The following is a 922746-nucleotide window of genomic DNA, read 5'->3' on the forward strand; positions in this document are numbered from 1 at the left end:
ATGCGTTTGAGCTGGACCTCGCCCCAGTCTCCACGGTGGGTCGTCGAATTCAAAGCGTTGGCCAGTGACCCGGTCGATTCCTGGAGGCGGAGGTTCTGTTGGCTGAGGTGCCCGATCTGGGAGTTCAGTCGGGTGATCTGTTCGATCTGCGTGCGGTCCTGGGAGTGCAGGTTCTCCTGCAGATTCTTCACGCTTGCCGCCAACGGCCCGATGGCGGCGGTGATCTCACCGGCCATCTGCGCATCGGCCTCGAGATCTTCGGTGCGCTCGGACAGGATGCGTGACGTGGTCTCGGCGCGAGTGAGTCTCTCGAGATAGCGGGAACGGGTGAGACTGCGGCCGAGGAGGAATCCGAGCGCGGCGGCGAGGACGATCGCCACGATGAAGGCGATGATGACTGCGGATGCGGGGAAAGCATTCATGATCCCAGGGTGACAGAGGGCACTGACACGAGAATTCGAGGACCACCTCGGCGACGGCTAGACTTGGATACCGTGGCTTTGACTATTGGAATCGTGGGACTGCCCAATGTCGGCAAGTCGACCATGTTTAACGCACTGACCAAGAACCAAGTTCTCGCGGCGAACTACCCGTTCGCGACGATCGAACCGAACGTGGGCGTGGTCCCGCTGCCGGACGAGCGACTCACGCGACTGGCTGAGATCTTCGGCTCCGAACGCATCCTCAATGCCACCGTCGACTTCGTCGATATCGCTGGAATCGTGCGCGGCGCTTCCGAAGGGGAAGGCCTGGGCAACCAGTTCCTCGCCAACATCCGCGAAGCCGATGCGATCTGCCAGGTCATCCGCGGATTCGTCGACGACGACGTCGTCCACGTCGACGGCAAGATCAGCCCCGCAGACGACATCGATACGATCAACACCGAGCTCATCCTCGCCGACCTCCAGACATTGGAGAAGGCTCGGCCCCGGATCGAGAAGGAAGTCAAGGGCAAGCGCGCTCCTGCTGAGCAGCTGACTGCGATCGATGCCGCCACCGAGATCCTCGAAGGCGGGCGGACGCTCTACCAGGCGATGCAGGCCGAGAAGTTCGATGTCAGTGCACTGCGCGAGCTGCAGCTGATGACGGTCAAGCCCTTCCTCTACGTGTTCAACGTCGACGACGAGGTGCTCGCCGATGAGGACAAGAAGAATGAGATGCGGGCACTGGTGGCTCCCGTCGAGGCGATCTTCCTCGACGCGAAGTTCGAGTCCGAACTCGCCGAACTCGACGAGGAGGAAGCCCGGGAGATGCTCGAATCGACCGGCCAGGAAGAGAGCGGACTCGATCAGCTCGCCCGAGTCGGCTTCGACACCCTGGGTCTGCAGACCTATCTGACGGCCGGGCCCAAGGAATCCCGTGCGTGGACGATTCCGAAGGGTGCCACCGCCCCCGAAGCGGCCGGAGTCATCCATACAGACTTCCAGAAGGGCTTCATCAAGGCCGAAATCGTGTCCTTCGATGATCTCGATGCGAACGGTTCGATGGCTGCCGCGAAGTCCGCCGGCAAGGTCCGGATGGAAGGCAAGGACTACATCATGGTCGATGGGGACGTGGTGGAGTTTCGTAGCGGATTAACCTCTGGTGGAAAGAAGTGAGCGTTGTTCCGGTGTACAGCATTGCCAAGGCTTACACGGCTGTCGCGGTGCTTCGCTCCTTCGATGTCGATGGGCAGCTTGGTGAGCTGGTTCCCGCTTTGCCGGAGTCCCTTCGCCCGGTGACTGTGCGTGCCCTGCTGAGCCACACCTCGGGCCTCAACGACTACTTCGGGTGGGCGGATTACCGCGTAGCAGTAGAAGCGCGTGACGATGCGTGGGAGATCGACCGTGTTATCGCAGGCGCAGTCGTTGATCGTGCTGGCCGGTTCCGGTACTCCAATATCGGTTTCTCCCTGCTGCGACTTGCTCTTGAGTACGACGAATCCGCAGACTTCTTCACCGCAATCTCCCGTCGAGTACTCCAGCCGCTCGGTGTTGTGGCCTTCCCCTTCGCGTCCCGTGGCGACTGGCGCGCCTGCACGCACGAGTCAATCGGGGAAGAGCTTCGTGCTTACGATCCCGGATGGGTATTCACAGGTACGTTCGCTGCTGAGCCTGACGAAGCGGCCCGGGGAATCGCGGCGGTCATGCGCGGCGAACTTGGCGACGATATTCCCCACTTGATGATGCAATCGGTCCCGGTCAACGCTCCGGCCCGGCACCCACTGTCACCCCATGCCGGATACGGCCTCGGGATCATGAGCAAAGGCGAGCCGGTGACACTCGTTGGTCACGGCGGTCAGGGACCAGGCTTCAACCTCTTCGCCGCAGCGAGTGCTGATGGACTCCGTTGGAGCGGGCGGGTCGCAGAGGGCCAACGGGAGGATTTGGACCTGATCCAGTCATGTGTCGATGATGTCGAGAGCCGGGACGGGCACGCAGTCGAGTTCCGTTTCTCGAACTGAACCCATGGGCGTATTCCCGCTCGCGAGGGATGTCGAACGCGCTCCATCATGCCGTGCACCAGGCGATCCGGGAGGATCGTAGAAGAGGTCCCTGGTTGGGAACCCGGGAGATCCGGGAGCGGCCGACGGTGGGCTGTCGCGCCTGCCCGCGCATGGGCTACCGGTGACGGCGTACGCCTTCGGTGATGAGCGTGATGAACCTGCGGCAGCGGGTGCGGATTTGAGGGCCACCGCCTGCCGCGATGGCACGTACGCCGGTGAGAAGCAAGCCGATGTCCCCGCTGGTCAGATCGGGGCGAGCCTCGCTGGTGCCGCGCACCCGCTCGGCTAGGCGTTCGAGATCCTGGAGCACGTGCCGGTTAAATTGCTCGAGGAGCGGCGCGGACCGGTCGCTCGTCGTGATGATGCTCGCTAGGCCTGGCGCAGCCAGCTCCAGATCGACGACTGCGTCGAGCGCCTTACCGAGCCCTTGCCACGGGTCCGAGGTTCTGGCGGCGTCCGCGAGGAAGGCCAGGCAGTGTTCGATCTCGTGGCCGAACACGGCGTCGATCAGGTCGGAGCGGGTGGGAAAATGCCGGTACAGCGTGGCCGTTCCGACACCGGCGTGGCGCGCGACTGCGGCGGCCGACACCTCGAGCCCATGGTCGGAGAACGCCGCACGTGCTGCGTTAATGATGCGAACGCGGTTTCGACGCGCATCCGCTCGATTCATCGACTCGGCCACGACCTCACCTCCGATGTGAGAGACCGAACAGGAGTACACTCCCACTTTACCGGAAAACGGATAGGCCTGCCCACTTCCGCGGTACCGTTGCCCGGGAAGGTAGGAACGACTCAGGGAGTGTGAGATCACGATGACGATGGCAGCAGCGGGCTTCCGCCGCTATGGCGGACCCGAGGTCCTGGAGGTCATGCGGGTCGCGATGCCGGCGGCGGGCGCAGGGCAGGTTCTCGTCAAGGTGGAAGCCAGTTCTGTCAACGGCGGCGAGCTCGCTCAGCGGCGGGGCAAATTGCGTGCACTCGCCCGGGTAAGCCTGCCGAGGTATGTTGGCATCGACTTTGCAGGTGAGATTCTGGCGCTGGGGCCCGGCGTCACCGAGTTCTCGATCGGGGACCGGGTGTGGGGAACCGTCGACGAGCGCGGCTCGGTGGGTGCGGCCGCAGAGGCGGTGGCGATCGATTCAGGCCGAGTTTCCCGGATGCCCGAGGGGTGGAGCGCAACAGACGCGGTCAGCGTGCTGGCCGGGGCTGCGACCGCAGTCGTCGGGCTCCGGGACAAGGCCCGGCTGCGGGCCGGCGAACGACTGCTGGTGCGCGGCGCCTCCGGCGGCGTGGGCAGTGTCGCCGTGCAGCTCGGCCGACTGTACGGTGCGCACGTCACCGCGCTGTCCAGCCAGTCGAGTGAACAGTTCGTCCGAGGACTCGGCGCAGATGAGGTGATCGACTATCGCACCTCCCTCGACGCCATCGGGACCTTCGACGTGGTGTTCGATACGCGTGGAACTGATCTGTGGGAACTGCGGAAACACCTCGCGCCCCGCGGACGGATGGTCGCAGTGTCATTCGACGTCGATCGCAAGGCGCGGAGCCTGGCCGGTATCGCCGCGTCGAGCATCTTCGGTGGCCGCCGCATACGCTTCTTCCTCGGGCACCCGACCGCTGCACTCATCGGTGAGGTGGCTCGGTTGGCGGAAGACGGGCACCTGCAGCCGATCGTCGATGAGGTCTATCCTCTCGACCGCATAGGTGACGCTCACGCCAGGCTTGAGGCCGGCGGGGTGCACGGCAAGGTTGTCCTCGTCGTCGAAGAGACGGCGTCGGGGGCAGTGGACTGACCGGTAATTCGTTGCCGGGGACAACGGATTCGGTCCGGCATCGTTGACGCCATCTCGGGTCTGGGTTCCGGAAGGGGTGATGGCGTACTTGACGGCCCCCACATACCGCATGACCGCCCACCGAGACTGGAAGACCTGTAGAACCCAGAGGTTGTTCCGTACCGGAACTCGGTTGAGTTCAGGTTTAACGTCTAGCGTTATTGACGGTTTCCGTTATAGAATGCTCTCGTGATCAGATCGTTCGGCAGCAAGGACGCCGAGCGCATCTGGCATGAGCAGTACGTCAAGCGCGTCGACCGGACGGTGCAGCGGGCGGCCATGCGGAAGCTCGAGCTGATCCATGCGGCGAAGGATGTCGAGGACCTCCGGGTCCCGCCGGGCAACCGCCTGGAGCGTCTGGTCGGCGACCGACGCGGGCAGCACAGCATCCGCGTCAACGCGCAATGGCGTATCTGCTTCGTCTGGAGAGAGGGAGGTGCGGACGATGTCGAACTCGTCGACTACCACTGAGGCCGACCTGATCGAGCCGATCCACCCGGGAGAGATCCTGATGGAGGACTTCATCGAGGGCTTCGGGATCACTCAGAACAAGCTCGCGGTGTCCATCGGCGTGCCGCCGCGCCGGATCAACGAGATCGTGCACGGCAAGCGGGGGATCACCGCTGATACGGCGATCCGTCTGGCGCGCTACTTCGGAACGTCCGAGGAGCTCTGGATGAATCTGCAGTCGAACTACGAGCTTCGGCTTGAGCGCCGTGTCCTTCACGACAAGGTTGCCGCGATCACGCCGTTGGAGGTTGCGTGACTGTCCTCGTGTAAGAGCTCCGCGATTCTGCACAACGTGACGGCGTGGAGAAGTTCGTGGTCGGCGCGGTGATACATTCAGATGGGTCTGTGCTGGTCGTCACTCGTAGCGAACTGGACGACTTCCTGCCTGGGATCGATGAACTGCCCTCTGGTGGCGTTGAGGTCGGGGAGTCGCTCACAGCGGCGCTTGATCGTGAACTGCTCGAAGAAGTCGGATTCGAGTCTGTGGTGATCGATGGCGACTTCCTTGAACACTTCGACTATAGATCCGCTTCGGGGAGACTGACGCGACAGCTCACAGTGTCAGTGCCGTTGGCCGATCGTATTGTGAAGCTCTCGGACGAGCACGTCGCGGCTCGATGGATCACCGCAAGGGATGTTATTGGTGCGTCATGTACGCCAGAGATTCAGGGCGTGATCGAGACACGGTTCCTCCGCTGAGGTCTCCCGTGCTTGCCGAGCGTGTGGTTTGAGACGTTGTTCCGTGCCGGAACTCGGTGGAGTTCCGGTTCATCGAGTGGTGCCCACACTCTTGACTCTTCCTATAAGTGGAAGATATCCTCGTGTTCTATGAAGAATATCGCACCGCAGCTGACGCCTTTCGTGCGCTCGGATGCCGTTGGGGCGATTCTGGCCGAGACTCTCGGGCACCCTGAGCGGGAGTTTACGCTGGCAGAGCTTGGGCGGCGCACGGACACGAGTGGCCCGGTCGTGCACCGCGAAGTGGGGCGACTGGTCGACTCCGCCGTGCTTCGTGACCGGTATGAGGGGCGAAACCGTCTCGTGAGTGCGAATGCCGACCACCCATTGTTCGCTCTGATGCGAGATCTGATCGCGGCGACCTACGGGCCGGTGCCGGTCTTGCGTGAGCTCTTCGACGGGATCGACGGGGTGGAGGAGCTGCTGATCTACGGATCTTGGGCCGCGCGCCGGTCCGGGGAAAGCGGTGAGTTTCCCAACGACTTAGACGTCCTCGTCGTGGGGGAGACGCCGCGGAGGACGCTCTCGGGGATTGCGGCCGAAGCAGGTGACAAGCTCGACTTGCCCGTGAACATCACGCGTATCGTACCGGTTGACTGGAACTCTGAGGACCCGTCGCCGTTCGTCTCGACGATTCGGTCACGCCCCTTAGTCGATGTGAGGTCCGGTGAGATCCTTGCCTGAGATCGTCAATCAGATGCTCGTGAACCGAAGACTGGAGCGTGTGGAGCGGAATCGCGAGCATGCGCTGGCTGTGGTCGTGACCGCAGAACGCCATATCCGTACGGCGGAGCTGCTTGCTGATACCGACGATCACGCGATGGCGTTCACAGCCGCGCACGATTGTGCGTAAATCGCTCGTCGCGGCTCTTGCTGCCGAAGGACTCCGTGTCCGACCCGTCGGCGGAGCTCATCGCAAGACCGGGATCGCGGCAGCGGGCTTCGTCAACGACAGTGCGTTGGGCGAGTTTGAATGGGTGCGTCAAGTGCGCAACGCGACTGAGTATCCCGACGACGATCGACCGACAGCGACGAACCAAGACGTGGCTGAAGCGATCACCGCGGCCGTTCGGATCGTCGATGTCTGTGCCGAGTACGTGCGTCGCGACGGGTAGTCGACGAATTTGGGTGCAGTTAGTAGCTCGCATCGGCTTCAACACGGCGGAAGAGTTCTGGATGAATCTGAAGTCGAGCTGCGGGCTGCGTCGTGAACGTCGGGTGCTGCGCGACAGGATCTCTGCGATCACACCTCTCGTAGTCGCGCAGCCGTTCGACTCTTCGCGGAATCCGGTCTGCCGAAGGTTCCGCTTCAACGTCTGCGGCAGAGGCTGGGGCACTGTGGCAACGACAGCTTGAGCTGTCACTGCACTTCCCCGGCTCAGAACGCCCGAATAGTTGCGGAGAGGCCGGACGGCTCTGGACGTGTGCGGATGGAGTGCGGCGGCGATCAGCCCCTAGACAGCTCCTCGCGGACGATCGCTGTTCCCGCACTCAAGGCGCTCATCTTCGCGAGGGCGACGTCGCGCGCGAAGGGGGCCATGCCGCAGTTCGTGCTTGGAATGAGCTTGTCGGCGTCGACGAACTTCAGAGCCTTGCGCAGAGTCGCGGCGACCTCCTCCGGTGTCTCAATGGTCTCGTTTGCCACGTCGATGGCACCGAGCATGACCTTCTTGCCGCGGATCAGTTCGATGAGGTCCATCGGGACATGGGAGTTGTGGCATTCGAGCGAGACGATGTCGAGGCTCGAGCGCTGCAGGAGGGGGAAGGATTCCTCGTATTGGCGCCACTCGGACCCGAGGGTCGTTTTCCAGTCGTTGTTCGCCTTGATCCCATAGCCGTAGCAGATATGCACTGCGGTTTCGGCCCGCAGACCTTCCGCTGCTCGTTCGAGCGCGGCGACTCCCCAGTCCTTCATCTCCTCGAAGAAGACATTGAATGCCGGCTCGTCGAACTGGATGATGTCCACTCCCGCCGCCTCCAGATCCTTTGCCTCCTGATTGAGGACCGTGGCGAATTCCCAGGCCAGCTTCTCGCGGCTCTTGTAGTGGTCGTCATAGAGTGTGTCGATCATCGTCATCGGTCCCGGCAGCGCCCACTTGATCGGCTGATCGGTCTGCTGGCGGAGGAACTTCGCATCGTCGACGAAGACCGGTTTCTCACGGCTCACGGCGCTGACGACTGTGGGCACGCTTGCGTCGTAGCGATCGCGGATCCGAACTGTCTCGCGCTTTTCGAAATCGACTCCGCTGAGATGCTCGATGAACGTCGTCACGAAGTGTTGGCGGGTCTGCTCTCCGTCGCTGACGATGTCGATGCCGCGGTTGGTCTGCTCATGAGTCGAGATGCGCAGGGCATCGTGCCTGCCCTCGACCAAGGCTTCGCCTTGGAGGTTCCAGGGGGACCAGAGGGTTTCGGGCTGCGCGAGCCAGGACGGCTTCGGCAGACTGCCGACGATTGAGGTGGGCAGCAGCGGCTGGGTCATCGTTTCTTCTCCTGCGGTCATGCGACTGGGACGGGGCGGTCGGACGCCCACTGCTCGAGCATCTCTCGGTGCGGGTTGACGAAAAACTCCTCCGTGAACTTTCCCTGTCTGGTGCCGAGCTGGTTGCGTTCGACGCGATCATAGGTGACCGGCATCTCCGAGAAGTCGTGCCGGTCCAGCGTCGGCCGGTAGACCTCTCCGGCGGCGGTATTCGCGTTGTAGATCTCGGGCCGATAGATCTTCTGGAAAGTCTCCATCGTGCTGATCGTGCCGATGAGCGCCAGATCGGAATAGTCGCCGAGGAGGTCGCCGCGATGGTAGAAGGCCAGCGGTGCGACGCTGCCCGGTGGCATGAAATACCTCACCTGGAGTCCCATCTTTGCGAAGTAGTCATCGGTCAGCGAGTAGTCGTCCTGCTGGTATTCGAACCCGAGAATCGGGTGGTGATTCTCGGTCCGACGGTACGACTTGCTCGTGGACACGCTGATGCAGATCACGGGTGCCGTCTGGAACCGTTCCCGATAGGCAGCAGAATCGAGGAAGTGTTGGAATAGTTTGCCATGCAGATCACCGAAGTCATCGGGGACCGTGAACTCGGTTGCGGCCTCATTGGCAGCCGGCAGCCGCACGCTGAAATCGAAATCGCGGACAAAGGACGAGAAATTGTTCCCCACGATCCCGGGGTAACGTTTTCCAGTCAGTCTGTCGATGATCTGGATATCCAGGACTTCGAGCAGCGGGAACTCCTGTTCCCGGCCGCCCGAGGTGAAGTGAAGTCCTCCGGAGACGATGTCGAGTTCGAGGACATAGCGATCCCGGTCGGGATTGTCCCAGGACGCGAGTTCGTTGAAGCGGCGATTGATGATGCTCAGAGCAGTGCGGAGGTTCTGCTGGCGGTCCTCGCCCCTGGCGAGGTTGGCGAAGTTCGTCGTCGCTCGGGTGCTCTCCGACGGCGAGTAGTCCTCGTCGAATCGAGTCGTGGTGATGCTGAATGAGAACTCAGGTGTCATGGACGTCCAATTCGGTGGGTGTTCGGCCGGTTGTGGTCGCTGGCATGTCTGTGATCCATCCTGCCCGTCCCCTGTGGTCATCGGGTAACTCGGGGGAACTATGGATTCCTATAGCCTTGATCTATGTCTCGAGGTCTGAAGAACATCACGCTGCTGCAACTCCAGTACTTCATCGAGGTCGCGTCGGAGGGATCGATCACCGCCGCCGCCGATCTCCTCTATGTCTCTCAGCCGACCATGTCTGCCGCGATGAAAGACCTGGAGACCCGTGTGGATCGCGCTCTGCTCGTCCGATCCGCCCGCGGGGTGACGTTGACTGACGACGGTGTGGAGTTCCTCGGCTATGCCCGGCAGGTCGTCGAACAGGTGGAACTCCTCGAGCAGCACTACCTAGGGCGCCCACCGTCCCGGCGTCTGCTCGGAGTCTCGGCGCAGCACTACTCGTTCGTCGTCGATGCTTTCGTTCGGATGGTCAAGGCCAGCGATGCTGCCGAGTACGAGTTCTCACTGCGAGAGACGCGTACCTGGGACATCATCGAAGACGTTCGCACGCTCCGCAGTGAGCTCGGCATCCTCTACCGCAACGACTTCAACAGGAAGGTCATCGATAAGCTGCTGCGAGATTCCGGGCTTGCGTTCCACCCGCTCTTCCTCGCCTCCCCGCACATCTTCATCTCTCGTACGAACCCGCTTGCCTCCCGCCGCCGCGTCACCCTCGACGATCTCGCCGCCCTGCCTCGGCTCACCTTCGACCAGGGGGCGAACAACTCGTTCTCCTTCGCCGAGGAGATTCTCTCCACCCTGTCGAGCAAGCAGGAGATCCGGGTTTCTGACCGTGCGACCATCTTCAACCTGATGATCGGGCTCGACGGCTACACCATCTCGACGGGCATCATCAGCGACGATCTCGATCCGGCCATTGTCGCGATTCCACTCGAGGTCGAGGAGCGCATCGAGATCGGCTGGATCGATCATTCCGGGATCCCGCTGACCGAACAGGCGCAACGCTACCTCGACGAAGTACGGGCCGTCGTCGGCGGTTTCGGCATTGCGCTGCTCGATCAGCCGTGACCGAGGACAGCGCCGAGGCGGTCTCGAATAGCCGTACGACTCGCTGCGCCCCTCGCTTGAAGACCACCTCGGTGCAGGGGCCGTGCGCTCTGGGGTTGCAGATCGCGGAATCCGCGAGGAGATGAGTCCTGTGGCCTCAGCTGCCGCCGACCTATTCGAGGCAGTGAGGCCACGTCTGACTCAGGCCCTGGCCGAATGCGTCGGGATTCGAGAGCTGGAAGCGGTGGGACTTCACTCCGACGTTGAAGTGGCAGCCTCGTTGGACGTCTCATGGGTGGAACTCAGATTCGACGTCTAGTGGACGGCGACCGTGTCACCGAGTATCGAGATCTTTCAATTGATCGGTGATGCTGCGTGGGCTGCGTCCCAGGAGTCGCGTGAGCGTGGGGTCCGAATCCGAGAAATGCCCGCTCCTTGTTGCCTGGAACATCGACAGGGTGAAACGCGCGACCTCCTCGGGCGTACCGCGGGAGATGACGTCGGCCACCCACTTCTTGTCGTCCACGACGACGCGCTCGATTCGGCGTCCGGCGATCTCGGACGCGGAAGCGGCGAAATCCGCGAGGGTGACCGGCTTGGGCAGCGTCAGGTCGATCGGGCCCTCGAACGGTTCATCCGCAGTCAGAACCGCAGCAGCGGCCTCCGCCGCGTCGCGGCGATCAATCCAGGAAAATGGTCCATCGGCGGGCATAGCGATCTCGCCGGTTTCTTCCCACGCACCGAGCAGCTGAGCCGGGTCTCCGTAGAAGCCGTTTCGCAACGAGGTCCAGGCTGCTCCCGATTCTGATAAATACTGTTCCGTGGCCGCATGGATTCCGAGCGGCGGGTAGGGAGTGTCAAAGCCTGCTCCGTGGGTGCTTGTGTACAGGATCCGCTGAGCCCCTGCACCGACGGCTGCATCGATCGCCCTGCGGTGTTGTGCGACGACGTCGGCAGTAAGGTCGCTGGAGGACACCAGGAGAACCTGTTCGGCGTCCGCGAACGATTGGCGCAGAGCCGCTGGATTGTCATAGCTCCCCTGCCGTACGCGGACTCCGTGATCGGCCAAATGGGTCGCACGCGAGGGATCGCGTACGCTGACGCCGATCTGCTCTGGCGGAATCCGCTTCAGAAGGTGGTCGACTGTGGCTCCGTTGAGAGTGCCTGTCGCTCCGGTGACGATGATCATCTGAATTCCCGTTCGTGCGAAATATGAACTGACGTCGTGCTCAGTGCGCACGTCAGAGCTGCTGTCATGATTGAAATTGACTCATAAGGTCAACTTGCGTGGCCCCATTCTGCACCAAGTTGACTGCTATGATCAAGTTATTTGTCGCTGTGGGAGGGAGCGTCATCGTGTCTGATCCAAGTGGTGTGCAGTCTCTTCGCTCGGATGCTCGCCGGAATGTCGACCGGATACGACGTGCGGCGGTCCAGGTGTTCCGGGAGCGGGGGTTCTCTGCGCCCCTCGAGGAGGTCGCCGCAGTCGCAGATGTGAGCAAGGCGACGATCTTCAATCGACTCGGCGGGAGAATCGGGCTCATCGATGCCGTCATCGACGAGGTTGTTGCGGTGGAGCTGCAGACGGTCATCGAGGAGATGCGGTCCATCGGCGAGGTCCGAGAACGTATCTGCTCGTATATCTATGCGTTGCGTGACCTGCAGTATCGAGTTCCTGCGGTCAATGATGTTCTCCTCCAGGAGTATCGCGACTCCGAGCCGTTGCTGGCCCTGTGCCATGCCGGAACGGAATTCCACGACAGCCTTGTCGCTCAGGGGCACGCCGCCGGCGTATTGGTCCCCGCCTTCACAGCAGAAGACTTCCAATCACTTGCCCGCGACAATGCTCTCGTCCTCAAGCACGGGGGCCGACCGCCTCGAGCCGACTATGACCGCCGAACCGCATTCCAGATCAGTGGGATCTGCAGATCGTCCAATATGCCCGACTAGCCTCGCGACATCGATGAGGCTGACTCAGTGCAGGGATTCTCTGCTGACCTCGGCTGCGCTCCCATGGCCGTGGACGCAGGCCGATTCATCTGGGTTGTGAGAATCGGACTGCGTTAGAGTGGCCCCTGGCGTCAGGAGGTGACCGCCACGATGAGATCTGCTGCAGCGGGAATCTCAACCCGACAGATCGGAAGGCGAGGACCGAAGATGACAGCCAGCAAGAGTTCGTCACAGCCCGCGGTGCCCCAGCGCGCGGCCAATACAGTTCGGGCAACGGGTCTCATCCTCGCGCTCGTGTTCGGTGCGATCGCTGCGGTCATCGGCCTGGCATCGCTCATTCCCGGGCTTGGCCCGTTCAGTTCCGCTGCGGCCCGGTTTGCGCCGACGATTGCGCCGATGGCGACTGTGATCGGAGCGATTGTGCTTGGGTTGGGAATCGTCTGCCTGCGCCGAGGCCGGCGAAGGACCGGAGCTGTGGTGACAGGATTCGGAGTGGTGAGCACGATCGCGAATCTGGCTGTCGTCATTGTGCTCCTCGTCGCCATCACCTCGGCCGGTGGTTCGGTGAACCTGTTCACTGCGACGTTCGGACTCTCGGCGATCGACTCGGCATCGCCTAATCGCAAGGAAGTGTACGACAAATCCAGCTCAGGCGATGACCTCTCCGTATCGATCTACGAACCTGAGAGAGCGAAGGGTTCAGCTCCGACGATCATGTACGTCCACGGAGGCGGTTGGATCGCAGGCGAACCGAACGCGGCGAGTTCAGAGCTCCGTGAACTCGCCGATCACGGCTACCTGGTCGTATCGGTCGAATACGAACTCGCCACCCTGGATAACGCCACTTGGCAGAGCGCACCGTCGCAGGTCGCCTGTGCGGCAAGCTGGATTCAGACCCACGCAGACACGATCGGTGCAGACACCGATCGTCTTGCGTTCTGGGGCGAGAGTTCGGGCAGCAACATGGTCGCCAATACCGCCGGTGCCGCAGCGCAGGGCGACGCCGAATCGTCCTGCGGTGGGAAGGTTCCGGTTCCGGCGGCGGTCATTGCCGACTACCCCGCGTTCGACGTGACGGGCCTCTACGAGAACGCCCCCACCGGGCCCGGCGCGGGATCCGGCACGCGCCTGTTCGCAACCAGCTACACGGGTGGCACACCGGAGGAATATCCGGAACGCTACTCAGTGGCCGATTCCGTCACGCATCTGAAAGCACCCGCGCCGCCGGTGCTCATGATGACAGCGATGCGCGATGACGTGATCACCCCAACCGACCAGCTTTCATGGGCCGAATCGGCCCGAAGCCGCGGAGTCGACGTCACAACCGTGAAAGTTCCCCTCGCCAATCATGCGTACCCGCAGAAGGCGAAGAACTCAATCGGCAGCCAGGGACACCTGAGCATCGCAGAGGCCTACTTATCCGAACAACTTCGCTAGCCACACGTCCGTTGTGGATCTCGGCTGTCCTGGCGGGGAGGCGTCGATGCAAGTATCGTGGAAACTGGCAGCACGTACGGTTGCCAGCACTTCCAGGTACCTAAGCCTGAATCATTGCGGAGAGCTCCGGTCGGCCCGGAACATGTCCAGATGGGGTGCGGCGCATTTCTGCGCCGTCTTCAACCGCCGGTGCGACACACCGGCTGACGTAAGGACATGACATGACGACCAAAGACGAGAAGAACCTGTCCCAGGTGATCGACAAGATCGCGAAGATGGACGAACCGGAACGATCGCTCATGCAGCGAGCGCACGAGATCATCGTGACCGTCGCCCCCAGTCTCAAGCCGCGGATCTGGTACGGCATGCCTGCCTATGCTCTGTCAGCGAGCACTCCTGCACTGGTGACACTGCGCAATGACGAGCGGGTCAACCTGGCCCTCACCGAAAAGGTCGACCTCACCCCAGCCGGTGGTTCCGATGGAACGCTGATGCCCGCCGCATGGTACTTCGACACTATCGATGAGGTCGCCGAGAAACGCATTGCCGAGATCGTCTGGACGGCAACCTCCTGACGGTGACGACCGCCGGGGCTGAGCCCGCAGACGACACTGCCTGCGACATTTGTGTCTGGGGCTCGGCCGCGCGGTCGGCGCTGAGCGTCTGACCTCCGATTGGCTATGGTGGTGCCTGAGGGACGAACCGGTCCCTTCTGCCATAAGAATGAGGAGTGATCGACTTGAGTTTCTCTGTCTATCTGTCCGGTGAGATCCACACCGAGTGGCGCGATGAGATCAAGCGCGGTGCCGAGGCGGCCGGTCTGGATATCGATTTCACCGCACCCGTGACCGACCATCCTGCCAGCGATGCTGCCGGTGACCACCTCGGCGAGAACGACAGCGCCTTCTGGCGTGATCACCAGTCGGCGAAGGTCAACGCCATCCGCACCCGGACCCTGATCGAAAAGGCCGATATGGTCGTCGTGCGCTTCGGAGACAAGTACAAGCAATGGAACGCCGCCTTCGATGCCGGCTATTGCGCGGCACTCGGCACACCCTATGTGACCCTCCACGATGCCGACATCGTGCATCCGCTCAAAGAAGTCGATGCCGAAGCCAAGGCCTGGTGCCAGACGACGGATCAAGTGGTCGAAACCCTGAAGTATGTTCTCAGAGACTGAACTCGATGAGTTGAGACCGCGAACGACCGTGGAGTGAAAACGGCCGGTCGCGGCCTCAGGACCTGCGCGTCGTGACGCTACGGCAGGGGATGATCACCCTTGATCTTGAAGAAGGATCCACGGATCTCCCCGGCGAGCTTCGACTTCTGACGGGCGAACTTGAACGCCGACAGCTCGGGAGGCACGTCCATCCCCTCCGAAAGTTTGAAGCCGACGGCCCGCTTGCCATCGTCTGCTCGTGTCCATAGGACATTGACTGCGAGCCCGGACTCGTAGAAGACGTGCACCCAATAGATGCCATCGACGTCATTGATGCTGACTTCGAGGGCAGGCGAGGTCGGTACGATCTCACGCTCGGAGTCAAGGATCTCCTCCACCCAGTTCAGGGCCTCCTGTACCTCGGCGGCCGGGGCCACGGCGAATGTGTGTTTGTATTTGTTGGAGAAGTACCGTGCCTCGTTGGCGCGCAGACCAGCCAGCGCCTCGGCGATGGGGGAGGATTCGAGTCCCGCGGTGGAGACATCGGTGAATGAAACGGCTTCGAACGGCATGGGTCATGGATATGCCTGATCCTGGATATCCGCCCACGACCGGGCCCACGGTCGTCAGGAAGGGTGAGAGACTCGCTCATGAGGCAGCGAATCCGCATGTCGCCGAGGGCCGATGAACATCTGTCAATGAACCTCTGAGGAGGAATGCATGCACAGCGGAACCGACGTCAAACCGTTCACACCGTCAGACCACTGGCTCAACGACTGGCCGTTCGACGTGTGGACCGTAGTTCAAGTCCGGGCCTCGATCACAGGTGCTGCCGCCGAGCGCGCGGTGCGCACGTTTCAGGCTGCTCTCAGGCCCGACCCCGATGCTGATGTCGCCGAAGGCACAGAAGTTCACTTTTGGGGAGGCTATACGGCGGAGACGTCTCCGTCGACTGGCAGAATTGGATGGCAGATCGTGCTCAAATCGTCGGGTCAGGACGGTATCAGCTCTGTCATCGGAGCGACTGACGACCTCGTCGAGGCGATTCGTCAGACGTCTGGAGAGGTGCGACTCACCTGGCATGAGGTGGCCGCGAGCCGGGCCGAAGGCCATTGAGCAGGTGAAAGCCTCCGTCCCCGCACCCAGGGTCCCCGCACCCAGGTCGAATCGGTGCGGTAGGGTGATCTGCATTCCACAGGTTTTGCGAACTGCACCACGGCGGTGCGGACACACGTGACGACAGAGGAGTCCCACCTTGGCCCTGCACGAAATCGAGTTCACCTCTCACAACGATCGTGACACGGTCTTCGGCTGGCTCTACACACCGACCACTGAACCTCGAGCCATCATCCACATCATCCACGGACTCGGCGAGCATTCCCGGCGCTACCACCACCTCATCGCCACCCTCGTCGACTCCGGATTCGCCGTCGTCGCCGATGACCATTCCGGTCACGGTCGGACGGCCATGCAGTCGGGAATCTGGGTCGATACAGGCGACGACGCAGCTCGAGTGGTCGTCGCCGACGAACTGACGCTGCAGCGCAAGGCTCGCGAGATCCTCCCGAATCTGCCGTACATCGTGTTCGGTCACAGTTGGGGATCGATGATTGCACGGGTCATGGCCTCCGATCCGACGGCTGGCCTCGCGGGGCTGGCTCTGTGTGGAATCGCTGCGCAGATGCGCGGTATCGATCAGACCATCGACCGTGTCGAACTCGCCGAGGCGGCCACCGGCAACCGACGAGCCGAACCTGCATCCGATCAATTGGTGGGCCAGCTCTTCGACGGATTCGTCGAACGTTTCGGTCCGGATGCCGGCCCCACCGCCTGGGTCGCCCTCGACGAGGCTGTCGTCGCCGATCATGGGCGCGACCCCTTCAACAACTTCGGCGCCCCGATGAGCTCCCGATTCCTGCAGGGCTTCGTCGAACTCTATGACGGTGCCAATGCCGATTCCTGGTACGCGACGATCCCCAGCGGTCTGCCGGTGCTCATCCTCGCAGGTGACCAGGATCCTGTCGCGAACTACGGCGAAGGCGCCTATCACGTCGCGAACCGCCTCCGCGCGACCGGACACGACGATGTGCGCACCCGCGTCTTCGCCGGAGTCCGCCACGAAGTCCACAACGAACCGACCACCCGCCTCGAGGTCGAGGCGGAGATCGTCGACTTCGCTTCCCGCGTCAGCAATCGGACGAGGCCCGTTCAAACGAACGAGAGCTGAATCCGTGAACCCGGCAGAAAGCTCAAACCGCAGTGTGAATTGGCCACAGGCGACACCCATCGTCACCGACAGGCTGCAGCTTGAGCCGCTCGCAGTCCACCATGCGTCGGAGATGGTGGAGACACTGTCCTCACCCGACCTATACACCCATATCGGTGGGACGAGCCCGAGCCGGTCCGAACTCGAACGACTCTATGCACTCCAATCCGCAGGTGCCTCACCGACCGGTGACGCCGGCTGGCTGAACTGGATCGTTCGCGAAACGGCTGAGTCCGCTGCAGTCGGAGATGTTCAGGCCACAGTGACAAGAGCCGAAACCGGTTATCAAGCCGACATCGCTTGGGTCATCGGCGTCGACAGCCAGGGGCAGGGATTCGGCACCGAGGCGGCCCGAGCCATGGTCGATTGGCTGGCGGATCATCTCGTGACTGTGGTGCAAGCGGCCATCCATCCTGACAACGCCGCTTCCGCCCGAATCGCTGTCTGTCTCGGACTGCAACCGACCGACGAGATCGACGACGGTGAAGTCATCTGGCGCGCAGAGGCGAGGACAGAGGAATGACCATGTTGACACCGACTACGACGGACCTGTCGGACATCATCGACACTGTCGCGTCCTGGCAACGCGAAGGACTGCCCGTCCAGGTACATCCCGGAGACCTCGGTTGGTATCAGCGTTTCGGGGCCGATGCGCTCGCCTCGGCACTGCGGGTGTGGACTGTCGGCGACGAAGCTGCGGCCGTCGGATTCCTCGACGAATCCGAACTCATCCGAATGGCCATCTCACCCGATCACTCCGATGACCAAGCGCTCGCTGAGGCGATCTTGGCCGATTTCACCGGAGATCTCACCGAACTGCTGCCTGCAGGGAAGGGCATCGTCGAAGCTCGATTCGGATCCGCCCTGCAACATACCCTCACCGAGGCGGGATGGGGATCTGATGAAGCGTGGACTACGCTCCACCGAGATCTGAGCGAACCGATCCCATCCGTTACCCAGCGGATCGAAACGGTCGATCCCGACAGAGCAGATAACCGTATCGCCGACCGTATCGCGGTCGAATCCTCGGCTTTTCCCGGGTCCTCATTGACTGCGGACCGTTGGCGGTCCATGGCCGACGGTCACGCTTACAAGCAGGCCAAATGTCTCGTCGGATTTACCGCCGACGGCGCTCCAGCCGGTGCCACAACCGTTTGGTCGGCCGGTCCTAGGCGCCCCGGTGTCATCGAACCACTCGGCGTCCACGGCGACCACCGGGGTCACGGATTCGGAGTCGAGATGACACTGGCCGCGGCCTCGGCGCTGAGGGAGATGGGGGCGTCGAGCGTCACCGTTGCCACGCCGACATCGAACACAGTCGCCGTCGCCACTTACCGTGCGGCTGGGATGAGCATCCTCGGCGAAGTCAGGGATTTCTGTCGACCCTGAACCGAATCAAACAGACGCACCTGCGATGAACGCCGCCTGCGCGACATGCTGGATCGCATCGTCGATGATCGAGACCATCCGAACGCCACGAGTGACTGCGGGAGTCCAGTTCCTGTCGATGACTTCGTCGAAGTCATCCTCGGAGAGCGTCTTTGCATAGTCGGTGAACGCGTTCAGAGTAGCGGCGAGGTAGTCGACGAGCAGCTGTTGATCGTCGACCTTGATCTCTGCCGCCTGTTCGGGACTGTGTCCGTAGCCGAAGGTCTCGCCGATCTCGCCGAGATCGAACCGGTTCCGGAAGTCCTCCCACTGCTGAGGACGGCCAGTGAGGTCCGAAAGCTGCACATCGATCTCACGGCCGCTGTGCCACAGCAGCCAGGCGACGGAATTCGGATGACCACCCAGACGGCTGTTGAGCTGTTCGGGGGAGAGGTCGGGCAGAGCTTGTGCTGCCTGGAGAGGGCGCTGGGACAGGTCAGTGAGAATGTCGATGCTGTTCATGTCGCCCATTCTGCTCTTCACGTCAACCGCTGTCACCACCGGGGCTCAATCGAGACGGGGCTTGCGACGGTTGCGTTTGATCTCCGACCGCCGCTGTTCGGTCCGGACTCGGCGACGACGGGAATTGCGTGACGGCTTCGTCGCTCGCCTCTGCACCGGCGGAGCCAACGCCTCACGCAGCAGCTGCGCCAGACGCATGCGTGCGTCCTGACGGTTCTTCAGCTGTGACCGCTGCTTCTCCGAAGTCACGGTCACCACAGTGCCCGACAGTCGTGGTGCCAACCGACTGAGCACTCGCTCGCGTTGAACCTCGGTGAGGAATCTCGCTGAGGCCAGGTCGAGGCTCAGTTGCACCCGTGAATCGGAGGTATTGACGTGCTGGCCGCCCGGGCCGGATGACCGGGAGAACTGTTCGGACAGGTCGGACGCGGGGATGACCAGCCCGGCGGGGATACCCGGCCCGGCGGGGACGCGCAGATCACCGTCCATCTCAGTTCGGCTCCGCTTCGCCTTCGCGATCGTCACCGGCGGAGTCTTCTTCGCGCAGCCTCGGCGTGATCTGCAGGTGCGGGCGGATTCCACGCTTGTCGGCGTAGAATTCGCGGATCCGATCCATGTCCGCGGCGATGTCGCCGGTCATCTCCAGGGTCGGGCCCAGCCCCGTCGTCCGGGTCGCGGTATCCAGGTAGCCCAACGTTACGGGCATTCCCGTTGCCATCGCGATGCGATGGAACCCGGATTTCCAATGAGTGTGTCCGCCGCGGGTGCCGTCCGGGGTGATGACGAGCGCGAAGACCTCGCCGTCTCGCATGCGGTCGACCACCTCGGTGACGATCTTGCTCGGATCAGACCGATCGACGGGAATCCCACCGAGTCCCCGCATGATCGGCCCCCGCCAGCCGGTGAACAGGGAATGCTTACCCAGCCAATGGACGTCGACGCGCATGCGCCACGCGATCGCGAGCATGACGACGAAGTCCCAGTTCGAAGTGTGCGGAGCGCCGACGAGGATGGTCGGACGGTTCGGAGCGGGCTCGGTCACGAGGTTCCACTTGCTGAAGGACCAGAAAGCGCGAGCGAGGAGGCGTCGGATCATGAACTCAACGGTAAGGCACGAGGATGTGTGGGCCTATCGGTGTCCATGGACGTGTGGTGAGAAACGGGCATGAGCGGCCCTGAGGACCGGGTAGAGTCGGCGATGTGAGAGGACGAATCCGCTTCTGACGAGCACGCGCGGATTGCGCCCGCGTCCGATGAGTCGGCGGGTTGCCTCTTCGGTGAGCATATAAGCGAGCACCTTCGGGCCTGGAGACACCGCCGATTCGAAGACCACTGACTCGATATCGTGCCATGGCAGCAGAGTCCCGGGCAGAACCTCACCGCGCCGGGCCGACGCGACGCCGGTGGGGGAGACGACGAGGGATTCGTGCCTGCGCAGCCGCACGAATACGCCGATCGGCGCGACGACGAGGCATCCGATGATGCCAGCGACAATTGCCCACATGCGCAGGTTCGCAACGATGACCCATGGGCTGCCTCCGTCACCGAGAGCTGCAGTGACAATGTAGACGAAGAAGGCGAGCAGGCCGATGCCGAGCGGGACCGCGATGGCCAAAGCAGTGAAGACGTTGCGTTTCGAGGAGGGGATGACGACCTGCTGTCCACGCTCGAGCCGGCGCACGACGTCGGCGGGGGAGAAGTCGTCGGTCATGGTCCTCAGAATACCAGCGGACTGGGAATAATCGCGCAAGTGGCATCGCTGTACCGAATGCCAAGCTTCACCGACAACGGAGGTAGATATGTCTGATTCAACTCGTGTCGTCATTCTCGGCGGCCATGGAAAGATCGCACTTCTGGCCGCGCCCAAGCTCAAGGCCGCAGGCTTCGCCGTCGATTCGGTGATCCGCAACCCCGACCAGTCATCAGATGTCGAAGCCGCTGAGGCCAACCCGGTCGTCCTCGACATCGAAACCGCCGACACTCAGGCGCTCGCCGATCTGTTCTCCGGAGCCCAGGCTGTCGTCTTCTCCGCAGGCGCCGGCGGCGGCAACCCGGCCCGGACCAAGGCCGTCGACCTCGAAGCAGCCAAGCGATCGATCGACGCCGCCGGGCAGGCGGGCGTCAAGCGCTTCGTCATGGTTTCCTATGCCAGTGCGAGCGTCGACCGTGATCGCGTCGACCCCGAGAGCTCGTTCTACCCCTACGTCGAGGCCAAGGCCGGTGCAGACGAGCACCTGCGCGCCAGCGACCTTGACTTCACGATTCTCGGACCCGGCGGTCTGACCCTCGAGCCCTCCAGCGGCAAGGTCCTCATCGCCGATGCGGCCGGCGATCTCGACGGTGAACGCCCGGCAGACGAGGTGCGGGTGACCTCCCGCGAACTCGTCGCCGAGGTCATCACACACGTCATCGCCGAATCTGCAGCTGTGCGTGAGACTGTGAACTTCTACGACGGGCAGACCCCCATCGCCGAGGCGATCAACTGACCTGACAATCCATGCGGGCGCTGTCCCGTCCCTACCCGATGGCCTGTGGTCTCCGAACCGAGACCACAGGCCATCGGGCGTTCCGACGAGTCCGGTTCGAGTCGCCGCTGAGATTCAGCCTCGTCTGTTCCACAATTGATGGGTCAGACCGCTGGCCGTGGTGAGACTCTCGATCGTGAAGTCCTTCTCCAACCCCTCGAGTCCTTCCCAGAGCCAGACCCCGCGGCCGAGGGTGACCGGGACGATGACGAGGTGCATGAAGTCGACGAGGCCGTCCGCAAGGAACTGTCTGACCATCGAAGGACCGCCGCCGATGCGGACATTGCCGCCGTCAGCGGCAGAGGTCGCCTCGGCGAGTGCCTCCGCGGGCGACGCGTCGATGAAGTGGAAACTCGTGCCGTTGTCGAACTCCATCGGCTCCCGTGGATGATGAGTGAGAACGAAGCACGGGGTCTTGAACGGCGGCTCCTCACCCCACCAGCCACGCCAGCCGTCGTCGGGCCACGGCCCCGTCTGGGGACCGAACTTCTTCCGGCCCATGATCTCGGCTCCGATGCCCTGCCCCCACATGGCGAACAGAGCGCGGTCTGCGGTCACCGGGGCGTCGACCTTGTCCACGCCCTCGATGCCGCGGCCGTCGAAGTAGGAGAACAGTGCTTGGGCTTCGCCGATCGGCTGATCGAAGGTGACGAACTCGCCGGCAGCGAATCCGTCGAGGGAGACGAAGAGGTTGTTGACACACGCTTTGGCCATGTGCACTCCAATGTGATGGTTCGGCTGATGTCTTCAGTCCGACGGATGGCGTGGGTTCCGGGGAAGTGGACCCAGTGTAAGATTAAGTAGTTTCAGAATGCAATCACTGGAGGTGGGGCGATGCCTGCACAGCCGCGTTCAGGATGTGCGATCAATGCCGCCGTCGAGGTCCTCGGCGACAACTGGTCGCTCATCGTCCTGCGGGACATCATCTTCGGCAATCGTCGGCACTTCCGCGAGCTGCTCACCCACAATGATGAGGGCATAGCCTCGAACATGCTCGCCAGTCGTCTGAGGAAGCTCATCGACGAAGGGCTGCTGACAAAAGCGGAAGCCGCACGCGGGCAGCGAGCCCAGTACACCCTCACCGAGGCTGGAATCCAGACTCTGCCGGTCATGGTCGCCCTCGGAACGTGGGGAATGACCCACCGGGAGACCTCGCCGGAGCTGACGATCCGATCCAGAATCATGGCCGATGACTCCCGACTCGTCGCAGGTCTCGTGGATGAGCTTCGGGAGACCCACCTCGGGGTGCCGCGCCCGAATCCTGACGAACCGCGTTCCTCGGAGCGACTGCAGGCCGCCTACGAGGCCGAGATCTCGGGAAGCTGATTCGGGTGGGCCTACTGCCCGGGCAGTCTCAGTCGCTCCAGCAGCTTCCTTGAGGTGATCGAGACGATGCCGACCAATCTGCCGTCTGCCACGGTGCATGCCATGAGTCCCAAACGGTGACCGCTTGCGGTCAGAACGAGCAGACCCGGCTCGCCGTTGACGTTGACCTTTCGAACTTCGATCCTGTCCGGATCGCCGCGCCGAATCGCTGCGAGCACCTCGTTCGCACCCATCCGGACCATGTGGCCGCGGGCGTTGCTGCGGTGCCACGTCAGTCCCGGGTCGAGAAAGTGCAGCAGAGCGTCGAAGTCTCCAAGCCGTGCGGCAGTGAGGAATGCGTCGACGACAGCACGGCGCTGTGAAAGTTCTCCGGACGGTGGTGGTGTGTCCTTGACCTTGCGCCGGGCCCGACTGGCGGCCATCTTCGCGGCGGCTTCCGAGGATCCGATGACGGCCGCGATTTCGGCAAAGGGCACTGAGAACATGTCGTGGAGGACGAACGCGACTCGCTCCTCCGGGCGCAGCGAGTCGAGCACGATGAGCATGGCCGGTCCGAGCGAATCCGACAAAGTTGCATTCTGCTCAGGCGTCGGGTCATCCTCGTCGACGATTGCTTCGCTGAGCCAGGCGTCAAGCGACGATTCTCCCCGAGTGGTGCGTCGGCGGAGCGCATCGAGGCAGATGCGTCCGATGACCCGGGTCAGCCACCCGCCGAGATTGTCGATGGACTCCGGGCCGTTCCGCTCCCAGCGGAGCCACGTCTCCTGAACGGCATCCTCGGCGTCCGAATGCGAGCCGAGCACTCTCGTGGCCAACGCAGTGAGGCGAGGGCGATGAGCTTCGAACTCTGAGGTCGAAGATGACTGCGCGATGGCTGTTACCTTTCCTGGCGGCGATGCGTCATCAGAGTGAGAGTCCGACCGGGCTCTTTCGGCAAAGGAGAATTGCAATGATGGACATCGTACTATGGGTCGTCGCCGCCGCAATGGCAGTGGCTTTCGGCATCGGCGGAGCCTCGCAGGTGATCCTGTCCAAGGAGAAGTATCGGGCGCTGGCTCACAGTCAGCACTGGGTGGACGATTTCAGTCCGGGGCATATCAAAGCCATCGGAACAATCAAGCTCCTCGGTGTGATCGGACTGATCGTGCCGCCGCTGGTGGGGGTCCTTCCGGTTCTCTCGCCGATCGCGGCGTGTGGACTCATGCTGGTGATGGCTGGGGCGGCGACAACCCGATTTCGACGCAGCGAATGGGGCCTGATGGCGGGGGACACCGCATACCTGCTGGTATTTGCGTTCCTCGCATGGGGCCGGTTTGCGTTGGCCCCGTTCGGGGGCTGAGCTGAGCGTCGCTCTTGTTCCCGGGGCCGATGTGTGCTTCCATGGAATAAGTGATTGCAGAATGCAATCACTCAATCTCAAGACTGATCCCGAAGGAGCGATCATGATCACCGGACTCATGGCCAATATCGTTGTCACCAGCGAGAAGGAAGCGACCGAATGGTATTCCCGACTCTTCGAAAGACAGCCGGATGACAAGCCGATGGCGGGGCTGGCCCAATGGCTCTTCGACGAGAGGTTCGGAATCCAGATCTGGGAGGACCCGCAGCGAGCCGGACGCTCCAACGTGGTTCTCGACGTGGACGACCTCGACACGATGGCCGAGCATCTGCGAGCGGCCGGAATCGACCATGACGAACCGTCCCCAGGCGGCGGACAGCGCATCCTGCCGGTCACCGACCCGGACGGAAACCAGGTGGTGTTCTTCGGTGAGTGAGGCAGCATCCGACCAGGGCGCGCCAGTGACCGCGACGATCAGCCTCGGCGCTGATTTCGAGCATCCGGTCTCAAAGGTCTGGAACGCCTTCGCCGATTCGGATCAGCGCGTGCAGTGGGGAGTTCCCGAGGGGGAGGAGATAGTCTGCGACATCGACGAATTCCGTCCGGGCGGAGCGATCCGGGCCCGCTGTGGGTCACCGGGAGAACTCGAGTTCGTCTCCACCGGGCAGTACTGCTCACTTGCGCCGGGACGTCACATCGTCACAACGGAGACTCTCACCAAAGACGATGAGATACTATCGACGGCCATCATCACCTGGACCCTGACCGCTATCCCGACAGGCACCCGGGTCGAGCTCGTCGACCAGGTCGTGTCCTTCGTCGGTCGGGGAATGATCGACGGACACCGCAACGGCCATGACATCTGCCTGCGACAGCTCGGCGACTTCCTCAGTTCGTGAGTTCCACGGCCCACGGCAGATCCGCACCCTCACGGCTGACCGTGATCGCCGCAAGCGCCGATGCGCGATCTCCCAGGGCTGTGAGTTCTGCCGTGCTGAGATCGGACACAGCGTTCTCCTGAGCATGCAGGTCGTGGATGAGTGAGACCATGAACGTATCCCCGGCCCCGATCGTGTCTTTGACTTCCACCTTCCTTGAGGTCACCGATGCCCGCGCCGAGGCGGTCGCCACGATCGCACCCTCACCACCGCGAGTCATGGCGACCAGATTCGCCCCGAGGCTGAGAAGACGGTCGACCTGTGCGGACTCGTCGAGATCGGGATAGAGCCAGTTCGCATCGACGTCGCTGAGTTTGAGAACGTCGACTCGACGAGCCAACTCCTCGAAACGCGGCATCGCATCTTCGCGGGAGCCGATGATCGACGGTCGGATATTCGGATCGAAGGAGATGAGCGGACGAGGATGCGTACCGAAAGCCCCGGTCGCAGAGGCGAGAACATCTTCGATGACTGCGGAGCCAGGCGAAAGGAATGCCGCAATCGAGCCGAAATGCACAACGGAGCGAGGTGCGTCCGTGAGCAGGGAAGAGTCAGGGTCCCACCGCAGGTGGAACTCGTACTCGGCGGAGCCGTCATCGGCGAGGCGAGCCAGCGCCGTCGACGTGGCGCCACGTGGTGAAGCGAGCACGGCGACCTGAGACTCCTGAAGATGAGCGAGAAGGAACCCACCGTGGAAATCATCGCCGACATCGGTGAGGAACTCGACATCGTCGCCGAGGCGGCCCAGCCCGAGAGCCACATTGGCTGGAGCTCCACCCGGTGCATATCGGTCTGGACTCCCGGGCGTGCTGACGATGTCGATGAGGGCCTCACCGATGACGAGAATGCTCATGGGCACGATTCTAAGGTGAAAAGTCTTCTCCAGCTGTGACCTGCATTAATAGGTCGAAAATCGATGAACGATATTAATTCGCCTCATGTCATGTCAGTGCCGTCTGGAACTGTGTGGCCATGGACAAGAACACCATTGACAACGACGTCAGAACGATCATCGACGAGGAGACCGCCCATGTCTTCGCTCCGCGCCCCGGCGAATGCCTGGCCTGCTACGTGTTCCGACAACTCGGCGAATTCGGCTGCAACGGCACCCACCGGTTCGCGGAAGGCTTCCGTGACCGTACGGCTCCACGCGCCACGGCTCTGCTCGCGCGGCTGAGCAGCATGGGTGCCTGCTGCTGTGACTGTGAAATGTTCCTCAACGCCTTCACTTTCGCCGCCAAACCGTGGATCACCAGCATGCCGTTCGGGGAGGTCATCGGCACTCCCTTCGGCAGTGAGGAAGCCATCGACATGAGAGAAAGGTTCGGAATCGACGAACCTCCCTCGGCGAAGCTCTACCTCTGCTGCCGACTGGTGAGACGGGGATCAACCCAAGCCTGCGGAAACTGGGCCCGCATCCGACGGTGGTGACACAGCCGGATCCGGCAGAATAGAACCATGCCTGCCGCTCTGCCGCTCTTCCTCGACTGCGACCCCGGAATCGACGATGCTATTGCACTGGCCTACCTGTGCTGCCAAGACGACGTCGACGTTGTCGGCATCGCCGCATCCGGAGGCAACGTCGCCACCGCACAAGTCGTCGAGAACACCCGCGGATGGCTGTCGCTGGCCGGACGCAGCGACATTCCCGTCCACGCCGGCCACAGCCTTCCGCTGGCATGGCGGGTCCTGCAGATGGATCCGCAGGCAGCGGAGACGGCAACGGGCGAAGCCCTGGAATATGCCGACCTCACCCATGGGGAGTCCGGGCGGGGATATGCGCGGCTGCCGGCCCCGAGCACGCCGGTGAGTTCGGTGACGGCGGCTCAGGCCTGGGTCGATGCTGCCCACGCCCATCCCGGACAGCTCCTCGGTGTCGTCATCGGTCCAGCCACGAATCTTGCCCTGGCCCTCGAAATCGACCCGGAACTCCCGAGTCTGTTCAAACGTCTCTTCATCATGGGAGGAGCGTTCAACTACCGGGGCAACACCCACCCGACGACGGAATGGAATGTCACCTTCGACCCTGAGTCCACCGCCCAGGTGCTTGCCGCTTTCGACCGCACCAGACAGGAGGAGAGGCTGGCCCACCTTCCGGTCATCGCCCCGATCGAAGCGACCGAAGCCGTTGAGATGACACCCGAGCGTCTCGCCACCATCCTCGACGGATCCTCTGCCGGTGGTGCCGATGACCGCTGGCAATCAGTACTCGCACAACTGGCCGAGGCGCTTCGGTTCTACTTCGAATTCCACGAAACCGACGGGCTCGGCTACCTCGCCCACATCCACGACCCGTTCGTCCTCGCCTGCGCTCTGTCCTGGGCTCGGCAAGACACCACAACGTCGACCGGAACAGAGCTCGAGGGATCGGACTCCGACTCCCGGGAGCCGTCCGCCCCGGTGCCCGTGAGGGGAAGTGCGGGGGACCTGCCATGGGCGTCGACGCTGTGGGCACCTGTCGATGTCGAACTCACGGGTACACTCACACGAGGCGAAACCGTCGCCGACTGGCTGGGGCGGTGGGGCCGCCCCGTGAACGCAGAGATCATCCGCGCCATCGACGCTCCTGCCTTCCTCGACCACCTGAGCGCCACCCTGATGAAAGGACCACCCGCATGACCGCACACTCCAGACAGTCTGGGCAGGGGCCGACCACCACGGTCGGTCCCGGACAAAACCGCAACCGCACTCTTCCCCTCATCCTCACACTGCTCGGCACCCTCATCGTCATCGGCACCTACGTCGCCGTACTCCTCACCCAACCTGCCAACCTCGGCGTTGACCTCGGATACACCACTCTGTGGGTCATGCTCGGCTATCTCGGCGGAGGAGTTCTGCTCGCCGCAGGCACTCTCCCGCTCATTCCCCGCAGCGTTCTCGCGCTCATCCCGGTCGCCATCGCCCTCAACGTCGTCATCGGGCAGATCATCGGCAACTACACGCCTGTGCCCCTCTACCTCGACACCATCGGAACCGTGCTCATCGGCGTCCTGGCAGGCCCCGCAGCAGGTGCCTTCACGGGAATCATCTCGAACCTCATCTGGGGCGTGACCCTGAGCCCCAGCGTCATCGCCTTCAGCTCCGGGGCCGCCTTCATCGGCGCCGCCGCCGGCTGGGCAGCAAGGCTCGGAGTCTTCCGCACACCCTGGACCGCGATCATCGTCGGCGCCGTCGCCGGTGTTCCCGCCGGCGCCATCGGAGCACCCGTCGCCGCTTATGTCTTCGGCGGCGGGCTGGGGGCCGGCACCGGGGGAGTCGTCGCGATCCTCCAAGCGACGGGCCTCGAGATGTTCAATGCCACCTTCGCTCAGAGCATGGTCTCCGACATCGTCGACAAGGCGCTCATCTTCGCCCTCGCCTATGTCGTCATCCAGTCGCTGCCCAAACGCATCGTCGGTCGCTACGAGTTCGCCGCTCATAGTCGCCCCCGGGCGAAGAAGTCCGACGGCCCCGATCTGACCAAACAGGCCGAATCGGCACAGCCGGCGGAATGAGTCACGCCTCTTCCGACATGCACGCCGCCGTTGACGCGGCTGAGGCTCACCGCCCGAAGCGTCGTCTGCACCCTGCCACGGAATTGATCATCCTTGCCTGCAGCCTGCTGCTCGTCTTCGGAATCCCCTCTCCGATCGTGCCGGTCATCATCCTGACCGGCACGGTCGTGACCGTGACAGTCTCACCCGCCGTGCGACTGCGGGAATGGGCGATGACAGTAGGTCTCCTGTGCCTGCCGACTCTGGTTGTGCTGATCGTCGTGCAGGGGCTGTTCTACCCCGGAACCGATGTGTATGTGCTCTGGCAGGTCGGACCCGCTCGCCTCAGCGTCGAAGGACTGAGCATCGCCGTTCAGATCTGGCTGCGGGTGAGCGCCCTGATCGGGCTGTGCGCGATGTTCGGTCTGGGTGCCGACTCCGCTCGCCTCTTCGACGGTCTGCGTCGACTTCGTCTGCCCTCGGCAGTCGCCTATATGTGCGCCTCTGCCATCGGTCTCATCCCAATGATCGGCGCACGCACCCGACACATCATCGAAGCCAGACAGGCCCGCGGCTGGGCCACCGACTCCTGGCGGGTGCGCATCCGACTGCTGCCGGGAATCGTCACAGGACTCGTCACCGCGATCCTGCTGACCGTCGACCAACGTCACGACGTGCTCGAATCCAGCGGACTCAATTCGAACGCGACCGCGACTGCGCTCCAGGACCACACGGACGGGACAGGGCAGAGCCTCCTGCGGATCCTGACTCCGCTCGTGAGCATCGGACTCATCGTCGCCTCGGTGACGGGATCCCTCCCGCTGCCGGGCGCCGCGCAGCTGATCGGCGGTGCCTGAGATGACCGTTTCGATCACGGACGCGTGGTTCACCTATCGTGGAGAGGACACTGCCGCGCTGAGCGGAATCACTTTCGACGTTGTCAGCGGCACCATGACCGCAGTGCTCGGACCGCTCGGATCGGGAACGTCGACTCTCTGCCGCCTGTTCGCCGGACAGCTCGTCTCTCGGGGAGCCCTGACCGGCACCATCGACCGGAACGGAACCGTGGCGCTGCTCGGCGATGACCCGGAAGCGCAACTGAGCGGAATGACCAGCCACGTCGGTGACGAGTCCCAGCTGGCGTGTCGACTGTACGGGCATGATCCGGCCGATGCCCACCGCCGAGCCCGGAACCTGCTCGAGCTCCTCGGCATCGGAGACCTATGGAACCGACGGCTGGACACGCTCTCCGGAGGGCAGAGGCAACTGGTCGCGGTGGCACGGATCCTCGCACCCGGGCCCGACCTGCTCGTTCTCGACCAACCAGCACAGTCCTTGGATCCGCAGATGCGTGTGCGCCTGGTGACAGTGCTGCAGGAATTCTGTGATCGGGGAGGGGCTGTGCTCATCACCGGTCATCAGACTGACGAACTGACCCGGATCTGCGAAGAGGTCCGCTTCCTTGACGCCGGTCGGCTGCAGACGGCGACTCCCACGGTTCGATCCGTCGGAATCTGGGACAGCCGCCCGAACGATGATGCGACTCTCTCGACGATGCTGAGGTCACAGGCAGATCCGCTGCTCACCGTTCGCGACCTCACCGTGGATCGGGGGAGCAGCCGAATCCTCGACGGCCTCGACCTCGATCTGCGGCCCGGCGAACTCACCTCAGTCACCGGTGCCAACGGGGCCGGCAAGTCCACGCTTCTGCGGGCCCTCCTCGGCCTGCTCGACCGGTCGGCGTCCGTGACGGGCACGATCACAGTCAGCCGCCTCGGCGAGATGATCCGATTGGACACCCTGCCCGCCCACGCGCGCAGTGCTCACCTCGGATGGGTGGGACAGGATGCAGGACTGCAGCTCTCCGCAGCCACAGTGGCACGCGAACTGCTTCACGCCGCTCCGCTGCCGCCGCATCGACGGCGAGACCGAAAGCGAGTGCGCGACCATCGCCTGGCAGCCGCAGACAGCGTCCTCGCCGAGGCGGACCTGACCGAGGTCGCCGACGACCATCCATTCGACCTCGATGTGGCCAGGCGCAAAGACATCGTCATCGCCTCGGCTCTGATGACCGAGACCACGGTGCTGCTGCTTGACGAACCGACGATCGGGCGCGACCTCGCGGCAATGACCCGACTGAACGCGATTATCGAGTCGTTCCTCAACAGTGGAGGCGCTGTCCTGGCAACAACACACGACCAGCGCTGGGCGAACGAGTTCGCGCACCGCAGACTGCGGCTTATCGACGGGCGAGCCCGGTCATGATGGAATGGCGGGCGGATACTTGAGAGCGGATGACAGCGGTCAGTAGTCGAAGGAATCGTCTCCGGCGGCTGCGGGGCTGCGCAGCCTCTGCAGGTGCAGATGCCTGATGAGGCGGATGACCGGGCGAATGAGCATCTCGACACTGCCGATGACGAACAGCCAGGTTCCCGAATAGGTCAGTGATTCGGAGAAGAACATGAAGCTGCCGATGAGGAACCACAGGCCGATGAGCACATCATTGGCGATGCTGATCACCTGGTAGCGCTGCCGGACGACGAGTTCCTCCCGCCCGATCCGCAGATGAAGATCCGGATTGTGCTCGGTCAACACTCTCTCCTTTCCCGCTGAATCTGTTTCACAGCGAGCCTACCGCCGCCGCCCGGGCACGGACTCCGACCGGCGCCGAATCTCGTGTCAGGGGCTGCGCCTACCGTGAGAACATGGATCAGAAGTCGAAACCATTCGATTCCCACGTTGCCGAGTTGCTCGACCGTCACTTGCCGATGTCATGGGATGAGTTGCTCGCCGCTGTTCGTCGGTCCCCGCAGCTCTCCGCCGTCGAAGCGGCCCGCGGTGCGAAGCAGAGGCCCGATCGCACGACCGACGGTCTCAGGTCTCTGCCCGCGGCGAGCCCACCCACCTGGGATGGACTGCACGCAGTCATCAATACGCTGCACCGGAAGAACCTGCTGCCGGACGACCTTCCGCACACACGCAGCCCCTCCGTCATGCTCATCCATCTCCTCAGCGAACTCGCGCTCAGCCTCTCCGACCACCGCAGGCCAGGGCGCGACCTCGGTGCGGCGTCGGTCGAGCCGAAGGCTGAGGGAGTCCAGGCGCGGTTCGAAACCGAATGCATCATCTGGCTCATCACCGGGCGACTCGGTGTGAGGGCCGCCGCGACCGGATCACTCAAGGGCTACCTCAAATACGGAGAGCTCATGCCCGAGTTCTCCCGGGACCGGGTGCTGCAGACCGTCGACACGATCGAGGGACTCTTCGGAGGTGCGCTCGCCTTCGGGATCATGATCCGAGAGGAGATGCCGAGCCTGTTCGAACTCGATGACAGCTTGGCTGTCTGAACCCTGGCAAAGCGCCTTCGACCCTGGTGCTCAGCCGTCCACCGGAGCAGAATGACCATCATGTCCACCTCACCACAGCGCTGGAGCATTGCCACCGTCTACCCCGATATGTGGGTCGATCCCGACGACGACCCCCGCAGCTCCGACAGACACAGTCCCGACGGAGAACTCGCCACACTGCTGAGCTACCTGCGCGACTACCGGCTGACCCTGGATCTGAAATGCCAGGGACTCACGTTTGAGCAGATGATGAAGCTCTCCGTCCCACCGTCGACGATGTCGCTGTTCGGGTTGGTCCGTCACATGACCGAAGTGGAGCGAGACTGGAGGAATTGGATCACCGACGGCGAACCCGAACCCCCGATCTATGGGAGCTTGGATGACGCATTCGACCTCAGTGATGTTCCGTCTCACCCCGAGGAAACCGTCCTCACCGATGCCTTCGCCCGACTGGAACAGGAGCAGGCCGCCACCGACGCTGAAGTCAGCAGACACGACGACCTCGGCACACACGTGGGCCGAGAAGACATCGCGGTTCGGGAATTCTTAGTCCACCGCATCGAAGAATATGCCCGCCACTGTGGTCACGCTGACCTGCTGCGTGAATGCATCGACGGCAGAACCGGACAATAGGGAGCCACCGACCATGAGCCGAACAATCCAGGTGACCGTCGACTGCCACGACCCCGAAAGGCTCGCCCGCTTCTGGGCCGAAGCACTCGGCTACATCATTCCAGGACCTCCGGGGGTGCGACTCGGTGCTGACGACGACCCCCTCGTCGCTTGGAAGGAATTCATCGCCGGACTCGGCATCGAACTCGGTCCCGAGAACATGCGTGCCGCCATCGAAGACCCTGAACAGGTCGGTCCTCGGGTCTTCTTCCAAACGGTGCCCGAGCCCAAAACGGTGAAGAACCGCGTGCACCTCGACGTCCGTGCCGCTCCGGGACTCGACGGCGATGAGCGGATGGATGCACTCGAAGCAGAATGCACCCGACTCACGGGACTCGGAGGCACTCGGTTGCGCCGAGTCGATCCGGACCCGCCGTTGGAACACGGCTTCATCGTCATGGCCGATCCCGAAGGCAACGAATTCTGCCTTGACTGACCAGCAGTCTCGAACCCCTTCAGATGAGATTGTTCTCAGAAACGACTTGTGAAAGGTGTTCGCTTGCTAGCGTGGCAGCCATGAAGACGAATCGCATGGCAATGAGTACAGTGGCCGGACTTGCAGCACTCACTCTCGGCCTGGCCGGGTGTGGCGGAAGTGATTCCGGAAACGGAGGCGATGAGGCGCAGGACTCGTCCGCGGCAAGCGAATCGGCCGAGGCCAGCCCTGCCGGAGGCGAGGATCAGAGCGACGATGGCCAAAACGATGACGGCGATGAAACCAGGCCGGCGGAGGAATCGTCCGGGAAAGGCCTGAGCGCCGGTGCCGACCTGAGCAAAGAATCGCCGGCCATCAGTGCCGAAGACGCGATCAAGACTGCCGAGGAGGAAGTCGGGAACGGAATCGTTCATGGCATCGAGCTCGACTGGGACGACAAAGACGAGGCCTGGCAGTACGAGGTGTCCATCCTCGACGGAAACACCGACCATGACGTCGAGATCGACGCGGAGACCGGGAAGATCGCCGAACACGAGCAGGACTCGACCGATGACAAAGAGAAGGCCATCGACCTCAACGATCCGATGGCCTTCGACGACGCTCTCAAACTTGCCCAGAAGAAAGCCGACGGAAAGCTCGTGAGCTGGAAACTCGAATTCGACGACGGCAAGCAGGAGTACCAGTTCGATTTCGAGAAGGGCAGCGGAGACGTGGAAGTCACCGTTGACACCGACTCCAAGAGAGTCAGCGTCGATGACTGACACCGGTCGTCTCACGGTCATCGCCGGACCTATGTTCTCCGGAAAGTCCGAAGAGCTTATGCGCAGGGTCCGGCGGGCTACGATTGCCGGAATCGATGTCCTCGTCGTGTCCCACTCGCTCGACACCCGATCGGACATCTCCACGATCACCTCGCACACCGGGGTGAATATCCCCGCAGTGCCGCTCGGAGACGTCGCGTCCCTTGCAGGGGCGGCCCTACAGAAGGACTATGACCTCATCGCCATCGATGAGGCGCAGTTCTTCGGCCCGGAGCTCGTCCCCGCCGTCGAGGACCTCCTCAGCCGTGGACTCGACGTCATCGTCGAAGGACTGTGCGTGACCTTCGACGGGCAGCCGTTCGAACCGCTGCCCAGCTTCATGGCCGTCGCTGAGGAGGTCCTGAGACTCACGGCGGTGTGCACAGTCTGTGGGAAGGACGCTGTGTTCCACCAGCGTTTGGAACAGACGGAGAGCCCGAACGGACCAGACGCAGCACGGACAGTTCAGCCACCCGAGGCGACTCTGGCCGCGACTGAGATCGACGCCAGCCACATCGGTGGCTTGGATACCTATGTCGCTCGCTGTCGGCAGCACTTCACCGGGGCCGGGTAGCTTCACCGGACCTGTCCAACGGTCCTAGCCGTCGATGCTGTCCCAGACCTCTCGCCAGATCCGCGCGAGGTCTGGGATCTGATAGTGGGCGTTGAGGCCGCTCGGCTGCGGAACCACATGCAGCGCCACATCAGCCGGCCACCCGTCGATCAGCGTCGTATCCTGCCGGCCGAGCTGAGCTTTCGGCACCTGAAAGCCGGTGCGGAACGCTGTGATCCCGGCGATCGCGACCGCCCGGGGTCGGATATCGGCAAGACGCTCGATGAGGTGAGCCGCACCTTCACGCAGCTCCTGCCGGGAGAGTTCGTCGGCGCGGACAGTGGCTCGCCCCACGAGGTTGGTCAGACCGATTCCACGACTGAGCAGCTGCAGCTCATCCGCAGGCTCGAGCCCACACGAGGCATCGACTTGGTGATCGGTGAGACCCGCCTGATGCAGAGACGGCCAGAAACGGTTGCCGGGACGTGCGAACGGCGCATTCACCGCGGCCGTCCACAGCCCCGGATTGATGCCGACGATGAGCATCTTCAGCCCGGAGGAATCGCTCGGCAGAATATCGTCGATCGCATCCGGGTCGTCCGTGGCGAAAGCCGCGAGATCGTCCTTGGTCGGTTTGCGACCGCCCAGAGGGGATAGCCGACGATTGCTGACGAAGTTGTCCTCACTCACATCTTTCACACTACCGTCGTACCATGAGCCACGATCATGTGACCCCACAGCCCGGAGAGTCCGCACCCTTCCATTTCAACGACCGCTGGACCACCGACGCCGGAATCGAATCGGTGTGGGCGGTTCTGGAACAGGTCGACGAGTGGCCTGGGTGGTGGCCGGGACTGACAGCAGCCGAAAGGGTCGGGGCTGCACAGGCTGACGTTGATGCCGCCGATCTGCCGGTGACCCCAGGCAGCCGAGCCCGCCTTCTGGTCCACGCACCGGTCGGGTGGTCTCTGCGGTTCTCCATCGAAGTCGAGGAGGTCGATGCACCCCATCACATCCGGTTCCGGGCGAGTGGTGATCTGCGCGGCGAAGGCAGATGGACTCTGACCGCCACCGAGGGGGTGACGACAATCGATTCTCTGTGGTGTGTGACGACGAGCAGAACGATCATCAGTGCGATGCGACCGCTGTCCGGACTCATGCATGGGGCAGTGATGAGAGCCGGCGAACGGGGACTGCGATCACGACTGGCCGACCGGCCCGGCTCCTGAGCGAACCGGTACCCAGGTCCTCGAATCTGCCGGTCGCTGGTCTCTCTGGTCTGCCGAGGCGCGAGCGGCGGCCTCCCACGCCTCGATGCCCCCGGCAAGCGAGCGCAGACGTACTCCGGTCGGGACCGATCGGGACAGAATCTGGGCGGCCTCGGCCGATCGGGCCCCGGACTTGCAGTGGAAGACGATATCGACCGGTGCCTCAGCCCGGCCGGAGGCACCGAGCAACGACTCAAGCGCCTGCCACCCGCCGTCTCGGAGGGCGCCGAGCGGCAGATGCATCGAGCCGGGGATGGCAGCCAGCTCACGTTCCCAGTCCTCCCGCACATCGACGACGAACACATCGTCTTCGACGGACAGGAATTCGGCGACGTCGATCTCATCCGCCGCAGGCTCTGCCACGCCGCCGCCGTCGAGGTCCACAGCACAGGCGGCAGCCACCTCGGTGAGGTCGGTGACCGGGGGACGGTCGGGATCGAGGGAGAACCGCAGGGTCGAGTACTCCCCGGTCAGCGCCTCATAGCGCAGCAGCCGACCGATGAATGGGGCACCGATGCCGCAGATGAGCTTGATCGCCTCGGTTGCCATCGCCGAGCCCACGGTTCCGCACAGCACACCGAGGACTCCGCCCTCGGCGCAGTTGGGCACCGAATCGGGTTCCGGGATATCCGGGAACAGATCGCGCAGCATCGGCCCGTGACCGGGAACGAACGTGCTCACCTGACCGGCGAAGCGGAAGATCGTGCCCCACACCAACGGGGTGCCGGTGAGTTCGGCGGCATCATTGGATAAGTACCGAGTGGCGAAGTTGTCCGCCCCGTCAACGACGACATCGTGTTCAGCGAAGAGACCGAGCACATTCTCCGGGCTCAGCCGTTCCGCGATCGTGCGCACCTCGAAGTTCGGATCGAGCCGGTGCACGGCATCGGCGGCAGATGAGACCTTCGGTCGGCCCACATCCGCATTCCGGTGGATGATCTGGCGCTGCAGGTTCGAAGCCTCCACCACGTCATCGTCGATGATCGTGATCGACCCGACTCCTGCGGCCGCGAGATAGTTGAGGACTGGAGCCCCGAGCCCGCCGGCGCCGATGACCAGCACCGAGGCGGCCCGCAGACGCCGTTGTCCCTCGAGTCCGAATCCCGGCAGGCTCAGGTGCCGGGAGTAGCGTTCCAGCTCCGTCCGGGACAGAGACTCCACGGGGTCGACGAGAGGAGGCAGCGACGGAGGAGTGGCGGCAACGGTGGTCATTGTGCTGCGAGCATTCCATCGAACGGCGATGATGCCAATGCCAACGGTCGTTTGGGAATCCTCCCGGCTCCGGCCGCCAGATGCCCGGCCTCGACGGCCAAAGCCATCGCCCGGGCCATGGCGTGAGCATCGTGGGCGCGGGTGACCGCCGAGGCCAGCAGCACCGCGGTGCACCCGAGCTCCATCGCCAGAGCGGCATCGGAGGCGGTGCCTACACCGGCGTCGAGGATGACGGGCACCTGTGCACGGGAGACGATGGTCTCGATGTTGTGAGGGTTGAGGATGCCCAGCCCACTGCCGATCGGAGCACCGGCCGGCATCACCACAGCTACACCAGCGTCCTCCAGACGCTTCGCCAGGGCCGGATCGTCGTTCGTGTAGGCGAAGACCGTGAACCCATCGAGGACGAGCTCCTCGGCTGCGGCGAAGAGCTCGATGGGATCCGGCAGCAGGGTGTCCTCATCGGCGATGACCTCGAGCTTCACCCAATTCGTCTCCAGCGCCTCTCGGGCCAGTCGGGCGGTGAGCACGGCGTCTCGGGCCGTATAGCAGCCGGCGGTGTTCGGCAGCACCCGAATACCCAGACGCTGGAGCATGGTGAACACTGAGTCGCGGGACTCGGCGTCGAAACGGCGCATCGCCACAGTGGTCAGCTCGGTTCCCGAAGCCACGAGTGCGTCTTCGAGAATGCTCAGGGAACTCGCCCCTCCCGTGCCCATCACGAGGCGAGACGACATCTCCACATCATCGATCGTCCAGGTCATCTCAACCTCCCTGCACAGCGGTGACGATGTCGACGGTGTGCCCGTCGGCCAGGGTGCAATCGGACCAGGCACCGCGACGGATGACTTCACCGTCGACGGCCAGGGCGATGCCCAGGCGGCCGCCGTCGGCTGGTGTCCCATCGGGGTTCAGCTCCCGTCCGGTGACGTCGGCGATGAGGTCGAGCGCCGAGGTGGCACCCGGCAGCTCATGGCGAGCGCCGTTGAGGACGATGGTCGGTGAGTGTTCGTGGTCGGTCATGAGATGCTCCTCATCGGGTAGGCACTGGTGTGGTCTGTGGTGAAGCGGTGTGGGGACACGGACTCGAGCGTCCCGTCAGGAGGCCAGTCGGAGGCGACGCCCAGGGCGAGCTCGGCACCGAGCCTGCCGCCGAACGGGGCCAAGAGGATGCCGTGGCGGAAATACCCGGTGCTCACGATGCAGCCGGGATCGATGCGGCCGATCATCGGCAGGTCGTCCGGAGAACCGGGCCGGGCACGGGTGGTGATATCGGTGATCTCCGCGTCGAGGATGCCCGGGACCAGTCGCTGCCCGTCGGCGAGCAGCCGGTGAATCGCCCCGGCCGGAGTGCCGGAGAGTCCGTCCTCACGCGAACTGGCACCGAGCACGATCTCGCCGTCCGGGCGAGGAACCAGGTAGACGGGGCGACCATTGACCAGCCCGCGGATGGTGCGGCTCAGCAGCGGAGTCGCCTTCGCGGAGGCGCGCAGTCGCAGAACATCACCCCAGACCTCACGCAGAGGCAGCTGCGGGGCACCGACGAACGCGGACACAGCGCTGCCGGCGCAGATGATCACCTGATCGGCCTCCAACCGGCGGCCATCGCCCAGTGCGACTCCCACAGTCGTATCGCCGTCCTTGATCAGGCTGGCCGCCCGCTGGCGAATGAAGCCTCCTGAGTGAGAGGACAGGACAGTCAGCAATGCGGCAGTGAGCCGACGGGGGTCGATCGAGTGATCGCCTGGAATGTGCACGGCCCCGGCGACGGCAGGCGACAACGACGGCTCAACCCGGCGGGCAGCACTGCCGGTGATGAGCTCGGTGGCGAAACCGGACCGCGACTGTGCATCGCGCAGCTCCCGCAGAGCCTGCAGATCAGCTCGGTCACCGGCGCACACCAATGTTCCGGCATCCGAAAAACCGAGATCGCTGCCAGCGGCGCTCGCCACCTCGGCGGAGAACTGAGGATACATCTGCGCGGAGGCTCGCATCAGCGGGTACAGGGGAGTCTGCCCCCAGACCACCTCGGCGGCGGGAGCGAGCATCCCTGCGGCAGCATGGCTCGCACCCTGAGCGGGCGCAGGATCGATGATGGTGACTTCGGTACCGAGGCGGCGCAGATACCAGGCCGTGGACAGGCCGATGATCCCGGCGCCGACGACAATGACTCTCACAGCTTCTCCCTCCGGCGGCATGATCCGCATCAGGTCTGACGGTCGGCTCTTACGCCCTCTCAGCCTCGTTGGGAGGCTCCCGCGAACTCCTCTACTCTATGACCATGACCACACAGATGCCACCGCGCACCGCAGCGCGGCAGACGAAGAGAGCCTGGAGAGAGGCACGACTGGCAGAGGCGAAGCTCTACCTGTGCACCGATGCCCGGACCGGTCAGGGCGACCTCGCCGAGTTCCTCGACGCCGCCTACCGTGGAGGTGTCGACATCATCCAACTGAGGGACAAGAGCCTCGAGGCCCGCGCCGAGATCGCGGCATTGGAGGTCCTCAAAGATATTGCCGCCCGTCACGACAAGCTCTTCTCAGTCAATGACCGTGCCGACGTTGCGCTGCTGACCGACGCCGACGTCTTCCACGTCGGTCAAGGCGACCTCACCAGTGCTCAGGCCAGGGCTGTGCTCGGACCCGATGTCATCCTCGGCCGCTCGACCCATTCCCTCAAGCAGGCGCTCGCCGCCGAGGCGGACCCGGAGACCGACTATTTCTGTGTCGGGCCGGTCTGGGAGACCCCGACGAAGCCAGGCCGCGCCTCTGTGGGGACGGCGCTGCTGACCGCCACCGCCGCCGAGGCGGCCAAACCGTGGTTCGCCATCGGTGGTATCGCGACCGGGGAGAGGCTGGACGCGATCCGGCAGGCGGGCGCGAGGCGTGCCGTCGTCGTCCGTGCGATAGCCTCGGCTGAGGATCCCGCTGCGGCCGCGCGGGAGCTCAAGGAGGAGTTGGAATGACCCAAGCAGCTGACAGAGCATCCGAGGGAATCGGTGCTGGCGCTGACCTGTCGATTCTCATCGCCGGGGCGGGGGCGACCGGCGGAGCGTTCGGCACCTATCTGCAGGAGGCCGGACGCGATGTCACTTTCCTGCTCCGGCAGGCACGGGCGGAGACGGTCCGCGCGGAGGGACTGCGCTTCACTGCACCCGGTGATGATCGGACGAATCAGGTCGATGTCATCACCGCTGAGGAACTCACAGCCGCATCACGAACCTTCGACCTCGTCATCGTCGCGGTCAAAGCGGGTGGACTCGACTCGGTCATCGCCGATATCGGACCGGCTGTGGGCGAGCAGACGACGATCATTCCGTTCCTCAACGGCATGGCTCAGATCGAGAAGCTGCAGAGCAGATACCCCGGACAGGTGCTCGGAGGGTTCGTCAAGATCGTCGGCACCATCAGGGACGGAGCCGTCGTCCAGCTCACCGACCTGGCCGTGATGACCATCGGAGATCTCCACGGCGCCGAAGTGCCCACACGCATCTCCGAGGCGCTCGATGTGCCCGGATTCAAACTCCAGACCGTCGATGGAATCATCGACGGGCTGTGGGAGAAATGGATCTTCATCGCCGCGGCAGGAGTCGTCACCTGCCTGTTCCGCGCCCCGGTCGGAGCGATCATGGAAGCCGGCGGCAGATCGCACGTGTATGCCATCATCGATGAACTCGAAACCGTGGCGGCTGCGGCAGGACACCCGGTGTCGGAAGCCTCCCACGCCATGACTATCAAGATGCTCACCGAGGACGGTTCCGCCTTCACCTCATCCCTCTACCGGGATGTGACGGCAGGGCTGCCGAGCGAAACGGAGCACATCCTCGGCGACCTGTCGATCAAGGCGGAGGATCTGGGAGTGGCGACTCCGCTGCTCGACCTCACACTTGTGCAGCTGCGGGCAGGGGAAGCCCAGAAGCGGCTCTGACTTCGGCAATGCCGGTGCGCAGCATCGCCAGATACGGCTCCTGCGGCTGAGCGTGTTCGACGTCTGACGAACGATGCGCGGCGGTGAACGTGACCATCGGGACACCGTCGACATCATCGAGGACGAGCAGCGTCTCGTACCCGCCCGGACCCAGAGAGTGGGAGCTGCCGGCTGCCAGATCGAAGACGAGGCGTTCCAGCGGACTGTCCGGTTCGGGCGGTCGGTGCATCTCCTGTGCCGCCACATCGGCGAACTGTTCGGCAGTGATGAGGTAGGCCTTGGCGGGGGTCGGTCCGGGGAGGAAATGATCGTAGAAGGCCATGCCGCCGCCCCACACCTTGGACTCGCCGGCGAAATAGATCGTTCCGGGCAGTTCGATCCCGGCTTCTGCGCGGGGCAGTGTTGCGTCCCTGGCACCTGGATAGGTGACCATCGCCCCGAGCGGTCGCCCGCCCTGCAGATAGCAGGCGAGCCGATCGCGAGCCATATTCGATCCGTAGCTGACGTACCACACATATGTTTGAGACATCCCTGCCATCGTGACATCTCGGTCTTGGAATTCGGTGAATCGGTGCCGAGTGTGTCCTCTGCGGCGCCGGCATAATCGGCGGATGAGTTCGGCGCTGCCGGTGATGGCCAGGGCGATGCCGATGCCCACGGCGACTCCGAGTAGCGGCCGGTCCTCGAAGATCATTCCCCCGATGAGTCCGATCACCGTCGAATAGAGCGCCCAGGCGAGACTGCCGATCCCGTCCCAGAGCAGGAAAGTGCGGATCGGGAACCCGAGCAGACCGGAGCCGATGGTGGCCAGGCTGCGGCCCCCGGGAACGAATCGGCCGGCGATGAGCACGGTCCCGCCTCGGCGAGAGAAGACCGTGTGGGCGGAGTCGAGCAGGTTCGCGATGCGAGCCCACCGTCGCCATCGGCCGACCCCGGTCGCAGCGAATCGGCCGACGAGGTGAGCCGCCAGATCCCCGAGGAGAGCCCCTCCGGCAGCGGCGAGGATGAGTCCTGCCGGGTGAGGGTGCCCCGTCGCGGCGAAGGTCGCAGCGGTGATGAGTAGAGTCTCCGACGGCACAATCGGCATGAGCGAGTCCAGTGCCGCGGCCACGGCTATGAGCAGGTACACCCATGGAGATGTGAGGGTGGCAGTGAGCAGCTCGAGTGCGAGATCCATACTCATCCACGCTAGGCACAAGACGGCAGGGCCGGTACGCGGTCGGGCACACGGTCAGTGCGGTCGAACAACAACCGCCATTGCGGAAAACCGGAATCCGAGACTGCGGCCGAACCTCTGGGAGGCGGCGTCAGGCGTTGCTACGATCGACTCATGCCCTGGCCGAGCGCGCTGTCCACCCGCCTTCCTCCCGAAGTACGGATGTTCACCGCGCGGTGGGCGCGGTCCGTACTCGCCGTCGCGTGGGGCGGTCTGCTGTGTCTGCCGCTGCTCATGGCCTCCGTGCTTCCGCCCACCTCACGCATGGCCGCGAAGGTGCGGAGCTGGGAACTCGCTCGGCATTCTCGCGGGTTCGGACTCGTCCTTGCCGACGAGCCGACCAAACGTCGGTTCCTGCTCGGCAACGGCCTGGTCGCAGCACTCGCCATCATTCCCACCGCGAACCTCCTCGGCGGATTCTTCGTCGTGACTCTCGGATCGCTCTTCCAAGGATTCTTCATCGGGGGAGCGGTCAACATCGGGTTCGACATGTGGTCGATCTCGCAACCCACGCTCTTCGTCGGTGTCCTCTACGGGGCGGCGAACCTCATCGGCGCCGTCGCTCTGGCCGAGGCGGCAAGCTGGGCGCATGGTCGCATCGACGCTCATTTCGTCGAGGTGGAGCGTCCCTTCGCCGTGTACACCCGCATCAGCGAGCTGCTGACGACCCGCCGTGGAGTCGTGCTCGCCATCGACGAGGAACGACGCCGGATCGAACGGGACCTGCACGACGGCGTGCAGCAGAATGTCGTCTCCCTGTCCGTGCTCATCGCCCGAGCCAGGCGTGCCTCTGACCCGGCGAAGTCCCAAGCGCTGCTCGACGATGCGCTGGTCCAGTCCCAGGACCTCATCGACGAGATGCGGGAAGTCGCCTGGCGGGTCTATCCCACTGCGCTGGACGACCATGGTCTTCGAACCGTGCTCGAGAGGATCGCCGGTCGCAGTCCTATTCCGCTGACCCTCGTGACCGTGCCGGAAGGCAGATTTCCGCCCGCAGTGGAATCTGCCGCCTACTTCGTCGTCCGTGAAGCCGTCACGAATGTCGTCAAACACGCCGAGGCGTCCGCGATCACGGTGAGCGTCGTCGCCGAGCCCCGGACCGCGTTGACCGTGACCGTCTCCGATGACGGTGTCGGTGGAGCCGATCCGCGCGGGGGAGGGCTCCAAGGGCTCACACGGCGGGTCGGAGCGCTCGACGGGAATCTCGAGGTCGACTCCCTTGAGGGCGCAGGCACCACAGTTCGAACTCGGATCCCGTTCGGGACCGACGCACAGGACGGCAGCACGACGAAGGAGAAGAGACAGAAGTGAACACGACAGAGGTCCAGACAGAGAACCGGATGCGCGTCGTCCTCGCCGATGACGCGGTGTTGCTGCGAGAGGGCGTCCGCAGTCTGCTCGAAGACGAAGGGATCAGCGTCGTCGCGTCCGTCGGAGACGGAGGGGAGCTGCTGCGGGCGGTCGCCGAGCTGCGCCCGACCCTGGCGATCGTCGATGTGCGGATGCCTCCGACTCACACCACCGAAGGACTCGAAGCGGCGTTGGCGATCAAACGTCGCTTCCCGGATATCGGAGTCCTCGTCCTCAGCCAGTATGTGCTGCGGGAGTATGCGACGGAGCTGCTGAGCACCGAATCGGTGGGCGTCGGCTACCTCCTGAAGAACCGGGTGACCGACATCGACCGGTTCCTCGAGTCCGTACAGCGGATCGCAGAGGGAGGAACGGTCATCGACCCCGACGTCGTCCGGCAGCTGCTCACCACCTCGGAAAGGCAGAATACGTTGTCGACGCTGACTCCACGTGAGAGCGAAGTGCTCGAGGCGATGGCCGAAGGACTGTCGAACCGGGGAATCGGCGAACGGCTCTTCGTCTCGGTCAGTTCCGTCGAAAAGGCGATCAGCTCCATCTTCGATAAACTCGGCCTCCAGGCAGGGGAGACCACGAGCCGCCGTGTCGCGGCAGTGCTCGCCTACCTCAACCGAGAACGAGGAGAGAGATGAAGCGCCGACTGCCCGATCTGAGAGAACTCGCCCCCTTGCTGCAGTTCGACCTGCCCCGACTCGACCGGGTCGCAGCCAGATTGGAGTCGGCCGCAGACATCTGGGACCTCCGCCGCATCGCCAAGCGCGTGACGCCGACCGCGCCGTTCGACTATGTCGACGGTGCCGCTCTGGACGAGCGGACCTTGGCGAAGAACCGTGAGGCGCTCGGCAACGTTGAGCTCCTTCCGCGCATCCTCCACGGAGTCGATGCGCCGGATACGTCGACGACGATCGCCGGTGCCCGAACCCGGCTGCCCTTCGGCATCGCCCCGACCGGTTACACCCGCATGATGCACTCCGAAGGCGAGGTCGCCGGAGTGCGTGCGGCGACGAAGGCCGGAATCCCGTTCTCACTGTCGACGATGGGCACGACCTCGGTCGAAGACGTCGCGCAGGCGGCGCCGGATTCCACCCGGTGGTTCCAGCTCTACCTGTGGAAGGATCGGCAGCGCAGCCTCGATCTGATCCAGCGGGCCGCCGCCAGCGGTTACGAGACCCTGCTGGTCACCGTCGACACTCCGATCACCGGTCAGCGTCTGCGCGATCACCGCAACGGTCTGACGATCCCGCCCCGACTGACGCTGGGAACCATCCTCGACGCCTCCTATCGACCCGGCTGGTGGTTCAACTTCCTCACCACCGAACCGCCGAAATACGCGTCGCTGTCGAACACCTCCCAGTCCCTCGCGGAGATGACGAAGACGATGTTCGACCCGACCCTCGACCTCGATGACCTGCGGTGGATCCGCGAACAGTGGAACGGACGCCTGTTCGTCAAGGGAATTCTCACCGCCGAGGATGCCCGCCGCGCTCAGTCGATCGGAGCCGATGGACTCGTCGTCTCCAATCACGGCGGCCGGCAGCTTGATCGGGCTCCGGACTCGCTGACCTCACTGGCCGAAGTCCGTGCGGAGGTCGGACCGGAGATGGAGCTGATCTTCGATTCCGGGATCATGTCCGGCACCGATGTCGTCGCCGCGCTGTGCGCCGGAGCCGACTTCGTGCTCATCGGCCGGGCGTACCTGTACGGGCTCATGGCCGGAGGCCAGCGAGGCGTCGAGCGGGCAATCGAGCTCATCGGACAGGAAATCCTCACCGCCATGGGACTCATGGGTGCCCGGAGCATCTCTGATTTGGGTCCCGAGCTCGTCCGCGGGCTGCCTCAGGCACCGGCCGCTGACGGGGAGTTGCGGACCGACGCTGTGTGAGCCTCGGCCCGACGAAGGAGACCACGCATGATCATCGCGGCAACGGTCAACGAGCAGCTGAAGCACGTGGACTCGGACGAGCTGCGCATTCTCATCGTCGGAGCCGGAATCGCCGGGATCACCCTGGCGCAGCTGCTCCGGGGTCGCGGGATGCACCCGACCCTCATCGATCGGTCGGCCGATTCCGGTCGGATGATCGGTGACAATCGTGCCGGATATATGCTCGCCCTCATGCCCATGGTCGATCCCATCATCGAAGAACTCGAGTGCCGGGAAGCCTACCTCGAAGCCAGCGTCGGCATCGATCGCTATATCGCCCATGCACACACCGGGAAAGTCCTCCGACAGGACCACCTCGGTGATCTTCTGGCCGACTTCGGCGACTATCGCGGGATCTCCCGCTCAGCGCTGCTCGACGTGCTCACCGGCAGCGACTGCCCGATCGCCTTCGGCACCACAGTGACCGGTCTGTCCGACGACGGCGGCACCGTAACACTGGCCCAGGCGAGCGTCGGCCGACAGCGCTTTGGAGAGCAGGAACAGAGCCGTGGCCAGGAAGAAGTGCTCGAATTCGATGCCGTCGTCATCGCAGACGGAATGAATTCCCGAACCCGCAGGCTCGTGACAGGTGGGCCTGCCGCGACCGCCATGTCCGGCTCCGGCAAGACTTCCGCTGACGGTTCTGATAAGCCCTCGTCAGAGTCCGCTGTGGACACGACATGGGGCGGATGGGTCTGCTGGGCAGAGGCGGATGACGATCAGGACGCCGTCGATGAGATATGGGGCGATGGATTCTTCCTCGGCATTTATCCGGTCAAGGGCGCCCTCGGAGTCTTTCTCGGCTGTCCCGACGCCCGGCAGCCGCTCGGCTCCCGGCGGTTCGCCGCCGAGGTCCGCAGTCGACTCACGGTGATGACTCCGCGGATCGACGCCTGCCTCACCGCGGTCGAAAAGGCCGAAGCACCGTTCTTCTGGCCGCTGCGGGATTCGCGAGCGCAGCGCTGGAGCCGTGGTCGCACCGTTCTGCTCGGCGATGCCGCCGCCGGGTTCCTTCCCACCGCCGGAATCGGGGCCGGAATGGCGATGGAATCGGCCGGAGTGCTCGCCGACGAACTCTCCTCCCTGACGACCGGGCCAGGTGCATTCGCAGCGCTCGAACGCTTCGAGGCCCGCCAGCGGTCGCGAGTCGAGGCCGCTCATGACAACTCGCGGTCCCTGGCCCGACTGATGTTCGACCGGTCCCGGCTCTTCGCGTTCGCCCGCGACCAGGCGTTCCGCTTCATCAGCATCCGCACCGCGCTCAAGCCGATACTGCATCTGCTCGAATCCCCGCCGAAGAGGGTGTGACCCTCCTCCCACCTTGCATCTTCGTCGGCCGTGGATGCCTCCGTTTGTGGTAGGAATGGCCAGGGTCCTCGTGCGCGGACCTGCCGAACCACGAACGAGGATGACCATGGGAATGCCAGCCGTTTCGGCGAACGAAGAACGCCGACTCCGACGGGGACTGAAGTCCCGCCACCTGCAGATGATCGCCATCGGCGGTGCCATCGGCACCGGGCTCTTCCTCGGCTCCGGCGGCACGATCTCACAAGCCGGCCCCGGCGGCGCCCTGCTGGCCTATGCCGCGATCGGCATCATGGTCCTCTTCGTCATGCAGTCCCTCGGCGAGATGTCGACCCACCTGCCCGTGGCCGGATCGTTCCACACCTACGGGACCAAATACGTCAGCCCCTCTTTCGGCTTCGCCATGGGCTGGAACTACTGGTTCAACTGGGCGATCACCCTGGCTGCCGAACTCGTCGCCGCCGGCGTCATCATGTCCTTCTGGTTCCCCGACGTGCCCTCGTGGATCTGGGCGGCGGTCTTCCTCATCCTGCTGGCCGGGCTCAACTTCCTGTCCGCGAAGGCCTTCGGCGAAGGTGAATTCTGGTTCGCCGCCATCAAGGTCACGGCCGTACTGGCGTTCCTCGTCCTCGGTGTGCTCATGATCGCCGGCATCCTCGGCGGAACCGCGCCCGGGGTGAGCAACTGGACGACGGGAGAAGCTCCGTTCGTCGGTGGATGGATGTCCGTCATCAGCGTCTTCATGATCGCCGGATTCTCGTTCCAGGGCACCGAGCTCGTCGGCGTCACCGCGGGGGAATCGGAGAACCCGCGCAAGGACATGCCGCGCGCCATCCGCACCGTGTTCTGGCGCATCATGCTCTTCTACATCGGCGCCATCGCCGTCATCGGCTTCATCCTGCCCTATACCGACCCCTCGCTGCTGGCCTCGGCGAACAATGAGGACATCACGGCCTCACCGTTCACTCTCGTCTTCGAACGCGCCGGAATCGCCGTGGCCGCCGGCATGATGAACGCCGTCATCCTCACCGCCATCCTCTCCGCCGGCAACTCCGGCCTCTACGCCTCCACCCGCATGCTCTATGCCATGGCCAAAGAGGGAACCGCGCCGAGGCTGTTCGCCCGACTCAACGAACGCGGAGTCCCCGTCATGGCGCTGCTGGCCACCGCCATGATCGGACTGTTCGGATTCCTCACCGAGATCATGGGCGACGGTGGAGCCTATACCTGGCTGATGAACGTCTCCGGGCTCTCCGGCTTCATCGTCTGGGTCGGCATCGCCTGGTGCCACTTCCGGTTCCGCCGCGCCTATGTGCGGCAGGGGCATGCTGTTGCGGACCTGCCTTATCGGGCGCCGCTGTTCCCGATCGGCCCGGTCATCGCGCTCATCATGCTCATCGTCGTCATCATCGGGCAGAACGTGCAGGCGATCGTCAACGGGCAGCTGCTCCAGGTCGCCAGCGCCTATGCAGGGCTTCCTGCGTTCCTGCTTCTGTGGGTCATCCACCGCATCGTCACGGGCCGCCGCTCACGCATGGTCGCCCTCAATGACATGGACGTCGAAGGGCTCGAGATCAAGGCTCCCTGATCCCTTGGTCGATTCCTCGCCGAGGCGGCCGTGCGGTCGGATTCGAACCGCCGGAGAAATGGGTTAAGCTAGGCTCGCCTAACTACTCAAGAAGGATTCCATGCGCCGTATTCTCGCCCCAGTGATTGCCTCCGTTCTCGTCCTCGCCGGCTGCGGCGGAGGAGCAGATTCAGCCGACGAGGCCTCGGGGCCCACCGTCGACACGAAGTTCGGCGCCGTCGAGGTGCCCGCCGACCCGCAGAAGGTCGTGGCGCTGGGATGGGGCGATGCCGAGACCGCTCTGGCGCTCGGAGTCCAGCCCGTCGGCGCCTCTGACTGGGTCGAGTTCGGCGGCAAGGGCGTCGGGCCGTGGGCCGAAGATCTCTACGACGAAGCTCCGGAGATCATCGCGACGATGGAACCCGACTACGAGGCCGTTGCCGCACTTGAGCCCGACGTCATCCTCGATACGAACAGCTCCGGAGAGAAGGAGCGCTACGACCGCCTCTCTGAGATCGCTCCCACGGTCGGAGTGCCGGAAGGCGGCGACAACTACCTGACGACGATGGACCAGCAGGTCGACCTCGTCTCCCAGGCGCTCGGCAAGGAAGACGACGGGAAGAAGCTGCTCGACGACCTCGACGAGACCTACGCCGATGCGCGCGAAGCCCATCCGGAGTTCAAGGACAAGTCCGTGACCGTGGCAGCGAAGACCTCCGAGGGATGGGGTGCCTACGTCGAGGAATCAGGTCGCGTGCAGGTCATGGAGCAGCTCGGCTTCAAGCAGTCCGAGACGATCGCCGGAATGAAGGCGGACGGCTTCTCCGTGCCGATCTCCGAGGAGAACCTCGATCAGCTCGACGCGGACCTGCTCCTGACGTTCCCGATCTACATCGAGGACAAGGATGTCACCGAGGATGCTGCCTACAAGCGCATTCCTGCCGTCAAGGACGGGCACGACCTCGTTCTGACCAACGACAATGACGACATCCGCAAGGCTTTCTCACTCAACTCGATCCTCTCGGCCAAGTACACCGCAGAGGAGCTTCCGGGACTCATCGCCGACAAGGTGAAGTAACCGACTGACGAGCGCTGCTGCGCGCCCATGCGCAGAACTCACACAGCGGCACGCCACGCATCCAGGCCGAGGTCGATGATGCGGGCGTGCCGCACATCTTGAAGCGAATCGATCGGCAGCCATTCCGCCCGATCCGTCGTCCCATCGACCTCGAGTGTGCCCAAGGTGCCGCCGGTGATCCGCGCCTCGTAGACGACGCGTACGCCTTTGAAAGGACGATCCGTCGAATCGCTGAAGATCGGATTGCGACGTGCTTCCGTGAAGGAATGAGTGGTCAGCGGGCGGACGACCTCAGCGTCGAACCCGGTCTCCTCTTTGATCTCACGGACCGTGCCGGCTTCGATGCTCTCGTCGAACTCGATTCCGCCTCCGGGCAGCGTCCAGATCGCGTGCAGGCGGTCCTTTCCGCCGTTGAACCAGCTGAGGAGGATTTCGTCGTCGTCATTGACGATGACCGCATAACCGGCAAGTCGGGTGTCATATTCGGAGAAGTGCATGACCTCACCCTACCCGCGTGTGGCGGTCGCCGAGGTCGGCAGAACTCACGGAAGCCTTGTTCGGCCGGCGTCGGATACTTAGTGTGAAGATATGAGCGAACAGCCGCAGACGCCGAAGGACAGGCTCGTCCGTACCCGCACGATCCCCGCCTCCGTCGATCAGATCTTCACACTGCTGTCCGACCCGCGACGCCACCATGAGACCGAACCCGGTGACTGGGTCCGCGGCGCCATCGACGGCGCCCCCATCACGGAGGTCGGACAGGTGTTCTCCATGGACATGTACCTCGATGTCGTGGGCGGGGCCTACCGCATCGACAACACCGTCACCGCCTTCGACCCTCCGCACGCCATCGCCTGGGACCCCGGCCAGGCTGACGATTCCGGACGAATCGTTCCGGGAGGGTGGAGATGGCGCTACGACCTCGCTGCGACCGACGCCGGCACCGAGGTGGCTCTGACCTATGACTGGTCCGCTGTGACCGAATCCACCAGGGAGGAGTTCGGCGGCTTCCCTCCGTTCCCTGCCGAATTCCTCGAGGCCTCACTGGAGAGCCTCGAACGTGCCGTCACGGGCTAGGCTGGGATCGTGACCACCATCAACAGCACTCGAATCGGCGAGTCCGGGCGCCTGGTCGTCTTCCTCCACGGCCTGTTCGGCCGAGGCAAGAACTTCACCCGCATCGCCAAGGACATCGAGCCCGAATTCTCCAGCCTGCTGGTCGACCTGCCCAACCACGGCGAGTCCGAATGGACCGAGACCTTCGACTACGTCGATCTCGCCGATGCCGTGGCGGCCCATATCGCCGAGGCGGTCGATCCCGGCGATCAGCCAGTGCACCTGGTCGGACATTCCCTGGGTGGAAAGGTCGCCATGGTGCTCGCACTGCGCCACCCCGAACTCATCGACCGCCTCGTCGTCGTCGACATCGGACCCAACGCCGGCGGGTCCACCGGAGTCTTCGACCATCTGCTCTCCAGTCTCGCCGCCCTCGACCTCGACCGGATTGAATCGCGTACCGACGCGGATGAGGCGCTTCGGGACCCGATCCCCGAGGCTGCGATCAGGGGATTCCTGCTGCAGAACCTGCGCCCCACCTCGGCGGGGTATTCCTGGCAGCCCAACCTCGCGTTGCTGCATTCGAGCCTCGACATCATCGGAGGCTTCCCGGACATGGGCGGTGCCGTCTTCGACCATCGGGTCCTCTGGGTCGCCGGTGAGAAATCGGACTATGTCGACCGTGACGACCTGCCGCAGATGCGCAGTCTGTTCCCCCGCACCACCCTTCTCACGGTCAAAGGCTCGGGGCATTGGGTGCATTCGGAGAAACCGCGTGAGTTCGTCTCAGCGCTGTCGGCATTCCTCAGCCGCCCCTGAAAGGGAATATGCTGAACGCGCTCGACGTTGCCACAGCGAGCACAATTGGACTCAAACCCTCAGGAGGAATGCGTGAGCACTTCGATCCCGGCCGATCCCGCAGAGAAGTTCGCCGAATACGCGGACGGAACCCGACTGGTCAGCACCGATTGGGTGGCTGAGCATGCAGGCGATCCCGGACTCGTCATCGTCGAAAGCGACGAAGACGTGCTGCTCTACGAAACGGGGCATATTCCCGGAGCGGTCAAGGTCGATTGGCACACCGAACTCAACGACCCGGTGGCCCGTGACTACGTCGACGGCGAAGGATTCGCCGCACTCATGTCCGCCAAGGGCATCTCCCGCGATGACACCATCGTCGTCTACGGCGACAAGTCCAACTGGTGGGCTGCCTACGCGTTGTGGGTCTTCACTCTCTTCGGCCACGAAGACGTCCGCCTCATGGACGGTGGTCGCGCAAAATGGCAGGCCGAGGGTCGTGAGATGACAACGGACAGGCCGCAGCCTGTACCGACCGAATACCCCGTCGTCGAACGCGACGATTCGGTCATCCGCGCCTTCCTGCCCGAGGTCCGCGACAGCCTCGGCGACCTGCCGCTCATCGATGTGCGCAGCCCGGAGGAATACACCGGCGAACGCACCCACATGCCCGCCTACCCGGAGGAAGGCGCACTGCGCGGCGGCCATATCCCCGGCGCGAAGTCGATGCCCTGGGGCAAGGCGGCCAACGAAGACGGCACCTTCAAGTCCGCTGCCGAACTCAAGGAGCTCTACACCGAGCAGGCAGGGCTGGGCACCAGCGATGAGGTCATCGCCTACTGCCGGATCGGCGAACGCTCCAGCCACACCTGGTTCGTCCTCAAGCACCTCCTCGGATACGAGAACGTGCGCAACTACGACGGTTCCTGGACCGAATGGGGCAATGTCGTCGGCGTGCCGATCGTCACCGGAGCGGAGCCGGGAGAGGTGCCCGGACGCTGATGAGCGAGACGACGACGCCTAAGACCGACGATCTGCCGGAGGCGCTGGCGGAGATCGTCACGGACTTCGCCGAAACCCCGTCCGACGACCGTCTCCAGGTGCTGCTGGAGTTCGCGACGGACCTTCCCGACCTGCCGGAGAAGTACACGGACCACCCGGAGCTGCTCGAGCCGGTACCCGAATGCCAGTCGCCGATCTTCCTCGTCACCGAGGTGGCCGACCCCGAGGCGGGGGCGCGGGCGGAAGTGCGCCTGCACTTCTCCGCGCCCCCGGAGGCGCCGACCACGCGGGGCTTCGCCGGGATCCTGCACGAAGGGCTCGACGGAGCCACCGCCGAGGCGATCCTGTCGGTTCCAGCCGACCTGCCCCTGCGGCTGTCGATGTCGGAGATCGTCAGCCCGCTGAGGCTGCGCGGAATGAGCGGAATGCTCTCGCGGATCCAGCGGCAGGTGTCCGAGAGGATCGGCAAGATCACAGCCGAGTGAGACCTCTCTCGCTTGGCTGAGGTGGTCCGGTGAGTTACAGTGTGGTTAGCCTGCCCTTAGTCACCTGACCGCCACCTCACTCAAAGGACCACCTCGATGACCGGTTCCGCCACCTCTGCCGAGGCGAAACCGCATACCGACACCAGTCATCCGACCGGTGGGAGCCTGCGGATCAGAAGAGTACTGGGACTGGTCGCAGCGATCATTGCGCTCATCGTCGTGATCGCAGCCTCCTTGGCGATCGGCGCCAGGGACATGCCGATCTCGGAGGTCCTCCGAGCCTTCTTCGCGCCCACCGGCAGCGACGATCAGCTCGTCGTCCTCGAACTGCGCCTGCCGCGGACCGTGCTCGGCATCCTCGTCGGCATGGGATTGGGCCTGGCCGGCGGTCTCATCCAAGCCCTGACGCGCAACCCCCTGGCCGATCCGGGCATCCTCGGCGTCAACGCGGGTGCGTCCCTTGCGATCACGATCGGCGTCGCATTCTTCGGGATCTCCTCGATCACCGGTTACATCTGGTTCGCGTTCGCCGGCGCCCTCGTCGCCACTGTCGGCGTCTATGTCATCGGGTCCGCGGGCCGCAGCCGCACGGTCGATCCGATCCGCCTGACTCTGGCCGGAGTCGCCGTCGCCGCTGTGCTCACCGGACTGACCAAAGCCATCCTGCTGACCAACGAACGCGCCTTCGACGCCTTCCGATCTTGGGACGTCGGCGCGATCGCCGGCCGCGATTTCGATACGATCACCGCGATCCTGCCGTTCATGGTCATCGGCACCGTGCTCGCACTGGCACTGTCCCACTCACTCAACGCCGTGGCCCTCGGCGACGATCTGGCCGCCAGCCTCGGCACCTCGGTCAACCGCACCCGAGTGCTCTCCATCCTCGCGGTGACCCTCCTTGCCGGAGCGGCTACGGCCGCTGCCGGACCGATCGGATTCATCGGCCTGATGATTCCGCACATCGCCCGTTGGATCGTCGGTCCCGACCAGCGCTGGATCCTCGGCTACTCACTCGTCCTCTCTCCCATTCTGCTCCTGGCCTCGGACGTCATCGGCAGAGTCGTGATGAAACCCGGCGAACTCCAAGTCGGAGTCGTCACCGCGTTCGTCGGTGCTCCGGTGCTCATCGCCCTTGTCCGTCGAAAGAAGGCGAGCGGCCTGTGAAGACCACCAACCTCGCGGTCACCGACCGCAGCCTCACCGCGCACCCGCATGCACTGCCGGGGGAGAAAGTCGACTTCGGCCGGCCCATGCTGCGAGTCTTCGGATTCCGCATCGACCTGCGGGTTGTCATCACCGCCGGAATCATCACGCTGATCGCGCTGGCCTGCGGCTTCGCCGGTCTCATGCTCGGCAAGTTCTCGCTGACTCCGACCGAAGTGTTCCAGGGCCTGTTCGGGGCCGCTGAGAAGCGCATCGTCAATACCGTCGTCGGGGAGTGGCGGGCACCGCGCATCATCGCCGGCATCGTCCTCGGCGCCGGACTCGGAGTCTCCGGAGCCGTCTTCCAATCGCTGACACGCAATCCTCTCGGCTCCCCGGACATCATCGGCTTCTCCACCGGTGCCTACACCGGCGGCATCGTCACGATCATCGTCTTCGGCACGAGCTTCGTCTCCACCGCGGCGGGCGCGATTATCGGCGGACTCCTGACCGCCGTGGTCGTCTACCTGCTCACCTGGAAAGGCGGGGTCCAGGGCTTCCGGCTCATCATCGTGGGTATCGCACTGACGGCGATGCTCAACGCCTTCAACACCTGGCTGATCATGCGCGCCGATCTCGAGCTCGCCATGGCCGCTGCCACATGGGGTGCCGGAACCCTGAATGGAATGGGCTGGTCGACGATCGCACCGGCGGCTGTGGCCACCATCGTCCTCGGTCTGGCCTGCGGACTCTTCTCCCGAGATCTCGGCACTCTGGAACTCGGTGACGATACGGCGAAAGCGCTGGGCGTACGCAATGAGCCCATCCGTGCCGTTCTCATCGTCATCGCCGTCGCCCTCGTCGCCGTGGTCACGGCCGCGGCCGGTCCGATTGCCTTCGTCGCCTTGGCCGCACCGCAGATCGGGCGGCGGATCGCGCGGGCGCAAGGCACCAGCCTGCTGACCTCCGCGGCTGTCGGAGCACTGCTCCTCGTCGCCGCCGACCTCATCGCCCAACATGCGTTCGGCGATATCCAACTGCCCGTCGGCGTCATCACCGTGAGCATCGGCGGCATCTACCTCATCTGGCTCCTCATCCAAGAAGCTCGGAAGGCATCATGAGCATTCCCAACCCCGCAGGCGCAGCCTCCCCGCTGATCGCCGAGAACCTCGACCTGGCCTATGACCAGCGCCAGATCGTCAGCGATCTCGACGTGAGCATTCCCGACGGTAAGTTCTCGATCATCGTCGGCCCCAATGCCTGCGGCAAATCAACTCTGCTGCGTGCTCTCGCGCGACTGCTGCCGCCGGCGAAGGGCACTGTGCTTCTCGATGGGAACAACATCGAGAAGATGAAGACGAAGAAGATCGCCCAGCGGTTGGGTCTTCTCCCGCAGTCGTCCATCGCCCCGGACGGGATCACGGTCGCCGAGCTCGTCTCCCGCGGGCGGCACCCGCATCAGTCGTTCCTGCGCCAGTGGACCGACGCCGATGAAGCAGCTGTGCTGTCGGCGCTGCGGGCGACGAACACCGAAGAGCTGTCCTCACGGCTCGTCGACGAGCTCTCCGGCGGTCAGCGTCAGCGCGTCTGGGTGGCCATGGTGCTCGCTCAGGAGACTTCCCTCCTGCTGCTCGACGAACCGACGACCTTTCTCGACGTCGCCTATCAGATCGAGCTGCTCGACCTGTTCTCGCAGCTCAATCACGAATACGGGCACACGCTGGTCGCCGTCCTCCACGACCTCAACCAAGCCTGCCGCTACGCCGACGAGATCATCGCCATGAAGAACGGTTCGATCGTCGCTCAGGGGGCTCCGGAGACGATCATCACCTCGGAACTCGTCAACGAGGTCTTCGGCATCGACTGCACAGTCATCGACGATCCGGTCACGGGTGCGCCGATGATCGTGGCGGGAGCACCGAAGAAGACATTCGCTCAGCGCTGAGCGCACGTATCCCGGAAATGAGAACCCTAATGACAAGGACCGCTCTCGGAGTCATCTCGGTGCTGGCGGCCTCGACGCTGCTGCTGGCAGGATGCGGCGGAACCGATGAGGCGGCGGACAACGCCGACTCGGTCACGGTCGACACTCTCAAGGGGGAGGTCGAAGTCCCGGCTGGTGCGAAGAACGTCGTCGTCCTCAATTCGCCTGCCGCTGACGCGGCTGCGGGAATGGGCGTGACACCGGTCGCCGTTGCATCCACGAAAGACCAGATCATGCCGTGGCAGAAGGGCGTCACCGACGATGTCGCGGACGATTCGCTCATCAACGCCGAATATGCGCCGAACCTCGAGAAGATCGCGGAATACGAACCGGATGTCATCTTCGCAGCACCCTGGAATATCGCCGACGACTCCACCTACGAGCAGCTCTCCGACATCGCTCCGGTGATCATTCCGGACACGGAGTCGGCGAATCCCGACTGGGATGAGATGACCGAACAGGTCGGCGAAGCTCTGGGGAAGTCTGATGAGGCAGAGAAACTGATCGACACGACGAAAGACAAGCTCGAAGCCGTCGGTGCCGACCTCGGGGTCGACGGGAAGTCATATCAGCTGATCTCGCCGCGGGCCGAAGGGATCTATTTCGGTAACGCCGCACCGCTGGAACTCTTCGGCCTCAAACCCGGGCAGCACCAGACGCCTGAAGAGATCAACAAGTTCACTCTCTCGGCCGAGAACCTCGACGAGCTCGACGCAGACTACCTTTTCGTGTGGGCCATGGACGACGACGGGAAGAAGCAGGTCGTTGACAATCCGAGCTATGACTCGCTGCCGTCGGTGAAGAACGGCACCGCAGCCTTCATCGACGCCGAATTCGCGACCGCCGTCAATGCCGCCAGCCCGGCCAGCCTCGACTGGCTGGTGACCGACAGCGGCATCGAGGACATGCTCAAAAAGTAGGCGACCGGGCCAGCCCTTCTCTCACCGGCCCAACCCAACTCACGGAGCCCGGAACCCGAGCGACAAGGGACGCCGCCGCAGCTCAGGCGGTAGCAGTGTCCTTCTTGCCGTCCTTCTTCACGAGCGCTTTGACTCCGAAGATCACGCCGACGACGATGCCTCCCCAGATCGCACCGAGGATGAGGGAGAAGAACGTGTTGACCAGCCAACCCAGGAAGGCGCCGATGACCGCGATCGCAGCGACCGGCTCTTCGAGGTGGTGGACAAAGCCGTAGAGGGCGTGGAAGCCGAGCTCATCGGTGCCGACGAGGATGATGTGTCCTCCGACCCACAGCATGGCGAAGGTGCCCACGACAGAGAGCAGAGCGAGCAGCTTCGGCATCGCTCCGACGAGGAACCGACCGAACTTCTGCTGCCCGGGTGAGTCCTTCTTCGCCATATGCAGACCGATGTCATCCATCTTCACAATGAGTGCGACGACACCGTAGACGCCGACGGTGATCGCAACGCCGACGACGGCGAGGATGACGGCACGGCTGGTCAGGGATTCGGCGGCCACCTCGTTGAGGGCGATGACCATGATCTCGCAGCTGAGGACGAAATCGGTGGTGATGGCCGATCGCACGACCTTCTTCTCTGCCGCCTTGCCATCGGTCGACTGTTCGGCGGCCGGGGTGTCCTTCTCGTGGTGGGCGATCCAGCCGAGCTTCTCGAAGACCTTCTCGGCACCCTCATAGCAGAGGTAGGTGCCGCCGATCATGAGCAGCGGAGTGAGGAGCCAGGGCAGAAACTGGCTGAGCAGGAGAATGATCGGGAGGATGATGACGAGCTTGTTGAACAGGGAGCCCAAAGCGATGCGCTGGATGATCGGAAGCTCGCGTTTGGGGTCCACTCCTTCGACGAACTTCGGCGTCACCGCGGCATCGTCGATGACGACCCCAGCCGCCTTCGCACCGGCTCGTGACGCACCTGCGGCGACATCGTCGAGGCTGGCAGCCGAGAGTTTGACGAGTGCGGCCACATCGTCGAGGAGTGCGATCAGACCTCCGGCCATCTAACGACCGCCGAGCTTGTGAGTTGGGCCGGGCAGCTGACGATGAAGGTCGCCGAGGTGGTTCTCGGCAGCGTCGAAGAGGTGCAGACGGTCGCCGTCGGGTTCGACTCTCCTGGCTTTGGGAACCCAGGTGACCATTCCGGGAGCGGCTTTGAGCGTCATCATCGAGGACTTGATCATCAAACCCTCGGGCTCGGCCGACCATGAGGTCATAAGGTTGTTGGCGCCGTCGCTGCCGTGCAGTGAGCCGTCCTCGGTGAACTCGAGGAAGGCCCGCTCGTTCGTCTCGGCCGTCCAGCGGCCGATGAGTTCCTGTGTCATTTGTCGTCCTTTTCCAGTCCGCCGATGACTTTCCCGTTGCTGTCTTTGACCTTCATGACATCGCCTTCGATAGTCGCCGTTGAGGCTTTGCTCAGCCAGGTGTCGACGCCAGCGCAGGCTTTCTGGGTCGACATGAAGGAGTCGATGGTGATCTCGTCGCCTTTGACCTTCCAGCTCGTGACGATCGCGTTGCAGCCGTCAGAGCCTTCGAGCGAGCCGTCGTCAGAGAATTCGAGGAACGGGTCGCCCTTCTCCGGTGAGGTCCATTTACCGGTGGGATCGAGCTTGGAGGCGTCGTCGCTGGGAGACGTGGTTTCGCTGGACTCGGTGGGGGAGGGGGAGCTGGGGTTTCGGGGGTCGTTGCCGGTATCACAGGCTGCCAGCGGCAGAGTGAGAGCAAGGGCCGCGAGTCCGAGCGCGAGCCTCGAGGCGGGTCTTACGGAGGCCAGGGGGCGAAGCTTTGTGTGGTTCGGCATGCCCCTGATCATAACGGCACCGTTTTCGAGCGACCTGGAAGAACACAGGACAGCTTGTGTAGTCCGACTTCTGTAAGTTGTGTTCACCTGCGACATTGATGGTTCTTGCATTGCGTCGTGATCAAACCGTAACCTTTCACACGGTTGGAAATCTGACACCGGAAGCATGAACCGCCGAGTCGCGGCGAAGCCTGTTGACGGGGTCGGGCAATCGAAGCATCGACAACGATCAAGGGAATCAACCTTATGCAGAAGAAACTCGTGCAGAGTTCACTGGCGATCAGCGCCGCTGCGGCGCTGAGCCTGAGCGGCGCGCTCGTCGCCTCACCGGCGATGGCTGACAACGCCCCGCAGAAGCTGGACCTTCAGAGTGAAGCTCACGTCCAGAAGGCACTTTCCGGTATCGAAGGCGTCAACGCCTACGGCACCGACGGCGGCGAGCTCAGCATCGGCGTTGCCAAGAAGACCGACGAGATCAAGAAGCTCGAAAAGAAGTACCAGAACATCAAGGTCACCGAGGGCGTCAAGGAACTGAAGCCCTATGCGAAGAATGATCTCGTCGGCGGTGCCGGCTACCTGGTCAAGGCCGGCGAGAGCGGCGGGGCCTGCTCGACCGGTTTCTCCGGCTGGGACGGAGACGGCAAGCCCGTCGTCCTGACCGCCGGTCACTGCTCGAAGATCATCAACGAGCAGACCAACGAGTTCGACGGCGACACCACTGTCGATCAGACCGAGAAGCCCTCGATCTCCGAGGCCAACGGCGGCGAAGGCTTCCAGGCCTCCGGCAGCGGCGTCATCGGCAAGTGGGGCTTCCACAACTTCGGCGGCGACCTCCTCGAGGGCGCCGACCAGAACAAGTGGCCTGAGCCCAGCGAGTCCGACATCGACTTCGCCGTCATCAACGTCGACGAGTCGAAGTACAACGTCAAGAACGGCATCACCGACTGGTCGACCGCCGATTCGGACGATCTGGCCAAGTCGACCACCGAGATCACCGAGGTCGGTGCGCACAAGGACGGCGCCATCAGCAAGTCCGGTCGCACCACCGGTAAGACCGACGGCGAAGTTCTGCCCCGCTCGGAGTACGACTTCGACTACCAGAATGTCGGCGGTCGTTGGGTCCACGGATTCGGCGTGACCGCGCCGATCGACAAGCCCTTCTCCCAGCCGGGCGACTCCGGCGGCGGCGTCTACCAGGGCAGCACTGCCGTGGGTGTCATCTCCGGCGGCGGCGACCTCGATGCGAACACCTCGTTCACCTGGGTTGCCGACCTGGACCACTCGCTCGAGGAGTCCGGCACGGACTTCAACCTTGAGAAGCCGGGTGAGGAGACCCCTGAGGCACCTGCCGCTCCGAAGGCCGAAGACCAGACCATCGAGCCTGAGGGCAAGGTCAAGGGCAAGGCCGAGGCTGGCGCCAAGGTCGAGGTCAAGTGGGAACCCGCTGAAGGTGCTCAGGCAGCCGAGAACGGTTCTGAGACCGTCACGGCTGACAAGGACGGAAACTTCTCCGTCGAGGGCCCCAAGGCCGAAGGCGACTACAACTTCACTGCGACGGCGATCGTTGACGGACAGGAATCCAAGACGACCGAATTCGATGTGACCGTTGAGAAGGACGAATCCGAGACTCCCGCTCCTGCCGAGCGTGAGATCAGCGTCGACCCCAAAGAGATCGCCGCGTCCGACTTCGTGAAGGAAGACAAGGGCGTGACGATCACGGTTAAGGGCTTCGACGAGGGCGAGAAGGTCAACCTCGAAGTTGCCAACGGGCCTGAAGGCGTCGAGGGCATCAAGCTGGACGAGACCGCCAATGAGAACGGTGCCGCCGCATTCTCGATCTACGGCACCAGCGCCGAGAACGCCGAGGCCTACCTCGGTAAGTACGACGTCGAGGTTACCGGCGCCAACGATACCGAGGACGAGTCGGCACTGACCGGTACGTTCGAGGTAGTCGCTGACGAAGACGGTTCCGGCGGCGGATCCGGCGGAGACGATGACGGCAACAACGACGACGGCAATGCCGACGGCGGAGCCGGCGACGGAAACGACGATGACGGAAACGGTGACGGCGGTTCTGACCTGCCGCGCACCGGTGCCGAGCTGACCGGCCTGGCCGCCGGAGCCGGACTGCTCCTCGTGGGCGGAACCGCGGTCGTTCTGACCATGCGTCGCAAGAACAACAACTGAGTGCTGTGAAGCCGGCCGTCTGACGGTCTGGCGAACTGACACTGACGATGCCCCCAGTCTTCTGACCGGGGGCATCGTCTATTCATGGCGACTGCCTAGAGGCGATAACAGCAAGTCTCTTTGTATACATCTACTGAAGTTTCGTACATTAAGTTCACAGTCTTCGGCCTACTTTTTTGGTAGTCGCTGAGTGTGCCCCGTAACCTTATCGTGACTTAGGTCATCAACTTGTGACATTGATCCCTCAGAACAGAGAGACAACAACTTATGCAGAAGAAACTCGTACAGAGTTCGCTGGCGCTCACAGCGGCAACGGCGCTCGGCCTGGGCGGAGCGTTCGCTGCTTCTCCGGCCGTCGCTGACAACGGTCCGCAGAAGCTGAATGTGCAGAGCGATGCGGCTGTGCAGAAGACTCTGGACAAGGCGTCCGGTGTCAACGCATACGGCGCCAAGAACGGCAAGCTCACCATCGGTGTTGAAAAGGCCGACAAGACAACCAAGAAGCTTGAGCAGGATTTCTCGAACGTCAAGGTCGTTGAGGGAGTCAAAGAGCTGAAGGCCTATGCCGGCAACGACTTGGTTGGCGGCGCAGGTTACCTCGTCAAGGCAGGCGAGGGCGGCGGAGCCTGTTCAACCGGATTCTCCGGTTGGGATGCTGATGGAAAGCCGATCGTGCTCACCGCTGGTCACTGCGCGAAGATCATCAACGAGCAGAGCGGGGAATTTGAGGGCGACACGACGGTCGACGAGACCGAACAGCCTTCCACTGCTCCTGCGGTCGGTGGAGAGGGATTCAAGCAGACCGGACTCGGCGTCATCGGCAGCTGGGGTTACAACAAGTTCGGCGGCGAGCTGGTTCCTCCGGGTTCAGATGCTCAGCCCAATGACGACGATATCGACTTCGCGGTCATCAATGTCGATGCTTCGAAGTACAACGTCAAGACAGGTGTGACTGACTGGTCGACCGCCGGAGACGACGATCTGGCTGCGAAGCTCGCCACTGATATCACCAAGGTCGACGCTCACAGCGAAGGTACCGTTCAGAAGGCCGGCCGGACGACCGGACTGACCGAGAACGAGACATGGACTGCCTACAACGAGCAGTTCGACTTCGTCAACGTCAGCGGACGCTTCGTCCATGGTTTCGGTGTTAAGGCACCGTCCGGCAAGCCGTTCTCCGCGCCCGGCGATTCCGGTGGCGGCGTCTTCCAGGGAGACACTGCAGTCGGCGTCATCTCCGGCGGCGGTCCTGCAGAGGACGAGAACGGTCAGGAGATCGACTTCAGCTGGGTAGCCGACCTCGACTACTCGCTCGAGAAGTCCGGACAGTCGATCTCGTTCACTGATCCTAACGAAGAGCCTCCGGGTGATGATGAGGCAGAAGCTGACGCTTCCGCTGCTGCCGACGGTGAAGATGCAGATGCTTCGGCCGCTGCCGACGGTGAGGACGCAGATGCTTCCGCCGCGGCCGAGGGCGACGACGCAAACGCTTCCGACAACGCTGACGCCGACGCCAAGGAAGCTGATGCTTCGTCCGCTGCGGAAGGCGACGACGCTGAAGCTTCGGCCGACGCAGACGGAGCAGAGGCTGACGCTTCCGCTGCCGCCGATGGCGACAATGCCGATGCTTCCTCCTCAGCCGATGGCAAGGATGACAAGGCCGATTCCGACGCCGACGGTGACGAGAAGCCTGAAGCTCCCAAGGTCGGAGACCAGACAGTCGTTGAAGGCGGAAAGATCACCGGCAAGGCTGCTCCGAACGCTGACGTCAAGCTGACCTGGAAGCCCGCTGGCGATGCCCAGGCAGGTTCCGCTCAGGCCCAGGCCGCACCGGCTGAGGGCAGCGTCACGGTCAAGACCGATGCTGATGGAAACTTCTCCACCGAGGCTCCTGCTGAAGCTGGCGAATACGCCTACTCCGCTACGGTCACAGCTAACGGACAGACCTCGGAAGCCACTAACTTCACGGTGACTGTTCAGGCTGCAGAGGCCGAGCGCAAGCTGACTGTCGAGCCGAAGGAGATCGCTGCTTCGGACTTCGTGAAGGAAGACAAGGGCGTGCAGATCACGGCTGAAGGCTTCGAAGAGGGAGAGAAAGTGACCCTCAAGGTTGTCGACGGGCCTGAAGGCGTCAAGGACTACGAGATGACGCAGACTGCCAACGCTGAGGGAGTCGTCGGATTCTCGATCTACGGCACCAGCGCTTCGAACCCCGAGGCCTACCTCGGTAAGTACGACGTTCAGGTCGCCGGCGCCAACGACACCGAAGACGAAGAGGCCCTCACCGGCTCCTTCCAGGTTGTTGCCGACGAAGACGGCAACGGCGGCGGCAACGATGGTGACGACAACGGCAACGATGATGGAAACGGTGACGGCGGCGGATCTGATCTGCCTCGCACCGGTGCCGAGCTGACCGGCCTGGCCGCCGGAGCCGGACTGCTCCTCGTCGGTGGAGCCGCTGTTGTTCTGACCATGCGTCGCAAGAAGAACAACTGAAACACACTCTGACGGTCACTCGTTGACCGACTGAGAGAAAGTGCCCCTGGCCTTCTGGCCAGGGGCACTTTCACGTCATCGGACGAAAGCACGGACCGCCGCCCCTGCAGACGGGGCGGCTTCGCTGAAGCCGAGCGACGTGTAGAAATTAGCCAGTCCGGGATCGGCGTCGGTGAGCAGGACGGTCTGTCGGACATCGGCGAAAGGTTCGAGGACGCGAGCGACGAGTTCAGCCCCGATGCCGCGCCGCTGCATTCCTGGAGCGACCAGGACATCTTGGAGGTAGACAAGTGTTCCGAAGTCGCTGACCACGCGCGCCAATCCGACGAGCAGCTCTGCCTGGTGAGCACAAACCACGTGCGAAGAATTGAGGACACTGCGGACCAGTCGTTCCGGGGCGTTCGGGTGCGCCGACCATCCGACTGAGTTGTAGAGCGCGAGGATCTCACTGCACGATGGCGGAGTATTCGACGAATACGTGATCCCGGCACGAGTCTGCTCACGGAAATGACGGCGATCATGCCAGTGCAGCTCATGGACGACGCCTGTCTCCCATTCCTCGCGCAGGATCGCATAGCCGACCGAATCCAGCGGATCGCTGCCGATTGCAGGCCACGAGCGGCGATAGTGAGCTTCTTTCGTCCAGCCTGCCCGGTCGAAGACCGCCCTCATGGCGTGATTGTCTTCGCGCGTCTGACCCTCGAGTCGAATCGCTCCCGTGGTGGAAAAGACATGAGCGGTAATGGCGGTCAATGCCTCAACGCCGAGGCCCCGACCTCGAAATCGCGAGGCTAATCGCAGGTCGAACATCGGGGTCTCGTCACGAAGATCCTCGAGGCGGACGATGCCGATCCGGCCACGCTCGCTGTGTACGAGCCAGAACGTCTCGGTCTCCTCACTGTTGAAGTAGCCGTCCCCGATCCGTTCGCGCACTTCTTCCTTCGACCAGACGGACAACTTGGCGTGAAAGGGGAACTGTTCCGTGGTGTAGAAATCAATAAGATGATCATCGTGGTAGCCATGTGGATCGACCCGGGTCAGCTTCACACTCATGCGCTTAGACTAATCGGTGAGCGCTCACAGCAACTCAACGCAGAGTTGAAAGCGTCAAGGTGCGCCCGACGAAGGAGTCCAGACATGAGCCTTGAAGACGATCCATTCGACTACCAAATCACCAAATCCGGCATCCTCCTCATTCGCCGAGGCGGCCATACCGTCATGGAGCTCGGCGGAAGGAAGGCTGCCGCGCTCATCCCTAGACTCGGCCGAGATGACGACACCGACCAGCAACTGTTGGCACGGGCGACTGGAAACTATCGCCACGGCAATGAACGACAGTCCGGTCGGCATTGAATCTGGCTGGACGTTCGTTCAGTTATTGGTACTGTATGTGATATGAGTCAACCGACCATCAGTGAGTTCTCACAGGCCACCGCAGTCACCCGTCAAGGCGACCACAGCTTCACCGCCGAGCTCGACGCCGGCTGGAAAGTCGCCGGAGCCGTCAATGGAGGCTACCTCCTCGGAATCGCCGGACAAGCCCTGCGGGCCGTCAACCCGAACACCCCTGACCCCCTCGTCATCTCCACCTTCTATCTCGGACCGAGCAGAGAAGGTCCGGTCGACATCACTACGCGCACACTGCGCGAAGGTCGATCGACGGCGAGCTACGGCATCGAACTCTCCCAGAACGGGGCACCGACGATCTCGGCGATGGCCACGATGGGCAACCTCGGCGAGCTTCCTGGTGATGTCGGTACGACAGCCACGCCGCCTCAGCTGCCCCCACCGGAAGAATGCGTCGGTGTCGCCGAAGCCAGCGAGGACTTCAAGAAGGCGGCGCCGCTCATCGAACGGTTCGATATGCGCCTCGATCCGGCCACCGCAGGATTCGCGGTCGGCAAACCCAGCGGTCGCGGGGTGTTGCAGGGCTGGATTCGGTTCATCGACGGGACCGATCCGGACCCGCTGTCATTGTTGACCTTCCTCGACTCGTTTCCGCCGGTGATGTTTGACCTCGGGCGCTTCAACTGGGCGCCGACGATGGAACTGACCGCACACGTCCGCGCCCTGCCCGCCCCCGGCTGGATCAGCGCACGACTGTCCACTCGGAACATCGCCGGCGGAATGTTCGAAGAGGACTGCGAACTGTGGGACTCGGCCGGTCGCCTCGTCGCTCAGTCGCGGCAGTTGGCGCGCCAGCCCCGCGGGTGACGCGACGATGACGGCGGATAACCGACGATGACGCCTTCGACTTGTCATGTCTGTGGGGTGCTCTAGAGTCGGGTCAACACCTATCCGACTGCGAAAGGACCGCGCTCATGGCGTCGCTGGCATCTTTGAGCATCACCTTCGACTGCCTCGATGTGGAAGCACAATCGAGCTTCTGGGCAGACCTCCTCGGTGCCGACATCGATCCCGGCGCCAACGAGTTCGTTGCGAGCATCGGGGGAGTTCACAACAGCGAGTCACCGACCCCGGGAATGCTTTTCCTCAAGGTCGACGAACGGGCAGAGGGGAAGAACCCGCTGCACATCGACCTCGACGATCCGCACTATCCGGCGGACGTCGACCGCGCGGTCTCCTTGGGTGCACATAAGCTCGCGTCTTTCGACGAATATGGGATCGAATGGACGACTCTGAAAGATCCCGAAGGAAATCTCTTCGACATCGGTCGGCGAAAACTAGACTGAGCCTCATACACCTGGTTCGAACATCAGGCCGTCTGCATGATCAGAGAGGCTCAGCATGACCCTGCCATTGACCGATCCGAGCAACTCCCCGAACGAACGTCGTGGGCTCGAAGAATTCGTCGAGTACTTCCGACAGGTGGTCAGACGCAAGGTCGATGGGCTGACGCCCGAGCAGCTCGACCACACCGTGGCCTCATCGTCTCTGACGATCGGCGGCATCCTCCGCCATCTCACGCTCGTCGAGGAGAGCTGGTTCGTCGAAGTGCTGCAGGGCCGAGAGCTGGGGGAGCCGTGGTCGAGCGTCGACTGGAACAGCGACCGTGATTGGGACTTCGAGTCTGCGTCAGGGATGACCGCGGACGAGCTCCTGGCGGACCACGAACAGGCCTGTGAGAAGTCCCGTGAAATCCTCGCCGAGGTGGCCGACCTCGACGCGCTCACCGAACGAGGAGACCGTGACGGAGAGAAGTTCAACGTCCGATGGATCCTCATTCATCTCATCGAAGAGTACGCTCGTCACGCAGGTCATGCGGACATCCTCCGCGAAGACATCGATGGTGAGATCGGCGACTGAGTCGCACCTCATCGGCGCCCGGTTGATCTAATAGGCTGGAAAGTATGACGAACACCCCGCCGACCGATACCGCCGCTGCGCCGAAGAGATCAAAAGCACTCCTCCCGCTCGACCTGATCCGGGGCTTTCTCATCGGCAGCGCGGAACTCGTCCCCGGGGTCTCCGGCGGAACCATCGCCTTGGTCACCGGCGTCTACGACCAGCTCATCGACTCCGCATCTCACGTCGTTTCGGCCGTGAAGACCCTCGTGACAGGACCGAACCGTGCCGCGGGGGCTCTGGCGGATCTGCGGCGCACCGACTGGTTCCTCGTCATTCCGGTGCTGTTGGGCATGGCCGCGGCAGTGTTCACCATCGCCGGTGTCATGGAAGGCTTCGTCACCAGCAACCCCGAACTCTCCCGGGGTCTGTTCTTCGGTCTTGTCGCCGCCAGCATCGCGGTGCCGTTGAGGATGTTGCCGGCCCGCTCCTCACGGCAGCCCGTGCTCCTCGGCGTTCTGGCGTTCATCCTCGCCGCCGCTCTCGCGTTCTGGATGACGAGTCTGGCAGGTGGGGCAGACGTGGAGAATCCACCGCTCATCGCCGTCTTCTTCGTCGCCTCTATCGCCATCTGCGCACTCGTCGTTCCCGGAGTGTCCGGATCGTTCTTCCTGCTGGCAGTGGGTATGTACTCGACCACTCTGCGGGCCGTCGACTCCCGCGATTTCGGGTACCTCGGAATCTTCATGCTCGGCGCGATCCTCGGCCTGGCGGTCTTCGTCAATATTCTCAAATACTTCCTGCACAACCACCGGTGGTGGACCCTCATCGTCATGGCAGGACTGATGTTCGGTTCCCTCCGCGCGCTCTGGCCGTGGCAGTCATCTGCAGAGGTGGGCGCCGACGGCGAAGAACACGGAGCGGGCGGCCTGCTGGCCCCCGTCGATCCGGTACTCGGTCCGATCCTGCTTGCGGTCCTCGGCGCGGCCGTCGTCGTCATCCTCATCATCGTCGAGGCTAAATCTGCGTCTGCGAAGGATGAGGCTGATAGAGCCGATTCCACCACAGCGTGAACGCAAGAGAGTTTGTGCAAATTTCTCTCAAGATCCATTCAGAAAACGATCAGCGCCCACTAGGGTAAGAGAGTTGGATCACTTTCATCCTCTCTGACCAGTTCTCTGGAGACTCATGCGTCTGCGCACCCTGACCTCGTTCACACTCGCCCTCGCTCTCATCGTCACCGGTCCCGCGGCCGCCTCCGCGACCGGACTCGGCAGTGCCGATGCCCCCGCCGACTCTCAGGCGGCGACAACCGGAGAACTGACCCTGTTGGCGACGACTGACGTTCACGGCAACGTACTCAACTGGGACTACTTCGCGAACAAGCCCTACCCGGCAGGGGAGGAGCTGGGCATGTCCCGAGCCTCGACTCTCATCAAGGGAGTGCGTGAGGACAAAGGTGCCGATTCCGTGCTCCTCGTCGACAACGGTGACACGATCCAAGGCAATCCATTGGCATACTACTTCGCCAAACAGGAGCCGATCACGACGAGCGGCCAAACCCACCCACTGGCCAAGACCTACAACCACCTGGGATACGACGCACAGGTCGTCGGCAACCACGAATTCAACTACGGCCTCGATCTGCTGGCCACCTACCGTGACCAGGTCGACTTTCCACTGCTCGGGGCCAACGTCATCGACGACGCCGACGGACAGTCCCATTTGGACCCTTATGCGATGGTGGAGAAGCAGGTCGATGGTGAGACGATCACCGTCGGTGTTCTCGGAGTGACCACTCCCGGCAGCCGCATCTGGGACAAGAACAACCTGTCCGGGAAGGTGCACTTCGACGATCCGGTCGAGACGGCACAGAAGTATGTGCCCGAGATGAAACAGAAAGGCGCAGACGTCATCGTCGTACTGTCCCACTCTGGCAAAGATCCGAAGGGACAGAGCTGGGATCCGGACCAGCTGCAGGAGAACGTCAGCACCTCGGTAGCGAAAGTGCCAGGAGTTGATGTCCTCGTCGCCGGCCATACTCATCAGAACGAACCCAGTCAGGTCGTGACCCGTGACGACGGCACCGAGGTGCTCATCACCCAACCGAACTATTGGGCACGGTCGGTATCCGAGGTGGGACTGCCGATCAATCTTGACACCCACCACGTGGACTGGGACGAGGCCGCGCCGCACGCAGACGCTCTTGCCACCCAGGGGGAGGTCGCTGAGGACCAGGAGATCAAAGACCTTGTCGATGAGCAGCACCAGACCACGATCGACTACGTGAACACGAAGATCGGATCGGTCACCGAAACACTGTCGGCGAAGACCTCCTACTATGAAGACACGGCCATCCTCGACTTCATCTCCCACGTCCAAACCGAGACGATTGAAGAAGGACTGAAGGGAACGGACTATGCCGATCTTCCCGTGATCTCGCAGGCATCACCCTTCAGCCGCACCGCAGAATTCCCCGCCGGCGACATCACGATCCGAGATGTGGCCGGACTCTACGTCTACGACAACACTCTTGCCGGAGTCGAGATCAACGGCGCTCAGCTGCGCGACTACCTCGAATTCTCGGCACGCTATTTCAAACAGACCGAGGAAGGCGCTGAATTCGACCCGGTCGACGGCACGAACGCGATCGACGAAGTCTCGGACTCTCCGATTCCGGACTACAACTACGATGCTCTGGCCGGAATCGACTACGACATCAATGTCTCCAAACCGACCGGAAAGAGGATCGAAAACCTCACGCAGGCTGACGGCAGCGAAATCGGAGACGATGACCGGTTCATCCTCGCCATCAACAACTATCGTCAGTCCGGTGGCGGCGGCTACCCGGTCGACGGACTCAAAGAGGTCTACAACGAACAGGTCGAGGTTCGTCAGGCACTCATCGACTGGGCGGAAGAGAAGCAGATCGTCGACCCCGCCGATTTCTTCGACGAGAACTGGCAGGTCGTCACCAGCAGCCGTGCACCGGGCGGAGACGATGACGATTCCGGCGACAGCGAGGATTCCGACAGCTCCGGCGAAGCCACTGCCGAGGCAGGCTCGAAGGCGTCCGCTGGAGCCGAGTCCGATGCCGGTGGGTCCTCCGACGGCGCGGGTTCCGGGAGCTCCGGAAGCGCTGACGGGGAGGACAATGCCGGAGAGGCAACATCCGAGAACGACGGCTCGACGAACAGTGCATCGGACGGCAATGCTGACGGCCGCGACGCCGACGGCCGTGAAGCTGACGGTTCGGCAGCCGGTGCAGGTGGCGGGGCCGACCTGCCGCGGACCGGCCTCGAGCTTGCCACAAGCATCGGCATCGCAGCTGCGATCATCGCACTCGGTTCGGCACTCGTGGTCATCTCACGTCGCCGTCGTCGCTGAGCGGCTGTCGGCCATCTGTGGGATTCATCAATCCGAGGGCCGGCGAAAGTCCGGTCCATGTTCGTCGTGTTCCCCTCGGAGCCGTCTCACGTAGAGTGAGGGTGACAGCAGTCAGCTCTGAAGAAGGAGAGAGTCAAGCATGGCCAACACAGCATTTCAGGGATCTCCGGTCAAGACCGTCGGCGAACTGCCCGCCAAGGGCGAACAGGCCCCGGCATTCAGCCTCGTCGGCGCCGACCTCGGTGATGTGAACTCACAGGACAACTCGGGCAAGCGTGTCGTGCTCAACATCTTCCCCAGCCTCGATACGGGAGTGTGCGCCGCCTCGGTGCGCAAGTTCAACGAACTCGCCTCCGGCCTGGAGAACACCACTGTTCTCTGCGTGTCCAACGACCTTCCGTTCGCCCAGGCTCGCTTCTGCGGCGCTGAAGGCATCGAGAACGTCGTGACGGCGTCGGGATTCCGCAGCTCGTTCGGCAAGGATTTCGGTGTGACCATGGTCGACGGTCCGCTCGCTGGTCTGCTCGCCCGATCCGTTGTCGTCCTCGACGAGAAGGGCACCGTGACGTACACGCAGCTCGTTGACGAGATCACCACCGAACCCGACTACGACTTCGCAATCGCAGCTCTGGAAGCCTGATCTTCTCCCGCGAGTCGAAAGTTTGACTAGTGAAATACGAACCGGGTGGGACGCACACGCGTCCCACCCGGTTGTTCTCTATCAGCAGCGTGCCGGTCGAAGTGGTTCGGAGCACCGGCTGCTGACAAGGAGCAATTGGCGAAGTGCTCACATATCGACGACTGTGATCGGCAGGGCGTAGTCGACGCCGGCGAGTTCTCCACCGCTCGTGGTGATGCCGGGGATCATATCCTTCGGCGCCGGATGATCGCTGAGGGCGTCCAAATAGACCTTGTGCGCCTCAAGCGATCGCACACCACGGTCGACGTGCGCAGCAGTGAGCGCCACGGCGTGAGTGGGCTGGGCACCATTGATGAGCAGCCGATCAGCCTTCCACGCTTCAAGTCCCTCATCCTTGAGATCGGTGAAGACCCAAGGATTGTCCGCATCGCGAATAGCATCGACGGTGGCAACTCCGGCATGGCGGTGGTCGACATGATTGAGTCCCCACTGCACTTGGAGGTCGAAAGTCGTCACGACTACCGCATTCGGGCGGAACTCGCGGATCTTCCGCGCGATTGCCCGACGCAACTCGTGCGTGGGTTCCAGCAGACCATCCGGGAAGTCGAGGATCTCCAGATCGTCGACGCCGACGATATTGCACGCCCGACGCTGTTCCTCGGCGCGCAGCGGTGCCACTTCCTCCGGGCTCATGTCCCGGATTCCTGCTTCCCCTCGGGTGAGCAGAAGATAGGCGACTTCTTTGCCCTCATCGGTCCATTTCGACACGGCTGCCGAACCCCCGTATTCCATATCGTCAGGGTGGGCGACCACGCAGAGCACACGGTTGATATCGGAGTCATCGAAAAGCGGGATCTCAGTCATGAGTCCAGGCTAGGCGGCAGTTGACGCTTGCGCCAGAGACCAGGGACGACCAGATGATTGGGTACGATGTGGAGGACCCCACCGATCGAGTGAAGGCAGACAATGATGAACAGACCACTCGTAGCGGTGACGCTGGCCCTGGGCCTGACTCTCAGCGGATGTTCGGCGTTCAAGGTCAGCAGCTCCGAAGATGCGGGATCCAAACCGGCGAATGTGGGAATCGGCGACGGACAGTCGCCTTCGCCGACCGCAACCGGCCCGACGATTCCCAACGGGATGAGCGAGACCACTGTCGACCTGGGCGGACAATGTCCCGTCGAAGTCAGTTTGGCCTTGGGCGCCGACTGGGCAGATGGGTCCGGCTACGACGGCTATCGGCTCTACGAAGCTGATTCTGGCGCGATCATCACTGTCAACTGCATTGATGACGACGAGTCGTCACCTCAAGAATTGGTGGACAAGGCGCGGGAGAGGATGTTCAGCACGTCGGGATCGTCCATGACCAGTGAGGCCACCGGATCACTCAGCGGTGGAGAGTACTGGGTCTTCCACGGCACCTTGGCACCCGATGACATGCGAGCTGTCGACAAAGAGGACTCCGTGATGTTCGGTGCAGTTGCCGGAATATCTGTCGACGGTCGACTCTTCAAGGTCAGCGTCGACATGCTTGCGCAAGCCGATGACACAGAGGCTCAAGACCAGTTCCGACAGATGCTGCCGACGGTTCGCTTTGGCGATCAGGTGCTCAAAGCCCCAGACCTGCGCTGAGGCTGCCGACTGCCAGACATGCGTTTGAGCAGTTCTCGAGCCGCTATCCTCCCGGCCCTGGTCGCGCCGACCGTGGAACTGGCTGATCCGTAGCCGACGAGGAACAGCCGTGGATCGTCTTTGACCGCGACCTCGGTTTCCATGGAGATTCCGCCATCAGGTGTGCGCAGGCGCAGCGGTGCAAGGTGTTTGAGTGCTGCTCGGAACCCGGTGTTCCAGAAGATCACGTCGACCTCTTCGACATGGGGTTCGTCGAACGGCGCCCATGATTCGGGCACCGCCAGGTAGTCGCTGGCCGAAGGACCCAAGCCTTCCGACGTGGTCGGAAGCTCGGTGTCGCCGAGTCCGGGGAAGTGGACGCCGTGGGGAAGGATGCGGTCGAACATGCCTCGAGACACCAGAACTCCCGAGTCGATTCCTTCCCGGAACTCTCTGCGGATCGGCAGGCCAGTCGTGCGGACGACGCTGGCTGGGGCCAGACCGGACAGAGTTCGTTCGCGAACGGCTCGTTCGACCTCAAGTCCCCATTGGCCGTCGAAGTCCCTGGACGTGAAGTTCGGGGGACGGCGTGTGGCCCAAAGAGTGTCGGTCACTTCGGCGAGTTCGAGGAGAAACTGCGTGGCGGAGATTCCGCCGCCGACCACGAGCGTGCGCAGTCCCCGGAAGTCTTCGACGTCACGGAAGTTCACGGTATGCAGCTGGTGGCCCTCGAACTCCGCGATGCCGGGGACGAAGGGGACGTAAGGCTGGGTCCACGTGCCGGTTGCGTTGATGAGGTAGTCGCTGGAGAGCGTCACGTGTTCACCGTCGACGGTGGCTGTGATGGTGAATCGTCCCTGTCCGGGTTCTTCGGACCGGACGGTGTCCACTTCAGCCGGCCGGATGACGCAGAGTTCGAGTTCGCGTTCGAACCGGGAGTAGTAGTCGGAGACGATCTCGGAGGCAGGGACGTTCGGGTCGGGACGTCCGAGAGGAAACCCAGGCAGGTCGGAGATGTGGTTGGTGGTGCCCAGGGTCAATGAGTCCCACCGTTCTCGCCAGGCACCACCGGGGCCGTCTCCGGCATCGAGGATGATGAAGTCTTTGCCCGGTGCGAGGCCGTCGCGCCACAGGTAATGTGCTGCGGACAGTCCGGCTTGGCCCGCGCCGATGATGACGATAGGCCAATGAGAGTCGATCAGGAGCTCGTTGATTCGGCACACCATGGGGCCATTGTTTCAGGTTTCTCTAGTCAAGGGCTCACTGATCATGGCCGGGCGATGGGCCGAGCCTTTCCGAATAAGAACGTCACGGCGTCATCGGGCAGATTGGGCACAGTCCGGCCCGCGGGGATTGGAATAGCAGTCTTCGTCGACAAGGTAGCGGTGGTAGCGGTAGACCTCGATGCCGATGTCGTTGCTGGAGACGTGAGCGAATCCGTCGATAGGGAGCCAGGGCCCGCCGTCGACCGAGAATTCTCCGCTGAATGTCGCGGTCATCGACGCGGATACCTTGCCGGATTTTTGGTATTCGTGTCCGATCTGGGGTGTGCCGCCGGGCAGGGGCTTCGTACCTTTCGTATTAGTGGTCGTGCCCGAGCCGTCTCCGAAGTCCCAATTGAAGCGCTCTGGGGTGACTTTGACCTTGACCGCATAGGTCAGCAGGGTCATGTCGATATAACTGACGTCGATGTCCGTCCAGAAGGCCGCCGGTTTGCCGACGACAGCCCAATCCTTCGGCCAGGCATAGATTGTGGGAGCCGGTATGTCGAAATTCTGGAACTGCGATTCCGGGATGTGGGTCGGGGGATCGGGCCGAGCCGGAGCGCCGCCGCCACCGCCCCCTCCGCCACCGGGGCCGGGTTCACTTACGCACAGATAGCCGACGTCTTCAGTCGGGCAGTCAGGCTGACCGCCGCCGCCGGCGCCACCTCCGCCTCCGGAACCACCGCCGCCGTTGCCTCCTCCACCAGAGCCGCCACCTCCGGAGCCTCCGCCGCCGTCAGATCCCCCTCCGCCCGGAGGCGGTTGGGGAACCGGGGGTTTTACAACACTGCACTCGCGCTCTTGGAGTGAGTTGCAAGCGGGTCCGCTGTCAGCAGGTGCAGGTTGAGCTAGGAGCGTACAGGCGGATATTACAAACAAACTCACGACAAACAGGTGCAAACTTACTCGCACTTCTTGCTCCAGAGTTCCTGGTTGGATATCTTCCATTTGCCACTGTGCTTGCTGGCTGTTTGTAGGATCGTAAGACTCGTCTTCGGCTGGTTCGGCATCGAATCGCCATTGTCGACGACAGCGTGTTTTGAGTCGTGTGAACAGAAGAGAATTTTGACCGTGTGTTTGTCTGGCGAGTTCGAATCTATGCCAACATCCGGAACTCGAATGTTGTAGTAGTCGTACTCTCCCGCCATATACTGGCTGTCTCTTTCTAGATCGCTGGCGCTCTGGCGCAGTGATTCCAGAGAATCGGCGGCGGCGTAATTCTCAATATCGTTTAAGTCTTTCCCGCCTGAAGAAAATACCCGGTTGATTGTGTCGATGTATCCGACGAACGCAACCAGCGCGCCCTCGACGGCCTTCTTTTCCTCTTTGTCGAGGTCAAGGTCGGTTTCGTAGTCGGGGATGGCCACCTCGGCGGGATTATCGGTCGACCCTCCGTCGGGCTGCTGCGCGGGCAGGGTCGACGTCGGTGCGGCTACCGGAGAATTATCGGCACAGCCGACAACCGAGACCATACTCAGCGCGGAAAAAACGGCAACGAATATTTGGGAAGCTCGACGATACGGTCGGGACGATCCAGTTCTCATTCCACGCCTCTGTGGTCTGCAACTGCGGCGCGACCCCGTCGGCCGACACCCGGATTCCCTACATTATTCGACAGGCACGCTTTTTAGAACAGGCGAAGTCGAATCTGTGGATAACTCACGCCCGAGTGCGTGGAAGCACCGACCTTTCGGCGACTGCGGTTACTTGTTCGCGGCCTTCGCCGCCTTGGCCGCAGCCTTCTGCTGCTTCTTGAAAGCACGCACCTCTTGCAGAGTGACGTCATCGACGACGTCGGCGATCGAACGACGGGCGTCCGCGTCACCGTAGTCGCCGGCAGCCTCTTGCCAGCCCTCGGCCTGGAGTTCGAACTGCTTGCCGAGCAGCGCCAGGAAGATCTTGGCCTTCTGATCACCGAAACCGGGGAGTTTCTTCAGTCGTTTGAGGACCTCGGCGCCGCTGGGGTCGCCCTCAGTCCAGATAGCCTCGGGGTTGCCGTCGTATTCGTCGACAATGGCCGCGGCCAGCTTCTGCACCCGTCCAGCCATCGACTTCGGGAACCGGTGGACCGCGGGAGTCTGCGCGAAGATGTCGAGGAAATCGTCCGGGTTCATCTCGGCGATCTCGTCGATATCGAGCTTGCCGAGCCGGTCGGCCAGCTTGGCCGGCCCAGCGAAGGCGCTCTCCATGGTCACCTGCTGGTCGAGCAGCATCCCGACAAGCAGAGCGAAGCGGTCTTCGGCCAAGAGTGCATCGGCCTTCGGATCTCCAGACAGGAACAGTGAAGTCATGACTCCATCTTCGCACGCCGCCTACGGCTGTCCACTGCCGATATCATCGACTGATGATCTGCCCCTGCTCCGGAATGCCTCCCGGCACCGCCTACGACGACTGCTGCCGCCCCGCCCTCGACGGTGATTCCTGGCCCACCACCGCCGAGGCGCTGATGCGCTCCCGCTACACCGCCTTCGTCCGCGGCAACGAAGACCACCTCTTCCGCACCTGGCATGCCAAGACCCGACCCGACGATGTCGGCGTCGATGACGCCACCACGTGGCTCGGCCTCGAAATCGTGTCCACCACGGGCGGGGGATTCGACGATGTCACCGGCACCGTGCAGTTCCGTGCGCGATTCCGGGACCACCTCGGCGATCATGTCCTCGAAGAGAACTCCTCCTTCGTCCGCCGTGCCGGGCGGTGGATGTACCTCGAAGCGCTCGAGAGCTGACAACCGGCAACGGCTTCGAACGCCGACCACTGTGTTTATACTGGTGTTCGGCGCATCCAACGCCCAGCCGAGGTCGTGTTCCCAGCACACCGACCGCATGGCGAAGGGGAGAGAATCCTCGGACGAAACCGGCACGGTGATTTCCTGACCAGGTTTCGTGCTGGGGGAGACTTGGTCGTTTGAGGAAGTGACACCATGACCAAGGACAAGGATTTCAAGAAGCTCGTTCGCACGCGGATGACCGAAACCGGTGAGAACTACACCACGGCCCGCACCGCGCTGGTCGCCGCGAACCAGGGTTCAGGATCCAACAGTGATTCCCGCAGCGAATCCGTCATCGCCCCGGAGATCGCACGGTTTCGGGCGAAGACACTGAAAACGTTCATGCCGGACGGCCACATCGTCGCCATTCCGACGAAACGACGCGCCCTCGTGCTCGTCCTCATCGAAGTCCTCGCCGCCCTCGACCCGGACCAGGTCTACGCCGAAAAACGACTCAACGGCATCCTCGGGGATTTCCATCCGGACTTCGCCCTGCTGCGTCGCGAACTCATCGACTACCGCCTGCTCGAACGCAATGCCCACACGGGGGAGTACTGGGTCAACCCGAACCCGCCGACCCATACCGGTTCGCAGGCGCAGGAGATAGCCGGACTCGAGGTATTTCTGCGCTGAACCGGCGACAGCGTATCCTTGAAGCTCGAACCACAAACGGGCAGACAAGAGGAGCATCCATGGCCTATCACGCCGATTCGACCGATCTCGACGAAAAAGAGATTCTCAGCTGGGACATGTTCGGCCGATCGGCGCGTGAGATGGCGCAGACCATCGCGGATTCCGACTACGATCCCGAGATCGTCATCGCCGTAGCCCGCGGTGGACTGCTGCCCGCCGGAGCACTCGCCTACGCGCTCGGACTCAAGCTTTCCGACGCCATCAACGTCGAGTTCTACACCGACGTCCACGAGACCCTGCCCGACCCCATCCTGCTCGCCCCGATGCTCGACATCGAAGCGATCAAGGGCAAGAAGCTGCTCGTCGTAGATGACGTCGCCGACTCCGGCCGCACCCTCGCCCTCGTCCTCGAACTGCTGCGCAAACACGGTGCGGAAGCCCAGTCGGCCGTCATCTACGCGAAGTCCGCATCGATCATCGACCCGGACTTCGTGTGGAAGCGCACCGATCAGTGGATCGTCTTCCCCTGGTCGGCCGAACCCCCGGTCGAACCCAGCAAGTAAGCTGACCAAATGGAGGAGACACGGGACATCGCCGCCCCGTGCGGACGCGTGCGCGCCTACGTCAACGACGACGTGATCCGCGCACGGGGCATCCGCTACGCCCGTGCAGGTCGTTTCCTCCCTCCCGTCGATGAACCTCCGGTGGACTTCATCGACGGCGGTCGACCGGGCCCGGCAAGCCCGCAGCTGCGCCGCGACCCGAATGCCGGAATGACCTTCGATCAGCTCGGCGGGCTGCCCATCAGCGAAGACTGTCTGCGCGTGAGCGTGACTATGCCGAAGGACACCATCACCGAGGCGGGGCTTCCCGTCCTCGTCTGGATCCACGGCGGAGCCTACGTCGCCGGGGCCGGGGACGCGGAGATCTACGATCCGCACGCCCTGGCCGCCGAGCAGAACATCATCGTCGTCTCCGTGACCTACCGCCTCGGAGTCCTCGGATACCTCGGAACCGGCCGAGACGAACACCTCAACCTCGGAGTGCTCGACCAGATCTCCGCCCTGCGCTGGGTGCAGACGAACATCTCCGCCTTCGGCGGCAACCCGGACAACGTCACGATCGCCGGGCAAAGCGCCGGAGCAGACGCCTGCGCCCACCTCATGATCGCCGAAGGCACCGCAGGACTCTTCCATCGTGTGCTCATGGCCTCAGCACCCTTGGGACTCGCCGGCGGCACCGACGCAATGAACTGGGCAATGGGGAAAGTCGCCCAGAAGATCGACCCTGAAGCCGGCGTCGACGGCATCCTCCGAGCGCAGGAAGAAGTGCACAAAGCCGCCCTCGTCGGGGGTCTGCATGCCGGAATGTGCTTCGGAGTCCGTTACGGCCAGTACCCTTTGCCATCACGCTCGAAGGCAGCCGAGGCCTGGGCCGAAGTCGCCCCGAAATTCGACGTCCTCATGACCCGCACGGAACGGGAGATCGCGTTCTTCGCCGGTTTCGTTCCCGCACTGCGTCGCCTCCACGATCGCACCCTGACCTCGCCGATGCTCGAATCCCTCATCTCCGGAATCACCTCGGCGGTCTATACCCGGGCCGGACGCGAATTCTACGACCGCCACCGGATGTCCGGCGGTCAAGGCGCCCGCCTGCTCATCGTCTCCCGCGGAGACGGCAGCTTCTTCGACGCGGCCCACTCCGGAGATCTGCCGCTGATCTTCCCCGGCGATATCTGGCACGATTCCTTCCTCGACTACGGTGCGACCACCGATATCGCCGGTCCCGAGCTGCGCCGGACCTGGGGCGAATTCGCCTCCTCGGGCACACTGCCGCGGGTGCGGGTGCCCGGACTCATCGACATCATGGGCTGAAGGGTCAACTGTACGATCGCCGTCTGCGATCCCAGCTCTGTCGTCTTTTCACAACCGCCATGTCACCGGCGTGCACTACCGTTGGACCATGGACGCACATCAGATCTCGGCAGCCCGTCTGATCTCGCAGGGACTCATCGGACCTCCACCCGAGTCACCGACAGGAACCGACCTCTCAACCGCCGGCGCAGTCGTCGAGCATCTCGGCTGTGTCCAAGCCCAAGCTCTCGGCGGTGCACTGATCTCCATCGCCCTGCGCCTAGGACCGGATGTCACTGACGGTGTGGCCGCGGTCCGTGCCGCCATCGATTCCGGAGAGATCGTGCGTTCCTGGACCCAGCGCGGCACCATCCATCTGACCACGGCCAAGGACATCGGGTGGATCCTCGGCCTCACCGGGGCACGGATCATGAAATCCACGGCCAAGCGGCGCGAGTATTTCGGCATCACCGACGCGATGCTCGATACTGCAGCGGAACTCGCCACAGCGGCCATCCGGGACCGGGGACCGCTGACGCGCGAAGAGGTGCTCGAAGCGTTCGCTCCCATCGGTGCCGGAGACGAATACGGCCACGCCCGTTGCCTCATCACTTCCTTGGCGCTGCAGAACATCATCGTCCAAGCCCCCGTGATCGAGGGCAAAGATGACATGAAATACGTGCTCACCGCCGATTGGGTGCCCACACCTACAGAGCTGGACACCGAGGCGGCCGACCACGAATGGATGAGACGCTTCGTCACCAGTCACGGACCGGTCACAGTCGATGACGCGACACGGTGGACGGGACTGCCGAAGACGAGAATGAGAAAGGCCATCCGCGCCGGAATCGATGCCGGAGAGATCGTGAGCACCGACATCGACGGCACCGACTACGCTCACGCACCGGATCTGGAGGACCGACTGGCCGAATGGGAGACGGCGGCGCAGGAGACCATGCTGCTGCCGGGATTCGACGAGATCATCCTCGGGTACAAGGACCGCAGCGCCACACTCGACCCTGCGAATGAGAGACTCGTTGTGCCCGGAGGCAACGGAATGTTCAAGAACACGGTGGTGACCGGCACCCGCGCACGCGCGACCTGGAAACGATCACCCCTCAAGACCGGTCCGCGGGTCCGCGTCGACACCTTCCCAGGGGAGAAGGTTGACCTCGAGGCCGTCGAATCGGTGAGTGCAACCCACCCGGCCTTCGTCTGAGCACGCAGAGACGACCGACGGTGGACGATCGCCACATGACACGCACACAGTGGGCCAGCCGTGTGGGTGAAGGCGACCGACCGGCATCGCCTGCGGGCCGAACTGCCGTCGGGATCATCCTCAATCCCAAACACCCGGCGACCCTGCGGGCGTATGCCGAGCTCGTGCCGGAACTGCGCAATACCGGCGCGCACTACCGAAGCATGACCACCAGCGTCGACCGTTCCGGTCGTTGGCAAGCCGAACAGCTCGTCAAATGGGGCGCTGACATCGTCATCATCCTCGGTGGCGACGGCACCATCCGAGCGACAGCGCCGGTACTCGCCGAGGCGGACATCCTGACGTTCCTCGTCCCGACCGGGACCGCGAACGTGCTCAGCCGCCATATCGGCCTCCGATCCTCCCGGCACGCCATTGACCATTGCAAGCGCACGATCGCCTCGATCATCCGTGACGGCTATCCGCCGAACCTCCGGAACGTTCCGATCAATACTGCGGAGTACCAGACGGCCGACGGCGCTCGACATCGCACCGAGTTCATCAGTCTCGCAGGAATCGGGGGAGACGCCCGGGCCGTCGCCCACCACCATGTCTCGCTCGGGCTGCTCGGCTACGCCTGGGGAGCCGCGCAGGCCCTCGTCGCCGCAGATTTCACCGCGAGCACGGGAGACACCGCAAGCATGAGGGACGCCGCAAGAGCGGAAGACACCGCAAGCACAGGGGAGGGAACCGACTCGGGGCTGGTGTGGTCGGTGATGGCGTCGAAGGTCGCCCGTCCTGCCGGTCCCATCGCCGTGTTCCCCGAAGCGCGCATTGATGCTCCGACCTTCTCCATGCTCACCGTCGGCCCGTTTCCGCACTCACCCATGGCGCGGTGCCGAGCCTGGGCAGGAATCGCCGCGGCATGCCTGCAGGGCAGACCGGAGGCCCACCCGCTCATGAACTATCGGCGCACAACCGAGACGACGGTCACCGTCGAATATCCGGTACCGGCACAACTCGACGGAGACCTCATCGGCGACTGCCTGGAACTGCGGGTGAGCGCCGGTGAGAAGACACTGCGGGTATCAGCGCCGGCGTCGTGAGGTGCCGAAGATTCCGCGTGCGATCTCGCGTGCCGCGGTCCTTGTGAACTGTTTGAACGCCGAGGACTTCACGACCTGGGAAAACAGGTTCTCGTCGTCCTTCTTCGCCGACTTCTTCCCAGAACCGCCTGACTCCTCCGGGAAGTCGATCTTGTCCGCTGAAGCGTCGCGACCCTGACTCTCAGCGGGCGCATCGGCAGGAGCTGACTTCTGTTCCTCGGCGTGAGCTTCTGACCCGCCCTCGAGGCGCTTGGCGAGGATCTCGCGGGCAGATTCGTTGTCGATCGCGGTGCCGTACTTCTCATGCTGGGGCGACGCCGCCACAGCCGCTTTGATCTCGTCCTCGCTCATCGGCCCCATCTTCGACTCCGGGGCTCGCATTCGCGTCGGTGCCACCGGGGTCGGAGCACCATCGGGGTCCATGACGGTGACCACGGCTTCGCCGATGCCGAGCGAGGTGAGCAGCTCTTCGAGGTCGTAGTCGGACTTCGGGAAGGTCTGCACGGTCGCTTTGAGCGCCTTCGCGTCGTTGGGTGTATGTGCCCGCAGCTGGTGCTGAATGCGCGAACCCAACTGTGCGAGCACATCTTCGGGAACATCCTTCGGCGTCTGAGTGACGAAGAAGATGCCGACGCCCTTCGAGCGGATCAGTCGCACGGTCTGCGTCACCGACTGGAGGAAGGCCTTCGACGCGCCGGCGAAGAGCAGGTGGGCTTCGTCGAAGAAGAACACAAGCGAGGGCTTGTCCGGGTCGCCGACCTCCGGCAGGTCCTGGAACAGGTCGGCCAGCAGCCACATGAGGAACGTGGAGAACAGGGCCGGCGACTGACTGAGTTTCTGCAGTTCGAGCACAGAGACGATTCCGGCACCGTTGTCGTCGGTGCGCAGCAGATCAGCGGTGTCGAATTCCGGTTCGCCGAAGAACACGTCGCCGCCTTGGGCAGCGAGTTCGGAGATCTTGCGCAGGATGACGCCGACGGTGGCCTTCGACGCCCCGCCGATGCCTTCGAGATCGGCCTTTCCCTCGTCAGAAGTGAGGAAGGTGAGGACGGCCTTGAGGTCGGAGAGGTCGAGCAGCGCCAACCCTGCCTGATCGGCATAGTGGAAGACCAGAGAGAGGACGGATTCCTGAGTGTCGTTGAGTTCGAGCACCTTTGCCAGCAGAATCGGCCCGAACGAGGTCACCGTCGCTCGCAGGGGAGTGCCGAGCCCCGAATCACCGAGAGTGTAGAACTCGGTCGGATTGGACCGCGACTGCCAGTCCTGACCGGCGGCATCGAGGCGCTTGCGCAGCTTGTCGGATTCGACGCCGGCAGCGCCGATGCCCGAGAGATCGCCCTTGATGTCAGAGGCGAACACCGGCACTCCGGCCCGTGACAGCTGCTCGGCGAGCACCTGCAGGGTCACGGTCTTACCGGTTCCCGTGGCACCGGCGACGAGGCCGTGCCGATTGAGCATGGACAACGGGATGGAGATCGGGGTCTCCTTCGAGGGTTCTTCACCGTTCAGGGCGACCCCAAGATCGAGTGTCTCGCCGTCGAAGGTGTATCCGTCTTTGAGTGTCTGCAACGCCTGCTCAGTCATGAGTCAATCTTTACACAGCGGCACCGAGGTGGTGGAGGAATTCTGCATGGATTCGTCCGTCGGTGCCCAATTCCGGGTGGAAGCTGGCACCCCAGACCGAGCCCTGCCGGACGAGGACGGGCACGTCGTCGTGACGGGAGAGCACCTCGGTGTCAGGCCCGAGCTCGAGGATCTGCGGGGCACGAATGAATGTGCCCTCGACCGGTTCGTCCAGTCCGCGTACGGTCAGCGGGGCGGTGAAGGACTCGCGCTGTCGACCGTAGGCGTTGCGGGCAACGATGATATCGAGCCCGCCGAGGCGGTCATACCCACCCAGCGAATCGTCGCTGAGCCGGTCGGCCAAGAGAATGAGTCCGGCACAGGTGCCGAAGACCGGCAGACCGCCGGCCATGTGTTCGCGCAGAGTCGCGAAGAGATCCGTGCCGGCGGCGATGCGCACCATGGCAGTGGACTCACCGCCGGGCAGAACGAGCGCATCGAGGCCCGTAAGGTGTTCGGACCTGGTGACTTTGAGGGTGTCGACCCCCAGGGAGCCGAGCATGAGCAGGTGCTCACGGAAGGCTCCCTGGAGGGCGAGGACGCCGACTCTCACCAGCCGCGCTCGGCCAGGCGGTGCGGTGCGGGGACGTCGGCGACGTTGATGCCGACCATCGCATCGCCGAGTCCGCGGGATGCCTCGGCCACGGCCTGCGGGTCATCGAAGTGCGTGGTCGCCTCGACGATGGCTTTCGCACGGGCCTCCGGGTTGCCGGACTTGAAGATGCCGGAGCCGACGAAGACGCCGTCGGCACCGAGCTGCATCATCATCGCTGCGTCTGCCGGGGTGGCGATGCCGCCGGCGACGAAGGTCACGACGGGCAGACGGCCGAGGCTGGCGACCTGCTTGACCAGGTGGTACGGGGCGGCGATCTCCTTGGCCGCGACGTAGAGCTCGTCTTCGCTCTTCGCTCCCAGTGCACGGATCTCGGAGTTGATGGTCCGCAGGTGGCGCATCGCCTCGGAGACGTCGCCGGTTCCTGCCTCGCCTTTCGAGCGGATCATCGATGCGCCCTCTTGGATACGGCGCAGAGCCTCACCGAGGTTGGTCGCACCACAGACGAACGGCACCTTGAAGACGGACTTGTCGATGTGGTTGACGTAGTCGGCGGGGGAGAGGACCTCCGATTCGTCGATGTAGTCGACACCGAGGGTCTCGAGGATCTGGGCCTCGACGAAATGGCCGATGCGGGCCTTGGCCATCACCGGGATAGACACGGCGCTGATGATCGAGTCGATGAGGTCGGGGTCGCTCATCCGGGCGACTCCACCCTGTGCGCGGATGTCGGCAGGGACGCGTTCGAGGGCCATGACTGCGGAAGCGCCGGCCGCCTCGGCGATGCGTGCCTGCTCTTCGTTGACGACGTCCATGATGACGCCGCCCTTGAGCATCTGAGCCAGTCCGGTGTTGAGCAGGGTCTGTGTTTCGGTCATTGTGGTGTAGATCCATTCACTGTCGCGGAGTCGATCCGGGTCGCCACGGGGAACAGAACAGAGGGATCTCTGTCTGCTGCCGGAGGTCGGAGGGATCGTGGTTCTTCGGGGTGAACGGCCGTTCTCGACCAGCCTAAACCGATGAGTGGCTCATTGAGAGAGCCAGTAATATGCAAGTATTTTAGGCCAGATAGACGTGATCGCTCTATGATCGACTCATGGTCACGAAGTCACCGAACGGCACTCAGGCCGAGGGCATCGCTCTGCCGGTGAACGTCGACAAAGGTCTGTCGACTCCGCTGCCGGATCAGCTCACTCAGGAGCTGCGTCGTCTGATTTCGGAGGGGACTCTGCGGCCGGGGGATGCTGTGCCTTCGAGCCGTCGGTTGGCCAAGCATCTCGGAATCTCTCGCGGCAGTGTGGAGACCGCCTATGCGCAGCTTGCCGTGGAAGGATTCCTCATCGCCGCCGAGCGTTCGGCCACGCGGATCAATCCCGACCTGCCCGCCGCCTCGACGACGGTGCGTCCCAAGCGCCGAGTTCCGGACTCGCCGAGGCGGCGCCTGCGCAACTATGTCGACCTGCGCCCGGGGTTCGGCGGTGACGATCCTCTGCGCGAACCGGCCTTTCGTCGGGCCTGGAGGGAATCACTCGACCTCGACCCGGGCCCGATCGACCCCTTGGGCCAGCCCCGTGCCCGGTGGGCGATCGCCGACTATCTGCGGCTGACTCGTGGGATGGCCGTCGACCCCGACGAGATCATCCTCACCAGCGGGTCTCGCGATGGTCTGCGCCTGCTGCTGAGCCTCGGCGTCTCCGGATCCATCGCCGTGGAGAATCCCGGTTTCCCGGGTCTGCGCCAGGCGATGACCGACCAGCAGCTTGTGCCTCTGGACTTGGTCGGCTCCTCGCCGGCACGGGCCGATGTGGCTGCGGCCGTCGTGACACCGAATCACCAGTTCCCGCACGGAACACCGATGCCGGTCGACCAGCGTGCCCGCCTGCTGGACTGGGCAGCTCGAGGAAACGTCCTCATCGTCGAGGACGACTACGACAGTGAGGCCCGCTTCACCCGCACAGTGCTGCCGACCCTCTTCGACCTCGCATCATCGACCGGCAGCAGCGCGCAGGTCGTCCACATCGGCACCTTCTCTGCCCTGCTGACCTCGGCCGTATCGACCGGATACGTCATCGCTCGCGGACCGATCTCGGAGGAGCTCATGAGCCTGCGCGCGGCACTCGGGCCGGCCTACTCGCCGATTCTGCAGATGGCCATCGCCTCCTACCTCGGCTCCGGTGGGCTGCGTCGCCGCATCTCCCGGGGACGGCGGCGACTCCGGGCCGCCGAGGATGTCGTATCCGAGATCGGACCGATCCCCGGTCTCGTCCACGAGGGACGCACCCTCGTCATCGAAACGTCTCAGGCCCAGGCCGAAAGCCTCCTGAGGGAGCTAGCCGAGCGCGGCATCCTCGTCGCCTCGTTGGCTCGCGGCTGGACCGGTGGCGACGAGATTCGACACGGTCTGGTCATCGCCCATTCGAACGTCGAGGCCCCTGCGCTGCGGGAGGCCTTGGGGGCGGTGAAGTCCCTGTTGAGTAGGATTCAGTCATGAGGAATTCCGGATTTGCAGTCGACGGCATCATCAAGCTGCTGCTGGCCGTGCTCGGCTTCATCTTCATCGGCGGGCTCGAGGACTTCTTCCTCGCCCCACGCTGGTTGGTCGTCACCGCGCTGGTGCTGCTCTTCCTCAGCGCTGCCACCCAGATCTCCTATGCCGTGACCAAGGGGGAGAAACGCTACCTGAAGTTCCCGATGGTCTTCGACGCGCTTCTCATCGTCGCGGTCGTCGTCGGCCTCATCCTCGCCGCTGCGAGCAACCCTGCCGGCGCCTGGGTCCTCTTCGGATTGGTCGGAGTGGGCTCGTTGGGCATCGCCGTGGTCTTCACGACCGGCGAGAACGGCCCGTCGTTCAGCGAAGACGAGCCGCAGAACCCCTGACCGCTGTCGCACGCCGCCCTACGCCGATGAAGCGTTCCCGCACGGTGCTTTCCGTCGATCAAGCGTTCCCGCGCGCCGCTCTCCGTCGATCAAGCGTTGGCGCACTTGTGCGCCCGTCTACCGGCACGTATCTGCTGTAGGCCTTGATCGGCGCGCAGCTGACGTCGGCACGGCGTGCGCTCAGCGGTTGAAGGCGATGGCCGCGATATGGCCGTCGGGAATACCGGCCTCGAGATCGTGGATGTCGACATCGGGATGCGGTGAGTTCGGTTCCGGTCCGGCGCCGATGTAGTCGAGACCCGGATCGCGAGCCAGGCCCGTGCTCAGCGCCTTGAGAAAAGCTTCGGTGCGCGCCCACACACGGACGAAGCCGGCAGCGAAGTCGTCATCGGGAAGCGCTTCGAGTTCTGCCCGTTCTCTCTCATGGAGCAGCTGCATCGCCTCCAGTGCGACATCTCGCTCGGGGATCGCTTCGATGTCGAGTCCGACCGGGTCGTCGGAGACGGCGATGAGGACGAGGCGACGAGACCTCGAGACCGAGAACTCGCACTCGTCGTGACGTGGTTTGCCCGCCGAGTCGAGGCGGATCTCGATCGCGGCGGGGTCCTGACTCAGATGCGCTCCGAGCACATGGCGGAGGACGACCCGGCCGGCAGACCAGGTGGCGGCCGCCTCGGCGTCGAATTCCTTCGCATAGTTGCGTTCCTGCTCGGTGAGCACGGAATCGTCATCCCGCGCCCAGGCCGCTTCGGCCGAGGTATCGGCGAGGATGAGAGTGACGGGCAACTCGGTGGGCAGTTCGGTGAAGCTGGGGTGGTGCGCCATCGATCAGCGGCCCAGGGCCTTGTTGATCTTCTTCAGCTTGCGGTTGAGCACGAAGATCCGCACCGAACCGATGATTCCGGCGATGAGGATGCCGCCGATCGCAGCGAAGAGCATCGCCACGCCCAGGGGCAGTTCGAACTGCCAGCCGAAGTACTTGAACTCGGCCGGGACATTGTTCTGCAGAATGAAGATGAGCAGCAGGACGACGATGAGGGCGCCGAGGATGAGGGAGACCCACATTCCCGCGGACATTCCGGATCCGGCCTTCGTCGACGGCAGTTCACCGGTGTGTCCCGTCGGAGGCTGGGTCTGCTCATGCCTCTCCTGCGGGGACATCTCTCGGGTCTTGTCCACCGCAGCGGTCTCGCCCGTCGCGGGAGTATCGCTGCCGAGGACTGAATCGGTTTCGGCCAGGAGCTCTTCGGGCGTCTGCGAATCGCCACGCGGGTCTTGAGTACTCATGCGCCCCATCATAACTGCTGATGGGGCGCATAAGGCAGGTTTGCAGAAAGAGTCCCGGCAACCGCTGCCGGGACTCTTTCCTAAGGGGTGTCGATCAGTTGATCAGACGGTCTTGCTCAGCGAGGAGATGATCTCATTGAGCGTGGCCGAAGGCCGCATGGCGGCTTCGGTCTTCGCATCGTTCGGGTAGTAGTACCCACCCAGGTCGACCGGGCCGCCCTGAACCTCGAGGAGCTCGGCCACGATGGCGTCCTCCTTCTCAGCCAGTGCCTTCGCCACGGGGGCGATGGCCTCGGCCAGAGCTTCGTCCGCGGTCTGCTCGGCCAGCTGCTGCGCCCAGTACAGGGTGAGGTAGAAGTGGCTGCCGCGGTTGTCGATCTCGCCGACCTTGCGCGACGGCGACTTGTTCTCTTCGAGGAACTTGCCGGTCGCGGCGTCGAGGGTGTCGGCCAGCACTCCGGCCCGCTCGTTTCCGTGGACGTTGAACTCGTGGCGGAAGGACTCTGCCAGGGCGAGGAACTCACCGAGGGAGTCCCAGCGCAGGTGGTTCTCCTCGACGAGCTGCTGAACGTGCTTCGGAGCCGAGCCGCCGGCACCGGTCTCGAACAGCCCGCCGCCCGCGATGAGCGGAACGACGGAGAGCATCTTCGCCGAGGTGCCGAGCTCCAGGATCGGGAACAGGTCGGTGTTGTAGTCGCGGAGCACGTTGCCGGTCACCGAGATGGTGTCCTTGCCCTCACGGATGCGGTCGATGGAGAACTGAGTGGCCTCCACCGGGTTCATGATGCGGATGTCCAGGCCCTCGGTGTCGTGGTCCTTGAGGTATTCCTCGACCTTCGACGTGATGTTGCGGTCGTGGGCGCGGGTCTCGTCGAGCCAGAACACGGCCGGAGTCTCGGACAGGCGGGCACGGGTGACGGCGAGCTTGACCCAGTCGCGCACTGGGATGTCCTTCGTCTGGCAGGCACGCCAGATGTCACCGGCAGCGACCTCGTGGCTCATCAGCACATCGCCGGTGGAGTTGACGACCTCGACGGTTCCGGCCTCCGGGATCTCGAAGGTCTTGTCGTGGCTGCCGTACTCTTCGGCCTTCTGCGCCATGAGACCGACGTTGGGCACGGTGCCCATGGTCCGCGGGTCGAAGGCGCCCTTGGCCTGGCAGTCCTCGATGACGGTCTGGTAGACGCCGGCGTAGGAGGAGTCGGGGATGACGGCCAGGGTGTCCTGGGTCTGGTCATCCTTGTTCCACATCTTGCCGCCGACGCGGATCATCGCCGGCATAGAGGCATCGACGATGACGTCGGAGGGCACGTGGAGGTTCGTGATGCCCTTGTGCGAGTTGACCATGGCCAGGTCGGGCCCGTCGGCCAGACCCTTCTCGATTCCGGCTTTGACTCCGGCAGCCGCCTCGGCAGGCAGGGTGTCGAGCCCGGCGAGGATGGCGGCCAGTCCGTTGTCGGAGGTCAGTCCCGCCTCGGCGAGGACGTCACCGTACTCGGCGAAGACGTCGGGGAAGAAGGCTTCGATGACCTTGCCGAAGAGGATGGGGTCGGAGACCTTCATCATCGTGGCCTTGAGGTGGACGGAGAAGAGGACGCCGTCGGCCTTGGCCGCGGCGATCTGGTCCTTGACGAATTCGTCGAGGGCGGCGGCGTTCATCTTCGTCGAATCGACGATCTCGCCGGCCAGAACGGGCAGGGACTCCTTGAGGACCTTCGTCTCTCCCGCAGCGGTGCGCAGGCGGATCGACAGGGTGTCATCGGCCTCGATGATCACGGACTTCTCGTTGTCGCGGAAGTCGTCCGAGCCCATGGTGGCGACGCGGGTCTTCGAGTCCTTGGACCATTCGCCCATCGAATGCGGGTGGGCCTTGGCGAAGTTCTTCACTGCCTGCGGAGCGCGACGGTCGGAGTTGCCCTCCCGCAGCACCGGGTTGACGGCCGAACCCTTGACCTTGTCGTAGCGTGCCCGAACGTCCTTCTCCTCATCGGTCGAAGGCTCTTCCGGGTAGGCGGGCAGGTCGTAGCCCTGGGACTGCAGTTCGGAGATCGTCGCCTTCAGCTGCGGGACGGACGCCGAGATGTTGGGCAGCTTGATGATGTTGGCATCGGGGGTCTTGGCGAGATCGCCCAGCTCCGCGAGTGCGTCGCCGACCTGCTGTTCCTCAGGCAGACGGTCGTTGAACTGGGCCAGCACGCGTGCGGCGAGAGAGATGTCCCTGGTCTCAACCTCGACACCGGCCGACGTGGCGAAGGCTTCGATGATCGGCTTGAGCGAATACGTCGCCAGAAGCGGCGCTTCATCCGTGCGCGTGTAAATGATTTTAGCCATAGTTAAGGACCACTCCGCATCTTCTTGGGGTTTATCGCCCTCCATCCTACCTTCTGGGCCATTTCGGTAGGCGGCCCCGGCCGATGATGGTGCTCACATCCCCAGGTGGCACCCGGTAGTCTTCTGTGTCGGCACGGACAACAGAAAGAGGACGACAGTGGCCAAACTCTACTTCCGGTACGGGGCGATGAATTCCGGCAAGTCGACCGCTCTTCTGCAAGCGGCCTTCAACTACGAGGAACGCGGCCAGCGCGTTCTGCTGGCCAAGCCGCTGATCGACACCAAAGGCGCATCGCAGATCGTGTCCCGATTGGGCGTCACCCGTGAGGTCGACTTCGTCATCCCCGCCGACGGTGACGTGGAGCGGATCTATGCCGAACATGCCGACTACGTCGACCACGATGCCCTCATCGAATCCATCGACGCCCCGAAGATCCCGGTCGCGTGCCTGCTCATCGACGAAGCGCAGTTCCTCAGCCCCGTCCAAGTGGATTCGCTCATGCGGATCGCCACCACCGCCTCGGTGCCGGTGATGTGCTACGGAATCCGCACAGACTTCCAGACGAAGGCATTCCCCGGTTCAGCGCGACTGCTCGAGATCGCCCACACCCTCGAGGAACTCAAGACGATCTGCCGCTGCGGCCGCAAGGCGATGTTCAACGGCCGCCTCGTCGACGGACAGTTCATCTTCGACGGCGATCAGGTCGCCATCGACGGCAATTCCGTGACCTATGAGTCACTGTGCCCGAGCTGTTATCTCGAGTACTCCGGCGGTAGGCTGTCAACGACAGACTCCTGACCGATCCCGACACAGCTTCCCCGTCGAATCCAGCTCATCGACGACCGTCGTATCCAGTCGAAATCCGTTCGCACTTTCAGTTCTCAAGGAGCCTCCATGCGCATCGCCGTTCGTGCCTTCAACGACAATCCCGGTTCTCCCGTCCTCGTCTTCGGCAACGCTTTGGGCACTCGGATGCCTTTGTGGACCTCCGTGGCCGCGCGTCTGGCCGACGATTTCCAGATCTATCTCACCGACCTTCCCGGACATACCCTTCCCGCCGGCGATTCCCTCGCCGAGGCGTCCGCCCCGCTGACAGTCGAAGCGCTGGCTTCCGGTGTCGTCGAGTCCCTCGCCGAGCTCGGGGTGGAGTCCTTCATCTACTGCGGAGTCTCGATCTCCGGCGGCGTCGGTCTGACCCTGGCGCTCAACCACCCCGATTCGCTGGCCGGACTCGTCGCCTGTGCGACGGCCGAGAAGTTCGGCACTCCGGAATCCTGGGACGAACGCATCGGCGAAGTCCGCGCCGACGGCACCAAGGGACTTGTCGATGACACCGCCGATCGGTGGTTCGCCGCCGGGTTCCTCGGCGAGGACATCGCCACCGGCCACCTCATCCTGTCCGACCTCGCCCTGGTCGATGACGAGGCGTACATCGCGGCCGCCTCGGCGCTGAAGACCTACGATCTGAGTGGGAAGCTCGGCTCGATCGCCACCCCGACGCTCGTCATCGCCGGCGCCCAGGATTCCGGCTGCACTCCCGAAGCGATGTCGGAGATGGCCGAACAGATCGAAGGTTCGCACTTCGCCACGATCCCGGACTCCGCTCACCTGCCGATGGTCGAACACCCTGAGATCGTCGTCGATCACATCCAGGAGTTCTGCGGCCAGCTCTAGAGAGGAGCGGACCGCGGCATCTTCGCCGTTCCGGTATTCGGGACCGGTGTCTGAGTCCGAGCGGAACTGGCAGACTGATGTCATGACTGAGCTGTTCGAACCGCTGACACTGCGCGGAACCGAGATCCCCAATCGCATCTGGCTGGCACCGATGTGCCAGTATTCCTGCGAAGCCGAAGACGGAATGCCCGGCCCCTGGCATCTCGTCCACCTCGGTGCCCGGGCGCAGGGCGGATTCGGGCTCATCCTCACCGAAGCCTCCGCAGTCGTCCCCGAAGGTCGAATCTCACCACAGGACGCCGGAATCTGGAACGACGACCAGGCAGAGTCATGGTCGGCCGTCGTCGACTTCGTCCACTCCCAGGGCAGCATCATCGGCATTCAGCTCGCCCATGCCGGCCGCAAGGCCAGCACCTATCGTCCTTTCACCGGTGAACCGAAGGGCAGCGTCCCCGAGTCCGAGGGCGGATGGCCGACGTTCGGCGCCAGCTCCATCGCCTATCCGCAGCTGGCCGAGCCCGTGGAGATGACGAAGGACGACATCGCCGAGGTGGTCGCCGCCTTCGCGGCCGCTGCCCGACGTTCGATCGATGCCGGGTTCGACCTCGTCGAGCTCCACGCAGCCCACGGCTATCTGCTCCATTCCTTCCTGTCCCCGCTGTCGAACCAGCGCAGCGACGAATACGGCGGCGATCTCGCCGGTCGGTCCCGACTGCTCCACGAGGTCTATGCGGCCGTCCGCGCCGAGGTCGGTGAGGACGTGCCGGTGTTCGTACGCATCTCGGCCAGCGAATGGACCGACGGCGGATTCGACATCGCCGAAGCCGCCGATGTCAGCCGTGCGCTGTCGGAGGCTGGAGTCGACCTCATCGACGTCTCCTCGGGCGGCAACTATCCGGTGCGGATCCCCATCGGTCCCGGTTACCAGGTGTCGCTGGCCGCGGCGATCCGCGCCGAGGGCGTGCCGACCGGAGCCGTCGGACTCATCACCGATCCGAAGCAGGCCGAGACCATCCTCAGCACGGGACAGGCCGATGCGATCTTCATGGCCCGAGCAGCCCTGCGCGAACCTTCCTGGCCGCAGCGGGCCGCCCATGTCCTCGGAGCCGAACCCGGACCCTACCCTCCGCAGTACACCCGCGGAGCCTGGTGACCTGTCCCTGAACCTCGGAAGCATCAGCACAGATTGAGGAGTTTGGAAATGCACACGATCGAAACCGAGCACGTCATCATCCGCTCTATCGCGGTCTCCGAGATGGCGAACAACGTCTATCTGCTCACCGCCAAAGAGACCGGCTCCCAGGTGCTCATCGACGCCGCCGACGACGCCGAGGCGATCACCGAGCTCATCGACTCGGGAGCCCAGGACACCGACGCGGAACCCATGCTGCGAGCGATCATCACCACACACCAGCACTGGGATCATATTCGGGCACTGCCGGCCACCTCGGCGAACTATCCGGAGGCGATGACGATCGCCGGTGCCGCGGACGCGGCCGCCATCACCGAGGCGGAAGGCGTGGAGATCGCGCACTCTGTCGATCACCGCGATGTCGGGGACTTCGGCGGATTCGTCCTCCAAGCCATCGCACTGCGCGGGCACACTCCCGGCTCGATCGCACTGCTTCTGCGCGACGGCGGTCAGACGATCCTGTTCTCCGGTGACTCGCTGTTTCCGGGCGGGCCGGGCAAGACCTGGTCGGCGGAGGACTTCACCTCACTCATGGACGACCTCGAGGAGCGGGTATTCGGCGAACTTCCGGACGAGACTCTCGTCCTGCCCGGACACGGGGACTCGACCACCCTGGGCGAGGAACGTCCGAAACTGGGGGAGTGGCGCGAACGCGGCTGGTGACCTCAGCTCGGCAGTGCCGCGAAGCCGAAGAGCGCCCAGACGATGGCGAGGAGACCCACGGCGATGATGCCGATGTTCCATCTCGTCTCGATGACACGCTGCCCACCGGGGTTGGCGAGTTCTGCGTCGCTGAGCGACGAATAGCGCTCGAGCACTGTGTCGACGGCCGGGCTCGGATTCTCGACGAGCCGGCGCATATCGTGCTCGTCCTTCTCCCACTTCTTGCCCTTGCCGGCCAGCGGCCATGAGGCGAACTTCTTCTCATGGGTGCGCACGCTCAGACCGAAGTGGGTCTCGAAGCCGTCGACGAGGTTCCACGGGATCGTCACGGTCTGCAGCGGATTGACCAAGATGAGCTGCTGTCTGTGCAGCTCGACGCGGGGGAACCGGTAGAAGACGAAGACCAAGGTGCCGACGGCCAGAGGGATGCCTGCGGCGGCCAGACCGCGCAGCGTGAAATCGCCGAAGAGGATTGAGAGCACGCCCAAGGCGCAGAGCCCGCCGACGATGAAGAACAGGGCCGTCGAACTCGTCGTCCGCACGACGGTCGGCTCGGTCTCATTGCGATCTATCTCACTGTCAGCCACCTGATCATCCTATCCATTGAGACTGAACAAAAGTTGTCTGTTCCCTTGGTTTCGAAACGGTAACGATTCCGAAATTTGCTCATTATGTGGACTCCGTCACAGTCGCCGGTGAATTAACTTTGTTGCAATCCATGTGAAAAACATGAACGCGGTCACATGCGCTTCGGTCTCTGCCGAAATGCTTCACGTGACCGGAATGCACTCCGGCTTTGGGGTGCAAGAACGAGGGTGACTCGCCCTAGAACAACAAGGAGAGAACGTGAACAAGCGCTTCCTCGCGGCTGGTGCCTCTGTGGCTGCCGCTGCAATGGTGCTCACCGCCTGCACACCCCCTGGCGGAGGCGATGACGACGAAGCATCGAAGGACACCGCCATCAATATCGGTTGGAACGAATCGTTCCGGTCGATGAATACGCTGACCGCCAACGGCAATGCAACCTCGAACGCCATTCTCACCTACATGATGAATGACAACTTCGGGTACTACGATGGTGACCTCGAAGTTCAGGACGGAGCCCTCGGCAAGGTCGAACAGGTTTCCGAAGACCCGCTCAAGGTCAAGTACACATTCAATGATGATGCCAAGTGGTCCGACGGCACCCCCGTCGACGCCGCCGACCTGGCGCTGACCTGGGCCGGCACCTCGGCGAACTTCAACACCGTCGAAGCCAACAACAACGACGACGGAACGGTGAAGAAGAACGACGCGAAGACCGTCTACTTCGATTCCTCGACCGCCGGTTCGGCTCTGATCAAGAAGTTCCCCGAGATCTCCGACGACGGCAAGGAGATCACCCTCGAATACTCCAAGCCCTTCGCCGACTGGCAGACCGAATTCGGCACTGGTGCCGACGGCGTCGGTGTGCCCGCTCATATCGTGGCGAAGAAGGCTCTCGGGATCGACGATGCCGAGAAGGGCAAGGAGGCCATCCTCAAGGCCATCAAGGACAAGGACACCGAGAAGCTGTCGAAGATCTCGAACACCTGGAACACCGGGTTCGACTTCACTTCGATGCCGAAGGACGAGGACCTGCTGGTCCACAACGGTCCGTACAAGATGACGAAGTTCGAGGAGGGACAGTATGTCACCCTCGAGCTCGACGACAAGTACACCGGTCCGGTGAAGCCGAAGGTCAAGACAGTCACGGTCCGCTACAACGGCGACCCGATGGCGATGATCCAGGCGATCGAGAACGGTGAGGTCGATATGACTCAGCCGCAGGCGACCGCTGACGTCCTCTCCGCCGCCGAGAAGATCGACGGAGTCAATGTCGATGCCGCCGATGGTGCGACGTATGAGCACGTCGACTTCACCTTCGACAACAAGGGTCCCTTCGATCCTGCTGCCAACGGCGGCGACGAGGAGAAGGCGAAGAAGGTCCGTCAGGCGTTCCTCAAGGCTCTGCCGCGTGAGGACATCGTCGAGAAGATCATCAAGCCCCTCAACGACAAAGCCGTCACCCGTGATTCGTACTCGCAGGTGCCGGGCTCGCCGATGTACGACGCGATCACCAAGGTCAACGGCGTCGCCGATGCCGCAGATGGTGACGTCGAGGCCGCGAAGAAGCTGCTCAAGGAAGCCGGAGTGGACTCCCCGACCGTGCGTGTCATGTACGACAACACGAACTCGCGTCGTCAGCAGGAGTTTCAGCTGATCAAGGAATCGGCTGAGAAAGCCGGCTTCAAGATCAAGGACGTCGGAGATGTCAACTGGGGCACCCGCCTCGGTGACGGCACCTACGATGTTTCGCTGTTCGGTTGGCAGTCCGAGGGCACCGGCGTGTCCGAGAACGATGCCAACTTCCGCTACGGTGCGCAGAACAACTACGGCGGCTACAAGAGCGAGAAGATGAACAAGATCCTCGACAAGCTTCTCGTGTCCAAGGAAGAGGAGCAGCAGGATCTCCTCATCGACATGGAGAAGCAGCTGACCGAAGATGCCTTCGGTGCGCCGATCTTCCAGTTCCCCGAACTGACGATCTACCGTGACAGCGTGAAGAACGTGAAGTCGACCGCTGTGTCGCCGACGATGTTCTGGAACTACTGGGAGTGGGAAGTCAACTGATCCGCGACTGACGCGATCGGTTCTTCTCCACTCAAGCCTTCTGTGGGGATCACTGTGTGGTCCCCACAGCGGCGTTTTCGGAAGATTGAAACGGAACTCCCATCATGATCAGATTCATCCTCCGACGATTGCTGTCGACAGCGCTCGTGCTCCTCGTCGTCACCTTCGTCCTCTACCTGCTCCTCAACGTCGCGCTCGACTTCTTCTGGGACCTGCGCGCGAGCACATCACCGAACATCGAAGCTCTCTACGAGTCGCGTCGACGTCTCCTCGACCTCGACACTCCGGCCATCGTCCGTTATTTCAAGTGGTTGGCAGGAGTCGGCGGCTGCGCCATCGGCCAATGTGACTTCGGCATCGCCTGGAAGTCGGGTCAGGAAGTCACCGAACAGCTGCAGGGCGCGATCGTCAACACGATCAAGCTCATCACCGCCTCGACGATCGTGGCCATCATCCTCGGCATCGCCGTCGGCATGATCTCGGCCATCCGCCAGTACTCGGGCTTCGACTACTTCATCACCTTCGTCTCGTTCCTCCTCTACTCGCTGCCCGTCTTCTGGGTGGCGGTGCTGCTCAAGCAGTACGGAGCGATCGACATCAACAACTTCATCAACGATCCGACCTTGGAATCCTGGTGGCCGATCATCATCGGCTGTGTGGCCATGGGGCTGTTCTGGATGGGTGCGCTCGGCGGCAGCGCGAAGCGTCGCGTGATCACCTTCGTCGCCGCAGCGGTCATCACCTTCGGCACCATCTACTACATCCTCGCCAGCGGCTGGATGCAGCACCCGACGATCGGCCTCCTCGGCGTGGTCGTCATCGGCGCCGGTGCGGCCATCGTCATGACGTACCTGTCGACGGGCCTGAAGAACCGCCGCGTGCTCTATGCCACACTCATCACGGTGGCCGTCGGCGCGCTGCTCTACTGGCCGCTGATGAACCTCTTCTACTACGTCGACATGAACTGGCTGTGGATGTTCGGGCTCTTCATCGTTGCGATCGCCGTCGCCGTCGGCATCGGTCTGGCATTCCGAGGCCCGGATCCCTGGGATACCGCGCGCACGACGAGCTTCACGGCCATCATCGTGGCAGTGCTCATCTTCGCCGACCGTGTGCTGCAGGGCTGGCAGGAGTATTCGGACGACCCGGCCATCAACAATCGTCCGATCGCGACGATCGGTGCATCGGCGCCGAATATCGACGGCGACTTCTGGATCACGAACCTCGACTCGTTCACTCACCTGCTGCTGCCGTCGATCGCTCTCGTCCTCATCTCCTTCGCCTCGTACACCCGCTATACCCGCGGTTCGATGCTCGAGGTCCTGGGCCAGGACTACATCCGCACGGCACGAGCCAAAGGTCTCAACGAACGTACGGTGATCATGCGGCACGCTATGCGCAATGCGCTGCTGCCATTGGCCTCGGTCGTTCCCGTCGACATCATCACAATGATCGGCGGTGCCGTCATCACGGAGACGATCTTCGGCTGGAACGGCATGGGCAAGCTCTTCATCGATTCGCTGAGACAGGCAGAGCTCGACCCGGTCATGGCCTACATCCTGATCACAGGCCTGCTCGCTATCATCGCCAACCTGGTCGCGGACTTCCTCTATGCCGTCCTCGACCCGAGAATCCGAGTGAACGCATGAGTACTGACAACGACAAACAGAACGCTCTCGCCCTCGACGAAGTCGGGGACAATGCGATCGAGTCGAAGGAAACCGAAGGTCTTTCCCAGGGCAAGATCGTCCTGCGCAAATTCCTCCGTCACAAAGGCGCGATGATCTCCATCGTCGTCCTTGTGCTCGTGGCCATCTTCGCCTTCAGCGCACAGGGATTTGCGGGAATCCCCGGTTGGTGGAAGTTCAGTCATACGGCGTCCGGGCCCGTGGTCAACCCCGGCGGAGCCCCGACCTGGTCGTTTGCGAACTTCTTCTCACTCGGTGATCATCCCTTCGGTCAGGATGAGATCGGTCGTGACAACTTCTCCCGAGTGATGAAAGGGACACAGATCTCTCTCGTCGTCATGTTCATCATCGGCATCGTCTGCCTGATCATCGGCACGGTCGTCGGTGCTGTTGCGGGCTACTACCGCGGTTGGGTCGATTCGGTGCTCATGCGCATCACCGACGGTTTCGTCATCCTGCCGGTCATCGTGGTCGGATCGATCCTCGGTGTGCTCGTCGGCGGAGCGAACGGCCCGCTGCTCGGTGTGGCGCTGGGCTGCATCCTCTGGGTGGGTCTTGCACGTCTCGTCCGCGGAGACTTCATGTCGCTGCGCGAACGGGAGTTCGTCGATTCGGCGCGCGTGGCCGGGGCCAGCGATTTCCGGATCATGTTCAAGCACATGCTGCCCAATGCCATGGGCGTCATCATCGTCAACACGACGCTGATCATGAGTCAGGCGATCGTGCTCGAAGCCTCGCTGAGCTACCTCGGCTTCGGCATCAAACCGCCCGGCATCTCGTTGGGACAGCTCATCAGTGAATACCAGACCTCCTTCGCCACTCGTCCGTGGCTGTTCTGGTGGCCCGGCTTGTTCATCATCGTCATCGCTCTGTGTGTGAACTTCATCGGCGACGGTCTGCGCGACGCGTTCGACCCGCGGATGAAGACCATCCCGAGTTGGAGGAAGATGAAGAAGGCCGAGCGCATGGCACAGAAAGAGGCGAAGTGATGGCTGAGAAGAAAGCAGAGGCCCAGCCGAAGACGGGCTCCCCGATCCTCGAGGTCAATGACCTCGGAGTCCAGTTCTGGGTCAGCGACGAATGGTGGATGGCCGCCGAACACCTCGACTACACGGTCAATGCCGGCGAGGTTCTTGCGATCGTCGGCGAGTCCGGCTCCGGAAAGTCGCAGTCGAGCATGTCACTGCTCGGCCTCCTGCCGAGCAACGGCCGTGCGACCGGCTCAGCGAAGCTCAATGGGCGCGAACTCATCGGCATGCCTCCGGAGAAGATGCAGGCCGTGCGCGGCAACGACATCTCCGTGATCTTCCAGGAGCCGATGACTGCGCTCAACCCGGTCTACACCGCGGGGTACCAGATCGTGGAGACGCTGCGCGTCCACCTTGACATCGGTCCCAGTGAGGCGAAGCAACGGGCGCTCGAGCTCATGCGGCTGGTGGAGATCCCTGATCCGGAGGATCGGTTCCATTCGTTCCCGCATCAGCTCTCCGGCGGTCAGCGTCAGCGCATCATGATCGCGCAGGCTCTGGCCTGTCAGCCGAAGCTGCTCATCGCCGATGAGCCGACCACGGCGCTCGACGTCACGGTGCAGGCCGAGATCCTCAAGCTCATGCGCGAACTGAAGTCGAAGCTCGATGCGGGCATCATCCTCATCACGCACGATATGGGCGTGGTGGCGGATATGGCCGATCGCATCATCGTCATGCGCGCCGGCAAGGTGGTCGAATCGGGTACCGCGGAGGAGATCTTCTACAACCCGCAGCATCCGTATACGAAGCAGCTCCTCGAGGCTGTTCCCCACCTCGGTGAGGGTACCGACAGCGAAGCATTCGGCGGCAGCATCGACGATGTCGAGGCCTCGCTGTCCGATATCACTTCCGATCAGGCCTCGCACGCCGATGACCCGGTCGGCGCACCGGACTCCGCCGTAGGTGGCGACGGTCTCTCCGAGGCCGGGGCTGCCGATATGGCCGTGGCCGAGGCTCGCGCTCAGGTGACCGCGCAGGACCGTCCCGATGTCGAGATGGACTCCACGGAGACGTACTACCATCCAGGTTCGCAGGCGGACTTCTCGAAGCCCTCTGCTCTGCAGCTGCGTGACGCCGCGATCGAGTACCCCGCAATCGGACGGAAGAAGGCCTTCCGCGCCGCTCATCACATCAATCTCATGATCGCCCCCGGCGAAGTCGTGGGCCTGGTGGGGGAGTCGGGGTCGGGCAAGACCACGATCGGGCGCGCCGCTCTCGGGCTGCTGCCCACCGTTGAAGGCGACATGGTCGTCAACGGCACGAGCATCAAGGGCCTGAGCAATAAGCAGATGAGGCCCCTGCGCAAGGAAGTCGGGATCGTGTTCCAGGATCCCGGTTCCTCGCTCAACCCGCGACTGCCGGTCGGAGAGTCGATCGGTGAGCCGCTCTACCTCCACGAGGGGATGAAAGGGCCGGAGCTGAGCAAGCGGGTCGAGGAGCTGCTGACCGCGGTCGAACTGCCGACTTCTATGCGCAACCGCTATCCGCATGAGCTCTCCGGAGGTCAGCGTCAGCGCATCGGCATCGCCCGTGCCCTGACCCTGCGCCCGAAGCTGCTCATCGCCGATGAGCCGACCTCGGCCCTCGACGTGTCCGTGCAGGCGAAGGTCCTCGACCTGTTCGAAGGCCTGCAGAAGGAATACGGCTTCGCGTGTCTGTTCATCAGCCACGACCTGGCCGTGGTCGAGCGCATCGCCGAGCGCATCGCGGTGATGCGCCACGGCTACCTCGTCGAGATCGGCAAGTCCTCACAGGTCGTGTCGAACCCCGTCCACCCGTACACACAGCGTCTGCTGTCTGCGGTTCCCGTTCCGGATCCGCAGGAGCAGCGCAAGCGTCGGGAGGCCAGGGACGCGGTTCTCGAGGCCACGATGAACGCCTGAGTCCGCCCAAGCTGACGGCCACCTGCACGCGAGAGCGTGCGGGTGGCCGTATAATTGTCTGTTGGGTCCGGGCTGGACCGATCTCTCTATCTCAAAAAGGTTCTTGATGACTGAAGCCATCACACGACGGGAAAACCGCCGAAACGTAGCAATCGTCGCACACGTCGACCACGGCAAGACCACGCTGGTCGACGCCATGCTCCGGCAGACCGGTGTGTTCAGCGAACACGGCGACTTCGCCGAACGCGTCATGGATTCAGGCGACCTCGAACGTGAGAAGGGCATCACTATTCTCGCGAAGAACACCTCCGTCCTCTACAACGGTCCCTCGGCCGGCGAGGACCCCATCGTCATCAACGTCATCGACACCCCCGGGCACGCCGACTTCGGTGGTGAGGTCGAGCGCGGACTGTCCATGGTCGACGGCGTCGTCCTCCTCGTCGACGCATCGGAAGGTCCGCTGCCGCAGACCCGCTTCGTCCTGCGCAAGACGCTGGCCGCGAAGCTGCCCGTCATCCTCGTGATCAACAAGACCGACCGTGCCGATGCCCGCATCGACGGAGTCGTCGAGGAAGCTCAGGACCTGCTCCTGGGTCTGGCCTCCGACCTCGCCGACGAAGTCCCCGACCTCGACGTCGACTCCGTCCTCGATGTGCCCGTCGTCTTCGCCGCCGCGAAGGCAGGTGCCGCCTCCCTCGAACAGCCCGCCGATGGAGCGGTCCCGGACAACCCCGACCTCGAACCGCTGTTCAAGACCATTCTCGAGACGATCCCGGCACCGGAGATCAACTCCGACGGCATCCTCCAGGCACATGTCACGAACCTCGACGCCTCGCCGTTCCTCGGCCGTCTGGCTCTGCTGCGCATCTTCGGCGGCACGTTGAAGAAGGGCCAGCAGGTCGCGTGGGCCCGCGGTGACGAGATCAGCTCGGTGAAGATCACCGAACTGCTCGAGACCCAGGGTCTCGACCGGGTGCCCGCCACGGAGGCCTCGGCCGGTGACATCGTCGCCGTCGCCGGCATTCCCGACATCATGATCGGTGACACGCTCACCGACATCAACAATCCGAAGCCGATGCCGGCGATCGTCATCGACGATCCGGCGATCTCGATGACCGTGGGTATCAACACCTCCCCGTTGGCCGGCCGTGAGAAGAACACGAAGGTCACCGCCCGCATGGTCAAGGACCGCCTCGACCAGGAGCTCGTCGGCAACGTCTCGCTCAAGGTCGTCCCGACCGAACGCCCCGACGCCTGGGAGGTCCAGGGTCGCGGTGAGCTGGCTCTGGCCATCCTCGTCGAGCAGATGCGCCGTGAAGGATTCGAACTCACGGTCGGCAAGCCTCAGGTTGTGACCAAACAGGTCGACGGCAAGGTCCATGAGCCCTTCGAAGAGCTCACGGTCGATGTGCCGGAGGACTACCTCGGCGCCGTGACCCAGCTGCTGGCTGCCCGCAAGGGTGTCATGTCGACCATGACGAACCACGGCACCGGCTGGGTGCGGATGGAGTTCAAGGTCCCCGCTCGCGGCCTCATCGGATTCCGCACTCGGTTCCTCACCGAGACCCGCGGCACCGGTATCGCGAACACGATCTCGGCCGGATACGGACCGTGGGCCGGCAATATCGAGTTCCGCATCAACGGATCTCTCGTGGCCGACCGCGCGGGAACAGTGACCCCGTACGCGATGATCAACCTGCAGGACCGCGGTACCTTCTTCGTCGAACCGACCTCCGAGGTCTACGAGGGCCAGATCGTGGGCGAGAACTCGCGCGCCGACGATATGGACGTCAACATCACGAAGGAGAAGAAGCTGACGAACATGCGTTCGGCTTCTGCCGACAGCTTCGAGAACCTCACTCCGCCGCGCAAGCTGACCCTCGAGGAGAGCCTCGAGTTCGCTCGTGAGGACGAGTGCGTCGAGGTCACCCCGGGTGCCATCCGCATCCGCAAGGTCGAACTCGATCAGAAGGAACGCGCAAAGCTCTACGCGAAGATGCGCCGCCAGAACGCCTGAGCCGGATTCCTTGATCCGGCAGCACCGAATGACCTCGAGCACCCAGGAACCAATGACTGTTACGCCACGCGTCCTCCTCGTGCACGCTCATCCCGACGATGAGACGATCACGACGGGCGGCACGATCGCCGAATTGGTCTCCGAGGGTGCCGAGGTCATGGTGCTCACAGCCACCCGCGGTGAGGGCGGCGAGGTCATCCCCGCAGAGCTGAAGCAGCTCGAGGGCGACCGGGCCGGTCTCGCCCGGGTCCGGGAGCAGGAGATCGCCGAGGCGATGCGTGCTCTCGGCGTGCGTATGCACACCTTCCTCGGCGGGACCACGCGCACCTTTGAGGATTCGGGAATGGAATGGGGACCGGACGGTCACGCTCGACCCGCGGCATCGATGACCGACAACGCTCTGAGCGCAGCCGACATCACGACCGTGGCCAGACACATCGCCGCCGTCATCGACGCCTTCGAACCGCATGCGATCATCACCTACGCCGCCAACGGGGGCTATGGTCACCCCGACCACGTGCGGGTGCACGAGGCCACGACCGCGGCAATCGACTTCGCCGAATGGCGGACCGGTCGACTGCTCTACGTCGACACCCCCACCGAGGTGGCCCGCCATTCGTTCGACCCGCACCAGGCAGGCTTCGCAGACACCGGATTCGCCCCCGCCGAGACGATCCCGGCCAAACCGCCTGTCGGTCAGATCGTCATCGACCAGGACGTCAGCGCGGTGCTGCCGGCGAAACGGGCAGCGTTGGAAGCCCACCGTACGCAGGTGAGTGTGTCAGGCGGTTTCTTCGCTCTGTCCAACGGTGTCGGCCAGAAGATCGGCGACCGCGAATACTTCTCGATCGGAGCCGGAGCGCCGATCCCGTCCGAGATCCTCAACGCCGGATCGGCCCCGCACGTGCTCACCGGCCTCGATGTCGCAGTGGTCGAAGCTCAGGAGAATACAGCGGTTCAGCCCCTGCGACGGCGACGCGCACCGCGGAAGCCGGGAATCTTCGCCTACCTCCACTCCGCTGTGCTCGGACTGCTCATCGCCTTCCTCGGCACCATGCAGCACCTCAACGTCACGGTGGTCAACCTCGGCGAGACCCCGATCATCCTGCCGTGGGGACTCGTGCTGGCCCTGGCTCTGGCCGCGGCGGGACTGTGGCACCTGAAAACGATGTATCGCAGCAGCGCCCCGATGCTGGTCGCCGCCGTGATCATCGCCGTACTGTCCTTCGTCTTCGGTCAGCCGAAGTGGCTGCCCGGCGCCGATATGATCGTCACCGGACTGCTGCGTTCAGTTGTGTGGCTGCTCGGACCGATGGTCCTGGCTGCCGTCTTCTCCTTCATCAACGTGCGCGGGCACGATCGCACTCGATAGACTCGTGCGAACCGCACCGAATCAGTCGTTATCGACACCCTCGGGAGAATGATGCCGACCAATACCCTGTCCGATGGAACCTCGAACGCAGGCGGGCCCGACCCGTCCGGCAGCGCTGTCCGGAAGAAGTCGGTCTGGCCCTTCATCCTCGTGGCCGTCGTCGTGCTGGCCGCCATCTATGTGGTGATCGGCTTCTTCAGCGGTCGTATGCTCGCACCGGGGACGACCGTGGCCGGAATCGACATCGGCGGCAAGTCCGCGACAGACGCCGAGAATACACTGCGCAACGACCTGCGCGATGACGCGGAGAAGGACATCGTCTTGAAGGCCGGAGAACCGACGGCGAAGCTCGACCCGGAGAAGGCCGGAATCACCTTCGACGCGGAAGCGACAGTCGAGCGCATCACCGGCTTCAGCCTCGACCCCACCGTCATCTGGGACCGCCTGTTCGGTGAGGACGAAGTCGATCCCGTCATCGAGGTCGACGAGGAGAAGTTCGACAAGGAAACCGCGAAGGTCACGGAATCCCTGGCCGTGGATCCCAAAGACGCCGAACTCGAGTTCGACAAGACCACACCGAAGGTCAAGGACGGCAAGAACGGCCAGACCGTCGAGACCGCCGCCGTGCGCACCGCCGTCGACGATCATTGGCTGCGCACCGAGGATGCTCTCCCGGTCATTCCGACGAACGTCGATCCCGATATCACCACGTCCGAAGCCGAGGACATGGCCGACGGATTCGCGAAAGACGCCGTGAGCAAGGACCTCACGATCACGGCGAAGCCCGGGAAGGATGCGGATTCGAAGGTCAAGGGCGGTGACCTCACCGTGTCTCCGAAGACCGTCGCGAAGACTCTGACGTTCAAGGCCGAGGACTCGAAGCTCAAGCCTGTCTTCGATCAGGAGGCTTTGCAGAAGTCCGTGCTGGCCGCGAACAAGGACATCGGGCGACCGGCCGAAGACGCGAGTTTCGAGATCAAGGACGGCAAGCCCGAGGTCGTGCCCTCCCGCGATGGAATCGGGATCAAGGCCAAGGAGCTGACCGGCGCGGTCACCGATGCCATCAACGGCAAGGAGGACAAGCCCACGGTCACTCTGGCCTCGGTCAAACCCGAGTTCACGACGAAGGACGCGAAGAAGGCCGATGTCTCCGACACCGTGTCACACTTCTCCACCGGCTACAGCTCCGAACCCAACCGCGATACGAACCTGCGAGTGGCTGCGAAGAGGGTCTCCGGCACCGTTCTCAAACCCGGTGAGCAGTTCTCCCTCAATGAAGCTCTGGGCCAGCGCACCGCCGCAAACGGCTACAAACCTGCCGGCGTGATCTCCGAAGGGCAGATGAAGGAAGACTACGGCGGCGGCGTCTCGCAGGTGTCGACGACCCTGTTCAATGCGGCGTTCTTCGCCGGCTTCGAACTCGACGAACACCAGGCGCATTCGCGCTATATCTCCCGCTACCCGGAGGGCCGCGAGTCGACCCTCGACTGGTCGTCGATCGATATGAAGTTCACGAACAACTCGAAGACTCCGGTCGTCCTCGACATGTACCTCAAAGACGGAGAGGTCCACGCGAAGGTCTTCGGCGTCAAGAAGTACGATGTGTCGGCCGACGCCTCGGACCGGTTCAACCACACGTCACCGGGGTCGGTCACCGAAAGCGGGCCTTCTTGCTCCCCGCAGTCGCCGAAGGGCGGCTGGTCGATCCGGATCACCCGGACCATGAAAGACATCGCTTCGGGTAAGACCACGAAGGACGGCTTCACCACGGTCTACCGGCCGGTGAACAAGGTCGAGTGCAAGGGCTGAGCCCTCCCCGCTGGATTCCGGCCGGCTGACCGGTCAGCGTGCTTCGGCGTACCAGGACCGGTGACGCACTGCGGCTCCGAGAGAGGCGAAGAGGCCCAGTGATGCCTCATTGCTCGACTCGACGTCGACGAGGTAGGACCTGACCCCGCGCTGAGCGAGCAGTGCTGCCGCGGCTGCGGCCACCGAACGTCCGGCACCGCGTCTGCGCAGATCGGGACGGGTGATGAGGTTGGTGATGACACCCCATTTGCTGCGCTCGACCACCCTGCAGGCCGCCACCATAGTCCGGGACCCATCGGGATGCTCGGCGTAGGCGGTGACGAACTCACACGGCTGATCGGCTTCGATGAGCGTCTTGAACGCCTCAGCTGAACCCGGTTCCTCACCGGGGTTGCGCTGCGACGTCCATGCGGCGAAATGCTCGGAGGTCGGGGCATCGGAGACGTCGACGATCAGTCCGGCCGCGGCCGCCTCGGCGGGGGAGGATGCACCGCCGGCTGCCTCTGCCGTGGCGCCTGTGAGCAGAAGTGTGGCCTCGGAAGGGGTGTAGCCGCGAGCCGAGAGCAGGGGAGCGAGCCCCTCACATTCGGGTGCCAGCGTCGAGGAATCGTCAGCGGAATAGATCTGGACGCGGCTCGGCCTGCCTCGGGTCCGATACCACTCCTCGACGGCATCGAGTCCCTGTTCCCACCCGAGTCCGGTGTCGGTCACCGGCAGGCAGGAATTGGCGCGCCGGGTCGCTGATTCCGAATGCCGCAGCAGCCAGCCCTTCTGCAGCAGGCTGACCTCGGCGGCCGCCTCGGTGCCTTCGTTGCGCAGATTCTCCACGTGCAGCCAGGACACGTCGTGAGGAAGCCAGGCGGCGGCCGAGATGCGCCGCAGATCCACGGCGGAGACGATCTCATGCGTGCGCCCGGCCTTCGTCGGAGCCGGGGGCACCTCGTGGACGAGGAGGATCTGGGCGCGAGCGATGCGCAGGGGACCGCGCTTCGTATCGATCTCGAGCCCCGCCTCGTCGACGGCTGTGACGACGCCGAGGGCATCCGACGTCGAATGGGTGTCACCGGGTGCGAGCGAATACCGCACGACCACTCGTCTGCCGGGCTGCAGATCGTCCACTTCTGGCCTTCCTCCGCGAAATTGATGCCCTCCCACCCTATGACACGCGCGCCCCGGTCGGGTGCAGGCGTGGTCAGGGATGTCAGATGCAATGCGAATCACTTGAGACCGGTGGTCACGGGAATCGGGCGAAGGCGTATTGTGGGATGTATATGCGCACCATCTGTGAGTCTTTCGAGGAGTCAGCCCAGTGACGTACATCATTGCCCAGCCCTGTGTCGACCTCAAGGACAAGGCCTGCATCGACGAATGCCCCGTCGACTGCATCTACGAGGGCGAACGCAGCCTGTACATCCACCCCGACGAATGCGTCGACTGCGGTGCGTGCGAACCGGTGTGCCCCGTCGAGGCCATCTTCTATGAGGACGATGTGCCCGATGAGTGGGAAGAGTACTACAAGGCCAATGTCGAATTCTTCGACGACCTCGGTTCGCCCGGCGGTGCCGCGAAGCTCGGCAACACCGGCAAGGACCATCCGATCATCTCCGCCCTGCCGCCGCAGAACCACGACGACTGACCGATGACGAACGCCTTCGGACTCAACCTCCCGGACTACCCCTGGGACCGTCTCACGGAATACCGCAACCGGGCCGCCGAGCATCCCGACGGAGTGTGTGACCTCTCCATCGGCACTCCGGTCGACCCCACCCCCGAGGTGATCCGGCGTGCGCTGTCGGACGCAGGGGATGCGCACGGCTACCCGACGACTGCCGGAACCGCACAGCTTCGTGAAGCCATCGCCTGGTGGTACGAGAACTGGCACTCGGTTCAGCTCGATCCCGCCACGGAGATCCTGCCGACTGTGGGCTCGAAGGAGCTCGTAGCCTGGCTGCCGACCCTGTTGGGACTGCGCGAGCGAGGACTGGCCGTCGCCTGTCCCTCCGCTGCCTACCCGACCTACGAGATGGGTGCGACGATCGCTGGCGTCGAATGCCGCCGTCTCGACGCCGCGCAGATCGTCGACGGCGAGTCATTGGACGGTGTCGGTCTGCTGTGGATCAACACGCCGAGCAACCCGACCGGTGAGGTCCTCGACGTCGACACCATCGCCGAGGTGGTTCGCCGTGCTCGTGCCGCCGGAGTCGTCGTCGCATCGGACGAATGCTACGGACTGCTCAATTGGGAATCCGATGAGCCGGCGCCGAGCGTACTTGCAGCCGCGGGGGAGTCGAATGCCGGTGTGCTGAGTGTGTACTCGATGTCGAAGCAGTCGAACCTCGCCGGCTACCGCGCGGCGTTCGTCGCCGGTGACGCCGAGCTCATCTCCGATCTCACCCGCTCACGCAAGCACGCGGGAATGATCGTGCCGTTCCCGATTCAGGAAGCCATGGTCGCCGGACTCCGCGACACCGAACACGTGCTGGCGCAGAAGGAGACCTACCGGTCACGACGCGAGCAGCTGCGAACTGGTCTCGAAGAGTACGGATTCCGCATCGACCATTCGACTGCCGGTCTCTACCTGTGGTCGACCGCGGACAAGAACTGCTGGGAGTCCCTGGCTGACCTTGCCGAACTCGGCATCGTGGCGGGTCCCGGAGAGTTCTACGGAGCGGCGGCTGCCGACCATGTGCGGATTGCGCTGACCGCCACCGACGAACGCATTCGAGCCGCGGCCGAGCGTCTTCGGGCCGCCGCGAGATGATTACGAGGGCGGGGCACGGTGCGAGGAAGTCGACGGTTTCCGAGCGTCCGCTAAGTTCCTGCTAAGACTTCATGCAGGGCGAAAAACTGTTATCTGCCCTGGTCAGACGTATTACCAGCCAGTAAATGAAGCGTGCAGTGATTTTCTGATTCCCGCAGTTGTCGGTAGTCTTTGAAAGAACTGTGCAAAACACCTCAGGAAGTTCTTGGGGTCGGTCAACGGTGAGGAGATCGAATGACTTCGGAGGCGAACCTCAGGATCGCTGATACGGAGCTGACACTGCCCGAGGTGTCAGCAACAGCGGGCAACAACGGATACCGTATCGGTTCTCTGCTCAAAGAGACCGGCGCGGTCACATACGATCCAGGGTTTGCCAACACTGCAACCACCTCGTCGTCCATCACCTACATCGATGGTGACAACGGTGAGCTGCAGTACCGCGGTTACCCGATCGAACAGCTCGCGGAACAGTCGAACTTCGTCGAAGTCTGCTACCTCCTCATCTACGGTGAGTTGCCGACTCAGGAACAGTACGATGCCTTCGACGCTCGCCTGCGCGGACACACCATCGTCCACGAGGACCTGCGGCGCTTCTTCCGAGCGTTCCCGTACGACGCTCATCCGATGCCTATGGTTGCAGCTGCCGTCGCGGCTTTGTCGACGTTCTACCAAGACGACCTCGATGTCTTTGACGAAGACCAGATCGACACCTCGTCGTTCCGTCTGCTCGCGAAGATGCCGACCATCGCGGCACTTGCGCATCGGAAGAACATGGGCCTGCCGGTCATCCACCCGGATAACTCGCTGAGCCTCGTGGAGAACTTCCTGCGAGTGAACTTCGGCGTTCCCGCTGAGGAATACGAACCGGATCCGCTGGCGGTCAAGGCCATGGATCAGCTGTTCATCCTCCACGCCGATCACGAGCAGAACTGCTCGACCTCGACGGTTCGCCTCGTCGGCTCGTCGCAGGCCAACGTGTTCCAGTCGATCTCGGCCGGCGTCAACGCCCTGGCCGGACCGCTGCACGGCGGCGCGAACTCCGCAGTGCTCGAGATGCTCGAGCAGATCGCGGCCTCCGATGACGGACCGAAGAAGTTCATGGAACGCGTGAAGAACAAGGAAGACGGCGTCCGTCTCATGGGCTTCGGTCACCGCGTGTACAAGAACTACGATCCGCGCGCGAAGATCATCAAGAAGACGGCTGACGAGGTTCTCGCGCGGTCCGGCGGCGACCCGCTGCTCGAACTGGCTCAGCAGCTCGAAGAGATCGCGCTGGCCGACGACTACTTCGTCGAGCGCAAGCTCTACCCGAACGTCGACTTCTACACGGGCCTCATCTACAAGGCTCTCGGATTCCCGACGAATATGTTCACCGTGCTCTTCTCGGTCGGTCGCCTGCCCGGCTGGATCGCCCAGTGGCGCGAGATGATCAAGGACCCCGAGACGAAGATCGGCCGTCCCCGACAGATCTACACGGGCGAATACAACCGGAACTACAAGGACATCAGCGAACGCTGAGTCCCAGCGGACGCAACGGCGTCGGAGCAGATTCGTCTGCCCGGCGCCGTTGTGCATTCACCTGCCCGGCACAGTCGTAACTGCCCAGGTCCGTCCCGCGCCGCTGCCCTTTCCCCCGCACCGGCTGCGCTGTTCCGCGCTGCCCTTTTCACAGGTGCATTTCTCCGGCAGGCCTCCCGTCGCCAACATGTCCTCAGCGTGGGCCTTCGTTCGCCATCCCGCACCGGTAGTGCCACTATGCGCCGGTGGTGGCTTCTCCTACACGTGCTTGGGCATGCGTCACCGTTGGTGCCACAACCCCCTGTAGGAACGGGGCGTTATGGCACGCGCGAGATGTTTTGCCTCAAGCGGAGTGATTTGCGACGAGCCATGGTGGATGCACGCTCGCAGGCGAGGCAGATGCGTGCGTGTTCGCTAGGACTGCAGCGATGGGGCGCGTTATCGGAGGAGTGAATGCGCTGAGGGCGCGTCCACATGATGTGAACGCGCCCTCGGCTGCTCTTCGCAGGCGATTCGGCTTCCGCCTCACCGTCAACAAGGTGCCCTCATCTTTCCAGCGAACGGCAGGTCGGTCGATGAGACCCGTTTCGCCGGTCGCCGGAGGCTGACTCAGTGGAGGTCGGGGTTGAGCTCGATGCCCTTTGAGTCGCGAGCGATCGCCTCGACGGTGCCGGTGACAGAATTGCGGCGGAAGAGGATGTTGTTCTTCCCGCTGAGCTCGGCGGCCTTGACCACGGCATCGTCTTCGCCGGGGACCGTCACGCGAGTGCCTGCAGTGATGTAGAGACCGGCTTCGACGATGCAGTCATCGCCGATGGAGATACCGACACCGGCGTTCGCGCCGAGGAGGCTGCCCGAGCCGATGGAGATGCGGTGCGTGCCGCCGCCGGAGAGCGTACCCATGATCGAGGCTCCGCCGCCGATATCCGATCCGTCTCCGACGACGACGCCCTGGGAGATGCGCCCTTCGACCATGGCCGAACCGAGCGTCCCGGCATTGAAGTTCACGAAGCCTTCGTGCATGACTGTGGTGCCGGGAGCAAGGTGAGCGCCGAGGCGGACACGGTCGGCGTCGGCGATGCGCACGCCGGAGGGGATGACGAAGTCCGTCATCCTCGGGAACTTGTCGAGCCCGTACACGGCAACAGGGCCGCGGGCGAGGAGCTTGGCGCGAGTGGCCTCGAAATCCTCGGGGGAGCAGGCGCCGAAGGAGGTCCACACGACATTGGCGATATGGCCGAAGATTCCGTCGAGGTTGACGTCGTTGGGGGTCACGACGCGGTGGGACAGTGCGTGCAGACGCAGGTAGGCGTCGGCCGCCGAGGCGGGACCGGCGTCGAGATCGATCGTGGTGGTGACGACCTCTGAGCGGGTGCCGCGAGCTTCATCGGTGCCCTCCAGGGCGTCGAGACCGTCGTCGGCGGCGCGAGCGGTGGCGGCCGCCTCGGCGGTGTCGTGGGTATCGCCGGTGCTCAGTATCGGGTACCAGACGGAGAGGACGGTGTCGGAATGGATCGTGGCGAGTCCACGTGCGGAAACGATGCGTTCTGTCATGCCTCAAGCCTAGACGGTGGCGCCGTACTAGGCTAAGAGACATGACTGTCGATCCATCTGCTGAGACTGATGCCATATTCGCGCCCGTCGGCGACCTCGGCGAGTACCTGTTCGCCGCGGTGGGTGACCCGGCCGAACTCACCGGCCGATTGTGCGCCATCGAATCCGTGTCCGGGAACGAAACCGTCCTCGCCGATGCCGTTGTCGCTGTGCTGGAGAGGATCAGCGCGGGTCCGGGACCGGACCTGGAGATCCTTCGCGACGGAGACACCGTCATCGCTCGCACGAACCTGGGGCTGGCCGAGCGCATCGTAGTCGCCGGCCACCTCGACACCGTTCCCGTCGAAGACAACCTTCCGCCCGTACGCACCGACATGTCCGGAGACGAGTACCCCGATGACGAGGTCATCTGGGGGCGGGGTGCCTGCGATATGAAGGCCGGAGTGGCGATGCAGCTGTCCACCGCGGCCGCGCTGACCAGTCCGAACCGCGATGTCACCTGGGTCTTCTACGACCATGAGGAGGTCGATGCCTCACTCAACGGACTCGGCCGCGTCTCTCGCAGCCATCCCGATTGGCTGGCCGGCGACTTCGCGATCCTCGGCGAACCCTCGAACGCCTCCGTCGAAGGCGGCTGCAACGGAACCATCCGCGTCGACGTCACCACCACCGGAGTCCGCGCCCACTCGGCCCGTGCTTTCATGGGTGTCAACGCCATCCACGCTGCCGCCGAGATCCTCACCCGGCTCGCCGAATTCGAGACCGGCACCGTCACGGTCGATGGGCTCGACTACCGCGAATCCCTGTCCGCCGTGAACATCCGCGGCGGAGTCGCCGGCAACGTGGTGCCCGACGAGTGCGTGGTGTCCGTGAACTACCGCTTCGCTCCGAGCAAGTCGGCCGCCGAGGCGGAATCCTTCCTGCGCGAGCTGTTCACCGGTTTCGACGTCGTCGTCACCGATGCCGCCGAGGGGGCTCGCCCCGGACTCGACAGGGCGATCGCCCAGGACTTCATCGACACACTCGGACTGTCCCCGGCACCGAAGCTCGGCTGGACGGATGTGTCCCGATTCAGTGCACTCGGCGTTCCGGCGGTGAATTTCGGTCCCGGCAACCCTCTGTACGCCCATAAGTCGGATGAGCATGTGAGAGTCACCGAGGTGGAGCAGGCCACCGCAACTCTGCGCAGCTACCTTCAGGGCCGGTGAATGAGATGACCAGAGCGACAGACGACGTCGATGGCGAGCTTTCGAGTGCTCCCGGGTGCCATTCTGCCGACGATCCGACAGGCGACCTGGGAGACGACCCAACAGGTGACTCGGGCTTCTACAGCAAGGGCCCGCTGCGGCTGAGCGGTGACCAGGTGCCGGAGACGACGACAGACCAGCGCCTCCTCGAATCGAAGTCGGGCACCGACTGGGTGCATGAGGACCCGTGGCGTGTCATGCGCATCCAAGCCGAGTTCGTCGAAGGATTCGGCTCGCTGGCCGAGATCGGACCGGCAGTGTCCATCTTCGGCTCTGCCCGTCTGAAAGCCGGCACCCAGGCCTATGCGGACACCCGCGAGATCGCTCGCCGCATCGCCGAGAACGGCAACGCAATCATCACCGGCGGGGGACCCGGAATCATGGAGGCCGGCAACCTCGGTGCCTGCGAGGGCGGGGGAGTGTCCATCGGGCTGGGCATCGAGCTGCCCTTCGAGACCGGACTCAATCAGCATGTCGAACTCGGCGTGAACTTCCGCTACTTCTTCGTCCGCAAGACCATGTTCCTCAAATACTCGCGCGGATTCGTCGTCATGCCCGGCGGCCTGGGTACTCTGGACGAGCTGTTCGAGGCCTTCACCATGGTCCAGACCGGCAAGATCACCTCATTCCCGATCGTGCTGTTCGGGACCGACTACTGGCGCGGGCTCGTCGACTGGATGCAGAAGACCCTTTTGGCCGCGGGGACGATCAGCGAAGCAGACCTGAATATGTTCACCCTCACCGATGACCTCGACGAAGTCGTCGCCGCGATCGGACCGGGACACGGCCAGGACTCGGCCGCGGCGAATCCTGCGAACGGTCGACCATGAGGGGCGACATCTCATCAGTGCCGGAGGGCGAACGGTTCGATCTGGCCCGGGCTCGGCCCGGAACCCCGGCGATCATGGCCGTGATCAACCGCACCACAGATTCGTTCTACGAATCCGCCGCCACCCTCGACGAGGCGATCACGGCGGTGGAGGCGGCCGCCTCGGCGGGTGCTCAGATCGTCGATATCGGGGGAGTGCGCGCCGGCCGCGGACGGGAGATCTCCGTGGCCGAGGAGATCGACCGCGTGTGCCCGACCATCGAAGCAGTCGCAAGGTCCCACCCGCACGTGCTCATCAGCGTCGACACCTGGCGCCATGAAGTGGCCGAGGCTGCCTGCAGGGCCGGTGCGGGACTGCTCAACGACACCTGGGCCGGGATCGACCCGAAGCTCGCCGAGGTGGCCGCCCGACATGATGTCGGCATCGTCTGCTCCCACACAGGGGGATTGGATCCGCGCACCGACGCCCACCGCAACCGCTATGGCCTAAAGGCCGGTGACGTCGTCGATTCCACCTTGGCAGGCGTCATCGACCTCGCCGAGGCGGCGCGTGCAGCAGGGGTGCGCGAAGACCGGATCATCATCGATCCCACTCCCGACTTCGGGAAGAACACGTACCACTCGCTTCGTCTGCTGCGTGAACTCGACCGATTCGCCGCCACCGGCTATCCGGTGCTGCTGGCGATCTCACGCAAGGATTTCGTCGGTGAGGCCATCGGTGAGGTCGCCCCGTCGGACCGGCTGTACGGAACGATCGCCGCGACCGCGCTGGCCGTCGAGAAGGGAGCGGCGATGATCCGCACCCACGATGTCAGGGCCACTGCCGACGCCATCGACGTGACCGTGGCGATCACCGGCGAAGCGGCGCCGAGACACACCGTGCGCGGACTGCGCTGAGCCTTCCGTGCAGGCGCCTATGCGAAAATGGGGGCATGCCTCTGTGGATTGTCATCGGTGTCGCAGCTGCGGTCTTCGTCCTCGTATTCGTCGTCGCAGCGACCTTCAACGTCTTCTCCTCCGAAACCGTCGACGAGGCCGAAGAGAGCTGGACCGGGCTGCCGGCGGAGTTCACCGTCAAGGACCTGGAATCGGTGCGGTTCCGGCCCGCGCTGCGCGGCTACCGGATGGAAGACGTCGACGCGGCCATGGCGATGCTGCGGGCACGCCTGAGCGAACTCGAAACCGCAGCCGCCCCCGCCGAGGCGGCATCGCCCACCAGACCGACAACCTCACCTGACGGACCGGAAACGGCTGCCGGACCACGATGAGCCGCCCCGCAGACCTCCCCGGAATCACCCTCGCCCCCGAAGTCTTCGACTCCTCCCGTTTCAGCCGCCTCGGCGCACTGTTCATGGCTCTGCCCGTGTGGCTGCAGGCCGTGGCAGTGTACTTCGCCTCCCGCGTCGTGAGCATGTCGATCTTCGCCGCAGTCCTCAAACGGCAGGACCCGGCGAACTGGTCGTCGTCGCCTGTGACGACGACGCTCAATGACTTCCTCAACTTCTGGGACGGCGGCTGGTACGGGCGCGTCGCCGATGAGGGCTATCCCCGCATCCTGCCCGTCGACGAATCCGGAGCGGTCGCGGAGAACCAGTGGGCGTTTTATCCGCTGCACCCCTCGATCGTGTCCACTCTGGCCGACCTCACGGGGCTGAGCTACGAAGTCATCTCGCCGATCGTGTCCACGATCGCGGCCGGTCTGGCCTCGATCGTCATCCTCCACCTCTTCCGGAAGTACGTCGATGCCGGTCAGGCGCTGATGGGCCTAGCGCTCGTGATGTTCTTCCCACCGGCCGCGATCTTCTCCACCGGCTATGCCGAATCACTGACCCTCCTGCTGCAGGCGTCGGCGCTGTTCCTCGTCGTCGAACGCCGCTATCTCACGGCGATCCCGGTCGTCGTTTTCATGGATCTGTCGCGGCCGATCGGCGTGGCGTTCTCGTTCTTCATGCTCTTCCACCTCATCGACCGCTTCCTCCGCCGCCGCAGCGATCCGTATCCGACCGGCGAGGTGATCCGGTCCTGGGCCCTGGGTGTGCTCTCCTGCGCAGCGGCCCTCATCCACCCGGTCCATGCCTGGTGGGCAACCGGATCGCTGACGGCCTATACCGACACCGAGGCGGCCTGGCACACCGGCGAGACCACGTTCGTCGTCCAGTGGGTGGCTCGGTCGATCAGCCTCATCGGTCCGCTCGGTCCGGTGCTTCTCGTCATCGTCGTCGCCGGAATGCTCGCGTTGATCTTCTCCCCGGCGGGAGCGCATATGGGACGGACACTGCAGCTGTTCTGCCTCGGGTACGGCCTGTATCTGCTCATCTTCTTCAATCCGCAGACCTCCACCCTGCGTCTGCTGCTGCCGTTGTTCCCGCTGGCCCTGACGTTGTCGCTGGTGCGCTCACGAGGCTATCGGGCCGCGATGCTGGTGGCCTATATCCTGCTTCAGATCGTATGGGTCGCCTACCTGTGGCACTTCACTCCGCCGGCCGATCTGCCGCCGTGATCGCCTGCTGATCTGCCCCCGTCACCGTCCGTTGGGCGGGAGAGTTACCGGGAACGCGCGGATCATGGAATAATCGTAGGTACATCATTCGGTCCACCTGGTGTGAACCGTCTTTGAATGACAACGGAAGGAAGAGCCCATATGGCAGCCCAGAAACCCCGCACCGGCGACGGACCTCTGGAAGTGACCGAAGAAGGCCGAAGCATGGTGATGCGGCTTCCAGTCGAAGGCGGAGGCCGTCTGGTGATCGAACTCAGCAGAGATGAAGCCACCGGACTCCACGACACTCTCGCCCAGACGCTGGGGCTCTGAGCCGACGGCCGCAGAACACGGCCGGACGGAGACGCACGAACAGCAGAGACTTACCTGTAAGTCTCTGCTGTTGTTGCATTCACCGGGTCTTCTGCAGCAGCAGCAGCCCTTCTCCGATGGGCAGCAGAACCCGTTCGAGGTGCTCCTGTTCGGCGATGCGGTTGAGCATGCTCCGTGCCGCCTGAGTCCGGGGACTGCGATCGACGGGATCGGCGACGGCGCCCTTGAGCAGAGTCTTGTGGATGACCAGCAGGCCCTGGGCATCGAGCAGGCGGAGAGAGGGTTGGATCATCCTCTCAAGGCTGCCCGGCTCCACGTCGATGAAGACCATGTCATAGGCCGAAGGCGCGAGACGTTTGAGCACCTCTTCGGCTCGACCGCTCATCAGACGCAATCGCCCCGGCCGGATTCCTGCCATGTCGGCGAGGTCACGAGCTGCGCTCTGGGTCGTCGAATTCGTGTCGATCGACGTCAGTATCCCGGCGGTCGGCATCCCGCGCAGAAGTGACAGCGTCGACGTTCCCACACCGGTGCCGACCTCGACGGCCGCGACCGGTGTGAGCAGTCGGGCCAGCAGCGTCAGCGTCCTCGCCGTGGTCTGCGACACCGGTGCGATCCCGAACTCATGAGAGTGGGTGCGAGCGGCGTCGAGCAGCGGATCGGGACCGTTGTACTGTTCCGAGAAGGTGAGATCACCTGCATTTTCGCGTGCCAACCGGCCCCTCCCTTCTGGTGCTGAGTTCTCCCAAGTCTAACTGCAATCGGGGTCGATTCCTTGGTTGCGCCACAGTCGATCGAGTTCATCGACTTCGAGGAATGCCGCGCGTTCGACCCGCTCATGTGAATGCGGTGTGCCCTCCTCTTCCCAGTGGATGCGGGCGCGGGCGAAGATCTCGGGCGGCAGGATCCCGGCCGCGTTGACGACTCGCCACCAAGTGACGTTCGATCCGAATTCCCTCATCACCCGTCCGACATAGCGGGGTGAGCAGTCGGCAACGGCGCCGACTGTCCCGTAGGCGACGACGCGTGCGGCGGGTACGAGTTCGATGATGCGCAGCACCCGTTCGACTGCTATCTCGTCCACTGCACCTCCCGGCAGCGGGATGTCGAACCTGAGCTGACCATGAGTCGATGCTACCGCCGTCCACGGTAGACTTGAGACCATGTTCGGTATCAACGGCACCGAAATGGTGATTCTGGTCGTTGTGGCGTTGGTCGTCATCGGACCCAAACGCCTACCCGAATACGCTCAGAAGCTGCGGGACTTCGTGCGGCAGATGCGTCGCATGGCCGAAGGCGCGAAAGACAGCGTCCGACGCGATTTCGGCGACGACTTCAAGGACGTGGACTGGCAGAAGCTCGATCCGCGCCAGTACGATCCCCGCCGCATCGTACGTGAGGCACTCGTCGAAGAGGATGCAGCCATCCGCGAGTCCAAACGTCAGGAACGGGCCTCTGAAGAATTGTCATCCGCTGAGTCCTCCGGTGCTGCCCTGTCCACTGAGACCGACACCGGGGCGACCCCTACCCGGGAGAAATCACCCATCGAACGGTTCCAAGCTCAGATCGACCAGCGCGACCGTTCCGCTGCGGCACCGTTCGACCCCGAAGCCACCTGAGCCGCCCCCGGAACCCACCTGGGGTTGGGGCCGACGGCGTCTGTTGGGAATGTTGCATTCCCACCTCCGTGCAAGCGTCAGTGGCTCAGTTCTTCATCACCGCGGGATGTTCGGGATTCGAGCACAGCTCATCGCCGTAGCCGCGGCAGAAGTACGACCCGCCCTTCTTCCATTCGATCCCGGAGAAGAGCTCGCGCACGGTCACTGCGTAGAGGCCCTTGTCCGCCACGGCCGAGAACACCTCCCGAGCCGCCTTCGCGGTCGACGGATGAATGGAATGCATGAGCACGATTGATCCGGGCCTGGTCAGAGACTGCACACGTCGGACCGTCTTCTTCGCATCTCTGTGCTGCCAATCTCCGGTATCGACGTCCCATATGATCGCAGGGCCACCCAGAGCATGTGCTGCGCGTTTGTCGAGGGCACCGTACGGGGGACGGACGAGAGGTTCGTCCTTCACTCCGACCGATCGCAGTGATCTGTCCGTCCGGTCGAGCTCTCTGCGGATCGTCGCCGAGGAGGTCTTGTCCATCTGGACATGCGAAAACGTGTGATCGTCGACTTCATGGCCGGCGGAGATGATGCGCTCGGCCACTTCGGGGAAGGCAACCGTGTTCTTCCCGAGGAAGAAGTAGGTCAGACGGATGTTCGCCTCATCGGCTGCGTCGAGGATCGTCTGTTCGGTCTTCGCCTCTCCGGGACCGTCGTCATAGGTCAGCGCCACACAGGGCAGCAGCGCGCAGGAGAAGTCGGGGGAGCGCAGATCAAACGGCTGCGGCAGTTCGAGACTGCTGTGCAGCGCCTTCTGGACACGGACGCCGATGGAGGACAGATCGGTGTCGGAGACGGCATCGTCATTGATCGTCAGCGTGCCGGTGTCATCGGCTCCGACGGCGGCCGGGTCGACCGGTGCGGCGAAGAGCCGGCGGGCATTGACTGTGCTGTCGTGGGCGAGATCGGTCAGCAGCAGCCTTGTCTGCGGATGCGGCGACTGAACATCGATTGCGGTCACGACGAATTTCCCGCCGCTTGCCAACACCCGAGTGCTGATGTCCACAGCACGCGGGTCGACTCGAGACGCAGGAGCGTCATCGATGCTGGTCTGGGCTGGTGTGAAAGCCGTCGCCGGCCACCTGTGGACAGGGGCTGTCTGAACGGGGTCGAAGGCAGCGCGGTCGGCGAAGCCTCCGGAACCGTCGATGAGAGACAGCACATGTTCTTCGATCGCCGCATTCAACGAGGCGGCCGTGGGCAGACCGAAGGTGTGGACGTCCAGTCGCGGCGTGCGTTCGTCTGAGACGAGCGCGTAGCTGCGCAGCACTGCGGAGAGAGCGTCCCGGTTCTCGGCGGCGATCGTTCGCTGCGCGGATTCCACCGGCCGTCCGGGGGTGGGGTCATCTCGAAGAGCAGTGACGACAGCTCCGGCCAAGAGGACGAGAGTGGTCAGAGCGCTGAGGCCGACGAAGGCAGAGTAGACGAGGGTATCGCGAGGGGAGAGAGGAGACACCGACTCAGACCGGGCTCAGTCCCAAGGACCTGCCGGACAGGCCGCGACTGCGTCGCCGCAGCGACTCCGCAAGGGTGTCGAAAGCCCTCGCCGCAGGCGAATCTGGACCGCCGAGCACGACCGGGGTACCCGCGTCCGAACCTTCCCGCAGACGAGTGTCCAAGGGGATCTGGGCGAGCAGTGGAACCTCCTGGTCGAGGGCGGCGGCGAGGTTCTCGGCCACGCTGGCACCTCCGCCGGAGCCGAACACCTCCATCCGAGTGCCGTCGGGCATCTCCATCCATGACATGTTCTCGATGACTCCTGCCAACGTCTGCTTCGTCTGTGTGGCGATGGATCCCGCACGTTCGGCGACTTGGGCGGCCGCCGACTGCGGTGTGGTGACGACGAGGAGCTCGGATCCGGGCAGCAGCTGAGCCACGGAGATCGCAATATCACCTGTGCCGGGAGGCAGATCCAGCAGCAGCACGTCGAGGTCGCCCCAGAACACATCGGTGAGAAACTGCTGCAGAGCGCGATGGAGCATGGGACCGCGCCAGACGACGGCCTGGCTCGGCGGGACGAACATGCCGATGCTCATCACCTTCACGTCATGGGCGACCTGGGGCAGGATCATCTCATCGACTCGGGTCGGCTTGCCGGAGAGACCGAGCATACCGGGGATGGAGAAGCCGTAGATATCGGCATCGACGATGCCGACACGCAGGCCCTTGTCCGCCAGGGACACGGCGAGGTTCGCGGTCACCGACGACTTTCCGACTCCGCCTTTTCCGGACGCGATGGCATAGACCTTCGTCAGCGATTCCGGGCGATTGAAGGGGATATCGCGGGTGCCGGAGCCCTGCAGCTTCTCCTTCATCTCCTTGCGCTGTTCGGGGGTCATCGTGCCCAGAACGACAGCCACCTCGGCGACCCCGTCGACACCGGCCACCGCAGCCTTGGTGTCTTTGGTGATCGTGTCCTTCAGCGGGCACCCGGCGATCGTGAGGAGAACTGTGACGGTGACCTTGCCGCCTTCGATCACGATCGACTCGACCATATCGAGTTCGACGATGCTGCGGCGGATCTCAGGGTCGATGACCCCGGTCAGCGCCTCTCTCACGGCGTCCTCAGAGGGACCAGTCATGCCCACGTCCTTTCCTTCCCGGAACAGTGCTCCCGGGCCCTCAACACTACCGCTTCGGCGGTCGTCTCGTCATCCGCCTCGAGGGCCGCCTCGGCGCTTTTCGGAGGCCCGGGGATCGACCTTGTCGGTCCCGTTTTCGTCCTGTCTCTCCTCCTCGAGCTCCTTGAGCAGATCCTTGAGCTCGGAGCGGATGAAGTCACGAGTGGCGACCTCGCGCATGGCGATGCGCAGCGCCGCCACCTCTCGTGCGAGGTACTCGGTGTCGGCCAGGTTGCGTTCGGCGCGCTGCCGATCGTGTTCGAACTCGACGCGGTCCCGGTCGGTGCTGCGGTTCTCCGCGAGCAGGATCAACGGCGCGGCATAGGAGGCCTGAAGGGACAGGATGAGGGTCAACAGGGTGAAGTTGAGCGATCGCGGGTCGAACTGCCACGATTCCGGCAGCAGGGTATTCCACAGCAGCCACACCGCACAGAACACCGTCATCCCGACGAGGAACGCGGGAGTGCCCATGAACCGAGCGAAGGCCTCGGCTCCGCGTCCGAAGGTCTCGGGGGAGACGGTGAAGCTCGGCAGTCGGCGCTTGCTCGACCGCGGGATCTCGAAATCATCGACGGCCATATCTACCCCCTGCTGCGATCGTCTCGACCGGTGGTTCGCCAGTCCTCGGGCAACAGCTCGTCGAGGACGTCATCGACGGTGACCACACCGACGAGGCGATCGTTGTCGTCGGTGATCGGCACCGACACCAGATTGTACGCGGCCAGCAGCTTCGCCACCTCGCCGAGCGGAGTCTCCGGCGACAGCGGTTCGACCTCGGTGTCGAGCATGATGCCCACGGCCTCGTGCGGCGGATGGCGCAGCATCTCCTGGATGTGGACGAGACCCAGATACTTGCCAGTCGGGGTCTCTACCGGCTGCCTGCAGACGAAGACCGCGGCAGCCAGCGCCGCAGGCAGGTCTTCCCGCCGGACATGGGCCAGCGCCTCGGCGACAGTGGCTTCCGGGGTGAGGATGACCGGTTCGGTCGTCATCAGACCGCCGGCTGTGTCATCGTCGTACGCCAGAAGCGTACGCACATCTTCGGCCTCATCCGGTTCCATCAGAGTCAGGAATCGTTCAGCCTGTTCATCGCTGAGCTCGCCGAGGAGGTCTGCCGCATCGTCTGGAGCCATCTCTTCGAGCACGGTCACGGCTCGTTCGGTTTCGAGTCCGGTGAGGATCTCGATCTGGGTCTCGGCCGGCAGCTCCTCGACGACATCGGCAAGGCGTTCGTCATCGAGGGCACGGGCCACCTGGAGGCGGCGAGCGGCGTTCATCTCGAAGAGCACATCGGCGAGGTCGGCAGGCTTCGTGTCCTGATAGGCGGCGATGAGCTGAGTGGCTTCCTGATCGACCTCGGAATCCACAGGATGGTCGGCATCCGTCCAGTCGATCTGCTTGGTCTCGCCGCGGCGGCGGAACGCGGCGAAGGCGCTGCGTTCGGGCACACGACGCACGAACAGCCTGGTGACCTCCCAGTCCTTGTTCACCTGCTGTTCGATGCCGACGTCCTCGACGAGCACCGGTGAGTTGTCCTCGCGCAGACGCAGCCGTCGGTCGAGCAGGTCATTCATCACCAGGGTCTCGGATTCGCGCTGTTCGAAGCGGCGCATATTCACCAGGCCGGTCGTGATGACCTGGCCGGAGTCGATCGCGGTGACCCGGCCCATCGGCACGAATACGCGGCGACGGCCCGGCACTTCGACGACGAGGCCGATGACTCGCGGGAACTGCCGCATCGTCGCACGATAGACGACGACGGCGTCACGGACACGGCCGACCTGATCGCCGAGAGGGTCGAACACGGGGGCGGAGACGAGTCGGGCGACGAAAACTCTTTTCGGTGGACCACTCATGTTCTCAGACTACGTGGTGCATGGAGTTTTCAGTGATCGCCTCCACGAATTGAATCGAGATCACATTCGCGGGCGGTGAACGCAGTGGGCGTCGGGTTCCACTCGCCCACTTTTCCTATTCATCAAGCCGTCCTGTCTGCTTCATCTCGATGTCGCCCCGTCTCCCTAGGGTCATTTCTCGGCAGAACCCGCCATAGTCGAATACAGGAGAAATCCATGCAGACACGACGAATCCGCCCGCGCACCGCTGCCGCAGGCCTGGGAGCCTGTGCCGCGCTCTCGCTCTTCGCTCCGCTTCTCTCGCCGACCTCGGCGACGGCCGCGGACGCACCGGCTGAACTCTACGAGGGCCACGTCCAGGTCGACCGCGGCAAGGCCGCCGACCCGAAGAAGTTCACCGGTCAGGTCTTCGATGACGTGAACGAGAACTCGAAGCTCGACGGCGACGAGAAGGGAGTGGCCGGAGTCGCGGTGTCCAACGGCGTCGACGTCGTCCAGACCGACGGCGAGGGCCGCTACGAGCTGCCCGTGCGGGACAACATGACCGTTTCCATCACTCAGCCGTCCGGCTGGCAGGTTCCCGTCGATGAGGACAAGGTCGCACAGTTCAGCTACAACCATCTGCCCGAAGGGTCCGGTGATCTCGAATACGGCGGCATCGAACCGACAGGGGACACGCCGAAGGCCGTGAACTTCCCGATGGTTGAGTCGAAGGCCTCGGCAAAGGGCGAGCAGAACTGCCCGATCGCCTCCGACACCCAGGCCTATGACAAGACAGAGATGGGCTACGCCCGCGACGGAGCCGTCGGTGACCTTGCCGATCGCAGTGATTATGGGGCCTGCGGAGTGCTGCTGCTCGGGGACAACGTCGGTGACGACCTCAGTCTCAACGATGAACTGCGCGATATCTACTCCCAGATGAACGGACCCGTGCGCGTGGCCCCGGGCAACCATGACCAGGACTACGACGCGGTCGACGACGCTCACGCCCTCGACACCTTCCGTGACCAGTTCGGACCCTCTTACTTCTCCTACGACGTCGGCAAAACCCACTTCGTCGTCCTCGACAGCATCGAATACGAGGGCAAGGCGAACAAGAAGAAGTACAAGGAGAAGATCAGTCAGGATCAACTGACTTGGCTGGAGAACGATCTGAAGAACGTGCCGAAGAACGCACAGGTCGTCGTCGCCACCCACGCGCCCATTCTCACGCACAAAGAGGTCGTCGTCGACAACGCGAAGGACTTCTACGACGTCATCTCCGACTACCCGAACGCCGTGACCGTCGGCGGACACACTCACACTCAGGAGAACCTCGTCGCAGGCGAGACGAGGAAGGAATGGGCTGCAGCCGGGATCGAGAAGCTGCCGAACACGCAGATCGTCGCCGGTGCCGTCTCCGGCGACTGGTACTCCGGCGGCCTCAACGCCGACGGGCTGCCGTACTCATTCACTCAGGACGCTTCGGAACCGGGCGTGCTCACCCTCGAATACGACGGTGCTTCGCGCAGCGAACGCTACACCGTGCGCAACGAATCCGACGACCACCAGCTGCTGCTCGGCGTGAACTCGCCCGAGTGGCGCGACTGGGCGCAGAAAGCCCAGGACTGGCAGGACGCGGACAAGAAGGGCACCGCTCCGAAGGAGATCTCCGAACGCGTCGTCACCCGCGAGGACCTCAAGCAGGGCGAGACCTGGCTGACCTCGAGCTTCCTCGCCGGCACCTCGGACGCACGAGTGGAGGTCAGCTTCGACGGCAAAGCACCGAAGCGGTCTGAGCACACTCAGCCGGGCAAGGGCGAAGCTCTGGCCAAGGGCTGGGAGTACACCGATCCGTACACGGCATCTCAGAATCTGCGCACCTCCGGCAATGTGGGCCAGTCGAGCTCGCACCTGTGGCGGACCGAGATCCCCTCGAACCTCGACCTGGGCACCCACACCGCCGAGGTGACCGGAACCGACCGCTACGGTCGTGACTTCACCGAGTCGGTCCGGTTCACCGTGGTCGAGGATGAGGCCGCCGCGAAGACCGAATCGCAGAAGCTGCTGCGTCAGGATGGCTTCGATGCTCAGCAGAAGAAGGAAGTCCGAGACCCGAAGGGTCTCGACTCCGAAGAGGCTCAGTCGGCTCGCAACGACTGACAGCTGAAGAAGGAGCTGCAGCTTCGTGCGGCTGTCGGATGATGGCGCTTGGAAGCTGCGGAGAACTGAGAGGAGCGGGGCCCGCCGAACGGCGGGCCCCGTCTCCGTGATCAGAGAGCGTTGAACTCCGAGGTGAAATCCGGTGCGATCTCGCTCAGCGTCGGCGGCTGCCCCCACGAGCTGTCGACGGGTGTCGCCGAAGCGTGGGCGTCGAGGATCGCCAAGCTCAGCGCATCGGCCGCCGCCGCGGAGATCATCACGAGCTCTCGGGTGGCGGCGTCACGATCGGAGGGCAGATCCTGCGCTCCGGTGGCGATGCCGAAGACCGTGTCGCCGTCGAAGAGGGTGTGCGAGGGCCGCACAGCTCGGGAGATGCCCGCGTGCGCACCCGATGCCATCCGCGTGGTTTGCGCCGAGTCGAGGCGTGCATCGGTTGCGACGATCGCAATCGTCGTGTTCTTCGCAGCAGTCCCCGGGACCGGCGCTGCCGAGTCGGGGAGACTCAGCACCTTCGGCAGATCGAGGCCGATCGAGCGCAGCAGCGGGTCCAACCACAGACCGCCCGACGGTGTGCCGATCGTTCCCAGCGAATTCGCCACGACGAGCGCCGCGACCATGGTTCCGCTGGGCAGCCGGACGGCATAGGATCCGAGCCCTCCGCGCACACTCTGGAATCCGGACCGGGCTCCGATGCCTGCCCCGATGCTGCCTCGGACGTCGTCCGTCCGTCCGGACAGCGCCGCTCGTGTCGCCTCGGCGCCTTCATCCGGTCTCGGCGGTGCCACGGAACCGTTTCCGCGGCCGAGGTCGAAGATCGCGGCGGCGGGAACGAGCGGAATGACCGCATCGGCAAGTCCGGGAGCAGGGAATCCGAGCCCCGCCTCGGCGAGGGTATCGACGACTCCGGAGACGGCACCCAGCCCGAATGCGGATCCGCCGGTGAGGACGATGGCATCGGCACCATAGGAATGTGTTCCCGTTGCGATGACATCGGTCTCACGGGTGGCGGGACCGCCCCCGCGGACATCGACGCCGATGGTCGAACCGATCGGTGGCAGCACGGTGGTGATCCCGGTCAGCCGGCTGTCGGTGAACTCACCGGCATGGCCGAGGCGGATACCGGGGATCTCGAGGACTCCGCGCCCGCGGAACGGGCCGGGTCGTGCCTCGGAGCCCGAACCGCGTGCGGTATCCGAGGTCATCAGCGGTCCTGGGCTCGGCTCTGCACCCAGGCCTCGATCTCGGCGCGGGTGCGGGGGAAGTCGGCCGAGAGATTCTCCACTCCGTCGGCGGTGACGAGGACGTCGTCCTCGATGCGGACACCGTTACCGCGGAACTCCTCGGGCAGGAGCAGGTCGTCTGACTTGAAGTACAGTCCGGGTTCGATGGTGAAGACCATTCCCGGTTCGATGGTCGCGTCCAAGTACATCTCCGCTCTCGCCTGCGCACAATCATGGACGTCGAGGCCGAGGTGATGACTGGTGCCGTGGACCATCCACCGACGGTGCTGCTGTCCTTCCGGTGACAGCGAAACGGCAGCGGAGACCGGCAGCACACCGAACTCTTCGAGACGCTTCGCGATGACCTCCATGGCCGCCTCGTGGACCTCACGGAACTTCACAGGACGGTTGGGGTGATCTGCGGCCACAGCGAACGCGGCATCGGAGGCATCGAGCACGGCATCGTAGATCTTCGCCTGCACCGGAGTGAAGGTGCCCGAAACGGGCAGGGTGCGGGTGATGTCCGCGGTGTAGAGCGAATCGGCTTCGGCTCCGGCATCGACGAGGATGAGGTCACCGTCCCGGACCTGACCGTCATTGCGGATCCAGTGCAGGGTGCAGGCATTGTTGCCCGAGGCGGCGATCGTGTCGTAGCCGACCCCGTTGCCGTCGGAGCGAGCGGCGGTCTCGAACGCGGTCTCGACGACACGCTCACCACGACGGTGTCCGAGTGCCTTCGGCAGCGCTGCCACCACGTTGTCGAAACCGGCGCGGGTGATGGCGACGGCTTCGCGCAGCTGCGCGATCTCGTGGTCGTCCTTGATCAGGCGCAGCTCGGAGAGCAGCTGGGCCAGTTCGGCGTCGCCTGCCTCGGATGTCTCGAGATCGGCCTGGACCTGGCTGCGAGCCAGGTCGATGACTCCGTCGATGCGGGCGTCGGCCTGTCGGACGAGGCGCACGGAGATGGCCCCGAGATCCTTCGTGATGGCGTCATCGACAGTGGCGGAGCTCTCAGTTGCGATGCCGGTCATGGTGGACATCGCTTCGAGATCGGCACGCGGTCCGACCCAGTACTCTCCGTAGCGGGAATCGGAGAAGAACTCCTCCGTATCGGCTCCGGCGCGGGGACGGAAGTACAGCGTCACATCGTGGCCGTCGCCCTCGGGTTCGAAGACGAGCACGGCGTCGGGTTCGGAGTCGGTTTCCAGACCCGTGAGGTGGATGAACGCGGAATGAGCGCGGAAGCGATAATCGGTGTCGTTCGAGCGGACCTTGAGTCCGCCGGCGGGAACGACCAGCCGTTCGCCGGGGAATGCCGCCGAGACCGCGTCCCGACGGGCAGGGGTGAAACCGGCGGCGGCGAGAGCCTCGGCGTTGAGGGGAGTGCGATCCCAACCGGAGGCGACGAAGTCGCGGAAGGCGGCGGAATTCGGGCGATGCGAGCGGTTGTTGACGCGGTCTGCGAGGTCCTGAGTCGAGTCTGGGGTATCTGAGTTGTGCTCTGTCATGCCGCCAGTCTAGACGGGCGGAGTGACATGGTGTGTACACGTGGAAGTCGGAACGACAGATGCAGATAGACTGTGACCATGGTCATCGATCTCCACGTGCACACCGCATTTTCGGACGGGACCCAGACCCCGTCCGAACTCATCTCAGAAGCCTCGATGGAGGGCATCGACGTCGTCGGACTCACCGATCACGACACCACTGCAGGTTGGACCCTTGCCGAAGATGCCGCCCGCGTCTACGGGCTCGGCCTGGTGAGGGGAATGGAGATCTCCTGCCGCTACGAGGGGATCAGCGTGCACCTGCTCTCCTACCTCCACGACCCATACGATACGGGGCTGGCCGAGGTCGTGCAGGAGACCAGGCGGGCGAGACTCGATCGCACCCACCTCATCATCGAACGATTGGCCGAAGACTATCCGATCGACATGGATGCGGTGCTCTCCGTCTCGGGAGAGGACGCCACGATCGGACGTCCGCATATCGCCGATGCGCTGGTCGCGGCCGGCGTCGTCGAGTCCCGCACCGAAGCGTTCTCGTCGATTCTGTCCAGCCAGGGAAAATATCATGTGTCCCTGCCGACGATCGATCCGATCACCGCGATCGGGCTGATTCGGGAGGCCGGGGGAGTCTCGGTCTTCGCCCATCCGCGCGCGGCCATGCGCGGTCGGGTCGTGCCCGATTCGGCGATGACCGAATTCATCGCCGCCGGTCTCGACGGACTCGAGGTCGACCATAGGGACAACCCTCCGCAGGAGCGAGAGGCGATGCGACGTCTGGCGCATGAGCACGACCTCATCGTCACCGGCTCCAGCGACTATCACGGCACGGGCAAACCCAACCGCCTCGGCGAGCACGTCACCTCCGACCATATGCTCGCGAAGCTGCTCGAGCGTGCGGCATCACGGCCGGGGGGCGTCGACTACATCCAGGGCTGAGCCCGGCTCCGATCTGCGCCAGCCTTCATCCGGCGGTTGAGATCGGCCGAGGATTCGGCGGACGCAGCGCATGCGCGTGATGGATGATGAAGCGTGCGAACATCATCGGTCACAGAATCGAACGGGATCAGGGCTCGAATCGAATGCAGGATGCACGAAGGGCCCCGCCGAGTGGTCGGGGCCCTTCGTGCAGACGGTACGGAGAATAGGTCTCGCCAGCGGAGAGGTCAGTCCTCGCTGGAGTCGGTGGCCGGGTGACCGCCCTGACCCGCCTGGCCGCCCTGCGCGCGGTTGACCGGCTTGCCGCCGCGGGTGCGGCGACGGCTGCGCTGGCGGCGCGGTTTGCGGCTCTCCTCGCCGGATGCGGACGTGGCGTCACGACGGTCGGATGAGCCGCCTTGGCGAGAATCCGAACGGCCACGGCCGGAACCGCGACGATCAGACTCACGGGCCTGGCGCTCACCGGAGGACTTCTCGTCCTCGCTTTCGGGGTGCTGGCGCGGCAGTCGGCCCTTGGTGCCCTTCGGGATGCCGAGCTCGGAGAAGAAGTGGGGCGAGGTCGAATAGGTTTCGGCGGGTTCATCGAAGTCGAGGCCGAGGGCCTTGTTGATGAGACGCCAGCGGGGCATGTCATCCCAGTCGACCAGGGTCATGGCGACACCGGAGTTGCCGGCTCGACCGGTGCGTCCGATGCGATGGACGTAGGTCTTCTCGTCCTCGGGGCACTGGTAGTTCACGACATGGGTGACATCGTCGATGTCGATTCCGCGGGCCGCGACATCCGTGGCCACGAGCACGTCGACCTTTCCGTCGCGGAAGGACTTCAGAGCCTTCTCACGCTGTGACTGACCGAGATCGCCGTGGAGCGCCTTGACTGCGAAACCGCGATCCTCGAGTTCGGCTGCGAGCTTGTCGGCGGTGCGCTTGGTGCGGGTGAAGATGATCGTGCGACCACGGCCCTCGGCCTGGAGCATGCGGGCGACGAGCTCGGATTTGTCCATCGAATGGGCGCGGTAGACGAACTGCGTGGTGTTCTTGCCCGTCAGCGACAGGTCCTCATGGTCCTGGGCGCGGATGTGGGTGGGCTGGTTCATGTAGCGGCGGGCGAGGGTGATGACCGCACCCGGCATGGTGGCGGAGAACAGCATCGTCTGGCGGTGGGCGGGCACCGCGTTGATGATCTTCTCGACGTCGGGCAGGAAGCCGAGGTCGAGCATCTCATCGGCTTCGTCAAGGACGACGGTGCGGACGCGGTGGAGCTTGAGGATCTTGCGACCATAGAGATCGAGGAGGCGGCCGGGGGTGCCGACGACGACGTCGACGCCGGATTTGAGCCGGTTGATCTGCGGATCGAAGTCCATGCCGCCGTAGATGGTCATGATGTCGATGTCACGCTGCACCGAGGCGGTGACGAGATCGGCCGCGACCTGCTTGGCCAGCTCACGGGTGGGAACGACCACGAGGGCCTGCGGCAGCCGCGGCTCCTTGGCATCGCCCACGCTGTCGGGAGTCGAATCGGGGTCGGAGGTGACCGACGAGTCCTCGGTTTTGCCGACGACACGCTGGAGCAGGGGGATTCCGAATCCCAGGGTCTTTCCGGTGCCCGTCTTCGCCTGCCCGATGATGTCGGCTCCCGACAGTGCCACGGGCAGTGTCAGTGCCTGAATGGGGAAGGGGTGGGTGATTCCTGCCGAGGCCAGTGAGGCCACGATCGGTCCGGCGACTCCCAGCTCCGCGAAATCCGCTTCTGTCTCCGCCATATTCCAAACTCCTTTTAGCGCGTACGCGCTTGTCATGGTGCGAACCGGTAGTCTTGAACTATGCCCGATTCTGTCCCATTGGCCGGTAATGATGCTGCAACGCTCGCACTTCTGGCGTTCGGCGAGCTGACCGGTTTCGAACGTATGGCCACAAACGCGACGACCGCAGCGGATCTGGATGACAAGGTCATCCTGGCGCGGCTGGCCTCTCAGTCATTCGCGAACTTCGAACAGCTCTCACAGCACATCGATCAGATGGGCCAGGATGTGATCGAGCTCTGTCAGCATTTCGAACCGACCTTCAGCACTCTGGCTGAAAGGACTCGTCCTCGCGACTGGTACGAAAGCCTCATGAAGGGATTCGTCTTCGACGGAATCATGAATGATTTCTACCGCACGGCGGTGGACGAACTCGCGGAGCCCGGATACAGCCTGGCTATTGCAATTCTCGATGATACACGTGCCAGCGAATATGCGCGCAATCGTCTGACCTCCGAAGTGGCTGTCGACACACAGCTGGCCTCGCGGCTGGCCCTGTGGGGCCGCAAGCTCGTCGCCGAGACCCTGGGACGGGCACGCAGTCTGCTCACCGATCCGTTCCTCGGCCTCGACGAAGATCTCGTCGTCGAGCTGATCCCGGCGGTGACGTCGAATCACTCGAAGCGGATGTCGGCGCTCGGTCTCGTCGCCTGATCACACTATAGGCGCTTGCACCGGCAGCGGAGCACGATTCCGCGTCTGCAGCACGAACCTGCGACGGACTCGCGATCCTGCGAGGGACGCACGGTTCCGCCGCGAACGCGAAAAGGGCCCCAGTCGTTGCGACCGGGGCCCTTCCGCTCAGGCGCAGCTCAGGCGCTGAAGCCTACGCGACGTGAAGTCTCGGCACCGATTTCGAGGTAGCCGAGCGAAGCGGAGGGGACGTAGACCTGACGGCCCTTCGTATCGGTGAAGGTCAGCAGCCCATCGGACTGGATCTTCTCTTCGATGCGGGCGGCGAGAGCCTTCGCATCCTCGTCCGTTTCGAGGGTGATCTCGCGCTGAGTCTGCTTGACGCCGATCTTGATTTCCATGGTGCTCCTTGTGCCGATGCTCGGTGATCGATGACGGATTGGACTGTGTTCAGCTTAACGTCCGCAGACTTGGGTTTCTTCCCCATGGATTCTGCTGAAGGCTGAGCGGCCGGTGGAACGTCAGCGATCTGCGAACGACCGCAGTCCGCCCCAGCTCATCTGGGTGAGCAGTTCGACAGCTGTGTCGACGTCGACACCGCGTTGAGAGTCGATCTGCTTGACGACGACCTCGGCGGTGCCGATGAGAGCCCGGCACAGCAGCTGTGCCTCATCGTCGCTGAGGCGGGCGAAGTTCTTCAGCGCCGACACGACCCGTGTCGCCGAACTCTCCCGCAGCGCGCGCAGCTTCTGTTCGGCTTTCGGCTCGTAGACGTCCGAATTGAAGATGATGACGAACTCTTCGCGGTGTGAGACCACGAAGTCGAAATACGCGCGATAGGTCGCGTGGACCTGCTCATGCGGATCTGTCGTCGATCCCAGAGCTTCGGCGAGCCGAGAGTCGAGCAGCGCCGCCGAGGAATCGATGAGTGCCAGGTAGAGGTCCTGCTTCGAATCGAAGTGCTGATAGAGAACAGGCTTGGACACACCGGCTGCCTCGGCGATCATGTCCATTGAGGTCGTCCGATATCCACGGGTGGCGAAAACGGAGCGTGCGACTCCCACTAATTGGTCGCGGCGCTGGTCACGGGGCAATCTCTGTTGTGGACTCGACATTCTTCAATGCTACGCGAAGTCAGGCTGTGCACCGGGCATCCGCGCTGTCACTTTGACGACGCGCCGGTCAGGGGCTCGGAAGTCTCATGTCAGCGGGCCGTGATGGAATACGAGTATGGATGAGATGACGCAGCGGATGGGCAGCACCCTGCTCTCGGGCGGCTGCCTGAATATCATCGGGCGGCCGGGAACAGGGAAGACGACTCTGCTCGAGTCGCTCTATGCACAGCTGGTGTCGACGATCGACCCCGCCTCGGTCCTCGTTCTCACACCCGACCGTGATCACGCCGATGTGCTGCGCAATCGTCTCGAGCTGCCCGCTGACGCGGTTCTCTCCTCCGCCCCGGCCCGCAGTCTGGCGTCGTTCGCGTACGGGATCGCCCGTGCCGCACATACGACGCGGACCGGGGAGGATCTCGAATTCATCTCCGGTGCCGATCAGGATGTGTTCCTCGCCGATCTCCTCGCCGGACACGAACTCGGTCGTTCCCGTGGCCCGGCGTGGCCGTCGGAGATCACCGCCGAGGTGCGCTCGACCTCGGCCTTCCGAACCGAGGTCCGCGACGCGCTCAACCGAGTGATGGAGTTCGATTTCGGAATGCGCACGCCCGACACGTCGCCGGAGAACGCAGAACACGTGTTCGACTTCGGTCGCAGCGCCCTGGATCGTGCCCTTGCCGACAACCCCGACCCTCGGTGGCAGGCCGTGGCTGAGATCCTCGACGAATATCTGGGCATCATGTCCATGCCCGGCTACGGGGGCGTCGATTCCGCGACCGTTCTCGCCCTTGCCGCTTTCGAGATCCTCCGCGAACCTGCCGAGGTGACGGCTGGACGTTCGTGGACGTTCGCCCCCGACCGATTGCCCACAGTGGTTCTGGCCGACGGGGTCCAGGACTTCCCTGCCGCCAGTTGGGGAATCCTCGAACAGCTGCGGGCCAGGGGGAGTGCCATCGCTCTGTTCGGCTCGCCCGAGACGGTGACCGGACGTTTCCACGGAGCCGACGCGTCGATCATCGATCGGGCGACGGCCGAGGCCGGCTTCGAAACGGTCGTGCTCGATCGTCAGTGGGATGTCGACCCTGCATTGGCGACGACCATCGACGGATTCGGAGCCAGGATCACCACGCGCTGGTCGACCGGTCATATGCCGCGCCCACGTCCCCTCGAGGATGCTGTTGATTCTGCGGCTTCCGCTGAGGCGTCGGTGACCGTGCCGCAATCAGCTCCGACAGCGTCACCGGTTGAAGAGCTGTCTCCCGTGTCGTCCGAGCCTGCCGTGGAGACGCACGTATTCGAGGGCAGTGCGTCCGGACACCGATATCTGGCCCGTCGGATCACGAACTTCGTCGAACAGGGGCACAGCTGGTCCGATGTCGCACTCATCTGCCGCAATTCGTCGAGTGCTCGCGCGATCGCCAATGAGCTGAGAGCCTCAGGGGTCTCGATCGCCACTCTCATGCAGCCGCTCAATGTCGACCCCGCGACCGCACCGTTGTTGGACCTGCTTTCGGCCGCCCCTGATTTCGACGATGACGAGTCGATCGCCGACCTCGCTCTGTCCCTGGCCGGCAGCATCTACGTCCGCCTCGACCCCGTGCAGATCCGCCGATTCCGGCGAGCAGTGCGCAGACAGTTCCCGGCGTCCAGCAGCACGGCGTCGCTGGCTCAGGCACTGCGCAGCCCGATCGACGATTCGTCCCCACAGGGACTGGCCACGATCTCACGGATGCTCCACGCCGCTGCTGAGGTCGGCACCACCGACCCCCACCAAGCGCTCTGGAGCATCTGGGACGCGGCCGGAGTCGCTGAGAAATGGCAGATCGAAGCCCTGCGCGACCCGGAATCGGTGACCAACGGCTATCTCGATTCGGTGCTCCGGCTGTTCGCGCTGGCCGAGAAGATCGCCGACCGCGGCGGTTTCACCGCTCGCTCGTTCGCCGGCATCGTCGCCGAACAGGACATCGCCCAGGATTCCCTGGCCGATACCGCAGGATTCGCCGACCACGTGCTGGTGGGCACCCCGTCCTCACTGGCCCATGTGCGTGTGCCTCTGGTGATCATCGCCGAAGTCAACGAAGGCGTCTGGCCGAACCCGAAGCTGCGCGGCGGAATCCTCGGCCTCACCGACCTCACGGCGGTGCTCGCCACGGGTGAGACGGTCACCGGCGACCCCGGTTACCACGCGCATGCGAAACGGACGAATCTGCGTGAAGAGGGCGAGCTGTTCTTCACCGCGCTCAGCCGTGCGCAGGAACGCGTGATCGTCACCGCCGTCACCGATGCGGAGACCGAGCCGTCTCCGTTCTTCGATGTGCTCGCCGCTGGCTCCGCCAAGGGCACCGAGGCGGCCGACGGCTATGCGATCACCCACGAGGATGAGCTGCCTCCGCTGACGGTACCGGAGATGGCAGCACATGCCCGCGCTCATCTGCTGCAAACGGCTGCCGCGGCCGATGTCGAAGCTGCGGGGCCATCGTCGACGCTTGTGGACGCCACCACGACCGAAAGCGCCGAAAGCTCTGCGATTCCGGACGCGGACACGCGGTCATGGGCGGCGCTGATGCGGGCGCTCTCAGCTGGTGGCGGGGCGGTGGGGTCACCGACGCAGTGGCGCGAGGCTGAGGACATCACCACGAATGAGCCGCTCTTCACCGACTCCGATACGGTTCGCGTCTCACCCTCCCAGGTCGAAGCATTCACCGACTGCTCTCTGCGGTGGTTCCTCACCCACAACGGTGGTGACCGCCCGATGTCGACAGCCCAAAGTCTCGGAACCATCATCCACGCCGCCGCCGAGAACTATCCGGAGGGCCCCACCTCCGCGATCCGCAGCTTCGTGGAAACTGAGTTCGCGTCCTTGGAATTCGACGCAGAATGGGAACGGGAACGGGAATTCGATGTGGCGATGACCATGGCCGACCGGCTCGGCGACTACATCAAGAAGACTCCGGGCCGCCTCGTCGGAGTCGAAGCACAGGTCTATGCGGTCGGTGTCGACTCGAACGGACGTGAGTGGAAGGTCACCGGACGCCTCGACCGAGTCGAGGAGGTCGAGGGCGGACTGCGCATCGTCGACTTCAAGACCGGCAGGAACGTCGTCGCCGGCAAGGAGATGGACCGGCATGCACAGCTGGGTGTGTATCAGGAAGCCATCAATTCCGGGACCATCAGGATCGGTGAGGACCAGGAGCTCGATGCACACGCTTTCGGCGCTGAACTCGTCTTCCTGCGCAAGTCGGCTCGCACTGTTCGGGAGCAGTCGGCGCTCGACGTCGATGAGAACCCCGACTGGGCTCGTGAACTCATCGACGACGTGTCCGGCAGGATGCGTGCCGCGAGCTTCCCTGCACGGGTCGACCCGCAGAAGTGCAAGTCGTGCCCCGTCCGATCATCGTGCCCGGCGATCGGCCCGAAGATGTTGGAGGAGAACTGATGCGCTTCACCGCCGAGCGGCTTGCCGAGCTCACGGCTGCCGACCCTGCCCAGGCCTTCCCTCCGAGCCCGGAGCAGAAGGTGATCATCGAGGCCGACCCGGCACAGTCGATGAAAGTCACCGCCGGGGCCGGATCGGGAAAGACCACAGTCATCTCCCAGCGTGTGGTGTGGCTGGTCGCCAACGAATTCGTCTCTCCCGAAGAGATCCTCGGCCTGACCTTCACCCGCAAAGCAGTCGGAGAACTCGGCGGACGCATCCGAGTGCTTCTGTCGCGTCTGCGGCACAACCTCGGCCGGGGTCAGGACCTTTCACTGCCCGGTCTCGACAATCCGACCGTGTCCACATACAACTCCTATGCCGCGTCCATCGTCAGCGAACACGGGGTGAGCATCGGCATCGAACCCGAAACTGTCCTCCTCGATGACGCCGCGGCACACACCATCGCCGGGACTCTCATCGATTCGACGCCACCCGACGAGATCCCCGGCGATTTCTCCCGCGAGACGATGATCGCCGATGTCATCGCCCTGGCAGGGCAGATGAATGATCACGGTCGTGATGTCGACGACGTCACGGACTATCTTGAGCAGTGCCTGGCTGCCCTGGTGTCCAGCAAGGGCAAGCCCGTCGATCCCAGTGGACGACGGGCAAAGCTCGAAGCGAAGATCCGAACGGCCCGACTGGCTGATGCCTATATGCGCGCGAAACGGCGCAATCTGGCCATGGACTTCTCCGACCAGGTGCGATTCGCCCAACGCATCCTCGACGAGGTGCCCGCCGCGGCCGAGGCCGAGAGAGCCAGGTGGAAGATCGTCCTCCTCGACGAGTTCCAAGACACCTCGGTGGCTCAGCTGAAGCTCTTGCGCGACCTCTTCCACTCCACCGCAGTGACCGCAGTCGGTGATCCCCGCCAGGCCATCTACGGTTGGCGCGGCGCCAGCGCCGACAACATGGTGCGTTTCTCATCGGACTTCCGGGACGTCGAATCACTGTCGCTGAGCACAAGCTGGCGCAACGACCGCTCGATCCTGCAGGTGGCCAACCGCATCGCCGCCGGACTCGCTGACAGCAGCGAGTCTCCGCTGTCGGCCCGCGATGATGCCGGTGAGGGCGAAGTCTGTGTCGAAATCAGCTCGGGTGCCCACGATCCCGATTTCCTCACCACGGGCCTGCGCGCACTCACGGATTGGTTCCACACGATCCCCGCAGGTTCGTCGAAGGCCGTGCTGTGCCGCAAACGTGCCCACTTCGCGCCGGTCGCGGCGGCGCTGGAAGCCGCCGGATTCGCTGTACACGTGCACGGTTCCTCCGGGCTGCTGACCGATCCCTTCGTCGCAGATCTGCGCGCGGTGCTCACCGCTGCGGTCGATCCTATGGCCGGCGACGAGATCATGAGGCTCGTCAGCGGACGCATGCTCGGCCTCGGCGCAGGCGACATCGCGGGGCTGCAGGCCTTCACTCGCCGTCAGACCGAGCGGCGAGCGTCCGAGCGAACCGAACCGGCCGCCGAGGAGGTGATCGCCGAAGCTATCGACCAGGCGACGATCGTCGAAGGCATCGATGAGCTCATCGAAGTGCGGCGCGTCCTCGACCAAGGAGCGCGGACAGCTGCTGACAGGGGACTCATCGCCGACTATCAGCGGTCCGGTCTGAGCTCGGAGGCGCTGCATCGTCTGGTCCGGTTGGCTCGCGCGCTGCGGGCCACCCGGTCGGGAACCGGCACCGTGGCTTCGATCATCCGCACCGCGATGTCCGAGACCGGAATCGATTCGGATATCTGGGGCCTCGGCGATTCGCTGCGCAATCTGCACAGAGCCTCCGTCGACGCTTTCCTCTCCGCGGCCAGCCAGTACTCGGCCACCGATGACAAACCCTCGATTACAGGCTTCCTTTCCTGGCTCAGTCTCATGGAAGCTCATGATGCGCTGAGCGTCGCCGAGCCGACGACGGCAGCCGATGCGATCAACATCATGACCGTCCATGCCTCGAAGGGTCTGGAGTTCGACGCCGTCGCCGTTCCGTCTCTGGTGGTCAAGGACTTTCCCACCGAGCCGCGGGACAAGGAAGGGTGGATGGATCGCACGGCTCTGCCGTACCCGTTGCGCGGTGACCGCGCACACCTCGTCGACTTCGACCTGCGGGAGGCCGAATTCGAGACGAAGAAGGCCCTGGATGAGTGGATCGGAGACTTCATCCGTCCACGGATCGCCGACGCGCACGAGGGGGAGGAGCGACGCCTCGCCTACGTGGCGTTCACTCGTGCGAAGAGGCATCTGTGGCTCGGGGCGGAACTGATGGGTTCGCGCGCGGTTCCCGACGACCCCTCGCCCTTCCTCACCGAAGCGATCGAAGCCTTGGGCCTCGAAGTGGAGATTCCGGAACCTGCCGACGACACGGCGGAGGACCGCATCGAGACCACTCCATGGCCGGTGCCGCGCACGAAGCAGGTCGCCGCCGCACAGCGAGCCGCCGGTTGGGTCGAAGCGAGCCCGGACGTCAGCTTGGAGTCCTTGGCCGATAATCCGGGAACGATCGGGCGCTTCGCCGCTCAGGCCCTGCGCATCGGTGACCGGCCCGAAGCGGTGTCCGCTGCGGCCATGCCCGACCGTCTGTCGGCAACGGCGCTGGTCGCATGGAGGAGGGACCCGCAGGGTTTCCGTACGCAGACCCTGCGTCCGATCCCGGCTCCGCCCAGCCGGGCGGCCGAGATCGGAACGACCTTCCATTCCTGGGTGGAACAGCACTTCGGCCAGTCGAGCATCGAAATCGGCGAAGACGAATCAGTGAGACCGATCGACGCCGCGACGGTCCAACGGCTGCAGGAGACATTCTCAGCCTCCGAGTTCGCGACGCGTCGGGCCGACCATGTGGAGATGTCCTTCGAACTCGTCCTCGGCAGATTCCGGGTGCCGGGGAAGATCGATGCGGTCTTCATCACCGGGGATCATGCCGAAGTTGTGGATTGGAAGACCTCGAAGAAACCCGATGCGGCAGTGCTCGAAGTGATGAAATGGCAGCTGGCGCTCTACCGGTTCGCGATTCTCAGGGTGCATCCGGAGATCGCCGAGGTGACGGGGACGTTCTACTTCGTCGGCAGTGACGACATCGTGCAGTTCACAGATCTGCCTGATGAGGCCGAAGTCGTCGAATGGCTGGAAGACAACGACATGGGCTGAGATCAGCGGATCCGGCCGGTCTCTTCCCCGTCATCAGTTTCGTCGGCGTCCCGAGTCGGCTCGGTCCGCACCTGCGATCCCGGCTCGGAGTCGAACTCCGAATCGTCTTCCGAGGGCGCCGACGGAGGCTGAGCTCCGGGAATGAACACATCGGGGGCTGCGGTCTCCGTGATCGCGGCTTCCACGTCGGGAGCATCGGCCGCTGCCGGGGCAGAGGAATTCGGGGCCGCTCCGCGAGTGTCTCCACCGTCTGCAGGTTCGATCGCGGACTCAGAAGTCGGTTCCTCAGTGGAGGCGGCTGCATCGGCGGAGGAACCGAACAGGACCTCATTGAACGAGCTGAGGAGCCCGGCGGCATCCTCGACGGCGGTTTCATCCCCGGAGTCGACCGCCTCGAGCAGCCAGTCGAGCACTGCGAATTCGGCCAACAGCTCGGCGCGGGCAATGACATGCTCGTCGGCGCGGGGCCGGGAATTGCGGTACTCCTCGTAGAAGGTCGGCAGGGCGGCAGGATCGATCAGCGCGGAGGCCGCCGCCAGATCGATGGCCGGATCGGCGACGCGCAGACGACCGATCTCGGCGAGTGCGAGCACTCGCTCCTGATCGGTATAGACGCTCGTCTCATCGAGAGAACCGTGGATGGGCGTGGCAAGGAAATGCCAGAGCGCCACCTTCTCGAATTCCTCCTCCCAATGCTGCAGCAGAGACGACGGGACTCGTCCGGTGCTCGCCGCCTGGTCGAGGCGCTCAAGGATGAGGAACTGTGATCGAGAGGGATCCTCCACCGGGAAACCGGCATCGGCGACGGGCTCGGGCGCAGCCGAATGCAGAGTCGCCAGAGCCTGGGCCAGCGAACTGGCCCGCGCAGTGTCGGAGATGGGCACATCGCCCAGCGGCGCACCCGGCAGCGGATCGGCTAGTGTCACAGTCGTCGGGGACGACGTGTCGAAGTAGTCGGCGTCCACCTCGGTGATGGCCCGCAGGCGCGGCCATACGAAGTCAGCGTGTGGATACATGGACTCGTAGATTCGTCCCGCCTCGGCTGCTGAGCCGATGTCCGCGGTCCGATCGAGCTGGGTCTGAGCCGTTGCGACGAGCTGCTGATCGTCATCGCCGAGCAGGACTCTGACTCCGGCATCCAGCGGCGGCAGGGGTGTCCATGTCGTCGGGACGAAGCCGTCGAGCATCGTCGCCGCGATCGCAGTCAACTTGAGCGCCTTGGTATCCACCTTCCCCAATCTACCGTCTGGGTTCGACTGAGACACGGGACTCGCCGTCGAGCGTGTCTGCCGAGGGGACATTCGGGTCCGGTCAGGCATTCACGGCCACGGTCTGAGTGTCAGGACGCTGAGATATCGTGGAGGGCATGAAGCCATTGCCTCCAGTGCAGCCGATCAGCCTCGCCCGACACGGAATCGATCGGGACCATCTGACTCGGGGCCACGACGGAGACCTCAGCGAGATCTGGGCCTCAGGGGCCCTCGCCGTCCTCGAACATCGCGGATCGCTGCTCGTCGCCGGCGGCGGGCTCTTCCTGACCGACCGCGAAGCTGTGCCGGAGGGCCAGACGGAGGTCTACCTCGGCCGAGACCCACAGGGCACCCGCTATATCGGAGTGTCCTTGGACGACGACGGTCGCAGCCACGTCGATTCCCGATTGGACGCCTCTCGCGCCCGGGACGCCACCGATCTGCTGACCGCTCCGGGAGAGGGGATCGACAGTTCCGAACCCGTCTGGCTGACCCTGCGTCATCTCGCCGAAGCCCTTGACGATGTGCAGGTATCCCTGGCCTGCGAGATCGTCGGTTTGGGAAACTGGCATCGTGCACACCTGTTCTCCCCGCGCACCGGCGCACCTACCACTCCGATCATGGGCGGATGGGTCCGCCGCGATCCGGTGACCGGAAGCGAACACTTTCCCCGCACCGATCCGGCAGTCATCGTCGTCATCGTCAACACCGATGACGACGGAGTCGAACGTGTCCTGTTGGGCAACAACGCCGCCTGGGAATCCGACCGGTATTCGCTCCTGGCCGGATTCGTCGAACCGGGTGAGACACTCGAACACGCGGTGATCCGCGAGATCTGGGAAGAAGCTCATCTCGAAGTCACCGAACCTCGGTATCTGGGCTCTCAGCCGTGGCCGTTTCCCTGTTCGCTCATGCTCGGCTTCTCGGCCGTCGCTCCCAGCCGAGACTTCGCCGCCGACGAGGCTGAGATCGCCTCGCTGCGCTGGTTCACCCGGGCGGAGCTGCGCGCTGCCATTGCGAACGGCGAGGTGCGCGCTCCATCGACGATCTCCATCGCCGGTCAGCTCCTGTACAGCTGGTTGGACAACGCATGAATGCTTCGGCCACGGCCCTGCTCGAGGCCTTGGACGAGGAACAGCGCGCCGTCGCCACCCATTTCGACTCACCGGTGATCGTCCTCGCGGGTGCCGGCACCGGTAAGACCCGCGCCATGACGCACCGGATCGCCTTTGGAATTGCGTCGGATGTGTTCCCTGCCAACCATGTCCTCGCGCTGACATTCACCGCCAAGGCGGCGGGGGAGATGCGCTCACGCCTGCGCGGACTCGGAGTCCCCGCGGTCCAAGCCCGTACGTTCCACTCCGCAGCGCTGCGTCAGCTGCGGTTCTTCTGGGACCGGTTCGCCGAAGGAGACTTTCCGCGGATCATCGAGAACAAGGCGGGCATCATCGGCTCGGTCATGCAGAGCCTCGGGTTGGAGACCAGTCGGGAACTGACCAGAGACGTCGCGTCGGAGATCGAGTTCGCGGCCTCGTCCCTGCTCGGCGTCGACGACTATGCGACGAAGGCAGCGGCCCGGGACCTCCCCGGTCAGCTGAGCGTCGACGATATGGTGCGGATCTTCGAAGCCTACGGGGAGGCGAAGACACGGGGACGGCTGCTCGATTTCGATGATGTGCTCCTCGTGCTCTCGGGAGTTCTGGCCGAGTATCCGGCGATCGCAGCCGAGATCCGCGAACAGTACAGGCACTTCGTCGTCGACGAGTTCCAAGACGTCTCGCCGCTCCAATACGATGTTCTCTCCCGGTGGCTGGGCCCCCGTGACAATCTCTGCGTCGTCGGCGATCCCGCTCAGACCATCTATACCTTCGCGGGAGCCGATGCGAGCCTGCTCGGTTCGCTCAGCACGTCGATGCCCGAGGCCAGAACGATCCGCCTGGTGCGCAACTACCGGTCGTCCCAGGCCATCGTGTCCACCGCGAACAATCTGCTGCGACACACCTCTCGGACCGCGCTGACCTTGCGGACCGACAACCCGATGGGCCGCCTGCCGCGCATGGTGGAGTATCCGACCGACGAGGCCGAGGCCACCGGGGTCGTCCAGGCTATCTCGGCAGAGATCCAGGCCGGACGTCGTCCGCGCAACATCGCAGTCCTCTTCCGCACGAACGGACAGAGTCCCTCCTACGAACAGGCTCTGGCCGCAGCCGGGATTCCCTATGTGCTGCGCGGCGGAGAGCGCTTCTTCGCGCGCAAAGAGGTCAAGGAGGCCGTTCTCATGCTCAAGGCCGCACGCGCGACCTCGAGCGGACAGCGTCTGACCGAAGCCGTGACAGAGGTTCTCGGCTCTCTCGGATTCACCCGAGAGCCGCCGGCCGCCGGAGCCGGCAGACAGCGTTGGGAATCGCTCAAAGCCCTCGTCGACCTCGCCGAGGAGCATCAGCACGGTCAGGAACTCCCTGTGCCGATGGAGGTCTTCCTCAGCGACCTGTCGGATCGTGCCGAGCACCAGTTCGCCCCGGACATCGAAGGCGTCACTCTGGCTTCCTTCCACGCGGCGAAGGGCCTGGAATGGGACAGTGTGCACCTGGTGGGTCTCAGCGAAGGTCTGCTGCCCATCAGCTATGCCCAGACGCCTCGAGCCATCGCTGAGGAACGTCGCCTGTTCTACGTGGCGCTGACGCGTGCAGGCACAGACCTGCGGATGAGCTGGTCGCTGGCCCGGTTCGACTCCAAACAGAGACCGCGGAGGTCATCACGCTTCCTCGCCGAACTCGGGCAGTCGGGACCGACGATGGGAGATGGCCGCACAGCGTCGAACTCTGCGGCGCTCAACCGCTGCCGCGGCTGCGGGAGGGCATTGGTCTCGCACCTCGACCGTGCACTCGGACGATGTGCGGACTGTCCTGCCGACATCGATCTCGAGCTGCTGGACCGTCTGCGACGCTGGCGGGTGCGCATCGGAATGGAGCAGGGACTGCCGCCGTACCTCGTTCTCACGGACACCTCGCTGTCAGTCATCGCGGAGGTCCGTCCCCGCACCCTCGACGAACTTGCGCGGGTCCCCGGCATCGGTGCGACGAAGCTCGAACTCTACGGAACTCACCTACTGGGTCTGCTCGGCGACTGACCCGAAATCCGGGACCGGCGTGCGACACTGGCAGCGATCGTGGAAGGTCATTCCACTATCCGTGACCTCGCCGGCATCCAAGGTGACCACGCGTCGGATCGGTGCTGTTTCGGGGCGCAGCAGCGCCTGACGAAGCATCTGAACAACATGCGCCGAACCGAGGATGCGTGCGGCGGGATCGCTGAGGCTCTCACGCTCCGGCAGGGCACGCAGACGCGGATGCTGATCGAGCCAACCGGCATCGCTGTCCTTCCGGTGCAGGCAGGAACACACAGAGCACGGTGTCGAACCGGGCCGGATGAGTCCCGTGATCTCCACAGACTGCTCACCGAGGACGACCTGACAGTGGTCGACTTCGCGATCACTGAGCCACATGGCGGAATTGAGGTCCGGAACCAGGTGAGAACTCGTGACCACCACCGGTGAAGCCATGAGATCGAGCTCCTCGACACGGCGAGCCGCGGCGACGGCGAATCCGAGAGCCGCCAGCTGCCCTTCGACATGGGAGCGCAATGGACCCGTGACCAGCACGGGCCGGGACCTGAGGACCTGGGAGACCCGATCCGGCGACAGATTGAATATGCGCGCCGCGGCGAAGACCGGGGACCCCTTCGGTACGGCGCCGCCGTCCGCGTCGGCCGGGATGAGGACACCTGCCTCGCCGAGGAGGGTGATGAGGGAGCTCGCCCTGCTGAGGTCGACCCCGAGTTCCTGAGCGCGTGAATAGAACTGAGCCGAGCCGATGCCGAGACGGAGATCTTCGATGAGACTGGCGTCACCGAGCAGCAGCCCATCGATGAGCACAGGATCATCTGCGCCGAACTGGATGCACGAGGACGAACGCCATGTGATGGGAACACTCGGAAAGATTCTGAACATCTCGGCCCCTTCGCCTCGCCATCGTGGAGACTTCCACAGTAGTGAACGAGAGCCGGAATGGCCACGGCAGGAGAGAAGTTGTGGATAATCCTGTGGAAAAACGGCTGAGGACAGGCCGGGAAGCGCGTCCCGGCATGCCCTCAGCCGCATAGTGCCCCAGGCGCTCGCGAGGACTCGTGCGGCTTCCCCTTCCGCACGCATCCTCGGGTTTTCCGGGGTCAAGCATAGAACTTATTCCGCAAAAGCCTCCGCGTCAATGCACCGTCATGCACAGACACGTCAACAGCCTGTGGATAACCTGTGGGAATCGCCGTGGAGTCTGTGGAGGAAAGGCGCCTTGAGTGTCGATATGACTGTTGATAAACACGCTCCCGGGTCGGATCAGCTCCCGTTCTGCGGGGACTGCGTTCTCGGAGGCGGCTGTGGACGGGGGATTCGACCTCAACTTTTCGGCAGACTCAGGAAACTCACAAACTCCGAAGGCTGTTCGTCTTCAGAACCGCTGCAGAGACGCCGCCACGGTGCCGGTGGCACTGTCACCGTGTCAGTGCGGTTTCCTATGATGGTCCGGTGAGCAGAGCACAGCGGTGGAGTGAAGAAGAGGTGCTGCGGGCGATCGCCCGGGGTGAGATCGAAGTGCGTCGATCGGTACGGCGGAAGAAGACCGTCGCCGTCTCGAAGGAGGTCGAGACCTACGTGCTGCGCACTCCTGAGCGCTACAGCGTGGAGCGCAACATCCGTTCGCTGACGGATCTGTTCAATCGCCTCTCCGCCCGTGATCACTCGTCGGATGCCGACCTCGCCGAGCTGGCTGAGGAGATGAGCCGTCGTTTCTTCGGCGGCAGGCTGCGACCGACGTCGATCCGCTGGGTGACGAATCAGAATGTCAGCAGATGGGCGTCAACGACGACGTCGACGGGTGACATCCGCGTCTCCCATCGCCTGCAGGCCGTGCCGCGCTGGGTGCTGGAGACGGTCGTCGTCCATGAACTCGTCCATCTCCAGATCGGTCCCCACTCGAAGGAATTCCATGCATTGGCCGATCGCCATCCGCGGCAGACCGACGCAAAGATCTATCTCGAAGGATTCAGCGATGGGGAGCGTTTCAGGCGTGGGAGCTGAGCGCTGACACAGCGGAGCGGAAGAGGCCCGGCAGCCGGTCCGGCAGGTCGGGCATGAGGTCAGCGGGCAGTCGGTCCAGAGTGAACCAGGCGACGTCGAAGGACTCCTCCGACACATTCGGCGAATCGTCAGTCGAAGCCTGGGCTGCGAAGACGACGTCGAAGTGTCGGGTGCAGGTCCCGAACGCGGCCGAGAGGTCATGCACATGCACGTCGATGGGATCGGCAGTGACTCGTGCGAGCGGGCGCAGACCGCTTTCCTCTTCGGCCTCTCTGCGAGCGGCATCATGCAGCGAGGTGTCGACAGATTCGAGGTGTCCTCCGAACTGACCCCACAGCCCGGCCTTCCGGTGGTGGTTGAGCAGAACCGCCTCGGTGACCGGATCGATGACCAGACAGCTGGCTGTGAGATGGTGCTCACCGCCGGAGCGGTGCAGGGCATCGGCACCCTGCCGGTCGAATAGCTCCGCGAAGGACGCGGAGAATGAGTTCCGCGGTCCGCGCTCGACTTCCTGCCGGGCGGTATCGAGATCGATCATTCAGCGATCGTCGCGATCGTCGGAGCTGTCGTCGTCGGAGCTGCTGTCATCGGTCGGCGCAGAGTCGTTGCGATCCGTCTCTTCGGACTCTGTTTTCGCATCGCTGCCGCCGGCTCCCTCAAGTCCCTCGGCGAGAATGCGGGACAGGGCCTCATCGATGCTCGATTCGTTGGTCCATTCGGCCTGACGTCGCTCGGAATAGCCCAGCGGGTCGTCCAGATCCTGCGTGGTCGGCAGCAGATCCGGATGGGAGAACACGCGATCGCGGGCTTCGGCGCCGCCCTGCGTCTCGAGATACGCGAAGAGCGCGGCGGCATCGCGGAGGCGACGGGGGTTGAACTCGAGACCCACAAGGGTTGAGAAGGTCTTCTCCGCCGGTCCCGCGGTTGCCCGCCGACGGCGCAGCGCTTCGCGGATCTGATCGCGACCTGGCAGATGCTTGCACGCCTCATAGACGACAACGTCGACCCACCCGGCGATGACGGCGAGGAGGTTCTCCAAAGACGTCAGCGCCTTCCTCTGATCGTCTGTCGTCGGCGGGTTGAACAGTCCCTGGCGAATATTGTCGCTGAGGTCGGAGATGTTCGACGGATCGATGTTCGACGCCATGTCCTCGATCTGCGAGGTGTCGACCTTCAGTCCCTGCGCATAACGAGTCAGAGCGGTCTCGACCTGGGCGCTCAGCCACGGGGCGCGCTCGAACAGAGCGAGGTGGGCGAGCTCCTGAGCCGCGAGGTAGATGCGGACCTCGGAGACGTCGACGTCGATCTCGGAAGCGAACGTCTCGACGTTCTTCTCGATGACCACGGCAGTGTCGTGGGGCAGCAGCGGGAGTCCCACCTCGGTGCCGGTGAGGACGCTTTCGGACAGCGCGCCGACGGCCTGTCCGATCTGCATGGCGAACATCGAATCGCTCATCGATCCGAACATCGACGATGCGCCTGCGAGGATGCCCTTCATCTCGGCCGGGACCTGGGACTCGAGCGTGTCCGTCAGGGCCGAGGACATGTTCTCCTTGATGGGCAGCACGAACTTCTGCCAACCGGGCATCGTCTCCTTGACCCAGTCGGCTCGGCGCAGCGGACGGGCGGAGCGGTTGGCGACGGAGAAGTCGGTGGCCTCGGCGAGCCAGAGCTCGGCCAGACGGAACGCATCGGTCGTCGCCCGCTCAGCGTCCTCGGATACAGAGGGGTCGGGAGTCGGAACCGCCTTCTGAGCGATCGACACTGCCTGGGCCTGCGAATCGGCACCCTGCCCGAAGAGCCCCTGCATCTGATTCATGATCGTGGACATCATCGCCGGATCGATCGAGAAGCCCTGCGGCATGCCCGAACTGTTCTTGTCATCTCCCTGACCGGATCCGGGACCATTGGCGCCGAAGAGCATTCCGAAGATCTGCTCGAACGGATTCTGTTCGTTGTTGTTGTCATCGGTCATTGTTCTACAGCCCCCAAGAATCGGTTTGACATCAACGTTAACGGTTCCGAATGTGCGAAGCTTCCCAATTCCGGGAGGTTTCGCAGGATGTTCGCACCGGGCGAAAGGAGTCTGTGAAACGGACGCTGAGGTTTCAACTAGACTGGTGGGGCGGTGCAGCGAAAGGATTACATGACAGAGAACGCCCCTCGGGCCGTGCCGGCGTCACCGGCACCGACACGCGGCACCAAACGACGACGGACTCCACGTCTGGCCACGACCTCGGGCGTCCTCACCTACGTCTTCATCGCGCTGGCCGTGCTTCTGCCGGTTCCGTACATGCTTCAGCTGCCGGGACCGGTTTTCAACACCCTCGGCGACTACCAGGGCGACCCCATGATCAGCGTCTCCGGAGCCAAGACCTATCCGACTGCAGGCCGCATCGACATGCTCACCGTCGCCGTCAGCGGCGGACCCGGTCGCGACATCTTTGCCTCTCAGGCACTCGGCGCACTCATCAACGGCGAACAGACCGTCGTCCCCACGGAGGCGTACTACCCGCTGGACACCACTCGCGAGGACGTGACCGAATCGAATGCGGTCGAGATGTCCTCGAGCCAGGATGTCGCCATCGCCGCCGCCATGGGCCAGATGGACAAGTCGTACTCCGTGCATCTGTCGGTCGATGACGTCGTCGCCGATGCTCCGGCTCAGGGCAAGCTGCGCAAGGGAGACCGACTCATGTCGGTCAACGGCAAGAAGCTCGATTCCGATCCCCAGGCCGCGCAGATCATGAGCAGGACAGTGCAGGGGACGGACTCCGTCGAGCTCGGCATCGAACGCGACGGGAAATCGAAGACGATCTCCCTGACTCCCGCGAAGGTCGACGACCGCAAGGCGATCGGCATCACGATGAAGCAGGACTTCGAGTTCCCCGTCGACGTGAAGTTCAACGTCGACGGCGTCGGCGGTCCCTCAGCCGGGACGATGTTCGCGCTGGCCATCATCGATGAACTCACTCCCGGTGCGATGACAGGCGGCAAGCATGTGGCTGGCACGGGAGAGATCACCCCTGACGGAACGGTCGGCCCGATCGGCGGTGCTCGCCAGAAGGTGGCCGCCGCCACCGAGAAGGGAGCGACGCTGTTCCTCTCGCCCGCCGACAACTGCGCGGAGGTCATGGCCGCCGCGGACCAATCCAAGATCACGGTGGCGCGCATCGACACGCTCGATGACGCGCAGACCACCGTGGAGCAGTACGCCGCCGGCAACACTTCGGACCTGCCGAAATGTCCCGCCGATGGTGCCGACAACAATGAGAAAGGGCAGTAGTGAGCACCTCGTCCTCACCCACCTCCGCACGCATGCCGGCGAATCGGCCAAGACGTTCGCCGCTGCTGCTCACCCTCGTGTCTGTGGCGATCCTGCTGATCGCCTTCATCGCCTTCACCCAGGTCTACACCGAGGTGCTGTGGTTCCGCCAGATCGACGCGGCGAACGTCTTCCGAACCATGTGGCTCACCCGCGGGCTGACATTCCTCGGCGGATTCATCCTCATGGCCGTCCCGGTCTGGCTGAGTCTTCATCTGGCCTACCGCCATCGTCCGGTCTACGCGCCGACGACCCCGCGACAGGAGAACCTCGACCGTTATCGTGAGGCCATCGAGCCTCTGCGTCGGGTCGCGACGATCGCGATTCCCGCGGTCATGGGTGTCCTCGCCGGCATCACCGCCTCGGCGCATTGGAACACGATCCTCGAATGGATCAACTCGACGTCCTTCGGCTCGAAGGATCCTCAGTTCGGTCTCGACAAGTCGTTCTTCGTCTTCGTCCTTCCTGGCCTGCGCCTCATCGGCAACCAGCTTGGCATGGCGCTGCTCTTGGCGCTCATCGCCGCCCTCGTCGCCCATTACCTCTTCGGCGGAATCCGTCCGGGGGAGCAGAAGGGCGTCATCCTGACGAAGGCTGCCCAGTGGCAGCTGGGCATCACCGTGGCGGTTCTCGTCATAGTTCAGGCCGGTCGGCTGTGGCTCTCCCGCTACGACCGGATGACCGCTGCCGGCGGGATCGTCCCCGGCGTCACCTACGTCGATGATCATGCCGCCCTGCCGGCCATGGCGATCGTTGCCATCGCCGCCGTCCTGGTCGCACTGCTGTTCGTCTACACCGCGTGGAAGGGCAACTGGCGGATCTCGATCATCGCCACGCTCACCCTTATCGTGCTCGGCGGCGTTTCGATCATCGCGTACCCGGCCCTGCTTCAGCAGTTCCAGGTCAATCCGTCGCAGCAGAGCAAGGAATCTGACTACATCCAGCACAACATCGATGCCACGCGCGATGCGTTCGACTTCGATGACATCGAAGTGACTCCGTACTCGCCGAGCACCACTGGCAAGAAGGGCGACCTGCGCAAGGACGCCGAGACCGCGGCGTCGATCCGTCTGCTGGACCCGAACCTCGTCTCGGACACCTTCCGGCAGCTGCAGCAGGTGCGACCGTACTACTCGTTCCCGCAGAAGCTCGACGTCGACCGCTACAACATCGACGGAGACATGCGCGACACCGTCATCTCGGTGCGCGAACTCGCCCCGAGTTCGGTGAACAACCAGAGCTGGTTCAACCGGGCGATCGTCTACACCCACGGATTCGGTGTGGTCGCAGCCAACGGCAACCAGCGCAACCCGGACGGCGAGCCGCTGTTCATGGAGTCGGATATTCCGCCGAAGGGCGAGTTCCCCGACTACGAGCCGCGTGTGTACTTCGGAGAGTCATCTCCGGACTACTCGATCGTGGGCGCCCCGAAGGGCGCGACTCCGCGTGAGCTCGACTACCCCTCCGATGAGAAGAGCGGCTCCGGCCAGGTCAACAGCACCTTCTCCGGTGACGGCGGACCGTCGGTGGGCAATGTGTTCAACCGCCTCGCCTACGCCCTGAAGTTCCAGGACGAGCAGATCCTTCTCTCGGACGCGCTGAACGAAGAGTCCCAGATCCTCTACGATCGTCACCCGCGCGAGCGTGTGGAGAAGCTCGCACCCTTCCTCAAGGTCGACGGAGATCCGTACCCGGCCGTCGTGGACGGGAAGATCAAGTGGATCCTCGACGGCTACACCACTGCCGAGGACTACCCGTACTCGACACCGCAGCCGCTCCAGCAGGCCACCGAGGATTCGACCACGGCGTCGGCTCCGAATTCGGTGGCGACTCTGCCGGACGATGAGGTCAACTACATCAGGAACTCGGTGAAGATCACCGTCGATGCCTACGACGGTTCCGTCGACATGTACCAGTGGGACAAGGACGATCCGGTCCTGAAGACCTGGATGAAGGTGTTCCCCGGACTCATTAAGTCGTCCTCGGAGATGTCCGGCGATCTGATGAGCCACGTCCGGTACCCGGAAGACATGTTCAAGGTCCAGCGCGACCTGCTCACGAAGTACCATGTCACCTCCGCCAGTGAGTTCTACTCCGGTCAGGACTTCTGGACCCTGCCGACCGATCCGACGACGAAGGCGAGCAGCGGACTGACGCAGCCGCCGTTTTACATGACCCTGCAGATGCCGGGCCAGCAGTCGCCGTCGTTCTCGCTGACGAGCTCGTATATCCCGGCTCGATCGTCCGAGGGGCAGTCGAGAAACAACCTCACCGGGTTCCTCTCTGCCGATGCCGATGCCGGCAGTAAGAAGGGCGAGACAGCCGAGGGCTACGGCAAGCTGCGGCTGCTGCAGCTTCCGCGCAACACCACTGTGCCCGGACCTGGTCAGGCTCAGAACAACTTCAACACCGCGCCCGATGTGCAGCGCAGTCTGAACCTGCTGCGTCAGGGTGAGTCCGAAGTCGAGAACGGCAACCTGCTGACTCTGCCGATCGGCGGGGGTCTGCTCTACGTCCAGCCGGTCTATGTCCGGTCCGCCGGTGAGACCTCCTATCCGCTGCTGCAGCACGTGCTCGTGGCGTTCGGTGAGGACATCGGGTTCGCTCCGACCCTCGACGAGGCGCTCGACCAGGTGTTCGGCGGAGACTCCGGAGCCTCGGCTGGCGATGCCGGAACCGAGGACAGCGGAGACGGCGAGTCGGGATCGACCTCCGGCGGAGAGGACGCGGATTCGAAGTCCGGCTCGCCGGACAAGGCTCTCAACGATGCTCTGCAGGAGGCGAAGAAGGCCATGGAGGACTCCGATGCCGCGCTGAAGGACGGCGATTTCGCGGAGTACGGAAAGGCTCAGGATCGCTTGAAGAAGGCACTTGAGGATGCCGTCGCCGCTGACCCGTCGCTGGCCAAGGATGCGGCGGGCAGGGAATCCTCCGCTCCCGCCTCGGAGCCGGCTGACGAAGGCGGCGACTCGGGCAACTGAGTCGGAGGCGAACCGGTACGGCGCTGAGAGGCCGTGCCGACCGAGTTCGGACTTTCCGCGACGAACGCCCCTGGGACATCCCAGGGGCGTTCGTCGTTCGCAATGGATTCGCCGGAGGTGAGACCGGCGTCGCTCGCTTCTCTGGACGCACTCGCAGCACTGCGTCAGCCTAGGTGCGCGGTATCTGTCTGAGGTGCTGCGTCAGCTGAGGGCAACGCACCTGTCTGTGGCGCTGCGTCAGTCCGAGATTCGGCATCGGCTTGATGCGAGATGAAGGCTGTGCGGTGAAACAGGGCCGTGCGCTCTGCAGATCGACATCTGCCTGGGTGCTTGATGGCGTTCGACGTGCCGAGCGCTCGAGTTGCCGTCACTGTATCGAGTTATGCGGCGAGCGGTCGACGCTGAGTCGAGCGGCCGGCAGGGAATCGACTCTGCAAAGTCGGTCGGCAAGGAGTGTGAATGAGAAGAACCCCCAGTCAGAGAACTGACTGGGGGTTCTGCCGCTATCGTGGCGGGGGAGGGATTTGAACCCCCGACCTCCGGGTTATGAGCCCGGCGAGCTACCGAACTGCTCCACCCCGCGGCGTGTTCTTAACTTTACACGAGGGGTCACCTGGCGGCCAAACCGAATACAGGTGACCTCCGCCACATGGTCACTTGCCGTTCATCTGCAGCGGTTGCATCTGGTTGAAAGTTGAACTATAGTCATTCTTGTACTTCAAATTTCAACCAAAAGGAGAAATCATGACTGCTCTGCCTCAGGGACTCACCGCCGGAACCTGGAACATCGACCCCATCCACTCGGAGTTCACCTTCACCGCTCGCCACGCGGGCGTCTCGAAGGTCCGCGGCCACTTCGAAGAGATCGCCGGCAGCGTGAACGTCGGTGAGACCCTCGAAGACAGCGCCGTGTCCGCCGAGGCCTCAGCGAACTCGATCAACACCCGCAACGAACAGCGCGACGGTCACCTCAAGAGCGGTGACTTCTTCCTCGCGGAGGAACACCCGAAGCTGAGCTTCAAATCGACCGCGATCAAGGCCGACGGCGCCGATGAGTTCGAGACCGTCGGTGAACTGACGATGCGCGGGGTGACCAAGGAAGTCGCCTTCGCCACCGAATTCGCAGGAGTTGCCACCGATCCGAACGGCAACCAGGTCGCCGGCCTCTCGGCCACCGCCACGGTCAACCGCAAGGACTTCGGAATGTCCTTCGAAGCCGTCCTCGGCGGAGGAGAGCTTCTCGTCTCCGACAAGATCAAGATCGAACTCGAACTGGAGCTCGTCAAAGCCTGATATGCCCTGAGCTGGGCTGCTGATCGGCGCGTGCGCCGACACGGAGCCAGACTCAGCGGGCAGCGTCGCTGCCCGAGACAGAAGGGGCGAACCGTCTATGCGGTTCGCCCCTTCTGGCGTCTTTGGGCGCCGCGACTCCTGTCCCTCGGCGCGGCGATTCCCGTACCGTCCCTCGTATCAGGAACTCAATCTGCCTCGACCACGAAAGCCAGCGATACTCAGTTCCTCCGACGCAGCGCGTCCGGGTGCTCCCGCAGGTGCCCTCCGAGTGCGTTGAACAACTGTGCGCCCTTGTCGACATCGGCAACGGACTTACAGAACGAATATCGGATCGAGGACCTATAGGCCTCGTACGCCGGGCTGCCCTGCCTGCACAGAGCGGGTACGGGAATTCCGACCAAGGAGAATTCTCTGGCCAGCAGCTCATTGAGCTCGAAGGCATCGCGATCCGTCAGCGCAGAGAAGTCAACCACTGTGAAATAGCCGGCGCGCGGAGTGGACACTTCAGCGCCCGGCACCGAGCGACAGGCGGGCACGAGGACCTCGGCGCGTGCCCGCAGCGAAGCTCGGTTCTCGGCGACGAACTGCGAATCGCCGTCCAGCATATCGGCCATTCCGATCTGCATCGGACCGCCGGCCGTGAACGACAGGAACTGCTTGACGGTCTGAATGGCCTGGCGAACCTCGGGAGAGGCGATGACCCAGCCGATCTTCCATCCTGTCGTGTTCCATGATTTGCCCGCCGAGGAGACCGTGACGACGCGTGCAGAATCCTCGATGGCAACTGCGGGAGGCACATGCCCCAGATCAGTGAGGACGAGCTGCTCGTAGACTTCATCGGAGAGTACCCAGGCGTCGACCGCCTCGGCGGCTCGTCCGATGCGGGCGAGATCAGCGGCAGAGAAGATGAACCCGGTGGGATTGTGCGGAGTGTTGACGAGGATGATCGCCGGATCGACCTCGGCGATCACTCGGTCGAAAGTCTCCCAGTCCGGGGCGAAGTCACCACGGCCATCGGGCAGGATCGGCACCGTGTGCAGTGTTCCGCCGGCGGCGGCGATCGCCGCCGGATAGGAGTCGTAGAACGGTTCGAAGGCGACGAGAGAGCCGCCCGGCGGCAGCAGTGCGAGGATCGCGGCGGTCAGGCCCTCCGTGGCGCCCGCAGTGTAGAGCACCTCGTCCGGATCGACGTGCTGTCCGAAATCGCGTCCGCGTTGAGCGCCCACAGCTTCGAGCAGCTGCGGGTATCCCTGACCGGGGGCGTACTGATTGAAACCGGCCCGCATCGCCTCTTCCGTTGCGGCGATGAGCTCGTCCGGAGGCTCCGTGCCCGGAGCGCCCTGTCCGAGGTTGACGGCTCCGACCTCGGCGGCGAACTTCGTCATCTGCCCGTAGATCGTCTCACCGATCGACCCGTCCGGATTCGTGAGCCCTGCGGCCTCGGCCATCTCATGCCACAGCGGGGCTCCCATGATGTCCGGCATCAGGAGACCTCCGCGGGAGCGACCCGACCGAGTCGGTCGAGTGCGGCTTCATGGAGGCGAGAATTGCTGGCCAGGGCATTGCCGCCGAAGGGCCCCGGAAGTCCGGCCGTGTTCGTGAAGGTGCCTCCGGCTTCGAGGACGATGGGTACGAGCGCTCCCATATCGTAGAGCGCGAGCTCGGGCTCGCAGGCGAGGTCGACAGCACCCTCGGCGAGCAGCATATAGGAGTAGAAGTCGCCGTATCCGCGAGTGCGCCACAGCGAATCGCAGAGATCGAGGAACTCATCGAGGATGCCGAGTTCCTTCCAGCCCGACAGCGACGAATACGACAGGGACGCATCGGCGAGAGAATCGACGGATGACACAGCGATGCGTTCGGCCGGGGACCCGAGCTCGGTCGCGTAGGCGCCCTGGCCCGTTACTGCCCACCATCGGCGACCGAGCGCGGGAGCGGAGACGACTCCCAGCAGCGGCTGGTCACCGTCGTAGAGGGAGATCAGCGTCGCCCACACCGGCACCCCGCGCACGAAGTTCTTCGTTCCGTCGATGGGATCGATGATCCACCGTCGCGATGACTGCCCGTGTGCACCGAATTCCTCACCGAGCACGCTGTCATCGGGTCGAACCTCTGTGAGGCGATCCATGATCGCCTTCTCCACCGCACGGTCGCATTCGGTGACCGGGGTGAGATCGGGTTTGGTTTCGACGGCGAAGTCCTGTGCCCGGAAGTGCGGGTGGCTGATGGCATCGGCGAGATCGGCGAGTTCGATCGCCAAGTCGAGGTCGTTCATGCCTCCAGCCTATCCAGTCGAGGGCAGCAGCCGGCGCAGGGACTCCAGCCGTGAGACTCCTCCCGGTCCGGCCTTGCCGTCGGCCACCCATTCATCGAGTCGGCAGCCGGGAGAGTCCGCGAGGTGAGTGCATCCGCGGGGGCAATCGGCCGTGGCCTCGACGAGTTCGGGGAAGGCGGAGAGCAGGGTCTCCCGGTCCACATGGGCCAGGCCGAAGCTACGCACTCCCGGGGTGTCGATGAGCCATCCGCCGCGTTCCAACGGCAGGCACACGGCCGAGGACGAGGTGTGACGTCCGCGTCCGGTCACGTCGTTGACATGGCCCGTCGCGCGCTCGGCGGCGGGAACGAGAACGTTGGTCAGCGTGGATTTGCCCACCCCGGAATGGCCGACGAGGACGCTGATGCGTCCACGGAGACGCTCGGCCACCTCGGCGTGAGGTTCTGTCTCGTCGCGGGCCGCATCGTTCGCGGCGATTGTCGTATCGGTCGGCTCGGCGTCGGGATCGATGGAGGATTCGACGATGTCGATCCCGGACGCGGAGAAGCGTTCCTTCAGCTCCGTCGCCGGGCGCAGATCGGTCTTCGTCACGATGAGCAGGGGAGTGATCCCGGCATCGAAGGCCGCGACGAGTGCGCGATCGATGAGACCGAAAGAGGGATCCGGGTCCACGGTGGCCGTGACGATTCCCATGACGTCGATGTTGGCGACGAGTACGCGCTCGGTCGGGTCGGTGTCATCGGCGCTGCGGCGCAGCAGGGTCTGCCGTTCGGTGATCTCCACGAGCCTGGCCAGGGTGCCCTCGGCCCCCGAGGTGTCGCCGACGAGGCGGACGACGTCTCCGGGAACGATCGCCTGCTTGCGCAGGTGCGAGGCGCGCACCGCCGTCACCGAGGTGGCCCCCCGTGACCGCTTCCCCTTCTTCCGAATCGGGGGACTCGACGGGAAGTTCCCGTCGTCGTCAGCGAGGATGACCCGGTACCGGCCCCGATCGACCGCGGTGACCAGGCCCGATACAGCGTCCTTGTGGTCAGGGCGGTTCTTCGTCCGCGGTCGTGAACCGCGTCGGTTCGGCCGGGGTCGGTAGTCCTCATCGCGAAAGATCTTCGCCATATCAGGCTCCGGGGGTGAGCATGGCTTCCCACAGCTGAGTGAAGGCAGGCAGAGTCTTGGCCACGGTGCCGGCGTTCTCGATGACCATTCCGTCATTGCGCAGGGCGAGGACGGCACCGGCCATGACCATGCGGTGGTCGTGGTAGGTATGCCACAGCGCCGGGCGCAGGTGCGTGGTGCCGGTGATCGTCAGTGCCTCGGCGTGCTCGACGACATCGACGCCGATGGCACCGTACTCTCTGGTCAGAGCCGCCAGACGGTCGGTCTCGTGCCCACGCAGATGCCCGATTCCGCGCAGCTGCGACGTTCCTTCTGCCATAGCTGCGAGAGCCGAGACCACTGGGGTGAGCTCGCCGACGGCCGACAGGTCGAGATCGACAGCGGTGAGCCGGTCCGGGCCCTGCACGTGCAGTCCTTCCCTATCGAGGCGCACCGTGGCTCCGAACGCCTCGGCGATCTCGCGGAAGCCGTCACCTGCCTGGGTGGTGTGCACGGGCCAGTCGGCGATGGTCACGGATCCGGCGGTGGCCACGGCCGCCGCTGCGAAGGCTGCGGCATTGGACAGGTCGGGTTCGACCTGCACGTCGAGACCGCGCGGAAGTCCTGGTTCGACGATCCAGCGCTCGGGTTCGGGCTCGCTGATGTCGACGCCAGCGTCGCGGAGGACTTCGATCGTCATATCCACATGCGTTCGGCTGGGCACCGAGTCCGCAGTGTTGGTGAGTTCGAGTCCCAAAGGCATGACGGGAGCGGCGAGGAGCAGACCAGAGACGAATTGGCTGGAGGCGCTGGCATCGATGCCGAGGTGGCCTCCGCGCAGCTGAGAGTCGGCGTGGATCGTCATCGGCAATGTGCTCGCGGCGGAGGTGATCGACGCACCGAGCTCCCGCAGCGACTCGATCGTCACCGACATCGGCCGCACGCGGGCCTGTTCGTCGCCGTCGAGGACGACCTCACGACCGGTGAGCGCGGCAAGTGGGGGGATGAAGCGCATCACGGTTCCGGCGAGACCGCAGTCGATGGTGATCGGTGCGGAGTCCTGTGCAGCTGCGTCTGTGGGTACGTGTCCGTCCGGGAAGGGGATCGGCTCGATGTGGAGCTCATCGCCGTCTTCGTCGATCACGGCGCCGAGACGACGCAGGGCGTCGACCATGAGCAGGGTGTCGCGGCTGCGAAGCCATCCCCTGAGATCGGATCCGGAACGGGCGAGAGCCGCAAGGATGAGATAGCGGTTCGTCAGAGACTTGGAACCGGGAACGGTCACAGTGGCAGAGACGGCGGAACCGGCGACCGGTGGCTGCCAGTCGCCGGTCGCCGGGGGAGTGTGCGTGGAGATGTCAGTCAACTCCGAGTGCGCTCAGAGCCTGCTTCGAGGTGTCTTCCACGCTCGACCACAGGTCTTCGGCCGCGTGCTGGGTCCGCCACCACAGGCCGGGGCGTCCAGCAGTGTCGACGGCGGCGAGCAGGGCACCGCCGAGCATCGAGGTCCGCAGAAGAGTGCGTTCGTTGCGAGCCTTCTTCTCCTCCTTCGACGTCGTCTTGTCAGCAGACAGACGTTCACCGACGGTGTCGAGCAGGTAGGTGCCGACGAGGATCGATGCGCTGAGGCGGGGGAAGCGTCCGATGGCGAGCATCGAACCGGCAGCGACCTGTGCAACACCGGTGGCTCGGGCGAGAGTCACTGCGTCGACGGGGACGTCGACCTGCTTGCGAGCCTGGTTGAGGAGCGGGCCGACCGATGCGGCCGCTGCCTCCGGCTTGCGCAGTCGTTCGACGCCGTTGAGGATGTAGCCGGCGGCCAGCATGGGCCGTGCGATAAGACGAATGGGAGACACAGTGGTCCTTCCTACGTGGCGGTCATCTCACTGGCAAGCATAACTGCTGAGGTGGGAATAGTGGGACGTCGGTCCGATGTTGTACGGGGTGAAGCCATTCGACGGGTGCACCCGTCGGGAAGTCGACAGGCAGAAGGAGAAGTCTATGAGCGCCACTGCCGTCCTGGAGAGAACGGGCGTACCATTGACTGCGATGACCGAATCAGTCAAAGAAGCCCCCGAAACCGACGCCGAGAGGTCGGCGCGTTTCGAACGGGATGCTCTGGAATATGTCAATCAGCTCTACGCAGCTGCTCTGCGTATGACCCGGAATCCGGCCGACGCCGAAGACCTCGTCCAGGAAGCCTACGCGAAGGCGTATGCCGCCTTCCACCAGTACAAGCCCGGAACCAACCTCAAAGCCTGGCTGTACCGGATCCTGACGAACACCTTCATCAACAACTACCGCAAGAAGCAGCGTCAGCCGCAGGAACACGGCAGCGAAGACATCGAGGACTGGCAGATCGCACAGGCGAACAGCCACTCGTCCTCCGGCGGTCGTTCCGCCGAACTCGAAGCCCTCGACCACCTTCCCGACTCCGACGTCAAGGAAGCACTCTCGGCACTGCCCGAAGACTTCCGCATGGTCGTCTACTATGCCGATGTCGAAGGACTGCCGTACAAGGAGATCGCCGAGATCATGGAGACGCCGATCGGCACTGTGATGTCCCGACTGCACCGCGGTCGCCGACAGCTGCGGGAGATGCTGGCCGACTATGCCGCCGAGCGCGGTTTCGTGAGTCCAGAGGGAGGTGCGAAATGAGCGACGAAGGATGCTGCGAAAGCGTCAGGACCGAGTCACTGATGCGCATCTACCACTACCTGGACGGAGAACTGACGACGACGGAGATCCGCGAGATCTCGATCCACCTCGAACAGTGCCCGTCGTGTCATGACGAGTACGAGATCGAAGCGCTGCTCAAAGAGCTCGTGCGTCGTTCGTGCAGCCACGACCGTGCCCCGATGGGACTGCGAGAGAAGATCCGGCAGCGGATCGCGCTCGAACAGAACTCCTGACCGGCGCCCAGGCACAGGGGAGTCCACGGACACAACGAAGGCGGGAAGAGATTCGAATCTCTTCCCGCCTTCGTCATTCACCGAACGTATCAGCGAATCATGCGTTTGGACGCTTGCCGTGGTTTGCTTTCTTACGGCGGCGATCGCGACGCTTACGGCCACGCTTGCTCATTGTGCCCTCCTTTGATAGACGCTCAATTGTCTCATGATCACCCGAGCAGAGCAAAGTCGGACCAGGTCACCCGCCTTGCCGAATTCGTCTGACAAGATGATGCGACTGTCACGGCTGAGCTCTTCGTCGGCCGGGCACCCGCAGAGATCTTCGGTCGGGCACCTCATCGACGGCTCAGCTGTCGCCGAGGACGTCCTGGACTCCCAGCCAGTTGAACCAGCCGCGATGGAGAACCAGCCAGGCCAACAGACCGTATCCTTCCTGCGCCGGCAGATGGTCCCGCGACGATGCGACCTCGCGCTGCCACACGGGATGGCCGAGGAGGGGCGTGAAGGTGTCGACATAGGTGATGCCGCGCCGCTTGGCCACATCGGAGAAGCTGGCATTGAGCTCGGCGATGCGACGGTTGCGGTCACCGTCGTGTTCAGGCGGAGGGCCCAGCACGAACGTCGAGACCTTCCGAGCCAACGCCTCGTCGAGGATGTTGGCCACATCGAGCCGGGCCCTGGCCACCGAACGCCCCGAATCGAGATCCCCGGACCCCAGAGCCAGCACCAGACGATTGTCCCCTTCCCGAGTGAACCGCAGGGACGCCTCGGCGATGGTCCGACCGTGAAGACCAGCGGAATCCTCGGCCGGCACGGCCAGGGGATACACCTTGAGTTCAGGCAGACTCGGCAGAGTCCTCGCCGTCACCCGACCGACCCACCCGAGGCCACGGCCATCGCCGTGGCCGGCGACCAAAGGGCCTCCGACCACGGCGATGGTTGTGGTGACGTCGCTGCTCACCGGCTGAAGATCCGGTCGACGAGTTCCTTCTGCTGAGCTTCGTGGAAGTGCTTGAGCCCGGTCGAGGTGGCGGCAGAAGCGGCACGGGAGATGACCTTGACCTCACGGCCGCCGAGGAGCTCGGGCAGGTGCAGTGCCATGAACGGCCATGCACCCTGGTTCTCCGGCTCTTCCTGGGCCCAGACGATCTCGGCATCGGCCGGGAAGCGGTCGAGCACAGCGGTGATGGCCGCCTCGTCGAGCGGGTAGAGCTGCTCGAGGCGGACGAGCGCCATCTTCGTGTCGTTGTCCTTCTCCCGCTTGGCTTTGAGCTCCCAGTAGAGCTTGCCGGAGACGAGGACGACGCGCTCGACCTGCGAGGCATCGACGTCCGTATCGTCGATGACGGCCTGGAACCTGCCCGAGGTGAAGTCCTCCGGCGAGTTCGCGGCAGCCTTGAGGCGCAGCATCGACTTCGGGGTGAAGACGATGAGCGGACGCTTGTTCGTCGTCGAGGCGTGGCGACGCAGCAGGTGGAAGTACGAGGCGCCCGAGGACGGGTAGGCCACCGTCATATTGTTCTCCGCGCACAGCTGGAGGTAACGCTCGATGCGACCCGAGGAATGGTCGGGTCCCTGTCCCTCATAGCCGTGGGGCAGGAGCATGACGACACCGGAGTTCTGCTGCCACTTCTGCTCGGAGGAGGAGATGAACTCGTCGATGACGGTCTGCGCACCCTGTGCGAAGTCACCGAACTGAGCCTCCCACGCCACGAGGGCGTCCTTGCGTTCGACGGAGTAGCCGTATTCGAAGCCGACAGCGGCGTACTCGCTGAGCAGGGAGTCGTAGACCCAGAATCGAGCCTGCTCCTCGGTGAGGTTCTGCAGCGGCGTCCATTCGTTGCCGTTGACCGAGTCGATGAGCACCGAGTGGCGCTGGACGAAGGTCCCGCGACGGGAGTCCTGACCTGCCAGCCGCACCGGCACGCCGTCCATGAGCAGCGAACCGAAGGCCAGCAGCTCGGCGAAGCCCCAGTCGATTCCGCCCGACAGCGACATCTCCTTGCGCTTCTCGAGCAGCGCCCGCAGCTTCTTGTGAACCGTGAAGCCCTCGGGGATCTCGGTGAAGGCCTCGCCGATGCGCTGCAGCGTCTCGGGACTGATGGCCGTCTCGGCATCGTTGAAGGTCTCGATGTCGCTGGGCTCGTAGGGAGCGTTGAACGCTTCTCCGTCGTAGGAGCCGGTCTCGGCTTCCTTGGTCTCGGCGAAAGCCGATTCCAGCTTGGACTGGTAGTCCTTGAGCGCCTCGGCGGCCTCTTCGTCGGTGATGCACTTCCTGCCGACGAGGGATTCGGTGTAGAGCTTGCGCACCGAGCCCTTCTTCTCGATGAGGGAGTACATCGTCGGCTGGGTCATCGACGGATCGTCGCCCTCGTTGTGGCCGCGGCGGCGGTAGCACACGAGGTCGATGACGACGTCCCGGTTGAATTCCTGGCGGTATTCGAAGGCCAGGCGGGCCGCCCGGACGACGGCTTCGGGGTCATCGCCGTTGACGTGGAAGATCGGGGCGTTGATCGACTTGGCGACGTCCGTGCAGTAGAACGAGGACCGCGCCGAGGCGGGGGGAGTGGTGAACCCGACCTGGTTGTTGATGATGACGTGGACCGTTCCGCCGGTGCGGTAGCCGCGCAGCTCGGAGAGGTTGAGCGTCTCGGTGACCACACCCTGTCCGGCGAATGCGGCATCGCCGTGGACGAGGACCGGCAGTACGGTGAAGCCGGACTCGCCCTGGTCGACGAGATCCTGCTTGGCGCGCACGATGCCCTCGAGGACCGGATCGACGGTCTCGAGGTGGCTGGGGTTGGCCGCGACGTAGACGCCGGTGGTGTTGCCTGCCGGCGAGGTGAACGAACCCTTGGTGCCCAGGTGGTACTTCACATCGCCGGAGCCCTGGACGCTGTCCGGGGACATGGTTCCGTCGAACTCACGGAAGATCTGCGCATAGGACTTGCCGGCGATGTTCGTCAGCACGTTGAGGCGACCACGGTGGGCCATGCCGATGGCGACCTCGTCGAGGCCGGTGTCGGCGGACTGGTTGAGGATCTCGTCGAGCAGGACGATCGCAGATTCTCCGCCTTCGAGGCTGAAGCGCTTCTGTCCGATGTACTTCGTCTGGAGGAAGGTCTCGAAGGCCTCGGCGGCGTTGAGACGACCGAGGATGTGTCCCTGCTCCGAACGGGTGAGTTCCTGATGCGGGACCTCGATCTTCGACTGGAACCAACGGCGCTGGACCGGGTCGGCGATGTGCATGTATTCGAAGCCGGTGGTCCGGCAGTAGCTCTCACGCAGCAGTCCGAGGATGTTGCGGAAGGGCATCATCGGCTTCGATCCGAACCCGCCGGTGGGGAACTCGCGTTCGAGATCCCACAGGGTCAGACCGTGCTGATTGATGTCGAGATCCGGGTGGGACCGCTGACGATAGACGAGAGGATCGATATTGGCCATGAGGTGACCGCGCGTGCGGTAGGCATCGATGAGTTCGATGACGCGTGCGGTCTTGTTGACGTCGTCCTGGTCTTCGGCCGAGACGTCGGGAACCCAGCGCACCGGCTCGTAGGGCAGGCGCAGGGATTCGAAGACATCGTCGTAGAAGCCGTCTTCGCCGAGCAGGTAGCTGTGGACGAGCTTGAGGAACTCGCCCGAACCGGCTCCCTGGATCACGCGGTGATCGTAGGTCGAGGTCAGGGTCAGCACCTTGGACACGGCCAGAGAGTTGATGGTCTGCTGGCTGGCACCCTGGAACTCGGCGGGGTAGTCGAGCGCGCCGACACCGATGATGCAGCCTTGGCCCTTGGTCAGACGCGGAACGGAGTGGACCGTGCCGATTCCGCCGGGGTTCGTCAGCGAGACCGTGGTGCCGGCGAAGTCGTCGGCGGTGAGCTTGCCCTGCCGTGCCTTGTCGACGAGGCCGTCGTAGGCGTCGACGAACTGGCGGAAGGTCAGCGTCTCGGCCTTCTTGACGTTGGGCACCAGCAGGGTGCGTGATCCGTCCTTCTTCGGCACGTCGATGGCGAGGCCGAAGTTGATGTGGGCGGGGGAGACCATCACGGGCTTGCCGTCGCGGACGTCGTAGGAGACGTTCTGCGAGGGGAAGTTCTGCAGGGCGCGGATCACGGCGAATCCGATGAGGTGGGTGAAGGAGACCTTCCCGCCTCGGGTGCGCTTGAGGTGCGAGTTGATGACGATGCGGTTGTCGATGAGCGCCTTGGCAGGCAGGGCCCGGACCGAGGTGGCGGTCGGGACTTCGAGCGACTCATCCATGTTCTTGGCGATGAGCTTCGCGGGGCCGCGCAGGGGAGTGATCGTCTCCTCCGGTGCGGGCTTCGGTGCGGCTTCCTTCGCGGTGACCTTCGGCACGGACTTGGTCTCTGCCTTCAGCGTCTCGGACTCAGCCGAAGACGGGGAGACGCCGCGAGAGGTCTCACGGGAGGTCGCCGGGGCTGCAGCTGAAGCAGGGGCCTTGGCATCCGACTTATTCGCGGCCGGCTTCGCCTCCTGCTTGGCGGCGGGCTCGGCAGCGGACTGAGCGCCTCCGCCGTTCTTCTCGTACTTGTCGAAGAAGGGCCACCAGGACTGGTCGACCGAATTCTTATCTGACTTGTACTGCTCATACAATTCCTCGACCAGCCACTCATTCGACCCGAAGTCTTCAACGGTGCGGTTCGGAGTATTGACGGACACGGCGTTGATCGCCTACTTCCTGATTCAAGACTTGCTGCTTAACGACATCTCCAAGCCTAACGTGATGTGCCATCGAATGTGCAGTTAAGGGACAATAGTGTTATGCGTTTCATCTCAAATGACCCGAACACCGATCTCACCTACTCCGATGTCTTCCTCGTGCCGAACTCCTCGGCACTGACTTCGCGCTTCGAAGTCGACCTCACGGCGACCGATCCGACCGGGTCGACGACGCCGCTCGTCGCAGCGAATATGACTGCTGTGTCCGGTCGACGGATGGCGGAGACGATGGCACGTCGCGGGGGACTGGCGGTGCTGCCCCAGGACATTCCGCTGACCGCCGCGCAGGAGACCATCGCCTGGGTCAAGAGCCGCGACCGAATCTTCGAATCCGCGCTGCGCTTCTCGCCTGATGACACAGTGCTCAACGCTCTGCACGTGCTGGCCAAGCGTTCGCACGGCTTCGGCGTCGTCGTCGACGACGGGGGAAGGCTCGAAGGCATCATCAATGCTGCAGATCTGCGCGGAGTCGATCGCTTCACCTCGGTGGCGGAGCTGTTGGACTCCTCACCGCATGTCATCCGCGCCTCCGAGGTCGACTGGGAGGACGCTGCACAGCTGGAGTCCCTCTTCGAGTCGATGACGGAGTCGCGAGCCGAGTTCGCCGCTGTCGTCGACGATGAGAACACGGTGCTCGGCAGCCTGACTCCGAAGTCGCTGCTGCGCTCGTCCATCTACACGCCCAATGTCGACGATCGAGGACGGCTGAAGATCGCCGTGGCCATCGGCGTCAACGGTGCCGCGGTCGAACGTGCCGCTGCGTTGGTCGAGGCCGGCGCGGACGTCCTCGTCGTCGACACCGCCCATGGCCACCAGGTGAAGATGCTCGACACACTGTCGGCGATCGCGGATGCCGAGCTCGGGGTGCCGATCGTGGCCGGAAACGTCGTCACGGCCGAAGGGGTCCGCGACCTCGTCGCTGCCGGCGCCGACATCGTCAAGGTCGGAGTCGGCCCGGGAGCCATGTGCACGACCAGGATGATGACCGCGGTCGGTCGTCCCCAGTTCTCCGCAGTGCTCGAATGCGCCGAGGCGGCTCGCGAGCTGGGTGCCCACGTGTGGGCCGACGGCGGAGTCCGCTACCCCCGCGATGTCGCTCTGGCCCTGGCGGCCGGGGCCTCTCAGGTGATGGTCGGATCCTGGTTCGCCGGGACCCACGAATCGCCCGGCGACCTGCTCGTCGACGGAGAGGGTCGGAAGTACAAGGAGAGCTTCGGCATGGCTTCGGCTCGGGCCGTGGCCAACCGGACCAGAGCGGAATCGGCCTTTGCGCGCGCTCGCAAAGGACTGTTCGAAGAGGGCATCTCTTCGTCAACTATGTACATCGACCCTGAATCTCCTGGGGTCGAGGACCTGCTCGACGGCATCACTTCGGGCGTTCGCAGCTCCTGCACCTATGCCGGGGCCGGTGATCTCGGAGAATTCGCGCGTCTGGCCGCGGTCGGTGTTCAGAGCGCCGCCGGCTACGAAGAGGGCCGACCGCTGTCGGGAAGTTGGTAAGATCTCCTCATGCACAGTGACAGTCCCGGCCGGCGGGAAGCCGGCGCCCCAGATGACGACCCTCACCCCGCGAGGGTCTCACACCTCAACTGCTCTGCTGAGCAGATAGCGATCGGCGGGGACAGTCACTGATGGAATGGATACTCCTCGCCCTCGCGCTGCTGCTCATCCTCGGCACCGGAGTCTTCGTCGCAGCCGAATTCTCGCTGCTGACGCTCGACCGCCATACAGCCGATAAAGCGGTTGAAGAAGGTGTCGTCGGCGCGAAGACGCTGCGGCGTTCGATGACCCATCTGTCCACCCAGCTCTCGGCAGCGCAGGTGGGCATCACGATCACCACTCTGCTCACCGGTTACCTCATGGAACCGTCCTTGGGCAGGCTGCTGGCGCCGCTGTTCGAGGCCTGGGGCGTCGGCCCCGGCCTCGCGGCCCCGCTGGCGCTGACCATCGCCCTCATCGTCTCCACCGTGGGATCGATGATCTTCGGAGAGCTCGTGCCGAAGAACCTCGCCATCGCTGTTCCGCTGGCGACCGGTCGCATCGCCGCACCGATGCAGTACGTCTTCTCGATCGTCTTCAAGCCCGTCATCGCCGTCCTCAACGGCACGGCGAACAAGATCCTCATGTCGATGGGCATCGAGCCGCAGGAAGAAGGTTCGGTGGGGCGTTCCCCGGAGGAGCTGACCTCACTCGTGCGGCACTCCGCCGAAGAGGGCGTGCTCGATGAGCAGACAGCAGGTCTGCTGGAGAGGACTCTGAGCTTCTCCGAGCGCACCGCGGAAGACGTGATGACTCCGCGCACGCGCATGTCCACGGTGGACAAGGACACCACGGCTCGACAGATCATCGAACAGGCTCGGGACACCGGATTCTCCCGGTTCCCCGTGGCTGACGAGGACAAGGACCACATCGTCGGAGTCGTTCACGTCAAACAGGCCTTCGCCGTACCTCCGAGCAACCGCGACGACGCCTACGCAGGAGGGCTGATGACCGAGGTCCGTGAGATCCCGGAGACGCAGCGCCTCGACCCGCTGCTCTTGGAGCTGCGCGCCACCGGTCTGCAGATGGCTGTGGTCGTCGATGAGTTCGGCGGCACAGCTGGAGTGGTCACCCTCGAGGATGTCGTCGAGGAGCTCGTGGGCGAGGTCGCCGATGAGCACGATCGGATGCGCGTCGCGGCACGACCGGCTCGCGACGGCTCCTGGATCGTGCCCGGTCAGCTGCGGCCCGATGAGATCTCGTCGACGATAGGGGTCACGATCCCGGAGGACTCGGACTACGAGACTCTGGCCGGATTCGTCCTCAAGGAGCTCGGGCGGATTCCCGAACCGGGTGACGAGGTCCGCATGGACGATGCCCGCATCGTGGTCGAACGGATGCACGGACGACGCATCGAACGCCTCCGGGTGGTGCTGCGCGCCGCCGACGCAGGGGCTTTCGAAACCGGAGGTGAGACTCGATGAGCGCCGATTGGTTCGGACTGGTCTGGCTGGTCGTTCTCCTGCTGGGCAACTCCTTCTTCGTCGCCGCCGAATTCGCGATTGTCGCTGCCAAGCGATCACAGATCGAACCGCGAGCGGCCGAAGGCTCCGCGGCGGCCAAGACCGCTCTCTATGCGATGGAGCACGTATCACTGATGCTGGCGATCTGCCAGCTCGGCATCACCGTGTGCTCCCTGCTTTTGGGCAATGTGGCCGAACCGGCCATCCACCACCTGCTCGCCGGTCCCCTCGAGGGCCTGGGCATTCCCGCCGGACTGTCCGCGACGATCTCCTTCGTCCTGGCGCTCGGCGTCGTCACCTACCTGCACGTGGTCATCGGTGAGATGGTGCCGAAGAACCTGGCGCTGGCCGCCTCCGGCCAGGCCGTGATGCTGCTGGCGACACCGCTGGTGTTCCTGGCGCGGGTCTTCGGTTTCGTCATCCGCCCCCTCAACGGCCTGGCCAATGGGGTCCTCCACCTGTTCAAGATCGAGGCCCGTGACGAGGTCAATGAGGCCTATACGATCGAGCAGGTCGAATCGATCGTGGCCGAGTCGAAGCGCGAGGGACTGCTCAGTGATGACACTGGGCTGCTCAAGGGCGCCATCGAGTTCAGCGACAAGACTGCGTCCGACATCATGGTCCCGATGTCCGAACTCATCACGATCTCGGACAAGGTGACCCCGAACGAGCTTGTGACCTTGGTCGGCAAGACAGGCTTCTCCCGATACTTCGTCGTCGGTGACGACGGGTATCCGCAGGACTACCTCCACATCAAGGATGTCCTCTACGCGGACACCGAAGAGGCATTCGACGCTCCAGTGCAGAGCAAGCGCTTCCGTCCCCTGTTCACGGTCACCGCCGATGACGAGGTCGAAGAGGCGCTGGCGCAGATGCAGAAGGCGGGAATCCATGTCGCCCGCGTCATCGACTCGCAGGCGCAGGTCCTCGGCCTGCTGTTCCTCGAAGACGTGCTCGAAGAGCTCGTCGGCGAAGTCCAGGACGCGATGCAGCGGGGACGATTCGACTTCCGCCGCTGAGCATTCTGTGCCGGCCGATCCGCCCGGCTCACCCATTCGCCTCGACGGCGGCCTCCTGATTGCGGGGAGGCCGCCGTCGAGGCGTCGCGTCCGCTCCCGGCGCTGTGTCGGTGCGCGGGGCCATGTGTTCGGCCGTGAGGCCATGCCTGTGCTCGTGGGAAGTGCCGTTCGGCGCGGAGTCCCAGACGTGACCGACTGTGTAACGGTTCGTAACGAAACAGTGATTCAGGACACCTGGAGTAGGGCGCCTGTAGTGATCTGTGACCATGCATCGTCAGGAAATGACCTGGTCACACGCTGTGTATGAACTGAAGGTGACATTCTGTAACGATGTCGTTATAGTGTTGTGACATAAGCTTTCGGGCGCCCGGCAGAGGGCTTCCACCGCACAATCTTCACCAACAGTATGGAGCACTATGTCGAGTGAGCTCTCGACCGTCGAGGCGCCGCCGGTCCGCCGACGTGATCTGCGGAAGCAGAACGCCTCTTCGCAGGTTTCGACGATCAACTCTTCGCATCCCGTGACATCGCAGTCGCGGAACAGCGCATCCGCAGCCCTCTCACCTCGTCGCGCGGCGATGGCCGCCGAGGCCCGCGCAGCAGTGGGCTCACCGCGACGGGCAGCGATGGCCAAAGAGGCTTCTCGACCGATGACCCCTGCGGGTCATACGTCGACGCTGGCCGCGGCTCAGCTCGGCAACCGCGGTTCCGACGGTTCGCTGCTGCGCTCGGTCCGCCGCCGTCAGGTCACCACCTTCTCCGCTCTGGCCACCGTCTCGGTCACCGGTACCGCCATCGCTGCCGTGATGGTCGCCGGCAACATGAGCGGCAACCAGGAAGTCAAGGTCGACGACACGGCCGCACAGTCCCAGCCGCGTGCGATCAACGCCGAATCGGTCTCCGCCGACATCAAGGTCGACGACGATGACAAGACCTCGATGACCATCGGCGCCCCGAGCGCCAAGCAGACCAAGGTCGACGCGGCGTCTCGCGCGATCACGAAGACCGTTCTGCCCGGCTGTGACGAAGCAGCCCCGAAGGGTGAGGCGAGCAACGGCGAGCTGCCCGACGGATGGCTGTGCGAGATCGGCGTGGGCAATCACAAGCTGCGCTCCGATGCGGCCGTGTCGTTCGCGAAGATGAACGCTGCCTTCAAGAAGGACACCGGCAAAGACCTCGCAGTCACCGACTCCTACCGTTCGCTGGAATCACAGGTCTCCGTCGCCGCACGCAAACCCGGCTTCGCGGCTCGTCCCGGAACCTCCAACCACGGTTGGGGCCTGGCACTGGACCTCGGCGCGGGAACGCAGAACGGAACCGGCCAGCAGTACGAATGGCTCGTCGCCAACGCCGAGAAGTTCGGGTGGGAGAATCCGGACTGGGCCAAGCGCAATTCCTATGAGCTCTGGCACTGGGAATACGTGCCCGGCCGCAAGGCTATGAAGGGTGCCTGATCTGCTCGAACATCGCTGATCACAGCCCTACGGCACCGCGGGCAGTCCTCGAGGACTGCCCGCGGTGCCGTTTTGGGAGGTGGTGCCCAACGGTGATAGAGTTGCATCCGTTGCCCGCGTAGCTCAGTGGATAGAGCGTCTGCCTCCGGAGCAGAAGGTCGTAGGTTCGAATCCTGTCGCGGGCACCACGACACCGCCCATCTCAACTTCTGAGGTGGGCGGTTCTGCATTCGCGGTCCGAGTGGTCGATGGTGCAGACAGGATCTAAGGTAGTCGGAGACGAGACCCGGACCGCGATGTGAGGCATACGATGTCGGAATCTGCTGAAGAGCCCGTCCAGACCGGCGCGGGGGACGATGAGATCGTCCTCCGAGCGCAGGGTCTGCGCAAGAGCTTCGGCCGCGGTGATACGGCGGTCGACGCTCTCGACGACATCAGCGTCGACTTCGAATCGGGACGCTTCACCGCCATCATGGGGCCCTCCGGATCCGGAAAATCGACGTTCATGCATGTGCTTGCCGGACTCGACCGTGTCGATTCGGGCTCGATCATCATGCGCGGGCAGGACATCACCCGTCTCAACGACCGGCAGCTGACCCAGCTGCGGCGTGACCGCGTCGGCTTCATCTTCCAGGCCTTCAACCTCGTCCCGACGCTGAGCGCTGAACAGAACATCGAACTGCCGGTCTCGCTGGCCCGGAAGAAGATCGATCGTGAGTGGAAGGCCGAAGTCGTCGAACGACTCGAACTCGGCGATCGTCTGCAGCATCGTCCGCACGAGCTCTCCGGCGGTCAGCAGCAGAGAGTCGCCGTGGCCCGGGCTCTGCTGACGCGGCCGGATGTCATCTTCGCCGATGAGCCCACGGGAAACCTCGACTCCCATGCCGGAGCGGAGGTCCTGTCCCTGCTCGGTCGGGCCACGACCCTGTACGGGCAGACGATCATCATGGTCACCCACGACCCCGTCGCGGCATCGCACGCCGGCCGGGTCGTTCTGCTCAAGGACGGGCGAGCCACGGGTGAAGTTCGTCAGCCGACCCGCGAGAGCGTGGTCACGGCGCTGAGTGAACTGAGCTCTCTGTGATCGCAGTCGCTCTCGCGCAGATTCGGATCCACTGGGCCCGATTCCTCGCAATCGGCCTCGGCATCGCATTGGCGGCGGGATTCGTCGCAACCACTCTGATCATCAACTCCTCGCTGCAGGACAGCCTCGAACACGCCGTCGGCCGTTCCTTCGAGAAAGCCGACCTCACCGTCGTCCCGGACAGAGACGTCTTCGTCGGGGGAGACGAGGCCTCTCCGCTGCTGCGCCCCTTAGCCGAAGTCGACGGGGCGGCTACCGCGTCGTTGTCTGCCCGCACAGTGACCACGGGCCGAGGTGCCGGATTCTCCGAAAGCTCTTTTGCGTTGTCCCCGGTGCCTGCCGATGAACGGCTCGACACGTTCGATATGGTCTCCGGTCAGCGACCGGAAGCGACGACGGACCTCGTGCTCGACACTCGCACGGCCAGCGATCTCAACGTCGGAGTCGGCGATGAGATTCGCTTCACCGTGGATGCGGTCCCAGTGGAGAGCGGAAACGATGACATGCCGATCTACCGGGGTCCGAGTCAGAGCAGCGTCACCTTCTCCGTGGTGGGCATCGCCGAGATGGGGCAGGATCCGGCCCTGCCCGGCGCCACTCGAGCGCTGACGACTGCATCGGGCTATCAGGAGTATTTCGCCCAGCAGGGCGATGTCATCGCCATTCAGATCGCCCTCGAGGGCGGCGCGGACCCGGAGGCTGTGCGTACTCAGCTGCAGAGGGTCGTCGACGGTTCGGAACTGAGCGGCAGCCTCGAAGCGCTCTCCGTGGACGATGCCGTGAAAGCGAAGACCGATCGCCTCTCCGGTGGCAACGCCGTCGTGACCGGTCTCCTGCTCGTCTTCGCCGGAATCTCCGTCATCGTCGCCATCCTGGTCGTCTCCAACACCTTCTCCGTCATCGTCGCCGGACGCCGTCGGGAATTCGCACTGCTGCGCTGCCTCGGCGCCACCCGCGTGCAGATGTACGGTTCGGTCGTGGCCGAAGGACTCTTCGTCGGATTGCTCGGGTCGATCTTCGGTGTGCTCGCCGGGGTCGTCGGCAGTCGCGGACTGATGGCCGTGGCGGTGCGCTACTGGCCGCAGGAGTTCCCCTACGACACTCTCACCGTTCCCGTCTCCGCCCTGGTCAGCGGTGTCATCGTCGGTGCCCTGCTGACGATTGTGGCCACCATTCGACCGGCTCGCAGTGCCATCGCTGTGACACCGCTCGAAGCACTCCAGCCCTTCGACGCGTCCATCTCGCCGAGCACCCGCGCTCGTCCGCGCCACCTCGTGGGCTTCGGCTGCATCGGGCTGGGTGTGGTCCTCGTCATCGTCTCCGTCTATGCGGTGTCGACCTCGCAGCTCTGGATCCTCGGCGGAGCGCTGGGTGGGGGACTCGTGGTCACGGGGCTGGTCATCAGCGCGGCGAAGATCATCCCGCCCGTGGTCGCCTGGACGGGAGAGGTGCTCTTCAGCCCTTGGGGCGTTCCCGGCCAGCTGGCGACCCTGAACACATTGCGCAATCCGCGTCGCACCGCGGCCACAGCCACGGCGCTCATCATCGGTGTGACCTTGGTGGCGACGATCCTCGTGGGCGGCATGTCGACGAAGGCGACGCTCAGCCACGGACTCGACCAGCGTTATCCCGTTGACATCTCCGTGCCGCTGTCGGGCCTCGTCGACGATGACCAACTCGATGATGTGCGTGAGATTCCCGGCGTATCCACTGCGATCATCGCCCACCGCGCCGAGGCGGTCGAAGACTTCAAGGGCTCCCGCCCCGAGATCTTCGTCGTCGACCCGGACAGCGCCGAGACAGTACTCGGAGACGCAGTCGCCGATATCGTGTCCGGACGGGTCACGGTCCCCGAAGACTATCCTTCACCGACAGTGCGGGTGAAAGGGCTCAACGAGATGAGCGTGCCCGTGCACAGGGACGGCCTCTCCAGCCTCGCTTTCTTCACCACCCCCGACGTCGGCAACGATCTCGGCATCTCGGCAACGACGACGGCCGTGCTCGTCCGCCTCGACGAGGATGTCGACGTTGATGAGATCACCCGCATCCGTCAGTCCGTGGCCGAGACACTCGACGTCTCCAGCGACGAGGTCGGCGGCTCGGCCGTCGCCCGGGGTGCCTATTCCGAACTCATCGATGTCATGCTCGCCGGGGCCGTGGCTCTGCTCTTCGTCTCCGTGGTCATCGCGCTCATCGGCGTCTCGAACACGGTCAGCCTCTCCGTCATCGAGCGCCGTCGGGAGAACGCGCTGATGCGGGCGCTGGGGCTGAGCATCGCGCAGCTGCGGACTCTTCTGGCGCTCGAGGCGGTGCTCATCTCGTCGGTGGCCGCACTGCTGGGACTCGTGCTCGGCGGCGCCCTGGGCATCGTCGGCACACGGTTGGTCACCCACGACTACTCCACCGACCTCATCGTCGACTTCTCCACCCCGTCCTTCCTCGGCATCCTCGGTGTGGCGGTCGTCGCCGGCATCCTCTCCGCTCTGGCACCGGCCAGGCGAGCGTCCCGACTCTCACCGGTCGAAGGTCTCAAACTCGACTTCTGATGGGCCCCGGCCACCGAACCGGAAATCGGTGTCTGATAGGAAAGAGCTCATGAACTCCGCGCGCATCCGCATTTTGATCGTCCTCGGAATCGTCTTCGCTGCCTTCAATCTGCGCCCGGGAGTCACCGGGCTCTCGCCTCTGCTCGATGCCATGGGCGAAGAGATCGAACTGAGCGCGGTGTTCCTGGCCGTCATCGGCATGCTGCCGCCGCTGCTCTACGGAATCAGCGGCTTCATCACCCCTCGGCTCTATGCCCGCTTCTCCGGACTCGGCCTGACCTTGGCTGCCATGGTGATGGTCATGATCGGACTGGGTGTCCGCGCGGTCATCGATTCGCCGTCGCTGTTCCTGGCGCTGAGCGTGCTGGCCCTGCTGGGAATGGGCATCGGCAACGTCGTCCTCCCGCCCCTGGTGAAATCGTATTTCCCCGACCGGGTGGCTCTCATGTCGACCGTGCACGTCGGGCTGCTCCAGTTCGGGACGTTCATTCCGCCGCTCGTGGCGGTTCCCCTCGCCTCCGGCGTCGGTTGGAGAGGCTCACTGCTCGTCTGGGCCGGATTCGCGGCTTTGGGCGCGATCGTGTGGATCGTCATTCGCATCCTCAAGCCCGCGCCCGCCGCCGAGGCGGCCGTCGCCGTCGTCGGGGGCAGTGAGCTCTCCCGCCTTCTGCGCAGTCCTCGGGCCTGGGCGCTGATGACGATGACGGGTCTGACGTCGTTCAACAACTTCATCCTCTTCACCTGGCTGCCGGGCCTGCTCACCCGCTCCGGGTTCGATGCTGCCTTCGGCGGGGCGATGTTGGCGCTGGTCACCGCCATCCCCCTCGTCCTGGGATTCGTCCTGCCGACCCTGGCTCAGAAGATGACCTCGGCCTATCCCATCGTCGTCGGCTTCTGCCTCAGCCTGGCCGTGGGGTACCTGGGTCTGTGGCTGCTGCCGACAGCGGCTCCCGTGCTGTGGACCGTGCTGCTGGGCATCGGCATCTCCACGTTCCCACTCGCTCTGACACTCATCACACTCCGCGCGCGAAACGCCGAGGCGGCGGCTTCCCTGTCCGGCTTCGTCCAGGGCGGCGGGTACCTCCTCGCGGCCACCGGCCCGCTGATCTTCGCCTTTCTCCTCCAGAGCTTCGAAACCATGTGGCCGGCATTCGTCGTGGTGCTCGCCTCGGTGGCCGTCAAATTCTTCGTCAGCCACGCCGCCTGCCGACCCGGCGCCATCTGAGGCCCAGCGGGCATCCGTCTCGTCATGAGAGCGAAGATGACATCGGATTCGTCCTCGCCGTCCGGGCCCGAGTACTCTGTTCGAGTGACCCCGGAAGACTTGCAGACTGCACTCGCGCGCGCCTTGGCGACGGCCGAGGCAGGCCTCGTCGCACCGGGGTTCGCCATGCAGATCGTCGTCCTGGCTCCGAACCGTTCCGAACTCGGTGACTGGACGACGCCCGTGGCGCTGCGCGCCGCCGCTGCACCCGAGCAGCGAACCCAGCTCGCCGCACATCTGTGCACCGAACTGCGTGCCCTCCCCGAGGTGGCGGACGCCGTCATCGCCGGGCCCGGCTTCGTCAACGTGACCCTCACACCCGCTGGCCGAGCACATGTGCTCAGCGACATCGTCACCGCAGCCGACGGGAACGAACCAGCCGGGGGAGCGGAACAGGACGGGTCGCCGCTGCGCACGCTGCTCGTCGCCGCGGACAGGGAATCGGCACGGGCTCTTGTCGCCGGCGAGCACGACCGTGACGTCGACCCGGTCACAGTGGACATCCTGCAGCGCGGCCATGCCGCCGCCTGCCGCGAGCAGCGGCGGGCGCACCGGGCGGGAATCCCGTCCGAGGTCGTCGATGCGGCGAGACTCGAGGATCCGAGCGAGACGCGAATGCTCAATGCCGTGGCGGGACTGCCGTCAGCGCTGGAACGCTCGCGCCGCCTCGGCGAGAACGATCCCTTCCTCTGCGCTCTCCTCGAACTCGGCGAAGCCGTCGAGGACTGGATCCGCCGCTGCCCGGTCACTCCGACGGTCGATGAGGACATCACCGTCACCCACAGCTCCCGGCTCTTCGCTCTGAGAGCCGTCACCATCGTCCTCGCCGCAGGACTACGACAATTGGGCGCTTCGGCCCCGGAGAGGATCTGATGCCCGCACATATCGCAGGGACCCTGCACGCGACACCGGCCCCGGTGTGGCTGCCCTATCCCGATGACGTCAATGCGCTGCTGCCGAGTCTGTGGTCGGACAACGTCACGAAGTCCGACGACGGAGTGCTCACGATCGCCGGTCATTCCGTGACGGACCTGGCCGAACGCTACGGAACCCCCACACTCGTCATGGACGTCGCCGACTTCCGCAGCCGCGCCGAGGCCTACCTGAGCACGTTCTCCAATGCCTTCTCCGTGCAGAAGGGACTGGCCGGAGCCGATGTGTTCTACGCCGGGAAGGCATTCCTGTGCACAGCTGTGGCCCGCTGGGTGCATGAGGCCGGGCTCGGCCTCGACACCTGCTCACTGGGCGAGATGATGATCGCCCGCGCCGCCGGTGTCCCCGGCGACCGCGTCGGGCTGCACGGTAACAACAAATCGGCGGCGGAGCTCGAATACGCCCTCGACTACGGCGTGGCCAGGATCTTCGTCGACAGCCTCGATGAGGTCGCACGTCTGGAATCCATCGCTGCGGCCAGAGGCACGGTCGCCCCGGTCATGCTGCGAGTCACGGTCGGCGTCGAAGCGCACACCCACGACTTCATCGCCACGGCCCACGAAGACCAGAAGTTCGGGCTCTCTCTCGCCGACGGCACCGCCGCCCGAGCCGCTCGTCTCGTCGCGGAATCCGAACATCTGCGTCTCGACGGTCTCCACTCCCACATCGGTTCGCAGATCTTCGACATCTCCGGTTTCCAGGTCGCCACCGCCCGCGTACTCGCCTTCCGAGCCGAGATCATGGGCGAACACGGCATCGACCTGCCCGATGTCGACCTCGGCGGCGGCTTCGGCATCCGCTACACCTCCCAGGACACCCCGATCCCGGTCGCGGAGATGGCCGCAGAGCTCGCCGCCGTCGTGGCCAAGGAATGCCGGGGTCTGGGTACGAGCGTTCCCCGGATCTCCATCGAACCCGGACGCGCCATCGTCTCCCCGGCGGTGTTCACTCTCTACGAGGTCGGCACCGTCAAACAGGTGAGCACGGACAGCGGCACTCGCACATATGTCGCTGTCAACGGGGGAATGAGCGACAACATCCGCACGGCACTCTACGACGCGGACTATTCGTGCACCCTGGCCAACCGGAACTCGAACGCCGAGCCTGCGATCGTGCGGGTCGTCGGCAAGCACTGCGAATCCGGCGACATCATCGTCCGCGACGAATACATGGGCGCAGACGTCACCGCAGGCGATCTCGTCGCGGTCCCCACCACCGGGGCGTACTGCCGCTCGCTGGCCAACAACTACAACCATCTGCCCCGGCCGGGCGTGCTGGCCGTCGAGGCCGATAGAGTTGAGTGGATCGTGACCCCCGAAGACCACACGCAGATGTTCGCCACGGACCCGGGAATGGCCGGGGGAGTGGCGTCGAACTGATGAGTGCGAGAGACAAGAGCGGAAAAGGTGAGGAAATGCAGGCACTGAAGGTTGCCATGCTCGGATGCGGAGTCGTCGGCACGGAGGTCGCCGCCCGAATCCAGAATCGCGCGGAGGGCCTGGCCGAGCGCATCGGCGCTCCGCTGGAGCTGAGCGCCATCGTCGTCCGCGATGCTTCGAAGGCCCGTCCGGGAATCGACGAGAAGCTGCTGACGACCGACGCCGAGGCGGCCATCGCCGGAGCCGATATCGTCGTCGAGCTGATGGGCGGAATCGAACCCGCCCGCTCGCTCATCACCGCAGCGCTGCGCCAGGGTTCATCGGTCGTGACCGCGAACAAGGCTCTGCTGGCCGCCAGCTACGGCGAGCTCATGTCCTCTGCCGACGACGCTGGTGTGCGCCTCGAGCACGAAGCGGCGGTGGCAGGGGCGATCCCGATCATCCGACCTGTCGGCGATTCGCTGGCCGGGGACCGAATCGAACGCATCATGGGCATCGTCAACGGCACGACGAACTACATCCTCGACCAGATGGACTCCGAGGGCTGGGATTTCGACCAGGCCCTCACTGCCGCCCAAGGGCTCGGATACGCAGAGGCCGATCCGACCGCTGACATCGGCGGACACGATGCGGCGGCGAAGGCTGCGATCCTGTCCTCGCTGGCCTTCCATGCACCCGTGTCGATCGACGACGTCCACGTCGAAGGCATCGAAGGCGTCACCGCCGAGATGGTCGAGACCGCCCGAGACCAGGGCTTCGTCATCAAACTCCTCGCCGTGTGCGAACGTGTGGCCTCATCACCGGCAGGCGCCGGACTCTCGGCGCGCGTCTACCCGGCGCTTCTCGATCGCGGCCACGCACTGGCATCCGTCCGCGGTGCCTTCAACGCCGTGTTCATCGAGGCCGAAGCCGCCGGCGAGCTGATGTTCTACGGACAGGGAGCCGGCGGAGCACCGACCGCATCCGCCGTGCTGGGAGACCTCGTGTCCGTGGCCAGGCGCAAGGTGCTCGGCGGTCGCGGACAGTACGAACGTCCCTTCCACGAGGACTACCCGATCCTGCCGATCTCGGCGATCACGACCAGGTACCACATCACCCTCGACGTGGTCGACCGTCCCGGTGTGCTCGCCGCAGTCTCCGAAGTCTTCGCCGATGAAGGGGCATCCATCGAACTGATGCGACAGACGATCGGGGACATCGACGACAACGGCGTCCAGCACGCGAAGCTCGTGCTCGCCACCCACTCGAACACCGACTCGACTCTGCAGAAGACGGTCGATCGACTCGTCGATCTGCCTGTCGTCCACACCGTCAAATCCGTGATCCGCGTAGAAGGACAGTGACTATGAACTACCCCAGACACCAGTGGAAGGGCGTCGTCGAGGAATACCGGAGCCTCCTCGACATCTCCGCTGACACCCCCGCCGTCACACTCGGTGAGGGCGGGACCCCGCTGATCAGGGCGGAGAAGCTCAGCGCACGCACCGGTGCCCAGGTATGGGTGAAGTACGAGGGCCTCAATCCGACTGCGTCGTTCAAAGACCGCGGTATGACGATGGCGATCACCAAGGCTGTGGCCCATGGTGCCAAAGCCGTCATCTGCGCCTCGACGGGCAACACCTCGGCCTCTGCCGCCGCCTATGCCACGAAGGCCGGACTGACCTGCGCTGTGCTCGTGCCCACCGGCAAGATCGCGCCGGGGAAGATGAGCCAGGCCATCGCCCACGGAGCGACCCTGCTCGAAGTCGACGGAAACTTCGACGACTGCCTGACGCTGTGCCGCAAGCTCTCGGAGTCCTACCCGGTCCACCTCGTCAACTCGGTCAATCCCGATCGCATCGAAGGTCAGAAGACCGCGGCCTTCGAGATCGTCGACGTCCTCGGCGACGCTCCCGACATCCATGTTCTGCCCGTCGGCAACGCCGGCAACATCACGGCGTACTGGAAGGGCTACAACGAATACCGCGAACACGGGATCTCCAAGCAGCTGCCTCAGATGTGGGGCTTCCAGGCCGCCGGTGCCGCACCGCTGGTGCTCGGCCACCCGGTCGACGAACCGGACACGGTGGCGACCGCCATCCGCATCGGCAACCCCGCCAGCTGGACGCAGGCCGAAGCGGCGCGTGACGACTCGGGCGGTCTCATCGATTCGGTCACCGACGACGAGATCCTCGCTGCGCACAAGATCCTGTCCAGCGAAGAGGGCATCTTCGTCGAGCCCGGGTCGGCCGCCTCGGTGGCGGGTCTGCTGAAGATGGCCGATGCGGGTCGGGTCCCTGCCGATGCGACGATCGCGGTCACCGTGACCGGTCACGGACTCAAGGACCCCAGCTGGGCACTGCACACCGCCGACGGATCCGATATCGAGACCAAGCGGGTCTCCGTCGACGCCGTCAGCGCCGCACGCGCGCTGGGACTCGAGGACAGCTGAGGGTGCGCGTCCGACTCGAGGTCCCGGCCACCTCGGCGAATCTGGGACCCGGCTACGACTCGTACGGGCTGGCCCTCGACATCGTCGACACCCTCACCCTCACCGTCCACGACGCGGCAGTCGATCCTCACCGCTGCGTCGAGGTCACGGGGGAGGGCGCCGAGGTGCTGCCCCGGGACGGCTCGCACCTGATCATGCGCATCATCGGTGAGGTGCTCGACTCGGAGTTTCCCGCCGTCGCGGCGGAGCTGAGGCCGCGTCTGTCGCTGGAGTGCGACAACCGGATTCCGCATTCCCGCGGACTGGGCTCCTCGGCCGCAGCCGTCGTTGCCGGCATCGGCCTCGCAGCGGAACTCGGAGCCTGGTCGACCGGGGTCGGGCTGAGCCGGGACCGGATCCTCGAGATCGCCACCGCCGTCGAGGGGCATCCGGACAACGCCGCCCCCGCGATCTTCGGCGGACTCACCGTCTCTCTGTCGGCGCCCGTGAAGTCGTGGCAGGTGCCGGTGCGCACCGTCGAGGCGGTCACTGTGCTCGTGCCCTCGTTCCGCCTCGACACCGAGGTTGCCCGTGGACTCATTCCCGCCGGCATTGATCACGCGATCGCCGCCGACAATTCGGCTCGGGCGGGCCTGCTCGTCCACGGGATGAGCAATGACTCCCGGGTGCTCTTCGAAGCCACCCGCGACCAGCTCCATCAGGAGTTCCGCCGGGGTGCCTATCCGGAGTCGATGGCGCTGGTCGACGCACTGCGCGCCGAGGGTCTCCCAGCCGTCGTCTCCGGCGCCGGGCCGACGGTGCTCGTCCTCACCGAGGCGGTGCCCGACGCTCTCGTGCCGGACGGCTTCGTCGCTCAGCGCACCGCGATTGACCTCGGCGGTTACCGGGTGAGCCGAGAAATCTGAGGAAGCGATTCGCCAGATCGTCTCCGAACAAGTAGACTGTGGGTGTTCCGACAGGGCACGGCTTCCCGCTGTTCTTCACAGGTCCGTCGCCGATGTCATACATTCTGGAACATCTCCTGCTCATTCTTTAGCAGGTTTTCTTTCACAACGCACCGTCAATGGTGTTTCCGTCGCCGTGAGCAAACGGCACATGCCGCACGGCCGAAAGAGGGAGAAGGACCTTCGTGTCTGAAACCACCACTCAGGATTCCACCCCGCGCACAGGCAGCCTCACAGCGCTGCGGCTGCCTCAGCTCCAGGAAATGGCTGCCGGGCTGGGAATCAAGGGTTACCGTCGCCTTCGCAAGAGCGAACTGATCGACGCCATCAACAACCATTCGGGCGGATCCGCTGAGAAGAAGTCCGCCCCCACCGAGAAGAAACCCGCCGCGGATTCTGCTGCCAAGACCGAGAAGCCGGCGGAGAAACAGGACGAGAAGAAGCAGGAGTCGACGAACCGTCGCTCTTCGCGTCGCTCTGCCGCTTCCGCGTCCGAGGACGCTCCGGCGCTCATCATCGAACCGAACACCGAGTCCTCGTCGTCTTCGACGGCGAACGAGTCCGGTGCGGACCAGTCCGGGGGAGCAGCCTCCGAGGAGAACAGCGGCGATCAGGATCGTCAGCGCTCTCGCCGCAGCCGTTCTCGCTCCCGCGGCTCCGAGTCCCAGACCGAGGGCCGCGACGGCAGCGGTGAGGAATCGGCCGACCGCGGCGGCCAGTATCGCTCCGGCGACCAGGACCGCTCCGACCGTGACCACCGCGGAGGGCGCGACAACGACCGTCGCAGCCGGAACAATGACCGCTCCGACGACAACCGCGGCGGCAATGACCGCAACGGCGGCAACGGCCGGGGCAACAATGACCGGGACGGCGGCAGCGATCGCGGCCACCGCAACGACCGGGGCGGCAACAACGACCGCAATGATCGTCGCAACCGCAGCAACGACGATGACGATCGCGGCAACAACCGCCGCGGACGGGGCCGGGATCGGAAGCGCCGCGGCCGCGGCAACGACGAGCCGGACATCCGCAACGACGATGTGCTCATCCCCGTCGGCGGCATCCTCGACGTCCACGACAACTACGCCTTCCTCCGCACCTCCGGCTACCTGCCGGGGCCGAACGACGTCTACCTTTCGGCATCCATGGTGCGCAAGAACGGTCTGCGCAAGGGCGACGCCGTCGCCGGCGCGATCCGTCAGCCGCGTGAGAACGAACAGCGGAACAACAAGCGCGAGAAGTTCGATGCCCTCGTCCGCCTCGATTCCGTCAACGGACTCACCGTCGACGATGCCCGCAGCCGTGTCGAGTTCTCGAAGCTGACTCCGCTCTACCCCCAGGATCGTCTGCGCCTCGAGACCACCTCGAAGCTGCACTCGACCCGTCTCATCGATCTCATCACCCCCATCGGCAAGGGCCAGCGCGGACTCATCGTCGCGCCTCCGAAGGCCGGCAAGACGACGATCATGCAGCAGATCGCCAACGCGATCACGGAGAACAACCCCGAAGCGCACCTCATGGTCGTCCTCGTCGACGAACGTCCCGAGGAAGTCACGGACATGCAGCGTGCGGTCAAGGGCGAAGTCATCGCCTCGACCTTCGACCGTCCGGCCGACGACCACACCACGATCGCCGAACTCGCCATCGAACGCGCCAAGCGCCTCGTCGAGATGGGTTCCGATGTCGTCGTGCTGCTCGACAACATCACGCGCCTGGGACGTGCCTACAACATCGCCCAGCCGGCATCCGGTCGGATCCTCTCCGGCGGTGTCGACGCCAATGCGCTCTACCCGCCGAAGAAGTTCTTCGGTGCTGCACGCAACATCGAAGGCGGCGGCTCGCTGACCATCCTCGCCACGGCTCTCGTCGAGACCGGCTCCAAGATGGACGAAGTCATCTTCGAAGAGTTCAAGGGCACCGGCAACATGGAGCTGCGTCTGAGCCGTCAGCTTGCCGACAAGCGCATCTTCCCGGCCATCGACGTCAACTCCTCGAGCACTCGCCGCGAAGAGATGCTCATGACCAAGGAAGAGACGAAGGTCATGTGGCAGCTGCGCCGACTGCTCTCGGGCCTCGAGCAGCAGCAGGCTGTCGAACTGCTCATGTCGAAGCTCAAGGAGACCGGCTCGAACGTCGAGTTCCTCATGCAGGTGCAGAAGACGACCCCGCTGCCGAAGTCGTCGACCGACAACAGCTGAGATGGTCGACGACACCCTCACGGCCAGCGTCAGCGCACTGCTCGATGAGCACGCCCGGGTGCAGGAGGAACTCTCCGACCCCGCGGTCCACGCTGACGCCGGCCGGGCCAAGAAGCTGACCAGGCGGTACGCGGAACTCGACAAGGTCGCCGCGGCCGCCCGGCACTTCGCCCAACTCGAAGCCGACCACGCAGCCGCCGTGGAGCTGGCCGAGGACGACGCCGACTTCGCCGCGGAGGCCAAGCGTCTGTCCGCAGAGATGGAGACGGCCGAGGGTGAGCTCAAAGATCTCCTGGTACCCAGCGACCCGGATGACTCCCGAGACGCCATCATCGAGATCAAAGCCGGCGAAGGCGGAGACGAATCCGCGCTGTTCGCCGGTGACCTGCTGCGGATGTATCAGCGGTGGATCGACTCACGCGGCTGGTCGAGCCAGATCCTTGACGCCACGCATTCGGATCTCGGCGGATACAAGGACGTCACCATGGCCGTCAAGGCGAAGAACGACGGCGCCTACGGCTGGGTGAAGTTCGAAGGCGGAGTGCACCGTGTCCAAAGGGTGCCGGTCACCGAATCGCAGGGACGCATCCACACCTCCGCAGCCGGGGTGCTCGTCTTCCCCGAAGTCGATGAACCCGAAGAGATCCAGCTGGACGAACACGATCTGCGCATCGACGTCTACCGCTCGTCCGGACCCGGCGGCCAGTCCGTGAACACCACGGACTCCGCTGTGCGCATCACGCACCTGCCGACCGGAATCACAGCGAGCTGCCAGAACGAGAAGTCCCAGCTGCAGAACAAAGACGCAGCGATGCGCATGCTCCGTGCTCGGATCTTGGCCAAGCAGGCCGAAGAGGCCGCAGCGGAAGCCGCCGACATCCGTCGTTCGCAGGTGCGCACCGTCGATCGCTCGGAACGCATCCGCACCTACAATTTTCCGGAGAACCGGATCACCGATCACCGCACCGGATACAAGGCCTACAATCTCGATCAGGTGCTCGCCGGCGACCTCGATCCGGTCATCGGATCCTGCCGCGACGCCGACAAGGCCGCACGCCTCGACGCACTGGGGGACTGACCTGGACACTGTCAGGCCGACTCTCGTCTCCGACCTCCTTCGCGGGGCGACCACGCTCCTCACCGAAGCAGGCATAGCGAGTCCCGAAGCCGATGCGCTCGAACTGCTCGCCCACGCATGGTCGATCGACAGGGCATCGCTGAGCCGCCGCCGTCTCTTCGACGAACCCGTGCCGGAGTCGGTGAGCACTCGATTCGCCGAACTCTGTGACCAGCGGCGGCGGCGGAGACCGCTGCAGCATCTCACCGGCATCGCCCACTTCCGGCATCTGCAGCTGCAGGTGGGCCCCGGAGTCTTCGTGCCCCGACCGGAGACGGAGGTGCTCGCCGGAGCCGTTCTGAGCGAACTGTCCGAACTCGCCGAAACTGACTCGACGACGGAGAACGACAAGGCTCGGCGTCCCTTCGTCATCGACCTGTGCTCCGGTTCGGGAGCGATCTCCCTCTCCGTTGCCACCGAATTCGACTGCGTCGACGTCCTCGGCGTCGAACGCGAATCCGCGGCCCTGGAATGGTCACTGAAGAACCTCGAGCAGTGCCGCCTCGGCGAGTCGACGGTCGAGTTCATCTCCGGTGATGCGACGACGATCACGAAGGCTCGGCCGGATCTGTGCGGGCGTGCCGACATCGTGGTGACGAACCCGCCCTATGTTCCCGATTCCGCCGTGCCGCGAGACCCGGAGGTCGCCGAACACGATCCCGCGGCCGCGCTCTACGGCGGGGATTCGGGTTTGGAGATTCCGGGACTCATCATCAGTCAAGCCGAGCAGCTGCTGAGATCAGGCGGACTCTTCCTCATGGAACACAGTGAGGAACAGGGCGAAGGGGCACGGGAACTCCTGGAGGCCTCGGCCAGTCTGAGACATGCCGCCACATTCCAGGACTACACTGGACGCGACCGCTATACAGTGGCGCGCCGTGAGGCGTAGGGGATCTCGGAGACGAATTCCCGCCGCGTACTGCCCAGTACCGAAACCACAACCCGAACATTCGAAACGGAGAACTCGTGTCGAGACGATTCGACGTCAGCCAAGAAGAGATCCGTGAACTCGTCTTCGACGAGTGCGCGCGAGTCGTCGACACAGGCAACCTGCTCGTCATCCCCACCGATACGGTCTACGGGATCGCCGCCGATGCCTTCAGCGCATCGGCCGTTGCGGCTCTGCTCGCGGCCAAGGGCCGGGGACGGGACATGCCGCCTCCGGTTCTCGTCCCACGCGCGGAGACCATCTTCGGGCTCGTCGACGGGGTCGATGAGACCGTGCTGGCACTGACCGCGAAATTCTGGCCCGGACCGCTGACGATCATCGCGAACGCTCAGCCCTCCCTCGACTGGGACCTCGGCGATACCCACGGAACCGTGGCCGTGCGCATGCCCGACGACGAGTCGGCGCTGGCCCTGCTCGGCCGCACCGGGCCTCTGGCCGTGTCGAGTGCGAACATCTCCGGACAGCCCGCCGCCCGGACCGCCGACGAAGCGCAGGAGATGCTCGGCGACGATGTCGACATCTACGTCGACGGGGGAGTGCGGGAGTCGGGGCTGTCCTCGACGATCATCGACCTCAGCGGCGACGTGCCCCGCATCCTGCGCCGCGGTCCGATCACCGCCGAGGACCTGCGCGAAATCGTCCCCGAGCTCATCGACCTGGACGGCTGAGTGCGCGCCTACCTCTTCATCCTCGTCGTCTCCGCCCTCGTGGCGTACCTGCTGACTCCAATGGTCAAGCGGGTGGCCGAACGAGGAAAGATCTTCTCACCGCTGCGTGACCGCGACGTCCATTCCATTCCGACGCCGAGGCTGGGCGGAGTCGCGATGTTCGGCGGGCTTCTGGCCGGCCTCGTCTTCGCCTCCCAGATGCCCTTCCTCAATCGGATCTTCGTCGAACTGGGCCCGATCATCGGAATCGCCGGAGCCGCCGGCCTGCTGTGTCTGCTCGGAGTCATCGACGACATCTGGGACCTGCACTGGATGGCGAAGCTCGCCGGCCAGGCTCTCGCCGCGGGCTTCATGGCGATCAAGGGAGTGGCGCTGCTGTCGATTCCCTTCGGCGGCGTCATCATCGGCTCCCCGCGGATGTCGATCATCGTCACGGTCCTCGTCGTCCTCGTGACCATCAACGCGGTGAACTTCGTCGACGGACTCGACGGTCTCGCCGCGGGCGTCGTCGCCATCGGCGGCAGCGCCTTCTTCATCTACTCCTACTGGCTCGCTCGTGACGCTTCACCGGAGTCGTATGCGAACCTCGCCTCGCTCATCATCGCGATCCTCGTCGGCGCCTGCCTCGGTTTCCTCCCGCACAATTTCAATCCGGCGAGGATCTTCATGGGCGACTCCGGGTCGATGCTCATCGGCCTGCTGCTCGCCGCCTCGACGATTAGGGTCACCGGCCAGGTCGACCCGGCGCTGATCGGCCAAGAGCGAGCGTTCGCCACATTCATGCCGATCATCCTGCCTGTGGCCGTGATGTTCCTGCCGCTGCTCGACCTCGGACTGGCCGTGGTGCGCAGGCTGCGTGCCGGACAGTCTCCGTTCTCCGCCGATGCCAAACACCTCCACCACCGGATGCTGCGTCTGGGACATTCCCACGCGCGTGCGGTGCTCATCCTCTACACCTGGACGGCGCTCATCGCCTTCGGATCGGTGCTGCTCCTGTTCAAGGGCTGGCTGTTCTCGGCCTGCGTCATCGGCGGCCTCGCTGCCATCACCCTGATCTTCACCTTCTATCCCCTTCGCATGCGTCAGAAAGCCAGAGAGGAAATCTCGTGACCGATCCGATACCGCGCCGAGAGACCGAAGTCGAAGCAGCCTGGACCCGCGTCTGGAGGACCCTGCTCATCCGGGGCATCATCCTCGTCCTCGTCGTTGCGGCCCTCGGAATGGGCATCGGCTGGCTGGTCTCGGGGATGACGGGATTCGTCGGCGGCGCCGTCGGCGGGGGACTGGCCGCGGTCTTCATCATCATCACCCTCGTCGTCATGTACGTGGGGCGGAACATGGGGCTGACCGCGATCGCCGGGTTCCTCGGCATCGGTTTCCTCTTCAAGGCCTTCATCTTCATGATCGTCATCTGGCGCATCAAGGATGCGACCTGGCTCGACGGCACGGTCGCCTTCTTCACGATCGTCGTCGCCGTGATCGGCTCCTCGCTCGTCGAGGCGATCACCGTGGTCAAGGGGCGCGTCCCCTATGTCGATCCTGAGGCGAGATAGGCGAGGGGAGACCGATCGTCGCACCCATCTGAGACACGTAATGGGGTGAGGTACGAGACGAATGACGTGTCGTATAAAATCGTTGCCAGAAATTGCACAGAGAAGCCTGATGAATTTGTCGGTCACTCTCTACAGTTGGTAGAGTAGACCCGGTGCTTGGGCGGATCTTCGCCCTTTGTCGCTCCTGAACCTCAAGCCTCGCTTTCAGTGCGGGGCCAAGGCCAGGCCATCAGGGCCCTTGACCATGGGAGAGTAGTAAAAACGTGGGAACACTCAACGCCGCGAACACAACAGTCAGTGCTGCAGAAGGCGGCTTCCACGCACCGTCGATGGCTGAATTCTTTCCAGCCTCGTTCCTCTTTGAGGGCACACCGTTCGAAATGAACCGCGTGATGCTCATCCGCATCATCGCCACCGTCGCCGTCGTTGTGCTGCTGGCCGTCTGGGCCAAGCGCATGAAGCTCATCCCGTCCCGCTTCCAGTCGAGCATGGAGCTCGCCATGGAATTCGTGACCGTCGGCATCGCCGAAGACACGATGGGCAAGGAGAAAGCCAAGAAGTTCATGCCGCTCATTGTGGCGATCTTCTTCGGTATCCTCTTCTGGAACGTCACGAAGCTCATTCCGTTCCTCAATATGCCGGGAACCGGCGTCATCGGTATGCCGATCGTGCTGACCCTCGTGGTCTATGTGACCTACCACTGGGCCGGCATCGCGGAGAAGGGCCTCGGCCGCTACCTGAAGGATTCGCTCATCCTGCCCGGCGTCCCGCCGGCGATGCACATCCTGCTCATCCCGATCGAGTTCATCACCAAGTTCGTCACCCAGCCGTTCACTCTGGCGATCCGACTCTTCGCGAACATGATGGTCGGCCACCTCCTGCTCGTCCTCTGCTTCTCCGCTACGAGCTTCTTCCTCTTCGACGCCGCCAACGGATTCCAGTTCTTCGGCATCGTCACCTTCGCCGGCGGCATGTTCGTCTTCATTCTCGAGATGCTCATCGTCGTGCTGCAGGCCTACATCTTCGCTCTTCTGTCCTGTGTGTACATCAATGCCGCGATCTCGGACGAACACTGAGATCGCACCCCTAGATCCGTAACTCACGAGTTGCACGGTCGGGCCAACCACCCGACTTCATTATGAAAGGAAAAGCATCCTATGGATATGCTCGCCGAAGTCTCAGGTAGCGTTTCGACGATCGGTTACGGCCTCGCCGCAATCGGCCCCGGTGTCGGTGTCGGCATCGTCATCGGCAAGACCATCGAAGGAACCGCTCGTCAGCCCGAAATGGCCGGCGCCCTGCGCGGAAACATGTTCCTCGGTATCGCTCTGATCGAGGCCCTGGCCCTCATCGGTATCGCCACCCCGTTCTTCCTGCCCTGATCTCGAAGAGGACTGAAAGATGACTCCGGTAAACATCGTCGCCTCCGCGGAGAACCCGCTTCTCCCGGCGCTGTACGACATCGTCTGGAGTGCCGTCTGTCTGCTGATCGTCTTCCTGGTTGTCTGGAAGTACGTCCTTCCCGCCTTCAACAAGACCCTCGACGAGCGTGCTGAGCGCATACAGGGTGGAATTGAGAAGGCCGAGAAGGTGCAGGCCGAAGCCGATCAGGCTCTGGCCGAGTATCAGAAGCAGCTCGCCGACGGTCGTGCCGAAGCTGCACGACTGCGCGCCGAGGCTCAGGAAGAAGGCGCCCAGATCATCGCCGACATGAAGGCCCAGGCTCATTCAGAGGCTGATCGCATCATCGCTCAGGCACAGACTCAGATCGACGCAGAACGTCAGTCCGCCATGGTGCAGCTGCGTTCCGAGGTCGGCACTCTTGCCACGGACCTGGCATCGCGGATCGTCGGTGAGTCACTCACCGATGACCAGCGTTCGGCCAATGTGGTTGATCGCTTCATCTCCGATCTCGAGTCCAACTCGTCCGCGCAGCCGGTCAAGGGGGCGTGATGCTCCAGTCGAGCAGATTGTCCCTGCAGGCCGTCCTCGAGACCGCGAATTCCGAGATCTCCGGGGGAGACCCCCGACAGATCGGTGAGGAGACTCTGGCACTCGTCGGCGTCCTCGCCGAGAATGTCGGACTGCGCAAGGCTCTGGCAGACTCCTCCGAGTCGGCCGAGAGGAAGCAGCAGCTGCTGCGGACTCTGTTCTCGACTCGGATCACGGATGCGGTTCTGCGTATCAGCGACAGGGCCGTCGGCCATCGTTGGGCGCGGACCCAGGACCTCGTCACCAGTCTCGAAGTCGCCGGTGTGACAGCGATCGCCGCTGCTGCACAAGCGGACGGGAAGCTGGGGCAGGTCGAAGAGGAGATCTTCCGCTTCGCGCGTCTGCTTGAATCCAACCACGAGCTGTCCCGCGCGCTTGATTCGCAGGCCACCGATGAGAGCAAGCGCGCTCTCGTCTCCGACCTGCTCACCGGCAAGGCACAGCCAGACACCATCAAGCTGGTCGAACAGGCAGCTCTGCACCCGCGCGGACTCCGCGTGGCGAAGGCGCTCGACCAGTACAGCGATATCCTCGCCGCCCGCCAGCAGCGGTCGGTTGCGGACGTCACCGTCGCCAGACCTCTGAGCGAGTCGCAGACCGAAAGGCTGCAGGCGGCATTGTCGGCCAGCTATGGTCGCGAACTCGTCCTCAATGTCCAGGTCGACCCCGATGTTCTCGGGGGAGTCCGGGTGCAGGTCGGCGACGAGATGATGAACTCGACCGTGGCCGATCGACTGGCCGATGTGCAGCGCAAGCTCGCAGGTTGACACTAGTGGCCGGCTTCTCCGGCATCGGCGGCCCACCGGTCGTCGGACGCAAGATTTGAGTAAAGGAAGCAGGGAAACCAGATGGCGGAACTGACAATTCGCCCGGAAGAGATCCGGGACGCTCTCGGGAAGTTCGTTGATTCGTACAACCCGGAGAGCTCGGAAAAGACCGAGGTCGGCAAGGTCGTCACCGCTGGTGACGGTATCGCTCACGTTTCGGGCCTGCCCGGCACCATGGCCAACGAACTCCTGCGGTTCGAAGACGGCACGCTGGGCCTGGCACAGAACCTCGACGAACGCGAGATCGGCGTCGTCATCCTCGGTGAGTTCTCCGGAATCGCCGAAGAGCAGAACGTGTACCGCACCGGCGAGGTCCTCTCGATTCCGGTCGGCGACGGCTACCTCGGCCGTGTCGTCGATCCGTTGGGTCGTCCCGTCGACGGACTCGGCGATATCGAGACAGTCGGTCGCCGTGAGCTCGAGCTCCAGGCCGCCGGCGTCATGGACCGCCAGGAAGTGCGTGAGCCGCTCCAGACCGGCTACAAGAGCATCGACGCGATGATCCCCGTCGGCCGTGGTCAGCGTCAGCTGGTCATCGGTGACCGCAAGACCGGTAAGACCGCTCTGGCGATCGACACGATCATCAACCAGAAGGCCAACTGGGAGACCGGAGACCCGAAGAAGCAGGTCCGCTGCATCTACGTGGCCGTCGGCCAGAAGGGCTCGACCATCGCCGGCGTCCGCCGTTCGCTGGAAGAGGCCGGTGCGCTCGAGTACACGACCATCGTGTCCTCTCCCGCGTCTGACCCGGCAGGCTTCAAGTACCTGGCTCCCTACTCCGGTTCCGCTATCGGTCAGCACTGGATGTACGACGGCAAGCACGTCCTCATCGTTTTCGACGACCTGTCGAAGCAGGCTGAGGCCTACCGTGCCGTGTCCCTGCTGCTGCGTCGTCCGCCGGGCCGTGAAGCCTACCCTGGCGACGTCTTCTACCTGCACTCGCGTCTGCTGGAACGCTGCGCGAAGCTCTCCGATGAGCTCGGCGGCGGTTCGATGACCGGTCTGCCGATCATCGAGACGAAGGCCAACGACGTCGGTGCGTTCATTCCGACCAACGTCATTTCGATCACCGACGGTCAGATCTTCCTGCAGTCCGATCTGTTCAACGCCGGCCAGCGTCCCGCTGTCGACGTCGGTGTGTCCGTGTCTCGAGTCGGTGGTGCCGCTCAGACGAAGGCTCTCAAGGGAGTCTCGGGCACGCTGAAGATCTCGCTGGCTCAGTACCGTTCGCTCGAGGCGTTCGCGATGTTCGCATCCGACCTCGACGATGCGACCAAGCGCGATCTGGCCCGCGGTGCGCGACTGACCGAGCTGCTCAAGCAGGGTCAGTACGCCCCGATGCCGTTCGAGAAGCAGACCGTGTCGATCTTCGCCGGAACCAACGGCTACCTCGACGAGGTCCCTGTCGACGACGTGCTCCGCTTCGAGTCCGAACTGCACGATCACATCGAGCGCAAGACCGGTATCTTCACGACCATCCGTGAGACGCTGAAGCTCGACGACGACACGACCGAAGAGCTGAAGAGCGTCCTGGCCGAGTTCACCAAGAACTTCGCCAGCTCGGACCAGAGCGGTTCGAAGGCCGGCAGCGAAGACACCGCAGCCGCGTCCTCCGACGAGGTCGAGCAGGAGCAGATCGTTCGGCAGAAGCGTTGAACCTGTTCCGTAACGGCGAAAGGAAGAACTGATGGGAGCCCAGCAGAGGGTCTTCAAACAGAAGATCCGCTCGACTCAGTCCTTGAGGAAGATCTTCAAGGCGATGGAGCTCATCGCTGCTTCGCGGATTCAGAAGGCCATTGCCCGCTCGCAGGCCGCAAGCCCGTACGCGAACGCCCTGACCCGGGCCGTGTCGGCAGTGGCCAGCGAGTCGAACGTCGACCACGTTCTCACCACGGAGTCGGACAACGTCAAGCACGCTGCCGTCCTCGTGATCGGACCCGACCGCGGATTCGCCGGTGCCTATTCGGCGAACCTGCTGCGCGAAGCCGAGGAACTCATTCGGCTGCTGCGCAACGAGGGCAAGAGCGTCGACCTGTTCACGATCGGCAGCAAGGCCAAGAACTACTACACCTTCCGCGATCGCAAGATCGAGAAGTCCTGGACAGGCATCTCCGAGAATCCGCTGGCCGAACACGCACGCGAGATCGGCGAGGCGCTGTTGGAGAACTTCGACCCGGAGTCGGCTGACTCAGGGATCGACGAGATCTACATCGTCTTCACCCGTTTCGTCTCCAGCGTCACGCATGACCCGGAATACCGGCGACTGCTTCCGCTGGAGGTCGTCGACGCCGAAGAGGCATCGACCGGCGGACAGGCTGGGGAATCGTCCGACGCACCCGCGTTTCCGCTCTATGAGTTCGAACCGAGTGCGGAGGCTGTGCTCGACGCACTGTTGCCGCGATACATCGATTCGCGCATTCTGTCGGCGCTGCTCAGCGCAGCAGCATCCGAGCAGGCCTCGCGACAGGCGGCGATGAAGACAGCCACGGACAACGCGGATGATCTCATCAAGACCTACACCCGGTTGGCCAATACGGCTCGCCAGGCGGAAATCACCCAGGAACTCACCGAGATCGTCGGTGGGGCGGATGCCCTCGCGGCATCGGCAGCCGGCGACTGACCGGCGAGAGCAGAGAGAAAGAGACCATGACTGCCACAGCAACGGAAACCTCTCCGGCACAGGGCACTGCCCTCGGCCGGATTTCCCGAGTCATCGGCCCGGTTGTCGACATCGAGTTCCCGCTCGACTCCGTGCCCGAGATCTACAACGCACTGACCGCGTCGGTGGAACTGTCCGAAGGAACCCGGAAGCTGACCTTCGAGGTCGCGCTTCACCTGGGCAACGGACTTGTCCGCGCAGTGTCGCTGCAGCCGACCGACGGACTTGTCCGGGGACAGGAAGTCGTCGACAGCGGCGCACCGATCTCCGTTCCCGTCGGAGACGTGACCAAGCACCACGTGTGGAACACCACCGGTGACTGCCTCAACCTCGCCGACGGCGAGGAGCTGGAGATCTCCGAGCGGTGGCCCATCCACCGTCCGGCTCCGGCCTTCGACGAGCTCGAGTCCAAGACCGAGATCCTCGAAGTCGGCATCAAGAGCATCGACCTCCTGACCCCCTATGTCCAGGGTGGCAAGATCGGTCTGTTCGGCGGCGCCGGTGTCGGCAAGACCGTGCTCATCCAGGAGATGATCTTCCGTATCGCTCACAACCACTCGGGCACCTCGGTGTTCGCCGGTGTGGGCGAGCGTACCCGTGAGGGCAACGACCTCATCATGGAAATGGATGAGGCAGGAGTCTTCAAGGACACCGCGCTGGTGTTCGGCCAGATGGACGAGCCGCCAGGCACCCGTCTGCGTGTGGCGCTGTCGGCGCTGACCATGGCGGAGTACTTCCGCGATGTGCAGAACCAGGACGTGCTGCTGTTCATCGACAACATCTTCCGCTTCACCCAGGCCGGTTCCGAGGTCTCGACCCTGCTGGGTCGCATGCCCTCGGCCGTGGGCTACCAGCCCAACCTGGCTGACGAGATGGGTCTGCTGCAGGAGCGCATCACCTCGACGCGTGGTCACTCGATCACGTCGATGCAGGCGATCTACGTTCCCGCTGATGACTACACCGACCCGGCGCCTGCGACGACATTCGCCCACCTTGACGCGACCACGGAGCTCAGCCGTGACATCGCTTCGCGCGGTCTGTACCCGGCGATCGACCCGCTCGCATCGTCTTCGCGCATCCTCGATCCTCTGATCGTCGGTGACGAGCACTACCGCGTGGCCAACGAGGTCAAGGCGATTCTGCAGAAGAACAAGGAGCTGCAGGACATCATCGCCATCCTCGGTGTCGATGAACTCGGCGAAGAGGACAAGCTCGTCGTTCACCGTGCACGTCGCATCGAGCAGTTCCTGTCGCAGAACACCTACACCGCTGAGAAGTTCACTCAGGTTCCCGGTTCGACCGTGCCGCTGGCCGACACGATCGAAGGCTTCTCGAAGATCTGCTCGGGCGAAGTCGATCACATCCCGGAGCAGGCATTCTTCAACGTCGGTGGCCTTGACGATGTCATGCGCAACTACGAAGAGATGCAGAAGTAAGCCATGGCGACTCTCGAAGTGAATGTCGTGGCTGCTGATCGCGAGGTATGGGTCGGTGAGGCCAAGCGGGTTATCGCTCGTACCCTCGACGGCGAGATCGGGATCCTGCCGGGCCACGAGCCCGTGCTGGGTGTCGTCGACGACGGCGAAGCACGGATTCTCACCTCGGGCGAGGACACCATCAGGGTCAAAGCCGATGGCGGATTCCTCTCCGTGGAGAACAACCGTGTGATCATTGCCGCTGATCAGGCCGAACTTCTCTGATCCGCAGGTTACACTGGCAACCGTGAACCCTTCTGTCCTGCTGATCGTTCTGCTCTCGTTGGTAGGACTCGCGCTTGCTCTGATCGTGGTCGTCACGATCCGACGCAGGTCGATCTCGAAGCTCTCGGGTGCCTTTGACTGTTCCATCAACGTGGGCGAGGAGTATTCTTCTCGCCCACGTTGGCGTCTGGGCGTGGCCGTGTTCTCGGTCGCTTCCCTGGACTGGTACCCGGTCTTCGCACTGACCCGGCGTGCCGCGTTCCGATTGCCGCGCGCGGATCTCGACATCCTCGTCCGACGCAAACCCACCTCAGGAGAGCAGTACTCTGTTCTGCCCGAAGCGGTCGTCGTTGACTGCTCGTACGGCAAGGCGGACGGTCGTCCGCGTTCCGTGTCTCTGGCAATGGACACCGAATCCCTGTCCACGATGGCTTCGTGGCTCGAATCTTCACCTCCTGGCTTCAATCCGACGATGGGACGTTTCACTTAATGGATGTCTTTCGCTTGACCGGGCCCGCACAGTTGGCGGGAACCATCGATGTCAGAGGCGCGAAGAACAGCGTCCTCAAACTCATGGCTGCGAGTCTCCTCGCCGTGGGGCGCACGACCATCACCAACGTCCCGGCCATCCTCGACGTGCGGATCATGGTCGAACTGCTCGTCCGCCTCGGCTGCGAGGTCGACTATGACGCTGAAGACGGCGTCGTGAGCATCGACGTCCCCGCCGAAGTCGGTATCCAGGCCGACTACGAACTTGTCCGCGCGATGCGGGCCTCGATCTCCGTCCTCGGTCCGCTGACCGCGCGGATGCGCGCCGCACATGTGGCTCTTCCCGGCGGTGACGCCATCGGATCCCGGGGACTCGACATGCATCAGGCCGGTCTCGAGGCCCTGGGCGCTGTCGTCCACCTCGACCACGGCTATTTCGTCGCAGAGGCTCCGACGGGTCTGCGCGGTACCGAGATCGTCCTCGAGTTCCCCTCCGTCGGAGCCACCGAGAACCTCGTCATGGCGGCAACTCTCGCCCATGGCACCACGACCATCGCCAACGCCGCGCGCGAACCCGAGATCGTCGACATCTGTACGATGCTCGTCGAGATGGGGGCGCAGATCGAGGGGATCGGCACCTCTGACCTCACCATCACCGGTGTCGAATCGCTGCAGCCGGTCACCCACCGCACCGTCGGCGACCGCATCGTCGCCGGAACCTTCGCCTTCGGCGCCGCATTGAGCGCGGGCGATGTGACCGTACGCGGAGTCGGGCTCGACATCATGCCCAATATCGGTATGAAGCTTCGGGATTCGGGCGCCACGGTGGAAGACCTCGGTGAGATTATCCTCGGTGACGGAACGCGGGGCAAGGGATTCCGCGTCATCGGCGCCTCGCGTCCTCATGCCATCCGGGTGGCCACCATGCCGTTCCCGGGATTCCCGACGGATCTGCAGCCGTTCGTCATCGCGTTGAACTCGGTGTCCGACGGTATCGGTCTGCTGTCTGAGAATCTGTTCGAAGCGCGCTGGCGCTTCGTGCAGGAGATCGCCCGCCTCGGTGCGAAGGTCCGCATCGATGGCAACCATGCGCTCGTGACCGGCAGCGAGAGTCTTTCCGGTGCCGAAGTCGAAGCCTCCGACATTCGCGCGGGAGCGGGCTTGGTCATGGCCGCCCTCCGGGCCGGGGGAGTCACCGAGGTATCGGGAATCGATCACATCGAACGCGGCTACGAGAATTTCGTCGACAATCTTCGCGCCCTCGGTGTCGACATCGAACGCGTCGAGAGGCGCGACGTCCTCAGCTTCGACTAGTTCTCTCACTCGACGAACCCCGCGGACCCTGGCAGTCAGGATTTGCCTCGTTCGTGCAAGTCGGTCGTCGGTTTTCGGTAGTCGTCGCGCTCGTTCAAGCCGGCCCCCGTCTGTCCGAGGTTCGCTCTCTCGTTCAAGGTCGCCCTCGTCTGTCGATAGGTAAACGGCGCGGAATTCGCGCTTCGCCTTGAACGGCGACTGCGGCCGGCCGCCGTTCGAGGGCCTGCGCGGTGGTTCCGCGGTCCTGCACGTCGGCCGTTCCTCGTGACGATGCGGTCTGTGTGGAAGAGTCGAGGGTTGTCCACAGCCCGACTTCTCATCCTGGTTCTCCCGCGTCTCGTCACGCATGCTTGAAGGCATGTATAGATGTCTGTCGACTGCCGCACTGCTCGAGGCCGGGTGGGACTGTCATCGGATCAGAGCCGCCGAGCGATGCTGTCTGCGACGATTGGAACGAGGGCGATATGTTGTCACCGCAGAATGTTCTGATCCGGCGCACAGTTTCGTCAGTGCGATAGCCGCGGCTCCCACAACCACACTGCCGATAGAGTCGACGGGCCTGCGCAAACGCGTGGAGGATCTGAGAATCCTCGTCCGGTCGTACGTCGATCGCCTGCCTCCGGACGCAGTATTCTCTCACCGCAGTGCACTCATCGTTCACGGCCTTCCGATTCCATACGTCGAGCGGGACGATGTCTTCGCCGAATCGGTGAGTCCGCGCAGCGGAGTTCGTCTGGCGAAGATGCTTGTGCGGCGACGCGTCTCAGATCGTGCAGGGTACGAGTTCGTCGATGGGATCCCGGTGACGACGGTCCTGCAGACGCTGCTCGACATTGCTCGGGACTGTCCGCTCGCATTCTCTGTCGCGGCGCTCGATGCAGCGGTGCGCAGCTCGGTCGTGACCGTCGAACAGATGCGTTCCTTCAGTGAAGCGCATCCTGCTCGCACAGGCACACGGAAGATCGTCAAGGTATTGGAGAATGTCGATGCACGCCGCGAGAGCGTCGCTGAGTCGATCTGCGCGGTGCGGTTAGTCGAGCATTCGATTCCGGGGTTCGAGCCGCAGGTCGACATTCGCGATGGAGCCGGCAAACACTTGGGCCGTACCGATTTCGCCAATAGACGGGCGAAGGTCATCGCAGAGTTCGATGGTGCAGGAAAGTACCACCTCGATGGAGCGGATCCGCAAGTGACTTTCGAACGTGAACGGCGCCGCGAGTATGCGCTGCGCAACGAGGGCTGGTTGGTCTTCCGTGTCCGGTGGAGCGATCTCTTCTCCGCCGACCTCTTCCTGCGGATCGGAGAGTCAGTGCGACGACGACTAGTCATGGACGACAGCCGTCGCGAAGCGTGATCCTGACGCTCGATCAAGGCGGACAGCGCAAGTCGTTCCGTAGACGGGGCGATAGACGCTGTCCGCCTTGATCGACGGTGTGGGCCCGCGCTGAGGAGCTACGGACGCTGCACGAAGGGAGCGACACGGCTCGGCTTGATCGGCGCGGCTGAAGTGAGTGGCCGGCTTTCCCGCGGGTTGATCGGCGACGCTGGAGTTGGTGGCCGGCTTTCCCGCGGATTGACCGTGGGCTTATCCGCCGGCCGACCGTGGGTGATCAGAAGAGGCGGGTCTCGGGGTCGTCCATTCCGCGGAGGGCATCGTAGTCGAGAACGACGCAGCGGATGCCCCGGTCCTCAGCGAGAGTGCGTGCCTGCGGTTTGATCTCCTGAGCAGCGAAGACTCCGTTGACTGGGCTCAGCAGTGGATCGCGATTCATCAGCTCGAGATAGCGGGTGAGCTGTTCGACACCGTCGATATCGCCGCGGCGCTTGATCTCCACCGCCACAGACTTCTGTCCGTCGTCACGAGCCAAGATGTCCACCGGACCGATCGCGGTCATGTACTCGCGGCGCACCAGACTGTAGCCCTCGCCGAGGGTCTCGATATGTTCGGCGAGCAGTTCCTGCAGATGCGCTTCGACCCCGTCCTTGACCAGCCCGGGATCGACCCCGAACTCATAGGAGTCGTCAGCGAGGACCTCGGCGATGGAGATGACGAGACGGTCACCGGTCTTCGTCTGGGAAACCTCCCAGAGCTCTGTCAGGCCGGCCTCTGCCTGCTCGGCGTCGGGCTCGATATGCCGAACCGTACACGGGGGAGTCATCCAGTTCAGCGGCTTATAGGAACCGCCGTCGGAATGGATGAGCACCGAGCCGTCGGACTTGAGCATGATGAGGCGGGTGGCCATCGGAAGGTGGGCGGTCAGACGACCGGCATAATCAACGGAGCATTGGGCAATGACTAGACGCACGCGCTTCAGCCTACGTGAGACAATGACTCAATGCCACGATCTTCATCCTCGCGTCGCAAGAACAAATGGCAGCAGGCTCCCCGCGATCTGTCCGACTCTGTGGCAGGCATGAGGACAAGCCGTTCACTACCGGACGGAACCTGGTCCGTGCAGACCGTGAAGGGGAACGAATCCGGAAAGGTCTATGTGTGCCCTGGATGTGGCCGGGATGTCAGTGCCGCCTCGAGCCATGTCGTTGCGTGGCGTCAGGATGCTCCCCACGGAATCGAGATCGGGGTCGAAAGCAGGCGGCACTGGCACCAGCACTGCTTCGACCGCTTCCGGTGAGGTCAGATGATCTCCGGGCTGTCGTCAACAGGGCTGGAGTCGACTGAGACCTCAGTCAGCCAACGTGCCTCACAATGACGAAGGGACCCGCATCAGCGGGTCCCATCGTCATCATCGATTCGGTCGGTCTCAGATCAATCGTGCTGGACCCGGTCGGTCTCGACTCAATCGATCTCAGCGCAGCGAGTTGCGCGAGCGCGAGGTCTTCGAGTTGTCCTTCGAGCCGGAGACCTGAGCGTTGATCGAGATCGTGTCCTCGTCGGTGGCGCCGTTGGGCAGATCTTCGCCTGCCGTGTCCTTCTCATCAGCGGCAGAGTCAGCGTTCGACTCCGCAGCGTTCTTCGAAGCAGGAGTCGACTTCGAGCTTTCGGCCGACTCGTCGGAAGCCTTCGCAGGGCCGTTGCCCTCGGCTCCGGCACCATCGTTCTTCGCAGGACCGGTCGACTTCGAACCCCCGCCCGAGGCGGATCCGGACTTCGAGGTTTCGGCGTCGTTCGATGCTGCGTCATCGGTCGACTTCGCGGAGTCGTCGGTCTTGGGCGCATCCGACGAGTCATCGTCGGCCAGCAGGTCTTCGAGCTCCTGACCGTCGGCGATCTGCTCGGTGGCGTGAGACGCCGATTCGGCCTTCGCCGGATCCACTGAGTCGCCGCCCATGACCCCGGGCATAGCGAACAGCGAACGGAGCTGGTCGAGCTGAGCAGTGATCGTCTTGCGCTGCTTCGTGAGCAGATCGACCTGCGACTGTGCGGAGGCGACATTGCGTTTGGCCTCTGCCGCGGATTCCTCAATGGTCGCCTCGGCGGTGGCGCGAGCTTCCGCAATGAGCGTCTGTGCGCGGGACTTTCCGTCGGCGATGATCTCGTCGGCCTTCTTCACTGCGTCGGTGCGAGTCTGCTCCGCACGCTCGGCAGCTTCCTTGGCCTCGGTGTCGGCCTTCGCTGCGCGTGCCTGAGCCTCTTCGACGAGCTTCTTGTTCTCGACCTGAGCCTCTTCGTAGCGCTTCTTGCGTTCGGTCTCGGCTTCCTTGCGCTTGTTCGCGAGCTCGACGTCGAAGTCGTTTCCGGCCTTCTTCGATGCCTCGTCGCGAGCCTTCGCGGACTTGAGCAGCTCATCGGCCTGTGCCTGAGCAGCCGCCACCGTCTCCTCCGCCTCGGTCTTGGCCTCGGCACGCAGATCCGCAGCTTCCTTCTCAGCGGTCGCCCGCAGTTCGGAGAGCTCGAGATCGAGGCTCTCGCGAGCCTCCTTCGCGGAAGCGGCATTCGCTTCCTTGGCCTGGTTGGTCTCGCGTTCGGTGGTTGCGCTGAGCTCGGCTGCGCGCTTCTCAGCGGCCTTGATCGTCTCTTCGGCGCGCAGTTCGGCCGAGGAGATGATCGCATCGGCTTCCGAGCGAGCATTGGACAGTGTGTCGTTGCTCTCGGTGTGCATCCGAGCGCGAGCGGATGCCGCTTCGGCGCGAGCCTTGTTCCGGATCGTCTCAGCATCGGAATTGGCCTGAGCAAGGGTCTCGCGGGCCTGCGACTCGGCGATCTTGAGCAGATGGTCGATGCGGCTTCCGGGAGGCCCTGCCGCCTCTGCGTTGTCGTTGGCTGCCTTCTTCAGCTGTGCTTTGGCTTCGGAGAGCTCACCGGCGATCTGCAGCTTCGCCCGATCTGCATTGATGACCTGACTGCGCGCATCGGCCAGGGCCTTACGGACCGACTCGACCTCGGTGCGCAGCTGCTGCAGTCGCGAATCGACTTCACTCTTCTCGTAGCCGCGCATCGCTGTGCGGAATTCTTCGGTGGGCGTCACTGAAGCGAACTCCTGTCATCTTGGAAAGGGGGTGTTCTTAGGCTGTCCTCGTCCTACTCTAACGGAGACTCCATGAGTGTTGGGTGCGAATGCGAGAGTGCGGACAGAGCCTTCGGGGACGTCCGTGCGGACCCCGTGATGCAGGCCACATAGGCCTCGACTAGGCTGGTGGATGTCGAAATGCATACGTGTTGCGGACTCGCGTCCGCAACACGGATATCCGAGGAGGAAATATGGCTGATGCAGTGATCGTCGCCGGAGCGCGCACACCGTTCGGGCGACTGCAGGGAGAGCTGTCGAAACTCAGTGCCGTCGAGCTCGGCGCCGAAGCCATCGCCGGGGCACTCGATCGTGCCGGCATTCAGGGCTCCGACGTCGACTATGTGATCATGGGCCAGGTTCTGCAGGCCGGCAACAGTCAGGGTCCCGGTCGACAGGCGGCGGTCAAAGCCGGCATTCCCATGTCCGTTCCGGCTGTGTCGGTCAACAAACTGTGCCTATCGGGAATCAACACGATCACCCAAGCGGCTCAACTGATCCGAGCCGGCGAGTACGACGTCGTCGTGGCGGGCGGACAGGAATCGATGAGCCAGGCCCCGCACATGCTCATGAAGTCGCGTTCGGGGTACAAGTACGGTGATGTCGTCGCCAAGGACCATATGGACTACGACGGCCTTTGGGACGCATTCACCGATCAGGCCATGGGCGGACTGACCGAAGAAGCCAATGCCGGTGACCGCGAGTTCTCCCGCGTCGAGCAGGATGAGTTCTCCGCTCGTTCGCACCAGCGCGCCGCGGCGGCACAGAAGGCCGGTGCCTTCGAGAACGAGATCGTGCCCGTGACCATCAGCTCGCGCAAGGGCGATGTCACCATCTCCGCAGACGAGGGTGTGCGCCCTGACACGACGGCCGAGTCCCTGTCCAAGCTGCGGCCGTCCTTCCGGAAGGACGGAACGATCACCGCGGGCAACGCTTCACAGATCTCCGACGGAGCCTGCGCTGTCGTCGTCATGTCGCGTGAGAAGGCCGAAGAGCTCGGCGCTCCGATCCTCGCCGAGATCCGTTCGCATGCCTGGACCGCCGGACCGGACTCGACTCTCCAGCACCAGCCGTCACAGGCGATCAAGGTCGCTGCCGAGCGTGAAGGCGTCGCAGCCGACTCCTTCGACCTCTATGAGATCAACGAAGCCTTCGCCGCCGTCGGCCTGGCCAGCGCCAAGGACCTCGGCATCGACGAGGACAAGGTCAACGTCAACGGCGGCGCCGTCGCACTTGGCCACCCGATCGGTGCCTCGGGAGCCCGGGTCGTCCTCACCCTTGCCCTCGAACTCCAGCGCCGAGGCGGCGGCACGGGTATCGCCGCACTCTGCGGAGGCGGCGGGCAGGGTGACTCGCTCATCGTGACAGTGCCCGCTCAGGCCTGAGCCGAGTCGTTCGACCTCAATTCAGCCAGATGAACCGGTGGGGAGCCGATCGGCTCCCCACCGGACCGGACAGAAGGGACCATCAACATGCTCGCAGCTTTCTCAGTCGCTCCCAGTGGGGGAGAAGGGGCCGACGCCTCGGTCCACGATGCCGTGGCAGCGGCTGTCGAGATCGTCCGCAATTCCGGTCTGCCGCACCGGACGGACTCGATGTTCACGACCATCGAAGGGGAATGGGACGAGGTCTTCGCGGTCATCAAAGAGGCCACCGAGGCTGTCGGCCAGTTCGGCACTCGAGTGTCCCTGGTGGTCAAGGCCGATATCCGTCCCGGCTACACCGGCGAGATCGACGGCAAACTCGAGCGTCTGGAGAAGGCGATCGACGCTCGGGGCGAAGGCTGAGACGAATTCTTCTGAAATTCTCAGTGACGTGAGTCTCATCTGGCGTTAGTCTTTCTCCATCGGATGCATCGATCGAAGGAGATGGACAATGAATGGTGCAAAGCTCTTCTCGGTTGCCACGGCACTCACGCTTGTCGCGTTGCTGGGCTTCATGCTCGCAGGATTCTTTCCGATCATCGTCGACTTCGCATTCGGGATCGAGGCCGTGGCAGTCATTCTTGCGATGACGGGAGTGGTGGCCGTGTCATTCGTGACGGTGAGGAAGTCGATGGAGAACGCAGCCCGTCACTACTGAGATGTTCCTGCCGAGCTTTCACGGCAGCGTCGGCCCCGGTTCGAGGCGACGGACGAGACAGTCCGCACCGAACCGGGGCCGCTTTCTGTTCTCATCCGGGCATCGGTTACGATATTTGAGCCTCCGTAGCTCAGTCGGATAGAGCAACCGCCTTCTAAGCGGTAGGTCGCGGGTTCGAGCCCCGCCGGGGGCGCTTCTCATGCCCGCACCCGTTGAACGGGCGGATCCGTCTGATCCCTGCAGTCGCTGAGCAATTCCGCGCCGATACGGCGTGGCAGTTGGTGCCGAGCTGGGAAAACATAGAGAGTGGAGGCGTGATGACTGAGAGCAAGAGCGCCGTGACGCCGCCGGTCGGCCAAGCGTTGAACGATATCGTCAAACGCGTTTCGGAGACGCGCTTCACCCTGCGCAGCGAAGACTTCGCCGACGCTCGCACAGCACACTCGGCACTGACTGCGGAACTCAACGACTACGTGCTGCCGCGGATCAACCGTTTGCGGACTCCGTTCCTCATCGCAGTGGGAGGATCGACAGGTGCCGGCAAATCGACACTGGTCAACTCCCTCGTAGGGCGCAATGTCAGTCCTGCCGGCGTGCGTCGACCGACGACCGGCAACCCGGTCGTCATCTTCAACCCCGCCGATGCCAAGTTCTTCGAATCAGAGCATTACCTGCCTGACCTGCCGCGCAGCTCCGACGCTCAGTCGGCAATGCCCGGAGTCGTGCTCATCGCTGATGAGAACATCGAAGCGGGCACGGCCATCCTCGACTGTCCGGATATCGACTCCATCTCGGAGACGAACCGCGCGCTCTCGCGCAGGGTGCTGCTCAGCGCCGACCTGTGGCTCTTCGTGACGACGGCGAACCGGTATGCCGATGCCGCACCATGGGCCCTGTTGAAGACGGCGGCTGCGCGAAGCACTTCAGTGGCCATCGTTCTCGATCGAGTTCCACCTGAAGCCAACCGCGAAGTCAGGCATCACCTGTCGAGTCTGCTCGCTGATGCAGGACTGGCGAACTCACCGATCTTCTCCGTCGCCGAGCTCGAGCTGGAAGACGGTCTGCTGCCTCATGCGGCGATCTATCCGATTCGCTCCTGGATCTCTCAGGTCGGCACGGAGGGCACCTCACTCGAACGTATCCGCAATCGCACTCTGACGGGTGCGATCGCTGCCCTGCCCGCACGGGTCAGAGAGCTCGCCGACTTCGCCGAAACTCAGGAACAGGCCCACATCGCCCTGGTCGGCTCAGTCGAGAAGAGCTTCCGATCGGCTCAATCCGGACTTGCCGAAGTCTTCTCCGACGGACGGGTCCTGCACGGAGAGGTCAATGCCCGCTGGCAGGACTTCGTGGGCACAGGCCAACTCTTCCGCGGACTGGAGCCGACGATGGCTCGAATGCGCGATCGCATCTCCGCAGCGGTGACCGGCAAACACGACGCGGCCACTCCACTGCATGTCGCCATCCTGCGCAGCGCGGCCGTGTCCCTGCGCGAACAGGCCATCGACGTGGTCGATGAAGTCAATGCCGAGTGGCGAAACACCGCTGCAGGTGCGGCCCTCATCGAAGATCAGCCTGAACTGCGCACGGTGGGCGCGGGGCTCGAGGACTCAGTGAAATCGGCGGTGAGCACGTGGTCGGACGAAGTCAACGCGCTCGTGCGCGATATCGGTCAGGGCAAGAAGTCCAAGGCCCGAATCCTGTCCTTCGGCGTTGCAGGCGTCTGCGCCGTCGTCGAATACGCGGCCTTCTGGGATCCGCGGAGCGCCGGCGAAGGCGGACAGAGCACCCGACAAGGGGCAGGAGTCGCACTCAATCTCGCGGAGACGATCTTCGGAGCCGACGAGGCGGCCGGGCTCATCGCATCGATCCGACAGCGCTTCCTCGACGCGGCTGTGGGCATCGTGGCGGGCTGCCGTACTCCTTTCGACAACGCACTGAGACTATCCGCGGTACCGGCGCGGCAAGCGGGCGCCCTGCGCGCCTCCGGTGAACGACTTGAGGTGGCATTGTGAACAGTTCCGCACAGACCGAGATCCGGCGCCTCGCCGAAGGCATCTCACACGCCCTGTCGCTGAGTGAGGACAAGCTCGGCGGAGAGGTTCGCACCGATGCTCAGAATCTGCTCGACCGGGCGGAAGACCGCCTGGGCCTGGGAGAGGACTTTACCGTCGTGGCGTTCGCCGGGTCGACAGGCTCCGGCAAATCCTCACTGTTCAACGCAGTGGCCGGTCTCGAGATCGCCCGAGTCGGTGTGCGCAGGCCGACGACTTCACGACCGACAGCATGCGTCTGGGGCGAGGGCGGCAACGATGTCCTCGACTGGCTGCATGTTCCCGAACGCAGCCGGACCTGGCGCGAGTCCGCGCTCGACGGCGACGATCAGAGACGCCTGCACGGTCTGATCCTGCTCGACCTGCCCGACCACGACTCCACGGCAGTCGAACACCGTGTCGAGTCGGATCGTCTGGTGGGACTCGTCGACGTCGTGTTCTGGGTCGTCGACCCACAGAAATACGCCGACTTCTCGCTGCACTCCGAGTACCTGACCAAACTCGCCGAGAACAGCGCGAACATGGTCGTCGTCCTCAACCAGATCGACAAACTCAGTCCGGAAGAGCAGAAGGCCGCAACCGACCATCTGCGCCAGCTGCTCAACGAGGATGGGCTGAGCGAAACGAATGTGCGCATCTCCTCGGCCGTGACCCGTGAGGGCATCCCGGAGATCCGCAGCATCCTCGCCGACACCGTCGACTCGAACGATGCAGCGGCCGAGCGGCTGCTGGCCGATATGCAGGCGATGGCCAATCGGATTCGGAAGGAACTCGGAGAACCGGTCTCCTCGCCCGACGAGTTGGCCGGTGCATCCCGACTGGTCGAGACGATGTCCGAAGCCGCCGGTGTCGAAGCCGTGGCACAGACCGTGCACGATGATTACATCCGCCGTTCCTATCGCAAGACTGGCTACCCCATTCTCGCGTGGGCCCAGCGCAATGCGCCCGATCCGCTGGGTGCCAAGCACGGTCAGGACCGGGACGAGCTCGTCCGCGCTTCGGTGCCGGCGACGACGAAGGCACAGAGCTCCCACGTCCGGCTCATGGCGCACGAACTCATCGCAGAATCCGTGTCGACCATGCCGCAGGCATGGCAGAACGAGGCCGCGGAAGCAGAGAAGAAGAGCACCGACGAGCTGTCGGCGAATCTCGACTCGGCCGTCACGGCTGTGGATATCACTCGCCAGAGCCCGGGTTGGTGGTCGCTGGCACACACCTTGCAGATCATCTTCTTCGTCGCTTCGTTCGTCGGTCTCCTCGGCATCATCGTCTCCGCCCTCGTCGCCGTCATCGGTTCGGGTGCCCTGCCGACCTGGTGTTGGATCGTCAGCTTCGGGCTGTTCCTGATCGGCTGCATCGGCTCATTCGTGACTTCTCTGATGGCAAAGTCTGCGCGGGCCAAAGGCGCGAAGGAAGCGGCTTCCGAGGTCGACGGCAAGCTGCGGGACGCGGTCGGCCGCGTCGCCCAGAGCTCGTATCTCAACTCGGTGAAGAGCGTCATCGGAGAGCACCGACGGGCTTACGAGATGCTCGGCTGAGACGCAGACGCGCGTCTCCGACTCGAACACACTCCGTGGGCGACTCGGACAATGAAGCCCTGTGGACGGAGAACCTCTGTCCACAGGGCATTTCATGTTTCTGGACACTGGAGCGAAGGACCGGGCTGACTGGAGATCCATGCGGACGCAGACGACCGTATGGTTCCATCACACCGATTTGGAGACTCCGATGTCCGCAATCCCGATCACCGTCACCGGCACCATCGCCACCGAGCCGAGCGCACGTACGCTGCCGTCCGGGCGAGCCTGCGCCTCGTTCAGGCTGGCCGTCAACCATTGGAGAGTCGACAAGAACACCGGTGAGTTCGTCACCGACGGCACCTCGTGGTTCGGCGTCGACTGCTACGGCGACCTGGCGAGCAATTCCGCGATGTCGCTCAACACGGGCGCCGCGGTGATCGTGTCGGGCAGCTTGAGGAATCGAGAATGGGCCACCGAGGAGCGCAGCGGAATCTCGCCGACGGTGGTCGCGGAGCATATCGGCCCCGACTTGAGGTACGGAACCGCCCACTACAAGCGCGCCAAAGCAGCCGACCGCTCACAGTCGACGACCGGAGAGTCGAACTCTGAGCCATCCGGATCGAATGATTCGGTCTGGAACACCTTGGGCACCGCAGAAACGCCGCCGGAGTCCGAATCCGACGGCGACACCGATCATGGCGACATCGTCGATGCCGCGAGCGGCGCCGATGCCGACATCGACACCGGTGCCGAAGATGATCCGATCGCACAGGAGACCGCAAAAGCCGCGGCGCCCTTCTGATCGCGTGAATTCCTTGCAGTCCTGGAGAATCTATGCGCCTCGCGGCCCGTGACATCCGCTAGAGTGAGACTGTCAATCGTCCCCTCTCGCCGAGGTTGCAGATGCGTCTTGTTCCTGTGCTGAGTGCTGCGGCACTGACTCTGGCATTGTCGGGCTGCTCGCTTCTCGGCTTCGGTGCCGATGATTCGCAGCCGCAGCCGAAGCAGACCCAGGCGAAGCCCGTTGCCGAAGTCGACAAGGTGCTCAAGGCACTCAAACCGCTGACGGGTGACAAGGAATCGGTGCCGTCGACGAAGAAGTTCTTCTCCACGATGCTCGACGCCGGCTATGAGCCCGAACAGCTGGAGGCGACGATCGACGAATCGCCGCTCGGCAATGAAGTCCCTTCGAAGATGTTCGGAGTCAAGACCGACAAGGGCTGCGTCGTCGGCGAGATCCGGAAGGGCAAAGCCACCGCCGACCTCGTCCAGCCCACCGAATCGACGGGCTCCTGCCTGTTCGGCGAAGTGGAACGGCCGAAAGGTGTCAAAGCACCGAAGGGCGAGAAGCGCGACGAAGACGGCGACTCGAACGGTGCCGGCCACCTGCCCGGCGAGGACATCAACGGCAAGGACGGGGAAACCGAGAGCCCCGTGCCGAGTGAAGACGGCTCCTCGTCGGCAAGCACCGGGGGAGCGGAAGGGACTGCGGGCTCCGAAGGCACTGACAGTTCCCAAGGAACCGATGGTTCTCAGGGCACCGACGGATCCTCCGGTGAGGGCGGGTCCGAGGAGACTTCGAGCGACGGTGGCACTTCGGGTGAAGCCCCGTCTCTCGGCGGAGGCTGAGCGCTCGTCAACGCAGGTCTGGCCGCCTCGGCGGAAGTTCGGACATCCCCGGCGGATGCCGAGCGTCAAGTGGCGCTGGGGTGCGCCGAACCGATAGCCTGAGTGCACTATGGCCGAATTCATCTACACCATGCACAAGGCGCGCAAAGCGCACGGTGACAAAGTCATCCTCGACGATGTATCGATGTCGTTCTACCCCGGAGCGAAGATCGGTATGGTCGGCCCCAACGGCGCCGGCAAATCAACCATTCTGAAGATCATGGCGGGTATCGAGCAGCCCTCCAACGGTGAAGCTCGACTCAGCCCGGGGTACTCGGTGGGCATCCTCATGCAGGAGCCGCCCCTGAATGAAGAGAAGACCGTCCTCGGCAACGTCGAAGAAGGCGTCGGCGAGATCAAGGCAAAGGTCGATCGTTTCAACGCCATCTCCGAGGAGATGGCCGATCCCGATGCGGACTTCGACGCCCTCATGGAAGAGATGGGCAAGCTGCAGGAGGCCATCGACGCCGCTGACGCTTGGGATCTCGACTCCCAGCTCGAACAGGCGATGGACGCTCTGCGGTGCCCGCCGCCGGACGCGGACGTCGCTGTACTCTCCGGCGGTGAACGTCGCCGTGTGGCACTGTGCAAGCTTCTGCTCGAGAAGCCCGATCTGCTGCTCCTCGACGAGCCGACGAACCACCTCGATGCGGAATCGGTGCTGTGGCTCGAGCAGCACCTGAAGACCTACCCGGGCGCTGTCATCGCGATCACCCACGATAGGTACTTCCTCGACCACGTGGCCGAATGGATCGCCGAAGTCGACCGTGGGCACCTCTACCCGTATGAGGGCAACTACTCGACCTACCTCGAGAAGAAGCAGGAGCGCCTTCAGGTCCAGGGTAAGAAGGACGCGAAACTCGCCAAGCGGCTGAAAGACGAACTCGAATGGGTGCGTTCGAACCCCAAGGCGAAGCAGACGAAGTCGAAGGCACGTCTGGCCCGCTACGAAGAGATGGCGGCCGAGGCGGAGAAGACGCAGAAGCTCGACTTCGAAGAGATTCAGATTCCGGCCGGCCCCCGCCTCGGTGATGTCGTCATCGAAGCGGACAAGATCGAAAAGGGCTTCGATGGGCGCAAACTCATCGACGGCCTGAGCTTCTCCCTGCCGCGCAACGGCATCGTCGGCGTCATCGGCCCCAACGGCGTCGGAAAGTCGACGCTGTTCAAGACGATCGTCGGTATGGAAGAGCTCGACGGCGGAGATCTCAAGGTCGGAGAGACCGTGAAGATCTCCTATGTCGATCAGTCCCGCGGCGGAATCGATCCGGACAAGAACCTGTGGGAGGTCGTCTCCGACGGACTCGACTTCATCCAGGTCGGCAAGGTGGAGATGCCCTCCCGTGCCTATGTCTCCGCGTTCGGATTCAAAGGCCCGGACCAGCAGAAGAAAGCCGGAGTCCTCTCCGGCGGTGAGCGCAACCGCCTCAACCTCGCTCTCACCCTCAAACAGGGTGGAAACCTGCTCCTGCTCGATGAGCCGACGAACGACCTCGATGTCGAGACCCTCGGCTCGCTGGAGAACGCTCTGCTCGAGTTCCCCGGCTGCGCAGTGGTCGTCTCGCACGATCGCTGGTTCCTCGACCGTGTGGCCACGCACATCCTCGCGTGGGAGGGCACAGAGGAGAACCCGGCGAACTGGTACTGGTTCGAAGGCAACTTCGAAGCCTATGAGAAGAACAAGGTCGAGCGACTCGGCGAAGATGCGGCCCGACCGCACCGAGTCACCCACCGTCGTCTCACCCGAGACTGAGCTCAGTTCGGTCTGAGCCGAACCGGTTCCGACTCTTCTTTCGAACACAGTGATGCCCCGGTCATAGAGACCGGGGCATCACTGTATCCTTGCGGAACAGGTGGACGATGAACGCGCCCGCACAGAATCGGTGGGAGACGTGTACTGCGTCCGCTGGCGGACGGTCCAAGCGGGCCAGCGTGAAGCCGCGACCGAGTGAGGAGAAGAGTCAGTCCTCTGAGCGGCGGGTGAGTCCGCCGAGGTTCGCGATCCCTCTGAACAGCAGACGGACGAGAATCGTGCCGATGACTCCACATACGACTGCCAACAGCCCGCAGACCGCCACATGCAGATCCGTGCGTCCCATGAACGCCACGAGGCTGAGCAGCCCGATGACGAGGAAAAGCGCCACGTTGACCAGTCGGCTGAGGATGGTGCCGATGATGTCCATCATCGTCGGGTCCTTACTCGTCACTGAACCTCCTTGACCCGGACCATGCCTTCCTGGGCCACAGTGGCCAGCAGGGTTCCGTCCTGAGCGAAGATGCGGCCGTAGCCGAGACCGCGCCCACCCTGTGCGGCAGGAGACTCCTGCACATAGAGCATCCAGTCGTCGACGCGCACCCGGTGGTGCCACCACATCGCATGGTCGAGGCTGGCCACCCGCAGCCCCGGGGTTCGCCACGTCAGTTCGTGATGACGAAGGACGGGTTCGAGCAGGTTGAAGTCACTGGCATAGGCCAGAGCCGCGGCATTGAGCACCGGGTCGTCTCCGAACGTCGAACTGGCTCGGAACCAGGAATGCTGTTCGGTGATCGAGGGATCGGAGACGCCCGAGGTGTGCAGGGACGGCTCGACAGGACGGACTTCGAAGGGCCGCTTCCGCAGCCAGTCGCTGACGACCGGAGAATCCTCGTCGCCGATATAGTCCAGCAGTTCCGGGCAGTCCGCGGGAGCCGGCAGACCGGTCGGCATCTGCTCGGCATGGCTGAGACCCGGCTGGTCGTCCTGGAATGAAGCGCTCAACGACAGGATCGGCGCGCCCTTCTGATATGCGTGGACGCGGCGGGCCGAGAACGAACGGCCGTCACGCAGCCGTTCGACGCCGAATTCGATGGGCTCGCTGACATCGCCGGCGCGCAGGAAATATCCGTGGAGCGAATGGATCAGGCGGTCACTGGGAAGTGTGGCAGCGGCTGCGACGACACACTGTGCGAGCACCTGCCCGCCGAAGACCCGACCGTCGGGTTTGTACTGGCTGTGCCCGATGAAGAAGTCCGTTTCGCTGGACGCCGCAGTGAACTCGAGCCGGCGCAGATCGAGGATCTCGTGCAGCCGAGCTACGTTCGCCTCCGCTTCGGAGGATGCTTCGTCGGTCATGGGCTTCTCCCTCGGATGACTGGGCCAATCGTGCGTACGAGTCACGATCCTATCGCGTGCGGCACCGTCGTGATGAAGGTGGCATGATGGGAGGCATGCACTCTGGCGCCACCAACCCCCTTCTCGACGAATTCACCCGCGTACTGTTGGAACTGAGATGGGGTGATATGGACGCCTACGGCCATGTGAACAACGTCACCCAGCTCAAACTGCTGGAAGAGGCGCGCGTCCGTGCCCTCGGCTCTCCCACCCACAGCTCCGATGCACCGACCACGCCGGGAGAGCATGGGGTGTCCGAGACGGTCAGCGGGGTCGAGATACCGACGATCTTCGCCGACGCCTCTGCCACCACCGAGCTGCTCGTGGCCTCCCACGCCATCGAATACCGTGCCCCGATTCCCTATCGGACCGGACCCATCGCCGTCGATCTCGTCATCAGCGAAGTCCGACCCGCCTCGGTGACGGTGGGCTATGTCATCTGCGAACCGGACGGTTCGCGCACCTACACGGTCGCCGAGACCGTCATCGTCTTCATCGACATCGCCAGCGGCCGGCCGCGACGCCTCAGCGAAGCCGAGACCGTCGCCATGGAATCGGTGCTCGGCACGCCCGTTCCGCTGCGGAGGGCCCGACGATGACGGATCTGCATATCAGTGACCCGCTGGCGATGCGGGATCTCTCCGCCTTCACTTCTCTGGCGCACAGGGCAGATGCTGACGGAGCGATGCGACTGCAGGTCGCCTCCGACGTCCTGGCCGCCACCGTGGCACCGCTGTTCCCGCACGGGCTCGGCGATTCGACACCGCTGGTGCTGGCCATGCGGATGCTGCGCCTGCACGACCACGAACAAGACGGATTCGACGAGGCGGTCCCGCTGTCGAATCTGCTCGACCGCTTCGCCCGAGACGAGAATGGAACCACTCTGCCGGTGCCGCCGAATTCGGTGCTCGTGTCGTGGACCGGGATCGCGCCCCCACGCGGGGGCTGGTCCGAGTACGACACGATCAGCGTCGGGCGGCTCCACGAGACTGCGGAGTCGGGTATCGCAGAGATCAGCACCGGTGCGCCCGAGGGTTCCGGGGGACACGCGGTCAAAGCTCTGCGTTCCCGCGTGTGGTCACGTCCGATGGCGGGCGAGCAGGGAACCGGGATGCCAGGAGGATTGGCCTTCGCAGCCGCTGCGCTGCGCTTCATTCCACCGCCGGGGCGCGATGACGACCGTCAGCTGCGCATCATGGAATCCGGAGGCTGGCTGCGTCTCGTCGCCCCAGGCGGTCACCTGCTCACGCGTGCCCGCGGACTGTGATCAGCGGTCTGTGGTCACCGGAGAGTGATCACCGGATGTTCGGGTTCGTATTCACCATCGCGGTCGCTGCCCGCTGGAAGTAGTCCCAGAACATCTCGTCGTACAGCGGCGGCAGGCTCACATCGTCGAGCGCCGCGCGCATGCAGCGCAGCCAGCGGTCCCGGGCATCGAAATCGATCGGATAGTCGAAATGCCGCATCCGCAGTCGCGGGTGACCTCGCTGCTCCTGGTAGGTCGACGGTCCCCCGAAATACTGCTCGAGGAACATCTGCAGACGGTGCTTCGCCCCCTCCAGCTCATGGCCGTCGGGATACATCGCAATGAGCTGAGCATCCGCATCGACATGCTGGTAGAACACGTCGACGAGGCGGGTGAACGTGTCATGCCCGCCGACGGCCTCGAAGATGGAACCGTCAGTTATCTGCGACATCGCTCGATCCTTCACTGGGGGAGTCCTCCTGCACGGTGCTGCGGATCTCCTGGTCACTGGGCAGAGGCGAGGGATTCTCGGAATCCTCGGCGACGGCCGGAGCCATCGCCTTCTCCTGAGCGGGCAGGGTACGCAGAACCGTCTCCTGCACCATACCGATCTGTCCGCCGCGCTTGGCCAGCTGGGTCATCAGTTCGGCACGGAAGGCACGCTCGACCATCCACTGCAGGTTCGGCTTGGTCTTGACCATCGTGCGGATGACCCGGTGGGAGCCCGACAGCGACTGGACACCGGCGATCTCGGGATCCTCCAACATCGCACTGGCCAGCTCGGGATCCTTCCGCAGAGTGCGCGTGATGTCCGCGGTCATCTCGCGGTACTCATCCATCGAGGTCCGGTAGTCGAGCGGGATGTCGAGCACGGCACGAGCCCAACCCTGGGACAGATTGCCCACACGCAGGATCTCGCCGTTGCGCACATGCCACAGGGTGCCGGTGAGGTCACGGATCTGGGTGCGGCGCAGGCCGACGTCCTCGACTTCGCCGACGGCTTCGCCCAGGTCGACGGTGTCACCGATTCCATACTGGTCTTCGATGACGATGAAGAATCCCGACAGGTAGTCGCGGACGAGCTCCTGAGCACCGAAGGCGATGGCAACACCGGCGATACCGGCAGAAGCGAGGATCGGGGCGATGTTGAAGCTCAGCGCATCGAGGATCATGAGGACCGCGATGACACTGACGAGGATCGTCGTCACCGACGACAGCATGCGCCCCACGGTCTTCGCCCGCTGGGCTCGACGCTGCTTGATCGTCTGCTCATCGATCCCGGTCCGCTGAGCCTCAAGCGCGGTGGCGGAGAATTTCGCTCGTCCCGCGCTTTCGGCCTTCTCGCTGCCGACCGTGCCCTTGGCCACCGCAGTGGTGAACCGGCGGATGAAGAGCCGGATGATGAGGTTGACGACGATGGCGCCGATGATGATCACGGTGATCTTCAGCGGAGCGCCGAGGAGGAACGTTGCCCAATCGAAGTCACTTGCGTTCTGAACAGTGGAGTCTATTGCATCGGTTGTCATGATCTTTCGAGACTAACTGTGAAGGTTCAATGATCCCTTGGAAGCGCTGGACACACGCTGAACCTGCAGCGCCCGATTCGCATCGGCTAAGTTCTCCCGCATCAGCCGCACCAGGCCCTTCGGCGCTGAGGGATGCTCGTCGAGCCACTGTGACGTGGCGTCGACTGTGGCAGAACTCACCGGTGGGTACAGCCGCAGAGTCATCGTCTGCGCCATCTCCAGGGTGCGCGTCTCCCACCAGCCTGCCACCCGTGCGAAGTATTCGTCGGCGAAGGACCGCAGCGGCGCCTCGGCGGCGATGGAATCCCCGGAGTTCGTCTGCAGCCCGGTGCCGAAGCCGAGAGCGAGCGCCCCGAGTTCCGAGTTCGGCAGATCTGCATCGTCGACCATCCTTGTGAAGGCCTGCGATTTCGACGCCGAGTTGGGGCGGCTGGCCCGTGCGGTCGCGGCGTGGCGGACGCCGGTGGCGCTGGGGTCTCTGCGGCTCATCTCCCCGACGGTCGAATCGTCGACGGCGTCGTTCGAACACAGACCGATGATGATCTCCCACGTGAGATCGGTGTCCAGGGCGACCCCATAGACGCGTTCGGTCTCCGGTCGCAGCCAGGACTTCAGACGCTCCAGCTGCATAGGTGTGGTCGCGTGACGGATGAATCCGCGCACGAACTGGAAGGCCTGGTCCGATCCTTCCTCGGTCGCCTCGAGGACCTCGAGGAAACGGTCAGCCACCTCGGCGTGCATCCTCTCGCGCTCCTGCGGCGGCAGGTAGGAGCCGACCGCGGTATCGAGCTGGCGCATCTGCGTGAGCAGTCCGGAGGAATGGGTGATGGCGCCCAGATGGGTGAGCACAGTGTTGATGTAGTCGTGGACGGGCCGTTCTCCGTCACGGACTTCATCCCACAGCGTTGCCAGCACGAGGAGCTGGGTGAGCGAATCGTCGAAGTCACCCAGTCTGTTCGCCGCAGTGTCCATGCTGCGGGCGTCGAAGCGGACCTTCGCATAGCTGAGATCGGCGTCGTTGACGACGATGACATCGGGCAGGGCCAGGCCTCGAGCCTCGTCCACCTCTGCGGATTCTCCGTCGATGTCGAGGGGGAAGGAATGAGTGCGTTGCAGACGTCCCTGCCCATTGTCCGAATAGAAGCCGACGGCCAGCCGGTGCGGACGCAGCGACGGGGTCGGCTGACCCGGAATCGACCAGGGCTGCTGAGTCACGCGCAGGCTCGAGATCGTCTGCTCGTCCGTTCCCGATGCCTTGGCCGTGCCATCACCGGCTTCAGTGGTGACGACGGCCTCGAGGAGGTTGACTCCGGATTCCTCCAGCCACAGCTTCGACCAGCTCTCCAGATCCCTGCCCGAGGTGGCCTCGAGCTCCGTGAGCAGATCGGAGAGCTCGGTGTTCGACCACGCGTGCTTGTCGAAGTAGCTCTTGAGGCCGGAGAAGAACTCCTCGCGACCGACCCAGGCCACGAGCTGTTTGAGCACGGAAGCGCCCTTGGCGTAGGTGATTCCGTCGAAGTTGACTTCGACATCGGCAAGGTCCTCGATCGGGGCGACGATCGGGTGCGTGCTCGGCAGCTGATCCTGTCGGTAGGCCCAGGACTTCTCGATCGTGGCGAAGGTCGTCCACGCATCGGCGAATTCGGTGGCCTCGGCCGTCGCCAGCGTCGACATGAACTCGGCGAAGGACTCGTTGAGCCACAGATCGTTCCACCAGCGCATGGTGACGAGGTCGCCGAACCACATATGGGCGAGCTCGTGGAGGATCGTGACGGTCCGGCGCTCAACAAGAGCCTCGGTTGGACGTGACCGGAACACATAGTTCTCGAGGATCGTCACGGCGCCGGCATTCTCCATCGCTCCGGCATTGAACTCGGGCACGAAGAGCTGATCGTACTTCTCGAACGGGTAGGAGACACCGAATTCGCGTTCGAAGAACTCGAAACCGGCCTTCGTGATCCGGAACAGCTTCGTCGCATCGAGGTGCTCGAGCAGAGACGCGCGGCAGTAGAGGCCCAGAGGAACAATCGAACCGTCGGAGGAAGTCAGCTGCGAATGCACGGACTCATACGGGCCGGCGATGATCGCGGTGATATACGACGAAATCGGCGTGGTCGGGGCGAACTGCCACACCGCCATGCCCTCCTGCGGTTCCTCTCCGAGCTCGGCGAAGGTCTCCTTCGCGTCGCTCGGAGTCGGAGTGGGGGAGTTCGAGACGACGGTCCACTTCTCCGGCGCGACGACGGTGAAGGAGTACGGAGACTTGATATCGGGCTGCTCGAACACGGGGAAGACACGGCGGGCGTCAGGGACCTCGAACTGAGAGTAGAGGTATACCTCGTCATCGATCGGGTCGACGAATCGGTGCAGACCTTCTCCGGTGTTCATATAGGCGAAATGGGCATCGACGATGAGTTCGTTCTCAGCGGCAAGGCCGGGAAGGGTGATGCGGGCCGGTGCGACCACCTCGGCGAGGTCGAGGTCGGTGCCGTTGAGTCGGACGCGCTCGACACTCGCGGTGATGGCGTCGATGAATGTCGTCGAATCCGCTGCCGCGGTGAACCGGATACGTGAACGGACGCGGAAACTCTCACCGACTCCTGTGAGGATCAGAGTGTGCTCGTAGCTCGTGACGTCCACGATGGCTGAACGTTCGCGTGCTTCGTCGCGTGTGAGATTGTGTTGCGGCACAGTGAGGTGACCTTCGCTTCGGGAACCGGGTGTACTCGGTCATTCTTTCATGGACAGGCTCCGCTGCGGCGGTGTCGGTGCGACGGATCGCGATTCGGCCACCGTCACCGAGGATGGCCGGTCTTGATAGATTGAGCACTGACACGATGGGTGCCCGGCACGGGACCCGCGAGCGTTTGACGGAGGAGAGACAGTGAGCAAGGAAACACTCGATCTGTGGTTCGACACGGCCTGCCCGTGGGCATGGATGACCTCACGCTGGGGACTCGAAGTGGCGAAGGTCCGCGACGTCGAGGTGAAGTTCCACCCGATGAGCCTGAACTTCCTCAATCGGGACAAAGACATTCCCGAGGACTACCGGGCACTGATGAACCGGGCCTTGGCCCCGATGCGCATCGTCACCGCCGCGATCGCCGAGCACGGTGAGGAGATTGCCGAACCTCTCTACACCGCGATCGGCACAAGGATCCACCCGGGCGGAGAGAAGGACTTCGAGAAGGCAGTGTCCGAGGCTCTGGCCGAACTTCAGCTGCCCGCCGACCTCATGAAGTACGGCGAGACCGATGACTACGACGCGCAGCTCCAGGCCTCCCACGACGAGGCTCTGAGCTTGGTCGGCGACGATGTCGGCACACCGATCTGCCGTGTCGCCGGAACCGCGTTCTTCGGTCCTGTCGTCACCCCCGCTCCGAAGGGAGAGGACGCCGGACGCCTCTTCGACGGAGTCCTCGCGGTCGCCTCGACGCCGGGATTCTTCGAACTCAAGCGCACACGTGACCAGGGCCCGAACTTCGACTGAGACTCAACGGTCCGCACAATCAGCGGACTCGATCGATCAACAGATCCCACCGAAAGGCAGACATATGAAGGTTCACCTCGGCACCGACCACGCCGGATTCGAATTCAAGGAGGTGCTCAAGGCGCACCTCGAGTCGGCCGGGCACGACGTCGTCGACCACGGCGCCCTTGAATATGACGCGCTCGATGACTACCCGGCCTTCTGCATCGCCGCGGCACAGGCCGTCGTCGACGATCAAGCCGCCGGTCAAGAAGCACTCGGAGTCGTGATCGGCGGATCGGGCAACGGCGAGCAGATGGCCGCGAACCTCGTCAAGGGTGCACGCACCGCTCTGGCTTGGAACCCGGAGATCTCGAAGTTGGCCCGTCAGCACAACAACGCGCAGATCGTCGCCGTCGGTGCCCGCCAGCACCCGGAAGCCGAAGCGATCGCGATCGTCGATGCATTCTTGGCCGAGCCGTTCTCCGGCGATGAGCGCCACGAACGCCGCATCGACATCATGGCGAAGTATGAGGAGCAGGGCCGGCAGGCTCTGTAAGAGGGAGAACACTGTGAAGATCCACGGCGCTGTGCTGCGCGAGATGCAGCGGCCTCGGCCATTTGCTCAGTCGCAGCCGATGTCGGTTGAGACCCTCGAACTCGATGAGCCGGGTCCCGGTGAGGTGCTCATTCGGATGACGGCGGCCGGGGTCTGCCACTCGGATCTCTCTGTCGTCGACGGCAACCGTCCCCGCCCGCTGCCGATGCTGCTCGGGCACGAAGGCGCGGGAGTCGTTGAGAAGCTCGGCGAAGGCGTCGATGATCTCGAGATCGGCCAACAGGTCGTCACAGTGTTCCTGCCTCGCTGCGGGGAGTGCGCGAACTGCCGCACCGACGGAAAACTTCCGTGCACGCCCGGCAGTGCGACGAACGGAGCCGGGACCCTGCCGTTCGACGGACACAAGGCGCGTCTCCACGACGACACCGGCGCCGAGGTGCTCCACCACCTCGGCGCGTCCGTGTTCGCCACTCACGCAGTGGTCAACCGGGCATCCGTGGTTCCCGTCGACGACGATGTTCCCGCCTCCATCGCTGCGGTGCTCGGCTGCGCCGTGCTCACCGGCGGGGGAGCGGTGCTCAACGCGGGACGGCCGGGACCGGATGACGAGGTGATGATCGTCGGCCTCGGCGGAGTCGGAATGGCCGCGCTCATCACGGCTCTGTCGATCGAGACCGCCGGAGTCATCGGCGTCGACGCGAACCCCGACAAGCTGGTGCGGGCGAAGGAACTCGGCGCCGTCGAGGTCTACACCCCCGAGCAGCTTGGCCAGAGGACAGCGCCGATCGTCATCGAATGCGTCGGGCATGCTCGGGCCTTCGAGACCGCGTTCACGGCCACAGCCGTCGGCGGGACGACTGTGACGGTGGGGTTGCCCGCCCCGGATGCGCAGTCTCACATCACCCCGGTGACCCTGACAGCCGAGGCCCGGACCGTGATCGGCTCCTATCTGGGGTCGGCAGTGCCGAGTCGGGATATCCCCGTCTATGCCCAGCTGTGGAGAGAAGGCAAGCTGCCCGTCGAGGAGCTCATCTCCGACACGATCAAGCTGAACGACCTCAACGAGGCCTTCGACGCGCTCTCCGACGGGACGGTCGTCAGGCAGGTCATCGACTTCGAGGCGTGAGCCTCACCTGAGATGTCTCCTTTGGTACTACCTGACGGCGGCTGAGCAACCTAGCGCCAGGTATCTGGGCCGCCCTCAGGTAGTAATTGGGGGCCAGCGTATTTCGGCATGACGAAGCCGCCCGGACCGATCGGTCCGGGCGGCTGGAGTCTGTCGGGATGACAGGATTTGAACCTGCGACCCTCTGTTCCCAAAACAGATGCGCTACCAAGCTGCGCCACATCCCGCGACGGCTCCTATCTAACCACAGGCGGGTCGCGACGTGCACCTTGTGAATCGCGCAAACCCGTCAATGCGATGCACCTCACATTGAGATCGCAGGGGTGACACAGGTCACCGAATGTCGATTTGGCGCTCGAAGAAGTTCTCGACTATAGTCGAACTCGCAACACGGGGATGTAGCTCAATGGTAGAGCCTCAGTCTTCCAAACTGATGGTGCGGGTTCGATTCCCGTCATCCCCTCCACAAGCCGGTCTGACCTGATGGTCAGGCCGGTTTCTTCATTCCCGGACGGGTAAGATCCTCAGATGACCACAGTCGATCAGCCGCCGCAGAGCACGCCCTTGCGCGATGAGCGGGACACTGCGTCGGCGATCGCCCGGCCCAGCCGGCGAGCGATGCTCACCGGAGCGGTCGCCGGGATCGGTGCGATCGGTCTCGGTTCGGCGATCACCGCAGCCCTCGCCGAGGCGGCTCAACCGGATCCCGTCCGCTCGGTCACCGCCGCCTACACCGGATCAGGCCGGCGTGAGGCCCTCGACGCCGTCGCCGCGCGACGCCTGCCCGCACAGTCACGAGTCATGCCGGATCTGTCCGATCCGGGCCCGGCCCGGAGGCAGCGGGAATTCCTTGACAGATGCGAATCGTGGCTGGGAACGCTGCCTGCCCATCGCCGCGACCTCGCTGTCTCCGCCCTGCTCGACCTATGGGTCCTCAGCGACGAGCTGCCCGCGCCGGTCGCCGGATGGGCCGATGCCTGGCGCTATGTCTGGCCGCGGGACACGGCCTTCTCTGCAGTGGCTCTGGCGCGGGTCGGGTTGTCGGAACTGTCATGGAGCCATCTGCGCTGCCTGCAGTCCGTGCAAGCGGTCGACGGGTCGTTTGCCGCCCGCGTCGACCCGTCGACCGGACTGCCTCCGGACGATCGCGAGTCGCAGTTCGACTCCCTCGGTCTCGTCCTGTGGGCGATCTCCGAAGTGCATTCGGTCTCCAGGGCGACGGCCGCTCAGTTCGACCTCGGCGAGTTCGATGACCTTCTGCGACGGACCACCCGGCGTCTCTTCGACCTCACCGACCGCGGTCTTAGCCTGCCTCCGGTCGGCCCGGACTATTGGGAGGTCGGAGAATCCCAGGTCACCCTCGGCTTGGCCGGACCGACTCTGGTCGGGATGAACTCACTCACCGCACTGACGAAGGCGGATCCGGAACTGTGGGGCCGCCTCGGCGAGGATGCGGCAGCCGTTCTGCTCGCAGCGGATGATTTTCGAGCGACCTTCACTCGAACCTTCGGAGCCAATGGGATGCAGCGGTACCCCACCTCGGGCGGATCGGATTCGGCCATCGCCTACCTGCCTGCGGCCGGGCTCGTGTCGAATCGGTCAGAGGGGATCTACGCGCTCGAACCCGAGGTTCTCGCCGGCGTCTGGGACCACCTCGAACAGCCGGCCGGAGGGATCAAGCCCGGACACGGCTGGATCATCGACCGCTCCAGCTGGACGCCGTCGACGTCGCTCATGGCGCTCGGCTTCGCGCGCCTCGGGCTCAGCGACCGAGCCGAATCGATCCTCGACTGGCTGGCAGAGCACCGCACGAGCGCAGGGTCCCTGCCGGAGAAGATCAGCGGGGACGGCGATCCGGTCTCCGTGGCGCCGCTGTCGTGGACTGCGGCCAACGTCATCATCACCCTCGACGAACTCTATGGGCACCGAGGTGGAACGAGCTCGTGAAATCACCCCGGTTTCGCGTATCGGGCGGGGTTTCGCGTAACATAGGGGATTGCGTCTTGCGGACGTGCGCGAACTATTCGTGGACTTTCGCTCCCTCTAAGGTCACGAGATGACCGATCAGGCTGTGAGATGACCGTTTGCGGTCACGAACCCGGATGATCAGGTCGGAGATGACCGAAAATGCATGACTGTCGAATTTGAAAGGTCACACTGTGAAGAGCTCCGTCGAGCAACTCGACCCCACCCGGGTCAAGATCAGCGTGGAAGTCCCATACGCCGAACTCAAACCGAGCGTCGACGAGGCATACAAGACCATCGGGGCCCAGGTCACCGTCCCCGGGTTCCGTAAGGGCAAGGTCCCCGCGCGCATCATCGATCAGCGCATCGGCCGTCCTGCTGTGATCCAGGAAGCCATCAACAACGGTCTTGACGACTTCTACCGCAACGCGGTCGAAGAGCACGACCTCAAGCCGATGGGCCAGCCCGAGGTCGAGATCTCCGAGGTTCCCGGACTCGACGGAACCGAAGACGGCGAACTCGGCTTCACCGTCGAGGTCGACGTGCGCCCCGAGGTCACGCTGCCTGCCTACGACACGATCAACATCGAGGTCGACCCCATCGAGGTCACCGACGCCGATGTGGACGAAGAGCTCGAGCAGCTGCGTACCCGCTTCGGAACCCTCGTCGCCGTTGAGCGCCCCGCGGCCAAGGACGACTTCGTCACCCTCGACCTCGTCGCCACCATCGGTGACGAAGAGATCGACACCGCCTCCGACATCTCCTACCAGGTCGGTGCCGGAACGATGCTCGAAGGCATGGACGAAGCGCTCGACGGCCTCTCCGCGGGAGAGACCACGACCTTCGAGACCACCTTCGCAGGCGGCGAGCACGCCGGCGAGCAGGGCACCGTGAAGATCACCCTGGGTGCTGTGAAGGAACGCGAACTTCCCGAGGCCGACGACGACTTCGCTCAGCTGGCCAGCGAGTTCGACACGATCGACGAACTGCGGGAGGACCTGCGCGTCCAGGCCGGCAAGGCCAAGGAGACCGAGCAGGGCGTCCAGGCACGGGACAAGGTCCTCGAGCATCTCATCGAGACCCTCGACGTCCCGGTCCCGGCCAAGATCGTCACCGACGAGGTCGAGCGTCACCTCGAGTCCGAGAACCGTTCGGACGACGACGAGCACCGCAAGGAGGTCACCGAGGAGACCGAGCGCAACCTGCGCACGCAGTTCATCCTCGATGCGGTCTCCGAAGCCGAGAACGTCGAGGTCAGCCAGCCCGAACTCATCGAGTACCTGATCTCCGCTTCGCAGCAGTACGGAATGAACCCCAACGAGTTTGCCCAGATGCTCGACAGCTCCGGCCAGGTCAACGCCCTCGTCGGCGAGGTCTCGCGCCGCAAGGCTCTGGCCGCCGTCCTCGCCGGTGCCACGGTCAAGGACACCGCCGGAAACGTCGTCGACATGGAGGCCTTCACCTCCGCCGGGGACGACGCCGAGGAAGCCGGCGCCGAGGATGCCGACGCGACTGCGCAGAGCGCGGAAGCCGCGGACGAAGCACCTGCAGAGGCCGCCGAAGAGAACTGAGGACGAGCCGCCTCGGCGGTGGAATCCTGATGAGACGGTGGGTACGGATCACGATCCGCACCCACCGTCTTCGCATCTGCGCAGGTCCGATCACGCTGAGGGCGAACACGGGCCTCGCCGCGGACTAAAACCCGGGGGAGAGCGGTTAGAGTCCATAACAAGCCATCCACAGAACACAGGAGTGAAACGTGAGCGCATACGACATGACAGCTCCCGTCGGCCTCGACGCCGGTGGGGGAATGGGTCTGGACGACCACATCTTCAATCGTCTTCTCAAAGAGCGCATCATCTGGCTCGGTTCGGAAGTGCGTGACGACAACGCCAACGCCATTTGCGCGCAGATGATGCTGCTGGCCGCCGAAGATCCCGAAGCGGACATCTCGCTCTACATCAACTCGCCCGGCGGCTCCGTCACCGCCGGAATGGCCATCTACGACACGATGCAGTACATCAAGCCCGATGTCTCCACCGTGGCCATGGGCATGGCCGCCTCGATGGGACAGTTCCTGCTCTCCTCGGGCACCCCGGGCAAGCGCTACGCGACCCCGCACGCCCGCATCCTCATGCACCAGCCGCTGGGCGGCATCGGCGGCACGGCCACCGACATCAAGATCCAGGCCGAACTGATCCTGCACATGAAGAAGCAGATGGCCGAACTGACTGCTCAGCAGACCGGGAAGTCGCTCGAGCAGATCCTCCAGGACAACGACCGCGACCACTGGTTCACCGCCGAAGAGGCGCTCGAATACGGATTCATCGACAAGATGGTCACCCGCGCGTCCGACGTCGAGAACAACTGAGCAGGAGTGAGGGAAGAATGAATTCAATGAACTTTATGCCGGGTTCGACGGCGTCGAACATGCCGCAGTCGCGTTATGTCATGCCGCAGTTCGAAGAGCGCACACCCTATGGCTTCAAGCGCCAGGATCCCTACACGAAGCTCTTCGACGACCGCGTCGTATTCCTCGGCGCACAGGTCGATGACACCTCCGCCGACGATGTCATGGCTCAGCTGCTCGTCCTCGAATCGCAGGATCCTGACCGCGACATCACTCTGTACATCAACTCGCCGGGTGGGTCGTTCACGGCGATGACGGCCATCTACGACACGATGCAGTACATCAAGCCGGAGATCCAGACCGTCTGCCTCGGTCAGGCCGCCTCCGCAGCCGCCGTGCTGCTGGCCGCCGGCACTCCCGGCAAGCGTCTGGCCCTGCCGAACGCGCGAGTGCTCATCCACCAGCCCGCGATGCAGGGGCAGGGACAGGGTCAGGCCTCTGACCTCGAGATCCAGGCCGCTGAAGTGCTGCGGATGCGCGAATGGCTCGAGGGAACTCTGGCAAAGCACTCGAACAAGGAGGCCGCACAGGTCTCGAACGACATCGAACGCGACCTCTTCCTCACGGCCGAGCAGGCCAAGGACTACGGTCTCGTCGACCAGGTGCTCTCTTCGCGCAAGAACGCGAGCTGATCACCTGTCGGAGGACAGGGAAACACTGAGAACGGGTTCGTGCGATTGTGATCGGACGGACCCGTTCTCGGTTCCTTCCGCCGACACACCGAGTCGTGGCTGGGGGCTCGTGTCAGCCACGTATGGGAAGCTATTGAGGTACAGGAAACACGAGCGGTAGAGTTGGGGCCAAGCGTCCTGGCGAAAGGTTGTGACAGTGGCTCGCAGTGCGGACGGAGCAGACCTGCTCAAATGCAACTTCTGTGGGAAGTCTCAGAAGCAGGTTCGGAAACTTATCGCCGGACCTGGTGTTTACATCTGCGATGAATGCATCGGATTGTGCAATGAGATCATCGAAGAGGAGCTCAGCGAATCCAGTCCGGAGCAGGCCGAACTCGAGTTGCCCAAACCTCGTGAGATCTTCGACTTCCTCCAGGAGTACGTCGTCGGTCAGGAACCGGCTAAGAAGGCACTGTCGGTAGCCGTCTACAACCACTACAAGCGCATCCGATCGCTGCAGTCCGGTGACGAGAAGACCCTTGGCTCCAGCGAGTCCGAGGTTGAGATCGCGAAGTCGAATATTCTGCTCGTCGGTCCCACCGGCTCGGGAAAGACCTACCTCGCCCAGTCGCTGGCCAAACGTCTCAATGTCCCATTCGCGGTCGCCGATGCCACCGCGCTGACCGAAGCCGGCTACGTCGGCGAAGACGTCGAGAACATCCTGCTCAAACTCATTCAGGCCGCGGATTTCGATATCCAGCGTGCCGAGCACGGAATCATCTATATCGACGAGATCGATAAGATCGCTCGCAAGTCGGAGAACCCGTCGATCACCCGTGACGTGTCCGGTGAGGGCGTGCAGCAGGCACTGCTGAAGATCCTCGAAGGCACCCAGGCGTCGGTGCCGCCGCAGGGCGGGCGCAAACACCCGCACCAGGACTTCCTGCAGATCGACACGACCAATGTGCTCTTCATCGTCGCCGGCGCTTTCGCCGGGATGGAGGAGATCGTCGCCGGCCGCAAGGGCAAGCACGGAATCGGCTTCGGCGCCCTGCTGCAGTCGAAGAACGACGAAGAGGACCTCTACGCGGACATCCTTCCCGAAGATCTGCTCAAGTTCGGCCTCATCCCGGAGTTCATCGGCCGCCTGCCGGTGCTGGCCACCGTGTCCAACCTCGACCGGGCAGCGCTGATGTCGATCCTCACGGAACCGAAGAACGCCCTGGTCAAGCAGTACCAGCGGATGTTCGAGTTCGACAATGTCTCCCTGACATTCGAGACCGAGGCACTTGAGGCCATCGCCGATCTCGCTCTGCTGCGCGGCACGGGCGCTCGAGGCCTGCGCTCGATCATGGAAGAGGTCCTGCAGCCGGTCATGTTCGATGTGCCTTCGCGCGAAGACATCGCCGAGGTGGTCGTGACCAAGGACGTCGTCGAATCCAATGTCGCCCCGACCCTCGTGCCGAAGTCACGGAACAGGACGAATAAGAAGTCTGCCTGAGTCTCTTTTCGCATGAGACTCCTGGCCGACACACGCCCACTGCGCTACGCGTCGTTCCGACGACTGTGGGTGGCCAATATCGTCACCGTCATCGGTGCGCAGATGACTGTTGTGGCGATCCCCGCACAGATCTTCCATATCACCGGGTCGTCCGGGTATGTCGGGCTCGCCGGTGCGTTCGGGCTGGTTCCGCTCATCGTCTTCGGACTGTGGGGCGGATCGTTGGCCGATGTCATCGATCGACGCAGACTGCTCGTGATCTCGACGATCGGTCTGATCGTCACGAGCGCTCTACTTGCCCTCATCGCGGTGCTCAGCATCGACAATGCCTGGCTGCTGCTGTCGGTGTTTTCGATGCAGCAGGCATTCTTCGCACTCAACCAACCGGCGAGGGGAGCTCTGCTGCCCTCGATCATCCCGCTCGGCCTGCTGCCCGCGGCGAACTCGCTGAACATGACCGTGATGACATTGGGCGCCGTCGTCGGCCCTGTCGTCGGCGGAGCGCTGATCCCTCTGTTCGGGTACCAGTTGCTCTACGTCATCGACGCCGTGTTCCTGTTCGCTACGCTCTACGCAGTGATCCGACTGCCGTCGCTGCCGCCGCAGAAACAGCCCGATACACGGTCTGGGTTCAAAGGCATCGTCGACGGGTTCCGGTATCTGCGGACGAACACCGTCGTCATGGTCTCTCTGCTGGTGGACATCATTGCGATGGTCTTCGGAATGCCGCGGGCACTGTTCCCGCAGATTGCCGCGGAGACCTTCGACGGTCCGCCTGAGGGCGGCATCGTCTTCTCGCTGCTCTTCGCCGCGCTGGCCGGCGGAAGTGCATTGGCCGGGATCTTCTCCGGGTGGGTCTCACGCGTGGAGCGCCAGGGACTGGCCGTCATCGTCGCCATCGTCGTCTGGGGTGCGGCAATGACGGTGTTCGGACTGTCCCTTGAGCTGGCGGCTGGGTTCTGGCTGACCGCACTCGTTGTCGCATTGGCTGCGATGGCGGTCGGCGGAGGAGCCGATATCGTCTCCGGCGCTTTTCGGCAGACGATGCTCCAGGAAGCCGCAACCGATGCGATGCGCGGTCGGATGCAGGGAGTGTTCATCGTCGTCGTCGCCGGCGGACCTCGTATCGCGGACGTCCTCCACGGCTCCGTTGCTGCAGTCACAGACACCACGGTCGCCTCGGCGGGTGGCGGCATCGCCGTCATCGTTCTCGTGCTCGCCTGTGCGGTGGCCTTTCCGACCTTCCGGAAATACCGGGTCGAACGCGGCGGGCACGAGCACACTGTCCCCACTGCCTGATCCATCGAGCAGACCTGACGTTCGACCGTGCTCCTGCTACGAGTCGTCCCCGAATCAGCGCGAGTCGTCGTCCCGGAGGGCCTGCTCCATTCCGGCCAGTATTCCCGGTCACCCCGATCCCATGCCCTTGAACGCCTGACGCCCCAGCGGAGAGTCGACGTCGAGCCCCGAATGAGCCAAGCGGACTCGGTTTCTCCGACATGTCAGGATAGCCCGACTCTTCTGCGCTTTCGGGTATTGTCGCGCAGCTTGCCGCGTACCACTCACACCGGATTGCAAGAGCCATGACGCTCCAGTACTTTCGCATCTCTCAGTGCTGCTCTCGCTCTACCGCGTTGGTGTCTTAACGCCCCGGTGCTGGCGCATCCCTCACCCGTCCTGTCGAAACACCGTTGTGCACCAAGGCGTTGAGTCACGACGGGTGAGGGGCGCCCGATGCGAGAACATGGGGAGATGCGCGGGGGAGACGACGACACCCCCGACTCGCTGCCGAAGCTGCAGGTCGGGGGTGCGTCAGCGTGGTGATGCTGCGGACGGCCGCCAGGTGCGTCAGCTGGTGGTGGCCGAGTAGACGGCGTTCTCTGCGGGCTGGACGACGACGAAGCCGGGGCCGTGGAATGCCAGCTGCACGGACTCACCGGAGCCGCGACCGAAGAATGTGCCGACGCTGACGTCGGTCTTGATCTGCGGGGCCAGCGCCGAGGACCAGCAGACGGCGGCCTGCGGGTCGACGAAGGTCGGTTGCTGCGAGCAGTCGAGGACCATGGGCTCACCCTTGCAGCAGATGGCGGCAGTGCCCTGGCCGGCAAGTTCGAGGTTGAATAGTCCCGAACCGCTGACCATCGCACCGACACCGCCCTTGATGCGTTTGATCTCCCAGCTGAGCGCGTCGTCGAAGGCGAGCAGATTCGCGGTGTTGACGGTCAGTGCGTCCTGCGGACCTTCGAGCGCCATCATGAAGATGTTCGAGGCCTCCCTGGCGAAGAACACCTCTCCGTGTCCCTCGACGCGCATGACGTTTCCGCCCTCGCCGGTGGCTGCCTTCTTCATGAACTGGCCGACCGACTTCGACCCCTGGTGGGTGAAGCGGACATCGCCCTGATAGGCGACCATCGCGCCCTTGGTAGCGATCATCGGCGCGTTCGGCGTGACCACCGAACGCAGCATCTTGTTCGACTGGAGCGTCCACCGCTCTTGATTCTGGACCTCGGCGTTGCGCTTGGAAAAGAGTTCGCTTCTCACGGTTCTGGGGACCTTTCGTTCAGGGAGGACTTCGGTGTTTCTTCAGTGGTCGATAACCATAGTACGGCGGAGAGAACGCAGACCCCGGTCATTTCGTGTATCCGTTCCGGAACATGAACAGAGCCCCACGGCATCCACTGCTCCGACGCTGCGGAGGAACGAATGTCGCGGGGCTCTGCGGGACCAGTTCGGGTCTCAGCTCAGCCGGTGGGGCCGGAAGCTGCTTCTTCTGACAGTCAGGGCCGGCTGGTGTTCGGCTCAGTCCTGGTCGACGAAGTCGATCGAGGCAATGGTGATCTCATCGCCGGCTTCCTCGGTGCTCAGGGACTTGATACGGCCCGCCGCCGTGAGGTCGCCTTCTGCCGCCGTGATCGCGGAGACGACGGTGGCCGGCGCCTGAATGGTCACGGAAGCGACCTCGGTCTTCTGCGACACCTTGGCCTCGGTCTTCGTGCGGCGGATCTCGGTCAGTGCGGCTGCCACCGAGGCTAGCAGCTCGGGATCGACGGACGATTCCGGATGGCTCAGCACCTCATCTGCCGGCCACGGCGCACGGTGGACCGAACCGGTGCGCCACCAGGACCAGACCTCTTCGGTGACGAACGGAGTGAACGGAGCGAACAGACGCAGCAGGACATCCAGAGCAGTGGCCAAGGTGACGTGCGCCGACAGCTGATCGTCAGATCCCGATGAGCCGTAGGAACGGTCCTTGACGAGCTCGACATAGTCATCGGTGAACTCCCAGAAGAAGCTCTCGGTCACACGCAGTGCATGAGCATAGTCGTAAGCGGCCATATGCTTCCCGGCCTGCTCGACGACCTCGGCAAGCTTTGCCAGCAGGGCCCGATCGAGATCGTGGGTGACGGCGCCGAGCTGACCGATGAGACCGGCATGCACACCCTGTGCCAGAGCGAACTTCGAGGCGTTGAGCAGCTTCATCGCCAGCCGGCGGCCGATCTGCATCTGTGCGACGTCATAAGCGGTGTCCGCACCGAGTTTCGCGCTGGCCGCCCAGTAGCGGACCGCGTCAGGACCGAATCCCGGCTTCGCCTCGCCGAGGATGTCCGACGGAACCACGACATTGCCCTTGGACTTCGACATCTTCTTCCGGTCCGGATCGAGGATCCACCCCGACAGGCCGGCGTGCTTCCACGGTGCCGCATCGTTGAGCGAGTTCGCCCGGACCACGGTGGAGAACAGCCAAGTGCGGATGATGTCGTGTCCCTGCGGACGCAGGTCGAAGGGGAAGACCTTGTCGAAGAACTCCTCGTCACGCGACCAGCCGCCGAGCAGCTGCGGCGTCAGCGACGACGTCGCCCAGGTGTCGAGGACATCCGGGTCTGCGGTGAACCCGCCGGGCACATCACGCTGGTCGTCGGTGAAGCCGGCGGGAGCCTCGGCGATGGGGTCGCACGGAAGCGACTCGGGCACGATCGGATCATCATAATCGGGCTGACCATCAGCGTCGAGGCGGTACCACAGCGGAATCGGGACACCGAAGAACCGCTGCCGGGAGACCAGCCAGTCGCCGTTGAGGTTCTCCACCCAGTTCTCGTAGCGGGAGCGCATGTACGCCGGATGCCACTCGATCTCGCGACCGCGGGCGATGAGCGCATCCCGCAGCTCGGCCGACCGCCCGCCGTTGCGGATGTACCACTGACGGCTGGTGACGACCTCGAGCGGTTTGTCGCCCTTTTCGTAGAACGGGACCGGATGCGTGATCGGCTCGATCTCACCGATGAGGTCACCGGAGTCGATGAGCATCTGCGCAATGTCCTTGCGCGCAGAGAACGTCGTCTTTCCTGCCAGCGCCTCATAGTTGGCCACAGCATCGGACTTCGGCGAGTTCGCGATCCACTCGGGCACCTCGAGGTTGAGGCGGCCGCCTCGGTTGATCACCGCGCGGGTCGGCAGATCGAGTTCACGCCACCACGTGACGTCGGTGAGGTCGCCGAAGGTGCAGACCATGGCGATGCCGGTGCCCTTATCGGACTTCGCAAGCTCATGGGCGCGGATCTCGACGCTGACACCGAAGAGCGGCGAAACGACATTCGTGCCGAACAGGGAGGCGTAGCGTTCGTCATCGGGATGGGCGACGAGCGCCACGACCGAAGGAATGAGCTCCGGACGCGAGGTGAGGATGATGATCGGTTCCGCCGAGGTGTCGGCCAGGCCATCAGCGCCCTCGGGGAAGAACTTCACCTTGTGGTACGCGCCTTCGCGCTCACGATCCTCGAGTTCGGCCTGAGCCACAGCAGTGCCGAAGGTGACGTCCCACATGGTCGGTGCGTCCTGCGAATAGGCATGCCCGTTCTTCAGATCGGTGAGGAAGGCCCTCTGGCTCACCGCACGCGAATCGTCATCGATCGTGCGGTATGTGTACTTCCAATCAACGGACAGTCCGGTGGAGCGGAAGAGGTCTTCGAACACCTTCTCGTCCTCGGCGGAGAGCTTCTCGCACAGTTCGATGAAGTTCTGGCGAGAGACCTTGACGAAGTCGCGCGAATTCTTCGGTGCCTTCTCCGGCGGCTGGAAGTCCGGGTCGTAGGACTGGCCGGGATCGCAGGTGACTCCGTAGTAGTTCTGCACGCGACGTTCGGTCGGCAGGCCGTTGTCGTCCCAGCCGAGGGGATAGAACACGTTCTTGCCGGTCATCCGCTGATAGCGGGCGATGATGTCGGTCTGGGTGTAGGAGAACACGTGTCCGACATGCAGCGACCCCGAGGCGGTCGGCGGGGGAGTGTCGATCGAGTAGACCTGCTCGCGATCGGTGTCGACGTCGAAGGCGTAGACATTCTGCTCGCTCCACGCGGCGTCCCATTTGTCCCGCAGCCCCTCGAGGGCCGGCTTGTCAGGAAGGTTCACTGACTCGTGCGTCGAGTCCGAAAAGGCAGGTGTGTTCATAATTGCTGATTTTCTCACCCGGTTCGCGATCGGCCAAACCGGTTCGCGCCAGTGGCCGCGCGAAGCCCGACCGGAGCTCGAGTGCAGCACTCGCGCCCCGGCCGCCCCAGTCCGACGGCGTGGGACGGCTCACACCCTGAAGGCGCAGTGAGTCGCCTGCGCCGCGGGCAATGACATCATGGACACATGGCGCCCTTGGACCGAATTCCGACAGAGAATCCGCCGCCCACGTCGACCGCGTGGATGAATCCGGCACGTGCGATCGCGATCATCGCCGTCGTAGCCATCCATTCCCTGGGCACCGTCGTCGAAGAGAACTTCGCGAGTATGGGACCCGACTGGTGGCTGGCCAACACCATCGACTCCGCCTGCCGGTGGTCGGTGCCCGTGTTCATCATGATCTCCGGGGCTCTGGCCCTCGACCCCGACCGGGGCAGCAAACCGCGCAGGTTCCTGTCCAAACGTGTCTGGCGAATCGGCATCCCCCTCGTGTTCTGGACAGTCGTGTACGTTCTGTTCCGCCGCTACTACCTGCAGCCCGACGATGACACCTGGAACCCGGGCATCGCGATCCTCACCGGATCGCCCTTCGTCCAGCTCTACTTCCTCTACGTCCTTGCCGGTCTGACCCTGCTCACCCCGTTCTTCCGCCTGCTGAGCGTCCATGGCTCCCGCCGTCTGCAGTGGGGGACCGGTCTGATCTTCCTCGGCATCGGCATGACCGACCAGTGGGTGTCGATGGTCTTCGACGTCGGCGAAGCCAATATCGCCACCAGGTTCCTGCCGATGGCCGGTTTCTACATCCTCGGCTGGGTGCTGCGCGATATCGTGCTCTCGGTCAGAGGTGCAGTCCTGGCGTGGGTCAGCCTCATCATCGCGGTCGCCGGAACCGCGGTCTGGGCAGGTCTGGGTCCCGGTGAGAAGCCGTGGATGTTCCCGTATGAATACCTCGCCCCCGGAGTCGTCCTCGCCTCCATGGCCGCCTACCTCCTCCTGCATTTCCATCTGCGCGAAGGCTTCGGACTGCTGCACCGGTTCTACCCGTATTCCTTCGGTGTGTTCCTCCTCCATCCGCTCCTGCTCTACCCTGTCCGAAATGCCATGGGCCTGCCTGACACCGTGCCAGGCGTCCTCCTCCACGCCGTGATCATGCCGATCGCCTATGCGATCATCTGCGCCGCAGTCACCTGGGTGGCAGTGAAGATCCCCGGCTTCCGTGCCGTCTTCGGCGAAGGCGGGCCCCGCAACCCGCACACCCGACCGAGCGTGAAGAAACTCCGACCGGGCGCGAAGGGTGCCCCACCTGCCGCGTCGACGACCCCGGAAGAAACGACGCCACCCGAGCCGGCCGGGAGCGGCCCTTTCGAGACCGATCTCGGCTCAGAAGACACCGCACGCGGCCGAGAGCCGACTCCGTAGACTGAGATGCGAACAGGAAACCCCGCTTCCGGAATCCAGACTCAAACCCGCCGACAGACCCGACAGAGGAGAACACAGATGGAAAAGCTCAGAGCAGTAGTCACAGGAGCCAGTTCCGGAATCGGTGCGGCCACGGTCCGACAGCTGCGCGAGCAGGGCTGGGACGTCGTCGCCGTGGCTCGCCGTGAGGACAAGCTCAAGGCCCTCGCCGAGGAGACCGGAGCCGACTACATCGTCGCCGACCTCACCGATGACGCCGCCGTGGTGTCCATGGCCGAACAGGTGCTCGCCGGCGGAGCCGTCCATTCCCTCGTGGCCAATGCCGGCGCCGCATTCGGAACCGACACCGTCGCCGAAGCATCGGTCGACGGGTGGCGGGACATGTTCGACATCAACGTCCTCGGCGTCCTGCGCGTCGTCAAAGCACTGCTGCCGGCTCTCATCGATTCCGGCCGCGGAGACATCGTCGTCATGTCCTCAACCGCCGGCCATCAGGCCTATGAAGGCGGCGGTGGCTACGTCGCTGCGAAGCACGGCACCCACTCGATGGCAGCGACCCTGCGCCTCGAGCTCGCCGGCGAACCCGTGCGCGTCATCGAGATCGCACCAGGAATGGTCGCCACCGACGAGTTCACCGTCAAACGCGTCGGCGGTGATGAGACGAAGGCCGCGAAGGTCTACGAAGGCGTCGAGAACCCGCTGACCGCGGACGACGTCGCCGACGCCGTCGTCTACACCCTCACCCGGCCCCACCACTTCAACGTCGATCTCATGGTCATCCGACCGATCGCCCAGGCCGCTCAGCATAAGGTCGCACGCAACCGGGGGCTGTGAGCACCCACGGCTCCAGCCCGGGGCCGCCTCGGCAAGGGAGATCCCCGCGCCGCCGAGTGGTCTCGGGCGGAGTCGACGGTATACGATTGTCTTGCGTCGATCCGGCTATCACCGGGGAGCATCCGGAAGAACGGAACCAGCGTTCGAAACGCCGCGTTCTCAGTAGACCCGGACGGGTGGACCCGTCATCGTCTGAGTGAATGAGCGATCCGCTGACCGACCTGAACCGGTCGGACTGCGGATAAGCGAGGTGGTACCGCGGCAGACTGTCGTCCTCGTGACAGTGACCGCAGTGACCCAGAAGGACGCTCATGACTCAGCCTCTCTATCCCAAGGTTTCGACCTCGACCTTCGGACTCTCGTCGTCCCCGAACTTCCCTGCCATCGAAGACGCTGTGCTGCGCTACTGGCAGGAGGACAACACCTTCAAGGCATCGATCGCCCAGCGCGATGCCGGCGAGAACGGCGAGAACGAATTCGTCTTCTACGACGGACCTCCCTTCGCCAACGGCCTGCCCCACTACGGTCACCTGCTCACCGGCTACGTCAAGGACGTCGTCCCGCGCTTCCAGACGATGCGCGGCAAGAAGGTCGACCGCCGCTTCGGCTGGGACACCCACGGGCTGCCTGCCGAACTCGAAGCCGAACGTCAGCTGGGCATCACCGACAAGTCCGAGATCGGCCGCATGGGACTGGCCGCATTCAACGACGCCTGCCGCTCCTCGGTGCTGCGCTACACCCAGGAATGGGAAGAATATGTGACCCGTCAGGGCCGGTGGGTCGACTTCGACAACGACTACAAGACTCTCAACGTCGAATACATGGAAAGCGTCATCTGGGCGTTCAAGCAGCTCTGGGACAAAGGCCTCGTCTACGAGGGCTACCGCGTGCTTCCGTACTGCTGGAAGGACGAGACGCCGCTGTCGAACCATGAGCTGCGCATGGACGACGACGTGTACAAGATGCGTCAGGATCCGGCCGTGACCCTCGGATACAGACTCAAGGACTCCGACGAGTGGGTCCTCATCTGGACGACGACCCCGTGGACAGTTCCGTCGAACCAGGCCGTGGCCGTCAACCCGGAGATCCCGCTCGTCGCAGTGATCCCCGGTGAAGACGGAGCCGAAGAGCTTCAGGGCAAGACCCTCATCCTCGCCGAGGCGCGCCTGGGTGCCTATGCTCGTGAACTCGGTGCCGAACCGCAGGTTGTGCGCACCTTCCCCGGCAGCGAACTCGTCGGCGCATCCTACGAACCTCCGTTCCCGTACTTCGAGGGCCGTCAGGAGGAGTTCGGCGAGAACATGCACACGATCCTGGCCGCAGACTTCGTCACCGTCGAAGACGGCACCGGAATCGTCCACCAGTCACCCGCCTTCGGTGAAGAGGACAAGGAGCTCACCGACTCCTACGGAATCACCGCCGCCCGTCCCGTCGACGACGCCGGTCGCTTCGATACGACCGTTCCCGACTACGCCGGCCAGCAGGTCTTCGACGCCAACAAGGCGATCATCAAGGATCTGCGCAACCACACGGGTCCGATGGAATCGCGGGGTGCTCTGCTGGTCCGCCACGAATCCTACGAGCACTCCTACCCGCACTGCTGGCGCTGCCGGAACCCGCTGATCTACCGTGCGGTGTCCTCCTGGTTCGTCCGGGTCACCGAGTTCAAGGACCGCATGGTCGAACTCAACGAGCAGATCAACTGGGTGCCCGACAACGTCAAGCACGGACAGTTCGGCAAATGGCTCGAAAACGCCCGTGACTGGTCGATCTCGCGCAACCGCTTCTGGGGCTCGCCGATCCCCGTGTGGATCTCCTCCGACCCGGCCTACCCGCGCACGGACGTCTACGGTTCCCTGGCCGAGATCGAAGCCGACTTCGGACGTCTGCCGCGCAACGACTCCGGAGACGTCGACCTCCACCGCCCGTGGGTCGATGACCTCACCCGTCCGAACCCGGACGACCCGACGGGTCAATCGGTGATGCAGCGCATCCCGGAGATCTTCGACGTCTGGTTCGACTCCGGCTCGATGAGCTACGCCCAGGTGCACTATCCGTTCGAGAACTCCGAATGGTTCGACAACCACTTCCCGGCCGACTTCATCGTCGAATACGTGGGACAGACACGCGGCTGGTTCTATCTGCTGCACGTCCTGGCCACAGCGATCTTCGACCGCCCCGCATTCACGAACTGCATCTCCCATGGCATCGTGCTCGGCTCGGACGGGCAGAAGATGTCGAAGTCCCTGCGCAACTACCCCGATGTCAACGAGGTCTTCAACCGCGACGGCTCGGATGCCATGCGCTGGTTCCTCATGGCTTCGTCCATCCTGCGCGGCGGCAACCTCGTCGTCACCGAACAGGGCATCCGCGACGGTGTCCGCCAGGTCGTGCTCCCGCTGTGGAACACATGGCAGTTCTTCGCCACCTACTCCAACGCGGCCGACGGCCCGGCGGGGGAGAAGACCGGCTACCAGGCACAGTCCCGCTACGACTCGTCCCAGGTCCTCGACCGGTACCTCCTGGCCAAGACGCACGACCTCATCACCGAGTTCGCCGAGGCGATGGAAGGCCTCGACATCTGGGCGGCATGCGAACTCGTGCGTAACTACCTCGACATGCTCACGAACTGGTATGTGCGTCGTTCGCGTCGCCGGTTCTGGGACGGCGGCACCGACACGCATGAGTCCTTCGACGTGTTCTATACCTGCCTGGAGGCATTCTGCCGTGTGGCCGCACCCCTGCTGCCGTTCACGGTCGAAGAGATCTATCGCGGACTGACCGGGCAGCGGTCGGTGCACCTGGCCGACTACCCGGACGCCGAGGCATTCCCCGCCGACGCCGACCTCGTCGCGGCAATGGACCTCACCCGCGATATCTGCTCAACGGCCTCCTCGGTGCGCAAGGCCAACCAGCTGCGGGTGCGCCTGCCGCTGTCGCAGCTGACCGTCGCCACCGACACGGACCTGAGCTCCGACTTCACCGAGATCATCGCCGATGAGCTCAATGTGCGTACCGTCGAGGTCCTCGACGTCGCCGAGGCGGAGGCCGCCGGATTCTCCCTGTCACAGAATCTCGTCGTCAACGCCCGTGCCGCCGGACCCCGTCTGGGCAAACAGGTCCAGCAGGTCATCAAGGCCTCGAAGTCCGGCGACTGGTCCGTCACCGACGGCACCGTCGTCAGCGGCGGAATCGAACTCGTCGACGGCGAGTACACCCTCGAATCCGTGGCCGAATCCGGCACCGAGGGCATGGAGCTCGCGGCACTCGACTCCGGCTTCCTCGCCCTCGACACGCGGGTCACACCCGAGCTCGAGGCCGAAGGCATGGCACGAGATGCCGTGCGCGCCATCCAGGGCATCCGCAAGCAGCTCGATCTCGACATCTCCGACCGGATTGCCGTCACCATCGAAGCCGGCACCGAGGTGGTCGCCGCGCTCGAGCCTCACATCGACCTCATCGCCGGTGAGACCCTGACGACCGCTCTGAACTTCGGCCCGGTCGCGGCCGATGCCGAGGTCTTCACCCCCGAAGAGCTCCCCGGCGGCACCCGTCTGGCGGTGAAGCGGGCATGACCGAGGACAACACCCCGATCGACGGGCCCCTCCCGGACGAGGACCCCACCTCCGACGTGGAACCGCAGAGCGTGGACGAAGAAGCTTCGGAGGCTCCGCCCGAGCCGGCCGTCGATGAGGCCACTCGGGCCGAGCTCGCCCGGGTCTATGCCCTGCTGCTGGCCCGGGCGGGGGAGACGCAGGTCGAGCTGCGCCTCGACGCGACTCGGCGGGCGTGTGAGATCCTCGGCGATATCCACACTGCGGCCCCGACGATCACGATCACGGGCACGAATGGGAAGACGTCGACGGCACGGATGATCGATTCGCTCATCACCGCTCATGAGCTCCGGGTCGGCCGGTTCACCAGTCCGCACCTGCATTCGGTGACCGAACGGATCTCCGTGGACGGCGCCCCCGTGTCCGCTCACACCTTCGTGCGCATCTATGACGAGATCGCCCCGTACCTCGAGATCGTCGATGCCCAGCTCGAGACCGAAGGACGCGCGAAGCTCACCTACTTCGAAGCGCTGACCGTTCTGGCCTTCGCCGTGTTCGCCGATGCTCCGGTCGATGTCGTCGTCACCGAGGTCGGCATGGGCGGACAATGGGATTCGACGAACGTCGCCGATGCCCAGGTGTGCGTGTTCACGAAGATCGGTCTCGATCATCAGGCGTTCCTCGGCGACACCATCGAGGAGATCGCCGCGACCAAGGCTGGGATCCTCGACCGCAGCGTCGAGGACAGCCCGGCTCCCGAACCTGTTGCCGTGTCTGCTGTCCAGGACGAGGCAGCCCAGGCGGTCCTCGACGAGGAAGCTGCCCGTCGTGAGGTTCCGCTGGCCGCTGAGGAGCGGGACTTCCGTCTCCTCGACCGGCAGCGGGCCGTCGACGGTCAGCTCATCACGGTCCAGGGCCGCCGAGATGTCTATTCCGACCTGTTCCTGCCGCTGCACGGAATTCACCAGGCCCACAATGCCGCAGTCGCGATCGTCGCAGCCGAGGCCTTCCTGGGAACCGAAGACAAGCCGCTCAATCAGGAGACGGTGGCCGAGGGGCTGGCCCGCGTGACGTCACCGGGCCGCGCGGAACTCCTGCGCACGGGACCGAGCGTCGTCGTCGACGGCGCCCATAACCCGGATGCCGCGCATGTGCTGGCCGAGACCCTCGACGAGGCGTTCGACTTCGACTATGTCGTCATCGTGCTGGCGATGCTGGCGGACAAGGACAGCGACGGTGTCATCGAAGAGCTTCATCGCAGTGCAGATGTGTTCGTCGTCAGCGAGAATCTCAACTCCCGTGCGCTGCCGGCAGACGACCTCGCCGAGGCGGCGCGGGAATGGGTCGACGAGGATTCCGTCATCGTCGCCTCCGATCTCAATGCCGCTCTGATGAAAGCCATCGACCTGGCCAACAGCGTCGATGCGAAGAGTCCGGGGATCGTCGTCACCGGCTCCATCTACACAGTGGCCGAAGCGCGCCTGCTGCTCGGACGTGGGGAGGAGGGATGAAATCGAAGTACCCCGTGCTCTGCGGATCGATCCTCATCTGCGAGCTCGTCGTCGTCTACTTCGCCGTGCTCACGACCTTCGGCCTGTCGGTGAAGTCAGCGCAGACCCTGACCCTGGCGCAGCTGCTCATCGGCGCCTCGGTCATCGCAGTGCTGGCCATCATCGCCGTCATCCTGCTGCCGCGACGGATCGGTGAGAAACGTCCCGGTGTGATCATCGGATGGGTCGTGCAGGGGCTGCTGCTGGCCTCCGGCTTCGTTCTCACCTCGATGTTCTTCGTCGCAGCGCTGTTCATCGCCCTGTGGGCCGTGGCCGTGTACTGGTCGGCTCGCATCGATCGTGAGGTCGCCGCGCGCGGCTGAACTGTGAGAACGCCGAGGCGGGAGCGCCTCGGTGCCCGGGTAGACTGTGGACCGACGTCCACACGACATTGGAAGGACCGGAATGGAACGTACGCTCATCCTCATCAAGCCCGACGGAGTCGCTCGCGGACTCGTCGGACAGATCGTGGCCCGAATCGAAGCCAAGGGCTATGCGATCGACGCCTTGGATCTCCGTTCGGCCACCGCCGCCGAACTGGCAGCCCATTACGCCGAGCACGAAGGCAAACCCTTCTACCAGCCGCTGGTCGACTTCATGTTCGAAGGGCCGATCGTCTCGATCATCGCCTCAGGACAGGGCGTCATCCCCGGCTTCCGGTCCCTGGCCGGCGCCACCGACCCGACGGCAGCAGCCCCCGGCACGATCCGCGGCGATCTCGGTCGCGACTGGGGTGAGAAGGTGCAGAAGAACCTCGTCCACGGATCCGATTCCACCGAATCGGCCGAACGCGAGATCGGAATCTGGTACCCGGCCGAAGGCTGATGACAGGCAGAAGACCGAATGCGGCCGACGTCTGAGCCGAGCCGGTCGAATAAGTGAGGGTGCCCCACCGTTTGGTGGGGCACCCTCACTGCATCTGCGGACAAAGCCAGACGTTCAGAACTGGCTGCGGAGCCTCAGAACAGGTTGGAGAAGAACGCCCAGAACTGTACGACGATGCAGGCGAAGATGATGAGCATCCACAGCACCGACAGGGCGATGTTCTCCTTCGCCAGGACCCTCAGCACGGCATTGTCGGCGGCGCGCCGACCGAAGGCTCCGGTGAGCAGATTGCGGGCGGTGACGGCCATGAACATCGGAATCGTCACGGTCCACACGATGATGCACCACGGGCAGCCGACTCCGATCTTGTAGATCGAGACGTAGAACAGGAACATCACCAACGCCACGCCGCAGCCCAGTCCGATATTCAATCCCACCATCACCCAGCGGGGCAGGCGGGTGCCGGACAGGATCAGCACACCGAGCAGCAGCGGGATGATGAAGGCCGCCACGCCCATGAGCTGATTGGGGAAGCCCAGGAGCTCGGCTTCGGCATGTTCCATGACCGAACCGCACGAGAAGAACGGGTTGAGGTCGCACGAGAGCACGACGTCCGGGTTCGCCAGCTTTTCGTACTTCTCCGCCGACAGTGAGAACGAGGCGAGGAAGCCGATGGCAGAGGCGATGATGAGGAAGATCCCGAACGGCACCGATCTGAGCACCCACGACGAGGTGGTGTCGGCGGACTCGAGGTCATCGGATTGAGTCAGTGTGGTGTTCACTCCTCAAGAATGCCTGGCCATGTCCCGTGCGGCAAACCCCGTCCCCATCGAAACCTCAGCGCAGAGGCACTTCTGTGACATAATGGTCGGACGGATACCTGTTCTCACACCGAGCAGGAGACGTGCCTCCACCGAGTCGAGGGTATGACCTCGCAGGTCGACAACAAGATGAGGCAGCACGGAAGGCCTACGCGCTGAGCGCGAGCCGGATGTGCCATCCACAGGTTTCGGTCCATTGCGGACCATGCAAGGATCCGAAGATCCGTACGGTGTGGACGGCGTCTTCGGACTGGGAGATACGATGAACGATACCGACGGCACAGAGTCGACAGATCCGACCGAAGGCATTCTCGCGGACCTCGCGAATCTGCAGCAGTCGGCGGGTGCCAAGAACGCCGAACACGAGGATGTCGACGACAGCGTGCGTGCGCGCCTCGATGACATCGCCGAGGCGGCCGAGTCGCTGCGTATCGGCGATGCCGATGACAGTGACGACGAGGAGGACGAAGAACCGACTCCTCGCCGAGGCGGGCAGAAGTCCGCACGCGATGCCGTGGCCAATCGGGGACTCGTCTTCGAGGAGTTCGTCCGCGGAGACTCAGACGACGACGCTGACGATGATCACGACGACTCTGACAATGCCGATGTCGACGACGATGATGACGATGAGTCCGATGCTGCGTCGCAGGCATCGCCGAGCTTCGACCCGCGCAATCCCTTCGCGGCCCCGGCCGCTCCGGCTGCCGCGCCCGAACCTCGCACCACTCCGGCTGTGCCCTATGACGGCGGCCTGATCTTCCAGGTGCCGAAGGCCGAACACGCCGAGGTCATCACGGTCGACGACGATGACTCCGACGACGACTGGGAAGATTCCCACGACTCCGATGAGGACACGTCGTCCCCACAGGAAAACCGTCAGAACGACCGTGGTGAGGACGATTCCTCCAGCGGTCCGCGTCGGCGGCGAGGCGGCCGTGGGCGCCGATCGCGCAATCGCGATGACTCCCACGACGATTCCTCGGACTCCGACGACGACTCGAAGGACTCCGAGGACGACTCCTCGGACTCTGCCGGCAACCAGGACGCGAAGCCGTCGAAGCGGGGATCTCGGTCGAGCAATCGCGGTTCGAAGCGCTCCGATGCGGACGCCGAGGACTCTCATTCGAAGTCGGATCACAAGGAGTCCGACCACAGGGACTCCGACGATTCGGATTCGGACGATGGTGACGATGACTCCGACGGCGGTTCGCGTCGTCGCCGCCGTCGTCGGTCTCGCACCCGCAGCACCGACCGCGACGAAGTCACTTCGCTCAAGGGTTCGACCCGTCTCGAGGCGAAGCGCCAGCGTCGCAAGGAGGGCCGCGAAGCCGGACGTCGCCGCCCCATCATCACCGAAGCCGAATTCCTCGCTCGACGTGAGTCCGTCGAGCGGACCATGCTGGTGCGGGAGAGCGGCGACCAGACCCAGCTCGTCGTCGTCGAAGACGGGATCGCTGTCGAGCACTACCTCAAGGAGAACCGGCAGCAGTCCTCGCTCATCGGCAACGTCTACCTGGGCAAGGTTCAGAACGTGCTGCCGAGCATGGAGGCGGCATTCATCGACATCGGCAAGGGCCGCAACGCCGTGCTCTACGCCGGTGAAGTCAACTGGGACGCCCTCGGCATGGACGGCAAGGCGCGCCGCATCGAAACCGCGCTCAGCCCCGGCGACGCCGTGCTCGTGCAGGTGACGAAGGATCCGATCGGACATAAGGGCGCCCGCCTGACCAGCCAGATCTCTCTGCCTGGGCGGTTCCTCGTCTACGTTCCGGGCAATTCGATGACCGGAATCTCGCGGAAGCTGCCCGACAACGAACGCGCACGCCTGAAGAAGCTGCTCAAACAGCTCGTCGGCGATTCGAACGGCGTCATCGTGCGCACCGCTGCCGAGGGCGCCACCGACTCCGATCTCTCGCGTGATGTCGAACGTCTCGCCAAACGGTGGGAGACGATCGAGAAGAAGTCGAAGTCGACGAAGGTGCTGGCGCCACAGCTGCTCTACAGCGAGCCGGACATGATCGTGCGCATCATCCGTGATGTCTTCAACGAGGACTTCAGCTCGCTCGTCATCGACGGCGACGGCGCATGGAACACCATCCACGAGTATGTCGAATCCGTCGCACCGGACCTGCTCGATCGTGTCCACAGCTACAACGAGGACGAGGACATCTTCGACCACTACCGGATCGAAGAGCAGGTCCAGAAGGCGCTGCAGCGCACGGTCAACCTGCCCTCGGGAGGTTCACTCGTCATCGACCGCACCGAAGCGATGACGGTCGTCGACGTCAACACCGGCAAGTTCACCGGCTCCGGGGGCAACCTCGAGGAGACGGTGACCCGCAACAACCTCGAAGCCGCCGAGGAGGTCATTCGGCAGATCCGCCTGCGCGACATCGGCGGAATCATCGTCGTCGACTTCATCGACATGGTGCTCGAGTCCAACCGCGACCTTGTGGTGCGCCGCCTCGTCGAGTGCCTCGGTCGCGACCGGACGAAGCATCAGGTGGCCGAAGTGACATCGCTGGGACTCGTGCAGATGACGCGCAAGCGCATCGGCACCGGACTCGCCGAATCCCTGGTCAGCGCCGGTGAAGACCTCACCGGCCGGGGCCTGCTGCTGCCGGGTTCGGAAGAAGACGGCTCGAAGGCGCACCGCGGCGGCCGCTCGGCGAACCACGACAACCGCCGTGACCGCAAGCGCCGGGGAGACTCAGGCTCGAAGTCCAAGCACAATGAGGCCGAATCGACAGATGAGACAGTGTCATCGGACGCTTCTCGGTCAGCCGTCGCCGCGATCGCGAAGGCCACCCTGAAGAAGGATGACGCCGATTCGCCCGAATCGACGTCCGACGCTCAGACTCAGTCCGATGATTCGGCGAACAACGGCGAGAACGGCAAGTCCCGATCGCGTTCACGGAACGGCCGGCGACGTTCGCGCTCGAACCGGAGCGACGACTCGCAGGCCGCGACGCCCGACGAGAAGCCCAGTGGCAACGAGAAGTCGAACGGCGCTGAGCACACACCGGCGGAAGCGACGCCTGCGAACGAGCAGACACAGTCCGCTGAACAGAAGCCGGCAGCCGAGCAGAAGCCAGTCGCCGAAGAGCCGAAGGATCTGCCGTTGATGATCGGCGCGGACAGCGAGACGAAGGTCGCCGCCGCTGAACCGGTCAAGAGCACTCCGGCGAAGAAGCGCGAACCGGCGAAGAGGGCCCCTGCCCCCAAGCAGGAGCAGCTGCCTGCCTCGTTCGTCATCATCGGTGAGGACTGAACACCTCTCCTGAGCTGAGACACACGGCAGCGCCCCGCCGACGGATGACGTCGACGGGGCGCTGCGGTGTGCGGTACACCCAGCTCCGGGAGGTCAGCCTGCCGACTGCTGATTGCGGGTGGTGCTGATCGTCGGCTGTGCGGCCTGGTCACCGCAGAGGACGATCATCAGGTTCGATACGAGGTCGCTGCGTTCGGTCTGACCGAGCCTGACGATCTGGCGCCCTTCGATCTCCTCGATCGCCGTCTCGACCATGCCCACAGCTCCTTCGACGATCAGCTGGCGGGCGGCGACGACGGCCGTGGCCTGTTGCCGCTGGAGCATGGCACGGGCGATCTCCGGGGCGTACGCCAGTTGGGTGATGCGCGACTCGATGATCGTGACTCCCGCAGCCATGACCCGGGCAGCGACCTCATCGGAGAGCCGCGAGGTGATCTCGTCGGCGTTGTCACGCAGCGACATACGGCCGGGATCCGACGAATCGTAGGCATAGGAGTTGGCGATGTGACGAACCGCAGTCTCCGCCTGGATGGCGACGAACTCTTCGAAATCATCGACCTCGAACATCGCCTGTGCGGTATCGCGGACCTGCCAGACCACCACGGCGCCGATCTCGATCGGATTGCCGTCGAGATCATTGACCTTCAGCGTCGAGGTCTCATGGTTGCGGATGCGCGTAGAGATCTGATCCTTCGTGTAGAAGGGATTGACGAATCGCAGACCCGACTGCCTGACCGTTCCGACGTACTTGCCGTAGAGCTGGAGGACGACGGCATGTCCGGGCGCCACCGAGGTGCAGCCCTTGAACAGGAACATCGAAGCGATGAAGCTGAGGACGGCCACGATGAAGAGGACGACACCGACCGCGACCTGGGCGAAGGTCATGACGAACCCGACGATGCCCAGGAGCACAGCGAGGAGCAGCAGAACGATGGCGCCGACGATCGCGAAGTAGCCTGAGACCCCGCCCGCCGGCTTCTCTCGGACACGTTCGCCATCGGGGGAGACGATGCGCTTGGGGGCAGAATTCCCCTGCCCCGAGGCGGATGGGCCGCGGTGGGAATTCGGCGTCTGCGAAGCGGACCGTCGGTTCCCAGGGGGCGGTGCCTGCGACGAGACAGGTCCGGACCCGGTGGACGGGACCGGACCTGAACCGGCAGGCTGTCCGTCCGTGCGACGACTCTGCGGTGCCGGTGGCAGCGGTGTGCCTTCACGGTGGTGCGGCGGCGCACCGGTGTTCGCTTGGGCGCCGGCGGGCGGACCATACGGTGGCGTCGTGCCCGAACCGCCGATCGACCCGGACTGAGCACCTTGCGAACCATAGTGGCCATTGGGATTCGTCACTGCTTCAGCCCCGGGATAGGCCGCGGGCTGACTGTGTCCGGCCTGGATATGTGTGCGCTGATCACCGCTGGGGACGGGGCCGCGATCGGGGTTCGGGCCCGAGGATCGATTCGGTCGCTGACCGGGCTGCTGAGGATTCTGAGTCATGCCCCCAGTCTAAGTCAGGTAATGAGACGCGGATCTCAAAAGTCCCGCGAACGCCCCATTTGGTAACGGTTCGATAACTGAAACGATCCCACAACATGGAACGCTTGAATGTGACGCAAGTCTCAGTAGGTTGTCGCACTATGGACAATCTTCATATCTCAGCAGCGCCGGTCTCGCCGGTCGACGATGCCATCAACTCTTGGTTCGACCCGATCGCCACATGGTTCGGCAGCATCATCTTCTTTCCGCTCACCTTCGGAGACTTCTCATTCCCCTTCGTCGTCCTGTGGCTGATCTTCGCCGCAGCGGTCTTCACCGTCTACTTCGGCTTCATCCAGGCTCGAGGGGCGAAGCTGTCTCTCGAGATCATCCGCGGAAAATTCTCGTCGAAGTCCGACCCGGGTGAGGTCACCCATTTCCAAGCCCTTGCCTCTGCCCTGTCGGGCACCGTGGGCCTCGGCAACATCGCCGGTGTCGGCGTGGCCATCGCCCTCGGCGGCCCCGGAGCGACCTTCTGGATGATCGTCGCCGGCCTCCTCGGCATGTGCACGAAGTTCGTCGAATGCACCCTCGGGGTGAAGTACCGTGAGATCGACGAGAACGGCGTCGTCCACGGCGGTCCGTTCAAATACCTCCCCGTTGCGTTCCGACGCTTCTCGAAGCCCGTGGCGACCGCTCTGACCGGACTCTTCGCCGTCGCCATCCTCATCTTCGGTGTCGTCGGCGGCGGCATGTTCCAGGCCAATCAGACCTTCGCCCAGGTCCGCACCGCCACCGGCGGCGATGACGGCTTCCTGGCCGGCCCCTTTGCCTCACTCGTGTTCGGACTCATCTTTGCGGGGCTCGTGGCCCTGGTGATCCTCGGCGGCATCCGCTCGATCGCAAAGGTGACCGACAAGCTCGTCCCTGGAATGGCCATCTTCTACGTCGTGTCATGCCTCCTCGTGCTCGGTCTCAACTACGCGAACATCCCGAACGCCATCGGCGAGATCTTCGCTGGAGCGTTCAACCCTCAGGGAGTGGCCGGCGGCATCGTCGGAGTCATGATCATCGGCTTCCAGCGTTCGGCCTTCTCGAACGAAGCCGGCATCGGTTCGGCGGCCATCGCCCACTCCGCTGTCAAGACCCGTCGCCCCATCTCCGAAGGATTCGTCGCACTGCTCGAACCTTTCATCGATACGGTGATCATCTGCACCATGACCGCGCTGACCATCATCGTTGCCAACCAGGCTTCGTATCGAAACGACCTCGGTGAGGGCGAGATCGGCGGAGTTGCTCTCGCCTCGGATGCATTCTCCACCGTCGCCTCGTGGTATCCGATCCTGCTGGCCATCGCCGTCGCACTGTTCGCCTTCTCGACCCTCATCACATGGGCGTACTACGGGGAGCGGGCGTGGAGCTATCTGTTCGGTCGCTCGAAAGCCACGATCATGATCTTCCGCACGCTCGTCTGCCTCTTCGTCGTCGTCGGCTGCATCGCCAGCTTCTCCAAGGTCGTCGAATTCGCCGATGCGGCCCTGTTCATGTGCGCGTTCATCAATATCCTCGGCCTCTACATGCTCATGCCGGTGGTCAAGAAGGAGATGAGGAAATACCTCGCCGACCGGAGGGCCGGAACGCTCAACGACCCGGACACCGCCGACGCCGTCCCTGTCGACCAGCCCGCCTGAATCCCGACCTCCGTCGGCATCGGAGGAGCACCAGCTCGATCAAGGATGCCTGTGCGCCGCGCCCAAACGGATGCGGCGCACGGGCACGTCCGGGCATCGATAGACTGGGAGCGTGGATGAGAACAGAGACGACAGAACACGCGCAGTCGAACGGCTGCAGGAGCTGCGAGGCAGCATCGACAACATCGATGCCTCCCTCGTTCACCTGCTCGCCGAGCGCTTCAAACTCACCGAACGCGTCGGTGAACTCAAGGCCGACCACGGTCTGCCCCCGGCCGACGAGTCGCGGGAAGCCAGGCAGGTCGCCCGACTGCGAGAACTCGCCGAGGAGTCCCATCTCGATCCGGAGTTCGCAGAGAAGTTCCTGGCGTTCATCGTCGCCGAGGTCATCCGCCGGCACGAGCGCATCGCGGAGACGCGCGAAAGCTGAGTCGAAGTGCCCGGGGAGCCGCCTGCCTCCGGGAGTGAACGAGAGATGGCTCACAATGGGCAGGTCTTCCCCTCGAGCATGAGCGGCGGGTTTGCCGTTGCTGTGCACTCTCGACTAGAATTGATCGTCGGTGCGCGTGACGCACCACGGCTGGTGATTCCTCTCAATGGGATGTCTGCGGGACTCGTTCTGCGGCAGCCAAGGGACAACCGCCGTTCGTTTGTTTTCAACAGAAAGAGGGTTCGACCATGGTCTATGCCATCGTCCGCGCCGGAGGCCACCAGGAAAAGGTGAGCGTCGGCGATATCATCACAGTCAACCGAATGAAGGCGAAGGCTGGAGACAGCGTCGAACTCGATGCCGTACTTCTTGTCGACGGTGAGACGGTCACGACCGATCCCGACGCACTGGCGAAGGTCTCGGTCAGCGCTGAGGTCGCCGGTGAACTCCGCGGTCCCAAGATTGTGATCCAGAAGTACAAGAACAAGACCGGGTACAAGAAGCGTCAGGGCCACCGCCAGGACCTCACCCGTCTGAAGATCACGAACATCAAGTAAGAGGAGACTTCTCACATGGCAAGCAAAAAGGGAGTCAGCTCGACCCGCAACGGTCGCGACTCGAACCCACAGTACCTCGGCGTGAAGCGCTTCGGCGGCCAGGCCGTCAAGGCCGGCGAGATCATCGTCCGCCAGCGCGGAACCAAGTTCCACCCCGGAGCCAATGTCGGCCGTGGAGGAGACGATACCCTCTTCGCTCTGACCGCCGGTGCCGTGGAATTCGGAACCCGCAACGGTCGCAAGATCGTCAACATCGTCGGAGCCTGATCCTTCCCGGATCCGTTCCGTCGTCAATATGATCTCTCCCTGAAAAGGGAGCATGAAGGGTGAGTCGAACGACTCACCCTTCATCTGATATAAGGACATTATGGCCACCGAGTTCGTAGACCGTGTCACCGTTCACCTCGCCGCAGGCGCAGGTGGGAACGGGTGTGCCTCGATCAGGCGCGAGAAATTCAAACCGCTCGGCGGGCCCGACGGCGCCGACGGCGGCAACGGCGGCAACATCATCTTCCGCGTCGACCGTCAGACCACCACCCTGCTTCCCCTGCACCACCGTCCGCACGTGCGTGCCGACGACGGCGGGATCGGCAAGGGCGATCTGCGCCACGGCGCCGACGGCAGAGACCTCATCGTCGACGTCCCCGAGGGCACCGTGGTGAAGAACACCAACGGTGACGTCATCGCCGACCTCGTCGAAGAAGGAACCGAATTCACAGCAGCCGCCGGTGGCCGCGGCGGTCTCGGCAATGCCGCGCTGGCTTCGACGAAGCGCAAGGCCCCCGGCTTCGCGCTCCTCGGAGAGCCCGGGCAGACCCTCAGCCTCGTGCTCGAACTCAAGACGATCGCCGATATCGCCCTCGTGGGATACCCATCGGCGGGCAAGTCGAGCCTCATCGCTGCGCTGTCGGCCGCCAAGCCGAAGATCGCCGACTACCCATTCACGACACTCGTGCCCAACCTCGGGGTCGTTCAGGCCGGCGACACGCGCTACACCGTCGCCGACGTTCCCGGACTCATCCCCGGCGCATCTGAGGGCAAGGGACTCGGCCTCGAGTTCCTCCGCCACGTCGAACGCTGTGCCGGCCTCGTCCATGTCATCGACATGGCCACGTGGGAGCCCGGACGTGATCCCGTCTCCGACCTCACGATCATCGAATCCGAACTCGCCGCCTATGCCGTCGACCTCGACGACGGGAGCGGACTCCTGCCGCTCTCGCAGCGCCCGAAGCTCGTGGCGCTGAACAAGATCGACATCCCCGACGGTCGCGACCTTGCCGATATCGTCCGGCCCGATCTCGAGGCCGCCGGATACCGGGTCTTCGAGATCTCGGCAGTCAGCCATGCCGGTCTGCGGGAACTCTCGTTCGCCATGGCCGAGCTCGTGCTCGCCGAACGGGAACGTCGCGCCGAGATCGAAGCGACACCGCAGCGCGTGGTCATCCGTCCGAAGGCCGTCGACGATCGCGGATTCGAAGTCCGTTCCGAACGCACCTCCGATGGCCCGCTGTTCCGCGTCCTCGGCGACAAGCCTCGTCGGTGGGTGCAGCAGACGGACTTCGGAAACGACGAAGCCGTCGGCTACCTCGCCGACCGCCTCGAGCACCTCGGCGTCGAAGAGGCTCTTTTCAAGGCCGGAGCGAAACCCGGCGACACCATCGTCGTCGGCGGAGACGACGGCGTCGTCTTCGACTGGGATCCCACAACCGTCGGCGGAGCCGAACTGCTCGGCTCCCGCGGATCGGACGCCCGACTCGACGAGGAAACGCGCTCCACACGCAAGGAACGCAAGGCCGCTTATCACGAGAAGATGGACGCGAAGGCCGCCACCCGGGCCGAGTTCGAACAAGAACGGTTGGCCGAACGAGCACACCGCGAGAGCCGCCTCGGTGCACCTGCGACAGAGTCTGGTGAGGGAGCCGGCGAGGAGTGAGCGCCGCAGCTCAGGCGGACTCTTCCGCAGGATCGTTCCGTGACGACATCGCCCGAGCCCGTCGCATCGTCGTCAAGGTCGGATCGTCCTCGCTGACGACGATCGACGGCGGACTCGACGAAGCCAAACTCATCGCGCTCACCGATGTCATCGGGGCGCATCGATCAGCCGGTCATGAGGTCATCCTCGTCTCCTCCGGCGCGATCGCGGCCGGACTGGAGCCGATGGGGCTGAAGAAGCGCCCTCGAGACCTCGCCAGCCAGCAGGCGGCGGCCGGGGTCGGTCAGGGACTGCTCATGGCCGCATACACGCGAGCGCTGGGACGCTACGACCTCGTTCCCGGCCAGGTGCTGCTCACCGCCGATGACCTGATCCGACGCACCCAGTACAAGAACGCGCAGCGCGCCATCGACAAACTCCTGGCCCTGGGCACGCTGCCCATCGTCAACGAGAACGACGCCGTGGCCACCGAGGAGATCCGCTTCGGAGACAACGACCGGCTCGCAGCCCTCGTCGCTCACCTGGCTCACGCCGATGCGCTCGTGCTGCTCTCCGATGTCGATGCGCTCTACTCGGGACCCCCGGATCAGCCCGGCTCCCGCCTGATCAGCCGTGTGCACGGACCCAGCGACCTCGATGACCTCGCCATCGGCGGTGTCGGGACGGCCGGAACCGGCACCGGCGGAATGGCCACGAAGGTCGATGCCGCCATCATGGTCGCCGATTCGGGGATCCCGGCGGTGCTGACCTCGGCACCGCAGGCCGCCTCGGCGCTGGCGGGGGAGACCGTGGGCACATACTTCGCTGTCACCCACAGACGACGGGGCACCCGCCTGCTGTGGCTGCGCCATCTCGCCCGGACCTTCGGCTCGGTCACGATCGACAGAGGAGCCGAAACAGCTGTGCTCTCCCGGGGGACGTCCCTGCTCGCCGCGGGAGTCACCTCCTGCAGCGGAGACTTCGAAGCAGGGGACCCGGTCGAGATCCGCAATCTCGACGACGAGGTCATCGCCCGCGGTATGTCGAACTTCTCCTCGGACGAGCTGCCGCTGATGTTCCGTTCCACGACCGAGGAACTTGGCACCCGTCTGGGAAATGATTACCGTAAAGAGGTCATCCATCGAAACGATCTCGTTCTCACACAGGTGAGCGGGGGGAGATAGCACATGACAGCAGCAGCCGAGATCCACCCGAAGACCGTGCGCGGAGTGACCCGCATCGTCCGCAACGCCAAATCCGCCTCGAGCCTGTTGGCAACGACCTCTACCGCCGAGAAGAATGCCGCTCTCGGCGCCATCGCCGAGGCGCTGCGCAGCAGCACCGACCGCATCGCCAAAGCCAACGACGCCGACATCGCCGCCGGCACCGAGAACGGAATGAGCGAGTCTCTGCTCGACCGTCTGCGCCTCGACGCCGATCGCATCGCGGCGATCGCGGACTCCGTCGAGGACGTCATCGATCTCGCGGATCCCGTCGGCGACGTCGTCGTCGGACGCACCCTGCCCAACGGCATCCGACTCACCCAGAACCGTGTGCCGATGGGCGTGATCGGAGCGATCTACGAAGCCCGTCCGAACGTCACCGTCGACATCGCCGTCCTCGCACTCAAATCCGGAAACGCCTCGGTCCTGCGCGGAGGATCGGCTGCACAGAACTCGAACACTGAGATCATCTCCATCCTCCGCCGCGCCGTCGAATCGGCGGGACTGCCTGCCGACTCGATCAACGGCATCGACCAGTACGGACGCGAAGGCGCGAACGTGCTCATGCACGCCCGCGACTACGTCGATCTGCTCATTCCCCGAGGCGGCGCCGACCTCATCAACATGGTCGTGCAGGAATCGATCGTGCCCGTCATCGAAACCGGTGTGGGCAATGTGCACATGTTCATCGACTCCACCGCCACTGTGAAGACCTCCGTCGACCTCGTCCTCAACTCGAAGACGCATCGACCCAGCGTGTGCAACTCACTGGAGACCCTCCTCGTGCATGAGAAAGCCGCGAAACGAGTGCTGCCGAAGATCCTGGAACGCCTCGACGGCGCCGGGGTCATCGTCCACGCAGACTCGGACGTCTCGGCACTGGCACCGGCAGGGATGAAGGTCCGACGGGTGTCGCGGCGAGACTGGGCCAAGGAGTACCTGGGACTGGAGATCGCCATCAAGCTCGTCTCCGGTATCGAAGAGGCCATCGACCATATCCGTGCCTACAGCTCCGGCCACACCGAGGTGATCGTGACGAAGGACCTCGACAACGCGGACACCTTCGTCACCGCCATCGATGCAGCGGCGGTGGGAGTCAACGTCTCCACGCGATTCACTGACGGGGGAGAGCTCGGCTTCGGTGCGGAGGTGGGCATCTCCACCCAGAAGCTGCATGCTCGCGGCCCCATGGGACTCGAACAGCTGACGACCACGAAATGGGTGATGATGGGCAACGGCCAGGTCCGTTCCTGAGCCCGAATCGACTCCGACACTCCGCGATCAGGGTACTCACCGCCCGACCAGGGGAGACATCGGAGAGGGAAGAATTCATGTCGATGCCGGATTCCCGGATGGTTCATGAGAAACTGAGAAGGTAACGACCCCGAAGCGCTCTGCGCGCGACGGATCACTGAGTAAGGAGAAATGACGTGAACGCAGCCATTATGGCCGCCGCGGCCGAAGGTGGGGAGCACGCAGCCCACGTGGAGCTGCCGATGGATCCGATCTGGTACGGACTCATCACCCTGGCGATCTTCATCACGATGGGCATTGTGTCTCGGTCGTGGAAGGGCATCTCGCACCGCCACTGATATGGCAGAGCACAGACGCAGAGTCGGTGTCATGGGCGGCACCTTCGACCCCGTCCACAACGGCCACCTCGTCGCGGCAAGTGAGGTCCAGGCGACCTTCGACCTCGACGAGGTGGTTTTCGTCCCCACGGGACGGCCGTATCAGAAGGACGTCGAAGAGGTCAGCAGCGCCGAGCACCGGTACCTGATGACCGTCATCGCCACGGCATCGAATCCGCGGTTCACCGTCTCCCGAGCCGACGTCGACAGACCGGGTCCGACCTACACGATCGATACGCTGCGCGACCTTGCCAGCAGCTACGGTCCCGATACCGAGTTGTTCTTCATCACCGGCGCGGACGCTTTGGCTCAGATCTTGACGTGGAAGAATGTGGATGAGCTGTTTTCCCTGGCCCATTTCGTCGGGGTCAGCCGGCCCGGGCACGAACTCCGCGGTGAGGGACTGCCGGTCGACCGACTGAGTCTCGTGCAGATCCCTGCGCTGGCGATATCGTCCACGGATTGCAGACAACGGGTGATGGATGGTGCACCCGTCTGGTACCTCGTACCGGACGGCGTAGTGCAGTACATCGCGAAATACGAGTTGTACAGGAGTGAGAATGGCTGAGGAGCAGTTCACGTCACGTCGAGCACGGCGGGAAGCCGAAAGGCTGGCGGCGGAACAGGCGTTCGAAGCACGAGAGGTTCCTGAGCAGCCGAAGGAGGCTCCGAACTCTCGCGCCGGACTCCTCAGTCCGCTGCCCCCGAAGAAGCCCGGTGCGAAACCCGCCGCCGAGACCAGTGACGACACCGCCTCGCGCATCGACCCCGAGCCCTCGCCGCGGACCAGCCATGAGCGCGGCGCCCTGGCATCGGATCACCCGCAGGAGTCCCGGCCGCCGGTACATGCCGAAGACCGTCTCGACCCGACAAGAACCCCGTTGCCGCACTTCCAATCGCGCGCTGAGAAGAAGCGATACCTGCGCGAACACGGACTTTCGCTGTACGGCGATCTGTCCACCGGCGCGATGCCCGTTGTGGCCGACGAGAAGGAACTGGCCGAACGCCAGGCCGCTGCCGAAGGTCGACTGACAGGACCGATCCCGGAAGTCTCGGAATCCGAATCCGCGGACTCGAGCTCGGAATCTGCGACGCCGACAGCAGACTCCGCCGAAACTAAAGCTTCGGCAGCCGCTGCGAAGGAATCGGCAGCCGATTCGCAATCCGACGCGAAGTCCGCTGTGACTGAGCACGAATCCTATGACACCGCCGGTTTCGGGGGAGCCTCCGACGAGGTCGCCGCCCGCGACTTCGAGGCGCCTGTCACGCCTGCCTCGGCTCCGCGGCCGACGACCGTGGAGAGCGAACCCTATGACGCACTGTCGATGCCGTACTCGGCTCTCGACGGCGACGCTCCTGCACTGGGCACCGAGGAAGAGGGCGAGAAGCCTGCCGAGACCCCGGACGAGCCGGACGCAGAGGATCAGAACACATCAACCGACAAGCCGACCACGGGTGCTGCCGCTGCAGCAACCCCCGCGGATGAATCTGCACCGGAAGACAAGTCGGCTGCGAAGCCTGAAGCAGATGCCGAGGACGAGTCCGAGCCTTCGTCTCGGTCGCGGCGGATGCCGATCGTGCAGCCGCCTTCGACATCCGGAGTCCGCGTCGTCACGGCCGCCTCGGCGCAGATCCCCGAGGTCGATGAACCTCGCAAGAGCGATGCTCGCGGACCGCAGACGCCGCTGTCCGGTCGTGCCGACGAGCCGCAGTCCGGCTCAGACTCCGGCAGGACCGATGATTCGGGCGGCGACGCAGGCTCCGACGACGCGGCACGCGCCCTGGCCGCCAATCCGGAGACCCGGCCGATGGACGCTGTGCCCGAAGCCTGGTCGCTGCCGAACGCCGACTACGAAGACGAAGAGACCGTCAACCCTCCCGGCTCACGCATCCGTGCCAGCTCGGTGACCGGGCAGGACGGTCAGATCCTCATGGGCGAAGAGCCTTCGAAGATGCCCTATATCGTCCTCGGCGTGGCCGCATTCTTCGCTCTTGCCCTCATCGTCATCGCCCTCGTCATGTTCCTCTGAGCAACACCCGGGACACACCACCTCGATAACCGCATCCATGCGAAAGGATCTTGTGAGCGAGATCGCCGAATCCACCCAGCTGCTTCGAACCGCGGCCAAAGCCGCGGACGAGAAGCTCGGAACCGACATCATCGGCCTCGATGTGAGCTCCACGCTCTACATCACCGACGCGTTCCTCATCGTCTCCGCCGACAACGAACGCCAGATCGGCGCGGTCATCGACGCGATCGAACAGGAAGTGCAGCTCGTCCACGACCGCACCCCGCTGCGCCGCGAAGGCCGGGGAGGGGACTGGGTGCTGCTCGACTTCGGCGAGATCGTCGTCCATGTCTTCTCCGCCGAACAGCGCGAATACTACGCGCTCGAGCGGTTGTGGAAGGACGTCCCGGTCATTGATCTGCAGCTGCCCGAACCCGGCTCGGACACATGACGAAGACCGTTCTGTTCTGGCGTCACGGACAGACGGACTTCAACGTCGCCGGACGGTTCCAGGGACAGTCCGACGTCCCCCTCAACGACACCGGCCGAGCGCAGGCCGATCAGGTCGCCAGGCGGCTCGCCGAACTCGAACCGGAACTCATCGTCTCCTCCGACCTCTCGCGCGCCGCTGCGACCGCCGACAGCTTGGCGACACACGTCGCTCTCGAACCCGTTCGCGATGAGCGACTGCGCGAGACCGCCTTCGGCGAGTGGGAAGGCTCCACCCGCGCCGAGGTGGCGGAGACCTGGCCGGACGAACTCGCCGAATGGGCCTCCGGAGCCGATATCGCACCTCCCGGAGGAGAATCGCGTACCCAGTCGGGCCGCCGAGTCGCCGACGCCATCACCGATATCGTGCAGTCCGCTGAAGCCTCGACGATCGCCATCGTCGCCCACGGTGCGGTGCTGCGCGCCGCCGCCGAAATCCTCCTGGAGATGAACGGGACCGGCCGGCTCGGGGTCCTCGGAAACTGCGGTCACGGAGAGTTCGGGTACACCGGAGACCGATGGGTCCTGCGCAGTTGGGGCACGCTCTCCCACTGAGTCGATCGGTCGCACCGCTGCGGGATCGGTCACCGGCTGCTGCGCCACTGCCGAGCCGGAAGCGGACATCCGTGCATCGGTGCCCACGCGGACTCAGCCCTCTGTCTTGCGGTTGGCCGCGACTGATCTGATAAGGCCGACCAGCGAGTCTGCCGACTTCGCCCAATCGAAGACCTGTGACTGACGCCTGCCGGCCGCGGACTGCTCCGCCCACCTGCCGGCATCGGTGAGCCGGTCGACCGCGTTCGCGATGGACTGCGAATCTTCCGGGTCGAAGTATTCGGCCGCCTCGGCGGCGATCTCCCGGAAGATCGGAATATCCGACACGGCCACGGGCACTCCCTTGGCCATCGCTTCGATCACGGGCAGACCGAAGCCCTCCTCCCGCGAAGCCGTGACCAGGGCAGTCGACTTGTCGAGCAGACGTGCATACTCCTCATCGCTGATTCCCCGATGGAAGACGACCCTCGCCCGGTCGGGAATGAGGGCTCGCAGCTGAGCTTCCCTCCGGCCATCGATGCGGCTGGCGATGTGCAGGGTCCACCCCGGCAGGTGCTCGAGCGCACGGATGAGGGATTCGACGTTCTTGTACGGCAGGAACGCACCCATGTAGATGAGCGTCTTCGCATCGTGTCGGTTCACGGTCCGCGCCGGCACAGCGACCGCCTCGGCGGCATTGGACACCACCTGCACCGGACGATCCGTCAACCGGTTTGCGGCGATGAGCTCTTTCGTCGTCTCGGAGACAGCTGCCACGGCATCGGCACGATTGAGCAGCAGCCGCTGCGGGAAGAAGCTCAAGTGATACGCCCGCCACAGCAGCCTCACCGGCAGCGGCAGGTCACCCGGCGGTTCGGGGTGGGAGTAGTAGATGAGGTCGTGGATGGTCAGGATGAGTCCGTAGCGGCGTCCGAACGAGCCCATCGTCTGCATCGTCGAGAACACGACATCGGCGCCCAGAGCATTGAGCTTCCCGGCGATGGCCACCTCGGCGGGGGAGGTGGGATCGCTCAGCTGCACCCACGAGCATTCGGGAAGCAGAGCCAACTGAGCCTCATCGCTGATGATCACGGTCACGTCGATCTCCGTGCCCTCGACAGCCGTCAGCAGGGCCGCGAGCAGACACGAACCGTACCGGGAGATCCCGTCGTGATGAGTCGTGCGGGTGAAGCGTGCGTCGAAGAAGACCGACAGCCTCGGGGATGATTGGGGGCTCTTTGTGCTTTTGCTCATGGAACTCCGAGTCGATAGTCTGAATCTTCGAAAGCCTGTGTCTATCAGTTTGCGCACGAAGGATCAGTGAGTGAAGGAACGATCACCTGTGCCCGCGGCCGTTGAGGCCCGGTCATGATCCTAACGCTAATCGCTCTGGCCGCACTCGTCGCACTCACCCCCGTTCTCACCCGTTCTGCGGGTCGGGAGAGCGGCTGGCCGCTGGCGATCGCCTATCTCGGCGTGGCAGCCCTGTTCACTCCCACCGCCGCCGAGGTGATGGCCGGGCGGAATCCGGAAGTGTCCTACCCCTGGATTCCCAGCCTCGGGGTGGACCTGGCGCTGCGCGCCGACGGAATCGGTGTCGTGTTCACCTATGTCGCGCTGATCATCGGTGCGGTCGTGTTCGTCTATTCGACGCGCTATCTCAGCCCTGGACGCAATACGAGCTTCTATTGGCTGATGGTGATCTTCACCTTCTCCATGGTCGCCCTTGTGTTGACCAACGATGTGCTCGTGCTGTTCGTGTGCTGGGAGCTGACGTCCCTGGCGTCGTTCTTCCTCATCGCCCGGTCCGGATCCCCCGGGCAGGCACCGGCCCTGCGGACGATGTTCTTCACCTTCATCGGCGGCCTCAGTCTGCTGGTGGCCACCGGAGTGATCATCGCCGTGACGGGGACGACGAACCTCGCGGAGGCTATCAGCTCCCCGGTGTGGGCGGGCCAGCCCGAAGTCACGACGCTCGTGGCCCTGCTCGTCGGCGTTGCAGCCATGACGAAGTCGGCTCAGTTCCCTTTCCACCCATGGCTGCCCGATGCGATGGCCGCCGCCACCCCTGTTTCGGCTTATCTGCATGCCGCAGCCGTCGTCAAGGCCGGTATTTTCCTCATGCTCCGGTTCTCACCGACCTTCCACGCCACGCCGGCATGGAACGTCCTGCTCGTGACGGCCGGACTCCTCACTGCCTGCCTGGGCGGCTGGTTCGCGCTCAACCAACATGACGTGAAGAAGCTCATGGCCTATTCGACAGTGTCCCAACTCGGGCTCATCACCGCGGTCATCGGTGTCGGCACCGAGGCTGCGATCGCCGCCGCCACCCTCCACGTCATCGCGCATGCACTCTTCAAGTCCGGCCTGTTCATGATGGTCGGCGTCGTCGATCACCTCGCCGGCACCAGAGACCTCGCACGTATTCCGAAGCTCATGCGCACCGCCCCGGCGGCGTTCACGGTGATGATCATCGGCTGTGCGTCCATGGCCGGGATTCCGCCGCTGTTGGGATTCGTGTCCAAGGAGGCTCTGTTCACTGCGCTGGGGGAGACCCCGGGCGGGCCCTGGGCCGGCTGGGTGGCTCTGCTCGTCGCCGTGGGTGCCTCGGTGCTCACCTTCGCCTACTGCGCGAAGACGGTCTGGGGCAGCTTCATCGACGGCCGCGAACCCGAGGAGCGCCGCATCCACCGCGGTTCACCCGTCATGCTCATCGCAGCGGCCCTGCCGATCCTGGCCTCGGTGCCGCTGAGCTTCGTCCTGTTCCTCCTCGACACCCCGCTCGACCAGGTGGTGCGGGCAGCGGTGCCGACAGCCTCGGAACACGTGCACCTGGCGCTGTGGCACGGGTTCAACATCGAACTGCTCGCCTCCGGGCTCATCATCGTCATCGGCGTGTTCATCATCCTCCGCCGATCACGAGTCTTCGTCTTCTTCCACAAAGCCACGCTGCCCTTCGACGGAGCCGATGTCATCGACTCACTGACGAAGACTCTCAAACGGCTGGGATACGGGCTCTCCGCTTTCGTCCGGCCGATGAACTCAGGGCCCTATCTCGCTCTGTCCCTGGGCGGACTGAGCGTGCTCGCCATCGGGGCCCTGCCTGTCGTCTTCGCCGAACTGCCGCCGCTGCAGGAGAACCTCAGCCGTCCGGTGGACATCATTCTGCTCATCCTCATCACCGTGGCTGTGCTCGTCCTCTGCACCTCGCACTCACGACTGACCACCGTTGTGGCGCTCTCGGCCATCGGCATCCTCGCCACCGTGCAGATCCTCGCTCTCGGCGCCCCCGACGTCACCCTGACACAGCTGCTCGTCGAAGCGATGACGATCATCGTCATCATGCTCGTGCTGCAGAAGCTGCCGCGCTCGTTCTGGAAGTACCCGAAGCGCAAGCAGACACCGCGTCTGCTCCTGGCGATCATCGTCGGCGCGAGCGTCGCCGGACTGACTCTGGCGCTCAACGGCCGTCGGGAACGCTCCGCCCTCGGCCAGTACTATCTCGACAAGGCTCCGGACATCAGCGGCGGAGACAACATCGTCAATACCATCCTCGTCGAATTCCGTGCACTCGACACCCTCGGTGAGCTGACCGTCCTCGGCATGGCCGGAATCGCCATCGTCGCGGTGATGTCGACGGTCAAGGACAAGTTCATCGACCCGCCGGCCGAGAACATCCCGGAACCGCCCAGGCCCCCGTGGGTGTCGATCCGCCCCAAAGGCACCACCGCATATCGAGCTGTCCACGAGGCGTGGCCGAACGTCATCCCTCTGCAGCTGACTCTGAAGGTTCTCGGGCCGCTGCTGGCGCTGAGCTCCCTGCTCATCTTCTGGCGCGGTCACAACTCCCCGGGAGGCGGATTCATCGCCGCCCTCGTCGGTTCCGCCGTCATCGGTCTGGCCTACCTGTCCACGCCGAAGGACCGGGCGCTCGGTCCGCCGCGTGCGCCGCTCTATCTCATCGGCTCCGGAGTCGCCACGGCGGTGGTCACAGGAATCATCGGTCTCCTGCTCGCCGGTTCGTTCCTCCAGCCCATGCACACGGAATTCGCCGGTCAGCATTGGACGACATCGATGCTCTTCGACGTCGGCGTCTACTTGGCGGTACTCGGCCTCATGCTGCTCTCGTTCAACCTCCTCGGCGTCTCGGACTCCGCGGCCACGCCGGCCGGAGACGATGTGCTCACCAACGGCATCATCCGCCGAGACGTCGAACGCACACGCGAACGTGCCGATGAACTGCTCTACGGTGAGCTGAGCGGTCCGATGGAGGCCATCCGCGGGGAACGCCCCGAACGCAGCCGCCGCCGCGGCGTCGAAGCGTCCGGGGAGGCGAAGGTGCGCGCGAATTCGACGCATATCCTCCACGGGGACCCACCAGCCGACGGAGATGAGGAGGAAGCATGATCCTGGCACTGACGATCGGCGTCCTCACCACAGGCGGCGTCTACCTCATGATGCAGCGCTCCATGGTCCGGGGAGTCTTCGGTCTCACCCTCATCTCCCATGCCGCGAACTTCATCCTGCTCTCGGCTGGCGTCGGCGCGTGGAGAGGGGAACCTCTGGCCGGGCGCGGTGACCTCGCCGAGGCGGCCGATCCGCTGCCTCAGGCCTTCGTCCTCACCGCCATCGTCATCACCTTGGCGGTGACCATCTTCATGCTCGCGCTGGCCGTGCTCGGCCACGATGACGATCAGAAACGCAATCCCGAGACAGGGGAGGAGCGCGACTCATGAACTCCGCACTGCTCCTCCTGCTCATCGGCATCCCGCTCCTGGCCTCGGCCCTGAGCGTGCTCATCACCTCACGCACCTTCGACCGGCTGCTCCTGCTCGCCGTTCCTGTGCTCGTCGGCGGCAGCGGCATCGTCCTGCTCGGGGTGCACGCCTCGACCCCGGTGATCGCCCATTCGGTCGGTGACTATGTGCCCGGCCTGGCGATCGTGTTCGTCTCGGACACGTTCACCGCGCTCATGCTCGTGCTCACCTCGCTCGTAGCGCTCGTCAGCAGCCTGTTCCTCATCTCCACCGGAGAGGACCAGTACAGATTCGTCCCGGCCCTCATCCTGATGATGCTCACCGGCGTCTACGGTGCGCTGCTGACCGGTGATCTGTTCAACTTCTTCGTCTTCGTCGAAGTGATGATGCTGCCCGCTTACGCTCTCATCGCCGTCACCGGCACCTGGCGCAGGCTCGGCATCGGACGTCTCTACGTCATGGTCAACCTGCTGACCTCGACGATGCTGCTCATCGGTGTCGGGTTCGTCTACGGAGTCACCGGAACCGTCAACCTCGCCGTCCTGGCAGATCAGGGCCGCCCGACCGGACAGGCCGCGATCGCTCTGGGCGTGGTGCTGCTCTCCCTGTTCGTCAAGGCCGGCGGCGCGCCCTTCCACGGGTGGCTCGTCCGCTCCTATCCGAACACCTCGGCGGGCATGATGTCACTGTTCTCCGGTCTGCATTCGAAGGTCGGGCTCTATGCGATCTATCGCATCTACACCACCGTCTACGGTGAACCTGCCCCGTGGGCGACCGTCATCCTCATCGTCGCGGTGGCCAGCATCCTCATCGGTGCGATCTCCGGATTCGGGCAGGTGCGGGTGCGCAACGTGCTCGGATTCCAGATGACGGCCGGTGTGGGCCATATCCTCATCGGCGTCACACTGCTGACTTCGGCGGCTCTCGGTGCCGGTGCCTTCTACATGATGCACCACATGATCACGATGGCAGGCCTCCTGCTCATCATGGGTGCCGTCGAACAGACCTACGGCACCGGTTCCTTCCGCAAGCTCTCGGGCCTCGCCTCACGAGAGCGGTGGGCGACCGTCCTCATGATCCTCGGACTCTTCTCACTCGTCGGTCTGCCGCCGACCTCGGGACTGTGGGGCAAGGTCGGACTCGTCAGGGCCTCCACGGACACAGGCGGCGGCTTCGGATGGGTCCTGGTCGCCGTCATCGTCGCGGGCGCACTGATCAGTCTGCTGGCGCTTCAGCGCACCTGGCGCAACACCTTCTGGGGACCGCCGATGCAGACGTACCGTCCCGACTCGGCTGAGACCGGGCGTGCCCCGGCCGAACCGATCACGCGCAGCGTGCGCATCCCGGGCCGACTGCTGGTGCCCGCCACGATCATGATCGGGCTGTCCGTTGCGCTCTTCTGCTTCCCGGAGCCTCTGCTCGCCCTCACGCATCGGGCAGCCGAAGGTCTGCTCGATCACAGTGACTACATCGAGGCGGTGATGGCACCGTGATGCGAGTCATCCACGGCATCTCATACGTCGGCTTCATCGTCTGGGCGATCATCACGGGCTCGGCGACCATCATCTCCCGACTCTTCCGCAGCGACTACGCCCAGCCGATGATCGTCGAACTGCCGATGCGTTGCGCCACCGACCTCGAAGTCACGCTCTTCGCATCGTCGATCACCATCACTCCCGGCACCCTGGTGACAGCGATCGCCGCCGGCACGTCGACGACCCAGCCGGTGATCTTCGTCCATGCTCTGTTCGAGGAGTCGGAGGAATCCGCTCTCGACGGACTCATCGATATGGAATCCCGACTGCTGTCCATGACCCGCGGACGAGCACCGGGGCCACACGCCGATCCGCAGGGAGGCCGTCCGTGATCGTCATCGCAAGCATCTGTGCGGTCATCCTCGCCGCCGCCATCATCATCGGCCTCATCCGCGTGCTCACTGCTCGCGATCAGGGCTCACGCGCGGTGGTCTCGGACCTCATCTACTTCTCGGCGATCGCCATCGTCACCATGCTCGGCATCACCGTGTCCTCGTCGATCGTCCTCGATGTGATCTTCCTGTCGTCCATGGTGGGCATCCTCGCCACGATCGCTCTGTCCCGAATCCTCACGAGGGGGCACCGCTGATGAATGAAGCACTTGCCACGACCCTCGTCGGGATCTTCGGAATCACCGGCTCCCTGCTGCTGCTCGGCTCCGCTCTGGCGATGTTCAGGGTCCGTGATGCCCTGTCTCGGATCAATGTGTTCTCTCCGGCCACCGGACTGGGTATGCCGTTCATCGTCATCGCGGCCTTCATCTACGACCTCTACGCGTCCGGGTTCTCCTGGAGTTCGCTGATCATGGCGGTCATCGCCGTGCTGTGCCTGATCATCGTGTCCTCGGTTGCGAGCAACACCCTGGCCAGGTCGGCGGTGCTCTCCGGACAGCCGGTATTCCGGAAGACGTCACCGAATCGGCTGGCAGCGCCGCCCGAAGGGGTTGTCGACATCGACCCCGACGCGAAGGACTCCTGAGCCGACTCAGTCAGTCGGGTCTGCCCGGCCATTGATCACGTGAGCTCAGTTCCGTCCGGTCGTGCGCATCGTGATGTTGATCCTGCCCCCGCCGAGGTGGTTCAGTCGTCCCGCATCCGGTGCAGTTCCCGGCTGGATCGACCTGACCCCGTGGTAGGCGAAGCGGGCAGGGCCGCCGAAGACGAAGGCGTCACCCGAGGCCAACCGCAGATCCTCGAAGGGACGGTTACGTGTCTCCGTGTTCCCGAACCGGAAGAGGCACGTATCGCCCAATGACAAGGAGACGACAGGAGCAGGGTCGAATTCGTCCTTGTCTTGGTGCATACCCATCTTCGCGTGCTCGTCGTAGTAGTTCACGAGGGCCACATCCGGGTGGTAGTCGGCGGGGTCGAATCCCCACGCGGCGGCTGTACCCGGGGCGAGATCCGGTGCAGCCTCGACGACCGCTGCTGTGGACTGCAGAACCTGGCGGCCCAGACGGGTCATCCAATCGGGGAAGGGCAGCACCACCTTGTCGTTGACGTCGACGGCGCGGCGGTCGTAGCGCCCGGGCTGCCAATGCCAGCCCAGCCCGATCGTCGTGACACTCATCGGATGCCCTGCGATCGTCGTCGCATGGGGAGGAACCGGACCGGACTGCCAATCGGCATAGCGGGCGATGATCCACTGCTGCGCCTCGGCGCTGAGGAAACCCGGTACCCAGACCGCGCCGGGGGCGACGATTCTCGGTCGGCGGTCGAAGGCCTCATCGGCGAAGAGCGAATCCATGTCTACCAGGATGCCAGAGCGGGATCTAGAATGATCACGAGACCCGAGGAGACGCGATGAACGCAGCCAACACGCAATTGATCTTCCTCCACGGCGCCGGTGAGCGCGCCGATGTCTGGGACGACGTCATCGCCGAACTGCCGGCCGATTGGTCGTGCAACGCCATCGACCTCGGCGAACTCGGCGTCATCGACGACGGAATGTTCGACTTGTCCGACGCCGCGGATCGAGTTCTACAGAGGATCGAAGCGGAGCAGTCGACAGTGGTCTGCGGACTCTCTCTCGGTGCGATGGTGGCGACGGTGGTCGCGGCTCGAGCCGACCCCGGCGCACTCGACGCGCTGATTCTCTCCGGTGGACAGGTGAGGCCGCCGAAGTGGATGATGCGCCTGCAATGGCAGATCTCCATCCGACTGCCGGAACGGGCATTCGCCGCATACGGTTCGACGAAGTCCGAGACCTTGGCCATGTACGCGGCGGTCGAAGCCGCCGATCTGCGGGACCGCCTCGGCGAGGTGAGGGTGCCGACTGCAGTGTGGTGCGGAACGCGGGACATCGCGAACAGGCCTGCGGCCAGGGAGTTGGCGGAAGGCATCGACGGAGCCGAACTCCGGTTCGTCCCCGGGATGGGCCATGACTGGCACCGCAGTCATCCGGCGGCTTTCGCAGCGCACCTGCGCGAATTCCTCTCTGCCACGTCGGCACGCACGCCGCGGGGCCGGTGACATTCGGTCACCGGCCCCGCGGAGTCGACGATGGATCGCCGATCCCTCCGACTCGGACGTTCTCGGACTCAGAGTTCGCCGACCGGCACCTGTTCGTCGGCGAGACGGTCGGCGCTGACTTCCTTGCCGATGAGGGCGCGGAGCTCGTCGCCGTAGTCCCAGACATTGACGTTCATGGCCGCGGTGACCTTGCCGGCTCGGTGCCAGAACACGATGAATTCGCCGCTGGACTTGTCGCCGCGGATGACGACGTCGTCCTCGGATTCGCCTTGACCGACGTATTCCATGCCGAGGTCGAACTGGTCGGTGTAGAAATACGGCTGCCAGTCGTAGGTCTTGGTCCCGCCGCTGATCGTCGAGGCTGCGACCTCGGCCTGGCGAACTGCATTGTCCCAGTGCTCGACGCGCAGACGTTCACCGCGCAGAACGTTCTTCGCATTCGCGATATCGCCGATGGCAAAGATGCTGCCATCAGAGGTGCGCATCTGTTCGTCGACGATCACGCCGTTCTCGGTCGTCAAACCCGCCGAGGTGGCCAGATCGACGGCGGGATCCGCGCCGATTCCGATGACGACGAGATCGGCGGGTACACTTCCGGCAGACGTTTCGACGGCCTCGACAGCGGAGTCACCGGTGAAGGCTGTCGTGTCCGCGTTCTTGAGGAAGTTCACTCCGTTCTTTCGGTGCAGGTCTTCGAAGTACTCTCCGAGCTCCTGCCCGAGGACACCGGAGAGCGGGGGAGCATCGGTGTGGAGGATGACCGTGACATCGCAGCCGTGAGACTTCGCTGCGGCCGCAACTTCGAGGCCGATCCAGCCGCCGCCGATGATCGCGACCTTCTTGCCCTCACCGAACTGGGACCGGATGGCCACGGCATCCCCGGCGTCGCGGAGAGTGTGGATATTGCCCAGTTGAGCGCCGGGGACATCAAAAGTTCGGGGCACCGATCCGGTCGCGAGGATCACCTGACCATAGGACAGGTCACCGCCGTTGTCGAGAGTAAGGGTCTGAGCATCTGTGTCGACCGCGGTCACCGAGGTGCCGAAGAACGTCTCGACGTCGTGGGCCGAGTACCAGTCTTCTCCTCGGAGGGCCGAGTCGGCGGGATCCGAACCCTCGATCATCACCTTCTTCGACAGATCCGGGCGGTAGTACGGAGCCGCGGGATCGGTGCCGACGAGCGCGATCCGAGCGGTGTAACCGGCATCCCGCAGCGATTCGACCACGGTGCCTCCTGCCAGGCCTGCGCCGATGACGACTGTTCCGAATTCTTCTGCCATTGTCGGTCCTTTCGTAGAGGGGACTCTCGTTCGACTGTACTCGCCGAGTTCAAGTGGCTCCACCGGGCCCGCCCCAGGTGACACACTGTGCCTCACGAGGTCCCATACCGCTCGTGCGATTTTGATCAAGGGCAGGGGGCAGGCGTAAGGTGAAGTCGAAAAGGGGCTATAGCTCAGTTGGTAGAGCGTCTCGTTCGCAATGAGAAGGTCAGGGGTTCGATTCCCCTTAGCTCCACACATCTCTCCGTCGACTCGTTCGATGCCGAATATTGCGTTGTGGACCTCATGCAATCGAAGCCGGACGCCGGGTCAGGCGGCGCGTCGAAGCGCGCAGAGTCAGGACGGACGTGGAATGGACACGAAGACAGCGACCATGACCGGCGTCCTGGGCCTTGCCGGGGTTGCCCATTTCGCCCGACCCAAGCTCTTCGACTCCATCGTCCCGCCTCGGTTGGGCAATCCACGTTTCTGGACCATAGCCAGCGGCGTCGCCGAACTCGGTTGTGCAGGGCTGTTGGCCAACCCGGCCACCCGGCGCCTCGGCGGTGTCGCTTCTGCCGCGCTCATGGTCGGCGTCTTCCCGGCCAACATCTACACAGTGGTCAAGCAGTGGGACAATCCGAAGGGCCGAGCCATCGCCTGTGCGAGACTGCCTCTGCAGATCCCGCTCGTGTGGGCATCGGCGGCGATTGCCGCTGAATCCGACTGATTCTCCTCCTGCACACCCGAACCTCCTGTCGCGATCAGTCCTGAGCTGACCGTTCGCGACGCCCCCTGCGCGCCGCCCGTCCTCCTCGCAGAGTGAAGACCTGGCTGCAAGGTTCCGGATCATCTGTTGCAGGCCCTCACCAACCGTGACATATTCGACTCATGGTGGGGAATCTTCCAAGCAATGTCGAGACTTTGGCCGGAATGCACTTCTCTGCGGCCACAGCTGCCTTCCAGATCGAAGGGGCGCGCAGCGCAGATGGTCGCGGCCGCAGCATCTGGGATGACTTCGTTGACACGCCCGGTAACATCATCGACGGCAGCACTGCCGAACCGGGTCCCGACAGCTACCACCGCCTCGATGACGATATCGCGATGCTTGCCGACCTCGGTGTCGACCGGTACCGGTTCTCCATCTCCTGGACCCGTGTCATTCCGAATGCCGGGACGGACGCCTCGGTGAATTCGGCGGGGCTCGACTACTACGACCGCCTTGTCGACGGACTCCTCGCCGCCGGGATCACACCCGAACCGACGCTCTACCACTGGGACCTGCCGGTCGCACTCGAGGCGAACGGCGGATGGCTCAACCGCGACACAGCCCACCGCTTCGGTGACTATACGCAAGTGGTAGCCGGTCGCCTCGGTGACCGCGTTCGTCATTGGTACACGATCAACGAACCCGCATCGACATCGCTGCAGGGCTATGCGCTGGGGGAACTGGCCCCCGGGCGTACTCTGCTCTTCGACTCTCTGCCCACGGTCCACCACCAGCTGCTGGCCCACGGGATCGCCGCTCCCATTCTGCGCGGGCACGGCGCAGTTCAAGCGGTGCCGACGCTCAACCACAGTCTCGTCCTCCCCGCTTCCGAGTCTGCCGACGACCATGCTGCGGCCGACCTGCTCGATGCGATTCACAACCGCCTCTTCACTGACCCGCTGCTCACGGGACGATATCCCGACCTCAGCCCCTTCGGCGTCGAGCTGCCGGTGGCCGACGGCGATATGGACCTCATCTCCGCACCAAACGAGGTCTACGGCTTCAACTACTACAATCCGACCACGGTCCGTGCCTCGGCAGGACCGGTGCCGTTCGAGATGGTGCCCACACCCGGGGCGCCCGTGACCGGGTTCGGTCCCATGTGGCCGATCCGACCGGACACGATGCGCGACTTCCTCATCGACATGGGTCGACGCTACGGGACCGCACTGCCGCCGATCATCATCACCGAGAACGGAGCCTCGTTCCCCGAACCCGACACCACCGATACGGAGATCATTGATTCCGAGCGGATCGACTATCTGCGTGACCACCTCGGCGCGGTGAGTGAAGCGAAGGCAGCAGGTGTGCGCATCGACGGGTACACCGTCTGGTCGCTGTTGGACAATTTCGAATGGGCCGAAGGATGGAGCCAGCGCTTCGGCCTCGTACATGTCGATATGAACACCGGAACGCGGACACCGAAGGCGTCCTTTCGCTGGTATCGGGATCTCATCTCCGCGGTTCGGCCATGAGCGCGGTCAGCCCTCCGCCTCACCCAGGCGGCTCCGTTTCGCGAGTACGTGTATCGGTTGGGTGGATGGTGTGGTTCACACTCGCCTGGTTGGCGATCTGGACGGTTCAGCTGACACCGATCCAACTCCTCCTGCCACTTCAGCTCGACACTCAGAGCGGACACTGGATCGACGGAGTCGTCTGGTCCGGACTCGTCCTCTCGGCCGGCGGCCTGGCAGGTATCGCTGCCGCCCCCGTGGCCGGTCGGCTCTCTGACCGCACCCGTTCGCGGTACGGTCGGAGACGTCCTTGGGCGATCGGAGGATCGGTGCTCGCCGCACTCGGTCTCGTCCTCACCGGCAGCGCGGAAGGACCCCTGCTGGTCGGGGCGGCGTGGGCGGTCACCTCGGTCGGCGTATCCGTGGCTTCTTCGGCGCTGACTGCACTCATCGCCGATCAGCTCGATGACCAGCGCGGTGCAGCGTCCGCTGCGGCCAGCTCGGCTCAAGCCGTCGGCGTCGTCGTCGGCGTCGCCACAATCGTGCTGCTCGGCCTGAGCGCCGGCGCATCCTATGCGGTGCTGGCCTGCTTCATCCTCGTCATCGGCACGGTCACTGCGCTGCTGCTGCCCGATCCGCCGCTGCCGCATGCCGCCGTGCTCGAGTTCCATGCCCGTCGTGATCTCATTCGGCCGCGGGTATCCTCACTTGTCGACCCGAGCTTCACCCGCCTGCTCCTCAGTCGCTTCATCGTCAACGTCGGCAATTCGTTCGGAACGTCGCTGCTGCTGTTCTTCCTGCTCTACGGGATCATGATCCCCGCCGCCGACGCCGAGAACCGCCTGCTCATCCTCATCGTCATCTACACGGTCTTCGTGGTGGCGGCCTCGATCCTCGTCGGCATGGTCACGGACAGACGAGGCAGCCGACGCTTCTGGACAGTCATCGCCGCACTCGTCCAGGCCTGTTCGGGAATCATCATCCTCATCAGCCCGAACTTCACCATGACAGCAGTGGCGGCCGGAGTCATGGGTGCCGGATACGGAGCCTACATGGCGGTCAGTCTCGCCCTGGCCACGGACCTTCTGCTCGACCCGGACGACCATGCTCGCGACCTCAGTCTCGTCAACAGTTCCGCGAACCTCGGCCAGCTGATCGGTCCGCTCCTGGGCGCCGGGCTCGTTGCCTTGGTCGGTGGGTTCTGGCTGCTCTTCGCGGCCGCCGCGGTCGTCTCCGTGCTTGGAGCAGGACTGACGCTGACTGTGCACCCCTCACGTGCCGTGCTGCGGGCTCCGCAGCCGGACTGAAGCTCATCCGACTCGTCGGTCGGATGAGCTCTGGCTCAGGCCAGCCCGAGCAGCTTTCCGCTCTTCGACAGTTCCGGGTCCGTACATGAGGACAGATCGAAGCAGCAGGGACGACGTTTGCCGGACTCGAGCTTCGAGATTGCGACGTCGACACGGCGTGCCCGTGTATCGGCGTTCTTCGTCGACTTGATCCAGCGCACCCATTCCCACCGGGCCATCGGCGTGAGTCCGGCCCAGACATCGTCGAGATCACCGGCACCGTCGAGCGCCGCACGGAGGTCTGAGGGAACCGTCACCTCCGGCCAGTTCTTCGTCGGCGTCAGGCCGACCTCGATCCCCGCTCCTTCTCTCTTCCCAAGCTTCTCCCACTGGTCGTCATCGAGACTGATCCAATGACCGCGACGTCCGTCGGGTTCGATGACAGTGCTGAATTCGGTGCCGTCGAGGGTGCCCGTGACTGCGACCTGGCCGCGTGAGGGCAGCTGATCGCTGGCGTCCTGAGGCAGGCGCAGAATCGGCCGGTCGAAGAGCAGCTCGGCGTTCGCAGTGAAAGTGACGTCGGCAGTCGTGGCGGTCATGGTGACTCCTCAAAGTACGGATGCTCGGGTCGGGACACTCGGCTTCTGTTGAACCAATGACTTTCAGAATAGCGGCACGAGGCGGTGCCGGCTTCTTGATTCCTGACGTACTTCAGCCGATCGCCCGACCCACCCAATCCGGGCGCTCCATGTCGATCTGTGAGATCCGTTCCGCCACTGTGTCCGGGAAGGGCACGACTCGGTCCTCCGCCTGGTCGACGTGGAGGGCCATGATCTCCTCGGTCGATACGAGGCGCTCATCGACGTACATCTCATAGGCCAGGTGCAGCTTCTTCTCACCCACACTCACGAGGTGCGGGACGACGGTGAGTCGGTCGCCGAGGGCCGCCTCGTCGAGGTAGCGGATATGGGATTCGACGGTGTACAGGGACGCCTTCGCGCTTTCCCGGTAGGCGGCATCGAGGCCGAGCTGATCCATCACCTGATCGGTGGCGAAACCGAACACGAGGACGTAGAAAGCTTCGGACATGTGCCCGTTGTAATCGATCCACTCGGACACGACTTCGGTGCTGTATGACCCGAGTGTCGTCGCCGAGGCGACCCTTGACATCGGTGCGGACGTCGGGGGAGCAGCAGAGGAGGGAGGAGCGCCTGCCACGCCGTCCGCAGACTCACCGTCACCGGAGCCTGCCGTGGTGGTGGCCAACTGGTCGGTGAGCCGACGCAGGGCGATGATTCCGGCATCACGATGCGCCACGAGGTCGGCGATGGAGCGGTCACCGGCCTCGATATCGCAGCCGGCCACGACATCATCACGCAGCCGTTGACTGAGCTCCGGAGCGGTCAGCCGCGTCCACGGAGACTTCAGCGAGGGGCCGAAATGGTCGAGCATATGCGCCATTCCGCCCTCGCCGCCGGCGAGGTGGAAGGTGAGCATCGGCCCCTGGAACGGCCACCGCAGACCAGGGCCATCGGTGATCGAGCGGTCGATCTGCTCGACCGTGGCCTCGTCCTGCTCGACCATGTACAGGGCCTCGCGCCACTGAGCTTCCTGCAGTCGGTTGGCGATGAATCCGGGGACTTCACGGTCCATGCGGATGACGGATTTGCCGATATGGCTGAAGAAGTCGGCGGCCCAGTCGACAGCAGCGGCCGATGTGGACCGGCCGCCGACGACCTCGACCAAGGGGATGAGGTAGGGCGGGTTGAATGGGTGGCCGACGACGAGGCGCTCGGGGTGGGCCGCCTCGGTGGCCATTTCGGTCATGCTGTATCCCGAGGTCGACGAGCTGATCACGATATTCAGTGGGCACACCTCGTCGATCTGGGCGAGCAGTCCGCGCTTGAGGGCGAGGTCCTCGGGTGCGGACTCCTGGACGAATCCGGTGCCGGCGACCGCCTCGGCGAGGTCGGTGTGCATCGACCAAGCGGTGCGGTCGGCTGACTCGACCATGTCGAGTTCGGCCAGGGCCGGCCAAGCCGCATCGAGGAGGCGCGCGAATTTCTCGCCGGCGTCCGGAGCCGGGTCCCAGATCTTCACCCGGTAGCCCTGTGCGAGGAAGTATGCGGCCCAGCCGCCGCCGATCGTTCCAGCGCCGACGCAGGTGATGGTGTCGATCGCGTCGAAGCCGAGGAACTCCGGCGTGTCGGGAAGGGGCGCGGCGGGGGTGGAATCGTTCACAGATCGCCTCCGGTGATGGTCGGTGTCTGCACGCGCAGATCGAGGATCTCGCGGGCCTCGTCAGGAGTGGCCACGGATGCGCCGAGGCCGGTGATGATGTCGACGGCACGAGCGGTGAGATCGGCGTTCGTGGCCTTGACGCCCTTGGACATGTAGAGGTTGTCCTCGAGTCCCACGCGGGCATGACCACCGGCGAGCACGGAGTGGGCCACCCACGGCAGCTGGTTGGCACCGATGGCAAATGACGTGAACTGCGCACCTTTGGGCAGCATGTTCACCATTGCAGCCAAGAGGCCAGGATCGGCCGGAGCACCGTAAGGGATGCCCATGCACAGCTGGTACAGGGGCGGGGCGTCGATGAGTCCCTCCTCGACCAGCACATTGGCGAACCACAGATTGCCGGTGTCGAAGATCTCCATTTCGGGACGCACTCCCAGAGTCTGGATGCGCTTCGACCCTTCGCGCAGCATGTCGGGGGTCGAGACATAGAGGTTCGAACCTTCGCCGAAGTTGAGGCTGCCGCAGTCGATCGTGCAGATCTCGGGCAGCAGCTCCTCGACGTGGGGGAGTCGGTCCAGGGCGTTGATGAGATCGGTGCCCGGCATCGTGGTCAGCGGATCCTGCGGATCGATGACGAGGTCGCCGCCCATCCCGGCGGTGAGGTTGATGACCGGGTCGACGTCGGAGGCGCGGATGCTGCGAACCACTTCGCGGTAGTAGGCGACTTCGCGCGAACCCTGTTTCGTCTCGAGGTCGCGGACATGGATATGGACCACCGACGCCCCGGCGCGGGCCGCCGCAATGGCATCGTTCGCAATCTCTTCGGGGCTGACGGGAACGTGTTCGCTCTTGCCGGTGGTGTCCCCGGCTCCTGTGACGGCACAGGTGAGGATGACCTTGCGGTTCATGATGACTCCTTCAGTCGATCGGCGGTTGTTGCGGTTGTGGGTTCTGTGGGATGCATGATGGCGCGATCGAGGTAGGAGCGCAGACGCCGGGAGAAGGTCTCGGTGTCCATCACCCCGGTGAGCACCTTGATTCCGAGTCCGTCGAGGAGGGAGGTGAGTTCGTCGGCCATGGCACGTGGATCACCGCCTCGGAAGCAGCCGGTGCGCTGACCGTCCTCGAGCGTCGTCTGGACGGTGCGCGACCAGCGTTCGTAGCTGAGCGGATAGTTCGACAGAGCCGAACCTTCGAGGGCCATTCGAGTCCACGTCTGCAGCCAGATCGACCATTCGCCGCGTTCCGTGCGTCCCAGTGGGGACTGCAGCTTCAGCAGACTTTCGAGTCTCTGCGCGGGGTCCGCGATGTCGTCGAGCCACGCGATCTGACGGTCGAAGGCGAGTTTGACCGAATAGTCGAGAGCGGCATCGAAGAGCTCGGATTTGTTGGCGAAGTAGTAATGGATGCTCGGCGCCGAGACCCCGGACGCCGCCGCGATATCGGCGATGCGCACCGCGTCGAAGCCGTACCGGCCGAACAGCGTCCACGCCGTCTCGGCGATCGTGCGTCTCGGGTTGGCGTCGTCGTCGCTGACTGCCGCGGCTGCTGGGTTCGGCGGAAGCGCGGAGACCTGGGACTCGTCGCCGAGTAGCCACCGGACGGTCACACCTGTGGCGGTGGCCACGCCGAGGAGCTCATCGGCAGTGAAGCGGCGGCGACCTGACAGCGCCTTGGACAGCTTCGTCTCGTCGATGCCGATCACAGAGGCGATCTTGCGCTGCTTCAATCCGGACTGCCGGATGGCGTCCCGGACGCGGAGTCCGGTGGCCTCGGAGCCCCTGTCGATCGTGCCGCGGGAATGATCCCCGGCTTCGGTCGTCTGCCCTCCTGTCATGGTGCCGAACCTACCTCAGCAACAAGTCCGCTCGCAAGTAAATATGAATAAGAGTCAGAACTTGCGATCAGTGGCCATGGAGAAGAATTCGTGTCGATCCGAACCGTCCGAGGCACCACAAATCGGTTCTATGCGGTTAGTCTCGTTATCGGTGGGCGATCCCCATCACCATCGACCGCGCCGAGGAGCCCCAATGACCGACAGTCTTCATTCCCGCATGCACGTCGTCTCCGATGAGACCCGAAACCTCGTGAATCTCGTGCTCGAGTACTCGCGTCGTCGGACTCTGGCCGAGGACACCCCGCTCGACCATCCGACCTCGGAAGCCGAGCTGCGTCGACTGGCCGGTCCCACCGTCACCGAGGAGGGGCTGGGATCAGCTCGGGCGCTGGCGATCTTCGAGCACATCTTTGCTCCGGCCTGTATCTCCACCGACCATCCGAAGTACCTGTCGTTCATCCCCAGCGCTCCCACGAAGGCGGCTGTCGCCTTCGATCTGGTCGTCTCCGCCAGCGCTCTCTACGGCGGTTCGTGGCTCGAAGGTGCCGGAGTCGTCCATGCAGAGAACGAAGTCCTGCGCTGGCTGGCGGGAGAGTTCGGGCTGCCCGCTGGAGCCGGGGGAGTCTTCGTCCAAGGAGGTACGATCGGCAACCTCTCAGCTCTCGTCGCCGCCCGCAACGCACAGAAGGAGAAGCTCGGTGAGACTCGGCCGGGACGCTGGGTGATCGTGTGCAGCGCCGAAGCCCACTCCTCGGTCGCCTCCGCTGCCGAGGTCATGGATGTCGATGTCGCCCCGGTGGCCACCGGCGAGGACGGGATCCTGCGTCCCGACGGCGTGCGTGAGGCCCTGCTCGAACACGGGGACGCCGTGATCGCGGTGGTCGCCACCTCGGGGACGACGAACTTCGGCACCATCGATGACATCGCCGGCATCGCCGCTCTCAAGGACGAGTTCGACTTCTGGCTCCACATCGACGGCGCCTACGGTCTGGCCGCGATGCTCTCGCCGCAGGCACGCCACAAGTTCGCCGGAGTGGAGAAGGCCGATTCGCTCATCGTCGACCCTCACAAATGGCTCTTCGCTCCCTTCGACGCCTGTGCGCTCATCTACCGCGATCCGAATTCGGGGAGGCGAGCGCACACGCAGAAGGCCGAATATCTCGATACGCTCACCGACGCTCAGGATTGGAGCCCCTCAGACTTCGCCATCCAGCTGACGCGGCGACCGCGTGGGCTGCCGCTGTGGTATTCGCTGGCCAGCTATGGTGTCGAAACGTATCGGGAGGCGATCGGCCATTCGATCGATCTGGCGCGTGAGATCGCCACGGAGATCAAGCATCGAGAGCATCTGCGGCTCGTGCGCGAACCCGAACTCTCGGTCGTCGTGTTCGAACGCGACGGTTGGCAGCGGTCGGATTATGACGCATGGTCGGATCGTCTGCTCGAGGACCAGCGCGCTTTCGTCGTCCCGAGCTCGCACCAGGGGCGGCCGAATGCCAGGTTCGCGATCGTCAATCCGCTGACGACGTTCGACGATCTCACCGACATCCTCGATTCGATGGAGTGAATGGATGCGTTCGATCCGTCCTTCACTGAGGTCCTCGATCTTCTGAGGGCCCCGCAGAGGTGACGGTCGCTCAGTCTTCGGGTGCATCCTCGGCGGCGGTCGTCGGCTTCGACCGGGGACGGAGTTCGACGGTGAAGGCGGGAAGCAGAGCCTGGGTGATCGGGCCGATCCCCAAGGCATAGAGGACTGTGCCGACCCCGACGACTCCGCCGAGAAGCCAGCCCACGGCGACGACGCTGACTTCGATGAGGGTGCGCACCAGTCGGATCGAGCGTCCGGTCACGCGGGAGAGCCCGGTCATCAGCCCATCGCGGGGGCCCGGCCCGAATTGGGAGCCGATGTACATCGCCGAGGCGGCCCCGTTGAGGACGACGCCCGTGACCATGAGCGCGATGTTCCACCCGAGTTCTTCGGGCCGGGGCAGGAACAGGCGGGTGAGGTCGAGCGCCGGCCCGACGAGGAGGGCATTGAGAATCGTGCCGATCCCCGGCTGCTGGCGCAGCGGGATCCAGATGAGGAGCACGAGGAACGCGAGAATCGTGATGATGGTGCCGAAGGTCAGCGGCACGTGCTTCTGAATGCCGGAGTGGAGGACGTCCCACGGCATCATGCCCAAGCCGGCGTTGACCATCATCGCCATCGAGGCACCGAAGAGGTAGAGGCCGAGGATCAGCTGGGGGAGACGCCGCCACAGCCGTCCGCCGCGCAGCTGAGCGATGGGACCGACGTTGGCCAGTTGACGCCTCGGGGCTCTCATCTTCGTCATGTGGTGGCTTTCTGAGGGTGCGATCAGAGGGACATTTCCATCATGACCGAAATTGGTCTTGTGCGATATAGCCACTTCGTGGAAAGTGGTCCCATGAGGTCAGAACCATGAGCACACCGGTCCTGGGAGCCAAACGACTCATCGGCATCATCGGAGACGGACCGTGGAAGGCGCCCGCATACGAATCGCTGGCTGCCGCAGTGGCCGCGGCGATCACCGACGGACGACTCCCGGTCGGCACGAGGCTGCCGAGCGAACGCGAACTCGCAGCCGCCTCCGGTCTCTCGCGGACGACGACGGGACGGGCGTACGCTCAGCTGCGGGAACAGGAATACATTCTCACTCGCCGAGGCTCCGGCAGCATCGTTCAGCTGCCCAGCGTCCCGGGCGGCCGTATCGACCACCTGCTCTCACCTGCCGGCGGCGACGAGTCGGAGGTCGATCTCACGTGCACCGCTCCGGTCGCACCTCCGGATATCCTCGACGCCTACGATCGGGCACTGTCACGTTTGGGTGCCTACCTGCCCGGCACCGGGTACTATCCTTCCGGGTTGCCGGTGCTGCGGGAGATCATCGCCGATCGCTATACCCGGCGCGGCGCCCCGACCGACCCTGATCAGATCCTCATCACCTCTGGGGCACTCGGCGGTGCGGCCATCGCCGTCCGCGCCCTCCTCGACGTCGAACCGCATGAGTCCGCGCGCCTCGGCGGGGCACGGTCGACCTCGCGGGTGCTCATCGAAAGCCCCACCTATCCGAATGCGATCGCCACACTCGAAGGCGCGGGCGCCGCTCTCGTGACCTACCCCCTCGAGTTCGGAACTCAGGGGCATCATTGGGACATCGACGCCATGGAGCAGCTGATGGGACAGACACGTCCGCGCAGCGCCTATCTCATCCCCGACTTCCACAATCCGACCGGCGCACTGCTGCCCGAAGCCCAGCGCAGTGAGCTCGCGGAGGCTCTTCGTCGGCATCGAGTCGTCCCCGTCTTCGACGAATCCCTCGTCGAACTGGAACTCGAGGACGGCAGGATGGCCACTCCGATGTCCGCGCTGATCACGGACGCGGTGACAGTGGGCAGTGTGAGCAAGATCTATTGGGGAGGTCTGCGCATCGGATGGATGCGCATTCCCCGCCACCGGATCGGTCATTTCGCGTCCTCCCGGCTCGGACTCGACCTGGGAGCACCGGTCCTCGAACAGCTCGTCACGGTCGAACTCATGAGCAATCACGATGCTGTCGTCGCCGACTGCCGCTCCCGGCTCAGAGCCGCCCGAGACCTGCTCGCCGCACAGGTGAGGTCATTGCTGCCAGAGTGGAAGCTCATCGTCCCCTCCGGTGGAATGGCGCTGTGGGCCGAACTGCCGGAGGCACGTTCCGGGGTACTCTCGATCGCCGCGAGAAACCATGGTCTCCGCCTCGTCGCAGGACCGAACTTCGCCCCCGCCGGTGGACTCGATCGGTGGGTGCGCCTGCCCTATACGGTGACGGAGAGCGAACTGCAGCATGTGGGGCCGCGACTGGCCGCAGCCTGGGAGGAAGCCAAATCGATGACCGGACGTGGACCGACCGACCGGGCCCGCATCGTGGCGTGAACATCGCGGGCACGCAGGGAAAACCTGAGTACGATGACCGTATGGGAGACGACAGCGGACTCAGTCACGATGGGCAGTACTCGACGGCGACGACCGTCGGGGAGTTCCGAGCCAATATCGCCGAGGTGAAGCGCCGGATCGCCGCTGCCGCCGAGCGCGCCGGCCGGGACCGCGCCGACATCGAGCTGCTTCCAGTGAGCAAGACCGTACCCCAGGAACGCATCCGCCTCGCCGTTGCCGCCGGTTGTGCGAAGTTGGGTGAGAACAAGGTTCAGGAGGCCCACCGCAAATCCGAGGAGATGGCCGACCTCGACATCGATTGGGCTGTGATCGGGCACCTCCAGTCGAATAAAGCCAAGGACGTGGCGAAGTTCGCCAGCGAATTCCAGGCGCTCGACCGACTCAAGGTCGCCAGAGCCCTCGACCGTCGACTCGAAGCGGAAGGACGCAGCCTCGACGTGTATGTCCAGGTCAACACCTCCTCTGAGGACTCCAAATTCGGCATGCCGCCGGAAGAGCTCCTCGACTTCCTCAAGGAGGTGCGAGCCTTCGAGACTCTCAAGGTCCAGGGACTGATGACTTTGGCAGTCTTCTCTTCGGATATCGACCGTGTCCGTCCCTGCTTCCAGCTTCTGCGCGGTCTGCGCGACCAGGTTCGCGAAACCGATCCTGACCTTCTCGGCCTGGGGCGGCTGTCGATGGGCATGTCTGGTGACTTCGAAGTGGCCATCGAAGAGGGCGCAGACTGCGTCCGTGTGGGGCAGGCCATCTTCGGTCGACGAGCGCTGCCGGACTCCCACTACTGGCCCGAAGCCGACTGAACGGCCGACCGGCTGTGCCTCCTTCCCACCCGGAGTCCGGACGTGACAAGCCATCGGCTCAGACGAGTTCGGACGCCGTTCGGCGCCCCTCGACGCAGACGCTCTGGTGGTTCGGCGGTGCCGTGCTCGGCGTCATCCTCGGTGCGGGAATCTCCGGATTCGCCGCTCTGGCCGAAACCGCCCTGACGTCGTGCCTCATCGCTCTGCTCTTCCTCACGTTCCTCGACATCCCTTTCGAAACGGGATTGCGTGCGGTTCGCGATCTGCCTCTTCTTGCTGTGACGGCGGCCTTGAACTTCCTCATCGTCCCGCTGGTCGTCGCCGGTCTCATATCGGTCTTCGACATCGCTGATCCGCTGCTGCCGGCTGTGCTCATCGTGCTGCTGTGTCCCTGCATCGACTACGTCATAGCGTTCACACGTGCTGCAGGAGGCGCCGCCGATCGCCTGCTGATGCTCACTCCCATGCTCATGATCGCTCAGCTGCTGTTGCTGCCCGTGATGCTGTGGGCGGTCACCGGAGGGCGGCTGAGCATCGATCTGCCTGTTCGTCCGCTCGTCGGCGCGCTGGTGCTGTTCATCATCATTCCTCTTACGGCCGCCGTCGTCGTTCGTCGACTTGCCCGCCGGACGCCACGATTGGGCCGGCCCCTCGCCGCGAGCGCACGTCTGATGGATCCGGTCATGACGCTGACGCTGCTCGTCATCACTGCCTCGGTCACCCCGAGGATCGCCCATTCCGCCGGACAGTTGGGGACCGTGGCCGTCGTCTTCGCAGTCTTCGCTGTCGTGATGACCACGATCGGGTGGGGCGTCACGCGGGCTCTGCACGTCGGTCCGCGGCGATCACGTGCTGTGATCCTCTCCGCCGTCACGCGCAATTCCCTGGTCATGCTTCCGATCGTTCGTGCGATCACCGGGGAGGGCATCGGTCCAGCGGGGGTCGTGACGCAGACCCTCATCGAGCTTCTTGTTCTGATCGTCCTCGTCCGCGTCCTGCCTCGTCTGGTGCCGGCCACTGCCGTGGCCGAAAACCGCTAGTAATCGTACTCCTCGGGGCGGACAATGGAACTATGTTCACCTCCGATCAGTGTTATCAGGCAGTCACTTCCCGTGACCGACGCTTCGATGGAATGTTCTTCACCGCGGTGCGCACCACCGGGATCTTCTGCCGTCCGTCGTGTCCGGCGAGGACTCCGCGGCGGGAGAACGTGGACTTCTTCGTCACGGCCGCGGCCGCGGCAGACGCCGGTTTTCGGGCCTGCCGACGGTGCCGCCCGGATGCCAGTCCGAATTCGCCGCAGTGGGATACCCGCGGAGACGTCGTGGCCCGAGCCATGCGCCTCATCCGCGACGGTGCCGTCGACCGCGGAGGAGTCGCAACCCTCGCCGCCGAACTCGGGTACAGCACTCGCCAACTCGGGCGCCTCATCCACGCCGAGCTCGGTGCCGGACCTCTGGCGCTGGCTCGCACCGAAAGGGTACGCACTGCCAGGACACTCATCGAGGCCACCTCGATGCCGATGAGCGAGATCGCCTTCGCCGCCGGCTTCTCCAGTATCCGACAGTTCAACGACACCTTCCGAACGATGTATTCGATCAGCCCACGACAGCTGCGCAGAGACGGTGCCGAACATTCGGTGACCGACGAAGTCGTACTCCGATTGGCGTATCGCCCGCCGTTCGACTTCGCGCATCTGCTGGGGTACTTCGAGGCACGAGCCGTTGCCGGGATCGAAAATGTCTCGGACGGCGCCTACACCCGGTCGATGCGGCTGGCTCACGGTCCCGCCGTGATCACGGTGCGGCAAGGGCACGGGGACTTCGTTGACTGCCGTCTCCGCCTGGCCGACACCCGCGACCTCGGCAGCGCCGTCGCACGAGTCCGGCGCCTCCTCGACCTCGATGCCGACCCCGAGGCGATCGCCCATACACTGCGGTCGGCGGGCCTGCGCCGCCTCGTCGACGACCATCCAGGACTTCGTTCACCGGGCCACAGCGACCCCGTCGAACTGGCTCTGCGGACAGTCCTCGGACAGCAGATCTCCTTGGCCGCCGCCCGCACCCATCTGGAACGCCTCGTCGCAGGTGTTGGAGAATCACTGCCGGAGGAGCTGAGCTTCGGCGGAGTCGACAGGGTCTTTCCCACCGCCGAGGCGATCGCCGCTGTCCCCGCATCCGAATGGGCGTTGCCTTCGAGTCGGATCAGGACGATTCAGACACTGTCGCAGGCGTTGGCCGAGGGCAGTGTGGACCTCGGCGCGGGCAGCGACCGCGAGGAAGCGAGCCGGAATCTGCTGGCACTGCCCGGAATCGGTCCGTGGAGCAACGGCTATATCCGGATGCGCGCCCTCGGAGATCCCGACGTCTTCATGGACTCAGACCTCGGCGTTAAGAAGACCATCGCCGATCTCGACGCGAGTTCAGCGGCACCTGTCGATTGGAAACAGGTCGCAATGAACTGCAGTCCCTGGCGCTCCTACCTGACCCACCTGCTGTGGGCACATCACGCCCGCAGCCCAGCAGCCTGACCGACCGAGACCGAGCAAGGAATGATTCTGCCCATGACTCACCGACACGAAGGACACGCAGACATGACCACGCCGACAACGACCCAACCCGACACCGCACGGAAGTTCACCGCTGCCATGGAGCTGCCGACCGCCTCGGCACCGGTATATACGACGATCCTCGATACGGACCTGGGACCTCTCCTGCTCACCTCGGATGGGACCCACCTCACCGGGCTCTATCTCGAGGTCTCCGAGGCGATCGATGCTCGACTCGACAGAATGTTCGGAGTCGAACCGACTCCGGAAGACGACCTGGAGATCTTCCACCGCGCCGAGGCACAGCTGGGGGAGTACCTTTCAGGCCAGCGCACACAGTTCGATCTGCCCTTGGCGGCGAAGGGAACGGAATTCCAACGCTCGGTGTGGCAGGCGCTGACGCAGATTCCGTTTGGCAGCACAGCAGGTTACGGTGAGCTGGCCGAGATGCTGGGAAGACCCGGTGCGGCGCGTGCTGTGGGGGCCGCCAACGGAAAGAACCCCATCAGCATCATCGTGCCCTGCCACCGAGTCATCGGAGCGGACGGATCCCTGACCGGCTACGCATGGGGAGAGGGAAAGAAACGCACCTTGCTCACCCTGGAAACCCGCCCCTAATTACTACCTGACGGCGGCCCAGCAACCTCGCGCCAGGTTGCTGGGCCGCCGTCAGGTAGCAAGAAGGGCGGGGATCCTTGTTTGGATCCCCGCCCTTCAGCGGTGGAGGTAAGGGGATTCGAACCCCTGACCTTCTCCATGCCATGGAGACGCGCTACCAACTGCGCCATACCCCCGCTTGCCTGATCAATATTACCCACGTGTGGGTGAGAGACCAAATCGGCGGAGAGTGACGCTCGCCACAAGGGCGGGAATACTGGAACCCCGTGTTCAGGCACTGATCGGGGCCGACCCCGCGGCCCGAGTCCGATGAACTCGGGCCGCGGCGAGTCAGCTATCCGCCGAGGATTCTCCGCGGTGGATCAGATGAACGGCCGGACCTGGCTGAGGTAGCGCACGATATCCCGCTCGCGCAGTTCACGTACGCGCTGCTCGCGAGCGTGTTCGCGCAGGCGAGCCTGCTGACGACGGGCAACCTTCAGGCGGCGAGACTCGGGTGTCGGGGCTGGGCGGCGCGCCCACCGGATGAGCTTCATTCCGGTGCTCAGGGCCCAGCGTCGTGGATAGGTGAATGGGAATGTGGTGGACACAATTATTCCTCGTGGTTTTCGGGCAGGGGATATCCGCAAATGGGCAGGAGATATCCCGGAATGACGGTCAGATAAACAATTGCCGAAAAAGTCGTGACATTGACAATGAATCGCCTGCGCAAGGGTGCATATGACAAAGGCAGCTAATTGCCAATATGGGAATAGGTCATTGCAATGACAGATTCACTGATATGGCAACGGAATACGATAGGCAATGAATCCGAACTGGTCGGCCGCACAGCGGAAGGCGCCAGGTGGTACGGCGCTCACTCGCGAATGCAGCAGATCGGACCGAACTCAATGATGTTGGCGTGAAGTGGCCGGATCAGGTGCGGCAACTGGCGGTGCTAGGCACAGCAGGGATGCCGAAAGTGATCTGGACACAAGCCGGGCGTGAAGAATGCCGGATATCAGGCAACCGGTGGCTCAGAGGACAACGGTGGCCGGAAGCCAACCGGTGGAAAAGACGTGGGAGACGGCTGTGTCAGCCGACGAGTCCTTGTCCGCCAATCGGGCAGGCAGCGTATTCATGCCAAGGCGTTCGAAGGTCAGGGCCTGCAAGAAAATTCATCATCGTAACTGCTCTCCTTTCATGGTCGTGGATCTCGTGGGGACGGCGTCAACGTCCGCTATTGTCAAGGTGCAATCAGGTTGGTGTCTGCGAATCCGTAATTGCACTGTCGAATTTAGCACAGCTTTCATTGCGTGTGGGAGTTTTGTTCATTATTTTCTCAAATATTTTCACTTCGACTGTTCGGGCGAGAAAGACGGTTCGTGAAAACTGTTGGTCGAAGCGCTGTTTGGGCCGACGTAGAATCGGAAGAGACGTGCATCAGTCGGACACGCAGCTTGAGGAGTTGAGGATGTCAGAGACCGCCACCACCAGACGTCTGGTCGTCGGATACATCGCCACGGATCGGGGCCGGGATGCGATCTCGCTGGCCATTTCGATCGCGCGTTCCATCGACGTCGAACTCGTGGTCACCATCGTCCGTCCGGAATCATCGACGATTCTCGCCGGCAGCGCCGTGCCCAAGGACGGGGCCGGGATCGTGGCCCAGCAGATCGACGATTGGCTGGACGAAGCCCTGGCACTCATCCCCGATGACATCCGCGCCAGAGGCTGCATCCACATCGCCTCGAACGAATCCAAGGGCCTCATGGAGGTCGCCGAGCAGGAAGGCGCACTGGGCATCATCATCGGTGCACGGGCCACCACACTGATGCGCCAACTGCGCATCGGCACGGTCGCTTCGTCGCTGCTGCACTCGTCGACGGTGCCCGTCGTGCTCGCCCCGTCGGGCAGGTCCGACATCGGGCCGATCTCGCGGGTGACCGCACTCTACGGGGCTCGCCCAGGTGCTTCGTCACTCATCGGAGCGGCCATCGAATCGGCTGTCGGCCTCGGAGTCGATCTCAGACTGCTGTCCCTGATCGAGAACGACGGACTCTATGACGACGAGGTCGCCGAGATCACCGAATTCGCCGAACAGTACGGGGGAGCGGTGCTGGCGGACGACGCTTCGGAGATGCTGGCCTCTGGCCGTGCGACGGTGAGAACCAAGGCCGGAGCCGATATCGAAGAGGCCGCCGAGACCATCGACTGGCAGCCCGGCGACCTCGCCTTCATCGGATCGAGCCGCTTGGGCCACGGAGGCAAGGTAGCAATCGGTGCGAGGGCTCGCCGTCTGCTGCGTGTCCTGCCCGTTCCGGTGGTGGTCGTGCCCCGACGTGCCGTGAGTCGACTGCACACCGCCGAAACCGACTGAGGTGCGGATACGTCAATCACAGCGGACCGACATCCGGCTGGGCTCCCACAGCACGGCCGCGTGGATCCATCCGGGTGAGCGGCGTCGGCGTCCGCTGCTGATGGTGCATGGCTTCCGTGGGGATCATCATGGAATGGACCTCATCGCCGGCAGCATCACCGACCGCGAGGTGGTCGTGCCCGACCTGCCCGGGTTCGGTCTCACTGCCCCGCTGGATTCGGGTTCGTCGCTCTCTGCCTTCGTCGATCATCTCCTCGCTTTGCGCGCCGAGGTGGGCAGGCAGCGGGGCGTGACACCGATCCTGGTGGGGCACTCCTTCGGTTCGATCCTGGTCAGCCACCTGGCGGCCTCCCACCGGGACGTCGTCGACGAGCTCGTGCTCATCAATCCGATCACCAGCCCCGCCCTCGAAGGGCCCGCACGATTCCTCACCGCGGTCACCCGGGCCTATTACGCCCTCGGTGCGCGGCTGCCCGAGCGAGCCGGTCGCTCCCTGCTGAGCAACCCCGTGATCGTCCGGGCCATGAGCGTGGCCATGGCCACGACTCGCGACCCCGGCCTGCGTTCGTACATCCATGATCAGCATTCGCGGCACTTCTCGTCGTTCGCTGACCGCGCGTCCCTGTCAGAGGCCTTCGCGACGTCCGTCGCGCACACCGTCACCGAGGTGGCCGACCACCTGAGTATGCCCACGCTCGTCATCGCCGGCGATCAGGACGCCATTGCCCCGATCGGCCCGACCCGGGCATTCGTGGAGAAGCTCCCCGACGTCGAATTCGTGGAATTGGATGGGGTGGGCCACCTCGTGCACTATGAACGGTCGGAGGAGGCCGCCTCGGCGATCATGGATTTCTGCCACCGGCGAATCGACCGGTGATTCGGCGCGTGACAGGCCGAAGGCAGATACGGTGAATCGACGAAGGGCCGCTGCGCATCAGCGCAGCGGCCCTTCTCTTCAACCGTGTTGGAGATCAGCGGCGGGAGTCGCGTGCCCAGCGGTAGAGAATCGGCACGAGGAATGCGAAGCACGACGCGAGCAGACCACCCCAGAACACCCAGAACTCGGTTCCCTCAGGTGAGGAGAATGAGGCTCCGAAGAGGTAGAGTCCGAACACGAACAGAGCGAAGGCGAAGACGAAGACGATGACATCGGCGAACGATGCTGAATTGCGGGTTCTCTTCGGGGCGGCGATATCGGACATGGTCTCCTCCGGCGATGTTTCTGGTGGTCAGCTGACTCTCAGCAACAGTCTACATCGCGTAGAGGACTTTGCTCATCTCCGGTCGTGTTCGGCGCTTCGCTCCGGGACCAGCCAACCGAGCAGAGCCGAGACGATCGAGACGATGATCGCGGCGAAGATGGCGGAGAAGAAGAACGAATCGATGGTGAACTCGAACGGGGTGAACCCGCTGAGCCAACTCGTCAGCGCCAACATGATCGCGTTGATGACGATGGAGAACAGTCCCAGGGTCAGACACGTGATCGGAGCCGAGACGAAGCTGAGGATCGGTTTGATGAAGGCATTCGCCAATCCGAAGATGAGGCCGATGACGAGGTAGGAGATGATCATCGCCGGAATGGCGCCGGCCTGCTCCTCGACGACCCGGTTCCCTGTGATCGTCACACCCGGCAGGATCCAGGCCGCCACCCAGATCGCACAGGCGTTGACGATGACGCGAGACAAGAAGTTCATAGCCGTCATCCTCGCAGACCGATCTGCGTTCTTTCTGAGTCGCGGATGGGAATGAGGTCCGTGCCATGGTGATCAAACTCAACGTCGCTTGGTGCATTGGCACTCGAATCGGATCGCCAAACACAGTAGCCTGAAGGTGAACCCTTCGGTTCGACTTTCTCAGACCAACAGCGTGCACCTACCGAGTGATTTGATCCAGGTCACCACGGCGGCACGACCTCCCGGACGAGCGGGAGCAGAAACTGGATTGATATGACAGACAGCGACATGCCCGCCTCGGCTCGGCGCACCACCGCGCAGCAGTCCTCACCGACTCTGTTCTCGGCCGTCGGACGCAGCTATTTCCCGATCGCCTTCGTCGCCCGCATGCCTTTCGCCATGATCGTCGTCGGTGTGCTCACCCTCGTTGTGGCCGGCCGCGGATCGCTGAGCTTGGGCGGGATCAACTCAGCTGTGGTCGGATTGGGCACGGCTCTGTTCGGTTCCTTCATCGGGGCGGCCGCCGACCGGTGGGGTCAGCGCTATGTTCTGCTCATCGCCGGGATCCTCAACTGCCTGGCGCTGACCTTCATGGCGTGGGTCGTCTTCAGCCCGCTGCCGGATTTCGTCGTGTTCATCGCCGCCTTCGCGATCGGTGCCACCTCACCTCAGGTCGCGCCGATGTCGCGGTCTCGCCTCGTCGACATCGTCATGTCCGTGCTGCCCTTGTCGAGGCGGCCGAAGGTGCTCAATGCCACGATGGCCTATGAATCCGCAGCCGATGAGGTCATCTTCGTCTTCGGACCCTTCCTCGTCGGGCTCTTGGCGACCTTCTTCACCCCGGTCGCGCCCATCATCGGGGCGATCGTGATGACGCTCGTCTTCGTCTCCGCCTTCGCACTCCACCCGACCGGGCGGGCGCGTTCGACTGGAACGTCGAGCAGCCTCGGCGAGCGTGCCCCCGCCAAGGACATGTTCACCGCCGGTGTCTTCGTCATCATCCTCGGTGTCTTCGGCGTCGGAATGGTGTTCGGCTCCACCCTCACCGCTCTCACCGCGCTGACCAACGACATCGGCCGGCCGGAGGAGGCCGGTCTCATCTACGGAGTGATGGGCATCGGCTCTGCGGTGCTGGCGATCTCGGTGGCGCTGTTCCCCTCTGCGTTCGCTCTGTGGGCGCGACTGCTGTGCTTCGCGCCCATTCTGGTCACGGGATCGGTCATCCTCGCGTCGACGGAATCGATGCCGATCATCGTCATGGCTCTGCTGCTCATGGGCACGGGAATCGGCCCGAGCCTCGTCACCCTCTTCAGCCTCGCCGCCGAACGTGCGCCGCTCGGACGGTCGGCGACCGTGATGTCGATGGCGGGGTCGGCGATCATCGTCGGCCAATCGGTGTCCTCGGCGATCAACGGAATCCTCGCCGAGGATCGGGGAACGGCCGTGGCGATGGCCGTCCCGGTGGCCGCCTCGGCGATCGTCCTGTGTGCCGGTGTCCTCAATCTGTTCGTCGGGAGGCGCCGCGATCTGAGCTCTGACAAGCCGTCACGGCAGCGCGTCGACGGAGCCGAGGAAGAGATCTGAATCACTTCGACTTTCCGTGTTTTGGGACGGCGTGTCCCAGGCATTGCCAGGTGTGACCGGGACATAACCGAGGAGTAGGATGTCCGCTGGTCCATCGTGAAATGCGCCACGGATCGTGGCCTCTCACACCACTACGGAAAGCACACAATGTCTTCAAGCACCTCGACGACCGAGGCCGTCCGCAGCGATACCCGCTTCTTTGGACACCCTCTGCCGCTCATGCAGCTGTTCAGCCTGGAACTGTGGGAGCGATTCTCCTACTACGGGATGAACGGCATCCTCGCGATTTACCTCTACTTCAGCGTCACCGACGGCGGCATGGGGATGGAGCAGGGTACGGCAGTGGGCATCGTCGGTGCGTACGGCGGTGCCGTCTTCCTCGCCACGATCCTCGGCGCCTGGATCGCCGACCGCCTCGCCGGAGCGGAGAAGGTCCTCTTCTACTCCGCGATCATCATCATGATCGGTCACATCTGCCTGGCGTTCATCCCCGGCTTCGGGGGAGTGGCAGTCGGCCTCATCCTTGTTGCGCTCGGCTCGGGCGGTCTCAAGGCGAACGCCTCGGCACTGGTCGGTGAACTCTACGAAGAGAAGGACCCGCGTCGTGACGCCGGCTTCACCATCTTCTACATGGGCGTGAATATCGGTGCCCTCCTCGGCCCGCTGCTCACCGGACTCCTGCAGAAGAACATCGGATTCCACTATGGATTCGGGGCCGCCGCGGTCGGTATGGCACTCGGCCTGATCATCTACCTCACCGGTCGCAAGAGCCTGCCGCCGGAGTCTCGTGTTGCAGTCAATCCGCTGCCGAAGAACAAGCTCTACCTCTTCATCGTGGCCGTCGTGGTCGTCATTCTCCTCGCCGTCATTCTGTGGATGACGAAGATCGTCAACGCGGAAAACCTCGATTGGTGGATCGCCGGGATCTCTGCCGGAGCGGCCGCCTGCTACTTCATCGTCATGTACACCTCGCCGCAGACGAACTCCGACGAACGCTCTCGTGTTCTCGCCTTCATCCCGTTCTTCCTGACGGTTGTCGTGTTCTGGTCGATGTACCAGCAGATCTTCGGAGTGCTGACCGTCTACTCGGATACTCAGCTCAACCGGTCGATCTTCGGATGGGAGATGCCGATCAACTGGATCCAGCTGATCCCTGCGTTCTTCGTCATCGTCTTCGCCCCGCTGTTCGCGACGATGTGGATGAAGCTCGGACCCAAGCAGATCTCGACACCGGTCAAGGCCGGACTGTCACTCGTGCTCATCGGCATCGGGTTCCTCATGTTCCTGCCTTTCGCTGAGGCCGGCCCCAATGAGACTCCGCTGCTGTGGGTGGCTCTCACATTGGCCGTATTCGTCTTCGGTGAGCTGCTCATCTCGCCGGTGGGCCTGTCGTTCTCGACGAAGGTCGCTCCGAAGGTCTTCCAGTCGCAGATGATCGCCGTGTTCTTCCTTGCCTCGGGTGTCGGTACGGCACTGTCCGGTGTGCTCGGCGGGTACTTCGACGCCGGCAACCAGGCACCCTACTGGCTGTCGGTCGGCGGATCGTCGGTCGTGCTCGGCCTGCTCGCGCTGACGCTGACGAAGCCGATGCTGGGGCTGCTGCGCGGAATCCGCTGATTCAGTAGCTTCGCGCATAGCCAGCGCAGTCCGAAGGCTCCTGTGGGTCACCGCCTCACGGGAGCCTTCGTCGTTTCCGGGCGGGCATCCCTCACCCGCAGTGTCGCTTCAGAGCGTTGCAGCACGAGGGTGTGGCCGGACGGGTGAGGGGTGCGGTGCCACCGGCAGATTATACGAGTTCGGGTGACAGATGCCGGGCATCGAGAGGCTGCCTGCAGCAGTCAGACGCCGATGAAGATGGGCAGCGCGTCAGGATGGTGGGCGTGGACGATCGTGAGGAACACGAGCGCGTCGAAGAGCAGATGCACCGTGACCGTATACGGCAGCGATTTCGTGCGAGTGAAGATGAAGGCCTGCACGAGTGCGAAGGGGATCGTCAGCAGCGGACCGATCGACCGGTAGCCGAGCTCCCAGAGGAACGAGACGAAGATGATCGTGGTGAATATGTTCGCGGTCCAGAACGAGAAGTGTTTGCGCAGGAGCGCGAAGACCGTGCAGATGAAGAACAGCTCGTCCCAGATGCCCACGGCGTTGACCCCGAAGAACAGTCGGATGATCTCCGACCAGTTCGTCAGCGGAGGCCAGTTGAGGTAGACCCCGGTGCGCATGAAGTACTGCGGCAGCACTGCCCAGGCGACCACAACGACGAAGACCAGCCATGCCCATTCCAGCCGCGACCAGGGTTGGCCGCGACGCAGCGGAAACTGGATCGTCTTGTCTTCGAACACATAACGAGTCACGAGCCAAGGGCCGATGACGACGGCCGAGAGCACAACGCCCATGCGTGCGATGTTCGACCACGAGATATCGGCTTCGACCGATATCGCCGAGATGAGAGCGAGACACGCGGCGATGATGCTGAGGTCTCTGGCGAAACTCCGATTGACACTCCACGCGATGATCATGGCCGCGAGCATCGGTGCGTATCCGAAGGCGCGGACCTGCGGAAACGTCGTTCCCAGGCCGAAGAGCACAACCGCCGAGACCGCCAGCGAGGCAGCCGCAGCGGCCTCCCAGATGAGCGGTTTCAACTGTGAGGATTCGATGGTTACTGCTCGGTCAGTGTCCACGCTCCACACTGTAGACGAACCCGGTCCGAGTCGCACCGGAACTTCGACCAGTGCCGCACCGAATCATCGCGTCTGGCTCCGCCGATTCACAAGTAGGATCGGAGCGAGGGAAGGACATCATTGGACCCAGAGGACTACTCCGAGCTCATCGCCGAATTGGCACCGAATCTCCACACCGAGACGACGCCGGTACGCAGCGCCGTCGGGCGCACCACGGCCTCGGACATCAGAGCTCCGCGATCGGTGCCCGACTTCGCCGCCTCGGCGATGGATGGTTTCGCCCTCGACGGCGCTGCCCTGAACTCCGCCCGCGACGGGAACGCCATTCGAGTCGTCGGCGACACCCCCGCCGGACATTCCGCCGTCACGCTGCAGACGGGATGCGCTGTGCGCGTGATGACAGGTGCTCCCGTTCCCTCCGGCGCCGAGGCGGTCGTCCCTGTCGAGCTGACCGACGCTCGACAGACCGGGCCGGCTCCCGAAGCCATCCGAATTGATTCCCTCCCCGCCGCTGTCCCGCCCGGGTGGAACATCCGCTCGATCGGTGAGGACATGTGCCGGGGCGACATCGTCCTGACCGCCGGGGAGCGGATCACCTCGGCCGGAGTCGGCGTGCTGGCGATGCTCGGCATCACCGAGATCGAAGTTCTCCGCAGACCCCGCATCGGTCTGATCGTCACCGGGGACGAAATCCAGGGTGCCGACCAGACAGGTGAGAGTCGCACCGAGGCGGCCGCCTCCTTGATCTTCAATTCGAACCTGCCGATGCTCGCCGCCGCAGTCCGCGGCTTCGGTGCCGAATCCATCGAAGCCACGTGCAGCGACGACGCCGACGAGCTGCGCGGTGTGCTCACGACGATGAGCGCCGAGGCCGACCTCGTGGTGACAACCGGAGGTATCAGCGCCGGTGCCTTCGAAGTCGTCCGTCAGGTCCTGGAACCCGACCATTCGACGTTCCGCCGACTGGATATGCGACCCGGATCGCCTCAGGGCTTCGGACGCCGCGGCACTCTGCCGCTCATCCATCTGCCCGGCACTCCACAGGGAGCCTTCGTCGCCTTCCACCTCTTTGTCGGCTCGCTGCTGACCGGGAAGAGCCTGCGACGGAGATGGCGGAAGGGACTTCTCGCAGGACCCGATCTGCGAACACACGGAAACGCCGTCACTTTCCGTCCCGGCACCTTCGCCGAATCAGGGGAGATCCTCCCTGCCGACCGGTCCAGGCTTCCGAACTTCGCCGCGGCCGATGTGATCATCAGAATCCCGCGCGGCACCGATACCCCGCATGGTTCAGCAGAACTGTGCGCAGGCACGGCCATCGACTACCTCGAGTGCTGACGCCTTCCCTCCCTCCCTTCCGGATTAGGATGGGGTCATGTCGACTTCACGCCTGAGTTCTGCCGACCGGACCCGCTACGCCCGGCAGATCCGACTGTCCGGATTCGGTGAAAGCGCGCAGGCCGCACTGCTCGACTCGCATGTTCTCGTCATCGGTGCCGGGGGACTCGGCGCCCCGATACTCAGCTACCTCGCGGCCGTCGGCATCGGCACGATCACCGTGATCGATCCCGATGTCGTCGAGCTGAGCAATCTGCATCGCCAGGTCATCCACACCGAGGCGGCCATCGGCACTCGTAAGATCGATTCCGCCCGGCAGCGGATGAACGGGATCAATTCGTCGATCGAGGTCCGGACGATTCCGCAGCTGCTCACTCCGGACAACGCTCTCGAACTCTTCGAAGGCGTCGACATCGTCGTCGACGGCAGCGACAACTTCGCCACCCGCTACCTTGCCAACGATGCCTGTGAGATTCTCGGAATCCCACTCGTGTGGGGGACGATCCTCGGTTTCGACGGTCAGGTCGCCGTCTTCGATGCCGAACGCGGCGCCACACTGCGCGACCTCTACCCCGAGGTTCCGGCTCCGGGCAGTGTGCCCGACTGTTCGGTCGCCGGAGTCCTCGGGCCCCTGTGCGGAAGCATCGGATCCGCGATGGCGATGGAGGCCATCAAGGTGCTCACCGGAATCGGCACACCGCTCGTCAACAGCGTGGCCATCCACAGCAGCCTCGACACCAGTTGGGAGACGGTCCCGGTGCGACCGATTCCGGGCAGGCCTCCGGTGACAGACCTCGGGCAGCACCGCGGCGACTACGCCCAGCACACGTTCGACTCACTCAAGACCGACGACACCGCAGAGAGAACAGCCGGCCCGACCACAGGGGAAAGCCTCCTGGGGCCGGCCACCGTGACCTGGGCGGACGTCGAGGCCGACTCCATCCTCGTCGACATCCGCGATGACGATGAGGTCGCCTCGGGGATGGTCCCCAGTGCCATTCACATTCCGATGGACGAGCTGCTCGCCGATCCCAGCCGCTTGCCGACTCCCGACACAGCGGACACCCCCGCCTCCTCTGATGCCGCCCCAGCACGGCCGCACGGCATCGCCCTCTACTGCCGGTCGGGAGTGCGCTCGGCGAAGACCGCTGCGCAGCTGCGCTCTCACGGCATCGCGGTGACCTCGGTCAACGGCGGATATCTCGCCTATCTGTCACAGCCGACTCCAGAGCAGAGCTGACGAGGCTTCAACCGATCTCGCTGTTCAAGGTCCTACCCGCCGGCGAACGGCGGGAGGACATCGACGGTGTCACCGTCGGACAGTTTCACGGACCGATCGGTGGCGGCCACGGAATTGACGAGGAAGCTCGAGCGCGACAGCACGGTCGCGGCTTGGGGGTCGGCCGCCTCGGCGAGGGACGTGACGAGCTCATCGACGGACCCGGCACGGATCTGTGATTCGCGGGCGCCGAAGGCCTCCCGGGCTGCGGCGAAGAACCGAACGGTGATGGTGGGCACTTATCCTCCGATGGCGCTCATGGGTCGTTGTGGCTGCTCGAACGAATCCGTGTCCATCCCATGACCGGCGAGCTTCTTCCAGTGCGCACCCTTCCATAGGTTCGCAATCGATTCGTCGGAAGCACCATCGCGCATCGCCGTGAGCAGATCAACCTCGGTGCGGGAGAACAGGCAGGTGCGCACACGTCCCTCCGCGGTCAGGCGAGTGCGAGTGCAGTCTGCGCAGAAGGGACGCGTGACCGAAGCGATGATGCCGACAGTGCCGAGGATCGAATCGGGACGGCGTCGATCGGCGACGAGGAACTTCTCGGCCGGGGCCCCGTTCCGCGGGGCCGAATCCGGGGTGAGCACGAATCGGGGTTCGAGGAGGGCGAAGATGTCGGCTGCGGTGATCATCGACGTCCGCTCCCAGGAATGTCCGGCATCCAGGGGCATCTGTTCGATGAACCGCAGGCTCAGATCCTGCTCGAGACACCACTGCAGAAGATCAGGAGCCTGTGCATCGTTGACCCCCGGCAGCAGCACAGCGTTGATCTTCACAGGGTTGAGACCGGCGGCTTTCGCCCCGTCGATGCCCTCGAGCACACGTTTGAGGAACGGGCGCCGGGTCATGGTCGCGAAGGTCTCCGGATCGATCGTGTCGAGAGAGACGTTGATGCGATCCAGTCCCGCCGCTTTCAGCCCCGCGGCGCGTTTGTCCAGGCCGATCGCGTTCGTCGTCAGTGCGATGTTCGGTCGCGGCTCCAGTGCTGCGACGCCGGCGATGATCTCGTTGATGTCCTTGCGGGTGAGAGGTTCGCCTCCGGTGAAGCGGACCTGGTCGACGCCGAACTTCTCCACGGCGATGCGGACGAAGCGGACGATCTCGTCACCGGACATTGCGGAGTCGCGAGACATGAACTCGACGCCCTCTTCCGGCATGCAGTAGGTGCAGCGCAGATTGCAGAAGTCGGTGAGGGAGATGCGGAGGTCGCGAGCGCGGCGATCGAAGGTGTCGAGCAGCGAGTCCTCATTGTGAGCGGTGAACTCCTCGCCCGGGTCCACCGTCGGAGTTCTCAGCACCGGCATGGGCAGGCCGATCTTCTCCATTGCGTCATCCTCCTTGAACAGCGTGTCGATATCATCGTCCCATGACTACTGCGAAGATGCATCGTGAGCGCATATCCGAGATCATTACGCCGCTGACCGGTCCGGTGAGCCTGCCGCTGAGTTCACTGCTGGAAGCGCCGAGGCGACTGACCGCCGATGTGGAATCGCCGATCGATGTGCCCGGCTTCGACAACTCGAGCATGGACGGCTACGCCCTGGCCGCGGCCACCGTGGAGGAGATGCGGCAACGCCCGATTCTCGTATGCGGTCGCGTCGCAGCGGGGTCCCGTGGTGAGACAGTCCAGCCGGGCACCGCGGTGGAGATCATGACCGGGGCACCGCTGCCGCAGGGAACCGATATGGTCGTCAAGATCGAAGACACCTCGCCGGGACGCTTCGGTGCCGAATCCATCACCCTATCCATCACCCTCGACGCTCATGCGGAACCGTGCCCGGGAGCATTCGTCCGCCCCCGCGGCTCCGACGTGAGCGCCGGTCAGACCGTGTTGAGCGCGGGCACCATGCTGACGCCCGCTCACCTCGGCGTGGCCGCCGCGTGTGGAGTGAACGAACTGCCCGTGCTCGGCCTGCCGCGTGTCCTCGTCGTGAGCACGGGTGATGAGATCGCCGCCGAGGCGGCCGCCGGGATCAACGACGCGAATTCCGTGACGCTCAGCTCCGGGCTGCGCCGCCTCGGTGTCGACACCGAGGTCGCGTTCGTCCCCGACGACCCGCAGCAGCTGCTCGACCGAGTCCGCGACAGCGACGCTCAGCTGGTCATCTCGACCGGCGGCATCTCGAAGGGAGCGCACGAAGTCGTCAAACTCGCTGCCGATCTCGATGCGGGCTCTTCGATGACCTTCGAACCGATCGCCATGCAGCCGGGGGGACCGCAGGGCTGCGGACGTCTGGCCGACCACGCGTGGGTGGCACTTCCCGGCAACCCGGTGAGCACACTCATCAGCTTCGAGCTCTTCATCCGCCCCGCCCTGCTCGGGCTGGCCGATCATGAAGCACCCCGGGAAGTCGCCCACCACCGACTGGCCCACGGATTCGACGAAGCCCCTCCAGCCGGAAAGCTGCAGGTCCGCCGTGCCAGACTGACTGAGGCAGGCCTCGAGTTCGTCGGTGACTCCCGATCCCACCTGCTGCAAAGCTATGCCGAAGCCAGCCATCTCGTCTTCATCTCACCCGAGGAGGCGGGCACAGGCGATCCGTTCTCAGCTGTGGAAGATAGGCTGATGACGTGGAAGATCGCATGAAACTCAGCCACGTCGACGCATCGGGGACAGCCCAGATGGTCGATGTCGGCGACAAGGACGTCACGAAGCGCCGGGCCGTCGCCTCCGGCCTCATCACCACTCGGTCCGAGGTCATCGACCTCATCGCCGAGGCGGGCCTGCCCAAGGGTGATGCCCTGCCCGTGGCCCGCATCGCGGCCGTGATGGGCGCCAAGCGCACCAGCGACCTCATCCCGCTGTGCCATCCGTTGCCGCTGACGGGAATCGATGTGGAGTTCGAACTCCGCGAGGATGCAGTGGCCATCACCGCCGCGGTCAAGACCGTGTCGAAGACCGGCGTCGAAATGGAAGCGCTGACGGCTGTGACCACGGCGGCGCTGACGATCTTCGACATGATCAAAGCCGTCGACAGTCGAGCCGTGATCGGCGACATCAAGGTCATCGAGAAGACCGGAGGAAAGAGCGGCGATTGGACACGAGAGTCATGAGCACCGGAACCGTCGTGACCACAGGAGTCGTCGAGACCCCGATTTCGACCCAGGAGCTCGAACCCGAGGTCCTCACCGACGCCTGTGGTGCCGCCGTCAGCTTCTCCGGTGTCATCCGCGACCACGATGAAGGCCGTGGAGTGAGCCGACTGCACTATGAATACCACCCCCTGGCCTCAACACAGATCGCCGAGGTGGCGGCAGACGTCGCTGCCCGTCATCCCGCGGTCAGGCTCTCCGTCGTCCACCGCGTCGGTGACCTCGAGATCGGCGACGTGGCCCTGGCCGCGGTCGTCGCCTCCGCTCACCGGCAGGATTCCTTCCGCGCCTGCTCCGAGCTCATCGACGAGGTCAAGGCCCGGGTCGCGATCTGGAAACACCAGCACTTCAGCGATGGCACGGACGAATGGGTAGGAGCCCTCGAATGACACGACTGCGTATCAGCGATGCGGCACGTTTCCTCGGAGTCAGCGATGACACGGTTCGCCGGTGGGTCGCCGATGGTCGCCTCTCCCAACACAAAGACGCGTCGAACCGGGCGGTCGTCGAAGGCAGTGAGCTCGCCGCTCTCGCCCAATCATCGCCCGGGGCTCTGCCCGATCCCAGCGGCGTCGTGAGCTCCTCGCGCAACCGCTTCGCCGGACTCGTCACAGACGTCAACATCGACGGAGTGATGGCCCAGGTCAGCATGCAGTGCGGTCCCTTCCGCGTGGTATCGCTGATGTCGGCCGAAGCCTGTCGCGAACTCGAGCTCGAACCGGGAAGCCTCGCGACCGCCTCGGTGAAGGCGACGATGGTGTCGATCGACACCGTCCCGGGTTCGTGAGGGGCAGCCGACTCTTCCGTGCTGCACGAACTATCCGAGTCTCATAATCGGAACTGAAGTCGACACGGAACCGCATCTGCGGGTTCAATGGGGGGTATGAAGAAAACCCTGCTGGGGCTCTGCACCGTCGCAGCCCTGACCCTGACCGCCTGCTCCTCCGGACCCGACACGGGGGCCGAAGCGGACCAACCGGAAGAGATCACCGTCTTCGCCGCCGCTTCGCTCACCGAAGTCTTCGAAGACATCGCCGATGAGTTCACGGCCGCCGACCCGAACGCACCCGAGGTGAAGTTCTCCTTCGCCGGATCGTCCGACCTGGTCTCCCAGATCTCCGAAGGCGCCCCCGCCGACGTCATCGCCACCGCTGATGAGAAGACCATGGACACGCTGGAGAACGACGACCTGCTCGCCGGCGAGCCTGAGATGTTCGCTTCGAACACGCTCACCCTGGCCGTGGCCGACGGCAATCCGAAGGCGATCAAGAGCTCCAAGGACTTCTCTGGCAATGACCTCGTCGTCTGCGCGCCTCAGGTGCCTTGCGGAGCCGCGACGGAGAAGTGGGCCGAGACCAATGACGTCGAACTCGATCCGGTCAGCGAAGAGAACTCGGTCACCGATGTCCTCGGCAAGGTGGGCGCCGGACAGGCCGATGCGGGAATCGTCTACGTCACTGATATCGCCCGTGGCGACGGCAAGGTCGAACAGGTCGATCTCGACGGCGCAGACAAGGTCATCAACAAGTACCCGGCCGCCACCGTCAAGGCCAGCGAGAACCAGGACCAAGCCGATGCCTTCGTGAAGTTCCTCGGCTCCGACACAGCCCAGAAGCTGCTGCGCGACGCCGGTTTCGCCGCAGGCTGACAATGCCCGCGCCCTCCCCGAACTCACCGGAGACGTCCCCGCCCCGCCGAGAGAGGCGGCTCAGATCGGATCCGCTCATCCCGGGCTGGCTGTGGCTGCCCGCCGTCATCGGCATCGTCTTCCTGCTCCTGCCGATCATCGGCCTGCTCACCCGGGTTGAACCGCAGGGTCTGCTTGCCGTGATCACGGCCGAGGAATCCCGACTGGCGATGAAGCTGTCCCTGCTGACCTCGGTGACCTCGGCCCTCATCAGCGTCCTCATCGGCTTTCCCCTCGGGCACCTGCTCGCCACCCGAACGTTCCCCGGCCAGCGCATCGTCCGCACCCTCATCCTGCTGCCCCTCGTGCTGCCACCGGTGGTCAGCGGACTCGCACTGCTCTACACCTGGGGCCGGTCGGCCATCCTCGGCGGCGGACTCGAGGCGGCGGGCCTCAGCCTCGCCTACACCACCTCGGCGGTGATCATGGCGCAGGTCTTCGTGTCCCTGCCGTTCATGGTCATGTCCGTCGAGACCGCCACCGCTGGGCTCGGCCGCCGCTATGAGCTCACCGCCGCCGAACTCGGCGCTAAACCCAACCGTGTCTTCTTCACCGTCACCCTGCCGCTGCTCCGACACGGGATCATCACGGGTGCCGTGCTGTGCTTCGCTCGCTCGCTCGGCGAGTTCGGTGCGACGCTGACCTTCGCCGGGTCGCTGTCCGGCGTCACCAGGACGATGCCGCTGCAGATCTACCTCGTGCGCGAATCCGACCCCCAGGCAGCCATCGGTCTCTCGCTCCTGCTCATCGCCATCGCCGTGCTCATCATCATCCTCGCCTACCGGTCCCCGCACGCTCCCCGCCTGAAGTCCCCGCGCAGTTCCCCGACACCCACTCCAGTCGACACGGTCCCGGCTGCCGCCCCCGCCGAGGCGGCCCCGCGCTCCCCGACGGATGTATCCGAACGTGGGGGAGCGGACAGCACAGACGCGCAATCCGCGGACCCCGGGCAGGGCATCAGTGCCGAAATCCGACTCAGCGCCCGTGGAATCGCACTGGATCTCAGTGCCTCGCGGCCGGGAACCACCGCGATCATCGGTCGCAACGGGGCCGGAAAATCCACCCTGTTCCAGGTCCTCACCGGAGCCCTCGTGCCCGACTCCGGACGACTCCGCATCGGGGAGGACACGGTGTTCGATATCGCCGCGGGCCTGTGGCCACCCGTCCACGATCGCGGCATCGTCCATCTCGCGCAGAACCCGCTCCTGTTCCCGCACCTCAACGTCATCGAGAACGTCAGCTTCGGTCTGCGGGCTTTGGGCGCGTCTCGCGGCGCCGCAAATGAACGCGCGCAGGCGATGCTCGACCGCCTCGGCGTGGGGCAGTGCGCGAACCGCAGACCGGACGCCGTCTCCGGCGGGCAGGCCGCCCGCATCGCCCTGGCTCGTGCTCTCGTCGTCGAGCCGAAGCTGCTGCTGCTCGACGAGCCTCTCGCTGCCCTCGACGTGGATGTGGCAGTCGAGACCCGGCAAGTGCTGGTCCGTCTGCTGAAGGGTCGCAGCGCACTGCTCGTCACTCATGACGTCGACGATGTCACCGCCTTGGCCGACTCACTGGTTCTGGTCGAGAACGGAAGCGTCGCCCACTCGGCTCCCATCGGGCAGGTCGACCCCGAATCCGCAGGTGAGGCCGCTGAATTCCTCCTCAGCTTTTGCATGCGGGACCGTGACGGAATAGTGTGCAATCAGTCACAGTGAAAATTGGCATGCAAGGGAGCACACCGCAGTGTCCGAATTGTCTTACTCGTCGGGAACATCGACGGAACCGCTGCTCGGGATCACCATCGCCGAGCACATCAAACGCACCGCAGCCGAGAATCCCGAAGCGCTGGCCTTGGTCGATCGGCATTCGAACCGGAGGTGGACGTACTCCGACTTCGATCGTGATACCGACGCACTGGCCATCGGTCTTCTCGAACGTGGGGTGAAGAAGGGCGACCGCGTCGGCATCTGGGCGCAGAACGTCGGCGAATGGGCGCTCGTCCAGTACGCCACGGCGAAGATCGGGGCGATCCTCGTCAACGTCAACCCCGCCTACCGCAGCCACGAACTCGAGTTCGTCGTCGAGCAGTCCGGAATGAGCCTGATGATCTCGCAGATCGTCGCACCTCCGCACTCGGACTTCCATGCCATCGCCACCGAGGTGGCGGCCAAGATCCCCGGCCTCGACCTCGTCTTCCTCGACACTGTCACCGAGGACCTCATCGGCGGTGTCACGGTGGGCGAGCGCGAATCCTTCGCCCACCTCATCGAGCAGGGTCGCGAGATGCTCGACGACGAAGGGGCGAAATACGCGGTGCGGCTGCAGCAGCTCATCGACGACCTCTCGGCCGATGATCCGATCAACATCCAATACACGTCCGGAACGACAGGCTTCCCCAAGGGCGTGACGCTCAGCCACCACAACATCCTCAACAACGGCTTCTTCATCGGCGAGATGCTCTCGTACACCCCCGCCGACACCGTGGTCGTTCCCGTGCCGTACTACCACTGCTTCGGCATGGTCATCGGCAACCTGGCCGCACTCAGCCATGGCGCAGCGATCGTGCTTCCGGCTCCCGCCTTCGACCCGGTGGCGACGATGCGGGCGGTCACCGAAGAGCAGGCCACCTCGCTCTACGGTGTACCGACGATGTTCATCGCGGAACTCGAGCATCCGCAGTTCGCGGAATTCGACTTCTCCTCGCTGCGCACCGGCGTCATGGCCGGTTCGCCCTGCCCGGTCAATACGATGCGTCGAGTCATCGACGATATGAACATGTCCGAAGTCGCCATCTGCTACGGCATGACGGAGACCGCGCCGGTGTCGATGATGACGCGAGTGGATGACTCACTGGAGAAGCGCACCGAGACGGTCGGCCGAGTCATGCCCCACCTGGAGATCAAGATCGTCGACCCCGTCACCGGACAGACCGTTCCGCGCGGCCAGAAGGGCGAGTTCTGCACTCGCGGATACGCTGTCATGCTCGGCTACTGGAATCAGCCGGACAAGACGGCCGAAACCATCGATGCGGCTCGCTGGATCCACACCGGCGACCTGGCCATCATGGACGACGATGGGTACGTCGACATCTCCGGACGGATCAAGGACATGGTCATCCGCGGAGGCGAGAACATCTATCCGCGCGAGGTCGAGGAATTCCTCTACCATCATCCCGCGATCCGCGACGTCCAGGTCGTCGGCGTCTCCGATGAGAAGTACGGCGAAGAGCTTATGGCGTGGGTGATCCTCAAGGACGGATTCGACTCGCTCACCGCCGACGAGGTCCGTGAGTTCTGCTCCGGCAAACTCGCTCATTTCAAGATCCCTCGCTATGTCGAAGTCCGTGAGTCGTTTCCGATGACCGTGTCGGGCAAGATCCGCAAGATCGAGCTGCGCAGAGAAGGCGAGAAGCTCGCTCACACGGCCGACGCCTGAGGGCTGCGATCGCGTCCCGGCAGGAACTGCAGTCGGGGGAGTGCTCGAGGTCACAAGTCGGTTGCAGTTCTGTCTGCCCCGGGCGTGCCGTTCTTCTGCGCGCCCATATTCACTAGGATCACAACATATGAGAGCTGAATCACCACCACTGGTGTCCTTGAGCAAAGTCGAGAAGCACTACGGCGACTTCCACGCATTGAAGAACGTCAATCTCGATATCGCCGAACGCGAAGTCGTCGTCGTCATCGGACCCTCCGGCTCGGGCAAGTCGACCCTGTGCCGGACGATCAATCGGCTGGAGACCATCACCTCCGGCAGCATCACGATCGATGGCCGGGAACTGCCCGCCGAAGGCGCGGCCCTGGCTCAGCTGCGCTCCGACGTCGGCATGGTGTTCCAGGCCTTCAACCTCTTCGCCCACAAGACGATCCTCGAGAACGTCACTCTGGGACCGATCAAGGTGCGCAAGATCCCGAAGGCCGAGGCGGACAAGCAGGCGATGGCGCTGCTCGAACGCGTCGGCGTCGCCCACCAGGCCGACAAGTATCCGGCTCAGCTCTCCGGTGGTCAGCAGCAGCGTGTTGCGATCGCCCGGTCTCTGGCGATGAAGCCGAAGGTGATGCTCTTCGATGAGCCCACCTCGGCGTTGGACCCGGAGATGATCAACGAAGTCCTCGACGTCATGGTCGGACTCGCCGAGGAGGGAATGACCATGGTCGTGGTCACACACGAGATGGGCTTCGCCCGCAAAGCCGCCCATCGCGTGGTGTTCATGGCCGACGGGGAGATCGTCGAAGTCGCCGAACCCGAGGAGTTCTTCACGAACCCCCAGAGCGCCCGAGCCAAAGACTTCCTGTCGAAGATCCTCACCAACTGACACCACCGCTTTCAATCAGCACCACCTCACTCACAAGGAGAGACCATGAAGAAGCTCAGACTGGCGGTCGCCTCGGTGGCCATCGGAATGCTGGCACTCAGCGGCTGCGGCCAGGGCGGAACCCCGGACGCACCTGCCGACGGCGACGGAGCCAAGGCAGAGGCTCCCGAATACACTGTCAACGAGAGCGCGGACATCGCCGACTCGAAGACGTGGAAGGCGGCGAAGGACGCCGGCGAGATCACCATCGGCGTGAAGTACGATCAGCCGGGTCTCGGAAACGTCTCGGCCGGATCGAAGACGCCCGAGGGCTTCGATATCGAGATCGCGAAGATGGTCGCCGCACAGCTCGGTTTCAAGCCCGACCAGATCAAGTACACGGAGACCGTTTCGGCCAACCGTGAGCCGTTCCTGCAGCAGGGCAACGTCGACATGGTCGTCGCCACCTACACGATCAACGACGAGCGCAAGAAGGTCGTCGACTTCGCCGGGCCGTACTACGTCGCCGGTCAGGATCTGCTCGTCGCCGAGGACTCCGATATCGCCGGTCCTGAGGACCTCGACGGCAAGAAGGTCTGCTCCGTCGACGGTTCGACTCCGGCGCAGAACATCAAGGACAAGTACAAGAAGGCCGAACTCGTCACCTATGATGCCTACTCGAAGTGCGTCACCGACCTGCAGTCGGGATCCGTCGACGCGGTGACCACCGATGACGCGATCCTGCGCGGCTATGCCAAGCAGTACGAAGGCGAATTCAAAGTCGTCGGCAAGCCCTTCACCGAAGAGCCCTACGGCGTCGGACTGCCCAAGGACGACAAAGCCCTGCGGGACGCGGTCAACGATGCTCTGGAGAAGGGCATGGACGACGGCGATTGGAAGAAGGCATTCGAATACACACTCGGATCCACCGATGGTGTCGACATGCCCAAGGTCGACCGCTACTGACCCAGTCCACAGATTGACATGATGCGAGGGCACCGTGCGGTGCCCTCGCATCGATTAAGGAATCTGCCATGGATTTCCTGGAGCTTCTCCAGATGTTCCTCTCCGGCGCGTGGGGAACGATCAGACTCTTCACCGTCGCCCTGATCGGATCGATGATCCTCGGTACGGTACTCGCCGCCATGCGTGTCTCACCGACCCCGGTGCTGCGCATCGCCGCATCGACGTACATCAACGTCGTCCGGAACACTCCGCTGACGCTCGTGATGTTCTTCTGTGCATTCGGACTGCCGTTCCTCGACATCCGATTCGGGTCGACGAGTTCTTTCAACTCCTTCGTCTACGCCACGATCGCTCTCATCGCCTACACCGCGTGCTTCGTTGCGGAGACGCTGAAGTCGGGAATCTCGACGATTCCCGTCGGACAGGCCGAAGCCGCCCGCGCAGTAGGCCTGAGTTTCGGACAGACCTTGAGCGAAGTGGTTCTGCCTCAGGCCTTCCGAACGGTCATCCCGCCACTGGGCAGTGTGATCATCGCGATGCTCAAGAACACCTCGATCGCTTCGGCGTTCAACAACCGAGAGCTGATCTCCGCGATGCGCAATGCCATCGAAATCCGCGGTGACCTCGTCATCCCGATTCTGTTCGGCACCGCATTGGCCTATCTGATCCTGGCTCTGCTGCTCGGCCGTGTCTTCGACTACCTGGAGAAGAAGCTGGTGATTCTGCGATGAGCGCACCCACTCAAGTGCTGTTCGACGAACCGGGGCCGAAGTCCCGCCGGAACAACATCATCCTCTCGATCGTGTCGCTGATCGTGCTGTTGGCTCTCGTGGCGTTTGTGATCTGGAAATTCGCCGACGCCGGTCAGCTCGAACCCGAGAAGTGGTACCCCTTCACCTTCGCGCAGATTCAGACCGTCCTTCTCCAAGGCATGCTCGCGACCCTCAAAGTCGCGGTCGTGGCATCGGTCCTTGCCTTGGTGGTCGGAGTGGTCTTCGCCCTCCTGCGGCTCTCACACAAGAAAGTCATCTCGGTTCCCGGAACGATCGTCCTCGAATTCTTCCGCGGCGTGCCCGTGCTGCTGCTCATCTTCGCGATGTTCCTCCTCTTCGGCAACGAGATCGGTGCCTTCTGGTCGGTCGTCTTCGGCCTGACTCTCTACAACGGAATGGTGCTGGCCGAGATCATCCGCGCAGGCATTCTCGCCGTCCCCACCGGGCAGCGTGAAGCGGCCATGGCGATCGGGCTGCGCTCGGGGCAGGTGATGAGCCTGGTGCTCATGCCGCAGGCGCTGCGAGCGATGATGCCGACGATCATCGCCCAGATCGTCGTGCTCCTGAAGGATTCGGCCCTGGGCTTCATCGTCACGTATCAAGACCTGCTCTACCAGGTGAACCTCATCGGTCGTGAGTACAACAACCTGCTGCCGACGTTCATCGTCGGTGCGGCACTGTTCATCATCATCAACATGATCGTCGCCGGGTTCGCCCGCTGGCTCGAGTCCCGACTCCAGCGCAAGACCACCGCCGACACCGAGGCCGACGGCCTGACCTCGAAGATCGTCGACTGACTCTGCAGTCGCGAACAGCGCCCGGTCGGCAGCGACCGGGCCCTCGTTCGACCATGTATCGTTCACATAGGAGTCGGCCATGAAGGAGTGCATCAATGCCACAGCCTCAACTCAGCCCCACACCGGTTCGAGTAGTGAAGAACATCGACCGCGAACGGTACGAGCTGTTCACCGATGAGACACCGGGAGAGTTCATCGGGTTCCTCGCCTACCAGGTCATCGATGACCACACCCTGGAACTCCAGCACACGATCATCTCCGAAGGCTTCTCCCGACGAGGCTTCGCCCGTACCCTCGTCACTCGGGTGCTCGACCTCATTCGGGCCGACGAGTCGACCCTCGTGCCGACCTGTTCGTACGTGCAGGACTACCTCGAGCGGTTCCCGCAGTACGGCGATCTCGTGGCCCATCAGTGACGGAGAGACCTCGAGGCGGCGGGGCCGGCCGTTTCGCTCCGAGCCCGAGCGGTGACCTCCACATCGGCAATATCCGCTCCGGGCTGCTCAGCTATGTGCGTGCCCGGCAGACGGGCCGGCGATTCCTGTGGCGGATCGAAGACCTCGATCGGGTGAAGGTCGGCGCGGCCGCCTCACAGCTTCAGGTCTTCGCCGATCTCGGCGTCGTCCCGGACGAGGCGCCGCTGGTCCAATCCGAACGCACTGCCGAATACGCCGCTGCGCTTGCGAGGCTGGAGGCGGACGGACTCGTCTACGAATGCTATTGCTCACGCAAAGACATCGCTCAGGCCCCCAGTGCACCGCACGCACCACCCGGAGCCTACCCGGGGACCTGTCGCCGCCTCGGGGAAGAGGAGCGCGAGTCCGCCCGGCTGAGGCTCGAAGCGAACGACCGGCGGCCGGCGCTGCGTCTGCGCGCGGACAATCGAGTTCACAGCATCGACGATGTGCTGCTCGGCCGGGTGGAGGCGGTCGTCGACGATCTCGTGCTGCGGCGAGGTGACGGTGTCTTCGCCTACAATCTCACCGTCGTCGTCGATGATGCAGCGACCGGAATCGACGAGATCCTGCGCGGGGACGATCTCGCTTCTTCGGCACCCAGGCAGGCGTATCTGGCTCGGCTGCTTGGTCTGGCCGAACCGGGCTGGGTGCATGTTCCGCTGGTGCTCAACGAGTGCGGTCAGCGGTTGGCCAAACGTGATGGAGCGGTGACTTATCAGCAGCTGTGCGGCCTCGGATGGACCAACGAGGACCTCTTCGCCTGGATGCAGCAGTCGCTGGGATTCGCCGGAGACGGTGGCCCGTGGAGATCCGTCGACGATATGGTCAGCGGCATCGATTTCGCCCGGATGTCCACGACGCCGACGGTCTTCATCCCGCCTGCGGGTTCCTAGGGCCGAATCCGCTCATGCCGGCGCCTCGTCAGGCCGCTTCTTCATCAGGCTGCTGACGAGTCGACGGCGTCTCGGATGACTCCGTCGTAGATCGCTTCGAACGTGTCGAGAGTGTATTCGATATCGTGTTTGGCCACGACGTCGAGCGACGCCTTCGACATGGCATCGAGTTCATCATCGGGCATTCGGCAGATACGGGTGAACCGGTCAGCCAGCGCATCTGTGTCGCGCGGCGGGAACAGGTACCCGTTGACTTCGTCGCGGACGAGGTGCGGCAGAGCCACCGCATCGGCGAGGACCACGGGTTTGCGCGACGCCAGCGCCTCCAGCGTAGCGATGGACTGCAGCTCAGCGGTCGAGGGCATGCAGAAGAAGGTGCAGCGCTGGTAGGCCTCCATGAGCGCCTCGTCACTGATCTTCCCGAGCACATGCACACGATCGGCGATGCCGAGTTCGACAGCCAGATGCTTCAGCGGCTCCTCCTGGTCACCACCGCCGACGATATCGGCTTCGAGCCCCAGCGCTGGATCGGTCTTCGCCACGGCCTCGACGATGTCGGCGGCGTGCTTCTCCGAGGAGAGTCGGCCGACGAAGAGAACACGCGGGGGAACGGCCCGCGACGCGGCGCAGTCGAGTTCGCGCAGATGAGCGAAGCGTTCCAGGTCGATCCCGCAGGACACCGCCCTGATGGGCGAGGAGAACCCGTTCTCGGTGAGCAGATCGGCGGCCAGCTGCGTCGGAACCGTGATGAAATCGGCGGACTGGAACTTCCGGCGCAGATCCCACCAGGCGATGGCGGTGCCGCCGTCGAGAACGGCCTTCGGAGCCTTGAGATAGGGGCGGACGTTGTCGGGCATGAAGTGGTTCGTGGCCACGACAGGGATTCCGCGCCTGATCGATTCGGAGAAGGCATAGCGGCCGATGACGAAATGCGCCTGAGTATGCACGACATCGGGGCGGACGCTGTCGAGGAGTCGCGAGAGCTCGGGCTTCGTCTCCCACGGCATGCAGATCATCCACGTCGGGTGCAGAGGCCATCTGTGAGCGGTGAGGCGGTGGACGGTGACCCCGTTATCGACACTGACCGAGGGTTTGCCCGTGGCCGAGGGGCAGGCCACGTGGACATCATTCCCGCGAGCGGCGAGACCTTCGGCCAAGCGCTCGGCGAACTTCGCGGCACCATTGACTTCGGGGGCGTACGTCTCCGCCGGGATGAGGATGCGGCGTTTCGGGGTGGGACGGTGCGCAGACAGGATTCAGCTCTCCTCGGTGTCGGTCATGGTGTCGGAACGGCGGGCGTTCCTGCGCTGAGCTTCTCGATCTCTGACATCGGGATGATACCGCGACAATACAACGACGGCTGCGCAGGCGACCAATCCGGTGAGAGAGATGAGGATGATGAGCCAGACGGGGGAGTGAGCCGCCTCGCCGAGGACGACGGTGCCGAGGATCACGGCACCGATCGGGTCGATGACGGTCAGGCCGGCGATGACCATCTCCGGGGGGCCCGCGGCATAGGAATTCTGGACGAACAGGGACCCCAGGGCAACTGCCGCCAGCAGCGCCGCGACGTTGATCCAGGTGACCTGGTCGAGTCCGGCCTGGAGGAACTGGACGCTGACCAGGTGAGCGTTCGTCGCCACACAGGCGAACAGCAGGCCGGCGGCGATGATGAGCACGAGCTGAGGGGCGTGGCGGAAGACCACCACGATCACCAGGCCGACCGCCACGGCAACGGCAGTGATCCAGAACAGCGGCATCGCATCGGCTCCGAGGTGGACCTCCGATTGTGCCGTCGTCGCCGATAGCGCGACGAAGAGCGTCACCCCGGCGGTACACCAGACGACTGACTGGACGAGTCGCCTGTTGACCTTGAGCCCACGGTGGCGGACGCCGAGCAGCACCGAGACGATGAGTGAGAACGCTCCGATCGGCTGCACGACCATCACCGGAGCCAGCGCCAGGGCCACGAAATTGCCCGCCGTTCCCACTCCGAGGATGATCAGTCCGAGCAGCCACCGACGATTGCGCAGCAGTTCGGTGAAATGGGCCCAGCTCAGGCCGTTGTGGGAGTCATCCTGCCCGGCGACCGCATCGTGCTGATACAAGGCGCCATAGGCCAGTGCCACGGCCGCGATGACGGCGAGGGCGATTGCCACTATGGTCACGATGAGTCTTCCGGTATCGACGGTGTGGATGTGGGGAGCGGATCGCTTCGAGTCTATCGCGCGAGGCGGCGGCGAAGATGGCCGCAGACTGTGTTTGTCCTGACTGTAAGGCAACCCTGCGGCGACAGGTGGGGAAACCCTCAGCGCCGTGGCCGAAGCACCCTCAACGCTGTGAGCTAAAGCACTCGTCACGGTTTTGTTCGCCGGCCCGGGGGTTTGCTAAGCTGGAACACACGTCCGCAGGAAACTGCGGCATTCCTCCGTAGCTCAGTTGGCAGAGCATTCGACTGTTAATCGAAGGGTCGCTGGTTCGAGCCCAGCCGGGGGAGCAGCCAAGGCCCCGTCCGTTAGGACGGGGCCTTCGTCGTTGCCCGACACCGCGCTCGGGGTCGTCGACGTGGCTGGGGAATAGGCTCTGCACACGGCGGGTTCATCTGGCATGAAGTCTTTCGGATTCCTCAGTTTCGGTCACTACGACCTTGGCGGCGACCTCGACGCCGGGCGGATGCTGCGCGATGCGGTGGAGATCTCCGTCGGTGCCGACGTGCTCGGCGTCAACGGCGCCTACTTCCGAGTCCACCATTTCGCGACCCAGGCGGCCTCTCCCATTCCGCTGCTGGCGACGATCGCCGCGAAGACCGGCAACATCGAGGTCGGCACCGGGGTCATCGACATGAGATATGAGAACCCGCTCTACCTCGCCGAGGAGGCCGCCGCCCTTGATCTGCTTTCCGACCAGCGAGTGGCGTTGGGCATCAGTCGCGGGTCCCCGGAGCCCGCCCTGCGCGGATGGGAGGCCTTCGGCTACGAGGATCTCACCGAGCCGAAGGCCGCGAACATGGCCAGAGAGAAGTTCGATCGGTTCCTCCGGGCCGTCCGCGGCGAGGAACTTGCCCCGGCCGATCCGCAGCAGTTCGGTTCGGGGAAGCGTCTGCGCATCGAACCGCATTCCCCTGGCCTTGAACGCCGCATCTGGTGGGGAGCCGGGTCCGCCTCCACCGCCGAATGGGCTGCACAGCAGGGTGTGAACCTGATGAGTTCGACTCTGCTCACCGAGGCGACAGGCGCCGCATTCGGAGACCTGCAGGCCGAGCAGATCGCCAGGTACCGTCAGGCATGGAGCGCCGCGGGGCACGGATGGACTCCACGAGTGTCCGTCAGCCGCAGCATCTTCCCGATCACCACCGACCTCGACGACCTCTACTTCGGTCGGCGAGGGGCGGGCCAAGGGGATCAGATCGGTATCATCGACGACACACGGTCGACGTTCGGCCGTACCTACGCGGGCGAACCGGACAAGCTGATCGAAGAGCTCAAGGCCGACGCGGCGATCGCGGCAGCTGATACCCTCATGCTCACCATCCCCAGTCAGCTCGGCGTCGACTACAACCTGCATATCCTCGAGTCCTTTGCCCAGCACGTTGCGCCGGCGCTGGGCTGGGCTCCTGCCGGATAATGCTGAGACGCGGGGCCGAACTGAATTGCATGAACGTAGGATGAAACGAGGCAGAGACGACGAATAGCTGAGGGGGCCGCGTGAGCGAGAGCACGAAGATGACGCAGACTCAGAAGCACATCCTCCTCATCGGCCTCGTTCCCCTCTTCATGTCCCTGCTGTCGGTGTCCAGCATCAACGTCGTCCTGCCGTCGATCGCTGCTGATATCGACGCCTCCACTTCGGCGCTGCAATGGGTGCTCACCGGTTATGCGCTGTCATTCGGTGTGGTCCTCGTCGCCGCCGGACGTGCCGGAGACGTCTTCGGACGTGGACAGCTGTTCACCATCGGAGTCGGCCTGTTCGGCCTGTCTTCGCTGGTGGCCGGAATCGCCCCTGATCCGCTGACGCTCAACATCTCCCGAGTGACAATGGGGTTGGGCTCCGGATTCCTCAATCCGCAGGTTGTGGGCCTGCTGCAGCAGTACTTCCAGGGGCCGCCGCGCGGTCGTGCATTCGGGTTGATGGGCACCACCGTCGGTTTGTCGGTGGCCATCGGCCCTGTGCTCGGCGGAGCCCTCATCGCACTCTTCGGCAGCGACCTCGGCTGGAGAGCGACCTTCCTGGTCAATGTGCCCTTCGCCATTGCCTCCCTCATCCTCGCCCGGGCCTGGCTGCCTGCCGGCGCATGGCGACCCGCCGTCGACCAGGATGCGAAGAACTCCGATGGCGGCAAGGATCTCGACCCCGTGGGGGTCATCCTCCTTGGCGTCGGCGTCCTCCTCATTCTTCTGCCCTTCGTCGAATCATCGCTGGGCTGGTTCGTCTGGCTGTCCCTGCCGATCGGCATCGGCATGATCTGGGTGTGGGCCCGGTGGGAGCGTCGATACGCGCGTCTGGGCCGTCCCCCGATGGTCGATCTCGATCTCTTCCGCATCCGCAGCTTCAGCAACGGGTCGATCATCATCGCTCTCTACTTCCTCGGCGTCACCAGCGTCTGGGTCCTCGTCGCCATGTACATGCAGCAGGGACTGGGACATACAGCCCTGGCCGCGGGAATGATCGGTCTGCCGGCCGCGCTGTGCTCGGCGGTCTCAGCCGATGTGTCCGGACGGTTCGTCTTCCAGATCGGCCGCCGCCTCGTTGTCTGGGGGATCGCGCTGTGCCTCGTCGGTCTGGTGGCCACGATCGCCGTCGTCGCGCTGCTGTCCCAGGGCATCGGCAGCGAGTGGTGGATGCTGCTGACTCTGGCGTTTATCGGCACCGCGCAGGGCATGGTCATCAGCCCCAATCAGACTCTCACCCTGCAGGAGGTCCCCCTGAGGTACGCCGGGTCCTCGGGAGGAGTGCTCCAGACCGGGCAGCGCATCGGCACTTCGATGGGGCTGGCGATCATGACCGCGCTGGCGTTCTCGATCACCGCGGTGAGCAATTGGCATTGGGGGATGATGGGGGCGTTCGTCGCGATCGCCGTCATCGTCATCCTCGCCGGTATCGTCGGTCTCATCGAGGTTCGCCGAGGCGGCCCCCGCCGGGCTTGAGTGCCGCTCGCAGCGCGCCCGGCCGAGTCAGGCAATCGTCAGCTGTCAGCGCAATAATGTTACGGATTTTAGACAATCCGCTGTGTCCGAATGTGGAAGACTGTGAACGCACATCAGCCCATGGAAGGAAACACAGTGGTCGAGGCCGTATCCGATGACGAGCTGGAGCTCGAGGAACTCGTGCGCTCGGGCGGGATCGAAACCTATTTCGCCCCCGTCGTCGACGCACTGACCTTCCACCGAGTCGGCCACCAGATTCTGCAGGCTCCCACGGGTTCCCCGGAGTTGGGTCGCGCCGAGTCGGAGAACCTGCGCCACGCCATGCGCGCCTCGACGATCACGGGTGATATCGATGCCTCTCTGCGTGACTCTGCGCTGCGCACGGCAGAAGGTGCCGGACTGCCGAAGTCGAACCGCCTGTTCCTCCATGCCGAAGCTGAGTCTTTCGCGACCCTCGAGGACCGCACCGGAGAACCCGACCGCTCGGTCATCCTCCAGCTCGACGCCACTCGGGTCGCCTCGTCCCCGGCCTCCGTGCTGCGCTCGGTGCGCTCCGCACGCGCCATGGGATGGGGAGTCGGCATGTCTTCTGTGGGTGCCGACCTGCGCAGCACCGCTTTCGTCCCGCTGGTCAATCCTTCGGTGGTCGGACTCCACCCGGACGTTCTGCGCATCGACTGCGATTCTCATCTGGCCGAACTCAACCGCCTTCTCCACGCCCACCTCGAGCGCACGGGAGCGGTCATCCTCGCCGACGGCGTCGAGACCGAAGACGATTTGGACCGTGTGCGTGCGCTCGGGGCACGGTTCATGTCTGGGCCCTACTTCGGTGAGGCCACGAAGCAGCCGCAGGCGTTCTCCGAGCCGAGCGAGGATGCCCTCGTCTCTCACTACTCTCGCAATCTGCCTGCGCTGGGCACCCCGTATTCGATCTCTCAGGGACTGCGGCGCGAGCCTCTGGTGATGAACCGCGAACTTCTCGTCGCTCAAATCGCGGCATTGGAAGAACGCGCTCTGGCATCGGGTACCGCAACCATCACCCTCGGCGTGTTCGGGGAGGACGACGAATTCTCCGAGGCGACGCGACTCCGGTACGAGAAGATCCGGGACACCGTGGGGCTCACGGCGATGTTCTCCGGCGGCTTCGACGGACCGCCGATTCCCGGAGTGCGCACCGGACTCGTCGACGCGTCCGATCCCATCCGCAACGAACACGGCGTCGTCGTGGTCGGGCCGGACTGGTCGGGCATGGTTGCCGCGTCGAAACGCAACGACCCGGGCAGCGACGGACAGACCGTCTTCGATGTCTACATCACGACCGACCGATACACATGCGTCGACGCCGCACGCAGCGTTCTCACTCGCGTCGCACCTCTCACCGCAACGGCGAAGCTGCGGACCTGAGCAGCGCGAGTCCGGGTGTCTCGACTCCGCTGAACGCACGTGTGATCCGAATGGGGAAGCGGACTCCGATGGTGCTAATGTTGTCTCGGCTGGCCCCCGTAGCTCAGCTGGTTAGAGCAGGGAACTCATAATTCCTTGGTCGTCGGTTCAAGTCCGACCGGGGGCACCACTGACCAGGAACGATAGGCAAATCTACCTCCCGGCCTGATACTGAAACACACGGTTACGACACGGTTTCGTTCTCGTCGACAAATCGATCGAGCAATGCCACGACTTCGGCAGGACCGCGGTTTTCGTGCTCAATGTAGTGCCTACTCGTAACTCCCACTTCAGAATGCCCGAGCTGCTGTGACGCATCCTTGAGGTCCGATGATCGGTAGACCTGAGTTGCGACGGTCTTCCGGATCGTGTGCGTAGTCACCCACGAGAGATCCACACCCTGGGCCATGGCCCGTACCTGTCGGAACCGGCCGCTGAAGTTGTCCTTGTCCATCCATGAGCCCACTGAAGTCGGGAATATCGCATCGTTCTCCGGCTTGTGGTCAAGGTCGTGCCAATAGCTCCTGAGGCTCGCCACAGTGAATTGGGGCAGGTACAGCACTCGCTCAGAAGACCGCGACTTCGACAGCTCTTGCCGCTTCACGCGCCCGTCTTCCCCGTACACGATGGTGCCCGACACAGTCACAGTGGGATTATCAGAAACCAAGTCGAGGTCGGACCAGCGGAGGGCCAGCAGTTCACCGACCCGCAATCCCGTGCCGAGCATGACATCAATGCACACGCCGATACGCAGTTTCGGCCACGGACGCGTATTCTTCCGCGGTCTTGCCTCCCACTTCGCCGCAGCTGCTCTCAAGGCAGACACTTCGGCCCCGGTCATCGCCCGCGCCTCCTTCGCTGACACTTCGATAGACCGCGTTGCCAGGACTGGATTCACAGCGATGACGTCGAGGCGCACTGCCTCGTTGAATCCCTGACGGAGTACGTTGCGAAGCTGTCTTGCTGTCTGCGGCGTGGACTTCTTGATGCCCTGCAGGACGGCCTCGATTCGTCCCGTCGAGCTGACTCATGGCTACACCATCTCAACTCGTCGCCAAGGCAACATCGAAGGTCGGCACCACTGAGATCGGGTACACCAACAAGGTCGAGTTCAACGACTGGTTCTACGGCGGCCGATCCAAATACGGGTCGTGGGCCGCATGGTGTGCCGCGTTCACATCCTGGGCCTGCGCCCAGATCGGCATGAAAGCCAACATCGACTACCCGCGCACTGCCGGTGTCGCGATCGCCCGCTCCTGGGCGCAGCAGCGTGGCCGGTGGGTGTCCCCGTCGAACATCAAGAAGGGAGACCTCGTCGTCTTCCTGCCCCACTTCTCCCACATCGCCATCGCCCGCGCCGACGCCTCCGGCGGTTCGGTGAAAACCGTCGAGGGCAACACCTCGCCGGGGTCGAGCGGTTCCCAGCGTGACGGCGGTGGCGTGTGGAACCGCACCCGCCCGCTGTCTCTCGTCGGCGGAGGAATCCGCCTCAACTTCACCAGCACCGAAACCACCACCCCCAGTAAGCCCACCGAACCAGAAGGGATTCTCGGCATGAGCGTCACCAACGCAGGCTTCAGAAACAAGGACGTCCCACTCCCGAAGGGGAAGTGGAAGTCCATCCCCATCGGCGACGCCGGCGGCTACTCGCTCGGCATCCTCGCCAACGGCACCAGCTTCATCGCTGACACGGAACTCACGTTCAAGGGCCTCAACCCGGGTGCCGCGGTCATCGGCCGCTTCTGCCTCGTTTCCTATAAGAAGGGCACCCCCACCCGCCGGTTGAAGGGTGGCACCTACCCGGCCAAGGAAATCGTCGGAACTGCGGGCACCAGCCTCGGTTCGGTGATGCAGATGGCGAAGTCGTCCCGCACCCCCGACAAGGGGCGCAGCATCCGTCTCCGCTTCGAAGTGTTCGCCGGGACGAAAGGCGTCACCTTCACCAAAGCCTCCCACCGATTCGCAAAGGACTGAACTATGAACCTCAACGAAATCATCCCCGCCGCTTGGCGGAAACCCACCTACGCCGTCTACGCCCTCATCGGTGTTGCACTCGGCGCGATCGCCACCGCCTACGGGCCCGAGCATGTGCCCGCCTGGCACGCCGTGGCCACGAACGTGTTCCTCTACGTCGGTGGCGCGTTCGGACTCACCGCGGCCGCGAACACCATCGTCAACCAGCGAGCCACCGGTGACGAGCCGATCATTGAACCCGATGACGACAACGACATCATCGACCCCGACGAAATCGAACCAGACGAGGAGCTCGACTCCCTCGAGGTGGTGAAGGCCGACGAGCAAGCTGCCCTCGACGCGCAACTCGCAGCCGAGATCGACAAGACACCCCCGGCAGAGGACTACCGGCCTCGGCACTGACCCGGTATTCTTTACCCTCTAGTTCCCCGACTAGATGCGTCCGCTGGACGCTCGGCCCCGGCCTCACCACACAGTGCGGTCGGGGCCATTCGTCGCTGTTTGAGCAGGGTTGATAGCTCTCGCATATGATAAGCCCATGGAAAAGGCACGCGAGATCTCTAAGTCTCGAGCGAGGAAGATCGGCAAGATACTGCGCCGATCTCCTGAGACGATGGAGGAAGTCGATGCCTATATGGATGCAGTCGAGGATCTCGACGCCTACCGGGCGACGTTCCAGAGCCCACTGGTCAGAATCAATAATGGTATTCGTCATTACGCCCGGAAAACGGGCGTCGAAGCCCGAGTGACCCAGCGCTTGAAACGATTGCCGACGATCGTCGACAAGTTGAGTCGCGTCCGTGGTCTTGATCTTTCTCGCATGCAAGACATCGGTGGATGCCGCGCCGTCACCGAGACGATTGACGAGCTCGAGCAGCTACGAAAATCTCTAGAGGCAGCATGGGGATCGGATATCATCCGCAGAACCGATTACATTGCCGAGCCTCGAGAATCGGGGTATCGAGCGGTTCACCTCGTGGTCGAACGCGACGGCAAGCCAGTCGAAATCCAATTACGCTCAGCACTGATGCACTCCTGGGCCGAGTTTATCGAAGGTTTATCCGGTGCACTGGGGGAGAACTACAAACAAGACGGGTCAAGCGTTGTGCAAGATCTAGGTAAATCTCTGTCTGTCCGGTACCGTTGTGAGGAGGAGGGCATACCGGAGCCAGTGAGTTTGCGCGCTACGATCAGCCATCAACTCGCAGACGTTAACTCTGCACTCAAGGCCCACCGCACAAGGAGGGACACCTAAATGCCTAACGAAGCAAGCTCAATTAACCACTTCTTGCTCGTGTTCGATCACTCAAAGGATCGGCTAATTGAGGTAGAAGACTATGGCCACGACTCAGAACTAGCGATGGCCGAGTATGCGGCACGAGAAAAGAAGTTCAGGGACTCACACGCCATCGACATCGTGCTCGTCGGATCGGACTCTATTGAGACAGTCAAGGTCACTCACGGCACTTACTTCAACGAAAAGAAGGACGAGCGAACGGCAGAGGACTTCCTTCGCGCTGTGCTCTGACTGAATTACCCTGGCCCCACCGCTACGGCGGTGGGGCCATTTGTCGTCTGCTCGGAAGATTTCATTGAAGCGTGAAGTCGAGCACCTGCTTCTCGCCGAGGTGGTTCTCCCAGGTCACGTGCAATCCACCCGTCGTCACGTGCAATCCACCCGTCTTTCGCTGAAAGGGTGGAGCTAGTTCGAACTGGACATGTTGGCCCGGTATCAGCTCGGGTACGTTGATGTCATTGCGCACGTCGCCGGCGATCGTGACGTGATACGCCGCGGTGCTGCCGTTTCGGAGAGTGCATAGTTCGCTGCTGTTCTGAATCAGTTCCATGACTCGCTCCTGCGATGGATGGGCCATAAAGATTACCGAGCGCTACTGGGGTGCCGTTGGTATTTTCATGTGCTTTTGCTGCGGGCAGCCCGTCGACGACTGGTGCGATTGATCTCCTCTATGGACGCGACGGAACGACCGAGAATGGCTGCCCTTTCCGCGACCGTTAGGTCTGTTCGGGTCACAGCGAAGTCGATGTCGTCTCGCGCCCACGGCCGCCACAGGATCGCAGCTCTCGCATCTTCTCGTGTCCCGACCCGCACGCCCCACTCGCGCAGCCACCTACTCGCGGTAGATGTGTTAACCCGACCGCGGCGGCAATGTCAGCAATTCTCTGCCCGGCCTCTCGGCGCAGTGTAATCTCGTCGCGCAGGCGTGCCTTGTCCTCGGCTACCGCATGCCGCTTGGTTGGAGAGATGGGGCTGATGCCTCGCCGGTACCGGTCATAGCAGCGTTTGCACAATCCACGCGCTATTGCGTCCCGGTCACACCACACTGCGGCACAGGTGCTCATGCTGGGCTCATCGTTGAGGGCATGGCAATAGGGTAGCGGAAGCAATGTAGGCCCCCACCGTGGTTACGGCGGGGGCCTACGTTGTTTCATGGTGGGATCGCCGTGGTTTGACGGGCCCGAGTGGGGACTACTTTTCGCCTAGCACTCTCTTGACGAAGCTGGTGGCACGCTCGTTCAGTTTGTCGACGCGCATTGACACATGGGCTTCGAAGTCATTGTGACCTTCGACTGCGCGTGGAGGATTCCTGACGATCTCGGAGCACTCGAAATTGCCGTGTATGAGCGTCCCGAGCGAATTGCCGTTTCGTCCCGAAGGCCCGGCCTTCTTCGCTGTGAACATCCGTACGCCGGTGGTCTCGTGCAAGTCCTCGCACCAACTGCACATCGCTTGGGACTTCGCCATGGGCACTGCCCTGAGCATCAGTCCGCGTGGGACGTCGTCTACGGGGACGACTATATAGGCCCGTTGAGGAATTTTCGCATCAGCCCAACCAAAGTAGTCGAGCTCGGCCCACTCGATCTCAGCGAGATTGGGTGGCAGTGTGATCTTTTCCACTTCGCGGCGAGAGGTGTTGATAAAGGACTTCTTAATCTGGGTGGCATTGAGTTGCTGCATGACTGGCTTTCTCTGATTTCAGCAGTTGCCTGAAGGTGAATAGCCGTGAAGCCGGTGCAGTTTAGCCTTCGCGCATTCTTGCGGGCAGCTCTTTGGGGGTGCTGGCGGGCTTTGTTCGCACCAAGCATGACCGGTGAACGCGAGTGGCTAACTGAGAATGTTTAGCGTGGCAATCAGCTACGGCAACAGGGAATGGGTAGAAGCTAGGTCGACTGTGTTTAGGCACAAGTCACCTATCACCCGACCGGCTGTGAATGCGGAGTTCGGGTGATTCTAGGGCAGCAGGACTAGAAGCAGGCCACGAGGGCCACCATTCCTTTCTTCCTGAGATTTCAGGTGGTTCGGCGATAGTTTCCGAGTTTGACTATATCCAAGTCCGCGTCACTGGTTCAACATGGTTCTGTTGCGTACTGCTGGCGTCGATGCTTTCGGTGGGAAGTCGGTGCTAGCTCGGGTCGCGTGCGCTCGTGTCCGGTTCGGCCTTTGGCTGTGGGTGGAGTATGGCGGATGCAGAATAGAACACAAGATCGAATATGAGGACTATGTCACAGCCACCTGGCGGTACTGGCAGAAGATCCGCAACGACGCCGGCGCCCGCGGTTCCTTCCAGAGCCGTCCGCCCGTGCCGGTGCGTGCTCATGTCATGTTCGAGCGCGACGGTGAAGTATGGCTCGATGGCACCGCGACGCGACTCGGTTTCGATGGTGCGATATTCGTTGAGATCAAAGATCGACGAGTCCAGGCGATCGGGGCGTGGTTGCCGCCGGATGATGTGTGGTGGGAGGGGAAGCCTGTCAGTTCTCAGCTGCGTTCTGCTCCATATACTTGAGCGCGATCGGGCATGTCACGTTCACCTTTAGCCACCGGCCGCGAGCATCTTCCAGAGCTCGTTTCATAATCTCCTGGCAGTGAGCGTCCTTGTCGGTGTCCTCGATCGCCTCGCAGTAGACGAACATGACTTCGTTGTCTTCGTCGTCGATCTTGTAATGCAGCGATGCAACGAGTTTCCCGGGCAGGTACAGGTCGAATTTCGACTGTTCCTGGTTGTTGAGCATGGTGTACACGAGACACACTCCTTCTGTGGAATTGTCAAAGCACTGAATGAAAAAGACTCTAAACTGCTGGTCAGACTGCTGCAAGAGGGGTTTAGAGTCTTCCGACGATCTTCGCAACAGGCACATCTTCAACCCTTGTTCGGCTCTCGAGCTTCTCTGGCAGAGGCGACGTCATCGACGACAACAGCAATATGACGCATGCTCGTGATCAACGCCCCGTAGAGGGGCCACGAAGCAGTCGGGAGATGCTGGTCATCGGAAAGGGCTCTCGCCAGTGAGTCGAGGCGTTCATACACGGGCTCAACTTCAGCATCAGGGTCGCTGATCGAGCGCCCGGCATCTTTGACAATGTTTCCCCACTCGCGGCGAAAGCTGTCATCCCACTCGCCCTCGGCGTACGTCGCGTCGCGGAGCGTGCGCGTCAGATTCCTCAGATGCGAGATCCCTTCATCGACCCGCTGCAGGATATTCTCGTAGCTCGTTTCCTCCGCCTGAGACTGTGCTTGGTTGCGAACCCGAGGATTAAGCGACTTCCTCAAATCGCCTCTCGGGTTTGCTCGCCTGCTTTCCCTTGCGAAGCGAACGGACTGCCATGCTGTGTTGAGCTCGTCGCTCATGGACTCGGTCTCGCGGAACCACTCATCGGCGCGGTCTGTGTCCCAGGAGTCGCTGAACTCGTCGGACATGCTGGTCAGGACGTCGCCCATGCGCCGATTGATACTGTCGACGTAGCGAGAGGCCTGCCGGTCCCGGATCGGGGGAATGATGATCAAGTTGACGGCGAGCCCGACAGCTACGCCCAGCGCGATCTCAATGATTCGTTCTAGAAGGAGGGGCTGCTGACTGTCGAATCCGCTTCCGAGGATGAAAATCGCGGTGGTGGCGATGGCGATCCCCTCGTCTCGGATCCATGTCACCCTGGCTCCGAGAAGACCAACAAAGAGCGCCAGGGCGAACGTCCACAGGCTGACTCCGAGGTAGTTGCCAATCAGGAAGGACAAGCCCACGCCGATTGCAGAGGCCACTGTTGACTGGGCGCCTCGCGAAAGTGATCGGTAGACCGTCGCGTGAACGGTGAGCAGTGCAGTCCATGGCGCGAGGAAAGGCATCGCCGAGTCGAGTATTGCGATTGACAGCCACCATGCTGCCGTTGCCGCGACGACAGATTTGACGATCTGGAGGAGATCGGTCGTGACTTCTGGGCGTTGGAGTAGTTCAGTGATCTTCTTCGTTGGAGTTGGCAAGGTCGCTCCGTTGCAGGTCCGTCTCTGTCATGATTACACCGTAAGCAAAGCTCGGTTTGAGACTAGCATTTCCCCTGGTCGAAGTCGTTTTGCTCTTGACGACTCAGGACTGAATTCGGTCGGCTGAGCGTCCTAGCGTCTCAGGCAACGATGGTCTCGGCAATCAAGGGGTGACGGTAGACCCTGTTCACGAGCACGACTGTCCGAACGCACACCTAGCCGAGACCCAGAGGCGTCCTTAGACTCTATTCACGAGCGCCGAAGGAGGCAAACATGACCACCTACGAAGAAGCAATCAAGCGGGCAGCAAAGCCACTCGCGGAGGCATTCTCCCGCATTCAAGAGGGCACAGCACGGGAAGCAGCTGAACGCGCCTACACGCCCGGTGGGCCGGGGCTCGATGAGCTCGAGGAGCGCATCCAGGCATGGCGGGACGAGTTCATGATGGAGCAGGGAGACAAGGCAGCCGCTGGGCGAGATCACGAGCTAGAAGGACGGAAAGTTGCATTGCTATCCGACCAGGAAGTCGCCGAACAGCTCGGCTGCAGTGTCTATCAGCTACGAGCCGACCGCGCACTCGACCGAGGCGACAGAGGTGACCGAGCCCCCGCATGGATCGAGGTCGGCACCTCCTGGCGCCCCCGAGCACGCGGAACACGCCAGTCCGCCGTGGACGCCTGGCTCGACCGACATGAAACCGGGGGGAGCAAGGAAACGAGATGATCGATCTAGAGCAGCTACTCACTTCGAAAGAGGTCGCGGAGACCCTCCAGTGCACTCCGAAACATGTCAACACGTTGCGTAAGCGTGGAGACTTGCCGGCGATGGCGATTGGCGGTATGTGGCGCTACGACCCACGGGATCTCCGGCAGTATGTTGAGCGACAACGGAGGGCTGGAGCGCAATGAACGTGCGCCAACTAGGAGACGCTGGTCTGCGACACGTTTACGACACGGTTTGAGCGAAATTTCTAGTCTCTTGGGCCATCTGCCGAGAATCGGTCTAAGGTGCTGAAGGCCTCGAAATCACTGGTCAAGGACAGACCAGTGCGATCAACGACTGACACGCAAGATCAGTACCTCTTAGAATTCCTTGGCCGTCGGTTCAAGTCCGACCGGGGGCACCACGAAGCGCTCCGCTGATTCGTACGCGAACCCTCAGGCCCCGTCACTCAGCTTCTGTTGGCGGCTCGCCTTTCTCATTCGAATTCGGTTTGAAGACGGTCCCGGACAACGGAGCGTAGGCAGTCCACTCTCCGTCCGGTTCGTTCCTGACGAGTTCGGCAATTCTGCGGTCGTCTGCCTCCGCCTCGTCGAACAGCCGTGTGAAAGCTGCTTCCGCCTTCGGGTTCTCGGCGGAATGCTCGGCCCGTATTCGCATTGCCTCGGTGTCGTCATCGGATGAAGAGATCTCGACGACGAACTGCGGGCCGACTTCGGCAGACACGAGTCGCGCGAGATGCACGCCTTGCTCGGCGAAAATGCGCGCAGCAGTCTCCGGCACCCAATTGAAGTCGGAATCCAGCGAGTCATAGTAGGACTGTTCCCATGCCTCCAGCTGCGCGACAAGTGCGCCGGACAGCCCCGTGTCCTCGTAGTCGATGGGCATGCTGATCCACAGCACCGTACCCGCATAGTCGGGGAACATGCGGATGGTCCGCGGCGGTCGTTCGTCGGTCATCTGCTCCTCGGTCATGGCGCCAGCCTAACGCCGGTCATTCGCTCGGCCCAGACACCCGACGCCACCAGCATCTTTGATGCTTGGCTGCACGCCGAACATCGACTATCATGTGGTCAGCACCTCCTTTCGGATCGTAGGGGAAGACGTATCCGAGGTAGGAGGCAGAAATGGATATGACTCAGGGCGTACTCTTCGTCCACTCAGCACCTCGTGCGCTGTGCCCTCACATCGAGTGGGCAGCGGGCGGGGCCATAGGCGCACAGGCACGCTTCGACTGGACACCCCAGCCGGCAGCACCAGGTCTCGTGCGCGCAGAAGTCTGCTGGCGCGCGCCCGCAGGCTCAGGAGCTCGCATCGCATCCGCCCTGCGCGGCTGGGACTCACTTCGCTACGAAGTCACCGAGGAGCCCTCGGCCGGAGTCGACGGCGGTCGATGGAGCCACACACCCGATCTGGGCATCTACCACGCTGTCACCGACACAGCCGGCAACATCCTCGTCCCTGAAGACCGCATCCGCTCCGTGATGGAACGCGCTGCCGGGGACCCGGCGAAGTTCTCCTCGGAGATGGCGATCGCCCTCGGCGAAGCCTGGGACGAGGAGCTCGACGCGTTCCGCCACGCAGGTGAAGGCGCACCGGTGCGCTGGCTGACGAAGGTCGGCTGAGCCGCTCCATTCACCGCCGAACTGCACTCAGGTGCGAGAGTACGGGCGTTCACAAATGCCGATGGGCACACCTTCCTACCTCGGGTGTGTCCATTTCGCATGCTTTCGTGCCTGAACGCTTATGCAGGAGGCTCTCCGCAAGCCACCTTCCCAAGCACAGATCGCGTCGTGCGCCCTCATGGAAACGGCCCACTCTGAGTCGGAAAGCACAGTTTCAAAACCGTGCTTTCCGACTCAGAGTGGGCCGTAGAGCTGTCTGAGTTCGCTCAGAACCTCAGACTGAGCGGAACGCGACGACGGCGTTGTGACCGCCGAAGCCGAACGAGTTCGTGATCGCTGCGATATCGCCGGCAGGCAGATCAGCAGGAGTGTCACGGACGATGTTGATCCCCTTGACCTTCGGGTCGACTTCGTCGATGTTGATGGTCGGGGGAGCGGTGCGAGTCTGCAGCGCCTTGACCGTGAGGATCGCCTCCACGGCACCCGTACCTCCGAGGAGGTGTCCGGTCATCGACTTCGTGGCCGAGACCAGTGCATCGGAGACGTTGTCACCAAGGAGTTCGCTGATGGCCAGCGATTCCGGGATGTCTCCGACCGGAGTCGACGTGGCATGCGCGTTGACGTGCTTGATTTCGCCGGCGGTCAGACCTCCGGCGTCGAGTGCCTGCTGCATGGCGGCCAGCGCGTGCTTGCCCTCCGGCTCTCCACCGGTGATGTGGTAGGCGTCGTTCGAGATGCCCCAGCTGGCCACCTCGGCGTAGATCTTCGCTCCACGAGCCTTCGCATGCTCCTCGGTCTCGAGGATGAGCGTGCCCGCACCTTCGCCCATGACGAAGCCGTCGCGGTCGACGTCATAGGGACGCGAAGCGGTCTCGGGTGAATCGGTGCGACGTGACAGCGCCTGCATCGAATTGAACGCGGCAAGAGTGATCGGGTGGATCGCTGCTTCCGAACCGCCGGCGATGATGATGTCGGCCTTGCCCGAAGCGAGAACGTCATAGGCGTGGCCGAGGCTCTCGGTCGATGAGGCGCAGGCGGAGACCAGGGTCTGCACACCGGCACGTGCCTTGAATTCCATGCCGATAGCGGCCGCAGGTCCATTGGGCATGAGCATGGGAACTGTCAGGGGCATGACCCGGCGCGGGCCTTCCTCCTGCAGGGTGTCCCAGGCGTCGAGCAGAGTCCAGACTCCGCCGATCCCGGTGGCCCAGGAGACGGCGGTGCGTTCCGGATCGGTCTCCTCGAGACCGGCATCGGCCATGGCTTCACGAGCAGAGATGAGAGCGAACTGGCTCGAAGGATCGAGGCGTTTGGCCTGGACCCGTCTGAGATTGTCGGGCACGACCTGTGGGTCGACCTGCGCTGCGAAGTCCACGGCGAGGCCGTACTTCTCTGGCCAATCGTTGTCCATCGTGTGGACGCCGGACTGACCGGCCAGAATGGCTTCCCAAGTGGCATCGACAGTCGCGCCCAAGGGGGTTACCGCACCGATTCCGGTGACGACAACTTTAGATGTCATGGTACAAACCTCGTCGATAGTGTGGACACGGCCCGTCTGTGGACGGGCCGTGTTCGGCTGCTGTGTGTCAGGCTTCCTGAGCCTTGTTGATGTAGTCGACAGCGTCCTGAACGGTGACGAGGTCCTTGACGTCGTCATCGGGGATCTTCACGCCGAACTTCTTCTCAGCGTTGACGACGATGGTCATCATCGAGATGGAGTCGATGTCGAGGTCATCGGTGAACGACTTGTCGGCTTCGACTGCTTCGACAGCCAGGCCGGTCTCTTCGTTGACGATCTCTGCCAGCCCAGCGAGGACTTCAGCTTCGGTGAATGCCATTTCTTTCCTACTTTCTGATTTCGGTCGAGGGTTTTTCGACCGTTTGAGGAACTTTTCGACGAGTGTCCCGCCGAATATCTTAGGACATTCACGGAGAGTTTTCCGTGAATGGGTGTGTCTCAGGGCAGGCGCACGACCTGAGCACCGTAGACGAGGCCCGCACCGAAGCCCATCTGCAGGGCGAGACCGCCGCTGAGTTCGGGCTGTTCACGCAGGAGACGTTCGGTGGCCAGTGGGATCGACGCCGCCGAGGTGTTCCCGTTGTCGGCGATGTCACGTGCGATGACAACGGACTCGGGGAGCTTCAGCTGCTTGGCGAGCTCGTCGATGATGCGCATGTTCGCCTGGTGTGGGATGAATGCAGCGAGGTCCTCGGCCTCGATGCCGGAAGCAGCGAGAGCCTCCTTTGCCACCTCGGCGCCGTCCCACACGGCCCAGCGGAAGACGGTCGGCCCGTCCTGACGCAGGGTCGGGAAGGGCAGTTCCCGGTCGTCACGGATGTCGTAGAGGGAATCCGTCATCCGGATGGTCGACCAGTTCTCGCCCTTCGAGCCCCACACTGTCTTCGAGATGCCGGGTTCGTCGGAGGAGGACACGACGACCGCGCCGGCGCCATCACCGAGGATGAACGAGATCGAACGGTCCTCGGGGTCGATGACCTCGGAGAGCTTCTCGGCTCCGATGACGAGGACATTGTCGAGCGTGCCTGCACGCACCAGTGCATCGGCCTGCGAGATACCGTAGCAGTAGCCGGCACACGCCGCGCTGATGTCCCAAGCCGGAATCGGCCCGGTCCCCAGTCGTGCGGTCAGAGCCGCAGCCGCTGAGGGTGTGAAGTACTCGAACGTGACGGTCGAGATGATGATGCCGCCGACGTCCTCCGGCTTCAGCCCCGCCGAGGCGATCGCCTCGAGCGCGGCTTCCTCGGACATGTCGAGGACGCCGACGTCCTTGCTGGCACGACGGCGGGTGACGATGCCCGTGCGCTGCCGGATCCATTCGTCGGAGGAGTTGATGGGTCCGGCGATATCGTCATTGGTGACGAGGTTCTCCGCACGGTAGGCACCGATTCCGGCAATGCGGGAGAAAGTGCCGAGTTCGGCAGTCTTGAGTGTAGGCATGGCGTCTTCTTTCGATTCTCAGGCGTGGGCTGCCGCGAACTCACGCGCGCCGTCGAGGTCGGCGGCCGATTTGATGGCGAATGTCTCCACGCCCTTCATGGCGCGGCGAGCGATTCCGGTCAGCGTGCCACCGGGGACGAGTTCGATCATTCCGGTCACACCGGAGTTCAGCAGCGCCTCCTGGCACAGATCCCAGCGCACCGGGTTCGTGACCTGCTTGACCAGACGGTCGACATACTCTCGGCCGGCTTCGACCGCAGTGCCGTCGGAGTTGCTGAGGATCGACACGGAGGGATCGGAGACCTCCATCGCCGAGGCGGCGGCATCGAGATCAGCGGTGGCGGGAGCCATGAACTCGGTGTGGAAGGCGCCGGCCACTGCCAGCGGGATGACCCGAGCACGTTCCGGCGGGTTCTCGGCCAGGGTCTCGAGCGCCTCGAGAGAGCCGGCAGCCACGGTCTGGCCTCCGCCGTTGACGTTGGCGGGGCTGGCCCCGGCGGCCTCGATCGCGGCGAGAACGTCCTCGGGCTGGCCGCCGACCACGGCGGACATGCCGGTCGGGGTGACGGCGGCAGCGGCCGCCATTCCATCGGCACGGACCTTGACGAAGGCCATGGCGTCCGCCGGGGTGAAGATGCCTGCGATCTGTGCGGCTGCGATCTCTCCCACGGAGTGGCCGGCGACGACGGCAGGGCTGACGCCGAGCTCAGCGGCGCAGGCGACGGCGGAGGCGACGAGCAGAGGCTGTGCCACCGCGGTGTCCTTGATCGTCTCGTCATCGGATTCGGTTCCGTGCAGACGCAGATCGATTCCCGATGCGGTCGAGAGTTCGTCGATCTGTGCCGAGAAGGTGTCGAGTTCGAGGAACGAACTCAGGAAACCGGTCTTCTGGGCTCCCTGGCCCGGACAGGTGATTGCAAGCACTCAGTTCTCTTTTCGTTGGGTTCCGTTGATCAATCTAATGGACACTGGACCGATCTCGGCGAGATTTGTCGTTGTTCGACAATACGCCGTCCTCGGACAGTCGCCCATACACCAAGGCGATGTGGATGACGAAGGCATCACGCGAAGTCGTCGGATCGAGCCCGATGGCGTCGGTGATCTTCCGCAGTCGGTAGCGCACGGTATTCGGGTGCACGGACAGTGCCTTGGCCGTGGCTTCGAGCGAGGACCCGAATTCGACATAGGCGCTCACGGTCTTCAGCAGCTGACCCGTTCCCGAGGTCAACGGTTCGTAATAGCGTTCGATGAGTTCGGTCAAGGCGATCCGGTCCCCGGACAGGGCGCGTTCGGGCAGAAGATCATCGGCTTTGACCGGGCGCGGGGAATCGGGGCGGGCGGTCGCCGCCTTGAGTGCGCGGATCGCCGCCTTCGCCGAGGTGGCCGCTTCGGCAAGTCCCGGCACTGCCGGTCCGACGATGACTTCGGAAGGCCCGAAGCAGTCCGAGAGGTCCTCGACGGCATCGTCGAGTTCCGTCACCCCGCCGAGGACGATGAGCAGACGGTTGTCGTGGATGCCCACAAGAGCATCATCGGCCCAGCGACTGGCCTTGCGGCGGATGCCGTCCAATCCCTTCTTCGCCGAGCGCTGCGGTGCGCGGCCGACGATGACGCACACGGGACCTTCTGACTGCCAGCCGAAGGCAGCGGTGCGGCTGGCGAGTTCGTCGACGGAGTCTCCGCGGACGAGGGCGTCGACGACCATCGCCTCGAGTCGTGCGTCCCAGCTGCCTCTGGCCTCTGCGGCCCGGGCGTAGACATCGGCCGCGGCGAACGCGATCTCCCGGGAGTAGATGAGCACCGCTTCGCGGAGCGCCGGCTGCTCGACGGGGCGAGCGATGTCCGGAACGCGTTCCTCGACGACTTCGACGACGATCTTGAGCAGCTGCAGGGTCTGCTGCAGGCTGATGGCCCGGATGAGGTCGCGTGGCGCAGTCTTGAAGATGTCGGAGACCACACGCAGATTCGTATCGGGCTTGCGGTACCAATCGACGAACGAGGAGATGCCCGATTGGGCGAGCAGCCCCACCCAAGAGCGATCGGACGACGACATCGAGCGGTACCAGGGCAGCTGAGCCTCCAGCCGCTGCAGAGTCACCGATGACAGGACGCCGACTCCGGCACGCAGTCTGCGGGCGGTTTCGGCACGACGGCGCAGGGTCTCGGCATCAGACATCATGAGCACGAGTTTAGATGAATGAGAACAATCCGGTTGTCAGCGACATACAAAGAGTCGAAAAAGGTGACAAATATGGCCGGAGTCTTGGAGACTCCGGCCATATTCGCTGTCAGTGTGCGGGCGAGATCAGGCGCCTGCCCCCTCGGTGGAACCCGAGTTGCCGGCACGGACATCGTTGAGCTGGTACTTCTCAGCCGCCTCGGCGGCCTTGTCGATCGAGATCTTCCCGGTATCGGCCAGCGAGATGAGTGCCTGCGTGACCACGGAAGGACCATCGACGAGGTAATAGCGACGTGCGGCAGGACGGGTGTCCGAGATTCCGTATCCGTCGGTCCCCAGCGAGGTGAAGTGGCTGGGCACGTACTGGCGGATCTGATCCGGCACTGCGCGCATATAATCCGAGGTCGCGATGACCGGGCCCTCGGTCTCGGCCATCTTCTCGGTGACATACGGAGTCCGCGGTTCGGATTCGGGGTTCTTCAGACGCTCGTTCTCGGCGTCGAGTCCGTCGCGGCGCAGCTCGGTCCACGACGTCACCGACCACACATCAGCCGAGACGCCCCAGTCCTGGTCAAGCAGCTCCTGAGCCTCGAGCACCCACGGCACACCGACGCCGGAGGCCATCAGCTGAACCTTCGGTCCGCCGTTGTCGGGTCCCTTCTTCAGGAGGTAAAGACCCTTGAGCACGCCTTCGACGTCGAGATCCTCCGGTTCGGGCGGCTGGACCATCGGCTCGTTGTACATGGTGATGTAGTAGAGCACGTCAGGATCTCGCTCATCGGCGGGATCGTACATCCGGTGGATGCCGTCCTTGACGATATGCGCGATCTCATAGCTGTAGGCCGGGTCGTACGAGACCACGGACGGATAGGTCGACGCCAGCACGTGCGAATGTCCGTCGCCGTGCTGGAGGCCCTCGGCCACCAGAGTGGTGCGTCCCGCGGTGGCGCCGAGGACGAAGCCGCGAGCCATCTGGTCACCGGCGGCCCAGAAGAAGTCACCGGTGCGTTGGAAGCCGAACATCGAGTAGAAGATGTAGAACGGGATCATCGGCTCACCGTGGGTGGCATACGAGGTGCCGACCGCGGTCAGTGCCGCGGTCGCCCCGGCCTCGTTGATGCCGACGTGGAGCAGCTGACCGTCCGTGGCCTCCTTGTAGGCGAGGAACAGGTCGCGGTCGACGGAGATGTAGTTCTGTCCGTGCGGATTGTAGATCTTCGCCGTCGGGAAGAACGAGTCCATGCCGAAGGTGCGAGCCTCATCGGGGATGATCGGCACGATCCGGTGGCCGAACTCCTTCTCCCGCATGAGATCCTTGAGCACGCGTACGAAGCCCATCGTGGTGGCGATCTCCTGTTTGCCTGATCCACGACGACCGGCCTGGTAGGCCTTGTCCGAGGGCATCTTGAGATCGACATGGGTCGATCGACGCTCGGGGGAGTAGCCGCCGAGCTCCGCGCGGCGCTCCTGCATGTACTTGATCTCGGGTGCGTCGACACCCGGGTGGTAGTACGGAGGCAGCTTCGGGTTGTCTTCGAGTTCCTTGTCCGAGATCGGGATCTGGAAGTGATCGCGGGCGAGCTTGAGATCGTCGACCGTGAGCTTCTTCATCTGGTGCGTGGCGTTGCGGGCCTCGAAGTGCGGTCCGAGCGAGTAGCCCTTGACCGTCTTGACGAGGATGACGGTGGGCTGTCCGGTGTGCTCCATCGCGGCCTTGTAGGCGGCGAAGACCTTTCGGTAGTCATGCCCGCCGCGCTTGAGGTTCCAGATCTGCTCGTCGCTGTAGTCCTCGACCATTGCCTTCGTCCGCGGGTCGCGGCCGAAGAAGTTGTCGCGCACGAAGCCGCCGGACTCACCCTTGTAGGTCTGGTAATCGCCGTCGGGGGTGGCATTCATGAGGTTGACGAGCGCGCCGTCGCGGTCCTTGGCCAGCAGCGCGTCCCATTCGCGTCCCCAGACGACCTTGATGACGTTCCAGCCGGCACCGCGGAAGTACGACTCGAGTTCCTGCATGATCTTGCCGTTGCCGCGGACGGGCCCATCGAGACGCTGCAGGTTGCAGTTGATGACGAAGTTGAGGTTGTCGAGCTCTTCGAAGGCAGCGACGTGGAGCATGCCGCGGCTCTCCGGCTCGTCGAGCTCGCCGTCACCGAGGAAAGCCCAGGTCTGCTGCTGTGAGGTGTCCTTGATCCCACGATTGTGCAGGTATTTGTCGAACTGTGCCTGCGCGATCGCATTCATCGGTCCCAGACCCATCGACACCGTCGGATGCTCCCAGAAGTCGGGCAGCTGGTGCGGGTGGGGGTAGGACGGCAGTCCCTGCGGCTTGCCGTCGATGAAGTGCGACTGCTGCTGACGGAAGCCGTCGAGCTGTTCTGCGCTCATCCGGCCCTCGAGGTAGGCGCGCGCATACATGCCGGGGGAGGCATGGCCCTGATAGAAGATGTGGTCACCGCCGCCTGGATGGTCCTTGCCGCGGAAGAAGTGGTTGACGCCGACCTCGTAGAGGGTCGCCGAGGAGGCGTAGGTGGAGATGTGACCGCCGACCTCGACGCCGGGACGCTGGGCCCGGTGGACGAGCATGGCGGCATTCCAGCGGTTCCAGCGACGGTAGCGGCGTTCGACCTCTTCATCTCCGGGGAACCAGGGTTCGTTCTCCGGACCGATGGTGTTGACGTAGTCGGTGGCAGTGAGGCTGGGCACGCCGATCTGCTTCTGGCGAGAGCGCTCGAGCATGCGCAGCATGACATAGCGTGCTCGAGTCCGACCGCCCTCGTCGATGAGGCCATCGAGGGAGGCCAGCCATTCAGCGGTCTCCTCCGGGTCGATGTCGGGCACCTGGCTGGGCAGCCCGTTGAGGATGGGCCCGCCCTGATTCCGATTGTCCACGATGTGGTCCTCTCTTCAGCTCCACGATCTTCTTTGGTGTAGAGATCATGACCATCGGATGGCGTGTGCTCCGCAGGTTGTCTGAGCCCAGAGGCCACCCGATCTACCTGTCAGCCTAGTACTCCCAGCCCAACTTCGCGCTCCCGCGAAGTTGTGATCTCTCTGACGCATCTGCACACTGTGCTGACAGGCTCACAGTCCGGTGTGCTGATTGAGTGCCGTTTGAGTGCGCTTGCCGCGCGAGGGCACGTCGATATTTGCACCTTGACCACTGTTGGCGGAAGAATACAGGCATGAGCAACTCCGCTTCTGAAAGGACATCCTCCACTTCGACCCTCGCAAACGAGCTGGGACACAACCTCGGCTTGAAAAAGGGCGACTATGTGCAAGAGGTCGGCTATGACGACGACGTCGATCAGGCACTCTGCGAGGCGATCGAGAACATCATCGGAGACAAGATCGCCGATGGCGAAGAGGATGACGTCTACGACGTGATCCTCATGTGGTGGCGGTCGGACGACGATGACCTCGTCGACGGTCTCGTCGACGCCCAGACCACACTGAAAGAGGGCGGAGTCGTCTGGCTGCTCAGCCCGAAGGCGAACCGTCCGGGACACATCAGCCCCGCCGACATCTCCGAAGCGGCTCCCACCGCCGGAATGCACGTGACCTCCACGGTCAGCGCCGCCGACGATTGGGCCGGATTCCGGCTCGTGGGCAAGAAGAACTATTCATGATCCTGCGGCCCGGTGATCGGGCCCCGGACCTCACCCTTCTCGATCACCTCGGATCGGTCATCACCCTCACCGAGGCGACCCCGCGTACCGCTCGTGTGCTCGCATTCGTTCCGTTCGCCTTCTCTCCGATCTGCGGAGACGAACTCGCCGCTCTCGAACAGTGGCAGGAACGGATGCGAAAGGGCTCCCATGCCGTCGACGTTGTGGTCGTCTCAACCGACTCCAAGTACACCTTGGCGGCGTGGGCCCGGCAGACGAGGGTCGACGTCACTCTTGCATCGGACTTCTGGCCCCACGGTGAGGCGGCTCGCGCGTTCGGCGTCTTCGACGAGGTCCACGGTGTCGCCGAACGAGGAGTCTTCGTCATCTCACCTGCGGGTACGATCGTGAGTGGCAGGCATGTCGCCCGCACCGAGACTCGGGACTTCTCCGAGGATTTCGCCGCGGCGCTTTCCAGCCTCTGAGAATCGAGCCTCGCCGAAGAACCGATCGACGGCACCTTCGGCGCCTATTGAGGAGGACACATCATGGCCACGCTGTTCACGAAGATCATCAACGGAGAGATCCCCGGCGCCTTCGTCCATCAGGATGACAAGTGCGTCGCATTCCTCGATGTCGCTCCGATGACCGAGGGCCATGTGATGGTCGTCCCGCGCGACGAGATCTCTCACTGGATCGACGCCGACGCAGAGCTTCTCGCCCACCTCACCGCAGTGGCGAAGAGGATCGGAGAAGCCCAGAAGGCGGCCTTCGACTGCGAGCGGATCGGCCTCCTCATCGTCGGCTACGAAGTGCCCCACCTGCACATCCACGTCCTGCCGACGAACTCCATGGATGACTTCGACATCTCCGACCGTGCTCCGATGCAGACACCGGAGCAGCTGGAGGCGCCCGCCGAGAAGATTCGGCAGGCGCTCTCCGCACTGTCCTGATCCGATGCTGCTCGGCTCAGATCGACTCAGAGGCCTTTGTCCTCGAGGTAGTGGTCGAGTGAGTCTCTGACGAGCTCGGCTCCCGCGGTTCCACCGTAGTTCGCGCCGAATCGCGGGTCGTCGACATACATCTGCCCGAGACCGCGCACGTATCCTCCGAGGTCTCCGTCGGGATCATCTGCGGGCGTGCCCGGAACTGCTCGCAGCCATTCGATATGACGTCGGGCGAGGTCCTGGCAGCGGTCCGATTCGGGACGCGCCCCCGCCTCGGCGGCGGCGGTCCAGTCCGCGGAGAGAGCGGAAACGAGGGCTTTCCACTCCTTCTTCTCCTCAGGCGACTGGCTGGACCACCATTCGTCTCCTCGTCGGTAGGCGTCGGCTCCCCAGCGCCTGGTCACTTCCTCTTCGTATTCGCGATGGTCGAAACCATCGAACATCTCTTCAGCCATGAGCGGCTCACCTGCTTTCAGTCGTGTGATGGTGACGGTGACGGCGGCGAGCTGTCGGTCGAGCCGGTCTCTCTCGCGTCCGAGTGAGACCAGATGCTGCGACAGCGCCTCGACCGGATCGTCTCTCCGATCGAGTACCTCCGATATCGTCGTCAATGGCAGTCCCAGCTCCTTGAGCAGCAGGATGCGCTGGAGGCGCACCAGGGCTGCTTCGTCGTAGCAGCGATAGCCGTTGGCGGCGATGGAGGTCGGCGGCAGCAGACCGATGGCGTCATAATGACGCAGGGTTCGGCTCGTCGTTCCCGTCAGCCGTGCGATTTCCTGAATGGACCAGTCCATGCCTGACAGCTTAGAAGTTGACGCAGCGTCAAGGTCAAGAGCCGTTTGAGACGTTCGAGGAGTGAGCTCACTCAGGCCGCTTCGCGGATGGCGTCCAGCGCCGTGAATAGGTCGCGTGCAAGGTCGTCGACATGTTCGAGCCCGACCGACAGGCGGACGAGGCCGTCGCCGGGCTTCGCCGTCGCGGCTACGGGCCGGTGTGTGAGTGAGGCCGGATGCTGGACGAGGGTATCGGCGCCGCCGAGCGAGACCGCGTGCACGATGAGGTCGCAGTGTTCGACGAAGGTGCGGGCCGCTTCGAATCCACCGGCGAGTTCGATGGCGATCATCGCCCCTCCGCCGCGCATCTGCGAACCGACCAAACCTCGCGGATCGGACCCGGCGAGACCGGGATAGTGGACCCGGGCGACCTCGGAGCGTGTCTGGAGACGACGAGCGAGCTCACCTGCGGTGTCCTGAGCTGCGCGCATCCGCACGGCCAGCGTCCGCAGCCCGCGATGGAGGAGATAGGCGCCCATCGGGTGCAGGAGGGCCCCTGTGATGGCGCGGACCCGGCGCAGGCGCATGGTCCATTCGGTGTTCGTCGCGATGATTCCGCCCATCGCGTCGCCGTGACCGCCGAGGTATTTCGTGGCGCTGTGGAGGACGAGGGCGGCCCCGTGATCGATCGGCCGTTGGAGCACTGGGGTGCAGAAGGTGTTGTCGACCAGCACCGGCACAACTCCCGCTGCGGCGACGACCGAGCCGATGTCGACGAGGTCGAGGCTGGGGTTCGCCGGTGTCTCGACGATGACGAGCCCGGTGTCCTCGCGAATCGCCTCGGCGATCTGGTCCTCCTCCGCCCAGGTGACCGACGTGCCGAGAAGGCCTGACTCGAGCAGGTGGTCACTGCCGCCGTAGAGGGGACGGACGGCGACGATATGGGGCGTCCCGGCCTCGACTGCGGCCAGCAGTGCGGCGGTCATGGCAGCCATTCCCGTGGCGAAGGCGACGGCAGATTCGGCGTTCTCCAATTCGGCGAGCGCGGATTCGAATCGCGCCACACCGGGCTGCCACAGACGTTGGTAGACGGGGGAGTCCCCTTCCTTCAGAGGATGTCCGCTGGCGAGGCTCTCATAGGAATCTCCTCCCGTGCGGACGTCGTTGACCGGGTTGGTGGTGGAGAGGTCGATGGCGGGGACATGGACGCCTGCGGCCGCGAGACCGTCCATTCCGCCGTGAACCATACGGGTCTCAGGGTGCATAGAAGTCATAAGCGCATTCAATCCACTTCTCCCAGTCTGTGCAATGAACGTGCAATCTCCTCCAAGTATTCGGCCGTTTCCGGGATAGTCTGCGATCAGATATGGGAGACTGTGACTCATGTCGCAGAACGTCTCACTCGATGACACCGATCTTCGCCTTCTGCAGGAGCTCAACGCCGATGCCCGGGCCTCAGGTGCGGTCTTGGCTGCGGCCGTCGGGATCTCCGAATCGACGGTCTCCCTGCGCCTCAAGAGACTGAAGTCGCTCGGCGTCATCCGCGGCTTCCATATCGACGTCGATCCGACTGCGCTCGGGGTCGGTCTGCAGGCTCTCGTATCGATTCGGCTGGCCAAACACGATCGGGCCGAGATCGACGCGTTCACGGCGGCTGCGCCGAAGTTCCCGGGGGTGGTGCGGATGTACCACATGGCCGGAGCCGATGACTACCTGCTGCATATCGTCGCCACTGACACCGCTGCGGTACAGTCCTTCGTCCTCGACTACCTCACCCGATATCCCGCTGTCGCACATACGCGCACCAACCTCATCTATCGGGTCGAAGACGGTTCTGCCTGGATCCCTTCGGAGGCCTGAACTGCCATACTGGCTTCATGGCAGAGAACAAGACCCAGCCGACCGATGCCGATGTCGCCGCTTACCTCGATTCGGTGACTCCCGAGAAGCGTCGCGAGGATGGAATCGCTCTTGACGCGATCTTCCGAGACGTCACCGGTGAGGAACCCGTGATGTGGGGACCCTCGATCGTCGGCTACGGCCGGTACCACTATCGGTCGCCCGTGAACCCGCGCAACCACGGTGAGTGGCCGGCCACGGGATTCTCCCCGCGCAGGAGCCAGCTCTCTCTGTACGGACTCAAGGACCTTCCCGAAGGAGCGAGGCTGCTCCCGCAGCTCGGAAAGTACACCGAGGGGGCCGGGTGCGTCTATGTGCGCCGTCTGGAGAACATCGACGAGGCGGTGCTGCGCCGACTCATCGCGATCGCCGCTGCCCGTCCCGACGATCCCGAGCCGGGCAACTGATTGCACACGCTGACGGTCGATGACAGATCCTGTCCGAGAGATCGCAGAATGACCTCGGTGGCCGAGAACGTCGCGGTGTTCATCTGCGAGCCGTGATGCTCAGCCCCGGTTTGCGCTGATGGACTGAGAAGTACTGCAGTCCCGCCTCGGCGTCGGCTAGGAATCGCCGGCGGGAGCGACGGGGCAGCCACACGATCTGACCGGGGGACAGTTCGATCGTTCCGGTTGCGGTCTCAAGGGTGCCGGCACCGGCGAGGACGTGGATGAGCACGTCGAGGGATGGGCCGGTGTGTTCGCGGATCTCGCCGCCGGGGGCGAGCGCGATGACATTCGCATCGAGGTCACGGTGCTGCGTCGGCAGCTGCCAGACGGACCCGGAATCCTCGACGGTCGCGGTCAGCTCGGCAACATCGAGAACGACGCGGGGTACAGGGGTGGCGGCACGACGGATGATGCGCACCCTGGCCTCACTCTCTGTGCTGTCCAGCGGCTCCCACCCGACCGCCTCGGCGAACTCGCGGTCCATTTCGACGCGCAGCCCTTCAGGCGAGTGGTCATTGATGAGGATCAGGCTGGAGCCGACGTCAAGATCTTCATACGCTCTGATGACGAGCGGATGCCGTTCCGACTTCGGTAAGGTCCGGACGTCGATGACGGGTTCGTCTGCCACGGCTGCCCCTCTCAATCGCTTCGATAGTTCCTCCTCGAAACTATCACCGGAGTGATGACTGCCGGCCTGGGCCGGCCAGCGGCGCCGGGCAAAGACCGCTCGGGTCGGTCCTACAGGAGAACGGAAAAGGCACCCCGTGATACGGGATGCCTTGACGGTGGGCCCAGAGGGACTCGAACCCCCGACCCTCTCGGTGTAAACGAGATGCTCTAGCCAACTGAGCTATAGGCCCCACCTGCGTCGTCGATGTCTCCGACAGCGCTTGATCAGTATGCCACATCCGATGGGGACCGGCGAAACGGGAACGCAGGCGGTCGCGGGACCGGTCAGTGCGTCGGTCCGGACTGCCATCAGGAGGATCGGAGCAGGCGTGCCGCATTGGCGGCGAAATTCTCAGCTGCCTCTGCGGTGTCGACGTCGAAGATCCTGCGATTCTGCTCAACGGCCACGGCACCGAGTGTGAGGGTGAGGATTCCGTGCGAGAGTTCGGCGCCCAGGCGATCAGCACTCAGGGCCCGAGGCGCAACGTCTGTCGGAGCGATCGAATACCCCAGCAGCACGATCTCTGCTCCATCACGGTATTTCAGCAGCACCTCGCGCAGAGACATCGCCGCGGCGAGCGGGTCGGCAGTGGCGGGACAGAGGGCATCGACTTCGGCCTTGAGCGAACGTGAGATGAGGATGAGCAGTGACTGCTTGTCCTTGACGTGCCAGTACAGTGCAGACGGCTGAACGTCGAGTTCGCGGGCGAGCCGGCGCATGGACAGATCGCCCAGACCGTACTGCGAAAGAATGCTCAATGCAGTGGTGGTGATGCTTTCGGCTGTCAGTGCCAATGAGACATACCTTTCATTCTCGAGCAGAGGTCCTTCCCGATTTTTCAGATCGCGTTCCCCTCGCTATAGTAGTTCCTGGTCACGGGATATAGCGCAGCTTGGTAGCGCGCCTCGTTCGGGACGAGGAGGTCGTGGGTTCGAATCCCGCTATCCCGACCAATGGAAAGTGCCGCAGCATCGCTCAGGCGAGGCTGCGGCACTTCTGCATTCCCGGACCGTTGCGAGACCACTCTGCGTCCAAACCATCAAGACGCGAGCAGACTCCTAGGACGAGAAGCAGCGCACGGCCGCACCGAAAGTGGTGCGGTGCGTTCTCGCCGTGGTGCAGGCCCAATCGAGTTCTGACCAGATGATCGAGTTCTGACCAGATGATCGAGTTTGACCCCGATGACTGGTCCAGAACTCGATGCTGAAATGCACAAAGGCGATGGGGCGCACTGCTCGAAACAGCAGTGCGCCCCATCGCCTCAACTCGTGCTCAGACGGGTGAGCCCGGCTCTTGGGAGGAGCCGTCCGTCGCGTCGGAAGCGAACGGGTGGGTCGCCCGGCCCCGTCGTGGAGCCTGCGGCGCATCGGTTCGGTCGGCCGCCTCGGCGAAGTTCTCTGTCACGAGGTCAGAGTCGGTGCCCCGCCACCGGGCGATCGCCTTCATCACCTGATAGATGATGATCGCCGAGGCGGTGCCCAGGGCGATGCCTTCGAACTGCAGTCCGCCCGGGGTCCAGGTGAAGTTCGCGATGGCGACGATGAGCGAGACCGCGGCAGTGTTGAGATTGATCGGGTTGGAGAAGTCGACCTTGTTCTCCACCCAGATGCGCACGCCGAGCATGCCGATCATTCCGTAGAGCACGGTCGCCGCTCCGCCGAGGACTCCGGGAGGGATCGTCGCGATGATCTCGCCGAACTTCGGCAGCATGCTGAGGACGAGGGCGATGACCGCCGCGCACAGGTAGGCGGCAGTGGAGAAGATGCGCGTGGCTGCCATGACGCCGATGTTCTCGGCATAGGTCGTCGTTCCGGAACCGCCGCCGGATCCGGCGAGGATGGTGGAGAACCCGTCGGCGAAGAGCGTCCGGCCCGTCAGGTGATCGAGGTCGCGGCCGGTCATTGCGGCGACCGATTTCACATGGCCGATGTTCTCGGCGATGAGGACGAGGACGACGGGCAGGAACAGGCCGAGGTAGCCGAGATCGAACGCCGGTGCATGGAACGCGGGCAGTCCCACCCAGTCGGCTTTCGAGACGGTGGAGAAGTCGAGCTCACCCTGCAGCCATGCCGCACCATAGCCGACCAGGACGCCGATGAGGATCGAGAGTCGGCCGAGCATCCCGCGGAAGAGCACCGTGGTCAGCAGGATCGCGACGATCGTGATCACGGCGGTCAGGGGAGCGGCCTTGACCCAATCCCAGGCGGCCGGGGCCAGGTTGAGGCCGATGAGGGCCACAATGGCCCCGGTCACCACTGGGGGCATGGTCACTTCGATCCATCGGACGCCGACGAAATGGACCACGAGCCCGACGAGCGCCAAGGTGACTCCCACCGAGATGATTCCACCTTGAGCCAAAGCCATGGCATGAGGTTCGAGGTCCTCTCCGGCCGTGGCCGAGAACCCCGTGACCGCCCCGATCGGGGCGAGCAGCCCGAACGACGAACCGAGGTAGGAGGGCATCATCCCCTTCGTGATGAGCAGGAACAGCAACGTGCCGATTGCGGTGAAGAACAGCGTCGTCGACGGTGGGAACCCGGTGAGAAGGGGCACGAGGAACGTCGCGCCGAACATCGCCACGACGTGCTGTGCGCCGATGCTGATGGTCCGCGGCCAGCTCAGACGCTCTTCCGGCAGAACCCTCTCACCGGGAGCGATCGTCCGCCCGTTTCCGTGCAGACGCCAGCCGCGGCGATTGCCTGTTCCTTTGTGGGTGTCCGTGGGTGCCGACTCCGCCATTGTGTTCCTCGTTCCGTTCTTCCCTGTACTGGGTCGTTGGCCGGCGGTCGGGCAGTGCTCCGGGCCGGCGAAAGAATTCTATGCTCCAGCTCACCGGCACGCCGACTCGACGGCTTACGAAGCGGTATGGCCGGTGTGTCTGAGGACCCTGCTCCGGAAGGCGGGATCAGCATTCTGATAGCCTATTGAACAGTGTTCAGGAGATCTGAACTCGACCGATTCTGACCTTGTTCAATCGCACGGAGACAAAGGACCAATCGATGACGACTGTGAACCCTGACCAGAACGTGAACCCCGGCCAACTCGCCGAGTCCATCCTCAACGGGGGAGCGGCCACCGAAGCCGACGCGCTCACGCTCCTGGCTACGCCGGATGAGGAGCTGTTCGGTCTCGTCCATGCCGGATCGCGACTCCGCCGAGAGCACTTCGGCATGACGATCAAGCTGAACTATCTCGTCAACCTCAAATCGGGAATGTGCCCGGAAAGCTGCACCTACTGCTCACAGTCACTGGGGTCGAAGGCCGAGATCCTCAAATACTCGTGGCTGAGCACTGACGAGGCCATGGAACAGGCGAGCATGGGCATCGGCGGAGGGGCGTCCCGCGTCTGCCTCGTCGCCAGCGGTCGTGGGCCGAGCCGTCGCGACGTGGGCCGCGTCGGTGAGATCGTCGAACGCCTCAAAGACGAGAATCCCGAAGTCGAGGTGTGTGCGTGTCTGGGCATCCTCAAGGAAGGTCAGGCCGAGGCTCTCAAGGAAGCCGGCGCCGATGCCTACAACCACAACATCAACACCGCGGAATCCTTCCACGACAATATCGTCAAGACCCACACCTACGAGGACCGGACGAATACCGTCGAACACGCCAAAGCGGCGGGACTCTCACCCTGCAGCGGCCTCATCGTCGGGCTCGGCGAAAGCGACGAACAGATCGTCGAAGCGCTGTTCGCGCTCAAGGCCCTCGGCTCCGAGTCGATCCCGATCAACTTCCTCGTCCCGTTCGACGGAACACCGCTCGAAGGACAGTGGAACCTCACACCCATGCAGTGCATGAAGATCGTCGCGACAGCCCGCTTCGTCTGCCCTGACCGGGAGATCCGGCTGGCCGGCGGTCGCGAGATCCACCTCAAATCCCTCCAGCCGATGGCGCTGCAGCTGGCCAACTCGATCTTCCTCGGCGACTACCTCACCGCCGAGGGCCAAGCCGCAGCCGACGACCTCGCCATGATCCGAGACAACGGATTCACTATCCTCGGCCAGGAGGACGAGGAGGCCCGGACGGAAGAATCCGTTGGGTGCTGCGGTGCGGAAGCCGGCTGCTGTTCCGATTCGAAGACCACCGCCGAGGCGGCCACCCACACCGATCCCGTCATCCGCAGGCGCGGTGCAGGCACCGCTGAAGTCGCCAACGCCTGAGCGGCCGCAAGCCCTCAGGCTTGGCGCAGGCTCCGCTTGAGGATCTTCCCGGCCGAGTTCTTCGGCAGTTCGGCAACGAACTCCACCCGCTTGGGCACCTTGAATCCGGCCAAACGGGACTTGACGTGACCGATGACATCGTCGGCCGACAACGGCGGCTGGCCGTCCTTGAGGACGACGAAGGCGGCCACCGCCTCGATCCACTTCTCATCGGCGATCCCGACCACAGCCACCTCGGCGACCTGCGGCAGCTCGAAGACGGCATCCTCGACCTGGCGGCTGGCGACCAGCACGCCACCCGTGTTGATGACGTCCTTGACCCGGTCGACGACCTCGACGAAACCCTCCTCGTCGACCTTGACCAGGTCCCCGGAATGGAACCAGCCGTTGTCGAACGCCTCGGCGGTGGCCTCCGGCCGGTTCCAGTAGCCTTCGCACAGCTGCGGCGACCGGTAGAGGATCTCGCCCTCCTCGCCGGGGCCGACGTCGTCACCGCCGGCGTTGACGACGCGGGTCTCGACGAACATCACCGGGCGACCCGCCGAACCGGGGTGATCGTCGTGCTCCTCGGGACGCAGCACAGTGCACAACGGGCCGAGCTCCGACTGGCCGAAGCAGTTGTAGAAGTCCAGCTGCGGAAGCCGCTGGCGCAGGCGCTCGAGGATCGGTCCGGGCATGATCGAAGCACCGTAGTAGGCCTTGTGGAGGCTGTCGAGGTTGCGGGTTTCCAGGTCAGGGCTGTTGGCCAGCGCCACCCAGACGGTGGGGGCGGCGAAGAACGAATTGATCTCCCGTTCCTCGAAGATGCCGAGCAGCTGCTCGGGCACAGGTGCTGGGACGATGATGTTGTGCGCGCCGATCGACAGAAGCGGCAGCAGGAAGACGTGCATCTGCGCTGAGTGATAGAGCGGCAGGGCGTGGACGGCGCGATCTGTCGCAGCGAAGTCGAGGGACATGAGGGACGACAGGTACTCGTGCAGAAGGGCGCGATGGGTCATCACCGCACCTTTCGGCGCCGAGGTGGTGCCGGAGGTGTAGAGCAGCTGAGCCACGTCCGTGTCGTCGACGGAGAACTCTGTGCTGACGGCTGGGGCGATTTCCTCCGCGTTGGCGACCGGAACGAGATCGGCGAAGTCGATCACCTGCGCCTCGGCTCCGGTCGGGGTTGAGGCGACTGCGGACATGAGGTCGGAGTCGGAGAAGACGATCTCGGCACCGGAGTTGCTGAGGATGTAGTCGAGTTCGTCGTTCTTCAGCTGATAGTTGACCGGCACGTGGATGAACCCGGCACGTGCGCAGCCGAGATAGAGGAGGACGAAGAGGTCGGAGTTCTTCCCATAGGCGGCGACACGGTCGCCTTTCGTCACACCGAGACGGACGAGTTCGCGGGCCACCGCGGTCACGGCAGAGTCAAGTTCTGCATAGGTCCAGGTTCGGTCCCCGAATTCGAGGGCCGTGTCGGTGGGGAATCGGCCGGCGCTGCGGCGGATGAGATCCGAGACCGTGGACGAGTTTCTGATGACGGGTGATTCGGGGGAGATGTGTGTAGATGTCATGACCCAAATATATGAGCCACATCACTCTCTCTGAAAATCGTCCGCCCATCTCTGCTTCATCGGCCGGCTGGTCTTCGATCCCACGGTGCCGACGATGTGCCCCGGTCCCGATGTAATAGTGTGGGGGACATGAGACATCCGAAGGTGAGTGACTGCGTAGAGGTGTTCGACTCACTGTGGCCACCGGCCTTGGCCGAGCCCTGGGATTCCGTGGGCCTGGCCGTCGGCGACCCCGACGCCGAGGTCCAGTCGATCCTCTTGGCTCTCGATCCGATGGACGCCGTGATCGCCGAGGCCGTCGTTCTCGGCGCAGACCTGGTGTTCAACCATCATCCGCTCATGCTCAAACCCGTGAAGTCGGTGAACGCCGCAACTTTGAAGGGCGGGGCCGTCCACACTCTCATCAGCAGCGATACTGCGCTGTTCAATGCGCACACGAACGCTGATTCGGCCCGCGGCGGAGTCTCCGATGTGCTCATCTCACTCCTGGGCATCGAGGGCGCGCAGCCACTGTCCCCGCATGCCGAGGCTGATGATTCGGCCCGCGGCTCGCTGCCGACCGGAATCGGCCGCGTCGGCGACCTCGACTGGCCCACACCGGTCCGGGACCTTGCCAGGCGACTGGCTGCGCAGCTGCCGCGCACCACGACCGGTGTGCGCATCGCCGGCGACCCCGCTGCGACAGCGACCCGTGTCGCGGTCTGCGGCGGCGCCGGCGACTCGCTGTTCGACGAGGTCAGGGCCAGCGGCGCCGACGTCTACGTGACGGCTGACCTCCGCCATCACCCGGCCACCGAGGCGCTTGATGCGGCGAATCGTCGAGAGAGCGGACTCTCGCTCATCGACGTCTCCCACTGGGCGTCCGAGACAGTCTGGCTGAGTGCGGCGGCCGAGGCTCTCGAGACCGAATTCGCGCGGCGCGGGTTCACTGTCTCGCTGCAGCATTCGGCAGTCAACACCGACCCCTGGGTCGAACGGTACTGACAAGGAGACCGACGATGCTCATCACCGACAGCCAGAGAACCGCGCTGCAGACCCTCATCGAACTCACTGCCCACGGGCGCGCCCTGCAGTTCGAGCATGACAACCCGAAGAGGGCAGAGGAGCTGCAGGAGCTCATCTCCCGCCACAAGGAGCTCGGAGAGAAGCGGACCGAAGCCGCCGCTGTCGTCGACGGCCATCAGGACGCCATCGCCGAAGCCACCGGACTCATCGAAGCACAGCGATCGAAGATCGAGAAGAAGACCGCCGAGCTCAACGACGGCACCGGTCTGACCAGCAGAGACATGGTGAATCTGCAAGAGGAGATCGCCGGTCACGAAGCTCGGGTCGCCGAACTCGAAGAATCGCAGCTGGAGGAGATGGAGAAGCTCGAAGCCGCTGAAGACGAACTCGCGGCAGTCGATGACCGAATCGCCGAGGTCACGGCCTCCGGTAAAGAGGTGCAGACCGCGGTGAAGGACAGGAAGGCCGAACTGCGGGAGCTCATCGCCGAGAACGAGTCCGCGGCGTTGGGCGCGAGGAGCGAGCTGCCGGAGCAGCTGCTCACGACGTTCGATGCCAATGTCCGCCAGGGCGGTCCCGGGGCCGCCCTGCTCAACGGACCGAACTGTCAGGCGTGCGGACAGGAGATCGGCGGAGCAGTCTGGCACGGAATGCTCGGCGCCGATGTCAACGAAACCTATGAATGCGAAGAATGCGAGGCGGTGCTGCTGCGTCGCAGTTGATTCCGTCTCGACTGACCTCGTCGAATCTGCAGGACTGGGTCGTTGTCGACGCGCGTCTCAGTCGCGGAGGACGATGATGAGGTTGGCCGGCTTCGAGTTCGTCGAGCCTGTGAACTCGACCTCATAGAACTCCTCGGCCCGGGACACAAGGTCTTCAGCGGTCTCCGGCAGGGCCCGATCATCGGACAGCAGCCGACCGGCGAACTCACCTCGGTAGAACTTCGCCCAGTGGGAGACGACGCGACGTTTCCCGCCGCTGACGGACACGGCACCCATGGTGACGACCTGATCGGTGGGACCCGGCCACACGGACCGGTAATCGCTCGAGCGGCAGTCGAGGGCCACCTCGGCGGGGCCGAGAGAGCAGGACTTCGCCAGAATCGGCTTCCAATAGGATGTCAGCTTTCCCAAGGTCCCCAGATCGGTCTTCATCGCCAGTCGGTAGGCGGGGATCTCATCGAGTCCGTGCACCCGGCCGAACAGGGCCGAGAATACGTGAACGTCGAGGAGGCGGTCTCTCAGCTTATCGTCATCGTTCGACTGCGCCACCAGCTCGCTCGCGCCCATCGCCTCATAGAGTACACCGGAATAGGTGAGCAGTGCGGGGGCACTGGGGATCTCATCGAGGACGGTGTTCCGTTCGACGTCCGCTGAGAGTGACGCGCCGACGCCGAGCTTCTCGAGGGCATCTCGGCGCTTCGAGACCTTCTTCAACGCAGCGAGCACACGCTTGCGCTTGGTGGTGAGTTCCGGAGCCGAGAGACCGTCGAGATCGAGCGTGGGACCGGTCGGCGACGGAGTCTTGCCCTCGGAGGGCGGCAGCAGGATCTTCACCACCCCATCGTATGATCACGCAGTGACGCGGCTGGGACCGGGTGCGGATGAGGTTGATCACGTTCGATGTCCGGTCTCCGCCGCGTGCGGGTGCTGTGTGCGTGGGGGCATTGCTGAGCGACTACACTGGGTTGCTTGAGGACAGGTCACCAGACGGTCGCGGCTCTCTTCACGAGGGCTGAGGAACGTCCGGGCTCCACAGAGCAGGGATGGTGGGTAACACCCACCCGGGGCGACCCGCGGGCCAGTGCAACAGAAAGCAGACCGCCCAGTTCCGACTGGGTAAGGGTGAAACGGTGGTGTAAGAGACCACCAGGGCGGCGGGTGACCGTCGCTGCTGGGTAAACCCCATCCGGAGCAAGATCAGACAGACGACGTTCGAGGCTGCTCGCCGAGTCGTCGGGTGGATTGCTTGAGGCCGGTGGCAACATCGGTCCCAGATAGATGACCGTCAGGCGAGAAGGGCAACCGACTCGTCGACAGAACCCGGCTTATCGGTGGCCTGTCCTCTCCCACATCCTCAGCTGCGGCGCGTCTTTCAGGACGGACTGCGACGCACCTTCGCCTTACCGCCGTTGACCGCGATCATCGCTGCTCCCACGATTCCGGCGTTGTTGTACAGCTTCGCCGGCTTGAGTTTCGCCCGCGTCTCGATGAGCGGCAGGAACTGGTCATGGGACTTCGAGACTCCGCCGCCGACGATGATGACATCCGGAGCGACCAGCAGTTCGATCTGCGAATAATACTGTTGCAGCCGAGCCGCCCACTCCGGATAGGTCAGTCCCAGCCGGGTCCTGACCGATTCCGCGGCCTGCGTCTCGGCATCGGCGCCGTTCATCTCGATATGGCCGAGTTCTGTGTAGGGAACCATCCGGCCGTGAGTGAACAGGGCGGTTCCGATTCCCGTGCCCAGCGTCGTCAGCAGCACCGTCTTCTTCCGGTGTTTGCGCCCGGCACCGAAGGTCATCTCGGCCAGTCCGGCGGCATCGGCATCGTTGAGGAAGTACACGGTGCGGCCCGTGCTCTCGCCGATGATGTCGGAGATGGGCGAACCGATCCAACTCTGGTCGAGGTTCGCCGTGTACTCGACGAGTCCTTCGCGGATCACGCCGGGGAATCCGCAGCCGACAGGCAGGGAGTCGATCGCGGCACGGTCGGCGACGAGTTCGAGTTCGACGGCATGTTCGCTCAGTGCATCCAACAGCGTGGCAATCGTCGCAGCCACGGCAACCGGGGTGCTCGGCTTCGGTGTGAGCTCGCGCAGCCGCTTGAACGGCAGCTTGCCCGTCACCGTGTCGACGAGTGCCGCTTTGATCCCGGTGCCGCCGATGTCGATGCCGATCGCAAAGCGTGGGGAGGTCTCCGCGCTCATATCAGCTCTCCTCGTGTGCGGGTCCGGCGGCAATCGCGGTGTCGGCATCGGGCAGAGTCAGGATATCGGCACCGGACTCGGTCACCACTAGTGTGTGCTCGAACTGAGCGGAGCGCTTGCGGTCCTTCGTCACCACGGTCCAGGAATCGTCCCAGACGTCCCAGTCGATCGTGCCGAGGTTGAGCATCGGCTCGATCGTGAAAATCATTCCCGGTTCCATCGTCTCCGCATGGGCGGGAGCCGCGTCATAGTGCGGGATGATGAGCCCGGAATGGAATTCGCGGCCGACTCCGTGCCCGCTGTAGTCGCGCACGACTCCGTAGTCGAAGCGCTTCGCGTACTTCTCGATCACCCGTCCGACGACGTTGATCTGACGTCCCGGTTTGACCGCTTTGATCCCACGCATCATCGACTCATAGGTGCGTTCGATGAGGAGACGGGACTCCTCATCGACGTCTCCGGCGGTGAATGTGTAGTTCGTGTCTCCGTGCATGCCCTGGTAGTAGGCGGTGATGTCGACATTGACGATGTCGCCGTCCTCGATGACGGTCGAATCGGGGATGCCGTGGCAGATCACCTCGTTGACGGAGGTGCACACGGATTTCGGGAAGCCCCGATAGCCCAACGTCGACGGGTACGCTCCGTGATCGCACATGAACTCGTGCGCCACCCTGTCGATGTCATCGGTGGTGATGCCGGGGACGATCATCTCGCCGACGGCGGCCAGGGCATTGGCCGCGATCCGACCGGCCGCCCGCACCACCTCGACTTCTTCGGGGCTGTAGAAATTGTTTCCCCGGCCTTCATCGGCGTCGGCGCGACCGACGTACTCCGGGCGGGGGATGTCCTTCGGCACACCGCGTTCGGGCGAAATGGTGCCGGGCGTGAGCAGGCGAGTGTGAACAGTCATGATGGTGTCGATCCTATGCTGGAAACGCGGCTTTGTCCCGCTGCCCGGTCGCCTGTCGATGCCGCGGTGCGGGACCTGTGGAGTCTAGAATCGGAAGCAGCCGTGCCAAGGAAGCGGGAGGCAGATTGAGCGACGACACGACATCGGCGGGCCACGAGTTCGCTGGACTGGGCGAAGTGGTGAGCCTGACGAGCGCGCCGCAGCAGATCGCCGACCACATCCTCTCCGGAATCGCCGTCGGAGCGCTGCCGGAAGGCACCTTGCTGCCGGGCGAACGGACGTTGGCCGCAGATCTGCAGGTGTCCCGCTCGAGCGTGCGCGCAGCCCTGCTGCGCTTAGAGCGTCTCGGGGTCGTCGAACGCCGCCGCGGCCGCGGGGGAGGGACGTTCGTCAAGACCGCCCGCCCCGAGGCGCTGGCTCCCATGGCCGGTAGAATCGACGAGTTCCATGCCGAGAGGCGGAACCTGCTTGACGCCCGCGCCGTCTTCCAGAATTCGCTGGCGGCGACCGCGGCCCTGCGACGTACCGAGGACGAGCTGAGCGAGCTCCGGGAACTGGCCGAAGTCTATTCCCAACGCGCCGAAGCGGCCGCCGCGCGCACCGCGGACGCGCAGTTCCACTTCGCCATCGCCCGTGCCGGTCACAACCCGGAACTCGTGCGCATGGCCATCGACCTCGATACGAAGATCAACGCCGGTTTCCGTCACGACCCGTTCTCGGCCGAGCTCTTCGATCACGCCGTGGACGACCACGCCGCGATCGTCGAGGCGATCGCTGCCGGAGACGCAGAAGCTGCGGGAAGACTCTGCGAGGAGCACTTCAGGTACACGACCATCGTCCCCCGCCCCTAACCCCTATTACTACCTGACGGCGGCCCAGCAACCTCGCGCGAGGTTGCTGGGCCGCCGTCAGGTAGTAATAGGGGTTCTTCAGTTGGCTAGGGCGTGGGCCACGGAGACTGCTTCGAAGCCGAATGCCTCTGCGACGTTGTCGTTCGTGACGTGCCCATTGTGGATGTTGAGACCACGGGCCAGAGCCGAATCGTTCGACAGCGCCTTGTGCCACCCCTGGTCGGCGATCTTCACGGCAAAGGGCAGAGTCGCATTCGTCAGCGCCGCCGTGGCTGTGTTCGGCACCGCACCCGGCATGTTCGCCACGCAGTAGTAGACCGAGTTATGGACGGTGAACGTCGGATCGTCGTGAGTCGTCGGACGCGAATTCTCGAAGCACCCGCCCTGGTCGATGGCGATATCGACGAGCACCGAGCCCGGCTTCATCCCAGAGACCATCTCGTCGGTGACGAGCTTCGGCGCCTTCTTGCCCGGGATGAGCACCGAACCGATGACGAGGTCGGCTGTGGCCAGAGACTTCGTGATCTCGTACTTATTCGACACCTTCGTGCCGATGGCACCTGCGAAGGTCTCATCGATCTGCCGCAGACGCGGAATGTTGATGTCGATGACCTCGACGGTCGCTCCCAGGCCCAGAGCCATCCGGGCGGCATTCGTTCCGGCCACACCGGCACCGATGACGACGACATTCGCGCGCTCGACACCGGGGACTCCGGACAGCAGGATCCCGCGGCCGCCGTTGGCCTTGAGCAGGCTGTGAGCGCCGACCTGAGTCGACAGGCGTCCGGCGATCTCGCTCATCGGAGCGAGCAGCGGAAGTCCGCCGCCGTCGGGCTGGACGGTCTCATAGGCGATCGCGGTGGTGCCGGCCTCCATGAGAGCAGTGGTGAGCGCCTCATCCGCGGCGAGGTGGAGGTAGGTGAACAGGACGAGATCCTTGCGCAGGAAGCCGTACTCCTGGGCGATCGGCTCCTTGACCTTGAGCACGAGGTCGCCGGCTGCCCATGTGGTGGCGGCGTCGGGGGCGATCTTCGCTCCGGCAGCCTCGTATTCGGCATCGGCGATGAAGGAGCCCTCGCCGGCTCCTGCCTGCACGGTGACCTCGTGGCCGTGGGCGACGAGTTCATGGACGCCGGCAGCGGTGATGGCGACTCGGAACTCATTGTTCTTGACCTCGGTGGGCACTGAAATGCGCATGGTGTGTCCTTCTCTCCTGATCGTGTGCCGCAGGGGCGGAGGCGACCGACTTCTCCGTCGGTCGTCGATGGTGTCAACTCTATTCCTTAGAAGGTTTGGAGAGCAAACCTTTAAATCTGTTTTCGTCACCAATGATGCGAAATCAGTGCGTCTGGGTGCCAGATAACGCGGAAAACATGATTCCAGTCGGACTCAGACTGCACCAAAGATGCTGATAGGGCGCTTCCAACGCATAAGCGACACATGCCGTCAGTTCGCGACTTGAAACGGTAAGCTGAAAGCGTCAATGCAGAACCCCGCAGAGGAGAGAAGGCTCGCCATGGGACTCTACGAAGATATCGACGACCCGAACTCGAAGTACTACTTCAACCTCGAGACGAACACCGTGGAAAAGGGCCTGGTCAGCGACTGGACCCACCGCATGGGGCCCTACGAGACCGAGGAAGTCGCCCGCGCCGCCCTGGAGAAGGCACGTGAACGCAATCAGCAGTGGGACGAAGACGACGAGAAGTGGAACGGCTGAATAGATGTCGCGTCAGGAGGAATTCGTTCTCAGGACCGTCGAGGATCGTGAAGTGCGATTCATCCGACTCTGGTTCACTGATGTTTTGGGACAGCTGAAGTCCGTGGCCATCGTCCCCGCCGAACTCGAAGGCGCCTTCTCCGAAGGCATCGGATTCGACGGCTCGGCAGTCGAAGGACTGTCCCGCGTGTTCGAGGCCGATATGGTGCTCAAGCCCGACCCCTCGACGTTCTCTCTGCTGCCCTGGCGCGGGGAGACCGAGCCCACCGGGAGGATGTTCTGCGATATCCACGTGCCCGGGGGAGAGCCGGCGCCGGCCGATCCGCGCAACGTCCTCAAACGCACTCTGGCCAAAGCCGCCGAACGCGGCTTCACCTTCTATGTGCATCCTGAGATCGAGTTCTACCTCTTCAAGACCGACAACCTCGATCCTGTCTCCGGGATCAGCGACGGCACAGCCCCGATGCCCGTCGACACAGCCGGCTACTTCGACCATGTCAACGGGGGAACGGCCAATGATTTCCGGCGCGAAGCTGTCACCATGCTCGAGGCGATGGGGCTGTCCGTGGAGTTCTCCCATCATGAGGCCGGGCCCGGTCAGAACGAGATCGACCTGCGCTACGCCGACGCGCTGACCATGGCCGACAACGTCATGACGTTCCGGTCGGTCATCAAAGAGGTCGCGATCTCCCAAGGCGTCTACGCTTCGTTCATGCCCAAGCCGATGGCCGATCACCCAGGCAATGGGATGCACACGCACGTCTCCCTGTTCGAGGGCGAGAACAATGCCTTCTTCGAACCGGGGGCCGAATATCAGCTGTCGAAGACCGGCCGACAGTTCATCGCCGGACTGCTCACCCACGCCGCCGAGATCTCGGCAGTGACCAACCAGCACGTGAACTCCTATAAACGCCTCTGGACCGGCCATGAAGCTCCGTCGTACATCTCCTGGGGCCACCGCAACCGTTCTGCTCTCGTGCGGGTCCCGCAGTACAACTCCGGAAAGTCCTCATCCGCCCGCGTCGAGTACCGTGCTCTGGACTCCTCGGCCAACCCGTACCTGTCGTATGCGCTTATGCTCGCAGCGGGACTCAAGGGGATCGAAGAGGGCTACGAACTGCCCGAAGAGGCCGAGGACAACGTCTGGCTGCTCTCTTCCACCGAACGTCGGGCGATGGGGATCGAAGCGCTGCCGCGCAGTCTGTCCCATGCCCTGGAGCTGATGGAGGGATCGGATCTCGTCGCCGAGACCCTGGGCGAAGAGGTGTTCGACTTCTTTCTGCGCAACAAACGGCAGGAATGGACCGATTACCGCGCGCAGGTGACTCCATATGAGCTCGCGAAGCACTTCACCTCGATGTGATGGCCGCTATCACCTCACGCACGACCAGCGTCCCGGAGGCCACCTCTCGGTTCCTCCATGAGCTCGATGAGCTCCTCGGCGTCCCTCTGGCCACTGATTCGCGGTTCGTTGATCTCCTCATGGCAACCCCGGATCCGCATGGAGCGGCGCTGGGTCTGCTGCGCGTGATCGAGGCCGCGGGGGAGGGTTCCGCGGCCCTGCTGGACGCAGTGCGGACCGGATCGAAGAGCGAGCTGGCCGAGGACGAACTCAACCGCCCCCTCCTGGCCCGGCTCCTCGCGGTCGTCGGCACCTCGGAGGCGATGGTCGACCATCTGGTCCGGCATCCCGACTCCCTGCCGCTGCTGCTCGTTCCCGACCCGTTCCTGCTGATCTCCACGCCTGCCGCCTCGGCGGTGTCCCTGCGAGCAGAGATGCTCACGGTCCTCGGTGCGGACCCCGAGGACCCGGCTCCGCGCGCGACTGTGACCGGAGATGACGGGGTCAAGGCGCTGCGAAGGAACTACCGGGATGCGGTGCTTCGCCTCGTCGCCGATGATCTGTCGGCGGAGTCTCCGGACGAAATCGTCGACCAAGTCATGGCAGTCCTCTCCGACCTGGCCGCCGCTGCCCTCGACGCGGCGCTGGCTATCGCACGAGCCGAACTCGACGAGGCGGCCGACATCCGTCTGGCGGTCATCGCCTTGGGTAAGACCGGAGCACGAGAACTCAACTACGTCTCCGATGTCGATGTCGTCTTCGTTCTCGATTCCGCCGAGACCGAAGGGGCCAGGAGCCTGGCCACCGACCTCGCCCAACGCATGCGCGGCATCCTCTCCGATGCCGGTGGTGAGCCTGCACTGTGGGAAGTCGATACGGCGCTGCGCCCCGAAGGCAAAGCCGGAGCGCTCGTGCGTACGCTGTCGGAGTTCGAGCACTATTACGCCGATATCGCGGAGAACTGGGAATTCCAGGCCCTCCTCAAGGCCCGACCGGTGGCCGGCGATGTCGAAGTGGGGGAGGCGTTCTCCCAGTCACTCCTGCCCTTGGTCTGGCAGGCGGCCAGCCGTCCCGGCTTCATCGACGGGATCCGTGCGATGCGTCGGCGCGTCGTAGACCTCATCCCGGCAGTCGAAGCCCCGCGTCAGATCAAACTGGGTCGCGGCGGTTTGCGTGATGTCGAGTTCTCCGCACAGATGCTCCAGCTCGTCCATGGACGCAATGATGAGGACATCCGCACCCCGAATACGCTCGTCGCCCTCGGTGAACTCGGAGAACATGGCTATATCGGGCAGCAGGACGCCTCTGTCTTCTCCACTGCATACCGGTTCATGCGTGTCGTCGAACACCGAGTGCAGATCCCGAGGATGATGCGCAATGCGCTCATCCCCGATGATGAGGCCAAACTTCGGTCGTTGGCCCGTTCCGTCTTCCGGTCCGGATCTCGGACCGGGGATCGCCTCGAAGAGGCCCGCCGCGACTATGCCAAACAGGTCACCCGCCTCCACGAACAGATCTTCTATCGGCCCATCCTCGAGGCGGCTGTCGGCGTCCACGGCGCCGTCGTCGATGCACAGAAGCGCGGGTCGAGCCTGCAGGCTGCCGCCGACCGTCTTCAGGCGTTCGGATACGTGGACCCACAAGGAGCTTTGGGCCATATCAAGGCGCTGACGACTGGTATGTCACGCACTGCCATGGTCATCAAGCAGGTGCTTCCGGCCCTGCTCGATTGGTTCTCCGATGGAGTCGAGCCCGACCGAGCACTGCTGGCCTTCCGCCGGCTGAGCGAATCGCTGTCCTCCTCCGGCTGGTTCCTCAAGATGCTCCGCGACTCCGGTCTGGCGGCCAAATCTGTGGCCGAAGTGCTCTCCCTGTCCGGATATGCGACGGAACTTCTGCTGCGCCAGCCCGCCGCTGTCGCCTGGTTGGACCGCCATGAGAACCTTAAGGCCCGTGACCTGGCGATTCTCAATGCTGAGGTCGATGGACTGCTCAAGCGCCATGTCGCCGAGGCGGTGACTCCGATCCGTGAGACCTACAGCCGTGAACTTCTGCGGATCGCGTTGCGCGACGTCCTCGGGGTCGGGGACCGAGTCGCCATACCCAGTGATCTCTCCGACCTCATGGACCTGGCTGTCAGAGGTGCCCTGCAGGCGGTCCGAGCAGACCTCGACGGGCCCGAGACCCCGGACTACGAATTCGCAATCATCGCCATGGGCCGGTGGGGCGGACGGGAGATCGGCTACTTCTCGGACGCCGATGCGATGTTCGTCTACCGTCCCGTGTCAGACGACCTCGACGCCGAGGCGCGCGGAAGGCTGAGCAAGCACGTGACGAACGTGGCCCTCCAGCTGTCGACTCGCCTCAAGGCCAGCGAAGGCGCTCAAGGGGTCGATCTCGATGCTGATCTGCGTCCGGAGGGCAAGAACGGCCCCTTGGTGCGCAGCTTCTCGTCTTACCAGGCCTATTACGCAAAGTGGTCCCAACCGTGGGAGGCGCAGGCGCTGCTGCGGGCCAGGCCGGTGGCAGGCGATGACGGCCTCATCGCCGACTACCTGGCGCTCATCGATCCGCTGCGCTATCCCTCGGAGATGCCGCAGAAGGCACTGACGCAGGTGCGCACTCTCAAGGCGCGGATGGAAGACGAGCGACTGCCGCGCAATGCCGATAAGCGACGACATCTCAAGCTCGGCCGGGGAAGCCTCTCCGATGTCGAATGGACCGTTCAGCTTCTGCAGCTCCAGCACGGGCATCAGGTGGAAGGGCTGCGCACGACCTCGACGCTGACGGCCCTCGACGTGGCCGCTGACGGGGGTCTGCTGCCGACCGAGGATGCCGAACAGCTGGCCGCTGCCTGGCAGCTGGCCACTGATGTGCGTTCGGCCGTGATGCTCTTCCGTGGGCGCACCGCCGAGTCGCTGCCGGCCGATCATACCGAGCTCGAGGCCACAGCCCGCCTGCTCGGTTATCCGGCTGGGGCGGGCCATGACCTCGAAGACGACTATCTGCGCACCACCAGGCACGCACGTTCAGTGATGGAACACCGCTTCTACGACTTCTGATTCTCCAGGTGCGGCAGTCCGCCTACGTGCGATCTGCCGCCCCGGTCATCGGCCGAATCAGCTGCCAGTTGATGTGCTCAGTCGTCGAATTCGAGTCCGAGCAGGGCGTTTTCGACCACCTCGGGCAGGGCGGGGTGGATCCAGTACTGGCCGGTTGCCACCTCGTCGGCTTTCTGGCCGAAGGCCATGGCCTGGATGAGCGGTTGAATGAGCATCGAGGCTTCGTGACCGACGATATGAGCGCCGAGGATGCGCCTGGTGCTGCGATCGGCGATGATCTTCACGATTCCCGGATCATCGGCCATCGCCCAACCGTAGGCGACATCGGAGAACTTCTGCACCTTGATCGTGACGTCGTGTCCGGCATCAATGGCCTCTGCTTCGGTCATGCCCACATAGGCGACCTGTGGGGAGGAGAAGACGGCACCGGGAACGGCATGGTGATTGACTGCGGCGAGGTCGTTCGCCCGAGCACTGCCGGGCGACCCTGCGGCAACGTCTGCGGCCAGATTGCGGCCGACGATCTTCGCTTCGTGGTTGGCGACGTGTTTGAGCTGATGGGGTGAGGAGATGTCTCCGAGAGCGAATACTCCGGGAACGGGCTGACCGCCCGAGAGGACTCTTTGGTGCTCGTCCACGGACAGGCGGTTGCCGTCGGTGACGTCGAAACCGGCGGCCTCGACGTCGAGCTCGGCGGTGTTGGGAACCCTTCCCGTGGCCACGAGCACTCCGTCGGCGGTGATCGTCTCCGGCAGGTCCGCCTCGCCGAGGCGGCCGCTGGGTTCGAGGGTCAATGTGACTTCACCGTCGGCGATGTCGATCTGCTTGGACTGGGCACCGTGGAGGACGGTGTGGGAGTAGTCGAAGATGCGGGTGAACTCGTCGGCGGCCTCCTCGTCGATACTGCCCAGGAGGCGGGGGCCGCGGGCGAGGACGGTCACCTCGGTGCCGAGGGCGGCGAAGACGTGGGCGAATTCCATGGCGATGATCCCGGAGCCGATGATGACCAGTCGCTTCGGCTGTGCAGCGCGGCGCATCACCGTGTTCGATGTGAACACCGGATAGTCATCGGTGTCGATGCGGGCGGTGTCGAGCCCGGCGATGTCGGGGATGATCGGGTGGGCGCCGGCGGCGATGACGATGCGTTCGGCGGTGATCTCCTCACCGGAGGCGGTGCGCACGGTCTTCTGCCCGGTGAAATGAACATGTTCAGCGACAACGGTGATATTGGGCTGGCGGTCGCTGCTGCGGTACTCGCGTCCTCCGGATTCGATCGCGTCGATGCGGGAGAAGATGCGGTCCTGGAGTCCGGCCCAATCCACTTTCGGGTGGGTCGGGGTGAGGTTGTAGCGGTCGGCCTCGGTGGCCTGCTCGGCGAGGGTGGCGGGGTAGACGAACATCTTCGTCGGGATGCACCCGACGTTGAGGCAGGTACCGCCGAAGTGCCATTCCTCGGCGATGGCGGTCTTCAGTCCGGCGAACCGCTTGTCGAGGAACATGTTTCCCGATCCGGTGCCGATGAGCAGCAGGTCATAGTGCGTCAAAGTCCATCCCTCCGATGGTGCGTGATCCGACCGGCCGCGTCGACGGCCGCAGAGCCGAAAGGGCGCCACGGGTGATAACCCGTGACGCCCTCACTCTATTCCACCCGGCGGCGGGATCTCAGTTCAGCTGGAATCGACCGCCGACCGAGGTCAGAGTGCGTAGTAGAGCTCGAACTCGGTCGGTGTCGGACGCAGTCGAGCGACATCGAGTTCGTTCTCACGCTTGATGCGGATCCACGTCTCGATGAGGTCGGGAGTGAACACATCGCCGGCGGTGAGGAAGTCGTGGTCCTTCTCGAGCTCGTTGAGCGCCTCGTCGAGGGTGCCGGGGACGAGCTTGATGTCCTTGGCCTCCTCGGGTGGGAGCTCGTAGAGGTCCTTGTCGATGGGCTCCGGCGGTTCGATGCGGTTGCGGATACCGTCGAGCCCGGCCATGAGCTGGGCCGAGAAGGCGAGATACGGGTTCGACGAGGGGTCCGGAACGCGGAACTCGAGCCGTTTGGCCTTCGGCGAGGATCCGGTCACCGGAATGCGGATCGCGGCAGAACGGTTGCGGGCGGAGTAGACGAGGTTGACCGGAGCCTCATAGCCGGGCACCAGGCGGCGGTAGGAGTTGATAGTCGGGTTCGTGAACGCCAGCACCGCGCCGGCGTGCTCGATGAGTCCGCCGATGTACCACCGAGCCAGGTCGGAGAGTCCGCCGTAGCCGTTCTCGTCGTAGAACAGAGGCTCGCCGTTCTTCCACAGCGACTGGTGGCAGTGCATGCCGGAGCCGTTGTCGTCGAAGAGCGGCTTGGGCATGAAGGTCGCGGACTTGCCGAGCTCGAAAGCGGTGTTCTTGATCACGTACTTGAAGTCGAGCAGCTGATCGCCTGCGTGCTGGAGCGTCTTGAACTTGTAGTTGATCTCCTGCTGACCGGCGGTGCCGACCTCATGGTGCGCCCGCTCCATCTCGAAGCCGATCTCCTCGAGCGTCAGCGACATCTTGTCGCGGACATCTGCGTACTGATCCTGCGGCGAGACCGGGAAGTAGCCGCCCTTGAACGGGGTCTTGTAGCCCTGGTTTCCGCCGACCTCATCAGAGCCGGTGTTCCACGCAGCTTCCTGTGAGCCGATCTTGTAGAAGCTGCCGCCGGGAGTGTTCTCGTAGCGGATGGAGTCGAAGAGGTAGAACTCGGCCTCGGCGCCGAAGAAGACAGTGTCGGCGATCCCAGTGGATTCGAGGTAGGCCTCGGCCTTGGCCGCGACCTGCCGGGGATCGCGGGAGTAGGGCTCATCGGTGAACGGATCGACGATCGAGTGCGTGACGACCAGCGTCTTGGCCTCACGGAAGGGGTCGATGTACGCGGAGGTGACATCGGCCAGCAGTTTCATATCGGATTCGTGGATGCCCTGGAAGCCTGTGATGGAGGACCCGTCGAAGAGCAGACCTTCGGTGATCTCCTCGGTGCCGTATGAGGCGGCGGGGAGATTGAAGTGCTGGACCACACCGGGCAGGTCGCAGAACCGGACATCGACGAATTTGACGTCATTGCCCGATATGTAGTTGACGAGTTCTTCAGCAGACGAGAACACTTAGGTCTCCTAGTTCGTGTACGGTGGCCGTTTGTCCTGACCACGGTCAATCTTAGTCGCCGAAGAATGAAGTGGTGATGTCGACCATGTTTCGGGCATGTTTCCTGAGGATCCACTCAGGCCGGATTTCGTAGGCTGGGGGAGTGATCAATCGTGACGACCTTGGTTCCTGGCTCGAAGGACCCCGGTTCGACAGGGAAGAAGACGACTGGCCCGGAAAGCGGCTGGGTCTGCCTGTCAACGGCTCGCATTCTCTGGCCCCGGCGTGGAAGCGAATCCTCGCCCTGCTCGTCGACTGGCTGATGTGTCTGGCGATCGCCAATCTCATCGATCCGGCGAATCCGATCCTCGCGCCCGCGTTCTTCGCCCTCGAGAATTTCGTGTTTGTGGGAACTCTCGGGTATTCGGTTGGCCATCGTCTCTTCGGCATCGAAGTCCGGCGCCTCGACGGCCACGTGCCGGGACTGCTCAAGTCGCTCATCCGCTCAGTCCTCGTCGTGCTCGTCATTCCGGCGCTCATCTTCAACCGCGACAACCGCGGAGTCCACGACCTTGCGGCAGGAACCGTCATCCTCCGCCGCTGACCTCCCAATTGCTACCTGACGGCGGCCCAGCAACCTCGCGCGAGGTTGCTGGGCCGCCGTCAGGTAGTAAGAGGGGAATGGACGGGAATGGGAAGCGGCGCCGACTCTCGTTGAGTCGGCGCCGCTTTCTTTCGCCTCGGCCGTGGGATTTCGGCGGAGGGGATGCGGATCAGCGTCCGCGCATCGCCTTGTGGTTCGGGCGGGCCTTGTTCGGGTCGATGCCCTTCGGGATCGGCGGGCGCGTGCCCTGCGTCCCGAGAGCAGCCAGACGATTGCGCACGGCCAGGACCTCGGCGCGGTTGAGCTTGCGCGGCAGCTTCTGCACGGCCGGGACGACCTGCTTCATCGCGAGCTGGCCCTCTTCCTTGCCACCCTGGAAGGTGTGGACCGGAACATTGGGGAGGATGCGCTCGTGGCGCTTCTTCTCCTTGGCCAGCAGCTTCGCGCTGCGTCCCTTCGGACCTTCGCTCAGCAGCACGACGCCGGCGCGACCGGTCGATCGGAACACGAGGTCGCGGCTCTTCGGATCGACGGCGATGGGCTTCTCATCCATCAGGTATCCGCGGCGGGCCGTGTTGAGAACGGCGCCGAAGGCTCCGGGCTGTCCGTCCATCTGAGCGAAAGCGGCGGTCTCGGCGAAGCGGCCGAGCATGAACATGCCCAACAGCAGACCGACCATGAAGCCGAGGATCGTCGTGAAGATCGCGGTGGTGCCGCCGATGAGCAGACCGATCAGCAGACCGATGAGCGTGCATCCGAGGATCGCCGCAGCCAGCAGCCACGGGGTCGCTTTGTTATGTTTGGCGGACAGCTCGTAGACCTGACGCATCTGCGCCAGTCGGCCGGGCTTCTTGTTCGGATCCTTTGGCTTGCGCCGGAAGAGTCCCTTACGCGGTTCTTCGCTCATTCTCTCACTTGCTCTTGAGGGGCGTTGCGGCGTCGCCTCCGGTAATCAGGGGGAGGCCGACGCTCATTGCTCAGCAGTCAAGTCTACCTCTTCGCCGGGGCCGAAGGTATCCACAACGGCCTGCGCCTCCTGCTTGGCGGGGGTGTGCTTGTCCAGGTGCGCCAGATGCGAGGGGATCTCCTCTCCGCGGCGGCGCATGGCGGTGGCCCACAGGCGGCCTGCACGGTACGACGAACGCACGAGCGGACCCGACATGACGCCGAGGAAGCCGATCTCCTCTGCAGCATCGCGCAGCATCACGAAGTCGGCGGGCTTGACCCACCGGGTGACGGGATGGTGCCGAGGAGAGGGACGCAGGTACTGCGTGATGGTGATGAGGTCGCAGCCGGCATCGTGGAGGTCCTGCAGTGCGGAGATGATCTCGTCGTTCGTCTCACCCATCCCGAGGATGAGGTTCGATTTCGTGACCAGGCCGGCCTCGCGGGCCTGAGTGATCACCGACAGCGATCGTTCGTAGCGGAATGCGGGACGGATGCGCTTGAAGATGCGCGGAACCGTTTCGACATTGTGCGCGAGCACTTCAGGTCGGGAGGAGAACACCTCGGCGAGCTGATCCGGCTTGGCATTGAAATCGGGGATGAGCAGCTCCACGCCGGTGCCGCGTCCGTCGACATACGAGAGGTCGTGGATCTGGCGCACGGTCTCTGCATAGAGCCAGGCGCCGCCGTCTTCGAGGTCGTCTCGTGCCACACCGGTGATCGTCGAGTAGCGCAGACCCATCTCCGCCACCGAGGCGGCCACGCGGCGAGGTTCGTCAGCGTCGAATTCAGCCGGTCGGCCGGTGTCGATCTGGCAGAAGTCACAGCGCCGGGTGCACTGTTCGCCGCCGATGAGGAAGGTCGCTTCGCGATCTTCCCAGCATTCGAAGATGTTCGGGCAGCCTGCCTCTTCGCAGACCGTGTGCAGCTCCTGCTTGCGCACGAGCGACTTCAGTGCGGTGTATTCGGGGCCGATATGGGCCTTCGCTTTGATCCAGGCCGGCTTGTCCTCGATGGGAGTCTCGGAGTTGCGGGCTTCGACGCGGAGCATGCGGCGGCCCTCTGGTGCGATCGTCATCTGAGTTCTCCTAAGCGGTGATGGTCTCGTGCAGGATTTCGTCGAGTCGCTGCGCCACATCTTCGGGAGTGACGGTCCGACCGAGCTCAGCACTGATGGACGTGGTGTCGGCGTCTGTGATCCCACACGGGATGATGGACTCATAGGCGCCGAGGTCGTTGCTGCAGTTCAGGGCCAGGCCGTGCATCGTCACGCCTTCGTGGATGCGGATGCCGATGGCACCGATCTTGCGGTCGCGACGGAGTTCGTCGCCGCGCAGCCAGACACCGGCCCGGCCCTCGATCGTGGTCGCCTCGATCTCGTATTCGGAGAGCAGTCGGATCATCGCGTCCTCGAGTTGGGACACGAAGAGTCGGACCTCTTTGGGGTCGTTGAGCTTGTAGATGCAGTAGGCGACCAGCTGTCCGGGACCGTGCCAGGTGATCTTCCCGCCGCGGTCGACGTCGATGACATCTGTGCCGTCGGTCGGTCGTTCGAAGTCCTCGGTGCGCTTGCCGGCCGTATAGACCGGGGAATGCTCGAGGAGTAGGATCGTCGATCGACGGTCGCCGGCGAGCACTTCGTCGTGGTATCTCTTCTGCAATTCCCAAGTCTGCCGATAGTCCGAGAGGACAGGGGCGAACCCGAGCGTTTCTGTGGCCAGGGGCATGGCTCCACACTATGACTCTTGACCCCAGTGTTCAATTTGTTTCCAATCACATCTGGCGACCTCCACCGAGGCTGTGGCCCTTGACACATAACGACATCGGCGAGCATCATTAAACAACACTAAATGCGACTGATCATCATCAACGGAGATGACGAACCATGACATGGGAGTTCCAAGCAACGATCGCGGATGATATCCATCGCGTCGTCGATTCCGACGGTCGCAGAGCATGGGGCGTCGTGCACAATGATTTCGATGCCGACGACCCCCGTGTTCTCGCCCTCACCGAGGTGGCTCTTCCGACCGGCGCCCGTTCCCTTCTCATCGTCCCCGCTTCGCCCGGTGGTCTCGTCCTCGACGTGATCCGCACCTATCAGGGACTGACCGAGGCCGAGCTGTGCACCCTGTTCCTGGGCATCATCGAGGAGCTCACGACGTGCACGCGACCAGAGGATCGGCTCACTCTGTCCGCGTTCTCCCTCGACGCCCACGGTCGACCGGTCCTCATTCCCGGAGTCTCGGCGCCCATTGCGACGACACCGCGCCGCGCCGTGGGAGAGATGATCTATCACGCCGTCCACGGGCGGCCGTGGGCCGAGGTGCTGCTTCCCGTCGACCTCGCTCTGTCCGAGTCATCGTCGGCTCTGCGGTCGCTCGTCGCAGGCCTCCTGGACGATGCGGCGTCCGAAATCGGGTTGGGCACCGCCCTCGCCGAGGCGGCGGATTCCCTTCGTACACTCGACCGTCCCGCTGCGCTTCCAATGGTGCCTGCCGAGAGCGGAACGTCGCCGGAATCGGCCCTCACGGCTCGTCTGCGCGTGGCAACCGGACTCAGACCGCACCGGCGATCCGAGGAGGACAGCGGTTCGACGCACAGCGCACCGGCCCCACCTCTGCGCGGAGGCGGAGTGACTCCGCTGCGCGCCGAGGCGAAGAGCTCGCGACGCTCGAGACGTGATCGCCGACGCGCAGGCGGCCGAAAGGAGTGGATGGTACCGCTGCTGGGCTCCGTGGGCTCCCTGTGGACCCGCCTGCGGGCGGTGGACCTGCATCGTGTGTTCGGTCACGGCACCCTGCTCATCGGCCTCGCCGTGTGCCTGACGGTTCTGGGCGGAGTCGTCGTCTGGTCCTCATGGTCGTCCACCGCGGCCGTGAGCGGAGAAGAGGCGCCGTCCGCCGAGGGGGCGACCCGGCCGCCCGAAGCGACGTCGACGCCGAGCGCAGACGACGTGTCCGCCGTCCTCGAGGAACTGTGCGAGTCACGCGCAGCAGCTCTCAGCAATGGCGACGAGGCGGCTCTGAAGGCACTGACGGTGCCCGACTCGGCTGCCGCAGCAGCCGATGAGCTCATCGATCCCTCGGCGTATGCCGACTCCGACTATTCGATCGATGTCGAGGACGTGGAGATCGTCGCCGCCGACGATGACCGGGTGGTCGCCTCGGCGCTTATGCGGTCGAGCGGAGGCACCGGGGCCGCCCTGGTGGAGTTCGCCGAGCAGACCGTCGAGTTCGAACTGCACAGAGTCGAGGGTACATGGCTCGTAGCGGAGGTCCGGGAGGCGACGACGCGGTGAATGGCCCGAGGGGCCGACCACGAATGGTCGGCCCCTCGATCAGGTGTGTCGGAGAGTCAGGCTCAGAGGTCGAGATCGGCCTCGAAGTTGCCTTCTTCCAGACGTGCCTTGATGGTCTGCAGGAATCGTCCTGCATCCGCACCGTCGACCAGCTGGTGGTTGTAGGTCAACGGCAGGTACACCATGTCGCGGATGGCGATCGCCTCATCGCCGTCGGCCGTCTTCACGGCGATGGGACGGCGGACGATCGCGCCCGTGCCGATGATGCCCATCTGCGGCTGGTTGATGATCGGCGTGTCGAACAGTGCCCCGACGGAACCGATGTTGGTCACCGTGAAGGTTCCACCCGAAAGCTCGTCCGGCATGATCTTGTTGTTGCGGGTCCGGTCGGCGACATCGTCGATGGCCTTCGACAGACCTGCGACGCTGAGGTCACCGGCATCCTTGATCACGGGCACGAGCAGTCCGCGCGGGGTATCGACCGCAACGGCCAGGTGCTCGTGATCGAAGTAGGTGATCTGCTGCGACTCGAGATCGTACTGAGCGTTGACCTTCGGGTGCACCTGAAGCGCTTCGACGATGGCCTTGGCGAAGAACGGCAGGTAGGTCAGCTTCGAACCGTGCTTGGCCTGGAATGCCTCCTTATTGGCCTTGCGCAGCTTGACGACGCGAGACATATCCACTTCGATGACCTGCGTGAGCTGAGCGGAGACATCGAGTGACTCGCTCATGCGCTTGGCGATGGTCTGGCGGATACGCGAAGCCTTCTCCGTGGTGCCGCGCAGCTTCGCAGCCTCCTCGGGGATCTCGACCTTGAACGGAGCCTTCGGAGCTCCGGCCGATGCGCCGGACTGTGCCGCGGGAGCGGCAGCAGGGCCGTTCTTCGCGGCCGATTCGACATCCTGCTTGCGGATGCGACCGCCCACTCCGGTGCCGGAGACCTGCGAGAGGTCGACACCCTTCTCGCGGGCCAGACGGCGCACGAGGGGAGTGACGTAGGCAGCGTTCTCACCGACGGTGTCGGCGGCGGCAGGTGCCTGTGCAGCTGCTTCCACCGGCTCTTCGGCCTGAGCGGCCGAGGCGGACTGTGCGGATGCGGTCGCGGCCGGCTTGGGAGCCGATTCCTGCTTCGCTGCCTCCTCCTTGGGGGCTTCCTGTTTCGGAGCCTCTTCGGCGGGGGCTTCCTGCTCCGGAGCTTCCTCGGCGGGGGCCTCTTCCTTGGGCGCATCCTCAGCCGGTGCGGATTCGGCCGGGGCACCGGAACCGATGCGAGCCAGAGGCGCGCCGACCTCGACGGTATCGTCCTCTTCCGCCAAGTGAGCCTGAACGACTCCGGCAACGGGGGAGGGGACCTCGGTGTCGACCTTGTCGGTGGAGACCTCGAGGAGCGGTTCGTCGACCTCGACCTCTTCACCGACTTCCTTGAGCCAGCGGGTCACGGTGCCCTCGGTGACGGATTCGCCGAGCGCGGGCATTGTGATCTCGGTGCCTTCGGAGGATCCTGAATCCGAAGCGGCAGGTTTCGGATCCTCGGCCGGGGCCTCTTCGGCCGCCGGTGCTTCTTCGGCGGGTGCTTCTTCAGCCGGGGCCTCTGCAGGCTCCTCGGCGGGTTCCTCCGCAGGTTCCTCGTCGTGGGTTGAAGCGCCGCTGCCGTCGCCGATGTAGGCGAGGTCGCCGCCGACCTCGACCACGTCATCTTCTTCGGCCAGGATCTTCTCGAGGGTGCCTGCGTAGGGGCTCGGGATCTCAGTGTCGACCTTGTCGGTCGACACCTCGAGCAACGGCTCGTCTACCTCGACTTCTTCGCCCACTTCCTTGAGCCAGCGAGTGACAGTGCCCTCGGTGACCGACTCTCCGAGAGCCGGCATCTGAACGGAATTCGACATGAGTATTCGTCTCCTCGGATCTTATGAGTGGAAGTGCAGGGGTTTGCCGGCCAGGGCCAAGTGCGCCTCGCCGAGTGCTTCGTTCTGCGTGGGGTGCGCGTGGATGAGCTGCGCGACTTCCTCGGGGAATGCTTCCCAATTGACGATGAGCTGCGCTTCACCGGCCTGCTCGGACAGGCGAGCACCGATTCCGTGCACGCCCACGACCGGACCGTCCTTCTCGCGGATGACCTTGATCAGGCCTGTGGTGCCCAGGATCACGGACTTGCCGTTGCCGCCGAGGTTGTACTCGAGCGATTCGACCTGGTCCGCTCCGTACTTCTCTTCCGCCTGAGCGGAGGACAGTCCGACGGAGAAGATCTCCGGTTCGCAGTACGTCACGCGCGGGATGCCCGATTCGACGACCGGTGCCGGGTTGAGGCCGGCGATCTCCTCCGCGATGAAGATGCCCTGGCCGAAGGCGCGATGGGCCAGTTGGAGTCCGGGGACGATATCGCCGCAGGCGTAGATGTTGCCGACGCCGGTGTGGAGACGTTCATTGGCGAGGACGAACCCGCGATCCATCGGGATACCCTGCTCTTCGAAGCCGAAGCCCTCGGTGACTGGGCCGCGGCCGACGGCGACGAGGAGGTACTCCGCCTCGAGCGTCGAACCGTCTTCGAGAGTGACCTTGACCCCGTCGGCAGTCTCTTCGACGCCCTTGAACATGACGCCGAGCTTGAACTTGATCTTGCGCTTCTTGAAGGCGCGCTCGAGGTTCTTCGAGATGGTCTCGTCCTCGTTGGCAACGAGGTGCTTGAGGCCCTCGACGATCGTGACGTCAGCTCCGAAGGAGTTCCAAACGCTGGCGAACTCGACGCCGATGACGCCGCCGCCGAGCACGATGGCCGAGCTCGGGACCTTGTCGAGCTGGAGAGCCTCGGTGCTCGTGATCACGCGGTCGGTGACCTCGAGACCGATGGTCTTCGATGTCGAACCGGTCGAGAGCAGAACGTTCGTGCCCTTGACGGTGTGGTTGCCGTCTTCGCCGGTGACCTCGACAGTGTCTTTGCCGACGAGCTTGCCGGTGCCGAAGTAGGTGTCGATTCCGCGAGCCTTGACCAGACCCTGCAGACCCTTGTAGTTGCGGGTGATGACCCCGTCCTTGTACTCGAGCACCTTGGCGATGTCGATCCCCTTGAACTCGGCCTCGATGCCGAAGGTCTCAGAGTTCTTGGCGGTGTCGGCGACTTCTGCGGCGTGCAGAAGAGCCTTCGTCGGCACGCAGCCACGGTGCAGGCAGGTGCCTCCCACCTTGTCGCGTTCGATCAAAGCGACCTTCATGTCGAGCTCTGCGGCTCGCAGAGCAGCGGCATAGCCACCGGTTCCGCCACCCAGAACGACAAGGTCGTAGGTCAATTCGTCACTCACGGATTTCTCCTCGTAGCTGTGAATAAGCCTGCAGTACGCAGCTTTCAGTCTTATCTTTCCACTTTTCTCGCGCGGGGCGAAGAAAAACGCTGTCTGATTGGACACAGGTGGGCATCATCACGTTCACCTCGACAGCGTGTAGAACCACCGGGCTCAGGCCTTCGCCTTCGCGATTTCGATGAGGGTGCGCACCGCGGCTCCAGTCGCGGCCTTCGGCGTGTAGCCGAAGGGTGCTGAACCGTTGAAGCTCGGTCCGGCGATGTCGATATGCGCCCAGTTCGCATCCTCTCCGACGAATTCACGCAGGAACGCCGCAGCGGCGAGCATGCCGCCGGGGCGCGGTCCTGAGTTCGTGAGATCGGCGGCGGTGGAGTCGAACCCGGAGAGCATCTCCTCGGGGATCGGCATCGCCCACATCTGCTCACCGGCCACGGAAGCCGAGGCGATGACCTCTGCCCGTGCGGCTTCGGAACCCATGACACCGGAGGTGCGTTCGCCGAGGGCGACGATCTGAGCACCGGTGAGTGTGGCCACATCGATAAGCAGATCCGGATTCTCAGCCCCCGCATCGGTGAGCGCATCCGCGAGGACGAGGCGACCCTCGGCATCGGTGTTCGTGACCTCGACGGTCTTGCCGCTGCGCATCTTCAGCACGTCGCTGGGGCGCTGTGCCGAAGATCCGGGCATGTTCTCCGCCATCGGCAGCCACGCAGTGACACGCACCGGGAGCTTGAGGTCGGCGATGCCGAAGAGCGCCTGAACGACGGCCGCGGAACCGGCCATATCGGACTTCATGTCCTCCATGCTCTTCGCCGGCTTGAGTGAGATGCCGCCGGAGTCGAAGGTGATTCCCTTGCCGACGAAGCTGAGATGGCGCTTGGCGCCGCGAGGTGCGTATTCGACCTTGACGAGGCGGGGTCCACGAGTCGAACCCTGGCCGACGCCGATGATTCCGCCGTAGCCTCCGGCCTTGAGCTCCTTCTCGCCGAGCACTGTGACCTTGAGCTTGCGGTCCTTGGCCTGGTCCTTGACGATCTCCGCGTAGGACTCCGGGTAGAGATCCAGTGGGGGAGTGTTGACGAGATCGCGAGCTCTGTTCGTCGCGGCCGCGATCACTGCGCCGGCGTCATGGGCTGCGGCGAAGGTCTTGCCCTTGGGGCCGATGATGGTGATCTCGCCCGGAGTCCCGCCTTCGCTGCGGTAGTCGAGGAAACGGTAGGTTCCGAGTCCCGCGCCCACCGTGATCGCTTCGACCTCTGTCGGAGTGGCGGCGGGCAGGGCCAGTGCGATCGACTCGACACCGTCGAGTGCACGCAGCGCCGCTCCCGCGCCGCGACGCAGCGTTTCAGCAGCTGCGGCGACATCGGAGTCATCGGGATCGCAGTCCCCGAGCCCCACGAGCAGGACGGAGTCGGCGGCGACACCCTTCGGAGCGGGAACACGAGCGGTGGATCCGGCCTTTCCGCTGAACCCGATGGCGCGAGCGGCTTCGTCGAGGGCGGTCTTCGCCGCCTTCGCCCCTTCGAGTCCGAGGACCGTCGAGTCGGCTGCCGCCAGCACCAGAACGGAGGCGGTGGCCTTCACCGGTGAGGTCGTGGAGTAGCTGCTGAGGGTGGATGCACCAGCCATGAGTTCCCTTTCAGTCGTCTTTGAACGTTGCTTCGATCCTAATGCCAAACACGCCGACTTGCTGAAGCAGTGAGTCGAGCGCCTGCTGAAGCGATGAGGGACTCTGACATATTCTTAGGTGCGTGTACTCATTGATCTTCAGACTCCTCTTCGTTCCCATGGACGCCGAACGGGCCCATCACCTCTCGTTCTCCGCGCTGCGCCTTCTTGACTCCATTCCTCTGCTCGGTCGCCTGCTCCGCGTCGTCTGTGCCCGCGGCACCGTCCGGCCCGCTCAGGTGATGGGTCTGCCCTTCCCCAACCGAATGGGCCTGGCCGCGGGGTTCGACAAGAACGGCGTGGGGGTCCGTGCTCTGTCGTCATTGGGCTTCGGACATATCGAGGTCGGCACGATCACCGCCCATGCGCAGCCGGGCAATGATCGTCCGCGGCTGTTCCGTCTGCGGAAGAATCTCGCCCTGCTCAATCGGATGGGGTTCAACAACGACGGAGCCCGGCAGGCATCGTTCAACATCGCCGCCGAACGGAGGAAGATCGAATCCCTCCCGCAGCGCCTGCGTCCAATCGTGGGCATCAACATCGGCAAGACGAAGGTCGTCGAGGCGGCCGACGCGGTGGCCGACTATGCCGCCTCGACCCGTGCGCTGGCTCCCTTGGCCGACTACCTCGTCATCAATGTCAGCTCACCGAACACTCCCGGTCTGCGCGATCTGCAGTCCGTGGGCAGCCTGGAGCCGATCATCACCGCCGTCCGCGACACCGCCGCCGAGGTGGTCGAGCGCCCGCGGTCGACGCTGGGTCATGTGCCCCTGCTGGTCAAGATCGCCCCGGATCTCGCCGACGAGGATGTGGCCGAGATCTGCGACCTCGCTCTGCGCACCGGCGTCGACGGACTCATCACGACGAACACGACGATCGATCGCGGTGTGCTGACCGGCGCCGAGGCGGAGTTCGCCGAAGGTCAGGCAGGCGGCATCTCCGGACGCCCCGTGGCCGAACGCTCTCTCGAGGTGCTGCGTCTGGTCAAGAGGCACGTGGGCGACGAGCTCACCGTCATCTCCGTCGGCGGCGTCGCGGATGCGAAAGACGCCCGGGCTCGAGTGGCCGCGGGCGCCGATCTGGTTCAGTTCTATTCGGAGATGATCTACTCCGGTCCGTTCTTCCCCGGCCGCATCGCACGCGGCCTCGAGTCGAGCCGGCTGCTCACTCGGGGTACTGGCGGCGCTTGACCTGAGGCTTGGGCATGCGCAGCGGACGCAGCTGGATGCTGCGCATGACTGCGTAGAAGGTGATGCCCCGTTCGACCTCGCCGAACTTGTTGCGCAGCCGGTTCTTGAGGATGTAGTTGAGCACGAACCCGTCGAGGACGATCAGTGCGATGAGACCCCAGACGGCGTAGGTGAAGTACTGCTGGATCTGCACCGGCTGCGTGAACGCGATGACGAGGATGAGGATCGCGGCTGGTATGAAGATCTCGCCGATCGAGAAGCGGGCATCGATGTAGTCGCGGATGTACCGGCGCTGCGGGCCCTTGTCACGGCGGGTGAGGTATTTCTCCTCGCCGTTCATCATGCCGATGCGTGCGCGGTCGCGCTCCTGCCGCTGGTGCTCCTTGGCTTGTCTGTTCGCGACTTTGCGATCCTTGTTCACCAAGGGCTGACGGCGCGCGGACTCCTGTTGGCTACGCTTGGGCGTGGGCCGTCCCTTCTTCGCCTCCGCTTCGCGACGGGCGTCGGCTTCTGCGGAGAGGTCGTCATGGACTGGCTGAGAGGCGGAGGTTTCGTCCTCGGCGCGAGATTTTTTGTTTCCGAACACGAGATGAATACTACCTTTGGAGAATGAGCGAATCGACTTCAGCACTTGACAGTGCACAATTGCATGCCGAACTGGACACCATCTTCGACGAGGTTCTCGGCAATCTCACGGATCTCGTCGCCATCCCCTCCGTCGCCTGGCCGAGCTTCGACGCCGCGAATGTCACGGCCAGCGCCGAGGCTGTCGCGGGCTTGGCGCGTCAGCTCGGCCTCGAGACGGAGATCCTCACCGCGAAGCAGTCGGACGGCGCCGACGGATACCCGGCCGTCGTCGCCTCCGTGCCGGCGCCGGAGGGCGCCCCGACCGTCCTCCTCTACGCCCATCACGATGTGCAGCCGCCCGGCCGCGCCGAGGATTGGGACACCGAACCCTTCGTCGCCACCCGGAAGGGCGACCGCCTCTTCGGCCGTGGAGCCGCCGACGACAAGGCCGGGATCATGGTCCACCTCACGGCTCTGCGGCTGCTGGCCGACCGCCTCGGTGTCGGTGTGACGCTCTTCTTCGAAGGTGAGGAAGAAGCCGGCAGCCCGAGCTTCCGCAATTTCCTCGAGACCTACCGGGACCGCCTGCGCGCAGATGTCATCGTCGTCGCCGATTCGGGCAACTGGGCAGCGGGGACTCCGGCCCTGACGACGAGCCTGCGCGGAATGTGCGCCGTCGAATTCGAGGTCTCCACCCTCGACCACGCCGTGCATTCGGGAATGTACGGGGGAGTGGCACCGGATGCGATGCTCGCGATGACGAAGCTGCTGGCAACCCTCCATGACGACAACGGCTCCGTCGCTGTCGCCGGCCTGCACTCGAGCACAGAGACGTCCATCGACTTCGACGAGGCGACGCTGCGAACAGACTCCGGGGTGCTCGCGGAAACCGAGCTCATCGGCGCAGGCACCTTGGCCTCCCGTCTGTGGACACAGCCGTCGATCACCGTCATCGGTCTCGACATTCCCGATGTGGCGGTCTCCTCGAATACCTTGCAGTCCTCCCTAAAGGCCAAGCTCTCGATCCGACTCGCGCCCGGGGACACCCCCGCCTCGGCGGTCCGGGCCGTCGAGGAGCATCTGCGCGCGCATCTGCCCTTCGGTGCGCAGTTGAGCATCGGGGAGACCGAGGGCGGAAGCCCCTGGCAGGCCGATGAGAACGACCCTGTGGTCCGGACCGCCCGCCAGGCGCTCACCGACGCTTGGGGCACCGAATCGGTGACGATGGGCATCGGCGGATCGATCCCCTTCATCGCCGATCTGCTCGATGTGTTCCCCCGCGCATCGATCCTCGTCACGGGCGTCGAAGATCCCGACGCGAGGGCCCACAGCGCCAACGAATCGCTCTACCTGCCCGATTTCAAAGCCGCGATCGTCGCCGAAGCCCTGCTGCTGCAGCGCCTCGGCGACCACGGATGAAACGAATGGGGAATAGCTTGCCGGGCACCGACGTTGTCACCGGTGTAGCCTGGGGACAGGAACGCGAAAAGGAGTAACTATGACTGTGACCGAAAAAGCAGAAACCACCCACGAGGTGGAGCTGTCGTCGACCGCTGCCGACAAGGTCCGCAGCCTGCTGGAACAGGAAGGTCGTGACGACCTGCGCCTGCGCGTGGCTGTCCAGCCCGGCGGATGTTCCGGACTGATCTATCAGCTCTATTTCGATGAGCGCTTCCTCGACGGAGACGCGGTCCGCGACTTCGACGGCGTCGAGGTCATCGTCGACCGGATGAGCGTTCCCTACCTCAGCGGTTCGACCATCGACTTCTCCGATACCATCGAGAAGCAGGGCTTTACCATTGACAACCCCAACGCCGGCGGATCCTGCGCCTGCGGAGACTCGTTCCACTGATCAGCCTCGGCTGAGGAGGAGCGCTTCTCATGGACTTGGAGGATCTGCGTGCCGTGTCGTACACGGCAACGCAGCCCCAGGTCCTTTTGTCGTATCGGGCCGGACTCTTCCCGATGGGAGTCGGCCACGGGGGCACCGGTCGGATGGGATGGTGGGCTCCACGACGACGTGGAGTTCTGTTTCCCGGTGACCTGCGTGTGACGAAGAGCCTGCGCAAATCGATGAAGCACTTCACCTTCACCACCAACCGCGCCTTCATGCACGTCATCCGCTCGTGTGCCGACCCGCGGCGGACGGGCAGCTGGATCACCGAGGACATGATCGAGCTCTACCAGGGCCTCCACGACGACGGGTGGGCGCATTCGGTCGAGGTCTGGAACGGCGATGAGCTTGTCGGCGGTCTCTACGGAGTCGCCATCGGTTCGTTCTTCGCCGGCGAATCGATGTTCCACACTCAGCGCGACGCCTCGAAGGCCGCGCTGGCCCACCTCGTCGGACTCTTCGACGGAACCGACGTCGTCAGCGGAGAAAGCCGGTCCACCTCGGCGGATGCGGATACGGGACCGGGGGATTGGCTCATCGACACCCAGTGGCAGACATCACACCTCGCCACCCTCGGCGTGTCGGAGATCAGCGGCCTGGAGTACTCCGCGCACCTAGATTCCGCGCTCAGGGGCAGTGTCTGTCAGCATATTCTCAACAAATGAACATCTGCAGGTGAATTTCTACCGCGTGTAGCGGTAGTCTTATGAGTGACAGAGTAAGTACACGTCTCTCGGCCTGACCTGGAGACGCAGAACGTTGTGAAAGGCTGCACGTGGATTCTCCGAATCAGTCAGGACCGCAGCGGTCCTGGGCGAAGCGGCTCGGCATTCTGAGCGCCGTGTTGATACCGGCGTTGCTATCGGGTTGCACTAAAGAGCAGATCGCCACAGGATTTTTTCCCGTCGAATCGCAAGGCGCGACGAACCACACGGATGCCTATACAGCGCTGTGGAACGGCGGCTGGATCGCCCTTCTCATCGTGGGCCTCATCGTGTGGGGACTCATCCTGTGGGCCATGGTCGCCTACCGCCGCCGCAAGAACGATCGCGGACTGCCGGTGCAGATGCGCTACAGCATGCCGATCGAAATCCTCTTCACGGTGACTCCGGTCGTCCTCGTCCTCGGCTTCTTCTTCCAGAACGTCCAGGTCATGGAGAAGACGACGGATGACTCCACCCCCGGCGAGCAGGTCATCGAGGTCGCTGCCAAGCAGTGGGCCTGGGACTTCAACTATGAGACCGAAGACGTCTACTACGCCGGCACTCAGGTTGCCCTCGACGGCACCGAAGCCCCCGAGAAGACCGCTCCCGTCCTCTACCTCCCCGTCGACACCGACCTGGAGATCCGCCTGCACTCCCGCGACGTCCTCCACTCCTTCTGGGTTCCCGCCTTCCTCGAGAAGCGCGATATGATCCCCGGCCACGATCAGAGCCTGCATCTGCGTGCCGAGAAGGAAGGCGAGTATGTCGGCAAGTGTGCCGAGCTGTGCGGTGAGTACCACTCGGAGATGCTTTTCAACGTCAAGGTCGTGTCGAAGGAAGAATTCCAGGAGTACACGCAGTCGCTTGCCGATCAGGGCAACACAGGCCAGCTGGGACCGGAGTACGATCGCAACTGGTACCCGAAAGAAGGTGCTGAGAAATGACCGCCACGATGGATCAGGCGGCCCTTGATGCTCCGGTAGTTCCACGGAGCAAGGGCAAGATCATCGTCGACTGGATCACGTCGACGGACCATAAGACGATCGGGTACATGTACCTCATCGGCTCGTTCTTCTTCTTCTGCGTCGGCGGTGTGATGGCGCTCATCATCCGCCTCGAGCTCTTCGAGCCCGGAATGCAGATCGTTGAGACCAAGGAACAGTACAACCAGCTGTTCACCATGCACGGCACATTGATGCTGCTGATGTTCGCCACCCCGCTGTTCGCCGGCTTCGCCAACGTCATCATGCCGTTGCAGATCGGCGCTCCGGACGTGGCGTTCCCGCGGCTGAATGCCTTCGCCTTCTGGATGTACCTCTTCGGCAGCCTTGTGGCCATCTCCGGATTCCTCACCCCTCAGGGTGCGGCATCCTTCGGCTGGACCGCCTACGCGCCATTGAGCAATACGACGTTCACACCGGGCGCCGGTGGTAACTTGTGGGTCCTCGGACTCGCCCTGCAGGGCTTCGGAACAATCCTCGGCTCCGTCAACTTCATCACGACTGTGATCACCATGCGCGCCCCGGGCATGACCATGTTCCGCATGCCGATCTTCACCTGGAACGTCCTGGTCACCGGCATCCTCGTGCTCATGGCCTTCCAGCCTCTGGCTGCTGCGCTGCTGGTGCTCGGTTCCGACCGCGTCCTCGGTTCCCATGTGTTCAGTCCGGGCAACGGCGGACCGATACTCTGGCAGCACCTGTTCTGGTTCTTCGGCCATCCGGAGGTCTATGTCATTGCGCTGCCGTTCTTCGGCATCGTCACAGAGATCTTCCCGGTGTTCAGCCGCAAGCCGGTCTTCGGCTACAAGGAACTCGTCTTCGCGACAGTCGCCATCGCTGCTCTGTCGGTGACCGTGTGGGCCCACCACATGTACGTCACGGGCGTCGTGGCACTGCCGTTCTTCGCCTTCATGACGATGCTCATCGCGATTCCGACAGGTGTGAAGTTCTTCAACTGGATCGGCACGATGTGGAGAGGCTCGATCACATTCGAGACTCCCATCGTGTGGTCGATCGGCTTCCTCGCAACGTTCCTCTTCGGCGGTCTGACCGGAGTCATCCTGGCCAGCCCGGCCCTCGACCAGCATGTGTCCGACACCTACTTCGTCGTGGCGCACTTCCACTACGTCGTCTTCGGCACCGTGGTGTTCGCGATGTTCGCCGGATTCTACTTCTGGTGGCCGAAGTGGACGGGCAAGATGCTCAACGAGAAGCTCGGACACATCCACTTCTGGATGCTGTTCATCGGCTTCCACGGAACCTTCCTCGTCCAGCACTGGCTGGGTGTCGACGGAATGCCGCGTCGTTACGCCGACTACCTGCCGCAGGACGGCTTCACCTGGATGAACCAGGTGTCGACGGTCGGTTCGCTGCTGCTGGGTCTGTCCATGGTTCCGTTCTTCTGGAACGTGTGGGTCACCCACCGAAATGCGCCCAAGGTGACGGTCGATGACCCATGGGGCTACGGAGGATCGCTCGAATGGGCTACATCCTGCCCGCCCCCGCGTCACAACTTCACCTCGCTGCCGCGGATCCGCTCCGAACGTCCTGCCTTCGACCTCAACCACCCCGAGCTGCTTGAATACAGCGGTCACGGTCAGGCAGAACCCCAGCTCACAGGAGACAACGCCAAATGAAGTCATCGATCTACGTCTTCAACCTCTGCGGCCTGTTCTTCATCGCAGTCGGGATCTTCTACGGCTTCTTCACCGACTTCACCGAGCTCGTCGGATTCCCGGCGTTGCTCCTCGTCGGACTGATGGCCCTGATGATCGGCGTCTACCTCTGGCTGACGGATCGACGCGTCGGTCGTCAGCCTCAGGACAACGACGACGCCGAGATCTCCGACGCCGATGCCGACTACGGTATGTTCAGCCCGTGGAGCTGGTGGCCGATCGTCAGCGCGGGAGCCGCCGCCGTCGCGTTCTACGGAATCGCCATGGGTTGGTGGATCTTCCCGTTCGGTGTCGTGCTCGGCATCGTTGCGCTGGTCGGTCTCACCTACGAACACGATCGCGGCGATTTCGCCCACTGATTCAGTGATCTGATCGCCCAGCCACTGTGGCCCGGACTCAAGTCGAGTCCGGGCCACAGTGCTATTCACAGAACTTCTGACGGACCCGTATCCCCGCGATCTTCGTCGACGTTGGTGACCGGATGGGGTCTGCGCCGGAGTCTGATGGACTGTTGCGTCGGCACCGGCTCCGGTGCGGAGCTGGGCTGGAGCAGCCGAATGGGTACGCGGGTGCGCGCGGTTGAGGTGGCCGCGGACAGACGGTTGCCACGGTGCTGGCGCACGGTTGTACTGGTGTAGGCGCTTTCTGTCCTGAAGCATCGCCTTTTGGACAGTGCATCGGGTTCGAAACCGATGCACTGTCCAAAAGGCGAGTATCGAAGGCACAAAACCCGATGTGCAAGGGCGGGTACGGAAGCGCTCCGCAGGTTAGGGCGCCAGGACCTCTCAGACTCGGGAAGTCGGCATCTCAAGCGACGATGCACGCGTTCGGCGTGGAAGCAGCGGAGTCCGGACCCGCTCGAGGTGGAATCGGGTCGAGGCGGAACAATCCCGAGGCGCACCTGGCCCGAGGCAGAACAGCAGCCCCTAGCTGGAACCGAACTCAAGTTTGCCGCGCGCGGGCGTACGGCGCAGAACGAGGACCTCTGAATGCCGCGAGCGTCCTTCCGGGAACGATGTAACGATGCCCGCGCAGCCCCGGGACCGACTCATCTCCCCAGGAGATACGGTATGAGGTTGTCACGAGCGCTTAAAGCGAAGATCTCGCCCAAAGGAAGAATCACACGCCCAGGCAGGCTGCTGACGCGGACGTCCGATGTGCCTGTTGGAAGACGCACGCCGATCACAGCTGAGGCCGGATGGACGGCAGTGAGGAGTTGAGCTGCCGGCAATCATCTGAGGTCGCGGCGGTCCCCTGAGTGAGTAGTGGGCGTCGAACCCTGCGAGCTAAAGGGGTTGGGGAAATTTAGGGCCTGTCTGTTCTAGAGGGCCAGGGGAGTCGGTTCCTGCCAAGCGAGAAGGAAACGTCCGGGGGAGCGAGGTGGAGTCGGCGCTCTGTTGAATAGCGGACTCCTCCGGTGAATGGAGCGAGGGGCTCAGCAGTTGAACTGCTGAGCCCCTCGTATCAGGTGTGTCGGACCTGTCAGTGTCCGAGTTCCTTGTTGTTCGAACCCTCGACAGCGTCATGGTCGTGGTGCGAAGCTTCGAGCTCCTGCTTCGTCACCGGGGCCACACGATCTTCGAAGAAGAAGCGAGACAGACGTGCACGCAGCTTCTCCATCCCCGTGATCTTGCCCTCGGCATTCGGCTCGGCCGGTACGTAGGCCGGCGACTCGAACGCGGTGATCTTCCACAGCTTGTGCGGGGGAAGAGCCTCGTGACGTTCGAGGAACTCACCGTGGGGCAGACGGATGATATGGGCCGTCTCCCGTCCGTGCAGAGCGATTTCACGGTCCTTGCGCTGAAGCGCGAGGCACATGCGCTTGGTGATGATGTAACCGATGATCGGTCCGAAGAAGAACAGGAATCGGAAGATGTAGATCATGTCGTTGAGCGACATCTGGAAGAACACTGCGATGATGTCACCCGATGCAGCCGCCCACATGTTGCAGTAGAAGATGATTCCTGCAACGCCGATGGCGGTACGAGTCGGGTTGTTGCGCGGACGATCGAGGATGTGGTGCTCACGATGGTCCTTCTGCAGCCACGCCTCGAAGAACGGGTAGATGAACATGACAGCGAACACGCCGCCCATGACGATCACGGCGCTGTTGATGTTGAACGAGATCGGCCATCCGAAGATGTAGAACTCGAACCAGCCCGGGACGATGCGGAGGAACCCATCGGCCCAACCGATGTACCAGTCAGGCTGGGTACCGGCCGAGACCGGGGAGGGGTCATACGGACCGTAGTTCCAGATCGGGTTGATCGTGAACAGCGCCGAGATGAGCGAGAGCAGACCGAAGATGAGGAAGAAGAATCCTCCGCCCTTGGCTGCGAAGGTCGGCAGAACAGGTTCTCCGACGACGTTCTTCTCGGTGTTTCCGGCACCAGGGTACTGGGTGTGCTTGTGCACGACGACGAACATGAGGTGGATGCCGATGAGTGCGATGAGCAGAGCCGGCACGATCATGATGTGCAGGGTGTAGAGGCGGGCCACGATGTCGATGCCCGGGAACTCTCCACCGAAGAGGAAGAACGAGATATAGGTTCCGACGAGCGGCAGCGACTTCAGGATGCCGTCGATGATTCGCAGTCCGTTGCCCGAGAGCAGATCATCGGGGAGCGAGTAGCCGGTGAAGCCGGCCGCCATGCCCATGATGACGAGCAGAACACCGACGACCCAGTTGAGCTCACGCGGACGGCGGAAGGCACCGGTGAAGAACACGCGGAGCATGTGGACGCTCAATGCGGCGACGAAGAGCAGCGCGCCCCAGTGGTGCATCTGTCGGATGAACAGACCGCCGCGGATCTCCAGGGAGATCGCGAGTGTCGAATCATAGGCTTCGGAGATCTCGACGCCGCGCAGCGGCAGCCAGGGTCCGTCGTAGTGCAGTTCGCCCATGGCCGGCTGGAAGAAGAACGTGAGGAACGTTCCGGACAGAACGACGATGATGAAGCTGTAGAGAGCAACCTCGCCGAGCATGAACGACCAGTGGGAGGGGAAGATCTTGCGACCGAACTCGCGCACGAGGACAGATGCCCCGACGCGGGTTTCGGCGAAGTTCGCCGCCTTCCCGATGGTGGTGGTTGGCTGTGTAGTACTCATGGGTGGTTGATCTCCCAGAACGTAGGTCCGACAGGCTCAGGGAAGTCCGACTGGGCAACCAGGTAGCCTTCGCTGTCCACGGTGATGGGCAGCTGAGGAAGCGGTCGTTTGGCCGGGCCGAAGATGACCTTGCAGTGTTCCGTCACGTCGAAGGTCGACTGGTGGCAGGGGCACAGCAGGTGGTGTGTCTGGTGCTCGTACAGTGCGACGGGGCAGCCGACGTGGGTGCAGATCTTCGAGTAGGCGACGATTCCGTCGTGCGACCAGTCCTTGCGATCCGGATCCTCTTTGAGTTCCTTGGGATCGATGCGCATGAGAAGCACGGCCGCCTTGGCCTTCTCGTTCAGCGGGTGCTCGCTGGCCTCCTCGTCGCCGATGCCCGAAGGCAGGACATGGTAGGCCGAGCCGATGGTGACTTCGTCGGCCTTGATCGGACGTTCGGAATCCACCGAGGGGATTCCGCCGACGTCGCGGATGAGGCGAGTGCCCTTCTGCCAGAGCGTGTTGAACATCTTGTCGCCCGGCAGCGGACCGAGGTCGCGGAAGACGAGAACTGCCGGCAGCGGGGCGATCGCCAGAGCGGCGATGAGCGTATTGCGCAGCAGAGGACGACGGGCGATGCCCGACTCTTCCTTGGCCTGGTGGAGGATCTCGAGCGCAATCGCCTGATCCTCTTCGCTGCCGCCGATGTCATGGCGTTCGTCGATGCCCTCGTGATCGCTCATGAGGTTCTTGGCCCAGAGCACTGCACCGAAGCCGATGGAGAACATCGCGACAGCGGCACCGAGGCCGACGAACATGTTGTGAAGGCGGATGCTCTGCATCGATTCGCCCGGGGTGAACAGGAAGTACGCCACGATGAACCAGATGGTTCCGATCATCGAGAGGATGAACCAGGCGGCTACCTGTCGTTCGGCGACCTTCTCGGCGCGTGGGTCCGAGTCGGCCAGGCGCGGTTTGTGCTCGGGCAGACCTGGGTTCGTGAACCCGTTCAACTCCTCGAGCTGGCTGCCGCCGCCGGAGTGCTCTTTCGAGGTCATTGAATTCCCCGTCTATTCTCGTAATTGATGGTGAACGACACTGTCAGACTCACTTGGCCCTGGATGACAGCCACACTGTCAGACCGATGACGGCAGCAAGTCCGAAGAACCAGATGAACAGGCCCTCTGCCACTGGGCCCAGCGAACCGAGCTTGAAGCCGCCGGGGGAGGGGTTGTCCGAGACTTCCTTGACGTAGGCGATGACATCGCGCTTGTCTTCGGGAGTCAGGTTCGCGTCGTTGAAGATCGGCATGTTCTGGGGGCCGGTCTGCATCGCTTCGTAGAGGTGCTTCTCGGAGACTTCGGACAGGTTCGGTGCGTACTTGCCGCGGGTCAGCGCACCACCGGAGCCGACCACGTTGTGGCACATGGCGCAGTTGGTGCGGAACAGACCGCCGCCGGCAGCGGGATCACCCTTCGAAGCATCGAGGTACTCGTCTTCGGGAACTGCCGGCCCGGGGCCGAGCGAAGCGACGTAGGCAGCGAGCTGAGCGGTCTGCTCTTCGTCGAACTGCGGTTCCTTGACGCGAGCCTGCGGGCCGTTGGCCTGCAGCGGCATGCGTCCGGTGCCGACCTGGAAGTCCACTGCAGCGGCGCCGACGCCGATGAGGCCGGGACCGGCCTTCGAGCCTTCGGCGTTCATGCCGTGACAGGTGGCACAGTTTGCCGCGAAGAGTTTCTTGCCTTCTTCGATATCAGAGGCGCTGGCTGTGTCCGCCTTGGCGCTCGAAGTCTGCGTGAAGAGTGCATAGGCTCCGCCGGTCAGCAGCAGTCCCACGAGAAGAAGCGCGACCAGCGCCATGGGATGTCTGCGGCGATCTGCTAGAAGCTTCACTTGATCGTCCTTTGCTTGAAGTGTTGTGAGTCCTGGGGGCCGAGCATCTCGGGCCGGCTACTGGAGCAGGTAGATGACGCCGAACAGACCGATCCAGACGACATCGACGAAGTGCCAGTAGTAGGACACGCAGATTGCGAATGTGGCTTCATGGTGACCGAACTTCTTCGCTCCGTAGGCGCGTCCGATGACGAGCAGGAAGCAGATGAGTCCGATGGTCACGTGAATGCCGTGGAAGCCCGTGGTCAGGTAGAAGACGGAACCGTAGCCGTCGGAGCTGATCGAGATGCCCTCGCTGACGAGGGTCGCGTACTCCATGACCTGACCGGAGACGAAGATCGCGCCCAAGGCGAAGGTGAGGTAGAACCACTCGACCATTCCCCATTTGGCGATGTTGAACAGCGACCCGGTCCGCCGGGGACGGAACCGCTCGGCAGCGAACACACCGATCTGGCAGGTGAACGAAGACGACACCAGGATCAACGTGTTGCCGAGAGCGTAGGGGATGTCGAGGATCTGGGTCCTCGCCTCCCACAGCTCCGGAACAACGGACCGGACGGTGAAGTACATGGCGAAGAGCGCGGCAAAGAACATCAGGTCGCTCGCGAGGAACACGATGAAGCCCACCGTGGTCACATTCGGACGATTGACAACCGGATGTGCTGGCGCTGTTTGAGATGCAGTGGCAGTTGACACAACCCCATTATTACCCGTCTCGGGGTGAGTTTTCATCTTTTACCCAGGTTTCGAGAAAGAAATTTCTACACGACGTAGCAAAAACCGCGATCTGGTGCCGAAATCTCGTTTCGGATGCCGCTTCCGCCCGCGTGTCGAAGTCGCGATAGTATGCCGCAGGTAAGGTCCGCCCTGAGCTTCGGGGCGGCGGCAGCCCCTAGTGAGAGTTCAGACGGATGACCGATTCGACGCCCAAGACCACCCCGGCAGCTCAGGCTTCCGGGGCCCGCACCACGGTTCCGGCGGCCGCTGAGAACTGGCCCGACTTGCTCATGGCTCTCATGCACCAGCAGGACCTCGATGGAGACCAGGCGGCTTGGGCGATGGATCAGATCATGTCGGGCAAGACTCCGGATGTGACAATGGCCGCATTTCTCGCCGCACACCATACGAAGGGCGAGACGGTCGAGGAGATCGCCGGCCTCGTGGCGGCCATGATGGATCATGCCGTTCCCCTGCCAGGACTGGAAGATTCCGTCGACATCGTCGGCACCGGAGGCGACCGCGCGAAGACGGCGAACATCTCCTCGACCGCGGCCATGATCATCTCCGCCACCGGACAGCGGGTCGTCAAGCACGGAAACCGCGCGACATCCTCGGCGTCGGGATCGGCCGATGTGCTCGAAGCCCTCGGCGTGCGGTTCGACATCACACCCGAACAGACCGGTCAGATCGCCCAAGAGGTCGGACTGGCCTTCTGCTTCGCCAACGTGTTCCATCCGTCGATGCAGTTCGTCTCTGCAGTGCGGCGCCAGATCAACGTTCCCACCGCGTTCAACATCCTCGGCCCCCTGACGAACCCGGCTCGAGCCAGGCATACGGCCATCGGCGTCGCCGATGCCCAGATGGCCCCGCTCGTCGTCGGCACGCTGGCCAAACGCGGGCACCAGGCCGTGGTCTTCCGGTCACGCGACGGTCTCGACGAGCTGAGCAACACCGACGTCAACGATGTGTGGGAAGTCCGTCACGGCGAGATCGAACACACGACGTTCGACGCCCTCGACCTCGGCATCGAGCGGGCGACGAAGGACGATCTGCGCGGCGGCGGCCCGAATGAGAACGCGGCCATCACGCGCGCGGTCCTCGACGGTGAACGATCGGCCGTGCGCGACATCGTGGCCATCAACGCCGCAGCGGCGCTCGTCGCCGCCGACGAGTCGGCTGTGGGCACCTTCACGGAGCGCTTGGCCCTCAAACTCGAAACTGCGGTGGCGACGATCGACAACGGGGGCGGCGCGGACAAGCTCCAACAGCTCATCGACGTCTCACACAGAGTCGCTGAGTCGAACCGCTCCTGAGCTCTGTACATGGCTGGTCGCTCCCTGACGGGGCAGCGACCAGCCATGATCGCCTGCGGGCGTCACAGAGACGAGCTCGGCGGTCTCCAGCCAGCCGGCCAGCAGACGCGACTCCTCCGGGAGCGAGTCGGTCTCCTGCGGCAGCGCTCCGGGGGCAGGGACCCATTCGGCCGTCGAACTCAGCGCCGACAGAGAATCTCCCATGGCTTGCCTGGTCGACACATGGCCGGCGCCGGCGAGTTTCCCGTGGCGGATGATCGCCAGGTCCCAGCCGGAGTCGAAACCGGGGGCCGCCGCAATCAGTTCGGGAACTCTCCGTAATGCCGTGACCTGTTCGGCTCGCGCCGCGATGGACACTGCCGAGCGCATTGAGTCACGGACCTCGGCGGCCGTTTCGAATCGGGCCTCTCCTGACAGTCGCTGCATGCGTTCAGCGGCCAAGCGCTGCAGTGAGGACAGGTCCCCATCGAGCAGAGCGAAGAGCTCGCGGATCGAGCTCTGGTAGTCATCGACATCGGTGATCCCAGCGCAGGGACCGCCGCATTGACCGACCTGTGCACTCACACAGGGACGATGTTCGCCGAGGCTGCGCTGCGTGATCGCTGCCGTGCACCTCTTGACGGGGTAGAGGGTGTCGAGGAGTTCCTTGACGGCCTGTGCCGACTTCCGTGAACGGAACGGTCCCAGCGGTGGAGCGGGGGAGCGTTCGAGAGCCGAGTTCGCCCGGACCACCGACAGTCGGGGGAAGAGCTCATCGCTGAGGACGATCCAGGAATTGCGTTCCGGGTTCTTCGACCGTCGGTTGTAAGGCGGCGCCAACTCTCCGATGAGGCGGATCTCGCGGACTTCGGCTTCCAGCGCATGGGCGCAGGGCAGGCAGCTGACCTCTTGTGCCGCAGTGATCATCTCGGCCATGCGGCCACGGTTCTCCGAGGCGTTGAAGTACCCGCGCACTCGCCTGGCCATATTTCCGGACTTGCCGATGTAGAGCACACGGCGAGTGCCGTCGAGGAACATGTAGACGCCGGGCTCCGCGGGAACGCCCTTGGCCAGGTGGGATTTGGCCTGACGCTTCGCCCACCCTGACTGCCTGACGGTCGACAGCTCCTCCAGCGTCGTCACTCCGTAGCCTCCGAAGCGTTCGAACAGATGGTGGAGGAGCTCGCCGGTCGCTCGCGCATCGGAGAGCGCACGGTGATCGGGCTCGACCTGGGTGCCGAAACGAGCGGCGAGCGTCGAGAGTTTGTGGTTGCGCACTTCGTCGCGGCCGACGACGCGTCGGGCCAGCGTGACGGTATCGAGGACTGTGGGCGCCGGCCAATGGTAGTCGAGACGTTCGCAGGCCGAGCGGAGGAATCCGATGTCGAAGGGCGCATTGTGTGCGACCAGCACCGCACCGACGGAGAATTCCAGGAAGCTCGGCAGAACCGAGCTGATCGGAGGTGCGTCATCGACCATCGCATGAGTGATGCCGGTGAGCCGGGCGACGAATGGGCTGATCACGGAGTGTTCCGGTTTGACCAGGGTCTGGAACTCGCCGATGACCTCGCCGCCGAGAGTCTTGACCGCGCCGATTTCGGTGATCTCCGATTGCCCGGCTCGGGTGCCCGTCGTTTCGAGGTCGACGATGACGAAGGTGACGTCGGACAGGGGAGTTCCGAGGCTGTCGAATGACAGCTGAGTGTTGTGCAGTGCGCTGGGCGCGCGGTCGAACGGGACGGTCATGATGTCCAGTCTCTCAGGTGTCGCTGACACGAAGCGGCCAGCATCGCTCACACCGAGGATCCGTCGCCGTCGTCGGCGGAACGATGGCTCGGCAGGTGGAAGAACAGACCGACCGCGCCGCCGATGCCGACGGCCAGGCCGATGAGCAGGTACCACCCGGGCAGCGGTCGGAAGAAGATCACGCCGATGAGCAGCAGCACGACCGCGCCGAGAGCCGCGGCCCAGGACAGCACGAGAGTGGGCGAAGCGGTGCGCCACCCGATCGGCTCCGCCGGTTCGCGCTCCCAATGCTCGGTGTCCTCGAGGGCGTCGCGAACATCCTCGGCGGGCATATCACCCGTCGTCGCCGAGGGTTCGGCGATCTGCCGGACGAGGTCGTCCCATTCCTCGTCACTGATGCGCGATCGGTCGTGCCCGATCCGCTCCGGATCGGGAACCTCCCCTCGCCAGTCCTCCCGGCCCTCGTCGTCGGGAGTCGAAGCGGTGCCGTCGTCGTTCATACCTGACTCAGCAATTCCGTGGCCCCAGCTATTCCCCGGTCTCGGACTGCCGTGGCACGGTCGTTTCGGTGGAGACCGCCTGCAGGACCGCCTCTGCGATGGTGTTCGCGTCGAAGTCGAGGGTCGCCACATGGCGAGATCGGCGCAGGGCGACGATCCTCGGCGGGTGCGGAAGGTTCGATCGCAGCGCACGCAGCGTCCGCGGACTCACGACGTTGTCCTCACCGGAGACCATGGCAGTGACGGGGCGGGTGACTTTCCACAGATCGTCGCGCAGGGTTCGCAGCGCACGATGGAACGTGGCCAGGGGAGCCACCGGCGTCCGTTCGTAGGCGTACTCGTCGCGGTCCGGGTGGGCGATGTCGCCGCCGATCGACGGAATCGTGCGCACGACGTGCCTGAGCACTGGCAGCAGGGGAGCGAAGGGAGAGTCGATGTAGAGGGCAGGATTGACCACGACGATCTCGTCGGGCGCACCCTCTGCCGCCGCCAGGGCGAGTGCAAGGGCTCCACCCATCGACAGGCCGGCGACGACGACACGCTCGTGGTCGGCCTGCAGCCGACCCAGCTCGGTGCGCGCCTCGCCGAGCCAGTCGGACCATCCAGTGGAGTCCATGTCCTGCCATGAGGTGCCGTGTCCGGGCAGCTGGGGGACGCTGACGTCGACGCCCTCCGCTGCGATCGCGCGGGCGATCGGGACCCAGGAGACGGGCGAACCGGTGAGTCCGTGCAGGAAGAGAACCGCGGAGGCTGAACCGTTGTCGAGGCTGCGATAGGCGGCCGTCGGGTCCGCTCCGAGTGTGAAATCGATCTCCATGCTCCCAGCATGGCACGGATGAGTCCGAGACGGACTTCGCTGTTCACCGTTCGTGTCGATATATGATTGCCGAGGACGACAAAGAGTCGTAGTCGGAAGGGTGCGCGTGTTCTACTGGTTTCTCAAGCGAGTCCTCGCCGGACCCATCCTGCGGATCCTCTTCCGTCCGTGGGTGCGGGGCCTGGACAATCTGCCGTCCGAGGGCCCGGCGATCATCGCAGGAAATCACAACCACTTCATGGACTCGATCTTCGTTCCGCTGCTCGCTCCGCGTCCCGTCGTCTATCTGGCGAAGAAGGACTACTTCACCGGTCGCGGAATCAAGGGTGCGGTGACACGGTGGTTCTTCAAGCTCAACAATCAGCTGCCCATGGACCGCGGCGGCGGATCGGGATCTCAGGCGTCGCTCGAATCGGGTCTGAAGGTTCTCCGTGAGGGAAACTCGCTGGGCATCTATCCCGAAGGCACTCGCTCGCCCGACGGGAAGCTCTATCGCGGACGCACTGGCATTGCGCGTCTCGTCCTCGAGTCCGGCGCGCCTGTGGTTCCAGTGGCGATCATCGGCACGGACAAGCTGCAGCCTGCCGGTCGCCTCGTTCCCAAGCTCCGGCGTGTCGGAGTCGTCTTCGGCGCACCGATGGACTTCTCGAAGTATTCGGGTCTTCCTGTCGACCGTTTCATGCTGCGGTCGGTCACCGACGAGATCATGTACGAGATCATGCGCCTGTCCGGACAGGAATACGTTGACAGCTATGCGTCGACGGTCAAAACCAAGCTGCTGACGAGCGCCAAGCCGAAGAAGACGGATCCTCCGAACCGGGATGAATCGAAATCAGACGGCGAAAGCCCGTCGAACTAGGCCCTTCGGCCCCGGCTCCTTCCGCTCCGGGTCGCCTGAATGACATCCATGTGACATGTTCGAATACTGCGGTAACGGCGACACGCGGAAATTGTTACCTCGAGATGTTTGTCCTGGCGGGGACGGCAGAATAACTTGGAGTTGTTGAATCCCACTGTAGGTTCGCTGGGAAGAGAGCTAGAATGACTATGTTCTCGGTCCTTCCAAGCGACCTTCGCTTCCCCCAGGGACTTTAAGGAGGAGTCGGTGTGAACCGCTCAAGTCATGAAAGCGTCGACATGACGCCGATGCCGTCAGCAGCCCAAGGGCTGCTGTTCGATGATGATCTGCCCGTACTCGATGAAGAGGCCGGCTACCGCGGTCCCACCGTCTGCAAGGTCGTCGGCATCAGCTACCGTCGCCTCGATTACTGGGCGCGCACCGATCTGGTGACCCCGTCGATCCGCAATGCGACCGGATCCGGCAGCCAGCGGCTCTACAGCTTCCGTGACATCCTCGTCCTCAAGATCGTCAAGCGACTTCTCGACACCGGCGTCGGACTGCAGTCGATCCGCACCGCGGTTGAGCACCTGCGTTCCCGCGGCGTCGACGATCTCTCACAGATCACCCTCATGTCCGATGGCGCCAGCGTCTTCGAATGCACCTCACCTGATGAGGTCGTCGACCTCCTCCAGGGAGGGCAGGGCGTCTTCGGCATCGCCGTCGGCCGCGTCTGGAACGAAGTCGAAGGTTCGCTGTCCGAGTTCCCGAGCGAACGAGTCCCAGAAGACGACGCGGCCCTCGAAGCCATGGATGAGCTCGCCGCCCGTCGCGCACGCAAGTCCGGCTGACAGCCGACAGAGTACTCACACCACCACCGAGGCGGTCCGCTCAGTTCGAGCGGACCGCCTCGGTCGTCGTATGGAACGGAAAGGTGAGGCGCCGGGCGCCTCGAATGTGTCCGAGGCGCCCGGGAACAGAGAACTGCCGTCGCGAACCTGAGTTCGCGACGGCAGTCGACGTGTTGGTGGGGGAGCGGGGGCAGCTAGTCGTTCACTTCTGCTCGGGCTGCTGAGCGCCGTTCTTCGCCGGGGCGGCACCGCGTCGTCCGCGGATGTTCTCCGAGCGCAGTGCTCGTTCGAGAAGAGCGTCGAACGAGCCGGCGACTTCTTCGGCGGGTTTGCCCGGCCAGGAGTGGATCGGACGCGCCGATCCCTGAGCCTGCTGCATGACGGCCCGTTCGGCCAAGGGCGGATTGAGGACGAGAGGACCGAACATCTCACGCATCTCCTGGATGCGATAGTCATGTTCGGTCGAACCGGCACGTACCCGATTGACGACCAGGCCGAGTGGCTGCAGATCGGAGGCACCACGCTGCCGCAGCTCGTCCGTCGCCCGCAGGGCACGGTCGGCAGCCGCAACAGAGAACAGGCTGGGCTCGGTGACGACCGCGACTCGGTTGCTCGCTGTCCACGCCGTACGGGTGAGACCGTTGAGGCTGGGCGGACAGTCGATGAGGACGAGTCGGTAGCCTTTCGCGATGCGAGTCAGGGCATCTTCCAGCCGGCGCAGATAGCGCTCGGACAGCGAAGGCCGATCGAATTCCGCGGCACGCGGAGATCCTGAGATCACATCGAGGTGGCCGAGCCTGTCACCGACCCACCCGGAGGGGATGATCGCCTCGGACAGGATCTTCTGGGACTTCGGAGCAGCGAGCACATCGGCGATGTCGACACGCGTCGAGGTCGGCACATCGAGGCCGGTCGACGAGTCCGCCTGCGGGTCCATGTCGACGACCAGGGTGGGAATCCCCCTGTTGTAGGCCGCCGAGGCCAGACCGAGCGTCACGGATGTCTTACCGACTCCGCCTTTGAGGCTGCTGATACTTAGGACAAGCACCCTCCTACGTTAACGTATCGGCGGCTGCCGAGCCGTGCCGACCACGCCGAGACTCACGTCTCAGTCCAAAGTCGACCCCCGGGCGCAGAGGTGTTCCAGGTCACTTGTAGAGTATGTTCCCGACAGCTTGTCGACCAGTCGCCCAGTGCGGCCGATACAGAAGTGAGAGACACCTATGTTCTCTAAAGTCCTCGTGGCCAACCGCGGAGAGATCGCCGTTCGTGCGTTCCGTGCCGCCTATGAGCTCGGAGCCTCCACCGTCGCAGTCTTCCCGTATGAGGACCGCAACTCCGAACATCGCATGAAGGCCGACGAAGCCTACATGATCGGTGAGGAGGGTCATCCCGTCCGCGCCTACCTCAGCGTCGAAGAGATGCTGCGGGTGGCGAAGGAGAGCGGCGCCGACGCCATCTACCCCGGATACGGCTTCCTCTCTGAGAACCCCGATCTGGCACGAGCCTGTGCCGAAGCGGGCATCACTTTCATCGGCCCCAAGGCCGATGTGCTCGAACTGGCAGGAAACAAGGTCCAGGCGCTGGCGGCAGCACGCAATGCGGGCATCCCCGTCCTCGACTCGACACGTCCGTCGGCCGATATCGCGCAGCTGCTCGCCGATGCCGAATCGATGGAATACCCCCTCTTCGTCAAGGCCGTCGCCGGCGGCGGTGGTCGCGGAATGCGTCGCGTGGCTCAGGCCTCCGACCTCGAAGACGCTCTCAAGGCCGCGATGCGCGAAGCCGAAGGCGCCTTCGGCGATCCCACGGTCTTCATCGAGCAGGCGGTGCAGCGCCCCCGTCACATCGAAGTCCAGGTGCTGGCCGACAACGACTCGAACGCCATCCACCTCTTCGAACGCGACTGCTCCGTGCAGCGCCGCCACCAGAAGGTCGTGGAGATCGCTCCGGCCCCGAACCTCGATCCCGAGATCGCGGCCGCCCTGCACGCAGATGCCCTGAAGTTCGCAAAGGCGCTGGGCTACCAGAACGCCGGCACCGTGGAATTCCTCCTCGAAACCGACGGGCCGCGCGCCGGCAAGCACGTGTTCATCGAAATGAACCCGCGTGTCCAGGTCGAACACACAGTGACTGAAGAGATCACCGACGTCGACATCGTGGCCTCGCAGATGCGCATCGCCGCCGGGGCCACCCTCGAAGAGATCGGCCTGCGCCAGGACGAGATGCGGATCAAGGGCGCCGCACTCCAGTGCCGCATCACCACCGAGGATCCCGCGAACTCGTTCCGCCCCGACACCGGCACGATCACCGCCTACCGCTCTGCCGGTGGTGCAGGTGTGCGCCTCGACGGCGGAACCGTCCACGCCGGTGCTGCCGTCAGCCCCCACTTCGACTCGATGCTCGTGAAGCTCTCGTGCCGCGGCCGCGACTTCGCTCAGGCCGTCGGCCGTGCCAAACGCGCCCTGGCTGAGTTCCGCATCCGCGGCGTATCGTCGAACATCGGCTTCCTGCAGGCCGTCCTCGATGATCCCGCATTCGTCGCCGGAGACTTGTCCACGTCCTTCATCGAAGAACGCCCGCAGCTCTTCGACGCTCGAGTGAGCGCCGACCGCGGCTCGAAGCTGCTCGACTACCTCGCCGATGTCACGGTCAACCGCCCCCACGGCGAACCGGGCCTGCGCATCCGTCCGGGCGACAAGCTCCCGAGCATCGACCTCTCCGCAGCACCCGCTGCGGGCAGCCGCGACCGTCTCGCCGAGCTCGGACCGGAGGGCTTCGCCCGCGCCCTGCGTGAGCAGAGCTCCCTGGCCGTCACGGATACGACATTCCGCGACGCCCACCAGTCCCTGCTGGCCACCCGTGTGCGCACACGAGACCTGCTGGCCGTGGCCGGGCACGTCTCCCGCATGACACCCGAGCTGCTGAGCATCGAGGCCTGGGGCGGTGCGACCTATGATGTGGCGCTGCGCTTCCTCGGCGAGGATCCATGGGAACGTCTCGAAGCCCTGCGCACCGCGGTGCCCAACATCAACCTGCAGATGCTTCTGCGCGGACGCAACACCGTCGGCTACACCCCGTACCCGACCGAGGTTACCGACGCATTCGTCGATGAGGCGGCCCGCACGGGCATCGACATCTTCCGCATCTTCGACGCTCTCAACGACGTCGAGCAGATGCGTCCGGCGATCGAGGCCGTGCGCGGAACGAACACGGCACTGGCCGAGGTGGCCCTGTGCTACACCTCGGACATCCTCGATCCGAAGGAAGAGCTCTACACGCTCGACTACTACCTGCGCTTGGCCGAACAGATCGTTGGCGCCGGAGCTCATGTGCTCGCCATCAAGGACATGGCCGGCCTGCTGCGCCCTGCCGCCACGGTCAAGCTCGTGACTGCTCTGCGGGAGAACTTCGACCTGCCCGTCCACGTCCACACCCACGACACCGCGGGCGGACAGCTGGCCACCCTCTATGCAGCTGCCGCCGCCGGTGCCGATGCCGTCGATGCCGCCTCGGCGGCCATGGCCGGAACCACCAGCCAGCCGAGTCTCTCCGCGCTCGTCGCCGCATTCGAGAACACCGAGCGCGACACCGGCATCAGCCTCGACGCCGTCAGCGACCTCGAACCCTACTGGGAATCGGTGCGCAAACTCTACGCACCCTTCGAGTCCGGGCTCGCCGGACCGACCGGCCGCGTCTACCGTCACGAGATCCCCGGCGGACAGCTGTCGAACCTGCGCCAGCAGGCCGTCGCACTGGGCCTGGGGGAGCGGTTCGAGGACATCGAGCACATGTATGCGGCCGCCGATTCGATTCTCGGCCACCTCGTCAAGGTCACCCCGTCCTCGAAGGTCGTCGGCGATCTGGCGCTCCATCTCGTCGGCGCCGGAGTTGCGCCGGAGGAGTTCGCGGAGAACCCCGACAAGTTCGACATTCCCGATTCGGTGATCGGCTTCCTCAACGGTGACCTCGGTGACCCTCCGGGCGGATGGCCCGAGCCGTTCCGCACGAAGGCCCTCGCCGGCCGTTCCGCCAAGCCGCTCACCGAGCATCTCGAACCGGCGGATGCCGAAGCACTGCAGACGCCGGGCCGGGACCGGAAGGACAAGCTCAACGAGCTGCTGTTCCCCGGGCCGACGAAGGAATTCCAGTCGATGCGCTCGAACTACGGCGACCTCTCCGTCGTAGAGACCTCCGAGTACCTCTACGGCCTCACCAGTGGGGAAGAGCATGCCGTCGAGCTGGCGAAGGGCAAGAACCTGCTCATCGGCGTCCAGGCCATCGGCGGCACTGACGAGCGCGGGATGCGTTCGGTCATGTTCACCCTCAACGGGCAGCTGCGTCCGCTGCAGGTGCGTGACCGGTCCGTCGAAAGCGAAGTCAAGACTGCGGAGAAGGCCGATCCGAATAACAGCGGACACGTCGGCAGCCCGTTCGCCGGTGTTGTGACCATGCAGGTCCACGAGGGCGACAAGGTCTCCGTCGGCGACACCGTGGCCACCATCGAGGCGATGAAGATGGAAGCGACGATCACCACGCAGACGGCCGGAACCGTCTCCCGTGTGGCCATCGCCGATGTCCAGCAGCTCGAAGGCGGAGACCTCGTCGTGGTGATCGATGCCTGAACGTGAGATCCGACTGTGGGGAGACCCCGTGCTCCGCAGCAAGTGCGAACCGGTGATGGTCTTCGATGATCACGTCGAAGCTCTGGCAGCCGACCTCGTCGACACCGCACGGCCCGAGGGCCGTGCGGCCGTCGCCGCTCCGCAGATCGGGGTCGGACTGCGAGCCTTCGGCTACGACCTCGACGGTCGCACGGGATATGTCATCAACCCGGAGATCGTCGAGCTCGGCGGGCAGCTGCGAGATATCGAAGAAGGCTGCCTCTCCGTTCCCGGGCTGTTCTTCCCCACCCCACGCTACGAATTCGCTCGGGTACGCGGGGTGGATGCGAAGAATCAGCCGATCGAGATCGAAGGCACGGAAGTCTTCGCCCAGATGCTCCAACACGAGGTGGGGCACCTCGACGGGCAGGTCTACATCCAGACTCTGCCCGGGGAACGCCGGCGGGAGGCCATGAAAGCCATCCGCTCGGCCGGTTGGTTCCTCGCCCGAATGCCCTGAGCCGAGTCATTCGCACCCGACCGACCATATAGACCAAGAAGGAGAAGTTTATGAGCATCCAGCGCACCGCCGTCATCGGCAGCGGACTCATGGGAGCCGGAATCGCCGAGGTGCTGGCAAAGTCCGGTCTCGACGTCATCGTCCGCGAGATCAACGAGGAGGCCTCGGCCGCCGGTCGTGCCCGCATCGAGAAGTCCCTGGCTCGCGCAGTGGACAAGGGCAAACTCGATGCCGCTGCCCGTGACGAGGCGCTCGGCCGACTGCGGTTCACCACCGATATCAGCGATCTCGCCGATCGTCAGCTCGTCATCGAGGCGGCCAGTGAGAACGAGGACATCAAGAAGTCGATCTTCGCCGAGCTCGACCAGGTCGTCACCGACCCGGAAGCGATCCTGGCCTCGAACACCTCGTCGATGCCGATCATCCGATTCGCGCAGGCGACCTCGCGCCCCGAACGCGTGCTGGGTGTGCATTTCTTCAACCCCGCACCGGTCCAGCCGCTCGTCGAGATCGTGTCCTCGGTGCTCACCACCGAGGATGTCCGCAGCACCGTGACGTCCTTCGTCGCCGATGTGCTCGGGAAGAATCCGATCCAGGCCGATGACCGCCCCGGTTTCATCGTCAACGCCCTGCTCATCCCGTACCTGCTCAGTGCGGTCCGGATGCTCGAGGCCGGACACGCGACGAAGGAGGACATCGACGCGGGAATGGTCGGCGGCTGCGCCCATCCGATGGGACCGATCAAGCTGGCCGACCTCGTCGGTCTCGACACCTGTCTCTATGCAGCAGAGAGCATGTATGAGGAGACCGGTGACCCGGCGAACAAGCCTCCGATCCTGCTGTCGCGCATGGTCGATGCCGGCCTGCTCGGTGTGAAGTCCGGACGCGGATTCTACGAATACTGATCCGACGCTCCGGTACAGACAGGTCCGCCCCGAACCCTTCGGTTCGGGGCGGACCTGTCTTTGTCTGCAGGCAGCGTTCGGGTGTCAGCCGGCGAGCAGCTTCTCATAGCTGGCCAGGCGCACACACGCCACGAGACCCTGAGCGGCGAGTTCGACCTCATCGAGGGTCGGCATCGTCGGCGCGATGCGGATGATGTTGTTGTCAGGGTCGAGACCGTACGGGTGTGTGGCACCGGCAGGAGTCAGCTTCACTCCGGCTTCCCCTGCGAGTTTGACGACGCGATCGGCGATGCCCTCCATCGTCGTCAGAGTGATGAAGTACCCGCCGTCCGGGGAGGTCCACTGCGCCAGCTCTTCCGCTCCGAGTCCGTCCTCGAGCGCCTTGAGCACCGCGTCGAACTTCGGTGCGACGATCTCGGCATGCTTGCGCATATGTGCTTCGACCCCGGCCGGGTCGGAGAAGAACCGGACATGGCGCAGCTGGTTGATCTTGTCAGGGCCGATCGCGACCTTCCCGAGGTTCGCTCGCATCCAATCGACCGTGGCCGGGCCTCCGGCGAAGAACGACACACCGGCCCCGGCATGAGTGATCTTCGACGTCGAGGCGAAGACCCATGCGCGTTCGGGATGACCCGCCTCTGCGCAGAGGGAGAGGATGTCGAGATTGTCCGGATGGTCCTCTCGCAGATGGTGCACCCCGTAGGCGTTGTCCCACAGCAGAGTGAAGTCGGGCGCCGCCGTCGGCATGGCAGCCAGCTCCCGTGCCCGCGCTTCGGTGACCGTGATTCCGGTCGGGTTGGAATACATCGGCACCAGCCACATGCCCTTGACCGCCGGATCTTCGGCCAGACGCTGCGCCTCGGAGATGATCGGGCCCTCGTCATCCATCGGGATGGTCAACAGCTCGAACCCGAGGGATTCGGCCAGGGTGAAATGGCGGTCGTAACCGGGCACGGGACACAGCAGCTTATGCGGACCCTGCCCCCACGGGCGATCATCGACGACCGTGCCGTGCATGAGGGCGAAGGTCAGCGCCTGGGTCATGAAAGTCAGCGAGGCATTGCCGCCGGCCAGCAGCTGATCGGCCGGAACCTTGAGCAGCGGAGCGAAGATCTCCCGCAGTTCGATGAGTCCGTCGAGTCCGCCGTAGTTGCGGGTATCGACACCACCGGGAGTGCGGAAGTCGTCGCCGCTGACCGCAGTGAGCAGATCGGCAGCGAGGTCGAGCTGCTCCGGGGCCGGCTTGCCCCGTGTGATATCGAGCGCGAGACCGCGCGAGGCGAATTCCTCGTATGCGGCGGAGGCTTCGTCCAGTTTGGACGAGAGGTCGGACGGTGCGGACATGCTGGCTCCTTAGGGCTGGGAACGGGCCGTTGACTCCATCCTATCGACTCGGCGAATGTCGACGGCGCTAGAGTGGTCTGCAGCGGTGACCCGGACGACCGCAGGCAATTCGATGAAAGGCAGACTCAGATGGTGCGACCACGTGCGCAGGCCGCCCACGGACGCAGTTTCGGCACCCAGGCCGGAGTCTATGACGAGGTGCGGCCCGGATATCCCGACTCCGCCCTCGACCTCGCGCTGACCGGTTGGGAGCCGCAATGGTCCGGTCTGCGCGTATGCGACCTCGGTGCGGGAACAGGAATCCTCAGCCGCCGGCTGCTCGCACACGGTGCTGATCTCATCGCCGTCGATCCCGACACAGCCGCACTCGAACGCAATCCTGCCCCCACGAAGATCGGCACCGCTGAGGACACCGGCCTGAAAGCAGAGAGCCTCGACCTCGTCACTGTCGCGCAGGCCTGGCATTGGTTCGACGAAGCGCAAGCAGCCGCCGAAGTGGCGCGCATCCTTCGCCCGGGAGGCCGGCTGCTCATCCTCATCAACCAACTCGATGTCCGCGTCGACTGGGTGCTGCGCCTGAGCCGGATCATGCACGCGGGCGACGTCTATCGACCGCAGTACCGACCTCAGCCCGGCAACGGTCTGGCTCTCACCGACCACAGGCTCGTCGAATTCACCACGGAGCTCGCCGTCGACGGAATCGTCGACCTCGCTCGCACACGGTCGTATTGGCTGCGCTCGAACGAGAGGACACGAGCCCGAGTCGAAGCGAACCTGCGCGAGTACTTCAGTGTCGAGCATCCTGTGTCCGGCACAGTGGATCTGCCGTATATGTGCCTGGCGTATCTCCTCGAACGGGCCTGAAACGCACGAAGCGGGCCGCACCCGATGAGGGTGCGGCCCGCTGTTGGCAACCGGGGAACGCCTCGGCGTCCGAACCTCGGCCACCGTGATTCCGTCGGAATCCGGCGCCGGTGTCAGCTGTCGAGGCCGGGGGAGCGGGGCTCGTCGGACGAAGACGATTCAACCACCTCGGGGGAGGTCTGTCCGGCTGCATGGGAGACGGAGATCTTCCGGGGGCGGGCCTCCTCGGCGACGGGGATCGTCAGCGTGAGGACACCGTCGCTGTAGTCGGCGCGGATACGATCCAGCGCCACCCGGTTGCCGAGCGTGAGCTGGCGGGCATAGGTGCCGTTGGTGCGTTCTCGGGTCAGCCACTTCACGTCCTTGTCGGCGACCTCGGACTCGCGGCGAGCGCGAACCGTGAGCGTGCGGTCTTCGACGTCGACATCGATGCTGCTCGGATCGACTCCGGGCATATCGATGCGCGCGATGAAGACTTCGCCGTCGCGGTAGAGGTCCATCGGCAAGGTGGTGGCGTTCGGAGTGCGGGTCACCTCGGAGAAGAATCGGTCGAGGTCACGGATGGGGTCGAAACGTGTAGCCATGTGCTTCCTTTCGTTCGGGTCCTACATTGAGTCAAACACACTCAACTTTGAAATGATTCCAAACTCATGAAATTCTCAGTCTGTGAGCCTGGTTCCCATACTCCTCGCCCTTCTTCCCGTCACGGCGCTCATCGCGTTCGGTCTCGTGCTGAAGAGACTGCCGGGATTTCGGAGTCCGGAATTCTGGTCGGGCGCGGAGAAGCTCGCGTACTACTGTCTCCTTCCGGTGCTCCTCTTCACCTCCGTCGCCGAGGTAGATGTGGCCCATGTCCCGCTCGCGCGCTTGGCAGCGGCTCTCGTCATCCCCACCGTGATCGTGTCCCTGGGCATCGTCCTCGCCCGCCGGGTCATCGCCCGCGATCTTCCGGCCTTCACCTCCGTGCTCCAAGGCGGGATCCGCTTCAACACTTATATCGGCCTGTCGTTGGCGGGCAGCCTGTTCGGTTCCGAAGGCAGCGCCGTGGCCGCGATCATCGCGGCGATCCTCGTCCCCACGGTGAATGTCATCTCGAGCCTCGGCTTCGAGTTCCTGCGCACCGGACCGAGCTCGCTTCTCGCGCTGTTCAAGGCGATCGTGACGAATCCTCTCGTGCTCGGCTGCGTCGCGGGAGCCGCGGCCAATGTCAGCGGTCTGGGTCTGCCGGACGTGGCGGCCACGGTCCTCGAACCCTTGGCGGCTGCCTCGCTGCCCATCGGGCTCCTCTGCGTCGGTGCCGGTCTGCAGGTGTTCTCGATGCGTGCCCATGCCCGGGCGATCATCGTCTCAACGATCGTCAAGCTGATCGTGCTGCCGGGGCTGTCCCTCGTCGCACTGTCTCTCTTGGCAGTCCCGACGGTGTCGGCGCTGGTCGGGCTGCTCTTCCAGTCGATCGCCACGGCGAGTTCGGGCTATGTCATGGCCCGGCAGCTCGGGGGAGATGCGAAGCTCATGGCTGCACTCATCGCCGGTCAGACCGTCGTCATGCTCGTGTCCCTGCCGGTCGTGCTGCTCATCGGCAAGTCGGTCCTCGGCTGAGGACGGACCGGTCTCCCCGCAACCTCGGTCCTGCATACGTCAGCGGCCGATCCCGTGCTGGGATCGGCCGCTTGAGTACTCGATTCGAGTTCACACTCGACTCATAGAGCTCGCTCGGAGCGCTGAGCCGGAGCGGTCATGCAGTTCTCACTCGCTGTCGGCGGTGATATCAGGGTGGCGTGAGCCGAGTTCGGAATCGATGCGCAGGACGCCGGCACCGTCGTTGCCGACGCGCTCAAGGCGACCGATGATCTCGGAGATGCTCGACTCCTCCTCGACCTGCTCGTCGATGAACCAGTGGAGCAGCGGCAGGACGTCGAGGTCGGCCTCGTCCTGAGCGGTGCGGTAGATGTTGCGGATGGACTCCGAGACCTTCTCCTCATGGGCCAGTGCAGCCTTGAAGAAGTCGATCGGCTGCGAACCGGAGACCTTCGGAGCGGCGATGTCGCCGATCTGAGGGGCGAATCCGCGGTCGAGGCAGTGCTGGGTGAACTTGGCGGCGTGAACCTGCTCTTCTTCGGACTGGGCGCGCATCCAGCGCGTCATTCCGGGAAGATCGAGATCATCGAGCTGGATGGAGAGCTGGAGGTAGACCAACGAGGCTTCGAGTTCGAGGGTGACCTGCTCGTTGAGGACCTTCTGCATAGCGGGGCTCAGGTGCATCTTTTACTCCTTTGCGGTTCGAGGCGGATCCGTTCCGCCTGCTTAGAGAATATCCTGACACCTTTTCTAGAACCGTTCCAGTGTGGAAAGGCTCGGCAAACTCTGCCCAGGTATGCCATACCTGCCTCGACCGACGCCGCGTCCTGCGCAGAATGCCGATCAGAGGTCCGGCCGTCTGAGGTGATGTCCAGTGGCGGATTCGAAGGCATGAGCGACTCGCAGCAGCTCGACGTCCGCCCCCGGCTTCGCCACGATCTGGACACCCACCGGCAGGCCGGAAGCCGAGAAGCCGGCGGGTACCGAGATGGCTGGGCAGCCCGTCGCCGAGATGAGGCACAGTGCCCGCATCCAATCGAGATAGTTCTCCAGCTGTACCCCGTTGATCTGCCTGGGATACTCGATGTCCGCATCGAACGGCAGGACCTGGCACGTGGTGAGCACGAGGACGTCATGGCCGGCGAAATAGCTGTCGACTTCCGCGTGCAGGCGGGTGCGTGCTGATTCGGCCGAAGCCACCTCGGCACCGGTGAGGTCGAGGCCCATGCGGATGTTCCACCGGACCGATTCCTTGATTCTGTCCGGGTGCGCCTCATACAGACCGCCCCAGGAGCCCACGAAGTCGAGGGCGCGGCGGACGTTGAATACCTCGTCGGCGTCCGTGAGATCCGGGATCTCTTCGTCCACATGCGCGCCGAGGCTGCCGAACACCGGCGCGGCGGAAGCGACGATCTCCTGCACCTCGGATTCGACCGGAAGCAGTCCGTCCAGGTCGGGGTTGAAGCCGACCCGCAGTCCGGCGAGGTCGGGGGAGCGGTCGGCGTCGAGTGCGAACTCCGGGAGGTCGAAGACACTGCCCGATTCCAGGATCGATTCCGGCGCCGAAGGATGTGGCCCCGAAGCCACCGACATGAGCAGCGCCACGTCGGAGACCGTGCGTGCCATGAATCCGCTCTGGGACAGCCACGCGAAGGGGTTGCCCGGTCGAACGTGGGGGATACGGCCGTTGCTCGGTCGCAGACCGACGACGTTGTTGAACGATGCGGGCGACCGCAGTGATCCGCCCATATCTGATCCGTCGCCTGACGCCTGGATCCCGGCCGCGAGCACCGCCCCCACACCGCCGGAGGATCCCGATGCCGATTTCGTCCGGTCGTAGGGGTTCACGGTTGTGCCGAACACCTCATTGTAGGTGTGGGAGCCGGCGGCGAACTCGGGCACGTTCGTCTTGCCTGTCGTCGTGACGCCGGCGGCTTTGAGCCGGGCGATGATGAGCGCATCCGCTTCGGGCACGCGATCGGCCATGAGCGGTGAACCCCAGGTCGTGCGCATACCTGCCGTGTCGTGGGTGTCCTTATGCGTCATCGGCACTCCGTGCAGGGCACCGAAGCTCTCACCGCGGGCGGTTGCTGCGTCTGCGGCATCAGCTTGAGCGAAGGCAGCTTCGTCGTCTCGTGTGACGACGGCGTTGAGAGCAGGGTTGACCTCATCGATGCGGTCGAGATGGGCCTGCAGAGCCTCCCGAGCAGAGACTTCTTTGGCGGCGATTCGGCCGGCCAGCTCACGGGTCGACCACCACAGCACCTCCTCGCTCATGCGCGGTCCTTTCCGACCTTGCTCAGCACCGCGGACAACGCGGCTCTGATGCCCGTCTCGAGAGTGGTCTCGACATCGTCGGGAGCGAAGAACGGGGAGTGATTCCCGGGCGGGGTCTGACCATCGGCGAACTTCTCGGGGGAGTAGCCGCCGAAGAACCAGTACACGTATGGGACGCCGATGTCATCGCCGAACGCTCCGACATCCTCGCTGCCGGTGGCGGGCTCGGACAGGTGGACCTGTTCGGTGCCGAGTTCGGCTCCGACATGGGTGAGGAACGACTCGGTCTCCTCGGGGTCGTTGTAGCACCGCGGGAACCGATACATCTCTTCGATCTCGGGTTCCGGAGCTCCGGAGGCAAGAGCCTCGGCTTCGATGATGCGGCGGACCCGGTCGAGGACGACCGCGCGGACCTCCTCGGTGAAGGTGCGGATATTGAGTTTGAATTCGGCGGAGTCGGGGATGATGTTCTCTTTGAGTCCGCCGTGGAAGGTGCCGACGGTGACGACCGACATGTCGCGGCCGGAGATCTCGCGTGACACGACCGACTGAAGGCGGGTGATCATATAGGCGCCGAGGACGATCGGGTCGATCGCGTTCTCCGGCTGGGATCCGTGTGCCTGCTTGCCCTTGACGGTCACGCGCAGGCAGTCGGACATCGCCATGGCGGTGCCGCTGCTGACGTAGAGGTGACCGGCGGCACCGGGCCACACGTGCTGACCGAAGATGACCTCGGGGCGCACGATCTCATCCCAGAGCCCGTCATCGAGCATGGCGCGCGCACCTTGGCCGGTTTCCTCACCGGGCTGGAAGAGCATGACGACTGTTCCCGACCACAGGTCCCTGTGTGCGACGAGGTGCTTGGCGAGGTAGAGGCCGACTGTGATGTGAGTGTCGTGGCCGCAGCCGTGCATGACCTTCGTCGTCTCGCCGTCGGGAAGAGTGCCGTCCGCCGTGGAGGCATAGTCGAGTCCGGTGTCCTCGCTGATCGGCAGTCCGTCGATGTCGGCACGGTAGCCGATGACCGGGCCGTCGCCGTTCTCGATCACGGCGACGACTCCGGTTCCGCCGAAGGTGTGTGTCTTCAGTCCGAGGGCCTGGAGCCGGGAGGCGATCTCCGCGGCGGTGTTCGTCTCCTGCATGGACAGCTCGGGAGTGCGGTGGAAGTGCTTGTAGTCGGCGATCGTCTGGTCAAGATCGGCACTGATCGACGCGCGGAGGGCGGAGTTGAGTGACATGATGTCCTTTCAGCAGAGGTCTGGTGCCATCTTGGCAGGAATTGTCGGATGCGGGGGTCGGTCTCGGCAGACGAGCACCGAACGTTGTCAGCCCTCAGTTGATGCCGACGGTGTCGGTGCCGTCGCTGTCGGGTCTTTTGTCCGTGACCGCCTTGTTGCGGGTGAACCATGTGATGAGGATGGTCAGGAACACGACGATGGCGACGTCGCCGGGCGCGAGCACGGGAACCAGTCTGACGAGGACGAGGATGACCAGCGCCGCCATGCCGAGGGCGATGAGCGTCGATTTCAGCTGCTTGAGAGAAGCGATGAGCTGGACGGTGACACCGCCGAGGATCGCCGGGAGGATGTAGAGCTTCGCGACGAGGGTCACCGGCTCGGGAATGAGGGAGACGAGCCAGGTGCCGAGGATGCCGACGAAGATGACCATCGAGGCGACGTGGATGATCGCGGCTCCGCAGATGGCCATCGTCGCCGCGTATTCTCCCTTGCGGGTGCCGGGCTTCGCCCCGATCGTGTCCTGGGCGACGATCGCCGAGGGCAGCAGCTTGTTCGCGACGTTGCCGATCATGAAGGCCTGGTACATCCCGGCGGGTCCGAGGATCGGGAAATAGGTGAGAGGTTCGACGATGTAGAAGACTCCGTAGACGGCGAACACGGCGAGGAATCCCTTGAGGATCTCTCCGAGATCGATGTTCGCGTCGGCGACGAACAGAAGATAGAACGGCACCGAGGTGGCGATGAGGAATCCGATGAACAGCGTGATCGAGCCCCACCGGCTGGTGGTGCGCTCGAATGCCGCGTGCGAGGGTGATGTGATGATCGATGACATGGTCTCTCCTCAGGCTTCGGGCATGCCGAGACCGGCATAGTGGGCGAAGTAGGCGGCGACGAGGCCGATGAGCAGGGAGATTCCCAATCCCCATTCCTTCAGCCAGTTCTGTTTGAGCGTCTTGGCGAGCAGCAGGCAGATGCTCATCACCACTGCCGAGACGATGACGGCGATGACATGGGTCGGTGACTTCGGCAGCTCACGGAAGGTCAGCGCCGCGAAGGCCGCGAGCAGTGCCGCACCCGGGATGATCGACATGAGTGCGGGATTGACCTTCTCGAGCTTGTGAGAGCTGCGTTTGAAGATCGGGGTGAGGATGAGGGTGGAGATCATCCAGCCGGCGCCCGAGAGGCTCATCGCCATGAGGGCGACGATGAACACGCCGCGAGTGAAGGTCTCATCACCGAGGTTGGCACCCATGGTGCCTGCCGCCAGGGACGCAGATGCGACCTCGGTGGCGGCGGACCCGATGAGTCCGACGCGGACGATGACCGAGGGAGTGCCGAACAGAGGCAGCAGAGCGATGGCGACGAGGACCACCGACAGCGATGGCCCGATGGCGGCGACACCGCCGGCGCGGAAGGCCGAACGGACTTCCTGTTGGCTCATACCCGCGGACTCGGCGTTCTTCTTCACCGCGGTCATGTAGATGAGCGATTGAACGACGACGACACCCATCACCGCCATCGCGAGTATCCAGAGAATCGGTGCGTTTGCGAGGCCGATGTAGTCGGCCGAACCGCTGGCCACGGTCATGGTCAGCTCCTCACTTCATTGTCGAGTTGCAGGGGCGCAGGACGGCGATCCACATTGGTATACCATCACGCAGCGCGCAGGAACAACTTATACTGACCGAACGGTCAGGACCATGGTTTGACCAGAAGTTCTCAACACTCGAGATTCAGCGGAGCGATTTCTGATGCCCTTCCCGCCTTGCGGAACGACACCACCCGAGATCGTCGGTACGGTCCCAGGCATCCGGACTTAGGCTGAGGGCATGGATGAAGTCACGACCACTCAGCTCGATCAGGCAGAAGCATGTTGGGTCACAGCCCTCCGTCGAGTCCGCACCTCCGATCTGAACCGGACGAGCGGGGCGGCGGAATGGTCGAATGCGGAGCTCATCAATCACCTGATCGGCGGGGGAGTCCGCTACACGAAGCTGCTGCAGCAGGCGAGCACGGAGGAAGTCGAAGCCACCAGGGGAGCCGATCACCTCGGAGAGGACATGCTCGATTCCTTCTGGACTCACGAGAGGTCGTTCAGGGCGCTGGTGTACGAATGCGACCTCCACGCGCCCGTCGCTCACCGGATCGGCAGCATCCCGGGAGCGCAGCTGGTGCAGATGCGCATTCTCGAGCTCGCACTCCATGCCGCTGATCTCTCACGCGGCACCGGACATGACTGGCCGATCGATGAGAGCCTTGCCGAGTTCATCTCAACCGAGCTCGGCGATCTCATCATCGACTTAGGGCCTGAGGGCGGGTACAGGCCGCCACGCCCGATCGGCGGGGGAGTCACGCACGCTCAGCGCGTGTTGCTGCTGTCGGGCCGGTAAAGGGTTCCAGGCGGTGACCTGGTGGATCCGCGGTGCTTCAGCGCTTCTTCGGTGAGATGTACATGGTGATGCGTGCGGTGACGAAGGCGATGCCATTCGCGTCGAGGACATCCACAGGGACGATCAGGTCGAACTTCTCGTCGCCGAATTCGGGGATCTCTTCAAGCCGGGTGACTGCCATGACCGCCCCTTTGCCGGCCTTGGCGTTGTATTCCACGGTCATTCCCGCTGGGATCCAGCGGTGAGTGGGCGGCACGGTCGCTTCCGTCATGACACCGGCGGCGACTTCGGCCATATTGCACGACGCGATTGCGTGATAGGTGCCGATATGGTTGTGCATTCCACGGCGGTTGGGCGCAGTGACGCGGCACAGCCCGGGTCGCAGCTCTTTGATCTGCGGGCGCACAGTACGGAAATAGGGTGCCTTGAAGCAGATGCCCTGAGAGAACAGCCATGAACCGACGAGGCCGCCCAGAGGCATCTCCTGCATCTTCTTCCAGAGCTTGAAGGTGGGTGCAGATTCGGCGGTCTGCACGGCTGTGGTGTCTGCGGTCATGGAGGCGCCCTTCACTGTGATCTGAGTTACTGTTCAGTACACATGCTATCAGTCGGACCATTCGGCGAGCGTGTGGTCACGAGTGCGCTTGAGGAGTTCACGCAGCACCGATTCGTCGGCATCATTCAAGCGCGTGAGATACAGGCACGACGTGCCGCTGCGGTACTTGCCGAGCCTGGAGGCAAGGTCGGGCCAACGGTCCTCATAGTCGCTCGTGAGATAGATCGTATGCTGACGCGAGGCAGGGGAGTACGCGAGAACCGGCATCGTGCCGCCATGTCCTGATTCGTAGCGATACTCGACCTCGCCGAATCCGATGATGCGTGAGGCCCAGACAACGGGCTCTTCGCCGGAGATCTCTGTGAGGATCTCGCGCAGGCGATCAGCCTCGGCGCGCCTGGGACCGCCTGCACGGTCGAGCACGTCATCGACGGGTTCGCCTGTCGGTCGCATTGCTGGTTGCTTCGTCGCCATTTCGCCTCCCAGTCAGAACTCAGCAGAAGACCTGGACCATCAGATCGCAGAACACATCTGCGGCCATCGATCGTCAGCATCAACTCTATAGGCGAAACCACGGGGCAGCGGCTCGGCTCTCAATCTTTACTTAACATAATGTATATTATCGGCGTTCTATCCGAAGACGGAGAGGAGCTTCGAAACTCACGAATGACGCTCCCGACACGAAAGCACAATGCGCAGCGACGACCCTCACCGACAGAAATGGCCGTGAGCGACGCATGGGTCACTCACGGCCATTCCATGATCACGATCGCTGCGTACGAGTTCATGCCTGGAGATCGTTGATCGTCAGATCATCGTGTGGTCTCAGCTGCTGACGGTGACGTTGCCGCCGAGGCCGACCTTGCCGCTGTCGTCAGAGCCACCGTCGTCCTTCTTGCCGCCATCGTCCTTCTTGCCGCCTCCGTCGTCGGCAGCGCCATTGGACTTCGTCAGTCCGGCTTTCTCACCGCAGGTCGGCCATGCGCCCGGCCCCTGCTCCTTGAGGACCTTCTGAGCAATCCGGATCTGTTCCTTCTTGCTGTGCTCATCCGCAGTGCCCGAACCGCCGAAGCCGTTCCAGGTCTGCTTGGAGAACTGCAGTCCGCCGTAGTATCCGTTGCCGGTGTTGATGTGCCAGTCTCCGCCGGATTCGCATTCGGCGACCTTGTCCCAGACGCCCTTCTCAGATGCCTGGGCCGGCTGCCCTGCGCTCATTCCGGTCAGCCCGGCGGCTGCGACAGCGCCGGCGCCGACGAGCAGGGCGACCTTGCGGAGGCTTGTGCTGTAGAGGTTCACTGTGTCTTCTCCAAAGTACGACTGCATTTCGGTTCTGTAACCCGGTCGTTACCGAGCCGTTATACACCGTAACGAATCAACTGCCGCATTTGAACCCGAGACCGTGAATTCAGCATCCGAATCGCCTCCGCGGAACCTGAGTGAGGCCTGAAGAGCAGCGGCTCCCCCGGTCAGGAATTCACGTACTGTGCCAGATGCTCCGCGGTCAGCGATCCGTTCGCCTTCGCCCCTGCGACCAGCTCAGTCGGGCTGCCTTCGAAGACGATCGACCCTCCGTCATGTCCGGCGCCGGGCCCCAGGTCGATGATGTGATCGGCGTGAGCCATCAAGGCCTGATGGTGTTCGATGACGATGACGGTCCGCCCCGAATCGACGAGCCCGTCGAGGAGCTGGAGCAGATTCTCGACATCGGCCAAGTGCAGACCGGTCGTCGGTTCGTCGAGGATGATCACCTGCGCGGCATCAGCGGCCTTCGCCGACAGATGGACCGCCAACTTCAATCTCTGCCGCTCTCCCCCGGACAGAGTCGTCAGCGGCTGACCGAGGCTGACATAGCCGAGTCCCACCTCGGCGAGGATCTTCAGAATCTTCACGACCACAGGGATACGCGACTCCCCCGCACCGAAATGCTCGATCGCCGCGTCAACGGGCAGGTCGAGGACCTCACGGATATTCAGTCCGCCCAAGGCGAACTCGAGCACCTCGGCTTGGAAACCCTTGCCCTCGCACTCGTCACAGGGTGCGGACACGCCGCCCATGAGCGCCATATCCGAATAGATGATTCCGGCCCCGTTGCAGACGGGACAGGCACCTTCGGAGTTCGCGCTGAAGAGAGCGGGCTTGACCCCATTGGCCTTCGCGAATGCCTTCCGAATGGGCTCGAGCATCCCTGTATACGTGGCTGGGTTGCTGCGCCGGGATCCCTTGATCGGCGCCTGATCGATCATCACGACCCCATCACGTCCACGCAGGGATCCCTCGATGAGGCTGCTCTTACCTGACCCTGCGACGCCGGTGACGACGGTGAGCACGCCGAGGGGCACGTCGACATCGACATCTCGCAGATTGTGCGACCCGGCGTCGCGGATCTCGAGAGCTCCCGCCGGCTCCCGCACCTTTTCCTTGAGCGACGCCGTGTATCCGAGGTGGCGACCGGTGAGCGTATCGGATGCCCGGAGACCGTCGACGGTGCCGGTGAAGGTGACCTCTCCCCCGTTGCTGCCGGCTCCGGGACCGAGATCGACGATGTGATCGGCGATGAGGATCGTCTCGGGTTTGTGTTCGACGACGAGCACCGTGTTGCCTTTGTCCCGCAGCGCCAGCAGGAGTTCGTTCATCGATCGGATGTCGTGTGGGTGCAGGCCGATCGTCGGTTCGTCGAAGACGTAGGTGACGTCCGTGAGCGAGGACCCGAGGTGGCGGACCAGTTTGATCCGCTGCGCCTCTCCCCCGGACAGCGATCCGGCTGATCTGTCCAAGGACAGATAACCGAGGCCGATGTCGTTGAAGGCGCGCACATCCGCACGCAGGGAATCGAGCAGCGCCGAGGCGGCTCCCGGCTTGATCTGGTCCAACCAACCCGTGATGTCCGAGATCTGCAGAGCGCAGACATCGGCGATCGATTTGCCGGCGACCAGCGAGGACCGGGCGGCTCCGTTGAGCCGTGTCCCTGCGCATTCGGGGCAGGTGGTGAAGACGACGGCACGGTCGACGAATTCGCGGATGTGCTTCTGCATCGAGTCCCGGTCCTTGGACAGGAACGACCGTTGGATCCGCGGGATCAGCCCGTCGAAGGTGATGTTGGTGCCATTGATCCTGACCTTCTCGCCTTCGGCATAGAGCAGATAGTGCCGCTCCTTCTCATCGAAATCGGCGACCGGTTTGTCCGGATCGAAGTACCCGGATTCGGAGAACATGCGCACCGACCAGCCGCCGGGTTTGTACCCGGGAACGGTGATGGCCCCGTCATTGAGGGATTTCGACTCATCGACCACCTCGGCGATGGAGATGTCCGTAGCTGTGCCCATGCCCTCGCAGCGCGGGCACATGCCGCCGTTGACGGAGAATGCCTTCCGTTCGACCTGTTTGCCCTCGCCCTTGTCGATGGTCACCGCGCCCTTGCCGCTCAGGGTGGCGACGTTGAAGGAATACGCGTTCGTCGATCCGAGGTTCGGTTCTGCCAGACGCGCGAAGAGGGTGCGCAGCTTCGCATTGATGTCAGAGACCGTGCCCACCGTGGAGCGCGGGTTCGCCCCGATCCGCTCCTGGTCGACGATGATGGCCGTCGTCAGTCCCTCGAGGACGTCGACCTCGGGTCGGGCCATCGCCGGCATGAAGCCTTGGACGAAGGCGGAGTAGGTCTCGTTGATCATCCGCTGGGACTCGGCGGCGATGGTGTGGAAGACGAGTGAGCTCTTTCCGGAGCCGGACACGCCGGTGAAGACCGTGAGACGGCGCTTGGGGATCTCGACGCTGACGTTCTTGAGGTTGTTCTCCCTGGCTCCGCTGACTCGGATGAGGTCGTGGCTGTCTGCACTGTGCACTGGTGTCAGTCTCTCTGCTGGATGCGGATCATGTTCCCGGCGGGGTCCCGCAGGGCGCAGTCTCGCAGACCATAGGGCTGGTCCATCGGCTCCTGCACGATGTCGGCGCCCTTGGCCTCCACCTCGGCGAAGGCCTCATCGACGTTCGGTGTCGCGAGCACGATCGCGGCATAGCTGCCTTTGGCGATGAGTCTTTCGATGGTCTCCCGTTCGGTGTCGCTGATCGTCGGGTCGGTCACGGGCGGGGTGAGCACGATCGATGTGTCGGGTTGGCCGACCGGTCCCACCGTCAGCCAGCGCATGCGTCCGGCACCGACGTCGAGGCGCAGCTCGAAGCCGAGGATGTCACGGTAGAAGGTCAGGGATTCTTCCGCATCGGTGTGCGGCAGGAAGCTGGCGTTGATCGAGATGTCCATGTCAGCAATCGTAGACTGCTCAGCTCGGTGGGACTTCTCGATTCCTGACCGGTCGCAGTGCATTCTTCACCACGATCGTCGGCAGCCGATGCTCGCCTGCGGCGACCCCGTCGCGGTAACGGGTCGGTGAGAGTCCGACGAGTTCGCTGAAGCGAGTGCTGAAGGTGCCCAGGGACGAGAAGCCGACGGTGAAGCAGATCTCGGTGATCGTGAGATCGCCGCGGCGGATGAGGGCCATGGCCCGTTCGATCCTGCGCGTCATGAGATACGAATACGGCGACTCGCCGAAAGCCGCTCTGAACTGGCGGCTGAGGTGCCCGGCGGACATGTGCACGCCTGTGGCGAGGGCCTCCACGCTCAAGGGCTGGTCGAACTCGCGGTCGATGCGGTCCCGGACCCGGCGCAGAGCCACCAGCTGTTCGTTCACCCCTCGTCGACTCCCTGCTTCAGGGTGCGGCCGCGGAAGAAGTCGGGATGGCGGACGGATTGGATGATCATGATGACCACGCCCAGGGCCAGCACCCCAATGCCGAGGACGAAGACGAGTCCGACGCCGAAGACCGAGGATCCCGAACCGTAGTCGGGGTCGAGCGAGTCGATTGCGGTGGTGACGAAGATGACCAGCAGGGTCACGCCCCCGATGAGCGGGAACAGGAACCGGTAGAAGAATGTGCGGGTCGAGGCGAAGAGGCTGCGTCGGAAATACCAGATGCAGGCCAGACCCGTGATGCCGTAGTAGAAGCAGACCATGAGTCCCAGCGCAGTGATCGTGTCCCACAGAGCGTTCTCCGAGAGCAGGCGCATGACGACATAGAAGATGATCGCGGCCCCCGCCGAGGTGACGGTGGCGACCGATGGGGATTTGTAGCGGGGAGAGACCCGACCGTACTTCTCCGGAAGCGCCCCGTAGTGGCCCATTGCCAGGATCGTCCGCGAGGGCGAGACCATCGTCGCCTGCAGCGAGGACAGGGAAGATGAGAGCACCGCAATGGACACGAGCACAGCGAAGGGCCCCATGACCGGGCCGGCGAGTGAGGCAAAGATCGATTCCTGGTTATCGGGGTTGCCCGCACCCAGCCCTTCGGTGCCGACCCCTGCGAAGGAGATGACGGCTATCGTACAGGCGATGTAGATGATGACGATCGCGATGATCGTGAGCATCGCCGCGCGACCCGGAGTCTTCTCCGGATCCTTCGCTTCCTCATTCATCGTGATCACCGTGTCCCAGCCCCAGAACAGGAAGATCGACAGCGATACGGCCGCAGCGACGGTGGAGAAGTCGCCAGCAGACAGCGGATTGAACCAGTCGAGAGACACCGGGGTCGGATCGTAGGAGGTGCCATTGGAAGCCTGCACAATCGCGGCGACGACGAACCAGCCCAGCGCCAGCACCTGGAAGGCAACCAGCCACACCTGCAGCTTCTCGGTGGCTTCGACTCCCCGATACGACACCCAGGCCGCAGCGGCGGTGAGGATGATCGTCACGGGGATGTTGATCTACAACACTCGAGTGAGTTCGGCGATGTACGGATCGGAGAACACCTGGGACAGGAGGAGGAAGAGGAAGTCGACGGCAACGGCCGCGAGGTTGGACAGCACAAGGACGGTGGCGGCGACGAGTCCCCAGCCGCCCATCCAGCCCAGCCAGGGTCCGAACGCTCTGGTCGCCCACGTGAACGTGGTGCCCGAATCCGGCATCGCGGTGTTCAGTTCCCGGTAGCCGAAGACGACGAGCAGCATCGGCACGAAGCCGATGAGCAGCACGGCCGGGGTGTGCACCCCGACCTCGGAGATCGTCGGACCCAGTCCCGAGGTCAGCGTATAGGCCGGAGCGATGCAGGAGATGCCGATGACGGCTCCCCCGATGGCTCCGATTTTGCCGGCGGAGAGTCCCTTCGAGCTCAGTCCGCTCGTGTTCGTCGACGGTGACGGCTGTGTGCTGCTCATCTCAGGACTTCTCGCCGAGGATCCTCTCGGCGGTGGCGGTGCCGATGCGCACCGCTCCGTCGACGTGCTGGTAGCCTTCGGCAGCGATATCGGAGCTGGCGAAGTGGATGGGCCCGACCGGGTCGTTCTGGAACGGACCCCACCGGTGCAGACCCCCAAGGTCATAACTGGTCGCATAGGCTCCGCGGGTCCATTCCTCCGCGCCGAAGTCGGAGAGGTAGAACACCCGGGGGTCGAGTGCCTTCGGGCCGAGGAACTCGGCGAGGGCTTCGAGGATCTTCGTCCGGCGGGACTCTTCGTCCAGGGCCCACATGGCATCGGCGTTGACATCGGAGATGAAGCCGACGAGAGTACCCTGCTCTTCACCGTGGTTCGTGTTGTCGTAGACCTCTTGGACAAGACGGGAGGCGCCGAAACCGGTTCCGCACAGACCGTCTTCGCGCCAGAACGGGGTGTCGTAGGTGGCGTGGACCTTGATGACGAGCCCCATCGACTGGTGCTGGTGGAAGATCTGCTGAAGCCTCGGAAGAGGTGGGTCATAGCTGATGCGCGAGTAGAGGTTCGGCGGCACGGCGACGATCGCCTGGCCTGCGCTGACTGTCAGTTCGTCGGTGGAAACGCTGACGCCGGTCTCCGACCATTCGATCCGACGGACCGGCTGCTGCAGACGGACGATGTCCTCACCGAGTTCCTCGGCCATCTGCACCGAAACCGACTGCATTCCGCCGACGACACGACGGTCGAGGATGAAGTGATCGTCGACGAGATTCGTGAACGATCCCGCCGAGGCGGCCATGAGAATGGCTTGGAGTGCTGAGAAGGTGGTGGCGGGCTTGGTCAGCATGCCGCCGGCGACGAACAGCCCGATGTTCTCGCATGCGAGTTCGTCCGCGGACTGCTCACGCAGCCAGTGATGGAAGGAGATCGAGTCGAGTTCGGCAGCGTCTTCAGCATCCCAGGGTGAATTCGGACCGATCCTGGCGGCGAGTTCGTCGAGGATGCCGATGAGACGTTCCATCTCGGACTGGGTCGACTCCCCCACCGGGAACATCTCTCCCGAGTAGACGGTGCGAGTTCCGTCGGGAGCGATGTAGACGCTGTCTCCGTCACGGTACCGCGGGTAGGTCTCTTTGCCGAGTTCGTCGACGAGCGCGAGCAGCGCGGTCTGGTCCGGGGAGATCCACTGGCCGCCGAGTTCGAACATCTGCCCGTCGATGTGCTCGGTCCAGGTGCGGCCGCCCACGCGGTCACGGGCCTCGAGAACGATGACGCTGCGTCCGGCCTTCCGCAGCCGACGGGCGGCGCTCAGGCCCGATGGGCCTGCTCCGATGATGACGACGTCACGGGTTTCTGCGGACACGGCGAACTCCTCCTGAAGCGATTGGGTGGCTTCAGACTAACGAGGTCCCGGGCCCGTGCCAAGACGGATTCGGCAAGTGCGGAATCCGCACTCGCCCGTGCGGTCAGCGGAACTCGCGAGGATCCGCCGCAGGGTCGTTCTCGAGGGCGGTGATGAAGCTCCACGAATCGGGTCGCGAACCGTCGAGGTCATTGAATCCGTAGTGGAGGGCCAATCCGTGGGTGTCCTGCGTCGTCGAGTTGAAGCTGTGCCGGTCGGGATCGGCGGCCAGTGCGACAACGGAACGACCGAGCAGATGAGGCGTCTCGGAGATCGCAAAATCACGTGGCGGTTCGGTGCGGGTTTCGTCGAGCGAGTCGCGCATCCAGTCATCCTCTGTGGTGCCGAAGTGATCGAGCATCATCTCCGAGCGCAGCCAACCGGGGGTGATGGCGACCGCAGTCGCTTCCACCTTGGCGAGTTCGTGGCCGAGCCCGAAGGCCAGACGGCTCACAGCCGTCTTCGTGAGGTCGAGGAAGATATTCTCCCGGTAATGGCCCGCGTTGAACTCTGCGGTGCCGTCGGTGATCTCGACGTGGAGACCGCCCGGATTCCTTGTGAGCAGGGGCAGGGCGGCATGTGCGGTGTGCAGGTGAGTGAGCAGACCCGCCCGGAACAAGCGCATCTCGGTATCGAGTTCGGTCTCCCAGAACGGTGTGCCCCACTCAACGTAGGCTTCTCCCCCGATGTCGTTGACGAGGATGTCGAGACGACCGTGGTCGGCTTCGATCTGGCCGATCACCTGTGAGATCCGGGCCGGATCGAGGTGATCACAGACGTGGGCTTCGGCCTGGCCGCCTTCGTCGGTGATGAGGGCGGCGGTGCCTTCGATCGTCTCTGTGCGTGCGTAGTCGGAGGGACGCTCGTGGGTCGATCGGCCGGTGCAGTGGACGAAGGCGCCGGCGCGTGCGAGGTCCCGGGCGATGGCGCGGCCGGCTCCTCGGGTGGCCCCGGCGACGAGGGCGACCTTGCCGCTCAGTGCACGTTGGGACAACGGAGCGAAGTCGTCGGGGTCGGCGGCGTGAGCTGATTCCGGTGTCGGTGTATTCATGGGAACAGTCTCATCGGCTTCCACTGACATCTCGTGTCAGTGTCCTTCATTATTCTCGGAATTATGAAAGCTGCTCGCCTCGTTTCGGAGATCGTCATCCTCGGTGCGCGTTCTCGGCCGATCACGGCATCCGATCTCGCGCAACGTCTCGAGGTCACCGAGCGGACGATCTACCGTGACCTCGGTGAGCTGTCGCGGATGGGCGTGCCCGTCATCACCGAGGCGGGGCCCGGCGGCGGGATCAGCCTCCTCGGCGACTGGGTCTCGCCTGTGGCGGGTCTGACCCGGGACGAACTCGACTCCCTCCTCATCGGCTCCCCCGCCGCGGCCGATCTCGGCTTCTCGTCCGCGTTGGCCACGGCCCGAGCGAAAGTCCTCGCCGAATCGTCATCGGCATTCTCGCAGCTCATCCTCGTCGACGGGCCGGATTGGTTCATGGCCAAGGAGGATCCCGAGCAGCTCGACACCATCGTCACCGCACTGCGCACTCAGCGGGGACTGCAGGTCACATATCGCGGACGGAACGATCTGCGATCGCGCACACTGCTGCCTCTGGGACTCGTCGTCAAGGCTGGTCGCTGGTATCTCGCGGCGCAGCCGCCGGGAGGCAGTCCCCGAACGTATCGAGTCTCACGGATCGGCTCGGCCGAGCTGCGATTCCTCGACTGCACTCCCCCGCCTTCTTTCGACCTCGCGGACTACTGGACGGGGGCGCAGGCTGAATTCGATGCTTCGATTCGTCGGATACTCGTGAGACTGCGGCTGCCCGTGGCCCAGATCGACGACCTTAAGCGCGCGATTCCGGGCCGACTCACCGAGGACGCCATCGACTCGGGGCGGACGGATCGCGACACTATCGAGATCGACCTTCCCATGGAACCCGCCGGGGTGGCCGTCAGCCAGCTCGTCACCGTGCCCGGGGTCGAAGTCCTCTCGCCAAAACAGCTCCGCCGCGACCTGCACGATCATGCATGGGCCGCGGCGGAGCTCAATGAGTGACGTGAGCAGTCAGCAGCTCACCGCCCGGGTCACTGCACTTCGTACTTGCCGTTGATCTGCCCGGCGCCGACGCCGCCGACGGCCTCCATGGCGGCTTTGGACAGGTCGAAGCACCGATTGCCGTGGTAGGGGCCTCGGTCGTTGACCCGCACCGTCACGGACTTTCCGTTCGCGCTGTTCGTGATCTTCACCTTGGAGCCGAACGGCAGGGTCTTATGGGCCGCGGTGAGCTTGTTCGTATCGAAGATCTCGCCGTTTGCGGTCTGTTTCCCGTCGAATCCGTCACCGCCGCCGTAGTAGGACATGGGGCAGCTGCCGGATTCGCCGGCCGACTTGCCGGAGTTCGAAGGTCCGTCGTTCTCATCCGCGGACCCTCCGGACGAACCCTCGTCGCCAGAGGATTCTCCGCCGCCGGTCGAGCCCTCATCCTTCTTGTCCGCGGTCTTCGACGGCTCGGGGCTCGGTGTCTCGATATGGGTGTCGATCGTGACTTCTGCGGGCTTCTCCTTGGCCTGCTTCTTCGCCTTAGCGAGAAATTCATCCGCGGCCTTGGTCGGTTCGGAGACGGCGACGGCGGGGGCTTCGGCCGGCGCTTCGGCCACGACCTGGCCGCCCGTGGAAGAATCATTGGGCACCATTGCAAGGCTCGAAGCGACGACGGCTGCGGTTGCGGCGGTCGGCACGATGAAGGCGGAGAGCACCGGACGGGTGCGGACTGCTGCCAGCACTCCCCCGGCGGTGTTCAGGCGGTCGGTCGGTGCGTGGCGTCCGGTCTTCTTCTTCGCCGTCAGCGCTGAGAAGATCGACCCGGTCTTCTTGGTGCTCGGTGCTGAGTGTCTGCCCACAGTGGTGTTCCTCGTCGTCATCAGAGAGTGTCTCGGCAACTCGGAGATGTAATGGGAAGACCTCTCGCAGCAGTGCGCTCGAGGAGAAACTCCAAGTTATCTGATCGTTATCTTCACAGATTCTAGTTAAGGAACTGTTACAAAAGCAATGTGGCACACCGAAATGGTGTGCCACATGGATGAGAGTCTGCTCACTGAGTGCTTCGGTGAGAGTTGGTCAACCGCCGCCTCTCGAACGCGGTGCGCGAGCTGCGCAGATCCAGGCCGGTGGAGTCTGCCCGGTCAGCGGGACTTGCGTGTCACCAGCTTCCGGACACCTTCGGCTCCCGTCGTCACGGTCTCCTGCGCCCGGTCGAAGGCGCGTTCGACCTTGCCGCTGCGCACAGCATCATCGATCGCGTGCGAAACGCTTCCCAGTGCACGGTTGACCCCATTCTCGGTGGCTTCGATGAGGCGGGAGGTCGAGGCCGCCTCCCGCACGTTCTTCACACCGCTGCTCGCAACGCTGTAAGCGCGTCCGGCGGCCCGGCGGGCGCGTTCGGTCGGGGTCTTCGCGGTCGCGTCGATGACGTCGTCGGGTTCGATGGGTTCGCGGTGTGAGCTCATGGCTCCATCCTTGAACACAGCCTCGGCGAAATCAACACCCTGGTTAGGATTGGACCATGAATTCCCAGCGGGAGGTCATCGCGGACCCAGAGATCATCGCGCACCGAGGCGGCCTCTGGCCGGGGATGAGCGAAAACACCCTCGAGGCCTTCGCCGCTGCGGCGTCGGCCGGAGTCGAGTGGATGGAGACCGACGTCCACGCCTCCGCCGACGGAATCCTCTTCGCCGCACACGATGCCGACCTCAATCGCATCGCCGGGCTGGACCACACCATTCGGGAACTGCCGGCAGCCGAGCTCGACCGAGTCGAACTCCTCGCGGGCGGTCGACTCCCCCGCCTCGAGACGTTGGTGGAAGCACTGCCGGACGTGCGATGGAACATCGATGTCAAAGCCGCCCACAGCATCGGCCCGATGATCCGCTTCGTTCACAATTTCCATGCCGCCGACCGCATCCGCCTCGCTTCCTTCGATTCCGCAACGCTCCGACGGCTGCGCATAGCTCTGCCCGGTGTGCGGACGTCGACGGGGACGACGGAGACCGCCCTCTTCGCCCTCGGCCGACTGCCGGGAATTCCCGACCACGGGGTTGCTCCCCTCCCGCCCGGAGCCGACGCCCTCCAGGTTCCGGTGTCGTTCAGACGGGTCCCTGTGGTGACTGCCGACTTCGTCGACCGGGCTCACCGGTCAGGTCTGCTCGTCCACGTCTGGACGATCAACGACGAGGCGACGATGCGGTCGCTGCTCGACCTCGGAGTCGACGGGATCGTCACCGATGATGTCGAGCTCGGCCTCGACGTGCTGGCCAGCCGACGCGGCTGACTCGAGATTCCGGTCGAGGAATGGATCACTCCCGGTCGGCGAGGAATATCCGAGCACGGTAGACTGTTACATTGCGTCCAAGGTGTGCAGTCGAGTCGGAAGGTCTTAGATATGAGCGAACGCAGTCTCCGCGGAACACAGTTGGGCTCGCGCAGCCTCGAAACCGAGGAGGGCGTCGAGCCGGCACCCCGCCAGATGGTCGAATTCGAATGCGAAGACGGAACCCGCTTCAAGGTGCCGTTCTCCATCGAAGCCGAAGTCCCCTCAACCTGGGATTCGGGAATCCACGGCATCGGCGTCCGCGTCGGAGTCAACGAACCCGATGGCGAGCCCGTCAAGCATGTGCGTTCCCACTGGGACATGCTCCTGGAACGCCGATCCTTCGACGAACTCCAGGTGCTCCTCGACGAGCGCCTCGCAATCCGTCGCGGTGAGGTTCCGGCCCAGAGCTGATATAACCACAACAAGAGCACACAAGGGGTGCAGGTCAACCGACCTGCACCCCTTATTGCTACCTGACGGCGGTCCAGCAACCTCGCGCGAGGTTGCTGGGCCGCCGTCAGGTAGTAAGAGGGGGAATTTAGGTGGTGGGGGTGGAACGGGTCAGCAGGCGGCGCAGCTGACTGCGGCGGCGGGTCAGGCCCCAACTCGCAACCTTCGTGAACGCCTCGGAGATGATCGAGCCGCTCATCTTCGATTCACCGAGCTCGCGTTCGACGAAGACGATGGGCACCTCGGCGACGCGGAAGCCGGCTTCGACGGTGCGGTAGGTCATGTCGATCTGGAAGCAGTATCCCTGCGACTGCACACCGGAGAGATCGAGTGCCTCGAGCACAGCGCGGTTGTACGCGCGGAAACCGGCGGTCGCATCTTTGACTCCCAGACCCATGACAGCGTTGACGTAGACGTTCGCGCCGCGGGAGAGGAAGTATCTCGACTTCGGCCAATCGACGATCTCGCCGCCGGGCACCCACCGTGAGCCGATGATGAGGTCCCCTCGTCCTTCTCCCGCGGCGTCGAGCAGCTGCCCCAGGTCGAGGGAACGGTGAGAACCGTCAGCATCGAACTCGCAGATGATCTCGTAGTCGCGTTCCAATGCCCATTCGAATCCAGCGATATAGGCCATTCCGAGCCCTGACTTCTCGCTGCGGTGGAGGACGTTGATGCGGGGGTCCTTCTCAGCCTGCTCATCGGCCCACTCGCCGGTTCCATCGGGAGAGCCGTCGTCGACGATGAGGACGTCGACTTCGGGCTGCTGTTCGAACAGTCCGGCCAATGTCACGGGGAGGGCGAGACGTTCGTTGAAAGTGGGGATGACGACAAGAATCTTGGAAAGCACGGACTCCACGATACGCGGAAGTCGCCCCAGACAATGAGTCGACACCCCCGCCTTCGGACCACGCTGCCGCAGCAGCGAGTTATCTATTGACGGGAGTGCCGACTCCATCCCACGTCAAGCGGAATGTTCACGTCGAATCTAGTGGCCGCCGGAGACTTTGCAAAATCGCTGTGACCTGGGCTGATGGCTGAAACTGCAGGTCAGAGGCTTAGTTGAAAAACCGGAACTTTCAGTCCATCGGCGTGTCGGCTGGACAGGCCGAAGCATCGGTTTCAGATCAGAGTTCCACCCGGGTGGGCAGCGCCACATCGGGAGACAGTTCGGGCAGCCCAGGCGTTCCCGACCGCGGGTCGGTGCTCCAGGCTGCGACGCGCGGGTCGGCGACCTGGACGACGAGCCGGTCGACCTTCCAGCGCACGAAATCGGCATCGGCACCGGGGGCGAGCACTCCGCCTTCGGGATTACCGGCCGCGCGGTGGGCGAAGCGGGTGGCAGCGTTGAAGGCCGCACGAGCGCCGATTCCTCCGTCGCCGACAACGGCATCCCGCACTCCTGCCCAGGGAGAGGTCTGGGAATGGCTGAAGGACACCTGCGCTCCGGCGGCGAGCAGCTGAGCCAAGGGCTGCGGGCGAGCAGGGTCGAGGGTGATGGCGATTCCGCTGCGGCCGAGGGCTTGAACCTGATCGTCCGGAACGGAGAAGTCCAGGCGCAGACGGTACCCGTGGCGTTGGGCATGAGCGGCATCGGCTCGCAGGGTCTCGAGCACCTCGGTGAGCTGGGCGTCCGAGGCGACGAGGATGAAGAGGCTCAGTGCCGGCAGCTCCTCGAGTCCGAGCAGGTCAGCGGCGGTGATCGAGGCGCGACGGGACCCAACGGAACCGGAGTCCAGCTGCGGGTAGTCGACGATCGACAGTGCCTCAGGAGTGTCGGCGGCGAACCGGGCGACCGCCTCGGCGGTGCCGATCGCGTGCACATGGGTGAAACCCTGTGCGTACAGGTCGGCTGCCGACGGGGCCGAGTCGTCCACGATCAGCCCGGCATGGACGAATCCCGGGGTGAGGAAGCCCTCACCGAGGTCGATCGCCTCCGGGTCCAGAGCCTTGGCCGCTTCATCGGAACCGATGAACGAGACCTTCCCGTCCTCATATCCCAACGCCGTCGCAAACGGATCGACACTGCTGTAAACATCTCCACCAAAGTACATAGTCACAGCCGACAGGCTACACCGTCGGCCGTTGCGGCTACACCTGTGTCAGGAGGGTCGGGTATCGTCACCTGATGTGAAGCCCTTGGTTCTGCTCGATACTCCAGCCCTGTACTACCGCGCCTTCTATTCGGTGCCGGATTCGATCGTCAATGCCGACGGTCACCCGGTCAACGCCGTTCGAGGGGTGCTCGACACCGTCGCGCAGATGGTGCGCCGGTTCGACACCGATCGTGTGATCGCGACGATGGACGCGGATTGGCGTCCGGCCTTCCGCACCGCGATCATGCCCGAGTACAAGGCGGCACGCGTCAAGGACGAAGAAGCCGGCACGGAGATCCCACCTGAGCTGGCCGTGCAGCTGCCGATCATGAACCGCGTCCTCACAGCCGCGGGGATTCCCATCGCCGAGGTGGCCGGGACCGAAGCCGATGACGTCATCGCCACGATGGCTGCCCAGTCGAAAACCCCTGTGATCATCGTCTCCCCCGACCGCGATCTGTTGGCTCTGCTCGACTCGTCCGCCGAAGTCAGCGTACTGCGCCCCCGGAAAGGCGGCGAGTGGGAAGCCCTGGCACAGACCGACCTTCCGACCGCCTACGGAGTGCCCGACGGCGCCCGCTATCGCGAGCTCGCCGCTCTGCGCGGCGATCCGTCCGACGGGCTTCCCGGAGCACCCGGTATCGGGGAGAAGACCGCCGCGACGCTGCTGGAGAACTTCGGCTCCCTCGAATCGATCGTCAAGGCCGCCAAGGCCGGGGTGAAGACCGGCGGGCTCAGTCCGAAGCGAGCCGCAACGATCATCGAGGTCGAGGAGAGTCTCTACAAGACTCTGGAGGTCATGCGCTGCCTGACCGACGTCGAGCACGGCATCGACCTCGACCGCGTCCCGAACAGCTTCGACCGCGCCGGGGTCGAAGCTGCGGCCGAGGGGCAGAACATCCGCCGCTCCGTCGACAATCTCACCAGTGCTCTCGAATCCGTGTCGGGGACCGCCGGTGCGGCTTCCGCACGCTCCGCGGCACCTGGGAGCACAGCGACAGCGTCCCTGCCATCCAAGTCTGCCGTGTCAGCTGAGTCAACAGTACGGAACGGGACCGACGGTTCGTGGGCTCAGTCGCGGCTCGTCGGCTTCGACCTCGAGACCACCGGAGTCGAACCGGCCACCGCCCGAATCGTCACCGCCGCCTTCGTCGACTCGGCGGATCAGGTGCGCACGTGGCTGGCCGATCCGGGGATCGAGATCCCCGAATCGGCGCGGGCGGTCCACGGCATCACCACCGAATTCGCTCAGGCCAACGGAGCCGCCGCCACCCAGGTCATCAGCGAGCTGTGCGCAGAATTCGCCGCACTGAGAGAAGAAGGCGCCGTCGTCGTCGGACACAACGTCGTCTACGACCTCAGTGTGATGGCCGCCGAGGTGGCCCGCCACCGCCCGGACATCGATTTCCCCTCGATCATCCCGACGATCGTCGACACCTTCGTCGTCGACAAGCACATCGATCCCTACCGCAAGGGCAAACGGACGCTCATCGAGACGGCGAAGACCTACCGCGTCGAACTCCTCGACGCCCATGATGCTGCCGCCGACGCTCTGGCCGCTCTGGACATTTCCCGAGCATTGGCCGAAAAGTCGACGGAAATCTGGGCGATGAGCAACGATGAGATCATGGCCGCACAAGCCGATTGGAAGCGCTCACAGGCGGCAGGGCTGCAGGCCTGGCTGCGGAAGAAGGGCAACGCCGAGGCCGTCGTCGACGGTTCGTGGCCCATGTCCTGAACGCTAGACTCGACATCGACGTACAAACGACGAAGGACGACAATGGGATTCTTTTCTCGCCTGCTCAACCGACCCGGCTCTCATGCGGAGAAGACGACAGGTTGGTTCGAGCGCGCCGTCGACGATCTGGACGCGGCCGGGCGCGAATTCTCCGAGCTCAGCGATGCCGAAATCACGGAGGCCGCCGGCGAGGTCTTCGGCTCGGGCACACAGCAGCAGACTCTCATCCGCTACTGCGCTCTGGCGCGCGAAGCTGGTGAGCGGGTGCTGGACGAACGCGCCTATGACACACAGCTTCGCGGACTCGTCGGGCTGCTGCAGGGCAGCATCGTCCAGATGGCCACCGGTGAGGGCAAGACTCTCGTCGGTGCGCTGGCCGCAGCCGGCTACGCACTGCAGGGGCGACGCGTGCACGTCGTCAGCGTCAACGACTACCTCGCCGTCCGTGACCGCAACTGGATGAAGCCCCTGTTCGACCTCCTCGGGGTGAAGTCAGCCGCGATCTCCGGCGCGCAGGGCGACGACGAACGCCGTGAAGCCTACCGCTCCGAGGTCGTCTACGCCTCGGTCACCGAGGTCGGCTTCGATGTCCTCCGTGACCGGTTCCTCACCGAGGATGCCGATCAGCGGGTTCCCGAACGCGATGTCGTCATCGTCGATGAGGCCGACTCCGTGCTCATCGACGAGGCGCGTGTGCCGCTCGTCCTCGCCGGTTCTTCCAGTGTCCAGGACACCGACGCCGCGATCGCAGCGCTCGTGTCCCGGCTCAGCCCTGACACCGACTATGAGGTCAGCGCCGACAGGCACGCCGTCTCACTCACCGACGCCGGAGTCGACCGGGTCGAGGAGGAACTCGACGTCGAACTCTTCGGAGAGGACTCCGAGACGCTCGCCGCCGTCAATCTGGCACTCCACGCCCGAGCGCTGGTCAGACGCGACGTCGACTATCTCGTCGTCGATGGACGGATCAAACTCATCTCCTCGTCCCGAGGTCGCGTCGCCGAACTTCAGCGCTGGCCGGACGGACTCCAAGCCGCGGTCGAAGCCAAGGAGAGCCTCGACGCCACCGACAGCGGTGAGATCCTCGACCAGATGACGGTCGAAGAGCTCATCCACGGATATCAGACCGTCTGCGGAATGACCGGCACCGCCCTGGCCGTCGGGGACGATCTGCGCGAATTCTATGGGCTGGAGATCGTGCCCATCGATACGCACCTGCCCGTGATCCGCGTCGACGAACCCGACCGCCTGTTCACCTATCAGGAGTCGAAGGAACGAGCGATCGTCGAAGAGGTCGCCGACCAGCATGCCCGCAGCCGTCCCGTTCTCATCGGCACCTCCTCGGTGGCCGAGAGCGAGTCGTTGGCCGAACGGCTGACCGAACGCGGAATCGACGTCGCCGTCCTCAACGCCAAGGACGATTCCCGGGAAGCAGAGATCATCGCGAAAGCAGGTGCACCTGGCGCGGTGACGGTGTCGACGCAGATGGCCGGACGCGGGACGGACATCCGACTGGCCGACGACGAGGTCGCTGACGCCGGGGGCCTCCTCGTCATCGGCGCCGGTCGCTATCCGTCATCGCGACTCGATGACCAGCTGCGCGGTCGCGCAGGTCGTCAGGGCGATCCCGGCACGTCCGTGTTCTTCACCAGCCTCGAAGACGAACTGGTCACCAGGGTTCCCGAGATCCAACGCTTCGTCTCCGAAGGTGATGAGACGGGTCTCATTGAATCCAAGCGCGCGCTCGGCCTCGTCGAACACGCTCAGCGCATCGCTGAGGGACAGAACACCGCACTGCATCGTGACACCTGGCGCTTCAACGAGCTCATGGCCAAACAGCGCGAGCTCGTCCTTGAGCGCCGAGCCGAGATCCGCAAGGACGACGAGCCCGTCGAGCAGCTGCGCAAGGAGCTCGGCGACCGTGCCGATGAGATCGCGCAGGACCACTCCGAGGAGCTGCTGGACTCGGTGCTGCGAGAGGTCATGCTCTTCCACCTCGACGCGCGTTGGGTTGATCACCTCGCCTTCCTCAACGATCTGCGTGAGGGCATCCACCTGCGCACATTCGCCAGGGAGAAGCCGCACGAGGCGTTCAACACCGAGTCGATTCGGGTCTTCTCATCGTTCTGGTCCGATGTCATCGACGATTCGAAGTCGACGATCGAGGAAGCGACGATCACCGATGAGGGAATCGACCTCGAGTCGCACGGACTCAAACGCCCGTCGTCGACGTGGACCTACCTGACGACGGAGAACGCGTTCGGCTCCGATATCGAGAACATCGTGAAGAAGGTCCGCCGCTGAGACGAAGACGATGCGTCTGCGCTCCCCCGGCGGAGAGCGCAGACGCGGTGACGCTCAGGAGTCGGCGACGACTCCGCGACGAATGGCTTCGATGGTGCGACGAACGCGCACTGCGGTCTCCGCGTCGATGACCTCCGCGACCTGACCGAGCAGATCGAGGCTCTGCTTGGCCCATCTGACGAAGTCACCGGCGGCGATATCGCTGCCCCGCAGTGATTCCGACAGGGCTCTGCCTTCTGTCCACCGGTACATCGGTCTGATCAGCCCACGGTCCGGTTCGTCAGTCGTGGTCAGAGCATGCTGTTCTTCGAGGTGGAAGAGCCGACGCCAGATCGTCTCCGATTCGTCGCAGACAGCCTTGAGGTCGGGGCTCGGAGCCCGATGTGCGGTCAGGGTGTCCCTGCGCGACTGGAAGACGAAGATCGATGCGAAGGCCGCAAGTTCCGGCTCATTGAGTCTGTCCCACAATCCGGCGCGGATCGTCAGTGCCACCAGGAGATCCCGTTCGCCGTAGATCCGACGCAGCATAGTCGAGTGCTCGGGATCGAACCCGAGCCCGCGCAGCACATCCTGGACTCGGTCGAACACCAGAGCGATCGAGGTGGTGCGGCCTTCGATCCGGGCGATGAGCGAATCGTTCTCCCGGATGAGTTTGTCCGCACGGTTGGCCCACCGGGCGTGGAGTTCCCGGTCCGGGCAGTCGTGACAGGGATGTGCCCGCATCTGCGCTTGGAGCTCGGCGACAGTGGTGCTCTCCCCCTGATGCTCTCGGGTCGATTCCCAATGGGCTTCCGCATCGACCCTGCCGTCGGCAACGGCGGATTCGAGGATGGACAGCAGCTGCCTGCGGTCGCCTGCCTGCCGGTGGTTGAACTTCTTCGGTACTCGGACGCGCCCTTGAGAGGCGACGGGTTCGGTCACCTCGTGGGGTCGCAGATGCCACACCTTGCCCTGCTCTGTGAGGACGGTGGGCAGTCGTGAGACACCGTCCTTGTTGCTCATCGGAGAGATGATAACTGCGCGTCCGCCGACCCGTTTGGCCGGCATCGTCACGACATCGCCGATCTTGAGAGCGGTGAGGGATTCGACGATGTCGCGCTGCCTGTTCCGCGACTTCGTCCGGGTCTCCTGCTTCTGCGTATCCGAGATCGCCCGGCGCAGTCCGGCGTATTCGGAGAAGTCACCGAGGTCGCAGTGCATGGACTTCTCGTACGCCTCGATCGTGGCTTCGTTCTTGCGCACCTTCCGGGCCAGGCCGACGACGGCCTTATCGGCCTGGAACTGGGCGAAGGAGGTCTCGAGCACCTTGGCTGCCTCGTCCGAACTCATTCGCGACAGCAGATTCGCGGTCATGTTGTAGGTCGGCCCGAACGCCGAATTCAGTGCGTAGGAACGGTTCGAGGCCAAGGCTGCCAGCTCGCTGACCTCGATGGTCGGGTGCCAGACCACGACCGAATGGCCGATGCGGTCGATTCCGCGGCGACCGGCTCGTCCGGTCAGCTGGGTGTATTCCCCCGGGGTGATCATCACATGTGCTTCGCCGTTGAACTTCACGAGCTTTTCGAGCACGACGGTGCGCGCAGGCATGTTGATGCCCAGCGCCAGCGTCTCCGTGGCGAAGACGACCTTGATGATTCCCTGCGAGAACAGCTCCTCGACGAGCTGTTTGAACTGCGGGATCATCCCCGCATGGTGCGCAGCAACTCCGAGCAGCAGACCCTCACGGAAGGTGTGATAGCCGAGGATGCCGAGGTCTTCGTCGGCGAGATCGTCGCGCAGCGACTCGAGGGCGGCATTGACGATCGTCTTCTCCTCCCGAGAGTTCAGATCGGTGCCCGTGCTCAGATACTGTTCGACGGCTTCATCGCAGCCATTGCGGGAGAAGATGAACATGATCGCCGGGAGCATGGCCGCCTCGGCGAGAGATGCCACCACCTGAGTGCGGCTGGGACGGCGGAATCGGGCACGGGTGGCACGTGCGCGCTTCGACCGCGGTCCCCCGTGTGTCCGAGTGGCGTGGTTGAGTGCCGGATCGATGCGGTCGGAATCGCTGTGCGTGAACAGGTCGTACATCCGGTGGCCGACCAGGACGTGATTGACCAGCGGCACCGGCCGGTGGCTCGTGGACACGATCGTCGTCGGTCCCCGGACTTCACGCAGCCAGGCCCCGAACTCCTCCACATTCGACACCGTCGCCGACAGAGACACCATCTGCACTCGGTCCGGCAGGTGGATGATGACCTCTTCCCACACCGGTCCGCGGAATCGGTCGGCGAGGTAGTGGACTTCGTCGAGGACGACGAAGCCGAGGTCCGAGAGACCAGACACGTCGTTGTAGAGCATATTGCGCAGCACTTCGGTGGTCATCACGATGATCGGCGCATCGCGGCGGATCGATGTGTCGCCGGTGAGCAGCCCGACGTTCTCCGCCCCGTGGACCTCTGCGAGGTCATTGAACTTCTGATTGCTCAGCGCCTTGATCGGGGTCGTGTAGAAGACCCGTTTGCCCTCGCCGCGGGCCAATTCCACAGCGAACTCCGCGATGAGCGTCTTGCCGGCACCGGTCGGCGCTGTGACCAGCACGTCCTCGCCGTCCTGCAGATGACTGCAGGCTTCGATCTGGAAGTCATCGAGGGCGAACTCGGTGCGCTCCATGAACTGTCCCAAGGGAGTGCGGGCGAATTCCGCACGCTCCTTGAAGTCGGCATAGGCGGCCGAGGGGCTCAGCGGTTCATCGGCAGAAGCGTCGGTCGAAAGCGGCGTAGGGTCAGTCATTCTTCTCTTCGTCGGTCAGTTCATCCTCGTCGACCCACAGGCCCTGCGCGATGAGGCGCTTCTTACGTCGGCGATCATTGAAGACACAGATCACCCACGCCAGACAGAACAAGGTCATCATGGGGATGACGAGGAAGAACATGGACATGGCGTCCGGAGTCGGGGTGGCGATCGCGGCGAACAGGAAGACGAGCATGACGATGATGCGCCACGATTTCTTGATCCTCTCCGCCGACAGGATTCCGAGCATGTTGAGTCCCACCATGAGCACGGGAAGGACGAACGCAAGTCCGAAGACGACGATGATGATCATCACGAAGCTCAGATAGTCCTGTGCCGGGATGATGTTCGTGCCGCCCTCGGGGGTGAACGAGGTCAGTGCCTTCACCGCATTGGGCAGAGCGAAGAACGCCATGGTCGACCCGGCCAGGAACAGCGGAATCGCTGCCCCGAGGAAACCGAGGGAGTACAGCTTCTCCTTGCGCTTCAGTCCCGGGACGATGAAGGCCCAGACCTCATAGAGCCAGATGGGGCAGGAGAGGAAGAGACCGATGAAGAACGAGAGTTTGATCTTCAGGTCGAAGGGAGAGGCGACTCCGGCGAAGTTGATCTCGGCCATCCGTCCGCCGTTGTCACGGATCGTCCGGATCGGCTCTTGGAGGATGTCGAGGACAGGGTCGTAGAGGAACCAGCCTGCCACCGCGCCCAGAGCGATGGCGATGGCGGAGATGATGACGCGATTGCGCAACTCGACGAGGTGCCCGACGACGGGCATCTTCTTCTCAGGATTGCTCTTCCGTGATCGAGATGGCTTCCGCTGGCTGTTCTCTTTCACTTCTCGTGAGACTGCGGGTCCTGCTTCTCTCGCCGCGACTCCTCGGTACCAGTGGTTTCACCGGTGGCCGTGGTGGAATCGGTCGAGGAGTTCTGGTTGAGCGCTCCCGGCTCGGTGGTCTTGCCGGATTCGTCGTCGTCGCGCAGGTCCTTGACTTCGGACTTGAAGATCTTCATCGACTGTCCCAGGCTTCGGGCCAGCTGCGGCAGTTTGGGTGCGCCGAAGATGATCACGATGATGAGGATCACGATCGCGATCTGCACGAAACTTGGTCTCATGGGGAGCTCCTTGGATTGTTGATGCTGTGGATGATTCTACGCGCTGCGGCTGAGCCTTTCATCCACATCCGGGCGCGGTCTTCGTCTCAGCCGAGCCTGCGCAGGGCGGCCGCAACGGCTTCGGTGTCGTCGATCTCGGTGATGACATCGGCATGGCAGAGCAGGAACCGGCTGAGCCAATCCACCGAATGCACGAGCAGGCGGATGCGTACGCTCGTGTCACCGCCGTCGAGGTACTCGCGATTCGTCACGTCGAGTTCATCTGCCAGCCATGCTCCCGCGGCCCCGAGACCGAGGGTGACTTCGTAAGAGCTCGTCGTCGACTCACTGACCGACATCGGCGGATGCGCTGCCGGTTCCCAGGAACGGATGCGCCCCAGGGCGAAGCGGCGGGGTGCTCCGGCCGAGTAGCACCAGGCATCGACGTACCAGTCAGCACCAGGTACGAGCCGGGTCGGGGCGATGGTCCGGGTCGTGAGTTCGTCGCGGGAGCCGACGTAGTAGTCGATGCTCATCGCCGTGCCTTCTTCGACAGCCTGTCGCAGTGCGGTCAGCAGCTCTTCGTCGGCATCGATGGGGCTGACGTCGACGGCGGTGCGCAGGTTCTCTCCTGCCGCCACACGCAGTTTGGATGCTGCTGTGGCCACGGCTTCGGAATCGAGTCCGGGCAGGGAAGAGAGCATATCGAGCGCGAGCACGAGGACGCCGGCTTCCTCGGCGCTGAGCCGCACGGGCACGGAGACCTCTTCGGCGTTGGAGATGAATATCTGCCCGCCTTCCCAGGAGGCGTCGATGAGATCATCGGGCATATGTCCGGGTCGACCTGTGACGAAGAGCAGCTGCAGATCGTCGATGAGGGTGTCGGAGTCGATGCCGAAATAGGCGGCGGTCTCTTCGAGGTCCGCTCCCGGATGCGCGTCGAGGTAGGGCACGAGGCTGAGCAGCCGGGTGAGGCGTTCACGCGCTGAGGACACTGGTGCCTCCCAAGCGGTTGAGCGAGTCCCGAATCGTTTCGCGTCGGCGGTCGACGGCACGCACGAGGTCGGGCGGATCGACCACGTCGACGGCGTCCCCGAAGCCGACGATCTCAGCGGCGAGGCCCTCGACATCGGAATACCCGATGATCACGTCGTCTCCGTCGCTGCGGATCTGTCGACGGCGCAGCGGATCGGCCCGGTGCGCACGGATGCGCAGCGTCGCCTCGGCGACGACGGCCATCTCGGAACTCGACTGCAGCGCCAGCTGCGGGGAGAAGTCCTCGGGAATCTCATAGTCGCCGGGTTCACGGCCGCTGAGCTTCGCGATCCCTCCCTCAACACGGGAGAGCCGGAAGGTGCGGCGAGCTTCGCGATCGAGATCGAAGCCGAAGAGGTAGACGCGGTCACCGCGGCTGAGCAGCGCATAGGGTTCCAGACGCACTTTCCTCACGCTCTGGCCGGGTTTGTGGTAGCGGAAGCCGACGGCTTCGCGGGCGTTGATGTGGTGAAGGGCCGTGGCGAAGTTCGCGCTGGCCAGCCGGTGCGCGGCGGTGCCCGGGTCGACGCTTCCCGGTCCGGCGGCGGACTGGCCGAGGTCGATGCCGAGAGCACGCAGCTTCGTCAGCGCCTGAGCCGAGGACTCCCCGAGTTCGGTCTCCGCCCAGAACGCGGCGGCCACGGTCACGGCAGCCACCTCGGCGGGGGTGAGATCGACGTCGCCCATCGCATAGTCGGCGGTGGAGATCCGATACCCCGTCTCCCCCGCATCGCCATAGGCATCGTGTTCGGCCCGGGTGGCGATGGTGATGCCCATGTGCCGCAGCAGCTCTTTGTCGCGAGAGAATTTGCGATCGAAGGCGACCTCGTCGAGTCCGGAATAGCCGTCGATGGCGCTCATCAGCGTCTTGCGCGACACCCAGCCGCGGGAAGCGCGCAGGGCGATCAGCAGATTCATCAGACGTTCGGTCTGCTGTCTCTGTCTGCTGGTGCGGGGTGTATTCACGATTCCACCGTAACCTAAGCCGGGCGATAGTCTTGGGACCATGATTCATTGGCGCAAAGGAATCGTCGCAGCGATTCGCTCCACCCGGCCAGGATACACAGAGGTCGAGGTCGAACTGGACGAGGCCGTGCCCGGCACCGATGTGAGATCCATCCGAGCGGTCGCCTACACCGATGCCGTCGGGCAACCGCAGAACCGGGACACCGTCATCGTCAATGTCTCGGCTCTTGCGAAGCGCCTGGGCACCGGTGGCTTCGGTCTCATCGTCGCCCTACCCGATGCGCTGCCGGCAGATCCCCCGGACGGCCCCGGTCATCTGGTCAAGGACCGCTATTCGCCGTTGCAGACGATGGTCCTCGGCGTCGACGATCAGGAGTCGCAGCATCATTCCACCCTCGCCGAGGCGGACAGCCTCGGTGGCATGCCGGTGGTCGTGGCCGATCTGCATTCGGCTCTGCCCGCGGTACTTGCCGGCATTCGCGCCGTCGACCCGTCGTTGTCGGTGGCTTATGTGCTCAGTGATGGTGCGGCTCTGCCGGCCCCGTTCTCTCAGGCCGTCGCCGGACTCAAGGACGCCGGCTGGCTTCAGGGCGTGATCAGCACAGGTCAGGCCTGGGGCGGAGATCTCGAAGCGGTGACCATCCACACGGGACTGCTCGCGGCCAAACACGTGATGGGTGCCGATATCACCATCGTCGCTCAGGGGCCAGGGAACCTGGGCACCGGCACGAAGTACGGCTATTCGGGACTGGTCACCGGAGAGCACCTCAATGCCGCCGCTCTGCTCGGCGGGCATCCGATCGGTCTGCTGCGGATGTCGAACGCCGATGCCCGCGGCCGCCATTTCGGTATCTCCCATCATTCGCTGACGCCCTTGAGTGAGATCGCACGACCGGGGATGACCGTACCGGTGCCCGATTTCTCCACCCTCACCGAGGCGGAACGAGCCGAGATGGACCCGGATCCCGGTGTCGTCGCCGAAACTGTGGCCGAGCAGCTGCATCGACTCCGGAAGCATGATCTCGTCGACATCGATCTGATGGGGCTGTGGGAAGCGCTGCGCACCTCACCTGTGGGTCTGTCGACAATGGGCAGGAAGCTGCCCGCCGATGCTGCGTCGTTCCTCGCAGCGGCCGCCGCTGGACGCTGCGCCGCCGGGCTCGCGCGCCGCTGACCGCGTCGAACACAGGTCAGCGCCTGATCTCCTCAGAATCCCCCTCCGCGTCGGCGAAGACAGATGTGGCCGGGTTCCGAAGAACCCGGCCACAGCCGTCTCAGTCAGGATCAGCGTGTGCTGATGATCCGGCTGAGTCTCAGCGCACGTTCTCGAGGTCGCAGACGAAGATCAGCGACTCTCCGGGTTGGATGACTCCGCCTGCGCCCTGATCGCCGTACGCCAGGTGCGGTGGGATCTGCAGGGTGCGGCGTCCGCCGACCTTCATGCCCTGGATGCCCTGGTCCCAGCCGGAGATGACCATTCCGGATCCGAGGCGGAACTCCAGCGGGGTGCCGCGGTTGTACGAGGCGTCGAATTCCTCGCCCGTGGAATGGGCGACTCCGACGTAGTGCACGCTCACGGTGTCGCCGGGTCCCGCCTCGGCGCCGGTGCCGATCACATCATCGGTGATGATGAGCTCGGTCGGGGCGTCCCCGCCGGGGAAATCGACTTCGGGCTTCTGCTTGCTCATGTGTTCCTCCTGGTGTCGGTTCGGTTGAGATATCGGACGTTCTCAGCCCTGGGCCGAGAGGATGTCGACGACGAAGATCAGGGTCGCATCACCTGGGATGGACGGTTCGCTGCCCTGTTTGCCATACCCCTTGTCCGGCGGGACGACGAGGACGACCTGGTCGCCGACCTTCTTGCCGACGAGCCCCTCGTTCCAGCCGTCGATGACCTGGGCCTCGCCGACCGGGGCGACGACGAAGGGCTGTCCGTCCTTCTTCCAGTTCGAGTCGAAGGTCTTCGATGTGTCGTCCCAGAGCCAGCCGGAGTACTTCACGGCGACGCTCTGGCCCTTCTTGACCTCGTCGCCTTTGCCTTCGATCGTCGTGTACGACTCGAGCTCGGTCGGCTTCTTGCCCTTCGGCTTCGAGATCGATGGGGCGCCGTCGTCGCCCCACTTCACGGTCACAGGGTTGTCCGACTGATCGGCCTTCTTCCCCTCGGCGCGAGTCAGCGGCTTCTTCGTGTCCTCGATGTCGATGACGTAGACGAGCGTCTGCGACGCCTCCCCCTGCTGGGCGCTGCCGTTGAGCGACATCATCACGCGGGAACCGACCTTGACGTCGATGAGTGCGTTGTAGAGGTCTTCGGAGATCTGGGACTTGTCCATGGGGAATCCGGCGGCGGAGTCCGAATCGTAGCTGGATTCGACGGTCTTGCCGGTCGTCCCGGAGACCAGCGTCATCTGTGCCGTGACCTGCTCGCCGTCGGCGACCTTGTCGCCGGTGCCCTCTTTGAGCACCTTCTTCTCGGTCTTGTCCATGACCAGCGGTGCTTCGAAGCTGACCTTGGGCTTCTTCCCCATCTTGCCGTCGACGGTGATGTCGTCGAGGCTGGTCGACTTCGCGTCCTGAGCGGCCACCGACGGCGGAGGCGTGGTCGAGTCCTCTGACTCATCACCCTGCCCGCAGGCCGAGAGCAGCAACAGGCCCGCCGCGATGGCGCTGAGCACTTTGGTGCGCACTGGTTTCCTTTCGTCACGCCGAGGCCGCGCCCGGGTAGGGGCTCGACCGAATCACAGGGCGATCTTACAGGCCCGCGATGAGTGTTTCCGCCTGCGGGTGAGTCGTGGCGAACGGGTCCTTGAGTGCGACGGCTCGACCGGATTCGTCGTTGAGGCGCAGGTGCACCCAGTCGACGGTGTAGTCGCGACGGGCCGCATGGGCTGCGCGGACGAATTCGCCGCGGATCGCCGCCCGTGTGCTCGCTGGCGGTACGTCCTTCGATCGTTCGGCTGCCTCGGCGGGGACGAGACTCTTCGCCATTCCCGCGGCCTCGAGCTTGGGAAACAGCCCCGTCGCGGGCGTGATGTCGTGGAAGGCGATGTCGAGTCGGTGGATGCGCGGATCGGCGATATCCGTGATTCCGCGCTGCAGCGACCGTTCGATGAGGGTGCGTTTCATCACCCAGTCGATCTCCGTGTCCACGGTCGAGAAGTCCTGCGATTCGACGGCGGTGAGCATCCGCGTCCACAGGTCGATGACGTAGTGGGCCAGATCATCATCGCCGAGGCTGTGCTCCCCGGACTCCACGATCCGCTGTGCCCGATCCCGGTAGTCGCCGAGCAGTCCCAGCGGAGTCGTCGTGGTTCCGTCGGTGCGTTCGAGCACGACCCGTCCCGTGAGATCACGGGCGACGAGCCTGATATCGCGCACCGGGTGGCGCAGCCCGTTCTCCGGGATCCGTGCGCCCTGTTCGATGAGGTCGAGCATGAGGACTGCGGATCCGATCTTCAGCGCCGAGGTGGCCGTCGACATCGAGGAATCACCGACGATGACGTGCAGCCGCCGGTACTTCTCCGCATCGGCGTGCGGTTCGTCGCGGGCGTTGATGATCGGACGCGACCGTGTCGTCGCCGATGACAGTCCTTCCCACATGACGTCGGACCGAGCTGAGAGGCCGAACATCATCTCCGAGCGGTCGGCTTCCTCATCGGGGGTGAAGGCCGAACGGCGCGGGATCACGGCTCCGGCACCGACGAGCAGCTGACGCGAGACGAGGAAGGGCAGCAGGACCGTGGTCAGCCGGTTGAAGTCGAGGGTACGGCGGATGAGGAAGTTCTCGTGGGACCCGTAGGAGTTGCCTGCCGCGTCCGTATTGTTCTTGACCATGTGCACGCGTCCGCCGATGCCATCGACTTCTAGCGCGGTTTGGGCCTTGTCCAGCAGGTCGATCATCAGACCTTCGCCGGCTCGGTCCTGGGAGAGCAGGTCCCCGAGATCATCGCATTCGGCGGTCGCATACTCCGGATGGGATCCGACGTCGAGGTAGAGGCGCGACCCGTTGGGCAGGAACACGTTCGACGACCGGCCCCATTCGACGACAGGACGGAAGAGATACCGGGCGATCTCCTCGGGGCCGATGCGACGTCCGTCGGGGTCGGCGGTGTGGGCGAGTCCGTATTCGGTTTCGAGCCCGTAGATGCGTGCCATTCAGTCCTCCCGCAGTGCGCTCATCGCCGCGTCGTCGAGGCGGCGGAAGGTCCGCTGCTTCGTCGTCGTGCGGTCGAGGACGGCTGCCTCGAGTGCGTCGGTGGCCAGGATCGCCTGGGTCGCGGCTCCCAGTGCGGTCACACCGTGGTTGAATACTTCGCGCAGAGTCATCTGTGAGCTGCGCACCCCGGCCAGGGATGCCGTGATCGCATCGGCCTGACCGCCGATGGCCACATGTTCGGTCTCGTCGATGACGGATCCGTCGTAGCTGAGCCGGTAGAGCTGGTCGGTCTCCGGTGTGAGTCCGAGTTCGGCGACGACGAGTTCGACCTCGAACGGCTTCGACTCGGTGGTGAAGACGCCGGCCAGCGTCTGTGCGTACGCGTTCGTCAGTCCGCGAGCGGTGACGTCGGTGCGGTCGTAGGAGTATCCGCGCAGGTCGGCGTAGCGGACTCCGGCTTGGCGCAGGGTCTCGAATTCGTTGTACTTGCCGACGGCGGCGAAGCCGATGCGGTCGTAGATCTCAGCGATCTTGTGCAGCGTCGGTGACGGGTTCTCCGCCAGCAGCAGGATGCCTGTGTCGAAGCGCATGACGACGACGGATCGGCCGCGGGCGATGCCCTTGCGGGCGAAGTCGGCCCGGTCCTTCATCAGCTGTTCGGGTGAGACGTAGAACGGTGCCTGACTCATCGACGGTCCTTTCGCGGTAACGGTGCCGCAGTCATCACCGGGCGGTGGCCGTGCGGCGGGCGACGACCTCGGTGGCGGTGTCCAAGACGGAGGCCGAATCGACCTCGGTGACCCCGTTCTCGAGGTCGACGGTGAAGATCGTCGGGGCGATCTGCCGGACGAAATCCGGTCCGCCCGTCGCCGAGTCGTCGTCGGAGGCGTCGAAGAGGGCTTCGACGGCAACCCCAATCGCCTGCTCGTGGTCGAGGTCGGCCCGCCACAGCTTCTTCAGCGCCCCGCGGGCGAAACCGGAACCGGAGCCGATGGAATGGAATCGGTGCTCTTCGTACTTTCCGCCGGTGACGTCGAAGCTGAAGATCTGACCCTGCGGTCTGGATACGTCGACTCCGGCGAACAGCGGGACGACGGTGAGTCCCTGCATCGCCAGCCCGAGGTTTCCGCGCAGCATCGCAGCCAAGCGGTTGGCTTTGCCGTTGAGCGAGAGACGGGCGCCTTCGATCTTCTCGTAGTGTTCGAGTTCGAGTTGGAAGAGCCGGATGAGGTCGAGTGCGACCCCGGCGGTGCCGGCGATGCCGATGACGGAGTAGTCGTCGGCGGCTTTGACCTTCTCCATCGAGTGCGAGGCGATGAGGTTGCCGATCGTCGCTCTCCGGTCACCGGCCATGAGGATGCCCGAGGCGGTGCGGAAGCAGATGATCGTCGTGCCCTCCGGGGACTGTTCGGCCAGATCCCGCACACCGGGGTGCGGCAGCGCTTCAGGCGCCGAGGAGCGGGCGAGTTCGACGAACGAATTGCTCGTCGAACTCAAGAATGCAGGAGGGAATCCTGCCATCTCATTGGCCGCCCTTCTGCACGAAGTTCTTGACGAACTCCTCCGCGTTCGACTCGAGCACACCGTCGATCTCGTCGAGGATGGAATCGACGTTCTGAGTGTTGATCTGTCCCTGCACGGCCTCCGGCGGATCGACGGGGGCGTCTCCCCCACCGGACGATTTGTCTCTCTGGACCTGTTCCTGCGAGCTCATCTCACACTCCTTCAGTCGTTCTTCGAACTCAGTCTATCCACTCCGAGTGCCTTGAGCAGGCCCTCGGCGGTTTCGATTCCCTCCACCCGATCGGCAAGCAGCTCACGGGTGCCTTTGAGCGGTTCGTGCATGGGCAGACGCACCACACCGAGGGCTCCCGCGTTGACCACGAGCGAGTCCCAGCTGGCGGCGACCAGATCCTCGCCGAGGCGGCTGACCGCCACGGAGCGCAGGAACGCGCGGGTCCCGTCGGGTGCGTTGACCACGGCGGCTTCGACCTCGGCGTCGGTGGTCATCCGACGGATGCGGCCGGCTCGTTCGAGCTTGTGGAACAGTCCCTTCTCCGGGCGCACATCGTGGTACTGGACGTCGATGAGGGCCAGCTTCGGATGGTCCCAGTCGATTCCCTCACGAGAACGGTAGCTCTCGAGCAGCACCCATTTGGCGACCCAGTCGATGGAGTCGGCCAGGGTCGTCGGGTCGGTCGAGAGCCCATCGAGGAATCGGCGCCATTCGGCGAGCACCTCGGCAGTTTCGGCATCCTCGGCATCGGCGTGTTCGAGGCACGCGGAGTAGAAGGCTTCTTGAATCTCCAATGCCGTTGTCGTCGTACCGTCGCTCAGCGCCAGCGGAGCCCTGAGGTCGAGGTCGTGGCTGACGTCCCACAGTGCCTGCAGGGCATCGGCGAGTTCGATCTGCGGTGCCAGCCCGGCCTCGATGAGTCCGAGGACGAGGGAGGTCGAACCGAAGCGGACGAACGTCGCAGGCTCCGCCAGGGTGGCGTCGCCGATGATCACGTGCAGCCGGCGGTATTTCGCGGGATCGGCATGTGGTTCGTCCCGGGTGTTGACGATGGGACGGCGCAGGGTGGTCTCGAGCCCCACTTCGGCTTCGAAGAAGTCGGCGCGGGACGAGATCTGGAAGCCCTTGCCCTCGCCTTCGCGACCGATGCCGACCCGTCCGGATCCGCACAGGATCTGCCGGGTGACGAAGAACGGGACGAGGCCCGCGACGATGTCGTCGAAGTCCGTGGACCGGTCGACGAGGTAATTCTCATGGGTGCCGTAGGAGGCTCCCTTGGAGTCCGTGTTGTTCTTGTACAGATTGACCGGTTCCGCGCTCTTCTCGAGGGTCCGCACCGATTCGAGGGCGACGAGGTCGCCGGCCCGGTCGAAGGTGACGATATCGCGTGGAGTGAGGACTTCCGGGGACGAGTACTCGGGATGAGCGTGGTCGACGTAGTAGCGGGCACCGTTCTCCGTGACGACGTTCGCCAGGTACTGGGCTTCGACGTCGTCCTGCGGGATATGGGTCAGCTGCGAGGAGTCGGCGTCGGCGATGTTCATGAAGAAGCCGCGGGCGTCGGCCAATGGAGACTCGGTGGCGAAGTCCCAGAAGTTCTGGGACGACTTCAGTCCGCGCGGCCCGGCATAGGCGTCGACGACACGCGCCGAGTCCCGCATCGGGTTCGCTCGCGGATTGCCCGGCTGGCTGAGGCCGAACTCCGTCTCGGCTCCCATGACGCGCCTGACTCTGAGCATCTGATTCTCCTCCAAGGTCTAGACTCGGGGACGTGGCAACGAAGAAATCTCATCTCCCCATCGCACTGATCGTCGACCTCATCCTCGTGGTTCTGTTCACGATCGTCGGTCATTACACACATTCTCACAATTTCGATCCGCAGGGGCTGATGACCACAGCGTGGCCGTTCGTCGCAGCCCTCGTCATCGCCTGGCTGCTCACGGCCGTCTGGGATCGGCCGATCGCTCCGTTGGCCACGGGAACCGGGGTCTGGGCTATCACCGTCCTCGTCGGACTCGTCCTGCGCGGTGTCACCGGAGCCGGCGGCGATCCGGGGTCGGTGCCGGTGAGCTTTATGATCGTCGCGACGTCGCTCAACCTCATCACTCTGGTCGGTTGGCGTCTCATCGCCACGGCCGTCTCCGGGGGTTCGGGCCGCCGCAAGCGCAGCCGTTGAGCATCTTCCCCTTCGGCACTGTGCACGGCCGGTAACGAGACGAGCCCGCCGCTTCCGTCAGCTGACGGAAGCGGCGGGCTCGTCGTTCTTACCGGACCCTTCTCAGACGAGGTCCGAGTTGGGCCGCACCTCGGCGATGTCGGTCTCGTACGGCACTGTCGGGGCTCCCCTGGTCGTGTCGAGGTGCATCATCCGCAGATGAGTGACCCGTTCACCCTTGCGCCCGGAGATCCGTGCCCATTCGTCGGGGTTCGTCGTGTTCGGCAGGTCTTCGTGTTCGCTGAACTCTTCGGCGATCGCATCCTCGAAGTGGCCGGGGCGCAGGCCGCGCTCGCCGGTGTCGAGCAGCGATTTGATTGCCGCCTTCTTCGCACGGTCGACGATGTTGTGGATCATCGCGCCGGAGGCGAAGGCCGAGAAGTGGAGGATTTCCTTCGACCCGTCGGCGTAGCTGACCTCGACGAATTCGTTCTCCGGAGTCTCTGCGAACATCCGTTCGACACAGCTGTCGATGAGTGCCGAGACCGCCTCGGCGGGGGTGTCGTGGCCGGCGAGCACGCTCGAATGCAGGGGCAGCTCCGCGGTGAGGTACTTCTCGAAGATGTCTCGGGCCGCTTCGGCGTCGGGGCGTTCGATGCGGATCTTCACATCAAGCCGGCCGGGGCGCAGGATCGCGGGGTCGATGAGGTCTTCGCGGTTCGACGCACCGATGACGATGACGTTGTCGAGCTGTTCGACTCCGTCAATCTCGGTGAGCAGCTGCGGCACGATCGTCGTCTCCACGTCCGACGACTTGCCGGTGCCGCGGGTGCGGAACAGTGATTCCATCTCGTCGAAGAACACCACGACGGGGAAGCCGGCCGACGCCTTCTCGCGTGCCCGGGCGAAGATCAGGCGCAGCTGACGTTCGGTTTCGCCGACGTACTTGTCGAGCAGCTCCGGACCTTTGATGTTGAGGAAGTAGGTCTTGCTCGTGCGGACCTTTCCGGTGCGGTCGGCCAGGGAGTTCGCCACGGCCTTTGCGATGAGCGTCTTTCCGCAGCCGGGAGGGCCGTAGAGCAGGATGCCCTTGGGCGGTTTGAGTCCGTGTTCGGTGTAGAGCTCGGGATGTTCGAAGGGCAGTTCGACGGCATCCTTGATCTGTTCGATCTGGTCGGCCAGTCCGCCGATGTCCTGGTAGGTGATGTCGGGGACTTCTTCGAGCAGCAGCGAGGAGACCTCGGGCTTCTCGACGACCTGCAGCGCGTAATGGGTCCGGGTGTCGACGATGACGGCATCGCCGACGCGCAGTCCTGCGTCGACGAGGCCGGCGGCGAGGGTGAAGACCTGCTCGTCATCGCCGGGAGCTCCGACGAGGATGCGCTGGGAGTCGACGAACTCACGGACGTTGACGACCGATCCCACGGGTGGGAACTCGCCGGTGCCGATGATGACGAGGCCTTCGGACAGGAGCACATCGGCTCCGGCTCGCAGCGTCTCGGGTTCGATTTCGGGGGCGACGGCCACGCGCATGCGTCGTCCGCCGACGATGACATCGGCCGTCACTGCGTTCTCGCCGAGCGCGATGAGCGTGCCCCAGTTGTTCGGCGGCTCGGTCAGGCGCCGAGCCTCTTCCTTGATCCGGTTCAGCTCATCACGGGCCGTGCGCAGAGTCTTCGACAGTGCTTCATTGCGTTTGCCCGCTGTGTAGAGCTGCTGGCGCAGGGACGCGGTGTCCTCGCGCAGCTTCTTCACCTCGGTCGTGGTCTCTGTCATCGATCCTCCTTCGGCCCTGTGCTGTTGCTGGTCGGGCTTTCTGTGACATCTGTGGGCTGCGCATCTGCGGAGTCCTCGGGCTCGGTGCGCAGGCGTCTGCCGGCCTCTCGCATCACCCGGCGCAGCTTCTTGCCGTGCGCGGTGCGGGTGCCGATCGCCGCCTCGGTGACTTCGGGCTCCGTCCACGCCGCCACATCCTCGGCGGCCGCGGTGGCTCCCTGGGGGCGTTTCTTCTTCTCCAACGGACTGATGCCGTCGGCCATTCGGCGGGCCATGATGAGGAACCCGGTGTGGGCGATCATCCGGTGGTCGGGCCGGACGGCGAGTCCGTCGACGTGCCAGCCGCGGACCATGGCCTCCATGGACTCGGGTTCGGCGAACTTGCCGGAAGCGCGCAGGGCTTCGACGAAGCGTGAGAGCTGCGGAACGGTGGCGACATACGCGATGACGATTCCCCCGGGTGTCAGGGCTTCGCTGACGGCCTCGAGCGTGTTCCAGGGGGTGAGCATGTCGAGGACGACGCGGTCGACGCTGCCGGGCCCGAAGGTCTGCGGCAGAGTTTCGGCAAGGTCGCCCACGGTGACGGACCAGTTGTCCGGTTCGCCGTCGAAGAAGTCGGCGATGTTTCCGGCCGCGATCGTGGCGAATTCCTCACGCAGTTCGAACGAGTGCACGGATCCCGTCGCGCCCACGGCGCGCAGCAGCGCCATCGACAGGGCTCCGGATCCGACGCCGGCTTCGACGACGGTGGCACCGGGGAAGATATCGCCGAGGGTGACGATGAGTCCCGAATCCTTCGGGTAGACGACTGCGGCGCCGCGAGGCATGGAGAGCACGAAGTCCTCGTAGCGCGGGCGGAAGACCTGGAAGTCGACTCCCCCGGTGTTCGCGACGATGATTCCTTCTGTGCGCCCGATGATGTCGTCGTGGCTGATGAGGCCCTTGTTCGTGTGGAAGTGCTCACCCGGGGCGAGCACGAAGGTGTGCATCCGCCCCTTGGGGTCGGTGAGCTGGACCTTCTCTCCGCGGCTCAGAACGCGCGGGGGCCGGGAATGCAGTGGCTGAGTCATGATGAGTCCACTCTACGCTGGTGAGGATTGCCTCACACAACCGGCTCAGGCTGCCAGGAGTTCGTCGAAGAATTCCTGCAGGTCGATGACTCCGACCAGGGTGTTGCCGTCCATGACCAGGCTGAACTGCGCCTTGGGGCGGTGGGTGAGCGATTCGAGCAGGTGCGGGGCCGTGATTTCCTTCGGCACTCCGATCCACCCGGCCAGAGGGCGGGCGACCTCGCCGGCGGGAACCGCTTCGAGAGTTTCGGCGAGGCGACCGGCTGCGGCGTGCCGGTCGACGAGACCGTACGGCAGCCCCTTCTGGTCGAGGACGACGATGAGGGTGCGTTCCTTCGCGTTCCCGAGCGTGTTCGCATAGTCGAGGGTGTCGGCCAGGTCGGCATCCCAGGTGGCGGCGATCGCGGGCTGGATGACCTGGGAGAGGTCGTAGGTCTCCATCTTCCGGGCCCGTTTGGCGTGGGTGGCGGCATCTCCTGCGGAGAACCACAGCATGATCGCAATGAGCGACATCCAGGCCACGGTCAGCGGTTCCGGCCGATCACCGCGGAGCAGCGGGGTGATGACCGACCAGCCGATGAAGCCGACGGCGATGATCCGACCGACCCAGCTGGCCACGATCGTGCCGAGGAACTGCGAACCGGTGATGCGCCACATGATCGCCTGCAGCGCCCAGCCGCCGTCGAGCGGAATGCCCGGCAGCAGGTTGATCGCACCGAGGGCGACGTTGGCGAAGGTGACGGCGATGAGCAGCAGCCACGGCACCGAGGTGGGGCTGGCGGCGCTGAGACACCACCATCCCAGCAGGGCGAGAACGATGTTGACGATGGGGCCGACGATGGAGATGACGAAGCTCGTCATCGCCGCTTTGTCACGCGGGTTGTCCATCTGGGGCTCGAAGCGGGTGAACCCTCCCCAGATGTTCAGCTCGATCGCGGCGACCTTCTGTCCGTAGAACTGGCCGGCGACGCCGTGCGCGAGTTCGTGGAGGAACACGGACGCGAAGAGGAGCACCGCATAGGCGAAGGCGACGAACCACGCCCCGATCCCCAGATCCGGTCGGACCTGGTTGAGCCACGGGGTGAAGAGGATGGTGATCACGATGGCGGCGAGGAACCACGACCACGCCAGAATCACCGGAGCGCCGAGGACAGTGCCCAGGCGCAGACCCGATGACGCACCGGGGTGGTGGTTTTTCGCGGCCATTGAAGGGGTTCCTCCGGTCGATGTCGTGGTCAGCGGACCACTGAGGGTCGGTTACTCAGCCTAACAGCGACGACGCACTCATCGCTGGTCGCCACGTCGTGTCCGTGCAGGTCGTTACAGTGGAGTTATGGCCGAGCTCACCAGTCTGTCGCCCTCCCGGGCCAATGACTTCATCCAATGTCCTCTGAAGTTCCGCTTCCGCAACATCGACAAGCTGCCGGAACCGCCTTCGCAGGCGGCATTCCGCGGCACGGTGGTCCATGCGGTGCTCGAGAAGCTGTTCACCGCACCGGCGGCCGAACGCACGGCGGAGCTCGCGCAGACGATGCTCATGCCGGCGTGGGACGAGCTCGTCGAGAAGGACCCGGATGTGCTCGAGATCTTCGAGGGCGAATCGGAGAAGGAGACGTTCTTCACATCGGCGCGTCGGCTCATCGATTCCTACTTCGTGCTCGAGTATCCCGAGCATCTCGAACCGGAGGAGACGGAGAAGTTCGTCCGCACCACACTGGACAGCGGTCTCGAGCTGCGCGGGTTCATCGACCGCGTCGACGTCGCCCCGGGCGGGGAGCGGCGCCTCGTCGACTACAAGACGGGCAAGCAGCCGAAACCTCAGTACGGACGAGAAGCCAAGTTCCAGATGGGCTTCTACGCTCTCGTCGTCTACCGACTCTCCGGCGAGCTCGTCCACACCCTGCAGCTGATGTACCTGGGTTCGCGCAGCGTGCTGAAGTCTCATCCGACGATGGCGGAGGTCGAACAGACCCAGTTCGAGATCGATGCCATCTGGAAGGACATCATCGCCTCGGCCGAGTCGGACCGGTGGCGGCCGAAGAAGTCACCGCTGTGCAACTGGTGCACCTTCAAGCCGCTGTGCCCGGCGTGGGGCAACACCGCTCCCCCGACTCCGGAGATCACGAAGATCGTGGGAGCGTAGAGCTCAGGCGCTCTGCTGCGCACGGAGTCGTCGCAGGTCGGCGACACTGCGGCCTTCGAGGGTCTCCCATAGGGTCCGACCCGGACGGGGTTCGAGGTCGATGAAATGCGGGATCCCGATCGCAATGGTGCCGGCCGCCTCGGCACTGGCCAGGCCCGGTTTCGAGTCCTCCAGTGCCACACAGTCGGCCGGGTCGAGGTCGAGCAGCGCAGCCCCCCGCAGATAGGGCTCCGGATCCGGTTTGCCGGCGGTCACCTCATCGCCGGCGACGAGACCGGCGAAGCTGCCGGGCGGACAATTGGCGATGACCGCCTCGGCCAGCGGCCGGTACGACATCGTGACCATGACGTTCGGAATGCCTTCGGCCTTGAGCTCGGCCAGCAGCTCCAGCGCACCGGGCCGGAAAGGCACGGATTCGCGGATCTGTCCGATGACGTTGCCCATCAGGGTCTCGACGATCTCCTCAGCGGGCAGATCGAGGCCGGCCTCACGCATCATCCGGGCGGAGACGATGAGCTCGTTGCCGACGAATTCGAGCCCCTGCTCTTCCGACCAGGACAGCCCATGGGCGTTCATGAGTTCGGTCTCGGCGCGGATCCAATACGGCTCGGTGTCGACGAGGGTTCCGTCCATGTCCCACAGGACGGCGGCAGGGTCGGCTGATGCATGGTTCGTCATACGCCCAGCGTAGTCTGGAACCATGAGTATTCTTCCATCCGGGTCCGGGGCACTCGTCTTCATCGCCTTCGAAGGTCAGGATGCCGATGCTTCCGAAGCAGCCAGCTCACTGGTCAAGGATCTCATCGAGGTCTGGCACCTGGATGACTCCGAGATCCTCGACACCGACGGGTTCTACGAATTCCGCTTCTCCGAACCCGAGATCATCCGCGACGAGGACGGGACGGCGTCGATCGCCTGGCCGGGTGTCGCGGTCCATCGAGGTCTCCTCGGCGAGCAGCCGATCACGGTCATCCACGGTCACGAACCGGGATTGAAATGGCGGGAGTTCCTCTCCCTCGTCCTCGCTCACGTTGGTGACGACGATACCGTCATCCTCCTCGGCGGTCTCCATGCCGAGGTTCCGCACACACGTCCGCTGCCGGTGGTGGCCAACACGGAGGACGCAGAGCTTGCGTCCGAGCTCGGCATCGACGCCAACGGCTATGAGGGTCCCATCGGCATTCTCGGTCTCCTCGGCGTCGCCTGCCGGTGGCGCGGGGTCCGCGCCATCAATCTGTGGGTGGGAGTGCCGGACTATCTGGCCGAGTCGCCGTCGCCGAAAGCCGAACTCGCGTTGGCGAAGGCCGTCGAACGCTATGCCGGCATCGAAATCGACATCCACGTGCTCGAAGAGGAGAGTCGGGCATGGGAGCTCGGCGCCGACGAACTCGTCTCCTTCAACCCGCGGCTGGCAGAACTCGTCCAAGCACTGGAGAAGCAGAACGATTCGACGGAGCTGCCCGAAGCCAGCGGGGATGCCATCGCAGCCGAGTTCGAACGCTATCTGCGCAAACGCGGCCGCGATAAGTGAATCACCGACTCCCGGAGGTCAGGCGGTGAGCGCCGGTCGACATCGGTCGTGCGATGTCAGTCGAGCAGGCGGATGCCCAGCAGGGCGTCGACGGCGTCGGCGACTCGGTCGCCGGTGATAGCTGCCGTCTCCGAGGGTTCGGAGTCCGCGTAGTGTTCGGCCCATTCGTCGAGGATCCCCAGAGCCCGCGGGCTGTCGAGGTCATCGGTGAGTGCTTCGCGCAGCAGGCCGATGATGTGCTCGCGCAGGCCCTGGCGACATTCTGATTCGCATTTGGCCGCATGCTTCCATGCCTGCAGACGTGCTTCGGCGATGGACAGCTGCTCCTCGGTGAAGCTCCAGTCGCTGCGGTAGTGGTTGGACAGGATCACGGTACGGATGGCCATGGGGTCGACTCCGCGCTCGCGCAGCTTCGAGACGAGGACGAGGTTGCCCTTGGACTTGCTCATCTTCTCGCCGTCGAGGCCCACCATTCCGGTGTGCATATAGGTCTTCGCCATGGGTGTGTCCCGCCAGGCAGCAGCATGGGCGGCACTCATCTCATGGTGAGGGAAGATGAGGTCGCTGCCGCCTCCCTGCACGTCGACGGGGAAGCCGAGATACCGATCGGCGATGACAGTGCATTCGACATGCCAGCCCGGTCGTCCCTGGCCCAGTGTGCCTCCGTCCCAGGACGGTTCGCCTTCGCGTTCGGCCCGCCACAGCAGCGGATCGATGGGATTCTCCTTGCCCGGAGTCTCGGGGTCACCGCCGCGTTCGGCCGAGAGCGCTGCCATGGTCTCGGCGTCGTCATGGCTGACTGTGCCGAACGGTGGGGTGATCTGCGTCGACACACGGTAGTAGACGTCACCGCTGTCGAGAGTGTAGGCGGCCCCCTTGTCCACGAGATCGCGGACGCCGGCGGCGATCTCGTCGACGGATTCGACGACGCCGATGAAGTTCGCCGGCGGGATCACCCGCAGGGCTTCCATATCCTCTCGGAAGAGATCGATCTGCGACGAGGCGAGTTCGCGCCAGTCGACTCCCGTGGCGTCGGCCCTCTCCAGCAGCGGATCGTCGACGTCAGTGGTGTTCTGTGCATACTCGACTTCGAGTCCCGCATCGCGCCAGATCCGGTTGAGCAGGTCGAAGGCCACATAGGTGGAGGCGTGCCCGAGGTGCGTCGCATCATAGGGGGTGATGCCGCAGACGTAGAGTCGAGCGGTCTGCTTGGATCCGCGCAGCCTGCGCGGGCTGCGTGTGCTCGTATCAAAAACCGTAGGCACCTTGCCGGTGCTGGTCAGACGGGGCAGTTGAGGTTCGGGCCATGACTTCACGGCACCCAGCCTAACCGAGAGGCAGGCGTTCGGCACTTCCGAAGCGAAGTGATGCCGGTTTCAGATCGGCGGCCAGGGAATGGCGGTGCGATCGTCCGGTGCGTCGGGGAAGAACTCGGCGGCGAGAAGCCGGTCGGCCCTGTCTTTCAGAGCCTCGATCTCGTCTGCCGACAGGCAGTCGCTCAGCTGCGTCCGCAGCCTCTCGTCCATGGTGGCGACTTCCTGAAGCGCATCGATCTCTTCGGCGCAGAACGAGGTGCGAGAGAAACCCCACAGAACGGTGCGCAGCTTCTCCTCATTGTGGAAGGTCAGTCCGTTGTCGATGCCGAAGACGCCGATGTCGGCCGCGGCGGTGCTCGGCAGGCAGCTGCCGGTGATGACATGACCGGCTTTGCGGTCGGCGTTGTTCGCGAGCAGGTCGAAGAAGGCGATGGAACGCAGGCTCTCGTCGACGGAATGGGAGAGTACGAGGTCGCGTCCGTCCTCGGTGCGCAGAGCGAAGATCGGTGTGTGATCGACGGGGATCGCGTTGACCGTCGACAGGGTCACGGCTTCGTCATCGTCGGAGGCTTCGACATAGGCCTGCAGGGATCCGCGGCCGGCGGGCAGATCATCGCGCAGAACCGTCGGCGGAACGACCCCCAAGTCGAGTGCGGCGGAGAGTCGATACGCCGCCACCTCGCGCAGGGCCAGTGTCTGTGCCGGGAAATCGTGCAGGGGCCGTTCGCCCGAGATGGGTTTGTAGACGGCCTTGATCGCCCGGCCCTCGTGTTCGAGCACGAGCAGTCGGGTGTCGTTGCTGGCGCGTGGGATCGATCCCATCTCCGTCCAGTCCCCCGCAGCCAGTGCGTCGAGGAGAATCCCGTGGTCCATCACGGTTCAGGCGCGCGGGATCCCGTTGGCCCGGGGACACAGATGGCCATCGGGTTCGAGCGGGAGGGAGCAGAACGGGCAGTCTCCGCGTCCGGCGCTGACGACCTGTTCTCCGCGGCGGGCGAATTCTCGGGCGGCGGCGGCGCCGAGGACGATGCGCAGGACTTCGCGTTCGACTTCGTCGTCATCGGGGTCGGCGGAGGTTCCGGCCTGGGCGTCCGCCTCGGTGAGTTCGAAGCATTCGATGACGAGTTCGTGCTTGACGGTGTCCCAGCCCAGGCTCATCGTGCCGACGCGGAACTCCGGTTCGATGGGCACGTTGAGCCCGGCGTTGTCGATGAGATCGTCGAGCGCCGTCTGCGGCACCCGCGCGGCCGGATCTTTGATCATCACCATGTCGAGCAGCTCGGTGATCCGGTCGGAGAGGATTTCGACCTGCTCCTTCTCGACGACCACGGTCGTCAGCGCGTTGCCGGACTTCGCCTGGAGGAGGAACGTCCTCTCGCCGGGAAGTCCGATTGTGCCGACGACGAAACGATCGGGTGTGGGGTGGTCGTACAGAGCTGCCATGTCTTCAGCCTAGTTCAAAGACTTACATGACGGTCCGGCCTGGGATACATTTGAGTCATGAGCACTGATCCTCGTGAGGCCCTGGACGCATTCCTCGAAGCAGTGAGAGAGCACTACGCTGCATCCGCGCACCGCAACGGTGAGCAAGACCCCCGAGTCGAAGCCGCTTATATGGCTTTGGCCGATGCCTTCGAAATCTACGAAGACGCGATCTACACCGCGTTCGACGAAGTCACCCCATTCGAACTCTTCGATGACGTCGAGGATGCCAAGGACGATGACGAGTTCCTCCTCGACGATGACGACGAGGACGACTGAGGGCCTGACAGAGCGTCGGACCTGCCGCTCTAGTCCGACGGACCCCAGGAGATCTGGTCGAGCACTTCGGCGATCTCATCCGCCAGTTCGACCTCGCTGGCGGTGACCTCGGCCAACTGTGCCGAAGTGCGCGGCGAGACCAAAGTGCTCGCGATGCCGTGTTGCCGGTTGAAGGCGAGGGCGATGTCCAATGTCGACACGCCCAGAGCGGTCGCGGCACGACGGACGCCGGCAAGCACGCGGTTCGACCGCTCATCGAGATAGGCACCGGCGTAATCGCTCAGCTCTCCCGCCAACCGCGAATCCTGGGGAGTCGCGTTCCGGTACTTGTCGGTGAGCACTCCGCGACCCAGTCCTGCTCCAGCGATGATTGAGACTCCCGCATAGTCGGCGGCCGGAACGAGCTCTGCCTCGGCCTCGCGGTTGAGCAGCGAGTATTCTGCGACGGCACACGCGACCGGAATCCCGGCCCCGCGCATCTCCGCCAGCTGCCAACCGGTGTGGTGGGACACGCCCACGTAGCGGATCTTCCCGAGAGTGAGCAGGGTCTCGACCGCCGATGCGGTCTCGGCACGGTCGACCTCGGCATCGAAGACGTCGAGGATGAGCACGTCGAGGTGGTCGCGACCGACTGTGCGCAGCAGAGAATCGACTTGGCTGAGGATTCTCGAGCGCCCGAGTCCGGCCTCGATGTGGCCGGGTTCACTGATGGACACGCCCACCCGGGCCAGCAGCAGAATCTCTTCGGGAAGTCTCAGCCGTCCGAGAACCTCGGCGGAGATCGTGGCCGAGCTGGGCAGCTCGATGAGGTTGCCACCTGCGTCTTTGTACTCATCGACGAGGCGCTGGGCGACCTGGTCATCGACCCGATGCCCCCACTCGAAGGTTCCGAGACCCACATCGCTGACGTCCAGACCGGTAGTGCCGAGGCGTTGGTGCTTCATGCTTCTTGAGGTTACCCGATGCTGCGACTACCGTGGTTTCGTTCCCACCTCATATTCTCAAGGAGTCGTATGTACGACTGGCTGGTCGCTGCCGTGCTCGGAATCGTGCAGGCACTCACCGAGTTCCTCCCGATCTCCTCCTCGGCGCATGTGCGCATCGTCGGCGAACTTATGCTGCCCGGTTCGGATCCGGGCGCGTTCTTCACCGCCATCATCCAGATCGGCACCGAGGCGGCCGTCGTCGTCTACTTCTGGCGCGATATCGTCACAATCATCTCCAAATGGTGCAAGGCACTCGTCGGCAAGCATGATCGCAGGGACCCCGAGGTGCGCCTGGGTTGGCTGATCATCGTCGGTTCGATTCCCATCGTCATCATCGGCCTGCTCTTCCAGGACTACATCGAGGGTGCACTGCGCAGCCTCTGGATCACCGCGACGATGCTCATCGTCTTCGGTCTCATCATCGGCATCGCCGACTGGGCCGGGAAACGCGAACGCACCCTCGAGGACATGAACTGGGGTCAGGGCATCCTGTTCGGCTTCGCGCAGGCGCTCGCCGTCATTCCCGGCGTGTCACGCTCGGGCGGCACGATCATGGCCGGCCGTTTCATGGGCTTCGATCGTCCTGCGGCGGCTCGCTACTCGTTCCTGCTCGCCATTCCCGCCGTGGTCGGTTCCGGTCTCTACGGTGTGGCGCAGACGCTCGGTCGGAGTGAAGCCATGGTTCTCGGCTGGGGACCGACGATCCTCGCCACAGTGATTTCATTCGCTCTCGGTCTCGTCGTCATCCACTGGTTCCTCAAGTACGTGGAGACGAAGTCCTTCGCCATCTTCGTCTGGTACCGCGTCGCCCTGGGCATCGTCCTCTACATCCTGCTCGGCACCGGAGTCCTCGCAGCAGTCTGAGTCCGCACATTTCATTTTGGGCTGTCGTCCGACACTCCAGCATCATCTGATCCCGGCATTCGCTTGCGAGTGCCGGGATCAGCGCATTCCGCCGCCGCCGACGGCGGCCGATTGGGCGAGTCCGGCGGCGGTCACCGACATCGCCGCGAGCACCGGCCTGTCACCGGAGAAGTCGATGACCGTGAACGACCCGGGAGCGACGCTCAGCCGTTGGAAATCGTCCAGCGGCATCCCCAGGGCGTCGGCGATGATCGCCTTGATGATGTCTCCATGGGAGACGATCATCGCCCACCGAGGCGGAGCCGACTTCTCGGCACCGCCCGTGGGCACTGCATCGCCCCGGGCTTCGGCATCGGCACGTTCGTCCTTACGCAGCTGGGCCACGAGATCACGGACTCGGGCTGTGGAACGTTCGGCCGCCTCGGTGATGGATTCCCCTCCGGGGAACCTGGCCTGCGACGCCGACTTCACTACGGTCGCCCACAGGGGCTCCTGGCCCAGTTCCTTGAGTGGCCGGCCCGTCCATTCGCCGTAGTCGAGCTCGATGACGGCCTCGTCGACGTCGATGCGATCGAAGTCAGCTGTTTCGGCCGCGATCGATGCGGTCTGTTCGCAGCGCTGCAGGGGCGAATGCAGCAGCTGGGTGAAGTGCCGATGCGGCAGCAGTTCGAGGTTGGCCCGCAGTGCCCGGGTTCCCTCATCGGTGAGGGACACGCCGGGTGCGCGTCCGGCCAGGATTCCGGAGACGTTGGCGCTGGAGAGGCCGTGCCGCAGCAGAACGATGACGGGCATACCCTCAAGATTAGCCCAGATCGTCTAGGGTGAGGCTATGAAACGTCAGCGTCCACGTATGACATACGAGTTCCGCAAGGTCTCGTTCTCTCGTGATGTGCCGCGGTCGGTCAGCCTGCAGGAACTCAACGACCAGGCGGAATACGGCCAATGGGAGCTCGCTCGCACCCGCATATCGGTCGGCGGAGTCCGCACCGTGTGGCTGCGCCGGAAGATCATGCCGTTGACGATGAGCAGCTGATGGGGTGAGATCGCCTTCCCTCGTTCCTGTTCTCACTGCCGGCCTCGTCACGATCACTGCAGGAGCGGCGATGTCCCTGCAGGGACGAGCGAACGGTCTGCTCGGGCAGGTGCTCGGACATGCCGTCTTCGCCGCGCTCGTCTCATTCTTCGTCGGCCTCCTCTGTGTCGGCATCGCCTTGGCAGTCTCGGCCCGATCCCGTGCTGCCGGCCGACGTCTCATCGCGCTGCTGCGGGATCGTACGCTGCCCAGGTGGATGCTCCTCGGGGGCTTGAGCGGCTGCCTCGTCGTCATCGCACAGGCCACGACCATTCCGCGGATCGGCGTGGCCATGTTCACGATGGCGTTCGTCTCCGGCCAGGTCACCGGTGGGCTCATCGTCGATACCACCGAGCTGCCGCCGGGCGGCCGTCAGCGTCTGAGCGTCCTGCGCATCCTCGGCGTGGTCATCGTCCTCGCTTCCCTGGCCTTCGCCGCAGGTGACCGCCTGCAGTCGGGGATTCCGCTGTGGACTCCCCTGCTCCCGCTCGTCTCCGGGGCACTGACGAGTGTGCAGCAGGCGTTCAACGGCCATATCCGGGCTGCTGCCGAATCGGCGGTGGTCGCGACGACGGTGAACTTCACGGTCGGCTTCGCAGCACTCGTCGTCGGCACATTCGTCCTGCTCATGACCGGACATCCCTGGCGCGAATTCCCGACCGCGCCGGATCAGTGGTGGATCCTCCTCGGCGGGGCCTTCGGGGTGGTCTTCATCGCCCTGACGACGGTCACCGTAGCCAGGCTGGGTGTGCTGCTGCTCAGCCTGTTCGCGCTCTTCGGCAACCTCGTCGGGGCATTGGCCCTCGATGTGCTGCTGCCGATTCCCGGCTCCGATGTCACGCTGACCACGGTGCTCAGCGCCATCGGAGTGCTCATCGGTATCGTCGTGACGATTCTGCCGGTGCCGGTCGGGCCTTCAACTTCAGCGGTCAGGCCCAAATCAGCGGTCAGGCCTTCATCAGGAAGTCGCCGAGGACCCGCGTCCCGAACTTGAGCGCCGAGATCGGCACCCTCTCGTCGACGCCGTGGAACATGGCCGGGAAGTCGAGGTCGCCGGTCAGCTGGAGCGGAGCGAAGCCGTAGCCGGTGATTCCGAGCTCGGCCATCGACTTGTTGTCCGTGCCTCCGGAGAGCGTATAGGGCAGGACGTTCGCGCTCGGGTCGTCGGCGAGCAGGCTCTTCTGCATCTGCGCGACCAGCGGAGTGTCGAACGGCGACTCGAGCGCCTCGCCTTCGTCCTCGGCGGTGATGTCGATCCCCTCCCCCGCGAGTTCCTTGATCTTGAGCATGACGTCCTCGTGCTGTCCCGGCAGAGTGCGGCAGTCGACGTAGGCGGTCGCGGTGCCGGGAATGACGTTGTGTTTGTATCCGGCTTCGAGGAACGACGGGTTGGAGGTGTTCTGCAGGGTCGGTGCCACGAATTTCTCGACCGATCCCAGTTCGGCGAGCAGCTGCGGGATCGTCTCTGCCGTGAACTCGATTCCCGTGAGTTCTGAGACGCCTTCGAGGAGCTTCCTTGTGGCCAGGGGGATCTCCTGCGGCCACGGGTGGTTGCCGATCCGGGTGATCGCGGCGGCGAGCCGCGTGACAGGGTTGTCGTCGTTGCGCTGAGATCCGTGTCCGGCGGTGCCGTGAGCGACGAGGTTGAGCCAGGCCAGCCCCTTCTCTGCCGTCTGGATGAGGTAGATCCGCTGGCCGCGGACGTCGACGGAGTACCCGCCGACCTCCGAGATCGCCTCGGTGGCTCCCGAGAACAGCTCGGGACGGTTGCGCACCATATGGCGGGCACCGTAGTTTCCTCCGGCCTCCTCGTCGGCGAAGAACGCGATCACGAGGTCCCGACGCGGAGTGAGTCCCTGGCGGAGCATGGCGCGGACGGACGCGACGATCATCGCGTCCATGTTCTTCATGTCCACCGCTCCGCGGCCCCACAGCAGACCGTCTTTGACGACTCCTTCGAAGGGGTCGACACTCCAGTCCTCCGCGGCCGCCGGAACGACGTCGGTGTGGCCGTGGACGACGAGTGCCGGAGCCTCCGGGTCGGAGCCCTTCACACGGGCGACGAGATTGGCCCGGCCCGGGGAGGATTCGACGATTTCGGACTTCAGGTCAACCTCGGAGAGCCAGGACGCGATGAGTTCGGCGGCCGGCAGCTCCGGGTTGGCTTTGTTCCCGCCCCAGTTCTGGGTGTCGATGCGGATGAGCTGACGGCACAGTTCGGTGACTTCGTCCTCTGCGGTGCTGAAATCAAACACGGGGCTCCCCTCGATGGTGGTTCGATCACGCGGCAGTGCTGTGATCGGCCTGACAGTCACCACCGTATCCCACCCGCGAGCCCGGCTCACAGACGATCGGGCGTGAATCAGCGGGTCAGAAGTTCATCCGTGGTGATCGGGGTCGGGGCGGATGATCTTTGAACCCGCAGAAGCCCCAATGCTTTCCACACTCTTCGGCCGATAGCCCGACGTCTCGGACTGCCGAATACGAAAATGGCCTCCGGATCGAAATCCGGAGGCCATCTCCTCGTTGTGCGCGAAGGGGGACTTGAACCCCCACGCCCGATAAGTTGGGCACTAGCACCTCAAGCTAGCGCGTCTACCAATTCCGCCACTCGCGCTGGCAACAGAGATAACTCTACATGCGCGAAACGGTGTCGCAAAATCGAAATCGGCTTTTGTGACGCACTGCACTTATCACGCCATCATTCGAGGTGTGCCACCCGCGAGAGGACGTGCGGTTTGCCGTTCTTCAGGTCGAAGACGGCCGACTGCGCAGCCTCGTGACGACGCCCGGAGGTCAGCGCATAGCCGACCGTGCCGGGCAGCAGGATCGGCTTCGCGAAGGACACATCCCAGCGGTAGGACTCGAGCCGCGGATCCATTGCCGAGAACGCCCGGGAGGCGCTGTACATCCCATGGGCGATCTGCCGTGGGAATCCGAATCCCTTCGCGGCCAGACCGTTGAGGTGGATCGGATTGTAGTCACCGGAGACCTTCGCATAGCGCTGACCGATGATCGGATCCAGACGCCACAGGGCACTGGGCTGCGGCGCCGTGAACTCGAGGTGCGGCACCTGTGCCTTCGGCTTGGCTCCGGAGAGCTTCCGCCCCTTGGCCAAGTACGTCGAGACCTCGTCCATCACGGGACGACCGTCGACCTTCGCCTCGAGCCGAACCTCGATCGTGGTGCCCTTCGTGTGCTCGAAGGGACCGGCGAGCTCGAGGTGGAAGTCCACAACCTCGCCGAGGCGGGCCTGCGAATGCATATCGACGCGATTGTGGATGTGGACCATCCCCATCATCGGCAGCGGCACTTCGGGGTCGGCCAACAGCTGCATGCTCAGCGGGAAGCCGAGGATGTGCAGGTAGCCGGGGTGGACGATATCGTCCAGACCGTGACCGACGACGTGGGCGAAGCCCGCATAGGCGACCGGTTCGAGCGGAATGCTGCGATCGATCGCATGGTCCGGCAGCTCCGGACCGGTGCGCGGGCCCACCGGCAGGGTCTTGAGCAGGGCACGGGCATAGATGGGAAGCATCGAATCCGCCATCATGCACCCACCATGTTCTGACCGCAGACACGCAGCGTCTGTCCGTTGATGCCGCGGGCACCGCTGGATGCGAGGAAGCCGATCGCTTCGGCCACATCGACCGGCTGCCCGCCCTGCTGCAGGCTCGAGAGCCGGCGCGCGACCTGGCGTGTGAGAGTCGGCATCTTCGCGGTCATATCCGTTTCGATGAAGCCGGGTGCCACCGCGTTGATCGCTCCCCCGCGGGCGGCGAAGTCCTCCGCCGAGGCGGCCGTGAGTCCGATGACGCCGGCCTTCGAGGTCGCATAGTTCGTCTGGCCGCGGTTGCCCGCGATTCCCGAGGTCGAGGCCAGGGAGACGACCTGGGCGCCGTCGGCGAAGAGTCCTTTCTCCGCCAGGCGCGCATTGATCATCGTCTGCGCGGCGATGTTGACGGCGATGACAGAATCCCATTTGGCCGCGTCCATGTTCGCCAGCATCTTGTCGCGGGTGATGCCGGCGTTGTGGACGAGGACGTCCACGGGTGCCCCGAGCGCCTCGGCGATCTTGTCCGGGGCATCGGCTGCGGTGATGTCGAGCTGCAGCGACTTGCCGCCGATCCGGTTCATCACCTGCGCCAGCGCCTGCCCTGCCTGCGGCATGTCCACGCCGATGACGTAGGCGCCGTCGCGGGCGAGGTTCTCGGCGATCGCGGCTCCGATTCCACGTGCGGCACCGGTGACCACGGCAGTGCGACCGGCCAGCGGGCCGGCGTCACCGGTGGACATGAATTCGTCCAGGCTCAGCCGCTGACCGGCGTCCGAAGACACCGTGAGGAACTGGCCGGAGACATAAGCGGACTTGCCCGAGAGCAGGAACCACAGGGCCGCATTCACCGAGGGTGCGGTGAGGTCGACGCCGTCGAGCAAGATTCCGTTGGCGGTCGAGCCGGCGCGCATCTCGTGGGCGACGGACCGGGTGAAGCCGGTGATGCCCTGGGCGGTGGCGGCCTGCTCCGGTGTCTGGTTCTGCGCATCCGGTGCCGTCGAGATTGTGATCACTCGACCGCAGGTGGCAAGCGAACGCAGGGCGGCGCCGATTTCGAGCACGACCGGTGACAGGTCAGCCGGGGACTGCGCATCGTCGAGGACGGCGATGACGGCCCGCAGCTTCTCACCGGTCTGTGCGTTGCGGCGGACCTCAAGTCCGTTCTCCAGCAGCTGATCGGCCAGCCCCTGGGCCCCGGGACCGGTGCCGAGGACGAGGACCGGCTTGTTCTCATAGGACGCCGGGGTGGAGCCGAAGCGATTGAGTTCGACCGGCTGCGGCAGACCGAGGGTTTTGGCCACCTGCTTCAGCGGTCCGTTGACGAGGGAGAGATAGGTGTCTTTCATGCTGCCTCCACAATCGCAGTGAGTCCCTGTCCGCCTGCAGCGCAGATCGAGACCAGGGAGCGCTTCTTGCCGGTGGTCTTCAGGTGCTTGGCGGTGCTGGCGATGATGCGTCCGCCGGTGGCGGCGAAGGGGTGGCCGGCGGCCAAGCTCGAGCCCAGCGGGTTGAGCTTGTCGCGGTCGATGGTGCCCAGCGCCGCATCGAGACCGACCTTATCCTTGCAGAACTCTTCGGATTCCCAGGCGGCCAGGTGCGAGAGCACGGTGGAGGCGAATGCCTCGTGGATCTCGAAGACATCGAAGTCATCGAAGGTCAGCCCGTTGCGGGCCAGCAGCCGCGGAACTGCGTAGGCAGGGGCCATGAGCAGACCTTCGTCGCCGTCGACGAAATCGACGGCGGCGGCTTCGGCATCGACGAGGCGCGCCAACGGGGTGAAGCCGTGCTCGTCTGCCCAATCCTCACTGCCCAACAGCACCGAGGAGGCGCCGTCGGTCAGCGGAGTCGAGTTGCCGGCGGTCATGGTCGCCTCGGTGGCGAGCTTCCTGCCGAAGACGGGGTTGAGCTTCGCCAGGGATTCCACGGTCGAGTCGGCACGCATGTTCGTATCGCGGCTGACCCCGAGGTACGGGGTGGTGAGGTCATCGAAGAAGCCGGATTCCCATGCCGCGGCGAGGTTCTTGTGGGAGGCCACGGCCAGTTCGTCCTGGGCCTGTCGGCTGATGCCCCAGGCGGCGGTGGTGATCGCCTGATGCTCGCCCATGCTCAAGCCCGTGCGCGGTTCGCCCGTGCTCGGAGCCTGCGGTGCGAGGTAGGCGGGGCGGATCTGGGAGGCGATCTTCGCCTTCTGCACCATCGTCTTCGCACGGGTGAGCTCGAGGAGGATCTCGCGCATCGAATCGTTGATGACGATCGGAGCGTCGGACGTCGAATCCACACCCGAGGCGATTCCGGATTCGATCTGCCCGGCATTGATCTTGTTGTTGAGGCTGACCACGGCTTCGAGGCCGGTGGCGCAGGCCTGACCGAGATCGAAGGCGGGGGTCGTCGGTGCCAGGGCGGAGCCGAGCACGGCTTCCCGGGTGAGGTTGAAGTCCTTCGAATGCTTGAGGACTGCACCTCCGGCGACCTCGCCGATGTTCTCTCCGGCCAGTCCGAAGCGGGCAACGAGCCCGTCGATGGCCGAGGTGAGCATATCGAGGTTCGTGGCCTTCGAGTACTGCTTGTTCGAGCGGGCGAAGGGAATTCGGTTGCCGCCGAGGATGACGGCGCGGTTGTTGGGAGCGGACATGTGCACCTCCGAGTGGTTGATTTAGCCGATACCGACAGTACCTGATACTGTCGGTTACATGAAATCGATCACAGACGGTCGCTCGACGAGATGGCAGAAGCATCGCGATGAGCGTCGTCGCGAACTTCTGCGTTCCGTGCGGCTCGTCGTCGACGAGTACGGCGACGATATGTCGATGGAGCAGATCTCTGACGCGACCGGGACGTCGAAGTCGGTGCTCTACCGATACTTCACCGACCGGGCAGGTCTGCAGTCGGCCATGGGTGAATGGGCGATGGGCGTCATCGTCCGGTCTCTCGACGAGGCCGCGGCCGCCTCGGCGAAGGGCGAGGGCTCAGCCGCGGCGCAGGAGTCCCTGGCCGCGATGATCCGCGCATTCGTCACGCTCGCCGCGAATTCTCCGAACGTGTATCGCTTCTGCGACACCGCGGTCAACCGGTTCGCGCCCGAGGAGACCGGCGGTTTCTTCAATTCCATTGCCGGGCAGCTGGCCGAACGCCTCGGGCTGAGCGGCGAACAGGCTCGGCTGTGGTCGGCCGGAGCGATCGGTTTCGTCCGCGCCGCCACCGAGACGTGGCTGTCCCGACCGGACCGGCCCGAGGAATTCGCCACCACCATCACCCATTGGCTCTGGGCAACCCTGCCCGAACAACGAGGAGTAGAACAATGAAGCTGTCTCTTGACCCGAAAGCCATCAACGACGTCCTCGACGGACATTGGGCAGAAGCTCGCCGACGCGGGCGGACTCTGGCCGAAGAGCCGTCGACCCATGACGATCCGGCCGATGATCTCGACACCGCACGAGCGAAGACCCTAGACGGGGTCATGATGATGGCCGAGACCGGGCTGCCGATGACCGGGCTGTCACCGGAGATGGGCGGAAAGAACGAACACGCAACGAACGTCGCCGGGTTCGAAGAGACCGTCACGGCCAACCCGAGCCTGCAGATCAAAGCCGGCGTCCAGTTCGGACTCTTCGGCGGAGCGATCCTCCATCTGGGAGACAAGGAGCAGCATCAGAAGTGGCTGCTCGACGCTCAGTCCGGCCGTCTGCTGGGTTCGTTCGCGATGACGGAGATCGGGCACGGCTCCGATGTGGCGAACGTGGCGACCACCGCCACCTACGATGAGGCGACCGAAGAGTTCGTCATCGAGACCCCTTTCCGGGCCGCAACGAAGGAGTACATCGGCAACGCCGCCCGCGATGCCCGGGCCGCCGTCGTCTTCGCTCAGCTCATCACCAAAGGTGTCAAGCACGGGGTGCATGCCTTCTTCGTGCCCGTCCGCGACGAGGCCGGTGAGCCGATGCCGGGAGTCTCGATCGAAGACGACGGCTACAAGGGCGGGCTCAAGGGAGTCGACAATGGTCGCCTCGCCTTCGACTCCGTGCGGATCCCACGCACCAACCTGCTCAATCGCTACGGAGACGTCACCGCCGACGGCACGTACTCCTCCCCCATCGAATCGCCGGGACGCCGCTTCTTCACGATGCTCGGCACCCTGGTCCAGGGTCGTGTTTCGCTCGACGGCGCCTCAGTGGTCGCATCGAAGATCGCCCTCGACATCGCCGTGCGCTACGGACTCGAGCGCAAGCAGTTCACGGCCGGCGATGACTTCGCCGAGACGACTCTGCTCGACTACGGCCAGCATCAGCGTCGCCTCATGCCGGCCCTCGCCGCCGTCTACGCCTCGGCGTTCGCGCACGAGAAGCTGCTGACCTCCTTCGAAGAGGTCTTCGCCGGAGCCGATGACTCCGAGGAGAACCGGGCTCTGCTCGAGACCCGGGCGGCTGCGTTCAAGGCCGACTCGACCTGGATGGCGCTCGACGTCATCCAGGAATGCCGTGAGGCCTGCGGCGGTGCCGGATTCATGGCGGAGAACCGCCTCGTCGGGCTGCGCGCCGACCTCGACGTCTACGTCACCTTCGAAGGCGACAACACGGTGCTGCTGCAGCTCGTGGCCAAGCGCCTCCTCGGCGACTATGCCAAGGAATTCGCGAACCTCGACGTCGGCGGAGCCGCCCGCTTCATCGGCACCCAGGCCGCCGAACATACGCTCTACCGCACCGGTCTGGCCAATGCCGGACGGGCGATCTCGGATGCGCTGACCCCGAACCTCGGCGACAAGCGGATCAGGTCGGGACGCCTGCAGCGGACACTGCTCGAAACGCGACTGGAGGTCATGGTCGCCGGAGTCGCTCAGGCACTGCGACCTGCGACGAAGATGCCGGCCGCGCAGGCGGCCGATCTGTTCAACGTCCACCAGCATGAGCTCATCGAGATGGCACGCGCCTATGTCGAGCTCGAGAAGTGGAAGGCGCTGGACGAGAAGATGAAGGAGCAGACCGACGCCGATCAGGCCAAGGCCTTCCGTCGTCTGCGTGACACCTACGGTCTCGGACTGATCGAGAAGCACATGGCCTGGCACCTCATGTACGGTCGCCTGCCGATGTCGCGTGCACGCCAGATCAACGAGACGCTGAACCGTCTGTGCAAGAAGCTTGCCGCCAATGCCCTCGACCTCGTCGAAGCATTCGGCTACTCGGATGTCCACCGTCGGGCCACCATCGCCTCCGGCGTCGAAGCCGAGCGTCAGGCAGAGGCCGCCGACTACTACCGTCGGGCGCGGGCTCGTCAGGACTTCCCGGTCGACGAGAAGCAGCTGCGCAAGGCCGCGAAGAAGAAGGCGAAGGCCGCCGCACGGTGACCGCAGGCCCGTGATCCGGGCACACCAGAAGACCCCCGCAGCGAACGGTCTGCGGGGGTCTTCTGGTGCTTGGGGAGATTCGGGTCGCCGGCTGGCGACGGTGCTCGCTACCAGCCAGCCCCGACGGTCTCAGTCGGCGAGGAAGTCGGCGAGCACCGCGGAGATCTTCTCTGTCTCGGTGAGGAACCCGTCGTGACCGACCGGGGAGTCGATGATGTGGTGTCGCACTCTCCCCGGCAGCGCCTCGGCGAGGATGCCCACCTGTTCCGGCGGGAACAGCCGATCCGAGGACACGGAGACCACGAGGTTGTCGGTGCAGGCGTCGGCCAGTGCCACCGTGAGGTCGGAGGAGCGACCTCGGCGCACATCGTGGTCGCGCAGGGCACGTGTGAGCACGATATAGCTGTGCGGATCGAACCGGGCGGTGAGCTTCTTGGCCTGATGGTCCAGGTACGAGGTCACCTCGTAGTAGTCCTCCGAACGCAGGCGGCGGGAGAAGCGTTCATTGAGATCGGCATCGTTGCGATACGTCAGGTGCGCGATCTGCCGGGCCAGTCCGAGACCATGACTGGGGAAGCTGCCGACGGCCGAATAGTCTCCGGAGTAGTAGTCGGCGTCGAGTTCGATCGCGCGTTCCTGCATCATCGCCCAGGCGATCTGGTCGGCTTCGCAGAAGGCCGGTGCGGCGATGACCGCACATTTGCGGACCTTCCGGCTGTCCAACAGAGCGAACTCGAGCGCTCGCGCACCACCCATGGATCCGCCGATGACGGCGACCCAGGAGTCGATGCCGAGGATCTGGGCGAGATTGTGCTCCAGACGTGCCATGTCGCGGATCGAGACCCGAGGGAATCGGGAGCCGTAGGCCAGACCGTCATCATAGGACGACTGCGGCCCGGTCGTTCCCGAGCAGCCTCCGAGGGAGTTCGCACACACCACGAAGTACTTGTCGGTGTCGACGGCTTCCCCGGGCCCGACGACACCCGCCCACCATTCGGTGACGCGGGTGTCGCCGGTCAGAGCATGCTCGATGAGGATCGCATTGGACCGGTCGGCGTTGAGGGCGCCGAATGTCTCATAGGCGATCTCGACCGTGCCGAAGGTGTGTCCCGAGTCCGTGCCGAAGCCGAGGATCCGTTCGACGGAAGTGCTCTGGGTGGTCATCTCAGGCCGCGGTCTGCGCCTTCGCCGCAGCTGCCGCGAAGCCCTTGTCGAGGTCGCCGATGATGTCGTCGACACCTTCGATGCCCACGGACAGGCGGACCAGTGCCGGGTTGACTCCGGCCGCCTTCTGGGCTTCCTCGTCGAGCTGAGCGTGCGTGGTCGAGGCCGGGTGGATGACGAGCGAGCGGACGTCGCCGATGTTCGCCACCAGCGAGTGCAGTTCGAGGGCGTCGACGAAGGCCACAGCGGCGTCGTATCCGCCGGCGATGTCGAAGGCGAGCACCGAACCCACGCCGTTCGGCAGGTACTTCTTGGCCAGTCCGTTCCAGGGGCTCGACTCGAGTCCGGCGTAGGCGACGCGGTCGACCTGGCTGTGAGCCTCGAGGTAGGCGGCGACCTTGTTCGCGTTCTCCACGTGGCGCTCGATGCGCAGGCTCAGGGTCTCGATGCCCTGGGCCAGCAGGAATGCGTTCGTCGGACTGAGCGAGGGTCCGAGGTCGCGCAGGCCCTGCACGCGAGCCTTGAGTCCGAAGGACACGTTCACTCCGAAAGCTCCGTCGGCGCCGAGGTCGCGAGCGAAGACGAGTCCGTTGTAGGAAGCGTCGGGTTCATTGAAGCCGGGGAACTTCTCCGGCTGTGCTCCGTAGTCGAAGTTGCCGCTGTCGACGAGGACACCGGCAACGGAGTTGCCGTGGCCGCCGAGGTACTTCGTGGCCGAGTGGAGCACGACGTCGGCGCCGTGTTCGATCGGACGCACGAGGTAGGGGCTGGCGAGGGTGTTGTCGACGATCAGCGGCACACCGGCATCGTGAGCGATTCCGGCGATCGCCTCGATGTCGAGGATGTCTGAGCGCGGGTTCGACACGACCTCGCCGAAGAGGAGCTTCGTGTTGTCCTGGATCGCGTTCTTCCACGCCTCATGGTCGTCGACATTGACGAAGGTGGTCTCGATGCCGAGCTTGCGCAGGGTGACGTCGAGGAGGTTGACGGTTCCGCCGTAGAGGCTGGAGCTGGCCACGATGTGGTCACCGGCTCCGGCGACGTTCGTGATCGCGAGGAATGCCGCGGACTGGCCCGAGGCGGTGAGGACGGCGTGGACGCCGCCTTCGAGATCGGCGATGCGGTTCTCGACGACCTCGTTCGTCGGGTTCGTCAGGCGGCTGTAGACGGGGCCGACGTCGGTCAGCGCAAAGCGCGCTGCGGCGTGGTCGACGTCGTTGAACACGAACGAGGTGGTCTGGTGGATGGGCAGGGCGCGCGAACCGGTGGTCGGATCGGGAACCTGTCCGGCATGGATCTGACGGGTTTCGAATGCCTGGGTCATGGTGACTCTCCTGTATGAGTGCGGTGGCGGTGTCGCTGGTTGAGGCGATGTGATGTGTCTACTGTCATCGACTTCGCCGGCTGGCACCCGCCTGTGTGTCATGTTGGCGTCATCGTGTGTCATGTTTCGTCACACCGCGCCGTGCAGTTGTCACACGTGTGCTGTGCCGACGATCACCGGAAGTTCCGCGCCTTCGTCGGCAGCTGCACCTCGAGGGGGACGAGTTTGTGCGCGTAGAGGCTGACCACGTCTCCCCCGCGCTGGATGAGTCCGGTGACGACGAGGGCGTTGCGGGAGGTCGCGACCGTGCGGAAGCGTTTCATCAGCCCGGCCGTGGCTACGACGTTGAGCATCCCGAATTCGTCTTCGAGGTTGATGAAGGTGATCCCCGAGGCGGTGGCCGGGCGCTGCCGATGGGTGACGATCGCGGCCACCGTCATCCGGGTTCCGTCCGCCGCACGCGCTGCATCTGCGGTCGATGAGTATCCGCGGGCGCTCAGCGTCTCGCGCATCATCTCCGTGGGGTAGCCGTCGACGGTGATCCCGGTGGAGAAGAGTTCGGCCAAGGTCGTATCGAAGGCGTCCATGGTCGGCAGGCTCGGCGCCGAGTCCACGCTCGCCGTTCCCGGCAGCAGCCCCGGATGGGCACCGGCGACTCCCCCGGCCAGCCACAGGGCCTGCCGTCGGTCGAGGTCGAATCCGGACAGGGCCCCGGCCGTGGCCAGCGATTCCAGGGCCTGCTTGCCGATGCCGGTGCGTTCGGCCAGGTCCGCCACCGAGGCGAAGGGAGCGATCTCGCGTTCGGTCACGATCACCTCGGCGAAGGAGCCGACATGCGCGACCGTGTCCAGCCCCAAGCGGATCCCCAGCTCCCCCGCCGAGGCGGTCGTGTCCTTGTCCTCCCCCGCTGAGGCGGTGTCCCCATCCCCGGCCTCTGCGACCCGTTCGAGGTCCGTGGCCGCCTGGGACCGGCGGATGTCGACGGGCAGGATCGGCACTCCGTGCCGGCGGGCATCGGCGATGAGCGACTGCGGGGAGTAGAAGCCCATCGGCTGGCTGCGCAGCAGACCGGCGGTGAAGGCGGCGTGGTGATGGTATTTGAACCAGGCGGACTGATAGACGAGGTTCGCGAAGCTGATGGCATGCGATTCGGGGAATCCGTAGTTCGCGAAGGCCGCGATGGTGGAGAAGATCGTCTCGGCGGTCTCCGCGTCGACTCCGCGCTCCATGGCTCCGGTACGGAACTTCTCGGCGAGTTCGGCCATCCGCTTCTCCGACCGACGGGAGCCCATGGCCTGCCGCAGCCGGTCGGCATCGGCCCCGGTGAACCCGCCGACGTCGATGGCCATCTGCATGAGCTGCTCTTGGAACAGAGGGACCCCGCAGGTCTTGGCCAAGGACTTCTCGAGCAGCGGGTGGAGGTATTCGACCTCATCCAGACCCTGCCGTCGGCGGATATAGGGGTGGACGGAGCCGCCTTGGATCGGCCCCGGTCGGATGAGGGCGACCTGCACGGCCAAGTCGTAGAACTTCTCCGGGCGCAGCCGGGGCAGGGTGGCCAGCTGGGCGCGGGATTCGACCTGGAAGACCCCGATCGCATCGGCACGGCAGAGCATCTCGTAGACGGCTTCGTCGTCGTCATCGATCTCCGCCCGGTCGATGAGGACCCCAGTATGACGGTGGACGAGTCCGACCATCTCGTGCAGGGCGGTGAGCATGCCCAGACCGAGCAGGTCGAACTTGACCAGGTCCATGGCCGCGCAGTCGTCCTTGTCCCATTGGACGACGGTGCGGTGGCCCATCGTCGCCTTCTCGATCGGCACGACTTCACCGATGGCACGGTCGGCCAGGATCATCCCGCCGGAGTGGATGCCCAGATGGCGCGGTGAGCCGAGCAGATCCTCGGCGACCTTGAGCACCGGTGCGGGCACCGGTGAGTCCTCGGCATCGGGCAGGCTCGACCACCGGTTGCTCGACTTCGAGAACGCATCCTGCTGGCCGGGGGCATAGCCGAGGCTGAAGGCGGCGTCCCGGATAGCCGATTTCGCACGGTAGGTGATGACATTGGCGACCTGGGCGGCCCGGTCACGACCGAAATGGTCGTAGACGTATTGGATGACCTCTTCGCGGCGGCCGGATTCGATGTCGATGTCGATGTCCGGGTACCCCTTGCGGTCCGGGGACAGGAACCGGTCGAAGAGCAGTCCGTGTTTGACGGCGTCGACGGCGGTGATGCCGAGGACGTAGCAGACCGCGGAGTTCGCCGCCGAACCCCGGCCTTGGCAGAAGATGCCCATATTGCGGCAGAACTCGGTGATGTCGAAGACGATGAGGAAGTAGCCGCAGAAGCCCAGTTGGGCGATCATGTCCATCTCCCGGTCCAGCTGCTCCCAGGCCCGCGGGTGCTCTGCTCGGGATCCGTAGCGGGTGCGGCCGCGTTCGGCGATGAGGCCACGCAGATACGTCTCCCCCTCGGTCTCATCGGGCATCGGCGCCTTCGGCAGGTCGGGACGGGCCGAGGAGAGGACGAAGGAGCAGTCCTGACCGATCCGCACCGCATTGTCCACAGCCTGCCGCGGGAATCGCGCGAGCATCTCCTCACCGGTGTGGATGCGTGCGCTCGCCGTCGCCGGCAGCCATCCGGCCAGTTCGTCCAGGGGCTTCCGCGACCGCACCGAGGCACGCACCTGAGCCGACTTCCACTCGGCCCGGGTGGCGAAGTGGACGGCGTTGCTGGCGATGATCGGCAGTCCCGTCCGCTGGGCCAGATCGCCGAGGTGGCGCAGCCTCTCGTCGTCATCCGGGGTTCCGTCCCGGCTGAGTTCGACGGCGACCCGGTCGGGTCCGAAGAGTGCGGTGAGTTCGCGCAGAGCGCTGAGCCCGCCGTCATCGTCGCCCAACGCTCGTCGCAGCGGTCCTTTGCGACAGCCGGTGAGGATCATCCAGTCTCCGTCCTCGGCCGCGAGTTCTTCGAGGTCGAAGAGCGGACGGTTCTTCTCACCGCGCAGGTTCGCCTCGGTGATGATCTGAGAGAGCTGGTGGTAGCCCTCGACACTGCGGGCGAGGACGAGCAGGTGGGTGGCATCGGGATCGGTCTGGCCGGGGATCTTCTCCTGCAATCCCACGGACAGCTCGGAGCCGAACACGGTGTCCAGCCCCACCTCGGCGGCGGCATGGGCGAAGCGGACGGCTCCGTAGAGTCCGTTGTGGTCGGTCAGCGCCAGGGAGCTCAGCCCGGCGGCGGCACCGGCGGCGACGAGCTCCTCGGGGTCGGAGGCTCCGTCGAGGAAGCTGAACTGGGAATGCACATGCAGCTCCGCCCAGTCGACCTGCTTCCGCAGCAGTCCCGGTCCGTGGTTCGGCCCCTGAGCGCTGCCGGCGCCTGTCGGCTCCTGATAACGGCTGCGTCCGTCCGAACCGCCGGGGCCGACCGAGACTTGGTAGCGGTCGGGACGGGAGAACGCAGGGGCGTCGGAGCCGTCGGCGTGCTTGTCGACAGGCTGTGTTCCTGCCGGGTTCTCGCCAGCAGGCTGTTTGTCCGCCGGGGAGGACGGGATGTCCTTGCCTTCGAGGCGGCGCGCCAGCTTCGACCACGGTGTGCGCGGGTTAGAGAATCCCATCGGGATCTCCTCCTCTCAAGTGGGGTCGTTCTCTCGGCTGGGGTCGTTGGTCGGCAGGTTGCCGGTCAGCGGTAACGGCCGGTGAGGTACCACTGACCGTGCTCTTTGCTCAGCAGAAGGGCACGGCCGGCATCGGTGACCACCTGCAGCCGGGTGCGGTAGACGGCTCGGTTCGGGTCCCACCATCCGGATTCGATGGGCCAGGAACCGGAGTAGTCGGTGATGGTCTCGGTCTGCCCGGTGGGGAATCTGATCGTCGCCGGGGCCGCACCCAGACCCGAGGGGCGTGCTTCCACCGGTGAGCCGTCCGCGGCGAGCACGTCGACGGCGGAGTGTTCGACCGTCGTCGGACGGGGTGCGTGCAGAGCACCGGGCCAGGGAGCGGCAGGGCTGCGTTCGGGGACGGCCGCCTGCTGCCACGGGGTCCACAGGTTCGTCTCTGCCGGGTCCCACCCGCCTTGGATGCCCGGAACCAGGACGGCATCGGGACCGAACAGTCCCTGCAGACGCTCGAGCGTATGGGTGATCTGCCCGGTGTTCTCGTCGAACAGGCTGCGTGTGGCACCGATCGGGGTGGTCAGTTCGGCCGCGATGAGGCGCAGCGCGATGATGCCATCCTCGGAGAAGTCCTCGGCGTCGGGTGCCGGCTCGTCGACGATGTCGAGTTCCTGCGGGTCAGGCTGTGCCGTGCGGGGATTCTGTCCCGGAGGCGAACCCCGGCCCACTCCCGCCAGCCAGCCTTCGGCCTGCCACCGCAGGCGGTCGGCGATCGCGTTCTCCTGCATGTCCTCGATCCGCCAGGTCCGGGACGAGGACTGGCCGCCCGCGGCATCGAGTTCGATCGTGATCTGGGTGCAGACCAGCCCCTGTCTGCGCACCTTGGCCAACAGGTCGGCACCGAGCTGGCGGGCGAGGAAGCCGAGGGTGTCGCTGCGGGTCGTCGGGGCATCGAGGTCGAGTTCGACGTCGAGCTGTTCGCCGCGGACATGATCGGCGAGCGGGGCTCCTGCCCGCCCGGAGGCCAGGTCGTGCAGATGCCGACCGAAGGCGCCGAAGCGTGCGTTCACGTCTTGGGTCGCGAGGCGGGCGAGGTCACCGAGGGTGCGCAGCCCCAGCTGCAGGAAGACCTCGATCAGCGCGGTCGCCTCGGCGCCGGCGTATTCCAGGGTGGTGATCGGCTGGGCGGAGAGGAAGTCCACGGTCTGTCCGGGTTCGACGCGGCGCGCCTGTCCGGCGGCGAGGACCGCGGCGAAGACGGTGTCCGCGATCCCGGGGAAGAACTCCCATCCGGTGTCATCGACAAGCGCCGAGACCAGTGTCTCGACCGCATCGGCTTCGTCGGCGTAGCCGTGTCTGAGCGAGTCGAGAGGGATCGCCAATGTTCCCGGGCTGAGCAGGGTGAACCTGGCGACGAGGTTGTCGAGGGCACCGACGCCGGCACTGAAATGTCGGTTGTCGGCCTCTTCGTCCCAGACCGCGATGTGGGCTTCCGGACAGCGGTATCCCACGGCGCGTTTGTTGTTCCCGGCGGTGATTCCGGCGGCACGGGCCGGAGCATCGGCGGCGATGACCTTGCCGGCGTGGAGGACCGCGACAGGGCGGCCCGGTGCGATGTCGTGTTCGACCGCTGCGGCCACCGCCGGCCAGTCGGGAACAGTGAGCACGAGGGTGCGGCCGGACTCATCCGACATGGCTGATCACCTGCCGCAGCTGTCTGATCGTCGACCACCGAGGATCGTCGTCCGTGCCCGTGGCCGGATCTGTGCCCAGATCCGTTGTCGGGGCCTTGGACGCTCCGCCGTCTGCCACCACTTCCAGCGTCCCCGCGGGGACGCTGGCGGGAGTTCCTGACGGTCCCGGCAGCAGGAACCGGTGGGTTCCCGTCTGTGAACGAGCGCGGACGAGGCAGGACTGCAGACGGCCGTGACCGTGTTCGGCACCCGACCAGCGGGTGTCGGTGATCTCGATCTGCTCCGTACTGCCGGAAAGAGGTCGGAGGCTGATGAGGCTCATTCGTCGTTCACGGATCTTCGCCAGGAGTCGGGCCCGTTCCGAAGCACTCGGGGCGAAGCCGGGGTCGACGAGGATGATGTCGAAGGATTCGATGAGGATCGAAGCCACTCGCAGCCAGTCCTCACCAGGGGTCGCGAGGTTGACGAAATGGTCGAGATCGACACCGAGGTCGGCGATCGAGGACACGGACGGTTCGCCGAGCCCGATGCCGGCACACCACTTCTGCTCCCGGGTCGCCGCAGCGATCGTCGCCAGGCCGCAGCTCAGCGACAGGTCACCGGTGACAGTGACGAGTTCCCCACGCGGCAGACCGCCGCGACGGAACAGCGGAGAGAGCACAGGATCCACCGGATGAGGTGGGATCTTGTCGAACAGTGCCGCAGCCGTGGAGATCCCCGTCTCCCGACTGAGCTGTTCGATGACCGGTGCTGTTGACATGACATCCATTATCGAACTGGTGTTCTAAATTGGCAAGATTCAGACAACAGCTTTGCTTTCCCGGGCGTGTCGCCATTCGGCTTCGAACATCCATGCGATACAGAGGCCGAGGTCAAAGCCGTAACCGCCGCCGACAGTGCCGGGATCGGCCGCTTTCGTGATCTGCCTGACCTTGGCAACGCGAACCGCCGTGTTGAACATCATCCGTCCCCTCATCCGGCTTTCCAGAGGAAGCAGCTGGGAGCCGTCGGGCAAGTAGAAGGCAAAGGCGGCGGGACCGCGCATCGCTCCAGCGAAGTCCGCTCCGGTGCGTTCGATGCGCAGCTGGTATTTGTGCACCACGGTGTGATGTCTGCGACAGAGCAGGATGAGATTGTCCATATCGGTCCTCCCGCCCTGCGACCAGGGGCGGATATGGTGGGCATCGCATCGCCTGCGGGCGCGACAGCCGGGGAATTGGCAGCAGACATCACGCACACTCAGCGCCATTCGCTGTCGTCTGCTCACCAGACGCTTCGAGCGCCCGAGCATGAGGACGTCACCTCCGGCATCCTTGATCGCCCCGCTGATCAGCGCCTCACAGCTCAGGCGCTCCGCCGTCGCCGCAGTGATGCCGCCGAACCCTTCGATCCGGCAGGTCGTATCCGCGCCTCCGCTCGACGTCCCCGCGGGAACGTTTCCCTCGACTCCTGCCGGACCGTCCGGTTCGCCTTCCGTCCCCGCGGGGACGCAGACGGCGGTCGGCTTTGCGGGGATGCTGAGCAGAGGGGGCTTGAACGCGGGCGCGGCTTCCATCGTGGCGCCGCTGCGGGTGATCACCTCTGCGGAGGCATGAACGAGCAGTCGGGCACGATCGGCGTCGATCGAACCCGTGGGCTCGGCACGAGGGAAGGCGTGGATGATCTCCATCAGGCACATGACCTGGGAGACCGGCTCATAAGGAGCCTCGTCCGCTTTGCCACCCTCGCCCGCAGCCCCATCCCCATCGGAACCGCCATCATGGACGGGACGTTCGAGAACCTGGCGGGCGGCGTCGAGCATCGCGGCGATCTCTGCGGCGTCGTCTTCCTCGAGTTCGATCGTGATCCGGGTCCGACCGGGTGCCACCTGACGCATGCTCACACTGTCCTGAGCCAGGTACAGAGGGAACGGGCCGTTGTCGATCTTGTCGGCCAGCTGCTGGTAGTTCTGCGAGATCCGGCTGATCTGGCTGCCGGTGGCGAGGGTGGCCAGACGCAGCGCCTCATCGTCGCCGATCCGCTCCCCCAGTCGGGTCACTTCCCTCACCTTTGAGAAGCTGATATCACCGCCCGCCAGACTCTTCTTCACTTTCGGCATGTCCCGCAGAGCCCTCATCACGCGCACATACTCGCGAGCCGTGTGCATGCTCACCGACGCCACATGCATCACCCACTCGGTCAGGGTCTTCACACCGACCCATTCCGCCCACAATCCCCGCCTCTCGACCTCGTCGATGAGGGTGATGACGCGGGCATGGCAGAAGGAGATGCATGAGATGCTGCGCCGGATATCCGTCACGATCTGCTCACAGGTGAGGGTGCTGGGGTCCACATCGGCGTCAGCCCCTCCATAGTCCTTCGGATCCACGCTCAATCGCTCGAGCTCCGCGGTCTCGGCTGCGCGCGGTCGCGTCGATTCCTGTGCAGCCGAACTCGCTCCTGCCTCATCCCACCGAGCCGTGTTCTGCTGTCCCCTGCCCCACGGTCCCGAGCCTGCCCATGCCTGAGCGGACGGAATTCCGCTCTGGCTTGCCGAGGCCACGGCCGCTTCCCTCACACGTCTTTCCCATTCCATGTCCTCGCCCCACGGATCGACCTGATCTTCGTCGTGCATGGCGTCCCTCCTCGTGCCGTTCGGCCCCGCAGCCCCCATGACCACCGACCGTGCTCCCACTCTAGAACTCGGCACTGACACGAGAATTCCCTCTAATGCAAGCCGAACTGATTATTCATTGATTATCTTCGATTCATTTTCGTTTCTGCTGGTGATGGCTGCACACTTGCCGAAGCCACCGCAACCTGCTCCCGTCGACGCGCTCGTGTCAGTGCGTCCGGGTAGGGTGGCGTCATGACCGACGGCACAAACGGCAGTTCGGCCCGCGAAGCGGCCACGCGTGATTCCTATGATGCGATCGCCCGGACCTACACGGAATGGGTCGCCGATGAGCTCACCGCCAAACCGCATGACCGTGCCGTCCTCGGGGCCTTCTCCGAGCTCGTCCTCGGCACCGGCTCAGCGGAGGTCCTCGACCTGGGCTGCGGGCCCGGTCGCATCACCACGTTCCTCGCCGCCCTCGGGCTCGAGCCGCGCGGACTCGACCTCTCCCCTGCCATGATCGAACTCGCTCAGGGCCTCTATCCGACGCATCAGTTCGACGTCGGGTCGATGACCGCCCTGCCCTATGCCGCTGAGTCCTTCTCCGGTCTCGTCGCCTGGTACTCGACGATCCACGTCCCGGACGATGAGCTTGTCCTCACCTTCGCCGAGGCGGCCCGTGTCCTGCGTCCGGGCGGTTGGTTCCAGTTGGCGTTCCAGCTCGGGGACCGGGTTGATCACTTCTCCGATCTCGCCGGCTTCGACGTCGATCTCGACTTCCACCGCCGCTCGATCGATGACGTGATCACCGCGCTCGAACCGCACGGCTTCATTCCTGCCTCCCGCCTCGAACGCGAACCCGACCGGACCGGTCGCTTCCCGGAGGCGACCAGGCAGGGGTACCTCCTCGTTCGTAAGGCCGGCCTCTGAGGTGAGAAGATGAGGGTGATATGAACATCGACATCGTCTTCCACACTCCCGAGATCCCCGGCAACACCGGAAACGCCATCCGGCTCGCCGCGGTCACCGGAGCCCATCTGCATCTCGTCGAGCCCCTCGGCTTCGACCTCTCCGACGCGAAGCTGCGCCGAGCCGGTCTCGACTATCACGACCTCGCCCATGTCACCGTCCATCCTTCGATCGACGAACTCTGGGGCCACCTCGGCGAACGTCGGGTGATCGCGTTCAGCACGCATACGGACAATTCCTTCGCCGATGTGGACTACCAAGACGGTGATGTCCTCGTCTTCGGACGCGAGTCGACAGGACTGCCCGACGAAGTCGTCAACGACGAGCACGTGGATATGACCGTGCGGATTCCGATGCTTCCGGCACGCCGTTCGCTCAACCTGGCGAATTCGGCATCCATCGCCATCTACGAAGCCTGGCGTCAACACGGCTACGCAGGGGCCTGAACCCGCGTAGACTTCTTCGCGAACGCTTTACCTGAAAGGACCACTATGACCGCAAAGGTGCTCACTGTCGCCGGATCCGATGTCTCCGGAGGAGCCGGACTCGAAGCCGATCTGAAGATGTTCGACGAATACGGGGCCTTCGGCACTGCCGTCGTCACCTGCATCGTCACTTTCGATCCCGATGACGGATTCGCCCATGTCCTCGAGTTCATCGAGCCCGAGGTCGTCACCCGTCAGCTCGAATCGACGCTGGCCGTGCACGAGTTCACCGCCATCAAGTCCGGCATGCTCGGCTCCGTCGACTCGGCACTGGTCCTCGCCGAAGAGCTGAAGACCAATGATCTGCCGTACGTCTTCGATCCTGTGCTCGTGTGCAAGGGCGCAGGCACCATGGTCGATCTCAAGGATCTCTTCGTCGAGAACCTCGTGCCTCTGGCCACCGTCGTCACCCCGAACCTCGAAGAGGCCGCGACCCTGGCCGGGGTCGTCCCCATCGACTCCGTCGAGGGCATGGTCGAGGCCGCGAAGATCATCCACGGGCAGGGCGCGAAGAACGTCGTCGTCAAGGGCGGAGCCCGTCTCGCCGGGGACGATGCCATCGACATCCTCTTCGACGGTGAGACCGTGACGACTCTGCGCTCGCGCAAGGTCAACAACAAGCTCGTCAACGGCGCAGGATGCTCCTTCGCCTCCTCGATCGCGGCAGGAATCGCCACCGGTCTCGACATCAAGGACGCTGTCGTCTCCGCCAAGGAGAAGGTCGCTCACGGAATCGCGAACTGCCTCGACAATGCCACCGGCGTCGCTTCGCTCTACCATCCGGCGGCACGGGTGAGTCCCTCCTCCGAGGTCTCAGTCACCGTCGACTGATCACTGTTGCCAGGGTTGCGTCCCCGCGGGGACGCAACCCTGGCACGGTTCCGCGGAGCCGTCGTAACGGACAGAACTGTCGTAACGGACACTGCGGCCCGCAGACAGCAGATTGCCCCGCACACCTGATCGGTGTGCGGGGCAATCTGAATTAAGCTGTTGGAACGCCCGAGATCAGCGCTTGCCGAAGCCCTTGTAGCGGTCCTTGAACTTCTCCACGCGGCCGGCGGAGTCGAGGATGCGCTGCTTGCCCGTGTAGAACGGGTGCGAAGCGGACGAGATCTCGACGTCGATCACGGGGTAGGTGTTGCCGTCTTCCCACTCGATGGTCTTCTCGCTCTTAGCGGTGGAGCGGGTGAGGAACTTGGTGCCGGAAGCCAGATCGTTGAATACGATCGGTGCGTATTCCGGGTGGATGTCCTTCTTCATTTTCTTACCTCTGCTGAATTCTTTCAGGCGCCTGATATGAGTTGAACTCATCTGCCAGTGCCCGAATTCGTCTGCTGGACACACTCCGAACCGTAGGAACCGGACACGGAGCGACAATCGATTCTAACTGATGGGCCCGGACAAAGCGATTCGACACGGATCTCCTAAACTGTGGCCATGACCACGAAGGAACGCCTCTCCGCTCAGTTCACTCTCCGACCCGCCGCCACCGCCCCCGAACTCATGGCCGAATCGACGGCCACCGCCTTGTCCGCGGTATCCGGCGAAGTCGACGTCTTCGATATCGATCCGCAGATCGCCGATACCGCTGCTCTCCTCGATGCCACGGATCTGCCTCCGGCGACCTCGGCGAACTGCGTTCTCGTCGCCGGCTCGCGGGGCGGCGAGGAGCGGATCGCCGCCTGCATGGTGCTGGCGAACACCCGCGCCGACGTCAACAAGCGGGTCAAGAAGCTCCTCGATGTCCGCAAGGCCTCGTTCCTGCCGCTCGAACGCGCCGTGAACGAATCGGGGATGGAGTACGGCGGCATCGGACCGATCGGCCTGCCGGAGAATTATCGGGTGCTCATCGACTCCCGCGTTGCGGAGGCCGACGAACTCATCATCGGTTCCGGTATCCGCGGCTCCAAGCTGCTCCTCTCCGGATCCGCACTCGCGTCCCTGCCCGGCGCCGAGGTGATCGAGGATCTCGCGAACGAGATCGGCTGACCGTGGCGCTCGGTCCCGCGCCGTCCGTCAGCCAGATACTGCCCGTCAGTTCAGTCCCGCTCGTTCGATGACGTAGTCGATGAGCGGGGCGTAGAGGTTTGGCACCACATCATCGTCCAAGGGGATGGTGGCTTCGATCTGCCCCTGCGCCTCGGCGACGAAAAGGGCGGGATCGTTGCAGTCGGCGTAGCCGATAGTTCGCAGTCCCCGGCTCGAGGCAGCACCAGCCCAACCATGATCGGCCACAACGAGGTCCGGGGCCGACCCGCCGCGGGCGGCGAAGTCGTTGAGCAGCGCATGCATCGGTTCGGCCAGGTGGGTGTGCGGGCTGCCGCCATGCTGGTGCCAGGTCCACACATTGTGGATCTGACGGACGTCGCCGCCGATCTCCGGGACCGGGATGAAGTGATCATGGGTGTCGATGACGGCGCCGGCGTTTTTCGCCGCGGCGGCAATTGCCATATGCACGGGCAGCAGTCCTGCCGGATGTCCGGTGGCGAAGAGGATCCGGCCGCCGGCGCGGGCGACCTGGCCGACCGCCTCGGCGAGCTTCTCCAGAGCGTCGATGCAGCCTTCGGTGGAGATCGTGTCCACGCCTTCGACGAACTCGGGATCGGGCCGCAGGCCGCAGCGTTCGACCATGAGCGCGAACACTGAGTCATAGTCCCAGTCGCGGGTGAGTTCGACGCCGAAGTCGAATTGGCGTTCCTGTTCGAGGAACCGGTGGATGTGCGAGAGGTTGTTCTCTCTCGGTGTGGCGACCTCCCCGGTGATCCGTCCGGCTTCAAGAGCAAGGGCTAGGGTGCTGCGGTCCACTGGGGTCCTCTCCGTCATGACTGCGGGAATGATCACTGTCTTTCTGAGACGATCATACGGATGATGAGCGCGATCATCAGTTCCTTCTCGGAAGGTTCACTCATCGCGACCAGCAGCGTCATCGCTGCCAGCGCATTGTTGTCGACTCGCTTGTTGCCATCGGGGTCGATCAGCGCGCCGTTGCGGTCAAGGAAGGTGACGAACAGCGCCGCGGCGCTGCGCTTGTTGCCGTCGGAGAGGGGGTGGTCTTCTCTTCGGCGGTCGGATAGAGTTCGTGGTCTCCGAACCCCTGATAGATCGCCCCGATGACAGCCCCTAGAGCATCGCCTCGTTCCCTCCCCAGCAATTTATCGTCGGGAAATGCCAATGACAGTCCGCCGATGATTCTGCGTGCTTCTTCCAGGGTCAATTCCCATCCAGGCACGGAGCTCGATTTCGACGACAAGTATCCTTCGTCATAATCTCTGAGCATGGTGAGACTTGGCAGGTACGTTGACAGTACGTCGGCAACCCCCGCAACCAATTCATCCTGCGACCTCGTCAGCACGCTGACAATCTTTCCCAATTCTGACAACCGCCGTTGGTTGACGGCGGTTCCTTCGATCGCATAGCGATGAAGGACATCGTTTGCCCAACGGCGAAATCGCGCTCCTTCCGACGACTTCACTCGAAATCCCACCGACAGGACCATGTCGAGGCTGTAGTGCTCAACCATACGTGTGACGGTTCGGGCGCCTTCTTTCTGAACTGTCGCAAATTTTGCGACAGTTGGCTCACCGTCGACTTCCTCCCGCAGAGCGTTGTTGATATGTTTGCCGATCGTCTTCACATCACGTCCGAACAGATGCGAAAGCTGATGCCGTGTCAGCCAAACGGTATCGGAATCAGTGCGCACCTCGAGCGCGGCGTCACCGTCAGCGGTCGGATACAGCTCAATCGAATTGCTCATAATCAAACGTCAAAGTGCGCCACTGACACGGCTCAATCGTCCTGCAGGGCGAAGCAGGTGACCGCCGAGGCGGCCGCGACGTTGAGGGAGTCCACTCCCCCGCTCATGGGGATCATCACGGTCGAGTCACAGGCGGCGATCGTCGATCGCCTGAGTCCTTCGCCTTCAGTGCCGAAGACGACCGCGGTGCGCTCCGGTGCCGAGGCGGCGAAGTCGCGCAGCCCCACAGAATCATCGTCGAGTGCCAGGGCGGCCACGTGGAAGCCGGCGTCGTGCAGGGCAGAGATTCCGGCGGGCCACGGGTCGATGCGCGTCCACGGCACCTGGAACACCGTGCCCATGGACACACGGATCGACCGGCGATAGAGCGGATCGGCGCAGCGCGGGGTCACGAGCACGGCGTCGACTCCGAATGCGGCCGCGGAGCGGAAGATGGCGCCGACGTTCGTATGGTCGACGATGTCTTCGATGACGACGAGTCGCCTGGCATCGGCGATCAAGGAGGAGACCGGAGCCGGAGCGGGGCGGCCCATGGCGGCCAGAGCTCCTCGGTGGAGGTGGAATCCGGTCAGGGACTCCATAGCGGCATCCGTGCCGATGAAGATCGGCACATCGCTCTCAGCGATGATGTCGGCCAGGTCGAACAGCCATTTCGGGCTGGTGAGGAACGACCGAGGCGAGAGGCCGGCTGCATGAGCGCGGCGGATGATCTTCGAGGATTCGGCGATGAACAGCCCCTCGGCGGGTTCACGGACGCTGCGCAGGGCGACATCGGTCAGCTGCGTGTAGTCGCGCATGCCCTCGAGGCGCCCGTGCAGGGCATCGCCGGAATCATCGCCCTGGCTCCCAGAAGTCAGGTCCGCCTCGCCGAAGAAGCGCAGACGCTCGACGGCGATCCCGAGCTCAGCGGACCGATCGATGACCTGCTGGCGGGTCATGGGTGCCTTGGCCGGAGTGTTCACAGCGTGCTCCCGTTCACAGCGGAATTCCGTTCACAGCGTGAGGATCCTCCAGATCGCGACGAGTCCGAGGGCCACGATGACGGCGCGCAGCAGCACGGGTGAGAACTTCCGCCCGATTCGGGCACCGAAGTACCCGCCGATGAGTGAGCCGATGGCGATGCAGACAACGGCGATCCAGTTGATCCGGTCGTGGCCGACGATGATGTACGTGCTTGCCGAGACCGTATTGACGACGAGGACGAGGACGTTCTTCAGCCCGTTGAGTCGCTGCAGATCATCGGGCAGCAGCAGACCGAGCAGGGCGATGAGGATGATGCCCTGGGCGGCGGCGAAGTAGCCGCCGTAGATCGCGGTGAGGAAGACGACGATGAGCACGGCGATGTACCGGCCCGTGGACAGGCGATCCCCCGCCTTGGCGGCCCGATGCTCGACGCCGGCGGCCTCGGCCCGGCGCAGGGACCGGTTCTTCAGGTAGCGGGAGAGGTACGGCTGCCCGACCACCATGATCAAGGCCACGACGAGGAGGACCGGCACGATCGTCTCGAAAGCATCCTCGGGCAGGTGCAGCAGCAGATACGCACCGGTCAGCGACCCGAGCAGAGAGGCGGGAACGTATCCGAGAATCCGTTTCCACTGCCCTCGCAGCTCTTCACGGTATCCGAACGAGGAGGCGATATTGCCGGGGATGAGACCGACAGCGTTGCTCATCGTCGACACCACCGGCGGCACTCCGAAGGCGACGAGCGCCGGGAAGGTGATGAGCGTTCCGGAGCCGACGACGGCGTTGATGCCGCCTGCCGCGATTCCGGCGACGATGACAAGGCCGATCTGCCACGGTTCGAGGCTCAGGTTCGCCAGGAACTCCATGCTCAGAGGGCGGAACGTGCGTGGTAGCGCTGACCGTCCCGAGTGAGCTTGACGTCGATGCCGAAGGTCGCCGCGAGGTTCTCCGCCGTCAGGGTCTCCTCGATCGGACCTGCGGCCAGATCGGTGCCCTCGGACAGCAGCAGCACATGAGTGATGCCCTCCGGGATCTCCTCGACGTGGTGGGTGACCATGATCGTGGCCGGCGCCCACTTCGACGAGAGGATCTCCGAGAGTGCGCCGAGCAGCTCCTCACGCCCGCCGAAGTCGAGTCCGGACGCCGGCTCGTCGAGCAGCAGAAGCTCCGGGTCGGTCATGAGCGCACGCGCGATCTGCACACGCTTGCGCTCGCCCTCGGACAGCGTACCGAAGGTGCGATCGGCCAAGTGAGTGATGTGGAACGCGGCCAGCAGATCGCGGGCACGCTCGATATCGTCCTGCTCGTACTCCTCCACCCAACGTCCGGTGACGCCGTAGGCGGCGGTGAGCACGGTGTCGAGGACCGCTTCGGAACTCGGAATGCGGTTGGCCAGAATCGTCGAGGCATATCCGATGCGCGGGCGCAGCTCGAACACATCGACGCGGCCGAGCTGCTCCTCGAGGATGTTGACCGTACCCGTCGTCGGATGCATGCGACCGGCCGCGATTTCGAGCAGGGTCGTCTTGCCCGCACCATTGGGTCCGAGCACTGTCCAGTGCTCGCCTTCGGCGACGGTCAGCGAGAAATCGTCGAGGAGGAAATTCGTCCCCCGGCGCACGGACACAGAATCCAGATTCAGGACTTCACTCATATCTTCAGACTCTATCGCAGACGAGCCGTCTATCCTGGTTCGACATGGACCTCACGACCGACTCACTGCTGCTGACCCTGGCCCTCAACCACCGTCTGCGCTCGACCCTGCCCCCTGACGAGGTGACCTCTGCGTTCCTCGACGATGATCGTGATGTTCCTCTCATCGTCTCCGATGAGGTCTTCGACTCGGTCGTTCCCACCGGTCTGCTGCTCTTCATCGCTGAGGCGGCCGCCTCGGGAATCACCCATGCGCGCTTGGCGCTGCACCACCCGTCTCTGCCGCATGCGACTCCCCCGGTCGATCGCACCGCCCGAACGAAGGTCGGACGCCACACCGCCCCCGTCGTCCTCCATCGCGGCGATGAGCAGGCGGCGATCGCCCTCATCGGCGCCGAGGCGAACGTCGAGATCATCGCCTGTGCGCCCACCGTCTTCCGCCCCGTCACGGTCGGGTCCGCCCCCGAGGCGCTGCGGCGTCTGCGCCTGCTGGTGATGGAGGGCTTACGCCTCGTCGAGACCATCGACGTTCCCGAGGACTGGCGGCAGGGGCCGTGGCGTGACTGGCAAGAGGAGCTGTCGACGATGCACCCGATCTCCCGGCTCATCCCCACTGAGGCGGATTCCCGAGCGATCTACGCCGCCCTCGACATCCACCACCGGATGCGCACCGTGCTCGCACCTGCGACCGTCGCCCCGCCAGAGTTCGGTGCGCTGCTGTCTCAGCTGCACCCCGCCGCCGCGGACTACATCATGGCAGTGGCTACGATGAAGGGGTGAATGAGACGCCTCAGGCCACCGCCTCCCAGATCCCCGTCCAACTGCTCGTCATGGACGTCGACTCGACATTCATCAACGAAGAGGTCATCGACCTCATCGCCGCCCATGCCGGGGTCGGAGACAAGGTCGCCGACATCACCGAACGCGCCATGGCCGGAGAGCTCGACTTCGCCGAATCCCTCGCCGAACGGGTCGCCCTGCTGAGCGGGCTGCCGGAGACCGTGCTCGATGAGGTGCGAGAGCAGATCACCCTCACCGAGGGAGCCGCCGACCTGGTCGCGGCAGTGCACTCCTCGGGCGGCCAGGTGGCTCTGGTGTCGGGCGGCTTCACCGCCATCATCGCTCCCGTCGCCGCACAGCTGGGCATCACCGACGTCTTCGCCAACGGACTCGACATCCATGACGGGCTGCTGACCGGGCGGACGAACGGCCGTGTCATCGACCCGAGCGCCAAGGCCGAGATCTTCGAGAATCTACTCGCTGCCGGCGGATACGATCGTGCCGCCTCGGTGGCGATCGGTGACGGCGCCAATGACATCGGCATGGTCGAAGCCGCCGGCCTCGGAGTCGCCTTCTGTGCGAAACCGGCGCTCGTCGCCGCAGCGGACGCGTCCGTGGAGACACGCGACCTGCGAGCCGTCATCGACCTGGTCGCTGCGCGTGCAGACGTGTGAGCGATCCCTCCCAGGGTGTGGCACCGGCGCCATTGACCATTGACTGACCGAAGACGCCTGTGGCGCTGACGAATGTTTCGTCAGCGCCACAGGCGTCTTGTCGACAGATCGCGTCGGTCAGACGGTGCGTTCAGACTCCGTGGAAGACCCGGATCTGCGGGGCCGGGTAGTGTCCCGGCTCCACGTCCCAGCTCTCGAGGTCGAAGACCGCGATCGACGAGGGACGGAAGGTATCGGGAACCCCGCCTTCCGGATTGAGGTGGCCGACCACCTCGGCGACGGTCGGCTGATGGCCCACGATATACGCGCACTGCGCATCCGCGGGAATCGAGTTGATCGCATCCAACCAGTCGTCGACGGACCCGGAATACAGCGAGGGATCCTCGCGCAGGGTCAGGTCGCCCGGTTCGTCGAGAGTTCCTCCATGAGCGCGGTTGACGGCTTCGACGACAGCCTGTCCGGTCTGCACGGTGCGCCTGGCCGCCGAGGCGATGGCCACATCGGGTGACCAGCGCTCGGCGATCTCGGCTCCGGCCTCGACCGCTTGAGCCAGACCCTTCGCATCCAGGGACCGTTCGAAGTCGGTCGGACCGTGCGCTTCCGCCTTGGCGTGGCGGGCGAGGATGAGCACAGGCATGAGTGGTCTCAGGCGCCGGTGGAGTGGAATCCGCCGTCGACGTGGATCATCTCGCCGGTAGTGGCGGGGAACCAGTCGGAGAGCAGGGCGACGATGGCCTTGCCGGCAGGAGTGGTGTCCTTCTGGTCCCAGCCCAGGGGTGCGCGGTCGCCCCACATGTCTTCGAGCGTTCCGAAGCCGGGGATCGAGGTTGCGGCGGTGGTCTTCAGCGGTCCGGCCGAGACGAGGTTGACGCGCACGCCGTCTTCACCGACGTACTTGGCGAGGTAGCGGGCGGTCGATTCGAAGGCGGCCTTGGCCACACCCATCCAGTCGTAGACCGGCCAGGAGATGGTCGCGTCGAAGGTCAGTCCGACGATTCCGGCGCCCTTGTTGAGCACGGGCTTCGCGGCCACGGCGATGGCCTTGAGCGAGTATGCGGAGACGTGGATGGCCGCGGACACGGAGTCCCAAGGCGTGTCGAGGAAGACTCCGCCGAGGGCGTCCTTCGGAGCGAAGGCGATGGCGTGGACGATTCCGTCGATGTTGCCGCCGAGGCGCTCGGGCAGGGCCGCGAGGTCCTCTTCGTTCGTGGCGTCGAGTTCGATGACCTGCGGGGTCTCGGGCAGGCGTTCGGCGATCACCTGAGTGATCTTCATCTGGCGACCGAAGCTCGAGAGAATGACCTCGGCTCCCTGCTCCTGTGCGATGCGAGCAGCGGCGAAGGCGATCGACGCCTCGGTGAGCACGCCGGTGACGAGAATGCGCTTTCCGTCAAGAATTCCCATGGTGGTCCTTTCGAAAGGAAGGTGGTTTGCGTGTGCATGACGCCGCTTCGGGCGGTGTCTCTGTATCGAAGTCTACGGGCTGCGGCCCGGCGGGGCCGCATCGTCTGCGGACGAGGATCCGGTTGTGACCGGCCCAGCGCCGTCTGAGTCAGTGGCCCATGCCCAGTCCGCCGTCGACGGGGATGACGGCACCGGAGATGTAAGCGGCTTCATCGGAGGCCATCCAACGGACGACCTTGGCGACCTCACCGGGTTCGGCGAATCGCTTCGCCGGGATGGTGGCGAGGTACTCTGATCGCTGCTTCTCGCTGAGCTCATCGGTCATATCCGTGCGGATGAAGCCCGGGGCGACGACATTGGCGGTGATTCCGCGGGAGCCGACCTCACGGGTGATGGATCGGGCGAAGCCGACGAGACCGGCCTTCGAGGCGGAGTAGTTCGCCTGACCGGGCACCCCGTAGAGACCCGACACCGAGGAGATGAGGACGATGCGGCCCTTCTTCGCGCGGATCATCCCGGTGATTCCGCGCTTGACGGTGCGGAAGGCACCGGTGAGGTTCGTATTGATGACGGATTCGAATTCGTCATCGTTCATCCGCATGAGCAGATTGTCGGCGGTGATTCCGGCATTGGCCACGACGACCTCGACGGGACCGAGCTTCTCCTCGATCTCGGTGAACGCCCGATCGATCGATTCGCTGTCGGTGACATCGGCGGCCACGGCCAGCGCTCCCTCCGGGGCCTGACCGTTGCGGGAGGTGACTGCCACCTTGTCCCCCTGGGCGAGGAATTCCTCGGCGATGGTGCGACCGATTCCGCGGTTGCCGCCGGTGACGAGGACTGTGCGTGGTTCTGACACGTTGGTCTCCTGTTGATCGACTGTGTTCTTCAAATCTATCGTGGACAAACCTATCCTGTCCTTTGGCCGATGGATATGACTCTCACAAAGGACGAGTATCATGTTTGGCAGTCATCGATCGAAGAAGGATATGGTCAGGCACGCTCAGCAGATCACAACGGCAGACACCGCCCTTGATGACGATATGCGGTCTCGGATCATCAAGTATTCGATCACCATGGGCATCAGGACGGTCTGCTTCGTGGCCGCCTATTTCGCTTTCGTCGCAGATATGCACATCCTCATGTGGATCTGCGTGGCAGGGGCGGTCGTCCTCCCCTACCCTGCGGTGATCTTCGCCAATGCGGGCCGTGAACGCACCCGAGATGATCGTTCCGCCCTGCTCGAACAGGCCCCGCTGACAGAGCTGCCGCCGGCGCGCGGTGAGACGATCTCCGGCGACACCCTCGGAGGGGATACGGTCGACGACGCAGATCCCCGAGGTGGCACAGATCCCCGAGACGGCGCCCCTGACGAGTCCGATCCAGGCGCGGATCACCGGCACGAAACGATCCGGGGCGAGACGGTCCCGGGCGACACCGTCCAAGGTGAGACCGTCGACGACAACGACGAGGACAGGAGGGACCAGGCTTGAGCGAGCAGCTGCAGTGTTCCGCGAAGGAATGCCGGGCGTTCGCGACCCGCGCCCTGCTGTGGAACAATCCCCGCGTCCACACTCCCGAGCGGAAGAAGACGTGGTTGGCCTGTGATGAGCACCTCGACTATCTGCGTGACTTCCTGACTCTGCGCGACTTCTTCATCACCGACGTCTCCGTCGACGATATTCCGGAGGACGCAGGTTGAGCCGCTATTCCTTCCTCTTCTCCGCACGCTGGCTCAAATACATCGCCATGGCGATCATCGTCATCATCGCCTGCGTGTTCCTCGCCCTGTGGCAGAAGGACCGCCGCGATCAGCGGGAGCAGGAGATCGCGACGATCACCGCGAACTACTCCGCCGACCCCGTCGACATCACCTCGGTGCTCTCGACACCGAATTCGACGCTGGAGACCACCGATGAGTGGACCCAGGTGGAGCTGACCGGATCGTTCTCCGACGAGGACACCGTCCTCGCACGCAACCGGACGGTGGAAGACAAACCCGGCTTCTATGTGGTGACTCCGTTCGAGATCACCAGCGGATCGACGATCGCCGTCGTCCGCGGCTTCACCGCCGAACAGGATTCCGTGCCGCCCGCTCCTCGGGGTGAGCAGACCGTCATCGCTCATCTGCGTCCCGCTCAGGACGGATCCGAGGATGAGAATCCGAAGGGCCTCATCAAAGCCATCGATCCCGCGCGCATTCCGGGAATGGACGATGCCTATGCGCATGTCTACGTCGAGGCCTCACCGGCGGAGACAGGCGGTGCCCCGGAAGAGGGGCTGACCCCGCTGCCGATGCCCGAGCTCGATCCGGGCAACCACCTGTCCTATATGCTCCAGTGGTTCGCCTTCGGAATCATGATCATCATCGCCGTGGTCATCTCGGCCCGACGTGAGCGCAAGGCAGCCGCCGAGGCGGTCGAGCACGGCACTGTCGAGAACGAAATGGTCGTCATCGACAAGGCCGCCCTCGACGCGGGCGCGAAGATCAGCCAGCCCGGCAGCCGCTATGGCCGCAACCGCTGGGCCTCGCCCACCGTGCGCGGGCAGGCCGAAGCCGAGGAGGATGCCCTGTTCGAGGAGCGCTTCCGCTCAAAGTGAACTTGCTCAGGCGAGCGTGACGAGATCGAGGTACGTGTCGTTCCACAGGTCCTCGTCGCCGTCGGGCAGCAGCAGCACGCGGTCGGGGTCGAGCGCGGACACCGCACCCTCATCGTGGGTGACGAGCACGATCGCACCTTCGTAGCGGCGGATCGCCGAGAGGATCTCCTCGCGGGACGCCGGATCGAGGTTGTTCGTCGGCTCGTCGAGCAGCAGCACGTTCGCGCTCGAGACCACAAGGGTGGCCAGCGCCAGACGTGTCTTCTCGCCACCCGAGAGCACCCCGGCGGGTTTGTGCACATCATCACCGCTGAAGAGGAACGAACCGAGCACATTGCGCACCGCGGTGTCGTCGAGGTGCGGGGAGTTCCGCGACATGTTCTCCAGCACTGTGCGCTCGAGGTCGAGAGTCTCATGCTCCTGCGCATAGTAGCCGAGCTTGAGGCCGTGTCCGGGCACGACTTCTCCGGAGTCGGGTTCGTCGAGTCCGGCGAGCAGACGCAGCAGCGTCGTCTTGCCGGCACCGTTGTAGCCGAGCACGACGACTCGTGTGCCCTTGTCGATGGCGAGATCGACACCGGTGAACACCTCGGTCGACCCGAAGCTGCGAGAGAGTCCTTCAGCCGTCAGCGGCACACGTCCGCAGTCGGCCGGTGCCGGGAAGCGCAGATTCGCGACCTTCTCCGTGGCGCGTTCGTCCTCGAGACCGGCGAGCAGTCGGTCGGCACGCTTGGCCATCTGCTGGGCGGCGACGGTCTTCGTCGCCTTCGCCATCATCTTGTTCGCCTGAGCGTTGAGCGCCGCGGCCTTCTTCTCGGCATTGGCACGTTCGCGGCGGCGGCGCCGCTCATCGTCCTCACGCTGTTTGAGGTAGAGCCGGTAGCCCATCGAATAGATGTCGATGGTCTGACGGGTGGCGTCGAGGAAGAAGACCTTGTTGACCACTTCATCGATGAGATCGAGGTCGTGGCTGATGATGATCAGACCACCGGAGTAGGCCTTGAGGTGGTCGCGCAGCCACAGCACGGATTCGGCGTCGAGGTGGTTCGTCGGCTCGTCGAGGATCATCGTATCCGGGGCCGAGAATAGGATCCGGGCGAGTTCCACACGGCGACGCTGACCGCCGGAGAGCGTCCCGATCTCCTGGCTGATCAGGGCCTCGTCGAGGCCGAGGTTCGCGGCGATCGCGAAGGCTTCGGATTCGGCGGCATAACCACCGGCCGCGATGAACTCCGCTTCGATGCGCGGGTAGCGGTCGATGGCCTTCGTCGCCACCTTCTCGTCCGGTGAGGCCATCTGCCGTTCGGCCTTGCGCAGACGCTTGACGAGGACGTCAAGATCACGCACCGAGAGGATGCGTTCCATTCCGGTGGCGGTGAGGTCACCGCTGCGCGGATCCTGCGGCAGATAGCCGACGGTGCCGGAGATCGACACGGAACCGGATTGCGCCGGGTGTCCGCCCATGATCACCTTGGTCAGGGTCGTCTTGCCGGCGCCGTTGCGGCCGACGAGACCGACTCGGTCGCCCTTGTCGACGCGGAAGGACACCTCGGACATGAGGGTGCGGGCGCCGACGGCGACTTCGAGGCCGGAGGCCTGAATCATTCTGTCTCCAAACTGCGGCCGATGAGTTCGGCCAGAAATTCTTGGGGGTGGATGCCGCGGGCCTGTGCCCGGGCGACGAGTTCATCTGCGACTGAGGACGGCACACGACAGGACACGACAGTGGTGTCCGGCCCGGCCGCTGCGGTCACGGGCTCGACGGAAACATCGTCCTGAGCAACAGGTTCCGTCGGGTCGTCTGCCGGATCATCGTCGGCCGTCGCGGTCGACGTCCCCGCGGGGACGTATCCTGGGCCTTCCGGCACGGACGTGCCCTTTTGGAAGGCGGTGGCAGCCGCACGTGCGCGATCATCGGCGGCCTCATTGAGTTCGTGGTTGTTGTGTCCTTTGACCCACTCGAACTCGACAGTCCGCCCGCTCAGTGCCTCATCGAGAGACGCTAAGAGGTCCTTGTTGAGGACTTCTTTTCCATCGGCCTTCTTCCACCCTTTGCGTTTCCACCCCGGCATCCATTTGGTCAGGGCGTTGATGACGTACTGCGAATCACAGTATATCTTCAGCTCCTCGTCGCTGTCCGCGGTCGACCGGAGCAGGTCGAGGACGGCCATGAGCTCACCGCGGTTGTTCGTCGCGTTCTTCCACCCGCCGGCATGCCAGGAGGTGTCGTCGATGTACCAGGCCCACCCGGCGGGTCCGGGGTTGCCGAGCGCGGATCCGTCGGCGGCAGCGATGATCGTCAATGGTTCTCCTTGGAAAGTCGGATTCCATTCTTTCACGCCGCTCTCGGGTTCTCGGTCCGTGGGGCGGTGATCTCCGCGACTCTGCCCGGACACGAGTGCCGGATCGGACGACGATCGCCGAGGCGGGGCTGACCTTCTCAGGTCGCCCCGCCTCGGCGATGGTGTTCGTCTGCGTCCCCGCGGGGACGCAGACAACCGAACGTCGTCGGTGTCGGATCAGATGTTGAAGCCGAGGGCACGCATCTGTTCGCGGCCGTCCTCGGTGATCTTCTCCGGGCCCCATGGCGGCATCCAGACCCAGTTGATCCGGTAGGCCGGCACGATTCCCTCGAGCGACTGTGCGGTCTGGTCCTCGATGACGTCGGTCAGCGGGCAGGCTGCCGAGGTCAGGGTCATCTCGATCACGGCGGTGCCGTCGTCTTCGACCGAGAGTCCGTACACGAGGCCGAGATCGACGATGTTGACACCGAGCTCGGGATCGACGACGTCCATCATCGCCTCGCGCACTTCGTCGACGCTGGCATTCTGCGGTGCGTCAATGACTTCAGGCATTGTGTTTCTCCTCACGAGCTGCTTGTGCTTGGTTGAGTGCGTCCTTGAACGCCATCCATGCCAGGAGAGCGCATTTGATCCTGGCCGGGAATTTCGACACTCCGGTGAACGCCGCGGCGTCACCGAGAATCGACTCATCCGCCTCCATTGTCCCACGTGAATGCATGAGTTCGTGGAACGCGCCTTCGATCTCGAGCATCTGCGCGACGGAGGATTCGGCGGCCAGCTCCGACAGCACCGAGGCCGAGGCCATCGAGATCGAACAGCCGTCGCCGGTCCACCTCACCGCGATCGTGCCGTCCTCACGCAGTTCGGTCTCGAGCTCGATCTCATCGCCGCACGTCGGGTTCACCTGATGCGAATATCCGTGCGGTGACCCTGCGGCATCACGGAGCAGTTCGGTGTTGCCGATGCGTGCCCGCGACTGGTCGAGGATCACCTGTTGGTAGAGCTGCTGCATCTGTGTGCTCATCGGTTCGCTCCCCTCCTCAGGCGACTCCGAAGAAGGGCCGCACTTCCGCCAGAGCGGTGAGGAAGCGGGTGCAGTCTTCGACGTTGTTGTACAGGTACGTGCTCGCCCGCGTCGAGGCGGTGACCCCGAAGCGGCGGTGCAGCGGCTGAGCGCAGTGGTGGCCCACCCGCACGGCGATGCCCTGCGAGTCGAGATACTGTCCGACATCGTGGGCGTGCACGCCGTCGACGTCGAAGGCCACGGTTCCGATCCGGTCTTCGGCCTCGCCGAGGATGTGGATTCCGGGGATCTGGCCGATCCCGTCGAGGAGGACTCGGGCGAGTTCCTTCTCATGCTCGAGAACATTGTCCAGCCCCACCTCGGTGAGGTATCCGATCGCTGTCGCGAAAGCCGCCACCTCGGCGACCGGCTGAGTGCCGGCCTCGAACCGCTGCGGAGCGGGCATGAACTCGGTCTCCTCCATGGTCACCGTGGTGATCATGGATCCGCCGGTGAGCACCGGCGGCAGAGCGTCGAGCAGTTCGGACTTGCCCCACAGCGCGCCCAGGCCGGTGGGGCCGAGTGCCTTATGAGCGGAGAACGCGGCGAAGTCGACGTCGAGGTCGACGAAGTCCACGGGCATATGCGGAACGGACTGGCATGCGTCGAGCACGACGTAGGCTCCGATGGCGCGGGCCCGTTGCACGAGGCGGTCGACCGGGTTGATCGTGCCGAGGACGTTGGAGACGTGCGTGAACGCGAGCACCTTCGTCGATTCGTCGACGATCGTGTCGAGATCGGTCAGATCGAGTTCACCGGAGTCAGTGACCGGCAGCCAGCGCAGCTGTGCTCCCGTGGAGGCAGCCAGCTGCTGCCACGGCACGAGATTCGCATGGTGCTCCATCTCGGTGACGACGATCGAGTCACCGGGGGCGAGGGCGAAACGCTCTGCGTCGTCTCCCCCGAAGCCATGGCTGGCCCGATCCATGCCGAGGGCCACGATGTTGAGCGCCTCGGTCGCGTTCTTCGTCCAGCACACCTGTTCCGGTGTCCCGCCGACGAGTCCGGCAGCGGCGATCCGACCGTGCTCGAAGGCGTCCGTGGCCTCGACGGCCAGGGAGTGCGCACCTCGGTGGACGGCGGCGTTGCGCTGCTGGAAGTACTCGACGAAGGTGTCGATGACGCACTGCGGCTTCTGCGATGTCGCTCCCGAGTCGAGATACGACAGCGGCGACTCCCCGACCCTCACATCGAGGATCGGGAAGTCGCCCCTCAGACGTGAGAACATCAGACGCCGGCGGTGAAGAAGCGGTCGTAGCCTTCGTTCTCGAGGCGTTCGGCCAGTTCCGGTCCGCCTTCCTCGGCCACCTTGCCCTTGATGATCACGTGGACGTGATCGGGCTTGATGTAGTTGAGGATGCGCGTGTAGTGGGTGATGAGCATGATGCCGACGTCGGTGGCGTCCTTGACGCGGTTGACGCCTTCGGACACGATGCGCAGCGCGTCGACGTCGAGGCCGGAGTCGGTCTCGTCGAGGACGGCGAACTTCGGCTTGAGCATCTCGAGCTGCAGGATCTCGTGACGCTTCTTCTCGCCGCCGGAGAAGCCTTCGTTGACGTTGCGCGAGGCGAAGGCGGGATCCACGCGAAGGTTCTCCATGGCCTGCTTGAGGTCCTTGGTCCAGTTGCGCAGCTTCGGAGCTTCACCGTCGATGGCGGTCTTGGCCGAACGGAGGAAGTTCGTCACGGTCACGCCGGGAACCTCGACGGGGTACTGCATGGCCAGGAACAGTCCGGCCTTGGCACGCTCGTCGACGGACATCTCGAGGACGTCCTCACCGTCGAGGGTGACCGAACCGGAGGTCACTTCGTACTTGGGGTGCCCGGCCAGGGCATAGGCCAGGGTCGACTTGCCGGAGCCGTTGGGGCCCATGATGGCGTGGGTCTCGTTCGTGTTGATGACGAGGTCGATGCCGTTGAGGATGGGCTTGAGACCGGTATCGGTGTTGACACCGACGTGCAGGTCTTCGATCTTGAGAGTGGACATAATGATCCTTCTTCTTCGGTCTTGAGGTCAGTTCAGGGTGGTGTTCGGGTCGACGAGGATGCGGCCGGCGATCTCTTTGCAGTCATAGACCGCGACGGGTTCGAACGCCGGGGGATTCACCGGCTTGCCCGTGTTGAGGTCGAACTGCGAGCCGTGCAGCCAACATTCGATGGTGCAGTCCTCGACGTCGCCTTCGGCCAGCGACACCTCACCATGGGTGCACAGGTCGTCGATGGCGTGGATCGTGCCGTCGGAGTCGCGAGCGATGCAGATCTCGTACTCGCCGACCTCGACGCGCATGGTGCCGCCGGGGGCCACCTCGTCGGTGGCCGCCACGTCGATCATGGTCACAGAACACTCCGGGACAATTCGTCCTCGATGCGTTCGTTGAGCACGTCTTCGATCTCGGGCACCTGGATCTTCTGGATCACTTCGTTGAAGAATCCGCGGACCACGAGCTGACGAGCGACGTCCTCGGGGATGCCGCGGCTCATGAGGTAGAACAGGTGCTCCTCATCGAAGCGACCCACCGAGGAGGCGTGGCCGGCACCGGCGATGTCTCCGGTCTCGATCTCGAGGTTCGGCACCGAGTCGGCGCGGGCGCCATCGGTGAGGATGAGGTTCCGGTTGAGCTCGTAGGTATCGATGTCGAGGGCTTCGGGACGGATGAGCACATCGCCGATCCACACGCTGCGCGCGTCCTTGCCTTGCAGAGCGCCCTTGTAATGGACGTTCGACTGGGCCTTCGGCGTGTTGTGGTCGATGTAGGTGCGGTGCTCGAGGTGCTGACCGGCATCGGCGAAGTAGAGTCCGAGCAGTTCGGCCTCTCCCCCGGCTGCCGAGTAGCGCACGTTCGTGTTCAGGCGCACGACGTCACCGCCGAGGGTGATGTGGATGTGCTTGAACTTCGCGTCCTTGCCCACGATCGCATCGTGCTGACCGAGGTGCTGGGAGCCGTCGTCCCACAGCTGCAGCGAAACGAAGGTCACGTCCGCACCATCGCCGATGACGAGGGAGACGAGCTCGGAGTACCGGGCCAGTCCCTCGTGTTCGACGACGATGGTCGCCTTCGAGTTCGCGCCGACGGTGACGACGACATGGCCGTGGCCGAGTGCCTCACCGGTGCCGTCCGCGTGGATGATCGCGGCCCGCTCGAGTTCGGTGTCCGCGGGGACCGAGTAGTGCGTCACCGCAGAGGCGCGGTTGGCGGCGACGGCCGCGGCGCGGTCCTCGGGCTCAAGGATGCCCAGTTCCTGGGCTGACTCGAGCGAGATCTCCTCGACGGACAGGCCCTCGGGCAGATCCGACTCGAACTTCAGCTTCGCCTCGGTGGCGGTGTCCTCGAAGAACTCGCTGAACTTGCGGACGGGAGAGAAGCGCCATTCCTCCTCCCGGCCGGTGGGCACGGGGAAGTCGGCGACATCGAAGCTGCGCGTGCGCGCATCGCGCTTCGAATCGGGCACCTGGACCTCGGAACCGTGCGAATGCTCCGAAAGGCCAAGCGGGTTGGTGGTATCAGTCACAGATTTACTCCTTTGAGTGCAGTGGGCGCCGGGTCGGGTCTCAGCCGACCGCGCCTTCCATCTGCAGTTCGATGAGGCGGTTGAGTTCGAGGGCGTACTCCATCGGGAGTTCGCGTGCGATCGGCTCGACGAAGCCGCGCACGATCATCGCCATCGCCTCGGTCTCCTCCATGCCGCGGGACATGAGGTAGAAGAGCTGATCCTCACTGACCTTCGACACGGTGGCCTCATGGCCGAGTGTGACGTCGTCTTCGCGGATGTCGATGTAGGGGTACGTGTCCGAACGGGAGACGTTGTCGACGAGCAGGGCGTCGCAGAGGACGTTGTTCGACGAGCCTTCGGCCCCCGGGTGGACGTGGACGAGTCCGCGGTAGCCGGCGCGGCCGCCGCCGCGGGCCACGGACTTCGACACGATCGACGAATGGGTGTGCGGAGCGGCGTGGACCATCTTCGCACCGGTGTCCTGGTGCTGTCCCTCGCCGGCGAAGGCCACGGACAGCGTCTCGCCGCGGGCGTGCTCACCGGTCAGCCAGATGGCCGGGTACTTCATGGTCACCTTCGAGCCGATGTTGCCGTCGACCCATTCCATGGAGGCGCCCTCTTCGGCGATGGCGCGCTTGGTGACGAGGTTGTACACGTTGTTCGACCAGTTCTGGATCGTCGTGTAGCGGACCTTCGCATCCTTCTTCGCGATGATCTCGACGACGGCCGAGTGCAGGGAGTCGGTCTTGTAGATCGGAGCGGTGCAGCCCTCGACGTAGTGGACCGAGGAACCCTCGTCGGCGATGATGAGCGTGCGCTCGAACTGGCCCATGTTCTCCGTGTTGATGCGGAAGTAGGCCTGCAGCGGGATCTCGACGTGGACGCCCTTGGGGACGTAGACGAAGGAGCCGCCGGACCAGACAGCGGTGTTCAGAGCGGCGAACTTGTTGTCACCGGACGGAATGATCGACCCGAAGTACTCTTCGAAGATCTCCGGGTGCTCGCGCAGGCCGGTGTCGGTATCCATGAAGATGACACCCTGAGCCTCGAGCTCCTCGTTGATCTGGTGGTAGACGACCTCGGACTCGTACTGAGCGGCGACACCGGCGACGAGGCGCTGCTTCTCGGCCTCGGGGATGCCGAGCTTGTCATAGGTGTTGCGGATGTCCTCGGGCAGGTCCTCCCAGGACGTCGCCTGTCCCTCGGTGGAGCGAACGAAGTACTTGATGTCCGCGAAGTCGATTCCGGTGAGGTCGGCGCCCCAATTCGGCATCGGCTTCTTGTCGAACAGACGCAGAGCCTTGAGTCGACGCTTGAGCATCCACTCCGGTTCGTCCTTGAGCTTCGAGATGTTGCGGACGACTTCCTCGCTGAGGCCGCGGGTCGCGGTCGCGCCGGCATCGTTCTCGTCGTGCCAACCGTATGCGTACTGCCCGAGGTCTTTGAGCTCGGGATTCGCATCGATGATCCGATTTCCTGTGTCAGTCATCGTGAACCTCCTTGAGGTCGATCATTGCTGTGGATGAGTGGTCTGGTCAGTTCCGAAGTCGGAATGTGGGTGGTGCACACATGGTCGCCCTGGGCCAGCGACGACAGCCGCCGCACGTCGACACCGAGGTAGTCGGAGAACATCGCGAGCTCTGCTTCGCAGATCTCCGGGTACTCTGCCGCCACGGCCTGGATCGGGCAGTGTCCCTGGCACAGCTGCATCGCCTCCAACGGGGTTCCGGCCGCGACCGGGGTCGCCGAGGCGGCGTACCCTTCCCGTGTGAGTGCGGCGGCAAGTGCACGTGAGCGAGACGCCACTGTGGTGCCGCCGCGCTTTTCGAGTTCCGGTCCGAGTCGCTCCCGCAGTCGGCTCACGAGGTCTTCCGTGAAGCCCTCCACTGCCGATCTGCCGTGCTTGTCCTCCATGAAGCGCAGGATGTTCACGGCCAACTCGTCGTAGGAATGACTGACCGAATCGTGTCCGGCCGTCGTGACCACATAGTGCCGGGCCGGTCGGCCCCTGCCCGCCTGTTTGCCGGCGAGTTCACGGACCTCGAGAAGGCCCTCACTCTCCAGCGCGTCCAGGTGACGACGGATCGCCGCGGGAGTCAGCTCGAGGGCTTTGGCCAAAGACGAAGCAGTGATCGGCCCTTCGTCGAGCACCGACTGGAAGACCTTCTGCCGGGTTCGGCGATCTTCCGTGTCGTTTGCAGCCATAATCCACCTCCTTGACTAACACAACAATATTGTTGCGTAATTTGTTTCGTAAAACTAGGTGAGCCTAACCACCGCCCGCGTCGCGCGTGGACACCTGCGGTTTCGACACCCGTTTCGACGCGTCGTAGAATAGCCTGGTGTCATCTCCGGCCCTGACCATTCGCGGTCTCCAGTACTCCTACGGCACCCACCGTGTCGTCGACGGAATCGACCTCACGGCCGAGTCCGAATCCGTCCTCGGCGTGCTCGGACCCAACGGCGCAGGAAAATCCACGACCATCTCCCTGGCCGTGGGCACCCGCCGCCCCGAATCGGGCACGGTGGAGATCTTCGGGCACGACCCCGTCGCCGAACACGCGACGACGTCGCAGCTGGCCGGGGTCATGCTCCAAGACGGCGGACTGCCGATGAGCTCGAAGCCCCTGCAGGTGCTGCGGCACCTCTCCACCCTCTATGAGAATCCCGTACCGGTCGACGAACTCGCCGAACCGCTGGGTCTCCACGACTTCGCCGGACGCACGATGCGCAGGCTCTCCGGGGGACAGAAGCAGCGAGTCGCACTGGCCGCGGCCCTCATCGGACGGCCGCGCCTCGTCTTCCTCGACGAACCCTGCGCCGGTCTCGACCCGCAGGCTCGCGAGGTCGTCCACAGCTTCATCCGCGATCTCGCCGACCGCGGAGTCGCCGTAGTCCTCACCACCCACGACCTCGCCGAGGCCGAGGAGCTCTCCGACGAGGTCGTCGTCATCGATCGGGGACGGATCATCGCTCAGGGAGCGCCCGAGGAGCTGCGCAGCGCCTCCGCCGGGTCCCGGTCGCTGACGATACGCCTCGACTCCCCCGTCCCCGCCGCCCTCGTCGATCGGCTCACCGAGCTCGGTCCCGCCTCGGCGCAGGGTTCGATGATCTCTCTCGACGGAGCACCGACGGCGAGTCAGATCGCGGCCGCGTGCACTGCCGTCGCCGAGGCGGGACTGCAGATCACGGACATCGGCATGCAGAGGCAGTCCCTGTCTGACGTCTTCTTCGAACTGACCGGGAGGCCGCTGCGATGACCTCGACACGCATCGTCTCGCAGGCGAAGTTCGAGACCCTGTCCGTTCTGCGCAACGGCGAACAGCTGCTGCTCTCAATCATCTTCCCGCTGGGCCTGCTCGTCTTCCTCGCGAAGACTCCCCTGCTCACCGGGCTCGGGGTCATCGAGGCCGGGGCCGATCCGCTGTCGATCGCCGTTCCCGGGGCGCTGAGCCTGAGCCTGGCCTCCAGCGCATTCACCGGGCAGGCGATCGCAACCGCCTTCGACCGCCGCTACGGGGTGCTCCGGCAGCTGGCGACGACTCCGCTGGGGACGAACGGACTCATCCTCGGCAAACTCGGCGCCGTCATCGTCGTCGTTCTCATCCAGTACGCACTCGTCTTCGCCGCGGCGGCGATTCTCGGCTTCCGGGGTCCCGTCGACATCCTCGGACTCATCCTGGCCACACTGTTCGGCACCGCCGCGCTGCTCTCGCTCGGTCTGCTCATGGCCGGCACAGTCCGCGCCGAGGCGACTCTCGCGGCGACGAATCTCATCTGGGTGCTCATGGCGGGCGTCGGTGGCCTCGTCATCGCACATCCGGGAGAATGGGGAACGGTGGTGGGCTACCTGCCCTCCGGTGCGCTCGGCGACGCCATGCGGTCGGCCATCGGACACGGCGGCACAGACATCAAGGCAATCATCGTGCTCCTGATATGGGGGCTTGTGGGAACGCTTGCGGCACGCAGGTGGTTCCGTTTCGAATGAGGAGTGAAGTGGTCACGAAGAAGATCCGCATCGCCGCTTGGGCCATGCTCATCGCCCAGGCAGGGATCATCCTGACCGGCGGAATCGTCCGGCTCACCGGCTCCGGGCTCGGCTGTTCGGACTGGCCGAAGTGCACCCCGGATTCGCTCGTGGCCACCAGCGAGATGGGCATCCACGGCGCCATCGAGTTCGGCAACCGCCTGCTGGCCGTGGCGCTGGCGATCCTCGGCGTGTGCATCGCACTCATGCTGTGGAGGCACCGGAAGCAGCGCCCGGATCTCTTCTGGCTCAATATCGGCCTGCTGGCCATCGTGCCCGTCCAGGCCGTCGTCGGCGGAATCACCGTGTGGACGAAGCTCAACCCCTGGGTCGTCGCCGGACACTTCGTGCCCTCGGCCGTCGCTGTCGGGGTCGCCGCCTACTTCGTCCGCCGCACCTATGACACGGGAGTGCGACTGAGGACCAAGGCCTCAGCTCCGCTGCCGACTCTGGGCTGGATCATCCTCGGTCTCACCGCGATCATCGTCGTCTTCGGCGTGCTCACGACGGGGGCCGGGCCTCATTCGGGTTCGACGATCTCGACCCGCAACAACCTCGACAACATCTGGGTCACCCGGCTGCATGCCGCGCCCGTGTGGCTGCTCGTCATCTCCACGATCTCCGCGCTCGTCGTCGCCCGGAAGAAGGCGCAGACGGCGATGGTCGCCCCGCTGACCGTGCTTCTCGTCGTCGAGGTCGCCCAGGGAATCATCGGCTACGTCCAGTACTTCCTCGGTGTTCCCGAACTGCTCGTGGCCTTACACATGGTCGGCCTGTCGGCTACGATTGCGGCAAGCGTTGCCGTCCTCGACAGCGCCTACCCGAGGAGCACCGATGTCAATACCGATCGTTCCGTGTCTGTGGTTTCCTGACTGCGCCGAGGAGGCCATGGAGTTCTACTGCTCCGTCTTCCCCGATTCGCGAGTCCTGTCCATCGAACGCTATCCCGACGAATCCCTCGACGAACACTTCAAGGGGATGAGCGGGAAGGTCCTGACCGGCCGGTTCGTCCTCGACGGCACAGAGTTCATCTGCCTCGACGGCGGACCGGTGTTCACATTCAACGAGGCGATCTCGCTGACCGTCGAATGCGCGGACCAGGCCGAGATCGACCACTATTGGTCGAATCTGTCGGCGTCACCCGAGCACGAACAGTGCGGTTGGCTCAAGGACCGCTTCGGAGTCAGCTGGCAGATCGTTCCCGCGAATCTCGGCGAGCTGATGACCGGTCCGGCACAGACTCGGGCGCTCATGAGAATGAAGAAGATCGTCATCGACGACCTCGTCAACGCCGGCTGAGAATTTGCGTTCCGACCCGAAGCGCAAGGCACAGACGCACAACGGCCCAGTTTGAGTTGGATAGCACTGTTTCAAATCTGTGCTATCCAGCTCAAACTGGGCCGAATGGATCAGCGGGTTCTTCGGCGAATCACCAGATACCGGGGATCAGGGTGGGCACGAACGGGTCGATGGCCACTGCCAGGAAGAGCAGTGACAGGTAGGTGATCGAACCGTGGAAGACCTTCATCGCCTTGAGCGAGGTGCCGTCCTTACCCTGCTTGGCACGGGAGACCAGCGAGTAGCACGACCACAGGAACCAGACTCCGGCGCCGACGGCCACGATCGTGTAGACAGGACCCATCGGAGCGACGGGAATGAGCGCGAGTGAGCAGGCGATCATCGCCCAGGTGTAGAGGATCATCTGACGGCCGACGGATGTCGGCGGAACCTTCGACGGCAGCATGGGCACGTCGGCGGCGTCGTAGTCGGCCTTGTACTTGATCGCCAGCGGCCAGTAGTGCGGCGGGGTCCAGAAGAAGACGACGAGGAAGAGCAGCACGGGCTCCCACGCGATTCCTCCGGTCACGGCCGACCAGCCGATGAGCACGGGCATGCAGCCTGCAGCGCCGCCCCAGACGATGTTCTGTGAGGTGCGGCGCTTGAGGACGAGGGTGTAGAAGACTGCGTAGAGCAGAATCGCCGAGGCGGTGAGTCCCGCCGTGACCCAGTTCGTGAATCCGCCGAGCCAGAAGATCGAACCGATGCCGAGCACGAAAGCGAAGATGAGTGCAGAACGGGGGCTGATCTCACCGGTGACGAGGGGACGGTCCTTCGTCCGTTCCATCTTCGCGTCGATGTCACGGTCGACGTAGCAGTTGAAGACCGAGGCCGACGCCGCAGCAGCGGCTCCGCCGATGAGGGTGTTGATGACCAGCCAGATGTTCGGCAGTCCCTGAGCGGCCAGGAACATCACGGGCGCGGTCGTGACGAGGAGCAGCTCGATGACGCGCGGCTTGGTCAGCGCGATATAGGCGCTGATGATCGAACGCGGTCGGGTAGCGAGGCTCTGCTCGTCGATGGCCCTCTGCAGAGGTCGTTCACTCTGCTCTTCCCGGTTCTGACGAAGTTTGCTCACGCCCTAGATTCTACCTGTTGTCGAAGTTTTTGCCAGTCGCGCGCAGGCGAGTCGAGTCACTGACGATGCGGACGAGGAAGGCCACCGCCGCACACACCGGAGCAAGCACGACGACCTGCACGATGAGCACTGAGATGAAGCTCAGCGAGGCCGACTGCGGATCCGTCCGGAGGAGATTCGCATCGACGCACAGACCGATGAATCCGGTGATGACGGAGTAGACGAGGGCGGTCGTCCACACCAGTCCGCCGCGCCGTGCATTGAGCATCACGGCCAGCGCTGCCGCGAAGGGGATGAGCAGAAGGAGTGTGCCCAACGTCCACAGGCCGAGCTCCCCGATGTCGACGGTGCCGCGGAGCGGCTGGGCGATCGCCGACGACACGGCGACGGTAGCCACGGCGAAGAACACCGGGCACGCCGTGCCGATCCGGGAGATCAGCCGACGGAGCCCCCTCGTCTGTTCGGCCACCTCGGCGAAGTCGGGGCGCCTGCCCGCCGGCCGATCGGATCGCTGGTCCCCGCTGTCTGCGACGGCGGCATCGATCACGGGATCAGCACCTTTGCTCACCCTGTCATCCCTCCAGTCAGGCACAGTCCATTTTCGGTCTCCGCAGCACACAGCAGCTATTGGATGTCGAACCCGCAGCTGTGCGCGAGACCACACTTTACCCGTCGGTAGCCTAAATGTCTCGCTCCCTCTCAGCACGGCGGGTGAACAGGGGCGGCGCTTCAGGCATCCGACGGGTAGAGTTTGAATGCACGCTCTTAAGACGAACGAAGGATCGCTCGACGACATGACAACTCTGTCCTGGACTGAACTCGACAATCGCGCAGTCGACACTGCCCGCCTCCTCGCCGCGGATGCGGTGCAGAAGACAGGGAACGGGCACCCGGGCACCGCAATGAGCCTGGCTCCCATCGCACACTACCTGTATCAGCACGGACTCACTCACGACCCGGCCGACCCGACTTGGGTCGGCCGTGATCGTTTCGTCCTCTCCTGCGGTCACAGTTCGCTCACGCAGTACGTCCAGCTCTACCTGGCAGGGTTCGGGCTCGAGCTCGACGACCTCAAGGCGCTGCGCACATGGGGTTCGCTCACCCCGGGGCACCCGGAAGTCGGCCACACCGCCGGCGTCGAGATCACCACGGGGCCCCTGGGCTCCGGACTGGCCTCGGCCGTGGGCATGGCCATGGCCGCTCGCCGTGAACGCGGACTCTTCGACCCCGAGGCGGCTCCCGGCAGCTCACCGTTCGACCACAACATCGTCGTGCTCGCCTCGGACGGCGACCTCGAAGAGGGAGTGTCCGGTGAGGCGTCATCGCTGGCCGGGACGCAGGAGCTGTCGAACCTGCTGGTGATCTGGGACGACAACAAGATCTCCATCGAAGACGACACCGCGATCGCCTTCGGCGAGGACACGGCCGCCCGGTACGCCGCCTACGGCTGGCACGTCCAGCACGTCGACTTCACTGCCGGCGGTGACTACCACGAGGACATCGAAGCCTTCCACGCCGCCGTCGAGGCTGCTCGCGCGGATTCCCGCCCCTCGTTCATCCGCCTGTCCACGATCATCGCCTGGCCGGCCCCGAACGCGCAGAACACCGGCGGGTCCCACGGTGCGGCCCTCGGCGAGGACGAGATCCGGGCGACCAAGGAGGTCCTCGGCTTCGACCCGGAGTCGACCTTCGCCGTCGACGACGAGGTTCTCGCTCACACTCGTCAGGCCCTGGACCGCGGTCGTGCCGCCCACCTCGAATGGGACAAGTCCTTCGCCGAATGGCGCACCGCCAACCCGGACAACGCCGCCCTCTTCGACCGTCTGTCCAAGCGCGAGCTGCCCGCCGGCCTCGATGCGGCTTTCCCGGTCTTCGAAGCCAGCGAGAAGGGCATCGCCACTCGCGCGGCGTCCGGTCAGGTTCTCAATGCGATCGCCGAGACCATGCCCGAACTCTGGGGCGGTTCCGCCGACCTCGCGGGCTCGAACAACACTCTGATCAAGGGTGAGCCGAGCTTCCTGCCCGCTCACCGCTCCACGGGTGCATTCTCCGGCCACGAGTACGGACGCAATATCCACTTCGGCGTCCGCGAGTTCTCCGCCGGTCTCATCGGCAACGGCATCGCCCTGCACGGCGGAACCCGCCCGTACAACGGCACGTTCCTCGTCTTCAGCGACTACCAGCGGCCGGCCGTGCGCCTGGCTGCCCTCCAGCAGCTGCCGAACCTGTTCGTGTGGACCCACGATTCGATCGGCCTCGGTGAGGACGGACCGACCCACCAGCCGATCGAGCACCTCTCCGCGCTGCGGGCGATCCCCGGCCTCGACCTCGTCCGACCGGCCGATGCGAACGAGACCGCGGTCGCATGGCGGAAGATCCTCGAACGCACCGACGGCCCCAGCGGACTCGTCCTGACCCGACAGGCCGTGCCGGTCCTCGACCGTGAGAAGTACGCCCCCGCCTCCGAGGCCGCACGCGGCGGCTATGTGCTCACCGATACCGGTGACCAGCCCGAGGTGGCCATCATCGCCAGCGGTTCCGAGGTCGCCATCGCTCTCGAGGCCGCCGAAGCTCTGCAGGCATCGGGCACAGCCGCTCGCGTCATCTCCATGCCGTGCCAGGAATGGTTCGACGCTCAGCCGGAGGACTACCGGGCCACTGTGCTGCCGCGAACGCTGAAGGCACGGGTGAGCATCGAAGCCGCCTCGGCGATGAGCTGGCACAAGTACCTCGGCGATGCCGGTCGTGCCGTGTCCATCGAACATTTCGGTGCATCCGCTGACTACCAGACCCTGTACGAGAAGTTCGGCATCACGGCCTCGGCCGTCGTCGACGCAGCAAAGGAATCCATCAACGCAGCAAAGGCGGAAGCATGAGTGAACGTCTCCAGCAGCTCAGCGCGGCCGGAGTCTCGATCTGGCTCGACGACCTCTCGCGCACCCGACTCGAATCCGGGGATCTCGCCCGCCTCATCGAGAGATCCTCCGTCACGGGTGTGACGACGAACCCGACGATCTTCGCGAACGCGATCTCGGCAGCCGACGACTACGACGCTGCGGTCGCCGAGCTCGGTGCCTCCGGTGCCGATGTGGATGAGGCCATCGAGGCACTGACCACAGCGGATGTCGCCGAGGCGGCCCGCCTGTTCCGTCCGGTCTTCGAGTCCACGAACGGCGAAGACGGTCGCGTGTCGATCGAGGTCGCTCCCCCGCTGGCTCATGATGCGCAAGCGACCGTCGCCTCGGCGAAGGCCCTGTGGGAACGGGTCGGCGAACCGAATGCGATGATCAAGATCCCGGCCACCGAGGAGGGACTCCGCGCGATCTCCGAAACGATCGCGGCCGGGATCAGCGTCAACGTCACGCTCGTGTTCTCCCTGACCCGCTACCGCCACGTCGTCGAAGCCTTCCTCCAGGGGCTGGAGAAGGCCCGCGCCGCCGGCCATGACCTCTCGACGATCCGGTCGGTGGCCTCGGTGTTCGTCTCCCGGGTGGACTCCGAGATCGATTCCCGTCTCGACTCCATCGACGACCCGAAGGCCGTGGAGCTCAAGGGCAAGGCGGGCATCGCGAACTGCGTGCTCGCCCATGAGATCCACTCGCAGCTGTTCACCTCCGAACGCTTCCGAGTCCTCGAACTCGCCGGGGCCCGTCCGCAGCGTCTGCTGTGGGCTTCGACCGGAGTGAAGAATCCCGACTACGCCGACACGATGTACGTGACCGGGCTCATCGCACCGAACACCGTGAACACGATGCCCGAACCCACTCTGGAGGCGTTCGCCGACCACGGTGAGGTCACCGGCCAGATCACGTCCGAGCACTACCGTGCCGCCGACGAGGTCTTCGACGCTCTGGCACGACTGGGCATCGACTACGCCGAGGTCATGACCGTGCTCGAAGAGCAGGGGCTGGAGAAGTTCAACGTCAGTTGGACCGAACTCCAGGAAACGATCCGTACGGCTTTGGACCGCTCATGAAGCTCTCACTCTCTGTTCCCGTCGATGAGGAGTTCGAGGCAGAGGCCGCGCGTCTCATCGAGGCCGGCCTGGCTTCCCGGCTGAGCGCCAAGGATGCGGAACTGTTCGACGGGGCCGCCGACGCCGCGGACCGGATGGGCTGGGTGGATCTTCCGCAGAACGCCGCAGATCTGCTCGATAAGATCGAATCCCTGCGGTTGCGTCTGCAGGAGCAGGGTCTGCGCACGATCAGCTTGGCCGGAATGGGCGGATCATCGCTCGCTCCCGAGGTGATGGCTCAGACGGCCGGTGTCCGACTCGAGATCATCGACTCGACGGATCCCAATCAGGTCGCCGAGGCGATCGGCACCGATCTCGAACACACGGTCCTCATCATCGCGTCGAAGTCCGGAACCACGGTGGAGACGGATTCGATCCGCCGCAGCTTCGCCGCGGCCTTCGAGTCGATCGGCGTCGATCCGGCGTCCCGGATGATCGCGATCACCGATCCGGGAACCGAACTCGAGGCGCTGGCCGCCGATCAGGGCTTCCTTGCGACCTTCCTCGCCGACCCCACGGTCGGCGGACGCTTCAGCGCTCTCTCGGCCTTCGGGCTCGTCCCCGCGGGTCTGGCCGGTGCCGATGTGCGCGGGATCATCGCAGAGGCCGCCGCGGCCGCCGCCGACCTGTCTGCCGACGGTCTGGACAATCCTGCACTGCGGTTCGGCGCTTGGCTGAGCATCGCCCACGCCCGGACGACGGAGAAGCTCGTCCTCGCCGAAAGCGCCGAGCGGCTGAACGGGCTCGGGGTCTGGATCGAGCAGCTCATCGCCGAATCCCTCGGCAAGGACGGTCAGGGCATCCTTCCCGTCGTCGTCGACTCCCCCGCCGACATCGGGTTCTCCGATGCACGTGCAGACGCACTCCTGTGCCTGCTCGGGCCGGCAGCCGATGGCTCAGAGCTGGGTGCGCCGTCCGGATTCGAAGCGACTATCACCGGTGGGTTGGGCGAGCTGTTCCTGTTCTGGGAATACGCCACGGCCATCGCCGGGTACAGCATCGGGGTCAATCCCTTCGACCAGCCTGATGTGGAGGCCGCGAAGGCACAGGCCAGGCACCTGCTCGACGGACCGGACTCGGGTTCGACGGAGCAGCCGCGGTTCCGTGAGGGAGACATCGACGTTCTCGAGGTCGTCGATGAGGCCACTGATCTCGTCGGAGCCCTTGAGGAGCTGTTCTCGCAGGTCGACGAGTACGGATATGTCGGCATTCAGGCCTACCTCGATCGGATCGCCGATGCCGAGGCTGCGGATCTGCGTCCGCTCGTGTCCACACATGCCGGAGTGCAGACGACCTTCGGCTTCGGCCCCCGCTACCTGCATTCGACCGGTCAGTACCACAAGGGCGGTCATCCGAACGGAGTGTTCCTCCAGATCACCGGTGAGGCTCGCACTGACCTGCTGGTGCCGGGACGCGACTTCGGCTTCGCTCAGCTGCAACGCGCCCAGGCCGCCGGCGATGCGGCGGTGCTGAGTGAGAAGGGCCGACCCGTGGTGCGTCTGCACCTGCTTGATCGTTCTCGTGGGCTCGAACAGCTGCGGGAGGCGATCGGGTCGATCAGCCCGCGCCACCACTTCGGCCACGACTGATCTGTCTGAAACGGCACTGATCCGCCGGCACGACGGACAGAGCACGAACAGAGAAGGACCCCGACCGATTCGGTCGGGGTCCTTCTCATTCGTCCACCGGGGCGTCGCCTCGGTGTCGGTGTCTCACGGTCTCGGCATCAGCGGGCCACGATGGCTCAGGAGTTGAACCGAGTGAGAACGCCCAGCAGGATGATGCAGGCCGCCCAGATGATCGCCATGAGCGTCGTGAACCTGTTGAGATTGCGCTCCGCGACGCCCGAGGATCCCAGCGACGAGGACATTCCGCCGCCGAACATGTCGGACATGCCACCGCCCTTGCCCTTGTGCATGAGGATCAGCAGGGTGAGGAAGATGCTCGTGAGCACGAGCAGCGCGATGAGAATGATGTTGAGGATTTCCACGTCGGATTCAACCTATGTTTCGTCGAGTGTTTCGTCGAATGATGCGTCTGTCAGTCTACTTCGCGACCGCGGCCTTGCACAAAGCGGCGAAGTCCGGACCGCTGAGGCTCGCACCTCCGACCAGTGCGCCGTCGACGTCCACGGAGGCGACGATTTCGGCGACGTTGTCGGCCTTGACCGACCCGCCGTAGAGAATGCGGGTGGTCTGGGCAAGAGCCTCGCCATACTTCTCACCGATGCGTGCGCGGATCGCCGATGCCATCTCGGCGGCATCGGCGGCAGTGGCTGTCTCTCCGGTGCCGATCGCCCAGACGGGTTCGTAGGCGATGACGAGGCCGGAGAGGTCGCCTGCGTCGAATCCGGCCAGCGACTCCTCGAGCTGTCCGAGGGTGAACTCGACGTGGCTCTTCTCCTGCCGCTGTTCCAGCGACTCCCCCACGCAGAGGATCGGTGTGAGTTCGGCCGAAAGTGCGGCCTTGATCTTCGCGGCCACGACCTCGTTGGTCTCGTGGTTGTCGGCACGGCGTTCGCTGTGGCCGATGACCACGTAGCTGCAGCCGAGGCGGGAGAGGAACGATGCGGCGATCTCTCCGGTATGCGCTCCGGGAGCGTGCTGGGAGACGTCCTGGGCACCGTACTTCAGCCACAGCTTGTCCCCCTGGACGAGTGTCTGCACCGAACGGATGTCGGTGAACGGCGGAATGACGACGACTTCGCAGCGGCTGTCGTCGAGTTTGGCGTCCTCGAGTGCCCAGGCGAGCTTCTGGACAGCGGAGATCGCTTCCAGATGATCGTGGTTCATCTTCCAGTTGCCTGCCAGCAGCAGGGTGCGGTCGCTCATGGTGTCTGTCTTCCTCATCCGAGTGCGTCGAGTCCGGGCAGGGTCTTGCCTTCGAGATATTCGAGGCTGGCACCTCCGCCGGTGGAGATGTGGCCGAAGGCGTCATCGGCGAAGCCGAGGCTGCGCACGGCGGCTGCGGAATCGCCGCCGCCGACCACGGTGAGCCTCTGTCCCCCGCTGCTGCCTTCGTCGGCCAGAGCTTGGGCTACGGCTTTGGTGCCGGAGGCGAAGGCCGGGAACTCGAAGACGCCCATCGGCCCGTTCCAGAACACAGTGGTCGAGCCTGCGATGATCTCGGCATAGGCGCGCGCCGATTCGGGGCCGATGTCGAGGCCGAGGCCGTCGCCTCCGGCCGGAGTGTCTTCGAGTTCGGCGACGGGCCGGACCCAGTGCTCGGCGTCGGCGGCGAAGGAGGCGGCCATGACGATGTCCGTGGGCAGGACGATGCGTGCACCACCGGATCGGGAGCGTTCGAGGTAGCCCTTGACGTCGTCGATGCGGTCCTTCTCGACCAGGCTCGACCCGATGTCATGACCGAGTGCGGCGAGGAAGGTGAAGACCATTCCCCCGCCGATGAGCAGATTGTCGGCGCGGTCGATGAGGTTGTCGATGACGCCGAGTTTGTCCGAGACCTTGGATCCGCCGAGGACGACGGTGAACGGGGATTCGGGGTTGTTGAGCAGCCTGTCGCTGACCTCGACTTCCGCACGCACGAGTGAGCCGGCATAGTGCGGGAGGAGGCCGGCGATGTCGTAGACCGAAGCCTGCTTGCGGTGGACGACGCCGAATCCGTCGGAGACGAAATCGTCGGCCAGCGCTGCCAGCTGGGTGGCGAATTCCTGGCGCTCAGCATCGGACTTCGCCGTCTCGCCGGGATTGAAGCGCAGGTTCTCCAGCAGCAGCACGTCACCGTCGGACAGGGCTGCGGCCTTCGTCTGCGCATCGTCACCGACGGTGTCGGCGGCGAAGGCGACCGGACGGCCGATGGCTTCGGCGAGTTCGGGGACGATCGGGGCCAGTGAGAACTGCGGATCCGGTTCTCCCTTCGGCCGGCCCAGATGCGACATCACGATGACCTTGGCTCCCGCCTCGGCGAGGGACCTGATCGTTCCGGCCGAGGCCAGGATGCGACCGCGGTCGGTGATCGTGCCGTCGTCCATCGGCACGTTGAGATCGCTGCGGACGAGCACCGTGTGTCCGGCGAAGATGCCCGCATCGTCGAATGTCCTCATGAGTCCCTTTCGCTGAGAATGTAGCTGACCATGTCTTTGAGTCGGTTCGTGTATCCCCACTCGTTGTCGTACCAGGCCACGACCTTGATCTGGTCGCCCAGCACCATCGTGAGCTTGGAATCGACGATCGCCGAGGCGGTGGTGCCGACGATGTCGCTGGAGACGAGTTCGTCGGTGGAGAAGTCGAGGTAGGGCGATCCGTCCGCGGCGGAGGCGAGGATCGCGTTGACCTCGTCGCGGTCGGCGCTCTTGGAGGTGGTGAAGGTGAAGTCGATGATCGATCCGGCGGGCACCGGCACGCGGACGGCGAGTCCGTCGAGCTTGCCCTCGAGGTGGGGCATGACGCGGCCGACGGTGCGTGCGGCTCCGGTGGTGGTCGGCACGATGTTGACGGCGGCGGCTCGGGCGCGACGCAGGTCCCGGTGGGGTCCGTCGACGAGCATCTGGTCGCCTGTGTAGGCGTGAACGGTGTTGAGCAGACCGGATTCGACGCCGAGGGCGTCGTCGAGCGCCTTGACGACGGTGGCCATGCAGTTCGTCGTGCACGAGGCGTTCGAGACGACGGAGTGCGCGGACGGATCGAAGGTGTCTTCGTTCACGCCCATGACGAGGGTCGCGTCGACGTCCTTTCCGGGGGCGGAGAGTACGACGGTCTGCACGGTGCCGCCGAGGTGGGCCTCGGCCTGGTCCTGCCGGGTGAAGCGTCCGGTGGATTCGACGACGAGTTCGACCTTGTGCGAACTCCAGTCGATGGCGGACGGGTCGGCTTGGCTCGTCACCGCGATCTCTCGTCCGTCGACGATGATCGCCTCGTCGGCGGCGTCGACATCATGGTCGAAGCGAGGCCACACGGAGTCGTGCGAGAGCAGATGAGCCAGGGTCGTCGTATCGGTGAGATCGTTGATGGCCACGACCTCGAAATCAGCATCGGGTTCGAGGGACAGACGGAACAGGGCACGGCCGATGCGGCCGAAGCCGTTGATGGCGATTCGTCTCATGCCTCGATCTTAGCGATCCTCGAGCATTTCCGGGGTCAGACTGGCTTCGGTGCCGGGAATTCCCAGTTCTTCCGCATGCTTGTCCGCAGTGGACAGCAGCCTGCGGATCCGGCCGGCCACCGCGTCCTTCGTCATCGGCGGGTCGGCGAGCTGACCGAGCTCTTCGAGGGACGCCTGTTTGTGGGTCACGCGAAGCTGACCGGCGTAGCGGAGGTGTTCGGGGACGTCGTCGCCGAGGATCTCCAGGGCGCGTTCGACCCGGGCGCCGGCGGCCACGGCGGCCCGTGCCGAGCGACGCAGGTTCGCATCGTCGAAGTTCGCCAGGCGGTTCGCGGTCGCGCGGACCTCCCTGCGCATCCGCCGTTCCTCCCAGACCAGCACGGCGCTGTGGGAGCCCATGCGGGTGAGCAGCGCGGCGATATCGTCGCCGTCGCGGATGACGACGCGGTCGACTCCCCGGACCTCGCGGGCTTTCGCACTCAGTCCGAGTCGGCGGGCTGCGCCGACGAGGGCAAGAGCCGCCTCGGGGCCGGGGCAGGTGACTTCCAACGCCGAGGAGCGCCCCGGCTCGGTCAGTGATCCGTGGGCGAGGAAGGCTCCGCGCCAGGCGGCTTCGGCATCGGCGACGGAGCCGTTGACGATGGCCGAGGGCAGTCCGCGCACGGGACGGCCGCGGTTGTCGACGAGTCCGGTCTGGCGGGCCAGTGCTCCCCCGTCACGGGTGACGCGCAGCAGGTAGCGGTTGGAGCGGCGGATTCCGGCGGCATTGATGACGACGATGTCGGCATGCTGACCGTAGAGATCCTTGATCTCCGCTCGCAGCCGTTTGGCGGCCTGGGCAGTGTCGAGTTCGGCTTCGAGAACGATCGAGCCGTTGACGAGGTGGAGGGCGGAGGAGAAGCGGAAGATCGAGGACACCTCGGCCTTGCGGGCGGAGGTGCGAGTGATCTTCACTCGCGCCAACTCGTCCTTGACCTGAGCGGTCAGTGCCATAGCTCGTCCTCCTGCACCTGAAGTTCTACCACTGCTCGGCGACGCCGATCCCGGCGTCCAACAACATGTCACGGTAGCATGCCGCCAGCTTGAGGCTGTCATGCTGTCCCTGCCTCCGTGAGCGCAGGGGACGTTCCCAGAGTTTCGCTCCGAACATGTCCTCGGCCCGCTGCGGCAGGTCGGGTTCGAGTTCGGTGGCCGCCTCGTCGACGAGAACATAGTCCAAGGTCAGTGAGCGGGCATGACGGTGGAGGGAGACGAGGTGTTCGCCGAGGCTCAGGTCCTTCGTCTCACCGTCGGTGGAACTGAGGTTGAGCGTGAGGGATTTCACCGCTGTCGAGGCCACGATCGCCTCGGCCAGCGAAGGCACGAGCAGGTGCGGCATCACCGAGGTGTACCAGGAGCCGGGGCCGAGGTTGAGAACCTCGGCCTCCTCCACGGCTTCGATCGTCTCGTAGCGGGCAGGTGGAGCCGCCGGGTCGAGGCGCACGGTCTCGACGTGGCCGATCGTGGAGGCGAGCACGGACTGTCCGCGCACGACCTGGAAGGAGCCGGGGAACTTCACATCGGCTTCGATCGTCAGCGGCACCGAGGACATCGGCAGCACTCGACCGTGAGCGCGCAGCAGCCGGGCCATCCAGTCCAGGCCGGCCACATGGTCGCCGTGGATCTGCCACAGTGCTGCGATGAGCAGATTGCCCACCGCGTGACCGTGCAGCTCACCTGTCGATTCGAACCGGTGCTGGATGACATCACGCCAGGTCTGGCCCCATGTGCCGTCGTCGCAGAGTGCGGCCAGAGCCATCCGCAGATCGCCGGGAGGCAGTCCGCCGAGTTCGTCGCGCAGTCGTCCGGATGAGCCGCCGTCGTCGGCGACTGTGACGACCGCGGTGAGGTCTTCGGTGAGCAGACGGAACGCCCTCAGCGCCGCGTAGAGTCCGTGGCCTCCGCCGAACGAGACGATATTGGGACCGTCCTTCTGTGCGCCCGTGGAGATGACGGGCAGATCTTCGGTCTCCATGTCATTCTCTTCCCAGATCGCGGTGACGCACGGCCACTGGGATCCCGGTCTGGGCCGACAGCAGTCGTCCGACCCTTTCGCTGATCGCCACGGAACGGTGTTTGCCGCCCGTGCAGCCGATTCCGATCATCGCGTAGCCGCGGCCCTCGTGCAGATATCCCTCGGCGACGGTGGACAGGGTTGCGGCATAGCGTTCGATGAATTCCTCGGCGCCGTTCTGCTCGAGGACGTAGGCCGCGACATCGGAGTCGAGTCCGTTGTGTCCGCGCAGATGGGGAATCCAGTACGGATTCGGCAGGAAGCGGACGTCGGCGACGTGGTCGGCGTCCTTGGGCAGGCCGTATTTGAAGCCGAAGCTCATCACCGTCAGCCGCAGCGGCGGGGTGTCGTCGTCGCTGAAGCGTTTGCGCACCTCCGCGGAGAGCTGGTGCACGTTGAGGTCGGAGGTGTCGACGATGATATCGGCGCGGTGTTTGAGGGACTCGAGTTCGGCACGTTCGGCTTCGATGCCGTCGAGCAGGGTCCCCTCCCCCTGCAGTGGGTGGGGCCGCCTGGTCGATTCGAAACGTCGGACGAGGACTTCGTCGGAGGCGTCGAGGAAGACGATGCGCAGGGACAGACCCTGATCGACGAAATCGCTGATCGTCTCCTGCAGTTCGGTGTATTTGGTGCGCCCTTTGGCGTCGATGACGATGGCGATCTTCGGCAGGGCGCCGTCGGCACGGGCGACGAGTTCGACGAGCGGACGCATCATCTGCGGCGGCAGGTTGTCGACGACATACCAGTCCATGTCTTCGAGCACATTGGCCACGGTGGTGCGGCCCGCTCCGGACATGCCGGTGACGAGCACAACCTCGATGGGGTGGTCGGATCCGTTCGATTCGGCCTGCACGCTCACTCGTCCTCCTCTGTCCGTGCCCGATCGTTCGGTGGGCACTGTACCTCTCGGCACTACTCTAGGGCAGAATCGCAGAGCTCAGTCGGCCAGAGCCGTGACGATCTTCGCGGCGAGGGAGGGACCGATTCCCTTGACCTCGCAGATCTCCTCGGCGGTGGCAGCACGGACCTTCTTCACAGATCCGAAATGGCGCAGCAGAGCGGTGCGCTTCGACTCTCCGAGACCCGGAATGTCGTCGAGCACGGAACTCGTCATCGCCTTCGCACGTTTCGACCGGTGATAGGTGATGGCGAAGCGGTGGGCCTCATCACGCAAGCGCTGCATGAGGAAGAGCCCCTCGGAGTTACGTGGGAGGATGACCGGGAACGGATCGTCCGGTATCCAGATCTCTTCGAGCCGTTTGGCCAGACCGACGACGGAGATGTCGACGATGCCGAGATCCGTCAGTGCCCGCGTCGCTGCCGCAACCTGCGGGCCGGCACCGTCGACGACGAGGAGGCTGGGTCGATAGCCGAAGCGCTCATCGGGCTCCTCGGAGGTCATCTGTTCGAGGTAGCGGCTGAAGCGACGGGAGACGACGTCGTACATCGAAGCCGTGTCGTCGGCCGCGGCTTCACCGTGGATGGCGAAGTGTCGGTAGTCGCGCTTCTTCGCCATTCCGTCTTCGAACACGACGAGGGAGGCGACGACGTTCGATCCCTGGGTATGGGAGATGTCGATGCATTCGATGCGCAGCGGTGCTTCTGGCAGGTCGAGGTGCTCCTGGATCTCCTTGAGAGCCTGGCTGCGGGTCGTCAGGTCGGACGAGCGTTTGAGCTTGTGCTGGATGAGCGCTTCCTTCGCGTTCTTCCCCACGGTCTCCAGGGCCGCCTTCTTCTCCCCGCGCTCGGGTACCCGCACGGTCACCCGCGAACCGCGCTGCTCGCTCAGCCAGGCCTCCAGGGACTCCAGATCCGCCGGCAGTGTGTCGACGAGGATCTCCTTCGGAATGGCATCGGCATCGAGTCCGGAGTAGGCCTGTCGCAGGTAGTCGGTGGTCAGTTCCGCGGGCGTGTGATCATCGGAGCGTTCGATGATCCAGCCGCGTTGGCCGCGGATACGACCCTGGCGCACATGGAAGACCTGGACGGAGGCTTCGAGCTCCTCGGTGACGAGGGCGAAGATATCGCAGTCGGCGCTCACCGACAGGACGACGGCGGATTTGTCGAGGACCTTCTGCAGGGCGGAGATCTCGTCGCGCAGACCGGCCGCGCGTTCGTAGTCGAGTTCGGCCGCGGCTGTGGCCATCTCCTTCTGCCGGTGGCTGATGAACCGGCCGGTGTTTCCGGACATGAAGTCGGAGATGCTGCGGGCCAAGTCCTTGTGATCGTCCTTGCTGATCTGACCGACGCAGGGAGCAGCGCATTTGTCGATATATCCGAGCAGGCAGGGCCTGCCGCTGCGTTCGGCCCGCCGGTAGACCCCTGCTGTGCAGGTGCGCATCGGGAAGGCCTTGAGCAGCAGGTCGAGGGTGTCCTTGATCGCCCACACCTGAGCGAAGGGACCGAAGTACTTCACGCCCTTGCGGCGTTTTCCCCGGGTGATGAAGGCCCGAGGCACCTCGTCATTCATCGTGATCGCGAGGTAGGGGTAGGACTTGTCGTCGCGGAACATGACGTTGAACCGCGGGTTGAACTCGTTGATCCACGTCCATTCGAGCTGCAGAGCTTCGACCTCGGTGTCGACGACGGTCCACTCCACCGAGTTCGCGGTGTGGACCATCGTCGAGGTGCGCGGGTGCAGCTGGGCAGGGTTGGCGAAGTACGAGTTGAGTCGGTTGCGGAGGTTCTTCGCCTTTCCGACATAGATCACCCGCCGGTCGGGGTCACGGAATTTGTAGACCCCGGCCGATGTGGGGATCGACCCGGTGGCCGGACGGTAGGTGGATGGATCAGGCATTCGGATCAGAACTTGAGCATCGGCTTGAGGAACCGTCCGGTGTGTGATTCGGCCACCTCGGCGACCTCTTCGGGAGTGCCCTGGGCGATGATCTGCCCACCGCCGCGGCCGCCCTCGGGCCCGAGGTCGATGACGTGATCGGCATTGCCGATGACGTCGAGGTTGTGTTCGATGACGATGACCGTATTGCCTTTGTCGACGAGTCCCTGGAGGACCATGAGCAGCTTCGAGATGTCCTCGAAGTGCAGACCGGTCGTCGGTTCGTCGAGCACGTAGACGGTGCGACCGCGGGAGCGCTTCTGCAGTTCGGCGGCGAGCTTGACACGCTGAGCCTCGCCGCCGGAGAGAGTCGTGGCCGGTTGGCCGAGTCGGACATAGCCGAGCCCCACCTCGACGAGGGTCTTGAGGTGTCGAGAGATCGCGGGAATCGCAGCGAAGAAGTCGTTGGCCTCCTCGATGGGCATATCGAGGACCTCGGCGATGTTCTTGCCCTTGAACGTGACTTCCAGGGTCTCCCGGTTGTACCGGGCGCCCTGGCAGACCTCACAGGGGACGTAGACGTCGGGCAGGAAGTTCATCTCGATCTTGATCGTGCCGTCGCCGCTGCAGTTCTCGCAGCGACCGCCCTTGACATTGAAGGAGAATCGACCGGGCAGATAGCCGCGGACCTTCGCCGATTCGGTTTCGGCGAACAGCCGGCGCACATGGTCGAAGACGCCGGTGTAGGTCGCGGGATTCGACCGCGGGGTGCGACCGATCGGCGACTGGTCGACGTGGACGACCTTGTCGAGATTGTCCAGGCCGGTCACGCGCTTGTGTCGTCCGGGCACCCGCGAGGCGCCGTTGAGGACGTTGGCCATCTGTGTGTAGAGGATCTCGTTGACCAGAGTCGATTTGCCCGAACCGGACACGCCGGTGACTGCGGTGAGCACACCGAGAGGGAAGGACACCGTGACGTCGCGCAGGTTGTTCTCCACGGCCTTCTCGACGGTGACCATCCGGTCCTTGTCTACGGGGCGGCGGGTCGGCGGGATCTGGATCGCCCGTCGGCCGGAGAGGTAGTCGCCGGTGATCGATCCTTCGGCATCCTTGAGGCCGGTGACGGGACCGGAGTAGACGACCTCTCCCCCGTGCTCGCCGGCGCCGGGTCCGATATCGACGATCCAGTCGGCGGATTCGATGGTGTCCTCATCGTGTTCGACGACGATGAGGGTGTTGCCGAGATCCTTGAGCTTGTTGAGTGTTTCGATGAGTCGGCGGTTGTCTCGCTGATGCAGTCCGATCGACGGCTCGTCGAGGACGTAGAGGACGCCGACGAGGCCGGAGCCGATCTGCGTGGCCAGGCGGATGCGCTGGGCCTCACCGCCGGAGAGCGTACCGGCTGCCCGGTTGAGGCTGAGGTAGTCGAGACCGACGTCGAGGAGGAACCCGAGTCGGGCGTTGATCTCCTTCATCACCTGCGCCGCCACGGCGGCATCGCGGGAGCTCAGCTCGAGGGAACCGAGGAAGGAAGCTGCTTCGTCGAGGGCGAGTTCGGAGACCTCGGCGATGGACCTGTCTCCGACCTTGACGGCGAGGATCTCCGGTTTGAGGCGCGTACCGTCACAGCTGGCACACGGGATCTCGCGCATATAGGACTCGTAGCGTTCCCGCGACCACTCGGATTCTGTTTCCTCGTGCTTGCGCTGAATGTATTGGTAGACGCCTTCGAAGCCCGTCGAGTACGTGCGTTCACGCCCGAAGCGGTTCTTGTACTTGACATGGACCTTGTAGTCCTTGCCCGTCAGAATCGCGGTCTTCGCGGACTTCGGCAGCTTCTTCCACGGCGTCTTCATATCGAAGCCGAGTTCGTCGCCGAGCCCCTTGAGCAGACGGTTGAAGTACTTCGAGACCTGTTTGCCTCCCGACCAGGGGGCGATGGCCCCGGAGCCGAGGCTGAGATCCTCGTCGGGGACGACGAGATCTTCGTCGACCTGCAGGCGCGTGCCGATGCCGTCGCAGGTGGGGCAGGCGCCGAAGGGCGAGTTGAAGGAGAACGAACGCGGTTCGATCTCGTCGATCGTCAGCGGGTGCTCGTTCGGGCACGACATGTGCTCGGAGAAAGTGCGGGTCGTGCCTTCGTCGACGAGTTCGATGTCGATGCGTCCGTCGGCGAGCCCCAGGGCGGTCTCGACGGAGTCGGTCAGCCGCGGGCGCATTCCCGATTTGGCGACGAGGCGGTCGACGACCACGGAGATCGTGTGCTTGTACTGCTTCTCCAAGGTCGGCGGTTCGCTCAGGCTGATCTGCTCGCCGTCGACGATGGCCCTGGAGAAGCCCTTGGACTGCAGGTCGGTGAAGAGGTCGACGAATTCGCCCTTGCGGGACCGGACGACGGGAGCGAGGACGAGGAACTTCGTCCGCTCCTCGAGTTCGAGCAGCTGGTCGACGATCTGCTGCGGGGTCTGCTTGGTGATGACCTCACCGCAGACGGGACAGTGCGGGATGCCGATCCGCGCCCACAGCAGGCGGAGGAAGTCATAGACCTCGGTGATCGTGCCGACGGTCGAACGCGGATTGCGCGATGTCGACTTCTGGTCGATCGACACCGCTGGAGACAGCCCTTCGATGAAGTCGACGTCGGGTTTGTCCATCTGCCCGAGGAACATCCGGGCATAGGAGGACAGGGATTCGACGTAGCGTCGCTGTCCCTCGGCGAAGATCGTGTCGAAGGCCAGCGAGGATTTGCCGGAACCGGACAAGCCGGTGAACACGACCATCGAATCGCGCGGCAGCGCGATTTCGACGTTCTTGAGATTGTGTGCTCGCGCTCCCTTGACCCACAGGGTGTCGAGATGGGAGACGCCTGTCACTTGCTCACCGTTATTGGTTTTCATCACCTGACCACTGTATTACTCGGCACTGACATTGCTGCATTCGCAGCGGTTTCCGGCTCATCTGCCGATCTCTCCGACGGAGAGGATGCGGAGCACGATATCTCCGGATTCGTCGCTGGCGGCCACGTCCACCTCGGCGTCGATGGCCCAGTCCCTGTTGTCGTCGGGATCGGCGAGGATCTGTCGGACGCTCCATGTGTCTGAACCGGGTGTGATGTCGATATATTCCCGACCGCGGGCCTTCTGGTCGACGATGAGCTCCCCGTATTCGTCGTAGAAGTCCTCGATCGCGTCTTCCCAGGCCCGTGAGTCGAATCCGGATTCGGAGTCGAGGCAGCCGAGCTCCGTGTAGTTCGCACGTTCGGCCAGCAGCACTCGGTGGAACAGGGCATTGCGGACCTCTGCGGTGAACACCTTCGTATTCTCGGAGAAGCGGCGGTCGAGTGCCGGCAGATCGTCGGGAGCTTCGGTGGGGTCGAGTCCCTGCAGGGTGCGCCATTCGTCGAGCAGCGACGAATCCGTCCGGGCGATGGTCTCACCACACCATTCGATGATGGTCTCGAGTTCCTCGGTCCGGTTCTCCGCGGGGATGTTGTGGAGCAGTGCGCGGTAGACGTCGGTGAGGTAGCGCAGCAGGCTGCCCTCGGCCCGGGCGAGGTTGTAGTAGCCGACGAACTGGGTGAAGCCCATGGCCTGCTCGAGCATGTCGCGGACGACGGATTTGGGTTCGAAGCCGCCTCGGTGCAGCCAGGGATGAGTCTCGACGAAGTGGTCGAAGGCCGGGTCGAGCATCTCGGCCAGGGGTGCGGGACTTTCGATCTCGTCGAGGATCGCCATTCGTTCGGCGTATTCGACGCCCTCGGCCTTGAGTTCAGCCAGGGTCTCTCCCTTGATCCGGTCGAGTTGGCCCTTCAGTATCTGGAACGGCACCGAGGTGGTCGCCTCGACGATGGATACGACGTCGAGGGCGTAGGTGTCGTCGTTCTCATCGAGAAGCTCCAGTGCGGCAAGCACGAAAGGAGCCAGGGGCTGGTTGAGCGCGAACTGGGGGCCGAGGTCCTGGGTGGCGATGAGTTCGCTGCCGCGGACCTCGATGAGTCCGGCGTCGATGAGGGAGCGTCCGATGCTGATCGCGGTGAGTTTGAGGTCGAGCCGGCGTTCCCTTGTCTCATGTGTCTTGTCGATGAAGTCGCTGATCGTCGACACATCGGAGCCGGGGCGGGCGACGAGGTTGAGGATCGTCGAATGGTCGATCTTCATCCGCGGCCGCAGGGTCTCGGATTCGCCTTCGATGAGTTTTGCGAAGGTCTCTTCGGACCAGCCGACGAAGCCGACCGGGGCGGCCTTCTTCTTGACCTTCTTCTTTTTCTTCTTGTCATCGTTGGCCGCTTTGGCTTCTGCCTTGAGGTTGTCGATGACGTGTTCGGGGGCTTGGGCGATGACGTAGCCGCGGGTGTCGAATCCGGCGCGGCCGGCACGTCCGGCGAGCTGTTGGAACTCGCGGACGCTGAGCCTGCGCATCTTCCGCCCGTCGAACTTCGTCAGTCCGGTCAGCAGCACGGAGCGGATGGGCACATTGATGCCCACACCGAGGGTGTCGGTGCCGGAGATGACGAGCAGCAGTCCCTTCAGCGCGAGCTGTTCGATGAGGCGGCGGTACTTCGGCAGCATTCCGGCATGGTGGACGCCGACGCCGTGCAGCAGCAGTTTGCGCAGGCTGGTCCCGAATCCCTTGCCGAAGGTGAATCCCTTGATGGCTGCGGCGATGGCGGCCTTCTGTTCCTTTGAGGCAAGGTCGACCGAGAGCAGGTTGGTGGCGAGGTCGATGGCACCGTTCTGAGAGTAGGAGACGACGTAGACCGGTGCCTTGTCGTTGCGGACGAGTCCGCGGAGAGTGTCCGAGAGCGTCTCCGTCGAATATTCGTAGTCGAGCGGGACCGGCCGGGTCGCCGAGGTGACCACGGAGGAGTCGCGTCCGGTCGTCTCCGTCATCGTCCGTCGGATGTCGGTGGTGTCGCCCAAGGTGGCGGACATGAGGACGAACTGGGTCTGCGGCATCTCGAGGAGGGGCACCTGCCAGGCCCAACCGCGGGAGGGGTCGGCGACGTAGTGGAATTCGTCCATGACGACCATTCCGGCGTCGAGCATTCCGCCTTCGCGCAGAGCTTGGTTGGCCAGGATCTCCGCCGTGGCGCAGATGACGGGCGCCTCCGGGTTGACGGTGGAGTCGCCGGTGATCATCCCGACGTTCTCGGCGCCGAAAGCGTCGATGAGGGAGAAGAACTTCTCGCTCACCAGGGCCTTGAGCGGGGCCGTGTAGTACGACCGGATCCCGCGGGTGAAGGACTGGTAGAGAGCGAACAGAGCGACGAGTGACTTCCCCGAGCCGGTCGGGGTCGCCATGATCGTATTGTCTCCGGCGAGGATCGTGAGGAACGCCTCGTCCTGAGCCGGGTAAGGCTCGACACCGATCTCTCGGCAGTATTCGCCGAAGGACTCGTAGATCGTGTCGTCGTCAGCGAATTCCGCTGGGATCTCCTGCAATCTGGCCACGCTGATGCACAGACCTTTCCGATTAGACTGATTCCATCCTATTGCTCGACACCGAGGAGTCACATATGCCGGTCTTCGCCGTCACCTACCACTATGGTCCCGATACTGATACGCGGATGGAACATCGCCCCGCGCATCGCCGCTGGCAGGCGGAGCTGAATGAGACCGGTACGATCCTCGCCTCCGGTCCCCTGGACAACGATCCGGAGCCGGGAGGGCTGCTGATCCTCAACGCTGCCGACCGTGCGGAGGTCGAAAGCCACCTCGCCGCCGATCCCTATGCCTCGCTCGGTGTCATCGAGTCGACGGACATCCGCGAATGGACTCCCGTGTTCGGCCCCTTCGCCCAGGGCTGAGCGTCGCACTGCCGGTCCGGTTCTGCCCTGACCGGGAAGACACGAGCGGGGTCCGTCTCGAGAGATCGAGACGGACCCCGCTCGTTCTGTGCCGACACCGAGGCGGTGTCAGCGCGACCGGGTCCGACCGGCTCAGGCCTCTTCGGATTCGTTCGAGCTGACGTCCTTGAAGGAGATGCCGTCCTTCTTCATCTTCACGAGTGAGGCGACGGTGGCCACCACCATGGCGAGGACGATGACGGTCAGGGACAGCCACGTCGGCACCTCGGGGATCGAGTGACCCCACGAGAGGAACTCCCAATCGCTCGAATGCAGAGCGTGGATGATGAGCTTGACGCCGATGAAGCCGAGGATCGCGGCGATTCCGTAGTGGAGGTAGACGAGCTTGTCGACGAGTCCCCCGAGCAGGAAGTACAGCTGACGCAGTCCCATGAGAGCGAACACGTTCGCGGTGAACACGAGGAACGCATTCTGAGTGACGCCGAAGATCGCGGGGATCGAGTCGAGCGCGAACATCACATCGGTCGAGCCGATGGCGATGAACACGATGAACATCGGGGTCCAGTACTTCTTGTTGTCGTCGAGGGTCACCCGCAGCTTGTTGCCGTGGTATTCGTCGACGACGTTGATCCGCTTGCGCAGGAACCGGATGAGACCGTTTTCGCCGTCGCCGTCGTCTTCGGAGCTGAAGGCCTGCCGGTAGGCGACGATGAGGAGGAAGATGCCGAAGATGAAGAAGACCTCGACGAAGGCGCTGATGATCGCCGCACCCGCGAGGATGAAGATGCCGCGGAAGATGATGGCGATGATGATGCCGACCATGAGCACTTCCTGCTGGTACTTCCGCGGTACCGAGAAGCTGCCCATGATGATGATGAAGACGAACAGGTTGTCGATGCTCAACGAGTACTCGAGCAGCCAGCCGGTGAGGAACTCGCTGCCGTGCTGGGCATCGCCGATGGCGAAGAGCGCGCCGGCGAAGACCAGAGCCAGGGCGACGTAGAAGGCGACCCAGATGCTCGCTTCCCGCATCGACGGGGTGTGTGGTCGCTTGACGACCAGCAGGAGGTCGAAGACGAGGATCGCAACGACGATGATTCCCGAGGTGATCATGAACCAGACGGGAATCGGAGATTCGCTCGCAGCAGCGGCGTTGCCGCCGGCCGCGAGCGTGGAGGACAGAATATCCATGGATGCCTTTCGTGGTGAACAGGATATATCCAGGTCGAAAGTCTCTCCCACGCGGTGATGCTGCGTGCGCTCCGCGGCCGGACCCCTTGTGGGGTCGTGGTGACGACCGCGGATGGACGGGATACTCCCTTTCGCCAGCACACCAGTATAAACACGCGAGCATCACTCGCGCGTCACCGGTGCGGATCAGGCGTGCCCGGCCTCCTTCATCTGGCGCAGCTCCTGCTTGAGGTCGGAGAGCTCGTCGCGCAGTCGTGCGGCGAGTTCGAACTGCAGCTCCGCGGCGGCCGAATGCATCTGCGAGGTCAGCGATTCGATGAGTTCGGTGAGGTCGGCCGCCGGCGGGCGCAGCGAACCGGGTTTGCCGGCGGCTTCCCTCTGTTCGTCGGTCAGGGTCGAGTTGTAGCCGCGCTTGCCCTTGCCGTAGTCGAATTCGGTGAGCAGCTCTCGAGTGTCCTCGTCCTCACGCTGCAGTCGTTCGGTGATGTCTGCGATCCGCTTGACCAGCGGGGCAGGATCGATTCCGTGCTCTTCGTTGTAGGCGATCTGGATGGCGCGCCTGCGGTCGGTCTCGTCGATGGCGGTGCGCATCGAATCCGTGATCGTATCGGCGTACATGTGCACCTGGCCGTTGAGGTTACGTGCGGCACGACCGATCGTCTGGATGAGCGATGTCGACGACCGGAGGAAGCCTTCCTTGTCGGCATCGAGGATCGCCACGAGGGAGACCTCGGGAAGGTCGAGACCCTCACGCAGGAGGTTGATGCCGACCAGCACATCGAATTCGCCCGCGCGCAGCTCTGTGAGCAGCTCCACACGTCGCAGAGTGTCGACATCGGAATGGAGGTACTGGACCCGGATATCGTGTTCGAGCAGGTAGTCGGTGAGATCTTCGGCCATCTTCTTCGTCAGCGTCGTCACGAGCACACGTTCATTCACGTCGACTCGGGTCTTGATCTCGTCGAGGAGATCATCGATCTGCCCCTTCGTCGGCTTGACCTTGATCTCGGGGTCGACGAGTCCGGTGGGGCGGATGATCTGCTGGACGTATCCGTTGGCGTTGCCGAGTTCGAAGTTGCCGGGTGTGGCCGACAGGTACACGCTCTGTCCCACGCGCTCCCGGAACTCGTCGAATTTCAGCGGCCGGTTGTCCATGGCACTGGGCAGGCGGAAACCGTGCTCGACGAGGGTGCGCTTGCGCGACATATCGCCTTCGTACATTCCGCCGATCTGCGGGACCGTGACATGGGACTCGTCGATGACGAGCAGGAAGTCCTCGGGGAAGTAGTCGAGCAGGCAGTTCGGTGCCGAACCGGGATCGCGGCCGTCGATGTGCCGGGAGTAGTTCTCGATGCCGGAGGTGAAGCCCATCGACTCCATCATCTCGAGGTCATAGGTCGTGCGCATCTTCAGCCGTTGGGCTTCCAGCAGCTTGTTCTGCGATTCGAACTCGCTCAGCCGCTTCTGCAGTTCGTCCTCGATGCCGCTGATCGCGGTGGCCATCCGGTTCTCACCGGCGACGTAGTGGCTGGCCGGGAACACGTGGATGGTGTCCTCGTCGCGCACGATCTCGCCCGTCAGCGGGTGGAGGGTCTGCAGCGATTCGATCTCGTCGCCGAAGAATTCGATCCGCAGCGCGAGCTCCTCGTACTGCGGGATGATCTCGACGGTGTCTCCGCGCACGCGGAAGGTCCCGCGGGTGAAAGCCATGTCATTGCGGGCGTACTGCATCGACACGAAGCGTTTGAGCAGTTCGTCCCGATCGCATTCGTCGCCCTTGTGAAGGGTGACCATCCGATCGACGTATTCCTCAGGAGTGCCGAGACCGTAGATGCACGACACCGTCGAGACCACGACGACGTCGCGTCTGGTCAGCAGCGAGTTCGTGGCCGAGTGCCGGAGACGTTCGACTTCGTCATTGATCGAGGAGTCCTTCTCGATGAACGTGTCAGTCTGCGGCACATAGGCTTCCGGCTGGTAGTAGTCGTAGTAGGAGACGAAGTACTCGACCGCGTTGTTGGGCAGCAGCTGTCGGAACTCGTTCGCCAGCTGCGCGGCGAGAGTCTTGTTCGGCGCCATGATCAGGGTCGGTCTCTGCACCTGCTCGATGAGCCATGCCGTCGTCGCCGACTTGCCTGTGCCGGTGGCACCGAGGAGGACGATGTCCCGCTCACCCGCGTCGAGCCGGTCGGAGATCTCTCGGATCGCCGTCGGCTGGTCACCGGAGGGAGAGTACTCGGAGACGACCTCGAACGGCGCCACCTCGCGGGTGACGTCGGGGCGGTGGCCGATCGCTGGCAGGGGGCGTTCTGAGCTCATAGTCCAACCCTAGCCCCCGCCCCTGACATTGGGCAGACCGGAGTCGGAACGGCAGCCTCGGCGAATTGCCTGCCGACATGTGTCAGCGTGTCAGTCGAAGCTGTCGGGCACCAGTCGGCGGCGCATCTGCAGGAAGTACGGTTCCTTCGATTCCGCATATGTTCGCATCATCTGCCCGTTCGTCCCGCCCGCAGCCTTGGCTTCAGCCAAACGGTCTCTCTTCAACTCGAGGTAACGGTCCCGCTCCCCCGTGTCCGCGATCAGCAGGTCACGGAACGCGCGCGCGAAGCGCACACCGACCGAGTCCGCGGTGCGCACATGCAGATTGACGGCGCGGCCCGGGTCCGTGTTCGCGTGGAACCATTTCCCTTCGGTCGACTCTTCGCCGAGGTGGTCGCTCATCTCGGCTCCCGGGTAACCGAGTTCGGCCAGTCGGGGTGCCAGCTCCCTGGCGGCGGTGAGATCGGGGACGAGGAGCTGCAGATCGATGACGTCCTTGGCGGGCAGTCCCGGCACAGAGGTGGAGCCGATATGTTCGATGGCGAACTCCTCGCCCGTGCCGTGTCGCAGCTTCCTGATCGCTCTCTGCGCGTCACCGATCCAGTCGGCATGCGCGGGATCGACGAGTTCGAGGGCTGCCTTCGGTGCCCGCTGCCCGGACGCGAGATTGGCGGAGAAGGGCCGGATCCGCGATTCGATGAGCCGGGCGACCGCGGCCTTCGTCTCTTCGACGGGACCGGAGTTGTCGATGATGACATCGCAGGCTGCTCGGCGGGTGTCGTCATCGGCTTGGCGGGAGATCCGTGCGGCGGCATCGTCGCGGTCCATTCCACGGGAGTCCATGAGCCGCTGCAGGCGCACTTCGGCGGGCACGTCGACGAGGAGATTGAGGTGGTAGGCCGGTGTCATGTCGTTCTCGACGAGCAGCGGGACGTCGTGGACGACGATCTCGGCGTCGGCGTACATGGCGAAGTGTTCGGCGGTGCGGTCGCGGATCGCCGGATGCATGAGGCCGTTGAGCCGTGCTGTGTGCTCGGAATCGACGAAGGCTGCCGCGGCCAGTGCCGGCCGGTCGAGCGAACCGTCGGAGTGCAGCACCTGCGGCCCGAAGGCCTCGGCCAGCTTCTCGAGCAGCGGCTGTCCGGGTTCGACGACTTCGCGGGCGATCCTGTCGGCGTCGACGAGCACTGCCCCGTGTTCGACGAGCATTGCGGACACCGTTGACTTTCCGGCGCCGATTCCGCCGGTGAGACCAATTCTCAGCATGGGATCATCCTACTGATCCAGTCGGTAGACCCGCACTCCCTCATCGGCGAAGATCGGATCTCCGACGGCGGCATCGAGGAAGGCCGCATACTCTCCCTCACCGCCCGGCAGGAGCGGAGCTTCGGGGGCGAGGACGATGAAGTCGACCCCGGTCTCCCTCAGTTCGGCGATCGCCGAGACGACTTCCGGGCTGTCCGCGCCCGGCATGGGCTCGCCGTCGAAGACGGAGCCGTGCAGGAGTTCGTCGAGGGCATCTTCGGGGGCGGAATAGGTCACCGGCGATTCCGGGCTCGAACCGATGAAGTAGCCGCCGGTCTCGTGGTAGCGGAATCCGCTGACCGACTGCCACACCATGGCTTCGTCGGCGTGGGGCTCGGCCCATGCCAGGGGGCGGGGGAAGGTCTTGACGACGGATCCGGCGGGGATCACCTCGGCGATGGAGTGCTCGTAGAACTCCGGAACTGTCACCTCATGGGCGGTCTGCGGAGCGGGGAGGATGGCCACGGCGGCGAGGACGAACAGGATGAGGAGGGCGCGGGCGCGAAGCAGCTTCCGGTGGCTCAGCGCCCACTGGAGGCCGATTCCGAGCACGGCGAAGAGCGCGATCGTCGAGTGGAGGACGAGCCGCATGGGCAGGATGTTGTTGAGTACGGGGATGGCTTCGATGAGCGCGAACGGACCGGTCTCGAGGGCGATCCGGCCGCAGAGGAGGATCGGTGAGCCGAGTGCCAGCAGGCCGACGAGGATGCCGGTTGCCGCGGCGATGCGCACCGGCACCGCGTGTGCGGACCGGTGGGCGAGGCCGAGAACGATGAGCACAGCCGCCGCCAGAGCTGGTGCGCCGACGTAGGCGCCGAGTTCGGCGGGGTCGATCTCCATGATTCGGGGCAGAGGAGACACTCCGGAACTCAGCCAGGCCGGCGCTGCGGGCAGGATCGGATCGAGCAGGTCGGTGTTCCATACTCCGTGTGGGCGGATGGCGCCCTGTGGGGCGTTCGGTCCGGACATGGTCACCAGCAGCGGGATCGCACACAGCACGGCGATACAGCCGGCGACTGCGGAACCGAGACCGAGGGCGACCCATGACCGGGCGCGGTAGAGGCGGCGTCCGAAGACGGCGAGGCTGGCCAGGAAGCAGAGTGCGGCGAGGAAGGTTCCGGCCAGAACTTCGGTGGAGACGTAGAACTGGAAGCCGAGGAGGAGCCCGAACCCTCCTCCGAGCAGCCACAGGCGACGGCTGCGCAGCAGAGAACGGCCGGGATCCACCTGTGTCGCGCGGCCGAGGTCGAGGAGAGCGAGGATCGCCCAGGCGGTCAGGGGCGGGGTGACGATATAGGCGAGGTTCGGGTGGCCGCCGAGCTGGGCGATGACATAGCTGGAGAAGCCGACTCCGGCAGCGGCGATGAAAGCGGGCGGGCGGTCGAGGAAGCGGCGGAAGAGCACAGCTGTGGCCAGGCTGCCGAGCACCGGGAAGGCGAGGATGAGGAGGTTGTAGCTCACGATGGGGCCGGCCACCCACGTCACAGGAGCGAGCAGGATCGCAAACCCTGCGAGCGAGGTGTTCCAGGCTCCGTTGACTCCCCCGCCGAGGGCGTTCATCGATTCCGTGTACAGCAGGCCGCCGGTTGCCCCCGGTCCGAATCCGAGGATGTCTGCGAGAACCTGCGCGCCGTGCCCGAGCCACCAGATGAAGAGTGAGGTGTCGTCGTTGGAGGCGACGACGCTGCCGCCGGGGTCCGCGGCGACGGAGCCGAAGACGATCAGGCTGCCGACACAGAGGATGAGGGTGTACCACAGCCACGGGCGCAGGCATGCCCGAGCCGTGGGGGCATACAGAAAGGGCTCCCGGCCTTCCGACCGGGAGCCCTTCTGGTGGCTGCTATCAGCTGCCTGCAAGCTTCTCACGCAGGGCTGCAAGAGCTTCGTCGCTGGCCAGGGTGCCCTCGTCGCTCGCCTCTTCGGAGGAGAACGATCCGGTGGCCGGAGCGGCTTCGGCAGATCCGACGGCATCGGCTGCGGAGGCCTCGGCATCCGCTGCGATGGCCTTGGCGACCTGCTTCTTGTGCTCTTCCCAGCGTTCCTGAGCTGCGGCGTACTGCTGCTCCCAGGTCTCGCGCTGAGCTTCGTAGCCCTCGACCCATTCGTTGGTCTCGGGGTCGAAGCCCTCGGGGTACTTGTAGTTGCCGTCCTCGTCGTACTCCTGCGGCATGCCGTACAGAGCGGGGTCGAGGAACTCTTCGGCCTCGGGGTCGACGCCTTCGTTCGCCTGCTTCAGCGACAGCGAGATGCGGCGGCGTTCCAGGTCGATGTCGATGACCTTGACGTAGATGGTCTCGTCGACCGAAACGACCTGCTCGGGCAGATCCACGTGGCGCACGGCCAGCTCGGAGATGTGGACGAGGCCTTCGATGCCGTCTTCGACGCGCACGAATGCACCGAACGGAACGAGCTTGGTGACCTTGCCCGGCACGATCTGTCCGATGACGTGCGTGCGAGCGAAGTGCTGCCAAGGATCTTCCTGGGTGGCCTTGAGCGACAGCGAAACGCGCTCACGTTCCATGTCGACGTCGAGAACCTCGACGGTGACTTCGTCGCCCACGGTGACGACCTCACCCGGGTGATCGATGTGCTTCCAGGACAGTTCGGAGACGTGGACGAGTCCGTCGACACCACCGAGGTCGACGAACGCACCGAAGTTGACGATGGAGGACACGACACCAGGACGGACCTGGCCCTTCTGCAGGGTCTGCAGGAAGTCGTGGCGGACGGCCGACTGGGTCTGCTCGAGCCAGGCACGGCGCGACAGGACCACGTTGTTGCGGTTCTTGTCGAGCTCGATGATCTTGGCTTCGACCTGCTGGCCGATGTAGGGGGCGAGGTCGCGGACGCGGCGCATCTCGACGAGGGACGCGGGCAGGAAGCCGCGCAGTCCGATGTCGACGATCAGGCCGCCCTTGACGACCTCGATGACGGTGCCGGTGACAACGCCGTCGTCTTCCTTGATCTTCTCGATGTCGCCCCAGGCACGCTCGTACTGAGCGCGCTTCTTCGACAGCATGAGACGACCCTCTTTGTCTTCCTTCTGAAGAACGAGGGCTTCGATTTCGTCCCCGACCTCGACGACTTCGCCGGGATCGACATCGTGCTTGATGGAAAGCTCACGTGCGAGGATGACGCCTTCCGTCTTGTATCCGATGTCGACGAGGACTTCGTCACGGTCGACCTTGACGACTTCGCCCTCAACGATGTCGCCATCGTTGAAGTACTTGATGGTCTCATCGACGGCGGCGAGGAAATCCTCAGCGGTTCCGATGTCGTTGACAGCGACCTGCTTCGGCTGCACCGATTCCGGCGTGGTGGTGGTCATATAGGTAGGGACTCCGATGGAATATTGGTCCAGATCCGGTACCCTGGCGACAGGTCGTGTAAGTTGCCGCAAGAACCGAATCCGGTCTCGATTGCGAATTTGGACTTGTATGCACAGGCGCATACGGTTGTCAATGCTAGCACCTTTTCGGGTGTGAATGCACGCCGAAGAGACGAATCATCACCACCTGGGGCCACGGAGGAACCATGAGCGAAGGAACTGACGGAGCCGAGGTCATCAGCGGTGGCTATCTCCCGATCGACGAAGAGGCTTCCGTCCGGGCCAATCGCAGCTATTGGGACAACTCGGCCGAGGAGTATCTCGCCGAACACGGCACGTTTCTCGGGGCTTCGGATTTCATCTGGTGTCCGGAGGGAATTCACGAATCCGATGTGCGCCTCCTCGGCGATGTCGCCCGGAAGCAGGTTCTCGAGGTCGGCTGCGGTGCCGGTCAGTGCTCCCGGTGGCTGGCCGAGCAGGGCGCGATCACCACAGGTGTCGACGTCTCCGCCGGAATGCTCGAGCAGGCCTCGCGTCTGCAGCGCGAACATCCCCTGAGCGCCGAGGCGACTCCCCCGACGTTCCTCCTCGCCGATGCCCGACAGTTGCCGTTCGCATCGAACAGCTTCGATCGCGCGTTCTCCTCCTACGGTGCCCTGCCCTTCGTCAAGGATGCCGAGGTCGTCTTCGCCGAGGTGGCCCGAGTGCTGCGCAACGGCGGACAGTGGGTCTTCTCGACGACTCACCCGATGCGGTGGATGTTCCCCGACGTTCCGGGTGAGGCCGGTCTGACGGTTGAGTACTCGTACTTCGATCGCACTCCGTACGTCGAGCTGTCTTCGGACGGTCAGCCGGTCTACGCCGAGCATCACCGGACGATGAGCGACTGGGTCCGTCTCCTCGTCGAAGCCGGCTTCACGATCGATTCGGTGACCGAACCCGAATGGCCCGAGGAGAATCGGACCGCTTGGGGCGGCTGGTCACCGCTGCGCGGTGCGCTCATGCCCGGTACCGCGATCTTCTCCACCACCCTGACCAAGGACTGACGGGGCCGGAACGGGGACGATCCTCAGCCGAGGACTGTGAAGTCCTCGGCCAGTCCCCCGCGACCGGTCAGCCCGGCGAGCACTGAACTTCCTTTCCCGCTCTGCATCGCCAGCCCCGCTGCGATCGCCAATGATTCCCGGAGCGCGGCCTCCGGAACAAGTGGTTCGGCACCGAGTGTCGTGGCGATGTCGATGCCGTGGACGACGAGCTCGAAGGTCCGTGTGCGCCTCCCCCGAGGCGACGCCGCGTTCGCGGACGACATCATCGACTCCCGGCTGGGGCAGGACCGCGCAACTCACCCGTCGCGCTCTCGTTCAAGCGCTAGCGCGGATGTCGTGTGGTACACGGCGCGAAAACTGCGGGGACGCTTGAACGAGCGTGGGCGAGACCGTTTTCCGCGCTTGCGCTTGAACGAGTTCGACGGGACAGCGGGCAGCAGCTCAGTGGGCGGCGGCGTGCCAGGAGCGTCCTGTGCCGACGTTGACGTCCAGAGGCACATCGAGTTCGAACGCCGACCCCATCTCCTCCGTGACGATCGTCTTCACCTCATCGATCTCGTCCGGACGGACGTCGACGATGATCTCGTCATGGACCTGCAGCAGCATCGGCGAGCGGAGACCGTCCAGACGGGCGGCCACCTTGAGCATGGCGATCTTCATGATGTCGGCTGCCGAACCCTGGATCGGAGCGTTGAGTGCGGCGCGTTCGGCCATGTCCCGCAGCTGCCGACGGTCGCTGTGCAGCGCCGGCAGATAACGACGACGGCCCATGATGGTCTCCGTGAACCCCTTGGCGCGAGCCTGCTCGACGATGTCGTCGAGATAGTCCTTGACTGCACCGAAGCGTTCGAAGTACTGGTCCATCAGCCCCTTGGCTTCATCGACGCCGATCGCAAGCTGCCGGGAGAGGCCGTAGGCGGAGAGCCCGTACACCAGCCCGTAGGACATGGCCTTGACCTTCGAGCGCATCTCGGAGTCCACCTCGTCGATGCCGACTCCGAAGACCTTCGAGCCGACATAGGAGTGGAGATCCTCGCCGTCCTTGAACGCCTGGATGAGCGCGGAATCGCCGGACAGATGAGCCATGATCCGCATTTCGATCTGCGAGTAGTCGGCGGTGAGCAGAGTCCCGTCAGTCACGTCGGGGTCGGCGATGAAGATGTCTCGGATGCGGCGGCCTGATTCGGTCCGCACGGGAATATTCTGCAGGTTCGGGTCCAGGGACGAAAGCCGTCCGGTGGCGGCCACGGTCTGCTGGTAGGTGGTGTGGATGCGGCCGTCGTCGGCAACAGTCTTGAGCAGTCCGACGACGGTCTGCTTGAGCTTCGTCGAATCCCGGTAGGCCAGCAGGTGTTGGAGGAAGGGGTGTTCGGTCTTGACGAACAGTTCGGCCAGGGCGTCGGCATCGGTCGTATAGCCGGTCTTCGTCCGCTTGGTCTTGGGCATATCGAGTTCGTCGAAGAGCACGGTCTGCAGCTGTTTGGGAGAACCGAGGTTCACCTCGTGGCCGATCGCCTCATAGGCCTCGCCCGCGCTGGCTTCGGCCTGTTTCGTGAATTCGTCGATGAGGTTCGACAGTCCGGTCTCGTCGACCGCGATCCCGGTCGCTTCCATGCGCGCGAGCACGGGCACGAGCGGCAGTTCGATCTCGCGATAGACCTGCGTCATGTTCGCGTCCTCGACGGCCTTCGCGAGCACCTCGTGGACCTCGAGCAGGGCGGCGGCGCGTTGGCCGTGCGTGGTCACCGCGGCATCGGAGTCGAGGTCGAGGGCGAGCTGTCCGGAATCAGCCTCGGGTTCGCTGAGATCGATTCCGGCACGGTCGGCGGCGATCTGACCGAGTTCGTAGGACCGGGCATCGGGAACGAGGAGGTAGGCAGCCAGGGCCGTGTCCCCGGCGATATCCGTCACGGACAGTCCCATCGACTCCCACGCTTTGATCTGCAGCTTCGAGCTGTGGAGGATGAGCGAATGCCCGCCCAGGGCGGAACCGAGCGCGCCGACGGCCTTCTGCCCCGCCTCGGCGAGGTCGACGACCCAGGCCCGGCCGGGTTCGGCGGAGACCGCCAGGGTCCGTGCCTGACCGTGGCCGAGTTCGAAGGAGGCGTCGGAATCAAGCGCCAGCACATCGTGGTCGGCGATTTTCGTCAGCAGAGTGTCGATGTCGACGGTCTCGATGTTCGTCTCGCGTGTCGGTGCCGGTTCGGACTCGGCTCCGGCCTCGGGGAAGATCGCGGCCAGACGCTTGCCGAGGGCCTGGAACTCGAGTTGGTCGAACAGGCTCGACAGCTCGGCCGGGTCGCCTTCGCCCCAGGCCAGATCGTCGTACTCCAGTCCCAAGTCGACGTCGTCGAGGAGGCGGTTGAGTCGGTAGTTCCGCTCCACCTCGCTGATATGGTCGCGCAGCTTCTCACCGACCTTGCCGCCGATCTTGTCGGCGTTGTCCAACACCCCGGGCAGATCGCCGTGTGCGGTGAGCCATTTCGCGGCGGTCTTGTCACCGACTCCGGGCACACCGGGCAGATTGTCGGCCTTCTCACCGACGAGCGCGGCCAGCCCCCGGTAGTTCGCGGGGCTCACCCCGTACTTCTCCTCGACCGCGGCCGGCGTCATCCGGTTGAGATCGCTGACTCCACGTTTCGGGTAGAGGATCGTCACCCGGTCGGAGGCGAGCTGGAACGAATCTTTGTCTCCGCTCATCACCTCGACGAACGAGCCGGCATCCGTGCCCATCTTCGCCATCGTGGCCAGAGCGTCATCGGCCTCGAAGCCCTCCTTCGTCACCACCCGGATGCCCATCGCCGTGACGATGTCCTTGATGAGGTCGATCTGCGGGTGGAACTCGGGCGGAGTCTTCGCCCGTCCGGCCTTGTAGTCGGGGTATTCCTCGAGGCGGAACGTCTGGCGTCCGAGGTCGAAGGCCACGGCCACGTGGCTGGGCTCTTCGTCGCGGAGGACGTTGATGAGCATGGAGATGAAGCCGTAGATGGCGTTCGTCGTCTGGCCGGTGCTGGTGGAGAAGTTCTCGACCGGCAGGGCGTGGAATGCCCGGTAGGCCAGGGAGTGTCCGTCGATGAGCAGGAGGGATTCGTTTGAGTGACTCACATGGCATAGCCTAGCGTTCGAAGCTGACTTGAAGGAGAACCGATGCTGCGTCCCGACGTGTCCCTGACCGCTCACACCTCCCCTGAGGAGATCGACACGCTGCTCGGGCAGCTGCGCACGCCGGGGTCCGGGGGTGAGCTGGCCGAGAGGATGGGAATCGAGTTCGTCGAGCTCGCTCACGATCATGTCGTGGCCACCGCTCCGGTCGTCGGCAATCGGCAGCCGATGGGTCTCTTCCACGGAGGCGGCCACGTCGTTCTCGCCGAATCCCTGGCGTCGATGCATTCGTATCTGCTCTCCGGCGGTAAGAACGTCGTCGGGGTCGATCTCAACGCCACTCACCTGCGTGCCGCGCGAGAGGGCGAGGTGACCGGTCGCGCCGAGGTGCTCCACCAGGGACGCACGATCGTCTCCCATGAGGTCAAGATGACCGACGAGGCGGGGCGCCTGCTCTCGATCGTGCGGATCACGAATATGATCCTGAAGACCGAGCCGAAGGGCTGAGGCACAGCGCCTCCTCGGCGAAAGTCCACAGCGAAAGCAGAGGGCCGGCGAATCCATCTCGGGATTCGCCGGCCCTCTCGGGTTCCGGATCCGGACCGTGGCCGGTCCGGGAGGTGATTACTTCTTCGTGCCGATCTGCTTGAGCACGGTCTCAGCGACCTCGCGCATCGTCAGGCGACGGTCCATCGAGGTCTTCTGGATCCAGCGGAAGGCTTCGGGCTCACTCAGACCCATGGAGGTCTGCAGCAGGCTCTTGGCGCGCTCGACGAGCTTGCGGGTCTCGAAGCGTTCGGTGAGATCGGAGATCTCGGACTCGAGCGAGCTGATCTCGGCATGACGCGAGAGCGCGATCTCCAGGGCCGGGATGAGGTCGGCCGAGGTGAACGGCTTGACGACATAGGCCATGGCACCCGCATCGCGGGCTCGCTCGACGAGCTCCTTCTGCGAGAAGGCGGTGAGCAGCACGACCGGCGCGATGCGAGCCCTGGCGATGCGCTCGGCGGCGGAGATTCCGTCGAGGATGGGCATCTTGATGTCCATGACGACGAGGTCCGGGCGCAGCTCCTCAGCCAGGCGGATGGCGGATTCGCCGTCCGCCGCCTCACCGACGACGTCATAGCCGACCTCGCGGAGCATTTCTACGATATCGAGACGAATCACGGCCTCGTCTTCGGCCACGACTACGCGGCGGACCGGCACGGACTCATCTGAAGTTGATTCTTCGCTGTTTGAAAGCACGGCACCAGTCTAGACCAGGCGCTCAGCGTCATGGCCAGCGGACCCGGAAGTTTATTCTGTGAGGGTGGCCACGGGCGGTGACGGTGGCCACCGGAGGGCATCCTCGGCGGGTGGCGATTGTGCAATCGGTCCGCGCGCGCAGTAGAATCGTCCCCGTTGCACAGGCGGTCCTGACAGGACAGCTCGCAACGCGCCGGATTGGCGGAATCGGTAGACGCGGTGCACTCAAAATGCATTGTCGAAAGACGTGCGGGTTCGAGTCCCGCATCCGGTACGGACGAAGGCACTGTCGAACGTGATGTCGACAGTGCCTTCTGTGTTTCCCGGGAAGCGATGGACGACCGAAATTCAGCGGGCCGCGCGCAGGTCGAGGGAGTACAGCAGCGTGTCGTAACGCTTCTCCCCCACCGCCACGAAGTCCGGGAGTCGTCCGTATCGGGTGAAGCCGAGGGATTCATAGAGGCCGATGGCGGCCGCATTGTCTCCGCGCAGGTCGAGAGTGACCACTTCCGTGCCGTGACGACTCGCCGCCCGAATGAGCGCCTCCATCAGCTTCCTGCCCGCGCCCTGACCTTGGGCGTCCGGGGCGACGGCCACCTTTTCGATGTCGACATGCGGGCGGAACGTCGGGCGAGTGTACCGATTCCAGTACGCGAAGCCGGTGACCTCGGTTCCGGTGCGAGCGATTGCCGCAGCGGAGTCCCCGGCGTCAGTCCCGGCGGCCAGGCGGCCGACGAGATCCGCGATCTCCTCGACAGACGGAGCTGAGACCCAGCCGAGAGCGGCACCTGCATCGACGAGGTGGCCGAGCAGCGATGTCACCTGCAGGACATCGTGCTCGGCCACCCCCTCGGCGGGGATGAGATCAACTCTGACTGCGGGCGTCCTCGGTGCGGGTCTCGTCGACATCTGCGTCCTCCTCGGTCGGAACGTAGCCGTTGATGCGCGGGGCATCGTAGCGTTCGACGTCCAGGATCTCATGCCGCTTGGCCACGATGGCCGGGACGAGTGCCTGACCGGAGACGTTGAGCGCGGTGCGGCCCATGTCCACGATCGGCTCGATGGCCAGCAGGAGTCCGACGCCCTCGAGGGGCAGACCCAGGGTCGACAGGGTCAGGGTGAGCATCACGGTCGCACCTGTCGTGCCGGCCGTTGCGGCCGAGCCGATGACGGCGACGAAGATGATGAGCAGGTACTGGATGAGGGAGAGATCGATGCCGAAGAACTGGGCGACGAACACGGCGGCAATGGCCGGATAGATCGCAGCGCAGCCGTCCATCTTCGTCGTCGCACCGAAGGGCACGGCGAAGGCGGCGTAGGAGTGGGGCACCCCGAAGTTGTCGGTGGCGACCTTCTGCGTCACGGGCATGGTGCCGATCGACGACCGGGAGACGAAGCCCATCTGAGTGGCCGGCCAGACTCCGGAGAAGTACTGGCGCACCGACAGTCCATTGGCGCGAGCCAGGGCCGGATAGACGATGAAGAAGACGATCGCGAGGCCGATGTAGACGGCGACGACGAACCACAGCAGCGAGCCCATCGTCGACCAGCCGTAGGAGTTCACTGCGTTGCCGATGAGGCCGAGCGTACCGATCGGGGCGATGCGCACGATCCACCAGACGACCTTCTGGACCACGGCCAGGGCCGCCTCGGTGAACTGGAGGAACGGCTCTGCGGCCTTGCCGACCTTGACCGCGGCGATGCCGATGGCACCGGAGACGATGATGAGCTGGAGGATGTTGAAGTTGACCTCGGAGGTCATGACTCCGGCGTCATCGGGTGCGGTGGCCACCTCGAGCCCGAGGAAGTTCACCGGGATCAGTCCGGTGAGGAAGCCCAGCCAGCTGCCCTGGGAGTCGGGTGCACCGGCGTTGAGCGAAGCGGCATCGGCGTGGGCGCCGGGCTGTATGACGATGCCGATGATGAGTCCGAGGACGACGGCGATGAGAGCGGTGAGGGCGAACCACAGCAGGGTCGACATCGCCAGCCTGGCGGCGTTGGTGACCTTGCGCAGGTTGCCGATGCTCGCGATGATCGCGGTGATGACCAGTGGGACGACGGCGGCCTTGAGCAGTGTGACATACGACGAGCCGATGGTGTCCAGGGTCTGGCCGAGCCAGTTGTCAGCGGTGTCGCTGACCGGTCCCCATGAGCGGGCGATGAGCCCGAGGATGACACCGGCGACGAGTGCGATGGTCACCTGCACTCCGAAGGACTTGCTCCACGCGGGCAGTCTCATTGAATTCCTCTCCTAGCGGGTCCTCCCCTGGCAGATCCGCAGGGAGGATTAGGCAACAGAGAGCACAACTGTTGAGCAATCCGCAAAATTCCCCGGCCACCTGTGATCTGTCTCGCAGTTTGGAATCGGTCCACGCTCGGCCCCGGATACAGAGACGCCGGCGGCGCCCGCCCCGTGATCATGGGGCAGGTGCCGCCGGCGTTTGAGCCTCGTAGCGGTCAGTGGCGGGGCGAGTGGCCCTCGCGCACGATCGGCACTTCACGGGTGATCGGCGCTTCGGCCACGACTCCGTATCCGGCCAGCGGGTCCTCCTCGGAATCCGAGGCATCCTGATAGGCGGCCGTCACACCCTTGGCGGCATCACCGATGGTGTGGATGCGCAGGGCGTTCGTCGAACCGGGGATCCCGGGAGGCGAACCGGCCACGAGGATGCTCTGATCGCCTTCGCGGGCGGTGCCGTCCGCGAGCAGAACGGCGTCGACCTGACGCGCCATCTGGTCGGTGTGGCGCACGGTCTTCACGAGGTACGGGCGCACTCCCCAGGTCAGCGCCAGCTGGTGGCGGACCTGCGGGTCGGGCGTGAAGCCGAGGATGGGCCAAGCAGGGCGCAGCCGCGACATGCGCCGCACAGAGTCGCCGGTCTGTGAGAAGGTGCACAGGAGGTCGATATCGAGCTGCTCAGCAATCTGCACGGCGGCGGCGGTGACGGCTCCGCCCTTCGTGTGCGGGACGGTGCCCAGTGCCGGGATCCGCTCGAGACCGTGCTCTTCGGTGGAGCCGATGATCCGGCTCATCGTCCGGATCGCCTCGACCCAGTGCGCACCGACCGAGGTCTCACCGGAGAGCATGAGCGCATCGGCGCCGTCGAGGACGGCGTTCGCGCAGTCGCTGGCCTCGGCGCGGGTGGGCCGCGGCGCATCGATCATCGTCTCGAGCATCTGCGTGGCAACGATGACGGGCTTGGCCTGCTGGCGGGCGATCTCAACGGCCCGCTTCTGCACGATCGGCACCTGTTCGAGCGGCAGTTCGACGCCGAGGTCGCCGCGGGCGACCATGATTCCGTCGAAGGCATCGATGACCTCATCGAGCTGGTCGACGGCCTGCGGCTTCTCGAGCTTGGCGATGACCGGAGCCGTGATGCCGACCTCGTCCATGACCGCGCGCACATCGTTCATGTCCTCGGGGCTGCGGACGAAAGACAGGGCCACCCAGTCGAAGCCGAGCTGAAGCCCCCATTTGAGATCGTCGACGTCCTTCTCCGACAGGGCGGGGACGGAGACCGGGACGCCGGGGAGGTTGATGCCCTTGTGGTTGGAGATGGTTCCGCCGATCTCGACCTCGGTGACCACATCGGTGTCGGTCACCTCGGTGGCGCGCAGGCGCAGGCGCCCGTCGTCGATGAGCAGCGGATCGCCCACGGAGACGTCTTCGGCCAGGGTCGGCAGGGTCGTGGATACGAGCTCTGCGGTACCGGGGACGTCACGGCTGGTGATGGTGAAGGTGGCCCCTTCGACGAGCTCTTCCTTCCCGTTGGCGAAGGTGCCCACGCGGATCTTCGGACCCTGCAGGTCCAACAGGACGGCGACGGGGCGTCCGGTGTCGAGGGCCGCCTGGCGGACCCAGGCGAACTTCTCTTCGTGCTCTTCTCGTTTTCCGTGGCTCAGATTGAATCGGGCGACATCGACGCCCTCATCGACGAGCTCGCGGATCTCTTCATAGGAGTTCTGGTTCGGACCTAAAGTTGCGACTATCTTTGCACGCCTCATACGCTCCACCCTACCTAAAGTCTCAGCGGGCGGTTTCCACCGCTCTACGCTGGTCACGGGCGGTGAGAGTGCGGCACTTCGCTGTGCCGCCCCACCGCCCTTTCTCAATCTCTGACATGCATTATCTTAGCATTTGAACCCTTCGTCGGTGGGCCGCACGGGTGCCGGCAGTCGCGTCGACCCGGTCAGGAACCGGTCGACTTCCGCGGCCGCGGCACGGCCTTCCGCAATGGCCCAGACGATGAGCGACTGTCCGCGTCCGGCATCGCCGGCGACGAATACTCCCGGCTGCGCCGTATAGTCCTCGGCCCGATCGAATGCCCCACCGGCACCGGCTTCCAGATCGATCTGCGCGGTCTCCGGTCCGCTGAATCCCAGTGCCAGCAGCACGAGATCAGCCGGGATGACGTGCTCGGTTCCCGGTGTCGGGATGCGGCGGCCGTCGGCGAACTGCGTCTGTGCGACTTCGATTCCGCACACCTTGCCCGAGTCGTCTCCGACGAACCGCGTCGTCGAGGCCAGATACCGCCTGGTTCCGCCCTCCTCGTGTGAGGATTGGACCTCGAAGATCCGCGGCACCGTCGGCCACGGCGAGTCGGCACCGCGGTCGACCGGCGGCTGGGCGCCGATGGCCAGTGTCGTCACCGAGGCGGCTCCCTGGCGCAGAGCCGTTCCCAGGCAGTCCGCTCCGGTGTCGCCGCCGCCGATGATGACGACGTGCTTGCCGGCCGCATCGATGAACGGTGCCGAGTCTGCCGCCGAGGCCGCGTCGGACGCCTGTGCCCGGTTGGACGGCACGAGGTAGTCCATCGCGAATTCGATTCCGTCCAGTCCGCGCCCGGACAGCTCCATATCGCGCGGCACGGTGGCTCCGGTCGCCACCAGCACCGCGTCGAAGCGAGTCTGCAGTGCGGCGAAGTCGATGTCGCGGCCGATCTCGACTCCGGTTTCGAACCGAGTGCCTTCGGCACGCATCTGGGTCAGGCGGCGGTCGATATGGTGCTTCTCGAGTTTGAAGTCCGGGATGCCGTAGCGCAGCAGTCCGCCGAGGCGGTCCTCGCGTTCGAAGACGACGACCGTGTGCCCGGCTCGGGTCAGCTGCTGAGCGGCGGCGAGTCCGGCCGGTCCGGAGCCGATGACGGCGACGGTGTGCCCGGTGATCCGGTCGGGGACGACGGGGGTGATGAGTCCGGCGGCGAATCCGTCGTCGACGATGGAGACTTCGACCTGTTTGATCGTCACGGCGGGTTGGTTGATGCCGAGCACGCAGGCGTTCTCACACGGTGCCGGGCAGGCCCGGCCGGTGAATTCGGGGAAGTTGTTCGTCGCGTGGAGCAGTTCCACGGCGCGGGAGAGCTCCCCGCGATACATGGCGTCGTTGAACTCCGGAATGAGGTTGCCCAGCGGACATCCTTGGTGGCAGAAGGGCACTCCGCAGTCCATGCAGCGAGAAGCCTGTCGGCGCAGCTGTGCCGGATCACCCTTTTCGTAGACCTCGGAGTAGTCCATGAGCCGGATCGGCACGGGCCTGCGGGCAGGGAGTTCGCGTTCGGTGGTGGTGAGGAATCCTCGCGGATCAGCCATGTGCGGCCTCCAGAATGGTCTGCCAGGTGTTCTCGGAATCGGCAGTTTCGCCGCTGTTCTCGAGCTCTTCCTGGATGTCTTTGATTCGCGCATAGGCGACGGGAATGATCTTGGTGAAACGGGACAGGATGTCCTGCCCGCGGTCGAGTCCGGCCAGCAGTTCGCCGGCCAGCGGAGAACCGGTCGCCGCGACATGGTCGCTGAGCAGTCTCTGCAGGATCGGCACATCGGAGTCGCCGATGCCGCCGAATCTGAAGACGCCCGCGGCTCGTTCCTTCGGGTTGAGTCGACTGGGATTGAAGTCGAGGACGAAGGCCGTGCCTCCGGACATTCCGGCCGCGAAGTTGCGTCCGGTGGGTCCGAGGATGACCGCCACTCCCCCGGTCATGTATTCGAGTCCGTGGTCTCCGATGCCTTCGACGACGGCTTCGACGCCCGAGTTGCGCACGAGGAATCTCTCGCCGACCGTACCGGACAGGAATATCGACCCGGACGTCGCACCGTAGCCGATGACGTTGCCGGCGATGACGTTGTGTTCCGGTCGGGTGGAGTTCTCCGGGCGAGGCGCGACGCTGATCGTACCGCCCGACAGTCCCTTCCCGACGTAGTCATTGGCGTCGCCGCGCAGATCGATGCTCACACCGCGCGGCATGAAGGCGCCCAGGGACTGACCGGCCGTGCCGTTCAGGGACACCCGCACGGTTCCCGAGGGCAGCCCGTCCGCGCCGTGGGCCTGAGTCACTCGGTGGCCCAGCAGGGTGCCGACCGACCGGTCCGTATTCTCCACCTCGGCGTTCAGGTGCACCGGGGAACCGGCAGCGACAGCCGCTCCTGCCTGCTCCAGCAGTCGAACGTCGAGTTCGCCCGCGAAGTCACGTGGTGTGCGCGCCTGGCTCACCCTCGCCGAGGCGGGAGCGCCGTCGAGATCGGTCGGAACCGTCAGGATCGGTGTCAGGTCGAGATCCAGTCCCGAGGCGGCCGCCCGATCTGCGTCGATACGCAGACGTTCGACGGCGCCGATCGCCTCGTCGAGGCTGCGCAGTCCCAGCTGTGCGAGGTAGCCGCGGACCTCCTCGGCAATGAAGGTGAAGAAGTTCACTACATGGTCGGCCTGACCGTGGAACCGTTCGCGCAGCTTCGGGTTCTGCGTGGCCACGCCGACCGGGCAGGTGTCCTGGTGGCAGACCCGCATCATGATGCATCCGGAGACGACGAGGGCGGTGGTGGCGAAGCCGAATTCCTCGGCCCCGAGCAGGGCGGCGATGATGACGTCGCGGCCGGTCTTCAGCTGCCCGTCGACCTGGACGCTGATCCGCTCGCGCAGACCGTTGAGCACAAGGGTCTGCTGGGCTTCTGCCAGTCCGAGCTCCCACGGGGTTCCGGCGTGTTTGAGCGAGTTGAGCGGGCTGGCACCCGTGCCCCCGTCATGGCCGGAGATGAGCACGACATCGGCTCCGGCTTTCGCCACTCCGGCGGCCACCGTGCCGACTCCGATTCCGGAGACGAGTTTGACGTGGACGCGGGCAGCCGCATTGGCCCGACCGAGGTCGTGGATGAGCTGAGCGAGGTCTTCGATGGAATAGATGTCGTGATGCGGAGGCGGCGAGATGAGACCGACTCCGGGAGTGGCGTGGCGGGTCTTCGCGATCCACGGGTACACCTTCTCCCCCGGCAGCTGACCGCCTTCGCCGGGTTTGGCACCTTGGGCCATCTTGATCTGCAGGTCGTCGGCGGCGGTGAGGTAGTGGCTGGTGACGCCGAACCGACCGGAGGCGATCTGCTTGATCGCCGACCGACGCTCCGGGTCGAGCAGGCGCTCGGTGTCCTCGCCGCCCTCGCCCGTATTCGACTTTCCGCCGATCCGGTTCATCGCGATCGCCAGCGTCTCGTGCGCTTCGGCCGACAGCGAGCCGTAGCTCATGGCCCCGGTGGAGAACCGGCGCATGATGGCTTCGGCGGGTTCGACCTCGGAGATGTCGATCGGACCCGATTCGGTCGGGACCAGGTCGAAGAGCCCGCGCAGAGTCATCAGCTCGGCGGACTGTTCGTCGACGGCACGCGTGTACTGCCGGAAGATGTCAAAACGACCGGTGGCCGTCGAGTGCTGCAGTTTGAAGATCGTCTCCGGGTTGAACAGGTGCCCCGGGCCTTCCCTCCGCCACTGGAATTCTCCGCCGACGAGCAGGTTCCGGTGCGCCGGACGCGGATGGTCCTCACGATAGGCATCGGCGTGCCGCGCCGTCGTCTCGGCCGCGATGTCGTCCAGCGTCTTGCCGCCGAGCTGATGCGGGGTCGAGGTGAAGTGCTCATCGATGACCGAATCCGCCAGTCCGAGAGCCTCGAAGGTCTGCGCCCCGTGGTAGGACTGGACGGTCGAGATGCCCATCTTCGACATGATCTTCAGCAGGCCCTTATTCAGCGCCGTGAGCACATTGGCCACGGCCGCCTCGGCACTGATGCCTCGGATCCGTTCGGACCTGACAAGATCCTCGGCCGATTCCATGAGCAGGTACGGGTTGACCGCCGAGGCTCCGAAGGACACGAGCGTGGCCGCATGGTGGACCTCGCGGACGTCTCCGGCCTCGACGATGATGCTCACCTGGGTGCGGCTGCGCTCGCGGACGAGGTGGTGGTGCAGTGCCGAGGTGAGAAGCAGCGACGGGATCGGCGCATATTCCGAGTTCGACTCCCGATCCGTGAGGATGAGGAACACGGCGCCGTCGGCGACCGCGGCGCTCGCCTCCGCGCAGAGGTCGGCGAGGCGAGAAGCCATCGCGTCCTCACCGGCGCCGACCGGGTACAGACCCGACAGCGTCACCGAGGGGCGGGTGATTCCCTCGCCGAGGTGGCTGCCGGACAGGTGCGCGATCGCCGTGAGCTCGTCGTTGTCGATCACCGGCCGCTCGAGCAGGATATGTGCGGAGTCCGGCCCGGTGGAGCACAGCAGGTTGCCTTCGCGGCCGATTCCGGCCGACATGCTCGTGACGATGTCCTCGCGGATGGAGTCCAGCGGCGGGTTCGTCACTTGGGCGAAGTTCTGGTGGAAGTGGTCGAAGAGCAGCCGGGGGCGGGTACTCAGCGCCGCGATCGCGGTGTCGCTGCCCATCGCGCCCAGCGGCTCGGCCCCAGTTTCGGCCATCGGGGCGATGAGCACACGCAGCTCTTCCTCCGTGTATCCGAAGGTCCGCTGTCGTCTCCGAACCGAGGCGCCGGGGTGGCTGACGTGGACGCGGGTCGGCAGTTCGGCCAGTCGGGTGGCCGAGGCGTCGACCCATTCCCGGTAGGGATGTTCGGTGGCGAGGCTGTTCTTGATCTCCGTGTCGGAGATGATGCGTCCGGCCTCCACATCGACGAGGAACATCCTGCCGGGGGTCAGTCGTCCGCGGGCGGTGACTTCGGCTTCGGGCAGGTCGACGACTCCGGCTTCGCTGGCGAGCACGACGGTGTCCTCGGTCATGATGTACCGGGCCGGGCGCAGGCCGTTGCGGTCGAGCACGGCTCCGGCGAGTCGGCCGTCGGTGAAGGCGACGCAGGCCGGCCCGTCCCAGGGCTCCATGAGCAGCGAGTGGTATTCGTAGAAGGCCCGCCGCTCCTCGGACATGGCCGGGTTGTTCTCCCAGGCTTCGGGAATCATCATCAGCATGGCCTGCGGCAGCGACCGCCCGGAGGCGACCATGAGTTCGAGGACCGAGTTGAAAGAGGCGGAGTCCGAGGCTCCGGCAGGAATGATCGGGAAGATCCGCTCGAGTCCCTTGGACGTCCCTGCGACCGGAGATTCGAGGAGGTCGCTGGCCAGGGCGGATTCGCGTGCCTGCATCCAGTTCCGGTTGCCGCGCACCGTGTTGATCTCGCCGTTGTGGGCGATCGTGCCGAACGGCTGTGCCAGCTGCCAGGAGGGAAAGGTGTTCGTGGAGAACCGGGAGTGGACGAGAGCGATCGCCGAGGTGAGGCGTTCGTCACCGAGTTCGGTGAAGAAGCGGTCGAGCTGGGCGGTGGAGAGCATTCCTTTGAACGTCAGCGTCGTCGGCGACAGCGACGGGAAGTAGAGGCCGGCGTTGTCGAGTCGCTTCCGCACGATGAACGCCCGGCGAGCGAGATCGTTCTCATCACGGGCGGGATGGTTCTCATCACAGCCGAAGAACACGTAGCGCATGGCCGGCATGGTCTCGGCGGCGATCCGACCGAGCACTCCGGGGTCGACAGCCGCGGATTCCACGTGGAGGACCTGCAGTCCTTCTTCCGCGGCGATCCTGGACACGAGTGCGTCCTGGTCGACGCCTGCGGCGTCAACGCTGAAATCGGGCTGCGTCTCCTTGGTCAGCGGAGCGTTGGCGGCGTTGAGATCGGCGGCGTAGTCCTGAGCGAAGAAGCCGATGCCCATGGCATAGCTGCCCGGCGCCGGAAGAGAGATTCCGGATTCGCCGAGAACGGCGGCGAAATAGTCGTGCGGGATCTGGATGGTCAGTCCGGCACCGTCTCCGGTCCCATCGTCGGAACCGATTCCGCCGCGGTGTTCGAGCCTGCGCAGAGCGTCGAGGGCCTGGGTGATGACCGTGTGGTCGGCTCCGCCCCTGTAACGGGCGATGAGGGCCAGACCGCAGTTGTCGTGTTCGAGCGCCGGATCGTAGAGCCCGATGCGGCCAGGTGGGGCCGTGGTCTTGGGGGTCGACTGAGCGCTGTGGTTCATATACTGCCTTCTCGGTGTTGTGTGCTTCCCGAAAAGACGGCGCTGTCCTCTGCGGTTTGGACGAGTCCGGAAAGGGTGTCCCCGGACCCGGCTGTGAGATGACTCTCACAGCCGGAGTATCAACTTACACCATGTGCAATTTGAGAGAAAGCAGAAAAAGGAACGAAGTGCGAACCTATTTGTCTTGAGTATCGGACGTTCGAGGGTCTGCGTCGTGCGCTGCGGGGGCTGACTTCCCGCGCACATCCGGCACGATCGAGATCGCCGAGGTGACCGCCCCGAAGAATCCGAAGCTGTGGCGACCGCTGAGATCGATTCCGGATTCGTCCTCGGGCTCCGAGTCGTCCGGGTCGGCGCCAGTCGTGGTGCTGTCCCCTGTCGCAGACGCCGCATCGTCGACGTCTGCACGGCGCGCAGAAGCATCGGCAGTCAAGTCGGAAGCCGAGGCGGGGGACGCTGTCACGGTCGAGCGCCGTGATGTCGGTGCCCCGCCTCCGTCGTGACCGTGCTGATCGTCCGGATCGGCCACCCGCGCTACCGAAGGCAACGGGGCTCCGGAGGCGGCGGCCGCCTCGGCGATATTGGGTGCATTGATCTCAAAGGTGTGCTTTCCGCGGCGATGGCGGCGCAGCAGGGTCCGGGACCCGTGCATGTAGACACCGGTCTCATAGGTGCGGTGACGCAGTCGGGAGACGATGAGCCAGCCGAGGCCGATGAGCAGGGCGAGGATGGCCGTCCACACGTTGAACGGCAGTCCGAACAGCAGGCGCGCGTCCTCGGCGGCGGGGGTGCCGATCCGCAGGGCCTCGAGCAGAATGCGGCCGAGGCCGAACAGGCACAGATACAGGGCGAAGACCTGTCCGTAGCCGAGCCGGAGGCGTTTGGACACGATGATGAGCACAACACAGGCGATGAGGTTCCACGCCGATTCGGTGAGCACCGTGACCAGTTCGAGGCGACCATCGAACCAGTCGCTGAAGGCTCCGGCGACGTGGCCGAGGATGAGCCCCGGTGCGACCGAGTCGAGCAGTGGTCGGAACCTGATGCCTTGGATGCGAGTGAGCACCCAGACGGAGAGGAAGCCGAGGATGGTGGCGCCCCAGAAGCTGAATCCGCCGTCCCAGACCGCCAGCGCCCGCAGCGGGCTGCCGTCGGGGCCGAAGTAGGTGTCCGGCGCCGAGAGCAGATGTCCGAGGCGTCCGCCGATAATTGCTGCAGGCAGACCGACGACCGTGATGGCCCACAGGTCTCCCTTATGGCCGCCGCGGGCGCGCCATTGGATGCCTGTCATCCACAGCGCGAGTCCGATGCCGAGGACGGTGAAGACGACCCATGCCGGGCTGAAGCTCATGCACACCCTTCTGCGAGCTCGGCGGCGAGTCGACCGACTCCGGCCACTCCTTCGGAGTCCAGCGCCCGAACGAGGGCGGAGCCGACGATGACGCCGTCGGCGTATTCGGCGACCTCGGCCGCCTGTTCGCGGTTCGACACGCCGAGGCCGACGCAGGCGCGTTCGGCTCCGGCTTCCTTCAGCCGGGCGACGAGATCGCGGGCATGGTTGTCGACTTCGGAGCGGACGCCGGTGACGCCCATGGTCGAGGCGGCGTAGACGAATCCGGAGCTGTGCTCGACGATTCGGGCCAGGCGCTCGGGTGTCGACGAGGGTGCGGCGAGGAAGATGCGGTCGAGGTCGTGCTTCTCCGAGGCGGCCAGCCACGGTGCCGCCTCATCGGGGATGAGGTCGGGGGTGACGATTCCGCTGCCTCCGGCCGAGGCGAGGTCGCGGGCGAAGCTGTCGATGCCGTACTGGAGCACGAGGTTCCAGTAGCTCATGACGACGGCGGTGCCGCCGGCTTCGGCGATGGCTTCGACTGCGGTGAAGACATCGGAGGTGCGCACACCGTTGTCCAGTGCGGCCTCACCGGCGCGCTGGATGACGGGTCCGTCCATTCCGGGGTCGGAGTACGGCAGACCGACCTCGATGATGTCGACGCCGTTGCGGACGAGTTCGACCATCGCCTCTGTCGAACCGGCCACCGTCGGGAAGCCGACGGGCAGGTAGGCGATGAGTGCGGCCTTGCGGCCCGCTTCGGCGACGGCGTCGAGGGTGGTTCCTGTGCGTGGACCTGAGTGCGTCATACCTGCACCGCTCCTTCGTCGATGTAGTCGAACCATTTCGCGGCGGTCGTCATATCCTTGTCGCCGCGGCCGGAGAGATTGACCAGCAGGACCGCGTCGGGTCCGAGCTCACGGCCGATGCGCATGGCTCCGGCCAGGGCGTGGGCGGATTCGATGGCGGGGATGATGCCCTCCGTGCGGGAGAGCAGTCGCATGGCCTCCATCGCCTCCTCGTCGACGACGGGTTCGTACGTCACGCGCCCGGTGTCGTGGAGGTGGGAGTGCTCGGGGCCGACCGATGGGTAGTCGAGTCCGGCGGAGACCGAGTGGGAGGCCTGCGTCTGACCGTCGTCATCCTGGAGGATGTAGGTGGCGGAGCCGTGGAGGACACCGGGGCGTCCGCCGGAGAACCGGGCGGCGTGATGGCCGGAGTCGATTCCTTCGCCGCCGGCTTCGAAGCCGAAGATCTTCACGTCCGCGTCGCCGAGGAAGGCGGCGAAGAGTCCCATCGCGTTCGATCCGCCGCCGACGCAGGCGCAGACGGCGTCGGGCAGGCGACCGGCCATGTCCTGGATCTGTTCGCGGGCTTCGACCCCGATGACGTTCTGGAAGGAGCGGACCATGGCCGGGAACGGGTGGGGACCGGCGACCGTGCCGATGACGTAGTGCGTGTCGTCGACGTTGGCCACCCAGTCGCGCATGGCTTCGTTCATCGCGTCCTTGAGAGTGCGGGTGCCGTTGGTCACGGCGTTGACCGTGGCTCCGAGCAGACGCATGCGTGCGACATTGAGGGCCTGGCGCTGAGTGTCCTCCTCGCCCATGTAGACCACGCAGGACATGTCGAGCAGGGCCGCGGCGGTCGCCGTGGCGACTCCGTGCTGTCCGGCTCCGGTCTCGGCGATGAGACGGGTCTTGCCCATCCGCTTGGCCAGCAGAGCCTGCGCCAGGGCGTTGTTGATCTTGTGGCTGCCCGTGTGGTTGAGGTCTTCGCGTTTGAGGAACACTCGAGCACCGCCGCAGTGCTCGGCGAAGCGAGTGGCCTCGGTGAGCAGAGAGGGCCGGCCGATGTAGCTGCGCTGCAGGGTGAGGAGTTCGTCGGTGAAGGCCGGATCCACCTGGGATTTGCGCCAGGTCTCTTCGATCTCGTCGAGTGCCGGGATCAGCGCCTCGGGGATGAACCTGCCTCCGAACTCGCCGAAGTACGGTCCGGTCTCCTCGCTCAAATCGGTCATTGCGGTCCTTCTCGATCTCCTCGTGGCGCCGAACTGCGGGGCGGAGAGACTCCGCCTCATCGGACGCCGGAATGGGTGCAGTGTCAGCCCATCGTCGGTCACGTGCAGCGGCCGACGCGGGCAGGGTTCAGGATGCGGACAGGGAGCGGCGTTCCCGGCCGAGTGCGGTGTACTCCTCGACTGCGGCCTGCGGACGGCCGCCGGTGACGAGGGCTTCGCCGACGAGCACGAGGTCGGCTCCGGCGTCAGCGTACTTCGTCACCTCGGCCGCTCCGGCGACGCCGGACTCGGCCACGAGGGTGCAGCCGGCGGGAGCGAGTTCGGCCAGGGGCGCGAACCGGTCGGTGTCGACGCTGAGATCCTTGAGGTTGCGGGTGTTCACGCCGATGAGTTCGGCACCGAGTTCCGTCGCGGTCTCCAGCTCTTCGCGATTGTGGGTCTCGACGAGCGCTGTCATCCCCAGTTCCGTGGCCAGGGCATGGAACTCGCCCAGCTGCACGGGATCGAGTGCTGCGACGATGAGCAGAACGATGTCCGCGCCATGAGCGCGGGCCTCGTGGAACTGATATTCGTCGACCATGAAGTCCTTGCGCAGGACCGGGATGTCCACGGCCGCGCGCACCGAGTCGAGGTCGGCGAGACTGCCGTTGAAGCGGCGGGATTCCGTGAGCACGCTGATGGCCCGGGCTCCCCCGGCGGCGTACAGACCGGCGAGCGTGCCCGGGTCGGGGATCTCGGCGAGGTCACCGCGGGAGGGTGACTTCCGCTTGACCTCGGCGATGACGCCGAAGTCGGCGGACAGGTCGAAGGGGCGGACCGGTTCGGCCGCAGCGGCCCGCGCGGTGATCTCGCTCAGCGGTACCTCGTTCCGGCGTGCCTGCAGATCTTCCCGCACGCCGGAGATGATGTCGATGAGGACTGTCATTTCTTCTTCGGCTTGTTGCCCAGTCCGATGGCGCGCAGGATCAGGCCGACGACGACGCCGAGGGCGACGATGCCGATGGAGATGTAGGTGATCGTGGGGTTGTGGATCGTGAATCCCACACAGCCGACCGTGACGCCGATGAGCATGATGACGACTCCGGTCCATCCCGCCACCGAGTTGCCGTGACCGGGATCGGCGATCGCTGCGTAGTCGATCGTGGATTTGTCGAGATCTGCGGCTCCGTTGCGGGCGAGGGACTGCGACATGGCGCTCCTTTGTGTGAGTGCGTGACACGCGTGTGGAAACTTTCCTCCATTGTGTCACGCTTCTTCGGCTGACCGGACACCGACCCGGTCACAAGGTCATTTCGAATCCGGGTCGGTGTCCGGGTCGGTCGACGTTTCGTCGTCGGGTGCGTCTTCGACGTCTTCTCCGCGGGACAGTGCGTCCCAGGTCGCGGCGGAATCGAATTCCCCGGAAGCGGATTCGGCGGTGCGGGCGTAGCGGTTGGAGTTCGTCCACCCGTTCGAGGCGACGGCGACCCAGACGATGCCGATGACGCCGATGCCTGCGGCCACTGCGGCGATGATCGCCCAGGAAGTGGCTCCCGGCGCCGAGGCGGCGCTCAGTGCAGTGATCCCGTAGCCGATTCCGGCGATGCCGGCCAGTCCCAGGACGACGAAGCGGCCGATCCGTCCGAGCATTGCGGCGAGCAGTCCCGAGACCGCGATGATCGCCACACACGCGGTGGCCACGGGTGAGGTCTGGGAGCTCGGATCCTCGGTGACCTTCGCCACTCCGCTGGGTCCGAGCGTGTCGCCTCCGGCACCGGCCTGCCAGGCGGAGATGGTCAGCGCCCACAGGGCAGCGGCGATGACGAGGATGATGAGGACTCCGCGTGATTTCGTCATGGCCTCACCTCTGACTTCCCTCCGCCGCATCCAATGCGTCGGCTGCGGCGGCGGCACGCAGCACCGCTGCGGCCTTGTTCTCGGATTCCTGGTACTCGGTCTCGGGCACGGAGTCGGCGACGAGTCCGCCTCCGGCGTAGACGCTCATCGTGCCGTTCCGGAGCACCCCGGTGCGGATGGCGATGGCGAGGTCGAGGTCGCCGGTGAAGGACATATAGCCGACCACTCCCCCGTAGATTCCGCGTCCGACGGGTTCGAGTTCGTCGATGATCTGCAGCGCCCGGGGTTTGGGCGCACCCGACAGCGTGCCGGCGGGGAACGTCGCCCGCAGCACATCGATGGCGGTGGTTCCGGGTTCGAGTTCGCCGCGCACGGTCGAGCTGATGTGCATGATGTGGCTGTAGCGGACGATGTCCATGAACTCGCTGACGTCGATGGTTCCGGCCGCGCAGACCTTCGCCAGGTCGTTGCGGGCGAGGTCGACGAGCATGAGGTGCTCGGCTCGTTCCTTCTCATCGGCCAGGAGCTCTCGGGCCAAAGAGTCATCGGCTTCCGGTGTGGTCCCGCGGGGGCGGGAACCGGCGATCGGGTGGGTGACCACCTCTCCCGACCGGACGGTCACGAGTGCTTCGGGTGAGGAGCCGATGATGCTCACCGGTTCCCCTCCGTCGTCATGGAGGTTGAGCAGGTACATGAAGGGGCTCGGGTTCGCATGCCGCAGCATCCGGTACACGCTCAGCGCATCGGCCTCGCACGGTGTGTCGAAGCGCTGGCCGATGACGACCTGGAAGATCTCACCGTCGACGATCTTCTGCTTCGCCGTCTCCACACCGTCGAGGTACACCTGTGGCTGGGTGCGGGTGGACACCTCGGGGTCGGCCTTCCGGGGGCGCAGGACATCTGCCGGGCTGGGCTGCTGCAGACGCTCGCACATCGCGGCGATACGGGCGACTCCCGAGGCGTGGGCGTCGTCGATGCCGGTATCGGCGCCGTTGACGTTGAATACGTTGGCCACGAGGGTGACCATTCCCGAATAGTGGTCGAAGACGGCGATGTCGCCGGGGATCATCAGCTGCACGGTCGGCAGGTGGTGTTCGTTGGGCCGCGGCGGCCCGAGCCTCTCGAAGCGACGGACGATGTCCCATCCGAAGTAGCCGACGAAGCTCGAGACCATGGGCGGCAGTTCCGATTCCGCTTCGGCCACGGCGAGGAGGTCGAGGGTGGCGGTGACCGCGTCGAGGACGTCGCCGTCGGTGGGGACGCCGACCGGAGGGGTGCCGGTCCAGTGGAATCCGTCTGCGGTCGAGATGAGGGTGGCCACGGGCGCCGAGCCGATGAAGGAGTACCTGGCCCAGGATCCGGCGACGGCGGATTCGAAGAGGAAGCTGCCCGGTCCGCCGTCGGTGAGTTTGCGGTAGAGGCTCAGCGGGGTCTCCGAGTCCGCGAGCACCTGGGTGTGGACCGGCACCAGGCGATGGTCGGCGCCGAGGGCGCGGAACTCGTCGAGGCTGGGTCGGATCGGCAGGTCGGTGGGGTTCGCCGCTGGGTCAGTCGACACTGATGGTCCTTCCGGTGAAGCAGGTCGGGGTGTTCGTATGGCAGGCGGGTCCGGTCTGGTCGACGAGCATGAGCAGGGCGTCGGCATCACAGTCGAGGCTGAGCGAGCGGACGTGCTGGACATGACCCGAGGTCTCCCCTTTCACCCAGTATTCCTGCCGGGATCGGGACCAGTAGGTGGCCCGCTTCGTCTCCAGTGTGCGGGAGACGGCTTCGACGTCCATCCACGCGAGCATGAGCACCTCTGCGCTCGTGGCCTCTTGGACGATGACAGGGATGAGCCCGTCATCGTTCGTTCGGATGATCTCCCGCCAGTTCTCCGGAGTCGCGTCGATGTCGCTGCTCATCGGACGTCGATTCCCTCCGCGCGCAGGGCGTCCTTGACCTCGGCGATGCTCAGGGTGCCGAAGTGGAAGACGCTGGCAGCCAACAGGGCGTCGGCTCCGGCTTCCACTGCCGGAGCGAAGTGTTCGACCTTTCCGGCGCCGCCTGAGGCGATGAGCGGTACGTCGACGGCGGCGCGGGCGGCGCGGATGAGTTCGAGGTCGAACCCCTCACGTGTGCCATCGGCGTCGATGGAGTTGAGCAGGATCTCGCCGACCCCGCGGTCGGCGGCTTCCCGGATCCAGTCGATGGCGCAGCGGCCGGTGCCTTCGCGGCCGCCGCGAGTGGTGACCTCGAAGCCGGATTCCGTGCTCGCGCCCTGTGCGCGCCGTGCGTCGAGGGAGAGGACGAGGACCTGGTTGCCGAAGTGTCGGGAGATCTCGCTGATGAGTTCCGGGTTCTTCACCGCCGAGGTGTTGACCGAGACCTTGTCGGCTCCGTCGCGCAGCAGCCGGTCGACGTCGGCGACGCTGCGGATCCCTCCGCCGACGGTGAGCGGGATGAAGACCTCTTCGGCGCAGGCGCGGACGACGTCGTGGACGGTCTCCCGGTCACCGCTGCTGGCCGTGACGTCGAGGAAAGTGAGTTCGTCGGCTCCGGACTCGCCGTAGCGGCGGGCGAGCTCGACGGGGTCGCCGGCGTCCCTGAGGTCGGCGAACTTCACTCCCTTGACGACGCGTCCGCCGTCCACGTCCAGACAGGGGATGACTCTGACAGCTACCACGCAGTCCTCCTAGATTCCCAGGCCCCGGTAGCGATCCATTCGGCGGGCCAGCCGCCTGGCCGAAGGTTCGCGCATGAGCGAGATGAGTTCGTATTCGAGTGTCTCACCGACCCTGGCGACGAAGTCGAGCGGTTCGTCGCTGGCGTCGGAATGTTCGGCGATGATTCGGTCGACGACTCCGTTGGCCTGCAGCATGGGAGCGTGCACGCCCTGGCTCTGAGCCATCTCGGCGGCTCTCTCGGTCGTGCGGTGCACGATCGCCGAGGCGCCTTCGGGCGGCAGGGGCGAGAGCCAGCCGTGTTCGGCGCTGAGCACCCGATCGGTCGGGATGAGGGCCAGTGCTCCGCCCCCGGATCCCTCACCGAGGATGAGCGAGACGGACGGAGCGTCGAGGTTGGCGAGGTCGGCGAGGCTGCGGGCGATCTCGCCGGCGATGCCGCCTTCTTCGGCTTCCTTCGACAGAGCCGCGCCGGGGGTGTCGATGACGGTCACGAGCGGCAGGTGCAGCTCCGCGGCCAATCGCATTCCGCGTCTGGCCTCACGCAGGGCCGCCGGGCCCATCGGTTCGCGGGAGTCCTGCCGGAATCGGTCCTGGCCGAGGACGATGCACGGTGCGGAACCGAACTTCGCCAGGGCCAGCAGCAGTCCGGGGTCCTTCTCCCCTTCGCCTGTGCCGTTGAGCGGCAGCACGGTGTTCGCTGCGGTGCGCAGCAGATCACGGACCCCGGGTCGTTCGGGGCGACGCGAGCTGGTGATCGCGGCCCAGGCATCGGAGTTCGGGTCGACGCTGTCCGGGGCCGTGTCCGGGTCCGGCACCGAGCTGGGAACCTCCTTGGCGCCCATGAGCACGTCGAGGACGCGGGAGACCGTGCCGGCGATGCGTTCGGGTCCGATGACGGCGTCGACGATGCCCATCTTGTGCAGGTTCTCCCCGGTCTGCACGTTCTCCGGAAACTTCTCTCCGTAGATGGCCTCGAATACTCGAGGGCCCAGGAATCCGATGAGGGATCCGGGTTCGGCCACGGTGACGTGCCCCAGCGATCCCCAGGAGGCGAAGACTCCTCCGGTGGTGGGATGGCGCAGGTAGACGAGGTAGGGCAGTCCGGCCTTGCGATGGGCGATGACGGCGTTCGTGATCTTCACCATCGACAGGAAGGCGATGGTGCCCTCCTGCATGCGGGTGCCGCCCGAGGCGGGACCGGCCAGCAGGGGCAGCCCTTCGAGGGTCGCACGTTCGATGGCATCGACGAGGCGTTCGGCCGCGGCCACGCCGATCGACCCGGCGAGGAAGCGGAATTCGCCGGCGATCACGGCCACGCGACGGCCGGCGATGGTGCCTTCGCCGGTGATGATGGATTCGTCGACTCCGGACTTCTGCGCCGCGGCTTCGAGTTCAGCAGCGTAGGCGTCAGAGATCCCGCCGGCGGGCTGGACGGGAGTGGTGTCCCAGGACAGATAGGATCCTTCGTCGAGGACGATGTCGACGAGCTCGAGTGCGTTGAGACGCGTCATGGCGATTCCGTTCAGTTTCCGTCGGCGAGCCACGCCACGATGGATTCCGCGTCTTCGTCGAGCAGCGGCGGGGCATCGTGAGCGGTGCGGGTGGTTTCGACCTCACCGGAGGAATCGGCGTCGAAGAAGCGCAGCGGCGGTCCGGGCAGATCGATGTCGCCGAGCACGGGGTGGTCGACCGAGACCTTGAGTCCCTGGCTGAGTGCCTGCTCCCACTGGTAGACCTCGGGCAGGGTGCGCACCGTGCCGGACGGGATTCCCGCCTCGGTGAGCCTGTTCAGCAGATCGGCTGCGGCGTAGGCAGAGAAGCGGTCTTCGATGAGTTCGATGACGGCGGCGCGGTTGTCCACGCGCTCGGAGTTGACGGCCATGCCCTCGGTGGCGGGATCGATGTCGAAGGCAGTGCAGAACTTCTGCCACAGGTTCTCGTTGCCCACGGAGATCTGCACGGCACCGTCGCGGCAGTTGAAGAGTCCGTAGGGCGACAGCGAAGGGTGGTGGTTGCCGCCGGGCTGCGGTTCCTGACCGGCGACCGTGGCCCGGGTGCCCTGGAAGGCGTGGACGCCGACCATTCCCGCGATGAGCGAGGTGCGCACGACCTTGCCCTTGCCGGTGCGTTCGCGTTCGAGCAGGGCCGCCAGCACGCCGTATGAGCCGTAGATTCCGGCCAGCAGGTCAGCGATCGGCACTCCCACGCGCTGCATATCATCGGGTCCCGAGCCGGTCAGCGACATCAGCCCGGCTTCGCCCTGGGCGATCTGGTCATAGCCGGCGCGGGAGGCTTCCGGACCGTCGTGGCCGAATCCGGTGATGGACAGGATGACCAGGCGCGGGTTGATCTCCATGCAGCGGGCGGTGGAGAAGCCGAGTCGGTCGAGGACACCGGAGCGGAAGTTCTCGATGAGAACATCGGCGCGTGCGATGAGTCCGGTCAGGGTGTCCTTGCCCGTGTCGGATTTGAGGTCGAGGGCGATGGATTCCTTGTTGCGGTTGCACGAGAAGAAGTAGGTGGCCTGAGGATTGTCCGCAGGCCCGACGAAGGGAGGTCCCCACGACCGCGAATCATCGCCCTTGCCGGGGTTCTCGACCTTGATCACCCGTGCACCGAGATCGCCGAACATCATTCCTGCATGAGGGCCGGCCAGGGCACGAGAGAGATCGACGACGGTGTATCCGGTCAGGGGGCCTGCCTCGGGTGTCTCGTTCGCCATTCCTAATCCTCCTTGAAGTGGGTGCGTCTCTTGATGAGCATACGCAATCGTGCGACCTCCGCATGGGCGCGGCGACCGTCTGCGTGCTGGATCGCCATCACCGCGCAGGTGGTGCCGTCCGTGAGGTCCAACAGGGGCCACGGATCATCGCCCTCGGGTGAGAACGTCACACCGAGGATCTGTCCCCAGTCGAGCCGACGGGTGCGCACCATGTTCTTGACCACCAGACCGTCCTCGGTGGGCCGGGCCTGGATATCGGAGATGCGCAGCAGGGCGGCTCCGAAGAGAATGCCCAGCAGGTTCATCCATATCATGTCGAGCACTGTCCACGGTTCCCAGTCCACGACGAACAGCGCCACGGACAGGACCGCGAACCCAGCGGTCACGGCAACGGCACCGACGATGCTGACGACGCGCACCTGTCGGGGCCGGAACACGGCCAGATCAGATTCGGCAGGCGCCAATGTTCGTCACCAGAATCGCACGCGCCCCGACTCCGTAGAGCCGGTCCATGACGTTGTTGACTTCCTTCGCTTCGACCATGACGCGCACAGCGACCCACCCGGTCTCCTGCAGCGGGGACACGGTCGGGGATTCGAGCCCCGGGGTCAGCGAGATCGCCTCGGGAACCAGGCGCTGTTCGATGTTGTAGTCGACGAGCACATACTGGCGGGCGACCATGACCGATTCGAGGCGGCGTTTGAGCACGCCGATGCGGGATTCGGCTCCGGCGCGCTGGATGAGCACACCTTCTGATTCGAGCAGCGGCTCGCCGAAGGTTTCGAGTCCCGCGGCGCGCAGCGTGGAGCCGGTCTCGACGACATCGGCGATGGCGTCGGCGACTCCGAGCTGGATGGAGACCTCGATCGCCCCGTCGAGCTGCACCGTGGTTGCCGCGATTCCGCGTCGCTGCAGGTCGGCATCCACGAGGTTCGGGAAGCTCGTGGCGATGCGGGCACCGGCCAGCTGCTCGGCCGAGGTGAACGAGCCGGCGGTGCCGGCGTAGAAGAAGCGCGAGGCACCGAATCCGAGTCCGAGCACCTCTTCGGCTTCGGCCTGTGACTCCAGCAGCAGGTCACGGCCGGTGATTCCGGCGTCGAGGATTCCGGAGCCGACGTAGATGGCGATGTCGCGGGGACGCAGGTAGAAGAATTCGACTCCGTTGACCTCGTCCTGATGGACCAGGGTCTTGGTTCCGCGTCGAGTGGAGTATCCGGCCTCGCTGAGCATGTCGGAGGCGGCTTCGGACAGTGCGCCCTTGTTGGGCACGGCTACACGCAGCATGGGGTCCCTTTGGAGTTCGATGGCGTCGGGTCGGTCAGGTTCGTGGGAGGGTCTTACAGGTGGGTGTTGACGTCGTCGAGGGTCAGTCCCTTGGCGATCATCATCACCTGTACGTGGTAGAGCAGCTGCGAGATCTCCTCGGCGAGCTCTTCCTTGGTTTCGTATTCGGCGGCCATCCATACTTCGGCGGCCTCTTCCACGACCTTCTTGCCGATCGCATGGACTCCGGCGTCGAGTTCGGCCACGGTCTTCGAACCGGTGGGGCGATCGAGGGATTTCTGCTGGAGTTCGGCGTAGAGAGTCTCAAAGGTCTTCACTTCTCCAGCCTAATGCATCTGCATCGGCCGCAGCATTCGGGGTCTCATGTTCTAGAACGCTGCGGGCCGGGTCTCACTGGTGCTGCCGGCGGCTGACCTCAGTCCTCGGGGTCGCGGCCGATGTCGGTGGCCGGACGGTGAGGCGCAGAGATCGTCTGGCGTGACCGTTTCGACCAGTCGATGAGTCCGAGGATGACCATGACGAGGAAGAACAGGTACACGGCTCCGGAGAAGACGAGTCCGCCGGAGATCGCCAGCGGGATGCCGACGAGGTCGACGGCGAGCCAGACGAACCAGAATTCGACGATGGCTCGGCCCTGGGCGTACATGGCCACGATCGAACCGATGAAGATATAGGCGTCGGGGTAGGGGTTCCAGGACCATCCGCCCAGGGCGAGGACCCAGCCGAAGACTCCGGTGCCGATGACGAGAGCTCCGAGCAGGATCGCCCGTTCCTTCCAGCTCGCCCAGCGGACGAGGACTTCACCGGCGGCGGCCTTGGACTTCTTCCATTGCGTCCATCCCCAGACCGCGGCGACGATGATGACGACCTGCCGAGAGGCGTTGCCGCCGAGGCCGGCGGAGAGGCTTGCGGAGAAGAGGAGGATGGAGCCGAGGATCTGCACCGGCCAGGACAGGATGTTCCGGCGCAGCGCCAGGACGACCGTGGCCAGCGCACAGATGTTGCCGAACAGGTCGGAGTACGGCACAGGCTTTCCCAGCAGTTCGAATGCCGGGGTGTTCAACCAGTCGAACAGGTCCATCGCAGGCTCTCTTCAGGTGTGGGCCGTAAGCATAGTTCGGCCCGGTTCGGTCAGTGGGTGTGTGCGGCGGCGAGGGTGCGCAGTTCGCTGATGGCGGCTGCCGCATCGTCGGCTCCGTAGACGGCGGAGCCGGCGACGAGGACGTCGGCGCCGGCGTCGACGACACGGTCGATCGTCGCCGCGGAGACTCCCCCGTCGACCTGCAGCTTGATCTCGAGTCCGGAAGCAGAGATCGCTTCGCGGGTCCGCGTGATCTTCGGCAGGCACACGTCGAGGAACTTCTGACCGCCGAATCCGGGTTCGACAGTCATGATGAGGATCTGGTCGAATTCGCCGAGGAGGTCGATGAAGGGTTCGATCGGGGTGGCCGGTTTGAGGGCGAGGCTGGCCTTGGCCCCGAGACGGCGCAGTTCCCGGGCGAGACGGACGGGGGCGGCAGCCGCCTCGGCGTGGAAGGTCACCGAGGCGCAGCCGATCTCCGCGTACACGGGAGCGTTGCGGTCGGCGTCGGCGATCATGAGGTGGGCGTCGAGCGGGATCGGTGAGATCGCCTGGATGCGTTCGACGACGGGCGGGCCGAAGGTGAGGTTCGGCACGAAATGGTTGTCCATGACGTCGATATGGGCCATATCGGCGGTGCTGATCTTCGTAAGCTCACCGCGCAGATCGGAGAAGTCCGAGGACAGGATGGAGGGGTTGATGTCGATCGACATGGGTCATTTCGCCTTTCGCAGGAGAGCCAGGAACATTCCGTCGCTGTTGTGGACATGGGGCCAGAGCTGGGCGTATCGCCCGCCTTCCCGGGTCACCGACGCGAACGACTCCGCCTCGGTGCCGGTGATCGCCGACAGCGCGGCCGGGGTGTCGAGGACCTCGATGTCCGCGCTTCCCGACTTGGCTCGCAGGCGCAGAACCTCGTCGACGATGAGCACGGTTTCGGCGTAGTGCGGTGAGCACGTCGAGTAGGCGACCACTCCCCCGGGCGCGCAGGCATCGAGGGCAGCGGCGAGCAGTTCGCGCTGCAGTCCGGTCAGGGAGGTGATGTCTTCGGGCCGTCTGCGGTAGCGGGCTTCGGGGCGGCGGCGCAGGGCACCGAGTCCGGAGCAGGGTACGTCGACGAGGATCTTCGAGTAGGGTCCGCGGGCGTCGCGTCCGTCGCGGACGGCGGCGATGACGTTGGTCAGCGCCTTGGTGGAGTCGCGGACGAGGTCGACACGGTGCTCGCTGGAGTCGAAGGCCTCCAATGTCGTCGATTCGCCGGCGGCTCTGGCTGCGAGGACGGCGGCCTTGCCGCCGGGTCCGGCGCACAGGTCGGCCCAGGTTCCGGTGGGTGCGTCGATATCGGCCAAAGCGAGGGCCACAAGCGCGGAACCTTCGTCCTGGACGCGGGCACGTCCGTCGGCCACAGCTGCCACGTCCCGGGGAACCGCGGTCTCCAGGGTGACGCCGATCGGTGACAGCGGGGTGGGTTCCCCCGGCAGTTCGGTGCGGTCGATGAGTCCGGGCAGGGCGGTCACTCCGACCTTTGCGGGTGCGTTGTCGGCTTCGAGGAGAGCTTCGAGCTCGGCGGCATCGCGGCCATGTCCCTTGAGCGCCTGGTTCAATGCCCGGACGACCCATTCGGGATGGGAGTGTTCGATCGCCAGTCGGGTGGTCTCGTCGGCCTCGGCGGTGACGCGGTCGAGCCACTCGGTGGGTTCGGCTTCCGAGATACGGCGGAGCACGGCATTGACGAATCCGGCGGTCTTCGCCGCCGATCGTTTGACCACAGCCACGGTTTCGGACAGTGCAGCATGGTTGGGCACCCGCATCGACAGCAGCTGGTGGGCGCCGAGCCGCATTGCGGCCAGGGGTTCGGGATCGATCTTGTCGACGGCTCGGGACGAGGCGATTTCGATGACCGCATCGTAGAACTTCTGCCGACGCAGGGTTCCGTAGGTGAGCTCGGTGGTGAAGGCAGCGTCCTGAGCGCCCATATGGGTGCGCGAGAGTTTGGCCGGCAGCAGCAGGTTCGCGTAGGCGTCTTTCGTCGCCACGTCGAGGAGGACTTCCCAAGCGATGCGCCGCGGCAGGTTCTTACCCGCTCGTTCGCCTTGCGATGCTCCGCGGTCCTGACGTGGGCGGTCGCGACCCTGACGTCCGTGATCGCTGCGTCCGCGGCCGTGGCCGGCGCGTCGGTCGGTGTCTCGGCTGCCGCCTCGGCGCTGCCCGTGATTGCCGTCGTTTCCGCGGCTGCCGCCTCGGCGGTCTCTGCCTGCTGACTCAGCCATGGCTCTTATGCTTGCCTCTCGGTATAGGGGTCGAAGGTCACGTCTCCGCGGCCGCGCAGGAAGTCGGCCGTGGCCATCCGGGCCTTGCCGAAGGGCTGGATCTGCTCGACCCGGACCCAGCCGTCACCGCAGCGCAGCACCGGTTGCTGCTGCCAGGTGGTCAATTCGCCGACGGCCCCAGGTGTTGTCACTTCGGATGCGGGTGAGAGTCCGAAGAGCTTCGTCCTCTTTCCGTCGAGTTCCACCCATGGTCCCGGTGCGGGACTGGTTCCGCGGGCCCTGTCGATGACCCGGGCGGCCGGAGCGGACAGGTCGAGGTGGGCGTCGGTGACGGTGATCTTCTCCGCATGGCTGGACTCGCCGGTCTGCGGGGTCGGGGCGGCGGTGCCGGCGGCGAGATCGTCGAAGGCGGCGACGAGTTCGGGTGCCCCGCGGCGTGCATAGTCCTCAAGTGCCTCGGCGACGTCCGCGTGGTCGAGCGGCAGTTCGAGTCGGCGCAGCACGGGGCCGGTGTCCATGCCCTCGTCGATGCGGAACACACTGATCCCACTCGTGGTCTCACCGCCGATGAGTGCGCGTTGGACGGGGGCGGCTCCGCGGTAGGCCGGCAGCAGTGAGAAATGGAGGTTGAACCAGCCGAGTCGGGCGGTGGCCAGTGCGGCGGGTCCGGCGATGGCGCCGAAGGCGACGACGGCGACGGCGTCGACATCGAGTGCCTGCAGCTGGGAGATGACGTCGCCGCGCAGACGACCGGCTTCGATGACGGGCAGTCCGAGTTCGAGAGCGCGGGTCTTCACCGGTGACGGGGTGAGGACTCTCTTCCGTCCGACGGGCGCATCGGGTCGGGTGAGCACCGCACGGATGCGGTGGCTCGATTCGGCAAAGGCCTCGAGGGCGGGAACTGCGACATCAGGGGTGCCGGCGAAGACGATATCCACGACTTGGATTCTACTGGTTCGCCGCGCCGTCACAGCGACCGGGGATCGTCGATGCGCACGCGCACCTGCCGTTGCTTCTTGGCGGACCGGGAGGCGATGATCTCGGCCGCTCTCGTTCCGACGCGGTCTCCGGCGGAGAACGGGTAGGCGCTGACGCTGCGCTGTCCGTCCTCGGCGTCCTCACGCAGGAGTTCCTCGACCTCGCCGATCTGTTCGAGCACCTCGTCGATGTCGGCGCCTGCTCCCGTGAGTTCGAGGATCCGTCGGTAGGGCGGGAAGCCGAGTGCCTTCCGGTCGCTCAGCTGTCGTGACATGAAGGTCGTGGGGTCGAAGGCGGTCAGGGTCTGCCGGATGAGTTCGTCTTCGTCGCCGAGGTAGACGGCTCCCCCGTCATCGCGGGAACGCACGAGTGAGGCGGCTCGCAGCCGGCGTGCCACACTTTCGTCGATCGAGCGCATCCAGGGCCCCGGCCACAGCGAGTCCAAGAGGATCGCCGCGGCATAACCGCCGAGCACATAGGGTTCGGCTCCGGTGGTGGCGACCACGAGTCGCGGGGTCTCGTCGAGGGCAGTGGAGATGTGGTCGCCTCCGGATTCGACGATCTCGATGTCGGGCAGCGCCCGGGCAAGCTCTTCGACGGTGCGGGCCCGGCCGCGCACGATCGACCGCACACGGTTCGACCGGCAGCGCAGGCAGCTGAACGTCTCCGAGTGAAAGCCGCAGGACCGGCAGGCGAAGGGACCGACTTCCGACTGTGTGGTCAGCGTCGCCTGACATTGCGGGCAGCGGGCGACTTCCTGGCAGCGGGCACAGGCGAAGACGGGATAGTAGCCGGAGCGCGGCACCTGAACGAGCACCGGACCGGGCACTCCGCCGTCCCGGGGACGCGGACGCAGCGCCGTTCGCATGATCTGCCAGGCGCGGCTGGGAATGCGCTGCCAGGCGAAGGGGTCCCGGTCCTCATCGGGGACGAAGACGACGGGGGCGGCATGCCGCCTGGCGGGTCCCACCGGTGTGACGTCGGCCAGCCAGCCGATCTCGACGAGGCGCTGCACTTCGGCGCTGCGGTCGGTGGAGACGAAGAGCAGCTCGGTGTCCTCGATCGTCGACCGCAGCAGGCAGACCTCCCGGGCGTGCGGGTACGGGGCGTGCTGATCGAGATAGTTGAGGTTCGCGTCATCGGTGCAGATGATGAGCCCGAGGTCCGCGACGGGGGCGAAGGCTGCCGCACGCGTGCCGATCGTGATCCGCGTGTGTCCGAGCAGTCCGCGCAGCCAGGCCTGCCACCGCAGCTCCGGTGACTGGTCGGCGCTGAGCACCGAGACCTCCGCGATCCCAGCGTGGGTGAGAGTCGAATGGAGCACGGCGAGTTCACGATGATCGGGCACAAGCCAGAGCACGGACCGGCCGGCTTCGAGACTCGCCCGTGCGGCATCGAGTCCGGCACGGATCCAGCTGAGGCCCGGCGTCGGCCCGGGTGTGCACGCCAGGGCTCTGCGCCGAGGCGACTCCGAGGCATCGTCGGCCGTGGATTCCGTCCCCACCGTAAGAACCCATTCGCCGAGGCGGCCGAGCAGCTGCGGATCATCCGCCGGCCCGTCGTTCGGTCCGGTCGCTGGGTCCGCGGCGTCCGCGTCGGTCTGTGCGGCCGGATCTCCCGCCTTCTCAGCCTTGAGCACGGCTTTCTCGCCGCGGGCATGACGCGGTGGGATGGCCAGGCGCAGCACATCGGCGAGGGTGCCGCCGTAGCGACGGGCGACAGCTTCGCTCAAGGCGAGCAGATCCGCACTCAGCACCTGAATGGGGCCGCTGATGCGTTGGATCGTCGCCAGCGGACCGATGTGGTCCGAGGAATCGATGCGTTCGAGCAGATAGCCGTCGCGCAGCTTTCCGGCGAACTTCACCCGCACCCGCACACCGGGCAGGGCAGCCTCGGCGAGCTTCTCCGGCACCGCATAGTCGAAGGTCCGCGCCAGGTGCGGGACGGGATGGTCGATGAGAACTCGGGCGACCGGTTCGGTCGGGGCCAGGGGCACCTGGCCCTCGGCCGAGGTGCCGGTGTCGATCGGGAGGGGTTCGTCCACGCCGACGGCAGACTAGCTGGAGGACACGGCGCGCAGCAGATCCTCGGCGCGGTCCGTGACCTCCCAGGTGAAATCGGGCAGCTCACGGCCGAAGTGGCCGTAGGTCGAGGTCTGCGAGTAGATCGGGCGCAGCAGGTCGAGTTCCTGGATGATCATCGCAGGGCGGAGGTCGAAGACCTCGCGGATGGCAGCCGAGATGGCCGCCGGGTCCGCCTTCTCCGTCCCGAAGGTCTCGACGTAGAGCCCCATCGGATCGACTCGGCCGATCGCATAGGACACCTGCACCTCGGCGCGGTCGGCGAGACCGGCGGCGACGACGTTCTTCGCCACCCAGCGCATAGCGTAGGCCGCCGAACGGTCGACCTTCGATGGGTCCTTGCCGGAGAACGCACCGCCACCGTGACGGGAGAACCCGCCGTAGGTGTCGACGATGATCTTCCGTCCGGTCAGACCGGCATCGCCCATCGGCCCGCCCGTCACGAAGGGGCCGGCAGGGTTGATGTGGATGTTCGCGCCCGAGGTGTCGAGACCGGAATCGGCGATCACCGGATCGATGACGAGTTCCTTGATCTCCGTGTGCAGCTGAGACTGGCTGGTCTCCGCCGAGTGCTGGGTGGAGACGACGACGTTCTCGATCGACACTGCCTCATCGCCGTCATAGCCCAGCGTCAGCTGGGTCTTCCCATCGGGGCGCAGGTAGTCGAGCCGACCGGACTTGCGCACCGCGGAGAGCTGCTCGGCCATCCGGGAGGCCAAGTGGATGGGCAGCGGCATGAGCACATCGGTGGAGTTGTCGGCATAGCCGAACATCAGTCCCTGATCTCCGGCGCCGAGGCTGGTGCCGTGGTCGGAGGATTCGACGGCCTCGCGGAAGTCCAGCGGATTCGTCACACCGGAGTGGATGTCCGTGGACTGGCTTCCAATGGACACTGAGACTCCGCAGGAGTGTCCGTCGAAGCCGGTGTCCGAGGAGTCGTAGCCGATGCCCGTGATGAGGCTGCGCACGATTCCGGCGACGTCGGCGTAGGCGGCCGTATTCACCTCACCGGCGACGTGGACGAGGCCGGTGGTGACCATGGTCTCCACGGCCACTTTGGCGTTGGGGTCCTGCCGGAGCAGGTCGTCGAGCACCGCATCGCTGATCTGGTCGCAGATCTTGTCGGGATGTCCCTCGGTGACGGACTCGGATGAGAAGAAACGCAGATTTGTGTGTGTCACGTTGTCGATTCTACGTGGGTGATTCGGTCGGAGACGGCCGCGATGACCTTTTGTGAAACATGGTCCTTCGACCCGTGGAATTCCTCACCGACGACGATCTCGCCGCGGTCGGCGGAGATGATCTGGACCATGGTCTCATCGTGGCCGAAGGCGCGGTCGTCGGAGACGTCGTTGAAGACGAGAAGGTCGACGCCCTTGCGCTGGAACTTGGCTCGAGCGTAGTCGAGGGCTGCGGTGGCGGCGTCCCCGGTCTCGGCGGCGAATCCGACGATGATCTGATGGCGGAGGCTGGACTGACGGCTGCGCTCGTCGACGAGTCCGCGGAGGATGTCCGGGTTCTGCACGAGACGCAGAGTCAGACCGTCGTCTCCGGACTTCTTCATCTTCGAGTCCGTCGTCTCGGCCGGCCGGTAGTCGGCGACGGCAGCGGCCATGATGATGGCATCAGCCCACACCTGGGCCGAATGCATCGCCGACTGCAGCTCAAGAGTGGATTCGACCGGAGTGATCGTGATGCCCGCAGGCAGTCCCGTCAGCAGACCGGTGTCGATGTTCGCGGCGACGAGTTCGACTGATGCGCCCGCGGCATGGGCGGCCTTGGCCAGCGCGATGCCCTGTTTGCCTGAGGAGCGGTTGCCGAGGAAGCGCACGGGGTCGAGTGCTTCCCGCGTGCCGCCGGCGCTGATCACGATGCGACGACCGGACAGAGCACCGCTGGGGTCAGTGGACGCATCTGCCGAGTCGCCGGCGGTGCCGTCCTTGACCGAGAGCGCGAAGTCGACGATCGCTTCGGGTTCGGGCAGTCGTCCGGGACCGGAATCGGAGCCGGTGAGGCGTCCGACAGCAGGGTCGAGGACATGGACGCCGCGGGAGCGCAGGGTCGCGATGTTGGCGACTGTGGCGGGGTTGAGCCACATCTCCGTGTGCATGGCCGGGGCCACGACCACCTCGGCGGTCGTGGTGAGCACGGAGGCGGTGAGCAGATCATCGGCTCGTCCGGCGGCGATCTTCGCGATCAGATCGGCGGTCGCCGGGGCGATGATGACGAGTTCGGCTTCCTGTCCGATGCGGACGTGATTGACGGTGTCGATCTCGTCGAAGACATCGGTGGTCACGGTCTGGCCGGACAGTGCCTCGAGAGTGGGGGCACCGATGAATTTCAGTGCGTTGGCCGTCGGAACGACCTTGACGCTGTGGTCGAGTTCCCGGAGTCGCCGGATGATGTGTGCCGCTTTGTAGGCGGCGATCCCACCGGCGACGCCGAGTACGATTCTCACTGGTCGCTGAAGTCGATCGCGCCGTCGTTGCTCACAGGAGCGGTGGCTTCGGCCTCGGGTGCGGCCTGGATGAAGTCGGCTTCGGAGACCTCGCGGGCGACGATCTTCGACTCGTTGACCTCACGCAGAGCGATCGACAGAGGCTTCTCGTTGGTGCCCGGCGTGACGAGCGGACCGACGTTCTCGAGCAGTCCCTCCTGCAGCTGGGCGTAGTACGAGTTGATCTGACGGGCGCGCTTTGCCGCGATCGAGACCAGTTCGTACTTCGAACCGGTGACGTTGAGCAGATCGTCGATCGGAGGGTTGGTGATGCCTTCAGGCTGTGCGGGCAAGGAGATTCCCATCTAATCGGAAGTGGATATACCCATCAATGATAGGAGTTCTTCGGCCGCAGTGCGAACGTGGTCGTTCACAATGGTCACGTCGAACTCCGATTCGGCGGCCAATTCGCGTTTCGCGGTGGCCAGTCGTCGTTCCTGCTCCTCCTCCGTTTCGGTGCCTCGACCGGTCAGTCGGGAGACGAGTTCGTCCCAGCTGGGCGGGGCGAGGAAGACGAAGCGGGCATCGGGCATCTTCTCTTTGACTTGGCGGGCTCCCTGCAGATCGATCTCCAGCAGCGCGGGAATCCCCTGGTCGAGCTTCTCCTCCACCGGGGCCGAAGGCGTGCCGTAGCGGTGGCGTCCGTGGACGACGGCGTATTCGAGCAGGCGATCCTCGGCGATGAGGGTGTCGAAGGCGTCGTCGGTGAGGAAGTGATAATGGACACCATCGATCTCACCGGGGCGTCTGGGTCGGGTCGTGGCCGACACGGAGAACCAGACCTCGGGGTGGTTCTGCCGAATATAGGTGCTGATGGTGCCTTTTCCGACGGCGGTCGGACCCGCGAGGACGGTGAGTCGATTATTCACAGATCTGAGGTTGTCACACTCAGGAATATTTCTCCAACAGGGCGGACTTCTGGTGGACGCCCAGACCTTTGATCCGACGGGAGGTGGCGATGCCGACCTCTTCCATGGCGGCTTCGGCGCGCCGGTCGCCGACTCCGGGCAGAGCTCTGAGCAGATCGAGCACACGCATCTTCGCCAGTGCTTCGTCGTCTGCTGCCTTCTTGAGCACGGCCGCGAGATCGGTATCGCCGGTCTTCAGCGCCGACTTCACTTCGGCTCGTGCCTGACGTGCCTTGAACGCTTTGTCCAACGCAGCGGAACGCTGTTGCGGGGTCAACGGTTCGAGTGCCACTTTGTCTCCTCTGTCACCATGAACGGGCAGGTAGGGAAGTTGTCTCAGTCTAAGACAAAATCCCTGCCGAGAGGCGATATGAGCAGAAATTTGTGTCGTGGCGAGCCGGAATCCGCCCGTCGACGGAACACCGAAACCGGTGTTCGGACCGCCCCCGCGATCCGAACACCGCTGTTCAGTCGGTGACCGTCAGCGCACGATTGAGCGCGGCGGCGGTTTCGGCCAGACCGTCGGGTCCGGCACCGAGCACCGCCCGGGAGGCGGTGGCGAGCACCTGTCCCGATTCCAGCGCCCGGCCGCCGAAGACCGCCCGCAGCTCGGTCAGGCCCGCACCCTGTGCACCGACGCCCGGAGCGAGGATCGGTCCCCCGCAGTCACTGGGATCGAAACCCAGATCGCGCGCTGCGGTGCCGATGGTCGCGCCGACGACGAGTCCGAAGGGACCGAGCTCGTCGGGTGTCCCCAGTGCCTGAGCATTGCGCTGCCGGACTCGGGACACGATCGATCCGGCCACCGATTCGCGGTCTCTCACGGCATGCTGGACTTCTGCCCCTTCCGGATTCGAGGTCAGTGCCAGGACGAACACGCCCTTGCCGTGAGCGGCAGCGAGTTCGAAGGCCGGCTCCAGAGCGCCGAATCCGAGGTAGGGCGAGACCGTGATCGAGTCCGCAGCCAGCGCCGAGGCAGGGTCGAGGTACGCCTTCGCGTAGGCACCCATGGTCGACCCGATGTCACCGCGTTTGATGTCGAGGACGGTGAGCAGTCCGGCGTCCCTGGCCGCGGCCAGCGTCTCTTCGAGAGCAGCGACTCCGGCGGAGCCGTACTGTTCGAAGAACGCAGACTGCGGTTTGACGGCGGCCACCGAGCCCTTGAGCTCGGAGACCGTGCGGAGGGCGAACTCCCTTACGCCTGCGGCGCTGGCGGGCAGCCCCCAGGAGGCGAGAAGATGCTCGTGCGGGTCGATACCCACACACAGCGGTCCGTGCTCGTCCATGGCGGCTGCCAGTCGGGTGCCGAACATCAGGCGTTCCAATCCTGCAGGCTGCGCACGTCGAACTTCGAGTCGCGGATGACCTCGAGAGAGGTCACGGCGGCGGCGAACTCGGCCAGCGTCGTGATCAGCGGCACGGAGTTCGCGGTCGCCGCGGCTCGGATCTCATAGCCGTCGGCGCGTTCCTGCCGACCCGACGGCACGTTGATGACCATATCGATGGTGCCCGCGGTGAGGTAGTCGATGACCGTGCGGTCTTCGGCATCGGCCTCGAAGTGCTTGTGCACCTGTGTGGTCTTGATTCCGTAGCGGGAGAGCACGGCCGCGGTGCCGGTGGTCGCGACGACGTCGAAGCCCATGTCGACGAGCTCCTTGACCGGCAGCACCATGGCGCGCTTGTCCCGATCGGCCACCGACACGAACACGGTGCCCGAGGTCGGCAGCTTCACAGATGCCCCGAGCAGTCCCTTCGCGAAGGCGGTCGGGAAGTTGTGGTCGATGCCCATGACCTCACCGGTCGAGCGCATCTCGGGACCGAGGATCGAGTCGACGATCTTGCCTTCGACGGTGGTGAACCGTCGGAACGGCAGGACTGCCTCCTTGACGGCGATCGGATGGTCGAGCGGCAGGGTCGAGCCGTCGCCGGCCGCTGCCAGCAGATCTCCGCGCAGATCCTCGATCGTGCGGCCCACGGCGATGAGCGCCGCGGCCTTGGCCAGCTGGGTCGAGGTCGCCTTCGAGACGAAGGGCACGGTCCGCGAGGCACGGGGGTTGGCTTCGATGACGTGGAGGACATCCGCGGCGATCGCGAACTGGATATTGAGCAGTCCGCGTACGCCCACACCTTCGGCGATGGCCTTCGTGCCCTGGCGGACGCGCTCGAGCACGTCCTCGCCCAGAGTCAGCGAGGGCAGTACGCAGGCGGAGTCACCGGAGTGGATTCCGGCTTCCTCGATGTGCTCCATGATTCCGCCGATGTAGACCTCGTTGCCGTCGTAGAGGGCGTCGACGTCGATCTCGATGGCGTCTTCGAGGAAGCGGTCGACGAGGACCGGACGATCGGTCGAGATCTCCGTGGCGCTGGCCATGTAGTCGAGCAGCTGGGTGCGATCGTAGACGATCTGCATTCCGCGTCCGCCGAGGACATAGGAGGGCCGCACGAGCACCGGGTAGCCGATGTTCTCCGCGATCACTGCGGCTTCCGCTGCGGTCACTGCGGTGCCGTGCTTGGGGGCAGTGAGACCGGCCCTCTCCAGCACGGCTCCGAACTCTCCGCGGTCCTCGGCCAGATCGATGGCTTCGGGCTGGGTGCCGAGCACCGGCACACCCGCGGCCTTGAGCTTGTCGGCCAGGCCCAGCGGGGTCTGTCCACCGAGAGTGCACACGACGCCGAGGACCTCGCCGGCGGCGAGTTCGGCGTGGTAGACCTCCATGACGTCTTCGAACGTCAGGGGTTCGAAGTACAGGCGATCGGCGGTGTCGTAGTCCGTCGACACGGTCTCCGGGTTGCAGTTGACCATGATCGTCTCGTAGTCGGCCGACCCGATCGCCATGGTCGCGTGCACGCACGAGTAGTCGAACTCGATGCCCTGGCCGATGCGGTTCGGTCCCGAGCCGAGGATGATCACTGCCGGGCGTTCGCGCGGCATGACCTCGGTCTCGGAGTCGTAGCTCGAGTAGTGGTAGGGAGTCTTCGCTTCGAATTCTCCGGCGCAGGTGTCGACCGTCTTGAACACCGGGCGCACGCGCAGTGCATGGCGGATGCCGGTGACGACGCTCGTGTCGAGGCTGCGCAGTCCCGCGATCTGCTCGTCGGAGAAACCGTGGTTCTTCGCGACCCGCAGGACCTGCTCGTCCAGTTCGTCGGCGTCGCGGACATAGGCGGCCACCTCGTTGATGAGCTGGATCTGGTCGAGGTACCAGGGGTCGATCTCGCAGGCGTCGAAGACCTCCGCCGCGCTCAGGCCGGCGGCGAGTCCGCGCTGGACCGAGTGGATGCGGTCGGCAGTGGCGTGCGAGATCGCTTCGAGGACGGATTCGCGGACGTCGTCGTCGGAGACGTCGGGCAGGTCGGTCCAGCTGAACGCGGAGTCCTTCTGCTCGAGTGAACGCATCGCCTTCTGCAGCGCGGTGGTGAAATTGCGGCCCAGGGCCATGACCTCACCGACGGATTTCATCGTCGTCGTCAGGGTCGGATCCGCGGCCGGGAACTTCTCGAAGGTGAAGCGCGGGATCTTCACGACCACATAGTCCAGGGTCGGTTCGAAGCTGGCCGGAGTGACCTTCGTGATGTCGTTGGGGATCTCGTCGAGCGAGTAGCCGACGGCGAGCTTCGCGGCCATCTTCGCGATCGGGAAGCCGGTGGCCTTCGATGCCAGCGCCGAAGACCGGGAGACGCGTGGGTTCATCTCGATGGTGATGATGCGTCCGGTCCTGGGGTCGACGGCGAACTGGATGTTGCAGCCGCCGGTGTCCACGCCGACGGCCCGGATGATGGCGATGCCGATATCGCGCATCGACTGGTATTCCCGGTCGGTCAGCGTCAGGGCCGGGGCCACTGTGATCGAGTCACCGGTGTGCACGCCGACGGGGTCGACGTTTTCGATCGAGCACACGACGACGACGTTGTCCTTGTTGTCGCGCATGAGCTCGAGCTCGTATTCCTTCCACCCGAGGATCGATTCCTCGAGCAGCACCTCGTGGGTGATGGAATCGGACAGGCCGGCGCCGGCGATGCGGCGCAGATCGGCTTCGTCATAGGCCATACCCGAGCCGAGGCCGCCCATGGTGAACGAGGGGCGGACGACGACCGGGTAGTTGAGCTCCTCGGCGGCGGCAAGGGCTTCGTCGAGGGTGTGGCAGATGGCGGATCTGGCCACTTCGGCGCCGCAGGCCTCGGCGATGTCTTTGAACTTCTGGCGGTCCTCGCCGCGCTGGATGGCGTCGACGTCGGCACCGATGAGTTCGACGCCGTACTTCTCGAGCACTCCGGCGTCGTGGAGGGCGATGGCCGCGTTGAGTGCGGTCTGTCCGCCCAGGGTGGGCAGGAGCGCGTCGGGGCGTTCCTTCTCGATGATCGTCTCGATGACGTCCGGATCGATCGGTTCGACGTAGGTGGCGTCGGCGATGTCCGGGTCGGTCATGATCGTCGCCGGGTTCGAATTGATGAGGATGACGCGCAGGCCCTCGGAGCGCAGCACGCGGCAGGCCTGGGTGCCGGAGTAGTCGAATTCGCAGGCCTGGCCGATGACGATGGGGCCGGAGCCGATGACGAGGACGGATTTGAGGTCGTGTCTCAATGGCATTGGGGGTTCTCCTTAGGCCTGGGCAGCCGAATCGGCCTGGGAAGCGGACATGAGGTCGACGAAGCGATCGAACAGGTAGCTCGAATCGTGCGGGCCGGCCGCAGCCTCGGGGTGGAATTGGACGGAGAAGGCGGGAATGTCGAGGCAGGCGAGTCCCTCGACGACGTCGTCGTTGAGGCACACATGGGAGACGGTCACCCGGCCGTAGTCGGCCTTGTGCGGGGCGGTGGTCTCGCCTGTCAGCGGAGCGTCGACGGCGAAGCCGTGGTTCTGCGAGGTGATCTCGACCTTCTCCGTGGTCCGGTCCATCACGGGCACGTTGATCCCGCGGTGGCCGAAGGGCAGCTTATAGGTGCCGAAGCCCAGGGCCCGACCGAGCAGCTGGTTGCCGAAGCAGATGCCGAAGAACGGGATTCGGGCGTCGAGCACGGCGCGCAGCAGTTCGACCTGGTCGTCTGCGGTGGCGGGGTCGCCGGGGCCGTTCGAGAAGAAGACTCCGTCGACGCCCAGGGCCCGGATCTCGTCGAAGCTGATCGTCGACGGCAGCAGGTGCACGTCGATTCCGCGTTCGCTCAGTCGTTCGGGGGTCATCGATTTGATGCCGAGGTCGACGGCGGCGACGCTGAAGCGCTTCTCCCCGCGGGCGGGGATGAGTCGGGGTTCGGTGATCGAGACCTCGTCGACGAGGTTGGCTCCGGCCATCTGCGGAGACGCCTGGACACGGGCGAGGAGTTCGGATTCGGGCGCCTCGGCGGCGGGTCCGGAGAAGATGCCCACGCGCATGGCTCCCTTGTCGCGCAGGTGGCGGGTCAGGGCTCGGGTGTCGACGTCGGAGATGCCGACGATCCCGGACTCGGTCAGCCAGTCGGCCAGGTCGCCTTCGGAGCGCCAGTTCGATGAGATCCGGGAGGCATCGCGGACGACGTAGCCGGCGGCCCAGATCTGGGCGGATTCGTCATCGGTGCGGTTGACTCCGGTGTTGCCGATGTGCGGAGCGGCCTGGATGATGATCTGTCGGTGGTAGGACGGGTCTGTCAGCGTCTCCTGGTAGCCGGACATGGCGGTGACGAACACGGCTTCACCGGTGGTTTCGCCGATGTGTCCGTAGGCGGATCCGTGGAAGGTCCGGCCGTCTTCGAGGACGAGGACGGCGGGGGTGGTGGAAAAGCTCATTGTGCCTCTTCGATCATTTCGCGGATGCGGTCGACGGTGGGGGTGGTGGATGCGGCGTAGCGGGCGCGGAAGCCCGTGTCGACGAGGGTGTCGCCCAGGTGCCAGGTGATGCGGATGATGCCTCCGCGTTCGACGAATTTCCCGATCATCCCGTTCGTGGTGTCCACGGAGACGATGTCGCGGCGCGGGATGAGGAAGTCCTCGCGTCCGGCAAGGTCCATGATCACTCCCCCGTCGGTGACGACGAGTTCCCCGGTGGTGCGGATGCCCAGGCCGTGGACGGCGACGCGTTCGAGCGGATGGCCGGCCTTCGTCGTCGACACATAGGAGCCTTCGACCGGCTCGCCCACGGCCTTGATGCCCATATGGGGCTTCGGCGGGGTGACGACCTCTGACTGGGCCCGTTTGCGTCGGCTCCATCCCCAGGCGATCGCGACGATCACGAGGAGGATGACTGCCGCGACGATGAGTGTGCCTATTGTTGTGTCCATGTTGCTCCTGCCGGGTGGGGTGTGGTGAGTGCCCCTGCGGCCAAGACCCGGTGGCCGTAGAAGAAAGTGTCGGTGACCTGCGCGGTGACTTCGACGCCGGCGAAGGGGTTGTTGCGTCCCTTTGTGGCGTGGTCTGCGGGTTCGATGCGGTGCGGTGCGGCCGGGTCGACGAGGACGATGTTCGCACTCGCTCCGAGCTCGAGGCTGCCGTGCCCGGAGGCTCCGGTGATCCGGGCCGGAGCCGAGGACATCACGCGCGCCACATCGCCGAAGTCGAAGTCGTGGTCGGCCATGGCGGCGACGACGATCGACAGGGCGGATTCCATGCCGACCATGCCCATGGCCGCTGCGGTCCATTCGCTGCACTTGTGTTCGGCGGTGTGCGGGGCGTGGTCGGTGCCGACGACGTCGATCGTGCCGTCTGCCAGTGCAGCCCGGAGTGCCTGCACGTCGCGGTCGGTGCGCAGCGGCGGGTTGACCTTGTAGACGGGGTCGAACGTGCGCACGAGTTCGTCGGTGAGCATGAGATGGTGCGGTGTCACCTCGGCGGTCACGGCGATCCCCCGTGCCTTGGCCCAGCGGATGAGGTCGACGCTGCCGGCCGTGGAGACGTGGCAGATGTGGAGTCGGGACCCGACGTGTTCGGCCAGGAGCACATCGCGGGCGATGATCGACTCCTCGGCGACGGCTGGCCAGCCGGGCAGTCCGAGTTCGGCCGAGACCGTTCCCTCGTTCATCTGTGCGCCTTCGGTCAGGCGTGGTTCCTGTGCGTGCTGGGCGATGATCCCGTCGAAGGTCTTGACGTATTCGAGGGCGCGGCGCATGAGCAGCGGATCGGAGACGCAGATTCCGTCATCGGAGAACATCCGCACGCGAGCTCCGGAGCGCGCCATGGCTCCCAGCTCGGCGAGCTGCTTTCCCTCGAGTCCGGTGGTCACGGCGCCGACGGGTACGACTTCGGTGAATCCGGCGGCGCGGCCGAGGCGGTGAACCTGTTCGACGACGCCGGCGGTGTCGGCCACGGGCGCGGTGTTCGCCATGGCGTGAACGCAGGTGAACCCGCCCGAGGCGGCTGAGCGTGATCCGGTGAGCACGGTCTCGGCGTCTTCCTTGCCGGGTTCGCGCAGGTGGGTGTGCATGTCGACGAGTCCCGGCAGGGCCACGAGTCCTGCGGCGTCGACTGTTTCATAGTCGCTTGTGCTCAGCAGTTCGGGGTCGACGATGCGACCGTCCTGGATCGCGATATCGGCGACTCCGCGTCCGAGCACATCGGCACCGCGGATGAGGTAATCAGTCATTGGTCTCCTCCTGACCGGTCAGCAGACGGTAGAGGACCGCCATGCGCACGCTCACTCCGTTCTCGACTTGGTCGAGGACGAGGGCGCGGGGTGAGTCCGCTGCGGCAGCGGAGATTTCGAAGCCGCGGTTCATGGGCCCTGGGTGCATGATGAAGCTCGTCTCCGGCAGTTTGGCCAGACGAGCCGCGCTCAGTCCCCACAGGCGGGCGTATTCGCGTTCGTTGGGGAAGAAGGATTCGTGCATCCGCTCGTGTTGGACGCGCAGCATCATCACGGCTGCGAAGTCCTCGGCGCTCAGCGCGGAATCGAAGTCGTAGTGGATGGTCACCGGCCAGTTCTCCACTCCCCAGGGCAGCAGGGTGGGTGGTGCGATGAGGTGGACGTCCGCGCCGAGGCGGGCGAGCAGGTGGACGTTCGACCGAGCCACGCGGGAGTGCAGGATGTCTCCGACGATGGCGACCTTCGCTCCGTCGAGTCCCTGACCGCGGGGTCCCCCTTGCACCGGCCCCGAGGCGGGGACTCCGGCGAGTGCCCGGCGCAGGGTGAAAGCGTCGAGGAGCGCCTGGGTGGGGTGTTCGTGGGTGCCGTCGCCGGCGTTGACGACGGGAACGTCGATCCACCCGGTATGGGCGAGGCGGTGGGCGGTGCCCGCCCCGGAGTGGCGGACGACGATGGCATCGGCGCCCATCGCCGAGATCGTCTGGATCGTGTCCTGGAGGCTCTCGCCCTTCGACACGGAGGAGCCCTTGGCGGAGAAGTTGAGCACATCGGCCGAGAGCCGTTTGGCTGCGGCCTCGAAGGACAGTCGGGTGCGTGTGGAGTCCTCGAAGAACAGGTTGACCACTGTGCGTCCCCGCAGCACGGGGAGCTTCTTGACCTCGCGTTCGGAGACGAGAGTCATCTCCTCGGCGATGTCGAGGATGCCGATGGCGTCGTGTCGGCTCAGCGATGCGGTGTCGAGCAGATGTTTCATTCGCGGCCTCCCGAGATGCTCACGGAGTCGTCTCCGTCGATTTCGGTCAGGGAGACGTTGACGCGTTCACTGCTAGAGGTCGGAAGGTTCTTGCCGACATGGTCGGCACGGATCGGAAGGTCCCGGTGGCCGCGGTCGACGAGGACGGCGAGGCGGACCTTGGCGGGCCGACCGACATCGGCAAGGGCGTCGAGGGCGGCGCGGATGGTGCGTCCGGAGAAGAGCACATCGTCGACGAGGACGACGGTCTTCGCATCGATTCCCGCACTCGGGATGGTGGTGGGTTCGGGCGCCCGGTAGGAGCCGCCGCGCAGATCGTCACGGTACATGGTGATGTCGAGGCTGCCGGCGAGTTCGCCTGCGGTCTCGGGCCGGCCGGAGATGGAGGCGATCGCCTCGGCGAGTCGGTGGGCGAGCGGGACTCCGCGGCGCGGAATGCCCAGGAGGACGAGGTCGTCGCTGCCCTTGTTGGATTCGATGATCTCGTGCGCGATGCGGGTGATCGCCCGCGAGATATCGGGGGCGTCCAGCACTGTTCGCTGTGTCATATTTCCCCTTCTCCGCCTCTCTGGACGGTGGTTAAAGGAGTGGTTCGATTCGATTGTAAACCCGGTGGGGTGCCCACCGGCGGGCGGGTCCGGAGTGCGGACCCGCCGCCTCAGATGAGTGTCGGTTTGACGTCGAGGATGCGGGAGAGCAACCCCGAGACGAAGCCGGGAGAGTCATCTGTGGAGAACTGTCTGGCCAGGGACACTGCTTCGTCGATGGCCACTTTGTCGGGTACCTCGTCGTTGTACAGCATCTCCCAGGTCCCGATCTCCAGCAGCGACCGGTCGACGGCCGGCATTCGATCCAGGGTCCAGCCTTCTGAGTAGGTGGAGATGATCTCGTCGATCTCCGCCTGCTTCTCGGTGATGCCCTTGACGATCTCGACCGCGTATTCCTTCATCGGGTAGTCGGGATCGTTCGACCGCATGGTGACGAGTTCGTCCATGGCCAGTCGACGCTGCCCGGCTTCGAAGAGCAGCTCGAGAGCCCGGCGACGGGCTCGGGTACGTGCGGACGCCACTTACTTGACGCGACCGAGGTAGTCGCCGCTGCGGGTGTCGACCTTGACCTTCACGCCTTCTTCGAGGAACAGGGGCACCTGGATCTCGTAGCCGGTCTCGAGGGTCGCGGGCTTCGAACCACCGGTCGAACGGTCGCCCTGGAGTCCGGGTTCCGTGTGGGTGATGGTCAGTTCCACCGAGGGCGGCAGCTCGACAGAGAGCGGGGTGCCCTCGTGGAAGGAGATCTGCAGATCCTGGTTCTCGAGCATGTAGTTCGCGGCGTCGCCGACGAGGTCTGCGGAGATGTTGACCTGGTCGTAGTCCTTGGCATCCATGAACACGTAGTCGGTGCCGTCATGGTAGAGGTACTGCATATCGCGGCGGTCGACATTCGCGGTCTCGACCTTGGTGCCGGCGTTGAAGGTCTTGTCGATGATCTTGCCGGAGATGACATTCTTCAGCTTGGTGCGGACGAAGGCCGGTCCTTTTCCGGGCTTGACGTGCTGGAATTCGAGCACCTGCCACAGCTGGTTGTCGAGGTTGAGCACAAGGCCGTTCTTCAGGTCGTTCGTTGTCGCCACTAATTCGTCCTTCTTCGGTTCAGTCCTGATCACCGAATGGTGATCGCAGTCGGCACGACGCGTCGGAGGACCCCGAGGTGCGGGGTCGACGAACGCGCCACTGGGCAAGTCTAGCAAGCCCAGCGGGACGCTTCCATCCGGGCGGGGTCAGTCGAGGCCGAGGCCGATGCCGAGGGGAACCGTCGGCGAATCCTCGCCGATCTCCTGGTAGGCGGTGAAGAGGATGGAGGCATCGGGGATCTCGACGGTGCTCGGTTCGCCGATATCACTGAGCAGCACCATCCGCAGCATCGCCCCGCGGGCCTTCTTGTCCCTCTTCATCGTGTCCAGCAGCTGCGGCCACACATCGGAACGGTAGCCCACCGGCAGTCCGAGTTTGCCGAGCAGTTCACGGTGGAGGTCGACGACTTCATAGGGCAGGCTCTTGATCATCGACGCCACCTCGGCGGCGAAGACCATGCCCACCGATACGGCGGCACCGTGACGCCACTGGTAGCGCTCCTTGTGCTCGATCGCATGGCCGAGGGTGTGGCCGTAGTTGAGTATCTCCCGGCGTCCGGACTCCTTGAAGTCTCCGGAGACGACTTCGGCCTTGACCCGGATGGAACGTTCGATGAGTTCGCGCAGCACAGGGCCGTGCACATCGGCGATCTCGTCCTTCGAGTGGTTCGATACGAGATCGAGGATCGCGGGGTCGGCGATGAATCCGGTCTTGACCACCTCGGCGAGGCCGGTGAAGAGTTCGTTCTCCGGCAGGGTTCCGAGCGTGTCGAGGTCGACGAGGACACCGGCGGGTGCGTGGAAGGAGCCGACGAGGTTCTTGCCTTCGGCCGTGTTGATCCCGGTCTTGCCGCCGACGGAGGCGTCGACCATGCCGAGCACGGTGGTGGGGATGTGGATGACCTTGATTCCGCGCAGCCAGGTGGCGGCGACGAATCCGCCGAGGTCGCTCACCGCTCCCCCGCCGACGGTGATGATCGCGTCGGTGCGGGTGAAGTCGGATTGGCCGAGGACCTGCCAGCAGAATGCGGCGACCTGGACGTGTTTGGCCTCTTCGGCGTCGGGGATCTCCGCGGCCACGGCCTCGAGACCGGCTGCGGCGAGGTCGTCGCGAACGGTCTCACCGGTGGTGCGCAGTGCGCGGGGGTGGATGACGAGGACCTTCTCGACGCGGTTTCCGAGCAGCTCGGGCAGTTCGCCGAGCAGTCCCTGGCCGACGAGGACGGGGTAGTTCCCGCCGGCGTCCACATTGATGCGTGTGAGGCTCATTCGTCCGTCTTCCTGATCGTTCATCGTCTTCTCTCAAGGCTCGGCCGCCCGGTGAGTGCTCGGAGTCGAGGCACCTGTTCCGTGGGCCGGATCCAGCCTAGCCCTCACAGGCTCCCGGCGGCGAAACGGGTGACCGATGTGGTCGCAGACGTCTCACCGCCAGGGCCGTGCTCAGCGCTGCTGACCGGATCCGTCGTCGTCGGGATCGGCGTACTTCGCGTACTCCTCGGCTCGCTGCAGACCGGTGAGGACGTCAACGACTCGGTTGACCACCGTCGACGGCGGTGAGTTCGAGGCCTGGACCCGGAAGGTCGCGACCTGCTCGTACAGGGGTTCGCGTTCGTTGACCAGGGCCAGCCAGTTCTCCACCGGGCTGCCGGCACCGCGCAGCAGCGGTCGGTGCGGGGCGGTCAGCCGCTGGGACACTGTGTCGACATCGATATCGATGTGCACGACCTTGATCGCCGGATGTCGCAGCTGAGCTCGGGTGCCGGGGTTGAGGATCGCTCCTCCGCCCAGGGACACGATGCCCGGACGATCGAGCAGACGACGCAGTGCCCTGCGCACGACCTCGCGTTCGATGCGTCGGAAGTGATCTTCGCCGCGTTCGACGAAGATCTCCGAGATGACCCCGTACTTGTCGACGATGTTCGCGTCCGTGTCCGTCAGCGGCAGGCCGAGCCTATCGGCGAGCAGCCGACCGATCGTCGATTTCCCTGCCGCCGGCGGACCGGAGAGCACGATGCGCGAGAGCGCGGCGGGGACCGGTTCCAGGGGCGGAACCGGTTTGGGCAGCGGGGTGTGGTTCATTGTCCGATGCGGAGGTTCTCCGGAATGGCCGCGACATAGGCGTCCAGGTTCCGCTTCGTCTCGGCAACGGAGTCTCCGCCGAACTTCTCGACGACGGCTTCGGCGAGCACCAGTGCCACCATGGCTTCGGCGACGACTCCCGAGGCGGGAACCGCGCACACGTCGGAACGCTGATGGTTCGCCTTCGCGGCCTCACCGGTTTCGACGTCGACCGTCGCCAGGGCACGCGGCACCGTGGCGATCGGCTTCATCCCCGCCCGCACCCGCAGCGGACCGCCCGTGGACATTCCGCCTTCCGTGCCACCGGCACGATTGCTCGTGCGACGGAATCCGTCGGGTCCGACTTCCAGTTCGTCATGGGCCTGCGAGCCGGGACGCTTCGTGGTGAGGAAGCCGTCTCCGACTTCGACGCCCTTGATCGCCTGGATGCCCATGAGGGCACCGGCCAGACGGGAGTCGAGACGACGGTCCCAATGCACGTGGGAGCCCAGCCCCGGAGGCAGGTCGTAGGCGAGGACTTCGACGACTCCACCGAGGGTGTCCCCGGCCTTCTTCGCCGCGTCGATCTCGGTGACCATCGCCGCCGAGAGGTCGGCGTCGAAGCAGCGGACAGGATCTGCGTCGAGGGCTTCGACATCGGCCGCGGTCGGCAGCGCAGGCAGCGCATCGGCAGCGTGTTCGGCGCCGCCGATGGCCACGGTGTGGGAGACGAGGGTGATGCCCAATTCGCCGAGGAACTTCGCGGCCACCGTGCCCAGTGCCACGCGCATCGCGGTTTCACGCGCCGAGGCGCGCTCCAACACGGGGCGGGCTTCGTCGAAGCCGTACTTCTGCATGCCGACGATATCGGCATGGCCCGGACGCGGCCGAGTCAGCGGGGCGTTGCGCGCCAGTCCTTCGAGTTCGGACGCGTCGACGGGATCCGGGCTCATCACGGATTCCCACTTCGGCCATTCGGTGTTGCCGACCTCGATCGCCACCGGTGAGCCCAAGGTCTGCCCGTGGCGGACACCGCCGAGGAGACGCACCTCGTCGGCTTCGAACTTCATCCGTGCGCCGCGGCCATAGCCGAGTCGGCGGCGAGCCAGGCTCGCACGAATATCGTCCCTGGTGATCGGTACATGGGCGGGAAGCCCCTCAATGATCCCAGTCAGCGCTTCGCCGTGGGATTCGCCTGCAGTCAGCCATCTCAACATTCCACCGATTCTACAAAAGTATTGGGGCGAACAGGCACCCGAGCCACATGCCGGAAAGCATGGCCGGTCCGAAGGCGATGGTCACCCCGCGCACCCGCCCGGCTCGGATCGCTCCGATGAGCGCCCAGGCCCCGCTGATGAGCATCATGGCGACAAGCACGAGCGCAGGTGCCCACGGATCGAAGAGACCGGGCACGGCGAAGACGATGAACGCGAGCTTGACGTCCCCGAGCCCCATCGTCCGCGCCCGCAGCGCTCGACCCACCAGGTGCACTGCCGTGAAGAAGACGAGGCCGATGAGTCCTGCGAAGAATGACGCGAACCACATCGGCAGTTCTCCGAGCACGGAGCCCGTGATCAGGAGTCCCAGGGCGACCAGAGACAGGGGAATGACGATCCGATCAGGCAGTCTGCGGACGCTCAGGTCTGCGGTGACGAGGAATGGCGTGGCGCCGGAGACGAGTCCCAGCAGCAGGGCGGAGACGATGCGATCGGCGGAGTTCGGCTGGCCCGGGGCGAACGTCGTTCCGCCCAGCGGCGCATAGGCGCTCCACCCGGTCTCCAGTGGTGCGAGCACGAAGAGGGTGAATACGACGGCGACTGCCGCGGCGATGATGGGGCCGAGCAGCATCGGTCCCATGCCGCGAGCCCATCTGGATGACTGCCAACGCTGCAGGTGCGCGGAGTCGTTGAGCCAGGCCCGTGGGGTCACGGCGAGGATGAGACCGCAGGCCAGAGCGGCCAGAACCGTGACTCCGATGGTCATCCCGTGCAGCACTCCGGTGTCCATCGCGATCGCCGGTTCAGTCCTGCGCCCGGACCGGCGGGACCTCGAGTGCTGCGTACATGGCCGCCGTGACCCGCGCGGTCAGGTCGTCTGCCGCCGGCAGGGCCTGCGACGTCGGCAGGGTCTCCGTCGTCGTCGGGCCGTCGGCCCTGGCTGCGGCGAGGAACATCTCGAACTGGGCGACGGCCTGTTCGACGAGCATGGCGGTTCCGGCGACGGGGCGCAGACCGTGCGCTGCAGCCGCGGCGAGGAAGGTCGAATCGGCGGCGTAGGCGACGTCGAGGGCGATCGCACCGGGGGCGAAGGAGTCATCCCAGATCGGGTCGGGGGCCGCCTCGGCGGGCAGGGTCGAGACGACGATCTCCGATGGACCGATCCAGGTCAGGTCGCCCACCGAGGCGGTCAGACCGATCCGCTCGGCCAGGTCGAGGACCCGGCGGGCACGGTCCGGGCTGCGGACGCGGAAGTCCACGTGTGCGATCCCGAGATCGCGGCAGGCCACGAGCGCCGAGGCGGCCGTGGCTCCGGCGCCGAGGATCGTCGCGCGACCGGCTCCCGCACCACCGGACGCGGACGGTCCTGATTCCCTGTGCGGGGCGATGGCACGCACGATGCCCTCGACGTCGGTGTTCGCCACCTGCACTTCTCCGCGGTAGCGCACAAGGGTGTTGCCGGCGGCCGTCAGTGTCGCCGTCTCGTCGAGGTTCCACCCGCGTTCGGCGGCGAGTGTGACGAGTCGGTCCTTCAACGGCATCGTCAGCGAGAAGCCGGTGTGATCGGGGTGGGAGTCGAGGAATCCCTCGAGCTCATCGGCCCCGAGTTCGTACCGGAAGTACTCGCTGGATTCCAGGTTCAACGCTGCGAAGGCGGCGCGGTGGAGCAGCGGGGACTTCGAGTGTGCGATCGGCGAACCGAGCACTGCGGCAAGTATCCTCACCGGCTATCCGTCGTCCTTGCTGTGCTCGCGCAGCCACTTGCGGTAGATCTCGACGTTCTTCTTGTGGTCCTCGTAATTGTCTGCGAACTTGGTCTCCCCCGTGTCCGGGTTCGTCGCGACGAAGAACTGCCAGTCACCGTCGGCGGGTTCGAGCGCCGCCTCGACGGCGCCCTTGCTCGGCGAGTTGATGGGCCCGGGAGGCAGACCCTTCTTCTTGTACGTGTTGTACGGCGAGTCGGACTGGCGTTCCTTCTTCGTCGTCGTCAGGTCGGAGCGGGCACCGTGGATATAAGCCACGGTCGCATCCGATTGGAGCAGTCCCCCGGTCTGCGATTTGTCGGAGATGCGGTTGAGGAAGGACCTGGCAACCTTCGAGCGCACCTCGGGGTCTCCCGGGGATTCCTTCTCCACGAGGCTGGCCAGCGTGAGGATGCGGTTGGCGTCCTTGCTCTCGATTCCCAGTTCGTCGAGTTCGGTCTCGGTCTTGTCGACCATCTCCTGAACGATGTCCTCGGCGGTCTTCTGCTTGTTGAGGTCGTAGGTCGCCGGGTACAGATAGCCTTCGAGGCTCGGCGCGTCGATCTCGAGTCCGTAGTCCTTCGGGGTCTTATCGTCGATGGCTTTGTCGACCTCGTCGGCGTTCATCCCCGATTCGATCATGATCGCCTTGATCTCTTCGACCTGTTTGCCTTCGGCGACTGTGATCTTCGGCGGGGCGATGGGGTTGATGAGCGCTTCGACCGCGGCCTTCGAGCTCATCTTCTCCCGCATCGTCCAGGTCCCGGCCTGGATGGTCGCCTCACGGCGTTCGATCTCGTCGAGGAAGGGCTCGGAGTTCATGATCACTCCGGCTTCGACGAGCTGGTTGGCCACGGTGCGCGCCGAGGATCCGGGAGCTATCTCGATCGAGACCTCGTTCGTGCCCTGCCCCTCGTAGTCGCCTTTCGGTCCGAACAGGTCGTCGAAGACTCCCCCGGCCGCACGCACGCCGAAGAAGCCGCCGACGCCGAAGACGAGGATGCAGATGATCACGATCGTCGTCGTCCGTCGGCGGCGCATCATTCTGCGCCGTTTCTTCGCGCGGATCTCTGCGCGGGACAGTCCTTCGTCGGTCGAGAACTCTTCGGTGATCGGGCTCATACGTCGTTCTCCTCGTCGGGCATCTCACGGCCGGAGGGGACACCGGTGTTGTGTTCGTACTCGAGGGCGTTCTGGAGGATGATCACGGCGGCTTGGGCATCGACGATCTCGCGTCGCTGGCGTGACGATTTCCCGGCTGCGGCGAGAGCCTGGTGGGCCTCGACGGTGGTGAAGCGTTCGTCGACGAGACGGACAGGTGTGCCGGTGGCCGCGGCGATCCGGCGGGCGAATTCCAACGCCGAGGTGGCTGCGGCCCGGGCGGCGCCGTCGAGGGACTTCGGGTCCCCCACCAGGAGTTCGATGGGTTCGTATTCGTCGACGATGTCGCGCAGCTGCCGCAGCGCCGCCGGTTCGTCTGTTCGACGAACGACGGTGAGCGGGGTGGCCAGAATCCCGTCGGGGTCGCTGGAGGCGACACCGATCCGCACGGAACCGATGTCGAGACCCAGCCGGCGACCTCGGCGGAAACTCACTGGATGGCTGCCTTGACCGCCGCGATGGCTGACGGGATCGCCGCGGGGTTGCTGCCCCCGCCCTGGGCGAGGTCGGGTTTGCCGCCGCCTCCGCCGCCGAGTTCGCGGCAGGCCAGCGACACGAGCTTTCCTGCCTGCAGACCGGCGGCGCGGGCCGCCTCGGTGGTGGCGATGACGACGACGGGCTTTCCGCTGCTGACTCCGATGCCGAAGATCACCGCCTGACGGTCGGCGACCCGGTTGCGCAGGTCGGTGACCAGTGTGCGGATGTCTCCGGCGTTGGCGATGTCGCCGAGTTCGGCCTGCACGAACAGCGTCTGGCCCACGGTCTGCGCCTCATCGAGGAACTTGCCCGAAGAGGCCAGCAGCTGCTGGGCGTTGAGGCGAGCGATCTCCTTCTCGGCGTCCTTGAGCCGGCTCATCAGATCGGACACGCGTGAGGTGACGTCGGTGCCGGGGACCTTGAGCATCTCCGAGAGTGAGGACACGATGGTCCGCTCGGCGGCCAGGGACCGGAAGGCGTCCATGCCGACAGCGGCTTCGATGCGCCGGACTCCGGAGCCGACGGAGGCTTCGGAGAGCACGGAGATCGGGCCGACCTCCGCGGAGGCACCGACGTGGGTGCCGCCGCAGAGTTCGCGGGAGAAGGGTCCGCCGATGTCGACGACGCGCACGACGTTCGGGTACTTCTCGCCGAAGAGCGCCATGGCACCTGACTTCTTCGCGTCGTCGAAGGACATGTATTCGGTGCCGACTTCGTAGTTCGAACGCACCGCGAGGTTCGCGACCTCTTCGATCTCGGCCCGCATCTGGGTGCTCGGGGCTTCGGGGAACGAGTAGTCGAAGCGCATGTATCCGGGCTGGTTGAGCGAACCGGCCTGCACGGCGTGGCTGCCGAGGATCTCGCGCAGCGCAGCGTGGACGAGGTGGGTGGCGGTGTGGGCCTGTGCGCCCTGGAACCGGTGGTCGTGGTCGACGGCGGCGAGCACCTCGTCACCGACGCGCAGCTCTCCGTCGATCACCTCGACCCGGTGGGCAGGCAGTCCCTTGACCGGATTCTGGACGTCGCTGACCCGGGCGGTGAAGCCATGGCCGGAGATGAGGCCGACGTCGGCGCGCTGACCGCCGGATTCGGCGTAGAACGGGGTCAGGTCGAGGACGACGTCGCCGCTCTGACCGGCGGTGAGCACCTCGGCGGCGACCCCATCGACGACGATTCCTCGCACGCGGGAGTCGGACTCGAGTCGGTCATAGCCGACGAATTCGCTGGCACCTTCGTCGAGCAGCGCCGAATAGGCGGACAGGTCGGCGTGGCCGCCGCCCTTCTTCGCCTTGGCATCGGCCTTGGCGCGGGTGCGCTGTTCGCTCATCAGCTCACGGAACCCGGCCTCGTCGACGCTCAGTCCGGCTTCGGAAGCCATCTCGAGAGTGAGGTCGATGGGGAACCCATGGGTGTCGTGGAGAGCGAAGGCGATGTCCCCGCTGATGGTCTTGTCCGCGCCGTCGAGTGACTTCGCGGCATTGGCGAACAGCTGAGTGCCGGATTCGAGGGTGCGCAGGAACGCCTTCTCCTCGGCGTAGGCGACCCGGGAGATGCGGTCGAAGTCCGTTTCGAGTTCCGGGTAGGACAGCTTCATGGCCTGCATGGAGACGGGCAGCAGCTCGGGCAGGACTTCTTCCTTGACTCCGAGCAGACGCATGGCACGCACGGCACGGCGGAGCAGGCGGCGGAGGATGTAGCCGCGGCCTTCGTTGCCGGGGCGGACCCCGTCGCCGATGATGATCAGGGCCGAACGGACATGGTCGGCGACGACGCGCAGCTGCACATCGGCGTGCTCGTCCTCGCCGTAGGTCCGACCGGCCAGACGACTGGCGGCCTCGATGACGGGGAAGACCTCGTCGATCTCGTACATGTTCTCCACGCCCTGGAGCAGGAAGGCGACACGTTCGAGTCCCATGCCGGTATCGATGTTCTTCGCCGGCAGCTCGCCGGCCACGTCGAAGTCGACCTTCGAGCGAACCTCGGAGAGTTCGAACTCCATGAACACGAGGTTCCAGATCTCGATGTAGCGGTCTTCGTCGGCCACGGGTCCGCCGTCGACGCCGTAGGCGGGGCCGCGGTCGAAGTAGATCTCCGAGCAGTAGCCGCCGGGGCCGGGCTGGCCGGTGTGCCAGTAGTTGTCCTCGTTGTCGCGCAGCTGGATGCGCTCACGGGGAACGGAGGTCTCCTCGAGCCACATGTCGATGGTCTCGAGATCGTCCTCGTGCACTGTCGCCCACAGCAGCTCCGGGTCGAAGCCGAGGCCGCCCTCGGCGACGGGGGTCGTCAGCAGTCCCCAGGCGAACTTGATGGCATCGCGCTTGAAGTAGTCGCCGAAGGAGAAGTTGCCGTTCATCTGGAAGAAGGTGCCGTGGCGGGTCGTCTTGCCGACCTCTTCGATGTCTCCGGTGCGCACGCATTTCTGGACGCTGGTGGCGCGGTTGAACGGGGCCGGCTCCCGGCCGGTGAGGTAGGGAATGAACTGGACCATTCCCGCGATGTTGAACAGGATGGACGGATCGGAGCTGATCACCGACGCCGAGGGGACCACGGTGTGCCCGTTCGCTTCGAAGTAGTCCAACCAGCGTTGTTTGATCTCTGCCGTCTTCAATCCAAGGCCTTTCAGATATTGCCTGTGCGCCGCCGGGCGAATGAGCCCGGCGCGACACTTACTCGTGCGTACCCGCACTTAACAGGGACCAGTTTAATGGCTCCGCCGCAATATGCGATGTGGCGCGGCGTGCCGGGTGGGTCAGAGTCGACCGCTCCCCGAGTCCGCCGCTCCCACTCCGTTCGGCGGACCACTTCCGCCCCCGCGACGTGCGTCCTGCGGAGTTTCTAACCGAACAGCCCACTTTCAGGTGAATAGCCCCTGTTTGAAACAGTGCTATTCGCCTTTGAGTGGGCCGAAGCCGAACCCGCTGACGCCCGCGCCGAAACTGCGGGTGCACGCGCCGTACAGTGGACGCCCGTGCCGTGAATGCGCGACTGCCCGGAACCAAGAGGCCCCGGGCAGTCGCGGTGGCGCGATGCGCTGTGTTCAGCAGATCAGCGCGAGTAGAACTCGACGACGAGCTGAACGTCACAGGTGATCGGCACCTCTTCGCGCTTCGGGGTGCGCAGCAGAGTTGCCTGCAGGCCCTCGAGGTTCACGTTGAGGTATCCCGGCGTTGCGGGCAGAACGTCCTTGTGACCACCGGCGGCGGCGACCTGGAACGGATCCATCGAAGCCGAACGCTCGTGCACCTGGATGGTCTGGCCTTCCTTCACGCGGAAGGAGGGACGGTCCACGCGCTGTCCGTCGACCGTGATGTGACGGTGGACGACGAACTGACGGGCCTGGGCCATGGTGCGGGCGAATCCCGAACGCAGGACGAGGGCGTCGAGACGCGATTCGAGGAGCTCGACCATTGTCTCACCGGTCAGACCGGGCAGACGGTTGGCTTCCTTGTAGGTCTTGAGCATCTGGGCCTCACGGATGCCGTACTGCGCGCGCAGACGCTGCTTCTCCTTGAGGCGGACCGAGTAGTCGCTGTCGTTGCGACGACGGGCGCGACCGTGCTCACCTGGAGGGTACGGGCGACGCTCGAAGTACTTCTCGGCCTTGGGTGTCAGAGCAATGCCGAGGGCGCGCGAGAGGCGCGTCATACGGCGATTACGTGCTGGTGCTGGCACTGTATTACCTTTCATCAATGTGTTCTGCCGCGGTGGGCCTCTGCGGTTCTCGCCCCGAACGCGACTGTTGTTTCCCCGGATGGGAAAGAGGGATTGAGCGTCGAGATCCGCTCGCACCGACCGCCTTTAGGGTGCAGGCACAACAGCTGTCCATCTTAGCGGGTGCACACCGCCCGTCGCAAAGCCGATCGGCGGCCTCGCCGCTGTGATCTTGCCGACTGAGGCGAACCGTCCACCCTTGCCGGCCGACCGATCCGCAGGCACCGCTGTCACTGCCGGCAGCCCGCTGTCACTTCCGACAGTCGTCTTCGTGGCTGTCGATCGCGGCATCGGCGACGGCCGCTCCGGACCCGCTGTAGATGTTGATCACCGCGTGGACCCCGGCACGGGCGAAGTGCTCGGCCTGATCGGGACGTTGGACGACCGCGGCGATGGTCCCGGGGAAGCCGGCGATGCGCAGCTGTTCGAGAGCGAAGGTGTTCGAGTCGTGCAGCGCCATGGCGAGGACGACGGTGTGGGCGCTGCCGCCGACGACGAGGCGGTGCCAGAATTCGTGGTCTGTGGCGTCGCCTTCGAGCACTGTGAACTCGTCGGCGTGCAGGGCTTCGATGACTGTGTGGTCGTTGTCGATGCCGATGACGCTGCGGTCGCCGCGTTCGACGAAGCGCTCGTAGGCTCCGCGACCGATGCGGCCCATGCCGAGGACGACGACCTCCGCATCTCCGGTGTCGAGCGGCCGATCGTTGGCCCGCAGCCGGCTCTCGTTCTCGTCCGGCAGGATCGCGTCGAGCTTCGCGACGATCTGGAGGCTGTAGGCGTTCGCCAGGGAGGAGCCGATCATCCCCAGTGCCACGGCGAGGGCGGTGATGGTCAGCCAGTTGCCCTCGAAGAGTCCGTTGTCGACTCCGACGGCGACGACGATGAGTGCGAATTCGGAGAAGTTGCTCAGGGCCAGGCTGGTGCGCACGCTGGTGCGGTTGCGCAGGCCGAAGAGGCGACCCATGAGGTAGAAGCTCGCGAAGTTGAACGGCAGCAGCACGACGCACAGGGCCAGCGCCATGAGCAGATCCGACCAGGTGGGGACCGCTTGGAGCCCGATGACGACGAAGAACCCGACGAGGAAGAGCTCTTTGACGCTGAACAGCGACTTCGACATCTCCACGGCTCGCGGGTGGGTGGAGAAGAGAAGTCCGAGCACCAGCGCTCCGAGGTCGCCGTGGATGCCGACTGATTCGAAGGCGACATAGCCGGGCCCCAAGGCCATGACGACGCCGAAGAGGACGAGCAGCTCACCGCGTCCGACGCGGTCGAGGAGCCGTCGCAGCACCCAGACCACGGGAACGATCAGGACGAGCGCGAACGCCCAGGGACTCGGCGGCTCTTCGCCTGCGATCGTGATGAAGGCGACCGCAGCGAGGTCCTGGAGGACGAGGATCGCAATCGCGATCTGCCCGTAGTAGGACCCGTCGTCGGAGCGGTCTTCGAGCACTTTGACCACGAGCACCGTGGAGGAGAACGAGAGGGCGAAGCCGAGCAGCGCCAAGGTGCCCAGTCCCCCGCCGACGCTGACGATGCCGATGGCTGCGGCAGCTCCGATCGTCCCGGCACCGAGGAGGACCACCGTGATCATGTGCAGCGCAGCGGTGCCGTGGGCTTCGGGTTGGAGCAGGGAGCGCAGATCGAATTTCAGTCCGATCGTGAACAGCAGCAGGACGACTCCGATGTCCGATACCTGCTGCAGTCCCGCGAAGGCGGTGAAGCCGAAGACGTGCAGGAGGAATCCGGCCGCGAGGAATCCGACGAGCGGCGGAATGCGCAGCTCATGGGCGATGAGTCCCAGCGCCAGCGCGGCGGCGATCGTGATGACGATGTCTGCCATGCCGTCCTCCTCGATCAGCGCCGCCGGCAACGTCTCTGCCCGTCACCGCGTCTGCTCCAAAGCTATCAGGGTCGCAGCAGCCGCCTGAGGTTCTCGAGCCTCTCAGCCATGCTGCGTTCCATTCCGTTGCCCGTCGGAGAGTAGTAGCGCTTGCCTCGCAGCGACTCCGGCAGGTACTCCTGATCGGCGACCCCGTGCGGATAGTCGTGCGAGTATTTGTAGCCCTCACCGTGGCCGAGCTCTTTCGCCCCCGGATAGTGGGCGTCGCGCAGATGCATCGGCACTTCTCCGGCAAGTCCGTTCTTCACATCGGCGATCGCGGCGTCCAGGGCGCGGTAGCTCGCGTTCGACTTCGGGGCCAGCGCGAGGTAGGTGACCGCCTCGGCGAGGGGGATCCGTCCTTCGGGCATGCCGATGTTGGCAACCGCGGTCGAGGCGGCCACGGCGATCGGCAGCGCCTGCGGGTCGGCCATGCCGATGTCCTCGGCCGCAGAGATGACGACGCGACGGGCGATGAAGCGCGGGTCCTCACCGGCGACGATCATCCGCGCGAGATAGTGCAGAGCCGCGTCGACATCGGATCCGCGGATGGATTTGATGAACGCGGAGACCACGTCGTAGTGCTGGTCGCCGTTCTTGTCGTAGCGCAGAACGGTTTCGCTGCTCGCCTCGGCGCAGGCCGATTCGGTGATCGCGATCGGTTCGTCGTCTGCCTCCTCCGACTGCGCGGCGGCGATTCCGGCGGCAGCTTCGAGGACGGTCAGTGAACGGCGGGCGTCGGCCCCGGCGATGCGGACGATGAAGTTCCGGGCCTCCTCGGTGAGGGTGAACTGTCCGGCCAAGCCGCGATCGGATTCGACGGCACGGTCGAGCAGATTGCCGACCGCCTCGTCGTCGAGCGGACGCAGCGTGAGCATGAGCGACCGCGACAGCAGGGGTGAGATGACGGAGAACGACGGGTTCTCCGTGGTGGCGGCCACGAGCACGACGAGCCGGTTCTCCACCGCTGGCAGCAGGGCATCCTGCTGGGCCTTCGAGAACCGGTGGATCTCGTCGAGGAAGAGAACGGTGGTCCGTCCGTACATCTCCCGTTCGCGGCGGGCGCTCTCGATCACCTGGCGCACGTCCTTGACGCCCGCGGTGATGGCGGAGAGCTCGACGAAGGTACGGCCCGGGGCATGGGAGATGACATGGGCCAGCGTGGTCTTTCCGACTCCGGGCGGACCCCACAGGATCACCGAGGATGCTCCCGCCCGGTCTCCCCCGCTGGCTTCGACGAGTTGGTTGAGCGGGGATCCGGGGAAGGTCAGGTGCTCCTGACCGACGACTTCCTCCAGGGTCCGGGGACGCATCCGCACCGCAAGCGGGTCCAGGGCCCTGCCCGAGGAGGTCCGGGAGGAACCGGCGAAGCCCGGACCAGGGGAATCCTGGTCCGGGCCGTCGGAGAACAGATTGGGTTCGTGGCTCATCAGGCCTCGGAGTCGTCGTCTTCCGGTTCGTAGTCAACTCCGGCCTCGGCGCGCTGGGCGTCGGTGATCGGGGCCGGTGCCTGGGTCAGCGGATCGAATCCGCCGCCGGACTTCGGGAAGGCGATGACCTCACGGATCGAGTCGACGCCGGCCAGCAGGGACACGATGCGATCCCAGCCGAAGGCGATGCCGCCGTGCGGGGGTGCTCCGAACTTGAAGGCTTCGAGGAGGAAGCCGAACTTCTCCTCGGCCTCTTCTGCGGAGATGCCCATGATCTCGAACACCCGTTCCTGGACGTCCTTGCGGTGGATGCGGATCGAGCCGCCGCCGATCTCGTTGCCGTTGCACACGATGTCGTAGGCATAGGCCAGAGCGGCGCCCGGGTCTTCTTCGAGGGTGTCGAGGAATTCGGGCTTCGGAGCGGTGAAGGCGTGGTGGACGGCTGTCCACTGTCCGCCGCCGACGGCGACGTCTCCGGCGGCTTGCGCTTCGGCGGCCGATTCGAACAGAGGCGCGTCGACGACCCACACGAAGGCCCAGTCTCCGTCCTTGATGAGACCCGTGCGTTCGGCGATCTCATTGCGGGCGGCACCGAGAAGGGCACGCATGCTGCGATCACCTGCGGCGAAGAAGATCGCATCGCCCGGCTGCGCACCGGCCGCCTCGGCGAGTCCCGCCTTCTCCTCATCGGAGATGTTCTTGGCCACCGGACCGGACAGGGTTCCGTCTTCGCCGATGAGCACATAGGCCAGACCCTTCGCCCCGCGCTGCTTGGCCCAGTCCTGCCAGCCGTCGAGCTGACGACGCGGCAGCGAGCCGCCGCCGGGGTAGACGACGGAGCCGACATAGGGCGACTGGAAGACGCGGAACGGGGTGTCGGCGAAGAACTCGGTGAGGTTGTGCAGCTCGAGGCCGAAGCGCAGGTCCGGTTTGTCCGAACCGTACTTCTCCATCGCCTCGTGGTAGGTGATGTGCGGGATCGGCGTGGTGATGTCGTAGCCGATGAGCTTCCACAGTGCGGTGAGGATCTCTTCGGCCAGTGCGATGATGTCCTCCTGCTCGACGAAGGAGGCTTCGATGTCGAGCTGGGTGAACTCGGGCTGGCGGTCGGCGCGGAAGTCCTCGTCGCGGTAGCAGCGGGCGATCTGGTAGTAGCGTTCCATGCCGGCGACCTGAAGCAGCTGCTTGAACAGCTGCGGCGACTGCGGCAGGGCGTACCAGGAGCCGGGCTTGAGGCGGGCCGGGACGAGGAAGTCGCGGGCACCTTCCGGAGTCGACTTCGTCAGGGTCGGAGTCTCGACCTCGACGAAGCTGTGGGCGTCGAGGACCGACCGTGCGGCCTTGTTGACATCGGAGCGCAGACGTATCGTCTTTGCCGGGCCCGAACGGCGCAGGTCGAGGTAGCGGTAGCGCAGACGGGTCTCCTCGCCCACGGCGCCGGAGTCCTCGGCGTGGTCGGAGACCTGGAACGGCAGGGCCGCTGCTTCGGAGAGCACCTCGACGGCGGTGTCGATGATCTCGATCTCACCGGTGGGCAGGTTCGGGTTCGTATTGCCCTCGGGGCGCACCGAGACGGTGCCGGTGGCCTTGACGACGGTTTCGTTGCGCAGCTGGTGGGCATCGTCCTCACGGACGACGACCTGCACGATTCCCGAAGCGTCGCGCAGATCGATGAAGGCCACACCTCCGTGATCGCGACGACGATCGACCCACCCGGTGAGGGTGACGGTTTCTCCTGCGTTCGCGGCTCGCAGGCTTCCGGCTTCGTGGCTTCGCAGCACCTAGGGCTCCTTTGTGATGTTGTGGTCTAGCGCCTGAACAATGATAGTCGCCCCGCGCTCAGCTCCGATACACGCGGGGCCAGAGGTCGTCTTCCGCGGGCGTCCACGTGTCCGGGTCGGCCGTGGTCTGCTCTCCCGAGCGGATGTCCTTGACCTCGTGGCCGGACTCACCGTCGGTGAACCAGACGAACGGGATGTCGCGGCGTTCCGCGTAGCGGATCTGCTTGCCGAACTTCGCAGCGTTCGGCGAGACTTCGCACGGGATGTCCCGGGACCTCAGCGTCGCGGCCACGGCGTCGGCGTCAGCCCGTCGGGCCTCCTCGGTGACGGCGATGACGACGGCCGAGGGGGTACCGCGGGTGGCACGGATCTCCGAGGTCTCGCCGAGGATGAACGCCATGAGGCGGGAGACGCCGATGGACATGCCCACCCCGGGATAGTTCTTCTTGCCCACGGTGACCAGCGAGTCGTAGCGACCGCCGGAGGATACGGAACCGAGTTCTTCGTGGCCGATCAGCTGGGTCTCGTAGACCGCGCCCGTGTAGTAGTCGAGGCCGCGGGCGATCTTGAGCTGGGCGACGACGACTCCGGGCGCGCGTTCGGCTGCGGCTCGCAGCAGAGTCGTCAGCGATTCGAGTCCGGCTTCGAGCAGGGGGTGGTCGACGCCGAGGGCGCGCACCTCGTCGGCGAAGTCCGGGGAGTCGGATTCGATGGCGGCCAGCTCCAGGCACAGGCGCTGCTGCTCCTCATCGGCGTCGGCTTCGGCGGCCAGCAGCTTCGCCACTTCGGCGGGGCCGATCTTGTCGTATTTGTCGAGGCAGCGCAGCACGGCTTGGATGTTCGTCAGCCCGATTCCGCGGGCGAAGCCCTCGAGCAGCCTGCGGTCGTTGACGACGATCTTAATTCCGGGCACGCCGAGCGGGGCGAGCCGGGAGAATGCATCGGCCACGGCCAGAGGGATCTCGACCTCGAAGTGTCCGGGCAGCTCCCCATCGGCGATGACGTCGATATCGGCCTGGATGAACTCACGGTAGCGACCGGCCTGCGGCCGTTCGCCGCGCCAGACAGGCTGGACGCGAGCGGCCTTGAACGGGAAGCTCAGTTCGTTCGCATTGTCGGCGATATAGCGGGCCAGGGGCACCGTGAGGTCGAAGTGGAGTCCCAGCGGGTTGCGTTCGGCACCCTCGGAGTGAAGGCGGGAGACGGCGAAGATCTCCTTGTCGATCTCGCCGTCCTTGGCCAACTGGCTGATCGGTTCGACGGCGCGGTGGTTGAGTGCGGAGAACCCGTGCAGGGCGAAGGTGTGTTCGAGGGTGTCGATGATGGTCTTCTCGATCACGCGTTCGGCCGGGAGTCGTTCCGGGAATCCGGACAGACGGGCTGACTTCGCCATGGTGCTCCTTGCTTTCGGTGCGGTTGCGGTGCCGTGCGGCGCCGCTGAATAGTGTCGTGTCTGTATCGGGTGGGGTCTGAATAGTGTGGTGTCGTCCGGGACTGCGCGAACGCCTCGGGCAGGAAGACCCGAGACTTCGGTCGCTCAGACCTCAGAAGAACGGATTCGTCGCGAGTTCTGTGCTCACGCGAGAGGCCGGGCCGTGTCCAGGATAGATCGGCACGTCCGGCAGTGTCGCGAATGCCCGCAGGGATTCGGACATCGCCTGAGGGTCTCCCCCGGGCAGGTCGACGCGGCCGATGGCTCCGGCGAAGACGACGTCACCGGTGAAGATGACTTCCTCGTCCCCGTCCTTCACTCGCAGCAGCATGGAACCTTCCGTATGCCCGGGTGCGGAGACTGCCGTGACACTGAGTCCGGCGATCTCGAAGCTCTCACCGTCACTGACGTCAATGGCTGCCGGGGCGTTCCAGTCTGCGACGAGCGGCGCCAGCATTGCCGCGAACTGCGGGTTGAGCGTCGTGGCCGGTGAATCCAGGCGGTAACGGTCGGCGGCACCGAGGTGGACGGGCACGTCCCAGCGGGCGAGCACGTTGGTCAGGCCCAGAATATGGTCGGGGTGGCCGTGGGTGAGGAAGATCGCCTGAGGTTCGAGTCCCTCTTCGCTGAGCAGCTTCTCGAGGCCTGGGGCGCAGTCGTATCCGGAGTCGATGAGAATGCAGTCGCTGGAGCCGTCTGCGCGCACGGCATAGCAGTTGACGTCGAGGAATTCGGCGTTGGTCGAGAACACATCCATGTGCAAAGTCTATCTACACGCTCGCCGATGGTTATGCTGGGATAACGTCTATCCCACAATCGAGTGATCGGCGGGTGGAATGACCTGCCGGTTCGACCGATGGAAACAAGGTGAGAACCATGTCGACCCCGACACCGAAGCCGACCCCCCGTCCGTCGTCGCTGCCGCGTCCGCAGGCGGCACAGGTGGTCAATGCCAGCCATATCGACCACGACGCCGAGGTCGCTCGCGCGGTGACTCATGGTCGTGCCGATTCGGACGGCAATGTGTTCGTCACCACTCCGGAGGGCGAGCGTGCCGTCGGGCAGTACCCGGACGCCACTCCCGAGGAGGCCCTCGAGTACTTCGCGAAGAAGTACGTCGAACTCGCCGAGAGCGCGGTCCTGCTGCGCAACCGTCTCTCCGCCGGCGCTCCCGGCCGTGAGGTCGTGTCTGCGGCGAAGACGCTGCAGGAATCACTGCCGGAAGCCAACGTCGTCGGAGATCTCAAGGGGCTGAGCGCCACTCTCGACACACTCATCTCCGATGCCGAGGCCACGGAGTCCCGTCAGGCAGCCCGGGCGCAGGCCGCGAAACTCGCCGCTGCCGAGGATCGTGAGGCTCTCGTCGTCGAGGCCGAGACCCTGGCCAAGCAGGATCCGTCGAAGATCCAGTGGAAGCAATCGGGCGCGCGTCTGCGCGAGCTCTTCGCCCAGTGGAAGGACATGCAGCGCAGCGGACCCCGTCTGCCGCGTGCCGTCGATCAGGAGCTCTGGGGCAGGTTCTCGCAGGCTCGGAACACCTTCGAACACAAGCGCAAGGAATTCTTCGCCGAGCTCGACAAGGTCAATGCCGAGGGCAAGCGTATCAAGGAGAAGATTGTCGCCGAGGCGGAGTCGCTGTCGGCCTCGACCGATTTCCGCACCGTGTCGCAGAAGTACAAGGACCTGATGAGCCAGTGGAAGCGCGCCCCGCGTGCCTCGCGCAAGGACGATGATGCGCTGTGGGCACGGTTCCGTGCAGCACAGGACGTGTTCTTCTCCGCTCGTGATGCGGAGAATGCCGCTCTGGACGAGGAGTTCAAGGGAAACCTCGTCGTCAAGGAGGACCTGCTGAAGAAGGCTCAGGCGCTGCTGCCGATCACCGACCCGGTGGCGGCCAAGCGCGAGCTGCGCACCATCCAGGACCAGTGGGAGGAAGCCGGCAAGGTCCCTCGCGCCGATGTCTCGCGGATGGAGAACGGTCTGCGCGAAGTCGAACGCGCGCTCGCCGATGCCGAGGAAGCCGCGTGGCAGCGCAGCAACCCGGAGACGAAGGCCCGCACCTCGGGTGCGCTGAGTCAGCTCGACGAGTCGATCGTCGACCTCGAGAAGAAGCTCGAGGCCGCGAAGGCCGGGGGCGATGAGAAGTCCGTCGCCGAGGCGCAGGAAGCTCTCGACGCTCGACGCGCCTGGCGGGATCAGCTCGCCCAGACAGCCGCAGAACTCGACTGAGGCCGCAGTGCTCGGCTGAGGCCGCGGCGCTCGTCCACAGCTTCTGACGTTCGAGTCAGCACCTGTCCACAGGCGCTCTCCGAAGTCTTGTCAACGCCTCCACATCCGACGATAGTTCGGGTATGGAGGCGTTGTTTCATCTGCGGGACTTCGGGTACGAGCAGCTCACCGAGCTCACCCTCGACGGTCTGCTCATCCGACTGACCGAATCGACCTGGGTGCGCAAGGGTGCGATCCTCTCCCCCGCTGAGCGGATGGCCGCCCTGCATTCGCTCATCCCGCCCGGACTCGCGCTCTCCCACGACAGCGCTTGGTGGGTGCACCGCGGACTCGGCCGGGCTCCCGCTCCGCTGAACTTCATCACGCTGCCCAGGCGCCGGTGGATCGCCGATGACGGTTTCGACGTCCACGAGACGAATCTGGCGCAAGATGATTGGTGTCTCATCGACGGGCTGCCGATCACCACGGAGGAACGCACGCTCTACGATCTGCTCTTCCCGCACTTCCGGAACTGGACCGCGGAGTCGCCGCGGGCGCTCAAGGGCGTCATTGCGGAGATTCCCAGCGGTCTTCGCCACCGTCTCCGGGACTACCTCACCGAGGTGGCCCGTCGACCGTTCGTCGCTCAGATGCGCGCGGCGCTGGACAGAGAGGATCAGCCGCCGGAGATGCGGTAGACGTCGAAGACGCCTTCGACCTTGCGCACGGCCGAGAGCACAGTGTCGAGATGGCTGGCGTCACTCATCTCGAAGACGAACTTCGATTGCGCCACGCGGGCCCGGGAGGTGCCGACCGACGCCGACAGGATGTTCACATGGGTCTCGGTGAGCACCTTGGTGATATCGGAGAGCAGACCGGCACGGTCGAGGGCCTCGACCTGGATCTGGACGAGGTAGATTCCGCTCGTCTTCTCGCCCCACGAGACCTCGACCATGCGTTCGGGTTCACGTTTGAGTGAGGTGACGTTCGGGCAGTCGACGCGATGCACGGAGACTCCCGAACCGCGGGTGACGAAACCGAGGATCTCGTCTCCCGGCACCGGGGTGCAGCAGCGAGCCAGTTTGACGAGCACATCGTCGACGCCTTTGACGATGACGCCTTCGGACGAGGAATGGTGCCCTGAGGACTGGCCGGTGCGGTTGCGAGGCTCCGGTGGCAGCACGACCGACTCGTCGTCCTCCCCGACTTCCTTGGCCAGCAGATCGACGACGTGCTGAGCCGAAGACACGCCGTTGCCGATCGCGGCATAGAGGGCGCTGACATCGGGCAGACGCATCTCCGTGGCGACGACCTGGAGAGCTTCCTGGCTCATCAGCGAAGCGGCGGAGATCGTATGGCGGCGCATCGCCCGGGCGAGCTGTTCGCGACCGTTCTCGATCGCCTCTTCGCGGCGCTCCTTCGAGAACCACTGCCGGATCTTGCTGCGGGCACGTGGACTCTTGACGAAGCCGAGCCAGTCGCGGCTGGGGCCGGCGTTCTCGTCCTTCGAGGTGAAGACCTCGACGGAGTCCCCGTTCTTCAGCTCCGTGTCCAAAGCGACGAGGCGACCGTTGACGCGGGCGCCCATCGTCTTGTGCCCGACCTCGGTGTGCACTGCGTAGGCGAAGTCGATGGGGGTGGCTCCCGACGGCAGGCTCATCACCTCGCCCTTGGGCGTGAAGACGTAGACTTCCTTCGAGTTCACCTCGTAGCGGAGGCTGTCGAGGAACTCATCGGGGTCGGAGACCTCTCGCTGCCAGTCCAGCAGCTGTCGCAGCCAGGCGGCGTCGTCGACCTCACCGGCGTCGGAGACCTTCACCGAACGCGCGGTGTTCGAGGTCACGGCCTTCGACGACTTGTTGAGATCCTTGTACTTCCAGTGAGCGGCGACGCCGAATTCTGCACGGCGATCCATCTCGTGGGTCCGGATCTGGATTTCGACGGGCTTGCCGGCCGGCCCGATCACCGTGGTGTGCAGGCTCTGGTACATGTTGTACTTCGGCATCGCGATATAGTCCTTGAACCGTCCGGGAACAGGATTCCAGCGGGCGTGGACGATGCCGAGGGTGGCGTAGCATTCGCGTACGGATTCGACGAGGACGCGGACTCCGACGAGATCGTAGATGTCGGCGAACTCGTGTCCGCGCACGACCATCTTCTGATAGATCGAATAGTAGTGCTTGGGGCGCCCCGTGATGGAGGCGTCTATTCCGGATTCCTTGAGTTCGCCCTGGAGCTCCTCGGAGACCGTGGCCAGATACTTCTCACGCTCGGGAGCCCGATCCGCGACGAGTCGGACCACTTCGTCGTAGACCTTGGGATGGAGGACCTGGAAGGACAGGTCTTCGAGCTCCCATTTGATCGTGTTCATGCCCAGCCGGTGTGCCAGCGGAGCGAAGATGTCGAGGGTCTCGCGAGCCTTCTTCGTGCTTGACGAGGCGGGCACGAAGCGCCAGGTGCGCGCATTGTGCAGGCGGTCTGCGAGCTTGATGACGAGGACGCGGATGTCCTTGGCCATCGCCACGATCATCTTGCGCACGGTCTCGGACTGCGCGGCCTGCCCGTACGTGAGCTTGTCGAGCTTCGTCACCCCGTCGACCATGGCCGCGACTTCGGAGCCGAATTCCTCGGTGAGTTCGTCGAGCGAGTACGAGGTGTCTTCGACGGTGTCGTGCAGCAGAGCGGCGGCGAGCGTGACCGGCAACATGCCGATCTCCGCAAGGATCGTCGCCACCGCGATGGGGTGGGTGATATAGGCATCACCGGACTTGCGAGTCTGCCCTCGGTGGGCCTCCTCAGCGACCTTGTAGGCCCGGACGACGAGGTCGATGTCCGCCTTCGGATGGTTCGACTGCAGGGCCCGGATCATCGGGCCGAGCACTCGAGGGTAGCCAGGGTTGTTCTGTGCCCTGGCCGCCCACCAGGCTAAGCGGGAGATGCCTCGCGGACGGCGCGAATCAGCGGACGAAGCCACAACATCTCCTCTCTCGGGAATCAGACTTCGGCGTGTGTCACCGGTGGGACGTCTGCTCCCCCATCCTTCAAGCGTAGTTCACGCACGGCCTCCTCCTGTGCCTTGACCGCCGGTTCATTTGCACGGAGGAGGGCGTAGAGGGGGCTCGCGACGAACAGCGTCGAAGCGGCTGCCACTATAGTACCGATGAACAGGGACAGTGAGATGTCGACCAGTGTTCCCGCGCCGAGCAGGAACACACCGATGAAGAGGATCGAGGCGATCGGGAGCACCGACACCACTGAGGTGTTGATCGAGCGCACGGTCGTCTGATTCACACCGAGGTTGACGAGTTCGGAGAACTTGAGATTCCGCTTCTCCTCGAATCTCGTCGTGTTCTCTCGGATCTTGTCGAAGACCACCACCGTGTCATAGAGCGAGAAGCTGAGCACGGTGAGGAAGCCGATGATGGCCTCCGGGGTGACTTCGAAGCCGGTGGCCGAGTAGATGCCCATCGTCACGATCATCACGACGAAGAGGCCGACGATCGCCGCGAGCGACATCTTCCACGTGCGGAAGTACAGGGCCATGACGACGAGGGCGATGGCCACGAAGATGACGAGTGCGCGGATCATCTTCGACGTCACGTCCTGACCCCATTCGGGTCCGACGAACGTCGAGGTGACGTCTTCGACCTTCACGTCGTAGCCGGAGACGAGAGCGTCTCGGACTTCCTGCATCTGCGGGTCGGTGAGCTGGTTCGTCTCGATCTGGACGGCCGTGTCGCTGGTCGGCGTCAGGCGCGGCTCAGAACCGGAGACGACATCGTTGATGATGCCTTCCCCCTTGGCGGCCGAGGTGTCGCTGACATGGTCGACCTGGAACTGCGAACCGCCCTTGAAGGCGATGCCGAAGTTGAAGCCGAAGATGAGCGGGACGAGCAGGGACAGGAGGACGAGGACTCCGGAGATGGCCAGCCACAGCTTCGCCTTGCCGACGAAGGGGATCGATGATTCGCCGCTGTGCAGGCGGTTGCCCCAGGCAAAGAACCGTTTCACTTGTCAGCCTCCTTGCCGTCGTCAGCCGTCGAGTCTGTGACGGCATCGTCTTCCTCGGCCCGTCGGGCCGCGGCCTTCCGCTCGGCGATGGTCATTCCGCGCGTCGCAGCAGCGGACTTCGCCGCTTTCGTGCTCTTCGACTTCGTGGCCTTCGACTTCGTGGTCGTCGACCTGCCGGTCGCGGCCTTGTCCGTCTCGGACGTCGTCGTGGTCTCCCCCGACTCGGACGCAGCTGCTGCAGCAGTCGTATCGGAGCTGTCGTCTGTGCTCATCCCGGCCTTGCGCATCCGTGCCTTCTCGCGCCGCTTGGCTTCGGGAGTCTTGTCCTTGTCGTCGATGGACAGGTTGAGCGCTCCGCGGTAGGCGGCGGGTTTGACTCCGAGCAGACGCGGATCCATTCCGGACATCGGGTGGCCCTCGCCGAAGAACTTCGTGCGGGCCAGGAACTGCAGCATCGGGTGGGTGAACAGGAAGACGATGAGCACGTCGATGATCACGGTCAGGCCCAGGGTGAAGGCGAAGCCTCGCACCGAGCCGACGGCCAGGATGTAGAGAATGACTGCGGCGAGCATGTTCACTGCCTTCGAGGCGTAGATCGTGCGCTTGGCACGGTCCCAGCCGACCTCGACCGCGGAGAGCAGATTGCGACCGCTGCGCAGTTCGTCTCGGACACGTTCGAAGTAGACGATGAACGAGTCCGCCGCCATGCCGATTCCGATGATGATACCGGCGACACCGGCCAGGGACAGTCGGTAGCCGTATCTCCACGATGCCAAAAGCAGCAGCAGGTAGGTGAGCACACCGGCGACGACGAGGCTCGAGACGGTGACGAGGCCGAGCACCCGGTACTGCAGCAGCGAATAGACGACGACGAGGAGGAGTCCGACCAGGCCGGTGAGCAGACCGATCTTGAGGTAGTTCGAACCCAGGGTCGGTGAGATCTGGTCCTCGCTCTGGACCTGGAAGCTCAGCGGCAGCGAGCCGTTCTTGAGCTGGTTGGCCAGAGTCTGTGCCTCGTCGAGGGAGAAGTCGCCGGTGATCTGGGCGTTGCCGTCGTTGATCACCGCGTTCGAAGACGGAGCCGACAGCACGAGACCGTCGAGTTCGATCGCGAACTGGTTGTAGGGCTGCTGTTTGCCGGTGATGTCCGAGGTGATCTGCTTGAAGATCTCACGACCGGTGGAGTCGAAGGAGAGGTTGACGGCAGGGTTGTTGGTCTGCACGCCATTTGCTCCTGCGGCATAGCCGGCACTGGCATCGGCGAGGTGATCGCCGGAGAGTTCGACAGGCCCGAGGATGTACTTCGCCTGTCCGTCTTCGGAGCACGAGACGACCGGTTCGTCCGAGGGCTGCTGTTGGCCGCCCGTCCGGTTCTTCTTGTTCGTGCAGTCGAGCTCGGTGTACTCCTTGATGATCTTGTCGGACTGCCATTCGGAGGCGTCCTTCTCCGGATCGAAGAGGGGCCGCGGCGTCGAGTCGGTGACCTTCGTGCTGTCGCTCGATCCGCTGCCTTCTCCGGACTTCTCCGCGTCCTTGCTCTCCGACTCCGAAGATTTCGTCTCCTCGGAGGACTCGGCCGTCTTCTTCGTCTCGCCGCCGGCATTGACGACATCGCCGCCGCCGGACGGAGCCTGGTCCTCGCTCTGTCCATCGCCCTGCGAGTCGGCGCCGGTGAGGTCCTCGAGGCGTTTGCGCTCTTCGTCGCTCAGCCCGTCATCGCCGCCCGATTCCTCGCCGCTCTTCTCCTGCTCCTTCTGGATCTGCTCCTGTGAACGAGGGTCACCGACCAGCGCCACGCGACGGAAGACAAGCTGAGCAGACGAGCGGACGAGGTTTCGGGTCTCCTCGTCGGGGTTGCCCGGCAGATTCACGACGATGTTGCGGTCGCCCTGCGTCGTGATCTCGGCTTCGGAGACACCGGTCGAGTCGACGCGCTGGCGGATGATCGCCACGGCCTGATCGAGCTGCTCCTTGCTGATGTCCGTGCCCTTGGACACCTGCGGTTCCAGAATGATCGACGTTCCACCCTCGAGGTCGAGCGCGAGCTTCGGAGTCGTCGTGGCATTCGACCAGATGACACCGCCGGCGATGATTGCGGCCAGCACCAGAGTGATGATGGTCAGCCACAGGAAGCGCAAACCAGGGCGTGGTTTTTCTTCGATATCGGACACGTTTCAGCTTTCAGTCGGGAGAAGAGTGCGAGAACGGATCAGTTCTTCTTGTCGGAATCCGAATCAGTCGGGTCCGTGGACTCCGCAGCGGCGGAGTCGACATCGGTCTCAGCGGCGGCCTCGGCATCGACGTCCTCGGACTCGGCGACTGCCTCGGCGTCGACGTCCTCGGTCTTCGCAGCGGACTCATCGGCGATGACGTCATCGGATGCGTCGTCCGGGGTGTCCTTCTCGGCGCGTTTGCGTTCGTTCATGGCGTCGAGCTCGGCGTCGGTGATGGCCGGCTTCTCGTCTGCGTCGACATCGGCATCAGCGGCGGGGGCGGCGGCGTCGGGAGCGTCGACGGGCGCTGCGGCCTGGTTGTTCTCGATCTGACCGATGGCCTGGCGGTGGACGCGCAGAACCGTGCCGGGACCCGACTCGATGGTCACCTGGTTGTTCTCTTCGTCGATGGAGAGCACGGTGCCGAAGACACCGAAGGTCGTCATCACGGTCGCGCCGGGCACGAGGCCCGATTTGATCTGCTCCGCACGCGCCTTCTGCTTACGCCGAGAATTGAACAGGAAAAAGATCAGCAGCGCGGCAAGCGCAAGAGGGATCAGCAAATCCACAGATATCAGCCTTTCATATGAATGAATCAGTGAACCAGCTTAGTTCGTCCTCACCTCTCATAGCGAACTCAAAGGCACGGTCAGAACTCATAGTTTGCTGGGATCTGCATTTTCAGGTGCTTCCAGGCCGCCGTGGTGGCCACACGTCCACGTGGGGTGCGACTGATCAGGCCCTCTCGGACGAGGTAGGGCTCGGACACGGTTTCGACTGTATCCGCTTCTTCGCCGACGGAGACGGCGAGGGTTCCCAATCCCACCGGGCCTCCGCCGAAGCGCTTGCACAGCACCTGCAGAACCGACCGGTCGAGGCGATCGAGACCGAGCTCGTCGACCTCGTAGACGCGCAGGGCATTGGTGGCGGCCTCCTCGTCGATGATTCCGCTCCCCCGCACCTGGGCCCAGTCGCGGACGCGGCGCAGCAGGCGATTCGCGATTCGCGGGGTTCCGCGGGAACGTGTGGAGATCTCTTCGAGCCCGGCGAGTTCGGCATCGATGCCGAGCATCCTGGCCGAACGCTTGAGAACCGTGAGCAGATCGGCGCTCGAATAGAAGTCGAGCAGGGCGGTGAAGCCGAAGCGGTCACGCAGCGGCGCGGGCAGCAGACCGGATCGGGTGGTCGCCCCGACGAGGGTGAATTGCGGGAGGTCGAGCGGGATGGCGGTGGCTCCTGGTCCTTTGCCGACGATGACGTCGACTCGGAAGTCCTCCATCGCCACGTACAGCATCTCCTCGGCGGCCCGGGCCATGCGGTGGATCTCGTCGATGAAGAGGACTTCACCTTCTTCGAGGGAGGACAGGATGGCTGCGAGGTCACCGGCGTGCTGGACGGCCGGGCCGGACGTCACTCGCAGGCTCGAGTTCATCTCGTGGGCGATGATCATCGCCAGCGTGGTCTTGCCGAGCCCGGGAGGACCGGAGAGCAGCACATGGTCGGGTGCCTTCTGTCTGGCCTTCGCCGCGTCGAGGACGAGGGAGAGCTGCTCACGCACCTGCGGCTGGCCGATGAAGTCGGCCAGGCCCTTCGGACGCAGCGCCGCCTCGGCATCGCGTTCGGCGGTCTCGGCACGACCGGAGACGAGTCTCTCCTGCTCGGCTCCGGTCAGGTCCTGATCACCGAAGTCCACCTCATAGGAGTCGGGGTCGAACGAGCCTGTCATCTCTTCGCACCCAGAACCTTCAGAGCGGCCTTGAGGACCGCGGAGGTGCCGGCATCAGCACCGGTCTCCTTGACGACGTCGGCGACGACCTCCTCAGCCTGCGCTTCCTTCCACCCGAGACCCACAAGAGCGTCGACGACCTGCTGGTTGCCGCCCCCGAAGGACAGAGTGGGTCCGGGAGAGGCAGCGGTGAGCTTCGGCAGTTTGTTCTCCAGCTCGAGGATGATGCGCGAGGCGCCCTTCTTCCCGATTCCGGGGACACGGGTGAGCGCGTTGGCATCCTGATTCGTGATCGCGGCGGCAAGTTCGTCAGGTCCCATCACCGAGAGGATCGCCATCGCCAGACGCGGACCGATTCCGGAGATGGACAGCAGCACTTCGAAGGTGTGGTTCTCGTCCTCGGTGCCGAAGCCGTAGAGCGTCATCGAGTCTTCGCGCACCACGAGGCTGGTGACCAGTTCGATCTCGGCGCCGTGCCGAGTCCCGGCCAGAGTGTCGGGGGTGACGTGGACCTTCCGGCCGACACCGTGGGTGAGAACGACGAGGTGGTCAGCTGCGATCCGATGCACCGTACCGCTGAGGAAACTGATCACGGACAGCCTTTCTTAGGGGAACACGTGTACGAATCCAGGTTAGCAGGCACCCGCTCCCCCATGCTCACTTGGCGCGCCGCATGGCCTCGGCCCACTGCTGCTGGGCCTTCGTCAGTCCGCTGCCCTGCCGTCCGCCGGCCTTGCGTTCGGTCAGATCCTTATTTGCCCCCGGCGTCGATTGGGCCGACAGCGCCCCGCGCCAGGAATGGCAGATCGCGATCGCGAGGGCGTCGGCGGCGTCGGCGGGCTTCGGCGGTGCGTCGAGTCCGAGGATCCGCGTCACCATCGAGGTGACCTGCTTCTTGTCCGCACGGCCCGAACCGGTGATCGCAGCTTTGACCTCGGATGGGGTGTGCATGGCCACGGGGAGCCCGCGTCGGGCAGCCAATCCCATGGTCAGTCCCGATGCCTGGGCGGTGCCCATGATCGTGGACACATCGTTGCGGGCGAAGACGCGCTCGATGGCCACGACATCGGGACGGTACGTGTCCAGCCAGCTGTCGAACGCCTCGGCGATGGCACCGAGACGGAGGTCGACGGAATCGGCCGAAGGAGTCCGCAGGACGTCGACGGCGACCATCTTCGCCTTCCGGGCGGGCAGTGTGTCGATGACACCGAGCCCGCACCGGGTCAGGCCGGGATCAACACCGAGGATGCGCATCAGGCATCGAGTTCGGCGAGGACCTCATCGCTGACATCGGCGTTCGAGTAGACGTTCTGCACCTCGTCGCTGTCTTCGAGCGCATCGATGAGGGAGAAGACCTTGCTTGCGGTCTCTGCGTCGAGGCTGACCTCGAGTTCGGGCACGAAAGAGGCCTCGGCCGAGTCGTAGTCGATTCCGGCGTCGACGAGGGCCGTACGCACGGCCACGAGGTCGGTGGCCTCGCAGATGATCTCGAACTTCTCGCCGACTTCCTTGACCTCTTCGGCTCCGGCGTCCATGGTCGCCAGCAGAATGGCCTCTTCGTCGGTCTCCTCAGCGCCCACGGTGATGACGCCCTTGCGGTTGAAGTTGTACGTCACCGAACCGGGATCGGCCATCGAACCGCCGTTGCGGGTCACGGCCACGCGCACCTCGGAGGCGGCGCGGTTGCGGTTGTCGGTGAGACATTCGATGAGCAGTGCCACACCGCCGGCGGCGTAGCCTTCGTACATGATCGTCTCGTAGTTGACTCCGGAGCCGTCGAGACCGCCGCCGCGCTTGACCGCACGGGTGATGTTGTCCGCGGGAACCGAGTTCTTCTTCGCCTTCTGGATCGCATCGAACAGCGTCGGGTTGCCGTCGGGGTCGGGTCCACCGTTGCGTGCGGCCACCTCGATGTTCTTGATCAGCTTGGCAAAGAGCTTGCCGCGCTTGGCATCGATGGCAGCCTTCTTGTGTTTAGTCGTTGCCCATTTGGAATGACCTGACACTGGTGTTCCTTCCTGTAGTTACAGCCTCTCAAGTCTATACGCTGACCGCGCCGACTCGTGCAGACTTCCCGTTCGCGATTCCGTGCGGACTCCCACCGGACCTCATCGCGGACCTGTTCCGGAGCGCGATCGTGCGCTCAGTCGATGACCAGCGGCACGTCGGGAACGGACCCGGCGGTGGCCAGGTCGATGAGGCCGAGGAGGTTCTTCGGATAGATCGTCTCCGTCGTGGCCAGGAGCTCCTCCCGGGTCCACCAGCGGAATTCGAGCAGACTGCGCTTCTCGATGTCCGTCCAGACCGCGTCTTCGAGCTCGATGTCCTCGCTGGTGCGGAACGCGAAGTAGGTTTCGACCTGGCGCAGCGACTTCTCCGTGAATTCGAAGACCTCGTCGCGCGTGGCCAAGGGACCGATGAGTTCGTGAGGTTCGCATTCGATTCCGGTCTCCTCCGCGAGTTCCCGAGCCGCCGTCTGCGCGGCCGACTCGCCGAGTTCGGAACCGCCTCCGCAGGTCATCCACCATTGGTGACTGGGGGTCAGCAGATCCTGGGCACGGATCAGGAGAACCTCGTCGCGCTCATTGAGTAATACGACCCGTGAGGCTTTACGAGGTTTCATGTTTCTCCAGTGGTCGGCGGCGAAGGGAGGCAAGTGTTTGCAGAATAATGACGCTGGGGGATTTCGGCAAGAGCGCGACAGCGGCCCAGAGAACGATATCGGCTCTGCGCGGTCCCGGCCAACTCGGCGCTCATGACGCGGAGTTGGCCGCTGCGGCCACAGCGGGATCAGCTGCCTCAGGACGATGTCGGCCATCCTGTGACTGTTCCCGATCTTCGCCGCCCAGACGGCGATCCCACCAGTCGAGGATGGCTTCGAAGCGCTGCCTGCGGTGGCGGGGCTGCCCGGCCCGGGAGAGCTCGTGGTTCTCCCCGGGGAAGATGAGCATCTCGGTGTCGACCCCGGCTCTCTGGAGGGCCGCATAGTACTGCTGTGCCTGCTCCAGCGGGCAGCGCAGATCGAGTTCCGAGTGCATCACCAAGGTCGGTGTGCCGACCTGTGGAGCGTGGGCCAGAGGTGATTGGGCCGCGATCGCCTCACTGCTGCGGCTCGTGTACTCCTCGGTGAAGAAGCGGCCGATGTCGGAGGTCCCGACGAAGCTGTCGGGGTCGAGGTAGCCGCGTTCGACGATGGCGGCGCGGAAGCGATGGTCCGCGGCGATCGTCATGGCTGTGAGATATCCCCCATACGATCCGCCCTGGATGCCCAGACGGCTGCGATCGAGCGAGGGATCGAGGTCGAGGGCATGGTCGAGGACGGCGAGCACATCGGCCATCGCCGGTGCCGCCATGTCACCTTGGACGGCGGTCCCCCAGCTGCGGGTGCGGCCGCCGGATCCGCGCGGGTTCGAGAACACGACGGCGTAACCAGCGGACGTGAGCACCTGGGTCTCGTCGAACCACGAATGCGTGTACTGGGCGAAGGGCCCGCCGTGGATGTTGAGGATGACGGGGAACGGCCCGTCGCCGTGCGGTTTGGCCAGCCAGCCGGTGATCGTCCCCGAAACGCCGGGCACCCGCAGCACCTGGGGAAGGACGGAGTTCGCCGGCGCCGGATGCTCCTTGACGATGGCAGAGGACCCCCTCGCCGAGGCGGCCCCGGACTCCGTGGGTCCGCCGAGGGCGATGCGGCCGAGCACGGCCGGAGAGTGCGGGGTCGATCCGGTGAAGACGAGCGTCCCGCCGTCGGCGTCGAAGCCGTTGACGACGGTGGTGTCGTCGGTGAGGAACTCGAGGTCATCCACGCCGATCTCTGCGGCGTCGAGGCCGATGCGAACGATCCGGGTGGCCCCGTCCGTGTCGACGGCGGCGATGACCGCTCCCCCGTGGATCTGCAGCGGGATCGGTGCCAGCGCCACGGTCTCCGGGTCGGTCAGCCGCCTCGTGGAGCCGGTCGATACGGTGTGGATGAAGAGCCCGGGCATCTGGCCGACGAAGTCGAGTTCGTCACGGGTCAGCGCATTGCCGATCAGCACAACGGTGTCTTCGTCGAGCCACCGGTGCAGACCGACGTCCATGGACGGCAGCTCGAGTGGTGTCGGCGCCTCTCCCCCGAGCAGCCAGACCGTCGAGCGCAGATCGGGCTGCCCCTGGTCGGGGTGAAGCGCGGAGACCACGGACGCTCGCGTGCCGTCCGGGGAGAACTGCGGATCGTGGACGTCGCTGTCCGGGGTCGTCAGCAGAGTCGACAGCGGAACTTCGGAGGCCCCGCGCAGACCCACGGTGCCGAGACCGGGTTCGGCGAGGTCGACGAGGAAGGCGCGGGCCGGACGGTCGTTCGTATAGCCGAGGCCGTTGGCCAGGTAGGAGGCCGTGGTGATCCGGCGTGGAGCTTCTTCGGCCGCCGGAATGGCATCGTCGAGCCCGTAGCGTCCGGGTTCGGCGACGCGGGCGACGTAGAGGGCCCTGGAACGGGTGTCGTCGAGGGCGAATTCGGACACGCCGAGGTGGTTGTCCGTGATCTGGTGTGCCGTCTCCAGGCTGTCGCCGACGAAGAGCTGCGGGGCGGCTTTCTTCTCCGCGCTCAGATAACCGGACCAATTCAGGCCGCACTCTGGATTCGAGTCCGACCATGAGTGAGTCAGCCGTCTGGAGTTGTCGTCGCTCAAGGAGAACAGCTGGGAGAGGTAGCTGTTGGACTCGAGGTCGGGTCGCCGGATCGTGATGACGGCGTCGTCGCCGCGCAGCACGGGTGAGGAGTACTCGGCAAGAGTGCCGAGGTCTTCAGGATTCATCTGTTCCATTCCTTTTTGAGCCGTGCCTGCACATCGGCGTGCACTTGCGGCAGGGCTTTGGTCTGGGCGATCACGGGCAGGAAGTTCGCGTCTCCGCCCCAGCGTGGGACGACGTGCTGGTGCAGGTGGGCGGCGATGCCTGCGCCGGCCACGGGTCCTTGGTTCATGCCCAGGTTGAATCCATGAGGACCGGATACCGCCCGGATGACGCGCATCGCCTTCTGCGTGAACTCGGCGAGTTCGACGGTCTCCTCTTGGGTCAGATCCGTGTAGTCGGCCACGTGACGATAGGGGCAGATGAGCAGGTGGCCCGGGTTGTACGGGTAGAGGTTGAGCACCGCGTACACGTGCTGGCCGCGGGCGACGATGAGTCCGTCCTCGTCGGTCTTCGACGGCGCAGTGCAGAACGGGCACTCCTCGGCGCGGTCGTCCTTCGGTTTGTCCTGTCCGTCGATGTAGACCATCCGGTGCGGGGTCCACAGACGCTGGAATCCGTCGGGTTCCCCGGGGAACCCGGCGGCAGCCTCGGGGTAGGGAATCCCTTCGCCGAGGCGGCCGTCCGAGTTCTCTGCTGCGGTTCGGCTGTCGTCGCCTCCGCTCATACCTGGGCCTTGGTCTCTATCGCGTCGAGGATCCGTCGCACCGCCTCGGCGACGGGGACGCCGTTCTCCTGTTCGCCGTTGCGGAAGCGGAAGGACACGGCACCGGCGTCGCGGTCCTCTCCGCCGGCGATGAGGGTGAAGGGCACCTTCGACTTCGAGGCGTTGCGGATCTTCTTCGGGAATCGGTCGTCGCTGTCGTCGATCTCGACGCGGACCCCGGACCTGCGCAGCTGGTCGGCCACCTCGGCGAGGTAGTCGTTGAACTCATCGGCCACGGGGATGCAGGTCACCTGCACGGGCGCCAGCCACACGGGGAAGGCACCGGCATAGTGCTCGGTGAGCACGCCGAGGAAGCGTTCGATGGAACCGAACTTCGCCGAATGGATCATCACCGGCTGTCTGCGGGAGCCGTCGGCGGCGACGTATTCGAGTCCGAAGCGCTCGGGCTGGTTGAAGTCGAGCTGGACGGTCGACATCTGCCAGGTGCGGCCGATGGCGTCGCGGGCCTGGACGGAGATCTTCGGGCCGTAGAAGGCCGCGCCGCCCGGGTCGGGGACGAGTTCGAGTCCGGTCTCCTGAGCGACCTCCTCGAGCACGCTGGTAGCTTCGGCCCACTGTTCGTCGGAGCCGATGAACTTGTCGGCCTTCTTTCCGTCCTCGTCGCGGGTGGACAGTTCGAGGTAGAAGTCGTCGAGGCCGAAGTCGCGCAGCAGGCTGAGCACGAAGTTCAGCAGGTGGCGGATCTCCTTGCCCGCGTCTTCCTGTGCCACATAGGAGTGGGAGTCATCCTGGGTCAGCGCGCGGACCCGCGTGAGGCCATGGATGACTCCGGAGGCCTCGTCACGGTAGACGGTGCCGAACTCGAACAGCCGCAGCGGCAGGTCGCGATAGGAGCGGCCTCTGGAGCGGTAGATGAGGTTGTGCATGGGGCAGTTCATGGCCTTGAGCCGGTAGGGAGTGCCCTCCTTGACGACTTCCCCGGACTCGTCGCGGACCTCGTCGACGGACATCGCCGGGAACATGTTCTCCCCGTAGTAGGGCAGGTGTCCGGAGGTGTAGTACAGCGTCTCTTTCGAGATGTGCGGGGTCCCGACGTATTCGAAGCCCTCGTCGATATGACGGGCGCGGACGTAGTCCTCCATCTCGCGTTTGATGACCCCGCCCTTGGGGTGGAAGACGGGCAGGCCGGAGCCGAGCTCTTCGGGGAACGAGAACAGGTCCATCTCGGCACCGAGCTTGCGATGGTCGCGACGCTCGGCTTCGGCGATGCGGTCTTGGTAGGCCTTGAGGTCGTCCTTCGACGCCCAGGCGGTTCCGTAGACGCGCTGCAGGCTCGCATTCGCCTGGTCGCCGCGCCAATAGGCCGCCGAGGATCGGGTGATGGCGAAGCCGTTGCCGATGAGCTTGGTGTTGGGCAGGTGGGGGCCGCGGCAGAGGTCCTGCCAGACGACCTCGCCCTTGCGGTCGACGTTCTCGTAGACGGTGAGTTCACCGGCGCCGACCTCGACAGAGGTCTCCTCGTCGCCGCCCTTGCCCTTGTCGTTGATGAGTTCGAGCTTGTACGGTTCGTCGGCCATCCGCTCGCGGGCTTCCTCTTCGGAGACGACGACGCGGTTGAAGGTCTGACCGGACTTGACGATCTGGGCGGCCTTCTTCTGAATCGCCTTGAGGTCCTCAGGGGTGAAGGGTTCGGCAGCGTCGAAATCGAAGTAGTAGCCGTCGGTGATGTAGGGCCCGATGCCGAGCTTGGTTCCGGGGAAGAGCTCCTGGACGGCCTGAGCGGTGACGTGACCGGTGGAGTGGCGCAGGATGTCGAGTCCGGCGTCGGAGTCGATGGTGATCGGAGCGATCCGGTCTCCTGACTGCAGCTCGCGGCTGAGGTCGGCGGGTTCGCCGTTCAGCCACATGGCGACGACTGTGCGGTCGGTGGAGAAGATCTCCGTTCCGGTCAGACCCTCTTTCCAGGGAATGCTTTCGCCCGCGCAGTCGATGCTGTCTGCCACTGATCTTCTCCGTTCGTCATGTGTTCATTCGACCGGCCCTTTCGGTGAGCTGGTCACCCTCAGATTCTAGTACCAATTCGCTTGTGACAAATCAGTTGGGTGGCAGTCGAATGACTGCCACCCACACTGAGTCTGCCGAAGCCTGCACCCGAGGCGTCAGGGCCGAAAGGGCCTTGTCACCTCGGGGAACAGGGTGTCACTGCTTGTAGAACTCGAAGTCAGTGCCCTTGCCGAGGTCGTCGATGAGTTCGAGCTTGAGGTGCATGCCATCGATTTCGGCCTTGGGGACGGCGTAGGCGAATTCATAGGTCGTTTCGCCGCCGGCAGGAACCGGATCGGTGAAGGCCAGAGAACCCTTGTAGTTTCCGCCGTCGAAGACGTCGTCATATTCCGTGCTGCCGCCGTTGTTGGCAGTCAGGTTCGTGAGAGTCATCTCGACATCGGAGCTCGAGTTGTTCTTCACGGTCATCGTCACGATGGCGATCTCACCGTTGGTCGATTCGGCTCCGGAGGCGGACGACGATGCGGTGCCCTCGCGGACACTGATCTGGGCAGTGACGTCGGTGCCGATCTCGACCTCGCCGGCCTGAGCAGGTGCGCCGGCTCCGCCGTCGGAGCTGCCGGAGCCCTGGCTCGGGTCCTGGCCCGCACCCTGGCTCGGGTCGGCGGGGGCCGATGAGCTGGCAGCTTCGTCGATGGCCTTGCCGAGCATGCCGATGCCGAGGATGGTGAAGATGACGACGGCGATCGAGATGACGACCGACACAATGCCGAGGATGATGCCGGTGATGTTGAGGCCCTTGTTGCTGGCCAGGCCCTTCTTGACCGCGGAGAGTCCGACGAAGCCGAAGATCACCGCTGCGATGCCGAAGAGAGCGCCGCCGCCGAAGACGAACGCGCCGAGGACGCCGACGATGCCGCCGATGAGGGCGAGGATGCCCCAGATGTTCTTCGAGGTGTTGCCGCCCGACCCGGATGGGTACTGGCCGTAGCCGGAGTTGGGATTGGCCGGGATGAACTGATCGGAGGATCCGTCGGCACCGGCGTAGGCCGGCTGCTGACCGTACTGGTTGGCGTCGTATCCCTGCGCGTTGGTGTCGTAGGGGTTCTGCCCGTACTGGTTGTCCCCGTACTGGTTCTGGTCAGGCTGGCCCTGACCGTACTGGTTCTGATTGTTCGGGTCCTGGCCGTACTGGTTCTGGCCGTACTGATTCTGATCGTTCGACGCACCGTAGTTCGGCTGGGAGCCGTACTGGGGAGCCTGCTGTCCGTACTGCTGCGAGCCGTCGTTGCCGCCCTGACCGTAGTTCGGCTGCGAACCATTGGGCTGGTCGCCCGACGATCCGTACTGCTGACCGGGCTGCCCCGAACCGTACTGACCGGGCTGCTGACCGGCATTCTGATCGTTGCCGTAGTTGGGGGCATTCGGCGGCTGGTTGTTCGGGTTCTGCCCGTTGGGGTTGTTGGGCGAACCGTCACCCGAACCGTACGGGTTCTGAGGAGTAGACATAGGTGCTCCGAGTCATCGTCGTTTAGTACAACACCTAGCGTACTAGCAAACCCCTTTGATACCGCATGCTGACCGCGTTTCAGTCCTGGAACACGGTGAACTAAACGTACACAATCCAGTTTCGCGGGTTCAGCCCAGCTTAGAGTGAACAGCCCTGTTTCAAACATGGGCTATTCACCCAAAAGTGAGCTATTGCGAAAGAAGCTCAAGCGTGAATGCACGAAGCCCCGAGTGGATCACTCGGGGCTTCTTCTGTGCGCGATACTGGGATCGAACCAGTGACCTCTTCCGTGTCAGGGAAGCGCGCTACCGCTGCGCCAATCGCGCTCTATTCATTTGTTGCACCGGAACCCGAGGGTCCCTGTGCGCGATACTGGGATCGAACCAGTGACCTCTTCCGTGTGAAGGAAGCGCGCTACCGCTGCGCCAATCGCGCTGGTCAACCGACATTCCTGCCAGTCATCCGAGGTGGCGACGGGATTCGAACCCGTGTATACGGCTTTGCAGGCCGCTGCCTCGCCTCTCGGCCACGCCACCGCCAAGGCAGTGCCATGACGCCTCCGAGCGGATGACGGGACTCGAACCCGCGACCCTCACCTTGGCAAGGTGATGCTCTACCAACTGAGCCACATCCGCATTTCTCGCTGCCCGGTTTCCCTGGCAACGAGATATAACTCTATACGCAGGTGGCGGCTTACGCAAAATCAGAATCGGGTGATCGTGGTCACACGCATCGATCAAGCTTTCAGGGTCACCATCTTATAGTGGTTGGGTGAATGCAGAGAGCCCGCAGACCCGCCCGAAAGGCTGGTTGTCACGCCACCACCGGCAAGGTCCCCGACCGTGGCGGAAACTGCGTTTGGGGTTCCTCCGCTGGCGGCGCACAGTGTTGGCCAACCCGCACACTGCACGCCTCTATCGCACCGTCGTCGGCGGCCTCGGCACACTCATCGTGCTCATCGGCCTCGTTCTCGTTCCGCTGCCCGGCCCCGGTTGGCTCATCGTCATCATCGGCCTGTTCATCATCTCCAGCGAGTTCCACTGGGCTCGGCGGCTTCTGCACTTCGTGCGCGTGAACGTCGAACGCTGGACGCGCTGGATCATGGCTCAGCGGCTGTGGGTGCGGTGGACCATCGGGGCCGTGACGGCCGCCTTCGTGGCTGTCATCGTGTGGCTCACCCTGAAACTCACCGGCCTGCCCGATTGGGTCCCGGACCTGCGTCTCTTCGACGTGATCGGCCTGCACTGAGAGACGACCGACGCCCGCCCCACCTTCATCAGAGGTGCGACGGGCGTCGATGGTTTCTCGGCTCAGGACGACAGAGCGGTCAGTCGCGAGAGGCAGCGCATGTACTTCTTCTTGTACCCGCCGGCCAACGATTCTTCAGTGAATACCTTGTCGAGAGCGGCACCGGAGTTGATGATGTGCACATTGCGATCGTAGAGCCGGTCGACGAGCGCCACGAAGCGCAGAGCCACGCTCTCGTTGTCGATCGTGCGCACGTTCTCCCACACAGCCGCGTCGATTCCGTCGACCATCCGCCCGTAACGTGAAGGGTGAACGGTGGACAGGTGGCTGAGCAGCGCGGAGAAGTCATCGCGAGCCACAACTCCGTCAAGCTGGCTCGCGGCCGAATCGAGTTCGGATTCCGGCAGCGGGTCCGCTGGAGCTGTCAGCTCACGGGCACGGTAGTCCTTGCCGTCGATGCGATAGACCTCGAACTGATCGGCCAGCGCCTGAATCTCGCGCAGGAAGTCCTGAGCGGCGAAGCGCCCCTCCCCCAGAGACCCGGGCAGAGTGTTCGATGTCGCAATGATCTTCACTCCGGCGTCGGTGAGTTCACGCATCAGCCGGGACATGAGCACGGTGTCGCCGGGATCGTCGAGTTCGAATTCGTCGACGCAGACGAGCTTCATCTTCGACAGGTCGTCGCGAGCCCGGGCGAAGCCCAAGGCCCCGACGAGGTTCGTGTATTCGACGAAGGTGCCGAAGGTCGCCGGCTTCTCGTTGGCATGCCAGGCCGAAGCCAACAGGTGAGTCTTGCCGACACCGTAGCCGCCGTCGAGGTAGACGCCCTTGGCACCAGAGCTTCCCTTCGAGAACAGCTTGCCGAAGAATCCCTTGTCGGTCGAGCGCTGGGTGAATTCCCGCAGCTTGTTCCGTGCCTCTTCCTGCGAGGGCTCCGCGGGGTCGGTGCGGTAGCTGTCGAAGGACACGTCCTCGAACTGAGGCGGCGGCACGAGACCTGCGATGAGCTCTTCGGGGGCAACCTGTGGGGATCGGTCGCTCAGTGCGACCAGAGTCTGCTCGGCATTCACTCGGCCTAGTCTAAGGCAGGCTCGAGTGCCCGGTTCAACTCGGGCCCACTAGGGTGGTGCCCGTCACAGGCAACGCATCCGCGGCGCTTCCGCCGTCCGTCCACCGCCCCGCCGGCGAGCTGTTCGCATCACCAGCGGCGACCGACCCGGCAGATCAGTTGTTGAAGTCGAAGCCGAGGCGGCCGAGCTGTTTGGGATCGCGCTGCCAGTCCTTGGCCACCTTGACGTGCAGGTCGAGGTAGACCTTCGTGCCGAGGAGCCGCTCGATGCCCTGCCGGGATTCCGACCCGATGGTCTTCAGCCGGCTGCCGCCCTTGCCGATGATGATGGCCTTCTGGCTGGGACGTTCGACATAGAGGTTGACGTGGACGTTCCACAGCGGATTGTCCTCGCGGCGCCCTTCCCGCGGGTACATCTCCTCGACCTGCACAGCCAGGGAATGGGGCAGTTCGTCACGCACTCCCTCGAGGGCCGCTTCGCGCACAAGCTCGGCGATCATCTTCTCTTCCGGCTCGTCCGTGAGGTCGCCGTCGGGGTAGAGCGGAGGAGATTTCGGCAGATGCGCCGCGAGCACCGAATCGACGGTGTCGACCTGGAAGTCCTCGACTGCGGAGACCGGGACGACATCGGCGAAGTCGGCGAGCTCGCCGACGGCCAGCAGCGCCTCGGCGATCTTGTCCTTGGGCACCCGGTCGACCTTCGTCACGAGCGCGACGATCGGGGTCCGTCCGTCCAGCAGCGCCAGCTGGGAGGCGATATAGCGGTCGCCGGGACCGATCGGCTCATCGGCGGGCAGGCAGAAGCCGATGACGTCGACCTCACCCAGCGTGGATGCCACCAGATCGTTGAGTCGGGAACCGAGCAGGGTGCGCGGTTTGTGCAGTCCGGGGGTATCGATGAGGATGAGCTGATGGTCGTCCTTGTGGACGATTCCGCGGATCGTATGCCGGGTCGTCTGAGGTTTGGCCGAGGTGATCGCGACCTTCTCCCCCACCAGGGCGTTCGTCAGGGTTGATTTGCCCGTATTCGGGCGACCCACGAAGCAGGCGAAGCCGGCCCGATAGTCATCAGGGTAGTCCGTGCGAAATTCCATCTCAGTCCTCTTCCTTCGTCCCCGAACCTTCGGCTGCGGCGGTGCGCTGTGCGTGTCTGCTGTTCTCGTGGGTGCGGGTGACCCGCACGTGCGTGATTCGGTGGCGTCGGCCCTGGCCCTCCATGGCTTCGATCTCGAGGCCCTCGATCGACGCATGCGAGCCGTCGATGGGCACGCGGTCGATGAGCTTCGAGAGCAGTCCGCCGACGCTGTTGACATCGTCTTCGTCGATGCGCACATCGAAGTATTCGGCGAAGTCGGAGATCGACATGCGGGTGCTGATGATGAACGATCCGTCTTCGGCGGCGACGAGTTCGTCATCGCCGTTGTCGTATTCGTCTTCGATCTCGCCGACGATCTCTTCGACGATGTCCTCGATGGTCACCAACCCTGCGGTGCCGCCGTATTCGTCGATGAGGATCGCCAGATGCGTCGAATCCAGCTGCATCTGCCGCAGCAGGTCATCTGCCGGCTTCGTCTCCGGGACGAACAGGACGGTGCGGGCCAGGTTGCCCACGGGACGGTCGGCCTCCTCGGGGTGGAGATGGAGGCGGCGGGCGACGTCCTTGAGGTAGGCGACTCCGCGGACGTCGTCGAGGTCCTCCCCGCAGACGGGGATGCGGGAGAAGCCGGAGCGGAAGAACAGGTTCATCGCCTTCTGCAGGCTCACGTCCGCATCAACGGTGATGAGGTCGGTGCGCGGCACCATGACCTCGTTCGCCGAGGTGTCGGAGAGGTTGAACACCGACTGGATCATCTCGCGTTCGCCGTCTTCGATGATGTCGGATTCGCTCGCCCGCTCGACCAGGTCGCGCAGCTGTTCTGAGGTCACGAACGGACCGTCCTTGTACACCTGGTCCGGTGTGAGCAGATTGCCGAGCACGACGAGTATGCGGGTGAGCGGTTTGAGCGCGACGAGGACGATGCGCACGACCCAGCTGAGGTTGAGGCTGACTGCCAGCGACCGGCGCTTGCCGATCGTACGTGGGGAGACTCCGGCGATGATGAAGACCGCCACCGAGGCGGTGATCACCGTGAGGAAGACCATGAGCGGTCCCACGGAGTAGTAGGAATCGTAGGCCAGGGCAATGAACACCGTGGCGAGTGCTTCGAGGAAGTTGCGGACGAAGATGATGACGTTGATGTTCGTCGGCAGGTCCGCGAGGATCCTCTCGACACGCACCGCTGAGCGCTTGCCGTCCTCCTTCGCCTCTTCGACCGCATGGTGGGAGACGTTGAGCAGCGCGGCATCCACGGCGGAGAGGGTGGCTGCGATGATGAGGCACAGTGCCGCCCCGAGGAAGAACATGAACACGATCAGACCTCGGTGGGGGTGGGAATGTCGGTGCGACCGTCGTAGCGAGCCGCGAAGAAGGTCAGCAGCAGATGCCGCTGGAGAGCGAACATCTCTTCCCGCGCTTCGGGCTCACCGTGGTCGTAGCCGAGCAGGTGCAGGAATCCGTGGACGGTCAGCAGAAGGACCTCGTCCATCGTCGAATGACCGGCCGCCCGAGCCTGAGCCTCGGCGACCTCGGGGCAGATGATGATGTCGCCCATCTGACCTTCGGTCGGCTTCTCCGGCTCGCCCTGGTGGAGCTGATCCATGGGAAAGGACATCACGTCGGTCGGTCCTTCGAGGTCCATCCAGGTGACGTGGAGTTCGGACATGGCCGCTGAGTCGACCATGGTCACGGCCAGCTCCGCACCGGGGTGCATGTGCAGGGCTTCACCGAGATATTCGGTCAGGGCCACGACTTCGTCGAGGTCCACCTCGGCGTCGGTCTCGTTGAGGATCTCGGTGTTCATTCGGCATTCCCCCACAGGTCGTAGGCTTCGACGATCTTCGTCACCAGCGAATGCCGGACGACGTCCTTGCTGCCCAGTTCGCAGAACTGCAGGTCCTCGATTCCGTCGAGGATGTCGCGGACGACCTTGAGTCCGCTGCGGGTCTTGCCCGGCAGGTCGATCTGGGAGATGTCACCGGTGACGACCATGCGTGACCCGAAGCCGAGGCGGGTGAGGAACATCTTCATCTGCTCGGCCGTCGTGTTCTGTGCTTCGTCGAGGATGATGAACGCGTCGTTGAGAGTGCGCCCGCGCATATAGGCCAGGGGCGCGACCTCGATCGTTCCGGTCTCGATGAGCAGCGGGATCGATTCCGGGTCGACCATGTCGTGCAGGGCGTCATAGAGCGGACGCACATACGGGTCGATCTTGTCGTTGAGCGTGCCCGGCAGGTAGCCCAGGGACTCCCCGGCTTCGACGGCCGGCCGGGTGAGGATGATCCGTGAGACCTCTTTGTGCTGGAGGGCGTTGACGGCCATGGCCATCGCCAGGTACGTCTTGCCGGTTCCGGCCGGACCGATGCCGAAGGTGATCGTGTGGTTGCGGATGGCCCTGACGTAGTCGTGCTGGCCCATCGTCTTCGGACGGATCGACTTTCCCCTGGTGGAGAGGATGTTCGTGCCCAGCACCGCCGAGGCGGCCGCTCCCTCGGAGGAGAACGTCGTGACCCTCTCGATCGTCTCTTCGTTGATGCGATGGCCGGCCGCGTGGAGTTTCTTGAGTTCCCCGATGACGCTGACGAAAGCTTCGACGCGTTTCGGGTCGCCGGTGACCTGGACCTGATTGGCCCGGACGTGGATGTCGAGGTCGGCGAAGGTCTTCTCCAGGGCGCGCAGGTTCGATTCCCCGGGACCGAAGAAGGCGACGAGGTCGATGGAGTCGGGGATGACCAATCGCACGGTGTCACGATCGGCACCTTGGGTGTCCGTCACGGCATCATCGCGTGCGGCACCGTCGCCGGTGTCCGAGTCGGTGGGGTTCATGGAGTTCGGGTTCGGTGGGGTGATGTCCAGAATGTTCCTTTGCAAGTGAGCGCACCGTCACCGGCAGCGCCTGAGTGTGCTTCCATCCTAGTCCGATGCCTCACCAACGGCCCAATGAATTCTGGGCCAGGACGAGACCGGCGGGTCCCGCCGATGACGAGCGCAGGATCGTCGGTCCCAGCAGCACCGGGATTGCTCCACAGTCGGTCAGTGCATCGAGTTCGCCGTTGCTGATGCCGCCCTCGGGGCCGACGACGAAGACGATGCGCTCCGGCGGCTGCGCCGAGTCGTTCGCGATCAGGCTATTCAGCGCTTCGGAGAGCCTGCGCTGAGCGGTCTCGTGGAGGACGAAGACCGCATCGGCGTCGTCGAGGGTCTTGGCCAGGGCGGCTCCGCGGGCGAGGCCGTGGAGGATGGGAAATCGTGCTCGTCTGGCCTGCAGGGAGGCCGCTCCGAGGAGGTTCTCCCATTTCGCGGCCATCTTCTCCCGCTTCTTGGCCGGCCAGTCGGCGATCGAGCGTTCAGCGGCCCAGGGAATGACGTCGTCGACGCCGATCTCCGTGGCTGTTTCGATGGCCCGCAGGTCCCGGTCGCCCTTGGCCAGGGCTTGGACGAGGACGAGGCGCGGGCCCGTGCGCTCCTCGACCGTCACCTCGGTGACATCGATCGTCAGCTCATTCGCCGAGGCGGCCGTGACGGTTCCGCGCGCACGTGTGCCTTCCCCGTCGACGATGTCGATCTCCTCGCCGGGACCGATCCGACGCACCCGCACCGCATGCCCGGCCACGTCCTCACCGAGGGTGAGGGCGGACCCGACGACCGCCTCGGCGGCGGTGGCGGAACGGAAGACGGGAAGACTCACCGACCGGCGAACCTCTCACGCATGCGGGAGAACATTCCGCGGTTCTCGGTCGAGATCTGGGCGCGCGGAGTCTCTTCGCCGCGCAGTTCGGCGAGTTTCTCGAGCAGTTCGCGCTGTTCGTCGTCGAGTTTGTCCGGGGTGAGGACGTCGACGGTGATGAGCAGGTCGCCGCGGGTCTCCGAACGCAGGCGGGCGGCTCCGAGCCCGGGAAGTTTGACGATGGTGCCGGACTGGGTGCCGGCGGCGATGGTGAGGTCCTGAGTGCCGTCGAAGGTCTCGAACGGGATGGTCGCACCCAGGGTCGCTGCGGTCATCGGCACGGAGACGGCGGCCCGGAGGTTGTCGCCGTCGCGCTGGAAGACCTCGTGGCGGGTGACCATGACCTCGACGAAGAGGTCACCGGCGGGTCCGCCTCCGGGGCCGACCTCACCCTGGCTGCTCAGCTGGATGCGGGTGCCGTCGGAGACCCCGGCGGGGATCCGGATCTTCATGGTCCGCTGTTTGCGCACTCGTCCGTCGCCCTGGCAGTTGAGGCAGGGGTTCGGGATGACGGTGCCGAAGCCGTGGCAGGAGTTGCAGGTCTGGTTCGTGACCATCTGACCCAGCAGGGTCCGGGTCATGCGCTGGACGCTGCCGGCTCCGTGGCACAGCGAGCAGGTCTCGATCTTCGTGCCTTCCTGCGTGCCGGCGCCCGAACAGGTGTCGCAGACGACTGCAGTGGTGACATCGAGGTCGACGGTGCCGCCGAAGGCCGCGGTCTTCAGGTCGATATTGACTCCGACGAGGGCATCCTTGCCGCGCTGGGTGCGCGGGATCGGACCCCCGGCCTGACCGCCGCCGCCGCCGAAGAAGGTCTCGAAGATGTCGCCGAATCCGCCGAATCCGCCGCCGGCCGGGAAGCCCTGACCGTTCTCGCCGCCGCCCATATCGTAGTTGCGGCGCTTCTCCGGGTCGGAGAGCACATCGTAGGCCAGTGAGATGGCCTTGAATTCGTCCTCGTGACCGGGATTGACGTCCGGGTGGTACTTGCGTGCCAGCTTCCGGTACGACGACTTGATCTCAGCCGCGGAAGCATCTTTGGACACTCCGAGTGTTTCATAGTGATCGGCCACAGAAACTTCTCTCTCCCTGACGTAGTGGTCTTCTCTGTTCGTGGTGGTGGCTGCGTCCTTGCGCGGTGCTCACCGGTGATGCGCTGCCCGCCTGCGGGTGCCCCTGGTCGATGTCAAGGGACCTACCCTCGATCGAGGATCGAGGACACGTATTTGGCGACGGCACGGACTGCCGAGATCGTCGTCGGATAGTCCATTCGGGTCGGGCCGAGCACTGCCAGTCTGGCCGAGGAACCCGCGTCATGACCATATTCGGCGGCGACGACGGAAGTCGAGCTGAATGATTCGTGAGTATTCTCACGCCCGATGCGCACGCTGATCTCCTCGTGGTCTTCTGCCATCGAGGTGAGCAGCCTGAGCAGGACGACCTGTTCTTCGAAGGCTTCGAGGATCGGGGCCATCTTCTCTCCGAATTCGCTTCCGGAGCGGGCGAGGTTCGCGGTGCCGGCCATGATGATGCGCTCTTCACGCGTCGCGGCCACGAGGTCGACGACGGCGGCTCTGACCTGTTTGAGCCCGGAGTCGTCACGAGCGGTCGGCTCACTCGATTCGGTGGCGGTCGCCTCGGCGGCGGGGGCCGATCCGAAGACCTGCGCGAGTGTGCGTCCGGCGAATTCGGCGTTGATCTGATCGCGCAGTCCGCGGACGGCGTCTTCGTCGAGCGGGCTCGGGGTGATCACGGTCTTCTGCTCGACCTGGCCGGCATCGGTGATGAGGACGACGAGGATCCGGCCGGGTCCGAGACCGACGATCTCGATGTGCTTGATGCGCGCCCGCGACACCGTCGGGTATTGGATGAGCGCGACCTGTCGGGTGAGGCCGGAGAGGACGCGGACGGTGCGGTCGAGCATCTCGTCGAGATCGACGTCGCCGTCGATGAGCTGAAAGATCGCGCGCCGCTCGGCGGTGGTCAGCGGTTTGAACTCGTCGATCCGGTCGACGAACATCCGGTAGCCGAGGTCGGTGGGGATCCGTCCGGCAGAGGTGTGGGGCTGGGCGATATAGCCCTCTTGTTCGAGCGCGGCCATATCGTTGCGGATCGTGGCGGGAGAGACGCCGAGGGTGTGGCGCTGGACGATCGCCTTCGATCCCACGGGTTCGTTGGTGGCGACGAAGTCCTCGACGATGGCGCGCAGCACCTGTGCACGTCTGCTGTCGTTCATCGCGGATCTCCTCTCCGTCTCGCCGATCCATCGCGGTCCCGTGCCTGCGCTTGGCACTCTGTGAGTCTGAGTGCCAATTCTACGCCTCTCGTTCCCGGAATTCATTTCAGGGGTGGCCTGCGGGTCTGCACGCCTGCGGGACCGTCCTTGATTATGGTGGGTGCCCGTGAATGCTTTTGATCGATATGGTCCCGATGTGCTCTCCGGTTCCTCCCCGTCGTCGCACCGTCCGAAGAAGTCCCGCCAGGTCGAGCTCGGCCTGGGCATGGTTCTCGAGGATGCGATGAGCGGCTATGTCGGTGCTGTCGTCGGCGCGGAGAAGACCACGGCCGGTGTCGTCGTCAAGCTCGAAGATCGCGTCGGCAAGGTGCGTGCCTTTCCCCTGGGACCGGGCTTCCTCCTCGAGGGCCGGCCCGTCGATGTGCAGCTGCCGAAGAAGAAGGCGCAGCAGCCCGGACGGACGGCGTCGGGGTCTCGCGCCGTGGTCGGCGCGAAGGCTCGGGTGGCTCGTGGGTCGCGGATCTGGGTCGAGGGCAAGCACGACGCCGAACTCGTCGAGAAGATCTGGGGCGATGATCTGCGCATCGAAGGCGTCGTCGTCGAACCCTTGGGCGGTCTCGATGATGTCACCGACAAGCTCGAGGCCTTCGGTCCGGATCGGGACCATCGAGTCGGTGTCCTCGCCGACCATCTGGTTAATGGGACGAAGGAATCGAAGATCGCCGAGGCGGTCCGTGCCGATCCGCGCTACCGCGATGTCGTCCACATCATCGGTCACCCGTACGTCGATATCTGGCAAGCGGTGAAGCCCCACGTCGTCGGCATCCGCGAATGGCCGGTCGTCCCTCGCGGTGAGGATTGGAAGACGGGAATACTGCGTCGCATCGGATGGCCGCATGCCGACCATCGGGACGTTGCCCGCGGGTGGGTGCGCATCCTCGGGAAGGTGAGCACCATCGCCGATGTCGAACCGACGCTGTCGGGTCGCGTCGAGGAGCTCATCGACTTCGTCACCGTCGGCTGAGTGACTTCGGTGGTGCGGCGCGGTGGTTCTTGGTGGTCACGCGGAGCTGTCGGCGTGTGCCGACGGCGTGTGCCGAATCTGTCACAGGAGTGAGGCTTTCCCGACATCCTCGGGACACTTGGCTCGGCTAGTGTGAATGGCAAGCGTTTCTCGAAAGGATCCCCATGTCGTATCACCCCGAGCAGCCGGGCAGCCGGCCGATGCCGCCGAACTACTCTCAGGCCTCAGGTCCGCAGCAGCACTACGCGCCGCAGAGCCAGCAGTATTCTCAGCCGCAGACGCACAGCGGTCAGACGAACTACGAGGGCCAGCCGGGATATGGTTCGCAGCGGGCGTACGGCGCTCAGCCGAACTACGGGGGCCAGCCGGGATACGGCGCGCAGCCGGGCTACGGTATGCCGCAGATGCACAACCCGGCGATGTTCGACTCCCGCTCCCTGCCTGAGCAAGCCTACGGACCCGGCTCCGAGCAGTTCTGGATGGCCCACGAACCCGACCGGACCACGGCTCTGTGGACCCACCTAGGCTCGCTCATCTTCGGCTTCATGCCGCTCATCATGTTCCTTGTGAAGAAGGACGAATCCCCGTTCGTCCGCGAGCACTCACGCCAGGGGCTCAACGCGATGATCACGAACACGATCGTCACCTTCGGTGCACTCTTCGTCTTCGGCTTCGTCGGTTTCATCCTGGCACTGGTGACCTTCGGGATCGGCATCATCGTCATGTACGCGGCGCTCATCGTCCCGCTCGTCTACTGCGTCTTCTACATCATCGCGGCCGTCGCCGCGAACAAGGGTGAGGGGTATAAGTTCCCGCTCACCATCAATTTCGTGAAGTGACCATTCCCGCTCACCCCGGATTCTCTGGGTCAGCCCGGACCCTCTGGGGCTGCCCGGACTCTCTGGGTTAGTGTGGAGTGATCGCACACTCTGAAGGGACTCTCATGTCGGACAACCCGCAGCAGCCGAACAACGGACAGTCACAGCCGATGCCTCCGAACTATTCCCCGCAGTCGGGCTCGCAGCAGCCGTACACCCAGCAGCCACAGCAGGGTTCGCAGCCGCAGCAGAGCGGTCAGGCCCAGTACGGCTCACAGCCGCAGAACCCTCAGCAGGGATCACAGCCGGGCTATGGCTCGCAGCCCCAAGCCGGGTACGGCTCCCAGCAGCAGAATCCGGCCTACGGATCTCAGCAGCAGAACCCTCAGCAGCAGTATGGTTCCCAACCGGGCTACGGTTCGCAGCAGGCAGGCGGCGCCCAGCAGCCGTACGGTTCGCAGCAGCCCTACAGCGCTCCGCAGGGACACCCTCAGCCCGGTTACGGATTCCAGGGAGCATCGTCGGCGCAGTCGGCTGCCGCCGGAGTGCCCATGGGGGCCGAACTGCCGGATGCGGCCTACGGCCCGACTTCGCTCGGCTTCTGGAACGCGGATCAGAGTGAACGGACGACCGCACTGTGGTCGCACCTCGCTCACGCCGCCACCTACGTCGTCGGTGTCGGCTGGATCGTCACGCTCATCCTCTTCATCATCAACAAGGACAAGTCGCCGTTCCTCCGCCATCATGGCGCACAGTCGCTGAATCTGCTGATCATCGGCGTCATCGCGGCGTTCGGCATCGGGCTGATCGGCGGAATCCTCACGATCGTCGGCATCGGCTTCCTCATCCTCCTGCTCCTGCCGGTGCTCTCGATCTACATGATCGTCATCGAGATCATCGCCGGCATGGCAGCCAACCGCGGTGAAGGCTACCGCATTCCGATGACGCCGAACTGGATCAAGTGATCTGACGTCCAGTGAGAGCCTCACCCCGGCAGATTCGCTGAACAGCTCGCCCCGCCACTCGTTCCCGAATGGCGGGGCGAGACTCATTCACACGTATTCGGTGAGGATGCGCACCATATAGTCGGCCATGAGTCGTCCCTGCAGAGTCGGCCGGAACCAGCCGGTCGCGGCACCATCGGCGTCGAGCAGTCCCTGCCTGACGAATGTCCTGATCGCCTGCTCGCTGCCCGGGGCCAGAGAATCGAGACGCAGCTCGCGGTCGATCCTGGCCGCCAGCATGATCCGTTCGATCTCCCGAGTCTGAACGTCGAGGACCTCACGACCGATCGCCGGGGACTCCCCCGCCAACAGCCGATCGGCCCAGGCACGGGGGTGTTTGGCATTCCAGAACCGCACGCCTCCGACGTGTGAGTGGGCGCCGGGCCCGAAGCCCCACCAGTCGGCATTGCGCCAATAGGCCATATTGTGCTCGCAGCGGGTCTCGAGACCGGTCGACCAATTGCTCACTTCGTACCAGTGCAGACCAGCAGCGGAGATCGCTGCGTCGGCGATCTCGTACTTGTCGGCCAGGTCATCCTCATCAGGCATCGGCAGTTCGCCACGGCGAACCATCGCGCCCATCTTCGTTCCCGGTTCGACGATGAGGGAATATGCCGAGATGTGATCGACTTCGTTGGACAGCGCCACGTCGAGAGAGCGACGCCAATCGTCGATCGACTCCCCCGGGGTGCCGTAGATGAGGTCGAGGCTGAGCTCGAGGTCGGCGTCCTTGACCCAGCGGGCCACCTCGGGGATCTTCTCCGGATCGTGGGTGCGGTCCAAGGTCGCGAGCACGTGCGGCACGGCCGACTGCATGCCCATGGAGATGCGGTTGAAACCGGCTCCGGCAAGGGTCGCGATGTAGGCGGGGTCCAAGGTGTCGGGGTTGGCTTCGGTGGTGATTTCGACATTCTCGGCCAGGCGGAAGCGGGCGCGGACATCGTCCATCACCCCGGCGAGCACATCCGCTGCGAGCAAGGTCGGGGTGCCCCCGCCGAAGAAGATCGTCGAGACCTCACGGTCGCCGGCCCCCGCCTCGGCGAGGGTGGACACGGACAGATCGAGCTCACGGGCGAGATTGCTGCGGTAGTCCTCGCGGGACGCGCCCGGGCCGAGGTCGTCGGCGGTATAGGTGTTGAAGTCGCAGTAGCCGCAGCGGACCCGGCAGTACGGGACGTGGATGTAGAGGCTCAGCCGCCGCTCGGCAGCCCCGATCCCCACCGATGTCGGCAGCGAACCGTCGCGCGGAGGGACCTCACCGGTCGGTTGTGCGGGCACTTACTTCTTGCTGTCCTTCGTCTCCGGCTCGTCGGAGGACAGGGCCGCGATGAACGCCTCCTGAGGAACCTCGACGGTGCCGACCATCTTCATCCGCTTCTTGCCTTCCTTCTGCTTCTCGAGCAGTTTGCGCTTACGGCTGATGTCACCGCCGTAGCACTTCGAAAGGACGTCCTTGCGGATGGCGCGGATGGTCTCGCGGGCGATGATGCGTGAGCCGATGGCCGCCTGGATGGGCACCTCGAACTGCTGGCGCGGGATGAGCTTGCGCAGCTTTCCGGCCATCGCCACACCGTAGGAGTAGGCGTTGTCGCGGTGGACGATTGCGGAGAACGCATCGACCTGGTCGCCGTGCAGCAGGATGTCGACCTTGACGAGGTCGGAGGCGTCCTGGCCGTCATCGGAGTAGTCGAGGGAGGCGTAGCCCTTGGTCCGGGACTTCAGCTGATCGAAGAAGTCGAAGACGATCTCGGCCAGGGGCAGCCGGTAGCGGATCTCCACACGGTCCGAGGACAGATAGTCCATGCCCTGGAGTTTGCCGCGGCGCTCCTGGCACAGTTCCATGACCGCGCCGATGTAGTCGCTGGGGGTGAGGATCGTGGCCTGCACCATCGGCTCCCGGACTTCCTTGATCTTGCCCGTCGGGTACTCGCTCGGGTTCGTCACCACGGTCTCCGAACCGTCTTCCATGGTCACGTCATAGATCACGGACGGGGCGGTGGAGATGAGGTCGAGATCGAACTCCCGTTCCAGGCGGTCGCGCAGGACTTCGAGGTGGAGGAGACCGAGGAATCCGCAGCGGAAGCCGAAGCCCAGTGCCGTCGAGGTCTCGGGTTCGTAGGCGAGAGAGGCGTCGTTGAGTTTGAGTTTGTCCAGCGCGTCGCGCAGCACCGGGTAGTCGGACCCGTCGATCGGGAAGAGTCCGGAGAACACCATCGGTTTGGGCTCCCGGTAACCGCCGAGGGCCTCTGTCGCGGGCCCCGCAGCGGCGGTGACGGTGTCGCCGACCTTCGACAGACGCACATCCTTGACACCGGTGATGAGGTAGCCGACCTCACCGACGCCCAGTCCCTTCGTCGCCTTGGGCTCGGGCATGGAGGCGCCGATCTCCAGCAGCTCGTGGGTGGTGCCGGTCGACATCATCTCGATCTTCTCGCGTGGGGACAGAGAACCGTCGATGACGCGGACATAGGTGACCACACCGCGGTAGGTGTCGTAGACGGAGTCGAAGATCATCGCGCGGGCCGGGGCCTCGGCATCGCCGACGGGCGCGGGGATATCGGTGATGATGCGGTCGAGGACCTCCTCGACGCCTTCGCCCGTCTTGCCGGACACGAGCAGGCAGTCCTCGGGTTCGCAGCCGATGAGGTTGGCGAGCTCTTCGGCGTACTTCTCCGGCTGTGCAGCCGGCAGGTCGATCTTGTTGAGCACGGGGATGATCGTCAGATCGTTCTCCATGGCCAGGTACAGGTTGGCCAGCGTCTGGGCTTCGATGCCCTGAGCGGAGTCGACGAGCAGCAGGGCACCCTCGCAGGCGGCCAGGGACCGCGAGACCTCGTAGCTGAAGTCGACGTGCCCGGGAGTGTCGATCATGTTGAGCGCGTACGGGGTGTCCTCGTGCTCCCACGGCATGCGCACAGCCTGGGATTTGATGGTGATTCCGCGTTCGCGTTCGATGTCCATCCGGTCGAGGTACTGGGCACGCATATCGCGGTTCTCGACGACGCCGGTCATCTGGAGCATGCGGTCGGCCAGGGTCGATTTGCCATGGTCGATATGAGCGATGATGCAGAAATTGCGAATCAGCTCGGGTGAGGTGGCAGACGGTGAGATCCGCTTTGCAGCTTCCTTATTCACCTGAGGTGACATGAACGCCCTTTCTTTGACAGACCAGGTCCCCAGACAGACCGGATCCCCCATTATTTCATGACTTGCGCGCGGACCTGGAATCCACGGGCGTGCACGTCGTGATCGTCCGGATCTTTCGCGATTCGCCCCGCCGAACGGTGCCGATCGGGGAAGATGGTCTCATGAGCGAATTCCGGGTCATGAGCTTCAACCTCCGCTATCCCGCGATGGACGGTCATCCGGTGGCCGAGCGGCTGCCCATCGCCGCCGATCTCATCCGGCGTGCACGTCCGCACCTCATCGGCACCCAAGAGGGCGAGCTCGACCAGCTCGAGACGCTCATCGACCTGCTGCCCGAGGAGTACATCTGGCTCGGAGAGGGCCACTCCGGTGGCAACTCCGGCGAGTTCACAGCCGTGATCCTCGATTCGAAGCGCTTCGACGTGGAAGCCGTGGACATCAGCTGGCTGTCCGAACAGCCCGACACCGTGGCCTCGGAATCGTGGGGAGTCTCGCATGCGCGCACCCTGACGACGGTCGATGTCCGCGACCTCGAATCCGACCGGCGTCTGCGTGTGCTCAACACCCACCTCGATCACAAGTCCGAGCGCGCCCGTCTCGAGTCCGGTCGGATCATGGCCGAGACCATCGCCGAGGCGGCCCGTCCCTGCGTGGTCACCGGTGACTTCAATGTCGCCACCGGCTCCCCGGTCTACAACTTCTTCTGTACTGAGCTCGGCCTCACCGACACCGCAGCCGAGGTTCCCGGTGAGGACATCGGCACCTTCCACCGCTACAAGGGTCCGAAGGCAGGCGAGCCGCGCATCGACTGGATCCTCACAACACCGGGCCTGCGCACACTGTCCACGCGCATCGACACGTTCGAGGTGGACGGGAAGTACCCTTCCGACCATTTCCCCGTCGAGGCGGTCCTCGAATTCTCGTGACTGTGAGGGCTCGCTCGCCCGATCAATACGGGTCGTTTGCCCATCCGCGTCGGCTCGTTCGCCCGACCGGGTCGGCACATTGTTCTTTGCAGCCTGTGACAGCCGGCTCGTTTAGGCTGGACATATGAATTGGAGATCACTGGTCAATCGGGCCGCGAGAATCGGTGTCCGCGAAGGGCTGCGCTATCTGCGCCAATCGCAGTCGAAGAAGAACTCCGGAGGCGCATCGCAGCCAACGGATGCCAGCCGGCCGAATCCGGCACGGTCCGGCGGTGGAGGTGCCGCCTCGGCGGGTTCTGCCGATCGTTCCGACTCGGGCGGCCAGGGCGGATCCGGTGCGTATCCCGGCGATTACACGGGCACGATCACGGTCAGCTACTCCCCCGACCTCGACGGCGACGCCGATCCGGGCGAAGTCGTCTGGGGGTGGGTCCCCTTCGAGGAGGACCACTCGCAGGGCAAGGATCGACCGTCCCTCGTCGTCGGACGTGACGGCAGATGGGTGCTCGCGCTCATGCTCACCAGCAAGGATCACATCCCCGGCGGCGTCGGCGAGGTCCGGCAGGACCGGCACGCGAAGTGGATGAACATCGGCACCGGGGACTGGGATTCGCAGGGTCGGCCCTCAGAGCTCCGCCTCGATCGCATCATCCGGCTCGATCCCGATTCGATCCGCAGGGAAGGCGCGATCATGCCCCGCGACGTCTTCGACCGGGTGGCTGAGCACATCTCTGGCTGAGCCCCGGCAGACCGACCGAGCGAAGCCTTCATCTTCCCTGCGCTGCTGGGCGCGCAGGGATTTCCAGCCCGGGACCAGAGCCTGTATCATGGGTGATTGTGTCTTCATCAAGGCGTGTGTCTCGCCGAGGTCGGGTGAAGACGCCGTCGGATTCGATGTCGTCGATGTGTTTCCCCGCGGAGATGATCAAGTCGGTTCGATGCGCCCTCACGACCATGTACCACTAACACGAAAGAGTGTTGAAATTGGCTAATATCAAGTCCCAGATCAAGCGGATCAAGACCAACGAGAAGGCTCGTCAGCGCAACAAGGCTGTCCGGTCCGAGGTTCGGTCCTACGTCCGGGTCGTTCGCGAGAACATTGCTGCCGGCAACAAGGAAGCGGCACAGCAGGCTTATGCTGTGGCTGCCCGCAAGCTCGACAAGGCTGTTTCGAAGGGTGTTCTGCACAAGAACAACGCTGCGAACCGCAAGTCGCGCCTGGCCACGCAGATCAACGCTCTCTGAGCGCACGACTGAGGCTATAGCTTCACGGGGTCCGAACCACACGGTTCGGACCCCGTACTTTTTACTTATTACTACCTGACGGCGGCCCAGCAACCTCGCGCGAGGTTGCTGGGCCGCCGTCAGGTAGCAATTAGCGGAGGCGGGCTAGGCGGGCGACTTCTGAGACGAACCATTCGACGGCGTAGACGGGGTCACGTCCACCGCCCTTGACGGCCGCATCGGCCTCGGCTGCGGCGATGAGCGACTGGCCGAGCGCCACCTCGTTCCACCGCCTCACCTCCCGGCGGGCCCGGTCGACCTGCCACGGAGCCATCTTCAGCTCGGAGGCCAGCTCGCCGCTGGTGCCGGAGAACCCCTGCACCTTCGCCATACCGCGCAGCTTCATCGCAACTGCCGCCACCAGCGGGACCGGATCGGACCCGGTCGACAGGGCATGCCTGAGCAGGCTGAGTGCGTTCTTCGCGTCTCCGGCCACTGCCGCATCGGCGACCTTGAAGCCGGTGGCTTCGACCCGGCCGCCGTAGTACTGGTCGACGACCTCGGCGGTGATCGTGCCTTCGGTGTCTTCGATGAGCTGGTCGACCCCGGCATTGAGTTCGGCGAGATCAGAGCCCAGCGCCGACATGAGCGCGGCCATTCCCGCCTCGTCGATGCGCCGCTTCGCGGTCTTGAACCGGGTCTGGGCGAACTTCGCCCGATCGCTTTCGTTCTTCAGCACCGCCGCGTCGATGCGCGGGAAGCCGGCGGAGTCGAGTTTCTTGATGAGCTTCGCTCCCCGGTTGCCGCCGGCGTGCAGCAGCACCACGACGGCATCATCGTTCGGAGCGTCCAAATAGGCCAAAGCGTCACCCAGGAAGTCCTCCGAGCACTTCTCGACGGCATCGACGACGATGAGCTTCGAAGCAGAGAACAGAGACGGTGAAGCCGCCATCGCCAACTCGCCGGCCTGGTATCCCGCTGCGTCGAATTCGATCTCTTCGGGATCCTGTTTCCGCGCGGCCGACACGATGCGTTCCTTGGCCATGCGCACGAGCACCGATTCGCCACCGGAGATCATGACGACAGGGGCCGGTTTCGCCGAGCTCCACGGGATCAGGGTCTTCTTCACTGCCATGGACCCCAGCCTATCGCGGCTGCCCGACATGACCGGCAAGGCGGACCGACACCCGCCGTCTCACCCCTTGTCCTCGGAACAGCTGTGGCCGGTGCTGAACCGACTCTGCGCGTAGAGCGCAACCGAACCGCAGTGATCGGTGCGCAGCACGGGCACGGGGCCGAAGGAGCGCAGTGACTTCTCACTCGGATGCCCGTAGCTGTTCTCCCCCACCGAGACGACGCCGAGACCGGGAGCCGCTGACGCGAAGAACTCGGGTGCCAGATCGGAGGAACCATGGTGCGGTGCGACGAGCACATCCACCGGTCGCACCTGTTGGGCGAGCACATACTGCTCCTCGGCGCCGACGTCGCCGGGCAGCAGAGTGCTCAGACCCTCCTGTTCGACCCGCACCACCAGGGAGTCTTCGTTGCGCAGCTCCTCGTCCTCTGCCGCAGGTACCGAGCGCAGGGGCGGCCACAGCACCTCCAGGCTCGCTGCCTCGAAGCTCAGCGTCCGGCCGCGGTGGGTGGGGACCGCCTCGGCGCCGATGTCAGCGATCACGCGCCTGACTTCGGGCGAGGACGCGACGTTCGCGGAGACGAACAGCCGATCGACCGTGCGCCCCCACGTCGTGCCCGCATAGCCGGCGAAATGGTCGGCGTCGAAGTGGGAGATGAACAGATCGAATTCCTCGATCCCGGATTCGTCGAGGCAGGCGTCGATGGGTTTCGGCTCGCGCCCCGTGTCGACGACAAGGCCCCGACCATCACCGAGGTTGATGATGGCAGCCGAACCCTGACCGACATCGCAGACGAGCACCAGCCAGTCCGCTGCAGGCGGCTTCGCCCTCACCGTGACGATGACGGCGGCCGTGAGCAGGCAGCACAGGACGAGGACGGGTAGACCCCAGAGGCGACGCCGCACGAGCATCCACGTACCGGTCACGGCGAGGCCGAGCAGCCCGAGCGCCAGCAGCGTTCCGAGCGGCGGCACCGGCCAGTCCAGTGCCGCTCCCGGCAGTGCGGCGCAGACTCGGGCAACGAGGACGATCCACCAGGCCGGAAAGGACCCGATCCACGCCAGCAGGGCAGAGGCGAAGTCGGCTCCGGGCAGCCCTGTCGTCACGATGCCGGTGGCCACGAGGCTGAGGAAGCCCGCCACCGTCGCCGGCATGACCGCGGGTGCGGCCGCGGCGTTGGCAGCGACCGACCACAGTCCGATGCGCGGGTCGATCGCCACCAGCACCGGGGTGCACGCGAGCTGGGCGACGAAGGGCACGATGAGCGCGGTCACGAGCACCGTGGGCAGCAGCGGCAGGTGCACGGCGAGACGGCGCAGCAGGATCGGGACGACGAACATGATCGCGGCGGTGGAGACCACGGACAGGACGAACCCCACCGAGGTGGCCAACACCGGCACGAAGGCGAGCAGCAGGCTCGCGGTCGAGCACATGACCGCGACCGGGGAGATCCCACCGCCGCGCAGAAACACGAGTGCCGCCGCAATCGCCATTCCGGCGGCCCGGATGGCGCTGGGTTCGAATCCGACGATGAAGACGTAGCCGAGGCAGGTGAGCACTCCGATGCTCACGCGCAGCCGTGGACCGGCTCGGCAGGCTCCGGCGAGCAGTCCGGCACCGAGGCTGACGATCGTGACGTTGCTGCCCGACACGGCCGAGACGTGGGTGAGGGAGACGACCCGCATATCGTCGATCATCCGGTCGTCCTGGGGCGAGGTGTCACCGACGACGAGTCCGGGCAGCAGCCGTCCTCCGTCGTTGCCGGCGGCGAGAGAATCGACGCGGAGTTCGGTGCGCAGCCGCTCACGCCACTGCCACAGTCGGTTCGGTGCTTCGAGCACCTGTGGTTCCGTATCGGTCGAGCGGATATCGTCGAGGCGCTGAGTGCGCATCCGCACGGTCGTTCCGTCGGCAGCGATTTCGGGACTGAGCACGTGAGTGAATCCGGTGGTGGTGAGCAGCGTCAGTCGCGTCCAGCCGGACGCTCCGGGTTCGCTGTGGCCGACGACGAGCCCCGTGGTCTCGGCCTCATCATCCGGTCCGTGGGCGGCGGCCAGGGCGGTGATCTGGATCGTCAGCAGACAGGTGAAGACGAGAGCACCGACACCGAGGTGGTGGTGCCGTCGCAGGATCACGATCCCGAGGAGTCCGAGCACGGGAACGCCGAAGAGCACCCATGGCTCCGGTGACAGGAGTGCGCTGGCCCAGAGGCCGGCTGCACAGCAGAGGAGGCGGACGGAGCCCGGCCACAGCGCCGCCCGCTCCCGCACCCAGGCAACCGCAGCCGCGCACACATGTCGCAGGGCAATCAGTCTGCGCTCCCACGCCTGCTGCCAGGATCGCCTCGTTCGCAGCTGTGTGTGCGCGGCTGCGGGGCCCGGGTCAGCCGACGGTGACAAGGTCTTTGAGGCTTTCGAAGGTCTTCGGCCCGATGCCTTTGACGAGCAGCAGATCATCGACGCTCGCGAACGGCTGCTGGGTGCGGTGGCTGATGATCGCCTCGGCTGTGACGGGTCCGACCCCGGGCAGCGTCTCCAAGGTGGTGGCATCGGCGGTGTTGAGGTCGACCTTCCCCGCCTGACCGGGTGCCCCGCCGCTCGCGGCTGCAGATGAATCCGCGGATCCCGGCGAACCGCCTCCTCCCGCGCCCCCTCCCCCACTTCCAGACGAACCGGTTCCGTCCTGACCGGTCCCGTTCGCCCCGGTCCCGTTCGCATCGGCACCATCGACTCCGGCTGCCGGTTCTTCGCCTTCTGTCGGGATGTGGATCTGCTCACCGTCGGCGAGCACGCGCGCCAGATTCACCGCTTCACCGTCGGCTCCGGCGCTCAGTCCTCCAGCGGCTTCGACGGCGTCTTGGACCCGCGCACCTGCCTTCAGCGTGACCACGGAGGGGTCGTTGACCGCCCCGGTGATATGGACGGTCACCTCGCCGTTCGCATTCGCCGACTTCGCCGAGGCGGCTCCTTCCTGTCCTGCGGCTGATCCCGCCGATCCCTCACCGGCTTCTCCTGTTTCACCTCCCTCGCCGGTCGCGGCAGGCGACTGACCGGCTCCTGCGCCTTGGCCGGGATCGTCACCGCCGCCCACGGGCGAATGCTGTGCAGCGGGACGGAAGAGGAAGAAGGCGAGAACGAGGATTCCGACCGTGGCGATGCCGAGAGCTGCCAGCACGGGCAGACGCACGCGACGGGGCTCGACGGGTTCTTCCTCACCGGCGGTGTCGGCGGCATAGACGTCGCCCGGCACCCAACCGCCGCGCTCGGCACTGGCGCCCAGGAGGCCGGCGAAACGATCATCCGGAGACACAGCCATGGTCCGAGGTTAGGAAGCGCCGGTACGCAGCGGCCAGGGCAGAAGCGTCGCCTGTGGACAGAGCATCTGCGTCCACAGGGCAGAGGTGATCAAGTCACCCGAGCATCCCCAGGCAGGAATGTGTGAGTCAGGGTGTGGTCTGCACGGTCACACCGACCGTACCGGGGCCGACATGCGCGGTGATGATCGTCGACAGCGTCCTGAACGACGAGTCGAATCCGAGCTCGCGCAGCCGTGAGCTCAACAGCTCGGCATCCGCTGTGTCCATCTCCCCTTCGGCGTTCTGGACCTCGACGTGCACGGTGTCCTCGGGATCGGCCACCTCCGCAGCGGCCTGCGCGGCCAAGGCGACGATCTTCTCCAGGGCTTTGGTGCGAGTGCGCACCCGGGCCAGCGGAACGACGACTCCAGCGCTGAGACCGAGCACGGGGACGATCTGCAGGGCCCGGCCGAGCAAGGAGGACGCGGCGCCGATCCGGCCGCCTCGGCGCAGGTGTTCGAGGCTGCCGGGGGCGAACACGGAACGAGTCTCGGCCGCGCACCAATCGGCGATGGTTCCGGCGATCGATTCGACGTCGAGTCCCTGCCGGATCCCGGCCACGGCTACAGACAGTGCCCCGGCCAGTCCCGCCGAGGTGGTCCTCGAGTCGACGACATCGACGAGGATGTCCTCGGCTTCGGCGGCCTTGACCGCGGAATCGCGGGTGCCCGAGAGCTCCGCGGACATGGTCACGACGATGATGGCTTCCGCGCCGTCCTCGTGCAACCGTGCATAGGCGTCGGAGAACTGGGCCGGGGTGGCCATGGACGTGGTGACCTCGACTCCGTCGGTCATCTTCGCGCACAGATGCCCGGCATCGACCTCACCGTCGGCGAAGGCGACCCCGCCGATGAGCACGGTCAGCGGCACCACGGCGAAGAGACCGCCGGTGGCCTCGCTGAGCGCTTCGCGTTCGTCCGCGGAGAGCTGCGCCGTAGAGTCGGTGACCAGCCCGATTCTCATGGACGGCCCAGGGCTCGGTAGGTCCAGCCCGCTGCCCGCCACAGTTCGGGAGTGAGCACATTGCGGCCGTCGACGAGCACTTTCCCACTCACGAGCTCGGCGGTCGCCGCCGGGTCGAGGTCGCGGTATTCGCGCCATTCCGTCAGCAGCAGCACGGCTTGCGCCCCGGTGATCGCCTCGGCGGTGTCGGCGACGTAGTCGAGTTCGGGGAACGACTTCTGCGCATTCCCGATCGCCTGCGGATCGGTGACGGTGACCAGCCCGCCCTGGGTGGCGATGAGCCTGGCCACGGCCAGGGCCGGAGAGTCACGGACGTCATCGCTGTCGGGCTTGAACGCGGCGCCGAGGATGGTGATCTTCTTGCCGATGAACGACCCGCCCAGGGCATCGCGGGCGATGTCGACCATCCGCACACGACGGCGCATGTTGATCGAGTCGATCTCCTTAAGGAACGCCACCGCCTGATCGGCGCCGAGCTCCCCGGCCCTGGCCATGAAGGCGCGGATGTCCTTGGGCAGGCATCCGCCGCCGAATCCGAGCCCGGCGTTGAGGAACTTGCGGCCGATCCGGTCATCCATGCCGATCGCATCGGCGAGCTGGGTGACATCGGCTCCCGATGCTTCGCAGAGTTCGGCCATGGCGTTGATGAATGAGATCTTGGTGGCGAGGAACGAGTTCGCCGCGGTCTTGACCAGCTCGGCGGTCGCGAAGTCGGTGATCATCCGGGGCGTGTCTTCGGCGAGGATCGAGGCGTAGACCTCGTCGAGAGTTGCGGCCGCGGCCTGCCCCGGCTCACCGTCGGCGACTCCGTACACGAGACGATTCGGGTGGAGGGTGTCCTCGACGGCATGGCCCTCGCGCAGGAATTCCGGGTTCCACATCATGGCGGCGCCGGTGTCGGCGATGATTCCGGCCAGACGCTCGGCGGTGCCCACGGGAACGGTCGACTTTCCCACAACCACCGACGTCGCAGTCAGGTGCGGGTGCAGGGATTCCACGGCCGCATCGACATAGGTGACATCGGCGGCGAACTCACCGGGCTTCTGCGGAGTGCCTACACATACGAAGTGCACGGTGGCGTCGGCGGCGCGGGAGATCTCGGTGGTGAATTCGAGTTTTCCGCGCTCCTGAGCCTTCACGAGGAGTTCACTCAGTCCCGGTTCGTAGAAGGGCGGACGACCGGAGGTCAGGGCCTCGACCTTCTCCGTGTCGACATCGACTCCCGTGACCTCATGGCCCAGAGACGCCATGGCCGCCGCATGGACCGCGCCCAGATATCCGCAACCGATGACTGAAATCTTCAAACCGAGCTCTCCTGGGTATTGGCATGCGTTTTCGACCACACTATATGCCACCCGGTTGCACGATATGTGGAGGTTGAAACAGTAGGCTTGGAATTGTGAAGCGTTTCCTTGATTTCCTCACCAACTCACCGGCCGCCGTGACGTTTGCGGTGCTCACCGTGCTCGGCATCATCGCCTTCGCCATCCCCGGGCTGCACTCTGCCGCCTGGATCATCGGGCTCGTGCTGTGTCTCGGCGTGATCGCCGCGCTGCTGATGTTTCACGGCGAATGGCGACGTGCCCAACAGCAGATCGACGCACTGCGCCAGCAGCTCAGCGTCGAACGCGGTCGGATGGACACTCTCGGACTGACCCCGGTGGACGACAAGGTCGAGTTGCTTCCCGATGAGCGTCGCGCCCGCCGCATCCTCGAGCTCATCCCGGATTCGTCGGGCCTCGTCCAGTCCCTGCGCCTCGATGCGACCTTCGCCACCGTCGCCGTCGACGAACTCGAACCGCTCACCACCTTCTGTGCCGAATTCAAGAAGGCCAGCTTCGACAACCCCCGCTCGCACACCGCGTTCATGAACCTCTATCGGGCAGCCGAGGGCCTGTCGATCTGGGTGAAGGAGGAGACCCAGGTCTCCCCCGATGATGCCGGCACCCGTGAGATCCGTCCCGGCGATGCCCGCAAGGACGGCTGGCGCGGCTACACCGAGGCTCAGAGCCGGGGCGAACGCCTCAGCGACGACTTCGTCTCCTCCCGGTGGGAGTTCAACCAGACAGCACTCGAACTCGGACTCGTCTCAGGCACCCCGCCGTTCAACGACTGACAACGTTCGACAGACGACGTTCGGTAAAAAATTGAGGCCCTCACATTGTGAGGGCCTCAATTGCTGCCAGTGTTCACGTGCTCGGCTCAGTGCCGGATCCACCACGAATCCAACGGAGCCACGGGGGTGCGGCGTTTGTGCTCTGAGCGGCGGTACTTCTCGATGAGCGCCGAGGCGGCCGCGGGCTCGATCTCCTTCCCCTCGAGGAAGTCATCGATCTGGTCATAGCTCAGACCCAGCGACGATTCGTCCGTCTGCCCGGGTTCGTCATCGAGCAGATCCGCGGTGGGGACCTTGACGATGAGATGTTCGGGAGCGCCGAGGTGGCGCAGCAGTTCCCGTCCCTGCCGTTTGTTCAGACCTGCCAGGGGGATGACGTCGGCTGCGCCGTCACCGAACTTCGTGAAGAACCCGGTGACCGCCTCGGCGGCGTGGTCCGTGCCGACGACGAGCGCTTTCTTCTCCCCTGCCAGCTCGAACTGCGCGATCATCCGCATCCGGGCCTTGACGTTGCCCTTGCCGAAATCGGTTATCGGCTCTCCGGTGGCCTTCTCGTACTCCTCGGCGGCCGCATCCGTGGCGGCGCCGATGTTGATCGCGAGTTCGTGATCGGCGGCGATGAACGACAGAGCGTCCTGGGCATCGGCCTCATCGGTCTGCACATGGTGAGGCAGGCGCACGGCCCAGAATTCGGCATCGGCCCCACGGCGGCGCAGGTCCTCCACCGCCAGCTGGCAGAGCCTGCCGGCCAGTGTGGAGTCCTGCCCGCCGCTGATGCCGAGCACGAGACCTCTGACTCCGGTGGTGAGCACATAGTCGACGAGGAACTCGACACGCCGGGCGATCTCCGTCGCCGGATCGATCTGCGGTCGCACGCCGAGGGCGTGCCGAATCTCGTCTTGGACTCTGTCGTTCGTCATGCTCACACCAGTCGTAGTCGGGGGCGAAGCGCCGCCGTTCGGCGCCCGCACTCATGCAGTCTCCCAGATGCCGTGTTACGGCGAAGTATCGGCCGGGTCTCAGGCGTCGGGGACGATGTTGACGAGCTTGGGGGCTCGCACGATCACCTTGCGCACTCCGGCGCCGCCGAGGGCCTTGACGGCGTTCGGCGATTCGAGAGCCAGCTTCTCGAGTTCTTCTGCGGTGATGTCCGGGGCCACCTCGAGCCGTGCGCGCACCTTGCCCTTGACCTGGACCACACAGGTCACGGTCTCGGCGACGAGGTGGTTCGGGTCCGCCTCGGGGAAGGCCGCATAGGTGACCGTCGACTCGTGTCCGAGACGTGACCACAGCTCTTCGGCCAGGTGCGGTGCGAAGGGTGCGAGCATGATCGTCAGCGGTTCGAGGACGTCCCGGGTCGCACCGCCCTGTTTGGTGGCATGGTTGGTGAGCACGATGAGCTTGGAGATCGCGGTGTTGAACCGCAGATGGTCCATGTCCTCGCGCACACCGTCGATGACCTGGTGGAGGACCTTGAGCGATTCGGCGTCGGCCTCACCGTCTGCGACCACGGACTCGCCGGTGGTCTCGTCGACGAAGAGTCGCCACACGCGCTGCAGGAACCGCTGTGCGCCGACGACGGCGCGGGTGTCCCAGGGACGGTCCTGTTCCAGCGGGCCCATCGACATCTCATAGACGCGGAAGGTGTCGGCACCGAAGGCGTCGTACATCTCGTCGGGCATGACGGAGTTCTTCAGCGATTTGCCGATCTTTCCGTACTCCCGATTGACCTGTTCGCCGCCCAACCAGAACGTCAGCTCACCGTTCGATTCGGTTCTCTCCTCCACCTCGGCGGCGGGGACGTAGACGCCGCGGGAATCGGTGTAGGCATAGGCCTGGATGTATCCCTGGTTGACCAGACGGTGGAACGGCTCGGACGAGGAGATGTGCCCGAGGTCGAAGAGGATCTTGTGCCAGAAGCGGGCATAGAGCAGGTGGAGCACAGCGTGCTCCTGTCCGCCGACGTAGAGGTCGGCGCCGCCGCGCGGTTTCGAGGCCCGCGGTCCCAGCCAGTACTTCTCGTTGGCGGGGTCGACGAGGCGTTCGTCGTTGTGTGGGTCCGCGTAGCGCAGCTGGTACCACGAGGATCCGGCCCAGTTGGGCATCGTGTTCGTCTCACGCTGGTAGGTCTTCGGACCGTCGCCGAGGTCGAGTTCGATGCTCGTCCATTCCTGGTTCCTGCTCAGCGCCGGTTCGGGACGGCTGTCGGCATCGTCGGGCGCGTAGGTCCGCGGTGCGAAATCGTCGACTTCGGGCAGCTGGACGGGCAGCATCTCGTCGGGCAGAGCAATCGGGGTGCCGTTCTCGTCGTAGACGATCGGGAACGGTTCGCCCCAGTAGCGCTGGCGCGAGAACAGCCAGTCGCGCAGACGGTACTGGGTGGACTCGGTGGCCAGTCCTTTTCCGGCCAGCCATTCGGTGACCCGGGCCTTCGCCGCGTCGATCTCGAGGCCGTTGATGTCGATCTCGGCGTTGGCCGAGTTGATCATCACGCCGGTGCCGGTGAACGGCGCGTCCTCGTCGTGGTCGGCCGGAGGCTGCACAGTGCGGATATAGGGCAGTCCGAACGCCTTTGCGAAGTCCCAGTCACGGGCGTCTTCGGCCGGCACGGCCATGATCGCTCCGGTGCCGTATCCCATGAGCACATAGTCGGCGATGAAGATCGGAACCTCGGCCCCGGTGGCCGGGTTGAGCGCATAGGAGCCGGTGAAGATGCCGGTCTTCTCCCGGCTCTGCTGCCGGTCGGCGTCGGTCTTGGCCGCAGCGGCGCGCTGGTAGGCGGCGATCGCCTCGGCGGGGGTTGCCTCTCCCCCGCGCCAGGACTCGGGGGTGGACTCATCCCAGACCTCAGCGGTCAGGTCGGCGACCTGCGGGTGTTCAGGGCTGAGGACGAGGTACGTGGCGCCGAACAGGGTGTCCGGGCGGGTGGTGTAGACCTCGATGTCGGACGCATCGTCACCGGCGATGGGCAGGCGCAGCAGGGCGCCCTTCGACCGGCCGATCCAATTGACCTGCATGGCGTGGATCGCATGCGGCCAGTCCAGCACGTCGAGGTCGTCGATGAGGCGGTCGGCGTACGCCGTGATGCGCATGTTCCACTGGCGCAGACGGCGGGTGAAGACCGGGTAGTTTCCACGCTCGGACAGACCCTCGGCGGTGACCTCTTCGTTGGCCAGCACGGTGCCCAGCCCTGGGCACCAGTTGACCGGGGATTCGGAGACGTAGGCGAGGCGGTAGCCCTGCAGAACGTACTCGCGCTCCGCCGAGCTCAGCTCCGACCAGGTGCGACCGTCGGGTGTAGGGCGGGCACCGGAGGCGAACTGCTCGATGAGCGTGTCGATCGGTCGAGCCGCGCCTTTGGCCTCACCATCGGGGGTGGTCGCCTCGGTGTCGTACCAGGAATTGAAGATCTGCAGGAAGATCCACTGCGTCCATTTGACGAATTCGTCGTCGGTCGTGGCGAAGCGACGGCGCACATCGTGGGCCAGCCCCAGGCGACGCAGCTGCTCGGTCATGTTCGCGATATTGGCATCGGTGGTGATGCGCGGGTGCTGACCGGTCTGCACCGCGTAGAGATCGGCGGGCAGTCCGAAGGCGTCGTAGGACAGGGCATGCATGACGTTGTGTCCGCGCATCCGCTGGTAGCGGCCGTAGACGTCGGTGCCGAGGTAGCCCAGCGGGTGGCCGACGTGCAGTCCCACACCGGAGGGGTACGGGAACATGTCCATGATGTACAGGGACTCGCGCTCGCTGAGGTCGGCCGGCGGACCGTAGGGCGACGAAGCATCCTGGGAGTCGAGCTCGCCGAGGTCTCCGGTGGGGTTCGGGGTGTGGAACGTGCCCGATTCCTCCCAAGTGCGCTGCCAAGACTTCTCGATCTTTTCGGCCAGCGCCGCATCATAGCGGAAACCGGTCTCCTCAGGGTTCGTCGTCATTACCTTCCTTCGCAGAACAGACGTGAGCGGGTTCTGACCATCGTACTCTGAACGCCCCCTGATTCGACTTGGTTAGACTGCTCACAGGTCAGCGGACGCCGGTTATCTCGGCAAACGTGATCGATTTCACTGAGACCCGGCCGAACTGTAAGATAACCGAGCAGTAACTTACGTCCTCGAAGGAGACTCATGAGCTCAACGACCATGCCGCAGTCGTCAACACCCGTCGTCGGTTTCGAGGTCGATACCGCCTCGTCGACCACCGATATCTTCCTCAGCACAGTCGCTGAGAACCCCAGCCGCCCTCTGGTCGCCAAGCCCGACGGGGACGGTTGGAACGAACTGACCGCGGCCGAATTCCTCGCAGAGGTCAAGGCGGCCGCGAAGGGGCTCATCGCCTTGGGCGTGGGAGTCGGTGACCGGATCGCGATCTTCGGCCCCACCTCCTACGAGTGGACGCTCAGCGACTATGCCATCTGGTACGCCGGCGGAATCTCCGTGCCGTTCTACGACACCTCTTCGGAGAGCCAGCTCAGTTGGATGCTCACCGACGCCGATGTCACTCGTGGGCTCGTCGCCACTGGCGACCATGCCGATCGGGTGCGGGCGGCGGCCAAGGCTGTCGGACGGGAAGAGCCAGCCCTGCGGGTCTGGAACGAAGGCGCTTTCGCCGATCTCACCGAAGCCGGCAAGGCCGTCACCGATGAGGAGCTCGAAGCCGCCCGTTCGCAGGTCGGCTCCGATTCCGTGGCGACGATCATCTACACCTCCGGCACCACCGGAAAGCCCAAGGGCTGTGTGCTCACCCACGCGAACTTCGTGCAGACCGCCCAGGCCGCGCGCCACCAGATCCCCAGCGTTCTCGACACGAAGATGCGCTGCCTGCTGTTCCTGCCGCAGGCCCACGTCTTCGCCCGGTTCATCGAGGTCCTGGCCATCAGCAACGGTGCTCTGCTGGCGCACCAGTCGGACCTGACGAAGCTCACCGATGCCATGGGCAGCTTCCGTCCGTCGTTCATCCTCGGTGTGCCCCGGGTCTTCGAGAAGGTCTTCAATTCCGCGCTGGCGACCGCTCAGGCAGGCGGCAAGGAGAAGATCTTCCGCCGTGCCGAGCAGGTCGCCGTCGCCTATTCGAAGGCACTCGACACCGGCAAGGTGCCCACCGGGCTGAAGCTCCAGCACGCCCTGTTCGACAAGCTGGTCTATTCGAAGCTGCGCGCGGTCATGGGCGACAACGTCACTCATGCGGTCTCCGGCGGCGGTGCGCTCGGCTCTCATCTCGGCCACTTCTTCCGCGGACTGGGCATCATCGTCCTCGAAGGCTACGGACTCACTGAGACCACGGCACCGATCACCGTCAATATTCCGGAGAAGTCGAAGATCGGAACCGTCGGCGTGCCGCTGCCGGGCGTCTCGGTGGCGATCGCTCCCGACGGTGAGATCCTGGCCAAGGGCGTGCCGGTCTTCCGCGAGTACTGGAACAACCCCGAGGCCACGGCCAAGGAGTTCCACGACGGTTGGTTCGGCACCGGTGACCTCGGCTCGCTCGATGACGACGGCTACCTCACGATCAACGGCCGCAAGAAGGAGATCATCGTGACCTCCAGCGGCAAGAACGTCGCCCCGGCTCCGCTCGAGGACGTGCTGCGTCGCCACCCGATCATCGGCCAGCCGGTGCTCGTCGGCGAGAACCGCAAATTCGTCTCGGCGCTGATCTTCCTCGATTCGGAGATGCTGCCGGGCTGGCTGAAGAACCACGATCTGCCGCAGATGAGTCTGCGCGAAGCCGCCGAGGACGATGCGGTCCAGGCCGAAGTGGCCAAGGCCGTCGAACAGATGAACAGGACCGTCTCGCGGGCCGAAGGAGTCAAGAAGTTCACAATCCTGCCGATCGAGCTCAGCGAGGAGAACGGCTACCTCTCTGCCAAGCAGTCGGTCAAGCGTCACCTCATCAATAAGGACTTCGCCGCCGAGATCGACGCGCTCTACGCCGGCTGACGCACAGCCGCTGCCGCCTGGGACATAGTCGCTGAACTCAGCCTGCGGGGTACGGCCCGGGCACGGACTCGAACGGTCCGTCCCGGGCCGCCGTCGTCCCGCCTCGGTGGCGGTGGGCGGACTCCTCCCAATCGGGAGGGCATGGCAATGGTGACGTCGTCCCGCCTCGGCGTGGGCTTGCCTCAGCGTCGTAAGCTGAGGACAGAAGTCGAACACATCGATCTCATTGGAGGCAGCGTCATGTCCGAGACCACCGATCACACACCCAGCTACGTGACCGAAGGGGCGGAATTCAACCGGGATACGAACTACATCGACGATCGCATCCTCAACGATCCCAACGCTCAGTGGCCCGTCGAACCGGGCCGCTACCGCCTCGTCGCCGCCCGTGCCTGCCCGTGGGCGAACCGGACGATCATCGTCCGTCGCCTCCTCGGGCTCGAGGACGTCATCTCCCTCGGCATGCCCGGCCCCACCCACGATGCGCGGTCGTGGACGTTCGATCTCGATCCGGGCGGGGTGGATCCGGTGCTCGGCATCGAACGCCTGCAGCAGGCGTTCTTCGCCCGTTACCCGGACTATCCGCGCGGAATCACCGTGCCGGCCGTCGTCGACGTGCCCACCGGCGTCGTCGTCACCAACGACTTCCCGCAGATCACGGAGGACTTCTCCACCCAGTGGACCGAATACCACCGAGAGGGTGCCCCGAATCTCTGGCCCGAGGAATCGCGGGAGGAGATGGAGAAGGTGATGCGCCATATCTACACGGAGATCAACAACGGGGTCTACCGCTGCGGTTTCGCCGGCTCCCAGGACGCCTACGAGGCGGCCTTCGACCGCCTATTCAACGCGCTCGATATCGTCGAGGATCGGCTCAGCCGGTCACGGTTCCTCATGGGTGAGACCATCACCGAGGCGGATGTGCGACTGTTCACGACGCTCGTGCGCTTCGATCCCGTCTATTTCGGTCACTTCAAGTGCAACCGGCAGCCGCTCACGGCGTTCGAGAACCTGTGGGGCTACGCCCGTGACCTGTACCAGACACCGGGCTTCGGGGACACGGTCGACTTCGAGCAGATCAAACAGCACTACTACATCGTCCACCAGGATGTGAACCCGACGCAGATCGTGCCCAAGGGCCCCGATCTCTCGGGTTGGCTCAGCGATCACGGTCGCGACCGGAAGTTCGGCGGATCCCCCTTCGGCGAGGGAACCGCTCCCGGACCCGTCAAGCCCGGCGAAGAGGTCACACCCGCGCATACGGCAGCGGCCTGGGTGAGCTGAGCCGAGGAATCACCTCAGACCTCGAATTCTCCGGGCTCGATATGATCGTCTTCGGTCGTGTCGAGCCCGGCGGCTTTCTTCCGCCGCTGTTTGCGGACCTTGAACACGATCCACACGATGACGAAGACGACGACGGCGACGATGACGACGTTCTGGAAATACCCTGCGTAGGTCTCGACGACCGACCAGTTCTCACCGAGGGTGAAACCTGCGACGATGAGGATCGTGTTCCAGATCGCGCTGCCGGCCGTGGTCAGCAGCAGGAACTTGGTCAGGCGCATGTCCCGCATTCCGGCGGGGATGGAGATGAGCGACCGGAAGATCGGGATCATCCGCCCGAAGAACACGGCCTTGTCCCCGTGCTTGTCGAACCAGTCGACGGTCTTATGCACATCATCGACGTCGACCAACGGCATCTTCACCGCGATCCGGGCGATGCGTTCGATGCCGATCCACTTGCCCAGCGCCCACAGCAGAACCGCGCCGACGACCGAACCGATCGTCGCGAAGACGATCGCGGCCACAATGTTCATCTGGCCTTGGCTGGAGGTGAACCCGGCCAGAGGCAGGACGAGCTCACTGGGGATGGGCGGGAAGATGTTGTCGAGGAAGACCATGAACCCGACACCGGCCGGCCCCAGAGTCTCCATGATCGTCACGGTCCAGGCCGAGAACCCGCTGAGATTGTCCGCAGCGCTGCCGCCGGCGGCGAGGACATCGGCAGGGACTCCGCCGGCAGGCAGGCCGGCGAGGCTGTCGGTGGCAACGGGTGCGAAATCGGCAGTCGGAGCGAACGAATCAGTGATCGGCATGGTCAAAAGTCTAGATAAGGGCGCGGCCTGCCGCTCACAGTACGCTCACAGCGGCTAGTGTGGAAACGAACACCTCAGACCGGAATACGAACGCACCTTGCGGATACGCATCGAAGGAGCACACACGTGGCACCTGCCAAAGTACTGGCCTCGCGCAACACCGTCGCTGAGGTCGGCCACAATGCCGTCAACCGACCCGGACCCGCCCACCTCATGCGCGCAGTCCAGCGTTTCGGACAGCGTCTGGGCAATCAGTTCGGTGCCGCGATCACCTACTTCCTCGTTCTCGCGGTCATGCCCATCGCCATGGTCAGCCTCGCGAGCATCGGATTCGTCCTCGACGTCGCCCGCCCCGAGCTCCTTCCCGAGGTCACGAAGCAGATCGAGACCTTCACCGCCGGCAACTCCTCGCTGACCGAGCAGCTCGAGAGCTTCCTCCTCGACTGGCAGGGAGTGGGAATCATCGGTATTCTCACCGGCCTCTACACAGGTCAGGGATTCATCGGCAACCTCGGTGCCGCGGTGCGAGCCCAACTGCACGACGACTTCGACGATGCCGTGCCGGAGAAGTCCTTCGTCAGCAAGGTCATCAACAACGTGATCACTCTCATCGGCCTCATCATCGGCCTCCTCCTGGCCGTGGCGCTCACCGTCGTCGGCACCGGTCTTCGCTCGATGATCGCCGACTTCCTCGGGCTCGGCGGATTCGCCGGCAGTCTGCTGTTCATCGTTCCGGTCATCCTCACCTTCGGCGCCGCCTGGCTGATCTTCTGGTTCCTGTTCACGATGCTGCCGGAGAAGCCGGTCGACAAGCAGGCGAAGAACCGCGGTTCGCTCATCGGCGCGACCGCGTTCCTCATCCTCATCAACTTCTCCACGGTGCTCGTCAATCTCTTCTCCGGGAACAAGGCCGCCGGTGTGTTCGGGTCGATCATCGCGATCATGCTCACGCTCAACGTCTTCGCCCGCATCATCCTGTTCATCGCCGCGTGGATCGGCACGGCGAAACCACCGCGGCCGCGCGAAGAGGAGCCGGAATACCGGTTCGTCGAACCGAAGGTGCAGGCGCAGAGCCTCGGCGCGCTCATCACCGGTGCGGGAATCGTGGCGCTGACCCTGCTGGGCTTCAAACGGTTCGAGGAACGCCGGTCCGATCGCGAATAGGCGAGACGGTAGACTGTTGGCGCATCCGTTATAACTGACCGAGGGGACACGACCTTTGACTGACGCTACGACTGCTCGCCTGGACGATTGGGCGAAGAAGCAGACCGCCGCCGAAGAACTCATTCCGCTAGTCGGACGCCTGTACCGTGAGAACGACGTGCTGCTGACCCTGTTCGGGCGGTCGCTGCTGAACAAGTCGGTGACCGGCATGATCAAGGCGCACCGCTATGCTCGCCACTTCCTCGGCGAAGAGCTCGACATCCAGATCACCCACCGCATCGTCAAGGCGCTGTCCGGGCTCAACCTGGCTCCGGCTCGCATCGATCTGGGCCGTCTCATCGAGAAGCTCGATGATCCGAACGCGGACGTCGACGCCTTCCTCGCCGCCGAGCTCGCCGAGGTCGTCCAGTCGCAGTCCGGCAAGGGCGAGGTCCGCGACGTCGTCCTCTACGGCTTCGGTCGCATCGGTCGTCTGCTCGCCCGCATCCTCATCGATCGCGCCGGCGGAACCGGTATGCGTCTGCGTGCGATCGTCGTGCGCCGCAATGGGGAGAACGACATCGTCAAGCGCGCCTCCTTGCTGCGCCGCGATTCGGTGCACGGAGCCTTCGACGGCAGCATCGTCGTCGACGAGGAGAACAGCACCATCCAGGCCAACGGCACCCTCATCCAGGTCATCTACTCGAATGACCCGTCGGAGGTCGACTACACCGCCTACGGAATCGATGACGCCATCATCGTCGACAACACCGGAAAGTGGCGTGACGAAGAGGGCCTGTCCAAGCACCTCGCGTGTCCCGGTGCGTCGAAGGTCCTGCTCACGGCTCCCGGCAAGGGCGATGTGAAGAACATCGTCTTCGGAGTCAACGACGACGCGATCCTCGACACGGACACCATCGTCTCGGCAGCTTCGTGCACGACGAACGCGATCACCCCGGTGCTCAAGGCCATCAACGACAAGTTCGGCGTCCGCAACGGCCACGTCGAGACGGTCCACTCGTTCACGAACGACCAGAACCTCATCGACAACTTCCACAAGGGCTCCCGCCGCGGCCGTGCGGCCGGACTCAACATGGTCCTCACCGAGACCGGTGCCGCCAAGGCTGTCGCCAAGGCTCTGCCGGAGCTGGCCGGGAAGCTCTCGGGCAATGCGATCCGCGTACCCACCCCGAACGTGTCCATGGCGATCCTCAACCTCAACCTGGACAACGCCACCACCGTCGACGAGCTCAACACGTTCCTCCGCGAAGTGTCGATGCATTCGCCGCTGCGCAACCAGGTCGACTACGTCACCTCTCCCGAGCTCGTGTCCACCGACCTCGTCGGCTCCAAGCGGGCCGGTGTCGTCGACGGCCTGGCCACGATCGTCGATGAGGACCGCGTCGTCGTCTACGTCTGGTACGACAACGAATTCGGCTACTCCTGCCAGGTCGTGCGCTGCGTGGCCAAGATGGCCGACGTCGACGTCCCGGCATTTCCCTGATATCGCCGAGGCGGCCCACCGAAACGCTCGGATGAGCGCTCGGTGACCGGCTGAGACAGGCGCCCGGAGTCACATGACTCCGGGCGCCTTCGTCATTCACCTCCGTCTCCATCCCGTACCCTCGGTTGCAAGCTCTGTACTTCGGGCCGCACCATCTCTCACCGGTACTGCCACGCCCTACACCTCCCGCCGAAACCTCTCGGGAATGACTGAACCTCCCGCAGGAACGAGAGGTTCTGCCGGCAACGAGGTGTTCTGCCTAATTCGCGGCGTCGGACTCCATGGCCTCATGCAGCCAGATCGGGGTGAAGGTGGCGAATCGCTCCGCCAGATCATCGTCGCTGTCGAGGATGACGGCGAGTCGGTCATCGGCATTTGCCAGCTCATTCGCCCAGATGGGACCCAGGCAGGCCAGCAGCAGGCAGGCGATGACGACGGCGCCGGCCAGTATCGGAGTCTCAGCCCACAGCAGCATGCCGAACAGGATTCCGACGATGGCGAAGCCTACCGCGACGGCGAGTCCGGCATTCCGCGTCCGCGGCGCCTTGGCACGAGCCGGTCGCGACGCAGCGATCGAGTCGAGCACGTCCCGGTTGATCCGCGTCCAGGCGATGATCGCGCCCAGCGCGCAGACGATGCCGATCATGATGAGGCTGAACGCCGAGAACAGCAGCACCGCATCGATGTGATCTCCTTGGGCTTGGAGGGCGGCCCCGAGTCCGGCGACGAGCATTGCCAGGGCGAGCACCAGCATGCTGAGCAGACGGGCACGGCGCACGGCGATGAGTTCGGCGATCACCCTGGCCAGGAACACCCGCTCCGCCGCGGGGTCGTCGGCCTGGCTCACCGCACGTACCCGAGCTGCTTGTCCACGGTGTGCGGGAACTGCTCACCGGCCAGATACTGTTCGAACAGGGCGTGGAACTGCTCCGCCAGTCGCATTCTCCACCCGTCGGTATCACCGCTCATATGCGGGGTGATGATGGCATTGTCCAGCGACCACAGAGGATGGTCGGCGGGCAGCGGCTCTTCGTCGAAGACGTCGAGTCCGGCCCCGCTGATCTGTCCCTCGCGCAGCGCGGTCACGAGTGCGTCGGTGTCGACTGTGTCTCCGCGTCCGACATTGATGAACACGGCGGTGTCGTCCATGGCGGCGAACGTCTCGGCGCCGATGAGCCTCTCGGTCTTCTCCGTCAGCGGTGCGATGTCGATGACCCAGTCGTATCCTGCAACGTGCTCGGGCAGGGTGGCGGAGTCGATCACCTCACCGAAGTCGGCGTCGCCGCTGCGGGCGCGCGATCCGGCTCCGGTGACGTCGATGTCGACGGCCTTCAGCAGGCGTGCGATGCCTCGACCGATGGCTCCGGTGCCGACGATGAGCGCCTTGGTGCCGACGATATCGCGGGTCGACCGGCGGTTCCATTTCTTCGCGGCTTGATCGGACAGCGATCCGATCGAGCTCTTCGCGTGCATGAGGATGTAGCTGAGGACGAACTCGGCGATCGGGCGGTCGAAGATCCCGCGGGCATTCGTCACGGTCACCGGAGAATCGACGAGCTCATCGAAGAGGAGCGAGTCCACGCCCGCCGCCGCGGCATGGACCCACTCGAGCCTGTCGGCGCTGCCATAGGCATCCTTGAGCGCGGTGGAGAAGAAATCCCACATCAGCAGCACATCGGTGCCGGGCAGCGCCTGGGCCAGGGTCGACGCCTCGGCGATGCGCAGTTCGATCCCGTCCCACTCCCCCAGATCAGTGATCAGTGCGGGGATCTCGGTCCCGGGTGAGTTGAGTATTGTCAGTACCGTCATTCCTCGGCTCCTTGGACAGTGGGCTTTCTGCCACACTAACCGATGAAGTCTCTGCCGGGGTGGAAACCGGCGCGGACACGACACCCACACGCTCGGCTTCGACGTCGAGACTCTCGCGCTTCGCCGGTTCGTTCTTCAGGGTCTGCGCCAGCGGAGTGTTCGGCAGGAAGCAGAGGAAGACGAAACCGAGGACGGCCAGCGGAGCCACCCACAGGAACAGGGGCACGAGGGCATCGTTGTAGGAGGTGATGATGAGCGAGTGCATCGGCTCCGGCAGCTTCGACACGATCTCCGGGGTCAGCCCCGTCGAGGAGACCTTGGGCATGTGGCCGTGTGGGGCCGCCTTCGCGATCTCCGTGATTCCGGACTTGATGTTGTCCATGAGGCGCTGGGTGAACACGGATCCGATGAAGGCCATGCCGAGGGTGGCACCGACCTGGCGGAAGTAGTTGTTCGACGCGGTCGCGGTGCCGACCATGGACACCGGGAAGGCGTTCTGGACGACGAGGACGAGTGTCTGCATGCTCAGGCCCAGACCGAGTCCGAGCAGCGCCAGGCAGCCGATGGTCTCCCAGGCCGAGCTCTCGGCCTTCAGCTGAGAGAGCAGGACGAGCGAGGCGGCCATGATGAGGATTCCGGTCAGCGGGTACTTCTTGTACTTGCCGGTGCGGGAGACGATGAACCCGACGAGAGTCGAGGACACGAGCATGGTGCCCATCATCGGCACCATCATCAGCCCGGCGACGGTGGCGTCGATTCCGTGGACCATCTGCAGGTAGGTCGGCATATAGGAGAGCACACCGAACATGCCGATGCCGACGAAGAGGCCGGCGATCGTGCACAGCAGGAAGTCGCGGTTGGTGAACAGGTGCATCGGGATGACCGGTTCGCTGACCTTGAGTTCGACGAAGACGAAGGCGACTGCGGCGATGATTCCGGTGACGATGAGCCCGTTGATCTGCCAGGATCCCCATTCATAGTCGTGTCCGCCCCAGGCGGAGGTGAGCACGATGCAGGAGGTGACGATCGAGATGAGCGCCATGCCGATGACATCGATCTTCGGGCGAGGGCCGGCACCCTTGGTGTGCTTGGGCACCTTGAGGAACACGGCGGCGGCGATGAGGGCGATGATGCCCAACGGGAAGTTGATGGCGAAAGCCCAACGCCAGCCGGGTCCTTCGGTCAGCCAGCCGCCGATCAGCGGTCCGGCCACGGACGACACGGCGAAGGCGGAGCCCATGATGCCCATGTATTTGCCGCGTTCGCGGGCGGGGACGACGGAGGCGATGATCGACTGCGAGAGGATCATCATTCCGCCGCCGCCGATGCCCTGGAGCACTCGACCGAAGATCAGCGTCGACATCTCATTCGCGATGAGGGCGAAGACCGAGCCGAGGAGGAAGCAGCAGATGGCGAAAATGAACAGCGGCTTACGTCCGAACAGGTCGCCGACCTTGCCGTAGACGGGCATCATGATCGTCGAAGCGAGCATGAATGCGGTGGAGACCCACAGCATCTGGTCGACGCCGTCGAGTTCGCCGACGATGGTCGGCAGCGCGGTCGCCAGCACCGTCTGGTTGAGCGAGAACATGAACATCGCGATCATCAGGCCCACGAAGAGCAGAATGATCGCCGAGGTGGCCATCGGCTCTGTCTGTGCGTCGGGTCCCGCGGGGGCGGAGTTCTTCGAGGTGGTTGCCGTCATCGTCTTCTCATCGGGTTCGTGGTTGCTTCTCATCACAGCTTTCGTCATGGCAGTCGGTCCAGGACCTTGCGGAACAGGTTCAGGGAGTCTTCGAAGATCGCTTGGGTGCCGCCCTTGTCCTCGACCGCCTCAGGATCGGCCTTGATCACCTGTCCCGCATGGTTGAGCGGGACCCGGCAGAGTTGGGTGAGCATGCGCGCGCTGCGCCAGGCGGAGTCCTCTGAGGAGAACTCCTGGCCGAGGTGTCGCAGTCGGTCGAGCACGTGACCGGTGACGATCTCTTCGAGTTCTTCTGCCCGGTCGAAGCTCTTGCTCACGAGTTCCGGATACAGCGCGAAGAGGCGGCGTCGCCGCGCCGGAAGTTTCGGATCGACGGAGCCGACGAGCAGCGCTTCGCGGACGAAGCGCGCCGTGTCCTCGGCCAGCGTGTCGAGCCCGGCGGGGCTGTGGACATAGTCGAAGGCGAGGCTCTCATCGACGCCGACCTCGGCTCCGAGGCCGACGATCGCGTCCTCCTTCGTCTCGAAGTAGTTGAAGAAGGTGCGTGTGGACACTCCCGCGTCGGCGGCGATCGTCGCCACGGTGGCGCAGGCCAAGCCGTCTTCGAGCACGCGAGTGATCGCCGCTTCATGGAGGGCGTTGCGAGTCAGGCGCGCCTTTTTCGAGCGCAGGGATTCTTCAGCGGGCATAGGTACATTTTGCACCACATGCAAACTTTCACCAACTGCAAATCTGCAATTGTGCACTATTTCACTGTGCGCAGTCTTTCACATGAGCATCTTCAGCCGTGCCCGGTGCTGCTCGAGGGTCTGCAGCTGACCGAGCAGTGCTGCCTGACCTGCTCCGTCGGCGGTGTCCTGGCGCTGCAGGCGGGAGTGGAGTTCCTTGGCAATGCGTTCGAGGTCGTAGTCGAAGAGGCGAGCGACGATCCCGCGGGCGAACCGATCGATCCCGTCTCCCTCGATGACAGGCAGCGGGGTCACGAGCAGCTGGGCCACATAGGGCTTGAGGTCCTCGGCTGCGGCGTCGAGCACGCGTTCGGCCCATTTCGACTGAGCCGTGCCGGCTGCACCCAGTCCCCCGGCCTGTTTGATGGCGTCCTGGATCCGCCGGTAGCCGGGGTGCTCGAAGGCCTTCGCGGACAGCGAGTCGAAGAGCTTCGCATTGACCACCTCCGGATGTTGGAGGGCGACCATGAGAGCCCCCTTCTCCGTCTTCAGCCGGGCGGGGCTGATCGGGGCCGAGAGGTTCGAGACGTCGGGGCGTTCGTCGTAGACGTATTCGATGCTGCGTTCATCGGAGACCTCCCCCGCCGAGGCGGGACCGGGCCCGCGTGCGCCTCCGGACGGGGCGATTCCTGGCTCGGTTCCGGGACCGGTCCCCTGTCCCGAACCTGACCCGTGCCCGGGTCCGGATGTGGCCGGCGACGAGGGTGCGGGTGCGCTCGGTGCCGGCGGTGGGCCGTCGCGGTAGGACGACTGGCGGGCGGGCGCCTCGGCGGGCTGGCGGTTCTGCTTCGGTTGGCGGGCGGCGGTGCGGACCGCGGCCTCCACCTCGTCGATATCGACGCCGATGCGACCGGCGACGAACCGGTAGTAGTGGGAGAGGCTGTTGCGGTCGCGGATGTCGGTGAGCACCTCGGCGGCGGCGCGGACCGCGGAGATCCGTCCTTCGACGGTGTCGAGGTCGAAGCGGGAGATCGCGGTGGTGATGACGAACTCGAAGAGCGGCTTGCAGCCGTCGATGAGTTCGCGCAGGGCCGCGTCGCCCTTCTGCATGCGCAGGTCACAGGGATCGAGGCCATCGGGTTCGACGGCGACGAAGGTCTGGGCGGTGAACAGGTTCTCGAATTCGAAGGCTTTGAGCGCAGCCTTCTGACCGGCGGCGTCGCCGTCGAAGGTGAAGATCACCTGTCCGGTCGGGTCGTCGCCGAGGAGGCGGCGGATGATCTTCACGTGTTCGGCGCCGAAGGCTGTGCCGCAGGTGGCCACGGCCTGGTCGACTCCGGCGAGGTGGGCGGCCATGACGTCGGTGTAGCCCTCGACGACGACGACGCGTTTGGTCTTCGCGATGGACTTCTTCGCCAGGTCGAGTCCGTAGAGAACCTGATTCTTGTGATAGAGAGCGGTCTCGGGAGTGTTGAGGTACTTCGGTCCCTTGTCATCGTCATAGAGTCGGCGGGCGCCGAAGCCGATGGTCCGGGCGGTCATGTCCTTGATCGGCCAGATCACCCGACCACGGAATCGGTCGTAGATTCCCCGACCGCCCTCGCTGGCCAGGCCGCCGGCGAGGATCTCCTCATCGGTGAAGCCGGCCTTGCGCAGATGGCTCGTCAGGGCATCCCAGGATTTCGGGGCGAACCCGATGCCGAATTCCCGGCTCGACTCGGCGGGAAAACCGCGGCCGGACAGGAACTCCCGGCCGATCTGCCCGGCCTCGGACTCGAGGGCCTGGGCGAAGAAGCGCCCCGCGACCTCGTGCATCTCCAGCAGCCGCTGCCTGCGGCTGGCCTGTTCCCGGTCCGGGCCCTTCCCGTCCTCGTAGCGCAGGTGCATTCCGGCCTTGCCAGCCAGCGTCTCGACGGCTTCGACGAAGCTGAGCTGTTCGACCTTCTGCAGGAAGGTGAACACGTCTCCGGACTCACCGCAGCCGAAGCAGTGGTACATCCCGACCTGCGGACGCACCGTGAACGACGGAGTCTTCTCGTCGTGGAACGGGCACAGTCCTTTGAGGGATCCGATGCCCGCGGTCTTGAGGGTGACGAATTCCCCGATCACCTCGTCGATGCGGGTGCGGCTGCGCAGTTCGTCGATGTCCTCGCGTTTGATGAGTCCGGCCATGGTCTAGAGCCGATCCTCCGCTCCGGCGTTGAGGTGGTGGTACAGGGCCCAGGCGGAATGGTCGGTCAGGGAGGCGATCTGGTCGACGATGACGCGCAGTCGTGCGGAGTCGTCGGCGGCCTCGGCGTGGTCGGCGCGGAACATCGGATCGAGCATGTCCGGTGACTGCGAGTACCATTCGGCGAGTTCGTTGATGACCGCCGCCTGGATGTCATGCAGCCGCAGTCGATCCTCGGCGACCATGACCGTGAGCGTGGCCATGCCTTTGAGCACGGCGATCTCCACGGTGGTCGCCTCGGGGACGACGAGCGAGGCCGAGTATCGGGCGAGGGGCTCCCAGCCGAACTCCTCACGGGTCGCGGATTCCGCGGCACCGACGAAGCGCCCGATGAGCTGACTGGTCATGTGTTTGAGGCCGGCCTGAGCACGTCGGGATCCGTCGAAGGCCTCCTTGGGCCAGTAGGCGGCGGCCTGCAGTCGGCCGAGTGCCTTGTCCATCTCCGCATCTGTGGTTTCCGGCAGGTACCACTGACGGGTGATGTCGAAGAGTTCGGCCCGCCGCTCATCGGCGGCGAAGTCGGCAAGGTCCAGATGGCCTGCGACGATGGCGTCCTCGACATCGTGGACGGAATAGGAGATGTCGTCGGCCAAGTCCATGACCTGGGCTTCGATGCATTTCTGGCCGTTGTCGATGCCGTCGCGGTAGAAGTCGAAGACAGCCCGGTCGTCATCGTAGACACCGAATTTGCGCACCCCTGAGTCACGGCGACCGGCCGTGGCTTCGGCTCGGGGCCATGGGTACTTCGTCAGTGCATCGAGGCTCGCGCGGGAGAGGTTGAGGCCGGCCGGGCGACCGTCATCGGCGATGACCTTCGGTTCGATCCGGGTGACCAGACGCAGGGTCTGGGCATTGCCCTCGAAGCCGCCGATGTCTGCGCACAGGGCATCGAGGATCGTCTCACCATGGTGGCCGAAGGGAGGGTGTCCGAGATCGTGGGACAGGCAGGCGGTGTCAACGATATCGGGATCGCAGCCGAGGTAGCGGGCGAGTTCGCGGCCGACCTGGGCGACCTCGAGGGAGTGGGTGAGACGGGTGCGGACGAAATCGTCCGTGCCCGGGGACACGACCTGGGTCTTCGCGCCGAGGCGGCGCAGACCCGAGGAGTGGAGGACGCGGGCACGGTCGCGCTGGAAAGCCGAGCGCCGCGGATTCTTCGCCGGTTCGCTCACCCACCGCTCCTCGTCCCACGGCGAGTAGACCGCCACGGTCCCCGTCCCCACCGAGGTGTGCGGGTGAGTGTCGAAGGGCATTCTCATCCTCCTGAGATGTCGAGTTCGGCCTCCGACAGCAGCGACTTCCCGCTGGGATCGAAGATGCGGGAGTTCAACCACCCCTCGGGCAGGTGCGGTTTCTTCGGCCGGGTGGTGCGGCCGCGGGACCCTTCGGCGGCTTCTCCCGGGTAGGGCGCTGACTTGTCGAGCTGGTCGAGCAGTCCGGCGAGTTCCTCGAGAGAGGAGACCATGGCCAGCTGACTGCGCAGCTCTCCCCCGACGGGGTAGCCCTTGAAGTACCAGGCGATGTGTTTGCGCAGGTCACGGACGCCGAGGAATTCGTCCTCGAAGTGATCGACGAGGTATTCGCCGTGTTTGTACACGGCACGAGCCACCTCGGCGAGTCCGGGACGGTGGCGTTCGTCGCTGCCGTTCAGCGCGTTCGCGAGGTCGCCGAACAGCCACGGCCGGCCCTGACAGCCGCGCCCGATGACGACGCCGTCGCAGCCGGTCTTGGCCATCATGTCCAGGGCATCCTCGGCGGCGAAGATATCACCGTTGCCGAGCACCGGAACGGTGTCGCCGAGGTGGTCCTTGAGCCGGGCGATCGCGTCCCAGTCCGCGGTCCCCGAGTAGAGATCGGCCGCGGTGCGGCCGTGCAGTGCGACGGCGGCGACGCCGGCGTTGCGCGCGGTCTCGGCGGCGTCGAGGAAGGTCGTGTGGTCGGCGTCGATGCCTTTGCGCATCTTCACGGTCACGGGCACGTCCCGGCGGGCCGCCTCGGTGACGGCCGTGGTGACGATGGATTTGAACAGGTCCTGCTTCCACGGCAGCGCGGAGCCGCCGCCCTTGCGGGTGACCTTGGGGACGGGGCAGCCGAAGTTGAGGTCGATGTGATCGGCGCGGTCCTCTTCGACGAGCATCCGCACGGCCTGGCCCATGGTCACCGGATCGACTCCGTAGAGCTGGACGGAGCGTGGGGTCTCATAGGGCTCGTGGTGAATGATGCGCATCGTCTTCGGATTGCGCTCGACCAGGGCCCGGGTGGTGACCATTTCGGTCACGTACAGGCCGGCGCCGTATTCGCGGCACAGACGGCGGAAGGCGGTGTTCGTGATTCCGGCCATGGGCGCGAGCACGACGGGCGAGGACAGCTCGATGGGCCCGATGCGCAGGGCTGTTTCGGGCTTCGGGGATGCGGTTTCTGAGGCAGGGCTGATGACACTCACGCAACCATTATCCCAGTCAAGTCAAAATCGCACATTCGTCTGCCTCTTCCGCCTGCTTCGCCGCCTCGGCTCGTCCTTTTCGTCTCAACTCAGTCAACGGCTTCGGTGCGCAGAAATTCCCGCACGTCCCATTCGGTGTCGACGGAGAGTTCGGCGGCGAGCCGGTCGTCGTGGGTGACGATCACCATGGCACCGCCGAATCCTTCGAGAGCGGTCACCAGCGCCTCGAGCGATGACAGGTCGAGATTGTTGCCCGGTTCGTCGAGGATGAGCAGCTGCGGAGCCGGGTCCTGGAGGAGCCCTGAGGCCAACGCGACGCGGAAGCGCTCCCCTCCGGACAGGGTCTGACAGATCTGGTCGGTGCGTCCGGCGCGCAGTCCCATGGCCGCGAGCACCTCGTGGACGCGGTGCGGGTCGAGCTGCGGGTTGCCCGCGCGCACCGCCTCCATCACCGTGAGCTCCCCCGGCAGTCGGTACTGCTGGTCGAGATGAGCCGTCGGCGCGGAGACGGTGATGGCGAGGTCGCCGAAGAGTTCAGCGACCGGCGGACCGGTTTCGGCCCCGACGTGTCCCTCGACCGTGTCGCCCGTGCCACCGCCCTGTCCGCCCTGTCCGTTGGCAGCCGCCAGGATCGCTGCCAACAGGGTCGACTTGCCCGCCCCGTTCGGTCCGGTCAGCCGGATCCGCTCGGGACCGACGATCGTCTGGGGGCGTTCGGACCTCGCCGAGGCGGCCGTGGAGATCTCGAGGACCCGTTTGCTCGCGTGGACCTGGGTGTCCTGCAGGTCGAGGCGGACGCTCGAGGACCGGCGCAGCGCATCCTTGGCGTTGGTGAGCTCGTCCCAGGCAGCCGCCTCGTCGGCGGCTTTGTCGCCGCGGCGTTTGGCCGCGGACTTCTCGGCGAAGTTCGTCAGCCCGTTCATCACGATCTTCGGTCGACGTTTGTTCTCTTTGTCCTTCTTGGCCTTCCGGTCGGCTCGAGCGAGTTTCGTCTCCAGTTCGATCCGTTGGCGCTTCTCGACCTGGTGGGACTTCTTCGCATCCGTGACCTTCTGCTGCTTCGCCTCCTCCTCCGCGGCGACCATGGCTTCGTAGTCGTCGAAGTTCCCTCCGTAGACCCGCAGCCGGTCGGTCATCTCGATGATCGAGGTCATATGCGACAGCAGCGTGCGGTCGTGGGAGATGACCAGGGTCGGTCCGCGTCGGTCGGTGAGCAGCGTCGTCAGCAGAGTCCGTCCGTCCTCGTCGAGGTTGTTGCTCGGCTCGTCGAGGATCAGCCAGGTGTCACCGACCAGTGCCGCTCGGGCCAGTCCGATGCGTGTGGCCTGTCCACCGGAGAAGCTGCTCAGACTCCGATCGAGATCGCTGACACTCAGCTGCAGACCGAGTTCGGACAGCGCCGCCAGGGCTCGCTCTTCGATATCCCAATCGTCGCCGATGAGGTCGAAGTCGGCCCCCGTCGCCTCTCCGGCCAGGGCGCGGCCCAGCGCTTGTCGGACGGGGGCGATGTCCAGCGCGGCATCGACCCGCTGCGTCGAATGCGGCAGCAGCTGGTCGATGTAGACGGCGCCATCGGCACCTGTGACGGTTCCTGACGAGGCACTCAGCCGACCGGCGAGGATGCGGGCGAAGGTGGATTTGCCGATTCCGTTGTCGCCGACGAGTCCGACGAGGTCGGCAGGGACAGTGGCGGTGAGTCGGGAGAAGATCTCGGTATCGTCGCCGAGGCGGTAGTCCAGTTCGGACACAGTGATTGCTGCAGGCATGAGGGTCCTCATTTCGTGTACGCAGAAGCGCTGCGGGCCCGTGGCACCCGCAAGTCACGGTATGAGGATTCACTTCACAGCAGAGACGTCCTTGAACGGAAATGGAACATAACAATGATCGCCGAGGCAGCTCGCCCGGTCAACACCACCCCTTATTGCTACCTGACGGCGGCCCAGCAACCTCGCGCGAGGTTGCGAGGCCGCCGTCAGGTAGCAATAAGGGGTCAGGCAGGTTCAGATGATGATGAGCATGAGTTCGGCGGGCTCGTCGTGAGGGTTGGCCAATTGGTGCGGAACGTCACCGGGAGCCTGGGCGCAGTCACCGGCGTGCAGGGTCGTGCGGCGGTCGATGGTGACGACCTCGATGCTGCCCTTGAGGACGAAGAAGCTCTCACGTGACCCGCTGCGGTGGGCGGCGAAGGCCGAGGTCTCGCTGCGCGGGTCGAGGCGGTAGTGCACGACATCCATGTTCTCGATCGCCGAAGGCAGATCCCGCCGCCAGACCCCCTTGCCGAAGGTCGAGGTCGTGGGGATCGCCTCACTGCGGGTGATCGTGACTTCCGGAGCGGCCAGCAGCTCGCCGACGTCGACGCCGAGGGCGCGGGAGAGACCCATGGCGTTCGATACCGATGTGTCCTGCTCGCCTCGTTCGATCTTCGACAGAGCGGCGCGGGACAGCCCCGCCCTCACCGCGAGCTCATTGAGGGTGAGGTTGTTGTACTTGCGCCGGGCTCTGATGCGGGCGCCGAAGACACGTGCGCCGAGATCCTCTTCTTTCGCCATTGGAGCATCATATTCTATTCTTGGATCATAGAATCATATCTCACAAAGGAAACTTCACCCATGGCGGCAGTGCTGGCTCTCACACCGATCCTCATTGCCATCGTTCTGCTCCTGCTCAAACAGAGTTCCTGGGTCGCCGCTCTCGCCGGCGCCGTGCTCGCGGCCGGTCTCGTCGCCTTCGTCTTCCCCACCCCCGCCTCGGTGTTGGTGGAATCGGGGATCGACTACTTTCCGCTCATCCTCGAGGTCGCGCTCATCCTGCTCTTCGGCATGCTGCTCGCCCGCCTGCTCGAGTCCGCAGGGTCGATGTCGCAGATCTCGTCCTGGGTCGAGTCGCTGTCACCGGGGCGCCCGCTCGGGGTCGCGCTCGTCGTGTTCGGCATCGTGCCCTTCGCGGAATCGGTCACCGGCTTCGGCATCGGCGTCACCGTCGGGGTGCCGATCCTCCGTCATCTCGGCTGCACCCTGCGGCAGTCCGCGATCCTCGGCCTCCTCGGTCTCATCGCGGTGCCGTGGGGTGCCCTGGGACCGGGCACCACCGTCGCAGCGGCGCTGGCCGGACTGGACGTCGACGAGCTCGGTCTGGCCACGGCGTGGATCAACGCGATTCCGGTCATCATCGTCGCGATTGCCGTGGTCGCGATCATGCGACCGTCCGCCGCCTCGGCGCTGGGGATCATCGGCGCCGGCGCACTCCTGTGGGCGGGGATCCTCGCCTCCAGCTCCGTCATCGGCATGGCCCCGTCGGGAATCATCGGATCGCTGATCGTCATCCTCCTCGTCGGTGCGCTGTTCATGATCCGCAAGAGAGCCACGGGGCTCACGCGCCGCCTCGGCGTGGCCGTTCTTCCCTACGGGGTGCTCACGGTGGGCCTGCTGTTGGCACGGGCCCTGCATGCCGCGCTGCCGTCGACCTTCACGCAGATCATCGCCTCTCCCCCGTTCTGGCTGGCCGCCGCCTGTCTCATCGCTGCCATCACCGTCGCCGGCAGACGCGATGTCACGGTTGCGGCCGTGCGTTCCTGGGTTCCCATCGGCGTCGGCACCGCCGCATTCATGCTCATGGGTTGGATCATGACGACGACGGGGATGAGCGAGGCGATCGGTTCCCTGCTGCCGGCCGGGCTCATTCTGCTGACTCCCTGGCTGAATTCCATCGGAGCGGTGCTCACCGGGTCGAACACTGGAGCGAACTCGATGTTCACCGGCACTCTGACCGCGGCCGCCGCATCATCGCATGTTTCGGCCCTGCCGGTCGTCGCGGCCGGAAACGCGGCAGGATCGCTGGCCGCTCTCGCCGCTCCCCCACGGGTGGCGATGGCTGTGCAGATCGCCGATTCATCGGTGGCCGCCTCGGCGAAGGACATCTCCTGGGTGCAGGGCCGAGCACTCGCGGTGGCGGGGATCAACGCCCTTGCCCTCGGCCTGTGGATCCAGTTCTTCGTCTGATCGTCGCCGGCGAGTTCGGCTCGGGGATGCGGACGGAGACTGCTGAGGCGGGCGGGCTGTGCCCGAGGGGCGGCCGCGGAACGCCTCAGACGCGGATGATCTCACGCGGGAAATGGGTGAACGGTTCGCAGCCGGTGTCGGTGATGAGCACCGGTTCCGAGAGCTCGATTCCGTAGCCGTTCATCCACATTCCGCCGATGAGGTGGAAGGTCATTCCCGCCTCGAGGATCTGGTCGTCCTCGGTGCGGATCGAGATCGTCCGCTCGCCCCAGTCGGGAGGGTAGCCGATCCCGATCGAGTACCCCAGGCGACTGGGTTTCTCCAGTCCCGACAGGGCGAGCACGCGATTCCAGGTGCGGGCGAGTTCCGCGGTGGGCACCTCGGGTGCGGCGACGTCGAGGACCGCGGACAGCGCCTCGGCGACCACGCCCTCGAGGCGGACGAGCTCCTGCTTCGGTCGCCCGGTCACCGCGGTGCGGGCCAGCGGAACATGGTAGCGGCGGTGGACTCCGGCGAGTTCGATGCTCACCGATTCGTCGCGTTCGAACTTCCGATCGGTCCAGCTCAGATGCGGGGTGTCCGCGCTTTCTCCGGTGGGCATGAGCGGGACGATCGAAGGATAGTCGCCCCAGACTCCGTCGCCTCCTCGGGTCTGGGCTTCGGAGATCGCGGCCGCCACTTCGTTCTGGCCGACGCCGACGCCGATCGTGCCCAGTGCCGCGTCCATGGCGGCGGTGGTCACCTTTGCGGCCTTGCGCATGAGCGCGATCTCCGCCGGAGACTTGACCGCGCGGATCCAGTTGACGAGTTCGAACGAGTCGACGAGGCGCCATTCGGGCACGCCGTTGACCAGGGCCCGGAAGGCTCGCGGGGAGAAGAAATGCGAATCCATCTCCACCCCGACCGGAGAAGTCGAGGCACGGGCGACCTCCCACCGCTGGCGCAGTGCGAAGGCGACCCAGTCGAAGGGGTGGATATGCGGACGCTGCACATAGCGTTCGGGATAGCCGACGATGTCCTCGGGCGGCAGCCAGGAGGTATGCGAGGCTCCCCGTGCGTCCATATCGCGCATGAACAGCGTCATCGGTCCCGACGACGGCACGAAGAGCAGCTGCGGGGTGTAGAACGACCACGCGTTGTAGCCGGTGAGATAGTAGATGTTCGCCGGGTCGGTGACGATGAGCGCGGCCAGGCCCTGGTCGAGCATGCGGTTGCGCACCGAGGCGATCCGCCCGAGGTACTCCTCGGCGCTGAACGACAGTTCGTTCGCACCGATCGTATCGACTTCGCCGGGAACCGGCTGCGGGCGCGCCTTGACCTCTTTGCCGGCCTGCCCCTGCTCGGCTCCGGGACGCATCCCGTGCACATCCGGGCGATTGTCATCGCCGCCGTAGAACAGCTCACCCTCATTCATGATCCCAGTGTGGTGATCTCGCTCACATACTGTCAATCACTGTCGATGCGCGTGTTGTCGGCGGTCTGCCGATCCGCGCACCCGCGGGGATCGGCGGGCTTTCGCAACGGCGGTTCGCAGTCCTTCGCAACAGGGATCCGGGCGACCGCCGAGCGGCCGCCCCAGTGATCCGCGAACGACGATTTCGGGCGGTCGACGAACGACCGATTCGGGTGGTCGGCGAGTTGCAGTTTCAGACGGTCGGCAAACTGCGGTTTCAGGTGGACGACGGCGGCGGATCCGGGCGTCGCGGAAACGGCACTCGACATGGATACCCGTCGGCCGCCTCGGCGATATTGACGAATCCAGAACCAAACATTTTCAGTTTCGACTGAATTCGCATACACAACAGCGCATTTCAGCAGATTCGGTGATAGATTGTTCTGAGACGCACATCACGGAGGTGAAGAATGGACCCGCTTCTGCCGAACGGCAGCGGTTCCCGACTGGGGAATCTCGACGAGAAATCTAAGGCGATCATCGTCGAGCTGCAACACGACGGAAGGAAATCCTATTCGGCCATCGGCAAGTCCGTCGGCCTGTCCGAGGCCGCCGTGCGCCAGCGGGTGTCGCGGCTCATCGATTCGGGTGTCATGGAGATCGTCGCCGTGACCGACCCGCTGAGTCTGGGATTCGCGCGGCAGGCGATGGTGGGGCTCAAGGTCCGCGGGGACATCTCCGCGGTCGCCGAGAAGCTGCACGACTACGACGAGATCGACTACCTCGTCGTCACCGCCGGTTCGTTCGACCTCCTGGTCGAGATCGTGTGTGAATCGGATCGGCATCTGATCGAGTTCGTCAATGAGGAGCTCCGCTCGATCGATGCCGTCGTGGATACGGAGCTCTTCATGTACCTCTCACTCGAAAAGCAGAAATACAACTGGGGGACGCGATGACAGACAATGTCACCAGGGCCGGCACTCCTTATCAGGATGCCATCCGCAACAACGTGTGGATGCACATGTCACCACACCAAGCACTGTTCAACGGTGGTGAGGCGCCGGTCATCGTACGCGGCGAGGGTCACCACATCTTCGACGACAAGGGCAAGAAGTACCTCGACGGCCTCGCCGGCCTGTTCACCGTTCAGGTGGGGCACGGTCGTGAGCAGATCGCGAAGGCGATGTATGACCAGACGCTCAAGCTGCCGTTCATGCCGCTGTGGTCGTACGCCCACCCGCAGGCGATCGAGGTCTCGGAACGTCTGGCCAGCTATGCGCCGGGCGATCTCAACCGGGTCTTCCTCACATCCGGCGGCGGCGACTCGGTCGAGTCGGCGATGAAGCTGGCGAAGAACTACTTCAAGCTCGTCGGCAAACCCGGCAAGCACAAGATCATCTCGCGGGCGACCGCCTACCACGGCACGCCGCACGGTGCGCTGTCGGTGACCTCGCTGCCGGGTCTGCGGGAGCAGTTCGCTCCGCTGGTCCCCGGTGCGCACAAGGTGCCGAACACGAACTTCTACCGGGCACCTGAGCACCTCGCCCACGATGAGAAGGCCTTCGGCCGCTGGGCCGCCGATCGCATCGGTGAGGCCATCGAGTTCGAAGGTGCCGACTCCGTGGCCGCCGTCTTCCTCGAGCCCGTGCAGAACTCCGGCGGCTGCTTCCCGCCGCCTCCCGGATACTTCGAGCGGGTCCGCGAGATCTGCGACGAGTACGATGTGCTGCTGGTCTCGGACGAAACGATCTGCGCCTACGGCCGCATCGGCGACATGTTCGCCTGCAACGACTTCGGCTATGTTCCCGACATCATCACCTCGGCCAAGGGCATCACCTCCGGGTATGCACCGCTGGGTGCGATGATCGCCTCCGATCGGCTCTTCGAGCCCTTCGGCCCCGGCGGAGACGAGACCTTCTACCACGGCTACACCTTCGGCGGTCACCCCGTCGCCTGTGCCGCGGCGATGGCGAACTTCGACGTCTTCGAAGAGGAGAAGCTCAACGACCACGTGCACGAGAATGCTGCGGCGTTCAAGTTCACGCTCGAGAAGCTCAAGGACCTGCCGATCGTCGGCGACGTCCGCGGTGAGGGATTCTTCTACGGAATCGAACTCGTCAAGGACAAGGACACGAAGGAATCGTTCACCGAAGAGGAGTCCGAGCGGATCCTCAAGAACTTCGTGTCGGCGAAGATGTACGACAGCGGTCTGTACTGCCGCGCCGACGACCGCGGCGACCCGGTCATCCAACTCTCGCCTCCGCTGACCGTCGGTCAGAACGAGTTCGACGAGATGGAGCAGATCATCCGCGGCGTCCTGCAGGAAGCCTGGACAATGTTCTGACCCCAATTGCTACCTGACGGCGGCCCAGCAACCTCGCGCGAGGTTGCTGGGCCGCCGTCAGGTAGTTCCGGGGCTAAGTTCAGCGGTTCTGGTCGCGTTCACGGGCCTCGCGACGGGTCATCGGCGGCCGCTCCTCGGCGGGGTCCGCCGCCGTGATCGTGCCTGGGTCTGCAGCCGTGATCGTGCCGGGCGCAGCAGCGGATCCGGTGGTCCGCCTCGGCGGTCGCACTCCCGATTTCACCACGAGGACACCGAGTCCGGTCGTCAGCGGAATCGCGATGACCAGACCGATCGAGCACACGAGGATGCTCACCACCTCGACCGACATGTCTCCGAGTGTGAACGTGTCGAACAGCGGCTGATCGTGCGCGGAGACGATGATGAGCGTCATCAGCGCCGAGCCCACATACGCGAACGTGATCGTATAGACGGTCGAGGCGATGTGGTCACGCCCGATGCGCATCGCCCGGGAGAACAGCTGACCGGGCTTCATCTCCGGGGCAGCGGCTGCCAGCTCCCACACCGCCGAAGCCTGTGTGATCGTGACGTCATTGAGCACTCCGAGTCCGGTGATGAGGATCGCGCACACGATGATGTCGGTCATCCCCAGATCGGTCGTATCGACAAGCAGATACCCGTCCTCCGAATAGGCGATGCCCAGATTCGCCCAGGACGTCATCCACGCACCCAGGATGCCCGTGATGACGATGCCGAGCACCGTTCCGAACAGCGCCGTCGACGTCCGCGTCGAGATTCCGTGTGCCAGGTAGAGCGCGATGACCATGATCAGGCTCGCCGAGACCATCGCCACCAGCACCGGCGGTTTGCCGTCGAGCATCGCCGGAAGCATGAAGACGAACAGCACGGCACCGGCGAAGCCGAGTCCGATGAGTGCGCGCAGTCCGCGCAGACCGGCGACGAGGAGGACGACGATCCCGTAGATGATCGCCAGGGCGAGCATCGGCACGTTCCGGTCGAAATCGATGAACACGTAGTCGGTGCCCATCTCCGCCCGGTCCGGTGACTTCGTGAAGTCGAGGACCTTGATCGTGTCTCCGACATCGACGCCGGCCTTGACAGCGTCGGGGGTGACGTAGAGGCTGCCTTCCTGCCCGTCCGCCTCCACGGTGTATGTCGTGCAGTCGGCGCGGACCATCGGGTCCGTCTCCCCAGGGTCGCAGTCCGAAGCGTCGACGGCGGTGACGGTGACCTTCGTGTCGGTGGTCCCCTCGGCCGTGTTCGTCGTCGGCCCGCCACCGGGCAGATCCTTGTCGGGTCCCGACGGCCACAGTACGAAGAGTCCGGCGATCGTGACGACGATGAGCGGGATGAGGCAGGCGAGCATGATCAGACGAACCTTCGGCGAGGCCTTCGGTTCGTGTGTGGACGTCATATGCATGGCGATCCTTCAGGGACGGCTGACCGGACAGATGCGGGGCGGTCGACCAGGGCGGAATGGCGGCTGGTGCTCACCGAGGCAGCCAGCCCAGAACTACCTGACGGCGGCCCAGCAACCTGGCGCCAGGTTGCTGGGCCGCCGTCAGGTAGTAATTGGGGTCAGGCTCCGGCGAGGTGGTCGGCCAGGTAGTTCTCCACCTGATCGATGCTCACGCGCTCCTGGCTCATGTCATCACGCTTGCGAATCGTCACTGCCTGATCATCGAGGGTGTCGAAGTCGACGGTGATGCACAGCGGCGTTCCGATCTCGTCCTGGCGACGGTAGCGACGGCCGATGGCACCGGCATCATCGAAGTCGATGTTCCAGCGTCGACGCAGCGTCGCAGCGAGATCCTTCGCCGCCGGTGTCAGCTTCTCGTTGCGGCTCAACGGCAGCACCGCAGCCTTGACCGGGGCCAGACGCGGATCAAGCTTGAGCACGACGCGCTTGTCGACGCCGCCCTTCGTGTTCGGCGCCTCGTCCTCGCTGTAGGCCTCGACGAGGAAGGCCATCATCGACCGGGTCAGGCCGAAGGAGGGTTCGATGACATATGGGGTGTAGCGGTCTCCGCTGGCCTGGTCGAAGTACTGCAGCTTCGCCCCCGAGACCTCCGTGTGAGTGCCGAGGTCGTAGTCGGTGCGGTTGGCCACACCCATCAGCTCGCCCCACTCGGACCCCTGGAAGCCGAAGCGGTATTCGATGTCGATGGTGCCCGCCGAATAGTGCGCACGGTCCTCGGCGGGAACGTCGAGGCGGCGGACGTTGTCTTCGGAGATGCCGAGATCGAGGAACCAGGACCAGCAGTCTTCGACCCACTGCTTGTAGTAGTCATCGGCCTCGTCCGGGTGGACGAAGTACTCGATCTCCATCTGCTCGAACTCACGGGTGCGGAAGATGAAGTTGCCGGGGGTGATCTCGTTGCGGAAGGCCTTGCCGATCTGGCCGATGCCGAACGGCGGCTTCTTCCTGGCGGCGGTGAGCACATTGTTGAAGTTCACGAAGATGCCCTGCGCGGTCTCCGGACGCAGGTAGTGGAGCCCGGCTTCGGAGTCGACGGGTCCGAGGAAGGTCTTGACCAGACCGGAGAACTCCTGCGGCTCGGTCCACTGACCGCGGGTTCCGCAGTCGGGGCAGACGATATCGGCCATGCCGTTCTCCGGAGCCTTCTTGTTCTTCGCCTCATACGCCTCGACGAGGTGGTCCTCGCGGTGGCGCTTGTGGCAGTTGAGGCACTCGACGAGAGGATCGACGAAGGTGGCGACGTGGCCGGAGGCTTCCCAGACGCGCTTGGGCAGGATGATCGAGGAGTCGAGGCCGACGACGTCTTCGCGACCGCGCACGAACTGCTGCCACCACTGGGCCTTGATATTGTCCTTGAGCTCCACACCCAAGGGCCCGTAGTCCCATGCCGAGCGGGAACCGCCGTAGATCTCTCCTGCTTGGAAGACGAATCCTCTGCGCTTGGCCAGGGCGATGACGGCATCCAACTTGGACTGTGCCACTAGTTCTCTCCTTGTTTCAGTTCGCCGACGGCCGGCTGCCGTGGCTCGCAGGTACCAGCCTAACTGGTCACGCCTTCGCTTCCTCAACGCCGACCCGACCCTCCCTGACACCCGACCTCGGCAACGGCAGGAGACCACCGGAGGCGACTGATCTCACACTCGGATTCCCACTCCGGGACCGCCTCGGCGAGGGTGTGGCATGTAGACTTGGGGTACACCCAAACCTTTCTCCGTACCGACGTCTTCACGTCTGTCCAAGCGAGTTCTTGGATCTCTACGGTTTCGGCCCGGATTGCTCACGATGATTGCACAAGCGGCCGCAGGGTAGATCGCCACTACAGTCATCTGCGATCAAGTGTGTGCCGACGTGAGAGAGATCACTCATGACCGATGTGTCCGCAAACGACGAAACCACTCCGAGATTCTCCGAACTGGGACTCCACCCGCTCGTGCTCAAGGCCGTAGAGGCGCAGGGCTACGAGATCCCCACCCCCATCCAGGCCGAGACGATCCCGACCCTCCTGTCGGGCCGTGACGTCATCGGTCTGGCCCAGACCGGAACCGGCAAGACCGCGGCTTTCGCCCTGCCGGCCCTGTCCGACCTCGCCGAGGCGGGGCGCGCCGACCACGGCCCGTTCGCCCTCGTACTCACCCCCACCCGCGAACTCGCGATCCAGGTCGCCGAGGCGTTCACCTCCTACGCCACGGAACTGTCCGACTTCTCCGTGCTCCCGATCTACGGAGGTCAGGCCTACGGCCCGCAGCTGGCCGGTCTGCGCCGTGGCGCGCAGGTCGTCGTCGGCACCCCCGGTCGCGTCATCGACCACCTCAAGAAGGGATCGCTCAAACTCGGCAGCCTCAAGCACCTCATCCTCGATGAGGCCGACGAGATGCTCAAGATGGGCTTCGCCGAAGACATCGAAGAGATCTTCAGCCAGGTCGGTCCCGACCGTCAGGTGGCACTGTTCTCTGCCACCATGCCGTCCTCGATCCACCGGATCACCGGCAAGTACCTGGACGACCCGAAGGAAGTCCGGATCGCTGCGAAGTCGCAGACCGGCGCGAACATCCGCCAGCGCTACTTCATGGTTCAGCACTCGCACAAGCTCGATGCGCTGACCCGGATCCTCGAGGTCGAGGAGTACGAGGGCATCATCATGTTCGTGCGTACCAAGCAGGCCACCGAGGAGCTGGCCGAGAAGCTGCGTGCCCGCGGGTTCAAGACCGCCGCGATCAACGGCGACATCCCGCAGCAGGCACGTGAGCGCACGATCGACATGCTGCGCGAGGCGAAGATCGACATCCTCGTCGCCACCGATGTGGCCGCCCGCGGTCTCGACGTCGAGCGCATCACGCTCGTCGTCAACTACGACATCCCGCACGACACCGAATCCTACGTCCACCGCATCGGCCGCACCGGTCGTGCCGGACGCTCCGGTGAGGCGATCCTCTTCGTCACTCCGCGCGAGCAGCGCATGCTCGGCTCCATCGAGCGCGCCACGAAGCAGAAGGTCGAACCGCTGACCCTGCCCAGCGTCGAAGAGCTGACGAACACTCGCGTCGACAAGTTCACGAAGCGCATCGACGATGTGCTCGCGCAGACCGAACTGTCCGAACTCACCGACGTCATCGAGGCGTACTCGCTCTCCCGTGATGTGCCGGCCTCGAACATCGCCGCCGCGCTGGCGTCCCTCGTCCTCGAGTCGAATACGCTCAAGGCCGAGCCGATGCCCGAACCGGCACGTCGTCAGGGACGAGACCGTGACCGCGACGGCGGTCGTGACGGCGGCCGTCCGGGCCGTGGCGGACGTGCCCGTGATGAGAACATGACGACCTACCGTCTGGCCCTGGGACGAAACGAGCGCCTGCAGCCGGGCGCCGTCGTCGGTGCGATCGCGAACGAAGGTGGAATCACCTCGAAGCAGATCGGCCATATCGACATCCGTTCGAACCACACGCTCGTCGACCTGCCCAAGGACCTCGACCCGTCGGTGCTGCGCAAGCTCTCCCACACCGAGATCCAGGGCCGGCCCATCGATATCCGTCCGGATTCCGGTCGCCCGGGACGCCCGTTCAAGAAGCGCAACTTCGACAAGCAGCCCGGTGACGGCCGCAACTTCCGCGGTGATCGCCGAGGCGGCGGCAAGAAGTTCGGCGGACGCGGCGACCGCTCCCGCGACCACTACTGAACCGATCGTGTCATGACCGTGACTCCCCCGGAGTCGTGAGAACGGTGAAGCGCCGATCCGGCCGAAACCATGACGAGGGCCCCGCAGCAAGATGCTGCGGGGCCCTCGTCGTCAGCAGAGTGGAACGGGCCGGCCGAGCCTCAGAAGCCCGTGGAAGCTGCGACTCAGTCCTCAGCCTTCGCGTCAGGCCGTAGGCGTGTCGACGGCGCCGCCGAAGCGACGGTCGCGGCGGGCGTACTCTTCGATCGCCGCCCACAGGGTGCGCCGATCGACATCGGGCCACAGCACATCCTGGAAGACCATCTCGGCATAGGCTGACTGCCAGAGCAGGAAGTTCGAGGTCCGCTGCTCCCCCGAGGACCGCATGAACAGGTCGACGTCGGGCACGATGGGTGCGTAGAGGCGGGAGCGGACGGTCTTCTCCGAGACCTTGCCGGGTTTGAGCTTCCCGGCGGCCACCTCGGCGGTGATCTCATTGATCGCGTCGACGATCTCGGAGCGTCCGCCGTAGTTCACGCAGAACTGGAGCACGAGACCGGTGTTGTTCTTCGTCATCTCCGCGGCGGTCTCGAGTTCGTCGATGACCGAACGCCACAGCCGTCCGCGCCGGCCGGACCACACGATCCGCACGCCCAGGGCGTTGAGCTCATCGCGACGGCGGCGGATGACATCACGGTTGAACCCCATGAGGAAGCGCACCTCTTCGGGTGAGCGCTTCCAGTTCTCCGTCGAGAACGCATACGCCGACAGATAGTCCACGCCGACCTCGATCGCACCGTGGATGACGTCGAGCAGCGAAGCTTCCCCGGCTCTGTGCCCTTCCGTGCGCGGCAGCCCCCGCTGATTCGCCCACCGACCGTTGCCGTCCATGACGATCGCGACGTGCCGGGGCACGAACTTCGCGTCGATGCGCGGAGGTCTCGCTCCGCTGGGGTGGGCCGGTGGTGCGGGGTAGCTCATGTGCTCTCCAGAATTCTCAGTGATCGGATATTGCGCTCGAGGTGCCAGGACACCCAGTCCGAGACCAGCTTCGACCCGTCGATCTGATCGTGCAGGTCGGAGGCCTCGGCACGCTCCCAGTCGCCGGACAGGAGCGCGGCCATATGTTCGAGCGCATCGGTGTCGGGCAGCGCGGCACCGGAGGGGCGACAGTTCGTGCACACGGCCCCGCCCAAGGCTGCGGAGAACGCGCGGTGGGGTCCGGGATTCCCGCACTGGGCGCAGTCGAGCAGGCTCGGTGCCCACCCGGCCACGGACATCGCGCGCAGCAGGTACGCATCGAGGGACAGCCTCGGCGGGTGTTCGCGGTTGCACAGCGAACGGATGGCAGAGACGAGGAGGAGGAAATGCGTGCGGGACTGGGGTTCGGCTTCGGTGATGCTGCGCGCCGTTTCGGCCATCACCGAGGCGGCCGAATAGACATCGAAGTCCGTGGCGATTCCGCGGGCGAAGGGTTCGACGAGTTCGACCTGGGTGACGATGTCGAGGCTGCGCCCGACATGGCATTGCAGGTCGACGAGCATAAAGGGTTCGAGGCGGGAGCCGAACCGCGATTTCGTCCGGCGCACCCCCTTCGCGACGGCGCGGACGAGGCCGTGGCTGCGAGTGAGCACGGTGACGATGCGGTCGGCTTCGCCGAGTTTGTGCCCCTGGAGCACGATGCCTTCATCACGATAGTTGTGCACCCGCCCATTATCGCTTAAGCGCGGCGGGGAATCACCCCGCCGCGCTTAAGCGACTTCTGTGAGATCGACCGCGCAGCCTCAGCTCTGGCGGTCGCGAGCCGCACGGTTGACGGCTGAGACGACGGCCTTGAGCGAGGCCTTCGTGATGTTCGGGTGCAGACCGGCGCCCCAGACGACGCGGTCTTCGACGGCGAGTTCGACATAGGCTGCGGCGTTGGTGTCAGCGCCGGAGCCGATGGCGTGCTCGGAGTAGTCCTGGAGTCGCACGTCGACGTCGAACTGGTCGATGAGGATCTTCACCAGCGCGTCGATCGGTCCGTTGCCGCGCCCTTCGTAGGTGCGTTCCTGACCGTCGACGATGAGGTCGACCTCGATGCGCTCCGCCGACGAGCCGGCACCGTCGACATTGCCCGATTCGGTGCGCAGACCGACGATCTGAAAGCGGCCCCAGGCCTTCTCGGGATCTTCGGCGGGCAGGTATTCGTAGTTGAAGATGCGGCGGATCTCCTCGGCGGTGACCTCGCCGCCGGCTTCGGTGTGCTGCTGCACGGCGCGGGAGAATTCGACCTGCATCCGACGCGGCAGGTCGAGTCCGTACTCGCTCTTGAGCAGGTAGGTCACTCCGCCCTTGCCGGACTGCGAGTTCACACGGATGATCGCCTCGTAGCTGCGGCCGAGGTCCTTCGGGTCGACCGGCAGGTAGGGCATGTCCCATTCCATGAGGTCGACGGGGGTGCCCTGGGCGTGCGCCTTCTTCTCACGATCGGCGAAGGCTTTGTTGATCGCGTCCTGGTGCGAGCCCGAGAACGAGGTGAAGACGAGGTCGCCTCCGTAGGGGTGACGTTCGTGGACACCGATCTGGTTGCATTCGGTGACGGTGTGGATGACCTCGTCGATATCGGAGAAGTCGAGCTCCGGGTCGATGCCCTGCGTGTACAGGTTGAGAGCGACGGTGACGAGATCGAGGTTGCCGGTGCGCTCACCGTTGCCGAACAGGCAGCCTTCGATGCGGTCGGCGCCGGCCATCATTCCCATCTCCGCAGCGGCCACGCCGGTGCCCCGGTCGTTGTGCGGGTGCAGGGACACGGCCACTTCGTCGCGGTAGGGCATATTGCGGCAGAACCATTCGATCTGGTCCGCGTAGGTGTTCGGTGTGCCGCGTTCGACCGTGGCCGGCAGGTTGACGACGGTCTCGCGGCCGGCTGCCGGCTGCCACATGTCGAGGACGCTGCCGACGATGTCGAGGGCGAACTCGGGTTCGGTGTCGACGAAGATCTCCGGCGAATACTGGTAGCCGAAGTCCGCGTCGGACAGCAGAGTCTCGGCGTGCTTCATCACGGCCTGAGTGCCCTGCAATGCGATATCGCGAGTCTGGTCGAAGCCGTCTCCGTCGAAGCCGAAGACGACCTTGCGGAAGACCGGCGCGGTTGCGTTGTAGAGGTGCACGGTGGGCATCTTCGCGCCGACGAGGGATTCGACAGTGCGTTCGATGAGGTCCTCACGAGCCTGCGTGAGCACGGAGATCCGGACGTCATCGGGAATCGCGTCCTGTTCGATGATCTCGCGGACGAAATCGAAGTCGACCTGGCTGGCGGCCGGGAACCCGACCTCGATCTCCTTGAAACCGAGCTTGACGAGCAGATCGAACATCTTGCGTTTGCGGTCCGGGGTCATCGGATCGATGAGCGCTTGGTTGCCGTCGCGCAGGTCGGTGCTCAGCCAGCGAGGCGCCTTGCTGATGATCTGGTCGGGCCAGGTGCGATCGCGCATATCCAGCGCGATGCGGTCCTGGAAAGACTTGTACTTGCCGAACGGCATGGGAGAAGGCTTCTGCAGTTTCATTGTTCCTCTAACTTAAGTTTCTCAGCGCTTGACCAGCATACGAGGACTCCGCGACGAGCGTGCTGTCCGTTCAGGACTCGTCGCGGCAAGGAAGGAGGAGGAACCTATGAGCCACACGATCACCGTAGTCCCCCTTCCGCGATCCGTCCGAATCCCGTCCACATCCTAAGATCGCCGACGCGGCTCCGGGCTCCTACTTGAGGAAGTCGACCGAGGCGCGGCGGACGTTGAATCCGACTCCGGTGTCGTCGGATTTGCAGGTCATGCCCTCTTCGCTGGAGGTGCAGGTCATCCCCGCCGCGGAGATCGAATCCCCGTAGCCGAGGACACGTGCCGGGCCGTTGCTCTCGGGAGCCTCGACGCAGGAGAAGCCTGAGCCTTCCTTGTTCGCCACGACGATGGAGCCCCAGTCGTCGAGCTTGCAGTCGTCGGGCTTCTCCGGTGGTGAGTACTCGTAGTCCTTGATCACGCAGCGCACTCGTTCGGAGTCGATGGTGCAGGCGATATTCCCCGACGGGGATGTGAAGGTCTCTTCGGCGACGGGAGCCTTCGAGCTGCCCGAATCGGACGGCTCGGGATCATCGGTCTGACCGATCGACGGTTCGTCCGTGGGTCCCACGGTGGTGGTGTCGTCACCCTGGGTGGAGTCCCAGACGATATAGCCGACGATGCCGAGGGCGAGGATGAGCGCGATGGCAGCGAGCACCCACAGCCACGCGGGGACCTTCTTCGTATCATTTCGCCGACCATAGGGGTCGTGCGGGCCGCCGGGATTCCCCGGTCCGCCGGGTCCTCCCGGCCCTCCCGGTCCTCCCGGTCCTCCGGGTCCTCCGGGACCGGCAGGTCCGCCCGGCGCATAGCCGGCGGCATAGGCACCGCTGTACGCGGGAGCGTGGCCCGCCTGCCCGTATCCGGGCCCCGCGGGGCGACCGGGGCCGGGCTGTGCATGATCGGGTCCCGCCGGCGACTGCACCGGCCCGGCAGCCTGCGGCTGAGATGCTGCGGCATGACCGGAAGCACCGAACTCTCCGCCCCACTGCCCCTGGTGCGGCTGAGGATCTCCCTGATGCGGGTGTGATTCGGGCTGCTGCGAATGCGGCTCGGCCCGGTGCGCGTCCGCAGGCGCCGGCTGCGAGCCGGGCAGCGGGTTCCACTGCTTCGGAGCCGAGGGAGCCTCCGCAGCGGCGATATCGTCGGAGTTCACCTTGCGCGGCGCGGCCGGCAGCCCTCCCGTCTGATATCCATCGGCGGCGGCCAGTCCGCGCAGCTCTTCGAGGCTGAGCACCTCGGTGGCATCGGTGCCGTCGGATTCGACCATCGACCGCAGCCTCTGCAGTTCTGCGGGAGTGAGTGCTTGGGTGGAGCCATCAGCGGCCGCGGACTCATCCTCGCCGATGAACAACTGGGTTGTGATCGACTCCGGAGACTCCTCGGCCGGCTTCCGACGCCCGGGGCGCGGAGGATGGTTCGGCACAGGTGGAATGCTCATGGTGTCATTTTCGCATAGTCGCTACCGGCGAGTTCTCATGCTTCGTGAGATGATGACCTCATGTCCGATGGAGTCCTCCGGCGCGCGGGAGTGCCCGCGCTTCTCGCCTGCGCTCTGCTGGTGACCGCCTGCGGCGCCGATGCCGACGACGGCACGGACGATCCCTCGGCGGCCGAGTCCGCCGGTTTCGCCGCTCCGGCACAGCAGACGAGCTTCGGTGATTTCGCAGCCCCGGCCCAGGACTCCCCCACCGGCGCCGACTCGGATTCGACTGCATCCGATCAGCCCGCCACCGAGGCGACCGGACCGGTCCACCCCGTCCCTGTCCCCGGTCTGGCGAAGGAGTTCACCGACCAGATCCCGGCAGAGACCTCGCAGGTCCTCGTCGCGACCTCGCCGACAGCCGCTTCGGAGAAGTCGAGCCTGAGCTTCTATGAGTTCACGGACAGGAAATGGAAGAAGCTCAAGACCTTCGACACCCACAACGGCTCCAAAGGATGGCTGAAGGATCGCCGCGAGGGCGATAAGACCACCCCGATCGGAGTGTTCACACTCAGCGACGCGGGCGGTTTCAAGGCGAACCCGGGCACCGACCTGCCGTACACCCAAGACAATCGTCTGCCCTCCTCGGCGACGGTGGCCTACGGGGCGGACTACGAATCGGTCTTCGACTACATCATCGCCATCGACTACAACCGCAGACCCGGCACTCCCCCGACGGACAAGACCCGACCGATGGGCTGGGACAAGGGCGGCGGAATCTGGCTGCACCTCGACCACGATTCCGGCACGAACGGCTGCGTCACCCTCGACGAGGCGGACCTCAAGTGGATCATGCGCACCATCGATCCGGACGCTCACCCGCGCATCGCTATGGGGCCGGCACCCGAAGTCAAGAAATAGCAGAGCCGAAGAAGCAGAAGAGCAGGAACCCGTGCGCCGTCTCATCCTCTCCCTCGTCCAGTCGATCAACGGATCCTTCGCCGAGAACGGCTGGTCGACCGGGGTGTCCACGGACGCCGACTTCCGGCGCTTCCTCGCCCTGCGACGCAGCGCGAATGCGATCATCGTCGACCGCCGCACCGCGCTGAATCCGCAGCTGCCCGTCATCAACGCCGCAGGCAAAACGCTGGAGCACACCCCCGTCTACGTGCTCACCGAGTCCGATCCGACGGCCCTGCAGAGCGAGCTCGACGCCCGCGGCCTCGACTATCGTGCCCAGCACTTCACAGCAGAAACGATCACCGAGGTGGCTGCCTCGCTGCCGACGGCCCCCTCCCCCGAATCGGCACCGACCGATGCGGCGGTGCTGCTGTGCGAGTCGGGTCCGAATCTCGCGTTTCGCCTGCTCGAGCATTATCCGGGCGCGGAACTGCATCTGAGCGTGAGCCCTTGCTATATCCGCACTCCCGGCAGCCACTTCTCCGGGCTCGAGGCCGAGATCGATCTGCGCCTCATCGATGTGCGCACCGAGGACGACCAGGTCTTCCTCCGCTACACCCGCGCCTGAGTCGAAGCAGTCAGCCGGCAGAGGTCCCAGCGTTCGCGTGGATCTCGGTGCTCACCCCGAAGCGATCGGGTGAGTCAAGGATCGCGGTGATACCGTCGGCCACCTCGGTGAGATGGACGGTTTCGACTCCCCCGGACAGATCATTGCGATCATCGCCGCCGATCGGAGCCATGATCCGCAGCTCGCGGAAGGCCACGCTCGTCGATTCCGCTGCGGCGACTTCGATGAGCATCTTCTGCGCGGCGCCGAAGACGCTGATCGCCCCTGACCCGGCCAGCGCTTCGACGCTGGCGACGCCGTTGAGCGCCAGGTGGACGATTCCCCGGATCGCGCTCGTCCGGTCGGTGGCCAGGGACTGCGAGATCGCACAGGCTGTGAAGTGCCCGCGCAGGTATGAGTCATAGTCCGCATCGAACTTCTCCAGACCTCGGTCGAGCACCGGTTCGTCGATGTACCACCCGCCGATGGCGGCGATGACGGCATCGACCGGCGGCAGGTCTCTGGAGGCGAGCGCCGAGGTGACCGCCTCCGGCTCGTCCACCCAGTCCGGCACAGTCACCGGTTCGTATGCCGTCTCCGTGTCCGGAGTGCGGCGGACGATGCCGGTGACTCTGTGCTGCGGACTGAGCTGCTGGGCGAGCCCGGTGCCGACGTGACCGGAGGCGCCGAAGAGGAGGATGTGCATGAGGCGAGTCTATGTCCCCTGCGTTCGGTCAGGTGAGATAGACCTTGACGCCCTGACTCTTCGTGTAGGTCATGTACCCGTGCTCGAAGTTCTGACGGATCTTGCCCGCCGAGGAGAACTGGTCCGTCTTCGGCAGTCCGAGCTTGCTGCGTTCCCAGCCGAGGGACTTCCACTTCTTGAGCATCTCGCCGCGCATCGGCTGTCCCTTCGTCGCCGACGACCACGTGATCATCCCGTTCTCGTAGTTCTGGTAGTAGGCGCTCTTGCGGTATTTGAAGGTCTTCTCATCGCTGCTGGGGTAGCCGAGGAAGCCCTTGGTGTATCCGGCGCGCTTGTACCCGTTGCGGATTCCGCCCTTGTTCAGGTGCGCCCCTGTCTTCGACGACCAGTACACGGTGCCCTTGGCGAAGCGCTGATAGGCGCCGTTCGGATTGGACAGCTTCCCTTCGAGGCTGCGGGCCTCGCCCGTCTGCGCGGAGTGCGACCGGTAGTACGTGCCGATGGCTCCCTTCACCGGATAACCACCGACATCGGACTGCATCGACTTCGCACCGGACCGGATCGATCCGAGTCGGGAGTAGAAGGCATTTCCCGGGCAGGCGGTGTAGCTCGTGTCCCGGTGGCCGGAGACCACATTGAGGCTGACCTTCCTGCCTTCGGGATACCGGCTCGTGCTTCCTCCGCCGGAGGTGAGCGTCATCTTTCCCGTCGGGTTGAAGGCGTACTGGTTGGCCTTCCACGCGATGAGCCGCTTGACCGAATTCTGGGCTGCCGTGCTCGGCGCGGACCCTGTGTAGGTGCCCAGCACGCTGATGCCGATCGTGTACGAGTTGAATCCGGAGGCGTGGGCTCCGGTCACAGACAGATCGATGCTGTCGGCACGGCCCTCGTAGATGGTTCCGTATTTGTCGACGAGGAAGTTGTACCCGAGGTCGCACCAGCCTCGTTCTTTCGTGTGGTACGCGAGGTAGCCGCGGATGATGCCCGGGGCCTGTGCCTTCGTATAGGAGTTCGATCCGGCGGTGTGGTGGATGAAGACGCCCTTCGAAGTCGACGTCTTGTCGGTGGTGCAGCGGACGAGCTTCTCGTCGGCGCCCCATTCGCGGCGGGTGACGATGTTCGCCCTCAGCTCGTGGTGGGACACCTGCGCTGTCGCCTTCTGTGCGGTGACCGAGGCGGGCTTCTTCACTGCGGCCGCGTCGGCGCCGGTGACGGGGCTTGCGACGTTGGTCACTGCGAGGTCGTTCGTGTCGGCGTTCTTCGCTGTCGCACGGATCTCCACCGAGGTGGAGTCGACCACGGGCACGGCTTCTGTCCGTCGTTCCTGAGCCGCTGCGGGGACCTGTTTGCCCTCAGCCGAGGAACGGTCAGGGCCGGCACCGTCGTCGGCCGGCAGGGTCTCCCACGAGGACCAGCCGCCGGAGTCGCGGTAGCGAAGTTCGAGACGTGGGTCGTCTCCCGTCCACTTGGCTCCGATGACATTGACTTCGGAGTCTTTGAGTTTGAGTGCTGTGACCTTTGCCGGAGTGGCCGAATACGTCTTCGTCGTCGATCCTGCGTTCCGGCTCACCTGGGGAGCGTCCGCGGAGTCCGCTGTCTTGGTCGCTGCAGGCTCCGTCGGTGTATCCGAATCGGATGATTCCTTCGTCGGCGCGGGCTGCGGCTGGCCCCCGCCGTCGAGTGACGGTGAGCCGCTGTCGCCGAGCGATGGCGCTTCGGCGGCGAGCGCGGGACCACCGGTCATCATCGACACGGTGAGCACCGCAGCCAGTGCGGGGGTGACAAGTCGGATCGGTTTCATCGGGGCTGCTTCCTCTGCAGTCTGTCCGCCTTCTGGTTATCACGGACGCCAATGGGTTCGCGTCGCCGTCGACACTGCCTTGTCGGCGCCGCAGCGTCGCAGCACTCCTGCGACACTGATGCACAGATTAATGGCATTGCCAGTTTCTGTGAAGGTGACTCGCAAGTTCTATTCAGAATTTCACCTCCTTCGGACACGGCGATGTCACACTGCCCGCTCCGACAGCCCGGCCCACTCGCGCGATACGCTGGCACTCCACATTCCCCGCGTCCCCGTCGTCGAAGGACCCATATGGCTGATCGCCGCGAACTCACTCGACTCGAGGCAGTCCTCGACGCCTTCGCCGACCGCGTTCTCCCCCGCGTCCCCGCCGGGATGCGGGAGTTCCTCGCCTTCGGAATCAAACAGGCGTGGGCGTGTCTCTTCGGTGCTCTCATGCTCTTAGCGATCATCCTCACCGCTTGGCTCTACCCCGATGATGCGGCCATCGCCCGCAACGACTTCCTCGTCATCCTCGCCGTACTCATCCAGATCGGCATGCTCGTCGCTCGCCTCGAGACCGGTCGCGAGCTCATCGTCATCATCGTCTTCCACATCGTCGGCACCGGAATGGAGATCTTCAAGACCGCCGTGGGTTCATGGAACTACGCCCCCGGCGGGGTCCTCCACATCGGCGCAGTACCGCTGTTCACCGGGTTCATGTACGCCGCCGTCGGCTCCTATATCGTCCGCGTGTACCGTCTCTTCGACTTGCGGTTCAGCCATTACCCGCCGAGGTGGCTGACCGTGATCATCGCCGCCGCCATCTACCTCAACTTCTTCACCCACCACTTCATCGTCGACCTCCGACTGCTTCTCGTCCTGGCCACCGTCATCGTCTTCTTCCGCTGCCGCATGCACTTCCATATCCATCGCAGGACACTGACGATGCCCGTGCTGCTGGCCTTCCTCCTCGTCGCCTTCTTCATCTGGGTGGCCGAGAACATCGGGACCGCGGCCGGTGCCTGGCTGTATCCGAGTCAGGACGACGGCTGGCACCTGGTGCCGCTGACGAAGCTGGTGGCCTGGTTCCTGCTCATGATGATCTCCGTCGTCCTCGTGACCTTCGTCCACAGACCCAGGCCGCCTGAGGTCCACAGACCCGAGCCTCCTGACACCTATACTTGCTGAGAACCGAAACTTCCAGGACGGCAGAAGGAGACTCATGGCGGCACCCGATGCGCAGAATGAGAAGGAATCGAGCGCATTGCTCAAGGTGCTCCGCCCAACCAGCGGTTCCAACCTGTCGGTCAGTGCTCGTGTGCTGCTGCGCGTCATCGCCGGAGTCCTCGTCCTCGCCCTCATCCTCGCCCTCGTCGGACTGTTCCTCGTCCGTCGCTCCTTCCCGACCACCGACGGCGAGATCTCGCTGCCGGGGCTCGACGCGCCGGTCACCGTCCACCGTGACGAATCGGGTGTTCCCACCATCGAGGCCGAAACCGCCCACGACCTGTTCCTGGCTCAGGGGTTCGTCCACGCTCAGGACCGGTTCTGGGAGATGGACTTCCGCCGACACGTCACCTCGGGACGACTCTCCGAACTCTTCGGCAAATCCCAGCTGGGCACCGACACCTTCATCCGCACGCTCGGCTGGCGGAAGGTCGCCGAGCAGGAGGTGAAGAAGCTCGACAAGACGAGTCTGGGCTACTACGAGGCCTACGCGGACGGCGTCAACGCCTACCTCAAGGACAAATCCCCCACCGAGCTGTCCCTCGAATACGCCGTCCTCGGCCTCGAGACCGGCAGCACCGAGGTCGAGAAATGGACCCCGGTCGACAGCCTCGCCTGGCTCAAGGCCATGGCATGGGATCTGCGATCGAACCTCGAAGACGAGATCGACCGGTCGATCCTCGGCTCGGAGCTCACCGACGAGCAGATGGGCGACCTCTATCCGGATTACCCATATGCCACGCGTCCGACGATCCTCGGCGGCAGAGCCGGCGACAAGGCACCGAAGGACCGCAGCGGCGACGACGTCGAGCAGAAGCCGCGAGTCGACGACCGTGCACGGGAGGACGATGAGGCACATGCCGGAGGCACCGTCACCGAGGCACCCCGAACAGGGAACACCGACACCGAGGCGGCCGTCCCCACCGATGATCTCCTCGAACTGCGGAATACGCTCACATCGCTGCCGCCGATGCTGGGACAGAACAGCGACGATATCGGCTCGAACTCGTGGGTGATCTCCGGGGACCACACGAACACCGGTCGACCGCTGCTGTCCAATGACCCGCACCTCGCCCCGGCGATGCCCTCGGTCTGGTACCAGGTGGGACTGCGATGCAAGAAGGTCACCGATGCCTGCCCCTTCGACGTCACCGGTTTCTCCTTCTCCGGACTGCCGGGAGTCGTCATCGGCCACAACCAGTCGATCGCCTGGGGACTGACGAACCTCGGCGCAGATGTCACCGACCTCGTCGTGGAGAAGATCCGCGACGGGAAGGTCATCCACGACGACGGAGACGAACCGCTGCAGGTGCGCAAGGAGACGATCGAGGTCGCGGGCGAGGACCCACGCGAGATCACCGTCCGCTCCACCCGCAACGGCCCACTCGTGTCGAAGCTCGACGGCACGTATCGCAAAGCACTCGATGCGACGACCGGGGCGGATTCGCAGGACCCTAAGTCGGGACCGGCCGAGGAGCACTACGGTCTCGCCCTCGATTGGACGGCTCTGCGTCCGGGTACGACCGCCTCGGCGGTGTTCGCCATCAACAAGGCCACGAATTGGCAGGAGTTCCGGCACGCGGCGTCCCTGTTCGACGTGCCCTCCCAGAACCTCGTCTACGCCGATGTCGCCGGGAACATCGGCTATCAGGCCCCCGGAATGATCCCACGCCGAGGCAAGGCCGACGGCACCGTGCCCCGACGCGGGTGGAAATCCGACGAGGATTGGCAGGGCTGGGTCGATTTCGAGGATCTCCCACACCTGTACAACCCCGAACGCGGATGGATCGTCACCGCGAACAACCCGGTCGCCGCCCCCGGTGAGACAGTGCAGCTGGGTGAGGACTTCGACTACGGAGATCGTGCCCGCCGCATCACGAAACGCATCAAGGACGCGGTCGACGAGGGCCGGAAGCTGCGGCCGATGGACATGGCCGAGATCCAGAACGACGACCAGAATCCGTTCGCCGCGAAGCTCGTACCCGAAGCGGTGAAGATCCACTCCCATGGTGACGAGGACATCCTCGAGGCGAAGAAGCTGCTGAAGAGCTGGAACGGCTTCGACTCCGCGAACAGCGCAGGCGCCGCCTACTTCAATGTGCTCACGAAGACGCTGCTCGAGCAGAACATCAGCTCGAAGCTTCCCGACGGGGTGTCCCCCGCCGGCGGTTCACGGTGGTACCTCGTGCTCTCGGAACTGCTCGAAGACCCGGATTCCCAGTGGTGGTCGAGCAAGGGCGTCGAAGGTCGGGACGAGGCTCTGCGCAAGGCCATGAAGACGGCGTGGGCGGAGACGGAGGACCTGCTGGGACCGGAGCCCGTGACGTGGCGGTGGGGAATCCTGCACCGCCTGACGATCCGCAACGCCAGCCTCGGCGAATCCGGGATCACACCGGTGGAGAAGCTGTTCAACCGCGGCCCCTATGAAGTCTCCGGCGGTTCGGGCGTCGTCCATGCCACCGGGTGGGATGCCTCGGTCGGCTACGAGACGAACTGGGTGCCGTCGATGCGCCAGACGGTCGATCTGTCGAACTTCGACGCCTCGAACTGGATCAACCTCACAGGTGCGTCGGGGCATGCCTTCCACCCGCATTACGACGATCAGACGAATGATTGGGCCGCCAATGTCAATCGACCATGGCCGTACTCGAAGGAAGCCGTGGCTGCGGCGGCAGAGGACACACTCACTCTCGAGCCGTGAGGACGGGCTTTCAGTCCTTGGGCAGGATCTTCGCTTCGAGGAAGTTCGCGACATCGTCTTCCCAGCGCACCGGGTCGATGTTCCATTCCTTCGTGTGATGGGCCTTGCCGTATGAGGGCATCGTGACCAGATCCCGTCTGACACCTGCCAGCGCATGGGAGGGGCCGGAGGGAACGAATTCGTCGTCATCGGAGTGGATGAGCAGAACCGGCACATCGAGTTCGGCTGCACGGGTCACCCAATCCATGCGATCGAGATCGAGCGGGGTCTCGAGCCCGGTGATCGGCCGTGCCCATGGCTGCGTGATCATCTCGAGCGTGAGTTTGGCGATCGGTGTCGGCAGCAGGTTCTTCTTCGCCTGACCGTCGAGCACGTTCACCCAGTCGACGACGGGTCCGTCGAGGACCAGCGAGGTGACGAACCTGCGGTTGCGTCCGCGGGAGGCCGCCTGCAGGGCGATGGCTCCGCCCATCGACCAGCCGAAGAGCACGACGTTCTTCGCTCCGTGTTCGACCGCGAAGTCGATGGCGGCGTCGACGTCGATCCATTCGGTGTCGCCGAGCCCGTAGCGAGATGTGGTCTCCACCCGCACCTCGGCGTCATTGCGGTAGGACATCGCGATCGAGGGCACCCCGAGGGTGTTGAGCACGGGAGCGGCGCGCAGTCCCTCGGCGCGGGTGCTGGCACGACCGTGGATGAGGATCGCCCAGGTGTCGTGGGGTTCCGGATGGTCGGTCGGCAGCAACCACGCGGGCAGGTCCCCGGCGTCGGAGCGGATCTCGATGTCGTCGAAATTAACTCCGGCAGCGATCGGATCAGGATAGACGACCCCGGTCCACCGTCCCCGCCAGGCCCGTCGGATATCGCCGCGGGTGACGGACAGGATCTCTCGGGAGACGGTGCGCGAGCGCGGATCGTATTCGACGATGTCGCCGACGACGGCATGTCCCGAACCCTGGTTGAAGTAGAGACCATAGGTGCCGGGCACGGTGGTCTCCTCATCAGCGGGAAGCTGAATGCGCATATTCGGCGGAAAACCGTCGATGTGCAGGATGTCGAGTTCTTCCGGGGCGTTCTCCGGAACGATGATCTTACGGGCGAAGTAGGCGGCCAGACCCGACGACGCCACAGAGATCAGGGCACCGAGTCCGGCGCCGACGCCGATTCCGGCGGCGAGCAGGCGGGCGGGGAACTTCGTGTCGCGGACCATGAAAACCTCCTGTGTTCATTGTTGCCTACGGAATGTTCAGGCACCAAACGCTGTTGTGCGGAATGAGCGAGTGTCACTCGCTGTTGCGCTCACCAGGGGCGGAGATCTTCTCCTCCTCGCCGCAATCACCGTCACTGACAGAGACCGGAGGTCACGATGACTCAGTCATCAGATATCAACGCTGGAACTTCGAGGAACGAGGGGGCCGCGGCTGAGGAGATCCGTTGGCAGGACGTGCTCACTCCCGAGGAGTTCGCGGTGCTGCGCCAGGGCGCGACCGAACGTCCTTTCACCGGTGAGTACAACGATGAGACGGCTGCCGGGATGTACCAGTGTCGGGCCTGCGGAGCCGACCTGTTCCCCTCCGATACGAAGTTCGCCTCGCACTGCGGATGGCCGTCATTCTATGCGCCTCTGGCCGAGGACCGGGTCCGCTACATCCGCGACACCTCGATGGGCATGGAACGCGTCGAGGTCCGCTGCGCGAACTGCGACTCGCATATGGGCCATGTCTTCTCGGGCGAGGGCTACGGCACTCCCACTGACCAGCGCTACTGCATCAACTCGATCTCGTTGAAGCTCAACACCGACGCTGCGGACAGCTGAGGTGGCGACGGACACTCAGAGCACCGAGGCGACCGAGCTCGCCGTGAAGACCTTCGACGAGCTCCGGCCCGCAGAGCTCTACGGAATACTGCAGCTGCGCTCCCGGGTCTTCGTCGTCGAACAGGAGTGCGTGTTCCTCGACCCCGATGGGGTGGACTCACTGCCGGAGACCCTGCACTTCTTCTACCCTCGACCGGCCACGGCGATGTCGGACACTCACGGCGCCGAGCACGGACGCGATCTCTCGCCATGGGCCTATGCCCGTCTGCTGCCGGCGGCTGTACCCGACGGACCAGCGGCCAGGCCGGGAGCACGCAGCATCAGTCGCGTCGCCACCCACCCCGACGCCCGCGGTCAGGGGTGGGGCCGCCGGTTGCTCAGCGACATCGTTCACGCCTGGTCGGCTGCCCCGCTGACGCTCAATGCCCAGTCTCACCTCGAAGGACTGTACTCGTCCCTCGGCTTCGCCCCGAACGGCCCGCGCTTCGACGAGGACGGGATCGAGCACACCCCTATGGAGCGCCCGGCAGGCTGAACGATCAGCCCTCGGCCTCGGCGGCGGCGTCGACGGAGGCGATGATCTTCTGCATCACCGCATGCAGTTCGCGGACTCCGTCGACGTCCATGCCGAGCTTGGCCATCATCGTCCCGGGAATCGCCTCGGCGGTATTGCGCAGCTCACGGCCGGTGTCGGTGAGGGTGACCTCGACGATCCGCTCGTCGCTGTCGCTGCGCGTCTTCGTCACATAGTCCAGCGCTTCGAGGCGTTTGACCAACGGGGACACAGTGGCGGGTTCGAGTCGCAGCAAGCGAGCGATCTCGCGCATCGGCAGCTTCTCGTGCTGCCACAGTGCAAGCATGACCAGATACTGCGGATGCGTCAGACTGATGGGTTCGAGCACGGAGCGATACGCGCCGATCACCCCGCGGGACGCCACCGCCAGAGCGAAGCAGATCTGACTTTCCAGCGCCAGCGGGTTGTCCAGCGGCTCCGTCGAACCCTCGGATTCCAGCATCGTGTGTCGTCGATCCTCCGCGTCGGCAATCAGGACGTGCATACTCTTCGAAGATTACTTAGTGCACTAATGGTTAGTGTACACTAAAGGTGAAACCTGCCCAGTCCTCGCCCAAACGGCACCTCGTCGATAGGATCCTCGCTATGTCGTCCGCCTCGCAGCCTTCCCCCGATGGTTCGAACCGGAAACAGGACAAGAAGCAGAAGAATTCGGCACGGAAGAAGAACCAGTATCCGGAGTCCCAGCGCGGAGTGGGCTGGCTCAACAACTTCTTCCGCAAGATCGTCGGGCCGGCGCAGGTCGACAACACTCGCCCGGGCGGATACTTCGAGGACGAGACGCTGCGGCACCAGCAGCTCGATGCCATGGGGCTGGAGATGCGCACCGACGCCAACGGCCATTCCTATGTGGTGAAGAAGGGCAGCAGGTAGCCGCCGGTCACTCCCCGACCATGCGCAGGGCCGCCGCACCGTATCGGTGCGGCGGCCCTTTCTCGCCGTCTCGTTCTCGCTGTCTCGGACCCGGCCGGGCGACCTGCTCTCTGCCTCAGTCCCGGCCGGGTCTATGACGTTCGGTCAGCGCCAGTCGGAGATGATGTCGACGAGTTCGCGACGCGGTCCGGTGTAGAACGGAACCTCTTCGCGCACATGCAGGCGCGCCTCGGTGTTGCGCAGATCCCGCATCAGGTCGACGATGCGGTGGAGCTCGGCGGCCTCGAAGGCCAGCAGCCATTCGTAGTCGCCGAGGGCGAAGGAGGCGATCGTGTTCGCCTTGATGTCCTTGTACCCGGCGGCGGCCATACCGTGGTCGCGCAGCATCTTCGCCCGTTCGGCGGGGTCGAGGAGGTACCAGTCGTAGGACCGCACGAACGGGTACACGCAGATGTAATCGCCGGGCTCGGGATCGGTCAGCAGAGCGGGCAGGTGCGCCTTGTTGAACTCCGCCGGGCGGTGGATTCCGACGACGGACCAAACGGGTTCGAGCACTCCACCGATCAGGCTGCGGCGGATCGCCGAGTACGCGGCCTGGACGACCTCGATTTCGGGGGCGTGGTACCAGAACATGACGTCGGCATCGGCGCGCAGGGCGGAGACGTCGTAGATTCCGCGCACGATCAGACCGCGTTCCTTCAGGGGCTCGAGAGCCGCATGCAGCTCATCGGCGAGTTCCTTACGGTCGGCATCGCCGAGCTCTCCGGCAGAGGCGAAGACGGAGTAGGCGATATACCGCGTCTGCTCGTTCGCTTCTTCGATCTGGGCGTCGGTGGGCTGAGTGTATTCGCTCATATCTGCTCCTTCTCTCTTCTCTTCATTCTGAAGTGTCACGGTGGTCGTCTGCGGGTCGGTTCAGTCTCTGGGCCGCGGCGTCCGCGCGGGCGATGCAGGCGGGTATGCCGACTCCCCCATAGGCGGATCCGGCGAGTTCGAGGCCGGGCAGCGACGCGATCTCTGCGTCGATGGCGGCGATGCCTCCGGCGTGGCCGGGCAGGTACTGCGGCAGTGCCGAGTTCCAGCGCTGGACCTCCGAGCCCAGCAGCTGCGATTCAGGACGGGAGGTGATCGTCTGCCAATCGGCGAAGGCTCGTTCGACGATCTCCTCATCGGAGAACCTGCTCCAGGCCTCGGGTCCGTCGCCGAAGCGTCCGATGCTCATCCGCACCAGGGCCGCCCCCGCGGGGATATGGTCGGCCGTCCACGGCCATTTGTTCGACACGAATGTCGAGGCCTTGATGAACGTGCCCTCGGTCGCGGGGACGAGGAACCCCGAACCCTGCAGCTCGACTCCCCCGAGGTCGACGAGGGCGGCGACCAAGGCGGTGGAGGCGTAGGGAATCTCGCCGAGGCGGCTCGCCGATTCCGGGGCCACCGACGTCAGGAGTCCGGCAGTCACATGCGCGGGCGTGGCGAGGACGAGTCCATCGGATTCGATGTCGTCCCCCTCGCCGCGGACGATCCATCTCTCGCCGTCCCGGTCGATCCCGGTGACACCGGCACCGAGGCGGACCGTCCCGCCGCCCCGCACGATCGCCTCGTGCAGGGCGGGGATGAGGCGGTTGATTCCGCCTTCGAAGCTCATGAACACCGGTTCCGGGTTCCGTGCCGACGCGGTCTGGGCGTCGCGGGCGGCGAGGAGCTGTGCGACGAGGTCGAGCACCGAGGTGCCTTCGACTGCGGCAGGCAGCAGCGCGGGCACCGTTTCGGCCAGGGACAGGTCCCGGCAGCGACCGGCGTAGACACCGCCGAGCAGCGGATCGACGAGTTCGTCGACGATGGCGCCGCCGAGGCGCGCGGACAGGAAGTCCCCCAGCGAGACGTCATCACCTTCGATCGGCGGGGTGATCCGTTCGGCCGCCAAGCGAGCGGCCGCCTCGGCGCCGATGAGGGATTCGACCTCTGCCGCTTCGGCGGGCACCCCCATGATCGTCCGTTTGGGAATCGCGTGCAGGTCTCCCCTGCTGAGCACCTGCGAGCTGTGCCGGGTCGAGGGGAACACCGAGTCGAGGCCGAGTTCGGCGGCTAGGCTCTTGGTCTCCGGACGCCGGTTGAGGCTCGCTTCGGCTCCCGAGTCGATGCCCACCGGCACGGCGCCATCAAGGGTGGTCGACCTCAGGCAGCCGCCGAGGCGGTCGCCTGATTCCAGCACTGTGACTTGGTGCTCGGCGGAGAGGCGATAGGCGGCGACGAGGCCGGAGATCCCTCCTCCGACGACGGTGATCCGAGTCATTCGATCAGCCGCGGCCGCCGAGGATCTCGGCCGAGACGCGGTGGACGAGGTCGACGACGCGTCCGGGCACTTCGGGGTCGGTGTCGGGCAGGACGCCGTGGCCGAGGTTGAAGACGAATCCGCGGTCGAGTTCGAGTCCCTTGCGCACGATCGCCTCGACGCGGGCGGACAGCGCTTCCCACGGAGCGAAGAGCAGGGCCGGGTCCAGGTTGCCCTGGAGTGCCTGACCGGGATTGACGCGAGTGGCGGCATCAGCCAGGTCGACGCGGAAGTCGACGCCGACGGTCGTCGATCCGGCCTGTGCCATGGAGCCGAGCAGCTCACCGGTCTGCACGCCGAAATGGATGCTGGGCACATCGTGTCCGGACAGTGCGTCGAAGACTGCGGTGGAGTGTTCGAGGACGTGGTTCTCGTAGTCCTCCCGAGCGAGGTAGCCGGCCCAGGAGTCGAAGAGCTGGAAGGCCTTGGCGCCGGCGTTCAGCTGCACGTCGATGAATGTCGCCGATATCGTCGCGAGTTTGCTCAGCAGGGCCGAGAACGCCTCTGGGTCGGAGACCATGAGCGACTTCGTCTTCTCGTGGTTCTTACTCGGCCCACCTTCGATGAGGTAGCTGGCCAGGGTGAACGGAGCACCGGCGAAGCCGATGAGTGGGGTGGCTTCGCCGAGTTCGGCGGTCACCCGCTGGATCGATTCGGTGATGTCGGGGATATCGGCGGCGTCGAGATCAGGCAGGGCGTCGATATCTGCGCGGGAGCGCACCGGGGAGGCGATGACCGGGCCGACGCCGGGAACGATCTCTACATCGACTCCGGCGGCCTGCAGCGGGACGACGATATCGGAGAAGAAGATGGCCGCGTCGACGCCGTGGCGGCGGACCGGCTGGAGGGTGATCTCGGAGACCATCTCGGGGTCGCGGCAGGCATCGAGCATCTGAGTGCCTTCGCGCAGCTTACGGTACTCAGGCAGGGAGCGGCCGGCCTGCCGCATGAACCAGACGGGAGTGTGTGAAACCGGCTCCGAACGCAGGGCAGCCAACAGGGGTGATGTCATGGGGCCATCTTCCCATTCTTCGATCGCTCATGCCCACTCGCCGGCGGTTTCAAGACGGGCCGTCTTGCCGTCTCAGCATTCGGCCGAGGACACGGTCCGACGGATTGTCCGCGGCCGCCTCGGCGTGGATGATTCCTCTGTCCCCGCGGCTGCTCTATCGTGGCAACTGTGGTCAACACCTCACCTCTCAATCGCATTCCGGCGGAGTTCTCCGCCGTGACGTCGGTGCTGCGTCAGGCGCGCAGCACGAACAACGTGTCGATTTCCGAGATTCCGGCCCCGGCCAAGCTGGCCCCGTACTCCTATGCTCTCGGCGCCGAGGTCAGCGCCGATGAGACGTTCCTGCGGGCCAGCGGCGAGACCATCGACGAACTCGCCACCGGCCGTATCGTCGTCCTCTTCGATCCCGCCGCCCCGGAGGAGTGGGAAGGCTCCTTCCGGGTCGTCTCCTATATCCGCGCCGAACTCGAACACGAACTCGGCAATGAGACGATGCTCGGGCATGTGGCATGGAGCTGGCTCGAAGATGCCCTCGATGCCAACGACTGCCAGGTGCTCGCCGCCGGCGGGACGACCACTCGGGTGCTGTCCGAGAGCTTCGGCACCTTGGCCGATCGCCCGGCCACGATAGACTTGGAGCTGCGCGCCTCGTGGACACCCGTGATTGACGAGCCGGATCTGATCGGCAATCACTTCGAGGCCTGGATCGATCTGCTCAGCACAGTCGCCGGACTGCCACCACTTCCTGAAGGAGTCACAGCCCTGCCCGGGCGCCGTCGATGACATCTGAACTACCGCTTTTGGAAACACCCGCGAACGGCATCCCCGACGTCGTCGATACCCCGGAGGACCTCTCCTCCTCGATTGCCAGTCTGGCCGCGGCCAACGGTCCGATCGCTGTCGACGCCGAACGCGCGTCCGGCATCAGATACGGACAGCGCGCCTTCCTCGTTCAGCTGCGCCGGGAGGGTGCGGGCACCTTCCTCCTCGATTCCGAGTCGCTCGGTGATCTCAGCGCCCTCAATCCGGCTCTCGGAACTGATGAGTGGGTCATCCATTCGGTAACGCAGGATCTGCCGTGCCTGCAGGAGCGCGGAATGCGCCCGGCGGCTCTGTTCGACACCGAGCTGGCCGCCAGGCTGCTCGGATGGGAGAAGTTCGGTCTGGCCGCGGTCGCCGAACGCACCCTCGGGGTGCGTCTGGCGAAGGAGCATTCGGCCGCCGATTGGTCGACGCGTCCGCTGCCGAAGGAGTGGCTGAACTATGCCGCCCTCGACGTCGAAGTGCTCCTGCCGATCCGCGACATCCTCCACCAGCAGCTTCTCGACTCGGACCGGTGGGAGTTTGCGCAGCAGGAGTTCACGCACCTGCTCGATTTCACGCCGAAGCACTTCGATGAGCCGTGGCGACGCACGCATGGACTGTCGAAGATCAGGTCCCGCCGCGACATCGCACGAGTCCGTGAGCTCTGGCAGGCCCGTGACTCCATGGCCCGTGAGGCCGATCTGGCTCCCACGAAGATCCTGCGAGATCGTGAGCTCGTCGCCCTCGCCCAATCCGGTGTGAAGTCCAGCGACGATATCTTGGCTCAGTGGCGCAGACTCTCCCGCGCCGAGGCGGCCCGACTCTTCCGTGCCTACCGCAAGGCCTCCCGTTTGGGGGCCGAAGAGCTGCCGGGACGGTCCGAGCGCGGACGGTCGAAACGCAGCGCATTCAACCCGGCGGAGCTCAAAGAGCGGGTGGCGGCGCTCAAGGCCGCGATGTCGGAGCTCTCCGAAGAGCTGACGATCCCCCACGATGTACTCCTCCAGCCGGCAATCGTGAAGTCCCTGGCCGCGGAGTCGAGCGTCGACGTCGAGGGCTACCTCGGCGAGGCGGGAGCCCGACCCTGGCAGATCGAGCTCAGTGCCCCCGCGCTGAAGAAGACCCTGGCCGGACTCCCCCAGGCCTGAACTCACGCTCAAGTCCTGCGGTTCGAGCGTCGGGCCTCCGTCGCCTCTGAGGGCATGGACTCACACCGCGCGGCGGGAACTCTGAGCGGCACGGTCGGCCACCTCGGCGGGCAGGGCCTTGAGGATTTCGGACACGATCGTGTCGACGTCGAGGCCCACTTCGGCGAGGATCTCTTCACGTGTCCCCTGCGGCAGGAACTCATCGGGCACGCCGAGTTCGAGCACCCCGATCCGCGAATCGGCTTCGCGCAGGTCGGAGCGGACCTGTGAACCCACACCGCCGATCTTCACTCCGTCTTCGATGACCGCGGCGAGACTGTGCTCGGCGGCGAGAGCGACGACGGATTCGGGTACAGGCAGCACCCAGCGGGGATCGACGATTGTGGAGGTGATCCCGCGACCTTCCAGCACGTCAGCGACTTGCCCGGCCAACCTGGCGAACGGTCCGACGGAGACGACGAGCACATCGGCGGTGGCCTCTGCGGACGATTCCCGGAGGATGTCGACGCCGTCGTCGAGCCTCCTCAGCGCCGGGATATCCGCTCCGACGCTGCCGCGGGGAAATCTCACCACGGTCGGGGCGTCCGAGACGGTGACGGCTTCGCGCAGCTCTTCGGTCAGCCGTGCGGCGTCGCGGGGTGCGGCGAGGCGCAGTCCGGGGACGACGCGCAGCATCGCGATGTCCCAGATTCCGTGGTGGCTGGCTCCGTCGGGGCCGGTGATGCCGGCACGGTCGAGGACGAAGGTCACACCCTGCCGGTGGAGGGCGACGTCCATGAGGACTTGGTCGAAAGCACGGGAGAGGAACGTGGAGTAGATGCACACGACGGGGTGGAGTCCGCCGTAGGACAGGCCCGCCGCCGAGGCGACCGCATGCTGTTCGGCGATGCCGACGTCGAAGACGCGGTCGGGGAACTCCTCGGCGAATTTCGCCAGCCCCACGGGCAGGAGCATGGCGGCGGTGATGGCGACGATGTCTTCGCGTTCCTCGGCGAGTGCGCAGATCTCGGTGCCGAACACGGAGGTCCATGACGTCGATTTCGACGGTGTCGATCTCCCGGTGACGGGGTCGATGACGCCGACGGAGTGGAACTGGTCGGCGTCGTCGTTGACGGCCGGGTCGAATCCGTGCCCTTTCTGCGTGATCATGTGGACGATGATGGGGCCGCCGTCGAACTGTTTGGCCAGTTGGAGGGCCTTGTCGACCGAGGGCAGGTCGTGTCCGTCGACAGGGCCCAAGTATTTGATGCCGAGTTCGTCGAACATTCCGGTCTCGGGTGGGCTGACCATGTCTTTGAGTCCGCGTTTGACGCCGTGGATGGCGCTGTAGGCGGCGCGGCCGGGTCGGCCGGATTGGCGGAGCGTCTCCTTGCCCCAGCTGAGCAGCCTCTCGTAGCTCGAGGTGGTGCGCAGTTCGTCGAGGTGGGCGGCGAATCCGCCGACGGTCGGGGCGTAGGAGCGGCCGTTGTCATTGACGACGATGACCAGCCGCCTCGGCGGGGTGGAGGTGTCGGCGGCGATGGTGTTGAGCGCTTCCCACGCCATTCCCCCGGTCAGGGCTCCGTCGCCGATGACGGCGACGACGTGGCGATCTCGCTCACCGGTGAGCTGGCGGGCCTTGGCGATGCCGTCGGCCCAGGACAGGGAGGCCGACGCATGCGAGTTCTCGACGACGTCGTGGGCGCTCTCGGACCTGTTCGGGTAGCCGGAGAGGCCGTCGCGCTGCCGCAGGGTGGAGAACTCCTCGCGGCGGCCGGTGAGCAGTTTGTGCACATACGTCTGGTGGCCGACGTCGAAGATGATCGTGTCGCGCGGCGAGTCGAAGATGCGGTGGAGGCCCATCGTCAGTTCGACGACGCCGAGGTTGGGGCCCAGATGTCCGCCTGTGCCGGACACGGTCATGATGAGGTAGTCGCGGATCTCTTTGGCCAGCACGTCGCATTCCGATGCGTCGAGTCGACGCAGATCGGCAGGCGAGCCGAGGGATTCGAGAAAGGTCATGCGGCCTCAGTTCTGACGACATCGTTGGCGGACAGATTCCATCCGCCCCATCCTATCGCTCACCGATGCGTCCCTCACCTTTCGCGGCATATCTCCGCGCTAAAGTACCCCTCAGCCTTCCCGTCGCACCGCCTCGGCGCCGGCAATTCACACCATTGCGAACGCACCCCTCACCGTTCGTGGCACACCACCCCGTTGCAGCACGGTGTTGAGCGACTGCCGATGAGTGATGGTCGCATTCGCGCCCACTCCCACTCACGCCGAGGCGGCCGACCACCAGCGCACGGATTCCCGCGGACGCGCTCACGCTCCCTGGCAATCCCGCACGACAGCGACCGTCCCTCACCCTTCGCCGCACAGCGCACCGCTGCAACGAGGCGATCTGTCACGAACGGTGACGGATGCCGAACTGCATGGAGGACGTGGCACGAACGGTGAGGGATGCTCGATCAACGGCATCGTCACACGCGTCCGGGCACGACGAAGGCCGGTGGGAAGAATCCCACCGGCCTTCGAAGTGTCCCGGTTCAGCGCCTCAGCCCGAACCGACTACCGCGAGTCGGAGACTCACGGCGTCTCAGCACGTCTGACGATCAGGCTTCTGCGAGCTGACGCAGAACGTACTGAGACATGCTTCGATGACCAAGCTTGCCGAAATTGGAATGCCTGTTTGACAAAATTGCAGGTCAGGGGCTTATCAGTCGTTCAAATATCGCTTCCGCTCAGTTGGTGAAGCACCTACGTCGACGTCCTACGGTAGCGACAGTTATACAGAAACCGGCGGTTCACTCGCATTCGCCAGCACGAGCCGAATGACAAGTGTCCTTCGTAACCAATGCCGACAACAGACCAATCCACCTGAAATCGTCGACGACTCCCGCCTCAGCTGACGGACAACTTGGACCAAAAAGGATCGTCCTCGACCTCAACTAGTCCATGCCGACTCCACCATTCGACCTTCAATAGAGGTAGCGATGCCCTGGCCGCACAAGTATCCCCGGAGCATTAATCAACAATTATGTGCAACATTCCCCTATCAGCCGGGGCGAACAATCGATTGGGGGGGGTGCGTAAAATTTGGGCCACACAACGACAAACTCGATGTCGATATCTCCTCGGCGGGTCCAGTGAATCAATCCCGCCTGTCACGTTCTTTCGGCATTTGCCCGGTATCAAGCCACATCTGCATTGGGATCTCGCCAAACGAGCCACGAACGCGGTCCCAAGATAGTTCCCGACCAACCCTACCTAGCGCGGTGCTGACTGCTTCCAACGCCTCAATTGCGTCAGAGGAATTGCTGAAGAATCCACAAGTGAGCAGCGGATGAGAGTCACGTTCAGTGGTGAGATCGTGCAAAAGGCGGTCTGCTACAACACTTCGATAACGCTCTTCACCGCGGTTGTCTACCGTGAGGATATGTGGACGGCCGATTTGCACCAGTCGACTAATTTGGCCGAGTACTCGATCACGTTCCTGCCATGCATCGGCACGGGCTACACGCTCTTCAGACGCGTCTGAGCCGATATGACTTTCAGCTCTTTCAAACTCGGCAATCGCAACCTCAAAAGCTTCGTTCTTGCTTGAGTATTCTGCTCGCAGATCGGCAAAGCCGGGACGGCGAAGAACTATCCACACAAGACGAAGAGTTTCAAAGAGTTGCCAGGCCTCGTCGAGCGACTCATCGCCCAGCGACAACGCGTCAGCGACTAAGGGCGCTAAGAGGTCAAACACCCGCGTGTGAATATTTGTTGCTTGTTCGTATCCACTAGTGGTGTCCAGTCCGCTTGCGAGGGGTTCGTAGTTGCCGGTGTACAGGCGGGGACGTTTCAACGCGAAAAGACAGTCGACCAGGTCGAATCGTTGTGATGCGACTGCGGCCAAACCGACGCTATGAAACATAATGTTGCCCGAAATTTGCTTTAGGGAGAGTAACTTCGTTTTGCCAGCACCTTCGACCGGGTTTGAGAAGCGAGGCAACTCGTCGAGCCACCAGCGGTCCGTAGTTTCGTTGCCCCAATAAGTGAGAGTGGCTAGCAGGGCGGCCGACAGCTTAGTCGCCTCCTCGACACGTACAAGCATAGCTTCGTAGTCGTGATCGGCATGGTAATCAGCAAGGTGGAACTCAGGCAGACGATGCAAAGCGTCGAGTTCCCGCCGAAGTGAATCGTGCACTCGAATCGCAACGGCGCGACCGGACAGCTCTTTCTTCGCTGTCTCGACCGCGACGGGAATCGTCAGCGGGTGCCGGGCACGGCGAACATCGAGTGCGGTTACGCTGTCAGCCAGTAGTCCAAAACCGGTATTGGCGTCCTGGGAAATATGAATACCTTGCTTAAGGGTCCGAAGCGTTGTGGCTTCTTCAGACGGTCTGCCAGGCTCGAACCAGGTCAATGAGAATCTACGTGGATAGTTCGATGCAATCGACGCTCGGAGCACTGGATCATATTTGGCTGACCATCCAGCGATGACCAGACCATAGTCTTCCAAGATTCGCGCAAGTAGACGGTCAGTACTGGGATGATACGAACCAAGCTCTGCGACAGTGTTGAGCATGCTTGTCGGATTGAGATAGTCACCGTGAAGATGGACGACGCAACAGTCCATGGTGTGCAATGGGGCCATCCCGTCGATATCGGCGGGAGTAGCAATCACCGTGGGTTCGATGCCTTCAGCACGTATCGCATTCTCGATTAAGTGATCGAAGTTCAAGGTGACTATCACCTTCACAGTGCCAGATCGCACGAGCCTGGCGATAGCGTGATGAGCTGCAGTGGGAATCTTGTTGCCAGACTCGATGTCATCAGAACTCTGCTCGAAATATCCGCGTAGTATGCGTTGTCTCTCGATCTGTGTTGGAGCAATCCGTTCCAGAACTCCCTCGTAGGTCGGGGGTTCACCGTATTTATCCAGGTACCAAACAATAGGGTCGGACGTCGATTCGGCACTGAGCTCAGCGGCACGACTCACAAGGTCCTCAAGCACTCCCCACGCGGTAGGAATACCACTGGGCGCGGACACGCCTGCGCCCAGCAGTAGAGCGTAAGCTCCCGGATTGGCATGTAAAGAGAAAGATAGCGTCAGTAGGTCACTCTCGGCAGTTGCATGGTCAGTCATGCCGCAACCATACATAGTGCATCTGACATCTACGGGTCAGTCATTCGTAACTTTGGAAACCTACTTGACTCGACGAAATCGGGTAGCTCGCGACGGTTAAGTGGCTCAGTTGAGGTTGAAAGTCGCGACGACGGGACGATGGTCCGACGCCTCAGCCGCGTTGCGCCGACCGGGAGAGTCAGTAACAGACGAAATGTTAGCCCCACCAGTGGTCACTGTCTCCACCGCACCAGTCAGCGCATGACTGACCATGATGTGATCGATGAGCTCGCGCTGTCCACGGTAGATGCGAGTGAACCGCTCCTCCTCTGGGATCAGCCGATCTAAGTTCCACATTCGATCGGCATCGCCCTTGTCGGCCCGATCGAAGCCGGTCGTGCCGAGCTCCGAGCCACCAGGTCCAAGCAGAATCTGCGTCGTGGCGGCCTGGGGTTCGTCATTGAGATCGCCGGCAACGATAACTCTGTTCTCGCGTCCGTCACCACCGAGCAACTCGACCGTTCCGGCGCGGACTGCGGATGCCTCTGCTGCTCGTCTATGGAGAGCATAAATGGAGTACCTGGCACGTTCTCCTTCATCCCGGGGCGAGAATCGACCGCCGGGGTATGACAGCAACTTCGATTTGAGATGAACTGAGACGATGTCGATCGTTGTGCCGTCTTTGCGAATTCGGGCTTTAATCGCAGGGCGACCCATCTGCTCAATCGTTCCGCCCTTGTCATTAACCTGCACGGGCGACAGTCCTTCGGGGAAGTCCGAGAATTCTTCGACCTTGGTCAGCGCCGATGTGGATAGAAACCCGACACGGATGCCGCGGGCGTCGGGCTCGGCTAATGCCGTGCGCCATGTGCCCTTGAGCTGTCCCGCAAGATCATCGAGTGCTGACGGGTCTCCGACTTCCTGGACAACGAGGACATCCGGAGCGAGATCTGTGATCGTCGCGGCCAATGACTCAAGCTTGCTCTCGTACTCCTGAGAGCTCTTGAGTCCGGAGGTCTCTCCTGGCCGGAATAGGTTTTCGAGATTCCATGTACCGCTTGTCACCATGCACACAATCGTGATGGCGCGAAGTGAACACCCGACCAACCTCTGGATCAACATCGGCGAAACAGTTCGCGACGTCTCCGCCATTGTTGTCAGTATCGTTTCGGCCTAGTCGCCAGCGACTACGACGGGCGGACCGAGCATCCGCATGAATATACATATCGGCCCGAGGGGAACGACCAAGTGCACGCGGTCATCGTCTAAAGCGAGCTCGATTTCTGGAACCTCCTAAGAACCGAGCCGACAACCGACGTCACTCCGACTTACGTCCACGGTGCTGCTGAGCTCTTCCGACTCTGAGCACCGCAAATACTCGCATAGAAGGAGTAATTCTGACTGCGATTGTCTTCATTATGGACTTTAGGCAATGGCCCTGAAACGGCGATCCCGCGGCACCGCCACGTCCTGAGGGTAGCGACGGAAAGTCCGAGGTTCTCGGCAGACTCGATCGACGAGAGCGCCGCGCGAGCTGAGTTCTTCATGATTCCTTCTCCAGCAATGCGTGGATCCCTCCATGTCCGTCTCAGATCGGGCTCCACCGGGGCGGTCTCCCGAGTCGCTACTCCCAGAGGCTGCATTGCTGCTCGTGCGCTGAACTGCCGTTCGCGGCGCACGGATCAGGGGCGCTACTCCCTGACCTAACTCAAAGGTCGTGTCACCCGACGCCTGCGCCTGTTAGACGTTGCTGCGCGGGAGGTTAACGTTGTTGCACCTTGCCACAAGCATATCGAGGGCTTCAGTCCGATGGAGTGACCTAAAAATGTCAGTCGATGCATGAGTCTGAGCCGGAGGACAGACTGAATATGCTGGGCCAGATCCTTTCGGCGATTCAGGTGTGTTTCAATTTTCTGTACTTCCCGGGAAAGAACTCGACTCCATATTTCTCGATGTACTTGCGTCGATTCCTTGTGATCCTGCGCGATATGAATGACGTCGGGTCGACGAGTGATGGAGTGGACTGTGCCGCTCCGGCATCGGCCGAGGGCGGCGAGGGTCGGCATGAAGACTGTTATGCCGAGGTCGCTTGCGTTGAGGTCTCTGACCATCACGCCCCCTAGCTTGTGACCGGCCACGGGAGAGTTGCTAGGGACGCAAGGAGGCCCTCATGAGACCGATGAGGGCCTCGACAGCACGTGTGCTAGTTCTTTACCTCCATCTCCATATCGCCTAACCACACGGATTTGATTTTCTTGGGGCTGCCCATCAGTCATGCCGGCTGCGAAGCTTTCGCGCCAGGCTTCACGTCAGGCATCTCAGTGTCCAGCCATTCGTTATACACCTCCGTGTAGACGTTCGATTCATCGATCCGGTCCTGTTCGACGAGTTCGGTTTCGTAGTCGCTTGTCACATCGCCGAACACCTCGCTGATCGCAGTGGTCAGATACATTTGCTCTTCTGATTCCGTCACCAACGCGATGTCCGTCATGCTGTTGCTGCTCGGCTCTGAGCCGTTAGCGTTGTCGATTGTGAGCTCAAACCATTGCCATCCGTCCTGCTCTTCCTTAGGGATCTCAAGCGCTTCAAAGGTCGCTTTGTCCGTCTTGTCCGTGAGCTCGTCAGAGTACGGCTTGCTGAGGTCGAGTGTGTAAACGGTGCCTTCGGGTGTTTCGGCGCTGTAGACGCCAAAACCATCGTTACTGCCCGCTGCTTGTGTTGTTTGAGTTGTCTTTGCCTGTGATTGCTGACCGGATGAAGGTTGCGCATTCGATTCGCCACAACCGACGAGGGAGAGTGCCGCTACGACAGCGATAGCGGTAGTTATTTTCTTCATTCCTGAAGAGTATCCAGGTGCCACATTGCTGTTTGATTACTACGGGCTTTGTTATCAAACTGCAAGATTCAATTGAGAGAGATCCGAAGGCGTGGGTGATTACCATTCGAGAATGAGTTCAAACGCCTTGGTTGCACGTATTGCTGGTTCAATTGTTGCCCTTGCAATTGTCTTCGGCATCTACTACATGGTCGATGATGCCGCGTTCATGGCGTCCACGCCCGACAACTTCCATATCGTGCACGTGATGGTGATGATTGGCGGGGTCGTTGTTGCTACCCAGGCGTTGTTTCTAATCTGGTTCCGTTGGGAGAAGTTTTAGGACCATGCCGGCATGCCGTTGCACCCCTGCCGTTGCTGATCAGGGCGGACGGCTGCAAATGGAACGGTTCGCACTCGAACGATGGCAGGTCAGATGAACGCACGCACCTACCGGTGGGAGCTCGTTCCATACTCCAGACTACCCCTTCGATCCAGTAAGGGCTAAGTCTTATTTTTCGCGGGAGTTAGGTGCGCCTTGCTCCTCTGTCACAGTCACTACTTCGTGGACTGTCACATCATCCGACTTCAGCCCGGCTCGGAGCGAGGTGATGCCACCGATGATGCCGCCAATGACAAGTATCGCGCCGATCAGCACGGCCAGCACCATTGCGACCACGATGAATATCGCAAATCCACCACCGATTGTTGTACTCATCCGGAGCTCCCACTATTTCTTGACCCTCAACGTTTGTCATTCAGATGATACTTCATCTACAGTCGAAAGATTGCATGTCCGTCGGGCCATCATGGTCTATAGATCACGCGGGTGAACGAGGAGACTGTCGCGAAGCCCAAGCGACGAGTTCAGGCCCGCATCAGTTTGGTCGATCGCGCGGGCAACGGTTCACGATTGAACGCCGATCTGGAGAGTGGAACGCTCGACCCTGATCTCCGGCAACCGCTCAGGATCCTAGTTGCCTCTTCGTGCAGCGAAGTATCCCGCGTTTGAGTCACTGTAGATAGCAGCGCGTGCGCCTTGGAATCTTGCGGCCCATTCTGGGCGTCCGGTTCTGAGTTCCGGCGTCACGGACATCGTCCCGTTGCCGAATACTCGCAGGTCCCCGTTCTCGAATGCAGCATCACAACCCATAAGGCAGGCGAGCATCGCAACGTTCGGGTCGCGTCGTTCTTCCTCGGTGCAGTCGCGTCGGGGTTTGATGTGGGCAGCGACAAGGTATTTGGCGTCGGTTAGCTGCCCACAAAGTCCACATTCGGCCTGATCCCGACCTCGGAGGAGGAGTTTGCGGAGTGCACGCTGTTCGGCTCGTCCATATGTCACCCGTTCCACGTCGGTCGGGCCCTCCACAGCGAGCTCTTCCTCAATGAGATCCTCGACCGACTTGGACGCGATGCCGGCTATTTCAAGCAATGCGTCGAACAGATCTGGACTCACGCGAAATAGATAACCCTGGGACACGTCACCGTTTTTATCGAAGGGCCCGAGGGGAGTTTTTGCTTCAAGCCGCACTTCTAATGGAATGTCGTTCTTTGCAATCGGCTCGCTTAGCGGCCGGTATTCGAGTGGGATCTGCAGACCCTCTTCGACCCAGTCTTCGTCGGGCCGATCGACGTAGGGTTTCGGTGTTGGTCGGCCTCGCCCAGTCGCCGTGCTGATCCCGACTACATACTGTGCCGTGTAGTGGAAAATTGTGTCGCCAGCACGTACTAGCGCCATGTTTTTCCAGTGCTGTGGGATTGTTTTGCCGTCACGTTTTGCTGTTGGAGCCCATACGATTTCGTTGATCGCTGGGCCACCTCGCTTGCTTTGGTTCACCCACCATGTTCTCGCCATGTCACGAGGATACATGCAGACGATGCAAAAGTAGTTTCACGGGATAGGATGCTGAGATGTCACGGCTTCTGAAGAGCTCCATGCTTAAGGATCCGCCCAAGGCCATTGAGTTCCTCGTGGGCGACAGGAAGAGCAATACCTACAGTTATACCTGGAAGGTCTGGGCAGACAAGACCAGCTTCTATATTGCCCAGAAGGATGGGAAGCTGTTTCCTCACAAGTTCAGCCTTCACGGCAAAGACTCCAGACACCCCAGCGGCCCCGTCATCATGTTTCGTGACTCCAATGACCGTCCCCACGAAACTGCCTTCATTGACGCCCCGGATGGCTTCTTCCCCTGCAAGATCGGCGGGGTCGAGAGGTTCAAAGGAGTTCGCTGGGTGCTTCGCTTCAGATTCACTTGGGACATGTTCGGACAGAGCTGTCCATCGGCCGTTCCGCCGAGGAAGTTGAAGCGTGGCCGGCAGGGTGTGCTCATTCCGCCACCTGGGTTCATGAAGGCAACTGATGTCGACTTCTTCTATAGCAACAACGGTTGGCCCCAGATTCCAATCGAGAAGGACGCGATCCGCAAAAACGCTGTTGTTGGTCCATTGAAGAATGAAAATGGCGAGTATCTCGTTGGTCAGGTTAGTCAAAAGTCGCTGCTTCTACCTGGCAGGCAGACTCCTGAGCCGACAGTATCCGCGCCTTTACCGAACTCTCGCAATGATATTAATCGCGGCCTGTCGTTTATGTGCGACGGAACCGTCATGTGGGTGGTCGAGAATAAGTTCAGTCAGGAATATATGAACCGTCAGTTGGAATCTCGTGGATCGGGCTAGCCATCGAGCGGGGTTGACGCATCACCGTGGGCGTGCGTCTTCACCAGTTTTTCAGCGTTCGACGGTTTCGGGGCCGGGTCCGGGGACAGCTTTCGCGCCGCCGACTATTAACCCGGCACCGACTCCCTCCACCTTTGGCTACCTCTGTACCTTTAACCAAGTTCTGGCCAATAATGATGAGATGGGAAGGGGAAGGGTCAACTTCGAACGAGGCATCCTGCGGTTAGCGTCCTATGCACGAACTCATGGTCACGCGAACCCAAAGAACAGCGAAGAGTGGCTCGGTTGGCGGATCGGGCTCTGGGTGTCTCAGCTACGGGTCAAGTACCGAACTGGCAAACTGACGACCGAGCAGGTCAACGAGGCAACGGCTATTGGAGTGAGGTTTTCTCCGCCCTATCGCGCACCGAAGACGAAGCCACCGACAGGAGCCGAACGTCGAGAAGCGGAGATGCTCCGCAAGCTGTCGCTCCTCGAGAAGTTCTACCGCTCACACGGCCATATCAATGTCGGGCAGCTCGTCGGAACCGAAGACTGGCCGGGAGCGGGCCGCTGGATCTCACGAATTCGGGCGCTCAATCGACAGGGGAAGCTTCCTCTATCGGTCGCGCGAGCGGCCGCGGCGATGAATCTTGATTGGAATCCGGGTATGGGCAGAAATCCAGGCTCAACGAGAAGGTATTAGGGATGGTGGTAGATTTCCACGCTTCTGCGCTCACCTCCTCGATGGCGATGCCCCCTCTGACCAGCCAGCAGTCAACGACCGCGGTACTGATATGAGGTTCCCCACGTCCGCTCGACCTACCTGGTATCTCGCGTCTCTGCGAACATCGCTCCCCCTTACAGCTGAGTTCATTGGTCCACCACTGCTCCGTCAGTCCCCAGTCGCGACAGTGTCTCTACCCTAGTTGCTGGGGTTCGGCTTGCTATCTCGAAGTCCAGGTCTATGCCTATTCCAGGACTGTTAGGAACTGGTACATGGCCGTCGACGGCCATGGGAATCGGACTTAGCATCGCGGTCTGGTCGAATTTTTGCCGTTCACTTTGATTTGAAGCGGTGTATCTTTCTGTGGCGGAGGCGACCGAGTGATCCGGTAGCTCCATTATTCCAAGATTCGCGACTGCACTGGAGATTTGCAAGCATGCGGCTGTGCTCACTGGGCTGAGTGGATTGTGCGGTACAACTTTCGATCCAACTGATTCTGCGATGGCCGCAATTTTCATCGCACCAGTGATGCCTCCGGCCAAGCAGACGCTGATTCTCGTGTAAGCCAATGGATAGCGACTGAGCAGCATCTGGAACTCTTCGGGCGTGTGCAACCGCTCCCCCGTCGCTACCGGCACTGGCACCGATGACGCGACATGCGCCATCGAGTCGAGATTGTCCGGACGGACAGGGTCCTCAATGAACATTGGCATCACCTCTGCGACAGCGTGGCCGAATGTCACGGATTCGCTGATGCTCAGCCGTCGATGCAGCTCAACGCACAAATCAAGCCCGTCGCCGACCTCGTCGCGTAGAGTTTTGAGCACCTTGACTGCCCCGCTGATGTATTGCGCATTCGATGTTTCGAGCCTCTCGCCGCGGTCAATGTCGAGAAACGGCGACAGGTGCCCTACCGCACTGTACCCCTCGCCCTGAGCCTTCTTGCAGTCGTTGATGAGCTCATCGACAGTTGCTCCGGCAACGTGTTTGTACACCCGCACTCGTTCTCTCGCTGCCCCGCCGAGGAGTTCATGAACAGGAGCGCCGAGACGCTTTCCCGCCAAGTCCCATAACGCGATGTCGATCGCGCTCAACGCCCCCATAATGACGGCACCACGGAAATGGTATGCGCGATACATGAACTGCCAGTGGTGCTCGATCCTCCTCGGATCCTGTCCGACGAGGTAGTCGGCGAAAGTCTTCACCACCTCGGCTGCGGCCTCCTGGTAGGCCCAGGAACCGGACTCACCGACACCGTGTAAACCGTCATCGGTTTCGATGCTGACGTAGAGAATCCGGTTGACCTGGACAGGGCGAACAGCAGTGATCATTGGCATCAAGCCTCCTGTTGAATTGGGTTCTGTGTGGTTAGGAGCCGAGTGGAATCAGCCGATAGGTTTTCGCTGGCTTTCACGTCGCCCGCGCATAGCGGGACGTGGCCGATCCGTCTTGGATTTCTACAGAAGGAAGGGAGCCATGATCGACAGGATGATGAGCATCATCGCCCCGCCCAGTCGGGAAGCGATCTGAAGGAACGGCATCAGTTCGAGTCGGCCCGCCGCGGAGAGGACGGCGACGTCTCCCGACCCGCCCATATCGGCCATTCCGAGGCCACCGCTGATGGAGGATTCGACAAAGTAGAAGCCGACCAGCATTCCTGCCCCGCCCGCAGCTGCAGCCGCAACAATCACAGTCACCACGACGATGAGGAGGTATCGAGGATCGGACGCGATTTCGACGATGGCATCGAAGTCGACCATGCCGGCACTGATAGAGACGAGAACGGCAGGGATCCATGCGTGCGAGATGAAGTTGTACCACTGCTCAGCACCGAGGTTGAGATGTTCCGGCAGGAGGTTGAAAATCTTGAGCACGGCAGCCACAACAATGATCCACACATAGGCATGCAACCCTGGAATCAGGGACGACAGGATCTCACCTACCATGTAGATCGTGATCGACAGTACCAATCCAACGGTGATGTCTTTGATCGTAAGAGGTGTTTCGTCCGAGGCCTTCGAATAATCGAAATCGCCTTTGCGCATCATTCGGCCTTCGCCGCTGAAGCTCTTCGCCTTCACGGTCTTACCGATCCCGTTGAGGATTCCCGCGATGATGATGCAAACGACGTTGGCGACGATGACTGCTGGGGCGATCTGCTCGAGGAACGAACCGGCGTCTCCCCCGCTGGCTGAGGCGAAGATTTCCGACATTGGCACTGCACCTGCAGCCATGCCGCCGCCCATGACCGGCCCTACGACCAACATGACCGCTCGGCCGACGCCGAATCCGGTCAGCATTCCCATCAGTGCGCCGACGAGAAAGGCTGTGACGACTCCGGCGATGATTGGGAAGAAGAAGCGCGCGCCTACGCTGACCAGCAGCTTCCGATTCATCCCGAGAATAGATCCGACGATGAGGCCCGTCACGACAAGTTCGGAGAACCCAAGTTCGTTGTAGAACGAATCGGCCAAGTCGGCGAACTCCTGAGGGAAGACCCCAGTGAAGACGATCAAGGCCGGAATGACGATGCACAGCAGCGATCCTCCTCCGAATGTGTTGAACACTGGAATTGAATCGCCGATGTATTTCAGGGCACCGCCGACGATCATTGCGATCGCCATTCCGCTGACGATGTTGACTGGCATGACATTGAGGAAAATGGCCGCGATGATCACCACCAGGCAGGCCAAGTAGAAGGGCCAGGGGAGGCCCATGATTGAACGTTGCTTGCTGTCATGGTGGTTGTCTTGTTCGGGTGCCTCAGCGTTGCCGCGTTTCTGCGCGGTCTGAGATTCGTAATGCGTCATTGCATCTCCGTTTTTGAGTTGACCGATAGCTGCAATGGGCTATGCCAACCGGCACCGCACATTGCGCAACTTGAAGCTACTAATCTGTGTACGCGATTCGAGCGATCGCTGGTTTGCTCGAGATCGGTGGCCTCGCCTCAAATCTGGTTGGCCGTCGACGAGCCGCGCCTGCAGCGCGTTCTCTACTTTGTAGTTTCACTCCCCCCGAAGCACGTCGATGATGGCTTGACCGAGTGTCGCCGTGGTGCCCTGTCCTCCGACATCGGGAGTCAGCGCCGTTGGGTCTGAGGTCCGGAGAACCTCGTCGATGGCTTTCTCGATATCTGTTCCAGCTGCCTCACAACCAAGGTGGTCGAGCATCATCGCTCCAGACCAGATCTGTCCGATCGGGTTGGCAATTCCTTTGCCGGCGATGTCGGGTGCCGAACCGTGGACGGGCTCAAACAGGCTGGGAAACTCACCCGTCGGGTTGATGTTGGCGCTCGGTGCAACACCGATCGTGCCCGTGCACGCAGGACCGAGGTCCGAGAGTATGTCGCCGAAGAGATTGGATGCGACGACGACGTCGAACCATTCCGGGTGTTGAACGAAGTGAGCAGTGAGGATGTCGATGTGGAATTGGTTCGTCTCGATGCCTGGGTGATTTTCCTGGATCGCTTCGAATCTCGTGTCCCAGTACGGCATGGTGATCGAGATTCCGTTGCTCTTCGTCGCCGATGTCACCTTCTTGCGGCGCTTCTCAGCCTGGGCGAAGGCATACTCCATGACACGGTCGACGCCGATCCGCGTCATCACCGTCTCCTGCATAGCAAGCTCACGGTCAGTCCCTTCGAACAGCACGCCGCCAGCGTTAGAGTATTCCCCTTCCGTGTTCTCTCGGACAACGAGGAAGTCGACGTCGCCAGGCCCTTTGTCACGCAGAGGCGGAGTGATACCGGGAAGGATCTTGCACGGCCGGAGATTCACGTACTGGTCGAACTGCCTCCGGAACTGCAGGAGACTTCCCCAAAGGGACACATGGTCGGGAATCGCATCGGGCCAACCGACAGCGCCGAAGAAGATCGAGTCAAACTCACTCAGCTGGTTTTTCCAACCGTCGGGCAACATCTGGCCGTGCTGTTGGTAGTACTCGACGCTGGCAAAGTCCAACCATTCGAACTCCACGTCCACACCATGACGCTGAGCAGCGGCTTCGACAGCCTGCACACCAAGTGGCATGACTTCTTTTCCGATGCCATCTCCCGGAATGACTGCAATCTTCGGCATGTACGTACCTCCACCTTCCTGTGCGTCGGGCCCGTGCTGGGAGGGATTCCGACGATGCTTTGATTTGCTTGGCCACGAATCTAACAGCGAAATCAGTCGTTTCACCCACCATTTGAATCAACTCCGGCTTGACCTAAACGCAATGCTGAGTCGACCAATGTTGGACGGTCTCTACCTAGACTGGGACCGTGAGAGTCGACGATTTCCAGTTCTTCGCCACGATCGGCGAAGAGATGAACCTGACTGCAGCGGCCAGGTCAATGGGAATGTCGGTGTCAGCAGTCAGCAGACGACTCACACAATTAGAGAACCGACTCGGCGTCCAGCTGATCAAACGCACCTCGCGTCAAATGCTTTTGACTAGTGAAGGGCTGCGCTATTTCGAAGGCGCTCGACGCATCGTGCATGAGGCCGACGTACTGCACGCCGATATCTCCAACAGCGTCGACAGTGAACGTGGGACTCTCGTTGTGTTCGGCACTTTGGGATTCGGGCGCACACATCTGTCCGAACTGGTGGCAGATTTTCACACGCTGTACCCAAATATCGAGATACATCTCGAGCTCTCAGGCGACCCATTCAACCTGGAGAATACTCATTTCGACATGCTCGTCGGAGTCGGCGCGGCAAAGGATTCTCAACTGACCTACCGCAGGCTTCTGACGAATCGACGCGTGCTTTGCGCGTCACCCGACTATGTCAACCGCAGAGGATACCCGAGCTCAGTTTCTGAACTTCCTGAGCACGACTGCATCATTCTCAACGAGCACGAACCCGACTTCACTCTGTGGAAGTTCGAGCTCGACGGCGTCGTCACACCGGTCCGGGTCCGTGGACCGCTGAGATGCAATGACGGCGACACTGTCACCAAATGGGCTGTTCTCGGACACGGAATTGCGATGCGCTCGATTTGGAACGTCCGCCCGTTCCTGGAAAGCGGTCAATTGGTCCCGATCTTGCCGAATGTGCCGACCATTCGATCAGACGTCTACCTCGCCTTCCCCAACAACGAGTACTTCCCGCTCCGCGCCAGACGCTTCACCGAGTTTCTGCAGCAGGAGATCCCCAAGCGGGTGAAGTCGGCAACCGACTTTGTCGACTACACCGACTAGTCACCATCCTGGCGTTTCAAAAGACCCGTCCACCACTCAAAGGAGAGAAGAACGATGGCCAAGATACTCATTATGGGACTAGGAGCACTCGGCTCGGTCTACGCTGCGCTGATGAAGAGCGCCGGCCACGAAGTCCACGGAGTGGGTCTGGCGGTTGACCACATTGATGCAATCGCGGCTCATGGTCTAAGAGTCACCGGTGCCAGCGGCGATCGCACAGTCCAACTCGACTCGGTGAGCACGACGACCGACGGGCTCGCCGCCGATTTCGATCTGATTGTCATCGCTACGAAAGCCTACGATGTTGAGCAAGCAGCGCTCGATACAGCACCGTTGGTCGGTCCGAACATGATTATCCAGTCGATCCAGAACGGAGTCGGATCGATGGATCTCATCGCGCCGCATCTTCCGCAATCTCAATTGTGCCTTGGGGTCGTGGGCGGGTTCGGGGCCTCAGTACCCGAACCAGGACACGCGCATCACAACGGAATGGCATTAGTCCGCTTCTCGCCCTATTCAGATCTAGCGATGTCTGAAGTCGACAAGGTCGTAGAGATCTGGCGCTCTGCGGGCTTCGACGCGACCTCGCTGCGTGACCCATCACGTGTCATCTGGGAGAAGCTGATCATGAACGTGGCGTTCTCCGGCCCGGGAGTGCTCAACAAGCTCACCATCGGCGAAATGATGGCAGACGAGAACGCCTGGCAAGTCTCTCGCGCATGCCTCTTGGAAGCCTACGCCGTCGCACAAGCACTTGAAGTACCCAACCAGATCACCGACCCGGTCCACCACGTGCGAACTCTCGCAGGAAACATTCCTGACGCGAAGCCGTCTATGCTCCTCGACGCACTGCGAGGTTCCCGAGGCGAGATCGACGTGATCAATGGTTCCGTCGTCCGATTCGGTGCGGAAGTCGGAGTGCCGACCCCCGTCAATTCGACGGTAGTCAATCTCGTCAAAGCATGGGAGACAACCCTTCAGCCGAAATGATGTTCCGACGGGTGAGCTTTCTGATCCGCAGGTATGAGCACCATCCGTTGATTATTCGAGCGGTCTGCTCACGCGACACCGTTGAGCTTCCATGCGCCGATAAGCGCAATTACCAGACGCCCACAGCGAAACTCTCGAGCATTCAGACGGGTGGCGGGTGCACCAGAACACGGTGGCAATGCAGGGCTATGAGATTACGTTTAGACAGTTTGCCGTGGGAAACGACCCAGCACCGGAAATGGCCGGAACCAAATGTGGACGGCACCTTCCTGGGCACAACAGGTTCGCGCCAGTCAGGATGGCTAGTGGAACAACTCACCGACGAGCCTGGGAGCGGCGCGCACAGAAGCGACCTTGCCGCTGAGAGGCTCCATATTCACTTCATATGACTTCTCGACGCACACGCCCTCTACCCAGCTTGGAACAGCAAGTATTCAATAACATCGCAGGTTACATCCGAATCTAAGGTGATTCGTACTTTATCGATCAGGTCTATGTAATCGGCATATTCGTCTGGGGTCCACCATGAAGTTGAACGAAAGCCCACGGAGTGGGCAACTCGCTGGTCGAGAATCAGTGGCAATTTCGTACTGCGTATAGCCCTGTCGTGGCTGTAAAAATAGAGAAGCTTTGTGTAGAAGGCAGGCCCCAGATATTTCAGCCGAGACTGGGCTTGGAAGTGGAAGGCCTCGTATCCCGTTCTCGGATCGAAGTCAGATTCGCGGAGCGCCGTCAGTGCAGCGAAGATGCGGTCACTTGCCGTGCCGTCGTTAAGCACACGAACGCCACGACCGACTCCTCGGGCTTTGTTCCCAACTCCCCAGGCATAGACGGCGACAAAAAAGTTAAGAGCATCTGTCGGCGTCTCTACTTCTTGCCCGAGCCTGAAAAGATCAGACCGGTTCAAATAGCGCCGCCCTCGATCGTCTAGCCCCTCACGGCTGAGTACTGGAGGTACAGCGTAGATGTCGACCGGCCAACGATCGAGCCAATGGCGGGGATAGAAATGAAACCCCTGCGCGTGAACCTCGTCAATCGTTGGAATCGTACCCATCGCGCGGAGGGATTCGGCAACTTCTCCCGCGTCCACGGTGTTCGCCATAGACGTTCCTTCCTCTTCGAACGAAGTTGTCCTAGACGTGAACGCTGGTGGTTGATGGTGCTGTCAACGGCCCCTAGTTAGCTTCTTCGAAAGAAACTATCTGACCGCCAATCTCCGCCTGAAGATCTACCGCACTTTCGGTGCTGCCATCGGTTGCAATAATCCAGTTCTCTCCAGTCAACCAATCGCCCATCCCCTCGGCCTTATCGGACTTCTTGACCTCTGTGATTTGGTATTGCACCCCGGAAGAATCCTTAAATACCGACAGCTGGGACGAGTCCCCACACTCACCCGACTGTAATGCGCCGGTAACGGTGTCGGACTGGCTCCAGTCGTCACATGTACCGCCCGCGCCTGTGAAGGCCTCGCGGAGTTCATCTACATCTTTGAAATTACCGCCAGACTCGTCGGGGCCGCAGCCTCCCAGAAAACCAGCCATGACGATGACAGAGACAAGACCTAAAACGCGCTTCACTATCGATTCCTATTTCTATTTAACAGCTTCGAGCTTCTGAGTGCACTTGAACAAAGTGCAAAATTTGCACCCATGGCTGGTTAGGTTGCGTCTGAACCACGCCAGTCCGAAAACATCCACGTCCGCTGCGGCATTTTGCCCACAGACCATGGTGCTTCCAACACTCCGAAATCGGGAAACATTTTCGAGTACAACTTGATGTTAGGCCAGCTTGTCTCGATCTCTCGCTCCCTACTCGGCAAGTATCCAAACCGTTATGTATAAGAGTCCCAGGTCCACTCTTCCTCCTTGGTTACGGACACCAACGACATCACCGAATCAAGCCTTCTGGCAAAGCCCAAAGTGATACGACTGCACGGCGGTGCGATCCACAATCCGGCATAATCAGAAACATGAAACACACTACGACTACCGACCTCGCCAAAGAGTTCGGAATCACGCGTGAAGACGTCCGAGTCGTACTCCGGAAAGAGTATGGAACACTTGCGAACCCTCACAAAGAATGGCGTCTCGACGAGGAGCAGACTGCTCGAACGCGAGAACTCCTCACAAAAATAGTCGCAACCAAGGACAAAGATCAGTCACGCGGTGATGACGGCTCTCTCCCTTTGAACGATGGTGCCGTAGTCCACGAAATAGCGGTCAAGGTCTTCGAACACATCGTAGACGGCGGATCAGTCTTCGCGGATGTCGATGTCTTCACTGACGAAAATATCGAGGTGCTCTTTAAGCGATTCGTTGGCGCTCCGGAAGTCGACGGGGACAGCTCGTTTGCCGGCAAGTTAGCGATTCAGTTCGACGGCGTGGCAGATGGTCCAATTCTCCTCTTTGCCGAGGCAGTCCTGTTGCAGATTGGCCCACTCGACCAATTCAATTTGGACACCAAGATCAGGTATGTCCAGGAAGTCTTGGACTTAGCGTCGGAGTCATACGCCATACCGGAATACGTCCAAGAGGCTCTTGGGCACGGGACGTTTGGTGGAGGTCAGCGCTTCAGCATGAAACGCTACGAGCACATGGTCTTCGTTCTCGAGCTGATTCGATTCGTTCGTACATTGGACCGAAACGATCAGCAGGCTCTCCTCCGTGATCCTGTGAAGTGCGCTGAACTCGTACGAAGTGCCCCCGGGCCGTACGAGCCGTCCTTACGCAACTCGATCATCTATCAACTTCACCCTGACTACTACCAGCCGATCGTTTCGGAGAAGGCCAAGGCTCAGATTGTCGAGGCGTTCTGTGCTGATGTTTTGGGCAGGGAGCCGTCCGATAACCTCGACAGTGATCTTCACGCACTCGATCAGGAATTTCTCCGAAGGAATGGGCAGCGACCGAACTTCTACTCCGAAGAGCTTCGGCTGGAATGGGATCCATCATTCGACGGATACTATGACTCCGCGCTAGATGAAGAAGAGGACGAATACACCACTGCAGATATCGTCGACGAAGGGAGCTTCTTTTCCGCGTCGTTCCTCGATCAAATAGTCCAGGCACTTACGCACGAGAAGAACCTCATCCTCGAGGGGAGCCCGGGAACGGGCAAGACATGGCTCGCACGACGCATCGCAGCTGCGGCAACCGGATACAACGACAACGACCACATCCGATCGGTTCAATTCCACCCTGGCACGTCGTACGAAGACTTCGTACGCGGCTGGCGGCCCAAGGGCACAGGAAAGCTTGCGCTCGTCGACGGTCCTATCCTCGAACATGCGCAACGTGCATTCGACGATCCCGACAACAACTATGTCCTCGTGATCGAAGAAATCAACCGCGGTAATCCTGCTCAGGCCTTCGGTGAATTGCTCACTCTGATAGAAGAGTCAAAACGAAACCCAGATGATGCACTCGACCTCGCCTACATGCACGACGATGAGGAACCCTTCTACCTCCCGGAAAATCTCCTCATCATTGGAACGATGAACATCGCTGACCGCTCGCTAGCGCTGGTCGATTTCGCGCTTCGCCGGCGCTTTGCATTCCAGAGGCTCGAACCAATGCTCAATGACGCCTGGCGCGCTGAGGTTGTACGTCATGTGGGTCCTGAGAACGACGAGAAGGTCGTCGAGATCCAGCGTCGCATGACAGACCTCAACGATCAGATTGCTGATGACCGGATGTTGGGTCCGGCCTTTCGCATAGGCCACTCGTTCGTAACACCGACCTCCGCTGTCGACGATATTGACCGCTGGTTTACAAACATCGTCAACCGCAAACTCGTTCCGCAGCTCGAAGAGTACTGGATCGAATCCCCCTCGATAGTCGACTCAATCGCGGAAACCCTCCGCAACCCCCTCTGATGAGCATCGTTGTAGGAGCAGGACGGACGCGCATCGAAGTCCGCAGTCTCTGGTTCCTGCTCGTGTACGCCTCGGAAATTCTGGACGACCTTGCCACGCCCGATCGGGAGATACTGCTATCTGGCGAGCACGACAACGACCTTCTAGATGCAGTCGGCCTGATCCTCGTACGCGACGTCGAAAAGAGGTTGCGTTCCATGCTCGCCCCCAACTACGAACGGAAAACAGAAGCATTGACCCGGGTGCGAGGAAGGATCAACCACTTAGGGACAGCACGTCGACGCTTGATGGATTCAGGACGCGTTCTCTGCAGTTATTCCCAGCACACTGTCGACCTACCGCGCTACCGATACATGCTCGTCACTCTCCGACTGCTTGCGGAGACAACAACTTCTAATGAGCTCCTTGAAGGCTGCGCACGAGTCTCCCAGCTAGTTGAGCGGCGAGGCGTTCGACCAATCGATCCGTCTAGAACCGATCTTGCCCGAGAGCAGTATGGTCGCCACGATGCGATTGACAAGACGTTGGTTCGGCTGTGCGCTTTGGTCCGCCAGATGAGGCTGCCTGAACATTCGGAAGGAGACATCGACGTGCCAGTACTGCAAAATGACGAAGCCGCTCAACACAGGTTGAGGAACCTGTTCGAAACGGCGGTTCGGAACTTCTATCGGTTTCATTTGGAATCCAAGGGGTACAGCGTTCAAGCAAGGTCTCGTCAATGGTCCGACGGAGTCGAAACCTCGGATCATAAATTTCTGCCCACTTTGGACATCGACGCACTCATCCGTTCAAACGAACGCCAGATCGTCCTCGAATGCAAGTTCGGACCGATCTTCGAACAGCCGAGGTCGTTCGGAGCCGCTGCCTTAGCTCGACAGCCCAAGCTCAAGGCCGGGTACGTCCGACAGATCTTCACCTACTGCGAAGTATTCGGAAGCGACGCTCTCCCCACCGAGGGAGTCGTGCTTGCGGCAAGGGTGTCAGATAGTCCAGGCCGGGATCTCGATCTCCAATTGGGCCAGTGGCCAGTGCGAATCAGAGAAATCGACCTGACAGCGACTCCAAGCGACATCAGAAGTGCGCTACTCTCTGCAATTGATCAATGACCCAGCAGATCATCCCCCGTGGAACATGACTCGTTGAGTTCATGTAGACAACTTGCGCTCAGCAAAAGAACTGTGACAATCCAGTTCGTAAGGCATGTGTCGCTCAGAGCACTTCAGCTTCACCAACGACGACCTACCGCGTGATGTCGATCTGTTTAAGTTCGAGATTAGCGTTTCCTCAGTACCTCACCGTGCCGAACCGCTGTGACCGTACCGTCGAATACCGCAAACTCTCCCCCGATGAGTACTGTCGAGACTCCGCTCGCAAGTTGCCAAGGATCGCCATACGTCGAATTTTCACGGACTGTGTCAGGATCGAATATTGCAAGGTCAGCAATGTTTCCCTGTGCGACTAGACCGCGATCGACCAACCTCATCCGTTCGGCTGGTTGACTGGTCATCTTGCGGACAGCCTCTTCCAGGGTGATCAGGCCTTCGTCGCGCACATACTTGCCCAGTACCCTGGCGAATGTTCCGAACGAACGGGGGTGCGGCATACCTTCCCCTTCGGGCTTCAGTGTCCAACCGTCGCTCGCGACCGAGACGAGCGGATGAGAAAGCACCTTCGAGACATCGGCAGGATCCATCGCGTGGTTGACAATCCCGACAGAGGCCCCGTGAGCTGCGAGGACACGCATTGCAGCTTCTTCTGCGTTGCAACCCGCTGCTCTACCGATCTGCGCGATGGAGCTCCCGATCGCCCATGTGTAGTCGTCATCACTGTCCCCGTTTCCGAGAGCAGAGATAACGACTCCCTCAGGATCGATGTCTCTTCCAAATCGAGCTGCCATATCGCTTGCAATCCTCGACCGCGTCATCGGATCAGCGAGTCGTTCCAACAATGCCTCCTGCCCACCGTCCATCGCGTATCCGGGCAGTCTCGAGGTCAGTCTCGTACTTGAGGCTGTGTATGGATAGACATCGGCTTTGACATCGAGTCCATCCTCTCGCGCTCGTTCAATCCGTTTCAACGCGAGAGCCGGCGAGCCGTAGTTCTCCGGCCCCATAGCTTTGAGATGGGAGATCTCCAACCTGGCTCCGGCCGCAGTGGCCGCTTCGATGGCTTCGTCGACCGCGGAGAGAAGACTGTGGGACTCGTTCCTCATATGCGTCGAGTAGAGCAGATCGGCCCCTGCAGCTTCCGCTACAAGTGCAGCTACTTCGTTCGGCTGAGAATACATTCCTGGAGCGTAGATGAGTCCGCTAGAGAACCCATATACTCCCGCTGAGGCCGCCTCCGCGACCTGTGCCTTCATCTCTGCCAGTTGGGCCGTGTCCGGAACGGCGTCGACCGGTCCCATCACGTACGAGCGAATACTCGACAACCCGGCTTGCAGGGCGATGTTAATACCTGGTCCGATTACTTGCACTGCCTCGGCGAACCCCTGAGCTCCGGTCCATTCGGCGGTGAATTCTGCGTCTAGGTGGGCATTGTCGAGCTGGATCTGAGCAACTGACCGTGCTGGGAATGGCGAGGACCCGCAGTTTCCGACAAGAGCAGTGGTGACGCCTTGCAGCAGTTGTGTCTCTGCTGCAGGATCTGCCATGACTGAGAAGTCAGAGTGGGAATGCAGATCGATGAAGCCAGGGGCAAGCACTTGGTTTTGAGCATTGATTGTTCGACGCGCCCGTGTCTCGTCCAGCGAATCGACATGGCTTTGCGACTTTTCGCGCTCCGCCTCGCCAGAGGCAGCCTCGCGGGTGTCGGAGACTTGGACGATTCTTCCGTCGCGGATTCCGACTTCCCCGTGGAATCCCGGACGTCCGCTGCCATCGATGATGTGTGCGTTGGTGATGAGAAGATCAAACATTGTTTACCTCGTTTCGACGAAGAGGATGAGGAAGTACATGATGCAAGCGGGAACTAGGAGCATCCATCCTGTGAACAGCATGTTGCGGAGGTTCGTTGACCGGGCGAGTCCCATGACTCCCACCATGTTTCCGTTGGGGAAAGGCCCGTAGGTGTCAGCTTTCGATGCGAAGAGAAGCACAATGACCCACGAGCCGGCGCTCACGCCGAGCGTAGTTCCGAGGTCGCCGAATACCTTGTCGAGCAGAACCACCTGCGCCGCAGTAGCTCCAGGTACGCCGACCCAGCCCAGCAGAGCGATGATGATCGTGAAGACGAACGGGGACGCAGATTCGAGCTGTGCGCCGAATAGGTCCATGACGACGTCGAACGGAGCCAACTTGTCGATGATGATGAAGAGGGCCGCTAGCAACCAGAACAGGATGAAGATGCTGATGACCTGCGAGCATCCTCGATAGATGGTGGAGACGATGTCCGCTACTCTCATCCGACTTGCGATGGCGGTGGCGACGCCGAGGATAGGCAAAGCGAGAAGGGGGAAAGTGGTTCCGGCCGACGTGACAGCGGCGAAGACAACAGATACTGCTAAGAGTGCGAGAAAGACGAACGTCGGCAACCGCGATCCGGGGGTCTCACCAGATTTCGCTTCTCCTACTTCCTCGGCCGAATAGAAGTCATTCTCTTTGGCCGTCCAGCGCTGCATCAGCGCTACCACTGGCACTCCGACTACCAGGGAGAGCAGGGCAATCGGTCCGCCACCGTAAAGGACGTACTGTCCGTAGTTCACCTCGGCCGCTTCCATGATCGCGACATTCGAGCCTGCGAACGGCGCTAGGGCAAGCCCTGCACAACCGCCGATGAAAAGCATCGACGCCGTAGCCGACTTCGTGTACCCAAGCCGAGCAGTAATCGGGAGGAGAATCGGTGCGGCGATCGCAATGGCACCGGCCAGCGTACCGAGAGCCGCCACCAGGATCAGGCAGGAGGCCATGACGCCGAAGACCATCATGTTTTTGCCGCTTCGTCCGAACACGTGCATCACGGTCGAGACGATGCTTTGAGCAACACCGGTAACTTTGAGAACCTCGCCGACACCTGCACCGAGCATGATGATGAGGCCGATGATCGTGATCTGGTCTGCCAACGATTCACCGAGCATCTCTCCGATCTCGATGGCTCCCATCTTGGAGATGATGATGCCTGCGACCACCGCGACGACAGTCGCCACGACGATGTCCATCCCAAGGATCGCCAATACAGCGTAGAGGACAATTGGGAGAAGCCCCCACAGCGTCGGACCATCGGATATGAAGGCTGCGACAACGGCGAGGACAACGCCAATCGAAGATATGACCCAGATCAACCTCGATCTGCCCGGCGTTAGCGCCGTCTCATATGCGTTGGATGACGTCTTCGAAGTTGGTGTATCGGGAAGAGCTTCGTTGCTCACTTAGTTCTCCTAAATCAAGGGTTATGACGTATCAATCAGTGTCCGTTAGATGGAGGCCTCAGCTAGAACCTCCCTAGTGGTCTGTCCTCGCCTGAGAAGTACGTATTGTTGGTCCCGATCGCCGTTGTAGCCGTAAATTGGGATCCGAGGCAATAGGTTGTACGAGAAGTGGTTGCTGAAGTAGTACGCCCCAGTTTCTGGCACAGCCACAATGTCTCCAGACTCAAGAGCCGGCAACATTGTGTCTCGTGCTAGAAGGTCACCAGCGAAACAGGCGGGTCCTGCAATATCGTGAGCGACCAGTTCTCCCTGTTCTTTCGGCGAACCGTCGGCATCAAAGGGCAGAATTCGCAATGGCCAATCTTTCGGCGCATAGGCAGTTCGAGTCGCCACCTGAACGCCCGCATGAGCAACTGCGATTTTGCGATCACCAGCCGACTTCACGTACTCAACGCGTGTCACCATCGTTCCGGTTTTGGCGAGGAGAGCTCGCCCGAACTCTGTCACGAGGTCGAAGCCGAACAGTTCAGGAACAGCGTCTTCGAGGGCCTTACGATAGTCTGCGAAAGTAGGAGTAATTTCTTCGCCGGCGAAGTTGACTGCAAGTCCTCCCCCAATGTCAATGCGCTTGATCTGCTTCTCACTGCCGCCACGGCGCGCAGATCGATCGTTGATTTCTTGAGCGAGTGCGACGACTTGCGAAATCCCTTGCGCAGCGTGTTGGAGGCTGACCCCTTGAGAACCCGAATGTATGTGGATCTGTGTTAACCAAGGACGGTTCAAATAGGCCCGAATGACTTCAGCTCGGGTACCTGGATCAGATAGTCCAAATCCGAACTTCGAAGTTGTCGAGGCCGTGCTCAGTGCTTCGATTTCTCCAGAGCCCGTCTGAGGATTGATTCTCAGACCGATCGGTGGCATAGCCTCACGGGCCGACAAATGATCCAGATCAGACAGTATTTGATCTACCCGGCAAAGTTCTTCGAAGTTGTCGATGTTCATCGATACTCCGAGCTCAAGCGCTTGCCTCAGCTCAGTCCAGGTCTTTGCAGGTGAGTCGAAGACGATCTTGTCCGGAGCGAACCCAGATGCCAAGGCCAGTGCAAGTTCGCCCTTGCTCGCAACCTCACAGCCAGCCCCCTTGTCAGCGTATCTCTGAAGTAGCTCCTTGACCGGTACAGCTTTACAAGCAACCGCGTGGAGAGCCGTACCCGGAATATTAAAAGCTGCGTCAAGTTCTTGGAAGAGGACGTCCAGAAGGTCTAGATCGATCAAGCCCACTAATGGTGTTACGTCGTCTAGATGCGGGAGGCCGGAGCCCGGGAACTGTTGCGCCAGCGAGAATATCGCCTGCATCCGCCTTGAAACGTGGTTGGGATCGATAGGTCGGCACGGCGTTGTGCTAAAGCTTGTTGGCATGATCCCAATCATAAGCACCTGTTGAATGATAGAAGCGACAATGAATGCACACTTTTGGATAGATCTCATTGTGCGTAAGTCACAACCAAAGCACCAAAGTCGCTATCTTGGCCGATGCAGCAAACTGGCCGAATACCAGATGTACTCGCATTCGAGGAGGAAGGAGTATTCAACTCTCTTCGGCGGCTGGAAGCGTGGACAACCATTCTCCATAAAGACGGTCTGATCTCTTCACAGCTAGCGCTACAGTGCAACTTTCGGGACTGAGCCAGTCGGCGTCATGAGATGCGGGAAAGAGCCAAGACAAACTATTCGATCTGTATGCCTCAAAGAGCCACAGGAGCACATCGAGTCTCTCTTGGGCGAGGCCCACGAGGCGCAATGGCTCAGCGGCCCGGCCGCTCAAGCCCACACACAGGATCAGCGTGAGCAGTTGACACTTGTCGTTCGGGCCCATAATCGTCCTGCGCTGCCTCGACAGAACCACTTTCGAATGTCGTACCTGCTGAGAGAACTACAGGATTGACGTCACGTCGATCCTGTCTTCGTGCGCGCCGGCATCCTAACACCCGTCAGTCCAGAGCATCGATGACCGTCATGCCACCAAACTGCCATGGGAGCCCCCTAGAAACATTTTCGAATACATGTTCTAATAAAGGAATGGACCTCCATTTCTGGAACACTGATCGACTGTCCGCCTATGACGCGAAGGCACGTCGCCGCTTCGTTCGCGTCATGGGCTTCGGCGCATCGGGATACCCGGATGCCATCGGACTCAGCGAGGTATCGAATACTGCGCTAAAGCATCTGGACCGTTTTGCCGACGACCATGGCTATCGTTTGATCCGTCGCAGTCGCGATGATTTCAGATTCCACGTCGTACTGATGATCTCCAACGAAGATCGGATCATCTCGCGGAACGTCTACACGTCGGTCGACGCGGTTGACGGCGCTGTAGACAGCGAGGCTGCCATTGCGACGGTCGAGGACGACACCGGATCGATCTTCAGCATCGCGGCCGTCTACAACTACTCCCCTTGGCCTAACGTTCTGACCGATGTCCAGGCATTCGCCGATCGGAATTCTGAAGGTCGTCTAATCGTTGGGGGCGACTTCAACATGGCCAGGATGCTCGATCACGATAAGGAGCTGCGGCACTTGGGCACCATCGCTTTCGAACGCATTAATCGCGACTTGGGGTGGACTGAAGTCCTGCCAGGCTCGTCCGGCGATGAAGTTCCCACGTGGCCAGTCGGCCCCTCGGCCGGAAATCGGCCGCGCCAGCTCGATCACGTCTTCGTCAAGGGGCTGTATGACTTCTCCGCGGAATGTTCAGTGACCATCCCACCAGAGGAGGACGTCCGCCTCTCCGATCACGCGCTTCTTCAGGCCCGTCTCCGCCCTGCTCAGGCGGAGTTCACCCGAGATATTTCGCGATCGGTCCTTGCGGCACGCTGATCCACACATTATCCCCGGCCGCAATCGAGCGAGCTCTACGATCGAAATCCCCTGGCGAGAATTGAACATTGAAATAGAGTTCCTACCGGACGTGGCCACTGCAATCTAATCTGGGCCGCTCTCTATCAGTACCGCCCTCAACGCTTAATAGAGCAAAACAGGCACACTGGAAGTATCGATCGACATCTTGCCCCGGATCTCCGGCCCGGGCGGAGATCGAGCCAGCAGCGAAAGTCGCCGGCTCGATCTCCCCGCTTGTGGTCAGGCCACCGCAGTGGCATCAACCTCTTGGTCAGAGGTCATCCGACGAGGCGTGAATGCTCCGACGATCAGCATGGCTGCGGCAGAGACGACAAGACCCACCATCGCATAGGGAACCACCGAGCCGACTGCCTGAGCAATTGCAGCTCCCGCGACTCCGCCTAGAACTCCAGCAATGGCACTACTCGGCCCGAGCAAGCTAGTACGTCGAAGCATGAAGCCGAGGAAAATGGGACAGAATAGTCCAGCTGCAGAATATGCGTAAGAGGCAACGATCCAATCGAGCGCACCGGGAAATGCTAATGAGAGTACAAGCGCGAGAGCAAGGACAACCACACTGAACACTCGTGAAAGCGACAGTTCTCGGCCAGGTGAAACCGCCGTCTTTGAGTATGACTTCACGAGGTCTTGGGTCACGTTGACGACAACCGACTGAACAGCACTGGTCACGGTCGACAACAGTGTCGCACAGATAAAGGTCGAATAGAGGACGGCGAGGATCAGCGGCATTTGAGAGATGACGGTGCCGGCGGCGTCTTCGGGGTTGGCGAGATCCGGATTCATTGAGTATGCCGACATGCCAAGTATGGCTGCATAGAACTTGGTGCCAAGGAGCAGAATGCCAGTGCCGATGAGCGACCATATTACGGCTTTGAGCGTGCTTGCAGCGTAGATTCGCTGGAAGTACATCTGGTTTGTCATCGTCCCTGGCAACACGGACATGAACCACAGCGCGATGGTGAGCAGGCCAGGTGCAATGAAGCCGTACCAGCTGGAGCGTTCCGGGGTGGCCGTTGCCATAACCTCTGTCCATCCGCCGGAACTGTTCAGGGCGAAAAACACCGTCGTGACACCCATGATCACCATGAGCCCTCCGAACAGGGCATCTGTCCAAGCCACCGAGGTCATGCCTCCTGGCAGCACGAAGATAAGTCCGACGATCGCAAATCCGATGGCGAGGAGAGTCGGACTGATGCCAGTGAAAGTACTGAAGAGATTTGCGAAAGCAACGAGCTGCGTGCACAGCCAGCCGAAAGGGACGACCATGGTCATCAGTGTGATGATCGTGGTCAAGAACTTGTGATTTCCATAGAGCTTCTTGATGATGTCTGGCAGGCTGACGAACTCGTGAGCGCGAAGCCATTTTGCTAAGAAGATAAGCCCCATTACCCCGCCGGCAGAGAAGAGTCCGTACGTGATTACTCCCCACCCGAACTGATAGCCCAGGCCCACTTGAGCGACGAGCATTCCTCCGCCCGAGGCGGTCGCAAACTGAGTCAAGAGAACTACGATGAACGGGAGACTGCGCCCACCGACGGACCACCCCTCGGCGCTTCGTGACTTCCGACTTATCCAAATTGCAAAAAGTACTGTCGCGACGAGGACCAGGGCGTTGGTCGCTAAATAGAGTACGGGTTCAGACATGGGGGCTCCCTAATACAGACTGGTTTGTTCGTAGATCGATGCCTACCAGTCAGCACTGTGGAGCGAACTAGGTGCGGCGGTTCCACCGCCGCCACCCGAATATCAGGTTCTCACTGTTCGGGTAGCAGTCAGCGGCCGCCTCCCTCCGAGCGGAATATCGCTCGGCTCGTGTCTCCACGGAAGAGGCTTTGACTGTAGACCACCGGCCACCCATCGCTCGTTGAACCCAAACGTGTAATCAGCAGGGCTGCTGTCGGCGAAGTCGGGCAGGAGAGCAGATGCTCTTCGTCCTCAGTGAGGATCACCGGTTCGATCGCGGTGCTGTCGTAGTTGATCTGAGTATCAAAATCGTTCTGCAGGATGTCCCACAGAGGCAGAGACATATTTGAATTCAACAAGTTGGGGAAACGACGGGTAACAAGCCAGGAAGTCTCCAACGCGGCGGGCTCACCGTCGATATAGCGAACACGCTGCAACAGCGTGAGGGCCTCGTTAGCCGCCACCGACAGACGGCGTGCCATGGTCGGATTGACCTGGTCCGCAGCGACTTTCAGGAGCTGATGGTCCGTGTCGGAAGGAATCGAGAACTTCAGGTCCAGGACCGAAAGGTCTCGCTTCTCCGGGTTCACGAATGTACCTCTTCCGCGTTTTCGAGAGAGATATCCTTCGTTGACCAACGCCAGCACAGCTTGGCGAATGGTTGAGCGACTCACTTTGTACTTTTCGCTCAATTCCAGTTCTGCGGTGATTCGTTCTCCGGATTCCCAGCTGCCAGTGCGAATCTTCTCGATGAAGATCTTCCGCAACTGCGCATGGAGAGGTTCCGCGCTCGTTTCATCCAATCGTTGCTCTGTCACTTCGCTGTCTACCTTCCGTTGGTATCAGCTTACGGTGCTTTATCATGGCTTGCCCCTCCTTCCTCTGTTTGATCAGTCGAGCTACCGAAGCCCGATCTCGAGCAAGTACGTCCTTTTCGACACGTCGTTGACGTTCGGTCTCTTTAGTCGCAGGTCCACCGCGAGTCACACGAGCTTGCGCGTTCTGGTCCGGATCGAGGGCTTTGACGACCATGTCCTCGGAGACCTGGAGGCGGTAGCCGACGACGTCTTCAGATGCAGCGGCAATGTCTTCGGCGGTGATGGATTCGGAATTCCTTCCCGCTGCCAGCGTGTCCTTCACCAGCGTCCCAATGATGTGATGGGCCGTTCGGAAGGACAGATCGTGCTCTCGGACGATGCCGTTCGCAAGTTCGGTCACGCAGCTGAAGTTCATCGATGCACGACGACGCATGAGTTCGGTATCGAAAGACATGTGCTCGAGAGTGTGGGTGAAGAGTTCGATCGAAGCCTTCGCCTCCGCAATGCCATTCCAGACCCAGCTGAGTGATTCGACACTGGATTCGCGCGAATGAGAGTAAGGAGCGGATTTGAGTGCTGTGAGGCTCGAAATCCAAGCAGCCTCGACATGCGCGGCTTTCGCCTTGATGTGCTCGAGTGTCACAGGGTTCTTCTTCTGAGGCATGATGCTGCTCGTCACGGCGATGTCGGCATCGACCTCAAGGTAACCGAACTCAGCGGTCGCCCAAACTTGCAGTTCAGCCCCGAAGCGGCTGAGATTGTTCGTGAGGATCGCCAATGCGCCAAGCGCCTCGACCGCGTAATCGCGTGAAGCGACCCCGTCGAGTGAATTGTCCATCGGCCCGTCGAACCCAAGCGCCTCTGCCGTAAACTCTCTGTCGAGGGGAAACGTCGTCGACGCCATGGCCCCACTACCCAGAGGGCACTGGTTGGCTCTCTCTGCAGTCGCAAGGATCCTTTGATGATCCCGCTGAATGGCCTCGAACAGTGCAGTAAAATAATGAGCCAGCGTAATCGGCTCAGCTGCTTGCAGATGGGTGTACCCGCTGACCACATCTCGCTCGTGCCGGTCAGCGAGACACAGCGCGGTGCCTCGAAGTCGGTTAACGAGTTCGAGAACTTCAATCAGTTCTTCTCGCATCCGCATTCGAGCAATAGTCGCGAGAATGTCGTTGCGGCTTCGACCGGTATGCATTGAGCCACCGATCTCTGGACCCACCTTGGCGATGACTGCCGCTTCGATGGTGAAGTAGAGGTCTTCGTGCCTCGGGTCAAATGGCAACGCCTGCGCGCCCTCGCTGAGAATGGCGTCGTTTGCAGTGTTCAAGGCCGATGCTGTCCGCGCATCGAGCTCGCCAACCAGTTGCAACATGGCGATGTGGACTTTGTTGACTTCGATGAAGTATTCGAAGCTCGCGGCCAGATCGCGCTTCATGGCGGGATCAATCAGAAGGCGATGCACCACACCATCGGGAGTGCGGTCGAGTCTACTCACAGATAAAGTCCTAACATCCGAATGTCCGTACAACGTGATACACACTACACTATTGCGCGAACTCCGCAATGGCTAAGCTTGGGTGCTTTCAAATGACACCGATTCGCTACTTGCATATAAGCCGATCAGACACTTCGAGAATTGCCTCACAGCCCGAGACCAGGCACGGCTCGACCAAGCGGCGCGATGGAACCGACCCCTTCGAAAAAGCCGCAGAGACGCCGCAACATTTCGCAGTCCCATTTGCATGAGCGGGAAGCCTGGGCACTCCCCACCCCTCGATCTCACAGCATCGAGTCCCGCAGCCGCCGAACATGCAAGTCCAACTGCACGCGGCCAGCCGGCTTCTAAAAGTAATTACTTATATTCTATTGCCATTACGTTTGAACGTGTCTAGCATCACAGTATGGCGACGGCGAAGCACCTAGAGATCCGCGAGAGTATCGAAGCAGACATCCATAGAGGGCTCTTCGACGTGGGGCAGAAACTCCCCACGGAGAAGGAACTCATGGAGCGTTTCGGCGTCAGTCGCAACCCCGTGCAGAAGGCAATGAACGCCCTGGTGGAAGCCGGCCTCGTCTCTCGCAAACGCGGATCCGGAACGACCGTCGCCTCCACCGGCCTGCGCACCAACCTGCTCCGGATGATGGATCCTTCACTGACCAGCCCCGAGGTCGACGGCGACCACAAAGTCGTCAGCGTCGAAGTGTCCTCAGCCGAATCATTTCCGCTCAGCCGGAACGTGTTCCCAGCAGGGCAGCCGACTGCTGCGCTGACGAGGATGAAATACAGCTCTGATGGTCACCCACTGGCGCTCGAACGGTGCTGCATCAACCTCAGCCGTGCGCCCGAAGTCCTCTCGCAGAACCTTGAACACCTGACGACGATTGCCTATTACAACTCTCTCGGTCTTGGGATCAGACGAGCGAACACCGCGCTCAGAGCAACTCTGCTCGAATCGTTCGATGCCAGCCATCTCGAGATTTCCCCCTCGGAACCCGTCATCTGCCAGCAGCGCACCACCCATCTGGTCGATGACTCCATCATCGAGGTCGCCGAGTTCTACATTCACCCCCGAAATATGACTCTGGAGGTCAGTCAAATTGATAACAGCTAAACCCGAGAAGATTGCAGTTATCGGTGCCGGCATCATCGGAACGATGACCGCGTGGCAGCTCGCCACGCGCGGATTCGACGTCACCGTGTTCGACCAGTGGAACTCCCCCAACGACCGGGGCGCATCGGCCGGCGAGTCGCGAATTTTTCGAACCATCTATAAAGAGGGCCCGGAGTATGTGCCCATCCTGAGGAAGTCCTTCGACAAGTGGCAAGAGCTTCAGACGAATCAGAACACCTCTGTGCTGACCATGTGCGGCGGGCTCATGATCGGGAGTCCCGACGTTGAGGACGTTGCGGCGGTCATCGACTGCGCACAGGCCGCGAACCTCGACCACGAAGTGCTCTCGCAAGCGGAGATGGCGAAGCGGTACCCGCAGTTCGGTCTCGACAGCGACGAAGTCGGCGTCTTCGACCCGGTCGCCGGAGTGTTTCGCCCAGAAGCAGCTGTCCTCGCCGCCCGCAAAGAAGCCGAGCAGCTCGGGGCGACTTTCAAGACCTATTCTCGTGTGCTCAATATTCGCCCTCTGAGCGATTCGGTCAGGGTCGACACCGCTGAGGGCGCTCACCCGTTCGACAAGATCGTTGTCTCCACAGGCCCGTGGGTGAACGAACTGACCGAGTTCGACTCCAGGACCGTCGAGGCATTGCGCTTGGTCGCCATGTGGTTCCCCGCCAAGGACGTCCCATCACACACGCCAGACAACATGCCGATCTCCATTCGTCGACACCCCGAAGGCGGATTCTCCTGCTTCCCAGCCCTCGACGGACTCGGAATCAAGATCCTTCCCCACCACCTGGCCTGGCAGACACTCGACTCGGTCGATGACCTCCCCCGCTTCATCGAAAACGAAGTCGTCCTATCGACCGAACACGCCGTTGCCCGCCTCATGCCTGGGGTCGACCCGATTCCCTACCGCGTATCCACATGGACTGAAGGATTCACCGTCGACGGTGCCCCGATCGTCGGCCCTTCAAGCGCAGACTCACGCATCGTGCTGGCTGTGGGCATGTCCGGTCAAGGCTTCAAATTCTCACCGATGATGGGCTCCATCGTCAGCGACTATGTCCAAACGGGCACCTCATCAGATGCGATCGCAATCATGGACTCTCAGCGTTTCGATCGGAGCTCGTCATGAACATCGGCACCACGATACTCATTTCGGCCACCGCTGCCATCGTCATCGGCATCGGAGCCCTCATCTCGTTCTATGTCGGCAAACGAGCCAAATCCAACGACTCCTGGGTCGTCGGCGGCCGCAACCTCCCGCTCTACGTCATCGCCTTCACCCAATACGCCACCGCAGTCGGCGGCGGCGTACTCGTCGCCCACGTCGGCATCGCCTACGCATGGGGCCTTTCGGTGTTCTGGTACGAACTCTTCGTCATCGTCGGCCTCCTCGTCATTGCGATCTTCGCAGGATGGCTGCGCCGCCGAACGTTCTCCACCATTCCCGAAGTCTTCACGAAGCTCTACGGCGAGCACAGACTCATGCTCTCCATGGTCGCGCTGGCCGTCATCGTCGTCCCATTCGGCTGGTTGGCCACGCAGTTCATCGCCTTCGCCAACCTCTTCAACGCGGTCACGGGCATCGGGATCACGCCACTGATCATCATCATGGCCGTGGTCTCCATCGCCTTCGTCCTTCCGGGCGGACTGACATCAGTCGCGTGGTCGGACTTCTTCTTCGGCGTCTTCATGGTCATCGCATCGATCGTCGTCGGCGCATACGCGATCATCAACGCCGGCGGACCGTCGACGATCGTGAAGAACCTCCCGTCCGAGCTGACCACTATGCCTACCGGGCTCACAGCTGCCGGCGGATTGACGATCTTGCTGTGGCTGTTCTCCATCCTCCCGGGAACTCTGACCAACCAGCTCTACTACCAGCGCATCTTCGCTGCCAGCAACGTCAAGCAGGCCCGACAGGGCATATACCTCAGCTGCATCCTGATCGGAATCTCCGGTGTCTATGCACTCATAATCGGGGCCTCAGTTCGCAGCATGACTAACCAATTCAGCATCGACGGCCGCGAACAGGCGGCAGGGTGGTTCCTCGCCCAGCTGCCCGTTTGGCTCATTGCGGCCTACGGTGCGTTCCTCATGGCCACGATCGTCTCGACCACCGGATCGGCACTGCACTCGGTCGTGGTCAACCTGGTCAATGACCTGAGGCCAGCGTTCGTCAAAAACAAGGACACGTCCTCTGACCTTGTCGCAATGTCTCGGTGGTGCACCATCGCAGTCTCCGCAATCGCCGCAGTCCTTGCCATCGTCTTCCCCACCGCGCTCAACTGGCTCGTCGCCACGTACGCCTACTCGGCCTCGATGCTGGCTGTACCGTTCCTCCTCGGCATGGTCCTGACCAACAAATGGATCCTCGACGTTTCAATCGGATACGTCTCCATGGCGGCCGGCCTCGTCGTATGCGCGGTTGCCCACATCGCAGGAACCACCATTCCCTACGCAGTCTTCGGCATCATCGCGAGCCTCATCGCCTACCTGATCATGATGGCCGTAAAGAAGCCGCAGGCCCGCACAGTCTCCGAAGAAGAAGGAGCCCTTTCATGAAGATACTCGTCATCGGTGCAGGAGTCCTCGGACTCACTACCGCATTCAATCTCGTCGAAGACGGGCACGACGTCACGATCGTCGACAAGACCGGACCCTACGCACAAGCGAGCAGTCGCTCGTTCGCCTGGATCAACGCCAATCACAAACTCCCCTCCGAATACCACCGGCTCAACCGTGCCGGAATCGCAGCTCACGAAGACTTCCAGAAACGATTCGCCAGTCACGGAACCTGGTTCCGCCAGCACGGGTGCATCATGTTCAACAGCTCACCCGACAAAGCAACCGGTTTGGACGAGCGATACACTGAATCGGCTGAGCTTGACTACCCGGTCGAACGAATCGGCTCCGACCGCCTACACGAGCTTGAACCCGCTGTCAGCTGGCCGACAGACTCAGGGCTGTTCTTCCCTCTCGAAGCTCACTTGGACAACGAAGCGTTCGGCAGCCTCATTGAGGGCTTCCTCGAACAAGCCGCCGTCGTTCCGGAAGTTGCAGAAGCTGTCCGAGTGGACACCAACGCAGACGGGGCCTCGGTGAAATTCGCTGACGGAGGCACTCGGAACTTCGACCAAGTGATCATCGCTGCCGGCGCAGATTCTGGAGCAATCGCAGATCGATCTGGCCTCCTATTGCCGGTGGCAGATCTGTCTCACCCCGGACCACGGACACACAGTCTGCTGGGTGTCACTGCTCCTACAGACGTGGATCTTAACCGGATCATTATTTCCGACAAGATCAACGTGCGTCCCCGTCGCGACCGCAGCATGTTCGTTCAGATCCCTTCAGTGGAAGCTCGTACCGAAGAAGGAGATAGTCAGGAGCTTCTCGACGAGGTCCGGGCCGTCATGGAGGCCGAGCTCGAGTCGGTGTTCGGACAACGAATTCCGGTCGACAAAGTCATCTTCAGCGGACGCAGCTTCCCGGAAGATGGGTTGAGCATCGTCGGATACCTCGACGACCACCACCGCGCTTACTCGCTCGTCACCCACAGCGGAATGACCATGGCTCCCCTACTAGGACGGCTCGTCGCTGATGAAGTTCGAGGCGACAACTCGCACCTCCTCAGTACGTTTCGTCCGTCCCGCTTCACAAAGGGAATCACCCAGGAGTCGCCGACGAACTTTATTGGCCGACAATAGTAGCCGTAGCCAGAGTCGAGTGCCCGGGCAAGTTCCTTTCCCGGGCACTCGCCAGATTCCAGTATCAGCCGAGTCTCAAAGTAGCATCCCCAATTTTTGCGCATCGGAGTAAGAGCTGAGTTGGGCTGAACCCGGCTCGTCCACGCCAGCTGTGATTTTAGTGCATCGTCAGTTGAGGTAATTCACCTCAAACCTGATTGCCGCAGGCGCAACATAGTCGGCATCGAATACTTGCGCATACTGGCCGAAGTCGTCAGATTTGACCCATTTGGCGACCGACCCCCCCCCCCCCCCCCTACCGTCGGTTGCTGCTGAAACGCTCGCGCCCCCCTCGAGCTACTGACCTACAGTCACCTCCCCTCACCCCTCACCGCACAGCACACCGCTGCAACGAGGCCTTTTGTCACGAACGGTGACGGATGCCTTCGCAGCGGCGTGTCTTCTCACTAGCGGTGACGGATACAGAACTGCATGGAGGACGTGATGCGAACGGGTGAGGGATGCTCGATCAACGGCACCGTCGCACGCTTCCAGGCACCACGAAGGCCGGTGGGAAGAATCCCACCGGCCTTCATTCGGTTCCGGTTCAGCGCCTCAGCGCGAACCGACTGCCGCAAGTCGCAGACTCACAGCGCAACCTGGTGCGGCGAAGTCGCCGCTCAGGCGTCGTCTTCTGCGATCAGGCTTCTGCGAGCTGACGCAGAACGTACTGCAGGATGCCGCCGTTGCGGTAGTAGTCGGCTTCACCCGGGGTGTCGATGCGGACGACGGCGTCGAATTCGACCTTCGTGCCGTCTTCCTTCTCGGCGGTGACCTTGACGGTCGCCGGGGTCTTGCCCTCGTTGAGCTCCGTGACGCCTTCGATGGAGAAGGTCTCGGTGCCGTCGAGTCCGAGCGAATCAGCGGATTCGCCGGCGGGGAACTGCAGCGGCAGAACGCCCATGCCGATGAGGTTCGAGCGGTGGATGCGCTCGAAGCTCTCGGTGATGACGGCCTCGACGCCGAGCAGCTTCGTGCCCTTGGCGGCCCAGTCACGCGAGGATCCCGAACCGTATTCCTTGCCACCGAGGACGACCAGCGGGGTGCCGGCGGCCTGGTAGTTCACGGAGGCGTCGTAGATCGTCGTCTGCGGTCCGCCCTCCTGCGAGAAGTCGCGGGTGAAGCCACCCTGGACTCCGTCGAGGAGCTGGTTCTGCAGACGGATGTTCGCGAAGGTTCCGCGGATCATGACTTCGTGGTTGCCGCGACGCGAGCCGTAGGAGTTGAAGTCCTTGCGCTCGACACCGTGCTCGACGAGGTACTTGCCGGCCGGGGTGTCGGCCTTGAAGGAACCTGCGGGCGAGATGTGGTCGGTGGTCACCGAGTCGCCGAGCTTCGCGAGCACGCGGGCACCCTTGATGTCCTTGACGGCTTCAGGCTTGAGACCCATGCCGTCGAAGAAGGTGGGCTTGCGCACGTAGGTCGACTCGTCGTCCCACTCGAAGACCTTGCCTTCGGGGGTGTCGAGCTGCTGCCAGCGCTTGTCACCGTCGAAGATGCGACCGTATTCGTTGTCGAACATATCGGTCGAGATCGACGAGGCGATGACTGACTCAACCTCTTCAGGCGAGGGCCACAGGTCGGCCAGGTAGACGTCGACGCCTTGCGAGTCCTTGCCCAGGGGCTGGTTCTCGAAGTCGAAGTCCATGGTGCCGGCCAGCGCGTAGGCGATGACCAGCGGAGGCGAAGCGAGGTAGTTCATCTTCACGTCCGGGCTGATGCGGCCCTCGAAGTTGCGGTTGCCCGACAGGACTGCGGTGACCGAGAGGTCGTTGTCCTGGATGCTGTTCGAGATCTCCGCATCCAGCGGACCGGAGTTGCCGATGCAGGTGGTGCAGCCGTAGCCGACGATGTAGAAGTTCAGCGCTTCGAGGTCCTCGATGAGGCCGGCCTTGTTGTAGTACTCGGTGACGACCTTCGACCCCGGTGCGATCGAGGTCTTGACCCACGGCTTCGAGTTGAGTCCGCGCTTGCGGGCATTGCGTGCCAGCAGGCCCGCGGCCATCATCACCGAGGGGTTCGAGGTGTTCGTGCAGGAGGTGATCGAAGCGATCGCCACGGCACCGTTGGCCAGCTCGAACGACTCACCGTTGCCGGTGGTGACGTCCACAGACTTCGACTCCTCGCCGGGAGCGGCGTAGTTGTGGATGTCCTTGGCGAACTGGTTCTTGGCATCGGAGAGTTCGATGCGGTCCTGCGGGCGCTTCGGTCCCGAGATCGAGGGCACCACGGTGGACAGGTCGAGTTCGATGTACTCGGAGTACTCGACTTCGTTCTCCGGATCGTGCCAGAGTCCCTGCGTCTTGGCGTAGTCCTCGACGAGCTGGATCTGCTCTTCCGAGCGGCCGGTGAGCTTGAGGTAGTCGATGGTGACTTCGTCGATCGGGAAGATCGCGGCGGTCGAACCGAACTCGGGGCTCATGTTGCCGATGGTGGCGCGGTTGGCCAGCGGCACCTCGGCGACGCCCTTGCCGTAGAACTCGACGAACTTGCCGACGGCTCCGTGCTGGCGCAGCATATCGGTGATCGTGAGCACAACGTCGGTCGCGGTGACACCCGAGGGGATCTCACCGGTGAGCTTGAAGCCGACGACGCGCGGGATGAGCATCGACACGGGCTGGCCGAGCATGGCGGCCTCTGCCTCGATGCCGCCGACGCCCCAGCCGAGCACACCGAGGCCGTTGACCATCGTGGTGTGCGAGTCGGTGCCGACCAGTGTGTCCGGGTAGGCACGGAGGACTCCGTCGACCTCGCGCGGCATGACCACGCGAGCCAGGTGCTCGATGTTGACCTGGTGGACGATGCCCATGCCCGGAGGCACGACCTTGAAGTCTTCGAATGCGGTCTGGCCCCAGCGCAGGAACTGGTAGCGCTCACCGTTGCGCTGGTATTCGATGTCCATGTTCAGTTCGACGGCATCGGCGGTGCCGAAGCGGTCGATCTGCACCGAGTGGTCGATGACCAGCTCGGCCGGAGCCAGCGGGTTGACCTGATCCGGGCTGCCACCGAGCTCGACGACCTTCTCACGCATGGTGGCGAGGTCGACGATGCAGGGCACACCGGTGAAGTCCTGCATCACCACGCGGGCCGGGGTGAACTGGATCTCCGTATCGGGTTCGGCATTGGGGTCCCAGCTGCCGAGGGCTTCAATATGTTCCGAAGTGATGTTTGCGCCGTCTTCCGTGCGCAGCAGGTTCTCCAACAGCACCTTGAGGCTGAAGGGAAGCTTCTCCGACCCTTTGACCTGGTCCAGGCGATAGATCTCATAATCCTTATCGCCCACGGTCAGGGTGCTCTTCGATTTGAACGTATCGACGTTGCTCATCGTGATTCTCCTGTTTCATCCGACACTCATCCAAGAAACCGGGCCCGTCCGACTCGGCGGTCGAACCCTTGCATCACGCACCGATTTACGCGACACATGTGTTTCCAAAAGTATCTTGACGTCAAGATAAATTCTATCGCATTTGAGGGGCTTTGACCACCATGGCACACGGAGGTGCGAAACCCTGCGATCGGGTTTTCCGCAGGCCCTCGTGCGGTCATCACCAGGGCCGCGGCCGGGTCGCGCGGCCTAGCCTGGACAGCACACTCAAAGCAGCAGCGCACTCGCCTGCCACCCCCGAGGAGATCCCATGGACCCGTTCACACTAGGCGCCGGATTCGGCTTCGGCGCACTGCTCGTCGGCATCATCTTCGCCGTCGTCTGCAGCTCATTCGCGAAGGAGAAGGGCCGGTCGGGCGGCTGGTGGGGCCTGTGGGGCTTCCTCACGACGTTCATCGCCCTCATCGCGCTCGTCCTCCTCCCCCGCCGCTCGGTCACCGCCTGAGGTCACCGGTCGGTCACCGCCGGAGCACGGTGACCGTCTCCAAGTGCGAGGTCAGCGGGAAGAGGTCGAAGCCGGTGAGGCTCTCGATCGCGAATCCCCCGCCTGTGAGAGCCGCGAGGTCCCTGGCCAGCGTGGCCGGGTCACAGGACACGTAGACCAGGGTGCGTGCCGCTGATTCGATGATCGCCGAGGTGGCTTTCCTCCCGGCGCCCGCCCGTGGCGGGTCGAGGATGATGACGTCCGAATCGGGCAGTCGGGCTCGATCCACGCTGAGAGCGAGGAATCGGGACTCGAGATCGGCGGCATTGTCTCGAGCATGAGCAATGGCTGTCTCCACCCCTTCGACCCCGAACAGGGGCGCTCCGGTGGCCCGGGCGGCAGTGATGCCGAGGAGCCCGACCCCGCAGTAGAGGTCGGTGATCGCCGCGACATCGGCAGGCAGGGCTGTGACGACCTCCGAGCTGAGCAGTGCGGCCGCATCCCGATGGACCTGCCAGAAGCCGTCGGCGCCGACGGTGAAGTCACGACCGTCGACCGTTTCGGTCAGGGTGTGGTCTCCACGGATCACGCGCAGGGCGGGAGCGGGCGCATGGGAACGACCGCGACCACGGGGACGACCTCCGCGACCACGACCATGACTCTGCTCCGGTCCGGCCGCCTCGGCGAGGAGGGAGAACGACGTCGGCAGCCAGGACTCGATCTCATCGAGGACCTGCGCAGTGGGCCGACCACGGACGATGAGCGCGCCATGGTCGCCGGCCCACGCGAATTCGAGTCGGCGGACTCCGGGCACACGCAGGCTGAGGAGGTCGAGGTCGTGCAGCGCTCCGGCGGCCAACGGTGGGGTGGTCACGGGGATGACCTCGTGCGATCTGGGGGCGAGCATTCCGGCACGGCCCTCTTCGTCGACGGCCAGCTGCACGCGGGTGCGCCAGTCCGTGCCGTCCGTCTCGCCCGGCGCGGGAAGCACCTCGGCGGCGCAGTCGATATGTCCGATGCGCTGAAGCTGGGCATTGAGCACCTCGGCCTTGAGCGCGCGGGAATGGGCGAGGTCGACGTGGGCGAATTCCATTCCGCCGAACCCGGCCGAATCCGGCACGGCCCCAGCACCGGGGCCCGCAGCGAACCCCGCACCGGAACCGTCGGCAGAATCACCGGGAACATAGTCGAGACGACGATCGGGGACGCGGTGAGCCGAGGCCTCGATCACCTCGGTGACGGCGGCGCGAAGAAACCGGGCGGGCGGTCCTGCCTCGGTGCGAACTCGGACCTTCTCACCGGGCAGGGCCCCGGAGACGAAGACGACCTGACCGTCGTGTCGGGCGATGGAGGTGCCGCCGGCCGCCGGTGCCTCGATGTCGAGGGTGAGTTCCTGGGCGGGAACCGAAGTGTCGCTCATGCGTGTTCTAGGCCTGTCTGTACAGCGAGGTGTCGGAATCGGGTCCGTCTCCGCCGTACTGTCGAGAGAAGGATTTCAGTCGCCAGGGTACGGAGACCACGACGACGTTGGGCACCAGCAGCAGTCGGGTGCGCAGTTTGAGAGCCACCTGGTTGTGCAGGATGTGCTCCCACCAGCGACCGACGACGAACTGCGGGATGTAGACGATGACGAGGTCCCTGGGCGACCTGCGGCGGATGGCGAGGATATGGGCGAGCATCGGACGGACGAGTTCGCGGTACGGCGAGCCGAGCACGGTCAGCGGCACCGGCAGCTCCATCTCGTTCCATCGTTTCTGCAGACCGGCCGCGGCCTCTTCGTCCACGGCCACGGTGACGGCTTCGAGCTGACTCGACCGGGTCACCCGGGCGTAGGAGAGGGCCCGCATCGTCGGTTTGTCGATTTCGCTGACGACGACGATGGCGTGGGTGTTCGACGGGATCGTCCGTGAGTTCACGTCCGCGTCGGGGGCGAGCTCGCGGGCCACCCGCGAATAGTGTCGGTGGATGGCGCCCATGACGAGGTAGAGTCCGGCCATGGCGGCGACCGCCAGCCAGGCGCCGGCGAGGAACTTCGAGACGATGACGACGATGAGGACGCCGGCGGCGAGCACGCAGCCGACGGCGTTGACGACCTGGTTGAAGTGCATGCGCATCCGGGTCTTCGAATCGATGACCAGGCGCAGCCGTTTGCGCCAGTGCAGGACCATTCCCGCTTGGCCGAGGACGAAGCTGGCGAAGACCCCGACGAGGTAGAGCTGGATGAGCACCGTCGCCGAGGCGGACGTGGCGACGACGAGGACGATCGCCGCTGCGGCCAGCAGCAGGATGCCGTTGGAGAAGGTGAGTCGATCGCCCTTCGTCGCCAGCTGCCTTGGCAGGAATTCGTCGCGGGCCAGCCGAGAGGCCAGTCCGGGGAACCCCTCGACCGCAGTGTTCGCAGCGGCGATGAGCACGAGCGCGGTGATGAGGACGACGATGAAGAACATCGCCGGCGCATTGTCGAAGATCGCGTGCGCCAGTTGCGCGAGGACGGGTTCCTGTTCGTATTCGGCGCTGACCGGGCTGCCGTCGCCGCGGACGAGATAGAGATGCGGGTCGTCGACGTATTTGATTCCGGTGGCCGACGCCAGATAGGTCAGCCCTGTGAGCATGAGGGCGGCGAGCAGTCCCGACAGCAGCAGGGTGTTGCCGGCGTTCTTGCCGCGCGGCTTCTTGAACGCCGGAACCGCCGTGGCCACGGTCTGCACGCCGGCCAGTGCGACGGCACCGGACGAGAACGCGCGCAGGACGATGAGGACGGTGGCCAGGCCGAGCGTCGCCTGATCGCCGATGTTGCTGTGCACGACCGTGTAGTCGGCGGTCTGGGCGTGCGGGGTGTCACCGAGCCCGACGCGGATGAGACCGACCGACATCGTGAGGAACACGGCACCGAGGAACAGGTAGGTCGGCACGGCCAGCAGCATCGGAGTGGCCCGGGAACCGCGCAGACCGGCGAAGCAGATGAGCAGGATGCCGACGATGGCCACGGGCACACGGTAGGGCGCGAGCATCGGGAACGCCGTGGTGATGTAGGCGGCGAAGACCGTCATCGACACGGCCAGGGTGAGCACATAGTCGACGAGGAGGGCCGCGGCGACGACGAGCCCGGCACCGGAGCCGAGGTTCTTCGAGGCCACCTCGTAGTCACCGCCGCCGGAGGGGTACGCCTTGACGTTGATGCGGTAGCAGGCGACGATCACGAGGATGACGATGCCGACGGCCACACCGATCCAGGGGGCGACGGTCAGGGCCACAAGTGACGTCAGCGACAGTGCCAGCAGGATCTCATCGGGGGCGTAGGCCACCGAGGAGAGCATGTCGGAAGCGAAGACGGGCATCGCGATGCGCTTCTTCAGCGCAGGCGCACGCCTGTCCTCACTGCGGAAGGGCCGTCCAACGAGTAGTCTTTTGACGGCATCAGAAAAACTGCTGGCCACGGCAACCAATGGTAGATCACTGCGGGAAGGATTACCCATGCACTTCGTGATTATGGGCTGCGGTCGAGTCGGGGCCTCCCTGGCCAAAGCCCTTGATGCGAATGGGCACTCCGTCGCAGTCGTCGACCGGGACCCCGACGCATTCCTCAAGCTCGGTCGGGATTTCAGCGGTTCGACGATCACCGGCGTCGGTTTCGACCGCGAGACTCTGTCCCAGGCGAAGACCGCCGAGGCCTTCGCCTTCGCCGCCGTCTCCAGTGGTGACAATTCGAATATCCTCGCCGCGCGTGTCGCTCGTGAGACCTTCGGGGTGAGCAATGTCGCCGCCCGCATCTACGATCCTGACCGTGCGCAGGTCTTCGAACGTCTCGGCATCCCCACGGTGCCCACCGTGCGGTGGACGGCCGAGCAGGTGATGCGCAAGCTCGTCCCGCAGGGGTCGATCACCGAATACCGTGAGCCCTCCGGCAACCTCGTCCTGGCGGAGGTGCATCTGGATCCTGGCTGGGTGGCCCGTCCGATCAAGGAGATCGAAACACGGACCAAGGCTCGGGTCGCCTATGTCACCCGCCTGTCCGAGGGCATCGTCGCCCACGATGATCTGCTCCTCCAGGACGGCGACCTCGTCCATCTCATGGCTCCGGTCGACCGCCTCGGCGAGATCGAACGGATCCTCGATCAGCCCGTGCGAACCGTGGAGGAAGAAGAATGAGGGTCATCATCGCCGGAGCCGGCTCCGTCGGACGTTCGGTGGCCAGGGAGCTGCTGGACAAGGACCATTCGGTCCTGCTCATCGACCAGAGCAAGGAGGCGCTGGGCCATGAGCGCATTCCGGGTGCCGAATGGCTGCTCTCCGATGCCTGCGAGCTCGCCGGTCTCGCCGAGGCGGGGCTGGAGGAGGCCGATGTCGTCGTGGCCGCGACGGGAGATGACAAGACCAATCTGGTGCTCTCCCTGTTGGCGAAGACCGAGTTCGGGGTGCCCAGGACGGTCTCGCGGGTGAACAATCCGAAGAACGAATGGCTCTTCGACGACAACTGGGGCGTCGATGTCGCCGTCTCCACTCCGCGCCTGATGACCGCGCTCGTCGAGGAGGCCGTGGAAGTCGGCGGCCTGGTCCACCTCATGAGCTTCGAACGCGGGCAGGCGGGCCTGCTCGAGTTCACAGTGCACGAGAACGCCGAACTCGTGGCCGAGCGCGTCGGTGGGATCACCTTCCCGCTCGATACGGTGCTGGTGGCGATCATCCGCAATTCGCGGGCGTTCGCTCCGAGCGCCGATGATGTCATCGAGGCCGGAGACGAACTGTTCTTCCTCTCCTCCCCCGATCAGGAGCCGGCGCTGCTAGCGCTGCTGCAGGAGACTGCGAAGGCCGACGAGAACGCAGAGGGCTGAGCCCGGTCGTCTGCGGCCGAGATCGTCAGTTCTGCGGCCGACGGCCGCCCGGCCCCTCGGGACGGTCAGTCGTCGGAGTCGTCGCGGGTCTGCAGGAGTTCGTAGACGGGATTGTGTGCGGTGAGCACTCCGTCCTTGCCGCAGAACCGTCCTTCTAAGACGATGAGGGACCCGGGACGGATGCCGCTGATCTCCCGGCGTCCGAGGAACTGGGCGCGGGCTTCGCCGGTGCCGTCGGCGACGGTGATGTCGAGCCTGGGGCTGTCGGCGCTGCACGACTGAGTGGTCGCTGAAACGACTCCGGCGATGCGTGAGGTCTTTCGCGCCTCCAGCTCTTCGACCGGAATGACCCCGGGGATCTGGCTGACCAGTCGCAGATCGGCCCGGGCCTCGGCCTCACGGGATCCGAAGTCGCGCACGAGGCGAGGGATGAGGTTCCGCATCAGCGCTCAGCGGACCTCTGTGATCTCGGGGCCGCGTTCGAAGGGGTTGAGTTCGTCCTCGTCCTTCTTCTCCTCCGCCTCGTCCTGGTCGACCTGCGGTGCGGTCAGTGCGATGAGCTCGCGGGGAGCCATCGCCTCCTCACCGCGATCGACGACGACTCCGCGGAAGAGTGCGGAGAGTTCGGCACGCACCTCGTCATCGGTCACGGCCTTGCCGGAGAACACGGCGCGGACGAACCAGCGTGGTCCGTCGATGCCGGCGAAGCGCATGGCGCGTTTGCCGGGGCGACCGGATTCCGTCTTCGCCGGAACCTCGATGGCCAGCTCCTTGCCGAGAGAGGTGTGCAGCTCGGTCGATTCCCCACCCTGTTTGGTCACGGATTCGGCGAGCTGACCGCGCACCGTGTTCCACAGGCCCTCGGAGCGTGGTGTCGCGAACGCCTGCAGCTGGATGCCTCCACCGTCGTGGATGAGGGTGACGGCCAGCACGCGCTGAGAATCGTCGTCCGTGTCCAGGCGCACCTGCATGCCGTCGACGACGGGCACCTTGAGCGCGCCGAGGTCGAGGCGGTCATGCTCCGGGTACTCCTCGGAGATGTCGAAGGGGCCCTTCTCGGACCGGTCGAAGGGTGCGGACTTCTCCAGCCGCGCTTCTTCCTCGTCGACATCGTCATCGGACTCGGCCGCCTCTGCGGCGGACTCTGCCTCGTCGTCATCGGCGTCGTCGTCTGCACGATCGGCCGCCTCGGTGTCGGTGTCCTGAGCGTCGAGCTCATCGTCGTCGGCGCGGACGTCGTCATCGGTCGGTGTGGATTTCTTGAACCGGGAGAACAGTCCCATAAGTCCTCACTTCTCCTTTTCGCTGAGGCCGGCGACGATTCCGCCGGTGGATCCGAATCCCCCGGCGCCGCGGGCGCTGTCTTCGAGGGATTCGACGATGTCGAAGTCGGCGTGGGCGATCCTCTGGATCACGAGTTGGGCGATGCGGTCGCCGCGCACGACGCGCAGCGGTGTCTTCGCGTCGAGGTTGATCAGCGGCACCTTGATCTCGCCGCGGTAGCCGGCGTCGATGGTGCCCGGCGCATTGACGACCGTGACTCCGTGCTTGCTCGACAGGCCCGAACGCGGATGCACGAAGGCCGCATAGCCCTCTGGCAGGGCGATCGCGATTCCGGTCGGAACGACACGGCGCTCGAACGGTTCGAGCACGAAGTCGATCGCCGAATGCAGGTCTGCACCGGCGTCGCTCGCATGCGCGTAGCCGGGCGCGCTCATGCCCGCGTCAAGGAGCTGGAGGTTGATCTTCACGGTTTCCGTCACAAAGATGCACTCTAACGCTCCAGCCTGAGCGTGGCCAAACTTCTCGCTATGGGACAATGGCCGCATGGCAACAACTCAATCCGGAACCCACGTGGTCTATCAGGAGAAGGTCCGCCCCTCGGTCGGCATGTGGATCCTCGTCGTGGTGGCCGCTCTGTCCACGGCACTCATGGTCATGCCCGTCTGGCAGCTCGGCACCATCATCCTTCCCGTCGTCAGCTTCGTCCTCTTCGCCTGGTGGCTGAATTCGCTGACGCTGACGATCATCGTCACCGAACGACAGCTGTTCGTCGGCGAAGCTCATATCGACCGCACGTTCGTTCCGGGTGCGGTCGCCTTCGACGGCGAGGAGGCCCGGCAGGCCCGCGGTGTCGATCTCGACGCCCGCGCCTTCCTCAAGATCCGCCCGTGGGTGAAATCCGTCGTCCGCATCGATCTCGACGATGAGACGGATCCGACCCCGTACTGGCTCGTCTCGAGCCGTCACCCCCACAAACTAGCCGCCGCTCTCACCCCCTGATTACTACCTGACGGCGGCCCAGCAACCTCGCGCGAGGTTGCTGGGCCGCCGTCAGGTAGTAAGGGGAGAAGAACGGACCGCGACCCTTTCGAGGGTGCGGTCCGTTTTCGGGTTTTCGCGAAGAGAAGCGATTCAGCCTGCACAGTCTGTGCAGATGGGGACACCGCCTTCTTCGGTCGCAAGCTGAGAACGATGGCGGACCAGGAAGCACTCCATGCAGGTGAACTCATCGTTCTGCTTCGGCAGGACCCGAACGGAGAGCTCTTCGTTCGACAGGTCCGCACCGGGAAGTTCGAAGCCTTCGGCTACTGCAGTCTCGTCTTCGTCGATCTTGCTCGCCTGAGCCTGGGAACGCTGGGCCTTGAGCTGCTCGATCGAATCGCTTTTGATCTCATCGTCTTGCTTGCGAGGTGCGTCGTAGTCTGTTGCCATATGGCCTCATCGCTCTCTGTCCGGAGGGGGTGCCGAAGAGGAGCATCTTCTCCTCTTCCGAGATGTGTCCCCAGCATTGTGCACTGTATGCTTGCCGTTGGCAAGATGGAATGAGCACCTGATGCGGTGATTCTCGTCACCAGCTTGTCCGCATGGACGGAGCACACATAGAGTTCACGAAATGCTCTGCAAGAATGCTTGTGATGGACAGCACCGACAGCACGCTCTGTCGGTCGAATACCGGGCTCGTCCCCTGTGGAGGCGGCCCGAGGAAGGACGGATCCACAATGAGTGAATTCGCTGATCAGCTCGACACACGAATCGATGATGTCCGTCATCGCATTCACGAGGCCCGTTCCGCCGGTGACGACTTCCTCGTCGAAAATCTCATCGACGACCTGCAGAACCTGATGGAATTGGCCGGACGCAACGATGTCGACACCGGTCCCATCGCCGAGGTGATCCAGGCCGAGACGGGAGCCCTGCCGGTCATCCCGAGTCCCGACGACTACTGAGAGAACACACAGCAATGAACCCTCCCTCACCGATTCGGTGAGGGAGGGTTCATTCGTCTTCAGGACTCAGTTCGCCATGGCCCAGTTCGGATAGGTTGCACGTTCGATGCGGCCGCGGCAGCAGTCGATGCTGCAGGCTCCGCTGCCAGGCACCAGAGCCTTCGTCCCGGGCAGAGCCGGAACGTCGACGTCTTCCCCGCGCAGCTGAGCCACGCGCTCCTCGACGAGGTCGACGAGTCCCCTGACGAAGGCGTCATGAGTGCCGACGGTGTCGACCCGGGTGAAGTCGAGACCGAGCTCCTCAGCAGTCTCCTTCGCTTCGGTGTCGAGGTCGAAAGCGACCTCCATATGGTCGGAGATGAAACCGATGGGCACGAGCACGACACCGGTCACCCCCTCCTCGGCAAGTTCGGTCATCCGGTCGTTGACATCGGGTTCGAGCCAGGGCACCTCAGGTGAGCCGGAACGTGAGCAGTAGACGAGTTCGGACGGAACACGATCGGCCTCATCGATGCGCCCCATGAGGTGGTCGATGAGTTCTTCGTGCTGGGCCCGGTATCCGTTGGTGGTCACCTCTGAGGCGTCCTGCATGACGTTCGGGATCGAGTGGGTGACGAAGAGGATCCGGTGCTTGGTCGAATCGATCTGCCCGACCTTCGACCGGAAATCGGCGAGGCCGTCGGCCAGGCAGTCGGCGCAGGCGTCGGCGTAGCCGGGATGGTTGTAGAACTGACGGATCTTGTCGATCGAGACGGTGAGACCCTCGTCCTTGAGCGTGTCGATCGTCTTCGCGAAGTCCTCACGGTACTGCCGGCACGACGAGTAGGAGGAATACGCGGAGGTGTCGATCGAGAGGAACTGCGTGGCACCGTCCTGTGCCAGCTTGCGCACCTCGTCGGTGAGATAAGGATCCCAGTTGCGGTTGCCCCAGATCAGCGGGGTCTCGATTCCGCGGCGATCGAGTTCGTCGCGCAGCGCGGCCAGCAGCGCCTTGTTCTGATCGTTGATCGGAGACTTGCCTCCGAAACCGAAATAGTGCTCCCCCACCTCCTCGAGCCGTTCCTCGGGAATCCCGCGGCCGGCGGTGACGTTGCGCAGGAATGGAACCACTTCTTCTGGGGCCTCCGGTCCTCCGAATGACATGAGGATCAGGGCGTCGATGGGTGCAGTCGTATTCACCTTCCCGATTTTACAGACTGTAGAGCCGCTCGGCCCGCTGTCCGCACAGTGAGCCGCGCCCACTCACGGTGCAGACGCCGACCGGAGGGTCCGACGCCCACCCTCGCCGGTGTCGTGGCGACGCCGGCGGCGTGGTGGCGACGCTGTCGGAGCCGACGCGCAGGTTCTCCTTTCGCACATTTCTCTCACGTGCGTGGCCGGTCTCACAGAATCACCCCGCCGGCTCCCGATCCGCCCCGTGATTTCGCGACTCGCGCGGAAATCTGCCCGGCACGACGCGCCGAACGTGACACGATGCTTCTGAGACGCGACAAAGGAGCTTAAGGCAATGCGTGAACTGATCTTGAACGGAGTCAACGCAGACGGCACACATCTGCTGTTGAACGACGAGAACGGGCTTCAGTACCGAGTCGTCCTCGATGAGGCTCTCTTCGCCGCGGTCCGCAGGGACCGCTCCCACCCCAAGTCCGAGACTCCCGTGCGCCCGAAAGAGATCCAGGCCATGATCCGCGGCGGCATGGACGCCGAGGAGGTCGTGGCCGCCACCGGTGCCGACATCGAATACGTGCGCACTTACGAAGGTCCGGCGATGGCCGAACGCGAACGCACCGCCTACCTCGCCAGCCGCCATCCCATCTATTCCGATCATGATCCCAACGGTGAACCGACTCCGCTCATCGAGCTGTGTCAGGAACGCCTGGCGATGCGCGACGTCGATATCGAGACGATGGAGTGGGATTCCTGGAAGCAGCAGGACGGCAACTGGTACATCCAGCTCAGCTTCACCGCCGCTGATCGTGTCCGCACCGCCAGCTGGCATTACTACCGCCGTTCGCTGACACCGATCGACGATGAGGCGAAGTGGCTCGCCGATTCCGGTCCCACCGACACCGGACCGATCCCGAACTACGGCAGCGGGGCCGAACGACAGAGGAACACCGAGGAGGTCGATGTCCTCCCGGCGACCGATCAGTCGTCCGCGTCGATCGCCGCCGACGGACCGGTCCGGCCCACCGCCGGTTCGGCGCCGTCGCAGCAGGCCCGCGATCATCAGGCCGAAACCGGCCGGATTCTGGAGAATCTGCGCAAGCGCCGCCACGCCGAGGAAGAGCCGCGGACCCGTCTGCGTGCAGTCACCGAGGACCCCGAGACTCACCCGCAGGGAGCGCACACCGCTCCGGGCCAGCCCGAAGCCGCCACCGATGACGAAGTCTTCGCCTTCGAAGATGCGGTTGCCTCGGCTGAGGAACCGCAGGAGCCGACCGAGAAGGTCGGCGTCTTCGACGACGAGAATCAGCTCTCCCTGCTCAATGAGCCCGGAGTGAGCGATCATGACGACCAATTCAAGGACTCCGCCTCGGCGAAGGATCCGAAGCCGAAGTCGAAGAAGAACTCGCGTGCCTCGATCCCGAGCTGGGACGAGATCATGTTCGGGTCGAAGCGGGACTGACCTCAGACTCTCGAGTGTTCGCCCTCGGGATCGCGTGAGCCGAGGTCCGCTGCACCCGGTTCGACCGTGCCCAGGTCGACGACCTCATCGCCGTCCGAGATCAGTCTCCTGTCGTGGGTGACCATGACGACCGTGCGGTCGCCCAGGCTCCCACGGAGATCGTCGATGAGCAGCCGAGCCGTCTCATCGTCCAAGTGCGCTGTCGGTTCGTCGAGGACGATCACATCGGCTTCGGTCAGCAGGGTTCTGGCCACCGCCAATCGCTGTCGCTGACCGCCGGAGATCTCCGCTCCGTGGTCGCCGACCCACCGTTCGAGCCCCTCTGCGTCGGCCCAGTCGCTCAGCCCTGCCGCTCTCAGCACGGAGATCATCTCGTCGTCCCCGGGGACCGACCGCCCGGCGAGTGCGAGATTGCCGCGCACTGTGGAGCGGAAGACGTGTGCCTCCTGAGGGCACCAGGCGATTCGGCCGACGAGGTCTTCGGGTGAGCAGGTGAGCATATCGTGGTCGGTCCCGCTCCGGTCACGGGCACGGTAGCTGCCGGACCAGGGGTCGAGGAACCGCAGGAGCACGCTCAGGCTCGTCGTCTTACCGGTTCCGCTGTCACCGCACAGCACGGTCCAACTGCCGCGTTGAGCTCTCAGGTCCAGTCCTGCGACGACAGCCTGATCGTCCCATCCGACGGTGATCTCATCGAATTCGAGGGCGTCGACGCCGACGAGCTCGACCGGGCCAGAGCGGCGCGACGAGTCGTCGCTCTCGCCGGTCGTCGTTCCGGCAGCAGGAGCCTGCACTTCGACGTCGAGTCCCGAGTCCTCGGCTTCGCGGTCCGCCGCACTGTCCGCATTGGGCAGACAGTCCAGTGCCGACCCCAGGGCGGGCAGCTGGCGGAACGCTTCGAGTGCCGAAGCGAACACTTCGCCCAGGCCCAAGGCCATGAGGGAGAGCACCGCGACGATCTCGGTCGGAGCATCCGTGGACACCGCCAGGATGACTGCGGTGGTGAACGTGCTCAGCTGCAGCCACAGTTGGGCGAGCCCGAAGTTGCGGGCAGAGGCCTTCTGCTTCTTCTCGAGGTCGGCCTCCAAGTCGGCCAACAGGCCGAGGACCGCAGAGTCGACCCGGTTCGTGCGCAGGTCGTCCTTTGCGTACAGAGCGCGAGTGAGCACGGACAGGATCCGGTTGCGGTCCTCCCTGATTCCGTACGCCAACCGGCTCTCTGCCCGGATGACGAGAATCGGGACGATGACGAGGTTGACGGCGCCCACCAGGATGAACCAGACCAGTGACCTCACGTCGAGAAGTGCTGCGGTGATGCTCACGCCGATGACGACCATGGTGGAGACGAAAGGCGGGAACAGAGTCCGGGGCACCAGGTCGCGGACGTCGTCGGCGTCGGCGACCATGGCGCGCAGCGCCGAATCCGAGGTCAGCAGCCGCCGATCACTCATGCCGACGCGCTCGAAGTGCTCCCACAGCCGTGTGCGCAGTTTCGTGAGCGCGGCGAAGATCGCCGAGTGGAGTCTCAGCCGACTGGCGTAGAGCAGCACGGAGCGGCTGAGTCCGAAGAATCGCACACCGACGATGGCGACCATGAGCAGCATGATCGGCGGCTGGTACGAAGCTTCGACGATGAGCCATGCGGAGACGGCAGTCAGAGCGATGGCCGCGAGGCTGGACGCGCAGGCGGTGAGCGCGGCCACCAGCATGGTCGGGGTGAACAGCGGCAGGCTCGAGCCCAGTATCGACCAGCGACGTCGCAGTGCAGCTGTCCAGGACTCGCCTCCGGAGTGCTGCGTCGAGACATCCGGGTGCCGCTCGACGTCGGACCGAGGCCCGGGCTCGCTGCCCGAACCCGTCCGTTCCGCCGGAGCGGGAACTTCAGTCCGCGCCCTTGTTGCAGGAACCTCGGCGGCGTCGGTTCGGGCCTGATCCGCGATCACGGTCGACTTTGATTCCGCTGGTGCACCGTTCTCTGCCGCTTCAAAGTGCGTCTTCTCCGGGCGGATCTCTGTGTCGGCCAGCGCGCGAACCTGTTCGTCATGGCTGGCGAGGATCACGCGGTGGGTGGCGGCCGCCTCGGCGATCATGTCGATGACGATGGCGGCATTGTCGGCGTCGAGGTGGGCGGTCGGTTCGTCGAGGACGAGCAGCTCGGCCCCGTCACCGAGGCGGTGCCGCACTCGCACGAGGGCCAGCCGACGCTGTTGGCCGGGGCTCAGCGCCGCCGTCTGCACACGCAGATCGGTGGGCAGTTCGGCGGCGGACAGGGCCGTCTGAGCTTGGTCGTCGTCGAGTCCGAAGAGTGCCAGTTCGGCGCCGATGGTCTCGGCGAACATGCGTGGAGCCTGCGGCACGTAGGCCGCGCTCATCGGATCGGCGGTGGTGTGCGCGTCGGCAGGCAGACTGCCGACCAGCGCACCGAGCACGGTCGACTTGCCGGTTCCGGACCGGCCGCTGATCGTCGTCACTCCCGGCCGGGTGTCGATGTCGCCCGACCAAGTGATGAGTGTGCCGTCGGCATAGTGAACCCACTGGCCCCCCGGCCAGCCGAAGGCATCGAGCGCGCGTGCCCCCGCAGCCGCCGACGGCGTCTCCGCATCTGCCGACCGTGTCTCCGACAGCAGCGACCGGGCTCTCTCACGAGCTTCGCGTCCGTTCTCGCTCGCATGATAGCCGGCCCCGAGCTCCCGCAGAGGGATGAAGCATTCGGGCGCGATGAGCAGGACCAACAGGCCATCGCCCAGCTCCATCGACCCGTTGACCAGGCGCAGACCGATGACCACGGCCACGAGCGCCACCGAGATCGTGGCGATGAGCTCGAGCGCCAAACTGGAGAGGAACGCGATGCGCAGCGTCGTGAGGTTCGCCTGATGGTAGCGCTCCCCCAGTTCCCGCAGCCGGCGCGCGTGATCGCGAGAACGGCCGAGGCCGATGAGGACGGGCAGCCCCTCGGCGAGTTCGGCCAGGTGATCCGACAGCCGTTCCAGAGCCGTCATGGTCTCCGAGGTCGACTCTGCCGTGTAGCGGCCGATGAGCACCATGAACATCGGCACCAACGGCAGGCACACCGCGATGATGACCGCCGAGAGGACATCGCTGAAGACGATGCGCACCAGCAGCACGATGGGCACCACCGCGGCCGCGGTCAGGGCCGGCACCACCGTGGTGAAGTAGTCATCGAGATCGTCGATTCCGCGGGTGACCGTGACCGCCGCATTCGTCCGCGGGCGTCCCCGTCCGCGCAGCAGACCGGAGAGGATCGAGCGCCGCAGACCCTGTTTCGAAACGGCTGCCAGGCTGGTGCCCAGACGGCGGTCGAGCCAGAGTCCGCCGCCGCGCAGCAGCGCGCCGAGGGCGCCGAGGACCACCCACAGCCCGGGCGCGCTGTGGCCGATGATGGCTCTCACCAGGGCTTCGGCGATGAGGACGATTCCCACCGACCGGCACAGGGCGGAGAGCACCGACAGTGCCAAACCCCGCCGACCGGTGGGCAGCTCGAGCAGGATCGACAGGGGTGAGCTCACGATCGGATCGCCACCGGCAGCTTGTGAGCTTCGGGGATGTGGGTCTCGGCGATGCGGCCGAGGAACATCCGGTAGCTGAAGATCTGGTAGGCGATGATGATCGGCAGGATCACGATCGTCACGATGAGCATGACGTTCAAGGTGTAGTCCGACGAGGATGCCGCAGCGATCGTCAGCGAGTTCGCCGGGTCGATCGTCGAGGGCAGGACGTTCGGGAAGACACCGGCGAAGACGGCGGTCAGACCGGCGATGAGATAGATCCCGTGCAGGATGAAGGCGCGCTTCTCGGCACCGGCGCGGACCGCGACGAACGCGAAGATGAGAGCGACGATCGCAACGAGCACCGGCACGATGAGCCAGGTCCGCTGGGTGATCGAGGAGGCGAACCAGATGAGGAACGGAATCGCGGCCGGCAGCATGATCCGACCGGCCCAGCGCCGCGACCGCGCCCGGACCTCGCCCTGAGTCTTGAGACCGAGGAAGATGAGCCCGTGGGCCAGGGAGAAGCCGAGCCCGCCGAGTCCGCCGGCGAGAGCCGGCCACGACATCCAGGCGAAGGCACCGCCGATCATGTCGCCATGATCATTGAGCGGCAGCCCGATGGTCGTCAGTGCGAGCATCGCACCGATGCAGAAGGCTGTTCCGGCCGATCCCACGGCCAGAGCCCAGGTCCAGAAGGTCTTCCACCTCTCCGAGTGCCCTTTGCCGCGGTATTCGATGGCCACGGCGCGGAAGATCAGCGCGAGCAGGCAGATGGTCAGTGGAATGTAGAGCGCGGAGAACAGCGAAGCGTACCAGTGTGGGAAGGCGGCGAACATCGCTCCGGCCGCGGTGATCAGCCAGACCTCGTTGCCTTCCCAGACCGGACCGATCGAGTTGAGCAGAACGCGCTTGCTGCGTTCGCTGCGGCTGAGGAAGGGCATCATCATGCCCACGCCGAGGTCGAAGCCGTCGAGGAACAGGTATCCCATCCAGAGCACGACGATGAGGACGAACCAGATTGTGGCGAGGATTTCCATCGTGACCTTCCCTCAGTACGCGAACGACAGGACGTCGTCGCCGTTGTCGGTGATCGTGGGTTTCGTATTCGTCTGGTCGAGTTCGGGCATCGCCGAGGCGACTCCCCCCTTGACGTATTTCGTGATCAGCCGCAGTTCGACGACCATCAGAATTCCGTAGACGGAGGTGAGACTGATCAGTGAGAACAGCAGCATCGCCGGTGTCACCTCGGGTGACAGCGCCGCCTGGGTGTACATGTACACTCCGTCGAGCTGAGCCGGGTTCGGTGCGACGACGAAGGGCTGGCGTCCCATTTCGGTGAAGATCCATCCTGCCGAATTCGCGAGGAACGGTGCCGTGATGGCCAGGACGAATCCGCGGCTGAGCCATTTCGACTCGGGCACCGTGCCCTTGCGGGCCAGCCACAGTCCGATGACGCAGACGCCGACAGCCAGGGCGCCGAAGCCGATCATCATGCGGAAGCCCCAGTAGGTGACGATCATGATCGGCTGGTAGTCGATGGGTTCGCCGGCATGGTCGCCGTACCGCGGGTCGTCGGGGATATGCGTGCCGTAGCGCTCCTGGTATTCAGGCAGCAGCGTCGTCACACCGTGGACCGGGGTGTCGAAGTCGCCGTTGGCCAGGAAGGACAGCAGACCGGGGATCTCGAAGATGTTCTGCACTCCGTCGCAGTCGTTCGACGACGGATCGGCGATCGTGAGGACGGAGAATTGGGTGCCGTCGTGGCAGGCCGCCTCGGCGGAGGCCATTTTCATGGGCTGCTGGTCGAACATCAGCTTGGCTTGGACGTCACCGGTGATCGAGACGCCGGCGAAGGCGAGGACGCCGACGATCGCGCCGATGCGCAGGGATTTGATCCACACCGCATGATCCGTCTTGTCCCGTCCTGGAAGCTCCTTCGAAGAGCCCACGATGACCTTGCCGTCGGCACCGACGGTGTCGATTCCGGCCTTGCGCCGGTGGTAGAGGTGGTACCAGGAGATGCCGAGGAGGAAGGATCCGCCCACTGCCAGGGCGCCGAAGATCGTATGCGTGAAGGCGGCGATGGCGGTGTTGTTGCCGAGGACCGCCCAGACGTCGGTCATCACGGGCCGGCCGTCGACCATTTCGACGCCGACGGGATGCTGCATCCAGGAGTTCGCGACGATGATGAAGTAGGCCGAGATCCATGTGCCGATGACGGCCAGCCACAGCGAGCCGAGGTGCACCGCCCGCGGCAGTCGGCCCCAACCGAAGATCCACAGGCCGAGGAAGGTCGATTCGAGGAAGAACGCCAGCAGGGCCTCCAACGCAAGGGGCGCGCCGAAGACGTCGCCGACGAAGCGGGAGTATTCGCTCCACGCCATGCCGAACTGGAATTCCTGGACCAGGCCGGTGGCCACGCCCATGATGAAGTTGATGAGGAAGAGCTTGCCGAAGAACTTCGTGCTCCGCAGGTACACCTCGTTGCCGGTGCGATGGTAGATGGTCTGCAGGACCGCCACGAGCATGCCGAGTCCCAGGGTCAACGGCACCATCCAGAAGTGGTAGACCGTTGTGATTCCGAATTGCCACCGTCCGATGAGGACCGGGTCCAGCTCCATGGGTGCTCCATTCAGGTTTCACGCGAGCAATGTTTCTACGTCACGTAGAATTCTACAGTTCGTAGAAACCCCGCCCGAGTGGTTTCATCATTCAAGACTCCCGGTTCCAAGCATGCTCTCGAACAAGCTCCCCTGACCAGGCCCACCCCTCTGCCGATACACACGCGCCTATGTGGAATTCGACAGGCTGTAGAGATATACTGGAGCGATCAGACCGACAACGAAATTGAGGGCGAAAGAACTGTGGGAACACTGGGTGAACTCGAACGCAGCGTCATGGACGCCATCTGGGTCCACGACGACGGGTTGAGTGCCGCCGAACTCCGCGAAGTCCTCTCGGATCGCGAGCTCGCGCTGACAACGGTCCATACTGTCCTGTCTCGACTCGAGAAGAAGGGCTTCGTCACTCGCGATCGCAGCATCCGTCCGCATCGCTATGTCGCGGTTTCGACACGTGAGGATCACGTAGCGGAGCTGATGACCGAGATGCTGTCTCAGGCACCGGATCGTCAGGCTGTCCTCGCTCGCTTCCTCGGCACCGTCTCGGAGGCCGACACCAAGGCGCTGCGCAATCTGCTCGGGCGCAATCACTCGACGCAGTCCTGACTCAGGCCGGTCACCTCAATGACCATCGTGGGAATCGTTCTGGCCGTGCTGGCTTTTCTGCTGGCATGGCCTATTCCTGCGGCCCTCGCGCGTTTCCGCGGTGACCCGATCTCAGAGGTCGTCCTCTGGCAGGCTGTCGGACTCTCCGGAGGACTCTCCCTCATCGGCGCTGCGCTCGCCTTCGCGGTCGCCCCGGGGACCACGAGTCTCCCGCAGGGACTCTTCGACCTCATCCGGGGCAAGGACCACACTCAGCTCTCACTCTTAGCCTGGATCTTCCTCGTCATCGCCGTGCTCCTCATCGGTCGGCTGCTCGGCTGCCTGGTCCTGACCCTCTATTCGGCTCGGCAGACCCGCCTGCGCCACGACGAGATCCTGCATCTGCTCAGCGAACCGTCGATCGCCTATCCCGACACGCGCATCATCACCACCGATGAGGCCGTCGCCTACTGCCTGCCCAAGGGGCCGCGGAAGGGCACTGCCGTTCTGTCGACCGGTCTGCTCAAGGCCCTCGACGAGGATGAGCGCACCGCTGTCATCGCCCATGAGCGGGCGCATCTGGATTTCCGGCACGATGTGCTCGTCATCCCCTTCGCCGCCTGGCATCGGGCCCTGCCGTACTTCTCGGCCACGGCGATCGGGTTGAACTCGGTGAATCGGCTCATCGAGCTCATGGCCGATGATCAGGCCCGCGACCATGTCGATCCGCAGATCCTGGCTCAGGCAGTGAGATCGGCCGCCGCGATCAGCCCCGACCACCGAAGCGATCTGTCCGCTCAGCGCATCCAGCGCCTGTCGCATCCCCTGGATTCGGCGCGGATCCCCGTGCGGCTGATGTCGATCGGACTGGCCGTTCTGCTGCTGCTCCTGCCGACCCTGCTCATCGTCACACCGTCCTCATTCGGCATCTGAGCCCGGACCGATTCTCGGTCCGGGCTCAGATCTGTCGGTGCTGACTCAGCATCGGTGCTGACTCAGCAGTCGAGGTCAGCTGTCGATGCGTTCGGCATCGAGGACGGCAGCGCCGGAGACGATGAATTCCTTGCGCGGCCCGACCGATGATCCCATGAGGAGCTCGAAGGTGTTCTCCGCCATCTCGGCATCCGCCATCGTCACTCGACGCAGGGTGCGCATGCTCGGGTCCATGGTCGTCTCGGCCAGCTGATCGGCATCCATCTCGCCGAGGCCCTTGTACCGCTGGATCGGCTCCTTGTAGGTCTTCTTCTGCTTCTCGAGCTTCTTCAGCAGAGCGTGGAGCTCGGCTTCGGTGTAGGTGTAGACGATGTCGTTGGGCGTTCCGCGCTTCGTCACGACCTCGACTCGGTGCAGCGGAGGCACGGCCGCGAAGACGCGACCGGCCTCGACCAGCGGCTTCATGTACCGGAAGAACAGAGTCAGCAGGAGAGTGCGGATATGCGCTCCGTCGACATCGGCGTCTGTCATGATGATGACTCGGCCGTACCGTGCAGCGTCGATATCGAAGCTGCGCCCGGAGCCGGCGCCGATGACCTGGATGAGCGCTGAGCATTCGACATTGGCGAGCATGTCGGCCAGAGTCGCCTTCTGCACGTTGAGGATCTTCCCGCGGATGGGGAACAGCGCCTGATGGTCGGAATTGCGAGCGGCCTTCGCCGTACCCATCGCCGAGTCTCCCTCGACGATGAACAGCTCCGTGTTCTCCACCCCGTTGTCACGGCAGTCGTAGAGCTTCGCCGGCAGCGAAGAGGCTTCCAGCGCGGTCTTCCGTCGCTGGTTCTCCTTGTGGGTGCGGGCGGAGATGCGCGACTTCATCTCGGCCACGACTTTCTCCATGAGCACGGCGGCCTGCTGCTTCTCAGCACGCTTGGTCGAGGCAAGCACCTCGCCGAGCTGAGACTCCACGGTCTTCGCCACGATCTGTCGCACTGCCGCGGTGCCGAGGACCTCCTTGGTCTGCCCTTCGAACTGGGGTTCGGCCAGCTGCACGGTGACGACGGCGGTGATGCCGGCGAGCACATCGTCCTTCTCGAGCTTGTCCTTGCCGACCTTGAGCTTGCGTGCGTTGGCGTCGACGGCCTTGCGCATCGCCTTCAGGCAGGCCTGTTCGAACCCGGCGAGGTGTGTGCCGCCCTGTGGAGTGGCGACGACGTTGACGAAGGACTTCAACTTCGTGTCGTAGCCGGTCCCCCAGCGCAGAGCGATATCGACGCCGACCTCGCGTTCGACTTCCTTGGACTCGAGGTGACCCGAGGAATTGAGGACCGGGACGGTCTCCTTGAAGGTGCCGGTGTTCTGCAATCGCCAGGTGTCGGTGATCGGCGGGTCGATGGAGAGGTGATCGACGAATTCGGTGATTCCGCCGTCGAACTTGAAGACCTCTTCGCGCTCCTCGATGACGGCACCGGTCTCGTCACGGGCGACACCGCGACGATCGACGATGCGCAGCTCGAGACCGGGCACGAGGAATGCGGTCTGACGGGCGCGTTCGACCAGATGCGGGTAGTCGAACTGAGCCTTGGACAGGAAGATCTGCGGATCGGCCCAGTACTGGACCCGAGTGCCGGTGGCGCCGCGTTTGGCCTTGCCGACGATGTCGAGACCGGTCGGCTCCTGGAAGGCCTCGAAGGGGTTGTCGGGGCTCGCTGTGCCGGAGGAGTCGTCGAAGCGTCCGGGAACGCCTCGGCGGAAGGACATCTTGTGCACCTTCGATCCGCGGGTGACCTCGACGTCGAGGCGAGCGGACAGGGCGTTGACGACCGAGGCGCCGACTCCGTGCAGTCCGCCCGAAGCAGCGTAGGAGGAGCCGCCGAACTTTCCGCCGGCATGGAGCTTGGTCATGACGACTTCGACGCCGGTCAGCCCGGTCTTCGGTTCGATGTCGACGGGGATGCCGCGGCCCTTGTCGGTGACGGCCACCGATCCGTCAGCGGCGAGTTCGATGAGGATCTCTGAACCGTGTCCTCCGAGCGCCTCGTCGACGGAGTTGTCGATGACCTCCCACAGACAGTGCATGAGTCCACGGGAATCGGTCGTGCCGATGTACATGCCGGGTCGCTTGCGAACCGCCTCAAGACCGGACAGGACGGACAGGTGCCTGGCGCCGTAGCTTTCGTCTTCCACACAATTCCTCTCGTTCGATTAAATTCTAATCGCTGCGCGCTCAGGACCCTATTCCCTCGGGCTCGTGTCGGGAATGCATCCGGTCGACCCCGACCATGGGCACGCCTTTGCTGAAACAATGGAGTCATGCCGCATCGCCTCCTCGTCCCAAGTCTCCTTCTCACCGCCGCTCTCAGCCTGCCCGGACTGGCGGCCTGCTCCCAGGACGCAGGTGCCCCCGAACGAACGAGTCAGGCGGCCGAGACAACCGACGCGTCTCCGACTGCCGGCAACGGTGCGGACGGAGGCGACGACGCGAAGTCGGGCACCGCCTCGGCGAAGGAGGAAGGAACGGATCTGAAAGGGAAGGTCATTGCGATCGATCCGGGACACAATGGCGGAAATGCGGACCATCCGGAGAAGATCAACCGGCAGGTTCCGGACGGGCGCGGCGGAACGAAGGCCTGCAACACCACGGGCACCTCGACGAACTCCGACTATCCGGAGTCCGATTTCACCTGGGCCGTGGCGAAGAAGCTGGAGAAGTCGCTGACCGACGCCGGAGCCGAGGTCGTGCTCAGCCGGAAGGACAACGCAGGAGTCGGACCGTGCGTGGACGAGCGCGGAAAGTTCGCCGACGACGCGGACGCGCTGGTGAGCATCCATGCCAACGGCAGCGAGTCGAGTTCGGTGAAGGGCTTCCACATCATCGTCGCCGATCCCGGTGAGGACGAGAAGACCGAGAAGGCCTCCGGGGAACTGGCGAAGTCCGTGGGGAGTTCGATGGGCGAGGAGTTCACCCCGAACAAGGCCTATGGAAAGGATGCGATCAGCCGTCGCCCGGATCTGGCCGGGTTGAACAACGCATCGGTTCCCGCCGTCATCGTCGAATGCGGAGAGATGCGCAACCCGTCGGAGGCAGAGCTCATGGAGTCGAAATCCGGGCAGAGGAGATACGCCGACGCCCTGTTCGACGGCATCGTCGACTGGTTCTGACCCGTGAATGCCGAACGTCCCTGGGACGATCCCAGGGGCGTTCGCATCTGACTGATCCGACTCGTGGACCGGCCGAGTTCAGACTCAGTCGAGGTAGTCGCGCAGCACCTGCGAGCGGGACGGGTGACGCAGCTTGGCCATCGTCTTCGACTCGATCTGGCGGATGCGCTCACGGGTGACGCCGTAGACCTTGCCGATCTCGTCGAGGGTCTTCGGCTGACCGTCGTTGAGTCCGAAACGCATGGACACCACTCCCGCTTCACGTTCCGAGAGCGTGTCGAGCACGGAGTGCAGCTGCTCCTGGAGGAGGGTGAAGCTCACCGAGTCCGAGGGCACAACTGCTTCGGAGTCCTCGATGAGGTCGCCGAACTCCGAGTCGCCGTCTTCACCGAGCGGGGTGTGCAGCGAGATGGGCTCGCGACCGTACTTCTGGACCTCGACGACACGCTCGGGTGTCATGTCGAGTTCCTTCGCGAGCTCTTCCGGGGTCGGTTCGCGACCGAGGTCCTGCAGCATCTGGCGCTGCACGCGGGCGAGCTTGTTGATGACCTCGACCATGTGCACCGGGATGCGGATCGTCCGAGCCTGGTCGGCCATCGCGCGGGTGATGGCCTGGCGGATCCACCACGTGGCGTAGGTCGAGAACTTGAAGCCCTTCGTGTAGTCGAACTTCTCGACGGCGCGGATGAGGCCGAGGTTGCCTTCCTGGATGAGGTCGAGGAACAGCATTCCGCGGCCGGTGTAGCGTTTGGCCAGGGACACGACGAGTCGGAGGTTGGCTTCCAACAGATGGTTCTTCGCGATGCGACCGTCGTGGATGATCCACTTGTAGTCCATCGTTTCGCGCGGGTCGGTCACCTCTCCGCCGTCGAGCAGATGCTCGGCGTACATTCCGGCTTCGATGCGCTTGGCGAGATCGACCTCTTCGGCGGCGTTGAGCAGGGCCACCTTGCCGATCTGCTTGAGGTAGTCCTTGACCGGGTCTGCGGTCGCACCGGCGGAGACAACCTGCTGAGCGGGCGCGTCCTCTTCGTCTGCATCGGAGACGATGAAGCCACCGGCCTCGGCCACGGCGGCATTCTTCTCCTTCTCTTCCGAGTTCTTCGTCTCGGTCGCCTCGGCGGGGCTCTCCTCTGTGGCCAGAGCGTCCGCGGCGGGTTCGACTTCCTCGGTGGTGTCGATATCGTCGTCGGCCTTCTTCGCCTTGGTCGCCTTCTTGGCTTCCTTGGCGGCGGTGGCCTTCGTCGTGGTCTTCGCCGGAGCAGCCGTCGACTTCGCGGCGGCTGTCTTCTTCGCAGCAGTCGTCTTCTTCGACGCAGCCGTCTCGGTCTTTGCGGCAGTCGACTTCGCAGTCGCCGACTTCGCGGTCGCTGTCTTCTTGGCTCCGGCAGCGGTCGTCTTCTTCGCAGTGGACTTCGACGCCGCAGTGGTCTTGGATCCACCGGTCGAGGTCGTGCCGGCCGTTCCCTCCGACTTCTCCGTCACCGTTGTGGATTCCTTGTCGACTCTGGGCACGTGTTCACCTTTCGCGAGCGTTGAAACTTCCCCATGCATTCGGACAGTACTAAGACCCAAGTCAAGTGGTCCGCGTGCGGTCCGGGGCGAACGCAGAGTTCGCCCATCATGCAATGACTGGGTCAACGCTTAATTTTCTCACGTTATTCCCCGCTTTGCGAATCGGCCGTCGAAGACTCCGGGACGATCCGTCCGGCCTGTCCCCGACAACAATGTGACCTGCGAATCTGTTCCCCTCGCCTCCCCCTCACCTCCCCCTCGCGTTGATCTCGCCGAGGCGGCCGACCGTCCGCATCGGGGAGGCCGACCGTCCGCGCCGTACACGGCGGCCCGATCAGATGGTCGTACGCTGAGTCTCCGTCAGCCAGCGGGGCAGGCACCCCATATCGACCGCGCTGACGATGAGTTCGGCCAGCCCGTGTTCGGCTTCGAGCCCGAGGGCGGCACGGGCATAGTTCAGCGCCATCGTCGATCCGCCCAGAGACCATTCGAACCAGGCGATGACGGCATAAGTGTTGGCTCTGGCCCGCGGGTGGCCGGCCTGCAGGTAGTCCTTGAGGAAGGCGATGGTGAGCATGATGTCGCGCGGCCTGGGCGCACGCGCTGAGAGCCCGACGAGCTGCTGAGCCGCCCGTGCTTGAGAGACCACACGGCGGCTCATCACGATGAGTTCGTCACCGTCGAGTCCCTTGACCAGGGAGGGTGGGAAGTCTGGGTGGTCGAAGCTGAGGATCATCTCGAGTGCGTCGCGCGACCATTTCTCGACGAGCAGGGTATCGAGTGCCATCACGGTCGGCAGGTCCATGAGGTCGTGGATGCGCGCCTCGTCGATCGCGTCCTCCTCGCACCGCATGGCGTCCAGGCGCGGGTATACCTCGGCGAGGATCGCGAAGGCCTCGTCCGTGCCCATCCACTCCTCGGCATGTCCGCGACGACTGTCGGCGAAGGCATCGGCGGGCATCGGGGCGATGACGAGGTCCTCCGGATCGTTGACTGGGTTGGATCCGCCGGCGACGAGTTCGGTGGCACACGCCGAGGTGGTTGCCTCGATCAGCGGTGTGCAGTCATAGCCGTCCTCGTCGATGCGGCCGAAGTGCTCTTGGTTGACCCACCATGCGCTGAGGGTGTCGACGCTTCTGGAGGCGAAGGTGATGGCCAGTTCGTCGATCGCTGCTCGGATGAGACCACGGTGGACCTCCGCGTATTCGGCGTCTGCACCGGCGCCGAAAGCGCTGACCGGCTGATAGTCGTCATCATAGAGAACGAGGAAGACCCCGGTGACCGTACCGGCGCGCATGACGAGGTCGGCGTACCAGCCGCCGCCTTGGGACAGCGTCTGCGCCGCGCTCTCCCGGTCGAAGTCGATGCGCATCGTGGTCGAGCTGGTCTGGGACCCGTTGAGCTCGGTGCCGACGATGACAGCGACGAGGCTGCGACGCGGGGTGTACCCGAGAGTATGGGGGATGATCCCGATGATGTCCTCGGGTGTGCGGGCCGGTGTCTTCACTGCGTCCTCCTTGATCAGTTCGGAACCAGCCGGTGCGGAGCGGTTCCCGTGCCTGAGGCGAGGCCCATGCCTGGGATGGGCTGCCTGTCTGGGTACCCACTTCAACCGATCCCTCATCCGTTCCTCCAGATCCTGGTCTGCGCCTGTGGATGGACCGCACGGGTCCACAGCGCTCTGGTGGGCGAGTCGCATCCGTCATCCCCACGAGAATCCGGGCCGAATTGCCTCACACGCCTTACTGGCATACAAGTGAGGGGTGGCGAAGCGACGGATATACACAGCTCCTGGTTCTCAAGTGGTCGACATCTCGACGGGTGAAGCCCGGCTGGAGAAGCTCGACGGTGAGGCCGATTCCTATGTGCTCCACGTCAATGGGGTCCCTTCTTCGTCGATCACGCTCGGCGATCCGCAGCGACTGGACTTCGAGTACCTGGACTGGATGCGACGCATCATCGACGTTCAACTCCCTGACCGGACGCTGCGGGCCGCACACATCGGTGCTGCCGGCTGTGCTCTGGCCCGGGCGCTGAACTCGGCACGACCGGGATCGAAGCAGACGGCGATCGACATCGATGCCAAGCTGCTCGACTTCGCTCGCGACTGGTTCGACCTGCCCCGCTCCCCCGCCCTGGCGCTGCGCGCCGGCGACGGAGCGGTGGAGATCGGCAAGTTCCGGCCCGAGACCCTCGACGTCCTCGTCCGCGACGCCTTCGACCACGACTCTGTTCCCGCGTCTCTGCAGACTTCGGAGTTCTTCGCCTCCTGCGCCGAGGCGGTCAAGGGCTCCGGCATCTATGTCGCCAATGTGCCTGACTCAGGTGACCACCGCGTCCTCCGGTCCGAACTCCGCAGCCTCGGCGACCACTTCGCCCATCTTGCCGCAGCCACGGAACCGGCGATCCTCAAGGGACGTCGACGCGGAAACGTCGTCGTCCTCGCCTCCAATACTCCCCTCGACACGGGCGGGCTCGACCGCAGTCTGCGCACCGCCGCCTCCTCAGCGACCTTCCTGGCGGGAGCAGAACTGCGCTCCAGGTTGGGCCTCTGATCTTCACGAGATCGGGACTCTGACCTTCACGTCGGCACCGGCCGCCTCTCGGGTCCCACGCTCCTGCACTTTCCGACCCAGCTGGCTCTTCTCCCCTCGCCCTGCTGACCCGGCTGGCTCTGCCTACCCCCGGCAGACAGGGAATGTGAGGTACGCCCCGGTCCGAAATGACGATGCGACTACAGACACCGGGGAAAGTTCGGCATAATTGAATGCCGACCCAAGAAGGTGAGATGACCGAAACTTCAGAAATTCGTGTCGAGCAGACCAAGCTCGACGAGCTCTATGCCCGCCTCGATGAGCTCCGGGAGGAGACGACGGCCCGCCTGGGCACGGTGAGGGTCTCCGAGGTCGGAGGCAACCACCAGCACCGCACCGAACGCGATGCCTTCGCGACAATGTACGAAGATCAGCTCATCCGTCTCGACGGCGCCGAGGAGGGGCTGTGCTTCGGTCGCCTCGACATCATCGACGAAGACGACCCCACCTACATCGGTCGCATCGGACTCACCGACGAACAGCGTCAGCAGATCCTCATCGACTGGAGGGCACCGGCTGCCGAGCGCTTCTATCAGTCGACGGCCGCCAACCCCGACGGGATCGCCCGCCGACGTCACCTCGTCACCGCGAACCGGAAGGTCACCGGCATCGAAGACGATGTGCTCGACATCGACGCACTCGATGACGCTCAGCGGTCGAATCTCCAGGGCGAAGGCGCACTCCTCGCCGCCCTCAGCACTCATCGCACCGGACGGATGGGCGATATCGTCGCAACCATCCAGGCCGAGCAGGATGCGATCATCCGCCGTCCGCTCTCCGGCGTGCTCGTCGTCCAGGGAGGGCCGGGAACCGGCAAGACCGCCGTCGCGCTCCACCGTGCCGCTTTCCTGCTCTACCGTCACCGTGAGCGCATCGCGAAGTCCGGTGTCCTCCTCGTCGGCCCGTCGACTGTGTTCCTCAAGTACATCGAGAAGGTTCTGCCCAGCCTCGGCGAAACCGGGGCCGTTCTGCTCACTCCCGGTCAGCTGTATCCGGGACTCGATACGGATGCCGCAGATGCACCGGCTGTCGCCGAGATCAAGGGCCGCTCCGTCATGGCTCGGGTGCTGAAGAACCATGTTGCGAACTACCAGCGCATTCCCGACCACGATGTCGAGATGCGGGTGCGTTCGCACACGATCGTGCTGCGTCGCAAGGACGTTCAGTCCGCGCGCGATCGGGCTCGTCGCAGCGGGGACCCGCACAATGCCGCCCGCACCGGTTTCGTCACCGGTCTGCTGAAGATCCTCGCCGAGGATCTCGCCCGTGAGATGGGGATGGATGCGGCCGGCGAACGGCTGCCCGAGCTGCTCGAAGACCTGCGCTCCTCCGTCGACGTCCGACGCGCCCTCAACCTCGCATGGTTCCCCATCGGCCCGGCCGCCGCGCTGCGGTCTCTGCTGGGCAGGCCGCACAAGCTGCAGGCCGCTGCCCGCAAGGTCCTCACTCCTGCCGAGCAGTCGATGCTGCTTGAGCAGCGTCGGGATGAGTTCACGGTCGACGATGTGCCGCTGCTCGACGAGTTGGCCGAGCTGCTCGGTTCCGCCCCGCAGCAGACGCAGGCGCGGGATGACTCGGCACGCGAATACGCCGAAGCCGTCGTCGACATGACCGAGACCGGAGGGATGGTCTCCGCCGAGACCCTCGCTGCCCGCTGGGAGGAACAGGGACCGACGATGACGCTGGCCGAACGCGCTCTCGAGGACCGCGAGTGGACGTACGGCCACCTCGTCGTCGATGAGGCGCAGGAGCTCTCTCCCATGCAGTGGCGGGTGCTCTTCCGTCGCGTGCCGTCGAAGTCGGCCACGGTCGTCGGTGACCTCGCCCAGTCCTCGCAGGTCGACAACGCCCGCACCTGGTCATCGATCCTGAGCGAATTCGTCGGAGATCGTTTCGCCCTCCAGGTGCTCACGGTCTCCTACCGCACCCCGCAGTCGGTGATGGATCTGGCCAACCGCTACCTGCACCGGCATTTCCCGCAGCTCGAGCTCGTCGAATCGGTGCGCCAGGGAGGATCGGATCCGCGCCTGGATACCTTCGCCGACGAATCGGAGATGCTGGGCGCCCTCCCCGAGGCGGTCGCGGCCGAGGTGTCCGCCGCCGAAGGTGGGAAGATCGCCGTCATCGCTGATGAGGAACTCATCGAGCCCATCGCCGAGGCGATCGCGGACTTCGATTTCGGGCGGTCGGTCACGGGCTTGGATCATCAGATCGCCCTCATCACCCCGCAGCAGGCCAAAGGCCTCGAGTTCGATGCGGTGATCATCGTCGAACCCGGCCGCATCGCTCCGCTCGGCGGCGAGGAGGGCGTCGGCGGCCTCTATGTGGCGCTGACCCGCACGACTGAACGTCTGCGTGTCCTGGCATCGGCATCGACGGAACTCACCGAGCTCTTCTCCGCCGAAACGATCCGCCAAGCCGGCTGACCCAAACCCCTTATTACTACCTGACGGCGGCCCAGCAACCTCGCGCGAGGTTGCTGGGCCGCCGTCAGGTAGTAATTGAGGGGTGAATGTGAAAGGCCGCTTGGGTTCGGCTTCCCCTCCGAACCGCAAGCGGCCGCGCGCCGTAGCGCGCACGTTCAATACTACACAACTATTTCTGTACCGCGGTACTCGAAACGAAGATTTCTGACAGAAATCTCAGCAGTCTCAGGATCCGGTCGGCCGGGTCCCCGAGCAGCTCAGTCGGCGAAGTCGTCGGGGGTGGGTTCCCGAGTCTGACCGGACTGCAGCAGCGCATCGGCGCGCAGCGAATCGATCGCTGCCTCGAAGTCCTCGAGCGAGTCGAATCCCTGGTAGACGCTGGCGAATCGCAGGTAGGCGACCTGGTCGAGTTCGCGCAGCGGTTCGAGGATCGACAGTCCGACCTCGTCGGCGTCGATCTCGGCGATTCCGCGCGACCGGATATTCTCCTCCACCCGCTGAGCGAGCTTCGCGAGATCATCGTCGCTGACCGGACGTCCCTGGCAGGCCTTGCGCACACCCGACATGATCTTCTGACGGGAGAATTCCTCGGTGACTCCGGAGCGTTTGATCACCGACAGGCTCGTGGCCTCCATCGTGGTGAAGCGGCGACCGCAATGACGGCACTGCCGGCGCCGGCGGATCGCAGCGCCGTCTTCGCTGGTCCTCGAATCGACGACCCGAGAATCGGACTCACGGCAGAACGGACAGCGCATCTCTACTCCTCGAACCTGATGTCGACAGCCCGGCCGTGGGCCGGCAGCTGTTCGCCGTCGGCGAGAACACCGATGTGCTCTGCCACCGCGGACAGTGCCTGTCGGTCATAGTCGATGACCTGGCTGACCTTGATGAATGAGTGCACACCCAGCCCGGAGCCGTGCGCGGCGGTGCCCATCGTGGGCAGCACGTGGTTCGACCCGGCACAGTAGTCACCGAGTGACACCGGGGCCCAATCGCCGAGGAAGACCGCGCCCCCGTTCGTGATTCGTGCCCCGACCGCTTCCGCATCGACCGTGTGGACCTCGACGTGCTCACCGGCATAGCCGTTGACGACGGTGATCCCGGCGTCGAGGTCGTCGACGAGCACGATCGCCGACTGCCGTCCGGCCAGAGCCGTCCCGATCCGCTCGGTGTGCATCGCCTCCGGCACCTGCACGTCCAACTCCTTCTGCACCGCTTCGGCGAGATCGACGGAGTCGGTGACCAGCACCGAGGCGGCCAGTTCGTCGTGTTCGGCCTGACTGATGAGGTCGGCGGCGACGAAGCGCGGATCCGCCTGTTCGTCGGCGAGGATGATGATCTCTGTGGGGCCGGCGACTGCGTCGATGCCGACCCGGGAGCGGACGAGCGACTTCGCCGCAGCCACATAGGCGTTTCCGGGACCGGTGATGAGGTCGACGGGCTCGAGTTCCTCACCGTCGTCGAAGCCATAGGCCAGAGCACCGATCGCCTGTGCCCCGCCCATCGCCCAGACCTCGTCCACGCCGAGGATGTGTGCGGTGGCGAGCACGATCGGGTGCGGCAGACCATTGTTCTGCGGCGGGCTGGCGATCGCCAGCGAGCGTGCTCCGGCCGTCTGTGCAGGCACGACGTTCATGATCACAGTCGACGGGTAGACGGCCAGTCCGCCGGGCACATAGAGTCCGACCCGTTCGACCGGCAGGTGACGGGTAGTGACGAAGGCACCGGAGGCCAGTTCGGTGCGGACATCGACGGGACGCTGATCGGCGGCGACCTTCCGGGATCGGGCGATCGATTCTTCGAGCGCGGCCCTGACCGCGGGATCGAGTTCTGCCGCAGCTTCGGCCAGCGCGGATTCCGGTACCCGCAGCGTTTCGGGGCGCACTCCGTCGAAGCGTTCGGTGAAGTCCTTCACCGCGGCCGCTCCCCCACCGGCGACGGTGTCGAGGAGTTCAGCCACCCGTCGTTCGATATCGGCATGGGTCTCGGCGGCCCGAGGCAGCTTCTGCGCCAGGAATCGCTTGTTGAGGGTCTCACCACGGAAGTCCAGAATGTTCACCCGCACCATTCTAGTCTCCACGGCAGCACCGCTGTCCTCCGGCCCGAAGTGCGGACGAGAGGCGGGCGCGGCGTTCGCGCCTCAGACGCTCAGACAGCGGGATCCCAACAGCGCCTTGAGGTCTCCGTAGAGGCTCGGGTTCGGGTCGACCCGGATCGACCTGTCGAGGCGCATCACCGTCTGCCGTCCCGGCTGGGACAGAGTGATGTGGACATCGGTCTGGCCCTTGTTGGACTCGAGGATCTGCTTGAGTTTCGTCGCCATCTCCTCGGTCGCCTTCTCCATCGGCATGATGAGGTTGAGCGGTCGATCGTTGGGGTCGGTGACATCAGGAATCGTCATCGACATAGCCATCAGCGAGGTCGGACGGTCATCGGAGGTGCGGATGCGACCGGTCAGGGAGATCACAAGGTCGGTCGCCAAAAGGCTCGCCACCGGTTCGTAGGTGTCGCCGAAGAACATCACTTCGATCTCTGCTTCGAGGTCCTCCAAGGTCACGATCGCATAGGGGCGCCCAGAGTTCTTCGACACCTTGCGGGTGACCTGTGTGATCATTCCGCAGACCTTGATCTGGGATCCGTCATGACGGTGCGACTCCGGATCGACCACCTCGGCGATGGAGGCATCGGATTCGGCGGCCAGCACTCCTTCGAGTCCGTTGAGCGGGTGATCGGAGACGTAGAGGCCGATCATATCGCGCTCGAAGGACAGCTTCTCCTTCTTCTCCCACTCCGGACGATCGGGAATTGTCACGGAGAATCCGGGTGAGTCGTCTCCCCCGCCGAGTCCGGCGAAGAGGTCGAACTGACCGTTGGCTTCCTGCCTCTTGACGCCGATGACCGAGTCGACGGCCTCCTCATGGACTTCGACGAGTGAGCGGCGGCTGTGGCCGAGCGAGTCGAAGCCGCCGGCCTTGATGAGCGATTCGATCGTGCGCTTGTTGCACACATGGCTGGGCACCTTGTCGAGGAAGTCCGTGAACGAGGTGTAGGAGCCCTTCTCTCCGCGGGCCTCGACGATGCCCTCGACGACGTGGGCGCCGACGTTGCGCACCGCTCCCATGCCGAAGCGGATGTCCGTACCGACAGGGGTGAAATGGAGGGCGGATTCGTTGACGTCCGGAGGCAGCACGGTGATTCCGAGGCGACGGCACTCGTTGAGGTAGATCGCGAGCTTGTCCTTGTTGTCACCGACCGAGGTGAGCAGGGCCGCCATGTATTCGGCCGTGTAGTGCGCCTTGAGGTAGGCGGTCCAGTAGGACACGACGCCGTAGGCGGCCGAGTGCGCCTTGTTGAACGCGTAGTCCGAGAACGGCAGCAGGATGTCCCACAGGGCTTGAGCGGCGGCTTCGGAGAAGCCGCGTTCCTTCATTCCGCCGAAGAAGCCGACCTGCTGCTTGTCGAGCTCGGACTTCTTCTTCTTGCCCATCGCGCGGCGGAGGATATCGGCCTGGCCCAGCGAATAGCCGGCGACCTTCTGCGCGATCGCCATCACCTGCTCCTGGTAGATGATGAGGCCGTAGGTGGTGTCGAGGATCTCCTTGAGCGGCTCCTCGAGCTCCGGGTGGATCGGGGTGACCTCCTGCAGACCGTTCTTGCGCAGGGCATAGTTCGTATGCGAATCCGCACCCATCGGACCGGGGCGGTAGAGCGCCAGGGTCGCGGAGATATCCTCGAAGTTATCCGGCTTCATCATCCGCAGTAGGGCACGCAGACCGCCGCCGTCGAGCTGGAACACGCCGAGGGTGTCACCGCGGGTCAGCAGCTCGTACGCCGCCGGATCGTCGAGGGCGAGGTGCTCGAGGTCGAGATCGAAATCCCGGTTGGCTTTGATGTTCTCCACTGCGTCGGAGATGATCGTGAGGTTCCGCAGGCCCAGGAAGTCCATCTTGATGAGCCCGAGGCCCTCAGATGTCGGGTAGTCGAACTGGGTGATGACCTGACCGTCCTGGAACCGACGCATGATCGGGATGACGTCGATGATCGGGTCCGAGGACATGATGACACCGGCGGCGTGGACGCCCCACTGACGCTTCAGCCCTTCCAGGCCCTTCGCGGTCTCGAAGGTCTCCCTCGCCTCCGGATCGGTGTCGACGAGTTCGCGGAACTCCCCGGCTTCCTTGTACCGCTTGGACTCCGGGTCCTCGATGTCCTTGAGCGGAATGTCCTTGGCCATCTCCGCAGGCGGCAGCGCCTTCGTCAGGCGCTCACCCATCGAGAAGGGTTTGCCGAGCACACGCGCGGAATCCTTCAGCGCCATCTTCGTCTTGATCGTGCCGTAGGTGACGATCATCGCCACACGCTCGTCGCCGTACTTCTCGGTCACATAGTCGATGACCTCGCTGCGACGACGATCATCGAAATCGACGTCGAAGTCGGGCATGGACACACGGTCCGGGTTGAGGAAGCGCTCGAAGAACAGCCCGTGCTGCAGCGGATCGAGGTCGGTGATGCGCATGGCGTAGGCGACCATGGAGCCGGCTCCCGAACCACGGCCGGGTCCGACGCGGATGCCGTTGTCCTTCGACCAGTTGATGAAGTCGGCGACGACGAGGAAGTAGCCGGGGAAGCCCATCGAGATGATGATGTCGAGTTCGTAGTCGGCCTGCCGGCGGACGTCGTCGGGAACGCCGTTCGGGTACCGGTAGTCGAGCCCCTTCGCGACTTCCTTGATCAGCCACGAGGTCTCGTCCTCACCGGGAGGGCACGGGAACTTCGGCATGTAGTTCGCCGAGGTGTCGAAGGAGACTTCGCACTTCTCGGCGATTTCGAGGGTGTTGTCGCAGGCTTCGGGGAATTCCTTGAACAGAGTCCGCATCTCTGCGGGGGTCTTGAGGTAGTAGCCGGAACCGGAGAAGGCGAATCGCGAACCGCCCTGGTCGTAGGTGGGTTCGATGAGCTTGGAGCCGGACTGGATGGCCAGCAGCGCCTCGTGCGCCTTCGCATCCGATTCGTGCGTGTAGTGGAGGTCGTTTGTGGCGACCAGCGGAATGTCGAGTTCCTTCGACAGCCGGATGAGGTCCTTCGTCACCCGCTTCTCGATGGACAGGCCGTGGTCCATGAGTTCGACGTAGTAGTTGTCCTTGCCGAAGATCTCACGGTATTTACCGGCGGCCGCCTTGGCCTCTTCGTACTGTCCCAGGCGCAGCCGCACCTGCACCTCACCCGATGGGCAGCCAGTGGTGGCGAGGAGTCCGTCCGAGTAGCTCTCGAGCAGATCCTGGTCGAGTCGGGGCCATTTCGCCGTCACCGAGTCCAGGGAGGCATACGACGATGCCTTGAACAGGTTCCGCATGCCCGTGTTGTTCCGAGACAACAGGGTCATGTGGGTGTAGAGACCGCCGCCGGAGAGGTCGTCGCTCTTCTGCGATTCGTCGGTGCGCCACTTCACACGGGTCTTGTCCCGACGATCCGTGCCGGGGGTGACATAGGCTTCGACGCCGATGATGGGTTTGATTCCGGCGGCCGTCGCCTGCGACCAGAAGTCGAAGGCGCCGAACAGGTATCCGTGGTCGGTCGTGGCGATCGCAGACATTCCCGATGCCTTCGTCGCCGCCATCAGATCGGCGAGGCGGGCCGCACCGTCCAACATGGAGTATTCGGTATGGACGTGGAGGTGGACGAAGTCCTCGTTCGGCACTGGGCGCCGCCTTCCTGAAGTTGCCGGTGTTGCCGTTCCAGCTTAGTCCATCGGCACCCGCGGGGACGGCTTCCGCGACTGTTGTTCCGGGCACTTCACGACGAGGCTCCGGATTGCGCAGGTCCCGTCAGCGCGTCGCTCAGCAGTCAGTTCCGACACAGTCGGACAGCGCCAGCGCGTGGCCGCGGCGTCAGTGCGGCCGGATGCGGTCGAGAGCGGTCTGCAGGTCCTCGGGGTAGCCGCTTTCGAATTCGACCCACTTCTGTGTGTCGGGGTGGTGGAAGCCGAGCTTGACGGCATGCAGCCATTGGCGTTCCAGACCGAGTTCCTTCGCCAGCACCGGATCGGCACCGTAGGGCAGGTCGCCGACGCAGGGGTGTTTGGTGGCGGAGAAGTGGACGCGGATCTGGTGGGTGCGTCCGGTCTCCAGATGGACCTCGACGAGTGCGGCACGGCGGTGGGCTTCGATCACCTCGTAGTGGGTGATCGCGTTCTTGCCTTCGGTGCGCACTGCGTAGAGTCCGTCGTGCTTGGGGTGTCGGGCGATCGGGGCATCGATGGTGCCGAGCACCGGATCGGGCAGTCCCTGCACGACCGCGTGGTAGGTCTTCTCCACAGTGCGCTCCTTGAAGGCGCGTTTGAGCACGCTGTAGGCGTATTCGCTCTTCGCGACGACCATGAGCCCCGAGGTTCCGACGTCCAGTCGCTGCACGATGCCCTGACGTTCGGGGGCGCCGGAAGTCGCGATGCGGAATCCAGCGGCGGCGAGCCCGCCGACGACGGTGCGTCCGGTCCAACCGAGAGCCGGGTGTGCTGCCACGCCGATGGGCTTGTCGACGACGACGAATGCGTCCTCGTCGTGGACGATGCGCATTCCCGGCACGGGGTCGGGCACGACCTCGAGGGGCTTCTTCGGTTCGGGCATCATGATGTCGAGCCGTTCGCCGGCGATGACGCGATCGGACTTGATGACGGGGCGCCCGGACATCTCCACTCCCCCGTCGGCGCAGATATCGGCGGCGGCGGTCCGGGAAAGGCCGAGCAGCTTCGACATCGCAGCGTCCACGCGCTGACCGTCGAGTCCCTCGGGGACCAGGATGGAGCGTTCAGTCATGAGAGTCCTCTTTCACGCGGGTGGAGTCCGATCCGTCGATGTCGATGCCTCTGAGACTGACGATGACCAAGGTCACCGCGGCAGCGGAGATCGCGATGTCCGCGACATTGCAGATGAACAGCGACAGATCGATGAAGTCGACGACGGCTCCGTGCAGGAATGCGGGTTCGCGGAAGAGCCTGTCGACGAGGTTGCCGAAGAGTCCGCCCAAGAGCAGACCGAGACCGATCGCCCATGCTCTCGAGCCGAGTTTGCGCGAGATCACGAGGATCGCGACGAAGACGCCGATGGCGATGATCGGGAAGATCCACGTCACGCTCGAGCCGAGGCCGAGGGCGGCTCCGGGATTGCGGTAGAAGGTGAATCCGGCCAGCGATCCGATCACAGGCACCGGAGGCTGGTCTTCGAGGAGACTGACGGCGAGGAATTTGGTGAACTGATCGATCACGAGCACGACTGCCGCGATTGTGAACAGCAGGGCCATCATGGCGGCGCGAGGTCGTTTCACCCGTGAGGCAGGATCGTTCATTTGGTTCATTCTAGACCACCGCCGAGACCGCGGGATTCACCCGCACGACGGTGCAGTGTGCGGACACGACGGAGGCCCGGGTACTCCGCGGAGTTCCCGGACCTCGGTCGGTGATGCGCTGAGATCAGAGCTTGTGGTTCGAGGAACCGCCCAGTGGGCCGTTTCCGTCGAGGGTCTCCGGAGCCAGGCTCGTGGAGTTCTCGAGGTCACGCAGCTGATCGTTGAGGTAGCTCTTGAGTCGAGTGCGGTACTGGCGCTCGAAGTTCGAGAGCTGGTCGATGGAGCGCTCGAGGGTCGACTTCTGCGATTCGAGGGTCGACAGAGTTTCGTCGCGCTTGGACTCGGCCTTGCCGACGATGTCGGCGGCTTCCTTCTCGGCGCCCTTGATGAGCTCGTCGCGCTTGCGCTCACCTTCGGCAACATGCTCGTCGTGGACGCGCTGAGCCAGAGCGATGAGACCATGAGCGTCTCCGTCGCCGCCGACCGCGGCAGCACCGAGACCGGCACCCGCAGCTCCACCGGCGGCACCGGCGGTCATCGCTGGTGCGGCGGAGTTGTCCTGCGGAGCGGGAGCGGCTTCCTTGACGACCGGGGCCGGGGTCTCTTCGACCGGTGCCGGAGCGGCAGGTGCCTCGGCCGGAGCCGGAGCCTCTTCCTTCTCTTCGGGAGCAGGAACGGCGGCGGGCATCGCCTGAGTGGCGTCGATGTCCTGTGCCGGTGCAGCGGAGGCGCCGCCGGCTTCGAGTTCCTTCACGCGCTGTTCGGCGGTGGAGAGCTTCTGACGCAGTTCGTCGTTCTCCTGGTAGAGACGGCGAATCTCAACGACGACCTCATCAAGGAAATCGTCGACTTCGTCCTGGTCGTACCCGTCGCGGAACTTCACATGCTGGAACCGCTTGTTTACTACGTCTTCAGGCGTGAGCGCCATGAGGTCACCTTCGGTCGATCTACATTCATTACGCTGCCGCCCAGAAGGACGGCTTCAACGTCACATTAGCGTAACACCTGCAGTTTTGTCCCGCAGTAATGGCGTGTCTCGCATTCAATGACGAAGTTTTCCGCGTTCGAGGCTAACAACTCGAGCACACTGACAGCCAATTCCGGTGAGCATATTCACCATTTATCCGGTATTCGATCAATCGAATACCCTTCATCGACCGGCACATTCTTCACGCCGTTCCCCATATCCATTCACAGTGGTTCTTCGGCGGAGAACACTGCGATGGCGGGTATCAGGCGGAGGTGTGCGAAAGGTTGAAGAACACCGACGCGATGATCTGGATGCCGATGAGCAGGACGATGAATCCCAGGTCGAGCGAGACCTGTCCCAGCCGCAGCGGCGGAATGATCTTGCGCAGCAGCTTCAGGGGCGGATCGGTGAGTGTGTACACGATCTCGGCGAGGACGAGGAGGAAGCCCGTGGGCCTCCAATCGCGGGAGAACACCTGGACCAGATCGAGCACGACTCGCGCCAGGAGCACGTAGACGTAGAGGCTCAGTGCAGTCCCGAGGATGTAGAAGATGATGGCCACGTGGGTCCCCCGCGCCTTTCGTTGTTGCTTGAGTTCTGAGTCTTCAGCCTATCGGCTCCAGCTGAGGACGAGTTGAGAGCTTCTCCGGCCCACTCAGCTCTGGTTGAAGAAGCTGGCCTGAGTATCCGAATCGGCTTCGCTCTCGCCGGCGACTTCGATGTTCTCGGGGGTGAGCAGGAAGACCTTGTTCGTCACGCGCTCGATCGACCCGTGGAGGCCGAAGATGAGACCGGCGGAGAAGTCGACGAGGCGCTTGGAGTTGTTCTCGTCCATCTCCGAGAGGTTCATGATCACAGGGGTGCCCTCACGGAAGGCGGCACCGATGACCATGGCGTCGTTGTAGCTGCGGGGGTGGATGGTCCTGATGCGGTTCATTGGGGTTCCTGGCGCCGGGGTGTCTACGGGACGGATCGGTGACGGGTGGATCGGTGTCACCGGAGCCGGAGTCCGCTCCTCGGCTGCGGTCGGTTCGTCGTACTGGTCGTCCTCGTCGAAGGTCTCGACGACCTCGCGATCCCGGCGGGCGGGTTCACGACGGTCGGTGTGCTGGGTGGTCTCGTCCTCTTCTTCGACGAAACCCAGGTATTCCAGCGTCTTCTTGATTGCTGACATGTCTAAAGCTCCTCGGACTTCGGCACTTGCTCACCTGTCGCCCAAACTATCGCACGCGAGCATCTGGGCCGGTGAGTCCTATGGGTGTGTCGCGGTGTTTTCTTCCTGCAGCCAGATGATCCCTGCGAAACGGCCCGTGCGCTTCTGCCTGCGGTAGGAGAAGAGGTCCTCGGATTCCTTCGTGCAGGTGCGCGAGAAATGATCGATGGTCACATCGTTCCGGCGCAGCTGTTCGGCCACGGCCCCGGCGACGTCGAGTGCCGGTGTTCCGGTCACCGACACCGAGGCGGCTGTCGGCTCGATCGCCGCGACCTCGCTCCTCAGCGCGGCTGGGACTTCGTAGCAGCGCGGACACACCGAGGGACCGATGACCGCGTGGATGTCCCGTGCACCGGCGTCGTGCATCGCGGCCACTGTTCTGCCGACGATTCCTGCGGCCATTCCCGGGCGGCCCGCGTGGACGGCGGCGATGACACCGGCGTCGGCATCGGCGAGCATGACAGGGGTGCAGTCGGCGACCATGATCGCCAATCCGAGTCCCGGGACGGTCGTCAGTTGGGCGTCGGCCTCCACCGGAGTCTGCCGCAGCTGTGTTTCGTCGCCGATGATGTGCACATCGGTGCCGTGGACCTGGGAGACGAACGAGAGCCGCTCGCCGCTCAGGCCGATGACCTGAGCGAGAGCGGCTCGGTTGGCTGCGACGAGTTCGTCATCGTCTCCGACGTGGCGGGCGAGGTTGAACGAGGAGAAGTCCCCGCTCGAGTATCCGCCGTGCCGGTCGGTGAAGGCGATGTGGGCGGTGCGCCCGCCCGGGATGACGAACCTCGAGCGCAGCATATTACTTGAGGAAGTCCGGGATATCGAGGTCGGAGTCGAAGTTCGAGCTGCTGCGTTCGCCCGGCAGCGAAGCGGGAATCTGGTGTTCCTCGCTGCGGCGCGGCGCAGGTGCAGGCTCGTCGGCTTCGGGGGCCTCGGGCTCGGATTCGGCGATGACGGGCGACTCGGACTCGGTCTCGGCCGGAGCGGCGGCCGGAATCGGCGCGGGGATCTGGTCGGATCCGGCGACCTCCGCGTTCGGGGAGGTGTTGTCGAATCCGGCGGCGATGACGGTCACTCGGCATTCGTCGCCGATGTTGTCATCGATGACGGCGCCGAAGATGATGTTCGCCTCGGGGTGCGCGGCCTCCTGGACCAGGCGTGCGGCCTCGTTGACCTCGAAGAGTCCGAGGTCGCCGCCGCCGGTGATGCAGAAGAGCACTCCGTGGGCGCCGTCGATGCTGGCTTCCAGCAGCGGGGACGCGATCGCGGATTCGGCCGCCTGCACGGCACGGTCGTCGCCGGTTGCCGCACCGATGCCCATGAGCGCGGTCCCGGCATCCTGCATGACCGACTTGACGTCGGCGAAGTCGAGGTTGATCAGACCCGGGACCGAGATGAGGTCGGTGATGCCCTGGACACCGGAGCGCAGCACCTCATCGGCGGAGCGGAATGCTTCGACGACGGAGACGCTGCGATCGGAGATCGAGAGCAGACGGTCGTTGGGGATGACGATAAGGGTGTCGACCTCTTCGCGCAGCGCCGCGATGCCGGCTTCCGCCTGCGCGGAACGACGGCGTCCCTCGAAGGTGAAGGGGCGGGTCACGACGCCGATGGTCAGAGCGCCGAGCGACCGGGCCACGCGGGCCACGACCGGGGCGGCACCGGTTCCCGTGCCGCCGCCTTCGCCGGCGGTGACGAAGACCATGTCCGCGCCCTCGAGAGCGTCGCGGATGGCGTCTTCGGAGGATTCGGCGGCCTTCTTGCCGATCTCCGGGTCTGCGCCGGCGCCGAGGCCTCGGGTCTGGTCGCGGCCGATCTCGAGCTTGACATCGGCGTCGGAGAGGACGAGAGCCTGGGCGTCGGTGTTGATCGCGATGAACTCCACGCCGCGCAGGCCGACGTCGATCATCCTCTGTACAGCGTTGACACCGCCGCCGCCGGTTCCGGCAACTTTGATGTCCGCTCCGGATTGTGGGAATTCAGCCAAGTCGGTTCCTCGTCTCAAGCGCTTGCGCTCCGCAGGGTCTGCGTGCGCATTCGGTCTGTGTTCTCTGCCCTGAGGCTATTGGGCGGGGCAATCTCACTGCAACCATTCTCGCCGGAGTGTCGGGGTTCGGCCAAACTTCACACCCGGTGTGTCGGGGCCAAACGGAGGCAATCGCAGCGACTGGCCCATACGGGGCAGCTCACGGAGGCCCGGGGCGGCCGCGGCGAAGTGTTCGACACCGGCTCGGACCGACGACCGGCCGGGCGGGACTCAGTCGGTCACGGGCACCGAGGGCACGGAGACATCGATCTCGGTGCGGCCCTCGGCGGCCAGCTGGGCGGCGGTGCGCACCTTGAGGCTGGAGTCCGAGGAATCGCCGAAGACGACCGTGGCCTTCTGCTTTCCGGTGTCGAGGCGTCCCTTGAGGCTCATTGCGTCCTTGGCCTCGATCGTCACCAGCTGACGCCTCAGCTCCGGTCGCAGTTCGCCCATGAAGCGAATGACCGCGGAGACGGTCTCTCTGTCCGGCTGGTGTCCTCCGCCGCTGAGCACCGTGAGCTTCTTCGGTGCCGTGTCGACCGTGCCGAGGTCGACGGCTTCGGAGTCGTAGAGGCGATAGCCGGATTCGCCTCTGATGGCGATGACGGGGGTGCGGTCGGTGATCTCGATCTTCAGCGACCTGGGACCCGCGTAGTGGACGGAAGCCGCCTCGGCTTTCGGGAATTCCTCCAGCACGGCGTCCTCGACGCGACCGGGACGCACCTGCGGAAGCGGTCGGCCGCCCTGGTCGTCGAGCACGGAATTGCTGACCTCATCGGTGTTGAGCAGTCGACTGCCGCTCACCTGCACCTTCTGCAGGGACAACAGGGGCGAGAACCAGGCGACGGCGACGAGCGCGATGAGGGCGGCCACGATGCCGATGCCGATGAGGCGTCGACGCCAGGTCTTGAGGCGGCGGGCCCGAATGACTCCGGTGAGGTCCGCGGTGGAGTTGTCACCGGCCTGAGCCGGGGGAAGCGGCACCATGGGCGTCAGCCCTCCAACGCGCTCAGCAGCTCGGGCCCGAGGATGGTCACGTCACCGGCACCGACAGTGAGCACGAGATCGCCTGGCTTCACGCGAGCCGCGACGAAGGGGACCGCCTCGGCGAAGGACTCCAGGAAGGTCACGTTCTCGTGCGGGACACGGTCGGCGATGAGCGCGCCGGTGACTCCGGGCACGGGATCTTCGCGCGCAGGGAAGACGTCGAGGACGACGACCTCATCGGCCAGACCGAGGGCCTGTCCGAATTCCTCCCGGAATTCCATCGTCCGCGAGTACAGGTGGGGTTGGAAGACGGCCCAGACCCGTCCCCCGTCGGTGACGACCCCGCGGGCGGCGCTGAGCACCGCGCGCACCTCGGTCGGGTGATGGGCGTAGTCGTCGATGACGCGCACGCCGGCGGCGATTCCGCGTTCTTCGAAGCGGCGGCGGGTGCCTCCGTAGCCGGCGAGACCCGTGGCCGCACGTTCGACATCTGCGCCGAGGCTGTGCGCCACGGCGATGGCGGCGGTGGCGTTGAGTGCATTGTGCATCCCCGGCTGCCGCAGTTCGACTCGCAGCTCGCCGTCCCGGCCGGGCAGGTCGAGGACGAAGCTCGAGCCGATTCCGGAGTCGAGGTCACGCAGCACGATATCGGCATCCTCGGACGTGCCATAGAGGACGACGTCGGCTCCCTGACTGCGGGAGTGCAGGGCGACGTCGTGGGAGCCGGGGTCGTCGGCGCAGGCGATGATCGTTCCACCTCGGGTCTGGATGCCGTCGCAGAACTCGATGAAGGCTTCGCGCACCTTCTCCGGGGTGCCGTAGTGATCGAGGTGGTCGGCTTCGACGTTCGTGAGGATGCCGATGGCCGGTTCGTAGAGGAGGAACGACCCGTCGGATTCGTCTGCTTCGGCGACGAAGACGTCTCCAGTGCCCAGATGGGCGTTCGTGCCCGTCGTCGACAGCACTCCCCCGATGACGAAGGACGGGTCGACTCCACAGGCCTGCAGCGCCACGGTGGTCATCGACGTGGTCGTGGTCTTCCCGTGGGTGCCCGCCACGGCCACGGCCCGCCGGTCGACCATGAGCGAAGCGAGCGCTCCGGACCGGTGGAGGATGCGCAGTCCCCGGCGCTGTGCTTCGACGAGTTCAGGGTTGTCCTTGCGGATGGCCGATGAGATGACGAGAGTATCGGCCTCGCCGAGGTTGTCGGCCGAATGCCCGATCGTGACCGTTGCTCCCAGAGTCCGGAGAACGTCGACGACGTTGGATTCCTTCGCGTCCGAACCGGAGACGGTGACTCCGTTCATGACCATGATCCGGGCGATTCCGGACATTCCCGATCCGCCGATGCCGATGAAGTGGACAGCCCCGAGTTCACCGACGGGAACGATGTTCGCGGGGCTCGTGTTCGCAGAGGTCATGGTCAGCCTTCCAGCGCGCGGTTGACGATGGCGGCCATGCGGGCCGCGGCATCGGTGGGGTAGTTGAGATGCAGTGCCGCAAGGCTCATCTGCGTCAGACGGGGTCCGTCGGCCAGCAGCGGCAGAATGGTGTCGACGACCGTCGACGGTGAGAATTCGGCATTGTCGACCATGAGTGAGGCACCGGCCGAGACGCTTCCGGAGGCGTTGAGGCGCTGTTCGCCGTTGCCGATGGCCAGCGGCACGTAGACCGCCGGGACTCCGGCGACCGTGGCTTCGGAGACCGTGGCGGCACCGGAGCGGGCGACGAGCAGATCGGCGACCGCATAGGCCCGATGCATTCCGTCGACGTAGTCCACGACGTGGTAGTCGGGCAGCTCGGCCGCCGCCTCCCGCAGGGCCTCGCCCTTTCCGGCCCCCGTGATATGGAGGACTTGGACGCCGGCCTCCTGACACGCGGTCGCGGTGGCCAGGAACGCCTCGTTGATCTTCTGCGCACCGGAGGAACCGCCGGTCACGACGAGGACCGGACGGTCGTCGCGCAGCCCGAGATCGGCACGGAACCCCGCGCGCTGTCCCGCGTCGCTGCGGTCGAGATCCGTGATCTCGGTGGGCATGGGCATGCCGACGAGGATAGAATTCCGCAGCTCGGTGTCCGGGAAGGTGATCCCGACGCGCCCGGTGGTGGTCAGTCGGGCGCCGAGGCGGTTGGCCATTCCCGGCTTCGCATTGGCTTCGTGGACGATCAGTGGGATCTTCGCCTGTTTGGCGGCGAGGAAGGCCGGCGGGCAGACGTAGCCGCCGACCCCGACGACGGCGTCGATGCTGCGGGAGGCGATGATCTGCTTGACGGCGGAGATGTTGCCGCGGAAGCGTCCCGGGAATTTCAGCAGGGCGGGACTGATCGACCGCGGCATGGGCACCTTGTCGATGGTGAGCAGTTCGAACCCGGCGCGCGGTACGATTTCGGCTTCGAGTCCGTCGGGGGTGCCCAACGCCACGACATCCCAGTCGGGGTGCTGCCGGCGCAGCTCACGGCCGATCGCCAGCATCGGCGAGATATGGCCGGTGGTGCCTCCACCGGCGAGGAGGATACTCGTCATCTCATTTCCTTTTCTTGCGGGCAAGCACGGCGAGTGAGGATCGCAGACGTTCCTTGTTGGCGGCGATGGCCGCCTCGGCGCCCGGTTCGGTGCGAGCGAACGACAGCACCACTCCCACTGCGAGGAGTGAGGCGATGATCGAGGAGCCGCCGTAGGACACGAACGGCAGCGGCAGACCGATGACCGGCAGCAGTCCGGTGACGACGCCGATGTTGATTCCGGCCTGCCCGATGATGAGGGCGAAGAAGCCGGCAGTGGCGACCTGGACCATGAGACTGTTCGAACGCATCACCACGCGGACCATGGCGAAGCCGAGGACGGCGAAGATGAGAATGACGACGAGGGTGCCGACGAGGCCCAGCTCCTCTCCGATGATGGCGAAGATGAAGTCGTTGTGGGCTTCGGGCAGCCAGGACCATTTCTCACGGCTGGCGCCGAGCCCGACCCCCAACCATCCGCCGGAGGCCAGCGAGAACAGTCCGTGGTTGGACTGCCAGGCTTGGCCCATGGTGTCTGCAGCGCTCTGGTCCGCGTGACCGGTGAGCATCGCCTGGATGCGGTCAAGACGGTTCTGGGAGCTGAGGACGAAGAAGGTGACCGCCGCGGCGAGCACGCCGCCCAGGAGGATGAAGTACTTCATCGGGAATCCGCCGACGAACAGGCAGACGACGGCCATGGCCATGATGACCAGGCCGGTGCCGAGGTCGTTGCCGGCCACGACGAGTCCGGCGGCGCCGAGGACTCCGGGCACGACGGGAATCATGGCGTGGCCGAAGGTGGTCATCTTCCCGGCCTTCTGGGCGAGGATGAAGCCGAGCCACAGGGCGAGGGCGACCTTGAGGAACTCCGAGGGCTGGATCTGGAATCCGCCGAACCCGATCCAGTTCGCATTGCCCTTCGTCTCTTTGCCGAGTCCGGGGACGAAGACCGCCGCCTGCATGAGGAGTCCGCCGATGATGGCGAACCATGCGATCCGCTTCCAGAACTGCAGCGGCATCCGGCTCGCGATGTACATGAGGACGAGGCCGACCCCGGCGAACATCGCCTGCTTGTTGAAGTAGGCGAATGAGGAGCCGGCTCCCCCGTCGTAGGAAGTGATCGATGAGGCGGAGAGCACCATGACCAGGCCGAGTCCTGTGAGCAGGACGACGGAGGCGAGGATGAGGAAGTAGGTCGTCAGCGGGTGCGCGGAGAGGCTGGAGATGTCATCGCGCAGATGGATCCATGCCTTCTTGAGCACCGAGGCGGTCTTGTTCTTCCCCGCGGCCTTCGCAGGCTTCTTCGCCGCCCCCGCCTTCGGTCTGGAGTCGCGTGCGGCAGATGCCGACCTGCCGGTTCCTGACGAGCGCCTGCCTGCGGTCGTCGTCGGCGCTGTCTTCGCGGCAGACGCTGTGCCGGCAGACTTCGCGTTTCGCGCCTTCGGTGCGGTCTTGACCCCCGTCTGCTGCCGCCCGGTCGTCGACCGTGACGTGGTCGACGTCGTCGGAGCGGATGCGGAGACAGACGTCCTCGCCAGCTTGCGGCGGCGGCGTTCATCCGCCTTCGCGGTGGTCTGCCGTCCCATCTCAGCGCTCCAGGTGCGAGTTGACGGCCTCGGCGAAGAGGTCGCCGCGAGTGTTGTAGTTGAGGAACTGGTCCATGCTCGCGGCTGCCGGTGCCAGGAGAACGGTGTCTCCGGCTTCGGCCAACCGTGCGGCTGCGTCGACGGCGGCCGCGGCGACGGCCTCTCCGCGGCGTTTCGGGACTCCGGAGTCCACGGCCAGGGCCGGTTCGATGCGGACGACTTCGAGGTCGGGGATGGTCGCGGCGATGGCCTCACGGTAAGCCGAGTCGTCCGATCCGATGAGCACGAGTGCCTTCAGCCGTTCGCGGTGGTCGGCGAACAGCGAGGTGAAGTCGGCGCCTTTGGGCAGTCCCCCGGCGATCCAGATGATCGAGTCGAAAGCGGCCAGCGAGGCATTCGCGGCGTGGGTGTTCGTCGCCTTCGAATCGTCGACCCAGCGGATGCCGTCCGCTTCGGCGACGGTGACCATGCGGTGGGCGCCGAGCGAATGGTTCTGCAGTCCCGCGGCGATCGCCTGACCGGGCACGTCGATGGCGCGGGCCAGACAGGCTGCGGCCAGAGCATTGGCGACCTGGTGCGGGGCGGGCCGCGAACCCGCGACCCCGGTGGCCGTCGCCACATCGTCGAGGGAGGCGAGTTCGGCGGCCGATGAGTAGCGCTGCGGAATGAAGGCTCGGTCGACCAGCAGGTCCTCGACGACACCGAGCTCGCCGGGGCGAGGCACACCGGTGGTGAAGCCGATGGCCTTGGCCCCTTCGATGACGTCGGCGTCCTCGACCATGTGCAGAGTCACCTCGTCGGCGCAGTTGTATACGCAGGCGAGCTGCGCATTGTGGAAGATCTTCGCTTTGTCTGCCGCATAGGCTTCGGCGCTGCCGTGCCAGTCGAGGTGATCGGGAGCGATGTTGAGCACGGCTGCGGCGTCGGCGCTCATCGACTCCTGCCAGTGCAGTTGGAAGCTCGAGAGTTCGATCGCGAGGACCTCGAGCCCGGGTTCGAGCACGGCTTCGAGCAGCGGGGTGCCGATATTGCCGCAGGCCTTGGCCTTGAGCCCTGCTGCCAGCAGCATCGATTCGAGCATCGTCGTGGTCGTCGTCTTGCCGTTGGTGCCGGTGATGGCGAGCCATTTGGCGTCGTTGGTGCCGCGGATCCGCCACGCGAGTTCGACTTCGCCGATGACCGGGATGCCGGCCTTCGCTGCGGCCGCGAGCACGGGCTGGTCCGGGCGCCATCCTGGTGAGGTGACGACGAGGTCGAGTTCGCCTTCGGGCAGAGCTTCGACGTGTTCGGGTCCCCGTCGGATGTCGACGTCGAAGACCTCGAGGATCTGCGCCTTCTCGCTCACATCGGCGGTGGCGTCGCCGTCGATGACGATGACATCGGCGCCGCGTTCGCCGAGGTGGACGGCAGCGGGGAATCCCGTCACCCCGAGACCGGTGACGAGGATGCGCAGTCCTGCCAGGGATGAACTCGGTCCGTGCAGTGCGGCCGGGATCTCCTTGGTGGTGGGTTCATCAGCCAATGCGCGCCACCCAATCGGCGTAGAACAGGCAGATTCCGGCGATGACGAAGAGGGCGGCGATGATCCAGAACCTCACCACGATCGTCACTTCGGCCCAGCCCTTGAGTTCGAAGTGGTGCTGCAGGGGCGCCATGCGGAACACGCGTTTGCCGGTGGTCTTGAAGGAAGCGACCTGGATGATCACCGACAGGGTGATGATGACGAAGAGTCCGCCGAGGACGATGAGCAGCAGCTCGGTGCGCGACATGATCGCCAGTCCGGCGAAGGCACCGCCGATGGCCAGCGAACCGGTGTCGCCCATGAAGATCTTCGCCGGCGAGGTGTTGAACCACAGGAAGCCGAAGCAGGCAGCGGCCATGGCGCCGGCGACCATTGCGAGGTCGCGGGGGTCGCGCATGTAGTAGCAGGCGTTCGTGGCCTCGGACATGAGGTTGCAGTTCTGGGTCGACTGCCAGGTGCCGATGACGACATAGGCGGCGAAGACGACCACCGAGGCGCCGGCGGCCAGTCCGTCGAGGCCGTCGGTGAGGTTCACCGCGTTCGAGACAGCGGTGACGATGAGGTTCGCCCAGATGACGAACAGGATGAGGCCGAGGATCGCCGAACCGAAGGCGAGGTCGAGGTTCGTGTCGCGGATGAACGACACCTTCGTCGACGCCGGGGTCTCACCGAAGGAGTTCGGGAACTGCAGCGCGAGCACGGCGAACGAGATTCCGACGAAGGCCTGGCCGATGAGCTTCGGCATGGGGCGCAGTCCCAGTGACCGCTGCTTCTTGATCTTGATGAAGTCGTCGAGGAAGCCGACGACCGCCAGTCCTGCGGCCAGCCACAGCACGAGCAGACCCGACGCTGTGGGCACGGAACCGGTGAACAGGTGTCCGAGCAGGTAGGCGAGCACTGCGGCGCCGATGATGACGACTCCGCCCATGGTCGGGGTTCCGCGCTTCGTCGCGTGCGAGGTCGGACCGTCGTCACGGACGAACTGGCCGTACCCTTTCTTGACGAGCACCCGGATGAACAGCGGTGTCCCGACGAGAGCGAAGATGAGAGCCAGGCAGGCTGCGAGCAGTACGGCAATCATTGGGCCCCCGATACTCCGGCGATTTCGTCTCCCAGATAGCGCAGACCGGCATCGCGGGAGGATTTGAACAGAACGATGTCGCCGGGAGCGAGTTCGGCGCTCAGAAGGTCCTTCGCCTCGGCCGCGGTGGCGACCCAGGCCGCCTCGTTGCCCCAGGAGCCTTCGAGGTTCGCAGCGTTGAAGATCGGCTTCGCGCCCTCTCCCACGACGATGGTGCGAGTGATGTTGAGGCGCACGACGAGTTCGCCGATGTCCGAGTGCGCGGACACCGATTCGGACCCGAGTTCGAGCATCTCGCCGAGCACGGCGAAGGTGCGACGTGGGCTGTTCTCCTCATCACCGCGGCCCATCGAGGCCAGGGTCTTCAAGGAGGCCCGCATGGATTCGGGGTTCGCATTGTAGGCGTCGTTGAGCACGGTCACGCCCGACGGCGAATCGATGAGCTCCATCCGCCAGCGACTGGCCGCCGAGGAGGTCGACAGCGTCGTGACGATCGACCTGGCCGCTACGCCGCAGGCGTGGGCGATGGCGGCTGCCGCCAGAGCGTTGCCGACGTGGTGCTCGCCGATGAGCGCCAGACGCACATCGCGGGGCTCCTCACCGGGCAGGGTGAGGGTGAACGTCGGATGACCGGAGGAATCCGTGGACACCGAGGTACCGCGCACGACCAGGTCGTCGGCACCGACCCATTCGGGCAGGGACTCACGCTGTGAGAACCACAGGGTGGTCACCTCTGGAGCGAGCACCTCGCGCATCGCCGATACGCGGGTGTCGTCGGCGTTGAGCACGGCGGTGGATCCGGCCGTCAGGGACTCGACGAGTTCGGCCTTCGCCCGCGCGGTGTTCTCGATCGAACCGAAGACTCCGGAGTGGGCGGTGCCCACGGCCAGCTCGACGGCGATATCTGGTCGGATGAGGCTCGTCAGATAGGCGAGGTTGCCGATCGACCGTGCGCCCATCTCGAGGACGAGGAAACGGGTGGTTTCGACCGCACGCAGAGCCGTCAATGGGACTCCGACCTCGTTGTTGTAGGAGTTCGGCGGCCACACGGTCTCCGCCTCACCCGAGAGCAGATCCGCGGCGAGGTCCTTCACCGTGGTCTTGCCGACGGAACCGGTGATCGCGATGACAGTGAGTTCGCCGTCTGTGCGCAGGCCTTCGATGCTGTGCTTGGCCAACTGGCCGAGCGCTTCGGTGGCATCGGCGACGACGACGACCGGCAGAGGTTCGTCGTCGATGGTGGGGACGGATTCGCCGATGATCAGGGCCGCTCCCGCCTCGACGGCGGCGGCGGCGAATTCGATGCCGTCGAAGCTCTCGCCTCGGCGGGCGACGTAGATATCGCCGGGTCCGACTTCTCTCGAGTCGGTCACCACACCGGCGGTCAATGGGGTCTCGGGGTCGATGCCGTACAACTCGCCGCCCAGGGCGGTTGCGATTTCGGCTGCAGTCAGTCGCTTCATATCATCTGTGAACTTTACCTGGTTGTGCGCCGCCCAGTCGCATGGACAGCGCTGAGCGTGTCCTGGCCCGGTCGTCGAAATCGGTGACCGTGGTGCCCACGGTCTGGCCTGTCTCATGCCCCTTGCCCGCGATGAGCACGGTCGCCGAGGCGTCTGCTTCGGCAATCGCCTCATCGATGGCGGCACCGCGGTCGGGGACCTCGATGATCTTTTTCACACGGGCCCGTCCCGCATCCACCTCGGCGTCGATTCCCTGCCTGATGGCTGCACGGATCGTGTCGGGATCCTCGGTGCGCGGATTGTCGTCGGTGAGAACGATCACATCGGCTTCACGTGCCGCCGCCTGACCCATGCCGAAGCGCTTGCCGCGGTCGCGGTCGCCTCCGGCGCCGAAGACGATGATGAGCTCATCGGAGTCGGCGTGGAGCGTCGCCAGCGCCTTCGCGATCGCGTCGGGGGTGTGCGAGTAGTCGACGATGGCCCGCGGCAGGATGTCCGGGTGGGATTCGCTCAGCGCCCGCGGACCGGAGACATCGATGATCTCCATCCGTCCGGGCACCGTGGCCACGAAGCTGCGGCCGATGGCATCGATCTCTTCCGCACTGACGCCGGCCTCGATGAGCATCGAGGCTGCCAGGGCCGTATTCGTGACGTTGAAATCGCCTGGCAGCGGTGAGCGGAGCCGGATGCTCTCCCCGTCGTCGAGGTGGAGCACGAAGTCCGAAACGCCTGGGGTGTGCTCGATGCGCCACTGGCTGCGTTCGTCTCGTCCCAGCGTGCGCACGGGCACCTGTGCGGCCGCCGTCATCCGCTCGCCCCATTCGTCTTCGACGACAATGACGGCTTTGTCGGAGAATGTGCGGGTGAACAGCTGGGCCTTCGCCTCGAAGTACTCCTCCATCGTGTTGTGGAAGTCGAGGTGATCCTGGGACAGGTTCGTGAACCCGGCGACGCTGAAGTGAGCCCCGTCGACGCGGTGCTGGCTGAGCGCGTGGGAGGAGACCTCCATCGCACAGGTGTCGACCTCGGCCGCGCGCATCTTCTTGAACAGGGCGTGCAGTTCGGGGGCCTCCGGAGTCGTGCGCACGCTGGGCACCGTATCGCCGGCGATGAGGATGGCGACAGTGCCGATGACGGCGGTGCGGTGGCCCAGTGCCGCGAGCATCCCGTCGGCCAGGTAGGTCGTCGTCGTCTTCCCGTTCGTTCCGGTGACTCCGATGAGCTCCGGCACCGAGGTGGTCCCGTAGACGGCAGCGGAGACGAACCCGAGTACGGCGCGGGGTGCTTCGACGATGAGAGCGGTGACTCCGGCGAGCAGGTCCCGGTCCGCCTCGTCCGTGCTCAGCGCTTCGGTGATGAGATGCCAGCCGGCATCGTCGGTGAGGATGGCGTCGACACCGGCGCGGATCAGCTCGGGGGCGAACTTCGCACCGTGAACGTTCGCTCCCGGCAGGGCGGCGTAGAGCTGACCGGGTGAGACCGCACGCGAGTCGTGGGAGACTCCGGTGACCTCTGTCTCGGGGTCACCGTGGAGGGTGCCGGGTGCGATCGGCAGCAGCTGTGAAAAGCGCATCATTTCCATTCTCGGGCGGGCAGGTCGGGCTTCTGTGTCGACGGTGGGATCTTGAGATGCCGCATGGCGAAGCCCGCGACATCGGAGAACACGGGGGCTGCGGCCTGTCCACCGTAGTAGCCGTTCCGAGGACGTTGCAAAGTCACCGAGATCGCGAGTTCGGGATCTTCGGCGGGCAGGACGCCGACGAAGGAGGCGGTGTATCCGTCATAGCCTCCGCCCTCGGCTGCCGGTGCCTGCGCGGTGCCGGTCTTCCCTGCGACCCTGTAGCCGGAGACCTGGGCGGACTTGCCCGTGCCTTCGGCCACGACGCCTTCGAGCATCCGCAGGGTCTCGTCGGCGGCCTTCTTGCTGACGACGCGTTCCTTCTCTCCTGCGGGGGTGGAGATGGTGCGTCCGTTCGGGGAGATCATTCCGTCGACGAGGCGGGAGGGCACGTGGACTCCCCCGTTGGCGATGGTGGAGATGACGTCGGTCGTCTGGATCGCGTTCGCGGCCACACCCTGACCGAACATCACGGTGTACTTCGTACGTCCGTCCCACTCCTCGTACGGATGCAGGATGCCCGAGGTCTCGGCCGGGAAGTCGATTCCCGAACTGGTGCCGAAGCCGAACTTCTTCATGTATTCGTAGCGCTGGGCTTCGGTGAGTTCCTTGCCCGCCAGCACGGTGCCGGTGTTCGAGGATTGGGCGAGGATTCCGGCGAAGGTGAGCTTCTCGTCGGGGTGCTCGTGGGAGTCGCGGAACTCCTCGTCGTTCGGTGCCTTCCACTTGTCCGGGACGGTGAACTCCTGTTCGGGAGTGACGAGTCCCTGGTCGAGCAGCGCTGCGGCGGTGACCATCTTCGCGGTCGAACCGGGCTCGAACATGTCGGTGAAGATGCGCGAACCGCGGTCGGGGCCGTCGACCTTGCCCGGGGAGTTCGGGTCGACGGTGGGAGCATCCGCGGCGGTGATGATGCGTCCCGTCTTGATCTCTTTGATGACGATCGACGCGGATTCGGCTTCGTGCTTCTTCCGCTGCTCTTCGATGGCCTGCTGTGCGTAGTACTGCATCGCCGGGTCGATCGTCGTCTGCAGGCCCTGGCCGTCGACGGCGTCCTTCATGTTGTTGTCGCCGAGCGGGATGATCTCTCCGCGTGCTCCGCGTTCGTACTGCTGCTGGCCGTCCTTGCCCGACAGCTGTTCGTCATAGGCCGATTCGAGACCGGCCTGGGCCGTGCCGTCGGAGCTGAGGAACCCGACGAGGTTGCCGGCGACTCCGCCGGCAGGGTATGAGCGCACGGAGTACTCATCGGCGGAGATGCCGAGGACCTCGAGCTTCTTCACCGCACGCCAGGTCTCCGAGGTCAGCCCCTTCGCAACGGGGTTCCATCGCTTGTCGCCGACGAGTTTCGGATAGAGGACACCGGGGTCGGTCTTCAGCGGCTTCGACAGGGCTTCGGCTGCGCCCCAGGCTCCGACGAGCTTGCCGTCGACTTCGTACTGGGCGACGTTCTGCTGATCGACGACGAGCTGGTAACGGGAGACGCTGTCGGCGAGCACTGTGCCGTCGGCGGCCAGGATCTGTCCGCGATCGGCCGGCAGGGTCCGAGTGACCAGGCGATTCGACAGCGCCTTCTCCGCCAGCTTCATCGAATCCATACCCTGGATGGATACGAGGCGGACGGAGGTGATGAGGAGGACGAGGACTGACACCGCGGCGATGAAGCCCATCCGCCAACGCAGATCGGGGCCACCGCCTTTGCGCTTCTTCTTCAGTCGGGTCTTGGCTGGGCCCATAGCTTGAGTCCTCGGTCCTTGGTGTGGTCGGCGAATGTGTCGGTCAGGCCGTTCCCTGGTCCCGGTGAGCTCGGACTACTTCGGCGCCTCCTGGCTCGGAGCCGCCACGTCCTGGCTCGGGCTGCCCCCGACGACCGGGAGCTTCTCATCCGATCGTAGATTGGGTCGGATGTCATCACGTGTATCGGCGCGCGGGCCGGGCACGACTGTGGGCTCTTTCTCACCGCTGACGTCGATTCCGGGGGCATCGATCATCTTCCCGGTCTTCGCGTCGAGGAATTCCGGTGAGGAATCACGGACGAGACCGAGCTCTTCGGCGGCCAAGGCGATGTTCTGCGGGGACTCGCGGTATGAGTTGTCTTCGACGAGGCGGTCCTTCTGCTCGGCCAGGGCTTCCTTCTCGCTCGTCAGCTGGTCGACCTTGTAGGAGGTGTTGGCGACGAAGATGTTGAGCAGCAGCACGGCCACGAGGGTGGCGAGAAGGATCCCCACGCACAGTATGGAGAAGGGCAGACGGGACTTCGGCAGTTCGAATTTGAGCAGCCGCAGCTTCGCCCCACCCTGCTGACCACCGGGCTCTTCGAACCGGCGCGGACGTTCGGGGAAGTTATGCTGACCGGCTCTTGCCGAGGAATTGCTCACGATCGTGCCTCCCTGATCTTCTGCACTGCCCGCAGTCGGACGCTTGCCGCCCGCGGGTTGGTCTCTGCTTCTTGCTCATCAGCCATTTCGGCGCCCCGGATGATCTCGGTCAGCCAGGGCTGGTGCTCTTCGGGCACGACCGGCAGATCCGGCGGCGCCGAGGAGGTCGTGGCCGCTCGGAAGGTCTTCTTCACGATCGTGTCCTCCAGTGACTGGTAGGACTCGATGACGGCCACTCCCCCGATGTGCAGCGCTTCCAGTGCCGCCGGCAGTGCGGTGCGGAGCACCCCGAGCTCGTCGTTGACCTCGATGCGCAGGGCCTGGAAGGTGCGTTTGGCGGGGTGCGACTTCTTCTTCGTCTGCGGGATCACTCGGGAGAGCATGGCCGCGAGCTGGTCCGAGGTCTCCCATGGGGTGTCGACCCTGTCGGTGACGATGATCTTCGCGATCTTGCCGGCCAGCTTCTCCTCTCCGTATTCGCGGAGGATGCGGCGCAGCTCGGATTCCGAGTAGGTGGCCAGCACTTTCTCGGCGGTGAGCTCCTGGGTGCGGTCCATGCGCATATCCAGGGGCGCCGGCCGGGAGTAGGAGAATCCGCGTTCGTCCTCGTCGAGCTGCAGCGAGGACACTCCCAGGTCGAGCAGGATCGCGCTGATCTCTGAGATGCCGAGGTCGTCGAGGACCTCGGGCAGCTCGTCGTCGACTGCGTGGACGATATCGATGCGGTCGGCGAAGGGGGCCAGGCGTTTCGTGGCGATGTCGATGGCCTGCAGATCACGGTCGATGCCGACGAGGTGGACATCGTCGAAGGCCGTGAGGACGGCTTCGGCGTGACCGCCCATTCCGAGTGTGCCGTCGACGACGACCGGGGTGAGACCCGCGTCCCTGGCGGCTTCGACGCCGACGCCGATGAGTTCGACCACGCGCGTCAGGAGCACCGGTACGTGCTGAGCTGTCATTCGTGGGTCCTTCATACGGGGGTGGTCGGGGGTGCGCTGCTGGAGCCAGAACCTTGACCGCCGTGGCCCTGCCACCGGGGAAGTGTGTCAGGACGTCCGAGCTTCGGAAACGGGGAAGTTCCCCGAAACTCGAGCACGGCGGGCAAGGATCAAACCCGAGCAGAATCAGATCACTCCGGGGATCACCTCCTCCTCGCGTTCGGCGAAGGCCTGCTGAGCGCCGACGAGGTAGTCCTCCCAGGTCGGTGCATCCCAGATCTCGACTCGGTTGCCCATGCCGATCACTGCGACTTCCCGATCGAGTGATGCGTACTGCCGCAATATGTTCGGGACCGTGATGCGTCCCTGTTTGTCCGGTTGGTCCGCAAATGCCGCCGACAGGAACACGCGCTGGTAATCGCGGGCTTCCTTATTCGTCTTCGGCGCGTTCTGGATTCGCGCGTGCTCGGCTTCGAACTCCGTGGTGGGGAACAGGGTGAGGCAGTTCTCCTGGCCACGGGTCAGAACGAGTCCGGGCGACAGCTCCTCGCGGAACTTTGCGGGCAGGATGAGGCGACCTTTGTCGTCGAGCTTCTGCATATGAGTGCCCAAGAACATGTCGTCTCACCCCTTTCGAAACCCATCGGCTCCGATAGCAACCACAGTACTCCACTTCCCTCCACATATTCCAGCTTTTCGCTTCAACGATGCTCCTGACTCATTGTTTTCCCAGGTCAGATAGGTGGAGGAAAGTGGGGAAAATTTCTCGAGGGCGCGTCGCGGGAGTGTCGGATGCGGGAAGAACGGCGGGCCCGCGAAGGCGGTGGGCCGCCTCGGCGAGGACGATGAGAACGGCACAGATCCGCGAGAATCCGGGGATCACGGGCGAGACCCGCGCCGAGGTGGAGGCGAGTGGGGAGGAAAGTGGAGGGTCCGCGTGGAGGAAAGTGGGGAGAGTGGTGGGGAGTGGGGTGGGGCGCCTCGGGGAGGGCGTGGGAGTGGGGAGGAGAAGGGAGTGACGAAGCTGAAAGAAACTCGTGTGGCTGGGGTGCGGGCTTTAAGGGACAATGGAGGGTATGTCGACCAGCCAAGAAGGTACACAGACCAATTCCGTGATCGGCGCCGAACACATCGAGTGGGTGCAGAATCTGACCTCGCGGGCACGCACCGCGATGAACTCGGTGCTCGAGGGCAAGGATGAGGCCGTCGGCCTCTCACTCATCGCACTGCTCGCCGGCGGACATGTCCTCCTCGAAGACGTCCCCGGCGTCGGCAAGACCCTGTTGGCCCGTGCCATGGGCAAGGTCGTCGACGGTTCCGTGCGCCGCATCCAGTTCACCCCGGACCTGCTGCCCACCGACGTCGTGGGTGTGAACCTGTTCAACCAGGAGACTCGTCACTTCGAGTTCCGACAGGGACCGGTGTTCGCGAACATCGTCATCGCCGACGAGATCAACCGCGCGTCCCCGAAGACGCAGTCGGCGATGCTCGAGTGCATGGCCGAGGGTCAGGCGACGATCGACGGGCAGACCTATCCGATGCCCACGCCGTTCATCGTCGTCGCCACTCAGAATCCGATCGACATGGAGGGCACCTACGCTCTGCCCGAGGCGCAGCGCGACCGCTTCCTCACCCGTATCTCCCTGGGATATCCGGCGACGTCCGATGAGGTCGATCTGCTGGACAACCAGATCCAGAACGATCCCCTCGAGACCGCTGCCGCGGTGACGAACCTCGAGCAGATCACTCAGGCCCGCACCATCGTCCGCCATGTCTCCGCCAGCCGGCAGCTGCGCGAGTACATCGTGGCGATCCTCCATGCCACCCGCACCGATCAGGCGATCCTGCTCGGCAGCTCCCCGCGCGGCGGCGTCCATCTGCTGCGGGCGGCGAAGGCACGCGCGGCACTGTCGGGGCGCACCTTCGTCACCCCCGACGATGTGCAGGCTCTGGCCCCGTACATCCTCGCCCACCGCATCATCCCCCGCGACGGAGACGACGCAGACCTGGCTGCCGACCTCATCGGTCGGGTGCTGTCCCGCGTGCCCGTCTCGGCGAACCAGTGACCGCATGCGACTGAGCACTTCGGGCATCATCTTCGTCCTGGCCGGGGCGGCCCTGATCATCACGGCCTACCGCTTCGCGCTGCCTGGCCTGCTGCCGGCCGGTCTGCTGCTGCTCGGCCTGGTCCTGCTCTCGGCGCTGCTCATCCTATGGGGCACCCGTCGGGTGTCGATCGCGATGAGCACGAACCTCCACGAAGTGGCGCTGTCTCCTTCGGGAGACCGCTACCCGCTGGCCGCCGAAGGCAAAGAGGTCGAAGTCCAGGCGCGCGTGACGAATGTCGGCCAGCTCGCGATTCCCGCCGCGACGATCGATTTCACTCCGGCCGAGGGATTCGGCGACTCCACCTCCGGTGATGTCCCGGCTCTGGCCCATGGTGCATCGCAGACGGTGCTGACGTCGTTCACCCCCAATCGCCGCGGTGTCTCCGGGATCGATGCGGTCCTCATCACCGTGTTCGGCCCCTTCGGCCTGGTGAAGATGAAGAAGAAGGCCCACGGGGCCTTTCCCGTGGCCGTGTCCGTGCCGATCCTGCCTGCACGCATCCCGCAGGATTCGTCGATCCGGCCCTCCCGCCTCGACGACGGCAAGGTCCGCACCGGACACACCACCCGGGACTTCCACACACGTGAGTACGTGCCCGGCGATGATCTGCGGCATGTGCATTGGCCCTCGACGGCGAAGTCCGGCGAGCTCATGGTCCGGCACGAAGCCGATGAGGAGACGCTCCATTCGCTCATCCTCATCGACCTCGTCGCCGATGAGGGTGCCGAGGAGCCGACCGACCTCGAGATCGAGTTCCTGCTGGCCGCGGCGACCGCGGCCGGAACCGCGTTCCTCAAGGCCGATTACGAAGTCAATGTCGTCGCTCCCGGACACCAGATCAGATTCAAAGGAGCCCGCGAGATCGACAAGCTGCGTCTGCTCTCCGCCCTTGTGCGCCCGGGCAGGGTCGAACTGCCCTCGCACGACAACCCCAACCACATCGTCATCTGCTCCGTCGGCGACCAGCGCGGGCAGGAACTCGCCTCGCACTTCTCCCGCCGCGTGCCGGTGACTCTGCGCACGCTCAGCGAGATCGACGATCTGACGATGCTCGGTCTCAGCGAGGACCTGCCGGAGTCCTGGACGACGTTCGAGTCCAAGCGCTCTCGCAGCGGCACCGGTCGGACCTCGGCCGAACCCGGACCGGGAACTGCCGGTGCCGGCAGCGCGTCCGCGGCTCCGGGTGGTGCGAGCTCGACTCCGCAGGGGGTGCGCCGATGAGTCTGAATACTCCCGACACACGTCTGCGCGGAGCCGATTCCGAGTCTCCGGCGAACGGCTATTCGGCTCCCTCGTCGACGGGCGATGAGCGCCCGAGCACGGGCTGGCTCGAGGCGATCGTCGTCTTCGTCGCCATGGCCCTGACCGCTGTCGCCGTATCGGCGGTGTTCAAGGACTTCGCCTGGGTCTCGCCCGTCCTGGTCGCCGTCGCCGTCGTCGTCATCGTCGGCGCCGTGTTCCGCACCGTTCCGGCACTGCGCTCGACCGGCACCGCGGTCATCGCCCAGTGCGTGGCCGGTCTCATCGCGGTCTTCATCGTCTGCGCCGGGGATTCGCTTCTGCTCGGGTTCATCCCGACCGGTGAGTCCTTCGGAACGGTGATCGATCTGCTCTCCGAGGGGGTCAGCGACCTCTACGCGACCGCTCCCCCGGCGGCGAGCACACCGGGCTTCATCGCGATGCTCACGATCGCTTTCACCCTCATCACGATCCTCATCGACGGCCTCGTCTCGGATCTGCGGGCACCGAAGGTCGGCGGTGTGCTGCTGCTCGTGCTGTGGATGATCCCCGTCTACTTCGCCGCGCAGGAGGTGAAGTGGTGGCACATCGTCGCGATCCTCGCGGCGTTCCTGCTGCTCATGCTCAGCCCCTATCTGCCCGCGACCCGGTGGCGCGGAGGAATGACGGCGATCCTCGCCGGAGCTCTGGCTCTGGCGATCGGCATCGGCCTGCCCCTTCTGCTGCCCCCGGTGCCCACCCTGCCCGACCGGGCCTCGAAGGGCCAGGGCGACCTGACGGTGACGAACCCATTCCTCAACCTGCGCCAGAACCTCGGCGACCGGGATGACAAGACGCTGTTCAGCTACCAGACGACGGACGAGGACGCGGATCCGATCCGGTTGACCTCGATCGATGACTTCGACGGTGAGAACTGGGCACCGAGCCCGTTCAGCCTCGATCCGTTCGCGATCGCCGCCGACGGAATGCCATGGCCCGCGGGGATGCCGCGGGACAAGAACTTCAAGGAGCAGACGATCAGCGTCGCTGTCGGCGACGACTACGACCAGCAGTACCTGCCGTCTCCGTATGCTCCGCAGCAGCCGAAGGACCTGAGTCGTCGGTGGATCTTCGACGAGAAGACCTTGACGGTCGTCGGCAACGGTGAGAAGACCGGTGGACTGCAGTATTCGATGGACTATCTGTCCCCGAATCCCGACGTCGAGGATCTGCAGTCGGCGACTCCGGTGTCCGAGAGCGACTTCGAGACCGAACTCGCCGTCCCCGATTCCCTGCCGACCAGCGTGAAGGAGACCGCAGAGCGGGTCACCGCCGATGCGGATAACCAGTGGGAGGCCGCAGTCATGTTGCAGGCGTACTTCCGCGGCGGCGATTTCGAGTATTCGCTCGATGCTCCCGAACGGGCCAGCGGCGACGCGATCTCGGACTTCCTGGCCGATAAGCAGGGCTACTGCGTCCAGTTTTCCTCGGCCATGACGATCATGGCCCGGACGATGGGAATTCCGGCCCGCATCGGCGTCGGATACGCCGGCGGGAACGAATCCGAGAACGGCGTCGATGTGAGCATGCAGGATTCGCATGCCTGGCCGGAGCTCTACTTCGAAGGTGCCGGCTGGGTGCGCTTCGAACCCACCCCCGGCGGTCCCGCCGGAGATCCGCCGAAGTGGACCCTCGCCGATGGCGCCGACCAGCAGGAGGAGGGCGACGAGTCGGAATCTGCGAGCCCGAGCGAAGAACCGACCGAATCTGCTTCGCCGACCGGTGGCTCCGAGGAACCCACCGAGGAGGAGACGAGCACTCAGGCCGCAGAACCGGCCGGTTCGAACCTGGGCACTGTCATCGGCATCGCTGCGATCGTGCTCGTCCTGCTGCTGCTCGCGGCACTGCCTGCGATCTGGCGTTCGATCCTGCGCTCGCGCAGGACGAAGGATCCGCAGAATCTCGAAGCGGTGTGGACAGAGGTCCGTGCTCTGGCCACCGACTACGGGCAGAGCTTGGATTCGAGTCGGACGCTGCGCTTCAACGAGCTCGTGCTCGCCGGTGCCGTCCCAGCAACCGGTGCTGCCGGCGGTGGTGGCACCGAGGCTGCAGATGCCTCGAGCTCGACCGGTACGGATGCCGGCCCCACGGCACCTGAGATCGATTCGGACACCGGCGAACCGATGCGAAAGTCCGCCGCCGAGGCGGCTGCCGGTTCCGGTGCCGCCGCACAGAACGCGGAAGCCGCCGGTTCCTCGACGTTCGATCGTTCGGATGAACGGCTGAGGCGTCTGAGCAGTCCGGCCCCGTCACGTCCTTCCGAGTCGGGTCATGATGATTCTGCGCTGGGAGCGTTCGTCGATGCCCTCGAAGCCCAGCGCTACGGTGCCGCTCCCGAGTCGCTCGATGATTCGGAGGTACGTGCGCTCGTCGACGAAGTGAGGACGGACTTGTCGGAGCGGGCCACGCCGGGCAGTCGGATCTCTGCGAAGATCTGGCCGGCCAGCCTGTTCCATCGTCCGAAATGACGATGAGCTGACGATCCTGGCCTCTACCTGACGGTCCTGGCCGATGAGCGAAGAGGCGGTCCTGTGGGCCGCCTCTTCGCTTCCTCGCAGAGTCTGGGCGCTCAGTGCGTGAGCGCGGGACCTCAATGCCCTGCCGCGTGTTTCGCGTTCTCTCGGTCGAGTGCACGCAGGGCGAGCAGGCCGCGCACGGCGGCGATGGGCTTCACCAGCGGATGTTCTCCGAACCGGTAGTCTCCCCCGCGGACCAGTCGTCGTGCAAGGTCCGGGCGCATCTGCCACAGGTGGTCACGGGCTTTCTCGGCATGATGGGAGTTCGAGACGATGCTGATCGTTGTGGCCGGGGTGAGTTCGCGGTCGATGATGGGGATCGCGTTGGCGATGTTCTCCCACGTCGTTGTGCTCTGCGCTTCCAGCACAGTTCGGCCGGCGAAGCCGAGTTCGTCCCGGGCGAAGCGTTCGAGGATGAGGGCCTCCGGTGTTCGTCCTGTGACGGCCCCTCCGCAGAGGATGAGGAGAGTCGACCGGGCTGTCGGATCGATCGACCGCAGACCTGCGCGGACCCGAAACCGGTTGATTCCGTTCGGTCGCTGACCGCGGTTTGCATATCCGAGGACGATGATGATCTGGTCGCTGTCGGCTGTGGTCTCGTCTCTGCCTGCCGCGGTCAGGGCCCGAGTGTCCGGACACGACCACCGGTCGCTCCGTGATCGCCGGCCATCAGAGGTATCACAGTCTCCCAGCCGACGGTGGCTCGATCGCCAGTGCGCTGCCTCGGCGAAGGCGAAGACGCCGGCAAAGACAGCAAGGGCAGAACCGGCGAGTAGGCGGACCGGCATTGAAAAAGGCACCCTCATATCGAGAGTGCCTTGATCGCAGAGAGCAGGATCATTCGCCGCGCTGGCGCTTCTCCCACCGGTCTTCCATTCGGCTCATGAACCCGGAGTTGCCCTTGGCACCGGTCTTCGCTCCGGAGTTCCGAGAGTCCGTCTGAGTGGTGTGCACATGGCCGGGACGGCTGAACGCCCAGTACATTCCGGTGACCATGAGGCCGAAGCCGACGACGCCGAGAGCGATCCACCAGGCGGAGCTGGAGACGAGCGAGATCGCGAGGATCGTCGCGGCCAGCCCGGCGAGTGCGATGAGGATACCGAGGACGAAGCGCTTCGCCGAGAACCCGGGACCGGTGGCAGCGGCCTGGGTTTCCGAGATATTCCGGGCAAAACGAGGGTCTTCACTGCGCAGCTGCTTCTCAAGTTGATCCAACAGCTGCTGTTCGTGATCGGAGAGTGGCATCTCGAACCCCCGTTTCGCTTCCCAAGTCTTTCCCCCAATCATAGTCTCTGAGGGCCGAAAAAACATCTCCGGGGGCCGTCAGGAGCCGGATTCCCACGGGGTCTTCAGACTGTGCTCCCGCTCACCCGCTCTCAGGCCTCGGGGCGCTTGCGCAGAAGCGAGGCCTGCGAGATCGCTTCGCTGCCGAATCGCCGCCTCACCTCGTCGAGGGCGACCTCGGCTTCACGTCCGGAATGTTCTGGTTCGTCCAAGGTGGCCTGCCGTCCGGTGACGGCGAAATCGCTGAGGCCGGCGGCTCGGACGCCGAGCAGCCTGACTCCCTGGGAGCGCTGCTCACGCAGTTTGCGCAGAGCCGGGCGCAGCGCATCGTACATCTCCCGGGCCAGATCCGTCGGCGCCGACAGAGTCACAGACCTCGACAGAGTCGTGAAATCGCCGAGACGGTACTTCAGTCCGAGGCTTGTGGCGACCTTTCCTTCTGCGCGGACTCGGTAGGCGACCTTGTCGGCGAGGCGCAGCAGTTCGTGTTCGAGCACGGCGACGTCCCAGATGTCCTCGCCGAAGGTGTTCTCAGCACTGATCGAGTGTTCCTTGGCCTGGTGGTCGAAACCGGACGAGTCCTGACCGTGGGCAGCCCGCCACAGCTGATGGCCGTGCGCACCGAAGACTCGTGCGGCCCAATCCTCGTCGACTGCGGCGAGGTCGCCGATGAGGCGGATTCCATAGCGGAAGAAGCCCTCCTGCGTCTTCTCCCCCACCCCGGGCAGGGCTTCGATCGGCATCGGGTCGAGGAACTGCTGGGTCGCGGCCGCGGGCACGAGCAGCTGGCCGTTCGGCTTCGCCCTCGTCGAGGCGAGTTTGGCCACGACGCGGCTGACGGCGATGCCCACCGAGGCGCTCAGACCGGTGCGCTCCTGGATCTGGGCTCGCAGCTGGGTGGTGATCTCCACCGGAGAGCCGAGCCGGCGCACGGCTCCGGAGACATCGATATAGGCTTCGTCGACGCTGACCTGCCGTACGTCGGGGGTCACCTCGGCGACGAGCTCGAAGACTTGGCGGGAGTACGAGGAGTACAGGCCATGGGAAGGCGGGATCACCTCGGCGACGGGGCACAGGTTCATGGCCCGCGACATCGGCATCGCCGCATGCACTCCGAACTCGCGGGCTTCATAGCTGGCCGAGACGACGACTCCGCGTCCGCTGCGTCCGCCGACGATTACGGGGCGGCCGACGAGATGCGGGCGACTGAGCAGCTCGACGGAGACGAAGAACGAGTCCATGTCGAGGTGGAGCATGGTGGCACCGGAGTCGTCCGTGCCCAGACGGCTCAGATCACCTCCGGATCGTGCCAGCTGCTTCCGACTCATCGCCTGCCCCTCGCGCTTGTTCCTTTCGGCTCCGCCGAACAGTCCAGGTACTCTTGAAGCATGGTATCGCGCACCGCTGTCATGACACTGCCCATCGTTGCCGCGCTCGCTCTCGCGGGCTGCTCGGGGAACGGTGGAGACAAGGCCGAATCGACCCCTTCGGCTTCTCAGGAGGCCCCTGCCTCCGCATCCCCGGCCGAATCCGAGACCGCCTCGGCCGAAGCATCGACCGAGGCCACAGGCTCGGACCCCGGTACATCGAACGATGTGAAGGATCTGCCCGAGTACATCAAGCCGTACCCGGATTCCGAGGTGCTCTCCGCGTCGAGCGTCAAGGCTCACAACGACAAGGACAAGAAGCTGCCCGAACAGGTCAGCCTCGTCGTCAAGGCGAAGGCCGATGCCAAGGACATCTTCGAGTTCTACGAGAAGGAGCTCGGCAAGGCGGACTTCGAACGCCTCGGCGAAGAGGTGAAGACGAAGAGCGCCCGCGTGGTCAACTTCAAGCACAAGGACAATGACAGCGTCCTCGTCGTCACGGTCGCCGAGGATTCGGAGGACAAAGCGAATTCGATCGTGACCGTCGGCGGAAACATCGGTTCATGACCTCGCACAGATCGGGGATGACCGGCGACGCCCCTGAGCCCGGCCCGTCCACAGCACCCGGCTCGGCCGACGCCCCTCCCGCCCTCGTCGAGTTCCTCGACTCTCCCGAGTCCATCGCCGCCGAGGTGTCCGCCCAACTGGAGGCCTTCCTCGCTGAGAAGGCTGCCGAGTTCGAGGCGATCTCACCCGATGCGACAGCGATCGGCGACGCGCTCATCGAGTTCACCCGCGGCGGCAAGAGGATCCGCCCCGTCCTGCTGTGGTGGGGCTTCCAGCTCGCCGGCGGTGACGTCCGCGCCGGCGAGGCAGGCGGGACCACAGCCGACCGGACAGCCGGCTCCGCAGCCGACGTCACCGCGGGTCTGGCGCAGGCGGCCGGTTCGCTCGAGCTGCTCCACGCCGCCGCGCTCATCCATGATGATGTCATCGACAATTCGGACACCCGTCGTGGCCGGCCGGCCCTGCACCGACAGTTCGAGGCCCGCCATCAGCGCTCCGGCTTCCATGGCGACGGCGCGTCCTTCGGCGTCTCCGCTTCCATCGTCATCGGCGATATCTGCCTGGCGCTGAGCGAGGAGCTCTTCGAACGGTCGCAGGAGGCCCTGGGCAACAGCCGCACGGCCCTCGAGCTGCGCGGAACAGTGCGCCGAGATGTCATGGTCGGCCAGTACCTCGACGTACTCGCCGAGGTCATTCCGCTCAGCGACGACCGGATCGCCGAACGCGCATGGGAGGTCCTGAGCTATAAGTCCGCGAAGTATTCGGTCGAACAGCCGCTCCTCCTCGGCGCGGCCCTGGCCGGAGCGGATGGTGGGCAGCTGCAGGAGATCTCCGCTTTCGGTCTCCCCCTCGGACAGGCGTTCCAGCTGCGCGACGATGTGCTCGGCATCGCCGGTGACCCCGAGGCCACCGGCAAACCCGCCGGCGACGATATCCGGGAGGGCAAGCGGACCGTGCTCATCGCCGAGACCGCGGCCCGGATCTCGGCGGACCGACTCGAGATCCTCGCCGCGCGGTTGGGCGATCCGGATCTCAGCGACGCCGAGGTGGCCGAATGCGTTGACATGATCACGGACTCGGGCGGTCTCGCCGCCGTCGAATCCTTCATCGCGGACAAGCATGCCGACGCAGCGACGATCGTCGATACGTGGGCAGAAGCCGATGCCGGTGCAGGTTCAGCGGCAGGGCCGACCGCCTCGGCGCAGGTGCGCATCGGATCGGCCGCACAGGAGCGACTCAAGGGTTTTGCGAAAGCGCTGAGCTACCGCTCCAGCTGAGGCCGGCGAGCAGGTCTGCTCGCTTCGAGGGTGCCGCGTTGACCACGTCAAACGCTGCTCACCTCAAGGGTGCTGCGCTGCTCTCCTCGAGCCCGCGCAGATCAGAACGCGAGGGCTTGAGCGCGGCGGCGCACTTCCTTCTTGTTACCCGAGCGAAGCAGGTCGATGGGCCGGCCGGGCAGGGACTCGTCATGGGTGAAGAGCCACACGATGGCTTCTTCGTAGTCGAATCCGGCGTCGTAGAGGGTGTGCAGGGTGCCTTTGAGCGGTTTGACGACCTCGCCGTCGACGAAGAAGGCCAACGGAACCCGCAGAACCTTCGGATTGCCGATCTTGATTCCGCAGATGGCGCCGTCTTCGAGCAGCCTCCGCACTTGGGAGATGCCGAGCCCAGTGAGCTCTGCGATGTCGGGCAGCGGGGCCCAGTCCTGGACGAGTTCTTCGGTATTCACGCCCTCAAGCGTAGCAATATTCGGCAGAAACACCCCGCCATGCGGTGCCGAATGCTCGGGTCGAGCCCGCCTACTCGTTAGGCTGGAGACCGTAGCTTCCCCACTCGACATGAAGTCAACAGGTGACAGATGACACGACCGCGACGGCACAGGCCCGTCACCGCCGCTCCTGACATCCGCGCCGCATCGAAGGTGAATTCGACCGGTCCGATCCCAGGAGCCGAACGGGTCGACCCCGAAAACGACTCCCCCACCGAGGTGGCCCCCACCGCCGAATCCCCCGACGATCAGTCCGATGACGGCGTCGAGGACACATCCGACCGTCGCTCCGCTGACGAGGACGCAGCCACCTCGAGCACCGGTCCGCAGTGGATCTCGGGCACCGCGAGTGCCACCGTTCCCGTCACCCACGGCGGCCGCACATACAAGGTCAAGCAGGGCGACACCCTCTACGGTGTGGCCAGCAAACACGGCGTCTCAGTGCCCGCGCTGGCCGAACTCAACCGCATCTCGCCGCGTCAGAACCTCCACCAGGGTCAGGTCCTGTCCCTGCCGGAGAAGAACGATCTACCGGACGATGATCCCTCACACGTCGTTGCCCCGGGTGACACCCTGCAGGGGATCGCGGCGCGGCACGGAATCTCGCCGGCGACCCTGCGGCAGGCCAACGCCATGGGTGAAGATTCGTTCATCACGGTCGGCGAACTCCTCCTGCTGCGACCGTCGAAGGCCCGCCCGCGTCGCACCCCGGCCGAACCGCCGAGCGACGTGCCCCGCGTCGCCGCCAGCGCGCAGGTCGAGGGCATCCGCCCCTCGGTGCTCCACGCGGCGCGACTGAACAAATACACTCTGCTGCACCGCCGCCATCCGGCCCCGGCGCAGGCGAAGCTGCTCGTCGCCTCGCTGGCTGTCGAGCTCGGCGCCGATCCCGCCCTCATGCAGGCCGTCGCCGCTGCCGAATCCGGTTTCCAGCACACGACGGTCTCTGCCGGCAACGCGATCGGGATCATGCAGATCACTCCCCGATCCGGTCGCTGGGCGTCCGATATCGTCGGTCGCGGACTCGACCTGCTCGACATCGAAGACAATATCGTCGCCGGCACCGTCATCCTCGGCTGGCTCATCGAAACCGCCGAATCGGAGAACGAAGCCATCGCCGGCTACTACCAGGACCTGCGCTCGGTTCGCGCCGACGGACTGCTGCCGGAGACGAAGGCCTTCGTCCGCGCCGTCCAGCTGCAGCGTGCGCGTTTGGAGGAGGCCCTGTGACCGCCCGCCGAGATCCCCTCATCGGCACGGTGCTCAATGAGCGCTACCGCATCGATGCCAAGATCGCCCGCGGCGGCATGGCCATGGTCTACCGCGGCACCGACCTGCGACTCGACCGTGAGATCGCGATCAAGGTCATGCATGAGCACCTCATCTCCGATGACACCTTCGTCGAACGCTTCCGCCGGGAGGCCATCAACGCCGGTCGGCTCACCCACCCGAACCTCGTGGCCATCCACGATCAGGCGCGCGACGGCGACATCGTCTACCTCGTCATGGAATACCTGCCGTCGGTGACGCTGCGCCGCGAGCTCAAGCACCGCGGAACCTTCACACCCAGACAGGCGATCGTCGTCCTCGATGCGATCCTCGCCGCGCTCGAGGCCGTGCACTCGACCGGGATCATCCATCGCGATCTCAAACCCGACAATGTGCTGCTGGGCACCGACGGTCAGGTCAAGCTCGCCGACTTCGGTCTGGCCCGTGCCGTGACCACAGCGACGACGACCAAGACCCTCATCGGCACGGTCGGCTATGTTGCTCCCGAACTCGTCACCCGAGCCGGGGCAGATGCCCGCACCGATCTGTACACGGTCGGCATCATGTTCTACGAGATGCTCACCGGTGCTCAGCCGTATACCGACGACGTCCCGATCCAGGTCGCGTACCGTCACGTCCACGACACGGTTCCGCCGCCGTCGGACGTCGTCACCCGCCTGAGTCCGCGCCTGGATGCGCTCGTGCTGTGGGCAACGTCGAAGGACCCCGAGGACCGTCCTGCCGATGCCGCCGAGTTCCGCTTAGCGTTGGCAGAAGCGCGTGCGGAGATGTCCGAGGCCGAGCTCGACCTCGGAGATCCGCAGATCGCCACCGGTGAGCACTCCCCCGTGCTCACCGCGAGCATCGACCTCGGCGAGGAAGTGCCCAAGGAGAAGCGCTCCCGCACCGACGAGATCCCGTATCTCGAAGGCGAAGAGGACGACACCGAGGCGGACACAGGTGCGGCGGATCCCGACGATGCCGATGACGACGAGTCCTCCGCCGAGGCGGCTGCCGCGGAAGCGTCCCACGACGATGCCGACGGGGTCGACGGTATCGAATCGGGCGACTCTGATCCTGACGATGACGCCGACTCCGATGACGCCGATCGTGGCGATGACGACCACACGGACGGTGCCGCCGGCGCGGCCGCCGTCGCTGCGGCCGGAGTCGGAGTGGCCGGCGCCGCGGTTGCCGGGGCCGGTGCGACCGCCGATTCCCCCGACGCAGACTCGACAAGCGCCGACGCCTCAGGCGCTGCCGACGCCGCTGCAGACTCGGACGATTCGGACGACTCCTCTGACCGAGAGGACTCCGACGACGAACCGGATTCGCAGGATTCGGATTCCGACCGCAACGATAAGGCCGCGGTCGTCGCCGGCTCCGCGGCCGCCTCGGCGGTGGCATCTCCCGCCCGACGTCGCCGACGGCGCGTCCTCACGGGGCTCGTCGCCGTGGTCGCCGTCCTCGCGCTGGTCGCCTGGTTCGTTGTGGCGAACCTGCCCACACCGAAATCCATCGTCCCCGGTGAGTTGGCGGGCAAGCCCGTCGGGGAAGTCACCTCGCAGCTGGAGGACAACGATCTCAAGGCCGAGCCCAAAGAGGTCTTCGACGACAAGGTTCCCGCCGGGACTGTCATCGGCACCGAACCCGTCAGTGGTGCGGAGCTGGCCCCAGACTCTTCCGTCACGGTCGTCGTGTCCAAGGGTGAGGAGAAGTTCGCGGTTCCGAAGCTCGAGGGCACGACCCGCGACGAAGCAGAGGCCGCGCTGAAGAAGGTCAACCTCGAGGTCGGCAAGGTCGAGGAGAAGTACAGCGACACTGTCGCCAAGGACTCCGTCATCTCGGCATCGCAGAAGGCCGGAACCAAGCTGTCGAAAGGCGAGAAGATCGATCTCGTCGTGTCCAAGGGCGTCGCGCCGATCCCGGTTCCCAACGTCGAGGGGCTGACCTTCGACGCCGCCTATGCGACCCTGGCCAAGCGCGGATTCCGCGTCGGCAAGGACGAGGTGTTCTCCGACGATGTACCCAAGGGCAAGGTCGTCTCGCAGTTCCCGAAGAGCACCGAGGCGAAGCCCGCGAACTCGCTCATCATCGTCCGCGTGTCCAAGGGCAAGGAGAAGAAGGAAGACTCCGACTCGAAGGATGACAAGAAGGACGAGAAGGACAAGAAGTCTGACGACAAGAAGGACGACGACAAAGACAAATAGGACTCGTCGGTCAGACGTGTCGGTCGGTCAGGCACGACGGGCGGACAGGCACGACGGGTCGCTCGGGCGCAGATGATTCCGGTCGGTCAGACGACAAAGCCGGGGGCTCCGCAGAGATTCTGCGGAGCCCCCGGCTTTGTCAGTTGTGGCGGTTACTGCCGTCGGGTGAGGTACTCGGCGACCTGGAACGCCATCTCCAGCGACTGATCGTGGTTGAGGCGCGGGTCGACGAGGGTCTCGTAGCGGCGACGCAGGCCCTCGTCGTCGATCTCGGTGGCCCCGCCCATGATCTCGGTGACGTCATCGCCGGTGAGTTCGATGTGCAGTCCACCGGGGATCGTGCCCGCGTCAGCGTGGGCGTTGAAGAATCCTTCGACCTCGGCCATGACGTCTTCGAAGCGGCGGGTCTTGTACCCGGTGTTCGAGGTGATCGTGTTGCCGTGCATCGGGTCGCAGACCCAGGTCACATGCGGCAGACGGTCGCCGATTCCCGACAGCAGAGCCGGCAGCGACTCACCGATCTGACCGGCACCCATGCGTGTGACGAAGGTCAGGCGGCCGGGCTCGGCGTCCGGGTCGAGTTTCTCGGCCAGGGCCAGGGCGTCATCAGCCGTGGCAGTGGGTCCGAGCTTGACGCCGATGGGGTTGCGCACCTTGGACAGGAAGTCGACATGGGCGCCGTCGATCTCGCGGGTGCGTTCGCCGATCCACAGGAAGTGTCCGGACACGTCGTAGGCTTCACCGGTGCGTGAGTCGATGCGAGTCAGTGCACGTTCGTATTCGAGCAGCAGCGCCTCGTGGGCGGCGTAGAACTCGGTGGTCTTGAGCGCATCGAAGTCGGCTCCGCAGGCATCCATGAAGCGGATGGCACGGTCGATCTCGGCAGCGGTCTGCTCGTAGCGCTGGTAGCCGGGGTTCGATGCGAGGAAACCGCGGTTCCAGTCGTGGACGAATCGCAGATCGGCGAAGCCGCCCTGGGTGAACGCACGGATGAGGTTCAGCGTGGAAGCGGAGATGTGGTACGCCTTGAGCAGACGTTCCGGATCGTGGCGGCGGGATTCCTCGGTGAACTCGTAGCCGTTGACGATGTCGCCGCGGAACGACGGCAGGGTGACTCCGTCACGGGTCTCCATATCGGCCGAACGCGGCTTCGCGAACTGACCGGCCATGCGGCCGATCTTCACCACGGGCATCGATCCGCCGTAGGTCAGCACGGCTGCCATCTGCAGAACCGTCTGCACACGAGCCCGGATCTTGTCCGCCTGGGCTCCGTCGAAGGATTCGGCGCAGTCGCCGCCCGCCAGGACGAAGGCTTCTCCGCGCGAGGCGGCGGCGATCCGCTGCTTGAGCACATCGGCTTCACCGGCGAAGACCAACGGGGGTGAGTTGCGCAGATCGGTGAGCACCTCGTCGAGCGCAGCACTGTCAAGATACGTCGGCTGCTGCTTCGGATCCATCTCTCGCCAGTCGTCGAGACCGCGGAGATTGTCGTGGCCGGCAGCGGCGATTTCTCTGTTGGACAGGACCGGATCGGTGTGGAGACTCAATGTTTCACTTTCATGGGTTTTCGGTACCGGTCTCGAAGTCCTCGGCCGAGACATTGTCGAGGAAGTCTCTGAACTGTGCGACTTCCTCTTCATCGGCCTCGGGGGCTTCGATTCCGGACTCTTCAAGCAATTGTGTTTCGACGAACACGGGGCAGTCGGCTGTCAGCGCCAGTGTCACCGCGTCCGAAGGGCGCGCGGAGATCGACTTCCCGTCATTCGTGTGCAGCTCTGCCAGGAAGATCTGACCGTCCTTGCCGGTGATCGTCACGTCCTGCAGCTCGGCCCCGTACTTCTCGAGGACGTCGAGCAGCAGAGCATGCGACATGGGGCGCGGCGGGGTCAGTCCCCGCTGCGCGATCGAGAGCGCATTGGCCTCGATCGCACCGACCCAGATCGGCAGATAGTAAGCAGGTTCGCTGGCCTTGAGCAGCAGAATCGGTTGGTTGGCGGGCATTTCGATGCGGACGCCGACAACCTCGACTTCGACTTTTGACATTATCCCCCGGTCAGGAGCGCGGACGCTGCTGGAAGATCATTCGGAACTTGCCGATCTGCACATCGGCTCCGTTCTGCAGTTCGATGGAGTCGATGAGCTGACGGCCCACATAGGTGCCGTTGAGCGAACCCGTGTCGCGCAGAGTGAACCCGCTGGGAGTGCGGATGAACTCGGCATGCTTACGCGAGACCGTGACGTCATCGAGGAAGATGTCGGCATTCGGGCTGCGACCCACCGTGACCACGTCGGTGTCGAGCAGGATCTGTGAACCGGAGTCCGGTCCGGAGACGACGACGAGCAGAGCATCGGCGTCCTGCAGACCTTCGAGGTCGGGCACAGGGTGGATCTCGCCGGTGTGCGGATCCAGGATTCCCTGGAACTGCTGGCTGCCCGAATCGTTCATCGGGTCCTGTCCACCGTTCGTCGGAGCGCCCTGCGGCTGGCCGCCCTGGGGCTGACCCGACTGGGGCTGACCGGACTGTGGCTGACCATACTGGCCGGGGCCGGGCTGGCTGCCCTGCTGCTGGTTGGGATCGAACTGGCCGTACTGGCCGGCACCGTTCGAACCGTACTGCTGCTGGCCGCCCTGCTGCGGATGGTTCCCGTACTGCGGCTGACCTTGGCTGCCCTGAGGCTGCGCAAACTGACCGGCACCATTGGAGCCGTACTGCTGCTGACCCTGGCCGCCCTGAGGCTGACCGCTCTGCGGCTGGCCGTAGTTCTGCGGCGGATACTGATTCTGCTGAGGCTGATACTGCGGCTGCCCCTGGCTGCCCTGCCCCTGTCCGGCATACGGCTGATTCGCCGGCTGCGACGCACCGTAGTTCTGCCCGCCCTGCGGGGTGCCGCCGAACTGCTGACCATTGCCATAGCTCTGGCCGCCCTGGGGCGTTCCGCCGTAGTTCTGGCTACCTTGGGGCGTTCCGCCGAACTGCTGGCCATTGCCGTACTGCGGTGCCTGCGGGGCACCGTCGGCAGGCTGCTGACCGTAGGGAGGGGTGTTCCCCTGACCGTTCTGGTCGACCTGAGGGTTCATCCGAGTCGCGGACTCGTCAGCGCCATTGCCGTTTCCGGCCCCGAACGGGAACTTCTTCGACTGCGGGACCTGTCCGTTGTCATACCAGGGCTGCGAGGGGGTCGGACGATTCTGATCGTGGTTCTGCGACATTACGCCTCCTCGCTCTGAATGAGCTCTTTGTACGTCTCGCTGTCCATCAGCGATTCGAGCTGTGTGGGGTCACTGAGTTCGACGAGATACATCCACCCGTCTTCGAAGGGAGACGAGTTCACCGTCTCCGGTGAATCGTCGAGTGAGTCGTTGACCTCTGTGACGGTCCCCGACACAGGTGCGATCAGATCGGAGACACTCTTCGTACTCTCGACTTCGCCGCAGGACTCCCCTGCGGTGACCGAATCCCCGGTTTCAGGCAGGTCGACATAGACGACGTCACCCAGCTGTTCCTGGGCGAAATCAGTGATACCCACACGGACTACTGCGTTGTCTTCCGTGGTCGCGACCCACTCGTGGTCGCGCGAGTACCGCAAAGACACTGGATAATCCAGATCTGCCATGTCGACTCCTCTAGTTTGTCGGTGTACCAAGCATAGCCGCCTGGGCCACTTTCATAACAATCACGAAACGGAAATGTTACTGAGTCACCCTGTCAGGCATCTGCAGGACCCGCTTCTTCGGTATCTACCTGGGATGATACCTGTTTTTCGAAGGTCACGGAACGCGGTTTTGGCAGTTGGCCTCCGATCGGTATAAGCTAGTTCTCGTTGCCCACGAGGGAGTACGGTAACGGGCTATGGCGCAGCTTGGTAGCGCGCTTCACTGGGGGTGAAGAGGTCGTGGGTTCAAATCCCGCTAGCCCGACCACCCGGGTCATCACCCGCTTTCAATAGAATGTGTCGCCACTTCGCTGAGACGAAGGAGCGGCACATTTTTCGTTCCCCGAACCTGTCAGCCCCGCGTTGTGGCGACGTCTATTCAATCCAAGCCAGGGGACTTGACTCGAGCCAGGGAACATCCCGCCCACGCTCGTCAGGTCCGACGGACGTCCAAGCGGTTCGCGAAGACCACGGTCAGGAGGCCGACGAGCACGAGGATGCCGAGTCCCCACCGCAGTCCCGCTCCCGTGGCGACGACCCCGACCAGCGGACTCGTCCCGAGGTACCCCACCCGCATCAGCCAGTTCACCAGCGTCACTCCCCCGGCACGCCCGACACCGGGCAGACGAGCGGCCGCTCCCAGTGCGCCGGGCACGAGCGTCGCTGACCCGAATCCGAGGGCACCCATCGAAACGAGCAGCAGAACGGGTTCCTGGGCTGCGATGATGCCGACTCCGCCGACGGCGATGAGTCCGCCCCCGAGGCGCGCGATCCGACCGGCCCCGAACCTCGTCACGAGCACGTCCCCGCTGAATCGTCCGAGGCATTGGCTGCCGATGACGATGCTGAAGGCGATCCCCGCCGAGGCAGCCGGAACTCCTGCGAATTCGACCGCGGCCAGCCCCGCCCAGTTGTTCGCAATGTCCTCGACCGCGGCACCGCAGATCGCGACGATCGCCAAGGGCAGCGCAGCCCAGAGGACCATCCGTTTCGATCGCCCCACGGCCACGTCTCCGCCACGGCCAACAGGAGCGGCGTCGGAATCGGCGACCCGCCTCGGCGAGGCGTAGTCTCCGATGAGGCGGCGCCCAACGATCGTGATGACCACGGCTGCGACTCCGATGAGCCCCAGCCACGCCCGCATGTCGGCACCGGAGCTGGCGGCCGCGGTTGCGGCGGCTCCGCTGAGCAGACCGCCGAGGCTCCACAGCGCATGCATCGACGACAGGATCGTGCGACCGGCCCGTTCCTGGACGGAGATGCCGACGACGTTCTGCGCGACATCGACGATGGCATCGCAGCACCCCAACAGGAGCAGACAGATCGCCATCATCACGCCGTTGACCGACCACGCCGTCGCCGAGGCGGCCACACCGAGCATCACCGTCCCAACGATGACGACACGGTGCGCTCCGAATCGGGCGATGAGGGCGGCGGGCAGGACCGAGGACAGCAGCGACCCGCCGGCGAAGCAGGCGACGACGAGGCCGAACTGCCAGGAGCTCAGTCCGAGTCGGTCGACGAGCAGCGGATACCACGGCAGGAGAGCGGCGAAGACGGCACCATTGCCGGTGAAGTAGAGGCCGACGCCGGCTGCGGCCCTCACTCTGCCTTGACGACTTTCGCCGCGCGCAGGTCACGTCCAGCTTGCCCGAGGATCACGAGCGCGACCAGGACTCCGAGCAGAATCCACCACAGTGAACCGGTCATGAAGATGAGCACCATCGAGGCGAGGATCGGCACCAGACGGCGCAGCGACCACCACACGTAGCCGCCGAAGCTCGGCATCGCCACATTCGCCGAATCTGCGACGGACTTGACCATGAAGTTCGGTCCGTTGCCGATGTAGGTGATGGCCCCACCCATGACAGCGCCGAGCGAGACCGCGATGAGCAGGGTCTCGGGCACTCCCGCCACCTTCGGTTCACCCGGCACCTGGGCGGCCATCTCGAAGAAGGTGACATAGGTGGGAGCATTGTCGAGCACGGAGGACAGACCGCCGGTGAAGATGAACAGGGAGATCTCGCCCAGCGGGATCTTGTGGGCGATCTGCCCCAGGTACTGCAGGGCCGGCATCATCGTGAGGAAGATGCCGATGAAGAGCGACCCGACCTCGAGGATCGGCGTCCAGGTGAATTTGTTGAGATTGAACCGTGCACCGCGGTCACCGACGAGGAATGACGTCACCGCGGAGACGAGCATGACGAGCTCACGCCACGGCACGAAGTCCGAGGCGCTCGCATGTCCTGTTTCGATCGCATGCAGGTCGACCGAAGGGATGAAAGCGACGGCCACGATGATGATCGCGAGGAACAGCAGACCGCTGGCGCCGCGCAGGCCGAGTTTGGTCACATACTCGGCATCTTTGGCCAGCGCCTCGGCCGGTTCCTTCGCATACATCTTCTTATCGAGTGCGAAGTAGCTGATGAGCAGCAGGGCGTTGACGAACAGCCAGTACGGCCAGAGCCCGAATGTCCATTCGAATGGCACTCCGCGCAGCATTCCGAGGAAAAGCGGCGGGTCGCCCAGCGGTGTGAGCAGACCGCCGCAGTTCGCGACGATGAAGATCGTATAGATGACGGTGTGGGTGCGGTGCTTGCGGTCCTGATTCGTGTTGAGGATCGGGCGGATGAGCAGCATAGCCGCACCCGTGGTGCCGATGAACGAGGCGAGCACACCGCCGACAGCGAGGAAGATCGTGTTGTTCCGCGGAGTCGCCTTGATGTCGCCGACGAGGAAGATTCCGCCCGAGGCGACGAAGAGGCTGCCGATGAGCATGATGAATTGGAAGTACTCGAGCAGCGCGTGGATGACGGTCGTCGACTCTCCGCTGAGCAGGAACCACACGGCGATCGGCACACCGAGGATGAGCGCGACGATGAGCTTGACGAGGTTGCGATCCCAGATCTTCTCCGTGGCCGGAATGAGCGGGAGCACCGCGATGCATCCGAGCAGCAGAACAAACGGAATGATGCTCCACCAGGCCACGACCATCCGGGGACTCCTTTATTCAGTGTCGACGAGCAGGCTCGTCCAGTCGACGTTGACGCTGTCTTACTCTACTGAACTCGCGCAGCGCATCGGACCACGGTCTGCCACACGGACACAGAGAGCCGCGGGCGAAGATCGTTCAGTTCGCCGAGGTGGCCGGCAAGTCAGCAGGGGTGCCGGTCAGTTCGCCGAGGCGGAGGTCGACTCCTCGGCGGGAGTGCGATCCTTGCGCAGTCCGATGAGCAGACCGCCGATCGCGACGACGAAGACGAGACCGAGCCCGACGGTCAGTCCCGGTTCGGCCTGGTAGGCCTTGGCCACTGCTTTGAAGCCGAGGAACCCGACGGTCGAGTAGATGAGCGCCCACAGCGATCCTCCGACGGCGAGCGCCGGGACGTAGCGGCGGTAGCGCATCCCCGTGGTTCCGGCAGCGAGGTTGACCACGGTCTGCAGCCCGACGGTGAGGAAGCTCAAGGCCACGACGGGCGCCCCGAAGCGGTCGATGGTGTCCTCAGCGCGGCGGTATTTGGGTCCGGCCATGATCTTCTCGACCCGGTGGAACTTGCGGATTCCCTTGCGGGCGAAGCGGCCGAGGACGAAGGTGCCGCCGGCGCGGACGACGATGATGCCGAACATGATCAGCCATGTCACTGCGATCGGAAACGACCAGTCGAGCGGATTCATCGGTGCGGCGCACTCCTCTCTCTGGGCATTCCGCTGCGCGGACGCTCTGCGGCTTCACGGATCGGTCTCTCCCATCATAGCCCCGTTAGGTTAGGTTTCCCTCACAGAGCGGCCGGTCGAGACCGATCTCACCCACCGAGGCGGTGACCGCTCAGACGCGCCCACCATCGAGGTAGACCGAGTTGACCCGGTTCTCGATTCCACGGACGTCGGCGGTGCGCAGGTCGCCGTCCACGACGACTAGGTCGGCCAGTCCGCCCTCGCTGATTCGGCCGACCCGATCGTCATCGAGCAGGCGGGCTGCCACGGAGGTTCCGGCGGCGAGCGCCTCCGTCGTGGACAGTCCCACCTCGGCCAGCAGGCTGATCTCTTCGAGGTTCTCCCCGTGCGGGCCGACTCCGGCATCGGTGCCCAGCGCGATCGGGACTCCTGCTTCGTGGGCCCGGCTGATCGACTCCTGATGGGCGTCGACGACGCGACGGGCCTTGTCCACGACGGAGGCAGGCAGCCCGGCACCGGCATCGGCGGCCTTGATGACGGCCTGCGGGGCCTGCAGGGTCGGGACAAGGAAGGTGCCGTGCTCGAGCATGAGGTCGATGGCTTCGTCGTCGAGGTAGATTCCGTGTTCGATCGAGCGCACCCCGGCACGGACGGCGTTCTTGATTCCCGGTGCGCCCTGCGCGTGGGACATCACATGCGCACCTTGGGCGGCCGCCTCGGCGACGATGACAGCGATCTCGGCTTCGGTGAATTGCGAGTGGCGCGGATCGTCGCGAGGGGAGAGCACTCCCCCGGTCGAGCAGATCTTGATGTGGTCGGCCCCGGCCCGCAGCAGTTCGCGGGTCTTCTTCTGCACCTCTTCGAGTCCGTCGGCGACCCCCGAGGGCCGGCCGGGGTGCGGGGCCAGGAAAGGAGACTCCGCCCCGGAGACGAGGTGGAAGTCTCCGTGGCCACCGGTCTGGGACATGATGTTGACGGCGATCGTCAGCCGCGGCCCGCGCACCACACCGGTCTCCACGGCCACCTTCGCACCGAGGTCGGTGCCTCCGGCATCGCGCACGGTCGTCACTCCGCCTTTGAGGGTGGCCTCCATATTCTTCACGGAGTTATAGAACTGGAGCGAGAACGGGTCGTGGAAGTTCGAGGTGGCTGCCGCGCCACTGCTCGTGAGGTGGACGTGGCAGTCGATGACTCCGGGGATGATCGTCTTTCCCGTGCAGTCGATGTGGTCGTCTCCGGCGTTGTGCGAACCCTGCCCTCCTTCCGCCACCGAGGCGATCCGTCCGCCGTCGATGACGACGTCCCGGGTGCCGGGTAGGAAGCGGGTTCCGTCGAAGACCGTGGCGTGGGTGAGAACTGTGACCATGGGCGTGCTCCTCATCGTTGAAAATCAGCTGGTCGACCGTGAGCGGCCGTCCCCTCACATCTATCACGGACGACCGCTCCGTGACGATCAGGGCGGTGACACGGAGAACAGTGACTTAAGATCAGACATCGGAACCGGAACGCGCACTGTTCGCACCCCGACCCGTGTTCACGTCCGCGACACCTTCCTGGGTTATGGTCACCGGCGGCACCGGTCGGCCCGGCGCCGATCAGCTCCCGAACGACCCGGAAGACACGTGAGAGAATACGCACCGCAGTTCCCGTCCCCTGTACGGCCCCGTGAGGACCGCACCCTCATCGACGTCCTCCTCGAGTCGGCCGCCGCGCATCCCGATCAGCCGGCCCTCGACGACGGCACACGGGTGCTCAGCTATTCGGAGCTCATCACCGCGATCCGCGGTCTCGCACTGGAGATGGCCGAGACCGGGATCGGCCCCGGTGACAAGGTCGGCGTCCGTGTCCCTTCGGGGTCGGTGGATCTGTACCTGGCGATCCTCGCCACGCTCATGCTCGGCGCGGCCTACGTTCCCGTCGACGTCGACGATCCGGATGAGCGGGCGCGCACCGTGTTCGCCGAGGCGGCCGTGACCGGAGTGATCACCGCCGGACCACACATCGAATCCCGCACCGACCGCGGCCCCCTCGACCGTTCCGAGCTGCGGTCCCCCACTCCCGATGACGACTGCTGGGTGATCTTCACCTCCGGGTCGACGGGCACCCCGAAGGGCGTTGCCGTCACCCACCGTTCGGCCGCGGCCTTCGTCGACGCCGAGGCGGCCCTGTTCTGCGTCGAGGAGCCGCTGAGTCCCGGCGACCGCGTTCTGGCGGGACTGTCCGTGGCCTTCGACGCCAGCTGCGAGGAGATGTGGTTGGCATGGCGGCACGGAGCATGCCTGGTCCCGGCCCCGCGTGCGCTGGTGAAGTCCGGGATGGATCTGGGTCCGTGGCTGTCGTCGCGACAGATCACCGTCGTCTCGACCGTGCCGACCCTGGCCGCGCTGTGGCCGGCGGAGAGTCTCGACAATGTCCGCCTCCTCATCTTCGGCGGCGAGGCGTGTCCGCCTGAACTTGGACGGCGGCTCAGTGATGATGACCGCGAGGTGTGGAACACCTATGGTCCCACCGAGGCGACCGTCGTCGCCTGTGCCGCCATGCTCGACGGATCCGAGCCGGTGCGCATCGGCCTGCCGCTCAAGGGCTGGGACCTGGCCGTCGTCGATGCCGAGGGCGTGCCCGTCGCCGATGGAGAGACCGGTGAGCTCATCATCGGCGGGGTCGGTCTGGCCCGCTATCTCGACCCGGCCAAGGACGCCGAGAAGTTCGCCCCCATGCCGAGTCTCGGCTGGGAGCGGGCGTATCGGTCGGGCGACCTCGTCGTCAACGATCCGGCCGGGCTGATCTTCGTCGGTCGCGCCGACGAGCAGATCAAGCTCGGGGGCAGGCGCATCGAGCTCGGTGAGATCGATGCCGCCCTGCAGGCTCTGCCCGGAGTCGAGGGTGCCGCGGCGGCGGTGAAGAAGACCGCGGCCGGCACGGACGTCCTCATCGGCTATCTCGCCCCCGGTGCCGGTTCCGGCGAGGCCGATCTTTCCGCCTGGGAGGCCCGACTGCGTGACGAACTGCCGGCCGCGCTCGTTCCCCGTCTGGCTCTCGTCGAGGATCTGCCCACGAAGACCTCGGGCAAGGTCGACCGCAATGCCCTGCCGTGGCCGCTCGATGACGGCCCCGAGGCGGCCGGATCCGATGAGGTCTTCGACGAGGACACGGAGTGGGTCGCCGAGCAGTGGGCCGCGGTCCTCGGTGCCCGACCCGGCAGCGCTACGGACTTCTTCACCGCCGGCGGCGGTTCACTGGGAGCAGCGCAGCTCGTGTCCCGGCTGCGCACCCGCCATCCCAGCGTCACCGTCGGCGATATCTACGCCCATCCGCGCTTCGGCGCCCTGTCCAGGCTCTGCCTCGGCGAAGAAGGATCCGGCATCGGACCGACGGGTCCCAAGCGCACGATCACACGCACCTCCCGGGGGATGCAGGCCTTCCAGGTTCTGCTCGGGATCCCGGTGCACATCCTCGGCGGGGTTCGGTGGGTGGTGCTGGCGATGCTGGCGGCAAATATCGGTGTCGGACTCGGCGCGGATCTGCCGCTGACTCCGTGGCCGGTCATCATCGTCCTCTTCCTCGTCTTCGTCACCGCCTGGGGGCGAATGCTCATCTCTGCGGGAGCGGCGCGTCTGCTCATGATAGGGATCCGGCCCGGGGACTATCCGCGCTCTGGCTGGGTGCACAAGCGGCTGTGGCTGGCCGAGCATATCGCCGATCTTGCTGCGGCGGTATCGGTGGCGAGCGCACCCTGGGTGACCTGGTATGCGAAGCTGTTGGGCAACCGCATCGGGCCCGATGCCGATCTGCACTCGGTGCCGCCGGTGACCGGTTTCCTCACCCTCGGCGAGGGTGCGGCGGTCGAACCCGAGGTCGATCTCAAGGGCTGGTGGGTCGATGGCGATCTGCTGCGCATCGGACGCATCGACATCAGTCGCAACGCCACGATCGGCGCCCGGTCGACGCTCATGCCCGGCGCCGAGGTGGGCGTCGGGGCCCTCATCGAAGCCGGATCCGCAGTGACCGGACGGGTTCGGAAGAATCAGATCTACTCGGGTTCACCGGCCGTGCGCGTCGGGAAGGCGAAGAAGTCCTGGCCTGCTCCCCCGCCCAGGCGGCGTCTGCCGTTCCTGTTCTACGCCGTCGGCTCGCAGATCAATGCGCTGCTGCCGTATCTCGCTGTGCTGCCGGGCATCGCCTTGATGCTCGCTCTGTCCGGGATCGAGGTCGTCGAGTCGCCCTGGCTGCTGGTGGCGTGGTCACCGGTCGTGGCCTGCCTGTGGTTCTTCACCACTGCACTGTTCATCCTCATCGCTGTGCGGATCCTGGCGATCGGCATGGAAGAGGGAGAGTTCCCTGTCCGCTCGGCCCGCGGTTACCGGGTGTGGGCGACGGAGCGGCTGCTCGACATGGCCCGGGACCTGCTGTTCCCCCTCTACGCGTCGATGCTCACCCCGTGGTGGCTGCGCCTCCTCGGTGCGAAGGTAGGTCCGGGCACTGAGATCTCCACCGTTGTCTTCGTTCCGAAGATGACGACGATCGCGGCCGGTGCCTTCCTCGCCGATGACACCATGGTCGCCAGCTACGAACTCGGCCACGGCTGGATGCGGGCCGGGCGCGCGAAGGTCGGCAAACGCGCCTTCCTCGGCAACTCGGGAATCGCCTCTCCCGGCCGCAGAGTGCCGAAGAACTCGCTGGTCGCGGTGCTCTCGGCGGCGCCGGCGAAGGCGAAGAAGGGGTCGTCGTGGCTCGGCTCTCCTCCGGTGCAGCTGCGCCGCGCCGCCGTGGAATCCGACGAGTCGCTCACCTATGCCCCGACCTTCGGTGTCAAGGCCGCCCGTGCCTTCTGGGAGACTCTGCGGATCTCATCGATCATCGCCGGCGGTGTGCTCATCACCGCTGTCGTGCTCACCATCTGGTTCTTCCTCGGTCTGCCGGGCGGGGTGGCCGCTCAGTCGACGACGTTCCTCGCCTCCGTGCTGCTGGCCCTGCTCACCTCGGGGGTCGTGATGATGGCCGCCGGTGCCGTGGCGGCGGGACTGGCCGTGGCCGCGAAATGGATCCTCGCCGGTCCGATCCGACCCGGGGAGCATCCGCTGTGGTCGTCATTCATCTGGCGCAACGAGGTCGCCGACTGCTTCGTCGAACTCGTGGCCGCTCCCTGGTTCGCCCGGAACGCCGTGGGCACTCCTGCGATCGTGTGGTACCTGCGGGCGATGGGGGCGAAGATCGGGCACGGCGTATGGTGCGAGTCCTACTGGCTGCCGGAGGCCGACCTCGTCGACCTCGGGGACAACTCGACGGTCAACCGCGGCTGTGTGGTCCAGACTCACCTGTTCCACGATCGGGTGATGAGCCTTGATACCGTTCAACTCGATCCCGGTGCCACTTTGGGACCCAACAGCGTCATCCTCCCGGCCTCCACACTGGGCGAGAACGCCACGGTCGGGGCGACGTCGCTGGTCATGCGCGGCGAGTTCGTGCCGGCCCATGCCTACTTCAGCGGCAATCCTGTCATACCCTGGGTGGATGCCCCAGAACTTCCCTCACTCGAAGAAGAAGACCGAGACGGCGACCGATCGAGCCGATCGCATGCTTGATTCCTACACCCAGGGCGTCGGCAATGCGGACCTTCACATCGACCACTACGATCTCGACCTCGACTACCGGATCGGCCCGAATCGGCTCTCCGCCAGGGCGGTGCTCAAGGGACGCGTCCTCACGGAAACTTCGTCGATCGTCCTCGATCTCACGGGTCTGCGGGTGACGAAAGCCAGCGTCAACGGCAAGAAGGTCCGCTTCTCCGCACGAGGGAAGAAGCTGCGGCTGACGACCCCGGCGCTGAAGAGCGACCAGCCTGTGGTCATCGACATCAGCTACACGGGCAATCCGGAACCGGCGATCGGCACCTGGGGAGACGTCGGCTGGGAGGAGCTCGAAGACGGGGTGCTCGTGGCCGGTCAGCCCGTCGGTGCCTCGACCTGGTTCCCGTGCAATGACCATCCCTCGAACAAATCCCAGTACAGGGTCTCGGTGCTCGTCGAGTCCGAGTACACGGTGGTGTCCAATGGGTCGCTGACGAAGAAGACGCGCAAGGCAGGGCGGACCCGCTGGACCTATGAGTCGACGACTCCCCTGGCGACCTATTTGGCGACGGTGCAGATCGGTCGCTACAAGTACGGGCAGATTCCATTGAGCTCCGGTGCGACGAGGTTCGGCGCCGCGATGCGCGGGGCGGCGAAGGATGCCGTTACCGGTTCGGCCGGAGACGCCCTATCGAGCGCTGTCCGAGGAGTCGCCGGCGCTGCCGGTAAGGACGTGTCTGTTCACGATTCGTCGGGCAAGCGAACGAGGCACAGCCGGACAGAGTCCCCTGTTCCCCTCGGCGTCTATGCCGATGATCATTGGGATGTGGCAGTCGATCGCCTCGGTGTCCAACACGGAATGATGAACCTGTTCATCGACCGCTTCGGACCCTATCCGTTCGACGTCTATGACGTGGTCGTGACCGATGATGTGCTCGAGATCCCGCTCGAGTCGCAGCCGCTGTCCGTGCTCGGTCCCAATCATCTGGGACCGGAGTGGGAGGCCGAGCGTCTCGTCGCCCACGAGATGGCGCACCAGTGGTTCGGAAACTCGCTCACACCGTCACGGTGGAGGGACATCTGGCTCAATGAGGGCTTCGCCTGCTATGCGGAGTGGCTGTGGTCGGAGGAGTCCGGGCGCGCGAGCGCCGATGAGCGTGCGCGGCAGTGGTGGGAGGAGCTGTCCGCTCAGCCGCAGGACATCATGCTCGGTGATCCGGGCGGGCCGGACATGTTCGATGACCGCGTGTATAAGCGCGGTGCCCTGTGCCTGCATGCTCTGCGCATCGAGCTCGGCGATGCGGAGTTCTTCACCGCCGTCGGCGAGTGGACGAAGCGGTACCGTCATTCGTCGGTGAGCACCGAGGAGTTCATCCGCTGTGTCTCCGAAGTGGCAGAGCGTGATATCGCCGAGGTGGTCCGCCCCTGGCTCGAAGAGCTCGAACTTCCGGAGCTTCCGTAAAGAGGTCAGGGACCTGAGGAGCTGACTGCGCCTCAGCCGAGCTTGCGGACGAGCACGTCCGAGTCGCCGTTGCGTCCGACGGACACGAATCCGTGGTCGGCGTAGAGTTTCGCCGCACCGTTGCCGTCCTCGACGGACAGGCTGACGGCGGGAAAGCCGCTCATCCGCGCCAGAGCGCAGACCGTATCGAGAAGGGCGCCGCCGATTCCCTGCCCCTGGTGGTCGGGCAGCACTGCCATCGAAAGTTCAGGGATGTCGGCTGCGACCCAGCCGTACCCGGTGAAGGGCATCTGCTCATCCGACGGCGTCAGATCGACAGCCGCGGACTCGGCGGCCTCGGACTCGGCGGCTGCGTTGTCTGCGTCAGCGGACCCGTCGGTGTCGGCACCGGCCGGTGCATCTGAACCTAAGCCAGCCCCAGCATCAGCCTCAACCTCAGCGTCAGCGTCACCCTCGGGCACGACTTCGCTGCGGACCACCTCGGTGCCGGTCTTGTCCAATGCTGCGGCGAAGTCTCCGCCCACCTTCTCATCGGCCCTCCCGACGACATCGTCGATATCGGCCAGGCGCACCCAGGCGAGTCCGACGATCGGCGACTGCGCATCGGCTTCGGCGTGCGCGGCGACGGCGATATCTCCCTCTCGTCCCCAGCCGCGGTAGTAGAAGACGGCATCGCTGCGGTAGCGGAGGTCCTCGAGTTCGATTCGGGGCCTGTCCATCGACCAGTTGAAGCACAGATCGAGGAAGGGCAGGAAGGTCTCGTCATCGGTCTCGGCCGGGAGCGGACGGATCCGTCCGCGCAGGGAGGCGGCGGCCGCCTCGGCGGAGGTGTCCGGCGAATCAGCGGAGGTGTTCTGCGAATCATGAGCGTCAGTGTGTGCAGCGTTCATGAGATTCCTTTCTCGACGGCGCGTTCGATCCACGCCCGGTTGCGTACTCGCCAGCCCAGTGTCAGGGCGCGGAAACCGACGAATCCGATGCAGAAGCCGGCCCAGAGCCCGGGTGCTCCCGGCCAGATGCTGATGATCGGAATGAGCAGAATTGCGTATCCGATCACAGCGACCAATTGTGCCAGAGCCAGATACTTCGCGTCCTCAGCTCCCATGAGCACTCCGTCGAGGACGAAGACAAAGCCTGCGATCGGCATGCTCAAGGCGAGGACCGGCAGGAGGGCGGCCAGTGCCGACACCACGGCCGGGTCCGAGGCGAAGGCACGGGGGATGATTCCGGAGCCGGCGAACAGGACGACGCCGACGACGATGCCGAAGACGATCCCCCACAGGCACAGTCGGCGGTTGATCGCGGCGACCGCCTCGGTGTTCTTCGCCCCCAGCTCGAGGCCGATCATCGCCTGGCCCGCGATGGCCAAGGAATCGAGGGCGAGGGCGAGAGCGAAGAAGATACTCTGAGCGACCTGGATCGCGGCGAGGTCCGTCGTGCCCATCGCCGTGGCCAGGAAGACGAGGAGGATGAGGGCAGCACGCAGCGAGGCGTTGCGCACCAACAGCCATCCGGAGGTCTTCGCCGAGGTGAACACGCCTGTCCAGTCAGGGCGGATGCTGGCGTGGAGGCGACGGGCCGCGCGGATGGAGATGGTGAGGTAGACCGTGCACATTCCGGCCTGCGCGATGACCGTGCCCATCGCCGATCCCGCGACTCCCATGTCGAGGCCGTAGATGAAGATGGCGTTGAGGCCGATATTGGCGATGCAGCCGGCGGCCGCGACGAGCAGCGGGGTCTTCGTGTCCTGAAGTCCGCGCAGCAGTCCGGTGGCCGCGATGACCATGAGCATGAATGGCAGCCCCCACCATGAGATCGCAAGGTAGGAGTGTGCGCCCGCGGTGATGATCGGATCCGGGTCGAAGGCCTCGATCGCTGTATTCAGCAGGGGCAGCCCGATGATGATGAGCAGGACGGAGGTTCCCAGTGCCAGCCAGATTCCGTCGAATCCGGCCGTGATCGCGCCCGGCCGGTCCCCCGATCCCATCCGTTTCGCCACCCGCGGCGTCGTGGCATAGGCAAGGAAGATCATCAGGCCGAGCACCGTCTGCAGGATCGTCGAGGCGATCGCCAGCGAACCCAGGGCACCGGCACCGAGGTGGCCGACCATGGCCGTGTCCGTAAGCAGGAAAATGGGTTCGGCGATCAGGGCTCCGAGTGCGGGAAGGGCCAAACGGAGAATGTCTTTGTCGATCGCTGCCACGTCCCCGATTCTAGCGAACCGGTGGTGCGGTGAGCCTGTCGCGAACCGGCGGTGCGGTGAGTCTGTCGCGATGGATCACTGCACAGCAGTTGTGGGTTCAAGCCCGATCGAAATGTCATGTCAGTGCCGAACTGTAGAGTCAGGGGACAAACAGATCAGTCTTGATTACTTTGAGAGCGAATTAGTTTTTCACAATCCTAATAGATTGGTTGTTCTATTTGTAATCGGATTGTGACATTCATCGATGGCGACAGATCATATAATTGAGACAGGCGACTTCCCTGACGACTGACTTCCACAGAGGCGTGGAGAGGTGAGAAGCCGATGAAGAACATCGGAGACAGCGACGGACGGGTATTCGGCCTGCCCGCCGCTCCCCCTGGGGAGGCGGACGGCCGAACTCTGTCCCAGTTCCGCCGCGCTCATGGACTTCGCGTGGAGGTCGCCGAGGATTACGAACTCGTCGACCTGCTGGATGCCTATACGCGGAGCAGCCTCGCGCAGGTCAATTCCCTGATCGCCACCAGTCATGTCGTGGCGCAGGACGTCGCCTACGCTCTCGGACTCAAGGACGGTCAGCTCGACGCGGTCTACGAGTTCGCGTCGTTCACGGAGACGTCGACCCGTTACTCCTCTCCAGAATCACGCAGCACAATTGCCGCTCGCCACGAGAGAAAGGCTCAGACCGAAGCAGCCGACAGCAGTCCCGTCACGAGCCAAGGCATCAGCGACGAAGCCATCGACCAGAAGATCTGCGCCGTCGACATTCCCTCCGAGGATCTCTTTTCCACTCGCAGGACCTGGACCAACAGAGAGAATCTGGCATGGACCCAGGCTGCGGCTCAGGTCGAAGCGGAATCTGGAACGAAAATCGGCGTCAGCGCCGGTCCGAAGAAGGACCGCGCCGCCGGTCGCCGCCTCCGCCGAGTCCGGAAGTTGGCCGAAGAGCTCTTGTCCGACCCCGCACTGCTGCCTGACTTTCCCGGTTTTGACCCGGAACTGACTTTCTTCACATGGCTGCGCGGCAGCATCGAGCCGACCGAGGCAGGCGTGTACTCAAGTCTCCTCGGCACGACCACGAGCAAGTCGCTTCAACACATGACCTCGTCGATGACGCTGGCGCATGGTCTTCCGCGGTTCCTCAAGCGCTGCCTGGCTGGAGACTTCACGATCGAACATGTCGACTGTGTGACTCGTGCATGCCGCGACCTGCACTTCAAGCACTTGCCTGCGATGGACGACTACCTGGCGCACAGGCGCGCCGACATCACGATCGAAACTTTCAAGCGCTCGCTCGCCCTGCACATTGCAGTGCTTCAACCGAGTGAGGATACGTTGAAGAGTGTTTCGCTGCGTCGCCGAGTTGACTTCTGCACCGGTGACGACGGAACCGCCTACCTCACGCTGACCGGTCCCGCCCCGGAGCTTCAGGCTTGTTTCAGGAGGCTCGATGCATTCGCTCGTGCAGTGCACAAGAACAATACAAGTGCGTTCTCGAACCAGCTCAAGGCAGGCGACTGCTTTGATGAGGAGCGTTCGGTCTCCGCTCTGATGTTCGACATCCTCACGCGCACCCGTCCTCAGCTGAAACTGCGCATCATCAGCACGAACGAGGCAGACGGCTCGTCAACGAGCTCCGACTTCTCCCTCGACGGACTCTTCGCTGGACCGGATGGAGTGCCGATGCACGAGGGCGAGTCGCTGCTCGATTACATCGAGCGGGTCTTCGACGATATGGACACGAACGGTGACGAAGGACCGACCGGTTCACGTATCGCCGAGACAGATGGATCCAGCCGCCAGACGCCCGCGTCGCACGGTGATTCCGACCGCGCAGCACGCCCGCTGCACGATGATTCCTTCTACCAGGCACCCGCACGCACCACACCGGCCGACCGCGTCTTCGAATCACAGCTGCTCGAGGCCATCCTCAGCAGCAACAACACCACGGATCGCGTCAAGGCAGACGGGCTCTCGGCTCTCGTCGGTTCGCGTGCCAGCGGAGCTCGCCCCACGGCCGAGGGCACCGCTGCCGCAACCGCGAATAGTGTCGACGCTTTCGACAATCCCATCCTCGATGCCGGCGAGCGCCGCATCAGCTTCGAATTCCTGCTCGACATGCCGACCAGCGAGTATTGGTTGGCGAATCAGGCCAGCACCTTCATCACGGTTCCTATGCTGACTCTGCTCAGTCAGTTCCAGCCGGACGGCAATGGATCGCCACCACCGACCGTCGATCCATCGGGTTCGCCGCTGCCAACCGTCGATCCCCCAGATCAGCAGTCATCGCCCACTACACCACCGATACCAGAGCCAACCGACCCAATTTCACCGCTCACAGATCCCCCGTCTGATTCTGCGTCGACATCTCCCGACGCACCGCTGACCTCAGAAGAGGTGTGTGATCTGGCGGGCATGCTTCCAGACGGTTCACCGATACCTGCGGATATGGCACGACGGGTCGCGGGTTACTCCACCACCTGGACTAGGCTGCTGACCGACCCCGCGACCGGAACACCGCTCGATGCGAAGGCAACCTCCTACGCGATTCCCAACAGTGTGCGAAAAACTCTCGTCGCCCAGTTCGTGACGTGCACATTCCCCGGGTGCACACAGCCCGCTGAAGTGACAGAGGTCGACCATATTGATCCGTTCAATCACTCCGACCCGGCCCAAGGTGGTCTCACTCGCTTCGGAAATCTCCATTGCCTGTGCAAGGCCCACCACCTGCAGAAGACCAACGGCAATTTCGACGTGCGGATGACCGAGCCCGGCCACCTCGAGTACGTGTTCCGGCAGGGTGTCACCGCAGAGGTCATCTCCCCGGACAACCCCATCAGCGTCGAGCATGCGCGGCTGTTCCTCGAACGATTCGGCAGCGGCCTGTCTCGACAGGTCCGAGCAGTCACACCGGAGCGGTCGAGCACAGAGGATCTGCTTGCCCACGAGTACGGCCCGGCGCCCGAACGCGATTCTGACATCGAGCGTGAACCTGACGTTGGCCGTGGATCTGACGCGGAGCCGCCTAGTGCTCACGCTGAGCCATCTGGTGCTCACGGCGGTAGAGCAGATGCGGACCACCCTGTTCCCGGCGACCGGAAGCAAGCGAGGGAATGCCCTGAACCCGCTGCCACCCCTGGAACCCCCGGCTGGAGAGAACTCGTTGCCGGGGATCTCTACACATTCACACCGAAGCCTGCGACGTGCACCCCCGATCCAGCATCTAGCGCCGGGCAAGCACACGAGGACAACTCCGAGCTGCGCGACTGGTTCTGGGACTCGGGCGAACCTCCGCCGTTCTGAGGCGGCATTCATCCGGCGAGGCGAGGAGCACCGCTTCACCCGGGTCTCACAGTGACGAAGATTCACCTCACGTGTTTGTCAGACACAACGAAGGCCGACGGTACTCGGATCAGAATCGATCCGAGTACCGTCGGCCTTCTCAGCTCAGCGGCATAGTTCCACTGTTCCGGCTGAACGGCTGACTGAAACCCTCAGCAGACTTCGAACAGTGCGGCAGCGCCTTGGCCGCCGCCGATGCACATCGTGACGACGACGTACTTCACTCCGCGGCGACGTCCCTCGATGAGAGCGTGACCGACGAGACGGGCACCGGTCATTCCATAGGGATGTCCGACGGAGATGCCGCCGCCGTCGACGTTGTACTTCTCCGGGTCGATGCCGAGGCGGTCACGGCAGTACAGCGCCTGTACGGCGAAGGCCTCGTTGAGTTCCCAGAGTCCGATGTCATCGATCGACAAGCCATGGGTCTTCAGCAGCTTCGGAATAGCGAACACCGGTCCGATGCCCATTTCGTCCGGCTCACAGCCGGCCACGGCCATGCCGCGATAGATGCCCAACGGTTCGAGTCCGCGTCGGCTGGCTTCATCGCTCGACATGACCACCGAAGCAGAGGCCCCATCAGAGAGCTGAGAGGCATTGCCGGCGGTGATGCTCGGGACTTTCGACGCCACACCGGGCTCGAGAACCGGATTGAGTCCGGCGAGGCTTTCGATCGTCGTCGATGGGCGGTTGCCCTCGTCGGCTTCGAGGAGCACATCCTGACGCGAGGTCTCCTTCGTCTCCTTGTCGACGACGACCTTCGTCGTCGGCAGAGGCACGATCTCGTCATCGAACCGTCCGGCCTCCTGAGCAGCGGCGGTACGCTGCTGCGAAGACAGGGAGTACTCGTCCTGAGCCTCACGGCTGACACCGTAGCGTTCGGCCACGACCTCGGCCGTGGCCAGCATCGGGTAGTAGATGCCCGGGATGCGCTCCACGAGCCACGGATCCTTGGCCCGGAGCGTGTTCATCTTGTCATTCTGGACCAGCGACACCGACTCCACGCCACCGCCGACGGCGATCTCCTGGCCGTCGAAGAGGACCTGCTTCGCCGCGGTCGTAATGCCCATCAGCCCGGAAGCGCACTGCCGGTCGATCGACATGCCCGGAACCGTCACAGGAAGACCGGCTCGCAGTGCCGCCTGCCGAGCGACATTCGTCCCTTGGCTGCCCTGCTGCAGAGCGGCACCGAAGACGACGTCCTCGACCTCACCGCCTTCCAGACCGGCGCGCTCTACGGCATGTTTGATCGCGTGGCCGGCCAACTCCTGAGCCTGGGTGTCGTTGAAGGCACCACGGTAGGCCTTGCCGATCGGCGTGCGAGCCGTCGACACAATCACTGCTTCTCTCATGGGTCTCACCTTTCGAAGATGTTCGTGAACTCGTCGTGAGGACGGTGGCGATCAGTCCTTCGGACCGCCGGCGACGTAGATGACCTGACCGGAGACGAATCCGGCACCCTCGGAGGCGAGGAACGATGCCGTGTGGGCGATGTCCTCGGGCTTGCCCGATCGTGCCACGGGGATCTGCTTGACCGAAGCTTCGACGAACTCCTCGAAGCCCATACCTACGCGCTCGGCGGTGGCCTTGGTCATATCGGTTTCGATGAAGCCGGGAGCGATGGCGTTCGCGGTGATGCCGAACTTGCCGAGCTCGATCGCCCAGGTCTTCGTGATTCCCTGGATGCCGGCCTTGGCAGCGGAGTAGTTCGTCTGTCCGCGGTTGCCCTGAGCCGAGGTGGAGGACATCGAGATGATGCGGCCGAACTTCTCTTCGACCATGTACGACTGCACGGCCCGAGCCATGAGGAACGCTCCCCCGAGGTGGACGGAGAGAACCTTGTTGAACTCCTCGTGAGTCATTTTGAACAGGAGGTTGTCACGCAGGATCCCTGCGTTGTTGACCAGAACGGTCGGCGCGCCGAGGGTCTCGGCGACCTGCTTGACCGCAGCGTTGACCGAGTCTTCGTCAGAGACATCGGCTTCGAGGCCGAGCGCTTCGCCGCCGGCTTCCTTGATGGCGGCAACGGTCTCATCGGTGGGGCCCATATCAAGAACGGCGACCTTGAGTCCGTCGGCTCCGAGTCGCTTGGCGATGGCGGCTCCGATGCCGCGGCCTCCACCTGTGACGATTGCTGTACGAGTCATGAACAAGCTCCTAAAGATGATGTTGCGTCATTGCCGTGGGGAACCGAGTGTTCGACTGCGGTTCGCGTCTGCACCGGAACCGATGTGACACAGCTCTCCCATGCAGCTAAGGCCACTGTAGACCAATTCCGTCACTGAACGATTGTTTGCTCACCTTTCAGACATATAGCCGGGTCCAGCGACTCAAAACCTCGACGCCGTTCTGCGAAGCTCCGCTCGCAAGCACCCCGACCTCGCCTTTTGTTCTCCCTGCCCGGCTCGCCCGGCAGATTATCGAACGTTCAAAAATCTAGCTCAAAACCATTGACTTCACCAGAGTGATTTGGAAGTGTTCACATCAGTCGAAGTCCATTACGGATTGCCGACGACTCCGAGCACCGTCACTGACGACGGCTCGGGCAACGTGTGGAGCGAGCCCGCTCCAGGAGCTTTTCAAAGGAGAAAAGATGAACTCTGTCTCGCGAAGTCGCCGCCGCAGACTCTCGGCAGCCGCAGTTTTGGGAGCAATCGCATTGACTGCCACAGCCTGCGGAGGAGGTGGTGGCTCGGGTGAGGGTGACACGGTTGTCATCGGCTACACCGGACCGCTCAGCGGAGGAGGCGCCGCGTACGGCGAGAACGTGAAGATCGGTCTCGAAATGGCCATCGACGACCTCAACGCAGACGGTGTAGAGGTCGACGGCAATCCCGTGACACTGGAGCTGAAGTCCCTCGACGACAAATACGCACCATCCACCGCGGCAAGCAATGCTCAACGATTGGCCGATCAGGACAAGGCCCCGGTGGTCGTCTCCCCGAACGCCGGAGCGATCAAGGCGATTCAGCAGATCAACAGCGGCAGGTCGAACTTCCTCATCTCCGCCTACACCTCTGACCCGGCGATCGTGCAGGCCGACAACCCTCTGACGATGATGATTCCTCCGAACTTCGAGTCCTATGCCGAGGAATTCTCCGAAACTGCCATGGAGCACGGAGGCAAGAAGCTCGCTCTGCTAGGTACTCAGAGTGAGTACGGACAACAGTGGACCAAGTCGATCAAGGATGCCTGGAGTGAAGCCGGCGGGAAGATCGGCGGCGACAACAGCGTCGACTACGCCACCGTGTCCGACTTTGCGGGCCCCGTCTCGAAAGCCCTGTCAGAGAAGCCTGACGCCATCTTCGTCGGCGGACCTTCCCAACCGACAGCGCTGATCATGGAAGAAGCTCGAAAGCAGGGCTTCAAGGGCAGCTTCCTCGTCATGGACCAGGCGAAACTGGATGAAATGGCCACGGTGACGAAGCTCGACAATCTCAAGAATTCGGTCGGTGTCCTGCCAGTCTCCGAATACGAGGATCCCGGTACCGAGGACTTCCTGAAGAAATTTGCTGAGAAGGCCGGAGAGAAGAAGGTCCCGACCAGTGAAACGGCACTGAACTACCAGGGAATTGCGATCATCGCGAAGGCGATGGAGACTGCGGGGACAACCGACGACCCCGAGAAGATTCGCGAAGCCATCAGCGAGGCACTGCCTGAGGTCGATGACAAGTACAAGGTCAATGGCTTCCCCGACGAGATCACAGAACAGGGCCACCTCCTCAATCCCAACCTGGAAGCAACCTTCCTCAATGAGGACGGCAAATACACCAAGGTGCCGATCGAACAGGTATCCGACGACAAGTAATCTCCGTCAACGGCCGTTCTTAAGGTGAGGCGCATCGGTGCGCCTCACCCGGGCCGCACTCATGCCTGCAGAGGACCCGACAATCATGACCCTCTTCATCCAACAACTCTTCAACGGCCTCGCGCTGGGCGGTGTCTACTGTCTCGCTGCGATCGGGCTGACATTGGTATTCGGAGTGCTGCGCATTCCCAACCTGGCTCACGGTGCGCTGTATATGCTCGGCGCCTACATCACCTACTTCTTCCTGACAACCGTCGGCGTTCCCTATATCGCCGCAATCGGCATCGCTGCGATCATGCTCTTCATTGTCGGAGTCGGTCTCGAGCGCCTCGTCTTCCACCCCTTGCGCAACTCCCCGCATACTCACCACATGATCGCGGCCGTCGGTGCGATGTTCTTCTTCCAAGCACTGGCTCAAGCGATCTGGGGCGCTGACTTCCGCCGCATGGACACACCGATCACCGGCGAACTCCGCATTCTCGGCGCCGAGATCTCTGCGCAGCGAATCGTCATCATCGTCACCGCTGTGATCGTCTTGGCCCTGTTGGCGCTGTTCATCAAGCGGTCCATCCATGGCCAGACGATCGAAGCGATCGAACAGGACCGCGTCGGTGCATCGCTGGTCGGCATCAACCCGTCGATGGTATCGATGCTGACACTGGGGCTGTCCGCCCTCCTGGCCACCATCGCGGCGGGCCTCGTCGCACCGATCAATCTCCTGTCCCCGACGATGGGCGACGCACTCAATCTCAAGGTGTTCGCCATCATCATCCTCGGCGGTCTGGGGTCGCTTCCCGGCGCCATCGTCGGCGGTTTCGCACTCGCCATCGCAGAGACGATGACGGCGACCTACATCTCCTCCGCCGTCGGTGAGGCCGTGGCATTCATCGTTCTCGTCGCCGTGCTGGCCATCAAGCCGAACGGACTGTTCACGAAGGCGGTGCAGCGATGAACCCAATGAAGAATCCTCGAATCATCGGCACCATCGCCGTCATCATCCTGCTCGGTCTGACGCCCCTGGCGTTTGCACAGGAGAACTACGCGATGCGAGTGATCACTGTGGGCATGTGTGCGGCGATCGCTGTCTACGGCCTCAACATCATCCTCGGCTTCACGGGACAGCTGAACCTGGCCCAAGGCGGGTTCTTCGGAATCGGCGCCTATGGAGTCGGGCTGCTCACCACCGACTACGACTGGAGCTTCTGGGCAGCCTTCGTCGTGTCCGTCATCGGGACCGCGGTGATCGGCTACCTCTGCGGGCTGATCGCCCTGCGGACCAAGGATGAGTACTTCGCCATCTTCACGATGGCCATCGGCTTCATCATCTTCCTCGTCATCAGCCGCTGGGAGCCCGTGACTCATGCCCATTCCGGGGTCAACAATGTGAAATTCCCCGAAGGCGGAGGGCTCATCGACTTCGAATCTCCGGTCGCGATGTTCTACCTGGTGTTCGCAATTCTGCTCATCTGTGTCTATACGACCTATGCGATCAGGCGTTCAAGCGTAGGCCGCACACTGCTGACCATCAGGACGAGCGAAGACCTGGCGGATGCGATCGGAGTGCGCGTCGGCTTCAGCAAACAGCTCGCTTTCGCCGCCTCGGCTGTCTTCGGCGGAGTCGGCGGCGGCCTCTACGCAACAGTGGTCGGTTTCATCGGACCCGACGCGGCATCGATCGACAAGACCTTCGAATTCCTCATGTTCATTCTCGTCGGAGGTATGGGCACTGTCGCGGGTCCTCTGCTCGGAAGCATGATCGTGACATTCCTGTTCGAACTCTTCCAGGACTTCCAGGCCTATCGATTCATCGTGCTTGGTCCCATCATCGTCGCCCTCGTGATCTTCGCGCCGCGGGGAATCGTCGGATACCTCGGCGGCTTCGTCGACAGAAGCAATCGACGACGCAGGGTGGAAGAAGCCCGTGGTGCCGACGACGATCTCGATTCGACAGGTGCTTCGACCTCCGGCGGAACAGGCGACCACCGCGCACGCAACGTCGCCGACGGGACCGAATCGGGTGCCGGCCGGACCGGAGGCACCCCCTCTCCCGAGGAGACGAAATGACAATGCTTGAAATACGAGACCTCGGTAAGCGCTTCGGCGGGCTCGACGCGGTCAAGGACGTCAGTCTGGACGTCGAGGCAGGTCAGATCACCGCAGTCATCGGTCCCAATGGAGCAGGCAAGTCAACGCTGTTCAACCTGGTCCATGGTTTCTATCGCCCCACAGCCGGGACCATCAGCTTCAAGGGTGAGGACATCACTCATTCCTCCCCACACCGGACTGTGGCCGGCGGCATTGCCCGCACATTCCAGACAACGAACCTGTTCGATGACAGCACTCTGTTGGAAAACGTCTTGGCCGGTCGAATCGTCCGTTCGAAGTCCAACGTCTTCGACGCGGTCTTCCACACGCCTCGCCATCGTCGTGAATCAAGCATCAACGAGGACAAGGCGATGGAAGCTCTTGAGTTCTGCGGGGTCGCAGAATATCGGCACGATCTGGCGTCCAATGTTCCGCAGGAGGTGCAGAAGCGCACCGCAGTGGCCATGGCACTGGCCACTGAGCCCGAGCTGCTGCTGCTCGACGAACCCGCCGGCGGCATCCCCGAAGAGGAGACTGTCGATTTCGGCAACCTCATTCGGTCGTTGCCACAGCGAGGCGTTTCCGTCCTCCTCGTCGAACACAAGATGACGATGATCATGGGCCTCGCGGACACGATCCTCGTCCTCGACCACGGGCAGAAGCTGGCGCTCGGCGCACCGGCGGAGATCCAATCGAATCCGGATGTCATCCGTGCCTATCTCGGTTCGACAGCACAGGAGGAGAACTGATGCTCACGCTCGACAATGTCAGCACCGGGTACGACGCCACGAACGTTCTCCACGGGGTGAGTATCACGGCGAACCCAGGAGAGCTCACCGTTGTCCTCGGAGCGAACGGGTCAGGCAAGACGACACTCTTCAGAACCATCAGCGGACTGATGCGTGTCCGTGCCGGGTCGATCACCTATGAGGGTCGTCAGCTGCAACGAGCTCGCCCGAATGCCATCGTCAAAGCCGGTATCGCGCACTGCCCGGAAGGTCGCCACCTGTTCGGCAAGATGTCGGTGGAGAAGAACCTGCGTCTGGGGTCCTATCCTCACCGGAACAGATCGCGAACAGAAGAGGTCTACGCTGAGGTCCTCGATATGTTTCCGATCCTCAAAGAGAAGGCGAAGCAACCAGCAGGCTCCCTGTCCGGCGGACAGCAGCAGATGGTCGCAATCGGACGAGCATTGATGTCCGACCCGAGCCTGCTGATCCTGGATGAGCCGTCGATGGGCCTGGCTCCCATCGTCGTCGAGCAGGTGCTCGAGTCAGTCGCCCAGATCAATCGAAACGGCATCGGCGTCCTGCTCAGCGAGCAGAACGCGAAGGCATCGCTGGCGATCGCCCACAGAGGATACGTCCTTGCTGAGGGGAGGATCGTCCTCGCTGATGATGCCTCTCGGCTGCTCGACAACCCCGAGGTGCAGGCGGCTTACCTCGGCCTCTGACGAGCGGACGCCTCCCATTCGTGCAGGAAGACTGCGCAGTACAAAGATCTCGCCGAGGCGGCCCGGCCACCTCGGCGAGATTTCGCTGAGTTGATCGTTCCGAACGTCCAGAACGGTCAGTCACACTCATTCAATTCGGTTGGGCGTGCCCGGCCGTCTCACTCATCCTGGAACCGGGAGACGTCCCCGGCTCCGACGCGAGCCACCTCGGGGTACCGTCCGGTGAAGTCGATGACCGAGGTCGGCACGACTCCGGGGACACCGGACTCGATGACGATATCGAGGTCATTGCCGAGCTGGTCCATGACATCCTCGGCGTGAGTCAGCGGATCCTCATCGCCGGGCAGCAGCAGCGTCGAGGACAGGATCGGCTCCCCCATCGCCTCGACGAGGGCGAGGGCCGTGACGTTCTGCGGAATCCGGGCGCCGACCGAATGCTTCTTCGGGTGCATCATCCGGCGCGGGACTTCCTTCGTCGCCTTCATGATGAACGTGTACGGCCCCGGCGTCATCGATTTGATGGCTCGGAAATCGGAATTGTCGACGATGACGAACTGACCCAGCTGAGCGAAGTCATGGCACATCAGCGTGAAATGGTGCTTCGAACCGAGATGCCGGATGCGGGTGATCCGTTCGATGCCTTCTTTGTTGTCCAAGGCACAGCCGAGGGCATAACAGGAATCAGTCGGATAGGCGATCAGGCCACCGTTCCTGAGTGACTCAGCGGCCTTCTCGATCAGTCGGTCCTGCGGGTTCTCCGGATGGATATTCAGTAGTGTCGCCATACTTCATGCTAACCACTCTGCCGCCACAGTGCGAGGGGTTGACGGACAAGTGCCCGGCAATGCGAAAACGGTGGGCTCTTCGAGCCGAAACCTTTCGGCGGCGTCGGGCCGGTCCGTCAGATTCCCAGACCGAGCAAGAGGTATTGATCAGTCCGACGTCACTGGCTTCTTCAGGCCCTTGACCAGTTCGGCTCGGCCGGTGCGCGGATCGGAGGCGAGAAGGATATTCACCCACCTGGCTCTGGGATCCGCGTCGACCAGCAGAGCCTTGATGAGCAGTGTCGCCGGCAGTGCGAGCAGGGCGCCGAGCCAGCCGAGGATCCACACCCAGAACAGCAGTGACAGGAACGAGATCAGCGGGGTCACCCCCACCGACTCACCTGTGAACTTCGGCTGGATGATCGCCTGGATGACGAAGTTGAGCACACTGTAGGCGATGACCACCCACAGAGCCGACTGCCAGCCGCTGTCGACCAGTGCCAGCAGGGCCGGTGGGACGAGGCCGATGACGAAGCCGATGTTCGGGATGTAGTTCGTCAGGAATGCGAGCACTCCCCACACCCAGATGAGCGGGACGTCGATGATCGCCAAGGCGATGACGTCGAGGAATGCGACGATGAGGCCGAAGACCGTGGCGACCACCCAGTAGCGGCGGACGCCACTGGCGAAGTCGCCGATCGACGCCGACAGCGAGGGCTTCACATCGAGCAGCATCGCCATCCGCTTGTCGATGCCCATCGAGTCCATCGCCACGAAGAACACCGCCATGATCACCGTGGTCAGCAGGCCCGCAACCGACGACAGGTTCGTCAGCAGCGGATAGACGGCGTCGAGGACGGAGCGGACGTCGAAAGCCGAGAGCTGCTGCTGGATCACCGAGGATGTCACCCCGATGTCCGACAGCAGCGCCAGAGTGCTCTGGTAGGTGGCCACGAGTTCATTGCTGTAGCTGGGGATGAGGATGACGAGCTCGGCGACGGACCATGCCGTGAGGCCGAAGAAAGCGAAGATCATGCACAGCACGAGCACGACCGAGATGCACGCCCCGATCGCCCGCGGCACCTTGATCCGAGTGAGCAGCCTCTGCACCGGGTAGACGACGATATAGAAGTTGAGCGCGAGGAACACCGGAGCCACGATGTCCTGGAGTCCGCGGAAGAACATCAGCGCGTACGCCAGGCCCGCCAGCGTCACCGCGATCATCAGCGCCCGTGCCGGCGGCCGCGCATGCCAGGGCCGTGCCTCGCCCGCTGCGTCGGAGGCGGCGTATCCGACCTTCCCTGACGCAGAGTCAGCGTGTAAAGACTCCGAGTCCGCCACAGGGCCCGTGTGCCCGGACGTCGAACCGGCTAACGGTGTTGAGGACGGTGCAGGCTCGGCCGGGCGCGCGGCATCGCCGGCTGATCCGACCGCACCGTCAGCGGCGCCCGACGCCTGCGCCCGCTCGTCCTCGTTCATTCAGCGTCCCCGACGCTTTTCGCGAATGCGCATCGACACCTCGATGGGAGTGCCCTTGAAGCCGAAGGTCTCACGCAGGCGACGGATGATGAACCGGCGGTAACCGGGATCGAGGAAGCCGGTGGTGAAGAGCACGAACTTCGGCGGACGCGACTGCGCCTGAGTGCCGAAGAGGATGCGCGGCTGCTTACCGCCGCGCACCGGGTGCGGGTTGGCCGCGACCAGCTCACCGAGGAACGCATTGAGTCGTCCCGTCGGAATACGGGTGTCCCAGCCTTCGAGAGCGGTCTCCATCGCCGGTACGAGCTTCTCCGCATGGCGGCCGGTCTTCGCCGAGATGTTCACGCGCGGTGCCCATGCCACATGGCCGAGATCCCGTTCGATCTCCCGCTCCAGATAGAAGCGACGTTCGTCATCGAGCAGATCCCACTTGTTGAACGCCAGCACCACGGCACGTCCCGCCTCGACGGCGGTCGTGACGATGCGGACGTCCTGCTCGCTCAGAGGATCCTGGACCTCCATGAGGACGAGAGCCACCTCGGCGCGTTCGAGCGCGGTCTGCGTGCGCAGCGCTGCATAGAAGTCGGCACCACTGGCCTGATGAGCGCGACGGCGGATACCGGCAGTGTCGACGAAGCGCCACTGCTTACCGCCGAGCTCGATGAGCTCGTCAACCGGGTCACGAGTGGTGCCCGCGACATTGTCGACGAGCACCCGGTCGGAACCGATGAGCTGGTTGAGCAGGGACGACTTGCCGACGTTCGGACGGCCGACGAGGGCCACACGACGCGGTCCGCCCTCTTCGACGCGGGTGTCGACGGCCGAGACCTCAGGCAGGATCGTGAGCACCTCGTCGAGCAGGTCGGCGACTCCCCGACCGTGCAGAGCCGAGACGGTCCACGGCTGGCCGAGGCCCAAGCCCCAGAGTTCGGCGGCCATGAGCTCGCCGCGCTCGTCGTCGACCTTGTTCGCGGCGAGGAGGACCGGCTTCTTCTTCCGGCGCAGCATCTTCACGACCATCTCATCGGTCGAGGTCGGGCCGGTCGTGGCATCGACGACGAGGAGCACGGCATCGGCCATGTCCACGGCGACCTCGGACTGGATCGCGATGCGCGAGGCCATGCCCTTGGAGTCCTGATCCCAACCGCCGGTGTCGACGAGGGTGAATTCCTTCGTGTTCCATTCCGCCCGGTAGCTCACGCGGTCACGGGTGACGCCCGGAACGTCCTCGACGACGGCTTCGCGGCGGCCGAGGATGCGGTTGACCAGCGTCGACTTGCCGACGTTGGGGCGACCGACGACGGCCAGCACTGGTGCGGCACCGAGGGCCTCGTCGTCGTCTTCATCGAAGCCGTAGGCGCGCAGCAGCGCACGGTCTTCGTCTTCGAGCTCATAGCTTTCGAGTCCGGCCTCCAGCGCGGTCGCCCGCTGCTCGGCCTCCTCGTCGCTGATGCTCTCGACACGATCGACGAGGTCTTCGTCGGGTGTCTCGTGGAATTCGGATTCGCTCATTGTGAGTCCTTCACCAGCTGCAGCACCGTCTCGACCACCTGGTCGAAGTCGATGTCACTGGTATCGAGTGTGAACACTCCGTCGGCGGCCTCTAAGAAGCTCGTCGTGGCGGAGTCCTTGGCGTCACGGCCCGTGACGAGGTCTTGAGTGGCGGCGATCGCCTCGGCGTCGGCATTGCCGTGCACTTCCTTGGCCCGGCGGGCCACGCGGACCTCATCGCGGGCGGTCATGAGGATGCGCACATCGGCATCGGGGGCCACCACTGTGGTGATGTCCCGGCCCTCGACGACGATGCCCTCGGGTGCGGCGGCGATATAGGCCCGCTGCATCTCGATGAGCTCCTCGCGGGCGTCGATGACACCGGAGACCGTCTGCACGTTCGCCGAGACGTCCTCACCGCGGATGTCCTCGGTGACGTCGATGTCGTCGACGGAGACGAAGAATTCGTCGGGGCTGAGCGAGATCTCCAGATCCGCTCCGCGCACCTGCTCGAGCACGTCGACGGGGTCGGTGACTCCGCGGTTGAGGCACAGCCACGCCATCGCCCGGTACATCGCACCGGTGTCCAGGTACTGGTACCCCAGTCGCCGCGCCACCTCCTTGGCGGTGCTCGACTTGCCCACTCCGGACGGTCCGTCAATGGCTACGACGCTCATGCAGTTCCTTCTTTCTCGATGGCGGATTCGGGGATCTGCCATCCCTTCGACAGCAATCCGATCTCCAGCTCCTGCTGGATGGCCGGGACCACGGACACGTCGACCATGCCCAGTTTCCGACCGGAGGCGTGATCCATCCGGAAATCCTCGACATTGACGCCGAGGTCGCCGATGTCCTTGAACAGCCGGGCCAGCATTCCGGGCGTATCCGGAACCAGGATCGTGACAACAGCATAGGTGGTCGGCGGCTGCCCGTGCTTGCCCGGAATCCGGTCGTGGCCCTCGTTGCCCAATGCGATCGCCTTGGCGAGCAGCCCCGTCGATCCGGGTCCGAGTTCGAGTGCGCCGATGACCTCGTCGAGCTCGGTGCGCAGATCGATGAGCACGGAGCGGACCTCTTCGGCGTTTCCGGTCAGGATCTGCGTCCACAGACCCGGGTCCGAAGCGGCGATGCGCGTGACATCGCGCAGTCCCTGCCCGGCCAGCGAGATCTCCTCCAGAGGCGCATGCCGCAGCTGAGAGGCGACGAGGGAGGACACGATCTGCGGCACATGCGAGACCTTCGCGACCGCGGCATCGTGGATGCGCGGATCCAGGTGGAGCACCGAGGCACCCGTATCTTCTGCCATGGCGATGACCTCGCCGAGGCGGTCGGCCGGGGTCTGCTCATCCGAGCAGATCACCCAGGGCCGGGCCGTGAACAGGTCCGACTGGGCTGCGATCGCCCCGGACTTCTCGCGTCCGGCCATCGGATGGCAGCCGATATAGCGATCGAGCTGAGGTCCCGTGACCAATTCGCGCACCGCATCGAGGAGGCGGGTCTTCACGCTGGCGACGTCGGTGACCGTAGCGTTCGGGTAGTCCTCGAGCGCCGAGGCGATGACCCGTGCGGCGACGTCGGGCGGGGTGGCCACGACGACGATGTCCGGGTGCGCGGCAGGCGATGCCGCGTCGGCGGCGACGGTCGGGTCGGCCGCCTCGGCGAGGTCTTCGGTCGGATTGACGACCTGACCGGCGCCGAGATCCGCGGCGAGCTGCTGCGCGGTCGGTGAAGTGTCTTCGAGGGTCACCTGATGGCCCTTCGCGCTCAGCGCCAACCCCAGGCTGGCACCGAGCAGGCCGGTGCCGATGATGTGGACTCTCACAGACCGACGGCCTCGAACAGTGCACCGACCTCATCGGAGCGCAGCGGGCGGATCTTGCCCTGCTTCTGCTCGTCGAGGACGATCGGTCCGAACTTCAGCCGCACGAGGCGCTCCACCGGGTGGCCGATCTCGGCGAGGAGGCGGCGCACGATGCGGTTGCGGCCGGAATGGAGGGTGAGTTCGACGACGGACTTGCCCGGGGTCGAATCGACGAGTTTGAAGTCGTCGACCTTGACGAACCCGTCTTCGAGGTCGATTCCGGCCTTGAGAATGGCACCGGCATCCTTCGCCAGCTGTCCCTTGACCTTCGCGAGGTAGGTCTTCGGGATCTCGTAGCGCGGGTGGGCCAGGCGGTTGCTCAGCTCCCCGTCGTTGGTGAGCAGGATGATGCCCTCGGTCTCGGTGTCGAGACGGCCGACGTGGAAGAGGCGCTCATTGTTGTTGCGCACATAGTCGGCCAGGCAGGGTCGGCCCTCGGGGTCGCTCATGGTCGACACGACTCCCGCTGGCTTGTTGAGCACGAGGTAGACCTTCTTGGTCTGTGTCGAAATTCTCACTGTGTCCACGTACACGGACTGTGTTTCTGGGTCGATCCGGGTGCCCAGTTCGGTGACGATGGACCCATCGACCTCGACGCGGCCATCGGCGATGAGCTGCTCACAGGCACGGCGTGATCCCAGTCCCGCCTCGGCGAGCACCTTCTGCAGCCGCACACCCCCGCTGACGTGGGCGTCTGATGTCTGACCGGCTCCCGAACCACCCTTGTTGGAGGCCTGATTCGCCGTCGCTGCGCGCTGTTTTCGGCTGGGTCGGTTCTGGCGCCCGCCGGGGGCGCGGTGATCACGGTAGGGACTCATACATCCATTCTCTCAAATCAATCAGCGACTCGTGACATCTCGACGGCCGAATCGGAGCCATCGTCGAGATCGTCGTCGAGGGCGCCGTCGATCTCGGCGAGCACTTCGGTGTCTTCGGCCCCGAGTTCGGCGACGTCGGCATCTTCGGGCAGGTAGGGGGCGATATCGGGCAGGTCGTCGATCGCGTTCATGCCCATCGTGTCGAGGAACTGCGGGGTGGTGGCGTAGAGCAGCGCCGAGGTGGACGCTTCCTTGCCGGCTTCGACGATGAGTCCGCGCAGCAGCAGGGTGCGGATGACGCCGTCGACGCTGACTCCGCGGATGGCCGCGATGCGGGGCCGGGAGATCGGCTGCCGGTAGGCGATGACTGCCAGAGTCTCGAGCGCGGCTTGGGAGAGCTTCGCGCTCTGCCCGGCCGTGAGAAAGTCCTTGACCACCTCGTGGTAGTCTCCGCGGGAGAAGATGCGGAAGCCGCCGGCGACATGGCGGATCTCGAACCCGCGCTGCCGGTGGTGCTCATCTCCGTCGTAGTCGACCTTGAGCGTCTGGATTGCTTCTTCGACGGTGTCCTCGTCGAGGCCGAGGGAGCCCGCAAGGTCTTCGGCAGTGACGGCCGAATCGGTGATCATGAGCACGGCTTCGATACCGGCGAGGATCTCGTCATCGATCATAATTGTTCCCCTTCTGCTTCGTCTCCGCTCCAGTCGCCTTCGGTGCGCAGGTCGACTCCGTCTTCGTTCATCTCCGTGCGGTGGATGAGCAGCCGTCCCAGAGGTTCGGGCTGGTCGAAGTCGCAGAGGCCGACCTTGAACAGTTCGAGCAGAGCGAGGAACCTCGCAACGACGACCAGGGTGTTCTCGGCTGTTTCGAGCAGATCCTGGAAGTCGACGTCTCCGGCGCGCAACAGGGACAGGATGTGCCCGCGCTGCTCGGACACGCTCACGAGCGGCAGGTGGATATGGTCGACGGCGACGCTCGGCGGGGTGTGGTCGCGTTGGAGCACCGTGGCGAAGATTCCGGCGAGCTCACCGGGACCGATGTTCAGCTCCAGCGGCGGCAGCACGTCCTGGAACTCCGGCTCGAGGTCGACATCGCGTGGGGCCCGGATCGAGCCGGCGGCCATCGCTTCGGCCAGGTACCCGGACACGGACTTGTACGCCTTGTACTGCAGCAGCCGGGCGAAGAGGAGGTCACGAGCCTCGAGCAGTTCGAGGTCGAGGACCTCTTCACCGTCTTCGTGCGGCAGCAGCCGTGCCGTCTTGAGATCGAGCAGGGTCGCTGCGACGAGGAGGAACTGGGAGATCTCGGCGAGATTCGCCTGATCCTTCAGCTCTGTGGTGTACGCGATGAACTCATCGGTCACCTCGGCCAGCGCGATCTCCGTGACGTCGAGGCGGCGTTTCGAGATCAGTCCGAGCAGCAGGTCGAAGGGGCCGGTGAAGTTGTCCAACCGCACCTGGAATCCCTGTGCGGCATCATCGCCGGGCGCTGCGCCATCGCCGGACACGATGTCAGTGTCGGAATCAGCGCCATCGCCCGAGGCGACGCCACCGCTCGAGGCAGACGCCTTCTCCTCAACCTCAGCTGCAGGGTCGCTCAGGGTGCGCCTCCGCGGGCGATGAGCTCCCGGGCCAGTCGGCGGTAGGCTTCGGAGCCGGCGTGCTTCGGGGCGAAGCTCGTGATCGGTTCGGCGGCCACGGAGGCGTCGGGGAACTTCACGGTGCGGTTGATGACGGTCTCGAAGACCTTGTCGCCGAAGGCTTCGGTGACTCGCGACATGACTTCCTTCGAGTGCAGGGTCCGCGAGTCGAACATCGTGGCGAGGATCCCGTCGACCTCGAGTGAGGGGTTGAGCCGGTCCTGGACCTTCTCGATCGTCTCGACGAGCAGGGCGACGCCGCGCAGAGCGAAGAACTCGGTCTCGAGCGGGATGACGACACCATGGGCGGCGGTCAGAGCATTGACGGTGAGCAGTCCCAGAGAGGGCTGGCAGTCGATGAGGATGACGTCGTATTCGTCGGCGACCTTCGACAGGGCACGGGCGAGCACCTGCTCGCGGGCGACCTCGCCGACGAGCTGGACTTCGGCGGCGGAGAGGTCGATATTGGCCGGCAGGATGTCGATGTTGTCGAAGTCCGTTTCGACGATGACCTCGTGCGGGTCCAGTCGTGGGTTCATCAGCAGGTTGTAGATGCTGATGTCGAGCTCATAGGGGTTGAGTCCCAGGCCGACGGACAGTGCGCCCTGCGGGTCGAAGTCGACGAGCAGCATCTTGCGGCCGTAGGCAGCCAGAGCCGCACCGAGGTTGATCGACGAGGTCGTCTTGCCGACCCCACCCTTCTGGTTGACCATCGCGATGATGCGGGCGGGTCCGTGCGAAGCCAGTGGTGCCGGCTCCGGGAAGTCCTGGGGCTCGTCTGCGGTCCGCTGCTGGGGGATCTCCAACGCCTCTTGCGTATTCATCTCTCGGATGGCCACCTTTCGTTGCTCTACGTCCAACCCTACCGCGCTCGGGGGTGCGAGGTCGCGTACACTTCCCGCAGTGTCTCCTCGGAGACTTTCGTATAGATCTGCGTCGTCGTCACCGAGGCATGGCCGAGCAGCTCCTGGACGACGCGGATGTCCGCACCGCCCTCGAGGAGATGCGTGGCGAACGAGTGTCGGAACGTATGCGGAGACACCTCGGCGTCGATCTTCGCCGCCTCTCCGGCATCCTTGACGATCTGCCACGCCGAGACCCGGGAGAGCCGGGTTCCGCGTGCGTTGAGGAACAGCGCCCCGGCCGGCGCCGAGGATCTCGCCTTCGCCGCCATCGACGGACGCACCCGTGACACCCACGCACCCAGGGCGCGGGCGGCGTGGGATCCGAAGGGCACGATCCGCTCCTTCCCGCCCTTGCCGTAGAGCCGGACGAGCCCTGAGTCGAGGTCGAGATCGTCGAGGTCGACGCCCACGGCCTCGGAGATGCGGGCTCCCGTGGCGTAGAGGAGTTCGAGCAGGGCCGCGGCCCGGACCTGCACGGGTTCCTCGCCGTCGGTGGTGGCGATCATCGCTTCGATCTCGTCGAGCGCCAGTGCCTTGGGCAGTCGCAGTCCTTCCTGCGGTGGGCTGACCTCGGAGGCCGGGTCCGTGGGCGCGAGGTTCTCCCCCAGCGCGAACGTGTGGAATCGTCGCACCGCGACGAGTGCGCGTGCCCGACTCCGCGGTGCCAGTCCCGAATCGAGCAAGTGAAGCGCAAAGTTCTCCACCTTCTGTCGATCGACATCGCCGAGGCGGCTCACCCCGTCCTCGGTCAGCCAGGTTCCGTACCGGGCGAGGTCACGAGCATAGGCGTCGATCGAGTTCATCGACAGTCCGCGTTCGAACCGCAGGGAGGCGAGATAGGACTCGAAGGCGCGCCGCAGGTCTCCGGGCAGGTCCTCCGGCAGGAGTTCGGCGCCGTGCCGAGCCACAGGGTCTCAGTCCTCGCTCGAACCGATGGTCTCGACCTGAGCACCACGGCCGAATTCGGGGCGGCCGTCGACGAGTCGCCTCGGCGCATCGACGGGACGGAACTCCACCGGTGCTCCCGCCGCTTCGGCGCGCAGCACCCGGTCGACCTGGAAGATCGCGAGCTGGGCGATCGCGTTGGTGATCCGTCCATCGGCCACGGCCGCGAGTGCTTCGTCGATGCCGACCCAGGCGTAACGGAAGCCTGCCTCTTCTTCGCCGCGTTCGTGACGGTCGGCTTCGGGAACAGAGGACAGCCCGCGTGCCAGGTAGAGACGCATCGTCTCCGAGCTGCCGCCCGGGGTCAGGCAGGAGTCGCTGAGGACGTCCCAGTGGTCGGCCGTGAGGTCGGCTTCCTCGATAAGTTCCCTCTTCGCCGCTTCGAGCGGGTCCTCTCCGGGAACGTCGAGCAGACCGGCCGGGACCTCCCACAGCCTGGCTCGGACGGGATGCCGGTACTGCTGGGCCAGCAGGATCCGCTGCTGCTCATCGACGACGGCCACGCCGACGGCACCGGTGTGCGCCATGAGATCGCGGACGAGCCCGGACGCCTCGGGCAGATCGAAGATCTCTCTGCGGATATCCCACACTGCGCCTTCGTAGACGACCTCGGAGGAGGTGATCGGCGGGATCACCGGATCGTCCTGCAGGATCTCATCGTGCTGAGTGCTCATCGGCTGCCTCCCGAAACTCGACGGTGGTGGAACGGCGAATGCCGCCGGCGCTCTGGCCGACGGCATTCGCTGTGAAGATGGACAACGGTCACTGACGCTCGAGGGCGGCGGCGACCAGACCCGCGAACAGCGGATGCGGAGAGGTCGGGCGCGACTTCAGCTCGGGGTGCGCCTGAGTGGAGACGTAGAACGGGTGCTTATCATGCGGAAGTTCGACGAATTCGACGAGCTCACCGTTCGGTGAGGTTCCGGAGAACTCGAGCCCCGCCTCGGCGAGCTGATCCCGGTAGGTGTTGTTGACCTCGTAGCGGTGACGGTGACGCTCACTGATCGTCGTGTCCCCGTACACGCCGGCCACGACGCTGCCTTCGGTGAGCTTGGCTTCGTAGGTGCCCAGACGCATGGTGCCGCCCAGGTCACCTTCGCCTTCGACGATCGAGAGCTGCTCGGCCATGGTCGCGATGACCGGAACCGTGGTCTCGGGGTCGAATTCGGACGACGAGGCCGCCTCGATGCCGGCGACGTTGCGCGCGTATTCGATGACCATGCACTGCAGACCCAGGCACAGGCCGAGGGTCGGAATGCCGTTGGTGCGGGTGTATTCGAGTGCACCGAGCTTGCCTTCGATGCCGCGGATGCCGAAGCCTCCGGGCACGCAGATCGCGTCGAGGCCGGACAGTGCCGACGCGGCTCCGGCTTCGGTGGAGCAGTCATCGGACTGGATCCACTTGATTGTGACCTTCGCATCGTTGGCGAAGCCGCCGTGGCGCAGCGCCTCGGTGACGGAGAGGTAGGCATCGGGCAGGTCGATGTACTTGCCGACGATGCCGATAGTGACTTCCCGGGACGGGTTGTGCACGCGTTCGAGTACCCAGTCCCACTTCGTCCAGTCGACGTCGCGGAACGGCAGGTTGAGGTTGCGGATGACGAACACGTCGAGGCCGCCGTCGTGGAGGACCTTCGGGATGTCGTAGATGCTCGGGGCGTCGACGCAGGACACGACAGCTTCGGTCTCGACGTCGCAGGCGCCGGCGATCTTCGCGCGGATCGAATCCGGCAGCTCGCGGTCGGAGCGGAGCACGATCGCATCGGGCTGGATGCCGATGGAGCGCAGGGTGGCCACCGAGTGCTGGGTCGGCTTCGTCTTCAGCTCTCCGGAGGGCCCGAGGTAGGGCACGAGGGAGACGTGGATGAAGAACACGTTGTCCCGGCCGATGTCGTGACGGACCTGGCGGGCCGCCTCGAGGAAGGGCTGGGATTCGATATCGCCGACGGTGCCGCCGATCTCGGTGATGATGACGTCGGGGCGGTCCGCCTCGGGGCGTTCGGCCTGGGCACGCATCCGCGCCTTGATCTCATCGGTGATGTGCGGGATGACCTGGACGGTGTCGCCGAGGTACGCACCGCGGCGTTCTTTCGCGATCACCGAGGAGTAGATCTGTCCGGTGGTCACATTCGCTGCGCCGTCGAGGTCGTTGTCGAGGAAGCGCTCGTAATGGCCGATGTCGAGGTCGGTCTCGGCACCATCCTCGGTGACGAAGACTTCGCCGTGCTGGAAAGGGTTCATCGTGCCGGGATCCACGTTGAGGTAGGGATCCAGCTTCTGCATGGCCACGGTGAGGCCGCGCTGAGTGAGCAGATGGCCGAGGCTCGATGCCGTCAGACCCTTGCCCAACGAGGAGGCGACGCCTCCCGTGACGAAGATGTGCTTTGCCGTATGTGTGCCGCCTGGGCCAGTTCGATTCACCACGGGATTTGATTCTATCAAAGTCCGGCTCACGAATCCGAGACAGCGTCGACCTCGGCGTACAGATCGAGCAGCGTCTCGGAGATCGCCGCACCGTTGCTCACGTCGATGACCCGCTTCTTTGCTGCCACGGCGGAAGTTCCGCGTCCGGCCGGGTCGTCGAGAAGATGATTGATCTCACGCAGCAGCGCCTCCGTGTCGTCGGCGGGAACGGCCTTCGCGGCCTCTCCCCAGATGCCGGCGCGGCGTTCGCTGCCGATGAAGACCGCGGGCTTCGACAGCTGCATGAGGTCTTCGTGGGACAGTCCCGTCATCGTCTCGCTGGCGATGACGACATCGGCAGCGGCCGCGACATCGACGAGATCTCCGGCCGGTGCCACAAGGACTCCGCGGTCGGAGAATTCGCGGGAGATCGTCGACCGGTCCTTGCCGGTGCCGGTGAGGACGAAGACGACCTTGCGGTCGCGGCGGCGCTGGTTGATCTGGTCGGCGGCGTCGAGGACCGTCGCCAGAGCGGTGTGGTCACGCAGCGCGATGGGGCTGGCGACCATCCAGGTGCCTTCCGCGAGGCCGAGTTCGCGACGGACTTCTGCACGCGGGGTGCGGACCGTGAGGTCGGCGTCGATGTCCGGGTGGACGAGTTCGGCGCGTTCGACGACCGGGACGCGGCCGCCGTAGTAGTCGACGACGGGTTCGGTCGTGCCGAGCACTGCGGTGGCCGTACGGCCGACGATCTCGGCTCCGGTCTTCTCGATGACGTTGGCGGAGTCGAAGGATTCGATGGTGGCGACGACCTTCGGGTGCAGGCGGGCGGGCAGACCGGTGAAGGCCAGTCCGGCGAGCGTCGCCGCATGCAGTCCGTGCGCGTGGACGATGTCCACGTGCTGGTAGTACTTGTGAAGAGTGAAGGCGGAGCCGGGGTCAGCGGTCGTGAGTCGGCGACGGGCGGTGAGTTCGATCTCGCGGAATTCGCCGGCCAGTTCCTCAGGGACTCCGAAGGTGCCCAGCAGTGACCGGTGCGCGGCGACGGCGACCTTGAAACCGGCCCGGAGGTGACCGAGCACGGCGAGCTTCGCCACTTCGACGACGGGACCGGTGGTATCGGCGAGCACGTGCAGAATCCTCGTGTCTGCGCTCAGTGGGTTGACCTCGCCGGATTCGCTCATTTCCTCATCCTCTTCTTTCGTTCGACGCTGCTTCTAGCCTACCTGGGCAGGCACGAGTTCCGTGTAAAGACCTGCGAGTTCTTCGGCAACTTCCCTCTCATCGGGAAGCTCCGCTCCGCGTGCCCGTGCCCTGGCTCCGAGTTCTGCGCGGCGGGCAGGATCGATGGCGAGTTCGGCCACGGCAGCGGCGAAGGCGGCATCGTCGTCATGGTCGATCAGTATCCCCGCATCGCCGACGAGTTCGGCGCTGCCGCCGGTGGCGGTGGCCACGATCGCCTTGCCGGTCATCAGCGCCTCCTGGAGCACGAGCGCTCGGGCCTCCCACACACTGGTGAGCGCGTAGATGTCCGCAGCGGCCGCGAGTTCGGCGATGTCATCGCGGGGTCCGAGGAAATGCAGGGCCGGAATCGCCGAGGCGGCTGCGGCGTCATCGTACTGAGCGCGGACGTCGGCGAGCACCTCCTCATCGGCGGCACCGGCGATGAGGGCGACGATCTCGCCCTGGTGGTTCTCATCGCCGAGGCGAGCGAGTGCGCGCACGAACATCGGGTAGTTCTTCTGTTTGGCGACGCGGCCGACGGCGAGCACGATCAGGGCGCCTGGGGCGAAGTCGAACTCCTCGGCCAAGCTCGAGCGGGTGGTGGCGGCCGCCTCGGCGGACACTGGGGTCACCTCGGGGGCGGCGGCGGGGAGGAATCGGGCGGTCTGCGCACCGAGTTCGCGGGCGCGGTCGACGAGGTCGGTGCTCGCACCGAGGACGAGGTCGGCCCCGCGGGCGAGCATCGTCTCGACTCGGGTTTCGACCCGTCCGCGCAGTCCCTGTCCGCTGGCCTGGTTGTGGAGGCTGAGGACGAACTTCGGTCGGGTCTTCAGCGTGCGCAGGGTCAGCAGGGTGATGAGCCCGGCGCGGAAACCGTGAGCGTGGACGATCTGCGGGGAGAAGCTGCGCAGCAGTGTGCGCTGCCGGCGGACGAGGGCGGCGTCGGAGGCGCCGATTCCGGTGCCGAGTTCGAGGACGCCGAATCGGACTCCGGGCAGCAGCGAGAAGCCGAAGTGTTCGTCGGTGGCGGCCGGTCCGATGACGCCGATCTCATGGCCGGCGGCGGCGAGGTCGCGGGCGAGTGCGTGCACGTGGGTGCCGACTCCCCCGGTCGAGGTGCCGATGGTGAAGACGATTCTCATGAGTCTTCCTCCCTGTCGGTGTCGCTGGGTCTGTCGATGTCGCTGGGGCCGTGGTCTCTGGTCTGCGCTTCGGCGGCGTGCACGGTCGTTTCGTCGTTGACGCCGGCCCGGTTCCGGTCGGCGAGCAGGCCGCGGATCTCTCCGAGGAACCCGCGGTCGATGATGAGCACGATGAGTCCGAATACGATGCAGCCGAGGAGAGCTGCGACGATTCCGGCGATGACCGCGGAGCTTGCCGAGTTGTCGAGGAGTCCCCCGAACCACTGCGAGGTCACGACCCCGGCGGTGCCCGCGACGACGGCGGCCCCGAGCGCGAGCAGCGACCGGCGTCCGACGAGGGCGAGTCCGGTGGGGCCGAGGACGCGGCGCATATTCACGAGCAGGAATACTCCGGCGACGGTCATGCCCAGCACATAGCCGCTGCAGATGCAGACGAGGGTCAGCCCGGGATTGCCGTTCGAGCCGGTGACGAGGATGGCTCCGACCATGCCGACGATGACGAGGATCCACCCCGTCGTCGTGGCGGCAGCCGAATAGCGGGAGCGTTCCACCGCATAGAAGACGCGGGTGCCCCACGCCACGAAGGACCACCCGGGCACGGCCAAGGCCATGACCATGATCGCCGTGGCCATGGAGTCGAAGGGGGCAGCGGATTCGCTTTCGGCGTCGATGGCGATGAAGAAGGTCTGCAGGGGGCCGGCCGCCGAGAGCAGGATGACGGCGCCGAGTCCGCCGATAGCGATGATGAGCGCCGTCGTCGTCGAGGTCACCGACCGCATCCGCGCCCCGGCTTCCGCACGTTTGTCGGCAGTCGCCTCGGGGTCGGTGGATCGTCCCACCCAGGTCGACAGGGTCGGGAAGACCACCGTCGCCACGGTCACGGCGAGCACCGCGTAGGGCAGCAGGTAGACGGCGTTGATGTAGCTGAAGAGCACGAGCGTGCCGTCCCCACCGACATGGTTGGCCAGGCTCAGGGTCGCGAGCACGGCAGCCTGCTGGGCGAGCAGGGCCGACATTCCGGCGCCGGCCAGGCGCAGAGCACGGTGGGCGACTCCGGGCGGGAAGGAGAAGGTGGGACGCAGTTTCAGCCCGGTCGTGGCCATCGGCAGGGCGAGCGGCAGCGCGAGGGCCGCGACGCCGACGGTGGTGCCCCAGCCGAGCCAGCCGAGGTGGGTCTGCCAGGTGTCGTCGCTGCCGCCGACGGAACTGTAGGCGATATAGCTGCCGATGACGATGAGGCTGGAGAGCAGCGGGGCGAACGCCGGCCACAGGAACTTCCGGTGGGCCTGCAGCACTCCGGTGAGCACGGCGCCGATTCCATAGAGGACGAGCTGCGGGGAGAACATGAGCAGCAGCTCCACGGTCGCCTGCACTCCCGCGGCGCTCGTCTTCGTGTCGACGAGGATCCTCGCGATCTGCGGGGCGAACACGGCCAGCAGGATCGACAGGGGCAGGGTGACGCTGACCGCCCAGGTCAGCAGGCCGGAGGCGATGCGTCCGGCGGTCTCCCGGTCCGATCTGGCCAGTGGCACGGCGAGAAGCGGGATGACCGCTCCGGCCAGGGCGCCTCCGGCGACGACCTCGAAGAGGATGTTCGGGACCTGGTTGGCACTCTGGTAGGCGGTGCCGACGGTGCCGGCGCCGACGTTTGCCGAGAACACCAGCCAGCGTAAGAAGCCGACCAAACGGGTCAGCAGGGTGATGATCGATACGAGCAGCGCCGTGGAGGCGAGGACTCGAACGAGCTTGTTCACTTATCCTCGCGGCCGAACGAGTCGATCTCCCGCAGTCCCGGAGTCGATTCGATGACGGAGGTGAAGGAGACCTTCTCGCTGGCCAGGGTGAGTCCGGCGAGGACAGCGAGGATGAGGCGTCGCTGTGCCGGTGTGGCGGTTTCGGCGAGGATCACGCCGATCGCCGCTCCCAGGGCATTGGCTCCGGTGTCGCCGAGCATCGCATCACCGGCGAGGTCGTCGGGCCAGGCTGCGGCCGTGGCTCCCGCGATCGCTCCGGCTGGTGCCCAGGACACGCGGCGTTCGTGGTCGGTGAAGGCCAGGGTCAGTGCTCCGGCCTTGAGTGCCCGGCCCGGCCGCAGGTCGAGGAGGTTGAACAGGTTTGCAGAGCCCGCGATCACTCCCCCGGTGACGATGACGTCCGCGGTGGCCGCGTACCAGGGTCGGTCGCTTGTCGAGTGCGTGGAGCCGAAGAGCCCGGACGGGCGGGTGCGGCTGCGCAGGATCGCGGCGGCCGCGATCGAGGCGAGCGGAATGCCGGTGACCTTGATGGCCCCGGTCGTGATCTCCCCGCGGGCCAGGGCCGACAGATGACCGCGCAGTCCTTTGGAGGATCCGGATTCGCAGAAGTCGTCGACGGCGCCGAGGCTGCCCGCCGCGGCCGTGGCCAGCAGGGTCGCCGACCGCTGCCGAGGATCTTCGATGAGCAGGCTGCCGGCCAGCAGTCCCGCCGCGACGGCAGGGCCTTCGGCGAGCGAGACGTCGTGTCCGGCGTGGTTGGTGCGCATCGCGGAATCGTGGGTGCGCAGCCGCGATCTGAGCACGGCTTTCGTCGCGGCGAAGCCGGCGAGTCCGGCGACGGCGGTGCTGACGATGGAGCGGATCATTTCTCGTCTCCCTTCGGGGTGTCGTCGGACGGCTTCTCTTCGATCTTGCCCGGCAGAATGCCTTCGGCGTCCTCGGCGAATCCGAAGTGTCCGTGCTTTCCGGCTTCCCCGGAGGCCAGTGCCCGCACGGTGATGACGGGACCGGCGCCGAGGCCGAGGCCGTCGACGGTGCTGGCGCGGGACTTCTCCGTCCGCAGCACGTTGACGAGTCCGTTCTGTGCCGAGCCGGCGTCGCCGGCGACGACCACCGAGGTGGCTTCGGCGGTGAGCGCGGTGATGAAGTCGGTGACGAGGGTGCGGGTGCCCTTGTCGTCGGTGGCCTTCGGGCTGGGCTCGGTGTCCTCGGCCAGTGTCGAGTTCTCATCATCGATGACGATGAACAGCGAGGTGGTCTTGTGGTCTGTGTCGGTGCGCAGACGGTCGGCTTCGACGAAGACGTCGTAGAGCTTCGCCGCCTGCTTCTCCGCATCGGCCTGATCGTCTTCGTCTTCGAGCATCGAGGCGTCCCCGGTCAGGGCGATGACGAGGGCGGCGCGGATCGCGGTCGAATCGTCCTTCGGCAGGTGCGGCACGACTGTGCGCAGCCGCTTGAGGAACTGGGTGGAATCCTCGAGACTGAGCGTGTTCGGCACGAACGAGACGTCGCCGGCGATGGTGCCGTCGGCTTCCTTGACCCGGTTGCTGACCTCTTCGACCTGCTCGGAGTCCGCCTCGGGGGCGGCGATGATGCTCACTTCCTGCCCGTCGAGGGTGCCGTCGATGAGTTCCGGGGCCGCGGCGGTGACGAATTCGTTCTGCTTGTCGATATTGCCCTTGGCGGCGTCGAGGTCGGAGCGCAGGTTGTCGCGGTCCGAGCGCAGCGCATCGACCTGGCTCTGCAGGGACTCCCCGATCGGTTCCTTCAGCGGTCCCGCGCCGAGGACGATGCCGACGGCGAGGGCGAGGAACACCGAGACGAGGGAGACGAGGTGGTAGCGGAAATCAATCACTGGTCAGTCCTTGGATGAGGCCGGCGGAATCGGTCGAAGCTGCGGGGTCGCCGCCGAAGAGGGAGCCGATCCAGCCGAAGAGGCCGTCGAGTTGGGCGCCGATGAGGCCGAGGAAGGTCTGTCCGGCCGAGGTCGCGGTCATCGCCACACCGAGGGCGACGAGACCGGCGATGATGAGCACGGCCAGCTGCAGGCTGGAGATGCGCTGCCGGTAGAGCAGGGACACGCCCTTGGCGTCGATGAGCTTCGATCCCACACGCAGTCGGGTGATGAAGGTCGAGGCCATGCCCTTGCGGCCCTTGTCGAGGAACTCCATGACGGTGTCGTGGGTGCCCACGGCGACGATGAGTTCGGCACCCTTGTCATCGGCGAGCAGCATGGCGATGTCCTCGCTCGTGCCCGAGGCCGCGAAGGCCACGCATTCGACTCCGAGGGCTTCGACCCGTTCGGTGCCCGGGGCGGTGCCGTCGCGGTAGGCGTGGACGACGATCTCGGCACCCGAGGTCAGAGCGGTGTCGGACACGGAGTCCATGTCCCCGACGATCATGTCCGGTCGGTAGCCGGCTTCGATGATGGCATCGGCTCCGCCGTCGACGCCGATGAGCAGCGGCCGGTATTCGCGGATATAGGAGGCCAGCATCGCCAGGTCCTCCTTGTAGTGGTATCCGCGGACGACGATGAGCACATGCCGGTCGGTGAACGTCGTCTTCACCTCGGGCACGACGAGTTCGGCCGAGAGCAGATCGGAGTCCTTGCGGATGTATTCGATCGTATTGTCGATGAAGTCCACGAGCACGGAGTTCATTCCGGCCTCGGCGGCGTGCATGTCCTCGGAGATCGTCTCCGCCGTCTGCAGGACTCCCGTGGCCACCTCGGTTTCGCCTGCGTATACGGTGGCGCCCTCGATGGAGATCTCGGCGTTTTCGTCGACCGCATCGAAGATGTCGGCACCGGCGGCGTCGATGAGGGGGATGCCGGCGTCGACGATGATGCTCGGACCGAGGTTCGGGTAGCGGCCGGAGATCGACTTGTCGGCGTTGATCACCGCGGCCGGCCGGCAGGCGACGAGGGCTTCGGCGGAGATGCGGTCGATATCGGAGTGCTTGATGATGGCGATGTCGCCTGCTTGGAGGCGTTTCGTCAGATTCTTCGTGCGTCGGTCCAAGCGGGCAGGGGCGGGGCCGAACCGGGTCGGTGCGGTGAGGTTCTCACGGTGTCTGCGCACTTTCATGGTCCGCCCATTCTCTCATCTGCTGCCAACGCCGGCCTCCTTGACCTGCCGAGCGTTGTCGAGCAGTTCGGCTGCGTGGGCCTTCGCGGAGGCGGAGTCGTCCATGCCCGCCAACATGCGGGAGAGTTCGACGACGCGTTCTTCGTCGGTCAGTTCCTGCACTCCCGAGCGCACGGTCTCGGCGTCATCGTCCTTGACGATGGTCACATGGGTGTCGGCCCAGGCGGCGACCTGCGGCAGGTGGGTGACGACGATGACCTGGGCGCCCTGGGCGAGTTTGGCCAGCCGACGGCCGATCTCCACGGCAGCTTTGCCGCCGACTCCGGCGTCGACTTCGTCGAAGACGTAGGTGGGGATGGATTCGCTGGCGGCTCGGACGACTTCGATGGCGAGCATGACGCGGGAGAGCTCACCGCCGCTGGCGATCTTCGCGATGTCGTCGGGGATCGAGGATTCATGGGCGGCGAAGGTCAGCCGGACTTCGTCGGCCCCGTGGGTGGTGGGTTCGCGTTCGGAGATCTCGAAGGCGACCGCTGCCTTCGGCATCGACAGGGCGGTGAGCTCTTCGCTGACCGCTGCGGAGAATTCGTCCGCGGTGGCCTTGCGGATCTCGGTGAGCGCCGAGGCGGCCGCCTCCATGGTCTCGCGGGCTGAGTCGAGTTCGGCGTCGAGTCCGTCGAGGTCACGGTCCTCGGCTTCGAGTTCGGCGAGTTCCGCGGCCGAGCGGGATTCGAAGTCGAGGACTTCGGCGACGTCTTGGCCGTAGGGGGCCAGGGTGCCGAGTTCCGCGCGGCGTGCTTCGGTCTCTTCCAGCGAGGTTTCGCCGAGTTCGTCGAAACCGGAGAGGTAGGACGACAGTTCCGCGGCGGAGTCGGAGAGGCGAAGCACGGCGTCGCCGAGGGCTTCGCGGATGGTGACGAGTTCCTTGTCGGAGCCTTCGACATCGGTGATCGTGCTGATGGCCTGGTGGACGAGGTCGACGGCGGCGCCGGCATCGTCGATCTCGGAACCGAGCAGCAGGTCGTGGGCGGCGCCGACGGCGCGGGTGATCTCGGCGGCGGCACCGAGTTTCGCGGACTGTGCGGCCAGGGTCTCGTCTTCGCCGGGTTCGGGGCGGACCTTGTCGATGGTCTCCAGGCAGCCGCGCAGCCACAGGATGCGTTCGCGGCGGGCGGCGGTGGAGTCTTTGATGCGGCTGACGCGGGCTTCGGTCTCGCGCCAGTTCTCGAAGGCGGCACGGTAACGGTCGGCCACCTCGGCGAGAGCAGTGCCCCCGGCGGCGTCGAGGAGTTGACGCTGTTGGGCTGCGCCTTTGAGGCGCAGCTGTTCGGACTGGCCGTGGAGGGTGATGAGGTCGGAGGAGATGTCGGTGAGCACGGAGATCGGCACGGTGCGTCCGCCGGCGGTGGCTCGGGCGCGGCCTTTGAGCGCCACTGTGCGGGAGATGATCGCTTCGTCGTCGGCGCTGCCGCCGGCTTCTTCGATGCGTTCGCGCACGGGTTCAGCCACATCGGTGAAGATGCCTTCGACTTCGGCTTTCTCTGCGCCTTTGCGCACGACTCCGGAGCCGACCTTGCGGCCCATGAGCAGGGACAGGGCGGAGACGAACATGGTCTTTCCCGCACCGGTCTCACCGGTGACGACGGTGAAGCCGGTGTCGAGTTCGACGGCGGCCTCGGCGATGACGCCGAGGTGGGAGATGCGCAGTTCGGAGATCATTCAGGCCTCCTTGATCGGTCCTCGCCAGCCGGAGACGGGCAGGCGGAACTTCGCGACGAGTCGGTCGGTGAAGGGGCCGGTGTGGAGGCGGGCGAGTCGGATCGGTGATTTTGAGCGGGTGGCTTCCACGCGGGCCCCGGACGGCAGTTCGAGGGCACGGCGGCCGTCGCACCACAGCACTGCAGAGAATTCGGGGTTCATCTGGGAGATCTCCACGCCGAGGCGGGAGGTCGGGTTGACGACGAGCGGTTTGGAGAACAGTGCGTGGGCGGAGATCGGGACGAGGATGAGCGCTTCGACTTCGGGCCAGACGATGGGTCCGCCGGCGGAGAACGAGTACGCGGTCGAGCCGGTGGGGGTGGCGAGGATGACGCCGTCGCAGCCGAAGGAGGACACGGGGCGGGCGTCGACGCCGAGGACGACGTCGATCATCCGGGACTTCGAGGTCTTCTCGATGGTCGCCTCGTTGAGGGCCCAGGCGTTGAAGATGTTCTCGCCTTCGTGCCACACGGACACGTCAAGGGCGAGTCGCTCCTCGACGGAATAGTCACGTTGGGAGGCGCGGTGGACCGCCTCGGCGAGGTCTTCCTTCTCGCTTTCGGCGAGGAAGCCGACATGGCCCAGGTTGATGCCCATGAGCGGAGCACCGGACCCGTGGAAGCGTTCGGCGGCGCGCAGGATCGTGCCGTCGCCGCCGAGGACGATGACGAGTTCGCAGGCGTTCTTCCACTCACCGAGTTCGGAGGGGTCGATGATGACGCAGTGGTTGAGGATGGGTTCGTCGTCGACGGCCTCGGCCTGGCGGGCGCGGATGCCGACGATCTCGTCGGAGAGGACGACGGGGGTGACTCCGTCGTCGAGGAGGGCCTTGAACACGCTGACGGCGGCCACGGCCGACTCATCACGTTGGGGGTGCAGCAGCACCATGATGTGTCTGGTCACGACTCTCCTCTCATCATTTCGTCCAGGTGGGCGGGGATGTCTGCTTGGTCGAGCCTATCGGACTGGTCATGTGTTCGGCCTGGGCGAACACGCAGGAAGTACTCTCGGTTCCCGCTGGGGCCCGGCAGCGGTGAGGGTGCGATGTCGGTGACGCGTCCGGCGTGTTCTCTCACGGCGTCGAGGACGGAGTCGATGGCGCGGCGGCGTTTCTCCCGGCTGGTGACGACGCCGTGTTTGTCCAGCGATGCTCGTGCCAGTTCGAATTGGGGTTTGACCATGAGGAGGAGTTCTCCCGCGGCCGCGGTGGCGGCCAGCAGCGGTCCGATGAGCAGGCGCAGGGAGATGAAGGAGACGTCGGCGACGACGAGGTCGACGGTCGGCACGTCGGAGTCGGTCAGTTCGCGGAGGTTGAGTCCTTCGCGGACGTGGACGCGCGGGTCGTCGCGGAGGATGGTCGCGAGTTGATCGTGGCCGACGTCGACGGCCCAGACGTGTGCGACACCGTGTTGGAGGAGGACTTGGGTGAAGCCTCCGGTGGAGGCGCCCGCATCGAGGGCCGTCAGATCATTGAGTCGGTCGGTGAGGTCGAAAGCCTCGAGTGCGCCGAGGAGTTTGTGGGCGCTGCGGGCGACCCAGGGGTCGGGTTCGGTGACGGCGACGTCGTCGGTGTCTCTCACGTCTTGGGAGGCCTTGGTCGCGGTGCGGCCGTTGACGCTGACGCGACCGGCGGCGATTTCACGGGCGGCGCGAGAGCGGGAGTTCAGCAGCCCGCGGTCGACGAGTGCCCGGTCGAGTCTGCTCACAAGGAGCCCACCTGCGCGTCGAGGTCGCCCAGCAGGGAGTTGAGAAGTTCGTGCCGCTCAGCCGCCGGTGCTTCTTTGGCCTCGGCGAGGCTGGACCGCCAGGTCTCGATCGGCACGTCCCCGCTCACCGAGGCGGGTGTCGGGGCAGAAGCAGGGCCGGGTGTCGGGGTCGAGTTCGTGCCGGGATTCGGGCCGGGTCCTGGGCCGGGAGTTGGGATCTGGCTCATGAGTCCTCCCCGATCCGGCGGGGCAGGCGTCCTTCGGACAGGACCGCCTCGGCGTCGGTCTCCCCCGCGTCGATGGCAGCCCAGGCTCGACGGAGTTCGGCTTCGATCCGGGCGGACTCGCCGCGGTCGGTGCCGGTGATGAGGGCTTCGAGTCCGCGCAGATTCGGCAGGATGAACGTCGGTCGGCGCTCCGGGCCGGCACGCAGGGCATCGTGGATGTCGTGGATCCCGGTGAGGACGAGGGCGGTGTCGATGCCGGCGGCACAGCCGCCTTCGATATCGGTGTTGAGGCGGTCGCCGACCATGAGGGGCCGATGCGCGCCGAGGCGGCCGGCCGCGAAGTCCATCATGTGCGGTGCAGGTTTGCCGACGATGACGGGGGTGGCGTCGGTGAGTCGGGCGATGAGGTCGACGAAGGCACCGTTGCCGGGGACTTTCCCGGTTTCTGTGAGGAGGGAGAAGTCGGGGTTGCTCGCCCACCATTCGGCGCCCGAGCGGATGATTTCGCAGGTGCGCACGATCTTCGTGTAGTCGATCTCCGGGTCGAGTCCCTGAGCGACGGCGACGGGTTCGGCGTCGAGTGAGTCGGTGATCTCGAGGCCCGCCTCTTCGAGTGCGACCCGCAGTCCGGTCGTGCCGAGGAGGTGGACGCGGGCGCCCGGCCCGAATCGTTCGGCTAAGCGTTCGGCGAGCACCTGCGCCGAGGTGGTCACTTCGTCCGCGGAGGCGTCGACACCCATTCCGGTGATCTTCTCGGCGGTGGCTGCGGCCGTGCGAGTGGCGTTGTTCGTGACGTAGCTGACCGGGATCGACCGGGAATGGAGCCAGTTGATGCCGTCGACGGCGCCATCGACGGCGTGGGTGCCGTGGTAGACGACTCCGTCGAGGTCGAACAGGACGCAGTCGATGGGCGTGCCCGATGATTCGGGCAGGCGCCCATCTGCTGTGTTGTGCTGTTCGGCGGTCAGTGTCACTGCTCTCCGTCGGCCTCGGATGCTGCTGTTGTGTCGGGCTCGGAGCCTGCGTCGGCTTCTGCGTCGGCGAGGATCTCGTCGAGTTCGGCTTCGATCTCGTCGTCGGAGACCTTGACCGACTTCAGTTCCTTCGCCGAGACATGTGTCTTCGACTTCGGTGCTGCGGCCGGAGCCTCGGTGCCCGTGTCTTCCGCGGAATTGTCGGCAGCGTCAGATTCCGTCTGCGGTGTCTTAGCTTCGGGCTCGCGGGCCGAGCTTTCTGCGGATTCGGCCGTCTCAGCATCGGCGGCCTCAGCGTCGGTAGCCTCACCGTCGGTTGCCCCGTCATCGGCAGCCTCACCATTTATTGCCTCACCGTCGGCTGACTCTACGTCAGTGCCTTCGGAAGTCTCGGCTTCGGGCTCGTCTTCGACTTCTTCGACGGTCTCGATTTCGACGCCGGCGTTGAGGTCAGGCTCTTCGTCGCCGAACAGGGTGCCGGTCGCCTTGGCGGTCCGGCGGGAGAGCTCTTCGTATTTGTCGGCGAGTTCGGTTTCCCCGTCGATGCGCAGCACCTCGGCGTAGGCGGCCATGAGACGGACCAGTCCGCCGCCGGGCTTCTGGGTGAAGTCCTCGGCTTCGATGAGTCGGCGCGCACCGGCGATGTCGTCGAGGTCGGACTTGGCTCCGGCAGCGACGATGACGAGTTCGGTGCGGGTGTCGTTGTCGAGGTCGAGCTCTTCCGAGTTCTTCAGCAGCTCGATGGCCTTCTCAGGCTTGCCGCGGCCGCGTTCGGCGTCGGCGATCAGCGCGATGTTGTCATTCGAGCCGGAGATGCGGCGGTGGGTGCGCAGTTCGCGAACGGCTTCGTCGTAGTTCTCCACGTAGTACGCGGCGATGCCGAGTGCTTCGCGGACGACGGCGACACGACCGGCGCGGGCCATAGCGGCCTTGGCGTGCTCGTGGGCGCGCTCCGGGTCGAGGTCGAGCAGCCCGCCTGCGGCGACGAGGTGCTTGGCGACCATGTCGGCGTTCTCTTTGTCGAGGGAGCGCAACTGTGACGAGATCTCTTTGTCGAGTTCACGGCCGGTGACGCCTTCGGGAATTTCGGGTTCCTGAATGCGCGGACGGCGGGCGCGCTGTTCGCGTGCGTAGTCGCCGGTGTCGGTCTTGCGGGATGCACGGCGGTCGTTGTCGTTGCGGCCGTAGCCGCCGCGTCCTCCGCGGTTGTCGTCCCGTCGGTTTCCGCGGTAGCCGCCACGGCGGTCATCACCGTCGCGACGATCGCGGTTGAAGCCACCCCGGCGGTCGTCGTCATTGCGACGGTTACCTTGGTAGCCACCTCGACGGTCGTCACCATCACGACGGTCGCGATTGAACCCACCACGGCGATCATCGTCATTGCGACGGTTGCCCTGGTATCCGCCCCGGCGGTCATCTCCATCACGACGGTCGCGATTGAACCCACCACGGCGATCATCGTCGTTCCGGCGGTTGCCCTGATAACCGCCACGTCGGTCGTCGTCGTTCCGACGATTGCCCTGGTAACCGCCTCGGCGATCATCGTCGTTGCGACGATTACCTTGGTAGCCACCGCGACGGTCGTCACCATCACGGCGATCCCGGTTGAAGCCACCACGACGGTCATCATCGTTTCGGCGGTTCTGTCCGTAGCCGCCTCGGCGATCGTCGTCATTGCGACGGTTGCCCTGGTATCCGCCCCGACGGTCGTCGTCGGTGCGACGATTGCCCTGGTAGCCGCCTCGGCGGTCGGACTTGCGTGGCCCGCGGCCGTCCCGGCTGTCCGGTCGACGGTTGCGATTGTTGTCGCGATCTGAGCGGTGACCGCCATCTGCGCGGCGGTTGTCCTGGCTGTCTCGCGAATCCCCTTGGGCCACGATTCTCCCTATGAAGTCTTTTCGGTGTTCCGCTCTATTCTAGTCCACTCACCGCTTCGACGCCGTGTGGGCGGGGACACGTCAGCACCTCGATTCCACTCAGCGTCGCGCCCGTTGTTCTGTGGGTCAACGCCCAGGTCACCGCCTCAGCGCTCTGTTAGAATCAAGGCGAATCCAGTGGAACGGCCGACGGCAATCGAAGAGGTTCGGCGGCAGCGGATGTCCGCGCCGCCTCGACACCAGGGGACGAATGACACCTGACGTGGAAGCTCATTGTGCGGATGACGGATGTCTCCGCGATTCCACGATCAGAATTTCAGGCCTCGTTGACTGCCCGTCCCCCGGTGCGGCTAGTGCCGGCCGGTCCCCCAGCACGACTGGCATTCCCCATCATGTGATGACCAAGATCACTTGCCGGTGTGACCAGCATCATCGGATTGCGCATTCGGCCCCTGATTTCGCCTATTGTGATGGCCGGAAGCATGTGAATGAATGCCGCCGAAGCAGTTCGCATCGCAGGTCAAACGGCAGATCCGCGGCCGTCCGGAAACTCCCCGACACCACAGGCTCCACTGCCGCGACTGCGCGTTCGGCCCTTCAGATCGCACAACCGTTCACCCGCTAGGAATAGGAGAAATCGTGCCAAACACACTCTTCATCGACGGACAGTGGGTTTCAGCCGTCAACGGTGGAACCCGAAAGATCCATAACCCGGCCGACGGCAGCTTCGTCGCCGAGGTGGACGAAGCCAGCCCCGCGGATACCGAGCTGGCGATCAAGGCCGCTCGCCGCGCCTTCGACTCCGGCGTCTGGTCGTCGGTTCCCGCCAGCGAACGCGGCGATCTGCTGCTGAAGTTCGCCGCCGTTCTGCGTGAGCGCAAGGACGAATTCGCGCGTGCCGAGTCGCTGGACACCGGCAAGCGCTTCGTCGAATCGCAGATCGACATGGACGACATCGCGAACTGCTTCGACTACTTCGGCAAGCTCGCCGCAAACGATGCCGGTCGCGTCGTCGACGCCGGCACCGACACCGTTGCGTCGAAGATCGTGCACGAGCCCGTCGGCGTCTGCGCGCTCATCACCCCGTGGAACTACCCGCTGCTGCAGGCCGCGTGGAAGATCGCCCCGGCCATCGCCGCCGGCAACACCTTCATCCTCAAGCCTGCCGAGCTCACCCCGCACACCGCGATCCTCACCATGCAGGTCCTCGAAGAGCTCGGTCTGCCGGCCGGGGTCGGCAACCTCATCCTCGGTGCGGGCGCCGATGCCGGTGCCCCGCTGTCGACGCACGAGGACATCGACATGGTCTCGTTCACTGGTGGCCTCGTCACCGGTCGACTGCTGTTCCGCAACGCCGCCGACTCGATCAAGAAGATCGCCCTTGAGCTCGGCGGCAAGAACCCGAACGTCATCTTCGCCGATGCCGACTTCGATGCGGCTCTGGACAATGCTCTCAACGGCGCCTTCGTCCACTCCGGTCAGGTGTGCTCGGCCGGTGCCCGACTCATCGTCGAGGAATCCATCGCCGAGGAGTTCGTCAACCGCCTCGTCGAACGTGCCGAGCAGATCCGCCTCGGCGGTCCCTTCGATGAGAACGCCGAAACCGGTCCCCTCATCTCCGCAGCACACCGCGACAAGGTGCATGCCTATGTGGAGAAGGGTATCGCCGAAGGCGCTCGTCTGCGCTGCGGCGGCAAGTTCGGTGAAGGCGACCTGGAGAACGGCTTCTACTACCTGCCGACCGTGCTCGACCAGGTCAAGCGCGGAATGTCCGTCGTCTCCGACGAGGCCTTCGGCCCCGTCGTCACTGTCGAGACCTTCTCCACCGTCGATGAGGCTGTCGAGATCGCCAATGACACCTACTACGGTCTGGCCGGAGCAGTGTGGAGCCAGGATGCGGGCAAGACCCAGCTGGTCGCTCAGCGTCTGCGCCACGGCACCATCTGGATCAACGACTTCCACCCCTACCTGCCGCAGGCCGAATGGGGCGGTTACAAGCAGTCCGGCTTCGGTCGCGAGCTCGGCCCCACTGGTCTAGCCGAATACCAGGAAGCCAAGCACATCTACCAGAACCTCGAGCCGGCAGTCACCGGCTGGTTCCCCGATCACACCAAGTGATCCGCCGCAGCCTGTAGACGAATACCGCAGTACAAGGAGAGATGAACAGTGAAGACTACTCATAGCTTTGATTACGTCGTCGTGGGCGGCGGTTCCGCCGGCGCAGCGGTCGCGGCCCGACTGAGCGAGGACCCCGAAGTCACCGTCGGACTCCTCGAAGCCGGCCCCACCGACACGGACAAGGACGTCGTCCTTGAGCTCAACCGCTGGATGGAGCTCCTCGAATCCGGCTACGACTGGGACTACCCGATCGAAGAGCAGGAGAACGGCAACTCGCACATGCGCCACGCTCGCGCCAAGGTGCTCGGCGGCTGCTCGTCCCACAACTCGTGCATCGCCTTCTGGGCTCCGCGCGAGGATCTCGACGAGTGGGAAGAGAAGCACGGCGCAGCCGGATGGGGCTCGAAGGACACCTTTGGCCTGTACAAGAAGCTCGAGAACAATGAGCTGCCCGGCGACCACCACGGCCACGACGGCCCGGTCCGTCTGATGAACGTGCCCCCGGTCGATCCCTGTGGCGTCGCACTCCTCGACGCCTGCGAGCAGGCCGGCATCCCTCGCGTGCAGTTCAACGAGGGTCAGACCGTCATCAACGGTGCGAACTTCTTCCAGGTCAACCGCAAGGACGACGGCACCCGGTCGTCCTCCTCGGTGTCCTACCTCCACCCGATCCTCGACCGTGAGAACCTCACGATCCTCACCGACACTCAGGCTAAGGAGCTCGAGTTCGACGAGGACGACAACTGCACGGCCGTGCTCGTGGTCAACAACGCCTTCGGCAAGACCAACCGGATCGAGGCGAAGAAGGAAGTCATCGTCTCCTCCGGCGCGATCAACACCCCGCAGCTGCTCATGCTCTCGGGCATCGGCCCGAAGGCCCACCTCGCCGAGGTCGGCATCGAGGCTCGCGTGGATTCGCCGGGAGTCGGCGAGCACCTGGGCGATCACCCGGAGGGCGTCATCTCCTGGGAGGCCAAGAAGCCGATGGTCGAGGATTCCACCCAGTGGTGGGAGATCGGCATCTTCTCCCCCACCGAGGACGGGCTCGACCGTCCGGACCTGATGATGCACTACGGCTCGGTGCCCTTCGATATGCACACCCTGCGTCAGGGCTACAAGACCTCGGAGAACTCCTTCTGCCTCACCCCGAATGTCACTCATGCGAAGTCGCGCGGCACTGTGCGCCTGCGCTCGAAGGACTTCCGTGACAAGCCGAAGGTCGATCCCCGCTACTTCACCGATCCGGAAGGCCATGACATGCGCGTCATGGTCGCCGGCATCAAGAAGGCCCGCGAGATCGTCTCCCAGGACGCCATGTCCGAATGGGCCGGCGAGGAGCTGTTCCCCGGCAAGGACGTCCAGACCGACGAGCAGATCGCCGACTACATCACCCGCACGCACAACACCGTCTACCACCCGGTCGGCACGGTGCGCATGGGTGCTGCCGATGATGAGATGTCACCGCTGGATCCGCAGCTGCGGGTCAAGGGAGTCAACCGTCTGCGCGTCGTCGATGCCTCGGCGATGCCGGAGATCACCACGGTCAACCCCAACATCACCGTGATGATGATGGGTGAGAAGTGCGCGGAGATGATCAAGAACGGTCAGTGATCTGGACTGATCTGGTCGTCATATGCTCAGATCACCGAGGCGGCCCTGCGCTGATTCGATGACCTGAGTGGGAACTTCGGCCCAGAACCGAAACGACGAAGGGGGCGCTGCAATCGCAGCGCCCCCTTCGTCGTGTCCGACAGCGACGATCGGCTGTCGGCTCCGAGCCGAAACGCCTCAGTCGGCGTCGTCGCCCTTACCGTGGCTGCCCGAACGGCTGCCGGTGCGGCTGGCCAGTGTCCCTTCACGTCGCCCCTTCTTCTCATGAGGGATTTCGATATAGGGGTCACGGAACTTCGGTGCCGGTTCGACGGCCTGCGGTTCGGTGACGACCTCCTCATCGTCGTCGTATTCGTGACCGAACTGTTCGTCCCCGCCTTGGCGGCGTTCGACCTCTTCGGGCGGCAGCACCTTCTTCCAGCGGCGCATGCGCACCCGCGGCAGAATGCCTGCGTCCTCGCGCAGCGCTCGCATGAGGGCGTAGATCTGGAAGTAGGCGATGATGAAGAACGGCAGACCGACGAGGATGATCGTCGACTGCAGTGCCTCGAGTCCACCGGAGCCGGAGAACACCAGCAGTGCCGCGGTGACGACGGCGACGGCTAGGGCCCAGAAGATGCGCTGCGGCAGCGGGTTGAAGTCCTCGTGGCCGTTGTTCATCGTGTCGACGACGAGCGCTGCGGAATCCACCGAGGTGACGAAGAAGATCACCACGAGGACGATTGCGATCACCGACACGGGTCCGGCCAGCGGGTAGTGGTCGAGGAATGCGAACAGCGCTCCCGGAATGTCTCCCTGATCGACGACTCGGTCGACCAGTCCCCCGCCCTGGTTGAACTCGATGTCGAAGGAGGCGTAGCCGAAGATGCCGAACCACAGGATCGAGAAGGCTGAGGGAATGGCGAGCACGCCGATGACGAACTGGCGGATGGTGCGTCCGCGGGAGATGCGGGCGATGAAGATACCGACGAACGGTGACCAGGTGATCGTCCACGCCCAGTAGAAGACGGTCCACGTGTTCTGCCAGCCGGTGTTGGCGAACGTGTCGTTCCATAGCGCGAGTTCGGGCAGCTGGTGGATGTAGGTGCCGAAGGATTCGAAGACGCCCTTGGCCATGAACAGCGTCGGGCCGAAGACGACGATGAAGATGAGCAGCAGCACGGCCATGACGATATTGAGGTTCGACAGGACCTTGATGCCTTTGTCGAGGCCGAGAGAGACCGAGATCGTGGCCAGCCCGCAGACGACGCCGATGATGATCAGCTGCCACAGGGCGTTCTCCGGAACGCCGATGACCTGAGCGAGTCCGCCGTTGATCTGCAGCGTGCCCAGACCGATCGAGACGGCGATGCCGAAGACGGTGCCGATGATGGCGACGACGTCGATGGTCTTGCCGATGGGACCGTGGATCTTCTCACCGAGGATGGGCTGGAAGATCGAGCTCACCCGCGGCGGCAGGTTCCGTTTGTGGATGAAGTAGGCGAAGCACAGCGCGGGCAGGGTGAAGATCGCCCAGGTGTGCAGGGTGAAGTGGTAGTAGGTGAAGTTCATGGCATCGACCGCGGCGGCGGGCGTTCCCGCTTCGATACCGAGGGATCCGCGCGGTGGGTCGCCGAAGTGGCTGACGGGTTCAGCGACACCCCAGAACATGAGGATCGAGCCGATGCCGGCGGCGAAGAGCATGGCGAACCAGGCGCCGTTGGAGTGCTCCGGCGGTTCGTCATCGGGACCGAGTTTCGCTCGCCCATACCGGGAGGCGGCGATGTAGATGAGGAATGCGACGAAGACTGTGACACCGAGGATGTAGAACCATCCGAGGTTCGTCAGCAGCCAATCCGAGGCGACAGAGACGCCCGCGTCGAGCTGGTCGGTGAAGAAGATCGTCCCGAGGACGAAGATGATAATCACGGCCGCAGAGGAGAAGAATATGGCCGGGTTGGTTCGGAGTCGAAGTGCGTCGTGCAGCTTAACGAGCATGGCGTACCTTCCGTAGGGATGTTGCCGTCCACACTACAGAAGCATCAACTGATTTCAACACAATCGCTTGTCACGGATTCGCCTCACTGCACTCATGGCCACCCCCTCGCCGAGGCGGCCCTCCCCTATGTTCGTCCCGTTCATCTGCGGTACCCGGAAGTCCGGATACAACGAGACGGTGCCCGAACCTTGATGGGTTCGGGCACCGTCTCGTCAGCCTCAGGCAGCTCTTTCGCCGGCGGGGGAGGCGTGTCAGTGTTTCGGCACGTCTGGCTCTCCACCGTCGTCGAGAGGATCCACCCGTCCGTCGTTCTGAACGTATGGGTCTCGCGCGCCGCGGCGGTCCGCACGAGGGTCGTAATCCTCGGCTAACGGTTCCTCGGCACGAGGACGAGCGCCCTGTTCCGGCATCTGCTGATCAGCACGGACGTCCTGGTGCTGGGCGTAGGGATCGCGGCGCACCGGTTCCTGACCGCCAGACTGGTCCGGACGAGGCGCATCCTGCCGAACAGGCTGTTCAGGATAAGCGTCGTTCCGTTGAACTGGCTGATCGGGACGGGATGCACCCTGCTGAACAGGGTGTTCGCGGCGAACGTCGTTGCGCGGTACCGACTCGTCAGGGCGATGTCCGCTCTGTTGCGTGTACTGATCGCCATACGGATCAGCCTGGTGGACTGAGGGATCCTGACGCGCGTAATTCTGCTGCGCCTGCGCATCATGCCGAGTACCGTTCGGCGGAACTTGCTCGTCCTGCCGAGGAGCGTTCCGCGGCGCAGCTTCATCGGCAAGCTGTTCGTTCTGGTTGACTGCCGACGCTCCGTGAGCGCCAGCGCCTGCCGCCCCAACAGCACCGGTGCCGTCTGCACGACGGGTGTCCCCCGCGTTTTCCGGCGTGTCCGGATCCAGTTCGTCAGCACGCTGCAGCTTGCGATCGTGTTCGACGCGTTCAGCTTTCACGGCTTCTTCGCGTTTTGCTGCCTCAGAGTCCAGCTGCTCGGCCTCTGCCGCCTGACGATCAGCCTCGGCAGCACGAGCGTCGGCCTCAGCCTTTGCGCGCTTGGCCTCTGCTCTCTGTTTCTCGACTTCGGCCTCTCGAGCACGAACATCATGTTCGGATTCAGCGGCCTCCTGCCGAATCTGTGCGGCCTCTTGCCGCTGGTGCTCGCGCTTCTTCGCTGCCGCCTTGCGGCTGACTGCGATGATGATCCCGACGATGATCAGGACCACGACGATGGCGACGACAATCCAGATGATGGTTGACGCGTTCATGCGGTCTCTCCTTTACTGTCTGTTCGGACGGCATTGTTGTGATGCATCCGACACAGCGGACAGTTTCATCGTCGCACGGTGCTGAGCCCGGAACATGTACAGCGGCTGAGAGTCTGCTGATGGTCGACGAGCCTCGCCTATCAGATCGGATTGCCGCGAACCATCAATTCCATGACGATCCATTTGGCGAGAGTCTCCGGATCGACTTCGAGCATATGGGGCATCCGCAGCGTCCGCCGGCGGTCGGGAGTATCCGGAGTTCTGATGCTCACGTCGATATAGGAGCTGACGTTGACCTTGGTGATGTGGACTTCGAGGATGCGCGCCCACGGCACTCCACCTTCCGGGAAACCGTCAGCAGCAGCCCAGAGACCGAATTCATTGACGATCACCTGTGGTGCCGGCTGCCCGGTCCGCCGTAGTCCAAGGAAGCCAACAGGATTGCGCAGAAACTGCTTTGCCCGGTTGAACCCGATTGCGACCTCACCGTCGCGAGCAAGTTCGGCCTTAAGAACGTCAATTGTCTTCTTCTCCATCCCTTCCCTCCTCCCCTAATTACTACCTGACGGCGGCGCAGCAACCTCGCGCCAGGTAGCAGTACCCCCGTCAGGTAGTAATAAGCACCAGCTCTCACACCCGCACGTGAACACACACGAATGCACCGGTTCGTGAATACAGTAATGGCCCCGCCCAAAAACTGGACGAGGCCATCACCTTAAAAAATATTGCGGCAGTCACTTACTCTCCCACAACCACCAAGTTGCAGTACCATCAGCGCGAATGGGCTTAGCTACCGGGATCGGAACGGTTAACCGGGCGTTTCCCCACCACTATCACCACCGCAAAACCAACAAACCACCACCACAACCCCACACAGGGTTGTCAGCGGTAGTGGTCCAAGAACCGCACAGCGAACGCGAACACCAAAAACTATGTCATGCGCACCCTTCACAAGGGCGCATTCTCTCATCACAACCAGAAAAGATTACTCATAGAAACATTCTTCCACACACACCAACCCCCAAAAGGATAGTTCAGTGAGTGATCGGTGTATTAGTACCAGTCAACTCCACACCTTACAGTGCTTCCATACCCGGCCTATCAACCCCATCATCTATAGGACACCTCCCCTGACAAAAGTCAGTTGGAAATCTCATCTCGGAGCCGGCTTCCCGCTTAGATGCTTTCAGCGGTTATCCATCCCGAACGTAGCCAACCAGCCATGCTCCTGGCGGAACAACTGGCACACCAGAGGTTCGTCCGTCCCGGTCCTCTCGTACTAAGGACAGACCTCCACAAATTTCCTACGCACGCAGCGGATAGGGACCGAACTGTCTCACGACGTTCTAAACCCAGCTCGCGTACCGCTTTAATGGGCGAACAGCCCAACCCTTGGGACCGACTCCAGCCCCAGGATGCGACGAGCCGACATCGAGGTGCCAAACCATGCCGTCGATATGGACTCTTGGGCAAGATCAGCCTGTTATCCCCGAGGTACCTTTTATCCGTTGAGCGACCACGCTTCCACAAGCCATGGCCGGGTCACTAGTCCCAGCTTTCGCTCCTGCTCGACACGTCCGTCTCACAGTCAAGCTCCCTTGTGCACTTACACTCGACACCTGATTGCCAACCAGGCTGAGGGAACCTTTGGGCGCCTCCGTTACTCTTTAGGAGGCAACCGCCCCAGTTAAACTACCCATCAGGCACTGTCCCTGAACCCGATCAGGGTCCGAAGTTAAGGAATCCACTATGGTCAGAGTGGTATTTCACCGATCGACTCCACCCCAACTAGCGTCAGGGCTTCCCAGTCTTCCACCTATCCTACACAAACCACACCGAATCCCAATACCAAACTATAGTGAAGGTCTCGGGGTCTTTCCGTCCTGCTGCGCGTAACGAGCATCTTTACTCGTAATGCAATTTCGCCGAGTTCGTGGTTGAGACAGCAGAGAAGTCGTTACGCCATTCGTGCAGGTCGGAACTTACCCGACAAGGAATTTCGCTACCTTAGGATGGTTATAGTTACCACCGCCGTTTACTGGGGCTTAAATTCTCCGCTTCACCCACAAAGTGGGTTAACAGGTCCTCTTAACCTTCCAGCACCGGGCAGGCGTCAGTCCGTATACATCGACTTACATCTTCGCACGGACCTGTGTTTTTAATAAACAGTCGCTTCTCTCTGGCCTCTGCGACCACCACCAGCACATCCCAGAGCAAGTCTGGTTCACCGGGATGGTCCCCCTTCTCCCGAAGTTACGGGGGCATTTTGCCGAGTTCCTTAACCACGATTCTCTCGATCACCTTAGTATTCTCTACTCGACCACCTGTGTCGGTTATAGGGTACGGGCAACACACACCCTCACGTCGATGCTTTTCTCGGCAGCAGAGGATCACCAGATCACCCCACCAATGTGGGGCGCCCATCAGCTCTCACACTCAAATGTGGGGACGGATTTACCTACCCCCACGTGCTACAACCTTAGACCGTGACTACCATCGCACGGCCTGGCTACCTTTCTGCGTCACACCTCACGCTTACCGACTCCACACTCAGGTCCCCCACTCAAACCCAACCACAGGCCCGAAGGCCTGACGGGATCATCACGGGGTTAGTATCGTGTGTTTTGGTACTGTCGGTTGTGTGTCGGTACCAGAATATCAACTGGTTGTCCATCGACTACGCCTGTCGGCCTCGCCTTAGGTCCCGACTTACCCAGGGCGGATTAGCCTAGCCCTGGAACCCTTGGTCATCCGGTGGACGGGTTTCTCACCCGTCTTTCGCTACTCATGCCTGCATTCTCACTCGAATCGCCTCCACCACTCGTTCACACGGCAGCTTCTCCGGCAACTCGACGCTCCCCTACCCAACACCACACCATTACGGCTATACGTGGTGCTGCCACAACTTCGGCGGTGTACTTAGCCCCGCTACATTATCGGCGCTCAATCACTTGACCAGTGAGCTATTACGCACTCTTTCAAGGGTGGCTGCTTCTAAGCCAACCTCCTGGTTGTCTTCGCAACTGAACATCCTTTCCCACTGAGCACACGCTTAGGGGCCTTAGTTGATGGTCTGGGCTGTTTCCCTCTCGACAATGAAGCTTATCCCCCACTGTCTCACTGCCACGCTGAACCTTGACTGGCATTCGGAGTTTAGTTGACGTCAGTAACCCGGTAGGGCCCATCAGCCATCCAGTAGCTCTACCTCCAGCAAGAACCACGCAACGCTGCACCTAAATGCATTTCGGGGAGAACCAGCTATCACAGAGTTTGATTGGCCTTTCACCCCTAACCACAGGTCATCCCCTCCATTTTCAACTGAAGTGGGTGCGGGCCTCCACGCGCTCTTACACACGCTTCACCCTGCCCATGGCTAGATCACTCCGCTTCGGGTCTAGGACACGCGACTGGAACGCCCTATTCGGACTCGCTTTCGCTACGGCTACCCCACACGGGTTAACCTCGCCACGCACCGCTAACTCGCAGGCTCATTCTTCAAAAGGCACGCCATCACAGTCATCTAGATACTGCTCTGACGGATTGTAAGCACATGGTTTCAGGTACTCTTTCACTCCCCTCCCGGGGTACTTTTCACCATTCCCTCACGGTACTATTCCGCTATCGGTCATCAGGAAGTATTTAGCCTTACCAGGTGGTCCTGGCAGATTCACACGAAATTCCACGAGTTCCGTGCTACTCGGGCATGCACACACTGCGAACAGTCAGCGTTTCGTCTACGGGACTCTCACCCACTCCGGTCCTGTTTCCCACCAGGTTCGACTACACCAACAACACTCACAGACCGGTCATGCTGGACCGGACCACGTACACCCCACAACACCCCTGCAGCAACACCAGCACGCTTGACACTGCACAGGTTTAGGCTCATCCAGTTTCGCTCGCCACTACTCCCGGAATCATTGTTATTTTCTCTTCCTGCGGGTACTGAGATGTTTCACTTCCCCGCGTTCCCTCCACATGCCCTATATATTCAGACACGGGTCACCACCCTCACGAGTGGCGGGGTTTCCCCATTCGGAGACCCTCGGATCAACGCCTGTTTATCGGCTCCCCGAGGCTTATCGCAGATTTCCACGTCCTTCATCGGCTCCTGATGCCAAGGCATCCACCATGCGCTCTTACACACTCACCCAACCCCCAAAAAAGGGACCAGCTTCATGTGCGCGAAAAATATTGTTTCATTCACCTTAACTAGATGATGACAAGAAAAATCACATTACATAAACACCACACAAATATGGTGTTTGATGCTCGCGTCCACTATACGATTCTCAAACCACTACCAAACACCCACCACCACACAACCGCTTCACGCTGCTGCCTGTTGGTCGGGTTGGTCCTGTTGGTTGAAACCACACCCACACAATCGTGTGGGGTTTGTGATTCCAGGACCCAATAACGTGTTCGTTCTAGCCCACCCGATCACTCACCGCACCCGGGGCATTGACCCCAGCCGGGCTGTGTGGGCAAGCGGAAGAAGTGATGTTCCACCCTTGAGCTCTCATGATGACCACATACGGGTCATACCATGAGGATCTTAATGTGTGCTCCTTAGAAAGGAGGTGATCCAGCCGCACCTTCCGGTACGGCTACCTTGTTACGACTTAGTCCCAATCACCAGTCCCACCTTAGACGGCCCCCTCCCACAAGTGGGTTGGGACACCGGCTTCGGGTGTTACCGACTTTCGTGACTTGACGGGCGGTGTGTACAAGGCCCGGGAACGTATTCACCGCAGCGTTGCTGATCTGCGATTACTAGCGACTCCGACTTCACGTAGTCGAATTGCAGACTACGATCCGAACTGAGACTGGCTTTAAGGGATTCGCTTACCCTCACGGGTTCGCCTCTCTCTGTACCAGCCATTGTAGCATGCGTGAAGCCCAAGACATAAAGGGCATGATGATTTGACGTCATCCCCACCTTCCTCCGAGTTGACCCCGGCAGTCTCCTATGAGTTCCCACCATCACGTGCTGGCAACATAGAACGAGGGTTGCGCTCGTTGCGGGACTTAACCCAACATCTCACGACACGAGCTGACGACAACCATGCACCACCTGTACACCAGCTCCAAAGAGAAGAACTGTTTCCAGAACGGTCCAGTGTATGTCAAGCCTTGGTAAGGTTCTTCGCGTTGCATCGAATTAATCCGCATGCTCCGCCGCTTGTGCGGGCCCCCGTCAATTCCTTTGAGTTTTAGCCTTGCGACCGTACTCCCCAGGCGGGGCACTTAATGCGTTAGCTACGGCGCGGAGAACGTGGAATGTCCCCCACACCTAGTGCCCAACGTTTACGGCATGGACTACCAGGGTATCTAATCCTGTTCGCTCCCCATGCTTTCGCTCCTCAGTGTCAGTTACAGCCCAGAGTCCCGCCTTCGCCACCGGTGTTCCTCCTGATATCTGCGCATTTCACCGCTACACCAGGAATTCCAGACTCCCCTACTGCACTCTAGTCAGCCCGTACCCACTGCACGCGCAACGTTAAGCGTTGCGTTTCCACAGCAGACGTGACCAACCACCTACGAGCTCTTTACGCCCAATAATTCCGGACAACGCTCGTACCCTACGTATTACCGCGGCTGCTGGCACGTAGTTAGCCGGTACTTCTTCTGCAGGTACCGTCACTTTCGCTTCTTCCCTGCTGAAAGCGGTTTACAACCCGAAGGCCGTCATCCCGCACGCTGCGTCGCTGCATCAGGGTTTCCCCCATTGTGCAATATTCCCCACTGCTGCCTCCCGTAGGAGTCTGGGCCGTGTCTCAGTCCCAGTGTGGCCGGTCGCCCTCTCAGGCCGGCTACCCGTCGTCGCCTTGGTAGGCCATTACCCCACCAACAAGCTGATAGGCCGCGAGCCCATCCCCGATCGAAAAACTTTCCACCAACCCTCATGCGAGGGATGGTCGTATCCGGTATTAGACCCGGTTTCCCAGGCTTATCCCGAAATCAGGGGCAGGTTACTCACGTGTTACTCACCCGTTCGCCACTCATCCACCAACAGCAAGCTGTCGGCTTCAGCGTTCGACTTGCATGTGTTAAGCACGCAGCCAGCGTTCGTCCTGAGCCAGGATCAAACTCTCCATAAAAAACTTTATGTTACGAATGAATCCCAGCAAGACAGCCAACCCCTCACGGGGTGAGAAGGTTGACCAAAAAATACTGACCAAACACACCATCCACCCATGTGATGCGAGAGGTTCGGCGAAGAACCACCCACCACAGGTGAACCAATGTTTGGCCAGGTGATTGTCTTACCAGAAAATAAAAATGTTCTGGCATCACAACTTGTTCAAACAAACACGCTATTGGATTCTCAAACCACAAACACACACCCATCACCACCACCCGAAAACCGAGCGTGTTCACTGGGGGTATCAGTTTCATTTTGTGTCACCCACCCGATCGCCTGAACCCTTGGATCAAACCGTGTTTGTCCTGGTCAGACCCGGTGGAAACTCTGTCTCGAAGACGGTGTTTCCGGCGGGGCAACGAGATATAACTCTAGACCACCCCAGAGCCACCGTGCAACTCGAAACCGGAAATTCACCTGTGACACCCGTCACCAGCTCCAGATGCCCGGTTTCGCACCTACTTCCACAAGCACAAACGTACGGCTGCAGAACCCCGCCGTGCTCTCGCCGGCGGCAGCAGATTGCCCTCATTGTGCAGATGATTCCCAGCGTTTCAGCGCGTCCCGACCCCTACACTGACGGGATGACTCAGAAAGAGCAGCGAGAACGACTTGGCCGCAACGACCTCGATCTCGAAGACGCCCTCATCGACGAGGCGGCCAATACAGTCACTGAGGGTGCCAAGCGGCTCAACCGGAAGTGGCCGGAACTCATCGTCACCGGGCTCTTCGGCGGCATCGATGTCGGGCTTGGCATCTTGGCCATGGTGCTCGTCAAGCAAGCGACCGGGTCGACGATCCTCGCCGGGATGGCATTTGGCATCGGCCTCCTGGCATTGAAGCTGGCGCACTCGGAACTGTTCACCGAAGAATTCCTCCTTCCGATCAACGCCGTCATCGCTGGCCAGGCGAATTGGATCCAGGTGCTCCGCCTCTGGCTGACCACTCTCGTGACGAACCTGATCGGGGGCGCGGTCTTCGCCTGGCTGATCATTATCGCCCTCCCGGATTACCACAAGACGATTGCGGATATGGCGCTCGGCTATATCAACCAGTCTTCACTCATCGTCATGCTCGCCCTCTCACTACTGGCCGGCGCGACAATCACTTTGTCAACCCGTATGCAGCAGGGAACACAGAACGACGTCGTCAAGGCGATCGTCTGTATGATCACCGGTCTGTTGGTGATCGGCGTCAGCATGCTGCACGGAGCTATCAATGCGATCGTCATCTTCGCCGCCATGATGACGGGCGCGGACATTTCGATCCTCGAGTTCCTGCAGTGGTTCGGAATCGTGATCCCGTTCAACATGCTCGGCGGACTGCTGATCATTACCCTGCCCCGAATCGTGCGCACTCGCCGCGTGCTCTGGGCAGTACGCCAAGGCCGCATCTCTCTCGAGGACCTCGAAGAACAGGGTTCCTGAATCCGTGGTTCAGGCTCCGTGGTAGCCGGGCATCAGCCGGTCGCTGTCGACGATCTGCTTGCCCAGCGGCATGAGCGAGACAGGAATGAGTTTGATGTTCGCCCAGCCGAGTGGGATGCCGATGATCGAGACGAACAGCGGGATCGAGGTGACGACGTGTCCGATGGCGAGCCAGACGCCGGCGACGATGAGCCAGATGATGTTGCCCAGGGTCGTCGCCACTCCCGCCGGGCGGGTTTCGATGACCTCGCGGCCGAAGGGCCAGAGTGCGTAGTTACCGATGCGGAAGGACGCGATGCCCCACGGGATGGTGACGATGAAGATGCAGGCGATGATGCCGGCGGCCCAGTATCCGAGTGCCAGCCAGAGCCCGGAGAAGATAAACCAGATGATGTTGAGCAGGGTGCGCATGATCTCCTCGTGCGTTCGTCAGTCGGTATTCGTTCGGTTGTCCGTCATCTGCCAGTCTGCTCGATGACCGCATGCTTTTCCATGGTGATGGCCCCACATCGCCGGTCCGGTTGACCGCAGGCTGCCGGAGCGCACGCTGATTGATCGCGTTCCGTAGGCCGCAAAGCTGCCGCCGAAGCCACCTCTACAACGCGTCCTCTTGTGTTCGTCGATGACAAGGTTTCCCGTTGTCGAACGGGCCCAACCGTCGTGAATGCAACAATGCCGTGTCCTCCCAATGAGGAGGACACGGCATTATCAGTGACGGAGGCTGCTCAGCCGACGATGTCGACAGCACCGAGGGTCTTCTTGCCTCGGCGCAGGAGGACGACTCCCCCGGCTTCTGTGGAGAGCACATCATCGGAAGTCAGAGTCTGCTCCTGATCGGCGACCTTGACGTTATTGACGTATGCTCCGCCGTCCTTGATGGCGCGACGTGCTTCACCCTTGGACTTGACGATGCCGGAAGCGACGAACGCATCCGCAACAGGCAGGCCTTCGGCCAGCTGGGTCGTCGACACCTCACCGCGCGGCAGCTCGGAAGTTGCGGCACCCAGCGTCGAGGCATCGAGACCTGCCAGCTCTCCTCCACCGAAGAGGGCGGAGGCCGCGGCGATGGCCTGTTCGTAAGCCTGGCGTCCGTGGACCAAGGTGGTGACATCCTCGGCGAGGGCCTTCTGCGCCACACGGGTGTGCGGGGCAGCAGTGAACTCGGCTTCGATGGCTTCGATCTCGCCGAGCGGGCGCAGCGAGAACACCTTGAGGTACTTCACCACGTCGCGGTCGTCGGCGTTGAGCCAGAACTGGCTGAACGCGTACGGGCTGGTCAGCGACGAATCGAGCCACACGGTGCCGGATTCGGTCTTGCCGAACTTCGTGCCATCGGCCTTCGTGATCAGCGGGGTGGCCAGGGCATGGACGGACTTCTGCTCGACGCGGCGGATGAGGTCGACGCCCGAGGTGAGGTTGCCCCACTGGTCGGAGCCGCCGGTCTGCAGGGAGCAGCCGTAGCGGCGGTTGAGCTCGAGGTAGTCGTTGCCCTGGAGGATCTGGTACGAGAACTCGGTGAAGGAGATCCCGGCTTCGCTGTTGAGGCGAGCGGAGACGGATTCCTTCGCGAGCATCCGGTTGACCGGGAAGTGCTTGCCGATGTCGCGGAGGAAGTCGATGGCCGACAGCTGCGAGGTCCAGTCGAGGTTGTTGACGATCTGCGCGGCATGGGGGCCATCGAAATCGAGGAATTTCTCGACCTGGGCGCGGATCTTCGCCACCCATTCTTCGACGACTTCACGCGGGTTGAGCGTCCGCTCCCCCGACATGCGCGGATCGCCGATGAGACCGGTTGCACCGCCGACGAGTGCCAGCGGATTGTGTCCGGCCTGCTGGAGGCGGGCGGCGGTGAGCAGCTGGACGAGGTTGCCCATGTGCAGGCTCGGGGCCGTCGGATCGAAACCGACATAATAGGTCAGCGACTCCTCGGCCAGGGCTTTCTGCAGGGCGGTCTCGTCAGTAGATACTGCGACGAGCCCGCGGGCCTTGAGTTCGCTGAAGATGTCGGTCACTTCGGTCCTTTCGAATCAGTGGTCTGTGCCGGCGCGGAGCCGACGGGGTCAATTCTACGTGGTCGCCGAGGCGGCCGTGCCCTTGGTCCGAGACCGCAGAGTTTCCCTCATCGATAGACCTCGCGGCGGTGCCCAAGGTGGAGCACCAGCACGACCAACTCGTCATCGATGACGTCGTAAATCACCCGATAGTCTCCCACCCGAATCCTGAACTCGCCGGAGCCCCCTTTCAACTGAATGCACCCAGGAGGACGTGGCTCTTCGGACAGCTCCTTGATCGACGCGACTAATCGACGCGCGATAGGGCGATCAAGTTTGCGCAGTGCCTTCGCCGCTGAAGGCACGTAACTGATCGAGTAGGTCACTGTGATGGCTCAGAGCCCGAGTTCTTGCTCCAGTTCTTCCTGAGACACTCGCCCGCTCTCTTGTCGAGCTGCAGCGGCGGCCCGCACATCAGCCTGATCTTCGAGAGCTCGGAGAGCTCGATCATAGAAGTCGGGAGAAACAACTACCGCGCGCCGAACGGCCCCACGGGAAGTGATCTCGACAGGCTCGCGCTGCGCGGCAGCGATGAGGGTGCTCTGTTGGCTGCGGAATTCAGACATCGTTACTGAGCTCATTCCATTATTGTACAACTTGTACAAGTTGTACGGAAGACTGCATTTCACAGCCGAGCCGCCGAGCATGCCCCAAACACATTCACGGAAGAACCGCCTCAAAAAAAACTTTCGCTCAGTTGTCGAAATCTCGGAACCAGCCTCGATGTCACACTAGAAGGGCCGAGAGGCGGTCCTCGATGAAAGGCAGAACAATGAAGTACGTGATCCTGATCCATTCGAATCCGCAGCCCTGGGGCCACCCCACCGGCGACTATGTTGCCGAGGTTCAGGCCCTGCCGAAGGAACAGCGCGAGAAGATGGACACCGACTTCGAAAAGCTGTTGGGCGAGCTACAGGAGCGCGGCGAACTGCTCGGTGGCGAGGCCCTGGGTGACCCCGCAGCCTCCACGCTCTACCGGTGGAAGTCTGGTGAGCCGACATCGACCGATGGTCCCTACGCAGAGTCGAAAGAACACCTCGCTGGATTCTTCTCGATCGACGTCGAATCGCAGGAGCGCGCCGAGGAGATCGCCGCCGGTTTCGCCGGTCCCGGGGAGACGGTGGAACTGCGACCGGTCATGGTCTTCGGTGACGACGGCGAATGACGATGACGACCGGTGAGGATGTGTGGCGCCGCGAGACGCCGAACATCCTCGCTGCTCTGATGAGGCGATTCGGTGATTTCACCGCATGTGAGGACGCCGTTCAAGAAGCTCTGCTCGAAGCGTCTCAGCAGTGGCCGTCGGCAGGAGTGCCGAACACGCCTCGAGGTTGGCTATTGCGGGTGGCGTCCCGCCGGCTTATCGATGCCAAACGTCAGGACAGTGCGCGTCTCGAGCGCGAACGACGAGTGTTCGCGCGTGATCATCCCGATGAGTCCCCCATCGCCGAGGCGGCCGTCGAGGACCGTGATGCCTCGTTGGAGGTGCTCGCTCTGTGCTGCCATCCGTCGCTCAGGCCCGAAGCTCAGGTGACCTTGGCATTGAGGGCGGTCCTCGGGCTGAGCACGGAGCAGATCGCCGCTCTGTATTTCATTCCGTCCGCGACAGCGGGGCAGAGGATCAGTCGGGCGAAGACCACGATCGACGAGCACGGTCGGAATTTCCCGCGACCAGGCACGGAGACCGAGCGTCTTCCCGCGATGCTCCATGCCCTCTATCTCATGTTTACCGCCGGGCACAGCCGCCCGAACGGTAGAGACCTCTTCGACAGGGAAGTCACGTCCGAGGCGATCAGGTTGGCTCGGCTGCTTTATGCATCGCTGTCCGATGAGACCGAGACTGCGGGGTTGCTTGCGCTCATGCTGCTCAGCGAGGCACGTCGACCGGGCCGCAGGAACCCAACCGGCGAATTGGTGACTCTGCGCGATCAGGATCGCACGCGGTGGAATGCGAAGATGATCTCCGAAGGGGTCAGACTTTTGGAGACTGTACTCCCGACCGGACCGGTCGGTGCGTATCAGCTGCAGGCTGCGATCTCTGCTGTTCACTCCGAGGCATCGACCTGGGAGGAGACCGACTGGGCTCAGATCGTCGAGCTCTACTCGATGCTCGCGCGCGTCGCTCCGTCTCCGACTGTCACCCTGAATTATGCGGTGGCCGTCAGCGAGGTCCACGGTCCACGCGCCGCCCTTGAGATGCTCGAGCCCCTCCTCGCGGACAAGCGAATGAGTCGCAGTCACCGGCTCTTCGCCGTGCGGGCGCCGATGTTGGAAGCCCTCGGAGATCTCGCAGAGGCGCTGGCCGCCTACCGGACCGCCAGCAGGCTGTGCACGAATGTCCCTGAGCAGAGATACCTCAATGCTCAGATCACTCGGCTGAGTAAAGAGCTCGACGCCGAGAAGATCTGAAGCACCGGATCGTTCACCGTCGAATGCCCCGGCATCCCGCTGAGGGTATTGCTATGCAAAGCCGTTGCCCGGACAAACGGATCCTCTCCGCTTGCCCGGGCACTGACCTGAGATCGCTGTCTGGTTGCTCAGCCCCTCACACGCTGCGGGCCGACCCTGCGAACTCACGCAAGCGGGTGACCTCGGTCTTCGCATTGGCGATCTGCTGATCGACGGCCGAGCGAGCCGTGCCGCCCTTGCCGTTGCGCGAATCGATAGAGCCGAGCGTCGTGAGCACCTCGCGCACCGCAGGCGTCAAGTGCGGTGAGATCCCCGCGAAGTCCTCATCGGAGAGATCCCACAGCTCGACGTCCCGCGACTCGGCCAGCTGCACGCACGCGCCCGAGAGCTCATGAGCCACACGGAACGGCACACCCTCACGCACGAGCCACTCGGCGATGTCCGTGGCCAGCGCGAACCCGCGCGGAGCCAGATACGCCATCCGCTCGGTATCGAACTTCAGCGTCGCGACCATCCCGGTGAACGCCGGCAGCAGCAGCTCGAGCGTATCGGTGGCGTCGAAGACCGGCTCCTTGTCCTCCTGCAGATCCCGGTTGTACGCCAACGGCAGCGCCTTGAGCGTCGACAGCAGGCCGGTGAGATCACCGATGAGGCGACCAGACTTGCCGCGGGTGAGCTCGGCGACGTCGGGGTTCTTCTTCTGCGGCATGATCGACGATCCCGTCGAGTACGCATCATGCAGGGTGACGAACGAGAACTCCTTCGTCGCCCACGCGATGACCTCCTCGGACAGACGCGAAAGATCGATGCCGATCATCGTCGTGATGAACAGGTACTCGGCGAAGACATCGCGCGACGCGGTGCCGTCGATGGAGTTCTCCACCGAATCGTTGAACCCGAGGTCCGCGGCCACGGCCTGCGGATCGAGCCCCAACGACGAACCAGCCAGAGCACCCGAACCATACGCAGAGACCCCTGCTCGCGCATCGAAATCGACGAAGCGGGCGACATCGCGCAGCAGCGGCCACGCATGAGCAAGCAGGTGGTGAGCCAACAGCACCGGCTGAGCGTGCTGGAGGTGCGTGCGCCCGGGCATCGGCGCTTCGGGATGCTCTTCCGCCTGAGCGATGAGCACCTCGACGGTGTCGAGCACGAGGCCGGCGACCTCACGGGCATGGTCGCGAAGGTACATCCGACCCATCGTCGCGATCTGGTCGTTGCGGGACCGTCCGGCACGCAGCTTCCCGCCGAGCTCGGGCCCCGCGATCTCGATGAGCCCGCGCTCCAGCGACGAGTGCACATCCTCGTCGGACTCGGCGGCGACGTATTCGCTGGCTTCGACCCGACGCAGCAGCTCGTCGAGTGCCGAGTGCATCCCCGACAGCTCGTCATCGGTGAGCAGTCCCGCGTGGTGGAGGACCTTCGCGTGGGCCTTGGATCCCGCGATGTCGTACTTCGCCAGGCGCCAGTCGAAGTCCGTGGACTTGCTCAGCGCGGCCAGCGCATCGGCCGGACCGTCGGAGAATCGTCCGCCCCACAGGCTCAGTCGTTCGCTCACAGATCGTCCTTTCCCACCAGCACGGATGCGCCGGCCCGTTCATTGAAATGATGAAACTCAGTTGTCATTGTTCCAGTTTTCCCTCGCCGAGGCGGCCGTCCGTCCCGTGGATCCCCACCGAGGCGGCACGCCCAATTCCAGGGCCCGCCGACAGAGGCTCACCCCTCGGCCAGCCCACCGGCCGCGTACTCGAGGAAGGTCTCGGCCAGGGCTGCTCCCCCGACCGCCGCATCGGCGATGACGAGCACGGTGTCGTCGCCGGCGAGGGTGCCGAAGATGCCGACCATCGATGACCGGTCGATCGCCGAGGCCAAGTACTGCGCGGCTCCCGGCGGTGTGCGCAGCACGACTGTGTTGTCCTGGGAGACTGCGGAGACGAGCAGCTCCTCGAGGATCCGCGGCAGCTTCGCGTCGAGGCTCTCCCCCGTCGACTGCTGCAGGGACCGGTCCCCGCCCTCACCGGGAACGGCGTACACCGATCCTGCGGTGGACCGGATCTTCACGGCCCCCACCTCGGCGAGGTCGCGCGACAGGGTCGCCTGGGTGACGGTGATGCCCTGCGTCGCGAGCGCCTCGGCGAGTTCGATCTGGGACCGCACGGACTGGCGTGTGATGAGATCGATGATCTTCTGCTGTCGGGCGGTCTTCGTCAGCGGTGCACTGTTATTCGTCTCGGCCATCATCGCTCCAGGAGGAAGGTCATGAGTGCCTTCTGCGCGTGGAGGCGGTTCTCGGCTTCGTCGAAGACCACCGAGGCGGGGCCGTCGATGACTTCGGCCGTGACCTCTTTGCCGCGGTAGGCGGGCAGGCAGTGGAGGAAGATCGCGTCGTTGCCAAGGTTCATGAGTTCCTGGTTGACCTGGAACTTCGTGAACGGAGAGGCCTCGTCGTCACGTCCGGCGGAGTCCTGCCCCATGGACACCCAGGTGTCGGTGACGAGGACGTCGGCACCGGTGGCGGCGGCCACGGGGTCGTCGGTGACGGTGAGCGATCCGCCGGTCTGAGCGGCGAGGGCTTCGGCTTCGGCGACGATCGCGGCGGCAGGCTGGAAGCCTTCGGGGGCGGCGATGCGCACGTGCATTCCGGCGGTGACTCCGCCGAGGGCATAGGAGTTGGCCATATTGTTCGCCCCGTCGCCGAAGTACGTCATGGTCTGGCCCTTGACGTCGCCGCGGTGTTCGCGGATGGTGAGCAGGTCGGCGAGGATCTGGCAGGGATGGAAGTCATCGGACAGGGAGTTGATGACGGGCACCGAGGAGAATTCGGCCATCTCTTCGAGGCCCGCCTGGGCATAGGTGCGCCAGATGATCGTCGAGACCATCCGGGACATCACTTGGGCGGTGTCGGCGATGGATTCCTTGTGCCCGAGCTGCGCCTCACCGGGGTTGATGATGAGCGGCTGCCCGCCGAGCGCGGCGATGCCGGCGGCGAACGAGACCCGAGTGCGTGTCGAGGTCTTGTCGAAGATGACGGCGGCGGTCTGCGGGCCGGCCAGCGGAGTCCGCGAGTAGGGGGCGGCCTTGAGTTCGACGGCGAGGTCAAGGACCTCGGCCTGTTCGGCCGGGGTGAGGTCGGTGTCCTTGAGGAAATGGCGAGTCATGGTGGGTCCTTTGGAAAGCGTGAGTGGGGATCAGCCGGTGATGAGGCCGGGCAGGGCGTCGATGAACGGGGTGAACTCGTCGGTGGTGATCGTCAGCGGCGGGGCGAGGCGGAGGCGTCCCGGGGCGACGGGATTGATGATGAACCCGGCGTCGAGGGCACGGGCGGCCACGGCTTTCGAGTCCGGGACCTGGGCGTCGGCCTGTCCGGCCGCACCGTCAACTGCGGCGCCAGCTCCGGCTGTCAGTTCGAGCCCGAGCAGCAGTCCCTTGCCGGTGATCTCGCCGATGCCGTCGACCTCAGCCAGTTTTGCCTTGAGCCAGTCGCTGACCTCCATGACGTGGTCGAGGAGGTTGTCCTTCTCGATGGTCTCGAGTACGGCGAGTCCGGCCGCGCAGGCGAGCGGATTGCCGCCGAAGGTCGTGCCGTGCTGGCCGGCCTCGAGCAGCTTCGTGTTCGCATCGCCGACGGTGATGGTGGCACCGATCGGCATGCCGCCTCCGAGTCCCTTCGCCGAGGTGATGATGTCCGGGACGACGCCCTCGCTGATCGACCAGTCCTGATGGGCGAACCAGTATCCGGTGCGCCCGATGCCTGACTGCACCTCGTCGAGGACGAGAAGCGCCCCGACCTTCGTCGTGAACTCGCGGGCGGCCTTGAGATAGCCTTCCGGGTGCTTGCGCACGCCGACCTCACCCTGGATGGGTTCGATGAACACTGCGGCGGTGTTCTCATTGATGGCGGCTTCGAGGGCCTCAACATCCCCATAGGGCACGTGCACGACGCCGGGGACGCCCGGAGCGAAGGGTTCGCGGTAGGCCTCCTTCGCCGTCAGCGCCAGTGATCCCATGGTGCGGCCGTGGAAGGCACCTTCGACGGCGATGATGAAGGGACGTCCCCCACCGGCGGCACGGCGGGCCATCTTGAAAGCCGCCTCGTTGGCTTCGGTTCCCGAGTTCGAAAAGAACACAGCCGACCCTGCCGGCAGGTCAAGGATCTCGTGGAGTTTCTCGGCCAGGCCGATCTGGGCCGGGGAGGTGAAGAAGTTCGAGATGTGGCCGAGCGTGTTCGTCTGCTCGGTGATGGCCTTGACCCACGCGGGGTGGCAGTGGCCGAGCGCGTTGACGGCGATGCCGGCGAGCAGGTCGAGGTACTGCTTGCCTGAGGCATCCCACACATAGGAGCCTTCACCGCGGACGATGTCGAGCTGCGGAGACCCGAACACCGGGGACAGAACACGGGAGAAGTCGTCCCGCCAGGTCTGTGCTTGGTCGGAAGCCTGCCCGGCCGGAGCCTGATCGGTCGTCTCGGTCATGAACGTCCTCCGTTGCTGTCGTCGCTCTTGTTCGTCTCGTCCGTTGGGGCCGCCTCGGCGGGGTTGGTCTGGTGCCCGTCGCCCAGCGGTGCGGGTTCGACGATGGTGTCCTCGACCATGGTGCCGATGCCCTCCGAGGTGAAGACCTCAAGGAGGAGGGAATGCGCCATCCGGCCGTCGATGATGTGGGCCTGCTTGACCCCGTGCTCGATCGCTTCGAGCGCCGCGGTCATCTTCGGGATCATCCCCGAATCGAGCGACGGCAGGAGTTCGCGCAGCTTGTCCGGGTCGATGCGGGAGATGAGCGAGGACGTGTCCGGCCAGTTCGCGTAGAGGCCGGGCACATCGGTGAGCATGATGAGTTTGTGTGCCTTGAGTGCCTTCGCCACCGCCGAGGCGGCCAGGTCCGCATTGATGTTGAGCGGCTTCCCCGCCTCTCCCCCGATCTCGGAGGCGATGGAGCAGATGACGGGCACGCGGCCGGCGTCGAGGAGTTCGGTGAGCACGGTGGTGTTGACCTGGGCGATCTCGCCCACTCGGCCGAGGTCGATTACTTCGCCGTCCACCTCGGCGGTGGCCTTGTTCGCCAGCAGGAGGTCGGCGTCTTCACCGGACAGACCGATCGCGGCATCGCCGTTCTGGTTGATCCGGGACACGATGTCGCGGTTGACCTGGCCGGAGAGGACCATGCGGATGACTTCGGCGGCTTCCTCGGTGGTCACGCGCTGCCCGGCTTTGAACTCGGACTCGATGCCCAGGCGTTTCAGCATGGCCGAGATCTGGGGTCCGCCGCCGTGGACGACGACGGGGCGGATGCCGGCGAAGCGGAGGAACGCGATGTCATCGGCGAAGGACTGCTGCAGCTCCGGGGAGACCATGGCGTTGCCGCCGTATTTGATGACGATCGTGGCGCCGGCGAAGGTCTTGATCCAGGGCAGCGCCTCGGTGAGCGCTTCGGCTTTGACCTGGGCGGCGGCGAGCCGGGCGGCCGTGGATTTCGTGGACATGTCGACGGGTGTGTTCATGAGGAGTAGGCGCTGTTCTCTTCGACGTAGTCGTGGGTGAGGTCCGAGGTCCACACGGTGGCGGTGTCGTCGCCTGCGTGGAGGTCGATGGTGACGTCGACGGTGCGGTCGAATTTCACGTTCGCGGGGTCTTCGTCGGGCCCGGAGGCCGTGCACACCTGGACGCCGTTGATGATCACGTCGATCTGTGTGGGATCGAATTCCGCCGAGGTGGTTCCCACCTGAGCGACGACGCGACCCCAGTTCGGGTCCTCCCCGAAGATCGCGGCCTTGAACAGGGCCGACCGGGCCACGGACCGGGAGACTTCGACGGCATCGGCTTCGCTGGCGGCACCGCGGGTGGTGATGGCGATGTCGTGGTGGGCGCCTTCGGCGTCGACGTGGAGTTGGTGCATGAGGTCGAGGCAGAGTTCGCGCAGCAGGGTGGTGAACTCGTCCGCGTCGACCGTAGCGTCGTGGGCGCCGGAGGACATGAGGATGACGGTGTCGTTCGTCGACATGCACCCGTCGGTGTCGAGGCGGTCGAAGGACTGGCTCGTTGAGGCGCGCAGTGCCTGGTCGAGCACGGTCTGGTCGAGTTTGGCGTCGGTGGTGATGACGACGAGCATCGTCGCCAGCCCCGGCGCGAGCATGCCCGCGCCCTTGGCCATGCCGCCGATCGTGTACCCGCTGGAACCCGTGCGGGTGGCGGTCTTCGCGACGGTGTCGGTCGTCATGATCGCTTCGGCGGCGGATTGCCCGGCTTCGACACTCGTGTCCGCGGCCGCGACGAGCGGGGCGAGGTTGTTGACGATGGAGTCGCGGAAGTCCTGGCCACCGACACCGATGAGCCCGGTCGAGCAGACGAGCACGTCCTCTGCCTGGGTATCGATGCCGGCGTCGGTGAGGAGTCCGGCGGCAGTCTTCGCGGTCAGGGTCGTCGTCTCGTAGCCGAAGTCGCCGGTGTAGCAGTTCGCTCCCCCGGAGTTGAGAACGACGGCGCGGGCCTGCCCATTGGCCGAAGCTTTCTGGGACCACAGGACGGGGTTGGCCTTGCAGCGGTTGGACGTGTAGACGGCGGCGACAGCGGTGTCGGGACCGTTGTTGATGACCAGGGAGAGGTCTTTGGTGCCGGAGGGTTTGAGGCCGGCGGTGAGTCCGGCGGCGGTGAAGCCGAGTGGGGCGGTGACGCTCATGGGGCGACTCCTTCGAGGGGAAGGGCGGTGGTCTCGTCGAGACCGAGGGCCAGGTGGATGGATTGGATGGCTTGTCCGGCCGTGCCGCGAACGAGGTTGTCGAGTGCGACAACGACGAGGATCTTCTCCGCGCGTTCGTCGACGGTGAACTGGATCTGCGCAACATTCGACCCGGTCGTGGCTGCGGTCTGCGGCCACTGGCCGTCGGACAGGACTCGCACGAAAGGTTCGTCGGCGTAGGCCTGGTCGAAAGCGGTGGCGAGCTGGGCTTTGAGCGCCGCAACGTCCAAAAGTCCCTCGGCCGTGCGCGGTGCGGCTTCGCCGGCGTCAGCGGTGATGGTCGCAAGAATTCCGCGGGCCATGGGCACGAGCGTCGGGGTGAACGAGATGCGGGTGGGGCCGTCAGCGGCGTCGGCGCCGAGGACTCCGTTGAGGTTCTGTTCGATCTCGGGCACGTGCCGGTGGGTGCCGCCCGTGCCATAGGGCGAGGCATTGCCGAGGATCTCGGCGGCGGTGAGATGCGGCTTCAGCGCCTTACCGGCACCGGAGACTCCATTGGCCAGCACGGCGTTGAGTCCGGCGGGTGCTGCGAGTCCCGCCTGAATGAGTGGCGCGAGACCGAGGGTCACGGCGGTTACGTTGCAACCCGGCACGGCGATGCGGTTCGTGGACTTGAGTGCTTCGCGCTGCTTGGTGCCGTCGGCGGTCAGCAGTTCGGGCAGACCGTACGTCCAGGTGCCCTGGTGTGCGGAGCCGTAGAACTTCTCCCAGGCGACGGCGCTGATGAGGCGGTGGTCGGCGGCGAGGTCGACGATGAGGGTGTCGGGGCTCGTCTGTTCGAGTTCGGCGGCGATCTGTCCGGACTGACCGTGCGGGAGCGCGAGGACGACGACATCGTGGCCGGCGAGCACCTCGGCGGTGGACTCCTGGACCACGAGGTCAGAGAATCGGGGAAGATGGGGTTGATGTCGGCCGAGCATCTCACCCGCGGTGGAATGTCCGCACACCGTGGTGACGTTCAAGTGGGGGTGAGTGCTCAGCAGCCGGAGGACCTCTCCTCCGGCGTATCCGGTGGCACCGGAGACGGCAACCGTAAGATCGTTCATATGTATAACCATACCAGGCAATTAATTTATATGCAGGAGGCGTCATGACCCAGGCAGTTCGTGCGATGCAGGCTGGTGGACCGGAGGTCCTTGAGTTCGGTGAGATCGAGACCCCGAAGACGGGCCCCGGTGAGGTGCTCGTCAACGTCGAGGCTGCGGGCGTGAATTTCATCGACACGTACCGTCGTTCGGGTGTGTATCCGATGGAGTACCCGCATGTCGTCGGCGTTGAGGGCACGGGGTACATCGCCGAGGTGGGCGAAGGCATTGAGAGCTGGCAGGTCGGCGACCGTGTCGCCTGGCATGAGGGCCCGGGTTCGTATGCGACGCAGGTCGTCGTGAACTCTGATTTCCTTCTGCGGGTGCCGGAGGGCGTGTCCGCTGAGGTGGCCGCCGCGATGCCGCTGCAGGGCCTGACGGCGCAGTACCTGGCGACGAGTTCGCATGAGATCAAGCCGGGCCAGACCGCGCTCGTCCATGCGGGTGCTGGCGGTGTGGGTCTGCTGCTCACCCAGATCATCAAGCATTTGGGTGGCAATGTCATCTCCACGGTGAGCACCGAGGAGAAGGCAGAGCTGTCGCGCAAGGCCGGGGCGGATGACGTGTTCCTCTACGGCGAGGGCGTCGACATCACCGCGAAGGTCAAGGAGCTCACCGATGGTGAGGGTGTCGATGTTGCGTATGACGGCGTCGGTAAGGACACGTTCGACGCGTCGCTGGCGTCGATCAAACCGTTGGGGTCGATGGTGCTCTTCGGTGGGGCCTCGGGCCAGGTGCCGCCGTTCGACATCCAACGTTTGAACTCTTCGGGCGGCATCTTCCTGTCGCGCCCGTCGCTGGCATGGTTCGTCCGCAGCTCGGAGGAGTTGGCGAAGCGTTCAGCGATGCTCTTCAACGGCATCGAACACGGCTGGCTCAACTTCCGCATCGGCGCCACGTTCGCCTTGGCCGATGCTGCAGATGCGCACCGTGCGCTGGAGGGACGCAAGACCACCGGCAAGGTTGTGCTGACTGCTTGACCCAGCCACATCAGGTTTGGCCCGGAGTTGCTGAAAATGAGCAGGAACTCCGGGCCCCATTTGTCGGAATAACGACGTAAGACTGAGCGCACTCCAATTCCGCTTGGTTGATACATGAGATCCAACTTTCGCTTGGCATCGCCCACTTGTCGCACGTCGCTGATAACTTGAAGTCATGTACGAAGATTCTGTTCGCGACACAGTCCGCCAGTTCATGGCAGAACGCGATTGGCAGCAGTTCCACTCCCCCGAGAATCTCGCGAAGAGCGTTTCCATCGAAGCGGGAGAACTACTCGAATGTTTCCAATGGGGAGATGCCGACCTCGAGTCCGCGAAGGACGAGTTGGCTGATGTGCTGACCTATTGCATGTTGCTCGCGGACAAGCTGGGCCTAGATCCCGACACCATCATTTTGGACAAGCTGGCCAAGACTCGCGAGAAGTATCCAGTGGAAAAGGCTCGAGGCACGAGCGTGAAATATGACCAGCTTTAAGATCGAACGGTTCCCGTTCAAGTCGGAACGGGTCAAGGTTTGGGGCGCTGCCGACCCACGACACCGGAACTGGCCCGTCGTCTACGTGATGAACAATCACAAAGAGGTGTACATCGGTGAGTCGCTCAACGTCGAAGGGCGAATGCGCCAACACCTGGACTCCGAATCCAAGAAGAACTTGAACTCAGTCAGAGTCGTTCTCGACGATACGTTCAACAAGTCGGCATGCTTAGATCTGGAATCGTTCCTCATTCGAATGTTCCACGGCGATGGTAGCCGCCAAGTTCTCAACCTCAATGCCGGCATCACTGATGCCGACTATTACGACCGAGAAACCTACAACAAGACGTTCCACCAGATCTTCGAAGAGTTGCGGACTCAAGAAAGCCTCTTCAAACGCACCATCCCCCAGATCATCAACAGCGATCTCTTCAAGCTCTCGCCTTTCAAAGCTCTCAACCATGACCAGGCCATCGCTGTCGATGACATTCTCGAGGGCTTCTTTGACGACTTAGAGAGCGGCGTTGACAACACCGTCATTGTCGAGGGCAATCCAGGAACGGGTAAGACTGTCGTAGCGATCTATCTGCTCAAGTTGCTGGAAGACATCAGACGGCACGACTCGGAAGAGCCGCTCGACATCGATTCCATCTTCAGCGACTACTTCACACCTGAGCATGCGGAACTGCTCAAATCTCTCAAGTTCGCAATCGTAGTCCCCCAACAGTCTCTACGGGATTCAATCGCCAAAGTATTTAAACTGACTCCCGGATTGAGCAAGAGCATGGTGCTGACTCCGTTCGAGGTAGGCGAAAGCGCTGAACGGTTCGACCTTCTCGTTGTCGATGAAGCTCACCGACTCAACCATCGTGCAAATCAACCCTCTGGATCACAAAACACGAGGTTTGCAGAGATCAATCAGAAGCTTTTTGGCGAGGACGACCTGAAGAAGACCCAATTGGACTGGATCAAAAAGCAGAGTCGTCATTCAATCCTCATGTTAGATGTCAATCAAACTGTTCGTCCCGCTGATCTGCCTGCAGACGCGACGAAGAAGCTCGCTGCGCAAGCCAGGTCTGCCGGTCGGCTCTATCCGCTTCAAACTCAGATGCGCATTGAGGCGGACAAGGACTATGTGGGGTACGTCCGCTCAATACTTAGCAACAATCCGCCAACCGCTCGGGAAGATTTCGGGGAGTATGACCTTCGATTGTTCACTGATCTGGGAGACATGAGAACCGAGCTTAAGAAGCGCGAAGAAGAGTACGGACTCTCCCGCCTCGTTGCTGGATACGCATGGTTCTGGAAGAGCAAGAACGACAAGACTGGAACCGTCTACGACATCGAACTTGACGGGCAGCAGATGCAATGGAACAAGGCCAAGACGGACTGGATTAACTCACCAAGCTCGGTGAATGAAGTCGGCTCCATCCATACCGTCCAAGGCTACGACCTGAACTATGTCGGGGTCATCATCGGCAACGACCTCCGCTACGACCCTGACGCAGGCAAGCTCGTCTTTGACGGCGCCAACTATCACGACAAGAAGGGTCGCGAGCACAACCCCAAACTCGGAATCAAATACACAGACGAAGACCTGCTCGAATATGTTCGCAACATCTACAGCGTGCTGCTCACACGAGGAATTCGGGGCACTTACGTTTACATCTGCGACCCCGCTTTACGGGCCCGACTCCAAGAATTTTTCTAAGGTACCGGTCGAATTAACTGATTGTTCCCGTCTCGCAATCTAACGCAAAACGAGACCGCCGACGGTAGCATAGCGAATCAGCTCCCGAGTTGCGACTCTCTCATCCGAGTCTTTGAATCGCTCCGGTCCTTGCAGGACATCGGCAACGGCCTGCCATCTATTCTGATCAAGATATGCTTATCGACGCCCATGAAGCGGCGAATCCGAGTTCGGATTGAATCCTTCGGTGACTATCGGGTAGTCGTCGAGAGTATCCACCATTTTTCACCGTCAAAACGCCGATGCTGATACATGGATATCTTCTGAACCAGGGCCAGTTTCAAGAGCATTCTCCGCAGATCGATTATCTTGAAGCATGATTTGGGGCGTCTACTTTAGATAGTCGAAGTGCCGATATTTGAATACGTCGGCAGACGTTAAGACGGGATCTTCCATGACCCACCCCCGTCTTGCTTAACCAGAGCGTCGAGAATCTCGAGCGCATCATAATGACGGAGAACTGCAGACCTTCAATACAATTCGGCCGATTACGTCTTTGGTATACAGGTGCAACCAAATCCAATGTCGGACAGCCGCCCGACGGTGACTTTGCCACATCTTCGGCAACGCACGTGGTGCGGGTCCTCGGAATACGACGGAGCGCTTAACGGTCCGAGATAGTCAAACCCATACTTCTCGGCATGTGCACGAGCCTCGGCGTATTGAACCGGAATCAAATCGGCCCATTCGCCTAGCATCCGCCGGGCATATTTAGCCCAACGCCGCCAAAAGCAGGCGCGACATGTCGGTTCATGAGACTTGTTCTTTTCCAACGTATAGGTAAACCGGTAGTGTGCCTCAACTCCACATACAAGGCACTCAGTCAGTTGATAATCATCCGGGTGAGTGAAGTCTTCGAGCGGACGAAGGCCGCCTTCGCGTTGTTCGTCGGAGATATGCTCTGCACACCAAGTTGGCTTCGACCGCGTCTTAAACGCTGCGGTCATTCCGCAGCCTTCGATCGAACAGAGCTGACCTGTGGGTACGGGCTTACGCCGTAGCGGACGGGGTGGCTTGATTGTCACTGGAGGAACATCATTATTTTCGGGCTTCGCCGAGACTTCGGACTGATCCCCCTCTTGGAGAAGGACTTCAACACCCCCAAGCGTGTTCCCGTCGAGACACCGCAGAAAGTCATCCTCAGTCATAACCTCGATCGGTTGACCCTTATCTTGAAGTTCGAACGCCTTTCGCGTCTTTCCAGTCAGCTTGGCACCTGGGCGCAAGGAGCCAGGATTGATATTCCCCACTACCAGGACATTAGTCCGCTTCGTCGTGTTCTCTTCCGGAAAAGCACCGACTTTGGCGCACTCCTGGCGCGCTACATCACGAGTCATCGAATCGAGCGCTCCGGTGAACACTACAACACGCCCGTATAGGTACCCGCCTGGATCTGCATCAGAGTTGACCTCAATAGGCGCAAACCCGCGTCCACTTGAACCGCCTCCGCTACTCCTGACCTTGGAACTCCCTCTATAGGCTCCTCCACCCATCGTGCCGAAACGAACTCCGATTGAGTCAGCAAGGGCAACAAGTTCATTGACTTCTTGGCGATTTGCGAGCTTCACGAGGATTTCGACCACGGCTATTGCGTCGGCCAGAGCGTCGTGGTGATCCTCAAGCACGACCCCCAGGGATTCAGCTACATAGGGCAGCCTGTAGGTGGGAAGAGCCAAGGCATGCCGAGACATCACCAACGTGCATAAGAATCTAAACTCTGGCCAGTCGATTTTGTCGGCCTCGCAGGCGTATCGCATGACGCCTGTATCAAAAGCAGCGTTGTGAGCCACGAGCACATCATCGCCCACGAAGTCGACGATGAGTGGTAGTACTTCTTTCCATCGAGGAACGCTTGCAACCATGTCTGCGGTGATTCCGTGGATCGCGACGTTCCAAGTATCAAACCAATCCGCGCCTTCTGGCGGTCGAATCAGCCAATGTCGCGTTTCGACGATCTGACCGTCTCGCACACGGACCAGTCCGACCGAACATGGTGAGCCGCGATACGCGTTTGCGGTCTCAAAATCAATTGCGGTGAAATCAAGCATGAATCATGCTTGCAATTTGACAGAAATCCGGCAGTCGAACATTGCTTCCCTCCAGGCGTGACCAGGACTACAAATACATTATGGGCAGGCAGAGGAAGTCTGTCTATCGAAATACGCTACAAATCACTCACAATCTAGTTTCATGTTTCTGAAATTGTTTGGGGCTCGGGCTTCACCAGGGCTTGCGCCCACGTTCTCGTCCACGCGAACGAGCGCTTCCGCCTGTTCCACCCGTCGATGAACTCCCCGATCTTCCAATTGACTTTCTTCAGCGAGGTAATCAGGCTCTTCGGAAACGAGAGTGTAGACCGGTGATCCCAGGACACGGCGAGTCGCTTGTCCGGATAGTCGTCGAGATCTTCCGATGATGGAAGTTCCTGCACAGTCCATCCGATAGACCTCGTCGTGGCTAGGCCTGTTTTCTCAACCCTTGACCTCATGACATCAGGCCCGACTTTCTTCGCCGGACCTCCTGTGGATCAAGCCGGTGCGTAACCTCGTGACATCCATGTTTTTCATCATTTCGATGTCTTGTCGACCCCGGCTGTGCCGAAGACTCCGGGCGATCTCATCGACTATCTGGAGTCGAACAATGAGTTCATTGAGGCCTGCAACCGTCGGATCGCCCGAAGCCTGGAGTAATGCCTACTCCTCCACGCGCTTAACCTTCCCAACAAGGAACACGTACGACAACACACCGACGATGGTGACCGCAGCCATGTAGACGAAAGCCGGAGCGAAGTCGATATCCGTAACGAGGAATCCGATGACGATCGGGGTCGCAATTGACGAGAGGTTGCCGATGAAGTTGAACATGCCTCCGGTCAGACCCAGCAGTCGTTCCGGTGCCAGCGCAGATACCAGTGACCAGGTGATCGAGGCGAATCCGTTACCGAAGAACGCGATCGACATGAACACGATGACCAAAGCCGACGAGTCCGTGTAGTTCGCGCCGAGCATGAACACCGTCATCGCCAGACCAATGATGATCGGCAGCTTCCGTGCCATCCCCAGCGACAGCCCCTTCTTGACCATGAGGTCCGAGACCGTACCGGAGAGCAACACTCCGACAAGCGCCGCGATGAACGGCAGCGATGCCATGAAGCCCGACTCGATGTAGTCCATTCCTCGGTAGTCGACGAGGTAGGTCGGGAACCAGGTGAGGAAGAACCACAGGGTCGAGGTGAGGCAGAACTGTCCGAGGTAGATGCCCCACAGCTTCCGCCGCGTCAGCACGACCTTGACGTCGGCCCACTTGAGCTTCGGCTTGGCCTCCTTCTTTACTCCGCTCTCGACATCGACGAGTCCCCCGCCTGAAGCGATGAGATCGATCTCGGCTTGGTTGACGCCGGCCTTGTCGCGCGGCTCCCGGTAGACGAACCACCAGATCCCGGCCCAGATGATGCCGACAACACCGGTAAGGATGAACACCCAGTGCCAGGTCAGAACGGTCTGCAGCCACGACAGCACCGGTGTGAGCAGCGCCAGTCCAATGAACTGACCGGAGGTGTAGAAAGCGATGACTCGACCGCGTTCGCGCTCCGGGAACCATGCGGTCGCGACCTTGTTGTTGATGGGGTAGGCGGGTGCTTCGAACCCGCCGACCATGAGTCGCAGGATGATGAGCGCGATGAAGCCGCCAGACATGCCCATGAACAGAGTGGCCAGCGACCACAGCACGAGGCACGACGCATAGAGCACCCGCGGTCGGACCCGGTCGACGAGCCATCCGCCAGGAAGCTGCATCGCAGCGTATGTCCATCCGAATGCCGAGAGCAGCAGACCCTGCTGCCCCGTGGTGAGATCGAATTCCTGAGACAGTGCCGGCATCGCAATGGACAGATTTGCCCGGTCCATGTAGTTGATGACGACGGTTATGAAGAGCAGAACCGCGATGATGTAGCGGGTCCGAGTGGGGCGAGTGGTGACTGCGGTGTCGAGTTTCGTCATGATGTGGGTTCTCCGTTTTTTGGTGAGCTGCTGGTCACCCGGATCGGGGCACGCAGCAGGAGCAGGTAGGCGATTCCCGCAATCACTGCGACAACGGCGCCCAGGAGGAAAGGAACGAGGTACGAGTCCGTGGTTGTCACCAAGACTCCGGTGAGCCAAGGCGAGAGTGAACCGGCGAAGTAGCCGCCGAAGTTCTGGATTGATCCCAGTGAGGCGACGCGACTACCAGTGACCACATCAGCAGGGATTGACCACCCCACGGCGCTCAGTGCACCGCAGAAGAACAGCGCAAGACTCATTGCCGACACTTGGAGAACAAAGTGGCCGGTAGTGACTCCGACAAGGACTGAGCATACGGCGAGCGCGCCGCCATAGATTGCAGCGATCTGTCGTTTGCAGACCAGAGGAGCTAATTGGTCTCGCACCCGCGAATACTTCGTGGTGAACCAGCCACCGAGGATACCGCCGATGCCTCCGACCGCGAATGGAATCGCCGTGTACCACCCAAGTGCGGCATCGGCCACAGAGTAGATGTCGTTGAGCATCAGGGGCAGAAAGGTCACGAAGATGTTCAGTGTCCACACGACGGCGACGAATCCCAGCACCATTGCCCAGGTTTGGGGCTTGGTGAAGAGCTTCAACCACGGGATATGGCCGGTTGGGGCGTTGTCGTCTTCCTCTCGGGCGCGGATGTGCTCGAGTTCAGCCTCCGAGACTCTGCGATCGTGTTCCGGAGAACGGTAGAAGGCCCAGAATCCTATTGCCACGATGACACCGAGCACGCCGAGGATGACGAACATTGCTCGCCAACCGAAGCCCATAATGAGGAAGGTGAGAATCGGCGGAGCGACGGCGGGCCCCCATTTGCTTCCCGAGTCGTAGACGCCGACTGCGGCTCCGCGCTCTCGGGGTGGGAACCACTCGGCGACTATCTTCGCTGAAGTAGGCGATACCGGGGCTTCGAAGACTCCGAGCAGGACTCGCGACACCATAAAATGCCACATGTGGTGGCCAAAAGCCATCAGCGCAGTGGCGATCGACCAGAACCCCAACGCCATGACGTATACCGGCTTCGCACCGAGACGATCCGTCAGCCATCCACCTGGCAGCTGAAAGAACGCGTATGTCAGTGAGAACGCAGTGCCCAACAGCCCAATGTCCGCGGCGGTCAGACCGAGTTCGTCGATCATGTGCGGGGCTGCGATCGACAGTGACGATCGGTCCATGTAGTTGATCATCATCGCTGCGAGCAGCCATCCGAGGATCCACCACCGGGTTCTACCCGGTGAGGCTACACGTCGCGACACCGTAGCTTCAGTCTTTGAGCTCATCGTTGAACACCCTTCTCTTCTACCGATTCCGTCCCGTCACCATTCCGCGAAGGAGCCGTCGCTGTGGCGCCAGATCGGGTTGCGCCACCGGTGTCCTTCAGCGGAGCGTTCGATGACGTACTCTTCGTTGACCTCGATGCCGAGTCCGGGGCCTGATGGGATGTCGATCATGCCGTCGTCGTAGGTGAACACCGACGGGTCGGTGACGTAGTCGAGCAAGTCGTTACTCGTGTTGTAGTGGATGCCAAGGCTCTGCTCCTGGATGAAGGCGTTGTAGCTGCCTGCGTCGACCTGGAGGCAGGCGGCAAGCGCAATTGGGCCCAGTGGACAGTGCAGCGCGAGAGCCACATCGTAGGCTTCAGCCATCATCGCGATCTTTCGCGTCTCGGTGATGCCACCCGCGTGGGAGACATCAGGCTGGATGATGTCCACGGCACCGGAAGCAATCACTTCACGGAAGTCCCAGCGGGAGAACAGCCGCTCCCCCAACGCGATCGGCGTGGGTGTATTCGCCATGACGTCACGCAGCGAACCGAAGTGCTCGGACAGCACGGGTTCTTCGATGAAGAGGAGCCGATATGGCTCGAGCTCCTTGATGAGGACTTTTGCCATCGGTTTATGCACGCGGCCGTGGAAGTCGATGCCGATGCCGAAGTCATCACCCGTGGCCTCGCGAACCGCCTGCACGTTTTCAATGACCCGGTCGACCTTGCTGTAGGAGTCAATGAACTGCAGCTCTTCAGTCGCGTTCATCTTCACCGCAGTGAAGCCGCGGTTCTTCGTCTCCAGCGCAGCCGCCGCCGTATCGCCGGGACGGTCACCGCCGATCCACGAATAGGTGCGGATCCGGTCGCGGACCTTCCCGCCGAGCAGCTGATGAACCGGCTGGCCGAGCGCCTTGCCCTTGATGTCCCACAGCGCCTGATCGATGCCGGAGATCGCGCTCATGAGAATCGGCCCGCCACGGTAGAAGCCACCGCGATACATGATCGTCCACAGGTCTTCAATGTTCGCGGGGTCCTGGCCAATGAGCAGGTCGGAGAGCTCATCGACGGCGGCGGCCACTGTGGCGGCCTTGCCCTCGACGATCGGCTCACCCCAACCGACGATCCCCTCATCGGTTTCGATCTTGAGGAACAGCCACCTCGGCGGCACGGTAAACGTCGTCATCGACGTGATCTTCATTGTTCTTACCTTTCGTTCGGTGATCGTCGTTGATGTCAGAAGGATTGAGCCCACGCCGAGGCGATCGCCTGGGCCCGGGTACGGACGTCGTCGGGGCGGTCGCCTCGGCGATAGAGGGAGGAGCCGAGGCCGAGGCCGGCTGCGCCAGCCTTTCTCCACTCGGCCGCGTTGTCGTTACCGACTCCCCCGACGGGGAAGAGTTCGGTGCCGCTGGGAAGAACTTCGCGCCAAGCTTTCATCCCGCTGATCCCCACCGCCGAGGATGGGAAGAGCTTGACGTTGGTGGCGCCGGCTTTGACTGCGGCGAACGCTTCGGTCGGGGTCGCAGCACCTGGGTAAGGGGTGAGCCCAAGTTCGAGTGCGGTCGTGATGACGTCGCGGTCGGTGTCGGGGGCGACGATGATGCGGGCACCGGCCTGTTGGCACTCGTGGACCTGGTCGGCGGTGAGCACCGTGCCGGCGCCGATCTCTACTGTGTCTCCGAATTTCCCGACGAGCGCGGTAATAGAGGCGAGTGGGTCGGGCGAGTTGAGTGGCACCTCGATGGCGGAGAAACCTGCGTCGACGATGCCTTCGGCGATGTCGAGGGCTTCGTCGGAGCGGACCCCGCGGAGGATGGCGATGAGGCCGGCGGGAACTGAGTCAGTCATGTGCATTCTCCTTAGTCGGCACGAGGCCGGAGTGTTCAAGGATGCGGAAGAGTCCGGTGGCAGCCGCGCGCGGATCCGCGACGACCGTTTCCCGACCGAGTCGGTTGAGTGCGCGTGAGTAGCGTTGGGTGAGGCTTGTCGATCCGCAGATGATGATGGGCTCCGCGGATTCCGTGTTCGGTGTCAGTTGGCTGGCCACCTCGGCGCCGATGAGCATTCCTGACAGGTAGTCGTTGACCTCATCGGCAAGCAGGCGCCCGTCGAGGGCCCAGGTGCGGGCGGAGAAGAGCGACGAGGTGAGGGCGGCGGGGTCATCGGCTCCGATGCTTACTCCCCAGTCGAAGGCTTCGAGGTGGAAGTCTTTGGTGGGTTCGGCCAGACGGGCGAGGATCGACGAGGTGCTCAGCAGGCCGAAGATTTCGCCGCTCATCGAGGTGGAGAAGTCGGTGACGCGAGTTCCTTCGCAGGCCACCCATTTGGTGTGGGTGCCGGGAAGGACCACCGCGCGCTGTTCTGTGAGGTCGGGGGTGAGCAGTCCGAGCAGCTGGGTCTCTTCACCGCGGATGACATCGGGGGCGTTAGTCTCGCTCGAGGTCTTCTGCAGGCCTGGGACGATGTCTAGGTTGACTGTGTCGAGTTCGACCGTAGTGAGGTGCTTGCCGAGAGCGCCAAGATCGGTCGGCAGGTCGAGGTAGCCCGCCTCGGCGATTCCTTGGGTTGAACCGATCATGCCGCTGGCCAAGACCGGGAGTTGGCCGAAGTCTGCGAGCCAGTCACCGATGGTGGATTGCGCGATGCGGGAGAAGTCGCCGCGCGGGTCGGTGGAGTCGGGACCGACGGCCATGATGCCGTCCGTTCCGTTTCGTTCGGCGAGGATCTCTCCGCCGTTGCCGATGAGGAATGCTCGCAGTGAGCTTGTCCCCCAGTCGAGGCCGATCAGCTGCGGGGCCTCGGGTGGTGCCAGTTTTGCCATAGAAGTCACTATGGTCATTGTGTTCATCATGTGCCATCCTTGTCCCTATATGTGGGATTGATGACATACTGGTGGAATGACCGAGAACCTTGACAGACGTTCGAGTGAACCGATCCCCCAGGGCACGCAAACCCTGGCCAGAGGACTGCAGATTATCAGCGCGGTGGCGCGTGGCTCGACGACGTTAAAGGCCGTGGTCGACACGACGGGTCTCGGCAGGTCGAGTGCGCACCGAATGATTCAGCTGTTGGTGCAGATGGGCTATCTGCGCCACGGGTCGCCTGGGGAATTTCGGCTGGGACCCACTCTCATCGAGTATGGGTTTACCGCACTCAACCAAGACCCGCTGCCGGTGGTCGCCAGGGAGAGTCTCGAGGCTCTGGCCCAACGGACGCAGGACACCATCCATCTCTCGGTCGAAGATGGCGAGTCGGTGCTTTATCTCCACAAGATTCCGGGCACGCGTGGGGCGGAGATGCGATCGCGTATTGGCCACCGGATGCCCTTGACTCGGACGGGCGTCGGGAAAGCACTGTTACTGGGACAGGAGGATCGGTGGGAGCGGCTCTTTATTGCGGAGAATCCTGAAGCAGATTCATCGGCAGTGGAGTCATTCGTCAAACGGATGAACGGCTACACGCGCGACGGGTCCTCATTCGACCTAGAAGAGAATGAACCAGGCATCCGGTGCGTAGCTGCACCGATCCGGGACGGCAGCGGAGAGATTGTCGCCGGCATCTCGCTGTCAGCTACTCGCCCATTCATGCCGAAGGACCGGATGCTGGCGCTGGTGCCGGTGATGAAGTCGGCTGCTTGGGAGATTTCGGTGAAGTTGGGGTATCGGCAGGGATAGAAGGACGCCCCGATTCTAAGAATGTTTTCTCGCCTCAACCGATGCACAGTCCCATGACGCAACGTAGTTTAGGGTGCAACTGAACGCCAGAACCGTATTGCTTCACTGTCTCCATTCCCTAGCCAGGTTGGTGTTCGTCGTGTTGATCGGCCTAACGATCTGCGGCAACACCTCGGTTTGCAATCTTCGCCCCCAAGGCTAGGAGAATGAGGTCGTCGGGCCGGTCAGGGTCTCTATGCGAAACGCTGTGAATGCGCTCCAATCTGTAACGTACGGTGTTCGGCCTGACGTTGAGCTTCTCGGCGGTACGAGTGAGGTTGAAACGATGGGCTATGTAGAGTTGCAGAGTCTCGACCAAGCTAGATCCGTGTTTGCCGTCGTATTCGGCAAGCGGATCGATAGTCTCGCCAAGGATCGCATCGCCCAGACCAGATTTCTCGATAACAGTCTGCAACAGAACATCGGTGTAAAAGTAGGCCTGACGGCTGCGGCTTACCTCCGACATCCGCGCAGCGTCAGCCGCCTCTCGATATGCTGCGGCTATGCCTGCTACACCATCGTGGACCCGGCTAACACCAACGACAAATCCGCAGAGTTCCGCCGCCAGGCTATTGGCGACCTCTCGAATCTGTGTCCCGTACGCCTCACCAAGATCGATGATGACGACTATCTCCTCCTCCCGCAATCCGACGAGGTGCCGCTGGGTCGAAGCGGCTGACAGCAGGCGCCTAACCGCAGTCAAACTGTCACGAGTCGAGTGGGGTTCCACGTCTGCACGATGGCGCCTGCGCAGGAGAATAACGTTGTGTTGTCGGCCCAGCTCCATTCCCAAGCGCGACAAGTAGCTATTCACTCGTTCTGACAGCGGATTACCTGAAATCAGCTCCTCGATCACATCCCTCTCTGCCAACTGACGGTCTTGAATTACGTTCTCGGATTCTTCGAGATACGAATTAGCTACAGCCAGCGAAACACTGTTGACGTAGCGCATCACTTCGCCTGCAACAGCGAACCCCGTCGCAGGAGATGCTTGGCATTCCGGCAATTCAGAGATCTCTCGCCAAACAACCTGGCCCCAGACACGGTAGGCGTGGAGCAATGCCTGCACCGAAACACCTTGACGGAACCTTCGCACCGCGCTGTTGCGGAATTCCTCGAGACTACGCTCCTCATCGACCTCGCCAGCAAGCCAGTTCAGCAAAGTCAGAAGGTTCCGCCGGGCCATCTCGGCGACGTCGTGATCGATGAAGCCTTCTGGCAGAGAGCGGTAATCGACGATCTCTGCGGTGTAAGCCTCCACCAAACGCTGGCTGATCCCCTCAGCCTTTCTACCAAGGTAGGCAATTACCGCAGCCATCAAAGGATCGGCCACGATCTGTCCCGGCATCTCAGCGTCTTCGGTCATAAGGACATCGTCTCACTGAAAATGAGGACTCATTTCAGCTGCAGCAGAATCGCCTGTCCCTGCCCACCGCCGCCGCACATTGCAGCAACTCCTAGGTCAATCCCACGGCGTCGCATCTCAAACGCCAGGCTCATAGTAATGCGAAAGCCCGATGCCCCCAACGGGTGACCGATCGAGATCGCCCCTCCATTGACATTGACGATACCGAGATCCACTCCGAGTTCACGAGCGCTCGCCAGCGCCACTCCGGCGAAAGCCTCGTTAATTTCCCATAGACCGATATCTTCGACGGCGAGTCCGGTCTTCTTCAGCAATTCGAACGCAGCTGCTGCCGGCTTGAGATGAAGCGAAGCATCGGGGCCCGCGACCGTAGCAGTACCGCAGATTTCAACCATAGGTTCGAACCCATGCGACCGGGCAAGTGACGCGGTCATCAGCAGCCCAGCGGACCCGGCGTCAGACATCTGTGAAGCGTTGCCGGCGGTGACTGTGCCCTCCGCGGTGAACGCGGGCCGCAGCTTTTCAAGACGGTCGATAGTGGAGTCGGCCCGTATACCTTCGTCGACGCCAAGGCCCGAAAACTCAACGATCTCTTCACCGAGGCGGCCAGCCTCTGTAGCGGCGTGCGCGCGCCGATGGCTTTCGACCGAGTACTCGTCCTGGTCTGCACGGGAGATTCTCAAATCAGCGTTGGCTCGATCAGCGATCGGCCCCATGCCAGAATCGGAGACTGCGCACCAGAGCCCGTCTTTCATGAGCAGATCAATGGCGGGCTCATCACCGACTGCAGTAGCCTGGCGGACTTGAAGTGCATGCGGCGCGCGACTCATCGAATCGAATCCGCCGACTACTGCGGAGTCCAGCTCTCCTGCCCGGATCATCGTAGCCGCCATGCCCGTGGCGAACATGCTCGCCAGGCACACGTTGTTGAGAGTGATAGCAGGAACTGTTGTCGACAGACCTCCTCGCAGAGCTGCCGAACGCGCCGGATTCTGGCCGTTTCCGGCTTGGACGACATTGGCGAGAATGACATGATCAGGCACGATGTCACCAGCGTTTCGCATCACCTCGGCGACTGCGGCCCCACCGAGGTCGAGCGGGTCGACCGTCTTCAACGCTCCGTTGAATCTCCCTACCGGTGTGCGCGCAGCACTGACGAGCACAGGGGTTCGCTCTATTGTGGACAATGGGCATCTCCTTGAGTTGTGGTTGTTTCCGGTCTAGATTCTGTCGGCCAGGTGAGGACGTTCTTGGTCTGGTTCGTCGAGGTGGATTCCCACGACCGTCAGTCGAACGCCATCGTGTAACAGACCGCCGTGCCGTCAAGAGCGATTGTTCCGTCATCGCGCACAACTTGCGTTTTGAGCTTTGTCACTGGCTTATCAGTGCGTGCTTCGAGCACTTCGACGCGACCTGTGATTTCGTCACCGGGGCGGACCGGAGCTATGAAGTCCCAGTTGACATTGAGGAATACGGTGCCAGGTCCGGGCAGTTTCTCGGCGACGACAGCGTTGAGGATGGCGCTGGTGATTCCGCCCTGGACAACGATCTCGCCGAACTTCGAGGAGACAGCAGCCGCCTGGTCGTAATGTAGGGGGTTCCTATCTCCGCTGATATCGGTGAACTTCACGATGTCTTCAGATGCAACGGTTCGCGTGAGTTCTGCAGTCTGTCCGACGGTCGGGGTGGTGGTCATCAGTATTTCTCCTTTTAACTGGTGATGGTGGTGCTATGGGTACCGGTGGCATCGGTCCCGGGCTGATGTGCAGATGGGTCTCCAGAATGGTCTCGGCGCCGCAGATACATGGCTATCGCTCCGGTCACAGGACCGGGTAGAAGAATGAGGAATGCGAACTGCCAGCTGGTGAGGTTCGCTGCCAGTGGTACTAGTTGGATGGTGAGAACGGTGATGAGGTAACCAACCGTGGTCTGAGCTGTCAGCGCCGTACCTACGTACCTCGCGTCGACGCTCTCACTCAACGCGGTGGAGAAGACTCCCGAGTCTGCGATAACCGAGGCACCCCAGATGATGAGGAATACGAGCATCAGTGGTCCGGCAACCGAGAACATGAACGGCGAACACAAACAACACAGGCCGCTGACAACAAGGGCAGACACCGCGGCCGTGCTGCGCCCGAACCGGTCAGCTAGCCATCCGCCGAGCAGGCAGCCCAGCAGACCGGCCACACCAATCGCGATGAACGACCAGGTTCCAATCACATCGGGACCTGCCTCGCTATCAACGGAACGACGGCTGAAGAGGATATAGGTTGGAAGCCACGTCCATAGTGCATAGAGCTCCCACATGTGCCCGAAATAGCCGAGGTTCGCAAGCAGCGGTGCTCGTGAGCGGAAACCCGCGAACGCGTATCGAGCTTTCGGACGGGCAGTCCGTTCTCTGCCTTTATCGTTTGGTCGGACCCAAGCCAGTGCAATTATTCCGGCGAGGATCGTGACCCCGGCAGCGATGAGCATGATCGACCGCCAAGGCAGTGACTGCGCGAGTCCGGAAATGAGATGCGGCATTCCCGAACCAAGGGTGAGCGCTCCGAGAAGTATGCCGAAGGCAATCCCCCGTTGACGGGGAGTGGTCCACGTCGCCATCACTTTCATACCGATCGGGTAGACACCTGCGAGGCAGGCACCTGTGAAGAAGCGCAACATGATGGCCGTCCATAGGCCGTCAGCACACAGCGCGAGCAACATTGTGGCCAAGCCAGCTCCGAAAGCAGAGACCCCCATGACCACCTGCGGACGGAACCGATCTCCGATGGTCAAAAGCGCCGAGGTGATTCCTCCGGCCACGAACCCGAGCTGCACCGAAGCGGTGAGCCAGACTGTTGCGAGCGGACCGATCGCCCATTCGTCCTGCAGAGACGTGGACACTGCTGTGGCAGAAAACCAGACCGTCAAGCCCAAGACTTCGACTCCGGCCAGGAGCAGAATCTGCCGCCACTTCCTCACGCTGGACTTCACTGTAGTTCGGTCACCTTAGGGGCTTCGCGTCCGGCAGCTCGGGTGCTGACGGTCGCATCGGCAGATGGCACACCGTCGCTTGTGTCGAGCACCACTGCCTTTCGGCGGTTTCCTCGGTGGGTCTCCGGTGCTGCTACCGTGGCAACGATGCTGACGATGCTCACACCGATCATGTAGAGCGCGACCAGCCAGGGGCGCCCGTCCGCGACCTGAAGCAGATAGACCGCCAACACCGGGGATACGGCACCGGCGACGGTGGAGGCAAGCTGGTACCCCAACGAGGTCCCGGTGTAACGAACCTTGGTATCAAACATCTCTGACATGAAAGCTGCCTGCGGGCCATACATCGCGTCGTGGAAGACGAAACCGATGACGATTGCCAAGGCGATGAGGATGACGTTGCGTGTATCGAGCAGAGAGAACATCGGGAAGGCAAACAGACCCGAGGCAATGGCTCCGAACAGGTAGGTCCGCCGACGTCCGAATTGGTCGGAGAGCCAGCCGAAGAGCATCAGGGTGAACACGCTGACGACACATGCCACCATGACCCCGCCGAGGGCCACTTCATCGGACATACCTAAGGATTCGCCCACGTAGGTGAGAGTGAACACTGTGAGGATATAGAAGATCGCGTTCTGCGAGATTTTCACACCCGTGGCGACGAGCAGACGTTGCCACTGGGTGCGCAGCATATCCGCGACGGGGAACCTCGCAATGTCGTCATTCTCTTTGGCATGTGCGAAGTCCGGTGTCTCCTCCATCTTCAAGCGGATGATCAGACCAGTTGCGATCAATAGTGCCGAACCGAGGAAGCCGATGCGCCAACCCCAAGCGACGAAAGCTTCGTGGCCCAAAACGAAATTGGTGATCATGAAGACGGCGTTGGCCATGAACAGACCGACCGGCACGCCCACTTGGGGCCAAGAACCGGCAAGGCCCTTCCTCGTTTCCGGCGCGTGTTCCACAGCGACGAGAACAGCGCCGCCCCACTCGCCTCCAACTCCGAAGCCCTGAATAACGCGCAAAGTGACCAGCAAGATGGGTGCCCATATCCCGATCGTCTCGAACGTCGGCAATACACCAATCAGAGTGGTTGCGCAGCCCATCATCATCAACGAGAGTACGAGCATCGACTTTCGCCCGATCCGGTCGCCGAAGTGCCCCATGACAATTCCACCTAACGGGCGGGCAATGAAACCTGCGGAGAATGTCATTAGCGAAAGCAGTGTCCCTGTGGGGCCGTCGAAATCTGTGAAGAACACCTGATTGAAGACGAGCGCCGCGGCGGTCCCATATAGATAGAAGTCGTACCACTCGATCGCGGTGCCGATGAAACTGCCCCATTTGGCGCGTCGGGCCATCTCTGGTGTCCGGGCGGATGGGGTTGTTGTTTTCGCAGTTGTCATATCCTGACCTCCTTGTCAGCCGGGCACTATTGGTCCCGGGTGGATGAGCTCCTAGTTAGAAGCGGGTGCGAAATTGAGGAGCATTTGTTTGAGCTGTTCGTCCCAGGTGGGACGAAGAGTGACTGGCAGCCCGACCCTTACGTCCGCAGGAGCGCAATCGAGGATCCTGGCCATCAACCGTGGTCCTTCCTCCAACTCGACGAGCGCGATCACATAGGGAACCTCTGCCGCCCACGCTGGATGCCCGGGCTTTTCGACAACGGTGAAAGTCCACACGACGCCCCTGCCAGACGCTGATATCCAGTTGAGGTCATCCGACCAACAGGTGGTACATAGGTTGCGCGGATAGTGTTGCTGGTGACCACAGTCGCTGCAATGTTGGATGAGCATCTGCCCGTCATTGGCACTATCCCAAAACGGCTGAGTCAATGTTGTGGTCACTAGTCCTGGCCGTCGGGTCACAGAGGTAGTGGTCTCAGTGGTCATTACTTCTCCCTTCCTAGAACGAGTGCAACTTCCTCACTGAGAGTCGCTCCGTTTCCGGTCACCAAGGCGAGTTTCGGATCAGCTATCTGACGGAGTTCGGCATCTCCACGCAATTGCAGGACCGCCTCGACCACGTGCCCCATGCCCCCGGCCAGATCGGCTTGCCCCGTCGATAGCTGTCCGCCATGCGGATTTATCGGCAGCGTGGAAGCAATAGAGAAGTCCGCTTCTTCCAACCACGGCCCGGCCTCACCTTTCCCACAGATACCTGCGTCCTCAATCGTCTCGGCAACGACGATCGAATAGCAGTCATAGATTGATAAGAAGTCAAGATCGGACGCAGTGATCGAAGCCATCCGATACGCATGGGCAATTGCGGATGCCAGCGGCGAGGTAGTCAACCTCGGCGCTTGAGACAGAGCACGATGCGTGATCATTTCACCGGCGCCAAGAAGCTGTACGGGATCGTGGGGCATGTCGAGTGCGCGTTCAGATGATGTGACAACTACGGCGGCTCCGCCGCCACAGGGCATGACCACCTCGAGGAGGTGTAGAGGTGACATCACCATCGGCGAAGCAAGCACATCGTCGATCGTGATCTCCTTCCCGTGAAAAACCGCGTTCGGGTTGAGCATCGCGTTAGACCGTTGTTTGACCGGCACCTGTGCGAGTTGTTCTGCCGTGGTACCGAACTCGGCCATATGCGCTTGGGCGACCATCGCGTACGCCTGGTTCGCACCGCTGGCACCAAAAGGAACGTCGAACTCGCGGATCGGGTTACGATTCGGCGAGCGCGGCAAGCGCTCGGGATCCCGTGCATTACCAAGAACGCAAAGGACCGTATTTGCCATGCCCGCTGAAATCGCCGCGGCCGCACGCCAGACCATCCCTGGCCCGCATGCTCCACCGAGATCCACGATGTCGGCGAAGCGCGGTTGAAGCCCGAGGTACTCCGCCACTGCTGCGGGAGCATGTTGGGGCGTCTCTCCGACCTGGGGACCGATCATCAAACCGTCGATACTTTGTGGGGTCAGCCCTGCGTCGAGAACGGCAGCGCGGCCGGCCCTCGCGATCATCTCCAGACTTGTCACCCCTGGAGTTGTGCGCCGAGGCGGAAGTTCGTGGGCTCCAACGATCGCTGCGCCCTTCATACGAATTCGCTTTCTCGGTTTTCTGCCTGCAAATGGGCACCTGGAACATTGGCCGTATTACGTAGTTCCGGTGCGACAGTCAGTGATGCTCCTGTAGCTTTGATAACTTCGTCTACGCTGAGGCCGTCGGCCACCTCACGGAGGACAAGCCCGTCATCGGTAACATCCATAACTCCGAAATTCGTGATCACCATGGAGACAACTCCGCATCCCGTCAGCGGCAATGTGCACTCTTCCAGGATCCGGTGGTCACCGTTCTTGGTTAGATGCTCCATGAGGACGATGACGCGCTTGGCGCCGTGGACGAGATCCATCGCTCCCCCAGGACCCTTGATCATCTTTCCGGGGACAGTCCAATTGGCCAGATCTCCTGTGGCCGAGACCTGCATACCACCGAGAACAGTGACATTCAGTTTGCCGCCACGGACCATGCCGAAACTCATTGCAGAGTCGAAATATGCCGCTCCTGGCAGCACGGTCACGGTTTCCTTACCAGCGTTGATGAGCTTGGGGTCCGCTTCATCCTCATACGGGTATGGCCCGACACCGACGATCCCGTTTTCGGAATGCATGACGATCTCGAGACCATCAGGAAGGTAATTCGGTATGAGGGTTGGCAGGCCGATACCGAGGTTGACATATCCGCCAGAGGGTAGTTCCTTCGCCGCACGTGCAGCCATATCATTACGAGTCCAGACCATGTTTCAAGCTCCTTAATGTGGTGGTTACAGGGTCAAACGGCCGCACGAGGACGGGTTCTCAGCTTCTCGATCGGGAGTTCGTCGCGCACTTCTGCGGTCTGAGCGATAACCCGATGTACGTAGATTCCGGGTATGTCGACATCATCGGGGTCAATCTCTCCAGGCTCTACAAGCTCTTCAACCTCCGCTATCGTGATGCGACCACAGGTGGCGACAACCGGGCTGAACGCCCTCTCCGCCTTTTCGAAGACGAGATTTCCGTGCCGGTCACCTTTGGCTGCACGCACAAGTGCAAAGTCCGGGACAATCGCCTGTTCGAGTACGTAAGTCAATCCCTGACCGAAATGATCGAACTTGCGAGTTTCCTTCGCTGGCGACTCAACAATCACTTTGCCTGAGGAGTCGTAGCGCCAAGGCAGTCCACCGTCCGCTACGACGGTGCCGACCCCGGATGCCGTGTAGAAGCCGGGGATACCCGCACCACCGCACCGCATACGTTCTGCGAGAGTGCCTTGCGGGGCGAATTCCAGTTCGAGCTCGCCGCTAAGATACCGCCGGGCGAATTCCTGATTCTCTCCGACGTACGAAGCAATCATCCGGGTAATCTGCCCGGTTGTAAGCAGCTCTCCCAGACCCCAATCATCGACTCCGCAATTGTTCGAGATGATCTCGAGGTCACCGACTCCAAGGTCCCGGAGGGCGCGAATCAGAGTAATCGGAACTCCGACTAATCCGAATCCTCCGACTGCGATTGATGCACCGGTGGGAATGTCCGCGACAGTATCTGCAGCAGATGAGTGCACTTTGTCCATAACGTGTGGTCTCCTTCGACATCGTCATTGATCCGACTGAAGACGACGCTACGAGTCGCGCACTACTTCGGTCACTGCTTGGAAACGCAGACTTCGACTCAAGAGATTGAAAAATACGCAAAATTGCACTTCAGGTGGCTGTAACTGTCTCGAGCTAACCATTTGGCTGCTAATAGTTTCGGTCATTTCCATGCCCGCGGGGATTCCCAAGACTCTCGCTCAGTTCGGACCTGCCGCCTTCACGATAGAACAGGCCAAATCCTGACCCGTCCGGCTTCTTCACACCTTGCGCGACTGAAATAGGCACAAGGCAAGTTCAACGAGCTCGTCTGCTTTCAAGCATCGGAAGAGGTCGAGGTCGCGGACGGGCCCGCCCCGCGGGATACGAATTCGGATCGCTCGCCAGTTTCAACATTTCCGACTCCATCCGTCACCAAGGGATACTGGTCGCTGGCCTTGAAGCTCATACCGCTAGGATTGGTCGCCACGTTCATGCGCGCTGTCATGAACGAGGGCATTGGCGTATTAATTTTCCTCAGCTATGCTCCAACGAACTCTCGGATCGTAGACAGTTCACGCCGCGCCTGCGACAGCCCCATACGGTGAGCAGCCGCGAGACGTGAGAGATCGCGGGTGCTGTTGTCGACCGGCATGCGTTCGGGGACGAAGACGTGCGCCTTGCCCTCCGCTTCGAGCTCGAAGATGCGTTCACGGGTCTCGTTGTAGCGCTTCCACCGCGTCAGCAGCGCATCGGCTAAGGCCGGATACTTTCGGAAAATGCCGCGAAAGACTGCAGGGAATCGCTGCGGCTCCTTCCAGTAACCACGTTCTTGCGTGAGAACAATGACGAACTTCTCGAAACCCTCGCGCTGAGCCTGGCTCAACGCGATGCCGCCATCCTCCCCCATAGCACCGTCGACGTACACATGCCCATCAAGGTGCACCGGCGGCATGACAATCGGCATCGTCGATGACGCCTGCACTCGGATCATCAGATCGTCGATATTCGGGGTGTCCTTCTTCGACCACACCGCCTCGTCGCCGGTCACCGCATCGAACGCGATGACCCGCATATCACCGGTGCTCGACTCATATGTGTCCCAATCGAACGGCAGTGCTTCGTCGGGTGCACCTGCACGCTGGTAGATGTACTCACCATGGAACATCCCCTTGCCTCGAGCGAAGTAGCGCCACCCACCGAATTCTTCTTCTTTGGCGAACTCGACGAACGATCGACGCACTCTCCATTTATCCTCGGATAGGTAGTTCACTGCAGTGGACGCTCCAGCACTGATGCCAGCGACCCAATCGAACGACAGACCATCGTTGAGCAAGACAACGGCCATGGCGCTAGTGAGCGACGCTCGCATTCCACCGCCTTCGAAGATGAGTGCGGTATCGCTGATTCGCGTCGTCTCCACTGGCTCCGTCACTTGGCCTACCCGAGCCCTTCCCATGTCATCCGCTGTCTGAGCGCCGGCGCAAGGACCAACGCTGCAATCACACTACCAGCAAGTAACATCCAGGCGCCGAAGTACGTGAAGAGTTTGAGCTCTGGTGCCAATGCTGGGCCGAAGTCTGCAGCCATGAGGATCACTCCGCCGAGGATGAGTGCAGTCGAGACGATCACCTGAATGAACTGCTCGACCGTGGAAACAAGCAGATTCTTGATAGTCGCAATGTTCAGTCCGCTCGTACCGACGTCGAGCGTACCGTCCTGCAGATGGCCAGCAATGCGCGAAATCTGCCCGGGCAGCTCGGCGATCTGCGGTGCGGTCGCCGCTGCGTATAAGGTCATCTCGTGTCGGTCGACTCCCAGTCCCCCAACTTCCCGGAGCAGTGTTTTGCCGTTCTGCGTGACCAGCGCCAGCAGATTGAGTTCGGGCACGAGACGGGTGATCGACCCTTCGAGGGTGCTGATGGCACGGAATGCCGTTGCCACGGAGGCCGGCATCGGGAAACCGAAGTCGACGACGAAGTCAATGAGTTCGCCGAAGAGCGCAGCCGAGGTCGAGCCCGGTGCCCCGTCTCCGTACTTGAGCATTATCTGCCCGATCTCTCGCTGCAGCTCCCGCAGGTTCACTTCGCTCGGTGTGCCGAGCAGCTCGAGGATTGCGGCAGTTGCCGCTTGCGAGTTCTGCGAGTCGAAGGCCATGAGCAGCAAAGCGATTGCTCGACGGTCGCGTTTGTCAATGCGTCCGACGGCACCGAAGTCGACGAGGCCTGCACGACCTGCGCTCGAGACGACGATGTTTCCGGGGTGGAGGTCGGCGTGGAAGATGCCCTTCCCGAGCACCTGGCGGACGACCATGAGGAAGAGGTCCTGGGCGATCTCTCTGCGCGCGATTTCGGAGAGGTGGTCGACCACCTCGGCGCCGTGGGACAGAGGGGAACCTTCGACGAGGTCCATGACGATGACGAACTCGCCGGAGAGCTCCTTGTACACGTGAGGGATGTGGACGACGGAATCGGTCTTCGTCGTCGACCGGCCGGTCTCATCGGCGAGGCGGAGGGCTTCGATGTGGGCGAGTTCGCCGCGGTAGTCGAGTTCGCCCTGCAGGGAATCGACGAAGCTGCGAGCGAGCTTCGCGATGCCGATCTTCTTCGCCCAGTCGGTGGTGCGATCGAGACGGTCGGCCAGGGTGAGGACGATATCGCAGTCGGCGCGGACCTGTTTGCGGATCTTCGGCCGTTGCACCTTGACCGCGACCACGCGACCTTCCCAGGTCACGGCGCGGTGGACCTGGGCGACGGAGGCACCTGCGAAGGGCTTCTCGTCGAACTCGGCGAACACCTCGGCGACGGGACGGCCCCATGCGGCCTCGAGCTGATCCTTCACCTCGGCGAAGGGAACGGGCTTCACCCCGGCCTGGAGGGTGGAAAACTCCTCGACGAATTCGTGCGGGATCATGTCACCGCGCGTGGCGATGAACTGGCCGAGCTTGATGAACGTGACCCCCGAGGCGGCCAGGGCGTCTCGGGTGGTAGCAGCGATCTCTCGGAGGGAGACACGCAGGGTGGGGATTCTGGGTCGAAGGTAGCGGGAGAGGCCGAATTTGATGAGGATCTTCTGGATCTGGGCCAGGCGGTTGACTCGGCGGTACCAGGTGGGGATCTTCGGCGCGTTGCGGATGAGTGAGCTCAGGGTGCCCGAGGGCATGATGAGTTCGATCGCGAGGAGGACGAACATCTGGATGACGATGAACCAGGCGAAGAGCAGCAGGAAGACCATGATGGCGGGGAAGCTCATCGACAGGTTCGGGTATTGGTCGGATTCGGAGATGCCGAGGAGTTTGTAGGCCTGGAGGGTGATGGGCCAGATCGAGAGGCCCATAATGAGGGAGACGATGGTATTGCGGGCGGCTCCGGTGCCGGTGAGCATCAGCCGCCGGACGAGGAATCCGACGATGAGCGCGCTGAGGACGCCCAGCCCGATGGTGTAGAGGATCGTCACCCGTCAGCCCTTCCGTCGTCTATGCCCTGCGCGTTCACCAGCCTAGTTGATCAAGGGGCAGGTGAGATTGAGAGTTTGTGGTGGATCAGAATAGCCCTCTTCAGATCACGCACCGACAGCGATATCATAATAGTGATATCAAAGGAGGAGACGTGGAACAGATTCTTATTCGTAATCTGCCGGAAGGCACCAAAGCCATATTGCGCAGACGAGCAGCTGCTCATAACTCGAGCATCGAGGCAGAAGCCAGGGAAGCTCTTGCCGTTGGCATTGCGGCCGAGGAACCGACACTCGTCGACCTCATCTCAATGAGCACCGATACTCAGGTCGAGTTCGAGCCGAAGCGCCTTGGCCTGAAGGCACGTAGCGCAGAGCTATGAACTTCCTTCTTGACACGAACGTCGTCTCAGCTCTGCGAGTCCGGGGTCGAAATCCGGAAGTTGAAGAGTGGTCCAGTTCGATACCCGCACAAGCCCAGTATGTTTCTGCCTTGACCATTTCCGAGATCGAGCGTGGTGTAGCGGCGAAGGAACGCACGGACTCACAGCAAGGCAAGATTTTGCGAATGTGGTTCGAGGACATGTTGCTTCCTGGCTTCGCGGGACGCATTCTCCCCTTCGACCTGCCTGCCGCCCGTGCGCTGGGCTCGTTCCGCGTGCCCGAGTATGCCCCGCTCGACGACGCACTCATTGCTTCGATCGCCATTGCCCACCACATGACTGTCGCTACCCGAAACACTAAACATTTCGAAACATTGGATGGAGTGCAGTTGGTGAATCCGTGGACGGGCTATTCCAGCTGATCACAGCACAACACTAGATTCAATGGTTCGATACTGTGGTACTCACATAGGTCGAGAGCAGGTTGGCACGATTCTTTTCGGACTGAGAATCGGCGTCGGCGTTAATCCGTGCCGTAGGCGAATACGCTGGCGGATATGCTCTGCGACTTCTATCAGCGTGGATGGAAGGAAACTGGCTGGATATGGCAGTAGTCAAAGGTGGTTCGACGGTATATGGAGGTGCCGTAGGCTTCCTCATGTTGGAAACTCAGTTCCCTCGGATTCGCGGCGATGTGGGGAACTACGGAACATGGGACTTTCCTGCGATCTATGAAATCGTGCCGGAGGCTCTACCCTCGAGTGTGATCGGTGTCGATATCGATGACAGCCTCGTGGACGCATTCCTGGCGGCAGGGCGCAATCTGGTTCAAAAAGGCGCGAAAGTTATAGGAACGAGTTGCGGGTACCTTTCGGCAATCCAACCAATTCTGACCCATGAGTTAAGGGTCCCCGTTGTCGCGTCTTCCCTGGTGCAGGTGCCGCTCGTCTCGAGCATCGTTGGGCGCAATGCTCCAATCGGGATTCTCACTGAGCGACCCCATCTTGAAGACTCCCATTTCACCGCTGCTGGGTGGCAACCGACGGACTTCGACATACGCCTCGGGAGCTTCCGCGCGAACTCCTATTTCCCGCAAGTTTTCATTGATAATTCCCCGACTGCAGACGTCGATCAGCTCAGTTCAGAAATCCACCTCGCCGTAGGAGACCTCGTCTCTACACATCCAGACATTCGGGCAATCGTCTTCGAATGCACTAACTTCGTGCCGTTCAGCAAGAGTCTGCGAGAGCGATTCGGACTGCCGATCTTCGACTACCATACTGCGATCACTAATGCGCACAATGCGGTTGTCGGACCCACGTTTACCCCAACGCTCTGAGGGCATTTACAGTGCCCGCAGATCCGTCAATTGCCAGTTTTCTCCATATTCGAACGCTCAGAGCTGTCGTCGAATACGGTTCCTTCAGCGGTGCTGCGAAAGAACTCGACTACACAACTTCGGCGATATCTCAACAGATCTCACAGCTAGAGAAGACCCTCGGAGTAAAACTCTTCGAACGCGGTCCTCGCAGTGTTTCAGTAACTGCCGCAGGAGAACAGATGTACGAGCTCGGCGCAGATCTGCTCGGCTCTATCGCTGAAATCGCGGACAAGATGACCGCCCATTCCAAAGGAGAGGCTGGTCGCCTGCGTGTGACTGCAGTGGGTAGCGCTGCCGCCCAACTGATGCCCCGAGCTGTCGCCAACATTGCCGCGGAGCACCCTGAGGCCCGGATCAGCGTAGTCTCGCCTGGACCCCACTTAGATGTAGGTCAAGCAGTGAGAACAGGAGAAGCCGATATTGGCGTCGTCTATGAGTACACCGGACGACCGCCGCAACATGTCCCCGGGCTGGACCGAACGCCGCTCTTGTCAGAAGAGATGGTTGTCCTCGGACGGGACCAAGGTCCGTCAGGGTCACGAGACTCGCTTCGGGTGTTTGGCAATGCACCGTGGGCAAGTGGAAGTCGGGGGAGCATCCAGGACATGGTGCTCAACAGTGTGTGCCAATCCGCCGGCTTCATCCCCCAGGTCTACCATCGGAGCGACGATCTCGACGTCATTAGGGGTTTCGTCAGTCAGGGGCTGGGCATTGCATTGGTTCCAGTCCTGGCCCTTGGAATAGATCGAAACATTCGACTTTATCGGCTTAACGAGGTTACAGCTCGTCGGCAAGTGCTCCTCGTCAGCAGGACTACAGATAGCAATCCGCTCGTGGATATAGCGATCTCGGCTTTTCATAGTGCTGCAGAGGATTTTCTCGACTGGTCATTGACAGCGTTCGGAGTCACGTTTGAGACGCCGATGCTGAATGTGACGACCGAGCTTCAATAATAATGAATCTGAGGTCGAGGATTTCTCGCCCTTGGCCACTACCTGCGACGGCTGAGTCTGAGCTTAAATGAACTCTCATATAGCCATTCAATAGATGGCCTCCGGCAAAGACGTCATACAGAACAAGGCGGGACCGATGATGCAAGAGGACTACATAGTCTGTCGATGCGAAGACGTAACCCTCAGCAGCATAGAAACCTGCATGGACAATACGGGCGTCCTCAGCCTTCAAGAGACCAAGCGTCGGCTGCGAGTCGGTATGGGAACATGTCAAGGCAGAGTCTGTGGTCCCCTGCTCCAGAAGATCTTCGGTAAGACTTCCACAGATCCGCTCGATAGAAACGCAGTCCTCAGGCCAGTTCCGCTGAAAGACATTGCAGGGCGATGCGCCAGTGACGAGGCTGTGCACCCATGACGCGAATCAACAATCATCCTGTCCTCGGCCCCTCCACAGCAGAAACGGTCGAGATCATTGTTGACGGCCAAACGGTCATAGCTCGTGAAACCGATTCAGTTGCCGTTGCGCTGTGGGCAGACGGTCAGAAAGTCATTCGTCGAAGTAAAACCGGCCTAGCACGAGGAATGTATTGCGGAATCGGCCACTGCTTCGAGTGCCGACTATTCGTTGCTGCCAACGACGGCGTCGAGGCCAGTGTGCGATCGTGTCTGACCCCAGTCCACGGGGGTATGGAGATCAGGACTCTCGGGAAATCAGATGTTAACGACGCGGAACCCGAACAATGAGCCACACTGACGTCGCTATTGTCGGAGCTGGTCCGGCAGGCTTGGCCGCAGCGACCCAAATTGCGCAAACTACCTCCGCCCGCGTGACCGTCGTTGACGAAAATCCCGCTCCAGGCGGCCGATTGCGTGCCCAGCTCTATCGGAGAGAAGGATCCTGGTTCATCGGTGGCGACCATGCCCGCGCAATGGCGCACAATGCCATCTTGTCGGGAGTGACATTTGTGTCCGAATGCCAGGTGTGGTCTCTCGATACACAAACGAGCAGTGCTCACACCGCAGAGACTACCGAAGCGCATGGCCCGACTCCTCGCTTTCGGCTCGGTCTCAGCGGAGGCCGTACTCTGACCTCTGACTACCTCATCGTCGCGACTGGCGCCGCTGAGACAGCGACGGCCCTGCCGGGGTGGACCACCCCAGGAGTACTGGCGGTCGGAGCCGTTCAGACCATGCTCAACGTGCATCGGGTCCTTCCAGGGGATCGAATGGCAGTCATCGGAATCGATCCACTATCGCTCTCGATCGTCGACGAACTTGCAGCCGGTGGTGGCGCCGTCCAGGGTGCGTATCTCGCACCCCCACCGAGTTCCGCCAGGCCTTCGGTAAAACCGAGTGAGATCTTCTCCCGATTTGCCGACCTCCGGAATCTCGCCCCCACGCGCATACTCTCAGCCGCAATGAGGCTACTTGGAGTCCCCGGAGTTGCATCCTTCGTTGCTCGACTGTGGCCAGCAGTCGGCGTCAATTTGGCGGGGATGCCCCTGCACCTTCGCGAATGTGTGGTCGGCATCGATGGAGACGACCAGGTCACAGCAATCCGCACATCTCGAGTGGATATCCACGGGCGACCGGCGGGACGCGAAAGGGTGGTACCTGTCGATGCGGTCTGTATCAGCGGAGGTCTACACCCACTTCAAGACCTCACCAGCGAATGCGTCCTTGTCGACATCCCCGAACTCGGCGGAACAGTTCCATTGCATGGACCCAATCTGGAGACCACTGTCAGTGGCCTCTATGTAGCCGGCAACACCACTGGGATCGAATCCGCATCTGTGGCCGAAGCACAGGGGCGACTTGCAGGTACTGCGGTCGCGGCGGATATCACGGGCGCACCTGCGGAAGCCGGCCTTGAATCGGCCCGAGCTGGTGTGCACCGAGCACGTGACACAGCACCTATCTCTTTCATGCCACGAATCAATGAGGGCCGACAACGCATGGACGAAATGTGGTCCGAGCGACTCAATGCAGAGGTGCCAGCATGAACGATTCACCTGCCGATGTCGTCGTGATCGGAACCGGAGTCATCGGCTCGTCTATCGCATGGCGTCTCTCTCAAGTGGGGATGAAAGTCGTCGTCATCGACTCCGCATCACCAGGTGCTGGTGCCTCCGGTTCGTGCGACAAAGCCATCTTTCTCCAGTCGAAACGTCCAGGTCTGCCGATGCGGATGGCAGTGGAATCCCGTTCGATGTACTCCACGTTGGCTGATGAACTCGACGCTGAAATCGAGTTCAGCCCCGATGGAGGCATAGTCGTCATCGAGACTCAAGCTCAACTGACATTCATGACCGCTTTCGTCGAAGAACAACGACGTGCTGGCATTTCCGTGGAGCTTCTCAGCGGCGACGAGGTGCGAGCGCATCAGTCCGGGCTCGGCGACCACATCCTCGGTGCCAGTTACAGTCCTGATGATGCCGAGGTCAATCCTCTCTCGCTCAACGCGGCTCTCATTGACGCAGCAGTCCGGGCCGGGGCCGAAGTCCGCCGTCAGCACGAGTTTCTCGATGTAATTCGACGAGGTGATCGTATCCACGCTGTCGTCACGTCAAAAGGGCGGATTCCGACACACCTCGTCATCAATGCGGCAGGCGCGTTCGCCGGAGTCGTCGGGTCTCGTGGCGGAGTCGACACTCCGATCACACCACGTCGAGGAACAATTCTCATCTCCGAAGCGCACCAGCGCATCGTCAATGGAAACATACTGTGCGCCCAGTATGTCGCAGCAAAACATCTTGCCGATGCTCCCGGAACCGAAGCACCGCCTTTCGGAATCGGTTTGTCACTCGGCCAGACTGCCTCGGGCACTCTGTTGATTGGTGGGAGCCGCGAGTTCGCAGGATTCGACAAACGCACCAAGGGTGACGTGCTTTCTCATATCGCCGCACATGCGACGCGAATAATGCCCTCCCTCAAGAACGTTCGCATCGTACGGGCGATGACCGGATTCAGGCCGTACACCGGCGACGGGCTGCCAATCATCGAACGCAGTTCGGAACTCGACGGGTGGATCACAGCCGCGGGGCACGAAGGCGACGGCATTGCGCTGACACCGATCACCGGCATCCTCGTGCGAGATCTGATCACAGGTGAGCGCACAACGGGCGACTACCTTCCACATCTGAGCAGCCGCAGAAGTTCACTCCTCCAGCGCGAGCAGACCGGACCATCTCTACGAAAGCAGGCATCATGATTATTGTCATCGGATCGCTGGTGGTGCTCTTCGCCATTGCCCTCATCAAGAAGATCCCTTTCATCGGTGGCAATATTCAAATCGCGCTCCTTGGAGGTGGACTCGCAGCCGCCCTCTTGTCCGGGATGGCGCCCATCGACTACGTCACCGGCACAATCGACGGGATCGACAAGTTGGCGTGGGTCATCGCATTGAGCATTTTCGGAAGCATCTACGCCGAAACGCAGGTACGCATCGGCGCGATGAGCACGACGATGCAGTTCCTTCAAATACTGTTCGGCAAGTCCCCTCGCGGTCTGATCGCTGCCACTTTCGTAACGCTCACCCTTGCAGGCTCACTATTGGGTGACGCCATCGCCGCTGCGACGGTGATCGGATTCCTCGTCATCCACGCTTTGGCCGAAATGAAGATCAAGCCAGCGCAAATCGGGATGATCATTCTGCTGGGTGCTTCTCTGGGCTCCCTCATGCCACCTATCAGTCAGGCAGTCTACTTATCGGCGTCACTTGTCGATACAAACCCTGACCCTGTCACGCTGTGGTCGTATCTCACCGTGACTATCGGCGTCATCCTAGCGATTCTCGAATCCTTTCGGTTTGTCCGCAAACGCAAGTTGGAGAAGATCGGCGTTTCCGAGACTCTCGCCTCGTCGGGAGGAGGCGATTCCCTAGGAACGGGTGCCGCGGGTGACGAAGGAACTCGACTTGTTCAACTGGGAAAATTGGCCCGACAACGGTGGAAGAGCATGCTCCCATTGGCCGTGCTCATCGTCATTGTCCTGCTGAAGACTGGGGCGGGATACGACATCTTTGCCGAGATCCCGGTCGTCCGAGACGTAACGGCATGGATGAACTCAGTGCCGATCCTCAACGGGCTGGCATTCCCCGTGGTGTCGGCCATCATAGTGGCAACAATCGTCGCTTTCTTCTTCTCCGAAGTTCGCAAATCGCCGGTCGAGACTATCGGCACCGGACTAAAGAATGTCCGTCAGACTGTCGGCATCCAATTGTGTGCAGCGTTCCTCATCGGCTGCTTTTACGCTAGCGGTGCCGTCGACACAGTTTCCGAGATGGCTGAACATGTGTCAGGCTCCGGAGTCGCTGTGATCAGCACAGTGGCTTTGATGATCCTGGGCATGCTGGTGGGGTCGCAAACTGCGGCTCAGACCATCGTTGTTCCGTTCGCTTCCCCAATTCTCGAGAATGCGGGAGTCGATCCGACCAACATTGCTGTCGGGATGAGTCATATCGCTGCATCCGCTCAGAATCTGCCGCCCGTCGGTCTGACTGCATTCGTCGTGTGTGGCCTCGTAGGGGCAACCTTGAAGACGAAAGTCGATCCGGTGAAGGTCATGGTCCTCGCACTGCCGAATTCCTTGTACTTCATTGTTCTCGGCATGCTCTTCCTCCTACTCGGTTGAGAAGAACTATTCCGAGAGAAGGCCCGATTGAAGCAGAACTCACTTCTGAGCTGGAACGTCCTTACTCCGGCCGATGCTTGGCCATGACCTTCTCGAACAGTTCGTCGCCGAGCTTGTCGTAGGACGCGTCCTCCGAGTACCACTCGTCGAGTGAGGCGAAGTCGCCCTTGTCGTCATAGCCGAGTTCGGACACGGACTTCGCCCACTCAGATCCAGCAGAGCCCAGCGTCTTTGGCGCGTCGGTGACTCCGGCCTTATCCGCGGTCTTGTCCGACAGGGTCTTCGCATACTTCGCCATCTGCTTTTGCACGTCATCATCAAACGGCTGAACTGAACCGTCGTTGTCCTTCGCCTGCTCGACGGCCTGCGCCTTCGCTCCGATGACGACCTCCATCATCGTGGAGAACGTCGTCGACATCGAGTCGAAGATGACCTGCTGGTAGGCCACCGGCAGCTCCGAGTATTTCTTCCCCGCCGTGATCGCACCGGCCGAACGAGCAATGCCCGCGTCCGAGGCCACACCGATGTTCGGGGCCACCTCGAAAGTGCCGGCCTCAACGTTCGGCGCCAGCTGACCGAGATCACAGTCGACGGTTCCACGCTGCAGCGCCTCATAGGTCTCCGGGAACGACAGCGACACCGGGGTCGCACCCAGGTCGGTCACCTGCTTTCCTGCGGCAGCCGAACCGACGCGGACCTGCTTGCCCTTCCAGTCATCGAGCGAGGTCATCGGCTTCGAGCACATCGTCGAATACCCACCGGCAGCGAGCATCGGAATGAGCGGAACAAGGTTCTTCTTCTCGAACTCCTCGAGCACCTCGGGCGTCTCCCACGCCGTCTGCACACCGGCCGCGTTCGCCGCCAGGTCACTGGCCACCGGCGAGGACGGCAGCGTCGACATGGCTGTGCCGATCGCGTCGAAAGCCGGGTACTCTGCCGGGGTGTACGACGGCAGAGTGAATGCGAGGTCGACTCGCCCGTCGGCCAGGGCGTCATCGACGTCTTCGTAGCTGGCGATCGCCTGGCCCCACACGATGTCGACGGTGATCTTTCCGCCGGAGCGTTCCTCGATGGCCTTCTTCACGTCGAGTCCGTTCGGCGCGAGGATCGACTTCTCCGACATCGCCGACGGCTGGAACTTGATCGTCACCGGGTCAAGGTCGGCAAGTGCCTCATCGATCTCCTCCTGAGAGGCGTCATAGGCGAAGCCCTCCCCCGCGGAGTCTCCCGAAGCCGATCCGTCGCCGCCGACGGATCCGGCGCATCCAGCCAGCAGTGCCAGCGATGCGACCGCCGCGATTGCCTGAGCGGGGCGGGCTGCCGTGCAGATGCGCTTCATGGGACTCCTTTGAACGAAGGCTGAGAATTCCCTCCAATCATATGCCTGAATGAGGTCACCCTAACCATGAGTCCGCTCACACCCTGCGGCAGCCACTCGAACGACACCGCGCACGGGTGGGCGGGGCCGCCTCGGCGAGGGTTATCCGGACATTCCCCCGCTGGTGCGGCTGATGAGGTCGGGCAGCCATTCGGACATTCCGGGCACGGCGACCATGAGAATGAGGAAGATGACGACGACGGGCAGGAACCACAGCAGGGAGATGAAGATATCGCGCAGCGTGACCGTGGCACCGAGGTTGACCTCGGGGTTCTTCGCGATCGAATGGACGATGTAGGGGATGATGCCGACCGGCGGGGTGACCATGGCGAACTCGCCGAGGAGGACGACAAAGACCCCGAACCACAGCGGGCTGACGCCCATCGTCTCGAGAGTGGGCAGGAGAATCGGAATGGTCAGCAGCATCATCGACAGGGTGTCGAAGAACATGCCCATGACGATGTAGAGGACGATGAGGACGAGCAGGAATCCGATCCGCGAGAGCCCGAGGTCCGTGATGAGGCCGGTGAGGATGGGGGCGAGTCCGGTGATGGCGAGCAGGCTGGTGAGCATGGTCGCGCCGATCATGATGAAGAAGATCGCCGAGGTGGCCGCCACCGTATCCATGGCCGAGTCCGCAATCTTCCGCCACGGTTGTTCCCTTCGTTTTTCCCACAAACACAGCAGAAGTGAGCAGAGAGCGGCGGCGGCTCCGGCCTCGGTGGGGGTGAAGATGCCGGAGAACATTCCGCCGAAGAGAACGACGAGGATGACCGCGAAACCCCAGACTGCGGTCAGCGAGGTGAAGCGGTCGCGCCAGGTGGTTGTGGGGCGGGTGGTGTCGGCTGCGTCTGCTGTGTTCTGGCCGCGGCCGACGAGTTTCGGGGCGATGACGCCGATAGCGAAGATGAAGGCGGCGAAGCAGACTGCGAGCAGAATTCCGGGGACGGCACCGGCCATGAGGGCGGGGCCGACCGGCACGGAGGCGATGCCTGCGTAGACGACCATGAGGATCGAAGGTGGGATGAGGTTGCCGGTCATGCCGGAGACCATGATCGTGCCGACGGCCATGCGGCGGTCGTAGCCGGCTTTGAGCATTTCGGGGATGCCGGCTCGGCCCAGGGCGTAGGTCATGCCGATGGTCGACCCGGTCACGGCGGACAGTCCCGCACCGGCGAAGGTGGTGCCGATGCCGATGCCTCCGGGCAGCCAGGAGAACCAGTGGTCGGCAACGCGGTAGATCTTGCCGGAGAGTCCGGATTGGGTGAGCAGCATGCCCATGAAGATGAACATGGGGAGCACGCTCATCGACCAGTCCGAGACGGCGCTGAACGGGGAGGTGGAGAGGATGTTCATCGTCGCCGGGATCCCCGATACGGCGTAGACGCCGATGATCGACGGCACGGACAGGGCGATGGCGACCGGCACGGAGAGGAAGAGGAGGACCAGCATCATCCCGATACACCAAGCCCCGCCAATCGCGGCACTTGGGCTGGTGAAGAGGCCGACGAGGCAGACGGCGACGAGGCCGAAGCCGATGGTCAGGGCGAGTGTGCCGGGCCGGTCGCGGCGGGAGCCACTTGGGAAGAGGGCGGTCGTGTTCGGGCGTTGGGCGCCGGTGATGGTCGCGCTGTTTGAGTCTTCTGGTGGCAGCGGTGCGCCGGTGAGGTCGGTGTTCGCGTTCACTGCTCCTCCCTTACCTGACTGCGGCGGTTCCGGAGGATGGCGATGACATCGAGGATGTAGAGCACGGCGAGGAGCACGAACACGATCGGCACAAGGTAGTACACGGGCCAGGTGATGACATCGGAGACATCGGCGGTCGACCCGATCGCCGTGTTCTCCAGCGCCTTACCCAGCCCGAACCAAGCGAAGGCGACAGAAACGAGGGCGCCGAGGATGCACGCGAAGACCGTGAACACGGCGGCGGTGGCGGGCTTCGCCCGCTCGGTGGCCATGGTCACGGTGATGTGTTCCTTCTGCAGCTGAGCGGCCGGGATGCCGAGCAACGCGACGACCGGCAGGTACCAGTATTCGACGATCTCATTGGTGCCATAAATTGGGGCGTGGAAGATCGACCGAGCCAGGGCATGGGTGACAATGTGGAGCATCATCACGATGATCGCCGCGGCCGTGGTGACCGTCAGCCACCTATCGAGGACTTTGGTGAACGTGCTCATCAGGAGTCACTGTAGCCGTCGGGCGAAGTGCGGTTGGTGCCTGCGCTGCTTGCGGCTGGGACGTTGCCCTCCGCGGCTGCCCCACCGCCGGTGACATCGGAAGCTCGCAACGCTTCAATCAGGTCGACGACTTCGGAGGCGTCTGCCAGTCCGTCCGGGATCATCGCGGTGATGCGGCGGGCACCGGCCTCGGCAAGGGCGATGGGGTCGATACCTGAGATTTGGGAGTAGCGGCGGGCGCTGCGAGGCAACAGTGCGACGCCGAGTCCGTTGGAGACCAGGGATTGGATGGCGCCGGGGTTATCGGTGATGTGCCGGGTGCGGGGCTCGAAGCCTGCGGTGCGGCAGAGGCGTTCGGCGGTGGATCGGCAGCGCACGCATCCCATGATCCATGGCAGTTCGGCGACGTCGTTGAGGTGTTGGATCTGCCCGGCACGATTCCACCGTTCGGGAACGAGCAGATCGAGGTGGTCGGCGCCGAGGTCAACGGTCATGTGGCCTGCCAGCTCGGGTGGGGATTCGTCTTCATGATGGAAGAGAAAAGCGATGTCAATGGCGCCGTCGTCGAGCAGGCGAAGCGCTTCGGGCGGTTCAGCTTCGGAGACTTCGTAGGAGTGGTGAAGCGGTGAGTCTGTCTGCGTGCCCGCGTTTGCCTCTAACCGACCGAGCGCCGCAGCTAGTGGGCCGATGACGAAGCTCGGGAATCCGGCAAGACGCACATTGCGTCCGCCGAGTCCGAAGGCCTTGGCGAGGTCGCTGCGCAATCCCGTCACCGAGGCGGCCACCTCGTTGGCGCGAATGCGCGCAAGCTGGCCGGCAGTGGTCAAACGAATACCGCGTGGAGTGCGGTCGAAGAGGGTGACGCCGAGGTCCTTTTCGAGAGCCGTCATGTGTTGTGACAGTGCTGGTTGGGACCAGCCGAGTTCACGGGCGGCGCCACCGATGCTGCCGGATTCGGCGATGGCGCCGAAGATGAGCAGGCGTTTGGGCTCACCGAGGTCGAGAGCCTGCTCGAAGACATTAGCCATAAGTCCAGCTTATGCCAGAGCAGAGGGAACTGGGCCTACCGAAGGCAGATGATGCGCACCACACTGGAAGTAATCGTCGTGAAGTCACTGCAGAGTTGAGGAGTCGGAATATGCGCAGGATCGGTCTGCTGGGTGGAATGAGCTGGCATTCGAGCATCGAGTACTACACGAAGATCAATGATGCAGTGGCTAAGCAGCTCGGCGGTCACCATTCGGCGCAGATCCTCCTCGACTCGTGCGACTTCGCAGATATCCGCGAGCTGCAGGAAGCCAACGATTGGGCGGGCAGTGATGCATCGCTCGTCTCGACGGCACAGCGTTTGGTCGATGGCGGTGCCGAGGCTGTCGCGATTGCCACGAATCTCATGCACAAGTGCGCCCCAGCGATCGAGGCGAAGGTCGATGCGCCTCTTATTCACATGGTCGATTCGATCGCGACGATGGCGAAGCGCCGTGGCTATTCGACGCTGGCCGTTCTGGGCACCCGATGGACAATGCTCGAGGACTTCTATACCGGCCGCCTCGAGGCGCAAGGCATCAAGACGCTGGTGCCGGATGAGGCGACATGCCTCGAAGTCGACCAAATCATCTGGGACGAACTCACTCAAGGAGTCTTCACGGACAAGTCGCGTGCCCGGTACGTCGAAATCATGAACGACCTCAAGGCTCGCGGTGCCGACGCGGTCGCTCTGTCGTGCACTGAAATCGGCCTTCTGGTCCCACCAGAGACCGCTCCCCTGCCGGCCATCGATTCGGTCGATGCGCATGTCGCAGCAATCGTCGAATGGATGATGGCGGAGGAGCCCGCACTCGCTCAAGCATGATTGCTGCTTGGGTCTGCCCCATAGTCCAAGTCGACCTTCCTGAAAGTTCCCCAACCACTGATGCTCTAGGGGTTACCGCAGGGAGCCTGTCCGGACTACAGTCAGCACATGACAACTCAGATCTCGCCGAGAGCGAGAATCGATCGGTGGGGTCCACTACTGATCATCTTGGGCGTGTGGTTCGTTGCTTTCGTCATCTTCTTCATCACGTGGCTGCTGGCGTCCGACACTGGCGTCGGCAATCCCTGTCAAGGTGCGGGCTTCGGCTGCTTTGAAACCGAACGACAAGGAATTGAGTTCCTCGGGTTCCTCATCGGTCTGCCGGTGACTTTCGGGTGGCTCGTCCTCGGTCTGGTCGTGACGTCGCTGGTCGGCCTGATCAAAAACTTGCGCTGGTGGTGTAAGGGCTTACTCTCACTTTGCATCTGCCTCGCCGTCGCCATCGTCGCGATCATCATTCAGGTTCGCTAGATCTTACCGATGGCTGCTCCAATAGTGTCGCAACCTCCACACATTTGAATATTGACGATGGCAAGATAGTAAAAATCGCCTCATGAAACCCCCTTTTGGACACCTACCGAACAAGTCTCAACCACATACTCGCGGATGAACTTGAAGGAACGACACTCTGACCATTGCAATCAATCAGAAAGCACCTCTCGACGCCAACCCGAGCGTTTGAGACAAGCCCCCTAAGGTCCCTCTACCACAACTCCACGCAGCCCTACATCAACATGATGAAAGACCCGAATTTACTCGGGGCCACTGCTGCCCCACAGTAGCGTTCCCATCTCGACCTGCCAGTACCGCCGCGATCTGACCCCTCCGTCAATCGACTAAGTCGATCACCTGTGTCCACGGTCAACGCCCGGATACAGATGAAATGAGAGCTACCAATGCAGCAAGTACTGGATCCCCACATCGCCGCTAAGGCACGCCTTTGGACCATTCCGATAAATGGCCGCGATTCGGCATTCTGGCGAGTTCATCTCAGAATTGCGCCAGCCCCTTCTCCAGCCAAGAGACCCTAGTATCGCACCATCCGCACCCGTCCGCCGGACCTCCAGCGGAACTGGCACAGTAGATCTTTGTTCACGCACCGGGTCCATACGACTCAAGCCGACACCTGAATCCCGCCTAACTCGCACCTAGATTCCAAACGACAGGTTCCCACGGAGCATCGTTTCAGAGCTTCAACCTGGTAGCCTGGGTGAGGCAAGCAGAGTTGCGCCTAGTCGTTACGACAGGACCGAACGCCCTTGAACCCCATCGCTTGCGTCCGAATGACAAGTGAAGACGCACCGAACATGAACCGGATCAACGTTTCACCACCATGACGGAACGATCACCATACCCCATCACAAGCATTCTTGACGCCGTATACCCAAGATGCAGTTCAGAAGACTACACAATCTCCGAACGAATCGTTATAACCCTCAATAGACTTACTATTGCATTTTTCGTGAGAGCCATATCTCTAATTAAGTCAAATTCTAAGAAAGATGATACCGACACGATATATAGACATATCGTGTCGAATGTTTTTCAAACAATTTCAGCATCATTAATTTTCATCAGTGCTTTACTGGCGATAGTTTTCCCGATTTTCGTTGTAGTCAGTGGCGGGGGACCTTCACCCGAAGCAGGCAGCAGGGCTATCGAAACACTGTTTGATTTTTATGTATTCTATTCAACTGAAGTCTTCGACGACACCGCCACCTTCACCACTCTGTCAATTGGCGTGATAGCTGGCAGCATCTCAATAGCCTCACTGGGCCGAACTTCTAAAACCAGCACCCCGAACAAGTCACATCTAGTGCTCTTTTCGGATCTGCTGGGCCGATTTGCATTTGCTTACAACACTCTATTTATTCTATTTTATGCAGGCCAGCTTATACTATGGTTTAGCGGCTTCGCATGGCAAGACAGCATTTGTCACGAAGCTAGGAAGATCGGGCCAGATGGGATTTCACACCTTGTCACTCAAGAATGCGGCACCCCACCTCCGCTCATCGCAGTGACCTCAATTCTCACAATATTTGTATGCAGTGTAATTCACGGTTTAACTATTCAGTCTCAGCGCCAAGCAAACAATCAGATTAACCTTGCATACGACGAGTTATTGCGATTCTCAGATAGGATCAAAACTTACACCGTTCCAAAGCGACTGCTGCCTGTCTGGAACGTAGTACATTTGTTCACAGCACTCTCACTACTCACCAGCCTGATCACAGCCCTGATCATTGAACTGATGTTACCCGGCGACACGCACATAAAGCTGGGAAACCTCCTAATTGCAGTATTTATCATGAGTCTGTTCTTGGCGCTATTCAGATACGCCCTCTACCCTTACCTAATAAGCGAATACCGCTCCAAACGTTGGACCCGCGCGCTTCGCTTCGGTTTTCATCTCTATACATCATTTGCGTTCACCCTCGCCACAGTCGACAGCTTGCCAGAATCGGCCACCTTAAATAGTATGATTATACTTCTAGTCGGCACTTTCATAGCTTTAAACTTCCCATTAGCAATAGAGCTTCTGCCTGAGATCAAAATCAGACTGGAACAAAAGCGCGTCAATGAAGCGTTTCGCGTACTTCACACAAAGGCACGAAAAGTCGAAAAATACCAAATTCTCGCCCGCGTCGTTTGACCTTTTTGACGCCTTTGCGCAATCTTCAAATACTCAATACACACTCGAATGTTACCAACGCCATGCCAAATGAAGCAATCTCCGATGTTCATTCTGTAACCGCCATAGAGGACGCTCAATTATTGACAAATAGCAACACTAACAATACATGGAACTTGCGTTTTACATGAAAGACAGTCAACTTTTCGATTATTTGGCAGGATCCCCAATTCCCAAATAGATGTGAACCTGCCAACTTTGGGATGTTAAATCACCCAAATTGCCTCTCCTCATCTAATTCGACGGCCCTTCCCGAGTCTGCAGTACGGAGACCGCTCCCCTGCCTGACACCGGCTCTGTTGACGAACACGTTACTGCGATCGTCGAGTAGGTGTCTGCACTCGTGACCGTGTGAGCTCGCGAACTCTCTGTAAACATCGGCACTAGTGCACGATAAGACCCGAACTGTTCGGCTACAGTCGACGGATGACGGCCCGTTCACGCCCAAAGATTTACAAAGACACACGGCGTGCATTTATGCTCGTCGTCGGCGCGTGGGTCGCGTGCGCAGCCGGAGTCTTCAACAACTGGCTGATGGCCCCTGATCCACTTCCGCCCGACCAGTGCGCGGGGTTAGGTTTCGGCTGTGTTCTCACACCGCAGGACAACGTCGAGTTCATGGCAATGCTCTTCGCCGTTCCGGTCACCATCGTTTGGTTCTGCGTGGGCGCGATTGCTACCACCCTGCTGGGGAGATTCAGCAACTTGAAGTGGTGCTGGACCGGGATACAGTCGCTGAGAGCCTGTCTGCTCGTGGGAGTCGTGACCGTCAGAGCAATCGAGCGCCTGATCTAGTCTCGTGAGAGTTCTGAGCTGTGCTCACTAGATGATTGTGATTCCTCGAGCTTCTTCTGACGTCGCTTGAGGTTGCTGCGGCTGGCGAAATAGGCCAGCAGGACAAGCATCCCGATCCGCAAGGTAGTGGTCACCCAGTCTGGGATTCCCAGGGAGATGTCCGGGATCCACCCGAACAGCAGATTGAACAGCCACTCGAAGAACCTGCCCACCGGGGCGAGGACTGTTTGCAGCCATTGAGCCAACGGCTCGAACAACGGCAGTACGTGGTCTGTCATCCACCGCGCGATCGGGTCGAACAGCCAAGCGAACAAGGAGCCCAGGCCGAGCAGCGGAAGCAACAAGCGAACCAGCATCGTCAGCCCCGAGAACAGTGCGTATCTCTCCGGATGCGCCGCACGTCTACGCTCACGCGCCTCTGAACGACTGCCGGCCTCGGGCAGCAATGGCACAACATCGAGATCTTTCCGGACCTCGACCTCACCGGCACCGCCCATCGCCGCACTCGTCACGTGAATTTCTTCTCGCGGAGGCATCGATCCGATCTCGGTCCGCCGATGAACTTTGAGCCGTGCTTTCAGCCATCCAGTCGCCCGGACCTCGACGTCACGTTCTTCCCCGTCATCTGCCTGAGCCCGCCGTCGACCGATCGGATACGCGACTCCGTCGATGACAACTTTCGTGACCGTCGTCTTCCAAGGAGTATGTTTCGCCGTGACCAGATACTCGTGCTCGAACGCGCTTCCGGAATAGCTGGTGGTTGCGACAACCCTCGAACTTTCGGTCACAGGTCTCCTATGCAAAGCAAACAGGCGTGCCGCCCCTGATAACAGGCAACCTTGTATTTCCTATACGCCAGGAGGGACCTTACCGCTCTCCAACCATGCACGCCAATCACCGAAGCGAACCGCGCCTCCATAAGGCAGTTCCCCATGCCCCGCCAGGGGCGGATGGGTCTCGCGGCAGCAAGGAGAATTGTCGTGAATGTCACGCTCTTCGACGAATTCCCGCACCAGCCGAATGCCATGCAGCGCGTTGACCAACCACGCCTCGTGACCGACGAGTTCTTCGGGACGCAACCGCCGAAACTCGACCGGTACCGACCGAGCGCGAGCTTCCTCAAGGATCACCGCCGACGTCACTCCCGACAGCGCGCCCAACTCCGGATCCGGTGCGCAAAGGGTCTCTTCGTCCCACCACAGCAGGCTCGTCGTCGCTCCCTCGATGACGTACCCGTCCCCATTGATGAGCAATACCTCATCACAGCTGTACTGCTCACCGGCGTCCTCCCGCACACGCTCAAGCAATGCGATGTCCGGGCCTTTCCGATTCGGAGTGATTCGCGGGTCGGAATATGGCGGGATGAGAACTTTCAACTCCTGCGTCCGAGTCGGTGCTGGTCGCAACCGGAATGCCAACTCACGTTCGGCGTCGGGAGAAACGTCGAGGACATCTACGCGCGGGAACCACTCCCCCTTCGCCGGGATCTGCTCGACCACTGCCGCCCAGAAATCATCGGTGATCGCACTGCCCATCCCCACCTGAGAAGCCGCATCACCGAACCGCGCCCGATGACGGTCGAACGCTCGCACCCGCCCGTGGTCAACAAGCCACGAATCGGCGGCCACCAGCGTCGTGGAACTGATATCAGCCGTTGGCTTCTCGAAACGCTGATCCTGTTGATCCCACAGCCACAGGTTCATCGCTCAACTCCACCCGAATATTCGGCCACAGCGGTTTCGGTCGGTCCGACCTCCTCGGCAGGAATCATGGTGTTCAACCCAACATCGCCTATCTGCTCAGTCGAATGGATATGTGTCCTCAGTTCGGACGGGTCGTTCGCAGGAACGACAACCTCGCCGGGGAACTCCACTCCACCGAGCAACCTCAGCACCGGAGCCGCCTTCACCACTGTCTCCTCGTACTCGTCTTCGGAATCCGAGAGCGCAACGATCGCTCCGCCGACCCCGTAACTCAGAGTCTCACCCTGAACGACGAGCGTGCGGATAACGACGCTGAGATCGACGGCACCGCCGAGCGAGAAATACCCGACTGCTCCGCTGTACACCCCGCGCGGGCCGGCCTCGAGCTCTTCGATGGTCGTCATCGTCCGCAGCTTCGGCGCCCCAGTCATCGACCCTGGTGGGAACGCCGCCCGCACACACGCCACCGAGCTAGCATCCTCGGCCAAGCGTGAACTGACCGTCGAGACCATCTGATGCACCGTCGCATACGACTCGATCCCGAACAACGTGTCCGCCTGCACCGATCCCAGCTCGGCCGTGCGCCCGAGGTCGTGCCGGACGAGATCGACGATCATGAGATTCTCCGACCGATCCTTCACCGAGGCGGCCAGCTCAGCCTTGATCGTTTCGTCCTCCTCCGAGGTTGTTCCCCTGGGCCGAGTACCCTTGATCGGCTTCGATTCCACCCGACCGTCGGCACCGATCCGCAGAAATCTTTCAGGTGAGGTACTGAGAATCGCCGCCTCACGTGTGCGGATGAACGCCCCGAACGGCGTCGGGTTGTCCGCGCGCAGCCGCAGGTACATCTCCAGTGGTGACTCGTGCGGGTCGGCGGTGCCTTCGAGCATGTTCGTCAGGCAGACTTCGTAGGTCTCGCCATCGGTGATCTTCTCTTGCACTTGATAGATGAGGTCGAGGTACTCGCGCCGACTGTGCCGTGCCACGAGGATTGGATTGCGACGTTCCGCTGGGGTTGAGGTGTCTGCCTTCGACGAGGTGGCCCGCCGTTGGTCAGTACCACTGATTTCCTCGGCGGCGACCGATGCGATCCGTGCGCGTGTGTGGTCAAACCAGTCCTGGTTGGCTGCGTGGCCAGTTGGGTCGTCGTCATGACGCAGTGCCAGAAGGTGAATGCTCTTGGTGACGTGGTCGATGACCAGTGCGCGATCGAGGAACATCATGACGGCGTCAGGCAGGTCGGATTCGTGCTGGTTCGGCGAGCCGACCTCGGCCTTGAGCTCGTAGCCGAGATAACCGACCCACCCAAGGCGGAACTCGAATGGCAGATCGTGGCTTAAGGCGCTCAAGCCGGGAAAAGTGGATTTGATGCCTTGCGCTTCTGTTCTTTCGCCGGTCACCGCAACGGTTGCGCTTGCGAGTTCGGCTTCGAGCCAGTCAAAGAATCCGGACGACTCTGTCACATTCTCTGACTCGTCACCGGCCGAACGCACTTCGACTACCCCCTCCGGCACAGAGCCAGTCGCTACTCTGCTCAGCGGACCGGACGGCGCACCCATGATCGAGAACCGGGACGAGTCATTGCCAGGTAAATTTCCGTCGAGCCAAACGGCCTCAGATTCGTCACCGAAGAGCTCGGCGAAGAGACGTACGTCGGTGAATGTCTGAGAGAGAACATCGGTGTCGAGAATGTAGTGGTGCCGATCGTCAGCAGGGTGGGGAGTCGCTTCGGACCGATTGAGCGCTGCGCACGTCCCTGCAAGGAGGTCAGATTTCGAGACAATCTCCTCGCCATCCCACGCCTCATTGACCGAACCGTCATCCTGATGCTCAGTCCCCCGGTTCCATGCCACAGTAAGCTCAGCGAATTTCCGCAGCAGGGTCCGAGCCTCATCGGACGCGATCGATTCCGGATGGAACTGGACTCCCCAATGTGGCCTGGACCGATGCCGGAGCGCTTGGATGACTCCGTCTTCGGACCACGCTGTTGCCTCCAAACAATCGGGCAAGTCGGTCACTGCGAGGGAGTGGTACCGCACCGCCGAAAACGGCGAGGGGATCCCGGCGAACAACTCGGTCTCGGTATGCCGGATCGCAGAGACCCGACCGTGTCGAGGCTCGGCAGCGTGCACCACGGTTCCTCCGTGCACATGAGCAATCCCCTGATGGCCGAGGCACACGCCGAGCACCGGGATCGGGGAATGTTCGATCACCTCGGCGCAGATGCCGAAGTCGGCCGGCCGCTCCGGAGTTCCCGGTCCCGGGGAGATGACGACATTGTCGAACTCGTCGAGCACGCTCAGCTCGAATTCTTCCCAGTCGTTGGGCACGAGCGTCGGCGCGCACCCGTTCACCTCGGCGAGGAGGTGGAAGAGGTTAAGCGTGAACGAATCAGCATTGTCGATAAGCAGAGTCCGGATCACGCCTGCCTCCTCGCTCACGACGATCGACTATCTGGCTGCCTTACGAAAACCGCGTATGCAATCGGCATCTCAGCAGAACATCACCAATCGTATTGGACCTACACAACCAGAGCCATGTTATAAGGGAAAGACGCGTCGATAGCGATAACGGCGGCAGGGCTAACCGCCGCTAACCGATCCGGCTATTAAACGGGCGAAGGTTGGGGTTGAGAGCTTCTACGGGATGGACAAGCGAAAAACGACTCGGTTTCAAATGAAGACTCTAGCCTTCTAATTGAGCATGAAAGCAGAGTACGACGGTTCCCGCGTACGCAATTTTGCACCACCCATATCTGAATAGATTTTCAACGACTCCTCCACCGCATAAAATGCGGATTCCCAGCACTCTCGCGTTGGCCGGGCGGTGCCCGGACGGTTGGCAATTGCTGATAAAAGTCCCACGTAGACTTGCGCCGCTGATTTAAGTTCAATAATACCGATTGCAGTCAGCAAGACACCGTCATTGTGGAGAACTCTCCGCCAGCACCTTCTTGATCTTTCAGCGAAACAGGCATCGACAATCAAGAGGTCGGCTTTGACAGTGCCATCTGGAACTGATTGCGTCAAAGACTCAACATCGATTGAGCTGTCTCCTATGCAGAGTTCCCAATCTTCTCGATCAAGACGGCCGTGTCCCGTGATGATTACAATGCCAGTCAGCCTCTGGAGTAAAGAAGCCAATCCCTCGGCATCAGCGACCTGATGGACATAGTTGCATGAGTCCTCTGTGTCTGTCGGTCGGTACATGACTCGATTCGCTCCGGGCGCGGACATTCCCCTGGCAAACGAGTGAACAATTGATGGCACCAACGTCGACAAGCGATCAGTACCGGCAAGCACTACATGAATCGGCACTCTAAACGCTGCATTTCGTTTCGCGCTCATACAGCAATCATCCCCGTTGCTAACGAATTCGTCCATAGACCGCCAAAGACACCTGCCTTGTTACCAATCGAGAACATCAATCTGAAATTCTGACCTGCACAAGTGTTTCAAGACTTACTTCGAATAGCGCAATTTGGACATCACACAGCCAGCAATGTTAGTCTCAGCCAAGAACTATTCGTCGGATCCCGTCTGACATCCCACCTGCCGCTTCGGCGAGCAACGACTCCTCCGTATCCGCGCCTGCACGGACGTACCGCCCCGTGAATGAATCCAGTGTTCCCGAAGCCAACGCCAGTGCCAGATCAGTGACCTGTTCGGGTGAAGTCCAGTCACCGCCCTGGCGGAAATCGTGGACGGGCATCGACTTCGTCATCGCGGTCTCGACGACACCGGGTGCCATCTCAAAGATGCGCAGTCCCTTGTCGTGTCCGTAGTGGACAACTGAATCTGCGATGCGGAACAGTGCTGCCTTCGACGCCGAGTACACGGCATATGCCGGAGTTCCCTTCGCTCCCGACCCGGAGTTGAGGTCAATGATCCGGCTGGGACGTCCGGTCGCCTCGGCGCCCGCCATCAGAACGGGTGCAAAGACATTAATCATGAGCGCAACCCCGATGACGTTCGCGTCGACGACGCCCTTGAGGCTCTCCGGATCGGCATCCCACAGTGGCCCCTCGGTCGACTCGATGCGCCCCGCATTGTTGATGAGCACCTGCAGACGCTTCCCCGTCGACTTCTCGAGCTCTGCCACTGAGTCACGCAGCTGGTTCACCACAGTGATGTCATCAGTGCGCAGACCGACACCGGTCACCGTTCCCCCGGTCGATTCAGCGATCTCTTCAGCCGCGGCTTCTGCATTCTCCGCCGAGGTGGCCGTGACGATCACGTCATACCCGGCCTTCGCGAACGCCTCCGACAGATGACGCCCGATTCCGCGGGCTCCGCCGGTGATGAGCGCGATCGTCTCCGACGGAACTGCAGTGGCTGTGGGGGTGAGATTCTCGGTCATGCTCTGTGCTCCTCGTGGATAGTCATCGATTCGGATAGGGCAAGGCCCGGTCGAACCACTCTAACGGTCGACCGGGCTCTGATACGCACTGTTCTCAGCTGCGGACTTCGGCGCCGTGACGCTCGGCGGCCAACTTCGTCGCCGCTTCACGCATCGCCGAGGCCTCATCGGCCTTGAGCGTGCGATCCGGGGCGCGGAAGGTCAGGCGGAACGCCAGCGACTTCTTGCCCTCGGGCAGCTGGTCTCCGGTGTAGAGGTCGAAGGTCTCGAGCAGTTCGAGCTCCTCCCCGGCACCTTCACGCAGCGTCGCGGCCAGAGTCTGCGTCGGCAGCTCGGCATCGACGATGAGCGCGACGTCCTGGCGGGAGACTGGGTAGGTCGACAGAGCGCCGTCCCAGGCTCGCAGGTCGTCTTGGGCCAGCAGTGCGTCGAGGTCGATCTCGAAGGCGACGGTCCGCGCCGGCAGGCCGAGGTTCTCGCACACCTTCGGGTGCAGCTCACCTGCATGGCCGAGCACCTGACCGTCGGCGAGGATGAACTTCGCCGCACGGCCCGGATGCCACGGGGCGTTCTGGTCGGCCTCGACGGTGACTTCGAGGCCATTGACCGCAGCGATCCGGCGCACGGTGTCGATGACGTCGGTGGCCTCGGCCTTGCGGCCCTTGCCCCAGACACCGGGCATTTCGGCGTTTCCGGAGATGATGCCCGCGTAGTGGTAGGGCTGGTGCGGCACCGATGCGTAGATCTTTTCGAGCTCGGCATCGCTCGGGTGGTATCCGGGCAGGTGACGCGGTCCGGGGCCTTCAGGCAGACCCGCCGAGGTGGACACCAGTCCCGCCTCGAACAGCGCGACATCCTTCGCCCCGCGGCCGAGGTTGCGCACCACGAGGTCGACCAGCGTCGAGAGCAGGTTGGTGCGCATGAGCGGTAGGTCTTCGGACATCGGGTTGGCCAGGCGCACGTGCTTGCGGCGCACATCATCGGCCTCGAGCCTCAGCTGATCGTCCCGCTTGTCGTTTGTGAACGGGTACGACAGCACCTCGGTGAACCCATCAGCAGCCAACAGGTTCGAGACACGGCGACGCGTCTTCTGCGCGACAGTCAGTCCGTTGCCTGCCCGAGCGGCGGGCTGAACGGACGGAATCCGGTCATAGCCGCCGGTGCGGGCGACTTCCTCGATGAGGTCGACGTCGTCGGTGATGTCCGTGCGCCAGCTGGGCACGGTCACGGACACGGTCTCATCGTCCTTAGTCGACACGGTTGCGCCGATGCCCTCGAGCAGTGAGGTCACCTCGGCGACGGTGTAATCGACACCGACCAAGGAAGCGACACGGGCAACCTTGAGGTCGAGCACCGTCGGCTCGGGGGCCTGACCGACCTGCGTAGTCGCAGGGCTGAGGGTTCCGCCACCGAGTTCGACGAGCAGGTCCGCGCAGCGACGGGCAGCCACAGGCCCGAGCCTCGGGTCGACGCCGCGTTCGAAGCGACGCGAAGCCTCCGAGGACAGCTTGTGGCGACGCGAGGTGCGAGCAATCGAGATCGGGTCGAAGTGAGCAGCCTCGATGACGACGTCGGTGGTCCCAGCATGAACCTCGACATCGGCTCCGCCCATGACGCCAGCCAGGCCGATGACCTTCCCGCCCTTGCCGCTGGTGCCGTCCCCGCGGTCGGTGATGAGCAGATCCTCGGGATCGAGCTTGCGCTCGACATCGTCGAGAGTCGTGAACTTCTCCCCCGCACTCGCACGGCGGACGACGATCTCGTCGCCGAGCAGCGAAGTGTCGTAGGCGTGCAGCGGCTGTCCGAGTTCGAGCATGACGTAGTTCGTGACATCCACGGTCAAGCTGATCGGGCGCATTCCCGCCTGCTGCAGGCGACGCTGCATCCAGAACGGAGTCTTTGCCTGAGGATCAAGGCCGGTGACCTGAAGGGCGGTGAACTGGTCACAGCCGGCCACCTCGTTGATGGGGTTGTTGTCCTCAACCGACACCGGGAAGCCATCGTCGGTGGCCGCATTGGTGGGAGCCACGTCGGCGGATCCGATGTCGGTGAAGGTCTGGCCCTTCATCTGCGCATATTCGCGTCCGATACCGCGCATCGACAGCTGGTACCCGCGGTCGGGGGTGACGTTGACGTCGAGGGTGACCTGGTCGAGGCCGAGCAGCGCGATCGCGTCATCGCCGGGCTCACCGGTCAGGCCGAGGTCACTGAGCACGATGATGCCGGAGTGATCCTCGCCGAGCCCGAGCTCCTTGGCCGAGCAGATCATGCCATCGGACTTGTGACCGTAGGTCTTCCGGGCGGCGATGGTGAAGTCACCGGGCAGGACGGCTCCGGGCAGGCAGGCGACGATGAGGTCGCCGGGCACGAAGTTGTGGGCACCGCAGATGATGCCGCGGCTGGGCACCTCGGGGCCGGGCTGCGGGTCCTTCGGATCGTCGAGATCCTCGTTGTGTTCGGGGCCGACGTCGACGCGGCACCAGTTGACGGTCTTGCCGTTCGAGTGCTCTTCCTTGACGAGTTCGAGCACGCGACCGACGACGAGGGGCCCGGTGATCTCGGGTCCGAAGAAGTCCTCTTCCTCGAGTCCGATGGAGGCGAACTCGGCGGCGAGGGCATGGGGATCGGTCTCGGCTGGGAGATCGACATAGTCGGCCAGCCAGTTCAGTGGGACGCGCATATCAAGCCTTCATTCCGAAACGGGCCGAGAAGCGCACATCGCCTTCGACCATGTCATGCATATCGTTGATTCCTTCGCGCAGCATCAGGGTGCGTTCGATGCCCATGCCGAAGGCGAAGCCCTGGTAGACGTCGGGGTCGATGCCGGCGGCGCGCAGCACGTTGGGGTGGACCATTCCGCAGCCGCCCCATTCGATCCAGCCGGGTCCGCCGACCTTGTTGGGGAACCAGAAGTCCATCTCCGCGCTGGGTTCGGTGAACGGGAAGAAGCTCGGGCGCAGGCGGGTCTTCGACTCGGGGCCGAACATCTCGCGGGCGAAGCCGTCGAGGGTGCCCTGCAGGTTGGCCATGGTCAGGCCCTTGTCGATGGCGATGCCTTCGATCTGGTGGAAGACCGGGGTGTGGGTGGCGTCGAGCTCATCGGTGCGGAAGGTCTTGCCCGGGCACACGACGTAGAGCGGCACGCCGCGCTCGAGCAGGGAGCGTGACTGAACCGGTGAGGTGTGGGTGCGCAGGACTAGACCGGCCTCAGGTGGGTCGACGAAGAACGTGTCCTGCATCTGGCGGGCCGGATGGTCGGGTCCGAAGTTGAGCGCGTCGAAGTTCAGCCATTCGGATTCGATCTCGGGGCCTTCGGCGACTTCCCAGCCGAGGCCGACGAAGTAGTCCGCGGCCTGTTCCTGGATGAGGCTCAGCGGGTGGCGAGCGCCGAGGCGGCGACGATCGGTGGGCAGGGTGACGTCGATGGCCTCTTCGATGAGCACGGCCGCATCGCGTTCGGCTTCAAGCTCGGCCAGGCGTGCGTCGTGGGCCTGCTTGACCTTTCCCCTGGACTTGCCGACGATCTTGCCGGCGGCGGCCTTATCGGCCTTGTCGAGTGAGCCGATGGCCCGGTTGGCGAGCGCCAGCGGGGCTTTGTCCCCGGTGTGGTCGATCTTCGCCTGTTTGAGCTCGTCGAGAGTCGTCGCATCCGTGAAAGCCTTGAGTGCCGCGTCGACGGCTTGCTTCACGGCCGACTCGTCCAAGGGGTCGAGTTGGTCTGTCATCAATGTCCTTTTGTCCGTACTTGCCCGCAGCTGAGGGGACGTCGTTTCTCTTCGCCTGCCAGTCTATCGTCTCCCCCGGCAGGGCCCTGGTCGGGTCCGCTGGGTGGGTGGGCCTAGGTGATCCTTTCGCCGAGGCGGCCCCGCGGTTCTGTACGTCAGCTGGGTGGGTGGTCCACCTCGGTGATGGAGGTGTGGGACCGGTCATAGGGACTGAGCGGAGAAAAGCGTAGGGTCGGATACATGACGACACAACGTGCATCAGATGTCATGGTCAGGGCCCTGGAGAACGAGGGCGTCGAGCGGATCTTCGGCATTCCCGGCGAGGAGAACCTCGACTTCGTCGACTCCCTGCGGAACTCATCGATCGAACTCATCCTCACCCGGCATGAGCAGGCGGCCGCTTTCATGGCCGCCACCTACGGCCGGCTGACGGGCAGGCCCGGTGTGGTGCTCACAACTCTGGGGCCGGGCGCACTCAACCTGGCGACCGGGGCTGCGTACGCCCACCTCGGCGGGATGCCGGTCATCATGATCACCGGTCAGAAGGGCATCCGCACGGCCGAACAGGCTGCGTTCCAGATGGTCAATACGGTGGCGACGATGGACCCGCTGACGAAGGTGAGCAAGCAGATCACCTCGGCGGCGATGATCCCGACAATGGTCCGAGAGGCGTTCCGTGCCGCTCAGGCCGAGCGTCCGGGACCGGTGCACCTCGAACTTCCCGAGGACATCGCCGGAATGCCGGTCGACGGATTCGAGCTCATCGAACCGCATACGAACGGTCGGCCCGTCGCCGGGGATACGGCGATCGCGAACGCCGCGAACGTCATCAAAGAGGCGAAGAACCCGCTGCTCATGCTCGGTGCGGATGCCTCTCGGGCTTCCAGCAGTGAGGAGCTGTCGCGTTTTGTCGCCCAGATGCGCATCCCCTACGTCACCACGCAGATGGGCAAGGGGTCGGTGACGGGAGCGTCGGATCTGTACATGGGCACGGCGGCGCTGACGTCCGGTGACTACGTCCACGACGCGATCGATGCCGCCGATGTCATCGTCACCATCGGTCACGATACGACGGAGAAGCCGCCGTTCACGATGGATGAGAACGGACCGACCGTCGTGCACATCGGATACCGTCCCGCCATCGTTGAGCAGGTGTATTTCCCGCAGTTCGAGGTCATCGGTGACCTGGGTCCGTCCTTGGACAAGCTCGCCGAGGTGCTCGGTAGTCCCGTGCCCACCGCCGAGGCGCTCCTGCCGATGCGTGATGAGATCCTCATCAAGATCCACGAGGGAGCCGATGAGGATCGGTTCATCCCCCAGCGGATCGTCCAGGAGGTCCGTGATGTCGTGCCGACCGATGGGATCGTGGCCCTCGACAACGGCATGTACAAGATCTGGTTCGCCCGCAACTACCGCACGACCCGGGCGAACACTCTGCTGCTCGACAATGCGCTGGCGACGATGGGCGCCGGGCTGCCGTCGGCGATCGGGGCGAAGCTGACCTACCCGGAGCGTCGTGTCATGGCCGTAGTCGGCGACGGCGGGTTCATGATGAACAGCCAGGAGCTGGAGACCGCTATGCGTTTGGGTCTCGATCTTGTTGTCGTCATCCTCGAGGACAACGCCTACGGCATGATCCGGTGGAAGCAGGCTGCGGACGGGTTCCCCGACTACGGTCTGACTTACGGCAACCCTGATTTCGTGAAGTACGCGGAGTCGTATGGGGCCACCGGCACCCGCGTCGAGGATGTCGACAGCATCAGCGACGCGCTGGAGAATGCGTTCGAGGCCGGCGGTGTGCACGTTGTCGTCGTGCCGATTGACTACTCGGAGAACAAGCGTGTGCTCATCGACGAGTTGGGGAAGCGGTGATGTACCGCCGGTGAACCGATCGGGGCTTGCCGACCGGAGATCGCTGAATCATCGAGAGCCCCAGCCGAGATCGTCGCGGATGGGGCTCTCGTCGTGAGTCTGGACGGTCTCGTAACGAGGCTCAGTACGCCAGCGGACGTTCAGGCGACTCAAACGGGTACCGAGCGCGGAAGTCATCGGCGATCTCGCCCATGGTCACGATCTTCACCCCGTCGTGCCCGCCGACGTAGTCCAGCAGACGTTCGAGCATGAGCAGCACCTGCGGACGGCCGGACACGTCCGGGTGGATCGTGATCGGGAAGATCCCATAGTCGAGTTCGCGGTAGACCCAATCAAACTGGTCTCGCCACAAGGTCTCGATATCGCGGGGATTGACGAAGCCGTGACTGTTCGGGCTGCTCTTCACGAACAGCATCGGCGGCAAGTCGTCGACGTACCAGTTCGCGGCGATCTCGACGAGGTCGATCTCCTTGCCGTGTTTGAGCGGCTTCATCCACGTTTCCGGCGACTGCGAATAGTCGATCGGCGTCCATTCGTCGCCGGCGATGGAGTAGTACGGCACGAAATCCTTGTGGCTCTGGCTGTGGTCGTATTCGAAACCGAACTTTTTGAGCAGCTCTGGAGTGTATGCGCTCAGCTCCCACCACGGGGCGACGTAGCCACGCGGCTGGCTGCCGGTGAGGTTCGTGATGAGCTCGACGGACTTCTCCATGACGATGTCTTCCTGACGGTTCGTCATTGCGACGGGGTTCTCGTGGCTATAGCCGTGGGCGCCGATCTCATGTCCGTCGTCGTGCACCATCTTGCATTGGTCAGGGAAGGTCTCGAGCGAATGACCGGGGATGAACCAGCTTGCCTTGAGATCGCGGCGCTTGAGCATCTTCAGGAGCCGGGGAACTCCGATTTCGCCGGCGAAGATGCCCCGCTGAATGTCCGAGGGAGAGTCTTCCCCGCCGTAGGAACCGAGCCAACCTGACACTGCATCGATGTCGATGCCGAGCGATACGAAAATCTCTTTGGCCATCTTGCGAATCCTCCGTCGAGTCGAAAGTGAGAACGCGGATTCGCTGCGGGCGAATGCCGCGATGCTGTGAGTCTTTCACCGAAGTGTGATCTGCGCAATGGGTCTCTCACCCGGTCAGAGAGCCTGCACCTCCGCTAGGCGTCGCCCACTCTCACTCCACGGAAATGTCGAGATCGGAGGCGAAGAGGAAGCTGAGCTGAGGGCTCACGATAGCCGAACGGCTTCGGCAGCGTGTTTCACCTCCGCCAGCAGCTCTTGTTCGGCAGCCTCTGCGACGTCCCGTGACTCGGCACCGACAGTGATCGACGCCCGCACTGCCGCGGAACGATCTCGCACAGGCGCCGAGATCGACATTGCTCCGACGATACGTTCGCCTCTTGCGATGTGATAACCCTGTGCACGTATCTCATTGAGCTGCGCCCTCAGCTGCGCGCCCCATGCGTCGGACTCCCCGCCCATTTCTGCAGGAGCGACCTGCTCGATGTACTGAGTCAACTGCTCGGTTGAGAATTCGGCGGCAAAGATCTTCCCCGCTCCCCGGTGGAGGGACAGCCGCGA

At 63.9% G+C, this 922746-nt stretch carries 829 protein-coding genes, 18 tRNA genes, 3 rRNA genes, 1 other RNA gene, 1 pseudogene and 1 riboswitch (2 of these 853 cut by a window edge); of the genes and pseudogenes, 378 read left to right on the forward strand and 474 right to left on the reverse strand.

All coding sequences use genetic code 11. The annotated features are described in order from the left end of the window. A protein-coding gene (locus AC239G_RS07545) for a DNA recombination protein RmuC (RefSeq protein WP_487490032.1) crosses the window boundary here: on the reverse strand, window positions 1-422 show its 5' portion. It extends 775 nt beyond the left edge of the window; only the first 422 of its 1197 coding nucleotides appear in the window; the start codon lies at window positions 420-422; its stop codon lies off the left edge, out of view. 72 nt (window positions 423-494) lie between these two features. On the opposite strand from AC239G_RS07545, the gene ychF reads away from it, so the two are divergent. Further along, entirely contained in the window at window positions 495-1598 is a 1104-nt protein-coding gene (ychF, locus tag AC239G_RS07550; protein ID WP_434594876.1) for a redox-regulated ATPase YchF, read from the forward strand. Next, complete coding sequence (locus tag AC239G_RS07555) at window positions 1595-2443, forward strand: serine hydrolase domain-containing protein (protein WP_180345506.1); 849 nt, start codon at window positions 1595-1597, stop codon at window positions 2441-2443. The genes ychF and AC239G_RS07555 overlap by 4 nt, the downstream gene beginning before the upstream one ends. A 157-nt stretch (window positions 2444-2600) precedes the next feature. Here the strand turns inward: AC239G_RS07555 and AC239G_RS07560 are convergent, their stop codons facing one another. Continuing rightward, on the reverse strand, window positions 2601-3167 hold the full coding sequence (locus AC239G_RS07560; RefSeq protein WP_218973592.1) for a TetR/AcrR family transcriptional regulator: 567 nt from the start codon (window positions 3165-3167) through the stop codon (window positions 2601-2603). Window positions 3168-3297: 130 nt separating this feature from the next. On the opposite strand from AC239G_RS07560, the gene AC239G_RS07565 reads away from it, so the two are divergent. The 7 genes from AC239G_RS07565 (at window position 3298) to AC239G_RS07595 (ending at window position 6680) form a co-directional block, all read left to right on the forward strand. Next, the gene (locus AC239G_RS07565; RefSeq protein WP_181270392.1) at window positions 3298-4278 is read left to right on the forward strand and encodes an NAD(P)-dependent alcohol dehydrogenase; all 981 of its coding nucleotides are present in this window, start codon (window positions 3298-3300) and stop codon (window positions 4276-4278) included. A gap of 228 nt (window positions 4279-4506) precedes the next feature. Then, entirely contained in the window at window positions 4507-4788 is a 282-nt protein-coding gene (locus tag AC239G_RS07570; RefSeq protein ID WP_139466832.1) for a type II toxin-antitoxin system RelE/ParE family toxin, read from the forward strand. After that, window positions 4763-5083 (forward strand): HigA family addiction module antitoxin, encoded by a 321-nt coding sequence (locus tag AC239G_RS07575; RefSeq protein ID WP_139466833.1) that lies wholly within the window; start codon window positions 4763-4765, stop codon window positions 5081-5083. The genes AC239G_RS07570 and AC239G_RS07575 overlap by 26 nt, the downstream gene beginning before the upstream one ends. A 44-nt stretch (window positions 5084-5127) precedes the next feature. Next, the gene (locus AC239G_RS07580; protein ID WP_139466834.1) at window positions 5128-5526 is read left to right on the forward strand and encodes an NUDIX hydrolase; all 399 of its coding nucleotides are present in this window, start codon (window positions 5128-5130) and stop codon (window positions 5524-5526) included. A 129-nt stretch (window positions 5527-5655) separates the two neighbouring features. Continuing rightward, window positions 5656-6249 carry an ArsR family transcriptional regulator gene (locus AC239G_RS07585; protein WP_139466835.1) on the forward strand — a complete coding sequence of 198 codons (594 nt, stop codon included), beginning with the start codon at window positions 5656-5658 and terminating at the stop codon, window positions 6247-6249. Beyond that, window positions 6242-6418: a hypothetical protein gene (locus AC239G_RS07590; RefSeq protein ID WP_180345507.1), complete on the forward strand. Its 177-nt coding sequence runs from the start codon at window positions 6242-6244 to the stop codon at window positions 6416-6418. The genes AC239G_RS07585 and AC239G_RS07590 overlap by 8 nt, the downstream gene beginning before the upstream one ends. Further along, window positions 6411-6680 carry a hypothetical protein gene (locus tag AC239G_RS07595; protein ID WP_139466836.1) on the forward strand — a complete coding sequence of 90 codons (270 nt, stop codon included), beginning with the start codon at window positions 6411-6413 and terminating at the stop codon, window positions 6678-6680. Before AC239G_RS07590 ends, AC239G_RS07595 begins: the two co-directional genes overlap by 8 nt. Window positions 6681-7012: 332 nt before the next feature. Here AC239G_RS07595 and AC239G_RS07600 read toward each other — a convergent pair whose 3' ends face one another. Further along, window positions 7013-8047 (reverse strand): methionine synthase, encoded by a 1035-nt coding sequence (locus AC239G_RS07600; protein WP_139466837.1) that lies wholly within the window; start codon window positions 8045-8047, stop codon window positions 7013-7015. Between the two features lie 17 nt (window positions 8048-8064). Continuing rightward, on the reverse strand, window positions 8065-9057 hold the full coding sequence (locus tag AC239G_RS07605; protein ID WP_139466838.1) for a putative oxygenase MesX: 993 nt from the start codon (window positions 9055-9057) through the stop codon (window positions 8065-8067). 123 nt (window positions 9058-9180) lie between these two features. Between AC239G_RS07605 and AC239G_RS07610 the strand changes: the two genes are divergently transcribed. Then, window positions 9181-10128, forward strand: coding sequence for a LysR family transcriptional regulator (locus tag AC239G_RS07610; protein WP_139466839.1), 948 nt, complete (start codon window positions 9181-9183; stop codon window positions 10126-10128). A gap of 43 nt (window positions 10129-10171) precedes the next feature. After that, complete coding sequence (locus AC239G_RS07615; RefSeq protein ID WP_139467400.1) at window positions 10172-10426, forward strand: 2-phosphosulfolactate phosphatase; 255 nt, start codon at window positions 10172-10174, stop codon at window positions 10424-10426. A 15-nt stretch (window positions 10427-10441) separates the two neighbouring features. Here AC239G_RS07615 and AC239G_RS07620 read toward each other — a convergent pair whose 3' ends face one another. After that, window positions 10442-11296, reverse strand: a complete 855-nt coding sequence (locus AC239G_RS07620; protein WP_487490033.1) for an NAD(P)H-binding protein — start codon at window positions 11294-11296, stop codon at window positions 10442-10444. Window positions 11297-11463: 167 nt separating this feature from the next. Here AC239G_RS07620 and AC239G_RS07625 point away from each other — a divergent pair, with 167 nt between their 5' ends. The 4 genes from AC239G_RS07625 (at window position 11464) to AC239G_RS07640 (ending at window position 14674) form a co-directional block, all read left to right on the forward strand. Next, window positions 11464-12057 carry a TetR/AcrR family transcriptional regulator gene (locus tag AC239G_RS07625; protein WP_229663894.1) on the forward strand — a complete coding sequence of 198 codons (594 nt, stop codon included), beginning with the start codon at window positions 11464-11466 and terminating at the stop codon, window positions 12055-12057. 207 nt (window positions 12058-12264) lie between these two features. Then, on the forward strand, window positions 12265-13494 hold the full coding sequence (locus AC239G_RS07630; protein ID WP_434594890.1) for an alpha/beta hydrolase fold domain-containing protein: 1230 nt from the start codon (window positions 12265-12267) through the stop codon (window positions 13492-13494). A 221-nt stretch (window positions 13495-13715) separates the two neighbouring features. Then, window positions 13716-14069, forward strand: coding sequence for a DUF1801 domain-containing protein (locus AC239G_RS07635; RefSeq protein WP_139466843.1), 354 nt, complete (start codon window positions 13716-13718; stop codon window positions 14067-14069). A gap of 164 nt (window positions 14070-14233) precedes the next feature. After that, window positions 14234-14674, forward strand: coding sequence for a YtoQ family protein (locus AC239G_RS07640; protein ID WP_139466844.1), 441 nt, complete (start codon window positions 14234-14236; stop codon window positions 14672-14674). Window positions 14675-14751: 77 nt separating this feature from the next. On the opposite strand, the gene AC239G_RS07645 is transcribed toward AC239G_RS07640, so the two are convergent. Next, on the reverse strand, window positions 14752-15225 hold the full coding sequence (locus AC239G_RS07645; protein ID WP_172168946.1) for a phage tail protein: 474 nt from the start codon (window positions 15223-15225) through the stop codon (window positions 14752-14754). Between the two features lie 148 nt (window positions 15226-15373). Here AC239G_RS07645 and AC239G_RS07650 point away from each other — a divergent pair, with 148 nt between their 5' ends. From AC239G_RS07650 to AC239G_RS07665, 4 genes are all read left to right on the forward strand, one after another. After that, window positions 15374-15769, forward strand: coding sequence for a hypothetical protein (locus AC239G_RS07650; RefSeq protein WP_139466846.1), 396 nt, complete (start codon window positions 15374-15376; stop codon window positions 15767-15769). 139 nt (window positions 15770-15908) lie between these two features. Continuing rightward, window positions 15909-16880, forward strand: coding sequence for an alpha/beta fold hydrolase (locus AC239G_RS07655; protein ID WP_434594895.1), 972 nt, complete (start codon window positions 15909-15911; stop codon window positions 16878-16880). A 34-nt stretch (window positions 16881-16914) separates the two neighbouring features. Beyond that, on the forward strand, window positions 16915-17442 hold the full coding sequence (locus tag AC239G_RS07660; RefSeq protein WP_487490034.1) for a GNAT family N-acetyltransferase: 528 nt from the start codon (window positions 16915-16917) through the stop codon (window positions 17440-17442). Window positions 17443-17444: 2 nt separating this feature from the next. Continuing rightward, window positions 17445-18308: a GNAT family N-acetyltransferase gene (locus AC239G_RS07665; RefSeq protein WP_487490035.1), complete on the forward strand. Its 864-nt coding sequence runs from the start codon at window positions 17445-17447 to the stop codon at window positions 18306-18308. Window positions 18309-18314: 6 nt separating this feature from the next. On the opposite strand, the gene AC239G_RS07670 is transcribed toward AC239G_RS07665, so the two are convergent. Genes AC239G_RS07670 through AC239G_RS07685 form a run of 4 tightly spaced genes read right to left on the reverse strand, consistent with a single transcriptional unit; the run spans window position 18315 to window position 20520 of the window. Continuing rightward, complete coding sequence (locus AC239G_RS07670; protein ID WP_139466850.1) at window positions 18315-18809, reverse strand: mycothiol transferase; 495 nt, start codon at window positions 18807-18809, stop codon at window positions 18315-18317. Between the two features lie 45 nt (window positions 18810-18854). Continuing rightward, window positions 18855-19298 (reverse strand): alternative ribosome rescue aminoacyl-tRNA hydrolase ArfB, encoded by a 444-nt coding sequence (gene arfB / locus AC239G_RS07675; protein ID WP_139467401.1) that lies wholly within the window; start codon window positions 19296-19298, stop codon window positions 18855-18857. A gap of 1 nt (window position 19299) precedes the next feature. Continuing rightward, complete coding sequence (locus AC239G_RS07680) at window positions 19300-19905, reverse strand: 1-acyl-sn-glycerol-3-phosphate acyltransferase (protein ID WP_139466851.1); 606 nt, start codon at window positions 19903-19905, stop codon at window positions 19300-19302. Window positions 19906-19938: 33 nt separating this feature from the next. Further along, the gene (locus tag AC239G_RS07685; protein WP_139466852.1) at window positions 19939-20520 is read right to left on the reverse strand and encodes a hypothetical protein; all 582 of its coding nucleotides are present in this window, start codon (window positions 20518-20520) and stop codon (window positions 19939-19941) included. Window positions 20521-20608: 88 nt separating this feature from the next. On the opposite strand from AC239G_RS07685, the gene AC239G_RS07690 reads away from it, so the two are divergent. Beyond that, the gene (locus tag AC239G_RS07690) at window positions 20609-21295 is read left to right on the forward strand and encodes an SDR family oxidoreductase (RefSeq protein ID WP_139466853.1); all 687 of its coding nucleotides are present in this window, start codon (window positions 20609-20611) and stop codon (window positions 21293-21295) included. Window positions 21296-21409: 114 nt separating this feature from the next. Here the strand turns inward: AC239G_RS07690 and AC239G_RS07695 are convergent, their stop codons facing one another. Continuing rightward, window positions 21410-22048 (reverse strand): dihydrofolate reductase family protein, encoded by a 639-nt coding sequence (locus AC239G_RS07695; protein ID WP_139466854.1) that lies wholly within the window; start codon window positions 22046-22048, stop codon window positions 21410-21412. A 120-nt stretch (window positions 22049-22168) separates the two neighbouring features. Here AC239G_RS07695 and AC239G_RS07700 point away from each other — a divergent pair, with 120 nt between their 5' ends. After that, a complete protein-coding gene (locus AC239G_RS07700) occupies window positions 22169-22660 on the forward strand; it encodes a winged helix-turn-helix transcriptional regulator (RefSeq protein WP_139466855.1) in 492 nt (163 codons plus the stop codon). Between the two features lie 11 nt (window positions 22661-22671). Here the strand turns inward: AC239G_RS07700 and AC239G_RS07705 are convergent, their stop codons facing one another. Next, the gene (locus tag AC239G_RS07705; protein ID WP_139467402.1) at window positions 22672-23532 is read right to left on the reverse strand and encodes a sigma-70 family RNA polymerase sigma factor; all 861 of its coding nucleotides are present in this window, start codon (window positions 23530-23532) and stop codon (window positions 22672-22674) included. A 77-nt stretch (window positions 23533-23609) separates the two neighbouring features. Here AC239G_RS07705 and AC239G_RS07710 point away from each other — a divergent pair, with 77 nt between their 5' ends. The 3 genes from AC239G_RS07710 to AC239G_RS07720 all read left to right on the forward strand — a co-directional run bounded on the left by AC239G_RS07710 (window position 23610) and on the right by AC239G_RS07720 (window position 24898). Beyond that, window positions 23610-23999 carry a DoxX family protein gene (locus AC239G_RS07710; RefSeq protein WP_218973594.1) on the forward strand — a complete coding sequence of 130 codons (390 nt, stop codon included), beginning with the start codon at window positions 23610-23612 and terminating at the stop codon, window positions 23997-23999. Window positions 24000-24102: 103 nt separating this feature from the next. After that, entirely contained in the window at window positions 24103-24435 is a 333-nt protein-coding gene (locus AC239G_RS07715) for a VOC family protein (RefSeq protein ID WP_139466856.1), read from the forward strand. Then, the gene (locus AC239G_RS07720) at window positions 24428-24898 is read left to right on the forward strand and encodes an SRPBCC domain-containing protein (RefSeq protein WP_180345510.1); all 471 of its coding nucleotides are present in this window, start codon (window positions 24428-24430) and stop codon (window positions 24896-24898) included. The genes AC239G_RS07715 and AC239G_RS07720 overlap by 8 nt, the downstream gene beginning before the upstream one ends. Here AC239G_RS07720 and AC239G_RS07725 read toward each other — a convergent pair. Continuing rightward, window positions 24888-25790: a carbohydrate kinase family protein gene (locus tag AC239G_RS07725; RefSeq protein ID WP_487490036.1), complete on the reverse strand. Its 903-nt coding sequence runs from the start codon at window positions 25788-25790 to the stop codon at window positions 24888-24890. The two genes, AC239G_RS07720 and AC239G_RS07725, sit on opposite strands and share 11 nt — an antisense overlap. A gap of 119 nt (window positions 25791-25909) precedes the next feature. On the opposite strand from AC239G_RS07725, the gene AC239G_RS07730 reads away from it, so the two are divergent. From AC239G_RS07730 to AC239G_RS07750, 5 genes are read left to right on the forward strand one after another with little or no spacing between them, the layout of a single operon-like run. After that, window positions 25910-26368, forward strand: coding sequence for a DUF2695 domain-containing protein (locus AC239G_RS07730; RefSeq protein WP_139466859.1), 459 nt, complete (start codon window positions 25910-25912; stop codon window positions 26366-26368). 27 nt (window positions 26369-26395) lie between these two features. Continuing rightward, on the forward strand, window positions 26396-27556 hold the full coding sequence (locus tag AC239G_RS07735) for a nucleoside hydrolase (RefSeq protein ID WP_139466860.1): 1161 nt from the start codon (window positions 26396-26398) through the stop codon (window positions 27554-27556). After that, window positions 27553-28431, forward strand: a complete 879-nt coding sequence (locus AC239G_RS07740) for a histidine kinase (protein WP_487490037.1) — start codon at window positions 27553-27555, stop codon at window positions 28429-28431. The genes AC239G_RS07735 and AC239G_RS07740 overlap by 4 nt, the downstream gene beginning before the upstream one ends. 17 nt (window positions 28432-28448) lie before the next feature. Beyond that, entirely contained in the window at window positions 28449-29267 is an 819-nt protein-coding gene (locus AC239G_RS07745) for an energy-coupling factor transporter transmembrane component T family protein (protein ID WP_139466862.1), read from the forward strand. Between the two features lies 1 nt (window position 29268). Continuing rightward, complete coding sequence (locus tag AC239G_RS07750) at window positions 29269-30675, forward strand: ATP-binding cassette domain-containing protein (RefSeq protein ID WP_139907527.1); 1407 nt, start codon at window positions 29269-29271, stop codon at window positions 30673-30675. A gap of 39 nt (window positions 30676-30714) precedes the next feature. Here AC239G_RS07750 and AC239G_RS07755 read toward each other — a convergent pair whose 3' ends face one another. Next, window positions 30715-31002: a YrhK family protein gene (locus tag AC239G_RS07755; RefSeq protein WP_139466864.1), complete on the reverse strand. Its 288-nt coding sequence runs from the start codon at window positions 31000-31002 to the stop codon at window positions 30715-30717. A 113-nt stretch (window positions 31003-31115) separates the two neighbouring features. Between AC239G_RS07755 and AC239G_RS07760 the strand changes: the two genes are divergently transcribed. The 5 genes from AC239G_RS07760 (at window position 31116) to AC239G_RS07780 (ending at window position 34239) form a co-directional block, all read left to right on the forward strand. Next, the gene (locus AC239G_RS07760; RefSeq protein WP_139466865.1) at window positions 31116-31757 is read left to right on the forward strand and encodes a hypothetical protein; all 642 of its coding nucleotides are present in this window, start codon (window positions 31116-31118) and stop codon (window positions 31755-31757) included. 60 nt (window positions 31758-31817) lie between these two features. After that, complete coding sequence (locus tag AC239G_RS07765) at window positions 31818-32390, forward strand: DinB family protein (RefSeq protein ID WP_139466866.1); 573 nt, start codon at window positions 31818-31820, stop codon at window positions 32388-32390. A gap of 13 nt (window positions 32391-32403) precedes the next feature. After that, on the forward strand, window positions 32404-32865 hold the full coding sequence (locus AC239G_RS07770) for a VOC family protein (protein WP_139466867.1): 462 nt from the start codon (window positions 32404-32406) through the stop codon (window positions 32863-32865). Window positions 32866-32945: 80 nt separating this feature from the next. Next, the gene (locus AC239G_RS07775) at window positions 32946-33626 is read left to right on the forward strand and encodes a PepSY domain-containing protein (protein ID WP_248283828.1); all 681 of its coding nucleotides are present in this window, start codon (window positions 32946-32948) and stop codon (window positions 33624-33626) included. After that, a complete protein-coding gene (locus AC239G_RS07780; protein WP_139466868.1) occupies window positions 33619-34239 on the forward strand; it encodes a thymidine kinase in 621 nt (206 codons plus the stop codon). The genes AC239G_RS07775 and AC239G_RS07780 overlap by 8 nt, the downstream gene beginning before the upstream one ends. A 24-nt stretch (window positions 34240-34263) precedes the next feature. Here AC239G_RS07780 and AC239G_RS07785 read toward each other — a convergent pair whose 3' ends face one another. Beyond that, window positions 34264-34908, reverse strand: coding sequence for a mismatch-specific DNA-glycosylase (locus AC239G_RS07785; RefSeq protein ID WP_139466869.1), 645 nt, complete (start codon window positions 34906-34908; stop codon window positions 34264-34266). 23 nt (window positions 34909-34931) lie between these two features. Here AC239G_RS07785 and AC239G_RS07790 point away from each other — a divergent pair, with 23 nt between their 5' ends. Continuing rightward, window positions 34932-35447, forward strand: a complete 516-nt coding sequence (locus AC239G_RS07790) for an SRPBCC family protein (RefSeq protein WP_139466870.1) — start codon at window positions 34932-34934, stop codon at window positions 35445-35447. Here AC239G_RS07790 and moeB read toward each other — a convergent pair. The 4 genes from moeB to thiO form a co-directional block, all read right to left on the reverse strand. Continuing rightward, window positions 35418-36698 (reverse strand): molybdopterin-synthase adenylyltransferase MoeB, encoded by a 1281-nt coding sequence (moeB, locus tag AC239G_RS07795; protein WP_139466871.1) that lies wholly within the window; start codon window positions 36696-36698, stop codon window positions 35418-35420. The two genes, AC239G_RS07790 and moeB, sit on opposite strands and share 30 nt — an antisense overlap. Beyond that, entirely contained in the window at window positions 36695-37462 is a 768-nt protein-coding gene (locus AC239G_RS07800; RefSeq protein WP_139466872.1) for a thiazole synthase, read from the reverse strand. Before AC239G_RS07800 ends, moeB begins: the two co-directional genes overlap by 4 nt. 1 nt (window position 37463) lies before the next feature. Then, complete coding sequence (thiS, locus tag AC239G_RS07805) at window positions 37464-37721, reverse strand: sulfur carrier protein ThiS (RefSeq protein WP_139466873.1); 258 nt, start codon at window positions 37719-37721, stop codon at window positions 37464-37466. After that, on the reverse strand, window positions 37718-38875 hold the full coding sequence (gene thiO, locus AC239G_RS07810) for a glycine oxidase ThiO (protein WP_139466874.1): 1158 nt from the start codon (window positions 38873-38875) through the stop codon (window positions 37718-37720). The genes thiS and thiO overlap by 4 nt, the downstream gene beginning before the upstream one ends. Next, window positions 38865-38968, reverse strand: a riboswitch (TPP riboswitch). It overlaps the preceding gene by 11 nt. Window positions 38969-38979: 11 nt before the next feature. On the opposite strand from thiO, the gene thiE reads away from it, so the two are divergent. Continuing rightward, a complete protein-coding gene (thiE, locus tag AC239G_RS07815; RefSeq protein WP_487490038.1) occupies window positions 38980-39663 on the forward strand; it encodes a thiamine phosphate synthase in 684 nt (227 codons plus the stop codon). Continuing rightward, complete coding sequence (locus tag AC239G_RS07820; protein WP_139466876.1) at window positions 39660-40625, forward strand: ketopantoate reductase family protein; 966 nt, start codon at window positions 39660-39662, stop codon at window positions 40623-40625. The genes thiE and AC239G_RS07820 overlap by 4 nt, the downstream gene beginning before the upstream one ends. Here the strand turns inward: AC239G_RS07820 and AC239G_RS07825 are convergent. Continuing rightward, window positions 40579-41802, reverse strand: a complete 1224-nt coding sequence (locus AC239G_RS07825; RefSeq protein WP_487490039.1) for a DedA family protein — start codon at window positions 41800-41802, stop codon at window positions 40579-40581. The two genes, AC239G_RS07820 and AC239G_RS07825, sit on opposite strands and share 47 nt — an antisense overlap. Window positions 41803-41955: 153 nt before the next feature. Between AC239G_RS07825 and AC239G_RS07830 the strand changes: the two genes are divergently transcribed. The 6 genes from AC239G_RS07830 (at window position 41956) to AC239G_RS07855 (ending at window position 49080) form a co-directional block, all read left to right on the forward strand. Further along, entirely contained in the window at window positions 41956-43152 is a 1197-nt protein-coding gene (locus AC239G_RS07830) for a sensor histidine kinase (RefSeq protein ID WP_139466878.1), read from the forward strand. Window positions 43153-43181: 29 nt separating this feature from the next. Next, window positions 43182-43841, forward strand: a complete 660-nt coding sequence (locus tag AC239G_RS07835) for a response regulator transcription factor (RefSeq protein WP_139467405.1) — start codon at window positions 43182-43184, stop codon at window positions 43839-43841. After that, entirely contained in the window at window positions 43838-45091 is a 1254-nt protein-coding gene (locus AC239G_RS07840) for an alpha-hydroxy acid oxidase (RefSeq protein WP_139466879.1), read from the forward strand. The genes AC239G_RS07835 and AC239G_RS07840 overlap by 4 nt, the downstream gene beginning before the upstream one ends. A 27-nt stretch (window positions 45092-45118) precedes the next feature. Continuing rightward, window positions 45119-46438, forward strand: coding sequence for an FAD-dependent oxidoreductase (locus AC239G_RS07845; protein WP_482401671.1), 1320 nt, complete (start codon window positions 45119-45121; stop codon window positions 46436-46438). Between the two features lie 106 nt (window positions 46439-46544). Next, the gene (locus AC239G_RS07850; protein ID WP_482401672.1) at window positions 46545-48023 is read left to right on the forward strand and encodes an amino acid permease; all 1479 of its coding nucleotides are present in this window, start codon (window positions 46545-46547) and stop codon (window positions 48021-48023) included. A 100-nt stretch (window positions 48024-48123) separates the two neighbouring features. After that, entirely contained in the window at window positions 48124-49080 is a 957-nt protein-coding gene (locus AC239G_RS07855; RefSeq protein ID WP_487490040.1) for an ABC transporter substrate-binding protein, read from the forward strand. A 38-nt stretch (window positions 49081-49118) separates the two neighbouring features. Here the strand turns inward: AC239G_RS07855 and AC239G_RS07860 are convergent, their stop codons facing one another. Then, window positions 49119-49577: an NUDIX hydrolase gene (locus AC239G_RS07860; RefSeq protein WP_172169011.1), complete on the reverse strand. Its 459-nt coding sequence runs from the start codon at window positions 49575-49577 to the stop codon at window positions 49119-49121. A 91-nt stretch (window positions 49578-49668) separates the two neighbouring features. Here AC239G_RS07860 and AC239G_RS07865 point away from each other — a divergent pair, with 91 nt between their 5' ends. From AC239G_RS07865 to AC239G_RS07900, 8 genes are all read left to right on the forward strand, one after another. Next, window positions 49669-50157: an SRPBCC family protein gene (locus AC239G_RS07865; protein WP_482401673.1), complete on the forward strand. Its 489-nt coding sequence runs from the start codon at window positions 49669-49671 to the stop codon at window positions 50155-50157. A 9-nt stretch (window positions 50158-50166) separates the two neighbouring features. Then, window positions 50167-50955 carry an alpha/beta fold hydrolase gene (locus tag AC239G_RS07870; protein ID WP_482401674.1) on the forward strand — a complete coding sequence of 263 codons (789 nt, stop codon included), beginning with the start codon at window positions 50167-50169 and terminating at the stop codon, window positions 50953-50955. 72 nt (window positions 50956-51027) lie between these two features. Then, the gene (locus AC239G_RS07875) at window positions 51028-51936 is read left to right on the forward strand and encodes a sulfurtransferase (protein ID WP_482401675.1); all 909 of its coding nucleotides are present in this window, start codon (window positions 51028-51030) and stop codon (window positions 51934-51936) included. Next, window positions 51936-52421 carry a SufE family protein gene (locus AC239G_RS07880; RefSeq protein ID WP_482401676.1) on the forward strand — a complete coding sequence of 162 codons (486 nt, stop codon included), beginning with the start codon at window positions 51936-51938 and terminating at the stop codon, window positions 52419-52421. The genes AC239G_RS07875 and AC239G_RS07880 overlap by 1 nt, the downstream gene beginning before the upstream one ends. Window positions 52422-52517: 96 nt before the next feature. Next, window positions 52518-53585 (forward strand): iron chelate uptake ABC transporter family permease subunit, encoded by a 1068-nt coding sequence (locus tag AC239G_RS07885; RefSeq protein WP_139466886.1) that lies wholly within the window; start codon window positions 52518-52520, stop codon window positions 53583-53585. Between the two features lie 86 nt (window positions 53586-53671). Continuing rightward, the gene (locus AC239G_RS07890; protein WP_139467407.1) at window positions 53672-54685 is read left to right on the forward strand and encodes a FecCD family ABC transporter permease; all 1014 of its coding nucleotides are present in this window, start codon (window positions 53672-53674) and stop codon (window positions 54683-54685) included. Next, entirely contained in the window at window positions 54682-55509 is an 828-nt protein-coding gene (locus AC239G_RS07895) for an ABC transporter ATP-binding protein (protein WP_181270407.1), read from the forward strand. Before AC239G_RS07890 ends, AC239G_RS07895 begins: the two co-directional genes overlap by 4 nt. A gap of 29 nt (window positions 55510-55538) precedes the next feature. Then, window positions 55539-56468, forward strand: a complete 930-nt coding sequence (locus AC239G_RS07900; RefSeq protein ID WP_172169026.1) for an ABC transporter substrate-binding protein — start codon at window positions 55539-55541, stop codon at window positions 56466-56468. Window positions 56469-56550: 82 nt separating this feature from the next. Here the strand turns inward: AC239G_RS07900 and AC239G_RS07905 are convergent, their stop codons facing one another. From AC239G_RS07905 to AC239G_RS07915, 3 genes are read right to left on the reverse strand one after another with little or no spacing between them, the layout of a single operon-like run. Continuing rightward, window positions 56551-57522: a DUF808 domain-containing protein gene (locus AC239G_RS07905; RefSeq protein WP_139466889.1), complete on the reverse strand. Its 972-nt coding sequence runs from the start codon at window positions 57520-57522 to the stop codon at window positions 56551-56553. After that, window positions 57523-57843: an META domain-containing protein gene (locus tag AC239G_RS07910; protein WP_139466890.1), complete on the reverse strand. Its 321-nt coding sequence runs from the start codon at window positions 57841-57843 to the stop codon at window positions 57523-57525. Further along, window positions 57840-58319, reverse strand: a complete 480-nt coding sequence (locus tag AC239G_RS07915) for an META domain-containing protein (RefSeq protein ID WP_172169032.1) — start codon at window positions 58317-58319, stop codon at window positions 57840-57842. The genes AC239G_RS07910 and AC239G_RS07915 overlap by 4 nt, the downstream gene beginning before the upstream one ends. Window positions 58320-58565: 246 nt before the next feature. On the opposite strand from AC239G_RS07915, the gene AC239G_RS07920 reads away from it, so the two are divergent. Both AC239G_RS07920 and AC239G_RS07925 read left to right on the forward strand, forming a co-directional pair. After that, on the forward strand, window positions 58566-60506 hold the full coding sequence (locus AC239G_RS07920) for a S1 family peptidase (RefSeq protein WP_487490041.1): 1941 nt from the start codon (window positions 58566-58568) through the stop codon (window positions 60504-60506). 267 nt (window positions 60507-60773) lie between these two features. Further along, window positions 60774-63002 (forward strand): LPXTG cell wall anchor domain-containing protein, encoded by a 2229-nt coding sequence (locus AC239G_RS07925; RefSeq protein WP_487490042.1) that lies wholly within the window; start codon window positions 60774-60776, stop codon window positions 63000-63002. 75 nt (window positions 63003-63077) lie between these two features. On the opposite strand, the gene AC239G_RS07930 is transcribed toward AC239G_RS07925, so the two are convergent. Beyond that, window positions 63078-64055, reverse strand: coding sequence for a GNAT family N-acetyltransferase (locus AC239G_RS07930; protein WP_487490043.1), 978 nt, complete (start codon window positions 64053-64055; stop codon window positions 63078-63080). Between the two features lie 84 nt (window positions 64056-64139). Between AC239G_RS07930 and AC239G_RS07935 the strand changes: the two genes are divergently transcribed. The 7 genes from AC239G_RS07935 (at window position 64140) to tpx (ending at window position 70275) form a co-directional block, all read left to right on the forward strand. Continuing rightward, complete coding sequence (locus AC239G_RS07935; protein WP_487490044.1) at window positions 64140-64355, forward strand: hypothetical protein; 216 nt, start codon at window positions 64140-64142, stop codon at window positions 64353-64355. Between the two features lie 42 nt (window positions 64356-64397). Then, window positions 64398-65216 carry a thioesterase family protein gene (locus AC239G_RS07940; protein ID WP_487490045.1) on the forward strand — a complete coding sequence of 273 codons (819 nt, stop codon included), beginning with the start codon at window positions 64398-64400 and terminating at the stop codon, window positions 65214-65216. A 107-nt stretch (window positions 65217-65323) separates the two neighbouring features. Then, the gene (locus tag AC239G_RS07945) at window positions 65324-65695 is read left to right on the forward strand and encodes a VOC family protein (protein WP_487490046.1); all 372 of its coding nucleotides are present in this window, start codon (window positions 65324-65326) and stop codon (window positions 65693-65695) included. Between the two features lie 55 nt (window positions 65696-65750). Continuing rightward, window positions 65751-66269: a DinB family protein gene (locus AC239G_RS07950; RefSeq protein ID WP_487490047.1), complete on the forward strand. Its 519-nt coding sequence runs from the start codon at window positions 65751-65753 to the stop codon at window positions 66267-66269. 44 nt (window positions 66270-66313) lie between these two features. Next, window positions 66314-67321 (forward strand): DUF368 domain-containing protein, encoded by a 1008-nt coding sequence (locus AC239G_RS07955; protein WP_487490048.1) that lies wholly within the window; start codon window positions 66314-66316, stop codon window positions 67319-67321. Window positions 67322-67436: 115 nt separating this feature from the next. Next, on the forward strand, window positions 67437-69635 hold the full coding sequence (locus AC239G_RS07960; RefSeq protein WP_487490049.1) for a bifunctional metallophosphatase/5'-nucleotidase: 2199 nt from the start codon (window positions 67437-67439) through the stop codon (window positions 69633-69635). 139 nt (window positions 69636-69774) lie between these two features. Beyond that, window positions 69775-70275, forward strand: coding sequence for a thiol peroxidase (gene tpx / locus AC239G_RS07965; protein WP_487490050.1), 501 nt, complete (start codon window positions 69775-69777; stop codon window positions 70273-70275). A 147-nt stretch (window positions 70276-70422) separates the two neighbouring features. Here tpx and AC239G_RS07970 read toward each other — a convergent pair whose 3' ends face one another. Continuing rightward, window positions 70423-71139: a PIG-L deacetylase family protein gene (locus AC239G_RS07970; protein ID WP_139466901.1), complete on the reverse strand. Its 717-nt coding sequence runs from the start codon at window positions 71137-71139 to the stop codon at window positions 70423-70425. A 102-nt stretch (window positions 71140-71241) separates the two neighbouring features. On the opposite strand from AC239G_RS07970, the gene AC239G_RS07975 reads away from it, so the two are divergent. Next, the gene (locus AC239G_RS07975) at window positions 71242-71907 is read left to right on the forward strand and encodes a hypothetical protein (protein WP_181270413.1); all 666 of its coding nucleotides are present in this window, start codon (window positions 71242-71244) and stop codon (window positions 71905-71907) included. Here AC239G_RS07975 and AC239G_RS07980 read toward each other — a convergent pair. The 4 genes from AC239G_RS07980 to AC239G_RS07995 all read right to left on the reverse strand — a co-directional run bounded on the left by AC239G_RS07980 (window position 71877) and on the right by AC239G_RS07995 (window position 75442). After that, window positions 71877-73112: an NAD(P)-binding domain-containing protein gene (locus tag AC239G_RS07980; protein WP_181270414.1), complete on the reverse strand. Its 1236-nt coding sequence runs from the start codon at window positions 73110-73112 to the stop codon at window positions 71877-71879. The genes AC239G_RS07975 and AC239G_RS07980 overlap by 31 nt on opposite strands. Before the next feature lie 90 nt (window positions 73113-73202). Next, window positions 73203-73556 carry a hypothetical protein gene (locus tag AC239G_RS07985; RefSeq protein ID WP_181270415.1) on the reverse strand — a complete coding sequence of 118 codons (354 nt, stop codon included), beginning with the start codon at window positions 73554-73556 and terminating at the stop codon, window positions 73203-73205. 497 nt (window positions 73557-74053) lie between these two features. Beyond that, window positions 74054-74695, reverse strand: coding sequence for a hypothetical protein (locus tag AC239G_RS07990; protein ID WP_446655694.1), 642 nt, complete (start codon window positions 74693-74695; stop codon window positions 74054-74056). 159 nt (window positions 74696-74854) lie between these two features. Then, window positions 74855-75442 carry an HhH-GPD-type base excision DNA repair protein gene (locus AC239G_RS07995; protein WP_139466906.1) on the reverse strand — a complete coding sequence of 196 codons (588 nt, stop codon included), beginning with the start codon at window positions 75440-75442 and terminating at the stop codon, window positions 74855-74857. A 53-nt stretch (window positions 75443-75495) separates the two neighbouring features. On the opposite strand from AC239G_RS07995, the gene AC239G_RS08000 reads away from it, so the two are divergent. The 6 genes from AC239G_RS08000 (at window position 75496) to AC239G_RS08025 (ending at window position 80711) form a co-directional block, all read left to right on the forward strand. Continuing rightward, window positions 75496-75879 carry a YchJ family protein gene (locus tag AC239G_RS08000; RefSeq protein ID WP_248283830.1) on the forward strand — a complete coding sequence of 128 codons (384 nt, stop codon included), beginning with the start codon at window positions 75496-75498 and terminating at the stop codon, window positions 75877-75879. Between the two features lie 195 nt (window positions 75880-76074). After that, the gene (locus AC239G_RS08005) at window positions 76075-76554 is read left to right on the forward strand and encodes a DUF2087 domain-containing protein (RefSeq protein ID WP_139466907.1); all 480 of its coding nucleotides are present in this window, start codon (window positions 76075-76077) and stop codon (window positions 76552-76554) included. Between the two features lie 59 nt (window positions 76555-76613). Then, on the forward strand, window positions 76614-77117 hold the full coding sequence (locus tag AC239G_RS08010; protein WP_025778180.1) for a phosphoribosyltransferase: 504 nt from the start codon (window positions 76614-76616) through the stop codon (window positions 77115-77117). Window positions 77118-77126: 9 nt separating this feature from the next. Then, complete coding sequence (locus AC239G_RS08015; RefSeq protein ID WP_139466908.1) at window positions 77127-78428, forward strand: carboxylesterase family protein; 1302 nt, start codon at window positions 77127-77129, stop codon at window positions 78426-78428. Between the two features lie 88 nt (window positions 78429-78516). Further along, window positions 78517-79626, forward strand: coding sequence for a winged helix DNA-binding domain-containing protein (locus AC239G_RS08020; RefSeq protein WP_487490051.1), 1110 nt, complete (start codon window positions 78517-78519; stop codon window positions 79624-79626). Window positions 79627-79661: 35 nt separating this feature from the next. Next, a complete protein-coding gene (locus AC239G_RS08025) occupies window positions 79662-80711 on the forward strand; it encodes a diacylglycerol/lipid kinase family protein (protein ID WP_139466910.1) in 1050 nt (349 codons plus the stop codon). On the opposite strand, the gene AC239G_RS08030 is transcribed toward AC239G_RS08025, so the two are convergent. The 3 genes from AC239G_RS08030 to pdxS are packed head-to-tail and all read right to left on the reverse strand — an operon-like array spanning window position 80694 to window position 83765. Continuing rightward, the gene (locus AC239G_RS08030) at window positions 80694-82295 is read right to left on the reverse strand and encodes a helicase HerA-like domain-containing protein (RefSeq protein ID WP_139466911.1); all 1602 of its coding nucleotides are present in this window, start codon (window positions 82293-82295) and stop codon (window positions 80694-80696) included. The two genes, AC239G_RS08025 and AC239G_RS08030, sit on opposite strands and share 18 nt — an antisense overlap. A 10-nt stretch (window positions 82296-82305) precedes the next feature. Further along, a complete protein-coding gene (gene pdxT / locus AC239G_RS08035) occupies window positions 82306-82887 on the reverse strand; it encodes a pyridoxal 5'-phosphate synthase glutaminase subunit PdxT (protein WP_434595010.1) in 582 nt (193 codons plus the stop codon). Next, complete coding sequence (gene pdxS, locus AC239G_RS08040) at window positions 82884-83765, reverse strand: pyridoxal 5'-phosphate synthase lyase subunit PdxS (protein ID WP_139466913.1); 882 nt, start codon at window positions 83763-83765, stop codon at window positions 82884-82886. Before pdxS ends, pdxT begins: the two co-directional genes overlap by 4 nt. A 218-nt stretch (window positions 83766-83983) precedes the next feature. Between pdxS and pdxR the strand changes: the two genes are divergently transcribed. Continuing rightward, the gene (pdxR, locus tag AC239G_RS08045; protein WP_172169083.1) at window positions 83984-85378 is read left to right on the forward strand and encodes a MocR-like pyridoxine biosynthesis transcription factor PdxR; all 1395 of its coding nucleotides are present in this window, start codon (window positions 83984-83986) and stop codon (window positions 85376-85378) included. Continuing rightward, a complete protein-coding gene (locus tag AC239G_RS08050) occupies window positions 85375-85764 on the forward strand; it encodes a hypothetical protein (protein WP_172169086.1) in 390 nt (129 codons plus the stop codon). Before pdxR ends, AC239G_RS08050 begins: the two co-directional genes overlap by 4 nt. Window positions 85765-85944: 180 nt before the next feature. Here the strand turns inward: AC239G_RS08050 and AC239G_RS08055 are convergent, their stop codons facing one another. The 3 genes from AC239G_RS08055 to AC239G_RS08065 all read right to left on the reverse strand — a co-directional run bounded on the left by AC239G_RS08055 (window position 85945) and on the right by AC239G_RS08065 (window position 89382). Next, entirely contained in the window at window positions 85945-86589 is a 645-nt protein-coding gene (locus AC239G_RS08055) for a 4'-phosphopantetheinyl transferase family protein (protein ID WP_446655689.1), read from the reverse strand. Between the two features lie 3 nt (window positions 86590-86592). Continuing rightward, entirely contained in the window at window positions 86593-87051 is a 459-nt protein-coding gene (locus AC239G_RS08060; protein WP_139466917.1) for a LapA family protein, read from the reverse strand. Window positions 87052-87153: 102 nt separating this feature from the next. Beyond that, window positions 87154-89382, reverse strand: a complete 2229-nt coding sequence (locus AC239G_RS08065) for an NADP-dependent isocitrate dehydrogenase (protein ID WP_181270422.1) — start codon at window positions 89380-89382, stop codon at window positions 87154-87156. A 157-nt stretch (window positions 89383-89539) separates the two neighbouring features. On the opposite strand from AC239G_RS08065, the gene AC239G_RS08070 reads away from it, so the two are divergent. The 4 genes from AC239G_RS08070 (at window position 89540) to AC239G_RS08085 (ending at window position 92912) form a co-directional block, all read left to right on the forward strand. Beyond that, on the forward strand, window positions 89540-90181 hold the full coding sequence (locus tag AC239G_RS08070) for a thymidine kinase (RefSeq protein ID WP_139907616.1): 642 nt from the start codon (window positions 89540-89542) through the stop codon (window positions 90179-90181). A gap of 96 nt (window positions 90182-90277) precedes the next feature. Continuing rightward, entirely contained in the window at window positions 90278-91057 is a 780-nt protein-coding gene (locus tag AC239G_RS08075) for an alpha/beta fold hydrolase (protein ID WP_482401684.1), read from the forward strand. An 82-nt stretch (window positions 91058-91139) separates the two neighbouring features. Continuing rightward, window positions 91140-92210 carry an NADH:flavin oxidoreductase/NADH oxidase gene (locus AC239G_RS08080; RefSeq protein WP_181270424.1) on the forward strand — a complete coding sequence of 357 codons (1071 nt, stop codon included), beginning with the start codon at window positions 91140-91142 and terminating at the stop codon, window positions 92208-92210. Window positions 92211-92258: 48 nt separating this feature from the next. Beyond that, on the forward strand, window positions 92259-92912 hold the full coding sequence (locus AC239G_RS08085) for an MBL fold metallo-hydrolase (protein ID WP_487490052.1): 654 nt from the start codon (window positions 92259-92261) through the stop codon (window positions 92910-92912). A gap of 2 nt (window positions 92913-92914) precedes the next feature. Here the strand turns inward: AC239G_RS08085 and AC239G_RS08090 are convergent, their stop codons facing one another. After that, entirely contained in the window at window positions 92915-93499 is a 585-nt protein-coding gene (locus AC239G_RS08090; protein WP_229663900.1) for a hypothetical protein, read from the reverse strand. Window positions 93500-93758: 259 nt separating this feature from the next. On the opposite strand from AC239G_RS08090, the gene AC239G_RS08095 reads away from it, so the two are divergent. The 7 genes from AC239G_RS08095 to AC239G_RS08125 all read left to right on the forward strand — a co-directional run bounded on the left by AC239G_RS08095 (window position 93759) and on the right by AC239G_RS08125 (window position 105361). Beyond that, the gene (locus AC239G_RS08095; protein WP_139466923.1) at window positions 93759-95564 is read left to right on the forward strand and encodes an ABC transporter family substrate-binding protein; all 1806 of its coding nucleotides are present in this window, start codon (window positions 93759-93761) and stop codon (window positions 95562-95564) included. 104 nt (window positions 95565-95668) lie between these two features. Further along, on the forward strand, window positions 95669-97213 hold the full coding sequence (locus tag AC239G_RS08100) for an ABC transporter permease (protein WP_139907628.1): 1545 nt from the start codon (window positions 95669-95671) through the stop codon (window positions 97211-97213). Beyond that, entirely contained in the window at window positions 97210-98241 is a 1032-nt protein-coding gene (locus AC239G_RS08105; RefSeq protein WP_139466925.1) for an ABC transporter permease, read from the forward strand. The genes AC239G_RS08100 and AC239G_RS08105 overlap by 4 nt, the downstream gene beginning before the upstream one ends. Continuing rightward, window positions 98241-100163 carry an ABC transporter ATP-binding protein gene (locus AC239G_RS08110; protein WP_487490053.1) on the forward strand — a complete coding sequence of 641 codons (1923 nt, stop codon included), beginning with the start codon at window positions 98241-98243 and terminating at the stop codon, window positions 100161-100163. The genes AC239G_RS08105 and AC239G_RS08110 overlap by 1 nt, the downstream gene beginning before the upstream one ends. A 106-nt stretch (window positions 100164-100269) precedes the next feature. Further along, window positions 100270-102180, forward strand: a complete 1911-nt coding sequence (gene typA, locus AC239G_RS08115; RefSeq protein WP_139466927.1) for a translational GTPase TypA — start codon at window positions 100270-100272, stop codon at window positions 102178-102180. A gap of 52 nt (window positions 102181-102232) precedes the next feature. Further along, window positions 102233-103552 (forward strand): PIG-L family deacetylase, encoded by a 1320-nt coding sequence (locus tag AC239G_RS08120; protein ID WP_181270425.1) that lies wholly within the window; start codon window positions 102233-102235, stop codon window positions 103550-103552. A gap of 48 nt (window positions 103553-103600) precedes the next feature. Beyond that, the gene (locus tag AC239G_RS08125; protein WP_482401686.1) at window positions 103601-105361 is read left to right on the forward strand and encodes a VanW family protein; all 1761 of its coding nucleotides are present in this window, start codon (window positions 103601-103603) and stop codon (window positions 105359-105361) included. A gap of 33 nt (window positions 105362-105394) precedes the next feature. Here the strand turns inward: AC239G_RS08125 and AC239G_RS08130 are convergent, their stop codons facing one another. Next, window positions 105395-106480 carry a GNAT family N-acetyltransferase gene (locus AC239G_RS08130; protein ID WP_139907636.1) on the reverse strand — a complete coding sequence of 362 codons (1086 nt, stop codon included), beginning with the start codon at window positions 106478-106480 and terminating at the stop codon, window positions 105395-105397. Between the two features lie 190 nt (window positions 106481-106670). On the opposite strand from AC239G_RS08130, the gene fdxA reads away from it, so the two are divergent. The 3 genes from fdxA to AC239G_RS08145 all read left to right on the forward strand — a co-directional run bounded on the left by fdxA (window position 106671) and on the right by AC239G_RS08145 (window position 109640). After that, complete coding sequence (fdxA, locus tag AC239G_RS08135) at window positions 106671-106997, forward strand: ferredoxin (protein ID WP_025776980.1); 327 nt, start codon at window positions 106671-106673, stop codon at window positions 106995-106997. A 3-nt stretch (window positions 106998-107000) separates the two neighbouring features. Then, on the forward strand, window positions 107001-108122 hold the full coding sequence (dapC, locus tag AC239G_RS08140) for a succinyldiaminopimelate transaminase (protein ID WP_172169106.1): 1122 nt from the start codon (window positions 107001-107003) through the stop codon (window positions 108120-108122). A 234-nt stretch (window positions 108123-108356) separates the two neighbouring features. After that, the gene (locus AC239G_RS08145) at window positions 108357-109640 is read left to right on the forward strand and encodes a citrate synthase (protein WP_101544913.1); all 1284 of its coding nucleotides are present in this window, start codon (window positions 108357-108359) and stop codon (window positions 109638-109640) included. A gap of 609 nt (window positions 109641-110249) precedes the next feature. Here AC239G_RS08145 and dapD read toward each other — a convergent pair. Then, window positions 110250-111194, reverse strand: a complete 945-nt coding sequence (dapD, locus tag AC239G_RS08150) for a 2,3,4,5-tetrahydropyridine-2,6-dicarboxylate N-succinyltransferase (RefSeq protein ID WP_139466931.1) — start codon at window positions 111192-111194, stop codon at window positions 110250-110252. Window positions 111195-111235: 41 nt separating this feature from the next. Between dapD and dapE the strand changes: the two genes are divergently transcribed. From dapE to AC239G_RS08180, 6 genes are all read left to right on the forward strand, one after another. Beyond that, a complete protein-coding gene (gene dapE / locus AC239G_RS08155; protein WP_139466932.1) occupies window positions 111236-112402 on the forward strand; it encodes a succinyl-diaminopimelate desuccinylase in 1167 nt (388 codons plus the stop codon). Between the two features lie 5 nt (window positions 112403-112407). Then, window positions 112408-113271: an LOG family protein gene (locus AC239G_RS08160; RefSeq protein ID WP_482401688.1), complete on the forward strand. Its 864-nt coding sequence runs from the start codon at window positions 112408-112410 to the stop codon at window positions 113269-113271. After that, on the forward strand, window positions 113268-114167 hold the full coding sequence (folP, locus tag AC239G_RS08165) for a dihydropteroate synthase (RefSeq protein ID WP_216656715.1): 900 nt from the start codon (window positions 113268-113270) through the stop codon (window positions 114165-114167). Before AC239G_RS08160 ends, folP begins: the two co-directional genes overlap by 4 nt. Window positions 114168-114202: 35 nt before the next feature. Further along, window positions 114203-114538, forward strand: coding sequence for a DivIVA domain-containing protein (locus tag AC239G_RS08170; protein ID WP_139466934.1), 336 nt, complete (start codon window positions 114203-114205; stop codon window positions 114536-114538). After that, window positions 114535-115770, forward strand: coding sequence for a hypothetical protein (locus tag AC239G_RS08175; protein WP_139466935.1), 1236 nt, complete (start codon window positions 114535-114537; stop codon window positions 115768-115770). Before AC239G_RS08170 ends, AC239G_RS08175 begins: the two co-directional genes overlap by 4 nt. Before the next feature lie 141 nt (window positions 115771-115911). Continuing rightward, entirely contained in the window at window positions 115912-116082 is a 171-nt protein-coding gene (locus tag AC239G_RS08180; protein ID WP_064485784.1) for a DUF3117 domain-containing protein, read from the forward strand. 79 nt (window positions 116083-116161) lie between these two features. Here the strand turns inward: AC239G_RS08180 and AC239G_RS08185 are convergent, their stop codons facing one another. Next, complete coding sequence (locus tag AC239G_RS08185; protein ID WP_139466936.1) at window positions 116162-116797, reverse strand: O-methyltransferase; 636 nt, start codon at window positions 116795-116797, stop codon at window positions 116162-116164. 36 nt (window positions 116798-116833) lie between these two features. Next, window positions 116834-117166, reverse strand: coding sequence for an MGMT family protein (locus tag AC239G_RS08190; RefSeq protein WP_139466937.1), 333 nt, complete (start codon window positions 117164-117166; stop codon window positions 116834-116836). A gap of 79 nt (window positions 117167-117245) precedes the next feature. Here AC239G_RS08190 and AC239G_RS08195 point away from each other — a divergent pair, with 79 nt between their 5' ends. Then, window positions 117246-117701 (forward strand): twin-arginine translocase TatA/TatE family subunit, encoded by a 456-nt coding sequence (locus tag AC239G_RS08195; RefSeq protein WP_139466938.1) that lies wholly within the window; start codon window positions 117246-117248, stop codon window positions 117699-117701. 85 nt (window positions 117702-117786) lie between these two features. On the opposite strand, the gene AC239G_RS08200 is transcribed toward AC239G_RS08195, so the two are convergent. The 4 genes from AC239G_RS08200 to AC239G_RS08215 all read right to left on the reverse strand — a co-directional run bounded on the left by AC239G_RS08200 (window position 117787) and on the right by AC239G_RS08215 (window position 122229). Then, complete coding sequence (locus AC239G_RS08200; RefSeq protein WP_139466939.1) at window positions 117787-119208, reverse strand: polysaccharide deacetylase family protein; 1422 nt, start codon at window positions 119206-119208, stop codon at window positions 117787-117789. Between the two features lie 4 nt (window positions 119209-119212). Then, on the reverse strand, window positions 119213-120334 hold the full coding sequence (locus tag AC239G_RS08205) for an Mrp/NBP35 family ATP-binding protein (RefSeq protein ID WP_181270429.1): 1122 nt from the start codon (window positions 120332-120334) through the stop codon (window positions 119213-119215). Between the two features lie 69 nt (window positions 120335-120403). Then, a complete protein-coding gene (locus tag AC239G_RS08210) occupies window positions 120404-120952 on the reverse strand; it encodes a DUF1003 domain-containing protein (RefSeq protein WP_229663902.1) in 549 nt (182 codons plus the stop codon). A 2-nt stretch (window positions 120953-120954) separates the two neighbouring features. Beyond that, on the reverse strand, window positions 120955-122229 hold the full coding sequence (locus AC239G_RS08215) for a magnesium transporter MgtE N-terminal domain-containing protein (RefSeq protein WP_101544936.1): 1275 nt from the start codon (window positions 122227-122229) through the stop codon (window positions 120955-120957). 216 nt (window positions 122230-122445) lie between these two features. On the opposite strand from AC239G_RS08215, the gene AC239G_RS08220 reads away from it, so the two are divergent. Further along, window positions 122446-124371, forward strand: coding sequence for a calcineurin-like phosphoesterase C-terminal domain-containing protein (locus tag AC239G_RS08220; RefSeq protein ID WP_181270431.1), 1926 nt, complete (start codon window positions 122446-122448; stop codon window positions 124369-124371). 110 nt (window positions 124372-124481) lie between these two features. Here the strand turns inward: AC239G_RS08220 and AC239G_RS08225 are convergent, their stop codons facing one another. Further along, entirely contained in the window at window positions 124482-125573 is a 1092-nt protein-coding gene (locus tag AC239G_RS08225; protein WP_434595037.1) for a P1 family peptidase, read from the reverse strand. Beyond that, on the reverse strand, window positions 125573-127099 hold the full coding sequence (locus AC239G_RS08230; protein ID WP_259356721.1) for an aminopeptidase P family protein: 1527 nt from the start codon (window positions 127097-127099) through the stop codon (window positions 125573-125575). The genes AC239G_RS08225 and AC239G_RS08230 overlap by 1 nt, the downstream gene beginning before the upstream one ends. A 78-nt stretch (window positions 127100-127177) precedes the next feature. Between AC239G_RS08230 and AC239G_RS08235 the strand changes: the two genes are divergently transcribed. Further along, window positions 127178-128035, forward strand: coding sequence for a PHP domain-containing protein (locus tag AC239G_RS08235; protein WP_139466944.1), 858 nt, complete (start codon window positions 127178-127180; stop codon window positions 128033-128035). 227 nt (window positions 128036-128262) lie between these two features. On the opposite strand, the gene AC239G_RS08240 is transcribed toward AC239G_RS08235, so the two are convergent. Then, on the reverse strand, window positions 128263-129795 hold the full coding sequence (locus AC239G_RS08240; RefSeq protein WP_181270434.1) for a DEAD/DEAH box helicase: 1533 nt from the start codon (window positions 129793-129795) through the stop codon (window positions 128263-128265). A 60-nt stretch (window positions 129796-129855) separates the two neighbouring features. Here AC239G_RS08240 and AC239G_RS08245 point away from each other — a divergent pair, with 60 nt between their 5' ends. Then, entirely contained in the window at window positions 129856-130488 is a 633-nt protein-coding gene (locus AC239G_RS08245) for a ferritin-like fold-containing protein (protein WP_039210607.1), read from the forward strand. 158 nt (window positions 130489-130646) lie between these two features. On the opposite strand, the gene AC239G_RS08250 is transcribed toward AC239G_RS08245, so the two are convergent. Together AC239G_RS08250 and AC239G_RS08255 are read right to left on the reverse strand one after the other, a co-directional pair. Continuing rightward, window positions 130647-130868, reverse strand: coding sequence for a DUF3107 domain-containing protein (locus AC239G_RS08250; RefSeq protein WP_173153838.1), 222 nt, complete (start codon window positions 130866-130868; stop codon window positions 130647-130649). 120 nt (window positions 130869-130988) lie between these two features. Continuing rightward, window positions 130989-131582, reverse strand: a complete 594-nt coding sequence (locus AC239G_RS08255; protein WP_253903686.1) for a TetR/AcrR family transcriptional regulator — start codon at window positions 131580-131582, stop codon at window positions 130989-130991. Window positions 131583-131697: 115 nt separating this feature from the next. Between AC239G_RS08255 and AC239G_RS08260 the strand changes: the two genes are divergently transcribed. Then, window positions 131698-135018 carry a PD-(D/E)XK nuclease family protein gene (locus AC239G_RS08260; protein WP_487490054.1) on the forward strand — a complete coding sequence of 1107 codons (3321 nt, stop codon included), beginning with the start codon at window positions 131698-131700 and terminating at the stop codon, window positions 135016-135018. Beyond that, a complete protein-coding gene (locus tag AC239G_RS08265; RefSeq protein WP_181270436.1) occupies window positions 135018-138197 on the forward strand; it encodes an ATP-dependent helicase in 3180 nt (1059 codons plus the stop codon). The genes AC239G_RS08260 and AC239G_RS08265 overlap by 1 nt, the downstream gene beginning before the upstream one ends. A 2-nt stretch (window positions 138198-138199) precedes the next feature. Here AC239G_RS08265 and AC239G_RS08270 read toward each other — a convergent pair whose 3' ends face one another. Next, the gene (locus AC239G_RS08270) at window positions 138200-139426 is read right to left on the reverse strand and encodes a protein kinase family protein (RefSeq protein WP_229663904.1); all 1227 of its coding nucleotides are present in this window, start codon (window positions 139424-139426) and stop codon (window positions 138200-138202) included. Between the two features lie 137 nt (window positions 139427-139563). On the opposite strand from AC239G_RS08270, the gene nudC reads away from it, so the two are divergent. Further along, window positions 139564-140541 carry an NAD(+) diphosphatase gene (gene nudC, locus AC239G_RS08275; protein WP_139466949.1) on the forward strand — a complete coding sequence of 326 codons (978 nt, stop codon included), beginning with the start codon at window positions 139564-139566 and terminating at the stop codon, window positions 140539-140541. Further along, on the forward strand, window positions 140538-142577 hold the full coding sequence (locus AC239G_RS08280) for an ATP-dependent DNA helicase UvrD2 (RefSeq protein ID WP_139466950.1): 2040 nt from the start codon (window positions 140538-140540) through the stop codon (window positions 142575-142577). Before nudC ends, AC239G_RS08280 begins: the two co-directional genes overlap by 4 nt. Here AC239G_RS08280 and AC239G_RS08285 read toward each other — a convergent pair. After that, complete coding sequence (locus AC239G_RS08285; RefSeq protein WP_139466951.1) at window positions 142554-143456, reverse strand: hypothetical protein; 903 nt, start codon at window positions 143454-143456, stop codon at window positions 142554-142556. The genes AC239G_RS08280 and AC239G_RS08285 overlap by 24 nt on opposite strands. Before the next feature lie 570 nt (window positions 143457-144026). Between AC239G_RS08285 and AC239G_RS08290 the strand changes: the two genes are divergently transcribed. Further along, the gene (locus tag AC239G_RS08290; protein WP_139466952.1) at window positions 144027-144578 is read left to right on the forward strand and encodes a M48 metallopeptidase family protein; all 552 of its coding nucleotides are present in this window, start codon (window positions 144027-144029) and stop codon (window positions 144576-144578) included. On the opposite strand, the gene AC239G_RS08295 is transcribed toward AC239G_RS08290, so the two are convergent. Then, window positions 144562-145116, reverse strand: a complete 555-nt coding sequence (locus AC239G_RS08295) for an NUDIX hydrolase (protein WP_139907689.1) — start codon at window positions 145114-145116, stop codon at window positions 144562-144564. The genes AC239G_RS08290 and AC239G_RS08295 overlap by 17 nt on opposite strands. Next, window positions 145117-146553 carry a zinc-dependent metalloprotease gene (locus AC239G_RS08300; RefSeq protein ID WP_139466954.1) on the reverse strand — a complete coding sequence of 479 codons (1437 nt, stop codon included), beginning with the start codon at window positions 146551-146553 and terminating at the stop codon, window positions 145117-145119. 171 nt (window positions 146554-146724) lie between these two features. Here AC239G_RS08300 and AC239G_RS08305 point away from each other — a divergent pair, with 171 nt between their 5' ends. Beyond that, window positions 146725-147864 (forward strand): YlbL family protein, encoded by a 1140-nt coding sequence (locus AC239G_RS08305; RefSeq protein WP_139466955.1) that lies wholly within the window; start codon window positions 146725-146727, stop codon window positions 147862-147864. After that, a complete protein-coding gene (locus AC239G_RS08310; RefSeq protein WP_229663905.1) occupies window positions 147864-150884 on the forward strand; it encodes a UPF0182 family membrane protein in 3021 nt (1006 codons plus the stop codon). Before AC239G_RS08305 ends, AC239G_RS08310 begins: the two co-directional genes overlap by 1 nt. 509 nt (window positions 150885-151393) lie before the next feature. Here AC239G_RS08310 and AC239G_RS08315 read toward each other — a convergent pair. Continuing rightward, window positions 151394-151467, reverse strand: a tRNA-Met gene (locus AC239G_RS08315). A 161-nt stretch (window positions 151468-151628) separates the two neighbouring features. Here AC239G_RS08315 and AC239G_RS08320 point away from each other — a divergent pair. Further along, window positions 151629-152177, forward strand: a complete 549-nt coding sequence (locus AC239G_RS08320) for a YceI family protein (protein ID WP_139466957.1) — start codon at window positions 151629-151631, stop codon at window positions 152175-152177. 218 nt (window positions 152178-152395) lie between these two features. Here AC239G_RS08320 and AC239G_RS08325 read toward each other — a convergent pair whose 3' ends face one another. Genes AC239G_RS08325 through AC239G_RS08345 form a run of 5 tightly spaced genes read right to left on the reverse strand, consistent with a single transcriptional unit; the run spans window position 152396 to window position 157400 of the window. Further along, window positions 152396-153661: an aminotransferase class I/II-fold pyridoxal phosphate-dependent enzyme gene (locus AC239G_RS08325; RefSeq protein WP_181270438.1), complete on the reverse strand. Its 1266-nt coding sequence runs from the start codon at window positions 153659-153661 to the stop codon at window positions 152396-152398. Then, window positions 153661-154452, reverse strand: a complete 792-nt coding sequence (hisN, locus tag AC239G_RS08330; RefSeq protein WP_139466959.1) for a histidinol-phosphatase — start codon at window positions 154450-154452, stop codon at window positions 153661-153663. Before hisN ends, AC239G_RS08325 begins: the two co-directional genes overlap by 1 nt. Before the next feature lie 9 nt (window positions 154453-154461). After that, window positions 154462-155565, reverse strand: a complete 1104-nt coding sequence (gene rsgA / locus AC239G_RS08335) for a ribosome small subunit-dependent GTPase A (protein ID WP_181270439.1) — start codon at window positions 155563-155565, stop codon at window positions 154462-154464. Between the two features lies 1 nt (window position 155566). Continuing rightward, window positions 155567-156910 carry a 3-phosphoshikimate 1-carboxyvinyltransferase gene (gene aroA / locus AC239G_RS08340; protein WP_219922131.1) on the reverse strand — a complete coding sequence of 448 codons (1344 nt, stop codon included), beginning with the start codon at window positions 156908-156910 and terminating at the stop codon, window positions 155567-155569. Further along, window positions 156903-157400: a DoxX family protein gene (locus AC239G_RS08345; RefSeq protein WP_139907894.1), complete on the reverse strand. Its 498-nt coding sequence runs from the start codon at window positions 157398-157400 to the stop codon at window positions 156903-156905. The genes aroA and AC239G_RS08345 overlap by 8 nt, the downstream gene beginning before the upstream one ends. A 145-nt stretch (window positions 157401-157545) precedes the next feature. Here AC239G_RS08345 and AC239G_RS08350 point away from each other — a divergent pair, with 145 nt between their 5' ends. Together AC239G_RS08350 and rsrA are read left to right on the forward strand one after the other, a co-directional pair. Beyond that, on the forward strand, window positions 157546-158202 hold the full coding sequence (locus AC239G_RS08350) for a sigma-70 family RNA polymerase sigma factor (RefSeq protein WP_373284066.1): 657 nt from the start codon (window positions 157546-157548) through the stop codon (window positions 158200-158202). After that, the gene (rsrA, locus tag AC239G_RS08355; protein WP_039210641.1) at window positions 158199-158456 is read left to right on the forward strand and encodes a mycothiol system anti-sigma-R factor; all 258 of its coding nucleotides are present in this window, start codon (window positions 158199-158201) and stop codon (window positions 158454-158456) included. The genes AC239G_RS08350 and rsrA overlap by 4 nt, the downstream gene beginning before the upstream one ends. 97 nt (window positions 158457-158553) lie before the next feature. On the opposite strand, the gene AC239G_RS08360 is transcribed toward rsrA, so the two are convergent. The 3 genes from AC239G_RS08360 to AC239G_RS08370 form a co-directional block, all read right to left on the reverse strand. Next, complete coding sequence (locus AC239G_RS08360; RefSeq protein ID WP_098731028.1) at window positions 158554-158628, reverse strand: 50S ribosomal protein bL37; 75 nt, start codon at window positions 158626-158628, stop codon at window positions 158554-158556. 174 nt (window positions 158629-158802) lie between these two features. Beyond that, window positions 158803-159417, reverse strand: coding sequence for a GDSL-type esterase/lipase family protein (locus tag AC239G_RS08365; protein ID WP_139466963.1), 615 nt, complete (start codon window positions 159415-159417; stop codon window positions 158803-158805). Continuing rightward, complete coding sequence (locus AC239G_RS08370) at window positions 159414-163136, reverse strand: multifunctional oxoglutarate decarboxylase/oxoglutarate dehydrogenase thiamine pyrophosphate-binding subunit/dihydrolipoyllysine-residue succinyltransferase subunit (RefSeq protein ID WP_139466964.1); 3723 nt, start codon at window positions 163134-163136, stop codon at window positions 159414-159416. The genes AC239G_RS08365 and AC239G_RS08370 overlap by 4 nt, the downstream gene beginning before the upstream one ends. 102 nt (window positions 163137-163238) lie before the next feature. Here AC239G_RS08370 and guaB1 point away from each other — a divergent pair, with 102 nt between their 5' ends. The 30 genes from guaB1 (at window position 163239) to AC239G_RS08520 (ending at window position 196072) form a co-directional block, all read left to right on the forward strand. Next, window positions 163239-164696, forward strand: coding sequence for a GMP reductase (gene guaB1, locus AC239G_RS08375; protein ID WP_172169163.1), 1458 nt, complete (start codon window positions 163239-163241; stop codon window positions 164694-164696). A 131-nt stretch (window positions 164697-164827) separates the two neighbouring features. After that, a complete protein-coding gene (locus AC239G_RS08380) occupies window positions 164828-166159 on the forward strand; it encodes a hemolysin family protein (RefSeq protein ID WP_139466966.1) in 1332 nt (443 codons plus the stop codon). Continuing rightward, window positions 166156-167217 carry a hemolysin family protein gene (locus AC239G_RS08385; protein WP_487490055.1) on the forward strand — a complete coding sequence of 354 codons (1062 nt, stop codon included), beginning with the start codon at window positions 166156-166158 and terminating at the stop codon, window positions 167215-167217. Before AC239G_RS08380 ends, AC239G_RS08385 begins: the two co-directional genes overlap by 4 nt. A gap of 416 nt (window positions 167218-167633) precedes the next feature. Further along, window positions 167634-168671 (forward strand): M15 family metallopeptidase, encoded by a 1038-nt coding sequence (locus AC239G_RS08390; protein WP_139466968.1) that lies wholly within the window; start codon window positions 167634-167636, stop codon window positions 168669-168671. Between the two features lie 112 nt (window positions 168672-168783). Then, window positions 168784-168859: transfer RNA gene (locus AC239G_RS08395), tRNA-Arg, on the forward strand. Window positions 168860-168981: 122 nt separating this feature from the next. Then, entirely contained in the window at window positions 168982-169755 is a 774-nt protein-coding gene (locus AC239G_RS08400) for an ABC transporter ATP-binding protein (protein ID WP_139466969.1), read from the forward strand. Continuing rightward, complete coding sequence (locus AC239G_RS08405; protein WP_487490056.1) at window positions 169752-172301, forward strand: ABC transporter permease; 2550 nt, start codon at window positions 169752-169754, stop codon at window positions 172299-172301. Before AC239G_RS08400 ends, AC239G_RS08405 begins: the two co-directional genes overlap by 4 nt. 49 nt (window positions 172302-172350) lie before the next feature. After that, the gene (locus AC239G_RS08410) at window positions 172351-173526 is read left to right on the forward strand and encodes an MFS transporter (RefSeq protein WP_487490057.1); all 1176 of its coding nucleotides are present in this window, start codon (window positions 172351-172353) and stop codon (window positions 173524-173526) included. A gap of 84 nt (window positions 173527-173610) precedes the next feature. Continuing rightward, window positions 173611-174438, forward strand: coding sequence for a DALR anticodon-binding domain-containing protein (locus AC239G_RS08415; protein ID WP_180345515.1), 828 nt, complete (start codon window positions 173611-173613; stop codon window positions 174436-174438). Then, entirely contained in the window at window positions 174438-175877 is a 1440-nt protein-coding gene (lysA, locus tag AC239G_RS08420) for a diaminopimelate decarboxylase (RefSeq protein ID WP_139466973.1), read from the forward strand. The genes AC239G_RS08415 and lysA overlap by 1 nt, the downstream gene beginning before the upstream one ends. 35 nt (window positions 175878-175912) lie before the next feature. Then, window positions 175913-177220, forward strand: coding sequence for a homoserine dehydrogenase (locus AC239G_RS08425; protein WP_139466974.1), 1308 nt, complete (start codon window positions 175913-175915; stop codon window positions 177218-177220). A gap of 2 nt (window positions 177221-177222) precedes the next feature. Next, complete coding sequence (gene thrC / locus AC239G_RS08430; protein ID WP_139466975.1) at window positions 177223-178308, forward strand: threonine synthase; 1086 nt, start codon at window positions 177223-177225, stop codon at window positions 178306-178308. Between the two features lie 2 nt (window positions 178309-178310). Beyond that, complete coding sequence (gene thrB / locus AC239G_RS08435; protein ID WP_248283832.1) at window positions 178311-179213, forward strand: homoserine kinase; 903 nt, start codon at window positions 178311-178313, stop codon at window positions 179211-179213. A 224-nt stretch (window positions 179214-179437) separates the two neighbouring features. Continuing rightward, the gene (rho, locus tag AC239G_RS08440; RefSeq protein WP_139466977.1) at window positions 179438-181450 is read left to right on the forward strand and encodes a transcription termination factor Rho; all 2013 of its coding nucleotides are present in this window, start codon (window positions 179438-179440) and stop codon (window positions 181448-181450) included. A 1-nt stretch (window position 181451) separates the two neighbouring features. Further along, entirely contained in the window at window positions 181452-182528 is a 1077-nt protein-coding gene (prfA, locus tag AC239G_RS08445) for a peptide chain release factor 1 (protein WP_139466978.1), read from the forward strand. 1 nt (window position 182529) lies between these two features. Next, the gene (gene prmC / locus AC239G_RS08450; protein WP_139467415.1) at window positions 182530-183456 is read left to right on the forward strand and encodes a peptide chain release factor N(5)-glutamine methyltransferase; all 927 of its coding nucleotides are present in this window, start codon (window positions 182530-182532) and stop codon (window positions 183454-183456) included. A gap of 77 nt (window positions 183457-183533) precedes the next feature. Then, window positions 183534-184184 (forward strand): L-threonylcarbamoyladenylate synthase, encoded by a 651-nt coding sequence (locus tag AC239G_RS08455; RefSeq protein ID WP_139466979.1) that lies wholly within the window; start codon window positions 183534-183536, stop codon window positions 184182-184184. Beyond that, window positions 184185-185294: an MraY family glycosyltransferase gene (locus AC239G_RS08460; protein ID WP_139466980.1), complete on the forward strand. Its 1110-nt coding sequence runs from the start codon at window positions 184185-184187 to the stop codon at window positions 185292-185294. Continuing rightward, window positions 185291-185737 carry a Cg1360 family ATP-synthase-associated protein gene (locus AC239G_RS08465; RefSeq protein ID WP_139466981.1) on the forward strand — a complete coding sequence of 149 codons (447 nt, stop codon included), beginning with the start codon at window positions 185291-185293 and terminating at the stop codon, window positions 185735-185737. Before AC239G_RS08460 ends, AC239G_RS08465 begins: the two co-directional genes overlap by 4 nt. A 329-nt stretch (window positions 185738-186066) precedes the next feature. Continuing rightward, window positions 186067-186813 (forward strand): F0F1 ATP synthase subunit A, encoded by a 747-nt coding sequence (atpB, locus tag AC239G_RS08470; protein WP_039211199.1) that lies wholly within the window; start codon window positions 186067-186069, stop codon window positions 186811-186813. A gap of 81 nt (window positions 186814-186894) precedes the next feature. After that, window positions 186895-187119, forward strand: coding sequence for a F0F1 ATP synthase subunit C (gene atpE / locus AC239G_RS08475; protein WP_025776917.1), 225 nt, complete (start codon window positions 186895-186897; stop codon window positions 187117-187119). Between the two features lie 19 nt (window positions 187120-187138). Next, window positions 187139-187690, forward strand: coding sequence for a F0F1 ATP synthase subunit B (locus AC239G_RS08480; protein WP_039210678.1), 552 nt, complete (start codon window positions 187139-187141; stop codon window positions 187688-187690). Beyond that, window positions 187690-188496 (forward strand): F0F1 ATP synthase subunit delta, encoded by an 807-nt coding sequence (locus AC239G_RS08485; protein WP_370036408.1) that lies wholly within the window; start codon window positions 187690-187692, stop codon window positions 188494-188496. Before AC239G_RS08480 ends, AC239G_RS08485 begins: the two co-directional genes overlap by 1 nt. Before the next feature lie 81 nt (window positions 188497-188577). Further along, window positions 188578-190212 carry a F0F1 ATP synthase subunit alpha gene (atpA, locus tag AC239G_RS08490; RefSeq protein ID WP_139466983.1) on the forward strand — a complete coding sequence of 545 codons (1635 nt, stop codon included), beginning with the start codon at window positions 188578-188580 and terminating at the stop codon, window positions 190210-190212. A gap of 31 nt (window positions 190213-190243) precedes the next feature. Next, window positions 190244-191176 (forward strand): F0F1 ATP synthase subunit gamma, encoded by a 933-nt coding sequence (locus AC239G_RS08495; RefSeq protein ID WP_139466984.1) that lies wholly within the window; start codon window positions 190244-190246, stop codon window positions 191174-191176. A 26-nt stretch (window positions 191177-191202) separates the two neighbouring features. Beyond that, window positions 191203-192651, forward strand: coding sequence for a F0F1 ATP synthase subunit beta (atpD, locus tag AC239G_RS08500; RefSeq protein ID WP_139466985.1), 1449 nt, complete (start codon window positions 191203-191205; stop codon window positions 192649-192651). A gap of 3 nt (window positions 192652-192654) precedes the next feature. After that, window positions 192655-192915 carry a F0F1 ATP synthase subunit epsilon gene (locus tag AC239G_RS08505; RefSeq protein ID WP_487490058.1) on the forward strand — a complete coding sequence of 87 codons (261 nt, stop codon included), beginning with the start codon at window positions 192655-192657 and terminating at the stop codon, window positions 192913-192915. 22 nt (window positions 192916-192937) lie between these two features. Then, complete coding sequence (locus AC239G_RS08510) at window positions 192938-193405, forward strand: DUF2550 domain-containing protein (RefSeq protein WP_139466987.1); 468 nt, start codon at window positions 192938-192940, stop codon at window positions 193403-193405. Beyond that, window positions 193405-194718: a UDP-N-acetylglucosamine 1-carboxyvinyltransferase gene (murA, locus tag AC239G_RS08515; RefSeq protein ID WP_139466988.1), complete on the forward strand. Its 1314-nt coding sequence runs from the start codon at window positions 193405-193407 to the stop codon at window positions 194716-194718. The genes AC239G_RS08510 and murA overlap by 1 nt, the downstream gene beginning before the upstream one ends. Window positions 194719-195064: 346 nt before the next feature. Continuing rightward, window positions 195065-196072 carry a hypothetical protein gene (locus AC239G_RS08520; protein WP_487490059.1) on the forward strand — a complete coding sequence of 336 codons (1008 nt, stop codon included), beginning with the start codon at window positions 195065-195067 and terminating at the stop codon, window positions 196070-196072. A 256-nt stretch (window positions 196073-196328) separates the two neighbouring features. Here AC239G_RS08520 and nucS read toward each other — a convergent pair whose 3' ends face one another. Then, window positions 196329-197024, reverse strand: a complete 696-nt coding sequence (gene nucS, locus AC239G_RS08525) for an endonuclease NucS (RefSeq protein ID WP_139466990.1) — start codon at window positions 197022-197024, stop codon at window positions 196329-196331. Window positions 197025-197132: 108 nt separating this feature from the next. On the opposite strand from nucS, the gene AC239G_RS08530 reads away from it, so the two are divergent. Further along, window positions 197133-197351, forward strand: a complete 219-nt coding sequence (locus tag AC239G_RS08530; RefSeq protein ID WP_139467416.1) for a hypothetical protein — start codon at window positions 197133-197135, stop codon at window positions 197349-197351. A gap of 174 nt (window positions 197352-197525) precedes the next feature. On the opposite strand, the gene AC239G_RS08535 is transcribed toward AC239G_RS08530, so the two are convergent. Next, window positions 197526-199145: a coiled-coil domain-containing protein gene (locus AC239G_RS08535; RefSeq protein ID WP_139466991.1), complete on the reverse strand. Its 1620-nt coding sequence runs from the start codon at window positions 199143-199145 to the stop codon at window positions 197526-197528. Between the two features lie 233 nt (window positions 199146-199378). Here AC239G_RS08535 and AC239G_RS08540 point away from each other — a divergent pair, with 233 nt between their 5' ends. From AC239G_RS08540 to ettA, 9 genes are all read left to right on the forward strand, one after another. Then, complete coding sequence (locus AC239G_RS08540; protein WP_139466992.1) at window positions 199379-200569, forward strand: acetyl-CoA C-acetyltransferase; 1191 nt, start codon at window positions 199379-199381, stop codon at window positions 200567-200569. Window positions 200570-200656: 87 nt separating this feature from the next. Then, window positions 200657-200971 carry a thiamine-binding protein gene (locus tag AC239G_RS08545; protein WP_139466993.1) on the forward strand — a complete coding sequence of 105 codons (315 nt, stop codon included), beginning with the start codon at window positions 200657-200659 and terminating at the stop codon, window positions 200969-200971. Window positions 200972-201059: 88 nt separating this feature from the next. Further along, window positions 201060-201266 (forward strand): hypothetical protein, encoded by a 207-nt coding sequence (locus AC239G_RS08550; RefSeq protein ID WP_139466994.1) that lies wholly within the window; start codon window positions 201060-201062, stop codon window positions 201264-201266. A gap of 119 nt (window positions 201267-201385) precedes the next feature. Continuing rightward, a tRNA-Arg gene (locus tag AC239G_RS08555) sits at window positions 201386-201459 on the forward strand. A 124-nt stretch (window positions 201460-201583) separates the two neighbouring features. Beyond that, window positions 201584-203281, forward strand: a complete 1698-nt coding sequence (locus AC239G_RS08560; protein ID WP_139466995.1) for a dynamin family protein — start codon at window positions 201584-201586, stop codon at window positions 203279-203281. Beyond that, a complete protein-coding gene (locus AC239G_RS08565; RefSeq protein ID WP_139466996.1) occupies window positions 203278-204858 on the forward strand; it encodes a GTPase in 1581 nt (526 codons plus the stop codon). The genes AC239G_RS08560 and AC239G_RS08565 overlap by 4 nt, the downstream gene beginning before the upstream one ends. A gap of 190 nt (window positions 204859-205048) precedes the next feature. Continuing rightward, on the forward strand, window positions 205049-205642 hold the full coding sequence (locus tag AC239G_RS08570; RefSeq protein WP_180345516.1) for a single-stranded DNA-binding protein: 594 nt from the start codon (window positions 205049-205051) through the stop codon (window positions 205640-205642). Window positions 205643-205743: 101 nt separating this feature from the next. Then, the gene (locus AC239G_RS08575) at window positions 205744-206469 is read left to right on the forward strand and encodes a DUF6993 domain-containing protein (protein WP_139466998.1); all 726 of its coding nucleotides are present in this window, start codon (window positions 205744-205746) and stop codon (window positions 206467-206469) included. Between the two features lie 109 nt (window positions 206470-206578). Continuing rightward, on the forward strand, window positions 206579-208261 hold the full coding sequence (ettA, locus tag AC239G_RS08580) for an energy-dependent translational throttle protein EttA (protein ID WP_139466999.1): 1683 nt from the start codon (window positions 206579-206581) through the stop codon (window positions 208259-208261). Window positions 208262-208469: 208 nt separating this feature from the next. On the opposite strand, the gene AC239G_RS08585 is transcribed toward ettA, so the two are convergent. After that, a complete protein-coding gene (locus AC239G_RS08585) occupies window positions 208470-208715 on the reverse strand; it encodes a hypothetical protein (RefSeq protein ID WP_229663906.1) in 246 nt (81 codons plus the stop codon). Then, a complete protein-coding gene (locus AC239G_RS08590) occupies window positions 208712-209620 on the reverse strand; it encodes an acyl-CoA thioesterase (RefSeq protein WP_139467000.1) in 909 nt (302 codons plus the stop codon). The genes AC239G_RS08585 and AC239G_RS08590 overlap by 4 nt, the downstream gene beginning before the upstream one ends. A 95-nt stretch (window positions 209621-209715) precedes the next feature. Here AC239G_RS08590 and AC239G_RS08595 point away from each other — a divergent pair, with 95 nt between their 5' ends. Both AC239G_RS08595 and AC239G_RS08600 read left to right on the forward strand, forming a co-directional pair. Then, on the forward strand, window positions 209716-210258 hold the full coding sequence (locus tag AC239G_RS08595; protein ID WP_139467001.1) for an acyl-CoA thioesterase: 543 nt from the start codon (window positions 209716-209718) through the stop codon (window positions 210256-210258). Further along, on the forward strand, window positions 210255-210926 hold the full coding sequence (locus tag AC239G_RS08600) for a DUF8185 domain-containing protein (RefSeq protein WP_139907946.1): 672 nt from the start codon (window positions 210255-210257) through the stop codon (window positions 210924-210926). Before AC239G_RS08595 ends, AC239G_RS08600 begins: the two co-directional genes overlap by 4 nt. A 28-nt stretch (window positions 210927-210954) precedes the next feature. Here AC239G_RS08600 and AC239G_RS08605 read toward each other — a convergent pair whose 3' ends face one another. Genes AC239G_RS08605 through pepN form a run of 3 tightly spaced genes read right to left on the reverse strand, consistent with a single transcriptional unit; the run spans window position 210955 to window position 215122 of the window. Continuing rightward, complete coding sequence (locus AC239G_RS08605; RefSeq protein ID WP_181270454.1) at window positions 210955-211356, reverse strand: globin; 402 nt, start codon at window positions 211354-211356, stop codon at window positions 210955-210957. Then, on the reverse strand, window positions 211340-212431 hold the full coding sequence (locus AC239G_RS08610; protein WP_139467004.1) for a mechanosensitive ion channel family protein: 1092 nt from the start codon (window positions 212429-212431) through the stop codon (window positions 211340-211342). Before AC239G_RS08610 ends, AC239G_RS08605 begins: the two co-directional genes overlap by 17 nt. Window positions 212432-212443: 12 nt before the next feature. Continuing rightward, a complete protein-coding gene (pepN, locus tag AC239G_RS08615; RefSeq protein ID WP_139907948.1) occupies window positions 212444-215122 on the reverse strand; it encodes an aminopeptidase N in 2679 nt (892 codons plus the stop codon). Window positions 215123-215315: 193 nt separating this feature from the next. Here pepN and AC239G_RS08620 point away from each other — a divergent pair, with 193 nt between their 5' ends. The 3 genes from AC239G_RS08620 (at window position 215316) to AC239G_RS08630 (ending at window position 217585) form a co-directional block, all read left to right on the forward strand. Continuing rightward, entirely contained in the window at window positions 215316-215921 is a 606-nt protein-coding gene (locus AC239G_RS08620) for a mycothiol-dependent nitroreductase Rv2466c family protein (RefSeq protein WP_139467006.1), read from the forward strand. A gap of 64 nt (window positions 215922-215985) precedes the next feature. Next, entirely contained in the window at window positions 215986-216459 is a 474-nt protein-coding gene (locus tag AC239G_RS08625) for a ribose-5-phosphate isomerase (protein ID WP_139467007.1), read from the forward strand. Between the two features lie 13 nt (window positions 216460-216472). After that, entirely contained in the window at window positions 216473-217585 is a 1113-nt protein-coding gene (locus AC239G_RS08630) for an alcohol dehydrogenase catalytic domain-containing protein (protein WP_487490060.1), read from the forward strand. A 153-nt stretch (window positions 217586-217738) separates the two neighbouring features. Here AC239G_RS08630 and AC239G_RS08635 read toward each other — a convergent pair. Next, window positions 217739-217812 (reverse strand) — tRNA-Pro (locus tag AC239G_RS08635). 165 nt (window positions 217813-217977) lie between these two features. On the opposite strand from AC239G_RS08635, the gene AC239G_RS08640 reads away from it, so the two are divergent. The 7 genes from AC239G_RS08640 to AC239G_RS08670 all read left to right on the forward strand — a co-directional run bounded on the left by AC239G_RS08640 (window position 217978) and on the right by AC239G_RS08670 (window position 225371). Beyond that, window positions 217978-218051 (forward strand) — tRNA-Gly (locus tag AC239G_RS08640). A 62-nt stretch (window positions 218052-218113) separates the two neighbouring features. Then, a complete protein-coding gene (locus AC239G_RS08645; protein WP_420096279.1) occupies window positions 218114-219532 on the forward strand; it encodes a glycoside hydrolase family 15 protein in 1419 nt (472 codons plus the stop codon). A gap of 212 nt (window positions 219533-219744) precedes the next feature. Further along, entirely contained in the window at window positions 219745-221121 is a 1377-nt protein-coding gene (tig, locus tag AC239G_RS08650) for a trigger factor (protein WP_139467009.1), read from the forward strand. A gap of 203 nt (window positions 221122-221324) precedes the next feature. Beyond that, window positions 221325-221921: an ATP-dependent Clp protease proteolytic subunit gene (locus AC239G_RS08655; protein WP_101545567.1), complete on the forward strand. Its 597-nt coding sequence runs from the start codon at window positions 221325-221327 to the stop codon at window positions 221919-221921. 26 nt (window positions 221922-221947) lie between these two features. Further along, a complete protein-coding gene (locus tag AC239G_RS08660) occupies window positions 221948-222592 on the forward strand; it encodes an ATP-dependent Clp protease proteolytic subunit (RefSeq protein WP_139467010.1) in 645 nt (214 codons plus the stop codon). Between the two features lie 196 nt (window positions 222593-222788). Continuing rightward, a complete protein-coding gene (clpX, locus tag AC239G_RS08665) occupies window positions 222789-224072 on the forward strand; it encodes an ATP-dependent Clp protease ATP-binding subunit ClpX (protein WP_139467011.1) in 1284 nt (427 codons plus the stop codon). 12 nt (window positions 224073-224084) lie between these two features. Further along, complete coding sequence (locus AC239G_RS08670; protein WP_139467012.1) at window positions 224085-225371, forward strand: MFS transporter; 1287 nt, start codon at window positions 224085-224087, stop codon at window positions 225369-225371. A gap of 549 nt (window positions 225372-225920) precedes the next feature. On the opposite strand, the gene AC239G_RS08675 is transcribed toward AC239G_RS08670, so the two are convergent. Next, entirely contained in the window at window positions 225921-226613 is a 693-nt protein-coding gene (locus AC239G_RS08675; protein WP_139467014.1) for an AIM24 family protein, read from the reverse strand. Window positions 226614-226871: 258 nt separating this feature from the next. Beyond that, window positions 226872-229517 carry a valine--tRNA ligase gene (valS, locus tag AC239G_RS08680; protein ID WP_482401706.1) on the reverse strand — a complete coding sequence of 882 codons (2646 nt, stop codon included), beginning with the start codon at window positions 229515-229517 and terminating at the stop codon, window positions 226872-226874. Window positions 229518-229703: 186 nt separating this feature from the next. On the opposite strand from valS, the gene AC239G_RS08685 reads away from it, so the two are divergent. The 6 genes from AC239G_RS08685 (at window position 229704) to ndk (ending at window position 237699) form a co-directional block, all read left to right on the forward strand. After that, window positions 229704-230936 (forward strand): acyltransferase, encoded by a 1233-nt coding sequence (locus AC239G_RS08685; protein ID WP_139907952.1) that lies wholly within the window; start codon window positions 229704-229706, stop codon window positions 230934-230936. 78 nt (window positions 230937-231014) lie between these two features. Then, the gene (locus tag AC239G_RS08690; RefSeq protein ID WP_139467019.1) at window positions 231015-231770 is read left to right on the forward strand and encodes an SDR family oxidoreductase; all 756 of its coding nucleotides are present in this window, start codon (window positions 231015-231017) and stop codon (window positions 231768-231770) included. Between the two features lie 311 nt (window positions 231771-232081). Further along, window positions 232082-235345 carry an isoleucine--tRNA ligase gene (ileS, locus tag AC239G_RS08695; protein WP_139467021.1) on the forward strand — a complete coding sequence of 1088 codons (3264 nt, stop codon included), beginning with the start codon at window positions 232082-232084 and terminating at the stop codon, window positions 235343-235345. Then, window positions 235342-236835, forward strand: a complete 1494-nt coding sequence (locus AC239G_RS08700) for a bifunctional folylpolyglutamate synthase/dihydrofolate synthase (RefSeq protein WP_376905249.1) — start codon at window positions 235342-235344, stop codon at window positions 236833-236835. Before ileS ends, AC239G_RS08700 begins: the two co-directional genes overlap by 4 nt. Next, window positions 236832-237197, forward strand: coding sequence for a DUF4233 domain-containing protein (locus AC239G_RS08705; protein ID WP_139467025.1), 366 nt, complete (start codon window positions 236832-236834; stop codon window positions 237195-237197). Before AC239G_RS08700 ends, AC239G_RS08705 begins: the two co-directional genes overlap by 4 nt. An 82-nt stretch (window positions 237198-237279) precedes the next feature. Next, on the forward strand, window positions 237280-237699 hold the full coding sequence (gene ndk, locus AC239G_RS08710) for a nucleoside-diphosphate kinase (protein ID WP_487490061.1): 420 nt from the start codon (window positions 237280-237282) through the stop codon (window positions 237697-237699). 134 nt (window positions 237700-237833) lie between these two features. Here ndk and AC239G_RS08715 read toward each other — a convergent pair whose 3' ends face one another. After that, entirely contained in the window at window positions 237834-238481 is a 648-nt protein-coding gene (locus AC239G_RS08715; protein WP_139467027.1) for a vitamin K epoxide reductase family protein, read from the reverse strand. Between the two features lie 301 nt (window positions 238482-238782). On the opposite strand from AC239G_RS08715, the gene AC239G_RS08720 reads away from it, so the two are divergent. Beyond that, complete coding sequence (locus tag AC239G_RS08720) at window positions 238783-241791, forward strand: Rne/Rng family ribonuclease (RefSeq protein ID WP_229663908.1); 3009 nt, start codon at window positions 238783-238785, stop codon at window positions 241789-241791. A gap of 93 nt (window positions 241792-241884) precedes the next feature. Here the strand turns inward: AC239G_RS08720 and AC239G_RS08725 are convergent, their stop codons facing one another. Further along, the gene (locus tag AC239G_RS08725) at window positions 241885-243282 is read right to left on the reverse strand and encodes an SPFH domain-containing protein (protein WP_487490062.1); all 1398 of its coding nucleotides are present in this window, start codon (window positions 243280-243282) and stop codon (window positions 241885-241887) included. Window positions 243283-243422: 140 nt separating this feature from the next. On the opposite strand from AC239G_RS08725, the gene AC239G_RS08730 reads away from it, so the two are divergent. The 12 genes from AC239G_RS08730 (at window position 243423) to AC239G_RS08785 (ending at window position 253758) form a co-directional block, all read left to right on the forward strand. Beyond that, on the forward strand, window positions 243423-244952 hold the full coding sequence (locus AC239G_RS08730) for an alanine/glycine:cation symporter family protein (protein WP_139467031.1): 1530 nt from the start codon (window positions 243423-243425) through the stop codon (window positions 244950-244952). A gap of 112 nt (window positions 244953-245064) precedes the next feature. Beyond that, complete coding sequence (locus AC239G_RS08735) at window positions 245065-245382, forward strand: chorismate mutase (RefSeq protein ID WP_139467033.1); 318 nt, start codon at window positions 245065-245067, stop codon at window positions 245380-245382. Between the two features lie 248 nt (window positions 245383-245630). Next, window positions 245631-245939, forward strand: coding sequence for a 50S ribosomal protein L21 (gene rplU, locus AC239G_RS08740; RefSeq protein ID WP_025776790.1), 309 nt, complete (start codon window positions 245631-245633; stop codon window positions 245937-245939). Window positions 245940-245954: 15 nt separating this feature from the next. Continuing rightward, window positions 245955-246206 carry a 50S ribosomal protein L27 gene (rpmA, locus tag AC239G_RS08745; RefSeq protein ID WP_025776788.1) on the forward strand — a complete coding sequence of 84 codons (252 nt, stop codon included), beginning with the start codon at window positions 245955-245957 and terminating at the stop codon, window positions 246204-246206. Between the two features lie 100 nt (window positions 246207-246306). Further along, window positions 246307-247872, forward strand: coding sequence for a GTPase ObgE (gene obgE, locus AC239G_RS08750; protein ID WP_139907960.1), 1566 nt, complete (start codon window positions 246307-246309; stop codon window positions 247870-247872). Further along, window positions 247869-249035, forward strand: coding sequence for a glutamate 5-kinase (gene proB / locus AC239G_RS08755; protein WP_139907962.1), 1167 nt, complete (start codon window positions 247869-247871; stop codon window positions 249033-249035). The genes obgE and proB overlap by 4 nt, the downstream gene beginning before the upstream one ends. A gap of 3 nt (window positions 249036-249038) precedes the next feature. Continuing rightward, on the forward strand, window positions 249039-250328 hold the full coding sequence (locus tag AC239G_RS08760; RefSeq protein WP_139467039.1) for a glutamate-5-semialdehyde dehydrogenase: 1290 nt from the start codon (window positions 249039-249041) through the stop codon (window positions 250326-250328). A gap of 176 nt (window positions 250329-250504) precedes the next feature. Then, on the forward strand, window positions 250505-250666 hold the full coding sequence (locus AC239G_RS08765) for a hypothetical protein (protein WP_167443897.1): 162 nt from the start codon (window positions 250505-250507) through the stop codon (window positions 250664-250666). A gap of 1 nt (window position 250667) precedes the next feature. Further along, the gene (gene nadD / locus AC239G_RS08770) at window positions 250668-251273 is read left to right on the forward strand and encodes a nicotinate-nucleotide adenylyltransferase (protein ID WP_139467041.1); all 606 of its coding nucleotides are present in this window, start codon (window positions 250668-250670) and stop codon (window positions 251271-251273) included. Further along, entirely contained in the window at window positions 251266-252735 is a 1470-nt protein-coding gene (locus tag AC239G_RS08775) for a prolipoprotein diacylglyceryl transferase (RefSeq protein ID WP_139907963.1), read from the forward strand. The genes nadD and AC239G_RS08775 overlap by 8 nt, the downstream gene beginning before the upstream one ends. Window positions 252736-252787: 52 nt before the next feature. Further along, a complete protein-coding gene (rsfS, locus tag AC239G_RS08780) occupies window positions 252788-253165 on the forward strand; it encodes a ribosome silencing factor (protein ID WP_229663911.1) in 378 nt (125 codons plus the stop codon). Next, window positions 253162-253758: a histidine phosphatase family protein gene (locus tag AC239G_RS08785; RefSeq protein ID WP_487490063.1), complete on the forward strand. Its 597-nt coding sequence runs from the start codon at window positions 253162-253164 to the stop codon at window positions 253756-253758. The genes rsfS and AC239G_RS08785 overlap by 4 nt, the downstream gene beginning before the upstream one ends. A gap of 93 nt (window positions 253759-253851) precedes the next feature. Here AC239G_RS08785 and AC239G_RS08790 read toward each other — a convergent pair whose 3' ends face one another. Next, the gene (locus tag AC239G_RS08790) at window positions 253852-254991 is read right to left on the reverse strand and encodes a glycosyltransferase family 4 protein (RefSeq protein WP_180345517.1); all 1140 of its coding nucleotides are present in this window, start codon (window positions 254989-254991) and stop codon (window positions 253852-253854) included. Window positions 254992-255105: 114 nt separating this feature from the next. On the opposite strand from AC239G_RS08790, the gene AC239G_RS08795 reads away from it, so the two are divergent. Genes AC239G_RS08795 through AC239G_RS08820 form a run of 6 tightly spaced genes read left to right on the forward strand, consistent with a single transcriptional unit; the run spans window position 255106 to window position 261007 of the window. Continuing rightward, window positions 255106-258144 carry a DUF4040 family protein gene (locus AC239G_RS08795; RefSeq protein ID WP_139467046.1) on the forward strand — a complete coding sequence of 1013 codons (3039 nt, stop codon included), beginning with the start codon at window positions 255106-255108 and terminating at the stop codon, window positions 258142-258144. Continuing rightward, the gene (locus AC239G_RS08800; protein WP_139467048.1) at window positions 258141-258473 is read left to right on the forward strand and encodes a sodium:proton antiporter; all 333 of its coding nucleotides are present in this window, start codon (window positions 258141-258143) and stop codon (window positions 258471-258473) included. The genes AC239G_RS08795 and AC239G_RS08800 overlap by 4 nt, the downstream gene beginning before the upstream one ends. Continuing rightward, window positions 258470-259987: a monovalent cation/H+ antiporter subunit D family protein gene (locus AC239G_RS08805; RefSeq protein WP_487490064.1), complete on the forward strand. Its 1518-nt coding sequence runs from the start codon at window positions 258470-258472 to the stop codon at window positions 259985-259987. The genes AC239G_RS08800 and AC239G_RS08805 overlap by 4 nt, the downstream gene beginning before the upstream one ends. After that, entirely contained in the window at window positions 259987-260361 is a 375-nt protein-coding gene (locus tag AC239G_RS08810) for a Na+/H+ antiporter subunit E (RefSeq protein WP_487490065.1), read from the forward strand. The genes AC239G_RS08805 and AC239G_RS08810 overlap by 1 nt, the downstream gene beginning before the upstream one ends. After that, window positions 260358-260618 (forward strand): monovalent cation/H+ antiporter complex subunit F, encoded by a 261-nt coding sequence (locus AC239G_RS08815; protein WP_139467051.1) that lies wholly within the window; start codon window positions 260358-260360, stop codon window positions 260616-260618. Before AC239G_RS08810 ends, AC239G_RS08815 begins: the two co-directional genes overlap by 4 nt. Then, the gene (locus AC239G_RS08820) at window positions 260618-261007 is read left to right on the forward strand and encodes a cation:proton antiporter (protein ID WP_101545629.1); all 390 of its coding nucleotides are present in this window, start codon (window positions 260618-260620) and stop codon (window positions 261005-261007) included. Before AC239G_RS08815 ends, AC239G_RS08820 begins: the two co-directional genes overlap by 1 nt. 45 nt (window positions 261008-261052) lie before the next feature. Here AC239G_RS08820 and AC239G_RS08825 read toward each other — a convergent pair whose 3' ends face one another. Next, a complete protein-coding gene (locus AC239G_RS08825) occupies window positions 261053-261775 on the reverse strand; it encodes an alpha-ketoglutarate-dependent dioxygenase AlkB family protein (RefSeq protein WP_139467053.1) in 723 nt (240 codons plus the stop codon). Between the two features lie 56 nt (window positions 261776-261831). Between AC239G_RS08825 and AC239G_RS08830 the strand changes: the two genes are divergently transcribed. After that, window positions 261832-262500 (forward strand): alpha/beta fold hydrolase, encoded by a 669-nt coding sequence (locus tag AC239G_RS08830; protein WP_139907966.1) that lies wholly within the window; start codon window positions 261832-261834, stop codon window positions 262498-262500. A 68-nt stretch (window positions 262501-262568) separates the two neighbouring features. Here AC239G_RS08830 and AC239G_RS08835 read toward each other — a convergent pair whose 3' ends face one another. Continuing rightward, window positions 262569-263780 (reverse strand): NAD(P)/FAD-dependent oxidoreductase, encoded by a 1212-nt coding sequence (locus AC239G_RS08835; RefSeq protein WP_487490066.1) that lies wholly within the window; start codon window positions 263778-263780, stop codon window positions 262569-262571. A gap of 162 nt (window positions 263781-263942) precedes the next feature. On the opposite strand from AC239G_RS08835, the gene AC239G_RS08840 reads away from it, so the two are divergent. The 4 genes from AC239G_RS08840 (at window position 263943) to AC239G_RS08855 (ending at window position 267289) form a co-directional block, all read left to right on the forward strand. Further along, window positions 263943-264015: transfer RNA gene (locus AC239G_RS08840), tRNA-Ala, on the forward strand. Window positions 264016-264132: 117 nt separating this feature from the next. Continuing rightward, window positions 264133-264489 carry a DoxX family protein gene (locus AC239G_RS08845; RefSeq protein ID WP_229663912.1) on the forward strand — a complete coding sequence of 119 codons (357 nt, stop codon included), beginning with the start codon at window positions 264133-264135 and terminating at the stop codon, window positions 264487-264489. 161 nt (window positions 264490-264650) lie between these two features. Beyond that, window positions 264651-266003 (forward strand): GH1 family beta-glucosidase, encoded by a 1353-nt coding sequence (locus AC239G_RS08850; RefSeq protein WP_172169286.1) that lies wholly within the window; start codon window positions 264651-264653, stop codon window positions 266001-266003. Window positions 266004-266068: 65 nt separating this feature from the next. After that, window positions 266069-267289, forward strand: a complete 1221-nt coding sequence (locus tag AC239G_RS08855) for an MFS transporter (RefSeq protein ID WP_487490067.1) — start codon at window positions 266069-266071, stop codon at window positions 267287-267289. Between the two features lie 35 nt (window positions 267290-267324). On the opposite strand, the gene AC239G_RS08860 is transcribed toward AC239G_RS08855, so the two are convergent. The 4 genes from AC239G_RS08860 to AC239G_RS08875 form a co-directional block, all read right to left on the reverse strand. Beyond that, window positions 267325-267867: a YdeI/OmpD-associated family protein gene (locus AC239G_RS08860; protein WP_139907970.1), complete on the reverse strand. Its 543-nt coding sequence runs from the start codon at window positions 267865-267867 to the stop codon at window positions 267325-267327. A gap of 112 nt (window positions 267868-267979) precedes the next feature. Next, window positions 267980-269509, reverse strand: coding sequence for a 3-hydroxyacyl-CoA dehydrogenase NAD-binding domain-containing protein (locus AC239G_RS08865; RefSeq protein WP_487490068.1), 1530 nt, complete (start codon window positions 269507-269509; stop codon window positions 267980-267982). After that, window positions 269506-270417: a beta-keto acid cleavage family enzyme gene (locus tag AC239G_RS08870; protein WP_139907972.1), complete on the reverse strand. Its 912-nt coding sequence runs from the start codon at window positions 270415-270417 to the stop codon at window positions 269506-269508. The genes AC239G_RS08865 and AC239G_RS08870 overlap by 4 nt, the downstream gene beginning before the upstream one ends. Further along, window positions 270414-271346, reverse strand: a complete 933-nt coding sequence (locus AC239G_RS08875) for a TetR family transcriptional regulator C-terminal domain-containing protein (RefSeq protein ID WP_487490069.1) — start codon at window positions 271344-271346, stop codon at window positions 270414-270416. The genes AC239G_RS08870 and AC239G_RS08875 overlap by 4 nt, the downstream gene beginning before the upstream one ends. Before the next feature lie 193 nt (window positions 271347-271539). On the opposite strand from AC239G_RS08875, the gene AC239G_RS08880 reads away from it, so the two are divergent. Continuing rightward, on the forward strand, window positions 271540-272913 hold the full coding sequence (locus tag AC239G_RS08880; protein WP_487490070.1) for a pyridoxal phosphate-dependent decarboxylase family protein: 1374 nt from the start codon (window positions 271540-271542) through the stop codon (window positions 272911-272913). Window positions 272914-272983: 70 nt separating this feature from the next. Here AC239G_RS08880 and yczE read toward each other — a convergent pair whose 3' ends face one another. Beyond that, complete coding sequence (gene yczE / locus AC239G_RS08885) at window positions 272984-273679, reverse strand: membrane protein YczE (protein WP_139467070.1); 696 nt, start codon at window positions 273677-273679, stop codon at window positions 272984-272986. Window positions 273680-273786: 107 nt separating this feature from the next. Between yczE and yczR the strand changes: the two genes are divergently transcribed. The 5 genes from yczR (at window position 273787) to AC239G_RS08910 (ending at window position 279264) form a co-directional block, all read left to right on the forward strand. Beyond that, window positions 273787-275277, forward strand: a complete 1491-nt coding sequence (gene yczR, locus AC239G_RS08890; RefSeq protein WP_487490071.1) for a MocR-like transcription factor YczR — start codon at window positions 273787-273789, stop codon at window positions 275275-275277. Between the two features lie 41 nt (window positions 275278-275318). Next, window positions 275319-276098 (forward strand): YggS family pyridoxal phosphate-dependent enzyme, encoded by a 780-nt coding sequence (locus AC239G_RS08895; RefSeq protein WP_139467073.1) that lies wholly within the window; start codon window positions 275319-275321, stop codon window positions 276096-276098. Between the two features lie 14 nt (window positions 276099-276112). Then, window positions 276113-277138 (forward strand): arsenic resistance protein, encoded by a 1026-nt coding sequence (locus AC239G_RS08900; protein WP_172169308.1) that lies wholly within the window; start codon window positions 276113-276115, stop codon window positions 277136-277138. 92 nt (window positions 277139-277230) lie between these two features. Further along, window positions 277231-278628, forward strand: a complete 1398-nt coding sequence (locus AC239G_RS08905) for a DNA-3-methyladenine glycosylase 2 family protein (RefSeq protein WP_482401722.1) — start codon at window positions 277231-277233, stop codon at window positions 278626-278628. A gap of 63 nt (window positions 278629-278691) precedes the next feature. Next, window positions 278692-279264 (forward strand): methylated-DNA--[protein]-cysteine S-methyltransferase, encoded by a 573-nt coding sequence (locus AC239G_RS08910; RefSeq protein ID WP_318278508.1) that lies wholly within the window; start codon window positions 278692-278694, stop codon window positions 279262-279264. A 103-nt stretch (window positions 279265-279367) separates the two neighbouring features. On the opposite strand, the gene AC239G_RS08915 is transcribed toward AC239G_RS08910, so the two are convergent. Both AC239G_RS08915 and AC239G_RS08920 read right to left on the reverse strand, forming a co-directional pair. Then, a tRNA-Ala gene (locus AC239G_RS08915) sits at window positions 279368-279440 on the reverse strand. Window positions 279441-279626: 186 nt separating this feature from the next. Then, window positions 279627-279854, reverse strand: a complete 228-nt coding sequence (locus AC239G_RS08920; RefSeq protein ID WP_139467077.1) for a hypothetical protein — start codon at window positions 279852-279854, stop codon at window positions 279627-279629. Between the two features lie 863 nt (window positions 279855-280717). Here AC239G_RS08920 and AC239G_RS08925 point away from each other — a divergent pair. Both AC239G_RS08925 and AC239G_RS08930 read left to right on the forward strand, forming a co-directional pair. Continuing rightward, the gene (locus AC239G_RS08925) at window positions 280718-281623 is read left to right on the forward strand and encodes a universal stress protein (protein WP_139467079.1); all 906 of its coding nucleotides are present in this window, start codon (window positions 280718-280720) and stop codon (window positions 281621-281623) included. A 133-nt stretch (window positions 281624-281756) separates the two neighbouring features. Next, window positions 281757-282500, forward strand: a complete 744-nt coding sequence (locus tag AC239G_RS08930; protein ID WP_229663913.1) for an alpha/beta fold hydrolase — start codon at window positions 281757-281759, stop codon at window positions 282498-282500. A 94-nt stretch (window positions 282501-282594) separates the two neighbouring features. Here AC239G_RS08930 and AC239G_RS08935 read toward each other — a convergent pair whose 3' ends face one another. Both AC239G_RS08935 and AC239G_RS08940 read right to left on the reverse strand, forming a co-directional pair. Beyond that, window positions 282595-282825: a hypothetical protein gene (locus AC239G_RS08935; RefSeq protein WP_139467084.1), complete on the reverse strand. Its 231-nt coding sequence runs from the start codon at window positions 282823-282825 to the stop codon at window positions 282595-282597. Between the two features lie 72 nt (window positions 282826-282897). After that, a complete protein-coding gene (locus tag AC239G_RS08940; protein ID WP_039210811.1) occupies window positions 282898-283317 on the reverse strand; it encodes a phage holin family protein in 420 nt (139 codons plus the stop codon). A 252-nt stretch (window positions 283318-283569) separates the two neighbouring features. On the opposite strand from AC239G_RS08940, the gene AC239G_RS08945 reads away from it, so the two are divergent. Further along, window positions 283570-284880, forward strand: coding sequence for an MFS transporter (locus tag AC239G_RS08945; RefSeq protein ID WP_229663914.1), 1311 nt, complete (start codon window positions 283570-283572; stop codon window positions 284878-284880). 147 nt (window positions 284881-285027) lie between these two features. Then, window positions 285028-286497 (forward strand): peptide MFS transporter, encoded by a 1470-nt coding sequence (locus AC239G_RS08950; protein ID WP_139467086.1) that lies wholly within the window; start codon window positions 285028-285030, stop codon window positions 286495-286497. A 221-nt stretch (window positions 286498-286718) separates the two neighbouring features. On the opposite strand, the gene AC239G_RS08955 is transcribed toward AC239G_RS08950, so the two are convergent. After that, window positions 286719-287567 (reverse strand): CPBP family intramembrane glutamic endopeptidase, encoded by an 849-nt coding sequence (locus AC239G_RS08955; protein WP_487490072.1) that lies wholly within the window; start codon window positions 287565-287567, stop codon window positions 286719-286721. Between the two features lie 120 nt (window positions 287568-287687). Here AC239G_RS08955 and AC239G_RS08960 point away from each other — a divergent pair, with 120 nt between their 5' ends. Together AC239G_RS08960 and AC239G_RS08965 are read left to right on the forward strand one after the other, a co-directional pair. Continuing rightward, entirely contained in the window at window positions 287688-288905 is a 1218-nt protein-coding gene (locus AC239G_RS08960; protein ID WP_487490073.1) for a molybdopterin molybdotransferase MoeA, read from the forward strand. Window positions 288906-288942: 37 nt separating this feature from the next. Then, window positions 288943-290145 (forward strand): ThiF family adenylyltransferase, encoded by a 1203-nt coding sequence (locus AC239G_RS08965; RefSeq protein WP_487490074.1) that lies wholly within the window; start codon window positions 288943-288945, stop codon window positions 290143-290145. A 32-nt stretch (window positions 290146-290177) separates the two neighbouring features. Here the strand turns inward: AC239G_RS08965 and AC239G_RS08970 are convergent, their stop codons facing one another. Then, on the reverse strand, window positions 290178-290423 hold the full coding sequence (locus AC239G_RS08970) for a MoaD/ThiS family protein (RefSeq protein ID WP_139467091.1): 246 nt from the start codon (window positions 290421-290423) through the stop codon (window positions 290178-290180). Further along, on the reverse strand, window positions 290424-291512 hold the full coding sequence (gene moaA, locus AC239G_RS08975) for a GTP 3',8-cyclase MoaA (RefSeq protein ID WP_139907981.1): 1089 nt from the start codon (window positions 291510-291512) through the stop codon (window positions 290424-290426). A 41-nt stretch (window positions 291513-291553) separates the two neighbouring features. Between moaA and AC239G_RS08980 the strand changes: the two genes are divergently transcribed. The 13 genes from AC239G_RS08980 (at window position 291554) to gluQRS (ending at window position 303127) form a co-directional block, all read left to right on the forward strand. Beyond that, a complete protein-coding gene (locus tag AC239G_RS08980; RefSeq protein WP_482401723.1) occupies window positions 291554-292774 on the forward strand; it encodes a molybdopterin molybdotransferase MoeA in 1221 nt (406 codons plus the stop codon). Next, window positions 292771-293241, forward strand: coding sequence for a cyclic pyranopterin monophosphate synthase MoaC (moaC, locus tag AC239G_RS08985; RefSeq protein ID WP_172170255.1), 471 nt, complete (start codon window positions 292771-292773; stop codon window positions 293239-293241). Before AC239G_RS08980 ends, moaC begins: the two co-directional genes overlap by 4 nt. Beyond that, a complete protein-coding gene (locus AC239G_RS08990; RefSeq protein WP_139467095.1) occupies window positions 293238-293669 on the forward strand; it encodes a molybdenum cofactor biosynthesis protein MoaE in 432 nt (143 codons plus the stop codon). Before moaC ends, AC239G_RS08990 begins: the two co-directional genes overlap by 4 nt. Then, window positions 293666-294067 carry a TOBE domain-containing protein gene (locus AC239G_RS08995; protein WP_259356743.1) on the forward strand — a complete coding sequence of 134 codons (402 nt, stop codon included), beginning with the start codon at window positions 293666-293668 and terminating at the stop codon, window positions 294065-294067. Before AC239G_RS08990 ends, AC239G_RS08995 begins: the two co-directional genes overlap by 4 nt. A 96-nt stretch (window positions 294068-294163) precedes the next feature. Beyond that, window positions 294164-294928, forward strand: coding sequence for a molybdate ABC transporter substrate-binding protein (gene modA / locus AC239G_RS09000; RefSeq protein ID WP_420097574.1), 765 nt, complete (start codon window positions 294164-294166; stop codon window positions 294926-294928). Between the two features lie 2 nt (window positions 294929-294930). Continuing rightward, window positions 294931-296664 carry an ABC transporter permease gene (locus tag AC239G_RS09005; RefSeq protein ID WP_487490075.1) on the forward strand — a complete coding sequence of 578 codons (1734 nt, stop codon included), beginning with the start codon at window positions 294931-294933 and terminating at the stop codon, window positions 296662-296664. 28 nt (window positions 296665-296692) lie between these two features. After that, the gene (locus AC239G_RS09010; RefSeq protein ID WP_139467104.1) at window positions 296693-298384 is read left to right on the forward strand and encodes an AMP-binding protein; all 1692 of its coding nucleotides are present in this window, start codon (window positions 296693-296695) and stop codon (window positions 298382-298384) included. A gap of 127 nt (window positions 298385-298511) precedes the next feature. Beyond that, on the forward strand, window positions 298512-299261 hold the full coding sequence (locus tag AC239G_RS09015) for an amino acid ABC transporter ATP-binding protein (RefSeq protein WP_139467105.1): 750 nt from the start codon (window positions 298512-298514) through the stop codon (window positions 299259-299261). A gap of 45 nt (window positions 299262-299306) precedes the next feature. Next, window positions 299307-300206, forward strand: a complete 900-nt coding sequence (locus tag AC239G_RS09020) for a glutamate ABC transporter substrate-binding protein (RefSeq protein ID WP_139467106.1) — start codon at window positions 299307-299309, stop codon at window positions 300204-300206. Between the two features lie 68 nt (window positions 300207-300274). Continuing rightward, complete coding sequence (locus AC239G_RS09025) at window positions 300275-300937, forward strand: amino acid ABC transporter permease (RefSeq protein ID WP_092014068.1); 663 nt, start codon at window positions 300275-300277, stop codon at window positions 300935-300937. Further along, window positions 300934-301776, forward strand: a complete 843-nt coding sequence (locus AC239G_RS09030) for an amino acid ABC transporter permease (RefSeq protein ID WP_139907983.1) — start codon at window positions 300934-300936, stop codon at window positions 301774-301776. The genes AC239G_RS09025 and AC239G_RS09030 overlap by 4 nt, the downstream gene beginning before the upstream one ends. Window positions 301777-301871: 95 nt before the next feature. Next, entirely contained in the window at window positions 301872-302192 is a 321-nt protein-coding gene (locus tag AC239G_RS09035; protein ID WP_139467109.1) for a GNAT family N-acetyltransferase, read from the forward strand. Then, complete coding sequence (gluQRS, locus tag AC239G_RS09040) at window positions 302189-303127, forward strand: tRNA glutamyl-Q(34) synthetase GluQRS (protein WP_181270479.1); 939 nt, start codon at window positions 302189-302191, stop codon at window positions 303125-303127. The genes AC239G_RS09035 and gluQRS overlap by 4 nt, the downstream gene beginning before the upstream one ends. A 44-nt stretch (window positions 303128-303171) precedes the next feature. Here the strand turns inward: gluQRS and AC239G_RS09045 are convergent, their stop codons facing one another. Both AC239G_RS09045 and AC239G_RS09050 read right to left on the reverse strand, forming a co-directional pair. Further along, on the reverse strand, window positions 303172-304383 hold the full coding sequence (locus AC239G_RS09045; RefSeq protein WP_487490110.1) for a glycosyltransferase: 1212 nt from the start codon (window positions 304381-304383) through the stop codon (window positions 303172-303174). Beyond that, on the reverse strand, window positions 304384-305295 hold the full coding sequence (locus tag AC239G_RS09050; RefSeq protein ID WP_259356748.1) for a DMT family transporter: 912 nt from the start codon (window positions 305293-305295) through the stop codon (window positions 304384-304386). Window positions 305296-305551: 256 nt separating this feature from the next. Here AC239G_RS09050 and AC239G_RS09055 point away from each other — a divergent pair. The 5 genes from AC239G_RS09055 to AC239G_RS09075 all read left to right on the forward strand — a co-directional run bounded on the left by AC239G_RS09055 (window position 305552) and on the right by AC239G_RS09075 (window position 309844). Next, window positions 305552-305624 (forward strand) — tRNA-Asn (locus AC239G_RS09055). 110 nt (window positions 305625-305734) lie between these two features. After that, window positions 305735-306751 carry an LLM class flavin-dependent oxidoreductase gene (locus AC239G_RS09060; protein ID WP_487490076.1) on the forward strand — a complete coding sequence of 339 codons (1017 nt, stop codon included), beginning with the start codon at window positions 305735-305737 and terminating at the stop codon, window positions 306749-306751. 98 nt (window positions 306752-306849) lie between these two features. Next, a complete protein-coding gene (locus AC239G_RS09065) occupies window positions 306850-308271 on the forward strand; it encodes an MFS transporter (protein ID WP_376905398.1) in 1422 nt (473 codons plus the stop codon). Window positions 308272-308391: 120 nt separating this feature from the next. Continuing rightward, window positions 308392-309675 carry an EAL domain-containing protein gene (locus AC239G_RS09070; protein WP_487490077.1) on the forward strand — a complete coding sequence of 428 codons (1284 nt, stop codon included), beginning with the start codon at window positions 308392-308394 and terminating at the stop codon, window positions 309673-309675. Window positions 309676-309767: 92 nt separating this feature from the next. After that, window positions 309768-309844: transfer RNA gene (locus tag AC239G_RS09075), tRNA-Ile, on the forward strand. A 54-nt stretch (window positions 309845-309898) separates the two neighbouring features. On the opposite strand, the gene AC239G_RS09080 is transcribed toward AC239G_RS09075, so the two are convergent. After that, a complete protein-coding gene (locus tag AC239G_RS09080) occupies window positions 309899-310633 on the reverse strand; it encodes a tyrosine-type recombinase/integrase (RefSeq protein WP_139467120.1) in 735 nt (244 codons plus the stop codon). 110 nt (window positions 310634-310743) lie between these two features. Here AC239G_RS09080 and AC239G_RS09085 point away from each other — a divergent pair, with 110 nt between their 5' ends. The 4 genes from AC239G_RS09085 (at window position 310744) to AC239G_RS09100 (ending at window position 313216) form a co-directional block, all read left to right on the forward strand. Further along, window positions 310744-311688, forward strand: a complete 945-nt coding sequence (locus AC239G_RS09085) for a CHAP domain-containing protein (RefSeq protein ID WP_487490078.1) — start codon at window positions 310744-310746, stop codon at window positions 311686-311688. Between the two features lie 3 nt (window positions 311689-311691). Continuing rightward, window positions 311692-312090, forward strand: a complete 399-nt coding sequence (locus AC239G_RS09090) for a hypothetical protein (protein ID WP_139467123.1) — start codon at window positions 311692-311694, stop codon at window positions 312088-312090. Between the two features lie 136 nt (window positions 312091-312226). Beyond that, complete coding sequence (locus AC239G_RS09095; RefSeq protein WP_139467125.1) at window positions 312227-312943, forward strand: RelA/SpoT domain-containing protein; 717 nt, start codon at window positions 312227-312229, stop codon at window positions 312941-312943. Next, window positions 312944-313216 carry a hypothetical protein gene (locus AC239G_RS09100; protein ID WP_139467126.1) on the forward strand — a complete coding sequence of 91 codons (273 nt, stop codon included), beginning with the start codon at window positions 312944-312946 and terminating at the stop codon, window positions 313214-313216. It begins immediately after the preceding gene. 61 nt (window positions 313217-313277) lie between these two features. Here the strand turns inward: AC239G_RS09100 and AC239G_RS09105 are convergent, their stop codons facing one another. The 4 genes from AC239G_RS09105 to AC239G_RS09120 form a co-directional block, all read right to left on the reverse strand. Beyond that, complete coding sequence (locus tag AC239G_RS09105; protein ID WP_139467128.1) at window positions 313278-313535, reverse strand: hypothetical protein; 258 nt, start codon at window positions 313533-313535, stop codon at window positions 313278-313280. Window positions 313536-314176: 641 nt separating this feature from the next. Further along, a complete protein-coding gene (locus tag AC239G_RS09110; RefSeq protein WP_139907991.1) occupies window positions 314177-314665 on the reverse strand; it encodes an FBP domain-containing protein in 489 nt (162 codons plus the stop codon). Window positions 314666-315459: 794 nt separating this feature from the next. After that, window positions 315460-315729, reverse strand: a complete 270-nt coding sequence (locus tag AC239G_RS09115) for an N-acetyltransferase (protein ID WP_139467134.1) — start codon at window positions 315727-315729, stop codon at window positions 315460-315462. A 119-nt stretch (window positions 315730-315848) separates the two neighbouring features. Then, window positions 315849-316964 (reverse strand): FUSC family protein, encoded by a 1116-nt coding sequence (locus AC239G_RS09120; RefSeq protein ID WP_139467136.1) that lies wholly within the window; start codon window positions 316962-316964, stop codon window positions 315849-315851. A 273-nt stretch (window positions 316965-317237) separates the two neighbouring features. On the opposite strand from AC239G_RS09120, the gene AC239G_RS09125 reads away from it, so the two are divergent. Both AC239G_RS09125 and AC239G_RS09130 read left to right on the forward strand, forming a co-directional pair. Further along, a complete protein-coding gene (locus AC239G_RS09125) occupies window positions 317238-317687 on the forward strand; it encodes a hypothetical protein (protein WP_139467137.1) in 450 nt (149 codons plus the stop codon). After that, the gene (locus tag AC239G_RS09130) at window positions 317684-317872 is read left to right on the forward strand and encodes a helix-turn-helix domain-containing protein (RefSeq protein ID WP_139467139.1); all 189 of its coding nucleotides are present in this window, start codon (window positions 317684-317686) and stop codon (window positions 317870-317872) included. The genes AC239G_RS09125 and AC239G_RS09130 overlap by 4 nt, the downstream gene beginning before the upstream one ends. Window positions 317873-318131: 259 nt before the next feature. Here AC239G_RS09130 and AC239G_RS09135 read toward each other — a convergent pair whose 3' ends face one another. Further along, on the reverse strand, window positions 318132-318659 hold the full coding sequence (locus tag AC239G_RS09135) for a hypothetical protein (protein ID WP_139467141.1): 528 nt from the start codon (window positions 318657-318659) through the stop codon (window positions 318132-318134). 158 nt (window positions 318660-318817) lie between these two features. Here AC239G_RS09135 and AC239G_RS09140 point away from each other — a divergent pair, with 158 nt between their 5' ends. Next, on the forward strand, window positions 318818-319309 hold the full coding sequence (locus AC239G_RS09140; RefSeq protein WP_039211244.1) for a DUF3145 domain-containing protein: 492 nt from the start codon (window positions 318818-318820) through the stop codon (window positions 319307-319309). Between the two features lie 274 nt (window positions 319310-319583). Here AC239G_RS09140 and AC239G_RS09145 read toward each other — a convergent pair whose 3' ends face one another. The 6 genes from AC239G_RS09145 to aceE all read right to left on the reverse strand — a co-directional run bounded on the left by AC239G_RS09145 (window position 319584) and on the right by aceE (window position 327336). Then, window positions 319584-320828, reverse strand: coding sequence for a beta-ketoacyl-[acyl-carrier-protein] synthase family protein (locus AC239G_RS09145; RefSeq protein ID WP_487490079.1), 1245 nt, complete (start codon window positions 320826-320828; stop codon window positions 319584-319586). Between the two features lie 67 nt (window positions 320829-320895). Beyond that, entirely contained in the window at window positions 320896-321147 is a 252-nt protein-coding gene (locus AC239G_RS09150) for an acyl carrier protein (protein ID WP_025776743.1), read from the reverse strand. A 119-nt stretch (window positions 321148-321266) separates the two neighbouring features. Beyond that, window positions 321267-322268 carry a beta-ketoacyl-ACP synthase III gene (locus tag AC239G_RS09155; RefSeq protein WP_139467145.1) on the reverse strand — a complete coding sequence of 334 codons (1002 nt, stop codon included), beginning with the start codon at window positions 322266-322268 and terminating at the stop codon, window positions 321267-321269. A gap of 18 nt (window positions 322269-322286) precedes the next feature. Further along, window positions 322287-323192, reverse strand: a complete 906-nt coding sequence (locus AC239G_RS09160) for an ACP S-malonyltransferase (protein WP_139467147.1) — start codon at window positions 323190-323192, stop codon at window positions 322287-322289. A gap of 34 nt (window positions 323193-323226) precedes the next feature. Then, window positions 323227-324447, reverse strand: a complete 1221-nt coding sequence (locus tag AC239G_RS09165) for a PucR family transcriptional regulator (RefSeq protein WP_139467149.1) — start codon at window positions 324445-324447, stop codon at window positions 323227-323229. Window positions 324448-324573: 126 nt separating this feature from the next. Beyond that, window positions 324574-327336 (reverse strand): pyruvate dehydrogenase (acetyl-transferring), homodimeric type, encoded by a 2763-nt coding sequence (gene aceE, locus AC239G_RS09170; RefSeq protein WP_487490080.1) that lies wholly within the window; start codon window positions 327334-327336, stop codon window positions 324574-324576. Between the two features lie 293 nt (window positions 327337-327629). On the opposite strand from aceE, the gene AC239G_RS09175 reads away from it, so the two are divergent. The 3 genes from AC239G_RS09175 (at window position 327630) to AC239G_RS09185 (ending at window position 329005) form a co-directional block, all read left to right on the forward strand. Beyond that, window positions 327630-328073 (forward strand): DUF3052 domain-containing protein, encoded by a 444-nt coding sequence (locus tag AC239G_RS09175; protein WP_139467151.1) that lies wholly within the window; start codon window positions 327630-327632, stop codon window positions 328071-328073. After that, a complete protein-coding gene (locus AC239G_RS09180) occupies window positions 328070-328537 on the forward strand; it encodes a redoxin domain-containing protein (protein ID WP_487490081.1) in 468 nt (155 codons plus the stop codon). The genes AC239G_RS09175 and AC239G_RS09180 overlap by 4 nt, the downstream gene beginning before the upstream one ends. A gap of 63 nt (window positions 328538-328600) precedes the next feature. Continuing rightward, window positions 328601-329005 (forward strand): HIT family protein, encoded by a 405-nt coding sequence (locus tag AC239G_RS09185; RefSeq protein WP_487490082.1) that lies wholly within the window; start codon window positions 328601-328603, stop codon window positions 329003-329005. A 26-nt stretch (window positions 329006-329031) separates the two neighbouring features. Here the strand turns inward: AC239G_RS09185 and AC239G_RS09190 are convergent, their stop codons facing one another. Beyond that, a complete protein-coding gene (locus AC239G_RS09190) occupies window positions 329032-329793 on the reverse strand; it encodes a MerR family transcriptional regulator (RefSeq protein WP_487490083.1) in 762 nt (253 codons plus the stop codon). A gap of 71 nt (window positions 329794-329864) precedes the next feature. After that, a complete protein-coding gene (locus AC239G_RS09195; protein ID WP_139467158.1) occupies window positions 329865-331046 on the reverse strand; it encodes a trans-sulfuration enzyme family protein in 1182 nt (393 codons plus the stop codon). 109 nt (window positions 331047-331155) lie between these two features. Between AC239G_RS09195 and AC239G_RS09200 the strand changes: the two genes are divergently transcribed. Then, window positions 331156-331632, forward strand: a complete 477-nt coding sequence (locus tag AC239G_RS09200) for an Lrp/AsnC family transcriptional regulator (protein WP_101546684.1) — start codon at window positions 331156-331158, stop codon at window positions 331630-331632. A 17-nt stretch (window positions 331633-331649) separates the two neighbouring features. Beyond that, a complete protein-coding gene (locus tag AC239G_RS09205; RefSeq protein WP_458312003.1) occupies window positions 331650-332078 on the forward strand; it encodes a DUF1801 domain-containing protein in 429 nt (142 codons plus the stop codon). 79 nt (window positions 332079-332157) lie between these two features. Here AC239G_RS09205 and AC239G_RS09210 read toward each other — a convergent pair whose 3' ends face one another. The 3 genes from AC239G_RS09210 to AC239G_RS09220 form a co-directional block, all read right to left on the reverse strand. Further along, window positions 332158-332748, reverse strand: coding sequence for a DUF2249 domain-containing protein (locus tag AC239G_RS09210; RefSeq protein ID WP_487490084.1), 591 nt, complete (start codon window positions 332746-332748; stop codon window positions 332158-332160). A gap of 158 nt (window positions 332749-332906) precedes the next feature. Beyond that, window positions 332907-332980: transfer RNA gene (locus AC239G_RS09215), tRNA-Val, on the reverse strand. A 118-nt stretch (window positions 332981-333098) separates the two neighbouring features. Then, window positions 333099-333584, reverse strand: coding sequence for a TetR family transcriptional regulator (locus tag AC239G_RS09220; RefSeq protein ID WP_139467163.1), 486 nt, complete (start codon window positions 333582-333584; stop codon window positions 333099-333101). Between the two features lie 82 nt (window positions 333585-333666). Between AC239G_RS09220 and AC239G_RS09225 the strand changes: the two genes are divergently transcribed. Beyond that, window positions 333667-333743: transfer RNA gene (locus AC239G_RS09225), tRNA-Pro, on the forward strand. A 319-nt stretch (window positions 333744-334062) separates the two neighbouring features. On the opposite strand, the gene AC239G_RS09230 is transcribed toward AC239G_RS09225, so the two are convergent. Then, window positions 334063-335529, reverse strand: coding sequence for a uracil-xanthine permease family protein (locus tag AC239G_RS09230; RefSeq protein ID WP_487490085.1), 1467 nt, complete (start codon window positions 335527-335529; stop codon window positions 334063-334065). Window positions 335530-335789: 260 nt separating this feature from the next. On the opposite strand from AC239G_RS09230, the gene bioB reads away from it, so the two are divergent. Further along, complete coding sequence (gene bioB / locus AC239G_RS09235; protein WP_139467164.1) at window positions 335790-336944, forward strand: biotin synthase BioB; 1155 nt, start codon at window positions 335790-335792, stop codon at window positions 336942-336944. Window positions 336945-336958: 14 nt separating this feature from the next. On the opposite strand, the gene AC239G_RS09240 is transcribed toward bioB, so the two are convergent. Continuing rightward, complete coding sequence (locus tag AC239G_RS09240) at window positions 336959-338500, reverse strand: fatty acyl-CoA synthetase (protein ID WP_487490086.1); 1542 nt, start codon at window positions 338498-338500, stop codon at window positions 336959-336961. A gap of 129 nt (window positions 338501-338629) precedes the next feature. On the opposite strand from AC239G_RS09240, the gene AC239G_RS09245 reads away from it, so the two are divergent. After that, complete coding sequence (locus tag AC239G_RS09245; protein WP_487490087.1) at window positions 338630-339484, forward strand: Nif3-like dinuclear metal center hexameric protein; 855 nt, start codon at window positions 338630-338632, stop codon at window positions 339482-339484. A 14-nt stretch (window positions 339485-339498) separates the two neighbouring features. Beyond that, window positions 339499-340227, forward strand: a complete 729-nt coding sequence (locus AC239G_RS09250; RefSeq protein WP_172169406.1) for a zinc ribbon domain-containing protein — start codon at window positions 339499-339501, stop codon at window positions 340225-340227. Between the two features lie 57 nt (window positions 340228-340284). Here AC239G_RS09250 and AC239G_RS09255 read toward each other — a convergent pair whose 3' ends face one another. Continuing rightward, window positions 340285-341061, reverse strand: a complete 777-nt coding sequence (locus AC239G_RS09255; RefSeq protein WP_487490088.1) for a YaaA family protein — start codon at window positions 341059-341061, stop codon at window positions 340285-340287. 141 nt (window positions 341062-341202) lie between these two features. On the opposite strand from AC239G_RS09255, the gene rnpB reads away from it, so the two are divergent. Then, window positions 341203-341571: RNase P RNA component class A (rnpB, locus tag AC239G_RS09260), an RNA gene on the forward strand. 28 nt (window positions 341572-341599) lie between these two features. On the opposite strand, the gene ppgK is transcribed toward rnpB, so the two are convergent. Both ppgK and map read right to left on the reverse strand, forming a co-directional pair. Then, entirely contained in the window at window positions 341600-342433 is an 834-nt protein-coding gene (ppgK, locus tag AC239G_RS09265; protein ID WP_139467169.1) for a polyphosphate--glucose phosphotransferase, read from the reverse strand. Between the two features lies 1 nt (window position 342434). Then, complete coding sequence (gene map, locus AC239G_RS09270; protein WP_139908003.1) at window positions 342435-343343, reverse strand: type I methionyl aminopeptidase; 909 nt, start codon at window positions 343341-343343, stop codon at window positions 342435-342437. A 125-nt stretch (window positions 343344-343468) separates the two neighbouring features. On the opposite strand from map, the gene AC239G_RS09275 reads away from it, so the two are divergent. Then, window positions 343469-344194, forward strand: a complete 726-nt coding sequence (locus AC239G_RS09275; protein WP_139467171.1) for a FadR/GntR family transcriptional regulator — start codon at window positions 343469-343471, stop codon at window positions 344192-344194. Between the two features lie 78 nt (window positions 344195-344272). Here the strand turns inward: AC239G_RS09275 and ald are convergent, their stop codons facing one another. Further along, window positions 344273-345391, reverse strand: coding sequence for an alanine dehydrogenase (gene ald / locus AC239G_RS09280; RefSeq protein WP_139467172.1), 1119 nt, complete (start codon window positions 345389-345391; stop codon window positions 344273-344275). A 319-nt stretch (window positions 345392-345710) separates the two neighbouring features. Here ald and AC239G_RS09285 point away from each other — a divergent pair, with 319 nt between their 5' ends. From AC239G_RS09285 to AC239G_RS09295, 3 genes are read left to right on the forward strand one after another with little or no spacing between them, the layout of a single operon-like run. After that, the gene (locus AC239G_RS09285) at window positions 345711-345914 is read left to right on the forward strand and encodes a hypothetical protein (protein WP_062242447.1); all 204 of its coding nucleotides are present in this window, start codon (window positions 345711-345713) and stop codon (window positions 345912-345914) included. A 4-nt stretch (window positions 345915-345918) separates the two neighbouring features. Next, window positions 345919-347277 (forward strand): type I glutamate--ammonia ligase, encoded by a 1359-nt coding sequence (gene glnA / locus AC239G_RS09290; protein ID WP_062242448.1) that lies wholly within the window; start codon window positions 345919-345921, stop codon window positions 347275-347277. Next, window positions 347277-350318 (forward strand): bifunctional [glutamine synthetase] adenylyltransferase/[glutamine synthetase]-adenylyl-L-tyrosine phosphorylase, encoded by a 3042-nt coding sequence (locus AC239G_RS09295; protein ID WP_487490089.1) that lies wholly within the window; start codon window positions 347277-347279, stop codon window positions 350316-350318. Before glnA (AC239G_RS09290) ends, AC239G_RS09295 begins: the two co-directional genes overlap by 1 nt. 77 nt (window positions 350319-350395) lie before the next feature. Here the strand turns inward: AC239G_RS09295 and AC239G_RS09300 are convergent, their stop codons facing one another. After that, on the reverse strand, window positions 350396-351862 hold the full coding sequence (locus AC239G_RS09300; RefSeq protein ID WP_487490090.1) for a mycothione reductase: 1467 nt from the start codon (window positions 351860-351862) through the stop codon (window positions 350396-350398). Between the two features lie 150 nt (window positions 351863-352012). After that, window positions 352013-353437: a type I glutamate--ammonia ligase gene (gene glnA, locus AC239G_RS09305; protein WP_487490091.1), complete on the reverse strand. Its 1425-nt coding sequence runs from the start codon at window positions 353435-353437 to the stop codon at window positions 352013-352015. A gap of 143 nt (window positions 353438-353580) precedes the next feature. On the opposite strand from glnA (AC239G_RS09305), the gene AC239G_RS09310 reads away from it, so the two are divergent. Continuing rightward, the gene (locus AC239G_RS09310) at window positions 353581-354021 is read left to right on the forward strand and encodes an RDD family protein (protein ID WP_487490092.1); all 441 of its coding nucleotides are present in this window, start codon (window positions 353581-353583) and stop codon (window positions 354019-354021) included. A 169-nt stretch (window positions 354022-354190) separates the two neighbouring features. Here AC239G_RS09310 and AC239G_RS09315 read toward each other — a convergent pair whose 3' ends face one another. The 3 genes from AC239G_RS09315 to lipB all read right to left on the reverse strand — a co-directional run bounded on the left by AC239G_RS09315 (window position 354191) and on the right by lipB (window position 356693). Beyond that, window positions 354191-354928 (reverse strand): DUF4191 domain-containing protein, encoded by a 738-nt coding sequence (locus AC239G_RS09315; RefSeq protein WP_139467176.1) that lies wholly within the window; start codon window positions 354926-354928, stop codon window positions 354191-354193. Between the two features lie 63 nt (window positions 354929-354991). Beyond that, entirely contained in the window at window positions 354992-356044 is a 1053-nt protein-coding gene (gene lipA / locus AC239G_RS09320; RefSeq protein ID WP_092013963.1) for a lipoyl synthase, read from the reverse strand. Window positions 356045-356054: 10 nt separating this feature from the next. Further along, window positions 356055-356693 (reverse strand): lipoyl(octanoyl) transferase LipB, encoded by a 639-nt coding sequence (gene lipB / locus AC239G_RS09325; RefSeq protein ID WP_139467178.1) that lies wholly within the window; start codon window positions 356691-356693, stop codon window positions 356055-356057. 158 nt (window positions 356694-356851) lie between these two features. On the opposite strand from lipB, the gene AC239G_RS09330 reads away from it, so the two are divergent. Then, a complete protein-coding gene (locus AC239G_RS09330) occupies window positions 356852-358267 on the forward strand; it encodes a hypothetical protein (RefSeq protein WP_487490093.1) in 1416 nt (471 codons plus the stop codon). A 62-nt stretch (window positions 358268-358329) separates the two neighbouring features. On the opposite strand, the gene sucB is transcribed toward AC239G_RS09330, so the two are convergent. The 3 genes from sucB to AC239G_RS09345 all read right to left on the reverse strand — a co-directional run bounded on the left by sucB (window position 358330) and on the right by AC239G_RS09345 (window position 363192). After that, window positions 358330-360153, reverse strand: a complete 1824-nt coding sequence (sucB, locus tag AC239G_RS09335; protein WP_139467180.1) for a 2-oxoglutarate dehydrogenase, E2 component, dihydrolipoamide succinyltransferase — start codon at window positions 360151-360153, stop codon at window positions 358330-358332. Window positions 360154-360174: 21 nt separating this feature from the next. Continuing rightward, window positions 360175-361563 (reverse strand): dihydrolipoyl dehydrogenase, encoded by a 1389-nt coding sequence (gene lpdA / locus AC239G_RS09340; protein WP_139467181.1) that lies wholly within the window; start codon window positions 361561-361563, stop codon window positions 360175-360177. Between the two features lie 153 nt (window positions 361564-361716). Then, window positions 361717-363192, reverse strand: coding sequence for a leucyl aminopeptidase (locus tag AC239G_RS09345; RefSeq protein ID WP_139467182.1), 1476 nt, complete (start codon window positions 363190-363192; stop codon window positions 361717-361719). Window positions 363193-363314: 122 nt separating this feature from the next. Here AC239G_RS09345 and AC239G_RS09350 point away from each other — a divergent pair, with 122 nt between their 5' ends. Then, window positions 363315-364421 carry a quinone-dependent dihydroorotate dehydrogenase gene (locus tag AC239G_RS09350; RefSeq protein ID WP_487490094.1) on the forward strand — a complete coding sequence of 369 codons (1107 nt, stop codon included), beginning with the start codon at window positions 363315-363317 and terminating at the stop codon, window positions 364419-364421. Here the strand turns inward: AC239G_RS09350 and AC239G_RS09355 are convergent. Further along, window positions 364396-365007 carry a DUF3043 domain-containing protein gene (locus tag AC239G_RS09355; RefSeq protein WP_139467184.1) on the reverse strand — a complete coding sequence of 204 codons (612 nt, stop codon included), beginning with the start codon at window positions 365005-365007 and terminating at the stop codon, window positions 364396-364398. The two genes, AC239G_RS09350 and AC239G_RS09355, sit on opposite strands and share 26 nt — an antisense overlap. Before the next feature lie 23 nt (window positions 365008-365030). On the opposite strand from AC239G_RS09355, the gene AC239G_RS09360 reads away from it, so the two are divergent. From AC239G_RS09360 to AC239G_RS09385, 6 genes are all read left to right on the forward strand, one after another. Then, entirely contained in the window at window positions 365031-366407 is a 1377-nt protein-coding gene (locus AC239G_RS09360) for a dipeptidase (RefSeq protein WP_259356756.1), read from the forward strand. Between the two features lie 79 nt (window positions 366408-366486). Next, complete coding sequence (locus AC239G_RS09365) at window positions 366487-366840, forward strand: HesB/IscA family protein (protein WP_487490095.1); 354 nt, start codon at window positions 366487-366489, stop codon at window positions 366838-366840. Between the two features lie 29 nt (window positions 366841-366869). Continuing rightward, a complete protein-coding gene (gene aat, locus AC239G_RS09370) occupies window positions 366870-367547 on the forward strand; it encodes a leucyl/phenylalanyl-tRNA--protein transferase (RefSeq protein ID WP_487490096.1) in 678 nt (225 codons plus the stop codon). Window positions 367548-367657: 110 nt separating this feature from the next. Continuing rightward, a complete protein-coding gene (gene ctaC, locus AC239G_RS09375) occupies window positions 367658-368530 on the forward strand; it encodes an aa3-type cytochrome oxidase subunit II (protein ID WP_139467187.1) in 873 nt (290 codons plus the stop codon). After that, window positions 368527-370224, forward strand: a complete 1698-nt coding sequence (gene ctaD / locus AC239G_RS09380; protein ID WP_487490097.1) for an aa3-type cytochrome oxidase subunit I — start codon at window positions 368527-368529, stop codon at window positions 370222-370224. Before ctaC ends, ctaD begins: the two co-directional genes overlap by 4 nt. Continuing rightward, complete coding sequence (locus tag AC239G_RS09385; protein ID WP_139467189.1) at window positions 370221-370622, forward strand: cytochrome c oxidase subunit 4; 402 nt, start codon at window positions 370221-370223, stop codon at window positions 370620-370622. Before ctaD ends, AC239G_RS09385 begins: the two co-directional genes overlap by 4 nt. 1123 nt (window positions 370623-371745) lie before the next feature. On the opposite strand, the gene qcrB is transcribed toward AC239G_RS09385, so the two are convergent. From qcrB to ctaE, 4 genes are read right to left on the reverse strand one after another with little or no spacing between them, the layout of a single operon-like run. Next, a complete protein-coding gene (qcrB, locus tag AC239G_RS09390; RefSeq protein ID WP_139467190.1) occupies window positions 371746-373371 on the reverse strand; it encodes a cytochrome bc1 complex cytochrome b subunit in 1626 nt (541 codons plus the stop codon). Then, on the reverse strand, window positions 373368-374411 hold the full coding sequence (gene qcrA / locus AC239G_RS09395; protein ID WP_139467191.1) for a cytochrome bc1 complex Rieske iron-sulfur subunit: 1044 nt from the start codon (window positions 374409-374411) through the stop codon (window positions 373368-373370). Before qcrA ends, qcrB begins: the two co-directional genes overlap by 4 nt. Before the next feature lie 49 nt (window positions 374412-374460). Beyond that, entirely contained in the window at window positions 374461-375246 is a 786-nt protein-coding gene (gene qcrC, locus AC239G_RS09400; RefSeq protein WP_139467192.1) for a cytochrome bc1 complex diheme cytochrome c subunit, read from the reverse strand. A 57-nt stretch (window positions 375247-375303) separates the two neighbouring features. Next, complete coding sequence (gene ctaE, locus AC239G_RS09405; RefSeq protein ID WP_172169436.1) at window positions 375304-375978, reverse strand: aa3-type cytochrome oxidase subunit III; 675 nt, start codon at window positions 375976-375978, stop codon at window positions 375304-375306. Window positions 375979-376157: 179 nt separating this feature from the next. On the opposite strand from ctaE, the gene trpD reads away from it, so the two are divergent. Then, entirely contained in the window at window positions 376158-377279 is a 1122-nt protein-coding gene (gene trpD, locus AC239G_RS09410) for an anthranilate phosphoribosyltransferase (protein ID WP_139467193.1), read from the forward strand. Here trpD and AC239G_RS09415 read toward each other — a convergent pair. From AC239G_RS09415 to AC239G_RS09425, 3 genes are read right to left on the reverse strand one after another with little or no spacing between them, the layout of a single operon-like run. Then, window positions 377247-379004, reverse strand: coding sequence for a DEDD exonuclease domain-containing protein (locus AC239G_RS09415; protein WP_487490098.1), 1758 nt, complete (start codon window positions 379002-379004; stop codon window positions 377247-377249). The two genes, trpD and AC239G_RS09415, sit on opposite strands and share 33 nt — an antisense overlap. A 47-nt stretch (window positions 379005-379051) precedes the next feature. Next, entirely contained in the window at window positions 379052-379504 is a 453-nt protein-coding gene (locus tag AC239G_RS09420; RefSeq protein WP_139467195.1) for a YiaA/YiaB family inner membrane protein, read from the reverse strand. Between the two features lie 28 nt (window positions 379505-379532). Then, on the reverse strand, window positions 379533-380321 hold the full coding sequence (locus AC239G_RS09425; RefSeq protein WP_172169445.1) for an alpha/beta hydrolase: 789 nt from the start codon (window positions 380319-380321) through the stop codon (window positions 379533-379535). Window positions 380322-380427: 106 nt separating this feature from the next. Here AC239G_RS09425 and AC239G_RS09430 point away from each other — a divergent pair, with 106 nt between their 5' ends. Together AC239G_RS09430 and AC239G_RS09435 are read left to right on the forward strand one after the other, a co-directional pair. Further along, the gene (locus AC239G_RS09430) at window positions 380428-381180 is read left to right on the forward strand and encodes a lysophospholipid acyltransferase family protein (RefSeq protein WP_139467197.1); all 753 of its coding nucleotides are present in this window, start codon (window positions 380428-380430) and stop codon (window positions 381178-381180) included. Window positions 381181-381428: 248 nt separating this feature from the next. Beyond that, window positions 381429-382010, forward strand: a complete 582-nt coding sequence (locus tag AC239G_RS09435; protein ID WP_101544153.1) for a MerR family transcriptional regulator — start codon at window positions 381429-381431, stop codon at window positions 382008-382010. A gap of 202 nt (window positions 382011-382212) precedes the next feature. On the opposite strand, the gene AC239G_RS09440 is transcribed toward AC239G_RS09435, so the two are convergent. Next, a complete protein-coding gene (locus AC239G_RS09440; protein ID WP_139908018.1) occupies window positions 382213-383058 on the reverse strand; it encodes a ParA family protein in 846 nt (281 codons plus the stop codon). A 175-nt stretch (window positions 383059-383233) separates the two neighbouring features. Here AC239G_RS09440 and AC239G_RS09445 point away from each other — a divergent pair, with 175 nt between their 5' ends. From AC239G_RS09445 to AC239G_RS09455, 3 genes are read left to right on the forward strand one after another with little or no spacing between them, the layout of a single operon-like run. Beyond that, on the forward strand, window positions 383234-386635 hold the full coding sequence (locus AC239G_RS09445; protein WP_139467199.1) for a pyruvate carboxylase: 3402 nt from the start codon (window positions 383234-383236) through the stop codon (window positions 386633-386635). Beyond that, window positions 386628-387134 (forward strand): peptide deformylase, encoded by a 507-nt coding sequence (locus AC239G_RS09450; RefSeq protein WP_139467200.1) that lies wholly within the window; start codon window positions 386628-386630, stop codon window positions 387132-387134. The genes AC239G_RS09445 and AC239G_RS09450 overlap by 8 nt, the downstream gene beginning before the upstream one ends. Window positions 387135-387184: 50 nt before the next feature. Continuing rightward, entirely contained in the window at window positions 387185-388039 is an 855-nt protein-coding gene (locus AC239G_RS09455) for a 3-hydroxybutyryl-CoA dehydrogenase (RefSeq protein ID WP_139467201.1), read from the forward strand. 84 nt (window positions 388040-388123) lie between these two features. Here the strand turns inward: AC239G_RS09455 and AC239G_RS09460 are convergent, their stop codons facing one another. Then, window positions 388124-389383: an aspartate aminotransferase type Ic gene (locus AC239G_RS09460; protein ID WP_139467202.1), complete on the reverse strand. Its 1260-nt coding sequence runs from the start codon at window positions 389381-389383 to the stop codon at window positions 388124-388126. A 129-nt stretch (window positions 389384-389512) separates the two neighbouring features. Here AC239G_RS09460 and AC239G_RS09465 point away from each other — a divergent pair, with 129 nt between their 5' ends. After that, on the forward strand, window positions 389513-390247 hold the full coding sequence (locus AC239G_RS09465; protein WP_172169460.1) for a class I SAM-dependent methyltransferase: 735 nt from the start codon (window positions 389513-389515) through the stop codon (window positions 390245-390247). Between the two features lie 113 nt (window positions 390248-390360). Here the strand turns inward: AC239G_RS09465 and AC239G_RS09470 are convergent, their stop codons facing one another. Then, a complete protein-coding gene (locus AC239G_RS09470; protein WP_139467204.1) occupies window positions 390361-390831 on the reverse strand; it encodes an Hsp20/alpha crystallin family protein in 471 nt (156 codons plus the stop codon). An 82-nt stretch (window positions 390832-390913) separates the two neighbouring features. Here AC239G_RS09470 and AC239G_RS09475 point away from each other — a divergent pair, with 82 nt between their 5' ends. Continuing rightward, window positions 390914-391846 carry an AEC family transporter gene (locus AC239G_RS09475; RefSeq protein WP_139467205.1) on the forward strand — a complete coding sequence of 311 codons (933 nt, stop codon included), beginning with the start codon at window positions 390914-390916 and terminating at the stop codon, window positions 391844-391846. Between the two features lie 147 nt (window positions 391847-391993). Here the strand turns inward: AC239G_RS09475 and AC239G_RS09480 are convergent, their stop codons facing one another. The 5 genes from AC239G_RS09480 to AC239G_RS09500 all read right to left on the reverse strand — a co-directional run bounded on the left by AC239G_RS09480 (window position 391994) and on the right by AC239G_RS09500 (window position 396928). After that, entirely contained in the window at window positions 391994-392509 is a 516-nt protein-coding gene (locus AC239G_RS09480; protein WP_139467206.1) for a ferritin, read from the reverse strand. Window positions 392510-392668: 159 nt separating this feature from the next. Continuing rightward, window positions 392669-394102 carry an amidase gene (locus AC239G_RS09485; protein ID WP_139467207.1) on the reverse strand — a complete coding sequence of 478 codons (1434 nt, stop codon included), beginning with the start codon at window positions 394100-394102 and terminating at the stop codon, window positions 392669-392671. Continuing rightward, complete coding sequence (locus tag AC239G_RS09490) at window positions 394099-395340, reverse strand: amidohydrolase (protein WP_139467208.1); 1242 nt, start codon at window positions 395338-395340, stop codon at window positions 394099-394101. Before AC239G_RS09490 ends, AC239G_RS09485 begins: the two co-directional genes overlap by 4 nt. 94 nt (window positions 395341-395434) lie before the next feature. Then, complete coding sequence (locus AC239G_RS09495) at window positions 395435-396172, reverse strand: hypothetical protein (protein ID WP_139467209.1); 738 nt, start codon at window positions 396170-396172, stop codon at window positions 395435-395437. Between the two features lie 9 nt (window positions 396173-396181). Then, entirely contained in the window at window positions 396182-396928 is a 747-nt protein-coding gene (locus AC239G_RS09500; protein ID WP_487488746.1) for a DUF5058 family protein, read from the reverse strand. Between the two features lie 241 nt (window positions 396929-397169). On the opposite strand from AC239G_RS09500, the gene AC239G_RS09505 reads away from it, so the two are divergent. Beyond that, window positions 397170-397730 carry a maleylpyruvate isomerase N-terminal domain-containing protein gene (locus AC239G_RS09505; protein WP_139908024.1) on the forward strand — a complete coding sequence of 187 codons (561 nt, stop codon included), beginning with the start codon at window positions 397170-397172 and terminating at the stop codon, window positions 397728-397730. Window positions 397731-397767: 37 nt separating this feature from the next. On the opposite strand, the gene AC239G_RS09510 is transcribed toward AC239G_RS09505, so the two are convergent. From AC239G_RS09510 to AC239G_RS09550, 9 genes and pseudogenes are all read right to left on the reverse strand, one after another. After that, window positions 397768-398286 (reverse strand): hotdog fold domain-containing protein, encoded by a 519-nt coding sequence (locus AC239G_RS09510; protein WP_487488747.1) that lies wholly within the window; start codon window positions 398284-398286, stop codon window positions 397768-397770. A gap of 48 nt (window positions 398287-398334) precedes the next feature. Continuing rightward, window positions 398335-398760, reverse strand: a complete 426-nt coding sequence (locus AC239G_RS09515; RefSeq protein ID WP_139467212.1) for a DUF1801 domain-containing protein — start codon at window positions 398758-398760, stop codon at window positions 398335-398337. 351 nt (window positions 398761-399111) lie between these two features. Next, window positions 399112-399609 carry a transglycosylase family protein gene (locus AC239G_RS09520; RefSeq protein WP_487488748.1) on the reverse strand — a complete coding sequence of 166 codons (498 nt, stop codon included), beginning with the start codon at window positions 399607-399609 and terminating at the stop codon, window positions 399112-399114. A 143-nt stretch (window positions 399610-399752) separates the two neighbouring features. Continuing rightward, window positions 399753-402125, reverse strand: coding sequence for an ATP-binding cassette domain-containing protein (locus AC239G_RS09525; protein ID WP_487488749.1), 2373 nt, complete (start codon window positions 402123-402125; stop codon window positions 399753-399755). Between the two features lie 5 nt (window positions 402126-402130). After that, window positions 402131-402541, reverse strand: a complete 411-nt coding sequence (locus tag AC239G_RS09530) for a VOC family protein (RefSeq protein WP_139467215.1) — start codon at window positions 402539-402541, stop codon at window positions 402131-402133. A gap of 19 nt (window positions 402542-402560) precedes the next feature. Then, window positions 402561-402968, reverse strand: a complete 408-nt coding sequence (locus AC239G_RS09535; protein WP_139467216.1) for a helix-turn-helix transcriptional regulator — start codon at window positions 402966-402968, stop codon at window positions 402561-402563. After that, window positions 402965-404488 (reverse strand): annotated as a pseudogene (locus AC239G_RS09540) (APC family permease). Before AC239G_RS09540 ends, AC239G_RS09535 begins: the two are co-directional and overlap by 4 nt. Before the next feature lies 1 nt (window position 404489). Further along, window positions 404490-405848, reverse strand: coding sequence for a flavin monoamine oxidase family protein (locus AC239G_RS09545; protein WP_139467218.1), 1359 nt, complete (start codon window positions 405846-405848; stop codon window positions 404490-404492). Between the two features lie 103 nt (window positions 405849-405951). After that, entirely contained in the window at window positions 405952-406938 is a 987-nt protein-coding gene (locus AC239G_RS09550; RefSeq protein WP_139467219.1) for an SDR family oxidoreductase, read from the reverse strand. A 63-nt stretch (window positions 406939-407001) separates the two neighbouring features. Between AC239G_RS09550 and AC239G_RS09555 the strand changes: the two genes are divergently transcribed. Next, on the forward strand, window positions 407002-407937 hold the full coding sequence (locus AC239G_RS09555) for a helix-turn-helix transcriptional regulator (protein ID WP_181270497.1): 936 nt from the start codon (window positions 407002-407004) through the stop codon (window positions 407935-407937). Window positions 407938-407966: 29 nt separating this feature from the next. Here AC239G_RS09555 and AC239G_RS09560 read toward each other — a convergent pair whose 3' ends face one another. Further along, window positions 407967-408803: a septal ring lytic transglycosylase RlpA family protein gene (locus AC239G_RS09560; RefSeq protein ID WP_181270498.1), complete on the reverse strand. Its 837-nt coding sequence runs from the start codon at window positions 408801-408803 to the stop codon at window positions 407967-407969. A 261-nt stretch (window positions 408804-409064) separates the two neighbouring features. Then, the gene (locus AC239G_RS09565; RefSeq protein WP_181270499.1) at window positions 409065-409388 is read right to left on the reverse strand and encodes a hypothetical protein; all 324 of its coding nucleotides are present in this window, start codon (window positions 409386-409388) and stop codon (window positions 409065-409067) included. 56 nt (window positions 409389-409444) lie between these two features. Between AC239G_RS09565 and AC239G_RS09570 the strand changes: the two genes are divergently transcribed. Together AC239G_RS09570 and AC239G_RS09575 are read left to right on the forward strand one after the other, a co-directional pair. Further along, window positions 409445-410209, forward strand: a complete 765-nt coding sequence (locus tag AC239G_RS09570) for a glycerophosphodiester phosphodiesterase family protein (protein WP_139467221.1) — start codon at window positions 409445-409447, stop codon at window positions 410207-410209. A 111-nt stretch (window positions 410210-410320) separates the two neighbouring features. Then, window positions 410321-410662 (forward strand): RNA polymerase-binding protein RbpA, encoded by a 342-nt coding sequence (locus AC239G_RS09575; RefSeq protein WP_098731087.1) that lies wholly within the window; start codon window positions 410321-410323, stop codon window positions 410660-410662. A gap of 127 nt (window positions 410663-410789) precedes the next feature. On the opposite strand, the gene AC239G_RS09580 is transcribed toward AC239G_RS09575, so the two are convergent. Then, window positions 410790-411548 (reverse strand): polyprenol monophosphomannose synthase, encoded by a 759-nt coding sequence (locus AC239G_RS09580; RefSeq protein ID WP_229663922.1) that lies wholly within the window; start codon window positions 411546-411548, stop codon window positions 410790-410792. 277 nt (window positions 411549-411825) lie between these two features. After that, on the reverse strand, window positions 411826-412752 hold the full coding sequence (locus tag AC239G_RS09585) for an amidohydrolase family protein (protein WP_181270642.1): 927 nt from the start codon (window positions 412750-412752) through the stop codon (window positions 411826-411828). A gap of 76 nt (window positions 412753-412828) precedes the next feature. Here AC239G_RS09585 and AC239G_RS09590 point away from each other — a divergent pair, with 76 nt between their 5' ends. Continuing rightward, window positions 412829-414532 carry a 5'-3' exonuclease H3TH domain-containing protein gene (locus AC239G_RS09590; RefSeq protein WP_487488750.1) on the forward strand — a complete coding sequence of 568 codons (1704 nt, stop codon included), beginning with the start codon at window positions 412829-412831 and terminating at the stop codon, window positions 414530-414532. A gap of 42 nt (window positions 414533-414574) precedes the next feature. Next, entirely contained in the window at window positions 414575-416836 is a 2262-nt protein-coding gene (gene secA2, locus AC239G_RS09595) for an accessory Sec system translocase SecA2 (RefSeq protein ID WP_139467224.1), read from the forward strand. A 54-nt stretch (window positions 416837-416890) separates the two neighbouring features. Here secA2 and AC239G_RS09600 read toward each other — a convergent pair whose 3' ends face one another. The 5 genes from AC239G_RS09600 to AC239G_RS09620 form a co-directional block, all read right to left on the reverse strand. Beyond that, window positions 416891-419611: a DEAD/DEAH box helicase gene (locus tag AC239G_RS09600; protein ID WP_487488751.1), complete on the reverse strand. Its 2721-nt coding sequence runs from the start codon at window positions 419609-419611 to the stop codon at window positions 416891-416893. Next, window positions 419604-420446, reverse strand: a complete 843-nt coding sequence (gene tatC / locus AC239G_RS09605) for a twin-arginine translocase subunit TatC (RefSeq protein ID WP_308423766.1) — start codon at window positions 420444-420446, stop codon at window positions 419604-419606. The genes AC239G_RS09600 and tatC overlap by 8 nt, the downstream gene beginning before the upstream one ends. Then, entirely contained in the window at window positions 420443-420724 is a 282-nt protein-coding gene (tatA, locus tag AC239G_RS09610) for a Sec-independent protein translocase subunit TatA (RefSeq protein ID WP_139467226.1), read from the reverse strand. The genes tatC and tatA overlap by 4 nt, the downstream gene beginning before the upstream one ends. An 86-nt stretch (window positions 420725-420810) precedes the next feature. Continuing rightward, the gene (locus AC239G_RS09615; protein WP_139467227.1) at window positions 420811-421698 is read right to left on the reverse strand and encodes a WYL domain-containing transcriptional regulator; all 888 of its coding nucleotides are present in this window, start codon (window positions 421696-421698) and stop codon (window positions 420811-420813) included. After that, on the reverse strand, window positions 421682-422704 hold the full coding sequence (locus AC239G_RS09620; protein ID WP_229663924.1) for a helix-turn-helix transcriptional regulator: 1023 nt from the start codon (window positions 422702-422704) through the stop codon (window positions 421682-421684). Before AC239G_RS09620 ends, AC239G_RS09615 begins: the two co-directional genes overlap by 17 nt. Before the next feature lie 40 nt (window positions 422705-422744). On the opposite strand from AC239G_RS09620, the gene AC239G_RS09625 reads away from it, so the two are divergent. Continuing rightward, complete coding sequence (locus tag AC239G_RS09625) at window positions 422745-423878, forward strand: DUF3866 family protein (protein WP_139467228.1); 1134 nt, start codon at window positions 422745-422747, stop codon at window positions 423876-423878. A 139-nt stretch (window positions 423879-424017) separates the two neighbouring features. Here the strand turns inward: AC239G_RS09625 and AC239G_RS09630 are convergent, their stop codons facing one another. The 7 genes from AC239G_RS09630 to dop form a co-directional block, all read right to left on the reverse strand. Beyond that, on the reverse strand, window positions 424018-424392 hold the full coding sequence (locus AC239G_RS09630) for an FKBP-type peptidyl-prolyl cis-trans isomerase (RefSeq protein WP_025778366.1): 375 nt from the start codon (window positions 424390-424392) through the stop codon (window positions 424018-424020). Between the two features lie 42 nt (window positions 424393-424434). Continuing rightward, the gene (locus AC239G_RS09635; RefSeq protein WP_229663925.1) at window positions 424435-425391 is read right to left on the reverse strand and encodes an FKBP-type peptidyl-prolyl cis-trans isomerase; all 957 of its coding nucleotides are present in this window, start codon (window positions 425389-425391) and stop codon (window positions 424435-424437) included. Between the two features lie 64 nt (window positions 425392-425455). Then, window positions 425456-426859, reverse strand: coding sequence for a Pup--protein ligase (gene pafA, locus AC239G_RS09640; RefSeq protein WP_139467229.1), 1404 nt, complete (start codon window positions 426857-426859; stop codon window positions 425456-425458). Then, window positions 426860-427549, reverse strand: coding sequence for a proteasome subunit alpha (gene prcA, locus AC239G_RS09645; RefSeq protein WP_139467230.1), 690 nt, complete (start codon window positions 427547-427549; stop codon window positions 426860-426862). 34 nt (window positions 427550-427583) lie between these two features. Continuing rightward, window positions 427584-428381 carry a proteasome subunit beta gene (gene prcB / locus AC239G_RS09650; protein WP_139467231.1) on the reverse strand — a complete coding sequence of 266 codons (798 nt, stop codon included), beginning with the start codon at window positions 428379-428381 and terminating at the stop codon, window positions 427584-427586. Window position 428382: 1 nt separating this feature from the next. Beyond that, complete coding sequence (locus tag AC239G_RS09655) at window positions 428383-428574, reverse strand: ubiquitin-like protein Pup (RefSeq protein WP_025778371.1); 192 nt, start codon at window positions 428572-428574, stop codon at window positions 428383-428385. Between the two features lie 11 nt (window positions 428575-428585). Then, a complete protein-coding gene (gene dop, locus AC239G_RS09660; protein ID WP_139467232.1) occupies window positions 428586-430115 on the reverse strand; it encodes a depupylase/deamidase Dop in 1530 nt (509 codons plus the stop codon). A 32-nt stretch (window positions 430116-430147) separates the two neighbouring features. Between dop and AC239G_RS09665 the strand changes: the two genes are divergently transcribed. Next, window positions 430148-430552: a DUF3054 domain-containing protein gene (locus AC239G_RS09665; RefSeq protein WP_139467233.1), complete on the forward strand. Its 405-nt coding sequence runs from the start codon at window positions 430148-430150 to the stop codon at window positions 430550-430552. A gap of 102 nt (window positions 430553-430654) precedes the next feature. Here the strand turns inward: AC239G_RS09665 and arc are convergent, their stop codons facing one another. Genes arc through AC239G_RS09680 form a run of 3 tightly spaced genes read right to left on the reverse strand, consistent with a single transcriptional unit; the run spans window position 430655 to window position 434583 of the window. Further along, the gene (arc, locus tag AC239G_RS09670; protein WP_139467234.1) at window positions 430655-432307 is read right to left on the reverse strand and encodes a proteasome ATPase; all 1653 of its coding nucleotides are present in this window, start codon (window positions 432305-432307) and stop codon (window positions 430655-430657) included. After that, on the reverse strand, window positions 432304-433377 hold the full coding sequence (locus AC239G_RS09675; RefSeq protein ID WP_487488752.1) for a tRNA (adenine-N1)-methyltransferase: 1074 nt from the start codon (window positions 433375-433377) through the stop codon (window positions 432304-432306). The genes arc and AC239G_RS09675 overlap by 4 nt, the downstream gene beginning before the upstream one ends. A 45-nt stretch (window positions 433378-433422) precedes the next feature. After that, window positions 433423-434583 carry a site-2 protease family protein gene (locus AC239G_RS09680; RefSeq protein WP_487488753.1) on the reverse strand — a complete coding sequence of 387 codons (1161 nt, stop codon included), beginning with the start codon at window positions 434581-434583 and terminating at the stop codon, window positions 433423-433425. Window positions 434584-434710: 127 nt separating this feature from the next. Between AC239G_RS09680 and AC239G_RS09685 the strand changes: the two genes are divergently transcribed. After that, a complete protein-coding gene (locus tag AC239G_RS09685) occupies window positions 434711-435520 on the forward strand; it encodes a RecB family exonuclease (protein ID WP_487488754.1) in 810 nt (269 codons plus the stop codon). Window positions 435521-435523: 3 nt separating this feature from the next. Here AC239G_RS09685 and AC239G_RS09690 read toward each other — a convergent pair whose 3' ends face one another. Beyond that, entirely contained in the window at window positions 435524-436198 is a 675-nt protein-coding gene (locus tag AC239G_RS09690; RefSeq protein WP_487488755.1) for an HAD family hydrolase, read from the reverse strand. Window positions 436199-436220: 22 nt separating this feature from the next. Here AC239G_RS09690 and AC239G_RS09695 point away from each other — a divergent pair, with 22 nt between their 5' ends. After that, window positions 436221-437051, forward strand: coding sequence for a proteasome assembly chaperone family protein (locus AC239G_RS09695; RefSeq protein ID WP_139908044.1), 831 nt, complete (start codon window positions 436221-436223; stop codon window positions 437049-437051). Between the two features lie 56 nt (window positions 437052-437107). On the opposite strand, the gene mshC is transcribed toward AC239G_RS09695, so the two are convergent. Genes mshC through AC239G_RS09710 form a run of 3 tightly spaced genes read right to left on the reverse strand, consistent with a single transcriptional unit; the run spans window position 437108 to window position 439810 of the window. Beyond that, window positions 437108-438367 (reverse strand): cysteine--1-D-myo-inosityl 2-amino-2-deoxy-alpha-D-glucopyranoside ligase, encoded by a 1260-nt coding sequence (gene mshC, locus AC239G_RS09700; protein ID WP_259356768.1) that lies wholly within the window; start codon window positions 438365-438367, stop codon window positions 437108-437110. A gap of 60 nt (window positions 438368-438427) precedes the next feature. Next, window positions 438428-439240, reverse strand: coding sequence for an SCO1664 family protein (locus tag AC239G_RS09705; protein ID WP_139908046.1), 813 nt, complete (start codon window positions 439238-439240; stop codon window positions 438428-438430). Between the two features lie 6 nt (window positions 439241-439246). Continuing rightward, complete coding sequence (locus AC239G_RS09710) at window positions 439247-439810, reverse strand: DUF3090 family protein (RefSeq protein WP_139467242.1); 564 nt, start codon at window positions 439808-439810, stop codon at window positions 439247-439249. Window positions 439811-439867: 57 nt separating this feature from the next. Between AC239G_RS09710 and AC239G_RS09715 the strand changes: the two genes are divergently transcribed. Beyond that, window positions 439868-440128, forward strand: a complete 261-nt coding sequence (locus AC239G_RS09715; protein WP_487488756.1) for a hypothetical protein — start codon at window positions 439868-439870, stop codon at window positions 440126-440128. Window positions 440129-440157: 29 nt separating this feature from the next. Here the strand turns inward: AC239G_RS09715 and AC239G_RS09720 are convergent, their stop codons facing one another. Then, window positions 440158-441072: an aldo/keto reductase gene (locus tag AC239G_RS09720; RefSeq protein WP_139908047.1), complete on the reverse strand. Its 915-nt coding sequence runs from the start codon at window positions 441070-441072 to the stop codon at window positions 440158-440160. Window positions 441073-441141: 69 nt separating this feature from the next. On the opposite strand from AC239G_RS09720, the gene AC239G_RS09725 reads away from it, so the two are divergent. Beyond that, window positions 441142-441978 carry an undecaprenyl-diphosphate phosphatase gene (locus tag AC239G_RS09725; protein ID WP_139467244.1) on the forward strand — a complete coding sequence of 279 codons (837 nt, stop codon included), beginning with the start codon at window positions 441142-441144 and terminating at the stop codon, window positions 441976-441978. A 78-nt stretch (window positions 441979-442056) separates the two neighbouring features. Here AC239G_RS09725 and AC239G_RS09730 read toward each other — a convergent pair whose 3' ends face one another. Next, entirely contained in the window at window positions 442057-442770 is a 714-nt protein-coding gene (locus tag AC239G_RS09730) for a histidine phosphatase family protein (protein WP_139467245.1), read from the reverse strand. 58 nt (window positions 442771-442828) lie between these two features. On the opposite strand from AC239G_RS09730, the gene AC239G_RS09735 reads away from it, so the two are divergent. Further along, window positions 442829-443011 (forward strand): DUF5703 family protein, encoded by a 183-nt coding sequence (locus tag AC239G_RS09735; RefSeq protein WP_139467246.1) that lies wholly within the window; start codon window positions 442829-442831, stop codon window positions 443009-443011. 4 nt (window positions 443012-443015) lie between these two features. Then, window positions 443016-444044 (forward strand): DMT family transporter, encoded by a 1029-nt coding sequence (locus AC239G_RS09740; protein WP_487488757.1) that lies wholly within the window; start codon window positions 443016-443018, stop codon window positions 444042-444044. Here the strand turns inward: AC239G_RS09740 and AC239G_RS09745 are convergent. The 5 genes from AC239G_RS09745 to AC239G_RS09765 all read right to left on the reverse strand — a co-directional run bounded on the left by AC239G_RS09745 (window position 443998) and on the right by AC239G_RS09765 (window position 449238). Further along, window positions 443998-445305, reverse strand: a complete 1308-nt coding sequence (locus AC239G_RS09745) for a M20/M25/M40 family metallo-hydrolase (protein ID WP_139467248.1) — start codon at window positions 445303-445305, stop codon at window positions 443998-444000. The genes AC239G_RS09740 and AC239G_RS09745 overlap by 47 nt on opposite strands. 274 nt (window positions 445306-445579) lie before the next feature. Continuing rightward, a tRNA-Leu gene (locus AC239G_RS09750) sits at window positions 445580-445667 on the reverse strand. A gap of 84 nt (window positions 445668-445751) precedes the next feature. Further along, window positions 445752-446603: a MaoC family dehydratase gene (locus AC239G_RS09755; protein WP_487488758.1), complete on the reverse strand. Its 852-nt coding sequence runs from the start codon at window positions 446601-446603 to the stop codon at window positions 445752-445754. Continuing rightward, window positions 446600-447952, reverse strand: coding sequence for a 3-oxoacyl-ACP reductase (locus AC239G_RS09760; protein WP_482400266.1), 1353 nt, complete (start codon window positions 447950-447952; stop codon window positions 446600-446602). The genes AC239G_RS09755 and AC239G_RS09760 overlap by 4 nt, the downstream gene beginning before the upstream one ends. Then, complete coding sequence (locus tag AC239G_RS09765; protein WP_139467251.1) at window positions 447949-449238, reverse strand: acetyl-CoA C-acetyltransferase; 1290 nt, start codon at window positions 449236-449238, stop codon at window positions 447949-447951. Before AC239G_RS09765 ends, AC239G_RS09760 begins: the two co-directional genes overlap by 4 nt. 58 nt (window positions 449239-449296) lie before the next feature. Between AC239G_RS09765 and AC239G_RS09770 the strand changes: the two genes are divergently transcribed. Continuing rightward, window positions 449297-449908 carry a TetR/AcrR family transcriptional regulator gene (locus AC239G_RS09770; RefSeq protein ID WP_487488759.1) on the forward strand — a complete coding sequence of 204 codons (612 nt, stop codon included), beginning with the start codon at window positions 449297-449299 and terminating at the stop codon, window positions 449906-449908. After that, window positions 449905-451944: an acyl-CoA dehydrogenase family protein gene (locus tag AC239G_RS09775; RefSeq protein ID WP_172169554.1), complete on the forward strand. Its 2040-nt coding sequence runs from the start codon at window positions 449905-449907 to the stop codon at window positions 451942-451944. Before AC239G_RS09770 ends, AC239G_RS09775 begins: the two co-directional genes overlap by 4 nt. Window positions 451945-452073: 129 nt before the next feature. Here the strand turns inward: AC239G_RS09775 and metX are convergent, their stop codons facing one another. The 6 genes from metX to AC239G_RS09805 all read right to left on the reverse strand — a co-directional run bounded on the left by metX (window position 452074) and on the right by AC239G_RS09805 (window position 462357). Next, window positions 452074-453108, reverse strand: a complete 1035-nt coding sequence (gene metX / locus AC239G_RS09780; RefSeq protein ID WP_139467254.1) for a homoserine O-acetyltransferase MetX — start codon at window positions 453106-453108, stop codon at window positions 452074-452076. A gap of 1 nt (window position 453109) precedes the next feature. Next, window positions 453110-454432: an O-acetylhomoserine aminocarboxypropyltransferase/cysteine synthase family protein gene (locus AC239G_RS09785; protein ID WP_139467255.1), complete on the reverse strand. Its 1323-nt coding sequence runs from the start codon at window positions 454430-454432 to the stop codon at window positions 453110-453112. Window positions 454433-454605: 173 nt separating this feature from the next. Then, on the reverse strand, window positions 454606-458052 hold the full coding sequence (locus AC239G_RS09790; protein ID WP_139467256.1) for an error-prone DNA polymerase: 3447 nt from the start codon (window positions 458050-458052) through the stop codon (window positions 454606-454608). Window positions 458053-458117: 65 nt separating this feature from the next. Continuing rightward, window positions 458118-459743 carry a Y-family DNA polymerase gene (locus tag AC239G_RS09795; protein ID WP_487488760.1) on the reverse strand — a complete coding sequence of 542 codons (1626 nt, stop codon included), beginning with the start codon at window positions 459741-459743 and terminating at the stop codon, window positions 458118-458120. Next, window positions 459733-460503, reverse strand: a complete 771-nt coding sequence (locus AC239G_RS09800) for a P-loop NTPase family protein (RefSeq protein WP_229663927.1) — start codon at window positions 460501-460503, stop codon at window positions 459733-459735. Before AC239G_RS09800 ends, AC239G_RS09795 begins: the two co-directional genes overlap by 11 nt. A gap of 39 nt (window positions 460504-460542) precedes the next feature. Continuing rightward, on the reverse strand, window positions 460543-462357 hold the full coding sequence (locus AC239G_RS09805; RefSeq protein WP_181270509.1) for an HNH endonuclease signature motif containing protein: 1815 nt from the start codon (window positions 462355-462357) through the stop codon (window positions 460543-460545). A 234-nt stretch (window positions 462358-462591) separates the two neighbouring features. On the opposite strand from AC239G_RS09805, the gene AC239G_RS09810 reads away from it, so the two are divergent. From AC239G_RS09810 to thiD, 3 genes are read left to right on the forward strand one after another with little or no spacing between them, the layout of a single operon-like run. Beyond that, on the forward strand, window positions 462592-463269 hold the full coding sequence (locus AC239G_RS09810; protein ID WP_181270510.1) for a class I SAM-dependent methyltransferase: 678 nt from the start codon (window positions 462592-462594) through the stop codon (window positions 463267-463269). 20 nt (window positions 463270-463289) lie between these two features. After that, complete coding sequence (locus tag AC239G_RS09815) at window positions 463290-463754, forward strand: tRNA (cytidine(34)-2'-O)-methyltransferase (RefSeq protein ID WP_181270511.1); 465 nt, start codon at window positions 463290-463292, stop codon at window positions 463752-463754. A gap of 45 nt (window positions 463755-463799) precedes the next feature. Continuing rightward, entirely contained in the window at window positions 463800-464624 is an 825-nt protein-coding gene (thiD, locus tag AC239G_RS09820) for a bifunctional hydroxymethylpyrimidine kinase/phosphomethylpyrimidine kinase (RefSeq protein WP_139908057.1), read from the forward strand. Between the two features lie 174 nt (window positions 464625-464798). Here thiD and AC239G_RS09825 read toward each other — a convergent pair whose 3' ends face one another. Further along, window positions 464799-465053 (reverse strand): type B 50S ribosomal protein L31, encoded by a 255-nt coding sequence (locus AC239G_RS09825; RefSeq protein ID WP_101544255.1) that lies wholly within the window; start codon window positions 465051-465053, stop codon window positions 464799-464801. Window positions 465054-465230: 177 nt separating this feature from the next. On the opposite strand from AC239G_RS09825, the gene AC239G_RS09830 reads away from it, so the two are divergent. Beyond that, window positions 465231-465782 carry a YbaK/EbsC family protein gene (locus AC239G_RS09830; RefSeq protein WP_181270512.1) on the forward strand — a complete coding sequence of 184 codons (552 nt, stop codon included), beginning with the start codon at window positions 465231-465233 and terminating at the stop codon, window positions 465780-465782. A 45-nt stretch (window positions 465783-465827) separates the two neighbouring features. On the opposite strand, the gene AC239G_RS09835 is transcribed toward AC239G_RS09830, so the two are convergent. The 5 genes from AC239G_RS09835 to AC239G_RS09855 form a co-directional block, all read right to left on the reverse strand. Further along, a complete protein-coding gene (locus AC239G_RS09835; RefSeq protein ID WP_487488761.1) occupies window positions 465828-466598 on the reverse strand; it encodes a phosphatase in 771 nt (256 codons plus the stop codon). Between the two features lie 169 nt (window positions 466599-466767). Continuing rightward, window positions 466768-467547: a virulence RhuM family protein gene (locus tag AC239G_RS09840; RefSeq protein WP_219922134.1), complete on the reverse strand. Its 780-nt coding sequence runs from the start codon at window positions 467545-467547 to the stop codon at window positions 466768-466770. Window positions 467548-467579: 32 nt separating this feature from the next. Continuing rightward, window positions 467580-468344, reverse strand: a complete 765-nt coding sequence (locus tag AC239G_RS09845; protein ID WP_487490111.1) for a TrmH family RNA methyltransferase — start codon at window positions 468342-468344, stop codon at window positions 467580-467582. Between the two features lie 195 nt (window positions 468345-468539). Then, complete coding sequence (locus AC239G_RS09850) at window positions 468540-469376, reverse strand: sulfite exporter TauE/SafE family protein (protein ID WP_139467267.1); 837 nt, start codon at window positions 469374-469376, stop codon at window positions 468540-468542. Window positions 469377-469378: 2 nt separating this feature from the next. Next, the gene (locus AC239G_RS09855; protein WP_181270514.1) at window positions 469379-470164 is read right to left on the reverse strand and encodes an ABC transporter ATP-binding protein; all 786 of its coding nucleotides are present in this window, start codon (window positions 470162-470164) and stop codon (window positions 469379-469381) included. Between the two features lie 44 nt (window positions 470165-470208). Between AC239G_RS09855 and AC239G_RS09860 the strand changes: the two genes are divergently transcribed. Then, window positions 470209-470943 carry a hypothetical protein gene (locus AC239G_RS09860; protein ID WP_139908061.1) on the forward strand — a complete coding sequence of 245 codons (735 nt, stop codon included), beginning with the start codon at window positions 470209-470211 and terminating at the stop codon, window positions 470941-470943. Further along, the gene (gene serB / locus AC239G_RS09865; RefSeq protein WP_229663929.1) at window positions 470940-471617 is read left to right on the forward strand and encodes a phosphoserine phosphatase SerB; all 678 of its coding nucleotides are present in this window, start codon (window positions 470940-470942) and stop codon (window positions 471615-471617) included. Before AC239G_RS09860 ends, serB begins: the two co-directional genes overlap by 4 nt. A gap of 130 nt (window positions 471618-471747) precedes the next feature. On the opposite strand, the gene AC239G_RS09870 is transcribed toward serB, so the two are convergent. The 3 genes from AC239G_RS09870 to AC239G_RS09880 form a co-directional block, all read right to left on the reverse strand. After that, window positions 471748-472254 carry a SixA phosphatase family protein gene (locus AC239G_RS09870; protein ID WP_172169584.1) on the reverse strand — a complete coding sequence of 169 codons (507 nt, stop codon included), beginning with the start codon at window positions 472252-472254 and terminating at the stop codon, window positions 471748-471750. An 8-nt stretch (window positions 472255-472262) separates the two neighbouring features. Beyond that, the gene (gene fabI / locus AC239G_RS09875; RefSeq protein WP_101544266.1) at window positions 472263-473021 is read right to left on the reverse strand and encodes an enoyl-ACP reductase FabI; all 759 of its coding nucleotides are present in this window, start codon (window positions 473019-473021) and stop codon (window positions 472263-472265) included. A gap of 148 nt (window positions 473022-473169) precedes the next feature. Next, entirely contained in the window at window positions 473170-473880 is a 711-nt protein-coding gene (locus AC239G_RS09880; protein ID WP_139908064.1) for a beta-ketoacyl-ACP reductase, read from the reverse strand. Between the two features lie 100 nt (window positions 473881-473980). Here AC239G_RS09880 and AC239G_RS09885 point away from each other — a divergent pair, with 100 nt between their 5' ends. The 3 genes from AC239G_RS09885 to AC239G_RS09895 are packed head-to-tail and all read left to right on the forward strand — an operon-like array spanning window position 473981 to window position 475622. Next, complete coding sequence (locus tag AC239G_RS09885) at window positions 473981-474514, forward strand: DUF3099 domain-containing protein (protein ID WP_487488762.1); 534 nt, start codon at window positions 473981-473983, stop codon at window positions 474512-474514. Next, window positions 474511-474723 (forward strand): hypothetical protein, encoded by a 213-nt coding sequence (locus tag AC239G_RS09890; protein WP_139467273.1) that lies wholly within the window; start codon window positions 474511-474513, stop codon window positions 474721-474723. The genes AC239G_RS09885 and AC239G_RS09890 overlap by 4 nt, the downstream gene beginning before the upstream one ends. Beyond that, on the forward strand, window positions 474720-475622 hold the full coding sequence (locus AC239G_RS09895; protein WP_487488763.1) for an SURF1 family cytochrome oxidase biogenesis protein: 903 nt from the start codon (window positions 474720-474722) through the stop codon (window positions 475620-475622). The genes AC239G_RS09890 and AC239G_RS09895 overlap by 4 nt, the downstream gene beginning before the upstream one ends. A gap of 6 nt (window positions 475623-475628) precedes the next feature. On the opposite strand, the gene AC239G_RS09900 is transcribed toward AC239G_RS09895, so the two are convergent. The 10 genes from AC239G_RS09900 to AC239G_RS09945 all read right to left on the reverse strand — a co-directional run bounded on the left by AC239G_RS09900 (window position 475629) and on the right by AC239G_RS09945 (window position 484684). Further along, window positions 475629-477227, reverse strand: coding sequence for an ABC-F family ATP-binding cassette domain-containing protein (locus AC239G_RS09900; RefSeq protein WP_092013696.1), 1599 nt, complete (start codon window positions 477225-477227; stop codon window positions 475629-475631). Beyond that, window positions 477224-477925 carry a ribonuclease H family protein gene (locus AC239G_RS09905; protein ID WP_487488764.1) on the reverse strand — a complete coding sequence of 234 codons (702 nt, stop codon included), beginning with the start codon at window positions 477923-477925 and terminating at the stop codon, window positions 477224-477226. Before AC239G_RS09905 ends, AC239G_RS09900 begins: the two co-directional genes overlap by 4 nt. Window positions 477926-478141: 216 nt before the next feature. Continuing rightward, on the reverse strand, window positions 478142-478477 hold the full coding sequence (locus AC239G_RS09910) for a metal-sulfur cluster assembly factor (protein WP_025778421.1): 336 nt from the start codon (window positions 478475-478477) through the stop codon (window positions 478142-478144). Continuing rightward, window positions 478470-478949 carry a Fe-S cluster assembly sulfur transfer protein SufU gene (gene sufU, locus AC239G_RS09915; RefSeq protein WP_172169596.1) on the reverse strand — a complete coding sequence of 160 codons (480 nt, stop codon included), beginning with the start codon at window positions 478947-478949 and terminating at the stop codon, window positions 478470-478472. The genes AC239G_RS09910 and sufU overlap by 8 nt, the downstream gene beginning before the upstream one ends. Before the next feature lie 16 nt (window positions 478950-478965). Beyond that, a complete protein-coding gene (locus tag AC239G_RS09920) occupies window positions 478966-480216 on the reverse strand; it encodes a SufS family cysteine desulfurase (RefSeq protein WP_487488765.1) in 1251 nt (416 codons plus the stop codon). Further along, window positions 480216-480974: a Fe-S cluster assembly ATPase SufC gene (gene sufC, locus AC239G_RS09925; protein WP_139467277.1), complete on the reverse strand. Its 759-nt coding sequence runs from the start codon at window positions 480972-480974 to the stop codon at window positions 480216-480218. Before sufC ends, AC239G_RS09920 begins: the two co-directional genes overlap by 1 nt. Window positions 480975-481001: 27 nt before the next feature. Further along, a complete protein-coding gene (locus tag AC239G_RS09930; RefSeq protein ID WP_487488766.1) occupies window positions 481002-481325 on the reverse strand; it encodes a non-heme iron oxygenase ferredoxin subunit in 324 nt (107 codons plus the stop codon). Continuing rightward, entirely contained in the window at window positions 481322-482497 is a 1176-nt protein-coding gene (gene sufD / locus AC239G_RS09935) for a Fe-S cluster assembly protein SufD (protein ID WP_264798683.1), read from the reverse strand. The genes AC239G_RS09930 and sufD overlap by 4 nt, the downstream gene beginning before the upstream one ends. 40 nt (window positions 482498-482537) lie before the next feature. Continuing rightward, window positions 482538-483968: a Fe-S cluster assembly protein SufB gene (sufB, locus tag AC239G_RS09940; protein ID WP_039207512.1), complete on the reverse strand. Its 1431-nt coding sequence runs from the start codon at window positions 483966-483968 to the stop codon at window positions 482538-482540. Further along, complete coding sequence (locus AC239G_RS09945; protein WP_139467280.1) at window positions 483965-484684, reverse strand: helix-turn-helix transcriptional regulator; 720 nt, start codon at window positions 484682-484684, stop codon at window positions 483965-483967. The genes sufB and AC239G_RS09945 overlap by 4 nt, the downstream gene beginning before the upstream one ends. A gap of 137 nt (window positions 484685-484821) precedes the next feature. On the opposite strand from AC239G_RS09945, the gene AC239G_RS09950 reads away from it, so the two are divergent. From AC239G_RS09950 to AC239G_RS09965, 4 genes are read left to right on the forward strand one after another with little or no spacing between them, the layout of a single operon-like run. Beyond that, complete coding sequence (locus AC239G_RS09950; RefSeq protein WP_487488767.1) at window positions 484822-485739, forward strand: ABC transporter ATP-binding protein; 918 nt, start codon at window positions 484822-484824, stop codon at window positions 485737-485739. Next, window positions 485736-486467, forward strand: coding sequence for an ABC transporter permease (locus AC239G_RS09955; protein ID WP_139467282.1), 732 nt, complete (start codon window positions 485736-485738; stop codon window positions 486465-486467). Before AC239G_RS09950 ends, AC239G_RS09955 begins: the two co-directional genes overlap by 4 nt. A gap of 8 nt (window positions 486468-486475) precedes the next feature. Next, window positions 486476-487378: a COX15/CtaA family protein gene (locus AC239G_RS09960; protein ID WP_248283843.1), complete on the forward strand. Its 903-nt coding sequence runs from the start codon at window positions 486476-486478 to the stop codon at window positions 487376-487378. A gap of 16 nt (window positions 487379-487394) precedes the next feature. Beyond that, window positions 487395-487805, forward strand: a complete 411-nt coding sequence (locus tag AC239G_RS09965; protein WP_258041961.1) for a VOC family protein — start codon at window positions 487395-487397, stop codon at window positions 487803-487805. Between the two features lie 130 nt (window positions 487806-487935). Here the strand turns inward: AC239G_RS09965 and AC239G_RS09970 are convergent, their stop codons facing one another. Together AC239G_RS09970 and AC239G_RS09975 are read right to left on the reverse strand one after the other, a co-directional pair. Further along, window positions 487936-488922, reverse strand: a complete 987-nt coding sequence (locus AC239G_RS09970) for a heme o synthase (protein WP_101544292.1) — start codon at window positions 488920-488922, stop codon at window positions 487936-487938. 10 nt (window positions 488923-488932) lie between these two features. Then, complete coding sequence (locus tag AC239G_RS09975; protein WP_376905646.1) at window positions 488933-489490, reverse strand: hypothetical protein; 558 nt, start codon at window positions 489488-489490, stop codon at window positions 488933-488935. A 226-nt stretch (window positions 489491-489716) separates the two neighbouring features. Here AC239G_RS09975 and tkt point away from each other — a divergent pair, with 226 nt between their 5' ends. Genes tkt through AC239G_RS09990 form a run of 3 tightly spaced genes read left to right on the forward strand, consistent with a single transcriptional unit; the run spans window position 489717 to window position 494526 of the window. Then, complete coding sequence (tkt, locus tag AC239G_RS09980) at window positions 489717-491798, forward strand: transketolase (protein ID WP_139467286.1); 2082 nt, start codon at window positions 489717-489719, stop codon at window positions 491796-491798. After that, window positions 491795-492898 carry a transaldolase gene (gene tal, locus AC239G_RS09985; RefSeq protein WP_376905644.1) on the forward strand — a complete coding sequence of 368 codons (1104 nt, stop codon included), beginning with the start codon at window positions 491795-491797 and terminating at the stop codon, window positions 492896-492898. Before tkt ends, tal begins: the two co-directional genes overlap by 4 nt. Further along, complete coding sequence (locus AC239G_RS09990; protein WP_487488768.1) at window positions 492895-494526, forward strand: glucose-6-phosphate isomerase; 1632 nt, start codon at window positions 492895-492897, stop codon at window positions 494524-494526. Before tal ends, AC239G_RS09990 begins: the two co-directional genes overlap by 4 nt. Window positions 494527-494681: 155 nt before the next feature. Here the strand turns inward: AC239G_RS09990 and secG are convergent, their stop codons facing one another. The 10 genes from secG to AC239G_RS10040 form a co-directional block, all read right to left on the reverse strand. Then, entirely contained in the window at window positions 494682-494927 is a 246-nt protein-coding gene (secG, locus tag AC239G_RS09995) for a preprotein translocase subunit SecG (RefSeq protein ID WP_101544300.1), read from the reverse strand. Window positions 494928-494982: 55 nt separating this feature from the next. Beyond that, a complete protein-coding gene (gene tpiA / locus AC239G_RS10000; RefSeq protein WP_487488769.1) occupies window positions 494983-495768 on the reverse strand; it encodes a triose-phosphate isomerase in 786 nt (261 codons plus the stop codon). 14 nt (window positions 495769-495782) lie between these two features. After that, entirely contained in the window at window positions 495783-497000 is a 1218-nt protein-coding gene (locus AC239G_RS10005; RefSeq protein WP_487488770.1) for a phosphoglycerate kinase, read from the reverse strand. Next, window positions 496997-497998, reverse strand: coding sequence for a type I glyceraldehyde-3-phosphate dehydrogenase (gene gap, locus AC239G_RS10010; RefSeq protein ID WP_172169632.1), 1002 nt, complete (start codon window positions 497996-497998; stop codon window positions 496997-496999). Before gap ends, AC239G_RS10005 begins: the two co-directional genes overlap by 4 nt. A gap of 9 nt (window positions 497999-498007) precedes the next feature. Continuing rightward, complete coding sequence (gene whiA / locus AC239G_RS10015; protein WP_139467292.1) at window positions 498008-498991, reverse strand: DNA-binding protein WhiA; 984 nt, start codon at window positions 498989-498991, stop codon at window positions 498008-498010. 25 nt (window positions 498992-499016) lie between these two features. Beyond that, the gene (locus AC239G_RS10020) at window positions 499017-500012 is read right to left on the reverse strand and encodes a gluconeogenesis factor YvcK family protein (RefSeq protein ID WP_101544310.1); all 996 of its coding nucleotides are present in this window, start codon (window positions 500010-500012) and stop codon (window positions 499017-499019) included. A 1-nt stretch (window position 500013) separates the two neighbouring features. Then, entirely contained in the window at window positions 500014-500904 is an 891-nt protein-coding gene (gene rapZ, locus AC239G_RS10025) for an RNase adapter RapZ (protein ID WP_373284074.1), read from the reverse strand. Window positions 500905-500988: 84 nt separating this feature from the next. Then, window positions 500989-502848: an excinuclease ABC subunit UvrC gene (gene uvrC, locus AC239G_RS10030; RefSeq protein WP_172169638.1), complete on the reverse strand. Its 1860-nt coding sequence runs from the start codon at window positions 502846-502848 to the stop codon at window positions 500989-500991. Window positions 502849-502853: 5 nt separating this feature from the next. Beyond that, window positions 502854-505724 carry an excinuclease ABC subunit UvrA gene (uvrA, locus tag AC239G_RS10035; protein WP_487490112.1) on the reverse strand — a complete coding sequence of 957 codons (2871 nt, stop codon included), beginning with the start codon at window positions 505722-505724 and terminating at the stop codon, window positions 502854-502856. Window positions 505725-505781: 57 nt separating this feature from the next. Further along, window positions 505782-508277: a DEAD/DEAH box helicase gene (locus AC239G_RS10040; protein ID WP_487488771.1), complete on the reverse strand. Its 2496-nt coding sequence runs from the start codon at window positions 508275-508277 to the stop codon at window positions 505782-505784. A 65-nt stretch (window positions 508278-508342) separates the two neighbouring features. On the opposite strand from AC239G_RS10040, the gene AC239G_RS10045 reads away from it, so the two are divergent. After that, on the forward strand, window positions 508343-508633 hold the full coding sequence (locus AC239G_RS10045) for a YciI family protein (protein WP_487488772.1): 291 nt from the start codon (window positions 508343-508345) through the stop codon (window positions 508631-508633). Window positions 508634-508765: 132 nt separating this feature from the next. On the opposite strand, the gene AC239G_RS10050 is transcribed toward AC239G_RS10045, so the two are convergent. The 5 genes from AC239G_RS10050 to rpsA form a co-directional block, all read right to left on the reverse strand. Continuing rightward, window positions 508766-509824 carry a TerC/Alx family metal homeostasis membrane protein gene (locus AC239G_RS10050; RefSeq protein WP_139908084.1) on the reverse strand — a complete coding sequence of 353 codons (1059 nt, stop codon included), beginning with the start codon at window positions 509822-509824 and terminating at the stop codon, window positions 508766-508768. Between the two features lie 186 nt (window positions 509825-510010). Continuing rightward, a complete protein-coding gene (gene uvrB / locus AC239G_RS10055) occupies window positions 510011-512143 on the reverse strand; it encodes an excinuclease ABC subunit UvrB (RefSeq protein WP_487488773.1) in 2133 nt (710 codons plus the stop codon). A gap of 90 nt (window positions 512144-512233) precedes the next feature. Next, the gene (gene coaE / locus AC239G_RS10060) at window positions 512234-513409 is read right to left on the reverse strand and encodes a dephospho-CoA kinase (protein WP_181270530.1); all 1176 of its coding nucleotides are present in this window, start codon (window positions 513407-513409) and stop codon (window positions 512234-512236) included. 9 nt (window positions 513410-513418) lie between these two features. Continuing rightward, window positions 513419-515314: a hypothetical protein gene (locus AC239G_RS10065; protein WP_487488774.1), complete on the reverse strand. Its 1896-nt coding sequence runs from the start codon at window positions 515312-515314 to the stop codon at window positions 513419-513421. Then, on the reverse strand, window positions 515292-516776 hold the full coding sequence (gene rpsA, locus AC239G_RS10070) for a 30S ribosomal protein S1 (protein WP_487488775.1): 1485 nt from the start codon (window positions 516774-516776) through the stop codon (window positions 515292-515294). The genes AC239G_RS10065 and rpsA overlap by 23 nt, the downstream gene beginning before the upstream one ends. Window positions 516777-516982: 206 nt before the next feature. Between rpsA and AC239G_RS10075 the strand changes: the two genes are divergently transcribed. Beyond that, entirely contained in the window at window positions 516983-517822 is an 840-nt protein-coding gene (locus tag AC239G_RS10075) for a class I SAM-dependent methyltransferase (protein ID WP_173152476.1), read from the forward strand. A gap of 23 nt (window positions 517823-517845) precedes the next feature. Here the strand turns inward: AC239G_RS10075 and AC239G_RS10080 are convergent, their stop codons facing one another. Both AC239G_RS10080 and polA read right to left on the reverse strand, forming a co-directional pair. Then, window positions 517846-518088 (reverse strand): hypothetical protein, encoded by a 243-nt coding sequence (locus tag AC239G_RS10080; protein ID WP_139467302.1) that lies wholly within the window; start codon window positions 518086-518088, stop codon window positions 517846-517848. Window positions 518089-518263: 175 nt separating this feature from the next. After that, window positions 518264-520927: a DNA polymerase I gene (gene polA, locus AC239G_RS10085; protein WP_487488776.1), complete on the reverse strand. Its 2664-nt coding sequence runs from the start codon at window positions 520925-520927 to the stop codon at window positions 518264-518266. Window positions 520928-520969: 42 nt separating this feature from the next. On the opposite strand from polA, the gene AC239G_RS10090 reads away from it, so the two are divergent. Continuing rightward, complete coding sequence (locus AC239G_RS10090; protein WP_487488777.1) at window positions 520970-521431, forward strand: PaaI family thioesterase; 462 nt, start codon at window positions 520970-520972, stop codon at window positions 521429-521431. A 117-nt stretch (window positions 521432-521548) separates the two neighbouring features. Here AC239G_RS10090 and AC239G_RS10095 read toward each other — a convergent pair whose 3' ends face one another. Continuing rightward, a complete protein-coding gene (locus AC239G_RS10095; protein ID WP_373284070.1) occupies window positions 521549-522169 on the reverse strand; it encodes an ANTAR domain-containing response regulator in 621 nt (206 codons plus the stop codon). A gap of 192 nt (window positions 522170-522361) precedes the next feature. On the opposite strand from AC239G_RS10095, the gene AC239G_RS10100 reads away from it, so the two are divergent. After that, a tRNA-Leu gene (locus tag AC239G_RS10100) sits at window positions 522362-522443 on the forward strand. A gap of 74 nt (window positions 522444-522517) precedes the next feature. On the opposite strand, the gene AC239G_RS10105 is transcribed toward AC239G_RS10100, so the two are convergent. The 52 genes from AC239G_RS10105 to AC239G_RS10360 form a co-directional block, all read right to left on the reverse strand. Then, window positions 522518-523078 carry a GNAT family N-acetyltransferase gene (locus tag AC239G_RS10105; protein ID WP_180345521.1) on the reverse strand — a complete coding sequence of 187 codons (561 nt, stop codon included), beginning with the start codon at window positions 523076-523078 and terminating at the stop codon, window positions 522518-522520. Further along, a complete protein-coding gene (locus AC239G_RS10110; RefSeq protein ID WP_139467306.1) occupies window positions 523035-524408 on the reverse strand; it encodes a dicarboxylate/amino acid:cation symporter in 1374 nt (457 codons plus the stop codon). The genes AC239G_RS10105 and AC239G_RS10110 overlap by 44 nt, the downstream gene beginning before the upstream one ends. A 218-nt stretch (window positions 524409-524626) precedes the next feature. Continuing rightward, entirely contained in the window at window positions 524627-526174 is a 1548-nt protein-coding gene (gene pyk / locus AC239G_RS10115) for a pyruvate kinase (RefSeq protein ID WP_139467307.1), read from the reverse strand. Between the two features lie 126 nt (window positions 526175-526300). After that, on the reverse strand, window positions 526301-527758 hold the full coding sequence (locus tag AC239G_RS10120) for a glutamate synthase subunit beta (protein WP_139467308.1): 1458 nt from the start codon (window positions 527756-527758) through the stop codon (window positions 526301-526303). Then, complete coding sequence (gltB, locus tag AC239G_RS10125) at window positions 527751-532445, reverse strand: glutamate synthase large subunit (RefSeq protein WP_487488778.1); 4695 nt, start codon at window positions 532443-532445, stop codon at window positions 527751-527753. The genes AC239G_RS10120 and gltB overlap by 8 nt, the downstream gene beginning before the upstream one ends. A 175-nt stretch (window positions 532446-532620) precedes the next feature. Then, the gene (locus AC239G_RS10130) at window positions 532621-533796 is read right to left on the reverse strand and encodes a prolipoprotein diacylglyceryl transferase (protein WP_487488779.1); all 1176 of its coding nucleotides are present in this window, start codon (window positions 533794-533796) and stop codon (window positions 532621-532623) included. Continuing rightward, a complete protein-coding gene (trpA, locus tag AC239G_RS10135) occupies window positions 533793-534584 on the reverse strand; it encodes a tryptophan synthase subunit alpha (protein WP_139467311.1) in 792 nt (263 codons plus the stop codon). The genes AC239G_RS10130 and trpA overlap by 4 nt, the downstream gene beginning before the upstream one ends. Continuing rightward, window positions 534581-535795, reverse strand: a complete 1215-nt coding sequence (gene trpB, locus AC239G_RS10140) for a tryptophan synthase subunit beta (protein WP_139467312.1) — start codon at window positions 535793-535795, stop codon at window positions 534581-534583. The genes trpA and trpB overlap by 4 nt, the downstream gene beginning before the upstream one ends. Before the next feature lie 127 nt (window positions 535796-535922). Further along, window positions 535923-536720 carry an indole-3-glycerol phosphate synthase TrpC gene (trpC, locus tag AC239G_RS10145; protein WP_139467313.1) on the reverse strand — a complete coding sequence of 266 codons (798 nt, stop codon included), beginning with the start codon at window positions 536718-536720 and terminating at the stop codon, window positions 535923-535925. After that, on the reverse strand, window positions 536717-536986 hold the full coding sequence (locus AC239G_RS10150) for an HGxxPAAW family protein (protein ID WP_139467314.1): 270 nt from the start codon (window positions 536984-536986) through the stop codon (window positions 536717-536719). The genes trpC and AC239G_RS10150 overlap by 4 nt, the downstream gene beginning before the upstream one ends. 96 nt (window positions 536987-537082) lie before the next feature. Next, a complete protein-coding gene (locus tag AC239G_RS10155; RefSeq protein ID WP_139467315.1) occupies window positions 537083-537631 on the reverse strand; it encodes a Trp biosynthesis-associated membrane protein in 549 nt (182 codons plus the stop codon). A 4-nt stretch (window positions 537632-537635) separates the two neighbouring features. Next, window positions 537636-539276 carry an anthranilate synthase component I gene (gene trpE, locus AC239G_RS10160; RefSeq protein WP_139467316.1) on the reverse strand — a complete coding sequence of 547 codons (1641 nt, stop codon included), beginning with the start codon at window positions 539274-539276 and terminating at the stop codon, window positions 537636-537638. Continuing rightward, a complete protein-coding gene (gene hisI, locus AC239G_RS10165; protein ID WP_139467317.1) occupies window positions 539179-539535 on the reverse strand; it encodes a phosphoribosyl-AMP cyclohydrolase in 357 nt (118 codons plus the stop codon). The genes trpE and hisI overlap by 98 nt, the downstream gene beginning before the upstream one ends. Next, a complete protein-coding gene (gene hisF, locus AC239G_RS10170) occupies window positions 539532-540296 on the reverse strand; it encodes an imidazole glycerol phosphate synthase subunit HisF (RefSeq protein WP_139467318.1) in 765 nt (254 codons plus the stop codon). Before hisF ends, hisI begins: the two co-directional genes overlap by 4 nt. A gap of 9 nt (window positions 540297-540305) precedes the next feature. Next, a complete protein-coding gene (locus tag AC239G_RS10175; protein ID WP_139467319.1) occupies window positions 540306-541808 on the reverse strand; it encodes a carboxyl transferase domain-containing protein in 1503 nt (500 codons plus the stop codon). Between the two features lie 11 nt (window positions 541809-541819). Next, window positions 541820-543019: a CaiB/BaiF CoA transferase family protein gene (locus AC239G_RS10180; RefSeq protein ID WP_139467320.1), complete on the reverse strand. Its 1200-nt coding sequence runs from the start codon at window positions 543017-543019 to the stop codon at window positions 541820-541822. Window positions 543020-543021: 2 nt separating this feature from the next. Beyond that, window positions 543022-543456 (reverse strand): PH domain-containing protein, encoded by a 435-nt coding sequence (locus AC239G_RS10185; RefSeq protein ID WP_229663936.1) that lies wholly within the window; start codon window positions 543454-543456, stop codon window positions 543022-543024. A gap of 7 nt (window positions 543457-543463) precedes the next feature. Beyond that, window positions 543464-544303, reverse strand: coding sequence for an ATP phosphoribosyltransferase (gene hisG / locus AC239G_RS10190; protein WP_172169683.1), 840 nt, complete (start codon window positions 544301-544303; stop codon window positions 543464-543466). 53 nt (window positions 544304-544356) lie between these two features. Further along, on the reverse strand, window positions 544357-544620 hold the full coding sequence (locus tag AC239G_RS10195) for a phosphoribosyl-ATP diphosphatase (RefSeq protein WP_101544371.1): 264 nt from the start codon (window positions 544618-544620) through the stop codon (window positions 544357-544359). Between the two features lie 98 nt (window positions 544621-544718). Further along, window positions 544719-545384: a nicotinamide mononucleotide transporter family protein gene (locus AC239G_RS10200; RefSeq protein ID WP_139908102.1), complete on the reverse strand. Its 666-nt coding sequence runs from the start codon at window positions 545382-545384 to the stop codon at window positions 544719-544721. Window positions 545385-545434: 50 nt separating this feature from the next. Then, on the reverse strand, window positions 545435-546097 hold the full coding sequence (gene rpe / locus AC239G_RS10205; protein WP_139467323.1) for a ribulose-phosphate 3-epimerase: 663 nt from the start codon (window positions 546095-546097) through the stop codon (window positions 545435-545437). A 3-nt stretch (window positions 546098-546100) separates the two neighbouring features. Continuing rightward, window positions 546101-547654 (reverse strand): RsmB/NOP family class I SAM-dependent RNA methyltransferase, encoded by a 1554-nt coding sequence (locus AC239G_RS10210; protein ID WP_487488780.1) that lies wholly within the window; start codon window positions 547652-547654, stop codon window positions 546101-546103. A gap of 5 nt (window positions 547655-547659) precedes the next feature. Beyond that, window positions 547660-548592 carry a methionyl-tRNA formyltransferase gene (locus AC239G_RS10215; protein WP_139908105.1) on the reverse strand — a complete coding sequence of 311 codons (933 nt, stop codon included), beginning with the start codon at window positions 548590-548592 and terminating at the stop codon, window positions 547660-547662. A gap of 29 nt (window positions 548593-548621) precedes the next feature. After that, on the reverse strand, window positions 548622-550676 hold the full coding sequence (locus AC239G_RS10220) for a primosomal protein N' family DNA-binding protein (RefSeq protein ID WP_487488781.1): 2055 nt from the start codon (window positions 550674-550676) through the stop codon (window positions 548622-548624). 12 nt (window positions 550677-550688) lie between these two features. Beyond that, window positions 550689-551894: a methionine adenosyltransferase gene (gene metK, locus AC239G_RS10225; RefSeq protein ID WP_139467327.1), complete on the reverse strand. Its 1206-nt coding sequence runs from the start codon at window positions 551892-551894 to the stop codon at window positions 550689-550691. Then, window positions 551891-553171 (reverse strand): bifunctional phosphopantothenoylcysteine decarboxylase/phosphopantothenate--cysteine ligase CoaBC, encoded by a 1281-nt coding sequence (coaBC, locus tag AC239G_RS10230; RefSeq protein ID WP_487488782.1) that lies wholly within the window; start codon window positions 553169-553171, stop codon window positions 551891-551893. The genes metK and coaBC overlap by 4 nt, the downstream gene beginning before the upstream one ends. After that, window positions 553168-553515, reverse strand: a complete 348-nt coding sequence (gene rpoZ / locus AC239G_RS10235) for a DNA-directed RNA polymerase subunit omega (RefSeq protein WP_025777823.1) — start codon at window positions 553513-553515, stop codon at window positions 553168-553170. The genes coaBC and rpoZ overlap by 4 nt, the downstream gene beginning before the upstream one ends. Then, window positions 553516-554079 (reverse strand): guanylate kinase, encoded by a 564-nt coding sequence (gmk, locus tag AC239G_RS10240; RefSeq protein WP_139467329.1) that lies wholly within the window; start codon window positions 554077-554079, stop codon window positions 553516-553518. 19 nt (window positions 554080-554098) lie between these two features. After that, the gene (gene mihF, locus AC239G_RS10245) at window positions 554099-554410 is read right to left on the reverse strand and encodes an integration host factor, actinobacterial type (RefSeq protein WP_025777825.1); all 312 of its coding nucleotides are present in this window, start codon (window positions 554408-554410) and stop codon (window positions 554099-554101) included. 175 nt (window positions 554411-554585) lie between these two features. Further along, on the reverse strand, window positions 554586-555431 hold the full coding sequence (gene pyrF / locus AC239G_RS10250; RefSeq protein ID WP_172170289.1) for an orotidine-5'-phosphate decarboxylase: 846 nt from the start codon (window positions 555429-555431) through the stop codon (window positions 554586-554588). Continuing rightward, entirely contained in the window at window positions 555431-558706 is a 3276-nt protein-coding gene (gene carB / locus AC239G_RS10255; RefSeq protein WP_487488783.1) for a carbamoyl-phosphate synthase large subunit, read from the reverse strand. Before carB ends, pyrF begins: the two co-directional genes overlap by 1 nt. A gap of 12 nt (window positions 558707-558718) precedes the next feature. Continuing rightward, window positions 558719-559879, reverse strand: coding sequence for a glutamine-hydrolyzing carbamoyl-phosphate synthase small subunit (gene carA, locus AC239G_RS10260; protein ID WP_139467331.1), 1161 nt, complete (start codon window positions 559877-559879; stop codon window positions 558719-558721). Then, window positions 559876-560370, reverse strand: coding sequence for a PH-like domain-containing protein (locus tag AC239G_RS10265; protein ID WP_139467332.1), 495 nt, complete (start codon window positions 560368-560370; stop codon window positions 559876-559878). The genes carA and AC239G_RS10265 overlap by 4 nt, the downstream gene beginning before the upstream one ends. Beyond that, on the reverse strand, window positions 560355-561668 hold the full coding sequence (locus AC239G_RS10270; protein WP_139467333.1) for a dihydroorotase: 1314 nt from the start codon (window positions 561666-561668) through the stop codon (window positions 560355-560357). Before AC239G_RS10270 ends, AC239G_RS10265 begins: the two co-directional genes overlap by 16 nt. Further along, window positions 561661-562641 (reverse strand): aspartate carbamoyltransferase catalytic subunit, encoded by a 981-nt coding sequence (locus AC239G_RS10275; protein WP_139908114.1) that lies wholly within the window; start codon window positions 562639-562641, stop codon window positions 561661-561663. The genes AC239G_RS10270 and AC239G_RS10275 overlap by 8 nt, the downstream gene beginning before the upstream one ends. After that, window positions 562638-563189, reverse strand: coding sequence for a bifunctional pyr operon transcriptional regulator/uracil phosphoribosyltransferase PyrR (gene pyrR, locus AC239G_RS10280; RefSeq protein WP_139467335.1), 552 nt, complete (start codon window positions 563187-563189; stop codon window positions 562638-562640). Before pyrR ends, AC239G_RS10275 begins: the two co-directional genes overlap by 4 nt. A 110-nt stretch (window positions 563190-563299) precedes the next feature. Further along, window positions 563300-563710, reverse strand: a complete 411-nt coding sequence (gene nusB / locus AC239G_RS10285) for a transcription antitermination factor NusB (RefSeq protein WP_139467336.1) — start codon at window positions 563708-563710, stop codon at window positions 563300-563302. After that, the gene (efp, locus tag AC239G_RS10290; protein WP_101544394.1) at window positions 563711-564271 is read right to left on the reverse strand and encodes an elongation factor P; all 561 of its coding nucleotides are present in this window, start codon (window positions 564269-564271) and stop codon (window positions 563711-563713) included. A 147-nt stretch (window positions 564272-564418) separates the two neighbouring features. Then, window positions 564419-565540 carry a 3-dehydroquinate synthase gene (gene aroB, locus AC239G_RS10295; RefSeq protein ID WP_139467337.1) on the reverse strand — a complete coding sequence of 374 codons (1122 nt, stop codon included), beginning with the start codon at window positions 565538-565540 and terminating at the stop codon, window positions 564419-564421. A gap of 171 nt (window positions 565541-565711) precedes the next feature. Continuing rightward, window positions 565712-566350, reverse strand: coding sequence for a shikimate kinase (locus AC239G_RS10300; protein ID WP_139467338.1), 639 nt, complete (start codon window positions 566348-566350; stop codon window positions 565712-565714). Then, window positions 566347-567546, reverse strand: coding sequence for a chorismate synthase (aroC, locus tag AC239G_RS10305; protein WP_434589673.1), 1200 nt, complete (start codon window positions 567544-567546; stop codon window positions 566347-566349). Before aroC ends, AC239G_RS10300 begins: the two co-directional genes overlap by 4 nt. Window positions 567547-567556: 10 nt before the next feature. Then, window positions 567557-568336, reverse strand: a complete 780-nt coding sequence (locus AC239G_RS10310) for a prepilin peptidase (RefSeq protein WP_172169709.1) — start codon at window positions 568334-568336, stop codon at window positions 567557-567559. 13 nt (window positions 568337-568349) lie between these two features. Then, a complete protein-coding gene (locus AC239G_RS10315; RefSeq protein WP_487488784.1) occupies window positions 568350-569270 on the reverse strand; it encodes a shikimate dehydrogenase family protein in 921 nt (306 codons plus the stop codon). A gap of 3 nt (window positions 569271-569273) precedes the next feature. Next, complete coding sequence (gene mltG / locus AC239G_RS10320) at window positions 569274-570410, reverse strand: endolytic transglycosylase MltG (protein WP_139467342.1); 1137 nt, start codon at window positions 570408-570410, stop codon at window positions 569274-569276. Continuing rightward, window positions 570407-570883 (reverse strand): Holliday junction resolvase RuvX, encoded by a 477-nt coding sequence (gene ruvX / locus AC239G_RS10325; RefSeq protein ID WP_487488785.1) that lies wholly within the window; start codon window positions 570881-570883, stop codon window positions 570407-570409. Before ruvX ends, mltG begins: the two co-directional genes overlap by 4 nt. After that, window positions 570880-573534, reverse strand: a complete 2655-nt coding sequence (gene alaS, locus AC239G_RS10330) for an alanine--tRNA ligase (RefSeq protein WP_487488786.1) — start codon at window positions 573532-573534, stop codon at window positions 570880-570882. Before alaS ends, ruvX begins: the two co-directional genes overlap by 4 nt. Before the next feature lie 437 nt (window positions 573535-573971). Next, window positions 573972-574613: a 30S ribosomal protein S4 gene (gene rpsD / locus AC239G_RS10335; RefSeq protein WP_373270422.1), complete on the reverse strand. Its 642-nt coding sequence runs from the start codon at window positions 574611-574613 to the stop codon at window positions 573972-573974. A 274-nt stretch (window positions 574614-574887) separates the two neighbouring features. Next, window positions 574888-576477, reverse strand: coding sequence for a cation:proton antiporter domain-containing protein (locus AC239G_RS10340; protein ID WP_420097685.1), 1590 nt, complete (start codon window positions 576475-576477; stop codon window positions 574888-574890). A 65-nt stretch (window positions 576478-576542) separates the two neighbouring features. After that, window positions 576543-577946, reverse strand: coding sequence for a replication-associated recombination protein A (locus AC239G_RS10345; RefSeq protein ID WP_482400335.1), 1404 nt, complete (start codon window positions 577944-577946; stop codon window positions 576543-576545). Beyond that, window positions 577946-579727 carry an aspartate--tRNA ligase gene (aspS, locus tag AC239G_RS10350; protein WP_172169733.1) on the reverse strand — a complete coding sequence of 594 codons (1782 nt, stop codon included), beginning with the start codon at window positions 579725-579727 and terminating at the stop codon, window positions 577946-577948. The genes AC239G_RS10345 and aspS overlap by 1 nt, the downstream gene beginning before the upstream one ends. 58 nt (window positions 579728-579785) lie before the next feature. Further along, complete coding sequence (gene hisS / locus AC239G_RS10355) at window positions 579786-581120, reverse strand: histidine--tRNA ligase (protein WP_139467347.1); 1335 nt, start codon at window positions 581118-581120, stop codon at window positions 579786-579788. A 151-nt stretch (window positions 581121-581271) separates the two neighbouring features. Next, window positions 581272-581916, reverse strand: a complete 645-nt coding sequence (locus tag AC239G_RS10360) for an MBL fold metallo-hydrolase (protein ID WP_446657463.1) — start codon at window positions 581914-581916, stop codon at window positions 581272-581274. A 119-nt stretch (window positions 581917-582035) separates the two neighbouring features. Here AC239G_RS10360 and AC239G_RS10365 point away from each other — a divergent pair, with 119 nt between their 5' ends. Continuing rightward, window positions 582036-583388 carry a DUF349 domain-containing protein gene (locus AC239G_RS10365; RefSeq protein WP_487488787.1) on the forward strand — a complete coding sequence of 451 codons (1353 nt, stop codon included), beginning with the start codon at window positions 582036-582038 and terminating at the stop codon, window positions 583386-583388. A 122-nt stretch (window positions 583389-583510) separates the two neighbouring features. Next, entirely contained in the window at window positions 583511-584065 is a 555-nt protein-coding gene (locus AC239G_RS10370) for a hypothetical protein (RefSeq protein ID WP_487488788.1), read from the forward strand. On the opposite strand, the gene AC239G_RS10375 is transcribed toward AC239G_RS10370, so the two are convergent. From AC239G_RS10375 to AC239G_RS10455, 17 genes are all read right to left on the reverse strand, one after another. Beyond that, window positions 584044-586341 (reverse strand): RelA/SpoT family protein, encoded by a 2298-nt coding sequence (locus AC239G_RS10375; RefSeq protein WP_139467351.1) that lies wholly within the window; start codon window positions 586339-586341, stop codon window positions 584044-584046. The two genes, AC239G_RS10370 and AC239G_RS10375, sit on opposite strands and share 22 nt — an antisense overlap. Window positions 586342-586361: 20 nt before the next feature. Then, a complete protein-coding gene (gene secF / locus AC239G_RS10380; protein WP_139908127.1) occupies window positions 586362-587378 on the reverse strand; it encodes a protein translocase subunit SecF in 1017 nt (338 codons plus the stop codon). After that, window positions 587375-589549, reverse strand: coding sequence for a protein translocase subunit SecD (gene secD, locus AC239G_RS10385; RefSeq protein WP_487488789.1), 2175 nt, complete (start codon window positions 589547-589549; stop codon window positions 587375-587377). Before secD ends, secF begins: the two co-directional genes overlap by 4 nt. Window positions 589550-589587: 38 nt before the next feature. Then, window positions 589588-590160 (reverse strand): preprotein translocase subunit YajC, encoded by a 573-nt coding sequence (gene yajC, locus AC239G_RS10390; RefSeq protein WP_487488790.1) that lies wholly within the window; start codon window positions 590158-590160, stop codon window positions 589588-589590. Window positions 590161-590240: 80 nt separating this feature from the next. Then, window positions 590241-591317: a Holliday junction branch migration DNA helicase RuvB gene (ruvB, locus tag AC239G_RS10395; RefSeq protein WP_139467353.1), complete on the reverse strand. Its 1077-nt coding sequence runs from the start codon at window positions 591315-591317 to the stop codon at window positions 590241-590243. Beyond that, window positions 591314-591910 carry a Holliday junction branch migration protein RuvA gene (gene ruvA, locus AC239G_RS10400; RefSeq protein WP_487488791.1) on the reverse strand — a complete coding sequence of 199 codons (597 nt, stop codon included), beginning with the start codon at window positions 591908-591910 and terminating at the stop codon, window positions 591314-591316. The genes ruvB and ruvA overlap by 4 nt, the downstream gene beginning before the upstream one ends. A 64-nt stretch (window positions 591911-591974) precedes the next feature. After that, window positions 591975-592571, reverse strand: coding sequence for a crossover junction endodeoxyribonuclease RuvC (gene ruvC / locus AC239G_RS10405; RefSeq protein ID WP_139908129.1), 597 nt, complete (start codon window positions 592569-592571; stop codon window positions 591975-591977). After that, complete coding sequence (locus tag AC239G_RS10410) at window positions 592571-593323, reverse strand: YebC/PmpR family DNA-binding transcriptional regulator (RefSeq protein WP_139467356.1); 753 nt, start codon at window positions 593321-593323, stop codon at window positions 592571-592573. Before AC239G_RS10410 ends, ruvC begins: the two co-directional genes overlap by 1 nt. Before the next feature lie 137 nt (window positions 593324-593460). Then, a complete protein-coding gene (locus tag AC239G_RS10415) occupies window positions 593461-593940 on the reverse strand; it encodes an NUDIX hydrolase (RefSeq protein WP_062242804.1) in 480 nt (159 codons plus the stop codon). A 130-nt stretch (window positions 593941-594070) separates the two neighbouring features. After that, entirely contained in the window at window positions 594071-596113 is a 2043-nt protein-coding gene (locus tag AC239G_RS10420; protein ID WP_487488792.1) for an alpha/beta hydrolase family protein, read from the reverse strand. Next, on the reverse strand, window positions 596110-596715 hold the full coding sequence (locus AC239G_RS10425) for an HIT family protein (protein WP_139467358.1): 606 nt from the start codon (window positions 596713-596715) through the stop codon (window positions 596110-596112). The genes AC239G_RS10420 and AC239G_RS10425 overlap by 4 nt, the downstream gene beginning before the upstream one ends. Further along, window positions 596712-598718, reverse strand: a complete 2007-nt coding sequence (gene thrS / locus AC239G_RS10430; RefSeq protein WP_139467359.1) for a threonine--tRNA ligase — start codon at window positions 598716-598718, stop codon at window positions 596712-596714. The genes AC239G_RS10425 and thrS overlap by 4 nt, the downstream gene beginning before the upstream one ends. 196 nt (window positions 598719-598914) lie before the next feature. Next, complete coding sequence (locus AC239G_RS10435; RefSeq protein WP_487488793.1) at window positions 598915-600228, reverse strand: DUF4352 domain-containing protein; 1314 nt, start codon at window positions 600226-600228, stop codon at window positions 598915-598917. Window positions 600229-600483: 255 nt separating this feature from the next. Next, window positions 600484-600555, reverse strand: a tRNA-Val gene (locus AC239G_RS10440). A gap of 37 nt (window positions 600556-600592) precedes the next feature. After that, window positions 600593-600664, reverse strand: a tRNA-Val gene (locus AC239G_RS10445). Window positions 600665-600694: 30 nt separating this feature from the next. Further along, window positions 600695-600765, reverse strand: a tRNA-Cys gene (locus AC239G_RS10450). Between the two features lie 26 nt (window positions 600766-600791). Beyond that, window positions 600792-600864: transfer RNA gene (locus tag AC239G_RS10455), tRNA-Gly, on the reverse strand. 136 nt (window positions 600865-601000) lie between these two features. Here AC239G_RS10455 and AC239G_RS10460 point away from each other — a divergent pair. Continuing rightward, entirely contained in the window at window positions 601001-601477 is a 477-nt protein-coding gene (locus AC239G_RS10460; RefSeq protein ID WP_248283850.1) for a TIGR02611 family protein, read from the forward strand. A gap of 62 nt (window positions 601478-601539) precedes the next feature. Here the strand turns inward: AC239G_RS10460 and zapE are convergent, their stop codons facing one another. The 8 genes from zapE to hrcA all read right to left on the reverse strand — a co-directional run bounded on the left by zapE (window position 601540) and on the right by hrcA (window position 609605). Continuing rightward, window positions 601540-602547 (reverse strand): cell division protein ZapE, encoded by a 1008-nt coding sequence (gene zapE, locus AC239G_RS10465; RefSeq protein WP_181270557.1) that lies wholly within the window; start codon window positions 602545-602547, stop codon window positions 601540-601542. 154 nt (window positions 602548-602701) lie between these two features. Further along, window positions 602702-603640 carry a GTPase Era gene (era, locus tag AC239G_RS10470; RefSeq protein WP_139467362.1) on the reverse strand — a complete coding sequence of 313 codons (939 nt, stop codon included), beginning with the start codon at window positions 603638-603640 and terminating at the stop codon, window positions 602702-602704. A 1-nt stretch (window position 603641) separates the two neighbouring features. Continuing rightward, complete coding sequence (locus tag AC239G_RS10475; protein WP_248283853.1) at window positions 603642-604949, reverse strand: hemolysin family protein; 1308 nt, start codon at window positions 604947-604949, stop codon at window positions 603642-603644. Window positions 604950-604957: 8 nt separating this feature from the next. Next, window positions 604958-605446 carry an rRNA maturation RNase YbeY gene (gene ybeY / locus AC239G_RS10480; protein WP_172169763.1) on the reverse strand — a complete coding sequence of 163 codons (489 nt, stop codon included), beginning with the start codon at window positions 605444-605446 and terminating at the stop codon, window positions 604958-604960. Next, window positions 605443-606468: a PhoH family protein gene (locus AC239G_RS10485; protein ID WP_482400345.1), complete on the reverse strand. Its 1026-nt coding sequence runs from the start codon at window positions 606466-606468 to the stop codon at window positions 605443-605445. The genes ybeY and AC239G_RS10485 overlap by 4 nt, the downstream gene beginning before the upstream one ends. A gap of 100 nt (window positions 606469-606568) precedes the next feature. Further along, window positions 606569-607330 carry a 16S rRNA (uracil(1498)-N(3))-methyltransferase gene (locus AC239G_RS10490; protein WP_482400346.1) on the reverse strand — a complete coding sequence of 254 codons (762 nt, stop codon included), beginning with the start codon at window positions 607328-607330 and terminating at the stop codon, window positions 606569-606571. Beyond that, on the reverse strand, window positions 607327-608442 hold the full coding sequence (dnaJ, locus tag AC239G_RS10495) for a molecular chaperone DnaJ (protein ID WP_139908137.1): 1116 nt from the start codon (window positions 608440-608442) through the stop codon (window positions 607327-607329). The genes AC239G_RS10490 and dnaJ overlap by 4 nt, the downstream gene beginning before the upstream one ends. A gap of 122 nt (window positions 608443-608564) precedes the next feature. Beyond that, window positions 608565-609605: a heat-inducible transcriptional repressor HrcA gene (hrcA, locus tag AC239G_RS10500; protein WP_139908138.1), complete on the reverse strand. Its 1041-nt coding sequence runs from the start codon at window positions 609603-609605 to the stop codon at window positions 608565-608567. Between the two features lie 160 nt (window positions 609606-609765). Between hrcA and AC239G_RS10505 the strand changes: the two genes are divergently transcribed. The 3 genes from AC239G_RS10505 (at window position 609766) to AC239G_RS10515 (ending at window position 612412) form a co-directional block, all read left to right on the forward strand. Continuing rightward, a complete protein-coding gene (locus tag AC239G_RS10505; protein WP_139467369.1) occupies window positions 609766-610629 on the forward strand; it encodes a DUF3097 family protein in 864 nt (287 codons plus the stop codon). A gap of 164 nt (window positions 610630-610793) precedes the next feature. Then, a complete protein-coding gene (locus tag AC239G_RS10510; RefSeq protein WP_139467370.1) occupies window positions 610794-611468 on the forward strand; it encodes a magnetosome magnetite crystal formation protein family in 675 nt (224 codons plus the stop codon). Between the two features lie 104 nt (window positions 611469-611572). Further along, complete coding sequence (locus AC239G_RS10515; protein WP_487488794.1) at window positions 611573-612412, forward strand: DUF4870 domain-containing protein; 840 nt, start codon at window positions 611573-611575, stop codon at window positions 612410-612412. 87 nt (window positions 612413-612499) lie between these two features. Here AC239G_RS10515 and hemW read toward each other — a convergent pair whose 3' ends face one another. Then, complete coding sequence (hemW, locus tag AC239G_RS10520; protein ID WP_487488795.1) at window positions 612500-613729, reverse strand: radical SAM family heme chaperone HemW; 1230 nt, start codon at window positions 613727-613729, stop codon at window positions 612500-612502. Beyond that, window positions 613730-615598 carry a translation elongation factor 4 gene (lepA, locus tag AC239G_RS10525; protein ID WP_139467373.1) on the reverse strand — a complete coding sequence of 623 codons (1869 nt, stop codon included), beginning with the start codon at window positions 615596-615598 and terminating at the stop codon, window positions 613730-613732. Between the two features lie 161 nt (window positions 615599-615759). Here lepA and AC239G_RS10530 point away from each other — a divergent pair, with 161 nt between their 5' ends. From AC239G_RS10530 to rpsT, 3 genes are all read left to right on the forward strand, one after another. Beyond that, the gene (locus AC239G_RS10530; RefSeq protein ID WP_139908144.1) at window positions 615760-616524 is read left to right on the forward strand and encodes an endonuclease/exonuclease/phosphatase family protein; all 765 of its coding nucleotides are present in this window, start codon (window positions 615760-615762) and stop codon (window positions 616522-616524) included. 124 nt (window positions 616525-616648) lie between these two features. Continuing rightward, complete coding sequence (locus AC239G_RS10535) at window positions 616649-617263, forward strand: type II toxin-antitoxin system PemK/MazF family toxin (RefSeq protein WP_139908145.1); 615 nt, start codon at window positions 616649-616651, stop codon at window positions 617261-617263. A 245-nt stretch (window positions 617264-617508) separates the two neighbouring features. Further along, complete coding sequence (rpsT, locus tag AC239G_RS10540) at window positions 617509-617769, forward strand: 30S ribosomal protein S20 (RefSeq protein WP_139908146.1); 261 nt, start codon at window positions 617509-617511, stop codon at window positions 617767-617769. Window positions 617770-617899: 130 nt separating this feature from the next. On the opposite strand, the gene holA is transcribed toward rpsT, so the two are convergent. The 5 genes from holA to AC239G_RS10565 form a co-directional block, all read right to left on the reverse strand. After that, complete coding sequence (holA, locus tag AC239G_RS10545; protein ID WP_487488796.1) at window positions 617900-618883, reverse strand: DNA polymerase III subunit delta; 984 nt, start codon at window positions 618881-618883, stop codon at window positions 617900-617902. A 60-nt stretch (window positions 618884-618943) separates the two neighbouring features. Further along, complete coding sequence (locus AC239G_RS10550; protein WP_487488797.1) at window positions 618944-621283, reverse strand: ComEC/Rec2 family competence protein; 2340 nt, start codon at window positions 621281-621283, stop codon at window positions 618944-618946. Beyond that, on the reverse strand, window positions 621267-622199 hold the full coding sequence (locus AC239G_RS10555; protein WP_139467378.1) for a ComEA family DNA-binding protein: 933 nt from the start codon (window positions 622197-622199) through the stop codon (window positions 621267-621269). The genes AC239G_RS10550 and AC239G_RS10555 overlap by 17 nt, the downstream gene beginning before the upstream one ends. A gap of 127 nt (window positions 622200-622326) precedes the next feature. Continuing rightward, a complete protein-coding gene (locus AC239G_RS10560; protein ID WP_139467379.1) occupies window positions 622327-623202 on the reverse strand; it encodes a DegV family protein in 876 nt (291 codons plus the stop codon). Beyond that, window positions 623199-624506 (reverse strand): UDP-glucose dehydrogenase family protein, encoded by a 1308-nt coding sequence (locus AC239G_RS10565; protein ID WP_139467380.1) that lies wholly within the window; start codon window positions 624504-624506, stop codon window positions 623199-623201. Before AC239G_RS10565 ends, AC239G_RS10560 begins: the two co-directional genes overlap by 4 nt. A 95-nt stretch (window positions 624507-624601) precedes the next feature. Between AC239G_RS10565 and AC239G_RS10570 the strand changes: the two genes are divergently transcribed. Beyond that, the gene (locus tag AC239G_RS10570; RefSeq protein ID WP_139467381.1) at window positions 624602-625318 is read left to right on the forward strand and encodes a hypothetical protein; all 717 of its coding nucleotides are present in this window, start codon (window positions 624602-624604) and stop codon (window positions 625316-625318) included. Window positions 625319-625404: 86 nt separating this feature from the next. Here AC239G_RS10570 and nadE read toward each other — a convergent pair whose 3' ends face one another. Together nadE and leuS are read right to left on the reverse strand one after the other, a co-directional pair. After that, complete coding sequence (gene nadE / locus AC239G_RS10575; RefSeq protein ID WP_139467382.1) at window positions 625405-626238, reverse strand: NAD(+) synthase; 834 nt, start codon at window positions 626236-626238, stop codon at window positions 625405-625407. A gap of 99 nt (window positions 626239-626337) precedes the next feature. Next, complete coding sequence (gene leuS, locus AC239G_RS10580) at window positions 626338-629253, reverse strand: leucine--tRNA ligase (RefSeq protein WP_139467383.1); 2916 nt, start codon at window positions 629251-629253, stop codon at window positions 626338-626340. Window positions 629254-629442: 189 nt separating this feature from the next. On the opposite strand from leuS, the gene AC239G_RS10585 reads away from it, so the two are divergent. Continuing rightward, the gene (locus AC239G_RS10585) at window positions 629443-631251 is read left to right on the forward strand and encodes an AMP-dependent synthetase/ligase (protein WP_487488798.1); all 1809 of its coding nucleotides are present in this window, start codon (window positions 629443-629445) and stop codon (window positions 631249-631251) included. Between the two features lie 240 nt (window positions 631252-631491). Beyond that, the gene (locus AC239G_RS10590) at window positions 631492-632535 is read left to right on the forward strand and encodes a glutathione S-transferase C-terminal domain-containing protein (RefSeq protein WP_487488799.1); all 1044 of its coding nucleotides are present in this window, start codon (window positions 631492-631494) and stop codon (window positions 632533-632535) included. A gap of 14 nt (window positions 632536-632549) precedes the next feature. Here AC239G_RS10590 and AC239G_RS10595 read toward each other — a convergent pair whose 3' ends face one another. Beyond that, on the reverse strand, window positions 632550-633347 hold the full coding sequence (locus tag AC239G_RS10595; protein ID WP_318278471.1) for a DedA family protein: 798 nt from the start codon (window positions 633345-633347) through the stop codon (window positions 632550-632552). Between the two features lie 126 nt (window positions 633348-633473). On the opposite strand from AC239G_RS10595, the gene AC239G_RS10600 reads away from it, so the two are divergent. Both AC239G_RS10600 and AC239G_RS10605 read left to right on the forward strand, forming a co-directional pair. Further along, entirely contained in the window at window positions 633474-634511 is a 1038-nt protein-coding gene (locus tag AC239G_RS10600; RefSeq protein WP_139467386.1) for a YhjD/YihY/BrkB family envelope integrity protein, read from the forward strand. A gap of 55 nt (window positions 634512-634566) precedes the next feature. Then, window positions 634567-635994 carry a glyceraldehyde-3-phosphate dehydrogenase gene (locus tag AC239G_RS10605; protein ID WP_139467387.1) on the forward strand — a complete coding sequence of 476 codons (1428 nt, stop codon included), beginning with the start codon at window positions 634567-634569 and terminating at the stop codon, window positions 635992-635994. A 259-nt stretch (window positions 635995-636253) separates the two neighbouring features. Here the strand turns inward: AC239G_RS10605 and AC239G_RS10610 are convergent, their stop codons facing one another. The 9 genes from AC239G_RS10610 to AC239G_RS10650 all read right to left on the reverse strand — a co-directional run bounded on the left by AC239G_RS10610 (window position 636254) and on the right by AC239G_RS10650 (window position 647398). Then, window positions 636254-636841 (reverse strand): hypothetical protein, encoded by a 588-nt coding sequence (locus AC239G_RS10610; protein ID WP_139908155.1) that lies wholly within the window; start codon window positions 636839-636841, stop codon window positions 636254-636256. Continuing rightward, the gene (locus AC239G_RS10615) at window positions 636838-637803 is read right to left on the reverse strand and encodes a D-2-hydroxyacid dehydrogenase (RefSeq protein ID WP_487488800.1); all 966 of its coding nucleotides are present in this window, start codon (window positions 637801-637803) and stop codon (window positions 636838-636840) included. Before AC239G_RS10615 ends, AC239G_RS10610 begins: the two co-directional genes overlap by 4 nt. Beyond that, window positions 637745-639541, reverse strand: coding sequence for an MDR family MFS transporter (locus AC239G_RS10620; RefSeq protein WP_487488801.1), 1797 nt, complete (start codon window positions 639539-639541; stop codon window positions 637745-637747). Before AC239G_RS10620 ends, AC239G_RS10615 begins: the two co-directional genes overlap by 59 nt. An 11-nt stretch (window positions 639542-639552) precedes the next feature. Next, entirely contained in the window at window positions 639553-640197 is a 645-nt protein-coding gene (locus tag AC239G_RS10625) for a TetR/AcrR family transcriptional regulator (RefSeq protein WP_139467391.1), read from the reverse strand. 78 nt (window positions 640198-640275) lie between these two features. After that, on the reverse strand, window positions 640276-642348 hold the full coding sequence (gene dnaG, locus AC239G_RS10630; RefSeq protein WP_487488802.1) for a DNA primase: 2073 nt from the start codon (window positions 642346-642348) through the stop codon (window positions 640276-640278). Window positions 642349-642351: 3 nt separating this feature from the next. Then, window positions 642352-643659, reverse strand: coding sequence for a deoxyguanosinetriphosphate triphosphohydrolase (locus AC239G_RS10635; protein ID WP_139467393.1), 1308 nt, complete (start codon window positions 643657-643659; stop codon window positions 642352-642354). Between the two features lie 2 nt (window positions 643660-643661). Further along, window positions 643662-644849, reverse strand: a complete 1188-nt coding sequence (gene dusB, locus AC239G_RS10640; protein ID WP_139467394.1) for a tRNA dihydrouridine synthase DusB — start codon at window positions 644847-644849, stop codon at window positions 643662-643664. 89 nt (window positions 644850-644938) lie between these two features. Then, window positions 644939-646615, reverse strand: coding sequence for an ATP-binding cassette domain-containing protein (locus tag AC239G_RS10645; protein ID WP_487488803.1), 1677 nt, complete (start codon window positions 646613-646615; stop codon window positions 644939-644941). 234 nt (window positions 646616-646849) lie between these two features. Further along, window positions 646850-647398 (reverse strand): helix-turn-helix domain-containing protein, encoded by a 549-nt coding sequence (locus AC239G_RS10650; RefSeq protein WP_172169819.1) that lies wholly within the window; start codon window positions 647396-647398, stop codon window positions 646850-646852. A 60-nt stretch (window positions 647399-647458) separates the two neighbouring features. Between AC239G_RS10650 and AC239G_RS10655 the strand changes: the two genes are divergently transcribed. Next, window positions 647459-648847: an L-lactate permease gene (locus tag AC239G_RS10655; RefSeq protein WP_487488804.1), complete on the forward strand. Its 1389-nt coding sequence runs from the start codon at window positions 647459-647461 to the stop codon at window positions 648845-648847. 85 nt (window positions 648848-648932) lie between these two features. On the opposite strand, the gene AC239G_RS10660 is transcribed toward AC239G_RS10655, so the two are convergent. Both AC239G_RS10660 and AC239G_RS10665 read right to left on the reverse strand, forming a co-directional pair. Next, complete coding sequence (locus tag AC239G_RS10660) at window positions 648933-650261, reverse strand: M24 family metallopeptidase (RefSeq protein WP_181270584.1); 1329 nt, start codon at window positions 650259-650261, stop codon at window positions 648933-648935. 32 nt (window positions 650262-650293) lie between these two features. Beyond that, window positions 650294-650647 (reverse strand): hypothetical protein, encoded by a 354-nt coding sequence (locus AC239G_RS10665; RefSeq protein WP_487488805.1) that lies wholly within the window; start codon window positions 650645-650647, stop codon window positions 650294-650296. 63 nt (window positions 650648-650710) lie between these two features. On the opposite strand from AC239G_RS10665, the gene AC239G_RS10670 reads away from it, so the two are divergent. Both AC239G_RS10670 and AC239G_RS10675 read left to right on the forward strand, forming a co-directional pair. After that, window positions 650711-651196, forward strand: coding sequence for an Lrp/AsnC family transcriptional regulator (locus AC239G_RS10670; RefSeq protein ID WP_101547408.1), 486 nt, complete (start codon window positions 650711-650713; stop codon window positions 651194-651196). Beyond that, on the forward strand, window positions 651193-652584 hold the full coding sequence (locus tag AC239G_RS10675; protein ID WP_169252425.1) for an aspartate aminotransferase family protein: 1392 nt from the start codon (window positions 651193-651195) through the stop codon (window positions 652582-652584). Before AC239G_RS10670 ends, AC239G_RS10675 begins: the two co-directional genes overlap by 4 nt. A 79-nt stretch (window positions 652585-652663) precedes the next feature. On the opposite strand, the gene AC239G_RS10680 is transcribed toward AC239G_RS10675, so the two are convergent. Together AC239G_RS10680 and AC239G_RS10685 are read right to left on the reverse strand one after the other, a co-directional pair. Continuing rightward, window positions 652664-653977, reverse strand: coding sequence for a YibE/F family protein (locus AC239G_RS10680; protein ID WP_180345675.1), 1314 nt, complete (start codon window positions 653975-653977; stop codon window positions 652664-652666). Window positions 653978-654141: 164 nt separating this feature from the next. Next, window positions 654142-655524 (reverse strand): glycine--tRNA ligase, encoded by a 1383-nt coding sequence (locus AC239G_RS10685; RefSeq protein WP_139469819.1) that lies wholly within the window; start codon window positions 655522-655524, stop codon window positions 654142-654144. Between the two features lie 383 nt (window positions 655525-655907). Between AC239G_RS10685 and AC239G_RS10690 the strand changes: the two genes are divergently transcribed. Beyond that, a complete protein-coding gene (locus AC239G_RS10690) occupies window positions 655908-657713 on the forward strand; it encodes a DEAD/DEAH box helicase (protein WP_482400354.1) in 1806 nt (601 codons plus the stop codon). A gap of 183 nt (window positions 657714-657896) precedes the next feature. Here AC239G_RS10690 and AC239G_RS10695 read toward each other — a convergent pair whose 3' ends face one another. The 4 genes from AC239G_RS10695 to AC239G_RS10710 all read right to left on the reverse strand — a co-directional run bounded on the left by AC239G_RS10695 (window position 657897) and on the right by AC239G_RS10710 (window position 662729). Beyond that, a complete protein-coding gene (locus AC239G_RS10695) occupies window positions 657897-658673 on the reverse strand; it encodes an isoprenyl transferase (RefSeq protein WP_139469817.1) in 777 nt (258 codons plus the stop codon). Then, on the reverse strand, window positions 658670-659398 hold the full coding sequence (gene recO, locus AC239G_RS10700) for a DNA repair protein RecO (RefSeq protein ID WP_139469816.1): 729 nt from the start codon (window positions 659396-659398) through the stop codon (window positions 658670-658672). The genes AC239G_RS10695 and recO overlap by 4 nt, the downstream gene beginning before the upstream one ends. A 78-nt stretch (window positions 659399-659476) precedes the next feature. After that, window positions 659477-661240 (reverse strand): 2-isopropylmalate synthase, encoded by a 1764-nt coding sequence (gene leuA / locus AC239G_RS10705; protein WP_139908170.1) that lies wholly within the window; start codon window positions 661238-661240, stop codon window positions 659477-659479. A 193-nt stretch (window positions 661241-661433) separates the two neighbouring features. After that, complete coding sequence (locus AC239G_RS10710; protein ID WP_216656723.1) at window positions 661434-662729, reverse strand: DUF6636 domain-containing protein; 1296 nt, start codon at window positions 662727-662729, stop codon at window positions 661434-661436. 60 nt (window positions 662730-662789) lie between these two features. On the opposite strand from AC239G_RS10710, the gene AC239G_RS10715 reads away from it, so the two are divergent. Continuing rightward, the gene (locus tag AC239G_RS10715) at window positions 662790-663632 is read left to right on the forward strand and encodes a L,D-transpeptidase family protein (RefSeq protein ID WP_487488806.1); all 843 of its coding nucleotides are present in this window, start codon (window positions 662790-662792) and stop codon (window positions 663630-663632) included. Between the two features lie 31 nt (window positions 663633-663663). Continuing rightward, window positions 663664-664239: a hypothetical protein gene (locus AC239G_RS10720; protein WP_172169845.1), complete on the forward strand. Its 576-nt coding sequence runs from the start codon at window positions 663664-663666 to the stop codon at window positions 664237-664239. Between the two features lie 10 nt (window positions 664240-664249). On the opposite strand, the gene AC239G_RS10725 is transcribed toward AC239G_RS10720, so the two are convergent. Together AC239G_RS10725 and AC239G_RS10730 are read right to left on the reverse strand one after the other, a co-directional pair. Then, entirely contained in the window at window positions 664250-664924 is a 675-nt protein-coding gene (locus AC239G_RS10725) for an NAD(P)-dependent oxidoreductase (protein WP_172169848.1), read from the reverse strand. A gap of 28 nt (window positions 664925-664952) precedes the next feature. Further along, window positions 664953-666725, reverse strand: a complete 1773-nt coding sequence (locus AC239G_RS10730; RefSeq protein ID WP_139469810.1) for an N-acetylmuramoyl-L-alanine amidase — start codon at window positions 666723-666725, stop codon at window positions 664953-664955. A 291-nt stretch (window positions 666726-667016) separates the two neighbouring features. On the opposite strand from AC239G_RS10730, the gene AC239G_RS10735 reads away from it, so the two are divergent. Both AC239G_RS10735 and AC239G_RS10740 read left to right on the forward strand, forming a co-directional pair. Beyond that, window positions 667017-667895 carry a DUF817 domain-containing protein gene (locus AC239G_RS10735; protein WP_139908175.1) on the forward strand — a complete coding sequence of 293 codons (879 nt, stop codon included), beginning with the start codon at window positions 667017-667019 and terminating at the stop codon, window positions 667893-667895. A 34-nt stretch (window positions 667896-667929) separates the two neighbouring features. After that, the gene (locus AC239G_RS10740; protein ID WP_487488807.1) at window positions 667930-670635 is read left to right on the forward strand and encodes a penicillin acylase family protein; all 2706 of its coding nucleotides are present in this window, start codon (window positions 667930-667932) and stop codon (window positions 670633-670635) included. A gap of 10 nt (window positions 670636-670645) precedes the next feature. On the opposite strand, the gene AC239G_RS10745 is transcribed toward AC239G_RS10740, so the two are convergent. Beyond that, window positions 670646-671845 carry an alpha/beta hydrolase family protein gene (locus AC239G_RS10745; RefSeq protein WP_139469807.1) on the reverse strand — a complete coding sequence of 400 codons (1200 nt, stop codon included), beginning with the start codon at window positions 671843-671845 and terminating at the stop codon, window positions 670646-670648. A gap of 156 nt (window positions 671846-672001) precedes the next feature. Between AC239G_RS10745 and msrB the strand changes: the two genes are divergently transcribed. Further along, window positions 672002-672451 (forward strand): peptide-methionine (R)-S-oxide reductase MsrB, encoded by a 450-nt coding sequence (gene msrB, locus AC239G_RS10750; protein WP_139469806.1) that lies wholly within the window; start codon window positions 672002-672004, stop codon window positions 672449-672451. Between the two features lies 1 nt (window position 672452). Continuing rightward, window positions 672453-672986 (forward strand): GNAT family N-acetyltransferase, encoded by a 534-nt coding sequence (locus AC239G_RS10755; protein ID WP_139469805.1) that lies wholly within the window; start codon window positions 672453-672455, stop codon window positions 672984-672986. Between the two features lie 4 nt (window positions 672987-672990). Here the strand turns inward: AC239G_RS10755 and AC239G_RS10760 are convergent, their stop codons facing one another. Next, window positions 672991-673509 (reverse strand): MarR family winged helix-turn-helix transcriptional regulator, encoded by a 519-nt coding sequence (locus tag AC239G_RS10760; RefSeq protein ID WP_248284072.1) that lies wholly within the window; start codon window positions 673507-673509, stop codon window positions 672991-672993. A 47-nt stretch (window positions 673510-673556) separates the two neighbouring features. Between AC239G_RS10760 and AC239G_RS10765 the strand changes: the two genes are divergently transcribed. After that, a complete protein-coding gene (locus tag AC239G_RS10765) occupies window positions 673557-673898 on the forward strand; it encodes a hypothetical protein (protein WP_487488808.1) in 342 nt (113 codons plus the stop codon). 144 nt (window positions 673899-674042) lie between these two features. Here the strand turns inward: AC239G_RS10765 and hemQ are convergent, their stop codons facing one another. Genes hemQ through hemE form a run of 3 tightly spaced genes read right to left on the reverse strand, consistent with a single transcriptional unit; the run spans window position 674043 to window position 677242 of the window. Further along, window positions 674043-674753 (reverse strand): hydrogen peroxide-dependent heme synthase, encoded by a 711-nt coding sequence (hemQ, locus tag AC239G_RS10770; protein WP_139908180.1) that lies wholly within the window; start codon window positions 674751-674753, stop codon window positions 674043-674045. Between the two features lie 22 nt (window positions 674754-674775). Then, window positions 674776-676191, reverse strand: a complete 1416-nt coding sequence (gene hemG, locus AC239G_RS10775; RefSeq protein WP_139908181.1) for a protoporphyrinogen oxidase — start codon at window positions 676189-676191, stop codon at window positions 674776-674778. A gap of 4 nt (window positions 676192-676195) precedes the next feature. Continuing rightward, complete coding sequence (gene hemE / locus AC239G_RS10780) at window positions 676196-677242, reverse strand: uroporphyrinogen decarboxylase (RefSeq protein ID WP_487488809.1); 1047 nt, start codon at window positions 677240-677242, stop codon at window positions 676196-676198. Between the two features lie 168 nt (window positions 677243-677410). On the opposite strand from hemE, the gene AC239G_RS10785 reads away from it, so the two are divergent. Next, window positions 677411-678025 carry a DUF3000 domain-containing protein gene (locus AC239G_RS10785; protein ID WP_172169860.1) on the forward strand — a complete coding sequence of 205 codons (615 nt, stop codon included), beginning with the start codon at window positions 677411-677413 and terminating at the stop codon, window positions 678023-678025. Continuing rightward, on the forward strand, window positions 678022-679194 hold the full coding sequence (locus tag AC239G_RS10790) for an HRDC domain-containing protein (RefSeq protein WP_139469800.1): 1173 nt from the start codon (window positions 678022-678024) through the stop codon (window positions 679192-679194). The genes AC239G_RS10785 and AC239G_RS10790 overlap by 4 nt, the downstream gene beginning before the upstream one ends. 60 nt (window positions 679195-679254) lie before the next feature. Here AC239G_RS10790 and dxs read toward each other — a convergent pair whose 3' ends face one another. From dxs to AC239G_RS10810, 4 genes are all read right to left on the reverse strand, one after another. Continuing rightward, window positions 679255-681195, reverse strand: a complete 1941-nt coding sequence (dxs, locus tag AC239G_RS10795) for a 1-deoxy-D-xylulose-5-phosphate synthase (protein WP_487488810.1) — start codon at window positions 681193-681195, stop codon at window positions 679255-679257. A 1132-nt stretch (window positions 681196-682327) separates the two neighbouring features. Then, window positions 682328-684310 carry an SIR2 family protein gene (locus AC239G_RS10800; protein ID WP_487488811.1) on the reverse strand — a complete coding sequence of 661 codons (1983 nt, stop codon included), beginning with the start codon at window positions 684308-684310 and terminating at the stop codon, window positions 682328-682330. 105 nt (window positions 684311-684415) lie between these two features. Beyond that, the gene (locus tag AC239G_RS10805; RefSeq protein ID WP_487488812.1) at window positions 684416-685441 is read right to left on the reverse strand and encodes an endonuclease/exonuclease/phosphatase family protein; all 1026 of its coding nucleotides are present in this window, start codon (window positions 685439-685441) and stop codon (window positions 684416-684418) included. Between the two features lie 1120 nt (window positions 685442-686561). Continuing rightward, window positions 686562-687125 (reverse strand): hypothetical protein, encoded by a 564-nt coding sequence (locus AC239G_RS10810; protein ID WP_487488813.1) that lies wholly within the window; start codon window positions 687123-687125, stop codon window positions 686562-686564. A 112-nt stretch (window positions 687126-687237) separates the two neighbouring features. Between AC239G_RS10810 and AC239G_RS10815 the strand changes: the two genes are divergently transcribed. Next, on the forward strand, window positions 687238-687447 hold the full coding sequence (locus tag AC239G_RS10815) for a hypothetical protein (protein ID WP_487488814.1): 210 nt from the start codon (window positions 687238-687240) through the stop codon (window positions 687445-687447). A 168-nt stretch (window positions 687448-687615) separates the two neighbouring features. Here the strand turns inward: AC239G_RS10815 and AC239G_RS10820 are convergent, their stop codons facing one another. Together AC239G_RS10820 and AC239G_RS10825 are read right to left on the reverse strand one after the other, a co-directional pair. Next, the gene (locus tag AC239G_RS10820) at window positions 687616-687822 is read right to left on the reverse strand and encodes a hypothetical protein (RefSeq protein ID WP_487488815.1); all 207 of its coding nucleotides are present in this window, start codon (window positions 687820-687822) and stop codon (window positions 687616-687618) included. A gap of 255 nt (window positions 687823-688077) precedes the next feature. Beyond that, complete coding sequence (locus AC239G_RS10825) at window positions 688078-688959, reverse strand: hypothetical protein (RefSeq protein WP_487488816.1); 882 nt, start codon at window positions 688957-688959, stop codon at window positions 688078-688080. 56 nt (window positions 688960-689015) lie between these two features. Between AC239G_RS10825 and AC239G_RS10830 the strand changes: the two genes are divergently transcribed. Both AC239G_RS10830 and AC239G_RS10835 read left to right on the forward strand, forming a co-directional pair. Further along, the gene (locus AC239G_RS10830; protein ID WP_487488817.1) at window positions 689016-689783 is read left to right on the forward strand and encodes a hypothetical protein; all 768 of its coding nucleotides are present in this window, start codon (window positions 689016-689018) and stop codon (window positions 689781-689783) included. A gap of 181 nt (window positions 689784-689964) precedes the next feature. Further along, window positions 689965-690468 (forward strand): helicase associated domain-containing protein, encoded by a 504-nt coding sequence (locus AC239G_RS10835; RefSeq protein ID WP_487488818.1) that lies wholly within the window; start codon window positions 689965-689967, stop codon window positions 690466-690468. 167 nt (window positions 690469-690635) lie between these two features. Here AC239G_RS10835 and AC239G_RS10840 read toward each other — a convergent pair whose 3' ends face one another. The 3 genes from AC239G_RS10840 to AC239G_RS10850 form a co-directional block, all read right to left on the reverse strand. Continuing rightward, a complete protein-coding gene (locus tag AC239G_RS10840; RefSeq protein WP_487488819.1) occupies window positions 690636-691826 on the reverse strand; it encodes a mandelate racemase/muconate lactonizing enzyme family protein in 1191 nt (396 codons plus the stop codon). 120 nt (window positions 691827-691946) lie between these two features. After that, window positions 691947-693299: a 2-hydroxycarboxylate transporter family protein gene (locus tag AC239G_RS10845; protein WP_487488820.1), complete on the reverse strand. Its 1353-nt coding sequence runs from the start codon at window positions 693297-693299 to the stop codon at window positions 691947-691949. 195 nt (window positions 693300-693494) lie between these two features. Continuing rightward, window positions 693495-694565, reverse strand: coding sequence for a tartrate dehydrogenase (locus AC239G_RS10850; RefSeq protein ID WP_487488821.1), 1071 nt, complete (start codon window positions 694563-694565; stop codon window positions 693495-693497). A gap of 188 nt (window positions 694566-694753) precedes the next feature. Here AC239G_RS10850 and AC239G_RS10855 point away from each other — a divergent pair, with 188 nt between their 5' ends. Continuing rightward, window positions 694754-695677 carry a LysR family transcriptional regulator gene (locus AC239G_RS10855; RefSeq protein WP_487488822.1) on the forward strand — a complete coding sequence of 308 codons (924 nt, stop codon included), beginning with the start codon at window positions 694754-694756 and terminating at the stop codon, window positions 695675-695677. A gap of 54 nt (window positions 695678-695731) precedes the next feature. Further along, the gene (locus AC239G_RS10860; protein ID WP_487488823.1) at window positions 695732-696667 is read left to right on the forward strand and encodes a ketopantoate reductase family protein; all 936 of its coding nucleotides are present in this window, start codon (window positions 695732-695734) and stop codon (window positions 696665-696667) included. 409 nt (window positions 696668-697076) lie between these two features. On the opposite strand, the gene AC239G_RS10865 is transcribed toward AC239G_RS10860, so the two are convergent. Continuing rightward, window positions 697077-697769 (reverse strand): 8-oxoguanine DNA glycosylase OGG fold protein, encoded by a 693-nt coding sequence (locus tag AC239G_RS10865; protein WP_487488824.1) that lies wholly within the window; start codon window positions 697767-697769, stop codon window positions 697077-697079. 73 nt (window positions 697770-697842) lie between these two features. Next, window positions 697843-698244, reverse strand: coding sequence for a hypothetical protein (locus tag AC239G_RS10870; protein ID WP_487488825.1), 402 nt, complete (start codon window positions 698242-698244; stop codon window positions 697843-697845). 392 nt (window positions 698245-698636) lie between these two features. On the opposite strand from AC239G_RS10870, the gene AC239G_RS10875 reads away from it, so the two are divergent. Beyond that, window positions 698637-700541 (forward strand): McrB family protein, encoded by a 1905-nt coding sequence (locus AC239G_RS10875; RefSeq protein WP_487488826.1) that lies wholly within the window; start codon window positions 698637-698639, stop codon window positions 700539-700541. Then, window positions 700541-701647, forward strand: coding sequence for a 5-methylcytosine restriction system specificity protein McrC (locus AC239G_RS10880; RefSeq protein WP_487488827.1), 1107 nt, complete (start codon window positions 700541-700543; stop codon window positions 701645-701647). The genes AC239G_RS10875 and AC239G_RS10880 overlap by 1 nt, the downstream gene beginning before the upstream one ends. A 167-nt stretch (window positions 701648-701814) precedes the next feature. Here AC239G_RS10880 and AC239G_RS10885 read toward each other — a convergent pair whose 3' ends face one another. Genes AC239G_RS10885 through AC239G_RS10895 form a run of 3 tightly spaced genes read right to left on the reverse strand, consistent with a single transcriptional unit; the run spans window position 701815 to window position 706326 of the window. After that, on the reverse strand, window positions 701815-703458 hold the full coding sequence (locus AC239G_RS10885; protein WP_487488828.1) for an N-acyl-D-amino-acid deacylase family protein: 1644 nt from the start codon (window positions 703456-703458) through the stop codon (window positions 701815-701817). 3 nt (window positions 703459-703461) lie between these two features. After that, window positions 703462-704907, reverse strand: coding sequence for a Na+/H+ antiporter NhaC family protein (locus tag AC239G_RS10890; protein WP_487488829.1), 1446 nt, complete (start codon window positions 704905-704907; stop codon window positions 703462-703464). A 45-nt stretch (window positions 704908-704952) separates the two neighbouring features. Next, window positions 704953-706326 (reverse strand): type III PLP-dependent enzyme domain-containing protein, encoded by a 1374-nt coding sequence (locus AC239G_RS10895; protein WP_487488830.1) that lies wholly within the window; start codon window positions 706324-706326, stop codon window positions 704953-704955. Between the two features lie 660 nt (window positions 706327-706986). On the opposite strand from AC239G_RS10895, the gene AC239G_RS10900 reads away from it, so the two are divergent. Beyond that, a complete protein-coding gene (locus AC239G_RS10900; RefSeq protein ID WP_487488831.1) occupies window positions 706987-707784 on the forward strand; it encodes an endonuclease/exonuclease/phosphatase family protein in 798 nt (265 codons plus the stop codon). 261 nt (window positions 707785-708045) lie between these two features. Here AC239G_RS10900 and AC239G_RS10905 read toward each other — a convergent pair whose 3' ends face one another. The 3 genes from AC239G_RS10905 to argH (AC239G_RS10915) form a co-directional block, all read right to left on the reverse strand. Continuing rightward, window positions 708046-709470 (reverse strand): sodium:solute symporter family protein, encoded by a 1425-nt coding sequence (locus tag AC239G_RS10905; protein ID WP_487488832.1) that lies wholly within the window; start codon window positions 709468-709470, stop codon window positions 708046-708048. A gap of 128 nt (window positions 709471-709598) precedes the next feature. After that, window positions 709599-710327, reverse strand: coding sequence for a GntR family transcriptional regulator (locus tag AC239G_RS10910; RefSeq protein ID WP_487488833.1), 729 nt, complete (start codon window positions 710325-710327; stop codon window positions 709599-709601). Next, window positions 710305-711822 carry an argininosuccinate lyase gene (gene argH / locus AC239G_RS10915; protein ID WP_487488834.1) on the reverse strand — a complete coding sequence of 506 codons (1518 nt, stop codon included), beginning with the start codon at window positions 711820-711822 and terminating at the stop codon, window positions 710305-710307. The genes AC239G_RS10910 and argH (AC239G_RS10915) overlap by 23 nt, the downstream gene beginning before the upstream one ends. Window positions 711823-712228: 406 nt before the next feature. On the opposite strand from argH (AC239G_RS10915), the gene AC239G_RS10920 reads away from it, so the two are divergent. Genes AC239G_RS10920 through AC239G_RS10935 form a run of 4 tightly spaced genes read left to right on the forward strand, consistent with a single transcriptional unit; the run spans window position 712229 to window position 716652 of the window. Beyond that, window positions 712229-712939, forward strand: coding sequence for a GntR family transcriptional regulator (locus tag AC239G_RS10920; protein WP_487488835.1), 711 nt, complete (start codon window positions 712229-712231; stop codon window positions 712937-712939). Beyond that, window positions 712926-714077, forward strand: coding sequence for an N-methyl-L-tryptophan oxidase (solA, locus tag AC239G_RS10925; protein WP_487488836.1), 1152 nt, complete (start codon window positions 712926-712928; stop codon window positions 714075-714077). Before AC239G_RS10920 ends, solA begins: the two co-directional genes overlap by 14 nt. Continuing rightward, complete coding sequence (locus AC239G_RS10930) at window positions 714074-715510, forward strand: sodium:solute symporter family protein (RefSeq protein ID WP_487488837.1); 1437 nt, start codon at window positions 714074-714076, stop codon at window positions 715508-715510. Before solA ends, AC239G_RS10930 begins: the two co-directional genes overlap by 4 nt. Continuing rightward, on the forward strand, window positions 715507-716652 hold the full coding sequence (locus tag AC239G_RS10935) for an NAD(P)/FAD-dependent oxidoreductase (RefSeq protein ID WP_487488838.1): 1146 nt from the start codon (window positions 715507-715509) through the stop codon (window positions 716650-716652). The genes AC239G_RS10930 and AC239G_RS10935 overlap by 4 nt, the downstream gene beginning before the upstream one ends. A 679-nt stretch (window positions 716653-717331) precedes the next feature. On the opposite strand, the gene acnA is transcribed toward AC239G_RS10935, so the two are convergent. After that, on the reverse strand, window positions 717332-720016 hold the full coding sequence (gene acnA / locus AC239G_RS10940) for an aconitate hydratase AcnA (protein WP_487488839.1): 2685 nt from the start codon (window positions 720014-720016) through the stop codon (window positions 717332-717334). Between the two features lie 310 nt (window positions 720017-720326). On the opposite strand from acnA, the gene AC239G_RS10945 reads away from it, so the two are divergent. After that, on the forward strand, window positions 720327-720521 hold the full coding sequence (locus AC239G_RS10945) for a hypothetical protein (protein ID WP_101546980.1): 195 nt from the start codon (window positions 720327-720329) through the stop codon (window positions 720519-720521). Between the two features lie 13 nt (window positions 720522-720534). On the opposite strand, the gene AC239G_RS10950 is transcribed toward AC239G_RS10945, so the two are convergent. Further along, window positions 720535-721920, reverse strand: coding sequence for a class I SAM-dependent RNA methyltransferase (locus AC239G_RS10950; RefSeq protein WP_487488840.1), 1386 nt, complete (start codon window positions 721918-721920; stop codon window positions 720535-720537). Between the two features lie 7 nt (window positions 721921-721927). Next, entirely contained in the window at window positions 721928-723838 is a 1911-nt protein-coding gene (locus tag AC239G_RS10955) for an APC family permease (RefSeq protein ID WP_172170309.1), read from the reverse strand. A gap of 136 nt (window positions 723839-723974) precedes the next feature. Between AC239G_RS10955 and AC239G_RS10960 the strand changes: the two genes are divergently transcribed. Both AC239G_RS10960 and AC239G_RS10965 read left to right on the forward strand, forming a co-directional pair. Then, entirely contained in the window at window positions 723975-724649 is a 675-nt protein-coding gene (locus AC239G_RS10960; RefSeq protein WP_101546977.1) for a potassium channel family protein, read from the forward strand. Beyond that, window positions 724646-725332: a potassium channel family protein gene (locus tag AC239G_RS10965; protein WP_139908226.1), complete on the forward strand. Its 687-nt coding sequence runs from the start codon at window positions 724646-724648 to the stop codon at window positions 725330-725332. The genes AC239G_RS10960 and AC239G_RS10965 overlap by 4 nt, the downstream gene beginning before the upstream one ends. A 65-nt stretch (window positions 725333-725397) precedes the next feature. On the opposite strand, the gene AC239G_RS10970 is transcribed toward AC239G_RS10965, so the two are convergent. Genes AC239G_RS10970 through dut form a run of 3 tightly spaced genes read right to left on the reverse strand, consistent with a single transcriptional unit; the run spans window position 725398 to window position 727095 of the window. Then, a complete protein-coding gene (locus AC239G_RS10970) occupies window positions 725398-725775 on the reverse strand; it encodes an OB-fold nucleic acid binding domain-containing protein (RefSeq protein WP_139469793.1) in 378 nt (125 codons plus the stop codon). Window positions 725776-725781: 6 nt separating this feature from the next. Further along, window positions 725782-726615, reverse strand: coding sequence for a DUF3710 domain-containing protein (locus AC239G_RS10975; RefSeq protein WP_487488841.1), 834 nt, complete (start codon window positions 726613-726615; stop codon window positions 725782-725784). Window positions 726616-726621: 6 nt separating this feature from the next. Continuing rightward, the gene (dut, locus tag AC239G_RS10980; protein WP_229664113.1) at window positions 726622-727095 is read right to left on the reverse strand and encodes a dUTP diphosphatase; all 474 of its coding nucleotides are present in this window, start codon (window positions 727093-727095) and stop codon (window positions 726622-726624) included. 64 nt (window positions 727096-727159) lie between these two features. On the opposite strand from dut, the gene AC239G_RS10985 reads away from it, so the two are divergent. Continuing rightward, window positions 727160-727615 carry a DUF3093 domain-containing protein gene (locus AC239G_RS10985; protein WP_139469790.1) on the forward strand — a complete coding sequence of 152 codons (456 nt, stop codon included), beginning with the start codon at window positions 727160-727162 and terminating at the stop codon, window positions 727613-727615. Window positions 727616-727747: 132 nt separating this feature from the next. Here the strand turns inward: AC239G_RS10985 and AC239G_RS10990 are convergent, their stop codons facing one another. Beyond that, window positions 727748-728047, reverse strand: a complete 300-nt coding sequence (locus tag AC239G_RS10990) for a DUF4193 domain-containing protein (protein WP_135541258.1) — start codon at window positions 728045-728047, stop codon at window positions 727748-727750. 287 nt (window positions 728048-728334) lie between these two features. Here AC239G_RS10990 and AC239G_RS10995 point away from each other — a divergent pair, with 287 nt between their 5' ends. Next, window positions 728335-728562, forward strand: coding sequence for a hypothetical protein (locus AC239G_RS10995; protein ID WP_139469789.1), 228 nt, complete (start codon window positions 728335-728337; stop codon window positions 728560-728562). A 66-nt stretch (window positions 728563-728628) separates the two neighbouring features. Here AC239G_RS10995 and AC239G_RS11000 read toward each other — a convergent pair whose 3' ends face one another. Next, entirely contained in the window at window positions 728629-729741 is a 1113-nt protein-coding gene (locus tag AC239G_RS11000; protein WP_376907200.1) for a ferrochelatase, read from the reverse strand. Window positions 729742-730069: 328 nt separating this feature from the next. Here AC239G_RS11000 and sepH point away from each other — a divergent pair, with 328 nt between their 5' ends. After that, window positions 730070-731191, forward strand: coding sequence for a septation protein SepH (gene sepH, locus AC239G_RS11005; RefSeq protein WP_487488842.1), 1122 nt, complete (start codon window positions 730070-730072; stop codon window positions 731189-731191). Window positions 731192-731193: 2 nt separating this feature from the next. Here sepH and cydC read toward each other — a convergent pair whose 3' ends face one another. From cydC to AC239G_RS11020, 3 genes are read right to left on the reverse strand one after another with little or no spacing between them, the layout of a single operon-like run. Beyond that, window positions 731194-734718 (reverse strand): thiol reductant ABC exporter subunit CydC, encoded by a 3525-nt coding sequence (gene cydC / locus AC239G_RS11010; RefSeq protein ID WP_487488843.1) that lies wholly within the window; start codon window positions 734716-734718, stop codon window positions 731194-731196. Next, complete coding sequence (cydB, locus tag AC239G_RS11015) at window positions 734715-735737, reverse strand: cytochrome d ubiquinol oxidase subunit II (protein WP_139469785.1); 1023 nt, start codon at window positions 735735-735737, stop codon at window positions 734715-734717. The genes cydC and cydB overlap by 4 nt, the downstream gene beginning before the upstream one ends. Before the next feature lie 12 nt (window positions 735738-735749). Next, on the reverse strand, window positions 735750-737321 hold the full coding sequence (locus AC239G_RS11020; RefSeq protein ID WP_487488844.1) for a cytochrome ubiquinol oxidase subunit I: 1572 nt from the start codon (window positions 737319-737321) through the stop codon (window positions 735750-735752). 243 nt (window positions 737322-737564) lie between these two features. On the opposite strand from AC239G_RS11020, the gene AC239G_RS11025 reads away from it, so the two are divergent. Both AC239G_RS11025 and AC239G_RS11030 read left to right on the forward strand, forming a co-directional pair. After that, complete coding sequence (locus AC239G_RS11025; RefSeq protein ID WP_092013109.1) at window positions 737565-737927, forward strand: BlaI/MecI/CopY family transcriptional regulator; 363 nt, start codon at window positions 737565-737567, stop codon at window positions 737925-737927. 18 nt (window positions 737928-737945) lie between these two features. Then, the gene (locus AC239G_RS11030) at window positions 737946-738839 is read left to right on the forward strand and encodes a M56 family metallopeptidase (RefSeq protein ID WP_482400372.1); all 894 of its coding nucleotides are present in this window, start codon (window positions 737946-737948) and stop codon (window positions 738837-738839) included. Between the two features lie 75 nt (window positions 738840-738914). On the opposite strand, the gene AC239G_RS11035 is transcribed toward AC239G_RS11030, so the two are convergent. Continuing rightward, window positions 738915-741026, reverse strand: a complete 2112-nt coding sequence (locus AC239G_RS11035; protein ID WP_139908234.1) for a DNA gyrase/topoisomerase IV subunit B — start codon at window positions 741024-741026, stop codon at window positions 738915-738917. Window positions 741027-741152: 126 nt separating this feature from the next. Here AC239G_RS11035 and AC239G_RS11040 point away from each other — a divergent pair, with 126 nt between their 5' ends. After that, entirely contained in the window at window positions 741153-742001 is an 849-nt protein-coding gene (locus tag AC239G_RS11040; protein ID WP_139469782.1) for an N-acetylmuramoyl-L-alanine amidase, read from the forward strand. An 84-nt stretch (window positions 742002-742085) separates the two neighbouring features. On the opposite strand, the gene AC239G_RS11045 is transcribed toward AC239G_RS11040, so the two are convergent. Continuing rightward, window positions 742086-743555, reverse strand: a complete 1470-nt coding sequence (locus tag AC239G_RS11045; protein WP_139469781.1) for an RNA polymerase sigma factor — start codon at window positions 743553-743555, stop codon at window positions 742086-742088. A gap of 295 nt (window positions 743556-743850) precedes the next feature. Further along, window positions 743851-745023, reverse strand: a complete 1173-nt coding sequence (locus AC239G_RS11050; protein ID WP_180345674.1) for a DUF4192 family protein — start codon at window positions 745021-745023, stop codon at window positions 743851-743853. A gap of 295 nt (window positions 745024-745318) precedes the next feature. Here AC239G_RS11050 and AC239G_RS11055 point away from each other — a divergent pair, with 295 nt between their 5' ends. Together AC239G_RS11055 and AC239G_RS11060 are read left to right on the forward strand one after the other, a co-directional pair. Beyond that, on the forward strand, window positions 745319-746071 hold the full coding sequence (locus AC239G_RS11055) for a spermidine synthase (RefSeq protein WP_420096592.1): 753 nt from the start codon (window positions 745319-745321) through the stop codon (window positions 746069-746071). A gap of 233 nt (window positions 746072-746304) precedes the next feature. Then, window positions 746305-748536: a HelD family protein gene (locus tag AC239G_RS11060; protein WP_487488845.1), complete on the forward strand. Its 2232-nt coding sequence runs from the start codon at window positions 746305-746307 to the stop codon at window positions 748534-748536. Between the two features lie 257 nt (window positions 748537-748793). On the opposite strand, the gene nrdR is transcribed toward AC239G_RS11060, so the two are convergent. The 22 genes from nrdR to mraZ form a co-directional block, all read right to left on the reverse strand. After that, the gene (nrdR, locus tag AC239G_RS11065; protein WP_025777954.1) at window positions 748794-749291 is read right to left on the reverse strand and encodes a transcriptional regulator NrdR; all 498 of its coding nucleotides are present in this window, start codon (window positions 749289-749291) and stop codon (window positions 748794-748796) included. Between the two features lie 2 nt (window positions 749292-749293). Further along, the gene (gene hisD, locus AC239G_RS11070) at window positions 749294-750604 is read right to left on the reverse strand and encodes a histidinol dehydrogenase (RefSeq protein WP_487488846.1); all 1311 of its coding nucleotides are present in this window, start codon (window positions 750602-750604) and stop codon (window positions 749294-749296) included. A gap of 72 nt (window positions 750605-750676) precedes the next feature. Further along, window positions 750677-754186 carry a DNA polymerase III subunit alpha gene (gene dnaE, locus AC239G_RS11075; protein WP_216656940.1) on the reverse strand — a complete coding sequence of 1170 codons (3510 nt, stop codon included), beginning with the start codon at window positions 754184-754186 and terminating at the stop codon, window positions 750677-750679. Between the two features lie 238 nt (window positions 754187-754424). Beyond that, a complete protein-coding gene (locus tag AC239G_RS11080; RefSeq protein ID WP_139469775.1) occupies window positions 754425-755348 on the reverse strand; it encodes an RluA family pseudouridine synthase in 924 nt (307 codons plus the stop codon). After that, window positions 755341-755877, reverse strand: coding sequence for a signal peptidase II (locus tag AC239G_RS11085; protein ID WP_139469774.1), 537 nt, complete (start codon window positions 755875-755877; stop codon window positions 755341-755343). The genes AC239G_RS11080 and AC239G_RS11085 overlap by 8 nt, the downstream gene beginning before the upstream one ends. 124 nt (window positions 755878-756001) lie before the next feature. Further along, window positions 756002-756805 (reverse strand): DivIVA domain-containing protein, encoded by an 804-nt coding sequence (locus tag AC239G_RS11090; protein WP_172169991.1) that lies wholly within the window; start codon window positions 756803-756805, stop codon window positions 756002-756004. Window positions 756806-757109: 304 nt separating this feature from the next. Further along, window positions 757110-757409, reverse strand: coding sequence for a YggT family protein (locus AC239G_RS11095; RefSeq protein ID WP_101546294.1), 300 nt, complete (start codon window positions 757407-757409; stop codon window positions 757110-757112). Window positions 757410-757502: 93 nt separating this feature from the next. Next, entirely contained in the window at window positions 757503-758021 is a 519-nt protein-coding gene (locus AC239G_RS11100) for a cell division protein SepF (RefSeq protein ID WP_487488847.1), read from the reverse strand. Window positions 758022-758099: 78 nt separating this feature from the next. Then, on the reverse strand, window positions 758100-758858 hold the full coding sequence (pgeF, locus tag AC239G_RS11105) for a peptidoglycan editing factor PgeF (protein WP_420096075.1): 759 nt from the start codon (window positions 758856-758858) through the stop codon (window positions 758100-758102). A 1-nt stretch (window position 758859) separates the two neighbouring features. Then, on the reverse strand, window positions 758860-760047 hold the full coding sequence (gene ftsZ, locus AC239G_RS11110) for a cell division protein FtsZ (RefSeq protein WP_139469770.1): 1188 nt from the start codon (window positions 760045-760047) through the stop codon (window positions 758860-758862). Window positions 760048-760317: 270 nt separating this feature from the next. Next, window positions 760318-761073, reverse strand: a complete 756-nt coding sequence (locus tag AC239G_RS11115) for a cell division protein FtsQ/DivIB (protein ID WP_139469769.1) — start codon at window positions 761071-761073, stop codon at window positions 760318-760320. Window positions 761074-761078: 5 nt separating this feature from the next. Further along, the gene (gene murC / locus AC239G_RS11120; protein WP_259358844.1) at window positions 761079-762494 is read right to left on the reverse strand and encodes a UDP-N-acetylmuramate--L-alanine ligase; all 1416 of its coding nucleotides are present in this window, start codon (window positions 762492-762494) and stop codon (window positions 761079-761081) included. Between the two features lie 2 nt (window positions 762495-762496). Continuing rightward, window positions 762497-763597 carry a UDP-N-acetylglucosamine--N-acetylmuramyl-(pentapeptide) pyrophosphoryl-undecaprenol N-acetylglucosamine transferase gene (locus AC239G_RS11125; protein ID WP_487488848.1) on the reverse strand — a complete coding sequence of 367 codons (1101 nt, stop codon included), beginning with the start codon at window positions 763595-763597 and terminating at the stop codon, window positions 762497-762499. A 1-nt stretch (window position 763598) separates the two neighbouring features. Then, the gene (gene ftsW, locus AC239G_RS11130; RefSeq protein WP_487488849.1) at window positions 763599-765161 is read right to left on the reverse strand and encodes a putative lipid II flippase FtsW; all 1563 of its coding nucleotides are present in this window, start codon (window positions 765159-765161) and stop codon (window positions 763599-763601) included. A 1-nt stretch (window position 765162) separates the two neighbouring features. Continuing rightward, entirely contained in the window at window positions 765163-766683 is a 1521-nt protein-coding gene (gene murD, locus AC239G_RS11135; RefSeq protein ID WP_248284066.1) for a UDP-N-acetylmuramoyl-L-alanine--D-glutamate ligase, read from the reverse strand. Then, window positions 766676-767764 (reverse strand): phospho-N-acetylmuramoyl-pentapeptide-transferase, encoded by a 1089-nt coding sequence (gene mraY / locus AC239G_RS11140; protein WP_139469765.1) that lies wholly within the window; start codon window positions 767762-767764, stop codon window positions 766676-766678. Before mraY ends, murD begins: the two co-directional genes overlap by 8 nt. After that, window positions 767761-769227 carry a UDP-N-acetylmuramoyl-tripeptide--D-alanyl-D-alanine ligase gene (locus AC239G_RS11145; RefSeq protein ID WP_139908251.1) on the reverse strand — a complete coding sequence of 489 codons (1467 nt, stop codon included), beginning with the start codon at window positions 769225-769227 and terminating at the stop codon, window positions 767761-767763. The genes mraY and AC239G_RS11145 overlap by 4 nt, the downstream gene beginning before the upstream one ends. 1 nt (window position 769228) lies before the next feature. Beyond that, window positions 769229-770800 carry a UDP-N-acetylmuramoyl-L-alanyl-D-glutamate--2,6-diaminopimelate ligase gene (locus AC239G_RS11150; protein ID WP_487488850.1) on the reverse strand — a complete coding sequence of 524 codons (1572 nt, stop codon included), beginning with the start codon at window positions 770798-770800 and terminating at the stop codon, window positions 769229-769231. Next, a complete protein-coding gene (locus AC239G_RS11155) occupies window positions 770800-772581 on the reverse strand; it encodes a peptidoglycan D,D-transpeptidase FtsI family protein (protein WP_487488851.1) in 1782 nt (593 codons plus the stop codon). Before AC239G_RS11155 ends, AC239G_RS11150 begins: the two co-directional genes overlap by 1 nt. Before the next feature lie 75 nt (window positions 772582-772656). Continuing rightward, window positions 772657-773223: a cell division protein FtsL gene (gene ftsL, locus AC239G_RS11160; protein WP_139469761.1), complete on the reverse strand. Its 567-nt coding sequence runs from the start codon at window positions 773221-773223 to the stop codon at window positions 772657-772659. After that, entirely contained in the window at window positions 773220-774182 is a 963-nt protein-coding gene (gene rsmH, locus AC239G_RS11165) for a 16S rRNA (cytosine(1402)-N(4))-methyltransferase RsmH (protein WP_139469760.1), read from the reverse strand. The genes ftsL and rsmH overlap by 4 nt, the downstream gene beginning before the upstream one ends. Before the next feature lie 165 nt (window positions 774183-774347). Further along, window positions 774348-774779, reverse strand: a complete 432-nt coding sequence (gene mraZ / locus AC239G_RS11170; RefSeq protein ID WP_039208349.1) for a division/cell wall cluster transcriptional repressor MraZ — start codon at window positions 774777-774779, stop codon at window positions 774348-774350. A 458-nt stretch (window positions 774780-775237) separates the two neighbouring features. Here mraZ and AC239G_RS11175 point away from each other — a divergent pair, with 458 nt between their 5' ends. From AC239G_RS11175 to AC239G_RS11185, 3 genes are read left to right on the forward strand one after another with little or no spacing between them, the layout of a single operon-like run. Then, entirely contained in the window at window positions 775238-776227 is a 990-nt protein-coding gene (locus tag AC239G_RS11175) for an AAA family ATPase (RefSeq protein WP_487488852.1), read from the forward strand. Window positions 776228-776231: 4 nt separating this feature from the next. After that, entirely contained in the window at window positions 776232-777491 is a 1260-nt protein-coding gene (locus AC239G_RS11180; protein WP_139469759.1) for a DUF58 domain-containing protein, read from the forward strand. Continuing rightward, window positions 777488-780016, forward strand: coding sequence for a transglutaminase TgpA family protein (locus tag AC239G_RS11185; protein WP_487488853.1), 2529 nt, complete (start codon window positions 777488-777490; stop codon window positions 780014-780016). The genes AC239G_RS11180 and AC239G_RS11185 overlap by 4 nt, the downstream gene beginning before the upstream one ends. A gap of 122 nt (window positions 780017-780138) precedes the next feature. Here the strand turns inward: AC239G_RS11185 and AC239G_RS11190 are convergent, their stop codons facing one another. The 3 genes from AC239G_RS11190 to dinB form a co-directional block, all read right to left on the reverse strand. Further along, window positions 780139-780852 carry a YdcF family protein gene (locus AC239G_RS11190; RefSeq protein ID WP_487488854.1) on the reverse strand — a complete coding sequence of 238 codons (714 nt, stop codon included), beginning with the start codon at window positions 780850-780852 and terminating at the stop codon, window positions 780139-780141. 49 nt (window positions 780853-780901) lie between these two features. Next, complete coding sequence (locus tag AC239G_RS11195) at window positions 780902-781309, reverse strand: DUF3040 domain-containing protein (RefSeq protein WP_487488855.1); 408 nt, start codon at window positions 781307-781309, stop codon at window positions 780902-780904. Between the two features lie 131 nt (window positions 781310-781440). Continuing rightward, window positions 781441-782676, reverse strand: coding sequence for a DNA polymerase IV (gene dinB, locus AC239G_RS11200; protein WP_487488856.1), 1236 nt, complete (start codon window positions 782674-782676; stop codon window positions 781441-781443). A 60-nt stretch (window positions 782677-782736) separates the two neighbouring features. Here dinB and AC239G_RS11205 point away from each other — a divergent pair, with 60 nt between their 5' ends. Both AC239G_RS11205 and AC239G_RS11210 read left to right on the forward strand, forming a co-directional pair. Beyond that, the gene (locus AC239G_RS11205) at window positions 782737-783282 is read left to right on the forward strand and encodes a hypothetical protein (protein WP_487488857.1); all 546 of its coding nucleotides are present in this window, start codon (window positions 782737-782739) and stop codon (window positions 783280-783282) included. After that, on the forward strand, window positions 783279-784559 hold the full coding sequence (locus AC239G_RS11210) for a polyprenyl synthetase family protein (RefSeq protein WP_487488858.1): 1281 nt from the start codon (window positions 783279-783281) through the stop codon (window positions 784557-784559). The genes AC239G_RS11205 and AC239G_RS11210 overlap by 4 nt, the downstream gene beginning before the upstream one ends. A gap of 101 nt (window positions 784560-784660) precedes the next feature. On the opposite strand, the gene AC239G_RS11215 is transcribed toward AC239G_RS11210, so the two are convergent. Further along, window positions 784661-785011, reverse strand: coding sequence for an Rv2175c family DNA-binding protein (locus AC239G_RS11215; protein WP_101546273.1), 351 nt, complete (start codon window positions 785009-785011; stop codon window positions 784661-784663). A 129-nt stretch (window positions 785012-785140) separates the two neighbouring features. Between AC239G_RS11215 and AC239G_RS11220 the strand changes: the two genes are divergently transcribed. Both AC239G_RS11220 and AC239G_RS11225 read left to right on the forward strand, forming a co-directional pair. Next, a complete protein-coding gene (locus AC239G_RS11220; RefSeq protein ID WP_139469754.1) occupies window positions 785141-786280 on the forward strand; it encodes a lytic transglycosylase in 1140 nt (379 codons plus the stop codon). Then, window positions 786277-788529, forward strand: coding sequence for a protein kinase domain-containing protein (locus AC239G_RS11225; protein ID WP_487488859.1), 2253 nt, complete (start codon window positions 786277-786279; stop codon window positions 788527-788529). The genes AC239G_RS11220 and AC239G_RS11225 overlap by 4 nt, the downstream gene beginning before the upstream one ends. A gap of 152 nt (window positions 788530-788681) precedes the next feature. Here the strand turns inward: AC239G_RS11225 and AC239G_RS11230 are convergent, their stop codons facing one another. Genes AC239G_RS11230 through gcvH form a run of 4 tightly spaced genes read right to left on the reverse strand, consistent with a single transcriptional unit; the run spans window position 788682 to window position 792144 of the window. Next, entirely contained in the window at window positions 788682-790076 is a 1395-nt protein-coding gene (locus AC239G_RS11230) for a class II 3-deoxy-7-phosphoheptulonate synthase (RefSeq protein WP_487488860.1), read from the reverse strand. A 10-nt stretch (window positions 790077-790086) separates the two neighbouring features. Continuing rightward, window positions 790087-790572, reverse strand: a complete 486-nt coding sequence (locus AC239G_RS11235; protein ID WP_101546269.1) for a bifunctional nuclease family protein — start codon at window positions 790570-790572, stop codon at window positions 790087-790089. Window positions 790573-790582: 10 nt separating this feature from the next. Then, window positions 790583-791740 carry an FHA domain-containing protein gene (locus tag AC239G_RS11240; RefSeq protein ID WP_139469751.1) on the reverse strand — a complete coding sequence of 386 codons (1158 nt, stop codon included), beginning with the start codon at window positions 791738-791740 and terminating at the stop codon, window positions 790583-790585. Next, window positions 791740-792144 carry a glycine cleavage system protein GcvH gene (gene gcvH / locus AC239G_RS11245; RefSeq protein ID WP_139469750.1) on the reverse strand — a complete coding sequence of 135 codons (405 nt, stop codon included), beginning with the start codon at window positions 792142-792144 and terminating at the stop codon, window positions 791740-791742. The genes AC239G_RS11240 and gcvH overlap by 1 nt, the downstream gene beginning before the upstream one ends. 230 nt (window positions 792145-792374) lie before the next feature. On the opposite strand from gcvH, the gene AC239G_RS11250 reads away from it, so the two are divergent. Beyond that, window positions 792375-792451, forward strand: a tRNA-Pro gene (locus AC239G_RS11250). 165 nt (window positions 792452-792616) lie between these two features. Here AC239G_RS11250 and AC239G_RS11255 read toward each other — a convergent pair. The 4 genes from AC239G_RS11255 to AC239G_RS11270 form a co-directional block, all read right to left on the reverse strand. Beyond that, on the reverse strand, window positions 792617-793789 hold the full coding sequence (locus AC239G_RS11255; protein ID WP_487488861.1) for an MFS transporter: 1173 nt from the start codon (window positions 793787-793789) through the stop codon (window positions 792617-792619). Continuing rightward, window positions 793786-795177: a sodium:proton antiporter gene (locus AC239G_RS11260; protein WP_139469748.1), complete on the reverse strand. Its 1392-nt coding sequence runs from the start codon at window positions 795175-795177 to the stop codon at window positions 793786-793788. The genes AC239G_RS11255 and AC239G_RS11260 overlap by 4 nt, the downstream gene beginning before the upstream one ends. A gap of 177 nt (window positions 795178-795354) precedes the next feature. Beyond that, on the reverse strand, window positions 795355-795858 hold the full coding sequence (locus AC239G_RS11265) for a DedA family protein (RefSeq protein WP_139469747.1): 504 nt from the start codon (window positions 795856-795858) through the stop codon (window positions 795355-795357). A 151-nt stretch (window positions 795859-796009) separates the two neighbouring features. Beyond that, window positions 796010-797224 carry a metal-dependent hydrolase family protein gene (locus tag AC239G_RS11270; protein ID WP_139469746.1) on the reverse strand — a complete coding sequence of 405 codons (1215 nt, stop codon included), beginning with the start codon at window positions 797222-797224 and terminating at the stop codon, window positions 796010-796012. Between the two features lie 256 nt (window positions 797225-797480). Between AC239G_RS11270 and AC239G_RS11275 the strand changes: the two genes are divergently transcribed. Both AC239G_RS11275 and AC239G_RS11280 read left to right on the forward strand, forming a co-directional pair. After that, window positions 797481-801440, forward strand: coding sequence for a Pls/PosA family non-ribosomal peptide synthetase (locus AC239G_RS11275; RefSeq protein WP_487488862.1), 3960 nt, complete (start codon window positions 797481-797483; stop codon window positions 801438-801440). After that, entirely contained in the window at window positions 801370-802887 is a 1518-nt protein-coding gene (locus AC239G_RS11280) for a M1 family metallopeptidase (RefSeq protein ID WP_487488863.1), read from the forward strand. The genes AC239G_RS11275 and AC239G_RS11280 overlap by 71 nt, the downstream gene beginning before the upstream one ends. A 32-nt stretch (window positions 802888-802919) precedes the next feature. Here the strand turns inward: AC239G_RS11280 and AC239G_RS11285 are convergent, their stop codons facing one another. Both AC239G_RS11285 and AC239G_RS11290 read right to left on the reverse strand, forming a co-directional pair. Next, window positions 802920-803777 (reverse strand): GNAT family N-acetyltransferase, encoded by an 858-nt coding sequence (locus AC239G_RS11285; RefSeq protein ID WP_259358861.1) that lies wholly within the window; start codon window positions 803775-803777, stop codon window positions 802920-802922. Further along, window positions 803774-805090: an MATE family efflux transporter gene (locus AC239G_RS11290; protein ID WP_487488864.1), complete on the reverse strand. Its 1317-nt coding sequence runs from the start codon at window positions 805088-805090 to the stop codon at window positions 803774-803776. Before AC239G_RS11290 ends, AC239G_RS11285 begins: the two co-directional genes overlap by 4 nt. Before the next feature lie 324 nt (window positions 805091-805414). Here AC239G_RS11290 and AC239G_RS11295 point away from each other — a divergent pair, with 324 nt between their 5' ends. Continuing rightward, window positions 805415-808393 (forward strand): HNH endonuclease signature motif containing protein, encoded by a 2979-nt coding sequence (locus AC239G_RS11295; protein ID WP_446657353.1) that lies wholly within the window; start codon window positions 805415-805417, stop codon window positions 808391-808393. 191 nt (window positions 808394-808584) lie between these two features. Here AC239G_RS11295 and AC239G_RS11300 read toward each other — a convergent pair whose 3' ends face one another. Next, window positions 808585-809784 (reverse strand): acetyl-CoA C-acyltransferase, encoded by a 1200-nt coding sequence (locus AC239G_RS11300; protein ID WP_487488865.1) that lies wholly within the window; start codon window positions 809782-809784, stop codon window positions 808585-808587. Window positions 809785-809835: 51 nt separating this feature from the next. After that, window positions 809836-810579, reverse strand: a complete 744-nt coding sequence (locus AC239G_RS11305; protein ID WP_259358864.1) for an SDR family oxidoreductase — start codon at window positions 810577-810579, stop codon at window positions 809836-809838. A gap of 446 nt (window positions 810580-811025) precedes the next feature. Here AC239G_RS11305 and AC239G_RS11310 point away from each other — a divergent pair, with 446 nt between their 5' ends. From AC239G_RS11310 to AC239G_RS11330, 5 genes are all read left to right on the forward strand, one after another. Then, entirely contained in the window at window positions 811026-812240 is a 1215-nt protein-coding gene (locus AC239G_RS11310; RefSeq protein WP_482400390.1) for an ABC transporter substrate-binding protein, read from the forward strand. Window positions 812241-812325: 85 nt separating this feature from the next. Beyond that, window positions 812326-813192 (forward strand): branched-chain amino acid ABC transporter permease, encoded by an 867-nt coding sequence (locus tag AC239G_RS11315; RefSeq protein ID WP_139469740.1) that lies wholly within the window; start codon window positions 812326-812328, stop codon window positions 813190-813192. 5 nt (window positions 813193-813197) lie between these two features. Next, window positions 813198-814304, forward strand: a complete 1107-nt coding sequence (locus AC239G_RS11320) for a branched-chain amino acid ABC transporter permease (protein ID WP_487488866.1) — start codon at window positions 813198-813200, stop codon at window positions 814302-814304. Then, the gene (locus AC239G_RS11325; protein ID WP_446657350.1) at window positions 814301-815074 is read left to right on the forward strand and encodes an ABC transporter ATP-binding protein; all 774 of its coding nucleotides are present in this window, start codon (window positions 814301-814303) and stop codon (window positions 815072-815074) included. Before AC239G_RS11320 ends, AC239G_RS11325 begins: the two co-directional genes overlap by 4 nt. Continuing rightward, complete coding sequence (locus tag AC239G_RS11330; protein ID WP_139908273.1) at window positions 815074-815778, forward strand: ABC transporter ATP-binding protein; 705 nt, start codon at window positions 815074-815076, stop codon at window positions 815776-815778. Before AC239G_RS11325 ends, AC239G_RS11330 begins: the two co-directional genes overlap by 1 nt. A gap of 158 nt (window positions 815779-815936) precedes the next feature. Here the strand turns inward: AC239G_RS11330 and AC239G_RS11335 are convergent, their stop codons facing one another. The 24 genes from AC239G_RS11335 to AC239G_RS11450 form a co-directional block, all read right to left on the reverse strand. Further along, window positions 815937-816563 carry an L-threonylcarbamoyladenylate synthase gene (locus AC239G_RS11335; RefSeq protein WP_101546252.1) on the reverse strand — a complete coding sequence of 209 codons (627 nt, stop codon included), beginning with the start codon at window positions 816561-816563 and terminating at the stop codon, window positions 815937-815939. Between the two features lie 147 nt (window positions 816564-816710). After that, window positions 816711-818021: an AI-2E family transporter gene (locus AC239G_RS11340; protein ID WP_487488867.1), complete on the reverse strand. Its 1311-nt coding sequence runs from the start codon at window positions 818019-818021 to the stop codon at window positions 816711-816713. Next, window positions 818022-819533 (reverse strand): ribosome biogenesis GTPase Der, encoded by a 1512-nt coding sequence (gene der, locus AC239G_RS11345; RefSeq protein ID WP_172170082.1) that lies wholly within the window; start codon window positions 819531-819533, stop codon window positions 818022-818024. It abuts the gene before it with no gap. Next, window positions 819530-820189 carry a (d)CMP kinase gene (gene cmk, locus AC239G_RS11350; protein ID WP_172170085.1) on the reverse strand — a complete coding sequence of 220 codons (660 nt, stop codon included), beginning with the start codon at window positions 820187-820189 and terminating at the stop codon, window positions 819530-819532. Before cmk ends, der begins: the two co-directional genes overlap by 4 nt. After that, window positions 820186-821334 carry a prephenate dehydrogenase gene (locus AC239G_RS11355; protein ID WP_487488868.1) on the reverse strand — a complete coding sequence of 383 codons (1149 nt, stop codon included), beginning with the start codon at window positions 821332-821334 and terminating at the stop codon, window positions 820186-820188. The genes cmk and AC239G_RS11355 overlap by 4 nt, the downstream gene beginning before the upstream one ends. Further along, window positions 821331-822191 carry a pseudouridine synthase gene (locus AC239G_RS11360; RefSeq protein ID WP_139908276.1) on the reverse strand — a complete coding sequence of 287 codons (861 nt, stop codon included), beginning with the start codon at window positions 822189-822191 and terminating at the stop codon, window positions 821331-821333. The genes AC239G_RS11355 and AC239G_RS11360 overlap by 4 nt, the downstream gene beginning before the upstream one ends. A gap of 17 nt (window positions 822192-822208) precedes the next feature. Further along, window positions 822209-822862 (reverse strand): SMC-Scp complex subunit ScpB, encoded by a 654-nt coding sequence (gene scpB / locus AC239G_RS11365; protein WP_487488869.1) that lies wholly within the window; start codon window positions 822860-822862, stop codon window positions 822209-822211. After that, window positions 822859-823698, reverse strand: coding sequence for a segregation and condensation protein A (locus AC239G_RS11370; protein ID WP_487488870.1), 840 nt, complete (start codon window positions 823696-823698; stop codon window positions 822859-822861). The genes scpB and AC239G_RS11370 overlap by 4 nt, the downstream gene beginning before the upstream one ends. An 89-nt stretch (window positions 823699-823787) precedes the next feature. Beyond that, window positions 823788-824654: a ParA family protein gene (locus AC239G_RS11375; RefSeq protein WP_420096583.1), complete on the reverse strand. Its 867-nt coding sequence runs from the start codon at window positions 824652-824654 to the stop codon at window positions 823788-823790. A 38-nt stretch (window positions 824655-824692) separates the two neighbouring features. Then, entirely contained in the window at window positions 824693-825643 is a 951-nt protein-coding gene (gene xerD / locus AC239G_RS11380) for a site-specific tyrosine recombinase XerD (RefSeq protein WP_487488871.1), read from the reverse strand. Window positions 825644-825649: 6 nt separating this feature from the next. After that, entirely contained in the window at window positions 825650-826354 is a 705-nt protein-coding gene (locus tag AC239G_RS11385) for an NUDIX domain-containing protein (protein ID WP_487488872.1), read from the reverse strand. 88 nt (window positions 826355-826442) lie between these two features. Further along, a complete protein-coding gene (pyrG, locus tag AC239G_RS11390; protein ID WP_487488873.1) occupies window positions 826443-828122 on the reverse strand; it encodes a CTP synthase in 1680 nt (559 codons plus the stop codon). 8 nt (window positions 828123-828130) lie between these two features. Further along, on the reverse strand, window positions 828131-829267 hold the full coding sequence (locus AC239G_RS11395) for a glycosyltransferase (protein ID WP_172170106.1): 1137 nt from the start codon (window positions 829265-829267) through the stop codon (window positions 828131-828133). Between the two features lie 33 nt (window positions 829268-829300). Next, window positions 829301-830449: a glycosyltransferase family 4 protein gene (locus AC239G_RS11400; RefSeq protein WP_487488874.1), complete on the reverse strand. Its 1149-nt coding sequence runs from the start codon at window positions 830447-830449 to the stop codon at window positions 829301-829303. Then, window positions 830446-832203, reverse strand: coding sequence for a murein biosynthesis integral membrane protein MurJ (gene murJ / locus AC239G_RS11405; protein ID WP_487488875.1), 1758 nt, complete (start codon window positions 832201-832203; stop codon window positions 830446-830448). The genes AC239G_RS11400 and murJ overlap by 4 nt, the downstream gene beginning before the upstream one ends. Then, entirely contained in the window at window positions 832200-833069 is an 870-nt protein-coding gene (locus tag AC239G_RS11410) for a hypothetical protein (protein ID WP_487488876.1), read from the reverse strand. The genes murJ and AC239G_RS11410 overlap by 4 nt, the downstream gene beginning before the upstream one ends. Continuing rightward, window positions 833066-834058, reverse strand: a complete 993-nt coding sequence (locus AC239G_RS11415) for a copper transporter (protein WP_139469722.1) — start codon at window positions 834056-834058, stop codon at window positions 833066-833068. The genes AC239G_RS11410 and AC239G_RS11415 overlap by 4 nt, the downstream gene beginning before the upstream one ends. Further along, window positions 834051-835289, reverse strand: coding sequence for a putative cytokinetic ring protein SteA (steA, locus tag AC239G_RS11420; RefSeq protein ID WP_172170118.1), 1239 nt, complete (start codon window positions 835287-835289; stop codon window positions 834051-834053). The genes AC239G_RS11415 and steA overlap by 8 nt, the downstream gene beginning before the upstream one ends. A 15-nt stretch (window positions 835290-835304) precedes the next feature. After that, window positions 835305-837008 carry a DNA repair protein RecN gene (gene recN / locus AC239G_RS11425; protein ID WP_487488877.1) on the reverse strand — a complete coding sequence of 568 codons (1704 nt, stop codon included), beginning with the start codon at window positions 837006-837008 and terminating at the stop codon, window positions 835305-835307. Beyond that, window positions 837009-837950 (reverse strand): NAD kinase, encoded by a 942-nt coding sequence (locus tag AC239G_RS11430; RefSeq protein ID WP_172170124.1) that lies wholly within the window; start codon window positions 837948-837950, stop codon window positions 837009-837011. Continuing rightward, window positions 837947-838753 (reverse strand): TlyA family RNA methyltransferase, encoded by an 807-nt coding sequence (locus AC239G_RS11435; protein WP_487488878.1) that lies wholly within the window; start codon window positions 838751-838753, stop codon window positions 837947-837949. Before AC239G_RS11435 ends, AC239G_RS11430 begins: the two co-directional genes overlap by 4 nt. Continuing rightward, window positions 838750-838980: a hypothetical protein gene (locus AC239G_RS11440; protein WP_139469718.1), complete on the reverse strand. Its 231-nt coding sequence runs from the start codon at window positions 838978-838980 to the stop codon at window positions 838750-838752. The genes AC239G_RS11435 and AC239G_RS11440 overlap by 4 nt, the downstream gene beginning before the upstream one ends. Beyond that, complete coding sequence (locus AC239G_RS11445; protein ID WP_487488879.1) at window positions 838977-839954, reverse strand: HAD-IIA family hydrolase; 978 nt, start codon at window positions 839952-839954, stop codon at window positions 838977-838979. Before AC239G_RS11445 ends, AC239G_RS11440 begins: the two co-directional genes overlap by 4 nt. Then, window positions 839951-841831 carry a tetratricopeptide repeat protein gene (locus AC239G_RS11450; protein ID WP_487488880.1) on the reverse strand — a complete coding sequence of 627 codons (1881 nt, stop codon included), beginning with the start codon at window positions 841829-841831 and terminating at the stop codon, window positions 839951-839953. Before AC239G_RS11450 ends, AC239G_RS11445 begins: the two co-directional genes overlap by 4 nt. Window positions 841832-842470: 639 nt before the next feature. Here AC239G_RS11450 and AC239G_RS11455 point away from each other — a divergent pair. Both AC239G_RS11455 and AC239G_RS11460 read left to right on the forward strand, forming a co-directional pair. Next, a complete protein-coding gene (locus AC239G_RS11455) occupies window positions 842471-843949 on the forward strand; it encodes an aldehyde dehydrogenase family protein (RefSeq protein ID WP_487488881.1) in 1479 nt (492 codons plus the stop codon). Between the two features lie 48 nt (window positions 843950-843997). Next, window positions 843998-845560 carry a GMC family oxidoreductase gene (locus tag AC239G_RS11460; RefSeq protein ID WP_172170139.1) on the forward strand — a complete coding sequence of 521 codons (1563 nt, stop codon included), beginning with the start codon at window positions 843998-844000 and terminating at the stop codon, window positions 845558-845560. A gap of 177 nt (window positions 845561-845737) precedes the next feature. Here the strand turns inward: AC239G_RS11460 and AC239G_RS11465 are convergent, their stop codons facing one another. The 6 genes from AC239G_RS11465 to AC239G_RS11490 form a co-directional block, all read right to left on the reverse strand. Beyond that, a complete protein-coding gene (locus AC239G_RS11465) occupies window positions 845738-847537 on the reverse strand; it encodes a BCCT family transporter (RefSeq protein WP_487488882.1) in 1800 nt (599 codons plus the stop codon). Window positions 847538-847789: 252 nt separating this feature from the next. Then, complete coding sequence (locus tag AC239G_RS11470; RefSeq protein WP_181271757.1) at window positions 847790-848806, reverse strand: hypothetical protein; 1017 nt, start codon at window positions 848804-848806, stop codon at window positions 847790-847792. 140 nt (window positions 848807-848946) lie between these two features. Beyond that, on the reverse strand, window positions 848947-849342 hold the full coding sequence (locus AC239G_RS11475; protein WP_487488883.1) for a hypothetical protein: 396 nt from the start codon (window positions 849340-849342) through the stop codon (window positions 848947-848949). Window positions 849343-849531: 189 nt separating this feature from the next. Continuing rightward, window positions 849532-849650 (reverse strand): 5S ribosomal RNA (rrf, locus tag AC239G_RS11480). A gap of 189 nt (window positions 849651-849839) precedes the next feature. Then, window positions 849840-852959: ribosomal RNA gene (locus tag AC239G_RS11485) — 23S ribosomal RNA — on the reverse strand. Window positions 852960-853382: 423 nt separating this feature from the next. Beyond that, window positions 853383-854910: ribosomal RNA gene (locus AC239G_RS11490) — 16S ribosomal RNA — on the reverse strand. The 16S, 23S and 5S rRNA genes sit together here, the layout of an rRNA operon. Window positions 854911-855091: 181 nt before the next feature. Here AC239G_RS11490 and AC239G_RS11495 point away from each other — a divergent pair. Next, a complete protein-coding gene (locus AC239G_RS11495; protein ID WP_487488884.1) occupies window positions 855092-856381 on the forward strand; it encodes a formate/nitrite transporter family protein in 1290 nt (429 codons plus the stop codon). A 9-nt stretch (window positions 856382-856390) separates the two neighbouring features. Here AC239G_RS11495 and AC239G_RS11500 read toward each other — a convergent pair whose 3' ends face one another. The 4 genes from AC239G_RS11500 to AC239G_RS11515 form a co-directional block, all read right to left on the reverse strand. Further along, window positions 856391-856792, reverse strand: a complete 402-nt coding sequence (locus AC239G_RS11500; RefSeq protein ID WP_487488885.1) for a YccF domain-containing protein — start codon at window positions 856790-856792, stop codon at window positions 856391-856393. A 314-nt stretch (window positions 856793-857106) separates the two neighbouring features. After that, entirely contained in the window at window positions 857107-858393 is a 1287-nt protein-coding gene (gene tyrS, locus AC239G_RS11505) for a tyrosine--tRNA ligase (protein ID WP_487488886.1), read from the reverse strand. A gap of 107 nt (window positions 858394-858500) precedes the next feature. Continuing rightward, complete coding sequence (locus AC239G_RS11510) at window positions 858501-858758, reverse strand: type II toxin-antitoxin system RelE family toxin (protein WP_487488887.1); 258 nt, start codon at window positions 858756-858758, stop codon at window positions 858501-858503. A 9-nt stretch (window positions 858759-858767) separates the two neighbouring features. Beyond that, window positions 858768-859013 carry a type II toxin-antitoxin system prevent-host-death family antitoxin gene (locus AC239G_RS11515; RefSeq protein ID WP_487488888.1) on the reverse strand — a complete coding sequence of 82 codons (246 nt, stop codon included), beginning with the start codon at window positions 859011-859013 and terminating at the stop codon, window positions 858768-858770. Window positions 859014-859204: 191 nt separating this feature from the next. On the opposite strand from AC239G_RS11515, the gene AC239G_RS11520 reads away from it, so the two are divergent. Next, window positions 859205-859597, forward strand: a complete 393-nt coding sequence (locus AC239G_RS11520) for a YciI family protein (protein WP_487488889.1) — start codon at window positions 859205-859207, stop codon at window positions 859595-859597. After that, on the forward strand, window positions 859594-860841 hold the full coding sequence (locus AC239G_RS11525; protein WP_487488890.1) for an RNA polymerase sigma factor: 1248 nt from the start codon (window positions 859594-859596) through the stop codon (window positions 860839-860841). Before AC239G_RS11520 ends, AC239G_RS11525 begins: the two co-directional genes overlap by 4 nt. Before the next feature lie 136 nt (window positions 860842-860977). On the opposite strand, the gene argH (AC239G_RS11530) is transcribed toward AC239G_RS11525, so the two are convergent. The 7 genes from argH (AC239G_RS11530) to argC form a co-directional block, all read right to left on the reverse strand. After that, window positions 860978-862399 carry an argininosuccinate lyase gene (argH, locus tag AC239G_RS11530; RefSeq protein ID WP_487488891.1) on the reverse strand — a complete coding sequence of 474 codons (1422 nt, stop codon included), beginning with the start codon at window positions 862397-862399 and terminating at the stop codon, window positions 860978-860980. A 158-nt stretch (window positions 862400-862557) separates the two neighbouring features. Then, on the reverse strand, window positions 862558-863079 hold the full coding sequence (locus AC239G_RS11535; RefSeq protein ID WP_039206772.1) for an arginine repressor: 522 nt from the start codon (window positions 863077-863079) through the stop codon (window positions 862558-862560). Then, the gene (gene argF, locus AC239G_RS11540) at window positions 863079-863999 is read right to left on the reverse strand and encodes an ornithine carbamoyltransferase (protein ID WP_487488892.1); all 921 of its coding nucleotides are present in this window, start codon (window positions 863997-863999) and stop codon (window positions 863079-863081) included. The genes AC239G_RS11535 and argF overlap by 1 nt, the downstream gene beginning before the upstream one ends. Window positions 864000-864029: 30 nt before the next feature. Continuing rightward, entirely contained in the window at window positions 864030-865313 is a 1284-nt protein-coding gene (locus AC239G_RS11545; protein WP_487488893.1) for an acetylornithine transaminase, read from the reverse strand. Beyond that, window positions 865310-866338 (reverse strand): acetylglutamate kinase, encoded by a 1029-nt coding sequence (argB, locus tag AC239G_RS11550; RefSeq protein ID WP_487488894.1) that lies wholly within the window; start codon window positions 866336-866338, stop codon window positions 865310-865312. The genes AC239G_RS11545 and argB overlap by 4 nt, the downstream gene beginning before the upstream one ends. Beyond that, a complete protein-coding gene (gene argJ / locus AC239G_RS11555; RefSeq protein WP_487488895.1) occupies window positions 866335-867513 on the reverse strand; it encodes a bifunctional glutamate N-acetyltransferase/amino-acid acetyltransferase ArgJ in 1179 nt (392 codons plus the stop codon). Before argJ ends, argB begins: the two co-directional genes overlap by 4 nt. Beyond that, complete coding sequence (gene argC / locus AC239G_RS11560) at window positions 867510-868619, reverse strand: N-acetyl-gamma-glutamyl-phosphate reductase (protein WP_487488896.1); 1110 nt, start codon at window positions 868617-868619, stop codon at window positions 867510-867512. The genes argJ and argC overlap by 4 nt, the downstream gene beginning before the upstream one ends. A gap of 44 nt (window positions 868620-868663) precedes the next feature. Here argC and AC239G_RS11565 point away from each other — a divergent pair, with 44 nt between their 5' ends. From AC239G_RS11565 to AC239G_RS11575, 3 genes are all read left to right on the forward strand, one after another. Next, window positions 868664-869638: a quinone oxidoreductase family protein gene (locus AC239G_RS11565; protein ID WP_487488897.1), complete on the forward strand. Its 975-nt coding sequence runs from the start codon at window positions 868664-868666 to the stop codon at window positions 869636-869638. Window positions 869639-869813: 175 nt separating this feature from the next. After that, a complete protein-coding gene (locus AC239G_RS11570; protein ID WP_487488898.1) occupies window positions 869814-870131 on the forward strand; it encodes a nucleotide pyrophosphohydrolase in 318 nt (105 codons plus the stop codon). Then, entirely contained in the window at window positions 870118-871842 is a 1725-nt protein-coding gene (locus AC239G_RS11575; protein WP_487488899.1) for a DNA/RNA helicase domain-containing protein, read from the forward strand. Before AC239G_RS11570 ends, AC239G_RS11575 begins: the two co-directional genes overlap by 14 nt. Before the next feature lie 527 nt (window positions 871843-872369). Here the strand turns inward: AC239G_RS11575 and AC239G_RS11580 are convergent. The 6 genes from AC239G_RS11580 to AC239G_RS11605 form a co-directional block, all read right to left on the reverse strand. Continuing rightward, window positions 872370-873929 (reverse strand): exonuclease domain-containing protein, encoded by a 1560-nt coding sequence (locus AC239G_RS11580; RefSeq protein WP_487488900.1) that lies wholly within the window; start codon window positions 873927-873929, stop codon window positions 872370-872372. Between the two features lie 645 nt (window positions 873930-874574). Then, window positions 874575-875879 (reverse strand): MFS transporter, encoded by a 1305-nt coding sequence (locus AC239G_RS11585; RefSeq protein ID WP_487488901.1) that lies wholly within the window; start codon window positions 875877-875879, stop codon window positions 874575-874577. Further along, entirely contained in the window at window positions 875876-877210 is a 1335-nt protein-coding gene (locus tag AC239G_RS11590) for an MFS transporter (protein ID WP_487488902.1), read from the reverse strand. Before AC239G_RS11590 ends, AC239G_RS11585 begins: the two co-directional genes overlap by 4 nt. A 36-nt stretch (window positions 877211-877246) precedes the next feature. Further along, complete coding sequence (gene dgoD, locus AC239G_RS11595; protein WP_487488903.1) at window positions 877247-878395, reverse strand: galactonate dehydratase; 1149 nt, start codon at window positions 878393-878395, stop codon at window positions 877247-877249. 35 nt (window positions 878396-878430) lie between these two features. Beyond that, complete coding sequence (locus AC239G_RS11600; RefSeq protein ID WP_487488904.1) at window positions 878431-879045, reverse strand: 2-dehydro-3-deoxy-6-phosphogalactonate aldolase; 615 nt, start codon at window positions 879043-879045, stop codon at window positions 878431-878433. Continuing rightward, window positions 879038-880018 (reverse strand): 2-dehydro-3-deoxygalactonokinase, encoded by a 981-nt coding sequence (locus AC239G_RS11605; protein ID WP_487488905.1) that lies wholly within the window; start codon window positions 880016-880018, stop codon window positions 879038-879040. The genes AC239G_RS11600 and AC239G_RS11605 overlap by 8 nt, the downstream gene beginning before the upstream one ends. Before the next feature lie 76 nt (window positions 880019-880094). On the opposite strand from AC239G_RS11605, the gene AC239G_RS11610 reads away from it, so the two are divergent. Next, window positions 880095-880871 carry an IclR family transcriptional regulator gene (locus AC239G_RS11610; protein WP_487488906.1) on the forward strand — a complete coding sequence of 259 codons (777 nt, stop codon included), beginning with the start codon at window positions 880095-880097 and terminating at the stop codon, window positions 880869-880871. A 151-nt stretch (window positions 880872-881022) separates the two neighbouring features. On the opposite strand, the gene AC239G_RS11615 is transcribed toward AC239G_RS11610, so the two are convergent. From AC239G_RS11615 to AC239G_RS11665, 11 genes are all read right to left on the reverse strand, one after another. Then, on the reverse strand, window positions 881023-882276 hold the full coding sequence (locus AC239G_RS11615) for a PucR family transcriptional regulator (RefSeq protein WP_487488907.1): 1254 nt from the start codon (window positions 882274-882276) through the stop codon (window positions 881023-881025). A 29-nt stretch (window positions 882277-882305) separates the two neighbouring features. Then, on the reverse strand, window positions 882306-883439 hold the full coding sequence (locus tag AC239G_RS11620; protein WP_487490113.1) for an acetyl-CoA C-acyltransferase: 1134 nt from the start codon (window positions 883437-883439) through the stop codon (window positions 882306-882308). 122 nt (window positions 883440-883561) lie between these two features. After that, window positions 883562-883972: a MaoC family dehydratase gene (locus AC239G_RS11625; protein WP_487488908.1), complete on the reverse strand. Its 411-nt coding sequence runs from the start codon at window positions 883970-883972 to the stop codon at window positions 883562-883564. A 14-nt stretch (window positions 883973-883986) separates the two neighbouring features. Continuing rightward, complete coding sequence (locus tag AC239G_RS11630; RefSeq protein WP_487488909.1) at window positions 883987-885252, reverse strand: MFS transporter; 1266 nt, start codon at window positions 885250-885252, stop codon at window positions 883987-883989. Continuing rightward, complete coding sequence (locus tag AC239G_RS11635) at window positions 885249-886658, reverse strand: MFS transporter (protein WP_172174618.1); 1410 nt, start codon at window positions 886656-886658, stop codon at window positions 885249-885251. Before AC239G_RS11635 ends, AC239G_RS11630 begins: the two co-directional genes overlap by 4 nt. Window positions 886659-886709: 51 nt before the next feature. Then, window positions 886710-887144: a Zn-ribbon domain-containing OB-fold protein gene (locus AC239G_RS11640; protein WP_487488910.1), complete on the reverse strand. Its 435-nt coding sequence runs from the start codon at window positions 887142-887144 to the stop codon at window positions 886710-886712. Then, window positions 887144-888235, reverse strand: a complete 1092-nt coding sequence (locus AC239G_RS11645) for a thiolase family protein (RefSeq protein ID WP_487488911.1) — start codon at window positions 888233-888235, stop codon at window positions 887144-887146. The genes AC239G_RS11640 and AC239G_RS11645 overlap by 1 nt, the downstream gene beginning before the upstream one ends. A gap of 56 nt (window positions 888236-888291) precedes the next feature. Beyond that, on the reverse strand, window positions 888292-888996 hold the full coding sequence (locus AC239G_RS11650) for a CoA transferase subunit B (protein WP_487488912.1): 705 nt from the start codon (window positions 888994-888996) through the stop codon (window positions 888292-888294). A gap of 32 nt (window positions 888997-889028) precedes the next feature. Next, a complete protein-coding gene (locus AC239G_RS11655; protein ID WP_487488913.1) occupies window positions 889029-889808 on the reverse strand; it encodes a CoA transferase subunit A in 780 nt (259 codons plus the stop codon). 539 nt (window positions 889809-890347) lie between these two features. Then, a complete protein-coding gene (locus AC239G_RS11660; RefSeq protein ID WP_487488914.1) occupies window positions 890348-891229 on the reverse strand; it encodes a patatin-like phospholipase family protein in 882 nt (293 codons plus the stop codon). 17 nt (window positions 891230-891246) lie between these two features. Beyond that, window positions 891247-893262: an ABC1 kinase family protein gene (locus tag AC239G_RS11665; protein WP_487488915.1), complete on the reverse strand. Its 2016-nt coding sequence runs from the start codon at window positions 893260-893262 to the stop codon at window positions 891247-891249. Window positions 893263-893414: 152 nt separating this feature from the next. Here AC239G_RS11665 and AC239G_RS11670 point away from each other — a divergent pair, with 152 nt between their 5' ends. The 9 genes from AC239G_RS11670 (at window position 893415) to AC239G_RS11710 (ending at window position 900608) form a co-directional block, all read left to right on the forward strand. After that, window positions 893415-893642, forward strand: a complete 228-nt coding sequence (locus tag AC239G_RS11670; RefSeq protein ID WP_062244193.1) for a FitA-like ribbon-helix-helix domain-containing protein — start codon at window positions 893415-893417, stop codon at window positions 893640-893642. Further along, on the forward strand, window positions 893639-894064 hold the full coding sequence (locus AC239G_RS11675; protein WP_062861902.1) for a type II toxin-antitoxin system VapC family toxin: 426 nt from the start codon (window positions 893639-893641) through the stop codon (window positions 894062-894064). The genes AC239G_RS11670 and AC239G_RS11675 overlap by 4 nt, the downstream gene beginning before the upstream one ends. Window positions 894065-894246: 182 nt before the next feature. Then, window positions 894247-894981 (forward strand): aspartate/glutamate racemase family protein, encoded by a 735-nt coding sequence (locus AC239G_RS11680; RefSeq protein WP_487488916.1) that lies wholly within the window; start codon window positions 894247-894249, stop codon window positions 894979-894981. A gap of 11 nt (window positions 894982-894992) precedes the next feature. After that, the gene (locus AC239G_RS11685) at window positions 894993-895976 is read left to right on the forward strand and encodes a LysR family transcriptional regulator (RefSeq protein ID WP_487488917.1); all 984 of its coding nucleotides are present in this window, start codon (window positions 894993-894995) and stop codon (window positions 895974-895976) included. A 139-nt stretch (window positions 895977-896115) separates the two neighbouring features. Then, entirely contained in the window at window positions 896116-896391 is a 276-nt protein-coding gene (locus AC239G_RS11690) for a (2Fe-2S)-binding protein (RefSeq protein ID WP_487490114.1), read from the forward strand. Further along, window positions 896388-896720, forward strand: coding sequence for a (2Fe-2S)-binding protein (locus AC239G_RS11695; RefSeq protein ID WP_487488918.1), 333 nt, complete (start codon window positions 896388-896390; stop codon window positions 896718-896720). The genes AC239G_RS11690 and AC239G_RS11695 overlap by 4 nt, the downstream gene beginning before the upstream one ends. Further along, window positions 896717-897979 carry an FAD-dependent oxidoreductase gene (locus AC239G_RS11700; protein WP_487488919.1) on the forward strand — a complete coding sequence of 421 codons (1263 nt, stop codon included), beginning with the start codon at window positions 896717-896719 and terminating at the stop codon, window positions 897977-897979. Before AC239G_RS11695 ends, AC239G_RS11700 begins: the two co-directional genes overlap by 4 nt. Next, window positions 897976-899187, forward strand: a complete 1212-nt coding sequence (locus tag AC239G_RS11705) for an NAD(P)/FAD-dependent oxidoreductase (RefSeq protein ID WP_487488920.1) — start codon at window positions 897976-897978, stop codon at window positions 899185-899187. The genes AC239G_RS11700 and AC239G_RS11705 overlap by 4 nt, the downstream gene beginning before the upstream one ends. Beyond that, window positions 899184-900608, forward strand: a complete 1425-nt coding sequence (locus tag AC239G_RS11710) for a TRAP transporter large permease subunit (RefSeq protein ID WP_487488921.1) — start codon at window positions 899184-899186, stop codon at window positions 900606-900608. The genes AC239G_RS11705 and AC239G_RS11710 overlap by 4 nt, the downstream gene beginning before the upstream one ends. 61 nt (window positions 900609-900669) lie before the next feature. Here the strand turns inward: AC239G_RS11710 and dctP are convergent, their stop codons facing one another. The 4 genes from dctP to AC239G_RS11730 all read right to left on the reverse strand — a co-directional run bounded on the left by dctP (window position 900670) and on the right by AC239G_RS11730 (window position 905194). Continuing rightward, window positions 900670-901947 (reverse strand): TRAP transporter substrate-binding protein DctP, encoded by a 1278-nt coding sequence (gene dctP / locus AC239G_RS11715; RefSeq protein WP_487488922.1) that lies wholly within the window; start codon window positions 901945-901947, stop codon window positions 900670-900672. Window positions 901948-902088: 141 nt separating this feature from the next. Beyond that, complete coding sequence (locus AC239G_RS11720; RefSeq protein ID WP_487488923.1) at window positions 902089-903672, reverse strand: TRAP transporter large permease; 1584 nt, start codon at window positions 903670-903672, stop codon at window positions 902089-902091. Further along, the gene (locus AC239G_RS11725; RefSeq protein ID WP_487488924.1) at window positions 903669-904166 is read right to left on the reverse strand and encodes a TRAP transporter small permease; all 498 of its coding nucleotides are present in this window, start codon (window positions 904164-904166) and stop codon (window positions 903669-903671) included. Before AC239G_RS11725 ends, AC239G_RS11720 begins: the two co-directional genes overlap by 4 nt. Then, the gene (locus tag AC239G_RS11730) at window positions 904166-905194 is read right to left on the reverse strand and encodes a LysR family transcriptional regulator (protein WP_487488925.1); all 1029 of its coding nucleotides are present in this window, start codon (window positions 905192-905194) and stop codon (window positions 904166-904168) included. The genes AC239G_RS11725 and AC239G_RS11730 overlap by 1 nt, the downstream gene beginning before the upstream one ends. 110 nt (window positions 905195-905304) lie before the next feature. On the opposite strand from AC239G_RS11730, the gene AC239G_RS11735 reads away from it, so the two are divergent. The 4 genes from AC239G_RS11735 to AC239G_RS11750 all read left to right on the forward strand — a co-directional run bounded on the left by AC239G_RS11735 (window position 905305) and on the right by AC239G_RS11750 (window position 909505). After that, window positions 905305-906018: an aspartate/glutamate racemase family protein gene (locus tag AC239G_RS11735; RefSeq protein ID WP_487488926.1), complete on the forward strand. Its 714-nt coding sequence runs from the start codon at window positions 905305-905307 to the stop codon at window positions 906016-906018. 108 nt (window positions 906019-906126) lie between these two features. Then, a complete protein-coding gene (locus tag AC239G_RS11740; protein WP_487488927.1) occupies window positions 906127-906489 on the forward strand; it encodes a hypothetical protein in 363 nt (120 codons plus the stop codon). Between the two features lie 1060 nt (window positions 906490-907549). Then, on the forward strand, window positions 907550-908671 hold the full coding sequence (locus AC239G_RS11745; RefSeq protein WP_487488928.1) for a hypothetical protein: 1122 nt from the start codon (window positions 907550-907552) through the stop codon (window positions 908669-908671). Between the two features lie 465 nt (window positions 908672-909136). Continuing rightward, window positions 909137-909505, forward strand: coding sequence for a hypothetical protein (locus tag AC239G_RS11750; RefSeq protein ID WP_487488929.1), 369 nt, complete (start codon window positions 909137-909139; stop codon window positions 909503-909505). Here AC239G_RS11750 and AC239G_RS11755 read toward each other — a convergent pair. The 7 genes from AC239G_RS11755 to pheS all read right to left on the reverse strand — a co-directional run bounded on the left by AC239G_RS11755 (window position 909502) and on the right by pheS (window position 919292). Then, window positions 909502-910002: a hypothetical protein gene (locus AC239G_RS11755; RefSeq protein WP_487488930.1), complete on the reverse strand. Its 501-nt coding sequence runs from the start codon at window positions 910000-910002 to the stop codon at window positions 909502-909504. The genes AC239G_RS11750 and AC239G_RS11755 overlap by 4 nt on opposite strands. Window positions 910003-910353: 351 nt before the next feature. Beyond that, window positions 910354-911208 carry an aminotransferase class IV gene (locus AC239G_RS11760; protein WP_487488931.1) on the reverse strand — a complete coding sequence of 285 codons (855 nt, stop codon included), beginning with the start codon at window positions 911206-911208 and terminating at the stop codon, window positions 910354-910356. After that, the gene (pabB, locus tag AC239G_RS11765) at window positions 911205-913631 is read right to left on the reverse strand and encodes an aminodeoxychorismate synthase component I (protein WP_487488932.1); all 2427 of its coding nucleotides are present in this window, start codon (window positions 913629-913631) and stop codon (window positions 911205-911207) included. Before pabB ends, AC239G_RS11760 begins: the two co-directional genes overlap by 4 nt. Before the next feature lie 270 nt (window positions 913632-913901). Continuing rightward, the gene (locus AC239G_RS11770; protein WP_487488933.1) at window positions 913902-914555 is read right to left on the reverse strand and encodes a hypothetical protein; all 654 of its coding nucleotides are present in this window, start codon (window positions 914553-914555) and stop codon (window positions 913902-913904) included. Window positions 914556-914718: 163 nt separating this feature from the next. Continuing rightward, window positions 914719-915567 (reverse strand): SDR family NAD(P)-dependent oxidoreductase, encoded by an 849-nt coding sequence (locus tag AC239G_RS11775; RefSeq protein WP_487488934.1) that lies wholly within the window; start codon window positions 915565-915567, stop codon window positions 914719-914721. 94 nt (window positions 915568-915661) lie between these two features. Next, window positions 915662-918247, reverse strand: a complete 2586-nt coding sequence (pheT, locus tag AC239G_RS11780; protein ID WP_487488935.1) for a phenylalanine--tRNA ligase subunit beta — start codon at window positions 918245-918247, stop codon at window positions 915662-915664. A gap of 1 nt (window position 918248) precedes the next feature. Then, window positions 918249-919292 (reverse strand): phenylalanine--tRNA ligase subunit alpha, encoded by a 1044-nt coding sequence (gene pheS / locus AC239G_RS11785; protein WP_487488936.1) that lies wholly within the window; start codon window positions 919290-919292, stop codon window positions 918249-918251. 240 nt (window positions 919293-919532) lie between these two features. Here pheS and AC239G_RS11790 point away from each other — a divergent pair, with 240 nt between their 5' ends. Continuing rightward, window positions 919533-921164, forward strand: coding sequence for an acetolactate synthase large subunit (locus AC239G_RS11790; RefSeq protein ID WP_487488937.1), 1632 nt, complete (start codon window positions 919533-919535; stop codon window positions 921162-921164). A gap of 121 nt (window positions 921165-921285) precedes the next feature. Here AC239G_RS11790 and AC239G_RS11795 read toward each other — a convergent pair whose 3' ends face one another. Both AC239G_RS11795 and AC239G_RS11800 read right to left on the reverse strand, forming a co-directional pair. Beyond that, entirely contained in the window at window positions 921286-922188 is a 903-nt protein-coding gene (locus AC239G_RS11795) for a polysaccharide deacetylase family protein (RefSeq protein ID WP_487488938.1), read from the reverse strand. Window positions 922189-922392: 204 nt separating this feature from the next. Further along, on the reverse strand, window positions 922393-922746 hold the 3' portion of the coding sequence (locus AC239G_RS11800) for an IclR family transcriptional regulator (RefSeq protein ID WP_487488939.1). The gene runs 537 nt beyond the window's last position; only the last 354 of its 891 coding nucleotides appear in the window; its start codon lies beyond the right edge, outside the window; the stop codon is at window positions 922393-922395.

This window comes from Brevibacterium sp. Lmc1 (assembly GCF_057654315.1).

What these genes read in the sequence shown, in the direction of transcription:
- AC239G_RS07565 (WP_181270392.1), top strand. Translation starts at nt 3,298, where the DNA reads ATGACGATGGCAGCAGCGGGCTTCCGCCGCTATGGCGGACCCGAGGTC.
- AC239G_RS07575 (WP_139466833.1), top strand. Translation starts at nt 4,763, where the DNA reads ATGTCGAACTCGTCGACTACCACTGAGGCCGACCTGATCGAGCCGATC.
- AC239G_RS07585 (WP_139466835.1), top strand. Translation starts at nt 5,656, where the DNA reads ATGAAGAATATCGCACCGCAGCTGACGCCTTTCGTGCGCTCGGATGCC.
- AC239G_RS07600 (WP_139466837.1), bottom strand. Translation starts at nt 8,047, where the DNA reads ATGACCCAGCCGCTGCTGCCCACCTCAATCGTCGGCAGTCTGCCGAAG.
- AC239G_RS07605 (WP_139466838.1), bottom strand. Translation starts at nt 9,057, where the DNA reads ATGACACCTGAGTTCTCATTCAGCATCACCACGACTCGATTCGACGAG.
- AC239G_RS07610 (WP_139466839.1), top strand. Translation starts at nt 9,181, where the DNA reads ATGTCTCGAGGTCTGAAGAACATCACGCTGCTGCAACTCCAGTACTTC.
- AC239G_RS07620 (WP_487490033.1), bottom strand. Translation starts at nt 11,296, where the DNA reads ATGATCATCGTCACCGGAGCGACAGGCACTCTCAACGGAGCCACAGTC.
- AC239G_RS07630 (WP_434594890.1), top strand. Translation starts at nt 12,265, where the DNA reads ATGACAGCCAGCAAGAGTTCGTCACAGCCCGCGGTGCCCCAGCGCGCG.
- AC239G_RS07635 (WP_139466843.1), top strand. Translation starts at nt 13,716, where the DNA reads ATGACGACCAAAGACGAGAAGAACCTGTCCCAGGTGATCGACAAGATC.
- AC239G_RS07645 (WP_172168946.1), bottom strand. Translation starts at nt 15,225, where the DNA reads ATGCCGTTCGAAGCCGTTTCATTCACCGATGTCTCCACCGCGGGACTC.
- AC239G_RS07650 (WP_139466846.1), top strand. Translation starts at nt 15,374, where the DNA reads ATGCACAGCGGAACCGACGTCAAACCGTTCACACCGTCAGACCACTGG.
- AC239G_RS07665 (WP_487490035.1), top strand. Translation starts at nt 17,445, where the DNA reads ATGTTGACACCGACTACGACGGACCTGTCGGACATCATCGACACTGTC.
- AC239G_RS07670 (WP_139466850.1), bottom strand. Translation starts at nt 18,809, where the DNA reads ATGAACAGCATCGACATTCTCACTGACCTGTCCCAGCGCCCTCTCCAG.
- arfB (WP_139467401.1), bottom strand. Translation starts at nt 19,298, where the DNA reads ATGGACGGTGATCTGCGCGTCCCCGCCGGGCCGGGTATCCCCGCCGGG.
- AC239G_RS07680 (WP_139466851.1), bottom strand. Translation starts at nt 19,905, where the DNA reads ATGATCCGACGCCTCCTCGCTCGCGCTTTCTGGTCCTTCAGCAAGTGG.
- AC239G_RS07685 (WP_139466852.1), bottom strand. Translation starts at nt 20,520, where the DNA reads ATGACCGACGACTTCTCCCCCGCCGACGTCGTGCGCCGGCTCGAGCGT.
- AC239G_RS07690 (WP_139466853.1), top strand. Translation starts at nt 20,609, where the DNA reads ATGTCTGATTCAACTCGTGTCGTCATTCTCGGCGGCCATGGAAAGATC.
- AC239G_RS07695 (WP_139466854.1), bottom strand. Translation starts at nt 22,048, where the DNA reads ATGGCCAAAGCGTGTGTCAACAACCTCTTCGTCTCCCTCGACGGATTC.
- AC239G_RS07700 (WP_139466855.1), top strand. Translation starts at nt 22,169, where the DNA reads ATGCCTGCACAGCCGCGTTCAGGATGTGCGATCAATGCCGCCGTCGAG.
- AC239G_RS07710 (WP_218973594.1), top strand. Translation starts at nt 23,610, where the DNA reads ATGATGGACATCGTACTATGGGTCGTCGCCGCCGCAATGGCAGTGGCT.
- AC239G_RS07715 (WP_139466856.1), top strand. Translation starts at nt 24,103, where the DNA reads ATGATCACCGGACTCATGGCCAATATCGTTGTCACCAGCGAGAAGGAA.
- AC239G_RS07725 (WP_487490036.1), bottom strand. Translation starts at nt 25,790, where the DNA reads ATGAGCATTCTCGTCATCGGTGAGGCCCTCATCGACATCGTCAGCACG.
- AC239G_RS07730 (WP_139466859.1), top strand. Translation starts at nt 25,910, where the DNA reads ATGGACAAGAACACCATTGACAACGACGTCAGAACGATCATCGACGAG.
- AC239G_RS07735 (WP_139466860.1), top strand. Translation starts at nt 26,396, where the DNA reads ATGCCTGCCGCTCTGCCGCTCTTCCTCGACTGCGACCCCGGAATCGAC.
- AC239G_RS07740 (WP_487490037.1), top strand. Translation starts at nt 27,553, where the DNA reads ATGACCGCACACTCCAGACAGTCTGGGCAGGGGCCGACCACCACGGTC.
- AC239G_RS07745 (WP_139466862.1), top strand. Translation starts at nt 28,449, where the DNA reads ATGCACGCCGCCGTTGACGCGGCTGAGGCTCACCGCCCGAAGCGTCGT.
- AC239G_RS07750 (WP_139907527.1), top strand. Translation starts at nt 29,269, where the DNA reads ATGACCGTTTCGATCACGGACGCGTGGTTCACCTATCGTGGAGAGGAC.
- AC239G_RS07760 (WP_139466865.1), top strand. Translation starts at nt 31,116, where the DNA reads ATGGATCAGAAGTCGAAACCATTCGATTCCCACGTTGCCGAGTTGCTC.
- AC239G_RS07765 (WP_139466866.1), top strand. Translation starts at nt 31,818, where the DNA reads ATGTCCACCTCACCACAGCGCTGGAGCATTGCCACCGTCTACCCCGAT.
- AC239G_RS07770 (WP_139466867.1), top strand. Translation starts at nt 32,404, where the DNA reads ATGAGCCGAACAATCCAGGTGACCGTCGACTGCCACGACCCCGAAAGG.
- AC239G_RS07775 (WP_248283828.1), top strand. Translation starts at nt 32,946, where the DNA reads ATGAAGACGAATCGCATGGCAATGAGTACAGTGGCCGGACTTGCAGCA.
- AC239G_RS07780 (WP_139466868.1), top strand. Translation starts at nt 33,619, where the DNA reads ATGACTGACACCGGTCGTCTCACGGTCATCGCCGGACCTATGTTCTCC.
- AC239G_RS07790 (WP_139466870.1), top strand. Translation starts at nt 34,932, where the DNA reads ATGAGCCACGATCATGTGACCCCACAGCCCGGAGAGTCCGCACCCTTC.
- moeB (WP_139466871.1), bottom strand. Translation starts at nt 36,698, where the DNA reads ATGACCACCGTTGCCGCCACTCCTCCGTCGCTGCCTCCTCTCGTCGAC.
- AC239G_RS07800 (WP_139466872.1), bottom strand. Translation starts at nt 37,462, where the DNA reads ATGACCTGGACGATCGATGATGTGGAGATGTCGTCTCGCCTCGTGATG.
- thiS (WP_139466873.1), bottom strand. Translation starts at nt 37,721, where the DNA reads ATGACCGACCACGAACACTCACCGACCATCGTCCTCAACGGCGCTCGC.
- thiE (WP_487490038.1), top strand. Translation starts at nt 38,980, where the DNA reads ATGACCACACAGATGCCACCGCGCACCGCAGCGCGGCAGACGAAGAGA.
- AC239G_RS07820 (WP_139466876.1), top strand. Translation starts at nt 39,660, where the DNA reads ATGACCCAAGCAGCTGACAGAGCATCCGAGGGAATCGGTGCTGGCGCT.
- AC239G_RS07825 (WP_487490039.1), bottom strand. Translation starts at nt 41,802, where the DNA reads ATGGATCTCGCACTCGAGCTGCTCACTGCCACCCTCACATCTCCATGG.
- AC239G_RS07830 (WP_139466878.1), top strand. Translation starts at nt 41,956, where the DNA reads ATGCCCTGGCCGAGCGCGCTGTCCACCCGCCTTCCTCCCGAAGTACGG.
- AC239G_RS07835 (WP_139467405.1), top strand. Translation starts at nt 43,182, where the DNA reads ATGCGCGTCGTCCTCGCCGATGACGCGGTGTTGCTGCGAGAGGGCGTC.
- AC239G_RS07840 (WP_139466879.1), top strand. Translation starts at nt 43,838, where the DNA reads ATGAAGCGCCGACTGCCCGATCTGAGAGAACTCGCCCCCTTGCTGCAG.
- AC239G_RS07845 (WP_482401671.1), top strand. Translation starts at nt 45,119, where the DNA reads ATGATCATCGCGGCAACGGTCAACGAGCAGCTGAAGCACGTGGACTCG.
- AC239G_RS07850 (WP_482401672.1), top strand. Translation starts at nt 46,545, where the DNA reads ATGGGAATGCCAGCCGTTTCGGCGAACGAAGAACGCCGACTCCGACGG.
- AC239G_RS07855 (WP_487490040.1), top strand. Translation starts at nt 48,124, where the DNA reads ATGCGCCGTATTCTCGCCCCAGTGATTGCCTCCGTTCTCGTCCTCGCC.
- AC239G_RS07860 (WP_172169011.1), bottom strand. Translation starts at nt 49,577, where the DNA reads ATGCACTTCTCCGAATATGACACCCGACTTGCCGGTTATGCGGTCATC.
- AC239G_RS07865 (WP_482401673.1), top strand. Translation starts at nt 49,669, where the DNA reads ATGAGCGAACAGCCGCAGACGCCGAAGGACAGGCTCGTCCGTACCCGC.
- AC239G_RS07880 (WP_482401676.1), top strand. Translation starts at nt 51,936, where the DNA reads ATGAGCGAGACGACGACGCCTAAGACCGACGATCTGCCGGAGGCGCTG.
- AC239G_RS07885 (WP_139466886.1), top strand. Translation starts at nt 52,518, where the DNA reads ATGACCGGTTCCGCCACCTCTGCCGAGGCGAAACCGCATACCGACACC.
- AC239G_RS07890 (WP_139467407.1), top strand. Translation starts at nt 53,672, where the DNA reads ATGCTGCGAGTCTTCGGATTCCGCATCGACCTGCGGGTTGTCATCACC.
- AC239G_RS07895 (WP_181270407.1), top strand. Translation starts at nt 54,682, where the DNA reads ATGAGCATTCCCAACCCCGCAGGCGCAGCCTCCCCGCTGATCGCCGAG.
- AC239G_RS07900 (WP_172169026.1), top strand. Translation starts at nt 55,539, where the DNA reads ATGACAAGGACCGCTCTCGGAGTCATCTCGGTGCTGGCGGCCTCGACG.
- AC239G_RS07905 (WP_139466889.1), bottom strand. Translation starts at nt 57,522, where the DNA reads ATGGCCGGAGGTCTGATCGCACTCCTCGACGATGTGGCCGCACTCGTC.
- AC239G_RS07910 (WP_139466890.1), bottom strand. Translation starts at nt 57,843, where the DNA reads ATGACACAGGAACTCATCGGCCGCTGGACGGCCGAGACGAACGAGCGG.
- AC239G_RS07915 (WP_172169032.1), bottom strand. Translation starts at nt 58,319, where the DNA reads ATGCCGAACCACACAAAGCTTCGCCCCCTGGCCTCCGTAAGACCCGCC.
- AC239G_RS07920 (WP_487490041.1), top strand. Translation starts at nt 58,566, where the DNA reads ATGCAGAAGAAACTCGTGCAGAGTTCACTGGCGATCAGCGCCGCTGCG.
- AC239G_RS07925 (WP_487490042.1), top strand. Translation starts at nt 60,774, where the DNA reads ATGCAGAAGAAACTCGTACAGAGTTCGCTGGCGCTCACAGCGGCAACG.
- AC239G_RS07930 (WP_487490043.1), bottom strand. Translation starts at nt 64,055, where the DNA reads ATGAGTGTGAAGCTGACCCGGGTCGATCCACATGGCTACCACGATGAT.
- AC239G_RS07935 (WP_487490044.1), top strand. Translation starts at nt 64,140, where the DNA reads ATGAGCCTTGAAGACGATCCATTCGACTACCAAATCACCAAATCCGGC.
- AC239G_RS07940 (WP_487490045.1), top strand. Translation starts at nt 64,398, where the DNA reads ATGAGTCAACCGACCATCAGTGAGTTCTCACAGGCCACCGCAGTCACC.
- AC239G_RS07945 (WP_487490046.1), top strand. Translation starts at nt 65,324, where the DNA reads ATGGCGTCGCTGGCATCTTTGAGCATCACCTTCGACTGCCTCGATGTG.
- AC239G_RS07950 (WP_487490047.1), top strand. Translation starts at nt 65,751, where the DNA reads ATGACCCTGCCATTGACCGATCCGAGCAACTCCCCGAACGAACGTCGT.
- AC239G_RS07955 (WP_487490048.1), top strand. Translation starts at nt 66,314, where the DNA reads ATGACGAACACCCCGCCGACCGATACCGCCGCTGCGCCGAAGAGATCA.
- AC239G_RS07960 (WP_487490049.1), top strand. Translation starts at nt 67,437, where the DNA reads ATGCGTCTGCGCACCCTGACCTCGTTCACACTCGCCCTCGCTCTCATC.
- tpx (WP_487490050.1), top strand. Translation starts at nt 69,775, where the DNA reads ATGGCCAACACAGCATTTCAGGGATCTCCGGTCAAGACCGTCGGCGAA.
- AC239G_RS07970 (WP_139466901.1), bottom strand. Translation starts at nt 71,139, where the DNA reads ATGACTGAGATCCCGCTTTTCGATGACTCCGATATCAACCGTGTGCTC.
- AC239G_RS07975 (WP_181270413.1), top strand. Translation starts at nt 71,242, where the DNA reads ATGATGAACAGACCACTCGTAGCGGTGACGCTGGCCCTGGGCCTGACT.
- AC239G_RS07980 (WP_181270414.1), bottom strand. Translation starts at nt 73,112, where the DNA reads ATGGTGTGCCGAATCAACGAGCTCCTGATCGACTCTCATTGGCCTATC.
- AC239G_RS07985 (WP_181270415.1), bottom strand. Translation starts at nt 73,556, where the DNA reads ATGACCCTGCTGACCTATGCGGTCAAGGTCAAAGTCACCCCAGAGCGC.
- AC239G_RS07990 (WP_446655694.1), bottom strand. Translation starts at nt 74,695, where the DNA reads ATGAGAACTGGATCGTCCCGACCGTATCGTCGAGCTTCCCAAATATTC.
- AC239G_RS07995 (WP_139466906.1), bottom strand. Translation starts at nt 75,442, where the DNA reads ATGACTTCACTGTTCCTGTCTGGAGATCCGAAGGCCGATGCACTCTTG.
- AC239G_RS08000 (WP_248283830.1), top strand. Translation starts at nt 75,496, where the DNA reads ATGATCTGCCCCTGCTCCGGAATGCCTCCCGGCACCGCCTACGACGAC.
- AC239G_RS08005 (WP_139466907.1), top strand. Translation starts at nt 76,075, where the DNA reads ATGACCAAGGACAAGGATTTCAAGAAGCTCGTTCGCACGCGGATGACC.
- AC239G_RS08010 (WP_025778180.1), top strand. Translation starts at nt 76,614, where the DNA reads ATGGCCTATCACGCCGATTCGACCGATCTCGACGAAAAAGAGATTCTC.
- AC239G_RS08015 (WP_139466908.1), top strand. Translation starts at nt 77,127, where the DNA reads ATGGAGGAGACACGGGACATCGCCGCCCCGTGCGGACGCGTGCGCGCC.
- AC239G_RS08020 (WP_487490051.1), top strand. Translation starts at nt 78,517, where the DNA reads ATGGACGCACATCAGATCTCGGCAGCCCGTCTGATCTCGCAGGGACTC.
- AC239G_RS08025 (WP_139466910.1), top strand. Translation starts at nt 79,662, where the DNA reads ATGACACGCACACAGTGGGCCAGCCGTGTGGGTGAAGGCGACCGACCG.
- AC239G_RS08030 (WP_139466911.1), bottom strand. Translation starts at nt 82,295, where the DNA reads ATGACTGAGCAGGCGTTGCAGACACTCAAAGACGGATACACCTTCGAC.
- pdxS (WP_139466913.1), bottom strand. Translation starts at nt 83,765, where the DNA reads ATGACCGAAACACAGACCCTGCTCAACACCGGACTGGCTCAGATGCTC.
- pdxR (WP_172169083.1), top strand. Translation starts at nt 83,984, where the DNA reads ATGGTCACGAAGTCACCGAACGGCACTCAGGCCGAGGGCATCGCTCTG.
- AC239G_RS08050 (WP_172169086.1), top strand. Translation starts at nt 85,375, where the DNA reads ATGAGGAATTCCGGATTTGCAGTCGACGGCATCATCAAGCTGCTGCTG.
- AC239G_RS08055 (WP_446655689.1), bottom strand. Translation starts at nt 86,589, where the DNA reads ATGGCGCACCACCCCAGCTTCACCGAACTGCCCACCGAGTTGCCCGTC.
- AC239G_RS08060 (WP_139466917.1), bottom strand. Translation starts at nt 87,051, where the DNA reads ATGAGTACTCAAGACCCGCGTGGCGATTCGCAGACGCCCGAAGAGCTC.
- AC239G_RS08065 (WP_181270422.1), bottom strand. Translation starts at nt 89,382, where the DNA reads ATGGCTAAAATCATTTACACGCGCACGGATGAAGCGCCGCTTCTGGCG.
- AC239G_RS08075 (WP_482401684.1), top strand. Translation starts at nt 90,278, where the DNA reads ATGCGCATCGCCGTTCGTGCCTTCAACGACAATCCCGGTTCTCCCGTC.
- AC239G_RS08080 (WP_181270424.1), top strand. Translation starts at nt 91,140, where the DNA reads ATGACTGAGCTGTTCGAACCGCTGACACTGCGCGGAACCGAGATCCCC.
- AC239G_RS08085 (WP_487490052.1), top strand. Translation starts at nt 92,259, where the DNA reads ATGCACACGATCGAAACCGAGCACGTCATCATCCGCTCTATCGCGGTC.
- AC239G_RS08100 (WP_139907628.1), top strand. Translation starts at nt 95,669, where the DNA reads ATGATCAGATTCATCCTCCGACGATTGCTGTCGACAGCGCTCGTGCTC.
- AC239G_RS08105 (WP_139466925.1), top strand. Translation starts at nt 97,210, where the DNA reads ATGAGTACTGACAACGACAAACAGAACGCTCTCGCCCTCGACGAAGTC.
- AC239G_RS08110 (WP_487490053.1), top strand. Translation starts at nt 98,241, where the DNA reads ATGGCTGAGAAGAAAGCAGAGGCCCAGCCGAAGACGGGCTCCCCGATC.
- typA (WP_139466927.1), top strand. Translation starts at nt 100,270, where the DNA reads ATGACTGAAGCCATCACACGACGGGAAAACCGCCGAAACGTAGCAATC.
- AC239G_RS08120 (WP_181270425.1), top strand. Translation starts at nt 102,233, where the DNA reads ATGACTGTTACGCCACGCGTCCTCCTCGTGCACGCTCATCCCGACGAT.
- AC239G_RS08125 (WP_482401686.1), top strand. Translation starts at nt 103,601, where the DNA reads ATGATGCCGACCAATACCCTGTCCGATGGAACCTCGAACGCAGGCGGG.
- dapC (WP_172169106.1), top strand. Translation starts at nt 107,001, where the DNA reads ATGACGAACGCCTTCGGACTCAACCTCCCGGACTACCCCTGGGACCGT.
- AC239G_RS08145 (WP_101544913.1), top strand. Translation starts at nt 108,357, where the DNA reads ATGACTTCGGAGGCGAACCTCAGGATCGCTGATACGGAGCTGACACTG.
- dapD (WP_139466931.1), bottom strand. Translation starts at nt 111,194, where the DNA reads ATGACAGAACGCATCGTTTCCGCACGTGGACTCGCCACGATCCATTCC.
- dapE (WP_139466932.1), top strand. Translation starts at nt 111,236, where the DNA reads ATGACTGTCGATCCATCTGCTGAGACTGATGCCATATTCGCGCCCGTC.
- AC239G_RS08160 (WP_482401688.1), top strand. Translation starts at nt 112,408, where the DNA reads ATGACCAGAGCGACAGACGACGTCGATGGCGAGCTTTCGAGTGCTCCC.
- folP (WP_216656715.1), top strand. Translation starts at nt 113,268, where the DNA reads ATGAGGGGCGACATCTCATCAGTGCCGGAGGGCGAACGGTTCGATCTG.
- AC239G_RS08170 (WP_139466934.1), top strand. Translation starts at nt 114,203, where the DNA reads ATGCCTCTGTGGATTGTCATCGGTGTCGCAGCTGCGGTCTTCGTCCTC.
- AC239G_RS08175 (WP_139466935.1), top strand. Translation starts at nt 114,535, where the DNA reads ATGAGCCGCCCCGCAGACCTCCCCGGAATCACCCTCGCCCCCGAAGTC.
- AC239G_RS08180 (WP_064485784.1), top strand. Translation starts at nt 115,912, where the DNA reads ATGGCAGCCCAGAAACCCCGCACCGGCGACGGACCTCTGGAAGTGACC.
- AC239G_RS08195 (WP_139466938.1), top strand. Translation starts at nt 117,246, where the DNA reads ATGTTCGGTATCAACGGCACCGAAATGGTGATTCTGGTCGTTGTGGCG.
- AC239G_RS08205 (WP_181270429.1), bottom strand. Translation starts at nt 120,334, where the DNA reads ATGACTGGTCCCTCTGAGGACGCCGTGAGAGAGGCGCTGACCGGGGTC.
- AC239G_RS08210 (WP_229663902.1), bottom strand. Translation starts at nt 120,952, where the DNA reads ATGGCCGTCGATGATTTCGAGATCCCGCGGTCGAGCAAGCGCCGACTG.
- AC239G_RS08215 (WP_101544936.1), bottom strand. Translation starts at nt 122,229, where the DNA reads ATGAGTGGTCCACCGAAAAGAGTTTTCGTCGCCCGACTCGTCTCCGCC.
- AC239G_RS08220 (WP_181270431.1), top strand. Translation starts at nt 122,446, where the DNA reads ATGCAGACACGACGAATCCGCCCGCGCACCGCTGCCGCAGGCCTGGGA.
- AC239G_RS08225 (WP_434595037.1), bottom strand. Translation starts at nt 125,573, where the DNA reads ATGACCTCGGATACCGCACGCGGTTCGGGCTCCGAGGCACGACCCGGC.
- AC239G_RS08230 (WP_259356721.1), bottom strand. Translation starts at nt 127,099, where the DNA reads ATGACAGAGCACAACTCAGATACCCCAGACTCGACTCAGGACCTCGCA.
- AC239G_RS08235 (WP_139466944.1), top strand. Translation starts at nt 127,178, where the DNA reads ATGGTCATCGATCTCCACGTGCACACCGCATTTTCGGACGGGACCCAG.
- AC239G_RS08240 (WP_181270434.1), bottom strand. Translation starts at nt 129,795, where the DNA reads ATGGCGGAGACAGAAGCGGATTTCGCGGAGCTGGGAGTCGCCGGACCG.
- AC239G_RS08245 (WP_039210607.1), top strand. Translation starts at nt 129,856, where the DNA reads ATGCCCGATTCTGTCCCATTGGCCGGTAATGATGCTGCAACGCTCGCA.
- AC239G_RS08250 (WP_173153838.1), bottom strand. Translation starts at nt 130,868, where the DNA reads ATGGAAATCAAGATCGGCGTCAAGCAGACTCAGCGCGAGATCACCCTC.
- AC239G_RS08255 (WP_253903686.1), bottom strand. Translation starts at nt 131,582, where the DNA reads ATGTCGAGTCCACAACAGAGATTGCCCCGTGACCAGCGCCGCGACCAA.
- AC239G_RS08260 (WP_487490054.1), top strand. Translation starts at nt 131,698, where the DNA reads ATGGATGAGATGACGCAGCGGATGGGCAGCACCCTGCTCTCGGGCGGC.
- AC239G_RS08265 (WP_181270436.1), top strand. Translation starts at nt 135,018, where the DNA reads ATGCGCTTCACCGCCGAGCGGCTTGCCGAGCTCACGGCTGCCGACCCT.
- nudC (WP_139466949.1), top strand. Translation starts at nt 139,564, where the DNA reads ATGAAGCCATTGCCTCCAGTGCAGCCGATCAGCCTCGCCCGACACGGA.
- AC239G_RS08280 (WP_139466950.1), top strand. Translation starts at nt 140,538, where the DNA reads ATGAATGCTTCGGCCACGGCCCTGCTCGAGGCCTTGGACGAGGAACAG.
- AC239G_RS08285 (WP_139466951.1), bottom strand. Translation starts at nt 143,456, where the DNA reads ATGTTCAGAATCTTTCCGAGTGTTCCCATCACATGGCGTTCGTCCTCG.
- AC239G_RS08295 (WP_139907689.1), bottom strand. Translation starts at nt 145,116, where the DNA reads ATGATCGATCTCGATACCGCCCGGCAGGAAGTCGAGCGCGGACCGCGG.
- AC239G_RS08300 (WP_139466954.1), bottom strand. Translation starts at nt 146,553, where the DNA reads ATGACCGATGACAACAACAACGAACAGAATCCGTTCGAGCAGATCTTC.
- AC239G_RS08305 (WP_139466955.1), top strand. Translation starts at nt 146,725, where the DNA reads ATGACAGAGAACGCCCCTCGGGCCGTGCCGGCGTCACCGGCACCGACA.
- AC239G_RS08320 (WP_139466957.1), top strand. Translation starts at nt 151,629, where the DNA reads ATGACTGCTCTGCCTCAGGGACTCACCGCCGGAACCTGGAACATCGAC.
- AC239G_RS08325 (WP_181270438.1), bottom strand. Translation starts at nt 153,661, where the DNA reads ATGCCGGACATCATGGGAGCCCCGCTGTGGCATGAGATGGCCGAGGCC.
- hisN (WP_139466959.1), bottom strand. Translation starts at nt 154,452, where the DNA reads ATGAACGACCTCGACTTGGCGATCGAACTCGCCGATCTCGCCGATGCC.
- rsgA (WP_181270439.1), bottom strand. Translation starts at nt 155,565, where the DNA reads ATGGCGAAGATCTTTCGCGATGAGGACTACCGACCCCGGCCGAACCGA.
- AC239G_RS08350 (WP_373284066.1), top strand. Translation starts at nt 157,546, where the DNA reads ATGAGCGCCACTGCCGTCCTGGAGAGAACGGGCGTACCATTGACTGCG.
- rsrA (WP_039210641.1), top strand. Translation starts at nt 158,199, where the DNA reads ATGAGCGACGAAGGATGCTGCGAAAGCGTCAGGACCGAGTCACTGATG.
- guaB1 (WP_172169163.1), top strand. Translation starts at nt 163,239, where the DNA reads ATGCGTTTCATCTCAAATGACCCGAACACCGATCTCACCTACTCCGAT.
- AC239G_RS08380 (WP_139466966.1), top strand. Translation starts at nt 164,828, where the DNA reads ATGGAATGGATACTCCTCGCCCTCGCGCTGCTGCTCATCCTCGGCACC.
- AC239G_RS08385 (WP_487490055.1), top strand. Translation starts at nt 166,156, where the DNA reads ATGAGCGCCGATTGGTTCGGACTGGTCTGGCTGGTCGTTCTCCTGCTG.
- AC239G_RS08390 (WP_139466968.1), top strand. Translation starts at nt 167,634, where the DNA reads ATGTCGAGTGAGCTCTCGACCGTCGAGGCGCCGCCGGTCCGCCGACGT.
- AC239G_RS08400 (WP_139466969.1), top strand. Translation starts at nt 168,982, where the DNA reads ATGTCGGAATCTGCTGAAGAGCCCGTCCAGACCGGCGCGGGGGACGAT.
- AC239G_RS08410 (WP_487490057.1), top strand. Translation starts at nt 172,351, where the DNA reads ATGAACTCCGCGCGCATCCGCATTTTGATCGTCCTCGGAATCGTCTTC.
- lysA (WP_139466973.1), top strand. Translation starts at nt 174,438, where the DNA reads ATGCCCGCACATATCGCAGGGACCCTGCACGCGACACCGGCCCCGGTG.
- AC239G_RS08425 (WP_139466974.1), top strand. Translation starts at nt 175,913, where the DNA reads ATGCAGGCACTGAAGGTTGCCATGCTCGGATGCGGAGTCGTCGGCACG.
- thrC (WP_139466975.1), top strand. Translation starts at nt 177,223, where the DNA reads ATGAACTACCCCAGACACCAGTGGAAGGGCGTCGTCGAGGAATACCGG.
- prfA (WP_139466978.1), top strand. Translation starts at nt 181,452, where the DNA reads ATGGTCGACGACACCCTCACGGCCAGCGTCAGCGCACTGCTCGATGAG.
- atpB (WP_039211199.1), top strand. Translation starts at nt 186,067, where the DNA reads ATGGCTGAATTCTTTCCAGCCTCGTTCCTCTTTGAGGGCACACCGTTC.
- atpE (WP_025776917.1), top strand. Translation starts at nt 186,895, where the DNA reads ATGGATATGCTCGCCGAAGTCTCAGGTAGCGTTTCGACGATCGGTTAC.
- AC239G_RS08480 (WP_039210678.1), top strand. Translation starts at nt 187,139, where the DNA reads ATGACTCCGGTAAACATCGTCGCCTCCGCGGAGAACCCGCTTCTCCCG.
- AC239G_RS08485 (WP_370036408.1), top strand. Translation starts at nt 187,690, where the DNA reads ATGCTCCAGTCGAGCAGATTGTCCCTGCAGGCCGTCCTCGAGACCGCG.
- atpA (WP_139466983.1), top strand. Translation starts at nt 188,578, where the DNA reads ATGGCGGAACTGACAATTCGCCCGGAAGAGATCCGGGACGCTCTCGGG.
- AC239G_RS08495 (WP_139466984.1), top strand. Translation starts at nt 190,244, where the DNA reads ATGGGAGCCCAGCAGAGGGTCTTCAAACAGAAGATCCGCTCGACTCAG.
- atpD (WP_139466985.1), top strand. Translation starts at nt 191,203, where the DNA reads ATGACTGCCACAGCAACGGAAACCTCTCCGGCACAGGGCACTGCCCTC.
- AC239G_RS08505 (WP_487490058.1), top strand. Translation starts at nt 192,655, where the DNA reads ATGGCGACTCTCGAAGTGAATGTCGTGGCTGCTGATCGCGAGGTATGG.
- murA (WP_139466988.1), top strand. Translation starts at nt 193,405, where the DNA reads ATGGATGTCTTTCGCTTGACCGGGCCCGCACAGTTGGCGGGAACCATC.
- AC239G_RS08520 (WP_487490059.1), top strand. Translation starts at nt 195,065, where the DNA reads ATGCTTGAAGGCATGTATAGATGTCTGTCGACTGCCGCACTGCTCGAG.
- AC239G_RS08530 (WP_139467416.1), top strand. Translation starts at nt 197,133, where the DNA reads ATGAGGACAAGCCGTTCACTACCGGACGGAACCTGGTCCGTGCAGACC.
- AC239G_RS08540 (WP_139466992.1), top strand. Translation starts at nt 199,379, where the DNA reads ATGGCTGATGCAGTGATCGTCGCCGGAGCGCGCACACCGTTCGGGCGA.
- AC239G_RS08545 (WP_139466993.1), top strand. Translation starts at nt 200,657, where the DNA reads ATGCTCGCAGCTTTCTCAGTCGCTCCCAGTGGGGGAGAAGGGGCCGAC.
- AC239G_RS08550 (WP_139466994.1), top strand. Translation starts at nt 201,060, where the DNA reads ATGAATGGTGCAAAGCTCTTCTCGGTTGCCACGGCACTCACGCTTGTC.
- AC239G_RS08560 (WP_139466995.1), top strand. Translation starts at nt 201,584, where the DNA reads ATGACTGAGAGCAAGAGCGCCGTGACGCCGCCGGTCGGCCAAGCGTTG.
- AC239G_RS08570 (WP_180345516.1), top strand. Translation starts at nt 205,049, where the DNA reads ATGTCCGCAATCCCGATCACCGTCACCGGCACCATCGCCACCGAGCCG.
- AC239G_RS08575 (WP_139466998.1), top strand. Translation starts at nt 205,744, where the DNA reads ATGCGTCTTGTTCCTGTGCTGAGTGCTGCGGCACTGACTCTGGCATTG.
- ettA (WP_139466999.1), top strand. Translation starts at nt 206,579, where the DNA reads ATGGCCGAATTCATCTACACCATGCACAAGGCGCGCAAAGCGCACGGT.
- AC239G_RS08590 (WP_139467000.1), bottom strand. Translation starts at nt 209,620, where the DNA reads ATGACCGACGAAGCATCCTCCGAAGCGGAGGCGAACGTAGCTCGGCTG.
- AC239G_RS08595 (WP_139467001.1), top strand. Translation starts at nt 209,716, where the DNA reads ATGCACTCTGGCGCCACCAACCCCCTTCTCGACGAATTCACCCGCGTA.
- AC239G_RS08600 (WP_139907946.1), top strand. Translation starts at nt 210,255, where the DNA reads ATGACGGATCTGCATATCAGTGACCCGCTGGCGATGCGGGATCTCTCC.
- AC239G_RS08605 (WP_181270454.1), bottom strand. Translation starts at nt 211,356, where the DNA reads ATGTCGCAGATAACTGACGGTTCCATCTTCGAGGCCGTCGGCGGGCAT.
- AC239G_RS08610 (WP_139467004.1), bottom strand. Translation starts at nt 212,431, where the DNA reads ATGACAACCGATGCAATAGACTCCACTGTTCAGAACGCAAGTGACTTC.
- AC239G_RS08625 (WP_139467007.1), top strand. Translation starts at nt 215,986, where the DNA reads ATGAAGGTTCACCTCGGCACCGACCACGCCGGATTCGAATTCAAGGAG.
- AC239G_RS08645 (WP_420096279.1), top strand. Translation starts at nt 218,114, where the DNA reads ATGACCACAGTCGATCAGCCGCCGCAGAGCACGCCCTTGCGCGATGAG.
- AC239G_RS08655 (WP_101545567.1), top strand. Translation starts at nt 221,325, where the DNA reads ATGACAGCTCCCGTCGGCCTCGACGCCGGTGGGGGAATGGGTCTGGAC.
- AC239G_RS08660 (WP_139467010.1), top strand. Translation starts at nt 221,948, where the DNA reads ATGAACTTTATGCCGGGTTCGACGGCGTCGAACATGCCGCAGTCGCGT.
- AC239G_RS08670 (WP_139467012.1), top strand. Translation starts at nt 224,085, where the DNA reads ATGAGACTCCTGGCCGACACACGCCCACTGCGCTACGCGTCGTTCCGA.
- valS (WP_482401706.1), bottom strand. Translation starts at nt 229,517, where the DNA reads ATGAACACACCTGCCTTTTCGGACTCGACGCACGAGTCAGTGAACCTT.
- AC239G_RS08685 (WP_139907952.1), top strand. Translation starts at nt 229,704, where the DNA reads ATGGCGCCCTTGGACCGAATTCCGACAGAGAATCCGCCGCCCACGTCG.
- AC239G_RS08690 (WP_139467019.1), top strand. Translation starts at nt 231,015, where the DNA reads ATGGAAAAGCTCAGAGCAGTAGTCACAGGAGCCAGTTCCGGAATCGGT.
- ileS (WP_139467021.1), top strand. Translation starts at nt 232,082, where the DNA reads ATGACTCAGCCTCTCTATCCCAAGGTTTCGACCTCGACCTTCGGACTC.
- AC239G_RS08700 (WP_376905249.1), top strand. Translation starts at nt 235,342, where the DNA reads ATGACCGAGGACAACACCCCGATCGACGGGCCCCTCCCGGACGAGGAC.
- AC239G_RS08705 (WP_139467025.1), top strand. Translation starts at nt 236,832, where the DNA reads ATGAAATCGAAGTACCCCGTGCTCTGCGGATCGATCCTCATCTGCGAG.
- ndk (WP_487490061.1), top strand. Translation starts at nt 237,280, where the DNA reads ATGGAACGTACGCTCATCCTCATCAAGCCCGACGGAGTCGCTCGCGGA.
- AC239G_RS08720 (WP_229663908.1), top strand. Translation starts at nt 238,783, where the DNA reads ATGAACGATACCGACGGCACAGAGTCGACAGATCCGACCGAAGGCATT.
- AC239G_RS08725 (WP_487490062.1), bottom strand. Translation starts at nt 243,282, where the DNA reads ATGACTCAGAATCCTCAGCAGCCCGGTCAGCGACCGAATCGATCCTCG.
- AC239G_RS08730 (WP_139467031.1), top strand. Translation starts at nt 243,423, where the DNA reads ATGGACAATCTTCATATCTCAGCAGCGCCGGTCTCGCCGGTCGACGAT.
- rplU (WP_025776790.1), top strand. Translation starts at nt 245,631, where the DNA reads ATGGTCTATGCCATCGTCCGCGCCGGAGGCCACCAGGAAAAGGTGAGC.
- rpmA (WP_025776788.1), top strand. Translation starts at nt 245,955, where the DNA reads ATGGCAAGCAAAAAGGGAGTCAGCTCGACCCGCAACGGTCGCGACTCG.
- obgE (WP_139907960.1), top strand. Translation starts at nt 246,307, where the DNA reads ATGGCCACCGAGTTCGTAGACCGTGTCACCGTTCACCTCGCCGCAGGC.
- AC239G_RS08760 (WP_139467039.1), top strand. Translation starts at nt 249,039, where the DNA reads ATGACAGCAGCAGCCGAGATCCACCCGAAGACCGTGCGCGGAGTGACC.
- nadD (WP_139467041.1), top strand. Translation starts at nt 250,668, where the DNA reads ATGGCAGAGCACAGACGCAGAGTCGGTGTCATGGGCGGCACCTTCGAC.
- AC239G_RS08775 (WP_139907963.1), top strand. Translation starts at nt 251,266, where the DNA reads ATGGCTGAGGAGCAGTTCACGTCACGTCGAGCACGGCGGGAAGCCGAA.
- AC239G_RS08785 (WP_487490063.1), top strand. Translation starts at nt 253,162, where the DNA reads ATGACGAAGACCGTTCTGTTCTGGCGTCACGGACAGACGGACTTCAAC.
- AC239G_RS08790 (WP_180345517.1), bottom strand. Translation starts at nt 254,991, where the DNA reads ATGAGCAAAAGCACAAAGAGCCCCCAATCATCCCCGAGGCTGTCGGTC.
- AC239G_RS08795 (WP_139467046.1), top strand. Translation starts at nt 255,106, where the DNA reads ATGATCCTAACGCTAATCGCTCTGGCCGCACTCGTCGCACTCACCCCC.
- AC239G_RS08800 (WP_139467048.1), top strand. Translation starts at nt 258,141, where the DNA reads ATGATCCTGGCACTGACGATCGGCGTCCTCACCACAGGCGGCGTCTAC.
- AC239G_RS08805 (WP_487490064.1), top strand. Translation starts at nt 258,470, where the DNA reads ATGAACTCCGCACTGCTCCTCCTGCTCATCGGCATCCCGCTCCTGGCC.
- AC239G_RS08810 (WP_487490065.1), top strand. Translation starts at nt 259,987, where the DNA reads ATGCGAGTCATCCACGGCATCTCATACGTCGGCTTCATCGTCTGGGCG.
- AC239G_RS08820 (WP_101545629.1), top strand. Translation starts at nt 260,618, where the DNA reads ATGAATGAAGCACTTGCCACGACCCTCGTCGGGATCTTCGGAATCACC.
- AC239G_RS08825 (WP_139467053.1), bottom strand. Translation starts at nt 261,775, where the DNA reads ATGGATTCGCTCTTCGCCGATGAGGCCTTCGACCGCCGACCGAGAATC.
- AC239G_RS08830 (WP_139907966.1), top strand. Translation starts at nt 261,832, where the DNA reads ATGAACGCAGCCAACACGCAATTGATCTTCCTCCACGGCGCCGGTGAG.
- AC239G_RS08835 (WP_487490066.1), bottom strand. Translation starts at nt 263,780, where the DNA reads ATGGCAGAAGAATTCGGAACAGTCGTCATCGGCGCAGGCCTGGCAGGA.
- AC239G_RS08845 (WP_229663912.1), top strand. Translation starts at nt 264,133, where the DNA reads ATGGACACGAAGACAGCGACCATGACCGGCGTCCTGGGCCTTGCCGGG.
- AC239G_RS08850 (WP_172169286.1), top strand. Translation starts at nt 264,651, where the DNA reads ATGGTGGGGAATCTTCCAAGCAATGTCGAGACTTTGGCCGGAATGCAC.
- AC239G_RS08855 (WP_487490067.1), top strand. Translation starts at nt 266,069, where the DNA reads ATGGTGTGGTTCACACTCGCCTGGTTGGCGATCTGGACGGTTCAGCTG.
- AC239G_RS08860 (WP_139907970.1), bottom strand. Translation starts at nt 267,867, where the DNA reads ATGACCGCCACGACTGCCGACGTCACTTTCACTGCGAACGCCGAGCTG.
- AC239G_RS08870 (WP_139907972.1), bottom strand. Translation starts at nt 270,417, where the DNA reads ATGAACCGCAAGGTCATCCTCACCTGTGCCGTCACAGGAGCCGGGGAC.
- AC239G_RS08875 (WP_487490069.1), bottom strand. Translation starts at nt 271,346, where the DNA reads ATGACAGGAGGGCAGACGACCGAAGCCGGGGATCATTCCCGCGGCACG.
- AC239G_RS08880 (WP_487490070.1), top strand. Translation starts at nt 271,540, where the DNA reads ATGACCGACAGTCTTCATTCCCGCATGCACGTCGTCTCCGATGAGACC.
- yczE (WP_139467070.1), bottom strand. Translation starts at nt 273,679, where the DNA reads ATGACGAAGATGAGAGCCCCGAGGCGTCAACTGGCCAACGTCGGTCCC.
- yczR (WP_487490071.1), top strand. Translation starts at nt 273,787, where the DNA reads ATGAGCACACCGGTCCTGGGAGCCAAACGACTCATCGGCATCATCGGA.
- AC239G_RS08895 (WP_139467073.1), top strand. Translation starts at nt 275,319, where the DNA reads ATGGGAGACGACAGCGGACTCAGTCACGATGGGCAGTACTCGACGGCG.
- AC239G_RS08905 (WP_482401722.1), top strand. Translation starts at nt 277,231, where the DNA reads ATGTTCTTCACCGCGGTGCGCACCACCGGGATCTTCTGCCGTCCGTCG.
- AC239G_RS08910 (WP_318278508.1), top strand. Translation starts at nt 278,692, where the DNA reads ATGACCACGCCGACAACGACCCAACCCGACACCGCACGGAAGTTCACC.
- AC239G_RS08925 (WP_139467079.1), top strand. Translation starts at nt 280,718, where the DNA reads ATGTCAGAGACCGCCACCACCAGACGTCTGGTCGTCGGATACATCGCC.
- AC239G_RS08930 (WP_229663913.1), top strand. Translation starts at nt 281,757, where the DNA reads ATGGACCTCATCGCCGGCAGCATCACCGACCGCGAGGTGGTCGTGCCC.
- AC239G_RS08935 (WP_139467084.1), bottom strand. Translation starts at nt 282,825, where the DNA reads ATGTCCGATATCGCCGCCCCGAAGAGAACCCGCAATTCAGCATCGTTC.
- AC239G_RS08940 (WP_039210811.1), bottom strand. Translation starts at nt 283,317, where the DNA reads ATGAACTTCTTGTCTCGCGTCATCGTCAACGCCTGTGCGATCTGGGTG.
- AC239G_RS08945 (WP_229663914.1), top strand. Translation starts at nt 283,570, where the DNA reads ATGACAGACAGCGACATGCCCGCCTCGGCTCGGCGCACCACCGCGCAG.
- AC239G_RS08950 (WP_139467086.1), top strand. Translation starts at nt 285,028, where the DNA reads ATGTCTTCAAGCACCTCGACGACCGAGGCCGTCCGCAGCGATACCCGC.
- AC239G_RS08965 (WP_487490074.1), top strand. Translation starts at nt 288,943, where the DNA reads ATGTCGACTTCACGCCTGAGTTCTGCCGACCGGACCCGCTACGCCCGG.
- moaA (WP_139907981.1), bottom strand. Translation starts at nt 291,512, where the DNA reads ATGGAGAAGATCGGCCTGCCCATGCCGGTGCTGAGAACTCCGACGGTG.
- AC239G_RS08980 (WP_482401723.1), top strand. Translation starts at nt 291,554, where the DNA reads ATGACTACTGCGAAGATGCATCGTGAGCGCATATCCGAGATCATTACG.
- moaC (WP_172170255.1), top strand. Translation starts at nt 292,771, where the DNA reads ATGAAACTCAGCCACGTCGACGCATCGGGGACAGCCCAGATGGTCGAT.
- AC239G_RS08990 (WP_139467095.1), top strand. Translation starts at nt 293,238, where the DNA reads ATGAGCACCGGAACCGTCGTGACCACAGGAGTCGTCGAGACCCCGATT.
- AC239G_RS08995 (WP_259356743.1), top strand. Translation starts at nt 293,666, where the DNA reads ATGACACGACTGCGTATCAGCGATGCGGCACGTTTCCTCGGAGTCAGC.
- modA (WP_420097574.1), top strand. Translation starts at nt 294,164, where the DNA reads ATGAAGAAAACCCTGCTGGGGCTCTGCACCGTCGCAGCCCTGACCCTG.
- AC239G_RS09005 (WP_487490075.1), top strand. Translation starts at nt 294,931, where the DNA reads ATGCCCGCGCCCTCCCCGAACTCACCGGAGACGTCCCCGCCCCGCCGA.
- AC239G_RS09015 (WP_139467105.1), top strand. Translation starts at nt 298,512, where the DNA reads ATGAGAGCTGAATCACCACCACTGGTGTCCTTGAGCAAAGTCGAGAAG.
- AC239G_RS09020 (WP_139467106.1), top strand. Translation starts at nt 299,307, where the DNA reads ATGAAGAAGCTCAGACTGGCGGTCGCCTCGGTGGCCATCGGAATGCTG.
- AC239G_RS09025 (WP_092014068.1), top strand. Translation starts at nt 300,275, where the DNA reads ATGGATTTCCTGGAGCTTCTCCAGATGTTCCTCTCCGGCGCGTGGGGA.
- AC239G_RS09030 (WP_139907983.1), top strand. Translation starts at nt 300,934, where the DNA reads ATGAGCGCACCCACTCAAGTGCTGTTCGACGAACCGGGGCCGAAGTCC.
- AC239G_RS09035 (WP_139467109.1), top strand. Translation starts at nt 301,872, where the DNA reads ATGCCACAGCCTCAACTCAGCCCCACACCGGTTCGAGTAGTGAAGAAC.
- AC239G_RS09060 (WP_487490076.1), top strand. Translation starts at nt 305,735, where the DNA reads ATGAAGTCTTTCGGATTCCTCAGTTTCGGTCACTACGACCTTGGCGGC.
- AC239G_RS09065 (WP_376905398.1), top strand. Translation starts at nt 306,850, where the DNA reads ATGACGCAGACTCAGAAGCACATCCTCCTCATCGGCCTCGTTCCCCTC.
- AC239G_RS09070 (WP_487490077.1), top strand. Translation starts at nt 308,392, where the DNA reads ATGGAAGGAAACACAGTGGTCGAGGCCGTATCCGATGACGAGCTGGAG.
- AC239G_RS09085 (WP_487490078.1), top strand. Translation starts at nt 310,744, where the DNA reads ATGGCTACACCATCTCAACTCGTCGCCAAGGCAACATCGAAGGTCGGC.
- AC239G_RS09090 (WP_139467123.1), top strand. Translation starts at nt 311,692, where the DNA reads ATGAACCTCAACGAAATCATCCCCGCCGCTTGGCGGAAACCCACCTAC.
- AC239G_RS09095 (WP_139467125.1), top strand. Translation starts at nt 312,227, where the DNA reads ATGGAAAAGGCACGCGAGATCTCTAAGTCTCGAGCGAGGAAGATCGGC.
- AC239G_RS09100 (WP_139467126.1), top strand. Translation starts at nt 312,944, where the DNA reads ATGCCTAACGAAGCAAGCTCAATTAACCACTTCTTGCTCGTGTTCGAT.
- AC239G_RS09105 (WP_139467128.1), bottom strand. Translation starts at nt 313,535, where the DNA reads ATGGAACTGATTCAGAACAGCAGCGAACTATGCACTCTCCGAAACGGC.
- AC239G_RS09110 (WP_139907991.1), bottom strand. Translation starts at nt 314,665, where the DNA reads ATGCAGCAACTCAATGCCACCCAGATTAAGAAGTCCTTTATCAACACC.
- AC239G_RS09125 (WP_139467137.1), top strand. Translation starts at nt 317,238, where the DNA reads ATGACCACCTACGAAGAAGCAATCAAGCGGGCAGCAAAGCCACTCGCG.
- AC239G_RS09130 (WP_139467139.1), top strand. Translation starts at nt 317,684, where the DNA reads ATGATCGATCTAGAGCAGCTACTCACTTCGAAAGAGGTCGCGGAGACC.
- AC239G_RS09135 (WP_139467141.1), bottom strand. Translation starts at nt 318,659, where the DNA reads ATGACCGAGGAGCAGATGACCGACGAACGACCGCCGCGGACCATCCGC.
- AC239G_RS09140 (WP_039211244.1), top strand. Translation starts at nt 318,818, where the DNA reads ATGACTCAGGGCGTACTCTTCGTCCACTCAGCACCTCGTGCGCTGTGC.
- AC239G_RS09145 (WP_487490079.1), bottom strand. Translation starts at nt 320,828, where the DNA reads ATGACATCTAAAGTTGTCGTCACCGGAATCGGTGCGGTAACCCCCTTG.
- AC239G_RS09150 (WP_025776743.1), bottom strand. Translation starts at nt 321,147, where the DNA reads ATGGCATTCACCGAAGCTGAAGTCCTCGCTGGGCTGGCAGAGATCGTC.
- AC239G_RS09155 (WP_139467145.1), bottom strand. Translation starts at nt 322,268, where the DNA reads ATGCCTACACTCAAGACTGCCGAACTCGGCACTTTCTCCCGCATTGCC.
- AC239G_RS09165 (WP_139467149.1), bottom strand. Translation starts at nt 324,447, where the DNA reads ATGATGTCTGATGCCGAGACCCTGCGCCGTCGTGCCGAAACCGCCCGC.
- AC239G_RS09175 (WP_139467151.1), top strand. Translation starts at nt 327,630, where the DNA reads ATGAGCAACTCCGCTTCTGAAAGGACATCCTCCACTTCGACCCTCGCA.
- AC239G_RS09180 (WP_487490081.1), top strand. Translation starts at nt 328,070, where the DNA reads ATGATCCTGCGGCCCGGTGATCGGGCCCCGGACCTCACCCTTCTCGAT.
- AC239G_RS09185 (WP_487490082.1), top strand. Translation starts at nt 328,601, where the DNA reads ATGGCCACGCTGTTCACGAAGATCATCAACGGAGAGATCCCCGGCGCC.
- AC239G_RS09190 (WP_487490083.1), bottom strand. Translation starts at nt 329,793, where the DNA reads ATGGACTGGTCCATTCAGGAAATCGCACGGCTGACGGGAACGACGAGC.
- AC239G_RS09195 (WP_139467158.1), bottom strand. Translation starts at nt 331,046, where the DNA reads ATGACTTCTATGCACCCTGAGACCCGTATGGTTCACGGCGGAATGGAC.
- AC239G_RS09200 (WP_101546684.1), top strand. Translation starts at nt 331,156, where the DNA reads ATGTCGCAGAACGTCTCACTCGATGACACCGATCTTCGCCTTCTGCAG.
- AC239G_RS09205 (WP_458312003.1), top strand. Translation starts at nt 331,650, where the DNA reads ATGGCAGAGAACAAGACCCAGCCGACCGATGCCGATGTCGCCGCTTAC.
- AC239G_RS09230 (WP_487490085.1), bottom strand. Translation starts at nt 335,529, where the DNA reads ATGGCGGAGTCGGCACCCACGGACACCCACAAAGGAACAGGCAATCGC.
- bioB (WP_139467164.1), top strand. Translation starts at nt 335,790, where the DNA reads ATGACGACTGTGAACCCTGACCAGAACGTGAACCCCGGCCAACTCGCC.
- AC239G_RS09240 (WP_487490086.1), bottom strand. Translation starts at nt 338,500, where the DNA reads ATGACATCTACACACATCTCCCCCGAATCACCCGTCATCAGAAACTCG.
- AC239G_RS09245 (WP_487490087.1), top strand. Translation starts at nt 338,630, where the DNA reads ATGAGACATCCGAAGGTGAGTGACTGCGTAGAGGTGTTCGACTCACTG.
- AC239G_RS09250 (WP_172169406.1), top strand. Translation starts at nt 339,499, where the DNA reads ATGCTCATCACCGACAGCCAGAGAACCGCGCTGCAGACCCTCATCGAA.
- ppgK (WP_139467169.1), bottom strand. Translation starts at nt 342,433, where the DNA reads ATGAGCGCGGAGACCTCCCCACGCTTTGCGATCGGCATCGACATCGGC.
- map (WP_139908003.1), bottom strand. Translation starts at nt 343,343, where the DNA reads ATGACTGTTCACACTCGCCTGCTCACGCCCGGCACCATTTCGCCCGAA.
- ald (WP_139467172.1), bottom strand. Translation starts at nt 345,391, where the DNA reads ATGCGCATTTCAGTGCCCACCGAGGTCAAGAACAATGAGTTCCGAGTC.
- AC239G_RS09285 (WP_062242447.1), top strand. Translation starts at nt 345,711, where the DNA reads ATGGGACTCTACGAAGATATCGACGACCCGAACTCGAAGTACTACTTC.
- glnA (WP_062242448.1), top strand. Translation starts at nt 345,919, where the DNA reads ATGTCGCGTCAGGAGGAATTCGTTCTCAGGACCGTCGAGGATCGTGAA.
- AC239G_RS09295 (WP_487490089.1), top strand. Translation starts at nt 347,277, where the DNA reads ATGGCCGCTATCACCTCACGCACGACCAGCGTCCCGGAGGCCACCTCT.
- AC239G_RS09315 (WP_139467176.1), bottom strand. Translation starts at nt 354,928, where the DNA reads ATGAGCGAAGAACCGCGTAAGGGACTCTTCCGGCGCAAGCCAAAGGAT.
- lipA (WP_092013963.1), bottom strand. Translation starts at nt 356,044, where the DNA reads ATGACGATCGCACCAGAGGGCCGCCGCATGCTCCGCGTCGAAGCCCGC.
- lipB (WP_139467178.1), bottom strand. Translation starts at nt 356,693, where the DNA reads ATGCCCCTGGCCACAGAAACGCTCGGGTTCGCCCCTGTCCTCTCGGAC.
- AC239G_RS09330 (WP_487490093.1), top strand. Translation starts at nt 356,852, where the DNA reads ATGACATGGGAGTTCCAAGCAACGATCGCGGATGATATCCATCGCGTC.
- sucB (WP_139467180.1), bottom strand. Translation starts at nt 360,153, where the DNA reads ATGTCGAATTCCGTTCAGATGCCGGCTCTCGGAGAGTCGGTCACCGAG.
- AC239G_RS09345 (WP_139467182.1), bottom strand. Translation starts at nt 363,192, where the DNA reads ATGGCTGGTGCATCCACCCTCAGCAGCTACTCCACGACCTCACCGGTG.
- AC239G_RS09360 (WP_259356756.1), top strand. Translation starts at nt 365,031, where the DNA reads ATGAGCGAATCGACTTCAGCACTTGACAGTGCACAATTGCATGCCGAA.
- AC239G_RS09365 (WP_487490095.1), top strand. Translation starts at nt 366,487, where the DNA reads ATGACTGTGACCGAAAAAGCAGAAACCACCCACGAGGTGGAGCTGTCG.
- aat (WP_487490096.1), top strand. Translation starts at nt 366,870, where the DNA reads ATGGACTTGGAGGATCTGCGTGCCGTGTCGTACACGGCAACGCAGCCC.
- ctaD (WP_487490097.1), top strand. Translation starts at nt 368,527, where the DNA reads ATGACCGCCACGATGGATCAGGCGGCCCTTGATGCTCCGGTAGTTCCA.
- AC239G_RS09385 (WP_139467189.1), top strand. Translation starts at nt 370,221, where the DNA reads ATGAAGTCATCGATCTACGTCTTCAACCTCTGCGGCCTGTTCTTCATC.
- qcrB (WP_139467190.1), bottom strand. Translation starts at nt 373,371, where the DNA reads ATGAGTACTACACAGCCAACCACCACCATCGGGAAGGCGGCGAACTTC.
- qcrA (WP_139467191.1), bottom strand. Translation starts at nt 374,411, where the DNA reads ATGACCTCGAAAGAGCACTCCGGCGGCGGCAGCCAGCTCGAGGAGTTG.
- ctaE (WP_172169436.1), bottom strand. Translation starts at nt 375,978, where the DNA reads ATGAAAACTCACCCCGAGACGGGTAATAATGGGGTTGTGTCAACTGCC.
- trpD (WP_139467193.1), top strand. Translation starts at nt 376,158, where the DNA reads ATGACCGATTCGACGCCCAAGACCACCCCGGCAGCTCAGGCTTCCGGG.
- AC239G_RS09415 (WP_487490098.1), bottom strand. Translation starts at nt 379,004, where the DNA reads ATGACCGTCCCGTTCGACCGCGCGCCCAGCGCACTGCACAACACTCAG.
- AC239G_RS09420 (WP_139467195.1), bottom strand. Translation starts at nt 379,504, where the DNA reads ATGAACGACGACGGCACCGCTTCGACTCCCGACGACGAGGGCCGGGAG.
- AC239G_RS09425 (WP_172169445.1), bottom strand. Translation starts at nt 380,321, where the DNA reads ATGGAGATCGATTTCACACTCGGAGCGGACCCGACGGCCGCCTATCGC.
- AC239G_RS09445 (WP_139467199.1), top strand. Translation starts at nt 383,234, where the DNA reads ATGTTCTCTAAAGTCCTCGTGGCCAACCGCGGAGAGATCGCCGTTCGT.
- AC239G_RS09450 (WP_139467200.1), top strand. Translation starts at nt 386,628, where the DNA reads ATGCCTGAACGTGAGATCCGACTGTGGGGAGACCCCGTGCTCCGCAGC.
- AC239G_RS09455 (WP_139467201.1), top strand. Translation starts at nt 387,185, where the DNA reads ATGAGCATCCAGCGCACCGCCGTCATCGGCAGCGGACTCATGGGAGCC.
- AC239G_RS09460 (WP_139467202.1), bottom strand. Translation starts at nt 389,383, where the DNA reads ATGTCCGCACCGTCCGACCTCTCGTCCAAACTGGACGAAGCCTCCGCC.
- AC239G_RS09465 (WP_172169460.1), top strand. Translation starts at nt 389,513, where the DNA reads ATGGTGCGACCACGTGCGCAGGCCGCCCACGGACGCAGTTTCGGCACC.
- AC239G_RS09470 (WP_139467204.1), bottom strand. Translation starts at nt 390,831, where the DNA reads ATGGCTACACGTTTCGACCCCATCCGTGACCTCGACCGATTCTTCTCC.
- AC239G_RS09480 (WP_139467206.1), bottom strand. Translation starts at nt 392,509, where the DNA reads ATGCACCTGAGCCCCGCTATGCAGAAGGTCCTCAACGAGCAGGTCACC.
- AC239G_RS09485 (WP_139467207.1), bottom strand. Translation starts at nt 394,102, where the DNA reads ATGAGCGAGGAGGTGCTGTGGTGGTCGACCCGTGAGCTGGCCGGCCGA.
- AC239G_RS09490 (WP_139467208.1), bottom strand. Translation starts at nt 395,340, where the DNA reads ATGTCACTCAACTCCGCCCTCCGCGCGTCGATCAGTGCCGATCTTGAC.
- AC239G_RS09495 (WP_139467209.1), bottom strand. Translation starts at nt 396,172, where the DNA reads ATGTCATCGATCATCACATCACCCTCGCACGCGGCATTCGAGCGCACC.
- AC239G_RS09500 (WP_487488746.1), bottom strand. Translation starts at nt 396,928, where the DNA reads ATGACCGTGGCCAGCGGTTCGGCCGACTACATCGGCCTCGCAAACGCA.
- AC239G_RS09505 (WP_139908024.1), top strand. Translation starts at nt 397,170, where the DNA reads ATGGATGAAGTCACGACCACTCAGCTCGATCAGGCAGAAGCATGTTGG.
- AC239G_RS09510 (WP_487488747.1), bottom strand. Translation starts at nt 398,286, where the DNA reads ATGACCGCAGACACCACAGCCGTGCAGACCGCCGAATCTGCACCCACC.
- AC239G_RS09515 (WP_139467212.1), bottom strand. Translation starts at nt 398,760, where the DNA reads ATGGCGACGAAGCAACCAGCAATGCGACCGACAGGCGAACCCGTCGAT.
- AC239G_RS09520 (WP_487488748.1), bottom strand. Translation starts at nt 399,609, where the DNA reads ATGCAGTCGTACTTTGGAGAAGACACAGTGAACCTCTACAGCACAAGC.
- AC239G_RS09530 (WP_139467215.1), bottom strand. Translation starts at nt 402,541, where the DNA reads ATGGACATCTCGATCAACGCCAGCTTCCTGCCGCACACCGATGCGGAA.
- AC239G_RS09550 (WP_139467219.1), bottom strand. Translation starts at nt 406,938, where the DNA reads ATGAATACACCGACACCGGAATCAGCTCACGCCGCCGACCCCGACGAC.
- AC239G_RS09555 (WP_181270497.1), top strand. Translation starts at nt 407,002, where the DNA reads ATGAAAGCTGCTCGCCTCGTTTCGGAGATCGTCATCCTCGGTGCGCGT.
- AC239G_RS09560 (WP_181270498.1), bottom strand. Translation starts at nt 408,803, where the DNA reads ATGACGACGAGGAACACCACTGTGGGCAGACACTCAGCACCGAGCACC.
- AC239G_RS09565 (WP_181270499.1), bottom strand. Translation starts at nt 409,388, where the DNA reads ATGAGCTCACACCGCGAACCCATCGAACCCGACGACGTCATCGACGCG.
- AC239G_RS09570 (WP_139467221.1), top strand. Translation starts at nt 409,445, where the DNA reads ATGAATTCCCAGCGGGAGGTCATCGCGGACCCAGAGATCATCGCGCAC.
- AC239G_RS09575 (WP_098731087.1), top strand. Translation starts at nt 410,321, where the DNA reads ATGAGCGAACGCAGTCTCCGCGGAACACAGTTGGGCTCGCGCAGCCTC.
- AC239G_RS09585 (WP_181270642.1), bottom strand. Translation starts at nt 412,752, where the DNA reads ATGTACTTTGGTGGAGATGTTTACAGCAGTGTCGATCCGTTTGCGACG.
- secA2 (WP_139467224.1), top strand. Translation starts at nt 414,575, where the DNA reads ATGGGATTCTTTTCTCGCCTGCTCAACCGACCCGGCTCTCATGCGGAG.
- AC239G_RS09600 (WP_487488751.1), bottom strand. Translation starts at nt 419,611, where the DNA reads ATGACTGACCCTACGCCGCTTTCGACCGACGCTTCTGCCGATGAACCG.
- tatA (WP_139467226.1), bottom strand. Translation starts at nt 420,724, where the DNA reads ATGAGACCAAGTTTCGTGCAGATCGCGATCGTGATCCTCATCATCGTG.
- AC239G_RS09625 (WP_139467228.1), top strand. Translation starts at nt 422,745, where the DNA reads ATGATTCATTGGCGCAAAGGAATCGTCGCAGCGATTCGCTCCACCCGG.
- AC239G_RS09630 (WP_025778366.1), bottom strand. Translation starts at nt 424,392, where the DNA reads ATGAGCAAGCAGAAGCCCGAAGTCGATTTCCCCGGCGGGGACGCCCCG.
- pafA (WP_139467229.1), bottom strand. Translation starts at nt 426,859, where the DNA reads ATGGCACGCATCTACGGGCTCGAAACCGAATACGGACTCGCCCACACC.
- prcA (WP_139467230.1), bottom strand. Translation starts at nt 427,549, where the DNA reads ATGAGTCAGGCACCGTTCTACGTCTCACCCGAACAGCTGATGAAGGAC.
- prcB (WP_139467231.1), bottom strand. Translation starts at nt 428,381, where the DNA reads ATGGCAGGATTCCCTCCTGCATTCTTGAGTTCGACGAGCAATTCGTTC.
- AC239G_RS09655 (WP_025778371.1), bottom strand. Translation starts at nt 428,574, where the DNA reads ATGAGCTCGCAGGAACAGGTCCAGAGAGACAAATCGTCCGGTGGGGGA.
- dop (WP_139467232.1), bottom strand. Translation starts at nt 430,115, where the DNA reads ATGCTCAGAGTCAGGCGCGTCATGGGAGCCGAGACGGAGTTCGGCCTC.
- arc (WP_139467234.1), bottom strand. Translation starts at nt 432,307, where the DNA reads ATGACAGAGACCACGACCGAGGTGAAGAAGCTGCGCGAGGACACCGCG.
- AC239G_RS09675 (WP_487488752.1), bottom strand. Translation starts at nt 433,377, where the DNA reads ATGACTCAGCCACTGCATTCCCGGCCCCCGCGCGTTCTGAGCCGCGGA.
- AC239G_RS09680 (WP_487488753.1), bottom strand. Translation starts at nt 434,583, where the DNA reads ATGGCCGCGAAAAACCACCACCCCGGTGCGTCATCGGGTCTGCGCCTG.
- AC239G_RS09685 (WP_487488754.1), top strand. Translation starts at nt 434,711, where the DNA reads ATGGCCGAGCTCACCAGTCTGTCGCCCTCCCGGGCCAATGACTTCATC.
- AC239G_RS09690 (WP_487488755.1), bottom strand. Translation starts at nt 436,198, where the DNA reads ATGACGAACCATGCATCAGCCGACCCTGCCGCCGTCCTGTGGGACATG.
- AC239G_RS09695 (WP_139908044.1), top strand. Translation starts at nt 436,221, where the DNA reads ATGAGTATTCTTCCATCCGGGTCCGGGGCACTCGTCTTCATCGCCTTC.
- AC239G_RS09705 (WP_139908046.1), bottom strand. Translation starts at nt 439,240, where the DNA reads ATGGACCACGGGATTCTCCTCGACGCACTGGCTGCGGGGGACTGGACG.
- AC239G_RS09710 (WP_139467242.1), bottom strand. Translation starts at nt 439,810, where the DNA reads ATGGCAGCTCTGTACGACCACCCCACACCCGATCGTTTCGTCGTCGGC.
- AC239G_RS09715 (WP_487488756.1), top strand. Translation starts at nt 439,868, where the DNA reads ATGAGCACTGATCCTCGTGAGGCCCTGGACGCATTCCTCGAAGCAGTG.
- AC239G_RS09720 (WP_139908047.1), bottom strand. Translation starts at nt 441,072, where the DNA reads ATGAAGCACCAACGCCTCGGCACTACCGGTCTGGACGTCAGCGATGTG.
- AC239G_RS09725 (WP_139467244.1), top strand. Translation starts at nt 441,142, where the DNA reads ATGTACGACTGGCTGGTCGCTGCCGTGCTCGGAATCGTGCAGGCACTC.
- AC239G_RS09730 (WP_139467245.1), bottom strand. Translation starts at nt 442,770, where the DNA reads ATGCCCGTCATCGTTCTGCTGCGGCACGGCCTCTCCAGCGCCAACGTC.
- AC239G_RS09735 (WP_139467246.1), top strand. Translation starts at nt 442,829, where the DNA reads ATGACATACGAGTTCCGCAAGGTCTCGTTCTCTCGTGATGTGCCGCGG.
- AC239G_RS09755 (WP_487488758.1), bottom strand. Translation starts at nt 446,603, where the DNA reads ATGATGGCGGATTCGATGCTTCCCATCTATGCCCGTGCCCTGCTCAAG.
- AC239G_RS09760 (WP_482400266.1), bottom strand. Translation starts at nt 447,952, where the DNA reads ATGAAAGACACCTATCTCTCCCTCGTCAACGGACCGCTGAAGCAGGTG.
- AC239G_RS09765 (WP_139467251.1), bottom strand. Translation starts at nt 449,238, where the DNA reads ATGTCCGCTCCCAACAACCGCGCCGTCATCCTCGGCGGCAACCGAATT.
- AC239G_RS09770 (WP_487488759.1), top strand. Translation starts at nt 449,297, where the DNA reads ATGAAATCGATCACAGACGGTCGCTCGACGAGATGGCAGAAGCATCGC.
- AC239G_RS09775 (WP_172169554.1), top strand. Translation starts at nt 449,905, where the DNA reads ATGAAGCTGTCTCTTGACCCGAAAGCCATCAACGACGTCCTCGACGGA.
- metX (WP_139467254.1), bottom strand. Translation starts at nt 453,108, where the DNA reads ATGACCACCCAGAGCACTTCCGTCGAACGGATCCTCGGCTTCGGCACG.
- AC239G_RS09785 (WP_139467255.1), bottom strand. Translation starts at nt 454,432, where the DNA reads ATGACCCAGGCATTCGAAACCCGTCAGATCCATGCCGGACAGGTTCCC.
- AC239G_RS09790 (WP_139467256.1), bottom strand. Translation starts at nt 458,052, where the DNA reads ATGGGATTCTCTAACCCGCGCACACCGTGGTCGAAGCTGGCGCGCCGC.
- AC239G_RS09795 (WP_487488760.1), bottom strand. Translation starts at nt 459,743, where the DNA reads ATGTCGGATGAGTCCGGCCGCACCCTCGTGCTCACTGTTCCCGACTGG.
- AC239G_RS09800 (WP_229663927.1), bottom strand. Translation starts at nt 460,503, where the DNA reads ATGTCAACAGCACCGGTCATCGAACAGCTCAGTCGGGAGACGGGGATC.
- AC239G_RS09805 (WP_181270509.1), bottom strand. Translation starts at nt 462,357, where the DNA reads ATGCACGACGAAGATCAGGTCGATCCGTGGGGCGAGGACATGGAATGG.
- AC239G_RS09810 (WP_181270510.1), top strand. Translation starts at nt 462,592, where the DNA reads ATGACCGACGGCACAAACGGCAGTTCGGCCCGCGAAGCGGCCACGCGT.
- AC239G_RS09815 (WP_181270511.1), top strand. Translation starts at nt 463,290, where the DNA reads ATGAACATCGACATCGTCTTCCACACTCCCGAGATCCCCGGCAACACC.
- thiD (WP_139908057.1), top strand. Translation starts at nt 463,800, where the DNA reads ATGACCGCAAAGGTGCTCACTGTCGCCGGATCCGATGTCTCCGGAGGA.
- AC239G_RS09825 (WP_101544255.1), bottom strand. Translation starts at nt 465,053, where the DNA reads ATGAAGAAGGACATCCACCCGGAATACGCACCGATCGTATTCAACGAT.
- AC239G_RS09830 (WP_181270512.1), top strand. Translation starts at nt 465,231, where the DNA reads ATGACCACGAAGGAACGCCTCTCCGCTCAGTTCACTCTCCGACCCGCC.
- AC239G_RS09840 (WP_219922134.1), bottom strand. Translation starts at nt 467,547, where the DNA reads ATGAGCAATTCGATTGAGCTGTATCCGACCGCTGACGGTGACGCCGCG.
- AC239G_RS09845 (WP_487490111.1), bottom strand. Translation starts at nt 468,344, where the DNA reads ATGCGCGACTACACGCAGCTGACCGATGTCGCCCTGCGCAGCGTCCGT.
- AC239G_RS09850 (WP_139467267.1), bottom strand. Translation starts at nt 469,376, where the DNA reads ATGGAGTTCCTGGCGAACCTGAGCCTCGAACCGTGGCAGATCGGCCTT.
- AC239G_RS09855 (WP_181270514.1), bottom strand. Translation starts at nt 470,164, where the DNA reads ATGAGTGAAGTCCTGAATCTGGATTCTGTGTCCGTGCGCCGGGGGACG.
- AC239G_RS09860 (WP_139908061.1), top strand. Translation starts at nt 470,209, where the DNA reads ATGGACCTCACGACCGACTCACTGCTGCTGACCCTGGCCCTCAACCAC.
- AC239G_RS09870 (WP_172169584.1), bottom strand. Translation starts at nt 472,254, where the DNA reads ATGCCTGTGCTCATCCTCGCCCGCCACGCCAAGGCGGAAGCGCACGGT.
- fabI (WP_101544266.1), bottom strand. Translation starts at nt 473,021, where the DNA reads ATGGGAATTCTTGACGGAAAGCGCATTCTCGTCACCGGCGTGCTCACC.
- AC239G_RS09885 (WP_487488762.1), top strand. Translation starts at nt 473,981, where the DNA reads ATGTTTGGCAGTCATCGATCGAAGAAGGATATGGTCAGGCACGCTCAG.
- AC239G_RS09900 (WP_092013696.1), bottom strand. Translation starts at nt 477,227, where the DNA reads ATGATTCAGGCCTCCGGCCTCGAAGTCGCCGTCGGCGCCCGCACCCTC.
- AC239G_RS09910 (WP_025778421.1), bottom strand. Translation starts at nt 478,477, where the DNA reads ATGCCTGAAGTCATTGACGCACCGCAGAATGCCAGCGTCGACGAAGTG.
- sufU (WP_172169596.1), bottom strand. Translation starts at nt 478,949, where the DNA reads ATGAGCACACAGATGCAGCAGCTCTACCAACAGGTGATCCTCGACCAG.
- AC239G_RS09920 (WP_487488765.1), bottom strand. Translation starts at nt 480,216, where the DNA reads ATGTTCTCACGTCTGAGGGGCGACTTCCCGATCCTCGATGTGAGGGTC.
- sufC (WP_139467277.1), bottom strand. Translation starts at nt 480,974, where the DNA reads ATGTCCACTCTCAAGATCGAAGACCTGCACGTCGGTGTCAACACCGAT.
- sufB (WP_039207512.1), bottom strand. Translation starts at nt 483,968, where the DNA reads ATGACTGACACAGGAAATCGGATCATCGATGCGAATCCCGAGCTCAAA.
- AC239G_RS09945 (WP_139467280.1), bottom strand. Translation starts at nt 484,684, where the DNA reads ATGGCTGCAAACGACACGGAAGATCGCCGAACCCGGCAGAAGGTCTTC.
- AC239G_RS09955 (WP_139467282.1), top strand. Translation starts at nt 485,736, where the DNA reads ATGACCTCGACACGCATCGTCTCGCAGGCGAAGTTCGAGACCCTGTCC.
- AC239G_RS09965 (WP_258041961.1), top strand. Translation starts at nt 487,395, where the DNA reads ATGGAGTTCTACTGCTCCGTCTTCCCCGATTCGCGAGTCCTGTCCATC.
- tkt (WP_139467286.1), top strand. Translation starts at nt 489,717, where the DNA reads ATGACAACTCTGTCCTGGACTGAACTCGACAATCGCGCAGTCGACACT.
- tal (WP_376905644.1), top strand. Translation starts at nt 491,795, where the DNA reads ATGAGTGAACGTCTCCAGCAGCTCAGCGCGGCCGGAGTCTCGATCTGG.
- AC239G_RS09990 (WP_487488768.1), top strand. Translation starts at nt 492,895, where the DNA reads ATGAAGCTCTCACTCTCTGTTCCCGTCGATGAGGAGTTCGAGGCAGAG.
- tpiA (WP_487488769.1), bottom strand. Translation starts at nt 495,768, where the DNA reads ATGAGCGACCGCACCCTGCTGCTGGCAGGCAACTGGAAGATGAACCAC.
- AC239G_RS10005 (WP_487488770.1), bottom strand. Translation starts at nt 497,000, where the DNA reads ATGAGGACATTCGACGATGCGGGCATCTTCGCCGGACACACGGTGCTC.
- gap (WP_172169632.1), bottom strand. Translation starts at nt 497,998, where the DNA reads ATGAGACGAATCGCCATCAACGGCTTCGGCCGCATCGGCCGTGCCCTG.
- whiA (WP_139467292.1), bottom strand. Translation starts at nt 498,991, where the DNA reads ATGGCACTGACCGCTCAGGTCAAGGACGAGTTGGCGCGAGTGAAGATC.
- AC239G_RS10020 (WP_101544310.1), bottom strand. Translation starts at nt 500,012, where the DNA reads ATGGAGACCGAAGATCTGCCCGTCATCTCCACGGGCGCACAGAAGGAC.
- uvrC (WP_172169638.1), bottom strand. Translation starts at nt 502,848, where the DNA reads ATGCCTGATCCATCCACCTACCGTCCGGCCACCGGGTCGATCCCCACA.
- uvrA (WP_487490112.1), bottom strand. Translation starts at nt 505,724, where the DNA reads ATGAAAACCAATAACGGTGAGCAAGTGACAGGCGTCTCCCATCTCGAC.
- AC239G_RS10045 (WP_487488772.1), top strand. Translation starts at nt 508,343, where the DNA reads ATGCCGGTCTTCGCCGTCACCTACCACTATGGTCCCGATACTGATACG.
- AC239G_RS10050 (WP_139908084.1), bottom strand. Translation starts at nt 509,824, where the DNA reads ATGGATATTCTGTCCTCCACGCTCGCGGCCGGCGGCAACGCCGCTGCT.
- uvrB (WP_487488773.1), bottom strand. Translation starts at nt 512,143, where the DNA reads ATGAGCTCAGAACGCCCCCTGCCAGCGATCGGCCACCGCCCCGACGTC.
- coaE (WP_181270530.1), bottom strand. Translation starts at nt 513,409, where the DNA reads ATGCTGAGAATTGGTCTCACCGGCGGAATCGGCGCCGGAAAGTCAACG.
- rpsA (WP_487488775.1), bottom strand. Translation starts at nt 516,776, where the DNA reads ATGACCACCACCACGCCGGAATCGGTGCAGCCGAAGCAGGTCGCTGTC.
- AC239G_RS10075 (WP_173152476.1), top strand. Translation starts at nt 516,983, where the DNA reads ATGAGCGAAGGAACTGACGGAGCCGAGGTCATCAGCGGTGGCTATCTC.
- AC239G_RS10080 (WP_139467302.1), bottom strand. Translation starts at nt 518,088, where the DNA reads ATGATGTCGTCCGCGAACGCGGCGTCGCCTCGGGGGAGGCGCACACGG.
- AC239G_RS10090 (WP_487488777.1), top strand. Translation starts at nt 520,970, where the DNA reads ATGCTGCGTCCCGACGTGTCCCTGACCGCTCACACCTCCCCTGAGGAG.
- AC239G_RS10105 (WP_180345521.1), bottom strand. Translation starts at nt 523,078, where the DNA reads ATGTCGACGAGACCCGCACCGAGGACGCCCGCAGTCAGAGTTGATCTC.
- AC239G_RS10110 (WP_139467306.1), bottom strand. Translation starts at nt 524,408, where the DNA reads ATGAGACTGCCCGCGTGGAGCAAGTCCTTCGGAGTGCAGGTGACCATC.
- pyk (WP_139467307.1), bottom strand. Translation starts at nt 526,174, where the DNA reads ATGAGGCGTGCAAAGATAGTCGCAACTTTAGGTCCGAACCAGAACTCC.
- AC239G_RS10120 (WP_139467308.1), bottom strand. Translation starts at nt 527,758, where the DNA reads ATGGCTGATCCGCGAGGATTCCTCACCACCACCGAACGCGAACTCCCT.
- gltB (WP_487488778.1), bottom strand. Translation starts at nt 532,445, where the DNA reads ATGAACCACAGCGCTCAGTCGACCCCCAAGACCACGGCCCCACCTGGC.
- AC239G_RS10130 (WP_487488779.1), bottom strand. Translation starts at nt 533,796, where the DNA reads ATGAGCTTCAGCCCGGCATGGGTCGTCTTCACCGTCCTCGGCATCGGA.
- trpA (WP_139467311.1), bottom strand. Translation starts at nt 534,584, where the DNA reads ATGACGCACTCAGGTCCACGCACAGGAACCACCCTCGACGCCGTCGCC.
- trpB (WP_139467312.1), bottom strand. Translation starts at nt 535,795, where the DNA reads ATGACCGATTTGAGCGAGGAGACCGGACCGTACTTCGGCGAGTTCGGA.
- trpC (WP_139467313.1), bottom strand. Translation starts at nt 536,720, where the DNA reads ATGACAGTCCTCATCGACATCATCTCCGGCGTGCGGGAAGATCTGCAG.
- AC239G_RS10150 (WP_139467314.1), bottom strand. Translation starts at nt 536,986, where the DNA reads ATGTCGCAGTCCCTCGCCCGCAACGGAGCCGCAGATCTCGACAAATCC.
- AC239G_RS10155 (WP_139467315.1), bottom strand. Translation starts at nt 537,631, where the DNA reads ATGACGAAATCACGCGGAGTCCTCATCATCCTCGTCATCGCCGCTGCC.
- trpE (WP_139467316.1), bottom strand. Translation starts at nt 539,276, where the DNA reads ATGCCGACGCCCTGCTCATGCTCGTCGACCAGACCGGACCCGCCTGCC.
- hisI (WP_139467317.1), bottom strand. Translation starts at nt 539,535, where the DNA reads ATGAGCAGCGACATCGACGCGACTCCGGAGAACTGGCGGGAGATCATC.
- AC239G_RS10175 (WP_139467319.1), bottom strand. Translation starts at nt 541,808, where the DNA reads ATGACGCGTCTCAACGCACTCGAGCTCGTCGACATCGTCCTCGACGAA.
- AC239G_RS10180 (WP_139467320.1), bottom strand. Translation starts at nt 543,019, where the DNA reads ATGGCGAACGAGACACCCGAGGCAGGCCCCCTGACCGGATACACCGTC.
- hisG (WP_172169683.1), bottom strand. Translation starts at nt 544,303, where the DNA reads ATGCTGCGTGTAGCCGTGCCCAACAAGGGCGCACTGTCCGAAGCCGCC.
- AC239G_RS10200 (WP_139908102.1), bottom strand. Translation starts at nt 545,384, where the DNA reads ATGGACCTGTTCGACTGGTTGAACACCCCGGCATTCGAACTGCTGGGA.
- rpe (WP_139467323.1), bottom strand. Translation starts at nt 546,097, where the DNA reads ATGTCGATCGACATCAACCCCTCCATCCTGTCCTCGGACTTCTCCGAT.
- AC239G_RS10210 (WP_487488780.1), bottom strand. Translation starts at nt 547,654, where the DNA reads ATGGCTGAGTCAGCAGGCAGAGACCGCCGAGGCGGCAGCCGCGGAAAC.
- rpoZ (WP_025777823.1), bottom strand. Translation starts at nt 553,515, where the DNA reads ATGGGAATCTCCTTGCCCGCACAGCCTGAAGGCATCACCAACCCTCCG.
- pyrF (WP_172170289.1), bottom strand. Translation starts at nt 555,431, where the DNA reads ATGTTCGGCACCCGACTGGCAGCCGCCATGGACGAGCACGGACCGCTG.
- carB (WP_487488783.1), bottom strand. Translation starts at nt 558,706, where the DNA reads ATGCCATTGAGACACGACCTCAAATCCGTCCTCGTCATCGGCTCCGGC.
- carA (WP_139467331.1), bottom strand. Translation starts at nt 559,879, where the DNA reads ATGAGCTTTTCCACCACCCCCGCCGTCCTCGTCCTCGAAGACGGCCGG.
- AC239G_RS10265 (WP_139467332.1), bottom strand. Translation starts at nt 560,370, where the DNA reads ATGGACACAACAATAGGCACACTCATCGTCGCGGCAGTCATCCTCCTC.
- AC239G_RS10270 (WP_139467333.1), bottom strand. Translation starts at nt 561,668, where the DNA reads ATGACTGATTACCTCATCCGCGGTGCCGATGTGCTCGGACGCGGAGTC.
- AC239G_RS10275 (WP_139908114.1), bottom strand. Translation starts at nt 562,641, where the DNA reads ATGAAACATCTGCTCGACACCGCATCGCTGAGCCGACACGACGCCATC.
- pyrR (WP_139467335.1), bottom strand. Translation starts at nt 563,189, where the DNA reads ATGACACAGCGAACAGTGCTGGACGCCCCCGATATCTCGCGGGCGATC.
- aroB (WP_139467337.1), bottom strand. Translation starts at nt 565,540, where the DNA reads ATGAGCCTCACACGCATCAATGTGGACGCCGGCGGGAACTACCCCGTC.
- AC239G_RS10300 (WP_139467338.1), bottom strand. Translation starts at nt 566,350, where the DNA reads ATGAACCACACCCCGCTGCCCAAACCGGTTCCGCCCCTGGAACCGGTC.
- aroC (WP_434589673.1), bottom strand. Translation starts at nt 567,546, where the DNA reads ATGTTGAGATGGCTGACTGCAGGCGAATCCCACGGCGAAGCGCTGACT.
- AC239G_RS10310 (WP_172169709.1), bottom strand. Translation starts at nt 568,336, where the DNA reads ATGGACACCGGAGTGCTGCACGGGATGACCATCGGAGTCACGGTTCTG.
- mltG (WP_139467342.1), bottom strand. Translation starts at nt 570,410, where the DNA reads ATGAGCCCGATCACCGAAGAGTTCTCGACCGACGAAGGACTGTCCCGC.
- rpsD (WP_373270422.1), bottom strand. Translation starts at nt 574,613, where the DNA reads ATGAAAGGTAATACAGTGCCAGCACCAGCACGTAATCGCCGTATGACG.
- AC239G_RS10340 (WP_420097685.1), bottom strand. Translation starts at nt 576,477, where the DNA reads ATGGCAGACATCGTCATCACGATCGCCGCCGCGCTGGCGCTGGGACTC.
- AC239G_RS10345 (WP_482400335.1), bottom strand. Translation starts at nt 577,946, where the DNA reads ATGAGCCACGAACCCAATCTGTTCTCCGACGGCCCGGACCAGGATTCC.
- hisS (WP_139467347.1), bottom strand. Translation starts at nt 581,120, where the DNA reads ATGGCGAAGTCAGCCCGTCTGTCCGGATTCCCGGAACGACTCCCGGCC.
- AC239G_RS10360 (WP_446657463.1), bottom strand. Translation starts at nt 581,916, where the DNA reads ATGGATGTGTTCTCGACCAACGCCGAATTCCTCGACGTCAACTGCTAT.
- AC239G_RS10365 (WP_487488787.1), top strand. Translation starts at nt 582,036, where the DNA reads ATGTCGACCCCGACACCGAAGCCGACCCCCCGTCCGTCGTCGCTGCCG.
- AC239G_RS10370 (WP_487488788.1), top strand. Translation starts at nt 583,511, where the DNA reads ATGGAGGCGTTGTTTCATCTGCGGGACTTCGGGTACGAGCAGCTCACC.
- ruvB (WP_139467353.1), bottom strand. Translation starts at nt 591,317, where the DNA reads ATGACAGGCTCGTTCGACCCCGACTCCTATGAGGTGGACTTCGGTGAT.
- ruvC (WP_139908129.1), bottom strand. Translation starts at nt 592,571, where the DNA reads ATGCGCATCCTCGGTGTTGATCCCGGCCTGACCCGGTGCGGGCTCGGT.
- AC239G_RS10415 (WP_062242804.1), bottom strand. Translation starts at nt 593,940, where the DNA reads ATGAAACCTCGTAAAGCCTCACGGGTCGTATTACTCAATGAGCGCGAC.
- AC239G_RS10420 (WP_487488792.1), bottom strand. Translation starts at nt 596,113, where the DNA reads ATGAATCCTGAAGACCTCGGCACTCTTGCCGAGTACTCCTCACCCGTG.
- AC239G_RS10425 (WP_139467358.1), bottom strand. Translation starts at nt 596,715, where the DNA reads ATGAGCGGAGGCGACGACAGCCGAACCGCAGCAGAGAACTCGGACGGC.
- AC239G_RS10435 (WP_487488793.1), bottom strand. Translation starts at nt 600,228, where the DNA reads ATGTCTACTCCTCAGAACCCGTACGGTTCGGGTGACGGTTCGCCCAAC.
- era (WP_139467362.1), bottom strand. Translation starts at nt 603,640, where the DNA reads ATGGAATTTCGCACGGACTACCCTGATGACTATCGGGCCGGCTTCGCC.
- AC239G_RS10475 (WP_248283853.1), bottom strand. Translation starts at nt 604,949, where the DNA reads ATGTTCTTCCTCGGGGCGGCACTGTGCCTCATCATCGCAGCCACCCTC.
- ybeY (WP_172169763.1), bottom strand. Translation starts at nt 605,446, where the DNA reads ATGAACACCGAGATCCTCAACGAGACCGACGCCGAGGTGGACCTCGAC.
- AC239G_RS10485 (WP_482400345.1), bottom strand. Translation starts at nt 606,468, where the DNA reads ATGAACCCCACCGACTCGGACACCGGCGACGGTGCCGCACGCGATGAT.
- hrcA (WP_139908138.1), bottom strand. Translation starts at nt 609,605, where the DNA reads ATGAACGACAGCAGACGTGCACAGGTGCTGCGCGCCATCGTCGAGGAC.
- AC239G_RS10510 (WP_139467370.1), top strand. Translation starts at nt 610,794, where the DNA reads ATGTCGTATCACCCCGAGCAGCCGGGCAGCCGGCCGATGCCGCCGAAC.
- AC239G_RS10515 (WP_487488794.1), top strand. Translation starts at nt 611,573, where the DNA reads ATGTCGGACAACCCGCAGCAGCCGAACAACGGACAGTCACAGCCGATG.
- lepA (WP_139467373.1), bottom strand. Translation starts at nt 615,598, where the DNA reads ATGTCACCTCAGGTGAATAAGGAAGCTGCAAAGCGGATCTCACCGTCT.
- AC239G_RS10530 (WP_139908144.1), top strand. Translation starts at nt 615,760, where the DNA reads ATGAGCGAATTCCGGGTCATGAGCTTCAACCTCCGCTATCCCGCGATG.
- AC239G_RS10535 (WP_139908145.1), top strand. Translation starts at nt 616,649, where the DNA reads ATGAATTGGAGATCACTGGTCAATCGGGCCGCGAGAATCGGTGTCCGC.
- holA (WP_487488796.1), bottom strand. Translation starts at nt 618,883, where the DNA reads ATGGCAGTGAAGAAGACCCTGATCCCGTGGAGCTCGGCGAAACCGGCC.
- AC239G_RS10555 (WP_139467378.1), bottom strand. Translation starts at nt 622,199, where the DNA reads ATGGCTGTGTCTCCGGATGATCGTTTCGCCGGCCTCCTGGGCGCCAGT.
- AC239G_RS10560 (WP_139467379.1), bottom strand. Translation starts at nt 623,202, where the DNA reads ATGAGAATCGGGCTGGTCACCGACTCTACGGCGCAGCTCTCCGCGGAC.
- nadE (WP_139467382.1), bottom strand. Translation starts at nt 626,238, where the DNA reads ATGACGAACGACAGAGTCCAAGACGAGATTCGGCACGCCCTCGGCGTG.
- leuS (WP_139467383.1), bottom strand. Translation starts at nt 629,253, where the DNA reads ATGACGACGAACCCTGAGGAGACCGGTTTCCGCTATGATGCGGCGCTG.
- AC239G_RS10585 (WP_487488798.1), top strand. Translation starts at nt 629,443, where the DNA reads ATGAGCTCAACGACCATGCCGCAGTCGTCAACACCCGTCGTCGGTTTC.
- AC239G_RS10590 (WP_487488799.1), top strand. Translation starts at nt 631,492, where the DNA reads ATGTCCGAGACCACCGATCACACACCCAGCTACGTGACCGAAGGGGCG.
- AC239G_RS10595 (WP_318278471.1), bottom strand. Translation starts at nt 633,347, where the DNA reads ATGCCGATCACTGATTCGTTCGCTCCGACTGCCGATTTCGCACCCGTT.
- AC239G_RS10615 (WP_487488800.1), bottom strand. Translation starts at nt 637,803, where the DNA reads ATGACGGTACTGACAATACTCAACTCACCCGGGACCGAGATCCCCGCA.
- AC239G_RS10620 (WP_487488801.1), bottom strand. Translation starts at nt 639,541, where the DNA reads ATGAGAAGCAACCACGAACCCGATGAGAAGACGATGACGGCAACCACC.
- AC239G_RS10625 (WP_139467391.1), bottom strand. Translation starts at nt 640,197, where the DNA reads ATGCCCGCTGAAGAATCCCTGCGCTCGAAAAAGGCGCGCCTGACTCGC.
- dnaG (WP_487488802.1), bottom strand. Translation starts at nt 642,348, where the DNA reads ATGGCCGGACTCATCAAACGCGAGGACATCGACGAACTGCGCAGCCGC.
- AC239G_RS10635 (WP_139467393.1), bottom strand. Translation starts at nt 643,659, where the DNA reads ATGCCCTTCGACACTCACCCGCACACCTCGGTGGGGACGGGGACCGTG.
- AC239G_RS10645 (WP_487488803.1), bottom strand. Translation starts at nt 646,615, where the DNA reads ATGCCTGCAGCAATCACTGTGTCCGAACTGGACTACCGCCTCGGCGAC.
- AC239G_RS10650 (WP_172169819.1), bottom strand. Translation starts at nt 647,398, where the DNA reads ATGGCGAAAGAAGAGGATCTCGGCGCACGTGTCTTCGGCGCCCGCATC.
- AC239G_RS10655 (WP_487488804.1), top strand. Translation starts at nt 647,459, where the DNA reads ATGGCGGCAGTGCTGGCTCTCACACCGATCCTCATTGCCATCGTTCTG.
- AC239G_RS10660 (WP_181270584.1), bottom strand. Translation starts at nt 650,261, where the DNA reads ATGAATGAGGGTGAGCTGTTCTACGGCGGCGATGACAATCGCCCGGAT.
- AC239G_RS10670 (WP_101547408.1), top strand. Translation starts at nt 650,711, where the DNA reads ATGGACCCGCTTCTGCCGAACGGCAGCGGTTCCCGACTGGGGAATCTC.
- AC239G_RS10675 (WP_169252425.1), top strand. Translation starts at nt 651,193, where the DNA reads ATGACAGACAATGTCACCAGGGCCGGCACTCCTTATCAGGATGCCATC.
- AC239G_RS10680 (WP_180345675.1), bottom strand. Translation starts at nt 653,977, where the DNA reads ATGACGTCCACACACGAACCGAAGGCCTCGCCGAAGGTTCGTCTGATC.
- AC239G_RS10690 (WP_482400354.1), top strand. Translation starts at nt 655,908, where the DNA reads ATGACCGATGTGTCCGCAAACGACGAAACCACTCCGAGATTCTCCGAA.
- AC239G_RS10695 (WP_139469817.1), bottom strand. Translation starts at nt 658,673, where the DNA reads ATGAGCTACCCCGCACCACCGGCCCACCCCAGCGGAGCGAGACCTCCG.
- leuA (WP_139908170.1), bottom strand. Translation starts at nt 661,240, where the DNA reads ATGAAACTGCAGAAGCCTTCTCCCATGCCGTTCGGCAAGTACAAGTCT.
- AC239G_RS10710 (WP_216656723.1), bottom strand. Translation starts at nt 662,729, where the DNA reads ATGAGCATTCCACCTGTGCCGAACCATCCTCCGCGCCCCGGGCGTCGG.
- AC239G_RS10715 (WP_487488806.1), top strand. Translation starts at nt 662,790, where the DNA reads ATGTCCGATGGAGTCCTCCGGCGCGCGGGAGTGCCCGCGCTTCTCGCC.
- AC239G_RS10725 (WP_172169848.1), bottom strand. Translation starts at nt 664,924, where the DNA reads ATGCACATCCTCCTCTTCGGCGCCTCCGGTCACGTCGGCACCGGGCTC.
- AC239G_RS10730 (WP_139469810.1), bottom strand. Translation starts at nt 666,725, where the DNA reads ATGAAACCGATCCGACTTGTCACCCCCGCACTGGCTGCGGTGCTCACC.
- AC239G_RS10735 (WP_139908175.1), top strand. Translation starts at nt 667,017, where the DNA reads ATGGCTGATCGCCGCGAACTCACTCGACTCGAGGCAGTCCTCGACGCC.
- AC239G_RS10740 (WP_487488807.1), top strand. Translation starts at nt 667,930, where the DNA reads ATGGCGGCACCCGATGCGCAGAATGAGAAGGAATCGAGCGCATTGCTC.
- AC239G_RS10745 (WP_139469807.1), bottom strand. Translation starts at nt 671,845, where the DNA reads ATGGTCCGCGACACGAAGTTCCCCGCCCGCCTGCTCGCCGCCGGAATC.
- msrB (WP_139469806.1), top strand. Translation starts at nt 672,002, where the DNA reads ATGACTCAGTCATCAGATATCAACGCTGGAACTTCGAGGAACGAGGGG.
- AC239G_RS10760 (WP_248284072.1), bottom strand. Translation starts at nt 673,509, where the DNA reads ATGCACGTCCTGATTGCCGACGCGGAGGATCGACGACACACGATGCTG.
- hemQ (WP_139908180.1), bottom strand. Translation starts at nt 674,753, where the DNA reads ATGAGCGAATACACTCAGCCCACCGACGCCCAGATCGAAGAAGCGAAC.
- hemG (WP_139908181.1), bottom strand. Translation starts at nt 676,191, where the DNA reads ATGACTCGGATCACCGTCGTCGGAGGAGGGATCTCCGGCCTCGTCGCC.
- hemE (WP_487488809.1), bottom strand. Translation starts at nt 677,242, where the DNA reads ATGACATCACCCCTGTTGGCTGCCCTGCGTTCGGAGCCGGTTTCACAC.
- AC239G_RS10790 (WP_139469800.1), top strand. Translation starts at nt 678,022, where the DNA reads ATGACATCTGAACTACCGCTTTTGGAAACACCCGCGAACGGCATCCCC.
- dxs (WP_487488810.1), bottom strand. Translation starts at nt 681,195, where the DNA reads ATGACCTTTCTCGAATCCCTCGGCTCGCCTGCCGATCTGCGTCGACTC.
- AC239G_RS10800 (WP_487488811.1), bottom strand. Translation starts at nt 684,310, where the DNA reads ATGACTGACCATGCAACTGCCGAGAGTGACCTACTGACGCTATCTTTC.
- AC239G_RS10805 (WP_487488812.1), bottom strand. Translation starts at nt 685,441, where the DNA reads ATGGCGGAGACGTCGCGAACTGTTTCGCCGATGTTGATCCAGAGGTTG.
- AC239G_RS10810 (WP_487488813.1), bottom strand. Translation starts at nt 687,125, where the DNA reads ATGAAGAAAATAACTACCGCTATCGCTGTCGTAGCGGCACTCTCCCTC.
- AC239G_RS10815 (WP_487488814.1), top strand. Translation starts at nt 687,238, where the DNA reads ATGAGTTCAAACGCCTTGGTTGCACGTATTGCTGGTTCAATTGTTGCC.
- AC239G_RS10820 (WP_487488815.1), bottom strand. Translation starts at nt 687,822, where the DNA reads ATGAGTACAACAATCGGTGGTGGATTTGCGATATTCATCGTGGTCGCA.
- AC239G_RS10825 (WP_487488816.1), bottom strand. Translation starts at nt 688,959, where the DNA reads ATGGCGAGAACATGGTGGGTGAACCAAAGCAAGCGAGGTGGCCCAGCG.
- AC239G_RS10830 (WP_487488817.1), top strand. Translation starts at nt 689,016, where the DNA reads ATGTCACGGCTTCTGAAGAGCTCCATGCTTAAGGATCCGCCCAAGGCC.
- AC239G_RS10835 (WP_487488818.1), top strand. Translation starts at nt 689,965, where the DNA reads ATGGGAAGGGGAAGGGTCAACTTCGAACGAGGCATCCTGCGGTTAGCG.
- AC239G_RS10840 (WP_487488819.1), bottom strand. Translation starts at nt 691,826, where the DNA reads ATGCCAATGATCACTGCTGTTCGCCCTGTCCAGGTCAACCGGATTCTC.
- AC239G_RS10845 (WP_487488820.1), bottom strand. Translation starts at nt 693,299, where the DNA reads ATGACGCATTACGAATCTCAGACCGCGCAGAAACGCGGCAACGCTGAG.
- AC239G_RS10850 (WP_487488821.1), bottom strand. Translation starts at nt 694,565, where the DNA reads ATGCCGAAGATTGCAGTCATTCCGGGAGATGGCATCGGAAAAGAAGTC.
- AC239G_RS10860 (WP_487488823.1), top strand. Translation starts at nt 695,732, where the DNA reads ATGGCCAAGATACTCATTATGGGACTAGGAGCACTCGGCTCGGTCTAC.
- AC239G_RS10865 (WP_487488824.1), bottom strand. Translation starts at nt 697,769, where the DNA reads ATGGCGAACACCGTGGACGCGGGAGAAGTTGCCGAATCCCTCCGCGCG.
- AC239G_RS10875 (WP_487488826.1), top strand. Translation starts at nt 698,637, where the DNA reads ATGAAACACACTACGACTACCGACCTCGCCAAAGAGTTCGGAATCACG.
- AC239G_RS10880 (WP_487488827.1), top strand. Translation starts at nt 700,541, where the DNA reads ATGAGCATCGTTGTAGGAGCAGGACGGACGCGCATCGAAGTCCGCAGT.
- AC239G_RS10885 (WP_487488828.1), bottom strand. Translation starts at nt 703,458, where the DNA reads ATGTTTGATCTTCTCATCACCAACGCACACATCATCGATGGCAGCGGA.
- AC239G_RS10895 (WP_487488830.1), bottom strand. Translation starts at nt 706,326, where the DNA reads ATGCCAACAAGCTTTAGCACAACGCCGTGCCGACCTATCGATCCCAAC.
- AC239G_RS10900 (WP_487488831.1), top strand. Translation starts at nt 706,987, where the DNA reads ATGGACCTCCATTTCTGGAACACTGATCGACTGTCCGCCTATGACGCG.
- AC239G_RS10905 (WP_487488832.1), bottom strand. Translation starts at nt 709,470, where the DNA reads ATGTCTGAACCCGTACTCTATTTAGCGACCAACGCCCTGGTCCTCGTC.
- AC239G_RS10920 (WP_487488835.1), top strand. Translation starts at nt 712,229, where the DNA reads ATGGCGACGGCGAAGCACCTAGAGATCCGCGAGAGTATCGAAGCAGAC.
- AC239G_RS10930 (WP_487488837.1), top strand. Translation starts at nt 714,074, where the DNA reads ATGAACATCGGCACCACGATACTCATTTCGGCCACCGCTGCCATCGTC.
- AC239G_RS10935 (WP_487488838.1), top strand. Translation starts at nt 715,507, where the DNA reads ATGAAGATACTCGTCATCGGTGCAGGAGTCCTCGGACTCACTACCGCA.
- acnA (WP_487488839.1), bottom strand. Translation starts at nt 720,016, where the DNA reads ATGAGCAACGTCGATACGTTCAAATCGAAGAGCACCCTGACCGTGGGC.
- AC239G_RS10945 (WP_101546980.1), top strand. Translation starts at nt 720,327, where the DNA reads ATGGACCCGTTCACACTAGGCGCCGGATTCGGCTTCGGCGCACTGCTC.
- AC239G_RS10950 (WP_487488840.1), bottom strand. Translation starts at nt 721,920, where the DNA reads ATGAGCGACACTTCGGTTCCCGCCCAGGAACTCACCCTCGACATCGAG.
- AC239G_RS10955 (WP_172170309.1), bottom strand. Translation starts at nt 723,838, where the DNA reads ATGCCCGTCTTCGCTTCCGACATGCTCTCCTCGGTGGCCTACGCCCCC.
- AC239G_RS10960 (WP_101546977.1), top strand. Translation starts at nt 723,975, where the DNA reads ATGCACTTCGTGATTATGGGCTGCGGTCGAGTCGGGGCCTCCCTGGCC.
- AC239G_RS10965 (WP_139908226.1), top strand. Translation starts at nt 724,646, where the DNA reads ATGAGGGTCATCATCGCCGGAGCCGGCTCCGTCGGACGTTCGGTGGCC.
- AC239G_RS10970 (WP_139469793.1), bottom strand. Translation starts at nt 725,775, where the DNA reads ATGCGGAACCTCATCCCTCGCCTCGTGCGCGACTTCGGATCCCGTGAG.
- AC239G_RS10975 (WP_487488841.1), bottom strand. Translation starts at nt 726,615, where the DNA reads ATGGGACTGTTCTCCCGGTTCAAGAAATCCACACCGACCGATGACGAC.
- AC239G_RS10985 (WP_139469790.1), top strand. Translation starts at nt 727,160, where the DNA reads ATGGCAACAACTCAATCCGGAACCCACGTGGTCTATCAGGAGAAGGTC.
- AC239G_RS10990 (WP_135541258.1), bottom strand. Translation starts at nt 728,047, where the DNA reads ATGGCAACAGACTACGACGCACCTCGCAAGCAAGACGATGAGATCAAA.
- AC239G_RS10995 (WP_139469789.1), top strand. Translation starts at nt 728,335, where the DNA reads ATGAGTGAATTCGCTGATCAGCTCGACACACGAATCGATGATGTCCGT.
- sepH (WP_487488842.1), top strand. Translation starts at nt 730,070, where the DNA reads ATGCGTGAACTGATCTTGAACGGAGTCAACGCAGACGGCACACATCTG.
- cydB (WP_139469785.1), bottom strand. Translation starts at nt 735,737, where the DNA reads ATGGAAATCCTCGCCACAATCTGGTTCGTCCTCATCGTCGTGCTCTGG.
- AC239G_RS11020 (WP_487488844.1), bottom strand. Translation starts at nt 737,321, where the DNA reads ATGGAGCTGGACCCGGTCCTCATCGGACGGTGGCAATTCGGAATCACA.
- AC239G_RS11030 (WP_482400372.1), top strand. Translation starts at nt 737,946, where the DNA reads ATGACCATCGTGGGAATCGTTCTGGCCGTGCTGGCTTTTCTGCTGGCA.
- AC239G_RS11040 (WP_139469782.1), top strand. Translation starts at nt 741,153, where the DNA reads ATGCCGCATCGCCTCCTCGTCCCAAGTCTCCTTCTCACCGCCGCTCTC.
- AC239G_RS11045 (WP_139469781.1), bottom strand. Translation starts at nt 743,555, where the DNA reads ATGCATGGGGAAGTTTCAACGCTCGCGAAAGGTGAACACGTGCCCAGA.
- AC239G_RS11060 (WP_487488845.1), top strand. Translation starts at nt 746,305, where the DNA reads ATGACCGAAACTTCAGAAATTCGTGTCGAGCAGACCAAGCTCGACGAG.
- nrdR (WP_025777954.1), bottom strand. Translation starts at nt 749,291, where the DNA reads ATGCGCTGTCCGTTCTGCCGTGAGTCCGATTCTCGGGTCGTCGATTCG.
- hisD (WP_487488846.1), bottom strand. Translation starts at nt 750,604, where the DNA reads ATGGTGCGGGTGAACATTCTGGACTTCCGTGGTGAGACCCTCAACAAG.
- dnaE (WP_216656940.1), bottom strand. Translation starts at nt 754,186, where the DNA reads ATGTTGGACGGTGCGGCCCGCCTCGCCGATCTGATGGCGGCGACGAAG.
- AC239G_RS11080 (WP_139469775.1), bottom strand. Translation starts at nt 755,348, where the DNA reads ATGACTGAACGCTCCATCCTGGTCCCCGAGGGACTCGACGGTCAGCGC.
- AC239G_RS11085 (WP_139469774.1), bottom strand. Translation starts at nt 755,877, where the DNA reads ATGAACGATCCTGCCTCACGGGTGAAACGACCTCGCGCCGCCATGATG.
- AC239G_RS11090 (WP_172169991.1), bottom strand. Translation starts at nt 756,805, where the DNA reads ATGGCGCTCACGCCTGAAGACGTAGTAAACAAGCGGTTCCAGCATGTG.
- AC239G_RS11100 (WP_487488847.1), bottom strand. Translation starts at nt 758,021, where the DNA reads ATGTCAGCAATCAAGAAGACGCTGGAATACCTGGGTTTCGTCGAAGAA.
- pgeF (WP_420096075.1), bottom strand. Translation starts at nt 758,858, where the DNA reads ATGCTGCGCTCGAGGTTCGTCATCCCGGGCGGGCGCACCGCCCACATC.
- AC239G_RS11115 (WP_139469769.1), bottom strand. Translation starts at nt 761,073, where the DNA reads ATGGTGCCGCTTCCCCCGGCTCAGGCCGGTGACAACTCCACCGCGGAC.
- murC (WP_259358844.1), bottom strand. Translation starts at nt 762,494, where the DNA reads ATGACCTCTGCGAACACGAGCCCCGCGAACATCGTTCCCGTCGGTGAA.
- AC239G_RS11125 (WP_487488848.1), bottom strand. Translation starts at nt 763,597, where the DNA reads ATGACGAGTATCCTCCTCGCCGGTGGAGGCACCACCGGCCATATCTCG.
- ftsW (WP_487488849.1), bottom strand. Translation starts at nt 765,161, where the DNA reads ATGGGACGGCAGACCACCGCGAAGGCGGATGAACGCCGCCGCCGCAAG.
- mraY (WP_139469765.1), bottom strand. Translation starts at nt 767,764, where the DNA reads ATGATTGCCGTACTGCTCGCAGCCTGCCTGGCTCTCATCTTCGCTCTC.
- AC239G_RS11145 (WP_139908251.1), bottom strand. Translation starts at nt 769,227, where the DNA reads ATGAAGCGACTGACTGCAGCCGAAATCGCAACCGCCCTGGGCGGCGAG.
- AC239G_RS11150 (WP_487488850.1), bottom strand. Translation starts at nt 770,800, where the DNA reads ATGCGCTTTTCACAGCTGCTGCCGATCGCACCCGGCACCCTCCACGGT.
- AC239G_RS11155 (WP_487488851.1), bottom strand. Translation starts at nt 772,581, where the DNA reads ATGGGCCCAGCCAAGACCCGACTGAAGAAGAAGCGCAAAGGCGGTGGC.
- rsmH (WP_139469760.1), bottom strand. Translation starts at nt 774,182, where the DNA reads ATGACAGCTCAGCACGTACCGGTGCTCCTGACGCGCGTGGTCGAACTC.
- mraZ (WP_039208349.1), bottom strand. Translation starts at nt 774,779, where the DNA reads ATGTTCTTGGGCACTCATATGCAGAAGCTCGACGACAAAGGTCGCCTC.
- AC239G_RS11175 (WP_487488852.1), top strand. Translation starts at nt 775,238, where the DNA reads ATGTCGACCAGCCAAGAAGGTACACAGACCAATTCCGTGATCGGCGCC.
- AC239G_RS11180 (WP_139469759.1), top strand. Translation starts at nt 776,232, where the DNA reads ATGCGACTGAGCACTTCGGGCATCATCTTCGTCCTGGCCGGGGCGGCC.
- AC239G_RS11185 (WP_487488853.1), top strand. Translation starts at nt 777,488, where the DNA reads ATGAGTCTGAATACTCCCGACACACGTCTGCGCGGAGCCGATTCCGAG.
- AC239G_RS11190 (WP_487488854.1), bottom strand. Translation starts at nt 780,852, where the DNA reads ATGCCGGTCCGCCTACTCGCCGGTTCTGCCCTTGCTGTCTTTGCCGGC.
- AC239G_RS11195 (WP_487488855.1), bottom strand. Translation starts at nt 781,309, where the DNA reads ATGCCACTCTCCGATCACGAACAGCAGCTGTTGGATCAACTTGAGAAG.
- dinB (WP_487488856.1), bottom strand. Translation starts at nt 782,676, where the DNA reads ATGAGTCGGAAGCAGCTGGCACGATCCGGAGGTGATCTGAGCCGTCTG.
- AC239G_RS11205 (WP_487488857.1), top strand. Translation starts at nt 782,737, where the DNA reads ATGGTATCGCGCACCGCTGTCATGACACTGCCCATCGTTGCCGCGCTC.
- AC239G_RS11210 (WP_487488858.1), top strand. Translation starts at nt 783,279, where the DNA reads ATGACCTCGCACAGATCGGGGATGACCGGCGACGCCCCTGAGCCCGGC.
- AC239G_RS11220 (WP_139469754.1), top strand. Translation starts at nt 785,141, where the DNA reads ATGACACGACCGCGACGGCACAGGCCCGTCACCGCCGCTCCTGACATC.
- AC239G_RS11235 (WP_101546269.1), bottom strand. Translation starts at nt 790,572, where the DNA reads ATGTCAAAAGTCGAAGTCGAGGTTGTCGGCGTCCGCATCGAAATGCCC.
- AC239G_RS11240 (WP_139469751.1), bottom strand. Translation starts at nt 791,740, where the DNA reads ATGTCGCAGAACCACGATCAGAATCGTCCGACCCCCTCGCAGCCCTGG.
- gcvH (WP_139469750.1), bottom strand. Translation starts at nt 792,144, where the DNA reads ATGGCAGATCTGGATTATCCAGTGTCTTTGCGGTACTCGCGCGACCAC.
- AC239G_RS11260 (WP_139469748.1), bottom strand. Translation starts at nt 795,177, where the DNA reads ATGGTCGTGGCCTGGTGGAGCATCATTCCGTTTGTTCTGCTGCTCGGA.
- AC239G_RS11265 (WP_139469747.1), bottom strand. Translation starts at nt 795,858, where the DNA reads ATGAATCCGCTCGACTGGTCGTTTCCGATCGCAGTGACATGGCTGATC.
- AC239G_RS11270 (WP_139469746.1), bottom strand. Translation starts at nt 797,224, where the DNA reads ATGGTCACAGTTCTCACCCACGCCACGGTCTTCGACGGAACCCGCTTC.
- AC239G_RS11280 (WP_487488863.1), top strand. Translation starts at nt 801,370, where the DNA reads ATGCCCCAGAACTTCCCTCACTCGAAGAAGAAGACCGAGACGGCGACC.
- AC239G_RS11285 (WP_259358861.1), bottom strand. Translation starts at nt 803,777, where the DNA reads ATGAACGCTGCACACACTGACGCTCATGATTCGCAGAACACCTCCGCT.
- AC239G_RS11295 (WP_446657353.1), top strand. Translation starts at nt 805,415, where the DNA reads ATGAAGAACATCGGAGACAGCGACGGACGGGTATTCGGCCTGCCCGCC.
- AC239G_RS11300 (WP_487488865.1), bottom strand. Translation starts at nt 809,784, where the DNA reads ATGAGAGAAGCAGTGATTGTGTCGACGGCTCGCACGCCGATCGGCAAG.
- AC239G_RS11305 (WP_259358864.1), bottom strand. Translation starts at nt 810,579, where the DNA reads ATGACTCGTACAGCAATCGTCACAGGTGGAGGCCGCGGCATCGGAGCC.
- AC239G_RS11310 (WP_482400390.1), top strand. Translation starts at nt 811,026, where the DNA reads ATGAACTCTGTCTCGCGAAGTCGCCGCCGCAGACTCTCGGCAGCCGCA.
- AC239G_RS11315 (WP_139469740.1), top strand. Translation starts at nt 812,326, where the DNA reads ATGACCCTCTTCATCCAACAACTCTTCAACGGCCTCGCGCTGGGCGGT.
- AC239G_RS11320 (WP_487488866.1), top strand. Translation starts at nt 813,198, where the DNA reads ATGAAGAATCCTCGAATCATCGGCACCATCGCCGTCATCATCCTGCTC.
- AC239G_RS11325 (WP_446657350.1), top strand. Translation starts at nt 814,301, where the DNA reads ATGACAATGCTTGAAATACGAGACCTCGGTAAGCGCTTCGGCGGGCTC.
- AC239G_RS11330 (WP_139908273.1), top strand. Translation starts at nt 815,074, where the DNA reads ATGCTCACGCTCGACAATGTCAGCACCGGGTACGACGCCACGAACGTT.
- AC239G_RS11335 (WP_101546252.1), bottom strand. Translation starts at nt 816,563, where the DNA reads ATGGCGACACTACTGAATATCCATCCGGAGAACCCGCAGGACCGACTG.
- AC239G_RS11340 (WP_487488867.1), bottom strand. Translation starts at nt 818,021, where the DNA reads ATGAACGAGGACGAGCGGGCGCAGGCGTCGGGCGCCGCTGACGGTGCG.
- der (WP_172170082.1), bottom strand. Translation starts at nt 819,533, where the DNA reads ATGAGCGAATCCGAATTCCACGAGACACCCGACGAAGACCTCGTCGAT.
- cmk (WP_172170085.1), bottom strand. Translation starts at nt 820,189, where the DNA reads ATGAGCGTCGTAGCCATTGACGGACCGTCCGGAGTGGGCAAGTCGAGC.
- AC239G_RS11360 (WP_139908276.1), bottom strand. Translation starts at nt 822,191, where the DNA reads ATGAGTCCCTACCGTGATCACCGCGCCCCCGGCGGGCGCCAGAACCGA.
- scpB (WP_487488869.1), bottom strand. Translation starts at nt 822,862, where the DNA reads ATGATCGATGACGAGATCCTCGCCGGTATCGAAGCCGTGCTCATGATC.
- AC239G_RS11375 (WP_420096583.1), bottom strand. Translation starts at nt 824,654, where the DNA reads ATGAATACGCAAGAGGCGTTGGAGATCCCCCAGCAGCGGACCGCAGAC.
- AC239G_RS11385 (WP_487488872.1), bottom strand. Translation starts at nt 826,354, where the DNA reads ATGAGCACTCAGCACGATGAGATCCTGCAGGACGATCCGGTGATCCCG.
- AC239G_RS11395 (WP_172170106.1), bottom strand. Translation starts at nt 829,267, where the DNA reads ATGAGCGAATCCGGCGAGGTCAACCCACTGAGCGCAGACACGAGGATT.
- AC239G_RS11400 (WP_487488874.1), bottom strand. Translation starts at nt 830,449, where the DNA reads ATGAGAATCGTCTTCACCATCGGCACCTCGACCGGGGGAGTCGGCACC.
- AC239G_RS11410 (WP_487488876.1), bottom strand. Translation starts at nt 833,069, where the DNA reads ATGATCCGCTCCATCGTCAGCACCGCCGTCGCCGGACTCGCCGGCTTC.
- steA (WP_172170118.1), bottom strand. Translation starts at nt 835,289, where the DNA reads ATGAAAGTGCGCAGACACCGTGAGAACCTCACCGCACCGACCCGGTTC.
- recN (WP_487488877.1), bottom strand. Translation starts at nt 837,008, where the DNA reads ATGATCTCCGAACTGCGCATCTCCCACCTCGGCGTCATCGCCGAGGCC.
- AC239G_RS11440 (WP_139469718.1), bottom strand. Translation starts at nt 838,980, where the DNA reads ATGAGCCAGATCCCAACTCCCGGCCCAGGACCCGGCCCGAATCCCGGC.
- AC239G_RS11465 (WP_487488882.1), bottom strand. Translation starts at nt 847,537, where the DNA reads ATGCTCGTTAAGCTGCACGACGCACTTCGACTCCGAACCAACCCGGCC.
- AC239G_RS11470 (WP_181271757.1), bottom strand. Translation starts at nt 848,806, where the DNA reads ATGAACGCGTCAACCATCATCTGGATTGTCGTCGCCATCGTCGTGGTC.
- AC239G_RS11475 (WP_487488883.1), bottom strand. Translation starts at nt 849,342, where the DNA reads ATGGAGAAGAAGACAATTGACGTTCTTAAGGCCGAACTTGCTCGCGAC.
- AC239G_RS11495 (WP_487488884.1), top strand. Translation starts at nt 855,092, where the DNA reads ATGTTCTGGCATCACAACTTGTTCAAACAAACACGCTATTGGATTCTC.
- AC239G_RS11500 (WP_487488885.1), bottom strand. Translation starts at nt 856,792, where the DNA reads ATGCGCACCCTGCTCAACATCATCTGGTTTATCTTCTCCGGGCTCTGG.
- AC239G_RS11515 (WP_487488888.1), bottom strand. Translation starts at nt 859,013, where the DNA reads ATGAGCTCAGTAACGATGTCTGAATTCCGCAGCCAACAGAGCACCCTC.
- AC239G_RS11520 (WP_487488889.1), top strand. Translation starts at nt 859,205, where the DNA reads ATGAAGTACGTGATCCTGATCCATTCGAATCCGCAGCCCTGGGGCCAC.
- AC239G_RS11525 (WP_487488890.1), top strand. Translation starts at nt 859,594, where the DNA reads ATGACGATGACGACCGGTGAGGATGTGTGGCGCCGCGAGACGCCGAAC.
- AC239G_RS11535 (WP_039206772.1), bottom strand. Translation starts at nt 863,079, where the DNA reads ATGGCCGAGACGAATAACAGTGCACCGCTGACGAAGACCGCCCGACAG.
- argF (WP_487488892.1), bottom strand. Translation starts at nt 863,999, where the DNA reads ATGACTCGCCATTTCCTCAAGGACACCGACCTCACCCCGGCCGAACAG.
- AC239G_RS11545 (WP_487488893.1), bottom strand. Translation starts at nt 865,313, where the DNA reads ATGACCGAGACGACCGATCAGGCTCCGGCCGGGCAGGCTTCCGACCAA.
- argB (WP_487488894.1), bottom strand. Translation starts at nt 866,338, where the DNA reads ATGAACACACCCGTCGACATGTCCACGAAATCCACGGCCGCCCGGCTC.
- argJ (WP_487488895.1), bottom strand. Translation starts at nt 867,513, where the DNA reads ATGAGCGTCACCGCCCCACTCGGCTTCACCGCCGCCGGACTCACCGCC.
- argC (WP_487488896.1), bottom strand. Translation starts at nt 868,619, where the DNA reads ATGAACGATCTTACGGTTGCCGTCTCCGGTGCCACCGGATACGCCGGA.
- AC239G_RS11565 (WP_487488897.1), top strand. Translation starts at nt 868,664, where the DNA reads ATGACCCAGGCAGTTCGTGCGATGCAGGCTGGTGGACCGGAGGTCCTT.
- AC239G_RS11570 (WP_487488898.1), top strand. Translation starts at nt 869,814, where the DNA reads ATGTACGAAGATTCTGTTCGCGACACAGTCCGCCAGTTCATGGCAGAA.
- AC239G_RS11575 (WP_487488899.1), top strand. Translation starts at nt 870,118, where the DNA reads ATGACCAGCTTTAAGATCGAACGGTTCCCGTTCAAGTCGGAACGGGTC.
- AC239G_RS11580 (WP_487488900.1), bottom strand. Translation starts at nt 873,929, where the DNA reads ATGCTTGATTTCACCGCAATTGATTTTGAGACCGCAAACGCGTATCGC.
- AC239G_RS11585 (WP_487488901.1), bottom strand. Translation starts at nt 875,879, where the DNA reads ATGACGAAACTCGACACCGCAGTCACCACTCGCCCCACTCGGACCCGC.
- AC239G_RS11590 (WP_487488902.1), bottom strand. Translation starts at nt 877,210, where the DNA reads ATGAGCTCAAAGACTGAAGCTACGGTGTCGCGACGTGTAGCCTCACCG.
- dgoD (WP_487488903.1), bottom strand. Translation starts at nt 878,395, where the DNA reads ATGAAGATCACGTCGATGACGACGTTTACCGTGCCGCCGAGGTGGCTG.
- AC239G_RS11600 (WP_487488904.1), bottom strand. Translation starts at nt 879,045, where the DNA reads ATGACTGACTCAGTTCCCGCCGGCCTCATCGCCATCCTCCGCGGGGTC.
- AC239G_RS11605 (WP_487488905.1), bottom strand. Translation starts at nt 880,018, where the DNA reads ATGGCAAAACTGGCACCACCCGAGGCCCCGCAGCTGATCGGCCTCGAC.
- AC239G_RS11610 (WP_487488906.1), top strand. Translation starts at nt 880,095, where the DNA reads ATGACCGAGAACCTTGACAGACGTTCGAGTGAACCGATCCCCCAGGGC.
- AC239G_RS11615 (WP_487488907.1), bottom strand. Translation starts at nt 882,276, where the DNA reads ATGACCGAAGACGCTGAGATGCCGGGACAGATCGTGGCCGATCCTTTG.
- AC239G_RS11625 (WP_487488908.1), bottom strand. Translation starts at nt 883,972, where the DNA reads ATGACCACCACCCCGACCGTCGGACAGACTGCAGAACTCACGCGAACC.
- AC239G_RS11635 (WP_172174618.1), bottom strand. Translation starts at nt 886,658, where the DNA reads ATGACAACTGCGAAAACAACAACCCCATCCGCCCGGACACCAGAGATG.
- AC239G_RS11640 (WP_487488910.1), bottom strand. Translation starts at nt 887,144, where the DNA reads ATGACCACTGAGACCACTACCTCTGTGACCCGACGGCCAGGACTAGTG.
- AC239G_RS11650 (WP_487488912.1), bottom strand. Translation starts at nt 888,996, where the DNA reads ATGGTCTGGACTCGTAATGATATGGCTGCACGTGCGGCGAAGGAACTA.
- AC239G_RS11655 (WP_487488913.1), bottom strand. Translation starts at nt 889,808, where the DNA reads ATGGACAAAGTGCACTCATCTGCTGCAGATACTGTCGCGGACATTCCC.
- AC239G_RS11675 (WP_062861902.1), top strand. Translation starts at nt 893,639, where the DNA reads ATGAACTTCCTTCTTGACACGAACGTCGTCTCAGCTCTGCGAGTCCGG.
- AC239G_RS11680 (WP_487488916.1), top strand. Translation starts at nt 894,247, where the DNA reads ATGGCAGTAGTCAAAGGTGGTTCGACGGTATATGGAGGTGCCGTAGGC.
- AC239G_RS11690 (WP_487490114.1), top strand. Translation starts at nt 896,116, where the DNA reads ATGCAAGAGGACTACATAGTCTGTCGATGCGAAGACGTAACCCTCAGC.
- AC239G_RS11695 (WP_487488918.1), top strand. Translation starts at nt 896,388, where the DNA reads ATGACGCGAATCAACAATCATCCTGTCCTCGGCCCCTCCACAGCAGAA.
- AC239G_RS11700 (WP_487488919.1), top strand. Translation starts at nt 896,717, where the DNA reads ATGAGCCACACTGACGTCGCTATTGTCGGAGCTGGTCCGGCAGGCTTG.
- AC239G_RS11705 (WP_487488920.1), top strand. Translation starts at nt 897,976, where the DNA reads ATGAACGATTCACCTGCCGATGTCGTCGTGATCGGAACCGGAGTCATC.
- AC239G_RS11710 (WP_487488921.1), top strand. Translation starts at nt 899,184, where the DNA reads ATGATTATTGTCATCGGATCGCTGGTGGTGCTCTTCGCCATTGCCCTC.
- dctP (WP_487488922.1), bottom strand. Translation starts at nt 901,947, where the DNA reads ATGAAGCGCATCTGCACGGCAGCCCGCCCCGCTCAGGCAATCGCGGCG.
- AC239G_RS11725 (WP_487488924.1), bottom strand. Translation starts at nt 904,166, where the DNA reads ATGAGCACGTTCACCAAAGTCCTCGATAGGTGGCTGACGGTCACCACG.
- AC239G_RS11730 (WP_487488925.1), bottom strand. Translation starts at nt 905,194, where the DNA reads ATGGCTAATGTCTTCGAGCAGGCTCTCGACCTCGGTGAGCCCAAACGC.
- AC239G_RS11735 (WP_487488926.1), top strand. Translation starts at nt 905,305, where the DNA reads ATGCGCAGGATCGGTCTGCTGGGTGGAATGAGCTGGCATTCGAGCATC.
- AC239G_RS11740 (WP_487488927.1), top strand. Translation starts at nt 906,127, where the DNA reads ATGACAACTCAGATCTCGCCGAGAGCGAGAATCGATCGGTGGGGTCCA.
- AC239G_RS11750 (WP_487488929.1), top strand. Translation starts at nt 909,137, where the DNA reads ATGACGGCCCGTTCACGCCCAAAGATTTACAAAGACACACGGCGTGCA.
- AC239G_RS11755 (WP_487488930.1), bottom strand. Translation starts at nt 910,002, where the DNA reads ATGGGCGGTGCCGGTGAGGTCGAGGTCCGGAAAGATCTCGATGTTGTG.
- AC239G_RS11760 (WP_487488931.1), bottom strand. Translation starts at nt 911,208, where the DNA reads ATGAACCTGTGGCTGTGGGATCAACAGGATCAGCGTTTCGAGAAGCCA.
- AC239G_RS11770 (WP_487488933.1), bottom strand. Translation starts at nt 914,555, where the DNA reads ATGAGCGCGAAACGAAATGCAGCGTTTAGAGTGCCGATTCATGTAGTG.
- AC239G_RS11775 (WP_487488934.1), bottom strand. Translation starts at nt 915,567, where the DNA reads ATGACCGAGAATCTCACCCCCACAGCCACTGCAGTTCCGTCGGAGACG.
- pheT (WP_487488935.1), bottom strand. Translation starts at nt 918,247, where the DNA reads ATGCGCGTCCCACTGAACTGGCTGGCCGACTATGTCGATCTCCCAGCC.
- pheS (WP_487488936.1), bottom strand. Translation starts at nt 919,292, where the DNA reads ATGACAGACCAACTCGACCCCTTGGACGAGTCGGCCGTGAAGCAAGCC.
- AC239G_RS11790 (WP_487488937.1), top strand. Translation starts at nt 919,533, where the DNA reads ATGACGACACAACGTGCATCAGATGTCATGGTCAGGGCCCTGGAGAAC.
- AC239G_RS11795 (WP_487488938.1), bottom strand. Translation starts at nt 922,188, where the DNA reads ATGGCCAAAGAGATTTTCGTATCGCTCGGCATCGACATCGATGCAGTG.